This window comes from Marinobacter flavimaris (assembly GCF_045057155.1).
GTDB lineage: Bacteria > Pseudomonadota > Gammaproteobacteria > Pseudomonadales > Oleiphilaceae > Marinobacter > Marinobacter manganoxydans.
Genome location: NZ_CP171359.1, coordinates 3,588,064 through 4,510,809, shown reverse-complemented (window position 1 = coordinate 4,510,809; position 922,746 = coordinate 3,588,064). Strand labels below are relative to the sequence as shown.

Annotated in this window: 838 protein-coding genes, 11 tRNA genes, 3 rRNA genes, 8 pseudogenes and 5 riboswitches (2 of these 865 cut by a window edge); of the genes and pseudogenes, 344 read left to right on the top strand and 516 right to left on the bottom strand. The window is 58.0% G+C overall.

Annotated elements, in window-relative coordinates; all coding sequences use genetic code 11:
- The 3 genes in view from ACGK9W_RS21055 to ACGK9W_RS21045 are tightly spaced (each overlapping or abutting the next) and all read right to left on the bottom strand, a layout consistent with a single transcriptional unit that may run on beyond the window.
- Positions 1-170, bottom strand: the 5' end (the start) of a protein-coding gene (locus tag ACGK9W_RS21055) for a type 4a pilus biogenesis protein PilO (RefSeq protein WP_008170795.1). 442 nt of this gene lie to the left of the window's left edge; only the first 170 of its 612 coding nucleotides appear in the window; the start codon lies at positions 168-170; its stop codon lies off the left edge, out of view.
- The gene (locus tag ACGK9W_RS21050; protein ID WP_053114373.1) at positions 170-733 is read right to left on the bottom strand and encodes a PilN domain-containing protein; all 564 of its coding nucleotides are present in this window, start codon (positions 731-733) and stop codon (positions 170-172) included. Before ACGK9W_RS21050 ends, ACGK9W_RS21055 begins: the two co-directional genes overlap by 1 nt.
- Positions 733-1,794: a pilus assembly protein PilM gene (locus ACGK9W_RS21045; protein WP_405418545.1), complete on the bottom strand. Its 1,062-nt coding sequence runs from the start codon at positions 1,792-1,794 to the stop codon at positions 733-735. The genes ACGK9W_RS21050 and ACGK9W_RS21045 overlap by 1 nt, the downstream gene beginning before the upstream one ends.
- Positions 1,795-1,989: 195 nt before the next feature.
- On the opposite strand from ACGK9W_RS21045, the gene ACGK9W_RS21040 reads away from it, so the two are divergent.
- The gene (locus ACGK9W_RS21040; protein ID WP_405418543.1) at positions 1,990-4,518 is read left to right on the top strand and encodes a penicillin-binding protein 1A; all 2,529 of its coding nucleotides are present in this window, start codon (positions 1,990-1,992) and stop codon (positions 4,516-4,518) included.
- 67 nt (positions 4,519-4,585) lie between these two features.
- Here ACGK9W_RS21040 and ACGK9W_RS21035 read toward each other — a convergent pair whose 3' ends face one another.
- A complete protein-coding gene (locus ACGK9W_RS21035) occupies positions 4,586-5,851 on the bottom strand; it encodes a malic enzyme-like NAD(P)-binding protein (protein WP_064230271.1) in 1,266 nt (421 codons plus the stop codon).
- A gap of 251 nt (positions 5,852-6,102) precedes the next feature.
- A complete protein-coding gene (rpmE, locus tag ACGK9W_RS21030; RefSeq protein WP_064230272.1) occupies positions 6,103-6,324 on the bottom strand; it encodes a 50S ribosomal protein L31 in 222 nt (73 codons plus the stop codon).
- A 265-nt stretch (positions 6,325-6,589) separates the two neighbouring features.
- Here rpmE and ACGK9W_RS21025 point away from each other — a divergent pair, with 265 nt between their 5' ends.
- From ACGK9W_RS21025 to hslU, 5 genes are all read left to right on the top strand, one after another.
- Positions 6,590-8,764 (top strand): primosomal protein N', encoded by a 2,175-nt coding sequence (locus ACGK9W_RS21025; RefSeq protein ID WP_405418540.1) that lies wholly within the window; start codon positions 6,590-6,592, stop codon positions 8,762-8,764.
- Positions 8,765-8,895: 131 nt separating this feature from the next.
- Positions 8,896-10,581, top strand: coding sequence for an arginine--tRNA ligase (gene argS, locus ACGK9W_RS21020; protein ID WP_405418539.1), 1,686 nt, complete (start codon positions 8,896-8,898; stop codon positions 10,579-10,581).
- A 5-nt stretch (positions 10,582-10,586) separates the two neighbouring features.
- Positions 10,587-11,225 (top strand): SPOR domain-containing protein, encoded by a 639-nt coding sequence (locus ACGK9W_RS21015; RefSeq protein ID WP_405418537.1) that lies wholly within the window; start codon positions 10,587-10,589, stop codon positions 11,223-11,225.
- A gap of 90 nt (positions 11,226-11,315) precedes the next feature.
- Complete coding sequence (gene hslV, locus ACGK9W_RS21010; protein ID WP_008170810.1) at positions 11,316-11,846, top strand: ATP-dependent protease subunit HslV; 531 nt, start codon at positions 11,316-11,318, stop codon at positions 11,844-11,846.
- Positions 11,847-11,858: 12 nt separating this feature from the next.
- Positions 11,859-13,187: an ATP-dependent protease ATPase subunit HslU gene (hslU, locus tag ACGK9W_RS21005; protein ID WP_092032952.1), complete on the top strand. Its 1,329-nt coding sequence runs from the start codon at positions 11,859-11,861 to the stop codon at positions 13,185-13,187.
- A 54-nt stretch (positions 13,188-13,241) separates the two neighbouring features.
- Here hslU and ACGK9W_RS21000 read toward each other — a convergent pair whose 3' ends face one another.
- From ACGK9W_RS21000 to ACGK9W_RS20990, 3 genes are all read right to left on the bottom strand, one after another.
- Positions 13,242-14,483, bottom strand: a complete 1,242-nt coding sequence (locus ACGK9W_RS21000; RefSeq protein ID WP_405418534.1) for a patatin-like phospholipase family protein — start codon at positions 14,481-14,483, stop codon at positions 13,242-13,244.
- Positions 14,484-14,605: 122 nt separating this feature from the next.
- Positions 14,606-16,912, bottom strand: coding sequence for a phosphoenolpyruvate--protein phosphotransferase (gene ptsP, locus ACGK9W_RS20995; protein ID WP_014576019.1), 2,307 nt, complete (start codon positions 16,910-16,912; stop codon positions 14,606-14,608).
- Positions 16,913-16,927: 15 nt separating this feature from the next.
- Positions 16,928-17,458 carry an RNA pyrophosphohydrolase gene (locus ACGK9W_RS20990; RefSeq protein WP_008170817.1) on the bottom strand — a complete coding sequence of 177 codons (531 nt, stop codon included), beginning with the start codon at positions 17,456-17,458 and terminating at the stop codon, positions 16,928-16,930.
- A gap of 172 nt (positions 17,459-17,630) precedes the next feature.
- Between ACGK9W_RS20990 and ACGK9W_RS20985 the strand changes: the two genes are divergently transcribed.
- Positions 17,631-18,287: an HAD family phosphatase gene (locus ACGK9W_RS20985; protein ID WP_008170819.1), complete on the top strand. Its 657-nt coding sequence runs from the start codon at positions 17,631-17,633 to the stop codon at positions 18,285-18,287.
- A 54-nt stretch (positions 18,288-18,341) separates the two neighbouring features.
- On the opposite strand, the gene ACGK9W_RS20980 is transcribed toward ACGK9W_RS20985, so the two are convergent.
- The 3 genes from ACGK9W_RS20980 to ACGK9W_RS20970 all read right to left on the bottom strand — a co-directional run bounded on the left by ACGK9W_RS20980 (position 18,342) and on the right by ACGK9W_RS20970 (position 21,061).
- The gene (locus ACGK9W_RS20980; protein ID WP_008170821.1) at positions 18,342-19,538 is read right to left on the bottom strand and encodes a class I SAM-dependent rRNA methyltransferase; all 1,197 of its coding nucleotides are present in this window, start codon (positions 19,536-19,538) and stop codon (positions 18,342-18,344) included.
- A gap of 193 nt (positions 19,539-19,731) precedes the next feature.
- The gene (gcvH, locus tag ACGK9W_RS20975) at positions 19,732-20,124 is read right to left on the bottom strand and encodes a glycine cleavage system protein GcvH (RefSeq protein WP_008170823.1); all 393 of its coding nucleotides are present in this window, start codon (positions 20,122-20,124) and stop codon (positions 19,732-19,734) included.
- Positions 20,125-20,170: 46 nt separating this feature from the next.
- Entirely contained in the window at positions 20,171-21,061 is an 891-nt protein-coding gene (locus ACGK9W_RS20970; RefSeq protein ID WP_405418531.1) for a LysR family transcriptional regulator, read from the bottom strand.
- 120 nt (positions 21,062-21,181) lie between these two features.
- Between ACGK9W_RS20970 and metE the strand changes: the two genes are divergently transcribed.
- On the top strand, positions 21,182-23,461 hold the full coding sequence (gene metE, locus ACGK9W_RS20965) for a 5-methyltetrahydropteroyltriglutamate--homocysteine S-methyltransferase (RefSeq protein WP_405418529.1): 2,280 nt from the start codon (positions 21,182-21,184) through the stop codon (positions 23,459-23,461).
- Here the strand turns inward: metE and cpdA are convergent.
- The 4 genes from cpdA to thiC all read right to left on the bottom strand — a co-directional run bounded on the left by cpdA (position 23,455) and on the right by thiC (position 27,507).
- Positions 23,455-24,261, bottom strand: a complete 807-nt coding sequence (gene cpdA, locus ACGK9W_RS20960; RefSeq protein ID WP_273069715.1) for a 3',5'-cyclic-AMP phosphodiesterase — start codon at positions 24,259-24,261, stop codon at positions 23,455-23,457. The genes metE and cpdA overlap by 7 nt on opposite strands.
- Positions 24,262-24,465: 204 nt before the next feature.
- Complete coding sequence (locus ACGK9W_RS20955) at positions 24,466-24,951, bottom strand: DUF1249 domain-containing protein (RefSeq protein ID WP_286800934.1); 486 nt, start codon at positions 24,949-24,951, stop codon at positions 24,466-24,468.
- 2 nt (positions 24,952-24,953) lie between these two features.
- Positions 24,954-25,568 carry an NUDIX domain-containing protein gene (locus tag ACGK9W_RS20950; RefSeq protein ID WP_339622366.1) on the bottom strand — a complete coding sequence of 205 codons (615 nt, stop codon included), beginning with the start codon at positions 25,566-25,568 and terminating at the stop codon, positions 24,954-24,956.
- A gap of 61 nt (positions 25,569-25,629) precedes the next feature.
- On the bottom strand, positions 25,630-27,507 hold the full coding sequence (gene thiC, locus ACGK9W_RS20945; protein ID WP_339622368.1) for a phosphomethylpyrimidine synthase ThiC: 1,878 nt from the start codon (positions 27,505-27,507) through the stop codon (positions 25,630-25,632).
- Between the two features lie 77 nt (positions 27,508-27,584).
- Positions 27,585-27,698, bottom strand: a riboswitch (TPP riboswitch).
- A 175-nt stretch (positions 27,699-27,873) separates the two neighbouring features.
- Between thiC and ACGK9W_RS20940 the strand changes: the two genes are divergently transcribed.
- Positions 27,874-29,277, top strand: a complete 1,404-nt coding sequence (locus ACGK9W_RS20940; protein ID WP_286803270.1) for a TolC family outer membrane protein — start codon at positions 27,874-27,876, stop codon at positions 29,275-29,277.
- Between the two features lie 49 nt (positions 29,278-29,326).
- On the opposite strand, the gene waaA is transcribed toward ACGK9W_RS20940, so the two are convergent.
- Entirely contained in the window at positions 29,327-30,580 is a 1,254-nt protein-coding gene (waaA, locus tag ACGK9W_RS20935) for a lipid IV(A) 3-deoxy-D-manno-octulosonic acid transferase (RefSeq protein WP_286803268.1), read from the bottom strand.
- A 121-nt stretch (positions 30,581-30,701) separates the two neighbouring features.
- Here waaA and lpxL point away from each other — a divergent pair, with 121 nt between their 5' ends.
- The 4 genes from lpxL to ACGK9W_RS20915 are packed head-to-tail and all read left to right on the top strand — an operon-like array spanning position 30,702 to position 34,856.
- Positions 30,702-31,649, top strand: a complete 948-nt coding sequence (gene lpxL / locus ACGK9W_RS20930) for an LpxL/LpxP family Kdo(2)-lipid IV(A) lauroyl/palmitoleoyl acyltransferase (RefSeq protein ID WP_273017800.1) — start codon at positions 30,702-30,704, stop codon at positions 31,647-31,649.
- Between the two features lie 47 nt (positions 31,650-31,696).
- On the top strand, positions 31,697-32,692 hold the full coding sequence (locus ACGK9W_RS20925; protein ID WP_273069921.1) for a mitochondrial fission ELM1 family protein: 996 nt from the start codon (positions 31,697-31,699) through the stop codon (positions 32,690-32,692).
- Entirely contained in the window at positions 32,689-33,804 is a 1,116-nt protein-coding gene (locus ACGK9W_RS20920; protein ID WP_286803264.1) for a glycosyltransferase family 4 protein, read from the top strand. Before ACGK9W_RS20925 ends, ACGK9W_RS20920 begins: the two co-directional genes overlap by 4 nt.
- Positions 33,801-34,856, top strand: a complete 1,056-nt coding sequence (locus ACGK9W_RS20915; RefSeq protein WP_405418525.1) for a glycosyltransferase — start codon at positions 33,801-33,803, stop codon at positions 34,854-34,856. The genes ACGK9W_RS20920 and ACGK9W_RS20915 overlap by 4 nt, the downstream gene beginning before the upstream one ends.
- A 23-nt stretch (positions 34,857-34,879) precedes the next feature.
- Here the strand turns inward: ACGK9W_RS20915 and ACGK9W_RS20910 are convergent, their stop codons facing one another.
- Positions 34,880-35,674, bottom strand: coding sequence for a glycosyltransferase family 2 protein (locus ACGK9W_RS20910; protein ID WP_008170849.1), 795 nt, complete (start codon positions 35,672-35,674; stop codon positions 34,880-34,882).
- 131 nt (positions 35,675-35,805) lie between these two features.
- Here ACGK9W_RS20910 and ACGK9W_RS20905 point away from each other — a divergent pair, with 131 nt between their 5' ends.
- The 3 genes from ACGK9W_RS20905 to ACGK9W_RS20895 are packed head-to-tail and all read left to right on the top strand — an operon-like array spanning position 35,806 to position 40,132.
- On the top strand, positions 35,806-37,227 hold the full coding sequence (locus ACGK9W_RS20905) for a mannose-1-phosphate guanylyltransferase/mannose-6-phosphate isomerase (RefSeq protein ID WP_405418522.1): 1,422 nt from the start codon (positions 35,806-35,808) through the stop codon (positions 37,225-37,227).
- A complete protein-coding gene (locus ACGK9W_RS20900; RefSeq protein WP_405418521.1) occupies positions 37,224-38,129 on the top strand; it encodes a lysophospholipid acyltransferase family protein in 906 nt (301 codons plus the stop codon). The genes ACGK9W_RS20905 and ACGK9W_RS20900 overlap by 4 nt, the downstream gene beginning before the upstream one ends.
- Entirely contained in the window at positions 38,123-40,132 is a 2,010-nt protein-coding gene (locus ACGK9W_RS20895; protein WP_405418519.1) for an O-antigen ligase family protein, read from the top strand. Before ACGK9W_RS20900 ends, ACGK9W_RS20895 begins: the two co-directional genes overlap by 7 nt.
- Here ACGK9W_RS20895 and ACGK9W_RS20890 read toward each other — a convergent pair.
- From ACGK9W_RS20890 to ACGK9W_RS20875, 4 genes are read right to left on the bottom strand one after another with little or no spacing between them, the layout of a single operon-like run.
- Positions 40,091-41,137: a hypothetical protein gene (locus tag ACGK9W_RS20890; protein ID WP_405418517.1), complete on the bottom strand. Its 1,047-nt coding sequence runs from the start codon at positions 41,135-41,137 to the stop codon at positions 40,091-40,093. The genes ACGK9W_RS20895 and ACGK9W_RS20890 overlap by 42 nt on opposite strands.
- Positions 41,138-41,171: 34 nt before the next feature.
- Positions 41,172-42,251 (bottom strand): CDP-glycerol glycerophosphotransferase family protein, encoded by a 1,080-nt coding sequence (locus ACGK9W_RS20885; RefSeq protein WP_053114330.1) that lies wholly within the window; start codon positions 42,249-42,251, stop codon positions 41,172-41,174.
- Entirely contained in the window at positions 42,252-43,370 is a 1,119-nt protein-coding gene (locus ACGK9W_RS20880; RefSeq protein WP_050898251.1) for a glycosyltransferase family 4 protein, read from the bottom strand.
- Complete coding sequence (locus tag ACGK9W_RS20875) at positions 43,367-44,083, bottom strand: 3-deoxy-D-manno-octulosonic acid kinase (protein WP_008170870.1); 717 nt, start codon at positions 44,081-44,083, stop codon at positions 43,367-43,369. Before ACGK9W_RS20875 ends, ACGK9W_RS20880 begins: the two co-directional genes overlap by 4 nt.
- Positions 44,084-44,240: 157 nt before the next feature.
- Here ACGK9W_RS20875 and ACGK9W_RS20870 point away from each other — a divergent pair, with 157 nt between their 5' ends.
- Positions 44,241-45,299, top strand: a complete 1,059-nt coding sequence (locus tag ACGK9W_RS20870; RefSeq protein ID WP_008170871.1) for a glycosyltransferase family 9 protein — start codon at positions 44,241-44,243, stop codon at positions 45,297-45,299.
- A 23-nt stretch (positions 45,300-45,322) separates the two neighbouring features.
- Here ACGK9W_RS20870 and ACGK9W_RS20865 read toward each other — a convergent pair whose 3' ends face one another.
- From ACGK9W_RS20865 to glnE, 3 genes are all read right to left on the bottom strand, one after another.
- On the bottom strand, positions 45,323-45,730 hold the full coding sequence (locus ACGK9W_RS20865; protein WP_008170872.1) for a DUF6165 family protein: 408 nt from the start codon (positions 45,728-45,730) through the stop codon (positions 45,323-45,325).
- Positions 45,731-45,817: 87 nt separating this feature from the next.
- Positions 45,818-46,744 carry a branched-chain amino acid transaminase gene (locus ACGK9W_RS20860; protein WP_405418513.1) on the bottom strand — a complete coding sequence of 309 codons (927 nt, stop codon included), beginning with the start codon at positions 46,742-46,744 and terminating at the stop codon, positions 45,818-45,820.
- 77 nt (positions 46,745-46,821) lie between these two features.
- Positions 46,822-49,728, bottom strand: coding sequence for a bifunctional [glutamate--ammonia ligase]-adenylyl-L-tyrosine phosphorylase/[glutamate--ammonia-ligase] adenylyltransferase (gene glnE, locus ACGK9W_RS20855; RefSeq protein WP_405418512.1), 2,907 nt, complete (start codon positions 49,726-49,728; stop codon positions 46,822-46,824).
- An 80-nt stretch (positions 49,729-49,808) separates the two neighbouring features.
- Between glnE and ACGK9W_RS20850 the strand changes: the two genes are divergently transcribed.
- Positions 49,809-50,960 (top strand): ion channel, encoded by a 1,152-nt coding sequence (locus ACGK9W_RS20850; protein WP_405418510.1) that lies wholly within the window; start codon positions 49,809-49,811, stop codon positions 50,958-50,960.
- Here the strand turns inward: ACGK9W_RS20850 and ACGK9W_RS20845 are convergent.
- The 6 genes from ACGK9W_RS20845 to typA form a co-directional block, all read right to left on the bottom strand.
- Positions 50,954-51,817, bottom strand: coding sequence for a CYTH domain-containing protein (locus ACGK9W_RS20845; protein WP_053114324.1), 864 nt, complete (start codon positions 51,815-51,817; stop codon positions 50,954-50,956). The genes ACGK9W_RS20850 and ACGK9W_RS20845 overlap by 7 nt on opposite strands.
- 93 nt (positions 51,818-51,910) lie before the next feature.
- Positions 51,911-52,180, bottom strand: a complete 270-nt coding sequence (locus ACGK9W_RS20840) for a hypothetical protein (RefSeq protein WP_008170887.1) — start codon at positions 52,178-52,180, stop codon at positions 51,911-51,913.
- 25 nt (positions 52,181-52,205) lie between these two features.
- Entirely contained in the window at positions 52,206-52,328 is a 123-nt protein-coding gene (locus ACGK9W_RS20835) for a hypothetical protein (RefSeq protein WP_008170889.1), read from the bottom strand.
- A 498-nt stretch (positions 52,329-52,826) separates the two neighbouring features.
- Positions 52,827-53,273 carry a D-aminoacyl-tRNA deacylase gene (gene dtd / locus ACGK9W_RS20830; protein ID WP_039881843.1) on the bottom strand — a complete coding sequence of 149 codons (447 nt, stop codon included), beginning with the start codon at positions 53,271-53,273 and terminating at the stop codon, positions 52,827-52,829.
- Positions 53,274-53,365: 92 nt separating this feature from the next.
- Positions 53,366-54,328 carry a prolyl aminopeptidase gene (gene pip, locus ACGK9W_RS20825; RefSeq protein WP_273096876.1) on the bottom strand — a complete coding sequence of 321 codons (963 nt, stop codon included), beginning with the start codon at positions 54,326-54,328 and terminating at the stop codon, positions 53,366-53,368.
- A gap of 112 nt (positions 54,329-54,440) precedes the next feature.
- Entirely contained in the window at positions 54,441-56,252 is a 1,812-nt protein-coding gene (typA, locus tag ACGK9W_RS20820; protein WP_008170894.1) for a translational GTPase TypA, read from the bottom strand.
- A gap of 560 nt (positions 56,253-56,812) precedes the next feature.
- On the opposite strand from typA, the gene glnA reads away from it, so the two are divergent.
- The 4 genes from glnA (at position 56,813) to ntrC (ending at position 61,687) form a co-directional block, all read left to right on the top strand.
- Positions 56,813-58,216 carry a glutamate--ammonia ligase gene (glnA, locus tag ACGK9W_RS20815; RefSeq protein ID WP_014575989.1) on the top strand — a complete coding sequence of 468 codons (1,404 nt, stop codon included), beginning with the start codon at positions 56,813-56,815 and terminating at the stop codon, positions 58,214-58,216.
- Positions 58,217-58,389: 173 nt separating this feature from the next.
- Positions 58,390-58,914, top strand: coding sequence for a DUF4124 domain-containing protein (locus ACGK9W_RS20810; RefSeq protein ID WP_008170896.1), 525 nt, complete (start codon positions 58,390-58,392; stop codon positions 58,912-58,914).
- 254 nt (positions 58,915-59,168) lie between these two features.
- Positions 59,169-60,263 carry a nitrogen regulation protein NR(II) gene (glnL, locus tag ACGK9W_RS20805; RefSeq protein WP_008170897.1) on the top strand — a complete coding sequence of 365 codons (1,095 nt, stop codon included), beginning with the start codon at positions 59,169-59,171 and terminating at the stop codon, positions 60,261-60,263.
- On the top strand, positions 60,260-61,687 hold the full coding sequence (gene ntrC, locus ACGK9W_RS20800) for a nitrogen regulation protein NR(I) (protein ID WP_014575986.1): 1,428 nt from the start codon (positions 60,260-60,262) through the stop codon (positions 61,685-61,687). Before glnL ends, ntrC begins: the two co-directional genes overlap by 4 nt.
- Positions 61,688-61,763: 76 nt before the next feature.
- Here ntrC and ACGK9W_RS20795 read toward each other — a convergent pair whose 3' ends face one another.
- The 19 genes from ACGK9W_RS20795 to ACGK9W_RS20705 form a co-directional block, all read right to left on the bottom strand.
- Complete coding sequence (locus ACGK9W_RS20795; RefSeq protein ID WP_405418505.1) at positions 61,764-65,372, bottom strand: DUF6701 domain-containing protein; 3,609 nt, start codon at positions 65,370-65,372, stop codon at positions 61,764-61,766.
- An 840-nt stretch (positions 65,373-66,212) separates the two neighbouring features.
- Positions 66,213-67,001 (bottom strand): type II secretion system protein, encoded by a 789-nt coding sequence (locus tag ACGK9W_RS20790; protein ID WP_273045639.1) that lies wholly within the window; start codon positions 66,999-67,001, stop codon positions 66,213-66,215.
- On the bottom strand, positions 67,001-67,516 hold the full coding sequence (locus tag ACGK9W_RS20785) for a type II secretion system protein (RefSeq protein ID WP_273045641.1): 516 nt from the start codon (positions 67,514-67,516) through the stop codon (positions 67,001-67,003). The genes ACGK9W_RS20790 and ACGK9W_RS20785 overlap by 1 nt, the downstream gene beginning before the upstream one ends.
- Positions 67,513-67,965, bottom strand: coding sequence for a Tfp pilus assembly protein FimT/FimU (locus ACGK9W_RS20780; RefSeq protein WP_273045642.1), 453 nt, complete (start codon positions 67,963-67,965; stop codon positions 67,513-67,515). Before ACGK9W_RS20780 ends, ACGK9W_RS20785 begins: the two co-directional genes overlap by 4 nt.
- A 47-nt stretch (positions 67,966-68,012) precedes the next feature.
- A complete protein-coding gene (locus ACGK9W_RS20775; RefSeq protein ID WP_273045644.1) occupies positions 68,013-68,510 on the bottom strand; it encodes a type II secretion system protein in 498 nt (165 codons plus the stop codon).
- 42 nt (positions 68,511-68,552) lie between these two features.
- Positions 68,553-69,086, bottom strand: coding sequence for a type II secretion system protein (locus ACGK9W_RS20770; protein ID WP_273045646.1), 534 nt, complete (start codon positions 69,084-69,086; stop codon positions 68,553-68,555).
- A 36-nt stretch (positions 69,087-69,122) separates the two neighbouring features.
- The gene (locus tag ACGK9W_RS20765) at positions 69,123-69,704 is read right to left on the bottom strand and encodes a hypothetical protein (RefSeq protein WP_405418502.1); all 582 of its coding nucleotides are present in this window, start codon (positions 69,702-69,704) and stop codon (positions 69,123-69,125) included.
- A complete protein-coding gene (locus tag ACGK9W_RS20760; protein ID WP_405418500.1) occupies positions 69,705-70,934 on the bottom strand; it encodes a type II secretion system F family protein in 1,230 nt (409 codons plus the stop codon). It lies immediately after the preceding gene.
- Positions 70,934-72,703, bottom strand: coding sequence for a GspE/PulE family protein (locus tag ACGK9W_RS20755; protein WP_405421126.1), 1,770 nt, complete (start codon positions 72,701-72,703; stop codon positions 70,934-70,936). The genes ACGK9W_RS20760 and ACGK9W_RS20755 overlap by 1 nt, the downstream gene beginning before the upstream one ends.
- The gene (locus ACGK9W_RS20750) at positions 72,703-73,866 is read right to left on the bottom strand and encodes an MSHA biogenesis protein MshN (RefSeq protein WP_405418498.1); all 1,164 of its coding nucleotides are present in this window, start codon (positions 73,864-73,866) and stop codon (positions 72,703-72,705) included. Before ACGK9W_RS20750 ends, ACGK9W_RS20755 begins: the two co-directional genes overlap by 1 nt.
- On the bottom strand, positions 73,863-74,702 hold the full coding sequence (locus ACGK9W_RS20745) for an ExeA family protein (protein WP_405418496.1): 840 nt from the start codon (positions 74,700-74,702) through the stop codon (positions 73,863-73,865). The genes ACGK9W_RS20750 and ACGK9W_RS20745 overlap by 4 nt, the downstream gene beginning before the upstream one ends.
- 1 nt (position 74,703) lies before the next feature.
- A complete protein-coding gene (mshL, locus tag ACGK9W_RS20740; RefSeq protein WP_405418494.1) occupies positions 74,704-76,416 on the bottom strand; it encodes a pilus (MSHA type) biogenesis protein MshL in 1,713 nt (570 codons plus the stop codon).
- 17 nt (positions 76,417-76,433) lie between these two features.
- Positions 76,434-76,781 (bottom strand): hypothetical protein, encoded by a 348-nt coding sequence (locus tag ACGK9W_RS20735; protein WP_405418492.1) that lies wholly within the window; start codon positions 76,779-76,781, stop codon positions 76,434-76,436.
- A 1-nt stretch (position 76,782) separates the two neighbouring features.
- The gene (gspM, locus tag ACGK9W_RS20730; protein ID WP_405418490.1) at positions 76,783-77,472 is read right to left on the bottom strand and encodes a type II secretion system protein GspM; all 690 of its coding nucleotides are present in this window, start codon (positions 77,470-77,472) and stop codon (positions 76,783-76,785) included.
- Complete coding sequence (locus ACGK9W_RS20725) at positions 77,472-78,077, bottom strand: PilN domain-containing protein (protein ID WP_405418488.1); 606 nt, start codon at positions 78,075-78,077, stop codon at positions 77,472-77,474. The genes gspM and ACGK9W_RS20725 overlap by 1 nt, the downstream gene beginning before the upstream one ends.
- Complete coding sequence (locus ACGK9W_RS20720) at positions 78,074-79,006, bottom strand: hypothetical protein (protein ID WP_227499687.1); 933 nt, start codon at positions 79,004-79,006, stop codon at positions 78,074-78,076. Before ACGK9W_RS20720 ends, ACGK9W_RS20725 begins: the two co-directional genes overlap by 4 nt.
- Before the next feature lie 304 nt (positions 79,007-79,310).
- Positions 79,311-80,996 carry a reverse transcriptase domain-containing protein gene (locus ACGK9W_RS20715; RefSeq protein ID WP_405418486.1) on the bottom strand — a complete coding sequence of 562 codons (1,686 nt, stop codon included), beginning with the start codon at positions 80,994-80,996 and terminating at the stop codon, positions 79,311-79,313.
- Positions 80,997-81,811: 815 nt separating this feature from the next.
- The gene (gene ssb, locus ACGK9W_RS20710) at positions 81,812-82,336 is read right to left on the bottom strand and encodes a single-stranded DNA-binding protein (RefSeq protein ID WP_008174919.1); all 525 of its coding nucleotides are present in this window, start codon (positions 82,334-82,336) and stop codon (positions 81,812-81,814) included.
- A 57-nt stretch (positions 82,337-82,393) separates the two neighbouring features.
- On the bottom strand, positions 82,394-83,764 hold the full coding sequence (locus tag ACGK9W_RS20705; protein ID WP_053114306.1) for an MFS transporter: 1,371 nt from the start codon (positions 83,762-83,764) through the stop codon (positions 82,394-82,396).
- Positions 83,765-83,949: 185 nt separating this feature from the next.
- On the opposite strand from ACGK9W_RS20705, the gene uvrA reads away from it, so the two are divergent.
- Positions 83,950-86,772, top strand: coding sequence for an excinuclease ABC subunit UvrA (gene uvrA / locus ACGK9W_RS20700; RefSeq protein WP_273085072.1), 2,823 nt, complete (start codon positions 83,950-83,952; stop codon positions 86,770-86,772).
- 221 nt (positions 86,773-86,993) lie between these two features.
- Here uvrA and rplQ read toward each other — a convergent pair whose 3' ends face one another.
- The 60 genes from rplQ to tyrS form a co-directional block, all read right to left on the bottom strand.
- Positions 86,994-87,392 carry a 50S ribosomal protein L17 gene (gene rplQ, locus ACGK9W_RS20695; protein ID WP_008174913.1) on the bottom strand — a complete coding sequence of 133 codons (399 nt, stop codon included), beginning with the start codon at positions 87,390-87,392 and terminating at the stop codon, positions 86,994-86,996.
- A gap of 33 nt (positions 87,393-87,425) precedes the next feature.
- Positions 87,426-88,430, bottom strand: coding sequence for a DNA-directed RNA polymerase subunit alpha (locus ACGK9W_RS20690; protein ID WP_008174911.1), 1,005 nt, complete (start codon positions 88,428-88,430; stop codon positions 87,426-87,428).
- A 35-nt stretch (positions 88,431-88,465) separates the two neighbouring features.
- Positions 88,466-89,086, bottom strand: a complete 621-nt coding sequence (gene rpsD / locus ACGK9W_RS20685) for a 30S ribosomal protein S4 (protein ID WP_053114301.1) — start codon at positions 89,084-89,086, stop codon at positions 88,466-88,468.
- 18 nt (positions 89,087-89,104) lie between these two features.
- The gene (rpsK, locus tag ACGK9W_RS20680; protein WP_007153992.1) at positions 89,105-89,494 is read right to left on the bottom strand and encodes a 30S ribosomal protein S11; all 390 of its coding nucleotides are present in this window, start codon (positions 89,492-89,494) and stop codon (positions 89,105-89,107) included.
- 13 nt (positions 89,495-89,507) lie between these two features.
- On the bottom strand, positions 89,508-89,864 hold the full coding sequence (gene rpsM, locus ACGK9W_RS20675; protein ID WP_014575963.1) for a 30S ribosomal protein S13: 357 nt from the start codon (positions 89,862-89,864) through the stop codon (positions 89,508-89,510).
- Positions 89,865-90,004: 140 nt separating this feature from the next.
- Positions 90,005-90,118 carry a 50S ribosomal protein L36 gene (gene rpmJ / locus ACGK9W_RS20670; protein ID WP_008174902.1) on the bottom strand — a complete coding sequence of 38 codons (114 nt, stop codon included), beginning with the start codon at positions 90,116-90,118 and terminating at the stop codon, positions 90,005-90,007.
- Positions 90,119-90,148: 30 nt separating this feature from the next.
- Positions 90,149-91,471 carry a preprotein translocase subunit SecY gene (gene secY, locus ACGK9W_RS20665; RefSeq protein ID WP_008174899.1) on the bottom strand — a complete coding sequence of 441 codons (1,323 nt, stop codon included), beginning with the start codon at positions 91,469-91,471 and terminating at the stop codon, positions 90,149-90,151.
- Positions 91,472-91,488: 17 nt separating this feature from the next.
- Entirely contained in the window at positions 91,489-91,923 is a 435-nt protein-coding gene (gene rplO, locus ACGK9W_RS20660) for a 50S ribosomal protein L15 (RefSeq protein WP_014575962.1), read from the bottom strand.
- A 1-nt stretch (position 91,924) separates the two neighbouring features.
- Positions 91,925-92,113: a 50S ribosomal protein L30 gene (gene rpmD / locus ACGK9W_RS20655; RefSeq protein WP_012139786.1), complete on the bottom strand. Its 189-nt coding sequence runs from the start codon at positions 92,111-92,113 to the stop codon at positions 91,925-91,927.
- Positions 92,114-92,117: 4 nt separating this feature from the next.
- Positions 92,118-92,618 carry a 30S ribosomal protein S5 gene (gene rpsE, locus ACGK9W_RS20650; RefSeq protein ID WP_008174892.1) on the bottom strand — a complete coding sequence of 167 codons (501 nt, stop codon included), beginning with the start codon at positions 92,616-92,618 and terminating at the stop codon, positions 92,118-92,120.
- 12 nt (positions 92,619-92,630) lie between these two features.
- Positions 92,631-92,978 (bottom strand): 50S ribosomal protein L18, encoded by a 348-nt coding sequence (gene rplR, locus ACGK9W_RS20645; RefSeq protein WP_041644927.1) that lies wholly within the window; start codon positions 92,976-92,978, stop codon positions 92,631-92,633.
- 9 nt (positions 92,979-92,987) lie between these two features.
- Positions 92,988-93,521, bottom strand: a complete 534-nt coding sequence (rplF, locus tag ACGK9W_RS20640) for a 50S ribosomal protein L6 (protein ID WP_008174888.1) — start codon at positions 93,519-93,521, stop codon at positions 92,988-92,990.
- Positions 93,522-93,530: 9 nt separating this feature from the next.
- On the bottom strand, positions 93,531-93,923 hold the full coding sequence (rpsH, locus tag ACGK9W_RS20635; RefSeq protein ID WP_405418478.1) for a 30S ribosomal protein S8: 393 nt from the start codon (positions 93,921-93,923) through the stop codon (positions 93,531-93,533).
- Positions 93,924-94,011: 88 nt separating this feature from the next.
- Entirely contained in the window at positions 94,012-94,317 is a 306-nt protein-coding gene (gene rpsN / locus ACGK9W_RS20630) for a 30S ribosomal protein S14 (protein WP_008174884.1), read from the bottom strand.
- A gap of 12 nt (positions 94,318-94,329) precedes the next feature.
- The gene (rplE, locus tag ACGK9W_RS20625) at positions 94,330-94,869 is read right to left on the bottom strand and encodes a 50S ribosomal protein L5 (protein ID WP_008174883.1); all 540 of its coding nucleotides are present in this window, start codon (positions 94,867-94,869) and stop codon (positions 94,330-94,332) included.
- Positions 94,870-94,884: 15 nt separating this feature from the next.
- Complete coding sequence (rplX, locus tag ACGK9W_RS20620; RefSeq protein ID WP_008174881.1) at positions 94,885-95,205, bottom strand: 50S ribosomal protein L24; 321 nt, start codon at positions 95,203-95,205, stop codon at positions 94,885-94,887.
- Positions 95,206-95,222: 17 nt separating this feature from the next.
- Positions 95,223-95,591 (bottom strand): 50S ribosomal protein L14, encoded by a 369-nt coding sequence (gene rplN / locus ACGK9W_RS20615; RefSeq protein ID WP_007154005.1) that lies wholly within the window; start codon positions 95,589-95,591, stop codon positions 95,223-95,225.
- 18 nt (positions 95,592-95,609) lie between these two features.
- A complete protein-coding gene (gene rpsQ / locus ACGK9W_RS20610) occupies positions 95,610-95,876 on the bottom strand; it encodes a 30S ribosomal protein S17 (protein ID WP_405418475.1) in 267 nt (88 codons plus the stop codon).
- Position 95,877: 1 nt separating this feature from the next.
- Positions 95,878-96,069: a 50S ribosomal protein L29 gene (gene rpmC / locus ACGK9W_RS20605; RefSeq protein ID WP_405418473.1), complete on the bottom strand. Its 192-nt coding sequence runs from the start codon at positions 96,067-96,069 to the stop codon at positions 95,878-95,880.
- Positions 96,069-96,482, bottom strand: coding sequence for a 50S ribosomal protein L16 (gene rplP / locus ACGK9W_RS20600; RefSeq protein ID WP_008174875.1), 414 nt, complete (start codon positions 96,480-96,482; stop codon positions 96,069-96,071). Before rplP ends, rpmC begins: the two co-directional genes overlap by 1 nt.
- 12 nt (positions 96,483-96,494) lie before the next feature.
- The gene (rpsC, locus tag ACGK9W_RS20595) at positions 96,495-97,178 is read right to left on the bottom strand and encodes a 30S ribosomal protein S3 (RefSeq protein ID WP_008174872.1); all 684 of its coding nucleotides are present in this window, start codon (positions 97,176-97,178) and stop codon (positions 96,495-96,497) included.
- A gap of 11 nt (positions 97,179-97,189) precedes the next feature.
- A complete protein-coding gene (gene rplV / locus ACGK9W_RS20590; RefSeq protein WP_008174870.1) occupies positions 97,190-97,522 on the bottom strand; it encodes a 50S ribosomal protein L22 in 333 nt (110 codons plus the stop codon).
- A 16-nt stretch (positions 97,523-97,538) separates the two neighbouring features.
- Positions 97,539-97,814 carry a 30S ribosomal protein S19 gene (gene rpsS / locus ACGK9W_RS20585; RefSeq protein ID WP_007154011.1) on the bottom strand — a complete coding sequence of 92 codons (276 nt, stop codon included), beginning with the start codon at positions 97,812-97,814 and terminating at the stop codon, positions 97,539-97,541.
- Between the two features lie 23 nt (positions 97,815-97,837).
- Positions 97,838-98,665 carry a 50S ribosomal protein L2 gene (gene rplB, locus ACGK9W_RS20580; protein WP_008174864.1) on the bottom strand — a complete coding sequence of 276 codons (828 nt, stop codon included), beginning with the start codon at positions 98,663-98,665 and terminating at the stop codon, positions 97,838-97,840.
- A gap of 17 nt (positions 98,666-98,682) precedes the next feature.
- The gene (rplW, locus tag ACGK9W_RS20575) at positions 98,683-98,976 is read right to left on the bottom strand and encodes a 50S ribosomal protein L23 (protein WP_008174862.1); all 294 of its coding nucleotides are present in this window, start codon (positions 98,974-98,976) and stop codon (positions 98,683-98,685) included.
- Positions 98,973-99,578, bottom strand: coding sequence for a 50S ribosomal protein L4 (rplD, locus tag ACGK9W_RS20570; RefSeq protein WP_008174860.1), 606 nt, complete (start codon positions 99,576-99,578; stop codon positions 98,973-98,975). The genes rplW and rplD overlap by 4 nt, the downstream gene beginning before the upstream one ends.
- Before the next feature lie 11 nt (positions 99,579-99,589).
- Positions 99,590-100,228, bottom strand: a complete 639-nt coding sequence (gene rplC, locus ACGK9W_RS20565; RefSeq protein ID WP_008174858.1) for a 50S ribosomal protein L3 — start codon at positions 100,226-100,228, stop codon at positions 99,590-99,592.
- A gap of 76 nt (positions 100,229-100,304) precedes the next feature.
- Entirely contained in the window at positions 100,305-100,616 is a 312-nt protein-coding gene (gene rpsJ, locus ACGK9W_RS20560) for a 30S ribosomal protein S10 (protein ID WP_004580743.1), read from the bottom strand.
- A 185-nt stretch (positions 100,617-100,801) separates the two neighbouring features.
- Positions 100,802-101,998: an elongation factor Tu gene (tuf, locus tag ACGK9W_RS20555; RefSeq protein ID WP_008174851.1), complete on the bottom strand. Its 1,197-nt coding sequence runs from the start codon at positions 101,996-101,998 to the stop codon at positions 100,802-100,804.
- Between the two features lie 35 nt (positions 101,999-102,033).
- The gene (gene fusA, locus ACGK9W_RS20550) at positions 102,034-104,139 is read right to left on the bottom strand and encodes an elongation factor G (RefSeq protein ID WP_405418468.1); all 2,106 of its coding nucleotides are present in this window, start codon (positions 104,137-104,139) and stop codon (positions 102,034-102,036) included.
- A gap of 18 nt (positions 104,140-104,157) precedes the next feature.
- Complete coding sequence (rpsG, locus tag ACGK9W_RS20545) at positions 104,158-104,628, bottom strand: 30S ribosomal protein S7 (protein ID WP_008174847.1); 471 nt, start codon at positions 104,626-104,628, stop codon at positions 104,158-104,160.
- A 114-nt stretch (positions 104,629-104,742) separates the two neighbouring features.
- On the bottom strand, positions 104,743-105,117 hold the full coding sequence (gene rpsL / locus ACGK9W_RS20540) for a 30S ribosomal protein S12 (protein WP_008174844.1): 375 nt from the start codon (positions 105,115-105,117) through the stop codon (positions 104,743-104,745).
- Between the two features lie 167 nt (positions 105,118-105,284).
- On the bottom strand, positions 105,285-109,499 hold the full coding sequence (gene rpoC, locus ACGK9W_RS20535; protein ID WP_008174840.1) for a DNA-directed RNA polymerase subunit beta': 4,215 nt from the start codon (positions 109,497-109,499) through the stop codon (positions 105,285-105,287).
- Between the two features lie 76 nt (positions 109,500-109,575).
- Positions 109,576-113,655: a DNA-directed RNA polymerase subunit beta gene (rpoB, locus tag ACGK9W_RS20530; RefSeq protein WP_008174839.1), complete on the bottom strand. Its 4,080-nt coding sequence runs from the start codon at positions 113,653-113,655 to the stop codon at positions 109,576-109,578.
- Positions 113,656-113,896: 241 nt separating this feature from the next.
- Positions 113,897-114,274, bottom strand: a complete 378-nt coding sequence (gene rplL / locus ACGK9W_RS20525) for a 50S ribosomal protein L7/L12 (RefSeq protein ID WP_008174836.1) — start codon at positions 114,272-114,274, stop codon at positions 113,897-113,899.
- A 40-nt stretch (positions 114,275-114,314) separates the two neighbouring features.
- Entirely contained in the window at positions 114,315-114,845 is a 531-nt protein-coding gene (rplJ, locus tag ACGK9W_RS20520; protein WP_008174835.1) for a 50S ribosomal protein L10, read from the bottom strand.
- A gap of 225 nt (positions 114,846-115,070) precedes the next feature.
- Positions 115,071-115,769: a 50S ribosomal protein L1 gene (gene rplA / locus ACGK9W_RS20515; protein ID WP_008174833.1), complete on the bottom strand. Its 699-nt coding sequence runs from the start codon at positions 115,767-115,769 to the stop codon at positions 115,071-115,073.
- Between the two features lies 1 nt (position 115,770).
- Positions 115,771-116,202 carry a 50S ribosomal protein L11 gene (gene rplK, locus ACGK9W_RS20510; RefSeq protein WP_008174831.1) on the bottom strand — a complete coding sequence of 144 codons (432 nt, stop codon included), beginning with the start codon at positions 116,200-116,202 and terminating at the stop codon, positions 115,771-115,773.
- 117 nt (positions 116,203-116,319) lie between these two features.
- Entirely contained in the window at positions 116,320-116,853 is a 534-nt protein-coding gene (nusG, locus tag ACGK9W_RS20505; protein ID WP_008174829.1) for a transcription termination/antitermination protein NusG, read from the bottom strand.
- 12 nt (positions 116,854-116,865) lie between these two features.
- Positions 116,866-117,234 carry a preprotein translocase subunit SecE gene (gene secE / locus ACGK9W_RS20500; protein ID WP_008174826.1) on the bottom strand — a complete coding sequence of 123 codons (369 nt, stop codon included), beginning with the start codon at positions 117,232-117,234 and terminating at the stop codon, positions 116,866-116,868.
- 33 nt (positions 117,235-117,267) lie between these two features.
- Positions 117,268-117,343 (bottom strand) — tRNA-Trp (locus ACGK9W_RS20495).
- Positions 117,344-117,380: 37 nt separating this feature from the next.
- Positions 117,381-118,577, bottom strand: coding sequence for an elongation factor Tu (gene tuf / locus ACGK9W_RS20490; RefSeq protein WP_008174851.1), 1,197 nt, complete (start codon positions 118,575-118,577; stop codon positions 117,381-117,383).
- Positions 118,578-118,628: 51 nt separating this feature from the next.
- Positions 118,629-118,704 (bottom strand) — tRNA-Thr (locus ACGK9W_RS20485).
- 14 nt (positions 118,705-118,718) lie between these two features.
- Positions 118,719-118,793 (bottom strand) — tRNA-Gly (locus tag ACGK9W_RS20480).
- Positions 118,794-118,804: 11 nt separating this feature from the next.
- Positions 118,805-118,889: transfer RNA gene (locus ACGK9W_RS20475), tRNA-Tyr, on the bottom strand.
- 39 nt (positions 118,890-118,928) lie between these two features.
- Positions 118,929-119,004, bottom strand: a tRNA-Thr gene (locus ACGK9W_RS20470).
- A 31-nt stretch (positions 119,005-119,035) separates the two neighbouring features.
- Positions 119,036-119,710: a hypothetical protein gene (locus ACGK9W_RS20465; RefSeq protein WP_227507717.1), complete on the bottom strand. Its 675-nt coding sequence runs from the start codon at positions 119,708-119,710 to the stop codon at positions 119,036-119,038.
- Positions 119,707-120,441 carry a type III pantothenate kinase gene (locus ACGK9W_RS20460; protein WP_008174817.1) on the bottom strand — a complete coding sequence of 245 codons (735 nt, stop codon included), beginning with the start codon at positions 120,439-120,441 and terminating at the stop codon, positions 119,707-119,709. The genes ACGK9W_RS20465 and ACGK9W_RS20460 overlap by 4 nt, the downstream gene beginning before the upstream one ends.
- Positions 120,438-121,403 carry a biotin--[acetyl-CoA-carboxylase] ligase gene (locus tag ACGK9W_RS20455; protein ID WP_405418462.1) on the bottom strand — a complete coding sequence of 322 codons (966 nt, stop codon included), beginning with the start codon at positions 121,401-121,403 and terminating at the stop codon, positions 120,438-120,440. The genes ACGK9W_RS20460 and ACGK9W_RS20455 overlap by 4 nt, the downstream gene beginning before the upstream one ends.
- A gap of 102 nt (positions 121,404-121,505) precedes the next feature.
- Positions 121,506-123,908 carry a DUF6160 family protein gene (locus ACGK9W_RS20450; RefSeq protein WP_405418460.1) on the bottom strand — a complete coding sequence of 801 codons (2,403 nt, stop codon included), beginning with the start codon at positions 123,906-123,908 and terminating at the stop codon, positions 121,506-121,508.
- Between the two features lie 20 nt (positions 123,909-123,928).
- Positions 123,929-124,477, bottom strand: a complete 549-nt coding sequence (locus ACGK9W_RS20445; RefSeq protein WP_108019292.1) for a hypothetical protein — start codon at positions 124,475-124,477, stop codon at positions 123,929-123,931.
- Positions 124,474-125,553 carry a hypothetical protein gene (locus ACGK9W_RS20440; protein WP_405418459.1) on the bottom strand — a complete coding sequence of 360 codons (1,080 nt, stop codon included), beginning with the start codon at positions 125,551-125,553 and terminating at the stop codon, positions 124,474-124,476. Before ACGK9W_RS20440 ends, ACGK9W_RS20445 begins: the two co-directional genes overlap by 4 nt.
- Positions 125,554-125,563: 10 nt before the next feature.
- Complete coding sequence (locus ACGK9W_RS20435; protein ID WP_041644920.1) at positions 125,564-126,763, bottom strand: hypothetical protein; 1,200 nt, start codon at positions 126,761-126,763, stop codon at positions 125,564-125,566.
- 232 nt (positions 126,764-126,995) lie between these two features.
- Positions 126,996-127,110: ribosomal RNA gene (rrf, locus tag ACGK9W_RS20430) — 5S ribosomal RNA — on the bottom strand.
- Positions 127,111-127,209: 99 nt separating this feature from the next.
- Positions 127,210-130,101: ribosomal RNA gene (locus tag ACGK9W_RS20425) — 23S ribosomal RNA — on the bottom strand.
- Between the two features lie 322 nt (positions 130,102-130,423).
- Positions 130,424-130,499 (bottom strand) — tRNA-Ala (locus tag ACGK9W_RS20420).
- Positions 130,500-130,722: 223 nt separating this feature from the next.
- Positions 130,723-130,799 (bottom strand) — tRNA-Ile (locus tag ACGK9W_RS20415).
- A 91-nt stretch (positions 130,800-130,890) separates the two neighbouring features.
- Positions 130,891-132,430 (bottom strand): 16S ribosomal RNA (locus tag ACGK9W_RS20410).
- The 16S, 23S and 5S rRNA genes sit together here with 2 tRNA genes alongside, the layout of an rRNA operon.
- A 201-nt stretch (positions 132,431-132,631) precedes the next feature.
- On the bottom strand, positions 132,632-132,838 hold the full coding sequence (locus ACGK9W_RS20405) for a hypothetical protein (RefSeq protein WP_273070307.1): 207 nt from the start codon (positions 132,836-132,838) through the stop codon (positions 132,632-132,634).
- Positions 132,839-132,903: 65 nt separating this feature from the next.
- Complete coding sequence (tyrS, locus tag ACGK9W_RS20400) at positions 132,904-134,106, bottom strand: tyrosine--tRNA ligase (protein ID WP_008173142.1); 1,203 nt, start codon at positions 134,104-134,106, stop codon at positions 132,904-132,906.
- Between the two features lie 304 nt (positions 134,107-134,410).
- Between tyrS and ACGK9W_RS20395 the strand changes: the two genes are divergently transcribed.
- Together ACGK9W_RS20395 and ACGK9W_RS20390 are read left to right on the top strand one after the other, a co-directional pair.
- Positions 134,411-135,820 carry an OapA family protein gene (locus tag ACGK9W_RS20395; RefSeq protein WP_008173144.1) on the top strand — a complete coding sequence of 470 codons (1,410 nt, stop codon included), beginning with the start codon at positions 134,411-134,413 and terminating at the stop codon, positions 135,818-135,820.
- Between the two features lie 7 nt (positions 135,821-135,827).
- A complete protein-coding gene (locus ACGK9W_RS20390) occupies positions 135,828-136,925 on the top strand; it encodes an anhydro-N-acetylmuramic acid kinase (RefSeq protein WP_273084991.1) in 1,098 nt (365 codons plus the stop codon).
- A gap of 13 nt (positions 136,926-136,938) precedes the next feature.
- On the opposite strand, the gene erpA is transcribed toward ACGK9W_RS20390, so the two are convergent.
- The 4 genes from erpA to argC form a co-directional block, all read right to left on the bottom strand.
- Positions 136,939-137,292, bottom strand: a complete 354-nt coding sequence (erpA, locus tag ACGK9W_RS20385) for an iron-sulfur cluster insertion protein ErpA (protein WP_008173146.1) — start codon at positions 137,290-137,292, stop codon at positions 136,939-136,941.
- Positions 137,293-137,355: 63 nt separating this feature from the next.
- On the bottom strand, positions 137,356-137,832 hold the full coding sequence (locus tag ACGK9W_RS20380; RefSeq protein ID WP_405418456.1) for a polymer-forming cytoskeletal protein: 477 nt from the start codon (positions 137,830-137,832) through the stop codon (positions 137,356-137,358).
- A 1-nt stretch (position 137,833) separates the two neighbouring features.
- A complete protein-coding gene (locus tag ACGK9W_RS20375) occupies positions 137,834-138,574 on the bottom strand; it encodes a DUF6776 family protein (protein WP_286811486.1) in 741 nt (246 codons plus the stop codon).
- Positions 138,575-138,590: 16 nt separating this feature from the next.
- The gene (gene argC / locus ACGK9W_RS20370) at positions 138,591-139,628 is read right to left on the bottom strand and encodes an N-acetyl-gamma-glutamyl-phosphate reductase (protein ID WP_405421123.1); all 1,038 of its coding nucleotides are present in this window, start codon (positions 139,626-139,628) and stop codon (positions 138,591-138,593) included.
- A 154-nt stretch (positions 139,629-139,782) separates the two neighbouring features.
- Here argC and ACGK9W_RS20365 point away from each other — a divergent pair, with 154 nt between their 5' ends.
- The 6 genes from ACGK9W_RS20365 to ACGK9W_RS20340 all read left to right on the top strand — a co-directional run bounded on the left by ACGK9W_RS20365 (position 139,783) and on the right by ACGK9W_RS20340 (position 145,984).
- Entirely contained in the window at positions 139,783-141,558 is a 1,776-nt protein-coding gene (locus ACGK9W_RS20365; protein WP_405418453.1) for a chloride channel protein, read from the top strand.
- Between the two features lie 3 nt (positions 141,559-141,561).
- On the top strand, positions 141,562-141,984 hold the full coding sequence (hemJ, locus tag ACGK9W_RS20360) for a protoporphyrinogen oxidase HemJ (protein ID WP_405418451.1): 423 nt from the start codon (positions 141,562-141,564) through the stop codon (positions 141,982-141,984).
- Positions 141,985-142,025: 41 nt separating this feature from the next.
- Positions 142,026-142,784 (top strand): hydroxymethylpyrimidine/phosphomethylpyrimidine kinase, encoded by a 759-nt coding sequence (locus ACGK9W_RS20355; protein WP_273070309.1) that lies wholly within the window; start codon positions 142,026-142,028, stop codon positions 142,782-142,784.
- A complete protein-coding gene (gene thiE / locus ACGK9W_RS20350; protein WP_008173154.1) occupies positions 142,781-143,440 on the top strand; it encodes a thiamine phosphate synthase in 660 nt (219 codons plus the stop codon). Before ACGK9W_RS20355 ends, thiE begins: the two co-directional genes overlap by 4 nt.
- Before the next feature lie 15 nt (positions 143,441-143,455).
- On the top strand, positions 143,456-144,736 hold the full coding sequence (gene hemL, locus ACGK9W_RS20345; protein ID WP_008173155.1) for a glutamate-1-semialdehyde 2,1-aminomutase: 1,281 nt from the start codon (positions 143,456-143,458) through the stop codon (positions 144,734-144,736).
- A 327-nt stretch (positions 144,737-145,063) separates the two neighbouring features.
- On the top strand, positions 145,064-145,984 hold the full coding sequence (locus ACGK9W_RS20340; RefSeq protein WP_273070297.1) for a triacylglycerol lipase: 921 nt from the start codon (positions 145,064-145,066) through the stop codon (positions 145,982-145,984).
- A gap of 34 nt (positions 145,985-146,018) precedes the next feature.
- Here ACGK9W_RS20340 and ACGK9W_RS20335 read toward each other — a convergent pair whose 3' ends face one another.
- The 4 genes from ACGK9W_RS20335 to ACGK9W_RS20320 are packed head-to-tail and all read right to left on the bottom strand — an operon-like array spanning position 146,019 to position 149,056.
- Entirely contained in the window at positions 146,019-147,341 is a 1,323-nt protein-coding gene (locus ACGK9W_RS20335; protein WP_405418449.1) for a tetratricopeptide repeat protein, read from the bottom strand.
- A gap of 53 nt (positions 147,342-147,394) precedes the next feature.
- Entirely contained in the window at positions 147,395-147,769 is a 375-nt protein-coding gene (locus ACGK9W_RS20330) for a hypothetical protein (RefSeq protein ID WP_405418447.1), read from the bottom strand.
- Positions 147,766-148,458: an anti-sigma factor family protein gene (locus tag ACGK9W_RS20325; protein WP_405418445.1), complete on the bottom strand. Its 693-nt coding sequence runs from the start codon at positions 148,456-148,458 to the stop codon at positions 147,766-147,768. The genes ACGK9W_RS20330 and ACGK9W_RS20325 overlap by 4 nt, the downstream gene beginning before the upstream one ends.
- 10 nt (positions 148,459-148,468) lie before the next feature.
- The gene (locus ACGK9W_RS20320; RefSeq protein WP_008173164.1) at positions 148,469-149,056 is read right to left on the bottom strand and encodes an RNA polymerase sigma factor; all 588 of its coding nucleotides are present in this window, start codon (positions 149,054-149,056) and stop codon (positions 148,469-148,471) included.
- Positions 149,057-149,280: 224 nt separating this feature from the next.
- On the opposite strand from ACGK9W_RS20320, the gene ACGK9W_RS20315 reads away from it, so the two are divergent.
- Positions 149,281-150,216: a DUF4382 domain-containing protein gene (locus ACGK9W_RS20315; RefSeq protein ID WP_405418443.1), complete on the top strand. Its 936-nt coding sequence runs from the start codon at positions 149,281-149,283 to the stop codon at positions 150,214-150,216.
- A gap of 59 nt (positions 150,217-150,275) precedes the next feature.
- On the opposite strand, the gene ACGK9W_RS20310 is transcribed toward ACGK9W_RS20315, so the two are convergent.
- A complete protein-coding gene (locus tag ACGK9W_RS20310) occupies positions 150,276-150,857 on the bottom strand; it encodes a tetratricopeptide repeat protein (RefSeq protein ID WP_405418441.1) in 582 nt (193 codons plus the stop codon).
- A complete protein-coding gene (mrcB, locus tag ACGK9W_RS20305; RefSeq protein WP_108019623.1) occupies positions 150,854-153,184 on the bottom strand; it encodes a penicillin-binding protein 1B in 2,331 nt (776 codons plus the stop codon). Before mrcB ends, ACGK9W_RS20310 begins: the two co-directional genes overlap by 4 nt.
- A gap of 157 nt (positions 153,185-153,341) precedes the next feature.
- Here mrcB and ACGK9W_RS20300 point away from each other — a divergent pair, with 157 nt between their 5' ends.
- From ACGK9W_RS20300 to ACGK9W_RS20290, 3 genes are read left to right on the top strand one after another with little or no spacing between them, the layout of a single operon-like run.
- Positions 153,342-154,892: an AAA family ATPase gene (locus tag ACGK9W_RS20300; RefSeq protein ID WP_405421120.1), complete on the top strand. Its 1,551-nt coding sequence runs from the start codon at positions 153,342-153,344 to the stop codon at positions 154,890-154,892.
- 40 nt (positions 154,893-154,932) lie between these two features.
- On the top strand, positions 154,933-155,301 hold the full coding sequence (locus tag ACGK9W_RS20295) for a pentapeptide repeat-containing protein (protein ID WP_014575923.1): 369 nt from the start codon (positions 154,933-154,935) through the stop codon (positions 155,299-155,301).
- A complete protein-coding gene (locus tag ACGK9W_RS20290) occupies positions 155,298-155,669 on the top strand; it encodes a Rieske (2Fe-2S) protein (RefSeq protein WP_405418439.1) in 372 nt (123 codons plus the stop codon). Before ACGK9W_RS20295 ends, ACGK9W_RS20290 begins: the two co-directional genes overlap by 4 nt.
- On the opposite strand, the gene sfsA is transcribed toward ACGK9W_RS20290, so the two are convergent.
- Positions 155,653-156,384, bottom strand: a complete 732-nt coding sequence (gene sfsA, locus ACGK9W_RS20285; protein ID WP_405418437.1) for a DNA/RNA nuclease SfsA — start codon at positions 156,382-156,384, stop codon at positions 155,653-155,655. The two genes, ACGK9W_RS20290 and sfsA, sit on opposite strands and share 17 nt — an antisense overlap.
- Before the next feature lie 179 nt (positions 156,385-156,563).
- Between sfsA and dksA the strand changes: the two genes are divergently transcribed.
- The 11 genes from dksA (at position 156,564) to pgi (ending at position 168,445) form a co-directional block, all read left to right on the top strand.
- The gene (gene dksA, locus ACGK9W_RS20280) at positions 156,564-157,004 is read left to right on the top strand and encodes an RNA polymerase-binding protein DksA (protein WP_008173182.1); all 441 of its coding nucleotides are present in this window, start codon (positions 156,564-156,566) and stop codon (positions 157,002-157,004) included.
- A 61-nt stretch (positions 157,005-157,065) separates the two neighbouring features.
- Positions 157,066-157,938: a tRNA glutamyl-Q(34) synthetase GluQRS gene (gene gluQRS / locus ACGK9W_RS20275; protein ID WP_405418435.1), complete on the top strand. Its 873-nt coding sequence runs from the start codon at positions 157,066-157,068 to the stop codon at positions 157,936-157,938.
- A 50-nt stretch (positions 157,939-157,988) separates the two neighbouring features.
- Positions 157,989-158,165 (top strand): hypothetical protein, encoded by a 177-nt coding sequence (locus ACGK9W_RS20270; protein ID WP_008173184.1) that lies wholly within the window; start codon positions 157,989-157,991, stop codon positions 158,163-158,165.
- The gene (locus tag ACGK9W_RS20265; RefSeq protein WP_014575918.1) at positions 158,155-161,118 is read left to right on the top strand and encodes an ATP-binding protein; all 2,964 of its coding nucleotides are present in this window, start codon (positions 158,155-158,157) and stop codon (positions 161,116-161,118) included. Before ACGK9W_RS20270 ends, ACGK9W_RS20265 begins: the two co-directional genes overlap by 11 nt.
- 7 nt (positions 161,119-161,125) lie before the next feature.
- A complete protein-coding gene (locus tag ACGK9W_RS20260) occupies positions 161,126-162,529 on the top strand; it encodes a sigma-54 dependent transcriptional regulator (protein WP_008169641.1) in 1,404 nt (467 codons plus the stop codon).
- 469 nt (positions 162,530-162,998) lie between these two features.
- Positions 162,999-163,208, top strand: coding sequence for a hypothetical protein (locus tag ACGK9W_RS20255; RefSeq protein WP_008169646.1), 210 nt, complete (start codon positions 162,999-163,001; stop codon positions 163,206-163,208).
- The gene (gene pcnB, locus ACGK9W_RS20250) at positions 163,201-164,565 is read left to right on the top strand and encodes a polynucleotide adenylyltransferase PcnB (protein WP_288367465.1); all 1,365 of its coding nucleotides are present in this window, start codon (positions 163,201-163,203) and stop codon (positions 164,563-164,565) included. Before ACGK9W_RS20255 ends, pcnB begins: the two co-directional genes overlap by 8 nt.
- A complete protein-coding gene (gene folK / locus ACGK9W_RS20245; protein WP_053114247.1) occupies positions 164,565-165,062 on the top strand; it encodes a 2-amino-4-hydroxy-6-hydroxymethyldihydropteridine diphosphokinase in 498 nt (165 codons plus the stop codon). The genes pcnB and folK (ACGK9W_RS20245) overlap by 1 nt, the downstream gene beginning before the upstream one ends.
- A gap of 59 nt (positions 165,063-165,121) precedes the next feature.
- Positions 165,122-165,916 (top strand): 3-methyl-2-oxobutanoate hydroxymethyltransferase, encoded by a 795-nt coding sequence (panB, locus tag ACGK9W_RS20240; protein WP_008169652.1) that lies wholly within the window; start codon positions 165,122-165,124, stop codon positions 165,914-165,916.
- Entirely contained in the window at positions 165,913-166,761 is an 849-nt protein-coding gene (gene panC, locus ACGK9W_RS20235) for a pantoate--beta-alanine ligase (RefSeq protein ID WP_053114245.1), read from the top strand. The genes panB and panC overlap by 4 nt, the downstream gene beginning before the upstream one ends.
- 22 nt (positions 166,762-166,783) lie before the next feature.
- Positions 166,784-168,445, top strand: coding sequence for a glucose-6-phosphate isomerase (gene pgi, locus ACGK9W_RS20230; protein WP_104271513.1), 1,662 nt, complete (start codon positions 166,784-166,786; stop codon positions 168,443-168,445).
- Here pgi and folK (ACGK9W_RS20225) read toward each other — a convergent pair.
- Positions 168,428-168,952, bottom strand: coding sequence for a 2-amino-4-hydroxy-6-hydroxymethyldihydropteridine diphosphokinase (gene folK, locus ACGK9W_RS20225; protein ID WP_008169659.1), 525 nt, complete (start codon positions 168,950-168,952; stop codon positions 168,428-168,430). The genes pgi and folK (ACGK9W_RS20225) overlap by 18 nt on opposite strands.
- Positions 168,952-169,308 carry a dihydroneopterin aldolase gene (gene folB, locus ACGK9W_RS20220; protein ID WP_041644908.1) on the bottom strand — a complete coding sequence of 119 codons (357 nt, stop codon included), beginning with the start codon at positions 169,306-169,308 and terminating at the stop codon, positions 168,952-168,954. Before folB ends, folK (ACGK9W_RS20225) begins: the two co-directional genes overlap by 1 nt.
- 140 nt (positions 169,309-169,448) lie before the next feature.
- Here folB and plsY point away from each other — a divergent pair, with 140 nt between their 5' ends.
- Positions 169,449-170,039, top strand: a complete 591-nt coding sequence (gene plsY / locus ACGK9W_RS20215) for a glycerol-3-phosphate 1-O-acyltransferase PlsY (RefSeq protein ID WP_273070082.1) — start codon at positions 169,449-169,451, stop codon at positions 170,037-170,039.
- Positions 170,040-170,042: 3 nt separating this feature from the next.
- Here the strand turns inward: plsY and tsaD are convergent, their stop codons facing one another.
- Entirely contained in the window at positions 170,043-171,098 is a 1,056-nt protein-coding gene (gene tsaD, locus ACGK9W_RS20210; protein ID WP_104271583.1) for a tRNA (adenosine(37)-N6)-threonylcarbamoyltransferase complex transferase subunit TsaD, read from the bottom strand.
- Positions 171,099-171,336: 238 nt separating this feature from the next.
- Between tsaD and rpsU the strand changes: the two genes are divergently transcribed.
- From rpsU to ACGK9W_RS20185, 5 genes are all read left to right on the top strand, one after another.
- A complete protein-coding gene (rpsU, locus tag ACGK9W_RS20205) occupies positions 171,337-171,552 on the top strand; it encodes a 30S ribosomal protein S21 (protein ID WP_007153483.1) in 216 nt (71 codons plus the stop codon).
- Positions 171,553-171,701: 149 nt separating this feature from the next.
- Positions 171,702-173,429, top strand: a complete 1,728-nt coding sequence (gene dnaG / locus ACGK9W_RS20200) for a DNA primase (RefSeq protein WP_273045089.1) — start codon at positions 171,702-171,704, stop codon at positions 173,427-173,429.
- Positions 173,430-173,562: 133 nt separating this feature from the next.
- Entirely contained in the window at positions 173,563-175,410 is a 1,848-nt protein-coding gene (gene rpoD / locus ACGK9W_RS20195; protein ID WP_288367466.1) for an RNA polymerase sigma factor RpoD, read from the top strand.
- Positions 175,411-175,665: 255 nt separating this feature from the next.
- Positions 175,666-175,742, top strand: a tRNA-Ile gene (locus tag ACGK9W_RS20190).
- Between the two features lie 348 nt (positions 175,743-176,090).
- Positions 176,091-177,122 (top strand): SDH family Clp fold serine proteinase, encoded by a 1,032-nt coding sequence (locus tag ACGK9W_RS20185; protein ID WP_405418427.1) that lies wholly within the window; start codon positions 176,091-176,093, stop codon positions 177,120-177,122.
- Positions 177,123-177,212: 90 nt separating this feature from the next.
- On the opposite strand, the gene ACGK9W_RS20180 is transcribed toward ACGK9W_RS20185, so the two are convergent.
- The 9 genes from ACGK9W_RS20180 to ACGK9W_RS20140 all read right to left on the bottom strand — a co-directional run bounded on the left by ACGK9W_RS20180 (position 177,213) and on the right by ACGK9W_RS20140 (position 186,080).
- Positions 177,213-177,440 (bottom strand): hypothetical protein, encoded by a 228-nt coding sequence (locus ACGK9W_RS20180; RefSeq protein ID WP_405418425.1) that lies wholly within the window; start codon positions 177,438-177,440, stop codon positions 177,213-177,215.
- The gene (locus ACGK9W_RS20175; protein ID WP_405418423.1) at positions 177,410-177,898 is read right to left on the bottom strand and encodes a hypothetical protein; all 489 of its coding nucleotides are present in this window, start codon (positions 177,896-177,898) and stop codon (positions 177,410-177,412) included. Before ACGK9W_RS20175 ends, ACGK9W_RS20180 begins: the two co-directional genes overlap by 31 nt.
- 13 nt (positions 177,899-177,911) lie before the next feature.
- On the bottom strand, positions 177,912-178,385 hold the full coding sequence (locus ACGK9W_RS20170; RefSeq protein WP_405418421.1) for a DUF5681 domain-containing protein: 474 nt from the start codon (positions 178,383-178,385) through the stop codon (positions 177,912-177,914).
- Between the two features lie 34 nt (positions 178,386-178,419).
- Positions 178,420-179,154 (bottom strand): hypothetical protein, encoded by a 735-nt coding sequence (locus ACGK9W_RS20165; protein WP_405418419.1) that lies wholly within the window; start codon positions 179,152-179,154, stop codon positions 178,420-178,422.
- 389 nt (positions 179,155-179,543) lie between these two features.
- The gene (locus ACGK9W_RS20160) at positions 179,544-180,995 is read right to left on the bottom strand and encodes an AAA family ATPase (protein WP_405418418.1); all 1,452 of its coding nucleotides are present in this window, start codon (positions 180,993-180,995) and stop codon (positions 179,544-179,546) included.
- A 190-nt stretch (positions 180,996-181,185) separates the two neighbouring features.
- Positions 181,186-181,926, bottom strand: a complete 741-nt coding sequence (gene istB, locus ACGK9W_RS20155) for an IS21-like element helper ATPase IstB (protein WP_053112996.1) — start codon at positions 181,924-181,926, stop codon at positions 181,186-181,188.
- Positions 181,913-183,418 carry an IS21 family transposase gene (istA, locus tag ACGK9W_RS20150; RefSeq protein ID WP_082640780.1) on the bottom strand — a complete coding sequence of 502 codons (1,506 nt, stop codon included), beginning with the start codon at positions 183,416-183,418 and terminating at the stop codon, positions 181,913-181,915. The genes istB and istA overlap by 14 nt, the downstream gene beginning before the upstream one ends.
- Before the next feature lie 820 nt (positions 183,419-184,238).
- Positions 184,239-184,439, bottom strand: coding sequence for a helix-turn-helix domain-containing protein (locus tag ACGK9W_RS20145; protein WP_374787664.1), 201 nt, complete (start codon positions 184,437-184,439; stop codon positions 184,239-184,241).
- Positions 184,440-184,766: 327 nt separating this feature from the next.
- Complete coding sequence (locus ACGK9W_RS20140) at positions 184,767-186,080, bottom strand: tyrosine-type recombinase/integrase (RefSeq protein WP_405418416.1); 1,314 nt, start codon at positions 186,078-186,080, stop codon at positions 184,767-184,769.
- Between the two features lie 696 nt (positions 186,081-186,776).
- On the opposite strand from ACGK9W_RS20140, the gene ACGK9W_RS20135 reads away from it, so the two are divergent.
- The 5 genes from ACGK9W_RS20135 to ACGK9W_RS20115 all read left to right on the top strand — a co-directional run bounded on the left by ACGK9W_RS20135 (position 186,777) and on the right by ACGK9W_RS20115 (position 195,363).
- Positions 186,777-187,544 carry a PEP-CTERM sorting domain-containing protein gene (locus ACGK9W_RS20135; RefSeq protein ID WP_405418414.1) on the top strand — a complete coding sequence of 256 codons (768 nt, stop codon included), beginning with the start codon at positions 186,777-186,779 and terminating at the stop codon, positions 187,542-187,544.
- A gap of 307 nt (positions 187,545-187,851) precedes the next feature.
- A complete protein-coding gene (gene aupA / locus ACGK9W_RS20130) occupies positions 187,852-189,189 on the top strand; it encodes an alkane uptake protein AupA (RefSeq protein WP_405418413.1) in 1,338 nt (445 codons plus the stop codon).
- A gap of 12 nt (positions 189,190-189,201) precedes the next feature.
- Positions 189,202-192,429, top strand: a complete 3,228-nt coding sequence (locus ACGK9W_RS20125) for an Ig-like domain-containing protein (RefSeq protein WP_405418411.1) — start codon at positions 189,202-189,204, stop codon at positions 192,427-192,429.
- Between the two features lie 158 nt (positions 192,430-192,587).
- Positions 192,588-194,882: a molybdopterin-dependent oxidoreductase gene (locus tag ACGK9W_RS20120; RefSeq protein WP_405418410.1), complete on the top strand. Its 2,295-nt coding sequence runs from the start codon at positions 192,588-192,590 to the stop codon at positions 194,880-194,882.
- Positions 194,883-194,901: 19 nt separating this feature from the next.
- Positions 194,902-195,363: a DUF2489 domain-containing protein gene (locus ACGK9W_RS20115; RefSeq protein WP_405418408.1), complete on the top strand. Its 462-nt coding sequence runs from the start codon at positions 194,902-194,904 to the stop codon at positions 195,361-195,363.
- A gap of 336 nt (positions 195,364-195,699) precedes the next feature.
- Here ACGK9W_RS20115 and ACGK9W_RS20110 read toward each other — a convergent pair whose 3' ends face one another.
- The 3 genes from ACGK9W_RS20110 to ACGK9W_RS20100 form a co-directional block, all read right to left on the bottom strand.
- Positions 195,700-197,064 carry an HDOD domain-containing protein gene (locus ACGK9W_RS20110; protein WP_008169582.1) on the bottom strand — a complete coding sequence of 455 codons (1,365 nt, stop codon included), beginning with the start codon at positions 197,062-197,064 and terminating at the stop codon, positions 195,700-195,702.
- 151 nt (positions 197,065-197,215) lie between these two features.
- On the bottom strand, positions 197,216-199,291 hold the full coding sequence (recG, locus tag ACGK9W_RS20105; protein WP_405418405.1) for an ATP-dependent DNA helicase RecG: 2,076 nt from the start codon (positions 199,289-199,291) through the stop codon (positions 197,216-197,218).
- An 8-nt stretch (positions 199,292-199,299) separates the two neighbouring features.
- Entirely contained in the window at positions 199,300-200,259 is a 960-nt protein-coding gene (locus ACGK9W_RS20100; protein ID WP_008169585.1) for a hydrogen peroxide-inducible genes activator, read from the bottom strand.
- 76 nt (positions 200,260-200,335) lie between these two features.
- On the opposite strand from ACGK9W_RS20100, the gene ACGK9W_RS20095 reads away from it, so the two are divergent.
- Positions 200,336-201,202 (top strand): NAD-dependent epimerase/dehydratase family protein, encoded by an 867-nt coding sequence (locus tag ACGK9W_RS20095; protein ID WP_405418403.1) that lies wholly within the window; start codon positions 200,336-200,338, stop codon positions 201,200-201,202.
- 61 nt (positions 201,203-201,263) lie between these two features.
- On the opposite strand, the gene ACGK9W_RS20090 is transcribed toward ACGK9W_RS20095, so the two are convergent.
- From ACGK9W_RS20090 to gmk, 4 genes are all read right to left on the bottom strand, one after another.
- Positions 201,264-201,650, bottom strand: a complete 387-nt coding sequence (locus ACGK9W_RS20090) for a RidA family protein (protein ID WP_405418401.1) — start codon at positions 201,648-201,650, stop codon at positions 201,264-201,266.
- Between the two features lie 78 nt (positions 201,651-201,728).
- Positions 201,729-203,870, bottom strand: coding sequence for a bifunctional (p)ppGpp synthetase/guanosine-3',5'-bis(diphosphate) 3'-pyrophosphohydrolase (locus ACGK9W_RS20085; RefSeq protein WP_053114221.1), 2,142 nt, complete (start codon positions 203,868-203,870; stop codon positions 201,729-201,731).
- A gap of 173 nt (positions 203,871-204,043) precedes the next feature.
- The gene (gene rpoZ / locus ACGK9W_RS20080; protein WP_008169593.1) at positions 204,044-204,256 is read right to left on the bottom strand and encodes a DNA-directed RNA polymerase subunit omega; all 213 of its coding nucleotides are present in this window, start codon (positions 204,254-204,256) and stop codon (positions 204,044-204,046) included.
- An 86-nt stretch (positions 204,257-204,342) separates the two neighbouring features.
- Positions 204,343-204,975, bottom strand: coding sequence for a guanylate kinase (gene gmk / locus ACGK9W_RS20075; RefSeq protein ID WP_108019571.1), 633 nt, complete (start codon positions 204,973-204,975; stop codon positions 204,343-204,345).
- Positions 204,976-205,123: 148 nt separating this feature from the next.
- Between gmk and ACGK9W_RS20070 the strand changes: the two genes are divergently transcribed.
- The gene (locus tag ACGK9W_RS20070; protein ID WP_405418399.1) at positions 205,124-205,945 is read left to right on the top strand and encodes an RluA family pseudouridine synthase; all 822 of its coding nucleotides are present in this window, start codon (positions 205,124-205,126) and stop codon (positions 205,943-205,945) included.
- 230 nt (positions 205,946-206,175) lie between these two features.
- On the opposite strand, the gene ACGK9W_RS20065 is transcribed toward ACGK9W_RS20070, so the two are convergent.
- Complete coding sequence (locus ACGK9W_RS20065; protein WP_405418397.1) at positions 206,176-206,874, bottom strand: ribbon-helix-helix protein, CopG family; 699 nt, start codon at positions 206,872-206,874, stop codon at positions 206,176-206,178.
- A gap of 164 nt (positions 206,875-207,038) precedes the next feature.
- On the opposite strand from ACGK9W_RS20065, the gene ACGK9W_RS20060 reads away from it, so the two are divergent.
- The 9 genes from ACGK9W_RS20060 to ACGK9W_RS20020 all read left to right on the top strand — a co-directional run bounded on the left by ACGK9W_RS20060 (position 207,039) and on the right by ACGK9W_RS20020 (position 219,419).
- Positions 207,039-208,469 (top strand): hypothetical protein, encoded by a 1,431-nt coding sequence (locus ACGK9W_RS20060; protein ID WP_405418396.1) that lies wholly within the window; start codon positions 207,039-207,041, stop codon positions 208,467-208,469.
- A 68-nt stretch (positions 208,470-208,537) separates the two neighbouring features.
- The gene (locus ACGK9W_RS20055) at positions 208,538-208,741 is read left to right on the top strand and encodes an AlpA family transcriptional regulator (RefSeq protein ID WP_405421117.1); all 204 of its coding nucleotides are present in this window, start codon (positions 208,538-208,540) and stop codon (positions 208,739-208,741) included.
- Between the two features lie 301 nt (positions 208,742-209,042).
- Positions 209,043-209,702, top strand: a complete 660-nt coding sequence (locus tag ACGK9W_RS20050) for an inovirus Gp2 family protein (protein WP_405418394.1) — start codon at positions 209,043-209,045, stop codon at positions 209,700-209,702.
- Between the two features lie 152 nt (positions 209,703-209,854).
- Positions 209,855-211,021, top strand: coding sequence for a DUF2971 domain-containing protein (locus ACGK9W_RS20045; protein WP_405418392.1), 1,167 nt, complete (start codon positions 209,855-209,857; stop codon positions 211,019-211,021).
- A 256-nt stretch (positions 211,022-211,277) separates the two neighbouring features.
- Positions 211,278-213,095, top strand: coding sequence for a site-specific DNA-methyltransferase (locus ACGK9W_RS20040; protein ID WP_405418391.1), 1,818 nt, complete (start codon positions 211,278-211,280; stop codon positions 213,093-213,095).
- A gap of 2 nt (positions 213,096-213,097) precedes the next feature.
- On the top strand, positions 213,098-215,749 hold the full coding sequence (locus ACGK9W_RS20035) for a DEAD/DEAH box helicase (RefSeq protein WP_405418389.1): 2,652 nt from the start codon (positions 213,098-213,100) through the stop codon (positions 215,747-215,749).
- Between the two features lie 47 nt (positions 215,750-215,796).
- On the top strand, positions 215,797-217,581 hold the full coding sequence (locus tag ACGK9W_RS20030; RefSeq protein WP_405418387.1) for a hypothetical protein: 1,785 nt from the start codon (positions 215,797-215,799) through the stop codon (positions 217,579-217,581).
- A gap of 98 nt (positions 217,582-217,679) precedes the next feature.
- Positions 217,680-218,279, top strand: a complete 600-nt coding sequence (locus ACGK9W_RS20025) for a hypothetical protein (protein ID WP_405418385.1) — start codon at positions 217,680-217,682, stop codon at positions 218,277-218,279.
- 30 nt (positions 218,280-218,309) lie between these two features.
- Positions 218,310-219,419: a helix-turn-helix domain-containing protein gene (locus tag ACGK9W_RS20020; RefSeq protein ID WP_405418383.1), complete on the top strand. Its 1,110-nt coding sequence runs from the start codon at positions 218,310-218,312 to the stop codon at positions 219,417-219,419.
- A gap of 187 nt (positions 219,420-219,606) precedes the next feature.
- On the opposite strand, the gene ACGK9W_RS20015 is transcribed toward ACGK9W_RS20020, so the two are convergent.
- Positions 219,607-219,747, bottom strand: coding sequence for a hypothetical protein (locus ACGK9W_RS20015; RefSeq protein ID WP_405418381.1), 141 nt, complete (start codon positions 219,745-219,747; stop codon positions 219,607-219,609).
- 70 nt (positions 219,748-219,817) lie between these two features.
- Between ACGK9W_RS20015 and ACGK9W_RS20010 the strand changes: the two genes are divergently transcribed.
- Complete coding sequence (locus ACGK9W_RS20010; RefSeq protein WP_405418379.1) at positions 219,818-220,867, top strand: hypothetical protein; 1,050 nt, start codon at positions 219,818-219,820, stop codon at positions 220,865-220,867.
- Positions 220,848-221,390: a hypothetical protein gene (locus ACGK9W_RS20005; RefSeq protein ID WP_405418377.1), complete on the top strand. Its 543-nt coding sequence runs from the start codon at positions 220,848-220,850 to the stop codon at positions 221,388-221,390. The genes ACGK9W_RS20010 and ACGK9W_RS20005 overlap by 20 nt, the downstream gene beginning before the upstream one ends.
- Before the next feature lie 125 nt (positions 221,391-221,515).
- On the opposite strand, the gene ACGK9W_RS20000 is transcribed toward ACGK9W_RS20005, so the two are convergent.
- The 12 genes and pseudogenes from ACGK9W_RS20000 to ACGK9W_RS19945 form a co-directional block, all read right to left on the bottom strand.
- Positions 221,516-222,406, bottom strand: a complete 891-nt coding sequence (locus ACGK9W_RS20000) for a hydrolase or metal-binding protein (RefSeq protein ID WP_405418376.1) — start codon at positions 222,404-222,406, stop codon at positions 221,516-221,518.
- 60 nt (positions 222,407-222,466) lie between these two features.
- Positions 222,467-223,468 carry a YqaJ viral recombinase family protein gene (locus ACGK9W_RS19995; protein WP_405418374.1) on the bottom strand — a complete coding sequence of 334 codons (1,002 nt, stop codon included), beginning with the start codon at positions 223,466-223,468 and terminating at the stop codon, positions 222,467-222,469.
- Between the two features lie 87 nt (positions 223,469-223,555).
- On the bottom strand, positions 223,556-224,518 hold the full coding sequence (locus tag ACGK9W_RS19990) for a DUF932 domain-containing protein (protein WP_405418372.1): 963 nt from the start codon (positions 224,516-224,518) through the stop codon (positions 223,556-223,558).
- A gap of 4 nt (positions 224,519-224,522) precedes the next feature.
- Positions 224,523-224,891 (bottom strand): hypothetical protein, encoded by a 369-nt coding sequence (locus ACGK9W_RS19985; RefSeq protein WP_405418371.1) that lies wholly within the window; start codon positions 224,889-224,891, stop codon positions 224,523-224,525.
- An 833-nt stretch (positions 224,892-225,724) separates the two neighbouring features.
- Positions 225,725-226,219 (bottom strand): ureidoglycolate lyase, encoded by a 495-nt coding sequence (locus tag ACGK9W_RS19980; protein ID WP_405418370.1) that lies wholly within the window; start codon positions 226,217-226,219, stop codon positions 225,725-225,727.
- Positions 226,216-227,247: an allantoicase gene (gene alc, locus ACGK9W_RS19975; protein ID WP_405418368.1), complete on the bottom strand. Its 1,032-nt coding sequence runs from the start codon at positions 227,245-227,247 to the stop codon at positions 226,216-226,218. The genes ACGK9W_RS19980 and alc overlap by 4 nt, the downstream gene beginning before the upstream one ends.
- A gap of 46 nt (positions 227,248-227,293) precedes the next feature.
- Positions 227,294-228,022 (bottom strand): amino acid ABC transporter ATP-binding protein, encoded by a 729-nt coding sequence (locus tag ACGK9W_RS19970; RefSeq protein ID WP_405418366.1) that lies wholly within the window; start codon positions 228,020-228,022, stop codon positions 227,294-227,296.
- Entirely contained in the window at positions 228,009-228,659 is a 651-nt protein-coding gene (locus ACGK9W_RS19965; RefSeq protein ID WP_405418365.1) for an amino acid ABC transporter permease, read from the bottom strand. The genes ACGK9W_RS19970 and ACGK9W_RS19965 overlap by 14 nt, the downstream gene beginning before the upstream one ends.
- On the bottom strand, positions 228,656-229,330 hold the full coding sequence (locus ACGK9W_RS19960) for an amino acid ABC transporter permease (RefSeq protein WP_405418363.1): 675 nt from the start codon (positions 229,328-229,330) through the stop codon (positions 228,656-228,658). The genes ACGK9W_RS19965 and ACGK9W_RS19960 overlap by 4 nt, the downstream gene beginning before the upstream one ends.
- A gap of 16 nt (positions 229,331-229,346) precedes the next feature.
- Complete coding sequence (locus tag ACGK9W_RS19955) at positions 229,347-230,138, bottom strand: transporter substrate-binding domain-containing protein (protein ID WP_405418362.1); 792 nt, start codon at positions 230,136-230,138, stop codon at positions 229,347-229,349.
- A 272-nt stretch (positions 230,139-230,410) separates the two neighbouring features.
- The gene (locus ACGK9W_RS19950) at positions 230,411-231,241 is read right to left on the bottom strand and encodes a MurR/RpiR family transcriptional regulator (RefSeq protein WP_405418360.1); all 831 of its coding nucleotides are present in this window, start codon (positions 231,239-231,241) and stop codon (positions 230,411-230,413) included.
- Positions 231,242-231,964: 723 nt separating this feature from the next.
- Positions 231,965-233,117, bottom strand: a pseudogene (locus ACGK9W_RS19945) (IS3 family transposase).
- A 239-nt stretch (positions 233,118-233,356) separates the two neighbouring features.
- On the opposite strand from ACGK9W_RS19945, the gene ACGK9W_RS19940 reads away from it, so the two are divergent.
- The gene (locus ACGK9W_RS19940; protein WP_405418359.1) at positions 233,357-233,818 is read left to right on the top strand and encodes a hypothetical protein; all 462 of its coding nucleotides are present in this window, start codon (positions 233,357-233,359) and stop codon (positions 233,816-233,818) included.
- A 91-nt stretch (positions 233,819-233,909) separates the two neighbouring features.
- Here ACGK9W_RS19940 and ACGK9W_RS19935 read toward each other — a convergent pair whose 3' ends face one another.
- Positions 233,910-235,130, bottom strand: coding sequence for a tyrosine-type recombinase/integrase (locus tag ACGK9W_RS19935; protein ID WP_405418357.1), 1,221 nt, complete (start codon positions 235,128-235,130; stop codon positions 233,910-233,912).
- A gap of 249 nt (positions 235,131-235,379) precedes the next feature.
- Entirely contained in the window at positions 235,380-236,246 is an 867-nt protein-coding gene (locus ACGK9W_RS19930) for a YicC/YloC family endoribonuclease (protein WP_008174213.1), read from the bottom strand.
- Positions 236,247-236,414: 168 nt separating this feature from the next.
- Between ACGK9W_RS19930 and rph the strand changes: the two genes are divergently transcribed.
- Entirely contained in the window at positions 236,415-237,131 is a 717-nt protein-coding gene (gene rph, locus ACGK9W_RS19925) for a ribonuclease PH (protein ID WP_092033172.1), read from the top strand.
- A 197-nt stretch (positions 237,132-237,328) separates the two neighbouring features.
- Here the strand turns inward: rph and ACGK9W_RS19920 are convergent, their stop codons facing one another.
- Positions 237,329-238,135: an exodeoxyribonuclease III gene (locus ACGK9W_RS19920; RefSeq protein ID WP_064228397.1), complete on the bottom strand. Its 807-nt coding sequence runs from the start codon at positions 238,133-238,135 to the stop codon at positions 237,329-237,331.
- 81 nt (positions 238,136-238,216) lie between these two features.
- Here ACGK9W_RS19920 and pyrE point away from each other — a divergent pair, with 81 nt between their 5' ends.
- Together pyrE and ACGK9W_RS19910 are read left to right on the top strand one after the other, a co-directional pair.
- Entirely contained in the window at positions 238,217-238,855 is a 639-nt protein-coding gene (gene pyrE, locus ACGK9W_RS19915) for an orotate phosphoribosyltransferase (RefSeq protein ID WP_008174208.1), read from the top strand.
- Between the two features lie 3 nt (positions 238,856-238,858).
- Complete coding sequence (locus tag ACGK9W_RS19910; RefSeq protein ID WP_405418354.1) at positions 238,859-239,512, top strand: DUF4124 domain-containing protein; 654 nt, start codon at positions 238,859-238,861, stop codon at positions 239,510-239,512.
- A 97-nt stretch (positions 239,513-239,609) separates the two neighbouring features.
- Here the strand turns inward: ACGK9W_RS19910 and ACGK9W_RS19905 are convergent, their stop codons facing one another.
- Complete coding sequence (locus ACGK9W_RS19905) at positions 239,610-240,032, bottom strand: hypothetical protein (protein ID WP_405418352.1); 423 nt, start codon at positions 240,030-240,032, stop codon at positions 239,610-239,612.
- A gap of 141 nt (positions 240,033-240,173) precedes the next feature.
- Entirely contained in the window at positions 240,174-240,512 is a 339-nt protein-coding gene (locus tag ACGK9W_RS19900) for a DUF2782 domain-containing protein (RefSeq protein ID WP_008174197.1), read from the bottom strand.
- An 87-nt stretch (positions 240,513-240,599) separates the two neighbouring features.
- Between ACGK9W_RS19900 and polA the strand changes: the two genes are divergently transcribed.
- Both polA and ACGK9W_RS19890 read left to right on the top strand, forming a co-directional pair.
- Positions 240,600-243,332 carry a DNA polymerase I gene (gene polA, locus ACGK9W_RS19895; RefSeq protein WP_405418350.1) on the top strand — a complete coding sequence of 911 codons (2,733 nt, stop codon included), beginning with the start codon at positions 240,600-240,602 and terminating at the stop codon, positions 243,330-243,332.
- Between the two features lie 232 nt (positions 243,333-243,564).
- The gene (locus ACGK9W_RS19890) at positions 243,565-243,939 is read left to right on the top strand and encodes a hypothetical protein (protein WP_273046231.1); all 375 of its coding nucleotides are present in this window, start codon (positions 243,565-243,567) and stop codon (positions 243,937-243,939) included.
- 20 nt (positions 243,940-243,959) lie between these two features.
- Here the strand turns inward: ACGK9W_RS19890 and ACGK9W_RS19885 are convergent, their stop codons facing one another.
- The 3 genes from ACGK9W_RS19885 to ACGK9W_RS19875 all read right to left on the bottom strand — a co-directional run bounded on the left by ACGK9W_RS19885 (position 243,960) and on the right by ACGK9W_RS19875 (position 247,760).
- Positions 243,960-245,306, bottom strand: coding sequence for an OmpP1/FadL family transporter (locus tag ACGK9W_RS19885; protein ID WP_405418346.1), 1,347 nt, complete (start codon positions 245,304-245,306; stop codon positions 243,960-243,962).
- A gap of 239 nt (positions 245,307-245,545) precedes the next feature.
- On the bottom strand, positions 245,546-246,667 hold the full coding sequence (locus tag ACGK9W_RS19880) for a PilT/PilU family type 4a pilus ATPase (RefSeq protein WP_405418343.1): 1,122 nt from the start codon (positions 246,665-246,667) through the stop codon (positions 245,546-245,548).
- Positions 246,668-246,725: 58 nt separating this feature from the next.
- On the bottom strand, positions 246,726-247,760 hold the full coding sequence (locus ACGK9W_RS19875; RefSeq protein WP_008174189.1) for a type IV pilus twitching motility protein PilT: 1,035 nt from the start codon (positions 247,758-247,760) through the stop codon (positions 246,726-246,728).
- Between the two features lie 140 nt (positions 247,761-247,900).
- Here ACGK9W_RS19875 and ACGK9W_RS19870 point away from each other — a divergent pair, with 140 nt between their 5' ends.
- The 10 genes from ACGK9W_RS19870 to ACGK9W_RS19825 all read left to right on the top strand — a co-directional run bounded on the left by ACGK9W_RS19870 (position 247,901) and on the right by ACGK9W_RS19825 (position 256,957).
- Positions 247,901-248,605: a YggS family pyridoxal phosphate-dependent enzyme gene (locus ACGK9W_RS19870; protein WP_405418340.1), complete on the top strand. Its 705-nt coding sequence runs from the start codon at positions 247,901-247,903 to the stop codon at positions 248,603-248,605.
- A gap of 61 nt (positions 248,606-248,666) precedes the next feature.
- Complete coding sequence (proC, locus tag ACGK9W_RS19865) at positions 248,667-249,500, top strand: pyrroline-5-carboxylate reductase (RefSeq protein WP_014575886.1); 834 nt, start codon at positions 248,667-248,669, stop codon at positions 249,498-249,500.
- Positions 249,501-249,522: 22 nt separating this feature from the next.
- Positions 249,523-250,107, top strand: coding sequence for a YggT family protein (locus ACGK9W_RS19860; RefSeq protein ID WP_008174183.1), 585 nt, complete (start codon positions 249,523-249,525; stop codon positions 250,105-250,107).
- A gap of 243 nt (positions 250,108-250,350) precedes the next feature.
- Positions 250,351-252,315, top strand: coding sequence for a dynamin family protein (locus ACGK9W_RS19855; protein ID WP_008174181.1), 1,965 nt, complete (start codon positions 250,351-250,353; stop codon positions 252,313-252,315).
- A 128-nt stretch (positions 252,316-252,443) separates the two neighbouring features.
- Positions 252,444-253,592 carry a homoserine O-acetyltransferase gene (locus ACGK9W_RS19850; protein ID WP_008174179.1) on the top strand — a complete coding sequence of 383 codons (1,149 nt, stop codon included), beginning with the start codon at positions 252,444-252,446 and terminating at the stop codon, positions 253,590-253,592.
- Complete coding sequence (metW, locus tag ACGK9W_RS19845) at positions 253,589-254,188, top strand: methionine biosynthesis protein MetW (RefSeq protein ID WP_008174176.1); 600 nt, start codon at positions 253,589-253,591, stop codon at positions 254,186-254,188. The genes ACGK9W_RS19850 and metW overlap by 4 nt, the downstream gene beginning before the upstream one ends.
- 2 nt (positions 254,189-254,190) lie before the next feature.
- The gene (locus tag ACGK9W_RS19840; protein ID WP_008174175.1) at positions 254,191-254,646 is read left to right on the top strand and encodes a DUF4426 domain-containing protein; all 456 of its coding nucleotides are present in this window, start codon (positions 254,191-254,193) and stop codon (positions 254,644-254,646) included.
- Positions 254,647-254,652: 6 nt separating this feature from the next.
- Positions 254,653-255,252, top strand: a complete 600-nt coding sequence (gene rdgB / locus ACGK9W_RS19835; protein WP_053114208.1) for an RdgB/HAM1 family non-canonical purine NTP pyrophosphatase — start codon at positions 254,653-254,655, stop codon at positions 255,250-255,252.
- 5 nt (positions 255,253-255,257) lie between these two features.
- The gene (hemW, locus tag ACGK9W_RS19830) at positions 255,258-256,424 is read left to right on the top strand and encodes a radical SAM family heme chaperone HemW (RefSeq protein WP_039882032.1); all 1,167 of its coding nucleotides are present in this window, start codon (positions 255,258-255,260) and stop codon (positions 256,422-256,424) included.
- A complete protein-coding gene (locus ACGK9W_RS19825; RefSeq protein ID WP_008174168.1) occupies positions 256,424-256,957 on the top strand; it encodes a hypothetical protein in 534 nt (177 codons plus the stop codon). Before hemW ends, ACGK9W_RS19825 begins: the two co-directional genes overlap by 1 nt.
- 17 nt (positions 256,958-256,974) lie before the next feature.
- Here ACGK9W_RS19825 and trmB read toward each other — a convergent pair whose 3' ends face one another.
- The 3 genes from trmB to ACGK9W_RS19810 all read right to left on the bottom strand — a co-directional run bounded on the left by trmB (position 256,975) and on the right by ACGK9W_RS19810 (position 259,629).
- On the bottom strand, positions 256,975-257,706 hold the full coding sequence (gene trmB / locus ACGK9W_RS19820) for a tRNA (guanosine(46)-N7)-methyltransferase TrmB (protein WP_405418329.1): 732 nt from the start codon (positions 257,704-257,706) through the stop codon (positions 256,975-256,977).
- A 72-nt stretch (positions 257,707-257,778) separates the two neighbouring features.
- Positions 257,779-259,311: a YifB family Mg chelatase-like AAA ATPase gene (locus ACGK9W_RS19815; RefSeq protein ID WP_405418326.1), complete on the bottom strand. Its 1,533-nt coding sequence runs from the start codon at positions 259,309-259,311 to the stop codon at positions 257,779-257,781.
- Positions 259,312-259,374: 63 nt separating this feature from the next.
- Positions 259,375-259,629: an accessory factor UbiK family protein gene (locus ACGK9W_RS19810; protein ID WP_008173270.1), complete on the bottom strand. Its 255-nt coding sequence runs from the start codon at positions 259,627-259,629 to the stop codon at positions 259,375-259,377.
- Positions 259,630-260,010: 381 nt separating this feature from the next.
- Between ACGK9W_RS19810 and glnK the strand changes: the two genes are divergently transcribed.
- Together glnK and ACGK9W_RS19800 are read left to right on the top strand one after the other, a co-directional pair.
- Positions 260,011-260,349, top strand: coding sequence for a P-II family nitrogen regulator (gene glnK, locus ACGK9W_RS19805; RefSeq protein ID WP_008173268.1), 339 nt, complete (start codon positions 260,011-260,013; stop codon positions 260,347-260,349).
- Positions 260,350-260,422: 73 nt separating this feature from the next.
- The gene (locus tag ACGK9W_RS19800; RefSeq protein WP_008173267.1) at positions 260,423-261,706 is read left to right on the top strand and encodes an ammonium transporter; all 1,284 of its coding nucleotides are present in this window, start codon (positions 260,423-260,425) and stop codon (positions 261,704-261,706) included.
- 74 nt (positions 261,707-261,780) lie between these two features.
- Here the strand turns inward: ACGK9W_RS19800 and speE are convergent, their stop codons facing one another.
- Positions 261,781-262,662, bottom strand: coding sequence for a polyamine aminopropyltransferase (gene speE, locus ACGK9W_RS19795; RefSeq protein ID WP_008173265.1), 882 nt, complete (start codon positions 262,660-262,662; stop codon positions 261,781-261,783).
- Between the two features lie 211 nt (positions 262,663-262,873).
- On the opposite strand from speE, the gene speA reads away from it, so the two are divergent.
- A complete protein-coding gene (gene speA, locus ACGK9W_RS19790) occupies positions 262,874-264,784 on the top strand; it encodes a biosynthetic arginine decarboxylase (RefSeq protein WP_405418321.1) in 1,911 nt (636 codons plus the stop codon).
- Between the two features lie 12 nt (positions 264,785-264,796).
- Here speA and ACGK9W_RS19785 read toward each other — a convergent pair whose 3' ends face one another.
- The gene (locus ACGK9W_RS19785) at positions 264,797-265,828 is read right to left on the bottom strand and encodes an AraC family transcriptional regulator (protein ID WP_008173262.1); all 1,032 of its coding nucleotides are present in this window, start codon (positions 265,826-265,828) and stop codon (positions 264,797-264,799) included.
- A gap of 240 nt (positions 265,829-266,068) precedes the next feature.
- On the opposite strand from ACGK9W_RS19785, the gene ACGK9W_RS19780 reads away from it, so the two are divergent.
- Together ACGK9W_RS19780 and ACGK9W_RS19775 are read left to right on the top strand one after the other, a co-directional pair.
- Complete coding sequence (locus tag ACGK9W_RS19780; protein ID WP_405418318.1) at positions 266,069-266,668, top strand: sigma-70 family RNA polymerase sigma factor; 600 nt, start codon at positions 266,069-266,071, stop codon at positions 266,666-266,668.
- The gene (locus ACGK9W_RS19775) at positions 266,665-267,303 is read left to right on the top strand and encodes a ChrR family anti-sigma-E factor (protein ID WP_053114198.1); all 639 of its coding nucleotides are present in this window, start codon (positions 266,665-266,667) and stop codon (positions 267,301-267,303) included. The genes ACGK9W_RS19780 and ACGK9W_RS19775 overlap by 4 nt, the downstream gene beginning before the upstream one ends.
- Positions 267,304-267,382: 79 nt before the next feature.
- Here the strand turns inward: ACGK9W_RS19775 and ACGK9W_RS19770 are convergent, their stop codons facing one another.
- Positions 267,383-268,126 (bottom strand): SDR family oxidoreductase, encoded by a 744-nt coding sequence (locus ACGK9W_RS19770; protein WP_405418314.1) that lies wholly within the window; start codon positions 268,124-268,126, stop codon positions 267,383-267,385.
- A 170-nt stretch (positions 268,127-268,296) separates the two neighbouring features.
- Between ACGK9W_RS19770 and ACGK9W_RS19765 the strand changes: the two genes are divergently transcribed.
- The 3 genes from ACGK9W_RS19765 (at position 268,297) to ACGK9W_RS19755 (ending at position 273,035) form a co-directional block, all read left to right on the top strand.
- Positions 268,297-270,072, top strand: coding sequence for an acyl-CoA dehydrogenase C-terminal domain-containing protein (locus tag ACGK9W_RS19765; RefSeq protein ID WP_405418312.1), 1,776 nt, complete (start codon positions 268,297-268,299; stop codon positions 270,070-270,072).
- A gap of 272 nt (positions 270,073-270,344) precedes the next feature.
- Positions 270,345-271,136: a tRNA cyclic N6-threonylcarbamoyladenosine(37) synthase TcdA gene (gene tcdA / locus ACGK9W_RS19760; RefSeq protein WP_169702126.1), complete on the top strand. Its 792-nt coding sequence runs from the start codon at positions 270,345-270,347 to the stop codon at positions 271,134-271,136.
- 21 nt (positions 271,137-271,157) lie between these two features.
- On the top strand, positions 271,158-273,035 hold the full coding sequence (locus tag ACGK9W_RS19755) for a sodium:proton antiporter (RefSeq protein WP_008173249.1): 1,878 nt from the start codon (positions 271,158-271,160) through the stop codon (positions 273,033-273,035).
- Here the strand turns inward: ACGK9W_RS19755 and ACGK9W_RS19750 are convergent.
- From ACGK9W_RS19750 to ACGK9W_RS19735, 4 genes are all read right to left on the bottom strand, one after another.
- Positions 273,021-274,004, bottom strand: a complete 984-nt coding sequence (locus ACGK9W_RS19750) for an NADP-dependent oxidoreductase (protein WP_008173247.1) — start codon at positions 274,002-274,004, stop codon at positions 273,021-273,023. The two genes, ACGK9W_RS19755 and ACGK9W_RS19750, sit on opposite strands and share 15 nt — an antisense overlap.
- An 81-nt stretch (positions 274,005-274,085) precedes the next feature.
- The gene (locus ACGK9W_RS19745; RefSeq protein ID WP_288367059.1) at positions 274,086-274,547 is read right to left on the bottom strand and encodes a thioesterase family protein; all 462 of its coding nucleotides are present in this window, start codon (positions 274,545-274,547) and stop codon (positions 274,086-274,088) included.
- Positions 274,547-275,632, bottom strand: coding sequence for an SMP-30/gluconolactonase/LRE family protein (locus ACGK9W_RS19740; RefSeq protein ID WP_008173243.1), 1,086 nt, complete (start codon positions 275,630-275,632; stop codon positions 274,547-274,549). The genes ACGK9W_RS19745 and ACGK9W_RS19740 overlap by 1 nt, the downstream gene beginning before the upstream one ends.
- A 101-nt stretch (positions 275,633-275,733) precedes the next feature.
- Positions 275,734-276,531, bottom strand: a complete 798-nt coding sequence (locus ACGK9W_RS19735; protein ID WP_008173240.1) for an alpha/beta fold hydrolase — start codon at positions 276,529-276,531, stop codon at positions 275,734-275,736.
- A gap of 389 nt (positions 276,532-276,920) precedes the next feature.
- On the opposite strand from ACGK9W_RS19735, the gene ACGK9W_RS19730 reads away from it, so the two are divergent.
- The 3 genes from ACGK9W_RS19730 (at position 276,921) to ACGK9W_RS19720 (ending at position 280,188) form a co-directional block, all read left to right on the top strand.
- Positions 276,921-277,997, top strand: a complete 1,077-nt coding sequence (locus ACGK9W_RS19730) for an AraC family transcriptional regulator (RefSeq protein WP_008173236.1) — start codon at positions 276,921-276,923, stop codon at positions 277,995-277,997.
- Entirely contained in the window at positions 277,997-279,427 is a 1,431-nt protein-coding gene (gene cls / locus ACGK9W_RS19725; RefSeq protein ID WP_008173235.1) for a cardiolipin synthase, read from the top strand. The genes ACGK9W_RS19730 and cls overlap by 1 nt, the downstream gene beginning before the upstream one ends.
- Positions 279,428-279,510: 83 nt before the next feature.
- Positions 279,511-280,188 (top strand): GntR family transcriptional regulator, encoded by a 678-nt coding sequence (locus ACGK9W_RS19720; RefSeq protein WP_008173234.1) that lies wholly within the window; start codon positions 279,511-279,513, stop codon positions 280,186-280,188.
- A gap of 6 nt (positions 280,189-280,194) precedes the next feature.
- On the opposite strand, the gene ACGK9W_RS19715 is transcribed toward ACGK9W_RS19720, so the two are convergent.
- Entirely contained in the window at positions 280,195-282,411 is a 2,217-nt protein-coding gene (locus ACGK9W_RS19715; protein ID WP_405418303.1) for a patatin-like phospholipase family protein, read from the bottom strand.
- Between the two features lie 7 nt (positions 282,412-282,418).
- On the bottom strand, positions 282,419-283,024 hold the full coding sequence (locus ACGK9W_RS19710) for a hypothetical protein (protein ID WP_405418300.1): 606 nt from the start codon (positions 283,022-283,024) through the stop codon (positions 282,419-282,421).
- Positions 283,025-283,242: 218 nt separating this feature from the next.
- Here ACGK9W_RS19710 and ACGK9W_RS19705 point away from each other — a divergent pair, with 218 nt between their 5' ends.
- The gene (locus ACGK9W_RS19705; protein ID WP_008173227.1) at positions 283,243-283,608 is read left to right on the top strand and encodes a hypothetical protein; all 366 of its coding nucleotides are present in this window, start codon (positions 283,243-283,245) and stop codon (positions 283,606-283,608) included.
- A gap of 12 nt (positions 283,609-283,620) precedes the next feature.
- On the opposite strand, the gene ACGK9W_RS19700 is transcribed toward ACGK9W_RS19705, so the two are convergent.
- A complete protein-coding gene (locus ACGK9W_RS19700; RefSeq protein WP_405418296.1) occupies positions 283,621-286,422 on the bottom strand; it encodes an ATP-binding protein in 2,802 nt (933 codons plus the stop codon).
- 96 nt (positions 286,423-286,518) lie between these two features.
- Between ACGK9W_RS19700 and ACGK9W_RS19695 the strand changes: the two genes are divergently transcribed.
- A complete protein-coding gene (locus tag ACGK9W_RS19695; protein WP_008173223.1) occupies positions 286,519-286,752 on the top strand; it encodes a DUF2789 domain-containing protein in 234 nt (77 codons plus the stop codon).
- Here ACGK9W_RS19695 and ACGK9W_RS19690 read toward each other — a convergent pair.
- From ACGK9W_RS19690 to ACGK9W_RS19660, 7 genes are all read right to left on the bottom strand, one after another.
- Positions 286,746-288,239: a GGDEF domain-containing protein gene (locus ACGK9W_RS19690; protein ID WP_053114168.1), complete on the bottom strand. Its 1,494-nt coding sequence runs from the start codon at positions 288,237-288,239 to the stop codon at positions 286,746-286,748. The two genes, ACGK9W_RS19695 and ACGK9W_RS19690, sit on opposite strands and share 7 nt — an antisense overlap.
- A gap of 68 nt (positions 288,240-288,307) precedes the next feature.
- Positions 288,308-289,240 carry a tyrosine recombinase XerC gene (gene xerC / locus ACGK9W_RS19685; RefSeq protein WP_008173215.1) on the bottom strand — a complete coding sequence of 311 codons (933 nt, stop codon included), beginning with the start codon at positions 289,238-289,240 and terminating at the stop codon, positions 288,308-288,310.
- 28 nt (positions 289,241-289,268) lie between these two features.
- The gene (locus ACGK9W_RS19680; protein ID WP_008173212.1) at positions 289,269-290,015 is read right to left on the bottom strand and encodes a DUF484 family protein; all 747 of its coding nucleotides are present in this window, start codon (positions 290,013-290,015) and stop codon (positions 289,269-289,271) included.
- Positions 290,016-290,031: 16 nt separating this feature from the next.
- Positions 290,032-290,946: a diaminopimelate epimerase gene (gene dapF, locus ACGK9W_RS19675; protein WP_008173211.1), complete on the bottom strand. Its 915-nt coding sequence runs from the start codon at positions 290,944-290,946 to the stop codon at positions 290,032-290,034.
- A 14-nt stretch (positions 290,947-290,960) separates the two neighbouring features.
- Positions 290,961-292,211, bottom strand: a complete 1,251-nt coding sequence (lysA, locus tag ACGK9W_RS19670) for a diaminopimelate decarboxylase (RefSeq protein ID WP_062782859.1) — start codon at positions 292,209-292,211, stop codon at positions 290,961-290,963.
- A 41-nt stretch (positions 292,212-292,252) separates the two neighbouring features.
- Entirely contained in the window at positions 292,253-292,414 is a 162-nt protein-coding gene (lptM, locus tag ACGK9W_RS19665; RefSeq protein WP_227497818.1) for an LPS translocon maturation chaperone LptM, read from the bottom strand.
- A 66-nt stretch (positions 292,415-292,480) separates the two neighbouring features.
- Positions 292,481-295,339 (bottom strand): class I adenylate cyclase, encoded by a 2,859-nt coding sequence (locus ACGK9W_RS19660; protein ID WP_405418291.1) that lies wholly within the window; start codon positions 295,337-295,339, stop codon positions 292,481-292,483.
- A 109-nt stretch (positions 295,340-295,448) separates the two neighbouring features.
- On the opposite strand from ACGK9W_RS19660, the gene ACGK9W_RS19655 reads away from it, so the two are divergent.
- Positions 295,449-297,893 carry an EAL domain-containing protein gene (locus ACGK9W_RS19655; RefSeq protein WP_273084910.1) on the top strand — a complete coding sequence of 815 codons (2,445 nt, stop codon included), beginning with the start codon at positions 295,449-295,451 and terminating at the stop codon, positions 297,891-297,893.
- A gap of 27 nt (positions 297,894-297,920) precedes the next feature.
- Here ACGK9W_RS19655 and argH read toward each other — a convergent pair whose 3' ends face one another.
- On the bottom strand, positions 297,921-299,330 hold the full coding sequence (gene argH / locus ACGK9W_RS19650) for an argininosuccinate lyase (RefSeq protein WP_092033137.1): 1,410 nt from the start codon (positions 299,328-299,330) through the stop codon (positions 297,921-297,923).
- Positions 299,331-299,449: 119 nt separating this feature from the next.
- Between argH and ACGK9W_RS19645 the strand changes: the two genes are divergently transcribed.
- The 6 genes from ACGK9W_RS19645 (at position 299,450) to ACGK9W_RS19620 (ending at position 305,465) form a co-directional block, all read left to right on the top strand.
- Positions 299,450-300,490 carry a sensor histidine kinase gene (locus ACGK9W_RS19645; RefSeq protein ID WP_288367048.1) on the top strand — a complete coding sequence of 347 codons (1,041 nt, stop codon included), beginning with the start codon at positions 299,450-299,452 and terminating at the stop codon, positions 300,488-300,490.
- A gap of 29 nt (positions 300,491-300,519) precedes the next feature.
- Positions 300,520-301,269: a LytTR family DNA-binding domain-containing protein gene (locus tag ACGK9W_RS19640; protein ID WP_014575852.1), complete on the top strand. Its 750-nt coding sequence runs from the start codon at positions 300,520-300,522 to the stop codon at positions 301,267-301,269.
- Positions 301,270-301,362: 93 nt separating this feature from the next.
- On the top strand, positions 301,363-302,304 hold the full coding sequence (gene hemC / locus ACGK9W_RS19635; protein ID WP_014575851.1) for a hydroxymethylbilane synthase: 942 nt from the start codon (positions 301,363-301,365) through the stop codon (positions 302,302-302,304).
- A complete protein-coding gene (locus ACGK9W_RS19630; protein ID WP_288367046.1) occupies positions 302,285-303,094 on the top strand; it encodes a uroporphyrinogen-III synthase in 810 nt (269 codons plus the stop codon). Before hemC ends, ACGK9W_RS19630 begins: the two co-directional genes overlap by 20 nt.
- An 8-nt stretch (positions 303,095-303,102) precedes the next feature.
- A complete protein-coding gene (locus ACGK9W_RS19625) occupies positions 303,103-304,227 on the top strand; it encodes a uroporphyrinogen-III C-methyltransferase (protein WP_092033532.1) in 1,125 nt (374 codons plus the stop codon).
- Positions 304,224-305,465, top strand: a complete 1,242-nt coding sequence (locus tag ACGK9W_RS19620; RefSeq protein WP_288367045.1) for a heme biosynthesis HemY N-terminal domain-containing protein — start codon at positions 304,224-304,226, stop codon at positions 305,463-305,465. The genes ACGK9W_RS19625 and ACGK9W_RS19620 overlap by 4 nt, the downstream gene beginning before the upstream one ends.
- A gap of 74 nt (positions 305,466-305,539) precedes the next feature.
- Here ACGK9W_RS19620 and ACGK9W_RS19615 read toward each other — a convergent pair whose 3' ends face one another.
- The 3 genes from ACGK9W_RS19615 to rho form a co-directional block, all read right to left on the bottom strand.
- Entirely contained in the window at positions 305,540-306,544 is a 1,005-nt protein-coding gene (locus tag ACGK9W_RS19615) for an FAD-binding oxidoreductase (protein ID WP_405418284.1), read from the bottom strand.
- A 1-nt stretch (position 306,545) separates the two neighbouring features.
- The gene (gene ubiD, locus ACGK9W_RS19610; protein WP_062782888.1) at positions 306,546-308,033 is read right to left on the bottom strand and encodes a 4-hydroxy-3-polyprenylbenzoate decarboxylase; all 1,488 of its coding nucleotides are present in this window, start codon (positions 308,031-308,033) and stop codon (positions 306,546-306,548) included.
- Positions 308,034-308,279: 246 nt separating this feature from the next.
- Entirely contained in the window at positions 308,280-309,542 is a 1,263-nt protein-coding gene (gene rho / locus ACGK9W_RS19605; protein WP_008169890.1) for a transcription termination factor Rho, read from the bottom strand.
- Positions 309,543-309,906: 364 nt separating this feature from the next.
- Between rho and moaB the strand changes: the two genes are divergently transcribed.
- The 4 genes from moaB to ACGK9W_RS19585 are packed head-to-tail and all read left to right on the top strand — an operon-like array spanning position 309,907 to position 312,438.
- The gene (gene moaB, locus ACGK9W_RS19600; RefSeq protein ID WP_008169892.1) at positions 309,907-310,479 is read left to right on the top strand and encodes a molybdenum cofactor biosynthesis protein B; all 573 of its coding nucleotides are present in this window, start codon (positions 309,907-309,909) and stop codon (positions 310,477-310,479) included.
- Between the two features lie 33 nt (positions 310,480-310,512).
- Positions 310,513-311,727 carry a gephyrin-like molybdotransferase Glp gene (gene glp / locus ACGK9W_RS19595; protein WP_008169894.1) on the top strand — a complete coding sequence of 405 codons (1,215 nt, stop codon included), beginning with the start codon at positions 310,513-310,515 and terminating at the stop codon, positions 311,725-311,727.
- Positions 311,728-311,729: 2 nt separating this feature from the next.
- A complete protein-coding gene (locus tag ACGK9W_RS19590; RefSeq protein ID WP_008169896.1) occupies positions 311,730-311,990 on the top strand; it encodes a MoaD/ThiS family protein in 261 nt (86 codons plus the stop codon).
- 1 nt (position 311,991) lies between these two features.
- Positions 311,992-312,438 carry a molybdenum cofactor biosynthesis protein MoaE gene (locus tag ACGK9W_RS19585; RefSeq protein WP_008169899.1) on the top strand — a complete coding sequence of 149 codons (447 nt, stop codon included), beginning with the start codon at positions 311,992-311,994 and terminating at the stop codon, positions 312,436-312,438.
- A 63-nt stretch (positions 312,439-312,501) separates the two neighbouring features.
- Here the strand turns inward: ACGK9W_RS19585 and trxA are convergent, their stop codons facing one another.
- On the bottom strand, positions 312,502-312,828 hold the full coding sequence (gene trxA, locus ACGK9W_RS19580) for a thioredoxin TrxA (RefSeq protein ID WP_008169901.1): 327 nt from the start codon (positions 312,826-312,828) through the stop codon (positions 312,502-312,504).
- Between the two features lie 293 nt (positions 312,829-313,121).
- Between trxA and ppx the strand changes: the two genes are divergently transcribed.
- On the top strand, positions 313,122-314,648 hold the full coding sequence (gene ppx, locus ACGK9W_RS19575) for an exopolyphosphatase (RefSeq protein ID WP_008169902.1): 1,527 nt from the start codon (positions 313,122-313,124) through the stop codon (positions 314,646-314,648).
- 6 nt (positions 314,649-314,654) lie between these two features.
- Here ppx and ACGK9W_RS19570 read toward each other — a convergent pair whose 3' ends face one another.
- Entirely contained in the window at positions 314,655-316,598 is a 1,944-nt protein-coding gene (locus ACGK9W_RS19570) for an ATP-binding cassette domain-containing protein (protein ID WP_273070149.1), read from the bottom strand.
- Here ACGK9W_RS19570 and ACGK9W_RS19565 point away from each other — a divergent pair.
- The 3 genes from ACGK9W_RS19565 (at position 316,597) to ACGK9W_RS19555 (ending at position 318,426) form a co-directional block, all read left to right on the top strand.
- The gene (locus tag ACGK9W_RS19565) at positions 316,597-317,202 is read left to right on the top strand and encodes a TIGR02444 family protein (RefSeq protein WP_405418274.1); all 606 of its coding nucleotides are present in this window, start codon (positions 316,597-316,599) and stop codon (positions 317,200-317,202) included. The genes ACGK9W_RS19570 and ACGK9W_RS19565 overlap by 2 nt on opposite strands.
- A complete protein-coding gene (locus ACGK9W_RS19560; protein ID WP_008169912.1) occupies positions 317,199-317,585 on the top strand; it encodes a DUF4124 domain-containing protein in 387 nt (128 codons plus the stop codon). The genes ACGK9W_RS19565 and ACGK9W_RS19560 overlap by 4 nt, the downstream gene beginning before the upstream one ends.
- 124 nt (positions 317,586-317,709) lie before the next feature.
- Complete coding sequence (locus ACGK9W_RS19555) at positions 317,710-318,426, top strand: FKBP-type peptidyl-prolyl cis-trans isomerase (RefSeq protein WP_288367031.1); 717 nt, start codon at positions 317,710-317,712, stop codon at positions 318,424-318,426.
- 91 nt (positions 318,427-318,517) lie between these two features.
- On the opposite strand, the gene rsd is transcribed toward ACGK9W_RS19555, so the two are convergent.
- Entirely contained in the window at positions 318,518-318,997 is a 480-nt protein-coding gene (gene rsd, locus ACGK9W_RS19550; protein WP_088829523.1) for a sigma D regulator, read from the bottom strand.
- A 100-nt stretch (positions 318,998-319,097) separates the two neighbouring features.
- Complete coding sequence (locus ACGK9W_RS19545; protein ID WP_175497417.1) at positions 319,098-319,604, bottom strand: disulfide bond formation protein B; 507 nt, start codon at positions 319,602-319,604, stop codon at positions 319,098-319,100.
- 93 nt (positions 319,605-319,697) lie between these two features.
- Here ACGK9W_RS19545 and ACGK9W_RS19540 point away from each other — a divergent pair, with 93 nt between their 5' ends.
- On the top strand, positions 319,698-320,147 hold the full coding sequence (locus ACGK9W_RS19540) for a flagellar basal body-associated FliL family protein (RefSeq protein ID WP_053114134.1): 450 nt from the start codon (positions 319,698-319,700) through the stop codon (positions 320,145-320,147).
- A 20-nt stretch (positions 320,148-320,167) separates the two neighbouring features.
- Here the strand turns inward: ACGK9W_RS19540 and rmf are convergent, their stop codons facing one another.
- The 4 genes from rmf to ACGK9W_RS19520 form a co-directional block, all read right to left on the bottom strand.
- The gene (gene rmf / locus ACGK9W_RS19535) at positions 320,168-320,383 is read right to left on the bottom strand and encodes a ribosome modulation factor (protein ID WP_008169923.1); all 216 of its coding nucleotides are present in this window, start codon (positions 320,381-320,383) and stop codon (positions 320,168-320,170) included.
- A gap of 122 nt (positions 320,384-320,505) precedes the next feature.
- Entirely contained in the window at positions 320,506-322,059 is a 1,554-nt protein-coding gene (gshA, locus tag ACGK9W_RS19530) for a glutamate--cysteine ligase (RefSeq protein ID WP_008169925.1), read from the bottom strand.
- A 66-nt stretch (positions 322,060-322,125) separates the two neighbouring features.
- A complete protein-coding gene (locus ACGK9W_RS19525) occupies positions 322,126-324,465 on the bottom strand; it encodes a Tex family protein (RefSeq protein WP_053114130.1) in 2,340 nt (779 codons plus the stop codon).
- A 49-nt stretch (positions 324,466-324,514) separates the two neighbouring features.
- The gene (locus tag ACGK9W_RS19520; protein WP_014575830.1) at positions 324,515-326,251 is read right to left on the bottom strand and encodes a bifunctional diguanylate cyclase/phosphodiesterase; all 1,737 of its coding nucleotides are present in this window, start codon (positions 326,249-326,251) and stop codon (positions 324,515-324,517) included.
- 143 nt (positions 326,252-326,394) lie between these two features.
- Here ACGK9W_RS19520 and rep point away from each other — a divergent pair, with 143 nt between their 5' ends.
- The 3 genes from rep (at position 326,395) to ACGK9W_RS19505 (ending at position 331,340) form a co-directional block, all read left to right on the top strand.
- Positions 326,395-328,413, top strand: coding sequence for a DNA helicase Rep (rep, locus tag ACGK9W_RS19515; protein WP_053114127.1), 2,019 nt, complete (start codon positions 326,395-326,397; stop codon positions 328,411-328,413).
- Positions 328,414-328,518: 105 nt separating this feature from the next.
- Positions 328,519-330,774, top strand: a complete 2,256-nt coding sequence (locus ACGK9W_RS19510) for a galactose oxidase-like domain-containing protein (protein ID WP_405418268.1) — start codon at positions 328,519-328,521, stop codon at positions 330,772-330,774.
- Positions 330,775-330,794: 20 nt separating this feature from the next.
- Entirely contained in the window at positions 330,795-331,340 is a 546-nt protein-coding gene (locus ACGK9W_RS19505) for a hypothetical protein (protein WP_104271556.1), read from the top strand.
- A gap of 78 nt (positions 331,341-331,418) precedes the next feature.
- Here ACGK9W_RS19505 and ACGK9W_RS19500 read toward each other — a convergent pair whose 3' ends face one another.
- The gene (locus tag ACGK9W_RS19500) at positions 331,419-331,832 is read right to left on the bottom strand and encodes a cytochrome c5 family protein (protein WP_053114121.1); all 414 of its coding nucleotides are present in this window, start codon (positions 331,830-331,832) and stop codon (positions 331,419-331,421) included.
- Between the two features lie 202 nt (positions 331,833-332,034).
- Here ACGK9W_RS19500 and ACGK9W_RS19495 point away from each other — a divergent pair, with 202 nt between their 5' ends.
- Positions 332,035-332,373, top strand: a complete 339-nt coding sequence (locus ACGK9W_RS19495) for a hypothetical protein (RefSeq protein WP_014575826.1) — start codon at positions 332,035-332,037, stop codon at positions 332,371-332,373.
- 11 nt (positions 332,374-332,384) lie between these two features.
- Positions 332,385-333,512 (top strand): phospholipase A, encoded by a 1,128-nt coding sequence (locus tag ACGK9W_RS19490; protein WP_104271558.1) that lies wholly within the window; start codon positions 332,385-332,387, stop codon positions 333,510-333,512.
- 143 nt (positions 333,513-333,655) lie between these two features.
- Here ACGK9W_RS19490 and ACGK9W_RS19485 read toward each other — a convergent pair whose 3' ends face one another.
- The 13 genes from ACGK9W_RS19485 to ACGK9W_RS19425 form a co-directional block, all read right to left on the bottom strand.
- Positions 333,656-335,014, bottom strand: coding sequence for a phosphomannomutase (locus tag ACGK9W_RS19485; RefSeq protein WP_092033518.1), 1,359 nt, complete (start codon positions 335,012-335,014; stop codon positions 333,656-333,658).
- A 9-nt stretch (positions 335,015-335,023) separates the two neighbouring features.
- Positions 335,024-335,500, bottom strand: coding sequence for a bacterioferritin (gene bfr / locus ACGK9W_RS19480; RefSeq protein ID WP_014575823.1), 477 nt, complete (start codon positions 335,498-335,500; stop codon positions 335,024-335,026).
- A gap of 89 nt (positions 335,501-335,589) precedes the next feature.
- On the bottom strand, positions 335,590-335,796 hold the full coding sequence (locus tag ACGK9W_RS19475) for a bacterioferritin-associated ferredoxin (protein WP_012139146.1): 207 nt from the start codon (positions 335,794-335,796) through the stop codon (positions 335,590-335,592).
- Between the two features lie 107 nt (positions 335,797-335,903).
- Positions 335,904-337,190, bottom strand: coding sequence for a Xaa-Pro dipeptidase (pepQ, locus tag ACGK9W_RS19470; RefSeq protein WP_092033550.1), 1,287 nt, complete (start codon positions 337,188-337,190; stop codon positions 335,904-335,906).
- On the bottom strand, positions 337,183-338,097 hold the full coding sequence (locus ACGK9W_RS19465) for a LysR family transcriptional regulator (protein ID WP_405418260.1): 915 nt from the start codon (positions 338,095-338,097) through the stop codon (positions 337,183-337,185). Before ACGK9W_RS19465 ends, pepQ begins: the two co-directional genes overlap by 8 nt.
- Positions 338,098-338,172: 75 nt before the next feature.
- The gene (locus tag ACGK9W_RS19460) at positions 338,173-339,183 is read right to left on the bottom strand and encodes an ABC transporter ATP-binding protein (protein WP_053114114.1); all 1,011 of its coding nucleotides are present in this window, start codon (positions 339,181-339,183) and stop codon (positions 338,173-338,175) included.
- The gene (locus ACGK9W_RS19455; protein ID WP_104271564.1) at positions 339,180-340,178 is read right to left on the bottom strand and encodes an ABC transporter ATP-binding protein; all 999 of its coding nucleotides are present in this window, start codon (positions 340,176-340,178) and stop codon (positions 339,180-339,182) included. Before ACGK9W_RS19455 ends, ACGK9W_RS19460 begins: the two co-directional genes overlap by 4 nt.
- A 4-nt stretch (positions 340,179-340,182) precedes the next feature.
- Positions 340,183-341,115 carry an ABC transporter permease gene (locus tag ACGK9W_RS19450; RefSeq protein WP_053114109.1) on the bottom strand — a complete coding sequence of 311 codons (933 nt, stop codon included), beginning with the start codon at positions 341,113-341,115 and terminating at the stop codon, positions 340,183-340,185.
- The gene (locus ACGK9W_RS19445; protein WP_405418256.1) at positions 341,112-342,161 is read right to left on the bottom strand and encodes an ABC transporter permease; all 1,050 of its coding nucleotides are present in this window, start codon (positions 342,159-342,161) and stop codon (positions 341,112-341,114) included. Before ACGK9W_RS19445 ends, ACGK9W_RS19450 begins: the two co-directional genes overlap by 4 nt.
- A gap of 77 nt (positions 342,162-342,238) precedes the next feature.
- A complete protein-coding gene (locus ACGK9W_RS19440) occupies positions 342,239-343,531 on the bottom strand; it encodes an ABC transporter substrate-binding protein (protein WP_405418253.1) in 1,293 nt (430 codons plus the stop codon).
- A 3-nt stretch (positions 343,532-343,534) separates the two neighbouring features.
- The gene (locus ACGK9W_RS19435; protein ID WP_227507707.1) at positions 343,535-343,810 is read right to left on the bottom strand and encodes a hypothetical protein; all 276 of its coding nucleotides are present in this window, start codon (positions 343,808-343,810) and stop codon (positions 343,535-343,537) included.
- A gap of 156 nt (positions 343,811-343,966) precedes the next feature.
- Entirely contained in the window at positions 343,967-344,689 is a 723-nt protein-coding gene (locus tag ACGK9W_RS19430) for an LrgB family protein (RefSeq protein ID WP_405418250.1), read from the bottom strand.
- Positions 344,679-345,038, bottom strand: a complete 360-nt coding sequence (locus tag ACGK9W_RS19425) for a CidA/LrgA family protein (protein WP_008169943.1) — start codon at positions 345,036-345,038, stop codon at positions 344,679-344,681. The genes ACGK9W_RS19430 and ACGK9W_RS19425 overlap by 11 nt, the downstream gene beginning before the upstream one ends.
- A gap of 75 nt (positions 345,039-345,113) precedes the next feature.
- Here ACGK9W_RS19425 and ACGK9W_RS19420 point away from each other — a divergent pair, with 75 nt between their 5' ends.
- The 4 genes from ACGK9W_RS19420 (at position 345,114) to ACGK9W_RS19405 (ending at position 346,874) form a co-directional block, all read left to right on the top strand.
- Positions 345,114-345,659, top strand: coding sequence for a YaeQ family protein (locus ACGK9W_RS19420; protein ID WP_008169944.1), 546 nt, complete (start codon positions 345,114-345,116; stop codon positions 345,657-345,659).
- Between the two features lie 90 nt (positions 345,660-345,749).
- A tRNA-Arg gene (locus ACGK9W_RS19415) sits at positions 345,750-345,826 on the top strand.
- A gap of 443 nt (positions 345,827-346,269) precedes the next feature.
- On the top strand, positions 346,270-346,329 hold the full coding sequence (locus ACGK9W_RS19410) for a hypothetical protein (protein ID WP_248185651.1): 60 nt from the start codon (positions 346,270-346,272) through the stop codon (positions 346,327-346,329).
- 293 nt (positions 346,330-346,622) lie between these two features.
- Positions 346,623-346,874, top strand: coding sequence for a hypothetical protein (locus ACGK9W_RS19405; protein WP_228152694.1), 252 nt, complete (start codon positions 346,623-346,625; stop codon positions 346,872-346,874).
- A gap of 434 nt (positions 346,875-347,308) precedes the next feature.
- On the opposite strand, the gene ACGK9W_RS19400 is transcribed toward ACGK9W_RS19405, so the two are convergent.
- The 10 genes from ACGK9W_RS19400 to ACGK9W_RS19355 all read right to left on the bottom strand — a co-directional run bounded on the left by ACGK9W_RS19400 (position 347,309) and on the right by ACGK9W_RS19355 (position 360,728).
- On the bottom strand, positions 347,309-350,434 hold the full coding sequence (locus ACGK9W_RS19400) for an efflux RND transporter permease subunit (protein ID WP_008169945.1): 3,126 nt from the start codon (positions 350,432-350,434) through the stop codon (positions 347,309-347,311).
- The gene (locus ACGK9W_RS19395; RefSeq protein WP_405418244.1) at positions 350,431-351,852 is read right to left on the bottom strand and encodes an efflux RND transporter periplasmic adaptor subunit; all 1,422 of its coding nucleotides are present in this window, start codon (positions 351,850-351,852) and stop codon (positions 350,431-350,433) included. The genes ACGK9W_RS19400 and ACGK9W_RS19395 overlap by 4 nt, the downstream gene beginning before the upstream one ends.
- A gap of 5 nt (positions 351,853-351,857) precedes the next feature.
- Complete coding sequence (locus ACGK9W_RS19390; protein ID WP_008169947.1) at positions 351,858-353,177, bottom strand: TolC family protein; 1,320 nt, start codon at positions 353,175-353,177, stop codon at positions 351,858-351,860.
- 616 nt (positions 353,178-353,793) lie between these two features.
- Entirely contained in the window at positions 353,794-354,924 is a 1,131-nt protein-coding gene (locus ACGK9W_RS19385; RefSeq protein ID WP_008169948.1) for a hypothetical protein, read from the bottom strand.
- Positions 354,917-357,427: an FtsX-like permease family protein gene (locus ACGK9W_RS19380; RefSeq protein ID WP_008169949.1), complete on the bottom strand. Its 2,511-nt coding sequence runs from the start codon at positions 357,425-357,427 to the stop codon at positions 354,917-354,919. The genes ACGK9W_RS19385 and ACGK9W_RS19380 overlap by 8 nt, the downstream gene beginning before the upstream one ends.
- The gene (locus ACGK9W_RS19375; protein WP_405421114.1) at positions 357,427-357,999 is read right to left on the bottom strand and encodes an ABC transporter ATP-binding protein; all 573 of its coding nucleotides are present in this window, start codon (positions 357,997-357,999) and stop codon (positions 357,427-357,429) included. Before ACGK9W_RS19375 ends, ACGK9W_RS19380 begins: the two co-directional genes overlap by 1 nt.
- A gap of 123 nt (positions 358,000-358,122) precedes the next feature.
- Positions 358,123-358,869 (bottom strand): outer membrane lipoprotein-sorting protein, encoded by a 747-nt coding sequence (locus tag ACGK9W_RS19370; RefSeq protein ID WP_405418240.1) that lies wholly within the window; start codon positions 358,867-358,869, stop codon positions 358,123-358,125.
- An 18-nt stretch (positions 358,870-358,887) separates the two neighbouring features.
- A complete protein-coding gene (locus ACGK9W_RS19365; RefSeq protein ID WP_405418237.1) occupies positions 358,888-359,820 on the bottom strand; it encodes a DMT family transporter in 933 nt (310 codons plus the stop codon).
- 43 nt (positions 359,821-359,863) lie between these two features.
- Positions 359,864-360,514, bottom strand: coding sequence for an isoprenylcysteine carboxylmethyltransferase family protein (locus ACGK9W_RS19360; RefSeq protein ID WP_273046293.1), 651 nt, complete (start codon positions 360,512-360,514; stop codon positions 359,864-359,866).
- A complete protein-coding gene (locus tag ACGK9W_RS19355; protein WP_081467492.1) occupies positions 360,507-360,728 on the bottom strand; it encodes a DUF2933 domain-containing protein in 222 nt (73 codons plus the stop codon). The genes ACGK9W_RS19360 and ACGK9W_RS19355 overlap by 8 nt, the downstream gene beginning before the upstream one ends.
- Before the next feature lie 405 nt (positions 360,729-361,133).
- Between ACGK9W_RS19355 and ACGK9W_RS19350 the strand changes: the two genes are divergently transcribed.
- Positions 361,134-362,426: a hypothetical protein gene (locus ACGK9W_RS19350; RefSeq protein WP_405418233.1), complete on the top strand. Its 1,293-nt coding sequence runs from the start codon at positions 361,134-361,136 to the stop codon at positions 362,424-362,426.
- Between the two features lie 156 nt (positions 362,427-362,582).
- On the opposite strand, the gene ACGK9W_RS19345 is transcribed toward ACGK9W_RS19350, so the two are convergent.
- The 3 genes from ACGK9W_RS19345 to ACGK9W_RS19335 are packed head-to-tail and all read right to left on the bottom strand — an operon-like array spanning position 362,583 to position 364,460.
- Positions 362,583-363,278, bottom strand: a complete 696-nt coding sequence (locus ACGK9W_RS19345) for a hypothetical protein (RefSeq protein ID WP_008169988.1) — start codon at positions 363,276-363,278, stop codon at positions 362,583-362,585.
- Positions 363,279-363,293: 15 nt separating this feature from the next.
- Positions 363,294-364,028: a HupE/UreJ family protein gene (locus ACGK9W_RS19340; RefSeq protein WP_405418229.1), complete on the bottom strand. Its 735-nt coding sequence runs from the start codon at positions 364,026-364,028 to the stop codon at positions 363,294-363,296.
- A 48-nt stretch (positions 364,029-364,076) separates the two neighbouring features.
- On the bottom strand, positions 364,077-364,460 hold the full coding sequence (locus ACGK9W_RS19335; RefSeq protein ID WP_273085705.1) for a hypothetical protein: 384 nt from the start codon (positions 364,458-364,460) through the stop codon (positions 364,077-364,079).
- Between the two features lie 80 nt (positions 364,461-364,540).
- Between ACGK9W_RS19335 and ACGK9W_RS19330 the strand changes: the two are divergent.
- Positions 364,541-364,642, top strand: a pseudogene (locus tag ACGK9W_RS19330) (metal-sensing transcriptional repressor); the annotation flags it as partial.
- A gap of 66 nt (positions 364,643-364,708) precedes the next feature.
- Here the strand turns inward: ACGK9W_RS19330 and dmeF are convergent.
- From dmeF to ACGK9W_RS19310, 4 genes and pseudogenes are all read right to left on the bottom strand, one after another.
- Positions 364,709-365,353: pseudogene (dmeF, locus tag ACGK9W_RS19325) on the bottom strand (CDF family Co(II)/Ni(II) efflux transporter DmeF); the annotation flags it as partial.
- Positions 365,354-365,663: 310 nt separating this feature from the next.
- Positions 365,664-367,247, bottom strand: coding sequence for a BCCT family transporter (locus ACGK9W_RS19320; RefSeq protein WP_008169995.1), 1,584 nt, complete (start codon positions 367,245-367,247; stop codon positions 365,664-365,666).
- A gap of 229 nt (positions 367,248-367,476) precedes the next feature.
- Complete coding sequence (locus ACGK9W_RS19315) at positions 367,477-368,484, bottom strand: hydroxyacid dehydrogenase (RefSeq protein WP_008169999.1); 1,008 nt, start codon at positions 368,482-368,484, stop codon at positions 367,477-367,479.
- A 100-nt stretch (positions 368,485-368,584) separates the two neighbouring features.
- A complete protein-coding gene (locus ACGK9W_RS19310) occupies positions 368,585-370,885 on the bottom strand; it encodes a copper-transporting P-type ATPase (RefSeq protein WP_405421111.1) in 2,301 nt (766 codons plus the stop codon).
- Positions 370,886-371,259: 374 nt separating this feature from the next.
- Here ACGK9W_RS19310 and ACGK9W_RS19305 point away from each other — a divergent pair, with 374 nt between their 5' ends.
- Complete coding sequence (locus ACGK9W_RS19305) at positions 371,260-372,300, top strand: type II glyceraldehyde-3-phosphate dehydrogenase (protein WP_092033469.1); 1,041 nt, start codon at positions 371,260-371,262, stop codon at positions 372,298-372,300.
- A 2-nt stretch (positions 372,301-372,302) separates the two neighbouring features.
- The gene (locus ACGK9W_RS19300; RefSeq protein WP_008170004.1) at positions 372,303-373,418 is read left to right on the top strand and encodes a phosphatidylserine/phosphatidylglycerophosphate/cardiolipin synthase family protein; all 1,116 of its coding nucleotides are present in this window, start codon (positions 372,303-372,305) and stop codon (positions 373,416-373,418) included.
- 111 nt (positions 373,419-373,529) lie between these two features.
- Here the strand turns inward: ACGK9W_RS19300 and ACGK9W_RS19295 are convergent, their stop codons facing one another.
- The 5 genes from ACGK9W_RS19295 to ACGK9W_RS19275 form a co-directional block, all read right to left on the bottom strand.
- Positions 373,530-373,916, bottom strand: coding sequence for a DUF302 domain-containing protein (locus ACGK9W_RS19295; protein ID WP_092033463.1), 387 nt, complete (start codon positions 373,914-373,916; stop codon positions 373,530-373,532).
- Between the two features lie 75 nt (positions 373,917-373,991).
- On the bottom strand, positions 373,992-375,401 hold the full coding sequence (locus ACGK9W_RS19290) for a hypothetical protein (protein ID WP_405418223.1): 1,410 nt from the start codon (positions 375,399-375,401) through the stop codon (positions 373,992-373,994).
- A gap of 31 nt (positions 375,402-375,432) precedes the next feature.
- A complete protein-coding gene (locus ACGK9W_RS19285; protein ID WP_405418220.1) occupies positions 375,433-376,281 on the bottom strand; it encodes an outer membrane lipoprotein-sorting protein in 849 nt (282 codons plus the stop codon).
- Positions 376,278-378,740 carry an RND family transporter gene (locus ACGK9W_RS19280; protein WP_405418217.1) on the bottom strand — a complete coding sequence of 821 codons (2,463 nt, stop codon included), beginning with the start codon at positions 378,738-378,740 and terminating at the stop codon, positions 376,278-376,280. Before ACGK9W_RS19280 ends, ACGK9W_RS19285 begins: the two co-directional genes overlap by 4 nt.
- 18 nt (positions 378,741-378,758) lie before the next feature.
- Positions 378,759-378,962, bottom strand: a complete 204-nt coding sequence (locus tag ACGK9W_RS19275; protein ID WP_053113999.1) for a DUF2892 domain-containing protein — start codon at positions 378,960-378,962, stop codon at positions 378,759-378,761.
- 224 nt (positions 378,963-379,186) lie between these two features.
- On the opposite strand from ACGK9W_RS19275, the gene ACGK9W_RS19270 reads away from it, so the two are divergent.
- Entirely contained in the window at positions 379,187-379,492 is a 306-nt protein-coding gene (locus ACGK9W_RS19270) for a helix-turn-helix transcriptional regulator (protein WP_008170014.1), read from the top strand.
- Positions 379,493-379,535: 43 nt separating this feature from the next.
- Here the strand turns inward: ACGK9W_RS19270 and ACGK9W_RS19265 are convergent, their stop codons facing one another.
- From ACGK9W_RS19265 to ACGK9W_RS19185, 17 genes and pseudogenes are all read right to left on the bottom strand, one after another.
- The gene (locus ACGK9W_RS19265) at positions 379,536-379,889 is read right to left on the bottom strand and encodes a cytochrome c5 family protein (protein WP_008170016.1); all 354 of its coding nucleotides are present in this window, start codon (positions 379,887-379,889) and stop codon (positions 379,536-379,538) included.
- Positions 379,886-380,200 (bottom strand): hypothetical protein, encoded by a 315-nt coding sequence (locus ACGK9W_RS19260; RefSeq protein WP_008170017.1) that lies wholly within the window; start codon positions 380,198-380,200, stop codon positions 379,886-379,888. Before ACGK9W_RS19260 ends, ACGK9W_RS19265 begins: the two co-directional genes overlap by 4 nt.
- Positions 380,201-380,212: 12 nt before the next feature.
- The gene (locus ACGK9W_RS19255; protein ID WP_405418211.1) at positions 380,213-381,397 is read right to left on the bottom strand and encodes a porin; all 1,185 of its coding nucleotides are present in this window, start codon (positions 381,395-381,397) and stop codon (positions 380,213-380,215) included.
- 316 nt (positions 381,398-381,713) lie between these two features.
- On the bottom strand, positions 381,714-382,349 hold the full coding sequence (locus tag ACGK9W_RS19250; protein WP_405418208.1) for a methyltransferase family protein: 636 nt from the start codon (positions 382,347-382,349) through the stop codon (positions 381,714-381,716).
- 2 nt (positions 382,350-382,351) lie between these two features.
- Positions 382,352-384,727 carry a xylulose 5-phosphate 3-epimerase gene (locus ACGK9W_RS19245; RefSeq protein WP_405418206.1) on the bottom strand — a complete coding sequence of 792 codons (2,376 nt, stop codon included), beginning with the start codon at positions 384,725-384,727 and terminating at the stop codon, positions 382,352-382,354.
- Between the two features lie 97 nt (positions 384,728-384,824).
- Positions 384,825-386,180, bottom strand: a complete 1,356-nt coding sequence (locus tag ACGK9W_RS19240; RefSeq protein WP_092034311.1) for an MBL fold metallo-hydrolase — start codon at positions 386,178-386,180, stop codon at positions 384,825-384,827.
- Positions 386,177-387,097, bottom strand: coding sequence for a ribose-phosphate diphosphokinase (locus ACGK9W_RS19235; RefSeq protein WP_008171255.1), 921 nt, complete (start codon positions 387,095-387,097; stop codon positions 386,177-386,179). The genes ACGK9W_RS19240 and ACGK9W_RS19235 overlap by 4 nt, the downstream gene beginning before the upstream one ends.
- Positions 387,094-388,608 (bottom strand): thymidine phosphorylase family protein, encoded by a 1,515-nt coding sequence (locus ACGK9W_RS19230; RefSeq protein ID WP_008171257.1) that lies wholly within the window; start codon positions 388,606-388,608, stop codon positions 387,094-387,096. The genes ACGK9W_RS19235 and ACGK9W_RS19230 overlap by 4 nt, the downstream gene beginning before the upstream one ends.
- Before the next feature lie 46 nt (positions 388,609-388,654).
- Positions 388,655-389,113, bottom strand: coding sequence for an ATPase (locus tag ACGK9W_RS19225; RefSeq protein ID WP_405418202.1), 459 nt, complete (start codon positions 389,111-389,113; stop codon positions 388,655-388,657).
- Positions 389,114-389,282: 169 nt separating this feature from the next.
- Entirely contained in the window at positions 389,283-391,637 is a 2,355-nt protein-coding gene (locus tag ACGK9W_RS19220) for a heavy metal translocating P-type ATPase (RefSeq protein WP_405418201.1), read from the bottom strand.
- 178 nt (positions 391,638-391,815) lie between these two features.
- Positions 391,816-392,101, bottom strand: a pseudogene (locus ACGK9W_RS19215) (mercuric reductase); the annotation flags it as partial.
- Positions 392,102-392,257: 156 nt separating this feature from the next.
- Positions 392,258-392,980, bottom strand: coding sequence for a cytochrome c biogenesis CcdA family protein (locus ACGK9W_RS19210; RefSeq protein WP_008171265.1), 723 nt, complete (start codon positions 392,978-392,980; stop codon positions 392,258-392,260).
- 551 nt (positions 392,981-393,531) lie between these two features.
- Entirely contained in the window at positions 393,532-393,732 is a 201-nt protein-coding gene (locus ACGK9W_RS19205; protein ID WP_288944846.1) for a hypothetical protein, read from the bottom strand.
- Positions 393,733-393,759: 27 nt separating this feature from the next.
- Positions 393,760-393,981, bottom strand: a pseudogene (locus tag ACGK9W_RS19200) (transposase domain-containing protein); the annotation flags it as partial.
- 24 nt (positions 393,982-394,005) lie between these two features.
- Positions 394,006-394,203 carry a hypothetical protein gene (locus ACGK9W_RS19195; protein WP_008171269.1) on the bottom strand — a complete coding sequence of 66 codons (198 nt, stop codon included), beginning with the start codon at positions 394,201-394,203 and terminating at the stop codon, positions 394,006-394,008.
- Positions 394,204-394,414: 211 nt separating this feature from the next.
- Complete coding sequence (locus ACGK9W_RS19190) at positions 394,415-395,659, bottom strand: alginate export family protein (protein WP_050898258.1); 1,245 nt, start codon at positions 395,657-395,659, stop codon at positions 394,415-394,417.
- A 456-nt stretch (positions 395,660-396,115) separates the two neighbouring features.
- A complete protein-coding gene (locus ACGK9W_RS19185; protein ID WP_405418196.1) occupies positions 396,116-397,201 on the bottom strand; it encodes an OprO/OprP family phosphate-selective porin in 1,086 nt (361 codons plus the stop codon).
- 280 nt (positions 397,202-397,481) lie between these two features.
- Between ACGK9W_RS19185 and ACGK9W_RS19180 the strand changes: the two are divergent.
- From ACGK9W_RS19180 to ACGK9W_RS19145, 8 genes and pseudogenes are all read left to right on the top strand, one after another.
- Positions 397,482-398,210: pseudogene (locus ACGK9W_RS19180) on the top strand (TorF family putative porin).
- 285 nt (positions 398,211-398,495) lie between these two features.
- Positions 398,496-399,797, top strand: a complete 1,302-nt coding sequence (locus ACGK9W_RS19175; RefSeq protein WP_288944187.1) for a TolC family protein — start codon at positions 398,496-398,498, stop codon at positions 399,795-399,797.
- Between the two features lie 63 nt (positions 399,798-399,860).
- Positions 399,861-401,045: an efflux RND transporter periplasmic adaptor subunit gene (locus ACGK9W_RS19170; RefSeq protein ID WP_288944189.1), complete on the top strand. Its 1,185-nt coding sequence runs from the start codon at positions 399,861-399,863 to the stop codon at positions 401,043-401,045.
- Positions 401,046-401,059: 14 nt separating this feature from the next.
- Positions 401,060-404,167 (top strand): efflux RND transporter permease subunit, encoded by a 3,108-nt coding sequence (locus ACGK9W_RS19165; protein WP_288944191.1) that lies wholly within the window; start codon positions 401,060-401,062, stop codon positions 404,165-404,167.
- Between the two features lie 17 nt (positions 404,168-404,184).
- Positions 404,185-404,541, top strand: a complete 357-nt coding sequence (locus ACGK9W_RS19160; protein WP_035561679.1) for a P-II family nitrogen regulator — start codon at positions 404,185-404,187, stop codon at positions 404,539-404,541.
- Between the two features lie 279 nt (positions 404,542-404,820).
- Positions 404,821-405,960, top strand: a complete 1,140-nt coding sequence (locus ACGK9W_RS19155; protein WP_405418191.1) for a TolC family protein — start codon at positions 404,821-404,823, stop codon at positions 405,958-405,960.
- Between the two features lie 21 nt (positions 405,961-405,981).
- Positions 405,982-407,247, top strand: coding sequence for an efflux RND transporter periplasmic adaptor subunit (locus tag ACGK9W_RS19150; protein ID WP_089674911.1), 1,266 nt, complete (start codon positions 405,982-405,984; stop codon positions 407,245-407,247).
- Between the two features lie 14 nt (positions 407,248-407,261).
- Entirely contained in the window at positions 407,262-410,459 is a 3,198-nt protein-coding gene (locus tag ACGK9W_RS19145) for an efflux RND transporter permease subunit (protein WP_405418187.1), read from the top strand.
- A gap of 52 nt (positions 410,460-410,511) precedes the next feature.
- Here the strand turns inward: ACGK9W_RS19145 and ACGK9W_RS19140 are convergent, their stop codons facing one another.
- Together ACGK9W_RS19140 and ACGK9W_RS19135 are read right to left on the bottom strand one after the other, a co-directional pair.
- On the bottom strand, positions 410,512-411,900 hold the full coding sequence (locus tag ACGK9W_RS19140) for an ATP-binding protein (RefSeq protein ID WP_405418184.1): 1,389 nt from the start codon (positions 411,898-411,900) through the stop codon (positions 410,512-410,514).
- Complete coding sequence (locus tag ACGK9W_RS19135) at positions 411,860-412,531, bottom strand: response regulator transcription factor (protein WP_405418181.1); 672 nt, start codon at positions 412,529-412,531, stop codon at positions 411,860-411,862. The genes ACGK9W_RS19140 and ACGK9W_RS19135 overlap by 41 nt, the downstream gene beginning before the upstream one ends.
- Before the next feature lie 270 nt (positions 412,532-412,801).
- On the opposite strand from ACGK9W_RS19135, the gene ACGK9W_RS19130 reads away from it, so the two are divergent.
- Together ACGK9W_RS19130 and ACGK9W_RS19125 are read left to right on the top strand one after the other, a co-directional pair.
- On the top strand, positions 412,802-414,568 hold the full coding sequence (locus ACGK9W_RS19130; RefSeq protein ID WP_405418178.1) for a copper resistance system multicopper oxidase: 1,767 nt from the start codon (positions 412,802-412,804) through the stop codon (positions 414,566-414,568).
- 20 nt (positions 414,569-414,588) lie between these two features.
- Positions 414,589-415,353: a copper resistance protein B gene (locus tag ACGK9W_RS19125; RefSeq protein ID WP_405418175.1), complete on the top strand. Its 765-nt coding sequence runs from the start codon at positions 414,589-414,591 to the stop codon at positions 415,351-415,353.
- A 167-nt stretch (positions 415,354-415,520) separates the two neighbouring features.
- Here ACGK9W_RS19125 and ACGK9W_RS19120 read toward each other — a convergent pair whose 3' ends face one another.
- A complete protein-coding gene (locus ACGK9W_RS19120) occupies positions 415,521-416,900 on the bottom strand; it encodes a hypothetical protein (protein WP_405418172.1) in 1,380 nt (459 codons plus the stop codon).
- A 481-nt stretch (positions 416,901-417,381) separates the two neighbouring features.
- On the opposite strand from ACGK9W_RS19120, the gene ACGK9W_RS19115 reads away from it, so the two are divergent.
- On the top strand, positions 417,382-417,885 hold the full coding sequence (locus tag ACGK9W_RS19115; protein ID WP_058577644.1) for a hypothetical protein: 504 nt from the start codon (positions 417,382-417,384) through the stop codon (positions 417,883-417,885).
- 143 nt (positions 417,886-418,028) lie between these two features.
- A pseudogene (locus ACGK9W_RS19110) lies at positions 418,029-418,370 on the top strand (cytochrome c biogenesis protein CcdA); the annotation flags it as partial.
- Here the strand turns inward: ACGK9W_RS19110 and ACGK9W_RS19105 are convergent.
- The 3 genes from ACGK9W_RS19105 to ACGK9W_RS19095 all read right to left on the bottom strand — a co-directional run bounded on the left by ACGK9W_RS19105 (position 418,367) and on the right by ACGK9W_RS19095 (position 422,094).
- Positions 418,367-419,953, bottom strand: a complete 1,587-nt coding sequence (locus ACGK9W_RS19105) for a hypothetical protein (protein WP_008174516.1) — start codon at positions 419,951-419,953, stop codon at positions 418,367-418,369. The pseudogene ACGK9W_RS19110 and the gene ACGK9W_RS19105 sit on opposite strands and share 4 nt — an antisense overlap.
- Positions 419,954-420,011: 58 nt before the next feature.
- Positions 420,012-421,373 (bottom strand): hypothetical protein, encoded by a 1,362-nt coding sequence (locus tag ACGK9W_RS19100; RefSeq protein WP_303291894.1) that lies wholly within the window; start codon positions 421,371-421,373, stop codon positions 420,012-420,014.
- Between the two features lie 358 nt (positions 421,374-421,731).
- A complete protein-coding gene (locus ACGK9W_RS19095) occupies positions 421,732-422,094 on the bottom strand; it encodes a hypothetical protein (protein ID WP_008174513.1) in 363 nt (120 codons plus the stop codon).
- A 371-nt stretch (positions 422,095-422,465) separates the two neighbouring features.
- Here ACGK9W_RS19095 and ACGK9W_RS19090 point away from each other — a divergent pair, with 371 nt between their 5' ends.
- Complete coding sequence (locus ACGK9W_RS19090) at positions 422,466-423,791, top strand: IS1182 family transposase (RefSeq protein WP_405418166.1); 1,326 nt, start codon at positions 422,466-422,468, stop codon at positions 423,789-423,791.
- 256 nt (positions 423,792-424,047) lie between these two features.
- The gene (locus tag ACGK9W_RS19085; RefSeq protein WP_104270567.1) at positions 424,048-424,551 is read left to right on the top strand and encodes a hypothetical protein; all 504 of its coding nucleotides are present in this window, start codon (positions 424,048-424,050) and stop codon (positions 424,549-424,551) included.
- Between the two features lie 208 nt (positions 424,552-424,759).
- On the opposite strand, the gene ACGK9W_RS19080 is transcribed toward ACGK9W_RS19085, so the two are convergent.
- The 32 genes and pseudogenes from ACGK9W_RS19080 to ACGK9W_RS18925 all read right to left on the bottom strand — a co-directional run bounded on the left by ACGK9W_RS19080 (position 424,760) and on the right by ACGK9W_RS18925 (position 458,143).
- Entirely contained in the window at positions 424,760-425,896 is a 1,137-nt protein-coding gene (locus ACGK9W_RS19080) for an NAD(P)/FAD-dependent oxidoreductase (RefSeq protein ID WP_405418162.1), read from the bottom strand.
- 100 nt (positions 425,897-425,996) lie between these two features.
- A pseudogene (locus ACGK9W_RS19075) lies at positions 425,997-426,317 on the bottom strand (P-II family nitrogen regulator).
- 136 nt (positions 426,318-426,453) lie between these two features.
- The gene (gene nuoN, locus ACGK9W_RS19070) at positions 426,454-427,899 is read right to left on the bottom strand and encodes an NADH-quinone oxidoreductase subunit NuoN (protein WP_405421108.1); all 1,446 of its coding nucleotides are present in this window, start codon (positions 427,897-427,899) and stop codon (positions 426,454-426,456) included.
- Positions 427,896-429,419 carry an NADH-quinone oxidoreductase subunit M gene (gene nuoM, locus ACGK9W_RS19065; RefSeq protein ID WP_008169470.1) on the bottom strand — a complete coding sequence of 508 codons (1,524 nt, stop codon included), beginning with the start codon at positions 429,417-429,419 and terminating at the stop codon, positions 427,896-427,898. The genes nuoN and nuoM overlap by 4 nt, the downstream gene beginning before the upstream one ends.
- Positions 429,416-431,284: an NADH-quinone oxidoreductase subunit L gene (gene nuoL, locus ACGK9W_RS19060; protein ID WP_008169468.1), complete on the bottom strand. Its 1,869-nt coding sequence runs from the start codon at positions 431,282-431,284 to the stop codon at positions 429,416-429,418. Before nuoL ends, nuoM begins: the two co-directional genes overlap by 4 nt.
- On the bottom strand, positions 431,281-431,589 hold the full coding sequence (nuoK, locus tag ACGK9W_RS19055) for an NADH-quinone oxidoreductase subunit NuoK (RefSeq protein WP_008169467.1): 309 nt from the start codon (positions 431,587-431,589) through the stop codon (positions 431,281-431,283). Before nuoK (ACGK9W_RS19055) ends, nuoL begins: the two co-directional genes overlap by 4 nt.
- On the bottom strand, positions 431,586-432,110 hold the full coding sequence (gene nuoJ / locus ACGK9W_RS19050) for an NADH-quinone oxidoreductase subunit J (protein ID WP_008169466.1): 525 nt from the start codon (positions 432,108-432,110) through the stop codon (positions 431,586-431,588). The genes nuoK (ACGK9W_RS19055) and nuoJ overlap by 4 nt, the downstream gene beginning before the upstream one ends.
- An 18-nt stretch (positions 432,111-432,128) precedes the next feature.
- Positions 432,129-432,689 carry an NADH-quinone oxidoreductase subunit NuoI gene (gene nuoI, locus ACGK9W_RS19045; protein WP_039881756.1) on the bottom strand — a complete coding sequence of 187 codons (561 nt, stop codon included), beginning with the start codon at positions 432,687-432,689 and terminating at the stop codon, positions 432,129-432,131.
- A gap of 9 nt (positions 432,690-432,698) precedes the next feature.
- Positions 432,699-433,676, bottom strand: a complete 978-nt coding sequence (nuoH, locus tag ACGK9W_RS19040) for an NADH-quinone oxidoreductase subunit NuoH (RefSeq protein WP_008169464.1) — start codon at positions 433,674-433,676, stop codon at positions 432,699-432,701.
- Complete coding sequence (gene nuoG / locus ACGK9W_RS19035) at positions 433,673-436,429, bottom strand: NADH-quinone oxidoreductase subunit NuoG (RefSeq protein ID WP_405418156.1); 2,757 nt, start codon at positions 436,427-436,429, stop codon at positions 433,673-433,675. Before nuoG ends, nuoH begins: the two co-directional genes overlap by 4 nt.
- A 60-nt stretch (positions 436,430-436,489) precedes the next feature.
- Positions 436,490-437,890, bottom strand: coding sequence for an NADH-quinone oxidoreductase subunit NuoF (gene nuoF, locus ACGK9W_RS19030; RefSeq protein WP_405418153.1), 1,401 nt, complete (start codon positions 437,888-437,890; stop codon positions 436,490-436,492).
- A complete protein-coding gene (nuoE, locus tag ACGK9W_RS19025; RefSeq protein ID WP_008169459.1) occupies positions 437,887-438,402 on the bottom strand; it encodes an NADH-quinone oxidoreductase subunit NuoE in 516 nt (171 codons plus the stop codon). The genes nuoF and nuoE overlap by 4 nt, the downstream gene beginning before the upstream one ends.
- A complete protein-coding gene (gene nuoC / locus ACGK9W_RS19020) occupies positions 438,402-440,180 on the bottom strand; it encodes an NADH-quinone oxidoreductase subunit C/D (RefSeq protein ID WP_405418149.1) in 1,779 nt (592 codons plus the stop codon). Before nuoC ends, nuoE begins: the two co-directional genes overlap by 1 nt.
- A 48-nt stretch (positions 440,181-440,228) precedes the next feature.
- Complete coding sequence (locus tag ACGK9W_RS19015; RefSeq protein WP_092031088.1) at positions 440,229-440,906, bottom strand: NADH-quinone oxidoreductase subunit B family protein; 678 nt, start codon at positions 440,904-440,906, stop codon at positions 440,229-440,231.
- Between the two features lie 87 nt (positions 440,907-440,993).
- Positions 440,994-441,401, bottom strand: a complete 408-nt coding sequence (gene ndhC, locus ACGK9W_RS19010) for an NADH-quinone oxidoreductase subunit A (RefSeq protein WP_008169454.1) — start codon at positions 441,399-441,401, stop codon at positions 440,994-440,996.
- Positions 441,402-441,751: 350 nt separating this feature from the next.
- Positions 441,752-442,282, bottom strand: coding sequence for a proton-conducting transporter membrane subunit (locus ACGK9W_RS19005; RefSeq protein WP_227497710.1), 531 nt, complete (start codon positions 442,280-442,282; stop codon positions 441,752-441,754).
- A gap of 53 nt (positions 442,283-442,335) precedes the next feature.
- Positions 442,336-443,487, bottom strand: coding sequence for a hypothetical protein (locus ACGK9W_RS19000; RefSeq protein ID WP_039881755.1), 1,152 nt, complete (start codon positions 443,485-443,487; stop codon positions 442,336-442,338).
- On the bottom strand, positions 443,475-444,848 hold the full coding sequence (locus ACGK9W_RS18995; protein ID WP_008169451.1) for an NADH-quinone oxidoreductase subunit N: 1,374 nt from the start codon (positions 444,846-444,848) through the stop codon (positions 443,475-443,477). Before ACGK9W_RS18995 ends, ACGK9W_RS19000 begins: the two co-directional genes overlap by 13 nt.
- A complete protein-coding gene (locus tag ACGK9W_RS18990) occupies positions 444,848-446,317 on the bottom strand; it encodes a NuoM family protein (RefSeq protein ID WP_008169450.1) in 1,470 nt (489 codons plus the stop codon). The genes ACGK9W_RS18995 and ACGK9W_RS18990 overlap by 1 nt, the downstream gene beginning before the upstream one ends.
- A 35-nt stretch (positions 446,318-446,352) precedes the next feature.
- Positions 446,353-448,173, bottom strand: coding sequence for an NADH-quinone oxidoreductase subunit L (locus ACGK9W_RS18985; protein WP_008169449.1), 1,821 nt, complete (start codon positions 448,171-448,173; stop codon positions 446,353-446,355).
- On the bottom strand, positions 448,170-448,481 hold the full coding sequence (gene nuoK / locus ACGK9W_RS18980; RefSeq protein WP_008169448.1) for an NADH-quinone oxidoreductase subunit NuoK: 312 nt from the start codon (positions 448,479-448,481) through the stop codon (positions 448,170-448,172). Before nuoK (ACGK9W_RS18980) ends, ACGK9W_RS18985 begins: the two co-directional genes overlap by 4 nt.
- Positions 448,478-449,023 carry an NADH-quinone oxidoreductase subunit J gene (locus ACGK9W_RS18975; protein WP_008169445.1) on the bottom strand — a complete coding sequence of 182 codons (546 nt, stop codon included), beginning with the start codon at positions 449,021-449,023 and terminating at the stop codon, positions 448,478-448,480. The genes nuoK (ACGK9W_RS18980) and ACGK9W_RS18975 overlap by 4 nt, the downstream gene beginning before the upstream one ends.
- The gene (locus ACGK9W_RS18970; RefSeq protein WP_008169443.1) at positions 449,023-449,919 is read right to left on the bottom strand and encodes a complex I subunit 1 family protein; all 897 of its coding nucleotides are present in this window, start codon (positions 449,917-449,919) and stop codon (positions 449,023-449,025) included. The genes ACGK9W_RS18975 and ACGK9W_RS18970 overlap by 1 nt, the downstream gene beginning before the upstream one ends.
- A complete protein-coding gene (locus tag ACGK9W_RS18965) occupies positions 449,916-450,860 on the bottom strand; it encodes a Ni Fe-hydrogenase III large subunit (protein ID WP_008169441.1) in 945 nt (314 codons plus the stop codon). Before ACGK9W_RS18965 ends, ACGK9W_RS18970 begins: the two co-directional genes overlap by 4 nt.
- A 980-nt stretch (positions 450,861-451,840) precedes the next feature.
- Positions 451,841-452,203 carry an NADH-quinone oxidoreductase subunit A gene (locus tag ACGK9W_RS18960; protein WP_008169436.1) on the bottom strand — a complete coding sequence of 121 codons (363 nt, stop codon included), beginning with the start codon at positions 452,201-452,203 and terminating at the stop codon, positions 451,841-451,843.
- A 151-nt stretch (positions 452,204-452,354) separates the two neighbouring features.
- The gene (locus ACGK9W_RS18955) at positions 452,355-452,771 is read right to left on the bottom strand and encodes a hypothetical protein (protein WP_139043634.1); all 417 of its coding nucleotides are present in this window, start codon (positions 452,769-452,771) and stop codon (positions 452,355-452,357) included.
- Between the two features lie 113 nt (positions 452,772-452,884).
- The gene (locus ACGK9W_RS18950) at positions 452,885-453,118 is read right to left on the bottom strand and encodes a hypothetical protein (RefSeq protein WP_008169431.1); all 234 of its coding nucleotides are present in this window, start codon (positions 453,116-453,118) and stop codon (positions 452,885-452,887) included.
- Between the two features lie 12 nt (positions 453,119-453,130).
- The gene (locus ACGK9W_RS18945; RefSeq protein ID WP_081467483.1) at positions 453,131-454,486 is read right to left on the bottom strand and encodes an APC family permease; all 1,356 of its coding nucleotides are present in this window, start codon (positions 454,484-454,486) and stop codon (positions 453,131-453,133) included.
- 11 nt (positions 454,487-454,497) lie between these two features.
- Positions 454,498-454,854 (bottom strand): hypothetical protein, encoded by a 357-nt coding sequence (locus ACGK9W_RS18940; RefSeq protein ID WP_008169428.1) that lies wholly within the window; start codon positions 454,852-454,854, stop codon positions 454,498-454,500.
- 146 nt (positions 454,855-455,000) lie between these two features.
- Entirely contained in the window at positions 455,001-455,750 is a 750-nt protein-coding gene (locus ACGK9W_RS18935; RefSeq protein WP_008169426.1) for a copper resistance protein B, read from the bottom strand.
- Positions 455,747-457,528, bottom strand: a complete 1,782-nt coding sequence (locus tag ACGK9W_RS18930) for a copper resistance system multicopper oxidase (protein WP_405418135.1) — start codon at positions 457,526-457,528, stop codon at positions 455,747-455,749. The genes ACGK9W_RS18935 and ACGK9W_RS18930 overlap by 4 nt, the downstream gene beginning before the upstream one ends.
- Positions 457,529-457,615: 87 nt before the next feature.
- A complete protein-coding gene (locus ACGK9W_RS18925; protein WP_405418133.1) occupies positions 457,616-458,143 on the bottom strand; it encodes a cupredoxin domain-containing protein in 528 nt (175 codons plus the stop codon).
- Between the two features lie 201 nt (positions 458,144-458,344).
- On the opposite strand from ACGK9W_RS18925, the gene ACGK9W_RS18920 reads away from it, so the two are divergent.
- The 3 genes from ACGK9W_RS18920 (at position 458,345) to ACGK9W_RS18910 (ending at position 461,892) form a co-directional block, all read left to right on the top strand.
- Complete coding sequence (locus tag ACGK9W_RS18920; RefSeq protein ID WP_053113967.1) at positions 458,345-459,010, top strand: response regulator transcription factor; 666 nt, start codon at positions 458,345-458,347, stop codon at positions 459,008-459,010.
- Positions 458,997-460,325: an ATP-binding protein gene (locus ACGK9W_RS18915; protein WP_405418130.1), complete on the top strand. Its 1,329-nt coding sequence runs from the start codon at positions 458,997-458,999 to the stop codon at positions 460,323-460,325. Before ACGK9W_RS18920 ends, ACGK9W_RS18915 begins: the two co-directional genes overlap by 14 nt.
- 877 nt (positions 460,326-461,202) lie before the next feature.
- Complete coding sequence (locus ACGK9W_RS18910) at positions 461,203-461,892, top strand: hypothetical protein (protein ID WP_053113969.1); 690 nt, start codon at positions 461,203-461,205, stop codon at positions 461,890-461,892.
- 1,147 nt (positions 461,893-463,039) lie between these two features.
- Here the strand turns inward: ACGK9W_RS18910 and ACGK9W_RS18905 are convergent.
- Positions 463,040-463,504 carry a hypothetical protein gene (locus tag ACGK9W_RS18905; RefSeq protein WP_008169412.1) on the bottom strand — a complete coding sequence of 155 codons (465 nt, stop codon included), beginning with the start codon at positions 463,502-463,504 and terminating at the stop codon, positions 463,040-463,042.
- A gap of 171 nt (positions 463,505-463,675) precedes the next feature.
- Between ACGK9W_RS18905 and ACGK9W_RS18900 the strand changes: the two genes are divergently transcribed.
- The 7 genes from ACGK9W_RS18900 (at position 463,676) to ACGK9W_RS18870 (ending at position 469,298) form a co-directional block, all read left to right on the top strand.
- Positions 463,676-464,572 (top strand): cation transporter, encoded by an 897-nt coding sequence (locus tag ACGK9W_RS18900; RefSeq protein WP_039881754.1) that lies wholly within the window; start codon positions 463,676-463,678, stop codon positions 464,570-464,572.
- A gap of 4 nt (positions 464,573-464,576) precedes the next feature.
- Positions 464,577-465,092 (top strand): signal peptidase II, encoded by a 516-nt coding sequence (gene lspA, locus ACGK9W_RS18895; RefSeq protein ID WP_405418124.1) that lies wholly within the window; start codon positions 464,577-464,579, stop codon positions 465,090-465,092.
- 97 nt (positions 465,093-465,189) lie between these two features.
- Positions 465,190-466,098 (top strand): cation diffusion facilitator family transporter, encoded by a 909-nt coding sequence (locus tag ACGK9W_RS18890; protein ID WP_008169406.1) that lies wholly within the window; start codon positions 465,190-465,192, stop codon positions 466,096-466,098.
- 33 nt (positions 466,099-466,131) lie between these two features.
- A complete protein-coding gene (locus ACGK9W_RS18885; RefSeq protein WP_405421105.1) occupies positions 466,132-467,133 on the top strand; it encodes an arsenic resistance protein in 1,002 nt (333 codons plus the stop codon).
- A 44-nt stretch (positions 467,134-467,177) separates the two neighbouring features.
- A complete protein-coding gene (locus ACGK9W_RS18880) occupies positions 467,178-467,816 on the top strand; it encodes a thioredoxin domain-containing protein (RefSeq protein ID WP_011786689.1) in 639 nt (212 codons plus the stop codon).
- Positions 467,817-467,835: 19 nt separating this feature from the next.
- Entirely contained in the window at positions 467,836-468,678 is an 843-nt protein-coding gene (locus ACGK9W_RS18875) for a cytochrome c oxidase assembly protein (protein ID WP_144779533.1), read from the top strand.
- The gene (locus ACGK9W_RS18870) at positions 468,675-469,298 is read left to right on the top strand and encodes an SCO family protein (protein WP_023010649.1); all 624 of its coding nucleotides are present in this window, start codon (positions 468,675-468,677) and stop codon (positions 469,296-469,298) included. The genes ACGK9W_RS18875 and ACGK9W_RS18870 overlap by 4 nt, the downstream gene beginning before the upstream one ends.
- A 330-nt stretch (positions 469,299-469,628) precedes the next feature.
- On the opposite strand, the gene ACGK9W_RS18865 is transcribed toward ACGK9W_RS18870, so the two are convergent.
- Both ACGK9W_RS18865 and ACGK9W_RS18860 read right to left on the bottom strand, forming a co-directional pair.
- Complete coding sequence (locus tag ACGK9W_RS18865) at positions 469,629-471,254, bottom strand: GMC family oxidoreductase (RefSeq protein WP_273073015.1); 1,626 nt, start codon at positions 471,252-471,254, stop codon at positions 469,629-469,631.
- On the bottom strand, positions 471,251-473,230 hold the full coding sequence (locus ACGK9W_RS18860) for an alkyl/aryl-sulfatase (RefSeq protein ID WP_273073016.1): 1,980 nt from the start codon (positions 473,228-473,230) through the stop codon (positions 471,251-471,253). The genes ACGK9W_RS18865 and ACGK9W_RS18860 overlap by 4 nt, the downstream gene beginning before the upstream one ends.
- Positions 473,231-473,374: 144 nt before the next feature.
- Here ACGK9W_RS18860 and ACGK9W_RS18855 point away from each other — a divergent pair, with 144 nt between their 5' ends.
- Positions 473,375-474,271, top strand: a complete 897-nt coding sequence (locus tag ACGK9W_RS18855) for a LysR family transcriptional regulator (RefSeq protein WP_008177359.1) — start codon at positions 473,375-473,377, stop codon at positions 474,269-474,271.
- Between the two features lie 66 nt (positions 474,272-474,337).
- Here ACGK9W_RS18855 and ACGK9W_RS18850 read toward each other — a convergent pair whose 3' ends face one another.
- From ACGK9W_RS18850 to ACGK9W_RS18825, 6 genes are all read right to left on the bottom strand, one after another.
- A complete protein-coding gene (locus ACGK9W_RS18850; protein ID WP_008177357.1) occupies positions 474,338-474,640 on the bottom strand; it encodes a monooxygenase in 303 nt (100 codons plus the stop codon).
- A 98-nt stretch (positions 474,641-474,738) separates the two neighbouring features.
- A complete protein-coding gene (locus tag ACGK9W_RS18845; protein WP_405418116.1) occupies positions 474,739-475,614 on the bottom strand; it encodes a DMT family transporter in 876 nt (291 codons plus the stop codon).
- 150 nt (positions 475,615-475,764) lie between these two features.
- Positions 475,765-477,111: an NADP-specific glutamate dehydrogenase gene (gdhA, locus tag ACGK9W_RS18840; protein WP_405418113.1), complete on the bottom strand. Its 1,347-nt coding sequence runs from the start codon at positions 477,109-477,111 to the stop codon at positions 475,765-475,767.
- A gap of 13 nt (positions 477,112-477,124) precedes the next feature.
- On the bottom strand, positions 477,125-477,511 hold the full coding sequence (gene rnk / locus ACGK9W_RS18835; RefSeq protein ID WP_405418111.1) for a nucleoside diphosphate kinase regulator: 387 nt from the start codon (positions 477,509-477,511) through the stop codon (positions 477,125-477,127).
- A 205-nt stretch (positions 477,512-477,716) separates the two neighbouring features.
- Positions 477,717-479,042, bottom strand: a complete 1,326-nt coding sequence (locus tag ACGK9W_RS18830; RefSeq protein WP_053112091.1) for an IS1182 family transposase — start codon at positions 479,040-479,042, stop codon at positions 477,717-477,719.
- Positions 479,043-479,416: 374 nt separating this feature from the next.
- Positions 479,417-480,016: a trimeric intracellular cation channel family protein gene (locus ACGK9W_RS18825; protein WP_227497903.1), complete on the bottom strand. Its 600-nt coding sequence runs from the start codon at positions 480,014-480,016 to the stop codon at positions 479,417-479,419.
- A 40-nt stretch (positions 480,017-480,056) separates the two neighbouring features.
- Positions 480,057-480,155: riboswitch (glycine riboswitch) on the bottom strand.
- A riboswitch (glycine riboswitch) is annotated at positions 480,156-480,241 on the bottom strand. It abuts the riboswitch before it with no gap.
- A gap of 195 nt (positions 480,242-480,436) precedes the next feature.
- On the opposite strand from ACGK9W_RS18825, the gene ACGK9W_RS18820 reads away from it, so the two are divergent.
- Positions 480,437-480,994 carry an NADPH-dependent FMN reductase gene (locus ACGK9W_RS18820; RefSeq protein ID WP_008177349.1) on the top strand — a complete coding sequence of 186 codons (558 nt, stop codon included), beginning with the start codon at positions 480,437-480,439 and terminating at the stop codon, positions 480,992-480,994.
- 70 nt (positions 480,995-481,064) lie between these two features.
- Here ACGK9W_RS18820 and codA read toward each other — a convergent pair whose 3' ends face one another.
- From codA to ACGK9W_RS18795, 5 genes are all read right to left on the bottom strand, one after another.
- A complete protein-coding gene (gene codA / locus ACGK9W_RS18815) occupies positions 481,065-482,294 on the bottom strand; it encodes a cytosine deaminase (RefSeq protein WP_405418109.1) in 1,230 nt (409 codons plus the stop codon).
- Between the two features lie 33 nt (positions 482,295-482,327).
- Positions 482,328-483,032 carry a PucR family transcriptional regulator gene (locus ACGK9W_RS18810; RefSeq protein ID WP_273045156.1) on the bottom strand — a complete coding sequence of 235 codons (705 nt, stop codon included), beginning with the start codon at positions 483,030-483,032 and terminating at the stop codon, positions 482,328-482,330.
- A complete protein-coding gene (codB, locus tag ACGK9W_RS18805) occupies positions 483,033-484,316 on the bottom strand; it encodes a cytosine permease (protein ID WP_273045158.1) in 1,284 nt (427 codons plus the stop codon).
- Between the two features lie 250 nt (positions 484,317-484,566).
- Positions 484,567-485,748 (bottom strand): acyl-CoA dehydrogenase, encoded by a 1,182-nt coding sequence (locus ACGK9W_RS18800; protein ID WP_273045160.1) that lies wholly within the window; start codon positions 485,746-485,748, stop codon positions 484,567-484,569.
- A gap of 90 nt (positions 485,749-485,838) precedes the next feature.
- A complete protein-coding gene (locus ACGK9W_RS18795) occupies positions 485,839-486,615 on the bottom strand; it encodes an enoyl-CoA hydratase (RefSeq protein WP_273045162.1) in 777 nt (258 codons plus the stop codon).
- Between the two features lie 215 nt (positions 486,616-486,830).
- Here ACGK9W_RS18795 and ACGK9W_RS18790 point away from each other — a divergent pair, with 215 nt between their 5' ends.
- From ACGK9W_RS18790 to ACGK9W_RS18765, 6 genes are all read left to right on the top strand, one after another.
- Positions 486,831-488,495: an AMP-binding protein gene (locus ACGK9W_RS18790; protein ID WP_405418104.1), complete on the top strand. Its 1,665-nt coding sequence runs from the start codon at positions 486,831-486,833 to the stop codon at positions 488,493-488,495.
- Positions 488,496-488,530: 35 nt separating this feature from the next.
- The gene (locus ACGK9W_RS18785) at positions 488,531-489,298 is read left to right on the top strand and encodes an SDR family oxidoreductase (RefSeq protein ID WP_273018002.1); all 768 of its coding nucleotides are present in this window, start codon (positions 488,531-488,533) and stop codon (positions 489,296-489,298) included.
- Positions 489,299-489,330: 32 nt separating this feature from the next.
- The gene (locus tag ACGK9W_RS18780) at positions 489,331-490,113 is read left to right on the top strand and encodes an enoyl-CoA hydratase-related protein (protein ID WP_273018001.1); all 783 of its coding nucleotides are present in this window, start codon (positions 489,331-489,333) and stop codon (positions 490,111-490,113) included.
- Between the two features lie 56 nt (positions 490,114-490,169).
- On the top strand, positions 490,170-491,309 hold the full coding sequence (gene aliB, locus ACGK9W_RS18775) for a cyclohexanecarboxyl-CoA dehydrogenase (protein WP_104270523.1): 1,140 nt from the start codon (positions 490,170-490,172) through the stop codon (positions 491,307-491,309).
- A 70-nt stretch (positions 491,310-491,379) separates the two neighbouring features.
- Positions 491,380-492,591: an ABC transporter substrate-binding protein gene (locus ACGK9W_RS18770; RefSeq protein WP_008177323.1), complete on the top strand. Its 1,212-nt coding sequence runs from the start codon at positions 491,380-491,382 to the stop codon at positions 492,589-492,591.
- Between the two features lie 178 nt (positions 492,592-492,769).
- A complete protein-coding gene (locus ACGK9W_RS18765) occupies positions 492,770-493,240 on the top strand; it encodes a MarR family winged helix-turn-helix transcriptional regulator (protein WP_008177322.1) in 471 nt (156 codons plus the stop codon).
- A 42-nt stretch (positions 493,241-493,282) separates the two neighbouring features.
- Here the strand turns inward: ACGK9W_RS18765 and ACGK9W_RS18760 are convergent, their stop codons facing one another.
- Positions 493,283-493,675, bottom strand: coding sequence for a glutaredoxin (locus ACGK9W_RS18760; protein WP_053113887.1), 393 nt, complete (start codon positions 493,673-493,675; stop codon positions 493,283-493,285).
- Between the two features lie 160 nt (positions 493,676-493,835).
- Between ACGK9W_RS18760 and ACGK9W_RS18755 the strand changes: the two genes are divergently transcribed.
- On the top strand, positions 493,836-495,551 hold the full coding sequence (locus tag ACGK9W_RS18755) for an FAD-binding oxidoreductase (RefSeq protein WP_273018000.1): 1,716 nt from the start codon (positions 493,836-493,838) through the stop codon (positions 495,549-495,551).
- On the opposite strand, the gene ACGK9W_RS18750 is transcribed toward ACGK9W_RS18755, so the two are convergent.
- The gene (locus ACGK9W_RS18750; RefSeq protein WP_008177310.1) at positions 495,529-496,698 is read right to left on the bottom strand and encodes a putative sulfate/molybdate transporter; all 1,170 of its coding nucleotides are present in this window, start codon (positions 496,696-496,698) and stop codon (positions 495,529-495,531) included. The genes ACGK9W_RS18755 and ACGK9W_RS18750 overlap by 23 nt on opposite strands.
- Before the next feature lie 38 nt (positions 496,699-496,736).
- Positions 496,737-497,621, bottom strand: a complete 885-nt coding sequence (locus ACGK9W_RS18745; protein WP_008177309.1) for a helix-turn-helix transcriptional regulator — start codon at positions 497,619-497,621, stop codon at positions 496,737-496,739.
- Between the two features lie 118 nt (positions 497,622-497,739).
- On the opposite strand from ACGK9W_RS18745, the gene ACGK9W_RS18740 reads away from it, so the two are divergent.
- The 7 genes from ACGK9W_RS18740 to glp (ACGK9W_RS18710) all read left to right on the top strand — a co-directional run bounded on the left by ACGK9W_RS18740 (position 497,740) and on the right by glp (ACGK9W_RS18710) (position 503,467).
- Positions 497,740-498,438 (top strand): ABC transporter permease, encoded by a 699-nt coding sequence (locus ACGK9W_RS18740; protein WP_008177308.1) that lies wholly within the window; start codon positions 497,740-497,742, stop codon positions 498,436-498,438.
- Positions 498,435-499,178: an ATP-binding cassette domain-containing protein gene (locus ACGK9W_RS18735; protein WP_008177307.1), complete on the top strand. Its 744-nt coding sequence runs from the start codon at positions 498,435-498,437 to the stop codon at positions 499,176-499,178. Before ACGK9W_RS18740 ends, ACGK9W_RS18735 begins: the two co-directional genes overlap by 4 nt.
- Positions 499,179-499,246: 68 nt before the next feature.
- The gene (locus tag ACGK9W_RS18730; protein WP_008177306.1) at positions 499,247-500,053 is read left to right on the top strand and encodes a substrate-binding domain-containing protein; all 807 of its coding nucleotides are present in this window, start codon (positions 499,247-499,249) and stop codon (positions 500,051-500,053) included.
- Positions 500,054-500,235: 182 nt separating this feature from the next.
- The gene (locus ACGK9W_RS18725; protein ID WP_008177305.1) at positions 500,236-501,105 is read left to right on the top strand and encodes a formate dehydrogenase accessory sulfurtransferase FdhD; all 870 of its coding nucleotides are present in this window, start codon (positions 500,236-500,238) and stop codon (positions 501,103-501,105) included.
- 12 nt (positions 501,106-501,117) lie between these two features.
- Positions 501,118-501,705, top strand: coding sequence for a molybdenum cofactor guanylyltransferase MobA (gene mobA / locus ACGK9W_RS18720; RefSeq protein ID WP_008177304.1), 588 nt, complete (start codon positions 501,118-501,120; stop codon positions 501,703-501,705).
- Positions 501,702-502,193 (top strand): molybdopterin-guanine dinucleotide biosynthesis protein B, encoded by a 492-nt coding sequence (gene mobB, locus ACGK9W_RS18715; RefSeq protein ID WP_405418094.1) that lies wholly within the window; start codon positions 501,702-501,704, stop codon positions 502,191-502,193. The genes mobA and mobB overlap by 4 nt, the downstream gene beginning before the upstream one ends.
- A gap of 26 nt (positions 502,194-502,219) precedes the next feature.
- A complete protein-coding gene (glp, locus tag ACGK9W_RS18710; protein ID WP_053113871.1) occupies positions 502,220-503,467 on the top strand; it encodes a gephyrin-like molybdotransferase Glp in 1,248 nt (415 codons plus the stop codon).
- Here glp (ACGK9W_RS18710) and ACGK9W_RS18705 read toward each other — a convergent pair whose 3' ends face one another.
- From ACGK9W_RS18705 to ACGK9W_RS18690, 4 genes are read right to left on the bottom strand one after another with little or no spacing between them, the layout of a single operon-like run.
- Positions 503,468-503,944 carry a DUF6505 family protein gene (locus ACGK9W_RS18705; RefSeq protein ID WP_008177294.1) on the bottom strand — a complete coding sequence of 159 codons (477 nt, stop codon included), beginning with the start codon at positions 503,942-503,944 and terminating at the stop codon, positions 503,468-503,470.
- Positions 503,941-504,645 (bottom strand): biotin/lipoate--protein ligase family protein, encoded by a 705-nt coding sequence (locus tag ACGK9W_RS18700; RefSeq protein ID WP_008177292.1) that lies wholly within the window; start codon positions 504,643-504,645, stop codon positions 503,941-503,943. The genes ACGK9W_RS18705 and ACGK9W_RS18700 overlap by 4 nt, the downstream gene beginning before the upstream one ends.
- Positions 504,642-505,490: an Mrp/NBP35 family ATP-binding protein gene (locus ACGK9W_RS18695; RefSeq protein WP_008177290.1), complete on the bottom strand. Its 849-nt coding sequence runs from the start codon at positions 505,488-505,490 to the stop codon at positions 504,642-504,644. The genes ACGK9W_RS18700 and ACGK9W_RS18695 overlap by 4 nt, the downstream gene beginning before the upstream one ends.
- A gap of 17 nt (positions 505,491-505,507) precedes the next feature.
- Positions 505,508-507,487 (bottom strand): 4Fe-4S binding protein, encoded by a 1,980-nt coding sequence (locus ACGK9W_RS18690; RefSeq protein WP_053113870.1) that lies wholly within the window; start codon positions 507,485-507,487, stop codon positions 505,508-505,510.
- A 143-nt stretch (positions 507,488-507,630) separates the two neighbouring features.
- Here ACGK9W_RS18690 and ACGK9W_RS18685 point away from each other — a divergent pair, with 143 nt between their 5' ends.
- The 11 genes from ACGK9W_RS18685 (at position 507,631) to ACGK9W_RS18635 (ending at position 515,658) form a co-directional block, all read left to right on the top strand.
- Positions 507,631-508,209, top strand: a complete 579-nt coding sequence (locus ACGK9W_RS18685; protein WP_092031113.1) for a DUF3305 domain-containing protein — start codon at positions 507,631-507,633, stop codon at positions 508,207-508,209.
- Entirely contained in the window at positions 508,209-508,835 is a 627-nt protein-coding gene (locus ACGK9W_RS18680; RefSeq protein WP_014579229.1) for a DUF3306 domain-containing protein, read from the top strand. The genes ACGK9W_RS18685 and ACGK9W_RS18680 overlap by 1 nt, the downstream gene beginning before the upstream one ends.
- 109 nt (positions 508,836-508,944) lie before the next feature.
- Positions 508,945-509,556, top strand: a complete 612-nt coding sequence (locus ACGK9W_RS18675; protein ID WP_008177286.1) for a molecular chaperone — start codon at positions 508,945-508,947, stop codon at positions 509,554-509,556.
- A gap of 41 nt (positions 509,557-509,597) precedes the next feature.
- Complete coding sequence (locus ACGK9W_RS18670; protein WP_008177284.1) at positions 509,598-509,789, top strand: twin-arginine translocation signal domain-containing protein; 192 nt, start codon at positions 509,598-509,600, stop codon at positions 509,787-509,789.
- Positions 509,790-509,879: 90 nt separating this feature from the next.
- A complete protein-coding gene (locus ACGK9W_RS18665) occupies positions 509,880-512,765 on the top strand; it encodes a formate dehydrogenase subunit alpha (protein ID WP_405418087.1) in 2,886 nt (961 codons plus the stop codon).
- Between the two features lie 15 nt (positions 512,766-512,780).
- Positions 512,781-513,389 (top strand): formate dehydrogenase FDH3 subunit beta, encoded by a 609-nt coding sequence (gene fdh3B / locus ACGK9W_RS18660; RefSeq protein WP_008177277.1) that lies wholly within the window; start codon positions 512,781-512,783, stop codon positions 513,387-513,389.
- 87 nt (positions 513,390-513,476) lie between these two features.
- Entirely contained in the window at positions 513,477-514,649 is a 1,173-nt protein-coding gene (locus ACGK9W_RS18655) for a formate dehydrogenase subunit gamma (RefSeq protein ID WP_008177275.1), read from the top strand.
- Positions 514,646-514,771 carry a hypothetical protein gene (locus tag ACGK9W_RS18650; protein WP_264752631.1) on the top strand — a complete coding sequence of 42 codons (126 nt, stop codon included), beginning with the start codon at positions 514,646-514,648 and terminating at the stop codon, positions 514,769-514,771. Before ACGK9W_RS18655 ends, ACGK9W_RS18650 begins: the two co-directional genes overlap by 4 nt.
- Positions 514,764-515,003: a sulfurtransferase TusA family protein gene (locus ACGK9W_RS18645; protein ID WP_053113861.1), complete on the top strand. Its 240-nt coding sequence runs from the start codon at positions 514,764-514,766 to the stop codon at positions 515,001-515,003. The genes ACGK9W_RS18650 and ACGK9W_RS18645 overlap by 8 nt, the downstream gene beginning before the upstream one ends.
- A gap of 107 nt (positions 515,004-515,110) precedes the next feature.
- Positions 515,111-515,251 carry a hypothetical protein gene (locus tag ACGK9W_RS18640; protein ID WP_008177269.1) on the top strand — a complete coding sequence of 47 codons (141 nt, stop codon included), beginning with the start codon at positions 515,111-515,113 and terminating at the stop codon, positions 515,249-515,251.
- Positions 515,252-515,406: 155 nt separating this feature from the next.
- Entirely contained in the window at positions 515,407-515,658 is a 252-nt protein-coding gene (locus ACGK9W_RS18635; RefSeq protein WP_008177267.1) for a hypothetical protein, read from the top strand.
- Here the strand turns inward: ACGK9W_RS18635 and ACGK9W_RS18630 are convergent.
- Positions 515,655-516,209, bottom strand: coding sequence for a hypothetical protein (locus tag ACGK9W_RS18630; protein ID WP_241956195.1), 555 nt, complete (start codon positions 516,207-516,209; stop codon positions 515,655-515,657). The two genes, ACGK9W_RS18635 and ACGK9W_RS18630, sit on opposite strands and share 4 nt — an antisense overlap.
- Positions 516,210-516,542: 333 nt before the next feature.
- On the opposite strand from ACGK9W_RS18630, the gene ACGK9W_RS18625 reads away from it, so the two are divergent.
- From ACGK9W_RS18625 to ACGK9W_RS18610, 4 genes are all read left to right on the top strand, one after another.
- Positions 516,543-518,468, top strand: coding sequence for a methyl-accepting chemotaxis protein (locus ACGK9W_RS18625; RefSeq protein WP_405418081.1), 1,926 nt, complete (start codon positions 516,543-516,545; stop codon positions 518,466-518,468).
- Positions 518,469-518,594: 126 nt separating this feature from the next.
- On the top strand, positions 518,595-520,169 hold the full coding sequence (locus ACGK9W_RS18620) for an NADH-quinone oxidoreductase subunit L (RefSeq protein WP_104270516.1): 1,575 nt from the start codon (positions 518,595-518,597) through the stop codon (positions 520,167-520,169).
- A complete protein-coding gene (locus ACGK9W_RS18615) occupies positions 520,169-522,532 on the top strand; it encodes a YbcC family protein (RefSeq protein WP_405418077.1) in 2,364 nt (787 codons plus the stop codon). Before ACGK9W_RS18620 ends, ACGK9W_RS18615 begins: the two co-directional genes overlap by 1 nt.
- Positions 522,533-522,545: 13 nt before the next feature.
- A complete protein-coding gene (locus ACGK9W_RS18610; protein ID WP_273085285.1) occupies positions 522,546-523,535 on the top strand; it encodes an L-threonylcarbamoyladenylate synthase in 990 nt (329 codons plus the stop codon).
- Here the strand turns inward: ACGK9W_RS18610 and nei are convergent.
- On the bottom strand, positions 523,532-524,374 hold the full coding sequence (gene nei, locus ACGK9W_RS18605) for an endonuclease VIII (RefSeq protein WP_405418074.1): 843 nt from the start codon (positions 524,372-524,374) through the stop codon (positions 523,532-523,534). The genes ACGK9W_RS18610 and nei overlap by 4 nt on opposite strands.
- A gap of 170 nt (positions 524,375-524,544) precedes the next feature.
- Between nei and ACGK9W_RS18600 the strand changes: the two genes are divergently transcribed.
- A complete protein-coding gene (locus ACGK9W_RS18600; RefSeq protein ID WP_405418071.1) occupies positions 524,545-524,931 on the top strand; it encodes a hypothetical protein in 387 nt (128 codons plus the stop codon).
- 30 nt (positions 524,932-524,961) lie between these two features.
- On the opposite strand, the gene ACGK9W_RS18595 is transcribed toward ACGK9W_RS18600, so the two are convergent.
- Both ACGK9W_RS18595 and ACGK9W_RS18590 read right to left on the bottom strand, forming a co-directional pair.
- Complete coding sequence (locus ACGK9W_RS18595) at positions 524,962-525,249, bottom strand: hypothetical protein (protein WP_175497368.1); 288 nt, start codon at positions 525,247-525,249, stop codon at positions 524,962-524,964.
- 89 nt (positions 525,250-525,338) lie between these two features.
- Positions 525,339-525,827 carry a hypothetical protein gene (locus ACGK9W_RS18590; RefSeq protein WP_254775439.1) on the bottom strand — a complete coding sequence of 163 codons (489 nt, stop codon included), beginning with the start codon at positions 525,825-525,827 and terminating at the stop codon, positions 525,339-525,341.
- A 298-nt stretch (positions 525,828-526,125) separates the two neighbouring features.
- Between ACGK9W_RS18590 and ACGK9W_RS18585 the strand changes: the two genes are divergently transcribed.
- Positions 526,126-526,446 (top strand): hypothetical protein, encoded by a 321-nt coding sequence (locus ACGK9W_RS18585; RefSeq protein WP_008177254.1) that lies wholly within the window; start codon positions 526,126-526,128, stop codon positions 526,444-526,446.
- Between the two features lie 11 nt (positions 526,447-526,457).
- Here the strand turns inward: ACGK9W_RS18585 and ACGK9W_RS18580 are convergent, their stop codons facing one another.
- The 6 genes from ACGK9W_RS18580 to ACGK9W_RS18555 form a co-directional block, all read right to left on the bottom strand.
- A complete protein-coding gene (locus ACGK9W_RS18580; protein ID WP_405418066.1) occupies positions 526,458-528,260 on the bottom strand; it encodes an AMP-dependent synthetase/ligase in 1,803 nt (600 codons plus the stop codon).
- Entirely contained in the window at positions 528,257-529,066 is an 810-nt protein-coding gene (locus tag ACGK9W_RS18575; protein WP_008177252.1) for an ABC transporter ATP-binding protein, read from the bottom strand. The genes ACGK9W_RS18580 and ACGK9W_RS18575 overlap by 4 nt, the downstream gene beginning before the upstream one ends.
- A gap of 8 nt (positions 529,067-529,074) precedes the next feature.
- Positions 529,075-530,283 carry an ABC transporter substrate-binding protein gene (locus tag ACGK9W_RS18570; protein ID WP_008177251.1) on the bottom strand — a complete coding sequence of 403 codons (1,209 nt, stop codon included), beginning with the start codon at positions 530,281-530,283 and terminating at the stop codon, positions 529,075-529,077.
- Between the two features lie 71 nt (positions 530,284-530,354).
- Entirely contained in the window at positions 530,355-531,398 is a 1,044-nt protein-coding gene (locus tag ACGK9W_RS18565) for a branched-chain amino acid ABC transporter permease (RefSeq protein ID WP_405418062.1), read from the bottom strand.
- A gap of 1 nt (position 531,399) precedes the next feature.
- On the bottom strand, positions 531,400-532,278 hold the full coding sequence (locus ACGK9W_RS18560; RefSeq protein WP_153637081.1) for a branched-chain amino acid ABC transporter permease: 879 nt from the start codon (positions 532,276-532,278) through the stop codon (positions 531,400-531,402).
- Complete coding sequence (locus ACGK9W_RS18555; protein WP_136629984.1) at positions 532,278-533,093, bottom strand: ABC transporter ATP-binding protein; 816 nt, start codon at positions 533,091-533,093, stop codon at positions 532,278-532,280. The genes ACGK9W_RS18560 and ACGK9W_RS18555 overlap by 1 nt, the downstream gene beginning before the upstream one ends.
- 154 nt (positions 533,094-533,247) lie before the next feature.
- On the opposite strand from ACGK9W_RS18555, the gene ACGK9W_RS18550 reads away from it, so the two are divergent.
- Positions 533,248-534,039: an enoyl-CoA hydratase/isomerase family protein gene (locus ACGK9W_RS18550; RefSeq protein ID WP_136629985.1), complete on the top strand. Its 792-nt coding sequence runs from the start codon at positions 533,248-533,250 to the stop codon at positions 534,037-534,039.
- A gap of 41 nt (positions 534,040-534,080) precedes the next feature.
- On the opposite strand, the gene ACGK9W_RS18545 is transcribed toward ACGK9W_RS18550, so the two are convergent.
- From ACGK9W_RS18545 to ACGK9W_RS18485, 13 genes are all read right to left on the bottom strand, one after another.
- Entirely contained in the window at positions 534,081-535,304 is a 1,224-nt protein-coding gene (locus tag ACGK9W_RS18545; RefSeq protein WP_153637082.1) for a CaiB/BaiF CoA-transferase family protein, read from the bottom strand.
- Between the two features lie 24 nt (positions 535,305-535,328).
- Positions 535,329-536,792 (bottom strand): NAD-dependent succinate-semialdehyde dehydrogenase, encoded by a 1,464-nt coding sequence (locus ACGK9W_RS18540; RefSeq protein ID WP_288365848.1) that lies wholly within the window; start codon positions 536,790-536,792, stop codon positions 535,329-535,331.
- 36 nt (positions 536,793-536,828) lie between these two features.
- The gene (locus tag ACGK9W_RS18535; protein WP_136630001.1) at positions 536,829-537,512 is read right to left on the bottom strand and encodes a TetR/AcrR family transcriptional regulator; all 684 of its coding nucleotides are present in this window, start codon (positions 537,510-537,512) and stop codon (positions 536,829-536,831) included.
- A gap of 45 nt (positions 537,513-537,557) precedes the next feature.
- Complete coding sequence (locus tag ACGK9W_RS18530) at positions 537,558-538,262, bottom strand: ABC transporter ATP-binding protein (RefSeq protein ID WP_136629987.1); 705 nt, start codon at positions 538,260-538,262, stop codon at positions 537,558-537,560.
- Positions 538,259-539,041 (bottom strand): ABC transporter ATP-binding protein, encoded by a 783-nt coding sequence (locus ACGK9W_RS18525; RefSeq protein WP_136629988.1) that lies wholly within the window; start codon positions 539,039-539,041, stop codon positions 538,259-538,261. Before ACGK9W_RS18525 ends, ACGK9W_RS18530 begins: the two co-directional genes overlap by 4 nt.
- Positions 539,038-539,985: a branched-chain amino acid ABC transporter permease gene (locus ACGK9W_RS18520; RefSeq protein WP_136629989.1), complete on the bottom strand. Its 948-nt coding sequence runs from the start codon at positions 539,983-539,985 to the stop codon at positions 539,038-539,040. The genes ACGK9W_RS18525 and ACGK9W_RS18520 overlap by 4 nt, the downstream gene beginning before the upstream one ends.
- A complete protein-coding gene (locus ACGK9W_RS18515) occupies positions 539,982-540,851 on the bottom strand; it encodes a branched-chain amino acid ABC transporter permease (RefSeq protein WP_136629990.1) in 870 nt (289 codons plus the stop codon). Before ACGK9W_RS18515 ends, ACGK9W_RS18520 begins: the two co-directional genes overlap by 4 nt.
- 80 nt (positions 540,852-540,931) lie before the next feature.
- Positions 540,932-542,155 carry an ABC transporter substrate-binding protein gene (locus ACGK9W_RS18510; RefSeq protein ID WP_153637083.1) on the bottom strand — a complete coding sequence of 408 codons (1,224 nt, stop codon included), beginning with the start codon at positions 542,153-542,155 and terminating at the stop codon, positions 540,932-540,934.
- 130 nt (positions 542,156-542,285) lie between these two features.
- The gene (locus tag ACGK9W_RS18505) at positions 542,286-543,899 is read right to left on the bottom strand and encodes a long-chain-fatty-acid--CoA ligase (RefSeq protein ID WP_136629991.1); all 1,614 of its coding nucleotides are present in this window, start codon (positions 543,897-543,899) and stop codon (positions 542,286-542,288) included.
- 25 nt (positions 543,900-543,924) lie between these two features.
- On the bottom strand, positions 543,925-544,287 hold the full coding sequence (locus ACGK9W_RS18500) for a DUF6285 domain-containing protein (RefSeq protein ID WP_136629992.1): 363 nt from the start codon (positions 544,285-544,287) through the stop codon (positions 543,925-543,927).
- The gene (locus ACGK9W_RS18495) at positions 544,284-545,309 is read right to left on the bottom strand and encodes a phosphotransferase family protein (protein ID WP_136629993.1); all 1,026 of its coding nucleotides are present in this window, start codon (positions 545,307-545,309) and stop codon (positions 544,284-544,286) included. The genes ACGK9W_RS18500 and ACGK9W_RS18495 overlap by 4 nt, the downstream gene beginning before the upstream one ends.
- The gene (locus ACGK9W_RS18490; protein ID WP_136629994.1) at positions 545,309-546,514 is read right to left on the bottom strand and encodes an acyl-CoA dehydrogenase family protein; all 1,206 of its coding nucleotides are present in this window, start codon (positions 546,512-546,514) and stop codon (positions 545,309-545,311) included. The genes ACGK9W_RS18495 and ACGK9W_RS18490 overlap by 1 nt, the downstream gene beginning before the upstream one ends.
- 10 nt (positions 546,515-546,524) lie before the next feature.
- Positions 546,525-547,325 carry an SDR family NAD(P)-dependent oxidoreductase gene (locus tag ACGK9W_RS18485; protein ID WP_136629995.1) on the bottom strand — a complete coding sequence of 267 codons (801 nt, stop codon included), beginning with the start codon at positions 547,323-547,325 and terminating at the stop codon, positions 546,525-546,527.
- Positions 547,326-547,485: 160 nt separating this feature from the next.
- Here ACGK9W_RS18485 and nfsA point away from each other — a divergent pair, with 160 nt between their 5' ends.
- A complete protein-coding gene (gene nfsA, locus ACGK9W_RS18480; protein WP_288365823.1) occupies positions 547,486-548,223 on the top strand; it encodes an oxygen-insensitive NADPH nitroreductase in 738 nt (245 codons plus the stop codon).
- Positions 548,224-548,226: 3 nt separating this feature from the next.
- On the opposite strand, the gene ACGK9W_RS18475 is transcribed toward nfsA, so the two are convergent.
- The 4 genes from ACGK9W_RS18475 to ACGK9W_RS18460 are packed head-to-tail and all read right to left on the bottom strand — an operon-like array spanning position 548,227 to position 553,998.
- Positions 548,227-551,046: an FAD-binding and (Fe-S)-binding domain-containing protein gene (locus ACGK9W_RS18475; RefSeq protein WP_405418052.1), complete on the bottom strand. Its 2,820-nt coding sequence runs from the start codon at positions 551,044-551,046 to the stop codon at positions 548,227-548,229.
- On the bottom strand, positions 551,043-551,714 hold the full coding sequence (locus ACGK9W_RS18470) for a lactate utilization protein C (RefSeq protein ID WP_405418049.1): 672 nt from the start codon (positions 551,712-551,714) through the stop codon (positions 551,043-551,045). Before ACGK9W_RS18470 ends, ACGK9W_RS18475 begins: the two co-directional genes overlap by 4 nt.
- The gene (locus ACGK9W_RS18465) at positions 551,711-553,162 is read right to left on the bottom strand and encodes a LutB/LldF family L-lactate oxidation iron-sulfur protein (protein WP_405418048.1); all 1,452 of its coding nucleotides are present in this window, start codon (positions 553,160-553,162) and stop codon (positions 551,711-551,713) included. Before ACGK9W_RS18465 ends, ACGK9W_RS18470 begins: the two co-directional genes overlap by 4 nt.
- Positions 553,159-553,998: a (Fe-S)-binding protein gene (locus ACGK9W_RS18460; protein WP_405418045.1), complete on the bottom strand. Its 840-nt coding sequence runs from the start codon at positions 553,996-553,998 to the stop codon at positions 553,159-553,161. Before ACGK9W_RS18460 ends, ACGK9W_RS18465 begins: the two co-directional genes overlap by 4 nt.
- A 220-nt stretch (positions 553,999-554,218) precedes the next feature.
- Between ACGK9W_RS18460 and ACGK9W_RS18455 the strand changes: the two genes are divergently transcribed.
- Positions 554,219-554,995 (top strand): GntR family transcriptional regulator, encoded by a 777-nt coding sequence (locus ACGK9W_RS18455; RefSeq protein ID WP_069182721.1) that lies wholly within the window; start codon positions 554,219-554,221, stop codon positions 554,993-554,995.
- Between the two features lie 18 nt (positions 554,996-555,013).
- On the opposite strand, the gene ACGK9W_RS18450 is transcribed toward ACGK9W_RS18455, so the two are convergent.
- The 4 genes from ACGK9W_RS18450 to ACGK9W_RS18435 all read right to left on the bottom strand — a co-directional run bounded on the left by ACGK9W_RS18450 (position 555,014) and on the right by ACGK9W_RS18435 (position 558,939).
- Positions 555,014-555,754: a ParA family protein gene (locus ACGK9W_RS18450; protein ID WP_209399169.1), complete on the bottom strand. Its 741-nt coding sequence runs from the start codon at positions 555,752-555,754 to the stop codon at positions 555,014-555,016.
- Positions 555,755-555,919: 165 nt separating this feature from the next.
- Complete coding sequence (locus ACGK9W_RS18445; RefSeq protein ID WP_405418041.1) at positions 555,920-556,675, bottom strand: putative 4-mercaptohistidine N1-methyltransferase; 756 nt, start codon at positions 556,673-556,675, stop codon at positions 555,920-555,922.
- A gap of 37 nt (positions 556,676-556,712) precedes the next feature.
- Positions 556,713-557,543, bottom strand: a complete 831-nt coding sequence (gene eutC, locus ACGK9W_RS18440; protein WP_405418039.1) for an ethanolamine ammonia-lyase subunit EutC — start codon at positions 557,541-557,543, stop codon at positions 556,713-556,715.
- A complete protein-coding gene (locus ACGK9W_RS18435; protein WP_405418036.1) occupies positions 557,536-558,939 on the bottom strand; it encodes an ethanolamine ammonia-lyase subunit EutB in 1,404 nt (467 codons plus the stop codon). The genes eutC and ACGK9W_RS18435 overlap by 8 nt, the downstream gene beginning before the upstream one ends.
- Positions 558,940-559,015: 76 nt before the next feature.
- Here ACGK9W_RS18435 and ACGK9W_RS18430 point away from each other — a divergent pair, with 76 nt between their 5' ends.
- Positions 559,016-559,792 (top strand): crotonase/enoyl-CoA hydratase family protein, encoded by a 777-nt coding sequence (locus ACGK9W_RS18430; RefSeq protein WP_405418034.1) that lies wholly within the window; start codon positions 559,016-559,018, stop codon positions 559,790-559,792.
- On the opposite strand, the gene ACGK9W_RS18425 is transcribed toward ACGK9W_RS18430, so the two are convergent.
- Positions 559,758-560,630: a hypothetical protein gene (locus tag ACGK9W_RS18425; protein WP_405418031.1), complete on the bottom strand. Its 873-nt coding sequence runs from the start codon at positions 560,628-560,630 to the stop codon at positions 559,758-559,760. The two genes, ACGK9W_RS18430 and ACGK9W_RS18425, sit on opposite strands and share 35 nt — an antisense overlap.
- A 97-nt stretch (positions 560,631-560,727) precedes the next feature.
- Here ACGK9W_RS18425 and ACGK9W_RS18420 point away from each other — a divergent pair, with 97 nt between their 5' ends.
- Positions 560,728-561,357 (top strand): metallophosphatase domain-containing protein, encoded by a 630-nt coding sequence (locus ACGK9W_RS18420; protein WP_194838955.1) that lies wholly within the window; start codon positions 560,728-560,730, stop codon positions 561,355-561,357.
- Between the two features lie 85 nt (positions 561,358-561,442).
- Positions 561,443-562,450, top strand: coding sequence for an LLM class flavin-dependent oxidoreductase (locus ACGK9W_RS18415; protein ID WP_136630720.1), 1,008 nt, complete (start codon positions 561,443-561,445; stop codon positions 562,448-562,450).
- Here the strand turns inward: ACGK9W_RS18415 and ACGK9W_RS18410 are convergent.
- Complete coding sequence (locus ACGK9W_RS18410; RefSeq protein ID WP_405418027.1) at positions 562,447-562,998, bottom strand: glutathione peroxidase; 552 nt, start codon at positions 562,996-562,998, stop codon at positions 562,447-562,449. The genes ACGK9W_RS18415 and ACGK9W_RS18410 overlap by 4 nt on opposite strands.
- Before the next feature lie 141 nt (positions 562,999-563,139).
- Here ACGK9W_RS18410 and ACGK9W_RS18405 point away from each other — a divergent pair, with 141 nt between their 5' ends.
- From ACGK9W_RS18405 to ACGK9W_RS18385, 5 genes are all read left to right on the top strand, one after another.
- Entirely contained in the window at positions 563,140-563,679 is a 540-nt protein-coding gene (locus ACGK9W_RS18405) for a YqiA/YcfP family alpha/beta fold hydrolase (RefSeq protein WP_136630719.1), read from the top strand.
- 141 nt (positions 563,680-563,820) lie between these two features.
- Positions 563,821-564,849 carry a TRAP transporter substrate-binding protein DctP gene (gene dctP / locus ACGK9W_RS18400; protein ID WP_136630718.1) on the top strand — a complete coding sequence of 343 codons (1,029 nt, stop codon included), beginning with the start codon at positions 563,821-563,823 and terminating at the stop codon, positions 564,847-564,849.
- Between the two features lie 108 nt (positions 564,850-564,957).
- Positions 564,958-565,551, top strand: coding sequence for a TRAP transporter small permease (locus ACGK9W_RS18395; RefSeq protein WP_069182710.1), 594 nt, complete (start codon positions 564,958-564,960; stop codon positions 565,549-565,551).
- Between the two features lie 35 nt (positions 565,552-565,586).
- The gene (locus ACGK9W_RS18390) at positions 565,587-566,870 is read left to right on the top strand and encodes a TRAP transporter large permease (protein ID WP_069182709.1); all 1,284 of its coding nucleotides are present in this window, start codon (positions 565,587-565,589) and stop codon (positions 566,868-566,870) included.
- Positions 566,871-566,908: 38 nt separating this feature from the next.
- Positions 566,909-567,349: a universal stress protein gene (locus ACGK9W_RS18385; RefSeq protein WP_405418021.1), complete on the top strand. Its 441-nt coding sequence runs from the start codon at positions 566,909-566,911 to the stop codon at positions 567,347-567,349.
- A gap of 4 nt (positions 567,350-567,353) precedes the next feature.
- On the opposite strand, the gene ACGK9W_RS18380 is transcribed toward ACGK9W_RS18385, so the two are convergent.
- The 11 genes from ACGK9W_RS18380 to ACGK9W_RS18330 all read right to left on the bottom strand — a co-directional run bounded on the left by ACGK9W_RS18380 (position 567,354) and on the right by ACGK9W_RS18330 (position 579,144).
- On the bottom strand, positions 567,354-569,615 hold the full coding sequence (locus ACGK9W_RS18380; protein WP_405418018.1) for a diguanylate cyclase: 2,262 nt from the start codon (positions 569,613-569,615) through the stop codon (positions 567,354-567,356).
- Positions 569,616-569,711: 96 nt separating this feature from the next.
- Complete coding sequence (locus ACGK9W_RS18375; protein ID WP_069182706.1) at positions 569,712-570,047, bottom strand: antibiotic biosynthesis monooxygenase; 336 nt, start codon at positions 570,045-570,047, stop codon at positions 569,712-569,714.
- Positions 570,048-570,110: 63 nt separating this feature from the next.
- A complete protein-coding gene (locus tag ACGK9W_RS18370) occupies positions 570,111-570,962 on the bottom strand; it encodes an ABC transporter permease (RefSeq protein ID WP_405418015.1) in 852 nt (283 codons plus the stop codon).
- Positions 570,963-570,972: 10 nt separating this feature from the next.
- Positions 570,973-571,833, bottom strand: a complete 861-nt coding sequence (locus tag ACGK9W_RS18365) for an ABC transporter permease (protein ID WP_174805025.1) — start codon at positions 571,831-571,833, stop codon at positions 570,973-570,975.
- Positions 571,830-572,924: an ABC transporter ATP-binding protein gene (locus ACGK9W_RS18360; RefSeq protein ID WP_405418011.1), complete on the bottom strand. Its 1,095-nt coding sequence runs from the start codon at positions 572,922-572,924 to the stop codon at positions 571,830-571,832. The genes ACGK9W_RS18365 and ACGK9W_RS18360 overlap by 4 nt, the downstream gene beginning before the upstream one ends.
- A 5-nt stretch (positions 572,925-572,929) precedes the next feature.
- Entirely contained in the window at positions 572,930-574,009 is a 1,080-nt protein-coding gene (locus ACGK9W_RS18355) for an extracellular solute-binding protein (protein WP_370686230.1), read from the bottom strand.
- Between the two features lie 156 nt (positions 574,010-574,165).
- Positions 574,166-575,206, bottom strand: a complete 1,041-nt coding sequence (locus tag ACGK9W_RS18350; protein WP_273093718.1) for an extracellular solute-binding protein — start codon at positions 575,204-575,206, stop codon at positions 574,166-574,168.
- A complete protein-coding gene (gene potC / locus ACGK9W_RS18345) occupies positions 575,203-575,973 on the bottom strand; it encodes a spermidine/putrescine ABC transporter permease PotC (protein WP_064229149.1) in 771 nt (256 codons plus the stop codon). The genes ACGK9W_RS18350 and potC overlap by 4 nt, the downstream gene beginning before the upstream one ends.
- Entirely contained in the window at positions 575,973-576,830 is an 858-nt protein-coding gene (gene potB, locus ACGK9W_RS18340) for a spermidine/putrescine ABC transporter permease PotB (protein WP_209399189.1), read from the bottom strand. Before potB ends, potC begins: the two co-directional genes overlap by 1 nt.
- On the bottom strand, positions 576,823-577,938 hold the full coding sequence (potA, locus tag ACGK9W_RS18335) for a spermidine/putrescine ABC transporter ATP-binding protein PotA (RefSeq protein ID WP_405418008.1): 1,116 nt from the start codon (positions 577,936-577,938) through the stop codon (positions 576,823-576,825). Before potA ends, potB begins: the two co-directional genes overlap by 8 nt.
- A gap of 141 nt (positions 577,939-578,079) precedes the next feature.
- A complete protein-coding gene (locus ACGK9W_RS18330; protein WP_136630709.1) occupies positions 578,080-579,144 on the bottom strand; it encodes a TRAP transporter substrate-binding protein in 1,065 nt (354 codons plus the stop codon).
- Positions 579,145-579,304: 160 nt separating this feature from the next.
- Between ACGK9W_RS18330 and ACGK9W_RS18325 the strand changes: the two genes are divergently transcribed.
- Entirely contained in the window at positions 579,305-580,483 is a 1,179-nt protein-coding gene (locus ACGK9W_RS18325) for a response regulator (RefSeq protein WP_069182697.1), read from the top strand.
- On the opposite strand, the gene ACGK9W_RS18320 is transcribed toward ACGK9W_RS18325, so the two are convergent.
- Positions 580,484-582,160, bottom strand: coding sequence for a methyl-accepting chemotaxis protein (locus ACGK9W_RS18320; protein WP_405418004.1), 1,677 nt, complete (start codon positions 582,158-582,160; stop codon positions 580,484-580,486).
- Positions 582,161-582,385: 225 nt separating this feature from the next.
- On the opposite strand from ACGK9W_RS18320, the gene ACGK9W_RS18315 reads away from it, so the two are divergent.
- The 3 genes from ACGK9W_RS18315 (at position 582,386) to ACGK9W_RS18305 (ending at position 584,560) form a co-directional block, all read left to right on the top strand.
- Positions 582,386-583,738: a CHAD domain-containing protein gene (locus ACGK9W_RS18315; RefSeq protein ID WP_405418001.1), complete on the top strand. Its 1,353-nt coding sequence runs from the start codon at positions 582,386-582,388 to the stop codon at positions 583,736-583,738.
- On the top strand, positions 583,722-584,096 hold the full coding sequence (locus ACGK9W_RS18310) for a thiol-disulfide oxidoreductase DCC family protein (RefSeq protein ID WP_405417998.1): 375 nt from the start codon (positions 583,722-583,724) through the stop codon (positions 584,094-584,096). Before ACGK9W_RS18315 ends, ACGK9W_RS18310 begins: the two co-directional genes overlap by 17 nt.
- Before the next feature lie 83 nt (positions 584,097-584,179).
- Positions 584,180-584,560, top strand: a complete 381-nt coding sequence (locus ACGK9W_RS18305; RefSeq protein ID WP_349343977.1) for a rhodanese-like domain-containing protein — start codon at positions 584,180-584,182, stop codon at positions 584,558-584,560.
- 7 nt (positions 584,561-584,567) lie between these two features.
- On the opposite strand, the gene ACGK9W_RS18300 is transcribed toward ACGK9W_RS18305, so the two are convergent.
- Positions 584,568-584,915, bottom strand: coding sequence for a YchJ family protein (locus ACGK9W_RS18300; protein ID WP_405417996.1), 348 nt, complete (start codon positions 584,913-584,915; stop codon positions 584,568-584,570).
- 210 nt (positions 584,916-585,125) lie between these two features.
- On the opposite strand from ACGK9W_RS18300, the gene ACGK9W_RS18295 reads away from it, so the two are divergent.
- Entirely contained in the window at positions 585,126-585,857 is a 732-nt protein-coding gene (locus ACGK9W_RS18295; protein WP_136630705.1) for a sulfite exporter TauE/SafE family protein, read from the top strand.
- On the opposite strand, the gene ACGK9W_RS18290 is transcribed toward ACGK9W_RS18295, so the two are convergent.
- Positions 585,854-586,534 (bottom strand): hypothetical protein, encoded by a 681-nt coding sequence (locus ACGK9W_RS18290; RefSeq protein ID WP_136630704.1) that lies wholly within the window; start codon positions 586,532-586,534, stop codon positions 585,854-585,856. The genes ACGK9W_RS18295 and ACGK9W_RS18290 overlap by 4 nt on opposite strands.
- Positions 586,535-586,697: 163 nt before the next feature.
- Here ACGK9W_RS18290 and ACGK9W_RS18285 point away from each other — a divergent pair, with 163 nt between their 5' ends.
- Both ACGK9W_RS18285 and ACGK9W_RS18280 read left to right on the top strand, forming a co-directional pair.
- Positions 586,698-588,035, top strand: a complete 1,338-nt coding sequence (locus ACGK9W_RS18285; protein ID WP_405417993.1) for an HD-GYP domain-containing protein — start codon at positions 586,698-586,700, stop codon at positions 588,033-588,035.
- A gap of 76 nt (positions 588,036-588,111) precedes the next feature.
- Positions 588,112-589,065 carry a GGDEF domain-containing protein gene (locus tag ACGK9W_RS18280; protein WP_405417990.1) on the top strand — a complete coding sequence of 318 codons (954 nt, stop codon included), beginning with the start codon at positions 588,112-588,114 and terminating at the stop codon, positions 589,063-589,065.
- 15 nt (positions 589,066-589,080) lie between these two features.
- Here the strand turns inward: ACGK9W_RS18280 and ACGK9W_RS18275 are convergent, their stop codons facing one another.
- The 5 genes from ACGK9W_RS18275 to ACGK9W_RS18255 form a co-directional block, all read right to left on the bottom strand.
- Positions 589,081-589,509 carry a hotdog fold thioesterase gene (locus ACGK9W_RS18275; RefSeq protein ID WP_405417987.1) on the bottom strand — a complete coding sequence of 143 codons (429 nt, stop codon included), beginning with the start codon at positions 589,507-589,509 and terminating at the stop codon, positions 589,081-589,083.
- A 70-nt stretch (positions 589,510-589,579) separates the two neighbouring features.
- Positions 589,580-591,847 carry a putative bifunctional diguanylate cyclase/phosphodiesterase gene (locus tag ACGK9W_RS18270; protein ID WP_405417984.1) on the bottom strand — a complete coding sequence of 756 codons (2,268 nt, stop codon included), beginning with the start codon at positions 591,845-591,847 and terminating at the stop codon, positions 589,580-589,582.
- 119 nt (positions 591,848-591,966) lie between these two features.
- Entirely contained in the window at positions 591,967-592,668 is a 702-nt protein-coding gene (locus ACGK9W_RS18265) for a substrate-binding periplasmic protein (RefSeq protein ID WP_405417982.1), read from the bottom strand.
- A 103-nt stretch (positions 592,669-592,771) separates the two neighbouring features.
- Entirely contained in the window at positions 592,772-594,154 is a 1,383-nt protein-coding gene (locus tag ACGK9W_RS18260; RefSeq protein WP_405417979.1) for a ribonuclease J, read from the bottom strand.
- Entirely contained in the window at positions 594,151-594,903 is a 753-nt protein-coding gene (locus ACGK9W_RS18255) for a substrate-binding periplasmic protein (RefSeq protein WP_405417978.1), read from the bottom strand. The genes ACGK9W_RS18260 and ACGK9W_RS18255 overlap by 4 nt, the downstream gene beginning before the upstream one ends.
- Before the next feature lie 239 nt (positions 594,904-595,142).
- Between ACGK9W_RS18255 and ACGK9W_RS18250 the strand changes: the two genes are divergently transcribed.
- On the top strand, positions 595,143-595,826 hold the full coding sequence (locus ACGK9W_RS18250) for a type 1 glutamine amidotransferase domain-containing protein (protein WP_405417975.1): 684 nt from the start codon (positions 595,143-595,145) through the stop codon (positions 595,824-595,826).
- A gap of 72 nt (positions 595,827-595,898) precedes the next feature.
- On the opposite strand, the gene ACGK9W_RS18245 is transcribed toward ACGK9W_RS18250, so the two are convergent.
- Positions 595,899-596,345 (bottom strand): acyl-CoA thioesterase, encoded by a 447-nt coding sequence (locus ACGK9W_RS18245; RefSeq protein ID WP_405417973.1) that lies wholly within the window; start codon positions 596,343-596,345, stop codon positions 595,899-595,901.
- 95 nt (positions 596,346-596,440) lie between these two features.
- Here ACGK9W_RS18245 and ACGK9W_RS18240 point away from each other — a divergent pair, with 95 nt between their 5' ends.
- Positions 596,441-597,169, top strand: coding sequence for a MotA/TolQ/ExbB proton channel family protein (locus tag ACGK9W_RS18240; RefSeq protein ID WP_064229170.1), 729 nt, complete (start codon positions 596,441-596,443; stop codon positions 597,167-597,169).
- Positions 597,166-598,191: a peptidoglycan -binding protein gene (locus tag ACGK9W_RS18235; RefSeq protein WP_069182680.1), complete on the top strand. Its 1,026-nt coding sequence runs from the start codon at positions 597,166-597,168 to the stop codon at positions 598,189-598,191. The genes ACGK9W_RS18240 and ACGK9W_RS18235 overlap by 4 nt, the downstream gene beginning before the upstream one ends.
- A gap of 44 nt (positions 598,192-598,235) precedes the next feature.
- Here ACGK9W_RS18235 and ACGK9W_RS18230 read toward each other — a convergent pair whose 3' ends face one another.
- Complete coding sequence (locus ACGK9W_RS18230) at positions 598,236-599,348, bottom strand: S-(hydroxymethyl)glutathione dehydrogenase/class III alcohol dehydrogenase (protein WP_405417970.1); 1,113 nt, start codon at positions 599,346-599,348, stop codon at positions 598,236-598,238.
- A gap of 115 nt (positions 599,349-599,463) precedes the next feature.
- Here ACGK9W_RS18230 and ACGK9W_RS18225 point away from each other — a divergent pair, with 115 nt between their 5' ends.
- The 12 genes from ACGK9W_RS18225 (at position 599,464) to ACGK9W_RS18170 (ending at position 610,347) form a co-directional block, all read left to right on the top strand.
- A complete protein-coding gene (locus ACGK9W_RS18225; protein ID WP_405417968.1) occupies positions 599,464-600,051 on the top strand; it encodes a TetR family transcriptional regulator C-terminal domain-containing protein in 588 nt (195 codons plus the stop codon).
- Between the two features lie 69 nt (positions 600,052-600,120).
- On the top strand, positions 600,121-601,242 hold the full coding sequence (locus ACGK9W_RS18220; RefSeq protein WP_305965552.1) for an alkene reductase: 1,122 nt from the start codon (positions 600,121-600,123) through the stop codon (positions 601,240-601,242).
- Positions 601,243-601,273: 31 nt separating this feature from the next.
- Entirely contained in the window at positions 601,274-602,023 is a 750-nt protein-coding gene (locus ACGK9W_RS18215; protein WP_069182655.1) for an SDR family oxidoreductase, read from the top strand.
- A 215-nt stretch (positions 602,024-602,238) separates the two neighbouring features.
- Entirely contained in the window at positions 602,239-603,561 is a 1,323-nt protein-coding gene (locus ACGK9W_RS18210) for a DASH family cryptochrome (protein WP_405417965.1), read from the top strand.
- A 17-nt stretch (positions 603,562-603,578) separates the two neighbouring features.
- On the top strand, positions 603,579-604,079 hold the full coding sequence (locus ACGK9W_RS18205) for a DUF6231 family protein (RefSeq protein WP_222465925.1): 501 nt from the start codon (positions 603,579-603,581) through the stop codon (positions 604,077-604,079).
- Positions 604,070-605,731, top strand: coding sequence for an NAD(P)/FAD-dependent oxidoreductase (locus ACGK9W_RS18200; protein ID WP_153634292.1), 1,662 nt, complete (start codon positions 604,070-604,072; stop codon positions 605,729-605,731). The genes ACGK9W_RS18205 and ACGK9W_RS18200 overlap by 10 nt, the downstream gene beginning before the upstream one ends.
- Positions 605,732-605,767: 36 nt before the next feature.
- Positions 605,768-606,331 (top strand): tRNA-uridine aminocarboxypropyltransferase, encoded by a 564-nt coding sequence (locus tag ACGK9W_RS18195; protein ID WP_083231745.1) that lies wholly within the window; start codon positions 605,768-605,770, stop codon positions 606,329-606,331.
- 72 nt (positions 606,332-606,403) lie between these two features.
- Positions 606,404-606,661 carry a TIGR03643 family protein gene (locus tag ACGK9W_RS18190; RefSeq protein WP_136630685.1) on the top strand — a complete coding sequence of 86 codons (258 nt, stop codon included), beginning with the start codon at positions 606,404-606,406 and terminating at the stop codon, positions 606,659-606,661.
- A gap of 74 nt (positions 606,662-606,735) precedes the next feature.
- On the top strand, positions 606,736-607,155 hold the full coding sequence (locus ACGK9W_RS18185) for a YkvA family protein (RefSeq protein WP_069182650.1): 420 nt from the start codon (positions 606,736-606,738) through the stop codon (positions 607,153-607,155).
- Positions 607,156-607,224: 69 nt separating this feature from the next.
- Positions 607,225-607,995 carry a flagellar motor protein PomA gene (pomA, locus tag ACGK9W_RS18180; protein ID WP_069182649.1) on the top strand — a complete coding sequence of 257 codons (771 nt, stop codon included), beginning with the start codon at positions 607,225-607,227 and terminating at the stop codon, positions 607,993-607,995.
- 2 nt (positions 607,996-607,997) lie between these two features.
- Positions 607,998-608,915 carry a flagellar motor protein MotB gene (locus ACGK9W_RS18175; protein ID WP_069182648.1) on the top strand — a complete coding sequence of 306 codons (918 nt, stop codon included), beginning with the start codon at positions 607,998-608,000 and terminating at the stop codon, positions 608,913-608,915.
- A gap of 223 nt (positions 608,916-609,138) precedes the next feature.
- Entirely contained in the window at positions 609,139-610,347 is a 1,209-nt protein-coding gene (locus ACGK9W_RS18170; protein WP_405417961.1) for an ammonium transporter, read from the top strand.
- An 11-nt stretch (positions 610,348-610,358) separates the two neighbouring features.
- Here ACGK9W_RS18170 and ACGK9W_RS18165 read toward each other — a convergent pair whose 3' ends face one another.
- From ACGK9W_RS18165 to ACGK9W_RS18145, 5 genes are read right to left on the bottom strand one after another with little or no spacing between them, the layout of a single operon-like run.
- Positions 610,359-611,441 carry a lipocalin-like domain-containing protein gene (locus ACGK9W_RS18165; protein WP_136630684.1) on the bottom strand — a complete coding sequence of 361 codons (1,083 nt, stop codon included), beginning with the start codon at positions 611,439-611,441 and terminating at the stop codon, positions 610,359-610,361.
- Positions 611,438-613,708: an ABC transporter permease gene (locus tag ACGK9W_RS18160; RefSeq protein ID WP_136630683.1), complete on the bottom strand. Its 2,271-nt coding sequence runs from the start codon at positions 613,706-613,708 to the stop codon at positions 611,438-611,440. Before ACGK9W_RS18160 ends, ACGK9W_RS18165 begins: the two co-directional genes overlap by 4 nt.
- A gap of 7 nt (positions 613,709-613,715) precedes the next feature.
- Positions 613,716-614,399: an ABC transporter ATP-binding protein gene (locus ACGK9W_RS18155; RefSeq protein ID WP_136630682.1), complete on the bottom strand. Its 684-nt coding sequence runs from the start codon at positions 614,397-614,399 to the stop codon at positions 613,716-613,718.
- A 60-nt stretch (positions 614,400-614,459) separates the two neighbouring features.
- Positions 614,460-617,627, bottom strand: coding sequence for an efflux RND transporter permease subunit (locus ACGK9W_RS18150; protein WP_136630681.1), 3,168 nt, complete (start codon positions 617,625-617,627; stop codon positions 614,460-614,462).
- Positions 617,624-618,862 carry an efflux RND transporter periplasmic adaptor subunit gene (locus ACGK9W_RS18145; protein WP_405417958.1) on the bottom strand — a complete coding sequence of 413 codons (1,239 nt, stop codon included), beginning with the start codon at positions 618,860-618,862 and terminating at the stop codon, positions 617,624-617,626. Before ACGK9W_RS18145 ends, ACGK9W_RS18150 begins: the two co-directional genes overlap by 4 nt.
- Before the next feature lie 152 nt (positions 618,863-619,014).
- Here ACGK9W_RS18145 and ACGK9W_RS18140 point away from each other — a divergent pair, with 152 nt between their 5' ends.
- Together ACGK9W_RS18140 and ACGK9W_RS18135 are read left to right on the top strand one after the other, a co-directional pair.
- A complete protein-coding gene (locus ACGK9W_RS18140) occupies positions 619,015-619,464 on the top strand; it encodes a potassium channel family protein (protein ID WP_136630730.1) in 450 nt (149 codons plus the stop codon).
- A gap of 137 nt (positions 619,465-619,601) precedes the next feature.
- Entirely contained in the window at positions 619,602-620,657 is a 1,056-nt protein-coding gene (locus ACGK9W_RS18135) for a GGDEF domain-containing protein (protein WP_069182641.1), read from the top strand.
- Positions 620,658-620,667: 10 nt separating this feature from the next.
- Here the strand turns inward: ACGK9W_RS18135 and ACGK9W_RS18130 are convergent, their stop codons facing one another.
- The 7 genes from ACGK9W_RS18130 to ACGK9W_RS18100 form a co-directional block, all read right to left on the bottom strand.
- On the bottom strand, positions 620,668-623,898 hold the full coding sequence (locus ACGK9W_RS18130; protein WP_405417956.1) for an efflux RND transporter permease subunit: 3,231 nt from the start codon (positions 623,896-623,898) through the stop codon (positions 620,668-620,670).
- Complete coding sequence (locus ACGK9W_RS18125) at positions 623,895-624,968, bottom strand: efflux RND transporter periplasmic adaptor subunit (RefSeq protein ID WP_405417954.1); 1,074 nt, start codon at positions 624,966-624,968, stop codon at positions 623,895-623,897. Before ACGK9W_RS18125 ends, ACGK9W_RS18130 begins: the two co-directional genes overlap by 4 nt.
- Before the next feature lie 82 nt (positions 624,969-625,050).
- Positions 625,051-625,959 (bottom strand): carbamate kinase, encoded by a 909-nt coding sequence (arcC, locus tag ACGK9W_RS18120; RefSeq protein ID WP_153637089.1) that lies wholly within the window; start codon positions 625,957-625,959, stop codon positions 625,051-625,053.
- A gap of 1 nt (position 625,960) precedes the next feature.
- Positions 625,961-626,962, bottom strand: a complete 1,002-nt coding sequence (locus tag ACGK9W_RS18115; protein ID WP_136630678.1) for an ornithine carbamoyltransferase — start codon at positions 626,960-626,962, stop codon at positions 625,961-625,963.
- 18 nt (positions 626,963-626,980) lie between these two features.
- Positions 626,981-628,210 carry an arginine deiminase gene (locus tag ACGK9W_RS18110; protein ID WP_136630677.1) on the bottom strand — a complete coding sequence of 410 codons (1,230 nt, stop codon included), beginning with the start codon at positions 628,208-628,210 and terminating at the stop codon, positions 626,981-626,983.
- Positions 628,211-628,246: 36 nt separating this feature from the next.
- Positions 628,247-629,695, bottom strand: a complete 1,449-nt coding sequence (locus ACGK9W_RS18105) for a YfcC family protein (RefSeq protein WP_008177132.1) — start codon at positions 629,693-629,695, stop codon at positions 628,247-628,249.
- Positions 629,696-629,954: 259 nt separating this feature from the next.
- Positions 629,955-631,964, bottom strand: a complete 2,010-nt coding sequence (locus ACGK9W_RS18100) for a TonB-dependent receptor domain-containing protein (RefSeq protein ID WP_405417950.1) — start codon at positions 631,962-631,964, stop codon at positions 629,955-629,957.
- Positions 631,965-632,102: 138 nt separating this feature from the next.
- On the opposite strand from ACGK9W_RS18100, the gene ACGK9W_RS18095 reads away from it, so the two are divergent.
- From ACGK9W_RS18095 to ACGK9W_RS18085, 3 genes are all read left to right on the top strand, one after another.
- Positions 632,103-633,374, top strand: a complete 1,272-nt coding sequence (locus ACGK9W_RS18095; RefSeq protein ID WP_104270466.1) for a sensor histidine kinase KdpD — start codon at positions 632,103-632,105, stop codon at positions 633,372-633,374.
- The gene (locus ACGK9W_RS18090) at positions 633,371-633,901 is read left to right on the top strand and encodes a response regulator transcription factor (RefSeq protein WP_104270465.1); all 531 of its coding nucleotides are present in this window, start codon (positions 633,371-633,373) and stop codon (positions 633,899-633,901) included. Before ACGK9W_RS18095 ends, ACGK9W_RS18090 begins: the two co-directional genes overlap by 4 nt.
- A 168-nt stretch (positions 633,902-634,069) precedes the next feature.
- Positions 634,070-636,202 carry a GGDEF and EAL domain-containing protein gene (locus tag ACGK9W_RS18085; RefSeq protein WP_104270464.1) on the top strand — a complete coding sequence of 711 codons (2,133 nt, stop codon included), beginning with the start codon at positions 634,070-634,072 and terminating at the stop codon, positions 636,200-636,202.
- Between the two features lie 11 nt (positions 636,203-636,213).
- On the opposite strand, the gene ACGK9W_RS18080 is transcribed toward ACGK9W_RS18085, so the two are convergent.
- The 8 genes from ACGK9W_RS18080 to ACGK9W_RS18045 form a co-directional block, all read right to left on the bottom strand.
- Positions 636,214-636,873: an energy-coupling factor ABC transporter permease gene (locus ACGK9W_RS18080; RefSeq protein ID WP_104270463.1), complete on the bottom strand. Its 660-nt coding sequence runs from the start codon at positions 636,871-636,873 to the stop codon at positions 636,214-636,216.
- 81 nt (positions 636,874-636,954) lie between these two features.
- Positions 636,955-638,688 (bottom strand): SulP family inorganic anion transporter, encoded by a 1,734-nt coding sequence (locus tag ACGK9W_RS18075; RefSeq protein WP_014579095.1) that lies wholly within the window; start codon positions 638,686-638,688, stop codon positions 636,955-636,957.
- A gap of 8 nt (positions 638,689-638,696) precedes the next feature.
- Positions 638,697-639,563: an MBL fold metallo-hydrolase gene (locus ACGK9W_RS18070; RefSeq protein WP_008177122.1), complete on the bottom strand. Its 867-nt coding sequence runs from the start codon at positions 639,561-639,563 to the stop codon at positions 638,697-638,699.
- 82 nt (positions 639,564-639,645) lie between these two features.
- The gene (locus tag ACGK9W_RS18065) at positions 639,646-641,166 is read right to left on the bottom strand and encodes a diguanylate cyclase (protein ID WP_104270462.1); all 1,521 of its coding nucleotides are present in this window, start codon (positions 641,164-641,166) and stop codon (positions 639,646-639,648) included.
- Positions 641,167-641,253: 87 nt separating this feature from the next.
- Entirely contained in the window at positions 641,254-641,874 is a 621-nt protein-coding gene (locus ACGK9W_RS18060) for a tetratricopeptide repeat protein (RefSeq protein ID WP_014579092.1), read from the bottom strand.
- Positions 641,871-642,653 carry an SDR family oxidoreductase gene (locus tag ACGK9W_RS18055; protein ID WP_104270461.1) on the bottom strand — a complete coding sequence of 261 codons (783 nt, stop codon included), beginning with the start codon at positions 642,651-642,653 and terminating at the stop codon, positions 641,871-641,873. The genes ACGK9W_RS18060 and ACGK9W_RS18055 overlap by 4 nt, the downstream gene beginning before the upstream one ends.
- Positions 642,640-644,826: an AMP-binding protein gene (locus ACGK9W_RS18050; RefSeq protein ID WP_104270460.1), complete on the bottom strand. Its 2,187-nt coding sequence runs from the start codon at positions 644,824-644,826 to the stop codon at positions 642,640-642,642. Before ACGK9W_RS18050 ends, ACGK9W_RS18055 begins: the two co-directional genes overlap by 14 nt.
- On the bottom strand, positions 644,810-645,520 hold the full coding sequence (locus ACGK9W_RS18045; RefSeq protein WP_405417946.1) for a thermostable hemolysin: 711 nt from the start codon (positions 645,518-645,520) through the stop codon (positions 644,810-644,812). Before ACGK9W_RS18045 ends, ACGK9W_RS18050 begins: the two co-directional genes overlap by 17 nt.
- A 138-nt stretch (positions 645,521-645,658) precedes the next feature.
- Between ACGK9W_RS18045 and ACGK9W_RS18040 the strand changes: the two genes are divergently transcribed.
- The 6 genes from ACGK9W_RS18040 (at position 645,659) to ACGK9W_RS18015 (ending at position 651,307) form a co-directional block, all read left to right on the top strand.
- Positions 645,659-646,345, top strand: a complete 687-nt coding sequence (locus ACGK9W_RS18040) for a response regulator transcription factor (RefSeq protein ID WP_008177104.1) — start codon at positions 645,659-645,661, stop codon at positions 646,343-646,345.
- Positions 646,336-647,757 (top strand): ATP-binding protein, encoded by a 1,422-nt coding sequence (locus ACGK9W_RS18035; protein ID WP_405417944.1) that lies wholly within the window; start codon positions 646,336-646,338, stop codon positions 647,755-647,757. Before ACGK9W_RS18040 ends, ACGK9W_RS18035 begins: the two co-directional genes overlap by 10 nt.
- Before the next feature lie 93 nt (positions 647,758-647,850).
- A complete protein-coding gene (locus tag ACGK9W_RS18030; RefSeq protein ID WP_008177102.1) occupies positions 647,851-648,618 on the top strand; it encodes a glycosyltransferase family 2 protein in 768 nt (255 codons plus the stop codon).
- A gap of 1 nt (position 648,619) precedes the next feature.
- Positions 648,620-649,288, top strand: coding sequence for a TVP38/TMEM64 family protein (locus tag ACGK9W_RS18025; RefSeq protein WP_008177101.1), 669 nt, complete (start codon positions 648,620-648,622; stop codon positions 649,286-649,288).
- A 9-nt stretch (positions 649,289-649,297) separates the two neighbouring features.
- Positions 649,298-651,046: a glycosyltransferase family 39 protein gene (locus ACGK9W_RS18020; RefSeq protein WP_008177100.1), complete on the top strand. Its 1,749-nt coding sequence runs from the start codon at positions 649,298-649,300 to the stop codon at positions 651,044-651,046.
- Between the two features lie 30 nt (positions 651,047-651,076).
- Positions 651,077-651,307, top strand: a complete 231-nt coding sequence (locus ACGK9W_RS18015; protein ID WP_008177099.1) for a hypothetical protein — start codon at positions 651,077-651,079, stop codon at positions 651,305-651,307.
- Between the two features lie 6 nt (positions 651,308-651,313).
- Here the strand turns inward: ACGK9W_RS18015 and ACGK9W_RS18010 are convergent, their stop codons facing one another.
- On the bottom strand, positions 651,314-652,732 hold the full coding sequence (locus tag ACGK9W_RS18010; RefSeq protein ID WP_405417941.1) for an ATP-binding protein: 1,419 nt from the start codon (positions 652,730-652,732) through the stop codon (positions 651,314-651,316).
- The gene (locus tag ACGK9W_RS18005; RefSeq protein ID WP_053113683.1) at positions 652,729-653,454 is read right to left on the bottom strand and encodes a response regulator; all 726 of its coding nucleotides are present in this window, start codon (positions 653,452-653,454) and stop codon (positions 652,729-652,731) included. The genes ACGK9W_RS18010 and ACGK9W_RS18005 overlap by 4 nt, the downstream gene beginning before the upstream one ends.
- A 219-nt stretch (positions 653,455-653,673) precedes the next feature.
- Between ACGK9W_RS18005 and ACGK9W_RS18000 the strand changes: the two genes are divergently transcribed.
- The gene (locus ACGK9W_RS18000) at positions 653,674-654,018 is read left to right on the top strand and encodes a hypothetical protein (protein WP_053113681.1); all 345 of its coding nucleotides are present in this window, start codon (positions 653,674-653,676) and stop codon (positions 654,016-654,018) included.
- Positions 654,019-654,081: 63 nt separating this feature from the next.
- Positions 654,082-654,606 carry a cytochrome b gene (locus tag ACGK9W_RS17995; RefSeq protein ID WP_273155710.1) on the top strand — a complete coding sequence of 175 codons (525 nt, stop codon included), beginning with the start codon at positions 654,082-654,084 and terminating at the stop codon, positions 654,604-654,606.
- A 28-nt stretch (positions 654,607-654,634) separates the two neighbouring features.
- Here the strand turns inward: ACGK9W_RS17995 and ACGK9W_RS17990 are convergent, their stop codons facing one another.
- The 13 genes from ACGK9W_RS17990 to ACGK9W_RS17930 form a co-directional block, all read right to left on the bottom strand.
- The gene (locus ACGK9W_RS17990) at positions 654,635-655,483 is read right to left on the bottom strand and encodes a sulfurtransferase (protein ID WP_008177089.1); all 849 of its coding nucleotides are present in this window, start codon (positions 655,481-655,483) and stop codon (positions 654,635-654,637) included.
- 76 nt (positions 655,484-655,559) lie between these two features.
- Positions 655,560-655,910, bottom strand: coding sequence for a RidA family protein (locus tag ACGK9W_RS17985; RefSeq protein WP_008177087.1), 351 nt, complete (start codon positions 655,908-655,910; stop codon positions 655,560-655,562).
- 38 nt (positions 655,911-655,948) lie between these two features.
- Positions 655,949-656,242: a type II toxin-antitoxin system RelE/ParE family toxin gene (locus ACGK9W_RS17980; RefSeq protein WP_405417937.1), complete on the bottom strand. Its 294-nt coding sequence runs from the start codon at positions 656,240-656,242 to the stop codon at positions 655,949-655,951.
- A complete protein-coding gene (locus ACGK9W_RS17975) occupies positions 656,239-656,463 on the bottom strand; it encodes an addiction module protein (RefSeq protein ID WP_288365782.1) in 225 nt (74 codons plus the stop codon). The genes ACGK9W_RS17980 and ACGK9W_RS17975 overlap by 4 nt, the downstream gene beginning before the upstream one ends.
- On the bottom strand, positions 656,444-656,716 hold the full coding sequence (gene brnA, locus ACGK9W_RS17970; protein WP_288365781.1) for a type II toxin-antitoxin system BrnA family antitoxin: 273 nt from the start codon (positions 656,714-656,716) through the stop codon (positions 656,444-656,446). Before brnA ends, ACGK9W_RS17975 begins: the two co-directional genes overlap by 20 nt.
- Positions 656,706-656,924, bottom strand: a complete 219-nt coding sequence (locus ACGK9W_RS17965) for a type II toxin-antitoxin system Phd/YefM family antitoxin (protein WP_405417934.1) — start codon at positions 656,922-656,924, stop codon at positions 656,706-656,708. The genes brnA and ACGK9W_RS17965 overlap by 11 nt, the downstream gene beginning before the upstream one ends.
- A 158-nt stretch (positions 656,925-657,082) precedes the next feature.
- The gene (locus ACGK9W_RS17960) at positions 657,083-657,526 is read right to left on the bottom strand and encodes a hypothetical protein (protein WP_288367880.1); all 444 of its coding nucleotides are present in this window, start codon (positions 657,524-657,526) and stop codon (positions 657,083-657,085) included.
- Between the two features lie 33 nt (positions 657,527-657,559).
- The gene (locus tag ACGK9W_RS17955) at positions 657,560-658,282 is read right to left on the bottom strand and encodes a hypothetical protein (RefSeq protein ID WP_288367878.1); all 723 of its coding nucleotides are present in this window, start codon (positions 658,280-658,282) and stop codon (positions 657,560-657,562) included.
- 114 nt (positions 658,283-658,396) lie between these two features.
- Complete coding sequence (locus tag ACGK9W_RS17950) at positions 658,397-659,005, bottom strand: hypothetical protein (RefSeq protein ID WP_405417932.1); 609 nt, start codon at positions 659,003-659,005, stop codon at positions 658,397-658,399.
- Between the two features lie 221 nt (positions 659,006-659,226).
- Complete coding sequence (locus ACGK9W_RS17945) at positions 659,227-659,991, bottom strand: ABC transporter ATP-binding protein (RefSeq protein ID WP_405417930.1); 765 nt, start codon at positions 659,989-659,991, stop codon at positions 659,227-659,229.
- A complete protein-coding gene (locus tag ACGK9W_RS17940) occupies positions 659,991-660,965 on the bottom strand; it encodes an iron ABC transporter permease (protein WP_092031308.1) in 975 nt (324 codons plus the stop codon). Before ACGK9W_RS17940 ends, ACGK9W_RS17945 begins: the two co-directional genes overlap by 1 nt.
- Positions 660,952-661,836, bottom strand: a complete 885-nt coding sequence (locus tag ACGK9W_RS17935; protein WP_288367871.1) for a cobalamin-binding protein — start codon at positions 661,834-661,836, stop codon at positions 660,952-660,954. Before ACGK9W_RS17935 ends, ACGK9W_RS17940 begins: the two co-directional genes overlap by 14 nt.
- A 30-nt stretch (positions 661,837-661,866) precedes the next feature.
- Complete coding sequence (locus ACGK9W_RS17930; protein WP_053113671.1) at positions 661,867-663,705, bottom strand: TonB-dependent siderophore receptor; 1,839 nt, start codon at positions 663,703-663,705, stop codon at positions 661,867-661,869.
- Between the two features lie 134 nt (positions 663,706-663,839).
- Positions 663,840-664,063, bottom strand: a riboswitch (cobalamin riboswitch).
- 122 nt (positions 664,064-664,185) lie between these two features.
- Here ACGK9W_RS17930 and ACGK9W_RS17925 point away from each other — a divergent pair.
- Together ACGK9W_RS17925 and ACGK9W_RS17920 are read left to right on the top strand one after the other, a co-directional pair.
- Positions 664,186-666,060: a putative nucleotidyltransferase substrate binding domain-containing protein gene (locus ACGK9W_RS17925; RefSeq protein WP_405421099.1), complete on the top strand. Its 1,875-nt coding sequence runs from the start codon at positions 664,186-664,188 to the stop codon at positions 666,058-666,060.
- Positions 666,053-666,781 carry a 3'-5' exonuclease gene (locus ACGK9W_RS17920; protein ID WP_008177073.1) on the top strand — a complete coding sequence of 243 codons (729 nt, stop codon included), beginning with the start codon at positions 666,053-666,055 and terminating at the stop codon, positions 666,779-666,781. Before ACGK9W_RS17925 ends, ACGK9W_RS17920 begins: the two co-directional genes overlap by 8 nt.
- Position 666,782: 1 nt before the next feature.
- Here ACGK9W_RS17920 and msrB read toward each other — a convergent pair whose 3' ends face one another.
- The 3 genes from msrB to ACGK9W_RS17905 all read right to left on the bottom strand — a co-directional run bounded on the left by msrB (position 666,783) and on the right by ACGK9W_RS17905 (position 670,289).
- Positions 666,783-668,006: a peptide-methionine (R)-S-oxide reductase MsrB gene (gene msrB / locus ACGK9W_RS17915; protein WP_008177071.1), complete on the bottom strand. Its 1,224-nt coding sequence runs from the start codon at positions 668,004-668,006 to the stop codon at positions 666,783-666,785.
- A gap of 79 nt (positions 668,007-668,085) precedes the next feature.
- A complete protein-coding gene (locus ACGK9W_RS17910) occupies positions 668,086-669,585 on the bottom strand; it encodes an ATP-binding protein (protein ID WP_405417926.1) in 1,500 nt (499 codons plus the stop codon).
- Between the two features lie 2 nt (positions 669,586-669,587).
- Positions 669,588-670,289 (bottom strand): response regulator transcription factor, encoded by a 702-nt coding sequence (locus ACGK9W_RS17905; protein ID WP_092031318.1) that lies wholly within the window; start codon positions 670,287-670,289, stop codon positions 669,588-669,590.
- Between the two features lie 160 nt (positions 670,290-670,449).
- Between ACGK9W_RS17905 and ACGK9W_RS17900 the strand changes: the two genes are divergently transcribed.
- Positions 670,450-671,031, top strand: coding sequence for a QsdR family transcriptional regulator (locus tag ACGK9W_RS17900; protein WP_014579065.1), 582 nt, complete (start codon positions 670,450-670,452; stop codon positions 671,029-671,031).
- Positions 671,032-671,193: 162 nt separating this feature from the next.
- Here ACGK9W_RS17900 and ACGK9W_RS17895 read toward each other — a convergent pair whose 3' ends face one another.
- The 5 genes from ACGK9W_RS17895 to ACGK9W_RS17875 form a co-directional block, all read right to left on the bottom strand.
- A complete protein-coding gene (locus tag ACGK9W_RS17895) occupies positions 671,194-672,609 on the bottom strand; it encodes an aldehyde dehydrogenase family protein (RefSeq protein WP_008177061.1) in 1,416 nt (471 codons plus the stop codon).
- Positions 672,610-672,619: 10 nt separating this feature from the next.
- Entirely contained in the window at positions 672,620-673,726 is a 1,107-nt protein-coding gene (locus tag ACGK9W_RS17890) for a zinc-binding dehydrogenase (protein ID WP_405417923.1), read from the bottom strand.
- A gap of 72 nt (positions 673,727-673,798) precedes the next feature.
- A complete protein-coding gene (locus ACGK9W_RS17885) occupies positions 673,799-674,983 on the bottom strand; it encodes an acetyl-CoA C-acyltransferase (RefSeq protein ID WP_273084630.1) in 1,185 nt (394 codons plus the stop codon).
- 164 nt (positions 674,984-675,147) lie between these two features.
- The gene (locus tag ACGK9W_RS17880) at positions 675,148-677,241 is read right to left on the bottom strand and encodes a 3-hydroxyacyl-CoA dehydrogenase NAD-binding domain-containing protein (RefSeq protein WP_405417921.1); all 2,094 of its coding nucleotides are present in this window, start codon (positions 677,239-677,241) and stop codon (positions 675,148-675,150) included.
- A 287-nt stretch (positions 677,242-677,528) separates the two neighbouring features.
- A complete protein-coding gene (locus ACGK9W_RS17875) occupies positions 677,529-678,353 on the bottom strand; it encodes an IclR family transcriptional regulator (RefSeq protein WP_088826290.1) in 825 nt (274 codons plus the stop codon).
- A gap of 276 nt (positions 678,354-678,629) precedes the next feature.
- On the opposite strand from ACGK9W_RS17875, the gene ACGK9W_RS17870 reads away from it, so the two are divergent.
- Positions 678,630-679,559, top strand: a complete 930-nt coding sequence (locus ACGK9W_RS17870; protein WP_053113652.1) for a glyoxylate/hydroxypyruvate reductase A — start codon at positions 678,630-678,632, stop codon at positions 679,557-679,559.
- 42 nt (positions 679,560-679,601) lie between these two features.
- On the opposite strand, the gene ACGK9W_RS17865 is transcribed toward ACGK9W_RS17870, so the two are convergent.
- Positions 679,602-680,954, bottom strand: coding sequence for a hypothetical protein (locus ACGK9W_RS17865; protein ID WP_176443088.1), 1,353 nt, complete (start codon positions 680,952-680,954; stop codon positions 679,602-679,604).
- A 192-nt stretch (positions 680,955-681,146) separates the two neighbouring features.
- On the opposite strand from ACGK9W_RS17865, the gene ACGK9W_RS17860 reads away from it, so the two are divergent.
- On the top strand, positions 681,147-682,316 hold the full coding sequence (locus tag ACGK9W_RS17860) for an acyl-CoA dehydrogenase (RefSeq protein WP_273069118.1): 1,170 nt from the start codon (positions 681,147-681,149) through the stop codon (positions 682,314-682,316).
- Positions 682,317-682,390: 74 nt separating this feature from the next.
- Here the strand turns inward: ACGK9W_RS17860 and oadA are convergent, their stop codons facing one another.
- The 4 genes from oadA to ACGK9W_RS17840 all read right to left on the bottom strand — a co-directional run bounded on the left by oadA (position 682,391) and on the right by ACGK9W_RS17840 (position 686,784).
- Positions 682,391-684,190, bottom strand: a complete 1,800-nt coding sequence (gene oadA / locus ACGK9W_RS17855) for a sodium-extruding oxaloacetate decarboxylase subunit alpha (protein WP_092031332.1) — start codon at positions 684,188-684,190, stop codon at positions 682,391-682,393.
- Between the two features lie 21 nt (positions 684,191-684,211).
- A complete protein-coding gene (locus ACGK9W_RS17850) occupies positions 684,212-685,633 on the bottom strand; it encodes an acetyl-CoA carboxylase biotin carboxylase subunit (RefSeq protein WP_273069119.1) in 1,422 nt (473 codons plus the stop codon).
- Positions 685,634-685,714: 81 nt separating this feature from the next.
- Entirely contained in the window at positions 685,715-685,993 is a 279-nt protein-coding gene (locus ACGK9W_RS17845; RefSeq protein ID WP_273069120.1) for a hypothetical protein, read from the bottom strand.
- Between the two features lie 191 nt (positions 685,994-686,184).
- Positions 686,185-686,784, bottom strand: coding sequence for a hypothetical protein (locus ACGK9W_RS17840; RefSeq protein WP_014579051.1), 600 nt, complete (start codon positions 686,782-686,784; stop codon positions 686,185-686,187).
- 726 nt (positions 686,785-687,510) lie between these two features.
- On the opposite strand from ACGK9W_RS17840, the gene ACGK9W_RS17835 reads away from it, so the two are divergent.
- The 4 genes from ACGK9W_RS17835 to ACGK9W_RS17820 are packed head-to-tail and all read left to right on the top strand — an operon-like array spanning position 687,511 to position 691,135.
- Positions 687,511-688,707 (top strand): acyl-CoA dehydrogenase family protein, encoded by a 1,197-nt coding sequence (locus ACGK9W_RS17835; protein WP_088826298.1) that lies wholly within the window; start codon positions 687,511-687,513, stop codon positions 688,705-688,707.
- Positions 688,708-688,717: 10 nt separating this feature from the next.
- Entirely contained in the window at positions 688,718-689,854 is a 1,137-nt protein-coding gene (locus ACGK9W_RS17830; protein WP_092031340.1) for an acyl-CoA dehydrogenase family protein, read from the top strand.
- A gap of 42 nt (positions 689,855-689,896) precedes the next feature.
- A complete protein-coding gene (locus tag ACGK9W_RS17825; protein ID WP_175497373.1) occupies positions 689,897-690,655 on the top strand; it encodes a class II aldolase/adducin family protein in 759 nt (252 codons plus the stop codon).
- A gap of 21 nt (positions 690,656-690,676) precedes the next feature.
- Complete coding sequence (locus ACGK9W_RS17820; RefSeq protein WP_092031342.1) at positions 690,677-691,135, top strand: MaoC family dehydratase; 459 nt, start codon at positions 690,677-690,679, stop codon at positions 691,133-691,135.
- Between the two features lie 5 nt (positions 691,136-691,140).
- On the opposite strand, the gene ACGK9W_RS17815 is transcribed toward ACGK9W_RS17820, so the two are convergent.
- From ACGK9W_RS17815 to ACGK9W_RS17785, 7 genes are all read right to left on the bottom strand, one after another.
- Positions 691,141-692,808, bottom strand: coding sequence for a long-chain fatty acid--CoA ligase (locus ACGK9W_RS17815; protein ID WP_405417914.1), 1,668 nt, complete (start codon positions 692,806-692,808; stop codon positions 691,141-691,143).
- Positions 692,809-692,830: 22 nt separating this feature from the next.
- Positions 692,831-693,610 carry a 5'/3'-nucleotidase SurE gene (surE, locus tag ACGK9W_RS17810; protein ID WP_008177035.1) on the bottom strand — a complete coding sequence of 260 codons (780 nt, stop codon included), beginning with the start codon at positions 693,608-693,610 and terminating at the stop codon, positions 692,831-692,833.
- Entirely contained in the window at positions 693,607-694,671 is a 1,065-nt protein-coding gene (locus ACGK9W_RS17805) for a phosphotransferase (protein ID WP_104270448.1), read from the bottom strand. The genes surE and ACGK9W_RS17805 overlap by 4 nt, the downstream gene beginning before the upstream one ends.
- Before the next feature lie 34 nt (positions 694,672-694,705).
- Complete coding sequence (locus ACGK9W_RS17800; protein ID WP_008177032.1) at positions 694,706-695,473, bottom strand: SDR family NAD(P)-dependent oxidoreductase; 768 nt, start codon at positions 695,471-695,473, stop codon at positions 694,706-694,708.
- A 163-nt stretch (positions 695,474-695,636) separates the two neighbouring features.
- Complete coding sequence (locus ACGK9W_RS17795) at positions 695,637-696,839, bottom strand: acyl-CoA dehydrogenase family protein (RefSeq protein ID WP_053113634.1); 1,203 nt, start codon at positions 696,837-696,839, stop codon at positions 695,637-695,639.
- 47 nt (positions 696,840-696,886) lie between these two features.
- On the bottom strand, positions 696,887-697,327 hold the full coding sequence (locus ACGK9W_RS17790; protein ID WP_053113633.1) for a PaaI family thioesterase: 441 nt from the start codon (positions 697,325-697,327) through the stop codon (positions 696,887-696,889).
- On the bottom strand, positions 697,327-698,121 hold the full coding sequence (locus ACGK9W_RS17785; RefSeq protein WP_405417910.1) for an SDR family NAD(P)-dependent oxidoreductase: 795 nt from the start codon (positions 698,119-698,121) through the stop codon (positions 697,327-697,329). Before ACGK9W_RS17785 ends, ACGK9W_RS17790 begins: the two co-directional genes overlap by 1 nt.
- Before the next feature lie 152 nt (positions 698,122-698,273).
- On the opposite strand from ACGK9W_RS17785, the gene ACGK9W_RS17780 reads away from it, so the two are divergent.
- The 5 genes from ACGK9W_RS17780 (at position 698,274) to ACGK9W_RS17760 (ending at position 703,791) form a co-directional block, all read left to right on the top strand.
- Entirely contained in the window at positions 698,274-699,869 is a 1,596-nt protein-coding gene (locus ACGK9W_RS17780; RefSeq protein ID WP_053113629.1) for a class I adenylate-forming enzyme family protein, read from the top strand.
- A 241-nt stretch (positions 699,870-700,110) separates the two neighbouring features.
- Entirely contained in the window at positions 700,111-701,157 is a 1,047-nt protein-coding gene (gene dctP / locus ACGK9W_RS17775) for a TRAP transporter substrate-binding protein DctP (RefSeq protein WP_008177022.1), read from the top strand.
- An 85-nt stretch (positions 701,158-701,242) separates the two neighbouring features.
- Entirely contained in the window at positions 701,243-701,791 is a 549-nt protein-coding gene (locus ACGK9W_RS17770) for a TRAP transporter small permease subunit (protein ID WP_053113628.1), read from the top strand.
- Positions 701,788-703,098 (top strand): TRAP transporter large permease subunit, encoded by a 1,311-nt coding sequence (locus ACGK9W_RS17765; RefSeq protein ID WP_202346381.1) that lies wholly within the window; start codon positions 701,788-701,790, stop codon positions 703,096-703,098. The genes ACGK9W_RS17770 and ACGK9W_RS17765 overlap by 4 nt, the downstream gene beginning before the upstream one ends.
- A gap of 99 nt (positions 703,099-703,197) precedes the next feature.
- A complete protein-coding gene (locus ACGK9W_RS17760; RefSeq protein WP_273045706.1) occupies positions 703,198-703,791 on the top strand; it encodes a hypothetical protein in 594 nt (197 codons plus the stop codon).
- Positions 703,792-703,885: 94 nt separating this feature from the next.
- Here the strand turns inward: ACGK9W_RS17760 and ACGK9W_RS17755 are convergent, their stop codons facing one another.
- The 3 genes from ACGK9W_RS17755 to ACGK9W_RS17745 form a co-directional block, all read right to left on the bottom strand.
- Entirely contained in the window at positions 703,886-705,283 is a 1,398-nt protein-coding gene (locus tag ACGK9W_RS17755) for a sodium-dependent transporter (RefSeq protein ID WP_273045704.1), read from the bottom strand.
- Positions 705,284-705,449: 166 nt separating this feature from the next.
- Positions 705,450-707,024 (bottom strand): PAS domain-containing methyl-accepting chemotaxis protein, encoded by a 1,575-nt coding sequence (locus tag ACGK9W_RS17750; protein WP_273069126.1) that lies wholly within the window; start codon positions 707,022-707,024, stop codon positions 705,450-705,452.
- 152 nt (positions 707,025-707,176) lie between these two features.
- Positions 707,177-708,049: a carboxylate/amino acid/amine transporter gene (locus ACGK9W_RS17745; RefSeq protein WP_041646450.1), complete on the bottom strand. Its 873-nt coding sequence runs from the start codon at positions 708,047-708,049 to the stop codon at positions 707,177-707,179.
- A gap of 85 nt (positions 708,050-708,134) precedes the next feature.
- Between ACGK9W_RS17745 and ACGK9W_RS17740 the strand changes: the two genes are divergently transcribed.
- Positions 708,135-709,556: an MATE family efflux transporter gene (locus ACGK9W_RS17740; RefSeq protein WP_405417905.1), complete on the top strand. Its 1,422-nt coding sequence runs from the start codon at positions 708,135-708,137 to the stop codon at positions 709,554-709,556.
- Here the strand turns inward: ACGK9W_RS17740 and ACGK9W_RS17735 are convergent.
- Positions 709,520-710,557 (bottom strand): GGDEF domain-containing protein, encoded by a 1,038-nt coding sequence (locus tag ACGK9W_RS17735; RefSeq protein WP_008177005.1) that lies wholly within the window; start codon positions 710,555-710,557, stop codon positions 709,520-709,522. The genes ACGK9W_RS17740 and ACGK9W_RS17735 overlap by 37 nt on opposite strands.
- A gap of 257 nt (positions 710,558-710,814) precedes the next feature.
- On the opposite strand from ACGK9W_RS17735, the gene ACGK9W_RS17730 reads away from it, so the two are divergent.
- The gene (locus ACGK9W_RS17730; RefSeq protein ID WP_273045697.1) at positions 710,815-711,939 is read left to right on the top strand and encodes an HD domain-containing phosphohydrolase; all 1,125 of its coding nucleotides are present in this window, start codon (positions 710,815-710,817) and stop codon (positions 711,937-711,939) included.
- 14 nt (positions 711,940-711,953) lie between these two features.
- Here the strand turns inward: ACGK9W_RS17730 and fghA are convergent, their stop codons facing one another.
- Positions 711,954-712,796 (bottom strand): S-formylglutathione hydrolase, encoded by an 843-nt coding sequence (fghA, locus tag ACGK9W_RS17725; RefSeq protein WP_062783358.1) that lies wholly within the window; start codon positions 712,794-712,796, stop codon positions 711,954-711,956.
- 29 nt (positions 712,797-712,825) lie between these two features.
- Positions 712,826-713,257: a CBS domain-containing protein gene (locus tag ACGK9W_RS17720; RefSeq protein WP_041645917.1), complete on the bottom strand. Its 432-nt coding sequence runs from the start codon at positions 713,255-713,257 to the stop codon at positions 712,826-712,828.
- A 182-nt stretch (positions 713,258-713,439) separates the two neighbouring features.
- Between ACGK9W_RS17720 and ACGK9W_RS17715 the strand changes: the two genes are divergently transcribed.
- Together ACGK9W_RS17715 and ACGK9W_RS17710 are read left to right on the top strand one after the other, a co-directional pair.
- Positions 713,440-714,801, top strand: coding sequence for a sodium:alanine symporter family protein (locus ACGK9W_RS17715; protein ID WP_219122411.1), 1,362 nt, complete (start codon positions 713,440-713,442; stop codon positions 714,799-714,801).
- A gap of 122 nt (positions 714,802-714,923) precedes the next feature.
- Positions 714,924-715,577, top strand: a complete 654-nt coding sequence (locus tag ACGK9W_RS17710; RefSeq protein ID WP_062783364.1) for a peroxiredoxin — start codon at positions 714,924-714,926, stop codon at positions 715,575-715,577.
- 78 nt (positions 715,578-715,655) lie between these two features.
- Here ACGK9W_RS17710 and ACGK9W_RS17705 read toward each other — a convergent pair whose 3' ends face one another.
- The 3 genes from ACGK9W_RS17705 to ACGK9W_RS17695 form a co-directional block, all read right to left on the bottom strand.
- Positions 715,656-716,438 (bottom strand): MetQ/NlpA family ABC transporter substrate-binding protein, encoded by a 783-nt coding sequence (locus ACGK9W_RS17705; RefSeq protein WP_405417900.1) that lies wholly within the window; start codon positions 716,436-716,438, stop codon positions 715,656-715,658.
- 188 nt (positions 716,439-716,626) lie between these two features.
- A complete protein-coding gene (locus ACGK9W_RS17700) occupies positions 716,627-717,292 on the bottom strand; it encodes a methionine ABC transporter permease (RefSeq protein WP_008176989.1) in 666 nt (221 codons plus the stop codon).
- Positions 717,292-718,299, bottom strand: coding sequence for a methionine ABC transporter ATP-binding protein (locus tag ACGK9W_RS17695; protein ID WP_104270440.1), 1,008 nt, complete (start codon positions 718,297-718,299; stop codon positions 717,292-717,294). The genes ACGK9W_RS17700 and ACGK9W_RS17695 overlap by 1 nt, the downstream gene beginning before the upstream one ends.
- Before the next feature lie 211 nt (positions 718,300-718,510).
- Here ACGK9W_RS17695 and ACGK9W_RS17690 point away from each other — a divergent pair, with 211 nt between their 5' ends.
- The gene (locus ACGK9W_RS17690; protein WP_405417897.1) at positions 718,511-719,932 is read left to right on the top strand and encodes an HDOD domain-containing protein; all 1,422 of its coding nucleotides are present in this window, start codon (positions 718,511-718,513) and stop codon (positions 719,930-719,932) included.
- 36 nt (positions 719,933-719,968) lie between these two features.
- Here the strand turns inward: ACGK9W_RS17690 and ACGK9W_RS17685 are convergent, their stop codons facing one another.
- Both ACGK9W_RS17685 and ACGK9W_RS17680 read right to left on the bottom strand, forming a co-directional pair.
- Complete coding sequence (locus tag ACGK9W_RS17685; protein WP_053113587.1) at positions 719,969-720,586, bottom strand: hypothetical protein; 618 nt, start codon at positions 720,584-720,586, stop codon at positions 719,969-719,971.
- A 130-nt stretch (positions 720,587-720,716) separates the two neighbouring features.
- Positions 720,717-722,204 carry an amidase gene (locus ACGK9W_RS17680; protein ID WP_053113585.1) on the bottom strand — a complete coding sequence of 496 codons (1,488 nt, stop codon included), beginning with the start codon at positions 722,202-722,204 and terminating at the stop codon, positions 720,717-720,719.
- Positions 722,205-722,256: 52 nt separating this feature from the next.
- On the opposite strand from ACGK9W_RS17680, the gene ACGK9W_RS17675 reads away from it, so the two are divergent.
- Both ACGK9W_RS17675 and ACGK9W_RS17670 read left to right on the top strand, forming a co-directional pair.
- Complete coding sequence (locus ACGK9W_RS17675; protein WP_273069142.1) at positions 722,257-723,396, top strand: hypothetical protein; 1,140 nt, start codon at positions 722,257-722,259, stop codon at positions 723,394-723,396.
- Positions 723,375-724,145: a sulfite exporter TauE/SafE family protein gene (locus ACGK9W_RS17670; protein ID WP_230706113.1), complete on the top strand. Its 771-nt coding sequence runs from the start codon at positions 723,375-723,377 to the stop codon at positions 724,143-724,145. The genes ACGK9W_RS17675 and ACGK9W_RS17670 overlap by 22 nt, the downstream gene beginning before the upstream one ends.
- Here ACGK9W_RS17670 and ACGK9W_RS17665 read toward each other — a convergent pair.
- A complete protein-coding gene (locus tag ACGK9W_RS17665; protein WP_273069145.1) occupies positions 724,128-726,476 on the bottom strand; it encodes a diguanylate cyclase domain-containing protein in 2,349 nt (782 codons plus the stop codon). The two genes, ACGK9W_RS17670 and ACGK9W_RS17665, sit on opposite strands and share 18 nt — an antisense overlap.
- A 188-nt stretch (positions 726,477-726,664) precedes the next feature.
- Here ACGK9W_RS17665 and ACGK9W_RS17660 point away from each other — a divergent pair, with 188 nt between their 5' ends.
- The 10 genes from ACGK9W_RS17660 to ACGK9W_RS17615 all read left to right on the top strand — a co-directional run bounded on the left by ACGK9W_RS17660 (position 726,665) and on the right by ACGK9W_RS17615 (position 734,093).
- Positions 726,665-727,453 carry a MotA/TolQ/ExbB proton channel family protein gene (locus tag ACGK9W_RS17660; protein WP_273069147.1) on the top strand — a complete coding sequence of 263 codons (789 nt, stop codon included), beginning with the start codon at positions 726,665-726,667 and terminating at the stop codon, positions 727,451-727,453.
- A complete protein-coding gene (locus ACGK9W_RS17655) occupies positions 727,440-727,835 on the top strand; it encodes a biopolymer transporter ExbD (protein ID WP_273069148.1) in 396 nt (131 codons plus the stop codon). Before ACGK9W_RS17660 ends, ACGK9W_RS17655 begins: the two co-directional genes overlap by 14 nt.
- Positions 727,832-728,242 (top strand): biopolymer transporter ExbD, encoded by a 411-nt coding sequence (locus tag ACGK9W_RS17650; protein ID WP_064229296.1) that lies wholly within the window; start codon positions 727,832-727,834, stop codon positions 728,240-728,242. Before ACGK9W_RS17655 ends, ACGK9W_RS17650 begins: the two co-directional genes overlap by 4 nt.
- Positions 728,239-728,979, top strand: coding sequence for an energy transducer TonB (locus tag ACGK9W_RS17645; RefSeq protein WP_405417895.1), 741 nt, complete (start codon positions 728,239-728,241; stop codon positions 728,977-728,979). The genes ACGK9W_RS17650 and ACGK9W_RS17645 overlap by 4 nt, the downstream gene beginning before the upstream one ends.
- Before the next feature lie 337 nt (positions 728,980-729,316).
- Positions 729,317-730,165: a formate/nitrite transporter family protein gene (locus tag ACGK9W_RS17640; RefSeq protein WP_230706109.1), complete on the top strand. Its 849-nt coding sequence runs from the start codon at positions 729,317-729,319 to the stop codon at positions 730,163-730,165.
- 77 nt (positions 730,166-730,242) lie between these two features.
- Complete coding sequence (locus ACGK9W_RS17635) at positions 730,243-731,967, top strand: bifunctional protein-serine/threonine kinase/phosphatase (protein ID WP_008176960.1); 1,725 nt, start codon at positions 730,243-730,245, stop codon at positions 731,965-731,967.
- Between the two features lie 214 nt (positions 731,968-732,181).
- Complete coding sequence (locus ACGK9W_RS17630; RefSeq protein WP_008176957.1) at positions 732,182-732,700, top strand: Hcp family type VI secretion system effector; 519 nt, start codon at positions 732,182-732,184, stop codon at positions 732,698-732,700.
- 53 nt (positions 732,701-732,753) lie between these two features.
- Positions 732,754-733,101: a hypothetical protein gene (locus ACGK9W_RS17625; protein WP_139043689.1), complete on the top strand. Its 348-nt coding sequence runs from the start codon at positions 732,754-732,756 to the stop codon at positions 733,099-733,101.
- A gap of 10 nt (positions 733,102-733,111) precedes the next feature.
- The gene (locus ACGK9W_RS17620) at positions 733,112-733,561 is read left to right on the top strand and encodes a hypothetical protein (protein ID WP_139043688.1); all 450 of its coding nucleotides are present in this window, start codon (positions 733,112-733,114) and stop codon (positions 733,559-733,561) included.
- A 103-nt stretch (positions 733,562-733,664) separates the two neighbouring features.
- Entirely contained in the window at positions 733,665-734,093 is a 429-nt protein-coding gene (locus ACGK9W_RS17615) for a hypothetical protein (RefSeq protein WP_008176952.1), read from the top strand.
- A 119-nt stretch (positions 734,094-734,212) separates the two neighbouring features.
- Here ACGK9W_RS17615 and ACGK9W_RS17610 read toward each other — a convergent pair whose 3' ends face one another.
- Positions 734,213-735,118: a nucleotidyl transferase AbiEii/AbiGii toxin family protein gene (locus ACGK9W_RS17610; RefSeq protein ID WP_008176949.1), complete on the bottom strand. Its 906-nt coding sequence runs from the start codon at positions 735,116-735,118 to the stop codon at positions 734,213-734,215.
- Positions 735,119-735,165: 47 nt separating this feature from the next.
- A complete protein-coding gene (locus ACGK9W_RS17605) occupies positions 735,166-735,738 on the bottom strand; it encodes a type IV toxin-antitoxin system AbiEi family antitoxin domain-containing protein (RefSeq protein ID WP_008176946.1) in 573 nt (190 codons plus the stop codon).
- Positions 735,739-736,037: 299 nt separating this feature from the next.
- Between ACGK9W_RS17605 and ACGK9W_RS17600 the strand changes: the two genes are divergently transcribed.
- Complete coding sequence (locus ACGK9W_RS17600) at positions 736,038-736,703, top strand: hypothetical protein (protein ID WP_050898367.1); 666 nt, start codon at positions 736,038-736,040, stop codon at positions 736,701-736,703.
- Here the strand turns inward: ACGK9W_RS17600 and ACGK9W_RS17595 are convergent.
- Positions 736,687-739,332 (bottom strand): molybdopterin-dependent oxidoreductase, encoded by a 2,646-nt coding sequence (locus tag ACGK9W_RS17595; protein WP_405417890.1) that lies wholly within the window; start codon positions 739,330-739,332, stop codon positions 736,687-736,689. The two genes, ACGK9W_RS17600 and ACGK9W_RS17595, sit on opposite strands and share 17 nt — an antisense overlap.
- A 95-nt stretch (positions 739,333-739,427) precedes the next feature.
- Between ACGK9W_RS17595 and ACGK9W_RS17590 the strand changes: the two genes are divergently transcribed.
- The 4 genes from ACGK9W_RS17590 (at position 739,428) to ACGK9W_RS17575 (ending at position 743,271) form a co-directional block, all read left to right on the top strand.
- Positions 739,428-739,610 (top strand): hypothetical protein, encoded by a 183-nt coding sequence (locus tag ACGK9W_RS17590; protein ID WP_139043687.1) that lies wholly within the window; start codon positions 739,428-739,430, stop codon positions 739,608-739,610.
- Between the two features lie 223 nt (positions 739,611-739,833).
- Positions 739,834-741,216, top strand: coding sequence for a CmpA/NrtA family ABC transporter substrate-binding protein (locus ACGK9W_RS17585; protein ID WP_008176939.1), 1,383 nt, complete (start codon positions 739,834-739,836; stop codon positions 741,214-741,216).
- 27 nt (positions 741,217-741,243) lie between these two features.
- A complete protein-coding gene (locus tag ACGK9W_RS17580; RefSeq protein WP_286803757.1) occupies positions 741,244-742,251 on the top strand; it encodes an ABC transporter permease in 1,008 nt (335 codons plus the stop codon).
- Positions 742,252-742,404: 153 nt separating this feature from the next.
- Positions 742,405-743,271, top strand: a complete 867-nt coding sequence (locus ACGK9W_RS17575; protein ID WP_339621696.1) for an ABC transporter ATP-binding protein — start codon at positions 742,405-742,407, stop codon at positions 743,269-743,271.
- A 10-nt stretch (positions 743,272-743,281) separates the two neighbouring features.
- Here ACGK9W_RS17575 and ACGK9W_RS17570 read toward each other — a convergent pair whose 3' ends face one another.
- Entirely contained in the window at positions 743,282-744,577 is a 1,296-nt protein-coding gene (locus tag ACGK9W_RS17570; RefSeq protein ID WP_053113573.1) for a nitrate- and nitrite sensing domain-containing protein, read from the bottom strand.
- 384 nt (positions 744,578-744,961) lie between these two features.
- On the opposite strand from ACGK9W_RS17570, the gene ACGK9W_RS17565 reads away from it, so the two are divergent.
- From ACGK9W_RS17565 to nirD, 3 genes are all read left to right on the top strand, one after another.
- Positions 744,962-746,194, top strand: coding sequence for an FAD-dependent oxidoreductase (locus ACGK9W_RS17565; RefSeq protein ID WP_273096890.1), 1,233 nt, complete (start codon positions 744,962-744,964; stop codon positions 746,192-746,194).
- Positions 746,195-746,219: 25 nt separating this feature from the next.
- Complete coding sequence (gene nirB, locus ACGK9W_RS17560; RefSeq protein WP_405417884.1) at positions 746,220-748,727, top strand: nitrite reductase large subunit NirB; 2,508 nt, start codon at positions 746,220-746,222, stop codon at positions 748,725-748,727.
- A 186-nt stretch (positions 748,728-748,913) separates the two neighbouring features.
- On the top strand, positions 748,914-749,282 hold the full coding sequence (gene nirD, locus ACGK9W_RS17555; protein ID WP_008176927.1) for a nitrite reductase small subunit NirD: 369 nt from the start codon (positions 748,914-748,916) through the stop codon (positions 749,280-749,282).
- A gap of 135 nt (positions 749,283-749,417) precedes the next feature.
- Here nirD and ACGK9W_RS17550 read toward each other — a convergent pair whose 3' ends face one another.
- Both ACGK9W_RS17550 and ACGK9W_RS17545 read right to left on the bottom strand, forming a co-directional pair.
- The gene (locus tag ACGK9W_RS17550; RefSeq protein ID WP_273018479.1) at positions 749,418-752,588 is read right to left on the bottom strand and encodes an efflux RND transporter permease subunit; all 3,171 of its coding nucleotides are present in this window, start codon (positions 752,586-752,588) and stop codon (positions 749,418-749,420) included.
- Positions 752,588-753,664 (bottom strand): efflux RND transporter periplasmic adaptor subunit, encoded by a 1,077-nt coding sequence (locus ACGK9W_RS17545; RefSeq protein WP_227507862.1) that lies wholly within the window; start codon positions 753,662-753,664, stop codon positions 752,588-752,590. Before ACGK9W_RS17545 ends, ACGK9W_RS17550 begins: the two co-directional genes overlap by 1 nt.
- Positions 753,665-753,852: 188 nt before the next feature.
- Here ACGK9W_RS17545 and ACGK9W_RS17540 point away from each other — a divergent pair, with 188 nt between their 5' ends.
- Complete coding sequence (locus ACGK9W_RS17540) at positions 753,853-755,220, top strand: wax ester/triacylglycerol synthase family O-acyltransferase (RefSeq protein WP_053113562.1); 1,368 nt, start codon at positions 753,853-753,855, stop codon at positions 755,218-755,220.
- A 10-nt stretch (positions 755,221-755,230) separates the two neighbouring features.
- Here ACGK9W_RS17540 and ACGK9W_RS17535 read toward each other — a convergent pair whose 3' ends face one another.
- Complete coding sequence (locus tag ACGK9W_RS17535; RefSeq protein ID WP_176443079.1) at positions 755,231-755,638, bottom strand: TM2 domain-containing protein; 408 nt, start codon at positions 755,636-755,638, stop codon at positions 755,231-755,233.
- A gap of 366 nt (positions 755,639-756,004) precedes the next feature.
- Entirely contained in the window at positions 756,005-757,111 is a 1,107-nt protein-coding gene (locus ACGK9W_RS17530) for an AraC family transcriptional regulator (protein ID WP_053113558.1), read from the bottom strand.
- A 225-nt stretch (positions 757,112-757,336) separates the two neighbouring features.
- Between ACGK9W_RS17530 and ACGK9W_RS17525 the strand changes: the two genes are divergently transcribed.
- A complete protein-coding gene (locus tag ACGK9W_RS17525; protein WP_273018478.1) occupies positions 757,337-758,242 on the top strand; it encodes a metal-dependent hydrolase in 906 nt (301 codons plus the stop codon).
- Between the two features lie 132 nt (positions 758,243-758,374).
- Here the strand turns inward: ACGK9W_RS17525 and ACGK9W_RS17520 are convergent, their stop codons facing one another.
- From ACGK9W_RS17520 to ACGK9W_RS17510, 3 genes are all read right to left on the bottom strand, one after another.
- Positions 758,375-759,160 carry a class II glutamine amidotransferase gene (locus ACGK9W_RS17520; protein WP_405417878.1) on the bottom strand — a complete coding sequence of 262 codons (786 nt, stop codon included), beginning with the start codon at positions 759,158-759,160 and terminating at the stop codon, positions 758,375-758,377.
- Between the two features lie 48 nt (positions 759,161-759,208).
- On the bottom strand, positions 759,209-760,309 hold the full coding sequence (locus ACGK9W_RS17515; RefSeq protein ID WP_008176916.1) for a sensor domain-containing diguanylate cyclase: 1,101 nt from the start codon (positions 760,307-760,309) through the stop codon (positions 759,209-759,211).
- A 101-nt stretch (positions 760,310-760,410) separates the two neighbouring features.
- A complete protein-coding gene (locus ACGK9W_RS17510) occupies positions 760,411-761,226 on the bottom strand; it encodes an SDR family oxidoreductase (RefSeq protein WP_008176914.1) in 816 nt (271 codons plus the stop codon).
- Positions 761,227-761,431: 205 nt separating this feature from the next.
- On the opposite strand from ACGK9W_RS17510, the gene ACGK9W_RS17505 reads away from it, so the two are divergent.
- Together ACGK9W_RS17505 and ACGK9W_RS17500 are read left to right on the top strand one after the other, a co-directional pair.
- Positions 761,432-761,890, top strand: coding sequence for an NfeD family protein (locus ACGK9W_RS17505; protein ID WP_008176913.1), 459 nt, complete (start codon positions 761,432-761,434; stop codon positions 761,888-761,890).
- Positions 761,891-761,892: 2 nt separating this feature from the next.
- The gene (locus ACGK9W_RS17500; protein ID WP_008176910.1) at positions 761,893-762,927 is read left to right on the top strand and encodes an SPFH domain-containing protein; all 1,035 of its coding nucleotides are present in this window, start codon (positions 761,893-761,895) and stop codon (positions 762,925-762,927) included.
- A gap of 13 nt (positions 762,928-762,940) precedes the next feature.
- Here ACGK9W_RS17500 and yfbR read toward each other — a convergent pair whose 3' ends face one another.
- A complete protein-coding gene (yfbR, locus tag ACGK9W_RS17495; RefSeq protein ID WP_008176907.1) occupies positions 762,941-763,534 on the bottom strand; it encodes a 5'-deoxynucleotidase in 594 nt (197 codons plus the stop codon).
- 136 nt (positions 763,535-763,670) lie between these two features.
- On the opposite strand from yfbR, the gene ACGK9W_RS17490 reads away from it, so the two are divergent.
- Positions 763,671-764,465, top strand: a complete 795-nt coding sequence (locus tag ACGK9W_RS17490; protein ID WP_008176905.1) for an ABC transporter substrate-binding protein — start codon at positions 763,671-763,673, stop codon at positions 764,463-764,465.
- A 2-nt stretch (positions 764,466-764,467) separates the two neighbouring features.
- On the opposite strand, the gene ACGK9W_RS17485 is transcribed toward ACGK9W_RS17490, so the two are convergent.
- Positions 764,468-767,293, bottom strand: coding sequence for a DUF748 domain-containing protein (locus ACGK9W_RS17485; protein WP_039882155.1), 2,826 nt, complete (start codon positions 767,291-767,293; stop codon positions 764,468-764,470).
- A gap of 79 nt (positions 767,294-767,372) precedes the next feature.
- Entirely contained in the window at positions 767,373-768,659 is a 1,287-nt protein-coding gene (locus tag ACGK9W_RS17480) for an MHYT domain-containing protein (protein ID WP_008176902.1), read from the bottom strand.
- A gap of 234 nt (positions 768,660-768,893) precedes the next feature.
- Between ACGK9W_RS17480 and pdxH the strand changes: the two genes are divergently transcribed.
- From pdxH to ACGK9W_RS17455, 5 genes are read left to right on the top strand one after another with little or no spacing between them, the layout of a single operon-like run.
- Entirely contained in the window at positions 768,894-769,529 is a 636-nt protein-coding gene (gene pdxH / locus ACGK9W_RS17475; protein ID WP_008176900.1) for a pyridoxamine 5'-phosphate oxidase, read from the top strand.
- The gene (locus ACGK9W_RS17470) at positions 769,498-770,256 is read left to right on the top strand and encodes a 4'-phosphopantetheinyl transferase superfamily protein (protein ID WP_008176898.1); all 759 of its coding nucleotides are present in this window, start codon (positions 769,498-769,500) and stop codon (positions 770,254-770,256) included. Before pdxH ends, ACGK9W_RS17470 begins: the two co-directional genes overlap by 32 nt.
- A gap of 33 nt (positions 770,257-770,289) precedes the next feature.
- Positions 770,290-770,871, top strand: a complete 582-nt coding sequence (locus tag ACGK9W_RS17465; RefSeq protein WP_008176897.1) for a DNA-3-methyladenine glycosylase I — start codon at positions 770,290-770,292, stop codon at positions 770,869-770,871.
- Between the two features lie 57 nt (positions 770,872-770,928).
- Positions 770,929-771,234, top strand: coding sequence for a DUF6482 family protein (locus tag ACGK9W_RS17460; protein WP_008176895.1), 306 nt, complete (start codon positions 770,929-770,931; stop codon positions 771,232-771,234).
- Positions 771,231-771,689, top strand: a complete 459-nt coding sequence (locus ACGK9W_RS17455; RefSeq protein WP_008176894.1) for a DUF3429 domain-containing protein — start codon at positions 771,231-771,233, stop codon at positions 771,687-771,689. The genes ACGK9W_RS17460 and ACGK9W_RS17455 overlap by 4 nt, the downstream gene beginning before the upstream one ends.
- A 33-nt stretch (positions 771,690-771,722) precedes the next feature.
- Here the strand turns inward: ACGK9W_RS17455 and ACGK9W_RS17450 are convergent, their stop codons facing one another.
- The 8 genes from ACGK9W_RS17450 to ACGK9W_RS17415 all read right to left on the bottom strand — a co-directional run bounded on the left by ACGK9W_RS17450 (position 771,723) and on the right by ACGK9W_RS17415 (position 782,485).
- Entirely contained in the window at positions 771,723-772,721 is a 999-nt protein-coding gene (locus ACGK9W_RS17450) for an RNA polymerase sigma factor RpoD/SigA (protein ID WP_008176892.1), read from the bottom strand.
- A gap of 138 nt (positions 772,722-772,859) precedes the next feature.
- Positions 772,860-774,302, bottom strand: coding sequence for an aspartate kinase (locus ACGK9W_RS17445; RefSeq protein ID WP_039882177.1), 1,443 nt, complete (start codon positions 774,300-774,302; stop codon positions 772,860-772,862).
- A 50-nt stretch (positions 774,303-774,352) separates the two neighbouring features.
- A complete protein-coding gene (ectB, locus tag ACGK9W_RS17440) occupies positions 774,353-775,621 on the bottom strand; it encodes a diaminobutyrate--2-oxoglutarate transaminase (RefSeq protein ID WP_008176887.1) in 1,269 nt (422 codons plus the stop codon).
- Positions 775,622-775,828: 207 nt separating this feature from the next.
- The gene (ectA, locus tag ACGK9W_RS17435) at positions 775,829-776,344 is read right to left on the bottom strand and encodes a diaminobutyrate acetyltransferase (RefSeq protein WP_008176886.1); all 516 of its coding nucleotides are present in this window, start codon (positions 776,342-776,344) and stop codon (positions 775,829-775,831) included.
- A gap of 148 nt (positions 776,345-776,492) precedes the next feature.
- Positions 776,493-777,443, bottom strand: a complete 951-nt coding sequence (locus ACGK9W_RS17430) for a hypothetical protein (protein WP_008176885.1) — start codon at positions 777,441-777,443, stop codon at positions 776,493-776,495.
- 4 nt (positions 777,444-777,447) lie between these two features.
- On the bottom strand, positions 777,448-778,851 hold the full coding sequence (locus ACGK9W_RS17425; protein ID WP_014578974.1) for a sodium:solute symporter family transporter: 1,404 nt from the start codon (positions 778,849-778,851) through the stop codon (positions 777,448-777,450).
- A gap of 387 nt (positions 778,852-779,238) precedes the next feature.
- Positions 779,239-780,210 carry a radical SAM protein gene (locus tag ACGK9W_RS17420; RefSeq protein ID WP_405417866.1) on the bottom strand — a complete coding sequence of 324 codons (972 nt, stop codon included), beginning with the start codon at positions 780,208-780,210 and terminating at the stop codon, positions 779,239-779,241.
- Between the two features lie 79 nt (positions 780,211-780,289).
- Positions 780,290-782,485: an FAD-dependent oxidoreductase gene (locus tag ACGK9W_RS17415; protein ID WP_405417863.1), complete on the bottom strand. Its 2,196-nt coding sequence runs from the start codon at positions 782,483-782,485 to the stop codon at positions 780,290-780,292.
- A 254-nt stretch (positions 782,486-782,739) separates the two neighbouring features.
- Here ACGK9W_RS17415 and ACGK9W_RS17410 point away from each other — a divergent pair, with 254 nt between their 5' ends.
- From ACGK9W_RS17410 to ACGK9W_RS17395, 4 genes are read left to right on the top strand one after another with little or no spacing between them, the layout of a single operon-like run.
- Positions 782,740-783,357 carry an RNA polymerase sigma factor gene (locus ACGK9W_RS17410; protein ID WP_008176878.1) on the top strand — a complete coding sequence of 206 codons (618 nt, stop codon included), beginning with the start codon at positions 782,740-782,742 and terminating at the stop codon, positions 783,355-783,357.
- Complete coding sequence (locus tag ACGK9W_RS17405; RefSeq protein WP_008176876.1) at positions 783,351-783,617, top strand: zf-HC2 domain-containing protein; 267 nt, start codon at positions 783,351-783,353, stop codon at positions 783,615-783,617. Before ACGK9W_RS17410 ends, ACGK9W_RS17405 begins: the two co-directional genes overlap by 7 nt.
- Complete coding sequence (locus tag ACGK9W_RS17400) at positions 783,614-783,925, top strand: EthD family reductase (RefSeq protein WP_008176874.1); 312 nt, start codon at positions 783,614-783,616, stop codon at positions 783,923-783,925. Before ACGK9W_RS17405 ends, ACGK9W_RS17400 begins: the two co-directional genes overlap by 4 nt.
- Positions 783,926-783,967: 42 nt before the next feature.
- Entirely contained in the window at positions 783,968-785,140 is a 1,173-nt protein-coding gene (locus ACGK9W_RS17395) for an ADP-ribosylglycohydrolase family protein (protein ID WP_008176872.1), read from the top strand.
- Between the two features lie 16 nt (positions 785,141-785,156).
- On the opposite strand, the gene ACGK9W_RS17390 is transcribed toward ACGK9W_RS17395, so the two are convergent.
- Together ACGK9W_RS17390 and ACGK9W_RS17385 are read right to left on the bottom strand one after the other, a co-directional pair.
- Entirely contained in the window at positions 785,157-785,849 is a 693-nt protein-coding gene (locus tag ACGK9W_RS17390; protein WP_008176869.1) for a TVP38/TMEM64 family protein, read from the bottom strand.
- A gap of 143 nt (positions 785,850-785,992) precedes the next feature.
- Entirely contained in the window at positions 785,993-787,015 is a 1,023-nt protein-coding gene (locus ACGK9W_RS17385) for a Fe(3+) ABC transporter substrate-binding protein (protein WP_008176867.1), read from the bottom strand.
- A 193-nt stretch (positions 787,016-787,208) separates the two neighbouring features.
- Here ACGK9W_RS17385 and ACGK9W_RS17380 point away from each other — a divergent pair, with 193 nt between their 5' ends.
- Entirely contained in the window at positions 787,209-788,324 is a 1,116-nt protein-coding gene (locus tag ACGK9W_RS17380) for an ABC transporter ATP-binding protein (protein ID WP_008176865.1), read from the top strand.
- A 7-nt stretch (positions 788,325-788,331) separates the two neighbouring features.
- Here ACGK9W_RS17380 and ACGK9W_RS17375 read toward each other — a convergent pair whose 3' ends face one another.
- The 3 genes from ACGK9W_RS17375 to ACGK9W_RS17365 all read right to left on the bottom strand — a co-directional run bounded on the left by ACGK9W_RS17375 (position 788,332) and on the right by ACGK9W_RS17365 (position 791,844).
- On the bottom strand, positions 788,332-790,044 hold the full coding sequence (locus ACGK9W_RS17375; RefSeq protein WP_405417856.1) for an ABC transporter permease: 1,713 nt from the start codon (positions 790,042-790,044) through the stop codon (positions 788,332-788,334).
- Positions 790,045-790,191: 147 nt separating this feature from the next.
- The gene (locus ACGK9W_RS17370) at positions 790,192-791,043 is read right to left on the bottom strand and encodes a UDP-2,3-diacylglucosamine diphosphatase (RefSeq protein ID WP_273084132.1); all 852 of its coding nucleotides are present in this window, start codon (positions 791,041-791,043) and stop codon (positions 790,192-790,194) included.
- Between the two features lie 177 nt (positions 791,044-791,220).
- Positions 791,221-791,844 (bottom strand): YbhB/YbcL family Raf kinase inhibitor-like protein, encoded by a 624-nt coding sequence (locus ACGK9W_RS17365; protein ID WP_008176858.1) that lies wholly within the window; start codon positions 791,842-791,844, stop codon positions 791,221-791,223.
- A gap of 114 nt (positions 791,845-791,958) precedes the next feature.
- Here ACGK9W_RS17365 and ACGK9W_RS17360 point away from each other — a divergent pair, with 114 nt between their 5' ends.
- Together ACGK9W_RS17360 and ACGK9W_RS17355 are read left to right on the top strand one after the other, a co-directional pair.
- Positions 791,959-792,291: an ankyrin repeat domain-containing protein gene (locus ACGK9W_RS17360; RefSeq protein WP_405417852.1), complete on the top strand. Its 333-nt coding sequence runs from the start codon at positions 791,959-791,961 to the stop codon at positions 792,289-792,291.
- 6 nt (positions 792,292-792,297) lie between these two features.
- Positions 792,298-793,041: a spermidine synthase gene (locus tag ACGK9W_RS17355; RefSeq protein WP_008176853.1), complete on the top strand. Its 744-nt coding sequence runs from the start codon at positions 792,298-792,300 to the stop codon at positions 793,039-793,041.
- Positions 793,042-793,047: 6 nt separating this feature from the next.
- Here the strand turns inward: ACGK9W_RS17355 and ACGK9W_RS17350 are convergent, their stop codons facing one another.
- Together ACGK9W_RS17350 and yghU are read right to left on the bottom strand one after the other, a co-directional pair.
- Positions 793,048-793,608: a TIGR00730 family Rossman fold protein gene (locus tag ACGK9W_RS17350; protein ID WP_008176850.1), complete on the bottom strand. Its 561-nt coding sequence runs from the start codon at positions 793,606-793,608 to the stop codon at positions 793,048-793,050.
- Positions 793,605-794,477, bottom strand: a complete 873-nt coding sequence (gene yghU / locus ACGK9W_RS17345; RefSeq protein WP_092033109.1) for a glutathione-dependent disulfide-bond oxidoreductase — start codon at positions 794,475-794,477, stop codon at positions 793,605-793,607. Before yghU ends, ACGK9W_RS17350 begins: the two co-directional genes overlap by 4 nt.
- Before the next feature lie 109 nt (positions 794,478-794,586).
- On the opposite strand from yghU, the gene ACGK9W_RS17340 reads away from it, so the two are divergent.
- Positions 794,587-796,695, top strand: coding sequence for a NosR/NirI family protein (locus ACGK9W_RS17340; RefSeq protein ID WP_092033111.1), 2,109 nt, complete (start codon positions 794,587-794,589; stop codon positions 796,693-796,695).
- 26 nt (positions 796,696-796,721) lie between these two features.
- On the opposite strand, the gene ACGK9W_RS17335 is transcribed toward ACGK9W_RS17340, so the two are convergent.
- The gene (locus tag ACGK9W_RS17335) at positions 796,722-797,276 is read right to left on the bottom strand and encodes a carboxymuconolactone decarboxylase family protein (RefSeq protein ID WP_092033114.1); all 555 of its coding nucleotides are present in this window, start codon (positions 797,274-797,276) and stop codon (positions 796,722-796,724) included.
- Between the two features lie 117 nt (positions 797,277-797,393).
- Between ACGK9W_RS17335 and ACGK9W_RS17330 the strand changes: the two genes are divergently transcribed.
- Positions 797,394-797,999, top strand: a complete 606-nt coding sequence (locus ACGK9W_RS17330; RefSeq protein WP_008176841.1) for a TetR/AcrR family transcriptional regulator — start codon at positions 797,394-797,396, stop codon at positions 797,997-797,999.
- Between the two features lie 246 nt (positions 798,000-798,245).
- Entirely contained in the window at positions 798,246-799,556 is a 1,311-nt protein-coding gene (locus ACGK9W_RS17325) for an NAD(P)/FAD-dependent oxidoreductase (RefSeq protein WP_008176838.1), read from the top strand.
- A 24-nt stretch (positions 799,557-799,580) separates the two neighbouring features.
- Here ACGK9W_RS17325 and ACGK9W_RS17320 read toward each other — a convergent pair.
- A tRNA-Gly gene (locus ACGK9W_RS17320) sits at positions 799,581-799,654 on the bottom strand.
- 70 nt (positions 799,655-799,724) lie between these two features.
- On the opposite strand from ACGK9W_RS17320, the gene ACGK9W_RS17315 reads away from it, so the two are divergent.
- From ACGK9W_RS17315 to ACGK9W_RS17305, 3 genes are all read left to right on the top strand, one after another.
- Positions 799,725-801,449: a potassium/proton antiporter gene (locus ACGK9W_RS17315; protein WP_014578952.1), complete on the top strand. Its 1,725-nt coding sequence runs from the start codon at positions 799,725-799,727 to the stop codon at positions 801,447-801,449.
- Positions 801,450-801,556: 107 nt separating this feature from the next.
- Complete coding sequence (locus ACGK9W_RS17310; RefSeq protein WP_092032269.1) at positions 801,557-802,120, top strand: murein L,D-transpeptidase family protein; 564 nt, start codon at positions 801,557-801,559, stop codon at positions 802,118-802,120.
- 207 nt (positions 802,121-802,327) lie between these two features.
- Positions 802,328-802,609 (top strand): Lpp/OprI family alanine-zipper lipoprotein, encoded by a 282-nt coding sequence (locus ACGK9W_RS17305; protein ID WP_008176834.1) that lies wholly within the window; start codon positions 802,328-802,330, stop codon positions 802,607-802,609.
- A 42-nt stretch (positions 802,610-802,651) separates the two neighbouring features.
- Here the strand turns inward: ACGK9W_RS17305 and ACGK9W_RS17300 are convergent, their stop codons facing one another.
- The 7 genes from ACGK9W_RS17300 to ACGK9W_RS17270 all read right to left on the bottom strand — a co-directional run bounded on the left by ACGK9W_RS17300 (position 802,652) and on the right by ACGK9W_RS17270 (position 810,266).
- Positions 802,652-803,455, bottom strand: coding sequence for a slipin family protein (locus ACGK9W_RS17300; protein ID WP_273017725.1), 804 nt, complete (start codon positions 803,453-803,455; stop codon positions 802,652-802,654).
- A 37-nt stretch (positions 803,456-803,492) separates the two neighbouring features.
- The gene (locus tag ACGK9W_RS17295; RefSeq protein ID WP_273017726.1) at positions 803,493-804,962 is read right to left on the bottom strand and encodes a nodulation protein NfeD; all 1,470 of its coding nucleotides are present in this window, start codon (positions 804,960-804,962) and stop codon (positions 803,493-803,495) included.
- A 130-nt stretch (positions 804,963-805,092) separates the two neighbouring features.
- Positions 805,093-806,139, bottom strand: a complete 1,047-nt coding sequence (locus ACGK9W_RS17290) for a L,D-transpeptidase family protein (RefSeq protein WP_008176827.1) — start codon at positions 806,137-806,139, stop codon at positions 805,093-805,095.
- A 52-nt stretch (positions 806,140-806,191) separates the two neighbouring features.
- Positions 806,192-806,761: a TMEM165/GDT1 family protein gene (locus tag ACGK9W_RS17285; protein WP_008176825.1), complete on the bottom strand. Its 570-nt coding sequence runs from the start codon at positions 806,759-806,761 to the stop codon at positions 806,192-806,194.
- Positions 806,762-806,765: 4 nt separating this feature from the next.
- Positions 806,766-806,953, bottom strand: a riboswitch (yybP-ykoY riboswitch).
- Positions 806,954-806,999: 46 nt separating this feature from the next.
- Complete coding sequence (locus ACGK9W_RS17280; RefSeq protein WP_053113508.1) at positions 807,000-808,391, bottom strand: MDR family MFS transporter; 1,392 nt, start codon at positions 808,389-808,391, stop codon at positions 807,000-807,002.
- Positions 808,392-808,394: 3 nt separating this feature from the next.
- Entirely contained in the window at positions 808,395-808,820 is a 426-nt protein-coding gene (locus tag ACGK9W_RS17275) for a MarR family transcriptional regulator (RefSeq protein ID WP_008176821.1), read from the bottom strand.
- Between the two features lie 162 nt (positions 808,821-808,982).
- Complete coding sequence (locus ACGK9W_RS17270; protein ID WP_405417839.1) at positions 808,983-810,266, bottom strand: MFS transporter; 1,284 nt, start codon at positions 810,264-810,266, stop codon at positions 808,983-808,985.
- Between the two features lie 271 nt (positions 810,267-810,537).
- On the opposite strand from ACGK9W_RS17270, the gene ACGK9W_RS17265 reads away from it, so the two are divergent.
- The 4 genes from ACGK9W_RS17265 to ACGK9W_RS17250 all read left to right on the top strand — a co-directional run bounded on the left by ACGK9W_RS17265 (position 810,538) and on the right by ACGK9W_RS17250 (position 815,450).
- Positions 810,538-811,440, top strand: a complete 903-nt coding sequence (locus ACGK9W_RS17265; RefSeq protein ID WP_175497395.1) for a YafY family protein — start codon at positions 810,538-810,540, stop codon at positions 811,438-811,440.
- Between the two features lie 150 nt (positions 811,441-811,590).
- Positions 811,591-813,210 carry an ExeM/NucH family extracellular endonuclease gene (locus ACGK9W_RS17260; protein ID WP_405417836.1) on the top strand — a complete coding sequence of 540 codons (1,620 nt, stop codon included), beginning with the start codon at positions 811,591-811,593 and terminating at the stop codon, positions 813,208-813,210.
- Positions 813,211-813,338: 128 nt separating this feature from the next.
- On the top strand, positions 813,339-814,226 hold the full coding sequence (locus ACGK9W_RS17255) for an alpha/beta fold hydrolase (protein WP_053113502.1): 888 nt from the start codon (positions 813,339-813,341) through the stop codon (positions 814,224-814,226).
- A 156-nt stretch (positions 814,227-814,382) separates the two neighbouring features.
- The gene (locus tag ACGK9W_RS17250; protein WP_008176811.1) at positions 814,383-815,450 is read left to right on the top strand and encodes an AraC family transcriptional regulator; all 1,068 of its coding nucleotides are present in this window, start codon (positions 814,383-814,385) and stop codon (positions 815,448-815,450) included.
- Here ACGK9W_RS17250 and queE read toward each other — a convergent pair whose 3' ends face one another.
- Positions 815,451-816,107, bottom strand: a complete 657-nt coding sequence (gene queE / locus ACGK9W_RS17245) for a 7-carboxy-7-deazaguanine synthase (RefSeq protein WP_008176809.1) — start codon at positions 816,105-816,107, stop codon at positions 815,451-815,453.
- Positions 816,107-816,772 carry a 7-cyano-7-deazaguanine synthase QueC gene (gene queC, locus ACGK9W_RS17240; protein WP_008176806.1) on the bottom strand — a complete coding sequence of 222 codons (666 nt, stop codon included), beginning with the start codon at positions 816,770-816,772 and terminating at the stop codon, positions 816,107-816,109. Before queC ends, queE begins: the two co-directional genes overlap by 1 nt.
- A gap of 185 nt (positions 816,773-816,957) precedes the next feature.
- Between queC and ACGK9W_RS17235 the strand changes: the two genes are divergently transcribed.
- Entirely contained in the window at positions 816,958-817,491 is a 534-nt protein-coding gene (locus ACGK9W_RS17235) for a hypothetical protein (protein WP_014578938.1), read from the top strand.
- A 15-nt stretch (positions 817,492-817,506) separates the two neighbouring features.
- Here ACGK9W_RS17235 and ACGK9W_RS17230 read toward each other — a convergent pair whose 3' ends face one another.
- Entirely contained in the window at positions 817,507-817,746 is a 240-nt protein-coding gene (locus ACGK9W_RS17230; protein WP_008176800.1) for a hypothetical protein, read from the bottom strand.
- A 546-nt stretch (positions 817,747-818,292) separates the two neighbouring features.
- Between ACGK9W_RS17230 and ACGK9W_RS17225 the strand changes: the two genes are divergently transcribed.
- Positions 818,293-818,565, top strand: a complete 273-nt coding sequence (locus ACGK9W_RS17225) for a hypothetical protein (RefSeq protein WP_041645887.1) — start codon at positions 818,293-818,295, stop codon at positions 818,563-818,565.
- A gap of 25 nt (positions 818,566-818,590) precedes the next feature.
- On the opposite strand, the gene ACGK9W_RS17220 is transcribed toward ACGK9W_RS17225, so the two are convergent.
- From ACGK9W_RS17220 to ACGK9W_RS17210, 3 genes are read right to left on the bottom strand one after another with little or no spacing between them, the layout of a single operon-like run.
- Positions 818,591-819,004: a response regulator gene (locus tag ACGK9W_RS17220; RefSeq protein ID WP_008176796.1), complete on the bottom strand. Its 414-nt coding sequence runs from the start codon at positions 819,002-819,004 to the stop codon at positions 818,591-818,593.
- A 14-nt stretch (positions 819,005-819,018) separates the two neighbouring features.
- Positions 819,019-819,576, bottom strand: coding sequence for a hypothetical protein (locus ACGK9W_RS17215; RefSeq protein WP_041645885.1), 558 nt, complete (start codon positions 819,574-819,576; stop codon positions 819,019-819,021).
- A 32-nt stretch (positions 819,577-819,608) separates the two neighbouring features.
- On the bottom strand, positions 819,609-823,067 hold the full coding sequence (locus tag ACGK9W_RS17210) for a response regulator (RefSeq protein ID WP_405421093.1): 3,459 nt from the start codon (positions 823,065-823,067) through the stop codon (positions 819,609-819,611).
- A 202-nt stretch (positions 823,068-823,269) separates the two neighbouring features.
- Between ACGK9W_RS17210 and ACGK9W_RS17205 the strand changes: the two genes are divergently transcribed.
- A complete protein-coding gene (locus tag ACGK9W_RS17205; RefSeq protein WP_008176790.1) occupies positions 823,270-824,340 on the top strand; it encodes a hypothetical protein in 1,071 nt (356 codons plus the stop codon).
- On the opposite strand, the gene ACGK9W_RS17200 is transcribed toward ACGK9W_RS17205, so the two are convergent.
- The gene (locus ACGK9W_RS17200; RefSeq protein WP_008176788.1) at positions 824,337-824,588 is read right to left on the bottom strand and encodes a hypothetical protein; all 252 of its coding nucleotides are present in this window, start codon (positions 824,586-824,588) and stop codon (positions 824,337-824,339) included. The genes ACGK9W_RS17205 and ACGK9W_RS17200 overlap by 4 nt on opposite strands.
- Positions 824,589-824,784: 196 nt before the next feature.
- Between ACGK9W_RS17200 and ACGK9W_RS17195 the strand changes: the two genes are divergently transcribed.
- Positions 824,785-825,129, top strand: coding sequence for a hypothetical protein (locus ACGK9W_RS17195; protein ID WP_008176786.1), 345 nt, complete (start codon positions 824,785-824,787; stop codon positions 825,127-825,129).
- 10 nt (positions 825,130-825,139) lie between these two features.
- Here ACGK9W_RS17195 and ACGK9W_RS17190 read toward each other — a convergent pair whose 3' ends face one another.
- Positions 825,140-826,426: a serine hydrolase gene (locus tag ACGK9W_RS17190; RefSeq protein WP_053113496.1), complete on the bottom strand. Its 1,287-nt coding sequence runs from the start codon at positions 826,424-826,426 to the stop codon at positions 825,140-825,142.
- Between the two features lie 124 nt (positions 826,427-826,550).
- Complete coding sequence (locus ACGK9W_RS17185; RefSeq protein ID WP_273084107.1) at positions 826,551-827,738, bottom strand: diguanylate cyclase; 1,188 nt, start codon at positions 827,736-827,738, stop codon at positions 826,551-826,553.
- Positions 827,739-827,960: 222 nt separating this feature from the next.
- Between ACGK9W_RS17185 and ybaK the strand changes: the two genes are divergently transcribed.
- On the top strand, positions 827,961-828,443 hold the full coding sequence (ybaK, locus tag ACGK9W_RS17180) for a Cys-tRNA(Pro) deacylase (protein WP_008176781.1): 483 nt from the start codon (positions 827,961-827,963) through the stop codon (positions 828,441-828,443).
- A gap of 3 nt (positions 828,444-828,446) precedes the next feature.
- A complete protein-coding gene (locus ACGK9W_RS17175) occupies positions 828,447-829,640 on the top strand; it encodes a cation:proton antiporter (RefSeq protein ID WP_008176779.1) in 1,194 nt (397 codons plus the stop codon).
- A 99-nt stretch (positions 829,641-829,739) separates the two neighbouring features.
- On the opposite strand, the gene ACGK9W_RS17170 is transcribed toward ACGK9W_RS17175, so the two are convergent.
- From ACGK9W_RS17170 to ACGK9W_RS17135, 8 genes are all read right to left on the bottom strand, one after another.
- On the bottom strand, positions 829,740-831,983 hold the full coding sequence (locus ACGK9W_RS17170) for an NADP-dependent isocitrate dehydrogenase (RefSeq protein ID WP_008176775.1): 2,244 nt from the start codon (positions 831,981-831,983) through the stop codon (positions 829,740-829,742).
- Between the two features lie 484 nt (positions 831,984-832,467).
- Positions 832,468-834,456 (bottom strand): acetoacetate--CoA ligase, encoded by a 1,989-nt coding sequence (locus ACGK9W_RS17165; protein ID WP_008176774.1) that lies wholly within the window; start codon positions 834,454-834,456, stop codon positions 832,468-832,470.
- 16 nt (positions 834,457-834,472) lie between these two features.
- Positions 834,473-835,252, bottom strand: a complete 780-nt coding sequence (locus ACGK9W_RS17160) for a 3-hydroxybutyrate dehydrogenase (protein WP_008176771.1) — start codon at positions 835,250-835,252, stop codon at positions 834,473-834,475.
- A 13-nt stretch (positions 835,253-835,265) separates the two neighbouring features.
- The gene (locus tag ACGK9W_RS17155; protein ID WP_008176768.1) at positions 835,266-836,630 is read right to left on the bottom strand and encodes a TRAP transporter large permease subunit; all 1,365 of its coding nucleotides are present in this window, start codon (positions 836,628-836,630) and stop codon (positions 835,266-835,268) included.
- Positions 836,630-837,268, bottom strand: a complete 639-nt coding sequence (locus ACGK9W_RS17150) for a TRAP transporter small permease subunit (RefSeq protein WP_405417822.1) — start codon at positions 837,266-837,268, stop codon at positions 836,630-836,632. The genes ACGK9W_RS17155 and ACGK9W_RS17150 overlap by 1 nt, the downstream gene beginning before the upstream one ends.
- 116 nt (positions 837,269-837,384) lie before the next feature.
- The gene (locus ACGK9W_RS17145; RefSeq protein ID WP_273084090.1) at positions 837,385-838,437 is read right to left on the bottom strand and encodes a TRAP transporter substrate-binding protein; all 1,053 of its coding nucleotides are present in this window, start codon (positions 838,435-838,437) and stop codon (positions 837,385-837,387) included.
- 323 nt (positions 838,438-838,760) lie between these two features.
- The gene (locus tag ACGK9W_RS17140) at positions 838,761-840,173 is read right to left on the bottom strand and encodes a sigma-54-dependent Fis family transcriptional regulator (protein WP_014578922.1); all 1,413 of its coding nucleotides are present in this window, start codon (positions 840,171-840,173) and stop codon (positions 838,761-838,763) included.
- 142 nt (positions 840,174-840,315) lie between these two features.
- Positions 840,316-842,421, bottom strand: coding sequence for a 3-hydroxybutyrate oligomer hydrolase family protein (locus ACGK9W_RS17135; protein ID WP_405417818.1), 2,106 nt, complete (start codon positions 842,419-842,421; stop codon positions 840,316-840,318).
- A gap of 354 nt (positions 842,422-842,775) precedes the next feature.
- Between ACGK9W_RS17135 and ACGK9W_RS17130 the strand changes: the two genes are divergently transcribed.
- On the top strand, positions 842,776-843,687 hold the full coding sequence (locus tag ACGK9W_RS17130; RefSeq protein WP_286810616.1) for an alpha/beta hydrolase: 912 nt from the start codon (positions 842,776-842,778) through the stop codon (positions 843,685-843,687).
- Positions 843,688-843,698: 11 nt separating this feature from the next.
- Here the strand turns inward: ACGK9W_RS17130 and ACGK9W_RS17125 are convergent, their stop codons facing one another.
- Positions 843,699-844,061 carry a DUF6164 family protein gene (locus ACGK9W_RS17125; protein ID WP_405417814.1) on the bottom strand — a complete coding sequence of 121 codons (363 nt, stop codon included), beginning with the start codon at positions 844,059-844,061 and terminating at the stop codon, positions 843,699-843,701.
- Between the two features lie 97 nt (positions 844,062-844,158).
- On the opposite strand from ACGK9W_RS17125, the gene ACGK9W_RS17120 reads away from it, so the two are divergent.
- From ACGK9W_RS17120 to ACGK9W_RS17105, 4 genes are read left to right on the top strand one after another with little or no spacing between them, the layout of a single operon-like run.
- Positions 844,159-845,568: a DUF2868 domain-containing protein gene (locus tag ACGK9W_RS17120; RefSeq protein ID WP_405417811.1), complete on the top strand. Its 1,410-nt coding sequence runs from the start codon at positions 844,159-844,161 to the stop codon at positions 845,566-845,568.
- Positions 845,565-846,995, top strand: coding sequence for a GTPase/DUF3482 domain-containing protein (locus tag ACGK9W_RS17115; protein ID WP_405417808.1), 1,431 nt, complete (start codon positions 845,565-845,567; stop codon positions 846,993-846,995). Before ACGK9W_RS17120 ends, ACGK9W_RS17115 begins: the two co-directional genes overlap by 4 nt.
- 50 nt (positions 846,996-847,045) lie before the next feature.
- Positions 847,046-847,441 carry an ectoine synthase gene (locus tag ACGK9W_RS17110; RefSeq protein WP_008176749.1) on the top strand — a complete coding sequence of 132 codons (396 nt, stop codon included), beginning with the start codon at positions 847,046-847,048 and terminating at the stop codon, positions 847,439-847,441.
- A gap of 12 nt (positions 847,442-847,453) precedes the next feature.
- The gene (locus ACGK9W_RS17105) at positions 847,454-848,656 is read left to right on the top strand and encodes a CynX/NimT family MFS transporter (RefSeq protein WP_039882152.1); all 1,203 of its coding nucleotides are present in this window, start codon (positions 847,454-847,456) and stop codon (positions 848,654-848,656) included.
- A 170-nt stretch (positions 848,657-848,826) separates the two neighbouring features.
- Here the strand turns inward: ACGK9W_RS17105 and ACGK9W_RS17100 are convergent, their stop codons facing one another.
- A complete protein-coding gene (locus ACGK9W_RS17100) occupies positions 848,827-850,002 on the bottom strand; it encodes a type III PLP-dependent enzyme (protein WP_008176745.1) in 1,176 nt (391 codons plus the stop codon).
- A 178-nt stretch (positions 850,003-850,180) separates the two neighbouring features.
- On the bottom strand, positions 850,181-850,999 hold the full coding sequence (locus ACGK9W_RS17095) for a hypothetical protein (protein ID WP_008176743.1): 819 nt from the start codon (positions 850,997-850,999) through the stop codon (positions 850,181-850,183).
- A 141-nt stretch (positions 851,000-851,140) separates the two neighbouring features.
- Between ACGK9W_RS17095 and ACGK9W_RS17090 the strand changes: the two genes are divergently transcribed.
- Entirely contained in the window at positions 851,141-851,995 is an 855-nt protein-coding gene (locus tag ACGK9W_RS17090) for a translation initiation factor eIF-2B (RefSeq protein WP_008176740.1), read from the top strand.
- Here the strand turns inward: ACGK9W_RS17090 and hrpB are convergent.
- From hrpB to ACGK9W_RS17060, 6 genes are all read right to left on the bottom strand, one after another.
- Complete coding sequence (hrpB, locus tag ACGK9W_RS17085) at positions 851,949-854,429, bottom strand: ATP-dependent helicase HrpB (protein ID WP_405417802.1); 2,481 nt, start codon at positions 854,427-854,429, stop codon at positions 851,949-851,951. The two genes, ACGK9W_RS17090 and hrpB, sit on opposite strands and share 47 nt — an antisense overlap.
- A gap of 22 nt (positions 854,430-854,451) precedes the next feature.
- Positions 854,452-855,123: an SCO family protein gene (locus tag ACGK9W_RS17080; protein ID WP_008176736.1), complete on the bottom strand. Its 672-nt coding sequence runs from the start codon at positions 855,121-855,123 to the stop codon at positions 854,452-854,454.
- Between the two features lie 148 nt (positions 855,124-855,271).
- A complete protein-coding gene (gene cyoE, locus ACGK9W_RS17075) occupies positions 855,272-856,192 on the bottom strand; it encodes a heme o synthase (RefSeq protein ID WP_008176734.1) in 921 nt (306 codons plus the stop codon).
- Complete coding sequence (locus ACGK9W_RS17070) at positions 856,189-857,250, bottom strand: COX15/CtaA family protein (RefSeq protein ID WP_405421091.1); 1,062 nt, start codon at positions 857,248-857,250, stop codon at positions 856,189-856,191. Before ACGK9W_RS17070 ends, cyoE begins: the two co-directional genes overlap by 4 nt.
- Positions 857,251-857,314: 64 nt before the next feature.
- Positions 857,315-857,953 carry a hypothetical protein gene (locus ACGK9W_RS17065; protein ID WP_053113474.1) on the bottom strand — a complete coding sequence of 213 codons (639 nt, stop codon included), beginning with the start codon at positions 857,951-857,953 and terminating at the stop codon, positions 857,315-857,317.
- A complete protein-coding gene (locus tag ACGK9W_RS17060) occupies positions 857,946-858,683 on the bottom strand; it encodes an SURF1 family protein (protein ID WP_405417798.1) in 738 nt (245 codons plus the stop codon). The genes ACGK9W_RS17065 and ACGK9W_RS17060 overlap by 8 nt, the downstream gene beginning before the upstream one ends.
- 80 nt (positions 858,684-858,763) lie before the next feature.
- Here ACGK9W_RS17060 and ACGK9W_RS17055 point away from each other — a divergent pair, with 80 nt between their 5' ends.
- Positions 858,764-858,967: a twin transmembrane helix small protein gene (locus ACGK9W_RS17055; RefSeq protein ID WP_008176725.1), complete on the top strand. Its 204-nt coding sequence runs from the start codon at positions 858,764-858,766 to the stop codon at positions 858,965-858,967.
- Positions 858,968-858,976: 9 nt separating this feature from the next.
- Here the strand turns inward: ACGK9W_RS17055 and ACGK9W_RS17050 are convergent, their stop codons facing one another.
- Genes ACGK9W_RS17050 through coxB form a run of 4 tightly spaced genes read right to left on the bottom strand, consistent with a single transcriptional unit; the run spans position 858,977 to position 863,261 of the window.
- Complete coding sequence (locus ACGK9W_RS17050; protein ID WP_273155846.1) at positions 858,977-859,864, bottom strand: cytochrome c oxidase subunit 3; 888 nt, start codon at positions 859,862-859,864, stop codon at positions 858,977-858,979.
- Positions 859,865-859,880: 16 nt separating this feature from the next.
- The gene (locus ACGK9W_RS17045) at positions 859,881-860,483 is read right to left on the bottom strand and encodes a cytochrome c oxidase assembly protein (RefSeq protein WP_008176722.1); all 603 of its coding nucleotides are present in this window, start codon (positions 860,481-860,483) and stop codon (positions 859,881-859,883) included.
- Between the two features lie 12 nt (positions 860,484-860,495).
- Entirely contained in the window at positions 860,496-862,079 is a 1,584-nt protein-coding gene (gene ctaD / locus ACGK9W_RS17040; RefSeq protein ID WP_008176720.1) for a cytochrome c oxidase subunit I, read from the bottom strand.
- A 57-nt stretch (positions 862,080-862,136) separates the two neighbouring features.
- Positions 862,137-863,261, bottom strand: coding sequence for a cytochrome c oxidase subunit II (coxB, locus tag ACGK9W_RS17035; protein WP_008176717.1), 1,125 nt, complete (start codon positions 863,259-863,261; stop codon positions 862,137-862,139).
- Between the two features lie 200 nt (positions 863,262-863,461).
- Here coxB and ACGK9W_RS17030 point away from each other — a divergent pair, with 200 nt between their 5' ends.
- From ACGK9W_RS17030 to ACGK9W_RS17000, 7 genes are all read left to right on the top strand, one after another.
- Positions 863,462-864,790: an MATE family efflux transporter gene (locus ACGK9W_RS17030; RefSeq protein ID WP_008176715.1), complete on the top strand. Its 1,329-nt coding sequence runs from the start codon at positions 863,462-863,464 to the stop codon at positions 864,788-864,790.
- A gap of 206 nt (positions 864,791-864,996) precedes the next feature.
- Positions 864,997-865,647, top strand: coding sequence for a hypothetical protein (locus ACGK9W_RS17025; RefSeq protein WP_008176713.1), 651 nt, complete (start codon positions 864,997-864,999; stop codon positions 865,645-865,647).
- A gap of 16 nt (positions 865,648-865,663) precedes the next feature.
- Positions 865,664-866,329, top strand: coding sequence for a methylamine utilization protein (locus ACGK9W_RS17020; RefSeq protein WP_008176712.1), 666 nt, complete (start codon positions 865,664-865,666; stop codon positions 866,327-866,329).
- Positions 866,329-868,683, top strand: a complete 2,355-nt coding sequence (locus ACGK9W_RS17015) for a putative bifunctional diguanylate cyclase/phosphodiesterase (RefSeq protein WP_405417790.1) — start codon at positions 866,329-866,331, stop codon at positions 868,681-868,683. Before ACGK9W_RS17020 ends, ACGK9W_RS17015 begins: the two co-directional genes overlap by 1 nt.
- Positions 868,680-869,555: a DUF3034 family protein gene (locus tag ACGK9W_RS17010; RefSeq protein ID WP_053113469.1), complete on the top strand. Its 876-nt coding sequence runs from the start codon at positions 868,680-868,682 to the stop codon at positions 869,553-869,555. The genes ACGK9W_RS17015 and ACGK9W_RS17010 overlap by 4 nt, the downstream gene beginning before the upstream one ends.
- 2 nt (positions 869,556-869,557) lie before the next feature.
- Complete coding sequence (locus tag ACGK9W_RS17005; protein ID WP_405417787.1) at positions 869,558-870,007, top strand: group 1 truncated hemoglobin; 450 nt, start codon at positions 869,558-869,560, stop codon at positions 870,005-870,007.
- Positions 870,008-870,023: 16 nt separating this feature from the next.
- Positions 870,024-870,410, top strand: coding sequence for a DoxX family protein (locus ACGK9W_RS17000; RefSeq protein WP_008176705.1), 387 nt, complete (start codon positions 870,024-870,026; stop codon positions 870,408-870,410).
- A 14-nt stretch (positions 870,411-870,424) separates the two neighbouring features.
- On the opposite strand, the gene ACGK9W_RS16995 is transcribed toward ACGK9W_RS17000, so the two are convergent.
- Entirely contained in the window at positions 870,425-872,221 is a 1,797-nt protein-coding gene (locus ACGK9W_RS16995) for a diguanylate cyclase (RefSeq protein ID WP_199185491.1), read from the bottom strand.
- Between the two features lie 159 nt (positions 872,222-872,380).
- Here ACGK9W_RS16995 and ACGK9W_RS16990 point away from each other — a divergent pair, with 159 nt between their 5' ends.
- Both ACGK9W_RS16990 and ACGK9W_RS16985 read left to right on the top strand, forming a co-directional pair.
- Positions 872,381-872,611: a DUF1653 domain-containing protein gene (locus ACGK9W_RS16990; RefSeq protein WP_008176702.1), complete on the top strand. Its 231-nt coding sequence runs from the start codon at positions 872,381-872,383 to the stop codon at positions 872,609-872,611.
- Between the two features lie 116 nt (positions 872,612-872,727).
- Entirely contained in the window at positions 872,728-874,050 is a 1,323-nt protein-coding gene (locus tag ACGK9W_RS16985; RefSeq protein ID WP_405417783.1) for a Na+/H+ antiporter family protein, read from the top strand.
- Between the two features lie 93 nt (positions 874,051-874,143).
- Here the strand turns inward: ACGK9W_RS16985 and ACGK9W_RS16980 are convergent, their stop codons facing one another.
- From ACGK9W_RS16980 to prlC, 3 genes are read right to left on the bottom strand one after another with little or no spacing between them, the layout of a single operon-like run.
- The gene (locus ACGK9W_RS16980) at positions 874,144-874,335 is read right to left on the bottom strand and encodes a hypothetical protein (RefSeq protein WP_139216041.1); all 192 of its coding nucleotides are present in this window, start codon (positions 874,333-874,335) and stop codon (positions 874,144-874,146) included.
- Positions 874,336-874,375: 40 nt separating this feature from the next.
- On the bottom strand, positions 874,376-874,630 hold the full coding sequence (locus tag ACGK9W_RS16975; protein WP_041645867.1) for a YheV family putative zinc ribbon protein: 255 nt from the start codon (positions 874,628-874,630) through the stop codon (positions 874,376-874,378).
- 57 nt (positions 874,631-874,687) lie between these two features.
- A complete protein-coding gene (gene prlC, locus ACGK9W_RS16970) occupies positions 874,688-876,733 on the bottom strand; it encodes an oligopeptidase A (protein WP_008176698.1) in 2,046 nt (681 codons plus the stop codon).
- A 293-nt stretch (positions 876,734-877,026) separates the two neighbouring features.
- Here prlC and ACGK9W_RS16965 point away from each other — a divergent pair, with 293 nt between their 5' ends.
- The 5 genes from ACGK9W_RS16965 (at position 877,027) to ACGK9W_RS16945 (ending at position 882,165) form a co-directional block, all read left to right on the top strand.
- A complete protein-coding gene (locus ACGK9W_RS16965; protein WP_405417779.1) occupies positions 877,027-877,563 on the top strand; it encodes a gamma carbonic anhydrase family protein in 537 nt (178 codons plus the stop codon).
- 66 nt (positions 877,564-877,629) lie between these two features.
- Positions 877,630-877,875 (top strand): hypothetical protein, encoded by a 246-nt coding sequence (locus tag ACGK9W_RS16960; protein ID WP_062783603.1) that lies wholly within the window; start codon positions 877,630-877,632, stop codon positions 877,873-877,875.
- Positions 877,868-879,973: a glucans biosynthesis glucosyltransferase MdoH gene (gene mdoH / locus ACGK9W_RS16955; protein WP_405417775.1), complete on the top strand. Its 2,106-nt coding sequence runs from the start codon at positions 877,868-877,870 to the stop codon at positions 879,971-879,973. The genes ACGK9W_RS16960 and mdoH overlap by 8 nt, the downstream gene beginning before the upstream one ends.
- Positions 879,970-881,520, top strand: coding sequence for a sulfatase (locus ACGK9W_RS16950; protein ID WP_405417772.1), 1,551 nt, complete (start codon positions 879,970-879,972; stop codon positions 881,518-881,520). Before mdoH ends, ACGK9W_RS16950 begins: the two co-directional genes overlap by 4 nt.
- Before the next feature lie 189 nt (positions 881,521-881,709).
- Positions 881,710-882,165: an Hsp20/alpha crystallin family protein gene (locus tag ACGK9W_RS16945; RefSeq protein WP_273084050.1), complete on the top strand. Its 456-nt coding sequence runs from the start codon at positions 881,710-881,712 to the stop codon at positions 882,163-882,165.
- A gap of 41 nt (positions 882,166-882,206) precedes the next feature.
- Here the strand turns inward: ACGK9W_RS16945 and ACGK9W_RS16940 are convergent, their stop codons facing one another.
- The 8 genes from ACGK9W_RS16940 to ACGK9W_RS16905 all read right to left on the bottom strand — a co-directional run bounded on the left by ACGK9W_RS16940 (position 882,207) and on the right by ACGK9W_RS16905 (position 888,908).
- On the bottom strand, positions 882,207-882,524 hold the full coding sequence (locus ACGK9W_RS16940; protein ID WP_008176684.1) for a PA4642 family protein: 318 nt from the start codon (positions 882,522-882,524) through the stop codon (positions 882,207-882,209).
- Between the two features lie 113 nt (positions 882,525-882,637).
- The gene (locus ACGK9W_RS16935) at positions 882,638-883,471 is read right to left on the bottom strand and encodes a flagellar motor protein MotB (RefSeq protein WP_008176682.1); all 834 of its coding nucleotides are present in this window, start codon (positions 883,469-883,471) and stop codon (positions 882,638-882,640) included.
- 4 nt (positions 883,472-883,475) lie between these two features.
- Positions 883,476-884,249: a motility protein A gene (locus ACGK9W_RS16930; RefSeq protein WP_008176680.1), complete on the bottom strand. Its 774-nt coding sequence runs from the start codon at positions 884,247-884,249 to the stop codon at positions 883,476-883,478.
- A gap of 55 nt (positions 884,250-884,304) precedes the next feature.
- The gene (aroE, locus tag ACGK9W_RS16925) at positions 884,305-885,132 is read right to left on the bottom strand and encodes a shikimate dehydrogenase (RefSeq protein ID WP_405417766.1); all 828 of its coding nucleotides are present in this window, start codon (positions 885,130-885,132) and stop codon (positions 884,305-884,307) included.
- Positions 885,125-886,051 carry an oxygen-dependent coproporphyrinogen oxidase gene (gene hemF / locus ACGK9W_RS16920; RefSeq protein WP_273155867.1) on the bottom strand — a complete coding sequence of 309 codons (927 nt, stop codon included), beginning with the start codon at positions 886,049-886,051 and terminating at the stop codon, positions 885,125-885,127. The genes aroE and hemF overlap by 8 nt, the downstream gene beginning before the upstream one ends.
- A gap of 8 nt (positions 886,052-886,059) precedes the next feature.
- Positions 886,060-886,632, bottom strand: coding sequence for an L-threonylcarbamoyladenylate synthase (locus ACGK9W_RS16915; protein ID WP_273155869.1), 573 nt, complete (start codon positions 886,630-886,632; stop codon positions 886,060-886,062).
- Between the two features lie 45 nt (positions 886,633-886,677).
- The gene (gene dprA, locus ACGK9W_RS16910; RefSeq protein ID WP_273155871.1) at positions 886,678-887,820 is read right to left on the bottom strand and encodes a DNA-processing protein DprA; all 1,143 of its coding nucleotides are present in this window, start codon (positions 887,818-887,820) and stop codon (positions 886,678-886,680) included.
- 71 nt (positions 887,821-887,891) lie between these two features.
- Entirely contained in the window at positions 887,892-888,908 is a 1,017-nt protein-coding gene (locus tag ACGK9W_RS16905; RefSeq protein WP_008176670.1) for a LysM peptidoglycan-binding domain-containing protein, read from the bottom strand.
- Positions 888,909-889,326: 418 nt separating this feature from the next.
- Between ACGK9W_RS16905 and def the strand changes: the two genes are divergently transcribed.
- From def to ACGK9W_RS16865, 8 genes are all read left to right on the top strand, one after another.
- Positions 889,327-889,830: a peptide deformylase gene (gene def / locus ACGK9W_RS16900; protein WP_008176668.1), complete on the top strand. Its 504-nt coding sequence runs from the start codon at positions 889,327-889,329 to the stop codon at positions 889,828-889,830.
- 92 nt (positions 889,831-889,922) lie between these two features.
- A complete protein-coding gene (gene fmt / locus ACGK9W_RS16895; RefSeq protein ID WP_273069643.1) occupies positions 889,923-890,858 on the top strand; it encodes a methionyl-tRNA formyltransferase in 936 nt (311 codons plus the stop codon).
- 1 nt (position 890,859) lies between these two features.
- The gene (rsmB, locus tag ACGK9W_RS16890; RefSeq protein ID WP_405417760.1) at positions 890,860-892,161 is read left to right on the top strand and encodes a 16S rRNA (cytosine(967)-C(5))-methyltransferase RsmB; all 1,302 of its coding nucleotides are present in this window, start codon (positions 890,860-890,862) and stop codon (positions 892,159-892,161) included.
- Positions 892,158-893,561: a Trk system potassium transporter TrkA gene (gene trkA, locus ACGK9W_RS16885; RefSeq protein ID WP_008176663.1), complete on the top strand. Its 1,404-nt coding sequence runs from the start codon at positions 892,158-892,160 to the stop codon at positions 893,559-893,561. Before rsmB ends, trkA begins: the two co-directional genes overlap by 4 nt.
- A 105-nt stretch (positions 893,562-893,666) precedes the next feature.
- Positions 893,667-894,692: a glycine--tRNA ligase subunit alpha gene (glyQ, locus tag ACGK9W_RS16880; RefSeq protein ID WP_041645858.1), complete on the top strand. Its 1,026-nt coding sequence runs from the start codon at positions 893,667-893,669 to the stop codon at positions 894,690-894,692.
- A gap of 2 nt (positions 894,693-894,694) precedes the next feature.
- Positions 894,695-896,776, top strand: a complete 2,082-nt coding sequence (glyS, locus tag ACGK9W_RS16875) for a glycine--tRNA ligase subunit beta (RefSeq protein WP_405417756.1) — start codon at positions 894,695-894,697, stop codon at positions 896,774-896,776.
- Between the two features lie 28 nt (positions 896,777-896,804).
- On the top strand, positions 896,805-897,362 hold the full coding sequence (gene gmhB / locus ACGK9W_RS16870; RefSeq protein ID WP_338355825.1) for a D-glycero-beta-D-manno-heptose 1,7-bisphosphate 7-phosphatase: 558 nt from the start codon (positions 896,805-896,807) through the stop codon (positions 897,360-897,362).
- Positions 897,363-897,397: 35 nt separating this feature from the next.
- Positions 897,398-897,474: transfer RNA gene (locus ACGK9W_RS16865), tRNA-Pro, on the top strand.
- Between the two features lie 98 nt (positions 897,475-897,572).
- Here ACGK9W_RS16865 and ACGK9W_RS16860 read toward each other — a convergent pair.
- Positions 897,573-899,129 carry a phospholipase D family protein gene (locus tag ACGK9W_RS16860; RefSeq protein WP_405417752.1) on the bottom strand — a complete coding sequence of 519 codons (1,557 nt, stop codon included), beginning with the start codon at positions 899,127-899,129 and terminating at the stop codon, positions 897,573-897,575.
- A gap of 242 nt (positions 899,130-899,371) precedes the next feature.
- On the opposite strand from ACGK9W_RS16860, the gene ACGK9W_RS16855 reads away from it, so the two are divergent.
- Both ACGK9W_RS16855 and ACGK9W_RS16850 read left to right on the top strand, forming a co-directional pair.
- The gene (locus ACGK9W_RS16855) at positions 899,372-899,998 is read left to right on the top strand and encodes a peroxiredoxin (protein WP_008176637.1); all 627 of its coding nucleotides are present in this window, start codon (positions 899,372-899,374) and stop codon (positions 899,996-899,998) included.
- A gap of 66 nt (positions 899,999-900,064) precedes the next feature.
- Entirely contained in the window at positions 900,065-900,610 is a 546-nt protein-coding gene (locus ACGK9W_RS16850) for a rhodanese-like domain-containing protein (protein WP_273157777.1), read from the top strand.
- A 45-nt stretch (positions 900,611-900,655) separates the two neighbouring features.
- Here ACGK9W_RS16850 and ACGK9W_RS16845 read toward each other — a convergent pair whose 3' ends face one another.
- Positions 900,656-901,099 (bottom strand): hypothetical protein, encoded by a 444-nt coding sequence (locus ACGK9W_RS16845; RefSeq protein WP_288365714.1) that lies wholly within the window; start codon positions 901,097-901,099, stop codon positions 900,656-900,658.
- Positions 901,100-901,321: 222 nt separating this feature from the next.
- On the opposite strand from ACGK9W_RS16845, the gene ACGK9W_RS16840 reads away from it, so the two are divergent.
- The 5 genes from ACGK9W_RS16840 (at position 901,322) to ACGK9W_RS16820 (ending at position 908,522) form a co-directional block, all read left to right on the top strand.
- Positions 901,322-902,578 (top strand): FAD-dependent oxidoreductase, encoded by a 1,257-nt coding sequence (locus ACGK9W_RS16840; protein WP_405417747.1) that lies wholly within the window; start codon positions 901,322-901,324, stop codon positions 902,576-902,578.
- Between the two features lie 204 nt (positions 902,579-902,782).
- A complete protein-coding gene (locus ACGK9W_RS16835) occupies positions 902,783-904,336 on the top strand; it encodes a PAS domain-containing methyl-accepting chemotaxis protein (RefSeq protein WP_273157780.1) in 1,554 nt (517 codons plus the stop codon).
- A gap of 69 nt (positions 904,337-904,405) precedes the next feature.
- Positions 904,406-906,772, top strand: a complete 2,367-nt coding sequence (locus ACGK9W_RS16830; protein WP_405417744.1) for an EAL domain-containing protein — start codon at positions 904,406-904,408, stop codon at positions 906,770-906,772.
- Between the two features lie 33 nt (positions 906,773-906,805).
- Positions 906,806-908,095 carry a sensor domain-containing diguanylate cyclase gene (locus ACGK9W_RS16825; protein WP_288365716.1) on the top strand — a complete coding sequence of 430 codons (1,290 nt, stop codon included), beginning with the start codon at positions 906,806-906,808 and terminating at the stop codon, positions 908,093-908,095.
- 55 nt (positions 908,096-908,150) lie between these two features.
- Positions 908,151-908,522 (top strand): VOC family protein, encoded by a 372-nt coding sequence (locus tag ACGK9W_RS16820; protein ID WP_104270983.1) that lies wholly within the window; start codon positions 908,151-908,153, stop codon positions 908,520-908,522.
- A 41-nt stretch (positions 908,523-908,563) separates the two neighbouring features.
- Here the strand turns inward: ACGK9W_RS16820 and ACGK9W_RS16815 are convergent, their stop codons facing one another.
- From ACGK9W_RS16815 to ptsP (ACGK9W_RS16805), 3 genes are read right to left on the bottom strand one after another with little or no spacing between them, the layout of a single operon-like run.
- A complete protein-coding gene (locus tag ACGK9W_RS16815; RefSeq protein ID WP_273157783.1) occupies positions 908,564-910,327 on the bottom strand; it encodes a PTS fructose-like transporter subunit IIB in 1,764 nt (587 codons plus the stop codon).
- Positions 910,324-911,289: a 1-phosphofructokinase gene (pfkB, locus tag ACGK9W_RS16810; protein ID WP_273157784.1), complete on the bottom strand. Its 966-nt coding sequence runs from the start codon at positions 911,287-911,289 to the stop codon at positions 910,324-910,326. The genes ACGK9W_RS16815 and pfkB overlap by 4 nt, the downstream gene beginning before the upstream one ends.
- Complete coding sequence (gene ptsP / locus ACGK9W_RS16805; RefSeq protein ID WP_405417737.1) at positions 911,289-914,120, bottom strand: phosphoenolpyruvate--protein phosphotransferase; 2,832 nt, start codon at positions 914,118-914,120, stop codon at positions 911,289-911,291. Before ptsP (ACGK9W_RS16805) ends, pfkB begins: the two co-directional genes overlap by 1 nt.
- A gap of 132 nt (positions 914,121-914,252) precedes the next feature.
- Between ptsP (ACGK9W_RS16805) and cra the strand changes: the two genes are divergently transcribed.
- Complete coding sequence (gene cra, locus ACGK9W_RS16800) at positions 914,253-915,287, top strand: catabolite repressor/activator (RefSeq protein ID WP_405417735.1); 1,035 nt, start codon at positions 914,253-914,255, stop codon at positions 915,285-915,287.
- Here the strand turns inward: cra and ACGK9W_RS16795 are convergent.
- Together ACGK9W_RS16795 and ACGK9W_RS16790 are read right to left on the bottom strand one after the other, a co-directional pair.
- On the bottom strand, positions 915,208-917,505 hold the full coding sequence (locus tag ACGK9W_RS16795) for a helicase C-terminal domain-containing protein (protein WP_405417732.1): 2,298 nt from the start codon (positions 917,503-917,505) through the stop codon (positions 915,208-915,210). The two genes, cra and ACGK9W_RS16795, sit on opposite strands and share 80 nt — an antisense overlap.
- Positions 917,502-919,211: a VRR-NUC domain-containing protein gene (locus ACGK9W_RS16790; RefSeq protein ID WP_405417731.1), complete on the bottom strand. Its 1,710-nt coding sequence runs from the start codon at positions 919,209-919,211 to the stop codon at positions 917,502-917,504. Before ACGK9W_RS16790 ends, ACGK9W_RS16795 begins: the two co-directional genes overlap by 4 nt.
- A gap of 105 nt (positions 919,212-919,316) precedes the next feature.
- On the opposite strand from ACGK9W_RS16790, the gene folM reads away from it, so the two are divergent.
- The gene (gene folM, locus ACGK9W_RS16785) at positions 919,317-920,024 is read left to right on the top strand and encodes a dihydromonapterin reductase (protein WP_053113411.1); all 708 of its coding nucleotides are present in this window, start codon (positions 919,317-919,319) and stop codon (positions 920,022-920,024) included.
- A 5-nt stretch (positions 920,025-920,029) separates the two neighbouring features.
- On the opposite strand, the gene ACGK9W_RS16780 is transcribed toward folM, so the two are convergent.
- Both ACGK9W_RS16780 and ACGK9W_RS16775 read right to left on the bottom strand, forming a co-directional pair.
- Complete coding sequence (locus ACGK9W_RS16780; protein WP_405417729.1) at positions 920,030-920,470, bottom strand: DUF4864 domain-containing protein; 441 nt, start codon at positions 920,468-920,470, stop codon at positions 920,030-920,032.
- A 12-nt stretch (positions 920,471-920,482) separates the two neighbouring features.
- On the bottom strand, positions 920,483-920,824 hold the full coding sequence (locus tag ACGK9W_RS16775; protein WP_288365720.1) for a hypothetical protein: 342 nt from the start codon (positions 920,822-920,824) through the stop codon (positions 920,483-920,485).
- Positions 920,825-920,901: 77 nt separating this feature from the next.
- On the opposite strand from ACGK9W_RS16775, the gene ACGK9W_RS16770 reads away from it, so the two are divergent.
- Positions 920,902-921,192, top strand: a complete 291-nt coding sequence (locus ACGK9W_RS16770) for a DUF6482 family protein (protein ID WP_014578848.1) — start codon at positions 920,902-920,904, stop codon at positions 921,190-921,192.
- Between the two features lie 18 nt (positions 921,193-921,210).
- Here the strand turns inward: ACGK9W_RS16770 and ACGK9W_RS16765 are convergent, their stop codons facing one another.
- Entirely contained in the window at positions 921,211-921,996 is a 786-nt protein-coding gene (locus ACGK9W_RS16765) for an SDR family oxidoreductase (RefSeq protein ID WP_053113407.1), read from the bottom strand.
- Positions 921,997-922,151: 155 nt separating this feature from the next.
- Between ACGK9W_RS16765 and recC the strand changes: the two genes are divergently transcribed.
- Positions 922,152-922,746: the beginning of an exodeoxyribonuclease V subunit gamma gene (gene recC, locus ACGK9W_RS16760; RefSeq protein WP_405417725.1), read on the top strand. It continues 3,032 nt past the right edge of the window; the window shows 595 of its 3,627 coding nt (coding positions 1-595); its start codon is at positions 922,152-922,154; the stop codon falls past the right edge of the window.

Sequence of the window (922,746 nt, the reverse complement as noted above, 5' to 3'; positions counted from 1 at the left end):
TGAGCATACTGATCCTTGATAAAGAACCAGTAACCACCTCCGGCAATCAGCCCGAAGATAATCAGAACTACGATGAACTTGATTGGAGCAGGCCAGATACCCGCGTTATTGACATCAAGGTCGTTGATATCAAATTCATTGAGACTTTTCAGAGAGTCCGCGAGGCTCATTACTTATCCTCCCCTTCGGGCTCGGGCGTTTTCTGTTTAACCGAGAGATTGAACTGGCTGTAACCGGCCCGGCGACTATCAGCTGCAGAGACATTCGAGAGGTTGGGATCCGTGAACCATTCGGAGTCCTCGAACTGGCGCATAAGCGTGGAAACCCGACTGTTAGACTCCGCCATCCCTACAATATCAACGCGCTCGCCGGTTCGCTTGAGATCGGTGTAGAACAAGCCATCGGGCAATGTCCGCACCAGTTCGTCGAAGACGCGCACGATCACGGGTCGCTTGCCCTGGAGATCCTGAATAACCTGCATTCTGGCAAGGAGCTCATCCCGCTTGCGCTTGAGGTTTTCGATCTCCTTGATCTGCTGGTCCAGCTTTTTGGTGGCGGTCTCGATGTAGGCGTTGCGGGATTGCTGGTAGGCAATCCGGCTATCCATATCGGTTTTCCAGAGGAAGACCAGGCCGCCAGCAATAATCGCAGCGCCCAGAATCATGACCACGAACTGTTTCTGTTTCTCGGCGCGAAGCTCCTCGCGCCATGGTCGTAGGTTAATCTTTGCCATCAGTCGAAGCTCCTCATTGCCAGGCCGCAGGCAATCATCAGGGAAGGCGCATCATTACTCAGTGCCGATGCGTTGACCCGTGACCCTACTGCCATATCTGCAAAAGGATTCGCGACCATTGTCGGCGTTCCCGTCTTTTCTTCGACCATCTCCGTCAGCCCCTGAATCGAGGCAGTGCCTCCTGCCAGAACCACGTAATCGACAGCATTGTACTGACTGGCGCCAAAGAAGAACTGAAGTGCTCGGGCCACCTGCTGCACCACGGCTTCGCGGAACGGGGTCAGCACTTCGGATTCGTAGTCATCGGGCAGTCCGCCCTGTTTTTTGGCAAGCCCGGCCTCTTCCAGAGACAGACCGTAACGGCGCTGGATTTCCTCGGTCAGTTGCTTGCCACCAAAAATCTGTTCGCGGGTGTAAACGGTTTTGCCGCCGGCCAGAACGCTCAGCGTGGTCATGGTCGCGCCAATATCAACAATTGCCACCACCAACTCCTCGCCCTGGGAGTCCAGCTGCGGCTCGATTAACGCGTAGGCGCGCTCAAGGGCGTAGGCCTCGACATCAACCACCTTGGTCGTCAGAGAGGCGATCTCGAGCGCATCTTCTCGAATGTCGACATTTTCCTTTCGGCATGCAGCCAGAAGAACATCTACCTGGTCGGGGTTGCTTTCGGAGGGACCCTGAACTTCGAAATCGATGGCCACTTCATCCAGTGGGTATGGAATATAGTGATCGGCCTCCAGGGCAATCTGATCTTCCATCTCGAATTCGTTAAGGCCACCGTCCATCTGGATGACCTTGGTGATTACCGCCGAACCTGATACCGCAACTGCTACCTGCTTTACGCCGGAGCGGGACTTGGAAGCGACTCGCTTCATCACTTCGCCCACTGCTTCAACGTCCGTAATATTCTTTTCCACCACGGCATTGGCCGGTAACGGCTCCACCGCGTAGCTTTCGACCTTATAACGGTCACCCTGCTTTGACAGCTCCAGAAGTTTGACCGAGCTGGAGCTTATATCCACGCCCAGCACTGCACTGGATTTCTTTCCTAATCCAAACACGCGCTCACCCTATACCTGGTTAGATGCACCCGGTTACGTAACTTATGTGTTTTTTATTTAAGAGAATTTCTTCACCATTCCGTCTACAATGCCTGTTCTTCTTTAATTGAGAACTTTTGCAGCGGTGAAGAGACTCTTCCATCCTAAAGCAATTTCTCAAATGATAGACCTATATCCAACAGTTGTCAGAAAAAAATGTCTCATTTGTTGCGCACATCTCGCCTTTTTGCCTGGTTGTTTCTTACCGGACTGAGTGTCGCCGTTATCGTAACCTCAGGCTTCTATCTTTACCTTCGCCCTGGCCTTCCGCCGGTACATCAGCTTCTGGACATCAAGCTTCAGACGCCATTACGGGTCTATAGCAAAGACAACAGATTAATAGCAGAATTCGGTGAAAAGAGAAGGGCACCCATCACAATAGAACAGATCCCAACAATTCAGTTACAAGCCTTTATGGCGGCTGAAGACGCGCGTTTTTACGAGCACTTCGGGGTCGACATCAAAGGCCTGGCGCGGGCTGCCATCGAACTGATCTCCACCGGCGAGATCCAGTCCGGGGGCAGTACCATCACAATGCAGGTTGCAAAAAATTACTTTTTGTCACGGGACAGAACCTTTATACGGAAGTTCAACGAGATACTTCTGGCTCTTCAGATTGAACGTGAACTGGATAAAAACCGCATTCTCGAGCTCTACCTGAACAAGATTTATCTCGGCAACCGGGCATACGGAATTGCGGCCGCCGCTCAGGTTTATTACAACAAACCGGTCTCGGAACTGTCGCTGGCCCAGATGGCGATGCTGGCCGGCTTGCCCAAGGCGCCCTCAGCCTTTAATCCACTGGCCAATCCCGACCGGGCGATGGTCCGCCGAAACTGGATTCTCGGACGCATGCAGGACCTGGGTTACATCACCCCGGATGCACGCGAGCTTGCGGTTTCTGCCCCCATCACTGCCAGCTATAACAGCACGGAGACAGAAGTCGACGCCGACTATGTTGCAGAAATGGCCCGATCCGAAATGGTTCGGCGGTTTGGTGAAGACGCCTATACCGACGGCTACACGGTTACCCTGACGGTTGACGGGCGGAAACAACAGGTTGCTACCGAAGCCCTCAGGGACGGCCTCGAAGCTTATGATCGGCGGCACGGCTTCCGTGGTGCCATCGGACAGATCGACCAGGAAACACTGGCAACCAGCGAACTGTCCGACCTGATTCTGAACTACCCACGCGTGGAGTCACTGTTACCTGCAATCGTAAAGGAAGTTAACGATGAAGCCGGCGAAGTCAGTGTTCACGTACGTCGCATTGGTCCAGCCATCATGCCTTTCGAGACCATGACCTGGGCCAGGCGGTATAAAACCGAAAACCTGACCGGGCCGGAACCGGAGAAACCTTCGGACGTAGTTTCCCGCGGCGATGTCGTCTATGTGCGCGCTCAAAACCCGGAAAAGATCGACCCGGAGAACGAGACCAACAGTACCGAAACCCTGAACGACGAGGCGGCGCGCCCCCAAACAGCGACCGTTGCACTCGCCCAGATCCCCAGGGCCGAGGGCGCCCTGATCTCACTTGAGGCCAAAACCGGTGCCATTGAGGCCCTGAGCGGGGGGTACAGCTTCGGCCAGAGCAAATACAACCGGGCCACCCAGGCACGAAGACAGCCGGGCTCCACGTTCAAGCCCTTCCTTTACCTGAGCGCTCTGGAAAGTGGCATGACACCGGCGACCATCTACAACGATGCGCCCATTGTGTTCGATGACTCCGAACTGGAGACCGCCTGGCGGCCCCAGAACTCCTCTGGACAGTTCTATGGCCCCACCCGTCTCCGGGAAGCGCTTTACCGATCGCGCAACCTGGTTTCCATCCGGCTCCTGCGTGATCTGGGCATAGAGAACACTCTCGATTACCTGGCCCAGCTGGAAATTCCGACCGAAAACATGCCCGACGACCTGTCGCTATCGCTCGGCAGCGGCCAGCTTACTCCCATGGAACTGGCCAGAGGCATGGCGGTGATCGCCAACGGCGGCTATGACGTTGAACCCTACCTGATCGATACCATCAGCGACTTCAGGGGCGAAACCATCTACCAGGCTCCGAAAACCATTCTGTGCGATGAAAACTGCGACGAGCTTGCAGAACAAGCAACATCGGGCATGGAGGAAGGCAACGCAAGCGCGGACGAAGAGTCGTCGGAAACGGGCGACCAATCGACAGACGTCCGCGTGATGCCCAGACTGGCAGACGAACGTGCGGTTTTCATCCTGCACTCAATGATGCAGGACGTGATTCGCCGCGGCACCGGTCGCCGGGCACTGGCACTGGGGCGGGATGACATTGCCGGTAAAACCGGTACCACGAACGAGCAGAAAGACACCTGGTTCGCTGGCTTCAATCATGAAGTGGCCACAACCACCTGGGTAGGATTCGACCAACCGGCACCGCTTGGCAGACGTGAGTTCGGCGCCAGCACCGCGCTACCCATCTGGCTGGACTACATGGAAGTGGCTCTCGAAGGAGCACCCTCTTCCCTTATGCCTCGCCCCAACGGCATCGTCAATATCCGGATCAACCCAGAGACCGGACAGCGGGCAAGGCCCGGTGAAGACGGCGTATTTGAGGTCTTCCGTGAAGAAGACGCGCCACCGCCGCTGACATCAGAAACCGAGAACGATGGTAACGGCGGTTCCGAGGAAGACGACCTCTCACGAAGAATCTTCTGACACCCTGAACAGGCACAAAAAAACCGGCGGGATCACCGCCGGTTTTTTTATCACCCTGAACGACAGATCAGATAATGTCGTCCATGGACTTGAGCGGGTAGTGCGCAGGGTATGCATTACGGGCAACCCCGGAATCCACGGCAGCGCGGGCAACCGCCGCGGGCACCACTTCAAGCAAGCGCACATCCATCGGCTTGGGAATGATGTACTCTTTCCCGAACTCGAAGCTATCCACGCCATATGCCTCACAGATTTCCTGGGGCACGGGCTCTTTCGCCAGCTCGCGGATTGCATTGACAGCCGCCACCTTCATTTCCTCATTGATCGCAGTGGCACGTACGTCCAACGCTCCACGGAAAATGAACGGGAAGCCCAACACGTTGTTAACCTGGTTCGGATAATCAGAGCGGCCGGTGGCCATGATCAGATCATCGCGGGTTGCCAGGGCAACTTCCGGACTGATCTCCGGATCGGGGTTGGAGCAGGCAAATACGATAGGCTTCGGAGCCATTTTCTTAAGCTGGTCGGCGGTCAGCAGATCCGGACCAGACAGACCCAGGAATACATCAGCGCCATCAATAGCATCATCCAGAGTGCGCTTGTCAGTATCGTTGGCGAACATCGCCTTATACTGATTCAGATCATCACGGCCAGAATGGATCACACCCTTGCGGTCGAGCATGAAGATGTTCTCAGAGCGAATACCGCAGCTGATCAACAGCTTCATGCAGGCAATAGCGGCGGCACCGGCACCCAGGCACACCACCTTCGCCTCTTCAATCTTTTTACCCTGCAGCTCAAGGGCATTGATCATGCCGGCTGCAGTTACGATAGCAGTACCATGCTGGTCATCGTGGAAGATCGGCACGTTGCACTTCTCAATAAGAGCACGCTCAATCTCAAAGCACTCGGGCGCCTTGATGTCTTCCAGGTTAATGCCACCAAAGGTGTCTGCAATACGCTCAACTGTTTCAATAAACGCCTGCGGGCTTTCGGAATTGACTTCAATATCGAAGACATCAATTCCGGCAAAGCGCTTGAACAGTACGCCCTTGCCTTCCATAACCGGCTTGCTTGCCAGCGGACCCAGGTTACCCAGACCAAGAATCGCGGAACCATCAGAGATAACAGCCACCAGGTTACCCTTGGCGGTGTATTTGTATGCGTTCTCCGGGTCCTTTGCGATCTCGCGGACCGGTTCGGCAACCCCGGGGCTATACGCCAGGGAAAGGTCGCGGGACGTCTTGGTTGGCTTGGTGATTTCAACACTCAGCTTACCAGGCCGCGGCTTGGCGTGATATTCAAGGGCTGCTTCTTTCAGATCTTGAGACATTGCCACTGTTCCGTTTGTCACGTTTAAAGGTAATGAACCGCCGGAGCTGTGGAGCCTCTAGTTAACACCGAACCGGAGGGCCCCTATCCAGCGGAGCGCGCCATTATGGCCCGCCAGACCCGAAACGACAAGTGGGCCATGAACATTTTGTGAACAGTCAATAGTGCTAATTGCGTATGTATCTTATGAATACACAATAAATTCCGGGCACAAAAAAAGCGCCCGAAGGCGCTTTTCTGAGTCCACTGCGATCAGTCTTTCTTGCCGCCAATACGGCCACCGAAACGCTTCTGGAAACGGTCAATACGACCACCGGTATCCATAACTTTCTGCTTGCCGGTGTAGAACGGGTGGCACTGTGAACACACGTCCAGCTGCAGATCATGGGTGTAGGTAGAACGGGTCTTGAATGTGTTACCGCAAGAACAGGTGGCGGTAATTTCTTCGTACTTGGGGTGGATACCTTCTTTCATGGCGAACCTCGTTAGGTCATGCCGCTACCTGATCGCGGGGTATCTTGATTACCCAGGCGCCAGGCACCGCATGTTTGAATCAATTGAGAAGACGGGGCACAATCATGCCCTGCCGGAAACAGACCGCGAATCTTACTTGCAATTATTGCTGCAGGCAAGCACCACACCTGACTTCCGGACTCGCCCTCCCCGGATTTCGCGGCAGGCCGCCGACTGAAACAGGATAAGGAAAAACCGTGACACCCGTCATCCAGTGGAGCACTCAGTGCCATTGATTGCACGCATCGCCCTGAATCGTCCTCTGCGTCGACTCTTTGATTACATTATTCCAGAAGACCTTGAATTGACGCCGGGTCAGAGAGTGCGAATCCCCTTTGGCCGGCAGCAGGCAACGGGTCTCGTTGTGGAAGTGGGCGTTGAGCCGCCACCGGGAATAAAGCTCAAGCCGCTGTCATCGGTTATGGAGGACTGGCCCGCATTACCGCAAGAAACGTTCAAACTTCTCAGCTGGGCGAGCGACTATTATCAACACCCCTTGGGCGAATGCCTGTTCACTGCCCTGCCCCCAGCCCTCAGACGGGGGCGAATCGCCGAAGAAAAAACGGAACAGTGGTGGCGTGCACTCGACGACGCAGCAACACTTCCTGCAAATGCCCATAAACAGAAGGCACTTATCGATTGGCTAAGCCAGCACTCCAGGGGTGCCCCGACAAAGGATATTCTGCAGGCTGGTTTCGCCCGGGCACAGCTCAACGCACTGCGCGAGAAGCAACTGATTGAGGCCGTTTCGCCGCCCCGGCCGAATTCAGGCGGTGAGGACCCTGAGCTTCTTGCTCGCAGACCGGAATTGTCCATGGCCCAGGCTTCAGCCGCAGAAGGGCTGGCTGCTCCGGGCGAAGGGTTTGGTGCCTTTCTCTTATACGGCATCACCGGCAGCGGAAAAACCGAGATCTACCTGCACTATCTGAAACAACACCTCGGCGCCCAGGATCAGGCCCTGGTACTGGTTCCGGAGATCAATCTTACGCCGCAAACCGTTGCCCGATTCCAACACTACTTCGGCAGCCGGATTGTAGTATGGCACTCAGCCCTTAACGACGGTGAGCGCCTTACAACCTGGCTGAAAGTCCGCAACGGTGAACCGGTTATCCTGGTAGGCACCCGATCGGCTGTTTTACTGCCCTTCACCAACCTGCGCACCATCATCGTCGACGAGGAACACGACAGCTCATACAAACAGGGCGAAGGTTTCCGGTATTCCGGCCGCGACCTGGCCGTCTATCGAGCCCACCTGAACAACTGCCCCGTCATCCTCGGATCAGCGACTCCGTCACTGGAATCCGTGCACAACGCCGAGCAGGCCAAATACCACCTGGTTAAACTCGAAGAACGTGCCGGCAACGCGGCACCACCGGTCATCAGTCTGCTGGATATCCGAAGCCGCCCACTGGAAGGCGGCTTGTCACGGCCCGCCCTGAATGCCATCGAGCAAACCCTGGCCAGAGGTGAGCAGGCACTGGTCTTTGTCAATCGACGTGGATTTGCCCCGGTCATGATGTGCTTCGACTGCGGCCACATGGTTGAGTGCCCCCGTTGCGACACGCGGCTGACCTACCACCGCCGGGACCGGGCAATGCGATGCCACCACTGCGACTACCAGACGGCAGCTACAGAACACTGCCCGAAGTGCCAAAGCGAGGCCTTCAAACCTGTTGGACACGGCACAGAAAGAACAGAAGATATTCTCGCCAACGCTTTCCCGGACACGCCGGTTGTGCGAGTGGATCGCGACAGCACACAGCGCAAAGGCAGCATCCAGGGCATTCTGAAGCAGGTGAACAGCGGAAAGCCGTGCGTGCTCGTCGGCACCCAGATGCTGGCCAAGGGACACGACTTCCCCAACGTTACCCTCGTAGTGGTGGTCAACGCCGACGGCGGACTGTTCAGCGTGGACTTCCGGGCACCCGAACAACTGATTCAGACCCTTCTGCAGGTCAGTGGCCGCGCCGGACGGGGCACAAAGCCCGGCAAAGTGCTTGTGCAAACCTGCCACAGCGACCACCCGCTGTTAAAGACACTGTGCGAAGGCCACTACCTCGACATCGCCGACCAACTCCTGAAAGAGCGGGAAGAAGGCCAATTCCCGCCATTCCGCGCCATGGCTATCTTCAGGGCAGAAGGCGACACCATGGAGAAAAGCTTGCAAGTGCTGGATACAATTAAGCCCCTCGCGAATACCACAGGCATCGAAACCTGGGGACCGTTGCCAGCCATGATTGCCCGGCGCGCCGACAAGCACCGCGCGCAACTGATCCTCAACGCCCGCAACCGGAAAAAGCTGAACAGCCTGCTTACCGGAATCTGTCAGGAACTGGACCAGAGAAAGCTGCCTGCCGGGGTCAAATGGATGATTGATGTTGATCCGCAGGAAACAGGATAATTTGAGCCGAGACTGCGGAATCCCGAGCCTTTTGCTTGCAGCCAAACTTTCCGCGATAATAGCCGCCTTCTGTTTTCAACGGGCCTCCTGCCCCGAATCCAATTCTCCTGTAAACCGAGTCATCTGACAGCATGAAAGAGACCGTTTCCGATCTGCTCCAGTCTGCACTGGCAGCACTCCAAGCCGATGGCACGCTGCCTGCGGACCAGTCCTTCACTCCACAGGTGGGCAATACCAAGGACAAGTCCCACGGCGACTATGCCTGCAACATTGCCCTGGTTGCCTCGAAAGCTGCCGGTTGCCCGCCTCGCAAACTGGCGGAGGCGCTTATCGAGAAGCTGCCGCAGAGCAACGCGGTGGAGAAAGTGGAGATTGCCGGGCCCGGTTTCATCAACTTCTTTATGAGCACGGCCAGTGCTTTTGAAGTGGTCAACACCATACTGAATGAAGGCGATCGTTTTGGCCGCAACAACCAGGGCCAGGGCGAAAAAGTTCAGGTGGAGTTTGTTTCGGCCAATCCCACAGGCCCACTCCACGTTGGCCACGGGCGTGGCGCGGCGATTGGCGACTGCCTTTGCCGGCTGCTCGAAGCAAACGGCTACGATGTGACCCGGGAGTTCTACTACAACGACGCCGGGGCCCAGATTGATAACCTGGCACTCTCAGTTCAGTCGCGGGTGAAAGGTCTGACGCCGGACGACGAGAGCTGGCCGGCGGACGGCTACCGGGGCGATTACATTGTTGATGTCGCCAAGGCCTACCTTGCTGGCGACACCGTCACAGCGGACGATCGGGAAGTGACCGCCAAGGCGGACCCGGAAGACCGCGACGCCATCCGCGAATTCGCCGTCGCCTACCTGCGCCGGGAGCAGGACCTGGATCTGAAAGCCTTCGGCGTTCAGTTCGATGTCTATTTCCTGGAATCCTCCCTGTACGAGGATGGCAAGGTTGAAGCCACGGTCAAACGCCTGCAGGAAAATGGCTACACCTACGAGCAGGATGGCGCCATGTGGCTGAAAACCACAGAGTTCGGTGACGACAAGGATCGGGTCATGCGCAAGAAGGACGGTGGCTACACCTACTTCCTGCCGGATGTCGCCTATCACCTGGACAAGTGGCAACGGGGCTTTACCACCGTTATCAACGAACAGGGTGCCGACCACCACTCTACCGTTACCCGCGTTCGCGCCGGCTTGCAGGCACTAAATGCCGGCATTCCGGATGGCTGGCCGGACTACGTACTGCACCAGATGGTGATGGTGACCCGCTCCGGCCAGGAGGTGAAAATCTCCAAACGCGCTGGAAGCTACGTGACCGTCCGGGACCTGATTGATGAAGTTGGCCGCGACGCGACCCGGTTCTTCCTGGCCGCGCGCCGGGTGGACTCACAGTTGACCTTCGATATCGATCTGGCCCGCTCCCAGACCAATGAAAACCCGGTTTATTACGTGCAGTATGCTCACGCGCGCATCTGCAGCGTGCTTCGAAAACTGGCCGAGGAAGGTGTAGAGCGCGGCCGCAACGAATGCATTGGCGACCTCTCACTGTTAACGCTTGACGAGGAAAAGGATCTGGCCAACCAGCTGGCCAAGTATCCGGAACTCATTACCAATTCCGCCGTGCAACGTGAACCGCACCATCTCACGCACTACCTGCGGGACCTGGCGGGCCAGTTCCATACGTATTACAACGCCCATAAGGTATTGATTGAAGATACCGCCGTTCGTGATGCCAGGGTCAGCCTTTACCTTGCTATAAGGCAGGTTATCTCCAACGGTCTGGACTTGCTGGGCGTCAGCGCACCGGAAGAGATGTAAGACGAATGTCCCGAGACTACGCCCGCAAGGAAAGACCCGCCAAAGCGTCGGCCACTTCACGCAAAAAGCCTGCGAAACAGGCAAAGCCGAAGGCTGCCCGGCCGAAACCGGCGGCCAGTGCCCGCTCCCAGCACGGTGGCCTGTCGCTCAAGTGGATACTGTCCCTGGCGGCCGTGGGCGGCTTTATCGGGTTTATCGTCTACCTGAACTCCTTGCCAACGAGCCCGCATTCGCAGCAGCCATCAGTCACTGAGAAACCGGTCCAGAAACCTGCGAAGACGCCCGCAGAGACCGCGAAGGAAGAGGAAAAACCCGGCTTCCGTTTCTACGAGATGCTGCCGGAATCCGAGGTAGTACCGCCCAAAGTCGAAGAATACACGCCCGGACCGACGCAAACGGATTTCAATTATCTGCTTCAGTCCGGCTCCTTCCGCAGCAAGGAAGACGCGGAACGACAGCGGGCCCAGATCGCTTTCCAGGGTTTGCGGGCAAGCACCCAGAGGATTGATCTGGACAACGGCTCCGTCTGGTACCGTGTCAACGTTGGCCCTTTCACATCCAGAAGCCAGATGAATTCCGCTATCGACAAACTGGTTTCCCTGAATATCCAGCCACTGGTCCGGAAGATCCCCAAGGAAGGCTGATCTTTCGGGCCTGTTGCGAACACCTTGAATTCGCACCAGAAGCCTCCATAACAACGGGATACCAATTTCAATCAGGCAATTGGAGCCCAAATGACTACCATTCTTTCCGTCAGGCGCGATGACGAAGTTGCCATGGGTGGCGACGGCCAGGTTTCCCTCGGCAATACCGTAATGAAAGGCAATGCCCGGAAGGTTCGCCGCCTCTACAACGGCCAGGTGATCGCCGGCTTCGCGGGCGGTACCGCCGATGCCTTCACCCTGTTCGAGCGATTCGAAGCCCAGCTTGAGAAACACCAGGGCAACCTCACCAGGGCTGCGGTGGAACTGGCGAAAGACTGGCGAACTGACCGTGCGCTGCGCCGGCTCGAGGCCTTGCTGGCTGTAGCGGACAAAACCGCCTCGCTGATCATCACCGGCAACGGGGATGTGATCGAGCCGGAACAGGGCCTGATTGCCATCGGGTCTGGCGGGCCCTTTGCCCAGGCTTCAGCCCGGGCCTTGCTGGAAAACACAGACCTGTCCGCCCACGAGATAGTCGAGAAAGGTCTGGATATCGCCGCCGATATTTGTATCTACACCAACCACAATCGCACCCTTGAAGTGCTCTCCAAAAACGACTGATCCGGAGCGACCATGTCTGCAATGACTCCCCGTGAGATTGTCCACGAGCTCAACAAACACATCGTGGGCCAGGAAGAAGCCAAGCGGGCGGTGGCTATCGCCCTGAGAAATCGCTGGCGCCGGATGCAGCTGGACAGCAGCCTGCGCGATGAGATCACTCCCAAGAACATCCTGATGATCGGTCCCACGGGTGTGGGTAAAACCGAGATTGCCCGGCGCCTCGCAAAATTGGCCGATGCCCCGTTTCTGAAAGTGGAGGCCACCAAATTCACCGAAGTCGGCTACGTCGGCCGCGACGTGGAATCCATCATTCGTGATCTGGCGGATATGGCCGTCAAGATGCTGCGCGAAGCAGAAATGAAGCGTCACGAAGAACGGGCATTGGACGCGGCGGAAGAGCGCATCCTTGATGCACTGATCCCGCCGCCCCGGGATTTCGGTGAAGACAGCCAACGCAGTTCCGACTCCTCCACTCGCCAGCTGTTCCGGAAAAAACTCCGGGAGGGCGAACTGGATGACAAGGAAATCGAGATCGACCTGCGTAATTCCAACGCCGGAGTCGAAATTATGGCGCCTCCGGGCATGGAGGAGATGACCAATCAGCTGCAGAGCATGTTCTCCAACCTGTCTTCCGACAAGCGAAAAACACGGAAGATGAAGGTTTCTGACGCCCTCAAGCGGGCCAAGGAAGAAGAGGCTGCGAAGCTGGTCAACGAAGAAGAGATCAAGCAGAAAGCCATTCAGGCCGTCGAGCAGAATGGCATCGTGTTCGTGGACGAGATCGACAAGGTCGCCAAGCGATCCGAGAATACCTCGTCGGATGTTTCCCGCGAGGGCGTCCAGCGCGATCTGCTCCCGTTAATTGAGGGCAGCACCGTAAGCACGAAATACGGATCTGTGCGCACCGATCATATTCTGTTCATCGCTTCCGGCGCGTTCCACCTGTCCAAGCCCTCGGATCTGATTCCGGAGCTGCAAGGCCGCTTGCCGATCCGCGTTGAGCTTCAGGCACTGACACCCGAGGACTTCAAACGCATCCTGACCGAACCGGATGCCTCCCTGGTGCAGCAGTACGAAGCGCTGATGCTGACCGAAGGTGTGAAACTGACCTTCCGGGAGGATGCCATTGCACGTATCGCCGAGGTTGCCTGGAAGGTGAACGAGAGCACTGAAAACATCGGTGCCCGTCGGCTGCATACCGTCCTTGAGCGGTTGCTTGAAACCCTTTCCTTCGATGCCGGTGACAAGGTTACCGATGGCTTCGAGGTAACCGCCGAATACGTGGATGAAAAGCTTGGAGAGTTGTCCGAAGACGAGGATCTGAGCCGGTACATTCTGTAGGCGTGAGCGAGGGGGGCAGATGACACAGTCATCTGCCCCCTCGCCTACTGAACATTATTGCGCCTTTGAAAAGAGGTGCGAAACGTTAGTCAAGCCACCCGCCAACCGGCCCTTCTCGGCTTTTTTCTTCCTGCCCTTGGCCACATACAGTGGCAGCATTTCGCCGTATAGACTGGTACTGATCGTCCGCTGCTCGTCTTCAAGGCGATCCCGGCGAAGCTTGATGCCATATTTCGCCAGCTTGGGCTCCAGCTGATCTGCACGACTCAGAAGATCCCGCCGTGTCATCTGATAGGCGTGCTCACACACCATTCTACGGGACTGGAAGCTGAATACGTTGGAGAAGAACAGCTTGGCGTCGTCTCGGGTGGGTTCAAACAGCAGAATATCCTTGTCGGGATAATCCCGGGCATACTGGGCAATGCCCGACTGCATCCTTGAGTACACCATGGTCCTGAAGGTCTGTGACAGAACGTTTGGCATACCTGAGCGGGTCAGCTCGCCCGGCTTCATGGAGCCGGCCCGGACCGCCGCACTGGCGTCAATCGGCACCTGGGGATTCACGGCGAAAACCAGGTCGACACCGTCTTCAAAAGCCACGGAGGCGTGCAAACCCTTGCGCAGTGTACCGTCCACATAATACCGCCCATCGATTTCCACTGGCACATACAACCCCGGCGAGGCAGTGCTGGCCTGAATCGCCTTGGAAATGGGCACATGGTCAAAACCGGGAGCGCCAAAACAGACCGCTTCGGTACTCTCAACATCGGCAGCCACGATGTAGAGGCTGCGCTTGAGCTGACGGAAATCATTGGTGCGCCCGAGCATGGTGAAGGCCCGTTTGAGATACTCATGCAGGCCTTCGTTATCAAACAGCCCGGCCGGCGCTGCCTGGGCCAGGATGGTCATGGCTTCCAGCAGACTCTGATCGTAGGGGTTGTTGACGAAGCGGCTTACCGCCGTGGAAACCAGGCCGGGAATTGCCAGCAATCGACTGCCAATCTCCCGGAAAGCCGGGCGATAGAATACTTCCGGATGGAACGGGTGTACTTCCGCCTCGTTGCGCACGAAAATCCGGCAAAGTTGCGCCGTGGTCATCTGGTTGGCGAGATTCGCCGCCACAAAAGAGCCGCCATTTACACCAACATAAACATCGATGTTGTTGAAATCGAGACCATCAAGTGCCTCATCCAGCGCCCGGAGCGCTCCGATTTCATAAATGCCGCCCAGAGGACCACCGCCACCAAGGGCAAGCCCGATGCGGGGAGCGGGTTTATGGTCAATTGGCGAGCTCATAGCCTTCCCTTTTCCGGATTAAGAATGCGGGCCCGTCGGGCAGGCCGCCGGATAATTCCATTCTCAAGATAACAACCGTATTTAGAGTGCGCACCCTATATTGCCCAAACCCGCACCTGCGATCAGGAAACGGCGGCCTCTGATACCGCCATGGCCGTTGACTTGCCGGGGCGCAGGTAACGGCCGAAGCCGGCATTACGCAACGCCAGGTCGACACAGCTCTTGATCACGTGAGGCGAGTCCAGCAACAACACATCTTCCAATAGCTGAATGGCCCACTCACGGCTGACACTGCGAATCACCGATTTGACCTTCGGCAAGCTGGCGGCGTTCATGGACAGGGAATCGTAACCCATGGCCATCAACAGCAGCGCACCGCCGGGATCACCCGCCAGTTCACCGCAGATGCCAACGGGCTTGCCCACCGAGTGAGCGTCCTGGGCGATTCGCACCAGCGCCTGGAGTACCGCCGGGTGATACGAGTGATAGAGCTGGGCAACCCGGGGATTGTTACGATCCACCGCCAGCAGATACTGGGTCAGGTCGTTGGAACCAACAGAGAGGAAGTCCACCCTGTCCGCCAGTTCCCGAATCTGGTAAACGGCAGCGGGGATTTCGACCATCACGCCCACCTTGGGCATGTGAATGTCGTAACCCTCTTCCCGAACCTCGTGGTACACCCGGTAAATCAGGTGCAGGGACTCCTCCACCTCCGAGATGTTGGAGATCATTGGCAGCATGATCTGGAGGTTGTTCAATCCCTCGCTGGCCTTGAGCATGGCCCGAACCTGAACCAGGAAGATCTCCGGGTGGTCGAGGGTAACCCGGATACCCCGCCAGCCCAGGAACGGGTTTTCCTCCTGGATCGGGAAATAGGTCAGCGCCTTGTCGCCGCCAATATCCAGCGTACGCATGGTAACGGGGCTCGGCGCGAAGGCTTCAAGCTGCTCCCGGTAATACTCTCGCTGCTCCTGCTCTGAGGGGAAGCGGTCCTTGATCATGAAGGGAACTTCGGTCCGGTAAAGACCGATACCCTCGGCACCGTGCGAGAGCGAGCGCACCACATCGGTCATCAACCCGGTGTTCACCAGAAGTGAGACCCGATGGTGATCGGTGGTTTCACAGGGCTTGTCCTTGAGAACTTCAAGCCCGCGAATAAGTTCGTCTTCTTCGTCGCAGATCGCCTGGTAGTAGGACCGGAGGTCTGCCGATGGCGAAGCAAAAATCTGGCCCTCAAAGCCGTCTACGATCAGCTCCTTGCCGTCGAGCTGGTTTACGGGAATATCGACCAGCCCCATAACAGTCGGCACGCCCATGGCGCGTGCCAGAATGGCGACATGAGAGTTACTGGAGCCTTTGACCGACACCAGACCCACCAGCTGCCCCTTGGGGACCTCGCCAAGCATGGCAGGTGTCAGCTCTTCGCTGACCAGGACCGTGCGCTCGGGGTAGTTCAGGTGTTTCTGCTCGCCTTCCTGCAGATGAGACAGCAGACGGCGGCCCAGGTCCCGGATATCAACAGCGCGTTCCTGCAGGTAGTGATCGTCCATCATCTCGAAATGACGGATGTACTGCTGGACCACCTGCTTGAGAGCGCCCTGGGCCCAGATCCCTTCCCTGATCTTGTTCGACACCTCACCAGGCATGGCATCGTCGCCCAGCATTCTCAGATAGACATCGAACAGGGCCTGCTCTTCAGGACGCAGCTGCGAAGCCAACCGCTTGGCAACCCGCTCGATATCTTCCCTTACCGCCTTAACCGACGCTCCGAACAGGGCCAGTTCCTGATCAATATCGTCAGTCGGCTTTTCCGGAACCACATCAAGATCAGCCGATGGATAAACGACAACGCCATTGCCGATGGCAACACCTGGAGCACCCGGCACGCCGTTGAAACTGACATCGTGTGCCTCCTCGCCGGTCAGGGACAGGCCACTGATGGCGCCGGTGGCTTCACTATGGGCTATGACCCCCGCCAGCTGAGCGGAAACGGTTACCAGGAATGCCTCTTCGCCCTCATCAAAACACCGGGAACTTTCCCGCTGCTGGACAACGAGCACGCCCAGCACCCGGCGATGGTGAATAATCGGAACACCCAGGAACGAGCGGAAGCGCTCCTCCCCGGTCTCGGGGAAATAGCGGTAGCGCGGGTGGGACGGTGCATCTTCAAGGTTGATGGGTTCTTCGCGGGAACCCACGAGACCGACAAGGCCCTCAGAGTAAGCCAGGCTCACCTGGCCTACCGCCTTGCGGTAAAGGCCTTCGGTGGCCATCAAAATGTAGCGGTTGGTCGCAGGGTCAAGCAGATAGACGGAACAGACCTCGGTTCCCATGGCTTTCTGCACCCGCGATACAATGATATCCAGCGCCTCCTGCAGATCGCGGGCGCTGTTTACCTCTTGTACTAGACTTCGCAGAATGCTCAGCATGGCGGTGTCAGTCCGTCATTTCTGGTGTTCCTGTAAACGCCGATTCTGCTCCGCCCGATGCCACTGCTCCATGTTGTAGAACAGTCGCGGCGCAAGCTCTCTCAGCGCGCGTCGATACACTTCTCGCTTGAATGAAACCACCTGCCCCAACGGATACCAGTAGCTTACCCACTGCCAGCCGTCGAACTCCGGTGAATCCGTACCATCCACGCAAACCTGCGCGTCCGGCGATAACATCCTCAGCAGGAACCATTTCTGTTTTTGGCCCACACAAACGGGGTGGGAGTTTTGGCGTACCATCCTCCTCGGGAGTCGATACCTCAGCCAGCCTCGGGTGCAACTGATGATTTCCACATCGCTTGCACACAGGCCGATTTCCTCTCCAAGCTCCCGGTACAGTGCATCCTCGGGCGATTCATCATGTTTGATGCCACCCTGGGGGAACTGCCAGGAGTCCTGCCCTATTCGCCTTGCCCAGAGAACTTCTCCTCTGTGATTGGCCAGAATGATTCCGACGTTGGGTCTGAAACCGTCTGAATCGATCACGGCACAGTCCTCTCAAAAGTCGGTGGACCGGTCAAAAATTCACCGGTCGGATTTGTCCAAGTTGCTCTCATTCTTACAGAATCCCAAGGGTTCGGCAAACGGAGCCGTTGGGGACAGGTCATGATAGACTTGGCGTTTTACTGCAAGCCCTGTGATCACCGGAGGTAGCCGCTTGACGCTCGCAATTTTTGATCTCGACAACACCCTTTTAGCCGGAGACAGCGACCACGCCTGGGGCGAATTTCTGGTGGAGGAAGGCATTGTCGATGCCGAGGAATACCGCCTTGCCAACGACCGCTTCTATCAGGAATACCTGAACGGCGAGCTGGATATCCTGCACTACCTGGGGTTTGCCCTTCAGCCGTTGGCCAGTCACAACATGGAAGAGCTACTGGCGTGGCGGGAAGCCTTTATGGAGAAAAAAGTGCGCCCCATGATGCAGGCCACTGCAGATACGCTGCTGGACAGCCACCGGGAGCAGGGTCACACCCTGATGATCATCACCGCCACCAACCGTTTTGTGACTGAACCCATTGCCGAGGCCCTCGGCATAGAACATCTGATCGCCACCGAGCCCGAGCTTGTCAACGGCCGTTATACAGGCGAAGTGGCCGGCACTCCGAGCTTTCAGGATGGCAAAGTCGCGCGACTGGATGACTGGCTGAGTGCCCATAACAGGACACTCGAGGGGGCCTGGTTCTACAGCGACTCCCACAATGACTTGCCGCTGCTGAAAAAAGTGGACAACCCGGTAGCCGTCGACCCGGACCCGACCCTGGAGCAATTTGCCCGGGACAACGGCTGGAAAGTGATGTCACTGAGAGGCTGAAATGTGAATATGGGGTCAGATGAAAGCTTTCATCTGACCCCGACTTCAAATGCTTCAGAAGAAGCCTGTTAGTGAGCGTACAAAGCAGGACTTGATGTAATCGGTCTCGGGGATGCCCGGAATCACCGGGTGATCCGGAGCCTGATGCCCCTGCTCGAGCAACTGGACAAAGCGGTCGATCTTGCGGCCGCTGCCTCGAATGATGTCCACCAGCTTCTCCTGCGAGAGATGCATCGAACAGGACGCGGAAACCAGTATCCCATCGCGCTCCAGCAACCGCAGACCGAGCTGGTTCAGCCGGGCATAGGCCTCTTCACCCGCCTTCTGGTCCCTGCGCCGGGGAATCAGTGCCGGCGGATCGAGAACCACCACATCAAACTTCTCCTTCTCATCCGCCAGCGCCTTCAGGGCCTCGAAGGCATCTCCCTCAATGGTTTCCACATTGTCGAGGCCATTGAGCCTGGCGTTGTGGTGAACCGAATCAATGGCACCGGCCGAACTGTCGACACAGGTCACTTGGGTGGCCCCGGCACAAGCGGCCTGAATGCCCCAGCCACCGACATAACTGAACACATCCAACACCCGCTTGCCCGGCGCATAGGCCTGCAAACGGGCACGGTTCATCCGATGATCGTAAAACCAGCCCGTCTTCTGGCCGCCTTCCAACGGCACCTCGAACCGGACACCGTTCTCCTCCACCTCCAGCAGACTCACCGCAGCGCCATGGGCCTGCTCCACGTAGGTATCCAGCCCCTCCACCTTGCGCATCTTGCCATCGTTCTTGAGGATGATCGCCTCAGGGTGCACCAGCCGCTGGACTGCCCGAACAACTGCCTCCTTCATCGCTTCCATACCGGCCGTGGAAATCTGCACCACCACCGTGGAATCAAACCGGTCAATCACCAGCCCCGAAAGCCCGTCACTGTCGCCAAACACCCAACGGTAAAACGGCTTGTCGAAAAGCCGTTCTCTGAGCGCAAGCGCAGCCTCCATCCGCTGGGTCAACCGCTGGGGCGTCATACCGTGGCCCGGATCCCGACTGATCAGCCGGCCACAAATCAGCGCATGGGGATTAACGAACACTGTACCCAGAGGCTTGTCGTTCGACGCCCGAAGCTCCGCCTGAACACCGGCCTCGAATTCCGTCAGCGGACTGCGGCGGGTGTCCACCTCATTGCTGTAAACCCATAGATGGCCAGCACGGAGACGGCGCTCTGCGCCTTTTCGAAGATACAGAACCGGAAAATTCATAAAGACCACCTGGAAAGGAAAGACAGGGATTATACAAGATGAGTTGAAACTGATACCGATGTATGACGGGCTGACGGGGCGGGCCTTCCAAAACTGTGCGGAGCCAGGGATGGCGGAGCCAAGCGTACAGGGACGTATTCACAGCGTGTTTTGGAAGGCCCGCCCCGTCAGGCCAGCCTCCCAAGCGGAAGTGTTATTCCTCGGCCGCCACATGCTCCGCATAAGCTGTAGAATCCATCAGGCCATCCAGCTCACCAGCATCCTCAAGCCGCACCTTGTAAAGCCAGCCGTCACCGTAGGGATCTTCGTTGACCTTCTCCGGCTCGTCCTCAAGGCTCTCATTCACCTCGATAACCTCACCGGTCACCGGGCTGAACACATCCGAAGCCGACTTCACAGACTCAGCGACTCCGGCTTCCTCTCCACCGTTAACCGTTGCGCCCACATCCGGAACACCGATGTATACCACATCACCCAGTTGCTCCTGGGCAAAATCCGTAATACCGACAGTCGCCGTGCCATCGTCTGACACGCGAACCCATTGATGGGTCTCAATGTATTTCAGGTCTGCGGGTATCTCACTCATAGTCTGGTTTCCTGAACGAATTTTTTGCGCAGTTTAACTGAAGAGGTTAATTCCAGCGAACCTCACGTGCCAGCTTCATGAACGAATTCAGGTAATCCACCTCCCGATCCCGCTCACGAAGTCCCAAAAAGATCTGTTTAAGAATCCCCGCCTCACCCAGCTGAACCGGCCGAACCGGAATCCGGGCACCATAATCCTCAACCAGCCACCGCGGAAGCGCGGCAACCCCGCGGCCTGCGGCGACCATTTGCAGCATGATATCGGTGGTCTCAATGGTTTTATGTCGCGCAGGACTGGTATGGGCCGGCAACAGGAACCGAGTGTAGATATCGAGGCGCTCGATCTCTACCGGGTAGGTGATCAGGGTTTCTTTTTCCAGATCCTCGGGGTCAGCCCACGCCTTATCTGCCAGCGCGTGATCCGCCCCCACCACCAGTACCTGTTCGTAATCAAATACCGGCTCAAAAACCAGGCCAGGACGGTGCAATGGGTCCGGCGTTACCAGCATGTCGATATCGTGGCCAAACAGGGCACCAATACCGCCGAACTGGAATTTCTGTTTCACATCTACATCCACCCCCGGCCACTGCTCCAGATAGGGCCCCACTACTTTCAACAGCCATTGATAACAGGGGTGGCATTCCATCCCGATGCGGAGGGTTCCCCGCTGACCCTTGGCAAACTGACCAATCAGCATCTCGGCGTGCTCAATCTGCGGCAACAGTCTGTTGGCCAGGGCAAGTAAATACTGACCTGACTGGGTCAGCCGCAGCTGTCGCCCCTCCCGCACCCAAATGTCCGTACCAAGCTGCTGCTCCAGCTTTCGGACCGAATGGCTCAGAGCAGACTGGGTCAGGTGTAGCCACTCGGCGGCCGCTGTCAGGGACCCCTGCTGATCCACCGCCCTGAGAATTTCCAGATGGCCACGCTCAATCATCCCGCCTCCCAACATGAGCCAAATTCATTGATACCTGAAATTTTACCATTATTTTTCATCTCGCAAGGGCGATAACCTGACCTCTCCTGCAAACAACACGATTGAACAAAGGACAACACCATGGTGACCACACACAATCTCGGCTTCCCGCGCATTGGCGCCCGCCGGGAACTGAAATTTGCCCAGGAAGCCTTCTGGAAAGGGCAAATCACCGAAGAAGAACTGCAGATCACAGGTGCTGACCTGCGCCGAAAACACTGGCATAGCCAGCGAAATCTGGACCGGGTTCCGGTAGGCGATTTCTCGTTTTATGATCAGGTTCTGGATATGAGTTTCACCCTCGGCAACCTGCCTGAACGTGTGAGTAAGTCCGGGGGCAGTGCCCTGGAGCGGTATTTCCGGGTTGCCCGGGGCCGATCCGGGCAGGAGTCTTCCTGCTGCGGCGTGCAGGCAGGAGAAATGACCAAGTGGTTCGACACCAACTATCACTACATCGTGCCGGAATTCCAGCAGGACACCCGTTTCCAGCTCAATGCCGACCGGCTGATTGAACAGATCAACGAAGCCAGGGCCCAGGGGCTTACTCCTAAACCGGTGATCATAGGACCGGTGACCTATCTCTGGCTGGGAAAATCCAAAGACGACAGTGACCGGCTGACCCTGCTGGACTCCCTTTTGCCTGTGTACTCGGAACTTCTGGATCTGATGTCGAATCATGGAATCGACTGGGTTCAGGTGGACGAGCCCGCCCTGGTCGCCGATCTTGATGCAGACTGGCGCCACGCCTTCAGTCTGGCCTATCACCATCTCAAGACCAGCCGCCTCAAACTGTTGGTAACCACGTACTTCGGTGAGTTGCGGGAAAACCTGCAACTGGCCTGCGAACTGCCGGTTGCCGGGCTACACCTGGATGCCATCAGCGCGCCACAGGAAGTGGCACGGATAGTGGACTGGCTGCCACCCCACAAACAACTTTCCCTGGGTGTTATCAACGGCCGGAATATCTGGCGAACAGATCTCGGCAAGACCCTGGACTGGCTGGAGCAGATCCATGAAAAACTGGGGGATCGCCTGTGGCTGGCGCCGTCCTGCTCGCTACTGCATGTGCCGGCAGATCTCAACAGCGAAGAACAGCTGGACCCTGAAATCCGCGGCTGGCTGGCATTTGCCCTTCAGAAACTGGACGAGTTGGCTATTCTCGCCACCGCACTGAATCAGGGCAGAAACGCAGTCCGTAAGGAGCTGGCTGAATCCGCTCTAGCGACCGAAAACCGGAAAACGTCCGAAAGGGTTCATAATCCCTCGATAGAAACCCAAATCCAGGCAATCAGGCCGGACCTCGGTCAGCGGCAAAGCCCCTACTCAGAGCGAATCACGGCCCAGCAACAGAAACTTGACCTGCCCCTGTTTCCAACCACGACCATTGGGTCCTTCCCCCAGACACGGGACATCCGTCAAGCTCGCCTGCAATTCCGCAAGGGCGCACTGACAGAAGCCGCCTACAGGCAACGGATTCGCGAAGAAGTAAGCCGCTGCATTGACGAGCAGGAAGTACTGGGCCTGGATGTTCTGGTGCATGGTGAGGCGGAGCGCAATGACATGGTTGAATACTTCGGCGAACAGCTTGAAGGTTATGCCTTCAGCCAGTTCGGTTGGGTTCAGTCTTACGGCTCCCGTTGCGTGAAACCGCCCATTCTGTTCGGCGACATTTCCCGCCCGAGAGCCATGACCCTGGAGTGGACTCGCTACGCTCAGTCACTGACCGAAAAACCTGTAAAAGGCATGCTGACCGGTCCCGTGACGATTCTTAACTGGTCCTTCGTACGGGACGACCAGCCCCGCAGGGATACCTGCCTGCAACTGGCACTGGCGATTCGGGAGGAAGTGCTTGACCTGGAAGCCGCCGGTGTTGGCATTATCCAGATAGACGAAGCCGCCCTGAGGGAAGGCCTTCCCCTCCGGAAATCGGACTGGGCAGGCTATCTGGACTGGGCCATAGAGGCGTTTCGCATCGCGGCCAATGGTGTCAGCGATGGAACCCAGATCCATACCCACATGTGCTATTCAGAATTCAACGACATCATTAAGGCCATCGCCCGCATGGATGCTGACGTAATCACTATTGAGACATCCCGGTCCGATATGGAGCTTCTCGACGCGTTCCGCGGTTTTGAGTACCCGAACGATATTGGCCCCGGCGTCTACGACATCCACTCCCCCAACATTCCCGCCAAGGAGCAGATAAAGGCGTTGATGGCGAAAGCATCGGAGCGGATTCCGGCCGAGCGCCTTTGGGTAAACCCGGACTGCGGCCTGAAGACCCGTCAGTGGGAAGAGGTGCTTCCCGCCCTGAAGAGTATGGTCGCAGCCGCCCGGGACTTGCGGGGAAGCATTCAGTAACCCGTGCTGTTCTGATCCAGTTCGAACCGGAAATCCGTGGCCCGGCGTACTTCCGTAGTGAAGTCGCCGGATTCGTGGAATTCGAACCAACGGTAGCCCGGCGGCACGTCCTCAACCGAGAACTTGCTGGAACCGGAGGTGAACTGGATACAGGTGGACGGCGTGGCCAGCAGTTGCACGCCATTGCGTTCGCGCTCATGCTCCTGGTGAATATGCCCCCACAATACGATTCTGACCTGAGGGAACCGGTCCACCACCTGCCAGAAGGCATCCCGATTGGTGAGACCAATTTTTTCCATCCAGTCAGAACCGATATCTACCGGGTGATGATGCAAGGCAACGACTGCGGGCAGATCCGGGTGCTGTTCCAGGGTTTGGGCCAAGAAGTTCAGCTCCGAATCGGCCAGCGCTCCAAAAACCTTGCCGGGCACCGAGGAGTCCAGCATGATGAACTGCCACCCTCCCCGAGTAACGTGGCGGGCGCTGGCGTCAAATTCGTCAGCAACTTTCGTCAGATTTCCGGAATGATCATGATTGCCCGCAATCCAGAGCGAAGGGCAGGAAAACGCCTTCAGACGCTCGCCAAATACGCGGTAGGCATCCACCGAGCCGTCCTGCGCGAGATCACCGGTGGCCAGAACCAGATCTGGCTGGCCGTGCGCCCTGAGCGCTTCTGCAATAACCGCCTGCAGGCTTTCCCGGGTTTTTACACCTAACAGATCGCCGTCGGCATTCGCCATCAGGTGCGGATCAGTCAGCTGCAGTACCCGCAGTGGCCGGGCTTGTTCCTTCATGGTCATGGCTTTCTGGATCTACTCGCTGGCAATACGTGGTCTGAGCTCAAGTGTACGACGCCGGTTCGCGGATTTATCACTTTTGAATCGAACCGGAGTCACATTCTGGCCAGACTTTGGCGAAATATTGCAATTTTTGACAACTATGGCACACCGGTGAGCCATAGCCACACCACTTTAGTACGGGATGAGCCTCTGGCAGGCCGCGCCTCAGTCGACGCCTTCACCGGCGGACCAGGCGGCGTGTTCCATAGGTAGGTGACCAAACCGAAGACAGTAATCCAGCCAATCGGCAAGGAAACCGTTGACCTGAACTTTCTCGTCCGGATGGTGCATGAAGCGATTGGGGTAATCATTGACCGGGGCAATCTGGCGATCACGGTAACAGCTGATCACTTCCGCCATGTTGGCGTCGTGGTAGACCCGCACGGTCATTTGAGGGTTATTGAGCCAGCGCCCGGAATTATGCACCTGCTCAAGCAACAGGGTCTCGGTGAACCTCGCAGTCTGGAGCACCTGAATCCGGACCCGACCCAGATAATGGTTTTCCCGGTGCAACTCAAATTCGCAGACGGGCTTGCCGTCCACCTCCAGCTGACGCAGTTTCTGCAGCCGCTGATAGTTGCCGTCACACAGGGCACCAAGCTGCCTCAGATCCGGAACGTACCGCCTGGGTTTCATGGTCCACTCACCCATTACTACCACCCTTTTCTCAAGCGGGCCCGATTCAGCTCGAGCCACTGAAGGGCAATAATGGCGGCAGCGTTGTTGATACGGCCATCGTGGATCATCGCTATGGCATCGTCGGATGACACCACGTGGGCGCGGATGTCTTCGTGCTCATGCTCCATACCATACAGCCCGCCGGCGTCTTCAGTGCTCACGCAGCCACAATAGAGATGAATCATTTCGGTACTGCCACCCGGCGACACCAGGTAGTCGCAAATTTTTTCCAGCGGCTCAAACGTTAGGCCGGCCTCTTCCTGACCTTCCCGCTGGGCGACCTCTTCCGGGCTTTCGCCGTCTTCGTTCATGCCGGCAACCAGTTCGAGTAACCACGGCGACTGGTCTCGGCCCAGGGCACCGAGGCGAAACTGTTCCAGCAGGACAACTTCGTCCCGCTCCGGATCATAGGGCAGCACGCAGGTAGCATCGCCCCGGATGAACAGCTCCCGGGTAAACACCGGCATATCCCGGCCATCAAAACGCGGGTGGGTCAGCCAGAGCTTATCCATTCGGAAGAAGCCCTGGAAGACGGTTTCACGTTTTTCGACGTTGACGTCGCTGGCTTTGAACTGGAACGGTTTGGCCATTTTTCATCCGGTCGTTGAATCGACTTGGAACGATAGCCTTTAGTTGGGTATTACTTCAAGTTCAAACCTTGTCGTAAAGCTTGCTCCCGGATTCCACGAACTCGCGGGATTTCTCCTGCATGCCTGCATCCACCGCGGATACCTCATCAAGGCCGTGCTCCCTGGCATACTCCCGAACTTCCTGGGAGATCTGCATAGAGCAGAACTTCGGTCCACACATGGAGCAGAAATGCGCCACCTTGGCGGATTCCTTCGGCAGGGTTTCGTCGTGATAGGCGCGGGCCGTATCCGGGTCCAGACCAAGGTTGAACTGGTCTTCCCAGCGGAACTCGAAACGGGCCTTGGAGAGGGCGTTATCGCGGATCTGGGCGCCAGGATGGCCTTTGGCCAGGTCGGCGGCGTGGGCGGCGATCTTGTAGGTGATGATACCGGTTTTCACATCATCCTTGTTGGGCAGGCCAAGGTGCTCCTTGGGTGTGACGTAGCAGAGCATGGCACAGCCGTACCAACCTATCATGGCGGCACCAATGCCGGACGTGATGTGGTCGTAGCCGGGGGCGATGTCGGTGATCAGGGGGCCAAGTGTGTAAAACGGCGCTTCGTCACAGCATTCGAGCTGCTTGTCCATGTTCTCCTTTACCAGATGCATGGGCACGTGGCCCGGGCCCTCGATCATGCACTGTACGTCGTGTTTCCAGGCGATCTTGGTGAGCTCACCGAGGGTTTCCAGTTCGCCGAACTGGGCTGCGTCGTTGGCGTCGGCGATGGAGCCGGGGCGCAGGCCGTCGCCAAGGCTGAAAGAGACATCGTAGGCTTTCATGATTTCGCAGATGTCTTCGAAGTGCTCGTACAGGAAGCTTTCCTTGTGGTGAGCCAGGCACCATTTGGCCATGATCGAACCACCCCGGGAGACGATGCCTGTGGTGCGCTTGGCAGTCATAGGCACATGGTGCAGGCGGACGCCCGCATGGATGGTGAAGTAATCCACGCCCTGCTCGGCCTGTTCGATCAGGGTATCCCGGAAGATTTCCCAGGTCAGGTCCTCGGCCACGCCGCCGACTTTTTCCAGGGCCTGGTAAATCGGCACGGTGCCGATGGGTACCGGGGAGTTGCGGATGATCCATTCCCGGGTCTCGTGAATGTTCTTGCCGGTAGACAGGTCCATGATGGTATCGGCGCCCCAGCGGATGCCCCAGGTCAGTTTCTCGACTTCTTCCTCAATGGAGGAGCTGACCGCTGAGTTGCCAATGTTGCCGTTAATCTTCACCAGAAAGTTACGGCCAATGATCATCGGCTCGGATTCCGGGTGATTGATGTTCGCGGGGATAATGGCGCGGCCGCGAGCCACTTCGTCCCGGACGAATTCGGGGGTAATCTGGTCCGGCAGGCCCGCACCGAAGGACTGTCCGGGATGCTGGTCTTTCAGCAGACCCTGTTCCCGGGCCTCCTGCAGCTTCATGTTTTCACGGATGGCGATGTACTCCATCTCCGGGGTCACGATACCCTGCCGGGCGTAGTGCATCTGGGAAACGTTTTGGCCAGGTTTGGCCCGTAGCGGTTTTCGCTCGTCCATGAACCTCAGCGGGTCAAGCTGGGGGTCTTTCATGCGGCGGCGGGTGAACCCGGAAGAGTAGTCCGGAAGCTGCTCCACATCACCGCGTTCGGCGATCCAGGCGGCGCGGACTTGTTTGAGACCTTTACGAAGATCAATAGCAGCTTCAGGATCTGTGTACGGGCCGGACGTATCGTACACAACCACCGGAGGGTTCGGCTCGCCGCCCATCTCCGTGGGCGTGTCCTGCACGGTAATTTCCCGCATAGGTACCCGCAGATCGGATCGGCTACCCTGCACGTATACTTTTCGTGAGCCTGATAATGGTTTGATGGCGGCGGAATCCGCCGCTGCGGATTCACTGAGATAGGCTGGCAAGTCCGTCATGGTCTGCTCCCGGTATTGGAGGGTTGTCGGGTCGCGTATGACGGGCCTTCCGGTACGGAAGAGGCTGGAACCAGCACGTTTTGAATGGTCTTAATCCCTACGCCGGCATTATCCGGATCAGGTTGCGGGTTCCGCACTGCAATCTCAGCCAACCACCGGTTTTCGGTGTATCAGCACCCCGTCAAGACGCGAACTGCTCACAAAATGAGTGAACTCTGCAAGTGTAGAAGCGGAGGCGTTTATTGTCCATAATGAGCAACCAATACCTTTGGGTCACCGTCGGCACCGGCCCATACCTTGAATACAGGCCTTCCGAACCCCCTATCCAGATCAGGGATACCCGGAGATAGTTTGTCAGGAGAAGCAATGAATAAGCGTTTACTTCCAGGATTGATCAGCCTGCTCGCAGCCCAGCCTGCGTTCTCTCTGGATCTGATGGAAACCTATGAAAAGGCACTGTCCTATGACTCCGGCATTGCCTCGTCCCTGGCGCAGTTCCAGGCACAGCAGGCAACCAGCGATGTCAGCAAGAGCGCCCTGCTGCCCAAAATCTCGGCGGTTGGGTCAGCAAGCTACACAAGTTTCGAGCCCAAGAATATACCCGGGGGGGCAAACGCCGATGAGCTGACGCGGCAACTCTTCTCGGGAGACAGTTATCGAACCTACCGCTACGGCGTCGAGCTGACCCAGCCACTGTTCCGGGCTCAAGACTGGTTCAGCTACGAAGCCAGCCAGTTCCAGACCGAGGCGGCCGAGGCCCAGTACAACCTGGCCCAGCAACAACTGATTCTGGATGTGGCAACCGCCTACTTCGATGTCCTGCGCGCCAAGGACACCGTCACAACCGCAAAAGCGACTGAAACGGCCATCCAGCGCCAGTACGAACAGGCCCGGGAACGGTTTGACGTGGGGCTCATTGCCGTCACCGAAGTCTATGAAGCGCGTGCCAGCTACGACGATGCCAGGAGCCAGCGCATCGCCGCCGACAACGACCTGAATGTGGCCAGGGAACAACTGGCCCGGTTAACCGGAGAATATCCGGACGCCATGGAAAATCTCAGGCAGAATTTTCCGCTCGGGCGCCCGGAGCCCATGGATCCGACTTCGTGGGAAGCAACCGCGGTGGAGCAAAACTGGTCTATTCAGGCGGCCCTGAGGCAACTCAATGCCAGCGAAGCCAGCCTGAAAGCGGCAAAGTCCGGTCATTTGCCAACCCTTGAGCTGAGCGCCTCCTACCAGGAAACCAGTCTGGAGAACGCCCTTTTTACCCAGCAGGAGGGTAGCCAGTCCGTTGCCTCACTGTCACTGACCATCCCGCTCTACACGGGCGGCGGCACCCAGGCCGGCGCCCGGGAACAGCGTTCGCTGGTCACCGCCGCCGAACAGGACCTGAATACGGTGCGCCGGGACGTACGGGTGAATACCCGGAGCCTGTTCCTGACGGTCAACAACAATATAGAGACCGCTTCCGCCCTGGAACAGACCATCATCTCTCGCCGCAGCGCCCTCGACGCCACCCGCGCCGGCTATGAGGTTGGAACGCGAAATATTGTGGAAGTGCTGGATGCGGAACGGGCCTATTACGTAGCCCTGAGGGATTACGCCAACGCCCGCTATGATTATGTGATCAACTCGCTTCAGCTCAAACAGGCCGCCGGAATCCTGACCCCTCGGGATCTGATCGACCTGAACAACTGGCTGAGCGCCGCTGCCCCCGGGATCGAGGCTCTGGCCAACGAGGAAGAAACGCTGGACGATCCTACCCAGTAACCGCAAAGGCGGGTGAATCGGTTTACCCGCCTTTGCGGCCAGCCAGGCCTCAGACTCGTTCAATGATCCCGTCGACCACCTTATCCAGGGCTCCCCGGTTTTTATTGACCACCTCCAGGGCCCTGCGGCCGATGGCCTGGCGTTCTTCGTCATCACCGAACAGCAATGACACGTGAGCCGCCAGCTCATCTGCATCGGCGACCAGCTTGACACCCTTGTCATCAAGCAGTCGCTGGTAGATGGTTTCAAAATTGAAGATGTAGGGCCCTGAAAACACGGGAATACCCCAGCCAGCAGGCTCCAGGGGGTTATGCCCGCCGCGCTCGATTAACGATCCACCGACAAAGGCCAGATCACTGGCTCCGTACAGCATCATCAACTCGCCCATGGTGTCCCCGAGATAGACCTGCGCCTTGCAGGGGTCGTCCCCCAGTGACCGGCGGGCGAGTGCGAGCCCCTTCCGTACAGCTTTTTCGGCCACCGACTCAAAGCGATCCGGATGCCTCGGAACCAGAATCAGCAGGGCGTCTGGATGTTTTTCCAATACCTTAAGATGTGCCAGCAACAGCTGCTCATCCTCGCTGCCATGGGTGCTACCGGCAATCCAGACCGGCCGGCCGGCCAGGCTCTGCCTGAGGGCAATGGCCGCTGCCCGCACCTCATCCGGAATATCAACATCGAACTTGACGCTCCCCGTGACGGCCACCTTCGATGGCGCAACACCGATTCTCCGGAACCGGTCGGCATCCTTCTCTGCCTGGGCGGCGACCCAGCTGATGCTTTGCATGATAGGTGCCACAAGGCCCCGGATGCGCTCATACCCGCGCGCAGAGCGCTCGGAGAGGCGGGCGTTGATCAGAAACACCGGAACCCGACGAGCCCGGCACTGACGAATCATGTTCGGCCAAATTTCAGTTTCCATAATAACCAGTATCCGGGGCTTGACCCGGTCCAGGAACCGCCGGATGGCACCCGGCGTATCATAGGGCGCGTAGGCATACCGCACCTGATCACCAAACATCTTGCGTGCCTGGGCCAGCCCGGTGTCGGTCATGGCTGTCATCAGGATGGTGATACCCGGGTTCCGGGCCAGCAATCGTCGAACCATGGGCGCTGCCGCTATGGTTTCACCCACCGAGACAGCATGAACCCACACAACCCTGCCGCTAGCCCGGGGCACAATGCCCAAGCGCTGGTACCAGTTGCGCCTGAGTTCCGGAGCTCGACGTCCGTTCCACCACAGGCGCAGCAGAATGAACGGCAGAATCAGCCTAATAAGCTGGGAATAGATAAATTGCAGCACACAGGACTCCGGGCAAAACAGTGCGCTATCATAGCGCAAAACCTATTGATTTGCTTCCGATTGATGGTTTGGGCCATCGTACCACCACCGATAGATTCAGACTTTCCAGGACCGGCTTTACGTGAAAACGAAATACCGCAAAATTCCGCGAAACACCGATTACTCGGCCTACCGCCATCCCCGATGGTGGTCCACCTGGCTGGGAGTCTTTTTGATGTGGTGTGTGTCCCGGCTGCCAATACGCGTTCAGTGGTGGCTGGGCAAGCTGGCGGGACTTCTGGCGTTCCGCCTTGCCCGGGAACGTCGGCACATCGCCGAGGTGAACATTCGGCTGTGCTTCCCGGAGCTCACAGCCGCTCAGCAATCTGCACTGGTTCGGAAAGCGTTTATTGCCAATGGTATTGGCTTGCTGGAAATTGGCATCGCCTGGTTTCGTGATCCAGCCAAACTGACAGGCATCACACAGGTCCATGGCCTTGAGCATTTCGAGCACGCTCTGGCAGAAGGTAAAGGCGTTTTATTACTGGGAGGCCATTACAGTACTCTGGATCTCGGCGGGAGCCTGGTGACCGAGTTCATTGAAGCAGACGTGATGCAGCGGGACCATAACAACCCTTTGATGAACGCCGTGATGACGAGAGCCCGTGAACGCCGGTATGGCACCGTGCTCGGCGCCAGGGACCTTCGGGGCCTGTTTCGCAGCCTGAAGAAAAACCGGGCCGTCTGGTATGCCACCGATCAGGATTACGGCCGCAAGGATATTGTCTTTGCGCCCTTCTTCGGAATACCGGCGGGCACGATTACCGCTACGTCCAGGATCGCGGAGCGCAGCGGCTGCAAGGTCGTCCCGTTCAGTCATTTCCGACGTGACGATGGTCCGGGCTACGACATCTACTTCCATCCTGCCCTTGAGAGCTTTCCCAGCGGGGACGATCTTCAGGATGCAACATTGATCAACCAGACTATCGAGCGGGAAGTGCGGCGCGCCCCGGATCAATATCTGTGGATGCACCGGCGCTTCAAGACCCGCCCTGATGAAAACGATCCGGGACTCTACAAACGCCGGTAATAACGAACTCAGGCAACACGGAGGCCGGCAGCGCATGCCGGAACACCATGGCCAAACCCGAGCCCAGAACGCAGGATGCATCCACTCCGGTGGTGTGGCTTCTGACCGACAACAAGCCGGGTCACCGGAATCAGCTGAAGGGGCTTGGCAACCGGCTTCGCGTTCTGGCTGGGGCAAGCACCTACTGGATCGATGTTTCCCCCACAAAGGTACCTCTGTGGCGGGCATTGCTGGCCTCTTCGCCGCGTATGGAGGCGTCACTGCCTCGACCCGATCTTGTCATCGCGGCAGGGTCCGGTACGCATCGGTTACTGCTTGCGCTGCGAAAACGTCGCGGGACCCGAACGCTGGTCATCATGAAGCCCGCGTTTCCGCTGTCTCTGGTCAGCGGCGCCCTGATTCCAGCCCATGATCGCGTGCAGCCAGGCCCGCGGGTTCTGTTAACCGAGGGCGTTCTGAACACCATCACACCCCTGGCCAGAATCACCGAGAAACAGGAAGCGCTATTACTCATAGGCGGACCTTCACCGCACTTCGACTGGGACGACGATGTCGTCCTGGGCCAGATATCCCACCTGATCGGTCAGTACCCTGACTGGCGCTGGACCATCAGCACCTCACGGCGAACACCGGAGCCCCTGCAGGACCGCCTCGACGACATGGCCGGAGTGCGGATCACCGTTGTTCACCCCCAGCAGACCCACGAGGATTGGCTAAGCCATCAACTTTCCGCCTCACGGGCGGTCTGGGTGACTCCCGACAGCATGTCCATGGTTTGCGAGGCGGCAACCTCCGGAGTGCCAACGGGCCTTTTCGAGTTGGCGGCGAGACCCGGCAGCCGGGTCGTGGACGGAGTGGAACGGCTGGTCCGGGACGGCTATGTTGCCAAGTGGACGGATCACGCCAGCGTCATGGCCGGCAGGGCTGACCACGACCAGTCGCTCTGGGAAGCCAATCGCGCAGCCCTATGGGTCATCGAAAACGGGTTACTGCCAAAGAGCCACAAAACCAATCAACGCCTGCCCAAGGGGGCCCAGCCTTGAGAATTCTTCAGGCACTTCCAGCGCTGTACAGCGGCGGTGTAGAAAGAGGTACCGTAGAGTTCGCTGCCGACCTCGTCAAACGCGGCCACGAATCCTTTGTCGTCTCCAAGGGCGGACCCATGGCGGAACAACTGCGGGGACAGGGTTCAAAGCATATTTTCATGCCGATTCACCGGAAAAATCCGGCGTCCTTCGGGCAAATCCTGCCGATGCGAAAACTGCTTCTTGAACTGAAGCCGGACATCGTTCATGTCCGCTCGCGCATGCCCGCCTGGATTATCTTCCTGGCCCTGAAAAGCATCCCGAAACTGGAACGCCCGGCGGTTGTGTCCACATTCCACGGCATGTATTCGGTAACACCCTACAGCGCCATCATGACCCGCGCCGATCACATCATTGCTGTGTCCCAGTGTGTGCGGGACTACGTGATGAACAACTACCCCGTTCCGGCGGAGAAGCTGACGGTTATTCAGCGTGGTGTCGATGTGGATGCGTTCCACCAACGTGAACTTAGCCAGCAATGGCTGGACCGCTGGTTCCGTCAGTATCCGCAGCTTGCCGGCAAGAAAATCATCATGATGCCCGGACGGATTTCCCGCTGGAAAGGCCAACTGGATTTCCTGGCCATGATGGCGAAGCTGGTGCGCGAGCGGCCCGATTGCCATGGCATCATTGTCGGTGGCGCGGAGCCCGGCAAAGAGCACTTCCTGGATGAACTGGAAAAGGAGCGGGCACGCCTGGACCTGACCGACAAGGTCAGCTTTCTCGGCCAGCGCAATGACATGACCACACTGTACCTGCTCGCCGATGTGGTCTGCCATATGAGCACCAAACCGGAACCCTTTGGCCGGACAGTGACCGAAGCCCTGGCCTCCGGAACGCCGGTGGTGGCTTACAATCGTGGTGGAGCGGCGGAAACCCTGCAGGCGTGCTTCCGGGAAGGCCTGGTGGCGCCGGATAACGTGGATGAGTTCGCACAGGCCGTTTCCCGGATGTTGGATGCCGGGCCTCCGGCCATTGAGATCCCCTACCGATTCCGCCTGGAGGCACAGACAGAAGCGAGCCTGGCCGTTTACGAAACGGTGCTGCAGAATACCGCAGGCCGATCATGACCTCACCGCCCCGGTTAACGATCGCCCTTCTGATTGCCACGCCCGGCACAACCTGGGGCGGCATGGAAAAACACACCGCCGATCTGGCGGCCGATCTGGCCAGACGGGGGCATTGCGTCCATGTAGTGGCTCACAAAGACTACCGGGATAAATTCCATTCCGGCATCCACTTTCATGCGCTGCCCGTTCAACTGGGGCGACGGAACCTCTGGCTCCAACTTGCCCTCCGCCGGCGACTTCGAGAAATAGCACCTGATATTCTGCACGCCCAGGGCAACAAGGCTGCGCAGCTCGCGGCGAAAACCGGAAGCCTTGCCCGGGTGCGAATCGGCACGGTGCACGGCACCAAGTCCAGCCATAAGGCCTTTGATCGCCTCGACGAGATCATTGCCGTAAGCCCCAGGATTCTGGCTACTCTGCGACACCCCCGAAAACACCTTATCTACAACGGCGTGGATTCCGGGAGCGAACGAACAACAACAGACGACGGCCCGGAGCTACCGCCGGGAGTCACCAATGTAATCGCCGTCGGACGACTCGAATCCGTCAAAGGTTTTGATGCGCTGATCAGAGCCTGGGCCATGCTCGGCGATTCGGCACATCGCTACCATCTGACCATTTTTGGCGAAGGCAGCCAGCGATCACGGCTTGAGCACTTGATTCGCCAGTTGAAACTGGAAACCTCGGTAACCCTCGCAGGGTTCCGGGAGAATCTGGCGCCCATCTACGACAGGGCCGAATTGACGGTGATCAGCTCCGAACGGGAAGGCTTTCCCTACGTACTGGCGGAGTCCCTTCTCAATGGTTGCCCCGTGGTCTCCACTCCGGTGTCCGGACCGCGGGATATTCTTCCAGAAACGTCTCTCAGTGCAGGCCACCGGGATCAGGACCTTGCCGAACTGATAACACGAGCGCTCTCTGATCTGGAAACACTGAAACAGAGCGAGCAGCCCGCCATGGATTTTGCCCGTAAAACTCTCACGATCAACGCCATGGGGGAGCAAACGGAAGCGCTGTACCTGAGGGCAATGGGCGAGCAACGAGGCACCTGATGTCCGCTGTATTCGGCAGAGACCTACCGGGTATTTTCCCTCTCAAATTCGGATAGCATCTGCATCTCCCGAGCCTTGGCCAAGCGCATGAAGTTCCTGTTGGCTGCGGTAATGGCAACGCTTAGACCAAACCAACCGTTCAGGATCTGGCGGTGCAGCAGGTAATATTTCAGGAACTTCAGGGGAAACTCGGCAAACAGGCGGGGGCTGGAAATTCGCCGTCCCTTTGCGGCGATAAAGCGGGCCTGCTCCGTCGACAACTGGCAGTACTTGCGCTCCATCTGCTCCAGAGAAATCAGCGTGCGGTGCAACACATCGCCCTTTAAATCCACAACCCGGCCAGCCTTCACCTGCGGCCGGTCATTGTTGCTGTCTTTTTCGGGCTCAATCACTGCCTTGTTACGATTGTAGAGCCTGAGGATCTTCTTCGATTTATCATGGCGGAACGGATGCCGGGGATCCGGCTGGGACAGCACCCAGCGCATCCGGAATCCCGCAATGGCCGGGTCAATCGGCTTTGAAAACAGGTCCTGGATGTTGGCCACAAGCTCGTCCGATAGCACCTCATCCGCATCCAGGTCCAGCACCCAGTCATTACGACAAAGGCTTGCAGCAAAGGCTTTCTGGCAGGCAAACCCCTGCCAGTCGTTATGAACAAAACGGGCACCCGCCGCTTCAACAATGTCACGGGTTCGGTCAATACTTCCGGAATCGACTACGATAATCTCATCAACCCAGCCGGAAACCTTTGCGAGGGATTCCGGCAATCGCAGTTCTTCATCCTGGGTGATGTAATAAACGGATAACGGTAGCTTCATCAAAATTCCTGGTATCGGGCAATCAGTTTACGGACTGGTCAAAACAATATCATGGTTGCCTTATGATAAGATGGCGCGCCTGATTTTGATGTTTTTCTTGGAATTCTTTAACTCAAGCCCGGAGTGTACAGATGATTCACCCCGTCATTATGGCTGGCGGTACCGGCTCACGCCTTTGGCCGATGTCGCGCCAGCTGAATCCGAAGCAGTTCCTGAAACTGACCAACGGCCCCCTGTCGATGTTGCAGGCCACCGTTGCGCGGCTTGAGGGCATGGACGCAGCAAACCCTCTTCTGATCTGCAACGAGGAACACCGGTTCCTGGCTGCGGAACAAATGCGCCAATCCGGTCACGAGGATACGCGGATCATTCTGGAGCCCTGCGGACGGAATACCGCCCCGGCGATTGCGCTGGCAGCGCTACAGTTGACCGAGGCCGCGGAAAACGGCACCGATGATCCTCTGATGCTGGTGTTGGCGGCTGACCATCTGATCAAGGACGTTACCGCCTTTCAGGAAGGGGTGAAAAAAGCGATTCCTCTGGCACGAGAGGGAAAGCTGGTTACGTTCGGCATTGTCCCGAACCATCCAGAAACAGGCTACGGCTACATTCACCGAGGCAAAGAGCTGGGGCCCGATAGCTATCTGGTGGATGCGTTTGTTGAAAAGCCGGACCAGGCCACCGCACATCGTTACCTCGACTCGGGTGAGTACTTCTGGAACAGTGGGATGTTCCTGTTTGGCGCCCGCCAGTACCTGAAGGAACTGGAAGCTCATCGCCCCGATATCCTGGCTGCATGCCGCGCCGCTATCGCTGATACCGCGGATGATCTTCATTTCACCCGGATCAACGCCGAGCGGTTCGCCGAATGCCCGTCAGACTCGGTGGACTACGCCGTCATGGAGAAGACCGACAAGGCCGCCGTGGTTTCCCTGGATGCCGGCTGGAGCGATATTGGCTCCTGGTCGGCGCTCTGGGAAGTCAGTGACAAGGACCCAGACGGCAATAGCCTGACCGGCGACGTGATTACCCATAACACCACTAACACGCTGGTCCGCGCCGACAGCCGGCTGGTGGCAACAGTCGGCGTGGACAACCTGGTGGTGATCGAAACCAAGGATGCCCTGCTGGTTGCCCATAAAGACAGCGTTCAGGACGTCAAAACCGTGGTGGAGCGAATCAAGACCGATGGCCGCCACGAACACATGAACCATCGGGAAGTCTACCGGCCCTGGGGCGTGTACGATTCCATCGACAACGGCGCCCGCTATCAGGTCAAACGGATTACGGTCAAACCAGGCGCCAAGCTCTCTGTGCAAATGCATCACCATCGCGCAGAACACTGGATTGTCGTCAGTGGCACAGCCCGTGTCACTAACGGTGATAAGACCTATCTGGTCACCGAAAACCAGTCGACCTTCATTCCAATCGGCCAGGTGCACTCGCTGGAAAATCCGGGGGTCATCGACCTGGAACTGATCGAAGTCCAGTCGGGCTCTTACCTGGGCGAGGACGACATTGTCCGTTACGAGGATCGGTACGGCCGGAAATGAGCAAGCTCAAGTATTTCGTCATTGCCGGGCTACTCAGAATCGCCGGCTGGTTATCGCTGGCCGGCGCCCAGCGGATAGGCCGCTTCGTCGGTTACCTGGTGTGGAGGCTGCCAACCAAGTCGCGACAGGTTACCGACACTAACCTGTCCATCTGCCTCCCCGAGCTTTCAGACACCGAACGGGCGGTTATGTCAAAGAGGTCCCTGGCCCAAACCGGCATGACCATGCTCGAAGTTCCTCTAATGTGGGAATGGCCGGTGGAGAAATGCCTTGGCCTGATCCGGGAAACTGAGGGGCTGGAACTGATCGACAAGGCCATGGCCGGCGACCAGGGGCTGATTCTACTTGCGCCGCACCTGGGTAACTGGGAACTGGCCGGGCTGTTCTTCTCATCGCGCTACAAGATGGCAGCGCTTTACAGCCCACCGAATATGCCCGAATTCGAAGATTATATGATCAAGGTTCGCGGCCGGCTTGGCTCTGAGCTGGTCCGGGGCGACCGTCGTGGCCTGGCCCGACTTGCCTCGATTCTCCGGGAAGGCGGTGTTGCCGGGATTTTGCCGGATCAGTCACCCCGGGGTAAAGGCAACGCCTTTGCACCTTTCTTCGGCATGGAAGTGAAGACCATGACCCTGGTGTCCAAGCTTATCCAGCGCACCGGCGCCAACGTGCTGATCACCTATGCGGAACGCCTGCCCGATGCTTCCGGATTCCGGATTGTGGTGCGCGAGACCGGTCCGGGCCTCGGCGACAAGGACCCTGTGGCCGCAACCACGGCCATGAATCACGCCATCGAACAGTGCGTGCGAGAAATCCCCGAGCAGTATCAGTGGGAGTACAAGCGCATGCGGCATCGGCCACCCGGCGAAATCAACCCCTACAACCCGGATCGCGTATGCTGAACCCCACACTGGCCTTCCATGCACTGTTGATCATCGGGTTTGGCGGCGCACTCCTGTCTTCGAGCATCCTGGCCGGCGCCACCCTTTTGCTTGCCATTGCCGGAATGGTGCTCAGTGCTCGGAAATCACTGTATAAAACCGGTTGGGACAAGCCCAAAGAGCTCAGGCTGCTGCACTTTTCCTTCTGGTTCTTCGTTCTGGTGAGTTTTATCTCCTGGGCCCTGGAAGGCTTTGATTATGAGGGTGGAAAAACGTTTGGCACGCACGCCCGGTTTATCCTGTTCTGGCCACTCATTGTTGCCATTAGCTATGCCCGCATCGGAGCCCGAACCACCTTCGCAGCCATCGGACTGATGGCAGTATCCATCATCGGGATTTTTCTCGTGACCGTTGCTGCCCGCCAGGGCGCGCTTGGTCAGGTGCTGAATTCCCGTTTCGGTGGCGGGATCAACCCGATCAGCTTTGGCAATCTCGCCCTCCTGGGCGGCATGTTGACGATCGTTGCTGCCATGTTTTTTATCCGGGACAAACGGGTAGGCCTGGCGATACTGTTTTTCACGGGTGGAACGGCTGCGGCCCTGATCTCCATGCTGTCTGAAACCCGCAGCAACCTGGTTGCTCTGCCATTTCTTCTGGTCGCGCTGGTGCCGCTGCTCAGCAAAAAACTTCGAGTTGCCGGATTAATTGTTGTGCCACTTATCGTGGCCGGCGCGATTATCACCAGCGACCGCATGTCCACCTCACTCAATGGTTTGCTCCATGATGGCCAGCTGGACTCCGGCATGGAAATCCGCCTGGAAGTATGGGGGCAGGCCTTGAATATGCTCAGAGAGAATCCTTGGTCCGGCGCAGGCCTCGGCGGGTACACCCATAAAATTGAAGCAGAAGTTGCAGATGGCAATCTGCCGAAGTACTTCCTGGACTGCTGCACCGGGCATGCCCATAACGATCTGCTGAACAACGCCGCAACCAGTGGCATTCCGGGCATTCTCAGCTGGGCCCTGCTCATTTTCATTCCACTGGCCATCTTTGCCAGAAATCTGTCCAGCCGCCACGCAGCAACGGCCCACCTTGCGGCAGCCGGTTGCATGATTTCTATTGGCTACTTCTTCTTTGGCCTCACAGAAGCCACCTTCAATCGGACTTTGTTCCTAACTTTCTACCTTCTGGCAGTTGCATCGATCGCCTCCGCTATGTTCACAGAGTTGAGCGCGTCCTATGTTCGAGCCCGGGCGCGGAAGGTTTCGGCGACCATCATCACCAAAAATGAAGAAGACCACATTACCGACTGTCTGAAGTCAGCGAGGCTGGTCGCCGACGAAATCATCGTTCTGGATAGCGGCAGTACTGACAGAACTGTCGAACTGGCCAGACAGCTGGCCGATGTCGTTGAAGTCACCGACTGGCCGGGTTTTGGCATCCAGAAGCAGCGCGCACTTGAGAAAGCGACCGGTGAGTGGGTACTGTCACTGGATGCCGATGAGCGTGTCACACCAGAGCTGGCAAGGGAAATCAACGATCACCTGGCCGATCCCGACGCGGACGCCTACAAGCTTCCCTGGGCAGTAACGATTTACGGCAGCCGCCTGGATTTCGGACGCAGCGGCCGAGCCCCGCTCCGGCTGTTCCGTCGCGAGGGAGTAAGCTTTTCGGACGCCCTCGTCCACGAGCGGATACTGATTCCGTCCGGACGCAAGATCAAAACCCTGAGGGGCCGCCTGACACACTATACACACAGGGATTTCGGCCACTCGCTGGAAAAAAGCGCCAAGTACGCCTGGCTTGGCTCACTGGAGAAACATCGCAAAGGCAAGAAGACCCGCACCATGATCTACCCCACCCTGCGGGGCCTGATGACGTTCGTGCAGGTGTACTTTATTCGGTTCGGGTTTCTGGACGGTGCTGTGGGCTATCTTACCGCTGTGACGTACGCACAGGTAACGTTCAACAAATATGCCGGGTTATGGACTCTGGACCGGCCGGCCCGCTTTGAAAAGCCGTGACCCCCGAAGGAGCGTCGTTTCCACGCCGACGCTCCCGAACATACGCCTTATTTCGTCATAGTAAGGAAGCCGGGCGCCCAGAGCGGCATCATCGATCTGGAACACCCGGATTTCCGGGAATATCTTTTTCAAGGTAAACAGAGCGGTTGAAGCAAAGCTGTAGAAAGCGAGATAGATTTCCCCGGACAGGGCCACTTCGACCTCGATCGGACGACCGGCCTGCCGTATCTCGAGCGGAAATTCTGCCAGCAAAGCCTCCAACTCTTCCCTGCTTTCCTTTCGGTGCATGAAGTACACCACGCGGCTATCAGGATGACGCTCCACCACGTGCTGGATTTGCAGTTTCAATTGCTGAAGCCGATCCTCACCACCAAAGGGTTGGCCAAGGAACCCGACCATGGGCGTCTGGCTATTGTCACAGGGCGTTTTTTTGAAAGTTTTACGAAACACCGGGAAATCGTGAACGCGCACCTGGACAAGCTCGGAGTTCGGTAACGGAAAGAAGGAGAAGAATGCGATCACCTCCGGAACAACACGATGGATCCTGATCCCCATGGTTCGCAAAAGTCGCTTCTTGGCCGGTGAAATCCGGGAGGCGATGCCCTCGTCGTGAATGGCATGGTAATAGGTTACTGTTGCCAAGCCGTCATCCACGAAAATCAGCTGTTCGCTGTCGAACCCCCGATAAAACACTTCGTGAATCCAGCTGGATTTGTTTCCGATAAACAACCTCTCAATAGTTCGCTTTGAGAGACTCCTGGCAACTGACCCCAGACGAAGGTAAAAGGAACTCTTTTTAAGATAAATGGTTTCGATGCCCTGCCAGCCCAACGCCTCGGCCAGGAAAGCCATTTGCCCCTCGGTCTCGCGGTTATCAGGTCTAGCAATGATGAGAAGTGTTTTTTCGGAGTCGCAGCCATAGTGGTAACGAGCCTCGGAGCAACTGATCAGTTGCAGGGGCGTACTCGCAACAAAGACATTGATTGGGCTTGCGGCGCTGATCAAATCATTCCTTTCCTGGCCGGGATCTTCGCTTGGTCTATCCTGAGCTTTCAGGTGCCATGCGTGCAAGTTCCTTCCGCAACCGACGTCGGACTTTCAGTTTGCGTAAAAGGTTTATCGGCTTTGGCTTGAGTTGGCTACGCTTGTTGATCAGGAAATCCTCGACCGCATCAAGAACCCGCTTGCTGGAACGACCATCCCGGAAACTGTGCAACTGGTCGCAAAGAGCTCGCGTTTCTTTCATCAGCGGATCGGGATACTGCACCGCCTCTTCCAGAGCTTTCTCAACGCCCGCCACTTCCTGGACATCGATCAGATAAGGCCCCGGCATTTTGGTTCTGAATGTGACCACCGGGCGATCCAGGAACATGAACTCGAACATGATGGACGAGGTGTCGCAGAGCATCACATCAGCCTGCGGCAGCAGAGGCAGCAGATCTTCATCGCTCTCGACAAAACGAAGGTTCTCGCCACTCAGCTTGCGATACTGATCCACTACCGCGGGATCCATTTTCGGATGAAGCGTTACAATGAACTTCCAGCGACCACTTCTGGAGAGCTCGCCGATCTTCTCCACCAAATCCGGAGCTGACGTAACGGACCGGCTGAACGTTGAAGCGTAAAAAACAACCGGCAACTCATTTTCCAGACGGTTTCTCTTCCCGATTTCATTCCGCGACAGCAATGGATCGAGCTTTGGCCAACCTGTGTGAGCAACCCCGAAATGCTGGTACCGCTCGGCCAGTTCACGGAACTTTTCCGTGTCTTTAAGGGCATGCGTACAGTAAAGATCAAACCATCCCCGAATTCGGTAATGGTCACTTTCATCTTCGCTGCTATGGCCCCTTTTGTTGCGCGCCATGCCATGGAATACCTCAACCTTGATTCCGGGAAAAAAGTAAGGCACCCAATCACCGGGAACGAAGGTCGCATCCGCGTTGTAATCCATGACCTCTTTTACGGAAACGAGACGGCGCTCATCGGCCTGAAGTGGAGCTGTTGAGCACCCGGCGACGAACCAGGCAGCCTCATCGCCCCGGCGCCGTATCTCTTCCTGCAGCGGTCGCAGTATTGAATAGGAATAGGGTTGGTTTACAAAAAACAGGTACCGGCGCATTCAAGCCCTGCCCGTCAGCGATTTGTATAGCTCACCCGTCTCAGTGACGGTCTGTGAGGTGTGAAAATGCCGGGCTATCCGTTGCCTCGCAGCCTGCCCAAGAGAGGCCGCCAATTCACGATCGCGGTAAAGCCGCTCAATAGCCGCTGAAAGCCCGGGAGCATTTTTCGGTTCAACCACAATACCGCTGACGCCATCTTCCACCAGCTCCGGCATACCGCCAACACTGGTCACTACCGGCGTCACTCCGTAGACCATCGCCTCGATGACCGCACGGGGCAGACCTTCCCTTTCCTTCGAGGGAAGCACAAACACATCACTGGCCGCCGCTATGGCCGGCGCATCGTTGCGGTAACCCGTAAAGTGAATCCGCTCGGGGTGAGAGGTGGCAGCGGCCTGCGCCTGAATCTCTTTGTTATCAATAACGTCTCCCACCAGCAGCAAATGTATATCTACATCCTCAGGCAGCTTATCGATCGCTTCAATCAGGTCATCGAAGCCTTTTCTCGGGGTATTTCTCCCGGTGCAGCACACCACGAAGGCATCTTCCGGAACACCAAACTGTGTCAGGTCGGCCTTGGGCGATTGATACCAGTCCAGGTCGTGCCCTTTGTAGATTCTCTGAAGCTTCCGTTCAGGAATGTGCATCCACAGAAACCGGAGGCTGGCCAGGTAATCCTTGATGGCATCAGCGACACAGACAATCTTGCTGACGCGAGGATGCAGGAAGGTAATCCAGGATTCCGGATTGAGAAAACTGATGTTACCGATCACACCACGATAGGCGACGATCTTGATATCCGTGCCCCGGGAAGCCCGTAATCCGCATGCCAGGGCCCGGGGATTATAGGCATGAATGACCTCGTAGTTTTTCTTGGCCAGTTGTTGGCGGATGGACTCGGTGCCCTCTTTGTCAAAGCGGTTCTTCAAGGCCATGGGGCAGGCAACCATGCCCTCGTCGACAAGACGCTGATAGTTCCGGCCCTTGGGGTTACACATGACGTCGACGTCGAACCCGGCCTTTCTGAGCCCGATAAAGAGTTCAGTCTCCGGACGATCACAGGCATCCGTAAGACAAAGTATCGACGGAAGCGATCCGCCCTGTTGTGGATTGGTCAAGTGGCCATTCCCCTGTTGTATCCGTTCATGAAATAACTCCAGGTTTTTGCCCGTGCGTCTTCTCCGGCCACCTTTACCAGCGATCGCGAGAAGCGATCAAGATTGGCCTCTTTCCAGCGCGCCGGGGCACTACCAGTCATCAACCTGCTCTTGTCGAAATCAATCAGAAAGTATTCGTTGCCCCGGACCAGTACATTGAAGCAGTTCAGGTCCGCATGCATGACGCCGGCGTCGTGAAATCGACGAATGGTTTCTCCAATGGACGTCCACGCCTCATTGTCCAGCTCCGAGATAAGGTCAGCCAGGGGCGTAGTGTTCTCCAACCGTTCAATGATGATGGCGGCCCGGTACTGAATTGGCGACAGTTTGCGATACCAGGCCGCAACAGGACAGGGTACGGGAAGCCCCTGGCTAACCAGTTTGTTGAGCAACCGGAACTCTGCAAAGGACCGCACATACTCCTCGCCGGTGAAGGCATAGGCGTATCGCGCAAATTTCGCCATCAACCCGCCCCGGCGATATTCTCGAAGCACCAGTCTGTCCTCTCCGGCCTGCAAAAACCAGGCGCCGCCGCGGCCCCCGCTGCTTACCGGGCGGGCTTGATTGCCCCAAGAGGCGGAATTGAACCAGTCCTCGGTAACCCTGCCCTCGTAATCCGGGTGAATCAGCATTGCCGAAGCCCTTTCCCGGATACAGATTTCAGACTCCACCATGCTGGGTCCCCGGTCACCGAAATTGAAAGAAGGCACGTACTACCCACTCACGCCGGGACGGAAACGCGCGAGTAAGTTAGAATGACGGCCAGTTTACCAATGATTGCCGACAAAGCTCCACAGCACCAGGCCACAACCTGAACCGGATCAATATCTGATGAACTCCATCTGCATTCTTCGCCTGTCCGCCATCGGCGACGTGACTCACGTAATACCTGTCGTACTGAGCCTCCAGGAGCAGCTTCCCGGCGTGAAGATTACCTGGGTTATCGGCAAGATCGAAGCCAAGCTGGTTGGCGATCTGCCCGGCGTTGAGTTCATTATTTTCGACAAAAAGACTGGTCGCAAAGGCTACGCTGAGCTTCGCAGACAAATGACGGATCGCAAGTTTGACGCGCTGCTTCACATGCAGGTGGCTTTCCGAGCCAACCTCGCCGCTGCCTGCATTCCGGCCAGAGTCAGAATTGGCTATGACAAGGCCCGCAGCAAGGATCTGCACAGCCTGTTTATCAACCACCGGATCAAACCGGCACCGAAGCAGCACGTGCGAGACTGCCTTGCCAGCTTCCTCGAACCTTTGGACCTCAAGGCCGCGCCGCCGCGCTGGCAGATTCCGTTGAAGGATTCAGACCATGAGTTTGCGCGCGAGCAACTGGCTAATGACCGCAAGAACCTTGTAATAAGTCCGTGTGCCAGCCACACACTGCGTAACTGGCCCGCTGAGCGTTACGCACAGCTGGCTGATCACGCGATTCAGAAGCACGGTATGAAGGTGATTCTGGTGGGCAGCCCCGCCCCGTTCGAGGCCGAGTACTGCGCCGCCATCGAAGCCGCAATGAAGGAAAAAGCGCACAACATCTGCGGCAAGGACACCCTGAAGCAACTGACAGCGTTAATGACCCATGCCGACCTCGTGGTAGCGCCCGATACTGGGCCGGCACATATCGCCAGTGCGGTGGGCACCGATGTCCTTGGGTTGTTTGCCGCAAGCAATCCTTACCGCTCCGGGCCCTATAATTCTCTGGACTGGTGTGTGAACCGGTATCCTGAAGCACTGGAGAAGTTTACCGGCAAAACGGTGGAACAGGCCCGGTGGGGGGCGAAAGCAGAGTTCGAGGGGGCGATGGACCTGATCACGGTTGCAGATGCCACGAATATGCTGGATCGGTGGGTTGAAGTTAACCCGGTGGCCAAAGCTGAAAGCTGGGTCAGATGAAAGCGTTCATCTGACCCAAAATTTCACTTCCGTGCGGTGTAGTCCTGGTAGGACTTCTCTTCCACGAAACGAGACCCCAGGGCCAGGTTGACCTCTTTTTTGATCGCAGCGCGCTTGTCATTGGTGACGTATACAGCGCGTGCCAGCTCAATAAATCTCGCGCCAAAGTCCTGGGCGGCTTCCTGATCCCGAATATCGTCTTCAATCACCCACAGCTCTTCGTTGACCGCTTTCAGCTGCTTGCGGAGATCGGCGATTTCAGCAGCCTTGTCCTTTACCGCCTCGTCCCAGGTAGCGCTCAGCTCATCAAGCTCAAGCCGGACATTCTTGACCTTCGTTTCATCCTTGATGCGCTCGGACTTGATTTCGAGAATGGTGATTTTGTCCAGCACCTCGCCAAAAGATACCGGTACCTTGATAACGTCTGCCATTTGCTCGTCCCGCCAGTAAACAGGGTGTGTTAAACAACAAAGCCGCCGGGCTGAAACAGCAAACGGCGGCCTGCGGTTATTCTGGAATCAGCCTTTTACGTGGGTCAGCCAACCGCTGTGCTCGGCCAGCTTGCCCTTGACTGCATCAAAGTACATAGACTGAAGCTTCTCGGTCACCGGGCCACGCTTGCCGGCACCGATCACACGGCCATCCAGTTCGCGGATCGGCAGCACCTCGGCCGCTGTGCCTGTGAAGAAGGCTTCATCGGCGATGTAGACCTCATCGCGGGTAATCCGGCGCTCCTTGATCGGAATGTTGAGCTCACGCGCAAAATCCATGATCGTGGCACGGGTAATACCCTCCAGGCAGGAGGTGAGTTCAGGCGTATGCAGCACACCATCACGCATGATGAAAATGTTTTCTCCGGAGCCTTCGGCAACGTACCCTTCGTTGTCCAGCAGCAGGGCTTCCTCGGCACCACCGGAAATGGCCTCGTTCAGGGCCAGCATCGAGTTAATGTAGTTGCCGTTCGCCTTGGCCTTGCACATGGTGATATTGACGTGGTGGCGCGTGTAGGAGGACGTGCGCACCTTGATCCCCATTTCCTTCGCTTCCGGTGACATGTAGGAAGGCCAGCTCCAGGCCGCAACCATTACGTGCACCTTTAGGTTATCAGCCCTGAGCCCCATACCCTCGGAACCGAGAAACGCCATTGGGCGCAGGTAGGCTTCGTCAAGATTGTTTTCCCGTACCGCTGCACGCTGGGCCTCGTTGATCTCGTCCTTGCTGAACGGCATCTTCATGTTCAGGATGTGGGCGGAACGGAAAAGACGATCTGTGTGCTCTTGCAGGCGGAAAATGGCCGGGCCATTCGCGGTATTATAGGCCCGCACACCTTCAAAACAGCCCAGGCCGTAATGCAGGGTGTGAGTCAGGACGTGGGTCTTGGCATCCCGCCAGGGAACCATTTCACCATCCATCCAGATAACGCCATCGCGATCAGCCATCGACATTCTTCATTGCTCCTAAAAAAGCGTTTTTCGGGGGAACCGGCATTCTAGCAGGAAAATCTGCCGGAATTGAATTTGCCTCAGGCCTCAATCATCACTTTTTTCCACATGGCGCGGATGTAGTCACGCTCTTGTGAGAAGGCATCACCCTCCACCTGACTATTGAGGTTCTGAAGCGCCCGCCGGTGAATCGTGGAACGCAGGGCGATGAAGGTTTCCCTGAGTTTTTCGGCGTCTTCCACAGCCATCACCCCGGCGCGCCCCAGCTCCTCCATCTGGCGAATGTTATCGGACCACTGGGTCAGCTCCGGGTGCTCAGCGGACCACGCCAGCATCAGGTACTGGACGATAAACTCGATATCAACGATGCCGCCGGTATCATGCTTGATATGAAACACCTCGTCCTGCCGGCTTTCCGGCGTGGCCAGACTGGCCCGCATCTTCTCCCGCATTTCGACCACTTCGTTCCGGAGTTTCTCACGGTCACGGGGCTGACAAAGGATCTCGTGGCGTATGGATTCAAAAGCTTCAAGGGTCTCCGTGCATCCGGCAACACCCCGGGCCCGGGCAAGCGCCTGATGCTCCCAGGTCCAGGCGTCCTCGCGCTGATATTTTTCGAAGGCCTGCAGAGTACTGACCAGCAGCCCGGAGTTACCGGACGGCCTCAAGCGCATATCAACCTCATAAAGCTGCCCCGAGGGCGTCTGGGTGTTGAGGATGTGGACGATCCTTTGCCCAAGCCGCGTGTAAAAAACCGCATTGTCGATGGGCTTTTCACCGTCGGTGGCCAGCTCCGGATCAGCTTTGTGCACAAACACCAGGTCAAGATCGGAGGTATAGCCCAGTTCGATCCCGCCCAGCTTGCCATAGCCAATGATGGCAAAATCGGTTTCACAGGCGGAGCCATCTTCCCGGCGCGGATAGCCGTGGCGGCTGACCAGGTTGGCGAAGGCTACGTCCACCACATGATCCAGAACAACCTCGGCGATCCAGGTGAGGTAGTCACTGACCTTCATCAACGGTAATGTGCCTTTCAGTTCGGACGCCGCAACCCGCAGGATATGGGCTTTCTTGAAATGCCGCAGTGACTCCATCTGCTCTTCCAGATCCTCAAACGGAATCCGAAGCATCTGCTGGCGCAAATCATCCTGCAATTCTGCTTTCGCGGGTGGGCTGTACAGGCTCTCGGCGTTCAACAGCTCATCCAGCAGGAGCGGTGTTTCCGCCAGCTGCCTGGCAATCCAGGGGCTCTCACTGCACAACCGCACCAGTTGGGTACAGGCGCCCGGATTTTCCAGCAGCAACACCATGTAGGCCGTGCGACGCAGTATGGCTTCCACCAGCTGCAACACCCTGGACAGGGTCTCGGACGGGTTATCAACCTGGGTGAGCGCCTCAAGCAGCATGGGCATGAACTGATTGAGTCGCCGGCGCCCCTGGGTCTGTAGATTCTGAACAGTCCTGTTTTCACGAAGTTCAGCCAGCTCCGCCAACGTAGCACCGGGGTCTTCATAGCCCCGTGATTTGAGCCAGTCGGCGGCGGCCGCCTCTTCCATTTCGGAAAGCCAGAGCTCGAACCACCCTTCTTCGAGGGCCCCCTGCCCCTCATCTTCGTCATCTTCCGTGGTAATAATGTTGGAAAAATGCGTGGCGACCCGCTCCCGGTGTTCTCTGAGGCACTGTTCGCACGCCTGCCAGTTCTCGAAATCCATAATTGTGGCGACCCGTGCCCGGGACAGCTCATCTTCCGGCAGCAACTGGGTTTGCTTGTCTTCCATACCCTGGAGCGCATGCTCCAGGTTTCTGAGAAACACATAGGCGTCGCGAAGCTCACCAACCACCGGCGACGGCAACAGCTCGAGCTCTTCCAGCTCTTTCAGGATGACCAGCAGCTCCCGCTGCTGAAGCTCCCTGTCCCGGCCACCGCGAATGAGCTGGAATGCCTGAACCACAAACTCGATCTCTCGGATACCGCCGCTACCCAGCTTGATATTGTTTTCGAGCCCCTTTCTGCGCACCTCCCGGCCAATCATGGCCTTCATGCTACGCAGGGACTCGAACGCGCTGAAATCGATGTACTTGCGGTACACGAAGGGGCGCAGCGTCTCCATGAGCACCTGACCCGCCCTTTGATCGCCCGCCACCACCCGGGCCTTGACCATGGCGTACCGCTCCCAATCCCGCCCCTGGTCCTGATAGTAGGTTTCCAGAGCAGCAAAACTCAGCGCCAGCGCGCCACTCTGGCCATAAGGCCGGAGACGCATGTCCACCCGGAACACAAAACCATCTGCCGTAATCTGGTCCAGAGCCTGGATCAGCCGCTGGCCAAGGCGAACGAAGAACTGCTGATTATCCAGTGAGCGCCGCCCGCCAACGGTTTCCCCCTTGCTCGGAAAGGCAAAGATAAGATCAATGTCCGAGGAGACGTTCAGCTCCCGACCACCCAGCTTACCCATACCCAGAACCACCATTTTCTGGTCGGTTTCCTGGCCGGTTACCGGGTCAGCCCCTCGAGGCGTACCGTATTGCTCGCAGGCGTCCTGGTACAGCCAGTCAAGGGCGCCTTCAATGCAGATATCGGCAAACGCGCTGGTCGCCGCCATGGTTTCGGCCAGATCGGCCCAGCGCATCAGATCCCGCCAGATAATCCGGAACTGGGACTCCATGCGAAATTGCCTGAGGGCCGAGTGCAGTGCCGGCTCGCCATCGACGCCTGCCAGATAATCCTGCCATCGGCTCTGGAGATATTCAGGGGTCGTGGGCTCCGTGAGTAAACGGGACGCCAGCAGGGGCTGAACCTGCTCTGGATGACGCTCCAGAGTCTGGCGCAGGAAGAGGCTGCGGGAGATCGCAGTAGCGACCACAGCGTCATCCATGCCCTCTGGAGAGGTCAGCCAGGCCGGAACCCCCTCCGGAAACACCGAACTCCAACACCCGGCGACATCCTCAGCCAGCAGTTTCGGAAGGCCGTGCCATGGCTCGGACATAATGCAAACCCCTGTCTCTCTGTTATATTTCGGGTACTGTATAACGAACTTACCCGCAACTGAACAGGCCGCAGACACGGATGCAACGAAACCGCCGCCCACTGAATCCGGAGCATCACCAAACTCACCTGCCCATGGGCGGGATGATTCGGAGCCGGATGAAGCGCCTCTTTGCGATCCTGGGAACACTGCTATTGGTGCAGGTCCTGATCATCTGGGCGGTCGAGGACCTGGAACTATTCGAAGCCGCCTGGCTGACCATGACCACGCTGGTAACGGTCGGCTATGGCGATTACGCACCCCAGACGATGATCGGGCGGTTCAGCACCATTGTGCTGATGTTTATCTCCTCAATTACGCTGCTGACACTGATCGTCAGCGACTATATCGAATACCGGTTCTACCGCCGGGAACGTATTTTGTCGGGAAGGTGGATCTATAAAATGAATAACCACATCATCATCATTAACACGCCCCAGCACGGCGGCGACCAGTATTTTATGAGATTTGCTTCCCAGATTCGGGAGATTCCAGGGTACGAAACCATTCCAATCATGATTCTGACCCGGAAGTTTCCAATGGGGCTACCCACCGAGCTCTCGGACATCGGGGTGGTGCATCACCACGGAGCAGGCTTTGATCCAGAGGCGCTGAAGGCCGTCCATGCAGGCAGCGCGAGGCATATCATTGTGCTGGCCGCAGACGAAGCGGACCCATTTTCAGACAGCCTGACGTTCGATATTGCCCACCGCCTCACAGAAATCAATCTGGGCCATCGCACCATTGTCGAGTGTGTAAACGACCAGAACCGTGGGCGCTTCAAATCCCTCGGAGTGCGCATTGTGCTCCGCCCAGTGAGAACATACCCGGAGATTATGGTTCGTTCTGTGGTTGCACCCGGTTCCGAGAAAGTGCTGGAAGATATGTTCAACTACGAGCATGACCACCCTCATCGTTATGACTTGCAGCTGGACGACCTGAATTGGGCCGACATCGTAAGCGCTCTGGTACGCCATGGCATTGGCACCGCTCTCGCCTACATTGATGAAGATGACGAGGTTATCTGTCATCCGCCAACCAACGAAGAAATCGAAGGCAAGGGGCTGATAGTACTGGTTAAATCTTCTGAAACACCGGAGGTCTCTGTGGTGCAGGAAGCACTGGAGCGGTACCGGGCATTCCTGAAGCAGTGGCGCGCCCATTCCGCGGATCAGGAAACCGGCGATTACTGACCGGCAGTGGCAAGCTGTAACTGGAGGACACCCAACGTCGTGGAGCCTTCAGCGAGATCACGAATTGCAGCGCCCGTGGCCAGATCAGACATCACACACTCCCAGAGTTCACCGCACCCTGCGGCGCCAGCCGCATTTGCGACGCGCGACAGGTCGTATTCCTGTGCAGGAAACGGCTGATCCAGCAACCAACAGACACTCAAGGCCTGAAGGAATTCGGTAATGGAAAGCGCCTCGCTTTTACGCGCCGGCTCCGGGTGATACAGGCCCGCCAGAAAATAGCCCTGCTCGGCCTTACTGACCAGATTCAGGAAAACCGGCACTTCCCTGGCCAGCTCGAGCGCCCAAGCCACCAGCTTGCTGTCGTCCCCACTCTTGAGCTCAAACTCCACCTCGTGGAGCGGCCACCTGGCATCATTGCCGGCCACAGTGCCGGAATCGACTGCTATCTCAATGGAAGTCTGCCCTTCTTCCAGCCAGAGCACCTGGCGCTGAAAGTTGGTTGCAAACACAATCTGGAGCCGGCTGAGGTCCAACCCGGCATTCAGCGGTGTGTCTTCCAGTAACGACAAAGCCAGTTCAGGACTGGATACAGGCCACTCCCACTCCTCGCGTCGGTGGGCGCCATCAACGAATTCGCCCCGGGTTTTCAGGGTCTGGATATAGTCATCACCTGCTTTGCGAACCCTCAGCGCAGCTTTGGCTCGATTCAGATCGGCATTGGGCGTGTCGAAATAGTGATTGATCAGGGATTTGGTTTTTCCAGCTCGGACTTCAGGAAGTGAGGAAAGCCACTTTAAAGCCTGTGCCTGTGCGGCCTCAGAAACACTGAGCTTGATTTCCAGTTCGGTTGCCATGCCAATGCCTTATTTTTCGGGATTCATAAACGCAAAAAACCGGCGACCCTGAGGTCGCCGGTTTTCATACTACAGGATTAGCCGATTGGCTGATCAGAAGTAGTAAACACCACCAACGGAAGCGATAGAACGCTCGCTTTCGTCAGCAACGCCGTATACACCGTCGTCACCGCCACCGAGGTAGCCTTCGAAGTACACATACATGTGGTCAGACAGGTTGTGCAGAGCCTGGAAGGTTACGGTAGAAGTTTCAGTGTCGTTGGCGTCGTCAGCCAGGGGCGAATTCGTGGTCGTGCTAAACACCGATGGTGGAACCGTTGTCAGCGTGCTCAACTTCAGAGCTTCCGCCTTTGACGCTGTCATGGTACAGAACGTACTGGATGTTACCTTACACGGTCGGCATGGAATCCATTTTGGCTGCCAGCTCGGAAGCAGACATGGTTTCCTGGGCCAGCGCGGAGCCAGAGAACGTTGCGACTGCGATAGCAGATGCGAGGAGCGTTTTTTTCATGTTGCGCCTTCCTTTTTGAGTTAACTCAGGTTTTAGCGACGGGTTCTTATCCCGATTTTGTAAGGCTTCACCAGTCAGGCTGGATGAGGCCGATTCTGCATCACCCTATGTCAGTTTTATGACAAAGGAGTAACTTTTCTTCTTTTTCGAATAAATCTTGCAGATTCCAGATCTATACAGCTCAATCACTTATCGAACTTTCTTAAAGTTCTGGATGATGAAAATGCTTTAATACAATCATTCTCATTTTGCAAATTAACTGCAGTGCGTTTTTAGCTCTTTTGGCACCAGAAACGCAATCATTTATGCAATTTTGTGCTCGTGAGCTGCGTTACAGTTGCATATCAAATCCGAGGCCAGATTTTAACAAACCCCTTATCAACAAAACTTAGACTGAAAAAACCCTTGGATCGCAACGACTCCGAGGACATTTCCGCACCATTAAAGGCCGGCATGACCACCCGCGCACTACAATAGCGCAAATACTTATACACTCTGTTATCGAGTCTCGAGCATGAACGTGACGGGCCCGTCATTCACCAACCCGACCTTCATATCTGCGCCAAATCTGCCCTCACCCACCTTTTCCGGCCCCAAACCGGAACGTGCTTCTACCACAAACCGTTCATACAGCGTGTTGGCGGCATCCGGCCCCGCTGCAAGAGAGAAGCCCGGCCTGGTTCCGGAGGACGTATCCGCCGCCAAAGTAAACTGGGAAACAACAAGAAGGGAACCACCGATATCCAGCAGGCTACGATTCATCCGGCCAGTCTCATCGGGAAACACACGATAAGTGAGGATTTTTCGGCAAAGCTCCCTTGCCTCGTGCTCGCTATCTCCCTTTTCCACACCCAGCAACAGCAAAAGGCCTGTGTCGATCGAGGCTATCTGCTCACCGTCCACGGTAACACTGGCTTGCGACACTCGCTGGATCAATCCTTTCATTCACTGCCTTGAGGACGTTTGAACAGGCGAACATTAAGATCGGGCAAGAGTGTATCCGTGGCCATTACGGGCCGCAACCCTGAAAACGGGATTCAACCGGCACTTTTATCAGTTTTCGCCACAACCGACTCAACACCCCGAATCAGAGCATCGACAATGGCGGGCTCGGAAGCGGAGTGACCCGCATCCCGAATAATCTGGAGCTCTGCCTCGGGCCAGGCTTTACTGAGCGCCAGGGCATTATCTAACGGGCAGACCATATCGTACCGTCCGTGAATAATAATCCCGGGGATGTCCGCCAGGCGGCCTGCATCGCGAATGATCTGGTCCGGCTCGAGAAAGGCCGAATTCATGAAATAGTGGCATTCAATGCGGGCCAGGGCGATGGCCACATGAGGATGGCCAAAGTGCTCAACGACCCTCGGGTTCGGGTGCAGCGTCGCACACCTGCCCTCCCAGACCGACCAGGCCTTGGCCGCCTGGATCTGCTCCAGCTCGTTGGAACTGGTCAGCTTGCGATAGTAGGCCGAAACCATGTCAGCCCGGTCGGCTTCCGGAATCTGCGCCTCGAAGTCAGACCAGTAATCCGGGAACACCCGGCTCGCCCCCTCCTGATAAAACCAGTGAATATCCCGCGGCCGACAGAGAAAAATCCCACGAAGAACCAGTCCCGACACCCTTTCCGGATGGGCCTGGGCGTATACCAGGCTGAGAGTCGCCCCCCAACTGCCACCAAATAGAAGCCACTTGTCGATACCGAGAAACGAACGTACCACTTCCATGTCTTCAACCAGCTTGTCCGTGCTGTTGCCTTCGAGCTCTGCCAGGGGGCTGGACCGCCCGGCGCCGCGCTGATCCATCAGAATGATCCGGAATCTCTCAGCGTCGAAAAAGCGCCGATGGTAGTCTTCACAGCCGCCACCGGGGCCGCCGTGGACCACCAGGACAGGTATCCCGTCCGGGTTCCCGCTTTCCTCAACGTAGAGTTCATGGGGAGGATCAACGGCTATGCGATGCTGGGCATTGGGCTTGATTTCCGGGTAGAGGGTGAGCATGAAACGCTCCGCGTGAAGGATTTAACCGGAGTTTAGCTTAACACCATAAAAAAAGGGCCAGATGAAAGATTCATCCAGCCCTTGTTACCCATGCTCGATAAGAGCCGGGCGGTTACTTCTTGTTGGCGCGCTTGCGCTCGTTTTCGGTCAGAAGCTTCTTGCGCAGCCGGATGGACTTCGGGGTTACCTCAACCAGCTCGTCGTCATCAATAAACTCAAGCGCCTGCTCGAGGGTGAACTTGATCGGCGGCACGAGACCAATGACTTCATCCTTGCCAGAGGCGCGCATGTTGTCCAGCTTTTTGGCCTTGGTGGGGTTGACCACAAGGTCGTTGTCCCGGCTGTGAATACCACACAACTGCCCTTCATAGATTTCCTGCCCCGGATCCAGGAACAGCTTGCCACGGCTCTGAAGAGTTTCCAGAGAGTAGGTAAAAGCGGTACCCGTAGCCATGGACACGATGACACCGTTCTGGCGACTGGTTACATCGCCAACTTTGATCGGGCCGTAGTGGCTGAAAGTCGAAGTCAGAATGCCAGTACCTGAAGTCATGGTAAGGAAGGTGTTCCGGAAACCAATCAGGCCCCGGGCTGGAATGGTGTAGTCCAAACGCATCCGGCCCTTGCCATCCGGAACCATGTTGGTCAGGTCGCCCTTACGCAGCCCCATTTGCTCCATGACGGCGCCCTGATGCTGCTCCTCGATATCAACAATGACGTTCTCGTAAGGCTCCTGCTTCACGCCGTCAACTTCGCGGATAACAACTTCCGGACGGCCAACAGCCAGCTCAAAGTTCTCGCGACGCATGTTTTCAATCAGTACAGACAGATGCAACTCGCCACGACCGGATACCTTGAACTTGTCCGCGGAGTCGCCCTCTTCAACACGCAGCGCCACATTGTGCAGCAGCTCCTTTTCAAGGCGCTCCTTGATGTTCCGGCTGGTGACGTACTTGCCTTCCTTGCCGGCAAAAGGCGAATCGTTGACCTGGAAGGTCATGGACACGGTCGGCTCATCCACCGTCAGTGCCGGCAGAGCTTCAACGTTGGCCTGATCACAAAGAGTGTCAGAGATAAACAGCTCGTCCATGCCACTGACACAGACGATGTCGCCAGCCTGAGCTTCTTCGACTTCAACACGCTGAAGACCGGAATGTCCCATGATCTTGAGGATACGGCCGTTACGCTTCTTGCCGTTGGCGCCAATGGCGGTTACCGGCGAATTGGTCTTGACCTTACCGCGCATGATACGACCAATACCGATCACACCGAGGAAGCTGTTGTAGTCCAGCTGGGAGATCTGCATCTGGAACGGGCCGTCCGGATCAACATTCGGAGCTGGCACATGATCAACAATCGCCTGGAACACGGCATCCATGTTGTCATCCAGGTTTTCGTGATCCATCCCGGCAATGCCGTTCAGAGCGCTGGCAAACACAATCGGGAAGTCCAGCTGCTCATCAGTGGCTCCCAGGTTGTCAAACAGGTCGAATACCTGGTCCACGACCCAGTCTGGACGAGCGCCGGGACGGTCAATCTTGTTAACCACGACGATCGGGCGCAGGCCCGCGGCAAATGCCTTCTGGGTAACAAACCGGGTCTGAGGCATGGGGCCGTCAATGGAATCAACCACCAGCAGCACGCAATCGACCATGCTCATGACTCGCTCAACCTCACCGCCGAAATCAGCGTGGCCCGGGGTGTCCACAATATTGATATCGTAGTCGTTCCATTTCAGGGCCGTGTTCTTGGCCAGAATGGTAATGCCCCGTTCTTTTTCCTGATCGTTGGAATCCATGACCCGCTCGCTATCGAGCTCCTTCCGATCCAGGGTGCCGGATTGGCGCAAGAGCTGGTCTACGAGGGTAGTCTTACCATGGTCAACGTGGGCGATGATGGCGATATTACGAAGTTTTTCAATCACAAAAATATTCCTGCGGCATGCACTCAATGACCTGAGAAGGTCTATCGCAGGGAGAATCCCAGCACATGCCGTCTCAAATCCGTAAAATGAACTCATTCACCGGAGCTGGCTGCCCGGCACCCTGCATGGTGCTTTCCGATCCACGATCAAGAAATGACAGGGTAAAAGATGAAGCGGCGCGCAGTATAGCGAAAAGTCGGTGTCGTTAATATGAAGAAAAACGCCTATTCTATATTCGGAACGGATGCACCTGATCAGGGCAAAAATCCAATAAACGCACCAACAAGGTGCACCATTTGAGTGCAGGTTTTCGCCACAGGGCGAGCATTCTCGTTCCAATATGCCCCAAACCCTTGCAGTTGCGCTGTTCTGGAGCATGCCCTAAAAATTGGCAAGCGCCTTGCTTTATCGAAATCAGCCGAAATTTACAGGTAAGACGCAACAGCATTTGCTAAGCTGCGCGAACCTGAGAAACAGATCGGAACCCGTTAGCCCGGGCGATCCGGCGCCACGAACATGAATACAGCCGCCTGTGCGGTATAACTTACGGAGCATGCACAATGTCCAAGACAGTTGATTTGATCAAAGAACACGAAGTCAAATGGGTTGACCTGCGCTTCACTGACAGCCGCGGTAAAGAGCAGCACGTAACACTGCCTGCCACCGAAGTAGATGAAGACTTTTTCGCAGACGGCAAAATGTTTGACGGCTCCTCTATTGCGGGCTGGAAAGGCATCAACGAATCCGACATGATCCTGATGCCGGACGACGAGACCTCTGTACTCGATCCGTTCACCGAAGAAACCACCGTGAACATCACCTGCAACATCGTAGAGCCTTCTACCATGCAGGGTTACGAGCGTGATCCGCGCTCTGTTGCCCGTCGTGCAGAAGAATACCTCAAGTCCACCGGCATCGCCGACGGCGCGCTGTTCGGCCCGGAGCCGGAATTCTTCGTGTTTGACTCCGTAAAGTGGAACGTAGACATGCAGGGCGCGATGTACCACATCCACTCTGAAGAAGCTGCCTGGGTTTCCGGCGAAGATTTCGACCGCAACAACATCGGTCACCGCCCGGGCGTAAAAGGCGGCTACTTCCCGGTTCCCCCGGTTGATAGCCTGCACGACCTGCGTGGCGCCATGTGTGCCGCCATGGAATCCATGGGCCTGGACATCGAAGTACACCACCACGAAGTCGGCACCGCCGGCCAGTGTGAAATCGGTGTTGGCGCCAACACGCTGACCAAAAAGGCTGACGAAGTTCAGATCCTCAAGTACTGCGTGCACAACGTTGCTCATGCCTATGGCAAGACTGCCACCTTCATGCCCAAGCCGGTTGTCGGCGACAACGGTTCCGGCATGCATGTTCACATGTCCCTGAGCAAAGACGGCAAGAACCTGTTCGCCGGTGACAGCTACGCTGGCCTGAGCGAAGCCGCTCTGTACTACATTGGTGGTGTTATCAAGCACGCCAAGGCCATCAACGCCTTCACCAACAGCTCCACCAACTCATACAAGCGTCTGGTTCCGGGCTTCGAAGCGCCGGTTATGCTGGCCTACTCTGCCCGTAACCGCTCAGCGTCTATCCGGATCCCGTACGTGAACAGCCCGAAGGCGCGTCGTATCGAAGTTCGCTTCCCTGACCCGTCTGCCAACCCGTACCTGGCCTTCGCAGCACTGATGATGGCCGGCCTGGACGGCATCCAGAACAAGATCCACCCTGGCGACGCCATGGACAAGGATCTGTACGACCTGCCGAAGGAAGAGGCCCTGAGCATCCCGACGGTTGCCGAGACTCTGTCCGAAGCTCTGGACTGCCTGGAAGCAGACCACGAGTTCCTGACTCGCGGCGGCGTATTCACCGAAGACATGATCGCAGGCTACGTTGGCCTGAAGCGTGGTGAAGTCGAGAAGCTGAACATGACGACCCACCCGATCGAGTTCGATCTGTACTACTCCTGCTAATAACCTCTTCCCAGAGGTTCAGCAGACAAGCCCCGCCCCGTGCGGGGCTTTTTTGTGAGCGAAAGCACAGTGCCTGCAGCCCTTAACGATATGTAACCAACATCCGGGCGACAGGCGTTGAAAACGCCCCGGGCCCCGCCGATAATCGGGGAAACCCAATAACAGGTGAGCTTATGAATCCAAAGTCTGGATTGTGTGCCGGCCTTCTGTTTTTTCTGGTAACTCCGGTTTTTGCCGAGGTTTACCGCAATGTCGATTCCTACGGCAACGTGACCTACTCTGACGAGCCCAGCGAAGGCTCTGAAACGGTAGAGGTCAAGCCGGTCACCACAATCACCCTGCCCAAGCCAGAGGTGGTCCAGGAAACCGACAAGCTCCGGGAAGAAGTTCAGCGGGAAGGCGCTGCCTACGAAAGCGTTTCTTTCGCCTATCCGGATAACAACCAGGCGTTCCACAGTGGCAGCGGCGATGTTCAGTTCGAAGTTCGCAGCACCCCTGGCCTGCAGCCAGGCCACAAATACGAGGTGACCCTCGACGGCCAGCCTGTCGGTCAGAGCTCCTCCGGCTCGATTACCGTCAACAACGTGTTCCGTGGAACCCATGAAGCTCGCGCACACATCGTGGATGAAAACGGGGTTCAGGTGAAAACCGGCTCTCCGATCACATTTACTGTTCACCGCCCTTCCGCTTTGAACTGACCCTGCCACCCTGGCTGCGCGCACTATTGTGGTGCGCGCGCACCAGAAAAAAGCCATACTCTGATCAGCAACGGGGCGAATATACCGGGCTGTTCAGAGGCATGCTCCCGATTTGCACCAGCTTACGGCACTTTTCAGCGCCAATAGGCCCCTCTGCCCGCACTTTGCCCACTCATTTGTGAACCTGGCTCAAAGTGGTTCGCTTTTTGCAAAACTCCGGAAGTCACTTTATGTCGAACCAACGGGATTCACGCATGGCACTGCCCTCGGCCCATCAAACGGGATACAAGAGCATTCTCGACAGCCTTACCACGGCTGTTCTGGTGCTCGAGGATAGCCTGGCTATCCAGTACCTCAACCCGGCCGCAGAAAGCCTGTTCGAAACCAGCATGACCCGCAGCCAGGGCCAACCTTTCCAGGATATTCTGGTCGAATCCGAAGACGCCCTGAAAACCCTTTTCGCCGCCGTTCGGAACGGGCAATCCTACACTCGCAGAGAAGCTGAGTTTCTGCTCACGAGCGGTTCACGGCTTACGGTGGATTATTCCGTAACGCCTATCAGCCTGGAGCCGACGGAATTGCTGATCGAAATCCAGCCCAGGGACAGGCTGATGCGGATCAGCCGTGAGGAAGACATCATCTCCCAGCAGGAGACCACCCGTATCCTGGTGCGGGGCATGGCCCACGAGATCAAGAATCCGCTGGGCGGCATCCGTGGCGCGGCCCAGCTGCTTGATCGTGAACTCAGCAGTGAAGACCAGCGGGAATACACCCGGGTCATCATTGACGAGGCAGACCGCCTCAGAAGCCTTGTTGACCGGATGCTGGGCCCCAACAAGGCACTGAAGCTGGCGCCGACCAACATCCATGAAATACTGGAAAGAGTTGGCACACTGCTCGAGGCTGAGAGCAAAGGGCGACTGAATTTCAAACGGGATTACGACCCCAGCATTCCGGAGTTCAAGGGTGACAAGGAACAACTGATCCAGGCGTTTCTAAACATCGCCCGGAACGCAATGGAAGCGGCCTTCGAAAACCAGGCGGGGCATAGTTCCGAGGAACCGCCGACTATTACCTTCCGCACCCGCACCCTGCGTCAGTTCACCATTGGCAACCGCCGCCACAAACTGGTGTGTCGGGTCGACGTGATCGACAACGGACCCGGAATTCCGCCGGAGCTGGTGCAGAACATTTTCTATCCGATGATCAGTGGCCGTGCCAGTGGCACCGGTCTGGGGCTTTCCATCACCCAGAGCATCATCGGTCAACACCGCGGACTGGTTGAATGCGAAAGCGAACCAGGCCGAACCGACTTCATCATCTTCCTGCCTCTGGAGGACACCCCATGAGCCAACCGGCGAACGTCTGGATCATAGACGACGACCGCAGTATTCGCTGGGTGCTGGAGCGCGCCCTTAACCAGGCCGGTATGCAGCCCCGAGTTTTTGACAGTGGTGAAAGCATCATGATGCGGCTGGAGCACGAACAGCCGGATGCCATCGTCAGCGATATCCGCATGCCCGGCGTTGACGGCATCACCCTGCTTTCCCAGATTGTGGACGTTCACCCGGACGTGCCCGTGATCATAATGACCGCCCACTCGGACCTCGAGAGCGCGGTGACCAGCTACCAGACCGGCGCGTTTGAATACCTTCCCAAGCCCTTCGATGTGGATGACGCCGTGGCGCTGGTCAAACGCGCTGTGGCCCATAGCCACGAGAAGCGGGCCAGTGGTGAGCCTCAGGCCGAGATGGCCCAGCGAAACGCCGAAATTATTGGTGAAGCACCGGCCATGCAGGAAGTTTTCCGCGCCATTGGCAGGCTGTCCCACTCCAATATTACCGTGCTGATCAACGGCGAGAGCGGCACAGGCAAGGAGCTGGTGGCTCAGGCACTGCATAACCACAGCCCCAGGGCCAACCACCCGTTCATTGCCCTGAACATGGCCGCTATTCCAAAGGACCTGATTGAATCCGAACTGTTTGGCCACGAAAAAGGCGCCTTTACCGGTGCCGGCGCCGCCCGACAGGGTCGTTTTGAACAGGCCAACGGCGGCACCCTTTTCCTCGATGAAATCGGCGACATGCCCGCGGACACCCAGACCCGACTATTGCGGGTTCTGGCCGATGGCGAGTTCTACCGCGTAGGTGGCACCACCCCGATAAAGGTGGATGTGCGCATCATCGCGGCAACGCACCAGGATCTGGAAAAGCTGGTCCAGGCGGGCACCTTCCGTGAAGACCTCTTCCACCGCCTGAACGTTATTCGCGTGCATCTGCCAAAGCTGGCCGAGCGGCGGGAAGACATCCCCCGCCTGATGCAGCACTTCCTGAAACGGGCCGCAAAAGAGCTGGCCGTAGAGCCGAAGATCCTGCGTGAAGAAGCGGAAGAATACCTGACCACCCTGCCCTGGCCGGGCAACGTCCGCCAGCTGGAGAACACCTGCCGCTGGCTGACCGTCATGGCCAGCGGTCGCGAGATCCACATTGATGACTTGCCCCCGGAATTGCTGCACCAGGCAGAAACACCGACCACCGGGACAACCTGGCAGGAAGGCCTGAAAAACTGGGCCGAACAGGAACTCAAGCGGGGCAAGAAAGGCATTCTCGATACGGCCGTGCCCGAGTTCGAGAAAATCATGATCGAGACCGCCCTGAAGCACACCGGCGGCAGACGCCGTGATGCGTCAATACTTCTGGGCTGGGGACGGAATACGCTGACCCGGAAGATCAACGAACTGGGGATGGACCATCCGGAACACGAAGACGACTGACGATTGGCGAACCGCCGGGGTTCGTTGTTGTTTTGGGGTCAGATGAAACTTTCATCTGACCCCTTTTTTTACATCGTTAGTTCAGCACTTCCTGCCAGTAGATGATGCGGTCGTTGCCACGGTAAACGCCGAAAGTCGCCAAGGCCGACGGGTTTACCAGGTCGTTCGGGAGACCATCATCCCAAAAGTCTCTCAACCAGACAGGAGTTTCCATTTCCACGACAATGCCTCGATTACCGGGTGCCTCTGATTTACCCTCACCGGGCGCTGACAGCACCAATCTGTCGCCGAGAGGAACCAAGCCTGCCAGCATTTGGCCATCCACCACAGTCGAAACACTGGTATCCCCGTCGTTAAGTGCCGAGTCGGAAAAATCCAGATCTCCGTCCCCTGGCAAATTGAACACCCAGCAACTCTCATCCGCATTGATAACAAACCGGTTGCCGTCGAAAAACTGAGCAAACAGTGGAACTGTCAGCGGCAGGGTTTCCGGGCCGTACGCATTTTCAAGAGCAATGCGTCCATAGCGAAGATCAAAGCCAAAGTTCGGCTGCAGAGACAGCGCGGGCTGAGTAGAACTGATGCCGTCCAGATCCGTCACCCCATTGAGCGTAATTCGATAGTCGGGAACAAAAGGAGCGACCAGGGATGCGGGTTCTTTCAGATAGCGGACTACATCTGCGCCACTGAAGGTAAATCGCATAACTCCTGGTGCAAACACCGAGCGAGCCATCGGATCAAGCGTTGCGACTACCGGAAGCAGCGCTCCCTCAGTTCCTGAGGCTAGCTCGTCTGCAACGGAGGGCAGCCGGTCAATCCCGCTGCCATCCAACCTCAGGAAACTGCCTGATGTATAGTTTCGGGTTACTGTTCCACCAACCGCAAGAGCCTCGACCTCAAGTAGAGGTTCCGAACCGGGTGACCAGCCAAGATCCTGGCCGATGTAGGCAAAGCTGTTTGCGGCTGAGCAGTAGGGTTCCACGTCGCCCGCATCGACGATCTGCATGTCAAAGTCTGCCGGGGCAAACCGACCGACGTTGGCAACTGCGTTCCCGAGAACATTTTCAGTGCCAAGGTAAGCCCCGCTTACAAGGGACGGCTCCAGGCTGATAATGCCAACCTCTGGCCATTCGAAATCGCCGCATGCAGTTCCGTTGTTCCCGGGCCCAGGGTCGCCATTGCAGTCCTCTCCAAAATTCCTGAAAGATCCGCCGAGCGGTGGCAAGAATCCACCAACAGGAGCAACCAGTGAAGGTGTTAGCTCGACTCCTTCGGGCGCGGACTCTCTGCCAAAATTCGGCGTAATATCATCGTCCACATTCCTCGCCGAGACCGTCACTGGAAATGGCTCTCCCGCGCTACGGAACACGTTCCCCTCTGCCACGCCAGTAGCCGCCGGATTCCCCGGAATATCCAGACTGAAATAGGCCGGCCTGGCAACAAAGCTTCCATTACCGGTCATTACGAGCCCTGCGCTCTCTCCACTGCCTTCATGGCGCGCATTCAGGGTAATTCGCCCAACGTCCGGATATCTGAGCTCCAAGTCAGCCACACCGACACTGTCGAACTGTAGACTTCGTGCACTTCCGGGGGCGGATGTTGAAAGTGCGCTGCCATCGACGGAAACAGCCAAGGTTCCGCTGGATGGGTTGCTGTATTGAGACCACAGCGAAACCTCTTTTGTCTCATCAGAGAAGCCGGGCACGCAGCGTTCGCTTTCGTCGTCCTTGCGAACGGCCGTGATCTTTGCACTGACCAAAGATCCAGAGACATGATCCGGCACGTCAACCACGAAGCCGGAATCAAGGAACGTAAGCTCACAGGTCTCCACACTACCGCTGAAACAACGCGTGGGGTTCTGGGCCGATGGGGCGGCACTTGCCTCCAGGGTGACCGTGTTTGGTTGAGTGACACTCAACTGAACATCGGTCTGACCGTTAACCGTCACCGGGTTAGGCACCCAGTTGTTCGCGGGGGAACTGAATGTCACCTCTACAGGATCACTGAATAGTGTTGAACAATCGTCGTTGGCGCAAGCCTCGACAGTTACTTCCGCCGGCGAGCAAGTAAGCCCCTGTCCCGGGTGAGTCAGTCGAATATGATTGGGACCGAAACCGGAACAGGGAAACGCCCGATTCATTTCAGCCATAATCTCCGCTTCCGTGAGGGCAACCCCGAAAATTCGGAACTCATCAATGCCCCCTTGCCAGCGCTGACCCTTCGCGCCGAAACCGACCTCAAGCCGTTCCACACCAGCGAGGGCCCCCGTTCCCCCGGTACCCTGAGTACCGGATGTGCCGACTTGGGAACCATTGACAAACACTTTGATTTCACCATCGGTAGTCCAGGTCATGGCTATGTGCTGCCACTGGTTCTGGACCATCTGACCAGAGACTGTCTCGACCTGACGACACTCCTGGTTCAGATTACACTCGTCAGTGAAGACACTGGCTTTGATGACATTGCTGCCGTTGCCAAAAAAACCCTGGGTGTCATAGCGGAGTCCAAGCCGGTTATCCCGGCCTCCACTGGGATCATCGGTAAAGAAAATCCCCCGGTCATTCCCTGACAGAGAGGCTGTGTTGTATACCCAGGCCATGACAGTGATGGCTTCAAGCCCATTGAGGTAATCGCCGGCGTCGGAATCAATGATTCGATCGTTCGTGCCGTCAAAGTCGCCGTAGCGGCAGGTTCCGGGATTTCCGGGAATTGCGGGGCTTTCTATCGACGTTGCTAACCCGCCAAACGACGTGCCGTGGCGATTATTGCCGCTGGTATCAAGAATTTCACCGGCCGTTCCGTTCAGGCCCGTCTGCTCCATCCGATATTCTAGCAAGGGACCGGGAGAGCAGCGCACAACATCCCTCCAACGGGCGCCTACAGCCACCTGGCCAATTTCAAAAGCATCGCTTCCAGACAGGTTCTCCGAGCGGAAGCCAACAGAAGAAACTTCACTGACCCGATTATTGGGTGAAAGGTTGCGCTCGGCAGACGGATTGGGCGGCGGATTAACGTTGCATTCGGGATTGACCCACAGTTTCGCACTGTTGAAAAAATTGTCTGTGCTCTTGGAATACTGAGCAACAAGAAGGTAGGTCTCGCCGGGCACAATGTCGGTCGAGTAGTCAGCATTCTGATCAAGGCGGACAAAGAAATCGTCGGTACCGGAGCCGCCCTCGTTCACTTTCAGTCCAAATTGTGGCGATGCCCCGAACGAAGGTCGTTCTATCCAGAATCCGACAAAATCATTGTTGGTGGGATCCCCGGTGAAACGCACCAGCATACTCAGGAAAAGGGTGTCACCGCTGAACGTTTCATTCAGAGGCCGAGAGGCAATTTCGTCGTTATTACCGACTATTTCGAGTGTCGTGGCTGAACGGATTCTCCGCCCTTCTGAATCCACGAACTCCAGAGGGTTGGCACTGGTATCGATGACGGACTGCCCTGCGGCACCCTGCCAGGGGCCGCCCCAGTTTGAGCCACCGTTATTGCCGGCAACCGAAGCGCCTGGGGGGTATGACTCGAAGTTGTCGAAGACGGCGAGGTTTCCGGCGAGAGGAATCTCACACAATCCCAAAAGACGTTCCTCATCCAACCATTGGGTCGGTGCATCTATCGGGTTATTGCCAATACTGATCGCTCCGGCAGCAGCCAGGGAACCGGAAAAGAGATTATTATTGGCCACGCTGATTGATCCAGCCGCATAGATGAATCCATTTACCTCTATTCTCTTAGCGGCAGCATTTGAATTCGTTGGTGCCGAAAAGGACCCGTTAACGATTATGAGCAGTTGACTGGGCTCGCCTGCTTGATTGACCTTGACGCCTTCGCCAAACGTTAGGCTACCGTCGACAAAGATCGTTACCTCTGCACCGGGCGCCAGTTCGAGGGAATAGTTTGTTAGTGTACTTCCCTCAAATACGTACTCACCCGAATCCAACTGTCCGCCGTTTGCAGGCCATGCCTCTGCACCCAAAGTCCTTCCAGTGAGATCCAGTCCGTCAGCACCAAGATTCGGGTTTATATTATCAGTGATCCCCTGCGGAAATATCTCACCGCACTGAGCCGCAAGAGCGAGTGAAGGTAAGCAAAAGAGACTCAGCGTAAGGAGCACAATAATTCGTAAAGGCATCATCACTGAACTCGCACCTCCACAGCTCTGGTTGCAGCGTCTGCTCCATTCCCGCAGGACCCAGTGCTGGCCAATGTGAATACTCCACTCGCACTATCGAATGCACAATCAAATGTTGCCGAGCAACCAGCAAGGCCGGAAGAGCTGAATGCGGTCACTGGCAAGGGACAGGAGGGTGTAATTCCATTATCGATTTCGTCAAAAATAGACTGGATCCTTACTTGGGCCCCACTCTCGGCCGCAAAGAATGCCCTCTGCGACTGAATCTGCAAACTCACAGCCTCACCTGTGCTCTGCTGCAGTTGAGCCATCCCGAAGACCAGCAACGCCAGCACAGTTATAACAAAGAGCGCGATCGGCAGACCCGCGCCACTTTGGTTTCGGAAACAGCCTTTAGGGGACATTTCTTACCTGCACCTCCTGAGTGACAAGCGTGGTTTCGCCGCTTTGCGGATCCACCAGCTGAAAGGCAAAACTGACCACTGCTGCCCGCTGCAAAGACGGTGGCGTAACCCTGAACTCTACCGAGCCCGGTTCGACGTTGGCACCAAGCACGGCACCGGTTCCTGATGCCATCAGGGTTGACTGGTCTGGCTGACCGCTGCCATGGGAATAGCCACTGAATCGGTACAGGCGATCGGTGTTCTGGCAGATACTGACGCGATTACCCACCACGAAGATGCGCTTCTCTGGCGAACGCTCTCTGAATCGGTGGCTCGCTGTGCCAGAAAAATTGAGGGCAGTATCACCTGCTGAAACCGGATCGATAGGTGGTGAGACCGGCCCGGGATTCAAATTATCGTAAAGCGCAGACTGGCCCGATCCATAGCCGTACACAATCGCTCTCAAGCCACCATCAATGGCTCTTCCAAAGGGTGAAATCGTTACCTCGTCAAAATCCGGGCCAGTCGTCAGCTGCTCGTAGCGGGTTGCTGCGACGATCGGCAGCCACTCGAGACATGGACCATTGGAGCGAACGGACAAGGGAAAAGCTTCCCGCACCTCTCGAGAAATCTGCTCGCTGATCACCACACTTTGCAATGCTCTCTGCTGACGGCTACTAACATCCAGCGCACCTCGGGTTGAAAGCGCCACAAACTGCACGGAGATGGTTGCGACGATGGCCAGAAGCACAATCACAATAACCAGTTCAATGAGAGTAAAACCAGAGGAGCGACTCATCAGAAGTTACCCCGATAAGCGCTGAACACATAGTCCTGGCCGGAGGGATCGGTGATGGTAATGTCTATTCTTTTGGCCTCAAAACCGCTCAGGCTAACATCACCACCAGCGCAGCTCACCGTGATGACGACCTCGAATCCGCTATAGCCAGCCAGTTGCTGCGCCTCGCCATTCTCGGGCGGACTATCCTGCAGATTGTTGTAATCATCCACATCGTCGAAGGTTTCCCGGGATTCGGCGCCTTCCGGGCCAACTGAACCACAGTCTGCTTCCGCCGAGGTGACGGCCCCGCCGCCATTGGGTGAGGCCTCGGCAAAACGACGGGCCAGGATCTCGTCGATATAAAGCTGAGCCAGGGCCACAGCCCGAGTCTGGTTCAGCGGATCGGCACTTCGGCCGGCAATCAGGGAAAATGCACCGACAACACCGGCAATGGCAACACTGATAATGACAATCGTCATCACCAGCTCCACGAGGGTTGCTCCATGCTGGCCATTGCCACCGCGACGCTTCAACAGCCACCTCCATAAACCGCGCCGAGAGAACTCAGGCATACGGTAAAGGTGCTGTTGCCAGAAAAAGTAAAAAGGACATCGCCTGATGTATCGGGACGTCCCAGATCACTAAAACTAATAGGGAAGGATGCGCCAGAAACCGAAAGCCCGGTGCCATTTCGGCTCATACGGAACTCACGCTCGGAAGGCGTGCCCGGGCCCACGGTGAACACGAAATCATCGGCGCCCTGTGTTACTGAGAGTGAGCCTGCCTCATTACCCGCCAGCGCTGCCTGTTGGGCAAGCAGCGTGGCGGAGGCAAGTTGCTGGCTTGCCAGAAGGGGCGAGAAAGCAGAACGGCTGGCAAACAGGCCGACACCTACCGCCGCTAGAATGCCAATAAGAATGACAACAGCGATCAGTTCAACGAGCGTGAATCCTTGAACTTGTTCGACCGTCGCTACACGCATTGAACATCTCGTTATGATGAGCTTTTTCGTCCCTACTTGTTCTTCGATTAGCAGTCTTCAATTACGCGGTTGTCAATTGTGCCATCAGCTTGATCGTAGTCGAAAGAGCATTCTCCCGCTGTTCCGTCGCCGTCACGATCAATTCCAACGCTATCCGTCGGAGTTATGGTCGCAACGCCAGAGTTCGCAGCGCCGATTGTATAATCATTGGCATCAAGTTGCGCTGCCGCGCCGATCCCGCCCGTGGCAGCAGTAGGGAAACCATTTCCAGACGTAGAGTTGTCGATCGCTACGGTTACACCATCGAGAACCACAGTCGCAGCGCCGTCACCATTCGCCAGCCAGCGTGAGTGAGCGATAGATGAGGCCGACTTCACAGCTCCAATTGCCCCATCAAGGCTCGCAACTCTAGCCTCATTACCAAAATCCGCAAACCGCGGCAAAGCAAACGCCGCCAGGATGCCCAGAATTACAATCACCATAACCAGTTCGATCAGGGTGAAGCCTTTTTCTTTTCTTGCCGCAATGGCTGTCATCGCTTTCATGGTAATACTCCGTTTTCGATTGTCTGTAGGTATTAAGGTTTATCAGTTGATGGTTGTTGTCACTTCACCTGTATCCGCGTCGTACTCAATTGAGCTACCCAAACCATCCAGTTCATAGGTAAATACACAATCATCGCCGCCACCAACACCATCGGCGTCGCCCTGCACCGAAGTGGTATAATCCGTAGTACCGCTCTCACTGACACTCGGCGCATTCGCCTGCATCACGCCCTCCCAGACCTGGATACAGCGGGCTGGAACCATATTCGGATCGTTACTACCACCTGTAGCGGTAGGCCAGCCCTCGGAGCTCACGTCAACCAATCCATTACCAAAATCTTCAACATCATCCTGATCAGACGCGTTTCCGTTGGACACCCACTGCGTTTTCGCAAGTGCCACTCCAGCCGCAAGCGCACCGGCTGTTCCTTTTATGCTTGAACGATGCGCCTGCTCCGAAAGCTGCGCAAACCGCGGCAACGCAAACGCTGCCAATATCCCCAGGATGGCAATCACCACCACCAGCTCAATAAGAGTAAAACCTTTCTGTTTTTGCCTGCTGTCGTACTGCATCATTCGTCGGCCTCTTTCAGATTGTGTCTGTCCGTCTGCTCAGCGTTGCGCATCCTGTGTTTGCGCTGCTTCTTCTGTCAACGACACCGGGGCCAGTTTTAACCCCGTCAGCCGTTCTTCTTGCTCCCGCTCACCATTCCCGTTGCGGTCTGCAAATTCCGTTGTCACTGCCCAGGCCAGAGGCTGTTCTTCATTGGCTTGCCGACCATCTATGGTTATTGGCTGCCCTGGTTTATAAATTAACCAGCCTTTGGGCCCGTATTCTGTTTCTTTTTGTTCGCTTACCCGGAAACACCAGGTTGCCGGCGCCAGTTTTTCGCCCTGGCATCGCCCAGCGTAATTACCCCACTGGTGCTCCACCAGCTCAAAGGGGTTGATGCCCCGGTGCTCAGCAAGGCGGCCGTTACGGCTCAGCATCACTTCTGCGCCTTTGATCACCAGGGCCGATCTAAGCTGGCTGATCACCATGTTGGCGGCCCGCTCTTCGGCATTTCGGGTTTCCCGTTCCAGCACGCCAAGCAAGAACCACCAAAGCACACCGAGAATCATCAGCACCACCGCAAAACGAAACTTGCGGGAAAGCGCAAGCCCGCTGGCGCCCGACGTCCTTGCCGTTAGCACTCAGCCCCGCCCCATGGCGGCGGCCCCCAGGTCCCAGATCGGGAGGAACACGCCCAGTGCCAGAATCAAAACCAGGATGCCCATGGCCACAATCAGTATGGGTTCAATCGACTCCGCCAGCCGTTTCAGGCCGTAGTCCACATCCTCATCGTAAAAATCCGCCACGTTGTTGAGCATGTCGTCCACGGAACCGGTTTCCTCACCCACGGCAATCATCTGCAGAATCAGCGGGGTGAACATTTCGCTGTGCCTGGCTGTTCTGAGCAGGCTCTCGCCCCGCTCGATGCCGGCGCGCATATCTTTAATATGAGTCGAGATCCAGGCGTTATCCGTCGTGTCAGCCACCACGGTTAACGCAGTTGTTACGGGCATGCCGGCGGACAGCATGGTAGCAAAGTTCCTGGCGAACCGACTGAGCGTGATCAATTCCAGCAACGGTCCGATAATCGGCAACCTGAGTTTGTAACGATCCCAGGTCAGCCGGCCCTGTTCGGTCTGTTTCCACTGCCGCAGCAAGAGCCCGCCAGCGGCAACCGCGAACAGCATCACGTACCAGTAGGCCAGCAGGAAATTGGAGGTGCCAACCAGTACCTGGGTCAGGAACGGCAAGTCTGCCCCCAGCTTGTTGAACACCGATGCGAATTTGGGGATAACCAGAAAGTTCACGATCATCAGAGCCGATAACAGGGCGATGATGACAAACATCGGATAACGCATGGCCTGCTTCAGGCGCCGCTTGGTATCCCGCTCCAGCTCGAGAATCTCTGACAGGCGCCGGAAAGCGTCGTCCAGCATCCCGGTGTTCTCGCCTACGTGGATCATGGCAATGAACAGCTCCGAGAAGACTTTGGGATGTGCCTGCATGGCCGTTGCCATGGTGGTGCCGCCTTCAAGCCGGGTGGTCACATCCTCCAGAACTTCCGCCAGCACCGGTGAGCGGGTGGTTTCCGCCAGGCCGCGCATGGTTCGGATCAGGGGGATGCCAGCCTTGGTCAGGGCATGCATCTGTCGGCAGAACACTATCAATTCATCAAGGGTGACCTTCTTGCGGAAGATCGGCAACCGGTTCAGTCGATCAATAACCGACTCCGTTTCCTGCACCTCGCGAATGGCAAGCGGGGTAATACCCCGGCGCATCAGCTCAGTGGCAGCGGCATCGGCATTCGGCGCGCCCAGCAAACCCTGTTGGACACTGCCACGATCATCCTTGCCCCGGTAGCTGAACTGCATCAGGCACCCCCCCCGATCGGCTCATCCGGCAGGGGAACTTCATCCTCGGGTGAGAACTCGCCCTCAGAGGTAGCCGCTACCCGGGCCACTTCTTCCAACGTGGTTGTCCCCTGCAGCGCAAAGTCCATGGCGCACTGCCCCAGCGGCCGGTACAGGGGGCTCAGGCGGGCCGCTTTGGTGAACTCCGAGACATCCTGGCGTCGAAGAGCATCCAGCATCGCCTCGTTCATTTCCAGCATCTCATAAACGCCGATACGGCCCTTATAGCCGGTGTTGCTGCACTGGTAGCAACCACGGCCATGAACGAATCCGGCTTCCATATCCAGGGGATCCAGATCAAAACTGCGCAGCCAGACCAGCTCCTGTTCCGTGGGCGTGTAGGCCTCGGCACAGTTGTCACAGACCCGACGCACCAAGCGCTGGGCAACAACACCGAGCAGCGAACTGGCCACCAGAAAGGGTTCCGCGCCCATATCAATCAGCCGCATGGCACTGCTGATGGAGTCGTTGGTGTGCAGGGTGGAGAGTACCAGGTGGCCGGTCATGGCCGCTCGCAGGCCGATCTCCACGGTCTCACGATCCCGCATCTCGCCGACCAGGATCACGTCCGGGTCCTGTCGCAGGGCGGCCCGAAGTACATTGGCGAACTCCAGACCGATCTTCGGGTTCACCTGTACCTGGGTAATACGGGGCAGGCGATATTCCACCGGGTCCTCGGCGGTGATAATTTTCACTTCCGGGCGGTTGAGCTCGGTCAAAGCGCCATAGAGCGTCGTCGTTTTACCGCTACCGGTGGGGCCGGTCACCAGAATCATGCCGTGGGGCTTTTTGATCATCCTGCGGAACCGTTCCAGCAATTGAGACGGCATCCCGGTGCCGTCGAGGTTCAGCATGCCCTGGCTCTGGTCCAGCAGACGCATCACCACCGATTCGCCATACTGAACGGGCATAGTGGATACCCGCACGTCGATACTGCGGCCCTTCACCCGAACGTTGAAGCGCCCGTCCTGGGGCATCCGCTTCTCGGAGATATTCAGGCCGGCCATGAGCTTCAGGCGCAGGACCAGCGCGGCATTGACCCGCTTTTCCTTCATCACCTGTTCCTGAAGCACGCCATCCACCCGCTGCCGGATGCGGACAACTGCTTCGTCCGGCTCGATGTGAATGTCCGAACTGCGGGCCTGAACGGCGTCCTCGAACAGCGTTTGCAGAAGCTTGACCACCGGCGCTTCAGCGCTTTCGGATTCGGCGGACAGATCCGCCAGGTCGAAGGCATCGTCGCCCAGTTCGTCTTCCAGCTCTTCCGCCAGCGACGCAATCTCATCGGTCCGCCGGTATACCAGATCCAGGGTGCTCAGCAGCTCGCTTTCCCGCACCACCGCCTGTTTGATGGGCTGCTTGAGAATGCGGACCAGCTCATCGTAGGCAAAGATGTCCAGGGGATCGGCCATGCCCACCAGCAATTCGCCGCCATGCTCTGCCAGCACAATGCTACGGAACCGACGGGCCATGGCTTCCGGGAGTTTTTTCACCAACTCGTTGTTGAACTGGTAGTGGCGCAACTGCACGAAAGGCACATCAAGCTGACGGGACAGAATATTGAGCAGGCTGTCCTCATCCACGTAGCCAAGATCCGTCAGCGTCTTGCCAAGCTTGCGCCCGGTGCTTTTCTGCTCTCGCAGGGCGGTCATCAACTGCTGTTCAGTAATGACATCATTCTGAACCAGCAGGTCGCCTAACCGGACTTTCTTTTTCGGCTCTGTCGTCATCATCCCGCCTGCAACGCTTTCAGTCGTTCACGAACATAATCCGCCAGGGACGGCGAAAGCCCGGGTAACTGCGCGGCCTGGCTGTAGGCCCGGACCGCACCGTTTATCTCGCCGCCCGTTTCAAGGGCAATTGCCAGGCCCACCCACCAGGCTGCACGGCTGTCGTCCTCGGCAATGAGAGCCGACCAATGCCTGGCGGCGTCGGTATTGCGGCCTGCCTGCTGCAGCAGGGTCGCCAGAGTTACCCGATACTCCGCGTTCTGGTCTACAGCGGGCACATTGCTCTCAAGGGTGGCGAGCGCGTCGGGCAGGCTGCCCTTGGCGTGGAGTGCCCGCGCCCTGAGAAGTCGCAGATCGGCATCGCTGTCCGCCACCGATTCCGGGAGCCACGCCAATGCCCGGTCCGGCATTCCCTGAACCAGCATCTGACGGGCAAAAACTTCCCGGCTGGCCGTCACGGCCTGGGTGGCTGCCAGTTCCCGCAACCGCTGCTCAGCTTCCCGGTTTTCGCCGCTTCGAAGTAACGACGACAACTCCCGGCTGACTCGACGGTCGAGGGCTTCCGGCGTCTCACGTACCTGTTTCACAGGCGGAGTTGGCGCCTCTGCTTCTTGCGCTGGCTTGTTCTCTGCCACCACCGGCTTACTGGCGGGGGTTTCCGGTTCGGTAGCCTCGACTCTGACCGGTTCGGGCTTTGACTCCGGCTCACGCACCTTGGCCACTTTCTGGGTCACTTTCTGGGCCATTTCCTGAGCTTTTGGTTCAGGCGGGGCCGCAGCGTCGGGCTCGGGAGCCGGTGGCGGTTCGCGGACCGGCTCATTCCCGATTGGGGAAGCCACTGGCTGCTCGGCGACTTGCCTGACGTCCGCCGGTTGCGAATCAACCGGGACGTTCCCGCTCCCGGCATGCTCACCGGTGTTCGGCTCTGAAACGGTTTCAGACGCTGGGCCGGTGCTTACCTGGGCCGGCATTGCTTCACCACTGTCCCGAGTCATGAACCAGAACACTGAGGCGCCGATCAAGACCGCCGCGAGCAGTACCAGTATCCATAATCCATAGCGACGGTTACCCGGTGGCCGCGAATGGCCGGCATAGGCCGCAGCCACCTCCGGTCGGCTCTGACGCTGTTCTGCTGCGCGCAGGGCATCGTTCAGGAGGCTCATAACCACCTCCCGATAAGGCCAGGCGAGCGGACGCTCTCGGTATCGCGGATAGCCTGCAGGGCATGGCCTCGCTCAATCAGACGGTCGCCCCGGCCCCAGGCCGCCAGCATGGATTTGTGAGCAAGAATATTAACCAGCCTTGGAATACCACCGGAGGCCCGGGTAATCAGCCGCAGGGCAGCCGGGGCAAACAGATCGGCGCCGTTGTAACCGGCCTGAGCCAGGCGATGGCGCAGATACTGGGCAACCGAGTTGCGGTCCAGCGGTGCAAGACGATAGTGGAACGTGATGCGCTGGTTCAATTGGCGCAGGCTCTGCTTCCTTAGCAACACATCCAGCTCCGGCTGGCCAAACAGGACCACCTGCAGCAGCCGGACACTCTCGGTCTCGAGGTTCGTGAGCAGGCGCAACGCCTCAATGGTCTCCTCCGGCATTGCCTGGGCCTCATCGATCACCAGGACGACCGGCTTCTGCTCCATGGCGTGGGCAATCAATCGTTCATTGATGGCCTTGAGAACCTGGTGGGCATTGGCGCATCCGGACATATCCACACCCAGCTCTTCGGCCACCGCTTCATAAAGGGTATCCGGAGCAAGTTGGGGATTGGGAATATAGGCGGTGTGGGCAGTCTGCTCTAGTTCGTTGAGCAAAAGCCGGCACAACAGGGTTTTGCCTGTACCGACCTCTCCGGAGATCTTGATGAAGCCCTCCCGCTCTTTCAAGGCCACCAGCAACAGTTCCAGCGCATCGCCATGGCTGGGCGCCCGCAGAAAATAGCGGGTGTTGGGCGTCAATGCGAACGGTGCTTCCTGCAGTCCGAAATGGGCTTCGTACATGCTATCGAACGGCTTTCTCCGGTTCCGGTGTGACGGATTCAGACGATTGCAGCAACTCGCGCAGCACATTCATGCGCTCCCGGCTGGCAGAAACATCCGCGTTCATCTCCGGCGTTCCGGCCACGACCGGGCGCAGAAGGATCACCAGCTCGCTCTTGCGCGACTGGAACCGCCGCTGCTTGAACAGTTCGCCCACCAGCGGGATCTCGCTGAAGAAGGGAACGGCGGAATTGTTGTCCTCACTGGAGTTCTGGATCAGACCCCCGATGACCACGATCTGCCCGCTTTCGGCACGGATAACGCTGTCGGTTTCACGAACCGTGCTGCTCGCCAGAGGCAGCGTAACGTCCCGCTCGCCAATGGTGATCACCTTTTCCTGATCGGTCACCTCACTCACGGAGGGGTGTACATGCAGGGTGATCACGCCGCTTTCAGAAATCTGGGGAGTGACATCCAGCGAAATGCCCGAGAAGAAGGGGGTCAACTCCACGGAGGTTGATGTTGAATCTGTGGCTGTAACGGCGGAGTTGTTGTCATCAAAATCAATGTCCGTCACGAAGAACTCGTCGGTACCCACCTTGATCACGGCTTTCTGATTGTTCACCGTTGAGATTCGGGGGCTGGAGAGAATCTGCACATTGCCCTGTTCTCCCAGCAGTTCAATCAACCCGGTGAAATCACCGGCGCGCACGCTGGCAGAAAACAGGCCTCCGATATCGGATGTCTGAATGACCTGGCCAGCCAAAGCCTGCGCGGTGAAATCCTCCGGCAAACCATCCGAGGCGGTAATGCTGGACGCGCTCTGGATATCCGACCAGTTGATGCCCTGCTGGTACCCCTGGTTAAGCGCGATCTCCAGAATCTTGGCTTCCAGGATCACCTGACGCTGCATAATCAACTCAGTGCGGCGCAGGTACTCCTCAACCATGCGCAAATCCTCGGAACCGGCCCGGACCATAACCAGGCCGGCACCCGGATTCACGATCACCTGTTGGCCGTCGCCGCCACCGACAATCATGCTCAGGGCGCTTTGAATGTCTTTCCAGAAATCCGACGCCGTTTCCGTGGAAATGGTGGTTCCCACCAGGTTGCGGGTCTCGCCGGAACCAGTGCTGTCGCCATTGCTATTGGAGTTACCGGAACTGCCACTGCGCGCGCCCGTCACCTGCCCGGAACTTACGCGGGTCTCGGAGCCGCCCTTGCGTTTGAAATGCAGGTAATCAATGGGGAACATCCGCGTCTGGACCTGATCCGCCTGAACACGGAACAGCCGGCCATTGCGGCGGATATCCAGGCCATACAGGTCACCGGCTATATCCATAACTTCCGGTACGGTGACATCACCCAACCGGAGATCGATGCTGGTAGTGACATCGGGATGGACCACCACGTTGTAACGGGTCCCCTCGACCAGCGATTCAAAAAAGCTTGCAGCAGGCACTCCCCGGGCATTGACGTCAAAACGTTCGTCCAGATCCGCGCCGCCGGACAGTGACGGCAGCAATGCTGCGCTTACGTCCGCAGGTAAAGGTGCTGAGGCCTCGGTGGATGCTGGCGCCGCCGGTTCTGGTTGCGTGGCCTCTTCAAGGCTTTGGTCAATAGCGTCCGCAGCATCGGTTGAGGTAGCCGTTGCCGACCGCATCAACGGATTGTTGCTGCACGCCGTCAACACCAGACTCAACGCCAGTGCACCTGTGATTTTAATGGTTGTCATGAGTATCCGATTGTCTGTCATTGAGTTCCCCGAACCTGCGGAAGTCTCTCCAGGTACAACACCCGTTCGCGGCCGTTATCCGTGACCAGAACCCGATTGGCGTAGATCCGGATAACCCGCACGTTGTCAAAACCCTGGCCTTCCCTGAGGGCCTCACCTTCGATTACGGCGACTCGCCTGTCCTTGCTGAAAAGAATGGAATCCAGAGCCAGTGACCGCTCTGGCGCCGGCTGGGCAACTGTGGCCTGCGGACCGGGCGGGCGGGTCGGATCCTGCAGTGCATAGGCCGGGCCCGCACAAAAAAACATAGAGCCGAGCGCCATGCCAAACCACCAACTTGCTGTCTTATTCAGGCGTCTGCTCATCTCATACCCCCAGCCAGGCCTGATCCAGGCTCAGTGTTTGCACCCTGATGACCGCCTCTCCCGAAGGCCAGTCTCCCGCGCTGTATTCCAGCCTGATCCAGCCGAGGCGCTCATCCATTGCCTCCAGCCGCTGCAGGTAATTCAGTACATCGAGGTAGCTCCCTTTGATCCGGAGCTCGACATCGTGGGCATACAGCAGTGGCTCAGGCGCAGCCTGCGACTCCTGAGACGACTGCTCCGGTGCATCCGGTGCGAAAACCGGGGTTGGAGTCTGTAACTCGAGTGCCTGTAATTCCAGCGATTCCTGGGCCGCCAGAATATTCCTGAGCAGTGCCACCATCGCTGTGGGCGCGATCAGTTGCCCCGTGGTATCCGCGATCTGCTGATCGAGCCGTTCCAATCTCTGTTGCCGGGCGTTTAGCTGATTGCGCAACTCCCGGGAGGGATCGGTCGCGAGCTGTGCATTAAGCGTCTGTTGCTGCGCAAGCAGGTCATCCCGACTGTTGGACAGCATCTGGAGGCGATTCTCCAGGTTCTGATGCCGTTGCTGCAACGGCGTAACCGCAAGCTCCCAGACGACAACCAGGACAAGCACCAGCGCCGTCAGCAGAATCAGTGCCCGCTCGCGAATCGGGCGCAGGTTATACCACTGCGCCGCTCGTGCCAGGGAGGTGTTGGACGCATCCGCCATCAGTTGGCCTCCCCGTCGCGTTTACTGGACACATGAAAATCGATCCACCGGCCCTCGTCCGACCGTGACAACCGGAATGCACCAAAAGTTTTTCCGGCAAAAGCTGCTTCGTCGCCCAGATTTTCAAGGTATCGGGGCACTAGAGCGCCATCACGGCTACGTCCCTCAATGGTGACTTTGTCCGGGCCCGACTCGAGAATTACGTCGGTTAGCCAGACGTCTTTCGGGATCTGCCGGGCCAGAGCTGACAGTTGCGGCGAAAAATTGCGGCCTTCCGAGAGCACCAGACTTTCCACCCGTTCCAGCAAACGCTGGCGACGAGCAAGAGTCTGGGTTACGCGGTTCAGAGCTTCCTCCACTTCCGCATCCGGCTGGCGAGCTTGAACCGCCGCTGAGAGCTCCGCCACGGCCTGCTCAAGTTGTTGATTCTGCTGGTCCAGACGCGAGGCCTTGTTGGCCATCACGGAGTTCTCGTAAGTCAGGAAACCGGCCACGAACGCCACCAGCAGCAACCCCACGAGCAGAACACCAACCGCCGTCCCCGCCTGAAGCCTCTCCTTGTACGGGCGAAGCTCATCTGTATACAGATTGACCTGCTGGATCATGGGCGACCGTCCTCCGGCATTGGCAAGCATGCGCTCCAGGCAGGCAGGCAACGACTGTCCAGATCGGCCTGAAGGCCCAGGGCGTTCCAGTCGAGGGTTTCGATACCAGCGGCTACATAGGAGGACAACATGGAGGCAAGTGGCAGAACACTGTCGCGGGCGACAAGACGGATCATCGCCGGCGGAACCTGGCCCAGCTGGCTTTCGTAGTAGTCGAGGGAACGCTGCATTTCCAGAGCCAACGACTGAACGGCCGATTCCTGACGGGCCGCATCACGCAGGTCTTCGGAGGTCACATCCAGTTTGCGCGACAGATACAGGGTATTGTCTCTGCAGATCACCATCTGGCCGTAATTGTCTTTCAGATGAACCAGTGCTGCCCCGCGTCGATTCTCATCCAGCCGGCACACCAGGTTTCGCAATGCCAGCTCGGCGATATCAATGCGCTCAAGCTCCAGGCCCGCCTCCTGAACCAGCCGAACCAGTTCCGAGACCAGAACTTTCCTGGCCGCGACTACGTTAACCAGCTCACCTCGCCCACGGGATGCGTCCCGGGGAAAGGGAAACACATCGGAAACGGCTTCGGACGGACTGAAGTCCAGAAAATCTTTCAACTTCCACTTGAGAGCATCGCCCAGTTCCGATTCCTCGATGCCTTCCGGGCGATCCATCTGGAACACCTGATACTGGTCCAGAGGCAGCACAAGCGTCGTCGCTGCGCCGGACCAACCTTCACTTTCCACCAATGCGGCGAGGGTTTCCAGACGTCTGGCAGGCAGACAATCGCTAAAGCCCGATCGCCCTGCTTCAGACCCGGCTGATTCCGCCCAGGCAATGCCGTCCGGACGAATCTCAAGACATACCCGCAGGCGTGCCCCGGAGTGCCTGAATAGGCCGGTCAATTTTCGTAATATCGGTGTCTTTGTCATGGGGTCCGCAAAAAGGATCCGAAGGCCACTCGCCAGCCTCGCGTGACTATTGTATTGCCCAAAAAACCGGCATTTTTCGCAATGGATTACATAATAGATGAGAAAGCGAACGTAACTCCACGTTTTTTAGCTGATTTCACACCGTTTTTGCAAGTCAGTAACAATAAAGCCCCCGCGATGCGGAGGCTTTATAGAGTTCGGATGCTCAAATACCGTTTGTCTCGTGGGGAGAGGTTGGGTAGGGCACGTGCGCCTCACAAAGAGGTTAGCCGTTGCCCCCCCACCGAACCGTACGTGCACATTTCTATGCATACGGCTCTCCAACAAGCTTTTTCCGGAAAGCGCGTAGGTCGGGTAGTGTCCCCTTGTGCAGATCACGGTGGCAGTCAAAGCATAGGACCAGGGTCTTTCTGCGTCTTGCCATCATGAGCCTTTTCCATGGCTCCGTACCCTTCGAGATGTCCTTCAGTTTGCGCACATGGTGCACTTCCAGACGACCCGAGGGTTGGGTGCAGTATTCACAGACACTAGCATTCAACCGGTCAAGCAGCTCCGTTCGCCCCGAGTATTTATAGGGGTTGGGGAGGATATCCACCTGACCTGGCCTAGGTGCAGCCCGGTTTTTCAGCTTAAACACCGTTGTTTCGAAGACTTTATCCCCTCGCCACTCCTTGAGAACAAAGGAGCCGTCCCCTCTTTTGAGTTGACTGGCGATTTTGGCCCTGCTCGTCTTGTGCTTTGCAGCAAGCGTTTTGAAGAGACTGTTCTGCCATATCCACTCTACCTTATTCAGGTAGAATTGCGGCGCGAGGTTGTAGTAGTTCGCAAAGCCTCTCAGCTCTGCGTTGTACTGACCAACAATCTCGGTGTCGCTATGGAATAGGAGCGCCTTCTTGGCCAACGCCTTTCCTGAGTCATAGAGACCGTAGCCCTTAAGCTCCACGAACTTCTGCGCTTTTTCCCGAGAAACCCCAAGATGTACGTGCTCGGTAATGGTACGTTTAGTTCCATGCACCTTGCTTCCATCAGCCTTATGACTGACCACGCACTTTACCCTCTTGCTTTCGCGCCGACAGACGACGGAATAGCCTAGAAAGGTAAATCCTTGTTTTGGGTCCACGATGCCAGATTTCTCTTGCGAGATTTCCAGCCTCAACTCCGTTTCCACGAAGCGGGTGACGTCTGCCATGATTGCTTTCGCTTCCTGCTTAGTGCCAATGACACCAATCAAAAAGTCGTCCGCATATCTGACATACCTCAGACGCTTGAAGCCGGGGTCGTCCATCAGCACACTGCTCATGTTGCCGAGTCTTTCCCCCCATTCCTGAATCTCACGCCGCCATATAGCAGCCTTTTCTTCAGTTATGTCGCTTCGCTCTTTGAGCCATTTTATCCGATTACTCCGATTGCACAGAAGTTTTCGGTATTCAGGGTTGGGTCTTCTCCGGCTGCCCATGCTGAACTCCTTGACCTTACTCACCATGAACTCATCGAGTTCGTGCAGGTAAATGTTGGCCAGAATTGGAGAGATAATCCCTCCTTGAGGTGTCCCGCTGTGCGTGCCGTAGTATCGCCAGTCTTCCATGTATCCGGCCTTCAGAAATCTCCGAACCAGGTTCAGAAACTTTCGGTCATCAACACGTTTGCTCATAAAATGCAGCAAGCGATCATGGTCGATATTGTCGAAGTACCCTTTGATGTCTACGTCACAGACCCATTTGGTTCCCTTCCAGCTATCCCTTATCTCATTGAGGGCGGTATGACATGATCGGTTTGGCCGAAAGCCAAAGCTCCAATCTGAGAAGACCGGTTCATAGATCTCCTCCAACAACATCCGCATTACTTCTTGGATGAGTTTGTCATCACCATTTGGCACCCCCAGAGGTCTGGTTTTGCCTTTTGGGTTCCTCGGGTCTTTCGGTATCTCCACTCTGCGGCAAGGACTTGGTTTGTAAACTCCGGTCTGGATCAAGTAGATCAGATGAGTCACCCGGTCTTCCCCGAATCCATCCAGCGTGTTTCCATTTACCCCTCGGGTCAAAGCCCCTTTATTGGCGTAAATGTTCGCATACGCTTGAGTCCACAAGTCCCTGTTGCTACACATGATCTTGTGCAGCTTCCTTACCTTGGCTCCACTTTTACTCGCTTTGCCTATACCACCTAGCGCATTGAGTGTTCTTTGAGATAGCACTGACTATCGAACCTCGCTCTATTGGCATGTTCTTGTCTGACTCCCTTCCCCCTTACGGTTGGACTTTCATTACTATTGCTAGAAACTTATATCCAGCTTTCAGGTCAGGTTGGTTACTGACTGCTAGACCCATTACAGGTCAACATTGGGTACTACGAAGTCTCCGTTGCCGTGCAGGCCCATAGTTGAGACCTGTTTAGGCAATCCCGCATTTCTAGGTAGTCAAGGTGCGTCCCACTTAGGTTCCACTTACGTCCCCTTAACACTCTCACCGAGCGCGTGTCACGTGGTTGGTTAGCCGGGTGTTCTAATCATCTCCCCGACTACACGTGAAGTGACCTCTCAAGAGTCATAGGTCACTGATATCCCGAAACCCACAAAGGACTATGGTTCAACCAATCAGGCTTAACCGTATGGGACTTGCAATGACGGGCGCAAGTTAGACTCTTTCACCGCCACCCGCCTTTTCCTGACATGCTGCACTCCCCTCCCTCTTTCGAGGTTCAAGCCCATTACTGGGCGAGGATAAGTCAGGTTTGCAATAGGCCTACCAACAGCCTATACTTGTAGCACGAATGCCGTAAGTGCTTGATTTACCTAGCAAAACGGCGCACTCAGAAGGGAATGTCATCATCAAAGTCGTCAACCGGTTCGGGCATGCTGCCCTGCGAAGGCTGGTTGCTGTAGCCACCGGATTGCGGTGGCGGATTGTTCTGCTGTCCAGCCGGCGCGTTGTAGCCGGACTGCTGAGGCCGTCCTGCCGGCGCACCCTGGCTCATTCCGCCTTCGCCGCCACGGCTGTCCAGCATCTGCATCTGGCCATTGATATCCACCACAACCTCGGTGGTATAGACATCCTGCCCTTCCTTGTTCTGCCATTTGCGGGTCTGAAGCTTGCCCTCAATATAAACCTTTGAGCCCTTTCGCAGGTACTGTCCCGCAACTTCGGCGATCTTGCCGAACATGACAACCCGGTGCCATTCAGTTTTCGGCACCAGCTGACCGGTCTGACGATCCTTGTAGCTTTCGTCTGTTGCAAGGTTCAGGTTTACTACGGCATTGCCGTTGGGGGTGTAGCGGGTATCCGGGTCCTGCCCCAGATTACCGATTAGGATTACCTTGTTTACGCCTCGTGCCATGTTCTGCTCCTGACTCTGTTTTCAGGGACGCCCGCGTTCCGTGCGAGCCTCCGGATTTCAAGAATGGTTAGCCTGCCGGACAAAGGAAAAGTCCGCAAGTAACGCTTCATCAAATTGCTGACGATCCACCTTAAGATAGGCGGTGGCAGCGTCTTCCACAATCACCACATCCTGAACGCCCGGAAGGCGGCGGAGATTGTCATCGATGTCGTCGTACTGGTCGTTCATTACCTGCTGCAACTGTACCACGAAACTTGTGGTGTGACCGGGCGCGGGCATGGTGAGCGCTATCAGCAGCCAGAGGCCCAGCACTACCACCATGAACCAGAGCACGCCCTGCAGCCCGGCTACCTCCAGGAGGTAGCCGCCGAATGCGCCCCCCAGAAACGCACCCATGAACTGGGAGGTGGAGTAAACCCCCATCGCCGTGCCTTTGCTTGCAGCCGGCGCCTCCTTGCTGATCAATGACGGCAGGCTGGCCTCGAGCAGGTTGAAGGCCATGAAGAAGAAAAACAGCACAGCCCAGGCCGCAACCAGGCTGCTGGAAACACCGGTAAACCCGGCAGTGGCCAATGTCAGCAAGGCAATCGCCCCGCAAAGCACCGGTTTCATCCTGCGCTTTTTCTCGCCAATGATGATGAACGGCACCATGGCGAAGAAAGACGTGACCATCACGCTCAGGTAAAACCACCAGTGTGAACTGCTGGCAAGGCCAAACCGCTCCTGAAGCATGGAGGGAAACACCAGAAACAGGGCGGTCAGCACCAGATGCAGTGCGAAGATACCGAAATCCAACCGGAGAAGACGACCGTCTGAAAGCACGCGCCCCAGCATCTCCCGGGCAGGATGCGTGTCGGGGCTGGTCTTGTGCTGATGGGGCGTCGGAACCACGCGGTTGACGATCACCAGCGCCACCACGGCCAGTGCTGCCGTGGCGTAGAAGATCCCGGACAGTCCCCACCAGGCTCCGAGAAGGGGCCCAAGAACCAGCGATACCGAAAACGACAGGCCGATGGTGATCCCCACCGTTGCCATGGCCTTGGTCCGCTCTTCCTCGCGAGTCAGGTCACTGAGCAGCGCCATCAGCACACTGGCGATCGCACCGGCGCCTTGAAGAATCCGACCGGCAATTACAACGTATATGGAGTCCGTGGCTCCGGCCAGCAAACTGCCTGCGGCAAAAAGTACCAGCCCGATATAGATCATGCGCTTTCGGCCAACCCGATCAGACAGCATGCCGAAGGGAATCTGCAACAGGGCCTGACTGAGTCCATAGGCGCCTATAGCGAGACCCAGCAGTGCGGGCGTTGCATCCTTGAGATCCTCGCCCAGCAACATGAATACCGGCAGCACCATGAACAGTCCGAGCATGCGCATGGCGTAAACAGACGCCAGGGCGAATACGGAGCGTTTTTCCAGCGCATTCATGGCAATTACGTACCTCAGCCGGGGTTGAAAGCGGTCAGATTGAGGGCAGATACCCATCGCAGGCGGCGCATTGTAACAGAAGGGGCGCTGACGGGGGACAACCCGCGTGATGCTGGCCCCGGTATCATTTTCGCCGCAGCGGGCCCAACGCGGTATAATTTTCGTTTTTATCCGAGCGAGGTGTTATGGACCATATCCAGATCAAAGGGGCACGAACCCACAACCTGAAGAACATCGACCTGGATATGCCAAGGGACAAACTGATTGTGATTACCGGCCTCTCCGGTTCCGGTAAATCGTCCCTTGCGTTCGATACGCTCTATGCTGAAGGGCAGCGACGTTATGTGGAGTCGCTGTCTACCTACGCCCGCCAGTTTCTCTCGATGATGGAGAAGCCGGATGTGGACCATATCGAAGGCCTGTCGCCAGCGATATCCATAGAGCAGAAGTCCACTTCCCACAACCCTCGCTCCACCGTTGGCACCATCACGGAAATCTACGATTACCTGCGCCTGCTCTTCGCCCGCGCCGGGGAGCCCCGGTGCCCTGACCATGGCCAACCTCTGGAAGCGCAGACCATCAGCCAGATGGTAGACCAGGTGGTGGCCATGCCAGAGGACAGCAAACTCATGATCCTGGCACCGGTAATCCGGGATCGGAAAGGCGAACATCTGCAGGTTATCGAAACCATGCGCAGCCAGGGCTTTATCCGCCTGCGCGTGGACGGCACGGTTTATGACATCGACGATGTGCCGGCCCTGGACAAAAAACGCAAACATCAGATTGATGTGGTCGTCGATCGGTTCAAGGTCAAGCCAGGCCTGGAGCAGCGGCTTGCCGAGAGTTTCGAAACCGCCCTGGACCTGGCGGACGGGATTGCCCTTGTGGCGCCCATGAGTGGTGAGGGAGAAGAACAGACCTTCTCCGCCCGTTATGCCTGCACCCAGTGCGGCTATGCCCTGAGCGAGCTCGAGCCGAAACTGTTTTCCTTTAACAACCCGGCGGGTGCCTGCCCTACCTGCGACGGACTGGGTGTTAAACAGTTCTTTGATCCCGAAAAAATTGTCCAGCACCCGGAAGCCACTTTGGCATCCGGCGCCATCAAGGGCTGGGATCGCCGGGCCGTCTATTACTTCCAGATGCTGGGCAGCGTGGCAGATCACTACGGCATCGATCTGGAAACGCCCTGGGCGGATCTCCCCGAGGATTTTCGCAACGTGCTGCTGTTCGGCTCGGGCGATGAGGATATCCCATTCCGTTATGTGAATTCACGTGGCCATATCATGGAGAAGGCACATCCATTCGAGGGCATTCTGCCAAACCTTGAACGGCGCTACCGCGAGACCGATTCACAGAGCATGCGTGAGGAGCTCGCCCGCAATCTGAGCACCCAGCCGTGCAAAGAATGCGGCGGCTCACGACTGCGCCGCAGCGCCCGCCACGTCTTTATCGAAGAGCACAATATTTCCGATGTCACCCATCTCCCGGTGGGTGACGCACATGATTACTTCGAAACCCTCGCGCTACCGGGTCGAAAAGGTGAGATAGCCGAAAAAATTCTGAAGGAAGTGCGGCAGCGCCTTCAGTTCTTGGTGAACGTCGGGCTGGAATACCTCACGCTTGAACGAAGTGCCGATACACTCTCCGGGGGTGAGGCGCAGCGTATTCGCCTGGCAAGCCAGATCGGCGCCGGGCTGGTAGGCGTCATGTACATTCTTGACGAACCCTCCATCGGGTTGCATCAACGGGACAATGACCGGCTTTTGGCCACCCTCACCCATCTCCGGGATCTGGGCAATACCGTGATTGTTGTCGAACACGATGAGGATGCGATCCGCGCTGCAGATCATGTCATTGATATCGGACCGGGTGCTGGCGTTCATGGCGGCAAGATTATCGGCCAGGGCACCCCGCAACAGATCATCGACAACCCCGATTCACTTACCGGGCAATACCTCAACGGCACCCGGGAAATCGCCATCCCGAAACAGCGCAACAAAGGCAGCGGAAAAGCACTGACCCTGTCAGGTGCTACTGGCAACAACCTGAAAGACGTTACGCTCGATTTGCCCCTGGGCATCATGACCTGCGTCACTGGTGTATCCGGGTCTGGCAAGTCCACGCTGATCAACAGCACCCTGTATCCGGTAGCTGCCGCCAAACTCAACAAGGCCACCAGCCTCAACCATGCTCCCTACCAGTCGCTCAAAGGGCTGGACCACCTGGACAAGGTCATCGACATTGACCAGAGCCCCATCGGCCGCACCCCCCGCTCGAACCCGGCCACCTACACCGGCCTGTTCACTCCCATCCGTGAACTCTTTGCCGGAACACAGGAGGCACGTTCCCGGGGCTACAAACCTGGCCGATTCTCTTTCAACGTCAAAGGTGGACGATGCGAGGCATGCCAGGGCGACGGCGTGATCAAGGTAGAGATGCATTTCCTGCCGGATGTCTACGTGCCCTGCGACGTCTGCAAGGGCAAGCGCTACAACCGGGAAACTCTGGAAGTCCGCTACAAGGGCAAGAATATCAACGAAGTACTTGAAATGACCGTTGAGGAAGGGCGCGAGTTCTTCGATGCCGTGCCTTTCCTGGCCCGCAAACTACAGACATTGATGGATGTCGGCCTCTCATACATCCGACTGGGGCAGAGCGCGGTCACCCTCTCTGGTGGCGAAGCCCAGCGGGTTAAACTGGCCAAAGAGCTCTCCAAGCGGGATACAGGCAAGACACTCTACATTCTTGACGAGCCAACCACCGGCCTGCACTTCTACGACATCCAGCAACTGCTCAACGTTCTGGAGAGGCTGCGGGACCATGGCAACACCATCGTGGTCATCGAACACAATCTGGACGTGATCAAGACCGCCGACTGGATTGTCGACCTGGGCCCCGAAGGCGGCTCTGGCGGCGGCCAGATCATTGCCGAGGGAACGCCGGAGGAAGTCGCCGAGAACCCCGCTTCTCACACGGGCCGCTATCTGAAGCCAATGTTGACGAAGTAACTGGCGGGCAAGGAATAGCTCTGTCGGCGAGGGGGTGGAGGTTTATTTTCTGCCGGAAAAAGATGTCTGAGCGCAGCGAGTTATTTTTCCAAAGAAAATAAACCTCCACCCCCTTGCCAGCCCCCATACTTCCAGGCTAGGAGTTATCTACAACCGAGGCACAAAAAAACCGGGAACCTCACGGAACCCGGTTTTTTTGTGGTTGGCCAAAGCCGAAGAAATTAATCCTCGTCTTCGTCCACCTCTTCCGCTTCGATATCCAGCGGACGACCGACCAGCTCAACGAATGCCATAGGGGCATTGTCGCCAGCACGGAAGCCGCACTTCAGGATACGAAGGTATCCACCCGGACGCTCGTTGTAGCGAGGACCAAGCTCGTCAAACAGCTTGGCAACCGCTGCATCGTCACGCAGGCGTGAGAACGCCAGACGACGATTCGCGACCGAATCATTCTTGGAAAGCGTGATCAAAGGCTCAGCTACCCGACGAAGCTCTTTGGCTTTCGGCAGCGTTGTTTTGATCAGCTCGTGTTCAACCAGTGACGCAGTCATGTTACGGAACATGGCCTTGCGATGCGCACTGGTCCTGCTGAACTTACGACCACTCTTACGATGACGCATTGCTCTGATTCCTTACCTTAAACTAATCGGCGATTAACCGCCCAGAACCCGGTCGTCGCCACGAAGGCTAGCCGGCGGCCAGTTATCAAGACGCATGCCCAGTGACAGACCACGGGACGCCAGAACGTCCTTGATCTCGGTCAGCGACTTTTTACCAAGGTTAGGCGTCTTCAACAGCTCAACTTCTGTACGCTGGATAAGATCGCCGATGTAGTAAATGTTCTCAGCCTTCAAGCAGTTAGCTGAACGCACTGTCAATTCCAGATCATCAACCGGACGCAGCAGGATAGGATCAATTTCTTCCTCTTCCTCAACGCGCTCGGGCTCTTTCTCATGATCGAAATCGACAAACACCGCCAGTTGCTGCTGGAGGATGGTGGCCGCCCGGCGAATTGCTTCTTCCGGGTCGATGGTGCCATTGGTCTCCAGGTCGATAACCAGCTTGTCCAGATCGGTCCGCTGCTCTACCCGTGCACTTTCCACGGCGTAAGCCACACGACGAACCGGGCTGAATGTTGCATCCAGCTGCAGGCGTCCGATGGCGCGAGTTTCGTCCTCGTCAAGACCGCGCTGGTCTGCCGGCTCATAGCCGCGACCGCGTGCAACACGGAGACGCATGTTCACTTCACCATTCTCGCTAAGGTGACAGATCACGTGCTCCGGGTTGGCAATCTCGACGTCATGATCCAGCTTGATATCACCGGCTGTCACAACGCCCGGGCCTTTCTTGCTGAGCGTGAGCTCGGCATCGTCCCGACCGTTCATTTTTACGGCAACGCCTTTGAGATTCAGAAGAATCTCAATGACGTCTTCCTGGACACCCTCAATGGCGCTGTACTCGTGCAGGACACCGTCAATCTGCGCTTCAGTCACGGCGCAGCCCGGCATCGAAGACAAGAGAATCCGGCGCAGTGCACTGCCCAGAGTATGGCCAAAGCCCCTTTCCAGAGGCTCAAGCGTAACCTTGGCACGTGTGGCGCTTGATTCCTTCACGTCAATGGTACGAGGTGTCAATAACTCATGTACTGAACGCTGCATAGACGCCCCTATCTGCTATCGTTGCTAACTGGGCTTTACTTGGAGTAAAGCTCGACGATGAGGTTCTCGTTGATGTCGGCCGGCAGTTCAGTACGCTCGGGTACTGACTTGTAAACGCCGGACATCTTGTTGGCGTCGACCTCTACCCAGCTCACCGGTGCACGGCTTGCAGACAGATCCAGTGCGCCTTTAACACGCAGCTGGTTCTTCGCCTTTTCACGCACGCTCACAACATCACCCGGCCGGACCTGGTAGGACGGAATATTAACCGTCTTGTCGTTGACCAGGATCGCCTTATGAGAGACGAGCTGACGGGCTTCTGCACGGGTAGAACCAAAGCCCATGCGGTATACAACGTTATCGAGACGACCTTCCAGCAGTTGCAGCAGGTTTTCACCAGTTGCACCTTTGCCTCGGGCGGCCTCTTTGTAATAGTTGCGGAACTGCTTCTCCAGAACGCCGTAGATACGACGAACTTTCTGTTTCTCACGAAGCTGTACGCCGTACTCGGACAGACGACCGCGACGCGCGCCGTGCATACCCGGCGGAGTCTCGATGTTGCACTTGGAATCGAGCGCGCGAACACCGCTCTTCAGAAAAAGATCTGTCCCTTCACGACGAGACAGCTTGCACTTCGGGCCTATATAACGAGCCATAATTCACTGTCTCCTGTGTTAGACGCGGCGCTTCTTGGGCGGACGACAGCCGTTGTGGGGAATCGGCGTCACATCTGTGATGTTGGTGATCTTGTAGCCACACGCATTCAGCGCGCGAACTGCAGACTCACGTCCGGGCCCAGGACCCTTAACCTCTACGTCCAGGTTTTTAAGGCCGTATTCAGCAGCCGCATTACCGGCTCTTTCAGCTGCTACCTGCGCAGCAAAAGGTGTACTCTTGCGTGACCCACGGAAACCGGAACCACCAGAAGTGGCCCAGGACAGGACGTTGCCCTGACGGTCAGAAATGGTCACGATAGTGTTGTTGAAGGACGCGTGAATGTGCGCGACGCCATCAACAACCGTCTTTTTCACCTTTTTACGGGTACGTGTACCTGGCTTTGCCATGTTTGCCTACCTGTTACTTACGAATAGGTTTGCGTGGACCTTTACGGGTGCGTGCGTTGGTCTTGGTGCGCTGGCCACGGACCGGAAGGCCATGACGATGACGCAGACCACGGTGGCATCCGAGATCCTTCAAACGCTTGATGTTCATCTGTACTTCACGACGCAGATCGCCTTCGACAGACACCTTGCCCACTTCAGTACGAAGTGCTTCAAGCTGCTCGTCGCTAAGGTCTTTGACCTTGACGTCCGGCTTGACGCCGGTTGCATCGCAAAGCTTCTGGGCTGTGGTCTTGCCAACACCAAAGATGTAGGTCAGCGAGACAACAGCATGTTTGTGATCGGGTATATTGACACCGGCTATACGTGCCATCCAAATTACTCCGCGTTCAAAGCTTTGCTGTGTGAATTTTCCGCCACAAAAAGGGCGCGAAATAATAGCGCCTGACCCCGCATGGAGTCAAGCGCCATCATTCCGAAACCCTACAATGTCAGGAACGATTCCTCTCGGAATCAACCCTGGCGTTGCTTGTGACGAGGCTCCGAGCAAATGACTCGTACCGAGCCATTGCGACGAATTACTTTGCAGTTACGGCAAATTTTCTTTACCGAAGCGCGTACTTTCATTGTCGACTCCAGTTTTCAAGGGGAACGGGATTAACCGTTCCGACCATAGCCCTTGAGATTGGACTTCTTCATCAGCGATTCATACTGATGGGACATCAGGTGCGACTGAACCTGCGCCATGAAATCCATCACCACGACTACAACAATCAGCAGAGAGGTACCACCCAGATAGAACGGTACATTCCCGGCCACCATCAGGAACTGAGGGAACAGGGAAACTGCTGCAATGTACATTGCACCGAACAGCGTCAGACGGGTCAGAACACCATCGATATACTTGGCAGTCTGATCACCAGGACGAATGCCCGGAATAAACGCTCCAGAGCGCTTGAGGTTATCCGCAACTTCCTTCGGGTTGTACATCAGGGCTGTATAGAAGAAGCAGAAGAAAACCACTGCTGCTGCAAACAGGATAATGTACAACGGCTGGCTCGGCGCCAGAGCCTGGGATACATCGCTCAGCCATTCCATACCCTCACCCTGACCAAACCACTGCCCCAGCGATGCCGGGAAGAGCAGAATGGAAGACGCAAAGATGGGCGGAATAACACCGGCCATATTTACCTTCAGGGGAAGGTGACTGGACTGCTGGGCGAACACCCGGCGACCCTGTTGCCGCTTGGCGTAATTGATTGTCAGCCTGCGCTGCCCGCGCTCCATGAAGACCACGAAGCCGATAACAGCAACCGCAAGAACACCAATACCGAGAACGACCAGCAGGCTCATCTCACCATTTCGGGCCTGCTCGAGCGTCTGACCGATCGCACCGGGAAGCCCGGCGACGATACCGGCGAAGATCAGCAGGGAGATGCCGTTACCAACACCCCGCTCGGTGATCTGCTCGCCAAGCCACATCATGAACACGGCACCACTCACGAATGACACAACCGCCACAAAGTGGAAGCTGAAGCTGTCATTGAAAGTGACACCCTGAGATGCCAGACCGACAGAAATACCAAAACCCTGAACCAGGGCCAGGATAACCGTACCATACCGTGTGTACTGGCTGATCTTTCGACGGCCAGCCTCGCCTTCTTTCTTCAGCTGCTCAAGCTGCGGACTAACCGCAGTCATGAGCTGCATGATGATAGAGGCCGAAATGTACGGCATGATACCGAGAGCGAAGATACTCATGCGCTCAAGCGCACCACCGGAAAACATGTTGAACATGCTCAGGATTGTGCCCTGGTTCTGTTCAAACAGTGCCGCCAGACGGTCGGGGTTGATACCCGGCACCGGAATGTGGGCACCAATCCGGTACACCAGCAATGCCAGGAAGACAAACCAGAGCCGCGATCGCAGCTCTGCCAGCCCTTTACCCGCGCCCGCAGGCAATGATGCGTTCTTGGCCATTTAGTCCTCGACTCGCCTTAGTCTTCGACTTTACCACCCGCGGCAGAAATTGCCTCGCGCGCGCCTTTGGTTACCCGAAGTCCCTTCACAGTTACCGCGCGGCTCAGTTCGCCGGACATGATAACCTTGGCTTCGCGAATCTCTCCGCGAATAATGTCTGCCTTTTTCAGGGCTTCCAGATCCACCACATCGCCTTCAACCTTCGCCAACTCGTTCAGGCGAATTTCAGCAACGTAGCGCTGCTGACGGGAGGTGAAGCCAAACTTCGGCAGACGACGGGCCAACGGCTGCTGACCACCCTCGAAACCGGGCGCTACACTGCCACCAGAGCGGGCTTTCAGACCCTTGTGACCACGACCGCCGGTTTTACCGAGACCGCTACCGATACCACGACCGACCCGCTTGGGGGCCTGGCGTGAACCGGGTTCCGGACTAAGTTCGTTCAGACGCATCTTAGTTCTCCTCAACCCGAACCAGGTAATCAACCCGGTTGATCATGCCGCGGATGGAAGGGGTATCTTCCACTTCCACGGTGTGACCGATTTTACGAAGACCCAGGCCCTTCACACACAACTTGTGCTTGGGCTGGCAGCCGATGGGGCTGCGGGTCAGAGTTACTTTGATCGTTTTTGCGTTCGCCATGACTTCAACCCAGAATCTCTTCCACGGTCTTACCGCGCTTGGCTGCAATATCTTCAGGCGCTTGAGTTGCCTGGAGACCCTTGATGGTGGAACGTACCACGTTCACCGGGTTGGTAGACCCGTAACACTTGGACAGTACGTTCTGAACACCCGCCACTTCCAGTACTGCGCGCATCGCACCGCCGGCGATGATACCAGTACCTTCGGATGCAGGCTGCATGTAGACCTTGGAGCCGCCATGCTGAGCCTTGACCGGGTATTGCAGGGTAGTACCGTCAAGCGGAACTTCTACCATGTTCTTGCGTGCAGCTTCCATGGCCTTCTGGATGGCAACCGGCACTTCACGCGCCTTGCCACGACCGAAACCAACGCGACCTTTACCATCACCCACTACAGTCAGTGCGGTGAAGGCGAAAATACGGCCACCTTTAACAACCTTGGCGACACGATTGACCTGAACCAGCTTTTCCTGGAGCTCAGGCGCCTTCTGTTCGTTAACGCTCATCTTCTCCACCTCTTAGAATTGCAAGCCAGCTTCACGGGCTGCGTCGGCCAGAGCCTGAATACGGCCGTGATAACGGTAACCGGAGCGGTCAAAAGCAACCTGCTCTACACCTGCTGCCTTGGCACGCTCAGCGATCAGCTGACCGACCTTTTTGGCAGCGTCCACGTTACCGGTTGCACCCTGGCGCAGTTCCTTATCCAACGTGGAGGCAGAAGCCAGCACCTTGCTGCCGTCTGCAGTTGTGACCTGGGCGTACATGTGACGCGGTGTGCGGTGAACGCACAGACGATTGGTACCCAGTTCACGGATCTTCATGCGCACTTTGCGTGCGCGACGCAATCTTTCAGTATTCGCGCTCATAGTCCCGCCTTATTTCTTCTTGGCTTCTTTGCGTCTGACCTGCTCATCCGCATAACGAACACCCTTGCCCTTATAAGGCTCGGGCGGACGGAACGCGCGGACTTCCGCAGCGACCTGGCCAACCTGTTGCTTGTCGATACCGCGAATCACAACTTCCGTATTGGACGGAGTTTCTGCGGTAATCCCCTCGGGCAGCTCATACTCGACCGGGTGTGAGAAACCCAGAGTCAGATTGAGCTTCTTACCTTGCGCCTGGGCACGGTAACCTACGCCCGTCAGCTGGAGTTTACGTTCCCAGCCTGTGGAAACACCGGTCACCATGTTGTTGACCAGTGCACGAGTAGTACCAGCAAGGGCGCGGGACTTGGTAGCACCATCGCGGGCCGCAAAGCGCAGAACATTCTCTTCCTGCTTTACTTCAACCGCTTGGTGAATGGTGATTTGAAGCGCTCCCTTGGAACCCTTCACACTAATTTCCTGTCCGTTCAGCTTAACCTCAACACCGGAAGGCAGCACGACAGGATTATTGGCAACCCTGGACATGTGTATCTCCTAGAATACGGTGCAGATGACTTCGCCACCCACGCCAGCAGCTCGTGCGGCGCGGTCTGTCATAACGCCCTTGGACGTTGAGACAATCGCGACTCCCAGACCACCGGATACTTTCGGCAGTTCCCCAGCGCCGTTGTACTGGCGCAGACTCGGACGGCTGACCCGCTTGATCTCTTCAATAACCGGCTTGCCACCGAAGTATTTCAGAGTAATCGTCAGCTCGGGCTTCGCGTCGGCTGAAACGGAGTAATCGTCGACGTAACCTTCGTCCTTAAGGACTTGGGCTACGGAGATCTTCATTTTTGAAGACGGCATCGTAACGTCTGCTTTCGATGCCATCTGTGCATTACGGATACGGGTAAACATATCCGCAAGCGTGTCTTGCATACTCATTGGTATGAGGCTCCTGATCTTTTTAGTTGTGCAGCGGCTTGCCGCACCGCTTACCAACAGGCACCCGACCGAGGTCAGGGTGCCTATCTTACCAGCTTGCCTTGGTCAGGCCCGGAACGTCACCGCGCATGCCGTATTCACGGAGTTTGATCCGTGACAGCTCAAACTTGCGCAGAACGCCGTGGGGACGACCAGTCACCTGGCAACGATTACGAAGACGCGAAGGAGAAGCATCGCGAGGAAGCTGCTGAAGCTTCATCTGTGCGTCCCAACGGTCATCATCGCTGGTATTCGGGTTCTTGATAATCGCCTTGAGCTCGGCACGCTTCGCTGCAAACTTCGCAACGGTCTTTTCGCGCTTGAGCTCACGGTTTTTCATGGAAACCTTAGCCATTACACTCGTTCCTTATTTCTTGAACGGAAAGCCAAAGGCTTTCAACAGTTCGCGACCTTCGTCGTCGGTACCGGCAGTGGTGGTAATGGTGATATCCAGACCACGGATCTTGTCGACTTTGTCGTACTCGATCTCGGGGAAAATGATCTGCTCACGCACACCCATGCTGTAGTTACCGCGACCGTCGAACGATTTGGGATTCAGACCGCGGAAGTCACGAATGCGGGGAACCGCAATGTGAACCAGACGATCAAAGAAGTCCCACATACGCTCGCCGCGCAGGGTAACTTTACAACCGATAGGCCAACCTTCACGGATTTTGAAACCCGCGACGGATTTACGAGCCTTGGTAACAACCGCTTTCTGACCTGCCAGGCGCTCGAGATCCGCCACAGCATTCTCAATCAGCTTCTTGTCACCAACCGCTTCGCCGACACCCATGTTAAGGGTGATCTTTTCGATACGCGGCACCTGCATGATGTTCTTGTAGCTGAACTCTTTCTGCAGGGCGGGTACCACTTCCTTACTGTACTGCTCTTTCATGTTAAGCATCGTAACCACCACCGCTTACTGGTTATCGACAGCTTCATTCGTGGACTTGAAGATCCGCACTTTCGCGCCGTCTTCCTTGATCTGGAAGCCTACACGATCGGCTTTGCCGGTCTGCGGATTAAAAATAGCCACGTTCGAAGCCTGGATAGGTGCTTCTTTTTCGACGATGCCACCTGGGGAGCCCAGCATCGGGTTCGGCTTGGTGTGCTTCTTGATCATATTGATCCCAGAAACCACCATGCGGCCATCGTCCTGAACCTTCAGGACTTTACCACGTTTGCCTTTATCTTTCCCCGTGGTGACGATTACTTCGTCATCTCGTTTGATCTTTTTCATAACCGGCCTCTGGTCCTTTAAAGTACTTCGGGTGCCAGTGAGATAATCTTCATGAACTTTTCATTACGCAGTTCACGGGTAACCGGTCCGAAGATACGGGTACCAATCGGTGCGTCCTGATTGTTCAGAAGTACCGCCGCGTTTCCGTCGAAACGGATCAGCGAACCGTCGGGACGGCGAACACCCTTGCGGGTGCGTACCACGACAGCTTTCAGGACCTGGCCTTTCTTCACTTTACCGCGGGGGATGGCTTCCTTGACGGTCACCTTGATGATATCCCCTACGCTGGCATAACGCCGATGTGAACCGCCCAGGACCTTGATGCACATCACCTGACGCGCACCGCTGTTATCCGCGACTTCAAGCATTGTTTGAGTCTGAATCATGGTTGTTCTCCGGGCGAATTACACCTTGGATGCACGTTCAGTGACTTCCACCAGGGCCCAGCTCTTGGTCTTGGAGACCGGACGGGTTTCCTGAATGGTCACAGTGTCACCGATGTTGCACAGATTGCTCTCATCGTGAGCGTGGATCTTGGTTGAACGCTTCATGTACTTACCGTACAGCGGGTGTTTCACCTGACGCTCGACCAGCACCACGATGGACTTCTCCATCTTGTTGCTCACGACCTTGCCGCTCAGAGTTCTGGCAGTTTGGGTAGCTTCGGTCATGTCACTGTCCTGCCTTTTCGTTCAATACTGTTTTCACGCGAGCGATGTCGCGCTTCACCTTGCCGAGAAGGTGAGACTGATTCAGCTGACCTGTCGCCTTACGCATGCGCAGGTTGAACTGCTCCTTCAGGAGGTCGATCAGCTCTTTGTTCAGCTCCTCGACTGACTTTTCACTCAGCTCTGTTGCTTTCATCACATCACCGTCCTCGTTACAAAGGTGGTCTGTACCGGCAGTTTGGCCGCCGCGAGAGTGAATGCGTCACGAGCGATTTCCTCGGAAACACCTTCCATCTCGTAGAGCATACGGCCAGGCTGGATTTCAGCCACCCAATACTCGACAGAACCCTTACCTTTACCCATTCGAACTTCAAGCGGCTTTCCGGTGATCGGCTTGTCCGGGAATACCCGGATCCAGATCTTACCGCCTCGCTTGATGCGACGAGTCATGGTACGACGCGCTGCCTCAATCTGGCGCGCAGTTATACGCCCACGGCTCGTAGCCTTCAATCCGTATTCACCGAAGCTCACCTTGTTGGCGCGGTGAGCAAGACCGGTGTTACGGCCTTTCATTACCTTGCGGAATTTGGTGCGTTTTGGTTGCAGCATAAGAGTGCCCCTTTACTTAGAACCTTTCTTCCCAGAGGCTTTCTTGTCAGCACGGACCTGCTCCATACCACCAAGAATCTCACCTTTGAAGATCCATACCTTGACGCCGATTACGCCGTAAGTGGTATGCGCTTCGTAGGTTGCGTAATCAATATCTGCACGCAGTGTGTGCAGCGGAACACGACCTTCGCGATACCACTCGGAACGCGCGATTTCAGCACCCCCGAGACGACCGCCAACCTGGATCTTGATACCCTTGGCACCCTGGCGCATGGCGTTCTGGACCGCGCGCTTCATAGCGCGACGGAACATCACACGACGCTCCAGCTGGCCGGCAACGTTTTGCGCTACCAGGCGGGCATCGAGGTCCGGCTTGCGGACTTCTTCGATGTTGATGTGCACAGGCACACCCATCATATCGCTGACTTCGCGACGCAGACGATCAACATCTTCACCCTTCTTACCGATAACAATACCGGGACGGGCAGTATGGATCGTGATACGGGCGTTCTGAGCAGGGCGCTCGATCACAATCTTGCTGACAGACGCCTTAACCAGACGCTTGTCGAGGAACTCGCGAACCTGAATATCATTCAGCAGGTTCTTGGAGTATTCCTTTTTGTCGGCATACCAGACTGAGTTGTGCTCTTTGATCACACCCAGGCGAATGCCGGTTGGATTTACTTTATGACCCATCTGAGCATCTCCTACTTGTCGGCGACCTTGACGGTGATATGGCAGGTGCGCTTGAAAATACGGTCAGCGCGCCCCTTGGCTCGAGCTTTGATTCGCTTGAGCGTCGGACCCTCATCCACCATCACGGTGGAAACCCGCAGTTCGTCAACGTCCAGACCTTCGTTATGCTCAGCGTTGGCGATGGCGGACTCAAGAGCTTTCTTGATCACGACCGCCGCCTTCTTCGGGCTGAAAGTCAGAATGTTCAGGGCATCCTCAACAGCCTTGCCACGTACTTGGTCAGCGACAAGACGTGCTTTCTGAGCTGAGAGGTTAGCGCCCTTATACTTGGCTGCTACTTCCATTTTGATTACCTCAGAATCAGCGTTTAGCTTTCTTGTCGGCCGCATGACCACGATAAGTACGCGTTGCCGCGAACTCACCCAGCTTATGTCCAACCATATCTTCGGTGACATAAACCGGCACGTGCTGCTTGCCGTTGTGGACTGCAATGGTCAGGCCTACCATCTCCGGAAAGACTGTCGACCGGCGGGACCAGGTTTTGATCGGCCGCTTGTCGTTAGCTTCCAGAGCTGCCTCGACCTTCTTCAACAGATGCAGGTCTATAAAAGGACCTTTCTTCAAAGAACGTGGCACAGCAATTACCTCTATGTAGTCGTTTACTTGGCCGAACGACGACGTACTATCATTTTGTCAGTACGCTTGTTCTTACGAGTCTTATGCCCTTTGGTCGGAACACCCCACGGAGTAACCGGGTGACGCCCGCCAGAGGTACGCCCTTCACCACCACCATGTGGGTGGTCAACTGGGTTCATAGCAACACCACGTACTGTTGGCCGTTTGCCGCGCCAACGTGATGCACCCGCTTTACCAAGCTGCTTGAGGCTGTGTTCGCTGTTGGACACTTCACCCAACGTTGCGCGACAGTCAACAAGCACCTTACGCATTTCACCTGAGCGCAGGCGGATGGTGGCATAAGCACCTTCCCGGGCAACCAGCTGTACGGATGCGCCCGCAGAGCGAGCCAGCTGTGCACCTTTGCCAGGCTTGAGTTCGACGCAGTGGATCACAGAACCGACCGGAATATTCCGGAGCGGCAGCGTGCTACCCACCTTGATTGGCGCGTCGATACCGGAGCGCACAGGATCACCGATCTGCATACCCTTGGGAGCGATGATGTAACGACGCTCGCCATCGGCATACTTCAACAGTGCAATGTGCGCAGAGCGGTTCGGATCGTATTCCAGGCGCTCAATAGTCGCCGGGATACCATCTTTGGTCCGCTTGAAATCGATGACACGGTAGTGCTTCTTGTGGCCACCACCCGTGTGACGGGTTGTGATGCGGCCTACATTGTTACGACCACCCGTCTTGTTCTTTCTTTCTACCAACGGCTCGTAGGGGCGCCCAGTGTGCAGATCCGGGTTGTAAAGCTTTACAACGTGACGGCGTCCGGCAGATGTTGGTTTGGTTTTGACGATCGGCATATTACGACCCCTTTACCTTATTCCACATCCAGAAAATCGATGTCCTGACCTTCTGCCAGCTTTACGTAAGCCTTACGAATGTCATTACGCTTGCCGAACCCGCGGATAGTGCGCTTGAGCTTACCCTTACGGTTCAGAACCTGAACACCTTCTACGGTGACGTTGAACAGCTGCTCAACGGCTTTTTTGATCTCGGGCTTGGTGGCATCAGGTGCTACACGAAACACTACCTGACCACGCTCTGCTGCCAGAGACGCTTTTTCCGATACGTGCGGCCCAAGCAGGACCTTGTAAATACGTTCCTGATTCATCCCAGCATCTCCTCGATCTTCTTCAGAGCGGGAACGGTCACAACGACCTTCTCGAAGGCAACCAGGCTAACCGGATCCAGACCGGCAATATCACGCACGTCAACGTGCGGAATGTTGCGTGAGGCCAGATGCAGGTTCTGTTCGACGTTGTCGGACAGAATCAGCGCATTGGTCACACCGATATCCTTCAGCTTGGCGTTGAATGCCTTGGTCTTCGGGCTGTCAACGTTCATGTCGTCAACAACAACCAGACGCTCCTGGCGAACCAGCTCGGAAAAAATGGAGCGCATCGCTGCGCGGTACATTTTGCGGTTTACCTTCTGCTCAAAGCCGCGAGGCTTGGCTGCAAAGGTAACGCCACCGGAGCGCCAGATCGGACTACGGATAGTACCGGCACGGGCACGACCGGTGCCCTTCTGACGCCATGGCTTCTTACCGCCACCGCTTACTTCGGAACGCGTTTTCTGAGCCTTGGTACCCTGGCGGGCGCCTGCCATGTAGGCAGTCACTACCTGGTGAACCAGCGACTCGTTAAAATCTTTGGCGAATGCAGCGTCGGAAACAGAAATTCCCTTGCCGCTACCTGTAATAGTCAATTCCATCGCACCGCTCCTCAGGCTTTAACTGCAGGCTTGATGACAACATCGCCGCCAGTTGCGCCGGGAACGGCACCACTTACCAGCAGCAGGTTGCGCTCGGCGTCGACACGGACAATTTTCAGGTTCTGCACAGTTACCTGAGCATTACCCATCTGGCCCGCCATCTTTTTGCCCTTGAATACCTTGCCCGGAGTCTGGTTCTGACCAATGGAACCCGGAGCACGGTGAGACAGAGAGTTACCGTGAGTGGCATCCTGCATGGAGAAGTTCCAGCGCTTAACACCGCCCTGGAAGCCCTTACCCTTGGACTGGCCGATGGCATCTACCACCTGACCGTCTTCGAATACAGAAGCCGTAATCTCGCCACCGGCGGCCAGATCCTCACCTTCGCCATCGGCAAGACGGAATTCCCACATACCACGACCGGCTTCAACACCCGCCTTGGCAAAGTGGCCCGCTTCGCTCTTGGTAACACGAGAGGAACGACGAGTACCGACAGTCACCTGAACGGCGCGGTAGCCATCGCTTTCAAGAGTTTTCAGTTGGGTAATGCGGTTGGGCTCAACCTCAATTACCGTTACGGGCAGTGCCTGCCCATCTTCCGTAAAAATACGGGTCATACCGGCCTTACGACCGACAACACCAATTGCCATGTTTCACCTCTTAAGTGTACGGGGCTCTCACCCTCTATGGCCTTATGACAGTTACACAGACTAATACCGGGCGGTATTAGCCGAGGCTGATCTGAACGTCTACACCTGCTGCCAGGTCCAGTTTCATCAGAGCATCTACTGTCTTTTCCGTCGGCTCAACGATGTCGAGCAAACGCTTATGCGTACGAATTTCATACTGATCGCGCGCGTCCTTGTTGACGTGCGGAGAGATCAATACGGTGTACTTTTCCTTCCGCGTCGGCAGAGGGATAGGGCCACGCACCTGAGCGCCGGTCCGCTTGGCGGTATCGACGATCTCCTGCGTGGACTGGTCGATCAGGCGATAATCAAACGCCTTCAACCGGATTCGAATTTTTTGGCTTTGCATGATGCACCAAACTCCACTCGTAGCAGCTACTAGTTAGCCGACCTTCAAAAAAAGGAGCCGCATTGTATGCATAATACCCAACCCTGTCAACAGCAATACTGGTTGACCGGGTCAGGCTGGCTTTGCGGCTGAAACAGAAAAAGGGGCTGAAGAATCAGCCCCTTTTTCCTGATCAAACGAGAAGATTACTCGATGATCTTGGAGACCACGCCGGCACCAACGGTACGGCCGCCTTCACGAATCGCGAAGCGCAGGCCATCTTCCATGGCGATCGGAGCAATCAGGGTAACACTCATCTTGACGTTGTCACCCGGCATAACCATTTCCACACCTTCCGGCAGTTCGCAAGAACCGGTTACGTCGGTGGTACGGAAGTAGAACTGCGGACGGTAGCCCTTGAAGAACGGAGTATGACGGCCGCCTTCTTCTTTGGACAGTACGTACACTTCGCACTCGAACTTGGTGTGCGGAGTGATGGAACCCGGAACCGCCAGAACCTGACCACGCTCAACGTCGTCACGCTTGGTGCCACGCAGAAGCGCACCAATGTTCTCACCGGCACGACCTTCGTCCAGCAGCTTGCGGAACATCTCAACACCAGTACAAGTGGTCTTCACGGTATCCTTGATACCAACGATTTCCACTTCGTCACCAGTCTTGATAACGCCACGCTCAACACGGCCGGTCACAACAGTACCACGACCAGAGATAGAGAAGACGTCCTCGATCGGCATCAGGAACGGCTGATCGATCGCACGCTCCGGCTCGGGGATGTAGTCATCCAGAGCTTCTACCAGCTTCTTAACAGCGGTAGTACCCATCTCGTTGTCGTCTTTGCCTTCCAGCGCCATCAGCGCAGAACCGGTGATGATCGGAGTGTCGTCACCCGGGAAGTCGTACTGGCTCAGCAGGTCACGAACTTCCATCTCAACCAGCTCGAGCAGCTCTTCATCGTCTACCATGTCCGCTTTGTTCAGGAACACAACGATGAAAGGTACGCCAACCTGACGGGACAGCAGGATGTGCTCACGGGTCTGCGGCATGGGGCCGTCAGCTGCGGAGCAAACCAGGATCGCGCCGTCCATCTGCGCCGCACCAGTGATCATGTTCTTCACATAGTCAGCGTGGCCCGGGCAGTCTACGTGAGCGTAGTGGCGATTCGGGGAATCGTACTCAACGTGGGAAGTCGCAATGGTAATACCACGCGCCTTCTCTTCCGGTGCGTTATCGATCTGGTCGAAGGCACTCGCAGAGCCTGTACCCCAAACTTCGTGACATACACGGGTCAAGGCAGCAGTCAAAGTGGTTTTACCATGGTCAACGTGACCAATGGTGCCTACGTTCAAGTGCGGCTTATTACGCTCAAATTTAGATTTAGACACGGTTACACCTCTTCCTGTTTCTTAAGTCCTGGGGATCAACCCTTTTTAATGATCGCTTCGGCAATGTTCGAAGGTGCCTCTGAATAACCAGAGAACTCCATCGCATAGGACGCCCGGCCTTGCGTTGCAGAACGCAGGTCGGTGGCGTAACCGAACATTTCCGACAACGGAACCTCTGCACGGATGACCTTACCGGCAGGACCTTCGTCCATGCCCTGGATAACGCCGCGACGACGGTTCAGGTCGCCTACAACATCACCCATGTAATCTTCCGGCGTCACAACTTCAACACGCATGATCGGCTCGAGCAGTGCCGGGTTCGCCTCGAGGGCACCCTTCTTCATTGCCATGGAACCAGCGACCTTGAAGGCCATCTCGTTCGAGTCGACGTCGTGGTAGGAACCGTCGTACAGGGTTGCCTTGATACGCAGCAGCGGATAACCGGCCAGACAGCCGTTCTGCATCTGCTCTTCAATACCCTGCTGAACTGCCGGGATGTATTCCTTGGGAACAACACCACCAACAATCTCATTCACGAAGATAAAGTTTTCACCATCTTCATCATCCAGCGGCAACGGCTCAAGCTTGATCTTGACGTGACCGTACTGACCACGACCACCAGACTGACGCACAAATTTGCCTTCGACGTCTACCGACTTGCGAATGCGCTCACGGTAGGCCACCTGCGGCTTGCCGATGTTCGCCTCTACCTTGAACTCGCGACGCATGCGGTCAACGATGATGTCCAGGTGAAGCTCACCCATGCCAGAGATGATGGTCTGACCGGATTCCTCGTCGGTACGAACGCGGAACGACGGATCTTCCTGAGCCAGCTTACCCAGTGCAACGCCCATCTTTTCCTGGTCCGCCTTGGACTTCGGCTCAACGGCAACAGAGATAACCGGCTCCGGAAATTCCATGCGCTCGAGAATGATCTTGTGGTTCTCGTCGCACAGGGTGTCACCGGTGGTCACACTCTTCAGGCCAATCGCAGCGGCGATGTCGCCCGCAAGCACTTCTTTGATTTCCTGGCGATCTTTGGAGTGCATCTGAACCATACGGCCGACGCGCTCTTTCTTGCCTTTCACCGAGTTGTAGACGGCATTACCGGACTCAAGCTTACCGGAGTAAACCCGGAAGAACGTCAGCGTGCCCACGAACGGGTCTGTGGCGATCTTGAACGCCAGAGCCGCGAACGGCGCATCGTCATCAACCGGACGGGTTTCCTCGGTGCCTTCGTCGTCAACTTCACCACGGATGGCCTTGACTTCGTCTGGCGCCGGCAGGAACTCGATAACGGAGTCCAGAACCGCCTGAACACCCTTGTTCTTGAACGCAGAACCACAGGTAGCAACAACGATCTCGTTCGCCAGGGTACGCATACGCAGACCCTTCTTGATATCGTCGATGGAGAGCTCACCCTCTTCGAGGTACTTTTCCATCAACTCTTCGTTGGCTTCTGCAGCAGCTTCAACCATCTGCTCGCGGTACATGGCGACTTCGTCTTCCATTTCCGCGGGAACGTCTTTCTGCTCGTAGCTCGCGCCAGAGTCAGCTTCGTTCCAGTAGATGGCCTTGTTACGAATCAGGTCGACAATACCAGCGAAATTGTCTTCAGAACCGATCGGCAGCTGGATGGGAACGCAGTTTGCGCCCAAACGCTTCTTGATCTGCTCAACAACGCGCAGGAAGTTTGCGCCGGCACGGTCCATCTTGTTGACGAACACCATGCGGGGAACTTCGTACTTGTTGGCCTGACGCCATACGGTCTCGGACTGGGGCTCAACACCGGAGGAGCCACAGAACACCACAACCGCACCGTCGAGTACGCGCAGGGAGCGCTCTACTTCGATAGTAAAGTCAACGTGCCCCGGGGTGTCGATGATATTGATCCGGTGCTCCGGGTACTGCTTGTCCATACCCTGCCAGAATGTCGTAGTCGCAGCAGAGGTGATGGTAATACCACGCTCCTGCTCCTGCTCCATCCAGTCCATGGTAGCTGCACCATCATGAACTTCACCGATCTTGTGGGAGATACCTGTGTAGAACAGCACCCGCTCGGTGGTTGTGGTTTTGCCCGCATCAACGTGCGCACAAATACCAATGTTTCTGTAACGCTTGATAGGAGTCTTGCGTGCCACTGTATAAACCTCGGCTGATTAGAAACGGAAGTGAGAGAACGCCTTGTTGGCTTCTGCCATGCGGTGAACATCTTCACGCTTCTTAACAGCGGAGCCTTTGCTGTCAGCGGCGTCCAGGATTTCACCAGCCAGACGCTGAGCCATGGACTTCTCACCGCGCTTCCGTGAGTATTCTACGAGCCAGCGCATTGCCAGCGCGTTCTGACGGGAAGGCCGTACTTCAACAGGCACCTGGTAAGTAGCACCACCCACACGACGGGACTTAACCTCAACCATCGGCTGGATGTTCTCCAGGGCCTTCTCGAACATGTCGATCGGCTCTTCCTTGGATTTCTCGGCAACAATGTCCAGAGCGCCGTAAACAATGCGCTCTGCGGTAGACTTCTTGCCACTTTCCATCACGTGGTTGATGAACTTGGCAAGACGTGCACTGCCGAATTTCGGATCCGGGATAATTTCCCGTTTTGCTGCAACTCTTCTTCTAGGCATCGATAAGCCCTTATATATCTAAAAGGTCTTCAGGAACCCCTGAGATAGCAAATGCTACTCAGCCTTACTCTTACCGTTCTGACAAGCAACGATAAAAGACACCCACTCGGGACATCAGGACTTGGGTCGTTTTGCACCGTACTTGGAGCGGCCCTGCTTACGGTTCTGTACACCCTGGGTGTCCAGCGTTCCGCGAACAGTGTGATAGCGCACACCCGGAAGGTCTTTTACTCGACCGCCACGGATCAGCACAACACTGTGCTCCTGAAGGTTGTGACCTTCACCACCAATGTATGAGGAAACCTCGTAGCCGTTGGTCAGACGAACACGGCACACTTTACGCAGTGCTGAGTTCGGCTTCTTCGGCGTTGTGGTATACACACGAGTGCACACACCACGGCGCTGAGGGCAGGCCTGGAGAGCAGGAACATCGCTCTTGGCTACCTTGCGCTTACGAGGCTTACGCACCAACTGATTAATCGTTGCCATGTAAGCAAACTCCAAAAAACCATATCAATGAAACTTACCCCCTGTGCAGGGGGTAAAATTTAAGGGACGCAAGTGTAAGCCTGCGCCCCCGGACAGTCAAGATGACTGGTCTCTTTTTGACCACCTCTCGGGTAGGTAACTACCCGGAGGCGGCGCGCCGTCCCAACTCAGCTTTCGCGGTTGAGCTCGGCACTCAGAGCTTCTTCCACGTCGGCCGCGGTTACGCCCTGCTCTTCCAGGTCACGCTTGCGACGACGCTCGTTGTGGTATGCCAGACCGGTACCGGCCGGAATCAGTCGACCAACCACAACGTTTTCCTTCAGGCCGCGCAGGTAATCACGCTTACCGGTAACCGCACCTTCGGTGAGTACCCGGGTAGTTTCCTGGAACGAAGCCGCAGAAATGAACGACTCGGTGGCCAGGGAAGCCTTGGTGATACCCAGCAGCAGACGCTCGAACCGTGCAGGCTCTTTGTCGGCGGCATCGGCCTTCTCGTTTTCTTCCAGCACCTGGGTGATTTCCACCTGGTCGCCGGAGAGCAGAGTGGTATCGCCGGGATCGGTGATTTCCACCTTCCGCAGCATCTGACGAACGATAACCTCAATGTGTTTATCGTTGATGACAACACCCTGCAGCCGGTAAACGTCCTGGATTTCGTTGGTGATGTACTTGGCCAGTTCAACCACACCCAGCAGACGCAGAATATCGTGCGGGTTGGACGGACCGTCCGAGATTACCTCACCCTTCTCAACGGTCTCGCCTTCGAAGACGTTGAGCTGACGGTGCTTCGGAATCAGAACTTCGTAAGCATCCCCATCCTTCGGTGTGATAACCAGACGCTTTTTGCCCTTGGTTTCCTTGCCGAACGAGACCATACCGCTGATTTCAGCCAGGATGGAGGATTCCTTCGGACGACGGGCCTCGAACAGGTCGGCAACCCGCGGCAGACCACCGGTGATATCCCGGGTCTTGGAGCTTTCCTGCGGGATCCGTGCTACCACGTCACCCAGTTCGATCCGCGCACCGTTGGCCATGGTGACCAGAGCGTTTGCCGGCAGGAAGAAGATCGCAGTACCGCCACCTGGCAGCTCCACTTCTTCACCCTTCTCATCAATGAGCTGGATCGCAGGACGAATGTCCTTACCAGCTGCAGGACGCTCCTTGGAGTCGATGACCTCCATGGTGGACAGGCCCGTCAATTCGTCGGTCTGGGTGCGGACAGTGATGCCCTGGTCCATGTTGACGAATTTCGCGGTACCACCAGCCTCGGCGATGATCGGGTGGGTGTGCGGATCCCACTTGGCAACCACAACGCCCGCTTCAACCGCATCACCGTGCTTGACGGATAGAACAGCACCGTATGGCAGCTTGTACCATTCACGCTCACGACCCTGGTCATCGGCAATGGCCAACGCGGAGGAACGGGAAATCACCACCAGAGTACCGTCGGCCTTCTCGATCGACTTCATATTGTGCAGACGGACGGTACCGCCATGCTTGACCTGGATATTGTCCACCGCGGACGCCCGGCTGGCCGCACCACCAATGTGGAAGGTACGCATAGTCAGCTGGGTACCCGGCTCACCGATGGACTGCGCAGCGATAACGCCCACAGCTTCACCGACGTTAACCTCGTGACCACGGGCCAGATCACGGCCGTAGCACTTGGAGCAGATACCGTGGCGGGTTTCACAGGTGATCGCAGAGCGAACCCAGACTTCATCCACACCGGCCCGCTCGAGGGTTTCAACGGCCTTCTCGTCCAGCAGAGTGCCGGCTTCGATAACGGCGTTATCCTTGTCGGTCGGAGTAAACGCATCACGGGCGGTCACACGACCCAGAACCCGGTCACCCAGCGGTACTACAACGTCGCCACCTTCGATGTGCGGCGTCATCAGCAGACCTTCGTCGGTACCACAGTCAGGCTCGGTAACGACCAGATCCTGGGAGACATCTACCAGACGACGGGTCAGGTAACCGGAGTTCGCGGTCTTCAGAGCGGTATCCGCCAGACCCTTACGGGCACCGTGAGTGGAGATGAAGTACTGGAGTACGTTCAGACCTTCACGGAAGTTCGCAGTGATCGGCGTTTCGATAATAGAGCCGTCCGGCTTGGCCATAAGGCCACGCATACCGGCCAGCTGACGGATCTGGGCCGCGGAACCCCGGGCGCCGGAATCGGCCATCATGTAAACCGAGTTGAACGACTCCTGCATCAGGTATTCGCCGTCCTCGCCCTTCACCGGTTGTCCGTCAGGCCCGATAACCTGCTCCTTCGCCAGACGCTCCATCATGGCTTTGGAAACTTTATCGTTGGCACGTGACCAGATGTCGATAACCTTGTTGTACTTCTCGCCCTGGGTCAGCAGACCGGACGCGTACTGGGTTTCGATATCCTTCACCTCAGCGGATGCGGCATCAACCAGCTCGTACTTCTCCGGCGGAATCTCGAAATCGTTGAAACCAATAGAGATACCGGAAACGGTCGCATAGTGATAACCCATGTACATCAACTGATCCGCGAAGATGACGGTGTCTTTCAGACCGGCATCACGGTAGCAGGTGTTGATCAGGTTAGAGATTGCCTTCTTGACCATCGGCTTGTTGACCAGCTCGTAGGACAGGCCATCAGGCACGATGTCAAACAGCAGAGCACGACCAACCGTGGTATCAACAATCTTGTATTGCTCGGTACGGGAGCCATCTTCGGCAATCGCCACTTCCTTCACGCGAACCTTGACGATCGCCTGAAGGTCGACCTTGCCAGCGCCGTAGGCACGATGCGCCTCTTTGACGTCGGCAAACACCATACCCTCACCCAGGGCGCTCTTGCGCTCACGGGTCATGTAGTACAGGCCGAGTACCACGTCCTGGGACGGCACGATAATCGGCTCGCCGTTGGCCGGCGACAGCACGTTGTTGGTGGACATCATCAGCGCACGGGCTTCGAGCTGGGCTTCCAGGGTCAGCGGTACGTGAACCGCCATCTGGTCGCCGTCAAAGTCGGCGTTGTAGGCCGCACACACCAGCGGATGCAGCTGGATCGCCTTGCCTTCGATCAGAACCGGCTCGAATGCCTGGATACCCAGACGGTGCAGGGTCGGCGCACGGTTCAGCATGATCGGATGCTCACGGATGACTTCGTCCAGGATATCCCAGACCACGCCTTCCTCGCGCTCGACCATCTTCTTGGCGGCCTTGATGGTGGTCGCCAGGCCGCGGTGCTCCAACTTGGAGAAAATAAACGGCTTGAACAATTCCAGTGCCATCTTCTTTGGCAGACCACACTGGTGCAGGCGCAGGTACGGACCGACCACGATCACTGAACGACCGGAGTAGTCCACACGCTTACCAAGCAGGTTCTGACGGAAACGACCCTGCTTACCCTTGATCATGTCAGCCAGGGACTTCAGCGGGCGCTTGTTGGTGCCGGTAATGGCCCGGCCACGGCGCCCGTTGTCCAGCAGCGCGTCAACGGCTTCCTGCAGCATCCGTTTCTCGTTACGCACGATGATATCCGGAGCGTTCAGCTCCAGCAGGCGCTTGAGACGGTTGTTCCGGTTGATCACCCGACGGTAAAGATCGTTCAGATCAGAGGTCGCGAAGCGGCCACCGTCCAGCGGTACCAGCGGGCGCAGATCCGGCGGAAGCACCGGCAGCACGGTCATGACCATGTCGCCTGGCTTGTTGCCGGAATACAGGAACGCCTCAAGAATTTTCAGACGCTTGCTGAACTTCTTGATCTTGGTTTCGGAGTTGGTCTGCGGAATCTCCTCACGCAGGGCATCGACCTCTTCCTGCAGGTCAATACCTTCAAGGAGCTCCTTGACCGCTTCGGCACCCATGCGGGCGTCGAACTCGTCGCCGAATTCTTCCAGGGCTTCATAGTACTGCTCATCGTTCAGCAGCTGGCCCTTCTCCAGGGTGGTCATCCCCGGATCGATAACAATAAAGGATTCGAAGTACAGGACCCGCTCGATATCGCGCAGGGTCATGTCCAGCATCAGACCGATACGGGACGGCAGTGACTTCAGGAACCAGATGTGCGCGACCGGGCTGGCCAGCTCAATATGGCCCATGCGCTCACGGCGGACACTGGCCAGCGCAACCTCAACGCCACACTTCTCGCAGATAACACCGCGATGCTTGAGGCGTTTGTATTTACCGCACAGACACTCGTAGTCCTTGATCGGGCCGAAGATCTTGGCACAGAAAAGACCGTCGCGCTCCGGCTTGAAGGTACGGTAGTTAATGGTCTCAGGCTTCTTCACTTCGCCAAAGGACCAGGAACGGATCATGTCAGGCGACGCCAGGCCAATACGGATGGCGTCGAATTCCTTGCTTTGGTTCTGGCTCTTGAGAAGATTCAGCAAATCTTTCATCAGTAAAAGCTCCGGATGGCGTTAATCTCGGGCGGGCACTGGTCGTGCCCGCTCACGCTGCCAAAAACAATTCGGCTCACTCGGATTCCAGCTCGATGTCGATACCCAGCGAGCGGATTTCCTTGACAAGAACGTTGAAGGATTCGGGCATGCCCGGCTCCATCCGATGATCGCCATCGACAATGTTCTTGTACATCTTGGTCCGACCGTTCACGTCATCAGACTTGACGGTGAGCATCTCCTGCAGCGTGTAAGCTGCACCGTAGGCCTCGAGAGCCCACACTTCCATCTCACCGAAGCGCTGGCCACCGAACTGCGCCTTACCACCCAGCGGTTGCTGGGTAACCAGGCTGTAAGAGCCGGTGGAACGAGCGTGCATCTTGTCGTCGATCAGGTGGTTCAGCTTCAGGATGTACATGTAGCCAACCGTTACCGGGCGGTCGAACATATCACCAGTACGACCGTCATACAGCATGGTCTGACCGGTAGTGCTCAGTCCCGCAAGCTCAAGCATGCGCTTGACCTCGGCTTCCTTGGCACCGTCGAATACCGGCGTTGCCATGGGCACACCGCCGCGAAGGTTGTGGCACATCTCCAGGATTTCCTTGTCGGACAGGGAATCCAGGTCCACCTTGAACACTTCGTCTGAGTGATTGTAGATCTCATCCAGCAGCTTGCGTAATTCAGCCACCTTGCGCTGCTCGTCCAGCATCTGGCTGATACGCTCACCCAGACCCTTGGCTGCAGCACCCAGATGAGTCTCAAGCACCTGACCTACGTTCATCCGCGAGGGAACACCCAGCGGGTTCAGAACCACGTCAACCGTGTTGCCGTGCTCGTCGTAAGGCATGTCTTCGATCGGCATCACCGAGGAAATAACACCCTTGTTACCGTGACGACCGGCCATCTTGTCACCCGGCTGGATACGACGCTTGATAGCCAGGTATACCTTGACGATCTTCAGTACGCCCGGTGCGAGGTCGTCGCCCTGCTGAAGCTTGCCTTTCTTGTCGTCAAAGCGCGCTTCGTGTTCCTTCTTGCGGTCTTCCAGACCCTGCTCGGATTTCTCCAGCAGCTCGTTCAGGCTCTCGTCTTTCATCCGGAGCTTGAACCAGTCAGAACGCGGCAGCTCGGCCAGGTAGCTCTCTTCGAGGGTGGCGCCTTTCTTCAGGCCCGGCCCACTGATCACTTCCTGCCCTTTCAACGCACTGTTCAGACGCTCGAATGTCGCACCTTCAACAATCCGGTACTCGTCTTTCAGATCCTTGCGATACTGGTCCAGCTGCTCTTTCTCGATGGACTGGGCACGCTGATCCTTCTCGATACCGTCGCGGGTAAAGACCTGCACGTCGATAACGGTGCCGCGGGTGCCAGTCGGCACGCGGGAGGAGGTGTCCTTAACATCGGACGCCTTCTCACCAAAGATGGCACGCAGCAGCTTCTCCTCAGGCGTCAGCTGGGTCTCACCCTTCGGTGTGACCTTGCCTACCAGAATGTCACCGGGGCCCACTTCAGCACCAATGTAAACAATACCGGACTCATCCAGCTTGGACAGCGCACTTTCACCAACGTTCGGAATATCCGCGGTGATTTCTTCGCTACCCAGCTTGGTGTCCCGAGCCACACAGGTCAGTTCCTGAATGTGGATGGTGGTCAGGCGATCTTCCTGCACCACTTTCTCGGAAATGAGGATGGAGTCCTCAAAGTTGTAACCGTTCCAGGGCATGAACGCGATGCGCATGTTCTGCCCCAGTGCCAGCTCACCCAGATCCACAGAGGGACCGTCTGCCAGCACGTCGCCACGGGCAATAATATCGCCCTGACGCACGATGGAGCGCTGGTTGATACAGGTGTTCTGGTTCGAACGGGTGTACTTGGTCAGGTTGTAGATATCCACACCTGCATCACCCGCTTCGGTTTCCTCGTTATTGACACGAACCACGATGCGCGAAGCGTCAACGCTTTCGATCACACCGCCGCGGCGAGCCGATACACAGACGCCAGAGTCTTGGGCAACCGTACGCTCAACACCGGTTCCTACCAGGGGAACCTGGGCTTTGAGTGTCGGAACCGCCTGACGCTGCATGTTCGCACCCATCAGTGCCCGGTTGGCGTCGTCATGCTCCAGGAACGGGATCAGGGATGCCGCGACCGATACTACCTGGCGCGGAGATACATCCATGAAGTTAACGCTCTCCGGCGGAGTAACGGTAAATTCGTTCTGGTGGCGAACGGTAACCAGTTCGTCGGTCAGACGCTTGGTCTTCTCGTCCATGGCAGCACTGGCCTGGGCGATGACGTAGTTGCTCTCCTCGATAGCGGACAGGTAAACCACTTCATCGGTTACCACGCCGTTCTCAACTTTCCGGTACGGACTCTCGAGGAAACCGTAGGAGTTGGAGCGCGCGTAAGTCGCCAGCGAGTTGATAAGACCGATGTTCGGACCTTCCGGCGTCTCGATTGGGCATACGCGACCGTAGTGGGTCGGGTGTACGTCACGAACCTCAAAGCCTGCACGCTCACGGGTCAGACCACCTGGGCCCAACGCAGAGATACGACGCTTGTGCGTGACCTCGGACAACGGGTTGTTCTGGTCCATGAACTGCGACAGCTGGCTTGAGCCGAAGAATTCTTTAACCGCGGCTGCTACCGGCTTGGCGTTAATCAGGTCCTGCGGCATCAGCCCTTCGCTTTCAGCAAGGCTCAGACGCTCACGAACCGCTCGCTCAACCCGAACCAGGCCAACGCGGAACTGGTTTTCGGCCATTTCGCCAACGCAGCGAACACGACGGTTACCCAGGTTATCGATATCGTCCACATTGCCCTGGCCGTTACGTATGTCGATCAGGGTCTTGAGAACGTCGATGATGTCTTCGTGGGTCAGGGTGCCCTCACCTGTGCTTTCTTCACGGCGCAGACGGCGGTTCAGCTTCATCCGGCCAACCGCAGACAGGTCATAGCGCTCTTCAGAGAAGAACAGGTTATTAAACAGGTTCTCAGCCGACTCCTTGGTGGGCGGCTCACCCGGGCGCATCATCCGGTAGATCTCAACCAGCGCTTCGAGCGGCGTGCGAGTCGGATCGATACGCAGGGTGTCAGACATGAACGGACCACAGTCCAGATCGTTGGTGTAAAGGGTTTCGATATCCTTCACGCCAGCGTCGAGAATCTTGGTGACCAGCTCTTCTGTCAGCTCGGAGTTACACTCCACCAGGACTTCACCGGAACCCTGATCGATCATGTCTTTCGCCAGTACACGGCCGTACAGGTACTCGGTCGGCACCTCAAGCTCGTTGATGCCGGCTTTTTCCAACTGCTTGATGTGGCGGGCCGTAATCCGGCGACCTTCTTCGACAATCACGTTACCGTCATTGTCCTTGATATCGAAGGTCGCGATGTCGCCACGCAGACGGCTCGGCACCAGCTCCAGCTTGCACACTTCCGCGCCCAGGCTGAATTTACTGGTTTCGAAGAACATCTCCAGCATCTGCTCGGAGGTGTAGCCCAGGGCACGCAACAGAATGGATGCCGGAAGCTTACGACGACGGTCGATACGAACGAACACGGAGTCCTTCGGATCAAACTCGAAGTCCAGCCAGGAACCACGGTAAGGAATCACCCGGGCAGAATACAGCAGCTTGCCGGAGGAATGGGTCTTGCCCTTGTCGTGATCGAAGAACACACCCGGAGACCGGTGGAGCTGGGAAACAATAACGCGCTCGGTACCGTTGATAACGAAGGTACCGTTCTCGGTCATCAGGGGCATCTCGCCCATGTAGACTTCCTGCTCTTTAATGTCCTTGATCGCCTTGTTGGACGATTCCTTATCGTAAATGATAAGGCGGACCTTCACCCGCAGCGGCGCTGCATAGGTTACGCCCCTAAGCTGGCATTCCTTGACATCAAAAACCGGCTCGCCAATACGATAGCTCACGTATTCGAGCGCGGCATTGCCAGAGTAACTGACAATCGGGAATACGGATTTGAATGCTGCGTGAAGACCGGTTTCCCGGCGGTCTTCAGGAGCGGCTTCCATTTGGAGGAAGTCCCGGAACGAATCCAGCTGAATAGACAGCAAATAGGGGACGTCCATCACGGAAGGCAATTTACTAAAATCTTTGCGAATCCGCTTTTTCTCAGTGTAGGAGTAAGTCATCTGCATTCCCCAGCTTTAGACCTGATACCTGGTATCAAGAAGCAACCAATGTTCTGCTTCGGGGCCGAATTGCTCGGCTTATCGCGCCGTCTTGAACAAGACTCTGGCTGTAGGTTATAGATCTGACATCAACCTGCAATTGCTCACCAGACTCTATAGCATATACAACAGAAAAAGGCCGGTGGCCCAAAGCCACCAGCCTGTCCATGCTTATCGCACGGTTTCGATCAACAGCCGACTCTTACTTGAGCTCAACAGAAGCGCCTGCTTCCTCAAGCTTCTTCTTGGCTTCTTCAGCGTCGTCTTTGCTAGCTGCTTCCTTGATAACGGAAGGAGCGCTGTCGACCATTTCCTTGGCTTCTTTCAGACCCAGGCCAGTCAGTTCACGAACGGCCTTGATTACGTTTACTTTCTTCTCACCAGGACCGGTAAGTACAACGTCAAACTCGGTCTGCTCTTCAGCAGCGGCTTCGCCACCACCAGCAGCTGCCGGCGCAGCAGCAACGGCTGCAGCGGCAGAAACACCGAATTTTTCTTCCATTGCTTCAACCAGCGCAACTACGTCCATTACGCTCATTTCAGCGATTGCGTTCAAAATGTCTTCGTTAGACAGAGCCATGACTTTCTCCCAAAAATATAAAAAATGGTGTTCAACAGAATCAAGCAGCTTCTTGCTTCTGGTCGCGAACTGCCGCTACAGCACGAGTCACTTTCGAAGGAACTTCGTTCAGTGTCCGTGCCAGCTTGGTGATCGGTGCCTGTGTTACTGCGGCCAGCATTGTCAGCGCTTCGTGACGTGTTGGCAGCTTGGCAAGACGGTCGATCTGGTCTGCACCCATCAGCTCTCCGCCGACGGCCAGTGCCTTAATCTCGAACGCCTCTTTCTCTTTCGCAAAATCCTTCAACAGACGCGCTGCCGCGCCCGGATCTTCCATAGAGAATGCCAGAATGGTCGGGCCGACCAGGGCTTCGTCGATGCACTCGAACTCGGTACCGCGAATCGCGATCTTCGCCAGGTTGTTACGAACAACCTTCAGACGCACGTTTTCGGCACGAGCCTTGGCACGAAGCGCCGTCATGTCACCAGAGGTAACACCACGGTAGTCAGCCATAACCACAGACAGAGCACCACCGGCAGTCTCGTTGACTTCAGCGACGATCGCTTTCTTGTCTTCGAGTCTAATTGCCACTGGATTTCTCCTCGATTTCGCCGGGTCTTCCCGGCAAACCCACATATACCCCTCGCGGGGCTCCTAACGGTGTTTGGGTTCAGAGAGAACGTCTTCACACCGTCTGCGCAGGCGTTGCTTTAACCCTTGCAGCACTTCCAGTCAGACCGAAAGTGCTTCGGGGGCCTGCGGTCTTTGACAGCCTTGGCTTCCGCCCAGACTACAAAGTAACCACCGATCAAAGGATCAAATAGCGAGACCGCTCTGATCGATAGTCAGGCCAGGACCCATAGTCGAGGAAATGGTGATCTTTTTGAGATACACGCCTTTCGCCGACGACGGCTTGGCCTTTTTCAGATCTGCTACCAGAGCTTCAAGGTTTTCCTTGATGTTCTGCGCAGAGAATTCAACGTTACCCAGCGGAGCGTGGATAATGCCGTTCTTGTCGGTGCGGTAACGAACCTGACCGGCCTTGGCGTTCTTGACCGCAGTCTCGACGTCAGGAGTCACAGTACCCACCTTCGGGTTCGGCATCAGGCCACGGGGACCAAGAATCTGGCCCAGCTGACCAACAACACGCATGGCGTCCGGAGTGGCGATAACCACGTCGAAATCCATGTTGCCTTTCTTAACTTCGTCCGCCAGATCGTCCATGCCTACAACGTCTGCACCAGCAGCCGTTGCTTTCTCGGCATTGGCGCCCTGGGTAAATACAGCGACGCGAACGGTCTTGCCGGTGCCGTGAGGCAGAACAGTGCTGCTACGGACAACCTGGTCGGATTTACGTGCGTCAACGCCCAGATTGACGGCTACGTCGACAGACTCTTTGAACTTCACGTTCTGGCCCAGCTCAACCAGCAGTGCAACTGCTTCGTCGACAGAGTAGGAACGGGTAGAGTCTACCTTTTCACGAATAAGCTTCTGACGCTTGCTCAGCTTCGCCATGTTACAGGCCCTCCACGTTCAGGCCCATGCTGCGGGCTGTTCCTGCAATGGTACGTACCGCTGCGTCCATATCGGCTGCAGTCAGGTCCGGCTCTTTGGTCTTGGCAATTTCTTCAAGCTGCTCGCGGGTCACGGTACCGACTTTCTCGGTATTCGGACGACCGGAGCCACTCTTGATGCCAGCGGCCTTCAGGAGAAGAACCGGTGCAGGCGGAGTCTTGGTAATAAAGGTAAAGCTGCGATCACTGTAAACGGTGATCACGGTCGGAATCGGCAGACCAGGCTCCATGTCCTGAGTCTGGGCGTTGAACGCCTTGCAGAATTCCATGATGTTTACGCCGCGCTGACCCAGTGCAGGACCAACGGGGGGACTCGGGTTGGCCTTGCCGGCAGCAACCTGAAGCTTGATGTACGCTTCAATTTTCTTTGCCATGATAGATCTCCTGTGGGTTCAAACGCCTCTCGGCTCCCCGTTTTTACAACTGCTAAGAGCAGACACAAAAAGCCCGCGTCGCTTGAGCGCGCGAGCTTTCAGCTTTCCCGTTACCGGTCAGTCTTTTTCGACCTGCCCAAACTCCAGCTCTACCGGAGTTGAACGACCAAAGATCAGAACGGCAACCTTGACCCGACTCTTGTCGTAGTCAACTTCCTCAACCACACCATTGAAGTCCGCAAAAGGACCTTCAACAACGCGAACAATCTCACCCGGCTCGAACAGCGTCTTCGGCTTGGGCTTGTCTGCACCGCTTTCGACTCGACGAAGGATCGCTTCCGCTTCCTTTTCGGTGATCGGTGCAGGCTTATCCTTGGTACCACCAATAAAACCAAGAACACGCGGGGTGTTCTTCACAAGGTGCCACGTCGCATCGTCCATTTCCATCTGGACCAGTACGTACCCGGGATAGAATTTGCGCTCACTCTTGCGCTTCTTCCCTTCTCGCATTTCGACGACTTCCTCGGTCGGAACCAGGATCTCGCCGAAACGGTCTTCCATCTCGTGCAGCGCAACGCGCTCCCTGAGAGTGCGCATTACCTGCTTTTCGAAGCCAGAATACGCATGAACGACGTACCAGCGCTTAGCCATTGCCCACTCCTGTTAACCGATAAACCCGGCGACCAGCCAGCTGATCAGCGAATCCATACCCCACAACAACAGAGCCACAACGAGCACAAACACCACAACAATCGCTGTCGTCTGCACAAGCTCGGGCCTGGTGGGCCATACCACTTTCCGGATCTCTACTCTCGCTTCCTTCAGCAGCGTCGCGAAGCGACGACCACGGTCGGTCTGGAGGGCAACAAGCGCCGCCACAATTGCGAGACCTACAAGAGCCAGAACCCGATACAGCAGAGACTCGGCACTATAATACTGATTCCCCACCACACCGATGGCGATCAGAACGAAAACAACCAGCCACTTCACGAAATCGAAACGGCTGGCTGACTGAACGGCTTTTGACTCCATAGGAATCAACTTATGTATCCGGATGTTAAAAAATGGCAGGCCAGGAGGGAATCGAACCCCCAACCTGCGGTTTTGGAGACCGCTGCTCTGCCAATTGAGCTACTGGCCTGCACCGAAACAACTCAGTGCACTTACTCTCGAGTCCATTACTCGATAATCTTGGAGACTACGCCGGCACCAACGGTACGGCCGCCTTCACGAATCGCGAAGCGCAGGCCATCTTCCATGGCGATCGGAGCAATCAGGGTAACACTCATCTTGACGTTGTCACCCGGCATAACCATTTCCACACCTTCCGGCAGTTCGCAAGAACCGGTTACGTCGGTGGTACGGAAGTAGAACTGCGGACGGTAGCCCTTGAAGAACGGAGTATGACGGCCGCCTTCTTCTTTGGACAGTACGTACACTTCGCACTCGAACTTGGTGTGCGGAGTGATGGAACCCGGAACCGCCAGAACCTGACCACGCTCAACGTCGTCACGCTTGGTGCCACGCAGAAGCGCACCAATGTTCTCACCGGCACGACCTTCGTCCAGCAGCTTGCGGAACATCTCAACACCAGTACAAGTGGTCTTCACGGTATCCTTGATACCAACGATTTCCACTTCGTCACCAGTCTTGATAACGCCACGCTCAACACGGCCGGTCACAACAGTACCACGACCAGAGATAGAGAAGACGTCCTCGATCGGCATCAGGAACGGCTGATCGATCGCACGCTCCGGCTCGGGGATGTAGTCATCCAGAGCTTCTACCAGCTTCTTAACAGCGGTAGTACCCATCTCGTTGTCGTCTTTGCCTTCCAGCGCCATCAGCGCAGAACCGGTGATGATCGGAGTGTCGTCACCCGGGAAGTCGTACTGGCTCAGCAGGTCACGAACTTCCATCTCAACCAGCTCGAGCAGCTCTTCATCGTCTACCATGTCCGCTTTGTTCAGGAACACAACGATGAAAGGTACGCCAACCTGACGGGACAGCAGGATGTGCTCACGGGTCTGCGGCATGGGGCCGTCAGCTGCGGAGCAAACCAGGATCGCGCCGTCCATCTGCGCCGCACCAGTGATCATGTTCTTCACATAGTCAGCGTGGCCCGGGCAGTCTACGTGAGCGTAGTGGCGATTCGGGGAATCGTACTCAACGTGGGAAGTCGCAATGGTAATACCACGCGCCTTCTCTTCCGGTGCGTTATCGATCTGGTCGAAGGCACTCGCAGAGCCTGTACCCCAAACTTCGTGACATACACGGGTCAGGGCAGCAGTCAAAGTGGTTTTACCATGGTCAACGTGACCAATGGTGCCTACGTTCAAGTGCGGCTTATTACGTTCAAACTTAGACTTAGACATTCGACCAATCTCCCTAATCAACCAGGATCGTAACGTTGACCGGATAAATAATGGAGCTCATGGGCGGATTTGAACCGCCGACCTCACCCTTACCAAGGGTGTGCTCTACCAACTGAGCTACATGAGCATTACAAAACAAATTGGAGCGGGCAGCGGGAATCGAACCCGCGTCATCAGCTTGGAAGGCTGAGGTAATAGCCACTATACGATGCCCGCGAGCAATTTAGTGGTGGAGGGGGCAGGATTCGAACCTGCGAAGGCGATGCCGTCAGATTTACAGTCTGATCCCTTTGGCCACTCGGGAACCCCTCCGAGTCGGATTCGCGTGAGCGAATCCGTCAAAACTTAAAGTGGAGCTGGCGGACGGAATCGAACCCCCGACCTGCTGATTACAAGTCAGCTGCTCTACCAACTGAGCTACGCCAGCTCACATTCGCCTCGTCAGCGAGGGCGGTATACTACGGATTTTTTTCTGGCGTTGCAACACCTTCACAAGGCCTGATTTCAACGAAATCAAAATTGCTGCCGTAATCCGCTTTCACCGCCTGAACCAGTTCTTCAGCGAGTTCTGGTTCCGCCTCAAAAGAGAGCGCGTAGCTTATCTGATTTCGGGGGAAGTTGACCAGTACCGCATTAAGATTCTGACGTTTTTTTTCTTCCAGCACGGAAATTGCAGATTCGCGGGACTCGAACAGCCCCAGCGAAATGGCATTGCGGTTTTCGCCCTCGGTAACCAGATAGGAGTCGATCCCCTGCCTCTGAATGTCACGGAACTGGCTCAGGGCGACAGCCTCGGGCTGGGGTGGAATAAGAACCCAGTGCAGGGGTGCCAGCTCTCTTTCGACTTCTTCAATCCTGAAACCCGCCTCCTCCGCGAGAGGTTGACTGTCCACCAGGCTTCGGGCGCGCTCCGCGGTTTCAATCCATCCAAGGCGGGCACAGGACATTTCGGATTCGTCGGCGGGTGCACCAGGCCCGACACCGGAGTCTGCCGGCCCCGGCGATTTGAGGCTGGCCACCCTTGGCAGGCTGCCACTGGCAACATTGGCCATGCCGCCCGATGGCCCCACGAAGTCCGGCAGGTAATAAATAGCAATACTCACCAGCACCAGCACCAACGCCAACCACCTCATCCGGAGGTTTCCTCCGCATGAATTGCACGAAGTCCCGACAACACAAGATCCGGGCGAGAAATACCGGGCAGACCAAGACCGATAAGCCGGTCAGCATCGCCGCCAGTAACCAGAATTTCAGACAGTGACAGTTTTCGGGCGTCAGCGATCACCCGCTCAATCATCGCAGCAGACAGCCAGGCAAGACCATGGTTCACGCACTCTCCGGTACTCTTGCCAGGGTCCGTTGCCAGCCCCTGGTCCGGGTCGAACCAGATCCGGGCGGCATCGGTCCGGAGACTGCGCAGCATCATCTGCAGGCCAGGAAGAATATAACCACCCAGATGCTGACCATGCCGATCAACATAATCGACAGTAACGGCACTGCCTGCGTCCAAGACCGCAAAGCCCTGCCTGTGATCGAGCCAGGCACCGTACATTCCATGCCACCGATCAGCCCCCATTCTCGAGACATCCTGGTAGGCGTTCATGAGGCCATTCCGGGACTGTTCCGACCAGTAAAAGCGAACCGGCGCCTGACACAGCTTCTCGACGGAGCCCGCCAAATGAGTTCGCCTTTCTTCAGAGGCGACGGTGGATATGGCGACAGACACAACCTTTCCGATCAGTTCTCCCGACATGCCCAGGGGGTTCTCGTCTTCGAGAGAGCCGGTCCCCGAGGCCAGAACCTCATCCTGGTTTGCAAGACACCACTTCAGCCGGGTGTTACCCGCGTCAATAAACAGATTCATTTTGCCACTCGCAGACTGATTTCCCCTGCGCGCACCGGAACAAGCCCGTTTTCGGTCCGGATTTGATAGTTGCCGGCGTCATCAATGCCACAACCGACACCTTCGACATCACCGCCCCGGGCCTTGAGCGATTTTCCCATGAACACATCGCGACGCTGCCAGGACTCCCGAAAATCTGCAAACCCGATATCCGAGAACAGCGCGACAGCATCGAATACAGCATCGATGATTGCACCACCGATCTGGCTGCGCGACCACTCGACTTGAGGGCAGACCCTGGCGAGGCTGCTCCAGGGTTGATCGACGCCATCAGCCCGGGACATATGTACATTCAGCCCGATACCCGCAATTACCTGCACCACGCCTTCCTCCAGCTCACCCTGGAGCTCCACCAGGATGCCGCCAAGCTTGCCGTCCGGCAGAAAAATATCATTTGGCCACTTGAGTCCGACCTCCGGCACTCCCAGTCGTTCCAGGGCATTGGCCACCGCAACGCCGAGCACCAGACTCAACCCATCCAGTACTCCGAAGCCGCCGTGGAAGGTGAGCCCCATGCTCAGGTACAGGTTTTCGCCCCGGGGGCTTTGCCATACACGCCCCCGTCGGCCTCGGCCGGACGTCTGACAGTCGGCGATAGCCACCGGGACACCCTTGCTTCCGGCGGTAATCTGCCTGATCACCTCGGCATTGGTCGAGTCAACCTCGTCGAGGACTGTCAGTGAAAGCTCCTGCTCCCGGCCGGCGGCAATTTCACGAAGCACCCGTGCCCTATCGAGCAGGTCCACCCGGGACACCAGCTGATATCCACGTCCGCGAATCGTGGCAATGTCAGCACCTTCCTCCATCGCGCGACGAATCTGCTTCCAGATTGCGGTACGACTAACCCCGAGCTTTTCGGCCAGCGCGGCTCCGGAGTGAACCTGACCGTCACTGAGCAGCTCTATAAGTGCTTTGGATTTCATAAGATGCATCCAGCCATGAAATTGGGTAAGGCCGGATTAAACACCAGGGAAGGGAAAAAGACAAAGTTGGCGGTGTCGCTTTGCGAACCGCCTGTCGGAAGATCAGGGAATCGGGGTTGCGGTCAGATTGGCCTTGATATCAAAGTTCTGCATTTTGACGCCATAGACGGCCGTCTGAGCACCACCAACGGGATGAACCAGATCGATATTGTTGATCGAGAGTTCCTTGAACCGGCTTCTCGCCTTCACCGCAAACCCGAGCGGTCTGTTGTCGGCCTCGGCGAGGGTTGGATTGGAGACATAGCGGTAGCCGGCAGCGGACGAACCATCCATGATTTTTTCATCGCCCCGGTTGCCTGTCACTCCCATTGCATCCGGACCGTCCTCCTTTTTCACAACCCGGGTTTGATAGACATCCACGGAAAGATCGGTCCGTAGCCCAAACGAGTTGTCGTCTACGCCATCACCATCAAAGTCCCCACCATCGCTGGTATGGATATCGTTCAGAACGAGGCTCGTCCCGGTTCCGTTCATGGCCTCACCAACACCGCTGCTTTGCCGGTTGGTTTCCCAGGTCAGCGAGTTCTTCCGGGCTTCATTGATGGCCTTGGCAAGCACCTGCTTCAGGCGGACCGTCAGCCCCTCCTCACCCCGGGTTTCCCAGACGCCTCCGGAAGCCGCACAAGCGGATGGACTATCACCCATGCCACCGGCGCAGACATCGCCGGCCCCGCCGGGGACGACGGTCATGCTGCTGCCGGTTTCGTATTTCTGAATCACGAACCTCCCGAAACTCTGACCGGATTCCTTGTCGCCGATTCTCAGATTGCCGATATCCATGGTGCTCCAGGATTCGCCCTTGATCACCGCAAGCCCCTCCTGGCTGACATCAACGGTCATGTCGCGCACATGCGCGTCATAATCCAGTTCGGTAATCCAGAGGCCCTTCTGGGGAATTTCACCATTTCCTTCATCGTAGGGCACCGCGATAATCGCCGCCTTGCCGTTCCTGATGCTGACATCGGAATTGATGGTAATCCCCTCACCCGATGCGCCTCCTGCGCCGAGCGTCACATGGCCATCAAGCTCGAATTCGTAAGCCGGATAGAACCCCAGTGCCAGCAGCAGCTCTGTGCCACCCTGCAAGGGGGCGTCATCACTTCCTACTCGCAGACCGTTGATCCGGTAGCCGGCCCTGATGTCCTCGAAACCAATCCGCAGACCATCGAAGAACTCGGTACCGTTGGTGACGCCATCGCGAGTTACATTGACCGTTACATCGCCCTGCCCCCAGGACTGCAGGCCACTGAATATCACCCGGTTGCCGTCTTCGGTGTAGCTGAAATCGGCAAGCCGAAGACTCCATTCAGTGGCAAGTCGCAAGCCCTGAGGCCCGGCGTCAGGGTGTCCACCCCCCTGCAGATAGATCGCATTGGAATAGCTGCGGCCGTTGAACACCTGATCTTCAAGCAAAAAGCTGACATTCACCTGACCGATACTCTTGCCATTGCCACCCACCTCAATAGCGCCAATGCTGAATTCACCATCCATGGAGCCAAGGGTCAGGGCCAGGGCCGGTCTATTCTGCCAGTCGGTCGCCACATCGAGCCGGAGGTCGTTAATCCGATAGACGCCAGTGATGTCTCGAAGCGCGAGGGCCTTTCCGTCATCCCTGTATAGAAAAGAGGCCGAGTGTATAACGGTCTCGTTATCGATTCGCAGACCCTCTCCGGATCGGCCGCCGGCAGTCAGGCTGGTGCTGGAGGAAAGCTCGTAACTTCCACTCAGGCTGCCATAGCTGGGCAGAGGTTGTCCGTTGCCGGAATCGACGGATACGCCATGATTCAGGGGGTTGCTGCTGTAACGAATCGCGCCGACCTCCCAATCCCCGGTTATTCTGGGCGCATTCAGAGCCAGAGTGTCGTCGACCACATCCAGGGTTACTCCCAGTGCCTCCACACTCATGGTGATATCGTCCAGAAAAACTTTATTGCCATTGGTGCGATATCCCAGACGGCCGCCGGTCATCGTGTAGGCGGAGTCAAAGGTATATCCGGCCCCGCCAACGGAGCTGCCCTGCCTTATATTTAAATACCCTTCCAGAGAATGATCGAAAAAGATCCCCCCCATACTGACACCGGGGGCCCCGGCGAGCCGGATATCACCGAACTCGATCCGTCGGTCTTTCACCAGGTAATCGAGGTTAAGGGATGCATCCTCCTCAACATCGATGCGAATCAGGTGGAATGCCTGACCAGAAGGATCAACGGCGGACCCAATGCGAAAACCGTCCAGATGGATGCTGCTGCCATCATCAACATAGGACAGTCGATCTGCCGTCAGGCCAAGATCGAGCTCTACCGACAAACCACTCTGGCCACTGATGTTTGCCAGCGTGGAATCGTCCAGGCTTTTCATGTCGGCGACCACCGGCAAGGCGAGGACCACACAAAACAGCCCAGTGGCCATCGGGGCAAGTTGTTTGATTCTGTCTGGCGCGCCCATAACCGTTAACCTCTTCAATCTCACGGATTCCCCGCCGGAAACACGAGCAGGTTTCCTTCCATCACAACGTCCCCTCGCATATCAACAGAGAATATGTCGGTCTGCTGAAAGCCGGGGTCGGTGGGCCGGGCCGTGCTGCTGGAAGAAATCTTGAATTGAACGTCGTTGAACCGAACAGTATTGGGCAGCCCAAGCTCCAGCACATCCCGATTGAACAGTTCGCCATCACCACCGAATCCCGAATCGACTTTGCGGACCCGCAGTGTCAGGCCCTCAAACGCGAAATTGCCCCGAATATCATCAAGCACCATCCATCCGCCGTTTTCTTTCAGCCGGTAAGCAAAACGGGCGCCACACTTTTTGTCCACGTCATCACAACGTCCGAAATAACTGTTCTCAACCGGACCGCCCATTTCATTGATGCTGATATCGCCGGACAGGTAGATCCCACCCTGTCCGGAGATATCCGAGAGAGCTTCATCTTCCAGGCGGGCGAGTTCGGCAAGGCTGGGGAGTGAAAACAGAAAAACAGGGAGAGCCAGTATTGTTCTGCGCAGAAAGGATTTCATTGGCTCAGATCCCTGGTCTTAATGTTCAAGTGTTGTATCAGCATTCCCTGTACACGGGCCGAACCAAAATCGCGGTCGCCAACACTGAAATTTCCGATCTTGAGATTGCTGCGAAACTCCGGGTTCGTGTAGTAGGACTCGTAGAAATCCCAGGCGTCCGCATCACTGCTGCCGCGGAGACCGTCGGCACCGATCTCGCCCGGCTGAGGGCGCCGAATTGCAGCAACCTCCACAACAAAGTTTCCACTGCCATCAACGTCGAAGAATACCGGTTGAAGCTGGTTGCCAATCGCCAGCTCGAGCGCAAAATTGCTCATCAGTATTCGTGATCCGCAGGTGGAACCGTCCTGTGCGCAGGCATTGATAGAAAGTTCCGGGGAATAGAAATTCAGCTTGAACTGGCCGACCATCTGGCGCCGATCGTTATCGCCCCAAAGGCGCAGATAGCTACCATCGATGACAGCACTCTTTGCGTGGATATTGATATTGGCAGACCGGTCGTCACCAACTGCCACGTTCATCTGCATGCCGATGTCCGCTCGCTCCCCGATGTATCCAGCGGACGCCGGGCGACTCGAGCAGGTGCCGCTGCCGGGACCGGCCCCGGAGTCCATGCAGTCATAACCCTGGTCGCTATTGACCATGGCACTGGCTGCGAACTCCAGCACCGCCTTGTCAGCGATACCAATATCATTGCCATCCACCACATCAATTTTCCACGGGTTCAGGAGTCTCCCAAGATTGACCGGGCCCAGGGTCTCTCCGTAGTTGCTATTGGCCCCGGCGATGTAGAGATGGTTTACCGTAATATCGACATCACGGCCGTCGGTGCTTTTGATCCCGCCAATCCGGAAAATGCGTGCCTGCTCTCCCGAGGCATCCGGCTCATCCGTTCCATGGGAGAATTTGAAATTCTCCAGTACAAGGCCGATCCCGGCTCCATCAATCGAGGACATTTCAGTTTCCGAAAGCCCCTGAAGTTCCGCCTCAACAGGCACTGGGGCGGTCAGAACAGCCGCCATCACCAGAAGGAACCGCGCGAAAACAGGAAGCTGACTGAAACTCAACCATTTCATACGAAGCTCCTCAGAACAGACCTTTGCCGCGGTCGATGTATTCGGTGCGGTAACGCTGGGTGCCATAGAGCGCCTCGTTGAGATTGACCTCAGTAGCGCCGTTGGGAATATTGAAGAAGGCACCTGATGTGGCCTTGATAAAATCTTCGGGCGTGAAGTCTGTTTTCTTTACATCCTTCAGCCAATCAAGATCTTTGGTCTGGAATGAGATAAAAGCACCGTCGGCCGGCCCGGTGATACGCCGCTCGCCATTGACCTCACCAACCTCTCCTACCGGGAAGCTGTTATAGATATCCAGGTCGAAACAGGAATCTATTCCAAGGACCAGGCAGTCCTCCGCGTAAACATAAATGTCACCGCCTGAACAGCTGAAAAAGGAACAATCCGGAACCTCGATTCGGGAACTCGACCCCCAGCCGATCAGATTCTTTACCGACCAGCGGGTAAAGCCGCTTGCGCCTTCGAGAATGAACCGTTCGCCATCCGGAATACCGATGTATTCCGCTCTTACCGGGTCCAGGGAGCCAATGTTTGGATCGCCCTCCGCACCGTAAACCAGCTCTGCCTTGGTGGATAATGGACTACCGCCTTCGAGTAGAGGGGTGAGGAGCACGATGATTTGGTCAAAAAGGTTACCGCTTGAGCTGGCCTGGCTCAGCCCTTCACCGCGGTCAATGATGTCCACGTTCACATTGCCAGTCAGCGTTTCAATCTTGCCGGACAGGACACCCATGGATTCACCGAAACCCAGTCGGAAGCCGACCACTTCTTCAGTTTGTTCATCGAAGGCAAACTCCAGAAACGGATTCTGGATCAAGAAAGGAACGATCTCCCCCTCTGCATAGGCGCTGCCATCGGGCTTTCGCTGTCTCGGAGCTTTGGGATTGGCGTCAAAGTAAGCCTGATTGTTAATGTATCCAAGGGCAAAATCTTCAATATAGACATCCGAAGTGCCCGGTTTCTCACCTTCCCGGTCGTAACGGCCCATTTCCAGCACATCCACATTGGTCTGGATTTCAATGTCCATTCCGAGATTGACCCGGGTATAGGCGGTGTTGTCGTTGGCATCAGGATGGTACTGGCGGTCAACCGATACAAAGGCCTGCCCTGTGACTTCAGACATCTGTCGATCTGAAATCGGGCGCAGTTCGGCGTTGACCCCCGAAGCCAGTAAAGGCAGGAGGAGAAGCGAATAAAATGGTTTACTCATAGTCACATCTCACCGCGGCCGCTTCTTGTTATTGGCGGCTGATTTAAAGATGACTGATGAGCGTCTCTGAGGCTGGCTTGGATTTTTGGTGTTGTTTTAGCCAGTTCTTTTACAGAAGTGTAACCTCGGTTACATGTTGTCACTGTGCGCAATGTCATGGTTTTGGCATTTGCCAAATTTCAGGCAATAAAAAACCCCAGCATCGAGGATGCTGGGGTTTTCGGTATTAGGAGCCTGACGATGACCTACTCTCACATGGGCAACGCCACACTACCATCGGCGCTGGTCTGTTTCACTTCTGAGTTCGGGATGGGATCAGGTGGTTCCAGACCGCTATGGTCGTCAGGCAAAACGGTTGATCACTGGGGGACGAGAAGGAACTGAGTGATGTTGATTTCGTTTGAGCGGTTAGGCTCTGCGTTATCCGCAATTGTCTTGGGTGTTATATAGTCAAGCCGCACGAGCAATTAGTATCGGTTAGCTCAACGCCTCGCAGCGCTTACACACCCGACCTATCAACGTCCTGGTCTTGAACGGCTCTTCAGGGACCTCGAGGGTCCAGGGAGATCTCATCTTGGAAGGGGCTTCCCGCTTAGATGCTTTCAGCGGTTATCCTGTCCGAACATAGCTACCGGGCAATGCGACTGGCGTCACAACCCGAACACCAGAGGTTCGTCCACTCCGGTCCTCTCGTACTAGGAGCAGCTTTCCTCAAATCTCCAACGTCCACGGCAGATAGGGACCGAACTGTCTCACGACGTTCTAAACCCAGCTCGCGTACCACTTTAAATGGCGAACAGCCATACCCTTGGGACCGGCTTCAGCCCCAGGATGTGATGAGCCGACATCGAGGTGCCAAACACCGCCGTCGATGTGAACTCTTGGGCGGTATCAGCCTGTTATCCCCGGAGTACCTTTTATCCGTTGAGCGATGGCCCTTCCATACAGAACCACCGGATCACTATGACCTACTTTCGTACCTGCTCGACGTGTCTGTCTCGCAGTTAAGCGGGCTTGTGCCATTACACTAACCGCATGATGTCCGACCATGCTTAGCCCACCTTTGTGCTCCTCCGTTACGCTTTGGGAGGAGACCGCCCCAGTCAAACTACCCACCACACAGTGTCCTCATCCCCGATAAGGGGACCAAGTTAGAACCTCAAACATGTCAGGCTGGTATTTCAAGGTTGGCTCCATGAGAACTGGCGTTCCCACTTCAAAGCCTCCCAGCTATCCTACACAAACATGCTCAAAGTTCACTGTGAAGCTATAGTAAAGGTTCACGGGGTCTTTCCGTCTAGCCGCGGATACACCGCATCTTCACGGCGATTTCAATTTCACTGAGTCTCGGGTAGAGACAGCGCCCCCATCGTTACGCCATTCGTGCAGGTCGGAACTTACCCGACAAGGAATTTCGCTACCTTAGGACCGTTATAGTTACGGCCGCCGTTTACCGGGGCTTCGATCAAGAGCTTCGCGCAAGCGCTAACCCCATCAATTAACCTTCCGGCACCGGGCAGGCGTCACACCGTATACGTCCACTTTCGTGTTTGCACAGTGCTGTGTTTTTAATAAACAGTCGCAGGGGCCTGGTATCTTCGACTGGCTTCAGCTCCACCCGCAGGGATTTCACTTACCACCAGCGTGCCTTCTCCCGAAGTTACGGCACCATTTTGCCTAGTTCCTTTACCCGAGTTCTCTCAAGCGCCTTGGTATTCTCTACCTGACCACCTGTGTCGGTTTGGGGTACGGTCTCGAATAGCCTGAAGCTTAGAAGATTTTCCTGGAAGCAGGGCATCAATGACTTCCCGCTCTAAGAGCAGTCGTCGTCGCGTCTCGAGATTGTGGACCCGGATTTGCCTAAGTCCACTCCCTACTCGCTTAAACCGGGACAACCGTCGCCCGGCTCACCTAGCCTTCTCCGTCTCTCCATCGCAGCTATCCAAGGTACGGGAATATTAACCCGTTTCCCATCGACTACACCTTTCGGTCTCGCCTTAGGGGCCGACTCACCCTGCGCCGATTAGCGTTGCGCAGGAACCCTTGGTCTTCCGGCGTGCGGGTTTTTCACCCGCATTGTCGTTACTCATGTCAGCATTCGCACTTCTGATACCTCCAGCATGCTTCTCAACACACCTTCGCAGGCTTACAGAACGCTCCCCTACCCCGCATACAAAGTATGCAGCCGCAGCTTCGGTGACCAGTTTGAGCCCCGTTACATCTTCCGCGCAGGCCGACTCGACTAGTGAGCTATTACGCTTTCTTTAAAGGATGGCTGCTTCTAAGCCAACCTCCTAGCTGTCTGAGCCTTCCCACATCGTTTCCCACTTAACTGGTACTTGGGGACCTTAGCTGGCGGTCTGGGTTGTTTCCCTCTTCACGACGGACGTTAGCACCCGCCGTGTGTCTCCCGGATAGTACTCACAGGTATTCGGAGTTTGCATCGGGTTGGTAAGTCGGGATGACCCCCTAGCCGAAACAGTGCTCTACCCCCTGTGGTATTCGTCCGAGGCGCTACCTAAATAGCTTTCGGGGAGAACCAGCTATCTCCGGGCTTGATTAGCCTTTCACTCCGATCCACAAGTCATCCCCTGGCTTTTCAACGACAGTGGGTTCGGTCCTCCAGTGCCTGTTACGGCACCTTCAACCTGCTCATGGATAGATCGCCCGGTTTCGGGTCTATGCCCAGCGACTAAATCGCCCTATTCAGACTCGGTTTCCCTACGGCTCCCCTAAACGGTTAACCTCGCCACTGAACATAAGTCGCTGACCCATTATACAAAAGGTACGCCGTCACGGAACAAGTCCGCTCCGACTGCTTGTACGCATACGGTTTCAGGATCTATTTCACTCCCCTCACAGGGGTTCTTTTCGCCTTTCCCTCACGGTACTGGTTCACTATCGGTCAGTCAGGAGTATTTAGCCTTGGAGGATGGTCCCCCCATGTTCAGACAGGATATCACGTGTCCCGTCCTACTCGATTTCACCAGACTCAGGTTTCGGATACGGGGCTATCACCCACTATGGCGGCACTTTCCAGAGCCTTCTCCTACCAGTTGTCTAGCTTAAGGGCTAATCCCCGTTCGCTCGCCGCTACTTAGGGAATCTCGGTTGATTTCTTTTCCTCGGGGTACTTAGATGTTTCAGTTCCCCCGGTTCGCCTCTTACACCTATGTATTCAGTGCAAGATACCGACCCGAAAGTCGGTGGGTTTCCCCATTCAGAAATGCCCGGATCACAGCTTGTTTGCCAGCTCCCCGAACCTTATCGCAGGCTTCCACGTCTTTCATCGCCTCTGACTGCCAAGGCATCCACCGTATGCGCTTAGTTGCTTGACTATATAACCCCAAGACAACTGATCACGAATCCACACCCATCACCAGGCAAGCCTGATTCAGAGGTTTCTTCGAGACAGCCACTTGAAGCAATAGAACAACCACTTCAACGACAACACCGGATAACGCTTGAAATCGTTATCACTCTGATCAATGAATTCCGGAGATAATGGAATCCATCAATCGTGTTCTATCTCGTCCAATTTGTTAAAGAGCAAATCTGACCCAGTGATCAGAAAGAAGATCTTCAGCCACAACTCTTAATCGAGTCACACAACTGAAAAGCTTGTTTCTGTACACTGCTAACCGAAGTTAGTCAGTAATTTGGTGGAGCTAGGCAGGATCGAACTGCCGACCTCCTGCGTGCAAGGCAGGCGCTCTCCCAGCTGAGCTATAGCCCCAGAACTTGTCCAGCTTCCGTTACTCGTCGTTGCAGCATTCATTCGCATCAGTCATGACCCATCGAGGGTCACTCCTTCACTCATTCAAGCTGCGCCTAGATTAACGCAATCTGTCCTGCGCCCTGCTATCGTCTCCAAGACCAGGATTTTGCTGATCTAGGCGTCAAAGTGCGCCGCATAGCCTGCTATGCAAGTGCTTTGACAACGACGAGCAGTGAAATTCTGGTGGGTCTGGGTGGACTTGAACCACCGACCTCACCCTTATCAGGGGTGCGCTCTAACCACCTGAGCTACAGACCCAAAAACACGGGCCTGCAACGACCCATCTGCTCTCTTTATTCAGCTAACCAAGTAATTCGTGTGGACTCTGACCGAAGCGTTCGGCTTCGTTTAAGGAGGTGATCCAGCCGCAGGTTCCCCTACGGCTACCTTGTTACGACTTCACCCCAGTCATGAACCACACCGTGGTGATCGTCCTCCCGAAGGTTAGACTAACCACTTCTGGTGCAATCCACTCCCATGGTGTGACGGGCGGTGTGTACAAGGCCCGGGAACGTATTCACCGTGACATTCTGATTCACGATTACTAGCGATTCCGACTTCACGCAGTCGAGTTGCAGACTGCGATCCGGACTACGATGCGTTTTGTGAGATTGGCTCCCCCTCGCGGGTTTGCAGCCCTCTGTGCGCACCATTGTAGCACGTGTGTAGCCCTGGCCGTAAGGGCCATGATGACCTGACGTCATCCCCACCTTCCTCCGGTTTGTCACCGGCAGTCTCCCTAGAGTTCTCAGCCGAACTGCTAGCAACTAGGGATAGGGGTTGCGCTCGTTACGGGACTTAACCCAACATCTCACGACACGAGCTGACGACGGCCATGCAGCACCTGTGTCAGAGTTCCCGAAGGCACCAATCCATCTCTGGAAAGTTCTCTGCATGTCAAGGCCAGGTAAGGTTCTTCGCGTTGCGTCGAATTAAACCACATGCTCCACCGCTTGTGCGGGCCCCCGTCAATTCATTTGAGTTTTAACCTTGCGGCCGTACTCCCCAGGCGGTCTACTTAGTGCGTTAGCTGCGCCACTAAGACTTCAAGAGTCCCAACGGCTAGTAGACATCGTTTACGGCGTGGACTACCAGGGTATCTAATCCTGTTTGCTCCCCACGCTTTCGCACCTCAGTGTCAGTATTGGTCCAGGTAGCCGCCTTCGCCACTGGTGTTCCTTCCTATATCTACGCATTTCACCGCTACACAGGAAATTCCACTACCCTCTACCATACTCTAGCCTGACAGTTCGAAATGCCGTTCCCAGGTTAAGCCCGGGGCTTTCACATCTCGCTTACCAAACCACCTACGCGCGCTTTACGCCCAGTAATTCCGATTAACGCTTGCACCCTCCGTATTACCGCGGCTGCTGGCACGGAGTTAGCCGGTGCTTCTTCTGTGAGTAACGTCAAGCCCTACGAGTATTAGTCGCAGAGTTTTCCTCCTCACTGAAAGTGCTTTACAACCCGAAAGCCTTCTTCACACACGCGGCATGGCTGGATCAGGGTTGCCCCCATTGTCCAATATTCCCCACTGCTGCCTCCCGTAGGAGTTCGGGCCGTGTCTCAGTCCCGATGTGGCTGATCATCCTCTCAGACCAGCTACGGATCGTCGCCTTGGTAGGCCTTTACCCCACCAACTAGCTAATCCGACATAGGCACATCCAATAGCGCAAGGTCCGAAGATCCCCTGCTTTCCCCCGAAGGGCGTACGCGGTATTAATCCGGGTTTCCCCGGGCTATCCCCCACTACTGGGCAGTTTCCTATGCATTACTCACCCGTCCGCCGCTCGTCAGCATCTAGCAAGCTAGATCTGTTACCGCTCGACTTGCATGTGTTAAGCCTGCCGCCAGCGTTCAATCTGAGCCATGATCAAACTCTTCAGTTTAAATCATACAAGAATCCGAAGATTCTCTATTCTTGCTCAAGACAAAACTCAATTTCGACGAGTCACTGTCCTGATATTTCATATCCGAAATACCTCGGCCAGCGCCCACACGAATTACTTGGTCAACTTTTTAAAGAGCGTTTGAGCTGTTGCTCAATCAAGGCCGCGTATTCTACATCGTAGCGCCGCCTTGTCAACCGTTTATTTTTCGATGTTTTCCGTCTCCGGAAAGCGCCGAAAAATGACCCGGCTTACTGCTTGTTTCGAGGCGCGCATTCTACAGTGAATCGCTTGCCTGTCAACTGCTTTCTGAAGAATTTTGAAACTCATTTTCTTCAGCGCTTTCAAACAGTTATCTTTCGATTCCTCAGCCGCCTCAGCGGTGCTCCCCTCGAAAGAGATGCGCATTCTACAGACCTGCCCGAGGGTGTCAACGGCGATTCTGAAAAAAACTCAAAATCGCCCCAAATCGATCAGACAGTAATCAGAACCCGGGCGATCTTCTTCTTGCCAGCCTGGATTACGCAATCATCGCCTTCCACAAACATCCGATCGCCTTCGAATTTCTGACCATCGACAAATACCGCACCACGCCCCAGGACATCCCGGGCTGCCGCGCCGTTCTTGACCAAACCCGCCAGGCGAAGCACCGCCGCCATCGGAATCTCGGACTGACCCTCTAAAGGCACTTCGACAGTCGGCACATTGTCCGGGATCTCGCCGAGCGCCACTCGGTTACCGGCGGACTTGTGGGCAGTGCGAGCTGCCTCCTCATCGTGGAACCGGGCAATAATCTCTTCCGCCAGCAACTTCTTATAGTCCTGCGGGTTAGCACCATCGGCGACAGCCTTACGGAACTCCTCCACCTCTGCAAGCGGCCGGAAGCTCAACAGCTCGAAGTAACGCCATAGAAGATCATCCGGCATGGAAAGCAACTTGGTGTACATCTCACCTGGCGAGTCATTCACGCCCACATAATTGCCCAGAGACTTGGACATCTTCTGAACACCGTCGAGCCCCTCCAAAATCGGCATGGTAAGGATCACCTGGGGCGATTGACCGTAGTGCTTTTGGAGAATTCGCCCCATCAGAAGATTGAACTTCTGGTCGGTCCCGCCCAGCTCAACATCGGCCTCCATGGCGACAGAGTCATACCCCTGAACCAACGGGTAAAGGAACTCGTGAATCGCAATCGCCTGCTCGGCGCGGTAGCGCTTGGTGAAGTCATCCCGCTCCAGCATTCGCGCAACGGTGTATTGCCCGGCAAGCTTGATCATATCGGCGGCGCTCATCTTACCCATCCAGTCGGAATTGAACATGACGCGCGTTTTCGCGGGATCAAGAATCTTGAACACCTGCTCTTTATAGCTGACCGCGTTCTCGGCGACCTGCTGCTCTGTTAGAGGAGGACGCGTGGCGCTTTTCCCGGTGGGGTCACCGATCATTCCGGTGAAATCTCCAATCAGAAACATCACCTCGTGACCAAGATCCTGAAACTGCCGCAGCTTGTTAATAAGAACGGTGTGCCCAAGATGAAGGTCCGGCGCAGTGGGGTCGAAACCCGCCTTAATCCGCAGCGGACGACCTTCCTTCAATTTTTCGATGAGCTCATCTTCCGGAATGAGTTCGTCTACGCCTCGCTTGATTATCGCCAACGCTTCATCAATGGATGCCATGAACAACACGTCCCCGCTTTGATCTTGGAAAGATTCTGTCAGTTACAGAGTTCAACAAAAGAAATCTGTGAGTTACCTGTTCCCCTGCTACAGTATGCTGACCAGATTTTGGCCAACACCGACTTTGCAGGGCGGCGTATTATAACAACGCTGTCAAAAGAAATCCGGAGGATGGAGCAGCAACCGTAATGTTCCACGCTGTCCCGCATGCATTTTATACGGTAATCTGTTGGACTATACTTGAACAACAGCTTTAATTAGGTAGTACAAGCTGCCGTAATACCGATTAAAACGGGTGCGATACGTGCTGAAAATGTTTCCTAAAACTCACATTACCATTGCTGCCGCGGCTACCGTTGTTGTTACCGCTGCCATTCTCATGAGCCCCAGCAGCAACGTTGAAGCCAAACGGATGTCCTATGCCCTGGATCTGGAGCAAGGCACCGTTTCCGAAACCGGCGCAGCGCCTGAGCAAGCAATGCCGACAGAGGCTCCCGTTGCGGACACCCAGCCGAAAGCGCCTGAATCCGATGTCCTGACAGAGGCTACGCAGCAGGCAAGCGTTTCCGCTCCCGAGCAACCTGTCGCTCCGAAGTTGCCGGAAATTGAATGGCAAACCTTCGCGATCAAGTCTGGTGACACGCTGTCCTCCCTGTTCAAGAAAGCTGGCTTTAACGACGGCATCATGCTTTCGGTTATTCATGGCGACGGAGAGGCCGAAAAACTCCAGCGCCTGTACGCCGGCGAAACCATTCGTTTTGCGACAACCGAAGACGGTGGGCTTGCTGCCATCGACTTGCAGAGAAACCGCCTGGAAACCCTGAAGATTACCAAAGAAGGCGAAAGCTTTACCGGCGAAACCGAAGTTCGCAAACCGGAAGCGCGGCCAGCCTTTGCATCAGGCACCATTGACGGCTCCCTCTATCTGGCTGCGCGCGAAGCGGGCCTCAACGACAGCCTGACCATGGAGCTGGCAGGCATCTTCGGCTGGGATATCGACTTTGTCTACGACGTCCGGAAGGGCGACCAGTTCGAAGTGGTTTACGAAGAACTCTACCTAGACGGCGAAAAGTTCGACACCGGCCGGATCCTGTCTGCACGATTCGTTAACCGCGGCGAAGAAAACCTCGCACTGCTTTATACCGACAGCAATGGCGACAGCGATTACTACGCTCCCGATGGCAAAAGCATGCGCAAGGCATTCCTGCGAACCCCCATCAATGCCCGGATTTCTTCTCCGTTCAACCTTCAGCGCCGCCATCCCGTTCTGGACGTAGTACGTCCGCATGAAGGCACCGATTACGCAGCGCCTCCCGGAACTCCCATCAAGGCGGCAGGTTCCGGTCGGGTGAAATTCGCAGGCTGGAAAGGTGGTTACGGACGAACTGTCATCCTCCAGCACGGCGACAACATCACCACGCTGTATGCACACATGAGCCGCCTGGGTAAAGGCATCAAGAATGGCACCCGAGTCAAGCAGGGCCAAACCATCGGGCATGTTGGTTCATCGGGCATGGTAACCGGACCTCACCTGCACTATGAGTTCAGGCTGAACGGGTCGCCGCGCAACTCCCGCACGGTCAAGTTGCCGGACGCCAAGCCCATTCCGTCTTCCGAGATGGCCCGATTCAAGCAATTCACCGAACAGCGAATCGCGCAGTTTGACGTGTTCCGCGAGAGCTATCAGCAACTCGCACTGGCTTCAGACGACTGAGAAACAAATGGAAGCCTGGATTGGATTGATGTCAGGCACCAGCATGGATGGCATTGATGCCGTGCTGGTGTCTTTCAATCACAGCGCCGTAAAGATCCACGCATCGCACACGATCCCCTACCCCGATCAGATTCGCCACCGACTCATTGCCGCCAGCCAGAACCAGGCCGAACCCGACGAAATCGGCGAACTGGATACTCTGGTCGGTCATCTGTTTGCCCAGGCCGCGGACGCGGTCATCCAAAGATCGGGATTCGATCGGGCGAAGATTCGGGGCATTGGCAGCCATGGACAAACCATTCGACACCAGCCTTCTGGCACCGCACCTTTCTCCATACAGATCGGCAACCCTTGCGTGCTGTCCGAAGCCACCAACATCACAACAGTTGCGGACTTCCGACGACGGGACATGGCCGCCGGAGGCCAGGGCGCACCGCTGGTCCCGGCCTTCCACAAGGCCTTTTTCAGCTCAGATGAGGAGAACCGCTGCATTCTCAACCTCGGGGGAATCGCCAACATTACCTGGCTCCCCGCCAGTGACGAGATACCGGCAACCGGTTTTGACACGGGCCCTGCCAATGCGCTGATGGATGCCTGGTGCCTCGACCAGACCGGGCTGCCTTTCGACAGCGACGGTCATTGGGCCATGGAGGGTTCGATTAACCAGGAACTTCTTGATGACATGCTCTCCGATGCCTATTTCTCGAAGGCACCCCCGAAAAGCACGGGCAAAGAGCGGTTCAATCTTGATTGGGTGAAAACACTGGTAAGCCGCCACCGGGACATTCCAGCCGAAGATATTCAGAGGACCCTGCTCGAATTAACCGTCAAAAGCGTCGTGCAGCAACTGCCCGAGATTTCGGATCTCAGGATTTACGTGTGTGGTGGCGGGGCACGCAATCCGCTGCTGATGGAGGCGTTCGCCAAAGCACTTCCCGGCGTTTCGCTTTCACTCACAACGGAGCTGGGATTAGACCCTCAACTGGTGGAGCCTGTCGCCTTTGCCTGGCTGGCAAAGCAGGCGCTGGAAGGAAAGCCCGGCAACCTGCCGGACGTGACCGGAGCATCTGGCCCTCGTATTCTGGGTGCCATTTACCCGGCCTGAAAACCACTGCCAATCAGATGGAGAAGGAGCTACCACACCCGCAAGTGGAGCTGGCATTGGGGTTCTGAACCACGAACTGTGAGCCCTGCAGGCCTTCCTGATAATCAATCGTAGCGCCCACCAGATACTGGTAACTCATCGGATCCACCAGAAGAGAAACGCCATCACGCTCGATCACGGTGTCCTCCTCATCCTGGCTTTCATCAAACGAGAAGCCGTACTGAAATCCGGAGCAGCCCCCGCCCGTCACAAAGACGCGGAGTTTGAGTTCGGGATTTTCTTCTTCCTCGATCAACTCACGTACTTTGGCAACGGCACTGTCACTGAAGAACAGCGGTGTAGCTATTTGTTGCTGAACTGCGCTCAAGTTCGCCTCCGGATTATCGTGAACAACTCAGGCGATTATGGTATTCCTGACTAAAACAATCAACTATTCGGACTTTCCACCATCCTCGGACTCCGGAGTCTGATCACCGGCAGAAGCCTGTTTTTGAACGGATCCGGCAGCTTTTGCATCCTGGGAAAGCAGCCCGACAGGCTCCCGCTGGTGCACCAGATTGCCGTTTACCGAGGCACCCATCGCCATTTCGATCAGGTTGTAGTAAACGCTGCCATTAATAGAGGCTTTTTCCGCCAGTTCAAGATGTGCCGATGCGTAAACATCACCGTTCACAGTACCGTTAATAATGACGTGAGGCGCGTTGATATCGCCGGTTACTTCGCCAACTTCCGAGACCCTCAGTACCGCATCGGTGCCCTCATCGGCAACCACTTTACCGCGAATACGGCCATCCACGTGAAGCCCACCGCTGAAATGCACATCGCCTTCCACGGTCGTTCGTGAGGAAATCAGGGTATCAAAATGGCCGGTGGGCCGGCGCGGTTTCTGCTTTTTCTTGCCAAGCATGTCAGTTCTCCGTTAAATCGTCCCAGTTAAAGGTGCGCTCGGCTTGCGAGGATTTTCTTCCCTCCGCCTGGGCTACCACCTGGACCTCAAGCGGTTCGAATTCTTCCGGCAGTTTCAGGGAACCTTCGACATCCTGAAAATACCGGAAACGGAATTTCACACCGAGATCGGCTATATCCTCCGAAAGATCACGCAAAGCGATGACCTCTTTTTCTTCATCACGTAAACCAATGACATTCACCGCCACCACACCTGAAATGTAGCTCTTGTTGTTGCCAACCTGAGTCAGCACCAGCTTGAAGTCATAGTTGTCCTGATTACGGGCCCGAACCAGCGTAAAACTGTCTACCTGGAGACCTTTACTGGTTTCCGACGGCGCCATGATGTTTTTATAGAAAGTCAGGTCCGATTGCAGTGATCCAATCCGGGTTTCCAGATCCACGATGGTTTTTCGCGCCTGATTCAGGGCCTGCTCATCGATCGCCCGCCCACGCTCCAGGTTAATCAGCTGTTGCCGGGCCTTGCGATAGTCGTCCCGCAGCTTCTGGACTTCGTTCTCCAGCACCTGGTTCGACTCCTCGGCGCTGGAGAAACGAAAACCGCTCTGGGCCAGCCCCGTGGCATACCCGACAATCGCCGCCACAACGGTAAACACCAGCAGGATGGCCGTTCTCCGCAGGCGGTATCCCGGACGATGACGGATGACCACATACTCTTCGGCCGGCTTTCGTTGTTCGCTCACAATCTTCCCTTGGGCATCAAGGCAGCAACGCCGGGGCCTCAAGCCCCATGGTTTCTTTCAGGCCGAACATGATGTTCATATTCTGAACCGCTTGCCCCGCCGCGCCTTTAACCAGGTTATCGATGACGGAAGAGACGATCACGATATTGCTCTGTTCCTGCCTGTGTAACGCCATACGACACTGGTTCGCCCCGCGCACACTGCGGGTTTCCGGATGGCTGCCGAAAGGCATGACATCGACAAAGGGCTCATCGGCAAAACGCTCCTCAAACAACGCCTGCAGCCGATCAAAATCGGCCGGATTTTTCAGCTCGGCGTAAAGTGTCGCCTCAATGCCGCGGATCATCGGAATCAAGTGGGGAACGAAGGTCACACCCACATCGCCGCCAGCCGCGCCAGACAGGCCCTGGCGAATCTCCGGCAGATGGCGATGACCGGAGGCGCCATAGGCCTTGAAGCTTTCACCAACCTCACCGTGCAGCATGCCAATCTTGCCCTGCCGGCCTGCGCCGCTGGCGCCGGATTTGGCGTCCGCGATCAAGCGGGCGGGATCGACCAATCCTTGCTCCAGCAACGGGATGAAGCCCAACTGGACCGCTGTCGGGTAGCAACCCGGGTTGGCTACCAGCTGAGCTGTACGAATCTCATCGCGCACCACTTCCGGCAGTCCGTAAACCGCCTTCTCCGCCCATTCCGGGCTTTCATGGGCCATGCCATACCAGTTGGCCCAGACATCCAGATCCTTCAGACGAAAATCGGCGGACAGATCCACTACACGCACGCCGGCCGACATCAGTTCCGGAACCATTCTCATGGCCACACCATGAGGCGTGGCGAAGAAAACCAGATCGCAGTCTCCAAGCACGGCTACATCCGGCTCCGAAAACGCCAGGTCATAATGGCCGCGCAAATTGGGATACATGTCCGCTACCGGCATGCCCGCCTCAGACCGGGAGGTAATGCAACTGACCGAAACTTCAGGGTGAACCGCGAGGATTCTCAGCAGTTCCACACCGGTGTAGCCGGTGCCTCCAACGATGCCTACTCTAATCACCATTTTCTCCAGCGACGTCGTATCAGAATTAAGAGCTTTGACGCCGTAGTCTACCATGATAAACCAATGACTTATTGCAGCCCTCAGGGCGACCGTTACAATGTTGTCAGAATCTTTCTGACAGTCCACCCAAATCCACCGGAACGCTGGCCTCATGCAGAAAATCTGGCACCAGATTACCGAGCATCTGATTCCTGTTTTCCGGCGCCGACTGTCCGGTGTTGATGCATTGCCACAACTGGCCGTACTCGGCCTGTTATCCGGGTTGATTACCGGCGGCGTGATCCTGGTTTTTCGGCTGGCTATCGAATGGCCGCTTGAGCATTTCCTGCCCGGGAATGGCTCCGAATCCTTCGAACAACTGGACCTGATTACCCGCGGGCTCCTGCCTCTGGCTGGCGCCCTCGGTCTGGGGCTGCTGATGCATCGTCTGGCCACCCATGACCGCAAGGTCGGGATTGTGCATGTGATGGAGCGCCTGAACTACCACCAGGGCTACATTTCCATGCGCAGCGCGATCGTGCAGTTCATCTCGGGCGTTGCCACCGTGGTCAGTGGTCAGTCGGCGGGTCGTGAGGGGCCTGCCGTGCACCTGGGAGCGGCTTTTTCCAGCCTGATGGGCCAGTGGATGCGGCTTCCGAACAACAGCATCCGGACACTGGTGGCCTGCGGTTGTGCGGCCGCCATTTCAGCCTCTTTCAACACGCCGATCTCCGGCGTCATCTTCGCCATGGAAGTGGTGATGATGGAATACACCATTGCGGGTTTTACACCGATTATCCTGGCCTCTGTCAGCGCTGCCATCGTTACTCAGGCGGTCTATGGCACAGAGCCGGCCTTTAACGTGCCGGCGCTGACCATGAACTCGCTAACGGAAATCCCCTGGATACTCGCCATAGCGGTGATTATCGGCATTTCGGCCGCGCTGTTTATCCAGCTGGTTGACACTATGGGCAAGCATCACCACCGCCCAGTGCTGTTGCGCATCACGTTTGCGGGTCTTCTGATGGTGCCATTTGCCATTTTTATTCCGGAAACCATGGGTATCGGTTACGACACCGTCAACGAAACCATTAACGGCGAACTCGGGTTCTGGCTCCTGCTCGGAGCCGGGGCCGCCAAACTGGTGATTACATCGCTCTCCATCGGGCTGGGCATGCCAAGTGGCGTGATCGGCCCCACCCTGTTTATGGGGGCAACCCTGGGCGGCGCCATGGGGCTGATTGGCGCCCAGATCATGCCGGAGCAGGCTTCCTCTGTTGGCTTCTACGCCATGCTCGGCATGGGAGCCATGATGGGCGCCGTACTGCAGGCGCCACTCGCCGCCCTGATGGCATTGATGGAGCTCACGCGTAACCCCAACATCATCCTCCCGGGCATGCTGATCATCACCACCTCGAGCCTGGTGACCAGCGAGGCGTTCGGAAAGAGGTCACTGTTCCTGACCATTCTCAAGAACCAGGGGCTTAGCTATCAGAATTCCCCGGTGATTCAGGCGCTGCGGCGGGTATCGGTTGGCGCAATCATGGATCGCAGTATATTGCGCACCGAACGGCACCTGACAGTAGAAGAAGCGCGGAAAGTACTGAAATCCGAGCCGAAGTGGCTGGTGGTTGAGGGCAGCAGCGGGCCGACCGCCCTGTTGCCGGCGGTGGATCTCGCCCGATATCTGGAGGACACCGAAAAGCTGGTGTCCGAGGAAGAGATCGAACCGCCCGAGTCCATTGACCTGATGGACATACCTGCGAACCGTCGCGACGTGGCCCCCGTGCAATATCAGGCCACCCTCGAGGAGGCATTAAACGAGTTCGATGCAACCAATGCCGAGGCCCTTTACGTACAACGTCACGTCGCGCCAATGATCCAGCGGGTATACGGCGTGGTGCTGAAAGCCGATATCGAGAGTTACTACCAATACCGACGGAGCTGACGAATGCTGTGGGTGAAAGCCTTCCATATTATTTCACTGGTGTGCTGGTTCGCCGGCATTTTCTATCTGCCCAGACTGTTCGTCTACCACGCGGCCTGCGAGGACGAGCCCGGTCGTGAGCGCTTCAAGATCATGGAACGCAAGCTTTACCGGGGCATTACCACCCCTTCAATGGTCGCCACCGTCGTCTTCGGTGTCTGGCTGATCAGTTACAATGCCTCCGGCTATTTCAGCCAGGGCTGGATGCATGCCAAGCTGTTTCTGGTGGCCATTCTGATCGTTTACCATTTCTATTGCGGGCACCTTGTAAAGGTCTTCCGGGACGACCAGAACACCAGAAGCCACGTGTTCTACCGATGGTTCAACGAACTGCCGGTGCTGGTTCTTCTGGCCGTTGTTATCCTGGCTGTTGTCAAACCGTTTTGAGGAGCTGAGTCATCAAACGCTACACCCGACCACAGGTTCTGATTCTTTCCGGCCTTGATCCGTCCGGCGGCGCCGGCATTCAGGCCGACATCCAGGCCGTCACCTCCCTTGGCTGTCATCCCTTGCCGGTTCTTACCTGTCTTACTGTGCAGGACACCCGTAACGTGTATGGCGCCGAGCCCGTATCGGCTGACCTGATCCGAAAACAACTCCAGTGTCTCGCCGATGATTCCCCGATTCATGCCATCAAAACCGGTGCCCTGGGCAATGCTGCGTTGGTGGATGTGCTCGTGGATTTCATCCGTGAACATCCGGGCATTCCCGTGATTACCGACCCGGTGATCAAAGCCGCAGGGGGCGGTGATCTAGCCGACGACGAACTGGTCAGCGCGATGAAGGAGAAGCTCTTTCCCGTGGCCGAAATGATCACGCCCAATGGCGTCGAACTGGCCATGCTCGGCAACAGTGAAGACGCCGATCAGGCCGCCGACAATCTGCTGAAGGGCGGCTGCGAATCCGTGCTGGCCACTGGTGGACACGGCACCGGCATTCACATTATCAACACGCTCTATAACCACGCCCCGGAGCCCATGCGCTGGGAAATTGAACGAATCGGTGGTGAGTACCATGGCACCGGCTGCACCCTGGCAGCGGCCATTTCTGCCGGCAGAGCCTCCGGGCTATCGCCCCGCGCCGCCATTTCCCAGGCCCAGAACTACGTTCATCGCGCCATACTCCACGCCCTGGAAGTCGGTAAAGGCCAGCCGGTGCCGGATCGAGGTATTCTGTGGGAGCGATGAGTAAAGGGCTGCGCCCGGGGCTCTACGCCATTACCGACAGCGTACTGACACCACCCGAAACACTGATCGAATCGGTTGAGGCTGCGCTTCGGGGCGGCGCGGTCATGGTACAATACCGCGAAAAGAGCGCGCCGATGGCTGAACGGATTTCCCAGGCGGTCAGTTTGCAGGCTGTATGCCGAAATGCGGGCGTTCCGTTGCTGATCAACGACGATCCTGATCTCGCGAAACGGGTCGGGGCTGCCGGGGTACACATGGGTCAGACGGACGGCTCAGTGGCAGCGGCCCGCCGCCTTCTCGGTGATGAGGCCATAATCGGCATAACCTGTCACGCCGATCTCGCACTTGCACAGGCTGCTCTGGGGGCGGGCGCGGACTATCTGGCGTTCGGGCGATTTTATACGTCGTCGACCAAACCCGGCGCCCCGGCAGCGCCTCCCGGTGTGCTGACCGACGCGAAGCGTTTCGGCCTCCCGATCACCGCCATCGGCGGGGTAACCACAGACAACGGCGAACCTCTTATCCGTGCCGGGGCCGACATGCTCGCCGTGGTAGGCGGCCTTTTTGGCGGCGACACACATGACATTGAGATGCGAGCCAAAGCGTTCGAGCGCCTGTTCGCAAGCCATCATCCACTTTTTTCACTTCCGGAATAACAGGAGCCCAGATCCATGACGCACTCCGAAACCCTGTTCGAGCAGGCCCAGAAATACATCCCCGGTGGCGTGAATTCTCCGGTCCGGGCCTTTCGAGGCGTTGGCGGCACGCCGATTTTCTTCAAGCACGCCCAGGGCGCCTATCTTTACGACGAAGACGATCAGCGCTACATCGATTACATCGGCTCCTGGGGCCCCATGATTCTTGGCCACGGTGACCAACGCATCAAAGACGCCCTGCATGCGCAGGTTGATCTGGGCGTTGGCTATGGTGCGCCGACCGCCCTCGAAACCGAGATGGCCAAGAAAGTGTGCGAACTGGTGCCATCCATCGAACTGGTCCGCATGGTGAATTCGGGTACCGAGGCCACCATGAGCACTGTCCGCCTGGCGAGGGGCTACACCGGTCGCGACAAGATCGTGAAGTTCGAGGGCTGCTACCACGGCCACGTGGATTCACTGCTGGTCAAAGCAGGCTCCGGCGCCCTCACCCTGGGCGTGCCGAATTCCCCGGGCATCCCCGCCAGCCTGGCTGAGCACACCATCACGCTGACCTACAACGACATGGACAGCGTTCGCGAATGCTTCCGGGAGATGGGCGACCAGATCGCCGCGATTATCGTAGAGCCGGTCGCTGGCAATATGAACTGCATTCCACCGGTCCCAGGCTTCCTGGAGGGGTTGCGGGAAGTGTGCGACGAGCACGGCACCGTGCTGATCTTCGACGAAGTAATGACCGGGTTCCGGGTTTCCCTTGGCGGCGCGCAGGGGCTGTATGGCGTAACCCCGGACCTCACCGCACTGGGCAAGGTGATTGGTGGCGGACTTCCGGTCGGCGCCTTTGGCGGCAAACGGGAAATCATGGAACACATCTCACCATTGGGACCGGTTTACCAGGCAGGCACCCTGAGCGGTAACCCCCTGGCCATGTGCGCCGGCCTGACGACACTGAACGCAATCTCCGAGCCCGGTTTCCACGACCGGCTGACCGAGAAAACCAATGCCGTTCGCGACGGCCTGAAAGAAGCCGCTGACGCCACTGGCATCCCTTTGACGGTCCAGAGTGCCGGGGCCATGTTCGGATTCTTCTTTACCGAGGAAAGCTCTGTTACCCGCTTTGACCAGGTGATGGGCTGTGATGTCGAACGGTTCAAGAAGTTCTTCCAGGGCATGCTTAAAGAAGGCGTATATCTGGCACCATCCGCCTTTGAGGCTGGCTTTACGACAGCGGCACTGTCCGAACAGGACATCGCCGATACGGTAGCGGCGGCCAAAAAGGTCATGGCCACGCTCTGATATTTCCGCTGTCCCCATCGCTGCCCCGCAGGTCGGAACATGTCCTGCGGGGCCACCGATGTGATGAGCATCACAGTTCCACGGCGAACACCCCTGCCTGGCCTCTTGTGCCGTTGACTTACCATCCCGCCTGATCAAATGTTGATCTAATCTCTACCGAGATGCTCTGACGGCACCAATCTAACAAAGACAAAAATCAAGTCAGCGCACGGAAGCACTCGGTCTGCCTACAGGCAGATGCAGTACGAGCAGGAAGTCTCTGGAGCAACCCGTTAGGTTGAGCCGCAGTTTGAATAACAAACACAACATCAAACTGTAGGAACGACAATGAAACTCTGGATCCAAGCAATGGCCCTGGCCCTGACTGTGGCCTGGTCGGCCCCCTCCGCCGCCTGGTGGTGGGACTCTACCCCTTCAAACTATACGGATACTCGCTACCCGGTTGTGCTGGTGCATGGCATGTTCGGCTTTGATTCGATTGCCGGCGTGGACTACTGGTACGGCGTCGCCGAGGATCTCCGCAAATACGGCGCTGATGTCTACACCACTCAGGTGCCCGCCCTGGACAGCACCATTGCTCGCGGTGAAGCGCTTCTGCCGCAGGTACAGGCCATCGCCGCCGTGCACGGCAAGGTCAATCTGATTGGCCACAGCCACGGGGGCCCCACGGCCCGTTACATCGCCAGGGTGCGGCCGGATCTGGTCGCCTCAGTGACGTCCGTCGGCTCGCCCCATAAAGGCTCGCCGGTCGCCGACCTTATCTACGGATCCCCTGCCGAAAGCCTGGCGGCCAGTCTGGGAAATGCATTGGGTGGGCTTATCGATCTGCTGTCCGGTGGCGGTTATAACCAGGACCTGCGGTCAAGCCTGGAATCCCTCACCACCCAGGGCAGCGCCGAATTCAACAGCTTTGCCCCTGCCGGGATTCCAACCACCTCTTGCGGCGAAGGCGCCTACTCGGCAAATGGTGTCCGCTTCTACTCCTGGGGTGGCACCGGTGTTCTGACCAACGTACTGGATCCATCCGACGCGTTGTTGGGCACCACCAGCCTCGCCTTCGGCTTCAGCCAGAACGACGGTCTGGTAGGCCGCTGCAGCAGCCGGTTTGGCAAGGTTATCCGGGATAATTACTTCATGAACCATCTGGATGAAGTGAATCAGGCGTTGGGCCTGCATAGCCTCTTCGAAACTGATCCAAAAGCGGTTTTCAAGCAACACGCCAACCGCCTGAGAAACGCAGGACTGTAACGGGTAGCCGGCCTTCTGGCTTTGCCTTGCAGAGCTAGAAGGCCCCTTCCAGGGTGAACATCAGCGTCTGGCGCTGATAGTCATACTGCGACAGACTGCTTCTGTTATCCCGAACCAGCCACTCCCCCCGGACCAGCCAAAGGCTGTCCAGAGACTTCTCCGCAAGCAATCCGATCTCCAGACGGTTATCTGTTCTGCGACCGCTCTCGCCTTCCCCGGACACCAACTGATGGGCGTCCCGGTATCGACTGTGGCGTACAGAGCTGGTTGTTCCGAATACGATATCTGGCCGCCAGCGGTAGCGACCGGCAAATTCCAGTGTGTGGTGGGTAGGTGAGACACTGATAAACTCACTGGTTGTTTGCAGATCCCGCCGGTCATTGATTTCCAATGAGTAGTCGCCGTCCAATCGCCAGGGTCCCAGGTACTTCCGCGCATGAACGCGTGCCCGATACCACTGTCCGTCATAGGCCTCGAAGCCTGAACCACCATTCACGGTAGCCGCCGCCAGGGCGATTCCACATTGATCCGGGGCTACGGGTAGCGAACACGCACGCCAACGATAAAACCCCTCGATGCCGTATCGGGTTTCAAGGGATTCGCTGCCAAACCAGGACTTCACCAACGACACCAGAGCGCCGCGTTCACCTGCAGCGAGGGTCTCAGACCAGGCCAGTCGTCCCTGCACCACCTGAGTGTCGTACTCGTCATCGGACGGATGTTCCCGGGAATAGGCGGCAGCATCGAGGGCAAGCCGTGAGCGGGTACCGACTGGCCGCTCGTAGGTTCCGGCAGCCAGCGCTTCGAGGAACATCCCACCTTCACTCGACGCCGTATCCTCGGGCAGGCCGGCAATATTGGAATCGTAACCGCCAGAGATACCCAGATAGCCGCGAATGGAGGGCTGGCGGGCCAACCGGGGCGATCCACCATCCAGTTTATTCAGTTGCGCTCGGGCCAGTGCCCGGATTTTATCCGGAGCGCTCTCGGCCGACGCCTGCTCGAACCAGCGACGGGCTTCGGCAGACTCCTCCGTGGCAAGCGCGACCAGACCGAGGTTATAACGCGCCAGGGCGCCATTGGCGCCGTCGAGCAAGGAACGGAAGGCAGATTCAGCGGCGCCATAATCGCCCAGCTGGTAGCAGACAACACCGAGGTTATAGAAAAGCGAGGGAGATCTCAGGCCAGCATCAACGGCCCTCTGGAAGCGCTGTTTCGCGGCGTTCAGGTCTCCTGCTTCAAAGGCTTCAACGCCGGCACGGAAATCCTCCATGCCGGCTTCCGTTTCAGCCGCCTGAAGAATCATCGTGGGCATTAACAACAGGATCAGGGACAGGGCGCGCCAAAATACCAGCAAACAGGTTTCTCCGGATTAATCCACGCGGGGCAGGACCGGTTATATATCCGGTTTCAGCGATCCAGCCCTGGTGCATCCGGCAGCTCTGGGCGTTCCGGCCGCTCCGGTAACTCAGGCTTACCCTTGATCAGCTCCCGGGATTGCCTGGCTTTTTCGGACATGGACTCACCAAACTCGCGCCCCCTTTCTCGGGCTTCACTCGCCGCATCCAGCCCGCGAGAGCCAGACTCACCCGGATTCTCGGGTTTTCCGATAGTGCGGGGCAACTCGATTTCCCGCACGACCGAATCGGTGAGTTCTGCGTCGTCAGTCACCATGCGCATGGTAACATCCAGATCATCATTAGCCAGTGTTGTTGCAGGGACCCAAAACCCCAACATCAGCAATCCGACCAGCCTGGCACTCAATAAGAACCTGCAACCTGTCATGATTCGGGATCCTCGACCGAGCGTTGTGGATATTCGGGAATCGGGGCCCGAAAGGTTTTCTGTCGATCTCCGGTGTCCAGTCGGGCCACCAACTCACCGGCACCGGGAAAGAGGAGCTTCAGGGGCAGCGACAAAACGTTCTCCCCGGCATTCAGGCTCACCTGCCAGCTAAGCTCTCGCTGACCCGGCCAGGAGGCCACCTCCACATTGGGCGGCAGCTCCAGAGTCAGCGTGACATCTTCCAGGGCTTCACCGGAGTGGAAGGCAAGACGCACGAGTTTTTCAACCGGTTCGGCAATTCCGATTGCCGGTTCTTCACTCGCACTTTCCGATAGCGCAACGGCAGGGTCTGCAATGTCAGCAACACCACCCGGCTGCAAAAAGACACCCAGACCAATGCCCAGCGCGAGTGCTGCCGCAATGGCGCCACCCAGCGCCCCGTGGCTCCATCCGGCCGTCGGATTGACTGCACCTCGGGCCGAAGACAAGACACGATTGTGGAAATCAGGGGAAGGTGCCGGAACGCTGAACTGTTCCTGCAACGCCCGGTTCAGAGACCGCTCCGAGGCAAGCCACCCTCTGCACGACGTGCAGGCAGCAACGTGCTCCTGCACCCGGTCACGGGCGGGGGCGGAAAGCTCATTGTTGATGTAGTCGGGTAGATCCACCCGGATTTCATTGCAGGACATTGTCTTCACCTCACTCCCCCACACGTCCGGCCGGCTCGGTTGGTTCCAGCTCCCGCTGCAATTTCTTTCGCAGGGCGGCCCGACACCTGTGCAATCGCGATTTCACGGTTCCCAACGGGATGTCCAGCACCTCCGCGATGTCTTCCTGGCGCCAGCCGTCCACATCATGAAGCAACAAAAGAGTTCGCTGATCGGGCGTCAGAGTCATCATGACCCGATCCAACGCCGGTCCAAGGCGCGACTGCTCCAGTTGCAGATCCGGGCCAACACTGTCGGATTCAAGGCTGTCCAGCCAATCGGCCTGGCTTTCACTGCCTACCAGCTCCGTCAACGGGCGGTCACTCTGTCGGTTCTTACGCCGCACCTGATCAATAAACTGCCTGTAGAGCACCCGATTCAGCCAGGGCCTTAGCTGGTCAACGCTTTCCAGCTCATCAAGCTTTGGGAACAGCTTGACCACGACATCCTGAACCAGATCCTCAGCATCCTGTTGCTGACCCGCCAGACGGTAAGCAAACCGGTACATCGCATCCAGATGGGGCCGCACCAGGGCGTCGAAACGCCGGGACTTCGAGGGCTTGAAAGGAAAAATTGCCAAAGCCGTTGTTTACCTGCGTGGGTTCATGCCAGCGGCGCAGTCTATCTCAAGTCGCCGGGCCGATGCATTGGCCGCGTTCCCGATCTGACGATTCAACGGTTGCCCGGACATTAGGGAACGTTAACAAAATTTCCGGAACTCTGCCCTCTACCGCAGCGTGAGGGTGGAGTCAGGTAGCGATGTTGCTTCGCTATGAGTCCAGCAAATAAACCTTGGAGGTTTATATGAAACGTTCGGTTCAACTTATTGCCATTTCAACTCTTGCTGCGGGCATGGCGGCCTGTGGTGGCAGTGGTAGCGACAGTTCAGCGTCCTCGGGCACCGGAACAGTGTCCTTTGGTATTACCGACGCCCCGGCCATGGACCTGCGCAATGTCACCATTGCTTTCACGGAAATTCGTTTAAAACCCGAGGAAGGACAATGGGTGGAATTTCCCCTTGAAGGCTTCGAACAGGTGAATCTGCTGGATCTTCAGGGTGGCCTGAGCGAACCTCTGATTACAGATGAAGAAGTACCTGCCGGCACATACACCGAGCTTCGACTGATTGTCGACACGGATAACTCGTTTGTGAAGCGCGAATCTACAGGCGACAGCGAGTACTCACTGGCAGTTCCGTCTGGCGAGCAAAGTGGCCTCAAGCTTAAGGGTGAATTCCTGGTGGCCGCAGACACAACCACCAACTTCACCATCGACTTTGACGTGCGCAAGTCCATCGTCGACCCTCAGGGTAAGGCCCTGGCCGACTATATGCTGAAACCGTCCCTGAGACTGGTCAACAACCTTGAGGTTGGCTCTATCAGTGGACAAGTTGATGTGGCGCTGATCCGCTCGACGCGCCTCGAAGACGACGGTGTGGCTGATTGTGAGTATGACGGCGCTGTTTACGTCTTCTCTGGTGAGAATGCCGAAACCTCAGATCTGAATGTAAACAATGAGGAAGGCAACCCTTTAATGATTGTGCCGGTTGAGCTCGATGATGAATCTAGCCTCTACAGCTATACGGCAGCATTCCTGCCAGAGGGTAACTACACCATCAGTTACAGCTGCCAGGAGGACAACAACGAGGAGGATGACAACCTTGACTTCGAGGGAACACAGAGCCTTGAGGTTGTTGCCAACCAGACAACCGAAGCCGAGCTGATTCCTCTGGTCGAATAAGCACCTGTCCTGGCAGTCGGTCGCTGAACAACAGGGACCGCCTGCCAGGCAAGAAACAGTTAGAGTGCGGCGGCCCTTTCCTCGGCCTGATCCGCACCCGCCACATTACCTCGAGCCCGGCGAATATCCGCCAGCAACAGCCAGCCGGCTCTCTGCAGCCGAATATCACTTCCCGCCAGGGACAACCCCTTCAGGGTGAACTGCTCCGCTGAGCCCAACTGATTACCCGCCACATAGGCCTCGGACAACTTGAAATACACCTCCGCAGATCGGGGGGCGATCCGCTGTGCCCGTTCGAGGCGTGCGATAGCGCCAGAGACGTTACCTTGGGCCAACAGCTGATCGGCCTCACGTACCAGGCTGAGCGCCGCCGGTGAGAGCCCATCCCCGGTTTCCCGATAGCTAGGGGAGCTGGACCGGGCCGGTTCCCGGGTTTCCGAAGCCGCCTCTGGCTGTTCGCTCTTGCGCCACACGGGGGCTTCGCTTTCTTCGCTATCAGTACTGGTTCTGGGTGGTTCGGGCGCCTTGGCCGGCTCACTGCCGATCGGCACGTAGATTCCGCCTCCTGGCCCGGAAGCACAACCAGCCACGGATAGCAGCGTGGCGATCAGGGCAGTCCTTAACGAAAGTCGGTCAATCATTGAAACAGTCCTTCAAACCAACCCCGGATTCGACGTTCCAGAGTTCCGGAGCATGAAATTGTCTGCGTGGGTTCACTGCCAGCAATGTAGGGCAGCAGGCGGGCATTGTCGCAGTATTCGTCTGTGAGTGCCTGCCGCTCCGAATTCACCCAGTGATAACTGACCCCGTCGGGTACCACCGGCGAGAAGCCGTGCTGGGGAACCTGCGCCATAAACCTCGACCACACCGGCAGAGCGCCACTGGCCCCGGTCAGTGAAGTTGGCCCGTTATCATCCCGCCCAACCCAGGCCACCGCAAGCAGGTCGCCACTGAACCCGGCAAACCAGGAGTCCCTACCATCATCGGTGGTGCCGGTCTTGCCGGCAAGACTGAGCTCTTCAGGCACGGTGTAATAGGCAGAGCGTCCTGTCCCCTCCTGCATGGTTTCCTGCATTGCGTATTGCACCAGGTGCACGGCGGCGGGATCGGCCACTTGCTCAACTTCAAGACTGTAACGGGATAGCGCCTCACCGCCGGCGTCCGTGACTTCACGGATCGTGCGCAGCGGCGTATTGAAGCCGGATGTCGCCAGCCCCTGATAGATCTGCGCCACGGTCACCGGGCTCATGGAAACCGAGCCCAGAAGCATCGACGGGTAACGTGAAATCGGGGTATCGACGCCGAACGCTGTCAGCGTCTCCTGCACCCGATCCACTCCGATATCCAGCCCGACACGCACGGCAGGCAGGTTGTAAGAGTGGGACAGGGCCTTGTGCAGGGGTACTTCGCCCCGCTCCTCGCCATCATAGTTCTTGGGCTGCCAGCGTTTGCCATCGTCGAATTCCAGGGTAAAGCTCTTATCCAGCACCGGTGTGGTCAGGGTATACCTCTCCGGCTCCTGCAACGCCGACAGATAGATAAACGGCTTGATCAACGATCCGATGGGACGGTTGGCATCCAGTGCCCGGTTGAACCCGGCAAATTGCGGGTCGCGGCCACCCACAAGTGCCAGCACTTCCCCGGAATCCTTCGCAGTGACTACCAGAGTCGCTTCCAGCGCCTCGGCATTCTGCCCACCGCCCAGCCTCGGGAGGGTATCGGTTACCGCATACTCTGCCGCGTACTGGATCGCCGGGTTCAGGGTCGTGAAAATCCGCAAACCTTCACTGCGCAGATCCTCTTCCTTGTAATCGCGGGCAAGGTGTCGCCGAACCAGATCGATATAGGCCGGGTACCGATTTTCCGAATACGACGGGCGCTCACTGACGCCCAGCGGCAATCCACGAGCCCTGGACGCGCGCCCCGGCTCAATGAGGCCGGCCTGTTCCATTTCAGAAATCACCAGATTCCGCCGCTCGGTTGCGCGCTCCGGGTGGCGGCGCGGATTGTAGTAACTGGGGCCTTTGACCATGCCCACCAGCAAAGCGATCTGGTGCACATCCAGATCCTTGAGGGATTCGCCAAAATAGAACTGGCTGGCAAGACCGAAACCATGAATGCTGCGCGTACCGGCTTGTCCGAGGTAGACCTCGTTCAGATAGGTTTCGAGGATATCGTCTTTTTCATAGTGCAACTCCAGGAGCACCGACATCAGGGCTTCGTTGGCCTTTCTCACCAGCGTCTGCTCTCGAGTCAGAAAGAAGTTTTTCACCAATTGTTGAGTCAGCGTGCTGCCACCCTGAACGATGCGCCCGGCCTGGATGTTGGCAAGCATGGCCCGGCCAATAGAAAGTGGCGCGATGCCGAAATGGTCGTAGAAGTTACGATCCTCCACCGCCATCAGAGTGGTGGGCAACAGGGCCGGCACTTCATCCAGCTGAACCAGCACCCGGTCCTCCTTGTGCGCCGGGTAGATGCCGCCAATCTGCGCCGGCTCAAGCCGCACAATCGGGGCATTATCGCCTTCAATCACCGAAAAGCCCTGAACCCGATCGCCAGATATCATCAGTGAGATCCTGCGCCTGGGTTCATCGCCGTCCGGGAAGGAAAAGCCCCGGGTACTGATCACAAAGCGATTGCCCGTGCGCTGGTAACTGCCGGATTTCCTGCCGTCACCCTTACGGAAACCGGAGAGGCTCAGTTCCCTCTCCAGGGCACCGGCACTGACGCTGGCGCCATCGAAAAGCTCCAGAGGGCGCGCGTAAACCCGGGACGGAACCTCGAAACGCCGGCCCTCGAAACGGGAGGTCACCACGGCATCGAGGTAAACCATCCAGCCAGCCAGCAAAACGAGACCGATGGCACATAACCGGAACATAAAACGCCAGAACCACGGCCGGCGACCGTTGTTGGAGGAACGTCTGGAGGGCTTTCGCCTCGGGCTGGAAGATGCTTTGGATTTTTTCATGCCGCGATTATAACGAAGGGAGCGGTGAGGAAGGCAGGCCATCCGTGTGTTATTTCTGTAATCTGCCCGTTATGATAGAGCAAGAAAAATCAATGGGTTCAGGGAACGCGAGGAGAGCACGGTGAGTGAGACATCCCCAGGCAATCTGATTCTGGCCATGCAGAATCCAGACCTGTACGACCATCCTGTCGATGGTTTGCAGGTTATCGAAACTCACATCTCACAGGTGATCCTGACCGGTGACTACGCCTACAAGATCAAGAAGCCCATGGATTTCGGCTTCCTGAACTTCTCCACCCTCGATCGCCGAAAGCATTTCTGCGAGGAGGAGCTCAGGCTCAATCGGCGACTGGCCAACAAACTGTATCTGGAGGTGGTACCCATCACCGGCACGCCCGACAACCCCATCCTCGGTGGGGAGGGAGAAGCCTTCGAATACGCCATCAAGATGCGTCAGTTCGGCCAGGAGCATCTCTTCGATCGCCTGCAGGAACAGGGGGAGCTGGCACCCGAGCTGTTGACCGATCTTGCCCGGCAGGTCGCCGCCTTCCACGATCAGTTACCGGCCGTGCCGGACGAAAAACCGCTTGGCACCCCGGAAGCCGTGTTTGCCGCCATGCAGGAGAACTTCGACCAGATCCGTCCGATGATTGACGATTCGGATCTGCTTATGCAGCTGGACAACCTCCAGGCCTGGACCGAATCCACCTTCGAGCGCCACCGGGAGCTGATTGCCCTTCGCCGCGCCAGCGGTATGGTCCGGGAGTGCCACGGCGACCTGCATCTGGCGAACATCACCCGCTTCGAGGGCGAGGTCACCGTTTTCGACTGCATCGAATTCAACGAGCCCTTCCGATGGATCGACGTGATCAACGATCTCGCGTTCCTGTTGATGGATCTGGAGTCCCGTGGGGAAAGCGCCCTTGCCAATCAGGTGCTCAATACGTACCTGGAATACCGCGACGACTTCGAAGCCCTGCCCTTGTTGCCGCTGTATAAGGCATACCGGGCTATGGTGCGCGCCAAGATCGCCCTGTTTACCATGGGGAACCCGGGGCTCACCGATGCTGAAAAAGCCGACCTGATGCAGCGCTATCGAGCCTACGCCCAACTGGCCGAGGATTACGGCACTATTCCGAATCACTATCTGCTGGCAACCACCGGGCTGTCCGCCAGCGGCAAGACCTGCGTCAGCGCCGCCATGGCCAATGAACTGGGGCTGATACGCCTGCGCTCCGATGTCGAGCGCAAGCGCCTGCACGGACTGGCCCCACTCGACAGCTCCCGCTCACCGACCGGCGGCAATCTTTACACAGAAGAAGCGACAGAGAAAACCTATCAGCGGCTGGCGGAGCTTGCCAGTCACGTTCTGGCAGCCGGTTTTCCGGTGATTGTGGACGCCGCCAGCCTGAAACAGAAAGAGCGGGCCCTGCTGGCATCGATAGCCGAAGATCAGGGTGTGCCCTTTGCCCTGATCCATTGCGAGGCGCCGGAAGATCTGCGCCGGGAGTGGATCCGCAATCGCAAGGGCGATGCCTCCGAGGCAACCGAGGAATTGCTGGACGCCCAGCAAACCTGGTTTGAACCGTTAACCGCGGAGGAGAAGAGCCACACCATCCACCTGCACACTGACCAGGAGCATGTGGCAGAGGCGGTGGCCGACCGGATCCGCCAACATCTGGGCATCCCCGGCGGCAAGGCCGACTAAGAACAACAACTGGCTCCCACTGGCGAGCGCGAGGTTCGATATGGACGATAAAAGCGAACACGAAGTACATCAGATCAGTCACCCGCTCTACGATATTCTTCGTAGCGAAGACATGCAGGCGTTCAATGCTGAAAAGGCAAAGCTTGCAGAGTTACCCAGTTTCGCCCATGGCGATTTCCGGGGTCTGGATCTCAGGGGAATGGATGCCAAGGGGCTGGATTTCCGCCACGCCTACTTCCGGGGCGCCGACCTGCGAGGTGTCGACTTCTCGAAATCCCGAATGGAAGGCTCCAGTATTGCCAGCGCCAAGATTTCCGGCTGCTATTTTCCGCATCGTCTGGACGCCGATGAGATCGTCATGTCCCTGAATCACGGGACCCGCATGCGATACACGATCTTGCCGAAATGAGCAGCGTCCCGCATACCTGGCAGCCCGTCTGTCCGGCCTCCGAGCTGACACCGGGCCAATTCTTGGAATTCCGGCTCCGAGAGAAGGCCCGGGAGCCGGCAGGCATGCCGCTGACCGGGTTCCTGTTTCTGGACGGTGGCACGCCCCGCGCCTACCTGAACATCTGCCCGCATCTGGGCGTTGAACTGAACTGGATGCCCGGCCGGTTCATGGATTCCGACAACCTGTTTATCCAGTGTTCCACCCACGGCGCCCTGTTCAAGCCCTCAGACGGCGAATGCATTGCCGGGCCCTGCCAGGGCGATGCGCTCACCCAGCTGGACCTGCGGGAGCGGGACGGCCAGATTGAGGTCAGACTTCCAGAATAACGGGCACCGATTCGGTCAGGGTCAACACACCTGTTGGCGTGCCGTCGCTCTCGCTCAGATCGGCACGATAGGCGATCACTTCCACGCCAGCATCGCAGGCCTCCCGCAGTAACTCACCGTATTTTCGATCAATATGGTCCGCCGGGCGAACGGTTTGAATGCCGGTGTGATTCACCACGAAAAACAGCACCGCGCGATCGCCCTGCTCAACCTGGGCAATCAGCTCCCGCAGATGCTTCTGGCCGCGCTCGGTCACCGCATCGGGGAAAAAACCCTGAGCATCTTCCGCCAGCGTGACATTCTTGACCTCCACCCAGGCATCGGCCGCGGTGTCATGACCGGAAAGCAGCAGGTCGATCCGGCTATTCTCCGAACCATACTTAACCTCGGCGCGGCACTCGGAATAGCCGGCCAGCTCCACCACGGTGCCAGCTTGTACGGCCGCCCGAGCCTGGCTGTTCGGCCGGGCGGTGTTCACGCAGGCCAGTTGCCCGGGCGAGGTTTCCACCAACTCCCAGGTGTACTGGAGTTTGCGCTTGGGGTTATCGCTACGGCTAAGCCAGACTCGGGCATCCTCCGGCTGACAGCCCAGCATGGAGCCGGTGTTCGGACAATGGGCCGTAATTTCTGAACCATCCGGCAGACGCACGTCTGCCAGAAAGCGTTTGTAGCGGCGGATAAGCCGGCCTTCAACCAGCGGTTCTGGAAACTTCATGTGATCTCCGTACAAAAGTCGATGTCACAAGGCTGGCACCCCCGTGACTAATCTGCTATTTTCCGCAAATTCCCGTTTCAGGACGAATGCTTCATCCAGGGTACAACCGCGCAGCCACGGGGGCTCACGCGGAGGGAAGCAAACCGTTCTTGTGAAGTACAAACAAGAGGCCGGGTTCAATGGCAACTACTGCAGAACAACCACGCGAACGTTTTACCAACTTCACCCCCTATGAAATGAAGAAGGGTGAAGAGTACATGAGTGCGGAAATGCTCCAGCACTTCAAAGATCTGCTGCTGCAATGGAAGCAGGAGCTGATGGAAGAAGTCGACCGCACCATGCACCACATGCAGGAAGACGCCGCAAATTACGCGGATCCCAGCGATCGCGCAACCCAGGAGGAAGAATTCAGCCTGGAGCTGCGTACCCGCGACCGCGAGCGGAAGCTGATCAAGAAGATTGACCAGACCATCGACCGCATCGACAAAGACGACTATGGCTTCTGCGATCAGTGTGGCGTAGAAATCGGTATCCGCCGTTTGGAAGCTCGACCAACAGCCACCCTGTGCATCGACTGCAAGACACTGGCCGAGATTCGCGAACGCCAGACCGGCATCTGAGCCTACTACGCAACAGCTGCCGGTTGGGGCTTTTCCCAGCCCCGCCGGCTGACTGACCGCCATGAACAACCCTCAATACCGGGGCCGGTTTGCGCCCTCTCCGACAGGCCCGCTGCACTTTGGCTCCCTCGTTACCGCACTTGCCAGCTTTCTGGAAGCCCGCAGCCAGGGCGGCCAGTGGTTTATCCGCATTGAAGACCTGGATCCTCTGAGAGAGCCGCCGGAGGCGACCGGCCAGATCATTGCCAGCCTTGACGCCCACGGGCTGTTTCCCGACGAGCCGGTACGCTTTCAATCCAGACGTCACGACGCCTATCAGCACGCCGTTAACCGGCTGCTTGAAAGCGGCTACGCGTATCGCTGCCAGTGCTCGCGCAAGGAATTGCAGGCCAATGAGGGGCGCCACCCGAACCAGTGCCGCACTCGCACAGAAATCGACGGTGACCGGCCATTCGCAATCCGCTTTGCCCTCGAAGACGAAGACTGCCACTGGCAGGACCAGCTGCTGGGACCCCAGCACCAGACGGTGCAAGCAGAGCTTGACGATCCGGTCATCCTCCGCAAGGAGGGGTTCTACGCCTATCAAATGGCGGTGGTGGTCGATGACATTGATCAGGGCATCACGGACGTGGTGCGTGGTTCGGATCTGCTGGACATGACGGCGCAGCAGCAACAGATTTATCGTGCCCTGGGTGCTCTTCCTCCACGCTGGCTTCACATCCCGGTCATACTCAACGCGCAGGGTCAGAAGCTGAGCAAGCAGACCCATGCGCCAGCTCTTGATGATGACAAGCCTGTCGACAACCTGTTCATGGCGCTCGTTGCTCTTGGTCAGAACCCGCCTGCCAACCTTGCCAGCGGTTCGCTGGATTCGCTGCTGGAGTGGGGCCGGAGTAACTGGCGACGGGGCGCCATCCACCTGACATCCCGGTGAGGGACATGGTATAAAGCCCTTCTCACACCTCAGCGCGGATAGCATGCCTGATGTATATCTACCGTCTGGTCTTCCTGTTGGTACTGGCCATCTATATCTTTTCTCCCAACATCCTTGACTGGTGGACTTCGCCGGGAAACGTCTGGTATAGCCCCTACCTTATCTGGGCCGGGCTGATCGCCATCGGTTTCTGGCTTGAATGGCGGCGGGACCCCAATGAGTTTTAGTCCCTCCGGCCTGCTGCTCGCCAGCCTCCTGTATCTGATTCTGCTGTTCGGCATCGCCTGGTTTACCGAAAAAGGCATGGTCCCCCGGCGCTGGGTTCGCCACCCCCTGGTTTATGTGCTCAGTCTGGGTGTCTATGCCGGCATATGGGCGGTCTACGGCGCGGTTGGTATGGCCGCCGAATCCGGCTACGGCTTTCTGGCTTACTATCTCGGCATCAGCGGCGCTTTCCTGCTGGCGCCTGTGCTTCTGAACCCGGTCATGAGGATCGGACGCGCCTATCAGCTCACGTCCCTCGCCGATCTGTTTGCCTACCGCTACCGAAGCCAGTGGGCTGGCACCCTGGTCACCCTCTGCTCCGGCGGGGCCATTCTGGCCTTGCTGAGCATGCAGATACAGGCCGTCGCCACCTCTGCCAGCATTCTTGCGCCGGACACATCGCCTGCGGTAATCAGCGTGATGTTCAGCTTGATCGTGGTGCTTTTCGCCATGCTATTCGGGGCAAGGCGCGACCAGAACTCGGAAAACCATCAGGGGCTGGTGCTGGCCATTGCTTTTGATTCGCTGGTGAAACTTGTGGCATTGCTGGTGCTCGGGGGCGTCATTCTCTTCGGGGTCTTTGACGGCATGAGCGGACTGGAAAGCTGGCTGGACAACCGGACGTCGCCAGCCACAACCATGACCCTGAGCATTGACGACGGCAGTTGGCGGGCACTGATGCTGATGTCCTTTGCTGCTGCTCTGGTACTGCCACACATGTACCACATGACCTTCAGCGAAAACCCCTCGCCCAAGGCCCTGGCAAAAGCCAGCTGGGGCCTGCCACTCTATCTGTTGCTGCTCGGCCTGCCGGTGCCCCTGATTCTCTGGGGAGGCCAGGAGCTGGCGGTGACCACAGGGCCCGGATTCTTTGCCATCGGGGCAGCCCAGGCCATGGAAAGCCCGGCACTGACACTGCTGATGTACATTGCCGGCCTGTCAGCGGCCAGCGGCCTGATGATCGTCAGCACCCTGGCACTGGCGGGCATGGCGTTGAACCACGTGGTGTTGCCCCTGAAAACCCCGAAAGACCAGGGCGATATCTACCGGTGGCTGCAGTGGATCAAGCGCCTGCTCATCGCCGTGATCATTTTCCTGGCGCTGCTGTTTCATGAAGTTGTCGGCAAAAACCTCGACCTGTCCATTCTCGGCGCCATTTCCCTCTCCGGCACTTTGCAACTGCTGCCCGGCGCCCTGGGCGTGATTTACTGGCCCGAGGGCAATCGCCGCGGCCTGATCGCCGGCCTTGTTGTCGGGCTGGCCATCTGGGTGGTGACGCTCGTGCTGCCATTCTCGCACACGGCCAATCTGCTGGCCTGGCTGGATGCGCCACTGATACCGGACTACAGCAACTGGCATATCTTCACGTTCGTAAGCCTGACTGCCAACATTACCGTGTTTGCGCTGATTTCCATCCTCAGCACCAGCACCAGTGAGGAGAACAGCGCAGCCCAAGCCTGCTCACTGGGCGCACTGTCCCGTCCGCAACGCCGTGAATTGCTGGCCACGTCCTCCAGTGACTTTGTGAGACAGTTAGCGGAGCCGCTGGGCTACGGTGTGGCGCGGCGAGAAGTGGAGCGGGCACTGGGCCAGTTGAAACTGCCCAATGTGGAGTATCGGCCGTACCAGCTCAGGCGACTGCGCGACCAGGTGGAAATAAACCTGTCTGGCCTGCTCGGCCCCTCCGTGGCCCGGGACATGGTCAAGCGCCATCTCGGCTTCAAGCCCATGGCCCAGGGCGGCACTGCCCAGGACATCCGCTATGTAGAACGCGCCCTCGGCGACTACCAGAACCGATTGACCGGCCTGGCCGGCGAGCTGGACAACCTGCGCCGGCATTACCGCCAGACCCTTCAGAACCTGCCGATTCCTGCCTGCTCCGTGGGCGAGGACGGTGAAATCCTGATGTGGAACCACGCCATGGAGGCGCTCACCGGCATCACCGCCGATGACGTGGTCGGTGCCAGGCTGATGGCACTGCCCGAGCACTGGCACCTGCTGCTTGATGACTTCAACCGTGGCCCGGACCTGCATCGCTACAAGCATCGCCTGGACCTGCGTGGCAAACCCCACTGGCTGAACCTCCACAAAGCGGCCCTGAGCGGACCGGACCACACCGAAGGTGGCAGCATTATCCTGGTCGAGGACCAGACCGAAACGCGGCTGCTTGAGGACGAACTGATGCACAGCGAACGGCTGGCATCGGTGGGAAGACTCGCCGCCGGTGTCGCCCACGAGATCGGGAACCCGGTCACCGGTATCTCATCCCTGGCCCAGAACCTGAAACTGGAAACCGACAACCCGGACATCCTGGACACCGCTGACCAGATCCAGCAGCAGACCCGGCGCATCTCTACCATTTTGCAGTCGCTGATGAACTTTGCCCGCACCGGCAATCATGCCCAGGCCAACCGGTACGAGCCGGTAGCGATTCATCGCTGTGTGGAAGAATCAATCAACCTGCTGTCGCTCAGCGACAAGGGCCTGGGCATTCACTATGTCAACGACTGCCCGCCCTCTTTGCAGGTGCTGGGAGATGAGCAGCGTCTGGTCCAGGTATTCGTCAACCTGCTGGCGAACGCCCGCGATGCCTCACCGGAAGGCGGTACCATCCGGGTCAGTGGAAAGGGCGATGGCTACTCCGCTATCATCGAGGTGGTTGATGAGGGCTCCGGTATTCCCGGGGATCAACTCGATCATATCTTCGAGCCGTTTTACACCACCAAGGCCCCCAACAAGGGAACCGGTCTTGGCCTGTCGCTGGTGTACAGCATTATTGAAGAGCACTATGGCAACGTTCAGGTGGAAAGCCCGGCTAATGCCGACACCGGCCGCGGAACCTGCGTGAGGCTGAGATTGCCAGCCTACGAACCGGAAACCGGCACTATTGCCATCAGCCAGAACCAAAGGTCTTGAGACTGTTATGCCTCGCATTCTGATCGTGGAAGACGAAGACATTATTCGCTCGGCAGTGCGCAAACTGTTGTTGCATGCCGGCTATGAGGTCGCCGATGCGGCCTCCGTTGAGGAAGCCGAACAGAACCACGAACCCGATCAGTTCGATCTGATCATTTCCGACCTGCGTCTGCCAGGCGCTGCGGGCACCGAACTGATCAATCGCGCACCCAACACGCCGGTGCTGATCATGACCAGCTATGCCAGCCTGAGATCAGCGGTGGACTCCATGAAAATGGGCGCCGTTGAGTACATCGCCAAACCGTTTGATCACGATGAAATGCTGGCCGCGGTCGAAAACATTCTGGCCCGGAAACCCGCCGGCCGGAACTCGGGTGACGACTCGGCACCAGCCCTGGAAACGCCGGAAAGCAGCGATCCTGCCAACATTATGTTCGGCCAGTGTGAGCCAATGCAGCGGGTGTTCACGCTGATCCGTAAAGTCGCACCGACAGAAACCACTGTTCTGATCCAGGGCGAATCAGGAACCGGCAAGGAGTTGGCGGCCCGCGCCCTGCACCTGCTCAGCCCCCGCGCTGCCAAGCCGCTGATTTCGGTCAACTGCGCGGCTATCCCCGAAAGCCTGATTGAATCGGAACTGTTCGGCCATGAAAAGGGCGCTTTCACCGGCGCGGTATCGGCCAGGACCGGCCTGATCGAGGCCGCCGATGGCGGCAGCCTGTTTCTGGACGAAATCGGAGAACTGCCGGCCGAAGCCCAGGCACGCCTGCTACGGGTTCTGCAAGAGAGCGAGATCCGGAAAGTCGGCTCCACCCAGAGCCGTACCGTCAACGTGCGGATGATTGCCGCCACCCACCGAAACCTCAAGGCCATGACTCGTACCGGAGAGTTCCGGGAAGACCTCTACTACCGGTTGAACGTCATGCAGATCCGTATCCCGCCGCTGCGTGAGCGCCAGAGCGATATTCTGGGACTGGCCCGCCGCTTCCTGAAACGCCAGGGCGAGAGAATGGGCAAGCCCGATCTCAATCTAAGCCCCGAGGCGATGCGCGCCCTCGAACGCCATCGCTGGCCGGGAAACGTACGGGAACTGGAGAACGCCATTGAGCGCGCAACCATCCTGTGTGACGGCGACGTGATCACGCCCTCATTGCTGGACCTGGACAGCGAAGGCAGCGACGAATACATCCCCGAGACTCTCGTGGACGGCAACAACGAGCAGACACATACCCGGGAGGTGGACGCGTCCAACGATCTCTCCCTCGAAGATTACTTCCAGCATTTTGTTCTCGAGAACCAGGACCGCATGAGCGAGACAGAATTGGCCCAGAAACTGGGCATCAGCCGAAAATCGCTCTGGGAACGTCGCCAGCGTCTCGGCATACCCCGGAAAAAATCCTCTGGCAACTGAGTCCGGCATAGTATGAACCCGGGCTCAGTTGTTACCCCATGTTCCTGTCGGTAACACTCCTCACGAAAGTAACGTGACCTCAGTAACACTTAGGTTGAATACGGGGTAACACTTATGGCCTACAAATTCGTAAGACTCTGTTAATAAACGAAATTCAAAAATTGGCACATGGACTGCAACCTATTTGGCGCACAACAACAAAAACAAGAGTGACAAAGCAGCGCCAACAACAAGAACAAAAAGCTGCAGGATGCGTTCGGTAACAAAAACAACAACAGAACGTAAGCGAACTGAGTGTTTTGGGTATTTTGCTTTTTAGTGGTCCCACGGCACGTGCGAGTTGTAGATGTAGAGAAGAATCACCTTCCAGGTGACGCTGCAGCTACCCAAGGCCCGCTCGATGTCTCTGACCGCTCTGTGTATTCAAAGCTTTCCGTTTGCACTGCTGAGATGCCCCTGAAGTGGGGATATGCAGTGGGGTACAAAAACCAAGAAAAATCCCGGCAAAAACAAAAACAATGCAGATCGTCAACGCTTTGAGGGCGGATTCGTGAAAACGGATCCGCCTTTTGATTATCTGGGCTCCGAAACGGTAATCCACGGCAAACGTGTGCAAATCCTGCTCAAACCGTTAAACTCTCGGTTTTTGCTCATCGCAACCACGGATTTCAATGCCTAAACGACTTGTCGACAAACTCCGTTCCTTCATGCCCGGCAACGGAAAAAAGAAAGCCCGCACCTACCAGCGACGGGAAATCCCCAGGGACCAGCACAACGTCTCCCGCTCGGTTATCAGCGAACCCGCCAAGAAAGTTCTGCATCGCCTGAACAAATCAGGCTATGAAGCATACCTCGTGGGCGGCGGCGTAAGAGACATCCTGCTGGGCGGCAAGCCCAAGGATTTCGACATCGCGACCAATGCCACCCCCGAGGAAGTGCACGACCTGTTCCGGAACTCCCGGTTGATCGGACGGCGATTCCGGATTGTCCACGTGGTGTTTGGCCGCGAGGTCATTGAGGTGACCACGTTCAGGGGCAACGCTGCGGAAGCAGACACCGACACCGATGATGACGATCGCAGGACCAGTGAACACGGCCTGCTTCTGCGTGACAACGTATACGGCAACCAGGAAGAAGACGCCCTGCGTCGCGACTTCACCGTCAATGCGCTTTACTACTGCATCCGCGACTTTACCGTAATCGACTTTGCCAACGGGATCGAGGATCTGCGCAACCGCCAGCTGCGACTGATTGGCGATCCCGAGACGCGGTACCGGGAAGACCCCGTGCGCATGCTTCGCGCTATCCGTTTTGCAGCCAAACTCGGCTTTGACATTGAACCGGAGACCGAGGCCCCGATCGGGGAACTGGCCCCTCTATTAACCCATATTCCGCCGGCCCGCCTGTTTGATGAAGTGCACAAACTGTTTTCCGCAGGCCATGGCGAAGCCACTTACGACCTGCTGACCCGTTACAATCTGCTGGAGCCTCTGTTCCCGGAGACGGTCAGGGCCATTGAGTCGGGTGAGCCGGACGAGCTGATCCGCCAGGCCCTGAGAAACACGGATGCCCGGATTGCCCAGGGCAAATCGGTCACGCCCTATTTCCTGTTTGCCGCCATGCTTTGGCCGGCACTTCAGGCAGAGTGGCATCGCAGGCAGGACAACGGTGACCCGGTCCAGCCCGCATTGCACGGCGCCATTGGAAAGGTGATTGGCCGTCAGGTGCAGGCAACCTCGATTCCGAAACGATTCTCTGGCCCGATGAAGGAGATCTGGGAACTTCAGATGCGACTGCCCCGACGCCAGGGCAAGCGGGCCTTTGCCACCATGACTCATCCACGGTTCCGGGCCGCTTACGATTTCCTGCTGGTTCGCGAGGCGTCTGGTGAGATTGAGCCCGGGCTTGGCCAATGGTGGACCGAGTTCCAGCAGGAAGATGAACGGGGCCAGGAGCGAATGCTCTCACAACTGAGCACCGACGCCCCCAAGAAGCGGCGGCGCCGCCGCAAACCGGTCAAACGCCCAGCCCAGTAATGATGACAGACGTCTTTATCGGTCTTGGCAGCAACCTGAAAGACCCTGCAGCCCAGTTGGCCCGGGCGGTCTCCGCCCTGGCCAACCTGCCGGAGACGGTACTGGTGGCCCAATCGCCCTTTTATGCCAGCCGCCCGGTCGGCCCCCAGGACCAGCCCGACTTCGTCAACGGCGCGGTATGGCTCAGAACCTCCCTGCTACCACACCAACTGCTTGATGAACTGCAGAACGTCGAACAACAGCACGGCCGGGAGAGACTTCGCCACTGGGGACCCCGAACGCTTGATCTGGACATACTGATCTTCGGCGATCAGATGTTGGACGACGAGCGCCTCACCGTACCTCATCGGGAACTGCGGAACCGGGACTTTGCGCTCCAGCCTCTGCTGGACCTGAAGGCCGGCCTGACTCTGCCCGACGGCACACCGATTGCCAAACTGCGTAGCCAATGCCCCGACAACGGCTTGCGCAAGCTTCCACCGGCGGATTACCCTTAACACTTCAATGCCGATACCCCGGCACGCCCAGGCCCATCCACCCAAAAGGCAAGGATTCTATGGCTGTTACCATCAATACCCTGCGTGAGTTCAAGCAGAAGGGCGAAGCCTTCGCTGCCCTTACCTCCTATGACGCCACCTTTTCCCAGGTGGTCAGTGAAGCGGGCGTTCACGTAATCCTTATCGGCGACTCCCTCGGGATGGTGCTTCAGGGGCATGACAGCACCCTGCCGGTGACCATGGACCAGATGGTGTATCACGTCAGCTGCGTGGCCAAAGGAAACCGTGGGTCCCTGATCATGGCCGACATGCCCTTCATGAGCTACGGCACGGTCGAGTCTGCCCTGGAGAACGCAGCGGAACTGATGCGCGCGGGCGCGCACATGGTAAAACTCGAGGGTACGGACTGGATGAAAGAAACCATTACCGCTCTGACCGAGCGCGCCGTGCCCGTGTGCGCACATCTGGGCCTCACGCCGCAGTTCGTCAATAAATTTGGCGGCTACAAGGTCCAGGGCCGTGACGAGAAAGCGGCGGAGATGATGATTGAGCACGCCTGCGAGCTGGAAGCCGCCGGCGCCGATGCCATACTGCTGGAGTGCGTTCCCGCGCCGCTGGCGGCACGCATCTCCCAGGCCGTCAAAGCACCGGTCATCGGGATAGGTGCCGGGCCAGACACCGACGGACAGATTCTGGTATTGCACGATATGCTGGGCATTACCACTGGCCGTAAGCCACGATTCGTCAAGAACTTCCTGGCAGAAACAGATTCGGTACAGGAAGCCCTCCAGGCCTACGTGAAAGCCGTAGGCGAGCGCTCATTCCCCGCTGAGGAGCATACGTTCAAGGCATGAGAACCGTACATTCTTTGAAAGAATTGAGAACCATCCTCCGCGGCTACCGGCAGCAGGGCAAAACCATCGGCCTGGTACCCACCATGGGCAACCTGCACGAGGGCCATATCTCCCTCGTGCGCAAAGCAGCGGAGATGGCGGATGTGGTGGTTACCAGCATCTTCGTGAACCCGATGCAGTTCGGAGCCGGCGAAGATCTCGAGACCTACCCGAGAACCCTGGCTGAAGACCAGGACAAGCTCGCCTCGGCCGGTAACACACTGGTATTCGCGCCTTCCGCCGAGGAAATCTATCCGGAAGGGCTGGCAAGTCAGACCCAGGTGGTCGTGCCGGATGTCAGCGACGGCCACTGTGGCGCCAGTCGCCCGGGTCACTTTGAGGGCGTAGCCACGGTGGTCACCATGCTGTTCAATATGGTGCAGCCGGACTTCGCTGTATTCGGCGAGAAGGATTTTCAGCAACTGGCCGTGATCCGGAAAATGGTCCGGGATCTGATGATCCCTGTTGATGTGGTGGGCGGCCCCACGGTGAGAGAGGACGACGGCCTGGCGAAAAGCTCGCGCAATGGTTACCTGACGCCCGAGGAACGGCAGATTGCGCCAGCGGTCTACCAGACTCTGCAGGCCACGGCGGCCAAGATCACCGATGGTCGTACAGACTTCCAGGCCCTGGAAAGCGAAGCTGAGCAGAGTCTCGGGGACGCAGGGCTCAGGCCGGACTACTTCAATATCGTCAACAGTCAGACACTCAAACCGGCCACGGCTGAAGATCGGGAGATTACCATCCTGACGGCAGCTTTCCTGGGCACCACCCGCTTGATCGATAACCTGTCCCTGACCCGATAAGCCAACAGAAAAGGAACCTCTGATGCCCGCACATCCTGAAGTACTGACCTCGAAACCCGAATGGCAGACACTGAAGGAACATCGGCAACGCCTGGACGGCGTTCTCATGAAGGACCTGTTCAACCAGGATCCCGGGCGGGCAAAGCGTTATTTCATTGAAGGCGCAGGGCTGTCACTGGATTTTTCCAAGAATCGGATCACTGACGACGTGCTCGACGCGCTTCTGGCACTGGCCAGCAGCTGTAACCTGGAAGCACGGCGGGAGGCCTTGCTCAGCGGAAAGAGAGTCAACGTTACCGAAGATCGCCCTGCCCTGCACACGGCATTGCGCAACCCGGGAACCGACGCCATCACCGTTGACGGCGAAAACGTGGTCGCCGAGGTGCAGCGCACCCTGCAACGCATGGAAACCCTGGTGGAGGAGGTGTTGGGCCAACACCGCACCGGGTACACCGGCAAACCTTTCACCGATGTGGTAAGCATCGGTATCGGCGGCTCCTACCTGGGCCCGAAGCTGGTTGGCGAAGCCCTTCAACCTTACGCCCAGGCCGGCATTCGCTGCCATTACGTGGCCAACATTGATGGCACCGAGATTTGCGAGGCTCTGCGCCAGGTCAATCCGGAAACCACTCTGTTCCTGATCCAGTCCAAGTCATTCCGCACGCAGGAAACCCTCGAGAACAGTAAAGTCGCAAAACAGTGGTTTCTGGATCATTGCGGGGATGAACAGGCCGTCTCGCAGCATTTCATGGCCGTGACGGCCAATGTGCCGGCGGCGCAGGACTTCGGTATCGATCCGGAGAACGTCTTCCCGATGTGGGACTGGGTCGGCGGCCGTTATTCACTGTGGTCAGCCATCGGCCTGCCCATTGCCTTTAGCGTTGGCATGACCAACTTCCGGGCCCTGCTGGCCGGCGCCCATGCCATGGACCAGCACTTTCGTGAAGCGCCGCTGGCAAAGAATCTGCCGGTGGTTATGGCCATGCTGGGCATCTGGTACACCAATTTCTGGGCAGCCGAGACCCACGCGATACTGCCCTACGATCATTACCTGCGCAGCCTGCCAGACCACCTCCAGCAGCTGGATATGGAAAGCAACGGCAAGAGCGTTACGCAAGCGGGCACCCCACTCGCCTGGCAGTCCGGCCCGGTGATCTGGGGCGGCGTCGGTGCCAATGGCCAGCACGCCTATCACCAACTGATCCACCAGGGCACCCGCCTGATTCCGGCGGACTTCATCATACCTCTGAAAACCCACAATCCGGTGGCCACCCATCACGCCGACCTGTTTGCCAACTGCCTCAGCCAGTCCAGGGCCATGATGGCCGGAAAATCACTGGAAGAAGCCAGGGCCGAGCTGAAAGCCGAAGGACGGGATGAAAGCGAGATTGAACAGCTTGCGCCACACAAGGTGATCCCAGGCAACAAGCCAAGTAACACGCTGACCATGGAGAAGGTGACACCCGAGACTGTGGGCGCGTTGATCGCGCTCTACGAGCACCGCACCTTTGTGCAGGGGGTTATCTGGGACGTGGATTCGTTTGACCAATGGGGTGTGGAACTCGGCAAGCAACTGGGTAAAGGCATCCTGCCGCGGCTATTGGGCGAGGAAGATGGCACCCAGGCCAGCGACAGCTCGACCGATCACCTCATCGAGCTGTTCCGCTCAACCGGCAGCGTGTGAAATCTGCCGACCCTGCCAGCTGAAGCCCACCGGCCAGAGCTTCTGGCCAGTGTCGTACTCCCGCCATAGCTGGCCATAGGTTTTGCCGCACACCGGGTGCTCTGCTTCAGGCGCTATGTCGGCCAGTGGCCGAAGCACGAAAGCGTTTTTCAGGATTTCACCCCTTGGCAGTTCAACGCCATCGATGCGCCCGACGGCACTGCCATAGGTGAGAATATCGAGGTCCAGCGTTCGCGCACTGAATTTAGGCACATCCCGACGCCGGCCGTTGTCCGCCTCCAACTGTTTGAAACGCTTCGAAAGCTCGGCAACCGACAGGGACGTATCCACGCCCACTACGAGGTTCAGGAAGGGCGAGCCATCAAACCCGACCGCTTCGCTGTCGTAGACCGGGGAGATAATCAGCTCGCCAAACCATGCCGAGAGCGCATCGAGCGCTGCCCTGACGTAGCGTTCCCTGTCGACATTGCTGCCAATACTGATGTAAACCCGAACGGCCGCTGCCATCACCGGACTCCCCTCTCGATTTGCACACCCACCGCCTGTGCCGTAGGTACGGCCCCCGGCTTGCGTATCGCCAACCGAAGCCACGTGATGCCAAATTCATCCTGCAAGGCTTTGGCGAGCACCTCAGCGCCGTGCTCAAGCAGTTGCGGCCTGAGTGCCTGCAGACAGGTCTCCACCCGAGCACTGACGGCCGCATAATCCAGGGCATCGGCGACATCGTCTGTTCGACCCGGCACCCGGTTATCCCAGGCCATTTCCAGATCGATCACCAGGTCCTGGGTGACTTCCCGCTCCCAGTCATAAACGCCGACCACAGTTTCCACAACGAGGCCTTCGATCAATACAGTGTCTGCCAAGGGTACTCCGGAGTTCTTCCACTCTTTGGTGATTGAATAACGCACAACCAGGGGATACTGTGAAGAGCATGGCCCGCGTTTTCAGGGCGGGCATTTTCGCACATATTGGTTGTATACGTCTTTGCTTCCGAGCCCACAGCATGTTTCCCAGTGACCCGGTTTTAACGGTTTTACTCTGCGCCGCCGCTTACCTGGCAGGTTCCGTGCTGTTTGCCCTGCCGGTCTGCCAACTCTGGAAACTCCCGGACCCACGGGCGCAGGGTTCAGGCAATCCCGGCGCCACGAATGTCTACCGAACCGGCGGGTGGCCGCCAGCGTTACTCACGCTTGCGCTGGATGCGGCAAAAGGCTGGTTACCCGTTTGGCTGGCCCATGCCGCCGGTCTTTCCGTAATGGTTCAGGCTGTCGTTGCCCTGTTCGCCGTCACCGGCCACATGATCCCGATCTTCTATCGATTCAAGGGTGGAAAAGGGGTCGCGACGGCGCTCGGGGCCGGTCTTGCGCTGGCGTCGGTCACAACGCTGCTGATGGCCGCTACCTGGATGCTGGTGATCTGGCGCTGGCGAATATCCGCCCTCGCCTCACTGATAGCCATTGTCTGCGGCCCGCTGATCAGCGCCTTCCTTGAACCGGAAACCCTGCCACTGTTCGGCCTGCTCGCACTTCTGATCGTGGTTCGCCACCGCAACAACCTCATCCGGCTCGCCCAGGGACGGGAAGCCGGACTTTAACGATCAGTCCACCAGACCGGTTGAACGAGGTTCGTTAATGGGCGGCAGCGTGTTCATTGGCCACCGGGGCACTGCCACAATCCGCTCGCCGTCCTGCTGGCCGGCCTTCATGCGCTGGGCACCGGCGTAGGCGATCATTGCACCGTTATCCGTACAGAATTCCGGCCGGGCGTAGAAAACGTGGGCTTTGAGTTTGTCGGCCATTTTTTCCAGGCCCGCCCGTAACCGTTTATTGGCACTCACCCCTCCGGCTATGACCAGCCGCTTGCAGCCTGTCTGTTCCAGGGCCCGGCGGCATTTGATAGTGAGCGTATCGACCACGGCGGCCTCGAACGCCAGGGCAATATCCGCGCGGGTCTGGTCCGTCAGCCCCTCCGCCTCACGAGCAGCATTCACGGTATTGAGCGTGAAGGTTTTCAGGCCGCTGAAGCTGAAATCCAGGCCGGGACGGTCAGTCATCGGCCTCGGGAACCGATAACGGCCCTCTGTGCCTTTTTCCGCCAGCGCTGCCACCCGCGGGCCACCCGGGTAGTCCAGACCGAGCATCTTGGCGGTCTTGTCAAAGGCCTCACCCGCGGCGTCGTCTACTGATTCTCCCAGCATTTCGTATTCGCCAATACCATCAACCCTTACCAACTGGGTATGGCCACCCGAAACAAGCAGTGCAACGAAGGGAAACGCGGGTGGATTATCCTCCAGCATGGGCGCCAGAAGGTGGCCCTCCATGTGATGCACACCGAGCACCGGCACTCCAAGGGCAAACCCCAGCGAATGGGCAACCGCGCCCCCAACCATGAGCGCGCCGACCAGGCCCGGACCCGCGGTGTAGGCAATTCCCTCTATATCGGCACGGCCTTTACCGGCATCCGAAAGCACCTGATCGCAGAGGGGCAGGAGCTTGCGAACGTGGTCACGGGACGCCAGTTCAGGGACGACACCCCCGTAATCAGCATGCATGTCGATCTGGCTGAACAGGGCGTGCCCCAGAAGGGCCGCTTCCGTGTCGTAAAGCGCTACACCAGTCTCGTCGCAAGAGGTTTCGATACCTAGAATCAGCATAATTTCGGGCCACATTGGTTGGCAGAAATGAAAACGACGCGCATTTTAGCAGAAACCCGAAACCCACTGGCAGATTCATCGAACAAACATTGACCTTGCCATAACGCAGGCGCTATCATTGCCGCCCTAAAATATGCACTGGTCGAGTTTTAGCCAATCTGACCAGGAATCGAGAACCGGTCTGGCCTCGCCAGACGGACAAAATTGAAACCGAATCTATCAGGTAGGTGATTTTCGAATGCCAGCTGTTAAAGTGAAAGAGAATGAACCGTTTGACGTAGCACTGCGTCGCTTCAAGCGTTCCTGCGAGAAAGCGGGTGTACTTTCCGAAGTACGTCGTCGTGAGCACTACGAGAAGCCGACCGCTGTTCGTAAGCGCAAAGCAGCCGCTGCCGTTAAGCGTCATCTCAAGAAGCTTCAGCGGGAACAGCGCAAGTTCGAGCGTCTGTACTAAGTTTTATCTGACGCCGCTTGACTGCAAAGCACTGATTGCCTGTACAGCCGCAGGCTGCACAGAGCGACTCAAAAATGCCGCCGAGGCCTGGCTTCGGCGGCATTTTTGGCTATTGGCCAACTCCGATGAAGGCCTGATGTGGAGCCCCCATGAGCGGACTGATCCCTCAACAGTTTGTTGAAAACCTGCTGGATCGTATCGACCTGGCGGAACTGATCGGTTCACGCATCACGCTCAAGAAGGCCGGCGCTAACTACAAGGCCTGCTGCCCGTTCCACGACGAGAAAACACCCTCGTTCAACGTTCGGCCAGACAAGGGCTTTTACCATTGCTTCGGGTGCGGCGCCCATGGCGATGCCATCAGCTTTGTCAGGGAGTTTGAAGGCCTGGGTTTTACCGAGGCGGTAGAGGAACTGGCCAAGCGGGTTGGTCTCGAAGTGCCCTACGACCGGGCGGCAAAACAGGAAATCCAGCAGGCGCGAACGCTGACCGATGCACTGGACTTTGCCAGTCGCTTCTATCAATCAGCGCTCAAAGGTCAGCAAGGTGCCTACGCACGGGACTACCTGCAACAAAGGGGTCTGGATAACGCCATCATCGAGCAGTACCAGGTGGGCTATGCGCCCTCCACCGGCACGGCGCTGTTTGATGTTGCCAGCAAGGACCTGCAGGGTCCGCTGATTGAAACCGGCACGGTTTCCGACAAGTACGGCAAACCCAGGGACCTGTTCCGCAACCGGGTGATGTTCCCGATTCGCAATAGCCGGGGCAGAACCGTGGCATTCGGCGGCCGCACCCTGGGCGACGACAAGGCGAAATACATCAACTCCCCGGAGTCGGATGTGTTTCACAAGAGCCGCGAGATTTACGGGCTTTTCGAGGCCAAACAGGCCATCCGGCAGCTGGACAAGCTGCTGGTGGTTGAAGGCTACATGGATGTGATCGCCCTCGCCCAGCACGGCATTCACTATGCGGTTGCGACGCTGGGCACAGCAACGAACCAGGACAGTCTCACAGCGTTATTGAAGCAGGTCAGACACATCGTGTTCTGCTTTGACGGCGACCAGGCGGGCTTCCGGGCCGCGGACAAGGCCATGGAAAACGCACTGGAACTTATGGCCGATGGCCTTCACCTCCAGTTCCTGATGCTGCCCCAGGGCGAGGACCCGGACACCCTCGTGCGCAAGGAGGGGCCGGAAGCGTTCCAGAAGCGCATTGAAGGGGCAACGCCTCTGTCCCGCTATCTGTTTGATCGGCAGAGTGAAGGGCTGGACCTGCAACTGCCAGAGCATCGGGGCGAATTGCGAGCCAGGGTCGAACCGCTGCTCAACAAGATGCCCAGAAGCACCCTCCGGGATGCCATGTGGCACGAAATGCTCCGCCTTTGTGGTGGCCGGAACCAGTGGCAGAGCCGCCAGCAGGGGCAGAAAGGGCGCTGGAACGGCGAGCGACGGGATCGGGTGTCCGAGGATCGAATTGATGTGAAACTCAGCAAGGACAGCATTCTGTGCCTTGCCCTACTGGAAGCACCGGACCTGGCTACCGAGGTCACCGAGCTGGCCCGCAGCTCCCGACAATTCAATCAGGCCCGGAATTTTGCCGAGTGGATTCTGGCAAACGACATCCGGGACAGGAAAACCCTGGTGCGTACGCTGGCACTGGACAGGGACGCTCGTGAGCGCTTCTACCACCTGTTTGACGGGATCGAGCATATTCCTGCGCGGGAAAGCACACTGGCCGCCGCCCGTGAGCTTCTGAGCCCGAACGAAGAGGCATCCCGCCAGCAGCGGCTTGCCACACTATTGAGAAATCTGTCGAACCTCACAAGCGAGGAACGACAGGAGCTGAGGGCCCTGAGCAGCGGCACCGGGGACTAGCAGCACTTGAAACTTGAGGCACTGATCACCATCTAACCTTTGAGCCTAGGCTCCTTGGTGGCAGAGCAACTAAGCGACAGCTATAATGGCTGTTTAACTTTTTTCCTTCTAAAAGCGAGTTTACAGGGTGTCTATGTCAGGCAATTCGCAAAAATCACGTTTGAAAGACCTCATTGCACGAGGCAAGGAACAAGGTTACCTGACTTACGCCGAGGTAAACGACCACCTCCCGGAAGACATCGCCGATCCGGATCAGGTCGAAGACATCATTCGCATGATTAACGACATGGGTATCCAGGTGTGCGAAGAAACACCGGACGCCGATACCCTGCTGATGACCGAGGGTGACTCCACCGCTGACGAAGCCGCCGCCGCTGAAGCCGCTGCCGCTCTGGCCGCTGTTGAGACCGACGCCGGCCGCACCACGGACCCTGTGCGCATGTACATGCGTGAAATGGGCACCGTTGAGCTGCTGACCCGCGAAGGCGAAATTGTCATCGCCAAGCGCATCGAAGAAGGCATCCGCGATGTGATGGCCGCTGTTGCCCACTTCCCGGGTACCGCCGGCACGGTGATCCAGGCCTACGACCGTATTCTCGAAAACGAAGGTCGCATCAGCGACATCGTAACGGGCTTCCTCGATCCGGACGACGCCGAGCCGTTCATGGGTGAGGAAACCACCACCGAGAGCTCCGACGATTCCGATTCCTCTTCCGACGATGACGACGATTCCTCCGAAGAAGAAACCGATAACGGCCCGGATCCGGAAGAGACCCGTCTCCGGTTCGAACTGCTCAACGAAAAGCTGGATGCCGCGAACAAGGCCCTGGCCAAGCACGGCCGTTCCGACAAGAAAACCCAGGAAGCCCTGAACGAGCTGGGCCAGGTGTTCGCACCGTTCAAGCTTGCCAACAAGGCGTTTGACGAGCTGGTCAACGTGGTTCGCTCCACCAATGACCTGGTTCGAGAAAACGAACGCGCGATCATGCAGATCTGTGTTCGCGAGTGCAAAATGCCCCGCAAGGACTTCATCAAGTCGTTCCCGGGCAACGAGACCAACCTGGATTGGGCGGAGAAGATCGCCAAGAGCAAGAAGCCATACGCGGCGCCCATGGCCGAGCGTATCGACGAGATTGTTCGCCTGCAGAAGCGGATCCAGAACGTGCAGACCGAAGTGGATCTGGACGTGGCTGACATCAAGGAAATCAACCGTCGCGTCTCCATCGGTGAAGCCAAAGCCCGCCGTGCCAAGAAAGAGATGGTCGAGGCCAACCTGCGTCTGGTTATTTCCATCGCCAAGAAGTACACCAACCGTGGCCTTCAGTTCCTGGATCTGATTCAGGAGGGCAACATTGGCCTGATGAAGGCCGTGGACAAGTTCGAGTATCGCCGGGGCTACAAGTTCTCTACATACGCCACCTGGTGGATTCGTCAGGCCATCACCCGCTCTATCGCGGACCAGGCCCGCACCATCCGTATTCCGGTGCACATGATCGAGACTATCAACAAGCTCAACCGTATCTCCCGCCAGATGCTGCAGGAGATGGGCCGCGAGCCCACGCCGGAAGAACTGGGCGAGCGCATGGAAATGCCGGAGGACAAGATCCGCAAGGTACTGAAGATCGCCAAAGAGCCGATCTCCATGGAAACCCCGATCGGCGACGACGAAGACAGCCATCTGGGCGACTTCATCGAAGATATCCAGGCCCTCTCCCCGGTGGATTCCGCCACCGCCGAAGGCCTGCGCGAAGCCACCCGCTCGGTACTGGCCGGCCTTACCGCCCGCGAGTCCAAGGTGCTGCGGATGCGCTTCGGTATCGAGATGAACACCGACCACACCCTGGAAGAAGTCGGCAAGCAGTTCGACGTAACCCGGGAGCGGATCCGTCAGATCGAAGCCAAGGCCCTGCGCAAACTGCGTCACCCTTCGCGCTCCGATCACCTGCGCGGCTTTATCGACGACCAGGGCAATCAGGGATAATTTCCCAAACAGTAGCGGGCGCCACACCTCACCGGTATAATGGCGCCCGCTTTGTTTCCCCCTCCGGAAACACCTCTCAAAACAGCGTTCGCTGAACGGGCCTATAGCTCAGTTGGTTAGAGCAGGGGACTCATAATAGAATGCGCTAACGGCTGGACCGGGGAAGGAAGTAGAGAAAATACAGTCGCTTACCCAAAGGCAGGGAATTGAGCGGCAGCACCATGTAAAAGGTGTGTAAACGTTTTACAAAGTTTCGGGCCTTTAGCTCAGTTGGTCAGAGCAGGCGACTCATAATCGCTTGGTCGCTGGTTCAAGTCCAGCAAGGCCCACCACTACAACCAGTAGATTTCGAGCTGCTTAGCGTATATTGTTCAATAGCGGACGTTGACCAATATGTGCTACCTTAACGTACAAACAACAATTAAAAGCGGCTCACAACAGGAGGTGAATAGCATGAGCGGACTGTTGAGCACTCTGCAGCACGAAAAAAATACACTCATGGAAGTGTATGAAAGCTCAAGGAAGGATGTGCTAGATGAAGCAAGCCTCGTCGATATTTACCAGAGGCACTTCCGTACCCAAGCTCCCCCAGTAACAGAGCAACCTCCGGTTTTTGAGAAGGTATCTCTTGCTGACCCCACGATAAAAACATTCTTAAGATCAACAACTGACTGCTAATTATGCCGGGATGGAATACCGTATTAGGTGAAATTGGAAAGCGCCAACAGGATGGCAGACAAGCCATCGACTTGGTACGCCGAAAGTACCTCAAAGCACTCCATAAACATACCGGACGAAACGTCATCGCTTATTACTCGGGCTGGCTAAACCGCCCGAGCAACACCCCCAACCTTCAAGTTGGCGACGACGACATGAACGCCTTTATGGCGTCAGTGCATAAGCTCAAACGTGAAGATGGGCTAGACCTGATATTACACACCCCGGGGGGTGATATAGCCGCAACGGAATCACTCGTTAAATATCTTTGGACGATGTTTGACAAAGATATTCGCGTGATCGTCCCACAGCTTGCCATGTCAGCCGGAACGATGATTGCCTGCTCTTCTAGAGAAATCGTAATGGGCAAGCAGTCCAGTTTAGGGCCTATCGATCCACAGATATTTGGCATGCCGGCACAGGCTATCCTCGACGAGTTTCAGCTAGCTGTTGACAGCATTAAGGCCGACCCGTCAAGCGCCCCTCTTTGGCAGCAGATTATTTCCCGTTACCACCCTTCATTTCTGGTAGAGTGCGTACAAGCTATCCGGTGGTCCAAGGAAATGGTCGAGGCGTGGTTGCTCGAAAACATGTTTCAGAATGACCCCGCCCATGCTCAACAGGCTAAGGACATTGTTGCGTTCCTAAGCGACCATAAAAGTACCGCGACGCACTCTAGGCACCTCCCTGTTTCAAAATGCCAAGAAATTAACCTGAATGTATCTATGCTTGAGGATGACAAAGAACTGCAGGATCTTGTTCTTACTGTCCACCATGCATACATGCATACTTTCTCGATGTCTGCAGCCATCAAGATAACGGAAAATCATTTAGGTGTCGCGACGGTCCTGATGGGCACTCACCAAAATAACCAGCAGCCTAATCCTCCCGGGCATGCCGCCTCAGAACAGCGAATCCCGATCCCACCAGGCGTTGCACTTCCTGAACAACAACGCCAAAAACAACAAGGTCCAGCGGAACACGAAGAGAAATGACAGTCGATCGCTAAGCTTCGCAATAAAGTCTTCGTAAAATCCAGCATCGCGCTTGACCTTAAAATTATAGCCGAGCCAGAATTCACCTGATTAACAGCTAGCTAAAAACACGATCTGATACAAGTCTCCCTTGTCGTACTCAGGCGGGCAGTCCTTCTTGATGTTCGCTTTCAGCTCGGCTTGCATGTTGCTGGCAATCGCTCCCCACTCGTCAACGGGCATCAATTCCGGGAACAGTGCCACGACTTTTCTTTGACCACGTGCCTGCTCTAAGGCCTCCAGCCGCTTCAGTGTACTTGCCGGAATTCGTGCCCGCATTGACCCTCCTCCTTGGCTGCTTCGTACAGCATTGCAGTCACTTTGACACGCACCGCCTGGAACGGGTGATGCTGAGCCAGAAACTCTAGTGGCCCGTACTCGGGCGCGAGATAACCGCTTCCAAAGCGCCGCACCTTCTGCGCTGGCACTGCGCAAAGAATCACCTCGGCTTTTAGTTCAGGGTCGAGATGCTCCTTAATAATCTCAAAGTGAACTATCCCAGTAGGTGCAGCGCCGACAAATACATGCCCGTCCTCACGCTGGATGAAATAAGCGTATTCAGTCGGCCCATTATGGTCGTGATGAAGCATTCCATTTTCCCGATATGCTTGTGTGGACTTTAATTCGTCATACAAGCCCGTAGGCAGCATCCGGTCTTGATACCTGATTATGTTGAACGGCTCCATGCCTGTTGTTGGAACACGCAGTTCCTTCGTTAATTCTCTCTCAAGTGGCATCACAGTCACTCCTTTATCGGTGTTGCTCAAGAGCGGCTAGGCGCTGCTCAAGCTCGTCGATCTGCTTAATACCCGCCAGCGTGGCAATGGACTCAATAATTTGCTTGCCTACGTCCGGCGATACTTCACCATTGGCGATACTCTGGAGGACTGCCTGCACTTGCTCTGTCATCGGTGCAGACGCGTCGAACTCAAAGTTGACCTTCTCCGCCTGTGCTTTGAGTGCTGGCGCTATGCGGGACAAGACCAACGAGGCGGCTTGCACGTCACCCTTCAACGCAGAGTCAATCACCACACGCACAACCTTGTCCGCATCGTCTTCAAGCATCTTGGTCACTTTGAAGCGCCGGTCCACTTTGCCCTTTGGACGCCCGGCAGGGTTCGGTGAACGCCCTCCACGCTTCCAGTTCGGGTTACCGGCTTTAGGTGCGCCTGGATCAGGCTTCCAGTTCTCCAACCACTCCGGCTTGCTTTGTGCGTTATTCATGTTGAATCCTTTGATCTAATCAAGGCTGGAACAATTAGGCCTCTGCGGCAGGGTTGAAGTCCTTCATCACGAGTGCCGCCTCAGCCTCGTTGGTGGCGGCTTGCAGATGCTCCACGTCACGGCGACTTGCTCCGACTGCCTTTTCCAGCTCTTGCAGCAATGCCGGATGTGCGCGTTGCAGCTTCTCCCGCGTGGCCTGCATCACCTTCAGTCGCTGGGCCATCTCGGGGTTGGTCGCTTCGTGATACTGGCGTGTGAAGTGGGTGTGTTCGATATCTGAAAGGCCGCTCAGGTATGGGGGCGCACCTAGAATGGCTCCGGCTGTCGTAATGTCGCCGCTCTCAATGGCCACAGTTAGTAGCTTCACACGCTCATCCCGGCTGAGGGCTTTTGAGTGAGCGCGAATCTCGCCGTTCACACTTCCAGCGCCCGCCTGCTGCTGTAGTGGCTGGGAAAGTTCCTGTTCGGTGTGCTGAATTGCTTTGTCCAATCGTGACCAGGACGACTCGAACTGCTTTTGCAGTTTCTCGGAATACTTGTCGGCAAGCTGGGCAGTCATCAGAACCTTGGCGCGGGGCGTGCGGCTCTCATCAAGGTTCAGCTTTTGCCTTGCTTCAATCACTGCCGCGACAGATTGTCTGCTGGCGTCCAGCACCGTAGCAGCGTCTGCTACGTATCCCTTTGCCGCTTCATATCCGTCAATACTGGTAATGTTCGCCGGATGCAGTGTCGGAGAAACTGTCAGTTTTACTTCGCCGTCGATAGCCATTTTGGCGCTCCTGTAGGTGTGAAAAGTTATTTAGCAAGTACAAGCATGGGATAGATCAAAAGACACCTACAAATTTATTTATTAAAAACAAATATCTACAATCGAAAAACAATTTCTACCCATCCAACTACTCGTTTCTGGTTCAGCGACGAAAGCCAGTTTTCCCGCCTTTTGGCCACAGTGGTACAGCGCCCTGCCCGAGCAACGCCCTGAGCCGTGATTCCCTGCCGATTTTCCGGCTCTGACCATGCGGCCTAGGGGGTGCGTTAAGGAGGGCGCGTTGTATAGGGTTAACGCACTAACGCACCCCCTCGGGGGTGCTGTGCGTCTGGTGCTGTGCGGTGGGGGCGTTAACAATCCCCAACGCCCCGACAACGCACCCCAACGCACTAACGCGCCCCCATTGACTCAACTGCTCGAAGAAACGTGTTCCCTCCTTTCTTTTCCTGTTGCAAGCGTCTCTCAGAGACAAGTCGAGTAATCGCATCCCTCAGCCCTTTCTGCGAGAGCTGCCTTTGAGCCCCCATTAGTTCTCGCTGAGCCTCAAGAGAGCGACCGCTCACCAAGGTTCCTTTTTCAACCTCTTTCCTCACCCACTCCCAGACAAAGTCGTCATCAGCGGCAGCATGTGCAGCGTGGTCAACATCGTCCCGCTCCTCGGCGGGTCCAATGACGCAAGAGGTAATCGGCTCGCCGTATTCGTCGTGCATGAGAAACACCGGCTTGAGATCGAACGGTGCGCCCAGTCCGTCTTGTCCGTCTTTCGCTTTGGTGAGTTTCCATGATCTGGAACCACTGCCCGCCTTCGTTACCTCAATCGCCGCATCAAGTGCCCCGTTAAGACCAGACCAACCCCGCAAACCTCGCTCCCTGTCTTTGCCAGTGTGGTGGACGACGAGGATGCAGCCGCCCACCTCATACTGGATGGCCTGCAATTCCGAAATGAGCTTGCCCATCCCTTCGCTGCTGTTCTCATCAATACCTGGGGCACTGGCTGCGAGGGTGTCGATACACAGAACACCGCTCGTCAGCAGGTGCTGCCGGAGAACATCAATCAGCGCCTCTCGGTCGGCGGGTTCCACAAGACTGATCGTGGGAGCTTCGATAAAGCTGATCTGATCAAGCGCCCAATACTCGCGCTGGAAAGCCATCACCCGTTGAGGTACGCCGTGTGCCCCCTCGAACGCCACATAGGCGACTGGCGATGGCCTGACCCTGTGGCCAAACCAGTGCTGACCGGAAGCAATGTGGGCCAGCATATCCAGCGTGAGAAAGGACTTGCCGCAGGCAGGTGGGCCATAGAGGGCCGCAAACCCTTCTTCTGGCAGAATGCCGCTGATCCGCCAACGGACAGGGGGACGCTTAACCAACTCAGCAGCCGAGAACACCTTGATACGGCTTTCTGCCCTCGCCTTGTTGCGTGCCCGCTGTTCTTCCTGCTGTCTTTCGAAGTTCTCAAGGAGTGCCGCAGCCATTAACTGACCGTGTTCGACCCTCTGAGCATTCCGGGAAGAATCGGATGCCTGCATCGCTCTGACATAGGCGATTGTTCTGGGCAGGTAGTCCTTGCGTTTCGCCTTGTCGCGCTGCCCAAGCTCCGAAGCCAAGAAGAGACGCGTTAGCTGCTCGTTGTTCGGCGTGTAATGGGCAAGCATCTGCAACAGGGATTCGTCTGCCTTGCTGTGGTCGGTATGGCCGATCTCCGCCCAGTCGCCGTTATAGTGAGCGCAGATCTTCCCGCCGTTCTCAGCCCGAAAGGCCCGCTGCAAAATGGACTCGTCAGGCTCGACGGCGGGAGCATCAGGGAGCGCCTCAAACTCGGCTTCTTTCCCTCCGATCATGTTGGCGTATTGCTTGACGAGGTGGTCTCGGTTTTCAATTGGCTTGGGATTCACCATATGACCAGTGCAGATGATGAATCGCTCTTTCGAATAAACCTCAACCCCTCCGCCTCTGCGGCCTGCACCAACTGTCAATGGCCATTTATTTTGACCCACCTTTGGCCAATAAAATTGACCCACCTTTCATAGTCTATCTTGTGGCTTTTTGCTTCAGTCGATAGCTTTCTCCTCCCAACATAAAGATGTGCGAATGGTGGATGACCCGGTCAATGATCGGCACCGCCACGTTGTCGTCGTGGAAGAACTCGCCCCAACTGGTGAAGTCCTTGTTGGTGGTCAAGATGATCGACCGGTATTCGTACAGGCTGTTGATCAACTGGAACAGATTGTAGCGGGCCTGCCGGGTCATGGGCAGGTAACCCAGCTCATCAATGATCAGCAGGTCGTATTTGGCCAGGGCGCTGACCCGTTTTTTCAGCTCACCCTTCATCTCGGCCAGTTCCAGCTCTTCCACCAGATCCAGGGCATTGCGGAACAATACCCGGTAACCAGCTTCCACTGCCTTGTGGCCAATACCGATGGCCAGGTGGGTCTTGCCCACACCCGGCGGGCCAATGAACACCAGGTTGTTCCGTTCGTCGAGGAACTGGAAGTCCAGCAAGGCGTTCACCTGGCGTTTATTAATGGTGGTCTGGTGCCGGTAGTCGAAGCCCTCAAGGCGCTTCTCGGCGGGGAACGCGGCCATCTTCCGATTCCGGTGGATGCGCTTGTCCTGCCGTTGAACCAGTTCGTGTTCGGCAAGCCGATCCGCGAAGCTGAGATAGGACATCTCGTTGGCTTCTGCCTCGGCCAGCAGGTTGATTAGTTCATCGGCGGCTGCGCTCAGGCGCAGGCTGCGGTAACGGGCTACAGTCTGTTCAAGCTGGCTCATGGGTCACCCCCTGGCCACTGGAGCGGCCAAGACGCTGGTAGGCGCTCAGATCCAATGCCTGCTTGGGTTCCGGTAACGATTCCGGCTGTCGCTCCCGCAGAACGGCCGCCTGGGCTGCTTCCAGGTAGTTTTGCAGTCGTGTGGCCGTCATGCCGGGGCGTTCTGCCAGCGCTGTGATCAACTCTGGATCCACCGGCGCATGGCGCTTGAGCAGGTCACGGGCAGCCACCAACTGATCCTTGTAGATCTTGGGCTCGGAGCGCTTGAGCTGCTGACACAACCGGTGCCCGGTCTCGTCGCTGATCAGGGCGTTGATACCAGCTTCCAGCTTGTTCACGCGCTGGGCATGATCCCGGTAGTGATGGGTGTTCTTGATCACCTTGCCCTTGTCGGCGCACAGCGCATGACTGGCAATGACTTCGCCCGTGTTCAGGTCGCTGATATGGAGTTGACTGCCGGACTCCAGAACGCCCACCCGGGCCTGCTGCCAGGCCATGGGCACGGAGTACTTGTTGGCCTTCCAGGCGATCAGGCCGGTCTTGTCCACCTGCCGTGTCTCGCGGGCCACAGGCTGTACGCAAGCCGGTGACAGGTAGGCCTCCAGATGTTCTCGCTCATCCCGTTCGAAGCGTTCCCGCGGTGGTTCGCCGGTGGTGCCGTGGATGCGGACATTGGCCACGCTCTCAACCCAGTCCTGCACGTGCTGACGCACGTGTTCCTGATCCCGGAAGACTTCACCGTAGAGGCAATCCTGCTTGACGTACTTAACACCGGCTTCCACCTTGCCCTTGCTCTCCGGGTCATAGCCTTCGCAGGCATGGATCCGGAATCCAGCCGTGGTGGCATACTCATGAAACCGTTGGTTGAGCGTCAGTTCGCGGTACTGTTCGTTGATCACCACCAGCTTGGTCTGATCGTAAACGCACTCATCCGGCAGGCCACCGAAGTACCGCAGGGCTTCGTCATGGAGCTGGATAAACGTCTGGGTATCCAGCGGGCGGAAGGCCAGGCCCACGTACATCAACCGCGAGTACGACAGCACGAACACCACAAAATGCAGCGTGCGTTCTTCGCCACCGATCAGCACGCCGCGCAACTCACCGGGGTCCACCTGACACTGAACACCGGGCACATCCTCCAGAATGGGCTCGTAATAGCGCATCTGGGCCGAGGCCACTTCCTCCTTGAGCACTCGCACATAACGGCGAATGGAACGGTCTGAGGCCGGTAAGTCGCCGACCTTTGCCTGAAGCTTACGGGCAATCTTGACGGCGCTGAGCTTGGGGAATTGCTTGAGCAAATGCACCAGATAATCCCGGTGATCATCGAGGCGCTTGGTGCGTGAGGGATCTTCAATCTGTTCTGAAATCGCGTTCTCATTCATCCGCAGATACTTGCGGACGGTATTGCGGGACAGCCCCAGTTCCTGACTGATGGCGCGGATCGACAACCCTTTGCCGTTATCGTGCAGTGCCTTGATTTTGTGTATCACAACCCACTCCTTCACTGACATGCCCCCGGCTATCGATAAAAGCGGGGGACAGTAGCTGGTTCTGTGGCCTGACGGCCACCCGGGGGTGGGTCAAAATAAATGGCCAGTAGTGGGTCATTTTAATTGGCCACTAACACCAACGTCGCCCTCAACCCAAATGTGATAACCAGCGCCCGACCGGCTGTGCTCCGTATAGGAATCGAAAGTGGTGATTGTGTCGGTGCAGTGCTGGAGGAAATCAGGCGGGGAGTCCGGCTTTATATCAAGGTCGATGCACGTAAACGGGTCAGCCTCATGGAGCATGTACCCGACGTGCCACCCTCGCTGACTTGCCGCTGCACATGCCGTATCAAAGTCAGTCCAAGTGGCGGGGTTCGTCGAACTGGCTAGACTGCCATCGGGCCTCCTCGGCGTTTTATCGGGTGCAGCCAAGCACCACTGCGGCCTTTCCCGCAATCCCTGCGGTATGCTCGCCCACTGCTCGGGCTGTGCTGGCACTGTGGCCACGCTTGCAGGCTCACCGCCCCCAATGTACTGGTGACCGTCGCTCTCGGCCTGTGTGTCGTTGTGCGCGGCTGCGCAATTATCAAACATCGGCGCCGGTGGCTGCCCTATAGTATTTTCGCTTGGCATTACTAATCACTCCTGTCGAGCAAAGGGCTGCCGGAACACGCCACCGCATTGTGAAAACAGTGCGTTCCGGTGGCCCTTTTTCTTGAATTGTTTACAGCGCAGTTACTCGACCCGTCAGGAGTGACGGCAAAGGGTTGGCGCACTTCTATAATTTGCGAAAGGCACATAGTTACACCCATACCTTGCGCTAATAGGATTGGTGGCCTTGATGGCTCGTTCCGGTGCGGGCTTGCTGATCCAAGTATTCGAGCAGGTCAGCTTCGGCATAGCGCACCAGCTTTCCGATTTTACGGAAACGAGGTCCACGCTTTAGGTAGCGCCATTGGTTGACGGTGTTGGGCGAAAGCCCGAGGAAGGTTGCAGCTTGTTCCGTGGTGAGCAGCTTCATGGCAAGACTCCGAATCTTGCCTACCGCTTTTTGAGATATTGGGAGCGGCAGGCGAATGCTTGCCGTCTGGGATTTATTATGGTCACTCGGCCACTGACGGGGACGGCCTGTGTCCGGTGTCCTGGGAGGCTGGCTACTCTTGCTCCACCGGCTGGGGTTACGTCACAGGTTCTTCGTTATAAGGCGCTCTGTGCAGCCCCTTGCGATATGCGTACTAACGTAACTTTATACGTGCAGATACGCAAGCAGTTTCCGCTTTATTTTACTTTAATATCAATTAGTTAGTGAACAGGCGTTACTGTAATGCAACACCTGTTCACCCATCCTCTATGCCTTCATAGGCACCACGTTGTCACCCTTCGCCGCTGCCCGCGCCGCGCTGCCTTGCCCCGTAATCCAAGAGCCTATCTTTTGAGCGGCAGGCATCAGTATTGACGGGTCGGGGTTGTTCTCGTAGTTCGTCCCATGAACGTCACTGGCGAGGTGGTTTGATAACTGCCTGCGCTGATCGGAATCAACGCCCACAATCTGCGCCACATCCAAGAACGTGCGCCTCAGTGCGTGAGGGTGAATGTGATCCCCTGCAATATCTGAGACTTTCTTGAGTAACGCCCTCGGGTCTTTCAAGTATCCGGTCTTACCCCGCATGGCGGGAAACACGTAATCATTCCCCTTACGGCGTGCCTCGTTACGGCGAGTCAGAACCGCGTGCAGCGCATCGCTGATCGGCAGTGTAATCGGATTGTGGTTCTTCGTTATATCAAGGTAGAAAGTCGGCACGTCAGCATCGAGCTTGACCCTGTTCCAGGTCAGCATACTGGCCTCGGAAACCCTTGCTCCGGTCAGCAGCATAAAGGCGATCATGTCGGCGCTGGTGCAGGTTGTGGCTATATTCCTATCTGGGTCGCCGTAGTCCTCAAGCATCGCCCACACCGCGCCGATCTTCGCCTTCGGGATACGGCTGTCCCTCGCCTTCTCAGGATTCCACTGCACCAGTCCGCCTTTTCGGATGGCCATTGAAACGGGGTTGACGGGCAGAATGGTATAGGTGCCATCCGGTGCTGCATATTTCTCCCGCGCCCAATTCAGCAAGGCCTTTAAGTAGCGGAACGATTGGTTCGTCTGTACGGGGGCGGACTTGGAGAGGTCGCGGAACTTCAGCACGACCGCATCACGCGTAATTGTGGCCACAGGTTTGTCAGCCCAGTCCGAGAACGTGTTCTCCACACAGTAGCGGTAATCCGCCTTGGTACTGGGGCGGAGCGGGCCGTTTTTCGTCCGCTTGTGCGCCACGTAATCCTCCATGATCTGGCGGAGGGTTTCGCCTTGCGCCAAATTCTCTTGCTGGCGCTTCTTCTTTTCATGGAGCGGGTTTATCCCTTTCCGCATCATTGCCCGAACCTTGCCCGCTTCCTCCCGTGCATCGGTGTGGGTCATTTCTTCTATGGGGGCTAGCGTAAAGCGACAGGACTTATTGTTGACCCGCCCCTGCACTATCCAGCTCCGTGATCCTGCGGCAGTAATGCGAAGTCCAAGACCCGGCGTTTTGTCCCAATAGATGCTCTGCCCGCTATCTGGTGTCGGGAACTTTGCCTCTGAGGCTGCGGCGGTATTGGTGATGCTGTATTTTTTGACGGTCATGCTCGCGCCCTCCAGTGAGTACCCACATGGGCGTCGAATCCAGTTAGAATGGTCATATCGGCGTTGCTCCTGCTAGTCGGAACGTCGGTCACGCGGTCGGGACTGTTGGCGCAGTCGCCGGCCGCTCTCGTTTGCGTACACGAAACTCCTTGTAAGCGTCATGTACGCGTTTTTAGTATAACGACGAACTAGCACAGATTACTATGTATAAATGCAAAGCACTGATTTATATAGGATAGTATGTTTACATGGAAGGAGGTATAACGAGGCATAACGCCAGCCCAACTAACTCATAATCCCTTGGTCGCAGGTTCGAGTCCTGCTGGGCCCACCATTAGCAACAGCAATAAAGCCCGCCGGGTTTTCCCAGTATTTCGAGCAGGACACCGCCAAAACCATGGCGGAATCGGGGCTTTCCATATTAAGAGCCTTGCTGAGTTTTATTGACTTAACCGTCGACAAATTTTACAGACCCTTTCCCCAGACTGTTCTTGTTCTTAATGAAATCATTTAAAGACAACCAGATATAATTTCTGGCGCGATCTCTGCTTGCTCTAACTGGCAATGCCGGCTTTTAAGGAATAAGGCCGTCCAAGGCGCCATCCTCAAGCATCGAACTCAGGGTTTCAGCAAGCGGTTATGCTTTCACGGACGAGATGCCCAACTGAACCGAGTAATTGAACGCAGGTGATCGATATGAACAGGGAATTAAAGGGAGTTGGTTTCAGTGCGGTGACCAGTTTGGTTTTGACGTCACACACGAGTTTAAATTCACACTTCTACCGTAAAGTGCAAACAATGTTTAAGAAAATCCTACTCATGTTGCCATTCCTTGCTTTTGCAGGAACGGCTCATGCAGGTCCCATCACCTTCGACTTCTCGTGCGACCCAAGCTTAGGCAGTGATTGCGCCGGGGATGAAGGGGGCTCGATTACTATAGATTACACCGATAACGGCACTTTTTTTAGGTATGACATTACTATCGACAATGTCTCGACGAATGCGCTCGTCACCGGTTTCGGTTTTGATTTCACACCGGATTTCGTAATCGCAAACATGAGTAACTTCTTGATCAAACGTTTAGAATCTGATGGCACCAGTTTCACAGATGTTACCAACAAATGGGAAGTCAAGGAGGGTACGCAAAGCGTCAGCAGTGGCAACTCTTTCGACGGTATTTCTCTTGAGTTCATTGACTTCGATGCTGGACGGGGAGCGGGCGGCAGCATTGATGAATTCGGTATCGGCAATTTTGAGGAGTTGGACGCCGAAATCAGCTTCAACTATACGTCGCTACTGACAGCTAATGGTGCTCTGATGAGATTGCAGCGGACCGGGGAAGACGGCGGAGGCAGCCTCAAACTCGTTGGTTCGACAGTAACGGTACCCGAGCCAGGCACTATTGCACTGTTAGGGTTGGGGCTTGTTGGGCTAAGCGTCAGACGTCTTTTTACCCGATCCTAAGTTAGGATAAAGAAGTGAATTTTGGCCCCGCGAACCGGGGCCTTTTACTTGATTTTTGAATATCCATTTCAGGTCTCAAAGCAATCAGCCTGTAAAACCACAGTGAGAGAGCAGCAAGCCTTGTTGTGTCAGCATTATTTACAGCCTGACACGCCCCCCCCATGGTTTTTCCGCCAACGAATCCCGTCAAAAAAGCCAACGTCCCCAAAAGACAAGCCGAATACACTACCTCCTGAACAAAAGTACCAGCCGTGCTCACCACCAGTGCGGCCCGAGTATAAAAACAACGAAGTAATGGAGTGTATCAATGGCTTTTTCCTCCCTTTCCCGGTCAAGGGCACTTTCTCTTGCGATCGCCGCCGCCTCTGTCGGTTTCTCAGTTTCGGTTAACGCTAGCATGGGCAACCTTGGCACCACCTATGGCGTCATGCCGGTGGATGTAGCTACGGCCCAATCCTTATCAATGTTCAATGACCAGGTGTCAGCCACCTATTACAACCCAGCCTATCTGACCAAAGATGAGCGTGGGGAGCTGACGGCTGGCATTCTGCATGCCGAACAGGAACTGCGTTCTGCCAACCCGAATGCCGATGGCGATATCCTGGCCAACTCCCCGAGCCAGCACGTGCTGATTGGCATGAAAACCAATCTGGGTTCCTTGACTCGCTTCAAGCACCCGATCTATCTGGGCTTTATTGCCGGCGTCGAGAAATACGGTAAGGAAATGCTGGCGTTCGATTCGCAGACCACGGAGAACGGTCAGTTCCTGCAGTATGGTAAGGAGCCTTTGTTCCTGAACATCGGGGGCGCTACGCCACTCTGGCGCGGCATTTCCGCCGGTGCGTCGGTGCGCGTCACCCTGGATGCCCAGGCAAACCTCGATGCGGTCTCTACCCTTGGTGGCGAGACCAGCCGGGAACGTCTTGCAGTCAATGCCGAGCCGTCACTGAAAACCATTCTGGGCACCACCATTGATCTGGGCAGCACGTTTTGCCCGGACAGCGAGTGCTTCCTGAACGGCTGGGAAACCGCATTCACCTATCGAACCAAGTCAGCGGCCTCCACGTCGGTTGATTCCAACATCATTGTCACCCAGACCATTCCGGATCCCGGCCTGAGTCTGGCGGTCTCCACCATTGATTCCTTCCAGCCGGAAACCTTCGGCTTTGGCGCTCAATACAAGGGTGAAAACTGGCGGATTGGTGGCAGTGTGGAGCAGCAGAATTGGTCAGAGTTGGAAAACGAATTTTCTTCCGACACGATCAAGAATCAGCAGTCTGTGCCAGCGGGCAGCCGGATTCAGTTCGACGACGTGCTGATTCCACGGATCGGCGCCGAATATGCTCTTAACAAAAACTTCTCCGTGCGCGGCGGCGTTGCCTATGAGGAATCACCACTCAAGTCCACTCGCAATCCGGAGATCAATTATCTCGATACCGACAAGATTGTCGTCGGCCTGGGCCTGAGTGCCACCTACGACCGCACCCGTCTGCTGGCCTACCCCGTCCGTCTGGATATTGGTTACCAGTACCAGCAGCTGCAGGAACGGGATTTCACGCTGGTGGATTTCGACGGCAACGAGACACCGGTTACGGCAGACGGCGACGTTCACGTTGTCAGCGGCTCCATCACCCTGAAGTTTTAAGGAGGGCACGCCATGAAGTACAACAAAACACTGGCACTGGTTCCCGCCCTGTTACTGGCCGCCTGTGGTGGCGACGAACAGACCATGAATGAGAAAGCCTCCCCCGGCTCGGTGGTGTATTCCTACCCTGCTGATGGCCAGGCAGATGTCAGCCCGAAAGCCGACATTGTTCTGCGCTTCAGCCATGCGTTGACCGATGAGGATGCAGATCTCCAAAACAAGATTCTGCTGCAAGCTCAGGGACAGTCACTGCCCTTTTCTATCAGCCGGATTGACGGCGGTAAAAGCCTCATGCTGTCGCCCTCGTCGGAACTCGACACGCTCGGCGACTACACGGTGACGTTCAGCGAACCGCTGGCTGCGGAGGGCGGTCGCCAGATCGACACCCCCAACGCGGTCGGCGATGCCGGCATCCAGTTCGAGACTCGGGGAAGTTTCTCCGGACCAGCAAGCATAACCAACTCAGCCGCGGATTTTGGTATCGCCTGGCAGGTTCCGGCAAACAACAGTCCGTTCGAGGCCATGAACTTCTCCACATTCCGCCTGGCCATGACCCACCCGATCCATCCGGACTGGAAGGCCCTGGGCGGTTCCATCCAGCTGCTGGATGGCAGCGGAGAGGTTGTTCCAGCGATGGTTCTGGTGAAAGGCAATCGGATAACGGTGGACCCTTGTGTGGTCGAGGATCCCAGGGACTGTGGCAGCAAGGACGATGTCCTGGACACCGGCCAGACCTATACCCTGCGCCTGGAAAACCTGGCCAGCCTGACTTCGCCCGAAGCAGACCGGTTCAGTGAGGAAATCGCATTCACGCCCCGCGAGACAGGCCCAACGGTCGTACTTCAGCAGTCTGCTGTTGATTCCGGGCTGGCCGCAGGTATTGCGGAGCAAGACGTCACCCGATCAGTCCTGAACGGCCAGGCCATTAACGGCGTCACGCTCAACTCGGTGCTCCAGGGAGAAGCAGGCCCCTCCCAACAGACCGGCGATCTGTTTGCAGAGCTGGCTTATGCGCCGGCCTTCGAGGCTGATGAAGCGCTTCCGTTGCGTATCGCCCGGGGCAGCGTGCTGAACAGTACCAGTCTGGATGTTCTGGTGGGCGGCGAGGTTCCTGTGCTGGATGCCGCCAACGGTCAGCTCCAGACTACTGGCAACATCAAGGTCACCATGTTGTCAGACGCATCCGGCTACCTGAGCCCCAACCCCTACACCGATGACATTAACGCGCCCAGACATATCACGCTGTTTATGGATGTCTCCATGAACACCGAAAACGCCCAGCCCAACGCAGCACTCTCCCAGGATCTGATGGGGGTCGAGTTGCGCGGCATCGCACTGGTGCAGGATGGCGTATTGACCATCGATGCCATCGGAATGGTGGAGCCAAACCTTCTCGGCCAGGAGTTCACCGACTCGACCATCGCGTTCCATCTTCAGGCGGCCACCGATGCCGATTCGGTTCTGGATGCCGAGCTACTCCGCGAGCTGGACAGCACTTCGCCCAGCCTGATCAGCTGGATGCCCGGACCGGACAACGCCATTCCGGATACGCGCCAGTCCATGCAGCGCCCCGGGGATCCGGTCATTCTGTTCTTTGATGAGCCGCTTGCCGCGGACTCCATTGATACCGGAATTTCACTGTTCGCGGATGGTGTTCCTGTTGAGACACTTGAGACACAACTGGACGGAACTGCCGTTATCGTGAATCCGGGCGATGGCCTGCGCCATGGCGTTGACTACGAAATCGTCATCGATGGTTTGACCGATCTGGCCGGCAACCCAGCCACCGTGGCACCGTTACGGTTTTCACTGGACGATATTGGCGGCTCCACTTTAACCCGGCGCCCTGCCCTGGCCCTGACCACCTATCCAGGCTACCCGTGCGAAACCGATCATAGTCTGCTGGATCTCTCCGCCGGCGTACTGGGACAGTGCTATTCCGATGGCGGTGTGGGTGACACTCTACCGGTCAGCACCATGCCGTCAGATCGTCCCATTACCGTTGTCTTCTCCAAGTCCATGGACCTAAATTCCATTATTCAGGGAGACACCTTCATCGTTGAGAGAGTGAAGCAGGAACCCAATGGTTCGGTCACGGTTGTGGAAAGCAACCTACCTGGCCGACTTGAAAAGAATCTCCAGCGGATCCGGTTCTACCCGGACCAGCCCTGGGAAGCCGACGCACACTATCGGTACACCCTGAAGTCATCGGAGGATGCAGGAAGCTGCTCGACTGGAAGCTACACCTCAATTTGCGATTCCGATGGCCTTGCGCTGAAAACCGACCTGCTTGAAGGGCTTGATGACGGAGGTGGCAACAACGGACCGGACGACATGGTGATCTATTTCACCGGAACCGAGCCTCTGGACAGCGTTTTCACGCCTCTGCGAAACCTGCCAGTTCGCGACACCAATGCCAACTTCATTGTGGACTGTGACTCCAACACCAACCCGGACTGTCTTGAGCCGTTTGACCACCAGGGCAGCGACGCTGATGGCTGGGCCGCTTCAGCCAATTCAACGAAACTGAGGGTCCGCAATAACGAAGCATCAGCCTCTCCGCCCGTGATTGTAGCCAGTACCGCCGATGCGCGGGTTGGCTGCGAGACCGGCGAGCGTTGCCTCAAAGATAAGTTCATCTACCAGACCTACGCCCTCAACACGGAAGTTATTGGCCCTGGCATTTATGAGCCAACCGGCGATGAGGGGATTCTGGTGAACCTGTATCCCACACAGTTGGCGACCACATCGATCAGTGTGTTCACAGAGCTTCGGGTTTTTGGATTTATCCCACTCCAGGAGGAGTCCATTACCAATACCCAGGTCCTCCGCATGCGCTATGCCAAGGACGACCCGGCGTGTTCCGGCCCGGGCTGCAGCCGCTCTGGCCTGATACCCGGGGTAATAACCGAGGGTGAAAATGGCCAGCCGGTCTTCAAAACCCGGGCCGAATTGATGCTCGATGCGCCCGATATGGAAATCCCGCTGGGAGGCCGCCACGACCTGTACGGTCGGGAGTTTGTGCTTGAACTGGAGGGCAACATCACCTTCTTCGATGACGGCCGGATGCAGATTGAGCAACGCAACTCAAACCTGGTCGACATTAATGTCCGGGCGCGGGCGCTTGGAGTGCCTGGCGGCGAAATCGTGACGATTGATCTGCCCCTGCAAATCCCCGAACAGGGCGTCTACCTCAACTTCATATCCAACCCGGTCAAAGAGATCCCGGCAGAGCAGTAAAAAGCTGTGAAACCACTGCAAAGGGCCAGCCTTCGGGTTGGCCCTTTTTGCACAGGGTACAAACGGTGGTTATTTCCCCCTCCAAGCCATTTGCTGCTAATCTGGTTGCAGATTGAAACTTCTATAGCAAGACAACAACCTTTCAGGAGAGCCCCTTCATGGAAAACGGCACCCACTATCGTACCTGTCACTTTTGCGAGGCCATGTGCGGTGTCGCGATCGAAATGAAGGACGGCCGGATTGCTTCCATAAAGGGCGATGAGAATGATCCGCTCAGCCGGGGGCATATCTGTCCGAAGGCGGTTGCGCTTCAGGATCTGCACGAAGATCCGGACCGCCTGAAAAAGCCGATACGCAAAACCGGGACCGGCTGGCAGGAAATGGAGTGGGCGGAGGCGTTTGACCTGGTCGCCGAAAAGCTCCACCAGACCCGCCAGGACCACGGCCACAACAGCATCGGCGTTTACCTGGGCAACCCAAACGTACACAACCATGGTTCCCTGGTTGCCACCATGCCATTGCTGCGAGCCATCGGAACCCAGAACCGGTTTTCAGCAACGTCCAATGATCAGCTGCCTCACATGCTCGCCAGTCTCGAGATGTTCGGGCACCAGGTTCTTTTCCCCATTCCCGATATCGATCACACGGATCTGTTTATCTGCATTGGCGCCAATCCCATGGCGTCCAATGGCAGCCTGATGACGGTTCCGGACTTCCGCGGGCGACTCAAGGCCCTGAAGCAGCGCGGCGGCAGAATGGTTGTGGTGGACCCCCGCCGCACCGAGACCGCAAAGCTGGCCGACGAATTCCACTTCGTCCGGCCCGGAAGCGATGCCCTGCTGATGATGGCCATGGTGCATACATTGTTTGAAGAAAAGCTGGTGGATCCCGGTCCGGCGGAAAGGCTGGTGAAAGACGCAGACCTTCTGCGCCTGGCGGCTCTCAGCTTCACCCCGGAAGTGGTCAGCGCACACACCGGTATTTCCGCGGAGGACATTCGCGCCCTCACCCGACAGCTCGCCACCACGCGAAAGGCGGCTCTTTACACGCGCATGGGGACAAGCACCCAGACCTTTGGCGGTGTGGCAACCTGGCTGGCCTATTGCCTCAACATCCTGACCGGGAAACTGGACCTGCCCGGCGGCGTTCTGTTCTCGCAGCCGGCGATTGATCTGGTAGAGCTTGGTGCCATGGCCGGTCAGAAGGGTCACTTCGGCAAGCGCCACAGCCGCGTGAAGGGGCTGCCTGAATTCGGCGGAGAATACCCGGCCAGCACCATGGCCGATGAGATGTTAACCCCTGGCGATGGGCAGATCAGGGCTTTTGTCACCGTTGCCGGCAATCCCGTTCTCTCCAGCCCCAACGGCCGACGTCTGGAGGAAGCCCTGGGCGGCCTCGACTTCATGGTCTCGGTGGATTATTACCTCAACGAAACAACCCGGCATGCGGATATCATCCTGCCCCCGACCGCGGCGCTGGAACGTAGCCACTACGATCTGATTTTCAGCATGTTTGCGGTGCGCAATTTCGCCAAATACAGCGAAGCACTGTTCGATGCCGGCCCGGGAGCCCGCCATGACTGGCAGATTCTACTGGAGCTGGCCCACCGGTTGGAAAAGCTCCGGAAAGGTGGGCAACTGGCCCTGCGGGCGGAACTCGGCTGGCGCGCCTTCAAGCAGATTGGGCCAGACCCGATTCTTGATCTGCTCTTGCGATCCGGCCCCTATGGCGCTGATGCCGGGCGTGCGCGGGGCTTGCTGCAGCCTGCGGTCGATCTGGTGATGGATATCCTGCCGAAACGACATCCGCTTCGTGGACTGGCCAAGCTCAGCCCCCTGAACCGCCACTGGCAGGAGCTACCGAAAGGGCTTTCCCTGAGTGCCCTGAAGGACAACCCGAACGGCGTCGATCTGGGCCCTCTCCAGCCGTCCCTGCCTGAACGCCTGTTTACCCGCGATGGCAAGATCAACCTTGCGCCAAGGCGCTACCTGGACGACCTTGGCAGGCTGCATGAGGCCCTGGCTGCACCGGCCGGCGAGTCTCTGCAACTGATTGGCCGGCGCCACGTTCGGAGCAACAACTCGTGGATGCACAACAGTCAGCGGCTGGTTAAGGGCAAGGACCGGTGCACCCTGATGATTCATCCCAAAGACGCCAGCCGCCTGGGTTTGCAGGCCGCTGACTCTGCAGAAATATCTTCGGAATCCAGGCAGATAGTCTTGCCGGTTGAAATTACCGAGGATGTCATGCCCGGCGTGGTATCCATTCCCCATGGCTGGGGCCATGACCGCGACGGCACTGGCCAGTCAGTGGCGGCTGCCCATGCCGGTGCCAGCATCAACGACTTGCTCAGCGACGGTCGAATTGATCCGCTCTCTGGCACTTCCGTATTGAATGGACAGCCTGTTGCTGTCAAAGTCTGGCGCCCGGAGCGCCAACGCAAACGGGCCTGATTCAGAAAAGGAGCCGAAAATGCCCCAGTGGCTGCAGTGGAGTCTGATTATTGCCGGTGTTATCGCCATCATTCTGCTGGCGGTGTTCATCCGGCGGCAGATGGGATTGCTTTCGGAAAATCGCAAGCGGCAGGCCAAAGCCGAGGCGTTCCAGACCAACCGCAGACAAGACATGATCCGCAGTGTTCATGTTATTGCGATGGCGGTTGAAGAGGATCAGATCGAATACTCGGAAGCCTGCCTCAGACTCAAGGGCCTGCTCGATCACATTGCTCCGGAGTTGCTGGAGCAATCACCTTTCAGTGTATTCCAGAAAGTGCATGACCAGTTGCAGCACATGCCCACGCACCGGGCACGGCAAGCAACTGAGACAAAGTTCGTGGACAAGATGGACAAGGAACGTTTCGAAGTGGAACAGAAGCATGCCGATGCGATTCGCCGGGCCGCAACCGCTATCCGACACCACTCCTTTTCAGGTTAGAGTCAGCTATTCAAGCATCCAGGAACTGGTCAGACCTTATTTTTGTAACATTTTGTAACCACTCGGTCGACAAAAAGAATAATTTAGCTCATGAAATCAAAAGGTTCTGACGCGGTGAAAAACTGACACGACGATCATTCCTTCCAGGTTACAACTGTTGACTTTTCTTTTTTCCATAAGGGTCTAAATTAGAAGCAAGGGGGCACCGATCATCTGCGGCAGGTGCCACCTAACGTTGTTTTCTCCTGATAAGTTTGGACGACTCTGCAATAAAGCGGGTGAGCTTGCCGGCCTCTGAGCCGGCTTTTTTTGAATCAAAATATGGGGATGTAGACCTTACTGACTCATCATACCGGCCATTGCCATAACGCTATCTTTATTGTGAACCAGTTCATCGAACTGTTCCTCAACCTGCCCTCGATCAAGACCCAACTCATCGAAGACTGCCTGATCAACCTCTTCACCAGCGCCGAGAGCTACACCTCGTGCCGTTAGCAACTGCCGGCCGAGCCAGAGCAAACGGGCGTACACGCTGTTCGATCCACTGTAGAAGCGATTCTTTTGATAACGGATTGCCAGTGTGACCTCGTCGGGCATGCCCCAGTTCTCCATGAGCTGGGCTGCAATCTGCTCTCGGGTAATGCCAAGTAAATAGTGTTCAGTAACGGAGGAATCAATATCAGGATTCACTTCCAGCGAACGGCATACCAGCTTGAAATGTGGCGGAAACACTTGCGCCAGAACCAGGTGGCCAAAGTTGTGGAGAAGGCCTCCCAGATAGGCAAGACCAAAGACAGGACGCTCTCCGCGGGGCATCATGCTGGCCAAAATACCGGCGGACTGGGCTTGCCAGATAGCCTGCTGCCAGTAATCCACATAACCTTCGGGATGATCCTGAGGCTGCTTTAATGCCCGCCCCAACGAAAGGCCCATGGCCAGGTTCATGACAAGGTCGAATCCGAGAACTCGGGACACCGCATCATGGACTGATTTTACCCGGCCGGCGGCGGCATAGAACGAAGACGACGCCCAACTGACCACCTGCGCTGCCAAGCTTGGATCGCTCTCGACGATATCAACGAGGTCCCCCATCACAGCATTGGGATTTACTCGTAAATGGATGATTCTCTGCGCGGTTTCAGGCAGTGGTGGTAACTCAAGCGTATCTTCAAGTCTCTGCTGTATTCTTAAACCGGTGAATTTTTTGATGGCCGAATGGAATTGATCCCGATCTCTGTCGTGGTCATCATAATTAACCGAAATGGATTCCAGGGCGACTGCAAGAGAGTGTCGATCGGCGTTGGCTGTCAGAGCCTGAAAGTCCTCTGCAGGCATGACCATCGCGAGATTCTGTTCGCCAAGCTCCAACGCAACCGCAGAAAGTTGATCCACACGCTCATCAACAAGCGTCGGCCAGCCGGTCAATGAAGGCAGTGCTGGAAGCGCTTTAAGGCCAGCCCGCTCTCTCACCCGCACTTGCTCGCGGCGCTTCATCAGACGCAGATCACGCCCGAGTTCCTTGTTCATCTGTTCTAAATCAATCAGATCGTCCTTGCGACAAATCACCTGAAGGTTACCTTGCTCATCAGTCAGCAAGACCATGCGTAACAGTTCTTTTCGGCTGGCGGTGCTGACATCCCTCAAGGATACACCCGCTGCGGTCTCACCCAGAGCCTGCTGAACTGCGACAGGTAATTCCATAAATTTCTCCCGAATATTGCTGTTTCCCGCCGGATAACCCGAACCCGAAAATCATACTAAACCCAGTATAGGGCAAAGAAATGACTCTGACGTTGACTGAACTCTATTTCCAGAGCGTTTTCATACGCTTTCAGTGAATAAACGGACGCCTTTACACATCGCCGTAACGGGTTCTCTCACCGAGCCATCGTCGCACCAGAGCGCGGACAGTCTCCGGATGAACCATCAATCCCGGCGCCATTTTCCGAACTGGCTCAATCCAGCCCTTGTCGCGTTCGAAGTCCGCCAGACGAAACTGCATCATACCGGTCTGCCGGGTACCCAATACTTCGCCCGGCCCCCGAATCTCCAGGTCTTTCTCGGCAATAAAGAAGCCATCCTGGCTGTCCCTGAGCGCCTGCAGCCGGGCCTTGCCATTGGCGGACAAAGGCGGGTGGTACATCAGGACACAGAAACTTGCCTGCTCGCCCCGGCCAACACGACCACGGAGTTGATGCAACTGGGCCAGCCCCAGGCGTTCCGGGTTTTCAATGATGATCAGCGACGCGTTGGGGACGTCCACCCCAACCTCAATCACCGTGGTCGCGACCAGCAGGTCCAGCTCGCCAACTTTGAACTGCTCCATCACCGCCGCCTTTTCCTGAGCCTTTAGCCGGCCATGCACCAGCCCCACTTTCAGGTCCGGCAATCGCTCGGCAAGCTCCTGGGCAGTCACCTCCGCGGCTTGACACTGCAGAGCCTCGGACTCCTCGATCAGAGTGCACACCCAATAGGCCTGTCGACCTTCCCTGCAGGCGCCCCGAACCCGTTCAATCACATCTTCCCTGCGGCTGTCGGGAATCACGATGGTTTCGATCGGCTTCCGTCCTGGAGGCAGTTCATCAATCACCGAGGTATCGAGATCGGCATAGGCGCTCATGGCAAGCGTACGGGGAATGGGTGTTGCGGTCATGATCAACTGGTGAGGTGCCAGTGAGCCACCGACACCCTTTTCCCGCAAGGCCAGCCTCTGGTGTACGCCGAAACGATGCTGTTCATCGACGATGACCAGGGCAAGACGATGGAACCTGACGTCGTCCTGAAACAGGGCATGGGTGCCGATCACCACGGCGGCATCCCCTGACTGGACCGCTTCCAGCGTTTCCGTCCGGGTCTTTCCTTTTACCTTCCCGGATAGCCACGCGAGACGGATGCCCAGAGGCTCTAGCCATGCCCGGAAATTCTGAAAATGCTGTTCGGCAAGGATTTCGGTGGGCGCCATCAGGGCTACTTGTGCACCGGCGCCAATAGCCTGCAACGCCGCCAATGCCGCGACAACGGTCTTGCCCGAGCCAACATCGCCCTGAACAAGCCGGAGCATCGGCAGTGGCTGGCTCAGGTCCTGACGGATATCGGCCAGCACATGGCGCTGCGCACCGGTGAGTGCAAAGGGCAGGGAATCCAGGAAACGCTCGGGCAAATCCCCCGTGGGCAGGAGCGGGAGCGCTTCACGGGCCTGAATCTGTTCACGCACCTGGAGCAAGCTCAGCTGATGGGCCAGCAGCTCTTCCATCACCAGGCGCTGTTGCGCCGGATGGCGCCCTTCCATAAGCAGGTTGACCGGCGCGCTGGCTGGCGGGGAATGCACCAGCTGGACGGCTTCGGTGATTGCGGGCAGCTGATACTCGGCCAGCAGGTTCCCGGGCAGCCAGTCACGGATCGGGAACCGGTCAAGATAGCCCAGAGCCTGCTGGCAGAGCGAGCGGACGCGTGGCTGCTGGATGCCCTCTGTCAGCGGGTAAACCGGGGTCAGGGTCGCCTCACCTTCCGCTGGCATGGGCGGCGGATTGATCTGGTACTCCGGGTGGTAGAACTCATAACCTGCGCGCCCGGGCCGGACTTCGCCGAAGCAGCGAACCCTGGCGCCCTCGCTCAACTGGTTTTTCTGGGCCGCGTTGAAATGAAAAAAGCGCATCACCAGAAACCCGCTGTTATCCCGGAGGGTTACTTGCAAACTGCGTCTGCGACCCATGATCAGGTCCGCTTTCATAACCTCCCCTTCCACCACGGCCACATCACCGATGCGAAGACTTCCCATGGGTATTACCCGGGTTCTGTCTTCGTATCGGTGAGGCAGGTGAAACAGCAGGTCCTGCAGGGAGGTAATACCCAGCTTGGCGAGCTTTTCTGCCAGGGCGTTTCCTACGCCCTTGAGCTGGGTGACCGGTATGTCATCCAGTGACGTCATAGTCAGGCTCAGGCGCTTTCGGCCACAACCGGTGTGTCTGTTTTCGCCTTTTCGATTACCCGGCACTGGCTGGCAGCCAGGGAGAGCACATCAATAGCCTTGGGCCGCGGGAACGTAACCCGCCAGGCCAGAGCCACCGTGCGGAACGGCACCGGGGACGCAAACGGTCGAACGGCCAGAATGTCCTCGTGGTACTGCATGGCGGTGGCCGCCGAGAGTGGTAAAACTGTGATGCCCAGGCCGGAAGCGACCATATGGCGAATGGTTTCCAGAGAACTGCCTTCGGTCACCAACGCTGGTGAGCCGTTGTTTGCCCGGTGGGTTACGGCTTCTACCAGGGGTGGGCAGGATTCCAGAACCTGATCCCGGAAACAGTGTCCGGGCCCGAGCAATAGCAATTGCTCCTTGGCCAGCTCGTCGGCAGTCAACTGCTCCTTGCTGGCCAGCGGATGTCCCGCGGGCAGCAACACTACGAACGGTTCGTCGTAGAGCGGCAGGGTAACTACTTCCGGCTCCTCGAACGGCAGGGCAATAATAATGGCATCCAGCTCAGACTGCCGGAGTTTCTGCCTCAGGTTGGCGGTATAGTTCTCTTCGATATAAAGCGGCATTTCCGGGGCCGCACGCCTCAATTCGGGGAGCAGGTGTGGGAACAGATAGGGACCGATGGTGTAGATCGCACCGACCTTCAGAGGCGAATTGAGCTGGTTCTTGCCATCCTGAGCCATGTCTTTGATCAGGCCGACCTGATCGAGCACCCGCTGGGCCTGCTCGATAATGCGCAGACCGGTTTCGGTCACGCGGATGCTGCTTTTGCTTCGCTCGAATAGAGGGATACCGAGCTCGTCTTCCAGCTTTTTCACAGCAACACTGAGCGTTGGCTGGCTGACATGGCAACGCTCTGCAGCCCGGCCAAAATGCCTTTCGCGGGCCAGCGTAACGACGTATCGTAACTCGGTGAGAGTCATGGTGAGCTCCGGTCAGATAGATGCGGGTCGAAGTTTCACGAATTTATGAGGTAAAGCATAAGGATTGAAATTGTCTATGGCAATCACTGAAAGTCGTAAGACGCCCCGAATTCTCGTTGCCGGTTGCGGCAAACTCGGTGGCGCCATTGCCAGTCGGCTGACAACCTCGGCCACCGTGTTTGGCCTGCGGCGAAATCCCGGGCGTGTTTCCGAGGGTGTTCACGGCATCGGCGCTGATCTGACCAGGCCTGAGACCCTGACCCGCAAACTTCCTGCTGATCTCGATATCATCCTCTATTGCCTGACGCCCTCCAGCTACGACCAGCAGGGCTATCGCGATGCCTATGTGACTGGCCTGGAAAATTTGTTGGCGGCCGTCGGCAGTCAGTCTCTGAAGCACCTTTTCTTTGTGAGCAGCAGCAGTGTCTATTCACAGGATGACGACAGCTGGGTAGATGAATCCAGCTCCACAGAACCGGCCCGGTTCAGCGGCGAGCAGGTCCTGGCCGGTGAACAGACCGCATTGGAAAGCGGCCATCCGGCGACAATCATTCGATACAGCGGCATTTACGGGCCTTCACGGCGGCGTTTTCTCGAGGAGGTCCAAGAGGGGCGCATGAATCCGGCGAAGCCAGCACCGTTCAGTAACCGGATTCACGAGGAGGATGCAGCGGAGGCCGCTGCCCACCTTGTGAAGCTGGCACTTTCGGGAGCGTCACTGGAGACCTGCTACCTTGCCAGCGATTGCGAGCCGGTAAGACTTGATGAGGTAGTAGATTGGGTGCGGCAGCAAACGCCCTGCGCCGATCCGCAGCCTGATGCCCGGAAAGGTGGCCGGGCCGGGAGCAAACGCTGCAGCAACAAGCGACTGCTGGACACCGGCTTCCAGTTCCGCTACCCGGATTTCCGTGCCGGCTACCGCGACATGATTGATCAGGGGTGAGCCTTCGGCATTAAAAAAGGCGGCCAAGGCCGCCTTTTCTCAATTCAGGTGTTTTCAGGTCTTAGCTGAGCACCATCACCGCTTCCATTTCAATGGGCACTCCCTTGGGCAGCGCCGCGACACCTACCGCCGCTCGGGCCGGATACGGTTCCTGGAAATAGGTGGCCATGATCTCGTTGACCGTGGCGAAATTGGCCAGGTCTGTCATGTAGATGTTCAGTTTCACAATGTCCTTCAGCTCGCCACCGGCGGCCTCGCAAACGGCCTTGAGGTTATCGAATACCTGCCGGGTCTTGACAGAGAAATCGCCGGCGACCACTTCCATGGTTTCCGGCACCAGCGGAATCTGGCCAGACAGGTACACGGTATCCCCTGCCTTTACCGCCTGGGAGTATGTGCCGATCGCCTGGGGCGCATTCTCGGTCTGAATTACGGATTTGTTGGTCATGACCCTTGGTTTCCTCTCTTCCAAAACGCCAATCCTCGCCCTTGCGTGGCGCGCCTGTCAACCGGGCTTTGGTCGGGGTCAGTGCCGCACACGGCTGATGTGGGTAATCGCACGAATGTTGCGGATCCGGCGCATCACCCGGGCCAGGTGCCGGCGACCATTAACGTGTACCACTAGACTGACAACGCCAAAGCGGGCGTTCTGCTCTTCCACGTTAATGCGCTCGATGTTGCCGTCCGCCATGGCAACCGCATTGGCCATCTCGGCAATCACACCGCGCTGGCGCTCCAGCTCTACCCGGAGCTCCACGGAAAATTCGTCGGTAATGTCCTTGGCCCATTTAAGATGCGTGAGGCGAGCCCGCCCCTCATCGTCCTCGGGCAACCGGGAGCAGGTATCGGAATGAATCACCATACCTTTGCCGGAATCCATCACCCCAACCACCGGGTCTCCCGGAATCGGCTTGCAACAGCTGGCGAACCGAACCAGAAGGCCTTCCGTGCCCCGAATGGTCACCGGGCTATGATTGCCACCCTCGATATCCCTGGGAGCCTCAATGGCTTCGGCAACCTCTGAGCCGCTCGCGAGCTGACGAGCCACCAGATAGGCCATCCGGTTGCCGAGCCCGATGTCACTGATCAGATCATCAAAACTGTTCACCTGATTGTGGTTCACCACGGCTTGCTTCTGGGCGTCGCTGATCTCGGAAAGTTTCGCACCAAACCCTTTCAGGGATTTCTTCAGCAGGGTGCGACCGAGCTCCAGCGATTCCGCGCGCTTCTGGCTCTTGAGCACGTGCCGGATACTGCTCCGGGCCTTGCCGGTCACCACGAAACTGAGCCAGGCCGGGTTGGGGCGGGCGCCGGGCGCAGTGATGATTTCCACGGTCTGGCCACTCTGCAGAGGCTGGCTGAGGGAACCCAGGTTGCGGTTGATTCGACAGGCTACGGTGGCGTTGCCGATGTCCGTGTGGATGGCATAGGCAAAGTCTACTGGCGTTGCCCCGCTTGGCAACTCCATGATGCGGCCTTTCGGGGTGAAAACGTATATCTCGTCCGGGAACAGGTCTACCTTTACATGCTCGATAAACTCCATAGAGTCATCGGCCCGTTCCCGCATTTCCATCAGCCCCTTCACCCAGCGGTCGACCCGGGCCTGGTTGGCGCTGGTCACGCTGCTGGGTTCATTCTTATACATCCAGTGCGCCGCAATCCCGTTATTGGCGATATGCTCCATCTCCTCGGTACGGATCTGGATCTCGATGTTCACGTGCATCCCGAACAGAGTGGTGTGGATGGACTGGTAGCCATTGGCCTTGGGCATGGCTATGTAGTCCTTGAAGCGGCCCGGGAGGGGTTTGTAGAGGCTGTGTACGGCACCAAGGATCCGGTAGCAGTCGTCTTCGGTATCGGTGATGATCCGGAACGCGTAAACGTCCATGATTTCATGGAAGGATTTCTGCTTGAACTTCATCTTGTTGTAGATGCTGTTCAAGTGCTTTTCCCGGCCCAGAATCCGCCCCGGCAGGCCGCGCTCTTCAAGCTTCTCCTGCAATTTGCCACGAATATCCTCGATGATTTCGCGGTGGCTGCCCCTGAGCTTGTCCACCGCTTTTGAAATGTATCTCGAACGCATCGGATACAGCGAGGTAAACCCCAGATCCTCGAGCTCGGTGCAGATCGAGTGCATACCCAGGCGGTTCGCGATGGGGGCGTAGATATCGAGGGTCTCGGTGGCAATGCGCTGGCGCTTCTCATAGGGCATGGGGCCCAGGGTGCGCATATTGTGAAGGCGGTCCGCCAGCTTCACCAGAATGACCCGAATATCTCTGGCCATGGCCAGAGTCATCTTCTGGAAGTTTTCAGCCTGGGCTTCCGCCCGGGACCGGAATTCGATCTGGGTAAGCTTGCTGACGCCATCCACCAGTTCCGCAACATCGTCGCCGAACTGCTCCGCCAGGGCATCCTTGGGAATGCCGGTGTCTTCGATCACATCGTGAAGCATCGCCGCCATCAGGCTCTGATGATCCAGACGGAGATCGGCGAGAATATGGGCGACAGCCAGGGGGTGAGTAATGTACCGGTCGCCGCTCTTACGCATCTGGCCCTCATGGGCCTGCTCGGCATAATAATAGGCGCGTCGCACCTGATTGATGCGAGTGGTATCCAGATAGGAACTTAGCTCTCGAGCCAGTCCTTCAACCGTAGCCTCTGCCGACACCGCGCCTCCACGACTTCATGAAATTCAGGGACAAAAAAACCCGAATGCACGCATCCGGGTCCTTCCAGAGTCCTTCCAGCAACGCTCTATAGCTACACTATAAAACCGCGGGGACAGATTTCAATGCTTCTCGCTTGCGGACAGATACTTATATACCCGGGTCCGCAGCTGGGTCACTCGTCGTCTTCTTCCTTGAGGAGATCACGAGTAATCTTGCCTTCGGCAATTTCGCGCAGAGCGATAACCGTGGGCTTATCATTTTCTTCAGCCACCATCGGCTCGGCACCCTTGGTAGCGAGCTGACGGGCACGCTTGGTTGCCAGCATTACCAGCTGGAAGCGGTTATCAACGTTTTCCAGACAATCTTCAACGGTAACTCGTGCCATAACTTCCCCGACTCATAAAATGACTGTTTCAGCAGACCGCACAGTTTACTGTGGCCGGTTCAATTTGTATACAGGAAAACCCCGTATCACGCCGGGCCGGACAATCCCGCCAGCAACGCTCGATGCCTTGGCTGCTGCACTTCCATGCGAAGGCGCTGGGCCCGGACAATCGCGAGCAGATCTCCGAGGGCGGCTTCGAAGTCGTCATTGACCACCAGAAAGTCGAACTCCACTGCGTGACGGCACTCTTCCTCAGCCTCGGCCAGGCGCCGCTCCACGACCTCCGGCGCATCGGTACCACGCCCGACCAGTCGCTCGCGCAGCACTTCCGGCGACGGCGGCACGATGAAAATACTGACACACTCGGGAATAAGCCGTCGCACCTGTGCGGCACCCTGCCAGTCGATCTCCAGGATCACATCCTGGCCTGTTGCCAGAGTTTCCCGAACCCATGCCTGGGAAGTGCCGTAGTAATTGCCGAAGACATCGGCGTGCTCCAAAAAGTCGCCCTCGCCAATCATCGCCTCGAACACGGTCCGGCTGACAAAGTGGTAGTTCACCCCGTTCTGTTCGCCCTCCCGCATGGAGCGGGTCGTGTGCGAGACGGAAACACCGAGCTTCTCGTCATTGCGGAGCATTTCCGCCACAAGGCTGGTCTTGCCGGCACCGGATGGCGCGGAGATAACGTACAGAGTACCCTGCTCAACTGCCTGACTCATAACCCGAGAACTCCAAACCTGGACACGGCGGCCGCGTATTTCGGCCAGTAAAACACGGAATTATACGGACTTTGGCAAAACACCGCACCCCACAAGGGCGTCAGCTGATACCATTTGCCGATCCACTGTTCAGCGACTTCAAGAACCCATGCGAACCACCATCGACATCACCGTGAGGCAGCCCGGCAAAGCCATCGACGCCCTGAGCGAGGCGGCCCCCGGGCTCTCGCGTCAAAAAATCAAGGACGCCATGACCAAAGGCGCCTGCTGGTGGACTCATAAGGGCAAACGCCTTCGGCTACGCCGTGCCACAAAGGAGCTGAAACCGGGTATCCGACTACAGCTTTACTACGACGAGAAGGTGCTTGAGAGGAAACCGGAAAAGCCGATTCTCCTTGAGAATGCGGGGCGCTACACCGTCTGGTTCAAACCTCATGGGCTACTGGCCCAGGGCTCCCAGTGGGGCGACCACTGCAGTTTGCTTCGCCTGGCCGAAATCCAGCTTGAGCAACCATGCCATCTGATCCACAGGCTCGACGCCGACGCTGCCGGGCTGATGCTGATCGCCCATGACTCGAAAGCGGCCGGCGCCCTTTCCCAGTGTTTTTCGGGGCGGACCATGACCAAACACTACAAGGCGCGAGTGGCCGGCCTCATCGACGCTCGGGAGCAGCTCGTTGATGCGCCCGTCGAGGGCAAGGCGGCCGTCAGCCGTGTCTCAACGCTCGAGCTGGACGAAACCGGGGAAACTTCACTGTTGGAAATCAGTATCGAAACCGGACGAAAACACCAGATTCGCCGGCATCTGGCGGGCCTCGGCCATCCGATCATCGGTGATCGCCTTTACGGGCGACCGGCCGGCGTACCCTTGCAGCTCCTCGCCTTTTACCTGGAATTCGACTGCCCCCTGAACAAGCGCAAGATGACGTTCGAACTGTCGGCGGAACTGAGCGACCTCACACTGAATTGACCACCGGCGTAGAGATCCGGCTTATTCCAGATTCTGCACCTGAATATTGATTAATTAACGATAACCAGATAAATATCAACTGCTTATAAATACTTAAATAGTCGGAAAGCACGAATTACTACCCACTATACTCCCCAATCAGCACAAGCCTCTTCGGGAAAAAGGACACTCAGGTGATGACCGCCAAATCGAACACATCATCTACGCCAAACAATTCAAGCCTAACCTTCTCACAGGTAATCGTCGAAAAAATCTCGAATTGTTTTGCCCTGGGGTCGAATCTGCTGGACCTCCGGCACGAGCTTTTCAAGCTCAGCAACCCTTTCTCTAAGAAGACCGTCGAATCGCTCGCCTGCAACCCCTACGCCACTCCCTCCCCCTCGTTCAACCTTTTCCACCTCCTCGAGGCAGCCAATCACTATTTCATTAGTAAGCTTATCCAACAGAGCATTTATAGTCCTATCTCGAACTAATTCCGCCTCCAGCTTCTTCGACCGTAGCTTTTTGAGATTACTTTCAAGCCGACGAATTTTTTCTTGTGATCGTCTGTTAACCCGCTGGCGGTTTTTTGCGGCATCACTTATCACTTGGCGCAGAGCTTTTGATTTTGAACAGCCCCGTTCTTGGGCAATTCGGTTTAGCCCTTTGACGACATCATCCGGCAGCTGAAAACTGACTTGCTGCCCCTTACTCTCTCGATATTTTTTTTGCGACCAAGCACCACGCATACGCTTGATCATCTCACGCGTAGCCTCGTCGTTGAGAGCACTCTTTAGCCTATCGAGCAACTCCGCCTCGCCCCGAGTCCCTACATACAAATCAGTCCGGCCTTTCTTGGCGAGGTAATCAGCTACCCACCTGACCTGACTTTGCGATCCGATGTCTATCCATGAAAGCAAGGTCTCGCGCCCTCCACTCAACTGATCCATAAGGCACCCCAACTTTATCCAATCCAAAAGATATTCTAACCCAAAGCCAGCTATCTCACTAGTGAGACAACTAGTGACATTACTAGTATTGCTTTACAAGAGTCCCCTTTTTTTATAGTAGGGGTTTGGACACATAAAGTTCTCAGCATGATACAGTCTAGCCCATGGACTATCGATTACTGGGTTATACAACACCTGAGCTAAGCCCTGAGGCGCGCTGGCTTTTACTTCAATGGTCTAAAAATTACGGCCTAGATCGCGCCGTTTTCGGGCCACGTTTAGATCTGTACAAACGACTTGGTATTTCGCCAAAGCCTGCGAAGCGAGGGTTGGATTTACTCGAGAAAGGTGGGTATGTCATTAGAGAAGCGCACCCTCAGAAGAGAGGCCGCCCTACTGTCCGCTTTCGTTTGTCTCCAAGGTTTTTGCACCAGCTCAGAGCATGCACCGCCCCAACTACTGCTCATCAGCCTGAGATTGAAGAGCTCTGCCGGCACGCTATTCGAGTAAGAAACGAAGCTGCTCAAAACCCGCTCAGCGGTGACCATCGGGCGAACAGGCTTACCCCCGCCACCTATTATCTACTGGCGGTGCTTTTGGCCCATGCGGAAACACCAGGAATCGTCAGAAATGTGAGTTATTGGTGGCTCCAGGTAGTTACAGGCATGACAAAAGAGCGGGTGATAAGCCAACTTTCCAAGCTGGAGAAAATTGGGGCCATCACTCACCATGAGCCCGGCATCTTAAAAAATGGCGGTGAGGCTCGGATGCGCTCTGTCTACTACCTCGGTTTGAATCACCCGCTTCTCCTAGGCAAAGACGCTACAGGCCTAACCGCAGTCATTCACCCCAGGGCCAAGCCAGGAAGCTTTACGTTTCTTTCCGGGGCCTACGACGCGGCCCTAGTGGCAATCAAGCTTACGGAGAACACCACTAGAATATCGAAAGAGATCGAGACCATTGCTTCGTCTGAACAACAAGAAAAACAAGAACGAAACCGCTCACGAGCGGGACGCTATGGCTTAAGCACCTGGATCAGCAAAGCCCATCGCGAGCTCTACACGGCTGCACATTCTCTTCTCCCCGAAATAAACCCATCCAAGGAAGGTGCAGAGGACTTTCTGCAGGCTCATAGCTTAGGCTTTGGCCCCATTGTTAAAGCACACATTTGGGCCTATGCCACGATGCTCCTTTCCAACCACTGGGATGACATCGAGCCATGGAGAAAACGTGGCACCATAGCACCTGTAATGCAGGCTATTCGGTGGGATTGTTCCACCCTTGTGGCAAAAGGTAGTTCCTCAAGTCCTCCTCATTCAGAAGGCAGCTTTCTAGCCTTGATTTACTCCCTGGCCCACCACATAGCGGTAGAGCTGCAGGACACACTAAAGAGTCTTGATCCGCACGCGGAATGCGACTTTTCTACGGCAATATTTCAAATTGAGCCGCCCAACCCCCACAGCAGTGAGCGCTGGATTGTTCGAGCACTCTTTCGTCAAGCGGATGGCGTGACAAACCGCGGTAATTTCTTGGTTCCCCTTCACAGGGTGTCACTGTGGTTGCCGAAAGAACTAGAGGTTTTGCAGATCCAATAACACTCGCGAATTAAATTAATACTGGCCTGCGTCATGTCATGAACGAACATCAGGAGACCGTCATGAACATGAAGCTGATCCGCATCAAAGAGGTCATGAGCCGCACCGGCCTGGCCAGATCCACCGTTTACAAATACATCAGCGAAAATAACTTTCCGAAACCTATCAAACTGGGCAGCCGTGCCGTCGCCTGGGTCGAGAGTGAGATCGAGGGCTGGATTAACGACGTTATCCATGAAAGAGACCGGGAACAGCCTGAACCGAATACCTAGATCAGCAATGATTTAATTTGAGACCAATAGCTCCAGCGCTTCCTGCGTTGAAAGACCCATCCCAAGCGGACCTGCAAGCGTCAAAACACCCAGATTCACCCCGGTTTAATTATTATTATCAATAACCAACCCTCCAGTAGTGAGGGGCTCCAGTAAGCCCCGAACCAATCCTAGAAGAACCATAGCAAGCCCCTTCCCCCGCATCGTCAATCCAGCTACCCGCTGGAGATTGAACTGTGCCTGAAAGAAACGCCCATGGCCTGAATCCATGGGAGTAAACGACCAGCTTTGGAGAACCCAAGTGATAAAGCGCCACCCAGAAAACCCCAACTTGCAATACCACCACCAAGATTCGTTCAAGGGCTTGCCGGTAATGTCAGCGCATTTACCGATGATTTCGAACTACCTAGAAACACTGCACTCAGTAATCGAGAGCGCTCTGCAAGAGTACAAACGCATCTTTATCTTCCGGGTTGAGCCCGTCATCCCCAGGGAAATCAATGACCGAATGACAGCTGAGAAGCACAAACGGGTGATTTCGAAATTCCTCGCGTCGTTCAGAGAAATCATCGATCAGGATTATCAACGAAGGCGTCGGCGTAAGTGGGTAGCGGCGACCAAGGTACGCTACGCGTGGTGCCGGGAGATCTTTAGAAGTGGCAGACCGCACTATCACTTCATCTTCATTCTCAACCAGGAGGCCTTTAACACCGTTGGGAACATCGCTTCAGGGCGTGAAAACCTTGCTACGAGAATCTCCCGCGCTTGGCACAGTGCGCTGGGCCTTACTTGGGACAGGAACAAGCCATTGATACATTTGCCCAAAAAATCTCAGTACTGGATCAGTAGAAATGACAGAGCGAGTCTTCATGAGGCATTCCACCGCGTGTCTTATCTCTGCAAATCCGCCAGCAAGCGGTACGGAGATGGGATGAGGTCATTCGGTGCCAGCCGAAGCTGACTTCCTCTGCCTAATCACCATCCACCGGGGCCGCTATGGCAGCCCCTACGCCCCCCAACCTGCTACAGTTATCCGATATTTTAGCTTTATCACTGCAAAAACAACGGTAAGAACGGCTCCAGTGGTCGCAGTTCCAAACGGAGAATTAGCCCATGCTCTACTATCGTTACCGCCCCTCGGGTGAATTGGCCCTCAAAGAGCTGCTTTACGATGAAATATTTTTAGCCTCTGCTACGGAGTGCAACGATCCGTATGACGGGATGGCGTTTTTATCACTCGGGCCGGACTACGAAAAATGGTATCGCTTGATCCAGTTAGCCTGGGACGGGCTAGACCTTCCTGGGAAAGATGAACTCGCCGCTACGCTCACTGATCACATAACCACCAAATGCCCCATTTCGTACACCGACGCCCTAGCGTTCGATTTCGAACAGAGGATCGTAGAATCTGCCAGGCAATTCCTGCCGTTCGCGCCGATCCTCGCTCAGCGAATAAGAAGCCTTCTTGATCTGTACAAACCACGCCCGCCCTACTTTGCCTCGTTTTCCCTCAACAGGGACCACCCCTTGATGTGGTCCCACTACGCATCCATGCACCAGGGGCATTGCCTTATATTCAGAGATCTGGACGGCAAATTGAGGCAATGCCCAAGACGTATGAGATCCACTATTCGTCGGAGCGCGAAGCAAGGACTCGCCCCCAACATGTCGTATGGCGTACCACAGGAATTCCCTTTCCAAGAAATTTCGTACGCTGACAACACAGAGAGTTTGGATGGCTTCACCTTCCTCCCCCAGACCGTCTCTCTCCTGAAACTGTCTGAACCTGAGAGGCTGGAGCTGAACAAGACCCAATCCCGACACCTTCTGACAAAACACGAAGCATGGAACTACGAAGATGAAGTCCGAGTCTCCTTCTCTCCCGGTACGTCGTGGCTATTCGGCGAACACTTGGAGCTGACACCGCTCGAACGCCTGATCCATTTCCAGCCTACTCAGCTTGTAGGGATCGTCATGGGAGCCAGGATGACGCAGAGCAATCGGGCTAGAATCCGCGAGATCTGCAAAGCCAGAATGGACCGAATTATGAAAGACATCGGCAAGCAGGGCGTGGAAGAGCCACTATTCAATTTCGCAATATTCCAGGCCAGCCTCCTTTCCGACCGGCGGGACCTGGAGATAAAACCTGTGGAGATTCTTACTGGAAGTGGCTCACTCAGCCCCGACGACGAAAGGTTCAGCGAATTGGTGGAACAGTGGCAGCGGGGCTCCGCGCTGGTTTTTGATGGAAAAGGTGCCAGCAAACGTTATTTCGATTGAAGCCATCCCGGTTGGTCCTCATCAGAGCGATCAGATTGGATCGGATCAGCAATTGCCCTGAGTAGCCATGAAACATTAAAGTACAGCGGCGTGTGGGCCTGGCTGGAGGGCTGTATCGAACAAGTGACGAAGGCTCACCAGAGGGCGAAGACGCTATCGCAGAACAAGAAGATACTCTTCGAGTGCTCAGCGCAGCCGAGATTGAACAACAGATGCCCGCCTTCAAGGCGTGTTTTGACCGAATCAGGAGCTTTTAATGCCAACGCTTGAATTCAAGGGCAAGCAATTTGTCTACTCACACCACCTCGGCGTGCCATTCCGCGAGTTAAACATTACCGCAGACAAATCCCTGCCCCCTGAGGGCCAAAAGCCTTCGTTGGACGACAACCTGATCATCCACGGCGACAACTTGGAAGCTCTCAAGGCCCTGCTACCGACCCACGCCGGGAAAGTCGACTGCATTTTCATCGACCCGCCTTACAACACCGGCAACGAGGGCTGGTGCTATAACGACAACGTGCGTTCGCCTCTAATGAGGGAGTGGCTGAAAAAGTCCGCCAACCCGGTGGACAAGGAAGACCTGGAACGGCATGACAAATGGTTATGCATGATGTGGCCCAGGCTAAACCTGCTCAGAGAGCTGCTATCGGATGATGGTGTGATTTTCATCTCTATCAGTGACATCGAACAACATCGACTTCGCAATCTGTTGGACGAAATATTTGGTGAAGAGAACTTCGTTGCCTCAATTGCATGGCAGAAACGCACATCCCCAGATGCAAGAAAGCGACTGGGCGCTGCCCACGACCTAATTCACGTTTACTCGAAACGCGTGAATGGAGCTGTACTAGCCAAACTCCAACATTCAGAGGAACAGACCGACACCTTCTCGAATCCAGATGGGGACCCAAATGGCGCATGGGTTTCAACTGACATGACGGCTCAGAACATTAACCCCGAAAGTCGGAAAGGCCAGCAATACACAATCGAGCTCCCCTGCGGCAAAGAAATATCTCCACCTGCAGGAAGATGTTGGTCAATGCTTGAGCCTGAGTTTTTACGCTTAAGAAAGGAAGGCCGGATCTGGTTTGGCGTCAATGGCGATGCGCGACCAAGGATCAAAACTTACCTCAGTGAGTCAGAGGGTGTTAGCAGTTGGTCTTGGTGGGAGAACTCAGAGGTAGGACATAACCAAGAGGCCAAAAAAGAAATAAACGATCTGTTGGGACCGGACAATCCTTTTGACTACCCAAAACCAGTTCGCCTGATTGGGAGAATACTCGAGCTTGCGACTTCGACTGAGAGTCTGATTTTGGACTCCTTTGCTGGCTCAGGAACCACCGCACACGCGGTTCTTCGAGCGAACGACTTGGATCAGGGTAATCGGCGCTTTATTCTCGTTGAATGTGAAGACTACGCAGACACAATTACGGCTGAACGTGTGCGCCGGGTTATTGAGGGCTACCCCTACAACGGCACTCAACGCGAAGAACTTCATCGCGAGAAAGTTACATGGAGCACGTTTGAGAAGAAGCAGGCCAAACTTCTTGAGCACATCGCATCGATTGAGAACTTGCAAGGGCATCGGTTCGATAAGATCAACAAAAAAATCAAAGATGGCATGCTTACTGTCATTGGAGAGCGCAAGGTGAAAGATACCGCGCCAGGCCTTGGGGGTAGTTTTACCTATTGCACCCTCGGCGAACCTATAGACATTGAAAGCCTGCTTACCGGCAAGGGGTTACCCAGCTTCGAGGCCCTGGCCCGCTACGTTTTCTACACTGCCACAGGCCACTCACTGGCCAAAGTCGGCGAACCGGCACCCGATGGCTTTATTGGTGAGACAGATTTATTCCGGGTACACCTGTTCTACCAACCAGACCGTGAATGGTTGCGCTCCAATGAAGCTGCATTAAATGCAGAAAGGGTGACGGCGATAGAACAGAACAGCAAAAGTGGCAAACGCGCCATTGTGTTCGCCGTTGCCAAGTTCATGAGCCAGAAGGAACTGACTGCCCGCCGCATCGAGTTCTGCCAACTCCCCTATGCCGTCCATAGAATCCTGGGAGATTGAGCATGGAATTGAAGGAGTACCAACAAGGTGTACTGAGCAAGCTGGACCGCTACCTGACAGTGCTTCAAGAACAGCGCGAGCAGGCTGAAGACTTTGTTGAGTTCCAGCAGAGCAAAGGCAAAACGGCCACCCTTGGCGATTACTGCCGCGAAACCTGGGATCAGCTAAATGCCGAGCGGCTACTGCCTTATCTTTACCATGGCGACCAACCGGTAGTAGCGCCGCACCTGACTCGCCATGATGGCTTAGGCCTTTCGATACCCAACATATGCTTCAAGGTGCCAACTGGCGGCGGCAAGACGCTGCTGGCCACCGCCGCCTTGGAACGTGTGCAAACAGACTACTTCAAGCGCCAGCTTGGGTTGGTTCTGTGGGTAGTACCCTCCGAAGCCATCTACCGACAAACCTGGAAGCAACTGGCGAACCGCGAACACCCCTATCGGCAAATGTTGGAGCGAGCTTCCGGTGGCCGGGTAAAGCTGCTGGAAAAAGGCGACGCCTTCACTCGACGTGATGTGGAAGGCCAGCTGTGTGTAATGCTACTAATGCTCCCCTCTGCCGCACGAAAATCCAAAGAAACACTGCGTCTGTTCCGCGACAGCGGGCGCTTTACTTCCTTTTTTCCAATCGAGGATGACAGCGAGGCAAACCGCACCCTTCTCAATAAAGTGCCAAACCTGGACCAGAATGATCTGGCCGACCTTGGGTTTTCTGAAGGGGTCGTGCCGGACTCCGTTTCAATCAAGCAAAGCTTGGGTAATGTGTTGCGGCTGGTGCGCCCAGTTGTCGTAATCGATGAGGGCCACAAGGCCTATTCCGACACGGCTCGCGATACTATCGCCGGTTTTAATCCCCGTTTCATTCTGGAGCTATCTGCCACACCGAACACCAACAGCAAGCACCTGTCTAATGTCCTGGTGAACGTGCCTGGGGCGGATCTCAAAGATGAAGAGATGATCAAGCTGCCCATCAACGTAATCAACGAGGGCAAAGGTGGTTGGAAGCACACTCTGACTCTGGCCCATTCGAAACAGCAGGAATTGGAGCGAGCAGCGCTCGCCTTCCAGAATGAGACGGGACGCTATATTCGGCCAATCGTTCTGGTGCGGGTGGAACGTACCGGAAAGGAGCAACGTGATGCCGGGTTGGTTCATGCAGAAGACGCCAGGGAATACCTGCGGGATCAATTGGGGGTAAAGGAAGAACACATCCGCCTCAAAACCTCCAGCGATGATGAGCTGGCTGACGAGGACCTCCTTTCGCCAACCTCTGCAGTGCGTTTCATCATTACGAAGGACGCGCTGCGCGAGGGATGGGATTGTCCATTCGCATACGCATTGGCGGTCCTGTCACGCACAACGGCAACCACCGCACTGACCCAAATGATCGGCCGGGTGCTGCGCCAGCCCCACGCCGAAGCCACTGGCGTTTCCGCCCTGGACGAGTGTTACGTATTCACGTTCGATCAGGATGTAACGGCAGCAATTAATGGTGTGCGCAAAGGCCTGGAAGACGAGGGCATGTCAGATCTGGCCTCCAGCGTAACATCAGTAGATCCTGGTACTGGGAAAACACGGAATATGCGCCGTGAGACCATTCAGAGGCGAAATGAGTTTGCCGGTTTGCCACCGATTTTCCTGCCCCGCGTGCTACATCGAGACATCAATTCGCGTGAGGGCTACCGGCCTTTGGATTATGAAAGGGATGTTCTCGGTGCCCTGGATTGGGAGGCCTTGCAATTTCTTGGCGCCGACAAAGCCTCCATGGATACCGACAAGCTCGAACGCACCGTGGCCAGGGTGACTATTGATCGTAACGCAAAGGAAGACGGACAAACGTCGTTCGCGCTTGAACAAGAAGCCGTTTACTCCGTGCCAGAGGAGGGATTGGATATGCCCTACTTGGTGCGTCAGCTCTTGGATGTGGTACCCAACCCATGGCAAGGCATGCGTCTGCTGGAGGAAACGCTCACTGCCCTGAGAAATAGGGACGTGACCGAGGCACAGATATACGCAAACCGGCTCGACTTGATTCAGACGATGAAGACCGACTTACGAGAACAAGTCAACGCAATGGCTGAAAACCTATTCCGAGACAAACTCGATAGCGGGGAGATCAGCCTGCGCCTGGTATCGTCGAATGACCCAGCTCTCAACTGGAAAATTGCGGAGACCCTGGAAATCAACGTCTCTGACGTAGACCCTTTGCTGTATCGCAAGAACGGTGACCCGCTTGAAAAGAGCCTGTTCGAAAAGGTTTATCAAAGTGAGCTCAACGATCTGGAGAAAAGCACCGCTTGGTATCTGGATGAAAGCAAGTGTGTGTATTGGTGGCACCGCATTGCCGTCAACCAGCGCTCTTACGGCCTGCAAGGCTGGCAACGCCATCGGGTATACCCCGATCTTCTGGCCTGCGTTCACGGAGTTGAGAACGGGAAGTTCCGATTCTCCGTTCTTGAAACTAAGGGGGACCATCTGAAGGGCAATGACGACACCGAATACAAGCAGAAGCTGTTTGAGCTATTCACTCGTTACGCCGATGTGACAGCCTCGATTGGGCAGCTCGCCCTCGATGGGCAAGACGAGCCGGTCAGTTTCAGAATGGTTATGGAGAAGGACTGGAAACAAGCCTTAGCGAACGAAGGCATTCAATAATAAGGGTACGGCAATGAGCCTTCCGTTGTGGCTCGCAGGGACCGAGAATGAGCGCCAACAAGCCCAGCTTCAAACTACCTGTAGGAGTAGACAAAGAGAGCGGCTTACTTCGGAAAATTGACGAAGTAAGCCGGGGGCTTAGGTGCAACTGCCTGTGCCCCGGCTGCAATACACCGCTGGTCGCCCGGAAAGGCGAGCTAAAGGCCCATCATTTCGCCCACCACACACCTCCTCCCGAAAGTATCCTCAGTTGTGCCGAGTCCGCGCTACACAAGTGGGCAAAGAATATCGTTGCCAAGCAAAAAACGTGGAGCCTTCGAGCGGAGCACTTTGTTCCCAAAATCTGGACGACCCGCCTGGGAGAAAAGTTGGCCAGTCATGACGAATGGTGGAGCCCCCTTGCTGAGAAATCTTTCGTCATTCAGGCTGCTACCGAGGAGTATGATCTAGGGGACTGGAAACCAGACGTGCTTCTTGTCGGTCATTTTCGTGGCATCGAATCGCGGATTGCGGTGGAGATAAAAGTATCCCATCCCGTCGATGAGGCGAAGCTGGCAAAAGTGCAGAAAAGCGACATCAACCTTCTGGAAATCGAGCTCAACACAGAACTGATGCTGGAAGGCACCCTCACCGAAGCGACCCTCGAGCAAGAAATTCTTAACCACCAAAACCAGCTTTGGCTGCATACCCCGCTAGCCTCCCAGATAAAAGCTGACCACGATCTGGAGTTTGAGGAGCAAGTAGTAAAGCCCTTGCTCGCGGATCAGGATCGAAAGATCAACAAGTTCGCCCAGAACCTAATAGGCCAACGTTTCGAGGTGCCTGAGTGCCAACTGTACGAGTTCCCCGATGACCTCCACCGAGGCGCTTTTTCCCTTTTCGTCAATGGTAAATCGGTAGACCTGGCAAAGGGTAAAGAGATAATCAGCCCGCGTAGAACGTACCCGGTTGCGAGCACGGAGCTCATGATCGACCGAGTTCGGCTGTACCTGGTGGTGAAAGGGGGGAAAGAGCACCCGATCGATGTGATCCTACGTTCAATTCGAGCAGAGACGGATGTTCCTGTAAGGCCGGTAGAAAACACCTCTACCTTAGCTTTGCTGATCGAACCTAAGGATAGCCCTGAGTCGTGGCTTCAACCAAACCGGCTGCGATGGGTTTTTTCCAGGCGGCGTACGAAGGTAATCAGAAGCCTGCGCAACCAGCTGAACAACAGGTTGCGAGTAATAGAACAGAAAGAACGCCAAGCGCAAGAGAAGCGGCATGAAGCGGCGACAAAGTTGTCGGACCAGATCATCCAACTTTTCGACCGCTACAATGACTCTGAGCCGGAGTGGTCCAGGTCCCACCGGGAACGATTCATTGAAGCCAGAGAGGTTGCAAGGGCTTTTGGCAGTGGCCCCTATGGGGGCAATGGCCTTGCCGATCGTACAACTCACGACTGGATTTTTGGCGTGCCAGGTCAGCAATGGAAAACCATAGTAGCTGCCGAAATGCTCCTCCGCCCCGACGTCGAAGACATGATAAAGTTCAACAGCTTACGATTTTTCCTCCGAAAGAACCGTTTAACAATGCATGGCGCCTTGAGCTCCCTCTGGAAACTGGAGAACGGACTGGAAGTGTTCGAAAATCAGACCCGTCACTTAGAGAGAACGATAGACTTACCAACAGTCGGAAGCGCATTGCACCATTGGCTCACCCACTTGGCTGAAGTTCAGCCCAACCTCATTACCACCGTAGGCCGTTTCAATAAAGGGTTTCGCTGGATCTCCGGCCAAAGAGAACGCCTGCTAGCCGACGCGAGAGAATCACTTCAAGATTTCGATCGTTAGCAGCGCCACAGACCGACAAAACCACTGGTTGACAGAATCCTTCTTTTGCTCCAACATGAAGCTGGTTGACAAAACATCAAATTTGCCAGGTGATGCTTATGCCGCTTCCGCTCCCATCGACCTTCTACCCTGAACTCAAGAATGAATATTTAGCTGATATTGCCAACCAACTTCTCGATGTCAGGCACGACACGATGAGTGTTTTGAGCACGGAGTGGGATGACGCATACACTCAGGAATCGACAGTGTTCGGTAGATGCCGTAATCGGCTCATCGCCCTTAGCAAAGAGCGCGACTGGCTAAGTCTCCGCCACGCGGGAATGGACGTAACGCTTTGCATTGGTAACAAGGTGCCATTCAGATTCTTCAGAGACGACCCTGAAAGGCCCAAAAAACGAGGATTCTTCAGACAGAATCATACTGATGACCTTTTCCCGGTTGACCTTTATACGCCAGTGATGTGGCGCTTCATTGTTGAGCGATCCTTCACCGAGGATGACGAAGATAGAGTTTATTTCGTCGGATACAATGAGCTTCAGGAAAGGGTTTCACTCTGGGAGCATAAGCCAGGCATTACAAGCCTCTACGAGACGGGCCACGCTGCGGTACCGAAAGCAAAAGAGCTGCCCCCGGCGAAAGTGCAATCACGGGAAAGCAAGAGATCAGGGAAGGCCGAAGGCGACAATGCATCGGGCTAAGGCTGAGCCGATTACTTTGAGTATGCAAGTATGACTATGGAGTTCGAAGGAGCCGCTTTGAGGTTAGCCCGCATATTTTGCGGGCTTTCTCTTGAGGAAGTGGCGGTAAAGGTCGACAAGTCCCGCCAATATCTACACAAATTGGAGACGGGGCAGAGCAAACCAACGAAGGAGCTGTTGACCGAGCTCGCAGACACCCTGCAGGTCGAGAGCGACTTCTTCTTCAACCGGGAATTGAAGTTGTATGAGGACCAGTTTCATTTTCGTAGCTTGATGACCACCAAAAGCAGCATCAAACAGGTGGCAGTTGCGAGAGGCGAAATGGTCAACAGGCTGATTCGGACACTTGAGGAATACTTGGAACTGCCTGAAGTATGTATACCAAGCTACGACCAAGTGACGAGTGTGAGCGATATCGAGCACATCGCGGAATCTTGTAGACGAGATTGGGGCTTGGGCCTGGGGCCTATCGACAATATGACCCGATTGGCCGAAAACCTCGGCGCTCCCGTAATAACCTTTGCAAGTGTATCCAAGCAAATTGACGCCCTTTCCGTCGCTGTCGAAAGACCGTTGATTGTGAGGAACACTGCCAAGACTGATACCTGTAGACAACGATTCGATATTGGCCACGAACTCGGGCATTTAGTAATGCATGAAGGCGTCATAACAGGTGACCGTACCACGGAGAGTCAGGCTAACCGCTTTGCAAGCGCCCTACTTTTGCCAAGAAGTATGATGGCCAAACTTTTCCCGCGTCCTCGTGGGAGTCGCTTGAACTGGGTTGGTATTCGGCAATTTAAACAAACGTGGAAAGTGAGCAAGGCTGCGATTCTCTACAGGGCAAGACAGCTAGACCTCATAACTGAGCAACAGTACAAAACCGGCGTCATTACACTTCGAAAATACGGGGAAAGTAATGGTGAGAAAGATGACAACCTAATCGCTGCTGAGCCGCCAGAACTCTTGGCGACCGCACTGAAGGCCTTGGCCGATAATCACTCTATCGGAATCGAACAACTTGCTCGCATGCTCAAGGTTAAACGTTCTTTTCTCGAGGAGGTCACAGGCTTGAGTTCGCATCAACTTAACCAGATTGACACTCCGTTACGGAGCAAACCGAAATTAAGATTGGTGTAAGCTACTTACTGGGCCCGGCTCACCTCAAAGTAGCGTTAGAGCTTGGGTGAAAAAATAGAACGCCGAGCCTGGCGAGCGGCGCTTGGATGTGCCGCCCGCCAGACCCTACCCAGCCCATTAGAAGGCTTTGAAGACACCCAACCTAACCAGGCCAGGCCCCGTTCGGGCTTTTGGATTTCCGGTCACCTCAGGTGACTTTGACCCGGAAAATATTCAGGATCTTCATCACACTGATGTTCTCCAGCAGTTCGATTTTCACAGCACCCGGGGATACGACGTCAGAGTGACAGCCCGGTGAATCTCCTTCTGTGAGGGAATGTTTCTGCATTCCTTTAGCCCTCCACGTCTGGTTCAATGTCTGCAATCCAGGTTAAATAACTAGCGAGGCGGAGTACGCAGTGCAGAAAAAGATCACAATCACCTTCCACGACATTGAAGAGTGCGGCATCTACAAACGGGGCGAAGATGAGAAAGTCGCATCTGGCGTGGAGGAAATGCTCAATGATGCGTGGGACTGGACGTTGAACGACAATAAACCGCTTTCCGAAACGTGCCCCTACGAAATACCCAAGAGCGGCAATTACCTCAGAACGTTCATGATCGGATTGGAAAGCTCCGGTTCGACGAGCTTCCTGGTCTCCACCTGGAACGAAACGCCAACTCAGGATGGAGCCGTGGCGTCACTCGACGGTTCATCTCCAGCGGATGGCGTTGAACTGAAGCTGACAGAAATGGCTCCAAATGCCATACCTGGGTATCCGACATACTTCTGGTTTCTACCTTCCCTTGGTGTCTATGCAACGATTCAGATCGACCATGGCCTTAATGGCAATGCAGGATTAAACGCCTTTTTTAAAGCTGCAGTTAAACAGTGTGTCACACAGGTTCGGTGGGAAAAATTAGATGACGGGAGCTTGCACATAGCCGGATACGCGATTGATAGTGACGAAGCCCAAAAGGGTTTTGTCGGCAGATTTAAGTCCTCTTTGCGCAGACGCCCGGCTCAGCTTGATTATCTAAGAGAAAACACACACCGCATCCGAAAGCTTCATCGTAAACATCAGCTCTCATATGAAATACCCGACGACAGGGGCCTTTTCGAAAAACTTATGACCAATCTCGGCCGAGGTGAACCGCAGGCTTTCGAAGGCAAAAAGAAAATTGTTTTCGAACTAGAAACACAAGTATCGAAAACGGAATTCGATCTACTGACCCGTAACTTTGAGCAGGACACAGATGCTGCGTTTGAGGATGTTGGGTTCACGCTGAAAGGGGAATCATCTCCGAGATGGTTGAGCCACTCTCTGGCCAGAGACTCCTTTGAAATCGAGGTTTCGACTGATGGCGGGCAGTTAATAGACGGCACTGAGCTATTAGATCGACTAGAAGGTCGTAAAGCTGAAATCTTAGCGTTACTTGGGGGAACAAATGAAGCAGGGAATGATTAAAGGATTACTAGCTTTAGTCATTATCGCTACGACGGTTGGCGCGTTTTTCGTTGGGAAAAATCTACCTGCCGACACCCAGCTCGAGCTTTACAGCGCTCTCAGAGACACTTCGGCTATTGTTTTCGGCGTGATGGGCGCATGGATTGCAATCATTTACCCCGAATCGCTATCCAAAATTTATCGCTCGCCTCAGCGCAAGGACGCGGAGAGCGAGGTGAAGAGCGTTGGCCGCTTGATCAAGCCAATGATTGTGGCCGCGGTTATTGTCGCCAGTACGTTAGTTGCCCAATTCGTTGCACCCATACTGAGATCTTTTGACGTATTAACGCCTCTATACTCGTCGATTAGGGGCCTATCTTTTTCTTTCCTGATCATTTTGCTCGCAGTTCAGCTCGTTACGATACTCGAGGTAATGCTTGTAAGTTTTACCTTCAGGCGAGAGTTGAGACTCCGACAAGCAGAGGATAGCTTTGAGAAAGGTTTCATGGCGGGAAAGGAAAAGAACAAACCGAACAAAAAGTGACTCGAATTTCATATCTAAATGCTGTTCTCTCCCATTTAAAATCGGCAAAAATGCTGTTTTATATAAAAAAAGAAGCCCCGCGAATTGTCCGACGAGTGGCCCTCACAGGAGCCACTCGTCCAATCCTACCCAACGACAGACTTTGAAGACGCCAGATCTTCGCGGAGCTTGGATACTACAGTTGAGTTTTGACCTATCTCCCCTGCTGCAGTAGTTGCTGGATAAAACTCCTCTATTACTTGCGCCATTTCATCCTCATCATACTCAAATAACGCATTCCCAAACCCCCTGGCTGCCGCCGCATCCAGCGCGGCCTGGTCGATGCCCTCCTCTGCCACCTTGTTGGCTGTTTCTTTTGCCTCTGACACAGCTTCCTGCAGCGATACCCCTTCCTTGATCACCAGATCTACGTAGAAAATGGGCGTTCGTCGGCTCTGCGTCGTGCTTTTGCCTCGTAGCTTCAGTTCCAGCGGCATGTAGGCCAGCAAACCGCCGGACACTGCCTGGTAATAGCTCAACCGGGCCGCAAGTGTCCGGATGCTGTTGTAACCCGTCGTGCGGAAGATGAAGGTGCCGAGATCATTGTCGTCACCGATCTTCACGTTCAGGCGCCCGTAGGGCTTGCACAGACCACCTTTTCCGAACTCGCACAGCGTTGGGCCTGGGCATGGCAATGACTGAACTCCCGATTGCGTCAGGCGCTTGCAGGTATCGCCGTTCCCAACACACATAGGCCGTCCGCTTTTGCGGTCGAACATGGTGTACTCAGCCCGCAGGTTGAGATCCGCGTCGTTGAAGAGCATGCGTACCGGAATGGTTCGCAGCTTGCTGTTGGGCGCGTCTTTTCTCAGCTCTTCATCCAGGGGGTGCAGCACCCAGCCATCCTTTTCCTGGATTTGTGAGGTGATGGTGAATTGATTGTCTTTTTGTGGCAGCCGGATGCCGTTTTTCTCAATAACCCGACCGATACTGATACGCCCCAACACGGGAGGCGTGATGGCTAATCCTTTAATCATGGTTCTTCTCCTGAAAAAGGGCCACGGGGTGCTCGTTACACCCGCGTGGCCAAGGGGACATTAGGCATGGATCAGAAACCGGCGACTGCCTGGTTTGGTGAGGGGATACTGCTCCTGCAATTCTGGCTGGTCTTTCAATAGCTTCTTAACGTTGACCCCCACCGAATCCTTGCTCCGTTTCCAGCTCACACTGCCACCCGGGAACGTGGCCTTGGAGGCCTCGCCCATGTGGCTTTGAATACGCTGCTTCAGTTGGGATTCAGTGGATTTGAGGGCTTCCATTTCCGAGCGAATCGCCAGCAGCTCGCTGAAGGCATCGGACAGCTCCTTGCTCTCGCTGAAGTCCAGGGTCTCGCCCTTGTCCTCGGGGTAGAGATGGCGCAGCGCGCGCTCTGCCGACGCTGTACCATCTACCGGGGGTGGCGTATCCGTTTCCACGTAATCCCAGAATTGGCGCTCCAGTGTGATCAGCGCTTCAATCAGCTCCTCATTTCGCTCGATACGGAAGATCTTCAGTGACTGGCCACACAGCAACACGCAGACATCCGCTGCCTGCTTGCCAGTAACTGCCAGCTGGTGCTGAACCTGGCACTGGATGTAGTCCGGCACACCATCCTTCCAAAGACGTGCCCCGAACTCACCGGCGGTTTTGCACTCCAGGACTTGCACCTCGTCATCGGCCACCACGGAATAATCCAGGTTGGCCAACATCCAGTGCTTGTCCGGATCAGGATGCTGCAGCACCGCATTCACTCGCCGGACCTTGCGGCCGGTTTGTCGGCTGTACTGCTCAGCCACAATGGGTTCCAGGATATGACCCCAGTAGACCGGTGATTCCGGATCATCCGAGTCCGGTTTTGGCATGCCGGCATCTCTGCCGGTTTTCACCATCCAGAGCTCCAATTGAGACTGGTATGGATTCATCCCCACCGCTGCCGCAGCATCACTACTGCCAATGCCTTGTTTACGGACCTTCAGCCATTCGTCACGGCTGAGGCCTTTGGTTGAAACCAGCCGCAGTGCTGGCCGTTGCTTGGGAAGTACGTTTGCGCTCATGCCCATGGTGTTTTCCTCCAGACATAAAAAAAGCCCACCAGAGCACGAGGCTCCGGTGGGCTTTATGGCGGTTTTAGGTGTGTGAGGCTGGCTTCAGGCCACAAGTGACATGGCCTGTTCGAGTGCGCGGTTTTTGATGGATGCGCCATTACCGAACCAGGCGGAGTCCAGCCGGTGGTCAACGGATTTGGCGCGGCGCTGATGGTCAATGAACTCGGTGACGGCGTTCAGCAAGCCATAGGCAGTGCCGTCCGACGAAGCCAGCGTTGCACCTATACCCTCCCCTTCATACAGGGACAGAGCTTTCGCCATAGACCGTTCGTTGGTTTTGCCAACGCCGGTACCGGAATCGTCGGTAAACACCTTCAGAAAGTAATTCCTAGCCTCGGTGGTTTTCACTTTCCGCTCGCTCAGGGTTTTCAGGCGATACATGAAATCGTCCCAAGCGGAGACGGAAATACCGAGTTGCTTCTTCACCAGGTCTGCATCGAACGCCGTGTTGTGCTTTACCTTCACGGCATTGGCTGTGGAATCCTTCAAGGCCACAGCCAGGGTGTTGTTACACACCACCCGAATACTGGTGAATTGAGCCGTGGTGGCCATAGTGCCGTCACAGGCCGTGGCCAACAGGACGTAGGCATTAGTTTGATCGTTGCCCTTCAGCACGCCCGATTGGCCGGTACGGGCCAGCGCCCACATTTTCCGGCCGCCTTTCAGCACCCCTGCTGTCTCCAGTTCAAAGCCGGAGACCTCGGTCAGATCCCGATAGAACTCCAGTATTTCTTCCGGCTGGACCACCTTAAAGCGGTTACCGACGACCGAAAGCGGCGCTTTGGTATCGGAGCGATACAGCACCTTGGATTCCGGATAGGACAATATTTCACCCAGAGGGCTTCCAGCATTAGTCACGTAGCGAACGGGGCTTTCCTCGATCTGCCAGTCCAATCCAGCCTGCCTAGCCCAGACTTCCAAAGGTTGATTGGAGGTCAGTTCATTCCCCAGGCCATGCCACGGGGTTTGGCCAACGTAGGCCATTTGTTCGATCAGATGGGCCATGGGGTTACTCCTTTGGGAATTTGGAAGTGGGGTTATCGGCGCTCTCATCTTCGGCCCCCGATTCTTTGCTGAAGGAATGACCGCATTCCAGACAGCGGTAGTTATCGAGCACCTGCTCATCCAGCACGTCACCCAGGATGATGCCAGCGGAGACACCGGTGACTCCGCCCAACAAGCCGCCGATCACTGCACCGCCGATACCACTGACCGGGCCTGCCACGGCACCTACCATTGCGCCGGTTCGAGCGCCTGCAATGGCAGACGCATAGCCGCCATAAACGCCGGCTGCGGCGCCGACGACTCCAGCGGCTTTCTTGCCATAGTTGTTCTTGCCGATCCGTTCGGACAGGCACTTGGGGCATTGTTCATTCATGGGGAAAGACCTCTGTGAATGGGAGGGAAGGCACCTTTGGTGCCTTGGTTCACAGAGGTGATATAGGTTTGATACTAATTCGAATCCTGAACTTTTCGAGCTTTCATAGCGACTCGTAAGGGAAACCGAATAAAGCATGAGGGAAGCCGCACTCCCCCATGCCAGATTTTCAAGAGTTAATAAGCCCTATTAAATTGAATCCGAATCTCGCTAAGCGCGTGAACTTTTGCTGATGGACACCAACCGCTTTCATTAGATCTTCGTAGTTCGACAATTCATCTTCAAAAACCCTTTCAACGGCATAGATATTGTTTCTGTAATCAAGCTCTCTTTCACCAGAAATAATAGGGTTTTCTGTGTAAAAGTGCCCGTCTAGTCTCAGGCTCAAACTGTATCTATGTCTTGCCACCCACGACCGGCCCAACATCACGGCTTGGCGTACTCCGGCTAGATTACTAGTAATCAGGTGGGTGCAAAATCTCACCGCATTTGACGAACCATCTGCCTGTTTCCCCTGAATCAATCCCATTTTCTGTAAGCTGGCGACAGTCAAAGAACTGGACGGCTTAAGTCAGATGCTGAACACTCATCGTCAGAAGAATTGATCGGCTAGGTCAAGCAACAGATCGGTCTGTTTAGCGAACTTTGCAGACTATTAGGGATTTCTAATAGATTACTGCTCAGAGACGGCTACAACACCTTGCTGCCGCTGAGGCGTAAGGATTCGCAACCTCTCCGAATCCATTAGATTTCTCAGAAGCGGTCACTGGCCTTTAGAGCACGAGGCTTCCCTTGAGGGCACTTTGCATCATGCAATTTATTTAAAGTTAAGGCTACGATATGAAAAAACGGACAGGTTCTGGCAAATGATACTCATCACAGTTTTCCCCCACCCCGCCACGATCGATCACAAGGAACTCTTGGTCAGGTACCTGCGCCAAGATCGGATGATGCCAGATGCCACGGCGATAATTGACCCCCTGGTTGCCATTGGTCTCAAACAGCGTTAACTCACTCACGCGCAAGTCATCTCCCGCGGGAGCGACAAGGACCCAAAAAGGCGAGCGGCACAGGGGGATGAAGGCCTGGCTGGCCAGAGGATGGCGCTCCATCAGGCGGGCGGTCAATGGTCGCTCCAGGGGCTGCGCCCTGAAGATATTGATCAGCGGTCGTCCTCCGGATTCGGATACGTCAACCTCCGCCAGGTCATGGAATCGCTCAGTGGAGCCCCCATTGATCGTGAAGTGGGGGCTGCCACGGGTCTCGATCACCTCACCGAAGGGGGCAAATGCCTCCTTGGTCAGCGGCTTAGGATGCAGAATTCTCACCGGGAGCCTGTGGTTGACGCGGCGGTATCGATCAGGCCCAGCAGCCGTAATCGGCTAACACCGCCATCCGGAAAGATATTGAGACGAACGTGGGTGATGGGGCCGATTTCGTTCAGCTCTGCTTCAAAGCGGTGTTCTGAGTCCATGGTCAGTTTTTGCGCCGGTAGCAACTCCTGCCAGTAGAGGCTTTGGGCTTCGATCTGATCGTCGGTTCCGCCGCTGATATAGCCCCCCAACAGGCTGCAATGGTCGGGGAAGTTGCCCTTAAAATGATGGGTATCGACAATCACCTGCTTGATCAGACCAGGGTGACCCAGAGCGACAATGACCCAATCGAACCCCGGTGTGCGCCGCCTGGCCGTTTCCCAGCCGTCCCCCATATTGACCCCTCGGCCAGGGTTAAGGATATTTCCCATGTGGCCGTAGTGCTGGTCGCTGCATGCCAGAGCTCGCCCACCGTTCATGGCCGAAGCCAGGTCGATTGCCTGGTGCTGGGGATGACTGGACCAGTCTCGATACGGTATGCCGTAGACCCGTAGGCGGGCCACGCCGCCATCAGGATAAATATTGAGCCGCAGGTGCGACCAGACCCCATTGCTGTCCAGTTCGTACAAATGCTGGTGGTCGCCCTGCAGGGAGATCGAGGGCAGAATCTCGGTCCAACTGGTATCCCCGTCCGGATCACCCTCAGGACAGTAGCAGGCCTCGACAGAGGCGGAAGGGGGGTAGTTGCCGGTAAAATAGCGCGTGTCGATATCAATCGCGCGGATCGTTCCGGCAACACCTAAGCGGATCACCGCGTGGTCATGGCCGCTTCCCCGTTTGCGGCGCGATTCCCAGCCGTCCATCCATTTGCCGTTGTCATCATAAAGCCCCTCCTTCCAGACCGGCTCAGAAGGTTCCAGCATTCGGTTCACGTCGGCGAACCAGTCATCAGTAACGGAGAGCGCGCGCGCCCCAAGGCGCGCATCCGCGAGGTTTACCCATTTCAGGGGATCAAAAGAAGAAGTTGCAGCAAGGTATGTCATGTATCAATTAAACCTGGATCTATTGTCTGAAAAAGAGCGGTTGGTGCTAGAGCACGGCATTGATGAACGTCTGCAGTTCGGGGGTTTGCGGATTGGCAAATACCGCCTTGGCTTCGCCCGATTCCCACACCTTGCCGTGGTGCATGAAGATCACTCGATCGCCGATATCACGGGCGAAATTCATCTCGTGGGTAACCAGAACTAGGGTCATCCCGTCTGCCGCCAGTGTTTCCAATACCTTCAACACCTCTCCTACCAACTCAGGGTCGAGCGCCGAGGTGATCTCGTCGCACAGCAGCACTTTGGGTTTCATCGCCAGGGAGCGCGCGATGGCGACCCGCTGCTGCTGGCCGCCCGACAGCTCACCCGGGTAGCTGTCGAACTTGTCCTGCAAGCCGACCTTCTGCAGCATTTCCCGTGCCGTAGCCTCCGCTTCAGCGGCCGGCAATTTACGGACCAGCTTGGGCGCCAGGGTGATGTTCTGTCCCACGGTTAAGTGCGGGAACAGGTTGAAGTGCTGGAACACCATGCCGATACTCTTGCTCAGCTTGCGAATCTGGCTTTCGTCGTCGGTGACCTCCAGTTGATCGACGATGATGCCGCCTTCGCTGTAGGTTTCCAGACCGTTGATGCAGCGCAGCAGGGTGCTTTTCCCGGAGCCGCTGCGACCGATGATGGAGACCACTTCGCCCACATTGATCCGCAGGTCGATCCCCTTCAGCACATGGTTATCGCCATAGTGCTTGTGAACATTGTCAATACTAACCAGTGCCATGTAGTTTTCTCTCCAGCAGACGGCTCGCTACCGACAACGGGTAGCAAAGCAGGAAGTATATGAGGGCGACAAAGCCGAATACTTTGAAAGGCTCAAAGGTTGCGTTGTTGAGCATGGTGCCGGCCTTGGTCAGCTCCACAAAACCGATGATCGACGCCAGCGCTGTGCCCTTGACGATTTGCACGGAGAACCCCATCGTCGGTGGAATGGAGACCCGAAGAGCCTGGGGCAGAATGATGTAGCGCATGATCTCGACGTAGCTCAACCCCAGGCTGCGCGAAGCTTCCCACTGCCCGCGGGGAATCGCCTCGATGCAGCCGCGCCAGATCTCGGTTAGGAAAGCGCTGCTGAACAGCGTCAGCGCCAAAGCCGCAGCGGTCCAGGGCGATACATCAATCCCGAACAATGAAATGCCGAAGAACACGAGAAACAGCTGCATCAGCAGTGGCGTGCCCTGGAACAGCTCGACATAGAGCCGGGTAAACCACACTAAGGGCCCGCGGCCGCTGATCTGCATAAAGGTCAGCAGCAACCCCACCGAAGCGCCCCCGGCAAAGGCGATCAATGAAAGTGCTACGGTCCAGCGGGCGGCCAATAGCAAGTTTCGGAGAATATCCCAATCGCTAAATTCGGTCATTTGCGTGCCCTCAAGTTGGGAAAGGCGTAGTGGTGCACGACCTTGAACAGCTGGCGCATCAGCACCGCCAGCAGCAGATAGAGCAGGGCCACAACCAGATAAACTTCAAAGCTCAGGAAATTACGCGACTGGATGAAGTTGGCCGCAAAGGTCAACTCCTGAACAGAGATCTGCGATAGCACGGCCGACCCCAGCATCACGATGATGCATTGACTGGTTAGGGCCGGGTAGATCTTCTGTAACGCGGGAGGCAGCACCACGCGGACGAACGTCTGGGCGCGACTTAAGCCGAGCGTGCGGGCCGCCTCCAACTGCCCCTTCGGGGTGGCCTCGATGCCGGCTCGAATGATTTCGGTGCTGTAGGCTCCGAGGTTGATCACCATGGCGAGCAGCCCCGCCTCCCAGGCATCCAACTTGATACCGAGAGTGGGCAGTCCAAAGAAGATAAAGAACAGCTGGACGATAAAGGGGGTATTGCGGATCAATTCCACATAGATCCCGACCAGCTGTTTCAGCAGCCGGTGTTGTCCGGCTCTGGCCACGGCGCCTAGGGTGCCCAGCAGGCACCCCAGGATCGTGGTGAACAGGGTCAGAGCCATGGTCCATAACAGCCCCTCAACGATGAGAGCCGAATAGGGCAAGAGCTCTGAGAATTGAAAGGTATATTCCATGGCGGTCACCTACCTGCTACTTGAGGTCAGCCGGAAGCTTGGCCTTGAACCACTTCAGCGATAGGCCATCGAGCTTGCCAGAGGCTAATCCGGCAGTGATCAGCTCGTTCACTTTATCCAGCAGTTGTGCTTCCCCCTTACGCACGCCGACAAAGCACGGGGAGTTCTTGATCACAAACTTCGAGGTCAAGTCTCGACGGCTGCTTCTCTCGGCGATCTTGGCGGCGACCAGGTTACCCGTGGCGATCAAATCAACCTGCCCCGAGAGATACGCAGAGATGGTGGTGTTGTTATCTTCAAAGCGACGAATAACGGCGCTTCCAGGCGCCAGCTTGGACAGTTCAAGATCTTCGACCGACCCCCGAGTCACCCCGACTGTTTTATCTGCCAAATCAGCAGAGGAATCCACTTTAGCAGCGGCTTCACCGAATACGCCTAGAAAGAAGGGCGCGTAGGCCCGGGAAAAATCGACCACCTTTTCCCGCTCTGGGTTCTTGCCCATGCTGGAGATCACCAAATCAACCTTGCGGGTTTGCAGGTAGGGAATCCGGTTTGCACTGGTGACCGGTACCAGCTCCAGCTTCAGCTTCAGACTGTCAGCCAGATAGCGAGCGACATCGATGTCGTACCCCATCGGCTGCAGATCAGGTCCGACAGATCCGAAGGGAGGAAAATCCTGCGGGACAGCGACGACCAACACACCCCGCTGGGTAATGTCATCGAGCTGATTTGCACTTACATGCAATGCTGAAAAACACAGGCACAACAGGCCGAGCCAACGGGCGGTTGTCTTAAATAGATGGGTCATTATTGAGGTCCTCTAAGTTTCATCGAAGTTCATTTCTGTATCTTTTGTTTCATAGGATCTACCTTTTGCAACATAAGTGCCAACCAGTCCTAATCGATCGGTATCAGATAGTTAGTTGGATTTTGGGGAGGGGAGGTGCAGAGAAAACCGCAGCGGAATGCACTGGATTAGTGCTTCGAGATGGGGGAGCGGTCTGAAACAGGGCGGGTTTGCACCTTTGTTGCGATTCCAGATGAACGCCTGAAGTCCGCAAGGCTTCGTGCGCAGGTTTGTTAGATGAAATCCAGCTCGTTCATTTCTCGATAGGCATCGCTGATCGAGAGGATTCGCGACTGCCCGGAGTCCGCCATGCGATGCAAGAGGGTATTGCAGATCAAGGTAGAGAAGCTCATGGCCGCACTGTAGTCATCGAAGCCGGAAATACTATCCAGCGGGCATTCGACCCACCATTGCACCTGGCTGGCTGTTTTTCTGAGGGACGCATCGCTGATTAGCAATACCGGCAGGTTACGTTGAAGCATATGCTTCAACGCCTTATCAAACACTTTCGGACGGCGCCGAAAAGCGACAAAAATTACCATGTCGCCAGGCCCCAATCCTTCCAGTTCTTCTGCAAGGGTCTGCCCCGGCTGGGGGGCTAGGTCAACGCCGGTTCTTACCTGTATCAACTGCTGCCTGATATGCAGCGCTATCGGATAGCTGTTACGAAAGCCAACGACTTTAATCAAGCGTGCCTCCGCCAACTCCTCGGCTATTGCGCTCATTTTATCTTCGGACAGGGACGCCTGGAGTATCTTGAGATTGTTTATTTCGCGTTCAAAGTGAGGGGCGAAGCTACGTTTTGAGGGGAGGCCCTCTACCACCGGAACGCCTTGCTGCCGCTGGCGCCGCGATTCCAGTCGCCCTTCACGAAAAGAAGAAAAGCCAAGGCGCTTAAACATCCGACTTACGGTGGCCTTGGAGACGCCGCAGTGGTGCGCCAATTCGGCACTGTTGAAAGTGGCCAAGTCATTAGGACGGTCCAGAATAAACTCCGCCAGTTTCCGCTCCTGCGGAGTAAGCTGCGAATACTTATCCCTGATGATGTCCTCTATGGCTGTCATAAAAATCCTCATACCGGAGGGGCTGGCATAATACGAGCAGGTTAATTCAAAAGAGCATTCCTTCAGCCATCCTGAACCATACTTGGCTGCGATAGGTGTTTCAATCAGTCCGCGAGTGAAGTTCAGGCTTATTAGTCCTCATGGGAGTTGGGATGCTGGCTGCCCGTAGAGATTGGGATCCTAAAATCCAAATCCTTTAGTGGCGGCTAAGTCGCAGCTTTTGCCGTAACCAGGCGCTCAGAGCAGCAAAAGCAGTGTCCGCTTTCGTCATTCTGGAGAGCGTCTCGGATTGAAATCCGTTGCAGGGTCTCAACGGCTCCTATGGGGCGGAAGCTGTCTCTCACCAAAGTTACATCAGGAACTACTAACAGGCTGCTTTGGGGCCACGAGCAGACATTGCTGGGTCGTGACCAGCAATACATCACAAAACCTGAGTACCGGTGTCCAGCTTCGTGACGGTCACCAGTAAGCAGACATTGGCCTGGTTGAGGCCGCTGGACTGGAGCATGGCCGTACCTGTGTATGTGTCCAAAAAGTTTATCTCCCTCTTGGCATATCGACACACACTCTAAAGAAAAACCTGCCCGGCTATTCGGTCAAACCGCGTAGGGTATCGTTTTGCTCTTCTCGGCACTTTTGGTCAATTTGAGCACATCGAGTAGGTGACAAACTTTCAACTCGGCTGGATAGCCGTCTTGGGGGCACGAACGGAAAAACCGGGTTCTACCCCGTTTCCACGGACGTTTTTAAAACGGCGAACAGCTTCCTGTCCTGAGCAGCAACTCTACGACGCATCCTCGGATTATGGAACCGCTCAATATAATCGAAGACATCAGCTCGTGCTTCATTCTGAGTTCGGTAGCGCCGGTGGTGAATGCGCTCCCGCTTGAGCATCCCGAAGAATCCCTCGCAGGCAGCGTTATCGCCACAGTGACCGACTGCACTCATGCTGCTCACCAGGCGGTTGCTACCGAGATATCTTTGATAGTCTCCGCTGGTGAATTGACTGCCTCGATCAGAGTGCAATATTACCGGAACTTCCCCCTGGCGCTGCCAGACAGCCATCTCAACCGCTCTGATCACCATATGTCGATCCTGCCGGGATGCATGGACCAACCAACGATCAGCTTGCTGAACAGGTCGAGAACCACGCAAAGAAAGAGCTTTCCTTCCTGCGTGGGTATTTCGGTGATATCCGTCACCCACTTGGTGTCCGGCTCCAGAGCGGAGAAATCCCGTTCCAGATGATTCCGGATACCCGGTGGCCGATGAGATCGACGTCCAAAGCGTCCGCGCTTCTTCCGTGGCCAGCCCTGGATACCGTGTTTGGCCATCAACCGCGCAACACGGTTCAGACTGGTTGAAGCACCTTCGGCAACCTGGTCCTCGTGCACTCGGGGTGAGCCAATCATGCCACCGCTATCGTCATGAATCTCTCTGATGCGTGTCAGCAAGCGCTGATTTGCCTTGGCCCTGGCAGACTCAGGGCGAGATACCCAAGCGTAATAACCGCTGGCCGATACGTTCAGGCATCGGCACATAAGACGTATGGGGAAATGATTGCGACAACGTTGAATCGCCTGATACCTCAGGACGACTCCTTTGCGAAGAACACTGCCGCTTCTCGCAAAAAATCACGTTCCTTCTTCACACGGGCCAGTTCTCGCTTGAGACGGGCAACCTCCTCGTCTCTGGGAGAGCCTGAGCCCTTGAAGGCCTTGTCCGTCTCCTCGTCCGCTTCTCTGCGCCAACGTGACAGCAGATTGGGATTGATGCCGACCTCCAAGGCTATCTGCCGACAACTCACACCGGGTTGACGGGTTAAAGCGATGGCTTCGCGTTTGAACTCTGGGCTATATTTTCTGCGTCTGGACATGAACACTCCTTTTGCTCAGTGTGCCTCTTTTTAGGAATGTCCGCAGTAACGGGGTAGCCCCCCCCGCCAGGGTGACCTATAATGCCAGTTAAACTCAGCGCATCTCTCTTGATCGTCGCTGCAACCTTGACGATCTGCAGCCACGCTTATTCAAAGCAAACAACCCGGGTTGTTAGTGATGGCAATACGGCTATTTTTCCCCGATACTAGCCAAAAACCATGACAACAACAGCGAAAACATGACCGTTGAGGATCATTCCAGCCGGAGCCCCAGCCAGGCCCAGTTTTCCGCTAGCTCCTCAGGAGGCCCAATCAATGAAATGGAAGAGGCCATAAACAGCTACAGTGAACACCTGGCCTCGAAATATAGTGGTTCCGAGTATCTGCAAGGTCGCAAGACAGTAGAAATTAGTTCCGCCGAGCAAGGAGCTACCGGTGTGTTTGCCCTCATTATTATTGAAGGCTTTTATGGAGGAAACTCAGCTATTCCTCACCTTGTTTTCTTCCGCTACCAGCATGGCAGCTATATCCCGGTGGATACCTTTGTCATAGAGGGCGCTCACGACATAACTGTAACCGATAGCAATGTGCTCACCGTAGAGTCTTTAACCCATGCTATTGATGACTCACGTTGCTGCCCCTCGATAGAGGTAAAACACCGATATTCGGTAAAAAACGACCGATTAATAAGGTTGGATTAACCTCTTCCAGAAGAGTTGGCTTAAAGACCTCGCGCGAAAACGCCCCCCCACAAAGCCTTACCAAGAACTCACACAGACTGCCATCAAGCTGCTATTTATCCTCCACCGATGAGATAACCAGCCCCTCCACTTTAATCAGAGCATCGCGACGTTCGTCAAAATAGTCATAGCGGTCGTAAATGCCCTCAACTCCCTTTAGCTTGTGGTTCAAACATCGCTCAGCCACATGTCCAGGTACTCCTGCAGATGCCATCAGACTGCGGCAGGTGCGCCGTAGATCATGAACAGTAAACTCGGCGATATCACCCATCTTGTTTTCCGGTTGCTGTTTCCTGCCCGGTTCCTTCCCGAACAACTTGGAAATGGCGCGGTTTAGCGTGTCCTTCCCCATGTGGGGGCGTTTGCTGCTGCGCCGGTTAGGAAAGACGTAATCTGAGCCGCAGGCACGAGTTTTCAACTCGTCGAGCCACTGAACGACACTTGGGGGAAGAGGGATAACAATTTCCACACCAGACTTACTGCGCTCGCCGGGCAAAGCCCAACACCCTTTTTTTAAATCGAACTCAGACCACTTCGCTTCTGTCAGCTCAGTCTTTCGCACTCCCAGAATAAGCAGCATCGCACAAGCCAAGTAATTTTCCCGGGTGAAGCTGTCACGGTTTTCCCGGAAAACCTTAAAGACATGCTGAATTTCCTCAAGGGTCAAAGCCCTATCCCGGCTTTTCTCGACGCCACCGGCATCGGTAACAGTAAAAGCCGACGCCGGATTGTACGTAATCAGGCCTAGCTTGATGGCATGATTAAACAGCTGCTTCAGGTACATCAGCGTATCGTTTGCGATAGTCGGACGGTCACTGGCCGCAACTTTATTAATAATGGCTCGAACGTCCATGGGGGTAACGTCGCCGATAGGTATCCCCCCAATTGAAGGTGACACTTCTCTCAGGAAGATTCTTTTTGGAATTCTTGGGTGCTTGAGGCGCTTTTCCAGATCTAGGTACCAGTCTTCGAAAAGATCACTGACGGTTCTGAGCGTAATCCGACCCTCCCGCTTGCGTTCTTCGATCGGATCGATACCACTTCGGATCTCTTTTTGGGCCTCAACAGCACGCTCTCGAGCCTCAGCAAGTGAAAGCTCAACAGACTTTGCCAAGGTCAATTCACGTCGCTTACCCGCCAACGTATACCGCAGCATCCAATAGGGCTCACCACGCTTTGGCAGCATTAGGTACAAGCCGTTTCCATCACTGTGGCGACCTGGCAAACCATTTTTAACCAGCGCCCGGACTTTGGTCGCAGTCAACTTCGCCATTACTCACCCCCTGCAGATTCGAAACAGAGGGTTTCCTGCTGAGCAGGCAAATTCGGGCAACGCGGGGCCATGCGGGGAGTAGGCACGTCTATTTCTCACTTTTTCATGGGTAGTAGACCAGATTACTACCCATTATACCCCCCAAATGTCGCTGGATTAAACTAGATTTTCTTAGACCCCAATAGACGACAATCTATTTTTATCTTTTTATTACAGCACCTTAAAGACAAACTGAAACAAGAGTAGACGCTACTCAATATTCTGCACCTGCTCTCGCATCTGTTCGATCAGAACCTTGAGATCCACTGCAGTACGGGTAACGCCGGCATCAATGCTCTTGCTGCTCAGGGTGTTGGCCTCTCGATTGAGCTCCTGCATGAGAAAATCCAGCCGCCGGCCAATGGCATCTTCGCTTTTCAGAGTATCGGACACCTCACCGATATGGGCATCCAGCCGGTCCAGCTCCTCGGCCACATCGCTTTTCTGAGCCAGCATCACCATCTCCTGGGCAACCCGCTCGGCATCCAGTTCCACTTTGGCTTTTTCGAACCGATCTCGCAGCGCTTTCTCCTGCGCCTCGAGCAATTCCGGCATACGCCTACGGACGTCGGCAACGAGATCACCCATGGTTTTCAGGCGATCTTCGAACAGTGGCCGCAGGCGCTCCCCCTCCCGCTCGCGCACCGATGCAAGTTCGGCCACGGTTTGCTCGAACAGTCCGACGGCAGCCTCTTTTGCAGGGCTATAATCCTGTTCCGGCACTGACAGCACGCCCGGCCACCTGAGTATGTCCAGGGCATTGATGTGGGCCGGATTATCCAGAATCCGGTTGATGTGGTTGGCCGCCTCATTCACCGCCTGGGCCATGTCTTCGCTGATCTCGAAACTTTGCGAGCCTTTCTCTGCCGACTGCAAGCGCATGGAGACATCCACCTTGCCCCGCTTCAACTGCTTTCTCAGTTCCTCCCGGAACCGGTTCTCCAGCTCACGGAACGCTTCCGGCAGGCGGAAGGAGGGTTCGAGATACCGGTGATTCACGGTCCGGATTTCACAGGTCAACGTTCCCCAGTCTCCCTGGACGTCCTTGCGGGCAAATGCAGTCATACTTCGGATCATGTCAGCTCCGCTTCGATAGTGTTGTATTGATGAAGTTTAACAGGCTCTTAACAGCAACGGCGAACCGGACAAAAGGCCAACCCCAACGTGATATACTGACCGGCCTTTTCGACAAACGTTCGCCCGGGACTCGCTCCCGGACATTCAAAACTGACTTCAGGAAAAACTATGCGTCCAAGCGGCAGAACGCCCGAACAACCCAGAGATGTTCGAATCACCCGCAACTACACCCGTCACGCCGAAGGCTCTGTGCTGGTGGAATTCGGGGACACAAAAGTCATCTGCACTGCCTCCGTCGAAAACAAGGTCCCTCCGTTTCTGAGGGGTGAAGGCAAGGGCTGGATCACCGCCGAATACGGCATGCTGCCCCGCTCTACCGGCAGCCGAATGGGCCGTGAAGCTGCCCGCGGCAAGCAGGGTGGCCGGACCGTCGAAATCCAGCGCCTGATTGGCCGCTCCCTGCGTGCAGCGGTGGATCTGACCGCTCTCGGTGAACACTCCATCACCATTGACTGCGATGTCATCCAGGCCGATGGCGGCACCCGCACCGCAGCCATCACCGGCGGCTGCGTGGCACTGGTTGATGCCCTGAACCACCTGGTTGCTGACAAGCGCCTCAAGAAATCTCCGCTCAAGCAGATGGTCGCCGCGCTTTCAGTCGGTGTTTACAAAGGCACCCCGGTGGTGGATCTGGACTACCCGGAAGACTCCGAGGCCGAAACCGACATGAACGTCATCATGACGGACCGGGGCGGTTTCATTGAGATTCAGGGGACTGCGGAAGGTGCACCGTTCGACCAGTCAGAACTGGACAGCATGCTGACTCTGGCCAAACAGGGTATTGAGCAGTTGTTTGAGATTCAGAAGGCGGCGCTGGCAGATTAAGTTTGTTGCCCGCGTGTCCGGAGGGGGAAACCTTTCCGGGACACGCTACTGTTCGAAAAACCTCACAAGCCTGGGGTGCCTGCGTGGCAACGCTTTCCCAGACTGTTGAGGGCCATGGATGGCCCGATTCAAGCGCACAGGGAAGTGCTTGTAGCGTGTCTGGGGAAGCGTTGCCGCGCAGGCGCCTTCCTCAGAGCTTAGAAGCCGATTTCGATGTCGTAATCCATGATCACCGGGGCGTGATCAGAGAAGCGGGTTGAGTCGTCAATCCAGCCATCTTCGATGGTCTTGCGGATTCCTGGTGTCAGCAGCTGGTAATCCACCCGGATGCCGGCGTTCTTACGGGAGCCTTCCGCTTGCTCAGGCCACCAGGTGAACTGGTTGCTCTGCTTGTTAATTTCGCGGAAACCGTCGATACAGCCCATTTCATCAAACAGGCGATCCAGCCAGGCACGCTCGTGAGGCAGGAAACCTGAGAAATCCAGCTTGTGGTAAAGAGGGCTGGCGTCGGTTACGTGGTGTGCGGTCTGGAGGTTGGCGCAGAAGATGAACTGACGGCGTTTGCGCAGTGTCTTCTGCATATGCAGGCCGAAGGACTCCATGAACTCGTCCTTGTGGTCCAGCACGGTCAGATCGTCGTCGCCAACCAGCTCTTCTTCGCGACCGAGGGCGCAAGGGGCAAGCACACAGGCCACGGAAACCTTGTCAAAATCGGCCTGGATGAAACGGCCTTCGCGATCCGCCTGCTCATTGGCAAATCCGTACATGATGGCCTTGGGAAAATGGCGGGTGTATATGCCAACACCGCCATCCTCGTTTTTCTCGCCATCAATGAAATAGGCTTCGTAGCCTTCCGGAATCAGGTTGTAGTCCTCAATCTCGTAGGCCCGCATGCGATGATCCTGGACACAGACCACGTCAGCATCCTGCTCCGCCAGCCAGTCGAAAAAGCCTTTTTCAACGGCCTGGGCGAGGCCATTGACGCTGATTGATACTACCCGCATACGTGTTCCCTGATTCGGTTTGTGTGTATGATACCGGTTTTACGCGCTAATTAAAGATCAACACCCGCCAGAAGCCTTGTCATGCACGACTATCAGCAGAAATTTATCGAATTTGCCATCCGCCGAAATGTACTACGCTTTGGTGAGTTCACGCTCAAGTCGGGCCGAACCAGCCCCTACTTCTTTAACGCTGGCCTGTTCAATACCGGGGACGACCTGCTTCAATTAAGCAAGGCCTATGCCGCCGCGATCGCACGCAGCGGGCTGGATTATGACATTATTTTCGGCCCTGCCTATAAGGGCATTCCGTTGGCCACTGTCACAGCAATGGCACTGGCTACAGACGGTAACAGCAAACCCTTTGCGTTTAACCGCAAGGAAAAGAAAGATCATGGTGAGGGCGGCAATATTGTTGGCGCACCGTTACAGGGCAAAGTGCTGATTGTCGATGATGTGATTACCGCCGGTACCGCGATCCGGGAATCCATCGATATCATCCGTGCCGCCGGGGCCGAACCGGCAGGCGTGCTTATTGCGCTGGATCGTCAGGAAAAAGGCAATGGCGAGCTATCCGCCATCCAGGAAGTGGAGAAGGAATTCGGCATCCCTGTGGTGAGCATCATTCGTCTTGAGCAGGTGCTGGACTACCTTAAAGCCAACCCGGAATTTGCCGGGCATGCTGAAAAGGTAGCCAGTTATCGGGATCGCTACGGAGTCTGATTGATGACCAATCGTCTGACCGCACTCTCTGTCAAAGCAACGGCATTGGCGCTGGCTCTGGGTTTTTCTGCCCAAGCAGCAGCCAATATGTACCGTTACACGGATGAAAACGGCCAGATCGTGATCAGCAGCACCATTCCCCAGGAGGCCACCAAACGTGGCTACGACATCCTGAACGACAACGGCCGCGTAATTGACACCATTCCGCCAGCACCAACCGACGAAGAGATTGCTGCCCGGGAAGCGGAAAAACAGCGCCAGAAGGAACTCGCTGAACAGCGCGAGCAAGATCGGGCGCTGCTGAAGCGCTTCAGCCACCCGGATCAGGCTGTGAAAGCCATGCACCGGAAAATCCGCGAGCTTGAGGGTCTTATTCAGCTCAAGCGGGGCAACATATCGGTTATATCCAGCCAACTGGATAACGAACAGAGCCGTGCCGCCAACATGGAGCGGGCCGGTCGCGAGATTCCCGAGGCCACGCTGGAAAAAATTCGGCGACTGGAAGCCCAGATACGCGACATTGAACGCGAAATCACCTCACAAACCCAGGAAATCGAAGAATTGCGCCGGGCCTTCGAGGCCGACATTGAGCGCCTGGAAGAAGTCACGGGCGAGGTGCGGACCCTGCCGCTGGATCATACCAAGACCGAAAACTGATTCTTCACTGACATTCCCGGGCCCAGCAAAAAGGCCGCCGGTTTTACCCGGCGGCCTTTTCGTTTCACTCACCTGTCGGTGAGACGCTATCCGCGATTCAGGCGGAAGCAGTGCTCTTCTTGGCAGTAGAAGTGGTCTTGCGCGCGGTGGTCTTGCGCGCAGCCGGCTTCTTCGGCTCAACAGACTTCTTGGCATCCTCAGCTGCGTCAGACACGTCTTCCGCAGCTTCGGCTACCGCATCAGCGCCTTCTGCCGCTTCTTTTTCCAGCTTGGCTACCAGATCGCCAGCAAAGCTGCCGAAACGGGTATTCAGGCTGCGCAGCTGCTCGAACAGGCTGTCACTGTAACCGTTGTAGCGCTTGCGAAGGGTCTTGACGCTGTATTCGCGCGCTTCAGACTCCAGCTTCTCAGCGTAGTCGAACGGCTTGGAAGCCAGCTTCTTCTGCTGCTCTTCAGCGGCGTTGATGCCCTTGTCTACGATTTCCTGAAGCTGTTCCTGATAGGACTTGAGTTTACCCATGTTGAATCTCCTTGGTTTCCTGAAAGTTCCAAGACCCTGTCGAAACCAGTGCAACGAGGGCCTTTCTTCGATCTCAGGATTCAAGTTACGCCTTAAAATTAGAATGTTCATACTAAAAGCAGGCGTTAAAACACATGGGCGTTACCAGCGGAAAATCACCCAGCTAGGCACCAACATGTCGGACTCGGTTTCCCGGATCCAACCGCCGCCATCCGCCGGCACCAGGTAATACTCCGGTCCGACTTCCGGTACAACCTTGATTTCCATCAGCTGTCCGTTGACCCGGTATTCATAGAACACTTCCTGCTCACCCGGGCGAATAACAATCTCGGGGCCCTGGCTTGCAGGCTGGTAATCCGAGATCACCACTGGCTCGTCGGGAGTTGTCACCGGCGTCTCATCCAGAGCGCCTTCTTCCTGGGCCAGAGCAGCCAAAGGCAGACAGGCGAGCAACAAAGCCGGGCAGGCGATTCGTTTCATTTTCGTGATACCCTTTCGTCCATCGATTTCAGTACAGAGTTGCATAAGCCAACCCACGCTTCAATCAGATTCCGGACCTGTTTTGACATGACCAGCAAAAACACACCACCTGTGGTTCTTGTGGACGGATCGTCCTATCTTTTCCGTGCTTATCATGCACTTCCACCGCTCACCACAAGCAAGGATCATCCGACAGGAGCCATTAAAGGCGTGATCAGCATGCTCCGCCGCCTGGAGCAGGATTTTCCCGGGTCCAAGATGGTGGTGGTGTTCGACGCCAAGGGCAAAACCTTCCGGCACGATCTCTATGAAGAGTACAAGGCCAACCGACCTCCCATGCCGGAGGATCTCGCCTGCCAGATCGAGCCCATTCATGAGATCGTCAAGGCCATGGGCCTGCCGCTGCTAACGGTGACAGGCGTCGAAGCCGACGATGTGATTGGTACCCTGGCCAACGAAGCCACCAGCAAGGGCATCGATGTGGTGGTTTCCACCGGGGACAAGGACATGGCGCAGCTGGTCAGCGATCACGTTACGCTGATCAACACCATGACCGAGACCCGGATGGATCGGGACGGCGTGGTGGAAAAGTTCGGCGTTACCCCGGAGCAGATCGTGGATTATCTGGCGCTGGTGGGCGACAAGGTCGACAACATCCCCGGCGTGAACAAGTGCGGCCCGAAAACCGCGGTAAAGTGGCTGCAGAGCTACGAAAACCTGGACAATGTCATTGAGCATGCCGATGAAATCAAAGGCAAGATCGGTGAATACCTGCGCGAGGCCACCGAAACCCTGCCCCTGAGTCGCGAACTGGCCACCATCCGCACCGACGTCGAACTGGATTTTGGCCTGGAAGACCTGAAGCTTCGGGAACAGGACGACGGGCAGCTGCTTGAGCTGTTCAGGGAATACGAGTTCCGCACCTGGATTGCCGAACTGGAAGAGGGCGAAACCCCACCCTCCAGCACCGCCCGGTCCAGCGATGAAAAACCCGGCCCGGAGACCGGCAGGAAAAACTACAGCGTCATCACCGACCAGCAAGAACTGGATCAATGGCTGGAACGCCTGAAATCGGCCGAGCTGTTTGCCTTCGATACTGAAACCACCAGCCTCCGGTACATGAATGCCGAGATCGTCGGTGTGTCTTTCGCCATCGAACCCGGCGAGGCCGCCTATGTCCCCCTGGGGCACGACTATATGGGCGCGCCCGAGCAGCTGGACCGTGATCAGGTGCTGGACCAGCTTAAACCACTGCTGGAGAACCCCGACGTGGCCAAGGTCGGCCAGAACCTGAAGTACGACAAGAACGTACTGGCCAACCACGGCATTACCCTGGAGGGCATTGCCGAAGACACCATGCTGGAATCCTACGTGCTGAATTCTGTCGCTACCCGGCACGACATGGACAGCCTTGCCATGTATTACCTGGGCGAGAAGACCATCAGCTTCGAATCCATTGCCGGCAAAGGCGCGAAACAGCTCACCTTCAACCAGATCGAACTGGAAAAGGCCGCACCCTATGCCGCCGAGGATGCGGACATTACCCTGCGCCTACACCAGACCTTGAGACCAAAACTGAAGGAAACCGGGAAGCTGGCCTCTGTCTACGAAGACATCGATTTGCCTCTGGTGCCGGTACTGTCGCGCATGGAGCAGCGCGGCACCCTGATCAGCGCCAGCACCCTGCGACAGCACAGCCAGGAACTGGCAGAGCGCATGGCGGAGCTGGAAAAAGAGGCCCATGAAGTGGCCGGGGAAACCTTCAACCTGGGCTCTACCAAGCAGCTGCAGGCGATCTTCTACGACAAGATGGGGCTGCCGGTCATCAAGAAAACCCCAAAGGGCGCGCCGTCAACAGCGGAGCCGGTGCTTCAGGAACTCGCCCACGAACACGAACTGCCGCGTCTGATTCTTGAGCACCGAAGCCTGAGCAAGCTGAAGTCGACCTACACCGACACGCTGCCGGAGCTGATTCACCATCGTACCGGCCGGGTACACACGTCCTACCATCAGGCTGTCACTGCTACCGGTCGACTGTCCTCGTCGGAACCCAACCTGCAGAATATCCCCATCAGGAGCGAACAGGGACGCCGTATACGGCAGGCCTTTATTGCGCCCGAGGGATACAAGCTCGTCGCTGCCGACTACTCTCAGATCGAGCTTCGGATCATGGCCCATCTCTCGGGAGACAAAGGACTGCTCAAAGCGTTTGAGAAGGGCGAAGACATTCACAAGGCAACGGCATCGGAAGTATTCGGGGTCAGCCTTGACGATGTGTCCTCAGACCAGCGTCGGAGCGCCAAGGCCATCAACTTCGGCCTGATCTACGGCATGTCCGCCTTTGGCCTTTCCCGGCAACTGGACGTTGAGCGCAAACTCGCCCAGGAATACATCGATCGTTATTTCGAACGCTATCCCGGCGTTCTGAAGTACATGGACAACATCCGCAAACAGGCCCACGACGATGGTTTCGTTGAAACCCTGTTCGGCCGTCGGCTGTATCTGCCGGAAATCAACGCCCGCAACAAACAGCTGCAGCAGGCGGCCGAGCGCACCGCGATCAATGCTCCCATGCAGGGCACAGCCGCCGACATCATCAAACGAGCGATGGTGGATGTGGAGAATTGGCTGCTCAAGGAGCACGCCAATGAAGCCCGCATGACCATGCAGGTTCACGATGAACTGATCCTGGAAGTGAAGGAATCGGCCCTCGACAAGATCCGGTCAGGCCTGGAGCAGCGCATGTCCGCAGCAGCTGAACTGGATGTTCCACTGCTGGTGGAAGCCGGTGCTGGTGACAACTGGGACGAGGCGCACTGATTCGACCCAGAAAAGGGCATGGATGCCCGAAAATGCACCGAAATTGACCGCAATATCCACCGCCCGGTCTGCTCTCAAGTCCCGCGGCTCCAAGGCAGGCCGCGGGCACTACCTCCCGGCGAAATACCACCGTCACGGCACGATATTCGCTACATAATCAGAGTCGGCGCCCTGCCCCAACACGCACTTCGGGCAGCGCCATGCTGTGACATCCATCTCCGAGGCTCATACCATGACTTCTCTGGCATCTGAACGTAGCTGGCTGCTGGATCCCAGCGTGCTGAAACTGGTTCACCAGTGCCGCCGCCTGATTCACACGGAATTCGGCGTCAAACTGCACCTCACGGAAGAGCATCTGGACCAACAACTGGCCGAATACGCCCGAAAAACCCGCTCCACCCAACTGATCCGCACCTGGGAAACGCTGAAAGAACAGGTTCCACAGCTGAATATCGAACCGGAGGAAGAAGACGACGGTTTGAAGCGCAACTATCGGGGACAGGTGATTGCGGATGCCCCGACGGCATCAGTGCAGGACCACGAGGAGGGAGAAATCGACCAGCCACGGAAGAAAAAGGTCATCTACCGTGGCCAGGTGGTTGGCTGACCAGCCAGGTTTGCAGGGGCTTAGAAGGACTTGCTTACCTCGATTGCAGCACTCCAGGCGCTTAGGTCATATTCTGCGCTGTAGTAACTCGGGTCTTCCGCACCATTTGATAAACGTGCGACCTGATCCGGGTTCTCGTGCTGGTAATTGCGTTCGATGAAACTCGGATCGTCAGTGAACAAGAGAGTACCTACTGCGGCATCGACTGCCCAGCCACTCTGTGCGTCTTTCCACTGCGCACCTAAAGTCAGCCAATGGCGATCACTGGAAGGAATCCGAGCAGTAAGATATTGATCTACAGGCGATTCATCCCACGCATAGCCGGCTTTCAGAGCCCACTGAGGGGTTGCTTGCCAAACGCTGCCCAAATTGAACTGCCAAGTGTTCTTCCACTTTTCTGTAACGTGCGTTATAGGATCTCCCGAAATTGAAGAAATCTGGCCGTTACCACCTTCACGACTGTAGATATCCAGCTCCTCAAAACGACTCCAACGAGCATAAGTCGCGCCTGCCAATATCGTGACATCGTCCAATAACTGATGACGTATGCCAAAAGTCGCACTTTCGGGAATTGCCAGAGGCACCTCTACCTTCTCACTTAACGTGGTGCTCATACCTGGCTGACCGGGCACAGGAAAGTTGCGGATCTCCGCATCACCCTTCAAATTTAACTCCGTGCCAGTCTGCGCCGTGAGGCCCAACTGGGTTCGATCCGTGAGTTCATAAAGAAACCCAACACGGAAAGTCACAGCGATATCGTCGCCTTCTATGTCGGCATATGGATCCTGAGCAGCGCTGACCGCCTGGCGAGCAATCTGGTCTGCCTGCTGCGGTGAAGCGCCGCCTAGTTGAGCCTGCTCTGATGCAGTCTGGTATATCCGGCCAGCCAGGTCCTGATAGCGGGTCAGACGGCCCTCCGCATAGATCACATTCAGACCGACACCCATGGACAATCCCTGACCATTGCTGACCGATACTGAGGGCGTAAAGGCGATGGCAGTGAGTTCAGTTTCGTCAGCGAAATAACGACCAACAAAATCATCTTCGTAGTCTGCTGCCAGACCATAAGGCGCGTGCACACCAAAACCGACGTCGATGGACTCACTTACCTCATGCGTCAGATAAAGATTGGGTAGGATTGCTGGATCTGCGATATCGCCGCCCCGGGTACCGTCGGCCATAATAGGTGCAGGTCCAGGGAGGTTTCTCCGGGCTTCAGCACCCTCTTTTGCCTCAGCATCAATATCCAGAACCGCCGCACCAAAGGAAATATTGGTGCCAGACAGCTGGCTCATACCGGCGGGGTTAAAAAGAACGGTGGTCGCATTTTCGGGGTTGGCGGCGGCACCGGCGTTAGCGGTGCCCATCGCACTGGCGCTCTGCTCATTGAGGGAGAAGCCGCCTGCCAGGGTAGAGGCAGGTGCGGCGAGCGCCGCGAGGGTGGTAAGACGTACAGCTCGTGCAAGCGTTGAGGAACGGTGGTGGATGGTATCTCCTTATTGAATCGCGCGGAGTATACGCACCACCCCTTACTGGCCTCAAATGCCATCCCTAACGGTTCGGGGCCCTAACTTTCTACGACCAACGTCTTATGCTCAGCCGGTATTCAGTCATCCTGAATGGAAAGCTTGTCGACGGAAGACGAGAGCTTGTCGGCTCCCTGGGCGTCGGCACCCAGTTTGATCATCAGGCGCAGGTCGTTAGCAGAATCAGCATGAGCCAGGGCGTCCTCATAAGTAATCGACCCTTCTGCATAGAGCTGATAAAGCGCCTGGTCAAAGGTCTGCATGCCGGATTCGTTGGATTTGGACATCAGCTCTTTCAGCCGATGCACCTCGCCCTTCCGGATGAGGTCCGATACCAGCGGGGTATTGATCAGCACCTCGATAACCGCCTTCCGGCCCTTGCCGTCCGGCGTTGGCACCAGCTGCTGGGCCACGATGGCCTTGAGGTTCAGGGAGAGGTCCATCCAGATCTGGTTATGCTGTTCCGGAGGGAAGAACTGGATAATCCGGTCCAGCGCCTGGTTCGCGTTGTTGGCGTGCAGGGTGGCCAGACACAGGTGACCGGTCTCGGCGAATTGCACGGAGTATTCCATGGTCTGCCGGGTACGCACCTCACCGATCAGGATCACGTCGGGCGCCTGACGCAGCGTGTTCTTCAGCGCTACTTCGAAGCTGTCGGTGTCGATACCCACTTCACGCTGGGTAACGATACAGCCCTGGTGCTGGTGTACGAATTCGATCGGGTCTTCAATGGAAATGATGTGGCCACGGCTGTTGCGGTTCCGGTGCCCCAGCATCGCCGCCAGCGACGTAGACTTACCGGTGCCGGTGGCGCCCACGAACATGATCAGGCCACGCTTGGTCATGGCCAGTTCCTTGATCACTTCCGGCAGCGACAGATCGTCGATTTGCGGGATCTTTACCTCGATCCGGCGCAGCACCATCCCGCACAGGTTGCGCTGGAAAAAGGCAGAAACACGGAAACGGCCAATGCCACGGGCACTGATAGCGAAGTTACACTCATGGGTTTCCTCGAATTCGGCGCGCTGCTTGTCGTTCATGGCGCCGTAAACGAACTCCCTGGTCTGCTCCGGCGTCAACGCGTTCTTGGTGACCGGTAGAACCTTCCCGTTCACCTTCATACTCGGCGGCACACCCGCTGTAATAAACAGGTCCGAACCGCCCTTCTCCACCATCAGCCGTAACAGTTTTTCGAATTCCATTTTTGTACCCAGTCTTCTTTGTTTGGTGCCTGACTTCCAGGCACCAGGAACCTACCAGTTAAAAATTATCGGGCATCTTGGCCTTGGCCCGCGCCGCTTCACGGGAAATAAGCCCTTTCTGCAGCAGCCGCTCCAGGCACTGGTCCAACGTCTGCATGCCCAGTGAACCGCCGGTCTGGATCGACGAATACATCTGCGCGATCTTGTCTTCCCGGATCAGGTTCCGGATCGCAGACGTACCGATCATGATCTCGTGCGCCGCAATCCGGCCGCCGCCCATTTTCTTCATCAGGGTCTGGGATATAACTGCCTGCAGGGATTCTGACAGCATCGACCGCACCATGGACTTTTCCTCCGCCGGGAACACGTCGACCACACGGTCAATGGTCTTGGCGGCAGAGGTGGTGTGCAGGGTGCCGAATACAAGGTGGCCGGTCTCAGCCGCTGTCAGCGCCAGGCGGATGGTTTCCAGATCCCGGAGCTCACCAACCAGGATGATGTCGGGGTCTTCCCGCAGGGCCGAGCGCAGTGCTTCGTTGAAGCCCAGAGTATCCCGGTGCACTTCCCGCTGGTTCACCAGGCATTTCTTTGAGTCGTGTACGAATTCGATGGGGTCTTCAATGGTAAGAACGTGTTCGTAGCGGGTGTCGTTGATGTAATCGATCATCGCCGCCAGCGTGGTGGACTTACCCGAGCCCGTCGGGCCGGTCACCAGTACCAGACCACGAGGCACTGAAGACACGTCCTTGAACACCTGCCCCATACCCAGATCTTCCATGGTCAGTACTTTGGAAGGGATGGTCCGGAACACGGCGCCTGCGCCACGGTTCTGGTTAAAAGCGTTAACACGGAAACGGGCGACGCCCGGAACTTCGAAGGAGAAGTCGGTTTCCAGGAATTCCTCGTAGTCCTTACGCTGCTTGTCATTCATGATGTCGTAGATGAGCCCGTGGACTTCTTTGTGCTCCATGGGCGGCAGGTTGATGCGGCGTACATCACCATCAACACGAATCATCGGGGGCAAACCGGCAGAGAGGTGCAAGTCAGACGCACCCTGTTTCGCCGAAAAGGCAAGCAGTTCAGTAATATCCATAGGAATCCTCGGAAGGCTTTTTCTTTTATCCCGGTAGCTTCCGCCCGGCGGGGCCCCGGCGCGGTTCACTTGGCATTTCAGTGACCTGCGGGTAACGTGTCACCGTACAAGTGACAGACCGAGCGTGGCATTCTCACACTATGAGCAGCATAGCAGACAACATCGGGAGCGTAACCCGACGCATACAAAAAGCAACATTGCAGGCAGGCCGTGCGCCCGGGTCTGTGCATTTGCTCGCCGTCAGCAAAACCCGACCACCGGAAGACCTGCGGGAAGCCTTCGCTGCCGGGCAGCGGGCCTTTGGTGAGAACTACCTCCAGGAGGCCCTCGAGAAGATCGAGGCGCTTTCAGATCTCGAGGGCGTCGACTGGCATTTCATCGGGCCGATCCAGTCCAACAAGACGCGACAGATGGCCTCCGCCTTTGCCTGGGTGCACAGCGTCGACCGACTCAAGATTGCCCGTCGCCTGAGCGAACAGCGCGATCCTGCGCTGCCGCCATTGAATATCTGTCTTCAGGTCAATATTAATGAGGAAGAGAGCAAATCCGGCTGCACTCTGGATGAACTGCCGGATCTGGTGGCCGAAATCGGCGATTTGCCGAGCCTCAGCTTGCGTGGCCTGATGGCCATTCCGGACCCGGATCAGCCCGAAGCAGGATTGAGAGCAAGTTTCCGGAAACTTGCCAATACCCTGAAACAGCTGCGGTCAGACCATCCCGACGCCGGCCCACTCGACACACTGTCGATAGGCATGTCCCGCGACCTGGAAGTCGCGATTGCGGAAGGCGCCACCTGGGTACGGGTCGGCACCGCCCTATTCGGCAAACGCCCAGTAAAGAGCTGAGCCGGCCGGTTCCTGCTATGATCAGGGCCGGACGTTTAACCGATCAACCGGGGAGTTAACCTTGAGCACATCACCAACCATTTCTTTTATTGGCGCCGGCAACATGGCCAGCGCCATCATTGGCGGTATGCTGGATAACGGCTATAAGGCCGGCAATATCTGGGTCAGCGCGCCGGATGACGCGCACCTGCAGACAATCCGCAAGCGCTTCGGCGTTAGCGTCACCACAGACAACCGGTACTGCGCCCAGCAGGCTGACATGGTAGTTCTGGCGGTGAAACCCCAGGTCATGGCCGATGTCTGTCGCGACATTGCACCAGTGGTCCAGAACACTCGCCCACTGATGGTATCCATCGCCGCCGGCCTGACAGCGGATACCCTCGACGGTTGGCTTGGTGGCGGCCTGCCGATGGTCCGGGTAATGCCCAATACACCGTCCCTGGTCGGCAAAGGGGCTGCAGGCCTGTTTGCCAACAAAGAAGTGAAAGACAAGCAGAAGAAGATGGTGGAATCGGTGTTCGAAAGCATCGGGTCAGCGCTCTGGGTTGAGGACGAAAACCTGCTGCACGCGGTTACCGCTCTCTCCGGCAGCGGCCCCGCCTATTTCTTCCTGATGCTTGAGGCGCTTGAGGAAGCGGCCACCGAGGCTGGCATTGCCGCCGGAACCGCGAGGGAACTGGCTATCCAGACCATGGCGGGAGCCGCGGAAATGGCCGGTCGAAGCGAGCACGATCCCGGCCAGCTCAAGCGTAATGTGATGTCTCCTGGCGGAACTACCGAACAGGCCATCAACACGTTCGAGGAAGGTGGTATGCGCGATCTGGTAGCCAAAGCGTACAAGGCCGCCTTCAAGCGTTCGGAAGAAATGGCCAAAGAACTGGCAGGCAAACAGTAACCGATAACGGAGACACGGCTTCATGCTGGCAGATATTCTGATTACCATCCTGCTCATCGCATCCACCTTTTACCTGACCATTGTGCTGCTTCGGTTCCTGCTTCAACTGGCCAGGGCCGACTTCTACAATCCCATCACTCAATTCGTGGTCAAGGCCACCAATCCACCGCTACGCCCGCTACAGCGGGTTATTCCTGGCCTGGGCGGTTTCGATGGAGCTTCGCTGGTTCTTGCAGTCATCATTCAGGGCATCACCTTCTTCCTGATCCTGGTGGCGCTGAACGGCGGCATTCCGGCCATAAATCCGATTACGCTGCTGGTGTGGGCGGTACTGAACGTACTGGACCTGATCGTGAAGATCTATTTCTGGTCGGTAATTGCAGTGGTCGTCGTCAGTTGGATCGCGCCGGGCAGCGGCCATCCGGCCATCCAGCTGGTCGCCCAGATCACCGAGCCGGTCATGCGCCCGGTGCGCAATATCATGCCCTCCATGGGCGGCCTGGACCTGTCACCCATCATCGTTTTCCTGATTCTGAACGTGATCTCAGTGGTGATTGAACACATGAAAATGGCCGCAGGCCTCGGCTCCATCGGGCTCGGTATGTAAACGCCGTCTCAAATATACATTTTGTAACACTTAGCCACGAAATCCATCATTCCCGAGCTGCAAAGTCATGTAACTGATTTTGCAGCTTTTTTAGTGAATTTCCGGCAAGTTTGGCCATTTCTTCCACTCCGGCCCAGCCACAAACTTGGAAATAACAGGATAGTATTAACGGTAATTAATCCGTCACCCGTGAGCACCCCGTTCTGAGCGGGATACCAGGAAGTCGCGCAGAAGGAAAATCCGATGAACCAACAGGGAACTCTGTCGCAGCAGGTAGAGGCTTATCACAACTGGAAAAAAGAGCTGATCCGCCAGATCGGCAGGTACCGGCTGTGGCTGCAGGATAACAATCTGTTCTCCGACGATGTCAGCACCCGCATACGCCACGGGCTGGAGCTGCTGATTGAGGATGAACTGACCATTGCGTTTGTCGGCGAATACTCCCGCGGTAAAACCGAACTGATCAACGCCCTGTTCTTCTCCGAGTATGGCCAGCGCATGCTGCCGTCCCAGGCGGGGCGCACGACCATGTGCCCCACGGAGCTGTTCTTCGATCGCAGCGCCAATGAAAACTACCTGCTCCTGCTTCCCATCGAGACCCGAAACGGCGAACTGTCCCTGCAGCAGTTGCGCAAGCAGCCGGAACGCTGGGTCAAACATGAGCTGGATGAGCGCGACCCTGAGATCATGCGGGAGGTGCTTGCCGAGGTTGCCCGCGTCAAGAGTGTGCCACCTGAGGAGGCTCGCGCACTCGGCTTCGACGAAGGCATGCTCGAGAATGATCGCAACAACCCGGGCAATGTACTCGTACCTGCCTGGCGGAACGCACAGATCAGCATCCGCCACCCCCTGTTCGAGCGCGGCCTGCGGATCCTCGATACGCCGGGCCTGAATGCTCTTGGCTCCGAGCCGGAGCTGACGATCAGCATGCTGCCCCGCGCCCATGCGGTGATCTTTGTGCTGAGTGCCGACACCGGTGTGACTGCCAGCGACATGACCATCTGGAAAGAGCACATCGACACCCAGCACGCCGATCATCGCGCCGGCCGCTTTGCCGTGCTGAACAAGATCGACGTGCTCTGGGATGACCTCCAGGGCGAGCGCCACACTAACGAGGCGATTGAGCGGGTGCGCGGTTATACGGCCGACCACCTGGGCATGCGCCAGCACGATGTCATCCCGGTTTCTGCCAAGCAGGGGCTGGTCGCAAGGGTAAAGAAAGACAACGACCTGTTTGACCGTTCCAATATCAATCAGCTTGAGCAGCTGATTATCCAGCGCATTCTCATGCACAAGGAACAGCTGATCACCCAGAGTCTGATCAACGACCTGCTAGGCATGCTCCAGAACAGCCAGGCAGCCATGCAGTACCGCCTCGAATCCCTGGAGGAAGAACTCCAGGCGTGCGCGGGCGTTACCATGGACAAGGCAGCGCTGGGCCGCCTCGCAGAACGCGCCCAGAAAGACTACGACTTTTACTACAAGAAGCTGATCACCCTGCGCTCCAGCCGTCGCCTCATGGACTCCCAGGGCGACCTGCTGAAGAAGCTGGTGAGCGAAGACCGCTTCGAAGCCCATGCGGAACATGTACGTACCAGTATGTCGAAGAGCTGGACCACTGCGGGGATGAACCGCGCCATGGATCAGTTTTTCGAACTGCTCGAAAGCGACTTGACCAACCTTCTGAGCGAAGGGCACCTGGCCGAAAAAATGGTGGGCGCGATTTACCGTCGCTATAACGAAGACAACCGGGCACGTCACCTTGAGCCCATCCCGCTGCGGGCCGGGCGCCATGTTATTGCCATCCGCGAGTTGCGCAAAAAAGCGAGACGCTTCCGCATCAGTCCGAAGAACCTGCTCACCGAGCAGTCGGTCCTGGTTCGCCGTTTTTTCAATGTCATGGTGGGCGAAGCCCGCACACTGCATGCCCGTGTACGCCAGGACGTTGAGCGCTGGCCATCGGAAGCCCTGCTACCGATCATGCAGTATTCCATGGAGCAGAAGCAGCTTCTGGAGCACCAGATCCGGCGCCTTCGCGATATGGTCCGCAACGACAAGGACAGCCGCACCGAGCGCCTGCGCCTGACCAACACCATTGCCGACCTGCGCAGGCAACTGGAACTGGCCGACGCGATGCAGCGCCAGATCCGCAAACCGGCCCCCACCCTGATCCAGCAAAAAGTGGTGAACATCTCCGGCGCTGTGTAGTGTCCCGCAAGCGCGACCATTCAGGCGGTTGCAGCCATCACGCCCCGGCTTTAAACTGCTGGGCTGGCGATGGCTTTGTCATTGCTTTTCCAGACACTTACGGATCGAACCAGGAACCATTCGCGCCGATGCCTGATACCCTGCCTGCGGATTCTGTCGGGATTGTCTCCCCGCAGACCTATCATTTCGACGCTCCCATCGATCTGGCCTGCGGCCAGTCCCTGGAAAACTATGACCTGGTGGTGGAAACCTACGGCACCCTGAATGCCGACGCCAGCAATGCCGTTCTTATCTGCCATGCCTTGAGTGGCCATCACCACGCGGCCGGCTACCACTCTGCCGAGGACCGCAAACCCGGCTGGTGGGACAGCTGTATCGGCCCCGGAAAACCCATCGATACCGATCGTTTTTTTGTTGTCAGCCTGAACAATCTGGGGGGCTGCCACGGCAGCACCGGCCCCAACAGCATCAATCCCGAAACCGGAAAGCCGTTTGGCCCGGAGTTTCCGGTTATCACCGTGGGCGACTGGGTCAAGAGTCAGGCGCTGCTGGCAGATCGGCTCGGCATTCAATGCTGGGCGGCCGTTGTTGGCGGTTCCCTCGGCGGCATGCAGGCCCTGCAGTGGAGCCTGGACTACCCCGATCGCCTGCGGCATGCGGTGGTGATTGCGTCCACTCCGCGATTGACCGCCCAGAATATTGCCTTCAATGAAGTGGCACGCCAGGCAATAACCTCTGATCGGGAGTTTCACGACGGGCGCTATTACGACTTTGATACGGTTCCCAGGCGTGGTCTTATGCTGGCGCGGATGGTTGGCCATATCACGTATCTGTCTGATGCCTCCATGGGCGAGAAATTTGGCCGCGAACTCCGTGACCAGGCTTACAAGTTTGGTTATGACGCGGAGTTCCAGGTCGAGAGCTACCTCCGCTATCAGGGCGAACGCTTTTCCGAATCGTTTGACGCCAACACCTACCTGTTGATGACCCGTGCCCTGGACTACTTTGATCCGGCCTACGAGTTTGGCGGCGACCTCTCGAAAGCACTGGCAGCGGCCAGTTGCGAATACCTGGTGTTGTCATTCAGCACCGACTGGCGCTTCACGCCGGCCCGCTCGGAAGAAATGGTCAATGCCATGATTGGCGCGCGCAGGAAGGTCAGCTACGCCGAGGTGGACGCACCCTGGGGGCACGACGCGTTTCTGATTCCGACCCCGCGGTACACTGACATCTTTAACGCCTATATGGACCGGGTAGCACGGGAGGTCGGCGCATGAGACCGGATCTCGAAATCATCCAGCAGTGGGTTCAGCCCGGCCACCATGTTCTGGACCTGGGCTGTGGCGACGGCACTCTGCTTGATTTCCTTCAGCGGGAACGGGGTGCCAGTGGCTTCGGCCTGGAGATTAACCCGGACCACATCACCGCCTGCATGGGCCGCGGAGTGGCGGTTATCGAACAGAACCTGGACACCCAGGGGCTGGGGAACTTTGAAGATGGCAGTTTCGATATTGTTCTGATGACCCAGGCGCTTCAGGCGGTCCGGCGTCCTGACAGGGTACTGGATGAAATGCTGCGGGTTGGCAGCGAAGGCATCGTGACCTTCCCCAACTTTGCTCATTGGCGATTGCGCTGGGGACTGACTTTGAGCGGTCGTATGCCCGAATCCGAGGCACTGCCGTATAAATGGTATAACACGCCCAACATAAGGTTGTGCACCTTCAAGGATTTTGAGGCACTGTGCCGTCAGAAAGGCATCAGGATCAAAAGCCGCCGGGTGGTTGACGGCCAGCACCAGAACAGCTGGCTGGCTCGTCTCTGGCCGAACTTGTTGGGCGAAATTGCCATTTACCGAATCACACGGGAGACCTAGCAATGATCGCAAAAACCTTTTCCACATTCCGTACGCTGCTGGCAATTACGCTGATTGGCCTGTTCAGCCTGCAGGCACAGGCCGGCTCGAAGGATTTCGGAGACTACAAGGTACTCTGGAGTGTCCTGCCCAGCACCTTCCTGGCTCCGGAAGTCGCCCAGGCCAATAATCTTCAGCGGAGCAAGGGCATAGGCATCGTCAATATCTCCATCATGGAGGAAAACGACGATGGCTCAATGTCCCCGGTGAGCGGCCAGGTGGAAGGCAAGGTAACCAACGATGTCCAGCAGGTGCGCTTCCTGGCGTTCCGCCGCATCCAGGAGGGCGACTCCGTGTACTTTATTGCCGAGTATCAGTATTCCTCCGGCGAACTGATGACTTTCAATATTACCGCACGCCCTACCGGACACCAGCAGGACCTGGCGGTACGGTTTGCTCACACACTGTTCAGCGATTAAGCCTCTATGACCAACCGACTTGTCATCGCCAGCAATAACAAGGGCAAAATCGCCGAGTTGACCGAGCTCCTGGCACCTCTTGGCATGACGCCGATTGCCCAGGGCGATCTGGGCGTCGGTGAAGCCGAGGAGCCGGCGGTCACCTTTGTAGAAAACGCGATTCTCAAAGCGCGCCACGCGGCCCGGGAAACCGGGCTGCCAGCACTCGCTGACGACAGTGGTCTGGCGGTGGACGCGCTTGAGGGCCGCCCGGGCGTGCGCTCTGCCCGCTTTGCCGGCGATGATGCAACCGATCAGGACAATGTGGACGCCCTGCTGGACGCCATGGCGGGCGTGCCGGACGGGCAACGGGGCGCCCAGTTTCACTGTGTGCTGGTATACCTGCGCCATGCCGAAGACCCGACCCCGATCATCTGCCATGGCCGCTGGCCGGGCTCGATCCTCAGATCCCCTCAGGGCGATGGCGGCTTCGGTTATGACCCGGTGTTCCTGGCACCAGAGCATGGCTGCAGTGCGGCGGAACTGTCCCGCGCCGAAAAGGGCAGCATCAGCCACCGCGGACGCGCCCTGAAGATTCTGCTGGATCAGCTGAAGGCCGAGGCCTGAAACAGTTGAGTAATACCAGCCCCGGGGACGATCAGCAGCCAGCGGCGGTTAGGCCGCCGTTGAGCCTCTATATTCACGTACCCTGGTGCGTGCGGAAGTGCCCCTACTGTGACTTCAACTCCCACGCTTTCACCGGGACAATCCCGGAATCCGCCTATCTGCAGGCTCTGCTCGAAGATCTCGACCAGGACCTGGCCTTTGCCACCGATCGACCAATAGAGACCGTGTTCATCGGAGGCGGCACTCCGTCCCTGATGAGCGGCGACTTCTACGATCGCCTGTTCAGGGAACTGCGGGCACGCCTTGCCTTCGCCACAAATGCCGAAATTACCCTGGAAGCCAACCCCGGCACGCTCGAAGCCGGCCGGTTCGACGCGTTCCGGGCAGCGGGCATCAACCGTCTGTCCATCGGGGTCCAGAGTTTCAATCCCGACCATCTCAAAACGCTGGGGCGCATTCACGATGCCGATGCCGCCCACCGGGCCATACGCGCCGCTCGCCGTGCCGGGTTCGATAACTTCAATATCGATCTGATGCACGGTCTGCCGGGCCAGACGCCCGGGCAGGCACTTGAGGACATCCAGACTGCCCTGGACTACAAACCACCGCATCTCTCCTGGTACCAGCTGACCCTCGAGCCCAATACCGAGTTTTACAGCCGTCCGCCAGAACTGCCCGACGACGATCATCTCTGGGACATCTATCGCCGGGGTTCCGATTACCTGCACCAACACGGCTACGAGGATTACGAAGTCTCGGCCTGGAGCCTCCAGGGAAGGGCCTCCCGTCACAATCTGAACTACTGGACGTTCGGGGACTACCTAGCCCTCGGGGCTGGGGCCCACGGCAAGATCAGCCTGGTGGACGGGGGTATCAGGCGATACTGGAAGACCCGGCAGCCGGACGCTTACCTGAACCGGATCGGCAGCCGAACGGCCGGTTCTGATGCGATTGCCGTGGACGATCTGCCGCTGGAATTCCTGATGAACGCCCTCAGACTGAAAGAAGGAGTGGATGAAAGCCTTTTTTCTGAACGAACGGGTTTACCCCTGACAACAGTTGGAGTAAAACTTGAACAACTGCGGAATGAAAAGCTGCTGGTAAGCGATCGACTCCAGGCAACCGACCTGGGCCAGAGATACCTTAACAGCCTGTTGGAGCGTTTTCTGTAATGGACCCTGCACACGGAGTGGCAGCATTTCCCAAAAGCCTGAAAGCCAGCCTGGTCGTGGCTGCCGTGCTGCTGTTCGCTCTGCTTATGGTCAACCAGCCTCTGCAGACGGCATCAGCACCCCAGGGTATCGTGAGCTATCAGCTGGCCGGGACTGCCGATCAGGCCCACGCCATTTTTCGCAGCTGGGGAAGCGAAGGGGTTGCCTGGGCGAAGGTTTCGCTGTGGCTGGACTTCCTGTTCATTCCTGCCTACATGCTGGCCCTGATTCATCTTACCCGGCACTTTACCCGTGATCGCCCCGGCATTCGCGAGCGGGTGGGTGCCCGTTGGGTACGGGCCCTGTTCGCAACTGCCGGCCTGAGCGACGGTGCAGAGAACATTCTGTTGCTGAACAATTTCAACCCGCCCACCGATGAGATGAGCCTGTCCGCAACCCTATGCGCACTCATCAAATTCACGGCGCTCACGCTCGGCATCGCCGGGCTGGTCATCATCCGGGCGTCACGGCGCCACCCGCTCGCGCATCACTGACCCCCGATCAACGCCTCTTAATTGGTGCGATAGAACAACAGGTCCCAGACACCGTGACCGAGGGTTTCGCCCCGCTTCTCAAACTTGGTAATTAGACGGTCGTCAGGGCGCGGTGAATAGCCACCGGTCTCCTGGGTGTTGGCAAAGCCCTCGGACTCGCTCATCACCTCGAGCATATGCTCGGCATAATTCTCCCAGTCGGTCGCCAGGTGCAGAATGCCGCCTACCCTCAACTTGTGACGAACCCGCTGGACAAACTCGTGCTGGATCAGCCGGCGCTTGTGATGCTTTTTCTTGTGCCAGGGATCGGGGAAGAACACCATCACGCGATCCAGGCACGCATCCGGAAGGCAGAGGTCAATCACATCGTTGGCATCAATACTGTAAATCCGGACGTTTTCCAGGCCACGGTCCTCGATCTCCTTGAGCAACGCGCCAACACCGGGCTGATGAACTTCAACCCCGATAAAATCCTGTTCGGGAGCGGCCTCAGCCATGTCGGCCAGGGACCGCCCCATACCAAAACCGATTTCCAGGTTCAGCATGTTGTCGCGGCCGAACACTTCCCTGGGATCAATCATTCCGTCCTCACGGGTCAGCCCGTACTTCGGCCAGCTCCGCTCGAACGCCTTTTTCTGGCCTTCCGTCATCCGGCCCTGGCGCAAAACAAAGCTGCGCACACCGCGACGGGTGGTGACCGGCGAATCGGCGGCCTCTTTGGGATCTTGCGGTTCTTTATGGTCTGTCATCTGCAATCCTTAACCGCAGGCAGCGGGTCATGGTTAACGGGATTTGCCAACAGTTTACCAGAGTGTTGTCGCTCAGGCGGAGACCACCGAGTTGCGGCCCTGCTGTCGGTCGAGCTGCCGGTAACCCAGAGCCTCAACCAGATGGCTCTGTCGTAGCTCCTCGCTGCCTTCAAGATCGGCAAGCGTTCGGGCAACTCGCAATATGCGGTGCAGTGCACGGGCCGAAAGCCCCAGCTTTTCCATGGCACCGGTGAGCAACTGCTCGCTCTGGCGATCCAGCCGGCACGCAGCCTGCAACGCACGCCCGGACAAGGCCGCATTCAGGCAACCCCGCTCTGATTGCCGGGCTCTGGCAATCAGGACACGCTCCCGGACGGTGGCGCTGGTTTCGCCATCCCCGCCCGACTGCATCAATACGTCGCCACCCTGCACAGGCACCTCCACATGCAGATCAAACCTGTCCAGAAGGGGGCCGGAAATTTTCGACCGGTAACGGGTAACCTGTTGCGGCGTACACTGACACTCGATGGTGGGATGACCACTGTAGCCACAGGGGCAGGGATTCATTGCAGCCACGACCTGAAATCGCGCCGGAAAATTCACCTGCCGTGCTGCCCGGCTGATCGAGATTTCGCCGGTTTCCATCGGCTCACGCAGGACCTCCAGCACCCGGCGTTCAAACTCTGGCAACTCGTCGAGAAACAGTACGCCCCGGTGAGCCAGTGAGATTTCTCCGGGCCTGGGGCTGCTGCCGCCGCCCACCAGGGCCACCGCTGAAGCGGTATGATGGGGCGCCCGGAAAGGCGGCTGGCGCCAGCCCCCGGCCCGAATCGGCAGCCCGGCCACCGAATGCACGCTGGCGACTTCCATGGCGGAGCCATCATCCAGCCCCGGAAGAATGCCGGGCAAACGACTGGCCAGCATACTCTTGCCGGTTCCCGGTGGGCCGAAGAACAGCAGATTGTGGCTGCCTGCCGCAGCCACTTCCAGTGCACGGCGGGGAACTCGCTGACCACGGACATCCGACAGGTCCGGCACTTCCCTGTTGCTGCCCGGCGCCTGTTCCAGCGAGGACCTGGGCACCGGCACCAGGCGGGCGCGGCCACTCAGGTGCTCGCACACGGCCAGCAGGTGGCCGGAAGCCAGAACGTCACCCTGGCTGGCCAGGGCCGCCTCCTCGGCATTGCCCTGGGGAACCAGCAGGTTTCGTTGCTCCTGCCGGGCGGCTAATACCGCCGGCAGCACGCCTTTAAGCGGCCTCAATGCACCATCAAGGGACAATTCGCCGAGAAATTCGCAGTCCGAAAGGCTCTCGGCCGGAATCTGGCCCGAGGCCGCCAGAATGCCCAGGGCAATAGGCAGATCAAAGCGACCACCCTCTTTGGGCAAGTCGGCAGGGGCAAGATTAATGGTGATTCTCCGGGCGGGGAACTCGAACCCGGCGTTCAGAAGGGCACTGCGAACACGCTCTTTGCTCTCCCTTACACCGGTTTCCGGCAGCCCCACAATCGAGAGCGCAGGCAAGCCGCCTGAGAGATGGACTTCAACGGTAACGGCGGGCGCCGACACGCCAATGGTGGCGCGGGAATGAACGATAGCAAGCATGACAACCTTCCATGGTAATGACCGGAACTGCTTGCCCGGCGTCCTGCCGGGCGTGTCCGTGGTTTACTGTTTTGGCAGGGAATTTTCCAGTTCGGCTACCCGCTTCTCGAGTGCGTCCACCTTTTCACGGGTCTTCAGCAGGACCGCCTGCTGGGCGTCGAACTCTTCCCTCGTTACCAACTCCAGGCGGGACAGGACGGACATCACGGTGGCCCGGGCCTGGGTTTCAAAATCTTCCCGTGCAGCGCGGGCCATGTCCGGTACAAACTGGCCAAACTGGCCCTGCAGCTGAGCAAAAATATCCTGTGGACCTTTCACACATCACCTCACACATTTCTGAAATATCCGGCTTCGACTAAAAGAGAGGGCCTGTTACCGGTTTGCAGGAGTGTATCACACCGCAGCCCCTGCCATACTGTAGGCGGTCGGCCCTATAATAGCGGTCGAACGGTCAGGCAGCCCGCTCCAATTTGGCTCACTGGCCGGCTACCCGCTTCATTTTGGTGCACAACTTTGCGCCATTCTGGTACGCGGATATCGTAGCCTGTTGTTTTAAATATATTTTTTTGCGTTGGCATACCCGATGCTAAAGCTCTCGTACGCAATCCGCACGATTGGTGTGCGAGGTGGCAGCATCCCGAGCTCAACAACCGGCCGACGGGCCCTCACTGTTGAGACGGCTTTACCAAGGAGAAAGCAATGAAACTTGTGACAGCGATCATCAAGCCTTTCAAATTGGACGATGTCCGTGAGGCATTATCCGAGATTGGCGTTCAAGGCGTAACCGTCACTGAAGTCAAAGGCTTCGGTCGGCAAAAAGGCCACACAGAACTCTATCGTGGCGCGGAATACGTGGTGGATTTCCTGCCCAAGGTGAAGGTGGAAGTTGCTATCGGCGACAACCTTCTGGACCAGGTTATCGAGTCCATCACCAAGGCGGCCAACACCGGCAAGATCGGTGACGGCAAGATCTTCGTGACTGAACTGGCTCAAGCCATCCGGATCCGGACTGGCGAAACCGGCGAAGAAGCGGTCTGAACCAGCTCTGATTTTTCGATCAGCCAACGCAAAAAAATTTATAACCTGAAAAGCCTCGTGCGGAGGGCTTCATATGGAAAGCAATCTTAATCACATTTTTGAACTCCAGTATGCGCTGGATACCTTTTACTTCCTGATTTGCGGTGCCCTGGTCATGTGGATGGCCGCTGGCTTTGCCATGCTGGAAGCCGGCCTGGTGCGTGCCAAGAACACCACTGAAATCCTGACCAAGAACGTGGCCCTGTTTGCGGTCGCCTGTACCATGTACCTGATTGTCGGCTACGACATCATGTACGACGGCGGTATCTTCCTGAGCGGTGTAACAACCGTTGCCGAGATGGACGACGCAGCGATCGCGGGCGTTATTGCAGCCTCCACTGAAGCCGGCTTCGGCGACATGGGCGAATACAGTGGCGCTTCTGACTTCTTCTTCCAGGTTGTTTTCGTTGCAACCGCCATGTCCATCGTTTCCGGCGCCGTGGCTGAGCGCATGAAGCTCTGGGCCTTCCTGGCTTTCGCCATCGTTATGTGTGGCTTCATCTACCCGATGCAGGGTTCCTGGACCTGGAACGGCGACGCGGTATTCGGCATGTACGAGCTGAGCTACAGCGACTACGCCGGTTCCGGTATCGTTCACATGGCAGGCGCAGCAGCGGCCCTGGCAGGCGTTCTTCTCCTCGGTGCCCGTAAAGGCAAGTACGGCGCCAAAGGCGAAATCCGTGCCTTCCCGGGCGCCAACCTGCCCCTGGCAACGCTTGGTACCTTCATCCTCTGGATGGGCTGGTTCGGCTTTAACGGCGGCTCCACCCTGAAGCTGGGTGGCATCGGTGTCGCCAACGAAGTTGCCAACGTGTTCCTGAACACCAACGCAGCTGCAGCCGGTGGCCTGATTGCCGCCCTGATCGTGGCACGCCTGATGTTCGGCAAAGCGGACCTGACCATGGCCCTGAACGGTGCCCTGGCTGGCCTGGTTGCCATCACTGCAGAGCCGGCGGATCCTTCTCCCCTGCTGGCCACCATCATCGGCGCCATTGGCGGCACCCTGGTTGTCTTCTCCATCGTAACCATGGACAAGCTGCGCATTGACGACCCGGTCGGTGCCATCTCTGTCCACGGCGTGGTGGGTATCTGGGGTATCTTCGCGGTTCTCCTGTCCGACGCAGACGCTACCTTCATGGGTCAGCTGGTCGGCATGCTCACCATCTTCATCTGGGTGTTCGTCACCAGCCTGATCGTCTGGGGCATCCTGAAAGCCGTCATGGGCATCAGGGTTTCCGAGGAAGACGAGTACGAAGGTGTGGATCTGTCCGAGTGCGGCATGGAAGCCTATCCGGAGTTTGTCAGCGGCAAGCAGTAATCGTTGACACGAGCAACGAAAAAGGGCGCCATCTGGCGCCCTTTTTTTGTCTGCTTTGTCTGCCCGCTTTCCCCTTAACCTTCTTCCGGACGGACCTCATCTTCCAGTGCATCCACCATGAACTGGGGCATCGCCAGGGCACCGTGATGAACCCCGGAATTATAGTATCGGGTCACGAACGGCCGGTTGTTGGCATCTTCCTCGCGGAAGTATTTGATCGGGTTTTCCTTGCTGGCCATGGTGCAGCTCCACCAGCCGGTGGGGTAGACCGGTTGCGGGAATGGCATGGTCTGCACATGCTCGAATCCGGCCTTACGCATGTCCTCGTGAATGCCCTTGATGATGCTGTCGGTGTGCAGCAGCGGTGATTCGCTCTGCTGGACAATAATGCCGCCTTCTCGAAGCGCCAACATGGCATCCCGGTAAAAATCCAGGGCAAACAGGCCTTCGGCCGGGCCGACAGGATCGGTGCTGTCGATAATAATGAGGTCGACACTGTTCGGCTCAATGTCCCGCATCCACTGGATACCATCTCCGAAGAAGAAATTGGCGCGCGGGTCACTGTTCGCTTCGCAAAGCTCCGGAAAATATTTTTCCGACATGCGGGTTACCCGCTCGTCGATTTCCACCTGCCAGGCTTCCTCAACGCCCGGATGCTTGAGCACCTCTTTCAGGGTGCCACAGTCACCGCCGCCGACAATCACCACCTTTTTGGGGTCCCGGTGGGTGAACAGGGCCGGATGGGTCATCATTTCGTGGTACAGGAAGTTATCGCGGGTGGTCAGCATCACGCAGCCGTCCAGAACCATCAGGTTGCCGAAGGTCTCGGTCTCGTAGATCTCCAGTTTCTGGAACGGTGTCTGCTCCTCGTGGAGCTTCTTTTTCACCTGAAGGGAGAACGCTGTCCCCTGATCCTGGAATACCTCGGTAAACCAGCCGTCATTGAGTGCTGTCATGTCTTGCCTCCCGATGTGGGCCATGGGCTGTGTTAAAAGGGCGTATTGTAGGGACGCCTTACCGTGAGCTAAAGCGATAATCGCGGCAACCGGCCAGATATTTTCCCTGCCCGGTTCTTTTAGCCCGTGGCGGGAATCCATACAATGTCGGCCAGAAGCCGGCTGCCGAACAATTCCCTGCCGGCCAGTGTTTCCTGACAGGATAGCAAGCATGAGCGAAGCCAGCGCCACCCCGGCCCACAAGGTTTACAACATTGCCCACTGGAGCGATGGCTACATAGGTGTCAACGACCAGGGACAGGTACTGATTCGTCCGGATCGGGGCCAGAGCCCGGCACGGATCAACCTGCCGGAGCTGACCCGAACACTGACCGACTCCGGGATTCAGTTGCCGGTGCTGGTGCGCTTCGTTGATATCCTGCACGACCGCGTCAACAAATTGTGCAATGCCTTCAACAAGGTCGCAGAAGAACATGCCTACCAGGGCCGTTACACAGCGGTCTACCCGATCAAGGTCAACCAGCAACGCCGCGTGGTCGAGGAACTGCTGGCCGCCGAGCCCGCTGCCTCTAAAGGGCAGATAGGCCTCGAAGCAGGCAGCAAGCCGGAATTGATGGCGGTGCTGGCAATGTCCCAGCAACCCGGATCGGTGATTGTCTGCAATGGTTACAAGGACCGGGAGTACATCCGTCTGGCCCTGATTGGGCAGACTCTCGGCCACCGGGTGTTCATCGTGGTCGAGAAAAAATCGGAACTGCCACTCATCCTGGAAGAGGCAAAAAGCCTGGGCGTTTCACCGCTGATCGGAGTTCGGGCCCGGCTGGCCACCATCGGCAAAGGCAACTGGCAGAACACAGGTGGTGAAAAGTCGAAATTCGGACTGTCTGCCAGCCAGGTCCTGGATGTCGTCGACACCCTGCGCGAGGCGGGTGCCCTGGACACCCTGCAACTTTTGCACTTCCATCTTGGCTCCCAGATTGCCAACATCCGTGACATCCAGACCGGTCTCCGGGAATGTGCCCGCTTCTACAGTGAACTGCGCCAGATGGGCGCTCCGGTGGGCACGGTGGATATCGGCGGCGGCCTGGGTGTGGACTACGAGGGCACCCGCTCCCGCAGCAGCTGCTCCATGAACTACAGCGTTTACGAATACGCCTATAACGTGGTGCATGTTCTGCAGGCGGAGTGTGATCGCCACGGCATTCCCCACCCGGACCTGATCAGCGAATCCGGCCGGGCCCTGACCGCCCACCATTCGGTGCTGGTAACCAACGTGATCGACCGCGAAGCACCGGAAAACCGGACGCCGGAACAACCAGACGATAACGCCTCCGCGCCACTGCACGACCTCTGGCGCGATCTCGACAGCCTGCAGGATACCAACACGCCGCGTTCATTGGCCGAGATCTACCACGACGTCCTGCATGCCATGGCCGACGTCCATGCGCAGTTTGCCCACGGCGTGCTCTCTCTGCAGGAACGGGCAGATGCGGAGACGCTGTACACCCGCTGTTGCCGCCTGCTTCGCAATCAGTTGGACAGCAGCAACCGGGCCCACCGGGAAATCATCGACGAACTCAATGAGAAACTGGCGGAAAAACTCTTCGTTAATTTTTCCCTGTTCCAGTCACTGCCGGATGTCTGGGGCATTGATCAGATCTTCCCGGTGATGCCGATCAACGGCCTGGATCGCCCCCTGAACCGGCGGGCAGTTATCCAGGACATTACCTGCGATTCAGACGGGCGTATCGACCGCTACGTCGATGGCCAGGGCACCGAAACAACCCTGCCCTTACCCGAAGAACGGTCGGGCGAGCCTTTGCTGATGGGCTTTTTCATGACCGGCGCGTATCAGGAAATTCTTGGCGATATGCACAACCTGTTCGGCGACACCCATTCCGTGGATGTCCGCCTGACGCCAGAAGGCGGTTACGAGATCAGCGCCCCCATCACCGGGGACACCGTCGCCAAGGTGTTGCGCTATGTGAACTTTGAACCCGAGGCCCTGATGGAGGCCTACAGGGGCAAGTTTGCCGCCTCCGCCCTGGCAGCGGAAACCCAGGCCGCGCTTATGGCAGAGCTGGCCGCCGGCCTGGATGGTTATACCTACCTCGAGGAATAGTTCTCGTCAGAGTTACTGATGCTCCCGACGCCAGGCACTGGGAGAAACGCCTTCCCACTTGCGGAAGGCACGGCCAAAGTTGGAGGGGTCACTGTAGCCCAGAGCGTCGGCCATCTCATCAATGCTCAGCTCATTGCGGCGCAGCAGTTCAAGGGCTCGGCGGTGGCGAATGGAATCCTGCAATTGCTGGAATCGCACCCCTTCGGAGGCCAACTGTCTGCGCAGCGTCCTGGTGGACATTTTCAGGTGTTCCGCCACATCCTCCAGGGCCGGTAACCGCTGGCTTCGCCCCGTCTCGAGCAGGCGCACCACCCGGTCCGAAACCGACGTGGAACCCTCTATGAATCGCATTTCCTCCTGACACTGGGCTTCGGCAATCCGACGGGTCACCGGATTCGACAGTGACATGGGGGAGTCGAGAAAAACCCGTTTGAACCGCAGCTGGTTCACGCCACTGCCAAACGCAATCTGGCTTCCAAACAGCTGTCTATAGGCCGAGAGATCGTCAGGCTCAGGAAAATCCAGCAGGCATCGCCCGCCATCCAGTAGCCGATGGCCGAAAAGCAGGAGATTCACATCCATCAGTGACGCCATCACCACATCAACATTGAACCGGTACAGGTCCTCAATGCTGTGCGCCAGGTCCAGCTGGATCACGGCCTCATGTTCCTCCACGAAGAACGAAAGGCTCATGTAGACAAAGCGGATCTGGAAATATTTGATCAGTACCGTAAGCGCCTGCTCAAGGGTATCGCAACTAATGGCTGCCTGGGCCAGCGAGCCGTGGGTCGTAAACTTCAGCCGCTTTCCAAACTCAAGCCCGAGGGCTGGATCACCACTCTGGACAAGCGTTTCGCGACACAGGGCACTGAACTGCTCGACAGTAATGAAATTGTCCGGATGACCAAGCATGGATGGGCGAATACCGGAAGCCGACAATAGCCGGGACCGCTGCAGGCCACGGTCCTCCGCCAACTGGCAGAGGATATCCGCATAGTGCGCCCGGATAACGGGCAGGTTTCCGGTAAAGCCGGGAGCATTCATGGAGGTGTTTGTCGTCCGGAGTCGATTTATTGCTCAGACTAGACCGCTCTGCCGATTCCGGCAATCACCTGCGAGACGATCAAAAACCGTCGCTGGAGCCAGCTTTCTGTGTTTTTTTTCCACACAGGCTGATCCACCTGATTCACCGATCCGTAAACCTAGACACTGACAAACCCGGGACGAGTGCATAGAATGATGACCAGAACAAGCTCAAATCATGCGACTGTCAAGGAGCGTCCGGTGACCACACTGGATCAAAAGCCAGCAAGTTCCGAGGGCCGCAAGGACCAATGGAGCCAAATGCTGCAGAAAGTGGGCAAGAACCAGGACCGCGAAGCGTACCACGCGCTGTTCGAGCATTTTGGCCCGCAAATCAAGTACTACGCCATGGCGAACGGTCTGGCGAGTCATGCGGAAGAGCTCGTGCAGGAAGTATTCGTGTCGATCTGGAGACGCTCATGCCTCTACGACTGGCGCAAGGCGGCGGCATCAACCTGGATTTTCACCATCGCCCGGAACCAGCGAATCGATATGCTGAGAAAGATGCAGCGTACCAGTGCTGAAATGCCGGTCGAGACAGAAGACCTTTGGCAGATTCCGGGTGAGAACGAAAACGAGCCGGTCACTTCTTTGCACCGTCTCATGTCCGAACGGCGAATCAGGGAATCCCTGAGTCATCTGCCGGAAGAACAGATTACGGTCATTGCCAAAGTGTACATGGAAAACAAGTCGCACCAGATGGTTTCGGACGAGTTGGACATTCCTCTTGGCACCGTGAAAAGCCGGGTTCGCCTGGCATTGAATAAACTGAAAGTGATTTTGCAGGACCAGAACGTATGACACGGCACCATCCCGACAGCCTGAGCCTGATGGAGTACAGCGCAGGTAACCTGAGCGAGCCCCATGCCCTGTGCATCAAGCTCCACCTGGACAAGTGTTCCCACTGCCGCAGCCGTGTGGACACGCTTGATAGCCTTGGGGCTGTGATGATGGAGCAGCAGCCAAAGGTGACTGTCTCTGAAAGCATGTTCGACAGCATTCTTTCAAAGATCGACAGCGAGCCGGCAGCTGAGCCGGCAGCAGCGGCTGCCCCGAGGGTCAGCGCCCTGCAGAAGCTACTGGGCGAAGATCTCAACAGCTTGCCGTGGAAGCGCCAACTGGGTGATGTGAGCGTCCTGGACATCACCGACCGGTTCCCCGGTCAGAAAGAACAGGTTGTACTCCAGAAACTCGCTGCCGGCGGCAAAGCGCCTGCCCACACGCATCGCGGCGAGGAAACGACCATCGTCCTTCAGGGTGCGTTTGCAGACCAGAAAGGGGTGTTTAACCAGTGGGATTTCGTGGTCCTGAACGATGAGGACGAACACAAGCCCGTAGCGGTTGGTTGCGAGGACTGTATAACACTCTCCGTGTTGAGTGCTCCGGTGAAGCTCACGGGCACCTTTACCCGGATGCTCAATCCCTTTATTCGGTAACCTTCCGCCGAATGACGGACACGAAAAAGGGGCGATGGAAATCGCCCCTTTTTTGTAGCCGACACCAGGGTTGCTCGAACTACCAGGGCAGTTCTGTACCATCCCAGCTCAGAAACTTTCCGTTATCGTTCTCCCCCAGTCCATCGAGCACCTCCAGAAGGTTGGAAGCCGTCTCCTCTGGAGTATGCACGTTAAGCTTGGCGAGAGATTGGCTGAACGGTTCGCTCAACGCCGATTCGGTCGTGCCAGGATGCAGGGATACGCAGGCTACCGGTTTGCACCGGCGCGGCAACTCAATGGACAGGTTGCGAACGAGCATATTCAGTGCCGCTTTTGAACTGCGATAGGCATACCAGCCGCCAAACCCGTTGTCGGTTATCGAGCCAACCTTGGCGGAAATAGCCACCACCCGTTTGAATGCCCGATGTCGCAGCCATGGCAATAGCGCCTGGGTCAGCAATCCGAAACCGGTTGCGTTGACAGCAAACGCACGCGCCATACTCTGCGGATCGAGGTCTTCAAGGCGCTTCTCCGGGAACATATCCGGCCCGTGAAGCAGCCCCGCGGCATAAGTAAAGCTATCAATCCCATCCTCCCTGTTTAGCAGCGATTCCAGTGCCTCGGCAATCGCACCGGGCGCGGCACTGCTTTCGGCATCCCAGGGCAGCAAAGTGATGCGCTGATGGCTGCGCAAAGCGTCCGGCGCATTCTCCGGATCACGGCACAACCCGATCACCCTGGTTTGGGAATCACGCTCAAGCAACCGGCTTGCCAAAGCGCCACCGATTGCGCCGGAAACCCCGGCTATCAACACTTGTTTCATTTGATACCTCCTTGGTTCAGGAGGACATACGAAAATTCTATCGTCCAGACTGCCAAAACGGTGAACCAGCGCATTAAAACGGGCGTATGAAACCAGTGTTCAAATTATCTTCGGGTCGCTGCCGAATGCTGCAGCGCTCCCGTTAAAACGGCGCACCTAGGAGAGTATCCATGCAATACCAGGCTCCGGCGAATGACCTTCGCTTTCTGTTGTTTGATGTATTGGGCGCAGACCGGCTGCATGAGCTGGAAAAATACGCCGATGCCACCCCGGATCTGATTTCCGCGGTCATCGATGAGGCCGGCAAACTGGCTGCCGAGGTTATCCAGCCCACCAACCAGGCCGGCGACCGCGAGGGCTGCACCTACGATCCTGAAACCCACTCTGTGAAAACACCCGAGTGTTTCAAGGACGCCTACAAGAAGTTTGTCGAGGGCGGCTGGACCGCGCTGGACGCGCCACTCGAATACGGCGGGCAGGGTTTGCCACACACCCTGAAGTTTGTGGTGGATGAAATGGTCTGCTCCACCAACCTGTCTCTGGGCATGTACCCGGGTCTGACCCACGGCGCGATCAGTGCCCTGCATGCCCACGGCTCCGAGGAACTGAAAAAGACTTACCTGGAGAAGCTGATCTCCGGCGAATGGACGGGCACCATGTGTCTCACAGAACCCCAGTGCGGCACCGACCTGGGCCTGATTCGCACCCGCGCAACACCGAACGACGACGGCAGCTACGCCCTCGAAGGCACCAAGATCTGGATTACCGGTGGCGAACACGATCTGGTGGACAACATTGTGCATCTGGTTCTGGCCAAGCTGCCCGGCGCGCCGGATACCACTAAGGGCATTTCCCTGTTTGTGGTACCCAAGTTCCTGCCGGAATCCGGGGAGCGAAACCCGGCCTTCTGTGGCGGTCTTGAGCACAAGATGGGTATCAAGGGCTCCGCCACCTGCGTCATGAACTTCGAGGGCGCCAAAGGCTGGCTTGTCGGCGAGCCGAACGATGGCATGCGGGCCATGTTCACCATGATGAACGAAGCCCGCCTGATGGTTGGCATGCAGGGTCTCGGCCTGGCCGAAATGGCCTACCAGGAAAGCCTCGGCTTTGCCCGTGAGCGCCTGCAGAGCCGTTCACTGAGCGGCCCGAAGAACCCCGATGGTCCCGCTGACCCGATCATCGTGCATCCGGATGTACGCCGAATGCTGATGCGCCAGAAAGTTCTGAACGAGGGCATGCGTGCTTTGGCCCTGTTTGCTGGCCACCAACTGGATCTCTCTGTCGCCCACCCAGACGAGACCGTCCGGGAATCCGCGGACGATCTGGTTCAACTGCTTACCCCGGTGGTGAAGTCGTTCCTGACAGACGAAGGCTTCAACAACGCCAACACCGGGCTGCAGGTACTGGGTGGCTCGGGCTTCACCACCGACTGGCCGCTGGAGCAGCTGGTGCGTGACGGCCGGATCGCCAGGATCTACGAGGGCACCAACGGTATTCAGGCCATGGACCTTGTGGGCCGCAAGCTGGGTCTGAAAGGCGGTCAGCTGGTGCGTACCCTCTTTGGCACCCTGAGCGGATATCTGAAGGACAACCCGGAAGCGCCGCACCGTGAAGAGCTGAAAAACGCCATGAAGGCGCTTGAGACAGCCACCATGTGGCTGGCCAGCAACGCACCGAAAGATCCGGAGCAGGCGGGCGCCGCCGCGACACCGTATCTGCGCCTGATGGCGCTGACGGTCATCGGTTACCTCTGGTCCCGGATGGCCAACGTTGCCAACGAGCAGCTTGCCGCCGGCGAAGGCAACAAGCCCCTGCTCGAGAGCAAGGTTGTCTCTGCCCACTTCTACTTTGAAAAGCTGCTTCCGGAAGTCGACTGGCTGCTGGGCGACATCCAGAGTGGAAAGGACAGCCTGATGGCGTTCTCGGACGACCACTGGGCCGCGTGATCCGCTATCCGGCCAGGGCTCCCACGGCCTGGCCGGAAATGACCGATCAATGACAGCTTGTGACCTTCAGGTGAATGCACTGGCCATTGATAATGATCACGTTGATTAGTGTCTCTGAACTAGTCCCGCCCAGCTCCCCGTCGAACTGGGCACTTTGAAAGCCACGCCTTGCGTGGCTTTTTTTATGGTCCTTTTTTGTCTGTGCGGTCACTGGGTTACAATTGCGATCTTTGATTCTGTCCGGTCTGCGACCGGACCTGCACGGGGACACCATGAACGCCGACGATTACGCTTTCCGCTTTGGTGGCATCGAACGACTCTACGGGCGCCGGGCCCTGGAAGCCTTTCGTCACGCCAATATTGCTGTGGTCGGTCTTGGCGGGGTCGGGTCCTGGGCCGCTGAAGCCCTGGCCCGAAGTGGCGTTGGTACCATCACCCTGATCGACATGGACGATGTCTGTGTGTCCAACACCAACCGCCAGCTCCACGCCCTGGAAGGCCAGTACGGCCGTACCAAAACCGACGCCATGGCAGACCGGTTGCGGGCGATCAACCCGGAAGCCGACATTCGGGTGCATTTCGGCTTCCTGACCACGAAGAACGTCAGCGAGCTGATCACCGAAGACATGACCGGGGTGATCGACGCCATCGACAGCGTCAAAGCCAAGGCCGCCCTGATTGCCCACTGCCAGCGCCGGAAAATTCCTCTGGTCTGTGCCGGCGGCGCAGGCGGACAGATCGACCCCACTCAGATCCAGGTGGCAGACCTCAGCAAAACAACCCAGGACCCACTGCTGGCCAAGGTTCGAAACCTTCTGCGGCGGGAATATGGCTTTTCCCGGAATCCAAAGCGGCGCTTTGGCATTGAGGCCGTATACTCCCTCGAGCAGCTGACGTATCCTGCCGGAGACGGGGAAGTGTGCCTGCAGAAACCGGCCACCGACGGTCCGGTGCGCCTGGATTGCGCCTCCGGCTTTGGCGCCGCCAGCCCGGTGACCGCCAGCTTCGGTTTATTTGCGGCTTCCCGACTCCTGAACCGGATTGCCCGGCGCGCCAACCAATAGATCAACGGAACTGAAACCATTATGCCAGTCAGCACTGTCCTGCTTCTTGCCAGCATTGGCGTTTTATCATTGTTCTGCCAGTGGCTTGCCTGGCGCGTGCGTATGCCCGCCATCCTGTTCCTGCTGGCTGGCGGCATTGCCGCCGGGCCTGTTCTCGGCTTCCTGTCCCCGGAAGTGGTTTTCGGGGACCTGCTGTTCCCGGTCATTTCCCTGGCCGTTGCCATCATCCTGTTTGAGGGCAGCCTGACCCTGCGCTACGAGGAGATACGGGGCCATGGCAAAATGGTCCGCAACCTCATTCCGGTCGGCTCCATTGTCACCTGCATCATCGGCACCCTGGCTGCCCGCTGGCTTCTGGATGTCTCCTGGGCAGTCGCCCTGCTGTTTGGCGCCATCTCGATTGTCACCGGCCCGACGGTTATCGCGCCGCTGCTGCGCTCCGTGCGACCCGATTCGAAACTGGCCAACATACTGCGCTGGGAAGGCATCATCATTGACCCCGTTGGCGCTCTGCTGGCGGTTCTGGTATTCGAGGGGATTGTCTCCTGGGGCCAGGGCAACGTGTTTGGCCACTCGTTGTATATCTTTGGAAAAACCCTGGCTGTGGGTTTTGTGATCGGTGCCGTGGCCGGGTATCTCAACGGCATCGTATTGCGCAAGCACTGGATTCCGCAGTACCTGCATAACGCTGGCACACTCACTTTCATGCTCGGCGTCTATGCCATTTCGAACGAACTGGCCCATGAGTCTGGCCTGCTGACCGTGACCATCATGGGCATCTGGATGGCCAACATGAAGCAGGTGCCTATAGAGAGCATTCTGGAGTTCAAGGAATCCCTGAGTGTTCTCCTGATTTCGGCCCTGTTCATTATTCTGGCGGCGCGGGTTGAGTTTGCGGCGATTGCCGAATTGGGTTGGGGCCTGGTGGCTGTGCTGGCCCTGCTGATGCTGGTAGCCCGCCCCCTGAGTATTTTCCTGTCGGCCATCGGCACCAACCTGAACTTGCGGGAAAAGCTATTTCTGAGCTGGATCGCCCCCCGGGGCATCGTCGCGGCCGCGGTGTCAGCGCTGTTCGCTTTCCAGCTGCAGAAGTTGGGTTATGAGAGTGCCGGCGCCCTGGTACCCCTGGTGTTTATGCTGATTATCGCCACCGTTACTCTGCAGAGCCTCACCGCACGGCCGGTTGCCCGCCTATTGAAGGTCGCGGAACCAGCGGAATACGGCTTCCTGATCCTGGGCGCCAATCCGGTGGCCCGTATGATTGGCATGGCCCTGAAAAAGTATGAGGTGCCCGTGACCCTGGCGGACACCAACTGGGAAAACGTCCGTCAGGCCCGCATGGAGAACCTGCAGGTGTACTTCGGCAACCCGGTTTCCGAGCATGCATCGACCCATCTGGACCTGACAGGCATCGGTAAGCTGCTGGTGATCTCCCCGTACAAGCACATGAACTCACTGGCCACGTACCACTTCCTGGACTGGTTCGGAAACAAGTGCGTGTTCAGCCTGGCCGAAGGTGATCAGGACCAGAAGGCCCGGCATCAGACGGCTGAAAAAATACAGATGACCCGGGGCCTGTTCGATGGCGTCAGCTACGCCAAGCTGGCCAGTCTGGTGAGCCAGGGCTACACCGTAAAGACCACCCAGTTGAGTGAGGAATTCGGTTACGAGGAGTTCCTGAACAAATACCAGAACCAGGCCCTGGTGCTGTTCACGTTCGACAGCAAGGAACACGTCGCCCCGGTTTGCAGCATGAAAGACCTGAAACCGGAAAACGACTGGATCCTGATCAGCCTGGTACCGCCCCAGGCCCGCAAGGAGCGCAAGGAGAAAGAGGGAGGAGAACCATCGGCCAGCCAGGATCAACCGGCCGATCAGGAACCCTCATCGACAATCTAGCACCAGCTTGCCGCGCACGTGCCCGCCTTCCAGCAGTTCGTGGGCCTGCGCGACATCGTCCAGCGCGAACGCCTTTTCGATGTGCACCTTGACGTCGCCGTCCTCAATCAGCTCGGCAATCTCATCCAGGTGAAACACGTCGGGACGCACAGTCATGCCATGGGCGCGTAAACCCATTTCCTCGGCAGCACTGATGATTTCGTCGGCGGTAACCGTCGGGATGGTCACGAGGACTCCATGTTCGCCGAGCGTGTGCAGGGAGCGTTTGCCGGTATCACCGCCAACAAGGTCCAGTACCACGTCCAGACCATAGCACTCTTCGGCGATATCCGTGTTGCGGTAGTCAATCACCTCGTGGACCCCGAGTTCCGCCAGGAAATCCCGGTTACCGGCCGAGGCCGTTGCAATGACATGGGCACCGCGCTCCAATGCAAACTGCACCGCAAAATGCCCCACGCCACCGGCGCCGGCGTGGATCAGGATTTTCTGCCCCGACTCAAGTTTCGCCATCTCGAACAGAGCCTGCCATGCGGTCAGTGCCGCCAGGGGCAAGGCACCTGCAGACACCAGGTCCAGTTCTTCCGGCACGATGGCCAGTTCATCGGCCGCGGCCAGGGCATACTGCGCATAACCGCCACCGCCGGCCGGGAATCCGACCATGCCCATGACCCGGTCACCGGGCGCCAGGGTGGTCACGTTGGCACCTACTCCGACAACCTCTCCGGCGACATCGTAACCGGGCGTCCACGGCAACGAATTCTCGATCTGCCGCGCCGCGAAACCAAGCCCCTTCCGGGTTTTCCAGTCGATCGGATTGAGCCCGGCACCGTGCACCCTGACGAGCACCTGATCGTCTCCGGGGACTGGCACATCGGCCGAGACCACTTGCAGGACGTCACGCTCACCAAAGCGATCGTAGATCACATGGCGCATCGTGGCTTCAGCGTTCTGATCGGCAGTATTTTCCATGAAGATCTCCGGACAACAGGTTAAACGGGATTGGCTTTGAACAAGATTAGCTGAAGTAAAGCACAAAAGACCTCGGGTGACCTACAGCCCTTTGCCTCCGGCTACCACAGCGGAACCGAGAATCTCGGCGAACTCTTTGGGCGCACGGGCAGGCCGCTGGCTTTTCAGATCAACACAGGCGTGAGTGGAAACGGCCCTGACCAGGGTTCTGCCATCCGAGGGACGAACGAGCTGGAACTGCCGTGCAGACCGGAACCGACCATCGTAATCGGTGAGCCAGGTCCCCAGAACCAGTTGATCGCCGGCGTTCGCCGAGGCCAGGTAATCGATTTCCGTTCGGGTAATGGCCATCGCCTTGCCGGTTTTCTCGTGCAATTCCCAGGTCATACCCAGGCTTTCTATGTGGGCCCAACTGACGTCTTCCAGCCACCGTACGTAAACAACGTTGTTGGCGTGCCCAAGCCGATCGGTATCCTCGGGCCGCACCGCTATTTCGATCGTGAAAGGCGCCGGCAGATCCCAGTCAATATCGTGTTGCAGCATCAGTTGCTGTCCCCCAGACCCGGAATGGCCTGCAACGGTAGCCGACCAATACGATCATTGTGAAGTGAACCAAAGTACAGGTTGCCATCGTGAGGATTCACTGAGGTGATTTCCTGCAAATGGGTCCCCCGAGTGTCGTGGAGACTGGTAATAACCTCACCGTCCCGGTCGAACGCGATCACAAGACCATATTCTTGTGGCGCAGGTTTCAGGCTGCTCGGGAGTTTAGCCACCAGATCCTTGAGCCAGGGCCGGGGGTGCATGGCGTCCATCCTCGAATCTCTGAGGGTAGGAAACGCCACCCAGTAGCGCCCCTGATCATCCACCGCGAGGTTATCGGGAAAACCGGGCAGATTGTCGGCAAAGACTTCCGCCTGGCCGGCTTTGGGCCCGTGAATCCAGTATCGGAGGATGCGGTATTTCCAGGTTTCGTTAACCAGCACATAGTCGCCCTCCGGAGATACCGCAACACCATTGGCAAAATGCAGGTTGGCCAGGAGAACCTCGGCCTTGCCGGTTTTTGGAGAGTAGCGGAGCAGGCGGCCATGGGGACGCATTTCCAGAAGATCCAGCATGTATTCCGGCTGATGGAACTTGGAGCTGGCGTCGGTGAAATAAATGCGCCCGTCATCGGCAATGTCGACGTCATCGGTGAAGCGGAACAGCGTTCCCTCCGCCTCGCGGGCCAGTACGGTGATCTCGCCCTCAGGACTGATAGACAGCAGCCCCCGCCAGGAATCTGCAACGATGAGATTGCCCTGGCTGTCAAACACCACGCCCAGGGGCCGACCATCGGTGGACAACCAGTTTTCAACCCGGCCATCCGGGAACACCCGCACGATGAAGCCATCCTGGGTGCCGGTATAAAGCACACCATCCTCGCTCACGGCTGTATCCTCGGGGCCGTATACCTGGCCCCTGGCGATCAGGTCCGCAAGCCTCAGGCGCTCATTTGGCGCAACCTCACCGGTCAGCGGAGGCGGCGATGGGGGGTTCCAGGCTTTGCTGTCGACGGGCGAGGGAGTCAGCAGGAAACTGCCAAGCAGCAGGAAGACAACCAGCAAACCCACCATCAGCCATTTCATACACTCTGCCCGCCTGTTGTTGTGTCCATTCCGTGTGTCAGCGATTGGCCCACCTTAGCAGACGGGCCGGTGAGCAGGAAAATGCCCTACGCAGGACACCATCATTCATCGGCGCTGAGGAAACGGCGGCACAGGGCAGCAAAGGAGTCGGCTTTCTCAGCGTGCAGCCAGTGGCCGGTCCCCTGGATAATACGCAGCTGTGCCTGCGGGAACAGTCGCTGGATATCATCCCGGTGTTTTTCCTGGATGTAGGCCGAATCCGCGCCCTTCAGAAACAGCACAGGACCATCAAACGGGCCATCACCCTCCGGCGCCCTGGCCAGATGTTCATAGCAGGCATCGATAACCGGCAGATTGAGCCGCCACCGGAACATTGGCCCGCCCTCCTGCTGGTCTTCGCGGGGAATCCGTTCCAGGTTTTTCAGCAGGAACTGGCGAACACCCGGCTCTTCGACAAAATCTGCCATCAGCCTGTCTGCGTCCTGACGGGAACGCACACCGGTCAGATCCATGCTGGTCAACCCGTCCAGAATAGCATCGTGCCGGGGTTTGTAGTTTACCGGGGCAATGTCGGCCACGATCAGTTTTTCCACGCGCTCCGGAGCCTGGAGGGCAACCTGCATCGCCACCTTGCCACCCATGGAATGACCCAGCAGGCTCACCTTGTCCAGCGCCTGGGCGTCCATGTAGGCGATGACGTCGGCGGCCATGGCCGGATAGTCCATGGTATCCGTGTGGGGCGAACTCCCGTGGTTGCGCTCGTCCAGTGCGTGAATCTGCCACTGGTCTTCCAGACGGCGGGCGATACCCCCCAGGTTGTCCAGGGAGCCGAACAGCCCGTGCAGCAGTATCAGGGGCGGGCCTTCGCCGGTAATGCGGTGGTTCAGCGCAACAGTCATGGGCAGTCAGTCTCCGGATTGGTCTGCGTTCTCAGACCGGATACATTACCACTGCCAGTCTTGCGAGCAAGTGCCGGTATTAGCGGTCATTTTCCGTGGACGAAAAAAAGCCGGGCAAAGCCCGGCTTGAAGGTCATAGACGTGACGTCTGAAGGATCAGCAATAGAAGATGCTGTTCAGATACTCGGCAAGCTCAATCACGTTTTTACGCTCAAGCTCGGTATGAGGTACGAAAATTTCCTGTTCCATAAAACACCTCCTGATTGCTTTTCCATTGCTTCAACCTGATACGTTGATGCTATCGTTAAAGCCACGGGTAACCCTTGACAGGCCGTTGCACCCACTTGACATTTTGTATCAGTCATCATGACAGGTCGTTAACTATCAACGTGACATCTGCCCAATCAGACTCCACCAGCGCACCCCTGGTCGCTGCCTCCAGCACGCTGGCGCTGGTTCACTATCTGGAACGCCAGGGTGTTCTCAATGCGCCAAGGGTGGAACAGCTGACCGGGCTGGCCATGTCGGAGCTCACCGACCCGGACCGGCGCGTGCCCGCCGATGCCCATTACCGGCTGTGGGAACACGCCGAGCTGGTAACGGGCGATCCGGCTGTCGGGCTGCACGCCGGAAAAGTGGTGGATCCCGAGCGGATGGGACTGGTCGGGCATGTGTTTTTCAACTGTGACACCCTGGGTGAAGCCGTTACCCAGTACGTGCGCCTGCATCGGCTGATCAACGAGTCGGTATTCCTGAGCTTCGAACAGACCGCCGACCAGGCCATTCTCTGCTGGCAACCGGACATGGCCGAACATTACTGCCGGCAGGATATGGACCGGACCCTGGCTGCGGCCATCACCCGCACCCGCCACTTCATTCATCCGGGCATCCGGGCGGAATGGGTAGAGATCGCCCATCCGGCGCCGGTGTACGCCGACGAGTACGAAAAGCTTCTCGGTGGCCCGGTGCGGTTTGATTGCGGTATTACCCGGCTGGCGTTCAACAGCCGGCATCTGGGGCACCCGATACCACGCCGCAATCCCTACGTGTATTCGGCAGTACTGAAGCAGGTCAATACGCTGCTGGCGAGGCTTCAGAGCCGCCGCTCGTTCGGCCGCAGGATTCGCCGACTGATCTCGAAGCAGATGGCGACCGAAAGAATCGATGCCGACAGCCTTGCCCGGCAATGCCATATGAGCCGCCAGACGCTCTACCGCAAGCTCAAGAAGGAAGGCCTGAGCTTCCATGGCCTGGTTGAGCAGGTTCGCCAGGACAAGGCGCTCAGGTATGTTGCGGCCGACCAGTACGCTCTGGGTGAAATTGCTTTTCTGCTGGGTTTTTCAGAGCTCAGCGCCTTCAGCCGGGCGTTCAAGCGCTGGACCGGCACCTCACCGGCAGAGTACCGGGCAAGGCATCTGGCCACATCGGGGCCCTACGGCCACCAGGCAGATGAGGGAGCGCAATGATGGACGAGCTGTCTCTCGTTGCACTGGTGGTCGGGGCCGTTTACCTGGGCGCATTTGCCTGTATTTACCGTATTCTTCTGACCTATCGGACATCACAGGGTGCCATTGCCTGGGTCATTGCCCTGATCGGCCTGCCCTACCTGGCTGTGCCCATGTTCGTGCTGTTCGGGCGGCATCGGTTTGGCGGCTACGTGAAAGCCCGACGGCTTGGCGACGAATCCCTGACCAATCTGCTGAACCGGTTCGAGCAGCAAACAACCTCCATACCCATCCCCGCCAGCGAACGGTTCACCGACGAACTTCAGGTGCTCTGCCGACTGGGCCGGCAGCCGTTCACCGATGGCAACCGATGTACCCTGCTCAGGGACGGTGAGGCCACGTTCGAGGCCCTGTTCGAAGCCATGGAAGACGCCGAGCACTATATCCTGCTGGAATTCTACATCGTGCGGTCAGACCGGGTTGGCCGCCGGATCAAGTCAATTCTCGAGCGCAAACTGGCCCAGGGTGTGGAAGTCTGGTTTCTGTATGACGACATTGGCAGCGTCTGGCTGCCGCGCAAATACCTGAACCAGCTCGCCGCCGCCGGCGCCCGCGTGGCCTCGTTCGGTAACGGCAACATCCGCCGGAGGCGGTTCCAGATCAATTTCCGGAACCACCGGAAACTGCTGGTCTGCGACGGCAAGATCGGCTTTGTGGGTGGCATCAACCTGGGGGACGAATACCTGGGCACTGCCATGGACCAGGAACCCTGGCGCGATACCCACTGCCGGATTGAGGGTCCGGCCGTCACCGGCCTGCAGCTGGCATGGCTGGAAGACTGGAACTGGGCCAGCAACGATTTTCCCAGCCTCGACTGGGCGCCGGTCGACAACCAGCCCGGCGACGACGAGGTGCTGATGCTGCCAACAGGACCTGCGGACAGCGGGGAAACCTGCACACTGTTTTTCCTCAATTGCATCAATAATGCCCGCACCCGGCTCTGGATCGCCTCGCCCTATTTTGTTCCGGATTTCCAGATCATGAACGCCCTTCAACTGGCGGCGCTCCGGGGCGTGGACGTACGAATCCTGATTCCGGAGAAATCGGACAGCCGCCTGATTGGCCTGGCGGCTTACTCTTACCTCGTCCAGGCCTGCAAGACCGGCATCGGCATCTATCGCTACCAGCCTGGCTTCATGCATCAGAAAGTGATCCTGGTGGATGATCGATACGCGGCGGTGGGAACCGCCAACATGGACAACCGCTCGATGCGACTGAATTTCGAGATCACCGCCATAACCACCGCAAGGCATTTCATCCGGAGTGTGGAATCCATGCTGGAACACGATCTGGACAATTCCCGCCTGATGATCGAGAGCGACTACAAGGATCGGTCGATCCTGTTCCGCCTGTGTTGCCGGGCCGTCCGCCTGCTGGCGCCACTGCTATAGGCCATCCGTCCACTGGCTCCGGAATAGCCGATGTGCGACTATGCCAGGACGATTCAGCCAGTATGCAGTAGCGACAGATCACCATGAATGCCTTCAAGCCCAGAGAAACACTGACCGAACAGGTCGCACGCCACATCGAAAACCTGATTGCCTTTGGCCAGCTGCGCTCCGGTGAACGGATCTACGAGGGCGCCATGGCGAAACAGATGGACGTCAGTCATGGATCCATACGGGAAGGCTTGCTGCTGCTGGAGAAGCGGCATCTGGTCCGCAACGTACCCCGCAAAGGCGCGTTCGTGACTCCGCTGGATGAATACTTCGTTCGCAGCCTGTACGAGACTCTGGAGCTCTACCTCACCCACACCGGTCGCAAGCTGGTGCGTCACTGGCAGCCCGAGGACATGGCCCGGCTGGAGAGCCTGTATGAGCAGATGCAGGCCTGCTACAGGAAAAACGATCTTATGGCGTTTCTGGAGCTGGGCATTGAGTACACCAAGGCATCGCTGGCCTATGCCGACAACTACTTCATTGTCTCTGCCATTGATGACCTCTGGCCTTCGGCAAAGCGCTGTGCCTTCGTCGCCTTCCAGGAAGGAGGCAATCGTGTCATTGAGGACAACCTGTCCCACATGGAACAGTCAATCAGTGCCATCAAGGATCGGGATGAGGATCGCCTGGCAGACATCCTGCACCGCTATGCCCTGCAACAATGCCAGCAGGTTCTCACTGCCATTGAAAAGACCGGCAGCAGAACGGCCTGAAGGCACTCAGTAAAAGAGCTGGGTGAACGAGAAACCAATGTTCAGGTAGGCCGTCCAGTTGTCTTCGTTGTTGTAGGCTGCGGCCACCTGAACCGGGCCGAGGAAGGTATCCACGCCGGCGAATACGCTGGACGATTTCACCGAACTGTCCCAGCTCGCCTCATCCAGAGAGGGCCAGGCATTACCCGCCTCGAACCCGGCGCCAACGAACCAGGGCAGCAGCGGGCCGCCAAAGGTCTGGCTGGCATAGGCTGAAACCATTAACGCGTTGTCTCCGGTAATCTCACCCGGCGCGTATGCCGATAGCCGGCGGAATCCACCCAGGCGGACGGCATTTTCAATTCCGGGAGTGCCCCGGGTTACCGCATGGCCGAAGACCAGTCCGGTCAGGGTCAGGCCTTTCCAGCTTCCGGTTCCCAGCGCCAGGCCGGTTACCGAATCGAACTCCCGGTCGGATCCCAGGCCCTCCCGTTCAAAACGTCCACGAAGGCCGGCAAAGCCACCGTCGCGAGGATAGAAAGTATCGTCCAGAGAGTCGTGTACCAGTTGCACGGCCAGCCCACCCTGGTGCACCGACCCCTCCGGCGCTACCGGTTGTCCGATCTGCTCGTCAACCGTGGCATAGCCCCGCGCATAGATCAGGCGAACTTCGGCATTGCCGCCGATTTCCATGCCCAGTGCCAGATCCGCTTTCCGGAAGGTCACATCCACCTCCGTAACGCGGGTTCCGGCGGCATCAAACAGGCTGAAGGTATCCCGGGAGTACTCGCCACCGAGCACCAGAAACCGCTCATAGCCGTAATCCAGCGGCTGATACCACTGGCTGCGAACCCAGGGCTCGGTGCCCAGCTGAACACCGGTCTGCCACTCCCCGCCCAGGGCATTGAGCTCGGTCATTCGAAGGGAAGAGGCAAGATTGAACCGGGTTTCCCCGTCAAAGTTATCCTCATAACTCAAACCGAAAGACAGGTAGTTCGGCCCCCAGCTCTTCTCCTGGACGCGGATGGTCAGAACGGTTCCCTCGGGCAAAGACGAGGTCGAATAAGACACAATCTCGTAATAGCCAAGCCCGTAGATCCGTTTGAGGTCGGCTTCCAGGCGGGCGGTGTCCAGTGGCTCTCCGATTCTCTGCCGGATTCGTTCCTTGAGGAAGTCCCGGGCCAACCGACGACTGTCTTCGATCTCGATGCGTGACACGATACGCGCACCCGCGTCCTGCGCTGACACGCTGTCCCGCCAATCGGCCCAGGCCTTGCGGGATAATGCCAACGGACGCAGTTCGACGCCGTGTTCCCGGGCCGAGCTGGCGCCCAGCTCAAACAGAACCGGCGCATCGTAAAAGTCAGCGGAGGTGTAGCCTTCGAGATCGGGGCGGATCAGAACTTCGTCATCGGCGAGCAGATCCAGCTGCTGGTCGGTGTTCCGACGGGTCATGATGGTTGTGAGTTGACCGACAACGGAAAACGCGCCCCGCAGCTCGTCGGTTTCCATCAGACTGTCGGTAATATCCACTGCGATGATGATGTCAGCGCCCAAATCCCTGGCAACGCTGATGGGCAGGTTATTGGCGACGCCCCCATCCACCAGCAACTGGCCATCACGTTCCACCGGCGCGTATACCCCGGGAATACTCATGCTGGCACGGATGGCCTCGGACAGGTTACCGTCACCGATGACCACCTGCTCACCGGTCTCGAGATCGGTGGCAACGGCCCGGAAGGGGATGGGGAGCCTGTCGAAGTCTTCAACCAGGGCGGCGTTGCGGGTCAGCTCGTTGAGGATAAAACCAAGATTCTGCCCGGCAATCAGCCCGCCGCCGACACGCAGGCCATCGGCGCGAACACCGATGCCCGGGACCACCGGAAACCGCCAGTCATCCTGCTTGCGCCGAACCGGCTTGTAGACCCGGCCGGGATCGTCGCGAAAGCTGGAAAGCCAGTCCATCTCGATAAAGCGCTGCTCGATGTCACTGACCGGCATACCACTGGCATACAGGGCACCGACTGCGGAACCCGCGCTGGTGCCAACCACCAGATCAACAGGAACCCGCATTTCCTCCAGAACCCGCAGCACGCCAACATGGGCCATACCCTTGGCGCCGCCGCCACTCAGAACCAGCCCTACCTTGGGACGCTCCTCAGCCGAAGCCAGTGGTGCCAGGAGAATCATGATGACGGCGATCAGTCGAGGGGCATTCCGGCCCCAGGGGTTGCACTGGCTCACAATTGGGTTATTTCCGCTCGGAGGAGTCGTCGTCCGCCAGTGACAGGTGGGATACGTCAGGTATCATCGGCGGCGGCAGGTCACGCTCGACACCCAGATCACTACCAGCCGGAGCCAGGCTCCACTCGTCCAGATGCTGAAACATCGGTGGCTCCACTTCGGTCTTCTCTGTCAGGTTGACCCCGACCGGATCCAGACTCAGACCGGAGCCGGAAAGTATCGTATCCACCTTCTCTCCCGCCACCGGCAGACGATCGCCAGGCTCGGTTTCAGGAACCCCACGGCGCTGCTCTTCAGCCGGCGGGGCAGAGGGCGTCGGTTCCGGACGGGGCTGACTTGCGGGGGCCGACGGGGCCTGCTGTCGTGCCGCACTGGCAGCAGGCCGGGCGTCAGCCATCGGCTGGACATAAGCTACCATGCCGTGCTTTTTCAATACCGCCCGGTATTTTTCAGCCTGAACCTCTTCCAGCTTGTTGCGAATAACCACCGGCTGACCACTGAACATGCGATCAACCTGATCAAGAGAAGCCTTGAACAGGGTTCTGGCATTGTTGCGCGCCGTTTCCAGATCCGTTCCGGGAACGCATTCCCCTTTAAAGACAAGCTGAAACATGCGTTTTCCTCTCTAAGTCCGTCTTACCCACATCATAGTTGATCGTGCACCGGACCGGGAGCCCGAAAGCCCGGTCGTCACTGTATCGAGACTGCAAACAATTGAAAAATTAATGTCACATATCACGCAAAATGCGACAGACTCTGCAATAATCAACGGTAACCAAACTTTACACTTGGTTACAGATTAACCGGAATGTCACCAGGGAGTGGCCTCCAATGACGATCACACGCTCACTTCGCCTCGCTGCCACAGCCCTTTTGCTGTCGGCACCGCTTGTTCATGCCGAAAATCTTGATGTACTCATGAGCCAGGTGTTTCCGGAAGCCCAGGCGACCTATATCGGGTACGAGAGCGTTGAACGACAGGATATCCCCGCCAGCGCGGCGGTCGAGCGCAAATACCTGATTGTGGATTTCCGCCTGGCTTCTAACGACATGGCATCTGAACAGCTTCAGGCCAGCGTGCACAAGGTCTGCATGACTCTGCTGAAAGACCGCGACCTGATCCGCCAACTCTCGGATTCCGGTTACGACATGGTCTCGGTCGCTTTCGACCGTCGCTCGCAGTTCGATTGTCTGTAACCCACCCGGCTCTTACTCTTCGCGGCCGAGCAGCTTCGGGAAGGCCTCAAGAGCACTGTTGACCGCGTCCAGATTGAATGCCTCGACATCCGCAAGCAGCTTCTCCCCGTAACGGGTAACGGAGCGTGACCGGAATCGCTGGCCCCAGGCCAGCACCCGGCGTGCAAAGTCTTTCATCTGCTCCGGATCGCCACTCTCTCTCACAGCTTCCCACTCGTCACCAAAATCCGCCGCGAGCTGTTCCCTGAGCCAGCCCCGCTCCTGCATGCTGAGAGTCTGGGCCAGCAGCCGGTCGGATTCCTTGGGAACGCCCTCGTCTTCCGCCTGTTCCACCGTCGCCTCAACCCGGGGCAAGGTCACCGTAAAGACCGAACCGGAACCTTGCTCACTCTCAACTTCCAGCTCGCCGCCCATCATACGGGCCAGCTTCCGGCTGATGGCCAACCCGAGACCGGTTCCACCATAGCGCCGCGTATTCTGCCCCTCCTGCTGCTCAAAGGCATCGAAAATACGCTCCACCTGATCTGGCGGGATACCGATACCGCTATCGCTGACCGTGACGATCAACTTGTAATACTGGCGTTCCGGCGCTTCCGGGTTCTGTTCCGCTTCTGCCGACCGCTTCTTGAGCGGCTTCGCGGTTGCCCGAACTGTGACACCACCATCGTGGGTGAACTTGATGGCGTTGCCGACCAGATTGAACAGAACCTGCCGAAGACGGGTTTCATCCAGCATCATGGCGCCGGGCATTCGCGAGTCGACACTCACTTCCAGGGTTATGCCCTGCTCCCGGGCCCGCAGATCGAAAATGTGGCGAACATCATCCAGGAGACGACGGACCGATACGGCGGAATAGTCCAACCGCATTTTTCCCGCCTCGATTCGGGACAGGTCCAGAATGTCGTTGATCAGCATCAGCAGACTTCGACTTCCCGCCCGGATGGCGTCCAGGTAATTGCGCTGCTGCGGGTCGGTAACACTGTTGCTGAGCAGATCGCTATAGCCGATCACCGCGTTCATCGGCGTTCGTATTTCGTGGGACATATTGGCCAGGAACTCACTCTTGGCCAGGCTGGCGGCCTCCGCCTCCCGGGCCAACCTCTCGGCTTCGAGCTTGGCGGCCCGCAACTCGTCTTCGCTCCGGCGCAGGGCATTCTCCGAACGGATACGCTCATCCACCTCCCGCGACAACTTGCGGTTCCAGTACAGGAAGATCAGCACGACCAGGATGGCGATCAGCACCACCCGCCGCACCACGGTGTAATCGGTCTCCTGCTCGATATCCAGATGAATCCACCTGTTGTAGATGGATTCTGTCTCGCTGGCTTCGAGACTGCCCAGCGCCTTGTTCAGCACCCGGTGCAGCTCAGGGTTGTCCTTGCGTACGGCCAGTCGCAGGTCGTACTGGTAGGGAGTGATGCTGGTAATCCTTAGGTTTGACAGTCCCAGCCGGGCGACTGTGTAGCTGACCGCCGGAATATGGGTAACCATGACATCCAGGTCGCCGTTGGATAGCGCCAGAAGCCCCTCCTCCACCGTATCCATCGGGTAAAGATCCAGGTTCGGATGATTGATCAACAGGTAATCGTGGGCCGCATGCCGGTTCACCACACCCACCCGTTCCGTGCGGAGTTCCCGGAGATCGCCGATAAAGCGACCGTCGTCCCGGATGGCAAGGGCGATGGGCACGGTCAGATAGGCCCGGGTAAACAGGAATGCCTCTTCGGTGCGCGGCGTCCGGGACAACCCGGGAAGAATATCCACCTCGCCCGAACGCAGCTTCTCTTCAGCATCCATGCGGCTTCCAGCGACAGTGCGCGTAAACCGCACGTTCAGCTCGGTTTCCAGCCGGGTCAGCAAATCCGGGACCAGGCCGGTGGGCCGGCCGTCCTGGGTGTATTCAAACGGCGGCCAGTCCGCGCGAAACGCGACTTTCAGATCCGGGTGCTGCTTGAGCCACTCCATATCCGATCCGGACAATTCCAGGCCACTTCGTTCGAGGGACGGCTGATCGGCCTGCAGCCATGACTGGCGGATGGTGCGGTGCTCGTTATGGCCGATTGCGGCAATGGCCTTGTCCAGCACCTGGTAAAGAAGGTCCCGATCGGTATCCACCCGCAACACCACATCTACCGGGCTGTTATCGAGCAGTACCGACAGACCGATCCCATTCACCATCGCCGACTGGAGGTAATCGGACACCACGGGCACCGGCGCCAGAAACGCATCGGCCTGCCCCGAAAGAATCTGGCCGACGGCTTCGCTGACGTTGCTGACCGGCACCGGCGTAAACTCCTCGACGGGGTCCAGCATGGGATACTGGTTGGGGTCACCGGCAATAACCGCAATCCGGCTGCCCTCAAGATCGGCAAGGGTCCGGATGGCCGCATCGCCGGCGCTGACGAACACGCCATAGGTAAGAGACATCAGGGGATCGGTGAAACGCTTGCCGGGCACCACCGGCATCCCCGGCATTCTGGTGGTCAGAACCGCATCGGTTGCCAGCTCACTCCTGACCGGGCCGCTATCCTGCCCGATCTCCAGGACGATGGGCTCCATGGCGACGCCCAGTTTGTCGGAGAGCCGGGCAAGGTAGTCAATGTAGGTCCCAGCAAGCACTCCATTGCCGGTATCGAAAACCAGCGGCACCTGATCGCTGCGAAGACCGATACGAAACCGGTCCTGCCCTTCCAGCCAGGTCAGCTCCTCTTTGCCTAGCACGGGGCCCGGCGATGCTTGCGGCGGTTCCGCCCGCAGGGGGGATTGAAACAGCGCCAACAGGCAGCATAGTAGAAAGGCAAGGGTAACCTTCACTGGATATCCTTAAGGGTTCCGCTACATTTCAGGGAACAATACCTGCAAACGCCATTGATTTCATTCAGGCAAACGGCCAACGGGAGACGAATGTCCATGGACACCAGCAAACACACCCTCAGTACTCTGTTCGAGCAGCTAGGCCTGGCGTCCGACGCCAAAAGCATTGAGGATTTTGTCGCCAGGTACTCGCCCCTGCCGAGCGAAGTTGCCATCCAGGATGCTCCCATCTGGTCCGAAAGCCAGTCTCACTTCCTGGAAGAAGGCCTGGAGGAAGACAGCGACTGGGCGGAGGTGATCGACGAGCTGGACGCAATGATGCGTCACTGAACGTCGGCACTGTCGCTGATCATCACCTGGTCCCGGCCGGCGTCCTTGGCCTGATAGAGGGCCCGGTCGGCCCGGTCGAACACCGACTCCTCGGTGTCGCCGGCAATGAATCCCGCCAGGCCGGCTGAGAAGGTCACAGTCACCGGCTCGCCGCGGAAGTGGAACGGCAGCTTGCCGACATGTTCCCGCAACTTGTCCACCACTGCTCGCGCGTCTGAAGGTTCGGTTTCCGGGAACAACACCACGAATTCCTCGCCGCCAAAACGAGCCACAAAGTCCGTGGTGCGCAAGCGATCCCTGAACTCCCTCGCAACCAGCTGCAACACCCTGTCGCCGGCCTTGTGACCATAGGAGTCGTTGATCCGTTTGAAAAGATCGATATCCAGCACACCGATGGTCAACGGATGGCTGTAGCGTTGCCAGCGGTTGTACTCGAATGACAGTCGCTCCTGCCAGGCTTCACGGTTGGGCAACTCGGTAAGCAGGTCGGTCATGGCCCGGAGCCGCTCCTTACGGACCTGTTCCTGCATCTGCTCGGAGTGGGCCTCCATGGCCGCCACTTTCTCCTGCATGGCCTCAAGCTGCTCGGAGAGCGCACGCTCGCGCTCGGATTCCTGGGTACGGAAACGGCCTACCGCCTGACCAATGGACTCAAGATGACGACTGACCGACTGTTTTAGGTCCTGAAGGTCATCGCTCTCCTGCAAACGTTGCCCAACCCGCTCAATTTCCTCGCGGATCTCCCGATCAAGGTGCTCTGAGGCATCCAATCGGCCGGACTGGGCCGAAGACTGGGCCGAGAAGTGTTCCCTCAACAGCTCCAGACGTTCATCGAGACGCTTGAGAAAGGCTTCGAACTCGCGCTTGCTCCGGGTAACCGCAGCGATGACCAGCTCAGCCACATGGTTCAGGCCTTCGCGCAATTCATCCCAGTCGTTACTGGCCAGGAGAGATTGCTGCAACGCCCGGGCCCGGGCCTCGGCGGCAGGCTCAAGGGAGACCTGGGTAAGCATCTGACCCAACAGCTGGCCCACACGGCGGGCAATGCGCAACCGCTGAACGTTGTCCTCGACATCCTGGTCATTGCCCGGGAGGGACTCCGGCTGCTCGCTGCTTTCCGGTAAAGGTTCCGCGCTGACCTGTTGCTGCTGTTGCTGGGGCTCTTGCTCTGGTTCTCGCGCCAGACGGGAGAAAAAGGAAGGCTTCCTGTCGTTGGCCGACTGGCGCTCATCGAGCAGGGCGACCTGGCGATCAATCTGATCCTGCAAGTCCTTCCAGGCGTCCACATCTACCCGGTTTTTCCGCAGGTCCTTCCGGATGCGAGCCAGTAACCGATCCAGCTCCGGGGTCTGGCCTTCGGAGGCGAGACTGGTGCGCACCAGCATGCGTTCAAGGGTATTCCGCTCCGCCTTCCACTGCTTTTCCCGATTGTCTGCAGACTCGAGTTCCTGAAGGTATTTTTCCTTCCAGGACTGATCCGATGCCATGGAGCGCTCCCGCCTATCCTTGCTGTACTGTTGATGTGTGAAAAACCCCTGGATGACCCTTGCTGGCCTCAGGAACTCTCGTCACTGGTCTTACCATGATACCGATCGCGTCGTGCTCTGGGGTGACTCTGGTCATAAACCCGCGCCAAATGTTGAAAATCAAGATGAGTATAGACCTGGGTCGTGGCAATGTCGGCATGGCCCAGAAGTTCCTGTACGGCACGAAGGTCACCACTGGATTCAAGCATGTGGCTGGCAAACGAGTGTCGCAGCAGGTGCGGATGGAGCTTCTGGTCGGCACCACGGCTGATTCCCCAACGGCTAAGGCGGGCCTGGATACTTCGGTGGCTGAGTCTTTCGCCCCGCTGGCTGACGAACAGAGCAGCCTCACCGTCATTGGCCAGCGCCGCTCTGTACGGTAGCCAGGCCTGTATGGCTGAAATGGCTTTTCGTCCGACGGGCAGCAGCCGTTCCTTGTCACCCTTACCCATCACGCGAACCTCACCACTGCGCAGATCGACGGTATCCAGATCCAGGCTTGCCAGCTCCGCCAGCCGCAACCCGGAAGAATACATCAGCTCGAACATACATAGATCCCGCACTTCCAGGGGATCGTCCGGCTGTCCGTCCAGTAGATGATTCAGTTGATCCACATCTGCAACGCGAGGCAGACGGCGGCCACTCTTGGGGGCCCGGATATCCAGCGCCGGATTATCCGATGCCAGCTTCTCCCTGAGCAGGAACTGGTAAAAACGGCGGGTCGCCGAGAGATGTCTGGCAATGCTCCGGCCTGACAACCCCTCCCGGCTGAGCGTCGCGACGTAGCGGCGCAGGTCGTGGTTGGTCACCCGTTGCCAGGCAACGAATCCACTGCGGCCCAGCCAGTCCGCCAGACGCAAAAGGTCGCGCTGGTAGCTGTCGCAGGTTCTCGGAGAATGGCGTTTTTCAGAAGCCAGGTGCCGGATAAATTCCGCCAGCGGCCCGGTCAGCTCATTGGGCACTGCCGGACTCTCCGGGGCTTCTGACACGTTAGCGGGACTCCGTCGCCATGTCGGTGACCGGAGCAGCCGCTGTGTGGCGCTGCACCATGGGCGGCAGCAGGCGGCTGAGTGTGTCGCTGATGTAGCTCAGGAACAGGGAACCCATGCTCTGGTCGAAATAGCCGGGCTGGCAGCTACCGACCGCAAACACGCCCACCAGCTCATCATGCCTCAGCGGCACCAGGGCGACCGAGGCAATGGGTTCTTCACGGTCCGGGAACAGGAACTCCCGTTCGCTTTCACGGAACTGACCGCACACAGCCCTCTCGCCTTCCAGCAGGCTGCCCAGGCGCTCACGGGCCGCAGAAGGACTGACCACATGCAGGGCGCCTTGAGAGGCCTCAGGCAGCTCGACATCGGTAAACAACAACACGGAAGCGGCGTCGAGACCGAAATCACCACGGATACTGTCATCAATGGCAGCAGCCATATCGTTGAGCGTCCGCGCTTCAATCACCTGCATCAGCAAACGCTTGCTCTTCTCGAACAACCGGTCGTTGTGGCGGGCGATGGATACAAGCTCTACCAACTCCCTGCGCAGGGTATCCCGCTGCTCCCGGAACAGATGCACCTGGCGTTCGACCAGCGAAATGGCCCGGCCACTGTCGTGGGGCAGGGTCAGGCTGCGCAGCAGCTCATCCTGGTCGATGAAGAAATCGGGGTTGGCGCGCAGGTAATCCGCCACCTCTTCCCGGGTGAGCTCACCGGCCTTCTGGCGGGCCGTTTGTTCTGTCATGGAGTACTCCTGGCTGTCAGGATCGTTGTTTATGGGGGCGAGCGCTCCTGCGTCGACGACCACCAGAATCACCCGGCAGCCTCAACTGCCCCTCAAATACGCTGGTTGCAGGCCCTTCCATCATAACAGGGGTCCCTTCACCCTGCCATTCAATGACCAGAGGGCCGCCCCGCAATTCCACTTCCACGCGGGCATCCAGCAGGCCTCGCAGGCAGCCGGCCACCACGGCGGCACAGGCACCACTACCGCAGGCGAGGGTCTCGCCCGAGCCACGCTCAAACACCCGCAGGCGGACATGGGTACGATCCAGAATCTGGAGAAACCCGATGTTGGCCCGTGCCGGGAAGCGGGGATGCCGCTCGAGCTTGGGCCCCAGCGTTTCCACCGGCGCCTGGTCTACATCCTCAACCAGCAGCACACCATGGGGGTTACCCATGGACAAGGCGCTCAGTTCCACTGTCTGGCCGTCCACATCCACGGTGTAGACATCCTTTCGACGGTCGGCGGCGAACGGAATGGCCGGCGGATTGAACTCGGGCACGCCCATATTGACCATCACCATGCCTTCCCGGCCGACACGGAGCTCGATCACGCCCTTGGCGGTCTGGACGCGGATGACCTTTTTGTTGGTCAGTCGCTGGTCCCGGACAAACCGGGCGAAGCAGCGGGCACCGTTGCCGCACTGCTCCACCTCGGACCCGTCCGCATTGAAAATGCGGTAGCGGAAATCGACATCCGGCAGCCCGGGCGGCTCCACCACCAGCAACTGATCGAAGCCAATTCCGAAATTCCTGTTGGCCAGTTCGCGGATCATCTCGGGGCGCAGACGAAAAGGCTGGCTGATGGCATCCACCACCATAAAATCATTACCCAGCCCATGCATCTTGGTGAATCGAAGCATGGGGCCCTGGGTCCTGCGTTGCTGTGTCATCTCCTCGCTCCCGCTCATTCCGGAAGGCAGCTCTCGGGTGCGAGCTGGTCTTCGAGAGTTTCACGGCGGCGGACCACATGCACCTGGTCGCCATCGACCATGAGTTCCGGCGGCCGGTTCCGCGTGTTGTAGTTTGAGCTCATGACAAAGCCATAGGCTCCGGCAGAGCGAACCGCCAGCAGATCCCCGGCCTGCAGGCGCAGGTGACGGTCCTTGCCCAGGAAATCGCCGGTTTCACAGACCGGACCAACCAGATCCCAGGCCTTTTCCTCACCATTCTGATGTGGCTTGACCGGGATAATCGCCTGCCAGGCGCTGTACAGGGCGGGCCGGATCAGATCATTCATGGCGGCATCAATGATGGCAAAGTTCCGGTGCTCGGTGCACTTCAGGAATTCGACTCTGGTAACCAGGATGCCAGCGTTGGCGGCAATGGATCGGCCGGGCTCCAGAATCAGCTCCAGTTTGCGGTCACCCAGGCGCTCGGCCAGCGCCTTCACGTAATCCGACGGCTGTGGTGGCTGCTCCTGGTTGTAGGTAACGCCCAGGCCACCGCCCATATCCAGGTGATGAATGTGGATGCCCTGGTCCGCCAGGGAATCAATCAGGGCCAGCACCCGGTCCAGTGCGTCGAGGAACGGTGACACGCTCGTCAGCTGTGAGCCGATGTGACAATCCACACCCTTCACGTCGAGATTCGGCATACCTGCCGCACGGGCATAGACCTGCGGCGCTTCGGCAATATCAATCCCGAACTTGTTCTCTTTCAGACCCGTGGAAATATAGGGATGGGTTCCGGCATCAACATCCGGGTTCACCCGCAGAGAGATCGGCGCCTTTACGCCGAGCTCTCCCGCCACCGCATTGAGCCTGTCCAGTTCGGTATCGGATTCGACGTTGAAGCAGCGCACGCCCACTTCAAGGGCCCGCTTCATTTCCCATTCCTGCTTGCCAACGCCGGAGAAGACCACCCGCGACGGATCACCACCGGCCCGCAGTACCCGCTCCAGCTCGCCGGCCGACACGATATCAAAGCCGGCACCGAGCCGCGCAAGAACGTTCAGCACCGCCAGATTGCTATTGGCTTTAACGGCGTAGCACACCAGATGCGGGTGATCCCGAAGCGCGTCATCATAGGCCCGGTAATGTCGCTCAAGCGTGGCGCGCGAATACACGTAGGCCGGCGTGCCAAAACGATCGGCAATGGCAGAGACAGGGATATCCTCGGCGTACAGCTCGCCGTCGCGGTAGTTGAAATGGTCCATGAGTTTCCTGATTCGTTTAACGGGGCCGGGGGGCCATGGCGCTAGTCGCGGGTTTCTTCGCGATCGGGCTGCTCCTGGGCCGAATCCGGCCCGGACGTTATAGAAGCGGCCTGACTGTCACGGTACAACGGTCCTTTCTGACCGCAACCGCTCACAACCAGAGCCAGCATCAACGTCATGATCGACAGAGTCCACGCTCGCATATCGGCTACCTACCCCTGAGTTCACTATGGGCGCAGTATACCTGACACCCGCCCCGGGCCGCGAGGTCAGCGAGTCCTCGCGAGATGGCGGTTCAGGGAATCTTCCAGCACAGACCGGTAATACAGGTATTGGCTGGTCTGGATATCATGCTGGTACACCCGGGGGTCGAGGTCGTGGGGCAGGTGGATATCGGTCAGGTACACCGGGTAGACCTCATCGCTATGCCGGAGGGAGCGGATGTAGTGGGCCACTGCCGGAATCAACTGGTCGCCGTACTCCTGGACGCTGAATTCCTGGTCACCACAGAAAATGTCGAAGCGCAGGCGACTGTCGCCCTCGTGGATGCCCACGGCCTGCACCTCAAATCCGGGCAGAGGCACTCCCGAATCCGACTCCGGCCGGTACTCGGCCCGCCAGGCCCCGTCCCGCCGGACAATCTCGTAGCACTGGACGCCGGCCACAACGCCGGCGGAATCGGTATGGCGCAGCAATCGCCGCTCGATCAGGTTATCCAGGAAACGCAGTACCGGCACCAGCAAATGCCGTCGACTGGTCACCGCCTGTTCCCAGCTGAACACAGAACCCAGTTCGTCAACGACCCAGAGCCGGGCCTGATCGCCGAGAATACGATAAAACACCTGGATGTTGTCCGGTTCGCTGGCCAGGCAAACCGCCCGCAAGGCCGGCTCGTCCTGCAACGCGTAACGATCGAACACCACCGGCAGGTACCGCTCCTGGGGCAGCGCCAGATGCTCCATCAGCGCCTCAAAGCTGTCGAGTGCCACAAACCCCGGTTCCAGGCCGTTGAACTGGAGCAGGAAGTAGCGACGATCCATTTCAATCACATAGCGCAGCGGATGCGGGCCGGTACCTCCGGCAAAAAAGGGCCGGAGGACATCGGCAAACAGCTCCTGAACCCGGCGGGCAATGGCAGAGCCATGACCACGGTTGTGGCAGTGCACCCGAACGGCCGGCAATTCGTCGGGATTGGCTGCCACCGATGCTAGAACATTCTTCAGGCACTGGATCAGTGTATCGCCCGCTGCGTAATGCTGGAGACTGACTTCATGCCAGCTGTTGAAAGTAATCTGGTCGATGCTGATGACCAGATTCTCCCGCCCGCCGCTAAAGCCCAGAGAATCGTGCCGGGAACTGAGCTTGTGAAGGCCCTTTTCCGTGAGGTGGGCCTGAGGGTCAATGCCGACGTTCACCAACAGCAGATTCCTCAACGGCCGCACACCCCGGGACAACGCTTCCCGTTCCGCCGGGGCAATCGGAAATGGCAGGAACGCAGACAGGGCATCAAGCATTTCACGCAACTCGCTGACGGAGGCAATACTGGTGCCCGACCGCACATTCAGTCGAGTCGAGCGGGTCAGCAGACCGTTGCAATAGCACCAGACCATCAGTTCCGCCAGATTTCCAGAGCGACGGATAACCGGCTGCCAGAAAGCGTCTGCCGGGTCTTCGAGGTCCCGGTACAGCAGCCAGCCGTCGGCGTCGCCGCCCTGCTCCGACTGATGATGAAATGCCAGGTTTTCCTCCGCCAGCGACGGGGCCAGCCCGGGATTGATCTGCTCGATCTTGCCCGCCTTGCGCTGAAACGCGGCATAAAGCTTGCGGCCGAGGAGATTGATATCGTTGGCGCTGATGGCGGCGCGTTGGCCATGCTCCCTGGCCATTTTCGACAGCAGGCGGTAACCGTGGGTCAATTCGTTGACGATGGTGCGACGCAGGGTGGTGACATCCTCTGCCCGCCAGCGTTGACGATCATCCAGCTCCGCCAGCGTGTTTTCACTCCAGCCCCAACCTGTCACCATCTGGCGCAGCAGGCGGGCACGCCATTGCTCACCGGAGACCTCGGACCGCGTCAGTGGCAAACTGGCTTTCAGATACAGGCTCCGGCGAATCAGGTCCAGCCTCGACGCCACTTCCGGTCCGGTCAGCCAGCCCTCCAGCCGATTGTAGAGCATGACGTAAGGGTCCAGACGGTCGGCATCGGTTTCGCCGCGGAAAACGGCCCGCTTGAATTGGCTGGACAACAGAGCCTCACCGGTGGTCCGCGCATAACATTCGATCAGAAGCAGTTTCAGAATCGACTTCCAGGGCGCATCAATCCCCTTGTACAACTGCCAGACGCCCGCACCAAGGAATTCTTCCTCCGGAATCGCCGGCACCGGGCCAAAATCGATATAGTCCTCGGCGCGCACAAACCGGTAATCCACCAGCTTGCGCATGCAGTCATCGTAGGTTTCCTCCCGCTCCGCAGGAATCAGCCACCACATGGGCCAGGCACCGGCCAGATGGATGCTGGTCCGATAGAACTCGTCCAGCAGCAGGAAATGCTGGGCGCTGCCACAGTTCTCGCCGGTCACCTCTACCCGTTGCCGACCGGCACGCCAATCCGAAGCACAGAAGACGAATACGTGCAGTTCGACACCGAAAGATTCCGCCCAGCGGGCCAGCTTCTCGGCTTTGCGCTCAAGACAGCGGATGCCCCGCTCGGGCAGGTCACTGCGGTGACAGAGCCAGACGTCGAGGTCACTGGCCACGGAATGGCCAAGGGTTCCCGGGCTGCCCATCAGGAACATGGCGTCCAGATCCGGTTTGCGCTTGCCTTCATCCTTCAGCGAAAAAGTCCGGGCCAGTCGACGAGCCGCATTGATGGTGGCCGGTGACGGCTGATAGTTGCTCAGGCCATAGGGGCAATCGCTGTCCAGGTAACCGGGCAGGGCCGGATGGTTGAGATGAAACACCAGCGGCAGAATTTCCAGCACCATCTGCTGGCGATAGGACAACGCAGAATGGGCACGGTCCCAGCGCTGCTGATTGACCAGCAGAAACCGGTCCCTCAGGCGACGGAGGGTCTTGCGATCTATTCCCTCCTCAAAGTCGAGGGAAATCGGGGCAACGTGGGCGGTCAAGGCGGCTCCGCAGAGAGGTTCTTTTCAGCATCAGTATGAGTATGATGTCGGCATCGTGGCAAAACCTTTAAAAAAATAAAAGCTGCAGGACACGCGAGGCTTACCCGCTGTGAAAGAATTCATCATTCGCCGCTACCGTTCGGACCAGTCCGCGACCTCCGGGCGCCAGACCGTTTTACGCATCGACGATGAAGGAAAAGTACTGTTCGCTGACCACCAGGCCGAGGCAGTGCTCGGTTATGAGAGTAGTGAACTGGAAGGCCAACCGGTGCACCGGATCCTGGCATCTCGCCAGGATGATCCTTTTGCACCGGCAAACCGCCACCGGATCGAGCGTGGCCAGAACGTCCTGGTGACCTTCCGGCACAAGGAAGGTTTCTTCTACACCGCCTGCCTGAGCCTGCGACTCGACGTTCGGGATTCCGACAAGGCGGCGAGTGCCACGATTGCCCTGTGCGACAGCTCAAGCAGGGATTCCCGCCTGTTGCGAGCAGCGGAGAGCATTGCCGGTTTCGGGATCTGGGAACTGGACACCCGCACGAATGAAATGACCTGGACCGAGGGAATGTTCCAGCTTCTTGAGCTGAGACCGGGCGCCGAAATCACGCCCGAACAGGCGCTTTTCTACTGCCAGACCGGCCAGGCCAGGGTCCGGGCCATGTTCCGCCGTTGCCTCCGAACCGGAGACGCATTCTCCCTCAACCTCGATATCGTTACCTCGCAACAGAACCATCGGCGGGTGACGCTCAGTTGTCGGGCTCTGAAACAGGGCGGCCGGATTACCGGGCTCGGCGGCACCCTGGTAGACCGGACCGCCGATATGAAACTCGACAGGGCTCGCCAGCACGCAAACACCATGCTCGCAGCGGTCACCAGCGCCACCTCCGATCTGGTTGTGGCGGTCGATCTCTCGTTCAACCTGCTCCACTTCAATGACGCCTGGGCCAGACAGTTTGCCGAAACCTTTGGCGGGCGCCCGGAGGCAGGCGACAACCTGAGCGACTTGCTTCAGGAGTTCCCGAACGAACGCAGGCTGATGGAACGGCTCTGGCACCGGGCCTTCGAACGTGACAACTTCGTGGTCGAGATGCCCATGGCCCAGCAGTCGCGCCAGCTACCAGTGCATGAATTCCATTACCAGCGCCTGACCAACGACCAGGGCGAAATCACCGGCGCGGTGCACGTGGCCCGTCGCATTGAGCCCTGGCTGAATCACGCCTCCAGTGAGGAATACCGGATACGTCACGATCCGGTTACCGGCCTGATGAACAGAAAGGCATTCATCGCTCGGGTATTAAGAACCCTGGAGCAGAAAACCCATCGGGAATCCTGCGACAGCCTGCTCTACCTGGATCTGGATGAATTCGAACGCTTTAACGATCTTGCTGGCAGCGGCACCTGTGATCGCTACCTCAGGGAGCTGGCCGGCAACCTCGGCGTGCGCGTCCGGCAGCGTGACGCCCTCGCCCGCCTCGCTGGCGACACCTTCGCCCTTCTGATCGAGAACTGCCCGGAAGCGCGGGCCCGCAAGATTGCCCAGGAAACCCTTGATTTGATCGGCGACTTTGTCTTCGACTGGCAGGGTCACAGCCTCCAGACCACCGCATCGGGCGGCCTGTTGATTCTGGACAACGACGTCCCTGCGGATCCGGAGCAGCTTCTGGTCCAGGCTGCGGACCTGTGCCACACCGCCAAAACCTCCGGACGCAACCGGGTTCACGCGGCCAGCGCTATTGCCAACCAGACGGACGATTCAGTGGCCAGCAAACGGGTCGAGCAGATCCGCGACGCGCTGGACAAACAGTCGCTGATTCTGGAATACCAGGCCATGAGGCCGGTGGCCAGCCCCACCTGGGGCGATCACATCGAAATCCTCTGTCGGATTCCAACAACGTCGGATGATGAGACGACACTCCTGCCCGACGATTTCCTGCCCATTGCGGAACGGTTTGACCTGGCAAAGCGCCTGGATCGCCAGGTGATCCGGCAAACCCTGGAATGGCTCGGTAACCAGCCCTTGCTGGAACCCCGATTGAAGTACTGTGGATTTAACCTGTCACTGGCAACTGTGTTGGATGACACCTTCGCCGACTTCATGGCCGATGCCCTGAACCAATCCCCGTTTGCCCCGGACTGTTTCTGCCTGGAAATCCGTGAGGCCCACGCCACCCAGTATCCCGACGACGTGGCCGTGCTTTGCGACGCCCTGCATCGGGCAGGCTTCCGCGTCGCCCTGGACGGTGCCGGCGCATCGGTGGAAAGCTACAGCCTGGCGGCGAGATTACCCGTGGATATCATCAAACTGGACCGGAGAATGGTTCAGCAGCTGGAGGAGGACCCGGTGCAGCAGGTGATGCTGGAAGCACTGCACCGGATTGCCGAGGCCGCCGGCAAAGTGACGGTGGCCACGTTTATCGAAAGCGACGATGCCCTTCGCAAGGTACGGACTCTGGGCATTCACTACGGACAGGGCTACCGGCTATGCCGACCTGAGCCACTGGACGAACTCACGCCGGCGGCGGTAGACCTCGCTACAGGGCGAATCGGCGGTTAACCGTTTCGCCCCGCTGAGTGCGCCGGCTCAACCCAGCTGGTTGCGGGCCCGACCGACCGCCGCACGCACCTGATCCGGCGCTGTGCCACCGAGATGATCACGGGCCTGGACCGAACCTTCCAGGGTCAGCACATCGAAAACATCGGCGCCGATATGATCGGAGAACTGCTGCAGCTCTTCGAGGGTCATATCAGACAGGTCACGACCTTCAGCCACACCGAACGCCACGGACTTGCCCACGATCTCGTGGGCGTCCCGGAAAGGCACGCCTTTCTTGACCAGGTAATCCGCCAGATCGGTAGCGGTCGAGAAACCGCGCTTGGCTGCCACTCTCATGTTATCGGCCTTGGAGCGAATGGCCGGAATCATGTCGGCGTAGGCTTTCAGGCAGCCCTTGATGGTATCGACCGTGTCGAACAGTGGTTCCTTGTCTTCCTGGTTGTCCTTGTTGTAGGCCAGCGGCTGGCTTTTCATCAGGGTCAGCAGGCTGATCAGATGGCCATTGACACGACCGGTCTTGCCCCGGACCAGTTCCGGCACGTCGGGGTTCTTTTTCTGGGGCATGATGGACGAGCCGGTGCAGAACCGGTCCGGCAGATCAATGAAGTCGAACTGGGCGGAGGTCCATAGCACAAGCTCCTCGCTGAATCTGGAAAGATGCGTCATCAGCAGTGCCGCAAAGCTGCAGAACTCGATGGCAAAATCCCGGTCGCTGACAGAGTCCAGGCTGTTCTCGGTGGGCCGGTCGAAGCCCAGCAGTCGGGCGGTCATTGCCCGATCAATGGGATAGGTAGTGCCTGCCAGGGCCGCTGCGCCCAGGGGCATTACGTTCACCCGCTTGCGGCAATCCTGCAGACGCTCGGCATCCCGAACCAGCATCTCGTACCAGGCCAGCAAGTGGTGCCCGAAGGTCACCGGCTGGGCAGTCTGCAGATGGGTGAAGCCGGGCATGATGGTGTCCGCCTCGCGCTCGGCGAGATCCAGCAGGCCAGATTTCAGGCGATTCAGTTCCTCGGCAATCACGTCGATCTCGTCCCGCAGGTACAGACGGATATCGGTGGCTACCTGATCGTTGCGGCTTCGGCCGGTGTGCAGCTTCTTGCCCGTAATACCGATACGGTCGGTGAGGCGTGCTTCAATGTTCATGTGCACGTCTTCAAGGCTGACCGACCACTGGAAGTTGCCGGCCTCGATGTCTGCCTTGACGCCTTTCAGGCCCTCAATGATCTGGTCCCGCTCGTCGGCGGTAAGCACGCCAACCTCGGCCAGCATGGTGGCATGGGCAATGGAACCGGTGATGTCGTGATGGTACAGGCGCTGGTCAAATCCCACGGATGCAGTAAATTTTTCAACAAAGGCATCGGTGGGTTCACTGAAGCGCCCGCCCCAGGGTTTTTCAGAGCTTGTGGTCTGGTCAGACTTTTTCTGATCCGTCATGGTCTATCTTTCCTGCTGACAGCCCGGCATCATCTGGCGGGAGCTGGGTACATTGAACGTGGCGGGAGTATACCATTCTGACCCGGGTAAAGGAGACACCCCGTAACGGGGACAAAGATGTGACAGCGAGCGAGTTCTTCGTTCCGGACCTGTGCCGGGTGAGGGCCGTGTTCCTGTTGCTGGTGACCAGTGAACTGCTGGTTCTGGTGCTCGCCATCGTGCAGGCGGATCGGGGCTGGATCGACTGGAATTACTTCGGACTGCTGTCACTGTTCGTGCAGTGGACCACCCTCACCAGTGCCGCCCTGATCTGCCTATTGCGCACGCGGCTTGCTCGAATGTCCGTCTCCGGGGCAACGACCACCATCGTCGCCATTGTGCTGCTGGATGTGCTCGCCTTCAGCCTGTTCGCCGACAGCGTACTGCACCCCCAGGACGGCGTGGCCGTCTGGCAGGGCGTAGCCAAGAAAATGCTGCTGGCGTTGCTGATCGTGCTCATGGTGCTGCGCTATTTTTACCTGCAGCACCAGTGGCAACAGCAGCGTGAAGCGGAAATGCAGGCGCATCTGGCATCACTGCAGGCCCGCATTCAGCCACACTTCCTGTTCAACAGCATGAACACCATTGCCAGCCTGATTGCCATCAATCCGGAACGGGCCGAAGAAGCCGTTCTGGATCTTTCGGAACTGTTTCGCGCCAGCCTTCGCACCGGCGACCAGCTGATTCCGCTATCGAGGGAACTGGCTTTGTGCCAGCGTTACCTGGCCATCGAAGCACTGCGCCTGGGCGACCGCCTGAAACTGGAATGGCAGATTGAAGAAGGCCTGGAGCACCAGGCCATTCCCCCGCTCACACTGCAGCCATTGGTGGAAAACGCCATCTACCATGGTATCCAGCCGCGCCCGGACGGTGGCACCGTCAGGATTGAAGCCCAGGCCAAAGGCGAATTTGTCTACCTGCTGGTACAGAATCCAAAGCCGGACCAGAATAAGCAGCAACATGACGGCAACCGAATGGCGCTGGCCAACATTCAGTCACGGCTACGGGCGCTTTTCGGTGAGCCGGCGGTGCTCAAACACAGCCACCAGCACGATGTGTACACGGTTACCCTGCGACTGCCGCGACGGAAGGCCGGCGAGCAGAGAGCCCGAAAACAATAAACCCCTGACCAACGGAACCGAGACAAGACATGACTGATACCCGCAGCGTCCTGATCGCCGATGACGAACCCCTGGCCCGGGAACGCATCCGCCGGTTGGTGGAGGCGGTTCCGGGGTATCGGGTCTGTGGCGAAGCTGCAGACGGCGACAGTTGCTTGAAACAGGTGGCGGAACTGGAGCCAGACATACTGTTGCTGGATATCCGGATGCCGGGCATGGACGGCATGGAGGCCGCCAGCAGACTTAGCCAGCTGGCCAATCCACCGGCGCTGATCTTCTGCACGGCCTACGACCACTACGCTATCCAGGCATTCGACGTGCAGGCCATCGCCTACCTGCTCAAACCGGTTCGCAAAGAGGCCTTGGCGGAGGCCCTGGCCCGGGCCGGCAGGGTCAACCGGGTACAGTTGCAGGCACTCAACGGCCAGGCTGCCCACAGCCAGGAACAGTTGGCGGTGCGCACGCACCGCGGCACCGAGCTGATCGATCTGTCGGAAATCCTCTACTGCGAGGCAGATCAAAAATACGTCACCATCCATCACGCCCGGGGCGAAACCGTGTGTGACTACACGCTGAAGGAACTGGAAAACAGCTACCCGAGCACCCTGCTCAGGATCCACCGGAACACCCTGGTGGGGGTTCGCTTTATCCAGGCACTGAGACGGACGCCGGATGGCCACAACCTGGTCGCCCTGAGGGAAGGCCGGGGCGAACTGCCGGTCAGCCGCCGCCATGCCAGCAACGTGCGCCAGTGGCTTCAGGAGCACCAGCCAGGCTGAACCAGCATGACTCCCAAAGGTGGTAGCCGCGGGACTTTTCTGCCGCCACAAGGTAACCTTGGCGGACATTTTTTCGAACCGACAGTGAGTGTCATGTCCAAACGTACCCTTCGCATTGCAACCCGCAGCAGCGCACTGGCGCTGTGGCAGGCGGAATTCATCAAGGCCGAACTGGAAAGGCTGCACGACAACATCACCGTGGAACTGGTCAAGATCAAGACCCAGGGCGACAAGATCCTGGACGTGCCCCTGGCGAAAATCGGCGGCAAGGGCCTGTTCGTCAAGGAACTGGAAGAGGCCATGCTGGACGGCCGGGCCGACCTGGCCGTGCATTCCATGAAAGACGTGCCCATGGAGTTTCCGGAAGGGCTGGGGCTGGTGGCTATCTGCGAGCGTGAAGACCCGACCGACGCCTTTGTCAGCAACCACTACGACAACGTTGACGCCCTGCCCCACGGTGCCGTGGTCGGCACCGCAAGCCTGCGCCGGGAGGCCCAGCTTCGAGCCTATCGCCCGGATCTGGAAATCCGCGTGCTGCGCGGCAACGTCAACACCCGCCTGGCCAAGCTTGATGCCGGCGAATACGAAGCGATTGTACTGGCCAGCTCCGGGCTTAAGCGTCTGGGCTTTCACGAGCGCATCCGCTACTGCCTGCCCGACACGTTGTCGCTGCCGGCGGTCGGCCAGGGCGCCCTGGGCATTGAATGCCGGGTCGATGACCAGGATCTGCTGGCCATGCTCGAACCCCTGAAGCACAAAGACACCTGGGATCGCGTCACCGCCGAACGGGCTCTGAACCGTCGGCTGGAAGGTGGTTGTCAGGTGCCAATCGCGGCGTACGCGCTTCTTGAAGACGACGATACAATCTGGCTGCGGGGCTTGGTGGGCGCTGTTGATGGCACCCAGATTTTCCGGGTCGAAGGCCGCGCGCCACGGGCCGAAGGCGAACGTCTGGGCCGGGAACTGGCCGAGGATCTGCTGGCTCTCGGAGCCGACAAGGTGCTGGCTGAAATCTATGGCCACACACCAACCTGAGCCCGACCTGAACGGCCGGCGGATTCTGATCTGCCGGCCCGAGCCCGAGGCTTCGCGCCTGGCCAGCCGGTTTCGTGCAGCCGGTGCCGATGTACATATCCTGCCACTGATTGACCGGGAACCTCTGCCGGAAACGCCCGAGCGCCGCACACTCATTCTGAGCCTGGATGAATTTTCCCATGTGATCGCAGTCAGCCCGTTTGCCGCCCGGCTGCTGCTGGAAGAGGTGGACACCTGGTGGCCCCAGGTGCCCATGGGCATCCGCTGGTATGGCGTTGGTGCCGGCACCGCAGCCGTGCTTGCGGAACACGGTCTCAGCCCGCGGCGGCCGCCCGAGGGCTGGACCAGCGAGGCACTACTGGCATTGCCGTCACTGCAAAACCTCCAGCATGAGCGGGTTCTGCTCGCTCGCGGGGAAACCGGACGCGAACTGATCCGCGAAACCCTTGAAGCCAGGGGCGCCCGCGTGACCCTGCTGCCCCTGTACCGCCGCTTTCGCCCTGACCACGCGCCGGAGCGGATCCGGGCCACCCTCGATACCTTTGCTCCGGAGGCCATCGTCGCCCTGTCGGGCGAAACCTTGAACAATCTCATCGCACTATGTGCGAATAGCGGCCATAATCTATACGATAGGTTATTGATTGTTCCCGCAGATCGGGTTGCCGAACAGGCCCGGACAGCGGGATTCCTAAATCCGTGTATACCAGGAAGCCTTGCCGATAACGACATCGTGGCCACGGTTGCAGCGCAACTTGCCGGCCGGGACGGTGGCTCCGGAAAAGCCAAGTAAGGACGCCCGTGACAGAGACAACGAATCAACTGCCCGCAACCGTTTCCAAGGAACCGCCTGCTCGCCAGAAACTCTGGCCGGTATGGCTGGTTGCCATTCTCGCCCTGATCATCGCAATCGCCCTGGCGCTCTGGAGCTGGCAACAGTGGAACAACCACCAGGCTGTCATGCAGACAATCGAGAGCCTGAAGCAGGACACCGCCCAGCTTGAAGATCTCTATGGCGACCGCGGCAGCCAGCAAAGCCAGCGCCTGCAGTCCCTCGAAGAGAAACTGGCGAGCCAGCGAGAACTGATTGCCACCCAGCAGCGCCAGATCGACCACAATGCCCGTGAACTGCTGGAAGCCGGAAACCGCACACGCACGGACTGGCTGCTGGCCGAGGCGGAATACCTTCTGCGCATTGCCAATCAGCGGTTGATGATCGAAAAAGACATCCGCGGAGCCATGTCGGCCCTGGAAGCGGCAGACGAAGTGCTGAATGAATCCGACGACATCGGTGTCTACCCGGTTCGCCAGCAACTGGCTCGCGAAATCCTCGCACTCAAGGGCCTGACCGGCGTTGACCGCACCGGACTCTACCTGACACTGGAAGCGGCCATCGACAGCATTCACCAGCTTACCGACCAGGCCCTGATCAGTGAGAACGCGCCCGGCTTTGTGGTCAACGCTGCACAGGGAGAAAGCGCTGGAACCGACGAAGAACCCGGCGCTGTGGTACAGGCCTGGAACAAGGTGAAAGCAACACTGATGCAGGTGGTGGTTGTGCGCCGCATGGACGAGCCGGTCAAGCCGCTGCTCTCTCCCGACCAGAGCGCCTATGCCCGACTAAACCTACAGCTGATGCTGGAAGAGGCCGAGATGGCGGTATTGCGGGGCAACCAGCCGCTGTATGAGCGCGCCCTTACCAAGGCCCGAACCACCATTGACGACTGGTACAACGCAAGCAATCCCCGGGTCACCGCCCTGAGTGACACCCTGGCTGAGCTGGCCGGCAAGAACGTGGACCCGGAGCTGCCGGATATCAGTCAGTCCCTGGACCTGCTCAAGGAGCGGCTGGCCGGACGCCTAAATGCCAACAATGATAATGGCGAGGACAACGCCGACGGCGGTAATGGAGGCGATGATTCATGATTCGCCTGTTACTGATCGTTCTGCTGGCGCTGCTGATTGGCACCGGCCTTTCCCTCGGATTGCAATATGATCTGGGCTACATCCGGATCAGCCTTGGCCATTACCTGATCGAAACCAACTTCTGGGTGGGGCTGGGCCTGATCGTGGCCCTGATCGTGCTGACTGTCCTGACCATCAACCTCATCCGCCGACTCAGAACCAGCACCGGCCTGGTGGCGGGCTGGATTGCCCGCGGCAATGAACGCCGGGCCCGACGCCGGACCACCCAGGGTTTGCTGGCGCTGGCCGAAGGCAACTGGCCCAGGGCCCGCAAACTGCTGACATCCTCCGCAAGCCATGCCGACACGCCCCTGATCAATTATCTTGCCGCCGCCCAGGCATCGTTCGAGACCGGTGATCACGAGGCCGTGGATGATCTGCTTCGCAAGGCCTTCGACAGCACCCCCGGCTCTGACATGGCCGTCGGTATTACCCAGGCCCAGCTGCAACTGGCAGGCAACCGCCTTGAACAGGCCCTGGCCACGCTGGTTCGCCTTCGCAAACAGTCGCCCCATCACCCCTTTGTGCTGAAACTGCTCAAAAACACCTATCTGCGCCTGGAAGACTGGCGCGAACTGTCCAGGTTATTGCCTGAACTTCGCAAACGCAGCGTGCTCTCGGAAGCGGAACTCAATGATCTGGAACGCCAGGTCTGGCATAACCTGCTGGAGTGTGCCGCGGAAGATTGCCGGCGCCAGCAGAAACAGGATCCCGATGCATCCCTGGAACCGCTGACCAGGCTCTGGGACGAATTGCCGGGCTTCCTGCGTCGCGACGAATACACCATAAGGGACTACGCCCGCCTGCTTGCCAGCCTTGGCGACGAGGTACAGACCGAAACCCTGTTGCGCAAGGTGCTGCGCAACCACTGGAGCGATGAGCTGATCAATCTGTACGGGCGGGTGAAGGGCCAGAAACCGGATGAACAGTTGTTGCTGGCCGAACAATGGCTGAAAGACCGGCCCAACAACCCCGAGCTTCTGCTGGCCCTGGGACGGCTGAGCCTTCGCAACGAACTCTGGGGCAAGGCCCGTGAATATTTCGAGACCAGCCTGCGGCTGAAGCGGAGCCGGGAGGCACTGGCAGAGCTAAGCCGCCTGAATGCCCACATGGGCGAGGAAGAAGCCAGCGTCAAATTGCTGATGCAGGGGCTGGCCAAGGATAACGGGCTGCCGGAACTGCCAATGCCGAGGGCTTAGCGCCAAGGTGTAATGAAAAAGGGCCAGATGAACGTCTCATCTGGCCCTTTTTTTATTCTACTACACAGGCTGCTTCACGAACGGGGGGCGTACTCCAGCACGTCAGAAAAGAACGCCTCTTCGGGCAGGCCCGCATCTACCAGAGCATCCATCAGTGTGTACACCATGGTGGGCGAACCGCTGGCATGGACCTCCACATTCTTCCAGTCCATACCGGATGCAAGCACCGCGCGAACCAGCTGGTCGTGATGGCCAGCCCAGTCATTATCCTCGTCATCTCCCACCACCGGCAGGAACGTGAAGCGGGGCCACTCGTCCTGCCACTGCTGTGCCAGGGCGCGAAGATACATGTCCTCGTGTCGACGAACTCCCCAGTACAGCTTGACCGGTTGGTCGTAGGACGTTTCCCGGAGGTAATCCACCAGGCTCTTCATCTGGGCAAAGCCGGTGCCGGCAGCCACCAGCAACAGCGGCCTGGTCGGCACTGACGCCAGGCAGGCTTTGCCATGGGGCAGCTCCACGGTTACCTCGCCACCGGACGTCAGGGCATCAATCACCTTCTGCGCGGACACCCACTCGGGGGTCGCCTGGATATGCAGCTCGATATTCTGGTCCGATGGACTGCTGGCGATGGAAAAGTAACAGGGGTCAGCATCAGGCAGATTGACCGACAGATATTGCCCGGCATGAAACGACAGCTCCCGACGCCGCGGAAGCTGTAGCTCAACGCGATAGACATCGTGACTGATCGACCTTACGTCCACGACTTTTGCCTGAAACTTGCCAGGCTGATTGTTTCCAGCTGCCATAACGGCGGATATCTCCAGTTCCAGATCCGTGAGCGCGATGCTACGGCACATCATCAAGCGCTCACCGATCTTTATAGTCTGTTGGTTTCGGGTATTAAGCGCGGCGCCCTTCAGTAACCGGGCCTCGCAGATTTCACATACCCCGTTGCGACAGGCTGCCGGCACAGCTACGCCAGCCCGCGCGGCAGGGCCGAGCAAGTCTGCCTCCGACGCCGCAATGAAGGCGATACCAGAGGGCCAAAGCCGCACCGCCCGATGTTCACTGCCCATATCAGTCGGGGCGCGATGCCGGACTTTCAATACCCAGGGTATCCCACAGCTCGTCGACGCGTTTTTTCACATCTTCGGTCATGGCGATCGGCTCACCCCACTCCCGGGTGGTCTCACCCGGCCACTTGTTGGTGGCATCCATCCCCATTTTGGAACCCAGGCCGGATACCGGCGAGGCAAAGTCCAGGTAATCGATGGGCGTATTCTCCACCAGCGTGGTATCCCGGGTTGGATCCATCCGGGTAGTGATCGCCCAGATCACGTCTTCCCAGTTACGGGCATTCACGTCGTCATCCGTGACAATCACAAATTTGGTGTACATGAACTGCCGAAGAAACGACCATACCCCCATCATCACCCGTTTGGCATGGCCGGGGTACTGTTTCTTCATGGTCACCACTGCAAGGCGATAGGAACAGCCTTCCGGTGGCAGGTAAAAATCCACGATCTCCGGGAACTGCTTCTGCAGAATCGGAATAAAGACCTCGTTCAGGGCCACCCCGAGAATCGCCGGCTCATCAGGCGGGCGACCGGTATAGGTACTGTGATAGATCGGATCCCGGCGATGAGTGACCCGTTCTACGGTGAATACCGGGAAGTGGTCCACTTCGTTGTAGTAACCGGTGTGATCACCGAACGGTCCTTCCGGCGCCATGTCATCCGGGTAGATGAAACCTTCCAGCACGATTTCGGCGCTTGCCGGCACCTGCAGATCGCTCAGCCCCGCCTTGACCAGCTCGGTCCGGCTGCCGCGAAGCAGCCCGGCAAAGGCGTATTCCGACAGCGTATCCGGCACCGGCGTCACCGCCCCCAGAATGGTCGCCGGATCGGCACCGAGGGCCACAGCCACCGGATAGGGTTGGCCGGGATTGCTCTTCTGGAACTCCTGGAAATCCAGGGCACCACCGCGATGACTCAGCCAGCGCATGATCAGACGGTTGCGACCGATGACCTGCTGCCGGTAGATGCCCAGGTTCTGGCGTTCTTTATGGGGCCCACGGGTAATCACCAGTGGCCAGGTCACCAGCGGCCCGGCATCGCCAGGCCAGCAATGCTGCACCGGAATCTGATACAGGTCCACCTGATCCTTTTCGATCACGACATCCTGGCAGGGCGCGGAACGCAGTACCTTGGGGCTCATGCGCATCACCTGCCGGAACAGCGGCAGTTTTTCGATGGCATCGCGGAAACCCTTGGGGGGATCCGGTTCCTTGAGAAACGCGAGGAGCTTACCGATGTCCCGAAGCGCCGTGACGTTATCCTGCCCCATGCCCAACGCTACCCGCTTCGGTGTCCCGAACAGGTTGGCCAGCACCGGCATGTCATAGCCCTTGGGGTTTTCAAACAACAACGCAGGACCACCTGCCCGCAATGTACGGTCGCAGATTTCGGTCATTTCCAGATGGGGGTCGACTTCAACGCTGATGCGTTTCAGCTCACCCAGCTTCTCCAGCTGGTCAATGAAGTCTCGCAGGTCGTTGTATTTCATCGGTTACTCCGTTCAGATATGCCAGTACTACGGAGATCGGTGGTCGCTGGACTGCTTTAAAGCAGTTGGAACAAACTGCGCGCACGTGGCATGAACGGCGGAGCCGGGGAGAACCTCCCCGGACCGTGCATTGCCAGGGATGGCAATGCCGAGCCCCCAGGGATGGGTTCACGGCGTGTCCGGGGAGGTTCTCCCCGGCTCTGCCCGCCCCCAAAACCAGAGGCGCTAGTCCTAGCTAGGAAGAGATCAACGACGCTTCATGGACTGGAAGAACTCGTCGTTGGTCTTGGTGTCCTTGAGCTTGTCCAGCAGGAACTCGATGGCGGCGGTGTCATCGTCCATGGAGTGCAGGAGCTTGCGCAGGATCCAGACCCGCTGGATATCCGCCTCGCTCATCAGCAGATCTTCGCGGCGCGTACCGGAGCTGCGGATGTTGATGGCCGGGTATGTACGCTTCTCGGCAATCTTGCGATCCAGGTGGATTTCCATGTTGCCGGTGCCCTTGAACTCCTCGTAGATAACCTCGTCCATCTTGGAACCAGTGTTGACCAGCGCCGTGGCAAGGATGGTCAGGCTTCCACCTTCTTCCACGTTACGGGCGGCACCGAAGAAGCGCTTGGGTTTTTCCAGGGCATGGGCGTCAACACCACCGGTCAGGACCTTGCCGGAGGACGGGATCACCGTGTTGTAGGCACGAGCCAGACGGGTGATGGAATCCAGCAGGATGACCACGTCCTTCTTGTGCTCTACCAGACGCTTGGCCTTTTCAATCACCATTTCAGCAACCTGCACGTGGCGGGCCGGCGGCTCGTCAAACGTGGAGGCGATGACCTCGCCGCGCACGGTGCGCTGCATCTCGGTCACTTCCTCTGGCCGCTCGTCAATCAGCAGTACCATGACATGGCACTCTGGATTGTTGCGGGTGATGGACTGGGCGATGCTCTGCATCAGCAGTGTCTTACCGGCCTTGGGCGGGGAAACGATAAGCCCGCGCTGGCCTTTACCGATGGGCGCAACCAGGTCCAGGACCCGGGAGGAGAGATCCTCGGTACTGCCGTTACCGGCCTCGAGCATCAGGCGCTCGTCCGGGAACAGCGGCGTGAGGTTCTCGAAGAGAATCTTGTTTCGGGCGTTATCCGGCTTGTCGAAATTGATCTCGCTGACCTTCAACAAGGCAAAGTAGCGCTCACCATCTTTGGGCGGGCGAATCTTGCCTGCGACCGTGTCGCCCGTGCGCAGGTTAAACCGGCGGATCTGACTCGGAGAGACATAGATGTCGTCAGGCCCTGCCAGGTAGGAGGCGTCAGCGGAACGGAGGAAGCCGAAGCCGTCCTGCAGAATTTCCAGTACGCCGTCGCCGTAGATGTCTTCGCCGCTTTTTGCGTGCTTCTTCAGGATTGTGAAGATCACATCCTGTTTGCGCGAACGAGCCAGGTTATCGAGGCCCATCTCTTGCGCAATATCGAGCAATTCGGGCACGGATTTCTGCTTGAGTTCAGTAAGATTCATAGTTTGTTGGATTTTCAGGAATGGAAGTAAACGAGTATTGGAATGACAGGGGTGCCCCTGAACGTATTGATCGTAAAAAAACGCTGAACTTGGTGCTGGCCAGTTGGAGCAACCGGTGTAGATGGAGTCCGGAATTAAGGTACTGAAGCCAGAGAGTGGGAACAACCGTTCGCCGGGCAAGAGCGATCATCGGCCACCTGACTGGCAAATGTCAAGTGCACTGCACAAATTAACAGCAATTTCACGCCAAACCGGCCACAACCGGCCGCTGGCGCCTCCCCCTGATGGGTTACTCCCTTCCATTAAAAGCCCGTGATGGCGATACTGGCGTATAACAACTTTTCAACGATTATGGAGCCCATCCATGAGCAGTGTACCCAGTACCGAAATGAAACCCCTGAACGTTGCCCTGCTGACCGTCTCCGATACCCGTGGGCCTGAACAGGACACGTCCGGGCAATTTCTGGAGGACAGCGTGGTCGAAGCCGGCCACAACCTGGTCGCCCGCCGGATCCTGCCGGACGACGTCTATCTGGTGCGGGCCTTGTTGTCCGGCTGGATTGCCGATTCACAGGTGCACGCAGTGATCATTACCGGTGGCACCGGCCTGCTTGAACGAGATAGCACACCGGAGGCGGTAAGGCCTTTGCTCGACAAAACCATCGAAGGCTTTGGTGAGGAATTCCGCCGCCTGTCAGCCGCCGAAATCGGATCATCAACCGTGCAGTCACGGGCGATGGCGGGAATGGCAAACCACACGGTGATCTTCTGCCTGCCCGGATCGACCGGCGCCTGCCGCACCGGCTGGGAAGGCATTCTCCTCAGTCAGCTGGACAGCCGTCACACACCATGCAATTTCTCGGGGCTGGTCTTGCGCAAACCCGAGAAGCCCATGCAGCGACTCAACGAAGTCATTGGACAGCGCGCCAAGCGCTGAGGCAGAAGACATCCCGATCGGAGTTAAGACTTGATGGCCAAGCCAAACCTCACGCCCCTGGAAGATGCCCTGGACCACTTGTTGTCGGAAGCACCGGTGGTTGCGCAGATTGAAACCGTCGCACTGGCCGACTCCCTGGGCCGGGTACTTGCCGAAAACCACTATGTGCCGGCCGACGTGCCGCCGGCTGACAACAGTGCGGTGGACGGATACGCCCTGCGCAAACAGGATCTGCATGGAGACCGGCCAATACCGGTCTCGGCCCGGATTCCGGCCGGTGAAGCGCCGAAGCCCCTGGAACCCGGCACCGCTGCGCGCATCTTTACCGGCTCAGAGATTCCCGAGGGCGCCGACTCGGTGGTCATGCAGGAGCGGATTGAGGTGACGGATGGGGGAATTCTGGTCCAGGCTACGGTCGACGAAGGTCAGAATATCCGGCGCCGTGGCCAGGACCTGACCCGGGGCGACCTTGCACTGGCAAAGGGGACAACGGTGCGCCCCAACGAGATGGGACTGCTGGCGTCCATGGGCGCTGCCCGGGTTGCCGTTCTGACGAGGTTAAAAGTGGCCATTCTGTCCACGGGAGATGAACTGGTAGAACCTGGCATGCCCCTCGGACCGGGACAGATCTACAACAGCAACCGCTTCACCCTGATGGGACTGCTTGCCGAAGCCGGCTGCGAGGTGGTGCTGTGCGAGACTCTGAGAGACAAGCGCGAGGCGACTCGGGAAACGCTGTTGCGTGCCGCGGAGTCTGCCGATCTGATTATCACCAGCGGTGGCGTTTCCGTGGGTGAGGAGGATCATGTGCGCGCGGTGCTGGAGGAATCCGGCGGTCTTTCGCTCTGGAAAATGGCGATCAAACCCGGCAAGCCCGTAGCTTTTGGCGCCATCGGCGGCACGCCGGTACTGGGACTGCCCGGCAATCCCGGGTCTGTGCTGGTCACCTTCCTTGTGGTGGGCATGCCCTATATCCGGAAACGCCAGGGTCGCAATCCCAAAGCTCTCTCGGGCGAGCGGATACCGGCCGACTTTACCATTTCCTCGGCATCGGTGCGCCGGGAGTTTGTCAGGGCCCGGAAGGAAACCCGGGGCTCGGACCCTGTGGTTGCCGCCTTCCCCAACCAGAGCTCCGGCATGTTGAGTTCTGCCTGTTGGGCGGACGGCCTGGCCGTGGTGCCCGAAAACACCACCGTAAGCCCCGGCGACCTGCTAACCTACTATTCGTTTGCGGAACTGTTGAGCTGACCATGAGTGATAACACGATTACGGTGCGTTTCTTTGCCCGCCTGCGCGAGGAACTGAAAACCGATCAGTTGACTATCGATGCCAGACCCGGGCTGACCGCCGGCGATGTACTCGCGGAGCTGGCAGATCAGGGCGGCCCCTGGAGCCAGCTGCAGGGCGACCAACCCGTGATGATCGCGATCAACCAGGCCATGGCCAAACCGGGCTTCGAGGTAAAAGCCGGCGATGAGCTGGCCTTCTTCCCGCCGGTAACCGGAGGTTGAAATGATTTCGGTCCAGTCTGAGGATTTTGATGTTGCCGAGGAATATGCCGCACTCCGTGACAGCGGGGCCGGCACCGGTGCCATTGCGACGTTTACTGGCCTGGTGAGGGACAGTGGCGACCTGCAGGGCGTCACGGGACTTTACCTGGAGCACTACCCCGGGATGACGGAACAGGTGATCCAGGGGCTTATTGATGATGCCTCAAAACGCTGGGATGTGCGCGAGGCCCGGGTAATTCACCGGGTCGGTCGGCTGGCGCTATGCGACCAGATTGTCTTTGTCGGGGTTTGCAGCGCGCACCGTGGAGACGCGTTCGCCGCCTGCGAGTTCATCATGGATGCCCTGAAGACGTCGGCGCCGTTCTGGAAGAAGGAAATTGCTTCGGACGGAGAGCACTGGGTAGAGCAAAAAGAGTCGGATCTGGCACGTTCCGAAGGCTGGGAGTAACAGCAATAAAAAAACCGCCCGCGAGCGTTTGCTCAGGGGCGGTTTTTGGCGACCTGACCGCAATCAGAGGTTGCTGTCCAGGAAGGCCGCCAGCTGGGATTTTGAGAGTGCGCCAACTTTCGTGGCGTCCACATTGCCGTTCTTGAACAACATCAGGGTCGGAATACCACGGATGTTGAACTTCGGCGGGGTCTGCTCGTTCTCGTCAATGTTGAGCTTGCAGACTTTCAGTTTGCCGTCGTATTCGTCGGCAATCTCTTCAAGCACCGGGGCAATCATCTTGCAGGGGCCGCACCACTCTGCCCAGTAGTCCACCAGAACGGGGACGTCGGACTGCAGTACATCCTGCTCAAAAGAAGCGTCGGTTACATTTACGATATTTCCGCTCATTACCTTTTCCTGATTCATGCACTACTGCTGCACATCGGCATGTCCCTTTCAGGGAATAACCTGCCGGGCACAGGTGCTGTTGACTGTCGCTGAAGGCTGTCCGGGTTATACGAACAACCTTTCACCCAAATCACGGTAAGACATACTTTACGCGATTGATCAGCCGGATGTGAAGCGGTAAGAACCGATCCAGGCCTGACCCTCGTCAAATGCGCGGTTTTCCGGTTACTGACAGGCCTGAGGGATTTCGCTTATAGTACCCCGCACGTTCATCTCAAAAGGATTCCGACCACGTGACGGCCGCATCCACCGCCGAAAACGCTGCCGCCTCATCCGAGGTACTCGCAGCCATCGACATGGGCTCGAACAGCTTCCACATGGTGGTTGCCAGACTAGTGCATGGGGAAATCCGGACCCTCGAGAAGATGGGAGAAAAGGTTCAGCTCGGAGCTGGGCTGGACCAATACAACCGGCTCACTGAAGACGCCCAGGAGCGGGCCCTCGCCTGCCTGGGACGCTTCGCTCAACGGCTCAAGGGCATGCCGCCAGAGGCGGTGCAGATTGTCGGCACCAACGCGCTTCGCGTGGCGCGCAATGCCCATCAGTTCATGGCCCGGGCCGAAGAAGCGCTGGGCTATCCGGTAGAGATCATTGCCGGCCGCGAGGAAGCACGCCTGATCTATCTGGGGGTTTCACATACCCTCTCCGACGACATCGGGCGTCGACTGGTTATCGATATTGGCGGTGGCAGCACCGAATTCATCATCGGCCAGCGGTTTGAACCCCAGGAGCTTGAAAGCCTGCACATGGGTTGCGTGTCGTTCCGTAACCGGTATTTCCCGGACGGCAAGATAACCAGGCGGCAGATGGACAAGGCAGTGACCCACGCAGAACAGGAACTGCTCAACATCCGCCAGCATTACCGCTCCGTGGGGTGGCAAAGTGCGGTGGGCTCATCCGGCTCGATCAAAGCCATTGCCAGCGTATTGGCGACCCTGAAGATCACCGACGGCACCATTACCCTCGCCGCCATGCAGGAACTTCGCAAGCGGCTGGTGGACATGGGTAAAACAGAAAAACTGGGAGATCTGGGCGTACGCTCGGACCGCCAGAGCATATTCCCGGCCGGATTTGCCATCCTGATGGGGGCATTCCAATCCCTTGGTATCAAGGACATGGCGTTCGCCGATGGTGCTCTGCGGGAAGGTCTGCTTTACGACATTGTCGGGCGAATCCAGCACGAGGATGTCCGTGAGCGAACCATTTCCGCGCTTCAGGAGCGTTACCACGTTGACCAGGAACATGGCGCTGCCGTTGAGGAAACTGCCGTGGCAGCATGGCGGCAGGTTGCCGACGCCTGGGCCCTGAACACCCCGGCAGATGAAGAAGTACTGCGCTGGGCCTGCCGACTGCATGAGATCGGCCTGACCATTTCCCATAGCCAGTACCATAAACACGGCGCCTACCTGTTGCGCTACTCGGATCTGCCCGGCTTCACCCAGCAGTTCCAGCGCGACCTGGCAACTCTCGTGCGCGGCCACCGGAGAAAATTCGCCTCGGCAATCTTCGAGGGCCTGGACCCGGAAGACATTGCCAGGCTGCGTTACCTCTGCGTGCTGGTGCGCCTGGCGGTTCTGATTCAACACCCACGCAACATGGAGCCGCCTCCGGCCTTCACCCTGACGGCACACAAGGACAAGTTGGTGCTGGAGTTTCCGTCAGGTTGGCTGGATGACAGGCCACTGACCCTGGCCGACCTGGAAAACGAACGGGACTATCTCGCCAAACAGGACTTTGTTCTGGAACTGAACGGCGGCTGAGCGCGCTCAGCCAGCCAACTCGGCCTCCAGGGACTCCACCTCTTCGCTGACTTCAAGCCACTGCGCCTCCACCTCTTCCAGGCGGGCGGTTGCGGTGGCCTGCTCCCCCAACAACTCTTTCAGACGGGTCTTGCCGCTGTCGTCGTAAAGGTCGGGTTCGGATAGCTGCTCTTCCAGAGCTGACAGCTTCTGCTGAAGCTGGTCCATTTCCTTTTCCAGCGCACTCTGTTTTTTACGGTAGGGGCTGAGTTTCTGGCGAAGAGCCGCCTCTGCCCGCTTGCGCGCCTTCCGATCTTCGGCACTCTCGCCCACCGCCTCAGCGGCCTCGGGCACCCCCTCCTGGCCGACCGGCACTCTCCTAGGTGCCTCGGTTTCGTCTTTCCGGCGGTCCGCCAGCCAACGCTCATAGTCTTCCAGATCGCCCTGGTACTCCGTTACCCGACCATCATTGACCAGCCAGAACTCGTCCACGGTGTTCCTTAGCAAGTGCCGATCGTGAGAAACCACCACAATAGCGCCTTCAAAGTTCTGCAGCGCCATGGTCAGAGCCTGGCGCATTTCCAGATCCAGGTGGTTCGTGGGCTCGTCCAGCAGGAGCAGGTTGGGTCTCTGCCATGCGATCACGGCCAGCGCCACGCGGGCCTTTTCGCCACCGGAAAACGACCGGATGGCACTCAGGGCTTCATCGCCATGAAAATCAAAGCCACCAAGGAAATTCCGTATACTCTGCTCTGACGCCTTCGGGGAAAGCCGCTGAAGATGCAGGAAAGGGCTGGCATCCAGATCCAGGGACTCCAGCTGATGCTGGGCAAAGTAGCCGATGGCCAGATGCTCGCCACAGGTACGATCACCAGACATCAACGTGCCCTCACCCCGGAGTGCATCCATCAGGGTAGACTTGCCCGCACCATTGGGACCCAGCAGCCCGACCCTGCTGCCCGGCAACAGGGTCAGGTTAATGCTGTTGAGGATTGCAGTACTGCCGTGCCCGGCCTTGCCATTGCGTATCGACAACAGCGGATTGGAAACCTTCTCGGCCACCGGAAACTCGAAGCTGAACGGCGAATCGATATGGGCCGGGGCAATGCGCTCCATCCGCTCCAGAGCCTTGACGCGGCTCTGGGCCTGACGGGCCTTCGTGGCCTTGGCCTTGAACCGATCGATGAACCGCTGGATTTCGGCGATCCTGGCCTGCTGGCGTTCAAAACCGGCCTGCTGCTGGGCCAGACGCTCACTGCGCTGGCCCTCAAAGGCTGAGTAATTACCCGTATACAGTTCCAGGTTACGGCGATCGAAATGCACGACATGGGTAGCGACCCTATCCATGAAATCGCGGTCGTGGGAGATAAACAGCAGGGTACCGGGATAGCGCCGCAGCCAATTCTCGAGCCACAGACAGGCATCCAGATCCAGGTGGTTAGTGGGCTCGTCCAGAAGCAGCAGATCGGACGGTCGCATCAGGGCCTGGGCCAGGTTCAGGCGGATTCGCCAACCACCGGAAAACGCCGATACCGGCCGGTTCGCGTCCTCGTCCGAGAATCCCAGCCCGCGCAGCAAGGCCTCGGCCCGGCGGCCGGCGGACCAGGCCTCGTGCACATCCAGCTCACCGTGTATGCGGGCAATGGCATGATCGTCACCTGCGGCCTCGGCCCTGGCAAGTTCACCTTCCAGGCGGCGCAAATCCAGGTCGCCATCTAGAACAAAATCCCTCGCGCTGCGCTCGGTGGCTTCTACCTCCTGCGCCATGTGGGCAATCCGGCAACCACCCGGCAGAGAGACCGCGCCCTGCTCTGGCGCCAACTGGCCCAGCAAGAGCTGGAAAAGACTGGACTTGCCGGCACCATTGGCACCGACGATCGCGACACGCTGGCCGGGTTGCACCGTCAGGCTGACGGATTCTAGCAACCAGACGCCGCCCCGTTGTAAACTGAGATCGGTTATCGTTAACATGCTTTCATTTTATCAACGTAAAGTGTTCAGGGAAGGCACAGCGCCTATGTCGGTCCGCTCGGCGACCACCCCGGATTTTTCGACACCGCCGCTGGAACTTCCGGCAGTTCTGGAACCGGACAACCCGCTCTGGCGTTTTGCCCTGGCGTTCTGGAAACGTCCGGATGTCCAGAACAGCTGCCTGGCGCTTCAGAATCAGGGCTGGAGCGTAACGCGGATTCTCGGTGCGGCCTGGCTTGCACTCTCTGGCAGGGTCTTCGCCGGGGTCGAGGACGCTACGGTAACAGAGTGGCGCGACCGTGTAACCGTTGCCCTCCGGAGCGCGCGGAAATCGCTGCCCGGCAGCGCCGACAACTGTCAGAAGCTTCGCACCGGCATCGCCGGCCTGGAGCTTGAAGCCGAACAGATTGAACTGGCCCTGAGCTGGCGAACGCTAATGACCATTAACCCGGAACACGCAGACATGCAGGGACGCGACGCACTGATCATCAACAATCTGTTTGCGGCAGCACCGACCTTACCCGTTGAGGACGATGCAAGGCCCTTGCTGAATACACTGGCCGATACTCTGGCCCACTTTCCCAAGGGAGACCATCAGCCATGATGATGAAATGGCTCATACGGCTCTCGTTCCCGGCTCTCGGGTTATTGCTATTGCTGATTTTCTTCGGTCTGAACGACCCGGAGCAGGTCTCCGAACCTGTGGCAGAGCACGAGCAGCCCGAGATTCCCGCGTTTGAAGGACTGGTCCCGTCCCCGATTCCCACCGAGGGCCCCGAAATCGTGTTCAAATGGCAGGATACCGACGGCAACTGGCACTACGCTGACCAGCCGCCCGAACAGGGCCGCTGGAACACCCTCGCTATCGAGCGACGTGACAAGGTCTTCCCCCGGATTCAGCCGCAGGAGCCGGAAACAGACTGGCAATCTCCCTACAGCGCACCTTTCTCCCTGGGTCCCTCAGCTGCCGGTACCAACGGCAGCTGAGCTGACACGTCCGGTTTCTTAACACATGTTCAGTGGCATCTGATGCCGGAACCCGTTACCTTCTGCGTTCTGACAAACACAACGCGGGGCCCTGCCCCAAGCACCGACGTTAAAGGATAATGCAATGAAGAAAACGCTCCTTGCACTGGCAGTGACCGGCCTCGTGGCCGGCTGTTCCACACCCCCCGAAGCCCCGGAACAACCGAAACTGGATTCCACCGATCAGAAGGTGAGCTATGGCATGGGCCTGGTTCTCGGTGAGCGCATGGGTAACGACCTGCCGAATCTGCAGATGGACCAGTTCCTCCAGGGCATCCAGCACGGCCACGCCGGCGATGAAGAAGCCAAGCGCATGAGCCGCGAGGAAATCCAGCAGGCTCTGATGACCTACCAGCAGCAGCTGCAGGAAGAGCAGGGCAAGCAGATGGAAGAATTGGCCCAGAAGAACCTGGATGCCGGCGAAGCCTTCCTTGCCGAGAACGCAGAGCGTGAAGGTGTGGAAACCACTGAATCCGGCCTGCAATACGAAGTACTTGAGCAGGGTGACGGCGAAAAGCCGGCAGCAACAGACACCGTTCAGGTGCATTACACCGGTGAACTGCTGTCCGGTGAAGTATTTGACAGCTCCCGCGAGCGCGGTGAGCCGGTTACCTTCGCCCTGAACCAGGTGATTCCCGGCTGGACCGAGGGCCTGCAGCTGATGAGCGAGGGTGCCCGTTACAAGCTCTACATTCCGTCCGATCTGGCCTACGGCCCGGGTGGCAACCGCGCCATCGGTCCGAACGAGACCCTGGTGTTTGATGTCGAGCTGATCGAGATCAATCCCGGCTCCGGAGACTAAGCTCCAGGCAAGCCGCGGCCAGTTCTGGCGCGGCCATAAAAAAGCCCCAGTCCGGCGTTACCGGCTGGGGCTTTTTTGAATCAGGCGTTTCTCAGGCCGAGGCCACTTTGCCAGCGTGGGCATTGTGGAGATGTTCGATCAGGAAATCCTCCATCTCGAAACGGGTCTCAAGGGTCTCACCCAGCTTCGACAATTCGCCGAACAGCTCTTTGACATCCTCTTCCGACAACTCCCGGCCATCCAGACGGTCGTTGAAGTTAAGGGCAACCTCGGTGGTCTGCTCAATCCGGGGGTAAACCTTGGCGGCCAGCTCCAGGCCACCATCGTTGAACTCCCTGGCTTCACGGACCAACTGCTCGTAAATCTCGAAATGGCCGGTAGACACATAATCCACCAGCACCTCACACAGGCGCACGAACTTTTCTTTCAACGCTTCCGTCTGCGAGAAGTCATTCTCCCCGGACAGGTCGCAGTAATGCACCAGTAGCTCCTGACGCTCCTTGAGCCAACGATCTATCAGTTCGCTGACGCCGCCCCAGCGCTCCCTGGCATTCCGGCAATTTTCCAACATGACGCCTGTTCTCCGCTTGTCTTGACTACTTCTGTTTCGGTTTTGATTTTTATTAGGTTTGGATCAAGTTACCCCATGGCTGCGGTTCCCCGCAACCGTTTCAGCCTCGAATCCATTCCCGGGGTTTTTGCCGGCGAAACATCAAAACCAGACCGGTGATGACAAGCAGCGAGAAAAAGACAGCAGTCCAGCCGGGAATGCTCAAACCCAGGAACCGCCAGACCACTTCAGCGCAGTCCCCGGTGCCCTGGAGCGCGGTAGACAGAACTTCGAACCACGGCAGAACGTCCAGCATGTAGTCCACCGAAGGCCCGCATGCCGGCACCTGGTCCGCCGGCAGGCTCTGCAGCCACAACTGCCGCCCGGCGACACCCAGCCCTGCTCCGGCGGTCAGCACCAGCAGGAACCCATAGATCCGCACGCCGAATCCGGTGGGGCCATGGAGAAAGGCCAGGAAACTGACCAGACCGGCACCCATGAAACCGAAGCGCTGTAACCAGCAAAGCGGGCAGGGCTCGAGCCCCATCACATGCTCCATATAAAAAGCCACACCAAGGAGTGCGGCACATACAAGGAAAATAAGCCCGAAAACCCATCTGCTGGTCAAAAGAACACCTCGAATCGTGAATTGAAACTGCAAGCGGCCACAGGGCCTGCTATTCTCGTCACTTAACCCTAAACCACGATCAACTTCAAGCCTATGACACGCCAGCCAAAATCTGTTCTGACGCTTCTTTTTCTGTTGTTTGCAACGATCTCTTTGCCGGCCGTTTCCCAGGAAGAGGAAAATGCCGACGAGGACGTGGCTGAAGAAGAAAACAGCTTTACCGACTACATCAGCATGGATCCACCGTTCGTGACCCACGTGGGTACGCCCGGCAACAAGCCAACCTATCTGAAAGCCGCGGTCAGTCTGCGGGCAAACAGCGCGAGCGCACGGCCTGCCGTGGATGCTCACATGCCCCGATTGCGACACGAACTGGTCATGCTGTTTGGTGAGCAAACGGATACCGATCGCCTCACCTCAATGGAGGGCCAGGAGGCGCTGCGCGAAGAAGCCAAACAGCGAATCAATGCGGTACTGGAAGAGCAGCAGACCGGCGAAAGCATAGCCGGCGTGCTGTTTACGGAGTTTGTCGTGCAGAAGTGAAGCTGGAACCGGCCAGTGGTTCAGGCGATCCGCGAGAACAGATCATCTGACTGGTCGCGGTCATCACGGGCCACCTGATCGGCATCATCCCAACCGGCTTCCCAGGCCGCAATAACGACGTCACCACGATAGGGGCAGCGGGATTTGTCCATGCCCATGTTGGCCGCCATATAGCCCTGTCGGTAAGCCTTGTTCAGGGCTTCCACGTCCCAGCCGAGTTTGATATCCCTTGCCATCGCAATCCCCTCCCGATCCTGATGTTACAAAAATTAACAGCCGGACCGGAGGGAGACAAATCTTTGTTCAGTTTCTGTGCGTCAGGTCCGCAGACTCCTGCGACGCCTCCCGAACCCAACGTTCAAGAGCGCAGGTACTGTTCCAGAAACTCGCTGAACGACAGGGTATCGGCGCTTTCCATGTCGGCCTGCTCGGTCAGGGATTCTGACGTCATAGCCTCAAACGCGCGGCGCACATCATCACCAAGACCTTCCTGCCTAAGGCTCTGCTGATGCTGCCGCGCCATTTCCATACCCCACTCCCGGTGACCCAGGCCAGAGGAACGCATGGCATCGAGAACCCGGGCAGACGGCACGGTCCATTCACCGGTCAACACTTCGCGCTGGGCGGCAAGGGCGTTGCGGTAGGTGTCATCACCCCGCCAACTATCGAGCAGTTCCGCAAGGGGCTCCAGCTGCGACAGAATGTCGTTCGCAGCGTCGGATACCGGGGTACGATGCCCACCACGGCAAAGCGCCAACTCTCGATAACGCCCATTGGCGACCACATCCTTGTAGTTGTCATCCAGGCGTTCACATTCGGCATCGCCAATTCGGGGAGAGTCTGCTAGCAGGCAGTCCAGCAGGAACAGATCCAGAAAATCGATCTGGGCCTCGTTCACACCAACCGGCGAGAAGGGATCAAGGTCCAAACATCGCACCTCAATGTACTCCACACCCCGGGCTTCGAGGGCCTGGATGGGCTTTTCCTCACGCTGCGTCGTGCGTTTGGGGCGCACCGCGCTGTAATACTCGTTCTCGATCTGCAGTACGCTGGTGTTGATCTGGATGAACTTGTCGCCCCGGCGGGTGCCGATCGACTCATACGCCGGCCAGGTGGTGTGAATGGCCCGATCCAGAGTCTGGGTGTAGGTGCTCAGCTCGTTGAAACAGATATTCAGGGATGCCTGTGCGTTGTTGTGGTACCCAAGATCGCCCATCCGTAACGAGGTTGCGTACTCACCGAACCAGGTGCGTTCATCAAATCGCGAGAGATCATGGTTCACGCCGGCTACAAAGCTGGCATCCAGGGCGGGCGAAGCACCGAACAACAACATCAGCAGCCAGCTGCGGCGGCGGAAATTGCGAATCAGCCAGAAATACTGGTCCGACTTGAAGTCTTTCAGGCTTTGCTCGTTGCCCAGCAATTCCTGCCACTTGTGCCAGAAACTGTCGGGCAGGGACAGATTGTAGTGGGCGCCCGCGATGCTCTGCATCATACGGCCGTAGCGCACGGCCAGTCCCTGCCGGTAAACATGCTTGAGTTGGCCAATATTGGAGCTGCCATACTCGGCGATGGGGATACTCGGGTCACCATCCAGCTCACAGGGCATGCTTGTCGCCCAGAACACTTCGTCACCCAGGTTCTGCTGCACAAACGTGTGGATATCCCGCAGCGATTTCAGCATGCCTGCCGTGCTGTCGAACACCGGCGTGATCAGCTCCAGCAAGGCCTCTGAATAGTCGGTGGTAATCCTCGGATGGGTAAGCGCCGACCCCAGGGCTTCGGGGTGCGGAGTCTGGGCGATGAAGCCGTTGCGATCCACCCGCAGCCCTTCTTTTTCGACACCCTTGAGGAAACCATCCCAGTCGCTGGCAGCGAACTGACGAAATACGGAATGGCGGGATTCAGCCATGGTCGACTCCTGCTGCGGCCGGCTTGCTCTTGTGCATAACCGGCCGGTGAAAAGATTGTAAACCCGTCAGCTGTCCTTGCGCGCCGAGGCAAGTGCCTGGGCCAGCGCACCAGCCATGGCGCCCTGTGGGGATTTCTGACCGGAACCGCCATTACCGGCATTCCGGTTTCCGCCCTTGCGGCTGGCTCCGGAGCGGTTGGCAGCCATTGGCTTGCCTTCGTTTTTCTCGCCAGGCTGATCGTCCATACGCATGGTCAGGGCAATTCGCTTGCGCGGGATATCCACGTCCATCACCTTAACCTTGACGATATCCCCGGCCTTGACCACTTCTCGGGGATCCTTGACGAAGGTGTGGGACAGCGCGGAAATGTGCACCAGGCCATCCTGATGCACACCAATATCCACAAACGCGCCAAAGTTGGTCACGTTGGTCACCGACCCTTCCAGCACCATGCCGGGTTTGAGATCGCTCAGGGTTTCGACCCCTTCCTCAAAACTTGCGAACCTGAATTCCGGTCGCGGATCCCGCCCCGGTTTCTCCAGTTCCGAGATGATGTCCTTGATAGTCGGCAAACCGAACTGTTCTGTTACGTAATCCTGGGGATTCAGACCACGCAGGAACGAGGAATCGCCGATGATATCGCCCACTTCGCGATTATTTTTCCGGGCGATGGCCTCGACCACGCCATAGGCTTCCGGGTGCACGGAGGACCGGTCCAGGGGGTTCTCGCCGCCGGCAATACGCAGAAAACCCGCCGCCTGCTCGAACGTGCGGTCCCCGAGACGGGTGACCTTGAGCAGCTGTTTCCGGTTGCGGAACATGCCGTTCTGGTTGCGGAACTCAATGATGTTCTGGGCGATGGTCTGGTTCAGGCCCGAGACCCTTGCCAGCAGTGGCGCTGACGCGGTATTCAGATCCACACCCACGCCGTTTACGCAGTCTTCCACTACGGCATCGAGGCTTCGTGACAGCTGCACCTGGGAAACGTCGTGCTGGTACTGCCCCACCCCGATGGATTTCGGCTCGATTTTCACCAGTTCGGCCAGCGGATCCTGCAACCGGCGGGCAATGGACACCGCGCCGCGAATGGTGACATCCAGATCGGGCAGTTCTTTTGAGGCGAACTCGGAGGCTGAATAGACCGAAGCACCGGACTCACTGACCACGATCCGGGCCAGCTTCAATTCGGGGTAACGCTTGCTGAGGTCGCCGACCAGCTTCTCCGTTTCCCGGGAAGCGGTGCCATTGCCAATGGCCACCAGTTCAATCTTGTACTCCCGACACCAGGCCGCCAGCTGCTCGATGGAACGGTCCCATTGGTTCTGCGGCGCATGGGGGAAGATGGCACCGTGGCCGGCCACCTGGCCAGTGCCATCGATAACAGCCACTTTCACCCCGGTGCGTAGCCCTGGATCCAGGCCCAGGGTCGGACGTGGACCGGCCGGCGCAAGCAGCAGAAGATCCTTGAGGTTGGCGGCGAACACGTTGATGGCTTCGGTTTCTGCCGCTTCGCGGACCTGTGCCATGAGATCGGTTTCAATCTGGGTGGAGAGTTTCACCCGCCAGGTCCAGCGAACCACCTCCGAGAGCCATTTGTCGGCAGCACGACCATTGTCCCGGATATTCCAGCGAGCGGCGATGCGCTGCTCGGCCGGGTGGGGCGCACGGCGGTCATCCTCGGCATCACCAACAACAATCGTGTAACCAAGAACGCCCTCGTTCCTGCCCCGAAGGATGGCCAGGGCACGGTGGGACGGAACTTTCTTAAGCGGCTCAACGTGGTCGAAATAATCACGGAACTTGGCCCCCTCGTTTTCCTTGCCTTCCACCACGGTGACGTTCAGCTGGCCTTCCTGCCAGATAAAGTCCCGCAGGCTGCCCAGCAGCTCGGCATCCTCGGCAAACCGCTCCATCAGAATGTAGCGGGCGCCATCCAGGGCAGCCTTGGTATCTTCCACGCCGGCTTCTTTGTTCAGGTAGCCCTGGGCAGTGGTTTCAGGATCGAGAGTCGGATCATCATAGAGGGCGTCAGCCAGCGGCTCCAGACCCGCCTCGCGGGCAATCTGGGCCTTGGTCCGGCGCTTGGGCTTGTAGGGCAGGTAAAGATCTTCCAGACGGTTCTTGGTGTCGGCGTCCTGGATGGTGGCCTTGAGCTCGTCGGTCAGCTTGCCCTGCTCCTCAATGCTCTTGAGGATAGTGGCACGACGGTCTTCCAGTTCCCGCAAATAGCGCAGACGTTCTTCCAGGTTCCTCAGCTGGCTGTCATCCAGTGAGCCTGTGATCTCTTTCCGGTAGCGGGCGATAAACGGAACGGTCGCGCCTTCGTCGAGCAGTTCGACGGTGGCATTAACCTGTTGCTCGCGGACACCGAGTTCCTCGGCGATACGCCTGGAGATACTGTTCATGCAACCTCTGTCTGATGCTTTGCCAATAAACCAGTAAAGGTACAGCGGCTTACTGCTGCAGGCAAGCGGCCTGTCCCCGCTTGTTCAGGAATTGCACAAGATCCGCCCAGGGCATGGGCCGGGCGTAGTAATAGCCCTGGATTTCATCGCAATGCTGCTGGCGCAGAAACTCCAGTTGCCCTTCGGTTTCCACGCCTTCGGCGACGACGCTGATCTGCAGGCTGTGGGCCAGGCTGATAATGGCCCGGATAATGTGTTCGGCGTCTGCGGAATTACCCAACTCCTGCACAAACGACTTGTCGATCTTCACCAGCGAGATGGGCAGATGCTGGAGATTGCTCAACGATGAAAAGCCGGTGCCGAAATCGTCCAGGGCAAAACTGATACCCAGCTGGTTCAATTCCCGCAGGCAGCGCTGGGCGTACTCCGGGTCGTGCATCATGGCACTCTCGGTCAGCTCCAGCTCCAGCAGACTGGTATCCACGTTGGCGTTAAAGATGATGCGGAAAATGGTTTCGGTCATCTTGCGATCGTGAAACTGCCTGAACGACAGGTTGACCGCGAACACCAGCCCGGGGAAACCGAGCTCGGCGGACTCCTGCAGGCGTTTGCAGGCCTGCTCGATGACCCAGTAACCAATGGGCACGATCAACCCGCTGCGCTCGGCAACCGGAATGAATTCGTCCGGCCCCACCAGCCCGCGCTCCGGGTGATTCCAGCGCAACAGGCATTCGACACCCCGTACTTCTTCCGTGGCCAGATCAATCCGGGGCTGATAGTAAAGCTCCAGTTCCTTGCCTCGAAGGGCGTTGCGGAGGTCTGCCTCCAGACGAAGCTGGTAACCGGCGGAAATGTGCAGCTGGCGGTCGTAAAAACGGTAGCTGGTGCCCGGATCCCGTTTTGCTTCGAACATGGCGCGGTTGGCCCGGCGCAACAGATTCTCGGCGCTGTCTCCGGCTTCCGGGTAGGTTGCGACACCAAGGCTGGCACTGACCACGACCGTCTGGCCATCAATCGTAACCGGCTCATCAAGGGCGTTGACCACCTTGCGGATAATCTGGGTGATATCGAGGGAGTCCTCGACCTTTTCAACAATAATGGCCAGTTCGTCACCCCCGATACGCATCAGCGAATCGACGCGACGAAGAGAATGACGAAGACGCTCTGCCAGCTTCATCATCAACTGGTCGCTTTTCTGGTAACCGAAAGATTCATTAATGCTGCGGAAGTCATCGATATTGAGGTGCAACAAGGCCAGCCGATGGCCTGCACGCTCAGCCCGCAGCAAGGCCTGCTGGAGACGATCGAAGAAAAGGTCCCGGTTGATAAAACCGGTGGCGACTTCGCGGCCCAGCTGACCATGGGCGGACTCGGACAACTGGTCCCGATACCAGAGGCATTTCACGGCCCGACGGAACGTCCAGTGGTCCAGGGTTTGACGACAAAGGTAATCGGCAGCTCCGGCAGCCAGCAACTCTGGCGCGCGCTCCATCGGCGGCTCGGCACTGAGGGCCAGAACCGGTTTTTCATTGCTGGCGACCGCCAGATATTGCAGGAAAGACGCCTCTGAGCCACCATGGAACACGCAGTCCCAGACGATGACATCAAAACTGGCGTTACGGATCAGATCATCACAATCCACCAGATCCGGGCACCAGGTCGCGTCCGCACTGATGTCGACGTCACCCGCCAGAAGAGCATTCAGCCAGAGAAAATCAGCGTAGTCTGGTGTAAGAACCAAAAGGCGCAACTGTCCGGGCCTCATGGTTTCCAGTGGCAGTGTCATCAAGCAGGATCCATTTATGCGTGAACAACCGAGTCCGTTCTGTTAATCATAGTCTATAGATCCCCAAGGTACAGTAACTCTGTCTGGTGTAGAATAAGCCCACGTCCGTTATCCCCATTTCGTTCCATTCTGGCCATTTATTTGTGAACAAGCTCAACCCGAGACAAAGCGAAGCAGTCCGCTATGCCGATGGCCCGATGCTGGTGCTTGCCGGGGCAGGCAGTGGCAAGACCAGCGTGATTACCCGCAAGATTGCCTACCTGATCGAGCAACTTGGAATACCGGGGCGTCATATTGCCGCAGTCACCTTCACCAACAAGGCTGCCCGTGAAATGAAAGAGCGGGTTGGCAGGATCGTTGACCGGAAGCTGACCCGGGGCCTGATTGTATCTACTTTTCACAATCTTGGCCTCAACATGATCCGTGAGGAGCACACGCATCTTGGCTACCACCCCGGCTTCTCGATCTTTGATGCCGAGGATGCCAAGGCCCTGTTACAGGATCTGATGCTCCGGGAAGCCAGCGCCGAGGCCGGGGACGAACTCAACGACATCCAGATGACCATCTCCTCCTGGAAAAACGCCATGCGGGGGCCCGCCGAGGCCCTGAGCAAGGCTGCCGATGAGCGTGAACAGCGTATTGCCATTATCTACAAGAAATACAACGAGTACCTGAAAGCCTACAACGCGGTCGATTTTGATGATCTGATCCTGCTGCCCGTGATGCTGTTCCGCTCGAATCCGGACGTGCTCGCGAAATGGCGGCGGAAGATTCGCTACATGCTGGTGGATGAATACCAGGACACCAACGTGTGCCAGTATGAACTAGTCAAGCAGCTGGTGGCCGAGCGGGCCGCGTTTACCGTGGTTGGAGACGACGACCAGTCCATCTATGCCTGGCGCGGTGCCCGGCCCGAAAACCTGGCCCAGCTAAAGGAAGACTTCCCTAGCCTGAAAATCGTCAAGCTTGAACAGAATTACCGGTCCACTGCCCGGATCCTGCGCAGTGCCAACACAGTAATTGCCAATAATCCCCACGTGTTCGAGAAGGCGTTGTGGAGTGATCACACCATCGGCGAGGAAATCCGGATTGTCCGATGCCGCAACGAAGACGCGGAAACCGACCGCGTTGCCACCGAGATCCTCGACCAGAAACTAAAAAAAGGGCTCGATTTCCGGGACTTTGCCGTGCTGTATCGGGGTAACCACCAGGCACGACTGCTGGAAATGAAACTGCAGGCCTACCAGATCCCCTACCGCATCTCCGGCGGCCAGTCGTTTTTCTCGAAGAACGAGATCAAGGACGCCATGTCCTACCTGCGGCTGTTGATCAATCCGGACGACGACGCCGCGTTTCTGCGGGTGGTCAATGTGCCACGCCGGGAGATCGGTCCGCGCACGCTGGAGCAGCTCAGTCACTACGCCCGGTCCCGCAACGTCAGCCTGTTCAAGGCCCTGGGTGACATGGGCGCAGAGACCCACGTGACCGAGAAGGGGCTGGATCGCCTGCGGCGTTTTGCCCACTGGGTGGATGCCACCTGCGAGCGGTTGCACAGCGAGAACCCGATACCCGTGATCAAACAGCTGTTCACGGACATCGAATACGAGGAGTGGCTGCACCAGCACTCCGGCACCCCCAAACAGGCCGAGCGGCGGATGGAGAACATCTGGTACCTGGTGGAGTCCATCCAGCGCATGCTCGACGATGGCAAGGGCACGGCCGATGAGCTCGGCATCGAGGATGCCATCACCAAACTGATCCTTCGGGACATGATGGAACAGCGGGAAGAGGACGATGACAGCGACAAGGTTCAGCTGCTCACCCTGCACGCTTCCAAGGGCCTGGAGTTTCCCCATGTGTTCATCATGGGGCTTGAAGAGGAAATCCTGCCCCACCGAAGCAGCATCGAGGAAGGCAACATCGAGGAGGAGCGGCGGCTGATGTATGTGGGCATTACCCGCGCCCGGGAAACACTGACGCTGACCTATGCGGCTAGCCGCAAACAGTACGGGGAAAAGCTGGAAACCATCCCGAGCCGTTTTCTTGATGAACTGCCCGAAGAAGATCTCAAGTGGGAGGGCACTGGCGACCTGGATGTGGAAGCCAATCAGAAAAAGGGAAAAGCGACTCTGAGCGCCCTTCTGGGCGACCTCGGCCTTTAAAATTCACTTTTTTTCACAATTACTGCAACTTTTGACGCCCCTGATCCGTTTCTGCAAGCGGGAGACCAGATCCCACTTCGACAACAACAAGATCAGGAGGGCTTCATGTCCACACATCGCAATCGATTGTGTCAGCTTACCGGTTCGTTTCTGCTCATTGCGGCGGAGTCCACGACCGCCAGCGCGGGTCTGCTGGGCGGACTCCTCGGAACCTCTAACGAGGATTCATCGAGCCAGACGGCTCTAGCAGAGGATTACTCCGAGAAGGGACGTTTTAGCGAACCTTTTGCGGAACCAACCATCATCGTCGACGGTGAAGCTGTTGAAACCGATGAGAAATGCATCACCCGGGCCGATGGCATGGATGAGTGCAAACCGGCCGCAGGTACCATGGCCCTGCTGAAAGACGGTCGCCTACTCTACCTGAATGCGCTCGAGGGTACCGAAAACGTCGAGCTGTCAATCGTCGCCGAATTCGGCGAAGTCTCGGTCAACGATCAGACCCGTGTATTGTCGCTTGATGAAAGCGACAACCCGTCCTGGCTCAAACCGTCCCCATTGGATGCCGGTGCCAATCCGGACGGCAATGACAGCGAGACCCTCCTCAACGGCACCGAACTCGACGGCTTGATTGATACTGCAGATAACACCAGTAAAAACGACGGTGCGCTGTTCTGCTCGGATGTTATTGGCCTCGCAAACGGCGATGTGATGGCTGTCGGTGGCACCGACTACTACTCGGAGCCCGGCATAGACGGCCTGCCACTCGGCGTTGCAGAGCTGGAAGGCATCAAGAATTCGCGGATATTCGATGAGGCGACCAACACCTGGCGCCAGAGCGGTGATATGACCTACGGCCGCTGGTACCCGTCGCTGGTCACTCTGGGCAATGGCGACGTCTTTGTGGCGAGCGGCGTCACCAAGCTTTTGAAGCCCGTCTATCCGGACGAGCCTCTGAATAGCGGACGCAACGTCGTCCAAACGGAAACCTACAACCCTTGCGCAGGCGTGTGGACGGAGAATCCTTCGACCGCAGACAGGTCACTGCCGCTTTACCCGCGAATGCATCTCCTGCCCAACGGTCACGTGCTCTATAACGCGGGCGGCCAGGCGTTCAATCCATTTGGCCAGGGGTATGACCAGGCCTTGTGGAACATTGTCGCCAGCTACAATCCCGCAACCCAGCGCTGGAACGACATCGGCTATGCCGGACTGCCCCTGAGACTGGATGAAGTCGGGCTGGACCAGCTCAGCAGCACACTGAATATCACCAATCTTTCCCTGGACCAGATCGGCTCATTGCTGGGCGATGTGCTGGAAGCTCCGTCTGATCTGCTGGAGAGCGGCGCAGAGCTGGGCGTTTCAGAGGACGACCTTCGAATGGCCATTGCCGGTGGCATGCGCGGCTCCACGTCCTCAACCATGTTACCTCTCAAGCCAAACGCCAACGGTGAGTACACGGACGTCGAGCTTCTGACTGCCGGTGGTGTTCCCAGTTACGCTCTACTGACCAATCCCGGCGGCTACCTGCCCACGGATCAGAGCCGGATCGACCGCATAACCACGAATGGCGATGACATCGGCTACGAATCAAGACTCACTGGCTCGCTCAACCAGCCACGCTGGTATGGCACCAATGTTCTCATGCCTGACGGCAGCGTCATGGTATTCAGTGGCGGCAACCGCGATGGTGTCGTAGCACCCGGCCTTGAGGGCCCAATTCGCACGGCCGAGCGCTTTGATCCGGAAACGGGCACGTGGACTGAAATGGCAACGGGCCACAGGGCACGGACTTACCACAATACAGCGGTACTTATGGAAGACGGTCGTGTGATGATTGCCGGGCATTCGCCGATCAATACCGCCTACCTGACCTTCGTCGATCTTCAGGACTTCGGTTTGGCGCCGTATGACGGACGGGATCCCAGCTTTGAAATCTACACACCACCCTATGCCATGCGTGACGACCGCCCGGAAATCCAGAGCGCGCCGCGCAACCTGAGCATTGGTGATCGCTTCAATATAAAGGTTGACCAGGCCGACCAGATCGACAAGGCGCTGCTGATTCGCCGGACGGTCATGACCCATGTGATTGATGGCGACCAGCGCGCCATTGAACTGGTCATGGAAAGAGGCAACGGCAACAAGCTGACCCTGAAAATGCCAGACAACCACAACGTGGTCCCCGCCGGCGAGTACATGCTGTTCGTGAGCAAACAGACGACTGAAGGAAGGGTGCCATCAATATCGGCTCCCATCACCGTGGTCAACGAGAACCTCGAATGCATGGCGCCAACCCAGATGGCGGGCGACACCACGACCGCCGACGGAATTATCGAATCAACACTTGAGATTCTGTAACCAGGCAACGGGAGTACATTATGAAAAACGGACGGATCAGTACTGGCGGCTTGCCACTGGTTTTGTTCGGCCTGATGCCCCTGCTGGCTTCCTCGCCAGCGGGGGCGCATGGGGCACCCGACGCAGAGGGCGCTCCCTCTGAGATCGTGCAGGCCCGCATTACCGAGCAGCCGAACATTCAGGGATTGAACGCGATGATTCTGGATGCCCCACGCCCGGGCATCCTGTTGAGCTACCGGGGCGACACCCCTCTGACAGTATTGGGAACCCAAGACGAGGCATTTCTCAGGTTTACTGGCAAGACCGTCATGGTCAATACCGAAAGCCCGAGCTGGCGGTCTCTGCCAAACGCCCCCACTCTCTCGGGAACGCCCGTTGAGGAGAGTGACAGATGGGCAGTGCTGTCGCAAAGTGCCAGTTTTGGCTGGCTAGACCCACGCCTGGCAGCGATGGAGAGCATGCATCACCAGGAACCAGAACATCAGAGCTGGTCGATCAGCCTGCAAACCGCCTCCGGCGAAACAGCGATTATAGTCGGCGAGCTGAGGCGTAAACCGCTCCCCTGACCGCCTAAACCGGAAGGCCGAAAGGCCATAAGAAAAAGCCCCCGAATATCGGGGGCTTTTCTTTTACTCAAAATAGCCTTACTGACTTTCTGCCACCAGGTGCTCGACAGCCGCCTGAATTTCTTCATCCGGACAGCTTGCACAACCGCCCTTTGCAGGCATGGCATTGAAGCCATTGATCGCGTGACTGACCAGAGTGTCCAGCCCTTTATCGATGCGAGGAGCCCAGGCATCGGCATCACCAATCACAGGTGCACCAGCAGCACCGGTGGTGTGACACGCCATGCAAACCGCGTCATACACTTCGCTACCTGAACGAGGACCAGAGCTGGCGGTCTCGGTCGGAGCAGCAGCACTGCCACATTCGTCACCCTGCAGACACACTTCGCCAACCGGCTGGATACGTGCACGGATTTCATCTTCGACGCTTGCCATTACGGCGCTAGCTGTCAGGCCTGCAACGACCAACACAGCAGCCAGGACTCTCTTCATCTTCACAATGCACCTCGCATTTGAGCGTTATAATCTTCGGTCGCCGCATTATAGCGACTGAAACCCGGCAAAAAAACCAAACAGCAAAATCATAAATTGATTTCAACCATTTTAATTGCGATTTCGTAAGTCAGAGGGTGTTTCGCGAACAATCCGGTTACCATGGTGTTCGCCGACGTTTCATCATTCAGGACCTGTTTCCATGACCAATTCGGAACCGACTTCACCCCACCCGTTGCGCAAACCGCTGCTGATTGCCGAATTTACGGCGCTTGCCGTTTTGCTGGCTTCCATGGGGTGGTTTTCCAGCCAGACCAGCGACGGTCAGACCATCAGCGCCGGCTGGCTGCTGATTCCAGCCTTCGCCAGCCTCGGGGTCTTCATCAGCTTTATCGGCCTCATGTACCTGCGCTGGGTAGCCTCGGCGGAAAGTGGCAACCGGTTCAAGCACAAGGTTATTTTCTCACTTCTGGCCGTCACCCTGATCGGCGTCTGGATCTATGGCATTGCCAACACCTGGTTCAGTCTGACCGCCAGCTAGGAGAGCACCTGATGACATCCCCACACCTGTTGGCGCCGCCCACGGCCATCATTACCTTCTCGTTGATGCTGTCGGTGCCTGTAAACGTGTCGGCACAGACTGAGGAAGCGCCCTCCATTGATTCACCCGAACAGTGCGCCCTGATTGACGATGGCATCAAGCGACTGGCCTGTTTTGACAGCCTCTACAAACCCACTGAGAGCCAGGCCCAGGCATCGGAAAGCGCCAAGGAACAGGCCGAGAAGAGCGCGGAGCAACTGGCGCCCAATGGTAAAGATCTCGATGCCGTTGCCGGCAGTGCCTTGGAAGGCGATTCCGACGCAGGCGTTATGTCTGCCTTGGTGGACCGCTATGTGGCCGCCGAGAAAGCCGTGTTTTCCTTTTCCGGCAGCTTTGTGGGGCACCGGCCCACCTACATCCTGCCGGTGAGCTGGGTGAAAGACCCGAACGAATCGCCATCCAGTCCCCGGCTAGGGTCCATCGGTTATGACTACGACCTGGAACGGGAAGAAGCCAAGTACCAGATCAGTTTCAAGGTCCCACTGCTGACGGGAATTCTGGATGACCGCACAACACTCTGGTTTGGCTATACCCAGACCTCGTTCTGGCAGGTGTACAACCAGGACGACTCCGCGCCTTTCCGGGAAACCAACTACGAGCCGGAGATATTCGCCCGATACCAGACCGACTGGGATATCGGACCGGGCCGACTGAATGGCGTGACCCTCGGATTCAATCACCAGTCCAACGGGCAGTCTGAACCGAAGTCCCGGAGCTGGAATCGCATCATGGGCTCAGCCGCGTACAGTTATGATCGCTGGCTCTTTATGGTCCAGCCCTGGTATCGGATTCCGGAGAACAATGACGATGATAATGCGGACATCCAGCGCTACCTGGGGTATGCCAATTACCATGCGGTATACAAGCTGACCGAGGATCGGACGTTTTCGTTGCGGCTGATGAATAACCTGCGGTCGGATGATAACAAGACGTCGGTGGAGTTCGGGTACAGTTTCCCAATGGGGGATACGGTTAAGGGGTTCTTCCAGTACTACAACGGGTATGGGGAGAGTCTGATCGACTATAACCACCGGATTCAGCGGTTCGGTATCGGGATTATGCTGAACGACTGGCTCTGACTTCAGGTGCAAGACCGACTGGGACGCTTGTCCTCCTGAAACACGCTCCTAACGGCACATCCCTGTGACGCTTGGGCTCCGCCATCCCTGGCTCCGCACAGTTTCATGAGGACAAGCGTCCCACTCGGCCCCAAAAAAAGGAGTTACCTCTCCTCGTTCAATCTCTGCATTTCTGCCAGCAATTCTTCCGTCTTCTCTTCCATCAACGGAATATCCGCCCGCGATTCTACGTTCAACCGTACAACCGGCTCGGTGTTGGACATTCGTAGGTTGAAGCGCCAGTCGTCGAATTCGATGCTTACGCCGTCCACGTGGCTGACGCTTTTGGCGCCAACGCTGTATTTGGCTTCAATCGCAGCGATGACCTTGGGGGGATCATCGATGGTGCGGTTGATTTCGCCGCTGGCGGGGTAGGCTTCGATTCGGGCATCGATGAGCGACGACAGGGTCTGGCCGGACTGGCAGAGGCGTTCGGCAACCAGCAGCCAGGGGATCATGCCGCTGTCGCAATAGGCGAAGTCGCGGAAGTAGTGGTGGGCGCTCATTTCGCCACCATACACGGCATCTTCGTCACGCATTCTCTGTTTGATGAAGGCGTGGCCGGTCTTGCTCTCGATGGCTTCGCCACCGGCGGCTTTCACCAGATCAAGGGTGTTCCAGGTCAGACGGGGGTCATGGATGACCTTGCCGCCGCCGGTTTTGCGCAGGAACTGGTCGGCGAGCAAACCAACAATGTAGTACCCCTCTATGAAACGGCCGTTTTCGTCGAAGAAGAAGCAGCGGTCGTAGTCGCCATCCCAGGCGATGCCCATGGCAGCGCCTTCCGCGATAACGGCGTCGGCCGTCGCCGCCCGGTTTTCCGGGAGGATCGGGTTCGGTACGCCGTTGGGAAAATGGCCGTCTGGCTGGTGGTGCACTTTCACGAATTCAAAGGGCAGGTGCTGTTCGAGTTCATCGATCACCAGGCCGGCGCCGCCGTTACCGGCGTTGCAGACAATGGTCAGCGGGCTGAGCGAACCGGCATCGATATACCCCAGGAGATGGTCCACGTAGGCGCTCATCACCTCAAGTGGTTCGTAGCGACCCTGCTGAGGTGCATCACCGAATGGCTCCAGCACCCGGTCGCGGATCTCGTTCAGACCGTTATCGGAGCTGATAGGCCGGGATTCAGGGCCGACCATTTTCATGCCGTTGTGATCTTTGGGATTGTGGCTGGCAGTCACCATAATGCCGCCGTCCATCTTGTAATGGCTGGTGGCAAAATACACCTGCTCGGTGCCGCACAGGCCGATATCAAACACATCCGCGCCGGCGGCCATGAGGCCGGAGCTGAGTGCCTCGGCAATGTCGGGACTGGACAGCCGGATGTCGTAGCCCACGATGACTTTTTTCGCGCCAGTGATTTCCACGTAAGCGCGTCCGATTTTTTCAGCAAGGACCGGATTCAGTTGATCCGGCACCCGGCCTCGCAGGTCGTAGGCTTTAAAACAGGACAAGTCCATTGTCTGAAATTACTCCGCGGCGGATGACTGAAGCTGGATGTAGTTCTGGATGCCCATCTGGGAAATCATTTCCAGCTGGGTTTCCAGCCAGTCGATGTGCTCTTCTTCACTATCGAGAATGCTGCGGAACAGTTCACGGCTGGTGAAATCCTGCACTTCCTCGCAGTAGAGGATCGCTTCTTTCAGGTCGGTGTGGGCAATTTCTTCCAGTTTGAGATCGCAGGAGATCATTTCCTCGACGTTTTCGCCGATCAGCAATTTGTTCAGATCCTGGAGATTGGGCAGCCCTTCGAGGAACAGGATCCGCTCGATAAGCTGGTCTGCATGCTTCATCTCGTCGATGGATTCTTCGTATTCCTTGGCGGCCAGCTTGGTAATACCCCAATCCTTGTACATGCGGGAATGGAGAAAGTACTGGTTAATAGCGGTCAGCTCGTTGCCGAGGACCTTGTTCAAGTGCTGGATGACCTTTTTATCGCCTTTCATACTCGGGCTCCCTGATGGCCGAATGAATCAGTGTCTTAGGATAGCCCCTTATGGCGCAGGATAAAAACAGAACCGGACAATCGTGCCGGTCAGGCAGGCTGGGCGAGCATATTGGCCATGGCCAGGTAGTCGGGCGTGCGGCTCTCGCGCAGGATTTCGCGGGCGGTGCAGGCGCAGCGTCCACACTGGGTGCCGACACCCAGCTCTTTGCCAAGCTGGCGCATGGATGACACGCCGTTATCGGCAGCTTCGCGAATTTCCCGGTCGGTTACGCCGTGGCAAAGACATACGTACATAGCAGTGACTCACCAATGACAATAAAAGTTAGTGATAATTATTGTCATTGGCATCTCGAAATGCAAGCCTTCTGGCTTAAATTTGTGCAACTTTTGTGTTGCGAGACTCACAACCCCCGGGTCAGATTCCGCGAACCTGCGTCGGTAACCACCACGTTGTCCTCGATACGGATTCCGCCGCAGCCTCTCAGCCGCCCAATCAGCTCCCGGTTTAAATATCGCCCCAGCTCGCCTTCCAGCAGTGGATCCAGCAGCGACGGAATGAAATAGAGACCCGGCTCGATGGTTACCACCATACCGGGTTCAAGCCGGCGGGTGAGACGGAGAAATGGCGCATCTTCCGGAGGCGGCGTGGGCTTTCCAGCTACGTCGTGAACCTGGACGCCCAGGAAGTGACCGATGCCATGGGGGAAGAACACACGGGTGATGCCCTTTTCGACGATGTCCTCGTCATCCAGGCCGATAACCAGACCAGTCGCCGACAGCAGGGCGGCAAGCCCCTGATGCGCCTTGCGATGAATGTCGATGTAGTCCACCCCGGGCGCGACCATGTCGCAGAGCCTGACCTGAAGCCGGTCGAGACCGTGGATCAGCGCCGCGAAGTGGGACTCTCCCGGGCCTGCCGTGGTGCGGGTTATATCGGAGCAGTAGCTCCGAAAACGGACCCCGGCATCGATCAGCAGGCTGCGGGTCTGCCCTGGCGGCTGCGTATCGTAATACTGGTAGTGCAACGTCCCGGCGTGCTCGTTCAGCCCGATAATGCTGTGATAAGGCGCTTCGGCTTCCCGCTGACCGGTTGCCTGCTGGTAGGCCAGATTGATGCCAAACTCGCTCTCACCGACCAGGAACGCCTCCCGGGCCGCCGCGTGGCCTGCCAGAGCCAGTCTGTTCGCCTGCGCGAGACACTCGATTTCGTAGGGCGTTTTGCACACGCGGGTCTCGTCCAGATCCCTCAACAGAGCCTCCGGGTTTTTCTCACCCGGAATATTCCATATCAGGGCAGGATCCCCGATCACCGCAAGGCTTTCCGGATCATCCAGCAACGGGGCCTCGGGTGAGGCACTGCTGCGAACCTCGATGAATTGCTGCCAGGGCTCTTCCGCCAGTGGCGAATTGGCGTGCCAGAAGTCGACCGGTTCGAACAGCCAGAGCACGGGCTTGTGCCCGGCCCGGATCCAGAGCCAGCAGTGTTCGCGACCGGCCAGCCCGGTCCAGTGCAGAAACGGACCATAACCCTGGAAATGCCAGGCCTGGTCATCTCCATAACGGTAAGGCGCGGCGCCGGAAGCAATCAGCAGGCTGTCGTAGCCATGCTCTGCCAGGGCCGATTCGTATCGGGCCTGCAGTTCTTTCAGGTGATCGGTCTGCAGCGACAACAGCGCATTATCAGGCATGGCCATCTTCCAGTGTTTTCCAGAGCGTTAAAAGATCGTCCGACCGGGTGTCACGGAGACGGATCAGGCGAATTTCCAGGGGGACATCCCAGCCTTCGTCACCGGCTCGCACCAGACTGCCGAACTGTTCGCTTTTTTCCATCATGCGCCGGGGCAACCAGCCCATGTCGAAACCCTGCTTCACCAGCGCCTTGATGCTGGCGGACTGGGTGTTCTCGTTCAGGGGTAACAGATTGGCCGTCAACCTGTTGCGGGCAAGATGGCCCTCAATCGCCGATTGCAGGAAACCACGACTGTGATAAGCGATCAGCGGTACCGGCTGCTCCGGGCTGCCCGGCAAGGCAAACCGCGGATGCCCCTGATCATCAGCAACACTGACCGGAACCAGGGATTCGCGAGCCAGCACCAGCCAGTCGTAGCTATCGGCAGTCAGCCTCCCGCCCCAGGGCAGATCTGGATGCCAATAGCACAGCACCAGATCACACTCACCACTATCCAGCGCCTCCAGAAACTGTTCCCCCACCCAGCTGGTGGCATTCAGATTGAGCTGCAAACGCTCGGCAATGCCCGCGTCTTTCGCCCAGCCCTGGTAAAAGTGCGAAAACAGACCCTGCGTGGAACCCACACTGATCCTGGCAGACACCTCGGCTTCAAGGGCGCTGATTCGATCGCGGGTATCCCGCACATCCCGGGTGATCCGCTCGCACAGCTCCCTGAATATCTCGCCAGCGGGCGTCAGCGAGAGCGGCAGCGTCTGGCGGTTGACCAGCGTGCTGCCCATGGCTTCTTCCAATAATTTGATCCGGCGGCTGAACGTAGGCTGGCTCACGTGCTGCAACTCGGCAGCACGTGAGAAATGGCGCGTTCGGGCCAGCGCCAGAAAATCTTCCAACCAGCGTACTTCCATGGAGTCCCCTGAGGGTATGTCGTTGTATCGATGCGAGTTCTGCTGCTGGCATCATAGCCTATCGCAGCGGCGCCGTTACAACCGGCCCTCTTCCACCGCGTGGCACGCAACCTGGGTTCCGCCATCCGTGGTGATCAGCTGGGGCACTTCCTGCCGGCATCGCTCGTTGGCATAAGGGCACCGCCCATGAAACACGCAGCCCGACGGCAGGTTCACCGGCGTGGGCACCTCTCCTTTCAGGCGGATGTGGTTGGGGCGATCGTCCTCCAGTTTCGGAATAGCCGACAACAGCGCCTGGGTGTAGGGATGTCGGGGCGCGGAAAACAGCGTTTTTGTATCCGCCAGCTCACAAATCCGCCCAAGGTACATGACGGCAACACGGGTGCCGAAATGCTCAACCACCGCCAGATCGTGGGTAATAAACAGGTAGGTCAAGCCCCTGCTTTCCTGGGCGTCCATCAGAAGGTTCAGCACCTGGGCCTGGATCGAGACGTCCAGGGCCGAGATCGGCTCGTCGGCCACGATGAACTCCGGATCAACTGCCAGGGCCCGGGCAATGGCGATCCGCTGGCGCTGGCCACCGGAGAATTCGTGGCCGAAGCGGTTGCCCCAGTCCTGATCAATGCCCACCGAATGCATCACCTCATGGATCTTGTCCCGCACCTGCACCGGGGACCAGTCCGGATGATGGAACCGGATCGGCTCCTCCAGGGTCTGCTGGATGGTCATGCGCGGGTTCAGGGACGCATAGGGATTCTGGAAGATCATCTGCATCTTGCGCCGGTACGGCAGTGAATCCTTGCGCTCCAGATTGTCGATGCGCTGGCCGTCGTAGTGAATCTCGCCGGCGCTGGGCGAGAGCAACCCCATCACGGTTCGGGCCACGGTCGACTTGCCACAGCCGGATTCGCCCACCACGCACAGGGCCTCGCCCTTCTGCACTTCCAGGTCCACGCCGTTGATGGCGTGGACAGCCTCCTGTTTGCGGCGGAAGCGTCCACCCTCAAAGGTGATCTGCTCCAGCAGGCTGCCGGACAGGTCAAAGCGTTTCTCGAGACCGCTGATACTTACCAGAGGGGAGGTCATGATTCGGCCTCCTGCATGCGTTTCTCCTGTTCAATCAGGTTGGCAACTTCGTAACAGGCCACATTCACATTGCCCGAGCGCACATACTCCGGCATGGCCTGCTTGCACTGCTCGGTGGCGAAGTTGCAGCGGGGATGGAACGGACAGCCGGAGGGCACGTTCTTCAACGATGGCATGGAGCCGGGAATCTGGAACAGCCGCTCGCCGGGCTCGCCCATCTGGGGCAGCGCGTTGATCAGCCCCTGGGTGTAGGGGTGCTGGGCATCGTTGATAATTTCCCGGGTCGGCCCCTGCTCGATAATCCGGCCGGAGTACATGACCAGCATTCGCTGGGTCACCTGGGAAACCACGCCCAGATCGTGGGTAATCAGCATCAACGCCACGTTCTCCTGTTCGCACAGGTTCAGTAGCAGATCCATGATTTCCGCCTGAATGGTGACATCCAGAGCCGTCGTGGGCTCATCCGCGATGATGATTTCCGGATCCAGCAGCAGGGCGATGGCAATGATCACCCGCTGGCGCATGCCCCCGGACAGCTCATGGGGGTATTGATCGAGACGCTTCTCCGGAGAAGGAATCTGCACCTTCTGCAGCCGGTCCAGAGCAATGGCACGGGCTTCTTTTTTACTGATTTTCCGATGGGCAAGGAGAGCCTCCACCATCTGGGTTCCGATGGTGAGGACCGGGTTCAGGGTCATCATCGGATCCTGGAAGATCATGGCGATACGGTTACCACGGATTCGGCGCAGCTCCCGCTCGCTCATGGCGGCGAGGTCCCTGCCCTCGAACAGGATCTGTCCGCCGGCGATGTAGCCCGGCTTGGCAATCAGGTTCAGGATGGAAAAGGCAGCCACCGACTTGCCGGCACCGGACTCCCCCACCAGGCCCAGGCGCTCGCCCTTGTCCAGGCTGAAGCTGATGCCGCGCAGCGCTGTCAGGTCGCCACCACGCACGGCAAAACGTACATCAAGATCTTTTACTTCCAACAGTGCCATGGTGTTACCCCTTGTACAGCCGTGGGTTCATCACATCCCGCAACCAGTCACCCAACAGGTTGATGACCAGCACGAGCACCACCAGCACCAGGCCCGGGATCAGGGTGATCCACCAGGAACCGCTCTGGATGTAGTCAAAGCCGGATTTGATCAGCGAGCCCAGCGACGGCTGGGTCTCCGGCATGCCAAGCCCCAGGAACGACAGCGCCGCCTCGGAGATAATGGCGTTGGCGATCTGGACCGTGGCGATAACGAAGATGGGCGACAGCGTATTGGGCAGGATGTGCCGGAACATGATCCGACGGGTCCCGAAACCCATCACCTTGGCCGCATCCACGTACTCCTTCTTCTTTTCCGCCAGCACCGAAGCACGAACGGTCCGGGCAATCTGGGGCCACTCGGCAACACCGATGATGAAGATCAGCATGTAAATGGCGATCTCACCGAACATCAGGTTACCGAAGCTGGCCTTGAACACTGCGCCCACGATGATGGCAACCATCAGAGTGGAGAAGGACAGCTGCACATCGGCAATGCGCATCAGCACCGCATCGACCTTGCCACCCAGGTAGCCGGCGAGGAGACCGAACAGAATGCCCAGAAACGCCTGCAGGACCACCGCCCCGAAACCGATCATCAGGGACACCCGGGTACCGTAAAGAATCGTGGACAGCAGATCCCGGCCCTGGGCGTCGGTGCCCAGAGGAAATGCCGGATCGGCTCCGCTCATGCCCACCGGGGGCAGCTCAGAATTCATAATGTTGATCTGCGCCAGATCGTAGGGATCGGCGGGCGCCAGCAGGGGCGCGAACACCGCCGCCAGCACCATCAGCAGCAGCACGGCAAAGCTGACAATCGCCACCTTGTCGCGCTTGAAGCTGTACCAGAAGAAGGACTCGCGGAAGCGGTACCAGCGGGAAACCGTTGCCGTTGTCATGCTTTCTTTCCTGTCAGTTTGACGGTGGGATTCACCAGACCGTAGATCAGATCCACCAGGGTATTGGTAACCACGAAAATCAGGCCCACCACCATCAGGTAAGCCACGATCAGCGGAATGTCACTGCGGGTAATGGCCTCCAGGAACATCAGGCCCACGCCCGGCCACTGGAACACGGTTTCCGTAAGGATGGTGTACGCCACCATAATGCCGATCTGCACGCCACCCACGGTGATCACCGGAAGCATGGTGTTCTTGAGTGCGTGCAGGAAGTTGATGCGGCCGGCGCTCAGGCCCTTGGCCCGGGCGTAACGCACATAGTCGCTCTGCAGCACTTCCATCATCTCGGCCCGGATCAGCCGGATAAACAGCGGCAGCATGATCGAGGCCAGCGACACCGACGGTAGGATCAGGTGCATCAGACCGGTACCGGTGAAGAAGCCCGATTCCCAGGTGCCGAACAGGTGAGTCAGCTCATCACCACGCCCGTAAGAGGGCAGGCCGCCCTCAGTGGAAAAGAAGTCGTTCAGCCACTGCCCCCTCCCGGTATCGGACGGAAACCAGTTCACCGTCACACCAATGGAGAACAGCTGAATCAGCACAATGGCCGTCAGGAACACCGGGATGGAAATACCCACGGTACTGACGCCCATAAAGAATTTGGATAACCATGCCTGGGGCCGGATAGCGGCATAGACACCAATCGGCACGGAAAGAAACACAATAATCAGACTGGCACCGATGACCAGCTCCAGCGTCGCCGGCAGGTGCTCGGCGATCACTTCCAGGGTCGGCTTGCTGTAGAAATAGGAGTTGCCCAGGTCGCCCTGGAGCGCATTGCCTGCAAACCGCAGGTACTGCACCACCATCGGGTCGTTCAGGCCAAGCTCCTCTCGAATGGCTTCCCTCTCCTCTTCGGAGACGGACATCCCCACCATTTCCTGAAGCGGGTCCCCGAGGCCATCCTGAATGGCAAAGGCAATCACGCTGATCACAAACATGACCAGAAACGCCTGGGAAATCCGCTGAACCAAAAACGCTAACATGGAAAGCTTCCGGATAAGGCTTGCAAACAAAAGGCCGGCGCCGGATCACTCCAGCGCCGGCCGGCCATCAAAGGCAGTTACTCAACAACCAGATCACCCAGGTACGGGAAGTTCATGACATTGAGCACCGGCTCAATATTCACGTTCTTCTTGGAGGCCCAGGCCAGGTCCTGCCAGTGCAGCGGAACAAAGGCGGCATCATCGTACAGACGCTGTTCCACTTCCTGCAGCATGGCGGCACGCTTGTCCAGGTCGGTCTCGACGTTGGCCTTCTGTACCAGGGCGTCGATTTCCGGGTTGCAGTAGTTACCGGCGTTGTACTGGCCAGCGCCAGTGTCGGCATCCGGGCAGAAGGTCAGGAACTCGTAGAAGTTGGCGGAGTCCTCGGTATCCGCGTGCCAGCCGATCATCATCATGTCAGCGGCGCGGTTGTCATACTCCGGCCAGTACTGGGCCTTTGGCAGGGTTTTCAGATCCACCTTGATGTTGATGCGCGCCAGCATGGCAGCCACTGCCTGAGCGATCTTGTCGTCGTTCACGTAGCGGTTGTTCGGCGCCATCATGGTGATTGTGAAACCGTCCTCGTAACCGGCTTCCTTCATCAGCTCCTGGGCCTTGGCCACATCGAAGCGCGGTGTCAGGGACTCGTTATAGCCCTGGTAGCCTTCAGGCGACATCTGGGCAGCAGGGGTGGCGAAGCCTTTCATGATCTTGGCGGCAATGCCTTCCTGGTTGATGGCATAGGCAATCGCCTGGCGAACCTTCGGGTTCTTGAAGGCTTCCACTCGCTCCTGGTTCATGTGGAACAGGATGATGCGGGTGCCACTCATGGTGACCAGGTTGGCGTTCTTGTCGTTGCGGATCCGCTCCAGATCATTGGGCGGAACCGGGGCGATAAAGTCGACACCACCGGACAGCAGCGCAGAAACCCGGGTGTTGTTCTCTTTGATCGGAGTCAGCACGATCTTGCCGACGTTACCCGGGGACTCGGTATCCCAGTAGTCGTCGAAGCGCTCGAACTCGACGCGGACACCCTGCTTGCGTTCGGTCACGGTGTAAGGGCCGGTGCCCGACAGATTCTCGGATGCGAACGAGTTGCCATGTTTGAGGATGGCGCTCTTGTCTTTGCCGTCTTTGCCGTCTTCGGTCTGGCCGCTGTAGAACTCGCTGTCGAACGGGAAGATATAGGTGGCGGTGTTCAGCAGCAGCGGATAGGGCTCACTGGTGACCAGCTCGAAGGTGTAATCATCGATGATGTTGATGCCGCTGAAGGGCTTGAAGATGGCCTTGAAATCCTGGCTCTGCTTCAGGCGGTCGAAAGTGAACTTCACATCCGCGGTCGTCAGCTCGTTGCCGGAATGGAACTTCACGCCCTAACGGAGTTTGAAGCGCATGGTGTTTTCATCAACCCGGGTCCAGCTCTCTGCCAGGCGCGGCTCGAAACCAAGATCCTTGGTCCAGCGCAACAGCGGATCAAAGGTCATATGAGACAGCTGGAGAATGCCACCAGACAGCTGCTCATGAATGTCGAGGGTCACGGGGTCGGCGTCGTACGCCATCTTCAGTTCCTTGGTCGCCTCGGCAGACAGGGCTACCGGCGCCGCCGCCAGGGCCATGGAACCGACAAATGCTGCAATCAGTTTTTTCATCGCGTTTTCCGTCGCTGTTTTAGGAATTTTCACGGAACATCGGCGCAGAACGGCGCCGAATGCCTGGCCAACAAGCTAGTCTCGGAAAACACTTAGGGCAATCGAAATTGCGACATGGGGCTATACGCCAGGTGAATGACCTGATTTGGCGCAGACTTACAGCCGGAAAACCAGAGGCAGGATCAGGGCAGTAAACACACCGGTAAGTCCCATTCCCAGAGACGCAAACGCGCCGGCGCTATGGCTGATTTCAAACGCCCTGGCGGTTCCGATGGCATGGCCATTCAGCCCCAGGGCAAAGCCCAGAATCCGTTCGTCCTCAACAGGCAAAAGCCGCGCGAGCAGGTCTACGAAGAGGGTTGCCACCACGCCGGTGATCAGAAGCCCGCCCATCATCAGGGGCACAGAACCGCCCAACTGCTCGGTAATACCGATGGCGATAGGCGCAGTAACCGACTTGGGGGCCAGTGACGCCAGCACCTCCGGCGTCGCGCCCAACGCCCAGCCAATCACCACGGCGTAAACCGCCGCCATGGTGGCGGCAATCGGCAGCGTGACCACAATCGGGCGCCACATGGCACGGATATGGTGCACCTGCTGGTACAAGGGAATCCCGAGGGCGACGGTGGCAGGCCCCAGCAACACCGTCAGCCAGCGCGCGCCCTGCTGGTAATCCTGGTAATCCACCGCCAACGCGATGAAGCCAGATAAAAGACACGCAGACAAAACAACCGGCGGCAGCCAGATAGGCCGGCCAATGCGGGAGAACAGCCAGTTGCCGGCAAAGAAGGCACCGAGGGTCAAACCGATCGCAAGAATCGGGGTGGCGGCAAGCGACTCCGGCAGGGCCTGGAAGCGCGCGAGTAGCTCACTCACCATCGCTAACGCCTCTTTTCGTCACCGCTTTCATCAACAACAACGTCGTCAGCACACTGAGAAAGGTGCCCACCAGCAATGCCGCCGCAACCGCCAGCCACTGCCCGGAGAACTGGTTCGCCGTGAAAAACACACCCACCACCCCCGGCATGATCAAGAGCACCAGCACCGATATCAGCCCCTGGCTGGCCCGAGCAAGATCATCACTCACGTTGCCTTTAAGCATCAGCGTGAAGGTAATGACCACCATCCCCAGCACGCCGCCACTCACCGGCAACGCCAGAAGCAGGCGCACAGACTCGCCAAGAATAAAAAACAGCACCAGAACCAGAAAACCACGCAACATCGGCATGCGCTTACACTCACCCGGGAAAGAATTGCATTACACTAGCCCAAACCCCTATCCCGATACCAATGCAGGAAGCCCATGGCGCTCAAAGCAACCATCCTCAAGGCGACGCTCAACATCGCCGACATGGACCGTCACTACTACGCGGATCATCAATTGACCATCGCCCAGCATCCGTCGGAAACGGACCTGCGCGTGATGATCCGGCTGCTTGCCTTTGCCCTGAACGCCGGCGACACCCTCGAATTTACCAAAGGCCTGAGCACCGATGATGAGCCAGAGCTGTGGCAGAAAGACCTGACCGGCGAAATTGAATTATGGATCGAGCTTGGCCTGCCAGAAGAAGACCGAATAAGGAAGGCCTGCAACCGCGCCGGGAAAGTGATCCTCTACACCTATGGCGATCGCGCATTCCCAGTCTGGTGGGACAAACATCACGGCAAGCTGGAACGTTTCGACAACCTCACCATTGTTCACCTACCCGGCGACAGCACTGAGGCCCTGGCAGCGCTCGCGGACCGGTCCATGAGCTTCCAGGTGACCATCCAGGATGGCGAGGTCACCTTCAGCAATGACAACAATCTGGTATCGATTACCCCCGAGCAGCGACTACCCCAGAACTGAGGTCAGGACTTGCCGCCGGGGGCTGGACAGACACCCGCTACGCACGTAAGATTGCGCACTCGAAATCGGCGAGTCATCGTCGAGCTCGAAGCGCCCGTAGCTCAGCTGGATAGAGCGTTGCCCTCCGGAGGCAAAGGTCATAGGTTCGAATCCTATCGGGCGCGCCATTATTTTCAAAGGCTTGCGTGAAAACGCAGGCCTTTTTTATTTGCCTGTGCCCAAATTGTGCCTTGCTGGAGCCCAGTCACTTTAGGCCGCTGCTATATCACTCAGTAAAAAGACCATTGCACGGTTTCCACCTCACCATCTCCAAGGCACAGCCACTCCGCGTTATCTATGAATCCAAAACGCCTTGTTGTCGAAACCTTTGGTCGCAATGCGAACATTGGAAGCAACCAATTAACGCTTCTTCCCGCATTACTTCGAAACCTATATGAGGGAAAGCACACTTTTTCAGTATACAGCTATTTCACATTCCCCCTGAAACCAAGCATAAACGGGTTGCAGTAGCCATCTGGGCAAACGGCATCCTGACTCTCGTCCAGATCGCGGAAAGGACTTTGCCGGCAGCTTGGCGCTGATTGCCGATGCTATACATAACTTCTGGGACATGGCATCGCTGATTATCGCGTTCGCGGCCCGTAAAATTGCGCGTCGCCCGGCTGAATAAAAGCTGACCTTCGGCTACGGGCGAATAAAGGTAGGTGTTGCGCTGTTAAATACACCACCTTGATCATGATAGGGCCCTACCTGATATACGAGGGTGTCATGCGGTTCCCAGATCCGCTGGAACTCAAGGGGTGTTGGGTAGTCTGACTTACATTGTTGCACTGATAATGGACGCGTTGAGCGCGCTGCTGACCTACTCAATGCAGAAGGGCAGCGTTAATATTCATGCGTTGTTTTACACAACTTGTCTGATGCGTTTGCGTCAATAGCAGTGTTATAGGCGGAGCTCTTATCTTGCTCTACGACATGCGCTGGGTTGATTCCGCAATCACCATTGGCATGGCCAGCTATATTCTCTACCTGGACCTGACAGAAATTGGCGGGACCATCAGAACACTCATGCTGGGGAGTCCCGAGGATATCGGCACAGATTCCGTCATTGGGGCAGTATCAGACTTAGAAGGAGTTATCGACTTCACCCCGTACATTTTTGGCAGGTGGGTGAGCATGATGCCTCGCTCGACGCCCGTGTGGTTGTCGAGATGAGTGCGTGGAATGAACTTGAGAAAATCAAGGACGGGATAAAACAGGCTTTGGAGAAAGAGTTCAGCGTAACTCATTCAACACTGGAATTTGAACACCCTGACTACAAGCACGAGGGGGCAAATACCTATAAACATAGTTAACCGGCGCGCTATGTGACATACCTCATCATGCAGATTCCAAACGAATGGCGAACCACAAAGGCACGAGGACTCCATGCGAGACATGATTGAACCCCATCAAATTTGGGCCTACCCCATCGCTGCTGTTCTCGGCCTTTTAGAGGGCAGGAAACCTCCCCCGGGAAATATGTTGCCAGAGTATCTGCCCGGGACTCCATACCCAGGCTCTTGCTTTATAACAACATTACCCAGACACCGCTGCATCATCAGACCTCGCCAGAATCTCGAAAGCAATATGGCGAGGTCTAACTTTCTTTACGCTTCGGAAAAACTCCTGCGTTTCCAGAGATAGTAACCTACCGGTATCACCAGCAGTGCCAGAATCACGGCACTGATCATGCCTCCGACCATGGGCGCGGCAATCCGCCCCATGACTTCCGATCCGGTTCCGCCACCCATCATGACCGGTATCAGCCCGCCGATGATGGCGGCCGCGGTCATCATTATCGGCCGCACCCTCATTCCGGCGCCATGAAGCACTGCATGGCGAAGGTTTTCCCGCCTTGGTTTCAGCCCGTTCTTTTCACAGGTTTCCAGCATCGATTCGTAGGACTGATTGAGATAGACCAGCATGATCACACCAATCTCCACAGCAACACCGGCCAGGGCAATGAAACCGACGCCGACGGCAACCGAGAAGTTGTAACCCAGCAGATACATCAGCCAGAAGGCGCCAACCAACGCGAAAGGCAGGGTAGCCATGATGATACCCACTTCCGCAAAGCGCCCGAAGTTCAGGAACAGCAGCAGGACAATAACACCCAGCGTCACCGGAACCACCAGGCTCAGTTTCTGCTTGGCACGGAGCATGTACTCATACTGGCCAGACCAGTTGACGGAGTAACCGGCGGGCAGGTCCAGCTCCGCCTTCACGGCGGCCTGCGCCTGCTGGACATAGGTGCCGATGTCCACACCTTCGATATCCACATAGCTCCAGCCGTTCAGGCGGGCGTTTTCACTCTTGATGGAGGGCGGCCCGTCCTCCACCCGGATATCGGCCACGTCGGCCAGCGCGATCCGCTGACCGGATTCAGTCACCACGGGAAGCTGCTTCAGTTTTTCGGGTGAGTCCCGGTAATCCTCCGGATAGCGGAGGTTGATCGGGAAGCGCTCAAGCCCCTCGATGGTCTGCGCCACGTTGATTCCGCCAATGGCCGAGGCCACAACCTGCTGAACATCATCGATATTCAGGCCATAGCGGGCGGCACGCTCCCGATCAATATCCACCTTGATGTAACGTCCGCCGGCGACCCGCTCGGAATAGACAGAACTGGTGCCGGGAACCTTCTCCAGGATCTCCTCAAGGCGTTTGCCAATGCCCTGGATAACCGAGAGATCCGGGCCGGCTACCTTGATGCCCACGGGGGTCTTTATGCCCGTTGCCAGCATGTCGATGCGGGTTTTGATCGGCATGACCCAGGCATTGGTCACCCCCGGGAAGCGAATCAGCGAATTGAGCTCCTGCTTGAGCTTATCGGTGGTCATCCCGTCCCGCCACTGATCCTTGGGCTTAAGCTGGATAAAGGTCTCAACCATGGTCAGCGGCGCCGGGTCGGTAGCGGTATCCGCCCGCCCCACCTTGCCAAACACGGTTTTCACTTCGGGCACCGTGGCGATAAGCTTGTCCGTCTGCTGCACCAGCCTCCTGGCCTCGGCAATCGAGATGGCGGGGTAGGTGGTGGGCATGTACATCAGGTCGCCCTCATCCAGGTTGGGAATGAATTCACTCCCGATCTTGGTTGCCGGCCACAGGCCGACAACCAGAACCAGTACCGATACCAGAACCGTTGACAGCGGAAACCGGAGCACCAGCTTCAGGGCCGGCATATAGGCGGCGACCAGCAGCCGGTTCAGCGGATTCTTGTGCTCCGGCAGCACCTTGCCACGAATGAAGTAACCCATGAGCACCGGGACCAGCGTCACTGCGAGAGCGGCACTGGCCGCCATGGCGTAGGTCTTAGTGAACGCCAGGGGCGCAAACATCCGCCCTTCCTGGGCTTCCAGGGCAAACACCGGCACAAAACTGACAGTGATGATCAACAGCGAGAAAAACAGCGCCGGCCCGACCTCCGAGGCCGATCTGGCTACTATTTCCCATCGGTTCTCGGGCGTCAGCGGCGTCCTCTCCATATGCTTGTGCATGTTCTCGATTAACACGATGGCGCCGTCGATCATGGCACCGATGGCAATAGCGATCCCCCCGAGCGACATGATATTGGCATTGATACCCTGAAAGTACATGACGATAAAGGCGGTCAGGATGCCCACCGGCAGGCTGATAATTGCCACCAGCGACGAGCGGACGTGGAACAGGAAAACCATACACACCAGGGCCACCACCACAAATTCCTCGAGCAGCTTGAACCCGAGGTTATTGACCGCGCGCTCGATCAGGCCAGAGCGATCGTAAACCGTCACCACCTCAACACCTTCGGGCAGGCTCGACTGCAACTCTTCCAGCTTGGCCTTCACACCATTAATGGTTTTCTGGGCATTTTCACCAAACCGCATTACCACAATGCCGCCAATGGTCTCCCCGTTGCCGTTGAGTTCCACAACGCCACGTCTCGCCTGCGGCCCGATCTCAACGCTTGCCACATCCTTCATCAGGACCGGCGTGCCATTTACGTCAAGACCCAGTGGAATCGACAAGAGGTCTTCACGGGACTGGATATAGCCAGTCGAGCGGACAATGTATTCCGCCTCGGCCATCTCGATCACCGATGCACCGATTTCCTTGTTGCCCCGCTTGATGCTGTTCTGGATGTGGGACAGGGGGATACCGAATGCCCGGAGTTTTTCGGGATTCACCTTGACCTGGTACTGCTTGACCATGCCGCCGACCGTGGACACTTCCGAGACACCGGGCACTGTCTGCAGCTCGTACTTCAGAAACCAGTTCTGCAGAGTGGTCAGTTGGCTCAGGTCGTTGTTCCCTGTCCGGTCAACCAGGGCATACAGGTAAACCCAGCCGACCCCGGTCGCATCCGGCCCCAGTTGAGGCCGGGCCGATTCAGGCAGGCTGGGTATTACCTGCGACAGGTATTCCAGCACCCGGGAGCGGGCCCAGTACATGTCCGTATCTTCATCAAAGATGATATAGACGTAGGAGTCGCCGAAGAACGAGTAGCCCCGGACCGTCACCGCACCCGGCACCGAGAGCATGGCCGTGGTCAGCGGATAGGTCACCTGATCTTCCACCACCTGCGGGGCCTGGCCGGGGTAGCTGGTTTTAACGATAACCTGGACATCCGAGAGATCCGGCAGGGCATCCACCGGCGTCTTTGACACCGAGTAGAGCCCGAACCCGGTCAGCAATACGGCGGCAAGCATGACCAGAAAACGGTTCTGGACAGACCAGTTAATGACCGACGCAATCATGAGGCGCCTCCGTCATGGTCCATTTCGCCCTGGTTCATCTTGCCATGGTCCATTTCGCCCTGATCCATCTTGCCGTGGTCCATTTCGCCCTGGTTCATTGGGTTCTGATCCATCCCCTCATGATTCATGGTTTCAGGGCTGCCCTTGGCATCAGCCTTGCCCGCGCCCATGGCGTGCCCGGAATGGTTCATATCCGGGTCCATCGCCCCTGTGGGCGGCGGGGACATCCGCCGGAAATCCGATGTCTTGCTGGATTCAGAGTCAATCAGGAACTGCGCCGAGACCACCACCTGGTCGCCGGGAACGACGCCTTCCAGAATCTCGGCATACCTGTTCCCGACCCGTCCGGTGGTAACGTTAACCGATTTGAAGGCGCCTTCTTCCAGGGCCAGAACAACGCGGTCGGTCTGCCCGGTGCGGATAACGGATTCCCGGGGCACCAGGGTGCGCCTTTCACTGGGATCGCCCTGTATGTCGACGCTGGCGAACATGCCCGGCTGCAACATGCCATCGGCATTGTCAAAGCGCATCCTGACCTGTGCGGTCCGGGTCTCGAGATTGATTTCCGGGTACACGTAGTCCACGCTCCCCATCCAGCTGCGCCCGGGCATGTAGTCCAGGGTCATCTCTACCGGATCGCCGGCACTGATGGCCCAGAGCTGGCTCTCGAACACCTCCCCGATCACCCAGACCTCGTCAAGCGAACCGATGGACACAACCTTATCTCCGGGCTTGACGAATGCACCCTCACGGACATTCAGGACATCAATAACCCCGGAAGCCGGGGCATAGAAAGTTATGGTCCGCTGCACATCCCGGGTCTGCCTGAGTGTCCGGATCAAACGGTCCGAGACATTCAGCGACGACAAACGCTCCTCGGCCGCCCTGATCAGGCGCGGGTTTTTCCGGTCCAGTGCCAGGAGCAATTCCTCCTGGGCATTCACCAGGGTGGGTGAGTAGAGGGTGTAAACAGGCTTGCCCTTCTCAACCGGGTCGCCCTCGGACTTTACATAAAGTTTCTCGATCCACCCTTCAACACGGGGGTGCATGTGGTACAACTCGTCTTCGTTATACTGCACGTAGCCCACGGTAATAATATTGCTGGGCAACTGCCCCCTGATGGCCTCGTCCGTGCGAACGCCCAGGTTATTGACAATGTTCGGCGCAACCCGGACGGTGCCTGGCGAGTCGTCAGCGCTCCCGCTGTCCTCGTAAACCGGAACCAGATCCATGCCCATGGGCGACTTGCCCGGTTTGTCACTTCTGAAGCTGGCGTCCATGGGTGACACCCAGTACAAGGGTTTCTTTTCCGCGGACGCTGGTGCCGTTGCGGTTTCGGAGGCCAGCCAATAGGCCGCCCCGGCCCCGGCAATGCCACCAAGCAGTATAAAGCCCAGCGGGCGAACAAAATTAGCCATGATGGTCAGTCCTGATAGCGAGTCTGTGAAAGTGAAGGTACTTCGGAAGAGCCTGAGGTCAGGTAACGGAAACTGGCGAAGTTCCGGGCCCGCTCCGCGGTCATCCCGATCAGCTCAATCTTGGCGTTGAGATCGTCGATCCGCGCACGCACGGCCTCGGCGAAATCGCCGTCGTCATTGTTGTAGGCGGTCAGCGCGGCCTCGGCCTGCTCTTCCATTTGCGGCAGCAAGAACTGCTGGTATATCCCGATGCGGTCATCAAGCCGTTTAATCCGGGCAAGGGCTGAACGGGCCCTTGCCTGAATCACGCGAAGCTGCAAAACTCGCTCTGTCTTTTCTGCTTCGAGCCGGGCCGCTGAGGCGTTCAGCTTCCGGTCCTGGAGATTGCCGGTAAACAGCGGGAGATCAAAACCAATCCCCACGGAGAAGAGATCCGCCCGGTCCTGCCCGCCGGGCACGCGATCCCGGTAGCCATATTGCGCAGAAACCGTCCATTCGGGCTTGTAAGCCTCGCGGGCAAGATCCACATCAATGGCCCGGGCCTTGATCTGCTGGTCCGTGGAACGGATCAGGGGGTGACGGATAAGGGTGCCCGCACTGGTTTCCGACCAGCCGTCCCGAAGCGCTGTCAGCAGTTCGGGGGGCACCGTTTCGGTTACCTCCAGCGAGGCATTTTTCGACCCGATCCACTCACCCAGAGCTTCCTGACTTGATTGCAGCTTCAGCCTCAGGTCGGTCAGCCGGTCATCCAGGCGCGTAAGCTCCAGGGTGCCCCGGACAACGTCCTGCTGCCGTGAGATCATGGTGGCGGTTATGTAACCCGCCTCGGCTACGTCGGACAGCTGCTCGAAAAGATCCCTGTTATCCTCAATCAGACCGATGCTCTGTTGTGCCTCCCACACATCAAGCCAGAGGCGGGTCACCGTTTCCACCACCCTGGCGCGCCGGTTCTCCCTCTGAAAAGGTTGCTCCTGCGCCAGCTCTTCTTTCCTGTCCTGCGACAACTGCAGGCTGTCGCCGCGCGGAATCCGCTGCGAGATTCCGACCGTGGCCTGGGTCATCGCTTCCTGCCCGGTGTCGAACGTGTCCACGGGCAGATTCGCGGCGCCAAGTGACAGCCGAGGGTCGGGCAGGGCCCCCTCGGCAATGGACTCCTCCAGTAATGCTTGCTGTATCTGGGCACTCTGGCGAAGCCATGGATCGTATTCAATGGCGGCATCAATCACATTCGCCAGTTGAAGTCTGGGCTCCGCCCAACCGGGCAGGCTGGTCAAAACCAACGCCCCGAAGATGGCGGATCTGAAATAGCGAGCAGGAATAGCCAAGGGTAGGTCTCCACAGAAGTCTGTTAATCTGTTCAGGTACGCCATGCTAAATCTCAAACCTGAACTCTAACTGAACTTACCTGGGTTTTCAGGATATTTTGATCTGGCTCAATTTGTGTTTCATGTGATAAAAACCGAGAGAATCTTTGGTTTTTCATTAACTATCCAGAATCACTCCGAAAACTGATGCTTTAAAAAACTCATCAGACAGGATCGGCAATTATTTTCTGAATATAAAGCCTTTACCACCAGCCCAACAATGTGAAATACCTGAGGGTCTCAGTGGTATAGCACATAAAGACGAGCAAGCACATTTCAGCGCATAAAAAAGCCGCAGAGGCTTCTGCGGCAAGGACAAACCTGAGACAACACAAAGGACAATCGTGTCAGGTACGATGACTGCCCCATGTACTGCAAAGTAAAACACAATACCCTGAAACAAACCTGAATTTCTGACACCTCTTAAAAAAAGATGACCGTCGAGTGGCCTATACACTAAATAACTGCCCATTAAACCGCCACACGATTCATTTGCTGAAATGTACATATAAAGGAACGCCTGGGTAGAGTGATACTTCTTTGATTGTGGGCGCCAAAATACGACCAGACAGAATATTCAGAAGTACCATTGCATCTCCACCAATCCCAGAGGCTCAAGCATTCCGTACTCGCTGGTGTCGTTACCACCAAACCATTGGGCTCCGGCTGTGAGATAGATTTCCTGGCTGAAGGGAGGCGTCCAGGTGGACCGGGGATAGAGTACCCAGCTTGCATCATCAACATTGCGAATGGCCACTACCCGATACTGCCAAAACGGGTTGATATCCTGCCATGCGAGCAACCCGGTATAATGGCGCCCGGCATAGAGCGGATCTGTGGACAGCAGGTTTCCAAGGCCAGAGTTTCCCGGCGGTACGGGCCGGCCGTTGTAGAAATATTCCAGTGCCAGGTTGAACCCATTGCGAAACGACCAATTCAGATCCGCCACTCCCTGCCAGTAGCTGTCGCTGGCGTCCGGGTCGCTCCAGACGAATTCCGTGCGCCAACCGGTGCCGATCACCGAGCCACTGCCGTCAAAGCCTATCCTGGTGACATCGGCAAACTCACCTGCCATCAGCCCGGCATCTACACCACCAATATAGCGCTTGACCCGGGCTGCCGTACTGGCCTCGCCGTCATTGTGTTGCGGGGCATGGACAGCGCTGATGCGTCCTAAGGCTCCCCAGGGTTTGTCCCAGAGAATGGCGTCCACACCCACCCGTTCATCCGGCTCCAGTTGCAAAGGGCTGACAGGATTGAGGATGTCCATCGGGTTCCAGATCAGGGCCGTGGACCAGTTCACCTGCTGGCGGCCGAAGCGGAAATCACCGGCCGGCGACCGCCACTGCACCGTGCCACGATAGAACTGGTGGCGCGCCAGCAATGTCCCCGACTCGTGAATATCCCCCTGCAGATCCCAGTAGCGAGGTTCCGGGGCATCCCGGAGCAAGGCGAACTCCGGGCTGTCCAGAAAACTGCCCGAAACCAGTTCCAGGTCGTAGGCCGCGTCCACAATCCAGTCCTGATATCGATATCGGGGGTTCAGACGCAGGCGGGTAAGGTTCGAAACGTAGCGATCACCGTCGATCAACGAGCGCGAGCCGACGCTGAGATTCTTCAGCGATCCGGACTGGCTGAACCCGGCCTCAACACCTGAAGCCAGCATCAGGCAGACCAGCCCTGACGCCACTTGCCAGTGCCTAGCCATGATGAATGGCCTCGACCGGGTCCAGCCGCGCCGCCCGCCATGCCGGATACAGCGCCACCGTCACCGAACAGAGAAACAGCAGCAGGCTGGGCAGCCAGACATGATCAAACATCAGCACCGGATAGACCCGGTCGGTAATGCCCGGAATGGTTTCCAGCGCCCCGCTGATCGAGGACAGGTCAATGCCGGCCTGGTTCAGCCAGTAGACCAGCGCACCGCCCGCCAGGGTTCCGGCCACCATGCCCAGTACCGCCAGAAAGAACGCCTCGAACACAATCGTCAGCAGCAACTGGACACCTCGGGTTCCCAGTGCCAGCATGACGCCCAGTTCCCGGGTCCGCTCCATCACCGACATCACCATGGTATTCATGACCCCGATGGCCACCACGACAAAGACCACCGACAGAATGAGATAGAAATCCACCTGGCTCATTTCCACCATCTGCACAACCACCGGGAGCAGGGTTTCCCAGCCCTGGGCCTCCAGTCCGTCGTTAGTCAGAGGCAGCGACTGGTTCAGGGTTCTTGCCAGGGCCGCACTCTCTGCGCGGTCTGACAGCCTCAACACGATCCGCGAGACTTCGTCTTCCAGCAGGCCACCCAGGCGGCGGGCTGCGTTGATATTGGTGAAGACATACTCTGTGTCGAAAAGGTCACTGCCAGTGCGATAGATACCGAGAATGGCCTGGGCACTGGAAGCAAGATCTCCGCCAGCCTGCTGGACCGTAATGACCAGCTTGTCCCCCAGCCGGGCACCCAACTCCTCGGCCAGTTTCTGGCCAATCACAATTCCCGCCTCCCCGGATTGAACATAAGTGCCCTGCTCCATGTATCTGAAAAGTTCCGTAACCGCCCTCTCCTGCTCCGGTGCAATACCCACCAGCTCCACCGGCAGACTCTTCCCGGGGTTTGCCACCATGGCACGCAGCAATACCCTGGGTGCGGCAGCCTCAACCTCAAGACGCGCCTGCAACTGCTGCTGCAGTGCCTGACTGTCGGCAATGCGAAAAGCTGGCGACAGATCGACGTCGTGGCCCTGCGCCATTACCTGCACATGCCCGCTAAGCTGCTGTGTCGAATTGTGAATCATCTGCTCAAAGAAACCATCGGCGAAAGCGTATAAGAACAGATAGGCCGCCAGCCCGAACGCAGTGGCCGAGGCGGTGATCACTGACCGTCGTGGATTGCGGAATACGGAGCGCAGTGCCATTTGCGCGAATATCAGCAGTCGATGATCAGACGTCACCTGCCAGTGGATCCGGCGGATACGGTTGATCATAGTGCGACGTGCGCCCATCGCCTCCAATGGACTGTTGCGGCTGGCCTTCCAGGCCGGGATGGCCGCTGCCAACAGAGCCACCGATATAACCACGATGCCAATCACCACCAGACGCTGGAATTCAATGGTGGGATAGACGATACCGCTCAGGCCCGGCATGGTATCCATGGCCTTGATATAGGCGCTGAAGTCCAGCCCATGGGTACCGAAATAGCCCGTCAGTGACAGCCCCAATGCCAGACCCAACAGGTATCCCAGGCCCGCCAGGATGGCTGTTTCCAGAAGCACCAGCCAGACAATACGACTGCTGGGCGTACCCAACGCCATCATTACACCGAATTCCCGGCCACGCTCCAGTACCGACATCAGAATGGTGTTGACGATGCCGGCCGCCACCACCACAAACACCACGAAGATCACGATGTAGGCGACAGCATCGTGAAACGCAACCATTTGCACCAGCGACGGCATCAGCGCTGGCCACCCCAGGACTTCTACGTTCCAGGCCTGCATCTGATTCCGCAGGCCTGCAACCACCGCTTCAAGCCGGTCGGAATCCTCTACGCGGGACGCAATCTCGGTAAACCGCCCCTGAAAGGCATACAGCGCCTGGGCAGAGGCCAAGGGCATCTGGCCCACGAAGCCATCAATACGCTTGATACCGGTCTCGAATACGCCCACCACTTCGAACCGGTCGGCGCCAATAGAGCCGTCCGACGCCTGCACCACCAGTACCAGCTCGTCGCCCGGGGAGACATCCAGGGCACCGGCGGCATCGACGCCAACAAGAATTTCATTGCCGCGCTCCAGGTAGCGACCACGGACAATCGACCGGTCAAGCCGGGTGACCCGTGGCTCCGTCGCGCTGTCGACGCCCATCACCTGTAATGCCCGTGACTGGTCCTCACGGCTGGCCAGGGCATGGCCCGTCACCCGGGGGGTGGTTGCCGCCACACCGGCTACGGCCGATACCTCCTCTGTGAGATTCCAGCGCTCGGCCAGGGCAATGTTCATCTCCCGGTCATCGTGAAAGCCCCGCTGATGTACCTTCAGGTCGCCGGTCACATAGCCAGTCATGTTGTTGATCATCTGGGCGTTGATGCCATCAATGAATGCCCAGAGAAACACTAGCCCACCGACACCGACGGCCACCGACAACAGTGTGATGGCCGTACGCCGACGATTGACCTGAAGATTGCCAAAAGCCAGACGTAGCCACGCCATCACGACCGTATTTCCTCACGCTCGACGCGGCCATCGCGGAGATGGATTACCCGCCGCGCGCGTTCCATCACCATCGGGTCATGGGTGGAGAAGACAAAGGTAATGCCATGCTCGGCATTGAGCTTACGCATCAAGTCCAGTAGCGCCGCGCCGGTCGTGGAATCGAGATTGGCCGTGGGCTCGTCGGCCAGGACAATCGCGGGCTTGCTGACAATCGCCCGGGCCACCGCAACACGCTGTTGCTGGCCGCCAGACAGTTCATGGGGCAGGCGCCGCTCCAGCCCTTGCAGGCCGACCTCCACCAGAATACGCCGGGCCTCGGCACGGCGCTCCCGAAACGGCACTCCGCGCAGCATCAGCACATACTCGACGTTCTCCTGAGCCGACAGCACGCCAATCAGGTTGTATTCCTGAAATACAAAGCCAACCTTCCACAGCCGCAAAAGGGTCCGCTTCTTTCGGCTAAGCCCGGTGATTTCCTCACCCGCCACCAGAATGCGCCCGCTATCCGGCTCGTCCAGGGCTCCAATCTGATTCAATAGCGTGGTTTTACCCGATCCAGACGGGCCCACCAAGGTTGTGAACTCCCCGGCCTCAATGGCGACCTACACCTCTTCGAGCGCCTTGACGGACATTGAGTCCTGACGGTAGATCCGCGATTCGTTTAAGACATGGAAGATGCTCATGCCGGCCCCTCACTGTGGGTTGCGCAGCCGGCGCAATGAAAACAGATCCTCATCAATCGGCAGGTCGAATTCAATAGACTCAATCGTGATCACCGTGCGGGACTCGGGGTTATCGGCGTCCACCATCGTCCAGCGGGTGGGTATCCGGCGCCCATCCATGGTTTCGATCTGGTCATAGGTCATGCGCTTGACGATCTGATCGCGCTCGTCGTAGTAGGCAAGCGAAACCGGGATCGAGTCCTCCCGAACAGTGAATTCCAGGCGACTCCACACTACCGGGGCAACAGGTCGGGGCGTCGAGACAACCCGATACACAGCCACCTCACCGGAATCGTCGGTTTCGACCAATTCGTGGGTGTAGTCCTCGACGAACGAGCTTTCCCTGACCAGGTCGTCGTTGCTGAAGTTGGAGCCCATCCATGGCTGGAGCATCATCGACGGTGGGATCTTGATGGTGCGCTCAACTTTGGGCAAGTAATTCCACATGGCATCGCCGATGCGCAGCGAGCCGATGCCGGCCTCTTTTTTGGGCGCGTGAATGCGAATCAACGTATGCTCCGGACGATTCATCCAGGCTTCCAGTTCCAGTGTGCGAGTCCAGTACTCAGACTCGATCCACATAGTGAAACGGCCGTGATTGCTGTCGGACCACAGAGTCTGTTCCATGCCTTCAATCAAGGAAACTGCCGAGGGAGGGCCCGCGACAAGACGGCCTGATGCGGCAAACAAAAGGAGAACGCTGATCCAGACTCTCATTGACTACTCCCTTTTCTACTATGAGCTACGGATCACCTTTGCCTCTTCCCCGACAGCGGAACCGCCATCTGTTTTCCCAGGCGCTTTAACAACGATCACCAAGCCAACAATTGTGATCCCTATACCGATCATTTCCAGTGATGTGAAAGTTTCGCCGAACAAAAGCATTCCGATAGCGAGACCGAAAACAGGCGTTAAAAAGGTAAACGAATTGAGGCTGTTCAAGGGCGCGCTGGCGAGCAAGGCATACCAGAGCACAACCATCATTGCCGTTGCCGGAATGGCCAGAACGAACATGGCAGTGGTAAATGACCAGGTCCAGTCAATCTCAAAGCCCTCGCCCAGGCTCACAGATGCTATTCCCAGAAACACTGAACCTATGACAAGCTGAATGCCCATCGACCAATAGATATCATCACTGCCGGCCTGGTATTTAAGCAGCACGTTTCCAATGGCGGTTCCAATGGCACCACCAAGAACATAGACGGCCCCTGAAAATCTGGCGTTACCAAATTCCATCTCTGGCATCGCTAGCACCACAACACCAATAAAACCGATCAAAAGGCCTACAAACACACGCCCGGTCACAACCTCTCGGACGATAAAAAATGAAAGAACCGCCGCAAACAGCGGTTGCGCATTAGCCAGAACGGTTGCAAGTCCTGGCCCCAGTTTGCCAGCTCCTAAAAACATCCCTCCAAGCCCCATGCCCGTGTAACTGAAGCCAATTGCGGCCAGTATCAGGAGCTGGCGAAGTGAATAACTGGGCCGACCACCTTTTGTAAAAGCGAGCAGAATCAGACAGAGCCCTGCCAGCAATGCGCGTAAAGCGGCAAAAAGCAAAGGTGGCGCGTCCGGCAACCCCACCACAATAAAAGGAAAGCAGATCGCCCAAAGAAAGGCGACAAGAACCATTCCAGCGACTGCACGTATCGAAAGTGACTGGTTCACCAACGGCCCCTTTATCTACCCGGCAGATGAGTAGAGCTTTTGTTCAAGCTTGCCGCCCCAATACGCTCAACCGCGGCAAAAACCTGGGAGTCTTGTCGGCATAGTGCCTCCAAGCTTCCCCGAACGTTTTCTCTGCCTCCCGCTCCTCACTGATCGATAAGCGGGCATACATCCAGAGCAAAACCGGAAACATCGCCAGAGTTATAAGTGTTGGCCACTGCAGAAGGAAGCCAAACATAATCAAGACAAAGCCGACATACTGAGGATGCCGAACATACGAATAGAGCCCACTCGTAGCCAGCTTTCGCTCTTTTTGCGCCGCGTACAGGGTTCGCCACCCGGCGGCAATCAAGTAAAAACCTCCACCAATAAACACCGTACTCAACAAGTGGAAGGGGCCGAAATGGGGAGAACCCTGCCAACCAAAGAGCATTTCAAGCAAGTGCCCGCTATCGTGGGCAAGCCAATTCACATCCGGGTATTGGGTCTGAAGCCAACCGGACAGGAAATAGAGTGTCAGCGGGAACCCATACATCTCTGTGAATAATGCCACGAGAAACGCGCTGAACGCACCGAAGGATCGCCAGTCTCGTTGGGTCTGTGGCTTAAAAAAACTGAAAGCGAAGAAAATAAAGATCACCGAGTTTAGAACCACCAGTCCCCAAAGACCGTAATCGGACGAAGCATCAGTCATCGCGTTGGCCTCCACTCTTGCCTTCCGGTTGATCGTGGTGATTATGGCCACCGTGATTCCCATGCCCTCCATGCATAAACATATGAATAAACGGGCATGCCAGAAGGATTAACCACGGCAAAGCACCCAGAAGGTGAACCTTATGTTCGCCCCAGAGCAAAACCAAAGCGATGACCGCAAAAATTGCCAACGTAATCTTGAAACGCTTATCCATATAGATTCCCTTTGGGAAAAGCTTGTCAGTGGGGCTTACTGGCTAGTATGCCTCTAGCGATATTTGGTGACCTATCCCGTCCAAAGAAACGTCATCGATAATCTCCAGAGAGCCCGGATCAAGCACCCAGAGCTTGGCTTCGGCCCGACTGGTGATCAAAAGGCTGCCATCGACGGGAGAGATCGCCGCCCATTGTGAGAGTCGAAGATAGATGGCAAGCACCAATTTACCTAGCAGTAGTTCAACACGCGGAACTGAAACAGACCTGAAAACAGACCTGAAAACAGACCTGAAAACAGACACAAGATGTGGATCTATTTGACGCAAATCACAAATGCAAGATAGATTCTTCGAGCATTAAGTAAGCCGTTTCAACCATTGCAAACCTCGAATGACGGACTCCAGATGCCGGAACCTATTTATGAGAACAGACGAATAGCAAACAGCCGGGCCAACGAACTCAACCGCCAATGCTACTGCATCACTCTTGACCGAATAGCCCTCAACAAGAGCCTCCACAACCAGCTTTCAGATGCTGGAAGCGAACTGTCAACGCTCCCGGAGTTCGATCACCTTTTTTCAAACACACCGGTTTTCGTACCCCGAGCCGACATAGCGGAGATGGAGAGGATCGTTCAGTCGATTGAAGCGGCCTCAGAGCTTCCCTCGTACCGAGAACGAGTACTTTCCTGGGCACCGGAAATCGCACAGTTCAATCCAGGGCCCATCGGGGCGTTCATGGGCTATGATTTTCACATGGGTCCCGACGGCCCCCGGCTGATCGAAATCAACACCAACGCCGGTGGCGCCTTCCTGAACCTTGTCTTGTCGAGAGCCCAGCGCAATTGCTGCGACCCATCTCAACAACCCACAACACCCCAGCAGCCGCTCGATGGATTCGAGGACGCGGTGTTCACAATGTTCAGCCGGGAGTGGCAAAGACAGCACGACAATTTCGGGCCCAGTTGCCTGGCCATAGTAGACGATGCCCCAAAGACACAATTTATGTTCCCCGAATTCCAGTTGGCCCAACAGATTCTCCGAGCCAAAGGAATTGATACATTGATACTCGATCCACAGGAGCTTCAGTATGCCGGCGGTACGCTGACAGCCCGCGGTAAGCCCATTGATATGGTCTACAACCGTCTGGTGGACTTCGCATTGGACGCCGCGCCCCATGCGGCATTAAGGCATGCCTATCTGGATGGCGCCGTGGTGGTAACGCCTAATCCCCATGTGCACGCTGTGCTGGCTGACAAGCGAAACCTGGCCCTGCTATCCGCACCCCACTCCCTTCGAGACTGGGGGCTCAATGAGGCCGATGCAGGCTACCTGGAGAGAGCCGTGCCGAAAACCAGGCAGGTTTCGAGGAACGACGCGGCTGAGTTGTGGAGTGCGCGACGTCATCTGTTCTTCAAGCCGGTTGCCGGCCATGGCAGCAAAGGCGTCTACCGGGGCGACAAACTAACCCGGCGCGTTTTCGAGAACATCCTGAATGGTGGCTACATCGCCCAGGACCTTGTCCCCGCTGGAGAACGAACCCTGAGAATTGACGATGCAGTGGTCACCCGAAAAGTCGACATTCGGCTGTATACCTACGCCGGCAAAAGTATGCTGGTTGCGGCGAGGATATACCAAGGCCAGACAACCAATTTTCGTACCCCCGGAGGTGGATTCGCTCCGGTTTTTCAGGTGTGATTATTACCTTTTCAATGAGCCAATATTTGATCGCATTAATGAAGAATTCCAGATTTTTGGTTTAGCGAACTGTAGAACATTAAGTTACTTAAGCACGGTCCGGACCTATGAAAGCATAGGCCCGGAGACCCCTCGGCGCTTATTCGTTGGTGAACGTCACAACATCTTTTTAAACTGCCCGTAGTCTCCTCCGGTACGCAGTACCAGAGTGATGTCGTTGTCGTTCCGATTTCTGAAAAACCAGCCATGATTGCCGGTAAAGGCTGCCTCCAGCTCGCCTTCGTCTTCAGGCACGCCCCGGCCTTTTTCGTAGGAAATTGACTGACCACCTCCATCACCATGGGTATCGAAGTTGATCGGGCCACCTTCTGACACCCAGGAGAACCGGGCTGTAGCACCTTCCTCCATAGTAAGTTTGAATTCGGTGCCTTCTCCCGGTGTGAGAATCACGCGCACTTCATCCTGCCACTGCGGTTCCGCAATTTCTGGTGCAGGCGCAGATTCTGGCTCAGAAGGCGCAACCTCTGCTTCCGGTGAGGGGGCTGGCTTCTCAACGGCTTCATCCACGACAGGTGCATTGACTTCCGGCGCCTGTCGCTCAGTTGAGGATTGAACAGCAACCATCTGAACAGCCTCGTCAGCAGCAGCCTCTTCGGCGAGCTGCTCCTTGATCTCACCCATTTCAGTCAGGCCTAAAAGGCGACCTGCGCCGGTTGGGTCCAGGGCGTACTCGGCGGGCATGACCACGGTTACCAGCAGAACCAGCGCCACAATAGCGGCAATGATGGTGGATCGAACCAGTTTGGCAGTGCTGGGCAGTTCTTCACGGTTGGGTATATCGGTGTTGTACATAAAAAATCTCCAGAATCAGGCGACAAAGTAACCGGTGAGCTGATAGCCAAAGAGCAGAAAACCTGCACTCATCATGGCCACGTTGGCGGTGTAGGCATGGCGGAAAAAGCCGTCGGTTTTACGCCAGAAGCTGATAGCAATGAGGATCATGGCCAGGGCGATGAGCTGTCCGATTTCCACACCCACATTGAAGGCGAGGAGGCTCGGAATCAGGCCGTCCGGCGAGATGTCGTATTCGATGATCTTGGTGGACAGGCCGAAACCATGGAAGAACCCGAAAATCAGCGTGGCGGCCTTGGTGTTGGGCTGAAAGCCAAACCAACGCTGATAGGCACCGATGTTGTCCAGTGCCTTGTAGACGATGGACAGACCGATAATCGCATCAATGAGGTAGCTGTTGATGCCCACGTTGAAATAGACGCCCAACAACATGGTGGTGGAATGCCCGAGGGCAAACAGGCTCACGTAGATCGCGATGTGCTTCATCTGGTAGAGGAAGAAGATGACACCCAGCAGGAACAGCAGGTGGTCATAGCCGGTGACCATGTGTTTGGCCCCCAGGTAGATGAACGAAATAAGGTTTATCCCGGTAATTTCCTGGATGTACCCCTTGTCGCCCTGAGCCACGGCATGGGCGAGTACGTCGGTACTCAGCCCCAGCAAGCCCAAAGTCAGAAATATCCAGAGTAGGCGATTGCCTGTGCCCGTTGAGGACACACCACGGCATCGGCCTGTCAAGTTTGACAACATAAAGACTCCAATCGAATGTGTTTTCTCGGGCCGCCTAAGCGGCAAGAATCAAGCAGGAAGGAGTGCTTTTGGAGGGCGTTCGAGCCGATAGCGCAAGCTGCGGGGGAAATCATCGGCAAAGGGCACGGGCTGCCGGAGAACGGTCAGGCTTTGGGAAATAAGGGGAACCCTTAGCTGGTCCACTGTCTCGTGGGTATGATTGCCAGCATCATGATGCACTGATGATGTCTCTGGCTCTTCGTCAAAATCATGGGTGTGTCCATGCGCACCATGACTGCTCGCTTGGCCGTCAAACTGCGATTCCCAGTCGCCTGCCAAGTTGGCCACACCATGAGAGAATGACTCGCCAATCACCGACAGTGACAGGCCCGCCAATGCAAGGAGTATGACGAGCGTTGGAAGCAGTTTTCTCGGGTGAATGGCCGAAATCATCAATCTACTGCGTCGAGTCTGTGGTTGGATTTCAACGAGAACGGAGGATACCATCCCCCCGTGGGGGATAGGAATTAAAAATGGTAAATGATCACACGCATCAATCTCACCCGAACATTATCAAACGTCTGAAGCGGGCAAACGGCCATCTTGAAAGCGTGATTGGCATGATTGACCAGGGACTGGCAGTGTGCCTGAATGCGCTTTTTATAGACTGTAGGCGACTCGGGCTGATGCGAGACGACTGAGACAATAGCCGCATGAATGTTTGGGCCTATCGCCCACACATGCAGATCACTGACTTTGGCATCGTCGTCTTCGACGGCCTGTCTGACGGTTTCCTCCATGTCCTGATGCTGCTCGTCGAGGAGGACCTTTGAGGTCTCTTTCAGCAGATGCCAGGACCAACGGGTTACCAGAATCGCACCGATAATCCCCATCATCGGGTCCATCCAGTTCCACCCGGCATATTTACCCGCCAGAAGGGCAACAATAGCAAGGACTGACGTCAGCGCATCCGCAAGTACATGAAGGTAGGCCGCACGGCGGTTGTGGTCATGGTGATGATGGTGGTGACCGTGATCATGGCCGTGACTGTGACCATGATCATGGCCTGCATCCCCCAGTATCCAGGCTGACACCCCGTTGACCACCAGGCCAATGATGGCCACAAAAATAGCCCCATCGAAAGAAATGGGGACGGGCTGAATAAAACGCCCGACGCTCTCGATGACCATGTAGAGCGCAAAGACAGCCAGCAGAATCGCGCCGGTAAAGCCGCCCAGCGCATTGACCTTCCCCGTCCCGAAAGAGAACCTGGCGCTGCCCGCGTTTTTCCTGGCATACGCATAGGCGAAGGCGGCAATACCCAGAGCCACCGCGTGCGAACCCATGTGCAGGCCATCAGCCAGCAAAGCCATTGAGCCATAAACGATCCCGGCCAGGGTCAAAACCAGCTTTTGGCCTATCCCCCCTGGGGGGATGGCATGAGAATGCTACTGTAGCCAGATGGCTTCAACAACCTTGACAGAGGGGGCAGTGTCCAATTCGGCATACTCTCACCCTCCCCCCGATGAAGACGAGTAAACCAAGGTGCTATCGCTTTCCAACATGGCTTACGATCTGGAAGACCTCATCAGCCCTGCGCTCACGGGGCCAGGGGTCATGTCGCTGAACCTGGTTGTGAGCTTTTCAGGGGTGCAGTCATGCCTTATCCGATCCGGTCCATGGCTCAGCGGCCCGGTGTTGCTTACAACCCTCCCGGGGTGCCGTCAGCGGCTCATGATGCAGCGCCTTCAACAGGCCAGCTGTCATAGCAACGATAACCAGCGAGAATGGCAGGGCCGCGAGGATGACCGCATCCTGGAGGACGGCAATACCTCCCGCCACTAGCAATACCGCGGTCAATACTCCGTTGCCAATGGCCCAGCCTGCTCTCGACGCCTTGGGAGGCTCAAGCTGCCCTCCTGATAAAATGATATTGACCACCAATGCGCCGGAGTCAGCAGACGTTATAAAGTAGATGCTGATAAGGAGCGTTGCCACCAGACCCATCAAAAATTTAATTGAGTCAGTCGTCTGCAGGTGCTCAATGGTCGCGAAAAGTGCATAGGCGATGTCTTTATTGACCGCCTCAACAATTCCGCCACCCCCGAATAGCTCGCTGTGGAGTGCAGCGCCCCCCATCACCGAGATCCATACAAAAGTCACCAGCGTTGGTAGGAGAAGAACCCCGAAAACAAACTCTCTCAGGGTGCGGCCGCGGGATATCCGGGCGATAAACAACCCGACAAAAGGTGACCAGGCCAGCCACCAGCCCCAGAAAAACACCGTCCAGGTCGATTGCCAATTTCCCGGTTCATTGGCGCCAACATAGAATGTCATGATCAATAGACTATCCAGGTAACCGCCAATTTCCTGCACCAACAACCCTGCCATGTAATCAAAGGGGCCAATAATCATAAAGGCGGCGAGTAAAATCAGCGTTAGCCAAAGATTTACCTCACTCAATATTTTCACGCCCCGCCTGACCCCAGAAACCACCGAAATCGTCGCGATTACAGTAACCACGGCGACCACCGACAGCTCCACCCAAAGAGACGCCTCCACGGAGAAAAGCCACTTGAGCCCCGTGCCAGTCTGACGGGCTCCCAGCCCCAGCGTCGTCGCCAGACCAAATACAGTCGCAAAAACAGCGAGCGCGTCAACGACGTGCCCCCAAAAGCCAAAGATTCTTTCACCAATAAACGGGTACAGCGCTGATCGAGGCGCGAGCGGGAGATCATGGCGATAGCTGAAGTATCCGAATGCAATCGCGACCAACGCAAAAATAGCCCATCCGTTCAGCCCCCAGTGGAAAAACGACAATTGAATTGCAGTAGACGCAGCGGAGGGAGTAAAGCCCTCCGAAGTAAAAGGGTTACCCTGAAAGTGCATGATTGGCTCGGCGATGCTCCAGAACAGCAGCCCCACACCCGTGCCGGCCGCAAACAGCATCGCCAACCAGGGAAAAAGCCGGTATTCCGGTTGTTCGTAGTCTTTACCAAGGCGCACGTTCTTGTAACGCCCCAGCCCTAGCCAAATAACAAATGCCGTCAGAAACGCAACCAGTGCCACATACCACCAGCGCAGCAGACCATCCACGTACGAGGAAACATAATCAAGCGCATACGCAAACTCAGACTGCCAGATCAGCGCGCCAGCGAGGGTCAAACCAATGGCGCCAATGCTGAATAGTGACGGCAAGATGGGTTGTTGGAGATGGCTATTGCCTTTTTCGTTCCACATGATGATTAGCCTTTTATTATGTCCTGGTCTGCCAATAGCGATGCTCGTATAAATTACGAAAAATGCTGCAGTTATTATCTGAATTCACGACCCCAGGGGAGCGGTACCAAGGCTCATCCTCAGCATCTTCTTATTGCAGGTAACAACAAGAACCAATCCCGACAGCAGCACCAACAACACACCCCAGATCAAATAGGTATAGAGCATCGGCATAAAAAATCATCCTGGCTCAGTGTTTGTTCACAAGATTGCGGGGTGCACCCTCAATGAAGCCAACAATGTTTTCGCCGGTGGTCGTGAGGATTCTTTCGACAGCCTCTTTCGTATTGAACGCACTGTGCGGGGTGACGATGACGTTTCTCATGTGCTGAAGAACATGGTTGGCGAACAGCGTTTCCAGATCATGTTTCTTGTCAAAAAAGGAGCGGATCAATTCCGCCTCCTCCCTGATGGAGGGCTCATCCGGCAGTACATCAAGACCGGCAGCCGACACTTTCCCATCCGCCAGCGCGTACAGCAAAGCCTGGGTATCAACAACGGAGCCGCGAGCGGTATTAATCAGGACAACCCCGCGCTTCATCCGCGCGAACTCCCTGTCCGACAGAAGATGCTTGGCCGATTTGCTGCCAGGTACGTGCAGCGTCACCACATCGGACTGCTCAAGAAGACGATCCAAATCGACGTAAGACACGCCATACCGGTCGGCGAATACGTCATCCGGCCTGGGATCGCAGGCAAGAACGTTCAGGCGAAACCCCTGCGCTATTTCTACAACACGCTTTCCGATAGATCCGGTGCCAATCACCCCCAGGGTTTTGCCTTGCAGGTCAAACCCCTGCAGGCCTTTCTGTGAGAAATCCCCCTTGCGAGTGCGATTGATCGCCTCCGGAATCTTGTGGCTAATGGCAAGGAGCAGCGCAAAAACATGCTCTGCTACCGTCTGGTCACCGTAGACGGGCACATTGCTGACCGGAATCGAATTTCTGGTACAATAATCCAGATCAATATGGTCGTATCCCGTCGACCGGGTAGCGACAAACTGCAGATGTTCAAAGCACTCCAGGACCGAATGGTTCAGGGCTGAATGAACGAAGGGGGAGATGATATCGGCGTCCCTGTATAGCCCAACGTTGCCTGTTCCGAGTTCCTCGTCCGTGAAAACAACCTCATGATTGCAGCAGGCCTGCTGCAAAATATCGCACTCCCACTTCTCTGCCTCAAAGAACACAATTTTCATTAGCTTTCCCTGGCCAAACTCATTTTTACTCCGACCTCAGCACAGGTAGCCACAGGATGGGGCTACCTGTGCTGAGGTCATCGATATGGTCGTTTCGCGCCTAGACTTTCTCTCGACGCAGACGCAGGGAGTTCATCACCACTGACAACGAGGACGCACTCATTGCAAAAGCGGCAAAGATCGGTCCTATCAGAATGCCAAAAAATGGGTAGAGTACGCCCGCAGCTATTGGCACACCCGCGCCGTTATAGACCAGGGCAAAAAACAGATTCTGCTTGATATTCCGCATCGTCGCCTGGGACAGCCGCCTGGCGCGGACAATACCGTCGAGGTTGCCCTTAACCAGGGTAAAGCCTGCGCTCTCAATGGCGACATCCGCGCCGGTTCCCATCGCAATACCGACATCGGCCTGGGCCAGGGCAGGCGCGTCATTGACCCCATCCCCTGCCATCGCCACCTTGCGTCCCTGGCTCTGAAGCTCGCGAATGATACTGGCCTTATCTTCTGGCAGCACGTCGGCGCGAATCTCATCAATACCGAGTTTGCCCGCCACTGCCTTAGCTGTGCGCTCATTGTCACCCGTTGCCATGATGACGCGGAATCCCGCGGCATGTAGCGCCCTCAGCGCGGCAGGCGTTGTTTCCTTGACGGGGTCGGCAACGCTTACAAGGCCCGCAACGGCGCCCTCAAGCACCACAAACATAACCGTTTCACCCTCGTCGCGCCTGGCATTGGCAACCTCCATCAGATGGCCGCCGTCCAGCCCCAGTTCTTCCAGCAGCCTGGCATTGCCCAGTGCCACCGGCTTGCCATCAACAACCCCTTTAACCCCTTTGCCCGTGACCGCTTCAAAGTCGTCGGCCTTGCCGAGTGTCACGTTGCGTGCCTCGGCACCGGCAACAATGGCTTCGGCAAGCGGGTGCTCCGACCCCTTCTCCAGCGTGGCCGCCAGCCTCAGGACTTCGGTCTCGTCATGATTCGATTCCGGCAGCACGGCCACCAGCTTTGGCTTGCCTTCTGTCAGGGTGCCGGTTTTATCGACAATCAGGGTGTCCACCTTGGCAAAACGCTCCAGGGCTTCGGCGTTCTTGATCAGCACACCCACCTGGGCGCCTCGCCCCGTCGCTGTCATGATCGACATGGGTGTGGCCAGCCCCAGTGCGCAGGGACAGGCAATGATGAGAACCGCCACGGCGGACACGAGCGCGTAAGACAGAGCCGGCGCCGGCCCCCAGATGGCCCACGCCACGAAGGACAGGGCCGCCACGGCAATCACGGCCGGTACGAACTTGCCGGCCACCATATCGGCAAACTTCTGGATAGGCGCCCGACTGCGCTGGGCATTGGCGACCATTTCGACGATCTGGCTGAGCATGGTATCCGCCCCCACCCGGGTCGCCTCCATAACCAGACTCCCGGTACCGTTGATGGTGGCCCCGGTTACCTTGTCACCGTCGACCTTCTCCACCGGAACCGGCTCCCCGGAAATCATTGATTCATCGATGGATGAGCGGCCTTCAACAACCACGCCATCCACCGGCACCTTGTCACCGGGGCGCACCCGCAAATGATCACCGACCTTCACATCCTCCAGAGCGACCTCTTCCTCGGTGCCATCGGGCCGGATCACGCGCGCCGTTTTCGCGGCCATATCCAGCAGCGCCCGAATGGCTTTACCTGTGCCCTCACGGGCCCTCAGCTCCATCACCTGGCCCAGCAGGACCAGCGTGACAATAACGGCTGCCGCCTCAAAATAAACGCCAACGTTACCCTCGGAGTCCCGGAAGCCTTCCGGGAAGATCCCTGGCAGGAGCACCGCCACGATGCTGAAGATGTAGGCCGCCCCGACCCCCATGCCAATCAGGCTGAACATGTTCAGATTCATTGTGCGAAACGAATTGTAGCCCCGGACAAAGAAGGGCCAGCCGGACCAGAGAATCACGGGCGTGGCGATCACGAGCTCAATCCAGAGCGAGACCCGCTCACCAAAGAATTCGCGAACGGCCATGATGCCAACATAGGGGGTCATGGTCAGAATCAGCAGGGGGACCGTAAAGACCAAGGCAACCCAGAAACGGCGGGAGAAGTCCACCAGCTCCGGGTTGGGGCCCTCATCTTCCGCGGTGGCCGATTCCTGCTCCAGTCCCATACCGCACAGAGGACATGCCCCGGGCTTTGTCTGTCGGACTTGAGGGTGCATGGGACAAGTGTAAACCACCCCCGAATACCCGGGTGGTACACGGTCATATGTTCGATCGTCGCCTGACGGTTTTTCATGATCTCCAGAACAATGGTGAGAGTGATCTGAATGAGAACTCACTTTATTGTTTTCCAGAGGCACAAGGTGCATCCCGCATTTCGGGCAATTCCCAGGCTCATCAGATATGACCTCCGGATGCATCGGGCAGGTATACTGGCCCTCCGACTCCTTCCCAGCACTATCTTTGATAGCAGAACTATTTTCTTTGGCAGACATCTTCCGATCATCCTTTCGATGGTTTCATACCATTCGAGCCTCTCAAGGTTCGACCTGGTCATAAGCAATGTAGTTGCCCTCTACTGCACTCCATTCCACTACGCCCGGATGAACTGAACCTGAAAAGCATTTCTGTGCTTTGCATTTTTTTGATCACCATCAACTTTTCGGTAAAGCCATTGCCCTGAGCTACGCGTCAAACCGGACTTTCAGCTGAAATTCAGTCTTTGCCTATAATCTGGTCAACTAAGCAACATAAAAGTTCGCTCGCCCCTTTTCAGAAGCTGGAGATACAAAAGATGGTCGGTCAGAGAATTATTCGCGTCGCGGTCAACGGTTATGGCGTTATCGGCAAACGGGTAGCGCAAGCCGTTGCGGTACAAAAAGACATGGCTGTGGCTGGCGTAGCTGATGTCGCGCAGGACTGGCGAGTGAGAGCAGCGCTGAGTAGAGGGTATGCCCTGTACGGCGCGACTGAAGAGCACGCCGTTGCCATGGGCGCAGCCGGGCTTGATGTTTCCGGCACACTGGATGACTTACTTGAAGCTGCGGATATCGTCGTGGACTGCACACCGAAACGTCTGGCCAGCAAGAATATCGAAATCTACCGGCGGCTTGGCATCAAGTACATCGTTCATGGCGGCGAGACACATGAAAGCACGGGCCATTCATTCGTTGCCGAGGCCAATTACGCGAGTGCTGTCGGCCGTGACGGCACGCGCGTTGTATCGTGCAACACAACGTCGATCATTCGTACCCTGTCAGCGCTCAAACGCCACGGCTTGCTGGACCGGGCACGGGGAACCCTTCTGCGCCGGGCCACCGATCCCTGGGAGAGCCATCAGGGCGGGATCATGAATACCCTCGTGCCAGAGCCGGAGATTCCCAGTCACCAGGGCCCGGATGCCCAAAGTGTCGACCCGGACCTGGATGTGGTAACCATGGCGGTCAAGGTTCCGGAGACACTGGCCCACCTGCACTACTGGTCCGTTCAACTGACACGTGAGGCGAGCAAGGACGAAGTGCTCGACGCGTTTCGCACTTCCTCCCGCATCGCCCTTATCCGGATCAGTGACGGGCTCAGCGCGATCAACAGCGTCAAGGAGTTGATGGCCGACCTTGGCCGGCCTCACGACAGCCTGTATGAAGTCGCGCTTTGGGAAGACATGCTCAAAGTGCAGGGCAATGAGCTGTTCTATGCCTATATGGTCGACAACCAGGCGATTGTTGTTCCGGAAACCATCGATGCCATACGCGCACTTACCGGGGCCGAACCCGATGCGGAAACGTCGATCAGAGACACCAACGACAGCCTGGGTATCGGCTCTTTGGGGTTATAGATATGGACGGCAACCCCGGCGACGCCGCCTGTGAACCCGAGGGCGGGGCCGTGAAGGGTGTGTTCAGGCTGTTCGGTGAGGGAGACGAACTCTATGCGGAGATGATTCGCTCGGTCCGTACCGCCAGCCAGCGTATCTTTCTTGCTTCGTATATCCTGGCGGCGGACGAGGTGGGGACTGAACTGCTTGATGAACTGATGAAGCAGTCTCGCCAAGGCCTCGACGTGCGCATTCACGTTGATGCGCTGGGCTCAAGTGGCGTCCTTACGCGGCTGCACCGGCGCCAGCTCAGGGCCGCCGGCGTCCGTCTACAGCGCTTTCACCGCTGGAGCTGGCGGCAACCGATGCGTTACAACCGTCGCGACCATCGCAAGCTGCTGGTCATTGACGGCAAAACAGCGTATCTCGGCGGCTTCAACATTCATCGCGAAGGCTCGAGGCGCTATTACGGCCCAAAGCGTTGGCGCGACGTGCATGTGTGCTTCGAGGGGCCTCTGGCGGCGGAGGCTGACGCTCTGTTTGACGCCTTCTGGTGCGGTCACCCTGACTGGAGCCCACAGAGTCATACCATCGGTGACAGCCGGATCACTCCCAATACCACACGCGCCTGCCGCATCCAGCTGCGGTGCTCCATCAAAGACCAACTGGCCGGAGCATCCGACAAAATCTGGCTGGCGACGCCCTATTTCGTACCGGACCGGGGATTACGCAAACAACTTGCTCTCGCGGCCCGCCGGGGAGTCGATGTGCGGATCCTGACCACCGAAAAGACCGACTCGACCCCCGCACAATGGGCTGCCCGCGCCATTTACGGGGAACTGCTGGAACACGGCGTTCGCATATTCGAGTACACACCCCGGCTATTGCATTCCAAAGTACTGCTCGTTGACGATGCCTGGGGCAGCATAGGGACCGCGAACTTCGACTACAGAAGTTTGTTTATTAACTATGAACTGACGCTGATTTCCACAAACGAAGCCTTGAATGGCCAGTTAAGAAACGAGTTCGTAACTGACTTGCAGGATGCCAGTGAAATCACTGGCATCGCCTGGAAACACCGCGGCTTCATAAAAGCCGTGTATGACACGCTTGGCCTGTTGCTACGCAAGTGGCTTTGACGTGGGCCCACGCAGATCGGGGCTCAGCTTGCCTGGTATGCCGAACCAGGGGCCCAGCCACCCGGTGCGGCAATGATTAAGGACGCAGCGAGTGCTTTGGTGCGAGTCGAGTCATACCGCCTTGATAATCTCCGACAGCCTATCTCTCACCTCACCCGCAATATGCTTGAGTTGCTCATTATCGATCGCTGTCATGGATAACACGGGATCAACCGCACTGACTTCAACGCCCTCCGGGGTCTCGCGCAGGATGACATTGCACGGCAACATAGCGCCTACCCGGGGTTCCACGCCAATCGCTTCCCAGGCCATGGCCGGATTGCAGGCACCGAGAATTCGGTAGGCGGGCATGTCCTTGTCCAGTTTCTTTTTCATGGTGGCCTTGACGTCTATCTCCGTCAAAACCCCGAATCCCTGATCGGCCAGGGCCTTACGGGTTCGCTCATCCACGGTCTCGAAATCCACATTCTGAATTACGCGATTCATTGTGTAAGACATATACATCTCCTTTTCTTTGGGTAAACCGAGTAAGGCCTACAGTAGCCAGCCCTTCGATATCAACATCTAACCTTTTCAGAACCCATAGCGCACCCCCAGATACAGGTTATTGTTGTCCTGAAACTGACCGAAGAAGGTTTCCTCCCGGGCGCCGAAAAACAGGTTTCCGCCGGCTTCAACAGAGAGATGATCATCAACCTGATAGCCCACCCGGGGGCGCAGGTACGCGTCCCGGTCCGAGGGCGAGTAGAACAGGAACAACGACCACTCCAGATTCTGGCTGTGTGTCAGCCAGGTAAGCCGCTGGGTGAGGACGTGGCGATTCTCGTCCCGCACCGGGGCACCAGGGGGCAAGGCCCGCCGGTAGGCCTCAAACTCGCCCATGCGCTCAAGGTAGTATTGCAGGCCCAGGGTCAGGTTACGGGCAATTTCCTGCTCATAGCCGAGCAGCAGGCGCAGCTCGCTGTTGCGTACTGTGGGATCGTCGCCATCGCGGTCTGCGCGGGAATCGTAATAGCCCAGCTCGACGTTGCCGATGCCGGCCCCCACCGGCCCGCGCAGGCTGGCGCCGAGCACCGACAGCGGAGGAAACCTGGCCCGACCGCTGGCCGGATCAGCCCCGGCCGGGCTCTTCCAGAAGCCGTCGTAGCCGTAGAGCGCGACCTCGTAGGCGCCAAGGTTACGGTACAGCCGGGCGGCCCACTCGTCGTCTTCGAACGCGTCCGCCGGGCGGTCCGCCAGTACAACCGCATTGCGCCCGGTCAGCCGCCCTTGCCCTGTGTTGAAGAAAGAGAGACGGCGGCCGTCGATGAAGCGATCAGCGTCAAACCGGGGGGTGTAGACAAGGTCAAGATTGGCCCAGCTGGAAAAAGCCGAGACCTTCAGCGCGTCCGAGGGCGCCTTGAGGTACTCCACATCGCGGCCGATAAAAAACGAGACCCAGTCCTTGGGAAACAGATCGTTGATGAACACCAGGTCGCCGGTTCCCCAGGTGAGTATCTGGCGCCCCAGCTTGACATCGGTGTCCGCGCTCGGCGAAAACACCAGGCTGGCCTCGCGCAGGTCGAAGGCGCCCTCACCCGATTCCAGGTCCACCGACCGATCATCGTCCAGGTCGTCATAGAGAAAATCGCCGGTAAGGCGCAACGTTGCTCCCCGGAAATACTTCTCCGCCTCGAGCTGCAACCGGGTTTCGGCGATGGAGAGATCGCGCTGGCGGGGATCATCGCCCAGCCGGGTTCCGCCGCGGGCCTCCCAGAAGCCGCGCAGACGAAATGGCAGCGCCGCCGCAGCCGGTCGGTCGGTGGTCTGTTCTGCCCCGGCCTCACCCCCGAGGCCCGCTGGCAGGGCCGGTTCCGCGGTATCGCTGGCGGGCGCACCCAGCCCCTCCGGCAGCTCGGGCGCGGCCGCCCATAGCGCCCCGGGCGCTGCACCGAGAACGATACCCGCCAGCAACATGCCCCAGAGCAGGCTTCTGGTGTTCATCCACGCCCTCCTGCCCTCAGTGCACCGGTGGTCACTGCAAGTACTCCTTTGGTGCCCGGCGCAGGTAGCGCTCCGAGAAGACGTCTTCCGGCAGGCCCAGGTCATAGTCAATGCCAGTGTAGGTCAGCTCCGTGGTGCCGCCGCTGCGCAGGTTCTCCATCCTCGCCTTGACGACCGTGGGGTAACCCTGCACCTTCTCCACCGCCAGCGCGGTGTAACGCCGGTAGAGGTTGCCACTGTCGTCGACATACTCGGTGCGAACCGGCAAGAACGACTGCTTGTGGATATAGACATCGTAGTAGGCGAACTCAACCTCCCCGGGCCGCCTGGGTGTGTTGCGCACTACGTAGTAGTTGTCTGTGGTCTCGATCAGCTCATGGCTGTCGGCATCAATACTGCGCCCGGAGATATCCTCGTAAAAGAAATCCGAGCCGACGAAGCTGGTGCGTTTGTCGGAGGCGGCAATTCGCTTAACCAGATCCAGCGCCGGCAGGTACAGCCAGCGGTCGTCGTCCCGGTCCTGGTGTTTCCACACCAGCAACGTCATCTGGCTCACATCCGCCGGCCGCCGGAAATAGACATAGTACTTCTGCTCGCCACGATAGGCGCTCCCCTCAATGGCATCTGTCTCCGGGCCGTCCCGCCGCAAAATGGTAAGCTCGCGACTGCGGGTACGCCCCTGGCGGTCAGTGATGGTCATGGCAACCCTGGCGCGGCCATCACGCCCCTGGAAGTAGGAGACCATATTGGCCCGGTTGACAATACGCTCCACCGAAGGCGCACCACCGGCATCCTGGGCCAGGGCAATGGGCGTGATGCCCAGCGCGATCACCACCAGGGTCAGCTTTTGGAACAGGGTAACAGGCCAGTATCTACTCATTGCACGCCTTCCTCTTGGTTTTGCGGATTCGGGGCGGCCCTGCGGGCACCGGGAAACAGCCATCGTTGCAGCAGGGTTACCAGTGCCGGCAGGATCAGCAGTGTGCTCAGGCCGGCGGTCAACAGAATGGCCGCGATAAATACCCCCACCGTCTGGTAGGGCACGAGCGGTGCGGCCAGCAGCGGCAGGAAACCAACGCCAAGTACGATGGCGTTGCGGGTTATCGCCCGTGCCGGCTCGCCGAACATCGGCGCCACCGAGCGACGCCAGGAGCCTGTCTCAGCCTGGGTGGCGCGGGCGCGGGCCAGGAAGTGGATGGCGTAGTCCACGGCGAGCCCCAGACTCAGGGCGCTCAGCACGGCGACCGGCATATCGTAGTTCTTGCCGATGATACCGATCAGACCATAGATGGCCCCGATGGTCACGGTCAGGGGAATCATGCACAGCAGTCCCCAGAGCAGCGAGCGGAACAATAAGGCCATCAGCAGGAGCACGACCACGAAACTGCCGAACAGGGCCATGGCCATGCCGCTGACCATTTTGTCCTGCCAGACCACATTGATGTAGTTAAGACCAAACCAGCGTGCCTGGATCGACGCAGGCGGAGGGTTGGCCGCGATGAAGTCGTCGAGCGCCTGAACCACCCGGCTCATATCCCGGTTGTCGCCACTGGTAAGCTGAACCCAGATGCTGGCACGGCGGTAGTCGGGGGTAACGAAGTGCCAGAGATCCTGGGGGCGGTGGCCATTCTGGTAGGTGAGCAGGGTCTGCGCAACCGCCGCCGGACTGTCCGGAATGCGAAAGGCTCCGGCATCGCCGCCCAGCAGTTCGCGGTGAACGGTTTTGACCAGATCGGCGACGGAGTTGGACTTGCCGACCACGCCGGTCTCGCCCAGCCGCTGCTGCAACCTGGCGATGTAGCGCAGGACTTCGGGGCGTTTGAAGATCTGGTTGTCCTGGGCCGCGTTATCCCCCTCCGGAACCAGCGCCAGATAGGCCATGTAGGTGCCGCCGAAATGTTCGTTGAGCACCCGGTCTGCCACCCGGATGGGGTGCTCGGGCTCGAACCACTTGACCGGGTTATCGTTGATGCGGATCAGGCTGATGCCATAACCGGCGGCCACCACCACGACCATGGTAACCACCAGCACCGCCCTGGCGTGGCTGACCACGCCCTCGCCGAGGCGACGCAGCCAGCGCCCCATGACCGTATCCTGGTCCGGGTCCCCGGCGGCGTGACCGAAGCCGGTGAGCCGCCGCTCCGGCATCAGCATGATGTAAGCCGGAATGAAGGTCACCGTGCACAACCAGGCCAGGAACACACCAATCGCGATAAAGATGCCGAACACCTGAACGGGCGGGATCGGGGTGAGTGCCAGTGAGGCAAACCCCGCCATCGTCGTCAGGGTGGTGAACAGCATCGGTTTGAACAGTATCCCCATAACCTCCCGGATGGCCCGGTGGCGGTCACGATGCAGGGGATAGCGGTCGAAGAATTCCGAGAGGATATGCACCGCGTCCAGCACCGCAATGGGCATGATGAATACGGGGATCATCGAGCTCATGATGTGGACGGTGCTGCCGCTGATCACCAGCAGCGCCATGGTGCTCGCGGCCGCCACCATGGCCACGATCATCGCCGAGGTAATGAGCCGGACGTGGCGGAAGAACCACCACATCACCAGGAAGATGACCAGCATTGCCAGTGGCGCCGAGATCGCCATCTGATAGAACATCTGCACACCAAAGGTGTCCTCCGCCACGGGCAGCCCGGTGATGTAGACCTGATCGCCGGTATCCTTCCAGCCAGCGACTTTGTCAAGCAGGGCTTCGCGGACCCGGTAACTCATGTCCTTGCTGGTCAGCGGCAGGTAAAGGGCGACTGCCTTACCATCGGCGCTGACCAGGGTATTGTCGAACAGCGGAATGCGTTGCGCCCGCTCAAGAATAGCGAGCGCCTGGTTGCGGGTATCCGGCGGCTCTGGCATGAGCCAGCTGAAACGAACCGAGCCGACCCCCTCTTGCTCAATGTTGTCGACCCGCGAGAGCGCGAGCATATCCTCCTCGACCACGCCCTCCTGCCGGCCCGGGTTGTCCGGATCGGGCCACCTGAGCGTACTGGCATACTCCGTCAGCTCATAGATGCGCCGCAGCGAACCGACATTGAATACCCCGTCAGGGTTGCTTTCGTTGACCACACCCACCACGACCATGTCATAAAGCGAGAATTGCTCCTTCATGTCGTCGTGGAAAACGCGCACGGGTTCGTCGGAAGAGAGCATGTTCTCGGGGTCGGTATCGATGGTCAGCGGATTAAGCAGACCAAACCGCTCGGGCCAGACGCTTGGCAGCGCCGCCAGCGCCACCAGCACCAGCGTGACAACCACCATGGCCCAAACGGTCAGTCGAGGACGGTCAGTGGCGAACTGTAGCCACGAACTCTCGGTGTTTTCAGCCATTGACAGCGCCTCCGCAAGTCAGTCGAAGGCGGCGCCGGGCTTCTTGCCCAGGGCCTTGAGGATCTTCGCCAGAGGGCAGAATCCGCTGAAGGCAGCCTGCAGCATGTTGGCGCCCACAAACGCGGTGAACCACAGCCAGTAAGGCGAGTGGAGCTGGGAGAGAGCCAGACTTACAAGAATGAAAGATCCTGCGAAGGCGAGTACAAGGCGGTCGATAGACATATGCCCCTCCTGTTATAGTAGCGCGTTCCGGCACTTTCAGCAGATTGCGCACTGCGCTGGCTGCACTGAAAGCACCCGTACACAATACCTGGCATGGCCACGTGCCGGGCCATGGAGAGCCGGGGCCTGCCAGACGACGACGGGCAACACTTGACTACCTGGCCAAGAGCAGCCGATCATCTGAACCAAGCCTAACATATTCACGATTGCAGAGCTATGAATGTATGAATAAAAATCAGATGTCGGAAGCGGCGGATCAGGCCACCAATCTGCTAAAGGCCCTCTCCGGGCGGAGCCGGCTGATGATCCTCTGCCAACTGGTCGACGGCGAGCAGGCGGTGAGCGAACTTGCGGATGCACTGGAGATGCGCCAGGCGGCCGTCTCCCAGCAACTCGCCCTGCTGCGCAAGGACGGCCTGGTATCTGCGCGCCGCGAAGCGCGGACCATACACTACTCCCTGGCGGGAGAGGAGGCGCGCCGGATCATAGAAGTTCTGTATGAGCTGTTCTGCGATAACGACGCATGCTAAGAAGTAGGGCAACAAGGAGTTTCGAGTTGCCCTACTTCAACTACTAATTGCTGGCAAAGGCCTGGCGCATGTATAGAACCATGGCCTCCGCCTGCTCCTTGGTCAATGAGCTGATGCCACCCTTGGCGGGCATCGCCATGGATGAGCCGGGGCTCTTGAAACCCTCCATGATATTGGTAACCAATACATCGTCACTCTTGGTCAGCCGGCCATCGCTCTTTGTGAAGTCAGGAACGCCGGGCAGCTTGCCCTTTCCGTCTGCGCCATGGCAGGCAACGCAGGTGGAGTTATAGAGCTTTTCGCCGGCTTCCACGCTGTCCGCCTGAGCCGCGGCTCCGCCTGAGTAGGCAAAGCTCCCGGCGACCAGGCTGGCGATCAGAAAAGACGATCGTTTCATTTATTCTCCCCCTTATTATCTGCCGGATCATTGGCTTTCTGGAGGAAGGTCAGGATATCCCTTGTTTCCTGCCCGGTTAAGCCCGCTCTGAGACGCATGTGAAGCACGGATGGCTCCCAGAAATCGTCACGGAACTCGGCCGGGTCGCGCATGTTATGACACCGTGCGCAGTTGTCGGCCCATGACTGGGCGCCCCGGACGAACGCCATGGGATCGTCGGCGTCCTGGGCAGCGGCTGAACCTGCGCCACCGAAGAAAAGCGCAGCCATGAGTGCAGCATTACTGATGAGGTTGCGGTTCATTAGTTTCATGTTAATACCCTCTTAAAAGCCGTAAGCCAACTGAATGTTGAAGCGCTCGTCATCGTCGATAGCGTTGTCATCGTAATCATCCACGGTGTAGGCCGCCTTGATGATAACGTGGTTTGCGAACAGGTAATTCACCCCTGCAGACCACTGGGAGCGGTTTGCATCGGCACCCGGGGTGTCCAGGTCACCTATGCGGACAACGCCTTCCCACTTGGTATCCGGCACCCGGTAGGCCGCCTGCGCATACCAGGCAGTGTATTCGAGTTCTTCGGTCACCGCGCCACCGGCAACCGCGCTGTTGGCTTCGCTTCCCACGGTCTGCTGGATGAATTCACCGCGCAGCTGCAGGGTGTCAAGGTTGTAAACGGCGTCCGCACCCAGGACTGTGTAGTCACGGTCCGGCTCTCCCGCCGCCAGGTCAGACACATCGTGCCCCTCGGCCACTCCGATCTTGCCCAGGGCGCCGGACAGGCCCAGCTCCAGCGCAGGCACCGGCAGGAACCCTACTCGGCCACCGTAGACGAAATTACCATCGCCATTGGATGCGGCAGCCTCGGTTTCCAGTTCAATTTCCACTTCTTCGCCGGGATCAGCATCAACAACAAGGGTCGGACCGTTCGAGGTGAACAGCGCATAGTTGGCGCGCATCGACCCGCTCAGCGGAATGCCGCCACGCAACTGAACGCCCAGGTCGGAGAGCGGGGCTGCGCCCCCGTGACCAAAGCCCACGGGCGCGGTCGGCAGCTTGTTGATCCAGCTTGGGTGGACATTCTGGCGGAACTGGCCGATCGGGCTCAGGAACTTGCCCGCCACCAGCGCCATGTAATCGTTCAGCATGAGATCGATGGTCGCATATTCTGCTGCGATTTCGGTTTCACCGTTTTCATCGGTCTCGACTTCAAGCTCGCCTTCAAACAGCACTCGGTCGGAAAACTGAAAATGAAAGATCGGCGCAAATCGTGCTGCCGTAAAACCATCCTCTTGCAGGTCGGAGCCCGCTATGGCATCAACGTTGGCGTATCCGGCCATGTGCAGCTTGGACAGCGTATCGAGGTTGTTGCTCTTTACATCCTCCCGCAGTGCCGCGATCTGCGACTCAAGGTTGGCAATTTTTGATTCGGTGTCTTCGTTTGCGATCGCGGCCCCGCTTGCGAATACGGAGGCTGCCAGCGACAGCTTAATAAAATGGAGTTTTTTCATAGGTGCACCCTTCTGGGTTAGATGAAGAGACGTATATAGCTGTTCCGGAAAAAGGCTTTCGAATAAAGCCATCGATCCAAAACATGAACAATTAGACACCCTTGACCTGAAACGAAACTGAAATTGTCAGTCGTGCCGCCCTTATCTTGATGCAAGTCAGTTTTTACAATGGCCGGATATCATGAGATTGAGCCAGCACCGTATGTGGGGGCGCCACGCAGTATAGTCAGACACCCGGGAATGATCGCTCCTGTACGCCGTCTCAACGGAATCGAGCCTGATGCGAACCAGTCGACCGGCAAAACCAATACCTGCGTCACACCGTATCATTTTCACTACTATTTCGTGACGCAGCGGCGAGCTGACGCCACCGCCCCCAGCGGGGGATGAACATCGGCACCTGCCGCTGGTAGGCACGGTACTCCTCACCGAACTCCTTGAGCACCTGCCGTTCCTCACGTCGAGCCAGCCATGTGTAGACAAGCACGATCACCGGAAAAAGGCCGACCGAGAATAACGTCGGCCAGTGCACCACCCCTTCTCCAAACAGAGCGATGAATAGCCCCGTATACTGCGGATGCCGCACATACGCATACAAGCCGTCTTTCACCAAACGGTTTTCACCTCGCGCCTTGTGGACCTGACGCCACCCCTGAATAAAGAGGCCGATCCCGGTGAACGCGAGCGCATAGCCGAGCAACATTGAGACCAACATCCCGGTTTCGCCCAGCCCTATCAGGGTCGACCACAGGCTGGCGCTGACATACTCACTGTCGAGGCCAAAAAAACGCACCAACAGATAAATAGTGAGCGGAAAACCGTACATTTCCGCATAAAGCGCAATGATGAAGGCCTGCACCACTCCGGCGCCGGCCCATTCCCGCCAGTTTTTCGGCGCGAAATAACGGTAAAAGAACCAGAAGACTGTTGTAAATCGATCCTCGCGCTCCATCGCTACAATGTCGCCTTATCAGCGCCTGAGGAGCCACTTTTTGACAGGATCGCCTGCACTATCGAATGGGCATCACATTTGTTGGCCTGCAGCAGCCCCGATGTATCCAGGGTGCCACCATGGTTTTCATAGCCAAACGCCAGCGTCCGGTCGGGCCCGAGATCGAGAGGACGGCAGAGTCCCAGCAAGGCCTCTGGGCGCATATGGCACACGAACACTCTGAGTTTTGTATCGTGAGGAAACAGCTCGGCCCTGTAAGAACTACCAGACTGATGCCCTGACTCGATTGGATCCCGGGGACTCCGGAATCGACCGGGCTCGAGAAGGCAGACCACACCACTCGAAAGCCCTCTCTGAGCCAGCGCTTCGGCAACCTCAAGGCAAACCCGGAGTTGATAGGCGCCGACAGCGATCAACTGCACATCACCGGCTTCACCAAGAGCGATGGCACCATCCCGGAGCAATTGCACAGCCTGACGGCCGTCAAAAACGGCAGGCAGTTTTGCCTTGGGAACCGTCATGGCCCAGAACTGCCCCTGGGTTCGAAAACACTCGTTAAGGCACGCCACAGCACTATTGCAGTCGGGAGGATAGACAACGCGGGCAGTGTCACTCATTTCTCCCATCAGGACTTCGCCGAAGGCCGGGTCCTGATGAGACTGCTCGTTCTTGCCGTTTTCCCAGAGGTGCGACGTCGCAATGACCGGCACGGATAACCATCGGGCGGGCCGACCGAGACTTTTCTGGTGTCGCGCAAAAATAATTTCCTGCCGAAGAGCGCCAATCATTTTCATGGCAAACGCTTCGTAGGACACCACCAGATTCATACCTCCCTTATTACCCAGAGCGGCGCTTACAACGGCCTCCTCATTCAGGGCTGTGATTACCGAGCCGTGAAGGGATTCCGCAAGGCCGGGCTCGGGCGTCAGGGTGCGATGCTTCAGAAGGTCAAGCGACTGGTTCATCTGATTACTACGCAATTCATCCGGGTTCCCCAGGCGAATACGAAGCGCCGGGTTGGCCTTTACAAGGGCAACAAACTGCCGATCAATCGCCACCATGGGCGACTCTGATACCGCCGTTTGCAACCAGACCGGTTCGGGCACAGTTTGCAGCTTGACGTCACGACAGCTCAGCGGATGATCCTTTTCCGCAGGCCGATCGTCTGCCCGGTGAGTTGCCAGCACGTCGCGGGCGCCGTGAATCTCGATCTCGGGCACAAACAAACGGGCAATGGATTCGTTAAAGTGCCTGCGCGAGACCTCATCAAATCTCGGTATTGCCGGAAGCGGGGTACCATGCGCCGCGTTTGAGCCAGCACCATAGAAACCATAGCCTTTGACCGTCTCGGCAATCAGATAGGGGAGCTTTACAGGGTACCTCATGTGGCCGGCGCTGACCTGTTCGCTGCACGCCTGAAGCCTCGATTCGGCCTCGAAGATGCCCCAGATAAAGGCCGCAGGGTCGCGGCCATCAATGAGTATGGGGTAAAAACCATTGAGCTCCAGGTGCTGCCGGAACCAGTCCGTGCCTCCTTGCAGAAAGATGGTTGACCGTTGATCAATGCGGCGCCCGTTAGCAATCATCACCGGGGTCACCAGGCCACAGTCCTCGGCTCGCCACCAGCGGCTTGCCCAGTCGCTGCCCCGCTGCTCCTCAAATGCCCCATCACTGAGAAACGCGACCAGACGCTCCCCCGGCAGCGGCATATGGGTGTATTGCAGTTCCGCAAAGCCCAGGTATCCGCCCTCGATCAGCCCGCCGGCAGTGTGGGGGTTGACGTGACTGCCCAGGGGAACCCCCGGTGTCCCATCGAGAGTGACGGCGTAGCTGTAAAAGTCACTCACCAGCCGGGACAGCCCCGCCTCGTCGAGCGTGTACCGATCCTGCTGTTCTGGATGCAGATTGCCGAGCAGTATGTTGACGCTTTCGATAGCCGCCACACAGTGCCCCTGCCCCATCAGCCAGCTACGGGTCAGCCCCGCCAACGCGTTGGCGGCCGTGTAGCCAAGATAGGCAGGCACCATGTTCAGCGAACCACCGGTATGCCCCTGGGGATTTTCCTTGAAGTCATCCGCCGCCAGCGGCTGTCCGGACAGGTCCACTCTGCTGGCATAAGTCATGTGGGCTACCAGCCACATGGCCGCGTTGGTGAGGGTGTCTGCAGCCTCGAAAATAATCAGGGCATCGTCGAGCGAGTCATAACGCCCGGCACACACGAGTTCCTGGCACAGGTCGAACACGCGCACCTGGGTCAAATCGGTATGTTCGATCACCCCACGCCCTTTTGCCCAGTTGGCAAACTGGGGGTAACGCTGCCGATATTGGGCAGCACGCTGCTGGATTCGATGTGAATCCTCAATGGAATAGCCGTTCATGATCTCTCCCTGATAACTCTACTGACGTTAATGGTGGCCTATTAGAAATCCTCGCCGTAAATATCCGGATTACCCCGGGTATTTGCCCGGTCTCACATCAAAGACGCAAAATGGATTGGTAGCTTGCCACCTCCACCTCAAACCGGGTGTTCTGACGCAAGTGATCCTTCATGGCCTCCAGCGCATCAGGGTCTCCATGAATCAAGTTGATCGGCGTTTCGGGGGCTAAGTCACTTTGAGCCAGCCACTGTTCAATCTCTGTGAAATCTCCATGCCCGGAAAGCCCACTCAACACCTCCAGCCGGGCCTTGACCGGAATCCAGTCGCCGTGGATCTTGATCCTTTCCGCTCCATCAACCATTTTGGCGCCTCGTGTCCCCCCTGCCTGATAACCGGCAAAGATAACGGTTGTGCGGTGCTGGCCGAGGAGACGCTTGAAGTGATGAAGAATGCGACCGCCCGTTGCCATACCGCTGCCTGCAATAATTACGTGCGGGTAGGCCTGATCAGCCAGCGCCTTGGAGTCCTGGACGCTGCGGCTATAATGAACGGTGCTGCACATTTCGTGGCATTCTGAACTGCTCAACCGATGCTGATCTTCGTAGCGGCAGTAAATCTCAGAAACATCAATCGCCATGGGGCTATCCAGATAAACTGGCAACCTTGGAATTCGTCCCGCCTTCATCAGGTCGGTGAGCATATGTTGCAAGACCTGCGCTCTGCCCACGGCAAAGGCTGGAATCAGTATATTGCCCCCTTTGTCGACCGTTTCGTTGACGATGTCCGCCAGTTGTGACGGCAAATCCACGTCTTCGTGGCGACGATCGCCATATGTTGATTCCAGCATCAGCATGTCGAGTGCTGGCAGGGGTGCCGGTGGCCTCATGAAAATATCATTGAGGCGGCCCACATCGCCGGAAAAACCGACGCGTTTACCTTCCGCCTCGATGATGACACAGGCCGCCCCGAGAATGTGCCCGACCGGTCGCAGATGAAAGCGTATATCACCGAGCTGGATCACTTGGTGAAAGTCCACCGACTGAAACAGCTCCATGCAGGCTTCTGCATCCTCCTGATCATACAGGGGCTCCGGATTCTCATGCCTGCTCAGCTTATGGCGGCCGAGGTAATGTGCCTCCTCTTCCTGAAGATGGCCGCTATCGGCCAGCAATATGCTGCATAGCTCTCGGGTGGCATGATGGGTATAAACCGCCCCCCGGAAGCCCTGCTTGTACAACACGGGGATGTAGCCTGAATGATCCAGATGGGCATGGGTCAGAAGCACGGCATCCAGCGAGGCAATATCGAGCGGCAACGGTTGCCGGTTGCGCTTTCTCAGCCACTTGTACCCCTGAAACAGGCCGCAATCGACCAATACACGTGTCTGGCCGGTTTCAACCAGGAACTTGGAGCCGGTCACGGTTTCCGTGCCACCCAGAAATGTAATGTTCATCGGCGCTCATCCTCCACCTGATTGAGAAAATGCCTGACCGGCGGCACCAGCAACTCGCTGACATCGATCTCATTGCTGCTGTGTGGAACCGTGTTGGTGGTCACCAGCGTCTGCAGGCCGGTACCCAGAAGGTAGGTGTCCGAGGCCTCCGCAAAAATGCCATGCACCGCCGCACACAGGATGGCCTCCGTGCCTTGTGCCTTAAGTGCCCTGACACACTCGCCAATGGTGCGGCCGCTGGAAATAACGTCATCAATGATGACGGCTTTCCGGCCGTTATACGCCGAGATATCCGGCAAGGTGACTTCAACGCGCCGGTCACCCAGACGCTGCTTGGTGCCAATGACATAAGGATGGTTACTGGCCTGCGCGATACTTGATACCCATTGCTCACTTTCCGCGTCCGGACCTACCAGCAACAGACCGTTTTGCCCCCGTAGCCAATCCGCCAGCGCCGGTGCTCCCTGAACAACTTGCGTGGGTATGCTGTAGATTTCGTCAAGAGACTGGTACCTGTGCAAATGTGGATCAACGGTGATCAGCCAGTCGATATGTAAAGACAAAGACTGGGCAAACACCCTGGAAGTGACCGCCTCCCCTTCTTCGAAGCGTCGATCCTGGCGCATATAGCAAAGATAGGGCGCCACCAACCCAATCGACCTGGCACCGAGTTCCCGGAGAGTTTCAAAGAGAAACAGGAGAGCAAGGTATTTGGTGTCTGGATGCGTTAGGTCGGCCAATATTACGCAGTTCGCACCTTTGACTGATGTGAGCACACGTAAGTAGGACTCACCATCAGGGAACCTCCGCACCTCCAAACTTCCCGGCTCCAGATTGAGCCGATCACAAAGTTTTTCCCGTAATGGATGGGGAGCAAGGCTGAACAACACACTTTTTTCAGTAATGCCCACAATCATTCCTCTCGCTTTACAGTGAAGATTGCCGGCCCCATATCGTTAAACGCCAGCGCATAATCCTGCTGCCCCGGACTGTCACTGAGCAATTCATAGAGAGGCTCTCCCTTAGTGACTCTATCACCGACGGTCGCCAGTAGCCGCAGCCCTGCGGTAGAGCTGGCAGGTGCGCCTGCCAGCTTGGCGACACGGGCAAGCCGACGATTGTCGATAGACACGATTGTTCCGGATTCCGAGCACAGAACTGGGCGCCTAAAACGGGCTTCACCTAAGCTCCTCTGCCCTCCCTGAGCCTCTGTTATACGCTTGAACTGCCCCCAGGCAGAGCCGTTTTGAAGTAGTCGTTCTGCTTTGACCATCCCCTCTTTCACGCCACGACCATCAGCCAGATCGAACAAATGGCCAGCCAGCATGATGGCGCGGCTCCGTAGATCCTCCGGCGCACCCCGCTTTCCCTGCAACACGGCCAAAACATCACGGGCCTCCTCTGTCGGCCCGATCCCTGCACCAACCGGCTTGCTGCCGTCTGTCGCGATGCAGCGTACCTTCAGCCCACAGGCCGCCCCAACGCTTGTGAAAAGAGAGGCCAGCCGGTCGGCATCGCCGGGCGTTCGAACCTTGGCCGTCTCCCCCACCGGAATATCAATCACCGCATGGGTGGAACCGGCAGCAATCTTCTTGGACAGCACCGAGGCCACGAGCTGGCCCTCACCATCAAGGTCCAGCGCTCTCTCGATGCGAATCAACAGGTCATCAGCCGGGCTGAGGTTCATCGCCCCACCCCAGGCGAGACAGGCACCGGTTTCTCTGACCACACGGCGAATCTCGTTCAGCCCAAGCCTCACATTGGTCAGCGCTTCCATGGTGTCCGCTGTTCCCGCCGGTGAGGTGATGGCACGGGAGGAGGTTTTAGGCATTACTAAGCCTGCTGCGCTGACGATCGACACAACCAGCGGCGTGGTCCGGTTGCCCGGCAGGCCTCCAACACAGTGTTTGTCGAACACACGATCCACGCCTGGCCAATCGAGCTGTTGTCCGCAATTCACCATCGCCTGGGTCAAAGCAACAATCTCATCGAAACCTAATCTGCCACCCGCACAAGCGCTCAGGAAACAGGCTATTTCGACATCGCTGTATTTGTGTGCGGAGATATCGGAGACAATGCGGGCCATCTCAGCCGGAAGCAAGCTGTGTCCGAATACTTTCCGACGAACCAGACTCAAGGATTCGATATAGGGCGCATGATGTACTGAAACCAGGTCAGACTGAGCCACCCCGAGCCGCTCTATGGCGATATCTGAAAGCCCCGCATACCCCTTGGGAACCGTTTCATCAGACGAAATATTGAGAGTTGCGATGATGGAACGTCCCTGCGAGGAAATTCCCACCCTGGAACTGGCGGCGAATCCTTCTGAAAGGCACACATCACAATCACCACGCATGTAGACGACAGGCTCCTGATGAGTATTGATACCCATCTTGAAAACCCGTAACTGACTGGAAGACGCCACCATGTATCAACATCCTTTTCTGCGTCGAAGAATAATTTCAGTGTTCTGATCAGAGGTCGTTCATACGCCCTATCTGCCTGGCCAATCGCATAGCTTCGTTCTCTTCCATGGTTAGCAACGATTGCAGTAATTCTTTCGCCTCGGGAATCTCGGCTTTGTCGGCCATGGTGCGATAAAGGTCCTCTATCTGATCATGGAAATCGAATACTTCTCTGCATATGCCCTCAAAATTCAGCTGTGCGTAGGGCTCATCGCAGGTTCTGTGGGTCTTAATGGGATGGTGAGACAGGTAGTCGTAGACCCTTGTCTCCAATGCTTTGAAATCGCCCTGCGACTTGAATTCATTCACGATACGTTCCATTTCCGATTCATGGGTCGCCAGATAGTCCAGCAGCGCCCGTGCTCGCTCCTCTTCATTCTTCGTAGCGCAATGTGACATACACCTTGCAAGGTGAGCATGCAAATCCCGTGTCCAGCTAATAAGTTCTCCAAAGGTTTTGATGTCCATTTACCCGTTCCCCCTTGTTGTCATTAATCATGTCAGCAAACAGCAATTACCTACCACTTAAACTCATAAGCCTGAATTCACACTGAAAAACCCCAACAAAAGATGCAAAAAGAGTCGCTCAATAGCGTGGGCTTGATGAACATCAATTTTTCCAATTGGAAGTGTTCGTCTACCCTAAGCCGTCCAGTTGGGTGCGCTTTAACAGGAGTGCATTTACCGCAACAAGAGCGGAGCTTCCAGACATTGCGAGCGCCGCTACTTCTGGGCTTATCACCAACGGATAGAACACGCCTGCCGCCGCGGGAAAGGCGATGACGTTATAGCCCACCGCCCAGAACAGGTTCTGGTGCATCTTGCGCAGGGTAGCGCGCGACAGCTCGATGGCTCCCAGCACATCGTAGGGGTCGCTCTTCATCAGCACCACGTCAGCGCTCTCAATGGCCACATCGGTGCCGGCACCGATGGCGAAACCCACCTCCGCCTGGGTCAGTGCCGGGGCGTCATTGACACCGTCGCCCACCATGCCAACCTTCTTGCCCTGAGCCTGGAGCTCCTTGATCTTGTCTGCTTTCTGCCCCGGAAGGACATCGGCGATCACCATCTCAATGCCGAGTTCCCGGGCGATGCGCTCGGCGGTGGCCTGGTTGTCGCCGGTGAGCATCGCCACCTCCACCCCGCGTTCACGCATCTTTTTGACCATTGCAGTAGCGGTGGGGCGCGGCGCATCGGCAATGGCGATAAGGCCGACCAGCTTCCCGTCCTGGGCGACGTGCACCACGGTCTGCCCCGCGCTCTGCAGACGCGCGGCCTCGTCCTTCAGGCTCGCCATGTCGACCTTCTCTTCGTCCATCAGCCGGCGGTTGCCGAGCAGCACGGTCTTGCTGCCAATCTCCGCCCGCGCGCCCTTGCCCTCGATGTTGGTGAAGCCGGTCAGCGGATCAAGCTGCAAGCCTTCGGCCTTACTTTGTATCGCCTGGGCCAGAGGATGGTCCGAGCCCTGCTCCACCGTCCCCGCCAGTGCGAGGACCGCCTCCTCGGTGCTGCCCGCCACCACGACCACCTCGACCACCTGCGGCTCGCCCATGGTCAGGGTGCCGGTCTTGTCGAAGACCACAATATCCAGCCGGGTGGCATCCTCAAGTGCAGAGGCATTCTTGAACAAGATGCCGTTCCTGGCACCGAGGCCGGTGCCCACCATCACCGCCATGGGCGTTGCAAGGCCCAGGGCGTCCGGGCAGGCGATCACGAACACGGTGATAGTCAGGGTCACGGCAAGCAGCAGGCTTTGGCCGATCCACCAGAACCAGACGGCGAAGGTGAGCAGGCCGATCACGATGGCAATCACCACCAGCCACTGTGACGCTTTGTCCGCCAGCAGCTGCGCCGGGGCCTTGGAGTTCTGCGCCTCCTGCACCAGCTTGACGATCTGCGCTAACGCGGTGTCGGAACCTACCTTGGTGGCGCGATACCTGAAGCTGCCGCTCTTGTTAATGGTGGCCCCGATCACCTTATCGCCGGGCTTTTTTTCCACCGGCATGGACTCGCCAGTGAGCATGGACTCATCCACCAGGGACTCGCCCTCCAAGACCTCACCGTCCACCGGAATCTTATTGCCGGGGCGGATCACGACGATGTCGTCCTTCAGAACCTCAGCGGTGGGAACCTCCCGTTCCTGGCCATCACGCAACACAGTGGCCTTGGGCGGCGCGAGATCCATCAGCGAGCGGATGGCGTCCGAGGCACCGGCACGGGCGCGCATCTCCAGCCAATGGCCGAGCAGGATGAACACCAGCAGCACCGCCACCGCCTCGAAAAACTGCACACCCGGGAAAAAGAGCGTGGAACCGACGCTGAACAGGTAGCCAGTACCCACCGAGAGAACGACCAGCACAGCCATGTTGAGCACGCCGTTTTTCAGCGCGCGCCAGGCGGCAACAAAGAACGGCCAGCTTGGCCAGAGCACCGCGATGCTTGCCAGTAATAGCAACCACAGGTCTAGCCGCAGCCCGAAGGGCGGTGCTGGCGGTTCGAACAGCCCACCCATGGGCGAATAAATGAAAATCGGGAGGCTGAAGATCAGGCAGACCCAGAAACGGTTGCGCATGTCGCGCACCATTGCCTGCATGTCCATGCTGCCGCCGTGGCCCATCTCGTGAGCCATCTCGTCCTTTGCGCCAGTATGTTCGCCGTGTTCAGCAGGATGCGCGGTATCGTCTTGGCCGGTGTGGGAGGCATGGCCATCGTGGACGGGCATGGACACAGCCCCGGCTTCGGTCGGCGGGTCCCCCGGGTCGCAAACGTGCCTGGGCAACTGTTCTCCGGAACAGTGATAGCCGCACTCGTGTATCCGGGCCTTGATAGCCTCAAGGTCCACCGTCGCCTCATCATAGGTGACGGTCGCGCTGCCGGCCACATAGTTGACCTCGGCTTTCTTAACGCCGGGCAATCTCAACAACTGTTTCTCCACGCCCCGAGCACTCAGTGCCGATAGCAAGCCGCGGATCTCCACGACGGTATTTTTCATTCCTTGGTCCCCTTTCCTTAATTGGCCAACCGGAGCTTTTATCAGGCAGACGAACACCCAGCATAAGCGCCATCCAGATCATCAGAGCATATCTACCTGAATCCAAAATGAATCACCGGCTTAAACCGAATCAGATTGTGATCTCGGTCAAGAAACCCCAGAGCCGCGTTCAAATGATTTATCCGGCACAGCATGACAACTGTTTTACATCCTTGGTGAACGTTTGCGCACAGAGCTTGAGTCCTTCAACCATGGTCAGATAGGGGAACAAGTCATCGCCGATTTCCTGAACGGTCAAACCTGCTCGTAACGCCATCACCGCCGTTTGGATAATTTCACCGCCTTCCGCTGCGACAACCTGCACCCCGAGCAACTGCTTCGGCTTCAGAGAGGCCAACGGTGGCGACTTGAGGATCGGTAAACATGACCGCGGGCATGGCACTGAGGTCGAGCCTGGCCTCGCCTTCCTTACAGGAATATCCCATCTGACACGTAATCCTGAACACCGGCAGACTCGCTCAGCGCCCAGGGCCGGATAGGCTTTTTACACTCAGCTACACTGGCTGCGTCAGGATAGCACCCACTGAAACGATCCCCACGAATTAAAGAATTAGAGAGGATCAGCCAAGCCTTCCAAGAACTGGAAACGTCGACAACATCCATGACGCGAATAGAGTCATCTGACCGGTGAGCACCAACACGCCCATGACAACGAGTACCAGGCCTGCAAACACTCTCAGCAGTCGACTCCAGCGACTGAGCCAGCGCACTCGTTGTCGAAAGTGCTCAATGAAGAGGGCGGTGCCAAGGAACGGGATAGCCAGCCCTAAAGAATAGGCAGCAAGATAAAGCATACCCGCCTCGGCATTGGCATGGGTGGAGCTGAGCGCCAATATAGCCCCGAGTATGGGACCTATACAGGGTGTCCAGCCGATGGCAAATGCTATCCCCAGAAGAAAGGCGGCAGTGGGACGTCCGCCTTCGAGTGACTGTCCAATGCGCCATTCGCGCTGCAACGCCGGCATGCTCCACCAGCCCAGCATAAACAGACCCATTAGAACGATGAGCACGCCGGCCACCAGGTTGGCCTCTTCACGATAGGCCATCAACCATTGCCCTAAAGCACTTGCGCTTGCTCCCAGGGCAATAAAGATCAGACTGAACCCCATCACAAAACACAGGCTCAGCCAAAGGGCCTTCAACCGATTCGAAGCCTCGGTCAGGGCACCTCCAGTCACGACCGACAGGTAGCCGGGAACCAGAGGTAGCGTGCAGGGTGAAAAAAACGATATGAGACCACCGGCAAACGCGGCGGCAATTCCCCAAGTTGCAAGATCAGGCATTTAGCCCTCCAAGTTCGGTGAGTCTGTCAAATTGCCCAGAAATCGAATTTGATGCCTTCCCTGGACCTGCCGTTATTGATAATGGCCCGTGCCCGCCATAGCATCTTGCCAGTACCGCACCGTGGCGGAGTTCAGGCGAAAAGGCATCACTTTCACAGAGCTGACCTCAGTAATCCTTGTGTTCGCGGAACACACGCTGCTGGCCGTTGGCGTTGAAGGCGATGACCTGATAATCGTCCTTCCGGCCCGTTTCCATGCCCCTGCATCATTTTCATGCACGCCTCAGTCATGGCTTTACGGTCTTCGGGGGACATATCAGACATCATATTCATCATCCCCCTCATGCCTTTTCCTTCGTCCTCGTGGGCCAATGCAGACAAGGATCCAATGGTTCCGGCCAGAAGAATCGCTGTGATGGTGAGCCTGGTTTTTGAATTGCGCATTTGATTCACTCCATATAAAGCCCCGTTACGAATGAACCGAAGTACGAGACTTTGTTGCAAGAACTAACGTTAATGAGTTTGCCGCGATGGGCAAAAACCGGTTAAGACTCAGGAGTAATGTTCTGCAGGGGGTGTAATAGAAGCCAGGAAGGGATCCTGGTAGTGGGCCGCCTGTGCGGCAAAAATCAGCTGGGAACCGGTATCGGTAAAACTTGTGAAGTTCCCCGGCGGCAAAGCAAACGCAGGCCCGCTGAACACCAAAAGCAGTGACAGCAACACAACGATAGTGGGGCGATTCTTTGCGGCCATCCTGCTTTCAAGCACCAGTCTGTGACATTAACAAATTAAGGCATACGATCTACCGATAAGTTCCCAACAGACCAACACTATTTTATTCCGTTGTAAGCGTCCGCCGATGGCGCTGCTCTTCTGTGTCGGCAGTCGGGTCAGAACATCCCTTGGATACCCATAGGGATCATGCCCTTTCCGCATAGCCGACTGGATCAGCGTCATGACCGCAGCCGCGCGTTGACCACTGCGGAGTGATCCCAGGAACAGCCCAACGCACAGGGCCACGAGCCTTCACTTATACGTGACGCCGTGTCGATCGAAGATCTCATAAACTTCCCCGGCCTCCTCCTGCGGCAACATCACCCGGATCGTCTGCTCTTCCTTATCAATAAAGATCACATCCTGTGGGATTTCGCTGCCAATAAGATCGTCTCGCGTATTGCGTGCCTGATCCATGTTCTCGAACTTACCATTAATAGCTTTACCCATCGTGCTTCTCCTTGTTGTTTAGATTCCATCCAAAGCATAGCTAACACATCAATTTCTGTAAATTTACGACGTTTCCAAGAGCCAAACGCTGCCTGAGACCTCCTCAACCGCAGCGTTCGTCAGCGACCCTTATCCTTCGGATTGTCTACCCCCGGTCGGGGCGACCCGCCCTCTATCAGGCGAATGTCTGTTCACCGCAACAGTGATAAGGTCAGAACTTGACCTCTCCCCACAACCAGGCCTTGTCCGTATCCACGCCACGACCATCGGCGGCATAGCTGGCGAACTTGGCACCCACCGTGTAGTGCTTGTTGATCGGGTAGACAGCCAGCAGCCCCAGCTCGGAGCCATAGCTCAGGCTATTGATGTCACTGCTGTAGTCATGATAAACGGCCAGCCACTTGACCCCCTTTGCTGAGGCACCCGCCGATACGTATAGATCCTGCAGGCCATCGTCCGGGGTGACCAGGAACTGGTCGGCCCAACCGTTCATCGCGTGAAGCGTCGCCAGAGGCGTCTGGAATGACCGGCCGTCGTCCGACTCCAGAGTCTCCATACCCACCTTAAAGGTCAGGCCGTAGACTGCGAGCCCCACTTCCGCCAGCCAATAAGCGGCCTCAAAGCTTTGCGGGTTGTCTGCATAGTCTTTCTGGATTGCGTACTCCAGGGTGTACAGGACCCTGGCGTCTTCCGATACATCGGTGCCACCTGCGAACCGCAAACCAAAATTCTGGGTTGAGTTGACGTCTGCGTTGGTAAAGTCGAAAAGATAACCGTAAGTGGTCAGGGTTCCGGCAGCCAAGCCATGATACTGTGCGTTGAAAATCGGCGACTGCATTGGGAAATTGCCATTAGGGCTGGCATCCGAGAACACCCGGTTAGCATTGTAAAGATAGCCCGCTGTGATCTTCGTGTCCGGAAGCGACTCGTTGGTGCCGACAAAGGCATCGAAGGTTTGCTCATTCTGGCGCCAGCCAACCGTACCGATAAACCGGTGATTGTCCAGAGCAAAGCGCTGACGGCCGTAGGTCAGGCTGGTATCCGAAAAACCTTTGTAACGCACGTAAATTTGGTTGACTTCGGTTTCCGTCGGATCAGCGACTACTGAGTGATCGGTTATGCCATTGATGGTGCTATTGTAGTTCTCATTCCCCACAGCGGACACATCTTCCGCCTCGGCAAACACCTCAAACCCCTTAAAATCACCAGTCCGGTACCCCAGTCGGGTTCGAACGGTAGAAGCATGGGCTTGATCAAGAGGGTTGTCCTGATCCACAAATTCGTAACGGTAACGAACATCAAGCGAAACCTTTCCCCCGGTTAAGGCTTCGGTAAAGGTCATGGACAGGACAGGCGTTGCGGCAGAGGCCAGAACCGAACCAATGGCAAAGACAAGCAACGACTTCTGGTTTTTTTGGCCATTCCTGGCAGTGAGCGGAGTTAGCATCATTTTCATCCTAGTGGTACCTTCAGCGGCCGTATAAATGGTTGAATGGAGTCAACATTTCATCGATAAGTCGCTCGTTCAGTTTAGGGCGCCAATGTCAGCGACAACCTTGATATCGGTCAGATTGAACCTGACTCTCAAGGGGTACCTCCATAGGCTCACAGGCAAAAAGTGCTGAACAACGCGCCACCACCTTGTACGTCTTGCAAAGCCGTCCATACGGGCCTCATTTTTTCAGGAATACAGCCGGATCAGAGCTTAACTGCACCTTCAGGCTGTCCAACTGATGGGGTCCACCTCAATGTACACCAGAAACCTCAGATGAACTTTATTAGCGGGGGGTGGGGGTGGGGGTGGGGCAGACAAAAGCATGGGCAGATTAATATCTGCCCAAAACCTGAGTATTTTATTAACTCTCAAGAACTATATCAAACCGCAAAACTCATTCAAGCGACCTCCATGCGGTCAAAATGCATATTGTAACCTCGCACGCACTTCATCTCCGCTAGCGCCATTGGCTTCTTCGCCATCCATGTAGCTCATTCCAAGTCGAACATTCTTGTTGGCGTAATAGTTAACGCCCAGTGTTGTTTGCTCACCGTCGGTCGTGGCCAGCCCCACGTCACTGTATTTTCCGTCACCATCCTCAAAGCGGGCAACAACTTCCCAGGCCCCTTTGGGTGATGCCGGTTTTACCCGCTTGAATGCTCCGGCTTTGTAAGGACGGCTTTCGCCGGTGATGATCCAGCCAAGCTGTACGTAATAGCCATCAACATCCACCTGGCCTTCCTCGGAATCGAAATATTCGGCCTGGGCATGGAAGGGCCCGGAAGCGCCGGCGAGCTCCAGATTAAACGTATCGACCTCATCGGCCTGAGTGTCGGCATCACGCGTGGTATAACCCGCACCAAGATGAACAACCATATTGTTCGTTTGAATCGGTGCAACCGTGCCCCGTGCGGTTACTGCCGTGTTATTGAAATCGTCGCTGCCATTGCCGTCTGCCTCGAAGTAGCCGATACCGTAGGTCCAGTTGCTGCCTTTGCCGCTGAGCTGGATGCCGCCGCTGCGACCGGGGGCATAACGCTCGGTCATGGCAGATCGCTCAAGCGCTGAGATGTCTTTTGAGCTCGTTAATTCTTCCAGGCCGAATGGCTCTTTCTGTTTACCGATAGTCACGGTTGCAGCTGAGCCAAATCCCATGTAACGAATGTACAGGTCTTCAGCAGTACCGCCGTCGGCGCCATCACTTTCAGCGACGTTGAACTGGGTCTTGTACGCCCAGTCGCCAAAGTGGCCCTTGGCGTAGAGGCGTGCCCGGCGCACATCGAAATCGGTAGTGTCAACACCGTTGTCGTCAGACTGCGTGGCGTCGTAATCCCACTGAATGCGCCCGCCGAGCTGAAAAGACGCAGAGTTATCCGACACTTTCACTTTGATACCGCTGTCGGTATCGATCACAAGGTCTTCGCCGCTGGTCGTAACGTTTCCGGCCTGTGCAGCAGAAGCGGCAGAAATCGCCAAAGCCAAGCCCAAATATTTCTTGCTCATGATCTGTCTCACCTTTTTCGGTTTGCTTGTGTGTGTTGAAGCGCTATTAAAGTCTATTTGGCAAAGATTACAGAATGGTTACAGAGAATGCATCAAAACAGGGCGCTGGTCCGGGCCGGTGACAGGTTCTCGGGCGCTAGGTGTTGGGTCGTTTTTCGGGGGCAAGCTCAGAATGTGCCGATTTGTCTCTATAATAATGATAAACAAGAATAAATAAGATGTGGCAAGACTTTTGCTAAATCATATTTGGAGCAATGAAACCCAACCGAAGGTATCCATTATGAAGAAGCAGTTTTTCACCAAATCCGGATTTATCAGTATCACTTTGCTTGCAGCACTTCAGGCTGCGCCCGCCATTGTTAGCGCTGACGTCAGCTCAAATGTGAGCGCCAGCAGCAACTATCTGTTCCGGGGCGTCACCCAGACAGACGGGGCTGCGGCTGTCCAGGGAGGGTTGGATTAAGAGCATGCGTCGGGCTTCTATGCCGGTGGTTGGGGTTCCAATGTCGATTTTGGTGACGGCACCAGCTATGAGCTTGATCTTTATGCCGGATTCTCCGGCTCTGTGGAAGAACTGGGTTATGACGTTGGGTACATTTATTATGCGTATCCTGACGCGCCGGACTCCATCGACTTCGGCGAACTGTACGGCGAGATCAGTTATGGCATTGCGGCCATCGGCCTGGCCTACACGATCAACAGCGACACCAGTGGTGATGGGGTGTTCGTGCAGGGGGATGCCTATTACTACGCCTCTGTTGGGGTGCCTCTGGAGGACAGCTACAGTGCCGGTGTGACGCTTGGCTATTACGACTTCGCTGATGACGGCAAGGCTTCTGTCGGCGAGGCAAGTTATTCACACGTCGCCGCCAACGTTACAAAGGATGCGGGAAACTTCGGTTCTTTCAGTGTTAACGTGGAGTACGCGGACATTGAGTCAACCGACGCGCTTGGCTCTGTCAACTCGGATGATCCGAAGTTCTGGCTGGGTTGGAGCAGGAGTTTCTGATCGGCCAAGTGATCACAAGCAATTCAGATCCAGAATAAAAAGCCGGCCCAAATGACGGGCCGGTTTTTATTTATCATGCAAGAACCCACCATCGTGCGCCTGCCTTGACGCCCGGTGACTCGACATCCTCGCCCTTACCTCTACCCCCCCCTGCCGCCAAAGCTCATTTCTTATCCGGTGCCTGAATTTCAAACTGTATTAAAGGTTTGTCTGTAAGGTCGTTCCAGATTCCCACGCAAAAATGCTGACTCACTGACCTCAGTCAAACAGCCAGGATGATACTGAATGAACAAACGATTGTTGTTGTGCGCGATGATAGTTCCGGGAGCCTTGGCCGTCTCTCCTATGGTGTCGGCCCAGGCAAAAGAGAGTGTGTCGCTGAAAGAATATCAGCAGGCCAAAGCCAGCCAGGCTGTTTCCCTGAACCAGGCCATGGTGATGGCTTTCGAGAATAGCCCGGTATTGGCTTTGAGGCGGGCCGCGGTCTCGATACAGCAGGGACAGCTTGATCATGCCAGCCGCTGGGCGCCGAGCAATCCAGAGTTTGAGTTGGGGGCCCGTCAGGCCCCGGATCAGGCCGACGAGTCCCTGGAATATGGGGTGAGGGTTACTCAGGAGATCTGGATGGGTAATCGCGGCGACCTTGGGCAGTCGCGTGCCCGGAGTAATCTCACGTCCCGGCAACAGGAGCTTGAATACCTGAAGGTAGCCACCAAGGCGCGGGTGCGGGCCGCCTATTTCCGGATACTGCTGGCTCAGAAAGAGTTGGAAACCGCAACCCGTGCCGTTGAACTTATGCAACGCACCAAAGACCTGGTTGAAATGTCCGTAAAACAGGGTAAACAAACCCGGATTGATCTCAATACCGCAGTCATTGGGCTTGCCAGGGCCCGGAATCAAAAAGCCTCGGCGGAACAAAAGCTCGAGCAATCAAAAATTGACCTTACCGAAGTGCTCGGGGTGTCCCCCTCCGATGCCGTTGGGGTGACCGGCGAGCTTGATGTGACGCTCGAAGACCTGCCTCCGACCAGCCAGCTTGTCGAGATTGCACAGAGTCAGAGAGCGGACCTGAAAGCGGCGGCCGCCAGAATTGCAGCGGATGAATCTGGCCTTGAAGTTGCGAAAAGCCTGACGATTCCAAATCTGAAAGTCTTCGGATTTTATGATCGTGAGGAAGGCTCCAACCTTTTCGGTGCAGGGGTGTCGATGCCTTTGACCGTTTTTCATGATTATTCCGGTGAGCAGAGACAAGCTGCTGCGCGGCTGAAAACCTCCGAGCTTGAGGCAGAGGCCTTGCGCCTGGCTACAGAGCGTCAGGTTGTGTCAGCTGTGGCCCGGTACGAATCCACCGCCGTTCGACTGCGCCAGATGAACGAGTCGATCCTGGAGCGTTCAGAGGAAACATTACAACTGATGCAGAAAGCACTTCGGGCGGGCAAGGTCGGTGCCTCGGATGTTCTGGCGGCACAGGACAATCTCCTGTCGGTAAGGCAGGAATACGTTCAGGCGCAGAATGATTATATCGATGCCGTCCGGGCGCTGGAGATAAGCACAGGAGGTGCTCTGTCGATGTCAGCCGGTTCCTGAGGGTATGAAACTCAAAATTGACCGTTCTCTTAGTACCGTTCTCTAAATATTGAGGGTGAATGAATGATTCGCAATCTGAAGATACTGTTAATAGTTGTCGGCGCTCTGAGCTTGCAGCAGGCATACGCTGCCGGAGAAGCCGAGGGTGACCAGCACGAAAATGAAGAAGCCGAGCATGCCGGAGAGGAAAACCAGTCCCGCCAGATCCATCTGACGCCGGAGCAGACAGAGTTACTGTCGATTCAGACTGTGGCGGCTGCCAAGGGGCGCGCTGGCGCAATTGTTACGGCACCTGCCGAGATTCAGTATGTGCCGGACCGCGTGGCCGAGGTTGGTCCGCTGCTGGAGGGAAAACTGACAGGGTTGGCGGTTGATCTGGGGGATCGTGTCAATAAGGGGCAGTTACTGGCAACCCTGAACAGTGTGGAGCTGGCCCGGATTCGCTCCCGGTTAATCTCGCTGGAGGCCCGCAAAGAAGCGGCCGAGTCTGACTACAATCGTGAAAGGGAGTTGCAGGGACAGGGTATTTCCAGTGAAGAAGAGTTCCTGGATGCCAAGGCTGCCTTTTTTGAAACAAAAGCGGAGTACGATTCCGTGCGGGAACAACTGGCGGTTTACGGCAGCGAGTCGTCAGGTGACAGTGGGGGGCTGGCGCAATACGCGCTCCGCTCACCCATTGAGGGGCGTGTCGAGCAGATGCATGTTCGTCTGGGGCAAACGCTGAGTCCGTCGGATACGCCTTTCATCGTGGCGGATGCCTCGGTGTTGTGGGCCATTCTTCAGGTGTCCGAATCCGATATTGACCAGATTTCAACGGGAGACGAGGTTCAGATTTCCTCCAGGGATTCAAGTTCTGACCGGTTTCACAGTGGGCAGGTATCCTGGGTGTCGAGCATGCTCGATGAAAAGACCCGCACCATCCCGGTTCGCGTTGTGCTGGAGTCTCCCAGAGGCGACCTTCGCCCGAATACCTATGCCACGGCCAGAATCATGACGGAATCGGAGGCCTCACTGCCGCTGGTTCCGGATGATGCGGTTCAAACCATTGGCGATGACTCCGTTGTGTTTGTTCCGGGCGATGAGAAAGGGGCTTACAAGGCGGTTCCCGTCACGCTTGGCAAGGAGGCAAACGACTGGATCGAGATCAAGTCCGGCATTAGCGCAAACACGGAAGTGGTTTCAGTAGGCGCTTTTGATCTGATGTCGGCCATTACCGCCAGTGGCCGCAGCGCCGCTCACGGACACTAAACCCCGGGGGGAGCATGATCAACGCAATTGTGAATTATGCGCTGAACAATCGTCTGATGACGCTTGTTTTTGCGATCGCCGTGATCGTTGCCGGCGTATTTTCATTTCAAAAACTGCCGGTGGATGCGTTTCCGGACGCGACGCCGACCATGGTTCAGGTGTTTACCACCAGTCCTGGTCTGTCGCCGGTTGATATCGAAACGCTGATTTCCTATCCCGTTGAGATCAGCATGTATGGAATTCCCAAGCTGGAAAAAGTGCAGAGCACGTCGATTTTCGGGTTGTCGCGGGTGACCATCTATTTCGAAGATGGCACCGATATCTACTTCGCCAGGCGGCTGGTAAACGAACGGCTTTCCGAGGCCAAGCGCCAGATTCCCGAAGGGATGGGGCAGCCGGAACTCGGGCCCATAGCGAGCGGTCTTGGGCGCATCCTGATGTATTCCCTGGAAGCTGAGGATAAGGATCAATACAGCCTGCAGGAAATCCGCACGATCCAGGACTGGATTGTCAAGCCCCAGCTCAGAACCGTTCCGGGTGTAACCGGTGTGCTGTCCATCGGCGGCGAGGTAAAACAGTATCAGGTCAATATCGATGCGCAGAAGCTTCAGGCAAGGAACCTGACAGTGTCTGACGTTCGCGGCGCCCTCACCCAGAATAATCGGAACGTCGGCGCCTCTTTCATTACGCGAGGAGGTGAAGAGTATATAGTTCGCGGCTACGGTTGGGTTAATTCAGGTACCGAGGGCATCGAGGACATCCAGAACATCATTGTGTCCAAGAGTGAGGGAGAGTCTCCTATTTATGTCAGGGATGTGGCAGAGGTTAGCCTTGGACCGGCAATTCGCCGCGGCGCGGAGGTGTCCTCGGGCGAGGAGTCCGTGGGCGGCTACGTGATGAAGCTGATCGGAACCAACACCAGTCAGGTACTCGAGGACGTCAACGCAAAAATCGATGATCTGAACAAGTCACTTCCCGAAGGGCTGAAAATAGAGGCTTATTACTCCCAGGCGGAGTTGGTGGGCAAGGCCATAGGCACTGTCGAGAAAGCATTACTTGAGGGCTCGGTTCTGGTGCTGGTGTTCCTCTATCTGTTCCTCGGAAATATACGTTCCACACTGATCGTGGTGGCGACCTTGCCGTTGTCTGTGCTTTTCGCATTCATTGCGATGCGGATTTCGGGCCTGTCCGCCAATCTGATGAGTCTGGGGGGGCTGGCTATCGGCATCGGTATGATGGTGGACGGCGCCGTTGTGATGATAGAGAACATCTTCCGACATCTGGAAGAACGATCAGAGGAAAAGGTCAGTGTTCTGAGGCTTGTAGGTGAATCTGCCCGGGAAGTGGCTCGTCCGATTGTGTTTGCCATTGGCATCATTATTATCGTTTTTCTGCCGCTGTTTACGCTGCAGGGCGTTGAGGGCAAGCTGTTTTCGCCCATGGCCTACACCATCAGTTTTGCGTTGATCGGTGCGCTGTTACTCGCGTTGACGTTGGTGCCGGTTCTGGCCTCGCTGTCATTCAAGATGGGTGGACAACACAAAGAGCCGAAGCTGGTTCTGTTCCTGAACCGGCTATACAAGCCGGTGGTGAATACTGTCGTCAAAGCCCCTAAAATTGTAATGGGCGTGGCCGTCATTGCCTTTGCCGGCAGTCTCCTGCTGTTTCCCTATCTCGGGAGCGAGTTCGTGCCCACGCTCAGGGAAGGCACGTTCCAGATTCGCTCGACACTGCCTCCTGGAGCCAGTCTTGAATCCGCCATCAAGTATGGCAAACGGATTCAGTCCGTTGTCGATGAATTTCCAGAGGTCACCGGCACCTATGCCAGGATCGGTCGTGCCGAGGTGGGCGGTGATCCTGAACCCGTGAACGTTGTCGCGACGCTCGTCAATCTGAAGCCTCTGGATCAGTGGCGAGAAGATGTGAGCTATGAGGACCTTCAGAGCCGGATTGCGGAGTCTTTGGATGAGCGGGTTCCCGGGCTTGCCAACAATCTGTCACAACCGATTCAGCTCAGAACCGACGAACTCCTCTCAGGCGTTCAGGCGCAACTGGTTGCCAGCATTTTCGGCGACGACCTCGACGAGTTGGGCCGGATCGGCAAGGAAGTGGCGGCCCTGGCGAATGATGTGCCGGGGGCAACGGATGTGCGCGCTCAGCAGAGCGCAGGTAAAAAACAGATCGTTATTCGCCCCGACCGTGAAGTGCTGGCGCAGTTTGGCATCAGCATTGATAACCTGATGAGTACGGTCGAAACCGGGATTGGCGGTAAAGGCGCGGGGCTGGTCTTCGACGGTGTCCGGCGATTTGAGATCTTCGCCCGGCTGCAAGAGTCCTATCGCGGGTCCATCGATGAAATCAGAAAGCTTCCCCTCCGGGGTAATAGTGGCGAGCTCATCCCGCTTTCACGGGTGGCCGATGTTGAAATGTACGCTGGCCCCAAGAAAATTTCGCGCTCCAATGCCAGTCGGCGACAGTACGTGCAGATGAACGTACGTGGTCGCGATATGGGCGGTGTTGTTCAGGATTTGCGCAAGCGGATCGAGGAGCAAGTGGACATGCCGCCGGGGTATTTCGTGGAGTTCGGCGGTCAGTTTGAGAACCAGGAAAGGGCCATGGCTCGGCTTGCGATCGTTGTGCCCATTACCCTGGCGCTTATTTTCCTGCTTCTTTTCTCGGCATTCAGTAGTCTGCGCTATGCGGTGCTGATCTTCATGAATGTGCCCTTTGCGATTACCGGTGGCATTGTCGCGCTGTTTGTGACGGGGCTTTACCTCTCTGTGCCCGCTGCCGTGGGATTCATCGCGGTGTTTGGTGTGGCCGTACTTAACGGCGTGGTGATGGTGAGTTACATCAACCAGTTGCGGGACGAAGGCTACGAAGTCATTGAAGCAGTCAAGCTGGGTGCTCAACGCCGTTTGCGGCCGGTTCTGATGACCGCCTCTGTGGCTATTCTGGGGCTGATTCCCCTGCTGCTGGCCGATGGCATTGGCTCTAATGTCCAACGGCCACTGGCAACGGTTGTGGTTGGCGGTCTGATCACTTCAACGCTGCTGACGCTGGTGGTGTTGCCCAGTGTGTACCAGTGGTTTGCATCTGAACGTCGTGACGTTTCAGTCTGATAGTCAGGAGACGGTTTATGTATGAAATAAAAGCGTATGTCAGAGAAGTGATGGCAGAGCATGTGGTTGATGCTCTGGCCAAAGTTAAGGGGGTGGCAAGTATTGCTGTCGTGTCTCTCGGCGAATTTGGTCATCTGGTCGGCGATGAGTCGCCTCTGGAGAAAGTGAAGATGGTCAAGCTGGAAATAGACGTAGCGACCGATGATGTCGCTGGTGAAGTTGTGGAACTCATTGTCAGAACGGGCAGAACCCAGGAAGGGCACCCGGGTGACGGCAAGGTGCTTGTATCCCGCCTGGTTCGGGCTGTTCGTATCGACGATGGTGCGACCGACGAGAGCGCACTTCAACCGGCATCAAACCAGCGCTTTTCCTAGATTGGATGGCGGCATCGTGGCCATGAGTCGCGATGCCGCTTCTCCCCGCCCTTATTGAGGAGCACTTTCAAGTTCCCTGAGCTAATGCCTTCCAAATTCAAGTTCATTTCAACCTTTTCACTTACTATCTCCACCTACCTTGTCATGGGCGTCTCGCCCCCATGAATTGTGGCTAACAACCCCTTCGGGAGAAAGTCGATGAAGGCAAGCAAGCACTCGCCCAGGGCGTTGCTGTGTTCAGTACTATTGTCTATTCCTCTGTTCGGTCAAGCGGAGACTGTGAATTGGACAAATTGGCTCACTGGCCAGATAAGCAAGCATCCGGATGTCATGGCGGCGACAGAGCAGGCGGCAGCCCGGGATGCGGATGCTGAGGCAAGCGAACAACCGCTGTATAACCCGGAGCTGTCTGTTGGAGCAGACAGAAATGGCAGTGACAACAACTTTGTGGCAGGGCTATCACAAACGATCGATTGGTCTGATCAACAGGGTGCGCTAAAGGACAAGGCAAAGCTGATCAGGCTTTCCGCTGAAGCTGATTTGAACGAGGCGGTTTTGGCACAAACGTCCGAGTCGCTGTTTGCGCTTGTCGAGTGGCGCGCGGCGACGCGTGCCGAAGAAATTGCGGAATCCCAGCAACACCGTCTGGATGCCTTGCTGGAGCAGGTTGAGCAACGCCAGCAGGCGGGCGACCTGGGGAGTACCGATGCAGAGTTGCTTTTTTTAAGCCTTTCTCAGCAGCTCAGTGAACTCGCCCAGGCAAAGGCTGCGGTTGATCAGGCGCAAGCCCGGGTCAGAGAGCTTCTGCCGGATTGGCGGCCTCAGGATGGGGGGATCCCCGGGCACATTTGGCCGGCTCTTGCTTCCAGGGTCGATAACGACAATTTGCTGGATCATCCGTCAATTGCTGCTGCCCGCGCGAGGTGGCAGGTGCTGCGGAGCGAAGCCGAGGTGGTCAGTCGCAGAGCGGCGGCATCTCCCACGGTCGGGCTGAGCGGAGGGCGTGATGAGGGTGAGAACCTGGTTGGCCTGACGTTCTCGATCCCTCTGAATGTCCGTAATAACTACCGTGCCGAAATCCAGGCTGCCAACCGACGATCATTAGAGGCCGAGGCTCGGTTTCAGGCACTTTATCGGAAGCAGCAGTATGATCTGGCGGGCGCCCGAGCTGCCTGGAAGCGATACGACACCCAACTCAGCCGATGGACAGAACTCTCCCAGGGGCGTGTACAGCGAAGTGCCGATTTGCTTGAGAAGCAGTGGCAGGTCGGCGACCTCTCCACCTCCGAGTATCTCCAGGCGCTGGGCCAGCGCGCGGAGAGCCTGAAAACCGGTATTGAACTGGAAAAGCTGGCGCAACTGGGTCTGATTGAGCTCTTGAGTCAGTCTGGCGAACTGATCACCCTCTTCCAATACTAGTCTGGAAACTGGATATTCATTATGAAAAAAACTCTGATTTCTGTATTCGCATTGACGTTGCTTACAGCCCCACTTTCTTTTGTACAGGCAGAGGAAGATGCTCATCAGGAAGCCGGTCATGATCATGCTGCCAGTGGCGACGATCATCAGGAAGTCACCGGTGAGGAGGGCGAGTATAAGGAAGATCATGGTGAAGAAGGTGAGCATGAGGAGGAAGGTGATCATGAAGAGGAAGGGGGGCACGGCCACGAAGACGAGAACGGTGGCCATGAAGAAGCGGCCACCGCAAGCATCAATGCCAAACAGAAAGAGCTCGCCGGCATTGAAGTAGCAACCCTCGAGAGCAAGCGCGTTGACTATGAAATCTACGCTCCCGGTGAGCTGCTGACCAACGGCTATACCAGCTATCACGTGTCCCCCCGGGTTGCCTCGGTGGTGTTGAGACGTCACGTGGAATTGGGTGAGCACGTAACCAAGGGCCAGCCGCTGGTAACCCTGTTCAGTGAGACGGTGGCACAGGCGCAGGCGGATTACAGGAAAGCTTTTCCTGAATGGAAGCGAATCAGCGGGCTGGGTCGTTCCGTGGTTGGCGATCAGCGGTTCAATACAGCGAAAGCCAACATTGAAGCAGCAAGGGCGACTCTGCTTGCTTACGGGCTGAACGATGATGACATTGGTGCGTTGAAGGCCAGCGGGGTGGATAGTCTCGGTGAATACATGCTCAGGGCTCGCGTGGATGGTGCAGTACTGACCGATGAGTTTGAGCAAGGACAAAGAGTTGAGGCTGGCCAGCCGCTGGTGACTCTTGCTGATGAGAGTGAGCTTTGGGTAGAAGCCCATCTGCCAGCAAGCTCCGACATTGTTCTAGAGAAGGGCGCGGAAGCCGAAGTCAGGGCAGCGGGTCGTGTGGGCGTGGCAACGGTGTCCCAGGAAGCCCACACCATTGATCCTGTGACCCGCACGCGGATTGTCAGGCTGGAGCTGGACAATCCTGAAGATCGTTTTCATCCAGGAATGTTCGCAGATGTGTATTTTCGTTTTAAGACCAGCGAGCCGGTGCTTGCCGTGCCGGAGACTGCATTGATGCGTGGCGCGGACGGCGACTGGACGGTCTATGTGGAAGAGGCCGAAGGCGAGTATGAACCCGTGGAAGTGGAACTGGGCCGCTCAATTGGCGGGCTCCGTGAGGTTTCCGGCCTGGCTGCGGGCCAACGAGTCGTTTTGCGGGGCGCATTTTTTGTGGCCTCTGAGATTGCCAAAGGCGGCTTTGATCCGCACAACCACTGATTCCGGGAGCCATTATGTTCAACCGAGTAGTCGATTGGGCGGTTCAGAACCGCCTGTTGGTTCTTATTGCGCTTGCAGTGCTTATCGCCACGGCCGCGTTTCAGATACCAAAACTGAATCTTGATGCTTTCCCCGACGTTACAAACGTCCAGGTCGCTGTTAATACAGAGGCGCCCGGACTTGCGGCTGAGGAAGTCGAGCAGCTGATCACCTATCCCATTGAAGCGGTGATGTATGCGTTGCCGGATGTTGAGGAGGTTCGGTCCATCTCCAAAACCGGGTTGTCCGGTGTCACCGTGGTCTTTAAAGAGGGCACGGATATCTATTTCGCGCGCCAACTGGTTTTCGAGCGGTTGCAGGCCGCGCGGGAGCTGATTCCGGACGGGGTCGGGGTGCCTGAAATGGGGCCGAATACGTCCGGTCTTGGCCAGGTCTACCAGTACTTGCTGATAGCGGACCCGGATTCGGGGTACGACGCAATGGAATTGCGCAGCTTGCACGACTGGCTGGTCAAACTGTTGCTGATACCGGCTGAAGGGGTTACGGAAATCCTGTCGTTTGGCGGAGAGGTCCGCCAGTACCAGGTTAACCTGAACCCGGCGCGAATGCTGTCCTATGACTTATCACAGAACGATGTCATGGAAGCCCTGGAGAACAACAACTCCAATGTTGGGGGCTGGTATATGGGCCGCGGGCAGGAGCAGTTGGTTATTCGCGGTATGGGCTGGCTGGGTAATGGCGAGCAGGGGCTCGAGCAGATCCGTCAGGTGCCCGTTAAAACCAGTGATGGCATTACAGTGACAGTGAACGATGTCGCCGAGGTAGCGCTGGGCACTGAAATTCGCCAGGGTGCGGTAACCATGACCCGGAAGGATGAAGCCGGTCAGGTTGAACAACTGGGTGAAGTGGTTTCTGGCATTGTACTCAAACGAATGGGGGCCAACACAAAAGCCACCATCGACGGCATCGAGGCCCGCATTGATCGCATAAATCAGGCGCTTCCGAGTGGGGTTCGTTTTGAGCCCTATTACAACCAGGCGGATCTGGTGACCAAGGCCGTAGAGACGGTGACCAATGCGCTTCTGTTGGCTTTTGTGTTTATTGCGATCGTGCTTGCCCTGTTCCTGATGAATCTGCGGGCAACAACGCTGGTGCTGCTTTCAATACCGATTTCCATCGGGATTGCCCTGATGATCATGGCCTGGTTCGGTCTCTCGGCCAACCTGATGTCTCTGGGCGGTATTGCTGTGGCAATCGGCATGCTGGTGGATGGCTCTGTTGTTATGGTCGAGAACATGTTCAAACATCTGACGCATCCGGATGCTGAGCATGACGCCCGTCGGGATGAATTGGTGAAAAACGACCCTGACCCATTGGACGCGTCACACGATGACCATGGCATTGCGCTTCGACTGCAGGAGGCAGGCCGGGAAGTGGCGCGACCAATTTTTTTCGCGACGGCGATTATCCTGGTCGTTTTCATGCCTTTATTCAGCTTTGAAGGTGTGGAAGCCAAGCTGTTCCAGCCAATGGCAATCAGCATCATGCTGGCTATCGTGTCGGCGGTGGTTGTTGCTCTGGTGGTTGTACCCGCGCTGGCGTCATACATGTTCCGTAAGGGTATCCGGGAGCGGGAAAGCTTCATTCTAAAACCCCTGGAAAAGCTCTATCGCATGGGGCTTGCCTGGTCACTGAAGCATAGCCGCGTGGTTGTTGGCGCGGCGGCTGTTCTTGTTGTGCTGGCGGCTCTGGTCGTGCCTCGACTCGGCACTGAGTTTGTCCCTGAGCTGGAAGAGGGAACGATCAACCTCCGGGTTACGCTGGCCCCTTCATCAAGCCTTGATACGGCGCTTGAAGTTGCGCCAAAATTGGAAGCCATGTTGATGGAGTTTCCAGAAGTGACTTACGCTCTCTCCCGGGCTGGCCGAGCAGAAATAGGTGGCGACCCGGAGCCCGTTAACAATATAGAGATCTATATTGGCTTAAAACCAACTTCGGAGTGGACCAGCGCCAGTAATCGCTATGAATTGCAGGCCCTGTTTGAGGAGAAGCTCGAACAGCACCCGGGGCTACTGTTTAACTTTTCTCAGCCTATCGCGACTCGGGTTGATGAATTGTTGTCAGGTGTTCGTGCGCAGTTGGCCATCAAGCTCTTTGGCCCGGATCTCGACGTACTGGCGGAGAAAGGCCAGCAGATTGAAGCGGCGGTCCGAACAGTTCAGGGAACACGAGACGTGGCCATGGAGCAGATTGCTGGTGAAGCGCAGTTGGTGGTTCAGCCTGACCGTCAGGCACTCTCCCGGTACGGACTTGCCGTGTCTGATGTGATGAGTGTCGTCCGGGATGGACTGGGTGGTGCCGCCGCGGGCCAGATCATCAACGGAAATGAGCGGTACGATATCTATGTGCGTCTGGCCAAACGTTTCCGGGAAGACCGGGATGCCATTGCCGATTTCAGGTTACAGGCGCCGTCCGGAGCCTGGGTGAGACTCGGTGATGTGGCCGATGTATCTATTGAGTCCGGCCCGCCTCAGGTGCGCCGCGATGACGTTCAGCGCCGTGTGGTCATTCAGTCTAATGTGCAGGGTCGTGACATGGGCAGTGTGGTTGCCGATATTCAGGATACCATCGCGTCAGAAGTGAACCTTCCCCCCGGCTATTCGGTGGATATTGGTGGTCAGTTCGAAAACCAGCAGCGAGCTCAGAAACGATTGACCATTGTGGTACCTGTATCTCTGGGGCTGATTGCGCTGTTGCTCTACTTCGCTTTCAGTTCGGTTGGTCAAGCGCTGTTGATTCTGGTCAACGTGCCGCTTGCCGTAATTGGTGGTGTCTTTTCGCTCTGGGTCTCCGGCCAGTATCTTTCAGTGCCCAGTTCCGTTGGATTTATCACACTGTTTGGTGTGGCGGTGCTTAACGGGGTCGTTATGGTCGAAAGCATCAATCAGCGAATACAGGATGGGTTGAACGTGGATGCCGCGGTGTTTGAAGGTGCCGTCTCCCGTTTACGTCCTGTCTTGATGACAGCAATAACCTCGGCGCTCGGCTTGATACCGATGCTGTTGTCGACGGGCGTGGGAGCGGAAATCCAGAAGCCACTGGCCAGCGTGATTGTTGGTGGTCTCGTGACTGCAACTTTCCTGACACTCTTTGTTTTGCCGGTTCTGTTCGGTCGCTTTTCAAGAGCCAAGGTGAGTGATATCCAACGGTAAAAAATGGGAGAAGCCGCGCTGCGTCATCGACGGTTGCCTTTCTGGAGGTTTTCTAATCCGGAAGTGGCAGTAGAATGACAATGCTGGCTCCTCCGTTTTTTGAGGTACCCATGTTCATCTGTCCGAGGTTGTCTTCGACAATCTCGGACACGATGGACAATCCGAGCCCAAAACCGGCGACCGTTTCATCCAGCCTGGTACCCCTGTTCATGACAGTGGCTGCCGCCTCGGGAGAAATTCCGGGGCCATCGTCCGCTACTTCTATGGAGAGTCCTGATGACGTGCGGGCGATTGTAACGTCGACGGTTGTCTGGCACCACTTCCCGCCATTTTCGAGTAAATTGCCAAGTAGCTCTGAAAGATCCTGTCGCTCCATTGGCCAGCTGAAGTTTTCAGGTAAGTTGGTGTGGAGGCGAAAAACCGTGTCAGGGAAGATTTTTTCCATAACGGTGATGACACTTGCCGTGATTTCAACCGGCATGCACGTCCGTCCCATCTGTCTGCCTGATATGTCTGCTTTGCTCATCCGGTATTTCAGGGATTTGTCAAGCTCCCGCAAGTTAGAGGCCATAAACACAACATCCTCCCGGGACGGAGGCAAGGTATCGATATCCGACAAAATGGCAAGATTGGCAGAAATAGAGGTTTTGACCAGGTGAGAGAGATCGGAATTCAGGCGGCGGTGGCGGTCCAGCCGCCGGTTTGACAGCTCGAGCAAATCATTGAGCTGCCGGATCAGCGGACGAAACTCTTCCGGCACGTGAGGGTTCAGACGACTTTGTTTCCCGGATTGGAGCCGTCTCAGGTCCTCTTTTATCCTACTGATGGGCTTTAACGTCAGATGTGTGGTGGTTCCAATCAGTGCCAGCAGTATCGCCAGAAGAACGGCCGAGGCACCGAGCAATGTCAGGTGGGCCTTCAGCGGTCGTTCAGAGAGCGCCCCCTCGGTTTCAAGAACGGTGATTGAGGCCAGCTTTCCAGTAGCAGTGAACGTACGTCTAAGCCCAAAAAGCGTGTTCGCGCCCTGCGCTATGTGAATAAAACCCTCGGGCTTATCCACAACGCCCTGCATTTGGCTCAGGTCAAAGTTGTTGCCCGTCAGGACGCTCCCGCCTGCCGTTTCGATGATGATGGCATGCCCCAGAAGCATTTCAAACTGATGGATCATGTTCCTGAGGTCGTCAGTTGTCGGGGACTCGGCTTCAATGATTGCCTGAAAGTTTTCCAGCTCTTTACTCAGGTGTTGTTTCCTGGACTCGTCCGATAGTTGTTTTATCACGTAGGCATGTGAAAAGAATATCAGGGTGAAATAGACGAGGCTGAAAACAGCCCCATACTGAATGGCTGTTCTTCGGATACTCTTTGGAGCTGGCATATGTTGACCTGGTTCGTTCGGGCGTTCAGCCAGTAGGATCTTTTTCGAAGAGGTAGCCCTGGCCACGCAAAGTCTTGATTTTATTGCCCCCTATTATTTTTCTGAGCCTGGCTATATAGACCTGAACAACATTCCTGGTGGGACATCTTTCAATGTTGTAGAGGGTTTCAACCAGTTCATCCTGTGAAAATACCCTGTCTGGTGAACGCAGGAAACACTGCAAAAGGCGGAATTCAGTGGCTGTCAGTCTGAACTCTTTCTGGTCGGGCGTGGTCAGCGTTCGGTAGCTGGCGTTGAGACGAAATCCGTCGACGCTGATCTGGTCTGTCGTTCTGCCGTCCTTTCTGCGGATAATCGCACTGAGCCGGGCTTTCAGTTCATCAAACTCAAACGGTTTGGGAAGGTAATCGTCGGCACCCGCGTTCAACCCTTCTACTCTCTCAGTCCAGTTGGAGCGTGCGGTCAGAATAAGGATGGCCTCTTTTTTCCCGTTTTTTCTCCATCTTTGCATTAAAGACAGTCCATTTTCATCGGGCAGTCCGATATCGAGAATAACGGCCTGGTAGGAGCTTGTTTCAATCAACGAGTCTGCTTCTTTGCCGGTTTTGGCGACATCGACTGTGTAGTGCGCCTGCGCAAGCCAGTCCGATATTTTTTTGGCAAGTACCGCATTGTCCTCAACAATCAGAATTTTCATTTGTAAGCGCCGTTTTTCGTGGTGGGAAAGTTTCGCCAGTCTGCCATGGATTGTACCAGTAACGGCAACTCCCCAGAAAAACAGCAACCCGTTAAAAATGGGGGGTTACCGGTCGACTTTTCAGTTTGATTTCAGTTGCACCGGGTAGCATCAATAATCGAGTCACGAACTCAAGAAGCTGTATATACATGGTTTTAGGAGCAACCTATGAGCGATAGACATTTCTATGCAGGTATGTCCAGGCGCCGCCTTATCCAAGGAGCTGCCACGATGGGACTTCTTGCCGGTTTCGACAGCTTGTTGCCGGCCTATGCTAGAGGACAACTGGACAACACGAACGCATTTCACACCGTGCGTAATGGCGCTGACATCTACGACCTGACCGTCGCGAGAACACCTCTCAAGATAGGGGGCACAGTCTCGGAACAGCCCATCACCATCAACGGCACTCTGCCAGCGCCTCTGGTGCGCCTCAAACAGGGGCGCGAGGCAATCTTGCGTGTCACCAATACACTACCGGAGGCAACATCCATTCACTGGCACGGTCTGATTCTGCCGTACCAGATGGATGGCGTTCCTGGCGTCAGCTTTCCCGGCATCATGCCCGGCGAAACGTTTGAGTACCGTTTCCCGGTCGAACAGCATGGCACCTACTGGTACCACAGCCACTCTGGCCTTCAGGAACAGCTAGGCCACTATGGGCCGATTATCATTGATCCTGCCGAGCCCGAATCGGTGGCCTATGATCGCGAATACGTTGTGGTTCTATCTGACTGGACCTTTGACTCTCCCGAGGACGTATTCCGCAACCTCAAAGTGTTTGAAGGCTATTACAACTACAACCAGCGCACCGTTGGCGACTTCTTTAAGGATGTCGAAACTATGGGTTGGGATGCCGCGTGGAGCAAAGCCGACATGTGGGGCAGAATGCGAATGAGCCCCCGGGATATCCTGGATGTAACCGGTTCTGAATACACCTACCTGATGAATGGATCGCCTTCCGCCAGCAACTGGACCGGGCTGTTCCGTCCCGGCGAGAAAATTCGCCTGAGATTCATCAACGCCTCGGCGATGACCTACTTTGATGTCCGTATCCCGGGACTTCCGATGACGGTTATTTCCGCTGACGGCCAACCAGTGCAGCCGGTCGAGACCGATGAATTCCGCATTGGCGTGGCCGAAACCTACGACGTTATCGTGGAGCCAACGGACATGGCTCATACCGTGTTTGCACAGGCCCAGGACCGGTCCGGGTTCGTGCGCGGCACACTGGCTACCCGAAAGGGTCTGGAGGCCCAGGTGCCCCCCATGTACCCGCGCACTGAACGGGGCATGGCGGCCATGGGAATGGGCGCCATGGGCAAGAGTGGCGGCCAGGCAATGCACGACGGCATGGACATGGCCCACGGCGACATGGCCGGAGATTCAGGTGGCATGAATATGGACCATGGCCGGATGAACATGGACACCTCGCCTGACAAATCCAGCCTGAGCCCCGTTCCGACCGCGGGGCGCCCGGTATCCCATGGCCCGGACAATCACGGCCCCGGAGCAGCAATGGTGGCTTCCAGCCCCCAGTCACGGCTGGATGAGCCCGGCGTTGGCTTCGAAACCGTGGATCACAGGGTGCTGACCTACTCCCAGTTACGGAGTATTGATGGCTGGCCCGACAAGCGCCCGGCGGAACGGGAAGTGGAGCTCCACCTTACCGGCAATATGGAGCGTTACATGTGGTCGTTTGATGGCAGGAAATTTTCCGAGGTGGATGGCCCGGTCAAATTCTACCATGGTGAACGCCTTCGCCTGATCCTGGTCAACGATTCAATGATGGACCACCCCATTCATTTGCACGGCATGTGGATGGAGCTGGAAACCGGGGCGGGTGAGCATCGACCGCGCAAGCACACGATCTCTGTCAAACCCGGTGAGCGGGTGTCTGCACTGATAACGGCGGACGCACCCGGCGACTGGGCGTTCCACTGCCACCTGCTCTACCACATGGACGCAGGTATGTTTCGTGTCGTGTCGGTCGTTTAACGGGATAGGGGATGATCACTATGATAAATCGCATAAAGCTGGTTGTGGGCGCGTCGGTCTTCACCATTGCCTCCGGGGCCGGTGCCGCGGGTACCGGAGTGCAGGCCGAGCCGGACTGGACACTGCCTGTTCATGACAATGAGATATCTGGCCAGTTACTGTTTGACCGGATGGAATATCAGCGTGATGGCAACAACGAGATCGCGCTCTGGGATGCCCAGGCCTGGGTCGGCACAGACCGCAAGCGGCTCTGGATTGAAACAGAGGGTGAGACTAATCTGGCCACCGAGGGTGGCGACGTCGAAAACTTTGATACTCAGTACAGCTATCGCCTGACCCCCTTCTGGGATATACAGACAGGGCTGGGCGCTCAGGCAACCTTCGGCCCGGGCCAGAACAAAGAGCGTTATTCGGCACTTATCGGCCTGCAGGGCCTTGCTCCCTACTGGTTTGAGGTAGACACAAATCTCCGAGTCACCGACGACGGTGACGTGTCATACGATCTTGAAGCCGAGTACGACTGGCTGCTGACCCAAAGGCTCATTTTGCAGGGCCGCGGCGAAACGCTCGTTGCCTTCAGCGATGTTGAGGAGTGGGGCGTCGGTAGTGGCATCAATAATGTGGGCCTGGGGCTCCGTCTGAGATACCACTTTTCGAGGGAGTTTGCGCCCTACCTGGGTGTTTCTTACACCCGCTTTCTGGGCAACACAGAGGACCTTCGTGAGCGCGAGGGGGAAGACGTCGAGTCCTCCAGCTTCGTGGCGGGCGTCCGGTGGTGGTTTTAGTACGATAATGCCCAGTAGAAAAGGCTGGCCCCTTTGCGTGGGTCAGCTAGTGTCCTCATTTGGAGGATTTCGTCAAAATCATTGCCGACCTTCCGCATGTTCGGCTCAATGACAAACGGCCGGACTAAGGCCCGGCCGTTGTATCAGATCATGAAATTACACGTTGATCAGTAACTGATATTGACCATAGCTACGACCTTATAGGTATCCTCCGGGTCATCTCCGTAGAAGTCTCCCATGAAACCGTAAGAACCGCGGAGGCTGATGTCATACACGCCGGCAAACTTTTTACCAAGCTGAGCAGCGACTTCAGTACCAAGGGTTGAGCCGTTGGCCTGAGCAGCGCTGTCGGGCGCGTCGTCGGCAGCGCGGAAGTATCCTGTGCCGTACTTCAGGTAGTAGTCGTTGGAAAGTTCCTGATCACCCGAGACTATCAGCCCCATCAGACCGTATCCCTGGTAAGCTGCGTCATAAACTGACTTGGCCCCCTGGGAACCATTGTTGTAGTAGTAGTCTGTTCCGAAGATTTGCAGATTGCTGCTATTCAGCTCCCAGCCTGACTGGTTTGCTGCAAAGCGATCGGCACCATTGCTGCTGTCGTCAGCCGGAATATAGATGCCGTGAATCGTGAGAGAACCGCCATTCCAGTGCTTTTTCGCATAAAGGTTCAGCATGTACGTGTCACCATCGGTCGCACTTGAGTCGACCCCGGACGCCTTTTTGTAAAGTACCGAGCCGCTATAGGCGAGATGCTGAGTAGCATAGTCGGCGTAGACGCCGAAATAATTATCCTCCGTTCGAGCCGCCGTGCCATTTAGAGCAGCTTGACTCCTGTTTCTGATCTGAGCTCCGGTAAGGCCGTAGTGGAAAACCTCGCTGGGATGAAGTTCGGCATTCAACATGTAGAAGTCTACGTCGTTCGCAGAATCTCTATTATCATCTCTATTTTTACCGCCATCGCCTTCTTCCCACTTGAACCAGCCACCTGTCAGCGTGGCCATACCGACCTGGCCCGCGAAGGAGATGCCGTTCATATCGTCGTTAGTGACAAAGCTCTCGTACTTACCGAAGCCATACCCCTGGATACCTGCTCGCACCTTCCAGTCGCTGTTCGGCACTTTCAGTTCAGCGTAAGCATTCTTGGTCTCAACGCCAACGCCGTCGGCGCTGAGTTTGCCGCAATTGTCACCCTGGCAGCTTCCCTTCTCACCCCAGGGAGAATCGACCTCACCGTACCAAACCAGGCTCACGTTATCGTTGAGGTCGCCGGTGATCTTTGCACGCAGGCGCTGGTCAACAAAAGCAGTACTGTTATCGTCGGTCGTATCTAGGCTTTCTGAGGTCGCCTGCAGGCGGTAATAACCGTTCACCGTGAAGGGGGAATCGCCTTTCTTGAGCTCTTCCACTTCAGCCGTCAGTTGATTTATTTCAACCTTCAGGTCTTCTACGGTCGGTGACGCACGCCCGACCGGCTCCGCGGCCAACGCCGGTGTTGCTACTAAAGCTATCGCCAGCGGAGCGCTTATTGATTTGAAGATTTTGCTCACCTGAAACTCCTTATTTTAATTTTCATATCGACAACGATTTATTGCCTCAATATGGATGTGCCAGTTAAACGGCACTTAATCTTGACGCACAAAGCTTGTAGTGGTCAACTGAAACGAACCTGAATTTTCAGCTAAATTTCATTTTCCCGATTTTCGTACTGACATCCCCACCCGTCAGACTGTCAGACCTGACGACGCATCAAAGAGGCTATTTCGCCCCCAGCGCCCATTCTTGGAGAGGTGCTATGATTGCTCACTATTGAAAGGCATACTGGGCGCCAAGCATGCAATCCGACCATTTGGCGCATGAAATCGAGATGGCCGCAATGAACCGACGAGTTATCTCCTTGCTGCTGCCGTTGTTTTTGGGTGGACCGGTTCTGGCCATTTCCGAAATATCGGGTGGTCAGGAGGGCGCTGCGATGAAGGGTTGCGATTTCAACTTCGGCTGCCTGAAGTTATTAGATTGGCTGGATAGATTATGCATTGTTCACGTCGACCATCACGTAGAGGCTGGTTCCTGTTTTTTTTAATCTGGTCTGTCAGCTTTTTGCTGCATTTTTTTTGGGAAATGATCCAGGTGCCTTTCTTTACAGGGATGATGGAGGCGTCCCATGGTGCGGTCGTCTGGCTGTGCACGCGGGCGGCAATCGGCGATGCCAATATTGCACTATTTGCCTATGGCGTCGCCGCAGCGGCAACTAAAGATGGCTTTTGGATACAGGGGCGGTGGCGCCGCCATGCTTTAGGAGCGTATTTTGCTACCGGTCTGCTTATAACCATAGTCTTTGAAGCCTGGGCCACAGGCGCAGGCCAGCGCTGGAGCTACAATGATTCTATGCCCCTGTTTCCCTTCCTTGGCACAGGTATCGCCCCTCTCGCGCAGTGGATTATCGTTCCAACAGTCTCGCTCTTTGGTTTGCGTTGGCTCTATAGAGGCTGGCTTGATCTCAGACGTCAGGGCGGTGATTACTCTCGGCAATAAATAATGGGCTTCGGCCATCATGCAAACGGCCCTACAAACACTTGCGCAAATACACCCAAAAGGAGTGTGACAGTCAGCGCTATTATCAGTACGGCTTTCAACCAGATATCAGTTCTAGCCACCACGACATTCCCTTGCCTGTGGCCTTTTTGCTGGGCATCGCCTTTGCCGTCGGCTGGACGCCCTGCATCGGCCCGATACTCGGAGCCATACTGGCGCTCAGTTCCACCCACGCCAACGCAGAAACGGGCATGTTGTACCTAGCGGTGTATTCGCTCGGCCTGGCACTCCCGTTTCTCGGAACCGCGCTGTTCATCGAGCATTTTCGCAAGCGAGTGCGCGGATTCAGCCGCTGGAGCAGGCCGCTAAGGGCACTGGCGGGCCTGGTGCTGATCATCATGGGCATAATGGTGCTAACCGGCCAGATGACCTGGTTCGCCACCTGGATGCTGTCGACCTTTCCCGTGTTGGGAAGGCTTGGCTAGTGTCCCAGGTCGGCTGGAAGCCGGTAGAGCCTTGTTGCGCCTTCCCCGGCCTTACTATCTCCACCTCGGCTTCCTACCGAGAAAAAGAACAGCCCGCCGCTCCCATAGGCCGGCTTCGCCGAGCGGGGTATGGATACCCTGGATCTTCCCAGAACCGATGGCGAGCCCGGGTTTGCGTCCAGCCAGTCGATAGCGACGACATCCCTGGGACCTGCGGCCTCCGCAGGGCTCGGGCGCTGCGCAATACCCACCATGGGGCGCGAAACCCTATCCGCCCCTCCAGTGCCGCCGACAAACGGGTTACCCAGGGACAGGGTTCTTGTCGGACTGAAAATCAGTTCCGGGTTTACCTCAAACCGGATTTCCGAGCTGACAAGAGGGTCCATATCGTAGCTGAGCTGCAATTCCGGGCCATTGCCGGAATACACAGAGGCTTTACCGTCAAACGCACTTACAAAAGCCAGATCGCCGCTGTCTGTCTTGCCCAGAACCCGGGAGCCCAACACCCTGAAACCCGGCGTCAGGGCGCTGAATGTGTCATTGGCGCTTTCCGCCATCTTCTCTTGCCCCGGCATAACCGTGTAAATCTTTGACCCGAAGCCGTGCTCTGCCGTATAGGACTGCCCCAGAATGGTGTCACTCCGCCCATCCAGGTCGGTATCATGCACGCCCATCATCAATGGCGAAAACCCGACCAACATGGCTCGGTCCCCGTCAAGCCTGACAACAGAACCTGACACCCGGTAATCATCCCATTGGTTGACCAGCAGATAAAGCTCACCGGCACTGCTATACCAGTCCATGTAAATGATTCTCTCGCCACGTGGAATATCAACCACGGCGATTTCGCTTACAGAGCCATCGGAGCGCCCCGAAAAAAACCTGATTGTCTGCTTGCCTTCCAGTGCCACGACATAACGCCCCGGGATTTCATGGACCGCAATCGAACCTGCCCGGCCCGGCAACTCAAGAGCAAGCTCGGCCTCCGCCTCTGCCGCAACACGAAAACTCTCTTCCTTTGAGTATGAAGCTGCGCCGATATCAATCATCCCGACCAGCCAGGTTTGGTCATAGGTGACAACTACCCTGCCCTTGCTTATTAACTCGAACGTCAGAGAGGGCTCTGCCTTGCTTTCCTCATTTTCCCAGACCAGGCGTGGAAACATGGATTTCAGTTCTTCTGCCACGGGCCCGCTTTTTTCGGTTGTACTTTTAATTACGGCCGGCAAAGGGCCAAACCTCTCCACAACGGCATTTACACCAGGCATGGGCCCGGACAGCAGCTTGCCAACGAATTCTTCCGGATTAATCCGTAAAATACCGATTACGGACCGGCGGTCACCGACCAAACTGGCATCGCCGTTCTGAACGGGTTTTGCCGTAACGAAAACATCCCCCACCCCCGCGACACTATTGTGCCGGTCTATGTAAACCAGACCTTCGTCCTTGTCGATCCGGCTGATCGCGGAAACAAAAGGATCGAAGCGCTCAGCTGCGAAACAGAGCTGTCCGGTTATTGTAAAAACAATTAAAACGACAAAACGAAAGATCCGGACGCTGGCACAGCTGATTACATTCGTCATACAGAGGCTCTTCGAAAGGAATAAGGTGCGAAGCGTCGGCTTCGCACCTTCTGGTCAGTTAAAACTTATACCGGACGCGGCCGGCAACATGCACAATGTCCTTATCACTCTGGCCGTTTTGAAGCGCGCCTTCCTCAAGTGCATCCACTGCATCTCCCGCAAGCAGATAAGCCGCTTCCGCCGCAATTTCCAGGGACGGATACGGAAGATAGCTCACCCGTCCACCGAACTCCAAGCCCAGATCTTTTGATGAACTCCCGTCAGCCAGCGTAATGGCTTCCGCCAGCCGGTTGTACACCAGCATTCCACTGAGCTTCAGGTTAGGCCGGACCTTGTGATCGAGCTGGATCTTATTCAGGAAATAGCCCTTATCCAGGATATAAGGCGTCTCGGCGAAATAATCATCGTCCGTGAAATTTTCCTGGAAAATCATGCTGTCCGTCAGATCGACGTCCGTGGAGATGAACGCATCGAAATTGGAATCCTGCTCATTGCTGTCCCCTGATGCATACACCATTGTGTAGGTGACGGTATTGGGACCGAACTGCAGGCCAAGCTCGCCACGGCCCAGAAAGGTGGACAGGTCATAGCTGGTGTTCGGATTCACAGCCCCGTTTATAGGGTTGAAGTTAACACCTTCTATCGTTCCCGTCTGGGCGATGGCGGTACCCTTGAGGAAAAGCCGGCCTGCCGACGTCTCCCTGTTGTAGTCGAAGGTCGCACCCAGGTTTGACACCGAGTATTCCGAGTTATCAGCAATCAGCTTCAGCTCGTAGTTCCTGCTATTGATTTCGCCGACCCCCTCTGCAACCTGATTGTTCATCTGATACAGATAAAAAATTCCGGCGTTCAGGTTGGGCGAAAAGTGCTTATCCAGGTTCAGCGCAAAGTTATCAGCGCCATCCCAGCCCTCGTCTTCCGGGGAGTCGTTGGCGCCCTCGTTGGTGGAGTCACCACGCCCCCACAGAAGCTGATAGTCAATACCAGACTGAAGCTTCCCGGTCAGCACCACAGCGGTTGCGGTCTCATTCCAGACATTGGCGTTGACCGAAACCGGCTGCAACCCGATTTTCAGACGCTGATCAACGGTATCGGGCAAAGCGAAGTCGACGTAAGCCCAGCGAGTCTCGACATTTACACCGTCACCGGAAAAGTCGCCACCTGAACCCTCGCCGAAGCGAATGCCGCCGATTTCGGTTGCGTACACGCCCTTGACCATTCCATCGTCAGAGGCGGCGGTGAACCAGAACCGGTATTTCATTTCACCATAAGTCTCGGTGGGATCGCTGTCTTTCAGCGTACCGCCACCCGAGTTTCCTGTTCTGAACCAATCCCTCTGATTGGTGTAGGCCTGAAACCGGTTGTTCATGTCGCCATGAAAATCAAATTCGGCCGCCATGACAGGGTTTGGAGCATACACTGCGGCTGCTCCGAGAATCGCCAGTTAAAGCGGGCTGCGCTTAAGTTTCAGTTGCTTCATTGTGATCCCTATTATTAGTCGTCTTATTAGTCGTCAGAAGAGCTCAGCAAACGGACCTGATGGTCGGTCATTCCGCCGTGTCGCATACAGCAGGGCAACCAAACTCCTGATTGCAGGCAGGCCGCAACCAATGAAACCTGAAACGAAGCTGAAAATCCAGAGGGCTTACGACTTATGTCTTAGACAGGACTGGCAACATGTCGGAGACAAAGGAGTTAAGGCGGTTTCTGGTGACCGCCTGGACGGTCACCTTTACAACAGATCGAATATCAGCGCGAAGGATAAGGGCTTGATGACCTCAATGGCCGGAATGGCCGGATTTCTCCGCCCCTTTCGATTTCATCGGCTGATCCTTCATCGACCCCTTCATTTCCTTCATCATTCCCATGCAGCCCTTCATGTCTCCATGCATCATCTGCATGTTTTCCTGCATGGCTTTCATATGGTCCTGCATCAGCTCCTGGCGCTTGGCAGGGTCCTGCTCCTGTTTGATCCGGCTCATCAGCGCCTGCATTTCTTCCATATTCTGCTGCATCGCCGCTGCTCTCTTCTGGTCCTGCTCCTGATGCTTTGCATCGCGATGCTGATCGTGATCCGCCGCCAGGGCCGGCATGGAAAGCAGACCGGCAATGACAGTAGCAACAAGTGTCAGTCGTTTCATGGTGTTCTCCGTCCGTCGAGTAATTGGGAACTGCGATTGCGTCAGCAGGTGTCCCCCGCTGACCGGGCCAGATTCTGACCGTCTGCCTATAGGATAGTACAAGCTTCGGTCAAGGTGAAGTCAGCCAATACCAGGAGGGATCGGCCGGCTCGCCGGAACACTGCCAGGGGCCAATAAGATCTGACGACATATCACATAGGCGATTTAGGCCCTTAGTGCTGGGTGCGATGGCTTTAACCGGCCAGATAATTCAATTAGCTTTGTGGAGGCTAGCAACATTCCCAGGGTTGGGAAGACTTGGCTAGGAGTCTGCGCGGCAGGAGCCACCTTCTGGCATAATACGTAAAAATTCTTCAGCACCGGAGAATCCGATGGGAACCACCTTCCGCCCCTATTCACCTGATCAGGAACTGCCTCTTCCCCCGAGCCTGAACGAGTGGCTGCCCGAAGGGCATCTGGCCTATTTCATCAGTGACGTGGTCGAGGAACTGGATCTGAGTGCCTTCTACGCCCGGTATGAAGGGAGCGGTCGGCGCAACTCGCCTTTCGATCCGCGGATGATGTTGAAGGTGTTGATCTATGCGTACGCGACCGGCGTGTTTTCATCACGAAAGATCGCCCGGAAGTTGGAAGAAGATGTCGCCCTTCGGGTCCTGGCGGCTGGCAATTTCCCCAGACACCGCACTATCTGCGATTTTCGCAAGCAACACCTGGCTGCGTTCAAGGCCGTATTTATTCAGGTGGTCCGGATCGCCCAGGAAGCGGAATTGGTTACTCTCGGTACGCTGGCGATTGATGGCACCAAGGTCCGGGCCAACGCCAGTAAGCACAAGGCCATGAGCTATGACCGCATGCGGGAGGAAGAAGCCCGTCTGTCAAAAGAGGTTGATGAGCTTTGTGGCCAGGCTCGCCGTGTGGATGAATCGGAAGACCAACAGTTTGGCCCGGATCAGCGGGGCGACGAGTTACCCGAAGAGCTTCAGCACCGTCAGGGGCGGCTGGACAAGATCCGGGCAGCGAAGGAGAAACTGGAAGCGGATCAAAAAACGCAAGATGAGGCCAAAGGCCGGCATCCAGACGATGATCGCCGCTCACCCAAGGGTGGCCGGAACTTCAAGAGAGACTATGGAGTTCCGGAGGACAAGGCTCAGAGTAACTTTACCGACCCCCAAAGCCGGATCATGAAAACGAATGATGGGTTCCAGCAATGCTATAACGGCCAACTGGCCGTGGATGGCGAGTTCCAGATCATCGTGGGCAACCGCCAGGGTAACAACCCCAGTGATAACGGCTGTCTGGTGCCGCTGCTGGGCGAGGTAAAAGAAACTCTGGGAAGTTACCCGGGCCAATGTCTGGCTGATGCGGGTTATCGCAAAGAGGAAGACTTGCAGGCATTGGAGACAAAAGGCATAGATGGCTACGTCTCGCTGCGCCGGGAAGGCAAAAAAACCGGAGATATAAACGCGAGCCGGTACCCGGCGACGGCCCGCATGGAGGAGAAGCTTACCACGGCGGAGGGGCGAGCAGTCTACGCTCAGCGCAAGCACATGGTTGAGGCGGTGAATGGCTGGATCAAGAATGTCCTGGGCTTCCGGCAGTTCGGCTTGCGGGGCCTTCAGGCGGTGCAGGGTGAATGGGATCTTGTCTGTCTGTCGCTCAATCTCAGGCGCATGAGTTCACTGATGAGGCTGGCATAAGTCGCTGAGGCAGCCTTTGGCTCACGGTAGGTACAGCTGGGGCCCTGCGATGCCCCTTTTAACCGGTTAACTGGCTGGATCGAAAGCGATGATGGAGCCGATCCGATATCGCGAACACTCCTTCCGGCCAGACAATGATCCGGTCTGGCGGAAACGAGGGCTCAAAACGTTTCTGCCGCGCAGACTCCTAGTATTCAATTGGAAATGGCGATTTCAACTTCGGCTGCCTGAAATTAATAGATTAGTTGGATAGATTATGCATTGTTCACGTCGACCATCACGTAGAGGCTGGTTCCTGTTTTTTTTAATCTGGTCTGTCAGCTTTTTGCTGCATTTTTTTTGGGAAATGATCCAGGTGCCTTTCTTTACAGGGATGATGGAGGCGTCCCATGGTGCGGTCGTCTGGCTGTGCACGCGGGCGGCAATCGGCGATGCCAATATTGCACTATTTGCCTATGGCGTCGCCGCAGCGGCAACTAAAGATGGCTTTTGGATACAGGGGCGGTGGCGCCGCCATGCTTTAGGAGCGTATTTTGCTACCGGTCTGCTTATAACCATAGTCTTTGAAGCCTGGGCCACAGGCGCAGGCCAGCGCTGGAGCTACAATGATTCTATGCCCCTGTTTCCCTTCCTTGGCACAGGTATCGCCCCTCTAGCGCAGTGGATTATCGTTCCAACAGTCTCGCTCTTTGGTTTGCGTTGGCTCTACAGAGGCTGGCTTGATCTCAGACGTCAGGGCCGCGATCACCCCCAGCAATGAATGCCGGAGCCCCGGGCATCATATAAACCGCCCTACAGACAACTGCACATCCACACCAATCACGAGTGTGGCGGTCAGCGACACTACACTATTGATGATTGCCACCATTGCCAGACGTAGACAAGTACGATCACAATAATACGATGTTCCACTGTGACTGATCGACTCATCCATCACTCAACTCCGAAGTCCTTGCGAACGGTTGGCATTACGTATGCCACTCCCGGCCATGCCGGCACCAGATACAGCCGCAGTCGACATGATTGCAGCTTATATCCCGTCGCTGGCTCCGCAAATGCAAACCCGCCAACGGCGCCAGCAGACGCCTGGCAAGTGTGGGCCGGTAGAGACGGCGCAAAAACTCGCGCGCATCCAGATGGTTTTCCTGGCGGCGCATGCACCAGTGATAACCGCGGTTACCCAGCAGCCCATAAAACGCGCGGTTCACCAACGCCGCCGCCATCGGACGCTCCAGGGATTCTCGCCAAAGCCGGTTGTAGTCGTCACCATGCAGCAGACTGCGTGCGGCCAGCACGCCGGAGGTGATGGCCGCGCGCATCCCGAAGCCCCACAGCGTATCCTGGAAACCGGCCTGCTCACCCGCTACCGGGTGCACCCCGGACAATGCGGTTACAGGGATACGGAAGTTTCCAACACCGCCGTGCGGCTGAGGATTCATCATCTCCATGCCGGCCAGCCTCTGAAACGCACTGACAGTTCGCTCCACATACTTTGCTTCATCCCTGAAACCAGTAAACATGCAACTCTTTACCGTTCCCTTGCCTCCCATTACCAAAAGGTAGGCATACCCTTTAGGGGCAAGGTTGTTATCACAAATTGCCCAGAAACCGTCCGGCATGGATGTATCGAAATGATAGCCGACCGCAATGGCATCGGCGGCCTTTGGGCCAGTCGCCAGGATGGCCGGGCCCCGGGCATGCCGCAGCCGGCTTTTGAAATGCACCTGCACGCCCAGTTCCCTGGCCTGTCTCAGCAACGCCGTGTCCAATGTGTCTGGCCCGGAGCCACGCTCCACCAGGTAGAACAGCGGCTCAATGCTCTCAATGGCGTACGGGGAATCCCAGGCATCAAAGGCGGTACCCCGGCGGCATGGAACTCGCTTGAAGTCGGTGGTGATTCCGAGTTCCTGCAACACCGCCAGGGCATCCTGCTGCGTGCTCCAGTTCTCCAACCCCTGAAGGTCCCGTTTGAAGCGGTGCCCCACCTCGGCCCGGGCCTCATGCACGATGACTGACCGCCCCGCGCGCGCCAGTGTGATGGCGGCTGCCAGCCCGGCCGGCCCGGCGCCGGCAATCTCGACCGCGCCATTTCTGTTGTCTGACATCATGGCTCCGATACCAGTCCCAGCCTCGTTGACGCCTATCATGTCCGCACCCGCCTTCCCCTCACCTTGTCACAAAGACATAAAACACAGCGATACCCGATCACTGGGCCTCCTTGAAGTCACGGATGTGCAGCAGGTCTTCCACCGGCAGCACGGCTATGATTCCGTCGCTGGCAAGCCCCTTGTGCACCGTCCGGGCAATGAGGTCAACGATCTCGTCTGCCTGCTCGGCTTCCGTGAATATCTCCACGCGAACGGAATCGGCCATGGTGTCCTTGGCTTAGTAGTTTTTATATCGACCACGGCCATGGGTTTTAGACACCGTCATACCGGAAAAACCAGCCGCGATCAGCGCATCCTCTACTTTCTTCAAGTCCAGACTGGAGAAGATCGCAGTCACTTTGCAAAACTTCGTATTCATTTCGCCTCCTCGTCAGTGAGCTGAAGAAGGATCGCTCCGGTTCTTCGGCTTGAAAATGACAGTTAATCACCCACAACTGAACTGACACTGAAAATAGGGAACAATCTGAAACCAGCCGGGGCTATACTGATTTAAGTCAAAGAAGCCTGGCCGCCCAGGCGAGACCCGCCACCCAGTCAATAAACGGCACCGGGTAAATACCCAGCAGCAGTATTGAGACGGCAACAATCAGAAGGGCGAGTTTCTCTACCCGACCCCGGCCGGCATCCGCCACCGCCTGCTGCATACCCGGTTCGCGCAGATACAGGGTGACGATCACCCTCAGGTAGTAGAACAGCCCGATAACGCTGCCGATAACGATCCCTCCAACAAGCCACCACCGGCTGCCTTCCACACCCAGGGCGATGATATAGAATTTACCGAAGAATCCGGCGGTCAGCGGAATGCCGGCCAGGGACAACATGCTCAGAGTCAATAATGCTGCCAGCCAGGGGCTGTGCCAGAACAGTCCCCTGTAATGGTGCAACCCGGAGGCATCCTCGCCACTGCCGGTGCCGGAGACATGCATAATCACGCCAAACGCCCCCATGGTGGCCACAATATAGGTGAACAGGTAAACCCCGGTGGTTTCCAACGCCAGGGGGCCACCTACTATAACGACCACCAGCAGGTAGCCCATATGGGCGATGGAAGAGTAGCCCAGCAGGCGCTTCAGGTCAGGCTGGAACAGGGCCAGCAGGTTGCCACCGAACATGCTGAGAAGAGCCAGCAGGCTGATCAGGCCAAGGAGCCATCCACTGCCGAAGACCGGGGCCACCAGTACCAGCCGCAGCAATACCAGAAACACCGCCAGTTTGCTCACCGTGGCCAGCACAGTGGTCGCCGGCGCCAGACCTCCCTGGTATACGTCCGGTGTCCACTGGTGAAACGGTATGATGGACAACTTGAACCCCAGCCCCACCAGTAACAGTGCGGCGCCGCCCAGAATCCAGGGGTCCGGACTGCCAGCAACCCCCGCGGCGAGTGCCGTCAGCTCAAGGTGGCCGGTGCGGGCATAGATCAACGCCATGCCAAACAGCAGAAAGGCGGTGGCGGCGGCGGACAATATGAGGTATTTGATCCCCGCCTCCAGGGACCGTTCTGTCCGGAAACTGTACGCCACCATGCCGTACAAAGGCATCGACAGCAATTCAAGGCTGATGAACAGGGTGGCCAGGTGGTTGCTGGCCACAAGGCCCAGGGCACCCGTTACCGCGCAAAGCAACAGCAGGTAAAACTCTTCCCGCGGCCCCCTGTAGCCGGCCAGGTAATCATGGCTCATGGCGGCGATAAACAGGCCGCTCACCAACACCAGCGCGCTGCCCATGAGGGCAAGGCCGTCAAAGATCATCAGCGGCGGCGAAGAGGGCGCGGCCGAGGCCAGCGGCAGGCTCGCCAGGGCCAGGGCCAGACCGCTGACAGTGACCGCCGCGGTACCACCGTGGTGGCGTCGCCAGGCGACGCCCAGCATTACCAGTACGGCTGTCGAGGCGACAATAAGCAGGGGCAGCAGCCCCACAAGATCGATCAGGGTCAGCATCAGTTCATCCCTCCTGCCCGGACCGGGCCCGCCATGAACAGGTCCGCCACCGGCCGGACCATTGACGCCGTGGTATCAAGCAGGGGTTGCGGATTCAGGCCCACTGCCAGGGTGAGTCCGATCAAGGCCAACATCATGCCGTACTCCCGCACATCCGGACCCGCGAGCAGGCCCGGTTGTTGTTCGCGACCGAAATGCACCCGCTGCATCATCAGCAGTGAATAGATCGCGCCAAGCACCAGCCCGGCGCTGGCGATGACCACCACCACCGGAGCGCTGCGGAAGGTACCGAACAGTACCATGAACTCGCCAAGGAAATTGGCCGTGGCGGGCATCCCCAGAGAGGCCGCCAGGAAAAACAAGGTCACGCCGGGCAACACCGGTATTCGGCCCCAGAGCCCGCCCATGCGACGCATATCCCGGGTATGAATGCGTTCAAAGAGCTGGCCACTGAGAATGAACAGAGCGGCACTGGAGAACGCATGGGCCACCATGAGTACGATTGCGCCCTGGATCGCCAGTTCGGATCCGGAATAAACGGCAATCAGCACGAACCCCATATGGGATATGCTGGCATAGGCAATCAGCCGCTTGATATCCTGCTGGCCGCAGGCCAGGACCGCGCCGTAAATAATACCCACGACCCCCAGCGCCATGGCCACCGGCGCAAAGGCCTGGGACTGTTCCGGAAACAACGGAATCGCAAAGCGCAGCATGCCGTAGGCGGCGGTTTTCAGCAGAATGCCCGCAAGGTCCACGCTGCCGGCAGTGGGCGCCTGGGCGTGCGCATCCGGCAGCCAGCCATGAAAAGGCACGACAGGCAGCTTCACCGCAAAGGCAATAAAAAACCCGAGCATAATCCAGAAGGACAGATTGTCGGGCACGTCGGCGTTCAACAGTGCGTCATAGCTGAAGGTTATCTCGCCGGAGCTGGTGTAATGCACGAACACCAGCGCAAGGATCGCCACCAGCATCAGCAGGCCGCTGGCCTGGGTGTAGATGAAGAAGCGGGTGGCGGCACGAATCCGGGTTTGCCCCGGGGAGCCGCTGTGCCCCCAGAGGGCAATCAGAAAATACATGGGTACCAGCATCACTTCCCAGAACAGGAAGAACAGGAGCAGGTCCAGCGCCAGAAACACACCCACCACGCCGCCCAGAACAAACAGCAGATTCAGATGAAAAAAGCCCACCCGCTCGACAATCTCTTTCCATGAGCAAAGTACCGCCAAGGCACCCAGAAAGCCGGTCAGCGCAATCAGGATCAGCGACAAGCCGTCCAGAGCCAGATGAATCTCGATGCCAAAACGAGGAATCCAGGGGACTCGCCACTCCAGCAGCCACGGTCTCTCGCCGGCGCCATAGGCGCTGAAATCACCGCCTGCCCAAAGCACGACGCTGACCGCCAGCACGAACAGCATGGTGGCCAGGGCAATCCAGCGCGGCGCCTGTTCGCCCCAACGCTCCGAGTGCCAGCACAGCATGCCACCGAGGAAGGGAATCAGAATCAGCCAGAACAGAATCATGCGCCACCTCCCTGAGTCATTACCAGGCCAACCAGTATCACCGTGGCACCGAATACCATCACTTTGGCGTAAGTCCGCAGCTGGCCGTCCTGGGACCGCACCAGGCCCGCATTGCACAGGCGGGCAATCACGGCCGGCAGGTTCATCCCCAGGTTAATAAAGTCGAAACGCAGCACGCGTACCAGGGCCTGCCAGGGCCGGACCAGTGTCCGGTCGAACAGGGCATCGAAGCCCCAGGCCCGGTTGAACAGGATCCAGAGCCGCGCCCCCAGACCCCGACCGACCTTTGCGTCAAGCCACCGGCGCCGCGCCAGGAACAGCCAGCCAGCCAGAGCCAGGCCAGCAAGCACCGCTCCGGTCGCCAGGAACTGAAACAGGGTGTGGCCGGCGTTCGTGGCATCATCGGGGGGCGGCGGGAACACCACCTCAAGCCCCGGGTACAGCCAGGCACCAACGAAGGTGGAAAGCACGGCCAGGATTGCCAAAGGCAGGTGATGCCTGAGGGGACTGGTGCCCGGCCGGGGATGGCGTGCATGATCACTGCGGGGCTGGCCATGAAAAATGCCCAGGATCAGCCGCACCGTGTACAGGCCGGTTAGCACGGCTCCGGTCAGACCCGCCGCGAACAGTCCGTAGTGGCCCGAGGCCATGGCCTGCCAGAGAATCTCGTCCTTGCTGAAGAAGCCCGCGGTTACCAGCGGCAATGCCACCAGCGACGCGCCCCCCGCCAGGAAACCGGCATAGGCGACCGGCAGTTTGCGCCAGAGCCCACCCAGCCGGCTCAGATCCTGTTCATGGTGGCAACTGATGATAACGGCCCCGGCTGAAAGGAACAGCAATGCCTTGAAGAAGGCGTGGGTCATCAGGTGAAAAATGGCCGCGTCAAACGCCCCGACCCCCAGCGCCAGGAACATGTAGCCGATCTGGCTCATGGTGGAATAGGCCAGCACCCGCTTGATGTCGGTCTGGGCCAGGGCCGCGAAGGCCGCCAGCAACAGCGACAGGGCTCCGATGATGCCCACCAGCCACATCACATCCGGTGCCAGCAGGAACAGCCCGTTCAGGCGTGCAATCAGATAAACGCCGGCGGTCACCATGGTGGCCGCGTGGATCAGGGCCGACACCGGAGTGGGGCCTGCCATGGCATCCGGCAGCCAGGTGTGCAGCGGCACCTGTGCAGACTTGCCCAGGGCACCGCCAAGGACCAGCAATGCCGCAAGATTGGCAGTGACACTCCCCTCGGCCCAGACCCGTGGTGCCTGCTCCAGCACCAATCCGATATCGAGGGTGCCGAGTTCCACGAAGATCAGGAACAGCCCCAGGGCAAGGAATACGTCACCTGTGCGGGTCACGATAAACGCCTTGAACGCCGCCCGCCCATTAGCTTCGTTCTGATAGTAGTAGCCGATAAGGCCGTAGCTGCAAAGGCCAACGCCTTCCCAACCGAGAAACAGCAACAGCAGGTTATCGGCCAGCACCAGCACCAGCATGCTGAACACAAACAGGTTCATCCAGGCATAGAAGCGGGTTATACCGGCCTCGCCCACCATGTACCAGACAGCGAACAGGTGAATCAGGAAACCCACGCCGGTGATGATCGACATCATGACCAGCGAGAGACGATCAACCACCACGCCCATGGTCGGCTGGAACTCGCCCACGGAAACCCAGGTCCAGAGCGTGAAGCCCTGGCTGTCGCCGGAGAAGGTCAGCAGGGCCCAGGCGGTGGCCAGCGCGGCCAGCCCCACGCTGCCCACGCCAATGGCCGCGCTGGCCCGCGGTCCCAGCCGCCCGCCGGAAAAGCCGAGAACAATGGCACCGGCCAGAGGTAACAGAAATGACAGTAAAGTCGCAGCCATCATCATCCACGCATCCTGCTGACTTCGTGCAGCTCAAGTGAACGGAAACGCTGGTAAAGCTGTATCATCAGCGCCAGGCCGACGCTGGCCTCGGCTGCCGCCAGGGTGATGACCAGCAGGAACATGGCCTGCCCGTCCGGCTGGTTCCAGGCGGTGCTGCCCACCACAAAGGCCAGCGCGGCGGCATTGAGCATGACTTCCAGGCTCATGAGAACGAACAGCATACTGCGCCTCAGCATCAACCCGGCCAACCCCAGGCTGAACAGAATAACGGCCAGGATCAGGCCATGCTCCATCGGGATACCAGTCATCGGGTGCCTCCACGGTTGCGATTGCCCCGGGGTTTGTTGCGCCGGCCCACGTGGGACGCCGTCACCAGCGCCGCCAGCAGCAGAATGGCGGCCAGCTCCACCACTATCAGCCATGGGCCGAACAGGGTGAGGCCGATGTCCCGGGCGGTTATCAGCTCACCGTCAATGGTCATGCCTGCCTGCCCGTCGCTGATCAGCGCCACCAGCGCCACCAGCAACACCAGAGCCAGCAGCGACGGCCCGAGCCAGTAGCCCGGACGTAGCCACAGGGGATCCCGCTTGGCCTCCGGACGCAGGTTGAGCATCATCACCACGAACACGAACAGCACCATTATGGCGCCGGCATAGACGATAATCTCGAGAGCACCGGCAAAGGGCGCACCCAGGGCGAAGAACACCAGGGCGACGGCAATCAGCGAAACAATCAGGTACACCACCGCATGCACCGGACTGGAGCCGCTGATAAGACCGACCGTGGCCAGCACCGCCACCAGGCCGCTAAGGTAGAATCCCAGTTCCATCAGTAGTTCCTTTTTTGGTCAGGGTAAAAGCGTACGGACATCCTCCGGGACCTCCTCGTTCTGTGCCTCACCTTTATCCTTGCCGGCGATAGCCATGCCGGCAACCTTGTAAAAGTGGTAGTCGTGGTCCTTGCCGGGGCCGTTGATCAGCAGATCTTCCTTCTCGTACACCAACTGCTGACGCTGGTACTCGCCCATCTCGAAATCCGGTGTCAACTGGATGGCGGAGGTGGGGCAGGCCTCTTCACACATGCCGCAGAAAATGCAACGGGAAAAGTTGATGCGGAAGAACTCCGGATACCAGCGGCCGTCGTCTTTTTCACCTTTCTGCAGGGAAATACAATCCACCGGGCAGGCCACCGCGCAAAGGTTGCACGCCACGCATCGTTCTTCGCCGTCCGGATCCCGGGTGAGTATGATGCGGCCCCGGTACCGGGGAGGCAGATAAACCTCCTCTTCCGGATAGTTCACGGTTTCCCGCTTGCGGAAGCCGTGCATGAATACCATCCACATGGTACGCAACAGCGACCAACTGGCCGGTATCAGCCATAACACCGACAACACCTTGTTTTTTCGCATCTTTCCTCCCTATGAACCGGTCAGTAGCAGCACCGCCCCGGTAGCCAGCAGATTGACCAGGGTCAGCGGCAGACACACCCGCCAGCCAAAGCTCATCACCCGGTCATACCTGGGCCGTGGCAGCGATGCCCGGAGCAGGATAAACAGCATCAGGAAGAAGCTGGTCTTGAGGGCAAACCACACAATGGGTGGCAGCCAGGGGCCCTGCCAGCCGCCGAAAAACAATGTCACGATCAGCGCGGAAACCAGCACCATGCCCACGTATTCGCCAATGAAAAACATGCCGAACTTCATACCGGAGTACTCGACATGGTAACCATCCGCCAGTTCCTGTTCCGCCTCCGGCTGGTCGAAAGGGTGGCGGTGTGTCACCGCGATGCCGGCGATCAGAAATGTGACGAAACCCAGGAACTGGGGAATCACGAACCACAGGCCTTCCTGGGCCGCGACGATGTCGCGCAGGTTGAAGGAGCCGGCCATGGCCACCACACCCATGAGCGACAGCCCCATGAACACTTCGTAGGACAGGGTCTGGGCCGAGGCTCGCAACGCGCCGAGCAAGGCATACTTGTTGCCACTGGCCCAGCCACCGATTAACACCGCGTAGACGTTGATGCCGGCCAGCGCGAGGAAGAACAGCAGCCCGATGTGCATGTCCGCCACCCCCCACCCCGGTGTTATGGGGATAATAACGAAAGACAGCAGCAGGGAAGCGAAGGCAAGGTTGGGTGCCAGCATAAACAGGGCGCGGCTGGCAAAGGGCGGAGTCCAGTCTTCCTTGAAAAAGATCTTCAGCATATCGGCAATCAGTTGAAGAGTGCCGAATGGCCCTACCCGGTTGGGACCATAACGATCCTGCCAGAGGCCCAGCAGCCGACGTTCGACCACGGTCAGTGCCGCTCCCACCACGACCACGGCAAGCAGGATCACCAGCGCCTGGAACATGGCCCAGAGAGTGGCTGCCAGTTGTGGAGTCCACCAGCTCATGACTCACCTCCCGTGGGTTTTCCTAAAGTGAGTGTCGCGCCCTGCCCCAGGCCGGGCAACAATCCCGCGGGCAGGCCAGCCCAGCCGGGGGGCCAGTCTTCCTGCTCCGATACCGTAATGTCCGGACCGCCAAACAGCATCAGGCTGTCACCCTCACGCACACCAAGCAGCGTCAGGCTGTCGCCGTCGCGCACGCCCAGCGCCTCGGCATCCGGGCGGGCCAGGATGACCACCGGCGCGGTCATCCGCTGCCGGACAGGTTCAGCCCGGGCAGACGTTTCCTCGCCCCCGAACACCCGTGGCAACACCAGCGCCCGCAGCCCGCTGCTGTCAGTGGCGCCGTCATCAAAGACCGGGTCGGGGTATTCGCGATGGCCGGGCTGAGGCCGAATCAATCTTATGCCCGGGTCCCCTCCGCGCAGGTGACCGCCCACTTCATCGGTGAACTTGTTCCACGCCTGCGGGGAATTCCAGCCCGGCGCCCAGGCGAAAGGTATCTGCTGCCGGGGCCGGTCAAATCCGCTGTAGCCTTCCATGGAGTAAGCGAAGGGTGTATCGGTATCCTGTGGCGGGCGGGGTTCATTTACATCGAGGTTGGCGCGCATGGCGGCGCGGCCGCTGTAACGCTGGGGCTCACGGGCCAGCCGCAGGCCCTCTATGCGATAATCGGGCCCGGGCGCGGCATCCACAATCCCGGCCAGGCCTGGATGGGCCCCGGCGCAGGCCCGGGTGGCCAGATCCAGGCTGATATCCCCGGGGGCTTCGCCCCGCAGCCCGGCGGCCAGGGTGTGTAACCAGCGCCAGCTCTCGTGAATTCGGGTCTCGGGGCGCAGGTAGGCCGGTTCGAACACCCGGAAGAAGCGCTGGGCCCGCCCTTCCAGATTTACCAGGGTTCCGCTCCCTTCCGCGAAACTGGCAGCAGGCAGGATGAAGTCCGCCCCCTCGGCGGTTCTCGTCCGCTGGTGGTCCAGCACCACGCGGGTGTTGGCACGGGCCAGGGCCTGCTCCACCCGGTCGGCGGGCAGGCGTTGATACAGGTCGTTCTCCAGCACCACCACCGCATCGGCCCGGCCCTCACTCAACTCATCCAGCGCCCAGTCCAGTGTCTGCCCCCCCATGAGCGACAACCCGGTGCTGTTGGCCTCCCGCCGGATCAACACCAGCCCACCCTGCGCTGCCCGCCTGGACAGGGCCCGGGCAACCGCACCGGCGGCTTCCAGGATGGCCTCGCTGGCGAGGGAGCCGCCGCTGACAACCAGCGGCCGCGCCGCTTTTAACAGGCTGACGGCGATTTCTCCGGCCCGCTCCTGGCTGGCCGGGTCGAGGCCGTCCACCGGGGGCGCCGCCGGGTCGATGGCATGAGCCACCGCGAAACCGAGCCGGGCGATATCATCCGGCGCCAGGGCATGGCGGGCGACAGCGACACTGTCCAGCTCGGTGGGCGCTGGCCAGACAATGTGCAGCGGGTGGTACCGGTCCTGCCCCAGGGTCTTGACGGCCTCGGCATTCCAGGCCGGCACGCCGATCTGTTCAGCCAGTTCTTCCCGCCGTGACAGCACAGCCTGACGCAGATTCAGCCCCAGGCGCGCGGCGCTCTGGACCGGGTCCTCGCCCAGCACCAGAATGGCATCGTGGCGTTCTATTTCCCGGGGTGTCGGGGTGGGCAGTCCCGACGTTTCCTGCAGCCGGTTCATTATGGCCAGGCACGCCTGCTCCCGGGACTCTATCCCGGTGGAAAAGTTTTCCGGCCCCACCATGGCCAATAGCTGGTGATTGCTTTCCAGACTGGCCCGGGGCGATCCGATGCCGATGATGCGCCGGGCCTGACGCAGGGCGCCGGTGATACGCTCCAGGGCCGGATCTACCCCCAGCGTCACGGCCTCCTGCCCCGGCCGTTCGGTCCATTCCGGAACCCGTGGCCGGTCGGCGCGGTTGACGTATCCGTAACCAAACCGGCCGCGGTCACAGAGGAAGTGGCTGTTAACCTCACCGTGGTAGCGGTTTTCGATGCGGCGAATCTCGCCGTAGCGTTCCCCGGGGCTGATGTTGCAACCGACCGCGCACTGGTGGCAGATGCCGGGGGCATACTGCAGGTCCCACTTTCGGGTGTAGTGATCGGAATGACTCTGGTCGGTGAACACCCCAGTGGGGCAGACTTCGGTGAGGTTGCCGGAGAACGGGCTTTCCAGTGTGCCTTCGGCGTATCGTCCGAAGTAGATGTTGTCCCGGGCACCAAAGGCGCCCAGATCGGTGCCACCGGCGTAGTCATTGTAAAAGCGCACGCACCGGTAGCAGGTAATGCAGCGGTTCATTTCGTGGGCGATGAACGGCCCCAGGTACTGGTTGCGGCGAGTGCGCTTGTTGAACCGGTAGCGGCGGCGGTCATGGCCGGTCATTACCGTCATGTCCTGCAGGTGGCAATGGCCGCCCTCCTCGCACACCGGGCAGTCGTGGGGGTGATTGATCATCAGCCACTCCACCACACTGGCCCGGAAAGCCCGGGCTTCCTCGTCATCGATATCGATTCGGGTCTGGTCCGCCGCCGGGGTCATACAGGACATGACCAGAACGCCCTTGTTGTCGTCCTTGTCCTTGTACTGGCGCACCGCGCACTGGCGACAGGCGCCGACACTTCCCATGGCCGGATGCCAGCAGAAATAGGGAATATCCAGGCCCAGTGACAGACAGGCCTGGAGCAGGTTGTGCGCCCCGTTGACCTCGTAGGTTTTTCCGTCCACGTGAATCGTCGCCATGCTTGTTTCTGCCTTCACCTAGAAAGTACGATCACTGTTTGTTGAAAGTGACTGTTGAAACTAACGGTTGTTTGCCGGCGCGTCCGCTGCGACCCGGTCCGGAACGCCCCGGGTGTCGCCGCTTACCTTGCCAATGCCCTGCTCAAACTCCTGCCGGAAGTGCCGCAGCGCTGTTTCCAGCGGCATGGCGGCACCAGGGGCAAGGGCGCAGAAGGTCAGCCCCGGGCCACAGTCCGCCGCCAGCTTGTCGAGCAATTCGATGTCGCCGGCCTGCCCCTGTCCCTTTTCCAGGTCCCGGAGCAGTTTTACCACCCAGGGCAGACCATCACGGCACGGAGTGCACCAGCCGCAGGATTCCCGGGCGAAGAACTCCTCCAGGTTGCGCATCAGCGATACCATGCCCCGGTCCTCGGGGACCGCCATCATCAGGCCGGTGCCCAGCCGGCTGCCGACATTGGCGATAGAGTCAAAGTCCAGGGGCAGCTCCAGATGCTCCGGCAACAGGAAGCCGGTACTGGTGCCGCCGGGCAACCACGTCTTGAGCCGGAGGCCTTGCTGCAGCCCCCCGGCCCGGTCGAGCAGCTCGGCCCCGGTGACGCCCATGGGCAGCTCCCAGAGGCCCGGCTCCGCAACCGGCCCCGACACGCCATAAAGCTTGGTGCCGCCGTCACCGGTACGGTTGCCGGACAGGTTCTGATACCAGTCAGCGCCATGGAGAATCACGGCGGGTATGTTGCACAGGGTCTCGACGTTGTTAACCACCGTGGGCCTGCCCCAGGCTCCGGACTGGCCGGGGAACGGCGGCTTGGCCCGGGGATTGGCGCGCTTCCCCTCCAGTGCATTGATCAGAGCCGTTTCCTCGCCGCAGATGTAGCGCCCCGCCCCGGTATGCACCGCGATGTCGAAATCGAACCCGCTGCCATCAATATCCGGCCCCAGCCAGCCGGCTTCGCGGGCCTCATCAATGGCCCGGTTCAGCACCCGGGCCGCCTCCACGTATTCACCCCGCAGAAAAATGTAGCCTTGCCGGGCGTTGTTGGCCCGGGCTCCGAGGATCATCCCCTCAATCAGCAGGTGGGGTTGCTGCTCCATCAGCAACCGGTCCTTGAAGGTGCCCGGTTCCATTTCATCCGCGTTGCAGATCAGGTAGCCCCGGGGCATGTCACCCCCCTGCAGCGTCAGGCTCCACTTGACGCCAGCGGAAAAACCGGCGCCGCCCCGGCCACGCACATTGGCGTCTTTCACCACGGTGATGATGCCCTGGGGGTCGCTCTCGGCCAATGCCCGGCGGACCGACTGATAACCATCCTTATCCAGATATTCGCCGAGCCAGACCACCTCGCCGTCGTCCCTCAGCCTCCAGGTCAGCGGATGGGTTTCGGGTTGACGCTCGGTACCGGATTGCCGTATCCGGCTGTGATAACGCAGCGGGTTGCCTTGACCTGAGGTGGATCCGCTCATTCGTAGCCCTCCAGCAGGTCGGACAGATCCTCCGGTGTGACCGGCCCGAAGGTTTCGCCGTCAATCATCAGCGCCGGGGCACCGTCACAGGCGCCGAGACAACACACGGGTAACAGGGTGAAGCGGCCATCGGCGGTGGTGGCGCCGTAGTCCACTCCCAGCTTCTCCACCAGGGCCTGTTTCAGCGTTTCATACCCGGTCAGGAAGCAGGAGCTGCTGTCGCAGACCAGGATCACATGGCGCCCTACCGGCTGACGGAAAATCAGGCTGTAAAAGGTAGCCACGCCGTCCACCGCGGCGAATCCCAGGCCCAGCAACCGCCCAACGGCCATGATGGCACCGTCGGGAACCCAGCCATGGCGGCGCTGGACGATTTTCAACGCCTCGATACAAGCGGCCTGGGGCTGCTCGTAGTGTTCCTTTTCCCGGAGAATCGCGGCTTCGTCGTCCGGGTGCAGTTCAAAACGGTCACTGCCGATCAGTTCGGTTGTGTGCGGGGTTGTTGCCATCATCAGCGATCCACGTCTGCCATTACGAAATCGATACTGCCCAGGTGGGCGATCATGTCCGGCACGAAGCCTCCGCGCATCAAGGACGGTATCTGCTGCAGGTGCGGAAAGCTCGGAGTCCGGATGCGGGTTCGGTAGCTCATGTTATTGCCGTCGCTGGTCAGGTAATAACTGTTTATGCCTTTGGTGGCCTCCACCATTTGCAGGGATTCGCCGGGTTTCAGAACCGGACCCCAGGACACCTGCAGAAAGTGCGTGATCAGCGTTTCGATGTGCTGCAACATCCGCTCCCTGGGTGGCGGGGTGGTCAACGGGTGGTCCGCCTTGTAGTCGCCCGCGGGCATGTGATCGACGCATTGCTGGATAATGCGCAGGCTCTGCCGCATTTCCTCAATACGCAGCTGGCCCCGGTCAAAAACGTCTCCGTGCTGCCCCAGAGGCACCTCGAAGTCGAAGTTCTCATAGCCGGAATAGGGCCGCTGTTTGCGCAGATCGAAGTTGCAGCCAGTGGCCCGCAGGTTGGGACCGGTCACGCCCCATTCCAGGGCCTCGGTGGTGGTGAAGGCAGCCACATGCCGGGTCCGCTCCCGCACCAGGGCGTTTTTCATCATGGCCAGCTCGTATTCCCGCAGCCGCGGCGGCATCCAGTCAAGGAACTCCTGCACCAGTTGCTGCCAGCCCACGGGCAGGTCCTGGGCAAGGCCGCCGATCCGGTACCAGGCCGGATGCATGCGAAAACCGGTGATGCCCTCAATCACCTTGTAGGCCCGCTGGCGGTCAGTGAAGCTGTAGAACACCGGCGACATGGCGCCCAGATCCTGCAGGTAGGTCCCCAGGAACAGCAAATGGCTGCTAATACGGAACATCTCCGCCATCATCACCCGGACCGTCTTGACCCGGTCGGGCACCTCGATACCCGCCAGTTTCTCAACCGCAAGGACATAGGGAAAGTTGTTCATTACGCCGCCGGTGTAGTCGATGCGGTCGGTATAGGGAATGAAGCTGTGCCAGGTCTGGCGCTCGGCCATTTTTTCCGCGCCCCGGTGGTGATAGCCAATATCCGGCACGCAGTCGATGATCTCCTCGCCGTCCAGTTGAAGCACGATCCGGAAGGCACCGTGGGCAGAGGGATGATTGGGGCCCAGATTGAGGAACATGAACTCGCTGCCATCCCGCTCACGCTGCATGCCCCAGGCTTCCGGTTCGAATTTCAGCGCCTCCTGCTCCGTCTGCTGCCCCTCAACTGTCAGGGTGTAGGGGTCGAATTCCGTGGCCCGCGCGGGATAGTCCTTGCGTAACGGGTGGCCATGCCAGGTGGGCGGCATGAGCAGCCGTTGCAGATGGGGATGGCCGGTTGCGGTAATGCCGAACAGATCCCAGATTTCCCGCTCATACCAGTTGGCATTGGCAAACACCCGGGTCACGCTTGGCAGGTTCGGGTCGCCACCGGTCAGCGCCACCTTGATGATCAGGTCTTCATTACGATCCACCGACAGCAGATGATAGAAGACCGTGAAATCCGCGGCTGGTAGCCCGTCACGGTGGGCACGGAGCCGCTCGTCCACGGCAGAGAGATCGTAAAGCATGGAAAAAGACGCCGGCGGCGCCTTCAGGTGGCGCAGTATCTCCACTATCCGCTCACGTCGCACCCACAGCACCGGAAGCCCGGTCAGGGTAGGCTGAACGTGCTCGATGTGTTCCCGGAATCCGTCCAGAAGCCCGAGGGCCCGGTCAATGCCGGACTGGGCCGGTGCATGCCTGTCGAGAGCGTCTGTGCTCATGATACTGACTCATCTCCTGTCAAGGTTGGGCAAATCGGGAATCGGCGCTCAGAGTTTGTCCGGAGTCCTCAGTTCGGTGACTTCGATTCGCTGGCTCCGTTTCTGCTCCCGCTGGGACCCCATCTCGGCCTTGTAAACCCCCTGATCCCCCACGACCCAGGACAGCGGCCGGCGCTCCTCCTGAATCGAGTCCTGCAACAACTGAAGTGCCTGCAGGAAGGCCTCGGGCCGCGGCGGACAACCCGCTACATAGACATCCACGGGCAAGAACTTGTCAACCCCCTGAACCACCGAATAGATGTCGTACATACCGCCGGAGTTGGCGCAGGAACCCATGGAAATGACCCACTTGGGTTCCAGCATCTGATCGTAGAGCTGCTGAATAACCGGAGCCATTTTGATGAAACAGGTACCCGCTATCACCATAAAGTCGGCCTGCCTCGGCGAGGCGCGGATCACCTCCGACCCGAAGCGCGCAATGTCATGGGGCGAGGTAAATGCGGTAGTCATTTCCACGTAGCAGCAGGACAGACCGAAGTTATAGGGCCACAAGGAGTTCTTGCGCCCCCAGTTCACCGCCGAGTTGAGGACGTCACTCAGCTTGCCGGTGAATACGTTGCGTTCAAGCTGGCTTTTGACGTATTCCTCCGATGACTGCCGGCGCCCCATCGGGTAACGGTCACTGGATTCCTGCTCTTCCTCGGCCCGTGTCAGTCTGTAAGGCATGGCTGGTCTCCATATAAAGGTTTGCTGACAGTGATCAAGGTCCGGACGACAATCATCGGGAACTGAATACACCCTGGAACCGAACGATTAGCCCTCCCCGTGTCCCTGAGAACCCTCGGGGGCCCACTCCAACGCCCCGGAGCGACTGTCGTAGAGCAGGCCGGCAAGCAGTATCAGGATAAAAACCGCCGCGCCCCAGAACCCGCTCCAGCCCGTTTCCGGAATCACAACCGCCCAGGCAAACAGAAACACCGCCTCAATATCGAAGATCACAAAGAGCATCGCGACCAGATAAAACTTGACGGAAAACCGCTGGCGGGCGTCACCGACACCGACAATACCGGACTCAAACGGGATGGTTTTGCTGACGCCATGGCTGCGCCCGCCAAGCAGGCTGGAAACGCCTGCCATGAAGGCACATAAGCCGAGGGCAGCGATCACAAAAAAACCGGTTGCCCAGTAGTTGACCAGCAACTCATTGACCGTGTCCGACATACCCCCTCCTGTTCTGAATCATCATCCTATCCGCCCAGCCTGAAACGGAACTGAATCAGCAGAGCAATCGTTCTCAATTTTTGATCCCGATCAAATTCACAAGACTGTTTCCAGCCGGCCTCAGTCAGCAGAGCGCACTACTCACTGCCATAAATCAAGACCTGCAGGAAACAGCAACTCCGCGGGCATAATCGAGTAGAGCAAGGTATCTGAAGGCTTCATACTGGCGCTGCTTTGAAAGCAGGTACCGCACAGACTGTGTTGTCTACTAATATGGCTTCATCGCACCGATTGAGGCCTTCGTGCAGTAACCATTGCCAGCACGATTGCCAACATCGCCAGGGGAGGAATTAGGACGACGACCACGCTACCAGTCCCAAGAGAAAGAACTGGGCCGCCAGACCGAGGATCAGCGTGGCAGCAAAGGTTGTCACTACCACCGTGCCAAGAGCTTTGCCCACCGGCGCGAATTCCGTCGCCGCCTGCTGGTACATGGGCACGACAATGCGCAGATATACCGCCAGTGAAAGTACACTGTTGGCAATTGCAACCACCGCCAGCCAGGTGAATTGAACATCAATGGCGGCGGCGAACAGCAGGAACTTCCCAACGAAGCCGGCAAGTGGCGGAATCCCGACCAGCGATAGCAGAAAGACCACCATTGCGATGCCAATAAGCGGTTGGGCGCGCCCCAATCCGTCAAAATCGTTCAGAGTCCGTCCGATATTGGCGGCAACGGCGAAAGCGCCCAGATTCATGGCCGCATAGGCGGCAGCAAACAGTATAATGGATGGCAGAGCAAGTTCACTGGCGCCGACTGCCAGGATACCCAGAAGGAAATAGCCGGATTGGGCAATCGACGAGTAGGTCACGGAGTTCATTATGAATTCTTGGTGCAGATCAGACATTCAGGCTTTCGCCGGAAACCGCCCGGTCAGCCGGCCGGCACCGCAAAAAGGAGGACAAAAATGAGTGCCAGCGCAACCAGGAAGAAACGTACCCGCTCACGCCGGTTGCGGCACACCGTCAGGGCCACCAGACATTGCAACAGGTAGTATAGGGCGAAGGCGCGTGACGCCAGCGCGATCACCGTAAAGGTGGAACCGGACCAGGCCAGCGCCATAGCCGCACCGCCTACCAGCAGGTAACCCCAACGCTGGGTGAGGCGCCGCCGCGTCACTTCCTCCAGGTTCGCCGCAGCCGCCAGGGTGTCCGCAACGGCAGCGGAGAACTGCGACAGGCCGGCGGCGAGGATAAGCGGCGCCGAAAGAAGTACCGAGACCGAGGCAACCACCTGGATCAGGCTGTTATCTGCGTATTGCCCGTCCAGAATTGGCACCAGGGGCAAGACCACGGCGACGAATGCCACGTAGACCGTGAGAGATACATATTGCGACCAGCGCGAGGCGTGGATCCGCGTCCAGGTATCAAAACTCTGGCCGAGATAGCGCGGCGTTTCGAAGCCCTGCACCACGATCAGGGTACCGGCCACCATGGTCACCATTTCCCAGCCGGAACGTTGCGGCATGGATGGCAGCACAAAGCGTCCGGTGTCCAGAAAGTCGCTGATGTCACGCAGGGCGAAGGCGGCCAACAGCACAGCGAGCACCAGGATGGTCACATACAGAGCCCACCGCTCCATCCGCTCCAACGGTCTCAAGCCACCCATGATGCCAATTGCAGTAATCACGCCGATCACCAGCGTGGTAAACAGGCTCTTGTTGAAGCCCGAATCCAGTCCGAAAGCCCCGAGCACGAAGGCGCTCAGGATATGAATGTAGAGGCACACGGACACAATATAAGCCAGGACCAGCGCCCCATCCGACAGTCGTTCGAGCGTGAGCGTCAGACGTTGACTGCCCGCTGCCAGCACCGGTTCAGCACACAGAATGTTATGGCGCACGACGGCACCGGTGTGAAAAGCGACAAAAGCCACCGCCAGCATCGCCCATAACGAATACGGCCCCACACTACTGGCCAGTACCGGTACGATGACCAGGAAGCCACTGCCGAAAATGGACGCCAGCGGTGTGCTCATGGCCGGCACGATGGCCAGCGTCGCCGGGCGGGGCACTAGGCCGGCCACTCCACCAGTCCCGCAAGAAAGAACTGGGCCGCCAGGCCGATGATCAGTGTGGCGGCAAAGGTGGTCACTACCACCGTGCCAAGACTTCTGCCCAATGGCGCGAATTCCGTCGCCGCCTGCTGGTACATGGGTACGACGATGCGCAGGTATACCGCTAGTGAAAGCACACTGTTGGCAATCGCCACCACCGCCAGCCAGGTGAACTGGGCATCGATGCCGGCGGCAAATAGCAGGAACTTGCCAACGAAGCCGGCGAGAGGCGGAATACCGACCAGCGACAGCAGGAAAACCACCATTGCGATTGCGGTCACCGGCTTTGCACGGCCCAGCCCACGGAACGCATCCAGCACACGGCCAGTTGCCGCGGTAACGGCAAAAGCGCCCAGGTTCATGGCCGCGTAGGCGGCAGCAAACAGGATAACCGATGTCAGCGCGAGTTTGCTTGAACCCACCGCGACGATGCCCAGCAGAAAGTAGCCGGACTGGGCAATCGAAGAATACGCCAACAGCCGGATGACGTTATCCTGCACCAGCGCGGCGAGATAGCCGTAGGTCATGGTCAGAACGGCCAGACCCGCGATGACGGCAGTCCAACCACTTTCCGGGGGCAGACCGCGAACCACCTGAGCAAGTGCGAACAGAGCCCCGATCTTGGGCACCACGGACAGGTAAGCCGCTATCGACAGCGGCCCGCCCTCGTAGGCATCTGGCGCCCAGAAATGAAACGGAACCAGCGATGCCTTGTAGCCAAGGCCGATAACGACAGCCACAAAGCCGATGATGACGGCCATAGGCATGGTATCCATGCCCGGCAGATCAGCAAGCAAGGTGGAGCCGGCGGCACCGAACCAGTAACTCAGACCGAAAATCATGATTGCACCGGTGACCGAGGCAAACACGAAGAATTTCATGGCGGCTTCGGTGGCCGGGTCGGTATCCGGGTAGGCAACCAAGGCGAAGGTGGCCAGGCCGGTCAACAGTGTGCCCAACACCAGGAACATCGTATCGCCCGCGCCGGCCAGAACCAGGGCGCCGAGGGTGGCAAAGCACAGCAGGCTGTAGACCGTACCCTCACGCGCGGTGCCTCGCACATCCACTCGCGCTAGTAGCATGGAGAGCACGGTGGCCGGCAACAGAATAAGCTTGGCCCAGACACTGAGTTCGTCAATCCGGAAGCTGCCGCCGAACACCGTTGTGTCCGCGCCAATCAGACGCAACGTCAGCCCCGTGGCAGCGAGCAGCCCGATGACCGAGACCACCAGCGCTATTCGCGGCCGGCGCAGCATTTCCGCAATCAGCGCGCCGACAGCCGTTAACAGTACGGCAATTTCCGGAATCAATAATGCAAGATCACGGGCCATTACAGCACCAGCGCCGATGTGGTCCGGTGAATGATGTCCAGCACCCAGGACGGTGCCACGCCGGTGGCAACCGTGAGTACCAGCAGCGGCGCCACGGCAAGCCATTCCCGTACACTGAGATCGGGCATGGCCTGCCAGCGCTGTCTGGGCTCGCCCAGAAAGGTTTCGCGCAACGCCTTGAGAAAGGTGCCAGCGATGATGGCAATGCCCAGAATCACAACAACCGCTACGGGCGCGCTACCCAAGGTGGCGAGAAATATCTGGAACTCAGCCGGAAAGTGCGCCAGCCCCGGCAGGCCCAGGGACGCAAAGGCCGCCAATATAAATGACCAGCCAAGCATCGGGACCGTCTTGAGCAGACCGCCGAACTCACCCATTTCACGGGTATGGGCGCGGTCCTGAATCATGCCCACCAGCAAGAACAGGGCGCCGGTAACCAGACCGTGACTGAACATCTGCAACACGGCACCATCCAGCGCGACGGCACGCACCGAGGAGTCCAGAGTCAGTGCGGCCACGGCGACGCCGACGATCACATAGCCCATGTGATTAACTGAGGTGTAGGCAACCAGGCGCTTGAGGTCGCTCTGAGCCAGGGCGGCAAAAGCCCCGTAGAGCGCGCTGACGACACCAAAGATCAGAACAACGACCCCCGCTTCACGGAAAGCATCGGGGGTCATTTGCAGGGCAAAGCGGACCAATCCGTAAGTGCCGAACTTCAGCATGATGCCGGCCAGGATGACACTGCCGACGGTCGGCGCCTGAACATGAGCGGCAGGCAACCAGGTATGCAGCGGCACCGCGGGGATCTTTACCGCAAAGGTGATCAGCATAGCGACCAATGCCCACATAGCCGCCGCCCCTTCCAGTGGCGGATTCTCGATCCAGGCTCGCATGTCGAAGGTCGGTTCAGAGCTGCCGAGGTAAAGCCCCAGGATGGCGAGCAACAGCGGCAGGCTGCCCAGCAGCGTGTAAATAAAGAACATCAGGGCTGCACGCTGCCGCTCCTCGTGTCCCCACCCGGCGATCATGAAGTACATCGACACCAGGGAAACTTCGAAGAAGACGTAGAACAAAATCCCATCGAGAGCGGTGAAGGTACCGACTGCCGCAGTCTCCAGAAGCAGGGCCAGGGCCACGTAGGCGCGCGGACGTTCACGAAGCGACGAAGCGTAGATGAACGCAACCAGGAAAAGCACGGCACTCAGTAGCACCAACGGCAGGCTGATGCCGTCGACCCCCACCCGGTAGGCGGCGCCAATGGCCGGGATCCATTCCAGCTCCTCGACCTGGGAAAAGCCTACGCCGCTGACACCCCGCAGCCACATGGCAACGGCAAAGGCCAGTGTCAGGGAGGCGGTGGCGATGCCGATGCCGTGCACGGTCTGTGCCGTCGGTCGTGGCAGGGCCAGGATCAGGACGGCGCCCGCCAGGGGCAGGAACAAGGTGATGGAAACGAGTGGTAACATGAATATCGGATTCCCTTTAGAAACTAGAAACGCAGCTAGAAACGCAGCAACGTCACAAGCAGCACGACCAGTCCCACGGCCGTAACCGAGACACTGACGGCCAGCTCACGATGGATCAGACCACTTTGCAGCGCGCGGGCGCGATCCCCCAAAGCCCGCACACCTGCCACCAGGGCGAAGATCAGGCCATCGATGCGGCGCTCGTCGCTGGCGCGCGCCAGCCGCGCCACCGCGAGCCCGGCCTGGCCGACATTGAGGACGGCTGCATACAGGCGACCTTCCAGCCACTCACACCCCCGGGCAACGGCCATTGCTGGCCTCCCGACCCAGACCGTAAGCCCGCCGCCAACGGCAAGTCCGCGTCGTGCCCACGGGTAGACCGGCCCTAGCAGGCGGGGAGCCGGCACGAGCCAGCCCAGGCCCAGCCCACTCGCGGCAGCAAGGAGCCCAAGCAGCACGGCCACTGTGCCTGCGGTGACGGCGGGCAGATCAAGAACTGCCTCGATGGGGCCGAAGGCCAGGCCGAGGGTAGTGGCAGGGACCACCAAACCCCAAATGCCCACGCGCATCCAGGCACTACCAGCAACCGGTCGGGTTTCGCCGGAGCCTCGCCACAGCAGGCGCAAGGCCCGGGCCATATAGCCGCCGGTCAGCAGGGTACCGGCCAGCGCCAGGGGGCCGAGCCAGGCGGCGCCCTGCGCAGACAGGGCGGCGGCGATTACCGCGTCCTTGGAGAAGAACCCGCTCAGTGGCGGAATACCGGCCAGTGCCAGCGCCGCCAACGCAAAGCCGGCAAAAGCCCAGGGTCTGGCGCGGCCAACGCCCTCCAACTGATCGAAACTGGTACCCCCGCGGGCATGCTGGAAGTCGCCGGCGGCAAGAAACAGGGTGCTCTTGATGGCGGCATGGGCGAGCAAATGCAACAGGGCAGCCAGCGGAACCCCGGCGCCGACCGCGACCAGCATCAGGCCATATTGACTGGCAGTGGAAGCCGCGAGCAGGCGTTTGAGATCACGTTCGGCAAGTGCAATGACCCCGGCTGCCACCGTGGTAACGCCACCGACAAGTCCAACGGCGAGCAGGACCTCGGGGCTCAGCAGCGGGGCCGAACGGATCAGCAGGATGGCGCCCGCCGCCACCAGCGTGGCCGAGTGCAGCAGCGCCGAGACCGGTGTCGGCCCCGCCATGGCACGCATGAGCCAGTCCTGCAAGGGGACCTGGGCAGACTTGCCCATGGCGGCCAGCAGCAACAAAAGCCCGGCGGCGGTCGATGCACTGCCGCCGGTCTCCAGGGAGGCGGCAATCTCGCCGGTACCGGCCGACCCAATCAGCATAAATACCGCCACGTACAAACCCAGATCGGCGCTACGAGTGTAGAGGAAAGCGCGACCGGCGGCATCCGCGGCCTCGGGTCGCTGGAACCAGAAGCCAATCAGCAGGTAACTGCACAAACCGATCAATTCCCAGGCCGCCAGCAACAGAACCCAGTCGCCGGACAGCACCAGCGCCTGCATGGCGGCCAGGAACAGGGACATCAAGGCGTAGAAGCGGCACAGGCCGGACTCCCGCTTCATATAACCGACTGCATGAATCAGCACGAACGTGCCCACGGTGGCCACCGCCACCGCCAGCAGCGCCGTCAGCGGTCCGGCGACCAGTCGAAGTGGCATTTCCGGCAGACCGGGCAGAAGCAGGGTTTCGGCCTGACCGCCGGCGACCCGGGCCAGGAGCCAGAGACTTCCTGCCAGGCTGAGCGTTGCGCCGGCCAGGGCCAGCGCAGGTCCGCCCCGACGCAGTATCAGCACGGCCAAGGCGGCGAGCAGGGGTGGCAGTACCGGCAGCACTACGGTACTCATCCTTTAAGGTCCCCCGCTTCTTCCATCTCTACCGAGCCCCTGGCCCGGAAGCGTGCGATCGCGACGCCGAAGCCGACCGCCATTTCAACCGCCATGACCGTCATTACCACCAGCGCGAACATCTGGCCGGAGTAGCTCTCGGGATGCAGAAAACGCCAGAAGGCAACCAGGTTCACCAGCGCGCCCGCGAGAATCAGTTCCACTCCCATCATGATCATGACCAGATTGGTCTGGGACAGCGCACCATAGACGCCGACGCCGAACAGGATCGCGCCGGTCACAAGCGCCAGGATCAGGATCAACGTCATTCCGAGGTCTCCTTGGTTTCCGTGCCGCCGTTACCGGACAAGGTATACACCGGTATCGCCACCGCCGTGGCCGCGATCATCGCGGTCAGGATAGTGATACCGGCGGTTTCGAAGATCAGCATAGAACGTCCCAGCAACTCAATGCCCAGCGCCCGTGTCTGCATCTCGGCATCCGGCGCCTCGACAGTCACCGGCCCCCAGTCGGCCAGAAGCGCGACCGCAATCGCTGCGCCGCCAGCAACCACCCCGGCGCTTATTGAAAAGCGCTTCTGGTGAGTCATCTCCATGCCGCCGAGCCCGCCTGGGTCCATCATGAACATCACCATGAAAATCGCCATGATGCTCATCTCCGTGGCCATCATCATGATCTGCAGCACGCCCAGGAATTCGGTCTGCATCGCCAGGAACATGCAGCCGACGGCAGTCTGAGAAAACAACAGCGCCAGCGCGGAACGCACCATGGACGATGTGCGAAACACCACCACGCCGAAGCCGATGGCGGCCAGCCCGAAAACGGCAACAAAAAAAGCCTGAGCGTACATTATGGAACCACCAGAACCAGTAAACCGACAACAATGATATTGAGCAGTGCCAGGGGAATCCCCAGGGTCCAGCACCACCGCATCAGATCCGCCTCGCGAATGCGCGGCAGATAGCGACCGGCCAGGAGCATCGACACGGCCACGGCCAGGGTCTTGATCAGGCTCCAGGCCCAGGGCGGCAGCAGCGGCCCGTGCCAACCGCCGAGGTAGAACACCGTGGTCGCGGAAGCCAGCGTGATCACCAGCGTCAGCCTGGCCAGGCGCAACACCCCCAGGCGCACGCCGGTGTATTCCGCGTCCACACCCCCGCCCAGTTCCCCGGGTGCGGTTGGCAGATCAAAAGGCGCACGAAACGCCAGCGCCATGGCGGCAATGAAAAACAGCACGAAACCAAGCGGCTGATAGACAATGTTCCACAAGCCGTCTTGGGAGCCAACGATCACCGTGGTCACCAGGGATTCGGCGCGCATCGCCACCGCAGTGATGGGCATGACAATAAGCATGGCGTAGGCGATGAGCTGGCCAAGGAATCGCCAGCCGCCGATCATGGCGTAGGCGCCATTCGGGCCCCAGCCGGCCATGATCAGCGCCACCAGCACATAGGCAAGCGCCGCGTTGATGAACAGCGCACCGGTAGCCAGATCCGCGATCACCAGGGTCGGCGCCAGAGGCAGAACCGCCGCGCCAAGCACCGCGACGATCAGCAGTAGCACCGGCGCCGTCTCGAAAAAGACCCGGTCCGGCGTGCGCGGTACAATGGATTCACGACCGAGGTGCGCCAGGCCGCTGAGTAGGGGCGCGGCCGGACGCAGGCGGCCCGTTGTCGTCCAGCCCTCGACCACGGCGAGCAGCCAGACGCTACCAAGCAACGCAAGCAACACGATGACGAAGTTCACGAGATCACCTCCCAGGGCGAAAGGTCAAGTGATCCGACCGCCACCAGTGCGTCGCCCAGTTCCCGGCCCTCGACAAGCTTTGCGACCAGGCCGATATGGTGACTGCAGGCGGTGTCCAACCTGTAGGATTTCACCTGGCCGTGTTCCAGAATCAGGCTCAGTTGAGCCTCGCCGCGCGGGGTTTCCACGGTGGCCTCACCGGTGCCTGATCCACGCCCGATGTTTCGCAAAACAGGTAGCCCCGGCTCCCCGGTTGCCTTGATGTAGTCGAGGCTCGTGATGATTTCGTCCAGGCGCTGCCACAGGCGCGCCCAGGCATCTCCGGCGTCGTCAGCAGCGCGCGCCACGGGGCCACTCAGGCCCGCAGTGCCCGATGGCAGTATGCCGATCCCCTTCAATCGCGATTTGAGCAAAGGCGTTCGCCCAAGACGAGCCGCCAATGCATGCAGAGCGGGCGTCAGTTCCAAAAGCCGTTTTCCACTGGCGCGGCGGATCTCCAGTTGCAGGGTTGCGGCACGATCCGTCAACCAGGCGAAGCCGAGCTGGCGCCCCGTTTGCGCCAGCCAACCCAGGTGACTGGCGATGCGCTCACATTCAAGCGCCACAGCCCGGGCCTGATCGGTTGCCGAATCGTTCTCCAGACCAGCCGCCCGCTCGATTGCCAGGCAGGCCAGCAGTCGGTAGCTCACGCTGGCCAGTGGCATGGCCGACGCCAGGCGCTCGATAAAGGTCTCGGCGTCGATCTCCTTGCCTTCTTCACTCTCATTGATCATGCCCACCAAGGATGTGGCCTGTCCTTCTGTTACGCCGTCACCGTCAAGAGTCAGCGTCAACTTGAGCCCACCAGGCAGACCGGGGAAAACCGGACCGAACGGCACCTCCATCCAGTCCATCGCCAACCCGTCGGCGCTACGAGGCAGGTCCTTGGTCACTTCAATCATGGACATGAATCCCGAGGCGCCGTGGTCATGCCCACCATGATCATGACCACCATGATCATGACCACCATGATCATGACCACTATGACCGTGACCTACATGATCATGGCCGCCATGTTCGTGGCTATCATGACCGTGCCCACTGTGATGGTGGCCACTGTGATCATGCCCAGAACCTTTCTCCTCCGCGTCGCCGTCGGACTCACCGTGCTGGTGCTTGTGTCCGTGATCATGATGGTTTTCGTGCGAGTGCTGATGACCCTCGTGCTGCTCATGATCGTGCTCATGCGAATCATGATGGTCATGGCAGTGACCATGATCGTGTTCGTGTTCATGGTGTTCGTGCTGCTGCGCATGATCATGATGCTGGTGTTCGTGCTCATGGTGCCGGTGCTCGCGATGATCGTGCCCATGGTCATGCTCGGGGGCCGGCTCCCCTGCCTCCCGGGCGACCAGGTCCATGCCACACTTGGGGCAACTACCCGGCTCGTTCTGGACAACTTCCGGGTGCATGGGGCAGACATACTCTATCCTGGCGTGCAGAACAGGGGCGTCGAAATCCTCGGGGGAGTCTGAGAATGCGCCCTTGGCCAGCGCGCGCTTCAACCAGTCAACCGCGTCGATCAGACCGGCTTGCGAAACACCCGCGGAAAAATCAGGGTCCGGTAGCGTTGACGGCGTCTGTCCGCCCAAAATGACAATGGCTCGCGGCCTCGGCATCTGCGCATAGAGCACCGCCACGGCCTCGTTCATTTTCTCTGAAAGCTCGCCGATAATCAGGAGCACGCTCGCATCGCGAGGTGTCGCGGTGTTGCGCATACCTGCCGCTGTCACATCCAGGCCATGGGACAGTGCCACTTCAGGCCCCGGGACGATCAGGCATCTCAGGTTGCCCGCGAGGGCCCGCGAAACCCACTTCTGAAGTACCGTGAACCGCTCCTGCCGCTGGCGCGCGCCCGTAATGGTCATTGTCGGGTCAGAAGTCATTGCCGCCTCAATGCCCCCTGACTCCAGCCGTAGAGCAAACCAAGAAAGAGAATGGCAAGGAACACCCCCATGTCATACAAAGCAACCAGCCCTACTTCCCTGTATACAACTGCCCAGGGGTACATAAATGCCATTTCCATGTCGAAGGCCAGAAAGAGCAGCGCGTAGCCGTAGTACCGTGCGTGATAGCGGCCCCAGACCGGGTCCCGTGACAACACTCCGGAACTCGCTGGCACGTCCTTGCCCGGCTCCCGACGCGTCGGGCCCATGGCACGGGCAATCCCAAACAGGGCCAAAACCGTAGCTGCGATGCCAAGCACCAAGGCAAGCAGCAGACCGTACTGCTCCAAAATACTCATCATCCAATCCTCAAGTCGCGCAACGGAGTCTGCACTCCGATAGCGTTCTCCAGAGACAAGATCAATATGCCCTTAACTCGCTTCTTGGTTCCGCATGGGCGAACCGTACTTCCCGAGCAAACAGAGGCTAAAAACTCACCCGCAGATATCCTTACTCCAGTCCATGATGCTTCCCTTCATATACCTTGACGTTCCTTATCTTGCCTCCCTCATTGAGCAATTCGAAATCATTTCCAGACAAAGGCTTTATCTTGTTACAGGAATAGTCGCGACCATAGACAGATGTGCAAAATTTACCGTCTTTGACCTCCCATCTTCCGATATAGTGGGTAAGGTTTCCCTGTTGTTCGCGATATTTGGTCATTCCATAGATCGAACCATCAGGATCATAGTACTCATGAAAAGTTCGAGTGCGAAAATTGTCCTGAGCATCTCGGAATTCCATTTGCACCGTGTTTCCGACGACAACATCTGCGACATCTTCGCCAGAAAGAACTTCTTCAGCGTGCAAAAATGGCGCTTGCAAAAAAGTCAAAAATACGAACAGTTTAAAATTTATTGCTTTCATCTGGTTATCTCCCAGTTTCTTTCAATTATTGTGATCACACGAACAACAGCCTTAAGTCGTATCGTAGGATTGTGAAGAAAGCTCAATGTATCAATTGCATTACAACAGTCCACTTATTTTCCACTCCGCTCAACTGGCCAGTCACTAAAAGCGATGAAGTAGAGCAAAACCAGATTGACGATGGGGATAAGTATCAAGACCCCCATCCAACCCGGATAGCCCGTGCGCTGGCAAATACGCCAGGCCGGGATGACGACTACGATGGCAATCACCAGCATCCACAGCCAGTGCCCGGCCCACATGGTGTTGCCAAACATGTTTTCCCCCATCGTGATACTGCCCTCCATGTTGAATTCCGATTACTGGTGACCGTGAGCATGGGATTCCTCGTGGCCGTTTTTTTCGGCTGCTGCAGCCCTTTTCAGGAAAAGCTGCCCGGATACCGCGATCACGATCATCGTGACAACCGCCACGCCAATGACAAACGGGTCGGTATTCAGTTTGACCCAGACAAAGCCGCCCAGCACGAGCAAATCCAGACCGATGGCCGTTGCCGGCACCCACGCCCTGGCCTTCACATCGTCGCGCAGGTAGCGAAGCACGCCCCAATGGATGGCAATGTCCATAACCAGGTAGAACACGATACCCAGGGCGGCAATCCGGGAGAGGTCAAAGAAGGCTGTCAGAGCCAGCCCCAGGACCACAGTGTAGACCAGCGTGTGCTTCTGGATGCTGCCCGGCATACCAAAATGACGGTGAGGGACCAGTTTCATTTCAGTCAGCATGGCAAGCATGCGCGAGACAGCAAAAATGCTGGCCAGAATGCCACCGGAGGTGGCCGTCATGGCAATGGCGACCGTGAACCAGAGGCCATAATCCCCCAGCGCCGGACGCGCGGCAGCCGCAAGGGAGTAATCCTGGGTCTTGATGATTTCCGCCAGGGACAGGTTGCTGGCCACGGCAAAACCGACCAGGGTGTAGATCACCACGCAGGCGGCAATGGAAATAATGATGGCGCGACTCACGTTCCGGTTAGGGTTTTGCACCTCGGAGCCGCTGTTGGTGATGGTGGTGAAGCCCTTGAAGGCCAGTATTCCGAGCGCCGTCGCACCCAGGAAATTGCCTGCGGTTCCGGCCTCGCCCGGGCTTGAGAAATCCACCGCCAGGCTGTCGGCAATCCAGACACCCACCAGCCCGAAAACCAGTATACCGCCGATTTTCAGAAACCCGATAAAGGAAGCCACGCCCTGAATCATTCGGTTACCGAGCAGATTGATCAGAAACGCCGCCAGGATCAGCGACACACCCAGAATGGACACCATGCGACCACTTTCATCACCACCGAACAGTTGCATGGTGTAGGAACCGAAAGTACGCGCGAGGAAGCTCTGGGCGATCACCATCGAGAAATACATCAGCAAGGCGTTGAACGCGGTCGGCAGCCGATTGCCATAGGCTTTGTAAAGGTACATGCCAATGCCCCCGGCTGAGGGGTAGGCATCAGAAATCTTGATATAGGAATAAGAGCTGAAGCTGACGATCACCGCAGCCGCCAGAAACGCCAATGGGAAAAGAACACCGGTCATCTGCGCCATCTGCCCGGTAAGTGCAAAGATACCGGCGCCGATCATGACGCCGGTACCGAGCATAACGGTTCCCGCGAGTGTGAGACTGCCTTCCTTATAACGAGTGGTTCTATCTTGCTCCCTGCTCATTTAACCTCCGGTTATTTTCGTTTCATGGGCGGGATCTTTGAACAGCAAAACGGATCATGCTTGGCATTGGCACGAACGTTGTCATCTGTAAATCGATACCACGCCAGCTTCCTTTGAGCCCACCACCCCGCCTTCAACCGGCCACCATGTGCTCCAATCACCTCCAATAACTCGTCGGTAGACCAATGAGTCCCATCGAAGGTAACGTCTAACAGATTATTTGGCTTGCGTTCGGCAAAATCAACACAGGGGTGATGATTGAGTTCGTGAATAAAGTCAGACCATTCACTCTCTTCAAAACCTTCCACGACAAGTTTCCGTCGCAGCAGGAACTGTTCCTGGTTCGATGTTTTATGTGCTTTAGTCATGGCGGGCCCCTCTTCGCCTTATCATTTCCCCTCAATGACAACATGCGGACCTGAACTGCGACTGAAAATCAGTGAAGGTTTTCGATGAAATTGACGTACATCATAAAATAGAGCCAGGGCAACCCCTGGCTCCTTATTCATTCCGATCAGAACGAGATGCGGGCACCGACGACTGCGAACCAGTCTTCTGTGCCACCGCCTTCGGCTTTAGCGAGATCTGCGGTATCACCGTACTTGCGCTCATGCACCACGCCCACGTAAGGCGAGAATGCGCGATCGATCAGGTCATAGCGTAACCGGAGCCCAGTTTCGGTGGAAACCAAGCCTTTGCCCACGCCAATTTCCTCATCCTCGCTGAATGCTACCGTCGCATCCAGGGTTGCAGACAGGATCCAGTAATTGGTGAAAAGCAGCTCGTATTCCGCGTCGATTTCGGCAGACGTATCACCATCCTTGCTGGCATACAGGTTGGCATCGACTTCAAACCATTGTGGGGCAAGCCCAGCGACACCCAGCACGGCATAAGTGCGATCCGGCCCTTCAGGGGTGTCGAAGCGAACACCCGCTTTGGCGTCGAAGAACTTGGAGATGGGGATCTGGCCGACCAACTGGTTTTCCAGTGTTTCGTAGGCCTGTTCCTCTATCTCGTATTCCCCGGTTGTGAGCAGCCGGACTTTGAACTCGTCGGTGCCATAGAAGGCATCCGCATCCCAGACGCCCAGTTCCTCATCATCATCGCTGTATCGGTACTCAAACTCCTCAAATTGAACACCCCAGGCTGTGAGCGGTTGTTTACGAGCGGTGGTATCGGAAATCATTTCCTGAGCTATCACCGTCGTTGAGAAACCAATAGAGGCAAGGAAACTGACTGCGGCAAGTGATCGAATACAGCTCATGCCTCACCTCCATCTTCAGCAACGACGCCTGTCTTGGCCTGCGTGGACTCAGGGCCACCCTCAACAATCACCTTGCGGAACATCCCGGCAGCCGCATGGTAAGAAAGATGGCAATGGAACGCCCATTGGCCTGGCTCGTCAACCTCGGTTTCCATGTACACCGTAGTGCCCGGGTTCACGTTAACGGTGTGTTTGATCGGGTTCCACTGACCTGCGCCAACATCAAGGATGGACCACATACCGTGCAGGTGCATGGGGTGAGTCATCATGGTTTCGTTCACAAACTTGAAACGGACCCGTTCACCATATTTGAGACGAATGGGATCCGCGTCTTCGTATTTAACACCGTTGATACTCCACGTGTAGCGCTCCATATTGCCGGTCAAACGAAGCTCGATCTCCCGAGTCGGTTCGCGGTCTTCGTACAACGGGTCCTGAGCCTTCAGATCAGCATAGGACAGGAACTTGCCACCATTGGCCGCCGTCGGCACAAGGCCACTGCCCTTGGCATAGAAGGGATCGCTGGGACCGCCTTTTCCCATCGCCATGGAACCATGGTCCATGCCGGACATGTCAGAGTGATCCATTCCTTTCATGTTGGAGTGATCCATTCCTTTCATATTCGAATGGTCCATGCTGCCCATGTTTGAGTGGTCCATTCCGGACACACCTTCTGAGCTGCCCATATCCATGTTTCCATGATCCATGCCTGCCATGCTGCCATGGTCCATACCGGGCATACCGCCCATATCCGCCATGGTCAGTCGGGCAGCTTCACGCAGTTGCGGCACGGCCGCTTCCATACCCTCTTCGGGGGCCAGTGTTGCCCTCGCATAACCGGAACGCCCCATGGATTCAGCAAAAATGGTGTAGGCCTGCTCATCTTTCGGACGGACGATCACATCGTAGGTTTCCGCCACACCGATCCGGAACTCGTCCACACTAACCGGCTGAACGTTGTTGCCATCTGCCTGCACAACCGTCATGTCCAGACCGGGGATCCGGATATCAAAGTAAGTCATCGCCGAAGAGTTGATAAAACGCAGCCGAATGCGTTCGCCCGGCTCGAAGATCCCTGTCCAGTTTTGGCTTGGTCCTTTGCCGTTGATCAAGCTCGTAAAGCCATGGATATCCTCAACGTCCGCTTTCATCATCCGCATGCCACCCCAGGCCATACGGTCACTGACGGTGTTCATCAGGCCATTTTTTGACACGTCCGAGAAAAACTCGCCCACAGTTTGCTGCTCACGGTTGTAATAATCCGACATCATTTTCAGGTTGCGCATGATGCGGTCACCGGAATGGGGGTGTTTATCGGTCAGCTGCACCACGTATTCACGATCGTAGCGGAACGGTTCACGGCCCTCGGGCTCAATGACAATGGCGCCATAGGCTCCGTCTGGCTCCTGAAAACCAGAGTGGCTGTGGAACCAATAGGTGCCTGCTTGCTGGATAGGAAATTCATAGGTGAATGTTTCACCCGGCTTGATACCTGGAAAACTGATACCTGGCACACCATCCTGGTCGAAGGGAAGGATCAGTCCGTGCCAGTGGATCGAGGTCATCTCGTCCAGGTTGTTGGTTACGTTGATCCTGACATTTTCACCTTCCTTGAAGCGCATCACCGGTCCCGGAGATGCACCATTGTAGCCGATACCTTCTTTCACGAAATCGCCGGTATCAATTTTAACCCGGTCAACCGTCAGGCCGTATTCACCGGCCATGACCATGGCCGGCATCAGCAGGGTCAAAAGCCCTGTCAAAAGGCGTATCTTCATCTGTTTTATTCCCAACTGCACTTCATTGGAGCTAGGCTGGAAAGCCTTCACCAGCCCTTGCAATCGTGCGGCGCTCAGCACACTGTATTATTCGAAATTTACGTCACCGTACATTCCTGACTGGTAATGGCCCGGCACGTTACAGGCAAATTCGATATTGCCTTTATCAGAGAACTTCCAGACAACTTCCTTGCTCTGCCCGGGTTCCAGTAAGACGCTGTTGGGATCGTCGTGTTTCATGGAATGGCCATTGCCCATATCCATGTTCATCATGTCGTGATTCAGCTTGCCGCCCTGGATCACGCCATGCTCCACCATCGTCATCATTTCCTTCTGATGGGCTTCGTGCATATCCGGGGTGCCGATGTTGAATTCATGGACGAGGTTTCCCTTGTTCTCCACCACGAAGCGAACGGTTTCACCCGGCTTTACACTGATTTCTTCGGGCTCGTAATAGTTGTCGTACATTTCCACGGTGATGGTGCGAGCGACCTCGGAAGCCTTTCCGGGCTCTCCGCTGCTAGCCCCGTGCCCGCCACCGTGGACTCCTGCGGCAAAAGCACCCGCTGACATTGAAAAGGCCACACCCGCTACCAACAACTTTGATACATTCATACCATCTTCTCCTGTGAAATCGTTCAGCAACAATTAATTGTATTTTCAGGACACTTGATCAATGTCCAGAATCGTTACATAAGATCGCTTACCAACCTGAATTCTTACTGAAAATTCAAAAAAATTTATTTAGGCTGAATTCAGGACTACTAAAGACATTACGTTGAATTCACAGTCGCCGCTCAGCAAAAAGGAAAAAAAATGCGTTTACTACTGGTTGAAGACGATCAGATGCTCTCAAACAGCCTTTTGCATCAACTTGAAAAATCGGGGTTCAGCGTGGACCCTGCGTATACGGCAAAAGAAGCAATAACTCTGGGTGAACAGGAAGATTATCGGGTCAGCATCTTGGATCTGGGGCTGCCCGACGGCAACGGTTTAGATGTTTTAAAAAAGTGGCGCGCAAAGAACATTGCCTTTCCCGTACTAATCCTGACAGCGCGAGATGACTGGCATGATAAAGTGGCTGGACTAAAGGCAGGGGCAGACGACTACCTCGCAAAACCTTTCCAGACCGAAGAGTTAATTGCACGGCTGAATGCTATTGTTCGCAGGAGCGAAGGGAGAACACATTCATTGGTTAAGGCAGGCCGCTTTGTGCTGGATGAAAATCGTCAATGCTTGTCGGTGGACGATGGAACTGAACATCCACTTACCGGCACAGAGTTTCGTCTTCTGCGCTGCCTGATGAGTAAGCCGGGCCATGTCTTTTCAAAAGACCAACTGCTAGAGCAGCTTTACAGTCTCGAAGATAGCCCAAGCGCGAACGTTATCGAGGCATATATTCGGAGGCTGCGAAGACTGGTGGGAAATTCCACAATCTCAACCCGACGTGGCCAAGGCTATATGTTCAATGACAACGTTTAAGAAACCTTCCTCTGTAAAAGGCACCCTGCTTGTAATACTGCTGCCCGCAGGTGTTGCCTTGATGGCAATAGCCTGGTTTGCACATGGTGCTCTGCTCGAAAGAATGTCCCGTGAATTTGTCACGGACAGGCTGAAAGAGGAGGTTTCGTTTTTAGAGCATCAGATTCGGGACAGTGACGGAGCCTTCGACGGACTCAAGACGGGCGATTACTTTCAGCGCGTATTCCACCATGCTTTTGTTCAACACTCCGATTCCAGGACCATCATTTCGCCAGAATCATGGAAACCGCTACTATCGCCGCTCATCAAATCGGAAAAAGAGGGCACGATTCGGGTCGAAAATTCTGAAATAGCAGGGGCCCCAACGGACATATTGGCATATCGGAGTTCCTTCATCGCAAACGAAAAACCGTTTGTTGTTATCGTTGCAGAAGACCTCGGCGCATTGAAGAATAGCCAGGCAGAGCTACATGCATGGACGGCAATCGCATCTCTTTTACTTATCTCGCTAATGGTTTGTGCAATCTGGCTCGGCGTCAATTTGTCCATGCATTCTGTCACACGACTCAAGGCGTCACTGAAAAGACTCCAGGATGGGAGCGTCTCGCGTATAGATATGACTGTCCCCGAGGAGTTCCACCCTCTCGTCGAACAGTTGAACCAGCTGCTTGACTCACTTGATCAACGATTGGAGCGCTCGAGGAATGCGCTGGCAAACCTATCCCACAGCGTTAAAACTCCGATTGCGTCTGTCCAACAAATTCTCAGCGACACTTCTACGCCGCTAGATAGCGAGTTAAGGCAGCAAATAGCTGCGCGTCTCGGGGATATTGACAAACAACTTGAAGCTGAAATGCGCCGCAGCCGGTTTGCTGGGCCGCAGGTAGGAAAAAGCTGCTATCCAGTAGAAAAAGCACGGGACCTTCTGTGGATGATGGGAAGACTATACCCGGCAAAATCATTTGAGTTATCAAGTTCTCTCCCAGAGAATAGCCGTTGGCCAATTGTAGAATACGACCTATCTGAAATACTGGGGATCGTGCTGGACAATGCGGGGAAGTGGTCACATAGAGAGGTGGAGCTAATATTGGAACAATGCGGCCCCTCAAAACGAATTGTCGTGACAGACGATGGTCCCGGCGTTGAGGAAGCTGAATTGAGCAAGCTTGGTCAACGAGGATTAAGGCTGGACGAACAGACTCCGGGCCACGGGCTCGGCCTTGCAATCGTTCAAGACATTGTTAGCCGGTATGGCGCAAAGATTGTCTTTTCCAATCGCCCACGAGGTGGATTAAAGGTCACGATTGAATTTTGAATTCACGAAAGTTAACGAGTGGGTTATCGCGCCTGAAAAACTCTGACAACTCTACCCTTAGCAAGAACCAACGCAGTCAAACAAGTACGATTTGCCACACAACCGCACTGGCCTGACGGTGGCAACCATTCAGCGGGACCACATGCTCGATGTCGATCTCACTGCTGTTCTGGATGACTTTGCCTGTGAACGGACTGATTCAGCGGCCCGAAACCACTCTGCAACGACGTTCATCTGCAAGCCGGACCTTGGTCGTGGATTGTGCAATCAATGCCTCAGTACGGCTGTCTTGACAATCTCCATCGGCGTCTTCCCAACCTTGCCCGAACGCAGACCGTTCGTAGCTTTGTAACTTGCCTTTCTGCTCTTGGACCTGTTGAACCGAGGCCAAAGAGACACCATCCGGAAGTTTACCGCCTGAATCCAGGCAGGCATCAACAGAGTCGTAGGGTTGATATTTCTTGATTCGCTCATACCAACTTCCTTGCGGTGGATGGCAAAGGCCGCTGCTCGACTTTTTATATTGGAAGCATGAGCCGGAGCACTGATAAGACCTGCTACCACAAAAACGAAGAGGGGGAGGATTCTTAAAGCGCAAACCATGATGTGTAAAGGCTCTCTCAAGTGTAAACTTACGGAAGGCTGCACACGTATGGTCCCTCGCAGCCTTACACTCCATGGACGATGCTTCACTCCTAGGAAGCGACAACGATTGACCGAAGGTCGGTGTTTCCAGTTTGCAGCCCAAAGAGACTGAGAAGTTTATTGACCATTTTCGATTGCAGCAAGCTGACGTAGGCCTCAGAGTAGAGCAGGCGACGCCTGCTTGGCTGCGTACTATCTTTAACGTGATTTGGACGGGAAAGATCGACTATCCATGGCTATTAGCTTTTATGAAAAAGGGGAGCTGACCTCTGGCTTCCACGGTTGGCGAGTTGTTGCCACCATCCGAGGCAAACGCTATCAGAAGTATTTCTCTCTTAAGAGGCCGAACAACAGAATTACTCAAGAACTCTGGTACCAGTATCAAGAGACCAGGGCCAAGTACTATGAGGCCCGTTACATGGCCCGCTCCGCAGCACTTCAATATCTGGATTTCATTGGAAAAGACCATCCCTCAACCCTCCCCTGTCGCGGTGTTGGCTTCCAGGGCATCACGCTTGGCATCGGAAGCGGGAAAAGTGCTGCACAGGAAACCTGCTATTTCTCCGTAAACAAACGAGGAGCTGCTAACAAATTCTACATAGATGAGCGGGCATCTCTATCTCAGGCCTGGGAGCATGCCGTAAAACATTGGGGAGAAGTGTTCAATATCCGACCCAAAGACATAGCTAAAAAGCTCGAACAGGTTCCCAGTCCTGATCAGTTCAAATCGCTTCGAAAACAACTGAACAATCACGAGGGCTGCGACTATCAAGCCAGCGTCCTCCATCATGTTTACGCCGAACAACGTAGCCAGCTGGAAAAACATAAGGCTAAGGCAACCACCAGAGGAACGCTCAACGAGGATGATCTTCTGGCAATGTACGCGAACCTAGAGCGCCAGGTGTCAGAGTTTCGGAATTAGATCTATTCAGTGTCTTGGCCGAAGGACCGGCCCAGCGCGTCCGGTTTAGACGAAAAAACCCTGACCATTGGCTGTCGTCCTTCCACGACGCCAACAATTCTGTCATGTCCGATGAAAGCCCCTACCATGTAGACACCGGGGCCAAGCCGTTTGTAGGGCTTAAGAATCATCGTTCGCCAAGCTTCGATATCCAATAGAACCGACTTTAACTCTAGAACTAATCGTAGAATCCTGCGGTCCGCCACGCCGAGCCAATGAGAAAGCTCAATATTATCTTCTGTAACGATGCCGACGGTTTCCATTGACGCAAACGCTTGAAGGGTGGCGTAGTCATATTGTGTCGGCGACGAAACTCCGTCCTCAGCTCGCTAATCCCGTTCACGTGGATTTCCAACTAGTAAGGTCAGAAGGCAAATACCGTAACCTTTCCAAAGGCAATGCGGACAGTAACCGATGCTCATTGAGAGTGATGGAACACCTCTGACCCAAAACTGAATATTCGAACATTATTCTGATAATCCTGATTGACTAGGTCAAGATTGGGTCGATCAAAGGGTGCGAATTGTCACAAGCGGGGGTGGTGCCAAGTCTCTCCTTGGCGCGTCACACCACTGGGCAGGTGTCGCGTTTGCCTAGCATCCGTGCCGGCGTTGAGTCCCAGTCGTCCTGACCAGCTGACTCGGCCCCAACCCTATCATTGTCAATGCAGGATTCGTGTGAGATATATCTTAAAGCTGCGTAGGATCCTGAATTGGGCGTGGCGGCGACTGTCCGACCAGGGATGAGGAGGATTAACAATCAACCTGTTTCGCAAGGTAGGCTCTACCGACCTTCTTTGCATATCGAGTCTAATCTACCGACATATGCCTGAAGTCGTTAATTGAGAAAGACTCAGAAACAAGTTTAAACAATGAATCAGCCAACTGGTCATGCCGCTATAGCGTGGTCGGAAATTGACACAACAAATTATCCTGTGGTCGCAAAGCGAACATTCGAAGTAGCGCCCAGAGCACCAACTTTCAGCCGTAAAAGGTCACGGATCGTAGAGACTAAAAGCCAGCTACTGGGCCGTTTTCACAAACGTCAGCCTATCAAACTCGCCAGACACTAAGCGTCTGTTAAACAGAAGTATTTGAAGGCTTCTCGATCACTCTACCTTCAGATTTTGCTGGTATTGCAGCATTTGCTCCATCATCAGCTGCATTTGATCCATGCGCTCCTGCATCATCTGAATTTGTTGTTCGGTAGTCGGACCATCACCATTTTTTGGTTGGCTGCCATTCATCATATGCTGGCCCCCCATCATGCCCCGTTGGCCCCGCATCATGCCGGGGCCCATCATACCGTGATGCATAAAACCCATTTGCTCTTGCATCGCCTCTCTGTGTTCTCGCATCAATTGTTGCCGTTCTTGCGGTGAAGCTTCATCAGGAATGCGTTGCATCAGCTGGTTCATGTGGGACCAGTTCTGGTGCATCTGCTGCATTTGCTCCTGATCCATCATCATGCCAGGACCATGCCCTTGCCATGAGCCTTGATCACCATGCGCTAGCACGAATGCAGGAAAAACCAACAACGCAGCGGTTGCTGTAAGTCTTTTAAATGAAATCATAAAGTTTACCCCCGAAAAAAATTAGATGCCCACACCATCGCACTTATCATTGTAGATCTTTATCCAGACAAACGCCGATTTTGACGACTACTAGAGTAGATTAGTCATTGACCCTGTAGTAGCTACAGGGTTTTAAATGACATCATTTGCACGAGAACCGGAGCCGAGAAAATGAGCAAACCCTGCAATGGGCAGTGTGGCAGTGAAGACTCTGTCGTAGATGACAAGTTTCAGGGACGCGCCACCGCCGAAACAGGTAGCCAGCTAAGCACCTACAGAATACCAAAAATGGATTGTCCCTCGGAAGAGCGAATGATTCGAATGGCACTGACTGGCGTTGAAAACATTCAGTCGCTGTCATTCGATTTATCGGGTCGTACGTTGGAAATTATCCACCATGGAGAAACCGGTCCTATTACCAGCAAACTGGAAAACCTGGGCCTGGGCGCTTCCTTGCAGAGGACAGAAGACGCCAGCGCTGAATCCGTCAGAGCGGCTGAATCTTCTAAGGCCAACGAAAGCGAAGAGTCCGGCACTTTATGGATACTGCTGGCAATCAACGCACTGATGTTTCTGGTCGAGATGACGATGGGCCTGATCGCCCAGTCCGCTGGCCTGATTGCAGACTCGCTAGACATGCTTGCCGATGCCGCCGTCTACGGTCTCGCGCTTTACGCCGTTGGGCACGGCATCAAAATGCAGGTCAGAGCGGCGCATGTGGCTGGCATACTCCAGCTTATCCTTGCCGCTGGGGTACTGGTTGAAGTTGGCAGGCGCTTTCTGTTTGGCAGTGATCCCCAGTCGTCAATGATGATGGCCGTCGCATCTGTGGCCCTTATTGCCAACATCAGTTGCCTGCTCCTGATCGCCAAACACCGTGACGGCGGTGCTCACATGAAAGCCAGCTGGATATTTTCGGCCAATGATGTGGTTATCAATCTGGGAGTTATCCTTGCAGCCCTTCTTGTTGCCTGGACCGGCTCCAACTACCCGGATCTGGTTATTGGCGGTATTGTGGGAGGCATTGTACTCATTGGTGCCAAGCGCATCCTTGCGCTAAAAGGATAATTCGATGTCTGAAGACCGTTCTCGCTTTTTTACGCTCACTTTTCTCGGCTTTTCGGCACTTATAGCTCTGGCCGACCAACTTATTAAATGGCTCGTCCAGCAATCCATGGCTTACGGACAATCGGTTGAGATCACCCCTTTCTTTAATTGGGTGCACGTATGGAATAAAGGCGCTGCCTTCAGTCTCTTTGCCGATGGCGGTGGCTGGCAGCGATATTTTTTTATTGCGATAGCCATTGTCGTCTCGGCTGTTCTGGTCAAATTGATTCGGGACAGCCATAAGCGAACCGAAGCACTAGCCTATTCGATGGTACTTGGCGGTGCATTTGGAAATGTCATCGACCGAGTTTTTCGAGGCTATGTTGTCGATTACCTGGATTTTCATTGGCAATCCCGGCACTGGCCGGCGTTCAACCTTGCCGACGTGTTCATCGTCCTGAGCGTGGCCATGATTTTGGTCACGGGCTTCACAGCCGAGAAAGGTGCCGGGAATAACATGGAAAATCGCCAGAATGGCTAGTTTTCGCGCGGTCGCAACACTCGCTAAGCCCTCTGAGCCAGGCTTAGCGAGTGTTGCGACTACGTTTAATTGAACAGCAACGACCAAGGAGAAAACAATGGGCCACGAGCATGCTCACATGTCACCGGATACTAAGGATAAGAGAGTTGCAGTAGCTATCTGGGCGAACGGTATCCTAACCTTGGCTCAGATCGCTGGAGGGATCTTCGCTGGCAGCTTGGCGCTGATAGCCGACGCTATACACAACTTTTCGGATATGGCGTCACTATTTATCGCATTTGCGGCGCGGAAGATTGCACGCCGCCCGGCCGACTCGAAGATGACCTTTGGCTACGGGAGAATTGAGGTTGTTGCGGCACTCATAAATTACACCACTTTGATAATGATCGGGGCATATTTGATCTACGAAGGTGGCATGCGATTCATAGATCCCCCGGAAATCAAGGGGTGGTGGGTAGTTTGGCTTGGCATTATCGCATTGGTAGTGGATGGTTTGACCGCGCTGCTTACTTACTCCATGCAAAAGGACAGCGTCAACATCCGTGCGCTGTTTCTACACAACTTGTCTGATGCGTTTGCGTCAATTGCAGTCGTTGTAGGCGGCGCCCTGATTCTCCTGTACGACATGCGTTGGGTTGATCCCGCGATCACAATTGGTATCGCAAGCTATATTCTCTACCTGGGTCTAACGGAAATCGGCGGAACCATCCGGACACTCATGCTGGGTAGTCCATTGGATATCGACACAGATTCTGTCATCGAGGCTTTATCAAACGTAGAAGGCGTTTTAGACCTTCACCACGTACATTTCTGGCAGATGGGTGAGCATGATGCCTCCCTCGACGCCCATGTGGTGGTCGAAATAAGTGCCTGGAATGAACTTGAAAAAGTCAAGGGTGGGATAAAACGAACTTTGGAAAACGAGTTCGGCATCACTCATTCAACATTGGAGTTTGAACATCCTGATCACAGTCACAAAGATGCCCATACTTATGGCCATGGCTAGCAGGGCTGCTGAAAAGGGTACCGTGTGGCAGATATGCTGCGAATGGCCGACATTCCACTCGGTTACGAGCACGCCATGCGAGACGTAATTGAACGCCACCAGGTCTGGGCCTACCTCATCGCTGTTGTTTTCGGACTGTCTGTGGATTGGACATCGTCCCTCGGTGACAGTGTGCCGGATTACTTAATCTGGGGGTTGCTCGGAGTTCTGCTCTACGCCACATTTACTCAAACACCGTTGACCCACCTGTCTGATATGTTCCGGGACCGTCGGTTCATGGGTGCCTTGCTCACCGGAAATTTTCTGGTCATGCCGGCGATCACTGCCTTGCTGATATTGGCGCTGCCGGACAATGACGCGCTGAAGTTGGGAGTGCTTCTGGTATTGCTGATGCCCTGTACCGACTGGTTTGTCACCTTCACTCACCTAGGCAAGGGGGACAGCACCCGAGCCATTGCGGCAACACCGGTTCTGCTGATTGCTCAACTGGGTCTTCTTCCACTTTACCTCTGGCTTTTCATGGGTAATCAGTTCGACGTGAATCTTGAGCTTGGGCGGCACCTCCTGCCGGCCTTTGGCGGGCTGATTATTGTCCCGCTTATCCTGGCATTTCTGACTGAAAAATGGGCCGAAAACTCCAGAAAAGCCATCGGGTTCATTCGCTTCATGGGTCTGATGCCGGTCCCTCTGCTGACAGTCGTACTGTTCATCATCTCAATGACACAGGTCAGCCAGATCGACAGTACCGGCTCACTTATCTGGCCCTTGATGATTCTGTTTCCGGCCTATCTTCTAGCTGCGGCTCTGGTTGGAAAGGCTCTGCGCCGGGTCTTTCGATTACCGGTAGAAACCGGTCGCACCGTCATCTTCAGCCTAGGAACACGCAACTCCTTCGTGGTTTTACCTTTGGCACTGTCAATGCCAGAGGCCTGGGCTATGGCCGTCGTGGTGATTGTCGTCCAGTCTTTGTTGGAACTGTTTGGAATGATGCTTTATCTGCGGTGGGTGCCTAGTCGGCTGCTACCGGACACCTGAATAATCTGAAACCCGTAAACTCATTTAAAATAGGAAGATCTCCCGTGCAAACCCGAACCCTGGTCATCAGTCTCCTTCTTTTTTGTCTGGTTGTCTTTGCTGGTGCTTTTGTTATTTACGATCGCTCCCAGGGCACTAATGAACCCGCCGTTGTTGAAAAAACGCCACTGGTGAGGGATTACTCTCCCGTTATTGGCCCTGAGGACGCGCCGGTAACCATTGTCGAGTTCTTCGACCCATCCTGCGAAGGTTGTCGCGCCATGCATCCCTATGTGAAACAGATTCAGGCTGCCTACCCGGACAACGTGCGTCTGGTACTGCGCTACGTATTGTTTCACAAAGGCTCGGAAGAGGCCGTCAGAATTCTGGAAACCGCCCGTGAACAGGGAATCTATGAACCGGTGCTTGACGCTGTTATGGAAGCACAGCCGAAATGGCACGATGATCCAAAGGTCACCGCAGCATGGGATGCGGCGGCGTCAGCCGGGCTTGACGTAGAAGCCGCCCGGGCCGGTATGAACTCACCCGAGATTGACGGCATTATTCAACAGGATGCTGCGGACGTTAAGGCGGTTGGAATTTCCGGAACCCCAACATTCTACGTTAACGGAGACATCTTGAGCCGCCTGGGGCCTCAGGAACTGTACGACCTGGTGACATCCAAGGTAGAGTCACTGGAATAACAACAAAACCGGCAACGCTATGTCACTGCTTGACTACCTTCTACCCTACGATTTCTCGCCGCTGACCGTGCTGAGCTACATGCTCGTGATGGGGTTCTATGGCGTCGGGCTAATTCGGATGCCGGATCAGGATCGGCCTGGCTCGCTACGGATTTTTGCGTTCACCCTGGGGGTGCTGATCTGTTATGCGGTGATGCAGACGCGCTTCGATTACTACGCGCAATACATGTTCTTCGTCCATCGGGGCCAGCATCTGATTCTTCATCACATCGGGCCTATCCTTATCGCCCTGTCCAACCCTTTACCGGTCATGCGGTTCTGGTTTGAAAAAATCCGCCCGGGCTGGAGGCGCGCGCTACGGCCTCTGGGTTGGGTTTATCAGGTTCTGCAACAGCCCTTTATCGCCCTTTTCCTATTTGTTGGGCTCATTTATTTCTGGCTGTGGCCATCGATCCATTTCGACGCCATGCTCAGCCGGGAGCTGTACTGGGTCATGAACTGGAGCATGTTGCTGGATGGTCTTCTCTTCTGGTGGTTGATCTTTGACCCAAGACCGCCGGCGATCACCTCATCGTTGGGGTATGGCAGACGCATGTTGGTTCTGGCTGCCGCGGGTGTGCTTCAGATGTTTCTTGGGGCGTGGATCGTGTTCTCACGTGACATGGTCTATGACGTTTACGAAGTCTGTGGCAGGGCCTGGCCGCTGGATCCAGAAGTCGACCAGCTTCTGGGCGGCATGCTGACCTATATTCCTCCGGCCATGATGAGCATTCTTGGCATTCTTCTGATGCTCCGGCGAGCCATGCATCAGGACGGAAAATATACCAACCAATCCAAACAACTTGAGGAAACAGCGTCATGAGAACTCGCTTCTGGCGACAGCGCACCAACATCATATCGGCGACCTTAACGCTGATAGCATCCCTATTGCTGACTGGTTGCTTTGGCAATGACGAGGAAGACTGGAACGGTAAAAACATCAGTGGCTTGATGCCTGAGCTGGAATTCGACCTGATCAATAGCCAGGGCAAGTCTGTATCTGGCGATGATTACAGTGGCCGCGTGAGAATGCTGTTTTTCGGGTTCACCTCGTGCCCCGATGTTTGCCCGACCGCCCTGCAAAAACTCAATCAGGTAACCAGTGGCCTGGACCCCGAGCTTCAGGATGAAGTACTCACTTTGTTCGTGAGTGTCGATCCGAAACGTGACACGCCCGAGCGCCTCGCAAAATACGTGGATTTCTTCGGTGACAATATTGTAGGGCTCACTGGAAAAGAACCCCAGCTTCGTGAACTGGCAAAACGATATAGGACAACCTTCGGTTATGACGAACCTGACGCTGATGGAAATTATGCGGTGTCACACAGCAGCGCGATTTATGTATTTGATCGCGAAGGTAACCCTCGCCTTTTAATGCGGCCCGATTTGAGCGGGGAAGAAATTCGGCATGACCTCGCTGCTCTTATTCAGGAGGATGCCTGAGTTAACGAAGCTTGCCATTGGAAAGTAATGCTTAGCTGCTGCGGAATACGGCAGCAGCCCGTGACTCAAGATTTGATTGTCGGATGCTTATGTTCATCTTTTGCCGGGCTTCACATATCCAGTTTTTTTGGCCTTTGGAAAGCTGGGGGCAGGTCAATCGGGGTAAACATCGGCTTAGCCCATTATCGCTAACTCTATACCGGAATTAGTTGGCACCTGAAAGTTGCTCCATCAACCATGATGAATCAAAGGCCAATGACGAGCTTGGAACCTTCGGGGGGGAGAAGGAAGGCCTGACTCGAATGTTCGCTTTTGTTTATAAGCTGACAATCAGATATCGCAGCCCTCCGCCTTTTCGAGAATCATGTCAGCAGCCTTTTCGGCAATGGCAATCGTAGGCGCGTTGGTATTGCCGCTAATCAGCCGTGGCATGATGGACGCGTCCACCACACGGAGGCCTTCGAGTCCGTGCACCCTGAGTTGTGGGTCCACGACCGCCATCCTGTCAGTTCCCATTTTGCAGGTGCCCACCGGGTGGTATACCAGGCCCACCTTTTCCTTCACCTTTTCGATGATCTGCTCATCGGACTGGCGATCTGCACCCGGGTGGAGTTCCTCACCCCGATAATCGTCAAAGGCCTTCGCCGCGAGAATCCGGCGGGCCTGGCGGATACCATCGACCATGGCTTTGCAGTCATCGGGATCGGCAAAGAAGTTGTAGTCGATTTCCGGCGCCGCAAACGGATCGGCCGACGTTATGGTTACGTTGCCTGAGCTCTTCGGCCGCAGCACACAGACATGCACTGAATAACCGGGGTTGGACATGAGTTTCAGGTCCCGACCGCTATCATCAAACAGCAGCGGCAGCATGTGGAGCTGAACATCCGGGCGATTAACGCTGTCACTGGATTTGATAAAACCGCCAGCCTCGGTGATGGATTTAGCGAGCTTGCCCCGTTTACTGAGGAAGTATCGGATGGTATCCGGGAGCATTTTCAGCAGGCCACCGAACGAGGCAGTGAAGCCACTGTTCTTCCTGCTTGAGACCAGGACGCAGGCGTCCACATGCTCCTGAAGATTCTTACCCACTCCCGGTAATTCGTGCAGGCACCGAATACCCAGGTTTTCCAGGATGTCGCGGTCTCCGATGCCGGAAAGCTGAAGCAACTGGGGCGAGTTGATCGCTCCACCGCTTAGAATGATTTCCCGGTTTGCCCGCAACACCCGATCTCTGCCCTTGTGGCGGAGCTCTACCGCAACAGACCGTTTGCCCTCGAACACCACTTTTTTCGCCTGTGCGTCGGTGAATACAGTCAGGTTCTGGCGAGTCATGGCCGGCTTCAAATAGGCGTCGGCGGCACCGAATCGACGGCCATTCTTGATGTTCAGGTGGAAATAGCCCACGCCTTCCTGGTTGGCGCCGTTAAAATCGCTGTTGCAGGGAAAACCGGCCTGCCGTGCCGCATCTACGAAAGCTTCGGACATCGGGTACTCCGCTGTTTCCGGTGCACTGATGTGAAGGTTGCCACCTTTGCCGTGATAAGGGGTTCCGGAAAGCGTCTCGTGGTGTTCCGATTTTATGAAGTAAGGCAACATCTCCCGATAGCCCCAGCCTTCATTACCGAGTGCCTCCCACTCGTCGTAGTCCTCTTTCTGACCGCGCACGTAGAGCATGCCGTTTATTGACGAACTACCACCAAGCCCTTTTCCCCTGGGGGTAAACAAGGGCTCACCATCTCGCAGTTTCTGGTCGGGCCTGGCGTTGAATGCCCAGTTGTACTTCTTGAGAAACATGTGGGCGGCAAAGGCGCCCGGCGTCCGGATCGTGAACGAATCCCCACCCGGCCCCGCCTCCAGTATGCAGACCGAGTATCTGCCATCGGCTGAAAGCCGATCCGCCAGTACGCTACCGGCAGAGCCGGCACCGACCACGATGTAATCAAAATTCTCGTTCACGGTTTTTCCCCCACCGGTTCAATGATGGAGAAGTTTGCTGGTGGTTTTTCCAGCATTTGCAGCAGGCCAAAGAAGGCATCCACTGCCCCCTCGACCTGGATCTCGCCAGACTCCACCGCCTCCGGGAAGCTGGTTTTTTGAAGAAGGATATTATCCAGTACCGCTCGGTGCATACTCACACTGGCGTGGGCACGCTCGTCCAGCTCCCCCGACCGATGGGTCAGCGTGGCGTTCTGAAGGTTCAGCCGATAATCCTCACCCTGGTCGGTAATAGACCAGTTGATCACCAGATGCTCTCCGGCGGCTTTTTCCGGGTCAATCCTTACTGCCATCGAATCAAAAAACATACTGATTTGCAGTGCCTGCATCAGGTCTGGCTGCAGCCCCACATGTTTCGGCGTGATTAGGCCGTGGCGCAATTCGTGCGCACCAACGAGGTAGGCGCTACGCCAGGTGCCCGCCTCGGCCTGGTAACCAAGCTGCTCCAGAGCGTCCGCGCCCAGTTCGCGCGCTTCACGGTTTTCAGGGTTGGCATACACGAGATCTCGCATCACTGATGCAACCCAGCGATAGTCGCCGTCCGCAAAATCTTCGCGGGCCTTTCGGAGCACTTCTGCCTCACCGCCCATGTAGTCGATGGTGCGTCTCGATTCTTCACGAGGTGGCAAAGGGTTAAGGTTGGCGGGATTGGCGTCATACCAACCCATGTAGCGCTGATATACACCGCGGGCATTGTGGCTGACGGTTCCGTAATAACCGCGCGCTGACCATTCCTGGTTCAGGCTTTCAGGTAACTGCAGGTTTTCAGCAATATCGCCTGGCAACATGCCACGGTTCATCATACGAACCGTCTGATCATGGATATACTTGTACAGGTCCCTTTGAACTTCCAGAAAATGCGTGATGTCTTCCGGGTTCCAGATCGGCCAGTGATGCTGGGCCACCAGAATGTCCGTGCGATCAGCGAAGCGAACCAGTACCTTGTCGATAAACCTGGACCAGGAACTGGCGTCGCGAATGGCGGCTCCGCGGATGGTGTAGATGTTATGCAGGTGCTGACTTGTGATCTCGGCGGTGTTGAGCACACGGAACTGAGGGAAATACATCATCATCTCAGATTCGGCTTCGGTGCCGTGCGCCATCTGGAAGTCAATCTCGATACCATCGATGGTCAGGTTGGCGTTGTCAGGCACGGTATCGGTGGGAGCAATAAGGCTGAGCCCACCGCTACCCAGTGCCTTGCCAAGCCCGGTGTCGACATGACCTCTCACGCCCGGAGTCAAACCAGCGCCGAACTGGTAGGTGGCGCGACGGGTCATGGCGTTGCCGGCAATCACATTCTCTGCAATTGCATGCTCCATAAACCCCTCTGGAGCATAGATCCGGACCTTCCCGGCTCGAACATCCTCCTCATTAACGACACCCTTCACACCCCCGAAATGATCCGCATGGTTGTGTGTGTAAAGCACTGCCACCACGGGCTTTCTGCTTCGATGCTGGTAATAGAGTTCCAGACCGGCGCGCGCCGTCGCGGGAGTCAGAAGGGGGTCGATGATGATCAGGCCGCTGTCACCCTCAATGATGGTCATATTGGACAGATCCATGTTGCGGACCTGGTACATGCCTTCGACCACTTCGAACAGCCCATGGATCGCATTCAGTTGCGCCATGCGCCACAGGCTTGGATTGACTGAATCCGGAGCGGCATCGGCCTGCAGGAAGGCGTAGGGCGCCATGTCCCAGGCCACGTGACCTTCATTATCCAGCACCCTGCCATCAGGCAACGCACCCAAGAAGCCACGGCGAGCGTCCTCAAACGAACGGGTATCGGAAAACGGCAGCTCATTCAGTACCGCCTGGTTTAACTGTGCCGTCACGTCCGTTGCCGGCTTGGAGGTTTCGGCCTGAGCGATCATCGGGAACAGTAAACCGGCACCGAACGCTGTCAGCATGGCCTTCTTGAATAGGGGTAGCATGCGGAATCTCCTCTTTTTGGCGGCACCTGGGTTTTGTTGGTTTCGAATCGTGCGCCACGTAACTGCAGTTTGAAGCGAGGTGTTCCGTTCATCCAATGCAATGTTTCTTGACTTAATATGCGCAAAACGCATAGATATAGTGCCATGGACACACGACACATCCGGCATTTCATGGCGTTAGTTGAGTGCGGCAGTTTTGCCCGCGCCTCGGAAGTCGTGCACCTGTCTCAACCGGCTTTAAGTCGCAGCATCCAGGAACTGGAGCGCCAACTCGGGGCCAGACTGTTCGATCGGGGGCGCTTCGGGGTGGTTTTGACCGCGCACGGGCGAGCCGCTCTACCCCACGTCCGGGGCCTGCTGGCAGCGGCAGAATCTTTAAGACAGGAAGTCGAGGCCATCGACGAGCTTGAGACAGGCGAATTGAATATCGGAACCGGCCCCTACCCGGCGCTGGCACTGATGGATAAGGTCTGTGCCCGGTTTGTGGATCAGTATCCGGGAATCCGCCTCAACATTCGGACAGATAACTGGCAGGATTTACGCCTTGCGCTGTTGGACCATGAGATAGAGCTCTTTGTGGCCGATACCGGCGAGTTGTCTGGCGATCCCGATCTGGAAATAACCCACTTGCCGCAGCCCGAAGTTGTTGTGTTTTGTCGTCATGATCACCCGTTGGCTCAGGCGACGGGGGTGGTATGGGGAGATTTACTCGATTATCCAATAGCCATGACACGTGTTCCTGAAGATATGGAACGGAATATTCAGGCCATGAGCGCGCAACAAGGGGGGCTGAAACGAAGAATCGAGTGCGACAATATTGCCATGCTTGCGGCCATTGTTACTGGCAGCAAGGCCATCAGTATCGCACCCAGACCTATAGTGGCCGATTTGCTTGATAGCGGAAAGGTGACAACCGTTTCTGTATCCGGGATTGAGACTCTTCGGACCCGCTATGGTGTCTTGCAGCGTTGCGGGAGGCCGCTTTCACCGGCGGCAGCCAAGTTCCATTCCATGGTTCTGGAATTCGCAAAACTGAAATGAACCAGGAACATGGCATTTAAGGCGCATTCCAGAAAGCCAGGTTTGTGAAGCAGGGGCCAACATGATTCAGACCGGACCGTGATCAATGGCGGAAAGGGCCTCGTTCACCTGGAACACTTTGCCGTTGACCTTCGGCACACCGAATTCTTTCAGCCGGGCCGTATGCTTGTTCAGATAGGCCCTTGCACTGCTCTCATCTTCGAAGAGATAGATACCGCCCGCCTCGCAGGAGTCGGGATTTTCTGTCCAAATCTTCCAGAGAAACCCCGGCTCCCTGGCAATAGACTCGGCAAGCTCGGCCATCGCACTCGCCATCTCATCGCCAAACGGGCCGTCGTAAGGAAAATCCAACTGTAGCAGGGTTCTCATCGTTCACGTCCTCCTGAGTTCATCAATGCATCATAGCCCTAACCCACACTAGTGCAGGCAGGCGTCATTTTCTGGCCCACAAGCCATTTCCCGGAACTTCAACTCTCTCCCGACACCGTGGAATCCAGATCCGCAAGCACTCCCGGTATCTCCTCAGCTTCTGAACGTCGGTTCAGCAGCAACGCCTGCGCAATACCCGCCAGAATGATCAGGGCGCAGCCGGCCAGCTGGAGGCTATTCAGGCCCTGATCAAACAGTATCCACGCAAGCGCCACAACGGTAATGGGCTCCAGATAAGCCAGGGTGCCGAACGTGGCCGCGGGCAGAGACCTCAGAGCGATAACGGCCAACAGGATGGCCAGGAAACCCGGCAGAATACCGGCAGCAATCAACCACCCCCACTGCGCGCCGGAAATGACTTCGCTCTCCAGCAGCACCAGCGGCAACATGCACAAAGCACCAGCGAGCATCTGGTAACCACTGCGGCTGAACACATGAACACGGTCATCCATGGAACGATTGGTTAACATAAACGCCGAGTAACAGAGCATGGCGCAGAAAGCATAGGCCAGACCGATGGCTTCTTCTGCCCGTCCACTCAGGTTGAAGTTGAATTCCATCATCATGGCGAAGCCCAGCAGCGCGAATCCGACCAATCCAACACTGGCCGAGGTGAGGCGCTCTCCGAGAAAGAAATGAGCCGCCACAGAGGCCGTCACTGGTGCCAGATAAAGCACCATAACAGCGTTCGCCATACTGGTGTAATCCATTGCCAGGATGTAAAACATCACGAAACCCGCCAGGAAAGCACCGGTTACCAACACCTTCATACCGGGCCACATAAAGATCTTGCTGTGTTGCCTGGTTGCCAGCAGATAAACCGCCACCAAAACGGCCCCAATGAAGAGCCTATAGAAGGTAACCGTCTCGGCCCCCACCCCCGCATAGACCGAAATGGCACCGATCGTTCCCATAAAAACTGCGGAGAACGCTGCGGATAGTAAAAAGACTCCGGATCTCGATACTGAAGTCATGCTACCTCTGAATTAATGAATACCCCGTTTAGTCCCGCCGCGGCAAAGGGCAGGCCTGCGCTACACGAACGGAAGGCGCCTCCAGACTATTTAAATAACCCCAAACGCCAACATCGCATCAGCCACCCGACAAAACCCTGTCGTATTGGCACCAAACACGTAGTCTCCCGGCCGGCCGTATTCTTCAGCGGTTTCAAAACAGGAGCGGTGAATTTCGATCATGATGTCCTTAAGGCGCTGTTCGCTGTAATCGAAACTCCAGGAGTCCCGGGAGGCATTCTGCTGCATTTCCAGCGCGCTGGTAGCCACGCCACCGGCATTAGCCGCTTTTGCAGGACCAAATAAAATGCCGGCGTCGCGGAACAACTTCACCGCGTCTGGAGTGCACGGCATATTGGCACCTTCAGCAACCGCCAGGACGCCATTGCGAATCAACGCCTTCGCGTCGATCCCGGTCACCTCGTTCTGGGTGGCGCATGGCAGGGCTACCTGACAGGGCAATTCCCAAATGGACGCCCCGCGCACGTAATCGCTTCCATTCTGCCGCCGGGCGGCATAATCGCTGATTCGGCCGCGTTCCGTCTCCTTGATCTGGCGAACCAGTGCAACATCGATTCCGGCCGGGTCATAAACGTAGCCACTGGAATCGGAGCAGGCGATCACCCTGCCCCCAAACTGCTGAACCTTCTCCATCGCATAAATTGCGACGTTCCCGGAGCCGGAAACTACCACGTCCTTGCCCTCCAGATCGGAACCTTGAGCTGCCAGCATCTCCCGGACAAAATAAACCGTTCCGTAACCTGTCGCTTCCTTGCGCACTCGAGCACCGCCCCATCCGAGGCCTTTACCGGTCAGCACGCCAGATTCGTAACGGTTGGTGAGGCGCTTGTATTGCCCGAACAGAAAACCAATCTCCCTGGCTCCTACGCCGATGTCGCCTGCTGGCACGTCGGTGTACTCGCCAATATGCCGGTACAGTTCGGTCATGAAGGATTGGCAAAACCGCATGATCTCATTGTCAGATCGGCCCTTAGGGTCAAAGTCGGAACCACCCTTGGCTCCGCCGATCGGCATACCGCTCAGAGAGTTCTTGAAGATCTGCTCGAAACCCAGAAATTTCACCACGCCCAGATTGACGGAAGGATGGAAACGCAAGCCCCCCTTGTAGGGTCCAAGGGCCGAGTTGAATTCAACGCGAAACCCCCGGTTGATCTGCACGGTGCCAGAGTCATCCACCCAGGGGACCCGGAAAATGATTTGCCGCTCTGGTTCGCAAATACGCTCAAGGAGCTTCGCTTCCTTATACTCGGGATGCTTGGCAATCACCGGCGCCAGCGAGTCGAGAACTTCCAGAACGGCCTGATGAAATTCAGGTTCCGCGGGATTTCTCAGGACGACCTGCTCATACAGCTGGTCAAGGGGGGCTTTCTGGTGCATGCATCTTCCTCGTTCAGTTTGCGTGAGTCACATGGATAATTTTCAGACGCAGCTGGTTCTTTCCAGCCAAAGGCCAATCAATACGATCGCCTACCCGAAGACCCAGCAAGGCTGTGCCCGCCGGAGCCAGGACGGATACACACTCCTCGCTTCCGTCTCGCGGGGTCGAGTACACGAGTCTCTTCGTGTACTCAGCGTCGTTACTCTCATTTTTAAAATGGACCAGAGAATTCATGGTGACGGTGCCGGAAGGCAGCTTTTCGGCATCAACCAGAGTTGCTCTATCAAGCTCGAGCGCAAGCGCTTCGGCTGTTTCAGTGCCATGTAGCTGTTTCTCCAACATCGCAGATAAACGATCAAAATCCTGTTCTAAGACATAAATAGCTGGACGTTCGGACATACCGACTCCTCTAGGAGTCTGCGCGGCAGAAGTGTTTTGAGCAAGTGACCCCGCCGCGTCGAATCACAGTTCGGCCCGAGAACGTATCCACAATATCCAGCCGAATAGAGTCTCGATTCTCTCTATTCAGTCAGTCAAGACGGTTATCAGCGAATGCGTTATCGTAGTCCGATCACTCAGTACGCCCAAGGATCCCTCGGACCCTCTATTTCAGCCTCATCAGTGAACTCATCCGCCTGAGATTAAGCGACAGACAGACCAGATCCCATTCACCCTGCACGGCGTGAAGGCCCCGCAGACTGAACTGTCGGAAGCCCAGAACATGCTTGATCCAGCCGTTGACCGCCTCAACCAGATGCTTGCGCTGAGCGTAAACCGATCGCCCGGTTGCCGTGGCCAGCTTCCCGGCCATCCGGGCGCTGGCCGGATAACGGCTCGCGTCTATCTCTGAACTCTTCTTGCCCTCCCGGCGCAGCGAGACATAGCCGTCGATGCTTTTGTCTTCCAGGGTCTGTAGATCTTCTTCTTTACGGTAACCCGCGTCAGCCAGACACTGATCCGGATAGGTTTCCAGAGTGTCTTTTGCCTGATCCAGCAGTGGTATCAGACAGCCATTGTCACTGGGATTATTGCCCAGGTGGTTGGCGACAATCAGCTGGAATTCACCATCCACGGCCAACTGGCCGTTGTAGCATTGCTGGAACCCGTCCGCCGTTTTCATAATCCGGCTTTGCGGATCGGTAAAATTGCTCTGATCCTTGTCATCCGGAACCCCATAATCCCGCTTGAAGTTCGGGCCCCCGCGAGGTGAGCGCCGATCATCGTCCGGGGACCGACCCCGGGCCTTGTCCCGCTCTTTCTGGTCTGCTTCCAATTTCTCTTTGGCGGCACGAATCTTGTCCAGCCGCGCCTGCCGGTACTGAAGCTCTTCAGGCAGTTCATCACCCCGGTTATCCGGGCCGAACTGTCGGTCTTCCGACTGGTCTGTCTGACGCGCCTGACGACAAAGTGCATCGATCTCTTTCGATAAACGATCGTCTTCCTCGCCCATGCGGCCATAGCTCATGGCCTTGTGCTTGCTGGCATTAGCCCGAACCTTGGTGCCATCAATCGCCAGTGTTCCCAGCGTGATCAGCTCCGCTTCCCGGGCAATCCGGACCACCTGAATAAACACGGCCTTGAAGGCAACCAAATGGTGTTTGCGGAAATCACAGATCGTGCGATGCCTGGGGAAGTTGCCTGCCGCCAGAACCCGGAAGGCCACGTCTTCTTCCAGCTTCCGGGCGATCTTGCGTGAAGAGAAAACGCCGGTGGCGTAGGCGTAGATCAGAACCTTCAGCATCATTCGTGGATCGAAGGGCGAGTTGCGTCGGCCGTTGCCTTCGTAGCGGGCATAAAACGCGCTTAAATCCAGCTCCTCGACGACATCACTGACAAAATAGGCCAGATGCCCCTCAGGCAGCCACTCGTTCAGGCTCGGGGGAAGAAGCAGTTCCTGGCCAGGCGAATACGGGCGGAAAGTGGTTCCCATCAGATTCTCCGGTGCTGAAGAATTTTTACGCATTATGCCAGAAGGTGTCTCCTGCCGCGCAGACTCCTAGGCCCGCAAGGCAAGGTTCAGTTAGGGGATGTGTTCAGAGGGTTTCGCCGAATTCGACGAGGGATTCGACGAATTCAGCGAAAGGAATGGCAAATACGGCGAGGCCCGGCAGCCAGAAATGCCGCCGCTGATAAAACGGAATGGATGAAGTAAAAACCGGTTTTCATTTTGAAACTCAGCGACTCTGAAAAAGGAAAAATCTTGGCAAGCTACGTTAGCTCAGTTCACGAGGAAATGAAACGATGAAAAGGTCTGAGGCTAGACCATGCCCACAACTCCAAGGCTTCCTCTGAACTTCATCGCGCTCATTCCCAGCGTGTCTGCGAATAGCTGAATACTGGCAACGACAACCCCCAGCGAATGGCCGCCATACGCAGAAGCAGCCCGAGACTGAAAGCGGCCAAAAGAGTGACATTCTCGCCCACCCCTTGGCGAAGCAAGGTCAGGTACAGGAAAGCCACCATCAGTGAAACGCTGGCGTAGAGTTCGTGGCGCAGCACCTGCGGGGTGCGGTTACATAAGATATCCCGGATGATACCGCCAAAGATCCCTGTTGTGATGCCGGCCATGACCACCACCACGGTGTCATAGCCCAGCTTGAGCGCGACATTGCAGCCAATAACCGTAAAAGCCACCAGACCTATGGCATCCAGAACCAGAAACAACTGATGCAGATGCCGCATGAAGCGCGCAATCACGATGGTGACCAGGCCACCGGTAATAGTCATGTAGATATAGCGAGGGTGCTGGGTCCAGGTGACTGGGAAATTACCCAGAAGAATGTCCCGGACAGTTCCGCCACCAAGGGCGGTAAAAAACGCAATTACAGCGACACCAAACAGATCCATGTTCCTCCGCCCGGCGGTGAGGGCTCCCGACATGGCTTCGGCGGTAATGGCAATCATATAGATAGAGGTCAGCACACAGGACTCCTGAGTTTCTGTGGCCTCTCCCCCTGTCCCTGATACCTGAGAGTTTACAGAGCCTGGCTCTGCTTGCCCCTTCGGTGGACTGCGGTGGCAGTCGCTCTCCAGACGGCGTTAGATGATGCTCGCAGTACCTGTGCCTGAGCGTTTATGGGAGTTTGCGCCTTCGGCGGGGCCAACGGCCCACTCTCCTGCGAGACCGGGCATTATAGAGAGATAGGAAGCTAACGTCGAGCGAGGCGGCGGGCTGATAGGCTCAGAATTTTTGACTAATTCTTACTGGTTACTCCGTTATCTTTTTGAAGAGGCGCCCTTTATGCTGCTTTTCCAAGCAGACATTCCTACACGGATTCACTAAGCAGCCTTCGACGGCTTGTGGCCGCTATCTAAGGACACCCCATGAAACTACAAACCATCATCTGCAGCACGCGCCCCGGCCGAATCGGCCCTTCCATTGCCCACTGGTTCAATTCTCTGGTCAATGACCAGGGAACGTTTTCCAGCGAACTGGTCGATCTAGCTGAGTTCAAGCTTCCGGTTTACGACGAGGCCAACCATCCTCGCATGCAGAAATATGAGCATGAGCACACCAAAGCCTGGTCAGCGAGCGTAAATAAGGCAGATGCCTACGTCTTCGTCATTCCCGAGTACAATTTTTGCCCGCCGCCATCGTTCACGAACGCGTTGAACTACGTATACAACGAGTGGAACTATAAGCCTTGCGGGTTTGTCAGCTACGGCGGTGTTTCCGGTGGACTCCGTTCAGCCCAGGTTGCCAAGCAGCTGGTTACTACGCTGAAAATGATGCCGATGGTGGAAGGAGTAATGGTGCAGATGCCGTGGGAGAAACTGGATGACCAGCGCAACTTCCTCCCTGCCGAGCATCACACCGGCTCTGCCAATGCCATGCTGGACGAAATGGCGAAATGGGCAACGGCCCTGAAGTCGCTACGCTGAACACCAGAGTAGTTGAGCAGATTCCCCGGTTAGCAAACCGGGGAATCTGTAGCTTCTACTTCAACGGGCATCAACCCTGCCGGTTTATCAGAACACGGCCATCACGAATAGACGCGGCAACCGGCAACTGGCCCAACAGCACCTCGTAGGGCGACTGCCCCTGCAGAACAACACAGCGAGCCGGAAGTCCCTCCTCGATGCCGTATTCGTCCAGATCCAATGCTGCAGCACCGTTGTCGGTGATCAGCTCCAGCGACCGATCAATCCAACCCATGCCCAGCATGTGGCAGGCGTGCAGGCCTACGTCCAGGGTACGGAGCATGTTGCCGTTGCCCAGTGGATACCAGGGATCGCGGATGGAATCCTGGCCGAAGGCCACCTTCAGTCCCGCATCCAGCAGTTCCGGAACCCGGGTCAGGCCACGACGTTTCGGATAACCATCGAAGCGGCCCTGCAGGTGCAGGCTTTCGGTGGGCATCGACAGGAAGCGCAGGCCGGATTTCTTCAACAGGCGGAACAGCCGGCTGCAGTAATGGTCGTTGTACGAGCCCATGGCACAGGTATGGCTGGCGGTGACCCGTGAGCCATAATCCAGCTTGAGCGCCTCGGCAGCGAGCACTTCCAGGAATCGGGATTCGGGATCGTCGATCTCGTCGCAATGCACGTCTACGAGAAGGTCGTTTTTGTGGGCCAACGCCACCAGCCATTGAACCGATTCAACGCCGTAATCTCGAGTGAATTCGAAATGGGGAATGCCACCGACCACATCGGCCCCCAGACGAACCGCCTCTTCCATCAGCTCCTTGCCCTGGGGAAATGACCAGAGACCTTCCTGGGGAAAAGCGACAATCTGCAGGTCTACTGTGTCAGCCATACGCTCACGCACTTCCAGCATGGCCTTCAGCCCTGTCAGCTTGGGGTCCGTCACGTCCACGTGGGTGCGGACGTGCTGAATGCCGTTATCGGCAAACAGCTTCAACGTCTGTTCGGCCCGACCGATCACGTCGTCGTGAGTCAGGCTGGCTTTGCGCTCAGACCAACACTCGATACCTTCAAACAAGGTACCACTCTGGTTCCAGCGTGGCTCGCCGGCGGTCATGGCCGCATCCAGGTGGATGTGCGGCTCCACGAAAGGAGGAGCGACCAGATTTCCGCCGGCGTCCAGCTGGTTCTCGGCAACGCTTTCAGTCGCATCCTGCGCCGTGACACTGCTGAATTTTCCATCGGTGATGGTCAGCCGGAATAACCCCTCACGGCCCTGAAGCCGGGCATTGATAATAGCGTTCAGATTTTCACTCATAACATCTCCACACAGATTTTCCGCTGGTTTGAATCATGGCCTCGACAACAGATGGGCCAGCACCAGGGTTTTGAAATATTCATTCGGTTCAGCCGCCGGAGGCATCTCCGCGACCAACCGATTCATCCGGTTCCGGATGGTATTTCTATGGCAGCCAAGGGCTTCGGCCATGGCGCACTGGTTTCCACGTTCCTGGAGCCATGACTCCAGAAGATCACGACTACTGTCCAGCAACCCGGCTTCCACCCCAGGCAGGTACTGCCGGATAAGTCCTTCGAGCTGATGACTGCCGATACCGGCTATCAACGCCTCCGCCAGCCCGCCTTCCCGGGGCTCTTGCGACCGCTCCGATGCGACAATCGCCCGGGCAATGGTTTCGGTCACATCCACCATTGGCAGCGAGTAAGGCTGCTCAAACAACGGCATGGCCAGCTCATCCGCCAGACGACTTAACATGGCCGGTAGCTGCCCGATGTAGGCATCGCCGGTCAGCACAACCAGCCCCGATATGCCGCAGTCCCGGCCTTCATAGAGGCACTCGGCCAGGTTGGCCGGGCTACGATGGCGGCTGATACCGGTGACAAATACCAGCTCGCCACCCCTGACCCAGTTGCTGAAAGACCGGTTCTCCGCCAGATAAGGCCAGCGTACCGTGTTGTCTGCGCCGGAACTCCCACCCCGCAGATGGATGGCCCCGAGGCCAGGGAGTTCCGGAATGTCCCGGCACGTCAGGGCCATTTACACCGCTCCCAGAACCTGGGCCCGGCGATCACGCACAGCCTCACTGACCACAAGCACTACACCATAACTGGCCGCGGCAACCAGTACGCCAACAATCGGCGCGATCCATGGCGAGGTATAGGCCGCTGCCGAGCCTATGGCATAGGCCGCCAGCCCGGGAACGTTGAACGCGGGCAGAGTCGCCGTTTCGAGTGACGGATACTCGCGTTTGTAGCCGATGAAATAACTGGCCATGATGACGCCGCCAATGGGCGGGATGAAGGTTCCAAGCAACACAAGGAACGGGATAAGCCATTCATACATACCCAGAACAGCCAGCACTGTACCGATAGCGGCACCGCCCACTGTGACCAGCTTGCGCCGGCGGGTCCGAATCATATTGCAGCCGGCCACGGCAAAGTTGTATACGGTATTATCCTGCGTTGTCCAAAGATTCAGGAAGAGCATCAGAATACCCAGGGTCGCCAGCCCCTGCGCCACCATGATGTCGACGATATCCGCCTGCTGGTAAACCAGAGCACCAAAGGCGCCAATCAGCGTCATCAATCCATTACCGAGGAAGAACGCCAGTAGGGTCGCAATGACCGCCGTTTTTCCGGATTTGGCAAAACGGGTCCAGTTGGTAGCCTGGGTGCCTCCACTTACGAAAGTGCCGAACACCATGGTAATGGCCGCAGCTACGGTCATTTCGTCTGAGGGGGTAATGGCGAGTAATCCCGAAAATCCACCGGCGTCCGAGGTGGCGATTGTCATACTCACCGCTACCAAAATAATCATCGCCGGCACCGCAAAGCGGGACAGCATTTCCAGCCCCTTGTAGCCAATGAACGCGGTGATACAGAAGCCGAAACCGAACACCACCATCAGCGGCGTGGTCCAGCTCTCGGGCAAGCCCGTCAGCTTGACCAGGAGAACGGCCATGGTCGCCGTGCCCCAGGCGTACCAGCCGATCTGGGTAAAGCCCAGGATGAAGTCGGAGAGTTTGCTACCCAGCTCACCGAAGGTAAAACGGGACATCAGGGCCGTATTCAGCCCCGATTTTGCAGCGATGTAGCCAAGAATGGCGGCGTAGGTACCCAGAAGAAGGTTACCGGCTGCCAGCACCAGCAGCATCGTTGAAAAATCGAATGCAACACCGATACTGCCGCCCGCCCACATGGTGGCGGTGAAAAAGGTGAAGCCAAGCAGAACCAGGCCCATGGACCAGATACTGCGACGCTGATCCATGGGCACCGGGCTGAGCGGGTAGTCCTGTTCCTGAGGAGTCACTTGTGAGGTCATTGCCTTGTCTCTCTTTGATGAAAACACGAGAGAAAGATGGCAACGTCTGTGCCATGTGGTCCTCACGGCCATGATTTGAGAGAGTGGATGACACCTGACCTGTGCACTTTGCACAATCACGCCAGGTCAGGATGTAGTCGCATCCCGGGTTCGCCCTGACCTGGTGCAAAAAAGCAGGCCAACGCTCATTTCAGTGCAGGACTGCCCAAAGACCAGACCCTGCAATACCGGCAATCCTGGATGGGAATGATCAAAAGAACGCCTGAATCCCGGTCTGGGCTCGCCCCAGAATCAGGGCGTGAACATCGTGGGTGCCTTCATAGGTGTTCACCACTTCCAGATTCACCAGGTGTCGCGCCACCCCGAATTCATCACTTATACCGTTACCCCCGAGCATATCCCTGGCTAGGCGGGCAACATCCAGAGCCTTGCCGCAGGAATTGCGCTTCATGATGGAAGTGATCTCGACGGCAGCCGTGCCCTCATCCTTCATCCGACCAAGACGCAGGCAGCCTTGCAGGGCCATGGTGATATCGGTCTGCATATCTGCCAGCTTTTTCTGGATCAGCTGGTTGGCCGCCAGCGGCCGACCGAACTGCTTACGGTCCAGCACATACTGGCGGGCGGTGTGCCAGCAATCCTCGGCGGCACCCAGAGCACCCCAGGAAATACCGTAGCGGGCGGAGTTCAGGCAGGTGAACGGCCCCTTCAGCCCTCGCACGTCCGGGAAGGCGTTTTCTTCCGGCACAAAGACGCCGTCCATCACGATCTCGCCAGTGATCGAGGCCCGCAGCCCTACCTTGCCGTGAATGGCCGGGGCACTCAGGCCCTCCCAGCCCTTCTCCAGAACAAAGCCGCGAATTGCGCCGTCATCGTCCTTGGCCCAGACCACGAACACGTCAGCGATCGGGCTGTTAGTGATCCACATCTTGCTGCCGGTCAGGCGGTAACCGCCGTCCACCTTGCGGGCGCGGGTCGCCATGTTGCCGGGATCAGAGCCATGGTCTGGTTCGGTCAACCCGAAACACCCAATCCATTCTCCGGAAGCGAGTTTGGGCAGATACTTCTGGCGGGTTTCCTCATTGCCGAATTCGTAGATGGGCACCATCACCAGGGATGACTGCACACTCATCATGGACCGGTAACCGGAGTCCACCCGCTCCACCTCGCGAGCGATCAGGCCATAACACACGTAGTTCAGGCCGCTACCACCGTATTGTTCGGGAACTGTACATCCCAGAAGGCCTGTCTCGCCCATTTCCCGGAATATCTCCGGGTCGGTCTGTTCGTTGCGGAAGGCTTCCAGCACTCGGGGCCTGAGCTTGCTTTCGGCAAACTGGCGAGCACTCTCGCGCACCATGCGTTCGTCTTCGGTCAGTTGCTGGTCCAGCAACAGCGGGTCTTCCCAGTTAAAACTTGCCTGGTTGGCCATGATGTTTTGTCTCCGTGTTGTGTTTCGTATTTGGAAAGCGCTCGGGCCCCATTCGATCCAACTTGTCTAAGATCCTGGCATCTGCGCAGATTAACGGTGCTTCCACTCGGGCTGACGTTTCTCGAGAAAGGCGGTCATACCCTCGCTTCGATCCTCGCTGGAAAAACTGGACCACAGCAGCCGGCGTTCGTATTCAACGCCCGCTCTCAAAGGTGTCTCGAACGCCTGATTCACCGCATCCTTGTTGATCATGGTGGCCATCTGCGAATAGCCGGCGATTTCCCCTGCTACCGCCATGGCCGTATCAAGCAGATCGTCAGTTGGCACGACCCGGCTGACCAGACCACTGCGCTCAGCTTCCTGCGCATCCATCATTCGACCGGTCAGGCACAGGTCCATAGTCTTGGCCTTGCCAATGGCCCGGGCCAGCCGCTGGGTACCACCGGCTCCGGGCAGGGTGCCAATCTTCACTTCCGGCTGGCCGAAGCGGGCGTTATCGGCGGCAATCAGCAGGTCACACATCATCGCCAGTTCACAGCCACCGCCGAGTGCCAGGCCGGCCACCGCGGCAATCACCGGCTTTCGGCATCGGGTCACGGTTTCCCAATTGGCGGAGATGAAGCGCTGACGGTAGGCCCGGGAAAAGTCCAGGGCATGGACTTCGGCAATATCCGCGCCGGCGGCAAAGGCTTTTTCGTTGCCGGTAATGACAACGGCGCGGATGGCCTCATCCGCTTCCAGGACTTCCAGAGCGGAAGTCAGTTCGTTCATCAGCGCGTTGTTCAACGCGTTGTAGACCTTTGGTCGGTTGAGTCTGACCAGGGCCACAGCCTCATGCTTTTCAAGCAATATGTTGCTGTACTCCATAACCATCTCCACTAACAGATTTTTTCTTATTACTTCTCTATAAAAGCTATGGAAGCTTATTTGTCCGATTTTCAGAGGCTACACCCGAATATTTTTTAAGGCAACATGTTGACATAATATTTTGAGAAGGCGTATGTTGAAACTGACAAGGCAAAGACCTGCTTCTGCGGTCAGCCCATCCAACAAAAACAAACCGGACACAACAGGTGAATCAGATGGACACAGGCATCACTCTCAATCCGGAACGCCGCGCCGCCATGGTCGAGAGCGGCGCATGGAACGACAAGCGCATTACCGACTACCTGGACCAGGCCGTGGCCAGCACCCCGGACCGGGAAGCCATCGTCGGCTACCAGGTCACCAGCGATACCCGCACCGCCCTCACTTATCGGCAACTCAATAACAAAGTCACCCGCATGGCGGCCGGCCTGGCCGGCATGGGCATCGGTAAAGGCGACGTGGTGGCCTGCCAGCTACCGAACTGGTGGCAGACCACCGCCCTGCATCTGGCCTGCATGCGTATCGGCGCGATTCTGAATCCGCTCATGCCTATTTTCCGGGAGCGGGAACTGCGCTTCATGCTCAAGCATGGCGAGGCCAAACTGCTGGTAATACCAAAGGTCTTTCGTGGCTTTGACTACGAGGCCATGATTGACGGTATTCGGGGGGAGCTGCCGGATCTCGAAACCCTGCTGGTCATCGGGGGAGAGGGCGAGCGTAGCTTTGAACAACGTCTCACGGAAACCCCCTGGGAAGAAAAGCAAGACACCAACGCCCTGTTTGCCGAGCGCCAACTCACCGCCGACGACGCCATCCAGATCCTCTACACTTCCGGTACCACCGGCGAACCCAAGGGGGTCATGCACACCTCCAACACCCTGTTTTCCAATGTGCGTCCTTACGCCGACCGCCTGCACCTGAGCTCGGACGACAAGGTGTTGATGGCCTCTCCGGTGGCCCACCAGACCGGCTTCATGTACGGCATCATGATGCCCATTTACCTGGGCACCACCGCCATCCTCCAGGACATCTGGGACGCGGACTATGTCTGCAAGGTGATTGCTGCCGAGAGACCGGCCTTCACCATGGCCGCCACTCCGTTCCTGGCGGATCTGGTGAAAACCGCACCCAAGCACGAGGGTGAACTGGATTCCCTGCGGATCTTCGTCTCAGCCGGCGCCCCCATCCCAAGTGCCGTGGTGGAACAGGCCGGCAAGGTTCTGAAGGCAAAGATTGTCTCGGCGTGGGGCATGACCGAGAACGGCGCGGTCACCATGACCTGCCCGGAAGATCCCGCCGAACGTGCCAGCCAGTCCGACGGCAAGGCCCTGCCCTTCATGGAAGTGAAAGTCACCGACTTCCAGGGCAACGAACTGCCTGCCGGTGAGGAAGGCAACCTGCTGGTTCGGGGCTCCAGCCTGTTTGTTGGCTACCTCAAGCGGCCCGAACTCTATGGCGTGGATGAAGCCGGTTGGTTCAACACCGGCGACCTTGCACGCATAGACAAGGACGGTTACATCCGCATCACCGGCCGCACCAAGGATGTGGTCATCCGGGGCGGTGAGAACATTCCGGTCGTGGAGGTGGAGAACCTGCTCTACAAGTTCCCTGGCATTGTCGATGTCGCCCTGGTGGGTTGCCCGGACGAACGGCTGGGTGAGCGCCTGTGCGCCTATGTCACCCTCGACGAGAACGCCACCGATCTGACCCTGGACCAGGTCAAGGCCTATCTGACCGAGCAGCAACTGTCCAAAAACTACCTGCCCGAATACCTGGAAGTGATCGAGGCCATGCCTCGCACCGCATCCGGCAAGATCCAGAAATTCAAACTGCGCGAGCAGGCTAAAGATGTACGCCTGGAGACGGCCAAGCGCGGTTAATCCCATTGATCTAACAGCTACAGGAGCAAGTCATCATGAGAGGCCTTAACGGAAAAACAGTCATCGTGACCGGCGGCGGGGGCGGCATTGGCCGCGCCGTGTGTCGGCGCTTTGCAGAAGAAGGCAGCGCGGTGGCCGTGCTGGACCGTGATGAAAGTGCGGCCCAGGCCACGGCAGACCTAATCACCGAAGCCGGGGGCAAGGCCCGCGCCTACGCCGCCGACATTACCGATTACGCCGCGATTACTGACACCGTGGCGACCATCGAGAGCGATCTGGGCGTGCCCACGGTGCTGGTAAATAACGCCGGTTTCGACCGCTTCATGCCGTTCCTGAAAACCGAGCCGAAACTGTGGGACCAGCTGATTGCAGTGAACCTGACCGGCGCCCTGAACATGCACCACGTGGTACTGCCGAAGATGATTGCTGCCGGTGGCGGCAAGGTCATCAACGTCGCTTCCGATGCGGCCCGCGTCGGTTCGTCCGGCGAATCCGTCTATGCCGCCTGCAAGGCCGGCCTGGTGGGCTTCAGCAAGACCGTGGCCCGGGAACTGGCCACCAAGAACGTGTGCCTGAATGTGGTCTGCCCCGGTCCCACAGACACTGCCTTACTCAAGGGCGTCGCGGAATCCGCACCCAACCCGGAGAAATTGCTGGAAGCCTTCCGCAACGCGGTGCCCATGAAGCGCCTGGCCCAGCCCGAAGACTACCCCGGCGTCATCGCCCTGCTCGCCAGTGACGATGCCAATTTCATTACCGGCCAGGTGATCAGTGTGTCCGGCGGCCTGACCATGGCCGGGTAAGCGACCAGCTAAACGATTTAGGAGAACGCACCATGAATTACGAAGACATCCTGTACGACGAGAACAACGGCGTCGCCACCATCACCATCAACCGTCCGGACCGCTACAACGCGTTCCGCGGCCAGACCTGCATGGAACTGCTGGATGCCTTTAACCGCGCCGGCTGGAACAAGGACATCGGCGTCATCGTGTTCACCGGGGCTGGTGAAAAAGCCTTCTGCACCGGCGGCGACCAGGGCGCCCACGAAGGCCAGTACGACGGTCGCGGCCTGATCGGCCTGCCAGTTGAAGAACTGCAGCGCACCATCCGGGAAGTGCCCAAGCCGGTGATTGCCCGGGTCAACGGCTTCGCCATCGGCGGTGGCCACGTGCTGCACGTGATCTGTGACCTGAGCATCGCCTCGGAAACGGCCATTTTCGGCCAGGTCGGCCCCAAGGTCGGCTCCGTCGATCCCGGCTTCGGTACCGCCTACCTGGCGCGGGTCGTGGGTGAGAAGCGCGCCCGGGAAATCTGGTACCTGTGCCGCAAGTACAGTGCACAGCAGGCACTGGATTGGGGCCTGGTCAACGCCGTGGTGCCACCGGAGCAGCTGGATGAGGAAGTGCAGAAGTGGTGTGAGGAAATCCTTGAGAAGAGCCCCACCGCTCTCACCATCGCCAAGCGCTCGTTCAATGCCGACAGCGACAACATTGCCGGCATCGGTGCCCTTGGGATGCAGGCATTGAGCCTGTATTACGACACCGAAGAGTCCAAAGAAGGCGTGAAAGCCTTCAAGGAAAAGCGCAAGCCGGACTTCCGGAAATTCTACAAGTAAGCAGACCGACCCGGTGGCCACCCGTCACCGGGGCATAGACACTCCCGGAGAACACCATGAATTTCGGATTCAATGAAGAACAGAACGCGATTCGCGAGGTTGTGGCCCGCTTCAGCGCCGAGGTGCTGGCTCCGGGCTATCGCAAGCGGGATCAGGAAGGCGTCATCGAAAAGGATGTCATCCGCCAGCTCGGCGAGATGGGGCTGCTTGGTGGCGAACTGCCGGAAGAGTTCGGCGGCAGCGGCATGGACTGTGTTACCAGTGGCCTGATCATCGAGGAAATCTCCAAAGGAGATTTCAACGTTGGCTACATCCCCCTGCTGACTTCCCTGAACGGACAGATCATTGCCAGCCACGCCGCGCCGGACCTGGCGAAGGAGTGGCTGCACGGCATGACCTCCGGCCAGAAGGTGGCGTGCATTGCCCTGACTGAACCCCACGGCGGTTCCGACGCTGCCAACTTGCGCCTGAAGGCGGAGAAGAAGGGCGACGTGTACGTGCTCAACGGCGAGAAAACCTCCATCTCCATGGCCGACCAGGCCGACGTGGCGGTGGTGTTCGCCCGCACCGGCACGGTAGAGCAGCGCGCCTCCGGCATCAGTGCGTTCCTGGTGCCCATGGACAGCCCGGGCATCACCACCACCCGGTTCGAGGACAACGGCCAGCGCGCCATCGGTCGCGGCTCGATTTTCTTCGATAACGTGGAAGTGCCCGCCGTCAACATGATGGGCGACGAGGGTAAAGGCTTCAAACAGGTCATGCAGGGTTTTGATTACAGCCGTGCCCTGATCGGCCTGCAGTGCCTGGCCGTCGCGCAACAATCCCTGGATGAAACCTGGCAGTGGCTGACCGAGCGAACCGCCTTCGGCCAGAACCTGTCCGCGTTCCAGGGCCTGACCCATCCGCTGGCGGAATACCAGACCTATGTTCATGCGGCCCGCATGCAGTGCTACCACGCACTATGGCTCAAGGACAACAACCTGCCCCATAACGCCGAAGCCGCCATGAATAAATGGTGGGGGCCGAAATTGGCCTTTGATGTGGTTAAACAGTGCCTGCTGGCCCACGGTCACACCGGTTGGGGTGAGGACCTGCCGTTTGCCCAGCGCCTGAGAGATGTTCTTGGTCTTCAGATTGGCGATGGCACAGCCCAGATCATGAAAAACATCATCGCGAAGGAATACCTACCGAAGTAATCAAACTGATCAACCTGACAAAAGCAACAAGAACCCAAACCAAAACAAGTTTCGTAGCGGAGATGGAACAATGAAAAATACAAAAAAGATTCTGCCCTCAGTCGTTGCCTCAATTCTTATGGCAGGCAGTGCCCAGGCTGCCATATCTGGAGATACGGTTAAGCTTGGGTATCTCGCTGACATGTCCGGCACGTACCGTGACCTTGCCGGCCCGAATGGTTTGACGGCGATGGAAATGGCGGTTGCTGATTTTGGTGGCAAGGTCAACAATGCCGCGATTGAGGTAGTCAGTGCTGACGACCGCAACAGCCCGGACGTTGCCTCCAGCACCGTGCGACGCTGGGTAGAGAATGACGGAGTCGACATGGTTGGCGGGTTGGTGGCCTCTTCTGTGACAATCGCCACCACGAAGATCCTTGAGGAGAACAACAAACTGGGACTGATCTCCGGCTCCGCAGCCTCAAGCATCACCAACGAACACTGCACCCCAAATCATATTCAGTACGTCTATGACACCTACGCACTGTCCATTGGCACTCCAACCGCAATCGTTCAGGAAGGCGGCAAATCCTGGTACATATTGACCGCAGACTATGCCTTCGGTCATGCCATGGAGGCGGACGTCACACGGGTTGTAGAAGCCAATGGTGGTAAGATTCTGGGAAGCATCCGCCATCCATTCCCGACTCCTGACTTCTCTTCATTTATTTTGCAGGCCCAGGCTTCTGGCGCCGATGTCATCGCTCTGGCAAACGCCGGTGCAGATACCACCAATGCGATCACCACTGCGGCAGAATTCGGTATTACCCAGTCAGGCCAGACCATTGCCGGGCTTGTCGTATTTATCAGTGACATACACGCTCTCGGTCCCCAGGCGGCTCAGGGGCTGCAGCTTACTACCGGTTGGTACTGGGACATGAACGACGAGACTCGTGAATGGTCTGATCGTTTCATGGAAGAGACCGGCACCCGTCCAACCATGGTGCATGCGGGCATCTACTCCAGCACGATGCAATACCTGAAGGCGGTGGAAGCTACTGGCTCGGATGACTCCCAAACTGTCCGCCAGCATCTGATAGAGACTCCGATCAACGACATGTTTGCCAAAAACGGTCGTATCCGTGAGGACGGCCGCATGGTTCATGACATGTTTCTGGCTCAGGTGAAAACTCCGGAAGAATCTACCGGCGAGTGGGATCTGTACAAGATCGTTCGAACTATTCCCGGCGACGAAGCGTTCCGACCGCTTTCCGAGAGCAAGTGCAAGCTGATCACCAACTGAGTGAAGACTGCGACTACGGAGTTTCCTGCGAGATCTCAGGAAACTCCGGATTCACAGTGCCCTGCTCCTCCGGCGTGACCCAAGAAAATGCGGAAGATCACCCCGGATCTATGTGAAGATATCGTTGATGAATAGACTCAAACGTCTTGCGAACCATTCTTTACCAACGGGATACGAAATGATCGTCAACGAATCCGGAGGCATCCCCAACCGCCTGTTTTTCCGTCTGTTCCAGACAGGAAACATCCTGCAACGCCAGGTTCAGAATGAAATGGGCATCAGCGCCGTGCAGTGGGCAGTACTGGGTGCATTATCTCGAGAAGGATTCGAAGATGGCACCTCATTCAACCAACTGAAAGAGTACCTCTACGTCAGTCGCCAAAACCTCGATGGCGTGCTCAAACGAATGGAACGAGACGGGCATGTTGTTCGGATACCGGATCCCCAGGATCGCCGAGCTCGACTCGTGGTTCTTACCGAATCTGGCCGCACTTTCTGGAATCGACTTCAGGACACTATTGCCGAATTTTACAGACAGGCCATGCAGGGGATGAGTTTTGATGACGGCGTCAGCCTGCTTCACCTTCTGAAAAAGCTTCAGCATGAACTCATCGACATATCCCTGGAATCGAACATCCCAGGGGAATGATCGTGACTAGCTAACGCCCTCTCCAAAAATCAGCAACGGCAATCAGGCCGGCTCAAACCGCTCCTGTAGCCACGCCTTGATCTCGTCAGACTCATACAGCCAACGATCACTGCCATCCTCCTGATGAATCTTCAGGCAGGGCACCTTGATTTGGCCGCCGCCGGCTTCCAGCGCCGCACGATGTTCCGGGTCATGCTGGGCGTCGCGGGTTTCAATGTTCAGACCGAGCCGTGCGATTTCCTTTCTTACCTTGATGCAGAACGGGCAGGCCTTGAACTGGTACAGGGCGAGATTTTTGCTGGCCTCGTCGGCGCGGGCTTGCTCTTCAGCACTGCGGGTCACGCTTTCAGGCGTGCTGAGCTTTTCACTGAGCAGCATGAAGGGCGTCAGTACCAGACGCAGGGTGCGAAAAAAATAGCGAATAATAACTCTCATGAGTAAGACTCAAACTCCGGGTTTCTTGGTAAAAGTCGGCCTGAACGATGTCGGCATTCAGGATTGATTTGCGTACTTGATAGCGGTGTACGAGGATATCATTTCAACAGATGAAGTGTTCAGAGTAACGGGGGCAGACCCCTCATTGATGGAGAATCCGATGTCTGAGTCCGGCACCAAATCTCTGCGCAAACCCCTGCGATTCTGGGGTTGGGGCTATGCGGATGAGGATCTGCATCCCGAAGAACACGCCATGATCGAGACCGTTACGAAAATGTTGGTGCCGGAAGGCCTGGTGGAGATTGAGCCACCAAAGGTTGAAGACTTTGACCTCCCAGCATCCCGGTTGCTTTCTGTTCCCGAGCATCTCTCAGACATCATTTCCACTACGAACTACGACCGCCTGGTGCACAGCTACGGGAAGTCCTACGCCGACATGGCCAGGATGCTGATGCGGAAAGTGCCCAACCCGCCCGATGCCGTCGCCTTTCCCAAGACGGAAGACGATATCCAGCAACTGTTTCGCTATGCGGCCGAAGACAATATTGCACTGATCCCGTTCGGTGGCGGCACCAGTGTCTGCGGCGGCGTTGAGCCCGATGTTGGCGACACCTACCAGGCGACGATCAGTGTCGATATGGAAAACCTGAACCAGATTCTGGAGATTGATCCTATCAGTCGTCGCGCCCGGATCCAGGCAGGAATCAAAGGCCCGGATCTCGAGCGGCAACTGAAGCAACATGGTTTGACACTGCGCCATTACCCACAGAGCTTTCCGTTCGTGAGTCTGGGCGGCATGCTGGCAACCCGCGCTGGCGGCCATTTTGCGACCGTATACACGCACATCGAAGACATGGTGGAAGCAACCCGGCTGGTCACGCCAAAAGGCATCATCGAGACCCGCGCTCTGCCCGGCTCAGGCGCGGGCCCTTCGGCAGACCGCATGATCTGTGGCTCAGAAGGTACGCTGGGGATCATTACCGAAGCCACCATGCGATTACAGCATCGACCAAAGTGGCGGGCCACGGCGTCCGTCCGCTTTGATCGCTTCATGAACGGTGTCGATGCTGTCAGACAGATCGCGCAATCGGGTTTATTCCCGTCGAATTGCCGTCTACTGGATGAGGCCGAAGTGGTGATCAACCGGATCGCTGACAAACCCTGCGCCATTCTGGTTCTTGGTTTCGAATCCGCAGATCATCCGCAAGACCAGAAAATCGAGCGGGCCGTCGCCATTGCCGAAGAACATGGCGGTGTTCTGCAAAAAGATGGCATTAGCTATAACCCGGATCATGCAGAAAAAGGGTCCAGCGAAGCCGAGTCCTGGAGAAATGCCTTTATCCGAATGCCCTACTGGCGCAATCGATTAACCGCCATGGGCATGATTGCCGACACCTTCGAAACCGCGATCACCTGGGACAGGTTCCCGAGCCTTTACAAGGCAGTAAGATCAACCATGGAGTCCGCGCTTCGCGAGATCACGCAACGACCATTTTCATTCTCCTGCCGCTTTACCCATGTTTACCCGGACGGGCCTGCGCCCTATTTCACGTTTTATTGCGTGGGCGACACTACCGGCGATCTGGGCAAAGCCCTGGAAAAGTGGAAACAGCTCAAGCGCATCTCCATGGAAGTGCTGGCCGAGCAAGGCGCTACCGTCACCCATCACCACGCCGTTGGCCGGGATCATCGCTTTGGCTATGAGCAGCAGACATCACCGCTGTTTCGTCAGACCCTGGCGGCGGGCAAGCACTTCCTGGATCCTCAGGGCATCCTGAATCCGGGCGCTTTGTTTGATCCGCAGGATAAAAACGTTGGCATTCGGGGTGTGTTATCCGATTCGGACGATGCTCTCAGTCCTGATGAGCACCGCTAATCCTTCCCCGCACCCAGGCGGCCCTGAAAGTCTCCGAAGCAACCCCGGCCAGGAATCCGAAAAACGGATCGGCCCAGAAGGTGACCAGTGCCGTTATCCCGATCACTGGCCAACAGGAAGGTTTGGCGACCCAGAGACGCTTAGTCAGGCCAAGCTCGACAGCCGCCACCATTAGCAGGGCACCGAGACCGGCCGCGGGAACGGCGGCGATGAACGACAGACCGCCGGGCACGAATGCGATCAGGAGCAAACCGGTGCCCAACAGAACCGGCGCCAGGCCAGTCCTGGCGCCGAAGCGGTAATGAGCCGCCACACCACCCGCGCCGTGGCACATGGGCAGCGCACCGAACGGTACCAGGAAGAGATTGGCCAGGCCTGTTGTCACCGACAGACGTGCTGGCGAGACCCGGTGTGACTGATCCCCGAAATAATCCCCAACCACCAGGGCCGTCAGAACGATGGCGTTGGTGATGGTCAGCGCCAGTTGTGGCAGCACCAGGATGGAAAAGCCTTGCTGCCATTCATCCATTGACGGCAACTGGGGCATAGAAAAGATCGCCGGATCAGCCGGCAACGGCAGCCCGGGCGAACCTAGCAGGGCCCCGAGAACCATGGCCAGAGCAAGGCCCAGCAGTGCCGCAGGCCAACTGGGGAAAAGTTTCAGGGTGATGGCCAGCAACGCAAGGATAACGAGGCCCAACGGCAGAGAAGTGGCCATCAGTTCCAGGCTCATGCTGGCCAACAACAAACCCAGCCCCAGCTGAAGGCCGCTCAGCACCGACCCCGGCACCAGGCGGGCCGCCCGGTTGATCCACCCGGTTGAACCCAGAAGCAAGAGAATGGCACCGATCAGAACGCCACTGGCGATAAGGCTCTGGGCACTGACCTGGGTGGTAAGCAGGAGCGCGGCCACCGCTTTCATGGGCTGCACGGGCACCGGCAGACGATAATACAGCCCGGTCGCGATATAGAAGACGGCAAACCCCAGCAGCACCGGTACCGGCGCCAGTCCTGCCACGCCAATGGCCCCGAGACTCAGCGGCAGCAAGGTGCCGATATCCCCCAGCGCACCACTGAGTTCGTGAATAAGATTCTTTCCGGCCGAACGCTTGTGTCCGTTCGAACCTTGCATTCCGGTCGAACCCATGCGGGCTCCTGCCTGATTGGTCTGTTTATTGTTGTGGTTCAAGCGTTATACATCACTTTACCAAGCTCACTTATATCATACCCCCCCAACGCCTCGGCGCGCTGAACAAAACGCTCGCAACGGGCGAACTCCAGCAAACGCTGCATGGCCGGCTCGAAGTAATGGCGCCTGCGCATGGCCAGGTCAAAGTGCTCCTGCTGCAGGGGAATAAATGCCAGCCCCTGGCGCCTGGCAGCCGCTTCAATACCCACGCCCACATCCGCCTCCCCCTGGCGAATGGCCAGTGCCAGATCGTCCTCACTGAGCGAGGGATGGGCGGCCCAGGTAAGCTGACTGCCATCTATACGATGGCGGGCAAGCAGCCCCTGCAGCAGATGGCTGACACCGGCATCGGGCTGGCGGTGGGCAAGGCGAAGGCCTGGTCGGGCGATATCCTCAAGCCGCGTGAGTCCGTGAGGGTTGCCGGGCGCCAGGAGGAGCCCCTGCTGGCGCTTGGCCCAGCGAATCAGCACCAGGTCCCTCATGCCAGTCAAACCCAGGGTGGCCGGATCGTTGTATCGCTCACTCTCCGCGTGCCAGATGTGCATGCCAGCGACCATCGCGCGCCCGTCCACCAGGCGCTGAACCCCATCGCCGCTACCCTGGCACAACATGGCAAGCTCGGCGTTGCTCTCCTTTACCGCCCACTCCAGCAGCGGGTCCTGGCTACCCACTAGCACCGGCAGCGTTGGAGCACTGATCGCATCGTCACCTTCAAGGTGGTTCATCAACCACAAATCAATACGCTGGCGCGGGAACAATAGCTTTCCTGTGACCCGAACGCAGGGAATAACACCCTGGCTGACGAGATCATAGACCTTGCGTTCTTTCAGGCGCAGATACTCAGCAGCCTCGGCCGTAGTGAGGTAGGCGGGAAGGGGCATCAGAATCTCCGGAGGATCAGGTAAAGCATCAGGCTGTTTTTGACTGCATATTTTTCAGCAGGCTGTGCAAAGCGTAGTTAAAAACGCCACGATGCTCAACATTAAAGGAGACGCAGCTGTGGAAGAAAATGCGTTTTACGTGGCGCTGTCGCTACTGGTGAACCTCGACGCTTCGCTGTACCAGATCGTGGTGCTTTCGCTACAGGTTTCGCTTCTGGCGGTCCTGATAGCGGCGTTTTTGGGGTTTCCCCTGGGTGCGGCAGTTGCATTGTGGCAATTCCCCGGGCGCGGCGGTGTGGTTGTTGCGCTGAATGCCTTGATGGGGTTGCCTCCGGTTGTGGCCGGGCTCGGCGTTTACCTGCTGTTATCGCGGGCCGGACCTCTGGGTGAACTGGGCCTTCTGTTCACGCCCAGCGCCATGGTGATTGCGCAGGTGATACTGGTATTGCCCATTCTCGCCGCGCTCTCGCGCCAGAAAGTGGAGGAGTTACTGGGTGAGTACCGGGAACAGTTCGTATCGCTGGGCATGTCCCGGGCGCGGATGATGCCCACCCTGTTGTGGGACGCCCGCTTTGCCTTGCTGACTGTTCTGCTCGCAGGGTTCGGCCGGGCCAGCGCAGAAGTGGGCGCTGTCATGATGGTAGGCGGCAATATTGATGGCGTGACCCGGGTCATGACCACGGCCATTGTGCTGGAGACAAGCAAGGGTGCCCTGCCCCTGGCGTTGGGCCTGGGCATTGTCCTTCTGACACTGGTCATGGTGATCAACGCCACGGCCTACATTTTGAGTGAAACGGCTAAAAGGCGCATGGGATGACTTCACTGAACGTGCCCGTTAACAACCCGATCGAACTCAGTGCACCGCCGTCGCTGCAATTCGAGAGCGTCGAGTTCAACCCTTTCGGCCACCGGCTTTTTGGCCCCTGTTCGTTCAAGCTTGACGGACCCGGCCCCACGCTGGTGATGGGCCCCAATGGCGCCGGCAAAAGCCTCATGCTGCGACTGGCGCACGGACTGCTCACACCGACGGAGGGCGCCGTGAGCTGGTCAGGCGCCAGCGCGCCCCGCCAGGCCATGGTTTTCCAGACGCCGATCCTTTTGCGCCGTTCGGCGCTGGCCAACCTCCGGCACGCACTGGCGGTCAACAATGTGCCACGCAAGTTGCGCACAGAGCTGGCTCTCGAAGCCCTGGCCCGGTTTGGCCTCTCCTCCTGCGCCGACACGCCTGCGCGGGTGCTGTCCGGCGGCGAGAAACAACGCCTGGCACTGGCACGTGCCTGGTCGCTTTCACCGGCAGTGTTGTTTCTGGATGAACCCACCTCCGCACTGGATCCTGCCGCGATTAAGGCCGTGGAACTCGCCGTACAGGAATTTCACAAGCAGGGTACACGCGTCGTAATGACCACCCACGATCTCCACCAGGCCCGGCGACTGGCCGGCGATGTCCTGTTTCTTTCGGAAGGCAAGGTACAGGAACACACACCAGCGGACATGTTTTTCCGTGCCCCGGTCTCGCGGCAGGCACAGGCCTATCTCAACGGCGAGCTCGTAGCCTGACCCACCAATAAGAAACCGCATCGGACCACCGATTTCTTGGTGAATGAATACCAAAAGGAGAAAACAAAATGAAAAAGACCCTTAACCTGGTTCTTGCAGCCGTCACTACCGTGGGCCTGGCCTTCAGCGCCCACGCCGAAGATTACATAACGCTGGCCTCGACAACCTCAACCGAGAACTCGGGCCTGTTTGATTCGATCCTGCCAAAGTTCGAGGACGCCACTGGCATCGAAGTGCGCGTTGTCGCCGTTGGTACCGGCCAGGCCTTCGAAATCGCCCGCCGTGGTGATGCCGACAGCCTTCTGGTGCACGACACCGCCGGCGAAAAACGTTTTGTGGAGAACGGCTACGCCACAGAGCGGGCCGACGTGATGTACAACGACTTTGTATTAATTGGCCCTGCCGATGATCCGGCCAACATCAGCGCAGCGAAAACCGCCGCTGAAGCGCTGTCTGCCATTGCCGAAGCAGAGGCACCGTTTGCCTCTCGTGGTGACGACAGTGGCACCAACCGTGCAGAACTTCGCCTGTGGGAAAGTGCCGGTGTTGAACCGGGCGGCAGCTGGTATCGCGAACTGGGCAGCGGCATGGGCCCGACCCTGAACACTGCCGCCGCCATGGATGCCTATGTGATGTCAGACCGCGCAACCTGGGTCGCGTTTGAAAACCGCCAGAACCTGAAGCTGCTCTTCGAAGGTGACAAAGTGCTGTTCAACCAGTACGGCAGCCTGCTGCTTTCTGAAGAGAAGCACCCGCACCTCAAGCATGAGATGGCCGCGAAATGGCACAACTGGCTAATCTCCGAAGAAGGTCAGCAAGCGATTGCCGACTTCAAGGTGGATGGACAGCAACTGTTTTTCCCGAACGCCAAGTAATTCAGCAGGGCCAAGGGTCACTGGCCTCACCCTGTCTAACCCTGTATTACCTGAACCCCGGCGCTGCCGGGGTTTTTTATTGGTGTAAGGCAGCTGTTTTTCCCCAATGCCAAATAGGCTAATCTCTGGCAATCTCCGTAGATATTCCATTCCGCGGCATTCACGAAACGGCTACAACAAAAATGACGATTGATCCCATACTTCCCGATCCCAAAGATCCCCGACTGTCCCGGCCGGTGGAGGGTGTTGACGAAAACGGCGAGGCCAAATCGATCAGCGTGATCGAGGAACGCCCCCTGACGATCTACCTGAACAGTCAGGAAATCGTCACCGCCATGACCATTGGCGATCACCCGGAGTATCTGGCCCTTGGCTTCCTGTTGAACCAGGGCATGCTGAAAGAGAGCGATCAGGTCACCGGGATCGATTTCGACGAGGAACTTGAGGTCGCGGTGGTGCGCACGGCGGGCGTTACCGATGTTGAGGACAAGCTGGAGAAGAAAACCCGTACCTCCGGCTGCGCCGTGGGCACGGTCTTCGGCGACATGATGGCGGGCCTCGAAGGGCTGTCGCTACCGGACACCCCGGTACACACCAGCAGCTTTTACGATCTCTCCTATCAGATCAACCACACGCCCAGCCTGTACATGGAAACCGGCGCCATTCATGGCACCGCGCTTTGCCAGGGCCAGACAATCCTGGCCTACATGGAGGACGTTGGACGGCACAACGCGGTCGATAAAATTGCCGGCTGGATGCACCTGAACAACATTTCTGCGGCCGACAAGGTCCTCTACACCACCGGACGACTGACCTCGGAAATGGTGATCAAGACATCGCTGATGGGCATTCCCACGCTGATCAGCCGCTCGGGTTTCACCGCCTGGGGCGTTGATATCGCCCGGCAGGTCGGACTGACTCTGATCGGACGGATGCGAGGCAAGAAATTCACCTGCCTGAGCGGCCAGCATCGTCTGGTGTTCGATCAGGACTTGTCGCAGGTACCCGATGAAGACAAGAAGCTGCGTCGCAAAGGCGCTCAGAATGATTAATGGAGGCACTGCATGACTGATTGTGCAGTCATCCTGGCGGGCGGCCAGGCAAACCGGATGGGCGGCGGCGACAAAGGCCGGCTCATGCTCGGCGACCAGTCACTGATCCAGCGGGTAATTGAGCGGATCACGCCTCAGGTCGACGCCGTGGTGTTGAATGCCAACGGCGATTCAAGCCGGTTTGACGACCTGGGGTTGCCGGTAGTGGCCGATTCCATCGAGGGTTTTCCGGGGCCGCTGGCAGGCGTGCTCGCGGGCATGGACTGGGCCGCCGAACAGGGCCATGACTGGCTGATCAGCGTTGCGGCCGATACTCCGTCCTTTCCCAGGGATCTGGCTGTCAGGCTGGCTGAACATGACACCCCGGTGGTGCTGGCGGCCACGCCGGACCCCGAACGGGGCCGGCTGCCCCAGCCGACCTTCGGCCGCTGGCAGGTCGCTTTGCGGCATGATCTGCGAGCCGCCCTGAACGATGGCGTGCGCAAGATCCGCCAGTGGACACAGGCCCAGGGCGAAACCCTGGTAGTGTTCGACGAGGGCGACTTTTTCAACATCAATACGCCGGACGATCTGGCCTGGGCGGAGCAGCACCTGAAGTGAACGTAATAGGCATCGTAGGTTGGAAAAACTCCGGAAAGACCACACTGGCCGCGGCTCTGATTCGGGAGCTCTCCAGCAGAGGGCTAACGGTCAACTCGATCAAGCATGCCCACCACATGGTGGATGTGGATCAGCCCGGAACAGACAGCTACAAGCACCGGTACGCCGGTGCCCGTGAGGTCATACTGGCCGGTGGTCAGCGCTTCGCGATCATGCACGAACTCCGGGGGGCAACAGAGCCAACGCTGGACGAATTACTGTCCCGGCTGGGCCCCTGCGACTGGGTGGTGGTGGAGGGTTTCAAGACCCACTCCCACGCCAAGATCGAGGTGCACCGGCGGGAGGGTTCGCGGTCACCGCTGTTCACCGAGGATCCGAGCATTGTTGCCGTGGCGTCGGACTACGCTGCCGAGTTCTCGGGACCCGTGTTCGACATCAACGATATCCCCGCCATCGCTGATTTTATTCTCAACCGTCAGCCAGCCTGAACAGCCCAACCAGGAGCCGAAGATCCATGAAACCGCTTCGCAACGACTGCTTTGCCCTACCCCCCGGCGTCAACTGGACCCCGGTTGAAGAGGCCCTTGAGCGTTTGCGTTCACGGTTACATCCTGTGGTGGAGATTGAGCGCGCCGTTCCCCTCTCCCAGGTAAACGGCCGCATCCTGGCAAACGATGTCCATGCGCCCCGGGCTCATCCCCCAAGCAACAATTCCGCCGTCGACGGCTATGCCCTGGCCGGACCGGTGACGGACGTGCCCTGCACCCTACCCCTGGTCGAAGGTCGCAGTGCCGCCGGTGAGCCATACACAGGCCAGGTGCCCGAAGGCCACGCAATCCGGATTCTGACCGGAGCGGTCATTCCAGCCGGCACAGATACCGTGGTTCTGGAAGAAGACTGCGATGTCGCGGATGGCCATCTGCACCTGAACGGCACGCTAAAAGCAGGCGCCAATGCCCGCAAAGCCGGAGAAGACATAAAGGCAAAGGACAAGATCCTCACAACCGGAACCCGCCTGAGCCCGACCCAGATTTCGGTACTAGCCAGCGTGGGCGTGGAATCCGTCGACATCTATCAACGACTGCGAGTTGGTGTGCTGTCCACTGGTGATGAAGTGAAACCGGTCGGGGCAACTGTTACCGACTGGCAGATTTACGACGCCAACCGCCCTATGCTCAGCGCCCTGGTTTCGCAACTGGGCTACGAGCTCGTGGATCTAGGCCATGCGCTGGACCGGGCCGAAGAGGTGAAAGCAGCGCTTGAGCGCGGCGCGGAACACTGCGACCTGATCCTGACCAGCGGTGGCGTGTCTGCCGGCGACGAAGACCACGTGTCAAAAACACTGAAAGCCCATGGCGACATCAGCAACTGGCGCATCGCCATTAAACCCGGCCGGCCTCTGGCGCTCGCCATGTTCCAGGGCACGCCGGTCGTTGGGCTGCCGGGTAATCCGGTGGCCGCCTGGGTCTGTGCCCTGCGGTTTGGTGCTCCGGCCATGGCGTTGTTGGCAGGCGCGGAATGGTTTGAGCCACAGGCCTATGTGATGCCGGCCAATTTTTCCAAGAACAAAAAACCCGGGCGCAGCGAGATGCTGCGGGCACGGGTTCGGGATGGGCAGGTTGAGGTGTTCGGTTCGGAAGGCTCCGGCCGGGTGACCGGCCTGGCCTGGTCCGACGGACTGGTGGAACTGGATGAAAGCGCCCAGCAGATAGAGCCGGGCACCCCCGTGCGGTTTATTCCCTACGGCAGCTTCGGGCTGTAATCAGTCAACGCTGCCGTGCACCGCAAAGGCCTCCAGTGAAGCATCCTGCGGCCCCCGGGAACGGTAGGTTTCCTCGACACCCAGCTCGGTCAGCGTGCGGCTGACCATCAGCAAGGTGTTGTCCTCGAAGTCTTCACACATGTTGCGCATCTGATCGATTTCTGCACAGGCCACCGGATAGGCAGCATCAATACTCGGCGCGCCATAATGGTCAACAAATGTCTGGGCGAGGGTTCGTCGCACCTGCTCCAGTTCCGGCTCGGTGATATTGCATACACCCACGAAACTGGCGCGGCCGCCAGACTCAATGCTGTACCAGCCATTAGTGAACGCCTGGCGGGCTTTCCCTTTCAGGTCTGCTTCGGTCCAGTTGGAAAACTCGAAGCCACCGGAGATCGCCCATTCGCCGCTGGGCGCAGGCTTTTCAAATACGTTCTCGTCCGATATATCCAATTGCAGGGTTCGGGCCAGCTTCATACGTGCTCCGCGAATTCAATCAAGCTCAATGTCTCGGTCATCACATCCTGACGCAACAGCATCCGGCCTTTCTCATCCAGGCCAACAAAAAGTCCGGGCCGGGGCCGTTCGATTGTCTTGCCCAACGTGTCACAGCGGGGCCGCCATTCGTTGTGCACCCGCTCGAAGCCACTGTCCATAAAGTAGGTCAGCCACAACAGCGTGTGTTTGGACCAGCTTTCCAACAGGGCCATGGGCGTGATTTCAACGCAGCCTTCTTCGTACAGACAGGTTTCGTTCGGATTTTCTCCCGGCTCGTCGGTCATCGGGATAAAGGGCACCTCAACGCCAATGACCAACCAGTTAGGATGCGCTTTCGGATCAGACACGTCCGCAGCAAACCGGACGCTTCCGCAGACAGCTCCGTTGACCTTGATGCGGTCGGGCCATACAAAGTGTACGGGGACTTCGGGCGGGGCCAGAGCACCCAGACTCTCGGCCAGACCTATCTGGGCGACATAGACCGCCTGAATGGCCTCTTCCAGGGGTGTTTCCGGCGCCAGCACCAGGGCCGCACGCAGGCTGTCGCCTTGCTCGGAGTAGAACACCGTGCCGGAGTCAACGCCCGCAATGGCCCGGCTCACGGCCTTGTCAAAAGGGTCGGTGTGCCTGGGTACCACCTCCCCGGTCAGTAACGGTGGGAACTGGGGTGTATCGATCATTGGATGGCCCGGGCGTAGACGTCAGAGGCAACAATTTCATCGGCGATGCGCTGGAACGCTTGCGCCTGGGGACTATCCGGCTTGGATACCACAATCGGCACTCCGCCATCCGATCCCACCCGGATATCGAGATCCAGCGGAATCTCTCCCAGGAACGGCGAACCGAGTTTCTCGGCTTCCGCCCGCGCGCCACCGTGTCCGAACGGATGGTGCTCTTTGCCGCAGCCATCGCAGATAAACGAGGCCATGTTTTCAATCAACCCGAACAGCGGCACATCCATCCGCTTGAACATATCAATACCCTTGCGGGCATCCATCAGGGCGATGTCCTGGGGCGTCGAGACGATAACCGCTCCTGCAACAAAGAACTTCTGGCTCAGGGTCATCTGGACATCGCCCGTGCCCGGCGGCAGATCCACCAGCAGCACATCCAGCCGTCCCCATTCCACCTGGTTCATCATCTGTTGCAAGGCGCCCATCAGCATCGGCCCGCGCCAGACGATGGCTTCGTCTTCCGGGGCCATCAGGCCCAGGGACATCAGCGTTACGCCGTGGTTTCTCAGCGGCAGGATGGTGCTTCCATCCGGGCTGGACGGCCGACCGGAAACCCCCAGCATGCGGGGCTGGCTCGGGCCGTAGACGTCGGCGTCCAGCAGGCCGACCTTGAGACCTTTCGAGGCCAGGGCAACCGCCAGGTTGGACGACACGGTGGATTTGCCAACGCCACCCTTGCCCGAGGCGATGGCGATGATCCGATCAACGCCCCTGGGGTTTTTGTCCTGAGGCCGGGGAGCGTCGGTTCCGATCAGGTTCGGTTTTTTTCCTACTTCGGTGTACTCAACCATGATGTGTCCTGTTGTTTTTAGCTGTCCAGATAATCATCACTGGTGCGGACCCTGGGGCGTTCACCGGCCGCCATGGGTGCGTTGTCACCATGGAACTGGGATTTGACCCGACAGTCGTCGCACATCTTGATCAGCTGCACGTTATCAGAGTTCTTGTACATCCAGTGCTGGTTTTCCAGTTTCTCGACGATCCGGTTAATGGTGCTGGCAACGCCGAACGGGGTTCCGCACTTGATGCATTCGAATGGCTCCTCACCGTGCAATGCCCGGGCACTCAGCGCCGCCTTGGACACATCCAGCTGGGGCTTCAGGGTGATGGCGGTCTCAGGGCAGGTACTCTCGCAGATACCACACTGGACACAGGCGTTTTCCGTGAACTGGACCTCGGGGCGATCCGGGTGGTCACCAAGGGCGCCCGTCGGGCAGAGTGATACACAGGCAAGGCAGAGCGTGCATTTATCGGAATCAATTTCGATCGCACCGTATGGCGCGCCTACAGGGAGCGGAATCGGCTCTTCGATCTTGTCCGACATCGCAGCCACTGTCACCCGTGTGATATCCCGGCGACCGCCAACCAGCAGAACCGGATCGCTCACTCGCCCGGCATTGTCACCTGCATCGCAGAGTTCGATGGCGGAAATGACCCGCACCCGGCTCGGCGAGTTGTGGGTGCCTTTGAGCATGGCCTGGGCCAGTTCCACTTCCGCAGTCACCGCCCGGCGATCCAGCTCATTGTCCGCAAGGATCAGAACCTCGGCGTAGCCGGCGCCGAACGCCGCCATGATTTCAGCGTGCCCAATCCGGTCGACATGCTCGAGCCCCATCGGGATCAGATCATCCGCGAGGCCATTATCGTAGCGGGCCAGGTTGGCAATGGCCTCTGTGCCAGCCTCCAGGGTATGGAACACCAGGCGTGGCGATTCGTGAGTATGCTCGCGATAGACCTTGGCCATCACTTCAACAGCCTTGGTGATCGCCTCGAATGGCGTCTCATTCATGGTCACCGCAGAGGTGGGACAAACGGCGGCGCAGGAGCCACAGCCGGCGCAAATGTCCGAATCGATCTGAATATGGTCGCCAAAGGAGAAAATGGCTTCCGTCGGGCATACATCCAGGCAACGGGTACAACCGGGCTTGTTGGCCCGGGAGTGCGCGCAGAGCGACTCTTCGAGCCTGAAGTACACGGTTTTTTCGAACTCACCCACCATTTCCCTGGCCGTCAGGGCAATGCGCTCCAGCTCGCCGGTCTTCTTCGGGTCGGCCCAGAAGTAACCGTTGCGCTTCTCGTGGCTGGGAAATGCCGGGGCACCGCCACGCAGATCGATGAACACGTCGCATTCGCTGCGGGCGGTGGGCTTGGCTGCCTCATAATCCAGCTCACCGCGACCGGCCGGATGCAGGGGTTGCAGGTGCGCAAATTCCAGCTTGAAATTGCCCAGTGCGCCGTAGGCGCCCGTCAACTGCCCTTTGGCCACGTCGTAGGCAGCAGATGGCAGCTGGATCGGGCCGGCATCATTAACAATGCAGGTCACGCCCAGTTCGTCCTGCACCAGTCCGGCCATCCTTATGGCCTGTTCGGTGGGACCCACAATGCAGCACACGCCGCTGGACTGGATGGTTTTTGCCGGCGCCATTGGTGCCGGCAGCTGGGCAGCGGCAACCAGGGCGGCCTGCTTGGCGTGCAACCGTTCGGGCTTCGCGTCGGGGGCACTCCAGCCGGCGCGATCCCGGATATCAATGGATTGGAGCGGCGCTGAGTGCTGGGTCTCGGCGTAAACGTCCTCCGCAAGGCGCTCGAAAAAAGCCGCCTGCTGGCCACAGGCAATAAGCACGTCACTGCTGGCGCCCAGGTGCTCGGCGGCAATACTCATTTCGTTGCCGCACAGTTGATCCACTGCGATGACCTGATCCGCGGCCGCGGCTTTGCGCAGGGCCTCTGAATCGAAGGTCTGTGATTTGTCGCAGCTACATAGTAATAGGGTCTTGGATGCCGTCATCAGGAGTTTGACTCTTTCGTTGTTTTTATACGTGTACGCTTCCGTATCGCTTTTCGAGCATGCCACAGGCATTATCTTTTGGACAATTGGATAATCGTTTGTGCCCTGCTATTTTTACGCTATTACAAAAAATGAGAAGCACCATGAGTAGTCGTACAGATCAATGGCAACGCGAATTGAAGGTCGGCGCCGTCGTTCGCCGGTCTCCGGGGGTCACTCGTTGGGCAAAGGTTATCTGGAAGCCTGTTGCCGTCATACCGGGGGCGCCTGAGGCGTTCTGGAAAGAAATGGTTCGCGAGGGCGACGTGGTCGATTACCACGCGGGCACGGTTACGATGGAGCTGTTCCGGGCCGATGTTGAAGGCTATCTGGTCTCCCTGAACATGGCTGCCCCTTCGGTCTGGATCATCCTGGACAAAGATGTAACGAGCCAGTCGCCGTCCGGGTGGGTTGTCAGCACCGTCACAGCCAGCGCCCATGAGGCTCTGGATGCCCTCGACAGTGGCGAAAGCATTGTCGAGGCGGTTCCTATTCCTGAATCCCTTGCAGCCTGGATAAAAGAGTTTATCGATATGCACTATATCGAGGAGCCGTTCAAAAAACGTCGTCGCGACGAAGTCCGCGTGGATGGCGTTGAGGACGCCAAGGGCGACCCGCGCATACGTCAGGAAAGTGACGTTTTTCGTGCTCCCTCGAACATCAAAAAGCCGAGAATTCAGTGATGGCCGAATCACGTCTTCAGCGCTGGGCTCGCAAGAAGGCCGAAGCCGCCAAGCGCCCGGAACCATCCCCTCCTCCGGTTATCGAGGCTGAGCCAGCCCCGGAGGAGCAGGAACTGGCAATCAATGAAGCATTGCCGGAACACGAGCTGCTAGAGAAGTATGGCCTGCCTGACCCGGAAAACATTGAGCTGGGTACGGACATCACCGGTTTCATGCGCAAGGAAATTCCGGAGTTCCTCCGCCGCAAGGCCCTGAGGGGACTCTGGAAATCCAACCCGGTACTGGCCGTTCTGGACGGCCTCAATGATTACGATGAGGACTACACACTGGCCTCGACGGCCGGACAGACAGTGAAAACTTTATACAAGGTTGGAGAGGGGCTCGTCGACAAAGCCAAAAAAGCCGCGGACGTCGTGGACGATCAGTCGGAAAAGCAGGCAGTCTCGTCGTTGGCAGGGCCTGATTCCACAACCGCCGAGGAACCGGATTCTGAGGACAGTCCCGAACTGGAAGATATGGCAACGCCGACGGAACTTCCCGAGCAGCAGCTTGCCCAAGAAGAGGCGACCTACTCGGAAGAGGAGCCGGAACCACGATTCCGTCCTCGTATGCGTTTTGACTATTAGCAGAATACGTTTCAGCTATTAGCAAGTTAAAGGTCGGTCAGGCCAATATTCTGGATTGTGTACTAGAATAGCGTGACAGGCCGCACATAATAATTAGAAGGAACAGGAATTGAGTAACACTGCGGAAATCCAGTGCCCGCGTTCGATCTCTGAAGAAGATCGTGCCAGGGCCCAGATCTATCAGCTGCTTGGCGTCCTGCTTGTAGACCCGCCCTCCAGTGAATTGCTGAAAGGGCTGGCTTCATTACAAGGCGACGAGACGCCACTCGGTTCGGCCTGCAAAAACCTGGCAGCCCTCGCCGAACGCACCAACCCGTATGACGCCGAGCGAGAGTTCAACAATCTGTTTGTCGGACTCGGTCGCGGAGAACTGCTCCCCTATGCCAGCTACTACCTCACCGGCTTCCTGAATGAGAAGCCCCTGGCGGAGCTGCGTACGGATCTCATGACCCGCGGTATCAAATCCCGCAGCGACGTAAAGGAGCCGGAAGATCACATCGGCACCCTCTGCGAAATCATGGCGGGCATCATCACCGGGGAATTTCCATGCGACAGCGGACTGCCGTCGCAAAAAGCATTTTTTGATGCCCACCTGGCAAAGTGGGCAGCCTTGTTTTTTACCGACTTGGAAGAAGCGCAAAGCGCCATTTTTTACGCACCAGTGGGTTCGCTCGGTCGAGCCTTCATGGCGGTAGAAGCCGACGCCTTTGCAATTCAGTAACCGGGATCTCAAGGTCCCATAAACCCAGGGGGAGGTGTCCAATGGACAACCCGAAGCGTGAAAACAGCCGTCGCCGTTTCCTGCAAATGGCCGCTGCTGCAGCACCGGCTGCGGTGGCAATGACGGTTGCACCGAACGCCGCAGCGGAGGTCGTCAGACAAGACGCGCCGAAAAGCCGCGGTTTACGTGATACCGAACACACACGTAAGTATTTCGAATCGGCTCGCTTTTAACGGGGATTTGAGTTGATCGAGGTTGCGAAAGGCCCTTGAGAGATTCAGCTTTCCGAAAAAACGAGAATAATAAAGAGAGAGGTAAACGACATGTTAAGGAAGAAGACCAACGGGGTAGCGAAAGGCTCCCGTGCAGGCTCTTTGCTTTCTTCTCTCGCTGCCAAGACTCTGGACCGTCGTCAGTTCCTGACAACGTCTGGCGTGGCAGTGGGTGGTCTGGCCGCACTGTCGCTGTCATCGGGACGGGTTGAAGCTGCGGCCCCAACGACCGGGGGTGGCGAAGTCGTCGTCAAAAAATCCGTTTGTACGCACTGTTCGGTAGGCTGCACGGTCGAGGCTGAAGTGCAGAATGGAACATGGATCGGGCAGGAGCCTGGTTGGGACAGCCCCTTCAATCTTGGCGCGCACTGTGCCAAAGGGGCTTCTGTACGGGAGAGTGCCCATGGCGAACGTCGTCTCAAGTCGCCCATGAAGATGGTCAACGGCCAGTGGCAGAAAATCTCCTGGGATACCGCCATCAACGAAATCGGCGACAAGATGCTCGAAATTCGTGAGCAAAGCGGTCCCGATTCGGTCTACTGGCTGGGCAGCGCAAAGTTCAACAACGAGCAGGCCTACCTGTTCCGTAAGTTTGCGGCCTACTGGGGCACCAACAACGTGGACCACCAGGCTCGTATCTGCCACTCCACCACCGTCGCCGGCGTAGCCAATACCTGGGGCTACGGCGCAATGACCAATTCCTACAACGACATCCACAACTCCAAAGCCATCTTCATCATCGGGGGTAACCCTGCCGAAGCGCACCCGGTCTCGCTGTTACATGTGCTTAAGGCGAAGGAAGAGAATAACGCACCTCTCATCGTCTGCGATCCGCGTTTCACACGCACTGCCGCGCACGCCGATGAGTTCGTCCGTTTTCGTCCGGGCTCCGACGTTGCGCTGGTCTGGGGCATACTTTGGCACATTTTCGAAAACGGTTGGGAAGACAAAGAGTTCATCCGCACCCGGGTGTGGGGCATGGATGAGATTCGTGAGGAAGTAAAACGCTGGAATCCGGAAGAAGTCGAGCGTGTAACCGGCGCTCCGGGCGCTCAACTCGAGCGTGTGGCCCGCACTCTGGTCAACAACCGCCCGGGTACCGTTATTTGGTGCATGGGTGGTACCCAGCACACCAATGGTAACAACAACACCCGGGCCTACTGCATTCTCCAACTGGCACTGGGCAACATGGGCGTTGCTGGCGGTGGCACCAACATCTTCCGGGGGCACGACAACGTTCAGGGTGCTACCGACTTGGGCGTGCTCGCCGACACTCTGCCCGGCTATTATGGTCTGTCCGCTGGCGCCTGGGCCCACTGGTCAAGAGTCTGGGAAGAGGATCTGGACTACCTGAAAGGCCGCTTTGCCGTGTGGGACAAGAACGGCAAATCCAAAGCCATGATGAACGAGAAAGGCATTCCGGTATCCCGATGGATTGACGGTGTCCTGGAAGCCAAAGAAAACCTGGAGCAGCCAGACAACACCCGGGCCATGGTGCTGTGGGGCCACGCGCCCAACTCCCAGACCCGTATGACGGAAATGAAGGAAGCGATGGAAAAGCTCGACCTGTTGGTTGTAGTGGATCCCTTCCCGACCGTTTCTGCCGTACTCCACGATCGCAAAGAGGGTGCCTACCTGCTGCCCACGACCACCCAGTTCGAAACCTACGGCTCGGTAACCGCGTCGAACCGTTCTCTGCAGTGGCGAGAAAAAGTAGTAGAGCCGCTGTTCGACTCCAAGGTCGATCATGAAATCATGAAGCTGTTTGCGGACAAGTTCGGCTTCACCGATCGCATGTTCCGCAACATTGCCATTGATGGAGACGAACCGTCGATTGAGGACATCACCCGCGAGTTCAACCGTGGCATGTGGACCATTGGCTACACCGGCCAGTCCCCTGAGCGCCTCAAGAAGCACATGAAATATCAGCACCACTTCGACAAGACTACGCTGCGTGCAGTCGGTGGACCTTGTGATGGTGATTTCTACGGCTTACCGTGGCCTTCATGGGGCACACCGGAGATGAACCATCCGGGCACTGCCAACCTGTACGACATGTCGTTGCCGGTTTCCGAAGGCGGCCTGACGTTCCGGGCCCGCTTCGGAGTCGAGCGTGATGGCGAAAGCCTGTTGGCAGATGGCGTCTACTCGAAGAACTCCGAGATCAAGGACGGCTACCCGGAATTCACCATGCAGATGCTAATGGATCTGGGCTGGGATGGCGATCTGACGGCTGAGGAGCGGGCCAGTATTGAAGCCGTGGCCGGCCCGGAAACCAACTGGAAGACAGACCTGTCTGGCGGCATTCAACGTGTGGCAATCAAGCACGAGTGCGCACCTTTCGGTAATGCCAAGGCCCGCACCGTGGTCTGGAACTTCCCGGATCCGATACCGCTGCATCGCGAACCGCTATATACCAACCGTCGTGATTTGGTTAAGGATTACCCGACATACGAAGACAAGACTTTCTGGCGGGTGCCTACCCTGTACGAGTCCATTCAGAAGAACGACTTCAGCAAGGAGTTCCCGATCATCCTTACCTCCGGCCGTCTGGTCGAATATGAGGGTGGTGGTGATGAGACTCGCTCAAACCCCTGGCTGGCTGAATTGCAACAGGAAATGTTCATCGAGGTTAACCCACGCGATGCCAACAACCTGAACATCCGTGACGGCAATGATGTCTGGGTTTCCGGCCCCGAAGGCGCGCGGATCAAGGTCAAGGCCATGGTGACCGAACGTGTCGGAGAGGGGGTGGCCTTCATGCCATTCCACTTTGGCGGGCACTATCAAGGCAAGGACCTGAGGGACAAGTATCCCAAGGGCGCAGACCCCATCGTTCTGGGCGAATCCACCAACACGGTTCAAACATACGGGTATGACTCGGTCACGCAGATGCAAGAGACCAAAGCCACCCTGTGTTCGATTATGCCGGCATAACAAGAGGTGTAAATCATGGCACTTGAGGGAAAAGCACGCGCAAAATTCCTGGTCGATGCCGAACGCTGCATCGAATGTAATGCTTGCGTAACGGCCTGTAAGAATGAGAATGAAGTCCCCTGGGGTATCAACCGCCGGCGCGTGGTGACCATCGGAGATGGTAAGCCTGGCGAACGCTCGATCTCGGTAGCTTGCATGCACTGTTCAGACGCGCCTTGTATGGCCGTTTGCCCTGTGGATGTCTTCTACCAGACCGAAGACGGTATCGTGTTGCACTCCAAGGATCTGTGTATTGGTTGTGGGTATTGTTTTTATGCCTGCCCCTTCGGTGCGCCTCAGTTCCCCCAGGCGGGCAACTTTGGCAGCCGGGGCAAGATGGACAAATGCACGTTCTGTGCAGGCGGCCCTGAAGAAGACAATTCAACAGCTGAGTTCACCAAGTACGGCCGCAACCGCATTGCCGAGGGCAAGCTGCCAATCTGTGCCGAAATGTGCTCGACCAAAGCGCTGCTGGCCGGTGATGGCAGCGAGGTGGCAGACATCTATCGCCAGCGTGTGGTGAGCCGTGGTTTCGGTTCCGGCGCCTGGGGATGGGGCACGGCCTATGGGAAGAAGGTCCCTTAAGCCCGCCATGAGTTTCGGGGCCCCCCGGGCCCCGCAAAACTCATGGCGGCAACGAACTCTTCTTCTTGATTCTTTTGGGGTGCTCGCATGAAGCGTAAGTTGTTAGGTGCTGTCGTCCTTGCACTGGCGACACTGGTGTTTAATCCTGTCTGGGCGCAAGAGGCCCCCGCGGTTGATCGCACGTCTACCGGGGGTGCTCAAACCCTGGAAGACATCCTGGCTCGTCAAAAACAGTTGGAAATTGACGAGTCTTTTCGCTCGGAAAACCTGGGTAATCCTGCCAATGCGGCACCGATCAGTGGTCGACTCGGCACCCTGGGAGGGCGCTCGGATTCCGACATCTATCGTGCCATTCGATACAACAAGATTGACCCCAGTACCCAGGCCCGGGGGCCTGCCGCTGACGTCCTGATCCAGGACGGAGGCATACCCTGGTACAAGTTACGAGAGGGGCCGGTCATCACTTACGGTGGCAGTGCAATCCTGGCTATCATTGCGCTACTGGCAGTGTTCTATTTTGTGCGCGGAAGAATCAAAATCACAGGCGGCCCTGCGGGCACCACGGTTGAACGATTCAAAGCCATCGAACGATTTGGTCACTGGCTGTTGGCGGGCTCGTTTGTCGCATTAGCTATAACGGGGTTAATCACCTTGATGGGTCGCAGTTTCCTCATTCCGGTTATGGGGCCCGAGGCCTTTGCCACTCTGGCTGCCGGCTCCAAATGGCTTCACAACAACATTGCGTGGGCCTTTATGTTGGGGCTGGTGATGACCTTCTTCATGTGGGTGGCGCACAACATCCCCAACAAGCTCGATTGGCAGTGGCTCAAAGTGGGCGGCGGCATCTTCACCAACGCCCATCCGTCAGCGAGGAAGTTCAACGCCGGTCAGAAAATTGTTTTCTGGACCGTGATGTTGCTGGGTTTTTCAGTCTCGTTGTCGGGCCTGTCATTGTTGTTTCCGTTTGAAATTCCAATGTTTGCCAAGACGTTTGGCGTCGTGAACACTGTTTTGGGAACGGATTTGCCGACAGTGCTGACGCCGCACGAAGAGATGCAGTATGCCAACATCTGGCACTCTATCGTGGCGTTTGTGATGATGCTGGCCATCATTGCCCACATCTACATCGGCTCGGTCGGCATGGAAGGTGCCTTCGACGCTATGGGTAACGGCCAGGTTGATCTCGAATGGGCTCGTCAACACCACGATCTGTGGGTCGCTGAGGTTGAAGCCAAACAAGGCAAAGGAGGTTCGTCGTGAAGGTAATGATTTCGGCTTTTATCGCGGCCCTGCTCATTGCCACGGCTGCACCAATGGTGCTGAACCAATTTGGCTGGTCGTCGGCGGAACAAACCAGCGCAGAGAGCGTTCGCCTTGACTGATCAGTCCGAGGTATACCAGATCGACGCCGTCGGTCTGGTATGTCCTCTCCCCATCCTGCGCTTCAAAAAACGGACCAAAGACCTGCCCGGCGGAACACTGGTCGATTTCCTGGCGGATGACCCCACCGGCCGAAAGGACCTTCAGGCCCTCTGTGATATCACCGGCCACCGGATTGAATGGACCAGAGAAGAAGAAGCTGGCGTCACTCGTTACCGCATTTCCCTGGCATAAAACGGCATCGAAATCGTCAATCTTTTCCTACACTTCACCACGCCCTCTTGGAAAATCAGGCGCCAACCCCCTATCTTAAATTAGGACTCCTAATAATTGGAATTCCGATGAGTTCAGACCCACTGTGGGAAATGATGATGCCTGAAAATGTCGAGGGACTGGCCCGGTCGATTCCTGGTGCTGCGGAAACCATGACCTTCTGGAGGCACGAGTGGCGGATCAAGTCAGCATCCGGTGTTGTGAAATGACTGAGTGGTACCGGCACTCCCAAACAGCGTGAAAACGGAGACATATGCTGGAATAGCGTGATCATTGATGTAACACGGGAACGTCAGATCCATAGCAAGCAAACCACCGTAAGCCTACCCTCATTTCTATTTAATACAGACTAAAAGGCCAAACAATGAGCGACAACAGTCGACCGGTAATTCTGACTGCCCGGCAAATAAGATTCCTGCAGGACCTGATCCTCGAAAAGCAGTACCAGCTTGCCGCTCAGCAGTCAGAGAATCAGCAGAGCACTGATTACAGTCAACTCAGCGAGCAGATGAGCCACACAACAGATCTGCTGATGCAGCTGACCGACGCATTGCCGGAAGATTGCGCAATTCCCCTCCAGGAAACTCCGGAAATCCCGGCGAGCACCTGCCCCTAGTGACCACCTCGTGGATGCTTGCGGGCTTCCAGGTTACCCAGCGACATTTTCACGTCTCGATCCGAAAGTTCTGGAAGATCGTCAAAATTCGAAACTCGCGGAAATTTCGAATCGATCACAGTCGCCAGCGTATCGTCGATGCACAGGGTGTCTGCCACGGCCTGATGACAACCGGGCATCAGGATTGCCCTGATCTCGCCGATTTCTCTTGTTCCCGTCTCAACGTCTCCGGAGCGACTGGCGCTGATCACGGTGAGCTTTTCGGCCCAATCCACAGCGCGGCCATCAACAGGTTTCGCCTCAATCCGCTCACAGGCTGTCAGGGTTGCTTCAAGCAACGTTCGGAAGTTAGCTGATTCAGCCAGCCGCTCGGCCTTTTCGCGAGCACTGCGATCTTCGTCAGGCACCAATAGTATGTAGGGCGTATTATCAACAAAGACACCCCAGTAGTCGGCCGCAATGGCTTCGGGTTTCGGGTAATAAACCCCAGCGGTCAGGGTCGAATGCTTTTTCCTTCTAGCCAGGAAGGCGCCTTTTTTTTCACAATCCAATTCTTTGCCTCGGTCTTTTCCGGTTTTCACTTCTTGCACGGGTCGTCCAGCAATGGCCATTGAACGATAGGCTCGAGCCCCATCGGTGGATCATTTCGTGGACGCAGAAATATGGTGATTGCAAGAAGGTTTTACAAATCCGCAGCCAGGCCTGTGCCTGCCGAGCGACATTTCCGCTCTTTTGGCAGCACATATGCGTCGTAATCTCTGGAATGATTCACGAATGACGCAATAATGATTAAGGAAGCATCGATCCCGGCCGATATAAAAAAAGATCGCAGTAATTTGCGTGCTCCAATAGTCCGTAAAGCTTATAGATTCTGGGGAATCAGCATGTCTATCAGAAAACTGTTCATCGTCTCGATTGCCGCTGTTCTGCTGGTCATCGCAATACTCGCAAGCGTTGTGATCGCTTTAAACACGCAGAAAACGATCACGGCAGATGTCGCTGAAAGGCAGAGTGATCTTGTCGAGGAGATCACCGGAATGCTCTCCATCACCGACGAGCTCATGTCAAAACGGGTGAAGAATTCGCTGAATCTGCTCATTGAACGCGGCCAGCAACTCGGAGCCGCCAGGATCCAGGGAACCGAACCGGTCGCAGGCAAACCCGTTCCGGCACTGTTTCTCGGCGACACCATGATCAACAACAACTTTGACCTGGTGGATGGCATAACCGGGATCATGGACGGCACAGCCACTCTATTCGTCAGGGATGGACAGGACTTTGTCAGGGTTTCCACAAACGTAAAGAAAGACGATGGATCCCGTGCCATCGGCACCAAACTGAATATGGCGGGCGCGGCCGGGCAGGCCATTAGCCGGGGCGAAGCCTACTTCGGACAGGTCGATATTCTCGGCAATCCCTACCTCACCGCTTACAGCCCTATCCGTAACGCCTCAAACCAGATTATCGGCATCTGGTATGTGGGCTATTCAGCGGACCTTGAAGAACTTGAAGCGGACATCACCTCATCCAGCCTGCTGGAAAGAGGATTTCTCGCCCTGGTGGACGACAAGAATCGACTGCGCATGCACTCCAGCTCCATTGAGTCCGATCCACTGCAAAACCTGCTGGAATCTGAGCCGGAAGACTGGAACCTTGCACGTACTGCGTTCGATGCCTGGGGGTACCAGATTATCACCGGCTACTCGGAAGACGAAGTGGCAGCCATGGTTCGCAATCAGACCATCAAGACGGTCATGGCAATTCTGATCGGCGGACTGGTGCTGATCGGCTGCCTGAGTGCCCTGGCACAACTGGTTGTGGCTCGACCTCTCCAAAAAATGATCGATGCCATCAACGACATTGCCAGCGGCGAAGGCGACCTGACGGTGAGGTTCAATGCAACCGGCAAGAGCGAATTGGACGTCATGGCCCAAGGCTTCGATCGCTTGCTAGACCGGTTACAAACTACAATTTCAGAAACCAAAAGATCCTCGGAAAGCCTGCTTGAGGCCTCGTCGAGTCTAAGGGGCATAGCATCAGACTCCGCCACCGTCGTCTCGCAACAAACCGAGGAGACCGAGCAGGTTGCAACCGCCATGAATGAGATGACAGCAACCGCTCAAACTGTTGCCGAAAGCGCCTCCAGGGCTGAAAACATTGCCAAAGAGGCGGATGGTCTGGCCGAAAGTGGCCAATCGCTCATTGCCAAAACCACGGCGAAAATACAGAGCCAGCTCGACAACAACCAGAGCTCAGTGCAAACCAGTGCTTCGCTGAGAGCTGCATCGGATAACATCGGCAATATTCTTTCCGTCATAGAAAACATTTCGGAACAGACTAATCTCCTGGCGCTTAATGCAGCGATTGAGGCAGCGCGAGCCGGAGAACACGGCAGAGGTTTTGCGGTGGTGTCAGACGAAGTCAGAAACCTGGCCCGTCGGACCCAGGAGTCCATCAAAGAGATCCAGGACCAGATCAATCACCTGCAGGAAGGCGTTGCCGGTGTCACCGACGTTATTGAGGTGGGCAGTCAGCTAGCAACTGAAACCAACGACATGATCCGCGAAACCGGCAACGCGATCGAGGCACTGCGCGAGGGCGTTCGAACCATTCGGGACACCAACATTGAAATGGCAAGCGCCGCCGAGCAGCAGAGCCAGGTTTCTGAGGACATCAACCAGCGCCTTGAGCACATTCGGCAAATGGCTGGTAGCAGCCAGGAGAACGCCGCATCAACCAATGAGGCGGCAGAAACGTTGAAGCAACTAGCGGAAAAACTGAAGTCTCAATTGGACTCTTACAGGACCTGACCCAGTTTCCATACCCGGCAATCATTCTTAAATAACGAACGAATCGATCGGATATATATATTTTTGTTCACAGCAAAAGCCTCGGATACTACGCGTATTAAATACTCCTGATTCCGAGGCCCTCGCATGTTCGATGTTCAGGCGATCGAATCCTTGTTCTCACTGCTGGTACCGCTGCTTTTCGGTGCCGGAGCAGTCGCGACCGGATTGGCAACCAACCAGAGCAACCTTCTCGCACGGTCATTGACCTTCAAGCTTGCCTTTGTATCGGCTTTGGCCGCCGCAATCGGAAGTTGGTGGTGGCCGGTCGATGGCGTCTGGTTCAGTCACGCGCCTCTGGCCTCAATCATGTTGCTGCTTATCACTTTGCTGGGAATGGTGCTGGGACGCTTCTCGGAGAGGTATCTTGCGGGGGATCCCGGCCAGCGCCGATTTATGATCTGGCTTCAGGTGATCCTCGCCAGCGTTGCCATGATCGCCATCACCAATCATTTGCTGGTGTTCCTCGTCAGTTGGATTGCCATCAGCGTAAGCCTGCACCAGTTGCTGATGTTCTTTCCTGATCGCCCGCGCGCCGCCCTGGCCGCGCACAAAAAATTCATCTTTGCGCGAATTGCGGAGTTCTGCCTGGCACTGGCGTTCCTTCTGCTTTATGTCCAGTACGACACGCCCTTTATTGATCGGATTCTGGTCCAGGTATCCGGTGCAACAGAGGTGCCCGCCGGCGCCCAGATCGCTGCGGTTTTGATGGCCGTGGCTGCTTTGCTCAAATGCGCACAGATGCCGTTCCACGGTTGGCTGATTCAGGTGGTGGAATCACCCACGCCGGTTTCTGCCCTGCTTCACGCTGGCGTTGTGAACCTTGGCGGTTTCCTGATGATTCTGATGGCACCGCTTATTTCAGAAGTAAGCGCCGCCCAGTGGCTGCTGCTTGCAGTGGCAGGGCCCACGGCGGTGTTTGCCAGCCTTGTTATGATGACCCGTATTTCCATCAAGGTAAGACTGGCCTGGTCAACCTGCTCCCAGATGGGCTGGATGCTGGTTGAGTGCGCTCTGGGGCTGTACGAGCTGGCACTCCTGCATCTGGTTGCCCATTCTGCTTACAAGGCCCACACCTTCCTGAACGCCGGCAACACCGTTGAGTTGTCGATGAAAAAACGCCTGGTTACCGTCAATGAGCCCGGGGCAAAACAGTGGCTGGCCGCTGCCGCCCTGGCCGGCCTGTTCATGCTGCCGACTGTTTTTCTGTCCAATGAGACCAGCACAGCACACATGTTTTCATGGCTTGTCCCGGGCATCGCCCTGACGATTCTGCTCTCAGAATTCCTGTCGGCCGGGGGCGGCGTTGTAACGGTCGGGCGTGGCCTGATTATCGGCGCCGCCTTCTGGGCATTGTACTGGCTTCAGAAAACCTTCTTCGGCATGGTGCTCGCCCCACCGGAGAGCCAGGCAAGCCTGCTGGAAGTGGTTTTTGTCGCGGCCCTTATCGCAATCCTGGTACGCGGCTACTACCAGATTCGCTACCACCGTTTCTCACCCGCAGGCGCCAGGCTTTACCGGTTCCTGTTCGCCGCGGGCTACCTCGATGAGTGGTCCACCCGTCTGACCCTGAAAATATGGCCTGCCAAACTGCCTGATGTCGTGCGGCCGCGAGCCGTGGTCAGCGTGTCTTCAACCTCTGGTTCCAGGGAGTCCGCATAATGTTAGCGTCGAACCTTAATGCCACCACCGAAGCAACCACTCATACACCAGATTGGCAGGCGGCCGTCACCGATGCCTGCGCGCGAATCGCGCCCTCCTGGCCATTGGATCAGATGATCGCCGTGAACCCGTTCTGGGAAATGCGGGACCTGCCATTCACCAGGGTCGCTTCGCGCATGGCGGCACTCAATGGCACCTGCTGCCAGAATCAGGCCGCGCTTGCCGGGCAGGGCAACGGCCCGGCAGCCGCGGAGACCGCCAGCATGCCCGAACACTGGCAGAACCTGAGCGCCCAGCTGGATCGCAATCGCGACACCGCCCATCAGGTAGGCTGGCAGGATGAAGTTGTGCATCAGATAAGCCAGTTCTGCGGCGACTATTTCCAGCGTCTGGATGCCGGTGATTTCAAGGCGGATGCCCAGGACCTTTACCATAGCTGGCTGCAAATGACCCGGGCTGACCGCGGCATTGCCATTGTTATGGGAGAACCATCCCTGCCCTCCCAGTTTCAGGTGTTGCCGGATCAGCATGAAAAACTGATTACCGATGCCCTCGAAGCCCTGGCATCCCAACCGGACTATGCGCCAGATTATGCCCATGCGCTCCTCCTGGATATCAACGGCTGGTCATCCTGGGCCGCCTACTTGCGGTGGCAAGCGCGACTCAGTGGCCACGAGGAAGACCTGCTGCCGGGTCTACTGGCCATCCGACTGGCCTGGGAGCTCGCCATATGGCGGCACGTCCAACACGTTGGCGGGGCCATCTTTGCCGAACTGAAACAACGCTGGCTCAAACAGTGGGATGGCTGGCCAGAGATGCTCCAGACCCACGAGCAATCTCAAACCACAGGTTGGCGCCAGCAAACAGAGGCTGAGTCGGCCTACCAGTCACAGATGGCTGAAAAGCTTCTTACCAGGCCTGAAAATCCCTCGTCGGACGATCAGCCGCTGAAGTTACAGGCGGCCTTCTGCATCGATGTTCGGTCGGAGGTCTATCGTCGTGCGCTGGAAGCCCAGAATCCAGCTATCCAGACCCTCGGGTTTGCCGGCTTCTTCGGCCTCCCGATCTCGTATCGACCCAAGGGCACCGGGTTTTGCCGGCCGCAATTGCCGGGCTTGCTGGCGCCGGCGCTCGAGGTTACTGAGGCCGAACCTGCCGGCAGTTTCAGCCGGCAGTCATTAGCCAACCACTCCCACTGGTCACAGTTTTCCAACGCCGGCCCGGCGAGCTTCAGCTTTATCGAGAGCATGGGCCTGGCAGGTCTGGGACGCATGGTTCGCAAAACCTTTTTTGGCAAGTCCTCGGATAACCCGGTCGATCAACTCCATAAGGGACAGACCGAGTTCGAGATCCGCCAGAACGGGACCCTGCTGGGCGCTGCGGAGAAAGCGGAGTTGGCCGGGGGTATTCTCCGGGCCATGACCCTGACTCATGATTTTGCGCCCACCGTTCTCCTTGTTGGGCACGGCAGTAGTACGCGTAACAATCCCCATGCAGCGGGCCTCGACTGCGGCGCCTGCGGCGGACAGACCGGTTCGGTAAATGTTCGCGTACTTGCCGGCATCCTGAACGACAAGGACGTGCGTGCGGCCCTGGCTGAGCAGGGGATTTTGATCCCCTCCGAAACCCGGTTCGTGGGGGCACTGCATAACACAACCACCGACGAGGTCGAGTGCTCAGGTGATGTTCCCGACGAGATCCGGGGTTTCCTGGCCAATGCCGGCGCCCAGGCACGTCGTGAACGCGCCCTGCGGCTTGGTATCGCAAACGAGAGCGATGTTGACAGCGCCATCAAAAAGCGCAGCCAGGACTGGTCCGAAGTTCGGCCGGAATGGGGTCTTGCCGGCAACGCAAGCTTTATCGTGGCGCCTCGTTCGGCCACGCGACACCTGGACCTGGGTGGCCGCAGTTTCCTCCACGACTATCGCTGGCGCGAGGATGAAGGCTTCAACATCCTCGAACTGATCATGACCGCGCCCATGGTGGTCACCCACTGGATCAACCTTCAGTACTTCATGTCTGTTACCGACAATCTGCATTACGGTAGCGGCAACAAGGTCCTGCACAACGTGGTTGGCGGCCACCTGGGGGTTTTCGAGGGCAACGGCGGCGATTTGCGAATCGGTTTGCCGCTGCAGTCAGTCCACGATGGTAAGCGCTGGGTTCACGAGCCCTTGCGCCTGAGCGTTTATCTGGCGGCACCCAAGGAAGCCATTGCCGAGATCGCGCAAAAACACAAAGTTGTGCAGGAGCTGATCGATAACGACTGGCTGTACCTGTTCCGGATCGACGATGAGCAGACCTCGATTGAGCGTTTCTACCGGAATGAGTGGCAAGCCATCGCCAGCCAGCCCAACCTGTAACCCCTGAGACCTTATGCCCGCAACCATCAAGTTAGACGCAACACAATCAGGCGACCTAGAGAAAGCCGCCAGCCTGCTTCTTGCCGGCCACCTTGTCGCTATACCCACCGAAACTGTGTACGGGCTTGCGGCCGATGCCAGCAACGATCAGGCGGTCCGGAAGGTATTCGAGGCGAAACAGCGCCCGGTCGGACACCCGCTGATCGTGCATGTGGCATCACCGGACCGGATCAGTATCTGGGTCGACCAGATCCCGGAGACTGCCAGGCAGCTGATCCAGGCATTCTGGCCCGGCCCGCTTACGCTGCTACTGCCGAAGAAAAGCGGCGTCAGCGATTTTATTACCGGCGGCAATCCGGGCGTGGCGGTCAGGATGCCGGCGCACCCGGCCACGCTGGCGACCATGCAACGGCTTGGCAGGGAGCTTGTCGCCCCGTCCGCCAATCCCTATGGCAGGATCAGCCCGACCACCGCAGAGCACGTACTCGCGGGACTGTCCGGGAAAATCAAGGCAGTTCTGGACGGCGGAGACTGTTCGGTAGGCATTGAATCCACCATTGTCGATCTGACCGGCGAAACCCCAGTCATCGCGCGACCGGGGCAGATCGGCCAGAGCGATATCGAAGCCTGCCTCGGAATCGCGCTCGCCTCAGGCAAAGCGGCCAGCCAGGCAGTGCCGGGGAGCGTAAAGCGCCACTACCAGCCGGTCACACCTACCGTTGGAGTGGCCACGGATCGGTTTGCCGGGCTTTTGCCCGAAGTTACACCAGCAGGCGAGAAGACTGGCGTTATCTGGTGGCAGTCTGCCCCGGGCGAGCTGGCATCCGAGTCCATTATGCTCAGCGCCGATCCGAACGAGTACGCTCGCATGCTTTATACCGCCATGCACGCTATGGACAAGGCGAACGTGGATCGGATCGTGATTGAGCTTCCCCCCCGGGAAAGCCAGTGGCTGGCCGTTCACGATCGGCTGGGACGGGCCTGTACCGAACAATTCACTTAATCCGGCACACCCTGGCACTCAGGGCAATAATACAGCCGCCGGCTGGCCATCATGGTTTTAACAAGAGGCGACGCGCAATCGTGGCAGCGTTCGCCATCGCGGTTAAACACCATGTGCCGGCGCTGCCCGAACGTCCATCCTTCCTGTTTGAGCCGCTCTGCACGGTCGGGCGGATTGGTGATGCCCTTTAATCGATAGGTTCGCTGAACCAGAGTCAGAATCGCCTCGGCCAATCTCGACTGCTGATCGGCGTCCAGATCACGAGGCCGTGCCCGCGGTGAAATCCCCGCCTCAAAGAGGATTTCCGAGCGAAGGTAATTACCGATTCCGGCAACGAAGGCCTGGTCTAGCAGCAAACCACCCAGGTTCCGGCCCCGGAACCGCTTGTCATCAAACACTGCCAACAGTTGATCGACGCTGACATCCTGATTGAGAGGGTCCGGCCCCAGGCGTGACAGATAAGGCACCTCGCTCAATTCATCGGGCCGAACCAGTTGGATGTCGGAGGCGCTGTATAACCGGGCCGCTTTCTTCGGACCGATAATGGCAAATCGCAGTTGCCGGTTTGTACTCGGTTCCCGATCGGGTTTACCCATGCGCCACTTGCCATACAGCTGGTTATGGCTGTAAACGCACCAAGGCCCGTCTTCATCTGTGGCCTCAAAAAACACCAACACGGCTTTGCTACGGGCCTCCACTCTCTCGACTCTGCGTCCCTGAAGGGCACGCTCGAAAGGCTTCAGGTGTTCAAAGGCAAAAAACACAGATTGCGCTGCCTTGCCGCCAACGGCCTTATGAATGTCATCGACCATGCGGCGTATTTCGGGACCTTCGGGCATACTCGTTTCCGCTCCTGACCGGTCTATCTGCAATACAGGTGAGCTTTACCCTACGTTGCATCCAGCAATTCGGAGTTGTCGGGTCAAAAAGTTTTCTCCGGATCCGGGTAAGCCCTTTACCCAACCTGCTCGTAGGTTTTGGTGTAGCTAAACCACGAGCAAGGTGAGTCATGAAAGACACCAAGCTGGCCCTGTTCATTGCAGCGATTCTGATTGTGTTGGCGGCGGCGACAAGGGAGGAACCGGCTGCCTCGGACAACCTGGCGAAGACCCAGGTTGTCCCTCTGGTATTTGCCGAAGCGCTGGGCGCTGATCAGTGGCCACCCTCGATGAAGGAGCGGTTTCTGGAAGACCCGGAGAACCAGATCAGAATGAGTCAGACTGACAAGACATTGAGGGATGGACGTGGCCCAGATGAGTGGTTGCCGGCTTCGGGTCAATGCGATTACATGGGCAGGTTCATGGCGGTGATGGAGCGTTACCGGCTCCATCACCGCGAGCCCCAATGGCGGGGCTGGCAAACCAAACGACAGCGCTGCTACACCCAGTTTCAGTAGACGCAGCCTGCCGCTCCTCAGCCAAGCGGCCTAGCGCTTGTTGTCAGGGCCAATCAGATCGGAAAGCCGCTCGCGCAGGCTGTCGATGTTGTCTTCACCGCTCTGTTTGAGTTCGTCCAGTTTTTTGCGGCCTTCCGAGATTTTATCTTCCACCGAGCGCACTGCATCGGAGGCGCTCTGCTGAATGTCAGCACTCGCCTTCTCGTTCTCGGCTTCAGCTTCTTTGGCTTTGGCCTTGGCTTTCAGGGAATCGGCTTGCTTTTCCCATTCTTCCAGCTGGGTTTCGGCCTTTTTGATCAATTCGTCTTTCAGTGACATAAATGCCTCCATTGCGCAAATAGCGAGCGATCGCCCATCCTCAAGAAATAAAAGTGGAAACGCAACCCGGACCCAACTGAATAGCTGCCTCAGTCCGATTTTGACGATTGATCCGAGCTATCGGACTCAGAACTGCCCTTGCGCTCGGGCTGCAATTCCTCTTCAACCCAGCGTCTCACCTGGTGTCGATCCTTCCGGCGCACCAGCTGCTCGCTGTGAATGTTCCGCGGGAAGATCTGGGGCCAACCCTCGTGGTTAAGAGAAAAGCTGCGCCGTACACCCACCGGATACTTCGTGGGCCCGTGGATCACGGCGGCCCGGATTTCAACGCCGGTGATGTCCTCGAACAGGTAATCGCTTTCGCTTTCTTCACTGCGACGTCCCAGGATGATGTTCCTGAACGAGCCCAGCACCAGATACCCACCGGGCTGTAACGGGCCCTGGCGCAGCACCTGATGCACGTTGGCATCATCCGCGCCGACACGGCGATAGTCGGTCACCGTCATGATTTTCTCTTCGCCCGCGCGGGTGTAGAGAACCACCTGCACACACTGCACGTGCACCGTTTCCTTGCCCATGTTCACCAGCAGACACAGGGCATCCGGGTTTTCGTTCTGGGCGTGATGAATAATAAGGTATGGGCGATTATTTCGTTTTTACTGCAGGAAAAACAGCTGGAAGTAGACAATCCAGACGATCGCCATGATTGCGCTGCTGACAGGCGCGATGTAATCCATTTATTAATTCCCTCCCGATTCCAACACTCCGAAAAGCCAGCTTGCTTTGAACCTTCCATACTCAACTGGATAACAGGATCCCAATCGGAGATAATAAACGCGATTATTTAACACCAGTGCCATTCGTTAGTCTCTGGTCATGACCATTTACAGCGTTATTCAATTAGTCATTTTTTCGGTTCTGTTGCTCAATACCGTGCACCTGATGCCAGCTTTTGGCCGCTGTCTGAAGGGTGCAGAATCGGCATTCCAGTCCGGGTATCTCTGCGCCATGCTCACCATGCGCCTGGCCCGCAACATTCTGGGCCTGATCCTGGTAACCGCCAGCACCGCGCCCAACCCGGAAATTCACGCCCTGGTGCCCAAGGGTATCCTGCTGTTCCTGGTTCTGGCACTCATTAACGCCGCCCTGACCCAGTACATGGAACGAATCCGGGTGGAAGAGGGCGCCCGTTTCTAGGCGCCTCGCTGTCAGGCGTAAAGCGACTCGATCACCTCGGTATATTTCTCGTAGATATTGCTCCGGCGGACTTTCATGGTCGCCGTTACCTCGTCATCGTCGTGGTCCAGTTCCTTCGTCAGCAAGTGGAAGCGTTTGATCTGCGCCACCTGTGGTAGCTGCTCGTTGCCCTTGTTTACTTCTGCCTGGATGAGGTCATTCACCTGCGGCTGCTCGGTCAGGCTCCGGAAGGTGGTGTAGGCAATGCGCTCCTGCTCTGCCCACTTTGCCACCGTATCGAAATCAATCTGGATCAGCGCAGACACATATTTTCTGGCCTCACCGATCACAATGCATTCCTTGATATAGGGACTGGCCTTGATGGTGTTTTCGATTTCCGTTGGTGAAAGATTCTTGCCGCCGGCGGTGATCATGATGTCTTTCAGACGGTCGACGATCTTTAGCTGGCCATCCCGCCATTCACCCACGTCACCGGTGTGCAGCCAGCCATCCTTCAAAGTTGAAGCCGTGGCCTCGTCGTTCTTGTAATATCCCTTGAACATGCTGCCACCGCGCATGATGATCTCGTTGTGCTCCCCAAGCGTTACCTCAACCCCGGACACAGCCACACCCACCGTTCCAAGGCGCACGTCATCAACGGGTTGTGCCGTGGCAACGCCGGTACTTTCCGTCTGGCCATATACCTCTACCAGGGGAATGCCGATGGTCCGGAAGAACTCCAGTATGCCGGTTGATATAGGGGCTGCCCCGGTGAGCGCAATGCTGCATCGGCGCAGGCCGATAAAATTCTGCAAGGCGCGCAACACAAGCCAGTAACTGATGCCATACAGGCATTTCTCCTTCAGGTTCCAGTCTGCGCGGGGTTTCGTGGCCATAGGCGAACACACCCGGATTGCCCATTTGAACAATGCCTGCCGCAAACGCCCGGTCTCCTGAATCTTGATGTAGATGGACGAGTGCAGTTTCTCCCATATCCTCGGCACCCCCAGGAAAAAGGTCGGCGCAATCTCCCGCAAATCCTCCTGAATGGTCCGCAGGCTCTCGCCGAAGCTGACCGTACTGCCCACATAGACCGGTGCAATGTTGGTAAAGGCCTGCTCTGCAACGTGGCAAAGCGGCAGATAGGAAAGGCTCGAGCCGTGTTCGTCCGCCTGCAACAGCTCAATAAGCCCCGGCGCCGCGGCATGAAGGTTGTGCCAGCTGATCATTGCCCCCTTGGGTCGGCCGGTGGACCCGGAGGTATAGATCATCAGGGCGGTGTCATCCATTTGCTGGCTGTCCAGCAATTCATCCACCAGGTTGGGATGCTGCGTTTCGAATTCCCGGCCCCTGGCCTCGATATCCTCGAATGCCGACGGCGGCTCCGGGTAATAGCGCAGGCCCTTCATATCAATGGCAATGCAGTGCTTCAGTTTGGGCAAATCTGGCCAGGCTTCCAGCACCTTGTCGGTCTGTTCCTGATCTTCGCAGATCGCAAATTCCGCGTCGCTGTGCTGCAGGACATAGGCCACCTCGTTCCAGGGACTGGTGGGATAGACCCCGACACAGATGCCCTGCACCAGGCCGATGCCCATCTGGCCGATGACCCACTCCACCCGGTTTTCCGAGATAATGGCCACGTGGCCACCCGGTTCGAGCCCCATGGCACGCAGCCCCAGCCCGAAGTGCCGGGCCCGCCGGTAATAATCCTGCCAGGAATAGGCCTGCCAGATACCGAAGTCCTTCTGGCGCAAAGCAAGGGCGTCCGGCCGCTCCCGGGCATGGGCCCGGAGCATCTGTGTCAGCGTGAGGTCAGGGATGGAAGGCGTTGTCATGACAGCCACCGTTTACGGCGTTTGTAGTGCTTGATGTCTCGATAACTGCGGGCCTCACCTTCCTTGCCACCCACACCCAGATAGAATTCCTGAACATCTTCATTGGCCGTGAGTTTGTCTGCCGGGCCGTCGATTACGATCTTGCCGTTTTCCATGATGTAACCGTAGGATGCAACCGCCAGTGACACCGCGGCATTCTGTTCCACCAGAAGAATGGCAGTCCCCTGTTCCCGGTTGATTCTGGCCACGATGGTAAAGATCTCTTCCACCAGCAGCGGCGCCAGACCGAGGGAGGGCTCATCCAGCATGATCAGGTCCGGCTGTGCAATCAGCGCCCGACCCAGGGCCAACATCTGCTGCTCGCCGCCGGAGAGGTAACCGGCCAACTGCTTGCGGCGCTCCTTCAGTCTCGGGAAATAGTTATAAACCAGCTCATAGCTGTCACTCAGGGACGGCTTACTGCCACTGAGCGCGTAGGTGGCGGCAATCAGGTTCTCCTCAACCGTGAGGTCCTCGAACACTCGTCGGCCTTCCATGACATGAAAGAGTCCGTCGCGCACAAGCCGCTCCGGCGGAACACCTTTTACATCCTTACTCCTGAAGCGTACTTCGCCGGCAGTGACCTCTCCGTCTTCCAGGGTCAGCAGCCCTGAGACGCTTTTGAGGGTGGTGGATTTACCAGCACCATTGGAGCCGAGGAGCGCTACAATGGCCCCCTTCGGAACCCGCAGTGACAGGCCCCGAAGGACCTGCACTGACTTGTTGTAGACTACCTCGATATTATCGATTTCCAGTAAGGCTTCCATACAGCCCCTCAGTCGAGGTGGATCCAGTCCGACACGGGCTCATAGCGGCCCTCGTCAGCGTTCACCCGCCAGATACGGCCTACCGGGAAAGACATGTCCCGCACGGTCACGGGAATCCCGATGATACCGCCGGTGTCCCAGTCCTCGATGGAGGCCAGGGCCTCTGCCATGTTGTCCGCGTTCAGCTCTTTGCCGGCATCCAGGGTGCGCTTGATCACTTCGGTCCAGACCATGGCGTTGAACCAGCCCTGGATATACCCGGTGGGACGGTAGCCGGCCTCCGGATCACTCTTCTCGGCCTGGGCCCTCAGGGCATCCAGCATCGGGCCACTTTCCTCACTGTCGTAGTAGTTATAGGGCATCACGCCCATGTAACCATCAGCATCTGCACCCATCTTGTCGATAATCAGCTTGTCCGAAGACCAGAAGGTACCCATGAATTGGGTATCCAGGCCCATCTGGCGCATCTGCACCATGAATTCGTTGATCGGTGACAGCACATAACCGTGGAAGACCACGTAATCGGGGCGCACCCGACGCAGTTTCAGCACCTCGGCAGAGACGTCGACACTGCCGGGCTTGGTGACAATTTCTTCCACCACTTCAATGCCCAACTCGGCAGCGCGGGCCTTGCCATTCTCGATCGGGTCCTTACCAAATTCGGTATCGCTATAGACAAACGCCACGTTCGGCATATCGCCGCCTTCACCCTGGGATGCGATGTACTCGAGGATGATGCCGAACATCTGGCTGTAGTTCGGCCCCGGAATGAACTGATACGGATAGGTTTCGTTGTCGGTCAGCACGGTAGCGAAGGACGCGCCGCTCATGAGCGTGTTGCCCTGGCTGTTGAGCTCCGAGGCGATGGCCTTCATGAAACCGGTGCTGTCGCCGTAATAGGTAGCCGGCGAGCTGCTGCCGGAGATCTTCTTGAAAGCCGCGACCGAACGGTCCACCTCATAGGCAGTGTCTTCCATGACGTATTCCACGGGATGACCATTGATGCCGCCCTGGCTGTTGATCCAATCGGTGTAGTCGGTGAGACCGGCATGAAGGTGAATACCGGCAAAGGCAAAGACACCGGAAAGCGGTATGGAGCCACCGAACACGATGGGCTCTTTATCCTGAGCCATCGCCGGGGCAGCAACTGTCAGTGCAGCGACCAGGCTACCAAGCCCGGCAAGCCGGCGACCTTTTTCGAGGATGTTTCTGAACATGTTTCTTCTCCTTGCTGCTTCTTGTTGTTGGTGGTGCATGGGCCCGAGGTAGCGAGCCCGTTGAAACACGATTAATTCCTGAACGGCCACAGGCGGAAGAAGCGACGGATCCGGTGCCAGATCTCCGCCAGGCCGTGGGGCTCGAAGATCAGAAAGCCCACGATCAGGGCGCCAAAGATGATTTCCAGCATCGGCGACATGAACACCGGCGCATTCGGATAGAAAGGCGTCAGCGCGGCGGTCAGCAGCTTCAGGGCTTCCGGCACCAGGGTCATGAAGGCGGCGCCAAGAATGCCACCCAGCAAGTTCCCCATACCGCCGACGATCACGGCCGCCAGATAGAAAATGGACATGGAAAGCGGAAAGCTCTCTGGCGTGACCACCCGATAGAAATAGGCGAACAGGCCGCCGGCGATCCCGGCATAGAACGAGCTGAGCGCAAAGGACATGAGCTTGTAGCGCAACAGGTTAATGCCCAGGATCTCCGCGGAGATATCCCGGTCGCGAATGGCGATAAAGGCCCGGCCAATTCTTGTCCGGAATACATTCCTGGCACCCGCTACCATCAGCACCGCCAGCGGCACAATGATGAAATACATCATGAAATCGCTCTGGAAGGTCAGACCGAACAGGTGCGCCGGCTCCAGGCTCAAGCCACCCATCCCGCCGGTTACCGATTCCCACTCGGCGAAGATGAAATGCAGGAACACGCTGGCCGCGAGAGTCGCGATGGCCAGATACAAACCTTTGACGCGAAGCGAGGGCAGGCCGACGAGGATCCCGACGGCGGCTGCCATGAGGCCGGCCAGTACCAGGGTCACCGGGAAAGGCAATGCGGTGTTAATCGACAGCCAGGCAACGGTGTAGGCACCCACCCCCATGAACCCCGCCTGCCCCAGGGAAATCAAGCCGGTAAAACCGGTCAGGATATTCAGGCCGGTAGTACTGATCACGGCAATGCCGACCAGGCATCCGAGGTAGAGCAGGTAGGAATTCACTGCGAAAGGGAAAACCAGCAACACCAGCAGAAAGAATCCCAGCCAGAACTTCTGAGTCTGGCTGGTCCAGATTGCCTCATCGGCCTCGTAACTCTGTTTTGCGTCACCGATGCGCATCTTACACTCGCTCTATTTCGTGGGTGCCAAACAGGCCGTAGGGGCGAATCACCAGGATGATCGCCAGTACCAGGAAGGTGGCCGGCATCCGGTATTCACCGCCCAGATAGGCGCCCGCCACGGTCTCCAGCCAGCCAATGAACACGCCGGCCACCAGGGCGCCGAGAATGCTGTCCAGGCCGCCAACGATCACCACCACAAGAACACTCAGGCCAATGATCCCGAATTGCGGGCTGAGACCCCCGGTGGCCGCCACCAACACGCCTGCCAGGGATGCCGCCAGAGAACCAAAGACCCAGGCCATGTTGAACACCCGGCGCACATTAATGCCCATTGAATAGGCTGCCGCCTGATCCGAGGCGGTGGCTCGCAGGGCCACGCCACCCCGGGAGAATCGGAAATAGAGCAGATAAACAATGAGCAGGCCCGATCCGATAAGAAAGCCGTAGGCAATTTTGGGGGCCAGATACAGCTCGCCGATAAACACCGGCTCACGAGGCAGGAAATTGGGCAGCAGCTGGGGATCCGCTGTCCAGATAAACTCCACCAGGCCCACCAGGATGCTGGCGATGCCGATGGTCACCATCACTACCGAAATCGGTGACTCGCCCAGCATTGGCCGGATCATGGTCTTCTCAATCACACCGCCGAGAATGCTGCCGCCGATAACCGCCAGTGGCAGGGCAATCCAGGGCGACATTTCCATGCCACCGGCAAACGCCAGGAACAGGTAGGCCGCAAACATCATGATCTCGCCGATGGCGAAGTTAATGACTTTCGTGGCCTTATAAATGATCACAAAGCCCAGGGCGATGAGGGCATAAAGGCCGCCCATGGCCAGGCCCGCGAGGCTGATTTCGCCGAAGAACAACCAATCCATCAGGCGGCCTCCCCCTCGGCATTGAGCTTTTTGCGCAGGCTCTCGATATCGCTGTTACCCAGGTACGCCTTGATCACCTCGGGGTTGTTCTGAACGTCCGCAGGCAGACCTTCGGTGATGACCTGGCCAAAGTTAAGCACGGCGATGTGATCAGAAATATCCATCACCATGCCCATGTCGTGTTCCACCATCAGGATAGTGACACCCCACTCTTCCCGGATGTCGAGTATAAACCGGGCCATGTCTTCCTTTTCCTCGCGGTTCATGCCCGCCACCGGCTCATCCAGCATCAAGACTTTCGGCCGCATGGCCAGTGCCCGGGCCAGCTCCACCCGCTTCTGAAGGCCGTAGGAAAGGCTGGCCACCGGCTGGCGACGAATATGGTCTATCTCAAGGAAATCGATGATCCGCTCCTCCACCTCTTTCCGGACGGCCATCTCCTCACGCCGGGCCGGGCCGAAATAGGCCAGGGCACTGAGCAGCCCGCTCTTCATATGCACATGAGCGCCCAGCTTGATGTTGTCGAGAACGGTCATACCCCGGAACAGGGCAATGTTCTGGAAGGTTCGGGCCAGCCCCATTGCGGCTCGCTTCGGTGGCTTGATGCTGCCCGGCAGTGGCTGCCCCTGATAGTGAATAGTGCCCTGCTGGGGTTTGTAGAACCCGGAGATGCAGTTAAACAGCGACGTTTTGCCAGCGCCGTTGGGGCCGATAATGGTGGTTACGGTGTTCTCAGGCACCCGGAAACTCACGTCCTGCAGCGCCTTCACACCACCAAACGACAGAGACAGGTTACTGACCTCGAGGATACTCACGTATAACACGCCCCAAGATGTTTATGATTGTTGTTATTTGCTGGTCCGGACGAGTCTGGAACGTCCAGACCTAAAAATAGTCGACGCAGCTTCCCCGCGCCAGAAAACCGTGTTCTATATTCAGGGTTCAGGTCCGATAAAAAGAGGAACAACAATGACCTCCCCCGTGATCCTGCAGTTCGACGAAAACACCGGCGTGGCTAGCCTGACCTTCAACCGTCCGGAAGCACTCAATGCCATCGACATTCCCATGGCCGAGGCCTTCCTGGAGGCCGCCAAAGCCCTGAGGGACCAGCCTGGACTTCGGTGCGTAGTGCTGACCGGAGCCGGCCGCGCCTTCATGGCCGGCGGGGATGTCGCCAGCATGGCTGGCGGTCCTGAACAGGCCCGGGAAGTAGTCAATGCCCTGCTGGACGACCTCAACCCGTCCATTCTGATCCTGCGCGAACTGAACGCCCCGGTCATTGCAGGAGTCCGGGGCTTTGCCGCCGGTGCCGGGCTGAGCCTGGCCCTAGGCGCGGACCTGATTATTGCTGACGCCAACGCCCGGTTCATGGTCGCCTACGATGGCATCGGCACGGTTCCGGACTGCGGGGGCACCTGGTTCCTGAACCGCCGCATCGGTGCCGGTCGGGCCAGTCAGCTGATGCTGCTGGGCCAAACCTTGACCGCCGAGGAGGCGCTGGACTGGGGGCTGATCAACCGGGTTGCCCCCGAAGGTGAGTTTGACGGTGCCCTGACCGACCTTGCACGCAAGGTTGCGAACGGCCCGAGCCGAGCCTACGCCGCCTTCCGACAACTCTCGGACGATGCCTTCGGGGGCAGCCTTTCCGGACACCTGGAAGCGGAGAGACAAGCCTTCCTGGAGGCGGTTGGAACCTCGGACTTCCAGGAAGGGGTCGCCGCGTTTCTCGCCAAGCGACCGGCACAATTCCGGGGGCAATGAGCGGTGCGGGCACCCGTACCTGAATAGCCGCACTGCCGCGGTCACGAGATCACACCGCGCTCCCTGAGCGCTTCGATCTCTCCGGGAGGCAGGCCGGCAACCCGTTGCAACACCTGCTCGGACTGCTCGCCGAGTAACGGTGGTGCCGTGCGATAGTCCACCGGGGTCAGTTTCAGCTTGATCGGATTACCAACGGTAGGCACCTCGCCCAGGCTGGGGTGAGTGACAGTCTGCCTCATGCCCCGCGCCAGTACCTGGGGGTCCTCAAAGACCTGGTCCAGGGTGTTCACCGGTCCGCAGGGCACGCCAGCCTGTTCCAGAATCCCGACCCACTCCCGGGTCGACCGCATCACGGTGGCCTGCCTCAGTTTCGGGACCAGTTCCTTGCGGTTGGCCACCCGGGCCCGGTTGGTGGCAAAGCGTTCATCGCTGGCCCATTCCGGGTGCCCGAGCACGTCGCACAGCCGGGCAAACTGCTGGTCATTACCCACCGTCAGCACCATGTTGCCGTCCGCGGTGGGGAAGTCCTGGTAAGGCACGATGTTGGGGTGGGCATTGCCCATACGCGCCGGTGCCTTGCCGGTGGTCAGGTAATTCATGGCCTGGTTGGCCAGGCAGGCCACCTGTACGTCCAGCAGCGCGGCCTCCACGTACTGCCCTTCCCCGGTCCGGTCCCGGTGGCTGAGGGCAGCGAGCACTCCGATGGTGGCGTAGAGCCCGGTCATGATGTCCGTCAATGCCACGCCGACCTTCATAGGCCCCGCCCCGGGCTCGCCATCTGGCTGGCCGGTGATGCTCATCAGCCCGCCCATGGCCTGGATCAGGAAGTCATAACCCGGGCGGCTGGCGTAAGGGCCATCCTGGCCAAAGCCGGTAATGGAGCAATAGATGAGTTTCGGATTGATGCGCCTGAGGCTGTCGTAATCCAGGCCGTAGCGCTTGAGGCCGCCGACCTTGAAGTTCTCCAGCACCACATCCGATTCGGCCACTAGCTTGCGGACCAGCGCTTGCCCCTCGGGGTGGGCGATATCCACGGCCAGGGACTGCTTGTTGCGATTGGCGGTCAGGAAGTAGGCGGATAACTCGGCATTGCCATCCGCGCCCTGAAGATAGGGCGGCCCCCAGGACCGGGTGTCATCCCCAGTGCCCGGGCGCTCGATCTTGATTACCTCGGCGCCGAGATCCCCGAGGATCTGACCGGCCCAGGGGCCAGCCAGAACCCGGGAAAGATCCAGCACACGCAGGTGCGACAGGGGGCCTGCCATCCGACTCTCCTCGCAACCGACGTGTTAGCGCATGCCACCGAGGCACAGGTATTTGAGCTCCATGAACTCGTCCAGGCCATAACGGGAACCTTCCCGGCCCAGGCCGCTTTCCTTGACCCCGCCGAACGGCGCCGCCTCGGTGGAAATAATGCCCTCATTGATACCGATCATGCCGGTTTCCAGGGCTTCGGCCACGTGCCAGATGCGACGGATGTCGTTGCTGTAGAAATACGCTGCCAGACCGAATTCCGAATCATTGGCCATGGCAATCGCCTGTTCCTCGGTGTCGAACCGGAACAGCGGCGCCACCGGACCAAAGGTTTCCTCACTGGCCACCAGCATGTCCTGGGTGACGTCGGTAAGGATGGTCGGCTCGAAGAAGGTACCGCCGAGCGCATGCACCTTGCCACCAAGGGCCACCTTTGCACCCTTGGTGGTGGCATCGGCGATGTGCCGCTGGACCTTGTCCAGGGCTGCGGCATTGATCAGCGGGCCCTGCTGGGTGTCACCTTCAAGGCCGGCACCGACGATCATCTTGCTGACGGCTGCCTTGAGCTTTTCAACAAATTCGTCATAGACACCGGACTGGACATAGATACGGTTGGCGCACACGCAGGTCTGCCCGGTGTTGCGGTACTTGGAGGCCATCAGCCCCGCCACCGCGGCATCGAGATCGGCGTCGTCAAAGATGATGAACGGGGCATTGCCACCGAGCTCCAGACTCACTTTCTTGACCGTGCCGCTGGCCTGGCGCATCAGCAACTTGCCCACCGGCGTGGAGCCGGTGAACGACACCTTACGGATGACCGGATTGGTGGTCAGCTCCTCACCCACCTCCGGCGCCCGACCTTTCGAGCAGGTCACGATGTTGAGAATCCCAGGCGGGACACCGGCTTCTTCCGCTAGCGCAGCCAAGGCCAGGGCGCACAGCGGGGTATCCTCGGCCGGCTTGACCACCACCGGACAGCCTGCGGCCAGGGCCGGGGCCACCTTGCGGGTGATCATGGCCACCGGGAAGTTCCAGGGCGTGATTGCCGCCACCGCCCCGATGGGCTGCTTGATCACCACGATGCGCTTGTCGCGACCGTGACCCGGAATCACGTCGCCATAGGCGCGCTTGGCCTCCTCGGCGAACCACTCGATGAAACTGGCGCCGTAACCCACCTCACCCCGGGCTTCCGCCAGCGGCTTGCCCTGCTCCGCGGTCATCAGCCGGGCCAGGTCTTCCTGGTTCTGCATCACCAGATCAAACCACCGGCGCAGGATACCCGCGCGTTCCTTGGCCGGACGGGCACGCCATTCCGGCCAGGCCGCCTCGGCCGACTGGATCGCCTGCCGGGTATCGTCGGCGCTCATGTCCGGCACGTTGGCCAGATGTTCGCCATTGGCCGGGTTGGTCACCGGCAACAGACCACCGGAACGGGCCTGGACCCATTCGCCATTGATATAGGCGCTTTCGCGCAGCAGTTCCGGATTCGTCAAACTGATAGTCATCACAGTCCTCACAGGAGAGAATCAACGCCCTCAGAGCAGATAGCTTTCAATCACATCCCTGACAAAGGCAGCATAGTCGTCAACGGCCACATTCTGGTCGCGGTACTTCCGGCGCTTCAGGTACCAGTCCTGTAGCAGGGCCTTGATCATCGAGGCCACCAGCCGGGCATTCCTCGGCCGGTACACGCCTGCCTCGATACCGTCCTCGATAACACCCAGGAAGATGTCTTCGATCTCCAGTTCGATGGCCACAGCATCCCGCTTTTCCGGTGCCGGCAGGCTCTTCGCTTCCATGTAGGAGAAATAGAACCAGGCCCGCATCAGTTCGCTCAGGTACAGGTGCGCCTTGATCGCCGAGAACAGCTTGTCACGTACGTCATTCACCTCGCGAGTGTAGTGCAACAAAGTGCGGCGGGTGATGGTGAAGCCGTGGCTCTGGATCAGGTGGATCAGGTCGTCCTTGTTGCGAATGTAGGCATAAAGGCCGCCCATGCTCATGCCCGAGTCCGAACACAGATCCCTCAGGGTCATGGCATGGAAGCCCTTGGAATTGGCCAGTCTCAGCGTCGATTCGATGATGCGGATCAGGTTCTTGACCGCCGTCGCCTCCTTCTTGATGCTGATCCTGTCCTTATTCTGCTGATATACCTCTCGGACCACACCTTCCTTGGACAAACTCAACTCGTCGCGAAACGCCTCATAATTTTCAATCATTGCTGCCACGCCTGTCTGCTCCTGCGGCGGGGATTATAAGTCAGATCACGCAACCGACAGGAACCGGTCCTGGGTTGCCTGATCTTTGCGCAACTCGTCGCTGGGTGCCTCATGCACGACCTGCCCTTTTTCCAAGATGTACGCCCTGCGGGCATGTTTCAGCGCGAACTGCACGCTCTGGTCAGTGAACAGGATGGTCGTGGTCTTGCTCAGATCATCGATCAGCTCGCCGATCTGCTGCACAATCACCGGCGCCAGCCCCTCGTTCGGCTCGTCCAGCAACAACAATCTGGGCTGGATCATCAGTGACCGGGCCACCGCCAGCATCTGCTGCTGGCCACCGGAGAGGGTAGCACCGTCCTGGTCCGCCCGTTCCCCCAGCATCTCGTACTTCTTCAGGATACCGTCCACGGTCCAGCGCGCGGCACTGCCCTTACGCTGGTAGGAGGCCACCTCCAGATTGTCACGCACGCTCAGGCCGGGAAAAATCCGCCGATCCTCGGGCACATAGCCGATGCCCGCCCGGGCGATCTGGTGCGCCGGCAGGCCGTGTACCGGCTTGCCATCAAAGATCACCTCGCCGGACCGGGGCGGGGTCAGTCCCATGATGCTTTTCAGGGTCGTGCTCTTGCCGGCACCGTTGCGCCCCAGGATGCACACGGTTTCTCCCTCGTCCAGTTGCAGGGTCACGCCCTGAAGAGCCTGGCTCTCACCGTAGAAGGTCTGGATATTGCGAACATCAAGAATCATGTGTTGGCCTCCTCGACCACCTCGTCTTCTTCCTCACCCAGGTAGGCGGCACGAACCTCCGGATGGCTCTTCACTTCCTCCGGCGCACCGGCGAACAGCTTCTCGCCCCGGTGCATGACCAAGATCCGGTCGGCCAGATTGAAGACCACGTCCATATCGTGCTCGGTGATCAGGAAGGTGTAATCGCCACTGTCCGCCAGGTTTTTAACCAGCTTGGTGGTACGCCGGGTCTCGTCGGGGGTCATACCGGCGGTGGGTTCGTCCAGCAGCACCAGTTTGGGCCGGGTAGCCAGCACCATGGCGATCTCCAGCAGGCGTTTGTCACCGTAACTGATGATCTCGGCGCGCTGGTCCTTGAGACCATCAATACCCAGACGCGCCAGCAGCTCAACGGCTTCTTTCTGGATGCCGGTATTACGCGAGGCAATGTTGAACAGCTTGCGGCTGTGGCCATGATAGGCCGACAGCACCACCTCCACGTTTTCCTGCACCGTCATCTCGGGGAAAATATTGTTGATCTGGAACGAACGGGACACTCCTAGCCGGCTGATTTTGTGCGGCGGCAGCCCGGTGATGTCCTGCCCGTCGAGGGTGATTTTGCCCTCGGTTGGCAGCATCCGCCCGGACACCATGTTATAGAAGGTGGTCTTGCCGGCACCGTTGGGGCCGATGATGGCAATGGTTTCCTTCGGCATGACTTCCAGGTTAATACCATTGACGGCAGTGACCCCACCGAACCGTTTGGTCAGGTTGTCTATGTTCAGGATCGGTTTGCTCATTTCTTCACCTCCATCCACCAGTCAAGGGCGGTACCCAGCAGGCCCTTGCGGAAGAAAATCACCATCATGGCCAGGATGATGCCGAGGACCAGCATCCAGGACTCGGTGAAACTGGTGATCCAGGTCTCCAGCAACACGAACACCGCCGAGCCAACGAACGGACCCAGGAAGTAACCGGTGCCACCGAGAATCGCCATCAGGACCGGCTCGGCGGACATGGACCAGTGCAACAGCTCCGGACTGGCCACCCGCAGGAACGGGGCGATCAGGCCACCGGCCAGACCGGCGAAGGTACCCGCGATGACGAAGGCCACCAGGCGGTAAGTCCGGACATTCAGGCCGGCGAAGGACACCCGCTCGGGGTTCTGGCGGATGGCCTTCAAGATCATGCCGAAGGAACTGCGGCAGATCAGGTACAGCACCACCGCGGCAATGGCGACGATGGCCAGCACCACATGGTAGTAGACCGCCGGGTTACCCAGGGTCAGGTCCAGGCCAAGGCCGAAGGAGCCCAGGGTGAAGCCCGCCAGGCCGTCACTGCCGTTGGTCACGGATCGCCACTGGTAAGCGATGGCAAACACCATCATGCCGAACGCCAGGGTCAGCATGGCGAAATACACCTCGTTGAGGCGAACGCTCAGGAAGCCAATCACCAGGGCCAGCAACGCCGAGGCACCCATGGACACCAGCAGACAGGCCAGGAACGGCCACTCCAGGTGGATCAGTACCAGCGCCGTGGCGTAGGAACCGATACCGAAGAAAGCCGCATGTCCGAAACTGAGCATGCCGGTGTAACCGAAGATCAGATTGAAGCTGGCCGCAAACAGGCCAAGGATCAGGATTTCGGTGAGGATAAAGATATAGAAGTAGGAGGCGATCCAGGGCACTGCAATCAGGCCCGCAATCACCACGGCCAGAAGGCCCATCAGAATTTTGGTCTTCATGCGGCTGCCCCCTTGCCCATGATGCCATTGGGTTTGAACAACAGAACCAGCGCCATGCCAAGAAACGGCAGCAGCAGGTTCACTTCCGGCAGGTAGCGGCCGCCAAAGCCGTGAATCAGGCCGAGGACAATGGCACCGAGCAATGCGCCCGGGAAGCTACCCAGACCGCCGATGACCACCACAATGAACGACTCGATGATGATCTTGTCACCCATGCCAGGGTCCAGTGCCCGCATCGGCGCCGCCACCACGCCGCCAACAGCGGCCAACCAGGCACCAAACGCAAATACACCGGTGACCACCATACGGGTGTTGATACACAGGGCTTCGGCCATGTCCCGGTCCAGTGCCGCGGCACGCATGATGCGACCCACGCGGGTGCGGTTGAACAGGTACCAGAGCCCGGCTAGCAACAGCAGACCGATAACAATGACAAACAGACTGTAGGTGGACACGGAACTGCCCAGCAGTTCGACCGAGCCTGACAGCAACTGAGGTGGCTGGACCACCTGGATACCGCTGCCCCAAATGGTGCGGACACTCTCGTTGATAATCAGCAGGATCGCGAAGGTCAGCAGCAGGCTGTCCGCGACGTCCCGGCTGTAGATGAATCGCAACAGCACACGATCGATGATGACAGCCAGGATGGCCACACCGATCGGTGCCAGTAACAGGGCTGCCCAGAAGGGCATTCCCACAAGGTTGATCAGGGTGAATGCCAGATAGGCTCCCAGCATATAGAGAGCCCCGTGGGCAAAGTTGATGATGTTCAGAACACCGAACACGATATTCAGACCCACTGCAATGATGAATAGCAGCAGCCCGATATCGAGACTGTTCAGCAACGCCGCTCCGATGCCAGACATGGATTACCTCATTAGGTTAGGGCCGGTTACATGGCGCCCCGCAGGGCGGGCGCCACGGCAAGCTTTTGAAAAGGTTCAGATCAGAGCTTGCAACCGGTCTCTTCAATGGTGCGGGCTACTTCTTCACCGTCAAAGATCTGCAGGTTGGTCAGGGTCCGGATACCGTGCTCGGGATGCATCGGGCCGGAAACACCCCAGTTCGGGCTGACCATGGCCTGGTTATCGCCTTTGCGGAAAGTCACCGTACCGTTGGGGGCTTCCATGCTCATACCGCTGAGAGCCTTGGCCACAGCCGGGCCTTCGGTGGTTCCGGCCGCTTCCATCGCCTGCTTGTAAGCATAGATGGCAGCATAGGCACCCTCGGCGTTATAGCTCGGCGGATTGCCGTAGGCATCGATGTAGGCCTTCACGAAACGGTCGTTGATGTCGTTGTCGTAGGCCTCGTACCAGTAACGGGTGGACAGGTGCACACCCTCGGGCATTTCCTCACCCAGGGCAGAAAGCACTTCGGTGGCAGCACCGACGGTGAACATCAGCTCCATGTCCTTCTCGAAAAAGCCACGGGTATTGGCCTGACGGATGAAGTTGACCAGGTCACCACCCCAGACCGAGATCAGCACACCGTCAGCGTCCGAGTTCATCACCCGGTCAATGAACGGAGTGAAGTCCTCGGCCCCGAAGCGCGGGAAGTTGGTCTCCGACATCAAGTTCACATCCGGTTTGATGTCCTTCAGGTAGTTGCCAAAGAACTCCCAGGACTGGTGACCGAAAGCGTAGTCCGGGCCAATGGTGGTCCAGTTGGTGGCATCGGTTTCCGCTGCAACCAGAGCGGCAGCCTTCATGTTCTGGGCCACGTTGACGCTGATGCGGTAGGTGAACGGGTTACACAGCTTGCCGGTGACATCCGGCGTGGCCGCGTGGGTGATGATCAGCGGCTTCTGCAGCTCCGGCATGGTCGGCACCATGCCCTGGGCGACACCCGAGCTGTCCAGCCCCACCAGGGCATCCGCCCCTTCGGAGTAGACCAGCTTACGGGCAGCCTGGATGGCGACCGATGCCTTGCCCTGGCTGTCCTCGTAGATCATTTCCACCTGCCGGCCGAGAATACCACCGGAGGCGTTGATTTCATTGACCGCTAGGTCGATGCCCTTCTGGGCAAACTCACCGTAGGTGGCGGCACTGCCGGAGAGGATATAGAGGCCGCCGATCCGGATCGGGTCCTCGGCATAGCTAGTCCCCGCGGTAGTCAGGGTCGCGGCTGCGGTCATCGCAACCAGCAGTTTCTTCATGCTTGTTTTCTTCATGGTATTGCTCCTGTGTTCTTGTCTTTGTTGTCACTGGAACTGTCAGGCCCGTTACATCGGTGCCCGTTTTCGTTGGTCTGAATGCGTTGTTCGCGCTATCGCAACCTCCTGCTGACCATGGTCAGCCCAATCATCGGGACAGGGAGTCCCGGAGAATGTTCTTGCGGATCTTGCCGGTGGCGGTCTTGGGCAGCTCGCCCAGCACCACCTTCCTCGGCGCCTTGAAGTGCGCCATGTTGTCCCGGCAAAAGGCAATGATGTCCTCAGCGGTCAACTCGTCACCGTCATCAACGGGATTGACGAAGGCACAGGGCACCTCACCCCACTTCTCGTCAGGCATGGCCACCACTGCCGCTTCGGAGACTTTCGGGTGCCGGTAGAGCACTTCCTCAACTTCCAGGCTGGAGATGTTCTCGCCGCCGGAGATGATCACATCCTTGGCCCGGTCCCGGATTTCAACGTAGCGGTCGGGGTGCATGACCGCCAGGTCGCCGGTGTGGAACCAGCCATCCCGGAAGGCCTTGTCGGTAGCGTCCGGGTTCTTGAGATAGCCCTTCATCACGGTGTTGCCCCGGATGCAGATCTCGCCCATGGTCCTGCCGTCGGCCGGTACCGGCTCGCCGCTGGTCATGTCCAGAATGTCCACGTCGTCCAGGCCATGGGTGGGGACACCCTGCCGCGACATCTTCACGGCCCTCTCTTCCAGGGGCAGCGCCTGCCATTCCGGCTGGGGCACGCACAGGTTGGACGGACCAAAGGTTTCGGTCAGGCCGTACAGGTGCGTGATCTCGAAACCGATTTCCTCCGCCTTGCGGATCACACTGCTGGGGGGCGCGGCGCCACCCAGGGCGAAACGGGCACGCCGTGAAAGGGTCAGGTTCTCACGACCAAGATCCTGCACCAGCATGTTCATCACTACCGGGGCGCCGCACATGTGGGTCACGCCGTATTCCTCGATCCGGCGATAGATCTCCCGGGTATCCACTTCCCGCAGGCAGACATGGGTGCCGCCAACGGCGGTGATCGCCCAGGTGTAGGCCCAGCCGTTGCAGTGGAACATCGGCAACGTCCACAGGTAGACAGTCTCGGCGGTCATATCGAAGGCCATGGCGTTCGACATGGCGGCCAGGTAGGCACCCCGGTGATGGTAGACCACGCCCTTGGGATTACCGGTGGTGCCGGAAGTGTAGTTCAGGGTGATGGCATCCCACTCGTCGTCCGGCTGCGACCAAGAGGCTTCCGGGTCGCCCTCGGCCAGCAGGGATTCGTAGTCCAGTTCAGCCAGGCCTTCGCTGGGGCCGGACTTGCGCTCGATAGCCACCAGCAGCGGCGGCACCTCCAGCTCGGCAATCGCCGCCCGGACCTGGTTTTCCCACTGGGTGTCGTAGAACAGCACCCGCGCCTCACCGTGGGCCAGGATGAACGAGAGGGTACCCGCGTCCAGACGGATATTCATGGAGTTGAGCACCGCCCCCGCCATGGGCACCGAGTAATGGGACTCGAGCATTTCATGGCTGTTGGGGCACAGGATCGCTACCGTGTCGCCAGGGGATATACCCCGGGCGCGCAAGGCATCCGCCATCTGCCGGCAACGGCGATACAGATCGCGGTAGGACAGGCTCATGTCATCGTCGATGACCGCCTGCTTGTCCGGGTAGACTCGCGCCGATCGCTGCAGCAGGGTCAGCGGGGTCAGGGCTGAATGGTTGGCGGCGGTCTTGTTCAGGTTCTTGTACTTGTTCATATCGCACCGTGTTGGACTGTCCGGATTACTTCAGAAAGCCCGGATTGTTGATTCTCAACCGGGCCTCCGTCATGCCCTTCAGAACCGATCTCAGTTCCGGATCATCGCCATCGAGCCGGCGGTCACGGAGGGCCCGGGCGAGGGTCTGCTCGCCCTTTGAAGGGTCATCCGGTAACTGGTGTCCAGCCATAAATTTCGATAGTGACCGGTCGGTGGCTTCAGGCTCACCCTGAGCCCGCTGCTCGATCTCCCGGATGGCCATGCCCATGGCGTTGGCGATCATCAGGGCCTGGTATTTATGCTCTCCCGCCAGATCCGGTACCAGGGAATCCAGTAATACCTGGCGGGCCTCGGTCAGCAGGTCGCGGCTATCCGGCTCGTTGATCATTGCCCTTCCTCCAATTCCGGAATCTGGTTCAGCAGGTCGTATTCCATCTGGGCCACCATACGCCCGGTCAGGGCCAGCTCCAGCGAGCGCTGTTCGCCGGACATGTGCCGGCGTGCCTGTTGCAACGCGATCATCGCCCAGCGCACCAGCGCCATGACTTCCCAATAGCTGACAGTCGCCGGATCGATGTCGGCGCCACTCACTTCCCGGTAACTGGCCAGAAGATCGTCTTTGTCGCCAACGCCTCCAACTTCCCGGTCATCACCACCGAAGCGCCAGCTGCGGCAGCAGAGCCAGCCCAGGTCTTCGCAGGGATCACTCCAGGCGGCAAATTCCCAGTCCAGCACTGCAGTCAGCTCGTCACCATCCACCATGTAGTTTCCGGTGCGGAAATCGCAGTGACACAGCACCGTGGGACCGGGTTCCGGCGCGTGGTCTTCGAGCCAGTTCAGGGCCCATTCGAGGACCGGATGCGGTTCCCCGATTTCCTCCAAGTAGCGGCGGTACAGCGCCACCCGGCTCAGGGCCGGATTGTTCCCTGTCGGCAGTCCCAGAAAAGCCAGCGAATCCATCGGCGGCCGCACTGTGTGCAGCCGGGCCAGCTCGGCACCGAGCCGGCGCACGAGGTGCCGACGCTGATCGTCGGTAAGATCACCCTTGACCAGTTTCCGTGGCGAGGCGGACCCGGAAGCCCGGCTCATGACATAAAAGATTCGGCCGCTGACTTCGGCGTCCTCACACAGCCAGAGCGGCTCCGGAGCGGTAACTCCGGCGCCGAATGCGGCCTGCAACACTCGGAACTCCTCCGGCCGGGACAAACTCTCCGACACCCCCGAGGGGGCGTCTTGCCGGACCACGAATTCCTGCCGGCCCGGCCGGTCGCCGCCTTCCAGCTCCAGGGTTAACCCGAAGTTATCCTGGATGGCGCCCCCGGACAGCTTGCTGAACTCGATGACCCGCGCGTTGCGGGCGCCGGTCTGCCGGACAATAAAATTGCAGAAGGTGTCGGCCAAAGCAGACATCAGGGCTTCACTCCCCAGTGCCAGAAATCGGTGCGCTCCGACAGCAGCAGCTTCGAGAACACCATCTTGTGCACTTCCGAGGCGCCATCCACCAGACGTGCCTGGCGGGCATAGCGGTAGATCCACTCCAGCGGAGTATCCTTTGAATAGCCCCGGGCGCCACAAAGCTGGATGGCGGTATCGACGGCCTTGTGCAGGGTATCGGCCACGGCAACCTTGGCCATGGACACTTCCTTGCGGGCAAAGTCGCCCTGATCGAGTTTCCACGCCGCGTGCATGGTCAGCAGCCGGCCGATCTGGATCTCCATGGCGGCCTCGCCGAGCAACCACTGGACACCTTCACGCTGGGCCAGGGTCTGGCCGAACGACTGACGTTTCTCCACGTAATCGGTGGCGATCTCGAGCGACCTACGGGCCAGCCCGAGCCAGCGCATGCAGTGGGTCAGGCGGGCGGTGCCCAAACGGATCTGGGTGACCTTGAGGCCATCGCCCACTTCCATCAGCCGGTTCTTATCGGGAATTTCCAGGCCGTCAAAACGGATCTCGCAATGACCACCGTGCTCCTCCGGCCCCATGATCGGAATGCGGCGGACCACTTCCCAGCCCGGATCGTCCTTGTGGAACATGAAGGCGCTGAGCCCCTTGCGGGTATCGTCGGAGGTACGGGCAATCAAAATGAAATGGGACGCCTCCCCGGCCCCGGTGATGTAATGCTTGTGACCATGGATCACCCAGCGGTCGCCCTTGCGGGTGGCGGTGGTCTGCATCATGCCGGGGTCCGAGCCGCAGCCGGGAGGTGGCTCAGTCATGGCGAAGGAGGAGCGGACCTGGCCCTCGACAATGGGCTTGAGCCAGCGCTCCTGCTGGGCCTCGGTGGCCACCTTGGCCAACACGATCATGTTGCCGTCATCGGGCGCCGCGGAGTTGAACACCACCGGCCCGAAGATGGACCGGTTCATCTCCTCGTAGCAAGCCGCCATGCCCTGGATATCCAGGCCCTGGCCACCCAGGTGCTCGGGAATCTGGAGGCACCAAAGGCCCTGTTGTCTGGCCTTGGCACGCATCTGTTCCAGATACTCCGGTGCAATGTTCTCGTGCTCGTCATATGCCTCCGGGTTCTGCTCCAGCGGCAACAGCTCCTGTTCCACAAAGTCCCGGATACGCTTCCGATACGACTCGTTCCTGGGGTTCAGATTGAAGTCCACAGCCTGCTCCTTACAGCGAGGATTGAAGATGGCCGCCATCCACCACAAGGGTGCTGCCGGTCATGTAGTCGGAAAGATCTGAGGCCAGCAGCAGTAACGGACCACTGAGGTCACCGGCCTGCCCCAGACGACGCTGGGGAATACGGCGGATCATCTTCTGGCCGGGCTCGCTGGCGAAAAAATCACGGTTCAGGTCGGTCTCGATGTAGCCCGGCGCAAGGGCATTGACGCGAATACCATACCGGGCCCATTCCAGCGCCAGTGCCCGGGTCAGCTGCTCGACTCCGGCCTTGGCCGCCGCATAGGGCGCCACATTGCCGGCCACACGATGGCCGAGGATAGAAGAAATCATGATGATGCTGCCGCCCCGGTTGGTGGCGGACAGACGACGGGCAGCCTCGTTGGCTACCAGCCAGCATCCCTTGAGGTTGGTATCGACCACCGTGTCCCAGTCGGAGCCGGTCAGATCCATCGCCTTCTTGCTGGTGGCGACACCGGCATTAGAAACCACCACATCCGGAAGGCCGACATCGTCGGCCATGGTGTCGAAGGCTTCGGTGACACTCGCCTCGTCGGTGACATCCATGGTGACCACATGGATCCGACCGGCATACTCGGGAAAATCGCCCTTGAGAGAGTCCAGCGCCTCGCGGCGGCGGCCACTGACAATGACGGTGGCACCTGTCTCGAGAAGGCAGTGGGTAAAGCTGTGGCCCAGGCCACCGGCAGCTCCGGTCACCAGAGCCGTCTTACCATCAAGTCGCAGGGACCAGTTTGTAGTGCCAAGGTTAGTCTTATTGGAATTGTTCATGTTTCAACCTCCGAGAACCAAAAATAGAACGAGCGCTCGAATTATTCAAGCATGAAATGTAATCTCTCACAAAGAAAGCCTCCTAACCAGACGCCCCCATGTATTTGGCATCACTGGCCACTTAACGCATGCTGGCTAAAAGTAACTGACGAGAGCACCCATGAATCCAACCATAGAACTCCTGAAATCCCACCGTTCCATCCGCAAATTCACCAGCGAGAAAATTCCCGAGAATCTGCTCAGGGAACTGGTTCGCGCCGGCCAGTGCGCCGCCACCTCGAACCATGTGCAGGCGTATTCCATTATTCACGTGATTGATCCGGACAACCGCCGGAGAATTGCCGAACTTGCCGGGGGACAGGGCTATATCGCTGATTGCTCGGACTTCCTGGTGTTCTGCGCCGATATGCGGCGCTCGACCGACGCCGCCGGGCGCGCCGGGGCAGACGTGGTACGGGGGATGACCGAACAGCTGCTGGTTGCCACCATCGACACCAGCCTGATGGCGCAGAATGTCGCGATTGCCGCGGAGTCCGAGGGGCTTGGTCTCTGCTACATCGGGGGCATACGCAACAATCCGGCGGAGATCAGCGAGATACTTCGACTGCCGGAGCATGTGTACCCGGTATTCGGCATGTGCCTGGGCTATCCGGACCAGAACCCCGAGGTAAAGCCCCGCCTGCCGGTGGAGGCGATTCTCAAGGAAGACTACTACTCCGATGCCCGTGACGAGGAACTGGTCGCCGGGTTCGACCGCACCATGAACCAGTACTACCGGGAGCGCACCGGTGGTAACAAGGACACCACCTGGTCCGAGCAGCTCAAGCCGCTGTTCACCTCGAAACTGCGGCCGCACATGCGCGATTTCCTGCGCAAATGCGGCTTCGAGATGAAATAGCCGCTAGGCAGTAGCTTTCGGCCTGGTGACCCGGTCCACCAGATACACGAGGCCATGGTAGTCGATGCCGCTGTGCCGGCTGAGCCCGATCTCGCAGGTACGGCTGGTGGATATCCCTTCCTCGCAGCCGGCCGTCTGCTCGGCCAGCGTTTTCAGCGAGTGGGCGTTCAGCTCCGGCACATTGAAGCCTTTATCCCCGGCAAAGCCACAGCAGTGGATGCCCTCGGGGATCACCACATTACTACTGCAGCGGCGAGCGATATCGATAAGACCCTGTGATTCCCCAAGATGCTGGGTACTACAGGTGACGTGCACGGCCAGCGGGGTCTGCTCCGGCTCGAAATCCAGGCGCTCGTAAAGATGATCACGAATAAACCGGACCGGGTCGAACAGTGTGAGCCCGGCCTCTTCGGCAGCTTCACGGATCTGCAGGGTGCAGGGGCTGGTGTCGCAATAGATCGGATCCACACCATTGCGGCTGGCCCGCAACAGCGCCGAAATCAGTTCATCTTTTTTGGATGCCGCCTGGTCCGGATAGCCCTTGGAGGCAAATGGCTGGCCGCAGCACAGACTGTCCAGCGCCTCCGGATACACCACCTGGTAACCACCTTTCTCCAGCAGCCTCCGGGTCACGCTGATCAACGGCTCCTGCGCCTTATCGCTACGGGCCGGGCCCATGGTCCGGGACACACAGGCGGCCAGATACACCACCCGGGGCCGACCATCGGCCGGATCCTCCTGTGCTGCTGGTGACACAAACCGCACCGGCTGCGGCAGACTCGGATCCCACTGGGCTACCTTGCCCCCGGACACCTTGCGAACGCCCGCACTGAGACGAGTCAGCAGTGGCGCGCCCATCAGCCGTTCGGCCATGGAGGCGCCAGCCAGGACAAAACGGGTCGCTTTCAGTGCGCCGGCAAAATGTTTCGCCAACTGATTGGCTACAGACTGCCCGCTGGCGCTTTCAGTGCGCAGCTTACGCACCAGATCGCCGGTATTGATACCCACCGGACAGCGCTGGGCACAGAGGCCGGTCGCGGCGCAGGTATCCAGGCCGTGGTACTGGTAGGCTTTCTCCAGTTCGGCAGTGTCTTCTCCGGCACGGCGGCGGGCCTGGATATCCCGCCAGATCACGATGCGCTGACGGGGTGAGAGGGTGAGTCCCTCCGAGGGACACACCGGCTCGCAGAAACCGCATTCAATGCATTTATCCACCAGGGGATCGGCCTCGGGAAGGGGCTTCAGATTCTTGAGGTGGATCTGCGGGTCTTCCGAGAGCACAACATCCGGATTGAGCAGATTCTCCGGGTCCAGCAGCCGCTTGATCTGCCACATCAGCTGCCAGGCATCATGCCCCCACTCCAGCTCCACAAACGGCGCCATGTTGCGGCCAGTCCCGTGCTCCGCCTTCAAAGAACCACCAAACTCCACCGCCACCAGCTGCGCCACATCCTGCATGAAGGCCTCATAGCGGGCGACTTCCGCAGGGTCGTCAAAGCCCTGGGGGAACACGAAGTGCAGGTTGCCCTCCAGGGCGTGGCCAAAGATGATCGCGTCGTCATAACCATGCTTCACAAACAGTTCCTGGAGACGGGTAACCCCCTCGGATAGCTGATCGATCGGGAAGGTCACATCCTCGATGATCACGGTGGTACCGTTCGGTCGCACTGCGCCCACAGCGGGGAAGGTACCCTTTCGAATGGCCCACAGCTGGTCAGAGACTTTGGCATCGCGGGTGAAATCCACCTGTTGCTCAAGCGGAAAATCCGCCAGGGACGCACTGATCCGGGCCAGCTGTCCATCCAGACTCTCCGAGGAGGGCGCCCGGGTCTCCACCAGCAGCGCGCAGGCATCCTCCGACAGGTCATGAATCCAGTCAGGCAGGCCGGGCTTGTCCTGCACCGAGCGAAGGCTACGGCGATCCAGCAGCTCCACCGCCGCCACAGGCTGCGACCGCAACGCCGACGCCGCCCGGCAGCAGGTCTCGGCATTACGGAACACCAGCAGCGCCGTGGCCTTGTCGGGGTATTCCGGCACTGTGTTGTAGGTGACAGCACTCACGAAACCCAGGGTGCCTTCGGAGCCCACCATCAGATGGGTGAGAATGTCGATGGGATCCTCAAAGTCCACCAGGGAGTTCAGGGACAACCCGGTGGTGTTTTTCAGGCGGTATTTGTGCCGAATACGTTCCGCCAGCTCCGGATTCTCCCGGGTATTGATAGCCAGCTTTTTCAGGGCCGCCAGCAACTCGCCATGACTGTCGCGGAACACCGCCACACTCGCCGGGTCCTCGGTATCCAGCACGGCGCCGTCTGCCAGCACCAGGCGCATGCCAGCCAGGGTGTGGTAGCTGTTCTGGGCCGTGCCACAGCACATGCCACTGGCGTTATTGGCAACAATGCCGCCGATCTTGCAGGCGTTGATGGAAGCAGGATCGGGACCGATCTTGTAACCCCTGGGCGCAAGCCAGGCGTTGGCCTGGGCGCCGATCACACCGGGCTGCAGGCGAATCTGGCGGCCTTCAGCGCGGATGTCGTGCCCGTTCCACTGGTCGCCAAGGACAATCAGGATGGAGTCGCTGATGGCCTGCCCGGAAAGGCTGGTACCGGCGGCCCGGAAAGTCACCGGCACCTTGTGGTTGCGGGCAATCGCCAGAAGATCGACCACCTCGGCCTCTTCCTGAACCCGCACCACCACCTTGGGGATCAGCCGGTAGAAACTGGCGTCGGTTCCGAACGCGAGGGTGGACACCGGATCGTTGAACACCCGGTTTCCCGGAATCCGTTGCCGGATATCGGCCAATGTGGCTGCGGAAAAGCTCATAGGTCCTCCAGAACCAGCACGATGAGCTCACGAGGCCCGTGAGCGCCATAAGCCAGCACCTGTTCGATGTCCGCAGTCTTGGACGGGCCGGACACCAACAGGACATTGGTGGGCAGCCCGGCTGCCCAGTCCTGAGACACCATCATGTCATACAGATTGTCGTGAATCTCGCTGGCCTTGAGCAGGGCAATATGGACTGGAGGTACCAAACTCATCAACCGCGGTTCGTGGCGATCCGGCCAGAGCACGACTGTACCGGTGGCAGCAATACCACCCAGGGTGCCGGTCAGGCTGGCATCCACATTCCAGAACAGCTCTTCCTTCCAGGCCTCCACCGGCTGATCGTAGGCCAATAACTCGATCGTCTGCTCCGTGGCCTCAAAGTGAGCTTGCAAGGCGCGGCCGTGGTCTGTGCCCGGCGCGCACAACAGATTTCGGAGGTTGCGTTTGTTCAGCAGCTGCGTCACCAGATCCGGCCAGCTGTCAGAACGGCACTGATGCACCTCCGTGTGAACCGCCTCCATCAGGCTGCGCAACCGGGCGACGCGGTCTGCCGGCGCGTAGCGCCACGGCCGAGTTACCAGCCCCTCGTCGAACTCGTCCGGGCGGGGAGTCGTGCCGGCAAGGCTGTTTCTCAGTTTACCAAGGATATTCGCGCGGGCGGTCATGATGGCCGGCCTCCGTTCTGATCAAGATGCCGCGCCGCCAGATCATGCAGGGAACGACGGGCGGGCACCGGTGCACTGTGATTCTCGGTCCAGGGGCCGGCCTTTTTCGGAGCCAGCGCCCGGAAGCGGGTCGCGGCCCAGAGGAAACTGCGATACAGCGCCGGCCGGGTATTCAGCATCTGCCAGCCGCGCCAGATCCAGCGCTCCGCCCGGGAATATTTGGCGCCACCACCTTTCACCTGCTGCGGCTGCTCCGGATCCTTCACATTTTCCTGACGCAGGCGCTGAAGCAGCTCGGGAATGGGAATCTTGACCGGGCACACCTCGCCGCAGGCTCCGCACAGGGAGGAGGCACTGGGGTGATCCGACACCTTGTCCAGACCGGCCATGTGCGGTGTGATGATCTTGCCAATCGGGCCCGGGTACACCTCGCCATAGGTGTGGCCGCCCACTCGGGTATAAACCGGGCAGTGGTTCATACAGGCGCCGCAGCGGATGCAGTTCAGGGTCTGACGCATCTGGGCATCGGCAAAGGCGCCGGTACGGCCGTTATCCAGCAGCACAAGGTGCACTTCTTCCGGACCATCCAGCTCGTGGGGCTTGCGCGGCCCGGATATCAGGTTCACATAGGTGGTAATGGGCTGCCCCAGGGCCGAACGGGTGAGCAGGGAAACCAGCGGCACCACATCCCTCAGGTTCGGCACCACTTTTTCAATGCCCGTAACCGCAATGTGCACCGGCGGCGCCGTGGTGCTCATGCGACCGTTGCCCTCGTTTTCCACCAGCAACAGGGTGCCGGTTTCGGCGATGGCGAAGTTCACTCCGGATACACCCACATCCGCATCCATGAATTTCCGACGCAGGGTCCGCCGGCCGATCTGGATCAGCTGGTTGACGTCTTCGGTCTCCGGCTCCCCCAGCTTGTCGTGAAACAGTTTGGACACCTGCCGGGCATTCTTGTGAATCGCCGGCATGATAATGTGGGACGGCTTTTCGTTATCGAGCTGGACAATGTACTCCCCCATGTCGGATTCCAGGCATTCAATGCCCCGCTCCGCCAGGTAGTCGTTCATCTCCATCTCTTCGCTGACCATCGACTTGCCTTTCACCACCTGGCTGCCCTTGCGGGCTTCAATAATGCCATGCACCAGGTCGTTGGCTTCCTCGACGGTCTCCGCCCAGTGAACCTTGACGCCATTCTCAGTCAGCTTCTGTTCCAATTGTTCCAGCAGGTCTGGCAAGTTAGAAAGGGCACCGGCCTTGATCCGGTTACCCAGTTCCCTCAGCCCTTCGCGCTCATCGGCATCGGGAAACGCGTTGGCCCGCTTGGTCATCAGCGAGTCCATGGCCACCCGGAAATTGTTGCGCAGCTGCCCGTCCGCCAGGGCTTCTTCGGCACGCCCCCGGAAGTCCGGAGTCAGCTCGGTCACCGGAATACGCTGGCTCATGCCACCTCCCCTTTGCTGGCACCATTGACTCGTTCCCACAGGAAGCTGGCCAGATGCCGTCCCCGGAAGCGCTCTTTCTGTTTCTCGAGGGAACCATTGATGTTCATCAGGCAGCCGCCATCGGCGGTGACCATTTCCACCGCGCCGGAATCCATCAACGAGCGCGTCTTATCCTTGACCATGGCTCCTGACACTTCCGGCATCCGCACCGAGAAAGTGCCGCCGAACCCGCAGCATTCGCTTTCATGGTCGTGATCGACGCGCTCAACACTCTCGAGCTGCCTCAACAGTTCACGGGCGTGGAGATGAGTGTTCATTTCCCGCCGCGCAGAGCAGGAGGTGTGCAGGGCAATCTTGCTGGGTGCACCTCGGTCCGACAGCTGCACCTTGCAAACCTTCAGGAGAAACTCGGTCAGCTCATAGGTGCGCTCGGCCAGCGCTTCCACCCGCTTGAGCGTGTCCGGCTCGTCGGCAAACAGCGCCCGGTAATGATGTCGGAACATGCCGGCACAGGAGCCGGATGGCACCACCACTGGCAGACCTGATCGATCGAGTAAATCCAGCTGGGCACGGGCCACGGCTTTGGCCTCATCCCGGTATCCCGAAGTCCAGGCAGGCTGTCCGCAGCAGCTCTGCTCCTGAGGGAAATGCACGCGGACGCCTTCACGTTCCAGCAGGCGAATGGCGTCCAGCCCGGCTTCCGGGAAAAACAGATCCACCACGCAGGTGCCAAACAGGGTGACGGCCTCGGGCTTTTCCGGGTAATGCCTTTCGGGTTCCCGCTCCGGGGCTACACGGGTGGCATTGGGGGCGGCATCGTAAAACAGGTCGCTCATTGACTGGTGCCTCAATACACTCTCAAACTGACCAATTTATAAATTGGTAATACCAATTGACATCGATAGTTAACCAAGGTATGGGAAAAAGACCGCCAATGTCAAAGGTTTTTGATGCAGAAGGCACACTTTACAGGTCTTATTCAGGCTAACCCTTGGCCGAGAGAGACCTATGTGATATTGGTATTACCAATAAATTTTTGATACGGGTACATCAGGAATGGCCATCGGACAGATCGCGCCGAAAAGACTCGCAGACACCATTGTTGAACAGCTGGAAACCATGATTCTGGAGGGCACCTTGCAGCCTGGCGAGCGACTGCCGCCAGAACGGGTGTTGTCGGAGCAATTCGGAGTGTCACGCCCTTCGCTGCGCGAGGCTATCCAGCGACTGACGGCCAGGGGCCTGCTGGTGAGCCGCCAGGGCGGCGGTAACTACGTCACCGAGTCCCTGGGTGGCAGCTTTAGTGACCCGCTGATTCCATTGCTGGAAAACCGGCCGGATGCCCAACGGGATTTGCTGGAGTTCCGACGCACCCTGGAAGCGGACTGCGCCTACTACGCGGCATTGCGGGCCACCGAGGTGGACCGCGCCCACCTGAAAACCGCCTATGAGGCGCTGCAAGCCTGCTACAGCACCGAAAAGGAGCGGGATCTGGAAGCCGAAGGCGCGGCGGACGCACGCTTTCACCTGGCCATTGCCGAGGCCAGCCACAACGTGATCCTTCTGCATACCATTCGCAACCTCTTCAACATGCTGAAGAGCAATGTGGTGACCAACATTGGCGGCATGTACCAGAGGGAGGCGGAGACCCGTCAGGGCCTGGTGGAGCAGCATCGAATGCTATACGAGGCCATCACGGAAGGTAGGGCCGACGAAGCCCGGGAACTGGCCGGCAAGCACATTCTGTACGTTCAGCAGGTGCTCTCGGAACGAAGCGAGAATAACCGTCGACTGGAGCGGTCCCTGCGGCGGGACAAACTGGCGCGAACCTGAACAAGCCCTGGCCGGTGCTCAGAGCATTCGATTGATCTCTTTCCAGAGCCTGCGATAGGCATCGGCAGCCACGGAGCTGGGCGCGAGCAGTTCCACAGGTGTGCCCTCCTCGCCCATTTTCTCCACCACACTGGCGTTCGGGATGATGGTTTTCAGGCCTTTGGGCAGGATCTCATCCTGGGCATTGATCAGTTCCCGATGCAGACCTTTGCGCCGATCGGCCATGGAATAAAACGGGTGCAGCTTACCCGGCTTCAGCTTTTTATCCTTCGCAAACTCCGCCAGCTGCTTCCAGCTGTTCAGGGACAGCCAGGTGGGAATGACCGGCACAAACACCTCGTCCGCCGCTTTCAGCACCTGTTCGGAAAGCCGGGACAGCGAGGGCGGGCAATCCAGTATTACCAGGCTGGTTTCCTCCGATAGCGGCGCCAGCCACTGTTTGATCAGGTTACTGCCATCCTCCTGGTCCAGTTTGACGTCGAGATTACGGAAACTCGTGTGGGACGGGATGAAATCCAGGTTTTCATAGTCGCTCTCGTGAATGAACTCGGCGATGGGCGTCTTCCCCTTGAGCAACTGCGACAACTTGTGCCCTTTGATCTTGTCGGCACCGGCCAGGTACCAGCTGGAGGCGCCCTGGGGGTCCAGATCCCACAAAAGCGTCGAATACCCGGCCTGGCTGGCCAGATAAGCGATGTTCACGGCAGCGGCGGTTTTGCCAACACCGCCCTTAAGACTGTAAAACGCAATGGTCCTCATCCTGTCAGATCCTTTTATCCAGGCATAAAAAAACCGGGGAAGTCCCCGGTTAAAGCATTCACACGATGCACAACACAATGCATGTCGTCCTGATGAGCTCTCAGGTTAGGCTTTTCCGGTGACAGTTTGATGACAGCGTGCGGGCCATCGTCAAACTTTCCCTGTTCACTGACTTACCTTCTCCCAGACGGTCAGCTCGGAGAAGCTGTGCTGAAACTTGTTTCTCGTCTCCCGTATAACAAAGGGCAGACTCCAGGGCTCGAACAGCAGGCGGAAATGTGGCGCCAGCATTTCCCTCAGACCGTCGAACGTCGAGAAGTCCTCACCATCCTTTTTGAAACCACCGACCCAGTGTTCCCTGGGCGTGTATTCCTCCAGCCAGGTGTAGGGTGAGGCAATCACCAGAAGCCCGAGCTCGTTAATCCGTTCGTGGATGGTCTCCAGAAACAGCGATGGCTGGTACAGCCGATCGATCAGGTTGCCCGCGAGCACCAGATCATACCCCTTGAACTGCGATGGAAGATCGCAGGCATCGCCCTGGTGAAAAGCCACACGGTCGGCGGCCTCCTCCAGCCCGAGGGATGCCAGGCTCTGATCCTGAAAACTCACCAGCTCACCTTCTTCCGGACGGGCATAGCGCACTCGTTTATCCCGGGCCACTTCCTGACCTTTGTTAAGGAAGGAGTTGGAGAAATCAATGCCGTCCACGTGCCGGAAATGCCGGGCCAACTCGAAGCTGGTGCGACCAACGGCGCAGCCAATATCCAGTGCGCGCTCAAGCGGCCGGCCATCCATCGCATGCATAGCAGCATCGGCCAGGGCCTTGGGAAAGTTGGCCTCACCATGCCACCGTTCGCCAAAGTGAAACTCCAGGTATTGGGCGAGAGTGGTGTCGTTTTCATAGTACGCGGCTTGCTGCAAGGGAATTCTCCTACCCTGAATGGTTGAACGGTTATCGCTAGCCTAACAGGAAGTTGCCAATACCCTGATCAATAACCGCTTCTTCCGAGCGGTCCTTTAGGGGCACCCCGGAAATCTTATGACGGCGAGCCTCCCTGAGGAGATACATCAGCCGCCTGCTCGCCTCTGCGCACGACAGCCCCGCCGGCCTAATGTTCGATATACAGTTCCGGCTGGCATCGGTCAGCCCGGGCTCAGGCGCCCAGGTCAGGTAAAGCCCGAGGCTGTCCGGAGAACTCAGGCCGGGGCGTTCGCCAATCAACACCACCACACAGCGGGCGTTGAGCCGGTGACCCACATCGTCCCCGATCGCAACCCGTCCTTGAGAGACAACCGTCAGGGGCGCCAGTTCCCAGGTCTGATCGTCGGCTTCAAGGTCAGTCAGTAGCGCATCGAGAAGGCCGAGGACGCTTTGCTGCACACCGAAGGAAGACAGGCCGTCTGCTATCACCAGTGCCAGGTCGACGGGCGAGTCGCCGGTGTGGCCCAACCGATCCAACTGCTCACAGGACTGAGCGCTGAGCCTGCGACCAAGGTCCGGGCGCTGAAGGTAGGTTACCCGGTCGTCGGCCTGACTGTGCAGATGAACCGGCTTATGTGGCAGCAGTGTTTTTCCTGGCTCGCTCAGTTCCCCCAGCCCCGCCATTAACGCAGCGGTGTCCAATGGCAAATGCACCGCGTCCCTGGCCTGGGCATGGGCCAACTGAAACTCCAGCATCTCTCGGGTGGGCAGGCTCACACCTGCGCGCCCCAGACCAATCCGGGCATCGGTCCAGGCTGACAGCCGGCGCCACGGGTTCTCAATAACAACCGGTTTGCGCTCAGTCATGGCCCTGCCCCTCCGGCAACCGGCCCAGGCTCTCCCGAAAGGCTTCCGGCAGAGCGTCTGCGGGCACCTTACCTTCGGCATCGCGGAAGATCTGCATCCTGGTCAGCCACTGTTCGAACTCCGGCGCCGGTCGCTTGTCCAGAACCCGTCGCAGATACAGGGCATCGTGAAACGACGTGGTCTGATAGTTCAGCATGATATCGTCCGAGCCGGGTATGCCCATGATGAAATTGCAGCCGGCTACGCCCAGAAGTGTGAGCAGGTTGTCCATGTCGTTCTGGTCGGCCTCGGCATGATTGGTGTAACAGATATCACACCCCATGGGCAGGCCCAGCAACTTGCCACAGAAGTGATCTTCCAGACCGGCCCGGGTAATCTCCTTGCCGTCAAACAGGTATTCGGGGCCGATGAATCCAACCACCGTGTTCACCAGAAGCGGCTGGAATTTGCGGGCCACGGCGTACGCCCGGGCTTCACAGGTCTGCTGGTCCACACCGTGATGGGCATCAGCGGACAGCGCACTGCCCTGGCCGGTCTCGAAATACATCACATTGTTGCCCACGGTGCCTCGGTTCAGCGAGAGCGCCGCATCCCGGGCCTCGGCCAGAGTTGCCAGATCAAATCCGAAGCTGCGGTTAGTCGCCTCGGTACCGCCGATGGACTGGAATACCAGATCCACAGGCGCCTTCTGTTCGATGGCTTCCAGGGTGTTGGTAACATGGGTCAGGACGCAGGACTGAGTCGGAATCTCGTATTGTCGGATCACCTCATCCATCATCTGCAACAGCCGGACACTCTGGGACACGCTGTCAGTCGCGGGATTGATCCCGATAACGGCATCGCCACTGCCGTAAAGCAATCCATCCAGGATGCTGGCGGCGATGCCGGTCATGTCGTCGGTTGGATGGTTGGGTTGGAGCCGTGTCGACATTCGCCCCGGCAAGCCGATGGTGCTGCGAAAGGCAGTCTGCACCTGGCACTTTGCCGCCACCAGGATCAGGTCCTGGTTGCGCATGATCTTGGAGACCGCCGCTGCCATCTCCGGTGTGATACCCGCCCGGATGCTTGCGAGCATCTCCGGAGTGGCGTGGTCGCTGAGAAGCCAGTTGCGGAAATCGCCGACGGTCAGATGCGACACCGGCTCGAACGCCACAGGATCATGATCGTCGAAAATCAGTCGGGTGACTTCATCCTGCTCATAGGGAATAAGCGCTTCGCTCAGGAAGGTTTTCAGAGGCAGGTCCGCCAGGGCCATCTGGGCCACCACCCTTTCCTCCGCCGTATGCGCGATGACACCTGCCAGGCGATCACCAGAGCGCGCTGGCGTGGCCCTGGCCATCAACTCCGCCAGCGTTGCGAACTGCCAGCGCCGGTCACCCAGACTGTACCGATACATATCCCTCTCCCTGAGACGCGTTGTTCTACTATCTTAGGTGAATATCACCTAGACAGATCAACTGCAGGGTAAAGCAATGACCGAGCACGCGGTTCTGACCAGTATCAATGACGGCATCTGCACCATCACGCTCAACCGGCCCGACAAACGCAACGCCGTGGACGGCCCGACAGCCGATGCCCTGCGCAGGGCATTCATCGAGTTTGAGGAAAACGATGCCCTGAAGGTTGCGGTGCTGTGCGGCACCGGGGGAAATTTCTGCTCCGGCGCCGACCTGGAAGCGATCGGCGATGAGCGGCGGCGCAACCGGATTGCCCCCCACGGCACCGGCCATGGCCCCATGGGCCCGACCCGTATGCACTTTTCCAAACCGGTGATCGCTGCCGTCTCCGGCTATGCCGTGGCCGGAGGTCTGGAGCTGGCCCTGATGTGCGACCTGCGGGTTGTGGAAGCCTCTTCGGTATTTGGCGTTTTCTGCCGGCGCTGGGGCGTTCCCCTGATTGATGGTGGCACCGTCCGGCTGCCCCGCATTGTCGGCCATGGGCGAGCCATGGACATGATACTGACCGGGCGCCCCGTCAAGGCGGAGGAGGCCCTGGAAATGGGACTCGCAAACCGCGTCGTTCCGGACGGGACGGCACTGCAAGCGGCCCAGGAACTGGCAGCAACCATTGCCGGATTCCCGCAACGCTGCATGCGGGCAGACAGGGCGTCTGCCATTCATCAATGGGATCTGGATACCCGGGAAGCCCTGGAAGCCGAGGGGGCCGCGGGCTACCCGGTGGTTTTCGAAGAGGCCATTGCCGGGGCCCGGAAATTCAAAGAGGGGGCTGGCCGCCACGGCCAGTTCTGAGCAGGCTCGCAAGCCAGTCAATCAGATCCGGATAGGCATCCAGATCCAGCACAAATTCCTGTCCGCGGGCCGCGCAAGTCAGGTAGCACCAGGGTGAATCGAGCTGCCAGCGGTCCGCTCTGGTGTGGTAGCTCAGGGGCGGGCGGTCCTCGCCCGGAAAAAATGCAGCCGGCAGACGCCATCGGGTCGGCAGCCGGCTTTGCGGATCAGTAAGGACAAGATCATCCCGCAACTCCGGGAACACGCCACTGCCGGGAAAGACCTCCGTCCCGGTTGCCAACTGGCAGGCATCAGAAGACTCATAGAGTGTGTTGCCAGCGTCCGGCTGGCCGTGGAAATGCGGATGATATCGGGCCCAGGGCGACGCATCCGGTGCCAGTTCATCAATGGCATGTATCTGGCCAATCTGCAGCCACCCCCAGATGGCATGAAACGGACGTGAACCGGGCACAAAGCGCCAGCGACGGTTATGCAGTTCAGCGTGCCGGAAGACCCCGAAGAATAGGAACAGGTCTCCGGGCTCAACCCCCTGATTACGCAAATGCCCCTGGGCAGAACCGGTTTGCCCCAATAAAGGTCGCCAGCCATTCTCACGTGGGTAGGCATCGGCCACCAGGTCCGGGTCCAGGTGGGCGCCATGCCCTCCTCGAATTCTGCCGCCGGTGAGATCCCGGGCAATTTTGCCCAGACGGCGCTCTTCGAAAACGACTTCGCTATAACGGATTCGGGACTGGGCATCCGGAATGGGCAGCACACACAGGGAACCGTCCGGTAAAACCGGGCTGGGACAACCTCCGGCAGAAGAATCGAACCCCTTCCGGCTCAGAATCAATCGCATGGCATCACAGGAAAAGCATGAGGGCTGAACGGGTCGTAAATGCTATCTTAGTTTCAACAATAATGCGCGAATGCCACCGATCGGAACCTTCAATACCATGAGAATAGTCTGCATCTCCGACACCCACAGCATGCATCGCCAGATCCAGGTGCCTGACGGCGACCTGCTGATTCACGCCGGCGACTGCCTCGGCGTCGGGACCCTGGATGAACTGGAGGATCTCGACCGGTGGTTTTCCGAGTTACCCCACAGAAACAAAATCCTGATTGCCGGCAATCACGACTGGTGTTTCCAGGATGAGCCGGCCGAAGCTCGCGAACTGATACGCCATGCTCATTATTTGCAGGACAGCCCGGTGGAACTGGAAGGCCTGAAGTTCTGGGGAAGCCCATGGACGCCAGTGTTCTTCAACTGGGCGTTCAACCTTGAACGGGGCGATGCTCTTGCCGAGCGCTGGGCCCGTATTCCCGAAGACACCGACGTGTTGATCACCCACGGTCCTCCGGCGGGTATCCGGGACAAAATCGATTCGCCCACGGGTATTATTCGTCCCGGCTGCGAGGCACTGGCCGAACGCGTAGCCAGCTTGACTCTGAAACTGCACATTTTCGGCCATATTCACGAAGACCACGGTCGGGAACAGATCGGTGACTGCCTCTACGTGAACGCCAGCACCTGTAACGGGAGCTTCAAGCCTCTGAACCCGCCGATTGTGATCGATCTGTAGCACCTATTGGGGCTAATCTTGAAACAAGCGCCCACAGGCACCATGGTTGCAAGCTCGCGAATGACTTTTCTGCAACGGGAGCTCCATGCCTGACTGTCCTGAATACTCACTGCTCGAACTGGCCTCCGTCCGCGAAGGCGATTCGGTCGGCACCACGCTTGCCAACAGTGTGGCCTATGCCCAACGGGCTGAGAAACTCGGCTTCAAGCGCTTCTGGCTGGCCGAACATCACAACATGGAGGGCATCAGCAGCTCCGCTACTTCAGTGTTGATCGGGCACATCGCGGGCAAGACGGAAGCTATCCGGGTCGGTTCTGGCGGCGTCATGCTCCCAAACCATCCCCCATTGGTGATCGCCGAGCAGTTCGGAACGCTGGAAAGTCTGTATCCGGGCCGGATTGATCTCGGACTCGGCCGCGCACCTGGCACTGACCCGGTAACCGCACGGGCTCTCAGGCGTGATGGCCTGGGGGCAGAACAGTTTCCGGAGGATGTCGCACGGCTTCAGTCGCTGCTTGGCCCTCTGCAGCCTGGCCAGCCCGTGAAGGCGATACCGGGGGCCGGCACCAACGTGCCTCTGTGGCTGCTGGGTTCAAGTCTTTACAGTGCCCAGCTTGCCGCCATGCGAGGCTTGCCCTATGCCTTCGCCGGGCATTTTGCCCCCAGACTGTATCGGGAAGCCCTGCGAGTCTACCGCGACAACTTCCAACCTTCGGAGCGGCTCGAAAAGCCCTACGCCATGCTCGCACTGCCGGCCATTCCGGCGGACTCGGTGCAGGAAGCCGAGCATCTGGCCACAACCAGCTACCAGCGTATTCTCGCGCTGTTCCGGGGCCAGCCACTCTGGATGAAGCCTCCCGTGGACACCATGGAGGGATTGTGGAACGCCGGCGAAAAAGCCAGCGTAAAGGATTTTCTCGGGCTCCAGCTGCTCGGCGATGCCAACATCATCCAGCGCCAGCTTGAACAGATCCTTTCAGGCATTGAGGTCGATGAATTGATGTTTACCGTGGACATTTACGATCCCGCGAAGCGCAGGCATGCGCTCGATATCCTTGCTCAAACCAGAAAGGCCCCGCAGGCACTCTCCTAGAGCACAGACTCCACCGAATCGATCAGCTCCGGATCCTGGGGACGCACCCGGCTTGGAAAGCTCTCCACCACCGTGCCTGATCGATCAATCACATACTTGGTGAAATTCCAGCGCGGGGGCTGACTCTGCTCGTTAATGGCCTGGAACACAGGGTTTGCCTCGGGTCCGGTAACAGCACCCGGGGCAATCATGGTGAAGGTCACACCGAAGTTCTTGAAACAGACAGTCGCTGCTTCGGCTTCCGAATCTGCCTCCTGCCGGAAATCGTCGCTGGCAAAACCGACCACCACCAACCCATCCTTCGCGTATTGCTTGTGCAGGGCCTCGAGCCCCTCAAACTGGCCGGTGTAACCGCAACGGCTGGCGGTATTGACCACCAGCATCGGCTTGCCGGCCGCCAGGTCGCAGAGATTAACGGTGTCGGAGGAGTGCAGTTTGCGCATTTCATGATCGAGAAACGCCGGGCAGCTATCGGCTTGCGCCACAGGCGCGCCCACAAGGCTGGCAATCAATACCGGCATCATCAGAAGGCTTTTAAGGTGTTTCATGGATCCCGTTTCCCTGTTCGCTTCGCTGATTTTTTTATACGCGCCGATCGGACGGCTGGCTCAGCCTGCAAAGTGGACAGAAAGGGTTTGGCTGCTCATCATCCTGGGTAAACAGTGTTCAAAGCAGGAGCCATTTTCATCATGACCGATACCCCGATCCATGTGTTCCTCTCCCACGGCCTGGAAAGCGGCCCGGGCAGCACGAAAATCCAGGCCATGAAAGCCGAAGCCGAAACCTTCCCGAACATCAAGGCCCATGCGATTGATCACAGGAGTACCAAGGATCCTTCTACCCGCCTGAAACAAATGCAGGCGGCCATGGCTCAGAGCGGCGCCAATCCGGCAAACACCATACTGGCCGGATCCAGCATGGGCGGCTGGGTGTGCGCTCAAACCAGCTCCGACACCCCGGTTCGGGGCTGCTTTATCCTGGCGCCAGCCCTTGCCATGGCCAGGTACCCCCAGTCCAGCCCGATCATCCGGGCCCGCCACTGCCAGATCATCCACGGCTGGGAGGACGACGTGGTACCGGTCGCGCCGGTGCTAGACCTGGCACGGGACCAGGGCCTTCCCATACTGGTTGTGCCCGATGGCCACAGGCTGGAAAACAGTCTCGATCGGGTTGTCAGCGAGTTCCGCGGATTCCTCCAAACCTGCCTTTCAGATGTGAATCAGCCGTGATTTCATGAACTTGCGAAATCGCGAAAACGACCGCCTCGGAATTTATTGTTTTGGCCATTTTCTTGCGAAAACCTCTTTGTTTTGCCAGTCTTTATTAATGTAACAATAAATTTCAGCAAAAAAACGAACGGAGAAAACCCGATGAGCAGCATGAGCAAGTTCAAAAAACTGGCCGGAATTTCAGCGTTCGCGTTCGCTGCGATGACCATGGCGAATTCTGTAAACGCCGCAAACTGGCGGTACGCGCACGAGGAATACGAGGGCGACGTACAGGATGTGTTCGCCTACAAGTTCAAAGAATACATTGAGGAAAATTCCGACCACACCCTGCAGGTTTACCGTTTTGGCGAGCTGGGTGAGTCCGACGACATCATGGAGCAGACCCAGGCGGGCATCCTCAACTTCGTTAACCAGTCGCCCGGCTTTACCGGTTCCCTGATTCCTGAAGCCCAGATCTTCTTCATTCCTTACCTGATGCCGACCGACATGGATACGGTTATCGAGTTCTTCCGCACGAGTGAAGCCATCAACGAAGACTTCCCGGAGCTCTACGCAGAGAAGGGCCTTGAGCTTCTGAAGATGTACCCGGAAGGTGAAATGGTTGTGACCGTGGACGAGCCGGTCACTGAACCTGCGGACTTTAACAACAAGAAGATCCGGGTCATGACTAACCCGCTTCTGTCAGAAACCTATTCTGCCTTCGGCGCGACACCGACCCCGCTGCCCTGGGGTGAAGTCTATGGTGCGCTGCAGACCAACATGATCCAGGGGCAGGAAAACCCGATCTTCTGGATCGAGTCCGGCGGTCTTTATGAAGTGTCCCCGAACCTGGTCTTCACCAAGCACGGCTGGTTCACCACTGCCATGATGGCCAACCAGGATTTCTACAACGGCCTGTCTGATGCAGACAAGAAACTGGTGCAAGACGCCGCTGACTATGCCTTTGAAGAGATCATCGTGCACATCGACGGTCTCGCCGATGAAGCCCTGGCCAAGATCCAGAAAGCCAGCGATGAGGTCACCGTTACCCGTCTGACCGATGAGCAGATCGAAGCCTTCAAGGCCCGTGCGCCCCAGGTTGAAGAGAAGTTCATCGAAATGACTGGCGAGAGCGGCAAAGAACTGCTGAACCAGTTCAAGGAAGACCTGGAAGAAGTTCAGAACAACTGAACCTGATGGAACCACTCCCGCCGGCTCCGGCCGGCGGGTAGCTGTACTAACCCCGCCCCGCCGGGGACTTCCTACCGGCCGGGAGCGACATTCTCTGGAGCAGACCCCATGTCCGAGAATTCCCCGGATCTTGAAGACGATACCGGCATCTACGAGTCCGGCCTGCCCGGATTTCTTGGAACCATCGATGAAATAATTGCCAAGGTCGAGGCGTTCATGCTGGCCGTTGGCGTCATCCTGATGGCCATCAATACCTGTGTGAATGTTATTGCGCGGTATGTGTTCGGCGAAGGCCTTTTCTTCTCCGGTGAAATCAACCGGATTCTCATTATCCTGATCACCTTTGCCGGCATCGGCTATGCGGCCCGCCATGGCAGGCATATTCGGATGTCTGCAATTTACGACGCCATTCCGGTCAAGGGGCGAAAAGTGCTGATGATCATCATCGCTTTGTTCACCTCTGTGGTTATGTTCTTCCTTTGCTACCACTCGTTCGAATATATCCAGACCCTGTACAGCCGAGGCCGCATTCTGCCTGCGCTGGGTTTTGAAATCTGGTGGATCTATATCTGGGTGCCCATCGGTTTTGCCATTACGGGAATTCAGTACCTCCTCACGGCCATCAAGAACTTCACCAGCAAGGACGTGTACCTCTCTACCGGGGTGGTAGACGGTTACGCGGATACCGAATCAGAAGTATGAACCCTGCAGCTGACATAAAGGAAGGATAAGAAATCATGGCAACTATAATGATGTTGATCATGATCGGGCTATTGCTGCTGGGCTTCCCGATGATGATTCCCCTGATCACCGGCGCTGTGGTCGGCTTTGTAATGATGTTTGATGGCTTCGGCCAGATGGGCACCTTCGTCCAGCAGATGATGGGGGGTATCCGGCCAGCCTCACTGATTGCTGTTCCGATGTTTATCCTGGCGGCGGACATCATGACGCGCGGGCAGTCTGCCGACCGCCTGATCAATATGGTTATGGCCTTCATTGGCCACGTTAAGGGTGGGCTGGCAATCAGTACCGCCACCTCCTGCACCCTTTTCGGTGCCGTATCAGGTTCTACCCAGGCAACGGTTGTGGCGGTTGGCTCGCCATTGCGGCCCAAGCTGCTCAAGGCCGGCTATTCGGATCCGTTCTCGCTCGCGCTGATTATCAACTCCAGTGACATTGCGTTTCTGATACCCCCGAGCATCGGCTTCATTATCTACGGGGTTATTTCCGAGACCTCCATTGCCGAGCTGTTCATTGCCGGTATCGGGCCAGGCTTGATGATTCTGATAATGTTTTCGATCTACTGCCTGATCTATGCTCGCGTCAACAACCTTCCGACCGAGGAGAAGTCCACCTGGAGCCAGAGAGCCGTAGCCATGCGCGAGGCTTTGTGGCCGCTGTTCTTCCCGGTCATTATCGTAGGCGGCATTTACGGAGGTATCTTCAGTCCGACAGAGGCTGCAGCAGTTTGCGTACTCTACGCCTTCCTGCTTGAGTTCGTGGTGTTCCGATCACTCAAGCTTGCTGACATCTATCGAATCGCGAAGTCCACAGGCTTGATCACCGCTGTCGTATTTATTCTGGTAGCCGTGGGCACCGGCTTCTCCTGGATTATTTCCTTTGCCCAAATCCCCCAGGCTATTCTGGACGCGGTCGGAATCAGTGACATGGGCCCGATTGGCGTGATGATTACCATCTGTATCGCCTTCTTTATTGCCTGCATGTTCGTTGACCCGATTGTGGTGATCCTGGTTTTGACGCCAATCTTTGCACCGGCCATCGAGGCCTCTGGCATCGACCCGGTACTGGTCGGCGTGCTCATTACCCTGCAGGTAGCCATCGGCTCGGCAACGCCGCCGTTCGGCTGTGACATCTTTACCGCCATCGCGATATTCAAGCGCCCCTATCTGGAGGTTATTCGCGGCACGCCGCCGTTCGTAATCATGCTGATAGCCGCTGCCGGGTTATTGATTGCGTTCCCGCAAATTGCTTTGTTCCTGCGCGACCTGGCCTTCAGGTGATCTGATCGCCCTGAAGGGTGAATACAAAGGAGAGCAAGATGTTCAAACGGATTCTGGTGGCAGTCGATGGCTCGATGACCTCCTTCGATGCTCTGAACAAGGCCATCGAGCTGCAAAAGCTGACCGACGCAGAGATTTTTCTTCTTTGCGTCTACAAACACCACAGCCTATTTGAGGCGTCGTTGTCGATAGGACGCCCGGACGACATGGATATTCCGGACAAGGTGCTGTCGGAATACGCCAAGGAAGTCGTCAATCACGCAAAGGAACTTGCCAAGGAGCGTGGCGCCACCCACGTTCGGGGCTTTGTGAAGGCGGGCAGGCCGTCAAAAGTTATCATCGATTTTGCCAAAGACAAGGGCGCAGACCTGATCGTCGTGGGCACCAAAGGAACGCACAGCGACAAGGATGGCATGTTCCTTGGCAGCGTTTCCCACCGGGTTGCATCCCACGCCAAATGCCCGGTTCTGGTGGTGTAACCGTCTAAACCGAGATTTCGACCCGGTTGCGGCCGGCTTCCTTGGCGCGATACAGCGCCTTGTCGGCCAGGGTCAGAATTTGAAATGGCTTTTCAGCATCGTCGGGCCAGTTGGCAACACCCACCGAAACCGTCAGTGCCCCAAGATCCTGCTCCCGATGGATAATAGCTACTTTGCGAACAGCTTCACACAGCTGGTTCGCTTTGTCCCTGGCGGCGTCGGAGGTTGCTCCCGGCATGACCACCACAAACTCTTCACCACCGTACCGGCAAACAATGTCACTCTCCCGGAACTGCTTTTGAAGAATGCCAGCGACGATCTTCAGGGCATCGTCTCCCGCTTCGTGGCCGTGGGTATCGTTGAACCGTTTGAAGTGATCGATGTCGACAATCAACAGGGATAGCGACAAATCGTTACGCTGCGCGACGGCGCTTTCATGTTCGAAAAGCTGATCAAAGTAGCGGCGGTTTTTCAGACCGGTGAGTGCATCCTCGTAGGAAAACTTCTGCAACTCTTCCCGCAGGGCAATGCTTGAGAGGGTGATACCGATTCTCTGGATGGCCTGATCCAGCGCCGTAAGCAGACGTGCCGAACCATACTCGCTCTCTGCCTTTCCGAAAACGCCATCGCCCTCGAGCAGAAGCACACCTTCAGTCACATTGCCGGCACTGGCCGACTCCACATTTACCCAGAAACACAAGGTATCGCTCTCGGCCTCTCTCCCCTCCCCATCGGCGCCCTGCCACTGTTTCAGTTGCGGCAGCCTGGAGGGCTCCGGGAGGCCTTTGCGGGCATCCAGAATCACCGGAAGCGGAACCGGGCGACTGAATCCCCAGACGGCAACCCGATCATACCGCTCTCCCGAGCCCCGCTGATAAAAGGCGCCTTTAAGCGGGCTGCAAATATCCGGGAGCGCCCGGACAAGCAACCCGAACGCCTGCTTCAGGCCCAGACAGTCCTGCAGCTCGGTAATCACGTCGCCCAGAATCCGGTTTTTCTCATTTTCAAAGGTCAGCATCCGGACCCGCGCCTGCTCGCGCCGGGCCAGAGCCTCCGCCTTGGCGGTACGTTCGGCAACCTTTTCTTCCAGTGACACGTTCAGCCGCTTCAACGCCTCCTGGGTGCCTGCGTAATGCCACAGTGAAATAATCACCACCGCCAGAGAGAAGAGGAGCATTCCCCAACTGACCGGGACTCGGCCCCAGGGAAGCACACCATGGGCCACTGCCATATCCACAATCAGCAACGCGCAGAAAAAGCCGAAGGCTAAAAGCAGTACCTGTTGCTCGCGCAACATTTTACCGATACGACGAAGCACGACGGCAAAAATAATAACCAGAGAAACGAGAAACATGGCATCAAATGGCGGGAACGTAGACGAGAGATCAAACACGCCCGCTAGCGCGCCCAGCAATGCACCCACCAGGTAAACAAGATGAACTTTCCAGATCAGATTTATCACCCAGGGGCGATGATTGGTCAGCCATTGCTCCAGCAGCAGTGCCAGTGCCACCGGCAGCATGTAATAGGAGCCGGCAGCCAGGTAATCCCACATCAACGGCTGGTAAGCAATCAGTAGACTGGCCTGGCTCTCAGAAACCAGCATCAGGGCAGATGAGAGAGTGAATAGAGAGATAGTCGCAAAGGTTTTCTTTTCCGCCTGCAACAGCGCAAAGATGATCGCCAACAACGCAATCAAGGTGGCGAAACCCGCAATGACCAGTGCTTCGAGGGAATTCTTGAGAATGTAGAGAACCAGATCCGGATGATCCATGATGGAGACTTCGCCCCACAGCCCGATATCCGTGTAATTGGAGAAAATCCGGAAATACACCGGCTTGCCTTCATAGCCCTCGGGCAGCACGATTTCATGCCACGGCCAGCCCTCAAACCGGCCCCGGCCCTGGTCATCAAACTCGCCATACTGGTAGATTTTTTCACCCTCAATCCAGACCTGGACGATCAGATCGACACTGAAGATGTAAAGGACGGGCTCCTGCCACTCGCCGGTTGGCAGGGTGACCCGGAACCAGACATTCTCACGCCCTTCACGGCCGGGTGGATTGGAGGGAAAACCAATGCTTTGCCATTTTTCGGGTGCATCCTGCACCACCCACTCCGGAACACCGTCCTCGGTAAAGGGAGAGTCACCCCAGCGATACTCCCAACCTTCGGCTACCGGCTGAGACGCTCCATAGGTAAGTGCAGGCAGTATCAAGGCCAGAACCAACGCGGTAACCAGACGTAGCAGGCTAATCTGTGGCATCAGGAACGCAAACCTGAGTTGTGGGGCGATCAGATCTGATTATAGTCCAGTCCCCGCAAATTCGGAGCACTCTTTCGGGGCATACGACCGGTGCGCTCAAGGCGATTCGTGACCATGCGATGATCGAGGCGGCTCCACTACCCATTCCGGGTCTTCAAACTCACCGATGGGCTTGATATCCACGAAAGGCGCAGCGCTGCGGATGATCGCGGCCACCTCGGGGTTATGCTGCCCTTCCATGGCATCCCGCTGTTCCTTGCTCTCCCAGGAAGCAATCGCAATCAGCGTATTGGGGTCGCCAATCTTGCGGTGCAGCTCGGTGCCGCGGGCCCCCGGAGCCTGCTGGATAATTTCGCTCGCTCTTACCCAGGCATCCGCATATTCCTCGGCAGTATGGCCTTCCCGGATATGCACTTCGAAAATAAACTTCATGAGACCTCCCGGTGACTGCCGGCTCAATCGGGTCGCGTTATCCCATGATGGCGGCGAACACCGTTAACGTGAGGAGCGGCCCATCACCAGCAAGGCCAGGAGCGCAGAGCCCACCATCAGCAACAGTGCCACCGCATTGAGCACGGGCGTCGACCCTTCCCGAAGGCGATTGAAGAGGGCCACCGTCAACGGTGTATCGCTACCTGTCAGCATAACGGTGGTATTGAAGTTTTCAAATGACATCAGGAAGGCCATTGCGGCCGCTCCGAAAATGGATGGCAACAGCCATGGCAGGGTAACGGTAAACCAGGCCACCAGGGGCGTGGCGCCCAGGTTAAGGGCGGCCTCTTCCAGCTGGGGATCAAACTTGCGAAGACGGGCAGCGATCACCAACGTACTCAGAGTCGCGATGAAGGTCACCTGCCCCATTACCACCAGCGTCATACCGGGCCGGAACAGGTCCAGTTCGATGCCCCAGGCGGCCGACATATCATTGGCCATGCCGCTGTAAAACACCAGTATGGACACCCCCAGAATGACACCGGGAATCACTAAAGGCAGCAGCATGAGCAGGTACAGGAACTCCTTGCCCCGGAACTGTACCCGTTCGAACAACACGGCGTTAACACACCCCAGGGCAACGCTCACCAGCGTTACCCAGAAAGCAATTTTGGCACTGACCCAGAGCGCTGTAAGAAGCCCATCGTCGTGGAAGAGTCCGGTGCGGCCGTCGCTGCCATCGGCGAAATACCAGTCCAGAGTGAAGCCTTTCCATGGGAGCGACGGAAACGGCGCGTCATTGAAGGCAAACACGGCTGTAACCAGCAGCGGCAGTGCGAGGTAAACGAAAAACGCCACCAGGTACGCCAGGTAGAGGCAATCGAACAGACGGGACCGGGGGACGGAACGGATCATGGCTTCACCCTCATCCCATCACCTTGCGCAACGACTGGCCGGAGATTTTCAGCCCGAGCCAGACGATGACCGAGGAGAGTACCAGCAGCAGCACACCCAGTGCGGCGCCCTGCTCCCAGTTAAAGCGGGTAATGAACTGGGTAAAGATCTGCTCGGTAAACCAGGCGCTGTCCTTCCCGCCCATGAGCACCGGGGTCAGATAGCTACCCAGGGTAAGCATGAACACGACGATGCAGCCGGAAACAATGCCGGGCATGGCCCAGGGCACAACGATTTCGCGCAATACGGTACCGTGGCCGCCACCCAGGTCGTAGCCGGCTTCCACCAGGTTCTCATCCATGCCATCGAGGGTGGTTACCAGTGGCACCACCATGAACAGAAGCCCGTTGTAGACCAGACCGATAATGACCGCCACGTCGTTATAGAGCATTTCCACCGGACCATCCACCCAGCCCAGGGCCTGTAGCCAGGAACTGAACAGGCCACTTTCACGCAGCAGGATCATCCAGCCGTAAGTACGTACCAACTCACTCGCCCAGAACGGAATCAGGCAGGCCAGAAACAGAATGCCCTTGGAGCGCCCCCTCGCAAGACGGGCTATGTACCAGGCAATGGGGAAGGCGATGATCAGCGTCAAAAAGGTAGTGAACAACGACATCACCCCGGTACGCACGAACGTTCGCCAGTAATAGGACTCGGTAAAGAAGTTCTGATACTGCTCAATGCCCCAGGCAATGGTGTCCCAGCTTTCCCGCACCTGGAACGACACCCGCAACATCTGGAGGTGGGGCAACAACACCAGCAACACAATCCAGAGCAGGAACGGGGTAAGCAGCAACCAGAGGGATAAGCGACTGACCGATGACTTCACGGACTGTCGGCTCCAAAGACCCTGGCCAGGGCCGGATTCCATGCCAGTCGAATGGAACTGTCGGCAGACAGCCTCGGTGCTGATCCATCCTGGGGCAAGCGGGCGTACACTGGCTGGCCACAGCTCTCCGCCTCGACCCGGCTGTTGGCGCCATCGAAAAGGGTGGCGCGAACCTTCGCCTGCATCGAGGAGTAACCGGAATCGAGTGCATCTCCGGACAGCACCAGAGATTCGGGCCGGATATACAGTTCGGCCCGATGGCCGGTTCTGAGGTTGTCCGATGCCACCCGTCCCTGAACCAGAACACCGTCATCCAGACGGATGTCTGCCAGATTATCCCGCACCGCTACCAGCTCACCGGACAGGCGATTGTTATCGCCGACGAACCCGGCTACGAAGGGTGTGGCCGGTTCCCGGTAAAGTTCCTCCGGTGGCGCCACCTGATCAAACCGCCCGTCCCGCATGACGGCCACCTGATCCGACATCACCATGGCTTCCGACTGGTCGTGGGTGATGTACACGAAGGTGGTGCCGAACTGCTTCTGCAGGTGCTTGAGCTCCACCTTCATCTGCTCACGGAGTTTCAGATCGAGGGCGCCGAGGGGTTCGTCCAGCAGCAGAAGCGTGGGCTCCAGTACCAGGCAGCGCGCCAGCGCCACCCGCTGTCGTTGTCCGCCGGATAGCTCCTGTGGATTTCGGTGCTCAAGATCCGGCAGGCCAACCTGCTCCAGCACCCGGGCAATGCGCTTTCGACGTTCTGCCAGTGGCATCTTCCGGCGCTTGAGCCCGTAACCGATGTTGTCGCCCACGGTCATGGTGGGGAACAGGGCCAGATGCTGGAACACCATGTTCACGGGCCGCCGGTTTGGTGGCACATCGTTCATGCGCTGGCCACGGATGTGGATGTCACCTGCATCGGGCTTGTCAAAACCGGCCAGCAGTCGCAGGAGAGTGGTTTTGCCGCAACCGGAGGGGCCAAGAATGGAGAAAAACGTGCCCGCAGGCACGTCCAGGGACACATGGTCCACCGCGGCATTGCTGCCAAAGCGGCGGACCAGTCCCTCACAGAACAGATCCGAATCCATTCCCATAGGGATCAGTTCGCGGCCTGGACTCGATCCAGCACCTGGCCTTCCATGGTTTCCAGTCCCGGGGGAACCGGCGGATACCACTTGATATTGTTGATGGCGGCTTCATCAAAGCTTTCGCGATAAGCGTCCCTCAGATCAGCTTTGACAAACTCATCCGCACCTTTTGAGGCGGTGAAGTTGCCTGACGCATTGGTAATACGGGCCGCAATCTCCGGCTGCATCACGAAATTGATCCACTTGTAGGCGGCTTCTTCGTTCTCGCTTCGGCGAGGAATCGCGAAGGTATCGATCCAGCCCAGGGCACCGGATTCGGGGGCCACAAACCGGATGTCCGGGTTCTCGGCATTGAGCTTCCAGCCGCCGGCATCCCAGGCCATGGCCGCTTTCACTTCACCGGTACGCAGCAGGGCCAGCAACTGGTCGCCACCGGTCCAGTAGGTTTTCACATTGCTTTTGCAGTCGATCAGTTTGTCCTCAACCTTTGCCATGATCGACTCGTACTGGTCCCGGTCATCGTAGGCTGCGAACGGATCCAAACCCATCGCAAAGGCAAAACCGATCAGTGTGGGTCGCTTGAGGCGGTAGCTGACCTGTCCTTCGACAGCAGGATCACACAGGTCGGTATAGTCAGACACGGTATCCGCTACCGAGCTGTGCACGATCAGACCACTGGTTCCCCACACCGAGGGCACTCCATAAAACTGGCCATCCAGTTCGGTGGAATCCTGGGTCGCCTTGACCATGGACGGCTGCAACTGATCGGTGTTTACGCGACTGAAATCGATCGGCTTGTAGATATTGAACTGGCGCTGCACACCAACAATCCGGTCCTGGCTCGGCTGGGCCAGGTCAAACCCGGCACCGCCCGTGGCACGGAGCTTGGAAATCATGTCTTCGTTGTTGGAGAGAGTCACCTTCACATCAATGCCGGTCTCCTCCTCAAACTGGGCGACCACATCATCCGGGGCGTAGCCACCCCAGGTAATCAGGCGCAGCTCTTCAGCCAGGGTACTGCCAGAAAAACCTGTGGTGGCAAGGGCTGCAGACAGCAAAAAAGCACGGTTCCGTGTCGAGCGAGAGGGCATGATCATAACGTGTCCTTACTGATGGCAAGTTCAGAAGTTTGCTAACCATTTGTTATCAGGAAGTTATAGACCATGTATTGCAGTTTTGTGAAACCCGATACAAAAAACGGAGGCCGTAGCCTCCGTTTTTTGTGGTTCCATGGCGTATCCGCGCCCTTAGCGACCGGACTTCAACATTTCCCAGTACTTGGCATACACCTGCAGGGCATCGTCGCCGATATCGGTCTGGAACTCGGCATTGATCATATCGGTGGCGTTCGGATAGCTCGCACGGTTATTCGCAACCTCGTCCGGCAACAGATCCCGCGCCGCCAGGTTTGGTGTGGCGTAACCGATTTCCTCACTGATAAGCGCAGAGATTTCAGGTTGCAGCACGAAACTGATGAACTGATGGGCCGCTTCCGGATTCTTGGCGTTTTTCGGAATAACGAAGCTGTCCAGCCAGGCAATGATACCCTCTTCCGGATAGACATATTCGAGCGACTCCATGGTGTCCTTGCCCATCACGGCCTCGCCGTTCCAGATCATGCCAACATCGGTCTCGCCTTCCAGGTAGGGCATGCGGGGCGCATCGGAGTTGAAGGTGCGAACCGAAGGCATCAGCTCGGCAAGCTTTTCATAGGCTGCCTCGATCTCGTCCGGATTGGTGCTGTTGCCGGAATAGCCCAGCACCCGCAGGCCAACGTGGAAAACTTCCCGCATGTCGTTGGTGAGCATCACCCGGCCATCGAAGCGATCTTCCCACAGGTCTCCCCAGGCAGTAACAGGCCCGCCTTCGATGTCTGCGGTGTCCACGGCCAGCCCTGTGGTACCCCAGAGGTAGGGCACGGAGAATTTGTTCTCCGGATCGATATCCAGGTTCACCAGCTCGGGATCAAGATTATCAAACCCTTCGATCTTGCTGCGATCGATCGGCATCAGCAGGTCTTCCTGGCGCATCTTGCTGACGTAGTAGGTAGACGGCACCGCCAGGTCATAGGCTGCGCTGTCATCCAGCAGCTTCAGACGGGCATACATGGCCTCGTTACTGTCGTAGGTCGTGTAGACCACCTGAATCCCCGTTTCCTCGGTAAAACGGTCGAGGACTTCCTGAGGCATGTATTCAGACCAGTTATAGAGGTTGAGAACCTGGGGCTCCTCGGAACTGCACCCCGTCAATCCCACTGCCAGCAAGCCGGCCAGTGCCAGTTTCTTCATCGTTTGCTCCTTATCAGAATCCATTGAGACAACATCAGCATAACCAGTGAAAACACCAGCAACAGTGTGCCCAGGGCATTCACCTCGGGTTTCAGGCCCACACGCACCATGGAGTAGATGCGAAGGGGCAGAATTTCATAGCTCGGGCCACTCACAAACGTACTGACCACCACATCATCGAGAGACAGTGTAAACCCTAGCAGCCAGCCTGCCAGTAACGCCGGCATGATCACCGGGATCAGCACGGTGCGGGTCATCGTGAAATCAGAAGCGCCCAGATCTCGGGCTGCCTCGGGCAGGCTCTCGTCGAAACCGCTCAACCGGGCCATGACCGTGATCACCACAAACGGCAGACAGAAGGTGACGTGGGCCAGCAGCAGGGAAACGTAACCCAGCTGCAGCCCTACCAGCAGGAATAGGGCCAGCAATGAAATCGCCAGGACAATCTCCGGTGACATCATCACCACAAACAGCATGCCGTTGAGCAGCTTTTTGCCCCGGAACCGATAACGATGCAGGGCCAGGGCTGTCAGGGCGCCGATTACTGTGGACACGGTGGCGGCAGACAGCGCCAGCCAGAGGGAATTCCACATGGCATTGACCATGGCCCGGTTATTGAAAAGCGCCTCGTACCAGCGAAGGCTGAGCCCGCCCCAGGCATAACCGGTACGGGATTCATTGAACGAGAACACCACCAGCACCACGATGGGCACGTAGAGCAAAATGTAGACGAGGGTCAGATAGGTGCGGGGCAACCATCGTGTCATCAGGCACCCTCCTCGCCAATTCGCCGTTTACTCAGGCGATGGGCGAACATGAGGAACGCCATGGTCAGGGTCAGTACAATGCTGGCCGCCGCCCCGAAGGGCCAGTTGCGGGCATCGAGGAACTGGTTCTTGATCACGTTACCCACCAGCAGATTGCGCGAACCGCCAAGAATATCCGGCACGAAGAAAAGCCCCATGGCGGGCAGCAGGACCAGCATCACGCCGGCCAGAACCCCCGGCAGGGTGAGCGGCACAATCACATGGATAAAGGTGGACAGCCGACCCGCGCCCAGATCGTGGGAGGCCAGCAGCAACTCCTGCTTCAGGTCTTCGAACACCGAATACAGCGGCAGGATCATAAACGGCAGCAGCAGATACACCAGCCCGATGATCACCGCGCCCTCGGTATAGAGGAGCTGCAGGGGCTCATCAATCAGCCCGATCGACATCAGGGCGCTGTTCAGCAGACCGTTGGTAGCCAGGATCAGCTTCAGGGCGTAGGTGCGCACCAGGGAATTGGTCCAGAAGGGCACGATCAGCAGGAAGATCAGGATCAGTTGTCGCTGCTTGCCCACTTTGGACAAGGCCCACGCAAACGGGTAACCAATCAGCAGGCACACCAGGGTGGTCATCGCCGCCATGTACAGGGAGTGGAGAAAAACCTCCAGATACAGCGGGTCAAACAGCTGGCGATAGGCATCCAGATTCAGGGGCAGGGACAGAAAAGAGACCGGGTCCCGGGTCATGACACTGGCGCCAACCACCAGGAGATTCGGCGCCAACACCAGAAACAGGAGCCAACCCCAGACCAGGATCAGGACGGCGGTTTTGAACGGCTGCTGCATAACGCTATGCATCGGCCGCAAGTTCCTCTTCGGTTGCGGTTTCGCCGGGCAGCAGCCATTCCCAGCCATCCACCCAACTGACCTTGACCGGCTCGCCCAGGCGGTAGTCGAATGCGGGATCGTCCTCATCGAAGAATTCGCTGGCCAACACCTCGGTGCCATCGTCCAGATGAATGACAGAATCCAGGGTGCTGCCTTTGTAGTTGCGCTCAACAATTTTGCCCGCGACACCCTGCTCATCGGCAGGATCCAGCACCCGGATGTCTTCAGGCCGCAGCAGCACGCTCAAGGGTTGGCCTTCGAGTACCGAAAAGTCCGGTCGACGCAGGGTTCGTTTGAGACCAAAGACATCCACAGTAATGGAGCCGTCCTGGACCGACTCGACCGTGCCAGGGAAAAAATTGGTTTCCCCTACAAACCGCGCGGTAAAGAGGTTGGCCGGTCGCTCGTAGACCTCCCGTGGAGTGCCGAGCTGCTGCACCAGTCCATCCTTGAGAACCACCACCCGATCCGACATGGATAGGGCCTCTTCCTGATCGTGGGTCACGAACACGAAGGTTATACCCAGCTCCCGCTGCAGGCGCTTAAGCTCCACCTGCATGGTACGGCGAAGCTTGTAATCCAGGGCCGAGAGCGGTTCATCCAGCAGTAGCAGTCTCGGCCGCTTGACCACCGCCCGGGCGATGGCAACCCGTTGCTGCTGGCCGCCGGACAGCTGATGCGGCTTGCGACGGGCAAAATCCTGCAACTGGACCATGGCCAGCGCTTCATCGACTCGCTGGCGAATCTCGTCCTTCGGGCGCTTTTCCATCTTCAGGCCATAGGCCACGTTGTCGAACACCGACATGTGGGGAAACAGCGCATAATGCTGGAATACGGTATTGAGCGGACGGTTTTCCGGGGCGGTATGGGTTAGATCTTCGCCGGCCAGGGTGATGCTGCCCTCGTCAGGGTGCTCGAAACCTGCCATCAGGCGCAGCAGCGTGGTTTTGCCGCACCCGGAAGGTCCCAGCAGGGTAATAAACTCGCCGTCGTAGATCTCGAGATCCAGACCGTCGAGCACCGTTTTGCCACCGAATTGCTTGGAAAGATTGCTCAGGGATAGCAGTGTCTGTTTCATCGGCGCTGCCCAAAGAATGAGCGGCCTATTTTTCCAGAAACCGACGCAAACAAAAAGGGGCGCCGGGGTATTACAGCCCCGGCGCCCCTTTGACTGACAAAGCCCTCAAGCCTTTGACGGGCTCTCAGGTATTATCAGGCTTCAGTCCTCAGCCACACTGTTCAGGTAGGCCTTGTCCGAAATGTTGGTCCACTGACGAACCTGCTTAAGGTAGTCGCGCTGGGACTCGATGATTTCCTTCGCCAGCGGATCGTTCTCTGCCGCCTCGGCCAGCAGCCGGTTGGTGGTGCTGCGCAGGGCATCAATGACTTCCGGCGGGAACACCTTGTGGGTGACATCCGGGTAGTCTTCCTTCATGCGATCCCAGGCTACGCCACTCTGGTGGGTGCTCTGGATGTACATGTCATAGGCTGCGGTGCGCATGGCGACCCGCAGGATCTCCTGAAGATCCTTTGGCAGCTCTTCCCAGGTCTTCTTGTTGATCAGGAACTGGACTTCCGCGCCCGGCTCCTGCCAACCCGAATAGTAGTACTTGGCGATCTGATGGAAGCCCATCTGGAAATCCAGGGCAGGACCGACCCATTCAACGGCATCCACGGTGCCACGCTCAAGTGCGGTATAGAGTTCACCCGGCGGCAGGTTGGTCACGGCAACCCCCAGCTCGGACATCACTTCGCCAGCAAAGCCCGGAGTACGCATCTTCAGCCCCTTCAGGTCTTCCAGCGAGTTGATTTCCTCGCGGAACCAGCCACCCATCTGGTTACCGGTATTACCGCCCGGGAAAGACAGCATGCCGTACGGCTCGTAGACCTTCTGCATCAGTTCCATGCCCTCGCCGTGGTAGAACCAGGCGTACATTTCAGGCGCAATCAGCCCGAATGGGATGGTGGTGAAGTACATGGCGTTCGGGATGGTGCCCTTGTAGTAGTAGGACGCGGTGTGACCCATGTCGTACTGGCCATTGCGCACCAGATCAAAGATGCCGAACGGCGCCTTGTGCTTGTTGGACGGATCTATGCGGATCTGCAAACGGCCGTCCGACATGGTTTCTGCCATGTCCGCCATATGCTGAACTGTCTCTCCCAGTACCGGAGAGTTGGGCCCCCAGGTTTGCGCAAGGCGCAGAGTATAGTTTTCCTCGGCGAGGCCGATGCTGCTTGCGAGAAGCAGCGCCGACGCTACCGTTGCTTTCAGCAGGTGGGTCATTGTCGTTGAACCTCTATTTCATTGTTATGTTGTGATTTTTGATGCCTCGGAGATAGTAACCTGAGAGTTTAAAAAAGGCCAAAATCTGTTCATCCGGGCGTTTATTGGCTATGTTGAATACCACTGATTGCAGTAATTCCAGGGATCCGGGATACAGTCCATGCCAGACAACGAGCTTTCCAGACATCGGGCACAGTTAGAGGCCCTCCGGGCCGCCTACGTGGAAAAGTTGCCCGAGACGTTTGAACGTCTCGAAGCGCTCATCGACGCGATACCGACCGACCCGAGTGATGCATTCGGGCTCGACAACCTGAACGCCTCACTCGGACTGCTATACCAGGAGGCCCACAAGCTCGCTGGCACTTCCGGTTCTCTCGGTCTTGAGTATGTTTCTACAGCAGCAAGGCAGTTGCTGTCTCTTGCCGAGAACTGGCACACGCATCCTCTCGACGCTCTTTCGAAAAGAGAAACGATGGATACGCTGGTCGAGACCATGCGAAATTGCGACCTGAAGCCGGTTGAGGAAAGCCCTGGACCCAGTAAACGCGGCTCTCGGAAAATCCACATTGTGGACGATGACGAGTTGGTGGCTCAGGAAATGCTTACCTGGCTTATTGAGGCCGGATTTGATGCGGAAGTTTTCCTGTCTTCGTCGGTTTATCTGGATATATTTGAAACGCTTGCCCGGCCAGACATGATTATTATGGACGTCGCCTTTGGCGAGGACATGAGCGCGGGGCCGGACATCATTCGACAGCTTCGCAACCGGCTGGGGAGAATGCCGGCGGTTATCTTTCTTTCCATCCATGACGAAATGCCCGCCAGGCTTGCAGCGCTCCGGGCGGGTGCCTCGCGCTATCTGGTCAAACCGGTCACCAAAGACCGCCTTATGGACCTCGCCCATGAATTCGCCGAGCGCAAGCACACGACAACCTACCGCGTTCTGCTGGTAGATGACGATCAAACCGCCCTGCAGGCCGCAAAAATACAGCTGGAATATGTTGGGCTTGAGGTACATGCCTGCGAGGAACCTCTGCAGGCATTGACAGTTGCGCGGGCGATCAGGCCAGATGTCATCATTCTGGATATTGTGATGCCCAACGTCTCCGGGACGGAACTCGCTGCCATCCTCAGGGAGGACCGTGAATTCGATGCCACTCCCATCGTCTTCCTGACGTCACAGTCTCATCAGGATGAGAAAACCTTGAGTGTTGCCCTCGGAGGCGACGACTACGTCCTGAAGCCGTTCGACACCGACTACCTGACCGCCACGGTCCGCGCCCGTGCCAAACGCTCCCGAAGGTTGCGCGAGCTCATCAATGCGACCGACAGCCGCTGATCAGACCTTGAACTGACCAACTAGCTCCCGAAGGCTCTCCCCCAGGCGCGCCAGTTCGTGGCTGGCTTCGTTGGTCTGGTTTACGCCGGTATCACTGCGTTGGGCAGCATCGACAATACGGACCACGTTCTGGTTAATCTCTTCGGCGACCTGGCTCTGCTGCTCTGAGGCTGTGGCGATCTGAGTCACCTGATCATGAATCTTGCCGACCGATGTCTCGATGGTTCGCAACGCGCTGGTTGCATGATTGATTCTTTCGACGGTTTCCGTCGAGCGGTTGCGTGATTTGTTCATCCGCTCAACCGATGCCTTGGATTCGGTAACAAAGCCGTCAATCATGGTGCGAATCTGATCAGCAGACTCGGCGCTGCGTTTCGCCAGCTGGCGAACCTCATCCGCAACCACTGAGAAACCACGCCCATGCTCACCAGCCCGTGCAGCCTCGATGGCGGCATTAAGGGCCAGCAGATTGGTCTGCTCAGTCACAGCATGAATGACATCCAGCACCTGCTGGATCTCATCGGACTTTTCCGCCAGGGCATTGATGCTTCGGGCGGTATCTTCAATCTCTTCGGACAGTTTGTTCACGGCGCCCTGAGCACTGCTGATGGTTTCGCCACCTTCCCGGGCCATGCGATCGGCGTCTGAGGCCGAACTTTCAACTTCATTGGCATTACCGGAAATCTGCTGGATGGTGGCGGCCATTTCGTTGATGGCTGAGGCAATCTGATCCGTCTCGGACCCCTGCTCCTGAACCGAAGCCCGGGTCTCGTTTGCAACCCGGCTCAGTTCTTCCGCTGCAGAAGCCACCTGGTCTGTTGTCGCGCCCACCTCACGCATGGTGTCCTGGATCTTGACCACGAAGGCGTTAAAACGCCGGCCCAGCTCGGCCAGTTCGTCATTGCCTTCGTCTGGCAGGCGCTGGCGCAGGTCACCCTCACCGTCGGCGATTTCCTGCATCATGTTGCTGACGCTCTTCAGTGGCCGGGTCACACTACGACCCACGAAGATGCCGATTACCAGGGCAATCACGACCACCAGCACTGTCACCAGCAGGATAAAGCCCAGGGTTTCGGCCATACCGGCTTCAATTTTTTCGCGAGCTGCTGCTACCTGGCGATCAATGTCGGTAATGTAGACGCCAGCACCGATCATCCAGTCCCAGTCCGGGATGATCGTGGAGTAGGACATCTTGGGTTCTTCATTGCCAGAGGCCGGGTTCATCCAGTCATAGCCATAGAAGCCCTCACCGCGGGCCGCGTCGAAAAGATTGCCAACCAGTTTCCTGACAACCGGGTTTGACGTGGGGCCTTCTTTCGAAGGATCTGGAGCATACGCCAGGTTGAAAACATCCCGGGTGTAGGCGAATACATAATTGGTTTCGTCAAAACGGATAGAACGCAGACGCGCGGCAGCCGCCTCCTTCGCCTCCGCTTCTGTCATTGAAGGGTCGTTCTTGGCCTCCAACACCACTGCCTCAGCAGCATCAATCAGGTTCTGCAGCCCGGTCTTACGTGCATCGAGAAGACTGGTCTCCAGGCGTTTGAGTTCGGCTTCGCCATTTGCCTGAATCTGATTGGCGGTGATCCAAGCGAGGGTTGCCGCCGTTATAAGTACAGGCACAAGTACAGCGATAAGTAAGCGGCTTCGGATTTTTAACCGACTCAGAACATTCATGCTTTCAAACTCCCGGGAACTTGCTATTGATGCGGATTATCCACAGACCAACTCAGACGATCTGTTCCAGTTTGTTAAAAGAGATTTCACTGACTCTCTCTGCGCGTGTTCAGCGCTACGGATAAACGGACCTTCCGCCAATGTTTTCAGACAAGTAGAGTAACGGCAGTAACGTAAATGTCTTGAGCAAGCGTCAGACTAAAGGACCACTACGAAGGTAGACCAATGAAGCACCTGTTTCTGGTACGCCATGCCAAATCCAGCTGGGCCGATGAAACGCTCTGTGACCGGGAGCGGCCACTGAACGCCCGGGGCGAGAGTCAACTGGTACCTCTGGGCAGGGCTCTGGAAGCATCGGGCGCGCTCCAGGGCGAGATCTTCAGCAGTGATGCCACCCGCGCCATCGCCACACTTGAGGGGGCAGCGCCTGAGATGGCTGCTCGCGAGCGCTGCCAGCATCTTGCCGAGCTGTACACCTTTGACTACCGGCGTCTGCTCGCCTGGCTAGAACATCGCGACGCTGATTCCGGAATCACGCTTGTAGGTCACAATCCTGCCTTGCTGGAACTGGCCCAGTGGCTGCTGAAACATCCTCCCGAACAGCTACCTACCGCCAGCTTCATTCACATCCGCCTCCCGATCAAACATTGGCACCAGCTAGACCGGGGCAAGGGCAAGCTGGTGGCTCTGATGACGCCACAGGATTACAGCTATGCCCACTTCGAACGGAAACTTAAAAAGAAAGCCAGAACCGAGGGAGACGACCCGGCAAGGGACATCCCCAAGGCCCTTCACCACCAACATGATCGGCTAAGGCAACTGGAGCGTGGTGTTATCCTGGGCCTGGACGACGAATTCCTGCACCAATACCGGATTGCGATTCGGCGCAGCCGGGCCATTGCCGAATCGGTGCAGGAAGTGACCGGTGACAAGACGCTGGCAAAAGCGGTTAAAACCCTGAAACGTCATGCCCGTGCGACGGGACCGTTACGCGATCTGCATGTTTTTCTCCAGGACTTGCCTGAATTGTGTGGCGACAATTCGGAAATCCGGGCAGCCCTGCAGATCTGGTTCGAACAGGAAACCGCCAACCGCCACAAAAAACTGGTCAAGCGCCTGCAGAGCAAGCGCTATCACGACAGCATGGAGCACTGGCTGAACCTCATTGAGTCCCGAAAGTTCCAGAAGTTGGCGGAGACGCTGAGGGCAAAAGACATCCGAAAGGCGGTGGAGAGCCGTATAAAAGGGTTCAACAGATTGACCGCTGAGCTGATGCATACCTCCCCGGATGAGGATATTCATCGGCTTCGCAAGCAACTCAAGCGAATCCGTTACCTGATGGAGCTGGACTCGAAAATCTGGAAGCCCGAGCTGAAAACGATGAAAGCACGCCAAAAGCTGTACGGCCGCTTCCAGGATCTCCATGTTCAGATCGAGCTGCTTGACCAGTTCCGCAAGGCGGCCCCGGAGGTCTTACCCGCTGCCCTCGACGGGATCCTGGAAACCCTGGAAGAGTGTAAAGCGGACGCCCGGAAACAGATTCTGACCCTTGGAGGACTTGATGGAGCCCCGTTATGACACCCTGTTTTACGACGGACAATGCCCACTGTGTGCCAAGGAGATTCGCACTTTGCGCAAACTCCAACGGGGCAACCTGATTTTTGCAGACATTCACGAACAGCGTGATGGCAGCGGCAATTTGCCGAGCCATGAAACCCTGCTGCGACGCCTGCACCTGATGACCTGGACCGGGGAATGGGTCATCGGCTTGCCTGCAAACGTTCGGGCCTGGTCCCACACGCCCTATGGCTTTCTGTTCAAGCCCCTGCTGTGGCCCGGCATTTTCCAGATTGCCTCGCGTATCTACGGGAGATGGGCAGATAAGCGCTTTGAACGTAAGTACGCCTGCGCCTTCGGTAACAACGAGGCGGCTTAATCGTACATATGCGGAGTGACGCTCGGCGGTCGAACCCTTATCCTGAGGCATAACCTTATTCCATCAGTTTGAGGAGCTCAGCCATGAAAACTGCCCATGACCTTGTAGAAGCCGCCAGGAAAGAAATCCAGGAAGTGCCCCTGGATCAGGCGGACGATGCCATCAGGAATGCCGATCTTCTGCTGGATGTGCGGGATGCGGATGAATACCGGGCTGGCCATATACCGGGCGCGGTGAACATTTCCCGCGGCTTGCTGGAGTTCAAGTTTACCAACGATCCGGCGTTTGAGAGCCGCGACATGAACATTGTCTGCTACTGCAAAACATCCGGGCGAGCCGCCCTGAGCGCCAAGGCCCTGAAGGAAATGGGCTACATGCATGTGCAGTCCATCGCCGGTGGATTCGATGCCTGGCAGGAAGCAGGCAAACCGGTCGCCAAGCCGGAACTGCCCTCGTTCGAGTAATGGATACCTACAGGCAGCAGGTCTTGTACTTCCGGCCACTGCCACAGGGGCAGGCGTCGTTCCGACCGGGCTTCAACTGGCCCTCGCTGGTGTCTCCCCGAAGGTAATACCAGCGGCCCTGCTCCTGAACGAAATCGGATTTTTCTTCGAGAAAGCCCCAGCCCTTGCCCAGGCGGTAGAGCGCTCGGAAATGAACCCTGCCGCGATTGCCCGACTCACTGGTGTCCAGGATCTGCAAACCGGTCCATTCCGGCGAGTCTGCCAGAGTGAGCGTCTGTGGTCGTGTGCTCTGGTGCCAGGTGGCTCGCAGGTAATCCGGAAGATCGAGAACGAACGCTGCGTAACGGGACCGCATCAATGCCTCCGGCGACGGAGCCGGTTTATCCTGATGGAACGGCTGGCAGCATTCGGGGTAGGATTTGCCGCTGCCACAGGGGCAACTTTGGTGTTCAGGCTGCTGGGTCATCGGGGATCATTCTTTTCGACTTTGCTCCTGGCCCCGCAGTGTATCAATATCTGACCGGTACTGCTCCGGCCTTTTCCAACGACTTCCTGGTGATTTCCTTTGACGGATGTATCGCTGTTACAGATTCTTCTGGCCAACCTTGCCATTCTCGCCGGGGCCTGCCTGCAGGGCGTGGCCGGCTATGGCATTGGTACACTGGCTGCGCCATTGCTTTTTCTTATCAGCCCGGTGTTGGTCCCCGGCCCCCTGATACTGAATGCCACTCTGCTTACTGTCTTCATGCTGATACGCAATCGAGGCGCATTGCAGGTCCGGGAAGTGCGCTTTGCCATTGTGGGCGGAGTTGTCGGCGCAATTCTGGCGGCTCTGACATTGCTGGTGATCTCGACGGCGGGCTTCGAGCTGATTTTTGGTGTGCTGATTCTCGCCGGGGTAGCGCTCAGCATTGGTGGGCTCAAGCCAGCGCTGAATGCCCGAAACAGTGTGATGGCCGGAGCCGCCTCGACCTATATGGGCACGATTACCGCAGTGGGTGGGCCACCGATCGCCTTGATCTACCAGAATGAAAAGGGGCCTCTGGTCAGGGCCAATATGTCCGCGTTCTTTCTGGCGGCCAGCGTCCTGAGCCTGTCAGGCCTGCTCGCTTCCGGCTACCTGGGAACGCGGGAGCTGTTCCTGTTCGCAGTGACCTTCCCGGGCGTATTCCTGGGCTTCTGGCTTTCCGGCAAACTCGTCAACCGCATGCCCTTTGAAGGCCTTCGCCCGGTCATTCTCGGCATCGCGGCCATCGCCGGAACCGCAGCCCTCATTCGCGGCCTGCTCCCGCTCTAGGAATCGGCCCAGAGCCGGACACGGAACCGATTCTTGCGCCAGAGCAGCGCCAGCCAGATGGCATTGGCGTTGATCAGGAAAGCCAGGATCCACTCGAAAGCATCGTCCTTGCGGCTATAGAACTCCGGGGCCACGCCATTCAGGATCACTGAAAGAATCCCCACAGCGAGGGTCAGTTGGCAGAGATTCAACAGCCTCATGCCCGTGTGTTTCCAAAGTGGATGGCTGCGCAAGCCGGCGCTAACCAGCAACTCACAGATGAAGGTGAGCGAAAAATACAGAACCACACCAACACGGCGGACCAGATTGAAGCCGTCGCCGGCATGGCCCAGCGCCAGGGTATAGGCGGCAAGCGACACACTGGCCACCATACCCAGCCACGGGATCCAGGCAACCCCGGACGAATGTACGCCGAGCTGGCGCAACCACCGGCCGTTGAGCCACCAGAACAGAATCCCGAGCAAGGCCGCCGGCAGCATGGTACCTTTGAAAATGAAGTAAGATGTTCCGTGACGGCCGGTACGACTGATGCTGGTACAGCTATCCCAGTAGGGGTTGCACAGCTCCACATACCCTTCCAGCACCGATACGGTAAACGTGGTGTGTATGGTCAACAGCGGAATAAGAGCCGCTGCCAGAGCCAGCCACCACAGATGAAAGGAACGATGGTCATTCATTGGAAAAATCCCTCTGACCGACTCCTTGCCCGGCAACGCAACACCGGCGAACTTGTTCGCCAATGCATTGAATGAACATTATTTGACCAGATTTTGCAATCCGGTCCATCCTGTTAGAGCGATTTTGCCTCAAAATAGTGCTCCAGGGATTCAGGATTAGAGTATGAGTGCACCCCATCAGGAAATTGTTGAAAGCCAGATCGACGTGTCAGAACTCGCCATCGGCATGCACGTCACACGCCTGGACCGCCCCTGGGAAGATACGGACTTCCTGATTCAGGGGTTTGTTATTCGTGACCAGACGGAGATTGATGCGCTGCGGGCACAGTGCAACTTTGTCTTCATTGAAGGACGTATCGATGGGGCACCGCTGCCACAACACGGCAACGGCAACGGGCGACAGCCTTCAGGCCTGATGGGACTCTTCCGCAGGAAACAGACGTCCGAACCGGTGCAAAATCACCCTAAATCTGTACCACCCCGAAAGCGTGTCAGATACATCAACAAGATCGACCCTGGCCGGGAGATGGAAACGGCGATCATACGCTTCGAGGAGGCTCAGAAGACGGCCAAGTCGATCATGTCGGGCCTGAGGGTGGGCCGCACACTCGACCTTAACAATGCCCGGACAGTGGTAAACCACTGCGTGGAAAGCGTCCTCCGCAATGAAAACGCGCTGTTGTTACTCACAAAAATCAAGCACCAGGATGAATACACCGCCGAGCATTGCATCAACGTGTCCATTCTGGCGGCGGCCTTTGGCAAGCATCTGGGATTGCTTGAAGGAGAAATCCGCAATCTGGCCCTGTGTGGCCTGCTCCATGATGTCGGTAAGACCCGGATTCCCGATGAGATCCTGAACAAGCCGGGAGCACTGACGCCGAAAGAGTTCGACGTGATGCGTCACCACACCACCCACGGCCGCACTATCCTGATGGGTACCAGCAACTCCCTGAATACCGCCGTGGATGTGGCATTCAGCCACCATGAGCGGATGGATGGTTCTGGCTACCCTCGCGGACTTCATGCCCAGCAGATCCCCTACTTTGCCAAGATCATCGGGTTGGTGGACACCTACGATGCCATTACCAGCAACCGGGTCTACGACAAGGGTCGAGCCTCCATGCAGGCACTAGAAATCATCCACAAGCACCGCGGCACACAGTTCGATGAAGAACTGGCAGATGCCTTTATCCAGATGATTGGTGTGTATCCGCCGGGCTCCATCGTGGAAATGGTGAACGGCGAGGTTGGCATCGTTGTGGAGAGCAGGCCAGAGCACAAGCTGAAGCCCTGCGTTCTTCTGGTCAGAGAGGCCGATAAAAGCCTGATGACCCCCTACCGGACAGTCGACCTGAAAGTCAGTCCTGAAGACGCCGCGGGTGAAACCTATCGCATCGCCCGGGAAGTCCCTGACGGCACCTACGACATCGTGCTACAGGAGTTTGTTGACCAGGGTCTGATTGTAACCAAGCCAAATCCGGGCACTGACGCCACATAAAAGGGACAGCCTGTTACTTTCTAACCCGAAATGCCCTGCTATACTGCGTTGCAAATAAATTCCGGCACAACAAGACATGAAATCCGGCATCCCCTCCCTCAATCTTCCTGCCGCACCAGAAGCTGGTGGCATTTCGGAGGTTACTCCCGCCGAGGGCCTCAGGGCCGTGCTCGACAACCTGGACGCCCTGGTTTACGTATCAGACCTTGAAACCCATGATCTTCTGTACATGAATGCTTATGGCCGGAAAATCTGGGGTTCCATAGATGGCAGAAAGTGCTGGGAAGTCCTGCAGGATAGCGCCAGCCCCTGCGACTTCTGCACCAACCACCTGCTGATTGACTCAGCAGGCAGTCCTTCCCCCCCGCACATCTGGGAATTCCAGAACCGACTGGACCAACGCTGGTACCAGTGCCGGGACCAGGCGATTCCCTGGATAGATGGCCGGCTGGTCCGCCTGGAGATCGCTACCGACATCACCGAACGAAAAGAAATGGAGCTGGCACTCAAGGAAGCCCATGAGAAAGCCCGGGCTGCTGCCTTGGAGGACGACCTTACCGGACTTCGAAACAGAAGAGCCTTTTTCGAACTGGGAAACCAGCTTTTGAAACAGTCCCGCCGCAACAACTCGCCTCTGGGCATCATCATGTTTGACCTGGACCACTTCAAGCAGATCAACGACAACCATGGCCACGAGGCCGGGGATGAAGTGTTGCGGGCCATCGGGAATCTGGTCCGTCGCAACGTCCGGGAGGCCGACATTGCCGCGCGCATTGGCGGAGAGGAGTTCGCAATCCTTCTCGCCGATGCTCATGCAGCTGAGGCCTCAGAAATGGCAGAACGACTGCTGGGGCTCATGCAGGGAATGCCAGTCCAGTATCGTGATGTCCGTCTCCTGCCAGCGGCCAGTTTCGGCATTTCAGAACTACACCCCGAGGAGCCAGACCTGAAGAATCTTCTGGCCAGGGCCGATAACGCAATGTACGAATCCAAAGCGTTTGGCAGGGGAAGGGTGCGAATCAAGCCCTGAACGCACCCGGGCAATTCAACCGGGACGCCTGGTAACCGCCATGGTCAGCCGGGAAATACAGGTGGTTTTACCTTCTTCGTTCTCAAGCAGAATTTCCCATACCTGAGTGGCGCTACCAATATGGATGGCCCTGGCCGTGCCATACACCCAGCCTTTGGTAACCGGACGGATGTGGTTGGCGTTGATATCCAACCCAACCGCAACGGTTTCCGAATCCTTCAGACAGCAATTGGCCGCCATGCTTCCCAGGGTTTCCGCCAGCAACACCGACGCTCCTCCATGGAGAATGCCAAACGGCTGGACTGTGCGTTCATCCACGGGCATACGGCCCTTCACATAATCATCGCCAATTTCCAGGTATTCGATACCCATGTGACTAACGGCCGTGTTCTGACTGGACTGGACAAGTTGTTCGAGGTTCGGGGTACGGGACCAGATTGCCATGGGGGAATTACTCTCGATGTTGTTTGAAAAGAAATCTCGGAAAGGCTAGTGTATACAGATAGGATGCGAACTACCAAGCCCTTCTTCTGTGTCCCACGCCTGCCTTTTCGATCAATCCCTCAAACTCCCGCACAGGCACCGGCCTGCTGAAATAATAGCCCTGAAACCGGTTGCACCCCATCATAACAAGGCGTTCCAGCTGCCCTTTCGTTTCCACGCCTTCCGCCACCGCCGATAGTTTCAGTGACGAAGCGAGGGCCAGAATGGTCTCTGCGATGGCAGCATCATTGGGATCATCGAGGATGTCTCGCACAAATCCCTGGTCAATTTTAAGCTCATCCAGCGAGAGCCGTTTCAGGTAACCAAGGGATGAATAGCCCGTGCCGAAATCGTCCAGGGAAATTCGTATGCCCATGCTTCTCAGGGTTCGCAGTGTTTCTTCCACCAACTCAAGATCGTAAGCCAGTGCACTCTCGGTGATTTCCACTTTCAGGTTTCTGGGGGATGCCCCCGTTTTTCTGAGCAATGCCATCACAGTTGAGCAAAAAGACGGCAGATGGAACTGCCTCGCACTCACGTTTACCGACACCTGGAGCCGTGCCAGAACACCGCCCCGTTTTTTCCAACTGGCTATCGTGGACATGACCTCTTCGAGTACCCAGTAGCCAACCGATTCAATGAGGCCCGTTTCCTCTGCCAGCGGAATGAACTCGGCGGGAGACACCATGCCACGGCCCGGACAACGCCATCGAAGCAACGCCTCGGCACCTATCGGCTTACCTTTCTCGTCAACAAGAACCTGGTAGTGCACTGCCAACTGGTTCTTCCGAATGGCCAGTCGAAGGTCGGATTCCATGGCCAGGCGTTCGGACACCTTTTTCTGCATCATGGCATCGTAGAAACGGATGCAGTTGCGACCGTCTTCCTTGGCACGAAACATGGCCATGTCGGCCTGACCAAGGAGCTCTTCGAGGGAATCATCGTGATCAAAAAACAGGGTGACACCAATACTTGGCGTACCGGTGTACTCAAAGCCATTCAGTTCATAGGGTTCGTTCAGTGCTTCCCGGACTTTCTCACAGACCTTTTCCACGCGGGCGGCAGCGCTGGAAGCATCGGCCGGAAACCCCTTCAGAATGAGAACAAACTCATCGCCACCAAGCCTTGCGACGGTATCCCACTCCCTGACTGTCTGCTTGAGCCTTTTGCCGACCTGAATCAACAGCTCATCTCCTGTCATATGGCCCGCCGAGTCATTGATGTTCTTGAAGTGATCCAGATCGATAAAGACCAGGGCGCCGTGGCTATGATCCCGGGTGCTTCCAGTTAACGCCTGGGCCAGGCGATCCCGCAACAGGCGCCGGTTTGGAAGGCCCGTCAACGCGTCGTAGAACGCCAGTTTCTCTATCTCTGATTCCGATTGCTTGCGGTCACTCACATCGTAGAAGTACCCGTGCCAGATCATGCTGTCATCGGCCAACCGGGCAGGAACCGACCGCGCTTCCATCCAAGCCGTTGTTCCGTCCTGTTTCCTGGCCCGGAAGTTTGTTTCAAACGGCGTCATTTGCCGCCTTGATTCATCTACATCTTCGTCGAAGGATTTCTTGTCTTCTGGATCAATGAGGTCTAAAAGGGGCTTCGCATCCAGGCTGAGTGCATCGGCCGGGAGTCCGAACAGCTCCTTCACTTTTTCACTGATGAAGGGAAACGTGGTTTGCCCGTCGGGGTACATCCTGAACTGGAAAATAACCCCCGGAAACTGGTCGGAATACCGATAGAGGCTGTTTTCGAATCGCACATTGCGACTGGCCAATATCTGTCGGTGCACCGAAGCCCCCAGAACTTCGCCTACCTGGAGCAGAAATTCCTCTGTACCCGGATCCAGTGCACAGGAATGGTCAAGAAAATCGAACCCCAGAATACCGCTGACTTGTCCCTCCAGCTTCAAACCAACGAGAACCAGACTCCGGATACTTTCAAGAAGGAATTCCAGTTTCTCTTCTTTTGCATCCGGGGGAAGTTGTTCGACTTCGGGGATCACCAGAACCGGAAGGATCTGAAGCTGCTCCATAAGCCAGGGATATCGGTCCTTCGGAACATTTTGAATGGCATCCCGTTGGGGTGTGACGCCGTCTCTGCAGGTTTCATGGGAGATTGAAATTGTCTGGGTGGCTTCTTCGAAATTGATCAGGTAGGCGCGATCAGATCCAAGCCAATCGCCAAGCTCAGCAATAACCCCGTGGATGCAACCATCCAGTTCGTCAATCTTCGAGCGGGCAAGGTTGAGCGACAACCTGTACACGAAATCCCTGTGGCCCGAGGTAACTGCCTTTGCCATTGCTACGGACTCCTTCCCAGCAATACTGCCCATGAATTTTATTTTATACCGGGAGTACCTGTACTGAGTTACGACGGGTGCGCCTCAAAAGTTCATGTGCTAGCACTAACGGTAGCCTCTCAACTCGCTTTTGTATAACGAGCTTTATACTGCAGGATCAGCTCATCGACCCTGCCAGAGTTCACAAGCTCATAAAGCCGGTCCGCAATGCGCTCTCTTAGTTCAAAGGAATTACACGGCGAAGCCTTGGAAAAAGTCAGAAACAGGCCCTCACGGCTAACCGGCGTTTCCAGCGGAACGAAATCGTCAGCAATGCCCATGTATTCAAGTTTCACCTCTCCCTGAAGGACTTCATAGAGCACATAATCAACACGATCAACCAACGCCATCTGGAAGGATTGCTCAATGGACCGGACACCTTCAATGCGCAGATTCTGCTCTGCATACCGGTCGAAGTTCTGGCCAAAGCTGTTGTTGATCAGGGTACTGCCGCGCTTGCCCTTCAGGTCTGGCCAGTGGCGATAGACGAACTCCCGCCCGATGGGCACCCAGACCGCTGTTGGCAAGTGCGTGACCGGAGGAAGCAGATAATCCATGTAGCGAATGCGTTCCGACGTGATGAACGCCCCGGCTACCATATCAATCTCCCCCTCGCGCGCCATCCGTTGGACCCGGGCCCAGGAACCGATATCTTTCACTTCCACGGTTACGCCGAGGGGTTGGGTAATTTCCCGGAGCAAAGCAGGTACGGCGCCATTCAGGAAACCAGGATTTTGCTCGTCTCGCCAGAGCAGGGGCGGATACTCCGGATTACCACTCACGGTGAGTGTGTCGCACGGGGTTACTGCCGTGGCATTAGTCGGCGAAAGAATCATCGCGGCTGCAAAAAAGATAAGTGACTTACCAACAACAGAAGACAATAGCTTATTCAACTCTGACAAGACCTTCTTTGTGCCAGCCCAGACGGCCGGTTTCGACAACCTGGCGACGTATCCCCGGCACTGGCCGGATCATGAAAAGATCGCCGTTTCTGCCCACCATGGCTCGGGGTACACCAGTTGCTTTGGCTATGTCAGCGTGCGTTTCCATGTGTTCAGCCTCACCATGCACCGGAATGGCAATGGCAGGCCTGACCCACTTGTACATTAACTCCAGCTCTTCCTGCGCAGGATGACCTGAGGCATGAATTGGCAAATCCGCATCTTCGGCGGTGATTACCCGGACACCCAACTCTTTGAGTCTCGCCACCAGTGCTTCTATGGCTTCTTCATTGCCGGGAATAGCACGGGCGCTGAAGATGACTGTATCGCCGGTTTCCAACTCGAAATCCGGATGCGTACCAGCAGCCAGTCTGCGCAGGGCCGTTCTGGGTTCACCCTGACTGCCGGTGGCCACGGCCATGACTTCATCCCGGGGCAGATAGCCAAGATGAGCGGGATTGATCAACTGGTCAGCCGAATCCCACAGCCCGGCGGCCTTGGCGGCACCACTCATATTGATCAGCGAACGGCCCAACAGCCCCATATAGCGCCCTGTTTCTCGCGCAATCGAAGAGAGCGTATGCAGGCGGGCAATATTGCTGCCGAAACAGGTCACTACAACGCGCCCCTCAGCGGATCGTATAGCCTGCAACAATCCGGCATGCAAGGCTCCCTCGGAGACCGAGTGACCTGAGACCGTTGCGTTGGTGGAGTCGCATACCATGGCGTTCACGCCCTCTTTCGCCAGATCGGTAAAGGTCTGTGGCGAATAGCCATGGCCGACCAGCGGCTGCTCATCCAGCTTCCAGTCTCCGCTGTGAAAGATGTTACCTGCGGCGGTTCTAATCATCAGGGCGTTGGGGTCCGGGATGGAATGCGTCAGCGCCAGCCATTGCACGCTGAAAGGCCCGATCTGTTTGCTCTGGCCCGTCTCCACCTCAATGATCGGAACCCGGTGCAGCAGATCGAACTCCGCAAGTTTTCGTCGCAGAATTTCCGCAGTGAACCGACTGGTGTAGATCGGACACTGCAAAAGCGGCCAGAGATAGGGTACGGCTCCAACGTGATCCTCATGGGCATGGGTTATCACCAGACCCGCCAGGTGGTCACGGCGGTCAGCGATGAAAGCGGGGTCCGCCATTTGCACCGGGGGTTCCCCCCGGTGGTGCACGGTTCCGTCAGCGGCAATTCGGCCGGGCTTTGGAAAGGTGACGCCGCAATCCACCATCAACCAGGCTCCGTCGTGGCCATAGAGGTTGAGGTTCATGCCGATTTCGCCGGTACCCCCCAGGGGCAGAAACCAGAGATCAGACTGCGCAGGAATCATTCGGCGACTCGGTCCATATACTTCAATACCAGATCCTCGTGTATGCCTTCCATTTCAATCAGTTTCAGAGCCGCCCGGATATCGTCGGCGTACTGAATCACCGGCGAGTTTTTCGCAACGGCGATGTAAGAGCGCTCTCCGGGCACAAAGAACGGTGAGACCTCAACATCCAGCCCCAGTTTCTCAACCGTGTACAAACCCACCAGTTCTGGCGCAATCACCACATCCACCCGGCCCTTCTGAAGCATCAGCATCAGGTTTTCATATCGAGGCGCTGGTTCTTTGAGCAGGTCCTCATCATTATCAAATCTCGGGAAATACGACGCGCCTTCCAGCACGCCAATGGCCCTGCCGTACAGATCGGCATAGCGGTCAATGCGGTGCTCTTTGTTCAGATAAAAGAACAATCGTCGTTCTGGCGGAAACGCCGGTGCCACGAACTCCATCAATTCGGATCGCTCCTCGGTTTCCAGAGGACCAAGCATGACATCAACCTCACCCTGCTGGACCATTCTCAACACGCGCCTGAACGGGGCTTCCCGGTAATGCACTTCCCAGCCCAGCCGCTGGGCAATTTCCTCGAAGATCTCCACGTAGAGGCCGGTTCGCTCACCACCCTGGAGAATCCGGTATGGGGGGGCATGATTGGCACCTACGGTGATGGTAAGAGGTTCCACAGTTTCTGTGCCCTGCTGGGCCCAAGCGGGAAACACCAACACCATCAGAAGGGCGGCTGTTAGCACTCGCATTCCTGTCGTCCTTGCCTGTGAGCCTTTCAGGTTCTTATGCAGTCTGGTCATCTGTGTCCAGTATAGACGGTTCAAGATCCGGGAACGTCGGATTTACGTAATCACGGTTGAAATCAACCACCCGTGGCACAAGGTCGGTTACCAGATCAGTAAAGAAATGATTCACTAAACCGGCTGCACGTTATTTACCGATAGCTGTCGAAAGTGCCATACATTCGTCAACAGAAAGGACGGACACCATGAAAATTCTGATGGTTCTTACCTCACATGACCAGATGGGCGACACCGGCCATAAGACCGGCTTCTGGCTCGAAGAGTTCACCGCGCCCTACTATGTGTTCCGGGATGCCGGTGCCGACATCACCATCGCCTCGCCGAAAGGCGGCCAGCCTCCCGTAGATCCCAACAGCGAGACGGAAGAGGCGCTCACGGAAACCACCCGTCGTTTCCAGCAGGATGCCCACGCCAAGGAATCCCTTGCCAGCACCAAGAAGCTGAGCGATGTGGACATGAACGAGTACGACGCAATTTTCTATCCGGGCGGCCACGGCCCGCTGTGGGACCTGGTCAATGACGAAAAGTCCATTGCCCTGATCAAAACGGCTTACGAGCAGGACAAGGTTATTGGAGCCGTCTGTCATGCGCCAGCCGTATTCAAGAACGTGGAAGTCAAACCGGGCCAGAACATCGTTGGCGGCCGGGAAGTCACCGGCTTCAGCAACAGCGAGGAAGAAGCAGTAGGCCTCAGCGGTGTGGTGCCTTTCCTGCTCGAGGACATGCTAAAGGAAAATACCGCCACCTACACCCGCGGTGACGACTGGGCTCCGCACATCGTGGTGGACGGCAAGCTGATCACCGGGCAGAACCCGGCATCCTCCGAGGGCGCGGCGAAAGCCGTCGTGCAGGCTTTGCAGGAGGCCTGATCCGGTAAAGACCGGAAGATGAACCCAAGGCCAGGTGAGATTCTCATCTGGCCTTTTTCTTACGCTTCGAGTTCATTCCCCCGCGTGACTGATCAACTCGCCAGGAGCGCCCTGCTCCAGCAGTTCACGAATATGATCCGGTATCGTCACTTTTCCCATCACTGAAGGCTGAATCACCACGTAGGTCACATCGGCATCGGCGATAAACGCCCCATCCCCATACCTGAAGAATTCAAGATGCAACGTGAATGAAGTGTTGCCGATTCGCCCCGCCCGAATACGCGCCTCCAGCACATCATCGAACTTTGCCGGGGCTTTCCAGTTCACGGTGAGGCTCACAACCTGAATATCCAGATCCTGATCCAGCAGATGCTGGTAATCGCCAAACAGCGTGCGAATATACTCATTCACTGCAATATCAACGAAATCCGCATAGCGGGCGTTGAACACCACACCCTGGGCATCGCATTCGCCATAGCGAACCCGGAAGCGAAAGCGGAAAGGCAGATCACCAGCCATGAAGCGCTCCGATTAAAGTTCAGTTACTGTCGCCAACAGCTTCTCATATCTGTGCTAACGTTTTGAGGAATATCTCAAAAAAGCTGGCCACCGCTATGAGCAACCCGAAGCACACCCTTTTCTGGATGACGCTGTTCCTCGGCGTGGTCGTCATCGTCGGCGCCCTGATCCACAAACCTCTGATCTCGGCCTTCATGGCCAACTGGGTTTTCAACCTGCTGATTCTCGGCGTATTGATCGTCGGTATCGCCCTCACTTACCGGCAGGTATTTGTCCTCTTTCCGGAATTGAAGTGGATTGCACAGTTCCGGACCGGGCATGCCGGACTGTCGGTGGTCCAGGAGCCTAAACTGCTGAAGCCACTGGCAAGACAGCTCGGAGAGGATGCAACCAAGGATCGATTCACGCTGTCGACTCTCTCCCTGCGAACCGTGCTCGATGGCATTCACTCCCGCATGGATGAGCAGCGGGAGATCACCCGTTACTTCATCAGTCTTCTGGTTTTCCTCGGCCTGCTGGGTACCTTCTGGGGCCTGCTCGGCACCATCAACTCGGTCGGCCAGGTCATCACCGGACTGGATATGAGCCAGGAAGACTTCGGCAAGGTGTTTGCGGAGCTTCAGGAAGGCCTGCTTACGCCGCTTGAGGGCATGGGCACCGCGTTCAGCTCCTCTCTGCTGGGATTGGGCGGCTCACTGATACTGGGCTTCCTGGATATCCAGGCCGGCCATGCCCAAAACCGCTTCTATGACGGCCTTGAGGAGTGGCTGACCGGCGTGACCAATCTTGTAGACCGCGTAGACAGCGAGAAAGACCTGTCATGATCGGATCCAGGCGCCGAAGCCGAAGCACCACCAACGTCTGGCCGGGGTATGTGGATGCCCTGTCGGCACTGCTGATGCTGGTGATCTTCATGCTACTGGTATATGTGGTCAGCCAGCTCTATCTGTCCCAGACGCTGTCTGACCGGGATACCCAGCTGGCCCGCCTGAATGCCCAGTTGAACGAACTCTCGGAGCTGCTTGGCCTGGAAGAAAGCCGGAGCGAGGCGCTGGAAGCTCAATTGACCAGCGTTCAGGACCGCAACAACAGTCTGGTTGACCAGCTGGAATCCACCCGTGAACGGCTGATGCAGCAGACCGCCGTCGCCGATGCGCAATCGGAGCGACTGGCCGGTATGGAAGAATCCATTGACGAAAAAGACGAGATGTCCGCCAGCCAGCAGGCCATGATCCTGCGGCTATCCAATCAGATCGCCTCACTGAGGGAACAGCTCAGACAGATTGCCTCGGCCCTGGAGCTGCAGGAACAGATGACTGCGGAAAAAGAGCAGGAGCTGGAACAGGTGAGCCGACGGCTGAACACCCTGCTCGCCGAGCGGGTCAGCCAGCTGGAACAGTACCAGTCGGAATTCTTTGCCCGGCTTCGGGATATTCTGGCCGGTAACGAGAACGTGCGGATTGTCGGCGACCGTTTTCTGCTACCTTCGGAACTGCTGTTTGCCTCCGCCTCGGCGGAACTTGGAGAGGAAGGCCGGCAGGAGTTGGACAAGCTTGCGGATTTGCTGCTTGATGTTTCAGCCAGGATTCCTGATGACGTTGACTGGATTCTGAGAATTGACGGTCATACCGATGTCATACCTATCAATACCCCGAGATTCCCTTCCAACTGGGAGCTGTCCACCGCGCGGGCGGTTGCAGTCGTGCGCTACCTTGCAGCGCAGGGTGTACCGGAACGGCGCATGGCGGCTGCCGGCTTTGGCGAGTTCTTCCCGGTGGCGGAGGGCACCTCACCGGAAGCGCTTCAGAGAAACCGGAGGATCGAGCTCAAGCTGACGGATCGCTGATAGGAGGGAGGCAGTCGCCCTGCCACCCTCAAGAAGTATTGCGGTCAGAAATGAATAACCGTCCGAATGCTCTTACCCTCATGCATCAAATCAAACGCCTTGTTGATGTCTTCAAGCGGCATTTCATGGGTAATAAACACGTCCAGAGGAATCTCACCTTTTTCGGCTTTCTCCACGTAGCCAGGCAGTTCGGTACGGCCTTTCACGCCGCCAAACGCTGAGCCTTTCCAGACCCGGCCGGTGACCAGCTGGAACGGACGGGTGCTGATTTCCTCGCCGGCGCCGGCGACGCCGATGATGACGGATTCGCCCCACCCCTTGTGGCAACACTCCAGGGCGGCGCGCATCACCTTGACGTTACCGATACACTCGAAGGAATAGTCCACGCCGCCGTCGGTCATTTCAACGATCACTTCCTGGATCGGCTTGTCGTAGTCGTTGGGATTGACCACATCGGTCGCACCCAGCTGTTTGGCGATGTCGAACTTTCCCGGGTTGATGTCGATGGCAATGATGCGACTGGCCTTGGCCATGGTGGCACCGATGATAGCCGCCAGGCCGATACCACCCAGGCCGAAGATGGCTACCGTTGCCCCTTCTTCCACCTTGGCCGTGTTCATCACCGCACCGATGCCGGTGGTCACGCCGCAACCGAGCAGACACACCTTCTCAAGGGGCGCTTCCTTGGGAATCTTGGCCAGAGAGATCTCGGGCAACACGGTGTACTCGGAGAAGGTGGAGCAACCCATGTAGTGGTACAGCGGCTTGCCCTGGTAGGAGAAGCGGGAGGTGCCGTCCGGCATCACGCCCTTGCCCTGGGTGGCCCGAACGGCGCCGCACAGGTTGGTCTTGCCGGAGGTGCAGAACTTGCACTCGCCACACTCGGCGGTGTAAAGCGGAATCACGTGGTCACCCACTTCCAGGTTTTTCACGCCCGGGCCCACGGCCTCCACAATACCACCGCCTTCGTGGCCGAGGATGGTCGGAAACAGGCCTTCCGGGTCGGCGCCCGACAGGGTGTAGGCATCAGTATGGCAGACGCCGGTGGCAACGATGCGCACCAGCACTTCACCTTTTTGCGGCGGGGCGACATCCACTTCAACGATTTCCAGCGGCTTGTTGGCTTCAAAGGCCACCGCGGCACGGGATTTGATCACTGGCATGCTCCTCTGGTTCTGTCAGGAATCTCGGGCATTGCTGATTCCCTTTGTATGATGAATTGACAGATTGACGGTTTGACGATTCCTAGACGACTGGTCTACTATAGCAGATATGACGTCAACCGACACCCGCACTCACATTATTCACACCGGCGCCGACCTGATCGGCCATAAAGGCTTTGGTGCGACAGGCATCAACGCCGTGCTGACCGCAGCTGGCGTACCCAAGGGGTCGTTCTACCACTACTTTAGCAGCAAGAATGATTTCGGCCTGGCGGTCATTGATACCTTCGCGGAGGAATACGACGCCAAACTGGATCGGATTCTCAATGACACCAGCCGCTCCTGCGTCGACCGGCTGCGCGCCTACTTCGACACCGGCTTTGAAACCATGACCAGCTGCGAGTACACCCGGGGCTGTCTGATCGGCAACCTGGGCCAGGAACTGGCGGGACAGAACGAAGCCTTCCGGCAGAGGCTGGACTCGGTCTTCGCCAGCTGGGAAAGACGCTTTGAGCATTGCATCCGTGCTGCCCAGCAGGCCGGAGACATCAGCGCCGACATCGACGCGGCAGACGCCGCCAGTTTTTTTCTGTCCGGCTGGGAAGGCGCCATCCTGCGTTCGAAGGTCCTCAAGTCCACCGAACCCATGGAGAGGTTCGTGCGAGTCTTTTTCAAACACTGCCTGAACATCGGCTGAAATTTTTTTCGATTGCCGACTAGTAGACTGGTCTAATTAATATCATTTGATCCTGAAGGAGGATGCCCGATGAGCAACCAGAACGATCCACTTTTTCAGCCGCACCATCTGGGCGAACTGGCCCTGCCCAACCGGATTCTGATGTCACCACTGACACGTTCCCGCTCAAGCCAGCCCGGGGATATCCCCAACGACATGAACGCCCGCTACTATCAGCAGCGGGCCAGCGCTGGCCTGATTCTCAGTGAAGCCACCCAGGTTTCGCCGCAAGGCAAGGGCTATGCCTTTACCCCCGGCATTCATTCGCAGGAACAGATTGAAGGCTGGAAGAAGGTAACCGGGGCGGTGCACATGGCCGGCGGCCGAATTCACATGCAACTGTGGCACGTGGGCCGGATTTCCCATCCGGACCTGCAACCGAACGGTGAAAAGCCCGTTGCGCCTTCTGCCATCAAGCCCGAAGGTGCCAAGACCTTCATCAGTGCCAACTCCGGCATGGTGGATATCCCGGAGCCCCGGGCCCTGGAAACCGCGGAAATGACCGACATTGTCGAGCAGTACCGCCAGGGTGCGCTGAACGCAAAAGAAGCCGGCTTTGACGGCGTTGAAGTCCATGCGGCCAACGGCTATCTGCTGGACCAGTTCATCAAGAGCGGCAGTAACCATCGCACTGACGAATACGGTGGCTCGGTGGAAAACCGTCTGCGCCTGCCATTGATGGTCGTCGAAGCGGTTATCGACGTCTGGGGCAAGGACAAGGTCGGCGTCCGCGTCAGCCCCACGGGTAGTTTCAATGCCATGGACGACGACAACCCGGCCGAAACCTTCGGTACCTTCGCCCGGCACCTGAACGACCTGGGCATTGCCTACATCGAAGTGGTGGAAGACTCCTTCCAGGGCAATCACGCGAACGGCCGCCCGGAAGAAGTCATCGACGCGATCCGCGCCGGCTTCAAGGGCACCTACATTGCCAATGGCGCCTACACCGCCGACGAGGCCCGAAAGCGTATCGACGAAGGCCGGTGCGATCTGGTCACCTTCGGCCGCCCGTTTATCGCCAACCCGGATCTGCCGGAGCGCTTCCGCCAGAACGCGCCCCTGAACGACTGGGACGACAGCACCTTCTATGGCGGTGATGAACACGGTTACACCGACTACCCGACACTGATAGAACTCGAAAAAAGCGCCTGAACAGCGCTTTTATTCCCAAAGGAGACAAACCATGAGCAACACCAATGACCCGATCAACAGCAAAGTAGTGATTATTACCGGCGCCAGCAGTGGTCTCGGTGAAGCCACGGCCCGCCGCCTGGCAGACCGGGGCGCCAAGCTGGTACTCGCAGCACGCCGGGAGGACCGCCTGAAAGACCTGACGGAAGATCTCAAGTCCCGGGGCGCCGAAGCCATCTGGCAGGTCACCGACGTGACCGACCGCAATCAGGTTGAGTCTCTGGCCGCCGCGGCAAAAGAGGCGTTTGGCAGGATCGATGTGCTGGTCAACAACGCCGGGCTGATGCCCCTGGCACCGCTGGACGCCCTCAAGGTTGATGAGTGGGAACAGATGGTAGACGTCAACATCAAGGGCGTGATGTATGGTATCGCCGCTGTACTGCCGACCATGCGGGAACAGCACAGCGGGCACATCCTCAACCTGTCGTCGGTCGCCGGGCACAAGGTCTTCCCCGGTGCCGCCGTCTACTGCGCCACCAAATATGCGGTGAAGGCGCTGTCCGAAGGCGTTCGTATGGAAGGCGGCGACGAGATCCGCAGCACCAACATCTCGCCGGGTGCCGTCGCCACCGAGCTCACCAGCACCATCACTGATCCCGACGCGAAAAAGGCGGCGGATGAGCTCTACGAAGTCGCCATTGATTCCGATGCCGTGGCCCGGGCAGTTGTCTATGCCATCGAGCAGCCGGCGGATGTCGATATCAATGAAATCATCCTGCGGCCGACGGCTCAGGAGCTGTAGAACTTCTCTCGATCCTCGAACCCTGCACCATGCTGCCCCGCAAGGGCAGCGTTGGTGCAAGAGATCCACGGCCAGTCTCATCAAAATCCTCGAAAGATCACCACCTACCTGCGAAGTTCCCACGCACATCACATATCTTTGTTGCGCCCCCAAAAACTTTTCCGAATCTGGTACGTATCTGAAGGGTTGAATCAAAAGGCCAAGGAGCATCAACCTTGCATACGCTTTACTGGTTTACCCGGGATCTTCGCCTGCACGACAACGCCGCGTTGCTGGCGGCCTCGAAGTCCGACGTGCTTTTATGTGTCTACGTTGTTGATCCCCGCTGGTTCGCACCGGGGCCACTGCAAAGCAAAGCCATGGGCGATCATCGCTGGCGCTTCCTCTGGCAGAGCCTGATGGCGCTGGAGCGAACCCTGCGGACGCTTGGCCAGCGCCTGCATATTGCCTATGGCGAGCCGGAAGCCGTGGTCCCCGAGCTGGTGCATGCCCACTGTATTGCCCGGGTTGTCCGGTCGCGGTTGCCGGGCACCCGGGAAGCTGGCCAGTGGCGCGCGATCAAGGACAAACTGCCACAGACCCTGTTCCAGCAATTCGAAACCCTGAGCCTGTTTACCGAGGGCTCCCTGCCCATGACCCTGCAGGATCTGCCGGACACCTTTTCCCAGTTCCGCAAGCAGGTTGAGAAAACCGGAGAACGCTGTACCGAGCGTTTGCGTATCCGCACTCTGACAGCCCTGCCTCCGCCACCAGGGTTCCCGGAGGACAATCGCGGCGACTGCCCGCCGATACCAGAGCCGATGCATCCATTGCAGTTTATGGGGGGTGAAACAGCTGGCGTGGAGCGGCTTCGGGAATTCCTGTACGGCAACCACAGCATTGACCGCTACAAGGAGACCCGCAACGCCCTGGACTCCTGGGACGCCTCCTCAAAATTCTCGCCCTGGCTGGCCAACGGCAGTCTCTCGGTTCGCGAAGTGGCGGAAACCATCACAGAGTACGAAGCCAGTGAGACCAAAAACGAATCCACCTATTGGCTCTGGTTCGAACTGCTCTGGCGGGAATACTTTTACTGGTACGCCCTGAAACACGGCGCCAACCTGTTCCGCCGTGATGGCGTCCAGCGCAAGCGTCGACACGGCACCTTCTACGGCCACCGTTTCAAGGCCTGGTGCCAGGGCAACACCGAATACCCAATCGTAAACGCGGCCATGAATCAGCTGCGTGAAACCGGTTACATGAGCAACCGGGCCCGGCAACTGGTGGCAAGCTGTTTCATCAACGAACTGGGCCTCGACTGGCGATACGGAGCGGCATGGTTTGAAGAGCAGTTGATCGACTATGATGTAGGGAGCAACTACGGCAACTGGCAGTACCTGGCTGGCGTGGGGGCGGACCCGAGAGGCCTGCGGCAATTCAATCTGGAAAAACAGACGCAGCAGTACGATCCCACCGGCACCTTCATTGACCGCTGGGGCGGACACGCGGAACAGCCCGTAGGTCTACACACAGTGGATGCGGCAGACTGGCCCTTGTAGCAATAAGGCGAACCGCCATGACGGATAGGAAGGATAACGGCAATACGGCACGTGAGACCCTGGCTCGCATCATCGATACCAGCTCTCCCTCTACCTTGCTGAGTTGCGGCAACCTCGCGACCGAAGTCTCACGGATCTGGCAGAAACATCAGAAGGGCGTTGACGTTCACACACTGGACACCATCGACCCCAATGCCCACCTGTTCCTGGACCGGGTGGCAGACCTGGCCCTCGTTACCGAAACCCTCGAACACCTGCCCCATGACGAAGGCGCCCTTCTGCTGGGACAACTCAGGAACTATGGCACCCATCAGATTGCGGTTCTTGTGGGAGAGGCTCCCGACTGGGCGTTTACGGACTTCATCGGCCTTGGCTTCCGTCGCCATGCCGAACTGGAAAATGATAACGGTGCACTGACGCTGTACACCTACAATCTGGATACTTACAACCACAAGCGGGCCTGGAACAATCCAGAGAACTGGGCCAATCCGGAAATGTGGGGCAAAGCATGGTGGTAGAAAGCGCAGAAGTGAGCAGTCCGTCTTCCCGAAAACTCAAACCCAGTACGATCCGGATCGGCACCCGGTACCGGGCCAACCGACTGAAAGGCCCTTACGACGCCATTGTAATCGGCTCCGGCATTGGCGGCCTGACAACGGCCGCTTGCCTGGCCAAGGCCGGCAAGAAGGTACTGGTACTCGAACAACATTACACCGCCGGCGGCTACACCCACAGCTACGCCCGCAACGGTTACGAATGGGACGTGGGTGTTCACTATATCGGCGATATGGGCTCACCCCATACCCTGGGCCGGCGACTGTTCGATTACATTACCGACGGCAAACTGGAATGGGCACCCATGGATGAGAATTACGACCGTTTCTTTCTGGGAGACAAGGTCGTCAATCTGCGTGCCGGCAAGGAGGGCCTTCGGCTCTCCTTGCTGGATGCCTTCCCGGATGAACAGGGAGCCATCGACCAGTATGTAAAACTGCTGGGGAAGGTAGCCGACGGCATGCAGTGGTATACGCTTTCCAAGCTCACGCCCGGACTTCTGAGCCCGCTCGTTCATAAAGGCCTGGATATGGCCTTACCGGATTACTTCAACAAGACCACCTGGGACGTTTTGAGCGAACTGACCGACAACCAGGAACTGATCGGTGCGATCACCGGCCAGTGGGGCGATTGCGGCGTCACACCGAAGCAATCCAGCTTTATGGTTCATGCGCTGATTGCCAAGCACTACCTTTACGGTGGCTTCTATCCGGTTGGCGGTGCGTCGGAGATCGCAAAAACCATCATACCCGTCATTCAGCAGCCCGGTGGTGAGGTATTCACCTACGCCGATGTGACTGACATCCTGGTCGAGAAGGGCAAGGCAACCGGCGTGCGCATGGCCGACGGTGAGGAAATCCGGGCACCAATGGTCATCAGCAACGCCGGGGTGATCAACACCTTTGAAAAATTGCTGCCGGCTGAGGCCGCAGAAAAAATCGGCTACAAGCGCAAACGCCGGCACATTATTCCCTCCATGCCCCATATCGGGCTCTACATCGGCCTGAAAGGAACTCCGGAAGCGCTCGGGCTGCCGCGCACCAATTTCTGGATCTACCCGAGCGCCGATCACGACAGCAACGTGCAACAGTTCCTGGATGATCCGGAAAACACCGAGTTTCCGGTGGTGTATATTTCCTTCCCGGCAGCCAAGGACCCGGACTACCAGAACCGCTGGCCTGGCACCTCCACCATAGAGATTGTCGCACCAACCACCTGGGAGATGTTCGAGCCCTGGCAGGACACTACCTGGGGCAAGCGCGGGGAAGACTATGAGGTCCTTAAGCAGAAAATTACCGACCAATTGCTGGAAGTGATGTACGAGAAACTCCCGCAGCTTCGGGGCAAAGTGGATTACGTGGAGACCTCCACGCCGCTGTCTACCGCCTGGTTCTGCCGCTATGGTCGGGGCGAGCTCTACGGTCTGGACCACAACCCTGAGCGCTTCGAACAGGACTGGCTGAAACCGAAAACCGACATTCCCGGGCTCTATCTCACCGGCCAGGACATCCTTACCTGCGGCGTGGTGGGCGCGATGATTGGTGGGCTGGTCAGCACCCTGGCCATCCAGGGCTGGCGCGGCGCCGGGTTGGCAAAACGTATTTTTGTGGGGTAACAGGCGTTGCCCAGGCCGATCTGTGCCGATTGCGGCATGCACCTGAATATCTGTGTCTGTGAAGCCTGTGCCCCGGTGCCGAACAGTACCCGGGTTTCGGTCCTTCAACACCCAACCGAGGTGGGTCACCCCAAGGGTACCGTGCGCATACTGGCCCAATGCCTCGCCAGAGTCGACGTTTTCCAGGGCGAGACGCCAGACGATTTTGACCAGGCCGGCTTCAATCCACACACAGAAGCCGGACATTCCGCGCTGCTGTTCCCCGGTCCCGGCAGCGACACGCTCGAATGCGCAAACCTCCATGACATCCATCACTGGATCATTCTGGACGGAACCTGGCGTAAGGCCGCAAAGATCCTGCATCAGAATCCTGCCCTGGCGGCGCTGCCCCGCTTCCATTTGGCGGAACCTCCGGCGTCTGCCTACGCCATCCGAAAGGCCCCGGGCAAGCAACACCTGGCCACAGCAGAGGCGGTTGCCTATCTGCTGAACGTGGTCGAGCCGGGCCTGGATACCCGGCCCATTTCCAGAGCCGTGCGCTCACTGGTGGACAAACAGCTCGCCCAGATCCCGGCCCGGCTGCACAAGCATTATCAATAAACCGATGCGGGTGAGACGAGCGGCCGATGCGGACGTAATCTCCGGAAACCTGAACAAAACCGAGAGCACCCCATGTCCGCGCAATTCGACTCTGCAGACCTCTCCCGCATTATCGAGATGGCCTGGGAAGATCGCACACCCTTCGAGGCCATCGAAGCCCTCTATGGCCTTCAGGAGAAAGACGTCATCCGCCTGATGCGACGTGAGCTGAAGACTTCAAGCTTCCGGCTCTGGCGCAAGCGGGTAACCGGACGCAGCACCAAACACCGCCAGTTGCGGCCCGAAGGGGTGAGTCGGGGCTATTGCCCGACCCAGTACAAGCATCGGTAAGCGTCGCACCATTGGCATTGCCGGCATGGCTGCGCGATCATGAACACTCAGGTAACAAGCAAGGAACCAACGCAATGGCAGTGTTCAACCAGAAAGATGCCCGGGAGCAACTCGATGCCGAGGCCAGCAAGGTACACCGGTCCGACCTTGAGACTCTGCTTGAAAGACAGCGCGCGATTGAAGAAAAGGTGAAGGGTAGCGGCAAGCTGGCACGCTTCAGCGGCGACATCAAGCTGATGTTTTCCATGATCCGCGACTACTGGTACGGCAATTACCGGAGCGTACCCTGGAAGACAATCGCGGCAGTGGCAGGGGCACTCCTGTACGTGCTGAACCCGCTGGATGTCATTCCCGACCTTTTGTTCGGCTTCGGATTTATCGACGATGCCGGCGTCGTGGCCCTGTGTCTGAAACTGGTAGAATCCGATCTGCTCCGCTACGCTGCGTGGAAGGAACATCAGGAAGAATCTGAAAACCGGGTCAGTGCGAATTGATTAATTTCTGAACTGACGGTATTCTCCCGCCCCTGCTGTAGGAACACCTGAATCAAATCTGGAGTTGTCGTGGATTTAGCCACTCTCATCGGTCTTGCCGGCGCTATTCTGCTGATTGCATCCGCCGTTATTCTTGGTGTTTCACCTTCTGTATTTATCAACCCTGCCTCGTTGCTGATTGTCGTGGGTGGCACCATGTTCGTGGTGTTGGCCAAGTTCAGCGTCGCCCAGTTTCTTGGCGCCTTCAAAGCGGCCGCCCGGGCCTTCAAGTTCAAGCTGCCGGAAACCCAGGCCAGCATTGAAGAGTTGGTGGATATCGCCAACGTGGCCCGCAAAGAGGGCGTTCTTGGGCTGGAGGATAGAGAGATCAGCAGCCCGTTCCTGGCCCAGGGTATACAGATGCTGGTGGACGGTCAGGACGGCAAGACCATCAAGGAGCTCTTGAACAAGGAGCGCCTGATGACCCTCGACCACAACCGTTCTGGCGCCAAGGTATTCACGGCCATGGCCGATGTGGCGCCGGCCATGGGCATGATCGGCACGCTGATTGGTCTGGTTCAGATGCTGTCGAACATGGAAGACCCGAAGTCCATCGGCCCGGCCATGGCGGTCGCACTGTTGACCACACTGTATGGCGCCATGATTGCCACCATGATCGCGACTCCGATTGCCGACAAGCTCTCCCTGCGGATGACCGAGGAAGCGCGCATGCAGTCGCTGTACATTGATGCCCTGGTGGCCATTCAGGAAGGCACCAATCCCCGGATCATCGAGCAGATGCTGTCGAGCTACCTGCCCCCCAAGGAACGCGAGAAAGCGGCTGCAGCTGAAGGCGCCTGACCATGGATGAATTGCCTGAAGAGGAAAAACCGGGGATTCCGGCGTGGGTAGTTACCTTCGCCGATCTCATGTCCCTGCTGATGTGCTTCTTCGTGTTGCTGCTGTCCTTCTCGGAGATTGATGCCCAGAAGTTCAAGCAGATCGCCGGTGAACTCTCCAAAGCCTTCGGCGTTCAGCGGGACGTGCCGGCCCTGGAAATACCCAAGGGTACCAGCCCCATTTTCGACAAGTTTTCTCCCGCACCGCCCGAGCCTACCGTGGTCAACGAGGTCAAACAGACCACCACAGAGGAAGCCCCCGAGCTGCAGACCCTGAAAAGCCCCACCGACATGGCCGTGGAGGCTGCCATGGAAGAGCAGCTGCAGGAAACCATGGACGAAATCCTCAAGGTGCTGGAGCCGGCGATCGCCGATGGGCGCATCAATGTAAGCGAGGATCAGCGGCGGATCGTGATCCGGGTGGAAGAAAAAGGTTCGTTTCCCTCAGGTTCGGCTCAGCTGACCTGGGAATTTGAGGGCCTGTTGCTGGACATGGCCGAGGTTATTGAGGGCATCCCCGGCGACCTGACCATTGAGGGCCACACCGACAACGTGCCTATCCGTACCGACCGCTTCTACAGCAACTGGGATCTGTCGGCTGCCCGGGCCGCCGCGGTGGCCAACGTGCTGGTCGCCCGGGACCAGGTTGAACCCACGCGACTTTCCGTCACCGGACTGGCGGATACCGAACCCAGAGTTCCGAATAGCTCAGCAGAAAACCGGGCCAAGAACCGGCGCGTGGAAATCATCATTGATCTCTCCGGCCCGATGCAGGAACAGGAGGTTCGCCTCCGGGAACTGATCCAGTCCGAATCGGACGATGACCAGTCGGCACTCGGGATCGAATCCGACAGCTCGACATCAAACGAAATCAGCTGGTAAGCGCACTCTATTTTGGTGCGCCCGACACCAAAACGCACAATGCTAGTGCACTTTGGCTCTAAAACACGTCTCCCACATCTGTCCAGAACCACCCAACTGCCCTTCCGCGCTTGAAATGCATTATTTTGGAACAGCTCTTGCTTTAGCTGCACCTCATCAATGCACATTTCAACGTAAAGCGGCCCGCTAGAGGCCGGACACACAACATCAGGAGCGAAAACCCGTGGACATCACGAGTGCAGTACACACCCTGACTGAAAGCGCCAACACGCTGTTCATCCTCATCGGCGCCATTATGGTGCTGGCCATGCATGCCGGCTTTGCTTTTCTGGAAGTAGGCACCGTTCGCCACAAGAACCAGGTCAACGCCCTGGTGAAGATCATGACCGACTTTGGCATCTCTGCCGTGGCCTATTTCTTCATCGGCTACTACATTGCCTACGGCAGCCATTTCATGAGCGGTGCCGCCGAGCTCACCGCCGCCAACGGCTATGATCTGGTGAAGTTTTTCTTCCTGATGACCTTCGCCGCAGCCATTCCCGCGATTGTCTCCGGTGGTATCGCTGAACGGGCAAAGTTCTATCCGATGCTGATTGCCTCTGGCCTGATTGTTGCCTTTATCTATCCCTTCTTTGAGGGGCTGATCTGGAACGGCAACTATGGCTTCCAGGGCTGGCTGGAGAACCAGTTTGGTGCGCCCTTTCACGACTTCGCCGGCTCCGTTGTAGTGCATGCAGTGGGCGGCTGGATAGCCCTGGCGGCCGTTCTGGTCCTCGGTGCACGAAATGGGCGCTACCGTAACGGCAAGGTGGTGGCTTTTGCCCCCTCCAACATTCCCTTCCTGGCCCTGGGCGCCTGGATCCTGACCGTCGGCTGGTTCGGCTTCAACGTCATGTCCGCCCAGACCCTGGACGGCATCAGCGGCCTGGTGGCCGTAAACAGCCTGATGGCCATGGTCGGCGGCATCCTGGTGTCCATGCTGCTGGGCCGCAAGGACCCGGGCTTTATCCACAACGGTCCGCTAGCAGGGCTGGTGGCGGTATGTGCCGGCTCTGATCTGATGCACCCGGTGGGTGCCCTGGTAACGGGCGGCGTCGCCGGCGCCATCTTCGTGTATTTGTTCGAGTGGGCCCAGGCCAAGATCGAGCGCCTGGACGATGTCCTGGGTGTCTGGCCCCTGCACGGTGTCTGTGGTGTCTGGGGCGCGATTGCCTGCGGCATCTTTGGCCAGGAGGCACTCGGTGGTCTCGGCGGCGTCAGCCTGATGTCCCAGATCATCGGCTCGGTGGCCGGCGTGGTGGTGGCCTTTGTGGGCGGTCTGATTGTCTATGGGGTTATCAACGCCATTTCCGGACTGCGTCTGACCGAAGAAGAAGAGTTCAACGGGGCGGACCTGAGCATCCACCGGATCGGGGCAACCGCGGTCGAATAAGCACTGAGTGTTCAGTCGCCGTAGCCGGTCAATTCCATGTAGCCCTCGCCAGAGTGGCTGCCGGCGACGGTGACAGGGCTTTCCCAATAAGGGTAAAGCCCGTCATTCAGGTAGTTTCCAGGGGGAGCCGAAATTTCAAGGCTCACCCCATAATCCGGAACCTCCAGACGCCAAAGGCGGGGAAAGCCCCGGGCGTCTGGTTCCTCCGGGCGAATGCGAAGCTGACTGGGCTGAAGCGCTACGGGCTCGCCATCCTCCGGAATCCAGGTTCCGGAACGAAAACCGCCGTCCTCCTCGCGGAGCTGGAAAGCCATCAATTTGTCACCCGACTCCAGGTGCAGCGCAAACCAGTCCCAGCCCTGCTGGCCCGATTTGAGAAACTGACTACTCCACTCCCGGTCGAACCAGCCCTTGCCCGCAACCTCAAGTGTCTCATTACCCAGCGTGACAGTACCCTCGATGTGCAGGTCCACCAGACTGAAATACATCGAACCCTCACCATCGGCGGATTTGGCACTGAAGCCGTTATCACCGTGCGCAACAGGCTTGCCATTGATCGAGAGGGACAAGTCGTAGGACCAGCCATCCGCCGCCAGCTGCAACCGCCATGACTCGCTTTCGGATGTTGCCTCAAGCTGCCAGTCGTCCAGCCAGACGGCCAGTGGCTGCGCCTGTGCGCCGGCATGGCCGACATCGCCCCGGGCCAGTTTCTCTGCAAAGTAGTGCCGGGCATCAAAGCTCACCGCGGCATGGGCCATCCAGGCCGCTTCCAGGGGCCAGTCGGCTGCCTCAGGAGGTTCAGCATCTGCCGGTCTGGGCGTAATGGCTTGGCGGAACTGGGTCCATTGCAGGCCCAACGGCTCACCTTCTTCAGTCCTCAAATTGGCGGTCAGATACCACCATTCGATCCGGTGTTGCGGGTGCGGGCCGAAATCATCGGGAAATATCAGGCGGTCGCCCGGCCCGGGCTGAAGGAAGGGCACTTCGGCGTCGTTTTCTGCGACACCCGCCAGTCCGGCGAACCCTGCTTCTTGTTGTGACTCCGAACAACCGGCCAGAACCACGATGGACAACATCAGTATCCAGCGTCTCATCGCTCACCTCCCGCCAGCGCGTTGGCGTTCACAGGGGCAACCGTTGGTGATTTCAACTGGCGCATCATCAGCAGGCCGATGCTGAGGCCAATCAGCAGACTCAGCACCCCAAGCTCCAGCCAGAACCGGGGATAGACCGCCATGGGCAGGGACCAGCCGAACGCGATGGGGTTGATGCGATGCACCAGAACCAAGGTCAGCCAGATGCCAAGCGGCAGGGCCAGCAGGGTAATTGCAGCGGTCAACGACACTGACAGCCGGATCAGTTGGGCCGATGCTTGTCGCACGGATAGTCCCCAGACGACCAAAAGCCGGAAATACCAGGCCCGGGTGGAGAAGAAGACCCAGCCCATCATCAACAGTGCAATGGCCGCCAGTATCAGGGTCAGGGTAGTCATGGCCCGGGTCAGCAGGAAGGTCTGGTCAAAGATGGCCGTGGCGAGTTCTTCAATAGCCCGGTTGTCCCGGACCGTCAGCTCATCCACCTGCCATACCCGCTTTAATCCACCGGTCACTTCCTCGATGTCGAGATTTCCGGGCGATACCGACAGGCTCTGGAAACCGGTTGCGAAGTCTTCAGGAAGCACCGAAGGATGAATCAGGATTTCGCCAGCGGGGCGACCGTAGTCCGGGTAGGTGGCCAGCACGGGAAACTCGAACGAACCGCTTCCGAGGGTTACCTCCAGGGACTGGCCGACCTGTACATTCTGCCTGCGCGCCAGCTGTTCATTCACCATCACTCCCTGGCCCTGCTGCAGTCGCTGCCAGGGCCGTGACGCTGACTCAAGCAACTGCCAATCGGTCACCAGTGGGCCTACAGGGCCGATGGCAAAGACGTCCACCTCTGTGCCTGCCTCATCCCCGTTGCCCGGCAAAGTTGCACGGCCGCGAATCACCCGGTGCCACAGGCCAGACGCTGCGAGTTCCGGTTGCTCAGCGAGCCAGTCCACCGCGAGGGTCGCATCCGCTGACTCAGGAACTTCAATGTAATAATCCGCCTCCAGTCTCTGCGCGAGCCATCGATCAAATGTACTTTCAAAGGTCGTCACCAGAGCCTGAACCGCCAGAACCATGGCCATGGCGAACTGCAGAGCGACCAATGGCAGTGCCAGACGCCGCGCCAGCACTGATAGCTCCCGATGGCGCCAGCGGGCCTGCAGATTCCGGTCGTGCCCGGACCGCCAATCCGCAAGCCAGGCAATCAATCTCGGTGCAAGGATCCCGGCAGCCACAAACACGAGGGCCACGGCGACAAAAAGCCAGAGCAGATCCGTAACCCAGGCTGACAAGGCCAGGCCAGCGATAAGCACCAACACCACCAAACCGCCGGACCGGCGGCTACTTCCCGCAAACGCTCGGGCCCATGGACGGAGAAAATCGGCCAGGCAAGCCACCAGAACCACCGTCAGCATGGTTGCAAGCGGAACCAGCCAGTTGCCACCCTGGCCCGCGTACAACGGCTGATCGAACAGCCCCTCGAGGGCGCGCCCGAATCCGCTACCCAGCCCGGTCGCCAGCCAGCGACCCAGCCATATACCAGGTACGATACACAGCAGGGCCAACAAGAGAATCTCCACGACCAGCAGCCGGTTGAGTCGGGCTTGGGGGACACCAAACCGGTGCAGCAAAGCGAAGCTGTCTCGACGTTGCGCCATCCCCAGCAGATACACGCTGCGAACCAGCAAGGCGGTAATCAGCAAAACCAGCACGCCCAGCGCGTCAAGATTCAGCAGAAAACTGTCGCCCAGCTCTCCGGTATCCGGGCCAACCCGAAACGGCGCCAATCGATACCCGTCAGGAAGTGACCCGTCAGTGTGGGCATCGGAGATCAGCAACGACAACCCACCTTCGTTCTTTCCGGCAAGTTCAGCCGCTTCACTGATATCAACAAAGGGACGACCATCCAGTTCACCCTGCCAGGGCGCCTCTTCGCTGTCAGGACTCTCAAAGCATCCGGCCGCCAAAGGGGCGATACCCACCACACGACCGCCTTGCGGCGAAGGCACTTCCCACCAGGGCATCACGCAGAGCCCTGCTCGGCGCAGCTCGACAAAATCATCCACAGTCAGGGGCTTACCGTCCTGGCGGACTATCTGCTGGCGTTCGGCCACCGCCGATTCGCTCTGATCAAGACTGGCCCGGGCCTGGCTGGTGAGATGGTGCACGCCCGTCCAGAGCATGGTGGCGAGCACAATCATGGCAGCCAATGCCAGCAGCTGAAGCGGATGGCGGCGGTAATGACTGAACAGGGCGGCCAACAGGGTCATGTCGGGCTCAGGTTTCCGGCACGTGGCCAAGATCCAGATGCTGGCTGCAGCGGGCGGCCAGTTCCGGATCGTGGGTGGCGAGGATCAGTCCGCAGCCATGGCGGGCCTGCAATTCGAAAAGCTGCCCGATCACGGCCTCTGCCGTGTGCCGGTCCAGGCTGCCTGTGGGTTCGTCAGCAAGAACCAGGGCCGGCTTCATGGCAAACACCATGGCCAGTGCCGCGCGCTGGCGTTGTCCCCCGGACACCTGATCCGGGTATCGGTCGGCAAGCTCGCCGATCCCCAGGCGCTCGAGCCAGTCCTGACATCCATCCTCGGATTGGCCGGCAAGCCGGGCACGAAAACGGACGTTGTCCAGCAAAGACAGGGCCGGCATCAGGTTGGCTTCCTGAAAGACTACCCCGATCTGTTGTCGGCGAAGCGTCCCCCAGCGACGTTCAGACTTGCTCTCGGCCTCCGTTGACCGGGCATCAAATGTCTCGCCGAGCACCTGAACCACCCCTGAATCCGGTTTCTCCAGACCACAGAAAATGTTCAGCAAGGTACTCTTGCCGGATCCGGATCGACCGGTCAGCGCCAGTGACTGGCCCCGCTCCAGACCCAGGGAGAGCCCCCTGAGCACGGGCACCGGTTCATTACCGCTGCGGAATTGCTTGTTCAGGCCACGGGCCGAAAGCAGAGAGTCCACCATAGTTTCCCTGTCTGACGAGTTGAGGCGACGGCTTTGCCCGGGTCAATCAGAACCAGGTGGTCAATCCGCCGCCCCGATAGGATCAGCATAGGTTCCGTGCCGGCGCGCACGCCACTCGCGGAACTGCTCCAGCCAGGACAGCAACGCCGGTATGACCAACAGGACCAGCAAAGTCGATAGCCCGAGGCCAAAGGCAATTGAGGTGGCCATGGGGATCAGGAACTGGGCCTGCAGGGACGTTTCGAACATCAGCGGCAATAGCCCGCCGATGGTGGTCAGGGAAGTCAACATAACCGCACGAACCCGCTGTACCGCGGCCTCGTTAAGCGCATCGGTGATTCCCAGGCCCTTTTTCCGCTGCTGGTTGTAGAAAGCTACGAGGATGATGGCGTTATTGACCACAATCCCGGAAAGACCAAACAACCCGAAGAGGGAAAGAATGGTCAGTTGCAGCCCCATCAGCCAGTGCCCCAGCAACGCGCCCACCAGGGCGAACGGGATGATGGCCATAACGATCAGCGGCAGGCTCCAGGAGGCAAACACCCACGCAAGCACCACGTACATCAGCGCCAACCCGATAACCAGTCCGGTTTGCATGTCTCCCAGGGTCTCCCTCTGGTCGGCCGCACGGCCCTCGAAGCTGTAACGCACATTGTAGCGACTGGCGATATCCGGCAGTGCGTCTGCTTCAAGGCTGGTCAGAATCTGGTCGGTGGTGCTGACCCGGGTGTTCAGCCCAGAGGTGACTTCAACCGCCAACCGGCCCTCGGCGTGTCGCAGGGCCTGGAAGCCCTGACGGTGGTCCAGGTTCATGACCTGGGTCAGGGGAACAAAGCGACCGTCCGGCACCCGCACGGTGATTCGGGAGAGCGTCGACAAGCGCTCCCGCTGATCCTTGGGCAGTTGCACGCGAACTTCGACTTCATCCCGGCCATCCTGGTAGATCTGGGCGATCCGGCCGTCGAAGGCAGCCCTGAGCTGGCGCCCGAGATCGGAGGTGGTCAATCCGAGTGCCTCGCCATAGGCGCTGACCTGGTAAAGCAGCTGCTCCCTGCCCCACGGCATGTCATCCTCAACGTCCAGCACACCGGGCAGCGTCGAGAGCGCCTGCCCCAGTTCATCCGCGGCACGCTTCAGATTCTCCGCGTTGTCGCCGGTCAAACGCACATTCACATCCCGGCCCGGCGGCCCGGCCTGACGTTCGGAAATCGTCAGATTGTCCAGCCCGGCCGGTGTCTCCAGACGGCTGCGCCACTCCGTGATAAATTCCGGATTACGAACCGAACGGCGATCGGAGGGCACCAGTTCGATCATCATCGAACCCAGTTCATCGCCGCTACGGGAACTGCCCTCGGCACCCTGGGTTGCGCCCCGGGTAGTGACTGCATGCAAAATGAAATCACCACCAAGCGCCTCTTCGGTCTCATTGAGCGTTCGCTGCATCTGGGTCAGGAACTCCTCAACGGTGCCGCGATCCGTTCCGGCCACAAAGCTGGCATTGGCGTAGAAGACCGAAGGCTCCGGTGTTGGGAAAAAGTTGAATCCGAGCCGGCCACCGGCCAGCAGACCGACCGTTACGATTGCCAGGGCCACCGCGCTCGCCACGGTAGCCCCCCGGTGTTCCAGGCTATACCGAGAGAACCGGCGAAACCGGCCTTCCCGGAAACGGTCGAAACGCTGCTCGAACCCCCGCCGGAAGCGCTCCACGGGACCCGGTGCTTTTGGCTCGGGTTCTGCCTCTCCCGCTTTTTTCTTACGTCTGGGCACGAAGGCATGACGCAAGTGCGCCGGCAATACGATGAAACACTCAAGCAGGGACGCGACCAGAACGCAGATCATCACCAGCGGAATATCGCCCAGAATGTTGCCAATGACACCGCCCACCACGAGCAGGGGCATAAAGGCCGCAACCGTCGTGAGAGACGAGGCCAGCACGGGCCACACCATACGTTTGGCAGCCCCTTCCGAGGCGTAGATGGATTCCTCGCCCATGCGGGAGTGGGCGTCGGCATCCTCGCCCACCACAATGGCATCGTCGACGATCACCCCCAACGCCATGATCAGGGCGAACAGGGAGATCATGTTGATGGAACCCCCAATCAGCCAGAGAACCGCCATGGCCGCCAGGAACGCCGTCGGAATACCCACAGCCACCCACATGGCAACCCGACCGGGGAGAAACAGGTAAAGCAGGCATACCACCAGAACCAGGCCACCCAGCCCGTTGTTCACCAGTAGGGAGATACGATCATCCAGAAGCTGCCAGGTCTCATCGTACACCTCCAGCTTTACCGTCGGCGGCAGCACCGGCCGGGTATCGGCCAGCCAGGTTTCCAGTACCTGGGCCGCTGCCAGCGAATTGCCGTTTTCCGATCGCTGCAGCTGGAGTTCAACGGCCGGCTTGCCGTCCTTCTCGAGGGTCACCTGGCTCTCGCGGGCCTCCTGCCGGATAATCGCCACATCGCCCAGATTGAGCTGGATCCGCTCACCACTGAGCACCGGAATGTTCTCGAATTCCTGGGGGCTTCGGCGCTGTTCCACGGCCCGAAGTTCCCGGGTCGCATCCTGCTGCGCCATCATGCCGGCAGGCAGATCCCGGGAGATGGCGGCCACGCGCTCGGCAATCTGCTCCAGTGACAGCCCCAGTGCTTCCAGCCGCTCAACCGGCACATCAATGCTGATCTGCTGCTCCGGCAGGCCGCGGATCGAAACCCGGTCAATGCCACGCTGGAGCAGTTCATCTTCAAAACGGTAGGTCATCTGCCGCAGCTCACTGCGGTCTACATCGCCGTACACCAGCAACCGGGCCACCGGCTCGTAGCGTTCAATGCGGGTTACCTGGGGTTCCTCCGCCTCCGCCGGGAAATTGGTGAATTCATCCACCTGCTGGCGTACGTCGTCCAGGGCCTGGATCGGATTGGTGCCTTCCTCGAATTCGAGGGTTATGGAGGAAACCCCCTGGGCCGAGGTGGAGGTCATTTTTTTCAGGCCATCGACGCTGCGCAGGCGCTGCTCCAGAGGGTTGGTAATGCCCTGCTCCACGTCTTCGGCGGACGCACCACTCCAGACCACCCGGACACTGACCACGTCCAGGGCAAAGGTGGGGAAGAACTGGATGTTCATGCGGGTCAGAGCCAGCACACCACCGAGCAGCATCACCAGCATGACCAGGTTGGCAGCAACCCGGTGATGAACGAAAAAGCCGATGACGCCCTTTTTCCGCCTCATTGAGATGCCACTCCGGAATCTGCCACATCCACCTTGAGGCCGGTGACAGCGTTGGGCAGATGCGTCGTAATCAGTTGCGCGCCAGATACCAGGGCTTCACCGGATACCAGCAGACGGCGCTCACCATTGCTGCCCCGGGCCTCGCCAATACGTTCTATTCGGGCGCGCTGCATCCGGCCGTCTGAAGACATCAGGTAAACGCTGTCGGCGCCATAAAGAGCACTGAACGGAATCGACACGGTATTGCTCCGTGCCGCCCGTTCAAGCGTGACGGGCATTAAACCGCCCGGACGGATCCCACGGGGATCCCCCTGCAGTTCGAGAATGGCTTCGGTTCCGGACGGATCACTGGTTCCGGCAAACCGGGCAAGCTGAAACCGGTGCTGATCTCCGGCACTGGTGGCAATCAGTGTTTCCCGCCGCTGCAGGGCATCCAGAAGTTCGCCCCGGAACATCTCCGGCACCCTGGCCCTGAGTTCCAGACCATCAACGGGGTAGAGCGACAACAGAGGTTCATTACGGCTGACCTGGTCACCTTCGGCCACGCGGATGTCGGTCGCCATGCCGTCAAAAGGCGCCGTCATAAGGGCCCGTTCGGCATCCCGTCGGGTGCTGAGCAGGTTTGCCTCTGCCTGGGCGAGTTTCGCCTGAAGGCTCTGCAGCCGCGCCGGATGCTCTTCGATTGCCCGTTGCCTGGCATTTACCGTCAGCTCTGCTCTGGCCGCGGCGTCCGTGGCCGCTTCCAGTGCCTCGCGGGAAGCCAGGTTGCGATTCACCAACGACCGGGTACGCTCCAGCTTCCGCCGGGCGTTTTCCAGAATGGCCTGTTCGCTGGCCAGCGCCGTCTGATCATTCCGGTACCGGACCTGCTCCGATCGGATCTGGGCTTCAAGGTCTTTGACCTGTGCTTCGGCCTGGGCCAGCGCAGGCTGGATATCGGCATCGTCCAGTGCCACCAGAAGCTCGCCCTCCTTGACCCGCCGCCCCTCGGTCACGGGCCGCGTACCGATTCGACCGGCCAGGGTTGCTGTCACCGTCAGTTGCTCCGGGGCCAGTACTTCGCCATACAGGGGCAGCACCGGGGTATGCGTGCCCGGCTCAATTTCCTGAACCTGGACACGCCAACTGCGCTCGGTGGCACTGACCTCTGCAGGCTCCGGGCGGGTCATTTTGAGAATCATGAAACCGGCGATACCGACGGCGAGAATCAACAGGGGAATCAGTCTTTTGGACATTACTTGCAGGCCAGCTAAGGTAAATAAAGCCCATTGGGCTGTCGGGTTCAGACTACTATACAATCAGGGCTCGTTTTCGGATCGGACAAGCCGAATTCCTGCGTCAATTTTACGCAGTGTTTTTTCAGTCATGGCAACGGAGAGCATCATTGTTGGCAGCAGAACACCATGTCAATCTTCTCAACGCAACGCTCATTAACGGGCTGATCGTTGCCGTTGTGGTGCTGATCCATCACGAAGTGCTCCTGAATTTAAGCAGCCTTCTGTCGAGAATGCGCCAGAGCCACCGTTTCCGACTGATCGCTGCCGTCTTCGGCATTCTTGCCGCTCACACCCTCCAGGTCTGGATCTTTGCCAGTGCCTTCTATTTCATGCACCACGCCGAGGGCTGGGGCCATTTAACCGGCAATTTCAGCGGCAGCATCCTGGACTGCGCCTACTTTTCCTTCACCACCTTCACGACTCTTGGCTACGGCGATATCGAACCTTTCGGTATTCTGCGCTTTCTCACCGGCATAGAGGCGCTGGCCGGACTGGTTCTGATCACCTGGAGCGCCTCTTTCCTGTTCGTGGAAATGCAGCGCTACTGGCCGACTCGTTGAGGACCCCCTGCACCCTAGACTTTAGTCTAAGGTAGACGGCTACATTGCCGGATTTCTGATCTAATGGCCGGAGCTTGCAGCATGTGCAACCACTTTGTACACATCACTCCAGTGCACCGGATGCCCAGACCAGACCCATGGAAAGCTATACGGAATCACAGAAGCACCTTGCCCGTCCGTACCGCAAAGCGGTGTTAAAAACGCTGCTGATACTGACCGCCGTCAGTGGCCTGCTTTTCTTTATGCTCAACATGCAGAGAGGGAACTACCCCCTGGCCTTTGCCGAGATTGGCATGGCGTGCTACTCGGTTTTCATTTTCTGGGCAATCGGAAACACCAAACACCTGGAACGATGGATCCTGGCGTTTATCCTGCCCTTTTGCATCACCATGATGTTCGCGCTCACGTCTCCCCGGGCGACAACAACCGTATTCGCCTGGGTTCTGTTAATTCCCATCCTTTCTCACCTTCTGATGGGGCGGCGGCTGGGTCTTCTGGTATCAGCCGTGTTCATGGTTACGGCGGCAGTGATTTTCTTCTTCAAATTCCACGATGCGCCGGAGCTGATGCAGCCGCTTCCGATTGCCAACATGGGGCTGATGTCCCTGACCATTCTGGCCTTCTCCCATATTTACGAGATCACCCGGGAGCAATCCGAATCGCGCCTGCTGAAAATGGCCCAGACCGATGCGCTGACAGGTCTCGCCAACCGCGCACGCCTGAGCGACGTTTTCGAGCAGGAGCGCAAGCGCAGCCTCCGCAACGGAACCCCGCTGTCCATGCTGGTGCTGGACCTGGACCACTTCAAACAGGTCAATGATCAGCATGGTCACGAGGCGGGCGACCGGGCGCTCAGGCATGTTGCCGGCACACTGCGGGCATCGCTGAGAGCAACCGATCTTGCCACACGACTGGGCGGTGAAGAGTTCGCCATTCTGCTCACCAACACCACCGCAGACCAGGCTCATCGGGTGGCCGAAAAGATCCGGAATGAGATCGAGTCAAACCCCGTGTCCTATCAGGACCAGGCCATCAGGCTCACCATCAGCGGCGGCATTGCCCAGTTTGGTCCGGACGGCGCCGACCTTCGCAGCCTGATCGGCCGTGCCGACGAGTACCTCTATAACGCCAAGGACGCGGGGCGGAACCGGATCATCAGTTCCGACAGCGTCCTGGTGCCATGCCAGGCGTAAACACCCCGCGTCACACCCACTTGCAGCGCGCCAGGGTGTAATACAGCAGGGGCACCACCAGCACGGTCAGTAACGTGGACATGGCCAGACCGAACACCAGGGATATCGCCAGGCCGTTGAAAATCGGATCGTTCAGGATGAAGTAAGCCCCCACCATCGCCGAAATCGCCGTCAGGGCGATGGGCTTGATGCGCACCGCGCCGGCCAGGACCACCGCTTCGTCCAGTTCGACACCCTCCTCAATGAGCTGCCGAATAAACACCACCAACAGGATGGAATTGCGCACGATGATGCCGGCCAGGGCAATCATGCCGATCATGCTGGTGGCGGTAAATTCCCGCCCCAGAAGGGCATGGCCGGGCATGATGCCGATCATCGTCAGGGGAATGGGCGCCATGATCACCAGCGGCAGAATATAGGAGCGGAACTGGGCCACCAGCAACACGAAGATCATGAACACGCCCACGCTGTAGGCGGCGCCCATATCCCGGAAGGTCTCGTAAGTAATCTGCCATTCACCGTCCCATTTCAGGGTGCCTTTTTCCGGCAACGGGGGCTGATCGATGAAATACTGCTCTGGCGCTCCCTCCTGCTGGTTCAGGCGCTCCACCATGGCAAACATGCCGTACAGCGGCGAATCGACCTCTCCTGCCATATCCGCCGTCACGTAGGTCACCGGCAGCAAATCCTTGTGGTAAATCGCGCCCATCCAGTCGGCCTCGCGAACGTCGGCAATACTCGCCAGCGGGACGAGGTTGCCATCACGACTTCGCACGTTCAGGGATAACAATACCGAGGGCTGGGCCTTGTCACCTTCGCTCAGAATCACACGAATTGGAACAGGGTACTTGGCATGGTCATCGTGCAGGAAGCTGACACTGGTACCGCCCAGGGCCGTCTGGAGGGCACCGACCACCTGGGCCTGGGACACGCCAAGCCTTGCCGCGCGGTCCCGATCCACAACCACTTCCCATTGTCGTGTGGGCGCTTCCAGCGTGGTATCGATATCCACCAGGCCATCCACCTCGGTCATGCCCTCGGCCACCTGGCGGGCCAGTTCCGCCCGGCGGGTTTCATCCACCGCGTAGATTTCCGCCACCACGGGTGACAGTACTGGCGGGCCAGGCGGAACCTCAACAATCTTGACGCTGGCACCGTACTGCTTACCGATCTCGGTCAGCGGCCCCCGCAGGGATTGGGCAATGGCGTGGGACTGCCGTTCCCGGTCCTCCTCATGAATCAGATTGACCTGGATATCGCCATGGTAAGGGTCGCCACGCAAGTAGTATTGCCTGACCAGACCGTTGAAATTGATCGGCGACGCGGTGCCGGCGTAGGTCTGCCAGTTGGCCACCTCATCCACCGTTTCCAGGTAGCTGCCCATTTCCATCAACACCCGCTGGGTCTGCTCCATGGGCGTGCGCTCGGGCATATCCACTACCACCTGCAACTCGGACTTGTTGTCGAACGGCAGCATCTTCAGGATCACCGCCTGGAACACCGGCAGCGAGGTTGCAGCGAGAGTCAGACCCACCACACCCAGCGCCAGCACACGACGCCGCCAGGGATGATCCCCCAGGAACGGCCCGAGCACGGTCCGGAAAATCCGCAGGGACACCGGGCTGACGCCATCGGCAGAGCTGGAAGCCTCCTCGGCTTCGGCGGCCTGCTCACCCTTCTTGTGCTTGAGCAACCGGAACGCCAGCCAGGGCGCCACCACAAAGGCAACAATCTGGGACAGCACCATACCGGCCGAGGCGTTGATCGGAATCGGGCTCATGTAGGGGCCCATCAGGCCACTGACAAAGGCCATCGGAATCAGGGCCGCCATGATGGTGAGGCTGGCCATAATGGTGGGGGTGCCCACCTCGTCCACTGCAACGGGAATAATGTCCTTCACCGCCCGCCGGGTGTTCTGGATCCGCCGGTTGATGTTCTCGGTGATCACGATGCCGTCGTCCACCAGAATGCCGATGGAGAAGATCAGCGCAAACAGGGAGACGCGGTTCAGGGTGAAGCCCCAGGCCCAGGAAAACACCAGGGTCAGCAGCAGAGTGATCAGCACCGCAATGCCGACAATCAGCGCCTGGCGCCAGCCCATGGCCGCCAGCACCAGCAACACAACGCAGAGGGTGGCGGAGATCAGATCGGTTATCAGTTTGCGGGCTTTCTGGGAGGCGGTCACACCATAGTCACGGGTCACCAGAACCTCCACAGATTCCGGCAGTGCCCGGTTGCGTAATTGCTCCAGACGCTCTTCAATGGCCGTGGTGATGTTGATGGCGTTCTCGCCCGGCTTCTTGGCAATGGCCAGGGTCACCGCGGGGTAAACCTCACCGGGCCGGCCGGCCTGGCCGTCCTTGTGGGCCGGCCCGAATCCGGTCATCACACTCTGGTCCACCACGGTGCCACCGCGGCTGACATCCGCCACATCTTCCAGGTACACCGCTGCGCCGTTGTGCATACCCACCACCAGGCGCCGGACATCCTCCACGGTTTCCAGAAGCGTTCCGGCCTGGACCGGTATCGACAGGTTATCCCGGGTAATCCGGGCCTCCTGGCTGCTGGTGTTGGCCGCCGCCAGGGCGTTACGGACATCGTCGATGGTGAGATTGAACCCCGCCAGCAACGCCGGATCGAACCGGATATCCACGCGATCCGGAATGCCACCGGTGGTATAGACATCCCGGGTACCGGGAACCCGTTTCAGGGCGACTTCCAGCATGTGCGCCAGACGGGTCAGCTCCTCACCCGTGTGGCCGTTGACCGGATCGTAGAGGGTCAGGGTCATCACCGGCACATCATCGATGCCCTTGGGCTTGATCACCGGCTGGGTCGCGCCCAGATCGGGCGGCAACCAGTCCTGGTTGGAGTACACCTGGTTGTACAGCCGCACCAGGGCTTCCTGCCGTGGAATACCCACCTCGAACTGCACCGTGATCACGGCCTGGCCCTGGCGGGATACCGAATAGACGTGTTCGACGCCTTTGATCTCACTCATCACCTGTTCGGCGGGCGTGGCAATCGCGCTTTCCACCTCCCGGGTGCTGGCGCCGGGAAAGGCCACCATGATATCGGCCATGGTGACGTCAATCTGGGGCTCTTCTTCTTTGGGCGTGACCACCACGGCCAGGATGCCCAGAATAATTGCCAGAATGGCCAGCAGCGGTGTCAGATGGTTGTTCTGGAAAACCCGGGCGATGGCACCGGATGGACCAACGGGCGGCAAATTACGGCTCACGGGTTCGACTCCTCGCCCGTTCTTTCAAGCGGATTCAGGCGCTCGCTGCCCACCAGTACAGACGGGTTTGTGACTACCCGCTCGCCCTCGCTCAGGCCCGCAAGAATCTCCAGCCGGCCATTGTCCCGCACCCCAGTGCGAACCTGCCTCAGCCTGGGCTGATCCTGATCATCGAGCACAAATACCGCCCTGAGTTCACTGCGTTGAATCAGGCTGCTGGCCGGCACCCACAGGGCCTCCCGGGTGGCAACCGGCACGCTGACTTTCACCAGCATGCCGGGAAACAGGGAACCGTTGGGCTCACTCAGGCGCATGCGCAGGCGGAAAGTATGGGTTTGCGGATTCGCATAGGGATAGAAAGTCATTTCACCGGTTTCCAGCACCCGGCCGTCGGCCAGGGTAACCTGGGCCTGACGCTCCGTACGCGCCAGTTCGGCGTATTTCTGGGGCAGATCGACGACAACCCGAAGCTGTTCCAGAGACAAGCCACTGAGCAGCGGCTGGCCGGGATTGACCGCTTCGCCAACCTCAACGTGGCGTTCGGTCAGGATGCCGCCATAGGGCGCCACCACACGGGTATAGGAAAGCTGCTCCTGCGCCTCGGAAACGGCGGCACTGGCGCGCTCTACCCGGGCCCGGGCAGCGGCCAGGTTGTTGCGGGCCTGATCGAACTCCTGCCGGGATACCAGCCCCCGTTCGTGGACTGCCTCAATCCGGTTAAACCGCTGGCGTGCGTCCACCAGTGCTGCCTCGGCCTCTTCCAGCCCGGCTTGTGCCTGGCGCAAACGGGATCGCTGCTCACTGTCCTCCAGCTGGACAATCAGGTCGCCGGCAGCCACGGAATCATCCACATCAAAGGGCAGGCTCTGAACGGTGCCGCTGGTCTGGGCTGAGACGGTGCTCTGCTGAACGGCTTCGATGATGCCATCGAGGTGCACGGTTTCGTGCAGCTCGTTGCGCTCGACGACCGTTGTCGTCGCCGGTCGGGAAGGCGACGCCTGCTGGCCGAGCGCCGTCTGGGCCAGCAGGCCCAGGGTCACGATCAATCCTGCGGCAGCCATTCGCGACATGGGGCACCTCCGGGAAATTCTGGCTATTAGGTAATAACCAGATATTATCAGGGATCGCACCCGGAAAACACGGCAGGAACAGCTAGCCGGCCGATACGCGGGTGCCCGCGGAGCCGTCAAGGATGGCCACGGCGTCCTGCAGCCGGCCAATGCCACTGACTCCGCCGGCCTCGGCAAAATCGCAGGCGGCCTGCAGTTTCGGGCCCATGGAGCCGGCGGGCATTTCCAGCGCCTGCGCCTCGGCCACGGTCAGCTCGGCAAGCGGCGTCGACTGGTCGGTACCAAAATCGCGATGAACAGCATCCACATCCGTTAACAGGAGCAATGCATCCGCTCCCAGTTGCCGGGCAAGCAACGCACTGGCAGCATCCTTGTCGATAACCGCTTCAATGCCGACCATGCTGCCGTCGTCACGACGCAGCACCGGTATTCCACCGCCGCCGGCGCAAACCACAACCACGCCCTGATCGAGCAACAGTTTCAGTACCCGCATGTCCGGTATTTCCAGCGGTTTCGGCGAGGGCACCACCCGGCGCCATTTGTCACCGTCCGGCGCAATGCTCCAGCCCGCACCGGCTGCCCGGCGCTCAGCCTCCTCGCGGTCATAGACGGGTCCGACAAACTTGGTCGGTTTTTCGAAGGCAGGGTCCTTCGGATCCACCAGGACCTGAGTCAACAAGGTCGCGACCGGCCGGTCATGGCCGAGAGCATTTTCCAGTTCCTGCTCGATCATATAGCCGATCATGCCCTCGGTTTCCGCGCCCAGGACATCCAGCGGGTAAGCCTCATCCGGTTTGTAGGAAGCGCCCTGCAGAGCCAGCAGCCCGACCTGTGGCCCATTGCCATGGGTCACCACAAGATCGTGACCGGCCCGAACGACCGCAGCCAGCGATCGGGCTGCAATCTGCACATTTTTACGCTGGACCTCTGCCGTCAGCGGTTCTCCGCGTTTCAGCAGGGCATTACCCCCCAAAGCTGCCACAACCAGCATGTCAGCCTCCCAGGGTCGCCACGAGAACGGCCTTGATGGTGTGCATGCGGTTCTCGGCCTGATCGAAAACAATCGAAGCGGGGCTTTCGAAGACTTCTTCCGTCACCTCCATGGCGTCGATGCCATAGGTCTCCTGAATCTCCTTCCCCACCACGGTTTCGGTGTTGTGAAAGGCCGGCAGACAATGCATGAATCGAACCCGGGGATTGCCGGTTTTTGCCATAAGGGCGGCATTGACCTGGTAAGGCATCAACAGTTTTATGCGTTCCGCCCATTTTTCCTTTGGCTCACCCATCGACACCCAGACATCGGTGTACACGAAATCGACCCCCGCAACGGCGGCGTCAACATCCTCCGTGATGGTGATGCGGGCTCCGGTTTCAGCCGCCAGCGCCTGGGCCTCCTCCTGAACGGCCTGGCCAGGCCAGCAGGCTTTTGGTGCGCAGAGGCGCACGTCCATGCCCATTTTGGCGCCGCCGATCAGCAGGCTGTCGCCCATGTTGTTGGCAGCATCGCCGATGAACACATACGCCACGTCACGCAGCGGCTTTTCCACATGCTCTTGCATGGTCAGGAAGTCCGCCAGTATCTGGGTGGGGTGAAATTCGTTGGTAAGCCCGTTATAGACCGGCACGCCGGCGTACTGCGCCAGTTCCTCGACAACGGATTGTCCAAAGCCCCGATACTCGATGGCATCGTAGACCCGGCCAAGTACCCGCGCCGTGTCCCTCACCGATTCCTTGTGGCCGATGTGAGTGCCGGTTGGCCCGAGGTAAGTGACCCGCGCGCCCTGATCGAAGGCGGCAACTTCAAACCCGACCCGGGTACGCGTGGAGTTTTTCTCGAAGATCAACGCGATGTCCTTACCCTCGAGCTTGGGGACCTCCGTGCCTGCATACTTGGCGGTCTTCAGATCCGCAGACAACTTCAGCAGAAAACCGATTTCCTTCGGTGTGAAATCCCGCAGCGTCAGAAAATGCCGGTTCTTAAGATTGAATGCCATAACGTTTCTCCTTGGCTATCAGACAGCATCCCGGATGGTCGGGCAACTCATACACCGACCGCCGCCCCGACCCCGGCCCAGCTCGGCACCGGGTATTGCCAGAACCTCGATGCCCGCAGCCGCCAGGGCCGCATTGGTATCGTCGTTACGATCGTAGCCGACAACCACACCGGGGCTCAGGGCCAGCACGTTGTTGCCGTCGTTCCACTGCTCCCGCTCACGCTCTTCGGGCGTGTCGCCACCCGTTGCCACGACCTCCAGAGCCGGGTAGCCCAGAATCTCCGCGACCACCTCGAACAGATGCCGGGAATCCTGATTGAAGGCCAGTGTTTTCGCTCCCTCGCCGGGGCGCAGGTCGTAGCAGATCACGGCATCTGCCACTTCCTTGAAGGCGGTGACCACGTTGCCGCCACAGAAGGTAAACACGGTATCCAGATGCATGGCCGAACGGGTTTTGGGCAACTGGCAGGCAATCACCCGATCCACCATGCCGCCATCAAACAGGGCTTTTGACAGCTGGCCGATGGCCTGAGGCGAGGTTCGCTCGCCCATGCCCACCAGCACCGTTCTGTTGCCCAGCGGCATGACATCCCCACCCTCAAGCGTGGCCAGACCGTGATCCGCCAGAGGATCGCCCCAATGCACCTTAACCTTGCCCGCGAATTTCGGGTGGAATCGGTAGATGGCAGCCATCAGCAGGGTTTCCGGCTTGCGGGCAGCCCAGTACATCGGGTTGAGAGTCACCCCACCATACACCCAGGCGCTGTTGTCCCGGGTGAACAGGAAGTTGGGCAGCGGTGGCAATACGAACCCGAAGCGCCCCAGATGGTTGCCGAACAGACCGACCGGATCAAACGGCAGATCCCCCACCTCCAGACCACCGATCAGGAATTCAGCAAGTGCCTTCTCTGGCAGTTCATCCATCCAGGCCCGCAAATCCGACACCATGCCCACGCCTATGTGGTTCCAGTTGATCCGGTGGTCGAGAATCCAGGCACGGCCTTCGGGAATGGCAAGCGTTTCCGCCAGCAACTCGTTGACGTCCAGAACCTCAACGCCCCGACCACGCATCACGCTGGCAAACACGTCATGATCTTTCTGGGCCTGTTTGACCCAAAAGACATCATCAAACAACAGGGCATCGCAGTTGGATGGGGTCAAACGTCGGTGCGCCAGCCCGGGCCGGCAGATGATGACCTGGCGCAATTTCCCGGTTTCAGAGTGCACTCCAAGTGTGTGTTCAGACATGACAAAGCTCCTTTTGTCGCAGGGTTACAGCGGGGGTCACAAAAGTGTGCCGACGCTGATAACCACAGTGATAAACACGGTCAGAATAAGCAGCAAGGGCCAGATAAAGGCCAGCCAGCGATCGTAGGACACGCGCCCGATGGCAAGGCCGCCAACCACCACCGCGAAGGTGGGGTTGATCAGGTTCACCAGACCGTTGGCAGACTGATAGGCAGTTACCACCAGATCCCGCCCGACGTTGGCAAAATCCGCCAGCGGCGCGAGGATCGGCATGGACAGGACGGCCAGGCCAGAGGACGACGGCACGAAGAAACTCATGCCCACCTCGATCCAGAACATCAGGTTGATAAAGGCCAGTTCCGGCAGGCCACCCAGCGAGGTTTCGGCGCTGTGGAGGATGGTATCGGCAATCATGCCCTGCTCCATGATCACCACGATGCCGCGGGCAAGGCCGACCACCAGGGCAACCCCGAGCAGATCCCGGGCGCCATCGACAAAACTGCCGGTCAGTTTCTTTTCGCCCAGTCGTGCAATGATGCCGATCACAATGGCTGCACCAAAGAACAGAGAGCCCATCCGGGCCATCCACCAGCCCTGGGATGACACACCCCAGATCATCACGGCAAAGGTCAGGGCAAAGATAACCAGGGCAATAATCTGGGTGGTTGTCAGGGTGGCGCTGTGAATCTCCTGGTCACCTCCCTGCAGAAACAGTTTCTTGTGCGCTGCCCATTGCTTTGCCACCACCGAGCGCGAGGGGTCGGTTTTTACGCGATGGGCATATCGCATAACGTAGCCGATACAGATCAACAGGCCGCCGATCAGCAGAATAAAACGCAGCACGATGCCGTCGGTGAACGGTATTCCAGCAGCATTGGCTGCAATCACCGTGGCGAACGGGTTGATGGTTGAACCCAACACGCCGATCCCCGCTCCGATCAGGATGATGGCAACGCCTGTAACGGCGTCGTAGCCGGCCGCAAGTATCACGGGAATCAGAATGGCGTAAAAAGCCAGGGTCTCCTCTGCCATGCCGTAGGTGGTGCCACCGATGGCGAAGAGCACCATCAGTATCGGAATCATCCAGATCTCATGGCCTTTCAGATGCCGCATCGCGCTGCGAATGCCGGTATCAATAGCTCCGGTCGCATTCATCACACCGAGGAAACCACCCAGGAACAGTATAAACATGGCGACATCGATGGCATTGGCAACGTAACTGTCGGGGTCGTAGAACCCGGCTGTGGGTGCCATCAGGACATCAACGAACCCCTGGGGATTCGGATCAACGGTCTGGTAGGTGCCCGGAACTGCCACTTCCCGACCAACCTCTTCATTCATGGCGCGCTCGTACTGCCCGGCCGGAATAAGCCAGGTCAGCGCGGCCACCAGAATAATCAGGCCGAAAAGAATGGTGTAGGCGGTGGGGAATCGGGAAGCAAGGTCGGTTTCAGGGTTTTCTGGCAATTTTTCGTCTTCAGTCACGATGCGTCTCCTTTCGTGAATCGCATTGTGCAGACAGGTTCCTTCCGGGAACCTCAAGAAGCCAAACACAGCCTCAGCGGCTGATGGCCACTGGTTCAGATCTGCATCAGGCCAGCATAGTGCAGCCCGCCGCTTCCTGAATTGAGATAGCGCAATTTTTAATCAACCATAAAAAAGCCCCGGGTGGAGGAGTTGTTTCCACTCGGGGCAAGAATGTCACCCGCCGGCTATGAGAAGCGGGTAACCGCCATGCAAGGTCTTACCACCTGGCTGTCAGTGCGGCACGCAGGGTCCTGCCAGGCTCATTAACTCTTACGGCTTCGGGGTTGAATGGATCAGTATTGGCCCTGCTAACATGGGGCGCCCATGTATTGTCGAACAGGTTATCCACTGCCCAGCTGATGCTCAGATAGTCGGCGAGCGGGTGGCTCCCGGACAGGTTCAGCACGCCGTAGCCTGGCGAGGTGCCGGGATCCTGGCCGGATTCCAGGTCCACCCGGTCCTGTCGGCGGGCCAGCACCCACTCCAGTTCAACGCCATGGCCCATGTGCTGCCAGCCAAGGGTCTGAATAAACTGCACCGGCGGAATCTGCGGCAGGGGTTTGTTTTCGTCACGGTTTTCACCTCGTACCGAGGCCAGACTGCTGTTAGTGCTCCAGGTGCCGTTGCTCCACCCAAGCTGAGCCTCAACACCCATCAGCCGCGCATCGATATTGCGGTAGACGCTGACCTGATCCACATTGCGCGTGCGCAGGACGAAGTCATCCACCTGATCCACCCACACGGCCGGGCGCCAGTGCCAGCCGTTGCTCTGGCCAGGCATCGCCACTTCCACCTTGCGATGCGTCTCAGGGTCGAGAGAAGGGTTGCCTACCCAGCGTCTTGCCGGATCCATGTTGTTCCAGCTGGCAATGTAGCGTTCAGTCACGCCCGGGCTGCGGACGCTATGGCTTGCCGTAACCACCAGCGACTGGATGGGGGAAAACCGCCAATCGCTGCTTACAAAGCCACTGAAGTTGTCATCGCTCGCATCGGTGTTGGTAGTGCCGTAGATCGCCTCGTAGGCATCGGCGGCAGACATGGCCATCATGCCACTACCAAACACCTGATCGGCGGCCCCAGCGGACATTTCCACGCGATCGTAGCGCACGCCACCACCCAGTTTTAACGCCGGGGTTACCCGGTAGAAGCGCTCAGCGAAGAGGCCGAAACGGTCTCGATCCACGTCGGGCCAGAGTACCGACGTCAGCGTATCCAGATTCGCGCCGCCAAACCGTTCGGCGTGCCAGTTATTGGTCTCGACATCCGCACCAATGGCCCAGTCTGTTCTGGCATCCGGACTCTGATCCAGGGTCAGACGGAGGCCCCGGGTTTCGGTCTCGGAATCGGTCAGCATTTTCATCATGGACTCACGGAGACTGAAATTATCCATGATGTGATCAACATCGGCCTGCCAGGCCAGCAGGTTCCAGTTGCCGTTGGCCACGGGCGAGCCCAGCTCCAGTCGCATGATGTCGGTATCGGTTTTCGGCGCATCCATGCCGGAGCCGGCGTATTTCACGTCCCGCTCCTCCTGACGGCTTACCAGGCCTTTGATATAGAACCCGTTATCCGCCTTCCACGCGGCATCGAGGCGGGCCTCAGAGTTCTTGTAGGCGCTGCGCACTTCGTTGCCATCGCCGTCCTCGTAATCGTCCGCCTCGTCGTAACCGCCTGCGAGCCGAAGCCAGGCACTGTCACTCCCCACTGCGGCACTGCCATTGACCAGTTTGCCATTGCCGTTGTCCGCGCCGCCCACCGTCAAATGACCTGTGGTGGCGGAATCATCGAAGACAGGCGCTGCTGTGGTGGCAATAATCTGGCCACCGGTGATCGGGCCCCAGCGAAGGGTCTGGTTACTGGTGCGCAGCTCGAGCAAGGGCGCCAGTGCCGAACTCAGGCGACTGGTTGGGGGATCCATGCGATTCGGGCAGGCCCCTTCAACGCGAATACCGTCCAGAAGCACATCCACCCGCTCCTGGCTTTGACCACGAATCACCGGTTCCAGGCCGCGACCTCCCATTCGGGAGAGCGACACTGACGGATCAGAGGACAAACGTTCAACGGGCTCTGAAGCCAACGTACTCGAGGCCTCTTCTATGCTCTGCCCCTCAGTAACATGAATGACCGGCAAGTCGGGAGAACTCTCCTGGGCCAACACTCCGGCGGGCAAGGAAACCAATCCCGCAGCACACAATCCGATGAAACGCGTTCCAATTACCGTCGCCATACAACCTCATCCTGACCAGCTCTGATAGTTGGCGCCAATCATAAACATCAGCCGGCGCCGGCGCCTGAGACCAAATGCCGCATCCCCTCGGAGGTATTACCGCGTATCCCGATGGAAAAAAACGCTAGAATGCCCGCTATGGAATGGCTGACCCACTCACAGACCGGATTTCAACAGACTGCCCGCTATCTGCTGGGCATGCGTCTGGCTATTGTTGCGCTACAGCTGATCTCGATCGCCGTGGCGGAAACCATGGTAACCCTGGCCCATCGGGCTGAAGCGGTTATCCTGCCCCTCGCCTATGGGGTTATGGCAACCCTGGCCTGGCTCTGGTTTACCCGTCGCCCACCGCGTTCGACACAGGCCGTCAGCCTGGTGCTGATTGTCGATTTGCTTTTGATCGGAGTCTGGCTTTACCTGACGGGCGGCTATACCAACCCCCTGGTTTCCCTGTTGCTGCTGCCTATCGCCGTTGCCATTGTGCTGGTGCCACTGGGCCAGAGCATTGCCGTTACCGTCGCCGGCGTTGCGGTTTACACCTCCCTGGTGATCTGGCATACGCCGGTCACCCATGGACATCACAACGCCAACCTGGCCCAGTTACATCTGGTCGGCATGTGGGTGACCTTCGCCACAACCGCTGCCATCCTGCTGCTGGTTGTCGGTGCCCTGGCACGTCGCCTGCGCCAGCAACAGGCCCAGCTCGCACAGATACGGGAAACCCGGCTGCGAGATGAGCAGATCATCGCCCTCGGACTGTCGGCTGCTGCAGTGGCACATCGCCTGGGGACGCCGCTGAACACCATGACGCTGCTGGTGGAGGAAATGAAATCCGCTGCCCCGGTCGGCGACCCCATTGCCGACGACCTCGCACTGATGGAAAGTCAACTGGGCCTGTGCACGACCCACCTGCAACAGCTGTCTTCGGCGGCCGTGCAGGCCAAGACCGCGCAACTGGAAACCCTGCCAGCCCGGGACTGGGTGGCACGTCTTCGGGAATCCGCTACCCTGCTTTGGCCGGGTGCCGCCATTGAATGGCGTCAGCCTATGTCGGACTGCTCGGTTGCCGTGGACGCCACCCTTGATCAGGCCGTTCTGAATGTGTTGGCCAACGCAGTAACAGCCAGCCCGTCTTGGGTCGCCGTTGCAGCCAGTGAGGGTGCCGATGGCCGGCTGGAACTGGTTGTCGAGGACCATGGTGATGGCCTGGAATCCACCCCGGAAGGTACGCTCGGGGACAAGGTAGTCAGTTCGGAGAATGGGCTCGGAGTTGGCCTTTTCCTTTCCAACGCCACCATCCAGCGTCTTGGAGGCACACTGAAAGCCCGGGGTAGTGCGGACGGTACCACCATCATCATAGAGCTGCCGATAACGGCAGCGACCAACGGCCTAGCGGGAGAACAGGCGTGAGCAAACAACAGGCGTGGCTGCTTATTGATGACGACGACGCCTTTCTGCAGGTGCTTCAGCGCTCACTCGGACGCCAGGGCATCGAAGCACAGCTTGCCCACGGGCATCAGGAAGCAAAAACCGCCCTGCTGGAGGGAACCTTTCACCGGTGCGTACTGGATCTGAACCTGGCCGGCGAAAGCGGCCTGCAGCTTCTGCCAGAGATTCTGGACATGCATCCGGATCTGGAAATCCTGGTGCTGACCGGTTACGGCAGTATCGCCACGGCGGTCGAAGCCATGCGCCGCGGCGCGGTGAACTATCTGTGCAAACCGGTAACGGTCAACCAGCTGCTGGCCGGATTCGAGCCGATTGATGCACCGCCGGATCTCCGGGCGGAGCCGCCCTCGGTCGAGGAAATGGAGTGGGAGCACATCCAGCGGGTTCTCAACGAAAACGAGGGCAACGTCTCTGCCACCGCCCGCGCCCTGAACATGCATCGACGTACCCTGCAACGAAAGCTCCAGAAGCACTCGCGCTGGCGTTGACCGGTACCCATAGGTATTTGGCGCAAAACTGACATTTATCAATTCACCTAGACCATTTACCCATGGTTTTTCAGGGGTATTGCGGTAGCATATGCGGCCGCTCGAACAGGTCTCACAGGGAGGAGAGTTCATTAATTTAAAGACCGGAAACTCAAATTACTGACTCTCATGCCCAGATCCCCCACGACGATTACACCACCCTCAGACATCGACCCCAAGCGCCTGGCCATGGTTGCGGCGGCTACGCCCAATTTTCTGGTGATGCTGGATGATGCCGGCCGCATTGAATGGGTTAACCCCAGCTTTGAGGAACACACGGGGTATCAGCTTGAGGAGGTGCGCGGATGCCTCCCAAAGGAAGTGCTTTACGGGCCGGACACCGACCCCGAAACCATCAAGCGCATTAACCAGAAGCTGCATCGGGCCGAAATCATTGAAGAAGACATTCTTCACTACACCAAAGCCGGACAGCCCTACTGGGTGCATACCTATTGCGTTCCGATAGGTACAGAGCAGGGCGTTGCCCCCGGTTATATCGCCATTCAGAACAACATCTCCGACAGGAAGAACAGCGAGCGGGGCCTGCGGATCGCGGCCAGCGTGTTCGACCGCAGCCACGAAGCCATCCTGATCACCGACCAGTCGAACCGGATCCTGGATGTGAATCCCGCGTTTTCGCGGATTACCGGCTATAGCCGGCAGGAGGTTCTGGGCCTCAACCCGGCGATTCTCAGCTCCGGCCGACATTCCGGGGCATACTACCGGTCCATGTGGCGCACCATCGAGAAAACCGACCACTGGCGGGGCGAAATCTGGAACCGTCGGAAAAACGGTGAAGAGTTTGTGGAGCTGCTATCCATCAGCCGCGTGCATCTGGAAGAACCCGGGCAGTATTACCATGTGGCGGCCTTCTCGGACATCACCGCACTCAAGAACCATGCGCGCGAACTCGACCGGGCGGCCAACTACGACGATCTGACCGGCCTGCCAAACCGCCAGTTGCTGGAAGAGCGACTGCGCACAGCCCGCAGCCACGCCGACCGGCAACATCGCAGCGTGTCGGTGTGCTATCTGGACCTCGACGGCTTCAAGGGTATCAATGACAAATGGGGGCAGTCGGCCGGTGACCAGACCCTGCGCACCCTGGCCGAGCGACTGACCCGTGCGCTGCGCAGCGGCGACACCGTTGCCCGGATCGGTGGCGACGAATTTGTCCTCCTGCTGCAGGGCGATGACAACCACGAAGCGGTTTATCAGCGCATTCTGGCCACCGTCGGCGATCCGGTAACGGTGGGCGATCAGAATGTTTCACTCACGGCCAGCCTCGGCATTACCCGCTACCCGGAAGATGGATCAGACGCCGAAGGTCTGATTCGGCATGCCGATCAGGCCATGTACTCCGCCAAGGAAAAAGGCCGCAATCAGTATCACTTGTTCGATCCCGGCCTGGACGAGCATCGCCGGAACCGGCGCAATCAGTTGATGGAAATCTCCAGGGCCCTGGAAAACGAGGAGTTCGAGCTGTTTTTCCAGCCCCAGATCCGTGTCACGGATTGCGAACTTTTCGGTTTTGAGGCGCTGATCCGCTGGAACCACCCCCAGAAAGGGCTGGTTTCACCGGGCGAATTTCTGCCGATTGTCGAGAACAGTCACCTTGAAGTACCACTGGGACAGTGGGTATTGAAAGAAGCCATTCACCAGATGAACGCCTGGAAGGAAGCGGGAGAGAATCTGGCGATCAGCATTAACATCAGCGCTCCGCACCTGATGGACCGCTCATTTGCCGACTACCTGGAGAGTTACCTGCACAGCCACCCGGAGGTGGCACCCGGCCAGATCACGCTGGAGGTTCTCGAATCGACTGCACTGGAGGACACCCAGCGGGCCAGCAACGTTCTGGCGCGCTGCCAGAGTCTCGGTCTTCAGGTGGCGCTGGACGATTTTGGCACCGGTTTCTCATCCCTGACCTACCTGCGTACGCTTCCGGTGGACATCATCAAGATCGACCAGAGTTTTGTTCGCAACATGCTTGAGGATGCCGGCGACCGCGCCATCGTTGAGAGCGTGATCTTCCTGGCCCAGCGGTTCGCCCACCCGGTTCTGGCCGAAGGCGTTGAAACCATGGAACACGCCCGGACACTCAGGCAGATGGGATGCAATTTCGTGCAGGGCTACGGGATCGCCCGCCCCATGCCGGCAACCGAGGTGCTGGGCTGGGCAAGGAAATGGCAGCATAGGGCCCGTTCCGGCAAGGCCGGCGACCTGCTCAGCACCGCCGTCGCCAGTGGCAAGGGCCTCTGAGCCGGAAAGCTCTACCGGTAGCGTCTCTGGTCCAGCGTGGTCAACCGGTCCGGATGGAAGACCATGAGGCCAGTCACAAAAGTGCCGTTCACGAACCCTTCGGGAATCATGAACAACGGCAGGTAACGGATGTACTCATGCACCAGTTGGTCAAACGTGTAGACGCCACTGCTCCATAGCATGAGGCACATGACACCACCAGCGGCTGCCACGGAAATGCCGGCCCCGAAGAACCCGCAGAAGAAGATATAGGCGAAGAAATTCCGGAAATCCCGCCGGCGTTCCCAGAGCATGATTCCGTGGCTGACAATGGCAGGCACCATCACGGTAATCAGCCCGTTGGCCGCAAACATGATCAGGGGTTCTCGTCCGGTAATTACCGTGATCACCAGCGCCAGCAATCCCGCCAGCACCGCAAGCGCCCACCCCAGCATCAGCGTTATCACCGTGATCCCGAAAATGTGGATGGCCAGGCCGGGAGAAATGCCTGCCCTCAGCTGCCAGACGAATCCGAGTACCACGGCCGCACCGAAGAACGAATGCTGGAGCGCGTTGTCCTTGCGGAAGGCTGGCCAGTCAATGGAGCGCACCGCCCGGACAAGAATTACCAGAAAAAGCAGCAGCGTGATGATCCACTGGCTGGTGGATAGCAGATTTTCAGTCATGCCCATAGTGAACGTACCGCAGTAACGGGGTCGGGTATGACACCTTAGCGGCTCGCCCCACCCCCGGTGCAAGCGAGCCCAGATAGATCAGGCGACCTGTCTCTCTTGCTTGCCAAGGTCAGTGAGGCGCTGCCAGGCTTCAAAGGTGCTGAGGAAAACCTCGCCACCCAGGTGGGAAAGCAGTTCCGTGCCTTTCAGTTTGTCCATGACGGGGCCTTTCACTTCCGCCAGGTGCAACCTCACTCCTGCATCCTTCATACGCTCGTTAATCGCCTCCAGACTTTCGAGGGCCGAGGCGTCCACCAGATTCACGGCCGGACACATCAGCACCAGGTCCTTAAGCTCAGGCTCCCGTATCATCAGGTCCATAACCGTTTCCTCAAGGAAGCGTGCGTTGGCGAAGTACAGGCTCTCGTCCACCCGCAGGAAAGTCACCTTCGGACACAGCTCCACGTCATGGCGGAGCACGTTGCGGAAGTGCTCGGTTCCCGGTACCCGACCAACCACCGCGCTGTGGGGGCGGCTGGTTCGATACAGAAACAGGCCTATCGAAAGCGCCACCCCGGCGATAATGCCGGCCTCGACACTGTGCACCAGAGTCAGCACGATGGTGGCGAGCATGGCGCCAAAGTCCGTGCGGGAGTAGCGCCAGGTGCGACCCAGGGCCGGAAGGTCGATCAGCGTGGCCACGGCGACGATAATGGTCGCTGCCAGGGTCGCCTGGGGCAGATAGGCAATGGCTGGCGTCAGGAATAACGTAGCCATGGCGATACCCACAGCCGCATAGGCGCCGGCGGCGGGAGTCTCGGCCCCAGCGTCAAAGTTGACCACGGAACGGGAGAAGCCACCGGTGACCGGCATGCCGCCGGAAAAACCGGCGCCCAGGTTGGCAGTACCCAGGCCAATCAGCTCCTGGTCCGGATCAATACGCTGGCGACGTTTCGCGGCCAGGGTCTGGCCAACAGACACCGACTCCACGAAACCCACAACACTGATCAGCAACGCGCTGACCGCCAGCTGCTGCCACAAGCCCATGTCCAGGCTCGGCATGGTGAAATCGGGCAGTCCCCGGGGCACATCTCCAACCAGACGCACACCCTGGCCATCAAGCTGGAACTGCCAGGCCACCAGGGTGGTGACCAGAACCGCCAGAATCGGCGCGGTTTTGGTAAGAATATCCGCCATTCTCGGGGCCAACCCCATTGCCATCAGAAGCGGCTTCAGACGTTTGCGGGCCAGCATCAGGAAAATCAGCGCTCCGGCACCGACCCCCAACGTTGCCAGGTTGGTGTCACCGATGGATCCCAACAGCGAGTGAGCAATTTCCAGAAGGTTGTGACCCGAGGCCTGGATTCCGAAGATATGCTTCAGCTGACTGGCAGCAATCACAATGCCGGAGGCCGTGATAAAGCCCGAAATCACCGGATGGCTGAGAAAATTGGCCAGGAAACCCAGCCTAAGGACACCCATCAGGGTCAGCATCAACCCAGACATGACCGCCAGCAAAACGGCACCCGCCACGTATTCCGGTGTACCGGACTCCGCAAGGGGTGCCAGGGCCGCTGCGGTCATCAGGGAAGCCACAGCAACCGGGCCCACCGACAGTGTTCGGCTGGTGCCGAAGACAGCGTAAATAACCAGGGGCAGGATACTGGCGTACAGACCCACCTGGGCAGGCAACCCGGCCAGCAGGGCATAGGCCAGCGACTGGGGGATGAGCATGACGGTAACGATGATCGCGGCCACCAGATCACTGGTGGCCTGTTCCCGGCCATATTTTGGGGCCCAATCCAGAATGGGCAGATAGCGTTTAAGATTCATCGGGAATCTCAGAACAGGTTAACCGGTACTTTCAGGTAAACCTGACCATTGTCTTCAGCCGGAGGCATATGGCCTGCCCGCATGTTGACCTGGACCGAAGGCAGAATCAGCCGTGGCATATCCAGGGTCGCGTCCCGTTCGGTCCGCATCTTCACGAACTCTTCCTCGGAAACACCTTCGTGGACATGGATGTTTGCTTCCCGCTGCTCGGCCACCGTGGTCATATGCTGATACTCGTCACGGCCGGGCGCCTTGTAGTCGTGACACAGGAAGATACGGGTTTCTGCCGGCAGAGACAGTACCTTCTGGATAGACTGGTACAGGGTGCGGGCATCGCCACCCGGGAAATCACAGCGGGCGGTGCCGAAATCCGGCATAAACAGGGTGTCACCCACGAAGGCGGCATCGCCAACCACATAGGTCAGGCAGGCAGGGGTGTGCCCCGGGGTATGCAATACGCGCCCCTCAAGACCACCGATGGCGAATGTGTCGCCCTCTCTGAACAGCTGATCGAACTGGCTGCCGTCGCGCTGGAATTCGGTGCCGGCGTTAAACGCCTTGCCAAATATTTCCTGTACGTCTCGGATGTGCGCACCAATGCCGGTCTTGCCGCCCAACTTCTCATGCAGGTAAGGCGCGGCCGACAAGTGATCCGCGTGTACGTGGGTCTCCAGAATCCACTCGACCTTCAGATCGTTGCTGCGGATGTACTCGATAATCTCGTCTGCAGAACGCACGTCGGTGGTGCCAGCGGCGTAATCAAAATCCAGGACCGAATCGAGAATGGCACAGGCCTGGCTGTCCGGGTCGCGCACCACATAACTGAAGGTATTGGTGGGTTCATCAAAAAAATGCTGAACGATCGGGTTGCTCATGGCAGTCACCTCTGGAGTATCCGAATATCAAATTTAATATAAGCATATACTATTTCGTAATATGAGGTGAAATGATCTTTTTTTATATGCGCAATGTTCCTGATGCATCAACAAGGCAGTCCCGCCCTGCCTGCTTGGCCATATAGAGCCGATCATCTGCCCGGGCAATCAAGGCATCGGGAGTCGCTGGCTGGTCAACGAACTCTTCGATCGCCGCCACACCCGCACTGACGGTCACCGGAATGTCCGTGTCATTGAACACAAACCTTTCCTCATGCACAGCTTCGAGAATTCGCTGCACAAACTGCCTCACGTCCCCGTGTTCCACGGCGCTGAAAACAACAATGAACTCCTCGCCACCGAAACGGGCAACCACATCCATGGAGCGGGTCTGGCTCACCAGGATGTCAGCAAAGCGCTGGAGGATATAATCGCCCCCGAGGTGTCCGATGGAGTCGTTGATCGTCTTGAAGTGATCGATGTCGAAGATCGCCAGGGCGAAACGTTCTCCCCGACGGTTACTCCGGCCCAGCATTTCATCCAGCCTTGGCATCAGGTAGCGGCGATTATGCAGACCGGTCAGCGGATCACGAATGGACTGGTTAAGCAGCTCTTCTTCCAGGCGATTGCGCTCAAGAGCACCCGACAACAGGCCGGAGACGATGATCAACAGATCGGCCTGATCCAGACGCCAGCTTCGTCGACGCAGGGAGTCAACGCCGAAAAACCCGGTGACCCGTCCACGCACCCGGATGGGCACACAGAACATGGAAGATACGCCCTGCTCCTGAAGCAGAGCCCGCTCGGGTGCGGCCTCCCGCGGCAGTCGATCGACATCTTCGATGAACACCACGCGGCTGCCACTGACCATGCCCTCGATCTGTTCCTGCCACCAGTGAAAATCCTCGATCGGTACCTCTTGCTGGGTCTCAATCAGGGCAGGGACACCGTCCCTGCACCATTCATGGGTATTGGTCATTACGGCGTAATCGTCGGTAAAGCAGTACAGGTAGGCCCGGTCTACCTTGAAAAACAGGCCGATGGATCGCAGGAGCTCATCAATGCACTGATCAATGGTGCCAAAGCCCAGATTGATGAATTCGGTGGAAAGGCGGGCAATGAGCTTCTGGAAACCAGCCTGGAAGGAAAACTCCGCCTCGCTATCTCGGAGGCTCTGCTCCAGGTTTTTGTAATGCTGGATGTTATGGAACTGACCGTACCAGAGGGTACTGCCATCGGGTTGCCGCTCCGGCTCGGAGCTGACCTCGAACCACTCGTAGTCGCCATTCTGCAGTCTGAGCCGCGCGCGGTACGACCAGGTTTTCAGGGTATCCGCAGAGACACGGATACTCTCCATGACGGCCTCAACGTCGTCGGGGTGGATCATCGCAAAAATCGGATCCGCGTTGTCATTCAGATCCCACGGGGCTATGCCAAAAAGTGCCTGAACACGTTCACTGATGAAGGGGCATCGATGGGACTCCCGATCTGCACCCAGCCAATAGATGAAAAGGACGCCAGGCACCCCTGAGGCCAGTTTCTGGAAAAAACGGGCAGACAAACCGGTTTGCTGCCCGTTGCCGGACCTTGACGCCTTGGACACCCTGTCCTCCCAACGGACGAATCACCCTGCTCATAAAAGAGTGTAGCCCACGCTGACAGGAAGCAAACCGATTCCGGAGACGACGAATCAGAGCGAGTCCAGACGGTTCCTGGCTTCTTCCCGCCGACCGGCATCAGCGACGTCGCGGCCCGCCCTGTCGGGTGCTTCGAGGACTTTCTGCAGATAGCTCCGGGCTCTTTCAGGCTCGCCCTGGTCCAGCAGAAAATCGCCAAAGAAGAAATTGGCATCCATACCATCAGGATTGATCGCCAATGCTTTCTGCAAATACTGACGGGCCTTGTCGTCATCACCGAAGCCCAGTGGCCAGCCAGGAACCTGGTAATAAAGGCTGCCAAGGGATGTGTAAGCCGAGCCATCCAGCGCATCAGGATCGATAGCCAGGGCCGCTTCCAGGGATTTCCGGGCGTCCTTGACCAGGCCCAGGGCACCCAGACCACCTTTGGCACCGGCGTAGGTGCTCAGCACAATACCCTGCCAGATCAGCGGCTCTGCCCGATCCGGATAATGGGCAACAAACTGTTCCGCCTCGCCAGCCAGGCCCTCGAAGGCTTTCTCTTTTTCGTCCTCCGGTACCTGGTACTGGATCTCGGCCCAGCGATGCTGGATGTCGGCCAGCTCGGTCTCAAGAGCAGCTGCCCAAAGCGGCTGGGCAGCCAGACACAAGACCATCAATAAAACACGTTTCATGACAACACTCCCGGATTCAGAAACCGCCGGATCACCGGCAGTTGCTTCAGCATCGCCTTATCGACAATTTTGGGCAGGATGCCGTTGATGACCACGAACAACTTCTCGGGCCAGCCCAGAAAACGCCGGCGATCGTCATTTTCCATAGCAGCCAGAATCTGCGCCGCCACCGCTCCAGGTGCGTCCATGGCGTTGCCGAGTGCCCGGTTCAGCTCGTTCACGGCCTTCGGATTCATGTCCGTGGCAGTGGCGCGGGGGGCCACATAGATCACCTGAACCGGGGTATCGGCCAGTTCCCTGCGCAGGGCTTCGCTGAAACCGCGCAGACCAAACTTGCTGGCGCAGTATGCGGTGTAGCCGGGGAAACCGATGCTGCCAAAGGTGGACCCCACGAACACCAGCGCTCCCTGTTCGGCTTTTTCAAACCTTGGTGCAAAATGCCTGGCGACAATCATCGCTGACCGGAGATTGACGGCAATCTGGGCGTCCAGTTCATTGACTGTCATATTGCCCAGGCTGGCAAAGCAGTTCTGGCCGGCACAGTGGATAACGCCATCAATATCCGGATAGGCATCGCCGAGCCGAACCAGCTGCTGGTCGAGGTCCGGCGCCGCAAGATCCAGATGTACGAGCGAGACACCTTCCCGATGTTCAAGCTTTTCCGGGTGCCGGGAAGCGATAATCACCCGAGCACCTGCCCTGACCAACGGCTCCACGAGCGCCTTTCCTATACCGCCGGTGCCACCCAGAAGCAGGAACACCCGATCATGCAGCCTCATGGCGCCGCTCCTTGCGATTCTCGGGCACGGGGATGCTGTGCAGCATGTCGCCGTATAGCCGGTAGACCATACGGGCCGCCTCGATAATGGCCTGCTGGTCATCCGGATCGGTGATTTCGTTCATCAGGTTCCGGAAGAACTCGAAATGCTCCTGGTCCAGAGCACCATGGGAGTAGAGGTAGCTGAACGCTTCCTTGGGCAGGCCAAGCTGTTTCTGGATGGCTTCACCGAGCGGCGTCGCCAGCTCGATCGACGTTCCCTCAAGCACCTGAACCATGCCGAAAAAGGCGGCCGGGTTCCCGCGGTTGATGCGGTCATAGAGGTAGGCGACCATCAGCTCGATAGAGGTATCCGGGCTGCCATGACGAATGGCTTCCTTGTCCTCTCCGCAGGCCGCAAGATCGTTGAGGATCCACTCATGGTGGCCATACTCCTCCTCGATGTATTCCACCAACGCCTTTCGCACAAATTCCAGACGCTCGGGTAAGCGGCCACCGCACGCCATCATCAGGGGCACGGTGTGTTTCACGTGGTGATACGCCTGGGTGAGAAACCAGGTATAGCCATTCAGGTCAAACCGGCCCTCGCGGATGGCCTCAATAACAGGCGCACCGGTTACGTGGGCGCGGGCTTGTGCAGTTTCGGACTGCAGTCGATCGAAAAATGCCATGAAAGATCCTCCTGGCGGGTTTGAAAGTTCAGAATTGGATATCGAAAGATTCATGAAAATCGGAAATGCGCCGGCCAGCAGCGTTGGCAGATCCGCCTGAATCTGTTGGCGAACAGGCCGGCCGTTTGCAGTCAGGTAGCCCTCAGCCTGGCTCAATGGCTGACGGCGGATATAGACACCGGACAAACGGGCGTAGTCCGGCAAATTGTTGTTCAGAGCGTCCAGCTGCGAGCGCAACGCTTCAGGTGAACGACCATCCTGCACCACAACGAGGGCGGAAGGGCAGGGATCGCCATCACCAAACACCACCGCCTGGCGGGCACCTATCGCCTGTATGAGTTCACTCTCCAGCCATTCCGGGCTGATGTTGCGACCAAAGCTGGTAATCAGAAGATTCTTCGCGCGACCGCTCACCGACAGGAAACCCCCGGCATCCCGGGCACCCAGGTCACCGGTATCCAGCCACTCATCCCCTGCCGGTTCATCCCCCAGGTAACCCAGGTGGGTGTTCCCGGCCACCAGAATGTGTCCGCGGTCATCCACCCGTACCCGAACATGGGAGAGCGGTTTACCCACCGCACCTTCGCGTTCGGTTCCAGGCACGTTCAATGCAACCACGGAACTGCACTCGGAAAGCCCATAACCCTCATAAAGCGGCAGGCCGACCGCGCGGCCCCTGGCAAGCAGGTCGGACGAAACCCGTCCGCCACCAACCGCCAGAAACCGGAAAGAATTACTGTCCAGCTGTTTCTGTTCGGCCGCAGACACCAGCGTCATAGCCAGTTCCGGCACCAGAATCAGGGACTGCGGCTGGTGTTCGTTGACGCCCTGTACCAGCCGGTCGATGTCCAGCCCACTGCTTCCGGTCATGCCCAGATCCTGCAAGGGTGCGACCATTACCGTACTGCCCATAAGCAATGGCAGATAAACCCCGGCAATGTTCTCCAGCAATGTGGCCAGTGGCAGGATGCACAGGTGCCGCTCAAGGTCGACGCCCTCAAGACGCTCCTGCAAGGCCAGCGTGGTGGCCGTCATCTGGGCCACCGACAGGCAGACGCCCTTTGGGTTGCCTGTACTGCCAGACGTAAAGGTTATCTTCGCGGTCTGCTCCGGCATCCAGGCGGCTGCCGCTGTTACCGGCAAATGCCTTAGCCAGACACCATGGCCAATGTGCTCACCGCCATTGCTTGCGCCCCCTGACAACAGGCAATCAAGGCCAGCTCGTTCAGTCAGGTGTTCCGTCTGGGTCCGTGAAAAAAACACCGGCACGGGGACACACACCACGCCGGCAAGCAAACAGGCCAGATCGGCAAGAATCCACGCCACGGAGTTGTCGCCACACAGGCCGGCCCGGCGCACACCAAGGCGCGTCAACTGGTCGGCGAGAGCCTCGGCCGCCTGCATCATCTGAGCGTATGTGAAGGCCGACTCCGGCCCCTGGAGCGCCGTTTGTGAGGGTTGGACGGCCGCCTGGCGTTGCAGAAGTTCAGGCAATGTGGCCATAGGAACCTCCTGCCATCGCTTCTTCCCCGGGGGCTTCGGACTCAACCGGCTGAATCAACCGGAGCAAACCGGCGGTCCGCAGTGCCGACATACCATCGGCGACACGAATGGCCATCACCACCGGATGATGGTCGTAATAACGCCCCCAGCCGGCACCGCCATCGGGCAACATGGCGGGATCGGCAGTCGCCAGGACCTGAGTGGCAATGCCCAGGCGATGAAAACTGTTGCGTAGCTGATCCGTGCCGGTGCACACCACCCAGTCATAACCGGCCCCATCCAGCCACACCGACAACGAGGCAAACAGAAAACGGCTAACGCCGGCTTCAACGCCCGCCAGATGGGCAATCTCCGCGATCCGATGTCGCTCGATGCCCGCAACCGGCATCACCGACTCCACAGGCACCGACAGATAATCTTCCAGGAACAGTTTTTCCAGCGCAGCATTACGAACACCGACCGCGGCAAGAAGACTGCCCTGAGCCGTTGTCAGGGCAAGCAATGCCGGTATGCGCAGAGAAGGCTCGGCGCCATAGGCATGCAGGAAGCGCCGACGGATAAAATCCGCGACCGTCCCGGCCATTGCCGTCTCGGGACGGATCTCGTTAAACCAGCGACCGGCACAACGGATGACCGGAACCACCTCCTCGGAATCCGGGGGACAACATGTGGACATCATCAGCGGGTCTGTCATAAAAGGCCTCTCTTAAGGTACGCCTCCCAGACTAGAGCGCCAGCCTTAACCAAGGCTTAAGAACAGCCGGAAGTTTTCTTAAGCTGGCCTTAAGATTTCTGTGCCAGAATGATCACCAGACCGGTAACAGGACCTGCCATGCGGATATTGCTTGTAGAAGACGACCATCACCTGGCCAACACCATGCTGGGAATGTTGCGTGACGGACAGAACACGGTGGACTGGCTCGACGACGGCCAGCAGGCCCTGGGTGCACTCACCAGCGAGCACTTTGATCTGGCAATACTGGACCTGACTCTGCCCCGCGTTGATGGCCTGGACATCCTGAAGGCAGCCAGGAAACAGGGCGTGCAAACGCCGGTGATCATCCTGACTGCCCGTTCCGGTCTGGATGAAAAACTGACCGGCCTGGATGCCGGCGCCGATGACTACCTCACCAAACCCTTCGCCATGGCGGAGCTCAAGGCCAGAATCCGGGCAGTCACACGTCGGGGCTCCTCGGTGCCGCAGAACGGTCTGACGGTGGGCCAACTGGTGCTCAACCCGGACAACGGACAACTGACCAGCGGCGGCGAAACCACCACATTGCCCCGCAGTGAATTCCAGATTCTTCACTACCTGATGCGACACCCGGATCAGGTAGCCACACGACGACGGCTGGAAGAACAGCTTTACGGCTGGGACCACGGCGCGGAAAGCAACGCCCTGGAGGTGCACATCCACCACCTGCGTCGCAGGGTTGGCAAGGAAACCATTCGGACCCTACGCGGTGTCGGTTATCTGCTCGACAGCCAGGCTGCCGCCAGGGTGACCGAATGTCCCTGACCCGCACACTGACCCTGCTGGTTACCTCCACCGTTCTGCTGATTGCACTTGTTGCTGCGGCCTGGAGCTACATCGAAAGCAACCACGAGCTTGAGGAGCTGTTTGACGCCGAGCTGGCACAAAGCACGCGGATCGTTCAGGGTCTCGTGCAGCACCTGGCAGACACCCAGTCTGTAGAGCAGCTACCTAGAACTTTGAGCGAAACCCTGGAGCTGCCCCGACCCGACACGCCAGGAGTGGATTTTGAAGCTGACAATAACGAAATCCTGCCCGGTGGAACCGGGCACAAGTACGAGAAGAAACTGGCATTCGAGGTCTGGACCCCGGAGCGCGAACCATTGCTGGATACCCTCAAAGCCGACGATACCGAAGGACTGACACCCGGCTATTCCTGGGCAGAGTCCAGTGGCTTTCGCTGGCGAGTGTTTACACTCCAGGATCCAATCACCGGTTTCTGGATCCGGACGGCACAGCGCGAAGATATTCGTGAGGAGCTTAGCGAGGAACTGGCCCTGGGGAACATTCTGCCGTTGTTGATTGCCCTGCCCCTGCTGTTACTTGCCGCCAGTGCCGCCATCCAGCTCGGTTTCAGGCCGCTTTTAAAGCTTGAGCGCCCAATCCGCAACATGGCCCCGGAAAATATACACCCACTGGACGACCGGCAGGCGCCCAAGGAAGTCGCCGGTCTGGTGCAGGCGGTGAATGGTCTGCTCCTTCGCCTCAACCAGGCCCTGGAACGGGAGAGGCGGTTTTCTGCCGATGCCGCCCACGAACTGAGGACACCGCTTACGGCCCTGCGCCTGAATTTGGAAAAAGTCTACGAGAACGACCCGGAGCAATACGGCGGTCTGATCCAGTCCGTGGACCGCATGGTGCACCTGGTTGAGCAGATGCTGCTGCTCAACCGCGTCGACTCTGGTGCCGATTTCACCCCGGAATACCACAACCTGTCTGCCATCGTGGAACAGAGCATTGCCGATGTGGCACCGCTGGCCCTGAAAAAGGACATCGACCCCGTGCTGCAGGACGATGCCGGTCAGGCCCTGGTCTCCTGCCACAGCGCCTTGATCAACACGCTCATGCGCTCCCTGCTGGCGAACGCCATCCAGTACAGCCCCGAACACACAAGCATCGAAACACACCTCACGCCTGCCGGTGAGGGATACCATATAACCGTGTGCGACCAGGGCCCCGGCATCCCAGCCGAGGCACGTGAGCGGGCTTTGAGCCGTTTTGTCCGGCTGGACCAGCGACTCGGTGGTGGCGCGGGTCTCGGGCTGGCCATCGCCAGGCGCATCGCTGAACTTCATGGTGGCCAGCTCACCCTGGGCGACCGGCCGGATGGCAACTCGGGCCTGTGCGTCAGCATCTGGCTCCCGGCCCGTGCCACCTCTCGTCTCAAGAAGGTTTAAGATTGTTTTAAGGTTTGAGGAGGATACTCCGGCCCAATTGAACAGGGCCGACAGACGGCCCGGTTGATATTCCGTTTTCGAGGATGTCTTTACATGGGTCAGGAAAGAACTCTTTCGCTGGTTATACCGGCCAAGGATGAAGAAGCCAACATCGCTACCCTGCTGACCGAGGCCTATGGGGTAATGCGTGACTATCACGGCTTTGAGGTGGTGCTGGTGGATGATGGCAGCACAGACAGCACGCTGGACACAGCCGTTCGGACAGCCCGGGCCCTCGGCGGCCGGTTGTTGACCATTCGCCACGAGCGCAGCATCGGCCAGAGCGGTGCCCTGGCATCGGGTATCCGACAGGCCCGGAGCAGGTTGATTGTTACCATGGATGGCGATGGCCAGAACGATCCGGCCGACATTCCCGCCATGCTGCAGAAAGCCAACACCATGCGGAACCCGGACTTCTGTATTGCCGGCTATCGCAAGAATCGCAAGGACACTGCGTGGAAGCGCTTCCAGTCCCGCCTGGCCAATCGCGTGCGGGATGCACTGCTTCATGATGGCGTGCCCGATACCGGTTGCGGCCTGAAGCTGTTTCCCCGGGAAACCTTCCTCAAACTCCCCTGGTTCGATCACGGACACCGATTCATCCCGGCGCTGGTACGCGGGATCGGCGGTGACATTGCCATCGTGGAGGTAAACCACCGCCCACGCATCGCCGGGATTTCCAAATACAACGCCTGGAACCGGACCTGGGCCGGCATCCTGGACCTGCTCGGTGTACTCTGGTTGCTGCACCGCACCCGGGTTCCTGTTATCAGCAGTGCCGGTCAGGCCGATCCACAGGGATCGGTGGCGGAGCGCTCCTGACATGATCAACGGTTCCCGCTGGCTGGCCTTCGCCGCCCTGGTGCTGGTTGGCTATCTGACCATCCACAACGGCTGGCTCGACTTCATTGCCGACCAGAATGAAGTGGCGAACTATCTCCACAGCCATGGTGTCGGCGGATTGGTGGTGATTACCCTCGCCGGCGCATTGTTTACCGGCCTCGGCGCTCCACGCCAGTTGCTCGCCTTCGTGCTGGGTTTTGCGCTGGGCGGGTTCAACGGGACACTGCTGTCGACCCTGGCCGCCGCCATCGGGGCCACCGGCTGTTTCCTGACCGCCCGCTGGCTGCTGCGAACGCCATTGAGCCGGCGGTTCAGCCATCGCATGCAGCAGTTTGATCGCCTGTTCCGGGAGCAGACGCTGTTGAAGGTTCTCATGGTGCGTTTGCTGCCGGTGGGCAGTAACCTGGTGACCAACCTTGTCGCAGGCTGCTCCGGGATCCGTTTCTCACCGTTCCTGTTCGGCAGCACCCTTGGCTACCTGCCCCAGATGCTGGTGTTTGCCCTGGCCGGTGCCGGTATCGGCAATGCTAATGCCTATCAGCTTGCCGTGAGCATCGGCTTTTTCATTCTCGCCTCGCTGATTGGTGCTTTTCTCTATCACAACCAGAGGGCCAGGACGCTGGCCGATTCCGTTTCCGACTCTCTCTGAGACCGAACCATGCCTGCATCACCCTTCGTCCGCCACCTGCCGGACACCGTGTTTAACCTTTCCCGCAATCAACTCCTGCTGTTACTGCTGGCCTTTGCCGCAGTCGTGATTTTTACCGGGATCGGACTACGTTCCCCCTGGCCTGCCGACGAACCGAGGTTCGCGGAAGTGGCCCGCGAAATGGTCGCCTCCGGGCAATGGCTGATCCCCATGCGGGGTGGTGAGTTCTACCCGGACAAGCCACCGGTGTTCATGTGGAGTATTGCCTTCTTTTACTGGCTGACCGGCAACCTGAAGATTGCATTCCTGCTGCCCAATGCGCTGTGTAGCCTGCTGACACTGGGACTGGTCTTTGATCTGGGCACCCGCCTGTGGAACCAGCGAACCGGTGCCATCGCGGTCATGTTGCTGATGCTTGCGCCCCAGTTCGTGATCCAGGCCCAGAAAGCCCAGATCGACGCCATGGTCGCCTGCTGGATTGCGGTTGCCTGCTACGGCCTGATCCGACACTTTTTTAGCGGGCCCGCCTGGGGATGGTACTTCGTTGGCTGGGCATTTATGGGGCTCGGGATCATCACCAAAGGGGTTGGCTTCCTGCCGGCGCTGATGCTCATTCCGATCGTGGTCATGAAGCTTCGCGATCGCGCATTGTTCCGTGGCACGCTCACCTGGCGCTGCGCACTGGGCCCGCTGGCCATGCTGGCAGTGGTTGCCGCCTGGCTGATTCCCATGGTGCTTTACGTTAACAATCTCGGCACCGAAGAGGCCCTGGCTTATCGGAATAATATCCTGTTCAAGCAGACCGGCGAGCGCTATGCCGACTCATGGGGCCATATCCAGCCCTGGTACTATTACCTCACCAGCGTAATTCCCTCGCTCTGGTTTCCTCTTCCGCTGTTGCTGCTGGCCTTGATCCGGCCCCTGTCTGAAACCGCCCGGTACCGGCCGATTATTCCTGTACTTCTGGGCTGGATTGCCCTGGTCATCGTGTTTTTCAGCCTCAGCCCCGGCAAGCGCGGTGTTTACCTGTTGCCAGCATTGCCCATGCTGGCGCTGATTCTCGCCCCGCTGCTCAGCAGCCAGAAACCGGCGGGGTGGTTTCCGCCGCTCCTGACAGGTGTGCAGTTACTGCTCGGTATCGCGTTGATGGCGGTTGGCGTCCTGGCCTGGAACGACCACCCCAGGTTGGTTGAAAAAGTGGCTGACTACAGCACCGACCCGGCCAAACTGCACGAGGCGGGGACGTTCGTCTTCGTCATAGGACTGGCCTGGCTGATCACCCTGTTCGGGTTCTGGCGCTCCCGTGCGCTGGGGCGTCTGTTTCTGGCCATGATGATCACCTGGCTGCTGCTGGGCACCTGGGGCTATCGAATTCTTGAGCCGCTTCGAACTCCTCGCAACGTGCTGGCCGCCGCAGAACAGCATATCCCGCCCGGCGGGCAGCTCGGCATGATCGACTTCCGGGAGCAGTTCCTGCTGTTTTCCAAACGCGACTTCACCCATTTCAGCTTCTTTACCGGTCGGGAACAGGAAAATCGCAATGCCTGGTTGTGGATGAGCGAAACCGAGGACAGCTATCTCCTCGTCGCCGATCAGATTGAGCTACCCTGCTTCACCAAAGAGGGTGCCATTCCCGTGGGCACGGCCCACCGGGACAGCTACCTATTATTGACTGATGAACAAATGAACCCCAGCTGCGCACCACCAGACAAGGTCAAACGGTTTACCACGCCTGAGCCCGGCAGTTGGCAGGATTGAGCTGGCGAGGGATTAAGAGAAGAAGAAACGATGAAAAAGCATGAAATTAAAGCCCGTCGGAAAGAAAACCGTGTTGATTCCGTGAAAATCGTACGATCCCCCTCGAATGCGCACGAATGGGTCATACTTTTTAAGGATATTGAAGGAAAGACCTTTTTCCTGATCTCAGACGACGATCATGTCTGCAGCTACGCAAACCTGGATGCGACCGTCGAGGCACTCGACGCCCTGGGGTTTGCCCGTGCCGAAGTGCTGTTCTGACAGGCCCTACCTGGTTTTGGGCAAGGTCACCGAAACCTGCAGGCCCTGACCTCCCGGGCCAGCACCCAGCCGGATATCGCCACCCATCCCCCGAATCAGGGTGCGGGCGATAGCCAGGCCCAGGCCTGCGCCACCGGTTTCGCGGCTGCGTGAGTGTTCCAGCCGATAGAAGGGTTCAAAAACCCGTTCCCGGTCCGCCTCCAGAATACCCGGCCCCTGATCAACAATCGTGACAACCGCTTCTGTGTCTGTGGTTGCCAGTGTTACTTCCGCCTGCTCGCCATAATTAACCGCGTTCTCAATCAAATTACGCAGGGCACGTTTGACGGCTTCGGGCTGCCCCTGGAGTACAGATCTCGGGCTGTCATCACAGTGCACCGCCAGCCCCATTTCCTGGAGATCGCCACACAGGCTGTCCAGCAGGGTCGCCAGATCATAGCGACGATGCTGTTCGGTGGTGGTGCCCCGGATGAAATCGAGGGTAGCTTCGGCAAGATGCTGCATTTCCCTGAGGGAATCGAGAAGACGGTCCCTGTCCTCACCTTCCGGCAGCATTTCAACCCGCAGCCGCATGGAGGTAATGGGTGTCCTCAGGTCGTGAGCGAGAGCCGCCAGCAGCCTTGCCCGGTCTTCCTGGGCGCGGCCAACCTGATCCTGCATCTGGTTGAAGGCGCGGGTAACCTCACGAACATCCTCCGGCCCCTTTTCAGGAATCCGGACTTTCTCCCCCCGCCCGAACGCGTGGGCCGCCTGGCTCAACTCGTTCATTGGCCGCAGGATTCGACGGACCGCCAGCAACAAGGTCAGCGTGAGCAGCACTGCGGTAATGCCAACGCTGGTGAGCGTCGCCTTTAACCACAGCCAGGAGGGCGCCGGTGGCCGGGCCCGGGCATTGAACCACTGGCCGGAAGACAACGCCAGGGAAACACCCAGCACCGGCGGGCATTCGTGCCGTTCATCGTGATGGTCGTCATCATCACGGTGTTCTTCATACTCGTGGTGTTCATCATCCTCATCGTCATGCCGTTCACGGCCCCGATGATCATCGCGATCCGGCAGGCAGTCGTCTTCATCAGCCTCCATGGCCGTTCGAACCTGCGCCACGGGCAGACCCAGCTCCTCGGCCAGCCGGCGCCTCATGCCGGAGGCCTGATCCTCGGTCAGATAGGGCGCTGGATCGATGGAAAGCCGCAGGGTCGGGCTGGAGAGTGCCCGGAGGATGCGCTCCTGCCGTTCCGGATCGGTAGTATCGGTCAGGGTATAGCCATCGGCCACCCGCTGGAGGACGTGTTCCAGACTGGCACTGCGCAACGCTCCCTGGCGCTCACCCGCCAGAATAACGATGGTGATAACCTGGGCCACCAGCAGCACCAGAATCAATAACAGCGCCAGCTGCCCACCGGCGCGCCGTGGCCACAGTCTCATGGTTCAGCCCCTTCGACCGCAGCAATCCACTGGTAGCCACCGCCCCAGATTGTCTTGATCAGCCTGGGGCTGCGGGCATCCGGGTCGATCTTTCGGCGCAGGCGGCTGACATGATTATCAATGCTGCGATCGAAAGCATCCGCCTCTCTGCCGAGGGTCAGGTCCATCAGCTGATCACGGGACAACACGCGGCCGGCGTGCTCAAGGAAGGCGAGCAGAAGCTTGTACTCGGCGGTACTCAACGACACCTCGACACCTTCCGGATCGATGAGTTGATGGCGGTCGACGTCCAGTGTCCAGCCCTCGAACGTCAGGGACTGCCCGGCCATGGGGCTGCGTTGCGGTGGCAGCGCCGTGGTACGGCGCAGAACTGCTTTTATGCGGGCCAACAACTCCCGGGGGTTAAAGGGTTTAGTGAGATAGTCGTCGGCGCCCATCTCGAGGCCGACAATGCGATCGGTTTCCTCGCTCATGGCTGTAAGCAGAATAACAGGCAACTCGGTGTGCTCACGAAGGTAACGGCAGAGCGTGAGGCCATCGTCCCCGGGCATCATGATGTCCAGCACAACCAGGTCGACGGAGTGCTGTCGCAACTGTCGTTTCATGGCATCGCCGCCATCTGCCAGCAGCACGCGCAGGCCATGCTCCTGAAGATAGCGGCCGACCAGATCTCGAATGTCCCGGTGGTCATCGACGACCAGGATGGTGGGAGAGTCGCTCACTCGTTACTCCGTTGAATTACCGTCTGCCCCGATTATAGGGGAGTCGACTTCCCGCTTGGGCGCGATCTTGTCAAAAACCGTCGCAAATCCCTGCCTTGCGACAAGTTGCGACAAAGTCGGTGGGTCACCGAGACAATTCTGCGACGTTTCCTTGGTGCAATAGATCCTGACAAACGAGGGCATTCCCGATAAGCACTAAACCAACCAAGGAGTTCAACCATGAAGAAAACCACCACAATTGCCGCCATCTCTGCCGCTGCTCTGCTCAGCACGGCGCCCCTGCTGGCATCGGCCGATGACGACTACTGGGAAGAAGACCGCTATGAACATCGCGGTGACGGCAAGCACATGCGCGCCAGCCTCAAGCAGTACAGCACCGACGAGATGCGCATTATGGCCTATGGCCAGGCACTCCGGCGCTTTGGTCCGGGCGTGAAGGTGTCCGTTGACGAAACTCCGGATGGCACCTACCGGGTACAACTGCGGGATGCCGAGCAGAACCTGATCCGGGAGCAGGAATTCAACCAGTACGGCGCTCCGGTTCGCGGCGGCCGCCGGGACTGATTGCCAGCTGACAGCGCGGGGCCCGGAATGTGCCCCGCCACCCCCTGATCAAGGAGAATCGCGATGACATTGATGGACGCTGACAACCGCTATGGTGCCGTTTCCCGGGCTGTGCACTGGATAATGGCGGTTCTGCTGCTGGTAATGCTTGCCAGCGAAGTCTGGTTTGAAGCCCTGGAACACACACTCTCTGATGCGTCGCTTATGGCCTGGCACCAGACCCTGGGCCTGACCATTTTCGGGCTGGTTATCTTTCGCGGTCTCTGGCGCTGGCTTAACCGCGCACGTGTAACACCACCGGCTCAATGGGCGACCATGGCCAAGCTCGGGCACATTGCGCTCTATGCCCTGATGATCCTGATGCCGCTGTCAGGGCTCGCATCCTCCCTCGGTGAAGGCGATCCTGTTACCTTTTTCGGCTGGACAGTCTTTGGCTACGGCCCGGAAATCGAGTGGCTGGAAGACAGCGGGGAAGAGGTTCATGAAGTGCTGGCCAACGTGTTGTGGCTCATGATTGGCGTACACGTAGCAGCTGCCCTGGCGCATCAGTACCTGCTGGGAGACCGGATCATGAAGCGCATGGCCTGACGGCCAAGATACAGGAAAACCCTCGGGCTCAAGCCACCGGCAGCGAATCGTCGCTGCCCCAGTCCGCCCAGGAACCATCGTAAAGAGAGAGCTGGTCATACCCGGCCAGCTCGGCCGCCAGCAGAATGATGCAGGCGGTGATGCCGGAACCGCAGGAAAACACCAGTTGATGCCCGTCTCCGGGCTGAAGGTTCGTACCGAGATGCCTGAACTTTGCCTCCAGCTCACTGACCGGCTTAAACCGGTAACCATCCAGCACCTCGGTAAACGGAAGACTGAGTGAGTTCGGAATATGGCCGCCGCGCACTCCCGGGCGGGGTTCCGGGGCCTGAGCCAGGAACCGCGCCCGGGATCTCGCATCAATCACCGAAACTCGCTCGTCGTCCAGATGCTGTAGCACGAAGGCGGAATCCCGAACCCGTCCGCGGTCCAGACGGCCCGCCACGTTCCCGGCGGAAGCCGCACTATTAATCGGGGCCGACACCGTCTCACGCCCCTCTGCCAACCACTGTGGCAGGCCACCATCGAGCACGAAAACCTGTTCGAGGCCCATCGACCGCAGAATCCACCAGGCCCGGGGAGCGGAATAGATTCCCTGGTTGTCGTAAAGCACCACCAGTCTTTCAGGCGTTATGCCCAGCCTGCGAACTTCCTGAGTGAACTGTTCCTCGGTAGGAAACGCATGGAGCTGGGACGATTCCGTATTGCAGAGCGTTCCCTCCAGATCAATCTGGAAGCTCCCCGGTATCCACACCGGGTGATCATAAACGATCGGCTCCTTGCCAATAACCGTGGCCATACTCGCGTCGATAAGAACCAACCGTTCGTTATCGAGGTTTTCCTGCAACCAGTCGGTGGTTACGAGTGGGGACGCCATGGTGTGCTCCTGTTCCTACCAGAAATAAACGGCCGACTTCTCAGGCCGACAAATCGCCAGACCTTCCCGGCTGCCGTCAGGACGTTGCGGCAATCACCGAGATTTCCACCAGCAACTCCGGCGACGCCATCTGAGCCTGAACGCAGGCCCGGGCCGGCGCCGTACCTTCAGGCACCCAGTTGTCCCACACCTCGTTCAGGGCTTTGAAATCGGCCATGTCTGCCAGGTAAATGGTTGCCGAAAGGATTCGATCGCGGCTGGAGCCGGCGGTCTCGAGCAGCTCGTCCACTTTCTCCAGCATCCCGGTTACCTGGGTATGAATATCGGCGTTACGGTCCTTGGCAACCTGACCGCAAAGGTAAGCAGTGCCGTTGTGTTTTACGATCTTGCTCATTCGGCTGTTGGTGGAAATACGTTCAATGGTCATGGTGATGGCCTTGTTGGTGGTCGCCGTGTGGCGGATTGTTAAAGCCTGCCCAGCCAGTACTGCGGACGCCGCCGGTCATGGGCAACAGCCAGAACCTGAAAACCATCAGGCATCTCTCGGTAAACAATAGACAGGGGAAATCTGTGAAGGGGCGCTCTACGAATATCTGGTGGCAACTCGACTTGCCAGGCTTTGGGTGACTCGCCAACTAAATTGGCCAGGGCCTCAAATTCCTCTATAAAGGTACCACCCAATCCCGGAACTTTTGATTCGTAATAACCAACTGACTCCAGGAACTCGGCTTCCGCTGCCGGGTGAAAAGAATAGGTCATTTAATCAGTGCTCTAGCCTTCTTCATGACCTCATCGCCAGACACAGCCTGAACTGTGCCATTGTCGAGCTCTTCACCCCTGCGCCGGGCCTCAAATAACCAATCGGACCTGAGCTCTTCTTCTGACGGAGACTCCAGACTCAACACCAGTCGCTGGATCAATTGGGCTCGCTCCTCTTTAGGGAGGTGGAGCGCCTCGTCTTCAATTTTTTGGAGATTCATGGAAAAATCCCTCGTTCACGTATCGTCCAATTTTGACACGAATGGGAATACGGTGCCACGACTCGGGTTTTCGCTTTAACGCTCCGCTAATGCGCGCAGCCTCACGATCCAACGAGTCGACAACCCAAGCCGGGAAATCGACGTTGATTCGCTTTTCTTCCTGATTAACGCGGCGAGCAGAAGACAGGTCCAAGTCATCAACAATGTCTTCCTGACCTTCCTCAAATTTTTTGTCGAAGTCTTTAGCTTTCATAGAGCTCAACCTCTACAGCACTCTCTCCACGTGAGAGCCCCTCAAGCAGCTCAATTCTACGCTGCATGAATTCGTAATCCTGCACATCAACAAGATAAGCCGATGGCTGGCCATGTTCAGTTATCAGTACCGGCTCTTTAGACCGGTGCAGATCAGCCAGGATTTTTGTAGCTTGGCGCTTGAGGTTTGTAACAAGCTCAATTTTCATGGGTTCACCCTGATCCAAACTGGCAGTGACACTGCAGCATCACTTTGTGGGTGAGGCATTCACAGCTAACGCTGATTGTAACCAGCGCCGGAGCGCAGCGGGGGAACCAAAAGTGGTACGCTTTTGGCGTCCGGTTGACCGCTTCGTTAACGAAGCTCTCAAACTCCGTTCACATTATCAGAAGTTGGAATTTCGCGAATCAAGAACTCTTCCAGGGCCGCGGCCTCAAACGACGTTGTTCGAGGGACACCAATTATGAACTCATATCGAGGTTGATCAATCCAACCATCGTGCTTCAACTTGCAACTTTTATCCGGACCATAGCTGGCGTACGCGTTCAATCTCGCACTAACTGAGCTCTTCATCGATGACTTGCCGATGTAGACTAATGCGCCAGCACCATCGAGAAATGCATAGACACCGGCTTGGCCGTTACTTGGCCAAGTCTCATTCCATTTGAGTTCAGCGTGCAGCATTCCGCCTGCTTGACCTGGAAACAAATCGTATAGTGGACCTAATGTGAAGTCTTCGAGGTCAGGATGCCGATAATTTGCACAGTATTCAGCAACTATATCTTTTAGGTCTTCCAAGGTTCCGATCATATGAAAACTCGTTGACGCACTTTTTAACTACTCTTACAGCTTAGCCAGATCATCAATAATTGCTGGACTCATCCTCATGAAATCGACAAACGATTTTCCAAACTCTGTAAGCCGATAGCTACCTTGTGCGTAAACCATCAAGCCGGCAGTAACTGGATAGGAAAGATACTTCAGATAATCCCAACTTTGGAGAGCATCCGGATGCTCTGATGACACCAGTTTGAAGTGATTTTCTATCTCCCCTTGAGTAACTACACCTGGCCCATCACGAAGTGAATTGAATAGCTCAAATTGGGATCTGAACAAAACTCGAGCGACATTCAAACATTGAACAGAGTTTTGAAGGAGAGATACTTCTTTACTGAGGAGGTCAATCTTTGATTGATCGTCTACTCCCAATGCATTCAAATGCGCAACAACATTTTCGTAAAGTCGTTGGGAATACGGAGTTTCTTGCCCTTGCTGTCTGGCGACTAACTCTTCGTAGTCTTGCCCTTGAGGTAATACAGCTGGGCCCTTGTCCGCATTAGTAAGGTCAGATGTTTCCGCGCTTATCTGCCGTTCTGCCTCAAAAGTGGCAGATATTCCAGCCGCTCCAGCTTTGAATTCCTTCAAGCTAGACCTACTAAAAAGTTTCTCAAATCCGGACTTGATGCCACCTCGGAAAACTAGCCCGAGTGTCAGGACTGTTGCAGGCCACGCAACGTGAGAGATTCCGCTTACTACCAGCTCTCCAATGGAAGCAGCCTCAGCCATTTTGTGACCCCTCTAGGTTAAGTGATTTTATTGAAATTTTCGAGTTAACGCGATTGGTAACGGGCGGAAACAAAGGGCAGCGTATTTGGCGCCCTGTTAACCAACTAGTTAGAATCAGCCTTGAACCTCACCATCACTATGTTTTTTAAGCTCCGCGAGGACTCCTCTTAAATAAACCTCATAATCAACGTCGACCTGAACTTTCTGATAGAGATTCACTAACGACTCAAATGCTCGTTTAAAATTTGTGCTGAAGAGCTCAAAATTTTCATCATCTTGGAGAAAACCATCTCGATACTTCGCAGAGTTTTCGTTCCACTCATGGGCAAGCTGGTTCCGGTTAGCGGCTAAATCTTTTAGTTTTTTCTCCAGCGACGAATTGATCAAACCAAACTGTTTTAGTGCTCTGATTCTTTGCTGAAAAGGGAGCTTGTTAACTATGAAAGATAGATCATCTATTTTCGACGAGTCTGCGTTTACTATGTGAAGATTGATAGTTTCATTTACTAACAGTTCAAGCTTAGCAAATGCAGCCAAAATCAAGCCTCTATCGAACACCCTAATATCCGCATAACCGAACTCGTTGAAGTGCTCAGACCACGAATACCTACCATCAATTGCGCGGAAAAAATGATTTTCCCCAATGGCAAACACTCGAAAATGGGAAGGCATAGACCTTACTTTTCGAATGGTTTCACACAAAGTTCGGATAGTCTCTTCCATATCTCTGATACGGCTCCTTTTTTCTGACAGCTAATTCAACGACAAATGACATCTATCCCAACTTCACTTTTCCGCCACTCGACAGTTCTAGATTTCCACTGTGTATCGAAAAATTACCAATCTTAAACCGTAGACGGGCCGGGGATAGGCGTCAATTTTCGACTTTTCGCCCGCCCCCTAATCATTTATTCCCAAGCTCTTTGTGGTCCGTGATTAGACCTTTAACCCGGCACAAACACCGGAAACCCATCCAGTTCGGCAGAGAGCAAGCTCTGGCCAAACAGGCTTTCGAGCGCAGAAGTCACCAGTATGTCGCGGGCCGGGCCCCAGCAGGCCTGGCCGTCGGGGTACAGGAGAAGAATCTGGTCGCACCATCGGGCGGCCAGGTTCAGGTCGTGGAGGCACATGAAGATTGCGCGGTCCGCAGCGGCCCGTTGGCGCAGCAGTTTCATAACGGCGGTCTGGTGCTGTAAATCCAGGTGATTGGTCGGCTCGTCCAACAGCCAGATTTCCGGGCTTTGGGTCATCAGGGTGGCAATGGCTACCCGCTGGCGTTCGCCGCCGGAGAGGGTATTCACCAGGCGATCCTTCAGGTGGATAACGTCCAACGCTTCCAGCGCTTTTTCTGCAATTGCGAGATCCTCGCCGCTCTCCATCTGCCAGGGAGATAACCAGGGATGGCGGCCGATCAGGGCGGTCTCAAGGACCGTGGCCGGGAATCCATCCTGCCGGTCCTGAAATACCAGGCCCATGCGTTGCGATACGGTCTTGCGGCGGATGCCGTCCAACGGCGTTCCATCAAGCAGCAGCTTTCCGCTTCTGGGCTCCCGCAATCCTGCGAGAGTATGGAGCAAGGTGGTTTTACCCACACCGTTAGGGCCCAGCACGCCCCAGACCTGTCCCGGTTCGATGGCCAGATTCAGGGGAACGCCTGAGCTGCGGCCCGGAATGTCGATAATCAGCGCTTCGGTTGCCAGGCGTGTCATCATCGGCTCCTATACAGCAGGTACAGGAAGGTCGGGACGCCGATCAGCGCGGTGATCACCCCAACCGGCAACTGCTCCGGCGCAATCACCACCCGCGCCAGGGTATCCGCCAGCACCAGCAGCGTACCGCCCGCCAGTGCGCAGGCCGGCAGAATCAGGCGCTGGTCGTTGCCCAGCACCAGCCGCAACATGTGCGGTACCACCAGGCCAACGAAACCAACCGAACCGGCCATGGTGACGGCGGCTGCGGTCAGCAGGCTGGCCATCAGGTAGATCGACCATTCCAGTGGCCGCACCGAAACGCCCAGCGCCGCCGCCTGCAGGGAGCCCCGTGCCAGCACGTTCAGGGCCCGGCCGAGCGGAAACACCATCAGGCATACGAGCACAAGAATGATCAGTCCCGGCCACGGAGTGGCGGCGTGGGAAAGATCGCCCATCAACCAATACAGCATGCCCGGCAATCGGCTGGCCGGGGTCATCGAGAGGATCAGGGTAATCATGGCGCCCCAGCCGGCGGCGACCACCACACCGGTAAGCAACAGCCGCGATGGGGTCCAGCTGCCACTGCCGTGAGCCAGACCAAACACCAGCAGGGTGGCCAGCATGGCACCTGCAAACGCGGAGCCGGATATCAGAAAACCGGCAGCGCCGGCCAGCATGGCCAATAACGCACCCACTGCCGCGCCACCAGAAAGCCCCAACACATAAGGATCGGCCAGGGGATTTCGCAACAATACCTGCATCAGTGCCCCGGCCACGGCCAGCAATCCGCCAGTTGCGAACGCGCTCAGGGTGCGAGGCAGGCGCAGCTCCAGAATCAGCGTTTGCTGCAACTCGGTGCCACTGCCGGTGATCACCCTCAGAGTGTCACCAAAACCGATGGACGTACTGCCAATGCTGACGGAGAGCAGTGCCGCCAGAAAGCCCGCCAGCAGCAGAATGAGGAGAGGTTTGTAAGGGCTAGAGATAGGCACGGGCCTGCTCCAGGGTCTGGCACAGGTGCCTGGCGCCGTCTGCCATACGTAGCGTGGGGCGCGCCAGAAGGTCCGGCGGTTCGAGGAAGAGGTTGCCGGCGGCTACCGCTGCCAGGCCCGGAAACTCGCGCCAGGCTTCCAGCCACTGCCTGTCGTCCGACGACCCGGCGGTAATAATGACTTCAGGGTTGGCTTCGAGAACCGCCTCCCGGCTGATCCGGGGCACCAGCCGTGGCAGCCCGCCAAACACATTCACTCCGCCGCACAGGGTTATGGCCTTGCTGATCAGCTCGTCCCGGTTCACGGTCATCAGTGGCTGGTCCCATATCTGGTAGAACACCTTAACCGGTCTGGCATCGGCATACTGAGCTTTAAGTTTGACTATTTCTGCACGAAACGCTTCGGCCCGCTCATTGCCGAGATCCGGTGAACCCGTCAGCAACGCCAGATCCGATACCGCCGCGGCAATGTCGTCAAACGTTCGCGGGGCTAGCCAGAATACGGAAATACCAAGGTCAGACAGCCGTTCCAATTGGCTGCGGGAATTGCCATCCACCCAGGCCACCACCAGGTCCGGTGCCAGCGAAACAATGGCTTCCAGGTCCAGGCGATTGCTGTCGCCCACCTGCGGTAAGTTCTCCGCCTCTGGCGGGTAGTCGCTCCAGGCACTCACCGCAACGACCTTTTCGCCGGCACCGGCGGAGAACAACAGCTCAGTGGCACCCGGTGACAAAGAAACAATACGCTGCGCTGGCTCGGCCAGGCATACCTTCTGGTTCAGTGCATCGCGTACGCAGGGTCCCTGGGCCTGCGCCAACGAGGGCGCAAGCAGAGACAGTACACACAGTGCAGCGAGCCATAGGTGCCTCATAGAGGGCGGGAGCCTCTCAGATCAATGAATTTACTGTTGGAAATCATAGCGCACCGAGGCCATGAAGGTTCGTCCGGCGGCCAGATAATCAAAGGGCGCGAAGGTCGCACTGTCATATCCGATGCTGGTGGCATACCGACGATCCAGCATGTTATCGACCTTGAATGAGGCCGACCAGCCAGGCTGGAAATTCCAGGCCGCTCTCAGGTCTACCGTGCCATAGCCCGGCAGCAGACTGGTATTTGCCGCATCGTTATAGCGGTCACTCTCGGCAATAAAGCTGGCGCCCACCGACCACTGGGAGAACAGGCGATCAATATCCAGACGCACGTTTTTTTCCGCGCGGCGTGGTAAACGGGCGCCGGTATCGCGATTCTCGGTATCCGCGTAGGTTACTGCTGCCGCCAGATTCCAGTCAGCCGTCTCGATACCGGAAGAAACCTCAACGCCACGGATTCTGGCCGTCTCGACGTTTTCCATGGTGCCCTCAAAGGTCACCGGGTCCGACACGTAGGTAATCAGGTCTTTCACGTCGTTCTGATAAAGCGCAATGTCCCAGTACCACCGGTCATATCGCCCGGAGAAACCGGCTTCGACCATCTGCCCCTCTTCCGCATCGAGGTCAGGATTACCGGTGTAGAACGGCACCGTCAGGTAAAGGTCATTAAAGGTGGGTGCCCGGAACGATGTCGCATAGCTGAGGCGAAAGCGATGGGCGCGGTCCAGCTGGTGACCGAAGGCCACACCGCCAGTCTCCTCTTTGCCATAGGCCTCGTTGTCATCCAGACGCAGACTGAGCATCAGATCGGTGGCATCAAAGTTCAAACGGCCCTGACCGAAAACCGCGCTGTTGGTCCGGCTGTCTTCTGTGAAATTGCTGGTGCCATCCACTTCGTCAAGCATGACCTCCGTACCCAGAACCAGCTCATGAACACCGGCCGTCAGGGTGTTTTCCCAGCGCGCGGAGCGAGACAGGGTGTCGAACGTGCTGGGATTGGCTCCGAAGGTATCCTGTTCGTCGCGAGCTTCCGAGAACTGGATACGTGTACGCCAGTAGTCACTGGCAACCGCTTCCAGATGCAGCCCCATGGCACGAATCAGGAAATCGGTATCACCGCCTTCAAACTCGGTATTACCTTCAGACTGGAAAACCGTCAGTCCTGCGCCGCCGCCCTGGTCAAAACTGTGGCTCAGTTTGGCCAGGCCACCAGCGTTCCGGAATCCTTTGTCCTCGCCGCCAGCACGCAGGTTCGTGCCATCGGTATCCGAATAAACGCCACCGGCCAGGAACGACGAACGGCCTTCCCGGCCAGCCAGCCCGGCCGTTGCCTCACGGGTTTCATGGGAACCGCCTTTCAGCTCGCCCCAACCCTGGCGCCCGGCCTCCGGTTCCAGGGTGAACGCCTGGATGACACCACCCACCGCATCGGCACCGTAGAGGGAACTCTTCGCACCTCGCACCAGCTCAACCCGTTCCATCAATTCGGGAGGCAAAAACTGCCAGGGTGGGATACCCGCAGAGGCCGAGCGCAGGCGGATACCATCGAGAAGCAGCACGGTACCTGAGCTGCCAGCGCCACGCAGGAATACGCTGGTAGTCTTGCCGTAACTGCCGTCCGACACCACGTTGATCCCCGGCTGGGCGCGCAGCAGGTCGCGGAATTCCGCGGGCTGTTGCCGATCAATATCCTCCTTCTCGATGACCGTAACCGAAGACAGGCTCTCCCCAACGGTCTTCGGCCCCAGTGTCGCGGTAACCACGATGGGATCCAGGGCATCGGATTCAGGGGCAGACTGGGCCGAAACGGCCAGAGGCAGGGCGGCCATGGCAACGCCGGCCAGTAAAACAGGGCTTTGAATTCTGAACATGAAACTTGCTCCGCACTCCGCGCGCACCCGCACGGGAATCTGGGTTTTGTTGCGGAACAGGGAATGGGGGCAGGCGGTAGACTGGTGTCAGGAATGCGGAACCGGCATATCACCCACCCAGGTTGCCCACCGCAACATCGGGTGTTTTTCCAGGCCGGTCTCCGGGCTGGCAGGCGGAACTCTGGGTTCCCGGGCAATCACCTTCCCATGTCTTGGCGACACAGTGGCGCACAGATTGCCGTTGTCCTGCTTACCGTTGCGGGGGCAGCATCGGACTTGCACTGGCGTGACCAGGCTCACCGATTTCCCGTTTCACCCGTCGCGCTTTGCGACGGGCACCTGAAAAAAGTGTGGCAAGGCTAGCAACACCGGGGTAAGCGGTCAATGAAATCCATCAAAGGTCGACATGGTCGCAGGCCTCTGCCACTGCTATATTCCATGACTGACAATCATTTTTTCTTCGCCAAAACAGGGAGTTTTATGCAGGCCGAGCTGGTCGACATCCGCAATCACATGGCTCAATACTCGCCGTTTGACGAGATGACCGAGGAGCTGCTCGACAGGGTGGTGGGCGGTATTGAGGTAGTCTACTTCAAGGCCGGCAGCCAGATCCTGGAATTCGGCGAGCCCAGTAACTGGCTTTATTACGTGCGCAGTGGCGCGGTAGAAATCTATCGGCGTTCGGGCGAGCTGTATAACCGCATCAGCGAAGGCGAAATATTCGGCCAGTTTGGCCTCCTGATGAACCGGAAAGTGCGATTTCCGGCAAAAGCCCTGGAAGACACACTGGTCTACAAGATTCCGGGAGAAATCTTCCAGTACCTGTGGGAAAATGAGGACAACTTCGCCGATTTCGTCGAGATTGAAGACCGCAGTCGCCTGCGCTCTGCCGTTTCCCGTCGGGAAAAGTCCAACCAACTGATGACATCCAAGGTTACCCGGTTGATTGCCCGGGAGCCGGTATCAGCGCCCCACACCGTTCGCCTGCAGGAAGCGGCGCGGATCATGACCGAAAACGGCGTCTCCGCACTGCTGCTGATGGACGAGGAAGGTGAAAAGCCCCTGCTCAAGGGCATCATTACCGACCGGGACCTGCGCACCCGGGCCCTTAGCGAAGCCCTGGCCTCGGAAACTCCGATCAGCGAGATCATGTCGGAGGATCTGATCACCATCCGCTCGAACATGTTCATATTCGAGGCCATGCTCACCATGCTGCACAACAATGTGCACCATCTTCCGGTGATGGATCGGGATGAGGTTCGCGGGGTGATTGCGCTGTCTGACATCGTAAAGTACGAGAGTCAGAGCAGCCTATACCTGGTCAGCAACATCTACCATCAGCAGGATGTAAAAGGGCTGAAGAAGATCAGCCTGGATGTGCGGGACAGCTTTGTTCGCATGGTGAACGAAGATGCCAACTCCCACATGATTGGCAGTGCCATGGCCGGCATCGGGCGCAGCTTTACACAACGTCTGCTGGCGCTGGGCGAGGAGAAACTCGGCCCCCCACCCGTGCCCTACTGCTTTATGGCCCTCGGCTCCATGGCGCGGGACGAGCAGCTGGTGGTCACGGACCAGGATAGCGCCATGATCCTGGACGACAGCTTTGTGCCGGAAGAACACGACGAATACTTCCTGGCGCTGGCGAAATTTGTCAGCGATGGCCTTGCGGAGTGCGGCTATACCTACTGCACCGGCGACATCATGGCCACCAACCAGAAATGGCGGCAGCCACTGCGCGTCTGGAAGGACTACTTCACCGACTGGATTGATAATCCGAAAGCCGAGGCTCTGTTAAACAGCAATATTTTCTTTGATCTGGATGGCATCTACGGCGAGACCGACTTTGCCGAACAGCTCAAGACACTGGTGGCGGACAAAGCCAGCAACAGCCAGCGGTTCCTGGCAATGCTGGCGCGCAACGCCCTGAACCGCACGCCGCCGATCGGCTTTTTCCGGACTTTCGTGCTGGAAGAGGATGGCAAGCACCAGAAGACCTTCAACCTGAAACGTCGCGGAACAGCGCCCCTGTCGGATCTGATCCGGGTTCATGCCCTGGCCTGCGGCTCCCGTGCACAGAACTCGTTCGAACGACTGAAAGCCATTGGCAACACCAAGCTCCTGCTGGACGACGATCTGGGCAACCTGAGGGATGCGCTTGAGTTTATCTCCATCGTTCGTATCCGACACCAGGCCCTGGCAATCGAGGCTGACCGGCAGCCGGACAACAACGTACGGCCCGAAGACCTTTCACCGTTTGAGCGCAGCCATCTCAAGGATGCGTTCCAGGTAGTCAGCGGTGCCCAGAAGTTCCTGAAATTCCGGTATCACGCCGGGGTGGCCCGTAATGTCTAGTGAGGAGCAGGCCGAGAATTCTGTTACACGCCTGCCATGGCCCGAGCAATTCAAGGCCCTGGCGGAGCAGAGCAAGTCCCCGATTCTTAAAGCCTATTACGAGAGTGGGTGTGTGTCGCCGGAGACGCCCTTATCCGAGGTGCCCTTTGTCGCGCTCGATTTCGAGACCACCGGGTTGGACGCCAATCAACATTCGATTGTCAGTATCGGTCTGGTGCCGTTTACGCTCGACGGCATCCAGCTGGGCAAAGCCCGCCACTGGATCGTGCGGCCCAAGCTCCCGCTACACCAGACCTCGATTACTATCCACGGCATTACCCACAGTGATATCGACCAGGCCCCGGATTTGAACGATATCCTGAAGGATCTGTTTGCCAGCCTGAATGGGCGTATCCCCGTGGTTCACTACCGCAACATCGAGAGATCGTTCTTCGACGTTGCCCTGCAATGGCGCTTGGGGGAAGGAATCCGGTTTCCGTTGATCGATACCATGGCCATTGAGGCTCACCTGCACCCGGACCGAAACCCGTCACGCTGGCAACAACTGCTGGGGAAGAAGCCCGTGTCGATTCGCTTGGCTGATAGCCGGCTGCGTTATGGGCTGCCTCACTATGCCGCCCACAACGCCCTGATTGATGCGGTTGCCACGGCTGAACTCCTGCAGGCCCAGGTGTTGCACCATTTCAGCCGGGACACCCGGGTGGCGGATTTGTGGTTGTGAGTCAGGCGTCGCTCTCTGGTCTGACGTCATCAACCCATTTGCCATAACCGGCCTCTTCCATCTTCTCCAGCGGGATAAAGTCCATAGACGCGGAGTTCATGCAGTAGCGTAGTCCGGTTGGCGCAGGGCCATCGTTGAAGACATGGCCAAGGTGGGAATCCGCGTGGCTGCTGCGGATTTCCGTACGGGTCATGAAGAACGAGTTGTCCTCACGTTCCACCACCGCGTCTGGTGTGATCGGCCGGGTAAAGCTGGGCCAGCCGGTACCGGATTTGTACTTGTCCCGTGAAGAAAACAGCGGCTCGCCGGAGACAATATCCACGTAGAGTCCTGGCTTCTTGTTGTCCCAGTATTTGTTGTTAAACGCCGGCTCGGTGCCGTCTTCCTGGGTCACCTCGTACTGCATATCCGTCAGGCGCTGCTTCAGGACATCCTGAGCCGGCTTTTCAAAGCTTGCCGGATCGAAGCCAACGCCCATCTGGCCGGGCTCTGTGCTGGCGCTTTCATCGCCCACCAGATCGTCACTGGCGTCCACTGTGGCATTCTCCTGGAACCGGGTGTAATCGAGCTCGTAATCTTCGCCATACACCTTCTCGATAAACTGATAGCGTCCAGAGTTGAAGGTGTAGAAGTTGTAGCGCACCGGGTTTTTGTCGTAATAATCCTGGTGGTATTCCTCCGCCGGGTAAAATTTCTCAAACGGCACGATTTCGATCACCACGGGTTTCTCGTAAACTCCGGATGCCTCCAATTCTGCAACGGCCGCCTCGGCCAGGCGCTTCTGCTCAGCGTTATGGTAGAAAATAGCAGGACGATACTGCTGGCCGCGGTCCACAAACTGACCCTGATTATCGGTCGGGTCCATCATCCGCCAGAGCGCCTGCAACAAGCCCTCGTATGTCATTTCGTTGGGGTCGTAATAGACCTGTACCGCTTCGGTATGGCCAGTCTGCCCCGAGGCAACCTGCTTGTAGGAGGGGCTTGCCTCTTTCCCACCAGAATAGCCCGAGACTACTTCCACCACGCCCGGCACCCGCTTTTCGTACCCGGCCTCAACACACCAGAAACAACCGCCAGCAAAGGTCGCCACGGCCAGACCCGGTTGATCCGGTGCGTATTTGCTCATCTGCGACTCCGACTTTTCGGCAACCGCGTAGGTGGTGAACAGACCAACTGCAGAGACAAATGCCACTGCGGAAAACAGACCCATGATCTTGCGTTTCATCAGATATCTCCTTCACGTGATTCCATACCTACAGCGTAGGGCGGTGGATTCACGAAAACGTTCACCAGGTATTACGAATTCATAACGCTGTGGATTTTTCGCCGCCCGCGACCGAGCTGTCGCGGGCCAGGGGCAGCCAGACACTGAAAACGGCGCCATCGGCATTGCGTACCGAGAGTTTTCCCTGCTGCAGCGTCACCATTCGCTGGGCAATCGCGAGCCCCAGACCGGCATGGCCCGTCCTGGACGCACCTGCGGCCTGATAAAAGGGTTCGAAGACGTGCTCCAGGTGCTCATCATCGATACCGGGGCCAGCGTCGGCGACGGTAATTTGCGCACCCCCGGCCTGTTCGACAACGCCCAGTGTGATCTCCGTATCTTTCGGCGAATGGCTGAGGGCGTTGCTGATCAGGTTATCCAATACCCGCTCGGTCATGGCGATATCCGCCAGCACCTGGACCGGAGCGACGGAAACAATCGACAGGGCAACGCCTGCGCGCTCCGCCTCGGGTTGGTGCTTCTGCACCACGTCATGCAGCAGTTCGGCAACCACAAACGGTTCCGTCTTCGGCTGTTTCTCCCGGGCATCCAGTGCGGCAAGTTCAAACAGTTCCTCCACAAGACGACCAAGCCGGTGGCTTTCGGTCAGGGCCACATCCAGGAAACGTGCCCGCTCCTCGGCGGCGAGCGTGTCCTGTTTCATGCGCAATGCTTCGATATAACCCTGGATGGATGCCAGTGGCGTTCTAAGGTCATGGGAGACCTGGGCAACCAGCTGCCGGCGCTGGGCATCCTTGTGTTTCAGAAGGTCCAGCTGGGCAACAATTCGCTGGGCCATCTGATCGAACCGGGCGGCCAGGTAATCAATGTCATCGCCTTTGCCCGCCACCGCGGCGGCGCGCTCCGGAGACATGCCGCGCTCGAAGGATTCCACCCGCTCGGTCAGCCGCGACAGCCGACGCGTCAGCAACCGGAAGAACACCAGCCCGGCCAGCAAGCCGACGAACAGGCTCACCGCCAGCGCGCCCGCGCCTAACTGGAGGAGCCGGTTACTGTGCACCATGCTCTCGGCCAGGTCGTACTCCTCGCCGCGCAGAACCACGTACAGATAACCCGTTGGATCCGCAGCCGAAGGCACCGGCGTTACCGAGAAGACCTTCCGCCGGTCATGACTGCGCGGATCATCGCCGGGCAGTGGGTAAGCGCCCGGGTTTTCAAGCAGCGTGCGTACCGGTTCCAGGGATACCCGGTTGCGCTTGATCTTGTTCGGGTCGGCGGAGTAGGAAAGGATATTACCTTCGGTATCCAGCAGGTAGATTTCGATACTGGGGTTGATGGTCATGTACAGCTCGAAGAGCTGCTTCAGGGCATCGCGGTTGAGCTTGCCATCGGTTACCAGGTTGCGGTCAGACACCAGGTTACGGGCGAGGTCGCGGTTCAGCTGCTGGTTGACCGCAGCCGAGTATTCCCTCACCGAAGCCAGACTCAGAAAGGTAAAGAGCCCACCCACCACGAGCAGCAGCAGGAACAGACCGATCGCCAGCCGGGCATAAAGGGTGCGGAAGACAGACAGGGCCATCGCTAATCCATGAACCGATAGCCAACACCCCAGACCGTCTGGACGTATCGTGGGTCGGCGGGATCGGCTTCAATCTTGTTGCGCAGGCGGTTGATGTGGGTGTTCACGGTATGCTCGTAGCCCTCATGGTTGTAACCCCACACAGAATCGAGCAATTGCGCCCGGCTGAACACCCGGCCCCGATGGGAGGCAAAGTGCCAGAGCAGGTCGAACTCGCGGGCGGTCAGGTCCACTTCCCGATCATCCACAAACACTCGCCGGCGAACCGGATCAATCCGAAGCCCGTCCACCTCAATCTCATCAGCCTGACCGCCGGCAGGCGCTGCCTGAGAGAGTGCGTCTACCCGTCGGAAAAGCGCTTTGACGCGCGCTGCCAGCTCCGCCACGCTGAACGGCTTCGTCAGGTAATCGTCCGCGCCCATCTCCAGGCCCAGGACCCGATCCAGCTCTGTGCTCTTTGCCGTCAACATCAGAACCGGCACATAGCCCGGGCAGGCACGAATCTCGCGGCACACCGCCAAACCATCCAGGCCAGGCAACATCAGATCCAGAATAACCAGATCGACGCCGCCCTCACGGAACCTTTCCAGGCCGGTGTCCCCCCGGTCCACGAGCACGGGCTTCATTCCCAGATCTGAAACCTGCATACGGACCAGCTCACCGATGCCGGGGTTGTCTTCAATAATCAGTACCGTTCGCGTCATGGTGATGGGCTTCGCTGAATTTGCCGGAGGCTTTCGATGCTTTCATGGCAGAGTGTAGGCGGAAAAGTTCACAAAACCATCACAAGCCGTCAGAACCGCGCGCATAGCCGGCTCCGGGTTTAGCCGTTAAAATGAATCCAAATTCGGGCATGAGGTTTCAGTGGCAGACAAAACCGTAACCAGGGCAACACCGGCCGAGGCGTTCAAGCGAGCACGTCGCATGTGGCTCAAGGGTGAGCGCATTCACTTGGCGCCGCTGGCTGATGAGCTCGGAATTGGCCGCGCCACCCTGTTTCGCTGGGTCGGCAACAAGGATCTGCTGATCGGCGAGATTCTCTGGTCCCTGTACGAACCCCTTTGGCGACAGGCCATGGCCGAAACGCCCGGCACTGGCGTGGACTACATTGTCGGCGTGTACCGCCGCACCAACTCCGCGATCCTGCACTTCGAGCCGCTGCGGCGATTCATCAACCAGGACCCGGAATATGCCCTGAAGATCCTCACCTCGTCCCAGTCGATCCTGCACACTCGCACGGTCGAAACCAACACGCGGATGCTGAAAGACCAGGTAGCGGCCGGGCATATCAAGCCACCAATGAACATCTTCAGCCTGTCTTACTTCATGATTAGACTGGCAGAGTCCTGCCTTTACAGCGACATCATCGCCGGACGCGAACCCAGGGAAGCAGAATTGGAGGATGCCTGTACGGCCGTGCGGATTTTGCTTGGGGGGAAGGCCTAGGGCTTACAGGCTTTGGGGGCTGGCCCCGAGGCGAGGGTGTCTTTTCTGCCGGGAAAAACAACTCGCTTCGCTCAGACATTTTTTCCCGGCAGAAAAGACACCCCCACCCCGTGGCCGATCTAACTCTCAGGGCCACCGATCGGCAGCCCAGCCTATCGGCATTTACAGCTGCAAAGACCGGATTTCCAAAAACTCCTCCAGTCCCCACTTGCCAAATTCGCGGCCGATACCGGAATGGCCGAAGCCGCCAAACGGTGCCATCGGGTTGAACGCACCACCGTTCACGAATACCTGACCAGTGCGCAGCTTGCTGGCAATTTTCTTGGCCTTGGCGTCGTCGCCGGACCAGACTGCACCGGATAGCCCGTACTGGGTGCCGTTGGCGATTTTCACCGCTTCGGCTTCGTCGTTGTATGGGATCACGCACAGCACCGGCCCGAAAATTTCCTCCTGGGCGATGCGGCTGTCCGGTTTTACGTTGCCGAAGACGGTCGCCTTGACGAAGTAACCTTTCTCGCATCCCTCGGGCGCTTCCGGCCCACCGGCGATGAGCTTGGCGCCTTCCTGGATACCCAGTTTGATGTAGTCGATCACCTTGTCACGCTGCTGGGCAGACGACAGCGGGCCCAACCGTGTGGTTTCTTCCAGCGGGTTACCCGGGGTCATTTTAGCCACGGCAGCGGCGGCCAGTTCACAGGCCTCGTCGTGCTTGTCGGCCGGAACCAACATGCGGGTGAGCGCGGTGCAGGTCTGGCCGGAGTTCAGCAGGCAGTTGTTGATGGTACCTTTAACAGCAGCCGCCAGGTCGGCGTCCGGGAGGATCACGGAGGCGGATTTGCCGCCCATCTCCAGGGCGAAGCGTTTGAAGTCATCGGCTGCGGCGTGGGCAATCAGGTTGCCGGTGCGGGTGGAGCCGGTGAAGGACACCATGCGCACATCCGGATGCTTGATCAGGGTATCACCCACGGTATGACCATAGCCGCACACCATGTTGAACACGCCCTTGGGCAGGTCGGTGCCATCGAGGATCTCGGCAAGGATAAACGCCGTCTGGGGAGCGATCTCCGAAGGCTTGAGCACCACGGTGCAACCGGCCGCAATCGCAGGAACGATTTTCAGGATCACCTGGTGCAGCGGGTAGTTCCAGGGGGTAATGCAACCAACCACACCGACCGGCGCATATTGCACCTCGGAGTTGCCCGACTGTTCGGTGAACGGGAAGTCGGGCAGCAGCTTCAGGTAACTCTTGGTCACCGCAGCCGGCATACCAGCCTGGATCGGCGTGGCCAGTTTGATGGGCATGCCCACTTCCCGGCAGACGGTCTCGGCGATTTCCGGCGCGCGCTCTTTCAGGCCCGCGTGCAGCTGTTCCAGCACCTTGATCCGTTCTTCCAGGGTGCTTTCCGACCAGCTTTCAAACGCCGCATCGGCGGCGGCAATGGCCTGTTCCATCTCATCCGCGCCGGCGGCGGGAACGCGGGCAATCACGTCACCGGTGCCAGCTTCGTGAACGTCGATCATGTCACCGGCCCAGCTAACCCATTGGCCGTTGATGTAGTTCCTGTTCAGCTCGTTCATGCTTCCCCCTTCATTCAAATACGATAACGCCTCGAGCGTTCTTGCCTGCCACCATATCATCGAACGCCTGTGCGGCTTCTTCTATGGGGTAGGTCCGGGTAACCAGTTCATCCAGCTTGAGTTTACGAGCCTTGTAAAGACCCAGGATCCTGGGAAAATCGTGCTGCGGCCTTGCCGAACCCAGCCAGCTGCCTTTCAAGGTTCGCTCGTCCGCCGGCAGGGTGAGGGTGGTCAGCGAAGTCTTGTCCTTCGGATCTGCCACACCCACGACCACGGCGGTACCGCCACGGCCCAGACTCTTGTAGGCCTGTTCCACCACCGGCCCGGCACCGACGCATTCGAAGGCGTAGTCAACGCCGCCGGTCATTTTCTTCACAGCCTTGGCGGCGTCCTCCACCTCGTTAATATTCACGGTGTGGGTGGCACCAAACTCTTTCGCCATCGCCAGCTTGGCGGGGTTGCTGTCCACCGCCACGATCATCTCGGCGCCGGCGGTCACACAGCCCTGGATGGCGTTGAGGCCAACGCCACCGATGCCAAACACGGCGGCTCGGGAGCCGGGCTCCAGCTTTGCCGTATTGAAGACAGCGCCGACACCGGTCATCACAGCGCAACCCACCAGGGCGGCGTTCTGCATCGGCACGGTTTCATCCACTTTTACGCAGTTGTCGACGTGCATGGTGGCGAACTCGGCCATCACGCCGCAGGCGCCGAAGACGTTCAGGGGCTCGCCGTCCGCGCCTTTGGTTCTGACCGTGCCATCCGGCAGGTTGAACATGGCCTTGCGGGCGTTCTCACAGAGCACCGGGCGGCCACGAACACACTGGCTGCATTTGCCGCACATGGATATGAAGGTACTCACCACATGGTCGCCTTCCTTGAAGGCCGTGACGCCCTCACCGACTTCGACAACCACGCCGGCGGCTTCGTGCCCCAATACAAGGGGAGGCGGGTAGGGAATCTTACCCGTGGTGGCGGACAGATCGCTGTGGCAAACGCCGCAGGCCGCGATCTTGATGGTGATTTCATCCCGCTTGGGGCCTTCTACCGTGATGGTTTCCACCTGAACAGGCTGCCCCCATTCCCGGCAGACGACGGCTTTTGCTTGTCTGTCCATGCATTTCCCCTTTTGGTCAACAAGGGGTCAAAAGAAAGCATTCTTCTGACCCCGATCTCATACCGGCCGGCTTCAAATCACCTCGAATAGGCCAGCAGCACCCTGGCCACCGCCGATGCACATGGTGATCACCACGTATTTCGCCCCACGGCGCTTGCCCTCGATCAGGGCGTGGCCTGTCTGGCGGGCACCGGTAACACCAAATGGGTGGCCGATGGAAATTGAGCCGCCGTTCACGTTCAGCTTCTCCATGGGAATGCCCAGGCGGTCACGACAGTAAATCACCTGGGACGCGAAGGCTTCGTTCAGCTCCCACAGATCAATGTCGTCCATGGTCAGACCATTGCGCTCAAGCAGGCGCGGAATCGCATACACCGGGCCGATGCCCATCTCATCCGGCTCACATCCCGCCACAGCGAAGCCACGGAAAATACCCATGGGTTCAATGTTGTGCTTCTCGGCATAAGTGCTGTTCATCACCGTGCACACGGAGGCGCCGTCCGACAGCTGGCTGGCGTTGCCCGCCGTGATGAACTGCTCCGGACCACGCACCGGCTCCAGACCCGCCAGGCCCTCAAGGGTCGTATTCGGGCGATTACACTCGTCACCTTTCAGGGTCACCTGCTTTTCACTGACCTCACCGGTTTCCTTGTCCTTGACCAGCATGGTGGCATCGAAAGGCACGATCTCATCATCAAACTTGCCCGCCTGCTGGGCCGCCGCCGTGCGCTGCTGGGAAATCAGCGAATACTCATCCTGGGCTTCACGGCTGACGTTGTAGCGCTTGGCGACAATATCCGCCGTCTCAATCATCGAAAGGTACAGCTCGGGCTTGTTCTTCATCAGCCACTCATTGGTGGCGTGGAAGCTGTTGATCTTCTCGTTCTGCACCAGGGAAATGGACTCAACGCCCCCGGCCACCATGGCGGGTACTTTTTCGGACACCACCCGCTGTGCCGCCAGGGCAATGGACTGCAACCCCGAGCTGCAGAACCGGTTGATGGAGAACCCGGCAGTGGTCACCGGAAGACCGGCGCGGATGGCCGCCAGACGGGCAATATTCCGGCCCTGGGCGCCCTCCTGGTAGGCCGCGCCCATGATCACATCCTCAACAATAGACGGATCAATACCTGCGCGCTCAACAGCATGCTTGATAACGTGACCTGCCATATCCACGCTGTGTGTGTTGTTCAAAGAGCCCCGGTAGGATTTCGCAAGGCCGGTGCGCGCGGTGGAGACGATTACTGCATCAGACATAACAATGCCCTCAATTTTTGAAACATGTAGGTCGGGTTAGCCTAAACACTCAGCTAAGCCGGTCGTGGGGCGGGGTGTCTTTTCCGCCGGGAAAAGATGTCTGAGCAAAGCGAGTTGCTTTTCCCAAAGGAAAAGACACCCCGCCCTGCGACCCGCCCGCCAAGTTACAGGTCAGCGAACTTACGGCCTTCAGCAACCAGCTTCTCGAGCAGAGCCGCCGGCTCCCACTGCTCGCCACCAACGGTATCCTGGTACTTCTTAACCGCTGAAAGAATCGTATCCAGACCTTCCTGATCGGCCCAGAACATGGGGCCACCGCGATAGGCCGGGAAGCCATAGCCGTAGATCCAGACAATGTCGATATCCAGAGGACGATCGGCGATGCCTTCCTCCAGGATCTTCGCGCCCTCATTGATCATCACATACACGCAGCGCTCGAGGATTTCCTGATCGGTGATCTCCCGGGGCGTAATCCCCTGTTCCTTGCGGAACTGCTCGATCAGCTGCTCCACTTCCGGGTCGGGAATCGGCTTGCGGCTGCCTTCCTCATACTTGTATACACCTGCCTGGGTCTTCTGACCAAGGCGGCCCTGTTCGGCAAGCTTATCCATCCAGCTGGCGGGAATGTCTTCGCCAGCCTTGCGGCGCTCTTCGCGAATCCGGTAACCCACATCAATCCCGGCAAGATCGGACATCGCGAACTGGCCCATGGGGAAACCGAGATCGGTCAGCACCTTGTCGACCTGCTGCGGGGTGGCGCCCTCGTCCACCAGGGACATGGCCTCGGTGCCGCGCTTGTGGAGCATCCGGTTGCCGACAAAGCCGTAGCAGTTACCCACCATGACGCCCACTTTCTTGATCTTCTTGGCAACCGCCATCACCGTGGCTTTGACCTCGTCGGAGGTCTTGCTGCCACGCACGTTCTCCAGAAGCTTCATCACATTGGCCGGGCTGAAGAAGTGCATGCCCACCACGTCTTCCGGTCGCTTGGTGGCAGACGCAATCTCGTCGATATCCAGGGTTGAGGTATTGGACGCCAGAATCGCACCCGGCTTGCAGACCTCATCGAGCTTGGCAAAGATTTCTTTCTTGATGGCCATGTTCTCGAACACCGCCTCGATGACCAGATCAACGTCCCGGAAATCGTCGTAGGTCAGGCTCGGGGTGATCAGCGCCATCCGATGTTCCACCTGCTCCTGGGTCAATTTGCCCTTCTTCGCGGAGTTCTCATAGTTGCGACGAATGATAGCCAGGCCCTTGTCGAGGGCCTCCTGTTTGACCTCGACGATGGTGACCGGAATACCCACGTTGACGAAGTTCATGGCAATACCGCCACCCATGGTGCCGGCACCAATTATGCCAACGCTCTTCACGTCACGAACCGGCGTATCCTTCGGCAGTCCCTTGACCTTGGAGACTTCACGCTCCCCAAAGAACGAATGGATCAGACCGGCGCGCTGGGGCGACTCCATGCATTCCATGAACAGTTCCCGCTCGCGCTTCATGCCTTCGTCGAAAGGCAGATTGAACGCCGCTTCCACAGCGTCGACACACTTGAACGGGGAGAAAAGACCCCGGGCCCGCTTCTTCAGCTCGTCACGGAACTGGTCGAAGACATCGCTGCCCTTGTCAGCCTCGATCTTGTCGGTGATATCGCGAACACGACGCACCGGCTTGCCTTCATCGACTACTTTCTGCGCGTAGGCCATGCCGATAGCGCGGATATTGTCGCCTTCTTCCACGGCATCGAGAATGCCCAGGGCCAGAGCATCCTTGGCACCGACAAATTCACCGGTGGTGATCATTTCCAGTGCTTTCTGAGCACCGGTCAGGCGCGGAAGCCGCTGGGTACCGCCGGCGCCGGGCAGCAGGCCCAGCTTCACTTCCGGCAGACCCACCTTGGCACTGCTCACCGCAACCCGGTAGTGACAGCTCAGAGCGGTTTCCAGACCACCACCCAGAGCCGTTCCGTGGATCGCGGCAACCAGCGGTTTGTCGCTGTTTTCAAAGGTGTTGACCAGTGTCGGCAAGGTGGGCTCCTGCATGGGCTTGCCGAATTCACGAATGTCGGCGCCGGCAATGAACGTGCGCCCTTCGCAAACCAGCAGAAGCGCCTTGGCCTCGGCATCTTTCTGGCCCTGCTCCAGGGCTGCGAGCAGACCAGAACGAACAGCCTGGCCGAGGGCGTTTACCGGCGGGTAATTCACGGTAATAACGCCGATGTTGCCTTCCCGGTTATAGCTAACGACCTCAGACATGATTTCTCCTCGCATTCTTTCTGAAATATGGTTTTAACTAGCGAAACATGCGTACGATTTAATACAAGTTCTTTGGTGGTTTCAACCACCCATTAAACTACAGGCACAAAAAAACCGCAGGGGTTCTTCTGCGGTTTCTTGGTTTGGAGTTTGTCGGGAGGTGGCGAGTAGGCCCTACAGAAACACGCTGTGAATACATCCTTGTACGCTCGGCTCCGCCATCCATGGCTCCGCACGGTTTCTGTAGGGCCTACTCGCTACCTCCCTTCGTTACTTCACGGCTGTTATCAAACACCCAAAGATTCTATATCGCCTGCCAGCATGGCCAGCTGGTGGGCAATGGAACCCCGAAGCTTTTCCGCCGGCACCAGATAGGACGGCGCAGCGCAGGTCAGGGCCATGATGGTGCCATCCTGCAAGTGAATGGGCACGCCAGCAGAGTTGATGTTCCGGTCCCATTCGCCAATGGACAGGCAAAAGCCGTGCTCCTTGTAGTCCTTCATGGCCTGGTCGAGGCCCTGCTTCTTCTCTGGCCAGGCATCACCATATTTCGCGGCCATGGCGTCGTCGATCACCAGGCGGGCCTTGTCGCTGACGGCGCAGTAGTAGGCGCGGCCGGCGGAGGTACTGGCCATCGGCAGTTTCAGGCCGATATCCATGCGCAACAGGGAGGCTTCCGGTGGCAGACGGTTTTCCACGTAGATCATGTGCAACCGGTCCCGGCAGGTGAGGCCAACGGACATGTTGGTCTGGCGGGCGAACTCGTCCATGTAGGGCTTGGCCAGCTGACGCACCTTGAGATTGGACACGTAGGCATAGCCAAGCGCCAGCACCCCGGAGCTCAGCTGGTATTTCTCCAGTTGGGTGTTGTAGCTGAGGTATCCCAGCTTGGTGAGGGTATAGGTCATCCGCGACACGGTCGGCTTGGGCAATCCGGTGATACGGGCAATGTCCTGGTTTCCCAGGATGACAGGACCCTGGCTGAAGGCCCGGAGCACGTCCAGGCCGCGGGACAGGGCCTCGACAAACTTGCGGTCTTTTTCCGGCTTCACGGGCTCACCGTCAGTGGATGCCACTTTCAGTTCGGGTGAGATCTGCTTCTTTCCTGCCATAATGGGACGTCCTCCAACCGCGTCGCCCGCTCCGGTAACCGGTGTATTAATATGGTGAATAACAAAGGATTCATGATTTTAATCGCTGCAGAAATCAAGTACCAGAAAGTCTTTTCAAAATCCGCACCAAATATGAAACACTTATCAATTATGTTTCAAAATCAGAATCGCATGGCGGTATCGAATACCGACTTTCAACGTTTTCGCGGATACCTTATTCTGCATTGCAAAACAAATTAGCAGCCAATGAACCCCGTGGCGACCCCCGGAGGCAAAATGAAAATTCTATTTGTGGCAGGCGACCCCAAACCAGAACGCTGGACGGTACCGATCCTGGAGCAATTACCGGACGCCGAGGTTTATGTCTGGAACCCAAACGGCCCAGCCATCGATGCGGATTACGCCATTGTCTGGCAACCGCCCGAGGCGCTGTTCGAACGGGAAAAGCATCTCAAGGCGGTATTCAATCTCGGGGCGGGCATTGATGGCCTGCTCAAAGTGCCCAACCTGCCGGCCGACCTTCCGGTGGTGCGCCTGGAGGATGCCGGCATGTCGGCGCAGATGGCAGAGTACGTGCTGCACCAGTTGCTGGAGGCAAGCCGCGAGATGGAAACCTATCGGGAGCAGCAACGCCAGGGTATCTGGAAGATCCATCGCCCGATCAAACGCAGCGAATGGCCGGTGGGTGTCATGGGACTTGGCCACATTGGTAAGCGTGTGGCCCGCACTCTGTCCAATCTGGATTATCGGGTGAGCGGCTGGGCCCGCGGGGACCATAGCCTGGAAGGAGTCAATACCTACGCCGGTCCGGATCAGCTCGGCGACTTTCTGAAAACCACCCGGGTTCTGGTCAACACCCTGCCGCTGACTGATGAGACCCGGAACATCATCGACTATGAATTACTTAGCCAGCTCCAGCCGGGCGCCGTACTGATCAACGTTGGCCGGGGTGAACACCTGGTTGAGGAAGATCTGCTTCGGACGCTGGACGAGGGCAAACTGTTGCGCGCCTCGCTCGACGTGTTCCGGAAGGAACCGTTACCGGAGGAGCACCCATTCTGGCAACGAAAAGAAATCACCATCACCCCACATATCTCGGCCCGGACCCTGAGGGACGCCACCATTGAGCAGATCACCCGCAAGATTCGGGATCACGCCGAGGGCCGCGCCATTTCCGGCATTGTAGATACTGACCGGGGTTACTGAGCTCTGGCACCAGAACACAACGGCACCGGCCACGCCCGCTCGTCAGGCAAGGCCGGGTGCCAGCCATGCCACCAGCGCTGTCAGCACCAGCAGCACCGGGAGCGCAATCAGCACGAACAGTCCGTTCCAGCGGAACGCCACCACCCATCGTGAGATCTGCCCGAAGCGGGCCAGCAACATCACCGAGGGGCCAAAAGGCGACAGCATCATGGCGAGGGAGAAGCCGATAACCAGTGCCACGGCGACCGGCAAAAGCTCCATCCCTTCGGCCACCAACTGGGGCAGCAAACCAGCCTGAACACTCAGGACCGTGATGGGAATGATCCCGATCATGGAGAACATGGGCATCATCAGCATACCAACAACGGCGACCAGGAACACGCCGCCACCAGTGGCGACAAGGCCGGCAAGCGCATCCGCTGGAATGACAGCAGACAGGGCCACTCCCAGGATGGCAGAGGCGGCAAAAATGGCCATTTCGTTCTGCATGGCCCATACCTGGCCCACACCCTCCTTCAAAACCGGCATGAGCGCCCGCTCCTGCCAGAGCATGTAAAGCAGCGTAACGGTGGGCACCGACAACATAGCCGCCACCGACACCTTGAAACCGGTCGTCGCCACCAGGCCCGCCATCACCGTGAATACCACCAGGATCAGCGCAAGCAGGCGCCCGGTGCCCGGCAACCAGCCTTCAACGGCGATGCGCTCACTGCTGACCTTGCGGAAGCGCCGCTGTTCCAGCACCCAGCCAATCAGCACCATCAGAAGCGCCGCAACCAGACCGAATGGCAGCAGCTGTGACCAGCTGAGTTGCGGCAGTTCGCGGGTAAGAATCGCCACCGCCACACTGGTGGGCGCCACCAGCGGCACCAGGGCAAAGCCCCTGAGGGCACTGATCAGAACGCTCCGTAACCACTGCAGGCGCGACTCGCCGCTGATACCGCGCTCACGCAGTGTTTCAGAGAGGCTTCCGCACAACAGGTTCATCATGCCAAAGCTCAGAACCGTGGCTACGCCACAACTGACCAGGGCGTACTTGGGATAAAGCAGTATGGGCTTTCCACCCAGCAGCACATCGTGAATCCGGCGCAGTACCTCGAACCGGCGCACAAGGCACTGCATCAAGCCCAGGCTACCCAGAAACGCGGAATAGAAGGCCGCGTCAGACGCCGCTTTCAGCAGTTGCCCGGCGTCGAGAGATCCGCGCCAGGCGAAGCCGCCAAGCACCAGCAGGGCGATTACCAGCAGTATCCGGGCGTACCCCTGCAGGCGACCGGCCCCAGCCAAAAAGGCAGATACAAACATACCCCCCGCTACAGCACTGAGCTCGCGGCTCTCCAGGCAAATGGCCACCAGCTCGACAACCACCGCCATGGACACCAACCACTGGAGCATGCCACTCAACACGGGGGCACCTGGTCAGGCTTGAACACCGCTTGCATTTCCATAACACCCGGATTAGTCTTTCGTAAGCAAATTACAAAACTGTGTTTCGCTTAATGAAACACCGTTGACACAAAGATAGCACAGATTGGCCCCTCGCCCCTAGCGCTGGGCTTTAACTATTCGCTTTCAGGAGAGTAAACAATGGCTTCCGCACCCTGGAATGACCTGCTGGGTTTCGACGCCCAACTGGACGAAACCGAGCGCCAGGTCCAAGACAGCATCCGCAGCTTCTGTGACGAGCAACTGATGCCCGGAATCACCGAGGCCAATCGACATGAAAAGTTCGATCGCTCTATCTTCAACCAGATGGGCGAACTCGGCATGCTGGGCGCGACCCTGCCGGAAGAATACGGTGGGCCGGGGCTAAACCATGTCTGCTACGGCCTGATTGCCCGGGAAGTGGAAAGGGTTGACTCGGCCTACCGCTCCGCCCTGAGCGTTCAGTCTTCTCTGGTGATGTACCCGATCTATTCCTACGGCAAGGAAGCGATGAAAAAACGCATCCTGCCCAAACTGGCCTCCGGCGAATACGTCGGCTGCTTTGGCCTGACTGAACCTGATCACGGTTCCGATCCAGGCGGCATGGAAACCCGGGCCAAGAAAGTGGACGGAGGCTACCTGCTGAGTGGCTCCAAAACCTGGATCACCAACTCCCCGATTGCCGATGTTTGCGTAGTCTGGGCCAAACTGGACGGCAAGGTGAACGGTTTTGTGATCGAGCGCGAAGGCGCCAAAGGCCTTGACACCCCAAAGATTGAGGGCAAATTTTCCCTGCGCGCATCGGAAACCGGCTCCATCTTTATGGACGAGGTGTTCGTTCCGGAAGAGAACCACCTTGAGGTGGAGGGACTGAAAGGACCGTTCAGCTGCCTTAACAAGGCCCGTTTTGGCATCAGCTGGGGCTCGCTGGGCGCCGCTGAGTTCTGCTGGCACGCGGCCCGCAACTACACGCTGGAGCGCAAGCAGTTTGGCAAGCCCCTGGCCGCCAACCAACTGATCCAGAAAAAACTGGTGGATATGCAGACCGAGATCACCATCGGCCTTCAGTCGGTTCTGCAACTGGGCCGCATGATGGATGCCGGCACGGCAACGCCGGATGCAATTTCGCTGCTCAAGCGCAACAACTGCGGCAAAGCCCTGGACATCGCCCGGGTTGCCAGGGACATGCACGGCGGCAACGGCATTTCCGACGAGTACCACGTGATCCGCCACGTGATGAACCTCGAAGCCGTAAATACCTATGAAGGTACGCACGATGTCCACGCCCTGATTCTGGGGCGGGGCCAGACCGGTATTCCGGCTTTCAGTTGATCTCGCCCGGTTAACCCCCAAACGAAAACGGCCCCTCAAAATGAGGGGCCGTTCTGCATCACGCTCTGGCGAACCTAATCGATCTCGACCAGAACTTCTCCGGGCACCACACGATCACCCTTGGCAATAAACACGCCGGAAACCTTTCCGGCCGTGGTCGCCTTTACTTCGGTTTCCATCTTCATGGCCTCGATGATCAGCACCGGATCGCCGGCCTGAACCTCGTCACCTTCCTTCACCAGCACATCCACGATGTTGCCGGGCATGCTTGTGGTTACATGACCTTCCTTGGTGGCGGTGGCCCGGCCACCACTGGACCGCGCACCCTCGCCGTCTTCGCCCAGCGAAGCCAGGTGGATTTCCTCCGGCACCCCATCGACGGTCATGTAGAAACGACGCTCATTCTCACCGGAGGGGTTGGCGCCGGTGACGTGGATATCGTAGCTCTCACCATGAACCGTGATCTTGAATTTGCTGGAGACCGAGCCGCCAGAAGAACCGGTGGGAATCGGCTCCAGGGGCTCCGGCTGCAGCGTGCCGTCACGCCGCTGCTCAAGATACGCCTTGGCCTGATCCGGGAACATGGCGTACGTGAGCACGTCCTCTTCGCTGGTGGCCAGATCGCCCACCTGTTTGCGCAGCTCGTCCAGCTCCCGGGGGATCAGGTTAGCCGGGCGCTCTTCAATAAGATCTTCCTTGCCGACGGCGCGCTGCTGGAGTGCCGTGTCGACCGCGGCAGGCGCCTTGCCGTACCAGCCCTGGAGGTACTTCTTCACCTCGTTCGTGATGGACTCGTAGCGCTTGCCGGCAAGCACGTTGATCACCGCCTGGGTACCCACAATCTGGGAGGTGGGTGTTACCAGCGGCGGGTAACCAAGATCCTTTCGAACCCGCGGAATTTCCTCGAATACGTCCTGGATGCGATCCAGCGCGCCCTGCTCCTTCAACTGGTTGGCGAGATTGGACATCATGCCACCGGGCACCTGGGACAGGAGCACCGAGGTATCAACACCGTTATAGGCACTCTCGAACTGGTGATACTTCTTGCGCACTTCCCGGAAATGGCGCGTGGCCTTGTCCAGCAGCTCCAGGTTCAGCCCGGTCTCCAGACCGGCATCGTGCAGCGCCGCCACCAGTGATTCCGTGGGCGGATGACTGGTGCCGCCGGCAAAGGCCGACAGCGCGGTATCAATATGGTCAACGCCTGCTTCCATGGCCGCCCACTGACACATGGGCGCCATGCCCGAGGTGGCGTGGGAGTGCAGGAAAACGGGCAGATTGAGGGTCTGCTTCAGCTTACCGACCAGCTCAGCGGTTACCGCCGGCGTCAGCAGCCCTGCCATGTCCTTGATCGCGATGCTGTCCGCGCCCATGTCAGCCATGGCCCTGGCCTGCTCCAGATAGGCATCAGTGCCATGTACCGGACTCACGGTGTAGCAGATGGTGCCCTGTGCATGCTTGCCAGCCTTCTTGACCGCCTTGATGCTGGTTTCGAGATTGCGCACATCGTTCAGGGCATCAAAAATGCGGAACACATCCATGCCATTTTCGGCAGCCTTGGCCACGAATGCCTCAACCACGTCATCGCCATAATGGCGATAGCCCAGCAGGTTCTGGCCGCGCAGCAACATCTGCAGGCGGGTATTGGGCAGGGCCTTTCTCAGGGTCCGCAGGCGCTCCCAGGGATCTTCCTTCAGGAAACGCACACAGGCGTCAAACGTGGCACCCCCCCAGCACTCCAGGGACCAGTAGCCGGCCTGGTCCAGCCACTCGCAGGCCGGAAGCATGTCTTCCGTGCGCATCCGGGTGGCGATCAGAGATTGGTGGGCGTCCCTGAGAATAACGTCGGTAATATGAATCTTGCGCTTGGTCATTGGGATCTCTCCGATGTTCTTTTACAGGCCCGCCTGCGCCGCAATGGCTGCGCCAATGGCTGTGGCGATGGATTCCGGGCGGGTTTTGCTGCTGTACTCAAGCAATTGGGGGTTACGTTCCACAAAGCCGGTATTGAAGTCAGCGGCCTGGAAATCCGGGTGCTCGAGAATCTGCTTGTAATAGGGGATGGTGGTCTGGACGCCGTAAATGCCCATATCGCCGAGAGCACGGCGGGAGCGGGCAATCAGCTCGTCCCAGTCCATGGCCCAGACAATCAGCTTGGCGCACATGGAGTCGTAATACGGGGGAATCTCGTAACCGGTATACATATTGGCATCGGTGCGCACGCCCGGACCGCCGGCGGAATAGTAGCGGCTGATGCGGCCGAAACTTGGCAGAAAGCCGTTCTTCGGATCTTCGGCGTTGATGCGGAACTGGGCAGCAAAGCCCCGGTAGGAAATGTCTTCCTGCTTGAGGCCCAGTGGTTCGCCGGCAGCGATCCGTATCTGCGCCTTGATGATATCCACCCCGGTGATTTCCTCGGTGATTGTGTGCTCAACCTGAACCCGGGTATTCATTTCCATGAAGTAAAAGCTGCCATCGTGGTCCAGCAGGAACTCGACGGTGCCGGCATTTACGTAACCACACTGCTTCGCCACCCGTTTGGCCAGATCGCCGATGTATTCGCGCTGACTTTCCTCAAGCTGCGGCGACGGCGCCAGCTCAATCAGCTTCTGGTTGCGGCGCTGGATCGAGCAATCCCGCTCGTAGAGGTGGACAACATTGCCATGGGTATCGGCAAGAATCTGGACCTCGATGTGACGGGGCTCGATGATGCACTTCTCAAGGAATACCTCGGCGCTGCCAAAGGCTTTGGTGGCCTCGGAGATTACCCGCTCGAAGTTCTGGCGAAGCTCTTTTTCATTATCGCACCGGCGAATGCCTCGCCCACCCCCACCGGAGGTGGCCTTCAGCATCACCGGATAGCCGATATCGGCGGCCTGGGCGACGGCATCCTCGACATCGGCCAGGTTGCCTTCAGAACCCGGCGTTACCGGGACACCCGCGGCAAGGGCCGTCTGGCGGGCCTGGGTTTTGTCGCCCATGGATGAAATAGCATTCGCCGACGGTCCCACGAACGTAATACCTCGCTGCTCACAAATCGCAGCCAGTTCCGCATTCTCCGACAGGAAACCATAGCCGGGATGCAGTGCATCACAGCCGGTTTCCACCGCCATATTCACAATATGGTGGGGGTTCAGGTATCCCGACAGGGGGTCCTTGCTGATCTGATAAGCTTCGTCGGCTTTTTTGACGTGCAGGGAGTACTCGTCAGCCTCCGAATGAATAGCGACCGAGCGGATGCCCAGTTCGCTGCAGGCCCGGGCAATCCTGACCGCAATCTCTCCGCGATTGGCGATCAGCAGCTTCCGAATAGCCATGGAAAATCCTCCAGGTGATGGAAGTCGTTTAAATCGAAAGGTTGGTTCGAAGGGCAGACACGCCCTTCAGTCGGCAAAAGCTCAGATGCCAGGTGGCGCCTGCGGCAGGACCGGAAAGCTGGCGCAATGCACCACACCCGAATAGCCCCTGATGCCCGGAAGGATACCGGCCGGGTGAAGACTGAAATCCCGCATGCGGTTGCCATGGGAAAGCCCTCCCTCCTGACCACCGTCGCTTGTCACATCCGACAATAACGGGCAGAAAGCCGCATCACAGGACAGGGGTACTGGCGCAGAGTCCGAAGAATGGGTAGGCAATGAAACCAGGCCCAATGCCAGAATGATTAAGAGGCTTAACACCTGCGTCCGGCATTTTTGATGGGCGTCCTGCATGGGCGTCCTTTGATGTGACTAAAGTCGTAGAGAGTGTCACGTGATTACGGCATCGGTTCAATACGGTTTTCTGGGCAATAAACATCGTTTTTTTCGATGCTTTCCCGGTTCCACGGGAATCATCGGCGCCCCGGGGAGCGCCGATGACAACTGCCAGACTAGAAACCGCCTTTCACCACGTGAACGATCTCATAGAACTTGGTTGCCCGATGCTCCAGATCGATCGCCAGGTCCAGCCGCTGCAGAAGCTCTTCGGCACAGACCAGTCCCCGGAGATAGGAACGGGAAGGCTGATGTCGGTCGTCATCCAGCACAAGCAGATACCCTTCATGAACCTCACGGAATGTGCTGACCAGGTCGCCCACCGTTGCCGCCCGCAAATCCTGATAATGGATAGCCGGCAGCTCACTTATCGGGCGCATGATATCGCGGACCCGAACGTCCTTGAGGGGCACACCCTGTCGATGGGCGACACTCATGGCCTTCTCGCCGTTCACATCTTCGATGGCCAGAATGCCCAGACAATCCCCAGCCTGGTTTTCCACCACCTTGAAAGACGTATCGGCCAGTCTCATCCACAACCTCGCCTCCGAAACGGACATATCGGAACTCAAAACGGACAGTCGCTGCTCGGAGAAGTCTGTTAGCAGGTGGACTGCCGAATCCTCGCTTCCTATATGAGACAGGGGTTTGGCGGTGGGTAACGCGCCGGTGCGTCCCAGATCCTGTACTGGCAATGCGTTGAATACACTGTTCATGGTAAACCTCGTGAATCTGAATTCAGGTTGGAGTTCCCTGTGTACACAGGGACAAATCCGTAATGGTCAGAGTTAAACGAGGCTGGGCGGGCCCTGAGGCAGCACCGGGTAGCTAAGCAGCCGGAGCGGTGGCTGAATGAAATCGAGGCTGGCCGAGAAGACAGCCCGGAATCCTCCTCCGGGGAACAGAAGAGGTGAGGTGATCGAGACGGATGCATCCGGCGACGAGGGATCGCCTGTCCCGTCAACTGATATCAGCGTGGGCGTTAAGTGATCGTCTAGCTGTGGATCCAGTGCCGGGTGAGACGAACCGTTGAGAAAAACCACAAACAGACCCGCAACCAACACAGCCAGGAGGCTGAGCTTCAGAGTGCTTCTGTTGATGGAGCAACTCGACATAGTGAGGCTCTGCTATCGTTATTTGAACGGCTCGTCCCTTTCAAACATATAGCCTTTTGAGGGCAATGCAAGCTCCCGACAAGGTTAAAACTGCGCAATGTGCACCGGCGATGGGGGCAGGCTGCCCTGCCGAATGGCCCGATGCCGAGCCAAACCGGATGGATTGACTTTTTCCGGGGCCAGGTGTTTAAGCACTAAAATTTAATCAATTTCGCCTAGCGGTACAGGCTTTTACATTATTGTTGACAGAAGCCATCACAATCTTCGATCATTGGTACATTCTGCTATGCGGTACGTATTTTCGCTTTTCAGCAAACGAGGTTGCCCATGAACTTGAACTACACTGCTGAGGAACTCGCCTTCCGTGATGAAGTCCGGGCCTTTCTGGATGAGAAACTACCCGCGGATATTGCCGCCAAGGTAAAGGGGTTCCGCCGCCTATCCAAACAGGATCATCAACGCTGGCAAAAGATTCTCAGCGAAAAGGGCTGGTACGCCACCCACTGGCCAGAAGTTTATGGCGGCGTTAACTGGGGTCCTGTCCAGAAACACATTTGGGATGAAGAGTCTGCCCGTTACGGAGCACCGCGCTCGGTGCCCTTCGGTGTCAACATGGTGGCGCCGGTGATTATCAAATTCGGCACCGAAGAGCAGAAACAGCGCTACCTGCCGCGAATCCTTAGCGGTGAGGACTGGTGGTGCCAGGGCTATTCAGAGCCAGGGGCCGGCTCCGACCTGGCGTCCCTGAAAACCCGCGCCGTTCGCGAGGGTGATCATTACATAGTCAATGGTCAGAAAACCTGGACCACCCTGGGCCAACACGCCAACATGATTTTCTGCCTGGTGCGCACCAACACAGAAGTGAAGGCCCAGGAAGGCATTTCATTCCTGCTGATCGACATGAACACTCCGGGCATTACCGTACGTCCGATCATCACCCTGGACGGTGAGCACGAAGTAAACGAGGTGTTTTTCGAAGACGTTAAAGTCCCCGTGGAAAATCTGGTAGGCGAGGAAGACAAGGGTTGGACCTATGCCAAGTACCTGCTGACCTATGAACGCACCGGCCTCGCCGGCATCGGCATTTCCAAGGCGGCACTCCAGCACCTCAAGGAGCTGGCCAGCCGCCGCCTCAAGAATGGTCGACCGCTGATCGAAGATGCCTCGTTCAGCCAGCGTATCGCCCAGGTCGAGATTGACCTGATGGCCGCCACCATCAGCAACCTGCGCATTATTGCCTCAGTGGAAGGCGGCGGCGTACCGGGCGCAGAAAGCTCGATGCTGAAAGTCCGCGGCACCGAAATCCGCCAGGCGATCAATGACCTGGCGCGTCGGGCCATTGGACCGTACGCCATTCCATTTGTGGAAGAGGAACTGGACCTGGATTACGACGGCGATTTCCTCTCCGACGAAAACGCCGCACCACTGTCTGCCCAATACTTCAACAACCGCAAGCTGTCGATTTTCGGCGGGTCCAACGAGATCCAGAAGAACATCGTGTCGAAAATGATTCTCGGGCTTTAAGGAGGCGACCATGGATTTCCGACTCAACGAAGAACAGCAGATGCTGCAGGACACCGTGGCCCGCCTGGTGCGCGGTGAATACAGTTTTGAAAAGCGGCTCGAATACAGCGAATCGGAGCTCGGCTTCAGCGCCGACTTCTGGAAACAGCTGGGTGAACTGGGCCTCACTGCAGTGCCCTTCCCCGAGGAACTCGGTGGTTTTGGCGGCAGTGGCGTGGAAGTGCAGAGCGTGATGACCGAACTGGGTCGCGGCCTGTGCATTGAGCCCTACTTGCAGTCTGTCGTCTTGAGCGGCGGGCTGATCAGCCAAGCCGGCAACGCCGTACAGCATGAGCAGTGGCTCGGCGGTATCGCCAGCGGCGAGATGCGCGCGGCTGCAGGACTTCAGGAGCCCCAGAGTTTTTACAACCTGAACGATGTCGAAACCCGGGCTGAGAAATCCGGTGACGGCTACGTGCTGAACGGTCGCAAGGCCGTAGTCATTGGTGGGCACTGCGCCGACGTGCTGGTGGTCTCGGCCCGCACTTCGGGTGAAAGCAACGATTCTGACGGCATCAGTCTGTTCCTGGTCGCACCGGAGACCGAGGGCGTCGAACGCCGCACTTACCCGACTATTGATGGCTCCAAGGGCTGCGACCTGTTCCTGAACAACGTCAGGCTGGGCCCGGACGCCTTGCTCGGACAGGAAGGCAAGGCTGCTGATGTCATCGAGTATCAGGCAGGACGTGCCATTGCCGCTCTGTGTGGTGAAGCCGTCGGTGCCATGGAGATCGCTTGCGAGCTGACACTGGAGTACCTGAAACAGCGTAAGCAGTTTGGCGTGCCCATCGGCAAGTTCCAGGTGCTGCAGCACCGAATGGTGGACATGATGTCGGAGCTGGAACAGGCCCGTTCCATGGCAATACTGGCCGCCAGCGTGGCGGACGAGCCCCAGAGTGACGAGCGCCGCCGGATCCTGGCCGCCGCCAAGAATGTGATTGGCCGCAGTGGCCAGTTCATTTCCGAGCAGGGCATCCAGTCCCACGGCGGTATCGGTATGACCTGGGAGTACAACTTTGCCCACTACGCCAAGCGGCTGGTGATGATCAACCATCAACTGGGCGACGACGACTTCCATCTGGAGCGCTTTGCGGCCCTGCTGAAGTAAGGGTCCGCAAAAAATGAAGTTTTGGGCCCGAAGAGATCAATAATGACAACAAATGAACCGTCAACGGAACAGGATCTCAGGAAAGCCGAGGGGCAGGTCCGCACCGAGTTGGCCGCCGCCTATCGGCTGGTGGCCCTGTTCGGCTGGGATGATCTGGTGTTCACCCATCTATCGGCCCGGGTACCCGGGCCGGATCACCACTTCCTGATAAACCCTTACGGGCTGCTGTTTCACGAGATTACCGCCTCGTCGCTGGTCAAGGTCGACCAGGAAGGCAAAGTGGTGGAAGCTGCCGGCCTGGGACGCGTCAATCCCGCCGGTTTCACCATTCACAGCGCGGTGCATATGGGCCGGGACGATGCCGGCGCAGTGATGCATCTGCACGCGCCCGATGGCGTGGCGGTCTCGGCCCACCGGGACGGCCTGCTGCCCCTGAGCCAGACCGCGATGCTGTGTCTCGACCACCTCTGCTATCACGAGTACGAAGGCGTGGCACTCAATCTGGAGGAACGCGATCGGCTGATCCGGGACCTGGGGAACCGGTCCATGATGATACTGCGCAACCACGGCGTGCTGACCGCAGGCAAGGATGTACCGGAAACCTTCACCTACCTGTATTTCCTCATGAAAGCCTGCGAGATCCAGGTCAAGGCCCAGAGCTGTGGCCCCACCCACCTACCCTCGGAACAGGCCATTCGCACCACCGCCGAGCAGTCGCAACAATTGGGCATGGCAGCGAAACTGACCTGGCCGGCACTGATTCGACTTCTGGACAGCAAGAATCCGGGTTATGCGGTCTGACGCCCAGCGGGGACTGCGACTATGCTGACAGTGCAACTGGACGATCTGGCCCATCACAAGAACTCGGTGATTGGCCACAGTCCCTGGAAAACCATCAGCCAGGAAATGATACAGGCCTTCGCCGATGCCACTGGCGATCATCAATGGATACATCTTGATGTGGAGAGAGCCAGGCGAGAGTCTCCCTGGAAGAGCACCGTGGCGCACGGATTTCTTACAGCATCACTGATTCCCCTGTTGAATCAACAGGTCATCAATGTGCAAGGCAAGAGCGCCAGTATCAATTACGGGCTTAACAAGCTGCGCTTCCCGGCAGCGGTAAAGGCCGGCGCGCAGATCCGAAGCAAAATGGAGCTGCTGGACGTGACCAGGGTAGATGAGCAGCGGACGCTGGCCACCTATCGCACCACCCTGGAAATCCGAGGCGGGGAAAAGCCCGCCTGTGTCGCCGAACATCTCGCCATGTATGTGCGGAGCTGAGTCGCTCAGGACTTCGCTTCCCACTCCTCTTCCTGCAGCGCCCGCCACATCAGCTTGCCGGTTGGCGACTTTGGCAACTGGTCGACAAAATCGATCAGGGTAGGAATCTTGTAGGCAGCCATCTGCTCCTTGCACCAGGCGATGATGTCCTCTTCGCTCGTTTTTCCCTCCGCCTCCGGAGTCAGCACGATGCAGGCCTTCACGGTCTCACCGCGCTTCGGATCCGGCGAGGAAATAATGCAGACCTCATGAATCCCGGGATGGCGGTACATCAGGCCCTCCACCTCGGACGGCCAGACCTTGTAACCGGATGCGTTGATCATCCGCTTGACCCGGTCGACCATGAAGAAATAGCCCTCCTCATCGTAGTAACCCAGATCGCCGGTGCGGAAAAACTGCTTGCCATCGATCTCCACAAACGCAGCTTCGGTTTCCGCGGGCCGGTTCCAGTACCCGATGGTAACCTGCGGCCCGCTGGAGACAATCTCACCGGTCTCGCCAGGGCCTTTTTCCTGAAGGGTGTCGACATCAACGATCCGGCTGTCGACATCAAACACCGGGATCCCGAGGCACTGGGGCTTCGGACGGCTCGAGGGGTTGATGTGAGTGGCTGCCATGGTTTCTGAAAGGCCATACCCCTCAATATAATCAAGACCGGTCATGGCCTTGAGCTTGGCGGCCACGGCCTCTGGCATCGCAGCCCCGCCCCCGCCGATGGTGGTGAGACTCGACAGGTCGTACCGGCCAATGTCGGGGTTGGAGAGGAAGTCCACCGCCATGGTGACAATGTTGGTCCAGCCGGTGACTTTATACCTTTCGATCAGCCGCGCCGCGGTGGTCCGCTCCCAGCGAGTCATGATCACTGTAGTGGAGCCGCTGTAGATGGGGCTGTTCATGGAACCGGTCATGCCGGTGACGTGGAAGAATGGCAAGGTGGCCAGCTGCACCGTACTGGCGGTGCTCAGGTTCCAGAAGGCCCGGTGCACGGCGGTAGCCATCACGCTGCGATGAGTGTGCATGCAGCCCTTCGGCGCGCCGGTGGTGCCGGAACTGTAGGGAATCACGGAGAGATCGGCCGGGCCTGCGGTGTGCGCCGAGGGCGCATGGCCTTCCGCCAGCGCCTGCTCCCAGCTGACCATGCCGGCCAGGTCCTCTGACCAGGCTGGAGCGGCGACTTCCGCTGGCAAGGCCAGATCGGTGTCCGGGGCGATATAGCTGCTGTAGGAAGCTACCACGATGTGGTTGAGATCGGTGGTCTCCAGCAACGGGGCAATAAAGCCGGCCAGTTCCTGACCTGCGAGGCAGACATTGGCACCGGTATCAGCAACAAAGTGCTCCAGTTCCGCCGCTCGGTTCATCGGGTTGATAGGGATTACCACGGCATCCGCCCGCAGAATGGCGTAATAGGCAATGACGTATTGCGGGGAGTTCTGCATGTACAGCAACACCCGATCACCTTTAGCGACGCCCTGAGCCTGCAGGTAGCCGGCCATGGCCTCCACTTCCCGGAACAGCTGGCTGTAGGTCATGGGTGCATCGTAGAAAACGATGGCGTTACGGTCCGGATAGCGCCGCGCCGAAATCTCAAGGTTGGTAAACACGCTGGTTCGTGGCAAGGCCAGGCTTTTGGGCAGTTCCCTGGGCCACACGGCGTGATGGCGGGTAAATGGCATTGTTGTGATCCCCTTTTTCGGTTCAGTGGGCCGCTGATGCGGCCAAATCAAAAACGTCAGCGCCGCCGGGCAGGCGGTCCTGGTGGCGTAATGGCGTAATGGCGATGGCTTTGTCCCGCAGCACGCTGGCGTCTTCATCGGGCGCCACAATGTGACGCGAACTGCGATCAAATCCCAGCCACCAGTACGGCAGACTGCGGGCATCCTGACCCGCCTGCAGGCGGGCGCGCTGTATGGAGCCGTTGGACTCCCGGCACCACCGGGCCCGGCTGATGGCGGCCGCCTCGCAGGCGGGAAAGTTGACGTTCCAGGCCCGATTCAGACCTGGCTGCCACAGCTGCCTGATGATGGCCTCGCCATGAATGGAAACCGGCGACCAGTCCACGCCTTCGCGACTCAGAAACGCCTGGCTCAGTGCCATGGCAGGTATGCCCATATGTTCGGCACTCAGCACCGCGCCGACGGTTCCGGAATACTGCACGGAATCGCTGATATTGGCCCCGCAGTTCACCCCGGAAAGCACCAGATCCGGCGGGGTTTCCCCGAACCACCGGGCCAGCGAATAGAGCACACAGTCCGCCGGCGTACCGGAGACTGCATAGCGCCTGTCACCCTGCTCATACACCCGCAAAGGATCATGAATGGAGATGCTCTGGCCGGCGCCGCTACGATCATGCTCCGGCGCCACCACCCAGACCTCCTCGGCCAGGTTGCGGGCGATCTGCTCGAGCACTTTCAGGCCTGGCGCGTTGATGCCGTCATCATTGGTGATTAGGATGCGTTTGACCATGGGATCGTTCATGACGATGGTCCCTCACTGGCAATCCGCCAGCCGACATCGGCCAGAAGGCTGGCCCGCCGGCCAACCTCCAGGGCATCGGCATTGGCGGCATTGCCATCCAGAGCCCGCTTGTAGACACCCTGAAGAATAGACGCCAGCCGGAACAGGGAAAACGCCAGGAACACGTGCCAGTCGGCGATGCCGTCCCGGCCGGTCTGCCGACAGTATCGGGCAATGGTTTCCTGTTCGTCCGGAATACCCAGCGCCTCCAGGTCTTCTCCCTGCAGTCCTCGCATGCCCTGCAGGTCCGACGGCAGGTAGTACGGCAGACAGTAATACGCCAGGTCCGCCAGCGGGTGACCGAGGGTGGACAGCTCCCAGTCGAGGATGGCAATAACCTCGGGCCGCTGCGGCGCCAGCATCAGATTGCCAAAGCGGTAATCGCCATGGGCGATGGCGCATTCGTCGGTCGAGGGCAGGTTCTCCGGAAGCCAGGCCATAAGCTTGTCCATTGCCGGAAGCTCGTCGGTTTTGGAAGCCAGGTACTGTTTGCTCCATCGAGCCACCTGCCGGGCCACATAACCTTCCGGCCTGCCAAAGTCACCAAGACCGACCGCCTTCACATCCACCGAGTGAAGGCGCGCCAGGGTGTCGATGGCCGAGTGATGGGCCGGCAGCCGTTCCTGGCGATCCAGCGCCCGCAGCGCCGAGTGGCTGACAATACGGCCCTCAAGATAGTCCATGACGTAGAACGGGGTGCCGATGACATTGCTGTCTTCGCACAGAGCCCGGGTGTTTGGCACCGGGACACTGGTGTGCTCGGACAGGGCACGCATGACTTTGTACTCTCGTTCTACCATGTGGGCGGAGGGCAGGGTTTTGCCAGGCGGCTTTTTGCGCAGCACGTATTGGCTGCTGTCGGTGTCCAGCAGAAACGTGGGGTTGGACTGGCCACCCTGGAATTGCCGGACATCCAGCCTTGTGCCGAAGCCCGGTATGGTCTGCTGCAGCCAGGTCAGGAGGCTGGCTTCATCGAATTTGTGGGCCGGGAGGACGTCTACCAGCTCTGGGGTGATGCTCATTTTTGTTTTGCCTTCAGTTTTGGGGCGTCGGCCCCTAGCAAATCGTTTCGCCGCCGTCGGCTACGATGACCTGGCCGGTGATGTAGGCGCTGGCCCTGGTGGAAAGAAACACCGCCAGGCCGGCGATGTCGACCGGGTCGCCAATTCTGCGCAGCGGCGTTTTGTCTTCGGCGCGTTTGACCCGTACCGGGTCTTCCCACAGCGCCCGGGCGAAGTCGGTTTTGATCAGGCCGGGGGCGATGCTGTTAATCCGGATACCTTTCGGGCCCCACTCCACTGCCAGGTTCCGCGCCAGGGCAGCTTCTGCGGCCTTGGAAACGCCGTAGGTTCCGATGGTGGTGTTGCCCCGCATACCGGCGATGCTGGACAGCAGCACCACAGCACCTTCGCCTTTTTCCGCCATCTGCGGCAGCACCATGTTCGTCAGCCAGAAGGTGCCCTTGACGTTGGTGTCCATGATCTTGTCCCAGGCGTCGTCGGTCATTTCAGCGGTGGTGCCGTACACCGGGTTGGTGGCGGCGTTGCATACCAGCACATCGATAGTGCCCCAGGCCTCGTTGGTTTTATCCACCAGGTTCTGCAGCTGGTCTTTTTTACCAACATGGCAGGGAATGGCGATGGCCTCGTAGCCCTGGGCTTTCAGTTCACTGGCCACCTGCTCACAGGCCTCGGCCTTTCGGCTGGAGATCACGACTTTGGCACCCAGGCGGGCCATTTCTTCGGCGATGGCGCGGCCGATGCCTTTGGTGGAGCCGGTAATCAGCGCGACCTTGCCGGTCATGTCAAACAGTGGATTATTCATTCTTCGATCCTCATGCACTGAAGCACGGGAGTGGGCGGGGTGATGTCCTTCAGGGACTGTGCAAAACAGGGATGTTTTGCTCAAGCCTACATGAACGTATTCACGGCGTGTCCCGGAAGGACATCAGCCCAACCGCTCTCCCCCTGATTCAGAGGTTATCGTTTTAGCGGTATTGGCGAAGCTCAATCTTGGCCACAGAATCCAGATGAACCTCATCGGGCCCGTCTGCCAACCGCAGAGTCCGTACCTTGGCCCAGGCTTCGGCCAGGAAGGTGTCCTGGGAAACACCGGCTCCGCCGTGCACCTGAATTGCCCGGTCCAGCACCTTCAGCGCCATGCTCGGTGCAATCACCTTGATCATCGCGATTTCCTGACGGGCCACCTTGTTGCCGACGGTGTCCATCATATGCGCCGCCTTCAGGGTCATCAGCCTTGCCTGCTCGATCTCGATGCGACTGCGTGCAATGTCCTTGCGGATGGAATCAAAACTGGACAGCGGCTTGCCGAAGGCCTCCCGGGCATTGGCACGCTTGCACATCAGCTCCAGAGCCCGCTCGGCGACGCCGATGGTGCGCATGCAGTGATGGATACGGCCAGGCCCGAGGCGGCCCTGGGCAATCTCGAACCCCCGGCCCTCGCCCAGCAGGATATTGCTCACCGGCACCCGCACGTTTTCGTAGTGAATCTCCGCATGGCCATGGGGCGCATGGTCATAGCCGAACACCGTCAGGGGGCGAATCATTTTCACGCCTGGCGCATCCAGCGGCACCAGAATCATCGACTGTTGCTTGTGCTTCTCGGCCTGAGGGTCGGTCTTGCCCATCACGATGGCGATCTTCGAAGTGGTGGTCATGGCACCGGAGGACCACCACTTTTTGCCGTTGATTACGTACTCGTCACCCTCGCGGCGGATTTCACAGGCGATGTTGGTGGCATCTGACGACGCCACATCCGGCTCGGTCATTGAGAAACAGGAACGGATCTCGCCATCCAGCAGAGGCTTCAGCCATTGCTCCTGCTGCTCTTTATTGCCATAGCGGGCGATGGTTTCCATGTTGCCTGTATCAGGAGCGGAACAGTTGAACACCTCAGGAGCCATGGCCGAGCGACCCATCACTTCACACAGGTGGGCGTATTCGTAGTTGGTCAGCCCGGCGCCGAATTCGCTTTCCGGCAGGAACAGGTTCCACAGGCCGGCGGATTTGGCCTTCTGTTTCAGTTCCTCAATAATCGGAACCGGCGCCCAGCGGTCTTCTGCCTGCTCGATCTGCTCATGATGCTTGTGCTCGTTCGGGTAGATATAGGCATCCATGAACTCATTCAGCTGATTCTGCAGCTGTTTCGCTTTGTCAGACAGTTCAAACATGTCCGCTTCCTCTTGGTGTTGTTGGCATTAAGTCGGTAACCGTTCCGTCAGATCGGAACGCCCTCTGGTTTGTCGCTGCCGGACCGGATCCGGAATGTACCTTCGGCGATGGCCAGCAGGTTGCCCTTGTCGTCATGAACCTCACCCGTACTGTTGAAAATCCGGGTGCCCCCGGCGCGCTTACGTCCGGTGATCCTGATCGTTCCGCCGGAGCACTGCCCGGTGAAGGTGGTGGTCAGGGACAGGGTGATGGCCTTACGCATCCGCCCCGGGTAGGGGCAATAGGTGCCTGCCTGGGCCAGCACAATATCCAGCAACGAGGTAAGCACACCCCCGTGGATCACCCCTCCCAGGTTCAGGTGCCGTGGCTGCAGTTCCAGCTCAAGCACCGCCTCGTCTTCCTCCCAGGAGACCTGACGATAACCCAGCAGGCTGTGAAAACCGGGCAGGTCCTTACCGTCGGTAAACAGGGGCTCTTGATCATTCATTACACTTTCATTCCTGGCAGGTTAAGGGATGCGGTATTGCCGCCGTCCACGGGCAAGGACTGGCCGGTGATGTAGCTGGCATCGTCGCTGGCCAGAAACAGGATTGCCGCGGCGATTTCTTCCGGATTGCCATACCGGCGCAGCTCACAGCGGGCGCCGAGCTTATGGGCCTTTTCATTGGCCCGGGCGTAGTCGAACACCGCCCGGGTCATGCCGGTTTCCACCAGACCGGGGCACACTGCATTTACCCGTACGTTGTCGCCGCCCAGGTCACAGGCGGCGGTCATAGTCAGATTGATGACGCCGGCTTTGGAGGCACTGTAGGCGTTGCCGCCCGCGCCGGACCGGATACCTGCCACCGACGCAGTGTTGACGATAGCGCCGAGCTTGCGGGCCTGCATATGGGGCGCCACGTGCTTGATCAGAAGCATGGTGCCTGTCAGGTTCACCGATAGCACCTGGTCCCACTCGGCACGGTCGTTGTCGGTCACCGGCGGGTGGCCCTGACCGGTACTGGCAATGCCGGCGATATTGCACAGCACGTCGATCTGACCGAAGCTGGCGATAGCCTCGTTGACCAACGCATCCACCTGGGCTTCGTTGGCCACATCCACCAGCCGTCGAAGGCGCCGGGCTCGCTCTGGCAACTGGTTTTCAGTTTCCACCAGACCGGCCTCAGAGGTATCCGCCAGGATCACTGACGCACCCTCCCGAGCGAGTCGCAGAGCCGTCGCCCGACCAATGCCGCTGCCGGCACCGGTGACAATGGCTACCCGTTGATCAAACCGTCCCATATGCCGATGCTCCCCGGTCTGTCTCATTGTTGTTGGTTGATGGTGCTGGGGTCTTTCCATCCAGTTAATTTGTCACGCCTGTTGGTTTTGAGTCAATATAATCGGAAGTTAATTTCACTAGATAAAACACAATAACGTTTGAGGGGCAAAAAATGGAAAGCGGCAAGCGAGACATGCCGGTCTATGCGCCAATCGATCCCAGTGAGTCCATGGACGCAATCGGAAATCGTATCCAGCAACACGCCCAGACCCGTCGCAGCCACCCGGCCCTGATTGACGAACAGGGCACCCTGGACTGGCGAAGCCTTGTCGACCAGGTAAACCGTATTGCCAACCGGTTACGCGAGGCCGGTCTGCGGCCGGGCGAGTCTGTGGCTGCCTTGTCAGGAAACAGCCGGGACGATGTCGCCCTGTACCTTGGCACCCTGGTGGCCGGGGGCTGTATGGTGCCGCTGTCTGGCATGGCCAGTAGCGAAGCACTTGCACTGATGGTGGCGGATTGCCAGGCACGCTTTCTGTTCGTTTCCGGCCAACAGCGGGAGCTGTTTGGCCGCCTGCGAGCACAGCTGACCAAGGTACCCGGCGAGCGCATCATCAGCCTGGCCGGCCCCCTGGACGGAGCCGGTTACTCCCTGGTTGACTGGCTGGCGCAGACTACGGCCACCGCCCGGCCCGAGCCGGTCACCCTCGACGATCCGTTCAATATCATTTACAGCTCCGGCACCACAGGCACGCCCAAGGGGATCCTGCACGATTATCGCTTCCGCCAGCGTCAGATGGTCAGGATGAGCCGCTATGGGTTGGACGGCGAGGCTATCAACCTTGTATCAACGCCACTTTATTCCAACACCACCCTGGTTTCAGTGTTACCCACGCTCTACCACGGCGGCACCCTGGTGCTGATGGCGAAATTCGATGCCCACAGGTTCCTGCAACTGGCCGAAACCCACCGTGTTACGCACGCCATGCTGGTACCGGTGCAATACCAGCGGATCCTGGCGCAGCCGGATTTTGACCGGTTTGACCTCTCCAGCTTCAAGCTGAAGCTCTGCACCAGTGCCCCGTTGCGGTCGGCGGTGATTGCCGATGCCATGGCACGCTGGCCCGGCAACCTCCGGGAGGTCTATGGCCTTACCGAAGGCGGTATATCCACCAGTCTCGACTGCGCTGCCCACCCGGACAAATGGGACTCGGTTGGTGTACCCACCCAGGGCGCTGAGGTGCGGGTGATCGGCGAGGATGACCGTGAGCTGCCCCGGGGCTCCAATGGCGAGATCGTGGGCCGCGCCATTTCCATGATGCGCGGCTATGTGAATCGCCCGGAGCTGACCCGGGAGATGCTCTGGACGAGCCCGGAGGGTAAGGTGTATTACCGCAGTGGTGACATGGGACGAATCGACGAGGACGGCTTCATCTACATCCTTGATCGACGGAAGGATATGATCATTTCCGGCGGCTTTAACATCTATCCAGTGGATCTGGAAAAAGTACTGCTGTCGCACCCGGCGGTAGCCGACGCCACGATCATCGGTATTCCCAGCGAACACTGGGGGGAAACGCCCCTGGGCCTGGTGGTTCTCCAGCCCGATCGTAATGAAACCGAAAACGGGATACTGGAGTGGGCCAACACACAGCTGGGAAAATCCCAGCGTCTGGCGGCCATTGAATTCCGTGCCACGTTGCCCCGCTCTGCCATTGGCAAGGTGCTCAAACGGGAACTTCGCGCGCCTTACTGGCCCGGAACCTGAGGCGGCGCGAGACAGATCGGCCGTCGGTACTGCTGACGTTCAATCGATGAACTATCCTTTTATGAATTCTGTAATCAATGACCGATCAACCGCCTATTGCAAAAAACAAGACATGTGTTAGATTCAGAAAACTACGATTCACCATGCAGTCGCCAATTCTGCACAGTGAAACAAAGAAAGATCCATTGGTATAACTAAACAGTCATTCAATGCACAAGTACAACAACGAAAGAGGCCTACCATGACTCTAGTTAATAACGCTCGAAAAAAACTGACCGTCTTTGCCTCGGCACTGACCCTTGGTCTGTCAGCCGCCCTGGCTGCCACACCGGCCGCCGCGCAGGACACCGTAACCTGGAAAGTCCAGTCCCACTGGCCCGGTTCCAGCAGCTCATACACAGACAGCCTTGGCCGGATCAAACGGGTTCTGGAAGAGCGCACTGATGGCCGTCTGAAGCTGCAGCTTTACGAGGCTGGCTCGCTGTTCAAGGCCACGGACACTTTCAACGCGGTAAGCCGTGGCATCCTGGAAATGGGCACTATTTCCCCGTCATATGCCCAGGACAAGATCTCCCTCGCCGGCATTGCCTCTGGCCTGCCGTTTGCCTTCCGCAACGTCTGGGAGGCCGCCTACTTCCACCAGAACCTGGGGTTCGAACAGATGCTCCGGGACGAAGCGGCAGAGCATGACGTTTACTGGGCCACAGACAAAGTCTACCCGACTGAAATGGTGGTCAAGGAGCCGGTTGAAAGCGTGGAGGACTTCAACAGCCTGAAGATTCGCTCCTCCGGCGCCCTGCAAACCTTCCTGACCGAAGCCGGGGCCGCCGCCTCTTATATTCCGGGCAGTGAACTCTACTCAGCCCTGGATTCCGGCATCGTGGACGGTGCCCACTGGGGAGCGGCCCAGGGTGCCTACAGCATGGGCCTGTATGAAGTGGCCAAGTACCATGTGCAGCCTGCCCTGAACATTGCCGGCACTGATGTCATCATCGTCAGCCAGAAGGCTCTGAACAAGCTGCCGGAAGACATGCAGAAGATCGTCAAGGATGCCCTCAACGAGCAGTTCTGGATCCGCACCAACGAGTACCAGTACAAGGAGCGTATCACCCTGGCCAAGGCCATCGAGGAACAGGGCGTGCAAGTGAATGTCCTCCCGGATGAAGTCCAGAACAAGCTGGTCGCCACCGCCCAGGCCATGTGGGATGAGGAAGGCAAGCGCAGTGAGAATGCCAAGAAGGCGCTCGACATGCTGAAAGGTTACCTGGCCGACCTCGGCTATCTCTGATCAGCCATTGCTCTGACCGGGGCCGGGGTCTTCGACTCCGGCCTTTCTTTCCCCGAACCAAACCAGCATCCCATGGGAGAATGCCATGAGTGTGATGATTGCCGCATTCATGAGAGGGGTTACCCGTCTCAACGATTTCATCGGCCGGTGGGTTGCCCTCCTGATTTTCGCAATGTTCGTGTTCCTGCTTCTTGAAGTGGGGTTCCGCTATCTGCTCAATTCTCCCACGGTCTGGACCAACGAACTGACCCAGATGCTTTTCGGCATCTACGCAATAATGTCCGGTGGCTACATCATGGCCCATCGCGGCCACGTCAACGTGGACCTGTTGCATTCGCATCTGAAGCCACGGAAACGCGCGGCTCTGGACATTGTTACCTCCGTGGTCTTTTTCATTTTCACGCTCGCCCTGCTGTGGTTCGGGATCGACATGGCCCAGGAATCCATGTCCAGTTGGGAAACTTCCTACTCGGCCTGGAATCCGCCTATCTGGCCAGTGAAGCTGGCCATTCCCATCGGCACCGCGCTGCTGGTTCTGCAAGGGTTGGTCAAACTGCTCGAAGACATCGCCGTGGCCTTCAACCTGGATTACTACACACCTCAAGAGTCCGAATCTGAAGGAGATCAGCTGTGAGCATTGAAGCCCTGACTCTCCTGTTCTTCGGTTCGCTGCTGTTTTTCCTGCTGCTGGGCCTGCCGCTGGCGTTTGTTCTCGGTGGCGTCTCGGTGGTGTTCCTGTATTTCACCTGGGGATTTGATTCCTTCTACATGGTGGCCTCCCAGATCTGGGGCACCATGGAAAGCTTTACCCTGGTCGCCATCCCTCTGTTCGTATTCATGGCCATGATTCTGGAGCGCACCGGTGTGGCCCGGGATCTGTACCGGATGATGCACCTGTGGTGCGGCGGCCTGAGAGGCGGCCTTGCCCTCGGCACCCTTGGCATCTGTGCGGTATTTGCCGCCATGGTCGGCATCAGTGGCGCTGCAGTGGTTGCCATGGGAACCATAGCCCTGCCATCCATGCTCGAGCGTGGCTACGACAAGAGCATGGCCCTGGGCGTAATCAATACCGGCGGTGGCTGGGGCATCCTGATTCCGCCCAGCATCCTGATGATCCTCTACGCCCTGATCACCGGCGTGTCTGTCGGCCAGATGTTCGCCGCGGGCATCATGCCCGGCATCCTGCTGATGGTACTGACGGCCATCTACATCCTGGTGCGCTGCCACCTGCAACCGGAGCTGGCACCGGCGCTGCCAAGAGAAGAACGAGGCACCTGGCCGGAGAAATTCCGGGCTCTGCGAGCCGTGCTCCTGCCGATTGGAGTGGTGGTCATGGTACTGGGCTCCATCATCGGCGGTATTACCACCCCGACTGAAGCCGCTGCCATGGGTGTTCTCGGCGCCCTGATTTCCGCCGCCGTGTATCGGCAGTTCAAGTGGAGCATTCTGAAGGAAGCTGCGATCCGCACCTTCAAGCTCACCGGCATGATCATGTGGATCCTGTTTGCGGCCCATGCCTTCAGCGCTGCGTACCAAAGCATGGGCGCACAGGAGCTGATCGAGGGCCTGATGAACATGGTGCCCGGTGGGCCCTGGGGCATCATCATCGCCATGATGGTAATCGTGTTCCTGCTGGCGATGGTGCTGGATCCGGTGGGTATCATGCTGATCACCCTGCCGGTGTTCATGCCGATCGTGGAATCCCTGGGCTTCGATCCGATCTGGTTCGGCATCCTGTTCGTGATCAACATGGAAATCGGCTACATGACGCCACCCTTCGGCTTCAACCTGTTCTACCTGAAGGGCATCGTGCCGCCGTCGATCACCATGAAGGATATCTACAAGTCGATCATTCCCTTCGTGATTGTGGAGATCATCGGCATCATCCTGATCATGATCTTCCCGGAAATTGCCACATGGCTGCCGGATCTGTTTTTCTGAACCTGGCCTGAACGCAAAGTTGCCAGCCAAAGCGGGTAAGCGCTAATCTCGTGGGACTTCCGGACAAAGGAACCGGAAGCCCACACAAGGAGAACAGACATGGATAACCCGCAACGAGAGCCGATGCTGGCATTGAACAGCGTCATCCTCACAGTATTTTTCTTCCTGCTTACTCTACTCCCTGCCCAAAGCCAGGCCGACACCCTGTCCGACCAGAGAGTCGCCTCGTTTATCGAAAGCGTTCAGGCGGCACAAACACTGGCACCGGAATTCGAGGAGCTGGAGCGTCAGATGGATAGCCAGAACGAGAGCGCCATGCCGGATTTCTCCCGGATCGTGTCGGGATCCCTGGAGCAGATGAAAGGCCATGAAGCCTATGGCCGCCTCGAAGACGTGGTGCAGGATCACGGCTTCGACAACCTTGAATCCTGGGGTGCCACCGGAGACCGGGTTTTCCAGGCCTGGATGGCCATCGAAATGGCAGAGCAGAAGCCGGCCGCCAGGCAGGAGATGGAAGCCGCGCTCGCCGAGATGGAAAACAGCCCTCACATGACGGCCGAACAGAAAGCCCAGATGCGGGCCATGATGGAGGGTGCGATGGGCGCCATGCAAAGCGCGAGCAACGCTCCGGCGGCAGATATCGAGGCGGTGCGTCCCCACGTAGAGGCGCTGAGACAGCTAGGCGAGGAGTAGGAAGCAGCCACCGGAAAACAGAAAGCCCGGCAAGATCACTTGCCGGGCTTTTTCATTGCCACGTTTCATTCAACCGTGATGTGGATACCTTTGCTCAGGACATCAGGTTGTAGAAAAAGACGATGGCAACTGCGATGGGAGTCACGAACCGGATCAGGTTGTACCAGAGGGTAAAGGCTCCTCCCTGAAGGGCCAGATCGGATTTCAGCGACTCTTTGGCCACGAACCAGCCGACAAATACCGCCGTCAGCAAACCGGAGAGCGGCAGCAGCACGTTGGCTGTGAAGAAGTCCAGCAGGTCGAAGATGGTCTTGCCTTCGAAGCGCTCAAACATGGCGAGCGGCGCGACGTCGGCCCAGACATTCAGCGACAGAATCGAAGCAATGCCCAGCGCCCAGCAGAGCACACCGACAAGGATGGAACTGCCTGTACGGGCCAGGCTGGTTTTTTCCTCAACCCACTCAACTACCGGCTCCAGCAGGGAAATACCGGAGGTCCAGGCGGCGAACAACAGCAGGATAAAGAACAGGGTGCCAAACAGGCCGCCCATGGGCATATTGCCAAAGGCCAGCGGCAGGGTCTGGAAAATCAGTCCGGGACCGGCACCGGCTTCCAGACCGTTGGCAAACACCACCGGGAAAATGGCCAGACCGGCCAGGAGTGCGACGACGGTATCCATGATGGCCACGCTGACAGCGGTGCGACCAATGGACACATCCCGACCCAGATAGGAACCGTAGGCCATCATGATGGCCATACCGAGGCTCAGGGTAAAGAAGGCGTGGCCAAGGGCGATCAGAACCCCGTTGATGGTCAGGGCACCAAAATCCGGCATAAACAGGAAGCTGACGGCCTCACCAAAATGGCCTGTCGTGGTGGCATAACCTACCGCCACCAGCAGCAACAGAAACAGGGCCGGCATCAGGATGGTAACGGCCCGTTCCAGGCCTCCTTTCAGTCCCTGAGACACCACCAGAATAACCAGCGCCATGAAGATCGTGTGCCAGAGCAGCAGCTGCCCGGGGCTGGCCAGCAGGCCGCCGAACAACTCACCGATGGAGTCTGCGGTGCCACCGGTAAAGTCGCCCATGGCGGCATGTCCCACATAGGACGCTGCCCAGCCGCCGATCACCGAGTAGAAAGAGAGGATCACAAAGGCCGCGATCATCCCGATGATGGCCGAGATCCGCCAGCCCGGCGCGCTGAGGTTGCGCTCTGCCACCAGCCGCATGCTGGTGATGGGGTTATGTCGGCCATTCCGGCCGATAAACACTTCCGCCATCATGATGGGGATACCGATCACTGCGATACACAGCAGATAAACCAGCACGAAGGCGCCACCACCGTTTTCGCCGGTAACGTAGGGGAACTTCCAGATATTACCGAGACCGACGGCCGAACCGGTTGCCGCCAGAATAAACGCCAACCGGGAAGACCAGAGACCACGGGCGGCCCCTGAACCGTTGCCCGAAACCGAGTTGGACTGAGTCATGTTGTGTTCCTGTGCTTTTGGCTGAGGAATGTCTTCAAAAAGGGATAGCCACGGCGTTGCCGGGGCAATTGGGGCGGGATTCTGCCAGCACTGGCGCGTCGATGCCAGTGCTGGCGCACTCCCGGTCCGGATTGGTCCGGCGGGAGGAAAAGGAAGCTAAAGCTAACTAGCCGTTTTTGCTGATAAACCTGGCTATCAGGTCTTTCAGGCCACGGGACATGGCGCTGAGCCGGTCACTGCTCTGCTTGGCGGAGTCGGCCTGGGCATCACTATGATCGGCCAGCTCGGCAATATTGGTAATCTGGCGATTGATCTCGTCGGACACCTGGCTCTGCTCCTCAAAGGCCGCAGACATACTGATAAAGCTGTCGGAAATGGTCTGGATCGAGGTCACGATATCGCGCAGCGAGTTCTCGGCCTCCCGCACCTTTTCAAGGCCCTGACCGGCAACAGCCTCACCGTCCCGGGTTGCCTGGACCGCCGAGTCCACCTGCTGACGGAAATCATCGATCACGTTCTGGATCCGCACGGTGGATTCCCGAGTCCGGCGGGCCAGTGAGCGCACCTCATCCGCTACCACTGCAAAACCCCGGCCCTGCTCACCGGCACGCGCCGCTTCGATAGCCGCGTTCAATGCCAGAAGGTTGGTTTGCTCGGCAATATCGGAAATCAGGTTGGCGGCTTCACCGATGCTGTTGGTGGACTCACCCAGCTTGCTGATCGTCGAACCAATACCATTTACGCGGGTTACCAGCTCTTCAATCGCAACCAGCGCTTCGGCGCTCCGGTCGCTGCCCACACCCGCAAGACGATTGGCCTCCTCGGCTTCACGGGCGTTACTGGTCACCGACTCGGCCACTTCCTGGATTGAGGCGGTCATTTCATTGATGGCCGAGGCAGTCTGATCGGTTTCCGCCCGCTGCCGGGCGATTGCCGCCGCGCCATCGCTGATATAGCCGTGGGAGGCCCGCGCCTGCTCATAGAGCAGTTCTGCCTGGTCATCAATCCGCGCCAGGGCCGTCCGAACACGGGCCTCTTCACTGACCAGCAACAGCGACAGCTGCGAGAACAGTCCGCGTTCGTCGCTGTAGGTACGGGCAACAATGGGATCCCGGAAGGCATCTGGGCGAAGGTCCAGCAGCTTGCGCAAGCGAGCGGCCAGGGAGTTGAACACGAGGCCAAACCCCAGGGCGTGACCCACAACAATCAGGCCTGCTGCCAACCAAGGTTGGTTGATCTTGAGGGCACCAAGGCTGAGTACCAGCGACACCAGGAATGGCCAGCCGGAACGGAGCATCGACAAGGCACGATTGCTGAAGGATGAGGTCATCTTCCCGGCAGAGATCTTGGAATACAGCCGCTCGGCCCTGGCGATCTGCTCGCGGGTCGGCTCGACCCGAACCGACTCGAAGCCAACCATCTGGCCGTTCTCACGGATCGGCGTAACGTACGCACTGACCCAGTAATGGTCGCCGCTCTTCGCCCGGTTCTTCACCACACCCATCCAGGCCTTGCCGGCCTTCAGGTAATCCCACATATCCTTGAATACGGCCTGGGGCATGTCCGGATGGCGGATGATGTTGTGAGCCTGGCCAACCAGTTCTTCCCGGGAGAAACCGCTGATTTCCACAAACTCTTCGTTGCAGTAGGTGATCACCCCTTTCAGGTCCGTGGTGGTAATCAACCGACCGCCTTTCCGCATTTTTACTTCACGCTGGGTTACCGGGAGATTCTTGCGCATAAACGGACCTTCTGACTCGGGGCTGACCACGGGGATAAATATGGGCAAACAAGGGTAAGCCCCGATGAATATCATTGATATTCATCAAAGGTTACCTTGCGTATGTGGAGTGTAACGGCAGAGGTGAGCGGAACCTTAGTGCGTGCAGGTACTTATGTCGTAACCGCCAGCCGGGCCCGGGGATGGAAGCGGGCGTTTACCCAGAGGGAGAAGGCAATCACGCCACCGCCAATCGCCAGCCTCAGCAAATCGGCGTCGCGATTCCAGATCAGCAGGTTGACGATCAGGCCTGCAGGCACCAACGCATTGTTCATGATAGCCAGGGTGCCGGCGTCAACCACACAGGCACCGCGATTCCACAGGAACAGACCCAGGCCGGAGGCAGCAAGCCCCAGCCATGCCAGGATGCCCCACTGTACCGGTGTGGTCGGCAGCTTCTCGGCATTGCCGAATATCAGGAAGGACGGCAACGCAATAATCAGGGCGCCAAAGAAGAAATAGCCGAAGGTTCGGTAGCCCGGCAGATCACTCTGGTAGTGTTGCATCACGTGCTTGTAACCTACCTGGCCGGCTGCAAAGGTAAAATTCGCCACCTGCAGCAAAAGGAAGCCGGTAATGAAGTCCTCACTGAGCCCGTCGTAGCGTATGATACCCGCCCCGACAGTTGCGATGGCTGCAGCCAGGAGCGCCACCGGTGAAAACCGGCGAAACAGGGCGTCATCCAGCAGGGTCACATACAGCGGAGTGAAAATCGTGAACAGCAGGACTTCCGGGACTGTCAGGTAGCTAAAGGACCGGTACAGACAGAGGTAGGTAATCCCGAACTGCAGCATGCCGGTAACCAGAATACCCAGCTTCTGTCCGGAAGCCACGCCCCGCCAACGGGTGAACGGCAGAAAGACCAGAGCACCGAGCAGCACACGGCTGAGCACGGCAAAATCGCTGTCCACCTGGCCGGCCAGAAATTCGCCGATCAGACTGAATGAAAACGCCCACAGAACGGTAACAAAAACCAGAAGTCCCATCGCCACTGCCATCTGTTGTGATCAAGGCGCGTACTTTAACGGTTTTCGGAGAAACTTGCAGTGCAGAAACACGGGATAAAACCCCATGGATGAGATCCACCAGCCATTACCGGAACCCCGCCAGCCGCTGGTCACCAGAACACTGACAGAGTGGCGAACCCTCGCCATTCTGGGCGGGCCAATCCTGATCGCCCAACTGGCCCAGATGGCCAACGGCGTGATCGATACCATCATGGCCGGCCACGCGAGTGCCGAGGATCTTGCGGCAGTGGGTATTGGTAGCAGCCTGTGGATGCCCCTGTTCCTGTTTTTCATAGGCATGCTGGGGGCACTGCAGCCAATTATTTCCGGCTACAACGGTGCCCGGGAGGTGGGGAAAATCATGCCTGCAACCTGGCAGGGGCTTTACCTGGCCGCCGCCGGATCCGTGATCATGATCCTGCTGCTGACTCACGTGCACCCGGTGCTGGCACTTCTGAACCTGGAAGCCAATACCGCACGCATCACCCAGGGCTACCTCAATGCCTTCGCCTGGGGCATCCCGGCGCTGCTGTTAATGACGGCACTACGGGGCCTGACCGATGGCCTCGGGCACACCCGCGTGATCATGGCATTCTCTGTACTCAGCACACTGATCAATCTGCCGATGAACTACATCTTCATCTACGGCAAGTTGGGGCTACCTGCGATGGGCGGTGTCGGTTGTGGCTGGGCCACATCCATTTCCAACGGTGTCGCGGCAGCGGCACTGCTCGTGTATCTGAACCGAAGCCGGGTTTACCGTCAGTTTCACCTGATTGCCGATTGGGTGAAGCCGGACCTGGCAGGCATGCGCTACATCCTCGGCATCGGCGTGCCCATCGGCTTCACCATCTTTGTCGAGGCCAGCCTGTTCTCGGTCATTGCTCTGTTTCTGGCACCCCTTGGCCCGGTGGTGGTGGCCGGGCACCAGATTGCCCTGAACGTGGTATCTCTACTGTTCATGCTGCCGTTGAGCATCGGTATGGCGCTGACTCTCCGGGTCAGCTTCCTTATCGGTGCCCGGGCACCCGCCACCGCAAGACTCATCTCCCGAAGTTCACTGATTCTGGCGGCTGCTACAGCGCTGGTTTTTGCAATACTGCTGTTCGTATTCTCCCGGGAGATCGCAGCACTCTATACCAGTGATACCGAGGTACAGGCGGTCACCGTGAAGCTTCTGATGTTCGCGGCCCTGTTCCAGATTGCCGATGTTATCCAGGTAACCTGCATCAGTGCCTTGCGGGGTTACAAGGACACCCGCATTCCCATGTTCATCATGCTGTTTTCATTCTGGGGCGTCGGCATGCCACTGGGGTATGTGCTGACGTTCATGGACTTGTTGGTGCCGGCCATGGGGGCTGCCGGCTTCTGGGTAGGCCTCACGGGGGGCCTGGCATCTGCCAGCATTCTGCTGGGGTGCAGACTCTTTCTGTTTGCTCCCAATAGCGATCAGGCCGTTTCGGCTGCAAGCTCCGGCGTGCGCTGAGCATCGGCAAATACAACACGATCCCGGCCAGCTTCCTTGGCCTCATAGAGTGCCGCATCCGCCCGGGCAAGCCAGCTATCAACGCTTTCGCCATGCTCGAGCAGTGCCACGCCGAACGACGCCGTCACCGAACCGCCGGGGTGCTTCATGTATTTGCGCAGCACCTGTTGCAGGTTGTTCATCACTGCCTTGAGGCCAATGCCATCGACACCCGGCAGGAGCAGTACGAATTCTTCGCCACCGTACCGGAACAGCTGGTCTGACTTGCGGGTGTTCTGTTTCAGCAGCGCCACCAGATCGGTCAAGACACCATCGCCCACGCCATGGCCATGCTCATCGTTGATCTTCTTGAAATGATCGATATCCAGCATGACCAAGGCATAGGGCAAACCGGTACGCTCGGCATTCGCTGCCGCCAGATCCAGCTCCTGATCCATTGAGCGCCGGTTCTTGATGCCGGTCAGCGGATCGATCGTTGCCAGATGCTCCAGACGCTCCCGCTGATCATGGTTCCTGTGGGCAAAGACATAGGCGCAGGCACTGACCACAAAGGCCGTTGAAGCAAACGACCACATCTGGACATCAGAGCGGAAAGCCCCACCATGAACCATCAGGGCAATGACCGAGGCAATGTTCAGGGCTACCGCAATCCTGGGATTAACGAGAAAGAAGGTAGTGACAAGACACGGGTATAACCAGAACAGTCCCGGCTCGCCTACCACAATGCCCACGACGACCGCGCCGCCACAAGCAACACTGGCGACAACCACGCCACTTCGTCGCGTGTCCCCGGTTACCCATGCATAGACCAGCGCAGAGCAGATACCGAGAAGAATCGTTGTATCCACCAGTCCGGCCAGCAGATTGCCCTGCAGGTAGCGCATCACGGCAAATGGAGTAATCCCCAGAAACGCGCTCACCCCCAGCAGGGTGATGATCGATAATCGGAAATCGGAAATCGGTCTTGAGGCGATGGAGCATTTAGCGTTTTCGTCCGACAAAAGTACTATCCAGAATCCCAGAATAGCTCAACCAATTTGAATGATCGTTAAAGGACAACGATTCTTTACATATTCTCTATCAAAAAAGACAAAGTGTGAACGCTTGCTCATTTTTTCTTCCTCCCGAAACAGGGGCAGCGGTAAAATCAGGTAAAACCGCACTGCTTCCTGGCCAGAGCCAGCCCGCGCCAGTGGAGCCCCAGCCGCATTCGGGGTTACACTGGCGACACAATTAACCTGCACCAGAGACACCTGATTTGACCGAACTTGTCCGAATTGCGCCCGGGGCGCTGACCATCGGCCGGCCCCTGCCCTGGGACGTCTACGATGCAGACGGTAATATCCTTCTGCGCCAGGGCTATGTGATTCAGACAGATTCCCAGCTGGAGCAATTGTTCGAGCGCGGCCGATTCAAACCTCGCAAGATCGAACGCCCTCAGGAAGAAGTGTTCGAGGATAACCGGGACAGGAACCCGTTTGCCGATTACCCGGACCTGCTCCACTCCCTTGAAGCAACCCTGAAAGCCATTACCGATTCTGATCCTTCGGCCCAAAAACGGCTCCTCGGCCTGGCCCGGATGATCGAGCGCACCTGCACGGAATCACCCGATGCAACCCTGGCACTGGTTCACCTCTACTCAATTGGCCCGGTCATTCACGAACAGATCCTGTTTTACGCCATTCTTTGCCAGTTTATTGGCCGGCAATTTGGCCTGGAGGAGAAAAGAGTTGCAGTACTGACTGCTGCCGCCCTCACTGCCAACCTCGGGCTCGTGCCCATCGCCGACAAGCTGAATGCCTCCAATACAGTGCTGAACGATGAACAGCGCGGCGTCATTCGCAAACACCCCGAACGCAGCATCCAGGCCCTGCAGGCCGCGGGCATTGATAACAAGCTCCTGTTGACCATCATTGCGCAACACCATGAGCAAGCCGACGGAAGCGGCTACCCGAAAGGTCTGAGTGGCACCGAAATACGGCCGGAAGCGGAAATCCTGGCGCTGGCAGAGCGGTATGTGGCCATGATCACCAAACGTGCCTACCGGCAGCGCATGAACGTGGCCGACGCCCGGAAGCTGATTGCCAACCTGGCCGACGGCAAGTTCCGACCGGCCATCCCCAAGGCCCTGCTGCAGATTCTCGGGGAGTATCCGCCCGGCATTCTGGTTCGTCTGGAAAACAACGAAGTGGGCGTGGTCACGCGCCGGCCAGTCAGAGCCCGGGGACCTTTCGTCAAGGCCATCTTCGGCTCCCGGGGCAACCGTTACACTGGCACCTTCGAGCGGGACACCAGCGAGCCGGACTTCGGCATCCAGTCCCTGGAAGAGCCGGAAGTCATGCCTTCCATGGACTTCAGCTTGGTCTGGGGCTTCCGCTCCTGACCATCGTCACCACGCTATAAACCCAGTGCTTTTGCATGATGATCAAGGTGATCATCAATGAATGAGGCAATGAAGAAATAGCTGTGATCATAACCTCGGTGCATGCGCAGGTTGATGTGATGGTGGAACTTCTCACAGGCGTCCGCCAACGCATCCGGGTTCAGCTGGCTGTCCAGAAACTCGTCCGCAGTACCCTGGTCCACAAGTAGCGGCAACCGCTCCCGAGCGGTGGGAATGAGCAACGTGGCATCCCATTCTTCCCAACTTCGCGGATCGTCTCCAAGATAGCCCTTGAAGGCTTTCTGACCCCAGGGACACTCGGTTGGGTTGGCGATGGGCGCAAACGCCGACACCGAGGCGTAGCGGCCCGGATTTTTCAGTGCGCAGATCAGAGCGCCGTGGCCGCCCATGGAGTGGCCGCTGACTGAGCGCTTGTCTGTTACCGGCAATTCATTCTCGATCAACTGCGGCAATTCCTTCACCACATAGTCGTACATCCGGTAATGGGGTGCCCAGGGTTGCTCGGTGGCGTTGATGTAGAAGCCGGCGCCGGAGCCAAAGTCATAACTGTCATCCTCGCCCGGCAGGTTCACTCCACGGGGGCTGGTGTCAGGACAGACGATGGCCATACCCAACTGAGCGGCCCGTTTCTGGGCGCCGGCTTTCTGCATGAAATTCTGGTCGGTGCAGGTCAGCCCCGACAGCCAGTAGAGGACTGGCACCTTCTTCGGGTTGGAGCCCACAGCCACGGGCGGCAGATACACCGCAAATTCCATGTCGCATTCGAGGGTAGCGGAGGTATGCCGGTAGCGGCGGTGCTCGCCTTCGAAACTGACGTTCGTGGATAGGAGTTCCATAGTGTCCTCAATTTTGGGAAAAGTGTGTTTCAGTATTCGGCACTGGCGTGCTTCGGCGGTTCCAGACCAAAGCCCGTTCGTGCCAGCTCGGCCAGGATAGCAGTACGCGTGACAATACCGATCAGTTTGCCGTGATCCACAACAGGGTACACCTTTGGCTTGCCCGCACCGAGGTTCTGGGCGAGATCGACCACCGACATCTCTGCCGAAATCGTGACCGGTTTCCGGAACATGACATCGTCAACGAGCGGGTCGCCCTCCCGATGATAGCCGCTGACCAGCAGAGCATGGATGCAATCCTGCTCGGAGATAAAACCGATCACATGGCGCTGGTCATCAACGACCGGCAGACCAGTCACGTGGTTGTGGAGCAGCGTCTTCACCACTTTGGTGAGCTGCGTGCCGCAACGGACCGGCTCGATGTGGTTCCACATGACATCTGAAACTTTGAGTGAACGCATGGGCAGAATCTCTCTCCTCGGTGGATGGTCGCCATTGTAATGAGCATAGGCAATCACCCCTGAATCCACCACTTTTACCGGGCCATCGGTTTACATGGGAAAATTTCTGACTAAACTCAGCCGGTTATACCCAATCCGGGTCAAAAATCCAAACCAATCCATGGCAGACAGAGGGAGATCCCATGGAAGCTATTTCTGAATTCGTAGGGCAGATAAACGGGCTGGTCTGGGGCCCACCCATGCTGGTTCTGATACTGGGTGTCGGGGTTTTCCTCAGCCTCGGTCTCAAGATGATGCCGGTTCTGAAGCTGGGCGCCGGCTTCCGGCTGATGTGGAAAGGCCGCTCCGCCGCGGGATCTGAATCCGAGGGTGAAATCCCGCCGTTCCAGGCGTTGATGACAGCGCTCTCAGCCACCGTTGGCACAGGCAACATTGCCGGGGTTGCCACAGCCGTGTTCCTTGGGGGCCCCGGCGCGCTTTTCTGGATGTGGCTTACGGCCCTTGTGGGCATGGCCACCAAGTACTCCGAGGCGGTCCTGGCGGTGCGTTTCCGCGAAGTCGACGAACGCGGTGCCCACGTGGGCGGCCCGATGTATTACATCCGCAACGGCCTGGGTCGCAAGTGGGCCTGGCTTGGCGTCCTGTTTGCCGTCTTTGCCGCCATCGCCGGTTTCGGCATCGGCAATACTGTGCAGGCAAATTCGGTTGCCGATGTCATGGAGACCAACTTTGGGCTGCCGCACTGGGTGACCGGCCTCGTTCTTATGGCTCTGGTGGGTATGGTCCTGATCGGCGGTATCCGCAGGATCGGCCATGTCGCCAGCGCCCTGGTGCCGTTGATGGCAGTTTCCTATCTGCTCGCCGGGCTTGTGGTTTTGGCTATCAACGCCGCCGATATTCCTGCCGCTTTTGCCCTGGTGATCAAACATGCCTTCAGCCCCATCGCCGCCGAGGGTGGGTTTGCCGGTGCGGCAGTCTGGGCAGCCATCCGCTTCGGGGTGGCCCGTGGCATCTTCTCCAATGAAGCCGGCCTGGGCTCCGCGCCCATTGCCCATGCCGCCGCACAAACCCGAAACCCGATCAATCAGGGCATGGTAGCCATGCTCGGCACCTTCATCGATACCATTATCATCTGCACGATTACCGGACTGGTGATTATCACCTCCGGCACCTGGACCTCCGGGGAATCCGGGGCGGCACTGACCTCCATGGCATTCCAGGAGGCGCTGCCCGGCGTTGGCAACTATCTTGTAGCCATTGCCCTCGCGGTTTTTGCGTTCACAACCATTCTGGGCTGGTCATTCTATGGTGAGCGCTGCATCGAGTTCCTGTTCGGCGTAAAGGCCATCGTGCCGTACCGTATTGCATGGATTCTGGCTATCCCGGTGGGTGCCACCCTGAATCTGGGCTTTGTCTGGCTGGTGGCAGACACCCTGAATGCCATGATGGCATTGCCGAACCTGATTGCCCTGCTGATGCTGAGCCCGATTGTGTTCAAGCTCACCCGTGAGCATTTTGAGAAGGAGAAAGCGCTGGGGGTCTGAGCCCCTTGTAATTGCCTCATCTGGCACCAAGGTTTGTCGTATACACTCAGAACATAACCCGGCCGTTTCAGGGCCGGAATAACAAACGAAATTGTCACTAACATGATCAAAGGAGAGTACACATGACTTTACGTCTCGGAGATACCGCCCCTGATTTTGAACAGGACTCCAGTGAAGGGAAGATTTCGTTTTACGACTGGCTGGGCGACAGCTGGGGCGTGCTGTTCTCGCACCCGGCGGATTTCACCCCGGTCTGCACCACCGAGCTGGGCCTGACCGCCAAACTGAAGGACGAGTTCGCCAAGCGCGGCGTCAAGGCCATCGCACTGAGCGTTGATCCGGTCGATTCCCACCACGAGTGGATCAAGGACATCAATGAAACCCAGGGCTGCGCGGTAAACTTCCCGATCATTGCAGACCATGATCGCAAGGTGTCCCAGCTGTACGACATGATTCACCCGAATGCCGACAGCAGCCTCACCGTGCGCTCGCTGTTCGTGATCGACCCGAACAAGAAGGTTCGCTTGATGATTACCTACCCGGCCAGCACCGGTCGTAACTTCAACGAAGTTCTGCGGGTGATCGATTCGCTGCAGCTGACCGACGAACACAAGGTCGCGACCCCGGGCAACTGGGAGCGTGGTGGCGATGTGGTTATCGTTCCGTCCCTTCAGGACGAGGAAGAAATCAAGCAACGCTTCCCGAAAGGCTACAAGGCTGTCAAATCCTACCTGCGGATGACACCAGACCCGAAAGCCAACTGGAGCGGTGACTGATCACTAGCCTCTTAAGCCTATAAAAAAGGCCGGGCAGCATTCGCTGTCCGGCCTTTTTCATGGTCGTGGATCAGGCAATCAGAATGCCGGAACCACCGCACCCTCATACTTTTCCATGATGAAGTCGCGAACCGCATCAGACTTCAGAGCCGCAGCCAGTTTCTGCATAGCCTCGCTGTCCTTGTTGTCCGGACGGGCCACCAGGATGTTCACATAAGGTGACTCGGAGCCCTCAATTACCAATGCATCTTCAGACGGGTTCAGGCCGGCTTCCAGCGCATAGTTGGTATTGATTAGCGCAAGGTCGACCTGGTTCAGGATACGGGGCAGGGTGGCAGCTTCCAGTTCCTTGAAGTCGAGATCTTTCGGGTTATCGGCGATATCACGGGGTGTTGCAGTGATCTTGCTCTCGTCTTTCAGGGTGATCACGCCGGCCTTCTGCAGGAGCAGCAGCGCACGGCCACCGTTGGTCGGGTCGTTCGGAATGGCAACCACCGCACCTTCTTTGAGCTCGTCCAGCGAATCAATCTTGCTGGAGTAGGCGCCAAACGGCTCAACGTGAACGCCGGTCACGGTTACCAGATTGGTACCACGGCCTTCGTTGAATTCATCCAGGTACGGCTGGTGCTGGAAGAAGTTGGCGTCCATCCGCTTCTGGTCCACCTGGATATTCGGCTGGATGTAATCGGTGAATACCTTCACGTCCAGTTCCACGCCCTGCTCGGCCATCTGAGGCTTCACGAATTCCAGGATTTCGGCATGGGGAACCGGGGTGGCAGCTACGGAGAGTTCTTCGGCAGCAACGGCGCCGGAGAACGTGGCTGCGGCAGCTAGTGCTGCGAGTGTTTTCTTCAGATTCATAGATCGATTCTCCTGTTGAGCATCTTGAACAAATGAGTTCGGGTTCGGAGTACGGCCGGCGGTCGGTCGGAGTACCCTTCCGAAAAACGCCCGTGAATACGTCCGTGTAGGGCTCGGTCGCGCCATCCCTGGCGCTCCACGTTTTCGGAAGGGTACTCCGACCGCCCAACGGCCTATATCCAGCTTTTCTACTTTCTGCTGAAGTACAGAACCAGACGGTCGCCGACCATCTGCAGCACCTGTACGAAAATAACCAGTAGCGCGACTGTAATGACCATTACGTCGGTCTGGAATCGTTGATAGCCGAAGCGGATGGCGAGGTCGCCCAAGCCACCGCCACCAATAACGCCGGACATGGCCGCGTAGGAAACCAGAGTGATCGCAGTAACGGTGATACCGGCAATGATGCCTGGCAGCGCTTCCGGTAACAGAGCACCGAAGATGATCTGTTTAACGCTGGCGCCCATGGCCTGGGTGGCCTCGATGATGCCGCGATCCACTTCTCGCAGGGAGGTTTCCACCAACCGTGCGAAGAACGGCGCACCGCCCGCCACCAGCGGCGGAATCGCTCCGGCGACGCCCAGCGACGTGCCGATCAGCATTACGGTGAAGGGGATCATTACGATCAGCAGGATGATGAATGGCACCGAACGGAGCACGTTCACCACGAACGACAGCACCGCATAGGCCACCGGCTGTTCCAGCAGCTGGCGTTTGCCGAACAGGAACAGAAGAACGCCGATGGGTAGGCCGATCAGGACGCTGAACAGCAGGGACATACCCACCATCACCAGGGTATCCCAGCTGGCCCAGCCAATTTCGGTCCAGTCTACATTGCTTAACAGGTCTTCCATCAGCGCAGCACCTCCACGTGAACGTCGGCAGCCTTGAGCGCCTGCATGGCCACCTCGAGATCACCGCCCACCAGTGACAGGGTCAGCTGGCCGTATGGTGTGTCCTTGATGTGGTCGATTCGGCCGGAAAGAATGCTGAAATCCACGCCGGACTCCCGGGCAACGCTGCCCAGCAGCGGTTTATAGGTGGATTCGCCCTTGAAGGTCAGGCGGAGGATCCGGCCGCTGGCCTTGCTCAGGTCCTCCTGGAGTTCGTCCCGGTCAATGCTTTCGCTCTCGAAGACAAAGTCTCGTGTGGTCGGGTGCTTCGGGTGCAGGAACACCTCGCTGACCGGGCCCATTTCGACCACTTCACCAGCGTCCATCACTGCCACGCGATCGCAGACCCGGCGCACCACGTCCATTTCATGGGTGATCAGTACGATGGTCAGGCCCAGTTCCCGGTTGATGTCGGCCAGCAGCTTCAGCACCGACTGGGTCGTTTGCGGGTCAAGAGCGCTGGTGGCTTCGTCGCAAAGCAGGATCGTGGGCCGGCAGGCCAGGGCGCGGGCAATGCCCACTCGCTGTTTCTGCCCGCCGGAGAGCTGCGATGGGTATTTGTTGGCGTGGTCGGTGAGGCTGACCCGGGCCAACAGTTCCTCAACCCGATCCCGAATCTCGGCCTTCGAGTAGATCCCCGCCAGCTTCATCGGGAAGGCAATATTGTCCGCCACGGTTTTCGACGACAGCAGGTTGAAGTGCTGGAAGATCATTCCCACCTTGCGGCGAAAGGCACGGAGTTCGGCAGCGTCGTAGTCGGTAATGTTCTCGTCGTCGATCAGAATACGACCGCCGGTGGGTGGTTCCAGCAGGTTGATCAGACGCACCAGCGTCGATTTACCGGCGCCGGAATGGCCAACGATGCCGAATACCTCGCCGGTTTCAATGGTCATATCGGTGGGATGAAGCGCGGGGATCGCCCGGCCGCCTACCTGATACGACTTCTGTACCTGGTCAAATACAATCACGGTCAGCGCCTTGTGGGTGCAGCGTTAAAAACCGGCGATTATAGCCCATTCGGTTGGCAAACCCGAATTCCGGAATGATTCTCAGTGTGGGTAGATGTCCCTACACAAACGGTTACCTGACATCCGCCACAGCCCTGAACTAAACTTGGAAGTCATAAGAACCTTAATTTCCCTCCGTTTCGAGAGCCGCGCCACCCAGAGATGCCAAAACGTGACCATTGAAAAACAGCCAACGCCCTCACGGATGAACTCCACCCAGGCATGGGTCACTTATCTCAGCAAGGTCGAGCTGCCGGTTCTGGCCAACACTCTCAAGCGTATCAATGAGTTGACGGACAGCCAAAACAGCACGGTTAACGAACTGGCCAACGTCATCCTCAACGATGCCCAGCTCACCTCCCAGGTGCTGAGACTGTCCAACACCGTGTTCTACAACCAGACGCGGACGCAGGTCAGCACGGTCAGTCGGGCCATTACCCTGATCGGCTTCGATGCCGTGAAATCCATGGCCATTTCCTCGCTGATCGTCGACGCGCTCCTGAAACGCAACGACCGCCCGCACCTCTTGCGCTGCCTGGCACGAGCCAGTCACGCCGCGGTTCAGGCACGGTGTCTGATGCCCAAACGGAATGAAACGGCCCTGGAGGAGGTTTTTATCGGGGCCTTGCTGATGAACATCGGCGAGCTGGCGTTCTGGTCCTGCGAGACAGAACAGGCGACGGAACTCGAGGAACGACTGCGGCTTGAGGAACCGCCGGTTGAGGCCCAGAAAGCCGTTCTGCACTCAACGTTTACCGAAATCACCCGCGGTCTTGTGGAGGCCTGGTCCCTCGGGCCATTTATCAGGGATGTTGTGTCTCCGGGTCAGGCCAATTCCATGGCTTCGAGCCTGGTGCGGAATTCCGTGGAAATGGCCCGACTGTCAGAACAGGGCTGGAGCGGTCCGGACATGGACAAGGTATTGGAACGCCTGGGCAGGGATATTGGTGAGCCCCCGGCGGTGGTTCGCGACCAGCTCAAGGTGAACGCATCGGAGGCCACCCGCGTGGCCGTTTCCCTGGGCATTCCGCAAGTCACTGCCATGATGCCCGGCGCCGAGGGCAAATCAGGCGACACCGGCGCAAGGGCGCCGGACATGGATGCAGAGCTGCAGCTTGAAATCCTGCGCGAATTAAGCCATTGCCTCGCCGAGAAACCGGATATCAACGAAGTCTGTCAGCTGGTAATTGAAGGCATACACCGTGCTATTGGTATGCAGCGAGTCGCCCTGTTGATGAGTGACCGCACCGGCAACGAACTGGTGCCCCGAAAACTCGGCGGCCGTGGCACCGAGGAATGGCGCGAACATTTCGTGATTCCCAAGGACGGCACCGGGCCACTGGGCCCGCTTCTGCCTCACGCCCATTGCAGCATCTACGAACCAAAACCAAACGCCGAAGGCGTGGCGTATGATCGCTGGCTGGGCAAAGTGCCGGCGTTGATTGGCCCGATCAAGGCAAATGGAAGGCTGGTCGGTCTGTTCTATGCCGACAATGCATCCGGTGCTTACCTGCCCTCAAGAGAGCAGCTATCAGCCTTCGGCCACTTTATCCAAAACGCACAACTCTGTCTGACGTTGCTATCCACACACTGACAGCCGGAGCGAAAGGTTCCGGCTGTCAGTTACCTTTCAGTGGAGAGCTCGCATCTGACGCGGATAGAGCGCTGCACTGACTTCCGGCTCTTCCAGCAGGTCGGCCAGCTCGCGGTCTACGTTAGTCTCTTCACCTTCTTCCGGCAACGGCTCGAACAGGGTGCTCAGCCAGGAGGCTACGGAGGGTGCTTCGTCCCGTTTGTAATCGGTGGACAGCGCCTTGATCCGGCGGAAGCCGATGATGCGCTGGTGTTTGGGATCCCGAATCTGTTCAAAACCCCGCCAGTAGACGTGATCCCTGGTGTGCAGTTGCACGAACAGGGTGTCGATGGGGCCGTCTGAATCGTCGGCACCCTCGGCTTCTTCCTCAATGGCTTCCGGGGCCGCTTCGGCTTCCACTTCGGGTTTCTTGTGACGGATGGTGGTCCAGGCCGGGTACAGCACGGCCACGGCATCCGCTTCAACATGCTCGCGGGCGGCGCGGAGGATCAACCCCCAGCGGGCCTTGTCGGCATCGGTTTCAAGGGAATTGATGGGCAAGTCATAGCTTTGTTCGCTGGACAGGACGATGGCCATCATGGGGGCGTCTAACTCCCCCATGGCCTCGGCCTGTGCTACTGATACCAGTTCGTCGATTGCCATCGGTTGGTTCATAATACGCTCGCCTCCTCGATGCCATCAGGGTCGTTCAGGAAGAAGGGGTCTTCCTGACTAACAGCATAGCCTGTTCCGGCTACAAAGATAAACGTGGAGTTTCCCCAGCCGGATCACAACCCCGGATACCTCAGAACGCGTCCTCAAGCCTTTCGTAGTTGCTGAACCAGGGATTGGCCTCTTCCAGTTGGCCCGCCAGCTGAAGCAGGGTCGCTTCGGCGCCGTGGGGACCGCCAAACTGGACCCCGACCGGTAACCCTTCGGCAGTCCAGTGCATCGGCACAGACATGGCCGGTGTCCCGGTCAGGTTTGCCAACTGGGTAAACGGCGTCCGGGCCAGGCTTTCCAGGGCCATCTGATCCACCTGTCCAGAGCGATGAACCAGTTTACCGGCCTTCAATTTCAGCATCAGACGGGCAGCGAATTTGAGGTGGGCCGGCGTTTCCAGTTCGCCGATGGCGGCCGGCAACTGCCCGGTGGTCGGGCTGAGGTAGAGATCGTAACTCCCGAAAAACGCACCCAGCGCCCTGGCAAACTCGTTCCACTGCTGGCGCCGCCGGACATAGTCGGACAGCGGCATCGTCTCACCAAGCATGCCAATCAGCCGGGTATCCAGCTCGAAATCGCTGTCGGTGGCGCCGAACTGCTCTTTCGCCTTCGCCATCAGCGCCGACACTTCACCGAAATACAGGCCGAGGTAGCAGCGGGCCAGGGCCATGCCGTCGAATTCCGGCGCAGCATACTCAACCCTGTGACCCAGATTCTCGAGAACCCGGGCCGTTTCCTCCACGGCTGCAACGCACTCCGGTGCTACCTCCGTATTGTAGGGTGAAGACGTGAACACGCCGATTCTTAGCTTGCCCGGAGACCGCTGCATGAGCTCGGAGTAGGCCGCAGACGGCCCGGGAATCTCGAACGGGTCGCCCGGAGCCGGCCCACTGAGCACATCCAGCATCGCCGCACTGTCTCTCACCGTCCGGCTGACCACATGGTCGGTAGACGCACCGGTCCAGGCTTCACCCATAAAGGGACCCGAGGAAATGCGTCCCCGGGACGGCTTGAGGCCAAACAGGCCATTGTAGGCAGCTGGAATGCGGATGGAGCCGCCGCCATCGTTGGCGCCGGCCATGGGTACAATGCCGGCCGCCACCGCCGCGCCGGAGCCGCCACTTGAGCCACCCGGGGTCAGCTCCGTGTTCCAGGGGTTGCGGGTTGGCCCCCAGAGCTCAGACTCGGTCACCGCTTTCAGACCAAACTCCGGCGTGGCGGTTCGCCCCAGGAAAACCAGCCCACCGTCCCGTGCCCGGCGGACAAATTCCGAATCCTGGGGCGCAATATTCTTTATCAGCCCCCGGCTGCCGTAGGTACACGGGTGACCCGCCTGCTCCTGGGCGAGGTCCTTGAGCAGCAGGGGCACGCCGGCAAAAACCGCCTGCTCGGGGAAGTGCTGTGCTGGCGCCTCGGAGAACTGCGGATAGCAGATCGCATTAAGTGTGCTGTTCACGCGGGTTGCCCGCTCAACCGCTGCCTCGCATACTTCCCTTGAAGTGACCTCACCCCGACGGACAAGATCAGCGAGTGCGGTAGCATCGTAACGAAGATATTCAGATTGCTTCATGGCAGGTTCCCTTTGTTATTCTGTTTTGAGGAAGGTCACGGGTATATCGTCTATGGTCAGAATTCTCAAGAGCTTACGCCAGCTTGCCGTGATTTTCATCCTGGCAGCGCCGGTTGCCGTTGCCGCCCAGGACCCGCCGCCAGCGGCCAGTGAAGACAGCGACTGGACTCGCGTGGTCCGGTCCTCGCCCTACTGGGTCAGCCAGGGGGTATTTGAAAACATCCTCACCATCCGGCGCTGGGTATTAAAAGAATCCGGCTATTGCGCCAGTGCCGAGCGCCACGTCCTCTACGATATGCGGGGGCGCTTTCTGGCCTGGATCAGTGATGGCGAAGACCGCGAGGCCACCCAGCGCCTGCTGAACACCACCCGAAAATCACTGTATGAGAATGACAAGGTGGAAGACTGGGTTGCCGGCGAGACCGGCCAGACCGGCTATCCGTTCGCCCTTTCCTGCGACCAACCCCATGTGAACGTCGACGAGGCCGTTGCGCGGTATCTTGGCACCCTGCCGGCGGACCGGATCTGGGGCGCCTGGGACGACCTCAATTTTGCCGACAGCAGTGCTCCGGAAAGCCTTCATGATGCACTGATCTACGTGTACGAGCACCGCAGCAGTCAGAACCGCCTGACTCTGCCACAAGCCTTGCCCCGCTACCTGGCGGGCCAGATCCTGATTGAGAGTGGCGCACAGGCAAGAGCCCATTCCCGGGCAAACGCCAGGGGCATCCTGCAGCTGTCACCTGCGGCTCTGTCCGACTGCCAGATTGCCCCCAACAATTTCTGGCATCGGCTGGCACAGATCGACTGCGCCCTGCGGCTGATGAACCAGAATGCCCGCAATCTGGCACCGGTGTTCCAGCAACGGTTCGGCCATTTGCCGGAGGCCAAAAGGGACCGATTGTTCACCCTTTTACTGGTTCAGGCCTATCATGGCGGCGCCGGACGGGTCCAGGCGCTGCTGGACGACCCGGTGCTGGCACAGCCAGCCGAGTATTTTGCCGCCAACCATGAACGCTTTACCGCCGGCGATATTGCCTTCGGCCTGATTTTTCACAACCTGGGGCGGGACCGCCTCGGTCTTGCATCGCTCTACTATGTGGCCGACGTTCAGCTGGCAACCGAGGCCCTGTGTCGCACGGCCAAACTCAAATCAACGGAATTCTGTGAATGGAAGTACTCAACCAACTGATACCCGAAAGCCTGAGCCTCCCGGTCGCCGTTTTCCTGCTTGCCAGCTCCACCATAACTTCGATGATCACCGCCAGCCTAGGCGCCGGTGGCGGCGTTCTGCTGCTGGTACTGATGGCCAGCTGGATGCCGCCTGCGGCCATCATCCCGGTTCATGGCATGATCCAGTTGGGCTCCAATGTTGGCCGGGCGGCACTGACCTGGCGGCACGTAGACTGGCGGGTGATTGCCGCGTTCCTGCCCGGTGTGATCGCAGGGGCGGCGCTGGGCGCCTGGCTACTGGTGAATCTTCCGGCCCACATCTGGCAGCTGACCATCGCCCTGTTCGTTCTCTATCTTTGCTGGGGGCCGGCACTACCAAAGGGTGCCTTCGGTGCCCCCGGGGTGTTTCTGGCCTCGGCCCTGACCAGTTTTGTCAGCCTGTTCGTGGGCGCCACCGGGCCGCTGGTTGCGGCGTTCATCAAGCAGATTCACACCGACAGGTTCAAAACCGTGGCCACCTTCGCCACCGCCATGACGCTGCAACATGCGCCCAAGGCGCTGGTGTTCGGGGCGGCGGGTTTCATGTTCTTTGAGTGGCTCCCGTTTATCCTTGCAATGATCGCCTGCGGCTTCGCCGGCACCTGGCTCGGGCTCCATGTACTCAGTTCCCTTAGCAACCGGAAGTTCACACTGATCTTCAATATCGTGCTGACCGCGCTTGCGATCCGCCTGCTATGGCAGGCCAGTCTCTCAGCCGGCTGGTGGTGACGGAACCACAACAACCCTGTTACGTCCCCGGGATTTGGCGACGTAGCTACCCTCATCCGCCCGGGCCATAACCTCCCGGGGGCCGCTGTCTTCCGGTGTCAGTTCCGTCAGGCCGATACTCGTGGTTACACCGAATGACCGGCCGTCATGCTCAATGCGAAGAGCCTCAACATCCGCGCGGATCCGTTCCGCCAGAGCCTGCGCCCTTGCCATGCCACAGGCGGGCAAAATAATGCCAAACTCATCCCCGCCAAGCCTGGCCACGGTATCGGACTGGCGAACCGAGTCCTTGAACAGGTCCGCCAGCCGTTTGAGCAGATCGTCGCCCAGCAGGTGCCCACCTTCATCGTTTACCGGTTTGAAGTAGTCGAGATCAATGAGCATCAGTACCGAACGGACGTCCTGGCGATCGGCTTCTCCCAGACATCGGACCAGCGAGGCGTTGAACGCCCGCCGGTTGAGTAACTGAGTCAGACTGTCGTGGGTTGCCTCCCAGGACAGCCGTTCCTCCTGCCGGCGGCGGTCGCTGTCATCCCGTAACACGAACACCAGGCGCTCATCCTCGCGACCCTGACGAATGTGCAACATAGTGAGATCAATCGGGAATGGCACACCCAGCGAGTTCCGCAGAGTCACGTAAAGACTGTCCAGATCTTCTCCGGACAGGAACTCCTGCGCTGTCAATTCCCGCTCTTCAGTTTCAATGGTGACCAGCTGGAAAAAGTTCCTGAGTAAGCACTCACCCTCTGTTCCCAGAAGCCGACAGGCGGCAGCGTTGGCAAACCGGATTACACCCTCGACGTCTACCATGAGAACGCCTTCCTGGAGGACGCGAAGAATCGTCTCGGCGCGCTGCTGCTCTGTCCTGAGCGCCTCTTCCACCTCCAGTTCATGGGAAATGTCGCGGACTACGGTGATGGTACCGAGGGCCTTTTCCGGCGTCTGAATTGCTGCCGTCATCACATCCCCCCAGATCACCTGATCCGGAGCAGGGGATTCCAACCTTAACCGGCCACGGAAAACGCTCTGGTTCCTGATCGCATTTTTCCAACCGGCAATCGCCTCCTGCCGGTCGGCATTGTCCACACGATCGGCCAGGTAACTGTATGTGAGATCTTCCGCCGGTTTGCCGACGATCGCCTCGAAAGCCGGGTTGGCAAACTCGATACGGCCCAGGACGTCGGTCTGGACAATACCGATGGGCGCACTCTGGGTAAGGGAACGGAAAAATGCCTCTCTTTCTGCCAGAGACACCAGAACTTCATCACGCTCATCGGTCACCGTGTTAAAGATCTCGGCAACCTGGCGGATTTCCTTACCCCCGGCGACGTCCACCGGATCGGAGCGCATACCAAGGTGGCGCTCGCGGATCTGGCTGCCCAGTGTTTTGAGCGGCGCCATCAGTCGCCGGAAGCGCCACAGTGCAATAGGTGCGATCAACAGGATCACCACCAGCAGAATCCATAAGAAGGCATCCACAGTGCGGGTAATCGGCGCCAGCGCTTCTCGAGCCGGCCAGGAAGCTGATACGAACCAGGGAACCTGGGTAAGCTGCTGCACCGACATGATGGTCCGTTCACCCTCGCCGCTGTTAGTCTCCAGCGTGCCTTCAAACCCCTCCATGGCATCCCGGAGCACAGGATTCGCTACCCGCACCGGCGCCATGGCCTCGTCGTCCCTTTGACTGACCACCACAAAACCACTGCGGGTTGCCACTCCGAGATAACCGGTAGTTCCTATGCGGATGTTGATAAACTGATCAAGAAAATTGTTTCCATCCAGGGCAATGGCACCGCCAAGCACACCAATGAAACGTTGGCGGTGGTCGAAGATCGGCGCAGCCACCATGATGGCCGGCTTTTCCTGATAGTTGGAAATATAGGGTTCGCTGATCACCGGCGTGAGCGTGGAGGAAATCCGCCTAAAATATTCCCGATCACTGACATTCAGCCCCGCCTGACGGTAATCCTCCGGGTGCTCAGCAATAACCAGGCCTTTTTCATCCATCAGGTAGACCGCATCAAACAGATGCTCCAGGGCCGTTTGCCGACGAATCAGAACCCTGGCCCTTGCGTCCAGAACATCGCTGGACATGGTCAGGTTCTGGGCCACGTGGTTGAGTGCTTCAAGACGCAGGGCCAGCTTGTCATCCAGCTCCCCGGCAATCAGGGTGGCAATGGTTTCCACCTGGTTCCGGGCCTGCTGTTCCAGTTCAGAACGGCTCAGCAAGAAACCGGCGACGGTTACCAGCAAGGCCGTCAGTATGATCGCGACAACCACCAGAGCAACGGCCCGATTCGCCAGGCTGCCCAACCATCGCTTGATCAGCATGACTTCCAGACTCCGCAGCGGATTCGACAACCGGTAATGATCTGACCTCCGTTTTCAAACTCTTATTTGTGGTTCTTATGCATGACTTAAGTCTAACAGAGGGGGTGCCATAGTCAGATTACAGGCTTGCAAATTCAATGATAATTGTTATTATTTAGTTCCACTTTTGCACATTGAGAACTCCTCTCATGACGGACATCCTCTCGCCTCTGAATACCGGCCCGCTCGCGCAAGTTATTGATATGGGAGGCCCTGTGATGCTGGTGCTGGTGGTGCTCGCGATCATTGGCTTCGTTACCTTCGTGTATCTGATGCTTATCGGAACCCTTTATGCGCCCCGTTTGTCCGGTCAGCTTAAAAAAACCGTAATGAACTGGCAGAATAATCCGGCGTCGGTACGGCCGTCAGAAGTGCGACATCAGGCAGGCCGCTGGGGGCGGATGAATCCGCTGCAGCATCTTGTCACCGATACGATAGAGGCCATTCAGAACGATCAGGACGACCGGCAGATCCGGGAAACCGCCGCACGGGATGCCCAACATGCCCTGGAGCCGTTCGAGGCACCGTTGAAGATCATCGAAGTCATCGCAGCCCTGGCCCCTCTTCTCGGCCTGCTGGGAACCGTACTGGGCATGATGGAGGCCTTCAGCGCCATGGCTGCTACCGAAGGCCGTGCCAATGCCACCCAACTCAGTGGCGGTATTTACGAAGCCCTGACCACTACAGCCGCGGGCCTGGTAGTGGCCATACCGTTTGCTGCACTGGCTGCATGGATCGAGTTCCGGCTGCGACGCATCCACAAGACCATCAACAGCACACTGGTTTCGATTCTGCATATCGTGCCGGAGCAGACTCTGGACGCCGTTGAAGCAGATTACCGGTCGCCGGAAAGCCAGCGTGCCGCCGAAACCGCCGTCGACGAGCCCGACCGTTACTCAACCGCCCGGGGTCAGCGATTCGCCCATGCAACTGGTTGAGCCAAGGCCAAACCGTCCGATTCCAATCCGGATCACGCCCCTGATCGATGTGGTCTTCATTCTCCTGGTGTTCTTTATGCTGACCACCCGGCTATTGCCTGTGGACTACCTGGAATTGGCCAATAACACGTCGAGCCGCAGTCCGGTCACCGGAGAACCGCTACCAGAGCTGACGGTCACGGCCAACGGCGACGTAAGATGGCAGGGCCAGACGTTACCCCTGGAGCGCCTGGTCACCGATCTGTCTGAAGCCGGTACCACCGAAGTGAACCTCTCAACAACGGGCGATACACCCCTGGGAGCTTTTACCGCGGCCCTGAGCGCTTTGACTGACAGCGGCATCGACACTCACTGGAAGCGGACAAACGCAACGACACCATGAGCGATCTGGTTCCACCTCCGTTTACCTCCGGCAAAACCCTGATGGAACGCGTGGAGGATGCGCTTCTGCCGTTGATCAACCTGGTCTTCCTGCTGTTGATGTTTTTCATCGTTGCCGGCCAGCTTGCCGATGACCCACTGCCCGAATTGCCCGCCACCGAGCAGGGCGAAGACCGTCAGTCTCCTCATGCGGACATGATTGTAAGCGCCAACGGAGACTGGAAGGTCGACGGTGAGCTGCTCAACAAGGAATCCCTGGTTGCCAGGCTGCCGGAACCTGATGGCCAGCAGCCCCTGAAAATTGCCGCTGCCGAGAGCATCACCATGGCAGACCTGGAAACACTCTTCCGCTTGCTGGAGCAGGGCGGATACCAGGATATCCTGCTGTTGACGGAGCCCGCCCGATGATGCCGCAAAAGCCGCCCTTCCGGTGGGCACTTCTGCTGCTCGCAATCGTAGTGACCTTCGTCGCCCTGGCGATCGCCGCTCCCGAAGAGACGGTGGAACTCAACACCCTGGGCGAATCCGCGGTCAACACAGCGCCAGCCATCCGAATCAAGCTGGCTGGCGAACCCGAGCCGAAACCCGACGCCGCGCCAAAGCCAAAACCAGAGCCGAAGCCACAGCCTGAACCTGAACCCAAGCCCGAACCCGAGCCCGAGCCCGAGCCTGAGCCTGAGCCTGAGCCAGAACCTGAGCCGGAACCTGAGCCTGAACCGATAACGGAACCAACGCCCGAGCCAGAGGTTGCCGAAGAGGTCGCGGAAGCGGAAACACCGAGCGGTGATCCGGCAGAGACTGCAACAGAGAAACAGTCACAGGCGACCGTTGCACTGCAAAACGCTGGCGTTAGATCGGAAGTGGATAATTACCTGTCCAAACTCAGCCGCCATCTTGCCCGATACTATGAATATCCACGCAGGGCGAGGCGCCTTGGCCAGGAAGGCACACCCGTGATTGTGTTCGAGTTTCAACGGGACGGATCCCTGGTGGCCCACAGCCTCAGAACCAGCTCCGGACATCAGCTTCTGGACGAGTCGGCGCTGGCCATGCTCGAACAGGCAGCGCCTCTGCCATCAGTGCCGGAAGCAATTGCAGGCCAGAAATTCCGCTACGCCTTGCCCGTACGCTTCAGTCTTCGCTGAGACGTTGCCCTGCTGCGCCAGGTTGCAGCAGCGGTCAATGGGAACGCACCGATCAGGTGCGTGAGAGCGGAGGTCGCCTCTTCTGCCGAGCCCGGCAACCACAGCATGAAAATTCTTACCCTTCTGATTTAATTCCGGTTTCCTGGCAACCTGCGATTCTGGCACAGTCTCTGCAACTTCTCAGACAGCGGAACCAATGTCGGTTCTGTTCACAGCGACAGATTTATTCAGACGACGGCGTCTACTTGCACCTGCAGATTGCAGGCAGCGGGTATCGCCGTTTTTTTATGGCCGTTTCAAAAGTCTGGTCATCCGATAGAAGTCAGAGGAAAACACTATGTCTTACATCGTGCCTTCGGAATTCGTCACCAAAATGGTCGACGCCGGCGAATCCAAAATTTATATGTCCACCCGGGATACCCTCATCCGGGCTTTCATGGCCGGCGCCATTCTGGCGCTGGCTGCAGCGTTCGCCATCACTGTAGCGGTCGAGACCGGAGTCTTTTTGATCGGCGCTATCCTGTTCCCGATCGGGTTTTGCATGCTCTACCTGATGGGCTTTGACCTGCTGACCGGCGTGTTCATGCTTACACCCCTGGCATTGCTTGATAAGCGCCCCGGCGTAACCCCGGCAGCCATACTGCGCAACTGGGGCTGGGTATTCCTTGGCAACCTGGGCGGCGCGCTGACCGTCGCCTTCATGATGGCCTTTATCTTCACCTATGGTTTCAATACCGACCCGGGTGCCGTTGGCGCGAAGATCGCCAGTGTTGGCGAAGCGCGCACGCTTGGCTACGCGGAGTTCGGGGCTGCCGGCTGGGCCACCATTTTCATTCGCGGCATGCTGTGCAACTGGATGGTATCCATGGGCGTGGTTGGCGCCATGATTTCCACAAGCGTCAGTGGCAAGGTACTGGCCATGTGGATGCCCATCATGCTGTTCTTCTTCATGGGCTTTGAGCACTCTATCGTGAACATGTTCCTGTTCCCGTCCGCCATCATCATGGGCGGCGAGTTCTCAGTGATGGACTACCTGTGGTGGAACGAGATTCCCACCGTGCTGGGTAACCTGGTGGGCGGCCTGGCCTTTACCGGCCTTACCCTCTACACCACCCACGTGCGCACCGCACCCAAGCGCAAGATTGCAGCAGCCTACAGCGACGCTGCCCTGGCCCGTACCAACTGAGTCGGGGCGTCCTGCAACTCCGGCTGCCGCACCCGCCGGAGTTGCGTTTTCCTTGATCGAGGAAATGCCGTTTCCCAATGACCAGCTCCCTTTCCGTTTCCGCCGGCCAGTACTCCGACGCTGGCGTCAAACCAGTCAACCAGGACTTCCACGGTTTACTGGTGCCAAAGGGCCACCAGCTGATCACCAAAGGCATCGCCGTTGCCATCGCCGACGGCATCAGCTCCAGCAATGTCAGCCAGATTGCCAGCGAGTCCGCCGTCGCGGGTTTCCTCAGCGACTACTTTTCCACTCCGGAAAGCTGGTCGGTGAAACAGTCCGCCCAACGGGTGCTGCTCGCAACCAATGCCTGGCTTCATGCCCAGACCCGGCAAAGCCAATACCGCTATGACCGCGACCGAGGCTATGTCTGTACCCTGAGCGTGATGGTGCTCAGGTCCGCCACCGCACATCTGTTTCATATCGGCGACACCCGCATCTACCGGGTTCACCACGACCAACTTGAACAGCTCAGCACCGATCACCGGCTCTGGCTCTCCCCGGAAGAGAGCTGCCTGACCCGGGCCATGGGCATTGGCCATCAACTGGATATCGATTATCGAAGCCTGCCGATCCAGCCCGGCGATACCTTTTTGCTGGCGACCGACGGCATCCATGAGCACCTGGATGAGCGAACCATGGCCGGTATCATCCGGGAATCTGGCGATGATCTGGACGCTGCCGCCCGCCGGTTGGCAGCCCAGGCCCTCGAACAGGGCAGTGATGACAACCTGACCGCCCAGATCATCCGGGTGAACTCGGTCCCCGCGGTTCCGGAAAGCAGCGAGCTGTTTCACCAGCTGGCCCAGCTGCCCTTTGCGCCGGAACTTCAGCCGGGCCAACATCTGGACGGTTACCGGATTCTGAGACAGATTCACGCCAGCAGCCGCAGCCATGTCTACCTGGCGGTGGATGAGGAAACCGATACCCGGGTGGTGCTGAAGATGCCCTCACTGGAACAGAGACACGATCCGGTCTACCTGGAACAGTTTTCCACCGAGCAGTGGATTGCCAGGCGAATCAGCAGCGCTCATGTCGCAAGACCGTTCCAGTCCAGCCAACGACCCAGCTTTCTCTACCAGGCCACAGAGTTCGTGGAAGGCTGTACCTTGCGGCAATGGATGCTGGACAACCCGGCTCCGACACTTGATACCGTGCGTGATCTCGTTGAGCAGATTGGTAAAGGCTTGAGGGCATTCCACCGGCTTGAAATGGTGCACCAGGACCTGAAGCCGGAAAACGTGCTGGTGGATCCCCATGGCACTGTCACGCTGATTGATTTCGGTGCCACCCGGGTCGCCGGCCTTGAGGACTCTGAGATCGGCGAACAGGCGGTTCCTCGGGGGGCCGCCCTTTACAGTGCCCCTGAGACCTTTCTCGGCGAGCCCGGCAGCTGGCTATCAGACCAGTTCTCCCTGGGCGTGATTACCTACCAGTTGCTCACCGGCCAGCTTCCCTATGGCGCGGAAGTACCGAAAATCCATAGCCGGAACCAGCTTCGCGGGCTGAACTACCGGCCCGCGAGACACTTACGTGAGAATCTTCCCGCCTGGGTCGACGATACAATTGAAAAAGCGGTTCACCCTCAGGCCCACAGACGTTACCCGGCGCTCTCGGAATACCTGTACAAGCTGCGACACCCATCCGTCGACTGGCACAAGCGTCATCGGCCGCCGTTAATGGAGCGCAATCCCGTGGCCTTCTGGCAGGGTGTATCCGCGTTATTGCTCCTGGCGTTGCTGGCAGCCCTCGGCCTGGGCTGAAGCGGGTATTGCCCGAGCAAGTTTTTGCCCCACCAGCAATCCTTCGCCCGGCGTTCGGGCGCGCGGTTGCCTGGCCCGCCGGGGACATCTCCGAGAAAAAAGATAACCCACTGTTTTAAAAACTATTTCCTCTTCTGGCACAGGCTTTGCAATGAAAGTCCGCGTCCAGGGAACACCCGGGGACACTATTCATTCACAAGTCATGGAGCAGACTATGCCAACTCCTTGTTATATCAGCATCGAAGGCCAGACCCAGGGCAACATCACCGCCGGCGCATTCACGTCCGATTCTGTCGGTAACATCTACGTGGAAGGCCACGAAGACGAAGTGCTGGTGCAGGAATTCAGCCACGTTGTTACCGTACCGACCGATCCCCAGTCCGGTCAGCCATCCGGTCAGCGCGTGCACAAGCCGTTCAAGTTCACCTCCGCCCTGAACAAGGCCACCCCGCTGATGTACAACGCCCTCGCCTCCGGCGAGATGCTGCCCAAGGTCGAGCTGAAGTGGTACCGCACCTCTGTTGAGGGCAAGCAGGAGCACTTTTTCTCCACCATCCTCGAAGATGCGACCATTATCGACATCAACTGCAACATGCCCCACTGCCAGGACGCCGGCAACGCCGACTTCACCCAGCTGGTCACCGTTTCCCTGTCCTACCGCAAGGTAACCTGGGAGCACGCCGTTGCCGGTACTTCCGGTGCTGACGACTGGCGTTCGCCGATCGAGGCGTAATCACGCCAGAAGGGCCCCGCAGGGGTCCTTCTGCCTTTGCAGGGATGAAAAAAATGGATAGTCAATTGTCGGCCGAAGACATTGATAAAATCAGAGCCATCATGAAGGCGTTCTACGGCCATTCTGTTGCTTCAGGATTCACTGAAAGCAGCGTAACCGAAGAAACCGTGCGCGCTATCGCCCATATGCTCGTGGAAACCGTCGATTGTAGTAGATGGGTTGATGCTGTTCCTTCTCCACAGGACCTACTACGACCAACACGCAGGATCACAAAATGGGCTTTACGCCTGATTCGCGAGGCAGGGAAACCTTTTTTGCAGAACGAAGTGAAGGTAAGCTGGATTTGCCGAACTGTTCGTTCTGGCCAGTTCAGATCCTCTATCGAAACGACATTGAGATGAGACTCCCACCATGGCAAGGATAGCCCTAGCTTTATCATTTTTACTTCTTCTCTCCGGCTGCGCATCCCAATCTTCATTGGTCATTCAACCATACAGCGAACTAGCTATAGAAGTACCAGAAAAGATGTTCTCCTCTGTGAAGATGAGGGATGGCGAGCTTGTATTTTTGAGAAACAACCGGGTCGTAGGTTTTGTCAGATCGGAGGAGATTCCAAGTACAGTAAGCTCAAGTTCAGCGATTGACACCTCAACGACGCTTTTTGAGAGTGCCAATCAGGGTTCAAGTAAACCAATTTGGATGGAGCAAATTCCCGAAGCTCAGGTATTTGGAGTAGTTCAGGGGGACTTTAGAACCGTATTTATTGTACCGAACGGCCAAGCTCAATCGCTTATTACCTTCCAGGGCCCAGTTGAAAGCTCAACGTCATTGCGGATAAATGGCGCGAAGATTTCAGAATAATGCATAGCTACCACTCACCCGAGTCCCGAATTCAGCAGCCTTCCAGCAGCTTTACGTCGAAATACAACCGGTAATGAGAAGATTCATAATTTTAAGGATTGTTTTGGCCAGCCTGGTCTCAGGTTGTGCTGTAACTGACCAGGCATCCATTGAGTTTCGCACCTCCAACGATCTGACGTTCGAACTCAGTAAGAGTCGGTTTGATGCTATCGAAGTGCAGCCTTTCGAAACACAACTTTGGCTTGATTCAGCAATCGTTGGTTCGTTGAGGACTATGGAAACCAGCCCAGATTTTGAAACGGCCGTTGACGAAGTTCGGCAAGGATCTAACGAAACGCAACAATACTCTGGTAAGGTCAAAAAGTTGGATTTGGGTGGCAGCGCCTACGGCTTCTCGGTCACCGTCAAAGGCTACACCACTGCATTTATCGCGACCTCGGAACACCCTTCTTCATGGATTACCATTAGTACTCAGGATGACGTGTTCGGCGAAGTTCTATCTTCTTTGTCTGTCAGTAAAACACGCGAATGATCTATGCTGTCTATGTCAGGTTTTCCAGCTTTTCGGTATGACGGTCCAGCCCATTGGAGCCGTAAATATGCTGCAAGCGCTGCAAAAGTTCTTGCTTGATACTGTCTTCCGAAATAAGACTAGCCATAAGCCTGCCGACTCCATGGACCGGGTGGGCACCAAATTTCCTTGGGCGCGTCCACGTCTCTGCTCAGCATCAAAGGGCCGAGGAACTCAACCACCGCCTCTACTACCTCCGAAAAAGCCTCTGGCACATGTTCTTGGCCAAGGCGCTTACGGAAAGCCCGCCACTGTGGTTGCTTGCTGTCCATAAAAGCGGCAGAAAAGGGACTGGTTTCAGGGATTGCTGTCCCACGCTTTCGGAAGGTGCCCTCAACCGCCCCCTCGAGATTTTCCAACCGGAACTCGTGCTGACGCGAAAGCAGCCAGATATCGTAAAAGTCCTTCATCCGGCTGTTCAGTTCGCCAAGGTTGACCATCGCCTGGAACTTCTCAGCAATCGACGATTCCGGGGTGTAGCACTTAATCCGTGCAGTTGGAAAATCCAGCAAGCCCGGGAACTCCAGCCAGGATGGGAACGGAAATATGGGATCGCCAAAGCCAATGTCCAGTTGCATTGGAATCCTGGCGTTGTCGAGAAAACCGCTGAAGGTCACCCTTAGCCCCTGATAGTCTGCATCTTCGGTAATGGTCTCCGCCTTCAGGGTATCCGGATCAAATCGCAAGCCATCATCCGGCACCTCAGTCGCAATAATCTCGCCCACCTGGGCCAGAATAGCCTCTGGATCATTGCTGGTCTGGCCCGACATATCGATATCCCGTGTCGGTCTGCTGTTCGGCCCCTGCATTGCCCAGAACATCAGCGCACCTTTGAGGGTAAAGCAGCGGTTATGGGGCGACTGACTCAACCGGTAAAGAAACCGCTCCATGGCGTAATACTGCAGCAGTTCATCAAAGCGACGCTTTTCTTCCCGGGACTTATTCAGCAATCTCTGCCGAACGGACGCAGCAGTGTTTTGTGCCACCGTGATCTCCTTTCACTCTTTTTATTCCATCGCCAGGATGATTCTGTTCACAGCTTGGCTTCCAAGTAGGGTGCCATGACATTGGCGACCCTGCAGATTCTGGCATATTCCATCAGTTTTCCTGGACGGAAGTTTTTGCGGGTGCGGTATAGATCCAACGCCTCCAGAACCACATCCATGCCGATTCGATTCCGGAACTTGAAACAGTCGGCCAGGGTTTTCTCCGGGTTGTAGACGTTCAGGGTGATGGCATCCACGTCAACCTGTTCAATGCCTTCACTAAAGGCCCGCCCGGAGAACCGGTACCCGGCTACCGGCGGATAATCCAGCACCGGCAAACGGGCATCCCGCTCCACCGCCAGATGCACCTGATGGGGAATCTGTGTAGTAATGTCGTGCCAGGCCAGCGCGGAAATCAGGCAAAGCACCGCATTGGGAAAACGGGTAGCGGCAGCCACCAGATCCGGGTTCTCTATTGAGGGCAGGTCCGCCAGCCGGTAAATGCCACGGCTGACCGGCTCAATCAGCCCCTCGTCCCGAAGCTGATAGAACTGGTACCGGCTAAAGCCCCGAGCCAGCGCTTCTGTCAGGCGGAGCTGACCGCCGCGTTGACGGAACATGGTTTGGAGTTTTGCCCTGGAAGATCGGGCGGAGTCGGAGCCAGACAAATCGTCACCACTTATTTATATATGGTGACAGTTTGTCTGAATGGCATAGGTCATTCAAGTGTCGGCTTTGCTGGACCTTTCCCAAGGTCGATAATCAGTACCACCGCATAATATTGCCGAGCCAGACCATAGCAAACCGTAAATTCGAACGTTAAGCTTGTTTGGTATTACGCATCCGTGAAGTAGCCAGGTACCCAAGTTTGCAGAAAACGCCCCTACCAACCCAGACCGCCATCAGCCTTGGCGAACTCATGTGCGCCGTCACCCGGGACTGGCTCTGGCAACCGGCGGAGCAATGGGTCCGGGAACGCAATCCGGGCAGCGTCCTGCATTGCCGGGTTGGGTCCGGCCAGGCCACCTATCACCGTTACGATTCTCGAGACGGGCAACACCTGATCACCTACGGTGCCCGCATGATTGCCGCCAAGCACCAGCCGGAGACGGCGAGCGGCTGGCTGTCAGGCCGAGAGATCCGGAAACGGGGGTACTTTGGCGGGGAACTGAGCACTCTGAATCTGTTGGCACACACCTGCTGCCACGAGTTTGCCCATCTCCTGCAGCAAAGTGCCGGCCAGCGATATCGGGGCTCTGTGCACAACCGCCATTTCTATACCATTCTGGATGAGTTGCACGAGAACGGGGCGGCGCAAGCGACCCGTAAGGCCCTGGCAGATGAGGCGAGGGAACAGGGTCTGGCGCTACCGGATACGCCCTTCGAGCCTGTGGACACAAGGCAACAGATGGCCCACTGGCAGGTGGGCGATACCGTGCGTTTTGGTGCCGGCCGGCGGGAACTGCACGGGCAGATCATTCGGGTCAATCGAAAGACCTGCACCGTGGACGGCATCGGGCACTCGAAAGGGGTGCGATACAGAGTGCCTGTGCAGATGCTAAGCCCGCTTACACCACCTCGGTAGAGGCAACCAGGAGGCTCCGTATCTCCGGCACACAGGACCCACAGTTGGTGCCACACTTGAGCTCACGGCCGAGGGCATCGACGCTGTTGGCACCCCGCCCAATTGCCTGCTGAATCTGTCGGTCCCCAACCTGGAAGCAGCTGCAAACCAGGTTGCCAGCATCATCCCCATCGACGGCCTTTGCCGCCAGCAGGCCGCGCCGGCTCGCCTCGTCGAGCTCTGGCTGACTAAAGCAGCTGACCAGCCAGTCCACGGATGGCAAGGCAGCCGCGTCACGATCCACCATGAGTACCGCCTCCAACTGACCATTGCGCAACCGCGCCGCCCGGAAGCGGCCTTCGCGGACATCTTCCATCACCAGCTGCGGCTGGCCGCCGAGCCAGTCTGGCACAGCACTTTTCCAATCCATTTTGCACTGCCCCGCCACGATCCAGCTATCGCAATCGGGCAGAACCTGTTGGGCCCAGTAGTCTGCCTTCCAGCGTTTTGGACGATCCCGTCGCACCAGCAAACGTCCATACCAACGGGCAGGCCAGTGGGTGAGGGTAGCACGACCGTGCTTGGCTTCCGGTTGCCCGGATATCGGGTCTACCAGGCTGTCAGTAAGCGCTGTAGCCAGACCCTGCCCGGTGAACTGATCGTTCCAGTGGATCGGCACAAACACCTCACCACGCCGCTGCTCCGGCGCACTGCGCACCCGGCCGACAAAGTGCCCATGGGCACTCTTCAGTGTTGCCAATGCCCCCGGGGTGAGGGAAAGCGCCCGAATATCCTCGGGATGCACCTCAATGAACGGCTCGGGGCGATGGGCCAGCAACCGGCTGGACCGGGCTGTCCGGGTCATGGTGTGCCACTGGTCCCGGATACGGCCGGTATTCACGATCAACGGAAACGCTTCATTCGGATTCCTGGCCGGTAATCGAGAGGCAACTGGCATCAGTCGAGCGCGCCCGTTGGCGGTCGCGAACCGACCGTCAGTGAACAGTCGCCTGGAATCAGACGCCGCCCCGGTAACCGGCCATTGGACAGGCTCAAGCAACTCGTATTGTTCATTGCTCAACTCCGCCAGCCCGGAAATATCAAAGAAACGCTGACCGGCGTTCTCGAACCCCGACAACCGGGCATGTTCCCGGAAAATGTCCGCGGGCTTCCCATAGTCAAAGCCCGCCTGGTGTCCCAGGGCGCGGGCCACCGCACTGACGATCCACCAGTCGGGCCGGGCCTCTCCGGGCAACGGCAAAAAGCGCCGCTGACGGGAAATGCAGCGTTCGGAATTGGTAACCGTGCCGTCTTTCTCACCCCAACCTGCCGCCGGCAACAGGATGTCCGCATGGCGAGCGGTGTCTGTGTCCCTGACGCAATCAGACACAATGACAGTCGGGCACAGGTCCAGAGCCCGCCGAATACGATGGGTCTCCGGCAAACTGACCGCAGGGTTGGTGGCCATGATCCACAACACCTTGATATCACCCCGCTCAACCGCATCGAACAGGTCGACGGCTTTCATGCCCGGTCCATCTGCGACCGCCTCGGTCTCCCAGAACCGGGCCACGCGGTCCCGGGCATCCGGTCTGTCGTAATCCATATGAGCGGCAAGGGTGTTGGCCAGCCCACCCACTTCCCGGCCACCCATGGCATTGGGTTGGCCGGTCAGGGAAAAGGGGCTGGCGCCGGGCTTTCCCACCCGGCCTGTGGCCAGATGGCAGTTGATAATGGCGTTGCCTTTATCGGTGCCGGCTGAGGACTGGTTGATGCCCTGGGAGAACGCCGTCACCGTGCGCTGTTCTTCTGCGAACCATCGGTAAAAGGCAATGACATCTTCTACCGGCAGTTCACAGATCCTGGACACCGCTTCGGAAGAGGGTGCCGCGATTCTGGCAGCGCTGAGGCTGGCGTCGAAACCCTCACAATGGTCCTCCAGATAGCCATTATCAACAGCCTGCTGGTCGGCCAGCCAGACCAGTAAGCCATTGAACAGCACCGTATCGGTCCCGGGGCGGATGGCCAGATGCAAATCCGCCAGATCGCTGGTCGCGGTTTTACGGGGATCAATCACTACGACCCGGCGACCGGGTCGCGCCGAAGCCTGCATTCTCTGATAGAGCACCGGATGCGCCCAGGCCGCATTGCTGCCGGCCAGCACCAACAGGTTGGCCAACTCCAGGTCTTCATAACAGCCGGGAACCAGATCCCCGCCAAAGGCCCTTTTATGGGCTGCAACGGCAGACGACATGCACAGGCGGGAATTGGTATCCACGTTGGGTGTGCGGATAAACCCCTTGGCGAGTTTGTTGGCCACGTAATAATCTTCCGTCAATAACTGACCGGAGAGATAGAAGGCCACAGACCGGGGCCCATGAAGCGCCACTGATTCACGAATCCGTCGGGCCACTTCCGCCACTGCCTGCGGCCAGGCACTTTCACGACCGTGAACAACAGGCCGCAACAGTCGTCCATCAGGAGTCAGCGTTTCGTGTAAGGCAGAGCCCTTCACGCAAAGGCGCCCCAGATTCGCCGGATGTGCCTCATCCCCGCGGGTCGCAGATGGCGTTGCGCTCACTCCACAACCCACACCGCAATACGGGCAGGTGGTTTGAACCGTCGCCGGTTTTTTGTTGGTACCGGTCACAGCACCTCCTCGGGTTTCATAAAAAAAGCCCGCCAATCCGGATGCCTTGGAGGCGCATCAGGGGCGGGCTTCTTTGCCAATGGAATCAGGTTGTCTTGAACAGTCGCATTACCGGCTGCAATAACAGGGCCATTCCGATCAAGGGCGGCTCCGGGCTCTGCCAGACACCGACTATGGCGGCTCTCGAGGATTTCAGCCCCGCATCAATGCGCCAAGGCTCCGGGCCAACCATCAAATCCGGTATCAAAGTGGTGCAAACCTGGCCTACCACGCACTAAAACCAGACGAATGCCCGCTCACCATACCTGCCGCCTCCTCGAAGAACTCTCCTAACTCGTTGTTTTATTGAGACCAGCCGAGATGGCACGGCCCGTGCAAGACTATAAACAGAGACGCGCGTTACGACTCAACAGAAAACTGATCCCCAGGCACAGGCGCCTGCTTTCCGGCAACGGAGAGCGGGCGTTTTTGCGTTTGGGCCACACAGAATGAGGTATATCCATGTACACGCTCACACGAAGAACCGCCCGCTGGCTCACTCGAATTCTGCTTACAGCCACCGTCTGGACAGTCAGCACGGGGGCTCACGCGGAGATCGGTCCGGCCGAGAAGCCGGACCTCAAGCTCGGCTTTATCAAGCTGACCGATATGGCGCCCCTGGCGATTGCCTGGGAACAGGGCTTCTTTATGGACGAAGGCCTGTTTGTTGAACTGGAAGCGCAAGCGAACTGGAAGGTCCTGCTGGACCGGGTGATTACCGGAGAACTGGATGGCGCCCATATGCTCGCCGGCCAGCCTCTCGGCGCCTCCATTGGCTACGGCACCCGGGCCGATATCATCACGGCCTTCAGCATGGACCTGAACGGCAATGGCATTACGGTTTCAAACGATGTCTGGGACACCATGAGCCAGCACATCCCCGACAATGCCGACGGCAGGCCCGAACATCCCATTAGCGCCAGCGCGCTGCGGCCGGTCGTGGAAGCAGCCCGGGATCGGGGCGAACGGTTCCGGATGGGCATGGTGTTTCCCGTGTCCACCCATAATTACGAGCTTCGCTACTGGCTGGCGGCCGGTGGCCTGAATCCCGGCTACTACGCGCCCCAGCGCGGCGACACCAGCGGCACCCTGGAAGCCGACGTGCATCTGTCCGTAACTCCGCCGCCGCAGATGCCCGCCACCATGGAGGCGGGCACCATCCAGGGCTACTGCGTAGGTGAGCCCTGGAACCAGCAGGCCGTGTTCATGGGCATCGGCGTTCCGGTGATTACTGACTATGAGATCTGGCCGAATAACCCGGAAAAGGTCTTCGGCGTAACCCGTCAGTGGGCCGAGGACTACCCGAACACCCATCTGCGCCTGCTGCGCGCCATGATTCGCGCCGCCCACTGGCTCGATGAGAACAACAATGCCAACCGGGACGAGGCCGTGAAAATCCTGGCCCGGCCCAGCTATGTAGGTGCCGATGAGGCGGTGATTGCCAACTCCATGACCGGCACCTTCGAGTATGAAAAAGGCGACGTTCGCGAAGTCCCGGATTTCAATGTCTTCTTCCGGTATCACGCCACCTACCCGTATCCGTCCGATGCCATCTGGTATCTCACCCAGATGCGCCGCTGGGGCCAGATACCCGAGGCCAAGCCGGACGACTGGTATATGGAAACCGCAGCCCGGGTTTACCGGGCCGACATCTACCAGCAGGCAGCTCGTTCACTGATTGCCGACGGCACGCTGAAGGCCAAGGATTTTCCGGACTTCGATGCCGAGAACTTTCAGCGCCCGCAACAGGGCGAGCTGATTGACGGTATCGCCTTCACCCCCCGAACACCCAACGCCTATATCGACAGTTTCGAGATCGGCCTGAAAGGTACGCAAACCCCGTAACCGGGTTTGCAAGGAGGTTTGATAACCATGACTACGATTACTTCGGCCAAAAAACCCTCCCAGCCGCCGCGCTGGCTGGGCCAGAGATTCAGGTCCCTCGGTGAGTCGCTGACACCCGGCCAGCTCGCCGCCACCGGGCGCCAGATGTTGCTGCCACTGATAGGTATTCTGGTATTCGTCGGTTTCTGGCATCTGGCGGCACCGCAGGTGGATACCTCACTGGGCAGCTTCCCGGGCCCGGCACAGGTCTGGGAACAATCGGGGCAACTCTGGCAGGAGCACGTCAACCAGCGCGAGCGGGCCGACAAGTTCATTGCCATGCAGGAAGAGCGGAACGCCCGGATTCTGGCGGACAACCCCGAGGCTGAGGTCAGGATTCGGAATTACCCCGGTGCCCCCACCTTTCCCGACCAGATCCTGACCAGTCTGGTTACGGTCCTGGCCGGATTCATCGTGGCGACCGCTATCGCCGTGCCCCTGGGCATCGTGGTTGGCCTGAACCGGCACTTTCAGGCGGCGGTCAACCCGCTGATTCAGGTTTTCAAACCGGTGTCACCGCTGGCCTGGTTGCCGCTGGTGACTATGGTGGTCTCAGCAACCTACGTGAGCGACGACCCGATGTTCGAGAAGTCGTTCCTGACCTCCATGATCACGGTCACCCTGTGCAGTCTCTGGCCCACGTTGATCAATACCAGCGTCGGTGTGGCCGCGGTCAATCCGGATCTGCTGAATGTCTCCCGGGTGCTGCGGCTGTCGTTCTGGACCCATGTCCGCAAGGTGGTTTTGCCTTCTTCGGTGCCGATGATCTTCACCGGCCTTCGGGTGTCGCTGGGCATTGCCTGGATGGTGCTGATCGCGGCCGAGATGCTGGCCCAGAGCCCGGGGCTGGGCAAGTTTGTCTGGGACGAGTTCCAGAACGGCAGCAGCCAGTCCCTGAGCAGGATCATGGTGGCGGTTCTGGCTATCGGGTTTATCGGGTTTGTGCTGGATCGGGTGATGCTGTTGATTCAGCGCAGGGCGGCCTGGAACGAATGAGCCCTGGTTTGGAGTATGCCGCACCGGGCAGGGGATGCCTCCCGGGACACGCGGTGAATACATCCCTGTACGCTCCGCAAAAACATCCATGTTTTTGAGGGTCCCGGGAGGCATCCCCTGCCCGGTGCTCCGCATGATTGAGAGGTGACTTCTATGAGTAAAACACATTTGGAACTGACTGGTGTTGAGATGGCGTTTGATACGCCGAAGGGGCCATTTGTGGCCCTGGACAACATTAATCTGAAGATACAGAAGGGCGAGTTTGTTTCCCTGATTGGCCACTCCGGTTGTGGCAAGTCCACCGTCCTGAACATTGTGGCTGGCCTGCTTCAGGCGACCAGGGGCGGCTGTGTGCTGGATGGCCATGAGGTGAATTCGCCGGGGCCGGAGCGTGCGGTGGTGTTTCAGAACCATGCGCTGATGCCCTGGCTGACGGTGTACGAGAATGTCGAGCTGGCAGTGCAGCAGGTTTTTCGAAAATCCATGGGCAAGCAGGAGCGACGCGACTGGATTCATCACAACCTGGAGCTGGTGAATATGGCCCATGCGGCGGACAAGCGGCCGGGTGAGGTCTCCGGTGGTATGGCCCAGCGAGTGGGGATTGCCCGTGCCCTGGCCATGAAACCCAGTGTGCTGCTGATGGACGAGCCGTTTGGCGCACTGGATGCACTGACGCGGGCCCACCTGCAGGACTCACTGATGGAGATTCAGCAGGAGTTGAATAACACCGTTATCATGATCACCCACGATGTGGACGAGGCGGTGTTGCTGTCAGACCGGATCATCATGATGACCAACGGGCCCGAGGCCACCGTGGGCGAGGATCTCTACATTGACCTGCCCCGGCCGCGCAACCGGGTGACTCTGGCCGATAACCCGGAATACGTGCATTACCGGCAGGAGGTCTTGCGCTTCCTGTACGAGAAACAGCGCAAGCTGGAGCACATCTCGCCACGTCGTTCGGGAAAGCCGGAAGCCTCCGAGGGTGAGCAACCGAAGGCCCGGGCCGCCAGGGCGTGATACGTTTCGGTTACTTCAGCACATCCGCCATGGACACCAGGGCCCGGGCTACCTCGGGCAACTTCCGGCCCTGGTCCATGGCCAGTTTCCTTAATACCCGGTGAGCTTCGTCGTTGCTGATCCTGCGATGCTCCATCAGCAGTAGCACGGCTTTTTCCTGGGTTTTGCGGTCTTCCAGAGCCTCCCTGGCACTCTGCAGTTCATCGGTCATCTGTTGCAGGCGCCGGGTCTGCTCCTGGACCAGATCGAAGATGGAGCGGCCAAACTGCTGACCAATACCATCGCTGGCCCAGGACTCACCGGCCTGTTGTTCGTTTCCGGAATCGCACAGCACCAACATGGGTTGAGAAGCCGGTTCCTGGGCATCCAGGGAAGTAATCAGGGTTTCCTGGTGGGCCAGCGAGTTTCTGGCATCGGCAAAACGCTCGGTGCAACGGGCATGAAAACAGCCCTCCACGGAATCCTCTATCTTTTTGAGTTCGTCCATCCGCTCAGACATGAGCCTGAACCATTCATCGGCCAGGGCCGGATCCAGGTCTTTATAACGACCGATGGCAGTGCCCCGCTGGCGAAGTTTTTCAATTTCGGACTCACGGGGGTTTTCGCGCAGTTTTTCCCACAGGTCCAGGGAACCCTCATCGGCAAAGCTGTTAAACACCTCGAAACAGCGCTCCTGCGCCTCAATCAGGTGCGCCATGCGCTCTGACAGTGCACGATCAAACCGGCCACTGGAAAACCCCGCCGAACCGACAGCCCGCTCCTGTCCACAGAATTCTTTGCCGTTCATCAGGTGCACCATGGCCACCAGAAGCCCCGCTATGGTGGGGTCAACCGCGGTATCGGCAGCTTCAAACACAACCGCAATCAGGTTGTGGATCAGGGTACTGTAATCCTCGGTGGCAGAGGCCGCAGTTACTTTCCGGGCCACCACACACCGTCGCAGTTCGGGCAAGCCCTCAAGGCCGTGAAGGGCGCTCGCAAGCTGGTTAAGCAGGCGGCTACTGACAGGATGCGCCGTCAGTTCCTGGTGTATCTCGGCAAGGGCCTGCTCAAACTCCGAACGGAGCCGATCCGACGTCGCAACCAGGTGTTTTCGCTCCTGGGCAAACTTTTCGCCGGAAGAACCAAGAAACACGTTAGACGCACCTCGCTCGCACTGCAGTGCATGTACCAGATTGCTGATGCACTGGACCAGTTTGCCCATCTGCAAGAAGTACTGGAGGTTCATCAACTCGCAGCTTTTCGAGGCAATCAGGTAATCGCCCGCGGATGGCGATTTATAGGCGGCGGCACGTTTGGTGTTCATAACAGACTCCGGAGGCAGACAGCCTCTAATGCGACAATCACGGTCAGATCAGTCACTCGCGTAACCAACCTCTTGCCAGTGCGCAGCAATTACCGCGCCACCGTATCTGGCCCAAAACCGTGCAATCCGCCCCGTCGCAGGGCAGTTTTCAAGTGTTCGTATTGGTGATAGCAGCCTTATAGAATTCTAACTATATGATTTTTAGAGGTTCTCAGAACTGGCACGAAGATCGCTTTGCAATTGGTAAGGACGAACGTCCCGGCCAAGGATCAGGCCGGACCATCAGATCATTGTTGTTGGCATTGGCGCCGGACCATCGATTTCCCCTTGGGAATAGATGCTCCGGCTTTTTTTGTTTGGTCGGAAAGTACGGGTTCGAGCGAAATGACAGGAAACACTGAATCGACACTGGTGATCTGCGGGCACGGCATGGTTTCGCAACGCCTGCTGGAAGCTCTCTGCCGTGGGCGAGTCCGACCGTTTACCCGCATCATCGTGTTCAACGGCGAAGCACCCGCTGCCTACAACCGGATACAACTCTCGCTGCTGCTCGCCGGTGAAACAAACGAAGCTTCTCTGGCCTTGCAGCAGGACGAGTGGTTTCGGAACAACGGCATTGAAGTCTGCAACGGAGAACCGGTAGTCACCATCAATCGGGAAGATCAGACGGTGACCACCGGATCCGGTCGGATACAGCCCTATACGCATCTGGTGCTGGCCACCGGATCCCGGCCTGCAAAACCGGCGCTACCGGGCGCAGACCTTCCGGGTGTCATGACCTTCCGGGACCTGGAAGACACCAGGATCCTGATTGAGTCTGCTGGCCGCCATCGGCGGGCGGTGGTCGTCGGCGGAGGCTTTCTTGGCCTGGAAGCCGCTGAAGGTCTCCGCCAGCGTGGTATGGCCGTCACCCTGCTGCACCGCAGCGGCCATCTTCTGAACCGTCAGTTGGACAGAATCGGGGGTCAGCTCCTGCAACAGCACATGGAAGAGCGGGGCGTAAATATTCGCACCGGAACGGCTCCCAAAGCCCTGCTCGGGCGTTCCATGGTCCGGGCCGTCCAGCTGGATGACGAAACTCTCGTCAGCACGGATCTGGTGCTATTCGCCACCGGTATCACGCCTGCTACCGAGCTTGCCCGGACTGCCGGCCTGGAATGCGATCGCGGCATTCTCGTGGACGGGCAGCTAAGCACCAGCGATCCGGCAATCTCTGCGCTGGGTGAGTGTTGTCAGCGTGGAAACACCACCTTCGGACTGGTGGAACCCGGGTACCAGCAGGCCGAGGTGCTTGCAGGCGTGCTCAACGGAAACACTCCAGACGCCGAGTATCGGCCGGTGGACACACCGACCCGCCTGAAGATCAGCGGCGTTCCGATTTTCTCCTGCGGACAGATCAGCCCCGACGGGGACACCGAATCCGTGGTCTGGCAGGACCACGAACAGAACCACTATTGCCGGCTGCTGATCCGCAATCAGCGCCTGACCGGCGCCGTACTGCTGGGCGACACCCGGGACGGCCCCTGGTACAGCCAGCGCATTCAGCAGCAGGACGATATTTCCCGCTACCGGGACTTCATTGCATTCGGCAAGAACTACTGCGAGGCGGCGGCATGAGCCGCTCCGGAAAGAGGACAGACCCATGAGCAAGAAAACCCTGATAGTCGTCGGCAACGGCATGGTCGGCCATCACTTCCTGGAACAATTCTGCGCCAGCCCGGCCGCTGCCGATTTCGAGATCATCGTGTTCGGCGAGGAAAAACAGCTGGCCTATGACCGGGTCCACCTGTCCGAGTATTTCGGCGGCTCCAGCCATGCCGATCTCGCCATGGGTACCCTGGAGTGGTACACCGAGCAGGGGATTCAACTGCACCTGAACGAACAGGTAACCGGCATAAACCGGGAAAATCGCACTCTGGAAACGCCCCGTGGCAGCTACCGGTACGACGAACTGGTGCTGGCCACCGGCTCCTATCCGTTTGTACCCCCTATCAAGGGCAATGACCGCCCGCACTGCCTGGTTTACCGGACCCTGGATGATCTGGATGCCATTCGCGCCAGTTCAGAAGGTGCCCGCACGGGCGTGGTGGTAGGCGGTGGCCTGCTGGGTCTTGAAGCTGCCAATGCGCTCAAGAGCCTCGGACTGGAAGCCCACGTGGTGGAATTTGCGCCCCGGCTGATGCCGGTTCAGCTTGATGCCGATGGCGGCGCGCTGCTGCGCCACAAGATCGAGGAGTTGGGCGTTCAGGTACACACCGAGAAGGCCACCACAGCGATCACCGAGGGCGAGGATGCCCGTCTGCGCATGAATTTCAGCGACGAATCCTTCCTCGAGACAGACCTGATCGTCTTCTCCGCAGGCATTCGGCCCCAGGACGCCCTGGCCCGGGCCAGCGGCCTGGAGATCGGCGAGCGCGGCGGCATCGTGATCGACAACCACTGCACCACCTCGGACCCCCATGTGCACGCTATTGGCGAGTGCGCACTCTGGGAGCAGAAAATTTTCGGCCTGGTGGCCCCCGGCTACACCATGGCCCGCACATTGTCTTCCGCCCTGAACGGCGATCGAGACACTGCTTTCACCGGTGCCGACATGAGCACCAAGCTCAAATTGCTGGGTGTAGACGTGGGTTCCATCGGCGACGCCCATGCCCAGACCCCGGGCGCTCGCAACATCCGCTTTAACGATGAACAGGCCGGCCACTATCGGCGCATGGTGATCAGCGAGGATGGCAAGACCCTGCTGGGCGCCATTCTGGTGGGCGACAACAGCCACTACGACACTCTGCTGCAATACGCCCTCAATGGCATCACCCTGCCGGAGAATCCGGAAACGCTGATCCTGCCGGAGAGCCAGGGCGGCGCGCCGGCCCTGGGCCCGGATGCCCTTCCGGAAACCGCCTCGATCTGCTCCTGCCACAACGTGACCAAGGGCGATATTTGCGGCGCCATTGATGCCGGTTGCTCGGACCTTGGCAGCGTCAAGGCCGAAACCAAGGCCAGCACGGGCTGCGGCGGCTGCACCGCCCTGCTCAAGAACGTGGTGGACAGTGAGCTGAAAAAACGCGGCGTGGAGGTCAGCAAGGATCTGTGCGAGCACTTCCCGTACAGTCGCCAGGAGTTGTTCCACCTGGTGAAGGTGAACGGCATCCGCACCTTCCGCACCCTGATCAGTCAGCACGGCAAGGGCCACGGCTGCGACATCTGCAAACCGGCCGTGGCCTCGATTCTGGCCACCTGCTGGAACGAGCACATCCTGGCCACCGACCACGTGCCGCTTCAGGACACCAACGACACCTTCATGGCCAACATGCAGAAGAACGGCACCTATTCCATCGTGCCGCGCATCCCCGGTGGCGAGATTACACCGGACAAGCTGATTGTGCTGGGTGAGGTGGCGAAGGAATACGATCTTTACACCAAGATCACCGGTGGCCAGCGGGTGGACCTGTTCGGCGCCACCCTGAGCCAGTTGCCGGAGATCTGGGAAAAACTGATTGCTGCCGGGTTCGAGACCGGCCATGCCTATGGCAAGTCACTGCGCACCGTGAAGTCCTGCGTTGGCAATACCTGGTGTCGCTACGGCGTTCAGGACAGCGTGGGCATGGCGATTCGCCTGGAGGACCGCTACAAAGGGCTGCGGGCGCCCCACAAGGTGAAGATGGCGGTCTCGGGCTGTACCCGGGAATGCGCGGAAGCCCAGAGCAAGGACTTTGGTGTGATTGCCACGGAGAACGGCTGGAACCTGTATGTCTGCGGCAACGGTGGCATGCGGCCCCGCCACGCCGATCTGTTTGCCACGGATCTGTCTGACGAGGAGCTGATCCGGACCATTGACCGGGTGGTGATGTTCTATGTGCGCACGGCCGACCGGCTGCAGCGCACCAGTGTCTGGATGGAAAATCTGGAGGGCGGCCTGGAGTACCTGAAGCAGGTGGTTCTTGAGGACAGTCTGGGGATCGGCGCTGAGCTGGAGGAGCACATGGAGGGGATTGTTGGGACCTACCAGTGCGAGTGGAAGACGGCCGTCGAGGATCCGGAGAAGCGGAAGCGGTTCCGGGAGTTTGTTAATGCGCCTTCGCAGTGCGATCCGGTTCAGGAGTGGACGGTTGAGCGGGGGCAGCGTCGGCCTGTTTTGGAGTCTGCGTAGCCTTTAGGTTCTGGTGAAGAGCAAGGCGCCATGGGGGTGCTTTTCTTCTGGGAAAAACAACTCGCTTCGCTCAGACATCTTTTTCCCGACAGAAAAGCACCCCCATACCACCTCGCTCACCAAGCTTCCGTGGTATCGCTTGTAACGCACAGTTGAAATAAACGCACAAGGAATAGGAGAAACACAATGAAACCACGCACTCGTTGGGAAGCCGTTTGCACCGTAGACGACCTGGTGCCGGAATCTGGCATCGCGGTATGGACCGAAGAAGGTCCGGTGGCGGTGTTTTATCTGCCGCATCGGCTGCCGGCGTTGTTTGCCATCAGCCATACGGACCCGTTCAGCGGCGCCAATGTGCTGGCCCGGGGGATTACCGGGGATCTGAAAGGGGAGCCGGTGGTGGCGTCGCCGTTGTACAAGCAACATTTCAGTCTGCTTACGGGTGTCTGTCTGGAAGACGATACCGTGCGGGTCAAAACCTACCCTGTCCTGCTGGACGGCAACCAGATCCGCTTGGAAGTACGGGCCAACCAGCGAGAATCCATCGCGGCCTAGGCCCTTAACAATGCCGGCGAAAGCCGGCGCGTGGTATGGGAAGTCTTTGTGCAGGGGAAAAGATGTCTGAGCGAAGCGAGTTGCTTTTCCCCGGAAGAAAGACTTCCCATGGCGCGTGACGGCGATACTCCGAGGCTAAACCTCTCTGGAGCGACGCCAACGCTCCCGCCAGCCAAGAACAAAGATGGTCAGTGACGGCAGAAAAGTCACGGTTACGATCGCTGCCCCCAGCAGGCCAAACAGAACGATAGCGCCCACGCCGCGATAGAGCTCGGTGCCTTCGCCGGGCAGGAACACCAGGGGCGAGAGGCCGCAGATGGTGGTCAGGGTGGTCATGGCAATCGGGCGCAGGCGGGTCTGGACGGCGGCGGTGACGGCCTGTACTACGGTAACGCCTTTCTGGCGCAGGTTCTGCCGGGCCTGGTCCACCACCAGGATGGGGTTGTTCACCACGGTTCCCATCAGGATCAGGAAGCCCAGCATGGTAATCATGTCGAAGGGTTGTCGCAGAGGCTGGAGGCCGATCATGGGCAGCAGGCCACCGACCAGGTTCATCAGGGCCAGGCCCACAATGCCACCGGCCACGCCAAGCGGTATTGCGGTCATGATCAGCAGCGGGAATCCCCAGTGCGCGAAGATGGCCACCAGCAGCAGGTAGACAATGGCAATGGCAATGGCAATGATGAAATTGCCGGTCAGAGCCTCCCGTGTGGCATTAAGCTGATCGCTGGCGCCGGAAATATCCACGTTCACATTCGCGGGCAATGCGCCGCTGTCCCGCATGAACTGCAACAGTTCCGTGCGTACCCTCTCAACGCCGGCTTCGAGCGGCACATCGTCCGGGGGAATCACGTTCAGAGTCACCGTGCGGCGACCGTCCACCCGGCGGACCGTGCTGGTATCGACGGTTTCCTCGATGGTAGCCAGGCTGGAGAGCGGCAGGGTAGCACCCTGGGGGGTGTGCACCATGACATCCGGCAGGCTGTCCAGTGACGGGTTGCGACCCTCGCTGCCGTAGACGTAGATATCGATCTTTTCGTCGTCCAGGAAGAAATCGTCGACGTAGCTGCCCTCGGTTAGAGAGGCTACGGTGAAGCCAATGCTTTCTGCTCCCAGACCCAGTTCAGCCGCGCGATCCCAGTCGGGCATAATCTGGATCAGCGGTTGCGCCAGGGACAGCGTGGAGGGCTGGCTCTGGATGCGGGGGTTGTCGAAGATCTCCTCGGCCCGCTGGTAAGCGGCATTGGCGGCGCTGTAGACCGACACCAGGTCCGGGCCGGAGATGTCCAGGTTGATGCTGCGGGTGCCGCCGTCGTTGCTGGAAATGATGGAGCCCTTGGCCGCGAAGGCGCGCATGCCCGGGAACTGTTCATAGAACCGGGTGATCTCGTCCATCAGGGCTTCGATGTGCCTTGGATTCAGGGTCTCGGCGATGATCCGGATCCTGGTGGGCGTTACCTGCATGTTGAGATAGGCCATGGGCGGCACGCTGGTTTCGCCCGCGGCGTAGGCCTGGCCGTCCGCGTTCACGTGGGGCAGGAAGTAGTCTTCCACCTGGCGGGCAATGGCTTCCATCTCCTGCAGGTTGTAACCCGGCGGCGCCGACATGGCGGCAAAGGTCTTGGGCTCCTCGCCTTCCGGCAGGTATTCGGCGGGTGGGGTCAGCACAAAAATCACCCACAGGCTGAAGCCGACGGTGGCTGCCATCACCAGAAGCCGGCGCACCGTGCCATTCACCAGCCATCGCACCGCCCCCATGGCGGCCCCGCTCCAGCGACCCGAGGTTTCGTTGCCGTATTCATCGGTGGTCACGCCCCGGCGGCCGAAATCCAGCCGGGCACAGAGGGTGGGTATGATGGTGATTGCCACCAACATGGAGGCGAGAATGGCAGCAGAGATGGCAATGGCCACGTCGGAATACAGCTGGCCCGCCTCTTCCTCGATAAACAGGATCGGCAGGAACACCAGGATGGTTGTGGTGGTGGACGCCAGCACCGCCGGCCAGACTTCGCGCACGCCCTTGAGGGCCGATTCGAAACGGTCCAGCCCCAAACGCCGGTGTCGCTCGATGTTCTCAAGCACCACGATGCTGTTGTCCACCGTCATGCCGATGGCAAAGGCGATACCGGCCAGAGAGATCACGTTGATGGTGCGGCCGGTGATCAGCAGCCCGATAAACGCGGCTATGGCACACAGCGGTATGCCCACCACCCCGGCAAACGTGGCCCGGCCGGACCTCAGAAACAGGAACATCACCAGGGTTGCGAAGGCGGCACCGATACCCAGATTGGTCCAGACATTGGCAACCGAGGCTTCCACGTACCGGGCATCGTCTGCGGTCAGGCCCAGGGTCATGCCCGCAGGTTCCAGCACTTCGCGGTTGATGGCGGCGACTTCGTCCATCATGGCGTGCTTGATATCGATAACGTTGGATCCGCTCTCCCGACGCACCTGCAGGCCGATCACCCGCTGGCCATTGACGACGGACAGTTCCCTAATCCGTGAGTGACCCTGCTGCACCTGGGCAACCTCGCCCAGGCGCACCACGCTGTCACCCTGTCGGCGCACCACCAGTTGCTCCAGGGATTCAACATCATCAAAGCGACCCACCGTGCGCAGCAGGTACCGGCGCTTGCCGGAATCAATCTCGCCACCGGAAATGTCCTGGTTGCGGCTGACAATGGCATCACGCAGATCGAGCAAGCTCAGGCCACGCTGGGCCAGGGCGGCTTCGTCCACGATAACCTGCATTTGCCGGTCGGCACCGCCGCCGACGGTCACCTCGGAAACCCCCGGCACGCTCTCCATCCTGGGCCGCACGCGGTCCTCGATAAAATCGCGCATCAGCTCGATGTCCAGCTCACGGGGATTGCCTTCGAGGGTGGCGATGCGAAAATACATGAATGCGTTGGAGGAGAACGACGCCGCAACTATGCGCGGCTCATCGACGTTCCTCGGATAATCCGGCACCTGGCTCAGGGCATTATTGATCTGGATCAGGGTCTCGGTGATATCCACCCCGAACGGAAATTCCAGCTCAATCTCCGCTGCGCCACTGGAGGCGGTGGAGGTCATCCGGCTCAGGTTCGGAACATTGCGCAGGAACCGTTCCTGCTCGATCAGGATGTCTTTCTCGATGTCCTGGGGCGTGGCGCCTGGCCAGCTGGTTTCCACCGTGACCGTCCGCACCTCCAGATCCGGAATCATCTGGACCGGAATCCGCAGTGCTGCAGCAGCCCCAAGGATCGCGACAATCAGGGCAATAACGGTGACCAGAGTGCCGTGGCGGATAATGCCGGCAAACATCAGCGGCTCTCCCGTTCGGCAATGCGAACGCTGATGCCCTCGCTCAGGGACTCGTTGCCACGGACCACCACCTGCTGGTCCGCTTCAAGACCACTAGTGACCTCTACCCGGCCCTCGAAGCCGGTGCCAAGGCGCACCCGCTTTTCGCTCACGGTCCAGGTGTCTTCATCCCCCGGTTCGGCGATCCACACGGTGGTTCGTCCTTCGGGATACCGGTTGATGGCATCGCGGGAAACCGTCAGGCCACGTTCACCGGTAGTGACCCGCAGTACCGCCTGTACCGACATCCCCGGGAGCAGCTTCACGGATTCGGGCTTGATGGCGCGGAGGAGAAAGGTTCTGGACTGGGGATCGTTGACCGGTACCAGAACATCGATGGTGGCGCTGCTCAGTGCCTGGTCATCCTGCACCAGCAGCCGGCTGTTGTCGTCGATGCGTTTGTAGAAGGACTGGGGTACCTGGAAATCCAGACGAAGGTTGTCGGTATCCACCAGAGTCAGCAGCTGGTCACCGGGGGTAACCCATTCCCCGAGATCCCGGGAGCGCTGGCTGACCACACCGTCGAAGGGCGCGGTCACGCGGTGGCGCCCGGCCCGGACTTCCACCTGGCGGCGGGCGGCTTCCAGGCGAGCCAGGGTCGCTTCGCTGGCGGCCACTTCACTTTCCCGTGCACTGACTTCGGTGGCCGCGATATTGCGGCCTGCGCCGACGGATCTGGCCTCACGCAGGCGACGCCGGGCTTCCTCCAGGCGACTGCGGGCCTCTTCTGCCTCGGCTCTTGCCGCGGCCAACTCCCAGGTAACCAATTCGTCATCCAGCTCGACCAACACATCGCCCCGGTCAACACGATCACCGGTTTCCACCCGAACCTCGTCCAGCAGGCCCGCAACCGCCGCCGACATGCCAGATACCCGAAGGGCATTCACCGTACCATTCAGGGTCACTTCCTGAACGATATCTTCTGAAGAGACGGTTTCCAGCTGAACACCAGGCAGGTCCTGGGCAGCGGTGAGCACCGGAAACAGGCTGCACAAAAACAGAACAACACCCTGCAGGCTCTTCATGGGGGTAGCCACGTCCTTTTCTCCAAGATTCATTTCGATGGATGCAATTACTAACCTTAGTTCATGGCTTACGAAGAAAAACCCCGTCCAGACCTTGGCCCGCGTTTGACCTGGCCGGTGCGGAGAATGCGAACCGTGGTCAATCACGTTGCCAGCTATCTGCGCTACTATTGTCACAACACCGACAACAAGGACGCCCTGTGAAACCTCTTAGCCCTACGGATCAGCTTTTTCTCTGGCTGGAAAAGCGGCAGCAGCCCATGCACGTGGGCGGTCTTCAGCTGTTCTCTTTTCCCGACGACGCACCGGATGATTACGTCGCACAGCTGGCCGACCGGCTCAGGCAGTACACGAAGGTGACTCCGCCGTTTAATCAGCGTCTGGATTACCGTTTCGGCCAGCCGGTCTGGGTGGAAGACGAGCACCTGGACCTGGAACACCACTTCCGCTTCGAGGCACTGCCGACACCCGGGCGGGTCAGGGAACTCTTGTCGTTTGTCTCGGCGGAACATTCCCACCTGATGGACCGGGAACGTCCGCTGTGGGAGTTTCATCTGATTGAAGGCCTGGGGGAACGGCAGTTTGCGGTGTATATCAAGGTGCACCATGCCCTGGTGGATGGTGTATCCGCAATGCGGATGGTCACCCAGATGCTCTGCCAGGACACCGGCGAGCGGGACATGCCGCCGATCTGGGCCATGCCACCACGCCCGGAGCGTGAGAAGGATGATGGCGGCCCCTCGCTATGGCGAAGCATTGGCCACCTGCTGGGTGAATCCGGGAAGCAACTGGGTACCGTGCCCACCGTCGCCCGGGAACTGCTGCGAACCATCAATAACGCCCGCAAAGACCCCGCGTACTCCTCCATATTCCACGCGCCCCGCAGCATTCTTAACCAGAAGATCACCGGCTCCCGACGCTTCGCCGCACAGTCCTATGACCTCAGCCGGATAAAGGCAGTGTGTAAAATCTACGGAACCACGGTGAATGATGTGGTGATGGCCATGTGCGCCACCGCGCTGCGCAGCTACCTGATGAACCAGGACGCCCTGCCGGAAAAGCCGCTGATCGCCATGGTGCCGGTGTCCCTGCGCAAGGATGACAGCTCCGGCGGCAACCAGGTCGGCGTTATCCTCGCCTCACTGCACACCGATGTCACCAGCCCGGTGACACGACTGATGCAGATCCATGAGGACGTGAAAGCCGCCAAGGACCGCTACGCCGACATGTCTGCGGAAGAAATCATCAACTACACCGCCCTGACCCTGGCGCCGGCGGCGTTCAATCTGCTCACCGGCATGGCACCGAAATGGCAGACCTTGAACGTGGTGATTTCCAACGTTCCCGGCCCGCGAGAGACTTGCTACTGGAACGGCGCCACGATGGACGGCATGTACCCGGTCTCCATCGCCATGGATCGCCTGGCCCTGAACATGACCCTGACCAGCTACGGCGACCAGGTGGAATTCGGCCTTATCGGCTGCCGCCGCACGCTACCCAGCCTGCAGCGGATGCTCGACTATCTGGAAGAGGCCCTGGTCGAACTGGAAACCGCCGCCGGCCTTTAGGCAAAACCGATCAACCGAACCGGCGTTCTTCGTTCCGGATGGAAATCTGGTTGTTCAGGGTCCAGAAGTCATACAGCACGCCGATCAGGAACAGGCCGCCGGTAAACAGGTAGATGATGCCGGTAATCCACTTGCCCATGTACATCCGATGAATCCCGAACACCCCCAGGAAGGTCAGCAGGATCCAGCTTATGTTGTAGCTGACCTCACCTTCCCGGAACCGAAGATCCGCCTCCCGGTCCATGGCCGGGATCAGGAACAGGTCGATGATCCAGCCGATGAACAGCAGCCCCAGGGTAAAGAACCAGATGGTGCCGGTAACGGGTTTGCCGTAGTAAAACCGGTGTGAGCCCAGGAATCCGAAGATCCAGAGCAGGTAGCCGATCAGTTTGCTGTGGGTGTCTGGGCGTTCTGTCATATCCGTTCTCATCCTTCTGGATTCGTAGCCGATTTACACTATAGACCCAGCCTGCATGTGCTGGGGGCTGGCCGGGGGGAAGGAATATTTTCCCTCGGGAAAAACAACTCGCTTCGCTCAGACATCTTTTTCCTGTCGGGAAAATATTCCTTCCCCCCGTCCGTCGAACCATTGTGGCATAGGATTAGAAAAACAAATTAAGAACGAGCAATAACTCTTCTGACGGCATTCTCAGCTGTCAGCAGGGCGTGGGGTGGGGCATAAATTTTTCGGGGAAAAAGATGTCTGAGCGAAGCGAGTTGCTTTTTACCCGAAAAATTTATGCCCCACCCTGCGACCACGCTCCAAACCAAGAGGCCCAAAAAATCAGGGCCCAACCTCTGGGGCAGGATCCGGACCACCCTCGCGAAACTCGCTGGCCGACTTGCCGGTCCACTTCCGGAAGGCGCGGCTGAAGTTGGAAAGGTCGGCATAGCCCAGCTCGTAGGCAATCTCGCTGACCGATTGGTTGGTATACCGGAGCAGCTGGATCGCCCGGTCTTTCAGCACCGATTCGACAATTTCCCGATAGCTGGTATCCCGGTCCGCCAGCCGGCGTTTCAGGGTGCGCGACGAGACGCAGAAGCGTTCGGCCATGGCTTCCAGTGACGGCAACGGCCCGGGCATCATTCGGAGCATGTTGCGGATCGCCAGGACGATATCGCCCTGTTCCTTCAGCGCCTTCTGCAGCTCGAATTCGCATTGGTCCCGGGCCATTCGGGAGGCTTCCGCATCGGCCAGGCGCATACGCACATCGAGAAGCTCCCGGGGGAACACCATCATTTCGTCGGCCTGGCCGTACTCGAACCGAACCGGAAGCTGGTCGGCAAACCGCTGGTACCAGGGCGGCTCCGGAGCGCTCAGGCGAACGGTGACACCCGGCAGTTTGCCGTCTTCCAGGGCAAAGCCGTGTTTGGCGGCGTCCTCGCGGTCCAGGAGCTGTTCGGTCAGCAGAATCAGGGTGGCGCTGACGGTCTCGGCCAGAAACGGGTAGAGGCCGGGCACTTCGAATTCGGTGCAGAGTTTTACCAGTACCTGATCCCCCGCTTCGGACTGGCTCATACTGAGAAACGGCACCCGCAGATGCAGGTATCGGCGCACAGAATCCAGGGCATCGGCGAAGGTGGGGCTGGTGAGGGCCGCGAAGCCCAGGGTGCCGTGGATTGTCAGCCGCAACTCCCTGGCCAGCGTGAAGCTGAGACCGTCCTGGCCGGCCAGGTTCACGGCCCGTTTGGCCATGATGATGGCATCGGTGACAAACACCCGACTGTCGTTGGACTTGAGATCGTCCGGGCTGAACTCCAGGCCTTCATAGAGTAACCGGTCGTTATAGCCCAGCTGGCGCACTGTCTCGGCCAGAACCCGCAGGTAAGCGCCCGGCACCAGGAACAATCCCAGCATCTGCCGTTCTTTGTCCGGACCGCTTGCGCTCATTGGCATTCCTTATGATTGAGGTGGCTGAAGCACTTCAACTGACTCTATCAGATGCCTCCCGCCGGAACAGTGGGGCCCGGCACACCCGGATCGCCGTCAGCATGGCCAATCAATTTCCAGCCCGTGTCCCATCCTGATCGACCACCGTCCCCTTTGCGCATTCCTGCCAGACATTGACTGCCCCACACTGGAGCCATGACATCAGCCAGAGTGAGGAGTACGCAGATGCTGAGCACTAAAACCACAGAAAAGAAGACGGCTCCGGTTACCAGAGCCTCCAACACACCCGATAACGTCACCATCACAGCCCAGCGCATGGGCTTTGAGTTCGGTGAGCAGGTTCCCCGTTACTGGGTCGATAACAGCTACACCATCAGCCACATCATGAATGCGCTCTCGGTCCTGTTTCCGCAGGGCGAGCAGTTCTTCGTGGATTCGGTAAGAGCGTTCCGGGACCAGATCTCCGATCCCAAACTGAAAGAGGAGATACGCGGGTTCATCGGCCAGGAGGCCATGCACTCACTGGAGCACATCGCCATGAACCAGCACGTTCGTGACCAGGGCATGCCGGTGGAAGAGCTGGAAAAACACCTGGAAGTGGTTCTGGGGATTGCCAAGAAGCTGCCCAAGCGTCACCAGCTGGCCATCACCTGTGCCCTCGAGCACCTCACCGCCATGATGGCCGACATGCTGCTGGAGCGTGACGATGTGCGCCAGGACATGGATGAATCCATGCGCCCGCTGTGGGTCTGGCACGCCATTGAAGAAACCGAGCACAAGGCGGTTGCCTACGACGTTTTCCAGGCAGCTGGCGGCACTTATGCAGAGCGTGCGTTTTATCTTATGTTCAGCACCGCCGCACTGGGCGTGATGAGCACCTATTTCACCAGCCGGATGATGCTCAACGACCGCAAGAACTTCTCTCTTGTAGACACGGCTACGGGTCTCTGGCGCCTCTGGGGCGTAAACGGCACCTTCTCAAGTCTGATTCCCACATGGCTTGAGTACTTCAAACCGGGTTTTCACCCCTGGGACCACGACAATAGCGATCTGATTGCCCGTTTCAAAGAGGAGATTCAGGCGCACATCGCACCACAGTACAAGAAAGGTAATCGCAGGACGCTTCAGTAAACCACGGAAGCAACTCCCAACCCTGAAGGGAAGCGGGTGGGGAGGTCTTTGTGCAGGGAAAATGATGTCTGAGCGTAGCGAGTTGCCTTTTCCCGGAAGAAAGACCTCCCCGCCCGATTCCCCACTTCCGGGTCAGGCATTCGGCTCAGCGACTCCGGATCGAATGACTTCTCCCTTCCGCCAAAGCCGCCATTCACCTGGCTGGTAAACATCCCACTTTTCATCTGTGGTCAGAGGTTCAGTAACGATCACGCTGACGATGTCGTTGGGCGTCGTTTCCGATTCGAAATCCACCGTTACATCGGCGTCTTTCAGACGGGCAGGACCAAACGGGGCTCTCCGGGTGATGCTGGCCATTTTGGTGGTGCAGTAAGTGAACAGCCAATCACCGTTACTCAGTAGGAGGTTGAAAACGCCCTGGCTGGCGTAGGCGACGGACAACCGGACCAGGCGGTCGATGATTTCATCGGTTCCGTTATTGCGATCGCAGTGCGTTCGAAGGTGGTTAAGAATATCGCAGAACAGCGCCTCGCTGTCGGTGGTTCCGACCGGCTCATAGAACCCTGGAGTCGAACCGAAGCCGGAGAGCTGGCCATTGTGGGCGAACACCCAGTAGCGACCCCAGAGTTCGCGCATGAAGGGATGGGTGTTGGCCAGGCAGGTGTCGCCGACGTTGGCCTGGCGAATGTGGCAGATGGCCACTTCGCTTTTTATTGGATGAGTCTGGACCACTGCGGCGATTCGGGAATTGGCGCTGGCATCGGCGTCGTGGAAGGCCCGTACGCCTTTGCCTTCGTAAAAGGCGACGCCCCAGCCGTCCTTGTGCGGGCCGGTCTGTCCACCCCGACGGGTCAGGCCGGTAAAGCTGAAACACAGGTCAGTGGGGGTGTTGGCGCTCATGGCCAGTAATTCGCACATGGGTTACGTCATTCTTGCCGGAGGATGTCTGCCACAAGAATAACGTAATCAACTCGCTTCGACAGTGAGAATCTCAAGCTGGCGGGGATTGTGGCCGGCGCCGACCACACAGTTACGCCCCGCTCGCTTGCCACTGTAGAGCCACCGATCGGCAACCCGGAACAGGCTTTCGGCCTCGCGACCATGGTCTGGCCACTGGGCTATCCCGAAGGAGGCAGTCACCCGGATGCGGGCTTCCCCGTAGGGCAGTTCAAGGTCAGATATCCGCTGGCGCAGCTCGTCCATCAGGACAAAGGCATCCGCCGGCTTCACATCTCTCAGAATCAGGCCGAACTCCTCGCCACCCAGGCGGCCGACAAAATCGGTGCTCCTCAGCCGTTCGGTCATGCATCGGCTGATGTTTTTCAGAACAAAGTCTCCGGCCTCATGGCCCAGAGTGTCGTTAACGACCTTGAAGTGGTCAATATCCATCACCACCAGCGCAAAACCGGCTCCACTGCGATCGCACTCGGCAATGGTGCGATTCAACGTACCCTGGAAGTTGCTGCGATTGGCGAGGCCGGTCAGTGCGTCAGTCTGGGCCATGTCCACCAGGCGCTGCTCGGACTCTTCGCGGCGCACCTCATACAGGTGAATGAAGGCCAGCATCAGTGCACCGCACAACACCATGTTGAGCAGATCGATCATCGCGTGGGGGCTGCCGACCTGGCCAAGGTGAATGTAATAGATAACGCCCCCGACGAGCATAAAGGGTGCGCTGAGAATCATGCCTTCTTTCTTGCCAAGCAACAGGTAGGCGAGAACCGGCATCATCAGCACCCAGACGAAAGCGGACACCGAGGCTTCCGGTAACAGCATGATCACCAGGAAGAACGCGAACAAAGGCACCAGATAGGCATAGACCCACTGCTGCAGATGAGGAGTGGATTTCAGGCGCCAGACGCCGAAAAAAAGCAAAGTGCTGGCAAACAGCTCAGCAACCGCCACCCATGGGTAGCCATTGAGAAACTGCAGGCAAGCAAAAATCACCAGAGCCGAGCCGGTGATCAGAAAAAGCAGCCGCATCAGTGAGCGGCGATGGCTGTCGCGCAGACCCGAGCGGCTCTGTTCCAGAGTGGCCCCCAGGTCAGAATGGTGAGGCGTATTCATGCTGACTCTTCCTTGGATCAGCTTCCGAGTATAGCCCCGAAAAACTGTTTGTAAAACGTACAGCGAGCCCAAGCTTCAGGCCCGCCGCACGCATCGAGTCTTCAGATATAGAGGTTCTTGCGGGAGAAACGCTCCACCAGCGGCTGGTAAGCAGAACCCAGCAGGCGGTTGATCGCATCAATACCCCAGGCGTCCGGGCCCACCAATATGCGGGACTCATTCTTGAGGATGCCTTTTACAATGATTTCTGCGGCTTTCTCGGGCGTGGTCATGGCGAGTTTATCGAAGCCTTTACGCTGGGCGACGTTGTTCTCGGACTTGCCCATGCGCGCTGCATTGACAATGTTGGTGCGGATACCACCAGGATGCACACAACTCACCGCCACCGGCTGGTTCTCCAGCTTCATTTCCTGGCGCAGGGCTTCGGTGAATCCTCGCACCGCAAACTTGGCGGCGTTGTAGGCGCTCTGCTTGGGCACTCCAATCAGGCCAAATACACTGGAAACGTTCACCACATGGCCATCGCCCGAGGCAATCAGATGGGGCAGGAAGGCCCGGGTACCGTGAGCAACCCCCCAGAAATCAATGTCCATGACCCATTTGAAGTCTTCGTCGGTCATCTCACGGACCGTGGCAGACAGGGCAACGCCCGCGTTGTTGATGACCAGATTGACCTGACCGAAATCTTTCACAACCTCCTCCGCATGGGCAAAGATGGCATCGCGATCAGACACGTCCAGCCGGTAGGTTTTTACATCAGCGCCGCTTAGCGCTGCAGCGGTTTCGGCCAGGCCTGACTCATTGACGTCGGACAGCGCCAGTCGGCAGCCCCGGTCCGCCAGCGATTTGGCGAGCGCGCGGCCGATACCCGAACCGGCACCGGTAACAACGGCAACTTTGTTCTTCAGATTCTTCATGGTCACAGACCTCTTAATTGTAGGCACATCAATTAAAGCAGATACTCTAACAATTGCCTGCTTGCGGGATATGGCTTTAGTGAACCAGGCCACATGGCATTCCGGCCACCCTCTGACGCGGCACCCGGTTTCCGGTACAATCCCTTGCCGTTGGCCGGTGCACGACACCGGCCCTCTACCTCCCCCGAATCTGTGGATTTTCTGTATGGAATGGAGTCTTACGCATTTCTGGCTGATCCTGGCGCTGGTGCTGGGCCTGGCTGAACTGGCCTCAGGTGTCCTGTTACTTCTGGCCCTGGGCATTGCGGCCGCGCTGACCGCCTTGCTGGCCTTTCTGGGAGCACCATTCGAATGGCAGCTGGCCGGTATGGGGCTGTTCTCGGGAATTCTGGTACCTGTCGCCATTCGCTGGATCCGTCCGCGCTTCTCACCCAAAGGTGTGGCATATGGCACAACCGGTACCGGCGTGGAGCAAGGCCGGCGTTATCAGACCCTGAAGCGGGATTTCGATGGAGCCACAGGCATCAAGGTCAATGGCGATTTCTATCGCCTGCGAGTGACTGACACCGGAGAAACCGACCTTCCGGAAGGAACCGACGTCATTTTCAAACAGTTTGACGGCACGACCGCCGTTGTTGAGACGATCACACACAAGGAACAGTAAGCATGGAACAGTATCTTTCACCCGGGCTGATCATCAGCCTGATTCTGGTCGCTATTGGCATCTTCATCATCGCCAAGGGTCTGGTCATCGTGCGCCAATCCGAGGTTATGGTCATTGAGCGCCTCGGTTCGTTCAACCGGATCCTCGAAAGCGGTGTGAACATCATCATTCCCTTCATCGAGCGGCCACGGCCGATCACCATGATCCGCTACGTGCGCATGGGCGAGGATTATCATCCGGTGATGAGCGATGAGGTCCGGATTGACCGCCGGGAAACGGTTATGGACTTCCCGGGCCAGCCGGTCGTGACCACCGACAACGTGACGGTGAAGATCAACGGCGCCCTCTACTACCAGATCATCGACCCGCGCCGGGCCGTGTACGAAGTGGCCAACATGAGCCAGGCGGTGGAAGTGCTGGCCAAGACCACCCTGCGCTCGGTGGTCGGCAAGATGGAACTGGACAAGCTGTTTGAATCCCGCAGCGAGGTGAATAACGCGATCCAGGCCGAGATGGAAGAGGCCGCTTCCAAGTGGGGTGTAAAACTCACCCGGGTGGAGGTTCAGGACATCAGCATGCCGGAAGAAGTGGAAGAAGCCATGCGATTGCAGATGGCTGCGGAGCGGAAACGCCGGGCCACGGTTACCGAGGCCGAGGGTGAAAAGTCGGCGGCCATCGCCATGGCCCAGGGCCAGCGGGAGTCTGCCATTCTCAACGCCCAGGGCGACAAGGAATCAGCCATTCTCCGCGCCCAGGGCGAGCAGGAGTCCATCCGTCTGGTACTCAGTGCCATGGGTGACTCCGAGGAAAACAAACAGACCGTCATTGGCTACCTGCTGGGCCAGAGCTATATCAAGGTTCTGCCAAATATGGCGAAAGAGGGAGAGCGGGTGTTCGTGCCCTATGAATCCTCAGCGCTGCTGGGTTCCATGGGCATGTTCCGGGAACTGGCCGGCAGCCCCGAAGACACCGTTCGCCAGCACTTGCAGCGCGATGGCTTGCGTGGCGGACTGGTTGGCTCGGCCGGTAACAGTTAAGCCCTGAAAGCTTTCACCCCAGCAGGTTGTCCAGGGGTTGCTCGTAACTGGGGGCAAACACCTTCAGGAAATAGGCAACCTCTGACAGCCCGTCTGCGTCCAACCGCTGGCGGATCTGCCGGGCGGCCGGCTCGAATTCCTTGTTGCCGGCCCGGATCTCCGCCTGGCACTTGAGCCACGCCGAGAGCCTGTCGGCGGCCTTGATCAATTCCCGGTCTTCGGCCGGTAGCTGAGACTCCCGAACGTAGGGCGAAAAAGCCTCCCGCAAATCCTCCGGTAACAGCGCCAGCAGCTCGGCCTCGGCCTTGTGCTCGATGTCCCCGAACGCCTCACGCATCACCTTCGAATGGTATTTCACCGGTGTTGGCATATCCCCGGTAATTACTTCCGTCGCATCATGGTAAAGCGCTGCCGCTGCAATGCGGTCGGCGTTCACCTGGCCGCCAAAATGCCGGTTGCGGATGATGGCAAGGGCGTGGGCGAGGGTCGCCACCTCCCAGGAATGGGTGGCCACATTTTCCTCAATGGCATTTCGCATCAGCCCCCAGCGCTTGATCCAGCGCAGGCGGGAAACATAGGCGAAAAAATGGCTGGCAACGTTACCCATCACTTACAGACCTGTTTTGCATAAGTTCATAATCTTTTGCTTCAGGTGCACAAAATCCCCGTGCTATTCTGAATGCGTATTCAATTGTTACATAACCGGGGATATCGTGTCCGCTGAAGCCCATATTCGAAGATTAATGGCCATTCTTGTTGCGGCTATTATGCTGGCAACGGCGCCGGTTCGGGCAAACGAAACCGAAATCACTGTGGGCGTTTACCATTTTCCCCCGATCGCCAGTGTCAATTCCGATGGCAAAGTCGAGGGCTTCCTCGGGGGACTGCTGGAGGTGCTTGAGCAGATACACCCGGATGTCTCATTCCATATCATCCACACCTCCCCCAAACGCCGCCACCTGGATTTCGATGCCGGTCTCTACGACGTCATCTTCTTTCAAAGCCCTGACTGGGGTTGGACAGAGAAGGATGTGGACATTACCCGCCCGATCCTGGCCGACGAGGAACTTTATGTCGCTCTCAAGAAACCCGGCAGAGACTCCTCATTCTTTAACGACCTGCGCAACCGATCTATTGTGGCCATTTCCGGCTATTACTATGGTTTTACCGGGTACGAAACTGACAACTCCGTGCTGGAAGAAAAATTCAATATCGAGTTTTCCGACAGCCACACGCGCAACATGAATCTGATCAAGGCCGACCGGCCTTCTGTTGCCGAGGTTGCCATCATCAGCCGTTCTTACCTGCAGAAACATTTTGCCCAGCACCCGCAAGACCGGGACAAATTGCTGATCTCGAACGAGCCGGATCAACGCTACCAGCTCAGCATCATTGCCCGAAAGGGCGGCGCCCCGAGTGCGGACGAAATGCTTCGACTACTGGCGCCACTGGTGGACGACGGCCGCTACCGGCAACTCGTTGAAAACTGGGGCCTGCGGTTGCCAGCGGGCTTTCTGACCAGCTTCGAGGCACCCTGACTTCATCGCACGTCCAGGTTGAACGCCACGATAACGTTGCCCTCATCACCCACTTCCGCATTGCGGGCCGGACTCAGAAGGAACAATTGATCGGCAGGGACTCCGTGGGTTTGCTGCATGATGTTACGCAAGCTTTGGCCTCGCGAGGATGCCAGATTTCTCAATGCCTCCGGCGCAAGTGACCGCTCACCGGCCAGGTAGGCTTCCCGGGCCTCCTGCCATGCCTCCTCCGACAGGTCCTGCTCACCACTTGCAGTCAGTTCATCACGCAACAGGGCAAGGCCATCTGCCTGGGACTCAACGTTGCCACGTATGTTCAGCAACAGGTCCGGCCGGTCCAGCAGCGCGTCTGCCAGAGCGGCCAGCTTTTCCGCCTCGCCTTCGGCCAGTTGGATACTGCCGGGGATAAACCTCACCTTCCCGAGCTCCTCCCCGCTCAGGCCGGCGAGCTCGGCAATCGAGCCGAGCATACTGAACGGTGAGGCCGCTGCCTTGGCCAGAAGGTTCACGAACGCCCGCATCACAACTTTTCCGACGCTGAAGTCCGGGTCAGACAGGTCGCCGCTGATGGGCAAGTCGACTTCAATCACTCCCTTACTGTCCCGAAGCAGCGCGAGGCCGAGTTTTACCGGCGCATTAACGGCCTGATCACTGGCGATGGCCGAACCCAGCTCGAGACGATCCATCACCACCAGATTGGACGCATCGATCCTGGATCCGGCAATTTCATAATCAAGATTCAGGTTCAGCTTGCCACTGTCCACGCCATAACCCAGGTAACGACCAAAGTAAGGCGAAAGCGCAGGCAGGGACAATTCCTGCATATTCAGTTTCAGATCGCTGACATCCTCGGTACCAAGGGTGCCAATGGTGCCTTCAAAGTCCAGGTCCGCCACGCCGCCGACCCGGCCCCGGATAGAGACCTTGCCCTGTTGTGGGGAAATGTTGCTGAGGCCTGTCACGCTGCCGTTCAGCTCATCAAACCAGGTGGTAAACGCCGGCGCCAACGTGCGGTCGGTATACGCCAGCTCGCCATTTTCCAGCATCAGCTGGCCAATACGGAAAATGAACCCCGGCTCGGAATCCTCCCCCTGCTGAGCATCTGCGGTCGCCTCCTGCTGACCACCGGCCGCTGGCGCTTTGGCGATCCGCTCGACGTTGTGGATATTGTCGGTATTGCGGACAACGTTGATGACCGGCTGGGCCAGGGTCACCGTTCCTATTTCCAGGCGTGCCGGATACACGTTGTATTCAATAGGTGCCAGGCGCAGAGTTTGCCAGGAAACCAGCGAACCAGAACTGTCGGGCAGCTTCAGATCCAGACCGGCCACTTCCGCGGTGCCGCTGAAGGTGCCCGTGAGAGGCTCCTGCTGCCCATCCAGATCAAGGTTGCCGTCAACGCCCAGAGTGCCGCTGGTAATGGCGAGGTTGGCGCCTTCCTGAACGTAGGGCTCAAAGGCGGCCAGAGCGATGCCGTTTCCGGAGATGGCGGCTTCCAGGGTAAACGGTGCAGGTGTCAGCTGGCCGTTCAGTGACAGTTGGCCGCCACTGGCCAGGCTTCCGGTTATTTCGTAAGAGACCGGTTCTTCAAGTAGATGGCTCAGTGGCCCGATGGATGCGGAAAGCTGCTCTACGGCAATTTCAGTCGCTGTCGCCGGTTGACTGTCCTGCCAGAGAATACGCCCACCGGAGAGCGCGACGCCCGCCACTGACCAGCGGAATGGCTGGCCGCCGGTAGACGCTTCGCCGCCGCCCTCCGTCTCACCGTTGTTGGTGGCCAGCGGCGCCAACCAGTCAATCTCTCCGTTTGCGCTCCTGGCCACGGCCACATCGAGCTTGTCCAGAGAGACCTGGCCGATACGGATTTCGCGGCCATTCAAGTCGAACCCGACAGCATCCACAGAAAGCTCAGCGTTGGTCAATCTCGCCTGCTCACTCTGTTCATCCAGAGCGACGGCCAGATTCTCGAGTTGCAGCTGACCGTTGGCCGTCTCCAGGAAAAAGCCGTCGCCGGCCTGGATTTCATAGTCGGAGCTCAGGGTGACGCTGCCACCACGCAGATCATAGGGAAAGAAAGGAGCCAGGAAATGAGCCAGGGTTTCATAGCCCACCGATGACACCTTGAGCGTGCCGTTCGAGTAGAACGGGGCGACGCTCAGATCACCCTGCCACTCGATGGTCTGACTGCCCAGCGCCGCCAGCAGGGAGTAATCGCTGTCCTGCCCCTCGCGACGCCAGGTGGCCAGATCACTCAGGGTAAGATCCATCGGGGTAATCCGGAACTCGGCCATGTCCGCCTGGGTAAAATCCCGGAACAACATTTCGCCGCCGTTGAGTTCAATTTTCCCGAAGTACAGCCGGGGTGGCGCCGCCGCGTCATCCGATTGCGACGCTTCAGGCGCTGGTTCTGCAGGTCCCGGGTTGGCCGCCTGCCAGTCTCTCGCAAAATTGACGCTGTAGTCCTCCAGCAGATCCACCCGAACATAGGGCTCATCCAGCTGGATGGCTTCAAACCCGGCAATACCCCGAACCAGCTGGAAAAAGTTCATGTCCAACATGAGCCGGTCAAAGGCAACCACCTGCTCACCCTGGGGATCGTTGGCCGACAGACCCAGCGCCTCAACTCGAAGGGTGAACGGGTTGGTTCGGATATCAGTGATTTCTGCCTGCCAGCCCATACGCTGGTCCAGCTGCTCGGGTACCAGACGCTCCAGCCACCAGGGAAGTAGCAGGAAACCGGCCAGGGCATAGAGGATGAAAAGCACCAGGAATCCGATCAACAGATTCCTGGGCATATGACTGCGTTTACGGCTCTGGGCCACGGACATCTCCTTCTAAACGGCGGATTCCCGGGGCAATCTTGCCCACCTGCCTGTTCACAAGGATAGTCGTCCCAGAGGCTGTTTGTCAGCTGTGACGGTTATGACCCGGCATCACTAACTCCGGGTCGGCGGCCATGTTCGCAAATTCGCCGATCTCATTGAGGTCTCTGGGTACCATGGCAGCCCGCACCAACTTGCGGGTCGAATTGCCGGTTTTCGGATAGGCCGCCTGGCCGGCGCGCCAGGTAACCGGCATTGAAGGCGTGCCGATACGCTGATCAATCTGCCGCAACCGCTTGTACATGAAGGCATGCTGGCTATCTTCATGATCTGGCACCAGGGCAAAGAAGGCGCTGGCCGAGTATCGGGCGAGAAACACCTGATCCGACATCTGATCACGCAATGCCTCGCTGATTTCCCTGACGACCGCGTTCAACGACTCATCACCCATTCCGGTGGACAGTTCACGGAAGTTGGCGATGTCGAGGTAAATCAAGGCAAACGGGTTGCCGCGGTCGTTGTCCCGGGCAAGGATATCCAGCAGGCGTTGTTCCAGCGCTGACCGGTTGGGCAGGCCGGTAACGGCATCGGTAAAGGCAAGCTCTGCCACCCGTTTATCCTCTTCCGCCTTGAATGCCTCAAGTGCCCGCTGATGTTTTACATCCAGAACGGTCACAACCAGGGCCACGGCCAGCATCGCAATGCAGAAGACTGCCAGGGGTATTCCCATCCAGTTCCCCCGCAGGCCGTTGTCAGCTGCAGGCACGGCGCCCTCCGGAAAGGTCATCGCCATCATGCCCGTGTAATGCATCCCACAGATTGCAGCGGCCATCACCAGGGCGGCCACGAACTGTACCGCCAGGGTGCCGGATCCGTCCATGCCCTGCAGTTTCCGGCAGAGGGCAAGCGCAGCTCCCGAAGCCACAACGGCAATCGCGATCGAAATCAGCAAAAATACGGTGTTAAACGTTGGCGGCGCTGACATGCGCATGGCATACATGCCCAGGTAGTGCATCACTACGATACCGCTGGCCATGGACAGGGTCGCACTGACGAACAGAGGGACTCCCAATTGTTTGCGCCCGATGATGTGCAGAGCCACACCGGAAGCGAGCACGGCTGCGAGCCAGGAAACCAACGTCATCATCACATCAAACGACATGGGAACACCCATCGGCATAGCCCGCATTCCGACGAAATGCATCGTCCAGACTCCGGTGCCCATCAGCAGGGCGCCGGCCAGTAGCCATTTCCGACGTTCGCCAGACTCCGCATTAACGAGTCTGGCACCAAAAAACAGAGCCGCATAAGCTGCCAATACAGCAACCAGAAAGGAGGCGACAACCAGGGGCAGATCATATTCGGACATCATTTGTGCAAACCTTTGTTTTGTGTGTGCGCGCGGGCCAGCCAGGCAGTTTGCCCAAACCAGACCCGCATCGGCGTCGAAGGAGATACGGGCCAGCTGTGATACAGGTCTCACTTTATTGTTGGGTTTATGTAACCGTTTCAGACATAAGCAGCGCTGACAGTGAACCCTGAACCCGATATGCTTCTGGCTCGTATTTCTCCCGGGGCGTTTTACGCGCAGGCAAGAGGACAGGTTATGGACATCGGCGATATGCGTCGTGATTTCGAGAGCGAGGGGCTGGATCGCGATGCACTGGACAATAATCCGGTGCAGCAGTTCCAGAACTGGTTTGAGGATGCCCGGGAAGCAGGCATTCTGGAACCCAACGCCATGTCGCTGGCGACCACGGGGCAGGACGGCATGCCAGATCTCCGCACGGTATTGCTGAAGTACTTCGACGACCATGGCTTTGTGTTCTACACCAACTACGGCAGTCGCAAAGCGAAGGAGATGGAGGAAAATCCGCAGGCGGCGCTTTTGTTCCCCTGGATCGGATTGAACCGACAAGTAAGGATCCAGGGTGCCGTTGAGAAAGTCAGCAAGGCCGAATCCCTGCGGTACTTCGCATCGCGCCCCAGGGGCAGCCAGATCGGCGCCTGGGTTTCCGAACAGAGCAAGGCCATTACGTCCAGGGGCCTACTCGAACAGAAGGTTGCCGAAATCAAGCGGAAGTTCAGCGAGGGCGAAGTGCCTCTTCCCAGCTTCTGGGGCGGCTATCGCATCGTGCCGGAGCGTATCGAATTCTGGCAGGGCAGGCCCAGCCGGCTTCACGACCGTTTTGAATATGTGAGGAAAGGCGATGGCTGGCTCATCCAGCGACTTCAACCCTGAATCCCGACCGTCGGTCTGGCTGTGTCACCAGACCGACGGGCCCGAAATTGCGCACCCGCACTGGCTGACTGACTACGAACGCCAGACAGCGAGCAAGTTCAGCGGTCCCCGGGAACGAGAATACCTTTCCAGCCGCTGGCTGATTCGTCAGGCCATCGGCAAGTCAGCGCAGATGGCACCGGACCTCTGCTGCCCGGTATCCGGGCGCCCTAATGCGTCCGGCACGCCCGAGGGCTGGCGACTGTCCCTCAGCCACAGCCAGGGCCTGTCTGCCTGCGCCACTCTATCAGGCTCCCCCATTGGACTGGATCTTGAACCCTGCCAGCGCCATGCTCAATGGCAGAAAGTAGTAAAACGCTGGTTCTCCCCCGTCGAGCAGGAGTGGCTGTTCCGCGAAGACGACTCCAACACCTTCCTCAAGGTCTGGACCCTGAAGGAAGCATGGCTGAAAGCCACGGGCAGGGGCATTGCCGGCAACCTGCAAACGCTTGAGGTGCGGAAGAATTTCGAGATCTACGGCGACCAGCCCGAGCAGGACTGGCAGGCGGCCTGTTGCTATATTGAAGGCTATCTGTTGACCGTGGTGTACCGTGGAAGCCGGCCCCTATGGCCGGAAATCACCCTACTTGAGCCGCCGCCACGGGACTTCGCCCTGGTGGATGCCGAGCCGATGGAGGCCTACTGGGAGCCACTGTTCCAACGCACGATTCGTCGAAAAAGCCCGTAACCCGAACCAGACACAAATAACACAGGCTATTGTATGGAGACCGCTGAACGCTGCCCCTGGTGTGGAAATGATCCGCTTTACGTGCACTATCACGACACCGTCTGGGGCCGCCCGGAGTACGACGATCTCGCCCTTTTCGAAAAACTCTGCCTGGACGGCCAACAGGCCGGCCTGAGCTGGATCACCATCTTGCGAAAACAGCACAATTACCGAGCCGCTTACGATGACTTCAATCCGGAAAAGATCGTCCGTTACGATGAAGCGAAGGTCGAGGAACTGCTGTCAGACCCGGGCATCATCCGCAACCGGTTAAAGGTCAGATCGATCATCAAGAATGCCCGGGGCTATCTGGATCTGCGAGAACAAGGTATCGGTTTCAGTGATTTTCTCTGGTCGTTTGTTGGCGATAAACCAATCCAGAACCATTGGCGCGCCTTCTCCGAAGTGCCGACCACAACCGCAGAATCCGAGGCCATGTCGAAAGCTCTGAAGCGGTCCGGTTTCACCTTTGTCGGCCCAACCATTGTGTACGCCTTCATGCAGGCGACCGGCATGGTGAATGATCATCTGGTTCAGTGCCCACAACACCGGGAATGCTATTTACTAAGCCAATGATCTCAATAGGCTGGGGGGTCGTAAGTTCTGGAGTGTTTGAAACCGCGGAGCTTTACTGTGCGAATCACTCTTGACCAACTCAGAAGCCTGCAGAGTCCGGTTATCGACCTGCTTGAGATCCTCTCGCTTGAGGGCCAGCACTACATGGCCCGCCTGAGTATGGACAACCAGACCCTGCTCCTCTCGGAAAAGAACGGAACCACCAGCCTTTTCCGGGGTGCCTGGCAGATCCAGGACACCCTGGCGTCGTTCGACATTCGGGAGACCCAGGTGGTCCACCCCTCCGCTTACCACGAAATGGTGGGAATGGAACCGACCGACGTTGAACCGATGCGAATCCGGGTGCAGAGGCAGAAACCGTGATTGCTGTAGCGAGACTAGCCATCCTTGTTGGCATCGCGGGGTTGATCCCGTTTATCGGCCTCTTGGCGGGGCTGTTTTTCATGCCGCAATACAGTGTGGCGCTTCTCGGCTACTTCTATCTGTACAGCGCAGGCATTCTGGCGTTTATGGCTGGCGTCTATTGGCCCATTGCCATGCAGCTGGACAACTGCTGCTACCCGTTGTCTCCACTGATGACTATGCTACTCAGCCAGGTCTTCTTTGTGGCCGCAGGGATAGGGCTACTTCTGCCTGTCAGTGGCCAGATTGTGTTGTATACCAGTGCCTATCTCGCCCTCTATCTGGTGGACGCCCGCTGGATGAAGGTCTATTGGCCAGCCTGGTATCTTCGCCTGAGACTCGTCCTCACCTCAGTCGTCCTGGTCTGTCAGCTTACAGCGGCAGCCTGGTTTCTCCTGCTGCACACTGCTCACTGAATTCTGAAGGGGAATGCGGGAGCCTGACGTAAATCAGGCTCCAAACGCATCTTCGGGGGATTCGTAACGACTCTGCAGCTTCTTCAGGGCAGTTTTCTCGATCTGGCGCACCCGCTCTCTGCTGATGCCAAGATCGTCGGAAATCACCTGCAGCGTTTCCGGTTCCGGCAGTCCCAGACCATAACGACGCGACAGAATGTCTTTCTCACGATCATTCAGCTCGCTGAGCATCGACTTCAGGGTGCGCTGCCGGTCCCTGTCCGACATCGGGTGATCCGGCGCCATCTGGTCGCCGGCGTCCAGGCTGTCTCCGAGGGTGACGGACCCGTCCTCAACAAGGGGAACATCGGTTGATATCTCCCGGGTCGCCAGCGCCCTTAACTCGCCGATCCTCGACGGGCTTGCCTCCATTTCGCGGGCAAGCTCCGATTGGGAAGGCGTCCGCCCAAGGCTCTGATGCATTCGCAGCGACACCTTGTGCAGCTGTCGAATTTCATCCACCACATTTTCCGGTGTGTGCACCAGCCGCGTCCCCCGCTGCAGGCAGCGTTTGACTTCCTCGCTTATCCACCAGTAGGCATAAGTCGAGAATCGGAAGCCCTTGGTGGGATCAAAACGCTCTACCGCCTTGATCAGACCGACGTTGGCGTCCTGGATGAGGTCAGACATAGGGATGCCGTGCTGCCCGTAACGGCGGGCAATATGCACCGCCAGACGCAGATTGCTCTGTATCAGCTTGCGACGACAAGCCGTCGCCAGATGAAAGGCCCGGCGACATCGAGATGAAAACGCACAGGCGTCTCCGAGGCTACCAATCACTTCCCGGAACGTCTGCGGAGTCTCCTCCGGCAGGGCCAGTTCGGTACTGATAATTCGGTAGCACAGTGTCAGTTTGCGGGAGAGGCGGCGTTCGGCCTCATCTGTCAGCAGTTCATACCGGGACGCATCCCTGAAGTACAGCCCGACCAGGGAATCCCTTTCACCATCGTTGGGCGTTGTCGGAGACGGTCCCAGCCTTTCGGTCGTTCGCATGGCTTAGGTACCGGTCAGAATTTACACCAAAGAATACGACGTGCTGTAGCTGATGGATTTACCGGGGCAGGGTCAGTAAAAACCCACAGGCGACACGGACGGTCGGCTGTGGGTATCGTGCGGGGAAGTTACAGAAACTCAGGCTGCGACGATCGCATACTCATGGTTGTGAGGCTCGATCAGAACGCCATGCAGAGCAACGATGGCTTTCTCATAGTCGTCCTCATCCACCACAAACTGGATGTCCACCTGACGCATGCACTGGTGCAGCGCAAGAATACTGATTTCCTCATCGGCCAGCGCCTTCACGGAACGGGCCAGAATACCCGGAACCTTCATATCGCTGCCGATGGCCGAAACAACCGCCACCTTCCGGGTGTTGATTTCGGCATTGGGGAACTCTTCCTTCAGCGCTTTGACCACCCGCTTGACGTGTTTCAGCGTGCTGCCCACATAGTGGGTAATGGTGTTGGCGTTGGTGTCCTTGGACATGAACCGAACCTTGAAACGGCTCAATACATCCAGAATACGGCGATCGGAGCCCGGCTCGCCCTGCATGTCCTGATCGAACACTTCCACGGCAAAAACGCCTTTGGCGCCCGCGATGATCTCCACCTGAGGCTTCTCACTGACGTAATCGCCGGTGATCAGCGTACCGGTGTGCTCCGGCTCAAAGGTGTTCATCACACGCAGCGGAATCTCGTTCTGGCGCATGCCTTTACCGGCACGGGGATGGATCGCTTCCATGCCCAGATTGGCCAGCTGGTCGGCCACGTCATAGTTGGTCCGGCCCAGTGGCACCACCTTGTCTGCGCCAACAATGTTGGGGTCGGCAGAGCTCAGGTGGTATTCCTTGTGGATAATCGCCTCCCGGGCCTCGGTGATTACTGCTACCCGGCTGAAGGTCATCTCGCTGTAACCCCGGTCGAAGGTACGCATCAGACCTTCCTTGCACTGGGCATAACCGGTCACGATCGGCAGCTCACGGGTGAGGTCCACCGCATCGAAGGCCTGCTTGAGCTTTTCGTCCAGCGGCAGCAACTCGTTATCGCGCCAGCCGGTCAAATCCACAAAGCGGGCATTGATGCCTTCCTGCTGGAGCTTCAGGGCGGTATTGAAGGCACTGTGGGCCTCACCAATACCGGCCAGCATTTCACGCACCGTCAGCAGATGTTCTTCCAGCTGGAACTGGCCATAGGAGCACAGGCGCTGCAGGTCGATGAGGCAGCCCCGAACACCTTCAATCCGGTCGGTGATAAACTGATCCGCCTGCTGCTTCAGCATCGGGTCTTCGAACAGCTCGCCGTTGATGTCGGTCAGGAACTTGACCAGCTTGGTGAGATCGTCACCCCAGGCCCAGTCAGACTCTGCATCCGCAAACAGGGCATAGACGCCTGGCTCACCGGTCTTCTTGTGTTCCAGCAGTTCATTGGTCACGCCGCCATAGGCAGAGACCACGAAAATGCGCTGGTACAGATTGTCCTTCTTGCGATTACCGATAATGATGTTGTCACGAACGGCCTCGTAGTTACTCATCGAGGTGCCGCCGATTTTCTCAACGGTATGTAGTTGGCTGGTCATAATCTTGCCTTTGCTATCCTGCAGCATGAATGTCCGGAGGTGCAGGCGTCTTACGACGCCTCGCTGAGCCCTTCCTGCATGATTTCGTCCACACTTTTTGCCAGCAGAGCAGCCCCTTTCTTGAGGTCTTCCTCGCTGGTTGTAAGCGGCATCAGGCACTTGATGACTTCATCATTCGGACCACTGGTCTCGATGATCAGGCCGTGCTCGAAGGCACGTTTGGTGATCGGGCCTGTGATGTCTGCGTGTTTTGCTTCAATACCACGCATCAAACCGCGCCCCTTCATTTTGAACTGACCGGGGTACTTGTCGCAAATCGACTGAAGGGCATCGCCCAGCACCTTGGTCTTGGCCTTCACCTCATTGGCAAAGGCATCGTCTTTCCAGTAGTTCTCGACAGCAGCGCGGGCAGTGATAAACGCCATGTTGTTGCCGCGGAAGGTACCGTTGTGCTCGCCCGGATCCCACACGTCCAGCTCCGGCTTGAACAGTACCAGGGCCATCGGCAGGCCATAGCCGCTGAGGGACTTGGAAACCGTTACGATGTCCGGCTTGATACCGGCAAATTCAAAGCTGAAGAACTCGCCGGTGCGGCCATTGCCCGCCTGGATATCATCCAGGATCAGCAGAATATCGTGCTTCTTGCACAGCTCCGACAGACCTTTCAGCCATTCCGCGCGACAGGCGTTCAGACCGCCTTCGCCCTGAACCGCTTCGACGATTACCGCCGCTGGCAGTTCAAAACCGGAGGAACCATCGCTCAGCAGTTTATCCATGATCGCCAGGGTATCGACATCGTCGCCCAGGTAGCCGTCATAGAACATGAAGTCGACATTGCCCAGGGGCGTGCCAACACCGCCGCGGTGATGCTTGTTACCCGTAGTGGCAACCGCGCCCATGGTCACGCCGTGGAAACCGTTGGTAAAGGAAATAATGCCGCTGCGGCCTTTCACCTTACGGGCCAGCTTCAGGGCCGCTTCCACACAGTTGGTGCCGGTGGGACCGGTGAACTGCATTTTGTAGTCCAGACCACGGGGATCCAGGATGTGCTTCTTGTAGGATTCCATGAAGTCGTGCTTGGCCGTGGTAAACATATCAAGGCCCTGGCTCACGCCGTCTGCCTCGATGTACTCAAGCAAAGCCTTCTTCAGGGTGTCGTTGTTGTGGCCGTAGTTCAGGGACCCGGCGCCGGCGAGAAAATCCAGGTATTCCTTGCCATCTTCAGTGTACAGGTGCGCGTTCTTGGCACGGTTGAAGATAACCGGAAACGCACGGCTGTATACACGTACTTCGGATTCAGTCGACTTGAAAATTTCCATCGTCTTGCCTCTTAGCATGTCAGGTTCGAGGTAGATGCGCGGTGGCTTATCAAAAACTGCTGATGGGGTAGCGATAGGCCTACCGTGCGTTGATTAAAGCCCTGTGACAGACCTACCTCAGTGGTCCGCCGGCTAATTCAAATCACAGCTTTACAGTCGTTCACAGCGCCGCAATCTTGTTGCAGGGCTGATCCAGGACCGCGGCCCTCAGGCTGGCTTCGTGAAAGGCCCTATGCGCAGCAAGAATTCGGAATCGTGCTTGCCGCCAAAGTGGGTCTCTTTCTCGAAATGCTCGTGGTAGGTGAGCTCGGCTCCCATATCACGGGCGAATGAACGGAACAGCGCCCATGAGGCCTCGTTGTCCTCGGTGATGGTTGTCTCCATATGGGTGACGTTCTTGCACGCATCACGGCCAACGATTTCTTTCAGCATCCGCTTGGCCAGGCCCTGTCCACGACCTTTCTCATGCACGGCCACCTGCCAGACAAACATGGTTTCGGGCTGTTGGGGAGGGATGTATCCGGAGATAAAGCCGACCAGATCGCCGTCCTTCTCCGCGGCCACGCCGGTTTCGGCAAAGTGGCTGCACTGCAACAGGTTGCAGTAAATCGAGTTGGGGTCCAGCGGCGGGCACTCTGCCACCAGCTGGTGGAGCCTGAAGCCATCATCTTTCACCGGTGTGCGAAGCGTGATGGCGGTGGTATTCGATCCTTCTGATGTCATAACGAGATCAATTCGTGGCAAAAAGTTAGTGTTGAATTATATAGACCACAAAATATATTTCAAGTACAGCTCAAACCCGCCTACGGCAAGGCTCCAGCTCACTCTTTCAGAATAGACCGGATTGAAGCATTCGCCAGTGACAAAATGGTTAAATTAGTGAAGGAAAAATCACATCATCGGCACTCAGTGAGGTGCCTTTCAGAATTCGGTTCCGATAGGACACAGCGGCAGGCGAGCCGACCGGCCACAACCGGTCAAACTCCGGCAACCAGGCCTCAAGTGCATAGGATACAGGCAGCAGAGACACATGCAGCCCATGCCGCTCAATTCCGGCAACCGGCTCAATGACGGGGCTGGACAGACCAATCCGGGTGATCAGCCCACGCGGGTCTGATTGCAGATTCCCCATGCCTGCGGAGCCATTGTTCACTACCACCCGATTCTGCTCACCCACCAACCCCGACCAGAGCACCGGCAGGCACGTGTGGGTTGAGGCAATGACATCGGCCCCCGACGCCAGGAACCATTGCGAGAGCTTGCCATCGTTACCCTCGACAAAAGCTTCGTGAGCCAACCCCCATCCGGCCAGGGACTCCAGATCCCCGTGCACCACCAAAACCTTTAGGCCTCCAAAGATCAGGCATCGATACCGCGGCAGCAAGGACAAGCGACGCTGGATATCCGGATGTTCCCCGGCAATCCCCTGAAGCCGCTCCATGATAAGGTTCGACCGCTCCACTACGCCCTGATCGACAAAATCCGGGTAGGCGCAACCGCATCCGGCACCGGCACTGGGATTCGCCAGCTCGAAATCCACATTCCCGAGACTGACCGTGTGATCCAACACCCGGTTATTGATGGTTCGGAACAGGCGATCGCTGGCGTTGAACCAGTTGAAGTCACCATTGAACACCAGCTTCACCCGGTGCCCCTGACGCTCCTCCGCCAGCGCCATCTGCTCGATTTCATCGAGGGCCCAGGGATTCCCGTAAAGCCCTCCAATGATATACAGCACGTCCTCGGAAACCGTGCGGGGATCCTCGCAAAGCGATTCGGCAGAGTACCGGTACGCCAACGGACAGCTGCGGCCTTCGCTCATCGGCTCAGGCCTCCCCCGCCGCCAGTGACCGTCCGGCAAGACGACGAAGCACTAAAGGCGTAAAGAAGCCAGCCGTGCAGATCAGGAAGCCATAGGCGTTCACGCCCAGCAACATGGCGTATTTGCCATCGCCAATGGCCCAGCTTGCTGGAATCAGCCCAACCGCAAGCAAGACCCCGAGCCCCAGGCCGGTCCAGAAACTCAGATGGAAACTCCACGGCGACCACTTGGTGAAACCGTAGAACAGGAACACCGGCGCCAGCCCCATGACCATCGTCCCGGAGATGGTCGTGGCCTTGAGGATATCGGTGCCGGCGAACATCGGCAGGTTGCCCAGGAAGGCAAAGATCACCATCACGACCGCACCCACCCGCATGCTCGGCAGCTTGTCAGAGGCACGTTGCGCCAGCCTGGGCAGATCTACCGCCAGCGACTTGGCCAGCGACGTGAAAGTGGAATCCAGGGTGGACCCCGCCGACGTCATCATGACCACGCTCATGAAGAACAACGCTGCCAGGCCCAGAGACTGGCCCACGGCAGCAGGCGCGTTGCCCATGGCCTCAATGCCGTTAAGACGGGCGTGAACACCCACCAGACTGAAGATAAACACCGCCACGAAGCCCAGTAGCCCGGCCACCACAAAGCTCTTCAGCATGGTCTTTTCCTTGTTCACAAAGCCCCGGTCGGTCAGCACCGGATCGTGGAACGGATAACTGAACAGCTGCAGCAAAGCCACCAACAGCAGGTCAAAACCGGCGTTGAGCCGGAACTCACCATTGGTCAGCAAGGCGCTGGTATCGTTGGCCGGAATGATCAGGAACAGCACCGCTCCCACAAAGAACACAAACACGAAAGCCTGAATCACATCGGTGAAAATCGAAGACCGCAGCCCACCCTTCAGGCTGTAGGCCAGAGTAAACACCGTAAACAGCATCGCCGCCGCGTAATACTCCCACTCACCGGGCAACCCGAAATAACCGCCCACCACCGCCGTATTACTCCAGACTTCGTTATAAAGCCGGATCAGAATCGCCGCCGCAAACGCCAGACTGGCCAGCCGGCCAAAGCGGGAGGTCAGAAAATCCTGCAGACTCCGCGCCCCGGTCTGGGTTCGGATCAGGTAAATCACATACCCCGCCACAGGAATCGACAGCCAGTAACTGGCATAGGCCAGACCGCCCACCACGCCATAAGCCGCACCCAGGTTCGCCGCATTGGTCACCGACTTGGCAAAGATCCAGCTGATAAAAATACTGGCCGTAAGCGACCACTGCCCCACCGGGTTACCCTGGTCATCGGCGCCTTTATAAAAAGAATTCGCGTTCTTGCTCCTGGGCGACAGCCAATACATCACCACGCCGTAGACCAGCAGGAATCCCCAGAACAGGGAGGCCTCTGTGAAGTTCATGTTTTCTTACCTTGTTCTTTGTCGTTTAATCCGGGGTTTTTCCCGGGTTTCTGGTTTGGGTGCCTTTCGGGACAGGCCGGTAGGGATTTCAAAAAAACGCCCGTGAACCCATCCATGGGGGGCTTGGTCGCGCCGTCCATGGCGCTCCACATTTTTTGAAATCCCTACCGGCCTGCCCCTTGTTCAACTTCCGTTCTGGTTTCCCCGGCGAAGGAGATAGCCAACAACCGAATAGCAAAGCCGTACCCGCGGTCTGGGTGGTGAGGTTATTTTCCCGCCAGGAAAAAGATGTCTGAGCGAAGCGAGTTGTTTTTCCCAAGGGAAAATAACGTCACCTCCCAGGCCGCCAATGACCAGCAATCAGTCCTGAGCGGCCCTACACCAGAATCAAGCCGGCGCCGAACAACTAGCCCCAAAGCGGTAACAGGAAAAACACCGGTGATGCCGCAACATAATGCGCTCATCCATACTCTCGGTCAGCGTCCCCCCCAGGTCATACTGCGGGTCATCGTCCACCAAAGTGCAGGCATACACCCGAACCTCATCGCCCTTCTTCACCAGCATCCGGGTATAGGTGCACATGAAATGAGAGCGAGCCTCCTTGGTCGGATACTTCTCCATGCAGGTCTCGGTAATCTCCGGGCTGCCGTCTTCCGAGCCTGGCGTACCCAGATCCGGAAATGCGGTGAATGCCAGGTTCTCCGGAATGCCCCACTCCCGGAAGATGTCACGGAACGCGGCTTCGACATCTGCCGGAATTTCCTCCGGATCGGTCTGGCGGGCAATGGACACCTTGAAGCCCTGATCGACCAGCCAGCGGATGCCCTGCAAGGCCTCATCAAAGCTGCCGTCACCGCGGTCCTTGTCGTGACGGGCCCTGTCCGGGAAGTCCAGGCTGACCCGGAAATGAATCGGGTAGGGGTTATCCAGCAAAGGCAGCACCTGATGCTGTCGCTTGTGCAGCGGCTCGGTGGCGTTGGTCAGCACGAAGCAGGGCCGGTGCTGGCTGGCGTAATTCAGAATATTGACGAAGTCCCGGATCACGAAGGGCTCACCACCGGTGAAGGAAAACTGCTCCACCCCCATGTCGATGGCTTCGTGGATAAACGGCTTCACGTCACTGAGCTTCATGCCCGGAATGCGGCCATCGCCGGGGTGCGAACCTTCCAGGCAAAACGGACACGCCAGATTGCAGGCGGTGCCGGTGTGGATCCAGAGCTCTTTGAGCTTGTCTGCATCGATGTAACCCCGGGGGTCGCCGTTGCGAGTGTGGGTCCAGCTATCACGGGCCCGGGGTTCCAGGACTTCAACGGCCGGAATGCGATTTTTCCGGGCCGGTCGAACTTCAGTCAGGGGCATGAATGCTCCTCGCTTGTACAGAATTCCAGGGGCAGAGACAGGGGCGATGCCTGTTTGGTTCAGTCATCGCCGTATGGCCTCAGCTTGTCGTCACTTCTTTTTGCTTTGTCGGCTCGTTTCCACCCCTGCCCCGGCGCCAGCCATGGAGCTTTTCCAGCAGCTTCAAGATGCCTTCGGGGGCATGAGCGCGCTTCCATTCGCCGGCGGCGTATTTCGCCGACTCGTTCCAGGTCGGGTACGGATGAATGGTGCCCAGAATCTTGTTCAGGCCCAGGCCGTGTTTCATCGCCAGGGTAAATTCGGCCAGGATTTCGCCTGCGTGTGTGCCTACCACCACAGCACCCAGGATCTTGTCCTTGCCCGGCGGGGTCAGAACCTTGATGAAGCCGTGGTCCTCGCTCTCCGCAATGGCCCGGTCCAGATCGTCGATACCATAACGGGTCACTTCGTAGGCGACACCCTGCGCTTTTGCTTCGGCTTCGCTAAGTCCCACCCGCGCCACTTCCGGCGAAGTAAAAGTAACCCACGGCATCACGCGGTAGTCCACCTTGAAGCGCTTGAACTGTCCGAACAGACCATTCACAGCTGCATACCAGGCCTGATGCGCCGCGGCGTGGGTAAACTGGTAGGGTCCCGCCACGTCGCCGCAGGCGAATACGTTCGGGTAACGCAGGCTCATGTCCTCCTCCACCGGCACGGTGCCGTTCGGCAGGGTATCCACCCCAATCCGCTCCAGATTCAGGCCGGCGGTGTTGGCCGCACGGCCAACAGCAACCAGCACCTGATCGAAAGGAATGCGTATCCGCTCACCCTCGTGCTCGCAGTAGGCAACCTTCTCTCCTTCCTCTATACGAAACTCGGCGGCGGAATGTTTCAGCCGGACATCCACGCCGTCCGCCTGGAACTGCTTCAGAACCAGTTCGGAGACATCCTCATCTTCCCTGGCCAGAATGCGCTCGCCCATTTCCACCTGAGTCACCTTGCTGCCCAGGCGGGCAAACGCATGGGCGAGTTCGGAGCCAATCGGACCACCGCCCAGCACCAACAGACGTTCCGGCTGCTCTTCCAGCTCCCACAGGTTGTCGGAGGTCAGCGGCTGCATGTCCTTGAGACCGGGGATCGGAGGTACGGCCGGCTTGCCGCCGGTGGCAACAACGATACTGCGGGCAGTCAGGCGCTCCGTGCGGCCATCGTTGTGCCGGACCTCAAGCTCCCAGGGCGACACGAAGCTGGCTTCACCGGCGATGCAATCAACACCCAGCTTTCGGTATCGCTCCGGGGAGTCGTGGGGCTCCACTTTGGCGATAACATCTTTGACTCGGTTCATAATGGTCTTGAACGAGCCTTTAACCGGCACGGACTCCAACCCGTACCGATTGGCATGGCGCAGGGTATCCGCGGCCTTGGCGCTGCGGATCAGGGCCTTGGAGGGTACGCAGCCGGTATTCAGGCAATCGCCACCCATCTTGTGCTTCTCTATGAGAGCCACCCTGGCTTTCACGGCTGCGGCAATGTAGGCGGAGACCAGACCGGCAGAGCCACCGCCTATGACCAGCAGGTTGTAATCGAAATGTTCGGGCTTCTGCCAGCCGGCGTACACTTTGCGGCGGCGGATAAAGCCCACCACAAATTTGGCAATCAGCGGGAACAGACCCAGTAGCGCGAAGGAGAGCAGTAGATCGGCCGAGACGATGTCGCCGGTGGACTGGATCTGGCCCAACTGGGTACCCGCATTCACATAAACAAAGGTGCCGGGCAACATGGCGATCCAGCTTACCAGCGCATAGGTGCGCAGCTTCATGGCCGTCAGGCCCATGGCCAGGTTGATCAGGAAGAAGGGAAATACCGGCACAAGCCGCAGGGTTGCAAGGTAGAAGGCGCCGTCTTTTTCAATGCCGCGATCCATCTTCGCCACGGTTTCGCCATACCGTTTTCGAAGCGTGTCTCGCATCAGGAACCGCGCCACCAGGAAAGCAAGCGACGCACCGATAGTTGAAGCAACGGAGACGGCTGCCAGACCGTAGAGATTGCCGAAAAACGCACCACCAGCCAGAGTCATGATGGTAGCGCCTGGCAGAGAAAGCGCTGTTACCACGACATAAACAACAACGAAGCCCAGCACCGCAACCAACAGATTATGATCGATCCAGTTACCGAGGGACTGTTGGTTTTGCTTCAGGTTCTCGAGAGTCAGAAGCTCGCTACCACCACTGGCAATAAACCCGACAACCACAGCCGCAATCAACGCGACCAGAATCCATTTCTTGAGTGTCATGAAATAATCCTTTCTACCTTGAACGTGATAACGAAGAGACACCCCAATCCCGGAAGTGTTACATCAAACCTTGGGCTCAGTGTTCGTTACCGGCTTACCGTTGTTGTACGTCGTTCGGCAACGCATTGTGTCAACGATTGCTCATGAATATCTAACAATTTGATTACACCGCCTACCGAATACGCCGGGAACTTATCGACCGATTTCCAAACTTACTGCTATTCTTGAACAATTGCTCATAAAAGGGAACGGTCATGACTGACTCAAGTCGGGAAAAGGAGATAGAACTGATTCAGGGCTTGAAAACGGGTGATAATGACTCTTTTCAGGAAGCAGTACGTGCCTACACCCCCGGCATGTTAGCAGTCGCCCGGTTCTATCTGGATCATTCCAGTGCAGAAGAAGCCGTTCAGGATTGCTGGGTTAAAGTTATTGATGCGATCCATGGCTTTGAAGGTCGTTCAGGTTTAAAAACCTGGTTGCACCGGGTTGTTGCCAACCGTTGCAAGAATCAGCTTCGATCGGCCAACAGGGAAGTCCCAACAGACTTTTCGGACATCCTGGAGCCAGAACTGGCCCATCGTTTTAACGCCAAAGGACGCTGGGAGTTGCCACCCAAACTTCAATTCCATGAATCCGCCGACACCCTGATGGAGAACGGCGCCCTCAGCGATTGCCTCGACAAACACCTCTCCTCCCTTCCGGAAACCCAGCGCTCGGCGCTGATGCTCTACGAAGCCCACCAGCATAAATCCGATGACGTCTGTAACATTCTTGACGTCAGTGCCTCTAATCTTCGTGTTCTTTTGCATCGAGCGAGGCAAAAGATCTTTCTGATGGTGGAGAATTTCCAGGAGACCGGCGAATGCTGATGTGCAGGGATCTCGCGGTAATTGCCAGCGACTATATTGATGGCGAGCTGCCTGTTCTCCAGAACATGTCAGTCAAAATGCACCTGATGATGTGCAAGGACTGCCGGACCTTTATCGGCAATCTGCGGGCAAGCACCGACATGTTAAAAGCACATTCCTCTGGCGAGGCAGACGAGGAGCTTATCCGCAAGATTGACGAACGGGTGGCCGAGGCGCTAAAAGAGGGTCCCCGCGATTCCACAAACCGAGGCCCGAAATGATCAAAGTCAGTGTGATGTATCCGAAAACCGCAGAAAGCACCTTTGACCTTGCCTACTACCGAGACACGCACATGGCGTTGGTCCGCGACAGGCTGGGCGATGCCTGCAAGCGCACAGCCATCGAATCCGGGTTGGCCGGCGGCGCCCCGGGAGAGGGCCCCACTTACATTGCCATGGGCCACATGTATTTTGACTCTGTTGCCGATTTCCAGACCGCCTTCGGCCCCCATGCCAAGGAAATTCTTGGCGACATCCCGAACTTCACCAACGTTCAGCCAACGGTCCAGATCAGCGACGTTATCGAATAATCCTTCAGGTCGGACTCACAAACCGGACATCAAGGATCTCCCATGGTCAGCAATCTCCCTCCCGAAAGAAAAGGCGCCATCACCGCTGCTCTGGCAGGCGGCTGGGTCGCAGACGCAGCCAGCCTGGGTTTGCACTGGCTCTACAACAGCGAGCGCATTCTGGAGGTGGGTGGACAGTCGCCCGAATTCCTGCCTCCACGAGCCGAGTACTACACAAAGGGATTCGGTTACTTCGCTCACGAGGGGAAACAGGTTGGCGATGTGAGTCACTACGGCGCAGCCACCGGCGTGCTGACCGACAGCTTACTGGCCACCAACGGCAATCTGGACATCCGCGATTACCAGCGCCGGTTTCGTTCGTTCTTTGGGCCCGGTGGCCAGTGGCGGGGATTCATCGATAACCCGACACGGATCACGCTGGAGAATTTCAATGCGATCGAGCGCAAGGCGGTCGAGGAGGCGCAGTCCGGCATGCCGGATGATCTTTCCGACAAACAGAAGCGGATTCTGGTGCAGAAGGTCATGCCCTACACCCGCCGTCTGAGCGGCAGCGCGCTTGCGCAGCCGGTGCGGGAGGCCATCAGCCTGACGTACAAGGAAAAGGCCATTCAGGACGCCGGCGTTCATCTGGCGGAAACCATCGACCGCAATCTGGTACCGGCGAGTGGCGCCGACGACATGCAGTTGCCTGCGGTGTCCAAGCTGCCGCCACTCGTTGCCGCCCATAGCGGAAGCACAAACCTCCTGGACGTTGTTGAAGCAGCCGTGCGGGTTACCAATCACAACGACGAGGCCGTTGCCTGGGCAAAGTGTGCAGCGGTGCTTCTGGACGGGCTATTCAGGGGCGAGCCTCTTGCCAAGGCAATGAATTCGGCCATCGACGAAGCACCCGATCAGGCGTCCCTCAAACGGGCACTTGAGAGCTCGGAACTGAACGGCGTTGCTGCCGGTGACACGTTTGGCCGCACCTGTTACCTGCAGGAAGCCATGCCGGTCAGCTTTCACATTCTGAACACGGCCCGGAGCTACACCGAAGCCATCCGCGCCAACATTCATTGTGGTGGTGACTCCTGCGGTCGAGCCTGGCTGATTGGCCCGGCCATGGCCGCCATGCACGGTGTTGGCGGTGAGAACGGCATTCCTCTGAGCTGGCTCGCCAGGGTAACGGATGCTGCGACCGTCTATCAGGATATCGAGTCGCTTGTGGGAAATTGAGAATCTGCAGCGGGCATCAGACCCTTCCATCCAGCTGCAGCCAGCGAGCCAGACGGGAATGTGGGCGATGCCGCAGGTAAAGGGGCAACGTGCTCATGACCAGCAATACCGTAGCTGCCGCTATAACGGTCAGGGTGGGGTTAAGCTCGAGGGTATGCCCCAACCCGGCAAACACAAAGGTCATGGGTAACATTCCAATAACCGTTGCCAAGGCGTAACGCCAAAGGTGTATCGCCGTCACTCCGGCGGCATAGCTGATCAGGGCGAAGGAGAACACCGGGATTAACCGGGTGAGGAGGACTGCAATAAACAGGAACCGCTGTGACCCTCTGGCCGAGAATACCGGGTTGTTTTCGAGCTTCTGCTGAACAGCATCGCGACCAAGCACTCGCGCCAGATAAAAGGCAATCAGCGAACCCGCCAGTGCACCGGCTACCGCGATTGCCGTTCCGTTGAACATTCCGTAAACCAGGCCGGACGCCGCACTGATCGGCAACGTGGGTATTGGCCCGACCACGACAGCAAGAACCATCAGGAGCATCAGTAATACCGGCCCAAGAGTCCCCTGACTGGCAAACCAGTCGGACAGCACCGTTGGTGCAAAGCTGGCAGGCATGCCCAGTTGCCGCAGCAGAAGCCAGATCATGGCCATCAAAAACGCGACAATGGCAAGAAAGGAGAGACGGAAAACCAGCGGCGATCGGGTCATCCGGCTATTCTACCCGCTCATCAGGTAACAGGAAGCACAGCCGGTGCCTCGATAAAATAAAAAGGGCCGGATGTCTTACCAACATCCGGCCCTTGGGCACGCTCTCTCAAGCGTAATCTGCGATCAATTTCGTGATACTTCGATTAACGCCAGCCCACACGGTCGAAGATCTTCACCGCTTCCGGATTGTTGGTGCCCAGTACGCTCACATTGATGTCATCAATGTTCAGGTTGCCCCAGGAATCCAGCACCGGATTCTTCAGTACACCGTCTACCGCCGGGAACTCGTGATTGCTCTCAGCGAAGATCTGCTGGGCGGTATCGGAGGACAGGAACTCCAGGAACCGGACAGCGTTGTCGCGGTTAGGCGCGGTAGCCACCACACCCGCACCACCGATGTTGGCGTGAACACCACGGCCATCCTGGTTCGGGAAGATAATGCCAACCTCCCGGGCCACTTCACGGTCTGCAACATCATCAGAGTTCAGCAGGCGCGCGTAGTAGTAATGGTTGCCAACCGCCAGGTTGCATTCACCGGCAGCCACAGCACGGATCTGATCGGTGTCGCCACCCTGGGGATCACGGGCCATGTTATTGACTACGCCCTGCGCCCACTCCTCAGCGCCTTCTTCGCCGTGGTACTCAACGAGGCTGGCCAGCAATGACTGGTTGTAGATGTTGCTGGAGGACCGGATGCAGATCTCGCCCTTGAATTCCGGCTTGGCCAGGTCCTCGTACTGACTGATCCGGGAAGGATCAAAGTCTGAACGATCGTAGTAGATCACGCGCAGACGCTGACTGAAGCCGAACCAATGCCCTTCCGGATGACGCAGGGAATCCGGCAGACGGCTGTTCAGAACTTCCGAATCCACCGGCTGGAAGATGCCTTCCTGGTCGGCTCGCCAGAGGTTACCCGCGTCAACGGTAATCAGGATATCGGCCGGGCTGGCGACACCTTCTCGCTGGATTCGCTGGATCAACGCATCGGACTTCCCCTCAATCAGGTTGACCTTGATGCCGGTCTCCTCGGTGAAGGCGTTATAAATTGCCTGGTCCGAATCGTAGTGCCGCGCAGAGTACAGGTTGACTTCACTCGCGGAGACACTCGTTGCTGCCAGTGTTGTTGCCAGGGCAGCGGCTGCCAACTTCGCTTTATGAGATACCACGGGATCTCTCCTTGGTTGCTAATTACTATTGCAGGTGAAAACGATTAGTATTTAGATGCGATTTAAACGAACCCGGGCATAGAAGTCAATAAATAGGAATCAGTCGCTTTTACGTATTCAATACACAATCAGACGCAACAAGATTACAATTGCACCTCCACTGGAGTTTGAACCGGGAGGCTGGATCGGCACCATGAGCATTTATCAGGAAAGCCCAACCTACAGCGACCAACTCGAGAACGGCCTGTCGGGCCCGTCATTGATGCTTGACCGCGTGCATTGCCAATTCCATGGCGATAGCGTTGTCAAAGACATCAACCTGCATCTGGAAGCAGGCGAGGTTGTCTGCCTCCTCGGCCCTTCTGGCTGCGGCAAAACAACGCTGCTGCGTATCGCTGCAGGCCTCCAGACGCCGTCCCGCGGCAAAGTCTTTCTCGGCAGCTCCCTGGTTTCGGCACCCGGTGGCGTGCAGGTACCCCCGGAAAAGCGGAATGTGGGCCTGGCATTCCAGGAATCTGCACTCTTCCCCCATCTGACGGTGCTGGAGAACGTCTGCTTCGGCATCAGCTCCATGCCGAAAAAGCAGCAACGTACGCGCGCACTCGAACTGTTGGGGCGCCTGGGCATGGCCGATGCCGCCAATGTTTACCCACATACCCTCTCAGGTGGTCAGCAGCAGCGGGTAGCCCTGGCCAGGGCCCTTGCTCCGTCGCCACGGGTCATGCTGCTGGACGAACCATTCTCCAGCCTCGACGCCCGGCTGCGCGACCAGATTCGGGACGATACACTGCATGTGCTGAAAGAGCTGAACACGGCCACTCTTCTGGTTACTCATGACCCGGAGGAAGCCATGTTCATGGCAGATCGGATCGCACTGATGCGAGACGGAGAGATCGTGCAAACGGGAACTCCTACAGACCTTTACTGCAATCCTGCCGAGCCGTTCGTGGTCAACTTTTTCGGGCAGGTGAACGAACATCGCGGCGTTGTCCACAACGGCGTGGTGACAACGCCATTGGGCCACCTGGAAGCTAAAGGTTTTGAGGACGGCAGCAGCGCTAGAATTCTGATCCGTCCGGAGGCGGTCAAAGTCAGGCAACTTGAAGGACAGGCCGGTGATGACCGCACCAGCCATGTTCTGATGTCCCGACTGCTCGGCCCGACCAGTCTGTTGCATATTTGTGCTCACGGGCCGGACGGGCAGGAAATGCACCTGCATGCAAAAGTGCCCGGGGTGTTTCTGCCGGAAGAGGGACAGGCTGTCTCGCTTGAGCTGGATATGTCGCAGGTTTTTCTGTTCGCCGAGTAAACCGTGGCTACCCCGTTTTACTTCCCGGGCGGGACCGACGCATCGCCAGGCTCAGAATGACCACGGGAATGATCCCGACCACAACAATGGCGAGGGAGGACATGGCCGACTCGGCCAATCGCTCGTCAGAGGCCAGGCTGTAGGCACGGACCGCCAGGGTATCGAAGTTGAACGGCCGGAGTATGATGGTCGCCGGCAACTCCTTCATCACGTCCACAAACACCAGTATACCGGCCGCCAGCAGGCTACTGCGCATGATCGGCGTATGAACCTTGCGCAAGGTACCACCGGCGGTTTGACCGAGGGTTCGCGCAGCTGCGTCCATTGAGGGCGTAACCTTCCCCAGACTGGCCTCAACCGTATTGAAGGAGACGGCCAGGAATCTCACCGTGTAGGCGTAGATCAGGACAAAAGCGCTGCCACTGAGTACCAGACCCACCATGAAACCAAAGTTGTCACGAAGAAAGAGATTGAGCTTCTGATCCAGCCAGGCCAGCGGAATCATGATGCCCACGGCAATGACAGACCCTGGGATGGCATAGCCCATGGCCGCAATCCGGTTCACACTCCGGACCCAGGAGCTGGGATTCAGCCGCGCGCCGTAACTCAGCATTACCGCAAGCGTGACGGCAACCAGCGCCGCGCTTGAGGCGAGTATCAGACTGTTGAACGCGAACTCCAGAAAACGCGTCCCGAAAAGGCTGTCGCCGGTCGTAATCGCCATTTCCAGCAGAATCAGGGCAGGGACAATAAAACCAATGAGAACAGGCAGGAAACACACTGCAAAGGCGAGCGCAGCCTGACCTGAATTCAGCGAATACTCGGGCAATGCCTGATACCGTGCCGAGGTATGGTATTGCTTGCCACCGCGGGAAACGCGTTCCAGAACAACAACAAGAACCACGAACACCAGCAGGCAGGCTGCGAGCTGAGCCGCTGCAACCGGCTCACCCAGGCCAAACCAGGTCCGGTAGATTCCGGTGGTGAAGGTATCGACGCCAAAGAACTGGACTGCCCCGAACTCGTTCAGTGTTTCCATCAGGACCAGCGAAACGCCGCCGATGATCGCAGGACGGGACAGCGGCAGAGCAATGCGTTTGAACATACGCCACGGTCCCAGGCCGAGAGTGCGGCCAACATCAAGTGCACTTACCGACTGCTCCATGAACGATGCCCGGGCAAGCAGGTACACGTAGGGGTAGAGCACCATGGTAATCAGCAGGGCAGCACCGCCCAGGGACCGGATATCCGGAAAGTAATAGTCGCCAAACTCCCAGCCGAACCAGTCGCGCAAGGCGCTTTGTAGTGGCCCCGCAAACTGCAGGAAATCCGTGTAAGCATAGGCAATAACGTAGGTTGGCACCGCCAGCGGCAGCAGGAGAGCCCACTCGAACAGCCGCCTGCCGGGAAACCGGCACATAACCACCAGCCAGGCACAGGCAGTGCCAATCAGGGTGGTTCCTACAGCCACAGAGACACTGAGTACCACGGTGTTACTGAGGTATCTTCCAAGAACCGTGCTGACAAGGTGTTGCCAGACTTCACCGGACGGGAAAAACACATGGGCAAGGATGACCAGCACTGGCATCGCAACCAGCAGGGCGATCACGAGGGTGCTGACCGTCCAGGCATTGAAACGACGCGCGCGATGACTGGCGGCGCGGGTCCCGGGGCCAGCGCCAGCAAAACCGCTTGTCTGTGATGTCGTATGTTCAGCCATAAAGCCTATGAAGGGCTGGTAGGGACACGGAGTATAAGGGATACGATGGCGTTATGAAAAATAGCCACCCTGAAGGAGGGGTATTGAAGCCTCGATGGGCATGAGCGAGTGCCAGGGCGGGCGACCGAGGTCGCCGCACACCTCTGGTCAGCTGACGAGCCGGTTGACCTGCTCCACGAACGCTGTGGGCAGGGCATCAATCACCGGCCGGGCGTCTCCACACACATCCGGATGCGGGGCGTCAGGCTCTCTGGCCAGAACATTGGGGTTTTCCGACCAATGCAGCAGCTCCAGTGTGCCGTTCTCCTGCTCCACCAGCGCCGTGCAGTGTTCTACCCAATCGCCGTCATTGCAGTAAAGACCATCTTCGCTGCGCAGGAAGCCGGCGGAGTGGATGTGGCCGCAGATAAAACCGTCGTAGTTGCCCTTTTCCGCGACCGTCAGCGCCGCCAGTTCAAACCGCCGGATGAACGTGCGTGCCTTGCCGATTCTGCTCTTTACCCAGGCTGCCAGCGACCAGTAGGGCTTGCCCTTGAGCCGGCGCCAGGCGTTGAACCAGCGGTTCAGGCGGAGCAGGATACCGTGGGCACGGTCACCGACCAGAAGCATCAGTGGGCTGCAACGCACGACCTGATCAAACTGGTCGCCGTGGCAGATCATGAAGCGTCGACCATCTGCGGTGGTGTGTATGGCCTTGTAGCGCAGCTCAATACCGGCAATGGTCTGGCCGCAGAACCGGCGCAGGAAATCGTCGTGGTTACCGGGCACATAGACCACCCGCGTTCCACTGGCAGCCAGCTCAATGAGTTTGTGAATGACGGCCCGATGGGAATCCGGGAAGTGAACCCGTCGCTGCATCGCAATCAGGTCGATGATATCGCCCACCAGATACAGAGTTTCGCAGCGGACCTGGTTCAGGAAATCCAGCAGATACTCGGCCTGGCAGTCAGCCGTGCCCAGGTGCACATCGGAAATGAAAACGCTCCGGTAGCTCCGCATCTTGCCTCCCGTCTTTCAACCATTCCGGATGCTGACACCTTGGCAAGACCGGGTGACGGGGACATGACAACAACAAGACACTTCTGTGACGTTCAGAAAGGAATCAGGGGGAGGGAACGATGGCTATCCGGTAACCGATTGGGTTACCGGAATATCACTGCTCGGTGTCTGAATCCGTTAGCGCAGGTCCGGATTCAGGGTGTAGGTACCCGTCACCCGGGCGCTGGCCAGTACGTGGCCTGCCATGGCTTCGCGCACATCGTTACCATCGAACTCGCCATCCAGGGCAAGGGTATCCACATCCAGTGCATGCACCTCGAAGTGGTAGTGATGGATGATCTCATCGTTCCAGGGCGGACAGGGACCATCGTACCCGGCGTAGGTGCCGTTCATGTCGGGATTGCCCGCCAGGAACTGGGTGTAATTGTTCACGCCGCGGATACCGATGGGACCGGGCCCCGGCTCCTTGCCCTTGGGAATCACGCCATCGCTGTCTTCGCCTTCCGGAATCCGGGTGGTGCCGGCAGGCACATCCACCAGCAGCCAGTGGAAAAAATCGACCCTCGGGATGTCCCTGGAAACCGTCTTGCCTTCCTGGTTTACATCATCCGCAACGCTGGGCACGTCCGGATCAAACATCATCACCACGAAGCTTTTCGTGCCCTCGGGCGCACCGTCCCAGACAACTTCGGGGTTCCGGTTGGGACCGAAGCTCATGTGGTCATCTTCGCTGTATACCCCGAATGCGAATTTCTCGGGAATCGGCTGGCCTTCTTCGATGCCTTCAACCTGCAGTTTCACGGCGTTGCCTCCTGTCGTTTTTAGCCTTGGGCTCATTGACTGTGTCTGGGACAGTCTCATTCTGTGATAATACGTTTTTAACACAAAATCGATTGAACTGACCACGGAGCCCCGATGAGCCAACAGAAGCCCGGCAAGCCGCAACAACCCGCGAACCAGAAAGACGAGGATGCGGTTGCCTTCGCCCAGGGTATTTTCGAACTGGCCTGCAACGGCGGTGCCGGACCTCTGAGCGTGATGCTTGATGCCGGCGTCCCGGTGAACATGCGCACCAGCGAGGGCGAGACCCTGCTGATCCTGGCCAGCAAGCACGGCCACCCGGAAACGGTACGCCTGCTGCTGGAAAAAGGCGCCGATCGCGAAGCGAAGGACAGCAACGGCAATACCGCTCTGTCGCTGGCAAAAACCGACAGCGTAAAGCGCCTGTTCGAAGAATCCGGCCGGTAAGCCGGCATGTTCAACAAAGGCGAGATTATCCACCACACCCGGGATGCCCTGGGCAGCATTCTGGTGGTCGATTACCGCAAACACCGGGTGCTTACCTTCAATTCGGTGTTCGAGCAAAGCAAGATTGATCGCCGATTTCCCTATCTGCCAGTTCATGAGTACAACCGGGCCATGATGCTGCCGGCGGTCTTTGCCAACCCTCGCCACGTCACCATTCTGGGCCTGGGCGGCGGCGTGATGGCCGGCGCCTTTCACCATCTTTATCCCGAGTGTCGGATACACGCCGTCGAACTGCGCCAGGCGGTACTGGACACTGCCCGGGAATTTTTTGATCTGCCCGGCAGTGAGCGCCTTGAGGTAACCATTGCCGATGCCCGGGATGCCCTGGAAAAGCTGCCGGAGGCGAGCACGGATATGATTCTGGCCGATCTGTACAACGCAGACCGGATGAGCCCTGCACAGGCCCAGAAACAGTTTGTGGATGAGTGCGCCCGGGTGCTCACGGAGGACGGCTGGCTGGTGCTGAATTACCACCGGACTCCGGATGTCCAGGGGGCTTACTTCCGGCGGCTCAAGAGGCACTTTGCGGTGCTTCTTGGCTTTCGAAGCAAAAGTAACAACACCGTGGTTTATGCCAGCAAACAGCACTTCCAGTCGGTGCATCCCAAAGATCCGGTGTTGGCGGAACTTGAAAGCCGGCTGCCGATTGACTGGCGCCGGCTGATGGCGAAGGTCAGCCGGATGGAGTGAGGTCGCTCACAACCATTTTTCTTCGGGGCTCTGATAACCCTCAAAGGCTCGGTGAAGGGTCGCGGGCTGATCGGTCTGGATCAGCATGTCGATATATTGCTGCTTGAGAAAACCCGCCCGCTCCATGGTTTGCGCCATCGCCAGCAACGGGTCAAAAAACCCGTTGACGTTGTAGATGGCACAAGGCTTCTGGTGCAGCCCCAACTGGCCCCAGGTCCAGGCTTCGAACAGCTCTTCCAGCGTGCCAATACCACCCGGCAATGCGACAAAGCCGTCGGCCAGATCCGCCATCAGGGCCTTGCGCTCGTGCATGTTTTTGACCACATGCAGCTCGGTCAGGCCGGAGTGGGCCAGCTCACGATCCCGCAGATGCTCCGGGATGACCCCGTGGACCCGGCCGCCCGCGGCCAGGACAGCATCCGCCACAACACCCATCAGGCCGACGTGCCCGCCACCGAACACCAGCTCAATGCCATTTCGACCGAAGTAATCACCTAACTCCCGGGCCTTGTCCGCGTAAAGCGGATCATTTCCGGACCGGGAGCCGCAATAAACCGCGACCTTCATTCACCGTCACCAATCTTGTCCTGGGTTTGGGTCTCGAAATCACTGGCGTCGTGACGCTCGTGCAGCTGGCTGCTCGGCTCACCCCAGGCCCGGTTGACCATGCGGCCACGCCTGACCGCCGGACGCTGGGCAATCTCATCGGCCCAGCGAATGACGTTGGTGTAGGTGTGGGCTTCCAGGAACTCGGCCGCGTCGTACACCTTGTTTTTCACCAGGGCACCATACCAGGGCCAGATCGCCATATCGGCGATGGTGTATTCGTCGCCGGCGATGTATCGATTGTTTGCCAGCTGACGGTCGAGCACATCCAGCTGGCGCTTGACCTCCATGGTGTAACGGTTGATCGGATACTCATAGTATTCCGGCGCGTAGGCGTAGAAATGACCAAAGCCGCCACCGAGCATGGGCGCACTGCCCATCTGCCAGAACAGCCAGTTCATGGTCTCCGCGCGTCCGGCGATGTCACTGGGCAGGAACGCCCCGAATTTTTCCGCCAGGTAAAGCAGGATGGACCCGGATTCGAACAGGCGGATGGACGGGGTGACACTGTGGTCCATCATGGCCGGGATCTTGGAGTTGGGGTTCACTTCCACAAACCCGCTGCCAAACTGATCGCCCTCGGTAATCCTGACGAGCCACGCATCGTACTCGGCGTCCTTGATACCCAGCTCCAGCAGCTCCTCCAGCATCACCGTTACTTTCACGCCGTTGGGCGTCGCCAGCGAATAAAGCTGCAACGGATGCTTGCCAACCGGTAGCGCCTTGTCGTGGGTCGGACCGGCGATCGGGCGATTGATACTGGCAAACCGACCTCCGCTCTCAGAGTCCCATTTCCAGACTTTGGGTGGCGTGTAGGTAGCGTCGGTCATGGCATTTCTCCTCACAAAGTAGCATTCAGCTGGCTCCGAGGTCGCATTGAGCCCGGGGCCGAAAACTCTAGCATGGAAGTTCAAACAAAAAGAACCACAGGAGTACCCCATGGCAGGGCGCATCGTGCTCCTTCTTGCCTGTCTGTTTTTAGTGCCCCCGGTTCACGCCGAGCTGTCAGACAGCAAGCGGGCGCTGATTCAGGAGCTGTTTCCCTCGGCAACGGTCATTGAAGACAAGCTGCCCGATTTTCCCGTGTACCCGGTGTATCAACTCCAGGAACTGCTTGGCTATGCCTACGAAACCGCAGACCATAGCCGCCTACAGGGCTTTGCCGGCAAACCGATCAGCATGCTGATCGGCCTCGACAGCAAAGGGCGTTTCACCGGCATCAAGGTGCTGAATCACCACGAGCCGGTTTTTCTCCATGGCCTGGGCGAAGGCCCCCTGTTCGACTTTGTAGACCAATACGAAGGGCATTCGTTACAAGAGCAGATTATTGTCAGCACCTCCAACTCCAGCCGTTCCGGACGAACCAGCGACGGCAACGTGGTGCACTTTGACGGTGTCAGCAAGGCCACGGTTTCGGTCCTGATCATCAACGACACCGTGCTCTCTTCAGCCCTCAAGGTGGCCCGCAAGAAACTCGAGGGCTTTGCCCAGAGCGCACCCACACGGGCGAAACCGGATTTCTACCAGCCCATGTCCTGGCAGCAACTGGTGGATCGCGGTTACATCGGACACTGGCAGATTGCTGCCGAATCCATCGAGGCCGAGCTGGGCCGGCCTCTTTCAGACTACCCCATGGACATCGAACCCGCAGACGGCGAACCTTTTACCGAGCTTTTCTTCGCCTACATCAATTCGCCCATGGTGGGACGGAACCTGCTTGGAGACGATGGCTACCAGCGACTTATGGAACGGCTGGATGATGGCGCACAGGTTCTGGCCGTCATGTCCCGCGGCGCCTTTCCCCATGTTTCCCGCGAGTTCGTCCCCGGCAGTTCTCCCGACCGTGTCGGCCTTACCCAGAACAACCTTGCCGTGGAGATGCGCGACCTGAACCTGCTGGACCAGAATCTAGATTTCCGGGCGGCCGGCATCCCGTCATTCGATGCCGGAAACCTGTTCCGCGTGGGCGGTAACGCCGGTTTTAACCCAGGAGCGGAAGCCAATCTGAAGCTCAATGTCGAACTGGCCCGCAATCACCTGATGGTGGACCGCACATCCCTGAATATCCCGGTTCGGTTCAACGAAGAACTGTTCGAAACCGTCGAGGTTGCTCCCAACCCGGAGGACACCCGTCAACCGGTCTGGATCGGCCTTTGGAAAGAACGTTGGTGGCAGATTTCACTGCTGGTAATCGGCCTGACCGTTCTGACCGTGTTCTTCGCCCGCCAGAAAACCCTGAGCCGCAACCCGAAGCTGGTACACCGGTTCCGCTGGGGATTCCTGTTTTTCACTTTGTTTTTCATTGGCTTCTACGCCCAGGGCCAGCTTTCGGTGGTTAACATCTACACCCTGTTCCTGGCGATCTGGGACGGTTTCTCTCTCAATGTTTTCCTGCTGGATCCGATCATCTTCATACTCTGGATCTACACCTTCGTGACCCTGTTCATCTGGGGCCGGGGCCTGTTTTGTGGCTGGCTCTGCCCGTTTGGCGCCCTGCAGGAAATGGCCGCCTGGCTTGGCGAAAAACTGAAATTCCGCCAGATCAAGGTGCCCGAGCACTGGCACCGGCGACTGATTCTGCTCAAATATCCGATCCTGCTGGCTCTGGTGGGCACCGCTTTCTACTCCCTGACCGTCGCCGAAAAAATGGCGGAGGTGGAACCATTCAAAACCAGCATAACCCTGTTTTTCGTTCGCTCCTGGCCCTTCGTTCTCTACGCCGTCGGCCTGCTTGTGATCGGCATGTTCATCCACAAATTCTACTGCCGCTACCTGTGCCCGCTGGGCGCCGGCCTCGCGGCGCTCGGCCGGTTACGCTTGTTCAGCTGGCTGGACCGGGTTGAGCTCTGTGGCAACCCCTGCCAGCACTGCAAGAATGAGTGCGGTATCAATGCCATTCGCAAGGATGGCCGGATCGATTACGACGAATGCATTCAGTGCCTGGAATGCGTCGTTATTCTCGAGGACGACACCCGGTGCGTCGACAAGCGGCTCGAGACCAAAAAACGATCAAGACAGGCGAACATACTGGCAACGGACGCGGGCTGACCCGTCCCGTTGCCGCGAAGCCCGGATTATTGCTTATTCTGCCATTCAAACTTCTTGAACGGCTCATCAACGGGCGTCTCCGCAATGTGGTTGACGTAGTTACTCATGACTTTCTGGGACAACACCAGAATCACTTCCAGTACCTGGCGGTGCTGGTAGCCCGCTTTATAAAACGCGTCCAGATCCTCTTTGCTGACATTGCCGTGTTTGCGCATGACTGCGAGAGTGAAGGTTCTCAGCGCCTCGAGCTTGTCGCTCGGCAGCGGCGTTTCGTCCCGCAGTGCATTGGTAATGTCGTCAGACACGTCCATCATTTTGGCAATCCCGGTATGGGCCGGGACGCAGTAATGACAGGCGTTTTCCACGTTGATGGTCTGCCAGACGACGGTCTTTTCATCATTATCAAAGCTGCTGTCCAGCACCAGTTGATGCAGTTGCTGGTAACCCTCGAGGATGCCCGGCGCCTCCGCCATGACCGCGTGCAGGCCAGGAATCATGCCGAACGCCTTGAGCGAGTTGTCCAGCAATGGTCTGGATTTCTCCGGTGCAGTGTCTTTGTCGTGAAGGGGGAAATCTGTCATTGCCAACTCCTTTATTGAATGTTTGCTCAATTAATACTTCAGGCTGACTGTTATTGAGCGATCATTCAATATATAATTGAGCGGTCATTCAAATCACTACGATGGTGAATTGTTGTTATGGCCAGACACGCACGCTATGACCGAAAAACCGCTCTGGAAAAGGCCGTTGGCCTGTTCTGGGAGAAGGGCTATCACGGCAGCTCCATGAAGCAGATCGAGCAGGCCCTCGATATGCGGCCGGGCAGCATCTACGCCACGTTTGGCAGCAAGGACGGTCTGTTTTCAGAAGCACTGGCCGCCTATGCGGAACAGGGCGGCCGGGAGTTGGCCGTTCACCTCAAGGGTTTTGATTCCATTGTTGACGGCCTTCAGGACTATCTACGCGGCATCGCCTGCAGTTGCGGAGACGGAAGCGCGGCACCCTCACGAGCCTGCATGATCGTGAAAACGCTGCTGGAATCCAGCAATACGCATTCGGCCCTGGCGGACCAGGCTAACAGCATTCTAGCCGCGATCGAGGGATCTCTTGCAGACCTGGTAGAGCAGGCTCGGGTGAAAGGGGAGCTGGCGCAATCCGTAGACAGCCGTCGACTTGCCCGGCTCCTGCAGGCGCAGATCATGGGCCTGAGATCCATGGGTGAACGCAATCTGGATCCGCAAGCCATGAAAGACCTTGGTGACGATATGGCCGCCATCCTGGACGGGTATCGCACCCAGCATTAAACCCGCTTTTCCTTCTGCGGCTCCGGCGAGCGCGCCACCCACAGGTTCGCGAGCGCCAGGCCGGAAGGAAACAGCACTTCCGTAGAATTGTACCCACAGGTCCGGGCGCGTTAACATTATTGCCCGGCTCAGGCCCCGCCCTGTTTCCCGATCGAATTCCGGCTTCTCGTCTGGTTCCGAGTGAGGACAGCCAAGCATTCTCGCCTGAAGAGTCCTTGGCTCTCTTCACTTACAGGTCTGATTGGTATGGACAACCTTCATCACATTGTTGTGGTCGGCGGTGGCGCCGGCGGTCTCGAACTTGTTACCAGCCTCGGGAACAAACTGGGTAGAAAGGGAAAAGCCAGAATCACGCTGGTGGATTCCGGTCTGACCCACGTCTGGAAACCCCTGCTGCACGAAGTTGCCTCCGGTTCCCTGGATGCCAGCGCGAACGAGATCAACTACCGCGCCCATGCCCGCAAACACCATTACGAATTCCAGCTCGGCCGCATGAGCGGACTGGACCGCGATAGCAAGAAAGTGGTCATAGCCCCGTTCCACGATGTCGACGGTACAGAGGTCGTTCCCGAACGCCATATCCCCTACGACACACTGGTGATTGCCGTGGGCAGCACCGCCAACGACTTTGGCACGCCCGGCGCCCAGGACAACTGCCTGTTCCTGGACAGCCTCAAACAGGCCCGGCGCTTCCACAACCTGATGCTCAACGCCTTTCTGCGCAAGAATCACGAGGCGTTGCAGGGGGCTGAGCATACCCTGAATATCAGCATCATCGGCGCGGGTGCCACCGGTGTGGAACTGGCAGCAGAATTGCGACTGGCGTCCCGCGAGCTGCCGGTGTACGGCATGAACCACCTTCAGCCCTCGGACGTTTCCATTTCCGTGATCGAGGCCGCTGACCGCATTCTTCCCGCCCTGCCTGGCCGGCTGTCTGCGGCGGCCACCAGGGAGCTGGAACACCAGCGGGTGAAAGTACTGACCGGCCAGCCGGTGAGTGAGGTACGGCCCAGTACGGTCGTGATGAAAGACGGCACCGAATTACCCTCGGAAATGACCATCTGGGCAGCGGGCATCAAGGCCCCGGCCTTCCTGGCCGAGCTGGAAGGTCTGGAGGTGAACCGGAGCAATCAACTGGTGGTGGAACAGACCCTGCAAACCACCCAGGATGCCAATATCTTCGCCTTCGGCGACTGCGCTGCCTGTCCGCAACCGGATTCCGACCTGCCGGTTCCCCCCCGGGCCCAGGCTGCGCACCAGCAGGCAGACACCCTGTTCAAGACCCTCTGCAACCGCCTGGACAATGGCGAGGCGGTGCCCTTCGTCTACAACGACCACGGCTCGCTGATCAATTTCAGCCGCTACACCACCGTCGGCAATCTGATGGGCAACCTGTCCGGCCGCAGCATGTACATCGAGGGCAAGGTGGCCCGCATGTTCTACCTGTCCCTCTATCGGATGCATCAGGTAGCCCTGCACGGCATGTTCCGCACCGGGATTATCTGGCTGATGGATAAAATCAGCCGTGCCATGCAACCCCGACTCAAACTACACTAGAGATACAGTCGAGCGGCAATGAAGTGGAGCGGGTGAAGGGAATCGAACCCTCGTATGCAGCTTGGGAAGCTGCCGTTCTACCATTGAACTACACCCGCAAAAAAAGGGCCGCGAAAGCAATATAAGCGGTCCGCCCGGCAATGGGCAAGCATTCTGTCTGGAGCAACAATGGATCCCACCCTGACTCTGATTGGCGCCCTGATGCTGGTCATCAGTATTGTGCTCAGCCCGCTTTCCAGCCGGGTGGGCATGCCGGTGCTGCTGATCTTTCTGGTGGTCGGCATGATGATGGGCGAGGACGGCCCGGGTGGCATCCAGTTCGACGATTTCGAGCTCGCGTTCCTGATTGCCAATCTGGCGCTGGGCGTGATCCTGCTGGACGGCGGCATGCGCACCCGTGCGGAAACCTTCCGCGTGGGGCTGAAACCCGCCCTGGTGCTCGCTACACTCGGGGTCGCGATGACCGCCGCTGGTGCCGCAGTTGTGGCCTGGTGGGTGTTCGACCTGCACTGGCTGACGGCCCTGCTGATTGGCGCCATCATCTCATCCACCGATGCCGCAGCCGTGTTTTCACTGCTTCAGGGGCGGGGCCTCCACCTGAACGAACGGGTCAGTGCCACCCTGGAGATCGAATCCGGCAGTAACGACCCCATGGCGATTTTCCTGACCCTGATGCTGGTCACGCTCATCGGTAACGATGGCGACCACGCGGGCTGGGCGGTCTTGACCATGCTGGTGCAGCAATTCGGTGTCGGCGCCGTTGCCGGGATCATTGGCGGCTTCGCCGTGGTTGAGCTGGCCAACCGGATCCGCCTGACGCCTTCGCTGTATCCCCTTCTGGTCGCCGCTGCTGGCATCTCGGTGTTTTCTGCCACAAACGCCCTCGGCGGCAGCGGGTTTCTGGCCATTTATCTGACCGGCGTGGTGATCGGTAACCGCCATGTCCGGATGATGCCGATGATCCTGCAGGTGCACGATGGTCTGGCTTGGCTGGCCCAACTGTGCCTGTTCCTGATGCTCGGACTGCTGGTAACGCCCTCCGATCTGATTCCTCTGGCCGGCGGCGGGTTGATCCTGGCCCTCTCGCTGATCTTCATTATCCGCCCGCTGACGGTCATGCTCACCCTCTGGCCGTTTGCCTTCAATCGCCGCGAGCTGGGTTTCATCAGCTGGGTCGGCCTCCGGGGTGCGGTGCCGATTGTACTGGCCCTGTTCCCGATCATCGCCGACTTGCCGGAAGCTCAACTGGTCTTCCACGCGGCTTTCTTTATCGTGCTGGTCTCGCTCCTGGTTCAGGGCACCACCATGACACCCCTGGCCCGGAAACTTCGCCTGGAAGTTCCGGCCGGAGAGGATCCCTATCGAAGGCTGCCCCTGGATGCGCCGGCCGCCGGCGACCATGAATTGATGCTGTTCCCGCTGCGGGGCGAAATCTGGGAGACGCCGCGGCGGCTGAGCCAGCTGCGGCTTCCTGAGAACACGGCCGTCGCCGGCGTCTTCCGGAACCGGGTTTGCCTGCAGCCGAAAGCCGATCTGGAAGTTTCCAGTGGCGACATGGTGGCGATGTTCGCAACCCCCAGTGTGCTGCCCGAGCTCGGCAAGGCCCTGAGCGGCCGCCACGCGCCCAAGTACCTGGCTGAACGGGCATTTTTTGGAGATTTTGTGCTTAACGGTGATGCCCTGCTGGGTGACGTCGAGCAGGTTTATGGCATTGAATTCGACGATCTGCCCCCGGAACTGTCCCTGGCTGAATGCTTTGCCAGACGCACCAAGGGGCACCCGGTTGTCGGTGACGTGGTTACCCTTGGCCCGGTAACGCTGGTGGCCCGGGCCACCAGCGCTGACCAGGTAACCAAGGTGGGACTGAAGATGGACAATTCACAAAATGGTTGATCAGCGAACCAGATAGCCAAAAAAGTTAACAAAACCCCTTAACAGATCCCTTGCGGGCTATGGTATAAAACGCCTGTACAAAGATTAATCATTGGTAAGTTAAGGACATGAGCATTTTCCGCGCCCTATTATCCAGCCTCGCCCTGCTCTGCATGGCTGCCGCTCCAACCGCCGTTGCAACCGAGCTGCTGGCCAAGGCCGACACCCGGATGCCGGTTGCCACCATGTATGAGCCCGCGGACATTCAGAACGTCAGTAGGGTGGTGGTTCGCAAGGGAGAGCGCCGTCTGTACCTTATGGATGGCGAGGACGTGGTTCGCAGCTACCGCATTTCCCTGGGCGACAATCCGGAAGGCCACAAGCTGTACGAGGGTGACGAGCGCACACCGGAGGGCGATTACACCCTGGACTGGCGCAATGCCGAGAGCGATTTCTACAAATCCATCCACATCTCCTATCCCAGTGAGCGGGATCGGGAACTGGCATCCGCCTGGGGCCTGGATCCCGGTGGCAGCATCATGATCCATGGCCTGCCCAATAACGTGGGCGACATGGCCTTCGCCTACACCGGTCTGGACTGGACCGATGGCTGTATTGCCGTGACCAACGAAGAGATGGACGAAATCTGGCAACTGGTGTCGAACGGGACCCCGATCAGCATTCACCCCTGAGAAAAGCCTGACAGCAGAATTAAGTTGTTGTCATACGCTAAGAATATTTACCTATCCTGAGTTAACATTTTGGCTTACAGTGTTTTACACTGTTTAACGACTCCGGTAGTCAATGCCTATTATGCCTATCGGGCACAGGTTGACAGGAAGTCGTCTATACTGACTTTCGGATCACAGGAAATAACTCGACCAATAAGGGGATTTACAATGCGTAAACTGACGATCGCCGGGATTGCACTGGCCACTGCTCTGACTGCAGGTTGTGCCACGACTGACCAAGGCGCCCTCGACGAAGCGAATGCAACCGCCAGCTCCGCTGAGCGCACTGCTGAAAATGCAATGAACACCGCTAACAGCGCTGCAAGCTCTGCACGTACTGCCCAGCAGACTGCAGAAGAAGCTCTGGCCGCTGCCAAGGCAGCCCAGAAAGCCGCTGACGAAGCAAACGAGCGTGCCAAGCGTATGCTCGAGCGTGCCAGCCAGAAGTAAGGCTGATACGTAACAGAAAAGGCCGGCAATGCCGGCCTTTTTTTATGCCTCGGGTTCGGGTTTGTCCGGATCGGGCTTATCAGGCGTAAAGGGTTTGTTTTCCTTCAGGAATGTGGTCATCAACTCCATTGGCAGCGGAAACACAATGGTGGATGAATTGGTATTGCTCATATCCGCCAGGGTCTGCAGGTAACGCAGCTGCATGGAACCGGAGTTGGTAGACATGACATCCGCCGCTTCCACCAGCTTCTTGGACGCCTGTAATTCGCCTTCGGCGTGGATGACCTTGGCACGCCGCTCACGCTCGGCCTCCGCCTGGCGGGCAATGGCACGAATCATGGACTCGTTGAGATCCACGTGCTTGATTTCCACGTTGGCCACCTTGATGCCCCATTCCTCGGTCTGGGCATCGATGATTTCCTGGATATCCGAATTGAGCTTGTCCCGCTCTGACAGCATTTCGTCGAGATCGTGCTTGCCCAGCACCGACCGCAGCGTGGTCTGGGCCAGTTGGCTGGTTGCGGAATTGAAATCCTCCACCCGGATAATCGCCCGCTCCGGATCCACGACACGGAAATAAAGCACGGCATTCACTCGCACCGTCACGTTATCCCGGGAAATGACATCCTGGCTGGGCACATCCAGAGTGATGACCCGCAGGTCAACCCGCACCATCTGCTGAATGCCGGGAATCACAATGATCAGCCCCGGGCCTTTAACGCCCTGGAACCGCCCGAGAAAGAACACAACGCCACGCTCGTACTCCGGCAGGATCTTGATGGCCGAAGCAAGAATGAGCAGTAACACCACCGTTGGTGCCAGATAGGGAATCAGATCGCCAATCATACGGCCTCCTTGTATTGCCGTTACTTTGTTTACCGGGTCAACCGCTTTCCGGGATGACCCTGACGGTTACCGTCAAACCTTCAATTGCTGTCACTTCAACCCGGTCACCCTCCTTGACAGGCGCTTCGCTGATGGCATTCCAACGCTCACCGCTAAGCCGGATATGGCCCCGGTAATGCCCGTGTTCCCCGGAAAATTCATCCAGTGCCACGCCTTCCTCATGGGTGATCTGCTCGGCCCCACTGACCGGATGCCGTCGACGCAGGCCGATGAACCGGGTCACCGTCCAGAGGATAAAGCCACCGGCCACCACGGCGGTGCCGCCAATTGTCGGTAGCGATATATCCCGGTGACTGCCATCCATCAGGATGATCGAACCGGTCACAAAGGCAACAATCCCGCCGACCCCCAATATCCCGAAACTGGGTACAAACGCCTCCCCCACGATGAACGCCAAGCCCAGGATGATCAATGCCAGGCCGGCATAGTTCACCGACAGAACCTGGAAGGCAAAGAGTGCGAGAATCAGTGATATAGCGCCAATCACCCCCGGCACCACGGCACCGGGGTTGGCCAGTTCGAAGATGATGCCGTAGAAGCCGATAATCATCAGGAAGTAGGCAACGTTCGGATCGGTGATCACCGACAGCAGGCGGGTGCGCCAGTCCGGCTGGGACCGGACGATTTCCAGACTGGCCGTATTCAGGGTCATGTCGCCCGACGCCATGCGAACGGTCCGGCCATCCACTTGCTGCAGCAAGTCCCGAATGTTGGGTGAGACCACGTCGATGACGTTCTTTTCCAGGGCCTCGTCGGCACCGAGATTCACCGCCTCACGGACGGCTTCCTCGGCCCACTCGGCATTCCGGCCGTGACGTTCGGCCAGCCCGCGAATATAACTGACCGCATCTTCCAGAACTTTGCGTTCCATGGCGGTACCGCCGCGCCGTTTGCCGTCGTCGTCGCTGGCTTGCTGTTCGCCGTCAGACGAAGACCCGGATTCGGAATCAGAGCCTTCCTCCGTTTGCGGCTCGCCGGAGGCCGGATCGCTTTCCGGTTCCGGGCTACCCGGCAGGCCGCCCATCTGGACCGGCGTCGCAGAGCCCAGGTTGGTCGCAGGGGCCATGGCGGCAATGTGACTGCCATAGAGAATAAACGTGCCAGCGCTGGCTGCCCGGGCGCCCTGCGGGGAAACATAGGTAGCCACGGGAACTTCGGAGGCAAGAATCACCTTGATGATATCCCGCATGGAATCCATCAGGCCGCCCGGGGTGTCCATTTCAATGATCACCAGGCCGGCACCCTCAGATTCGGCCCTGCGAATACCCCGGGTGACATAGTCCATGGTCGCGGGGCCAATGGCGCCCTCAACTGTAAGCACCAGAGCGGTCTCGGAAGCCTTCTGCTGGGCAAAAACCTGATGGGCGAGGGAAGCCAGTGCCAGCAGGGCGCCGGTCATCATCACCAGGGCCCAGCGCCGAAGCCGGGCAGGGTTCTGTGATCGCATGGGATGGTTTACCTGTATGACGCCTCCCCGGATCCGGAAAAATTCTGATTGCTGGACATACGATGGCACAGTGGCCGCGGTTCTGTCTCAGGCACTCACGCAGCGCGGCACTCTTGCCCGGAACTCTATGTCAGAAGTATAGCCGCTGCTCCGGCTCGTTGGCCGATTCCGGTGACTTCTCTTCCACGGTCTTGTCTGCGGCCATTTGGGTAACCCGTTCACCAATCATGGTTGGCAGACCATCGGCCTGGTCCACTGCCAGCTCAATGGCGCCACGCTTGACCTCAACGCCTGGGTGCTGGCTGCGGAAAGCTTCAACTTCAGCGAAGACCTGCTGCCATAAACGGTCGCGATCTTCTCGGGGGTAGTCTTCATGGGGGCGGTGCACCTCAAGCCAGACCTCACCATCCGAGAAACCGATCTTGACGGCATCGTGGACAACCTGAACCGGTGTACCTTTCTCAACCTGGTAAACAAACCGGGAGATATCCTCGTTGTACATCCGGAAACAGCCATGGCTGACCGGCATGCCCACACCAAACTTCTTGTTGGTGCCGTGGATCAGATAGCCTTTCTCGCTCAGCAACAGGGCGTGGGTACCAAGCGGATTCCCGGGGCCCGGAGGAATCATACGGGGCAGGTACTCACCTGATGCCTCGTACTCCGCGCGAATACTGGCCGGCGGATACCAGGCCGGAGATTCCAGCGGCATGGTGACTTCGGCATCGGTCAGCGGAGAGGGATTTTCAGCCGTTCCCACTCCAACCGGGTACACCTGAACTCCCCCATTGGTGAAGTAATACAGGCGGTACTCCGCAAGATTGATGACAATGCCCTCGCGCCGGGAGTCGGGCAGCACATAATGGCGCGGCAGGGTAATCGTAGTGCCTTCTCCGGGTAGCCAGGGGTCGACACCGGGATTGGCCTTCACCAACTCCAGATAGCCCATGGCCAGACGGTTGCCAATGCCGGCAAAAGTGTCCTCGTAACGGGTCTCGAATACGCCAAGCTCTCCGGCCAGGTCCCCCTGGATCGGGAAGGTGGGCACACGAGGGCTTCTGTCGGGTTTCTCCGGGGTATCCGAATTACTGACAGCCTCCACAGGCTGTTCCGAACCGATGGTCGGAAATGCCAGGAGCTGTGCCAAAGCAAAAACCATTAAGAATCTGAACCACATAGAAAACATTCCGAAAGCATCAGGCAACCGGGTACAGTGACAGCAAGTACCCTCAGGAGTTCATAAAGGTTGCCCACACTGTTACAACGGCAAGCACCACGAACAGAACGCTTGCGCCAATCCGGGCTGTGGCAAGGGGCAACCGTTCCATCAGCCAGCGTCCTGCCATGATAACCGGTATGTTGGCCAGCAGCATCCCCACCGTGGTGCCCAGAATAACCCAGAAGGTTTCGGTAAAGCGGGCGGCGAGAACGACCGTTGCCACCTGGGTCTTGTCGCCGATTTCCGCCAGGAAAAACATGATGGTGGTGGCCATGAACGCCCCCATGCCCAGAAACTTCGAGTCTGCGCTGTCATCCTTGTCGGGCACCAGTAGCCACAGAGCGATGGCGACAAAGCTGCCGGCCAGAATCCAGGGCAGCCAGGCTTCTGGAATAAAGGAAGCGACCCAGGCACCGAGCCAGGCAGATAAGGCGTGATTGAGAACCGTTGCGACAAAAATGCCGAGAATAATAGGCAGGCGGGTGGCGTATCGGGCAACCAGGAAAAGCGAGAGCAACTGGGTCTTGTCACCAATTTCCGCTATGGCAACAGCAACCGTCGAGGCGAGAAAAGCGTCCATGAAAAACTCCAGGGCGGATAACCAGACATGAGGCAGCCCACCTTCCGCCCAATGGAGGTGAAACCGCCTCAGGTCTTGCCAATATCACCGGTGTTGCGGTGAGACATGATAGCCATGGGGATTTGGCCCCAAGTATGTTGACTATCATCCGCTCGGACATTCCGATGCGGAGGCTACTCCCCTGAAGAGATGCCGGCATCATAATGAATCCGGCGCGGGGCCGCAACCACAGGTCTTCCTAGACCCGCATTCGCCACACCGGGATCGCCGCAACCGCTACGAATGCCGCTACCAGCCACCAGGCCGAGTGAAACGCGTTGATCGTGGGCATCCCGGAGGTGTGCTCACCAAATTCAATGGTCAGTGCCACCAGGTTAACGCCAAAGGCGCCACCGAGCTGGCGCATGAAGTTAAGCGTGCTCGAGCCGGCCCCCAGCTCCTGTGGCTCCAGCGGATTCAGGGCGCCGGTCGAGAGGGCCGGGAGCATGAAACCGATACCGATGCGGCCCAGCACTGTCCAGAGCACCAGCCAGCCAAAGGCGAGCTCGAGATCGGACAGCGCGAACAGCACGGCGGAAAGGGCAAATGCCCCAATACCGAACACCACCAAACCCCTGGCACTGTGCCTGTCGGCCATGCGGCCGGCCAACGGAAACGTCATACCCAGGACAATACCCGCAGGCAGCATCAGCAAACCTGCCTCCGTTGCGCTGAAGCCCAGAGCTGTCTGTACGAACAAAGGAATGAGGTAGGTGGATCCGAACAGCGCCAGCCCCAGTGCCATGGCACCCAGGCAGGCGAAAACAAAAACCGGCTTGCGCAGCAGGGCAATGTTCACCAGAGGATGGGCAGTTTGTCGCTCACGCAGTATGAAGAGCAGCAGCCCGCCGAGGGCCAGTAGCCCTTCGATCAGGATCCAGCTCTTCTGGCCTGCCGCCTGTTGCAACCGGTTCAGAGCATCGAGCGACAGGGCGATGGTAAACCCGAGCAATACAAGGCCGGGGAGGTCAAAGCGATAGGGGGCTGGCCGGGACACCGGCAAGGGCAGGAAGCGCCAGGCCATGAAAACACCCAGCAACGTGACCGGAGCCGGTGCAAACATCACGTAGCGCCAGTCCAGCTGATCAACCAGAAAGCCTCCCAGCACCGGACCGAGGGCCGGGGCCAGAATCACCCCCATACCGTAGATACCCATGGCCTGGCCGCGGCGATCGCGGGGGAAAATCCGGAACACCAGATACATGCCCATGGGCTGCATCAGGCCGGCCATGGCACCCTGGCCGATCCGGGCGGCGATAAGCTGCCCCGGCGTCTCGGCAAAACCGCCGGCAAGGGAAATCAGGGTAAAGAGAAACATGGCTACGGCAAGGGTCTTGCGAACCCCGAAGTGATCCAGCAGCCAGGAGGAGGCCAGCATGGTGGTGGTCATGGCGGCGATAAAGCCCGTTGCCAGCCAGTGAACCTGGCCCTGGCGAATGCCGAACTCCACCATGATATCGTGCAACGCCACGTTGACTACGGTGGCGCTGAGTACGGTAGCCATGGTGCCTATCATCACCGTGGCCACCGCCAGCCAACGCCAGCGATCCCCGTAGCGGGCTTTCAGGCCCTCAACTGAGTTATCAGCCAAGGGTTATTTCTGCTTTTCGGCGTTTTCCAGGATCTTGTGGAACACCTTTACGGTGCACTCGATCTCTTTGTCGCTGATGCCTTCCAGCATTTCCTCGCGCAGCACCTCGGCTCGCTCGGAAAGGTCATCCATAAACGCCCGGCCGGCGTTGGTCAGATGCAGCCGCCGCGCACGGCGATCGTTCGGGCAGGGCCGGCGCTCAATCAAATTCTGTTGCTCGAGACTGTCCAGCAGTCGAACCAGGGTCGGATTCTCGATCGCCATCAGGCTTGCCAGCTCACGCTGTGTGAGGCCCTCACCGCCTTTTTCCAGGTACACCATCGTGCTCCAGCGCGCCTGGGTGACGCCCAGGTCCTTCAGGCGCTCATCGAGCATTTTTCTCCAGCGCCGGGTGACCCGCGCTACCGCAAAAGGAAACTGGTCTCTCATTTGTCGTCACTCCATAAACAAAGGGGCTTGGCCCGGGCCTGGCGCAGCCGCGCACTCGGCCAATAATTCACATTATCGGAAATGTCACCAATAGTATGCTAACCATTGAAATAAAAACAGATATGAAAGTAAAAACAAAATCGGGGAATACCGAGAGCAGAGTCAACTGGCCTGACGCTGCTCTTCCTGCATCTCCTCGACTTCAGGAGACTCGTGGAACTCGGTATTTCGTGGATCCATCTCGGCAAGCACCGGCGAGGCCTCCGGCATGGCTGGCACGAAGTGCTCCTGATCCGCCACGGCAACGTCTTCGGTATGGCTGATCCGGTAACTGGTAATCACCGCCAGCACCAACAGGAAACCGGCATTGCCGAAAAACAGGCCTTTCGGTCCCAGAAGGTTGATCAGTTCAGCCATGACAACCGGCCCGATGACGCTGCCAACACCGTAACTGAGCAGCAGCGTGGCGCTGGCTGCAACGATGCGGGTACTTTCCATACGGTCATTGGTGATTGCCACCGCGACCGGATAAAGGGCGGCCGAAAGGCCGGTGAACAGACCGACCAGCAGGGTCAGCAACCAAGGGTTGGCAGCCCCCAGGACGCCAACACCACCCGCTGCGGACGCGGCCAACACGGCAATCCAGAACATCACCCGGCGGCGGTCGAAACGGTCACAGAGCCGGCCCAGCGGCCAGGCAAGGATCATGGCCGCGACAATGGCACTGGCCATGAACGTGGATGTCCTGGCAACGTCCAGCCCGACCAGGGTTGCGTACACCGGCCCGAGCGCATAGAAACCGCCAATCATGACGCCGCAGATCACGGCACCGGCAACACCGGTGAAGGACTCCCTGGCCAGGGTAAAAAACGAGATGCGCTGGACCTGTTCAATGACCGGCGCCTCCATTTTTGTCAGTGCAAGCGGCATCAGGGCCAGCGCCAACAGAATCGCAGCAATCGAAAACGGCATGAAGTTGGCCGGGTCGCCAATGTTCACAATGAGCTGGCCACCAGCGGCGGAGAGGTAAAACACAATCTGGTACACCGCAAACAACGCACCGCGGTTGGCATTGGTGGCACGGCTGGAGAACCAGCTCTCGATGACCACCAGCACACCGGCAATACTGAACCCGGAGAGTACCCGCAGAACAGCCCAGAAAATCTCGGAAACGGCCATCGGATAGAGTAACGACGTGACAGCGGCAGCGGCGGCAAACACCGCGAACGCCCGGATATGACCAACCCGGCCGATAATTCGGTGAACGTAGAGCGTACCCAACACAAAACCGATGGAATAGCAGACCAGAATCCAGCCGATAATATCCGGCGATATCGCCTCGATACTCAGACGGATGCCCAGCAGTGTCATCAGGAATGCATTGCCGCTGACCAGCAAAATAATGCTTAGAATCAGGGCAGACAGGGAGGTGACCATTCGGGTCATTACAGCGGCTCCGGGCGTTACAGGGTATTCTGGATTGAATGACAGACAAAATAGCAGCAAGTCCCGGACTTTGCCGGCGACGTATTAGATCAGTAGCGGGAAGTGAAGCCACTAGGCACTTCCCGAAACCCGTTAACTGCATCACAAAAACCCGCAAAGGCCGCCGTGTAGCGGTTTAACAGGGTTTTACATTAATGCGCCGTAACAGACCATGAGTGCCGGAGCAGGTAACATGAAAACGAGCTATTCATTGGACCGTGAGCGCCTGGTTATGAAAAAAACGGACTGGCCCATCCGCTGGGATCTGCTGCTTCGCTATCGACTTATCGAAACGATTGCCCTGTGGGAAGGTCGTCTGACTACCAACCACATCTGCCACAGTTTCGGGATCGGTCGTCAGCAGGCGTCCAAGGATATCAACACCTATCTTCGCGAACTGGCGCCGGGCAATCTGGTTTACGACCGTCACCTGAAAGGTTATGTCCCGGCCGATAGATTTCGCCCGGTGGTCACCCGAGGCGTGGTCAATGAATATCTGGACCTGCTTGCCCGCCAGCAAAACCTGAGCACCACGTTTGAATCCCTGAACATTGGCCTGCCGGACAGCACCGTGGTCCAGGGTCCGAATCGGGTCATCGCGCCCGAAACCATGCGTGCGGTGGTGACGGCAACACGACAGGGAAGACAGCTGCGGGCCAGCTATGCCTCCCTGAGCCGACCGGAAGCGGTGGAAAGCATACTTGAGCCGCATACTCTGGTTTGTGCCGGCGACAGCTGGCATTTGCGGGCATGGTGCGACTCAAACCGGGAATTCCGGGATTTCGCCCTGAGCCGATTCCGGACCTCGCCGGAGGCCCTCCGGCAGCGTGCCAGACACACCCGGGACCAGGACGAGCACTGGAACCGGCAGGTTACCCTGGTGGTCACCCCGGATCAGCGCCTGACCCAAGCCCAGCAAGAGATCATTGCCCGTGACTACGGCATGGAACATGGTCGTCTGGAAGTTGCTACCCGTGCCGCGCTTGCCCCCTACGTGCTGTCACGGCTCGGTATTACCTTCGACAATCAGCACCCGGATCCTCTGGTGCAACAGCTTGAGTTGGCCAATCCCGACCAGTTGGGATTTGGCAGCAAACGCGAACAGGCCCTCAAAGCCGTTGCCGGCCTCAGCTAAACCGCCAGTGTGAGCTCTGGGACCTGGCGGTATGTCTTTCTCGGCGTTCTGATTCTGTCGTTTCTGCCCGCAGCAGGGAGGGCAGAATCGGTCTGCGGTGATCCCGCAACGCCGATTTCCCGGGTCCAGGGAACTGGCCCGACCTCACCCATGGCAGGAGCTACCGTCACCGTCGAGGGCATCCTGACCCAGGATTCCCGGGCAAAGGGCGGCTTTGGTGGTTTTTACCTGCAGCAGGCCGACCATCAGACCGACGGGAATCCCGCCACTTCCGAAGCGCTGTTTATTTACACCGATCGTGAAATCGCCGATGTCGGCATGCGAGTGCGGGTAACCGGAAAGGTGAAGGAATACCACGGGCTGACCGAACTGGTGTCGGTTCGGAGCATCCGGGCGTGCGGGCGTGGGCCGCTTCCAGCGCCCATTGCCATCACCCTGCCCTGGACCGTCGATCCGGAACATCTGGAGAACATGAGAGTTACCTTTCGCCAGCCCCTGACGGTGGTGGACAACTACAACCTGGCTCGCTACGGCGAGCTTGGGCTGGCGGCCTCAGACCAGGTCCAGCCTACGGAATACCTGCCCCCCGGCAAAGAAGCACACCGGGCATTCACCCGGAACGGGGCAAACCGCGTTCTGCTTGATGACAACCGGTCCAGGAGAGACCCCCGCCCGGTACCCTGGCCCCCGGGCGGCCTGTCCTCGGCAACCGTAAGGGCCGGTGATCAGATTAGAGGGCTCATCGGTGTGCTGGATTTCCGCTTCGATGCCTGGCGGCTCCAGCCTTCTCAGGAGCCGGCTTTCCTCGCCACCAATCCCAGAGAAACCGCACCCGGGCCGCGGCATGAGGCTTCGGTGCGGATCATGGCTCTGAACCTTGGTAATTTCTTTAACGGAGATGGCCGGGGCGGCGAGTTTCCAACGAGTCGTGGGGCCGGGACACCGGCGGAATTCCGGCGCCAGCAACAACAACTGGTGAACACACTTCTGGCCCCCGATCCGGACATTCTTGCGCTGACCGAACTTGAGAACGACGGCTATGGACCGGCAAGTTCCATAGCGAAACTTGCAGAGGCCCTGGGCGGCACCTGGCGGTTCGTCAGCACGCCCGGCCAGGACGGCGATGACGAGATCCGGACCGGCCTGCTCTACCGCAGCGACCGGATTAGCGCCGTTGGCCCGCCAGAACGGCTTACCAAAGGGCCATTTGAATCGGGAGGCCGGCCTCCCCTGGCTCAGGATTTCGGCCGAACGGACGGTGATGCTACCGTTCGGGTAATTGTTCCTCACCTGAAATCGAAATCCTGTCGGGGCGCCCGTGGCGATGATAAAGACCAGGCCGATGGCCAGGGCTGCTACGCAAGCCGGCGGACCAACGAAGCGAAAACACTGGCGGCCTGGTCCGGCAGCGATACCCGCAGGCACCATTCAGTCGGCACCCTGATAATCGGTGACCTCAACAGCTATGCCCGCGAACATCCCATAGCGGTGCTGGAGCAGGCAGGATTTACCAGCATGGTGCACCATTTCCATCCCTGCACCGAAAAGAACTGTGGTCACTACACCTACCGTTACCGTGGTCAGAAGGGCTCGCTGGATTTCGCACTCGCCTCCGAGACCTTAAAACCAAGGGTCATGGGCGCCTGGAGCTGGCTGGTGAACGCCGATGAGCCCCGGGTACTCGACTACCGGAGCGATCACCCGGCATCCGGCCGGGGACCCTGGCGATCCAGCGACCATAATCCGGTGATTGTCGACCTGAAGCTCTGACTTTCGATGCCCCGTCACGGGCAATCTGTTGCCCATTCGCCGACGTCCACGGGCACTGTGGCCAAGGCTCCGGATTCTGGTCCCGGTAGACTGGTGGTCAGACCCAAAACCGGTGATCGCTGACAACCATGAGAATTCCTGCCCCCAACTTCTGGCCCGCTGCCCGCACGGGACAACGATTTCTTCTCCAGGCCCGCCGCCGTGAAACCATGGTCGATGGCCACAAGATGGTTTTCCTGGAACGGGGATCGCCAGATGTCGGCCGCCCGACGATCGTCCTGATTCATGGCTTTGCCGCCATGAAGGAAAACTGGGGGCTGTGGCTGCAAAGACTGCCAAGACACTGGCATCTTCTGGCGCCGGATCTGCCGGGATTCGGGGAGAGTGATTACCGGCCGGAGGCCTGCTACCGCTACGAAACCCAGGCCCGTCGACTGGCTCAGTGGCTTGCCGGCGTTAACACCGACAACATCCATCTGGCCGGCAGCTCCATGGGTGGCGCGATTGCCGCAATACTGGCCCACACACTGGATCCGGCGCCCCGCTCGGTGACGTTGCTCAACAGCGCCGGCATCCCCGAACATGAAGAGGTAGACATTCACGCCCCCCTGAAGCCTGACCGGGATGGCATCCTGATTCCACGGGACTGGAAAGGCGTCTACCGTATGTTCAACAGTGTTGGCACCGGCAAGCCCACGGTCTCCGGACTTGCCATGGCCGGCCTCCTCGGACCGGACCTCCTGGGCCGCACCAAGGCCCTCCGTCATATCTTCAGTGACATGGTGGCAGACGCGCTGGCACCGGCCCGCTACCTGGGCCCCGAGACACCGCCACTGCAGGTTCAGTGGGGCGACCGTGACGTGATTACCCCGACCCGCTGCGTCGACTGGTTCAGCTCGGCCACGCCTCAGGCAGAAATCCACATGTTCCGGGGTGTCGGGCATCTTCCGATGCTGGAAACGCCCGGGCGATCTGCCGCAGCCCTGGAACACTTTGTCCGCCGTCATGGCCAGTGATCGATCCGGATGCTTCCTGCCAACCAGCCGATGATTGGCCTTTCAGGCCATTTATTCCGTCACCGAAGTCATGGGGCAACGAGCCGCGAGGCGCCATAATCGTCGAAACCAAGCGTTCTGCGACATAACAAGAACAGAATCAGACGAGGAAATCCCATGCGCGCCTCCGTTTCAACGGCACAGGACCTGGGCATGCCGGCCATCTACCTGCATCTTCTGGCCGAACTGCTGAACACCATCGGTGTTGACGAACAAGACCTCCTCCTCCGGGTCGGTCTTGACCCCGTCCGCCTGCAATCCACCGATCGGCGGGTGAGCCAGACCCAGGCCAGCGAATTCGTCACCCGGGCCATTATCGAAAGCGGCGAACCTGGACTCGGTATCATGCTCGCCAGGGAGCTGAAGCTGCCCCTGCACGGCGCCCTGGGTACGGCCGTCATGAGTAGCCGTACCCTGGGCGATGCCATGGAGCTGATGACCCGATACCTGACGCTAAGGGTGCCTCACCTTCGGGTCTGCAAACGGGAGACCGGCAACCTGGCCTGGTACGTTGTGCATTGTGATATCGACCTGGGGCCTCTGCACGGCTTTATCATGGATGCCATGCTGTTTGGTTGCGTTTCCATGGGGGCACAGTTGACAGGCTCGGTCATTGACGGTTTGCGGATTGTTCGCCGGGGAACGGAGCCGGCCTATTTCCAGCGTTTCCGCTCACAGATCCCGGTGCCGGTGGAATTCGGCGCTACGGAGAATGCCCTGGTGATTCCGGTTGGCCGTCTGAGCCTGCCCGTGCGCTTCACCGATGATCAACTGGCGGCCTCGTCCAAAGCCCAGTGCGAGGAGGCGCTGCGGCAGCTGACCGAAGACGCCGGATTTGCCTGTCGCGTCCGACGGGTAATCGAGACCAGCCACCCCTTCCCGCCAAAACTGGCCAGGGTAGCGGCCACCCTGTTTGTGTCCGAGAGAACGCTCAAGCGGCGGCTGCAGGAAGAAGACGCCAGTTTCCAGCAGCTGGTAGATCAGGTCCGCCTGGAACGGGCACAGGATCTGCTCCGCAGTACCACCATGAATCTGAGCCAGATTGCCGATGCCCTCGGTTACGCCGACGCGGCGAATTTCACCCGGGCTTTCAAGCGCTGGACCGGCAGCAGCCCCAGCCATTACCGAATTTCGCAACCCGGCCCCGGGCTGATTACCGCCAGGCGGGCACTGGCCACGGGGTAATCAGTCGATGCCGATGATCTTGTGCATTTGCAGGGTCAGGCGCCACTGCGGATGCGCGAGACAATAATCGGTGGCGCGTCGGGTATTGCTTTGTTTGATCTCATCCACAGCCGTTTCCGGTATCGAGGGAGAGGCCATCGGCGACAGGAAATAATGGCTTGCGCGAATGCCCAGGAATCGCTCCGGCATCGCCAGGGGCTGGGGATAGACCAGCTTCAGCTCGTCACAGGCCTCAAGCACCACCGGGGCATCGGCTTTCGGACTGACGCAGAGCCAGTCGATGCCTTCGGGCGCGGGCAGGGTACCGTTGGTCTCTACCCCTACCTCGAACCCTTCCCGGTGCAGAGCCTCGATCAGGGGAGCATCCAGCTGCAGCAGGGGCTCGCCACCGGTGCAGACCACGTAGGGCTTGCCGGGTGCCTCCGGCCAAAGATTGCGTATGTGACGGGCCAGTTCCTCCGGGGTTTCAAAGCGACCACCATTCTGGCCATCAGTACCGACAAAATCGGTATCACAGAAATTGCACACGGCAGTGGCGCGGTCCTTCTCGCGACCGGTCCAAAGGTTGCACTTGCTGAAACGACAGAACACGGCAGCACGCCCGGCCTGGGCACCTTCACCCTGCAACGTGTAGAAGGCTTCCTTGACCCGATACATCAGCTTGCCGCCTCGTAGTCCAGGGGATCTTTGACACCATTGGCAGCGAAGGCTTCCAGTCGTTCAACACAGGAGCCGCAGCGTCCACAAGCCCGCTCCCGGCCGTTGTAGCAGGTCCAGGTCTGTGCATAGTCCAGTCCCAGGCGCAGGCCTTCAGCCAGGATCTGACCCTTGTCCATGGTCATGAAAGGCGCCTCAATGCCGACCGGCTCGTAGTTGGCCACGCGGCAGACCGCGTCCATTTTATCCACAAACTCCGGGCGACAGTCCGGGTAGATAGCGTGGTCGCCACCATGAGCTCCGTACCAGACGGCGCCAGCACCTGCGGTCACGGCGTAACCGGTCGCCAGGGACAGGAGAATCATGTTTCGGTTAGGCACCACGGTCGCTTTCATGCTGTCTTCTTCATAGTGGCCTTCCGGCACATCGATATCCGAGGTCAGCGATGAGCCGGCCATCACCTCACTCATGGCGCGGATATCGATCACCTTGTGGGGTACACCCAGCGCTTCACAGACCGAACGCGCGCACTCAAGCTCCCGGACATGGCGCTGCCCGTAGTTGAAGGACAGGGCATGAACCTGGTAGCCGCGCTCCCGGGCCAGATGCAGCAGGGTGTAGGAGTCCATGCCTCCGGAATAGATAACGACTACGGTGTCTGTCATTCGGGCTCCCCGTATGGTGCGGTTCGGATTTGGCTGGTTTACTGTCGCGCCCGAGGCCTGTTGCTGTCATCGGGCTTTTACAATGAATGGACATATTGTAACAGTGCAGGAACAGGTTGGGTTCGCGTCTCGCTTGCGGGGCGGGTAAACTCAGCGAAAAACAACTCATCAGCTACACTGACTCCATGACCACTATCCAGCCGGCATTCATCGATTTCGAGGCATCAAGCCTTGATCTGATCGCGAGCTACCCCATTGAGGTGGGAATCTGCATGCCGGATGGCACTCTCCACAGCTGGCTGATCAGCCCCCACGTGCTGTGGCAGGACTGGTCACAAAGCGCTGAGCAGATTCACGGCATTTCCCGCGAGACCCTGGAAGCGGATGGTATTGCGGTGAGCGAAGTCGCCAGTGCCCTCAACGAACTGCTGCCGGAACAGGTGTTTTGCGATGCCTGGACCTTCGACAGTTTCTGGCTGCATCGTTTGTTCAAGGCCGCCCGCATAACGCCAACGTTTCAGCTTGAATCCATTTCAGCGCTGTTGGACACGAGGCAGGTGCGCGAATGGTCAGCACTTCGCCAACAGGTGATTACAGAGCTTGGCCTGCCTGTGCATCGGGCCGCAAACGATGCCCTGATTCTCCACAAAACCTGGGAACGGATTGCGCCGAATCAGGACGAACTGGCGCCGTTAACGGGTCAAACCCGGCAGGCCTGACGCATTCCCGGTTGATCAGTGCCTGGCGTGACGGACACGCAGTGCGATGACCTCGAGACCATCCCGAAGGGTATTCAGCGTCCAGTAGGTCACCAGGGCCATGAGCGCGGCTCCGGTCACGGTAAACACCAGATTCTCACCCACGACCTGCTCCTGCGCGACCAGCAGGTAAAGACCAAGTGCAATAATCAGGGCGAGTTCAATCAATGCGTGGGAACGGAACTTTTTACTGGCAGATCCGGCTTCGTCGGACATTTTGCTAGGTTTCAACCTCTGTCTGTTGATGGCGATTAATCGAATATTAGTGTGCGAATTATCGCCGGGACAGGCCGCAAAATCTGTAAGAAGTAATGGCTACGAAGATTCCACTACCCAAAAAAAACGCAGCCATAGAGGCTGCGTAGAAAGGAGAGATCCATCAACTGCCTGGCGCGGCAGGCAGTCGGGATTGCACAACGTAAAACACGTGACGGAAAGAATTATGCCAAGCGCCCCTGGAGGCCGTCTGTAGGGGTTTGCCGAAGAAGCCGGGCTATTGCAAACGGCCCATTAGCCTATACACTGGTAGTCGAACCGAAACATAAGAGCCGGTATGACCAGAATGATTCCACAGTTCAGCGCTTACACAGCAGCAGGTTGCCATGCAGGGCAGTCTGTTCGCGCGATGGTGAAAGACATCTAACGGCTTTCGGTCAGTCCCGGGAGCCTATGTAGCGACCGGGTCAGCTTCTCCGCGAAACCCCGGTCGCTTCAGGCACCGGGGTTTTGTTTTTGCAGCCGCAAAACGACAAGGAGAACATCATGAAAAGACATCCGACAACTCGCGCAGCAAACCAGCCCATGAACAATCGCCAGGGCCCGATCAAGCGTCCGGAGAAGCTGCCGCTGCTGGATGCCATCTGCAAAAAACTTAATCAGCGCGTCAATCTGGATGACGAACAGCGGGTGCTGGGAGTGTATGAGCGGGGCTGGATCTTCAAGGGCGTCCTGGGCAATATGAACGACGCCGAGGCAAGGTACGTCAGAGCATTGGCGACCCGTTACAATTCATGGATTGCCCGGCAGGTCGCCTGATTCAGAAGCCGCGTGTCTGAACCGGTCAGTGGCGCCGGTTCAGACCCTGCATCATCGCCATATCGCCGCCGTGAACCATGGCGTAATTGTTGACCACATCGTGTATTTTTTCCTGGGAGTAAGGCTTGACCACGTAGCCGTTAGCACCGGCACTGATCGCCCGCTGAATACTCTCGATCGAATCGTCCGCCGTCACCAGCACAATGTGCTGCTCCTCACGGGCGTCCTTGAATTCCAGCATCAGTTCGTGCCCATCGCCGTCCGGCAACCCCAGATCCAGCAGGATGATGTGAAATTCCCCGGCTTTGAAAGCCGTCCTGGCGGAAGCTGCGTCAATACACTCGATCACCTTGGTTGCGCCAGCGTTGTAGAGCATATCCACGAGCCGCTCTCGCATCACAGGCTCATCTTCCACTACCAGCACTTTCAGATCCGTCATGTGGGTTGCTCCTCTCAAACTGTCGGGTCGTTGCCTGTGCGCCGCGGCAGGTCCAGCGGCGCTGGTCGGGGCTCGCTCATGTCACTGTAGTCAGGGCGTGGCGAGGTCTCCGGATTGGCCGTCGTCCCGTCCTCCATGCCAAACCGTGTCAGTATATTGCTGATGCTCACAGCGGTTGTGTAGAGGGATATCGCAATAATCAGAAGGATCGGCTGAACAAAGGTTACAAAACCGGGTACATCCGCGCTTCCCAGTATACTCAGGATCAGAATGATTGCCGGCCCCAGCACCACGAAAAGCGTCAGGGCAATGAAGAAAACAATCCGCTCCTTGTAGCGCCCGAGCTCCCGGTTGGTCACGAGACCGAGCACGAACTTGCCGATAGCCAGACCGGCAAGGATAGCGGCGGCGATGCTCAGGTCCGGTCGCAGCAGGGTTTCGTAAAGCCGGCCTTCCCACAACCGTTGCATACCGATAATCAGAAAGGGAAACAACACAAACAGGATGTCGGCATAGGTACCATACATCATGCTCAAGGAATGGTGTTCTCGGCGTTCCGGCAGCTCACTCATCGGGTTCTTCCTGTTGGTCATACTCACACACGTCAGCCTGGCGTTTTCGCAGCGGCGAGGGCACGGTCTATCATTTCACCGAGTTCCTTCAGTTCGCTGCGAACACGTTCCCAGTCCGGCTCAGTGACTTTCAGCAGCTCTTCCAGTATACCCGCCTGTCGGGTCATCAGCGGATAGCCCATGGCACCCGCCGTGCCCTTGATCTGGTGGGCTTCGGTTTTCATTGCTTCACGATCTGCGTCCGCCAGCGCGGCATCCATTCGGGTCCGCCGCGCGGCAAGCCCATCAAGAAACTGTGCCACCAGGTGGGCAATTTCAGCGTCTTCGCCAGTATCCGCGGCGAAAACGGGGCCCGTGCCCAGCAGCCGGTCCAGCAGGGCCGTCAGGTGGGACTGATCAATGGGCTTGTTCAAAACGCCGTCACAACCGGCCTCAAGCAATGCATCGGTTTCCGGCTGATCGCCAGCTGTAAAGGCAATCACCGGCCGGCGGAACCCGGCCTGGCGCAGCAACCGGGTGGCGTCAACACCATCCATTCCCGGCATGTGACGGTCCATCAGCACCAGATGAACCGTATCGGACAATGCAGTCCGAACCGCGTCCTCGCCGCCGGTCACTGCCACGACGTCCAGACCTTCCCGGCGCAGCATACGCTCTACCAGCTGCCGGTTTTCGGTGTTGTCTTCGGCAACCAGCACCTTGCCCTGATAGCGTGAGGTTCGTTCATTAGCGGAGGCCGGCGTCACCGACAGGTATCGTCCCAGTGTTTCATAGAAGCGCTGCTTGTCGATGGGCTTCGCCAGGTGTTCATTGCAGCCGGCCAGGCGATAGTCGGCAATGTCCTCGGACATCACATTGGCGGTGAGCGCGATGACTGGCGTATTCACCCCGGCTTCGCGAAGTGCCGCCGTCGCGTCACGGCCGTTCATCACCGGCATCTGTATGTCCATCAGGATCAGATCAAAGGGTTCGCGAATCGCCATTTCCAGGGCTTCCGCTCCGTTGCCCACATGGACAAGCTCGGCTCCGGTTCGAGACACCAGCAGGGAAACAAGCCGCCGGTTCACCTCATTGTCCTCGGCACACAGGATACGCCCTGACAATCGCGGCGCGACAACCATGGGTATGGCCCTGCGGCGCTGGCTGAGCTCCGACGCATCGCGCAGGAAATGGACCTGTTCCAGTGGCCCGGTCCGGATCGAAAGCTCAAACTCGCTGCCCTCGCCATAGGTACTGTTCACCCGGATACTGCCGCCAAGCATTTCCGCCAGACGCCGGGAAATGCTGAGCCCGAGGCCGGTGCCACCATATTGCCTGGAAATGGCGGCGCTGCCCTGGGCAAAGGGATCGAACAGCCGCCCCAATTGCTCCGGCTTCATGCCAATGCCGGTATCCACGACCCGGGCCACGAGCAATTCCTGATCGCGATCACAACGGACCACCAGGGAAATGGACCCCTTATCGGTAAATTTAAGGGCATTACCACACAGGTTGATAATGATCTGGCGCAGTCGGGTGGGGTCAGTGCGCACCTGCTCCGGCAACGGGTATTCGCAGATGATGCTGAAATCCAGTCCTTTTTCCCGGGCTCTTGGCGCGAAGAAGGCGCGAATCTCGTCAAGAAGTTCCGGCAGATTGACCGATACGATGTCCACATCCAGTTTGTTGGCGTCGATTTTCGAGTGGTCGAGGATGTCGTTGACCAGGTCCAGCAGATGTCGGCCGCTGCGCACCACCGTCTCGGCACTGCTTCTTTTCTCCGGTTCACTGAGATCCGGATCAAGCAGCGTTTCTCCGTAACCGATGATGGCTGCCAGCGGTGTGCGGATCTCATGGCTCATATTGGCCAGGAACTGGCTTTTCGCCTCCGCGGAATTGCGGGCAAGCTCCTTCTCGAGACGCTCCTGCTCGCGCTCCCTCTCGATCCTCAAGCGATTGTGACTTTCGGTGGCGTCGATGCAGGTGCCTTCCAGATGGGTCGGCTCACCCTCGGTGTCATACACCGTATGCAGTGAGATGGTCGCCCAGCGCTCGTCACCGTCCCGGGTAAGGTATCGGGCCTCAATGCCCTTGACCGTGCCCCGGGCCTCCAGCTGCTCGATCACCAGCCGCCGCAACCGCTCGTCGGCGATGCAGGTTTCCAGTACGTCCGGGTTCCGCTTGAGCAACTCGCGGCTGCTGTTATAGCCCAGCAGGCGCGCCATGGCGGGATTGGCCGTGACAAATCGCCGGTCCGGCGACATCTGGAACACGCCCTCGATGGCGTTATCGAACAGCGACTGGTAACGCTGAAGGTTCGACAACGCCCGCTGGCTCCAGCCCAGGGCCTCGCCCTGGACCTGCTTGATCCTGTCTGCGAGGGCAAAAGAAAACAGGATAATCTGCGCGGTCAGACCAAACTGGGGTGAGTAAGCGGTGAAGGTGTTCAATGGCAGTATGCCCATCACCGTCAGGGCATAGATACCGAAGCCCACCAGCGCCAGTGTCCAGGCGAAAAAATAGGAACGGGCCGCCGGATTGTAATAGCGCCAGGACAGGTAACTGACCACGATCAAAATCAGGCTCAGCAGAATGGAGCCAACCACAATCCATTCCATGGCCACGTGGTAGGGCAGGAACAGCGACAGCACGAAAGTGGCAACCACCGAATACAGGCACAGGCGGATGACCTGATCAAGATCGGCCGACCGTTCCCGGGTTTCAAGCAGCGACCTTGCCATCAGCAGGCCCCAGAACCAGGTCAGAATGATCTGGAAGTGCAGGAACTGCTTGTCGAACAGAGCGGGCCGGCTGTCGAGAAGCTGGATACCGTGAACCTGTTCGGTGAAGATAAAGATGGCCGCAAAGACCAGGTAGAGCACGTAATAGATGTTGCTCCGCTCGCGAACCGAGACCGCGACGAACAGGTTGTAGGCAAGAATGGCCAGCACCGAACCAAGCAGGATGCCCCGCACCAGCTCATCCACCGAGACTTTTTCGATGTAGCTGTCCGGATGCCAGAGGCTGATCGGCAGACGGAAAGTATTGGTGTTGACCACCCGCAAGTAGACGTGGCTCAGGGAATCCGGTGCCAGTGAAAGGCGGAATGTCGGGTTGGGGACAGCCAGGTCCCGTTCCACCCAGTTGTCCTCATAACCCGCCTGTCGCTGATCGACCAGATCCCCGTCGCGGACCATGAACAGGGTGACTTCATCCACCAGAGGCAGGGCAAGCTCAAGGATCCATCCGTTCTGGTCCGGATTGCCCGCGGAGCGGAGATCCAGGCGCACCCAGTATGCGGATTCCGTGTAGCCGAAGTTCAACACGCCGCCTTCGTGGCGGGTAAAGGCACCCGATTCGAGAGCGCGAACCTCATCGAGGGTCAGTTCCTGCCCCGGGTCCTCGAGATACCAGATGCAGCCACCCAGATCACGGATACTCTCGATACCGCCGTCCAGTACAATCTCGCCATCATGGCAGGGCCCGGCCGCACTGGCCGACGCCGGCATCATGGCCGTGACCAGGAACAGCAGGACCGCTACCAAAGACGTCACCGCTGGAAGCGCCAATTCAAGCCGTTGCCGCAAAATGTGATCTCCGCGAGGGTAGATACCGGTTTTTTGTTTTACTGTCAGTAGCCACGCCGGGGCTATACCGTCCCGGTGACTCACTTTAGCCGTTTACACCGTTTTTCGCATCCCGGGGCCATCTGAAATGAGACATTCCTGCATTTTCGCCGCTGTTTCCATGACCACACTTGTCCTGAGTGGCTGCGGACTTGAGGATACCGGACCTTCCGCGTTCAATCCGGCGACCAATGTGGATCTGACGTTCTCGAGCTTCAACCTGGAAAACACGGAGGTGGCACCGGACAACCTCGGCAATACCCGTTTCTGGGACTTTTACCGGGGCATCCAGCCGGCAGCAGACGATTCCGACGACCTGCAAACCACCGGGGAAATACGCAGCCACATCGAGGTTTTCATCCGCGCCACGCCAACGGACGCCGGCACCAGCTATGACAGCGTGCGCAACCCGCTGGACCTGATGAACCAGGTGCTGGCCTCCGGCGAAGTCACCAATTTCCAGGAAGGCAAACGATACATCAGCCAGAGGATCGCAGATGGTGTCGCAGGCACCTACAACAGCCGGGGCAACGGCGCGCAGATCCGGTTCACAGACCAGTCGGCGGTGATTGCCAATCTGCCGCTGAACGACCAGCTCTGGATCTACCCGACGCTCGACTGGCGTTACCTGCCGGATGGCCCGGAAGGCTCGGACCTCGACAACAAGGTATATCGCACGATCCAGTATGTCAGCCGCAGTGTTGAAGAAGAGGAGCAGGCGGCCCAGCCGGAACTGGTCAGCGTGCTGGCAGGCAGCCGGTTTGATGCCAACAGTTTCATGACACTGGGCTACAGCCCCACCGAGTTTGCAACCGCGGACTACCTGAGTCGGAACCATGGCAGCATTGAACTGCGCCAGGATTTCATTGACGAAAACACCGACACGCTGTTTATAAAGAATGACGAATCCGAGGTGATCACACTCGATCGCTATCCAGGTTATGGCCTGGGAGACAACAGCCCGGACTGCCTGAGAGTCGAGCTGGATTACAACATGGATCTGGTGAGGATTTTTGCCTCGAACGGCGAGCCAGCGCGCATTGACGACCCTGACTCAACCGACGGGCAGGACACCATTCCGAATCCGGCCAATTGCACCTACCAGGAAGATGCCGACGCGATTACCAGCTGGACAACAGTGCCTGTCGCCGGCCGCTAGCCGGCGCCGCCATCCCTGAGGTCCCAGTTCTGCAGGAAGCCTTTCTTGCGGTCGATCATGCGTTCATAGGTGGAGATCATGATGGCCGCGTGGGGTGCTTTGACAAGACGCAGGGTTTCTATTCGGCGCTCCAGCCGTTCAACTTCAGAGCGCACCTGCTGGTGCACATGATTGCGAACGCTGTCGTGATGGTCCAGCTTGACCTCGCGGGAGGCGGGCTGGTTACTGGGGGGTGTGGGCTTGTCCATTCGGCTTCTCGTCCAATGAGTCGTGATAGATCCTTTTCCCATCACGCAAGTCTGCACAACTGTCCGACATAGTGCAATTAAAATGAATAGAGTTTCATTTTTATTTTCAGCTCTGCCGGACCACCTGTCATCCAGACGACAGAACCCCTGCTATAGTTCCCTGTAGAGACGACATTGCCCACCGACAGGAGCTCCCATGACCCAGACATCCGTGGCGGATACCCTCCGTGAATATCTGTCGCTACTGGAACTGCTGGACGATGCCTACTGGGAAGCCAGCAGCATTCACCACAAGGACATGCTGTACGACATCATCAGCATCTTCAGCCAGGAAGTGGCCGAGATAAACAAGCTCAGTATCCAGGACCACCACTACCCCTATGAGGTAATTACAGAAGGCATACGCCGGGTTGTGCCCAAGCTTGAGCGACTTGATGAAAACCGGGAAGACGTCATCCAGCGCACCCAGACCCTGACGGATTTCAGGGACATTCTGTCCTCCGTGCTGGGCATACTCGAAGCCCAGCTCAGGACGCTCTGAACCCTTTGCCTCAGGCGGCGATCAGCGGTCGCCGGTGCTCGGGTATGAGCGGAAAACGATTGCCCACGGTATAGACGAACTTTGCCAGTGCCGGCAGGTGATGACCGACGATCGGGATGCCGGTGTTCAGCAGACTGACCGAAATATCACGGGCCGCATCCGCCCAACACAGCTTGTTGATCAGACCGACGTGACCGAAAGCAAACCGGCTGTTCTGACCCCAGAGGCCCACCGGATTGCCACCCAGCATCATGCCGGCACTGAAGCGCATGGGTATCATCATGGTGCGGTCTATCTGTAGCGAACCGAACTGTTGAATGGCCCGGCGGATTGTGATTTCGCTGCAGATACGACGGCCGTTCCAGAGCCCGCCATTCAGCATCATCTGGAAGAAGCGGCCCATTTCCTCGGCGGTGCCGCACAGATTGCCCGCAGGAATCACCGCTTCCTGGAACCTCGGGTCATTGGTAACCCGCTCGACGGTCCGGATATCGCCACCCAGCGCGCGGTTAACAACCCAGGAAACGGGGAAACGGGGCGTTGGTCCGGTGGCGTAATTGCAGGCCAGCTCATCGAGATGCTCCGGGGCAATGCCATAGGTAAACCATTTCATGCCCATGGGCCGACGCAAATGCTTGTCGAGGTATTTTTCAATGGTGTCGCCCGTGACGCGTTCCAATACCCGCTGCAGGACAAAACCGCCGGTGATGGCGTGATAGGCCACCTTGGCGCCGTCCACTTCCACCGGTCGTGCAGCACAGAGCAGACGCCAGATTTCATCGTTATCCCACAGCACATCAATCGGCGTTTCCCGTGGAATGGCAGGAATGCCCCCGCGGTGAGAAAGAATCTGGTGAACGGTGATGGTCCTTTTCCCGTTAACCCCGAACTCCGGGCAGTAGTAGGAGACGGGATCCATCAGGTTGACCAGGCCCTGTTCCGCCAGCATGTGCATAAGCAATGCCGTCACCGCCTTGGAGGCGGAGAAGTAGCAGATTGGGGTATCAGTCGTCATCGGAACCTTGGCGGCGTCGCGCGGGTCATGGGGGCCATTGCCACTGGCATGGCCAATCGCCCGGTGCAGAACCTGCTCACCCTTGTGGCGGATGGAAATCTGGATACCCGGGTGCACGCCGGTCCGGTAAAGGCTCTGGACGCTGCGCCACAGGGCATCAACCGTTTCCTGACTGACACCGGCAGCTGCCGGATTTTCACCGGCATCATCCCGAAAGGTGACGGATTCGAGATCCTCGGGAATCTGACTGCTATGGAGGGCACGGCGGGCAAGTCGGTTCATCGGCTCAAACCTTTTTCAGTACGATTGTTGTTTTTCTATGTTCAACAGAACCGGCCCGGGCCACATTGGCCGGGCCGCAGCAAAGCGGACGTCACCTCCTCCACCTGCCAGGACACGAGTCTCACTACTGATTATGGACCTGGTCGTGCAGGTGCGCCATGGCGACACAGTTGCGGCCCCTATCCTTTGCCAGATACATGGCTTTGTCGGCGGCGGCGCAGAGTGTCGAAGCAGTCTGCCCGTGATCCGGGTAGACCGCAACGCCCACGCTGATGGTCAGGGGCACCGCCTCGCCATTCCCCAACGGCTGCGGCTCTTCCGCCACTTTGCGCCGCAAACGCTCGGCCGTTTCCTGGGCCTCCTCCAGATCCATTTCAGGCAAAACAATCACGAACTCCTCTCCGCCAAACCGACCGATGGAATCGACGCTGCGGACGCTGCCCAGCAACAGGCGGCTGATAGACCTGAGAACCGAGTCACCTGCAGCATGGCCGTAGGTGTCATTCACATCCTTGAAATGGTCGAAATCCACCCAGAGTACCGCCATGGGTCGCTGGTAACGTCGGGCTCTCTGAAGCTCCTCATCCAGCACCCGGGACATTTCCCGCCTGTTCAGAAGACCGGTCAGGGGATCCCGAGTGGCCATTTGCTCAAGCTCTGTCTCCAGCACTTTGCGGTCAGAAATGTCCAGAATGATGCCTTCCAGGTGGAGCGAGCCATCGTCCTCCTGAACGCCTCGTCCCCGCTCCCAGACCCAGATACGACTGCCGTCTTTTCGGGTGACCTCGTATTCCAGGGAAAACGATTCTTCTTTTTCCAGGGCCACTCTGACTTGCTCGAACAGTTGCTGATTAGAAGCGTCGCTAACCAGCGCCGCATAGCTGGTGACCCGGTTGTTGACCAACTCATCGGGCTCATAACCAGTCAGCTTGGTGCATCCCTGGGAGACAAATTTCATTGTCCAGTCGGGATCATACAGGCAGCGATAAGCCATGCCCGGGAGATTGTCCATCAGGATCTGGAGCTGACGCTCGCGCTCACGGAGTGCTTGCCGTTGTCGGTGCTGGAGGTTGAGCAGGGCCCGATCCTTGGTGAGTTGGCGGAGCAACACAGAAAAGAGAATCACCCCGGTTATCAGCACAAAGAAAGAGCCTTTCCAGGTCTGGATGACGGAGAGGGTTTTCGGATCGGGAAACCATGTTTCCGCGAGAGTGTCGGAAAACGCAATCCAGGCAAAGCCGGCGATCAGATAGACCACGGCAGCCCAGCCAGCGCGCCGCAGGGGTGTGCGGTTTTCGTTCAAGCTTTTCATTCCCTGAGATTTCGACGACGAAGGCTCCATGAACACCGCCATCGATGTTTGAATATTTATAATGTACGAAAAATAGTCATAACGGCGCTTTAAGTCGAGCGTCAAATGTCATGCCCGGTAAAATCCACCCGGGAATCGGGTTTTGCCTCCACGCCAGACAGTTGTTGTGATGCCGCTTAGCTGCTTTAATTCCCGGTTTCTGCCGTCTTTCAGGAGCCCAGCATGACGCCTGGCATCAACGCTGCGCGCAAAGCCTCTGTACCCCATACCATCCATGAGTACGACCACGACCCGGCCAGCGAGAGCTATGGTACCGAGGCCGCCGAGAAAACCGGCGTGGATCCCGCCCGGGTCTTCAAAACACTGGTTGTGGCCATCGACGGCAAGGAGCTGGTGGTTGCCATTGTCCCGGTGACCACCATGCTCAATATGAAACTGATCGCCCGGGCCTCAGGTGGGAAAAAAGCCGGGATGGCAGACAAACAGTTGGTCGAGCGCACCACCGGCTATGTCCTGGGTGGTGTCAGCCCCCTGGGCCAGAGAAAACAGCTGACAACCTTTATTGACGACTCGGCATTGGACTTCGACACCATATTTGTCAGCGGGGGGCGCAGAGGGCTAGAGATTGAACTTGCGCCCCGCGATCTGGCCCTCCTGACCAAAGGCGCGTTCGCTCCGCTACATTCCACCCCCCACCAGGAGTAGCCCGTGAATCACGCAACGGATCTGCTACTAATCGGCGGCACCCTGCTGCTGGCTCTTGCCGCACACGGCATCGGCCAGCGCATACACGTGCCCAGGGTTACCCTGTTGCTATTGCTTGGGGCGCTTGCCGGGCCGGAACTTCTGGATCTTCTGCCAGCAGGTGCAGACGATCACTTCGGATTCATTACCCAATTAACGCTTGCCATGGTCGGCTTCCTGCTGGGCGAGCGCATGGCAGTGAAAAACCTGTCAGAAGGCCGGGAAGCCGTGATTGTGAGCCTCGCGGTCACTCTGGTGACGGCGGCATTTGTTGCCGTTGCAGTCTGGCTTGTTACTCGTAATCTACCCGCTGCGCTGCTCCTGGGTTCCATCGCAACAGCAACAGCACCGGCAGCAACACTTGATACGTTGAAGGAAGCTGGTGCGAACGGTCCGCTGACCCGGCTGGTGTTCCAGGTCGTCGCCATTGATGATGCCTGGGGCGCCATCCTGTTCAGTATCTGCCTGGTCGGTGCACAACTGCTGCTGGGCGAAGGCGGTACCGGGCTTTCGACCCTCGGAGTCGGTCTTTTGGATGTCGGAGGGGCGGTTCTGCTGGGCACGGTCCTGGGTCTGCCTATGGCCTGGCTTACGGGCCGGCTGCGGCCCGGCGAGCCGATGTTGCTCGAGTCCGCCGGGTTTGTTTTTGTAGCCGCCGGTATCGCGTTATTTCTTGGTCTCTCCTATCTGCTGACCTGCATGACCCTCGGCATCGTGGTCGCCAACCGGGCAAGGCATCATGTGCGCCCGTTCCGCTCAATTGAAGGGGTTTCCGAGCCGTTCCTGGCCCTGTTCTTCTTTATGGCCGGCTACCAGCTCGAGTGGGCCATGCTGCCAACCCTCGGCGCACTGGGCCTCGCCTATGTTGCCGCCCGGATTGCCGGCAGGTTGGCCGGCGGACGGTTCGGCGGCTATCTGGCCGGTTCTGCATCTCATACCCGGAAACGGATCGGCGCCTGCCTCATGCCCCAGGCCGGCGTTGCCCTAGGCCTGGCACTGCTGGCCACAGAACGGCTGCCGGAACTGACGTATATTCTGCCTCTGGTCATTGGTGCAACGGTGATCTTTGAACTGGTGGGACCCCCACTCACCCTGATTCAGCTCAGGCGAGCCGGCGAAACCGGCAAAGGCTATCAGGACGAACCGGACAAGGAATGAACGCCCGGTATACAGCCATAAAAAAACCGGAGAACCCGCCAGGGTTGTCCGGTTTTTTTGAGGGCATCCGGCTGTTGAACCGGATGCTCACAGGCTGACTTACTTCACGGATGCGCGAGCTTCTTCGAGAATCCGGTTCAGCGTGGCGCTCGGCTGCATCACTTCGCAGACCTTCTCCATCGGCGGGTGGTAGTAGCCACCGATATCCGCCGGGTTGCCCTGAACCACCGTCATCTCTTCCAGGATCTTGTCCTTGTTCTCTTCCAGCCGGGCAGACAGCTTGGTGAAGAACTCCTTCAGCTCTTTGTCGCTGTCCTGGTTGGCCAGTTCCTCTGCCCAGTAGCGGGCGAGGTGGAAGTGGGAACCACGGTTGTCGAGCTCGCCGGTTACCCGGGACGGAGACTGGTTGTTTTCCAGCAGACGCTCGGTGGCCTTGTCCAGGGTCTGACCCAGCAGACGCGCGCGCTCGTTGTTCTGCTTCTCGCCCAGCTCGTCCAGGGAGACCGCAGTAGCCAGGAACTCACCCAGGGAGTCCCAGCGCAGGTGGTTTTCCTGGATCAGCTGCTGAACGTGCTTGGGTGCGGAACCGCCGGCACCGGTCTCGTACAGGCCACCGCCGTTGAGCAGCGGAACGATGGACAGCATCTTGGCACTGGTACCCAGCTCGAGGATCGGGAACAGGTCGGTGAGGTAGTCACGCAGTACGTTACCGGTCACGGAGATGGTGTCGAGACCGCGAATCAGGCGCTCCATGGTCCAGCGGATGGCGCGAACCGGGGACATGATGCGGATATCCAGACCTTCAGTGTCGTGATCCTTCAGATAGGTGTTCACTTTCTGGATCAGCTGGGCGTCGTGAGCACGCTCGTCGTCCAGCCAGAACACGGCAGGCATACCGGTGGCACGGGCACGGTTGACCGCCAGCTTGACCCAGTCACGGATCGGCAGGTCTTTGGTCTGGCATGCGCGCCAGATGTCGCCTTTCTCGACGTTGTGCTCGGTCAGCACGGTGCCGTCTTCGGCAACAACGCGAACAACACCGTCTTCCTTGATTTCAAAGGTCTTGTCGTGAGAGCCGTACTCTTCGGCTTTCTGCGCCATCAGACCGACGTTCGGTACGGTCCCCATGGTGGTGGGATCGAAGGCACCGTGGGTCTTACAGAAGTTGATCACTTCCTGGTAGATGGTGGCGTAAGTGGACTCGGGCATAACCGCCTTGGTGTCCTTGAGCTTGTTGTCACGCGCCCACATCTTGCCGGAGTTACGGATCATCGCCGGCATGGAAGCATCAACAATGACGTCGCTTGGAACGTGCAGGTTGGTGATGCCCTTGACGGAATCGACCATGGCGATTTCCGGACGGTGCTCGTAACAGGCGTGCAGGTCTTCCTGGATCTGCTCCTGCTTGGATTCCGGCAGTTGCTTGATCTTCTCGACCACGCTCGACAGACCGTTGTTCGGGTTCACGCCGATCTCGTCGAACAGCTCACCGTACTTGTCGAACAGATCCTTGTAGAAAACCTTCACCGCGTGACCGAACACGATCGGGTGGGAGATTTTCATCATGGTGGCTTTCACGTGCAGGGAGAACATGACACCGGTGTTCTCGCAATCGGCAATGGCGTCCTCGAAGAACTTCACCAGCGCCTTCTTGCTCATGAACATGCCGTCCAGAACTTCGCCTTCCTGCAGCGGCAGGTCGGCCTTCAGAACCGTCTGCTTACCCTGCTTGTTCTCGAACACGATGTTGGCTTTGGTCGCCTTGTCGAGAGTGACAGACTGCTCGCTGGAGTAGAAGTCGCCACCGCGCATGTGGGCCACGTGGGTGCGTGAGGCCGGGCTCCACTCACCCATGGAATGCGGGTATTTGCGGGCAAAAGCCTTTACGGCAGTCGGCGCACGACGGTCGGAGTTGCCTTCACGCAGAACCGGGTTAACGGCACTACCGAGAACCTTGGCATAACGGGACTGGATTTCTTTCTCTTCGTCATTTTCCGGATTTTCTTTGTATTCCGGAACGTTGTAACCCTGCTCGTTCAGCTCCTTGATTGCGGCCCGCAGCTGGGGAATGGACGCTGAGATATTCGGCAGTTTGATGATGTTGGCGTCCGGGTCCTTGGTGTATTCACCCAGTTCGGCCAGGGCATCCGGAACCCGCTGATCTTCCTCCAGATAATCCGGGAAGTTCGCCAGAATACGCGCCGCGAGAGAGATGTCGCTGGTTTCGAATTCAATACCAGCCGGCTTGGCGTAGGTTTCCAGGATGGGAAGAAGCGACCGTGTTGCGAGGGCTGGCGCCTCGTCGGTCAGTGTGTAGACAATCTTGGCTTTGGATGATGTCATTTTCGTCCTCAGGCTAATGGGTGGGTTCAGGACGGTCATGGCGGGGTCAGGCGTCTTTTGAACGTCCGACCTGAGCAATGACTGATTAGGAACTTTTGATAGGGCTACTAAGATACCATTTTTTCGTTAATTTTGGTTACGATCTTAGTATAAGAACGGACTAAAAATGCCTGATCTTCGGTTACAAGACGATGAAATGGCGGGAATTTACGAAACTTTCTAACATCGGACATTCGGGTAGAGCGGCAGAAGAACCCCTTTCCAAAACACGCTCCTAACGGCACATCCCTGTGACGCTTGGGCTCCGCCATCCCTGGCTCCGCACAGTTTTGGAAAGGGGTTCTTCTGCCGCTCACCGGGCCTCTCGGTGTGCCTCCGCGCGGTCAATCAAGGCCATTCTCGGAAGCATTTTTGTCGACAAAATCAAGAGAGTAAGTCGGATTAGCACAGCATAAACCGACAGCCTCCATCAGATTTCAGACCTTCAACTGGGCAACAGCCCAACCTCGGCCAACCGCTCCCGAATGTGATCCAACGCTTCGGGGTTCCCCAAAGCATCCCGATTGTCCGCCTTCTTCGAACCATTGATCAGACGGGCCACTGCCAATTCCACCTTTTTGCCACTGCGGGTGTACGGAATGTCGTTCACCTCCACAATGTGCTTGGGCACGTGCCGTGGGCTGGCGCCTTCGCGGATTCGACTCTTGAGCTGTTTCAGCAGATCGTCGGTGATTTCCTGGCCGTCGGCCGGAACCACCAGCAAAACCACTTCCACGTCGCCGTCGATCTGACGGCCGACAACGAGGCTGTCTTTGACCTCGGCCACGGTTTCGACCTGGCGGTAGATTTCCGCGGTACCGATTCGAACGCCGCCCGGGTTCAGGGTGGCGTCAGAGCGGCCATAGATGATAGCCCCGCCGTGCTCGGTGAACTCGATGAAATCACCGTGGGCCCATACGTCCGGGAAGGTGTTGAAGTAGGCGTCGCGGTAGCGCTCGCCATCCGGATCCTGCCAGAAGCTAACGGGCATGGATGGCAGCGGCTGACGGCAGACCAGCTCGCCGCGACCTTCACTGACCGGCTGGCCATCGTCGCCGTAGGCAACCGCGTCGACGCCCAGGAAACGGCACTGGATTTCACCGCGGCGAACAGGCAGAAGTGGCGTTGAACCCACGAAGCAGCCGCAGATGTCCGTGCCACCGGCAATGGAGCCAAGCAGGGCCTCGGGGGCGCCATCGCTGTAGACCCAGTCATAGTCTTCCGGCAACAGCGGTGAGCCGGTGGAAAACACCACTCGCAAATTGCTCTGATCCAGGGTTTTTGCGGGCTTGAGTTCGCCTTTGCGGCAGCCGGCAATGAACCGGGCGCTGGTTCCGAAGTGGGTGACCTTCTCTTCCGCAACGGTGTCCCACAGGAAGTTCAGGCTCGGGTAACCCGGAGAGCCATCAACGGTGATCACGGCGGCGCCGGTCATCAGGGCGGAGGCCTGCCAGTTCCACATCATCCAGCCACAGGTGGTGAAGTACAGGAACCGGTCTTCGGGACCAACGTCGCCGTGCAGCATCAGCTCCTTGGCATGATTGACCAGCAGGCCAGCATTGCCGTGCACGATGCACTTGGGTTTGCCCGTGGTGCCAGAGGAATACAGGATATACACCGGATGATCCGGAGGCAGAGGCGTAAAGGAAGGAGCCGTTCCTTCGCCAGCAGCGAGGGCGTTTTCCCAGGTAGTCACCAGATCGCCCGAAATCGGAGCCTCGTCTGGCAGTTGCTGGACACTGACAACCGCCTTGAGCGTTGGCAGGCCGGCAATGAGCTCGGCAAAATCCTGCTGGCGCGCAAACACTTTGCCGCCGTAGCCGTAGCCGTTCACGACGATCAGAGCTGAAGGTTCGATCTGGCCAAAGCGGTCAAGAATCGCGCCGATGCCGAAATCCGGTGAAGCGGAACTCCAGATGGCCCCAAGACTTGTAGCGGCCAGCATCCCCACCAGGGCTTCATAGCCGTTGGTAACAACACCGGCTACCCGGTCACCCTGTTTGATGCCTTTACTTCGCAGGAAGGCTTCCAGGGCACCGGCGTCGGCTTTCAGTTCGGCATAGGTGCGACGCAGCACCGGACGGGTTTCACAGTACGCCACCACGGCTTCGCGATCGCGGTGCTCACCATCTGCGAGCCTCAGCAGGTTGGCGGCAAAGTTCAGCTTCATCCCGGGGAACCATTCGGCGCCCGGCATTTCATGCTTGCCCAGTACTCTTTCAGCCGGTGTATCGCAGACAAGACCACAGTAATCCCAGACTTTTTGCCAGAAGGTTTCCAGCTCATCAATGGACCACTGGTGCAGTGCGTGGTAGTCAGCAAACGGGCCGAAGCCCTGCTGCTCCAGCCAGGCCTTGAACTGGCCCATACGGGAATTGGCCAGGGTGTCTTCCGACGGAGACCAGACTACCGGTGATTGTTCTTCATTGCTCATCCATATCTCCTGAATGTTACTGCATATGCCAGCCGTGACTGACTACGATGGACTGGCCAGTCAAAGCCGCAGAGGGGAATGCAGCCAGATGAACCGCCAACTCTGCCACGTCTTCCAGGGTCGTGAATTCGCCGTCCACAGTGTTCTTGAGCATAACTTTACTGATCACTTCCTCTTCGGAAATGCCCAGCTCCTTGGCCTGTTCCGGAATCTGCTTGTCCACCAGAGGCGTGCGCACGAACCCGGGGCAGATGATGTTGCTCCGCACCCCGTGTTCCGCACCCTCTTTCGCCACCGCCCGGCACAGCCCCAGCATGCCATGCTTGGCCGCCACGTATGGGGCTTTCAGGGGCGAGGCTTCCTGGGAATGCACCGACCCCATGTAGAGCATGGTGCCCCCGCCACTCTCGTACATGTGCTTGAGTGCCGCGCGGGTCACCAGGAATGCGCCATCGAGATGCACATTCATGACTTTGCGCCAATCGGAGTAGGCCAGCTTGTGCACCGGGTCGATGTGCTGGATGCCGGCGTTCGCGATGGCGATATCCAGACCACCCCACTGTTTAACCACAGAATTGACGTTTACGTTAACTGCATCTTCGTCAGTGACATCCATTTCAAGGGCGATGGCAGTGCCGCCGGCCTGCTCGATGGCATCTACGGTGTCCTGGGCCGCCTCGAGTGTCAGGTCAGCCACAGCGACCTTGGCGCCTTCGCGGCCGTAGGCCTCGGCAATGGCCCGGCCGATGCCGCGACCGGCACCGGTAATCAAAGCAATCCGGTTTTCCAGACGCATGGTTATTTTCTCCTTAGTCGTAAGCCACGCTGGGCAGCCAGGTCGCGATTTCCGGTACCACGAACACAATAGCCAGCGCTGCCAGCTGAATAATGATGAACGGTATAACGCCACGGTAGATGTCGGTAACGGCGATCTCTGGCGGCGCCACACCCTTGATGTAGAACAGCGCAAATCCGACCGGCGGCGTCAGGAAAGAAGTCTGCAGGCACATGGCAAACAGGATGGTGAACCAGACCAGATCAAAGCCGAGGCTTTGCACAACCGGGGCAACCAGCGGCAGGATGATCAGTGTGATTTCCACCCAGTCCAGGAAGAAGCCGAGCAGGAATACGCCGAACAGAATGGTCAGAACCACACCATAAGGGCCGAACGGCAGACCCAACAGGGCGTCCTCGATCACCTGGTCGCCGCCCAGACCCCGCAGGACCACGGAGAACGCGGTGGCACCCAGGAAGATGGCAAAGATGAACGCCGCCGTGCGCGTCGTCTGCTGCATGGAAGAGTTCAGCACGTTCAGGTTCAGTCGGCCAGACATCAGTGCCAGCAGGAGAGCACCCAGGGCGCCCACACCGGAAGCCTCCGTTGGAGTCGCTATGCCGGCAAAGATGGAACCCAGTACGCCCAGGATCAACGCGGCGGTTGGCACTACTGCCTTTGCCACTTCCCAGACGATGGCCCAGCTCACTTTTTCGGTACCTTCCGGCACCGGCGCAATGTTCGGCTGCAGCATCGGACGGATAATCGCGTAGGCCACGTACATGGCACCCAGCATAAGGCCGGGGAAGAAGGCGCCCATGAACAGGTCACCGACTGACGCCTCGGGAACCGCCAGGCGGTCGGCCATCAGAACCAGCATAATGGAGGGCGGAATCAGAATACCCAGGGTTCCGGTGGCACACGCCGTACCCACCGCAAAGCCCTTGTCGTACTTGTTCTCCATCATTACCGGCAGGGACAACATGCCGAGGAGCACTACGGACGCCCCGATGATACCGGTGGTCGCGGCCAACAGAACGCCGATAACGATGACGGTCACCGCATAGCCGCCGCGAACGGCGCCAAACAGTTTGACCATGCTGTTCATCAGTCGCTCGGCTACGCCGGACTGGTCAAGCATGATGCCCATGAATATAAACATGGGCAGTGCCACAAGGGTTTCGCTACTGACCACCTTCCAGATTCGCTCGGGCACAAGCCCCATGGAAGATTGATAATCGAACCACAGATTGGCTCCAAAATTCTCAACGGCGACGACACCAACAACGGTCCAGATAACCGCGGTGCCGCCCAGTACCCAAGCAACCGGATAGCCGGTCATCAGCAGCGCCCCGAAGGTGAGGAACATGCCGATTACAAATAGGGTTTCAAGCTCCATCAGGACGCATCCTCTTTCTTGGTCTCACCGGACTCGACCCGGATTGGCTTCGGAAAGCCGAAAAGCAGGGCAGTGACTTTCAGCAGACGGGACAGGGCAGCAATAATCAGCAGCACAAAGGACAGTGCCAGAACGCCCTTGAGGATCCAGCGGTAGGGAAGCCCGGCAGGTGCCTGACTGGTCTCACCCTGCTCCCAGGAACTGACTGCGTACGGGATCATTTCGTAAACCGCCAGCACGAGAAACGGCAACAACAGGAATACCAGGCCAAACAGTTCAATCCAGGCCTGACCTTTCAGTGACAGGCGCTCATGGATCACGTCGACCCTGACATGATCGTCGGTAACCAGGGTATAGCCCAACCCCAGCAACCAGCCCGCACCGGCCAGATGCCACTGGACTTCTTCCAGAGTGACCGACCCCATGCCAAAGGCATAGCGACCCACTACCGCATAGATGATCACGCCGGTGACCACAATCCAAAGCCAGGACGCACTCTTGCCTATCGCAGAAATCACAGCGTCCAAAACCTGGCTTAGCCAGGTGGTCGGAAACACTGTGTGATGATGAATAAATTGACCGGCGTCCGACGCCGATGCGTGCACATCGGGCGGTGAGCCTTTATCAGACACTGCCATACAACAGTTCCTCGTTCAGAAAGCCTGTCGTTAAACAAGGATGGCCCCGCAGGGCCATCCAGACTATATCAGTGGGCACCGGAATTGCGTCCGGTGCCCAGGGTCAGCCCCGAACCTTAGAGGTCCGCCGGAACATAGGCGCGGGTATCCCAGATCTTGTAGGATTCCATGAACTCCTGCTGGCTTTCATAGACACGCTTGAAGTCGGCATCCTTGGACGCTTCTTCTTCCAGCACTTCCTGGGTTACTTCCCTCAGCTTGAGCAGAACTTCGCGGGGGATCTGGTCGGCCTGAACGCCCTTGTCCTGGAACTCGGCCAGAACCTTGCCGTTCTTGTACTCGCCCTCGGCCAGACCACGAGTGGTTGCCGCGGTGCAGGAAGCCTCAACCAGCGCCTTCTGGGCTTCGGTGGCTCGTGCCCACTCGTCCTTGTTGATCAGCATGTACTGGGCTGTAAACTGCTGGTGCCAGCCCGGGAACAGGTTGTACTTGACCACCTGGTTGAAGCCAAGGATCTGATCGATGGCGGGCATGGAGAATTCGGTGGCATCAATGGTGCCCTTCTCCAGTGCCTGGTAGAGCTCGCCGCCCGGCATCATGGTGACAGAGGCGCCCAGTTTCTCGAGAACCTTACCACCGAGACCGGCGAAGCGGATCTTCAGGCCTTTGTAGTCTTCCAGTGTTTCGATGGGCTCGGAATACCAGCCGGCTGTCTCGGGCCCAATGATACCGCACAGCTGAGCGTGAACGTTGAAGCCCTTGTTGGCATAGGTTTCCTGCAGCATTTCATGACCGCCACCGTAGTAGTACCAGCCGATATAGGCAGGCGGCTTCATGCCGAAGGGAACAGCGGCGAACAGGGGAATTGCAGGCACTTTGCCCTGGTCATAGCCGATCCAGGTGTAACCAGCGGATACCTTGCCGTCTGAGACGGACTGCAGGATGTCGAACGGCGGAACCAGCTTGCCGGGCTCATAGACACGGACCTGGATGCTGCCATCGGAGGCGGTGGTGAGGTTATCTGCAACCCAGGCGGCGGGAGAACCGAGGCCCGGAAGGTTGGTGGCGAAGGCAACGGGCATTTTCCAGCGCAGATCTTCTGCAAACGCAGAGCCCGTGGTAAGAGCGATCGCACCGGCCACACCGGTGAGAGCCTTGAGAAGTTTCATTGGCAAGTCTCCTAACATTGTTATTGTACCTGGCCTGGCGCGGATAGCCGGGGCCTGATCTGAGTATAGTCAGAGAATGCAGGAACAGACGGACAAGGTAAGTCGTGGGGTCCAACAGTTAGCGTCAGTCTTGTTCGCTGCATTGTTCTGACGTCCTGCGCCTCGGATATAGCAGACACTATGCCATCTTAATTTTATTGATATAATTCAGTTAGTTATAAATTAAGGCCGGGGCCGGCACGGAGAAAAGTGTCCGGAATTTAGGACATCATTAGACGTCAGTCGTAAGGGATTGTACGGATGGGCAGACAGTCGTCCGGATTTCAGGACAACTTGGCCAGTTTCTCGTACAGAACAGATCGGGATATACCCAACAGCTTGGCAGCCCGGGTACGGTTGCCACGGCTTGCCACCAGAGCTTCTTCGATGGCCTGGGCCTCTGCCTCGGCGAGTGTCTGGGACAACGGCCTCACCGGTTGCGGCGCCAGAGAAGACACCGGACGTGTCCCGGCTCGGGGCAACACCTTGAAAATCGCGTCGGCATCGAGCAAGCCGCCTTCCTCGCCCATGGTCATTGCCCGCTCAAGAACGTTGCGCAACTCGCGGATATTGCCCGGCCAGTCATAACTGCCCAGCGCCGAGACGCCAGCATCCGTAATCTCACCACGCAACTCCAGACCCTCGCAGATCTCTTCAAGAAGCGCTTCGCAGAGCACACCGAGATCCGCCAGCCGATCCCTCAAGGGTGGAATGGGGATTTCCAGGACATTAAGGCGGTAATAAAGATCGGAGCGGAAAGTTCCTTCGGAGATCATGACCTCAAGATTTCTGCTGGTGGCAGCAATAACCCGAACATCCACCGAAACCACCTTGTTGGAGCCCAGCGGTTCAATCTCTCCCTCTTGCAGGGCCCGCAACAGCTTGGCCTGCAGCGGCAACGGCATGTCACCCACCTCGTCGAGAAACAGGGTGCCACCGTTGGCCAGTTGAAACTTGCCTTCCCGGGTGCGGCGATCGGCACCGGTGTAGGCGCCGGGTGCGACGCCAAAGAACTCGGCCTCAAGGAGGTTGTCCGGAATGGCGGCCACGTTCACTCCCACGAACGGTTTCTCCGCACGTCCCGAGACCGTATGAATCGCCTGGGCGAGTACTTCCTTGCCGGTGCCCGTTTCTCCCAGCAGTAGAACCGGCATATCGCGACCGGCCGCCAAGCGCGCGCGACGCTTGACCTCCAGCGCTGCCGGGCTGGCACCAACGAAATCACCGAGGCTGTAGCGAGTACCTCGTGCCTTTTTCGCCAACGCCTTGCGTGCGGCCGCCAGATCCTGGTGGAGCCGACGGTATTTCGACACCAGTGGCGTCAGGGGCTGAAGGTCGTCGTAAAGTACAAAGGCCACGGCACCGACGATTTTTCCGTTGTCGTCGTAGTACGGCAGGCGCGTTACCACCAACTGTTGCTGGTTGTGCTCCATGATGTCCAGCAGCAGGGGTTTACCGGTTTCGACCACTTCGGGCATTCGGGTGTGAGGGATCAGCTGGCGCACCGGTTTGCCGATGATGGTAGACGGATCGCCCAGGCCAAGAAGATGGGAGTAGCTGCTGTTAATCCAGGTAATCCGTGCATCGCAGTCCACGGCGATGGCACCGGCGCTGGCTTCCTCGAACATGGGAAACAGGGCTTCGATCAGGTCTCTGGTCAGGCCACTTTTATTGTTGTCAGAAAACAGCTGTGTCATGTACCGCGCACCAACGGGTCGAATGTCATTCATCTGGATAACCCTCGCACCCGACAGGCCGGGTGCAGTGACGGAAGTATATGGGGCCCCCGGACCGGGGGCAAACGAAGCCGGCCCCGCAACGGGCCGGCGCGTGTCACACTTATTCCGGGATCCGGACCTGGTTGTCAGTAAAGACAATCCGGTCGCCGGCATCCGGCGCGGGATTGATCGCCGGCAGGTTGACCTCCGCCAGCGGTGTTGTGATAGCGCCCCGTGGCACCGTCCGGACTACCTGGCTTGGCGGCAACGCCTGCTTTTCAGTCAGATTCGCCCAGACCAGGTCCAGCGCCTGGAAATAATAGTGGTGCAACGGCACATACCGGTCAGCAACGCCCGGGAACCCATTAAGTACGTCCAGGTGATGCGCGTTCAGGATTTCGTAGTACCGCAGGTTGCTTTTCTTTCCTTCCACTCGCTGGTTCAGGCCAAAATAAGGCCGGGAGGTGTGGTTGATGGGTAGAATCGCATCGGCACGGCCGGTCACGAAAATCGTCGGCTTGCCCTGCAGATCACCCGAGGCACGGACTTCGGCGATACCCTCGGCAATAGCCGTTGCCAGCTCGGCGTCAGAGCCCTGCAGATCAGCTCCGCTGACGGCGTCGTTGCCCTGGGCAAGGCTACGAAGGCACAACAGTGCATCCAGGCCATAGTCCAATTGGTTGGTACTTGGTGAAGCACTGGCCGGCAGATTGGTGGGCTGACCATCGGCACCATCGTAGACGATGTTTACCCCGGCCGACGGCGGAATGCCATTGCTGATAGAGAACAGAGCGGCCTCTACCCCCGGCGCTATCGGAGCCACTGCCCCGGCGCCATCCACTGCCGCCAGGCTGAGATCACAGACACGATCCTCGACACCGGCGCGACCATAAGCATTGGCATAAGTCATGGAAATACTCTGGGCTACGGCGAGCCCGAAGTGCACCGGCGCCAGCAGATTCTGCTCCGGCTGAATACCAAAGTCCTCGTTCAGGATGCGCAGCGCGTCTGTGGCTCGGTCATCCAGCGTGGCACCACTTACCAGCCCCTTGTTGGCAAGGGAGTTACAGATATTCTCGCCGATTGCAGGGGGATTGAAGGTGGCGTTCAATGGCGCATCGTCCCGGATCGCCGGCGCCTGGTTGGCACAACCCTGATAGACCGCAAGTGCCGTGGTGTAATCCAGCAGGCTGCGGCTGTGCTCGGTAATCTCCGGGCCCTCGCCCTGGCGTATGGTGAAGCTTCGGTCCACCTGCGGGTTCACGTTGGGCTCGGACACCGCCACGCCATCGATAAGGCCCTTCGTATCCTGCTCGGCTGCACGGACGGAAGAACCACCACCGTTGGAGACACTGGAGGCAATGACCACGGTGTTTTTGGGTTTGATGGTCAGAAGCGTTTGGCCGTTGCCCAGCTCACGGCCAAACTTCTCGTTCAGCACGTAAAACCCGAATTCGATGGACTGCAGCACATGCTGGCCCCAGTCGGCTTCCGGATTGGCTCTGGAGTGAGCGTGCTTCCAGGCAAACCGATCCGGCCAGGCGCTGTCGAAATCCGCTCGCTGCCCATCGGTCAGGTCGGCCCGGAACTGCACTGGTTCGACATCGGAGGTGAGCGTGCCATCAATCCGCTGGGCGGTGTTTGTAGCCAGGTTATGGGAACCGGTCCCTGTGCCCTTGTCGGTGTATACGACAGCACACCCTTTTTTCAGGCCCCACTCGCCAGCCGTACCGATAGCACCGTAGATGCCCCGGGAGCCGGAGGACGGCGCCGTGACCATGCAGGGTCGATCCCGGTCAAAGCTATCGGGCACCTGGGCCATCACCGTAACCGGCACGTCGGTTCCGGGCACAGACATGTAGGCAATGAATTCTTCACCCGCAATCAGGCCTTCACCGCTGGCGTTAACCTGCGGACCAAAGAAGGTCCCATAACCGCCTCCGGGGGCGGTATCCACCAGTGCGCGATAGTTGTTATAGATCGCCAACCGTCGAAGTTCTGCAGCGGTAGGGTTCAAAGGGTCTGCGAATGCAGGCCCGGGCGCACTGGCCAGACCGCTGGCACCCAGGCCCGCAGTAAGCAGGTCATCGGTAATACCGTCGTAGCTGGTCTGACTGATATCGCCCTGAATGAAATCGGGGATTTCGTTGAACGGTGGATTATCCTTGCAGGCTGAGAGGGTCAACCCCGTGGCGCCGATCAGGGCGCAGAGCATTATTCGTTTCATGATCGTTCCTTGTTTGTTGTTGTAAACGAACAGACCAGGCCGCAAGCCGGGCCCCGGGAACGCCATGCGCATCCTGTGCCAATTGGCTATGTCTATGATTTATAAAAATTAAATTTACCTCTTACTTGAGCCTTAGAGAATAATTCCGGATTTCCGGACAGCCCCGGGGCCGGCAATCATCGAAAAACACGCCTATTGCGAGCCTTGCAGAGATTGTCCTTGAAACCGGACACTGTACTGAATGTCGGACAATGGAGTCTGGATAAGGCAACCCGCCCCGTACCGGCATCCATCAATATCAGTCTGTCGTAAATTTGGTGTGAAACCTCAATTCGCCTGAAAAAGGAGAGCCCAGTGCCCGGTTATCGAATAGGGGGCAGACGGGGTGGGTTGGTCGGCGTGATTGGCAGCCTGCTGTTGCTGGCCGGATGCGCGACCCACCACAATGGACCAGAGAACGCGGCCTTGCCGGGAGAACAATCCTTTCAGGTAGAGCGCAATGTACAGTTCTCCCCCGATAACTGGCCACAACGACTGTTCGCCGACCTTTACCTGCCCGAAAACGGGGCCTCAGGGCATCGCCATCCGGTGGTCCTGATGGTTCACGGGGGTGGCTGGCAACGACGGTCCCGTGAAGACATGGCCTGGATCGCGGAAGAAGTGGCCAGCCGCGGTTTCGCGGTGCTGAACATCGACTACCGGTTTGCACCGGAATACACCTTCCCGGCGCAGCTGCATGATCTCCAGCTCGCCCGCCAGTGGTTGAACGAGCATGCCGACAAATACCGCCTCGACCGCAAGCAAGTCAGTGGTTTCGGGTTTTCATCCGGCGCCCATCTGATTGCCCTGCTGGCCCTGGTGGCAAGCTCCGACAGCGAGCTGAACCAGCCCTACGGCGGGCCGGAGTCCCAGCTGCACGCTGTTGTCGCCGGCGGCTTGCCGTCTGACCTCATGGCGTTCGGTTCGGGCAAGTTGATCCGGCAGTTCCTCGGTGGCGAGCAGCAGGCGATGCCGGACACCTATCGCAGTGCCTCACCGATCAGTCACGTGACGGCCAACGCACCGCCCTTCTTCCTGTTTCACGGCGCCGTGGACATGCTTGTGCCCTTCAGCCAGGCCGAACGTTTCCGGGACGCACTCGCAAGTCATCAGGTATACAGCGAACTCTATGAAATGCATCTGCGAGGACATGTCACCAGCTTTCTCACAGCCGGCGATGCGGTTGACGAGGCAATCGCATTCCTCGACCGAAAGAAAAGCAACTGATTGCCGGGTCGCTATCCGATCCGGATGAACGGCAGCAGGCTCAGGCCCATGATCACCAGAATGGCAATGCAGGCCGCCAGTGTCCGTATTGGCCTCTGCCTGAGCATGAACCAGAAACCGCCGGATTCACCGCGGGCCAGGTGCTCTTCGTAGGCCCGCCGCTGGGTTTCATAACGTTGCCGCTGATACCCATCCAACAGCGCCCGGGCCCGGGCTGCCTCATCGTCATCGTGAACCCAGAAACCACCCATACTGATGCCCCAGCGGCTGGGCGGCGTTTCGTAATAGGCCACCTCATGGGCATCAAACAGGGCCCGGATTTCCTCGGCCTCGTCATCGGGTACATGGCGCAGGTTCATCAGATGGTGGGGCATGGACTCTCGTTGTCTGGTATCAGGTGCGGGTATCCCTATATCCTAGCACTAAAGCCCGACGGGGCCCGACAGCCCGAATTCGACACCGGAACCCTGAATGACCGACAACCCCCTCCGATTGCTGCTGGAGTTTGACAGCCAGGCGCAACGGGACAGATCACAGCCGCCTACCTTCCTGCATCGACGCGACCGCAAGTTCGCTCTCGTCTGTGAAGAGCAGGGCGAGGCCCCGGACGCGGCCCGCTGGCTCGCCCACCTGAACCGCCTCAGCGGTCCCCGGGCAACCCCGACATCCGCGGACCGGACACTGGCATCGTGGCGCCGGATCAACGGTGGTTTTGCAGTGTCAGGCGCGGTCGCGGGCACGCTGGCGATGGCCGGGCTGCTGTTCTATGACGGCGGCCAGCGCATCAACATCACGGTTTTCCTGGCGTTCGTGTTGCTGCACCTGATATTCGCCCTGTTCACCACCGTGCAAGCCATGGCCGGATGGCAGCCCTGGCGCTGGTTGGCGCATCGATTGGGGGTCAACCCGGGAGATGGCGCCTTCACCAGGCTTCAGCCTGCCCTGATGGCCAGAGCGGCTCACCTGGGCGGCATTGCGTTCGCCATCGCAGGGCTGTTTACCCTGCTGGCCATGGTCGTCTTGCAGGACCTCGCCTTCGGCTGGAGCACCACGCTGGACACTGCCGCCACCAGCTATCACGGATTGGTTAAGGCCATTGCGACGCCCTGGGCCTGGCTCTGGCCTGCCGCGGCCCCGGATCTTGCGCTGGTCGAGGCGACGCGTTTTTTCCGGGCCGGTAACCCAACGGCAAGTACTGACCCGGCCCTCTGGGGTCTGTGGTGGCCGTTTGTGGCCATGATGTGGGCAACCTGGGTTCTTCTGCCAAGGATAATTCTCTGGGCGTGTGCGTCCGTGCAGGCCCGGCAAAAAGCTCGGCGCCTGCTCACCAGCCATCCAGCCATGCACGCCCTGCTGTATCGCATGGAAACACCCGCCCTGGACACTGGCAACAGCCATCATGACGCCGACGATCTGCCGGACACCGATACTCGAGGCAACCTGCTATCACTGCCAGACAGCGACATTCTGTTGTGTTGGGCCGGCGCCGGTGAACCGGAATTGCCAGAGTCGCTTCGGTCAGGCAAGCAACTCGTGCTCAGGGCCGGCGGCAGCGCCCGCCTTTCGGACGATGATCAGGCTCTGCACCGGATCGCCGAGCATCTGAAACACAACGCCAAGGCAGTCATCCTGCTGGTTCGCTGCTGGCAACCCCCGACCGGCGAGCTTCAGGACTTCCTCGCGGCCGCCCGGGACCTCTGGCCCGACAACGCCAGGGTCGCGCTGGTGCCACTGGCCACGGACAGCAATCAGCAACCCGATGCTCACCAGATCCAGCCCTGGCTGCGATTTGCCGAAAGAGTGGGCAGCGAGTTCGTCCGGGTGTCTCTGCCCCCGCTCCAGATGCGGGACCCCTACACAGCCATAGGGGACGGGTCATGACTCGGATACCCACGTTTGCGGTCGTCGGACACCCGAACAAGGGTAAATCCAGCGTGGTGGCGACCCTGTCCCAGAACGATGCCATTGCCATTGCCCTGGAACCCGGCACCACACGCAGGCATCAGGCTTACCCGCTGAAGGTGGACGGCCAGACCCTCTACACTCTGGTCGACACGCCCGGATTCCAGCGGCCGAGACGGGTAATGGAGTGGCTGGAAGCTCACAGTGTCTCCGTCTCTGATCACGCAGACACCGTCAAAGCCTTTGTGGCACAGCATGAGGGGGACGGCCGATTCACCGATGAATGTGAGCTTCTCAGACCGCTGATTGAAGGCGCCGGGATCATCTACGTGGTGGACGGCTCGGTGCCCTACAGCGCAGAGCACGAGGCAGAAATGACCATCCTGCGCTGGACCGGCCGCCCGAGCCTGGCCCTGATCAACAGCATCGGTGCCGACGACTACAGTGATACCTGGCAGGCCGCGCTGGGCCAGTTCTTTCAGGTTGTCCGCCGTTTCGACGCTGTTCGCGCCCCATTCGAGCAACATCTGGGCCTTTTACGGGCTTTCGGACAACTGGAGCCGGACTGGGAAACACCACTGGAACAGGCCACTCACTACCTGTCCGCCCAGCGGCAGCAGCGCCGCCATCAGGCCGCAGTACTGATCGCCAGGACACTTGAGAGCATGATGTCCTACCAGGAAAAACGGACGCTTACCGCCGGCCAGGCTGCAGAAACCAGTGACGGCTCCCTGGCCGAACAGCTGCGGGAACGTTGGTATCGTCACCAGCGCAAGCGGGAACAGACCCTGCGCGTGGATATCGAACATCTTTATCAGCACCAGCGCATCCGTCGCCAGGAAGCCGAACTGGAGTGGCACAGCGAACACGACCTGTTCTCGGAAGACAGCCGCAAAGCCTGGGCGGTCAGCAAGCGCTACCTGGCCACCGCCGGCTTCGGCGCGGGCGCCGTCAGTGGCGCCGGAATCGACGCGCTGACCTTCGGCTCCTCCCTTGGAACCGGTGCTCTGGTGGGCGGTTTGATCGGTGCTGCCGGCAGCTATTTCTACGGCGATCGGCTGGCCTTGCCGGCGCTGAGTATCGGCGTGCTCAGGGACGGATTGAAAACAGCCACCTTCGGTCCTGTACAGGACAGCCAGTTCGGCTATGTTGTATTGGGAAGGGCCGTGGATCACTGGTGGCATATCTCCCATCGGAATCACGCTGGTCGCGACCTGCTGGACCTTGAGCCAGCAGACCATCACTGGCTCGAGCGACTTGAAAAATCGAGCCGACAGGAAATTCAGAAAGCCTTCGACAAGTGCCGGAAACGGCGCCCCCTGGATGAACGGCAGCGGGAAAGATTCGCCACCTCGCTCGAACAGGCCATGGCCGTTTACGACGATTGGCGGTTGAACCGCACCTGAAAGGGATGTTTATACTAAAAGGCTATTCCATCACACAATGAGGAATGCTCATGAAAATCGTACGAGTGCAAGACATTATCGGTACCGAGCGGGAAGTCACCGGACCAGGGTGGACAAGCCGCCGCATGCTGCTCAAGAAAGACGGCATGGGCTTTTCCTTCCACGAGACCATCATCCCTGCCGGGGCCGAGTTGAACCTCTGGTACAAGCATCACCTGGAAGCCGTCTATTGCGTTGCCGGCAACGGCAAGATCCTGGACAAGGCCACCGGTGAAACCCACGAGATCACTGACGGAACCCTGTACGCACTCGACAAGCATGACCAGCACACCCTGTACGGTGGCACCGAGGACATGCGACTGATCTGTGCCTTCAATCCACCGGTTACCGGCCGTGAAGTCCACGACGAAGACGGAGCCTACCTGCCGGACACCAGCGAAGACTGAATCGTCTTGCCCGTGGCTGAACACCAGGCCGCGACCACACCGCCACCGCCAGCGAAGCTGCTGCCGGTGGCGGTGTTGCTTTGGCTGGCCGGCGTTTACCTGCGGATACCGGTACTGGTCGCGCCGCCCCTGGCGCCTTTCATCAGCAACGAACTGGCACTCACCCAGGCACTCACCGGCGCCCTGACCACCCTGCCCATCCTGATGCTGGCCATCGGCTCCATGCCCGGCTCACTGGCCATTGCCCGGATTGGCCCCCGCAATACCCTGGCTCTGGCCATGGTGATTATGGTGATCGGCTCCGCCGGGCGCGGCCTGATGCCCGACACCCTGACCCTGATGATTGCCAGTGCCGTCATGGGCATCGGCGTCTCCATGATGCAACCATCACTGCCGGCACTACTGCCCCGGTGGCTGGAACCCCACCACCTCGCGTTAGGCTCGGCGATCTACATGAACGGCATGCTGATGGGTGAGTTCATCGGTGCCGGCATCACGCTGCCTGTGCTCATGCCCCTGCTAGACAACAGCTGGCGCGCCACCCTGGTGGCCTGGTCACTCCCGGCGCTGCTGGTTGCCGCAGCCCTGTTCCTGCCCAAACGGGACCGGGCTAAACCGGTGCGAAAAGTAGCCTGGCTACCGGACTGGCATAACCCCTTGACCCTGAGAATCGGTCTACTGCTCGGCCTCTCCGGCTCGCTGTTTTTTGGCCTCAACGCGTACATGGGCAACCTGCTGCAGCATCAGGGCCAGTTCGACAAACTGCCGGATGCCCTGTTCTGGTACAACCTTGCCCAGGTCTTCGCCTCCCTGATCATGCTGAAAATGGCGCGCTACTGGGTCGGGCGTCGTGGCGTCATCGCCACCCTGGCCAGCATCAGCCTGCTCGGCGCCATTGGCGCGGTCATGCTTACCGGCTGGTGGTCCATCGTCAGCGCCACTCTCATGAGCCTGGTCGCCGGCATGCTCCTGATCCTGCTCGTAGCGATACCCCCGCTGGTGGTCTCCGCCGCCGAAACTGGCCGCCTCTCCGCCGGCACCTTTCTGGTCGGTTACACCGTCGCTTTTTGCGTGCCCATGCTTGGCGGTGTCGTCGCCGACTGGACCGGCGATGCCCGCCACGCCCTGATGCTGATGATCACCTACGGCCTGCTGGTCTTGCCCCTGGCCTTTACCCTGAACCTGGAACGAAAAAAGGACCAGCCCGGAAGCTGATCCTTCTCTGAATACCAATTTTCCCTTCGCGGACTCCCCGTATCCAGCCGGAACGGCCGTGGGGCGGGGGTGTCCTTTCCGCCGGGAAAAAATGTCTGAGCAAAGCGAGTTGTTTTTCCCAGAGGAAAGGACACCCCCGCCCCGCGGCCAGACTCCGAACTAATACAGGGTCAGATGTAATAGTCCTTCAACGGAGGAAACCCATTAAACTCAATGGCACTGTAGGTCGTCGTATAGGCTCCGGTAGACAGCCAATACATCCGATCCCCAATCGCCAGATTCAACGGCAACGGATACTTGTGATGCTCATACATGATATCGGCACTGTCACAGGTCGGCCCGGCAATCACACAGTCCTCGCCTTCGCCCGCCTTCTCAGTCCAGATCGGAAACTTGATCGCCTCATCCAGGGTCTCGATCAGGCCTGAAAACTTGCCCACATCGGTAAACACCCAGCGATGCAGGGCAGTACGGGATTTCCGGGAAATCAGAACCACCTCGCTCACCAGAACACCGGCGTTGGAAATCAGCGATCGGCCCGGCTCGATGATGATCTCCGGCAGCTCCGCACCAAAGTCCTCGTGCAGGAAGCGGGCAATCTCCTCGGCGTACACCTTCAGCTCATTGGTGCGAGTGATGTAGTTGGCCGGGAAACCACCGCCCATGTTGATCATCTTAAGCTCGATACCGTCTTCTTCCTTCAGACGCTCGAAAATCACCTTCACCTTGTTCAGGGCCGCATCCCAGGCGCCAATCTCGCGCTGCTGGGAACCGACGTGAAACGACACGCCGTAGGGCACCAGACCCAGGTCACGGGCAAGGATCAGCAGGTCCATGGCCATGTCGGTCTGGCAGCCGAACTTGCGGGACAGCGGCCAGTCTGCCGTCAGGGTACCTTCGGTCAGGATACGCACATACACTTTCGAGCCCGGGGCCGCCTTGGCGATGTTGCGAAGGTCTGCCTCCGAGTCGGTGGCAAACATACGAACGCCTTTCTCGTAGAAGGTGCGAATGTCCTTCGCCTTCTTGATGGTATTGCCGTAGCTGATCCGCTCACCGGTCACACCCAGGGCCATCACCTTGTCCAGCTCGTAAACCGACGCGATATCGAAAGAGGCACCCTTGTCGCGCAGCATGGTCAGGATCTGCGGGGCCGGGTTGGCTTTCACCGCATAGTAAACCTTGGCGTAGGGGAAACCCTCGACCAGCTCGTCGTACTGACGGTCAATCGTTGCGGTGTCGATCACCACAAACGGAGTTTCCTTGCCGTCGGCAAAGTCCTTGATGCGCTTGAACGTGTCGGCTTCGTAGTAATCGGCGATATTGGCGTTAGCGGCTTCGGTCATGGGTGGTGTGTCCCTCCACAGGGCAAACAGGCATAAAAAAAGGCACTACAGCAACGCTGCAGCACCCGTTAGATAGCGCGATCATCGGGCTTTTTTGAGGGCCCGGATATGAGCATATCTACCCATAAGTAATGGGCAATACTGGCAACGCCACTGGCATGAATTCTGGCGGGAATTCCTAGACCGCCACCGGCCATATCGGCGGTGGTTCGGTGGGGCCGTCCGGGTCTTCCGGTTCGGTCTGTTCCCGGAGATAGCCGAGAATCGCCTCCTGGAGCTCCGTGCCCTGGCCCAATCCCTTGTTTCCGAACAGCCGGTTGAATTCCAGTACGTAAGGGTGGCCATCCACCAGCGCAATATCAAAGCCTGCGTGATCAACACCCAGATCCCTGGCCAGCCGCAACGCCAGGTCCGTCATCACCGGGGGAACCGGACTGTTGTCAATGCGGCCACCCCGGGCCACATTGTTGTAGAAGCCCTGATCGGCCTGGGTTCGCCAGTAAGCCGTCAGCACCTGATCGCCAACCACCACAACTCGCGCATCCCGGTCCAGAGGGAGGTATTCCTGGCCGTAGAGCACGTCGGTGCGTTCGCAGTAGCGGCGCCAGTCCTCGCGGGATTCAATCAGCCAGACGCCTTCGCCCATGCTGGCCTTGGGAAGCTTTGCCACGAACGGATGCACCATGGCATCCCAGATCATGTCACGTTCCACCGGGCCGTTGGCCTCAATCATGGTCCAGGGCGTGTGCTCCGGGGCCACCGTCTGGAATGCACGGGTCATCTCCACTTTGTCGTGGCCGATGCGGTAGCTGGCTTCGCTGGGAAACACCCGGCACTTGAGACCGTGAACCAGGGCATTTAACTGCCAGTACTCTGGAAACAGGACCCAATCTGCTTCCCGCAACAGTTCTTTATGACGCAAAAACTGGTCCGGCTTGAGGACGGTGGTGTCGGGAAAACCCAGGGTTCGGAAAATATCGAAGGAAACAAGGTGCATGGATACTGCGCACTCGGGGTTGAGTTGCGCGTATTTTATACAGGGCTGACATTCAGGCAAGTGCTATTTTCACCTCCAGACATCAGGAAAAGACCGTACAGGTGCTACCCTTGAAGCAGCACATAAGCACGGAAGAGCGGAATGCAGGAACTTGATGCGAGGGCAAAGTCCCTTCTGGCCGCACTGAAAGCGGACTCCCGGTCAGGCGCTACACAGCTGGCAATGAACACCCTCGATCAACTGCTATCTTACCTGGACGAGGTCGAGCCAGAGGGCGAGACATTTCTGAGGCTACTGGCAGAACTCCGGGCGGCACGCCCGAGCATGATCGTGATTGGCAATGCACTGGCCATGATCGAGCAGCGTCTTTCCAGTGATGTTCAGGTCGCCCTTCAGGCCGTCATGGACATCAGAGACCAGCTGGAAAATGCCACCGGAACCATTGCCCGGCAAGCCCTCGATCTTCTGCCAGAGTCGCCGGTGATACTGACCCATAGCGCCAGCTCCGCGGTACTGGCGCTGTTTCGTAACATGGCGGAACAGCGCCAGGCCTTCTCTGTCATCTGCACCCAGAGCAGCCCGGGCTTCGAGGGCCACTCCCTGGCACGGGCGCTGAACGAGCTAGCCATACCCGTCACCTTGATCACCGATGCGCAGATGGGGCTGTTTGTGCCCCAGGCTGACCTGGTGATCACCGGGTGCGATACCTGGCTTTCCAATGGGCATTTTATCAACAAAAGCGGTACACACTTGTTGGCTCTGGCGGCCCATGCGGCCGGGAAGCCCCTCTGGGTTCTTGCCGACAGCTTCCGGAACAGCGACGCCGACCCCGGGTCGGTTGAACTCGAGGAAATGCCCGCGGAAGAACTCAACGCACCGCCGGGAGACTGGATAACGCCACGGAATATCTACTTTGAGCGGGTGCCTCACGCGCTGGTCAGCAAACGCATCAGCGAGTTGGGCGTTTTTTCGTGCCCTGCTGAGCCTCGGCGGTAAACGGATCTTCCGGCCAGGGATGCTTGGGATACCGCCCACGCATATCCTTGCGCACCTCGGGGTAGGCGTTACGCCAGAAACTGGCCAGATCGGCGGTGACCGCCAGAGGCCGTTGCGCGGGGGACAACAGATGAAGCACCACCGGTACCCGCCCACCGGCAACGGCAGGGGTTTCTTTCCAGCCAAACAGCGCCTGGAGCTTGGCCGCCAACACCGGGCCATTGTCGGCGGTGTAATCCAGACTCACCCGCTGGCCGGTCGGTATGGTCAGATGTGTTGGCGCCAGACTCTGAAGCTGCTGCTGGGACGGGTAATCAATCAGGCTGTTAAGGGCCGCCAGCAAGTCGATCCGGGCCAGATCGGACCATCGGGTCATGCCGACCAGAAACGGGCCCAGCCAAACCTCGAGACTATCCAGTAACGCCGCGTCATCGGTGTCCGGCCAGCCGGAATCCGGGAAGGTTCTGGCGAGCAACCTCATTCGGGCACGCCACTGGCGACTGCCATCACTCCAGGGCAGGCTTTCCAGGCCCTTCTTCCGAATCGCGCTGAGCAGCCCCTGCCGGACCAGTTCCGGATCCACCCGGCCGAGCGGCTTTTCCTGAAGCACGAGTTCACCCAGTTTTCGCGCACGCCGCGCCAGAATTTTACCCTGGCTGTCGTCCCACAGTGCCTCTTCGATCTCCTGTATGTGGTCAGCCAGGTCGAGCTCCAGGTCCGGAATGTCCACCGGCGCGGCCAGGTAAATCGTGGCTTCGCGGGCCTGGCCATCCAGCTCGGCCGCCACCAGCCACTCGTGCCGTGCCAGGGGATCATCCTCTCTCAGTACCGCACCTTTGCCATTACTGAGCTGATACCTCGCCGCCTTATCCGATCGCCGCCTGGCAATACGGTCCGGATAGGCCAGGGCAAGCAATCGGCCGATTTCGGTCTCCGAGGGCGGTGTTGCCTCAGTCGTCCCGGGCCCGGAAAGACGCCGGGCCGACTGGCGTACAGCCTTCAGGCGAGCGACATCCAGCGTGCGATCCCGCCGTTCCCCGAAGAACACCCGAACCCGCTCGTGCATGTCCGCACCAGTTCCGGGGCCCAGGAGATCACGCTCTTCCAGCAAGGCGGCCACGGCCGCAGCCGCGCCTCCGAGCCCTATAGAACGGCCTTTCAGCACCATATGCGCCAGTCGCGGGTGTATACCCAGCTCCCGGGCCGCTTTGCCGTGGTCCGTAATAGCTCCGTCTGAATCGAGCAGATCGAGCCACCGCAGGAGGGCCACAGCCTGCCTCCAATGGGCGGCAGGGGGCTTATCAATCCAGGCGACGGCATCGGCTTCCCGCGCGCCCCACTGGGCTAATTCCAGCACCAAGGGTGCCAGATCGGCCTCCAGAATTTCGGGCGGCGTGTAATCGGCCAATCCGAACTGTTCCGATTCGCTCCACAATCGATAACAGACCCCGGGCTCCATCCGGCCGGCCCGGCCTTTACGCTGTTCCGCAGAAGCCCTGGATACCCGGCCAGTGACCAGGCGGGTCATGCCACTGTTGGGATCAAAAACGGCCCGACGCTGCTGACCGCAATCGATAACAACCCGAACCCCTTCAATGGTCAGACTGGTTTCGGCAATAGCCGTAGCCAACACCACCTTGCGCTGGCCTTCGGGAGCCGGCGAGATTGCCTGGTCCTGCTGCTCCGATTTCAGATTGCCGTATAGTGGAGCAAGTATCACCCGGTCCGGCAGGTTTGCACGGAGCTGTTGCTCAACCCGACGTATCTCACCCACACCGGGCAGAAACACCAGCAGTGAGCCGCTTTGATCAGCCAATGCCTCCCGAACCACAGCGGTAACCTGATCCACCATGCGGCCACTGCGCGGCAACGGCCGGTAATGAACATCGACCGGAAACGCCCGTCCTTCACTGGTTATTACGGGAACGTCTCCAAGCACTTGCGCAATCGGCCCGGTATCCAGGGTTGCGGACATCACCAGCAACCGCAGATCCTCCCGCAACGCCTGCTGCGATTCCCGCACCAGGGCCAGGCCCAGATCCGCCTGCAAAGAGCGCTCATGGAACTCATCAAAGATGACCGCCGCGTACTCCTCCAGCATCGGATCCGCCTGGATCAGCCGGGTCAGGATGCCTTCGGTCACGACTTCGATCCGGGTGGCCGCAGACACACGGGTATCCAGCCTTGTGCGATAGCCTACCGTCTGTCCGGGCTGTTCATTGAGTTGCCGGGCCATGAACCGGGCGGCAGAGCGAGCTGCAAGCCGACGGGGCTCCAGCATCAGGATCTTGCCGTCACCGCGCCAGGGCGCATCCAGAAGGGCGGCAGGCACACGGGTGGTTTTACCGGCACCGGGCGGAGCCTGCAGAAGTACGGTAGTCGTGCGTTCCAGGGCCGCTTTCAGGTCTGGAAGAATGGCATCAATAGGGAGCATCGGATTCCGGGTTTCTGAAGCGTCAGGAGCTCACCCGTTCACGATTGGCCTTTGCCCACTGGTAAATCCGCTCAAAGGCCTCGGCCAGGTTGTGCGGATTATGGGGCGGCTGGATCACAGCAGCAAGTTCGCCGTCGGGGTTCAGCAGCGCAAAATGGCCGCTGTGATCCACCAGCAGCTCGCCATCCACCTCACGATGGACAAACACCGCGTTCAGGCTTTTGGCCAGTTCCCGCAAGGTGTCCAGATCTCCGGTCAGACCATGGAAATGTTCACCGAAGAAGTCCGTGTAGGCTTTGAGTTTCTCCGGCGTATCGTGCTCCGGGTCAGCGCTGACCAGCAGATAGTCAGGCTGGGGCAATTCCTTGGACAGCAGCTTGTCGGTCTGGCGCAAATTGGCCATGGCTGCCGGGCAGATATCCGGGCAATTGGTGTAGCCCACGAATGCAATGGTCCAGCGACCCCTCAGACTCTCCCGCGTGACCGTTTCACCGTTCTCATCCGTCAGCGTGAACTCTGCCAATTGACGAGGCTGATCATAGACATACGTATTGAACTCCGTCAGCTCCGGCGCCGGAATCGGTTCCTGGTTACCCACCAGAAATACCTGCCGTCCAACAACCAGTCCAAAGATCAGAACAACGATTAGCAGAAGGCAGAACAGGGTAAGGCGAATAGAGCTGGAGCTTTTCATGGGTGGTCCACTTCGTTGATCAGATAAGCAGACGGGGATGGCTTTCCGAAACCGTGCGGAGCCATGGATGGCGTAGCCGGGCGTACACGGACGTATTTACAGCGTGTTTCGGAAAGCCATCCCCGCCTGCGTCAGCACAATGTCTGACTCAGAAGAATACAAAATGATCCACAAGCAATACCACAAACAGGGCCATGAGGTAAGTGATGGAATACTTGAAGGTATTCAGGGCCACCCGCCGATCGTCACCCTTCAACAGCCTTACCGCATACTGCAGAAAGCGCAGGCCAAGGGCCAGGGCGCCCACCAGGTAGATACCGCCGGACATGCCTGTGACAAAAGGTAGCAGACTGACCGCCAGCAACATCAGGGTGTAGAGCAGGATGTGCAGCTCGGTGAACTTGTTGCCATGAGTGACCGGCAGCATGGGAATGCCCGCCTTGGCGTACTCTTCCTTGCGATGGATAGCCAGAGCCCAGAAATGCGGCGGGGTCCAGGCAAAAATGATCAGCACCAGCAGCAGAGCGTGGCCCTCAACCTGGCCGGTCACAGCGGTCCACCCCAACAGCGGTGGCATGGCTCCGGCAAGACCTCCGATGGTGATATTCTGGGGCGTAGCACGCTTGAGGAACAGGGTATAGACACCGGCGTAACCCACCAGGGAGGCGAGGGTCAGCCAGGCAGTGAGGTGATTCACCTGCCACATAAGCACGGCCATACCAACACACGCGAGTATCGTTGCGAACAGGATCGCATCCAGAGGCGAGATCTTGCCTGTGGCCACCGGGCGCTTGCGGGTGCGAGCCATGACGGTGTCAATTTTCTGGTCTACCACATGGTTGACCACCGCAGCCGAGCCGGCAAGCAGGGCAATACCCAGATTGCCCCAGACCAACACGCCCCAACCGGGCACGCCTGGCGCCGCCAGCAGCATGCCGATCACCGAGGTAAGGATCATCAGCGCGACAACCCTGGGCTTGGTCAGCTCCAGAAAGTCACGCCAGGAAATGGTTGTTCTGGAGTCGCTCGCAATTGCCTGGGCCGGCAGTGCTTCCACTTGCTCGCTCATGCCGTAACCTCCTGGTTCATTGTTGTTGTGTGTGTTGCCGGGACGCTATGTGGTTCGAGTAATAGCTGATGCCGCCAGATCAGGTGAATAACTGAAAGAAGGAGTCCTGCGCCCATGGCGTTATGGGCCACGGCGATGGACAGGGGAATATGGAAAATCACGTTGGCCAGACCCAACAGGATCTGGACACCCAGCAGGACCGCCACCAGTTTAATGGGGTTGTCGAGTCCGGATTCGCCCCGTCGCCGCCACATCAACGCCAGCAATGCCGTGAAATAGAATAGTACCACCACAGCACCAAGTCTGTGTGTAACATGGATCGCCACCCGCCCGTCAGCGGTAAGCTGACCTCCCAGATAGTTGGGGCCCACGTGCTGGGTAACGTCAAAGCCGTGCCGGAAATCCATGCCCTCAGGCCACCACTGGCCCTGACAGGTGGGCAGATCGGTACAGGCAACGGCCGCGTAGTTGGCCGCTGTCCAGGCCCCCAGGGCAATCTGCATCACCACTAACAGCAGCCCGCCATAGAGCCAGGGCCGGAAACCGGACAGGGCATTGGATGGCGGGGGCTCCCGATCACCTGTCCGCCTCGCCTGACGTCGCAACCGGAGGGCCAGCAGCGTCAGGAGACTCAGTGTGGTAAAGCCGCCAAGCAGGTGCAGCGCCACCACCTGGGGCCACAGTTTCAGGGTCACCGTCCACATGCCGAAAGCGCCCTGAAGAATGATGAAACCGGCGATAAACAAAGGCAGCTTTACCGGAACACCCTGGCGCCGGTTACGAACCGCGTAGGCCGCCAGGCCGAACACCACCAGCCCCAGGGTGCCTGCGGCGTAGCGGTGGATCATCTCGGGCCAACCTTTTTGCACATCCACCGGCGTATCGGGAAAACGGGCATTCGCTATGGCAATGTTCGATTCGCTCTGGGGCACCGTGAGAAAACCGTAGCACCCGGGCCAGTCAGGACACCCCAGCCCTGCGTGCACCAGGCGGGTCCAGGCACCCAGCATGATCACGACAATCGCCAGCAAAACGGCAAAGGTTGCCCACTTTGCCATCTTGTGGGCTGCCGTAGTTGGGGAAACAGATGACTGATTCAAGGCTGACTCTCCGCTCTGGCCATTAACCGATCTGCGACAGTTTGAGCAGGTGTTTCAGGTCCTCCAGCATATCCTTACCAGTATGCTCGGAACCGTAATGCATCATCACATTACCGAACGGATCAACCAGCAGGATGCGCGGCTCCGCTTCCGGATTGATACCGGCTGGCCAGTCCGGCCGGGCACCCGCCGCAGGCACAAGGCGCTCCATGGAGCTGTATTCGGAGGACCAACGCGCCTGCAGATCGGAGGGCACACTACCCAGTGCGGCAGCCCGGGAGACCCGGTTGGCGTTCTTGCCAAGGGCGATATTCACCTGCCTGGCCAGATAGAGCAGCTCTTCGCACTGACTGCCACATTGGCCGGCAGCCACAATCATGAGCCAGTCCGGATCGATTTTTTCCGGGCCAAAGCGTTCTGCCAGCGGAGTACCGGAAGCCGTTTCGAGATTGAGCGTTGAAACCGGGGCCACTGGCTGGAGCAAAACGCCGTTATTGGTGTGGCCGGCCGGGTTCAGCCAGCCGGTATAAAACATGATGGTTGCAACAATCATCGGGCCAAAACCCAGCGCAAACAGGAGGAATGCCGTGCGACGGCCGCGACGCACCTGTTCCGGGGTTGGCCCTTCGTTGTGTTCCTGGTCGGATATCCGGTTAGCCATTGTCATTGTCATTATTGGCTCCTGTCTTTCGGTAACTCGCCACTATAGTCAATATAGTCAGCGCCACGGCCAGCGCAAACCATTGCGTGGCATATCCGTAATGGGTTTGTGGCCCCATCAGGTCCGGTTCCCAATCCGCCCGGTAAGCGCCCGGCTGGCGATTGCCGGAAAGCCTTACTATTTTGTCGGGAAGATCCGGAATCTCCTTTCGTGCGGCCTCTCCGGACAGACTCTGTACCCGCCAGGGCCACGGACCGCCTGCCTCTGGCTGATCCACCAGCACCGGCGGCACCGGATAGTCACTGAGTCGACCTTCCAGGGTAAAAATCCCTTCCGGCGTTTCCAGCTGCGGGAGCTGATCCCGGGTTCGCGGCGCCTGGACCCAACCGCGATTAACCACAACCGGCGGCCCTTCCAGAGGACGAAACTCTGTCAGGACTTCATAACCCGGGATGCCATCACGGGTCCGGTTATCCAGCAGCCAGTTTCGGCTTCCGTACATCCCGGTCAGTGTCAGAGGCCGACCACGGGTCAGATCACCGGACACTATGTCCTGCCAGGCCCGGTTTTCCGCTTCCTGCTGCCACTGGTTCAGCAGAAGCTGCTTTTCTTCCGCCCGATTCAGCTGCCAGACACCGAGGCCAATAAGTATCGGCAGTAAGACCCCACTGAACACCAGCAGCCGCCAGTCAAACTGCCATCGGCGGTGTTTGCCCTGCGAATCAGACATGCTCTGCTATAGTGACCTCAGCGAGTCCGGAACCGTTTGCGAACCGTACATCCATCAAACCAATAAAAACAGGAAGTCCCATGCTCAAAGCAGTTATTGTTTTCCTGATGCTTTCTGTGGTTGTAAGCCTTTTCAGTGGCCTGTTTTTTCTCATTAAAGACGGCGGCAAGACCAATCGGGTTGTTAACTCTCTGGCCGTCCGGGTGACGCTTAGCATACTGCTCCTGGCTGTGGTACTGATTGCTCTGTGGAACGGGAGCCTGACTCTTAATCCGACTCCCTGACTACGCAGATCAAATGATGTAAACGAACACGAACAATCCCAGCCAGACCACGTCGACAAAATGCCAATACCATGCGGTTGCCTCGAAACCAAAATGGTTTTCCGCAGTGAAGTGGCCCTTGTTGATTCGCACCAGCATAATGGCCAGCATCAATGTGCCAAGCATCACATGGGCACCGTGGAAGCCAGTCAGCATAAAGAACGTACTGCCGTAGATGCCGGATTGCAGGGTCAGGTCGAGGTCACGGTAGGCATGGAGGTATTCATAGCCCTGAACAAACATGAAGACCACGGCCAGAGCGATGGTTGCAGCCAGCCAAAGTTTGGTCTTCGCCCGATTACCTGCCTTCAATGCATGGTGCGCCACGGTTACCGTAAATGAAGACGTCACCAGCAAGATCGTGTTCATCAAAGGCAGGCCCCAGGCGCTGATAACCTCCTTGGGGCCGGGATAAGCTTCCGGGCTGGGATTGTTGATAAGAGGCCAGGTCGACTGAAAGCCCTCCCACAACATGTTCGAGGAACCTCGGTCACCCTCGCCACCAAGCCAGGGCACCGCAAACACCCTGATGTAGAACAACGCACCGAAAAACGCGGCGAAAAACATCACCTCTGAGAAAATGAACCAACTCATCCCCCAGCGGAACGAGCGGTCCATCTGATCACTGTAGAGTCCCGCCCGACTCTCTTTGATGACGGCTCCAAACCACCCGAACAGCATGTAGGCCATAATCAGGGCGCCGATCCAGAACATTATCCAGGCACCGGTTGTGCTGTCCCCCTGTTTGCCATTCACCATGATTGAGGCCACCCCGTAAAGAGTTACCCCAAGGCCAATCGTGGCGACGATCGGCCACTTGCTCTGTTCCGGAACGTAATAGGTCTGGTTATCCGCCATGACAGTCTCCGATGGCTTATCCGTTGTCGTTTGTTGTTGTTTCTTTCCGGGAGTTTTGTGCTGCCGACACCTGTTTACCCTGATCGTAGAGCGTGTAAGACAGAGTTAGTTTGGTGATATGCGCCGGCAAGTCCTTGTCGACGATAAAGATCAGAGGCATTTCGGTACTTTCACCCGCTTCAAGAGGCTGTTGGTTAAAGCAGAAGCACTCGGTCTTATGAAAATACAGCGTCCCCTCTGAAGGCGCGAGGCTAGGGACCGCCTGGCCTACCATTGGCTCACTTGTCGGGTTTTCGGCATAGAAATTCACAGTAGTCGGCTCACCGGGGTGAACATCCACCGACCGCACAACCGGGCGGAATTTCCAGGTCATCCCCGGTCCGTTGGAGGCGAGAAACTGAACCTTGACCGTTCGGGTCACGTCTGCTTCTGCCACCTCGGTGGATTCGTACCGCCCCCCGGTCTTTCCGTTAATCCCGGTAATTTCGCAGAACACGTCGTACAGAGGCACCATGGCAAATCCAAAGGCAAACATGCCGACCACGCTGACCATGCACCAGCCCACCACTCGAGCATTGCCCTTGGGGGCTCCGGCGCTATTTGCCTGTTGTTCTGCCATAGCCAGTGCCCCCTACTTCACTACCGGCGGCGTTGCGAAGGTGTGGTATGGCGCCGGTGAGGGCACAGTCCATTCGAGACCTTCAGCACCATCCCAGGGCTTGGCCGGAGCCTCTTTGCCACCCCTGATGCACTTGACCACGATAAACAGGAACAACAGCTGTGTGGCACCGAACATGAATGCACCGACACTGGAAACCATGTTGAAATCGGCGAACTGCAGCGCGTAATCCGGAATCCGTCGTGGCATGCCTGCCAGTCCCAGGAAGTGCATCGGGAAGAACGCCAGGTTCATGCCAACAAAAGACAGCCAGAAATGGGTCTTGGCCAGGGTTTCGTCATACATGTGCCCGGTCCACTTGGGCAGCCAGAAGTAGGCGGAGGCAAAGATACCGAAGATCGCACCCGGTACCAGCACGTAGTGGAAGTGGGCGACTACGAAGTAGGTGTCGTGGTACTGAAAATCTGCCGGCGCAATAGCCAGCATAAGGCCGGAGAAACCGCCGATGGTAAACAGGATGACGAAGGCAACTGAGAACAGCATCGGCGCCTCAAAGGTCAATGAGCCCCTGAACATCGTGGCCACCCAGTTGAAAACCTTCACCCCGGTGGGCACTGCGATGAGCATGGTGGCGTACATGAAGAACAGCTGGCCGACGATGGGAATACCCACCGTAAACATGTGGTGCGCCCAGACCACAAACGAGAGCAGAGCAATGGCACCGACTGCGTAGACCATGGAGGCATAGCCAAACAGGGGTTTGCGGGAAAATGCCGGAATGATATGGGAGACCGCCCCGAAGGCCGGGAGGATCATGATGTATACCTCGGGGTGCCCGAAGAACCAGAACACGTGCTGGAACAGTACCGGATCACCGCCGCCGGAAGCATCGAAGAAGCTGGTGCCAAAGTTGATGTCCATCAACATCATGGTGACGACGCCGGCCAGTACCGGCATGACTGCAATCAGCAGGAACGCGGTAATCAACCAGGTCCAGACAAACAGGGGCATTTTCATCAGGGTCATGCCCGGTGCCCGCATATTCAGGATCGTGGCGATCACGTTAATCGCACCCATGATCGACGAGACACCCATTATGTGAACCGCAAAGATAAAGAAGGTGGTGCTCGGCGGCCCGTAGGTCGTCGACAGGGGGGCGTAGAAGGTCCAGCCGAAGTTGGGCGCACCCCCTTCCATGAACAGGGTGGAAACCAGGATCAGGAAGGCGCACGGAAGCAGCCAGAAACTCCAGTTATTCATCCGTGGCAATGCCATATCCGGCGCCCCGATCATCAGCGGCAGCATCCAGTTGGCGAGCCCGACAAACGCCGGCATGACCGCACCAAACACCATAATCAGGCCGTGCATGGTGGTCATCTGGTTAAAGAATTCCGGCTGCACAATCTGCAGCCCCGGCTGGAAAAGCTCCGCCCGGATGACCATTGCCATGGCCCCGCCGAGCAGGAACATGGTGAAACTGAATATCAGGTACATGGACCCGATATCCTTGTGGTTTGTGGTCAACAGCCAACGGCTTATGCCTTTGGCCGGGCCGTGATGATGATCCTGGGCGTGGGTATCTGCAACCGCACTCATGAAAACCCCCGTTACCGCCATTTTTTGTGGCTGGTGATATCTGTTATCTGGCGATGATTACTGTTGGTTCTTGTAATCAAATATTTCTTTCGGAGTGACCATTTCGCCGGTGTTGTTACCCCAGGCATTACGCTCGTAGGTAATCACGGCTGCAAGGTCCACTTCACTCAGCTGATTGCCGAAGGCCTGCATGGCGCTTCCCGAGACACCATTCACAACGATGTCGATATGGGCTGCCATGTCTTCAGTAACGACCTGGGTTCCGACCAGAGACGGGAAGGCTGGTGGCGCGCCCTGACCGTTCGGCTGGTGACAGGCGGCGCAGGCGGTCTGATAGGCTTTCTCGCCGCGCTCCATCAACTCTGCCATGGTCCAGTCTTTCTGGGTCAGCTGGCGTTCTCGCTCGGCGGCCTCTTTCTTTTCAGCGACCCAGGCGTTGTATTCCTCCTCGGGCACCGCCTCGACAACCACCGGCATGAAGCCGTGATCCTTCCCGCAAAGCTCGGTACACTGGCCGCGATAGATGCCGGGCTTGTCGACCCGGGTCCAGGTCTCGTTGATAAAGCCCGGGATGGCGTCTTTCTTGACGCCAAAATCCGGAACCCACCAGGAATGGATGACATCGTTGGCCGTTAACAAAAAGCGAACCTTTTTCCCGACAGGAATTACCAGCGGGTTATCCACTTCGAGGAGGTAGTTCTCTCCCTTGGCCTGGCGATTCTCGATCTGATCCCGGGGCGTGGACAAATTCGAGAAGTAACCGAAATCTTCATTAATGTATTCGTATTGCCACTTCCACTGATAGCCGGTGACCTTGATGTCCACTTCCGATTCCGAAGTGTCATACATGTCCACCAGAGTTGCAGTGGCAGGAATCGCCATAACAACCAGTATCGCAAAAGGTATGATGGTCCAGAGAATCTCGACCAGAGTGTTTTCGTGGAAGTTCGCCGGTTTGGCGCCCTGGGATTTACGGTGGGCAAAAATAGACCAGAACATGACACCGAAAACCACGACGCCAATGACGACGCAGATCCAGAGTATGGTCATGTGAAGGCTGAAAATGTCATTACTGGTGCCGGTCACCCCGGGGGTCATGTTCAGTGTCCAGTCCGCCATGGACCAGGCGGGGAACATCAGACCGCCTAAAAGGGCACCTGCCCGCTGAGCGTGCACGCGCATACTGTGTCTCCACAGAGTGTTATTCTTGTCGGATTTTGCGTTATCCCGCTGGCATTTTCGGCGTCGCATACACCGCAAAACCAGAGTGGAAGCCTGCTTTCGGATACTCAGCTTGGAGTATAGACACAGATCAAAAAAAGACTAAAAAATCGGCTAAACCCAAAAAAGCTAAACAGAATTTTTTAAGAATTAAAACGCATATGCCTTTTAACTTGCCGGCAACCGACCGACGTCTCTGGGCCCTGGCCTGGCCATTGATGCTCACCAACCTCACCGTCCCTCTCCTGGGACTGGTGGATACGGCCGTGCTCGGCCACCTGGAAAGCCCGGAGTATCTTGGCGCCGTCGCCGTTGGTGCCAATCTGTTCAGCATCCTGTACTGGACCTTTGGCTTCATGCGCATGGGCACGACCGGCCTGGCCGCTCAGGCATGGGGCAAGCGGGACAACTTCAGTCAGGTGGCATTGCTGCTGCGCTCGATCCTGTTGGCAACCGGGATCGGCCTTCTTCTCATTCTGTTTCACCAGCCTCTGATACAGACCGGCCTGAGCCTGATGAATCCCAGTGACAACGTGACCGAACTGGCGGCCGAGTACGCCGGAATCCGGATCTGGAGCGCGCCGGCCGTTCTCTGCCAGTACACGCTGGTTGGCTGGCTCATCGGCACCCAGTTTCCACGGGGCCCGATGATCATGCTGATTGCAGCAAACGGCCTGAACATCGTGTTGGATATTCTTTTTGTTACCGTGCTTGGCTGGAACAGCCGTGGCGTGGCCATTGCCACTGTGATCGCCGAATACGGTGCCGCCGCCATCGGTTTCCTGATCGTATTACGGCGAATGCCTGAGGGGCAGGGGCTGACGAAGGCTCTGTTCGGCAAACTCGAGGATTACCTGAGGATTCTCCAGGTTAACCGCTACATCATGGTCCGAACCATCGCGCTGTTATTGGTGCTGGCATTTTTTACCGCCCAGGGCGCCCGTCAGGGAGACACCATCCTCGCTGCCAATGCCGTTCTGATCACCTTTCTTCTGTTGATCTCCAACGCCCTGGACGGTTTTGCCAATGCTGCCGAGGCGCTGATTGGCGAGGCTATCGGCAAAGGCAGCCGGCGGCGCTTCCGGGTGGTCTTTCGAAGTGCCCTGCGATGGTCACTCTGGGGCGCCCTCTTGCTCACCATTGTTTTTGTGGCCGGCGGGCATTGGCTCATTGCACTGCTAACCGGTATCGAGGAAGTGAGAGCCACCGCCTGGCGCTACCTGCCCTGGCTCTGGCTGCTACCTTTTGCCGCAGTCTGGGGCTTTCTTCTTGATGGGATTTTTATCGGCGCAACCCGAACCCGGGACATGCAGAACACCATGCTGTTTTCGGCCCTGGCCGTGTTTGCACCGGTCTGGTGGCTGACCACGGGCTGGGGCAATCACGGGCTCTGGTTCGCGCTGATCTCTCTGATGGTAGCGCGGGCCCTGAGCATGGGATGGCTGTGCTGGTCCCATACCAGGAACGACCGTTGGTTCCAGAGCCAGTGACGCAGATTCAATCCGTAACATTACAGCCGGGTATTTTCATCACAGCGGAAAAGCAGTCGCAAAAATCTCGGCTACACTTGTCTGAAAAGGCAGGCACGATGTGGTAGCCAGCCCTCCTCTCCTGCCCGGGAACTCGTTGCTATCAGTTGCTAACAACGGGAGGCGCCTTGCGACCTCAATTCGTTCAGACATCGGCTTCTCCTGAAATGACACCACAGGTAGTCCTTGAGATTATTGACCAGGCGCGGCGCAAGGAAGCCCGCTCCGGGACCTTCCTCCGACAGCTTCACGAAAAGGTTGCCGCGCTCCCGTCTGCGGTCACTATTGAGGGGTATCAGCCCGCCACCTGCCTGTTCCAGTTCGTGGTTGAGTACATCGAAATGGCACCAAGGCTCATCGAATGCGTTGAAGCCTGTGCCCGGGAAGCCGGAAAAGCCGATCTGTTTGAGCCCTTTGTGAATGCCGCCATCCGGTATTTTACTCAGCCATCAGCGCTCCTGGTTCGCTACGACGGTCTCGATGGCCTACTGATCCGCGCCTACCTTTGTCATCGGTTGATGGAAGAAATGTACGAAAACAACCGGTGTACCCGGGCCAGCGAAATCGTGGATATGGAAGCAACTCGTGCTAATCTTCTGGCTCATCAGCTTATCGGCGAGCCCTTTGCCAACGAGCTGGACGACTCCATCACCGTAACCGTGTTGCAGATAGCAGGCACGCCGGACTACTACGAACTCAACCTCGACCCGTTTGTCGAGCAGGTGAACAACGCCGCCTGGGACTGGATGCGGCATTACTGGGAAAATCTGCTGGTAAGGAACCACATTCGATTTTCTCTCGGGTCCGGCCTGGCCTGACAGGTTCAGAGGTTTAATGAAAGTATCAGCGATTGCAGTGCTGGCGGGACTGTTGATTTCTGCCATGGTATCGACAGCCAACGCGTACGAGCTGTCCGTAACCGTCACCCTGGAAGGCAACACCGAACCCGTGGCCAATGCCGTGGTTTCCGTAGACAGTGCCCGTCCGGCAACACCGGTTTCTGCCGAAATCTATCAGAAGGATCGCGCCTTCCATCCCCATGTACTGGTGGTGCCAGTCGGCTCCAGCGTGGATTTCCCGAATCGCGACAATACCCAGCATCACGTGTATTCCTTCTCGCCGGCAAAAACCTTCAACATCGAGCTTTACGCCGACCGCCCGGCGGCTCCCATTGTTTTCGACAAGCCAGGCATCGTTGAACTGGGCTGCAACATTCACGACCACATGCAGGGCTTTGTGGTGGTCACCGACACCGCTGACACCGGCCGGACAGATACCTCCGGCAAGGTCACCCTGTCGCTCGATACACTGCCCAGCGAGGGCAGCCAGGGCACGGTGACACTTGAGATCTGGCACCCACGGCTGCCGGATAATACCCGCCCGGTCACCCGTGAAATCGAACGTGATAGCGAGTCCGCAATCGTCACCCTCAATCTTGAGCCCGAGCCTGCCGCAGAAGGCTCGCTGGACCGTCTCCAGCAGCGCTTTCGGGAGCTTTGATGGGTCTGGTATCTCGTCTCGGATTCCGGGGCCGGCTTATTGCCGCCATGATCTCTCTGGTGGCGCTGGTCAGCCTGGTGATCGTCGCCCTGCTGATGGTGTACCTGTTCGAGGATGAGAAAAGCCGTGCACTGGAACAGCTGGCCATCGGAGAGCGGCTGACCAACGAGGTCATTGATCGCCGGACCGATCTGGAACTGTCCCGGCTCAGTGTTGTGGTGCAGGATTTCGGCTTTCGCTCGGCCATTGCCAGCCGCGACCCGGCAACCATCGACAGTGCCCTGGAAAACCACAGCGGCAGGGTGGGTGCCGACTTCGCGCTCTTGCTGGACAGTCAGGGAGAGCCCCTGGCCTCGACCCTGCAAAACCCTTTTCCTGCCGTCAGCCAGGAACAGCTGACAAGCACCCGTCGTAATGGGTTTACCCGGTCACTGCGGGCCATTGATGGCAGGGGCTACGAGATTCTCATCATCCCGATAGAGGCCCCGGGGCTTCGGGCCTGGCTTGTCAGCGGCTTTGCCTTGGACCAGTCCCTGGCGGAGGTCATTGCCCGGCTCAGTGGCACCTCGGTGATTTTCAGGGCGCGATCGAACCAGAACGACAGCCTGAACAGTTTTGCCGCCACCACCAGCATCGATGCCAAGCTGGAGCAGGAGCTTGCAGGCGCATCCGCCAACGCCAATTTTATTGAAAGTGCCGGTTATTTCACCCGGATAATCAACCTGGGCGAATCAGACCCCGCCGCGGTCCAGGCCGTGCTGCTTATTAGCCGTGATGCCACGCTCCAGAATTACTACCAGCGAGCGGTTGAAATCGCGCTGCTGGTAACCGCTATCCTGATTTTCGCCATTCTGCTGGCGCTGGTCATTGCCCGGAACCTCGGGCGCCCGGTGTTGCAGCTGGCAAGCTACGCGCGGGCTATCGGTGAGGGCACCACACCGGAGGCACCGGCCATCCGGGCCGGCGGCGAACTGACCCAGCTCCGCAACGCCCTCCGGGACATGCTGTCGGGCCTGCGGGAACGGGAAGCCCAGATCCGCTATGCAGCGACCCACGATGACGTCACCGGCTTGAAAAACCGGAACGCTCTGATGCAGAAGGCCGCCGAGCTGTTTGATAACCGAGGCCGGGCCACACTGGTGGGAATCCGACTGAACGACCTCTCCGACATCAACGATACTCTGGGTCTGGAATTCGGCGACAAGGTCCTGATTGGCATTGCCAAGCGGCTGCAGCAGGAACTGCAGGATGCCCGAATCCTTGCCCGCACCGGCGGAGGGGAGTTCCTGGCCCTGATTCCTTCATTGCCGCCAGAAGCCTGCGACCAGAGGGTCCGGGCACTGCACGATGTCATCGAATCCCCGTTGCAGGTAGACCAAACGCCCTTCTCCTTGCGAGTTACCATCGTCACCATGGAACTGCCAGAGGACGCCGCCGATACCGATGCCCTGCGTCGCAGGCTGAATCTCACCTTCGAACAGGCCGAGGCCCACCCCGAACCCTTCACCCGTTACCAGCCGGGGCAGGATGAGAGTCACCTCAGAGAACTGAAACTGATCACCGACCTGCACGCCGCCATCATGGGCGACGGGCTGCACATGAACTACCAGCCGAAACTTAATAGCCAGAGCGGCGAACTGGTGCAGGTAGAGGCCCTGGTGCGATGGATTCACCCGGAACTGGGCTTTATTTCCCCCGAGGAGTTCATCTTTCTCGCCGAACAGTCAGGGCAGATCCACGACCTGACGGCCCATATACTTCAACGGGTGGCCAGCGATGCCCGGCGGTGGCACGAGCAGGGTGTTGACGCGGGCGTTGCCATCAATCTGTCCGCCATGGACCTCACCTGGCCCGCCCTGACCCGGCACATCGCGGAAACCTTTCACGATTGGCACCACGATCTGGAACGGGTGACCCTGGAAGTCACGGAAAGTGCCCTGATGGAAGATCCGGAAGAGGCCATGGCCACCCTGAACCAGCTCAGGGCGCTGGGAGTGACCCTGTCGGTGGACGACTTTGGCACCGGCTACTCCTCGTTGTCCCAGCTGCGCAAGCTGCCGGTACAGGAGCTGAAAATCGACAAGTCATTCGTGCTGAAGCTGGATTCCGAGCCCCAGGACCAGCTGATTGTCCGGTCCACCATTGATATGGCCCACGGCCTCGGGCTGAAGGTCGTGGCAGAAGGGATCGAGAACCTGGAAGCCTGGCAGCTGCTGCAACACTGGGGCTGCAACCTCGGCCAGGGTTTTTACCTGAGCCGCCCGATTGCCCCCGAGGATCTGCCGGAGACTGCGCTGTCCCTGGCTGCCCGCAAAGGAGAGCTGAGCCGACCCAACCCGGAGTATTCAGAATGATAAAGAGACGTCTGATGACACTGACCGTGGCGCTTCTGATGGCACCGGCCGCCATGGCCGACATCGGCAGCCGGATCTGGGCGACCGGAGGCGTCACCACCATTGAGGGCAGTGCCGGCGGCGGCCTGGTTCCCTGGGCTCTACTGGGCAGCTACGCCAGCGACGAGGAGTGGGGCGGCACCGTGGCACTCAGCCGGGCCGAAGTGGACGATTACTCTCTCTCGGTGACCGGTGCCGGGCTGAACTGGAATAACCGCCTGGAGATCACCGTGGCCCGCCAGACCCTGGATCTGGACAGCCTGGTGTTTACCCTCAAGGACGGCTTTGGCCTGGAGCAGGATGAACTGAATCAGGATATTTTCGGCGCCAAGGTCCGGCTCGCCGGCGATGTGTTGTACAGTCCCTGGGGCCAGTGGTCTGCGGGCGTTCAGTACAAGCGCCAGAGGGATTTCACCGTACCCTCGGCGATCGGCGCCCGGGATGACAGTGGCACCGATGTCTATGTCAGTGGCAGCAAGCTGTTCTTCGCCGCGGTGAAGGAGCGAAACCTGCTGGTAAACCTGACCGCCAGGGCTACCCGGGCCAACCAGGGTGGACTCCTGGGCTTTGGCGGCGACCGTAACAACAGCCACGAACTGATGATGGAGGGCAGCGTCGGGCTTTTCCTCAACCGCCAGTGGCTGGTGGGCGCGGAATACCGTCAAAAGCCGGACAACCTGGGCTTTGCCAGCGAGAATGACTGGTGGGACCTGTTCGTGGCCTGGGTGCCGGACCGTCGCCTGGCTGTCACAGGGGCCCTGGTCAACCTGGGTGACGTTGCCACCCTGGAAGACCAGCAAGGTCTGTATCTGTCGCTGCAGGGGAGTTTCTGATCATGACCAACCTGAACCTGAAACCCCTGTTCGTCGCCCTGTTGTCAGCGATCGCACTGGTTCTAGGTGGCTGCCAGAGTCTGAACAACAAACCCGATGATTCCCTATATCAACAGCTCGGTGAACGTGAAGGCATTGAAAACGTGGTGGAGGACCTGCTCTACCTGATCGTCGAGGACGAACGCATCAACCAACAGTTCAAAGGCATGGATGTCGCCCGGTTTCACCAGAACCTCACGGATCAGTTGTGCGAGCTCAGCGGTGGGCCCTGCAGCTATACCGGGCGAGAGATGCGTGAACTGCACTCTGACATGGACATCACGGACACCCAGTTCAATGCCCTGGCCGAGAACCTGATTCTGGCCATGGAACAGAACGATATCCCAACCGGCGCCCAGAACCGACTGATCAAACAACTGCTGCCGCTTTACCCTGACATTCGCAATCTGTAGAACGGAGACCTGTACCTTGCTCGAAAACGCTGATCTGGGAAAACTGATTATCCGCCTGACCCTGGGCGGCCTGATGCTGTTCCATGGCATTGCCAAGCTGCTCAACGGCATCGGCTTCATTGAAGGGGAGCTGGCCAGCCACGGCCTGCCAACCTTCCTCGCCTACGGGGTGTACGTGGGTGAGATCATCGCGCCGCTGATGGTCATCCTTGGGTATCAGACCCGGATCGGTGCGCTGCTGATTATTTTCAACATGCTGTTTGCCATCATCCTGGTTCACGGCAACGAACTCCTGAGCCTTGGGCGCAGCGGCGGCTGGGCGCTGGAGCTGCAGGGCTTCTTCCTCTTTACAGCAGTTGCAGTGATATTCCTCGGACCAGGGCGGTACAAACTGAAGAACTGAAGATCCGGGAGACCTCAGGCACCAGGTGCGCTCGCCGCCCTGAAATCCCGCGCCACCATAACCCGGTTACGGCCAGACTCCTTGGCCGCGTATAGCGCCTCATCGGCCTGACGGATGAGCTCCTGGGGCTCCATATCTGGCCCTGGCACCAGGCACGCCACGCCCACACTGATGGTAAGACTGACCGGAGCCACCCGTTCCCCGGAATGCACCGGGGAACGGGCCACCGCCTGACGCACTCGCTCGGCCACCCGAACCGCTCCCTCCTCAGGCGTGGCTGGTAGCAGGATGCTGAATTCCTCGCCGCCATAGCGGGCCAACAGATCCCCGGAACGCTGCACTTCTGCGACGCACAAGGCGGCCACCGCGGTCAGGCAATCGTCGCCAACCAGGTGTCCCAGCTCGTCGTTTACCCGCTTGAAGTGATCAATATCCAGCATCAACAGGCTCAACGGGTGACCGTGTCTCTGGGCCCGTCGCCACTCATCGTTGAGTTTTTCATCGAACCGACGCCGGTTGGCCACATGGGTCAGACCGTCGGTGAGGCTGATCGCCTTGAGCTGCTCATTGGCCCGTTCCAGTTCGTCGGTGCGCGCCTGAACCCGCATCTCCAGGGTCAGGTTGGCCTGCTGCTGGATCGCCAGCGCCTGCTCCTGGGCCTCATGGCGCTTGCGACGTTCCAGGTTGATCCGGTAGGCAAGCGCAAAGGAAAGCAGAACCACCTCCAGGGCCACGCCGATCTGAGGCATGAACTCGGTCAGGAAACTGCGGGGCATGATGCCAAGCTTGCTGACCGCGAGAATCAGATGGCCGATCAGCAATGGCGTCCAGGCCAGAACGTAGAAACCGCCCAATACCTGACCTTTCCGCCAGACCAGGAAACCGATGAACCAGACCGCGGGAGTGACCACTGCCGCAATCGCGCTGACCAGGACAATCCCCGTCTGGTAACTGCCAAAAAGAGTAAAGACGAAGCTGGCAGAAATGGCGGCCAGAATCCACTGCAGGAAGCGGTAACTTCTGAGGCTGTAGGACCGGATATTGAGAAAACGGATGGCGAAGATAATGGCGGAGAACAGAGCGAAACAGATAACCGGAATGGTGAAATACCGGTTGATACCCGGGGCATTCGGCCACAGCCACTGGAAGAGCACACCATTGAAGTTGAGCTGAACCAGCCCGGTAAACACAACAGTCAGCACGTACCAGAAGTAGGTGGAATGGCGCACGATGACAAACAGAAACAGATTGTAGAGCGCCATCGCAGCGATGATACCCAGAAACATCGTCTGCCAGCCGTAAGACAGCTGCTCATTGGCCAGGAATTCGGCCGAAGGCGTGACTGCCACGGGAATCTGTACCGACCCGAGCGTTTGCACGCGCACAAAGGCGGTCGCCGTATCGGTATTCGACGGTACCAGGAAGACGAAATTGCGGTGATAAATCGGGCGACTGCTGAACGGGAGGGTATCGCCCGTATGGTGGGTCTGGATCAGCTCGCCATCAACCACCCAGTGCACGGACACCTCGTCCAGCAACGGATAGCCGATTTCCAGAACCCGGTTCACCGGCTCTGGCGGAATCTCGACTCTCAGCCAGAAACTGCCATCGCTGAACCCGCGATTAAAAACCTCATTTGAGCCAAACCTCTGCCAGGCGCCCGGGGGCAGGGCGCGAACGTCTTCGAGTGCCAGCTCATCGGCGGGCGCTTCCAGCCAGTCAAAGGCGACGGGAGCGGCCTGAACAGGCGCGCTGGCCAGGCATGCCAGCGACAGAAAAATCAGAAGGATGCAGGATAACTGCCGCATCATAGCGGTTTCCGGTTTCCGGGCCCTTCCTGGTGTTCTACACTTTCAGGCCCTGACTGAGTCTTTTTGCATCCTTGCAGTTGCTTCCATTTTAGACGGTTGCGCGTGCTGCGTCCTCTATAACTGCAAGGCCAGCATAGCCTGAAACCATCGAGGCCGAGAATGACCGAACGCAAGAACGACATACGCCCTGGCCGTTACCGGCACTATAAGGGCAAGGATTACGAAGTACTCGGGATCGCCCGGCACAGTGAAACTGAAGAACAGATGGTGGTTTATCGCTGCCTGTACGGTGATTACAGCCTCTGGGTACGCCCGCTGACCATGTTCCGGGAAACCGTGGAAATGGCCGGCGAACAGGTCCCCCGCTTTGCCCGCCTTGACGAAGTCTGACCGTTACACAACCGCTTTGACTACCGCGATCATTTCCTGCACATTACCGCGCTTTTCATGATGCCGGCCCCCAAAAGGGGCCGGAACAACTATTAATTCCTACCCGGAGTTTTGCCATGAATGCCGTCGTTGCCGCGGTCGCGATTATGCTCGTGCTGAGTTTGTGCCGCATCCACGTTGTTGTTGCCCTGATTATCGGTGCCGTATCCGGCGGCCTGATTGCAGGAATGTCCCTGGAAGCCACCATCGAAGCCTTCAATAACGGCCTGGGCGGCGGTGCCACCGTGGCACTGTCCTATGCCACCCTCGGTGCGTTCGCCGTTGCCATCGGCAAATCCGGCCTGGCCCACGCACTGGCCGACAAGGCCCTGGCCCTGGTCGGTCGCCAGGAGGAAGGCGCCGCCGTCAACGGCATCCGCTTCCTGATCATCGGCCTGCTGCTGGCCATTGCCATCTCATCCCAGAACATCCTGCCGATCCACATTGCCTTCATACCTTTGGTAGTACCGCCGCTGCTGTACGTAATGGCAAAACTGAACATGGACCGGCGCCTGGTTGCCTGTGTGCTGACCTTCGGCCTGATTACACCCTACATGTTTTTGCCCGTCGGCTTTGGCGGCATTTACCTGAACGAGATCCTGATCGCCAAGATCAACGCCAACGGCGTCGATGCCTCCGGCCTGAGCGTCATGAAAGCCATGGCCCTGCCGGCACTGGGCATGCTGTGCGGCTTGCTGATCGCGGTCTTTTTCAGCTACCGCAGTGGCCGCACCTACAACCTGGAAACCATCACCAAAGCCGAACGGGTAGACACCAGCTATAGCCCCCGCACCCTGGTTATGGCTCTGTTGGCCATCGTCACCGCCTTTGTAGTGCAGCTCTGGCTTGGCTCGATGATCCTGGGCGCCCTGGCCGGGTTCGTGCTCTTCAACCTGTCTGGTGTGGTGCGCTGGAAGGAGGCCGACGACCTGTTCACCGAGGGCATGAAGATGCTGGCGATGATCGGTTTCATCATGATCGCCGCGTCTGGTTTTGCCGAAGTGATGCGGGAAACCGGTGAAATTGCCGCCCTGGTGGACAGCTCCGTGGCGACCATCGGCGAGAACAAGGCCATGGCGGCGCTGCTGATGCTGGTGGTGGGTCTGCTGATCACCATGGGTATCGGTTCGTCCTTCTCGACCATCCCCATTATCGCGGCCCTGTACGTGCCCCTGGCCCTGCAGTTGGGTTTCAGCCCCCTGGCCATCGTGGCCCTGGTCGGCACCGCCGGCGCCCTGGGGGATGCCGGTTCCCCGGCCTCCGACTCCACCCTCGGCCCCACCGCCGGCCTGAACGCCGACGGCCAGCACAACCACATCTGGGATACCGTGGTGCCGACGTTCCTGCACTACAATTTGCCGCTGCTTGGCTTTGGGTGGTTGGCGGCTATGGTTCTCTGAGCTTGGAGTTTGCCGTCCCTTGTAGCCTTCGTGTTGAGGGGAATTGCGAGGGGGCCGTACTACTTTTCCCTTGGAAATGGCAACTCGCTGCGCTCAGACATCAATTTCCGGCGGGAAAAGTAGTACGGCCCCCTCACATAAGAACTCACGGATATCGCTAAAAAGATCTTGTTCTGAAGAAATATCTTTTGAGTCAGGTAGAGAGGGTGTGGGTGTGCTTTTCTGGCGGGGAAAAGATGTCTGAGCGAAGCGAGTTGCTTTTCCCCAGAAGAAAAGCATTCCCATGGCCTCTCCGCCCGCAAACCTGCAGGCTAGGAAGAACAGCTTACTCGTCGTCGGCAGAAGACTTGAAGAACACGACCTGCTTGACCGTGTGATCGTCCTCGTTCTTGCGCTTGTTCACCCGCGTCTCAAGCTCGGGGTTGGACGGCTGTTCGGCGTCAGACACTGCATCGGTGAAGCCACAGGCCACGCACTCGCGAACCTGGTCATCGTCGTCGGTGGTGAACATCATGATCTTGTCCATCTCCGCGCAGCGAGGACAGACGGCGCCGGCGATAAAACGTTTTGGACTCGCCATATAAATACTCCCGTTTGGAACAACCGGCAGCCTTTACGACTGCCGGCTCAAATTGGGTCAGGCCGCTTCGTCCGTGATGCCGGTTTGTTTCAGTAGCGCATCCACCTGCGGTTCGCGACCCCGGAAGGCCTTGAACAATTCCATCGGCTCCTGTGAGCCGCCTTTCTCCAGAATATTATGGAGGAAGGCCTTGCCGGTTTCCGGGTCGAAGATACCTTTTTCCTCGAACAGGGAGAAGGCATCGGCCGCCAGCACTTCCGCCCACTTGTAGCTGTAGTAGCCAGCCGCATAGCCACCGGCAAAGATGTGCGAGAAGGAGTTGGGGAAGCGGTTGAATTCCGGGGCTTCCACCACGGCAATCTCGCTTCGCACCTTGCGATGCATATCCAGCGGGTTGGTGGGCGCTTCGTCGGTGAATTCCGCGTGCAGGCGGAAGTCGAACAGTGAAAATTCGAGCTGGCGCACCATGCCCATGCCGGACTGGAAGTTCTTGGCCGCCAGCAGTTTCTGCAGCAGATCTTCCGGCAGCGGCTCACCGGTTTCGTGGTGCGAGGCGATCAGGCCCAGGGATTCCGGATTCCAGCACCAGTTTTCCAGGAACTGGCTGGGCAGCTCGACGGCGTCCCAGGCGACACCGTTGATGCCGGACACATCCAGCACGTCCACCTGGGTCAGCATGTGATGCAGGCCGTGGCCGAATTCGTGGAACAGGGTGGTGACCTCATCGTGGGTCAGCAGTGACGGCTTGCCGCTGACCGGCGGTGTGAAGTTGCAGGTCAGGAAGGCTACCGGCAACTGGAGCTGGCCACGCAGGTTGCGCCAGCGCACCCGGCAATCGGCCATCCAGGCACCGCCACGTTTGCCTTGGCGGGCATAGAGGTCGAGATAGAACCAGGCCAGGGGCTCACCGTTGCGACTGATACAGTAGGCAGTCGCATCCTCGTGCCAGGTTTCCACTTCCGGCTTCGCTTCAATCTGGACATCGAACAGCTTTTCAGCGACACGGAACAGTCCGGGCACCACCTTGTTCACCGGGAACCAGGGACGCAGGGTTTCCGGAGAGATGTCGTAGCGCTTCTGGCGAAGCTTTTCGCTGTAATAGCCGATATCCCAGGCCTGCAGTTCCTCGGCGCCGTACTCGTCTTTCGCGAACGCCCTGAGTTCGGCAAATTCTTTTTCGGCCTGGGGCTTGGACTTGGCCGCCAGCTGGTTCAGGAAGTCCAGCACTTCGTCGCTGCTGCGGGCCATCTTGGTGGCCAGAGAGCGCTCGGCGTAATTGTCAAAGCCCAGCAGCTTGGCCTGGGCGTGGCGGCGCTTGAGGATCTCCGCCATCACCGGGGTGTTGTCCCACTGGCCGGCATCCGGGCCCTGGTCGGAGGCGCGGGTCACAAAGGCTTCATAGACTTCCCGGCGCAGATCCCGGTTGTCGCAGTAGGTCATAACCGGGAAGAAGCTGGGGAAATCCAGGGTGATCACATAGCCTTCCAGCTCTTTCTGGCGGGCGGCCTGCTTGGCGCTCTCAATAGCCGTCTCCGGGACGCCGGCGAGCTCATCCACGTCTGTGATGTGCTTGAACCAATGCTGGGTTGCGTCCAGCACGTTATCGCTGAACTTGTTGGACAGCTCGGACAGCTCCCGGGACAACTCGGCATACTGCTTTTTCTTGTCTTCCGGCAGGTCGACACCACCCAGATGAAAATCCCGGAGGGTGTTTTCCACAGACTTGCGCTGGGCTTCGCTCAGGTTCTTGAAATCGTCTCGCTCGGCCAGCTTCTTGTAGGCGTCGCAGAGGGCCGCGTTCTGGCTCACTTCGGTGCTGTACTCGGTGAGCTTCTCCAGGCAGTTCTTGTAAACCTTGCGCAGCTCGTCGTTGTTCATCACGCCGTTCAGGTGCGAAATCACCGACCAGGCATTGCTCAGCTTGTCGTCCAGCGCCTGCATCGGCTGCGCCAGGGTCTCCCAGGTGGGATCCTCCTGCTCCGCGAGCTGGCTGATCTTCATCCGGTTTTCACTGAGAATCTGGTCAATTGCCGTTTCCATGTGCTCGGTGCGAACATGGTCAAACTTCGGCAACAGGTCGTCAGTCAGTAACGGGTTATTCATAGGTCCCCTTCTCAGCTAGTCGAATCTTGGGTAGTTTGGTTTCTTCAAGTTATGAGGCTGGCACCTGTGGGAGAGGCCCTTCCAAAACACGCTCCTTGCGGCACCCCTCCGGGGTCCGGCCTGCAATCATAGATTGCAGTCGTTCGGCTGAAGCATGAAGCTTTGCTTCATAAACGCTCAGCCTCACCCATGTGACGCTTGACTGTCGCCATCCATGGCGACAGACAGTTTTGGAAGGGCCTCTCCCACAGGCACCCCGGGCCTTCGGGTAATTCATCAATGAGTACTATGTAATGACGAATATACGTTCACACAAGGGTATCACGCCAGATTTTGGGGAACGGGCGTGGGTAGATCCAAGTGCAGTGGTGATTGGCGATGTTGAAACCGGCGATGACGTTTCCATCTGGCCGATGACCGTCGTGCGTGGTGATATGCACAAAATCCGTATCGGGCATCGGTGCAGCATCCAGGATGGGTCGGTTCTGCATATCACTCACGCCAGTGACTATAACCCCGGTGGTTATCCGCTCACACTGGGGGACGACGTGACTGTGGGTCACAAGGCGCTGCTGCACGGCTGCACCATTGGCAGCCGCGTTCTGGTGGGCATGGGCTGCATCATCATGGATGGCGCCGTGGTGGAGGACGAGGTGATTGTTGCCGCGGGCTGCCTGGTTCCGCCCGGCAAGACGCTCGAATCCGGGCATCTCTACGTGGGGTCGCCCTGCAAGAAAGCCCGGGCGCTGACGGAGAAGGAGCGCGGTTTTTTCACATACACCGCCGCCAACTATGTCCGCCTGAAGGATGAGTATCTTAACGATCAGTAAGCCAGTGGTCTGAAGTCACCGCCGTGGCCGTATCTGTCGGGGTAACCTTTGATCCCGGAGACCACTGTGGACACACCAGACCAACCGTTTGATCGAGCACTGCTCTACCTGCGCGCGGCAGGCCACGATACCGGTCCCGAAACCCGGGCGCGGTTGCACAGCCTGCTGCAGGTACACGCCGCTGAAAACCCGGCCTTGAGCAACGGGCAGTTGCTGGCGCGGATGCCTGAGTGGTTTACCCTGCCCGGGCCATGCCAGGGGCGCCCTCTGCCACCCATTACGCGGGCCAGTATCGGTTACCCTCGTGAATAGCGCCGCGTGCTGGCGCCCGGTCGCGTTCCGGCGACGCCTTCTGCTTGTTTTCCTGGTGGCCGCTCAAACCCTGGTCGGCGTCTATTTGTTTGCCCAGACAGTGCCGGAGCAGGCGAATGGAGGAACGACTGCCACGTTGCTGGCCGTCTTCGGGCTCCTATTTGCCTGGATCGGCGTGGGCTTCTGGACCGCCATTTTTGGCTTTGTTGCGCTCCGCTTTGGCGGCGACCCCTGGAGCCTGTCCAGGCGCGTTGGGCGGCCTAACCCCGAAGACGCAACGGTCGCACCTACCGCCGTCGTGATGCCCGTTTGCAATGAACCGGTGCAGCGCACCCTCGGCGGTCTGAAAGCAATCATCCGCGATCTCGAACGAACGGGACAGCAGGAATCCGTTGATTTCTATGTGCTCTCGGACAGCCGGGACCCGGAAATCTGGCTCGAGGAACAGGCGACCTGCGAACAAATACGCCGGGAGCTCGGCCCTGGCCAGCAATTGTTCTACCGGCGGCGCAACATCAACCTGAACTACAAGAGCGGCAATATCGCGGATTTCCTGCGTCGATGGGGTCGCCGCTACCGCTATATGGTGGTTCTGGATGCCGACAGCCTGCTCAGTGCCAACTGCATTACCCGGCTGATACAGCTCATGGAAGCCCGGCCCGAGGCGGGGATTATCCAGACCACACCCCGCCTGGCCCGGGCAGAAACCCGCTTTGGCCGGCTGCAGCAGTTCGCCAACCGCTGTTATGGCAGGCTCTACAGTGCCGGACTGGCGGCCATCCAGCTGGGTGAGGCCACCTACTGGGGCCACAACGCGATTATCCGGGTGGCGCCGTTCATGGCCCACTGTGGTCTGCGCAAGCTTCGGGGACCCGGTCTATTCCGGGGGCCGGTACTCAGCCATGATTTTATCGAAGCGGCACTGATGGGACGGGCCGGCTACGAGGTCTGGCTGGAACCTGCCATCGCCGGCAGTTTTGAGGAATCACCGCCGACCCTCGAGGATGACCTGATCCGGGACCGGCGCTGGTGCCGTGGCAACCTCCAGCATCTTTGGTTACTGGCAACCCTGGGGAAGATCCGGCTCGCCCATCGGATGGCCCTGGTAACCGGAATTTTCTCGTACCTGGCCTCTCCGCTCTGGCTGGTTTTCCTGGGCTTGTCAGGCTATGTGGCGCTGGCCGATTCGACGCCGGCTTTGCCGGGCGTGATGGCTACCACGGACACAGGCTCTGGTCCGGGCTTTCTGCTGGTCCTGGTGACTTCGGTGCTGCTGTTCGGCCCCCGGCTGCTTGCAATAGCGGACCACTCGTTGGCAAAGCGCACTACCCGGTTTGGCGGGCTGCTCAGGCTCTCGGGGAATACGCTGATGGAGACGCTCGCAGCACTGGCGCTGGCCCCCATCCGGATGTTGATTCACACCTTCCATGTTGGGGGCGCGCTGTCGAATCTCAGAGTTGGCTGGCAGGGACAGAACCGGTCCGGCGCTGCCAAGCCGGGGCTCAGCCTTCGGCACTTTGCCCTCCTGCTGGCTTCCGCCGTTGCGGCGCTCAGCCTGATCCAATGGCACGCGCCGTCGCTGACACCCTGGGCCCTGCCCGTATTGGCACCGGTATTGTTTTCACCGGCTCTGGCCTGGTGGCTGAGCCGAAAACCGGGCGAAGGGCAATGGTTGGCGGTGCCCGAAGATTACCGGACAACGAGGGTGATTGATCTTGCCGGTCCCGCACCTATGGGTCATCGGACACCGGGCGGCCTGGACTGGTTCGAACAGATGGTTCTGTCTCCCGTTTCCGCCCGGGACCACAGGCGAAGTGCCTCGCCATTAAGGGGCAAGAAAGCGCGGGCCCTGGCGTCTCTGGTGGATCGCTGCGCCACGGAAGGAAAGCAGGGCCTGACTCACCGGGAGCTCAGCCTGATCTGCAACCACCCAGAGGCGTTAGCCGCCCTGCATTGGCGCGTCTGGCATGCCTCCCATGAATCACCCTGGCGGGAAACACTGACTCGTATGGCACAATCGGTTGAGGGAGACTCGCCGATACCGGTGCCCCTGCCCCGTCGGCAGGAACAGATCGCCTGGGTTGAGGTCGCTTCGTGATACTGGTCTGGCTTTTTCTGCTGAACGGGCTGTTCCTGTTTCCATCTCTGGCATTGCCGGGTAACACCCCCTGGCTTTCTCTGGAGGCCCTGATCCTATGGGCCATCATTTGCGGGCTCAGGGATCCCGAGCGGAGATACCGCGTCGCTCGTTCGCTGGCCGTCGCCTACGCGTTTCTGTTCCTGCTTGTTCTGGCAGATGCCCTGGTTCGGGAGAGTCTCGGCCGCGGCCTGAACCTGTATCTTGAAGTTGGCCTGTTGGATGCGGCCTGGAATCTGCTCAACACAAACCTGGGGGCGGCTCTGGCGATTGCAGCCCTCACCGCTCTGCTGGGTTTGCTCGCAGGCGTGGGCTGGCTGTTTCGCCATGGCCTGGAACGGCTGGCGCACCACTCGCCGGCACACTTGGGCAAACCGCTCTGGTTTGTGGCCGGCCTGTTTCTGGCCGGGGCCATCACGCCCTGGATTGGCAGCCCGGCGCTGGCCTTCGTTGCCAATCAGGCCTCCCTGATCACCCACACTCACCAGACAACCCGCAACTTTGCCAACGAATTGAGTGCGCTGCCAGGGCGGGAAGGCCGGGCAACGCCCCTGCCAAGGCTGGCACATACCGATGTCATTCTGGGTTTTATCGAATCCTACGGGGTGTCGACGGTCACGGACGAGCGCTACCGGTCACTCGTCAATTCGGGCCTTGAGGCGCTGGGCCGGTCCCTTGATGCGGCCGGGCTGTCGGTGGTGACTGGCCGGCTGCAATCACCCATCCAGGGTGGCCAGTCCTGGCTTGGTCATCTATCCGTGTTGAGTGGCCAGTGGATCCACAACCAGCTTGCCTACGAAACCCTCCTCAGCTCCGGCTACGCCACTCTAATCGATGACTTCCGCAGTACAGGGCACAGCACTGTCGCCGTGATGCCGGCAATCACCCAGGCTTGGCCCGAGGGCCGGCTGTTCCGCTACGACCGGATTTACGATCACGATGATCTGGGTTACCAGGGGCCGCCATTCAACTGGGTCACCATGCCCGACCAGTACACCTGGCACCGGTTTCAGGACATTCGCGATGCGAATGAGGGGCCGCTCTTTGCCGAGCTGGCGCTGATCAGCAGCCACGCCCCCTGGGTGCCGATCCTGCCGGTGCTCGATGACTGGCAAAGCATCGGCAACGGTGAAGTGTTCCGGCGCTGGGAGGGTGCTGGCGAGGCGCCGGTTTCGCTGTGGCGCGATCCGGACCGGGTCCGGGAACATTACGGTCAGGCGATTGCCTATGCTCTGGAAGTTGCCGGAGGCTTCGCCGCCCACTACCTGCGCCAGGACGCCCTGATGATCATTCTGGGTGACCATCAGCCGGCGCCATTGATCACCGGCGAGGATGCCAGCCGGGATGTTCTCGTTCATGTCATCAGTGCCAACCCATCGCTGGTGGAACCTTTGCTGTCCGGCGAGCTCCCGGGATTCCAACCCGGTATCCGGCCCGATCCGGAGACGGCAGGCGCCACCATGAGCCGATTCCGTCCGTTTTTACACCGGCATTTCGGGGAACTCTGAAGCCAATTTGACCCTGATCTAAATTCGACCAACCCCACCCTTGAAAACATTTTTGCTGCACCTACATTCGGAATTAGCAGAGGTTCACGGATAGCCATCCGGCAGGCGCTACCGGCATGGAGCAGTTCCGCGATCGAAGCTGATGCTCAACTATTCAGATTCGTTTCGTTTGAAAAGGAGGGATGCTTTATGAGCAATCTTACCCGCTGGAATCCGGTCAATGAGTTCGAAGACCTGATGAACCGCTACAACCGCATGTTTGGCCTGGCCCGCTCAGGCGGCGAGCGCGAAGGTAAAGACGTATTCAGCCGCAGCGACTGGGCGCCGGCCGTAGACATCAAAGAAACTCCTGAGGCCTTCACCATCGAGGCAGAGTTGCCGGGTATGTCCAAGGAAGATGTAAAGGTAACGGTACACGAGGGCGTTCTGAGTATTCAGGGTGAACGCAAGAGTGAAAACGAGACCGACGACAAGAAGCACCACCGGATAGAGCGTTTTTATGGCAGCTTCCTGCGCCGCTTCACGCTGCCGGACAATGTCGATGAGAACAGCGTGAAGGCCAACTTCAAGGACGGCATGCTGACCCTGACGCTCCAGAAAGCCGAGCCGAAGGAGCCCAAGGCCATTGAAGTCGACGTGCAGTAAACGCCGACAACCTCAGGCAATAACGCACGGCCGCAGCGGGATCAGTTCCCGGCTGCGGCCGTTTTTTTGGCACCGGCCTTTTCCAGCGCGCGGGCATAATCCACACTGCGGCGATGCCGGGAAATCAGGTCCAGAATGGTTTCCCCGTCCGGGCCGGTGGCATTCAGATCCCGTCCTTCGGCAACGAGAAATCCGATAAAGCGTTCGAAATCTTCCGCTCGCATGGCCTGGTAGGCTTTCAACAGAGCGTTATAGTCGGCATTCTCCGCAGCATCCCAGGGGCGGATATCCAGAAAACTCCTGACCCGCTCATCGCTCCATTCCTCGCCAATCACTTTCGGCTTATCCGGTCCACTCATGGTTGCTCTCTCGCTTCGCTGTGCCAGTGAATTATCGGGCGCACAGTATAAAGCCCTGAAAGCTGGACAGTTATATGGATTGCGAATGAGAAGCTACGCCTCAGATATAAGGCTCAGGGCCTGATTTCGACGGGCAGATCGCCGGTGGGCACCTCGTCGTTGCATTCGGGATTGCGAATGGCGATTTCCACCCGGCGATTCAGGGCCCGGTTCTCCGGTGTGTCGTTCGGCGCAAGCGGGTTGGTCTCGGCACGCCCGGCCGCCACCACCCGTTCGGCCGGCACCTGCCGATTCATCACCAACTCGTGCACCACGGACACGGCACGGGCCGCGGAAAGATCCCAGTTAGAGCGGTAGCGGTCACTGGAAATGGGCCGGTTATCGGTGTAGCCGGACACCAACACATCACCGGTACACGCCGACAGCACGTTCACCACCCGTTCGATAATCGGGATCATCTCGGGCTTGATGGCGGCCTCGCCGGATCGAAAGGTAGCCTCCTCGGAGAAGCGGATCACCACCTGGTTCTGGTCGTAATTGACACTCAGGGCTTCCGAAGCCACCTCCGATTCCAGTTCCCGGATCATCCGGCTGGCCAGATCGATCACACCACCCGGAATCTGGGTGGGCGCGGCACCCTCCGCGCGCTCATCAATGAACTCGGGCTCCCGTGCCTGGGATTCTGTGGGCTCGGGAAGGGAGACCGTGTCCGATTCAATCATGGTCAACGGGGAGCCACCAATATCCTCCGCCAGGACGTTGCTGGAGCCAAAGGCCACGGCCATGGAGTTGGCCATGGCCCGGTACTTCTCAACGTCCATTTCGGCAAACGACAGCAGCAGTATGAAAAAGGTCAGCAGCAGGGTGGCCAGATCGGCAAAAGTGACGATCCAGGCCGGCGTCTGGTTCTGCAGACGCTTCCTGTTTTTCTTCTGGACCAGTTCCAAACCCTCAGGCCTCCCGCTCCGGCGCCAGGCCGGTGCGCTGCTCAGGGGTAACAAAGGAGGACAGCAGTTCCGTCATTACGCGGGGATTCTCGCCGCGCATGATGTTCTTGATGGACGTGATGATCAGCATCTGGTTCCGGGCCTCGTCCTCGGCTTTCAGCTGCAGCTTGTCGGCCAGGGGCAGGGCAATCAGCTGGGCAATAAACGCACCGTACAAGGTGGTGAGCAGGGCGATCGCCATGGCCGGGCCAATGGAGGACGGGTCATCCAGGGTATTGAGCATCTGTACCAGACCCACCAGGGTGCCCAGCATGCCAATGGCCGGGGCCGATTCGCCAATACCCCGGAACACCCGCTCGGCCACTTCGTATCGCTCGGCGGTCTGCTGGGTTTCCTGGGCCAGCGCCTCTTCCACCAGTTCCGGCGGGTGGCCGTCGACACACAGATTGATCGCCTTCTGCAGGAACTCATTATCCGTCTGGTGGTTTTCCAGGCCGAGAATGCCCTCTTTGCGCACCACCATGGCCAGCGCGCCCACTTCCCGGATCAGCTCCGCCGGCCGCGCCATACGGTCGGTAAACGCGGCAGACATGGCCAGGCGGAACGCGCTCATCACCGACGCCATGCGGAATTTGATCAGGGTTACACCAAAGGTTCCGCCCAGCACAATGGCGAGGCCCGGAAGGTTCAGGAACGTCAGGAAGGAGGCGTTGGCCAGCATCGCCAGCAAGACGATCAGGACACCAGCCACAAGCCCCACAAGGGTAAGAATATCCATCGAAAATCCCTACGGAATGTTGACCCTGAGCATAGCCCAATCCGGGGGCCGCGACTCAGTCGTTACGCAATTCCTCAATGACAGGACGTGTGGCGGGGCTGATGCCGCGCCAGATCCGGAACGATTCAGCCGCCTGCTCCACCAGCATACCAAGCCCGTCATGGACGATCTGTGCGCCCTGTTCAAGTGCCCACTGATTGAAGGTGGTGGTCTGCAGAGAATACATCATGTCGTAGACCACCGTTTGCTCTCCGAGTACCTCCGGTGACAGCGGTGGCAGATCGCCCTGGAGGCTGGCACTGGTACCGTTGATGATCACGTCAAAAGGCTCCCGGGGCTGTTCGAATCCGCAGGCAGAAAGCGCGGTCTCGCCCGCCACGGGTTTAAACAGGTTAACCAGCGCGTCAGCCTTGGCAACCGTCCGGTTGGCAATGGTAATGGCGGCAGGATGCTCCGCCAGGATCGGCCCCAGAACACCACGAACCGCGCCACCGGCCCCCAGCACCAGGATGCGTGCCTGCCCAAGGACAACACCGTGGTTCACAACCAGGTCTCGCACAATACCGCACCCGTCAGTGTTGTCAGCGGTGAGCCGGCCCTCGTCATCGAGATACAGGGTATTGGCGGCCCCGGCATTCTCGGCCCGCTCGGTACGACGGTCCGCCAGCTTCCAGGCGTCCTCCTTGAAGGGCACGGTTACGTTCAGGCCCTTGCCACCCCGTTCAAAGAATTGCCTCACCGTGCCGGCAAAATCATCCAGTGGCGCCTGGATGGCCGTGTACTCAACCGGCTCACCGGTCTCGCTGGCAAACAGGCTGTGGATCCTCGGCGATTTGCTGTGGCTGATGGGGTTGCCAACTACCGCGTAGAGATCGTTAGTCATGTTGGGTCTCCAGCCAGTTCCGCCCGGTCAGGAAATAGTCTGTCAGCCGGGCTTCTTCCGAATCGGGCTCCGCGGTCCGGTTGTAGTCCCAGCGCACCAGCGGCGGCAGCGACATCAGTATGGATTCGGTGCGACCGCCGGATTGCAGGCCAAACAGGGTGCCGCGGTCATAGACCAGGTTGAATTCCACGTAGCGCCCCCGGCGGTAGAGCTGGAAATCCCGCTCACGGTCACCAAACGGATGATCCATTCGGCGCCGGACGATCGGCTCGTAGGCGTCTATGTAGCTATCGCCCACCGCTTTCATCAGGCCGAAATCCTGCTCGAAGTCGCCGGTGTTGTGGTCATCAAAAAACAGACCACCAACACCCCGGGGTTCATCCCGGTGTTTCAGATAAAAGTAATCATCGCACCAGTCCTTGAAGCGCTTGTAGGTGCCCTCTCCAAATGGCTCACAGGCGTCGCGGGCTGTCCGGTGCCAGTGCACACAGTCTTCCTCAAAACCGTAGTAAGGCGTCAGATCGTAGCCGCCGCCAAACCAGTAAACCGGCTCGCTGTTCTTCGGCGTGGCAATAAAAAACCGCACGTTGGCGTGGGAGGTCGGCACATAGGGGTTGTTGGGATGGATCACCAGGGACACACCCATGGCCTGCCAGGGTGCACCAGCCAGATGGGGACGATGGGCGGTGGCCGAAGCTGGCATGGTATCGCCCATAACGTGAGAGAAATTAACACCACCTTTCTCGAACACCCGGCCTTCGGTGATCACCCGGCTGACGCCACCACCACCTTCGGGCCGGTCCCAGGCATCCTTGATGAACGATGCGCCATCATCGAGGGCCTCCAGACGGTTGCAGATGGACTCCTGCAGGCCCAGCAGATACTGCTTGACCGCCTGGCTATCGGGTTGCTGTGCCATAAACGCTCCTAACGAAGTTGCTGACCGCTGACAATATCAATAATACGGCTGGGTTTGCGATTACCGCCCAGTGCTCCCGGAACGATCCAGTCCAACTGATCGCCAAAATACCCGCGCACCTGCCAGATATGGCGGGCAGGCGGTCGCCCGGCCGGATTACAGGACGTGGAGACCAGGGGCATGCCCGTCGCTTCACAGAGCGCCCGCACCACCGGGTGCTCGCTGACCCGAACCGCGATGGAACTGTGCTTTCCGCGCACCCATTCCGGCACCTGTCGCTCCGGGTCTGGCAGCAGACAGGTCACGGGGCCGGGCCAGTGCCGCTCGGCCTCGGCCCGGAGCAGAGGGGGAAGGGGATCCAGCAGGAAGCGGACCTGGTCAAGGGAAGAAGCCACCAGAATCACGCCTTTCTCGACCGGGCGCCGCTTCAGCTCCAGAACCTTCTCCACCGCTTCCTGGTCCCAGGGATCACAACCCAGCCCCCAGACAGCCTCGGTGGGATAGGCAATAACGCCGCCTCCGAGAACCATGCGGCGAGCGCAGTGCAATTGCCAGTCAGATAGAGGGTGGGAATGGGCCATACTGCTTGTGTCAGACGTTGATCCGGTTAGATGATCACACGGGGTTCAGGCGATTTTCTGAAAGCCTCCCGGTGCCGAGCTGACAAGCCCCTGCAACTCCAGAAGCAACAGGGACTGCATAAGCTGATCGGCAGGAAGGCCGGTTGCTGAACTCAGTGCGTCGGTTGACTGTGGATCATACCCTAAAGCCTCAAACACCGCGATTTCACGGCCGTCGAGGCCAGCCAGGGGGCCCTTGCCTCCGGGCTTCGGTTCCGGGGTGCCAGCCGCCTCGGTTACCAGCGGCGGGGACCACCAGGCACCAAGCTCCTCCAGGATATCCTCCACCGTTTCCACCAGGCGGGCCCCCTGTTTGATCAGGTGATGACACCCCCGGGCAACAGGGCTGTGCACCGAGCCGGGAATGGCGAATACTTCCCGCCCCTGCTCCAGCGCCATCCTCGCGGTAATCAGGGAGCCGCTGCGCAGTCCCGCCTCGACCACCAGCACCCCACGGCTCAGGCCACTGATAATCCGGTTACGTTGGGGAAAGTGCGCGGCTCTTGCCGGCGTGCCAGGAGGATACTCGGAAATCATCAGTCCGTCGGCAACGACTCGCTCACCCAGGCGGCGATGCTGGTGAGGGTAGACGCGGTCGAGGCCACAGCCAATCACCGCGACGGTGGGATACCCCGCATCCAGTGCCCCCGCATGGGCAGCGCCATCGACCCCGAGCGCCAGACCGCTGGTCACCATCAGATCGCGGGCGCTCAGTTCGGCGGCAAAACGCCGGGCATGATCCAGGCCGGCGGGCGTAGCCTTGCGACTACCGATGATACCGATCTGGTCCCGTGCCAGGAGCTCCGTATCACCTCGGGTGAAGAGCACCAGGGGCGCGTCGTGAATGTGCCGGAGCTGCTCGGGGTAGTGGGTATCTCCCCAGGTCAGAATACCGACGGCATGCTTCTGGCAATCGTGCATTATGGTCCGCACCTCACGAACCGCCGGATGCGCATCATCCTGCTTTTGCCAGGCCTGGATTGCGGCCATGGCGTCTGCAGTCATGCCCACGGCCCGCAGGGTTGCAGCATTCATGGAAAGCATTTGGGGCAAATCAGGAAATTCAGTCAGCAGTTCACGCCGACGGGTACGGCCGAGGCCGGGCAGGCAAGTCAGGAACAGCCATTGGGCTGTGGCAGAGGAAAACACGGCATCATCCTTGAAAACAGCGAGGCCGGACCTTCCTGGTCCGGCCGTTGCGTCTATCGGTAGTCAGTCAATCAGGGGTTGGTCACCTTGTCGCCCACCGTCAACACGCGGTTGGCCTGCAGCACCAGACCGTAGCTCATTTTTTCATAAGCCTGGAACACCATCAGCAACCCGGCACGCTCGGAGGGCAGCTCGATGGTTTCTCCGGTCACCGGATCGCGAACCAGGTTGCCGCTTTTCAGCACGGCCATCACGTTGCCAGCTTCCAGACCTTCCCGAGTGCCGCGGTTTATGGCAACCACATCAAACTGACCGATCTGGCTTACACCGCCATCAACCGAGATCATCTGCCCTTCAATATCCTGGTCGGGAGCACTGGGCACAAAGCTGGTGGTCAGACGGCGGTCTTCACTCACCATCAGTCGGTCACCAATGCGAACTTCTTCGCTGGAGCTGGTCAGGTTTACGGTCAACACATCGCCGTTTTCCCGGGCGACATCACCACGGGCAATACTGCGCGCCTCAAGACCGAGGAACTCGCCAGTATCCGGATCCCGGAATTCCTTGCTGCGACGGAATACACCCACCTTGTCTGCAGGCTTTTCTCCGCGAGCATAGAGCTTGTCGCCGGCACCGGTGATAATCCGGCCGTCTTCACCTTCGAGAACATACGGAGCACCGTTGATCTCTTCCGGGCTGACAATACGGGTGTCCGTCAGGAAACTGCCAATGGCATCAAGCGGGATCGCCGGGATGGGCGTATCGATGGGCTCGGAACGTACCTTGGGCGACAGCTTTACGACATCGTTGCTGGCAACCTTCGTAATACGGGGCTTGCCATCAATATAAACCAGGGCAAGGCGATCACCGGGATAAATCAGGTGAGGGTTGGCGACCTGCGGGTTTACATGCCATATTTCCGGCCAGTACCAGGGGTTGTTCAGAAAACGGGCCGAAATGTCCCAGAGGGTGTCACCCTTAACTACGGTGTAACGCTCGGGATGATCGGACCGCAGCTCCGGTGCAGCATGAGCCCAGGAGGTTATAAGCAGCGTAGTTGCTGCCAGAGCGTACAGCAGTTTCCTCATTGTGTAAGTCCTTGATCGCGTGCCTTGATTCTTTGCATTCTGTTGGGATGCAGTCAGTTACCTGCAGCTTATTACGTTGTTATTCCAGTTACTATAGAAGAAGTCTCGCAAATTGTGATGTTATCTTTTGTTCTTCCAGTAAATTCTATCCCGTCGTTGAAAGATTTTAACTATTAACTGATCAGTTTGTACTCAATCGACGAATTGTTGGATAATAGTCTTATAAAGCTTGAGAACCCCTCCAGCCGTTGAAAGCTGGGGCCTTGCCCCGATAATAGTAGAGGCAAGGTGAAAATTTGCGCAGTACGCTGTCGCATTTCGGAGATCAGTTTCACACTGTTACAAAGAGCAGCAAAGTCAAAAGGCATGCCGGCACAATACCGCGGGCATCCCGACATACAGGCTAAAAGACCGACCTATGATACTAGAGATTCTCGAATACCCGGATCCCCGTCTACGCACCATTGCCAAACCGGTAGAAGAGGTGACAGACGCCGACCGCAAGCTGATCGACGACATGTTCGAGACCATGTACGATGCGCCCGGCATTGGCCTTGCGGCCACCCAGGTGAATGTGCACAAACAGATCATCGTTATGGATCTGTCCGAGGACAAGAGCGAGCCGCGGGTGTTCATCAATCCCGAGGTGGAAGTGCTGGACGGCGAACGAGAAGCCATGCAGGAAGGTTGCCTGTCTGTGCCCGGTTTCTACGAAGACGTTGAGCGGATCGAACACTGCATGATCCGTGCAATGGACCGGGACGGCAAACCGTTTGAACTGGAAGCGAAAGGCCTGTTGGCTGTCTGTATCCAGCATGAGATGGATCACCTGAACGGCAGATTGTTCGTTGACTACCTGAGCTCTCTCAAGCGCAACCGCATTCGCAAAAAGCTGGAGAAGCAGCACAAGAAAAGTGCCTGATCAGGCTTTGGCCTAGCCCAAAACCAGACACTATTCCGGACCGGGTCATGACCCGGTCTTTTCGTATACAACGGAACAGAGATCACTACACCGTGCGACTTGTTTTTGCTGGTACACCGGATTTTGCGGCAACCGCGCTCCGCGCCCTGATTGCAGCCGGCCACACCATTGTTGGCGTTTACTCCCAGCCGGATCGTCCCGCCGGCCGTGGCCGGAAGCTGCAGCCCAGCCCGGTCAAGCAGGTGGCGCTGGACCACGGGATCCCGGTCTTCCAGCCCGAAACACTGAAAACGCCCGACGCCCAGAAACAATTGGCCGATCTGAATCCGGACGTGATGATTGTCGCGGCCTACGGTCTGATCCTGCCGAAGGCGGTCCTGGACATTCCAACCCACGGCTGCCTGAACATCCACGCCTCGCTGCTGCCGCGCTGGCGCGGCGCCGCACCTATTCAGCGGGCCATAGCGGCAGGCGATGCGGAAACCGGCATCACCATCATGCAGATGGACGAGGGCCTGGATACCGGCGCCATGCTGTTGAAATCCCTGACCACCATCGAGGACAACGACACCGGCGGCAGTCTCCATGACCGCCTGGCTGAACTCGGAGGCCAGGCCATCATCAAGGCCCTGGAGCTTCTTCAGAAGGGCGAACTCACCGGGGAATTCCAGAACGACCAGCTGGCCTGCTACGCCAGCAAACTGAGCAAGACTGAAGGCCATATTGACTGGGCCGCAGATGCCATAGCGATTGAACGGCTGGTTCGCGCCTTTAACCCCTGGCCCGGAACCTACACCGATCTGGGTGACCAACGCATCCGGATTCACGAAGCCCAGGCCCTGGTTACCGCCAGCGACGCTTTCCCCGGCACCGTAGTACAACGGGACCGGGACGGGATCGACATTGCCTGCGGCAACGGCACCCTGCGCATCACCCGTCTCCAGCTGCCGGGCTCCCGCGCCCAAAGCGTGAACGACCTGATCAATGGCGGCAAGGAGCTGCTCATGCCCGGCCAGGAGCTGCGCTGAGATGGGCGACCGACAACACCCCATGCGCGCCATCGCCGCGGGTGTGATGCTTTCCGTGGAGAATGGCCAGTCCCTGTCCCAGTGCCTGCCGCCCGCACTGAACCGCCTGCCCGCCAATGAACGTCCGGTTCTCCAGGCGCTCTGTTACGGCACCTGCCGCTGGTTTTACCGCCTGGACGGCGAGCTCAACAGCCGGCTGAAAAAACCTCTGCGCAAGCCCGACCGCATCATCCATCACCTGATGCTGGTTGCCCTGTTCCAGTTGCGCTTCAGCCAACAGGCCAATTACGCCGTTCTCAATGAAACCGTTGAAGCCTGTCGCGCCCTGGACAAACCCCATCTGACCGGGCTGGTGAATGGTGTCCTCAGGGCCGCGGAGCGGGAAGGCGCACAAGAACCGGCAGACGATGCCGGCAGGTTCAGCCACCCGGTGTGGATGGTGGAAAAGCTCCGCCACAACTGGCCGGAAGACTGGCAGCACATTCTCGACGCCAACAATGCCCAGGCCCCCATGACCCTGCGGGTAAATGCCCTCCGTTTTGCCCGGGATGAGTATCTTGGCCTGCTGGCTGAGGCCGGCATCGAAGCAAAGGCAACGCGCTTCGCACCCCACGGCATTCAACTGGCCACTCCGGTTCCTGTCGATCGGCTGCCCTGGTTCGCCGATGGCGCTGTCAGCGTGCAGGATGAGGCCGCACAATTGTGTACCACCCTGATGGACCTGGCGCCTGGCCAGAGGGTTCTGGATGCCTGTGCCGCTCCCGGCGGCAAAACCTGTGCGATTCTGGAGAGCTGTGGCGAGCTGGCGGAAGTGGTCGCCATCGACGAATCCGCTGATCGCCTGCCCAGGGTTCAGGAGAATCTGGATCGACTTGACCTCAACGCCACCCTGAAACAGGCGGATGCGGCTGCGACCGAACAATGGTGGGACGGCGAGGCATTCGATCGCATTCTTCTGGACGTGCCCTGCAGCGCCAGCGGCGTGATTCGCCGCCACCCTGATATCAAGTTATTGCGCCGTGAATCGGACATTACCCCCCTGGCGGCCATACAGCTCGGGTTGCTGGACGCAATGTGGGCTATCCTGAAACCCGGAGGCCGGCTGGTGTATGCCACCTGCTCGGTGTTCCCGCAGGAAAACCACCGTATAATTCAGCGGTTTTGCAAGCAGCAGACCGATGCCATTCTCGTTGAGCCGGAAGCTCAATGGGGACGCGATATGGGTGCGGGGCGGCAACTGCTCCCGGATCCGGACAGCCATGACGGCTTCTTCTACGCCGTGCTGGAGAAACCCGAACCATGAAAATCCTGATTCTCGGTGCCGGCCAGGTCGGCGGTACCCTTGCCGAAAACCTAGCCAACGAAGCCAACGACATCACCATTATCGACAGCGATGGTGCCCGATTGCGCGAATTGCAGGACCGGCTCGACATCCGCACCGTTCAGGGCGCGGCGTCCTATCCCACGGCACTGCGACAGGCCGGGGCCGAAGACGCCGACATGCTGATTGCCGTCACCAACAGTGACGAGACAAATATGGTCGCCTGCCAGGTGGCCAAACTGCTGTACAAGACCCCGACCACCATATGCCGGGTACGAGCCAACGCCTATCTGGCGAAATCCGAACTTTTCTACCAGCGCGACCAGACCAAGGACCTCGACAGCCTGCGGGGTTTTCCCATTGATGTTCTGATCAGCCCCGAACACCTGGTGACCAAACACATCACCCGGTTGATCGAGAACCCCGGCGCCCTCCAGGTACTGGAGTTTTCCAAGGGCCTGACCCGCCTTGTGGCCATCCGTGCCACCAAGGGTGGCCCGCTGGTGGGCCATGAGCTGTCTTACCTGCGCACCCACATGCCCAAGATCGATACCCGGGTGGCGGCCATCTTCCGCAAAGACCGGGCGATCATGCCCGAGGGCAACACGGTGATTGAAGACGGGGACGAGGTGTTCTTCATTGCCGCCGGTGACCACATCAAGTCGGTGATGAGCGAACTCCAACCCCTGGTCAAACCCTACAAGCGCATCTTCATCTGCGGGGGCGGCAATATCGGTCAGCGGCTTGCCCATACCCTCGAGAACCGGTACCAGGTCAAACTGCTGGAGCGGGACCACGAGCGCTGTGTCATGCTCTCGGAGAACCTGCGCAAGACCGTGGTGCTGGAGGGCAACGCCGCCAACAAGGATATCCTGCTGGAAGAGAACATCGAGAGTACCGATGTGTTCTGCGCAGTGACCAACGACGATGAAGCCAACATCATGGCTTCGCTTCTGGCCAAGCGCCTGGGCGCTCGCAAGGTCCTGACCCTGATCAACAATCCGGACTACGTGGACCTGATTCAGGGCGGCGACATCGATGTGGCCATCTCGCCCCAACAGACCACCATTGGCAGCCTTCTGACCCACGTTCGCCGGGGCGATGTTGTGAACGTTCACTCACTGCGCAGGGGCGCGGCAGAGGCAATCGAAGCCATTGCCCATGGGGATCACCGGTCTTCAAAAGTGGTCGGTAAACGGCTTGATGAAATCAACCTGCCAGAAGGCACCACCATCGGCGCCATCGTGCGCCGCAATGAAGTTCTGATCGCCCACGATCATCTCCGGATCCAACCGGACGACCACGTAATCCTGTTCCTGGTGGACAAAACCCGCATCCGGGATGTGGAAAAACTGTTCCAGGTGGGTCTTACCTTCTTCTGACTTAGAAATACACAGCCAGCACGCGTATAATGCGCCTTTCTTTTTTCGGAGCGCCCCGAAGGACAACCGGGGCGCCACACACAGACTGATCAGCAGGCAACCGTCGTGACAGACAAGGCAACGAAACAGACAACTCCGGATATCGGGACCTTCCAGGGCCTTATCCTGGCTCTGCAGAATTTCTGGGCGCAGCATGGCTGCGTGGTCCTCCAGCCACTGGACATGGAAGTGGGTGCCGGCACGTTCCACCCGGCCACCTTCCTGCGTGCCATCGGGCCGGAAACCTGGAACGCCGCCTACGTTCAGCCCAGCCGCCGTCCTACCGACGGCCGTTACGGTGAGAACCCGAACCGCCTGCAGCATTACTACCAGTTCCAGGTGGTTCTGAAGCCATCACCGGACAACATCCAGGAACTGTACCTGGATTCCCTGCGGGCGCTGGGTCTGGACCCGCTCGTTCACGACATCCGGTTTGTAGAAGACAACTGGGAGTCCCCGACGCTGGGCGCCTGGGGTCTGGGCTGGGAAATCTGGCTGAACGGCATGGAAGTGACTCAGTTCACCTACTTCCAGCAGGTTGGCGGCCTGGAATGCTTCCCGGTGACCGGCGAACTGACCTACGGGCTTGAGCGGATCGCCATGTACCTGCAGGGCGTCGACAGCGTGTACGACCTGGTCTGGACCGAGGGCCCGGACGGTGTGGTCACCTACGGTGACGTGTTCCACCAGCAGGAAGTGGAGATGTCCACCTACAACTTCGAGCACGCTGACACCGAGTTCCTGTTTCATAGCTTTGATGTTCACGAGCGGGAGAGCGCACGGCTGATCGAAGCCGGCCTGGCCCTGCCAGCCTATGAACAGGTTCTCAAGGCCTCCCATACTTTTAACCTGCTGGACGCCCGCCACGCCATCTCGGTTACCGAGCGTCAGCGCTTCATCCTGAGGGTTCGCACCCTGGCTCGTGCCGTCGCCCAGGCGTACTTCGACAGCCGTCGCTCGCTTGGCTTCCCGCTCGCCCCCGAGGCGTTGCGCAAGGAAGTCCTTGCCGCCGCTGAGGCCGCCGACGACAAGGCGAAAAGCAAGAAAGGCAAGAAAGCGAAGAAGGCACAGCAGGAACAGGGGAACGCATAACCATGGCAACACAGGATTTTCTGGTCGAACTGGGCACCGAAGAACTGCCCCCCAAGGCCCTCAAGCCGCTGTCTGACGCCTTCACCCAGGGCATTGCCCGGGGCCTGGAAGAAGCGGGCATCGAATTTGGCAAGGTTGAAGCCTTTGCCGCTCCGCGCCGCCTGGCCGTGCGGATCCGGGATCTGGCTGACTCCCAGCCGGACAAGTCGGTTGAAAAACGTGGCCCTGCCGTCAAGGCGGCATTCGACGACGCTGGCAATCCGACCCGCGCGCTGACCGGCTTTGCCACCTCTCTGGGCGTAACCCCGGACCAGCTCGACACCCTGGAAACCGACAAGGGTGCCTGGGTGGTCTACCGCACGGTCGAGCAGGGCAAGCCCACCGTAGAGCTGATGCCGGAACTGGTGGAGCAATCCCTGGCCGGCCTGCCGATTCCCAAGCGCATGCGCTGGGGTGGCCACCGTACCGAGTTCGTGCGTCCGGTCCACTGGGTAGTAATGTTGTTCGGCAACAAGGTGATCGAGGCGCCCATCATGGGCCTGACTCCGGGCAACAAGACCCGCGGTCACCGCTTCCATTGCCCGAAATCCCTGATCGTACCTACGCCGGGTGATTACGAAGTCGTCCTCAAGCAGGAAGGCTATGTGATTGCCGATTTCGCCGAGCGCCGGGAACAGATTCGCGCCGGCGTCACCGAGCTGGCCGAGAAGGAAGCCGGTGGCAAGGCCGTCATCGATGAGGACCTGCTGGACGAAGTCACCGCGCTCAACGAGTGGCCAGTGCCGTTGATGGGCCGATTCGAGGAACGGTTCCTCGAGGTTCCAGCGGAGGCCCTGATTTCCTCTATGAAGGAACACCAGAAGTACTTCCACGTGGTGGCCGCCGACGGGGAAATGCTGCCGCTGTTCATCACCGTGGCAAACATCGAAAGCAAGGACCCGTCACAGGTTGTTTCCGGTAACGAGAAAGTGATCCGGCCCCGGCTCTCCGATGCCGCGTTCTTCTACGAGACCGACCGGAAGACCAAACTCGAGGATCGCATCGACGCCCTCAAGCCCATCGTGTTCCAGGAAAAACTGGGCAGTATCTACGACAAGTCTGTGCGCGTTGCCGCACTGGCCAAGAAAATCGCCGACGCCATCGGCAGTGATCCGGCCCTCGCCGAGCGCGCCGCCATGCTGGCGAAGACCGACCTGGTCACCGAAATGGTCCTGGAGTTCACCGACCTGCAGGGCATCATGGGCCAATACTACGCCGCCAATGACGGCGAACCGGAAGACGTGGCCAAGGCACTGAACGAACAGTACATGCCCCGTTTCGCTGGCGACGATTTGCCAACAACCCTGACCGGCTGTGCCATCGCCATCGCGGACCGTCTGGACTCCCTGGTGGGCCTGTTCGGCATCAACCAGCCGCCATCCGGCACACGGGACCCGTTCGCCCTGCGCCGGGCCTCCCTCGGGGTGCTGCGCATTATCATCGAGCGCGAACTGCCGCTGGACCTGCAAACCTGCTGCGAGTGGGCCGAAGAGAACTTCACCTTGCTGACCGAGCAGAACACCGCCAGCACCGTGGTGGACTATATGCTGGAGCGCTTCCGTGCCCACTACGACGAGCAGGGCATTGGCGCCGAGGTCTACCTGGCCGTTCACGCCCGCCGTCCGACCCGCCCGCTGGATTTCGACCGCCGGGTAAAAGCGGTGGAAGCCTTCCGGCAGCTGCCCGAAGCGCAGGCCCTGGCCGGCGCCAATAAGCGGGTTTCTAACATCCTGACCAAACAGGGTGGCGACAGCATCGGCGAAACGGTCGACGCCAGCCTGCTGCAGGACAGCGCCGAAAAGGCCCTCGCCGAGCAGGTCGACCAACAGGCCGCGAAAGTTCTGCCGCTGTTCGAGAACGGCGACTACGCCAGTGCCCTGAGCTCACTGGCCAGCCTGCGTGCACCGGTGGACAACTTCTTTGATGAAGTGATGGTCATGGCCGACGACGAGGCGGTAAGGAACAACCGGCTGGCGTTGCTGAACCGCCTGCGCAACCTGTTCCTGCGCGTTGCGGATATCTCCCTGCTGCCCACAGCAGGCTGAGACCGGACCAAGGGGCACGCGCACAGCGATGTTGATCATTCTCGACCGGGACGGGGTCATCAACGAGTACGATGGCAACTACATCTGCTCGGCGGATGAATGGCACCCCATTCCCGGCAGCGTTGAGGCGGTGGCCCGGCTCTGTATTGCCGGCCATCGCATTGCCATCGCCACTAACCAGTCAGGCATCGGCCGCGGCTACTACGACACCGATGAGCTGGATGCCATGCACGAGAAGCTCGAGCAGCTGGTGGAAGCCCAGGGTGGCTGCATCGACTTCATTGCCTACTGCCCCCACCACCCCGACGACCAGTGCTGCTGCCGCAAGCCACTCACCGGCCTGCTGGAGCAGATCCGCGAGCATTTTCATCTCGCCAGTCTTGAAGGGGTCATCATGGTGGGAGACAGCCGCAAGGACCTGGAAGCCGGCCACGCCGAAGGGTGCCGTCCGGTACTCGTGCGAACTGGCAACGGCCTGGACACCGAACGCCATCTGGAGGCCCGGCCTATACCCGGCGCCGATGTCAGTATCTACGATAATCTGAGCAAATTTACGGATGCCCTTTTATCCGCCGAGGGCTGGTAAAACCAAAGCGAATCCGTATAATACCGGCCGTTGATCGGCGTGTGGCGCAGCTTGGTAGCGCACTTCGTTCGGGACGAAGGGGTCGCAGGTTCGAATCCTGCCACGCCGACCATTTTCCCGTTTATTCCCTTCCCGTTTTTCCCCCCTAGCGGTACGCATCAAAAAATCGACTTATCGTCGAGGCCGTCAATCACAGCGCTGATTACGTAACTAAAGCAACGGCTCCACAGGCAACAAAGAGAACAGATACACCAATGCCCGTTTGAAAGGGCCGGTATTCGGGTCATGGTGGTGCTCGATCGTTTCTGCACCCGTGAACTCCAGCCATCGGAGATTGCCGTCTTCATCCAGCATAACCTCATAAGCCGCAAGTCTGACTTTCTCGGGAAAGGCGGATTCAAGTGCGGTCGCCAGCTCCGGGCTCTTGATCAGAAAACCCAGCTCGGTGTTCAGATTCGCTGAACGGGGGTCGAAATTGAAGGAACCAACGAAAAGCGACTGACCATCTACGGCGAAGGTTTTGGCGTGAAGGCTGGCGGCCGAGCTGCCGGCAATGCCGCGAGGGCTCGACTTGCTGTCTTCATCCTCAGACCTGAATTTGCGCAGCTCGAACAACTCAACGCCCGCCTCTAATAGGGCCTCCCGGTATTTCGCATAGCCTGAATGCACCAGGGCGACGTCGTTGGCTTCCAGGGAGTTGGTGAGAATCCGCACCTGCACACCGGCGCTTTCAAGCTCGCGAAACAGCTCGACGCCACGATTACCGGGAACGAAGTAGGGCGAAACCAGGGTCACTGTCTTTTCAGGTTCACCCAACGCCAGGGCCAACTGTTGGCTCAATCGACTCTGCTCTCCTTCGAGCCCCTGGGCCTTGGCAGGATCATCGCTCACCATCTCTACCGGCGCCCAGACAAAAGAGACCTCCCGGTCCAGCAATTCCCTGAGAAAATCCGAATTCTGCAAAGCAGCCACGAAGCGCCGGGCTTCAGCATCCTGTTCGACGGAAGCAAGACTTGCTGCCATAGCATCCAGATCCTCCTCATCGGCCCCTGATAGCAACCGATCCGCCGGATACGCGGACTGACTCGCCCAGTAGCGATCAAAATCCCTGGAAACACGATCCACGACAGGCCCGATCGCCAGAACGTCCAGATCCGCGAAAAGGGCACCGTCACCTACACCGAAATACTCATCGGCAATGTTGCGGCCGCCAATGATGGTGGCCTGGTTGTCAGCCGTGAATGACTTGTTGTGCATCCGGCGGTTCAGGCGACCAAAGTCCGTCAGAAAACCCAAAGTCCGGGAACTACGGATCACAAACGGATTGAACAGCCGAACCTCGACGTTGTCGTGATGATTTAACGCCGCCAGGAGATCGTCCAGGCCGGCGATGCCGTTGTCATCCAGGAGCAACCGAACCCGAACGCCACGTTCGGCCGCGCGATATAGCGAGTACAGAAGCAGCTTGCCGGTAATATCGTCCCGCCAGATGTAGTACTGGACATCCAGGGATCTCTCGCTGGCCTCTGCGAGCAAAGCGCGGGCAACGAAAGCGTCCAGTGGATGCTCCAGCGTTGTAATACCACTGAGATCGGGGTGGGTTTCAATCTCTCTGCCAACTGCGCTGCCAAGGCGCGTATCTGCCGTCTGCGCCTGAACGAATGCAACAGACTGTGAGCGGTCTTTCAGGGATGGCAACGCACAACCTGCCAGCAGACCTGTGAGCAGTAGGAGTGCGAGAGGGGCGAAAGTTCGGCTTTCGATCATTTTCAAAGGGGCCTGCGACTATGGGCACAATCTGAAGCATGCCACAGAGTAATCGCTTTATCAGGACAGAGAAGAAACGTCACGGTAGAGCGATCTACTGAGAAAGGCCCGTCCTCAATTCGTTAAGCCTATTTGTTCTATAGATATAACTTTATTGGCTAAGAGCCTCCTGACGGGTTATTGTTATTCCGACATCAAGAGGCGACCCGCCTCCACCAGCAAAACCCGACAGGAGATTCATCATGAGTTTATTGCTTGGCTCTACCGCCCCGAACTTCACCATCGACAGCACCGCCGGCCAGATCAACTTCCACGACTGGGCAGGTGATTCCTGGGTATTCTTCTTCAGCCACCCGGCCGACTTCACGCCGGTGTGCACCACTGAAATGGGCCGCACCGCGCAGCTGGCGAAAGAATTCGAGGCCCGCAACGTGAAGCCCCTGGGTCTTTCCACCGATACCGTGGAAGAGCACGTAAAGTGGATTGAAGACGTCAACGACACCCAGAACTGCGACCTCCAGTTCCCGATCGTTGCCGACGCTGACCACAAAGTGGCCGAGCTGTACGAAATGATCCACGCCGGTGAGAGCGAAACCGCAGCCGTACGCAGCGTGTTCATCATCGACCCAGACAAGAAGATCCGCCTGACCATGACCTACCCAATGGCGGTCGGCCGTAACTTCGACGAGATCCTCCGGGTCATCGATGCCCTGCAAACCGGTGATGCCAACAAGGTTGCCCTGCCGGCCGACTGGCGCAAAGGAGACGACGTGATCATTCCGCCCTCCATTTCCAACGAGGAAGCCAAGGGTCTGTTCCCGCAGGGCTGGAATGAAATCCGTCCGTATCTCCGCACCACCAAGCTTTAATCCGACTCGCGGATAGATAAGGGGCCCGTCGTTCGGCGGGCCTCCTCAATGCAGGAGGAAACCATCATGAAGCATATACTGACAGCCCTGCTCGCCACTATCGCCATTGCCTTCAGCGCCCAGGCGGAAGAGGCACTTTCCCTCACCCCACAGCAAACCTATGACATGGTTCAGGAGCAGGGAGACCAACTCCTGTTTGTGGATGTCCGGGATCCGGTTGAAATCATGTTTATCGGCTTCACCGATGTGGTCGACAAGAATATCCCGTTCAAACTCGCCGATCGCTCGACTTTCCTTGATGACAAGGGTCGGTTTGCCATGAACACCAATCCGGAGTTCGCTTCACAGGTAGAAAAGGCCCTGAAGGAAAAAGGCCTTACCAGGGATGACCTGGTCATCACCATGTGCCGTTCCGGGTCCAGTCGCGGCAAGCCGAGCGCCGAATACCTGCTGGAGCGCGGTTTCACCAATGTGAAGTACATTGACCACGGCTTCCAGGGAAGTGGCGCCAAAGAAGGCAAGAAGAAAGGCATGAGAATTGTAAATGGCTGGCAGAATGACGGCCTGCCATGGTCCATGACGCTGAACGCCGATAAGATCTATCGTCCTTGAGTCAGATATAAACGCCCGGGGTCACTGGACACCGGGCTTGCAAACTCAGAAAGTGAACGTACGCATCTTCGGGTTGAGCATCTGGCCGGCCATTTCCGGCGGCATGGCAACGCCCACGCCGTCAATCAGATCGTCCTCGCCGTAGTCGCTGTTCGGAAGATACAGCGCACAGACCTTCGCCTCACCACCGTTTTTCAACAGACCGCGCAGCATCTGCCCCGGAGTCACATCTTTGGGTTTGAGCGCGGGCGCTTCGTAGGACTTAAGTGCCAGGTCACCGGCTTTGTCGCACAGCAGCACGTTTACCTTGGCGCCCTGCTGGGCCATGGTGTTCGAAAGCACCATCGCCATGCCCTGTGTCTGCAGCGAATCGCTGGACAGGATCACCAGCACTTCTTCAACACCCCCTTTATGACTGTCGGCATAAGCGCTGAAAGGTACGGCTGCAATAACCGCAGCCGCGGCGATGGCTTTGATTGACTTGATCATGGGAAAAGCTCCTTTTTGGGTTGATCGAAAAACTTTGAAACCAATGTACCTGGGCAAAATCGAGCCTTCAGTGACAAAGTCACTTTCGACGCTATGCCTGTGCCGAAGCTGGCCAACCTTGTATATTTCCATTTATGCTAACGATAGAACATTAAGTTTGGTAGGCTTTAATATATCTCAAGCTCACTCGCGCACAGCAAACAAAGACAAGAGGTTCGAGGCATGACCAGCAACACAACCACCACCGGCAGCGTCAAAACCCATACCGTCGTAATCGTGGGCGGCGGAGCGGCCGGTATATCGGTGGCATCAAGCATCCACAAACGGGATGGCAATATCGACATCGCCCTTATCGAGCCGGCTACCCGGCACCACTACCAGCCCGGCTGGACCATGGTGGGTGGTGGGGTTTTCCGGCCGGAAGTCACCTCCAAGCCTATGGCAGAAGTCATGCCCGCTTTTGTTTCCTGGTACCAGCAACCGGTAAGCGCCATCGACCAGGACAACAACCGGGTTACTCTGGGTGACGGTTCTTCCATGGAATACAAAGCCCTGGTGCTCGCTCCAGGGCTGGAGCTGAACTGGGGCGGCATCGAAGGCCTGGAGGAGGCGTTGGGCTCCAATGGGGTCACGTCCAATTACCGCGAGGGCATGGCCAGCTACACCTGGGACCTCGTCCAGAATCTCAAGAACGGCCGAGCGCTTTTCAGTCAGCCTCCCATGCCGATCAAATGTGCAGGCGCGCCCCAGAAAGCCATGTACCTGTTTGCCGATTACTGGCTCAAACACGGCGTGCTGAACAATCTGGATATCCAGTTCCATAACGCCGGCGCCGTTCTGTTCGGTGTGGCCGATTACGTCCCGGCCCTGGAAGCCTATATCGAAAAATACGGCATCAACCTGAATTTCCAGAGCACACTGGTTGCCGTAAACGGGCCCGCACAGACAGCGGTATTCCGCTCAACCGACAGCGAGGGCAACAGCCAGGAGCGCGAGATCAGCTTTGACATGCTGCACGCCGTCCCACCCCAGCGGGCACCAAAGCTGATTCGTGAATCTGCCCTGGCCAACGAAGGCGGCTGGCTGGATCTTGAGGACGATACCCTACGCCATAAAACCTACACCAATGTCTTTGGGCTTGGGGACGTTAGCGGAACCGGCAACGCCAAAACCGCCGCTGCAGTGCGTAAACAGGCGCCAGTGGTGGCTGAGAACCTGGTGGCCACGCTCCGAAACCAGCCGCTTGAGGCCGCGTATCTGGGCTACGGCTCCTGCCCGCTGACGGTGGAAAACGGCAAAATTGTACTGGCGGAGTTCGGATATGGCGGAGTACTGCAGCCCAGCTTCCCGAAATGGATCAACGATGGCACCAAAGCGACCCGAGCCGCCTGGTGGTTGAAGGCCAGGCAGCTGCCAACGCTGTATTGGCACGGGATGTTGAAGGGGCATGAGTGGCTGGCCCGGCCCGCAAAGCGTTAACCCCTGGGAGAGGCTTACCAATGGAGGCTGCCCCACGAACAAACGGCCCGCCAGCGCCATGTGTCGCGTTGGCGGGTAGCGCCTCGGGCGTTGTCATTAGGGAAATTCCTGAGGCCCTTCACCGTTCCCACCGATAGAGTTATTGCAATATTTGTCCTACCCTGACTTAGTAATAAGTCTTTTACGCTAATGTCAGGGTTGATAATGCGCAGAAACCTACCGGTTACGGACAACGAAAAAACCTTCTCACCCAATCAGAAACTTATTTCCTCCACAGATCTCAAAGGTAAGATTAGGCACTGTAATTCGGCCTTTGTGGAGATAAGTGGTTTCAGCCGGGACGAGCTGATTGGCCAGCCTCACAACATTGTCCGGCATCCCGATATGCCACCCGCCGCCTATGAGAACATGTGGGCACACCTTAAGGCCGGACAGCCCTGGATGGGCCTGGTAAAGAACCGTTGCAAGAACGGCGATTTCTACTGGGTCAGTGCCTACGTTACCCCGGTCACCGAAAACGGCAAGGTAGTCGGCTACGAGTCCGTGAGATCCTGTCCCGACAGGAAGGACGTCGAGCGCGCAGAAAAGCTATACGCAGCCCTGAGGGCGGGCAGAACAGGAACCCCTTTCTGGCGCCGCGTCCAACCCCCCACCATCTTTTTGGCGCTTGTTTTCATTGTCACAGGGGCACTGTTTCTTGCCGATCAGAAAATGTTGTCCGAGCTTGTGCTGGCTGGGGGCGTGATTGCCTATGCCGGCTGGATGCATCTGGCCCGAAAACAGCTGATGGGCTCGGTCACCAGGCTACTGGCACACAGCTTCACAGATGATCTGGCCGCAAGAAGCTACACTGATGACGATTTGCCACTTGGGCGTATCAAGGTTGCAGTAAAGGCCCAACAAGCTCACCTTGATGCGGTACTCACCCGGCTTGAAGACTCCGCCGATGAGATGCGACTGTATTCTGTGAAAGGTCGCGAAGTCAGCTTCGAAGCTCAGGAGGCCCTCAAACAGCAGCAGGCCGAAACCGAACAGGTTGCGGCAGCCGTACACGAGATGTCCCATACCATTGCGGAGGTCTCCTCGAACGTCCAGTCCACGGCAGAGCGGGCGGATGGCGCAAAAGAGTTTGCCAATGAGGGGCGTTCCGTTGTGCGCGGGACCCGGGAAGCCATTGAATCTCTCAAAGGTTCCGTTCATGGCATTAGCGCTTCCGTTGGCGAGTTGGCTCAGCAGACTCAGCAGATAGCCTCAGCCGCAAAAATTATCGAAGAGATTGCAGAGCAGACCAACCTGCTGGCCCTGAATGCCGCCATTGAAGCGGCGAGGGCCGGCGAGCATGGACGCGGATTCGCCGTTGTGGCCGAAGAGGTAAGGGGCCTGGCATCCCGGACCCGCAATTCAACGAGTGAAATCCATGGCATTGTCAGCGAACTGATTGCCCGCTCCGAGGAGGCCAACCAGAAAGCCGACGAGGGCAAGCTTTCGGCAGACGAGGGCATGGAAAAAATGCTTTCGGCCGAGAGCACCCTTAATGACATTGCTGAATCCGTCTCCAACATTGCCGAAATGGCAATGCAGATGGCAGCTGCCGTGGAGGAGCAGGCCCAGGTGTCGGATCAGATCAACGAGCAAGTGGAGAAAATCTCGGATCTGGCATCCAACAACCTGTCCAAAGGTGAAGAGTCCACCGAGTGCGTTAAAAACATTGAGCAGATTGCGAACGATTTGCACGAGCTGGTCGTACGTTTCAAGTGACAGGAGGATGGACGCCGCCGAACTTTGTTCAAAAAATAACCACCTGGCCTAGCAAAGTGAGTCACGACCATGGATAGCAGTACCCTGGAAAAACGACGGCTCACCGCCCTTGAGCGTTTGGGCATTCTCGATACGCCCCCGGAAGACCGTTTTGAAAGGCTTACCCGGATTGCCCGCCAGTACTATGGTGTAAAAACGGCGCTTTTTTCGGTGCTTGATGCCAACCGTCAATGGTTCAAGTCGCGTCAGGGCCTTGATGTCAGCGAGACCCCCCGCCCTGTTGCTTTCTGTGATTATGCCATTCAGCAGGACAAGGCGTTTATCGTCTGCGACGCTACAAAGGACCCTCGCTTTTCACAGAACCCACTGGTTACCGGACATCCCAACATCCGCTTCTATGCCGGCATGCCAGTACGTGAGCCGACCGGTTTCAAAATTGGCACCATTTGCATCATCGACGATCAGCCCCGTGATTTCGGGGAACTGGATCTGGACATCCTCCGAAACCTTGCCACGATGATCGAGGACGAGCTCGAGCGAACGTACCTGTCGATCGAGAACCATGAATTCGTGGAAGTGTCTCACCTGAACCGATCGATCCAGCGAGCTTTGAATGTCTTTCTGACCAGTGACAACCAGAATGCGGCCTTCGAGCAGATGCTCAACGATCTCCTGTCGCTCACCGGCAGCCAGTTCGGGTTTATTGGCGAAACCCTATCAAAAGAGAATGGCGCCCCTTATCTGAAAATCGGAGCGATCACCAATATTGCCTGGAACCCCAAAACCCAGGCGTTGTATCAACAGGTCGAACGACGGGGGCTTGTGTTCGATCGCCTGGACACCCTGATTGCACTTCCCATGACCTCGGGGGAGGTGGTCATTTCCAGCGATGTCGCGACCGACCCTCGCCGCGGCGGGCTCCCTCAGGGGCACCCAGATATTGATGCCTATATCGGTATTCCGGTGTTTTCCGGAGATCAACAAGTTGGACTGGTGGGGCTGGCGAACCGTCTCGGCGGATACAAAGTAAAACTGGCCGAAGAGCTCGAGCCTTTGCTGCAAACCCTCGGCAACCTGATCGAGCGCAAAAGGTTGCACCATGAGAAGCAGCAACACCAGAAACGCCTTGAAAAAGCGGCGAACTACGATGCCCTCACCGATTTGCCCAACCGCCGGAAACTCACTGAGATTTTCACCCAGGAGCTGCACGAGGCGAACCTGCGAGAAGGCACAGTTGCCCTCTGTTTTATCGATCTGGATGGCTTCAAAGGCATCAACGACCAACATGGCCACGCAGTTGGTGATGCAGTCCTGAAAATCATCTCCGAACGCCTGAAAGCAACTGTGAGGCAACATGACGCCATCGGTCGTCTCGGGGGAGACGAATTTGTCGCCATACTCCGGGATGTGGAGGATTCGACGGTCTACAACCGCATTCTGGAAGTTGTACGCCGCCCGATCAGTTACCAGAATTCTGTCATGAAACTGTCGGCCAGCATGGGTGTGACCGTTTATCCTGACGACGCCGAGGATCCGGATACACTGCTCCGGCATGCCGACCAAGCGATGTATGCGGCAAAAGATGCGGGCAAAGACAGCTACAGCCTGTTTGACCTCGCCTCCCACTATACCCGGAAAGAGCGTGTCCGCGTTCTCGAGCAGGTTGACGAGGCACTGGCGAAAAAGCAGTTCGAGCTCTACTACCAACCCAAGATCAACTACCGCATCGGATCGGTAGAGGGTTTTGAGGCACTGATCCGTTGGAACCACCCGGAGGAGGGGCTTCTGTCGCCGGCCCGATTCCTGGAGCACCTTGAATTCACCGAATACGCCAGACAGGTTGGCCTGTTCGTGATGGAAAGCGCAGTCGGCGTGATCTGCGAATTCATGAACCTGGGGTTGCCGTATACCGTCAGCATCAACCTGAGCCCCTCCCACTTCCTGAGCGAACACTTCCCGGATGACATCACCGGCACCATGAACGAATGCCCTCACGAGGTGCGGGACCGGCTGATCATAGAAATCCTTGAAACCACTGCCCTGGACGACACCACCACGGTCATGAAAAACCTCAGTGTTTGCCGCAATGCCGGACTGGGCATTTCCCTGGACGATTTCGGCACCGGTTACTCATCATTGAACTATTTCCGGACCTTGCCGGCCCAGGAAGTGAAAATAGATCGAACCTTCGTGGGAGATCTGATCGGGAACCAGGATAACTCGATGATCGTAGAAGCGATTTTGCGCCTGTCCCAGAGTTTTCAGAGGCGTACTGTGGCAGAAGGGGTAGAAACGGCCGAACAGGAGGAGCGTCTACTGTCTCTTGGCTGCGATGTTGGCCAGGGTTATCGTTACAGCCCACCGCTTCCACTTGCAGAAGCGCTCGAATGGGCCAACACTTTCACTTGGGCCCGTTATCGTTCGGGCCAGAACTAGCCGCGAAATCGCGGCCTTCGTGTGAGGGATCACATGCATCTGTCTGCAGAAACAAGGCTCAATGCCATTCTCGATGGTACTGGCGCGGGTACCTGGGAATACAATCTGGACACCGGCGAAATTATCTTCAACGAACGCTGGGCCAGTATGCTCGGCTATACCCTGGAAGAGCTTGAACCTCTATCCTTCGAGACGTGGGAGCGCCTCAGTCATCCCAGCGATGTCGAATCAGCGCACGAGGCTCTCAATGCTTACCTTAACCGGGAGGCCACCAAGTTCGAGTGCGTGGTTCGCATGCTTCACAAGGACGGTGACTGGCGTTACATCCACACCCGCGGAACCCTGTTCAACAATGACCAGACGGCAGAAAGCCGTTGGCTGATGGGTACGCATCTTGATGTCACGGAAGAGAAAGTTTCCCAGCACCAGCTGCAGCAGCTTGCCGAATCTCTCCCCGGGGTCATATATACCTTTACTCTCAATAAAGATGGCAGTTTTCACTTCCCCTATATGAGCCGCAAGGCCAAGGATTTCTATGGCGTAACGGCCGCGGAAACCCAGACCAACCCGGAACGGATGTTCGAAACCATTCACCCAGAGGATGTCGCAAAAGTTCACGAGACTATCGAACTCTCCCGCAAGACGCTAAGCGAATGGGTTTGTGAATACCGCATCATCAAAGATGGCCAGACCCAATGGTTGCGAGGGGTTTCCCAGCCAGAGCGAAATCCCGACGGTAGTACTACCTGGCATGGCGTTATTACGGATATCGACGACCAGAAGCGCCTGGAATTCCAGCTGGAGGCCCTCACGATTACCGATGAACTGACAGGGCTCTATAACCGGAGATACCTGCTCAGAAAACTCGAGGAACTGGCTGACCAATCCGCCCGCTATAACCATCCGTTCTCATTGCTTTCCCTGGACATCGATTTCTTCAAAAGCGTCAACGATTCCTGGGGCCATCTCACCGGCGATAAGGTATTGCGCACGGTGGCCAATCTGATCGAAACGCGGACTCGCAAAACCGACATTGTTGCGCGCACGGGAGGCGAAGAGTTTATCGTTCTGATGCCTCACACCACCTTAGGTGATGCTCGCCAAGTTGCCGAGTCCCTGCGTATCGGTATGGAGACAGAGAGTTTTCTCAGTGAAGATGACACTCCCTTCAACGTTACCTTGAGTGCCGGGGTCGTATGCTGGGACCAAAGCATAAACGGTGTGCGGGATCTGCTGTCCGCATGCGACCAGTTGCTTTACCAGGCAAAACGGGCAGGCAGAAATCAGGTCGTCGTCAGCGAAATCGGCGCTGAAAAGAGCTGACAGCCAAAAAACAGCGTATTCTGGCGTTCGACAACAACCCGAATGGAGAAAAAGCATGATCGGATACGTCACCCTTGGCGTCAGTGATATGGAAAGAGCAAAGGCATTCTATGCCGAATTGTTGAGCGACCAGGGGGCCAAGCTGCTTCTGGACATGGGCCGTATCGCCTTTATCGGCAAGCGCATGAGCGAGCCCATGATCGCCGTTTGCGTTCCCTTCAACGAAGAGCCCAACCATCCCGGCAACGGCAATATGGTCGCCCTTCCTGCGGGTTCCAAAGAGGGTGTGGATGCCATGTACAAGAAAGCGATCGAACTTGGTGCCACCTGCGACGGCGAGCCCGGGCAGCGAATTCCGGACCAGTTCTACGGCGCCTATGTGAAAGACCCGGACGGTAACAAGCTGGCGTTCTTTGTATTCGGTTGATTAATTGCGGCCCTCAGACGAGGGCCGCAATTTTTACATTTTCAGCTTACCGCTGTCGCCACTTCCGCCTTGCCGGTTTTCAGCAACGCGTAACCGAAACCGATCACCAGTGATCCCACGGTAATCGCAATCAGATAGGGCAATACGGTACTAACCGCATTCGGAATGGCAAGCACAAACAGCCCGCCGTGGGGTGCCATCAGCTTGACGGTGAACAGCATCGACAGGGCACCGGTAATTGCGCCACCGATCATACACACCGGGATAACCCGCAACGGATCCTTTGCCATAAACGGTATTGCACCTTCCGAGATGAAGCACAATCCCAAGACAAATGATGCCCGTCCGGCCTGGCGTTCCGCCTCTGCAAACTTACGCCGGGCGATGAACGACGCCACACCCATGCCGATGGCCGGTACCATTCCTGCCGCCATGATGGCCGCCATGGGTGCCGAGCCGCCGCTGCCCTCAGACAGCAGACCCACGCCGAAGGTATAGGCCGCCTTGTTGACAGGCCCTCCCAGGTCAAAGCACATCATGGCGCCCAGAATGCCACCAAGCAGGATCGCATTGGTCGTTCCCATACTCTCGAGGAAACCGGTCAGGGCGCCCATGATGGCGGCCATGGGCTCTCCGATCACATAGATCATCCCCAGGCCCGTCACCAGACTGGCCAGCAAGGGAATTATGAGGATTGGCTTCAGCGATTCGATGCTCTCCGGCATCGGCAGTTTCTGGCTGATAAAGCGCGCGACATAGCCGGCCAGGAAACCCGCCACAATACCGCCGAGGAACCCAGCTCCTAACTCACCCGCCAGAAACCCACCGATCATGCCCGGGGCCAGACCGGGACGGTCGGCAATCGACCAGGCGATGTAACCAGCCAGTAATGGAATCATCAGCTTGAACGCCGTGCCGCCACCAATCTGCATCAGGGCAGCGGCCAGCGTGCCTTCCTCCTGAAACGCTTCAATCCCGAACACGAAGGACAGTGCGATCAGCAAACCGCCAGCAACCACCATGGGCAACATGAAGGACACGCCGGTGAGCAGGTGCTTGTAGGGCCCTCGCTTTTCGCCGCCTCCGGCACCACTGGTAGCTTTCTGCTGGCCGCCTTCAAAAACCACGGCCTCGGCCAGTGCATCACGGACGGTATCGGCTGATTTTTTCAGGGCCGCACCGGTCGAGGTCCGCCATACCCGCTTGCCGGCAAAGCGTCCTGGGTCCACCTCGATGTCACAGGCCAGGATCACCACGTCGGCAGCAGCAATTTCTTCGGCAGTTAGAGGATCCTGCGCGCCAACTGAGCCCTGGGTTTCCACCCGGATCTTGTGGCCCGCGGATTCCGCGGCAGCGGTCAGTGCCTCCGCCGCCATAAAGGTATGGGCGACGCCAGTGGGACAGGCAGTAACGGCAACGATCCGCTTACCGGCAGAGCCACTGCCGACACCGGGACTGGTTGCGATAGATTCCTGACTGGCCATTGCCGGGTCCCAGGGTGTGGCCTCCGCCTGCGCCCGGGTGAGGATGGCGTCCGGGTCTGGCAGGGCCGCGGTGACCGGAATCTGCAGCAGCCGCTTGCCTGCATAGGCGTCCAGATCTACCGGGACACCGACCGCGGCAATAACAAGATCGGCCTGTCGGATAGCCTCTTCGCTGGGCTTGTTGTCGGCTTTACCATCCGGGCCTCGAGTATCAGTGGTAACAGACCAGCCGCGCCGGTTCGCCGCACGCTCAAGGGCCCGGGCAGCCAGAAAACGAGTCGCCACGCCCTGGGGGCAGGCAGTCACAATGATCAGATTCATAACCGTATCTCTCCGGTGTTGTTTTCCGCGGGCCACGGCTGCACCCGGGTTTGTTGGAGAAGGGAGGGAAAGTCCGGGGCCTCGGGGTCTCCGACGCCAATGTGTTGCACGCATTCGGCAGACAAAGCGGTGGCAAACTTCAATATTGCCTCGTCGGGCTGGCCCAGAAGCACACCGTGAAGCATGCCCGCCAGCAGCGTATCGCCGGCGCACACGGTGCTGACCACCGAGACCGGAGGTACCTGCGATCTCAAGGTGCCGGCCGTTGACGACCAGAACACGCCATCCGCGCCCATGGATACCACCACGTGGGACACGCCGCCGGCACGGATGCCGTCAACCGTAGCTGCCACTGAGGCCAAATCCTTCAGGGGTGTGCCGGCCCAGTCAGACAGCTCATCCGTGTTGGGTTTGATGGCAAAGGGGCCAGCTTTGATGCCGGCCTTGAGACCCTCGCCACTGGTATCCAGCCATACCGGTTTGTCTGCTTGGGAAGCTTGCTCGACAAGGTTTGCCAATCCAGAAGGCGGAAAGCCATCTGGCAAACTGCCTCCGATGACCACCGCGTCGCATTCCGGCAGCAGGGATTTAAGGCGGAGTTGAAGGCGCTGAACTGCGTCTTCCGGGACCCGGAAACCGGGGCCATTCAGATCGGTTACCCGGCCGCCAGCCTCAGCAATCTTGATGTTGATTCGGTTCTGGCCGGGAACGCGTACAAAACTGTCCTGCAAGCCCTCTGCCTCAAACAGACGTTCAAAGGGCGCGGCATTGGCGTCGCCCAACAGGCCTGCAACGGTGACCGAATGGCCCAGACGCGCAAGCACCCGAGCCACATTGATGCCTTTTCCGGCCGGCTCCATCAGGGTATGACCTGTTCGATTTACCTCTCCGAGAGTGAGGGGCGCCGTCTCAACACTCAGATCTAGAGCAGGATTCAGGGTGATTGTCAGGATACGGGCCATCACCAGGCCTCCAGGGCATCACGTACCTCGGACGCCGTTGCCAGAGACAGCGCCTTTTCAGCCTGTTGTCGGGCGTTTTCAAGGTTCAGACCGCGAATACAGGCCTTAACCAGGGGCACCCGACGACTGGTCACAGACAGTTCGTCGACATCCAGCCCGACCAGAACCGGAATCGCCTGGGGATCTGAGGCCAGCTCCCCACACACCCCGACCCAACGGTTGTGGGCATGGGCAGCTTCCACGGTCATCCGGATCAGCCGCAATACCGAGGGGTGCAGTCCATCCGATTCCGCAGAGAGCTGCCCGTGGCCGCGGTCGATGGCCAGTGTGTACTGGGTCAGGTCATTGGTACCTATCGAGAAGAAATCCACTTCCGGCGCCAGGGTCGAAGCCAGCAAGGCACAGGAGGGCACTTCAATCATCACGCCGACCTGAACATTACTGGCCGAAACCTCGCTCTGGACTTTTGTAACAATCGCCCTGGCTGCTCGGAACTCCTCGAGATCCTTCACCATGGGGAACATGATGCGAAGGGGGCGATCACCTGCCGCGGTCAGCAGGGCCCTGACCTGGGTTTCCAGAATGTCCGGGCGGGTCAGTGACAAGCGGATGCCACGCATGCCCAGAAACGGGTTGTCTTCCTGGGGTAACGGCCAGTAATCCAGCGGCTTGTCGCCACCCACATCCAGGGTACGGGCTACCAGGGGCAAACCGTCCAGGGCATCGAATGCGTTCTGGTATTCAGTGACTTGAGTGGCCAGATCCGGCGCTTCCGGATGGGCCATGAAAATGAACTCGGTTCGAAGCAGGCCTACACCGTCGGCGCCCCGTTCAACAGCATCCGGGGTGTGGGCGGTGTTGCCGAGATTGGCGCAGACTTCGATGGTATGGCCATCTACGGTGGTAGCAGGTTGATTGCGGTTCTCATGAGCTTCGGCCTGCAACGCTTCCAGTTGTTGCAGACGGCGACGGATCTTCTCGCAGCGTTCGGCCCCGGGGTTCGGCACCAGGCAACCCCGTTCGCCATCCACCACCAGATCGGAGCCATTCAGGATTGTCAGTATTCGCTCACCGGCACCCACGACCGCAGGCAGCCCCAGGGCTCGGGCCAAAATCGCACTGTGGGACGTCGCTCCCCCGCGGGCTGTGACGAGGCCACGCACCCTGGTGGTATCCAGCCGAGCCACATCCGATGGCCCGAGATCGTCAGCCACCAGGATATAAGGAGTGTCCGGCGGCGTCGGCATGGCCACGCCACAGAGGTTGGACAGGACCCGGCGCCCGACATCCCGCAGATCCGCGGCACGTTCGGCCAGCAAACGGTCCGCCAGCGCTTCCTGGGCCCTGGCCGCGGTATCTATGGCTTTCCACCAACCTGCCTCGGCGGACGCCCCTTCGTTGATCGCTTCCAACGTAGCCTGGTAGAGATCTTCGTCCTGAAGCATTTCCACGTGAACCGAGAGAATAGGCGCGGCTTCGCCGCCTTCCGCCTGACGGATCAGGGTTCGAAGCTGACCGTCAGCACTATCGACGGCCTGTTTGAGGCGCTGGATCTGTTGTTCGCTATCTTCTGCGAATTGCGGATATTCAAGGGTCGGCTGTCGCATGACGAAAGCCGGTGCCAGCGACAGTCCGGGAGATGCGGCAACCGCTTTAACCGGCTGATCATCCGTCAGTGCGGGAGCCTGTTCGGCTTCAGGCACCTTGGTTTGCGGATCCGCAGACCGCAATGGAGAAACTTTTTCACCCAGGCCGCCTTCAATGGCGCTGGTCAGAGACTGAATGGCCTGGCTTGCGTCATCCCCAGTCGCCGAAAGCAGCAACGTCTGACCCCTGCGGGCGCCCAGGCCGATCACCCGAGTCAGGCTGGTAGCGGATACTGCGGCACCTTCGCCTTCCAACAGGCGCAACCGAATACTGGCATTGTGGCGACGCGCCTCCTGGACGAGTTGCTTGGCGGGTCGCGCGTGTAGGCCATGGGTATTCAACAGGGTGACTTTAGCCGTCACTGCGTCGGCCGCCTCGCCGGAAAGCCTTGCCAACAAAGCCTCAGCACTCAGGCCCAGAATAGGTTCATCACCAGCCAGGAAAGTATCGATGCGCTCCAGCAGGTCATGGCACTCATCACCGGGTCCGGCCAGACAGAACACCCCACGCAGCTCCGCAGTTGCACGCTTTGGTGTTGCCAATGAAAGGGTCGGGCGCCTGGCGCCAACAGTGTGGTGGGTCAGCCAGAAGCCCTGACCAAGGTCCACCGGCGGTTGGCCGACAATGCTGGCCAGAAAATCCGTGTCGACGCACCGCAAACTCTGCAGACGTGCAGCTGCAATCAAGGCCAGTTCGTTCGGTGTGGAGGCATCTATTCCCAGACAGAGCGTCTCGCTGTCGCATTTGGCAACGGCCGGAGCTTTGGAAAGCAAGGCAACCAGTTCCGCGGCATCCGTAGCATGGCCAAGCTTCTCAGCCAGTCCTGGCTTATCCAGTACCCGGGTCAAATGTCGGAGAATATCCAGGTGCTCGTCGGACTGTGCAGCGATGGCCACCAGTACATTTACCCGCGCACCATCGTGCCAGGTGACCCCCTCGGGGAATTGAAGAATGCGAACACCGGTTTCAAGGACGGCATCCCGGCTTTCCGGTGTACCGTGGGGAATGGCGATGCCGTTGCCCAATACCGTGGAAGACTGTTGTTCACGGGCGTTCATTCCAGCCAGGTATTCCGGGCAAGTCCGGCCAGCGCGCTCAAGGTCTCGAGCAGCCTGTTGCAGTGCGTCCTGCCAGTCAGAGGCAGTGGCACCCAATCGAACGTCATTGGCAGTTAGCGTCAGCATGAGGTTGCCTCGCTTTTTGTTTTGATACTGCGTATCAGTTTTTGTTTGCTGAATCGTGTCAGCATGCTTAAAATCGATGGTGAAACAGATATGATCAGAAATCAAGCAATCTTTTAATCGGAGCTGTCGTCCATGACCCTTGCAGAACTTGCCCGGCTTGCCGGCGTTTCAAGAACCACGGCCAGCTATGTCATTAATGGTCAGGGGGCTGCACGGCGCATCAAACAGGACACCATCGAAAAAGTGCTTACGGTGGCTCATAAGCACAACTTTCAGGTAGATACACAGGCGGCAGCGCTACGGGGTGGGGCCAGCCGGACCCTCGGATTTATTCTGCCGGATCTCGAGAACACCAGTTATGCCCGCCTGGCCAAATTGCTTGAGCAGGGCGCGAGGGCGAGAGGCTATCAGCTCCTGATTGCGGGCTCTGATGACGACCCCGAGACCGAAAAGTCCCTGGCCCGAGCACTGAAAGCAAGGCGCTGCGACGCCCTGATAGTCGCCAGCGCCCTGTCCCTGGACGACCCTTTTTATCCCCAACTGCAGAAAGAAGGTCTACCGGTGATTGCTGTCGATCGCGCCCAGTCTCCGGATCAGATTCGATGTGTGGTCAGCGACAACCGCTCAGCAGCCGAGATCCTGACCCGTTCTGTGCTGGGAGGAGAAACCGGCAGTATCGCCTGGCTGGATGCCGTGCCGGAGATCGCCATGACCCGGGAGCGCCGGGAAGGTTTTATGGCGGCCGCAAATGAGGCCGGCATTGCCCCGCTGGTAGAAAGTGGCCTCCACTACGATCGCGCCTCCGGTGCCGCAATGATGCGTCGGATCCTGACTGACCATGGCTTGCCGGATGCCTTGGTTACAGCCTCTTTCACACTGCTTCAAGGGGTTCTGGATGTTCTGCTCGATCAGCCGGACCCGCTTCCGAAGGCTCTGAAAATAGCGACCTTCGGCGATGACCGGCTGCTGGACTTTCTTCCACTGGCGGTCAACTCTCTGCCCCAGGATCATGAGGCCATCGCCAATGCGACACTTGAGCAGGCACTGTCGGCTATTGCACAGGAAGGCCCTGTAGACACCATAGTGATTAACCGGTCTCTGAAGACTCGGGCCGCGGATCGGCAGAGTCGCCCTGTGCAAACCACCAGCGCGGAAAAAACCTGCTGATGGCCGGCTGCAGAAACCGGTCATCAATGAGCCAGATCACCCCCCGGTCTTCCGGGGTGCGAATCACCCGCCCCGCCGCCTGGGCCACTTTCTGCAGCCCCGGAATCAGATAGGTGTAGTCATAGCCGGCGCCGAAGCGTTTTTCGAGGCGACCCTTCAGGATTTCATGCCAGGCATCGAACGGCGGCAAGCCCAGGGTGGCCACAAAGGAACCGATCAACTGATCGCCGGGCAGATCAATGCCTTCACTGAACACCCCGCCCAACACCGCAAACGCCACACTGCCCTCCGGGTTCCGGAAACCGGCCAGAAAGTCTGCTCGATGCTGAGGCGACATGCCCGGTTGCTGAGCTCGCTGGGGTATATCCGGCGCATGCTCCGCCAACGCGTCGCTGGCCTGCTTCGCGTATTTGAAGCTGCTGAAAAACGCCAGGTAATGCCCGGGCCGCTCACGGAACTGGCGGGCGATCAGGTCGGCAATCGGTTTGAGTGATGCCTCCCTGTGAGCCTGGCGGGTGCTGATACCAGGCGTGAACTGCACCTGCAGCTGGTCGGCGCTGAACGGGCTGGGCAAGGAGGTAAAACGGGAATCCTCGGGCAACCCCAGCAAATCCCGGAAGTAAACACCGGGGCTCAGGGTGGCGGAAAACAGCAGAACCGAATGCGCCGCCTCGAACCTTTCCCTCAGGAAATCCGCCGGAATGAGGTTCTGGATGGTCAGGCTGGCCCGCCCCCGACCGGCGCGCTGGAACTCACACAGGGAATGATCACCAAAGGAGTCCGCCAGCTTCATGAAGGCGACGCTTTCAAACAACAGCTCCTGCAGGGCCAGATCCGGGGGATTATCGGCCAGGTAATCGGTCAGATTCGAGACCATGGCCTGCAGGGCACCCAGCAATTGCGTCGGCAGTGTCTCCAGAAACTCCGGGCTTTCTGTATCAGCCTGGTAATCCCGGATCAGGCTCTGCCAGGCGCGGGCGGTGCGATCGATGGCGGATTTCAGCGGCTTCGGTGCGGTTTTTTTGATCCTCAGTAAGCGCTGCTGATCCAGCCGAACCGAATACATACCCCGGCCACGGTCCACCAGGTTATGGGCCTCATCCACCAGCACGCTGGCCTTCCAGCTGTTCTGGCGAATCAAACCGTGGAGCAGGGCGGATTGATCGAACAGCCGGTTCACATCCCCGATCACCACATCGCTCCACCGGGCCATTTCCTGGGCCAGAAAGTAGGGGCAAATATCGTGACCGGCGGCGATCTTCGCCAGAGTGTGCTGATCCAGCGTGCCTTCGCTCTGGGCGGCTTCCGCCCGGGCGTCAGGAAGCCGGTCGAAAAACCCTTTAGCCAGGGGGCAGGAATCGCCATGACAGGCCTTGTCCGGGTGCTCGCAGGCATCGTCTTTCGAGACCAGTTCCAATGTTCGCAGTGGCCAATGCTGGGCAGCTTGAGCCGAACGCAGGCGGGCTACCGCATCCATGGCCAGCTGACGGGCGGTATTGCGACAGGTGAGGTAGAACAGGCGGTCCTGGCCGGCTGCTGGCATCGCCATCAACGCCGGGAACAGGGTGCCGAGGGTCTTGCCCAGGCCTGTGGGGGCTTCCAGCAAAAGGGTGCCGGACTTTACCGAGTTTTTGTACACCGTCTCCGCCAGCTGGCGCTGCCGGGGGCGAAATGCGGGGAAGGGGAATCTAAGGCCTGAAAGCAGGACATTGCGCTGCTCGCGGTGATGTTCTTCCTGCTCAGCCCAGGCCTTGTAATGACTACACAGGGTTTCCAGTTCCTGCCAGAGCTCTTTGGCACTGGCGGTCTCCACCACTGGCGTTTCCTTGTCTCTTCCAGTGTCGTAATAGATCAGTGCCAGCTCCAGGGTTTTCCGGTTTTCCTGCCGGCACAACAGCGCGCCGTAGGCTCTCAGCTGAGCGCGATGGAGTGCCCGCTGATGCTCACGGATTCGGGACAGGTCGCCCCGATGGGTTTTGATCTCTTCCAGCCGGCCTCGGTGGGGGTTATAGATATCGGCGCGGCCGGAAAGCAATAACCCCATACATTCACCGGTCAGTAAATGCTCGCTTTTATAGCCGTAGCCGCGCCGGGACTGGATTGCCTGATGGCCAGCAATGCCCTCCTCGGCACTGGGTGCCGGGGTATAGCGGAAGTCCAGGTCGCCCTTACGCGCGGCAAACTCGCACAGAGTCCGGACGGCAACTGTCACCGTCATTCCATCGCCTCGCTCGCCTGCCATCGCACGTAACAAACACTGGCGGGGATGCCTTCAACCGCAAAGAACTCGAGCCAACGAATCTGGTGGTCCTGCAAACGGTCACCCGGCCCCTTCACTTCGATCATTTCATAACGCTTGTCAGGCTCAGCCGAATTGGGGAGAAACCGGATCAGATCAGGAAAGCCGCTACGATGCTCCCGGATATTCAACAGCAGGCGACGGAACAGGCGTTCCAGATCCGCCGGTGGCAGACAGTCCAGCGCCAGGCTCAGCAGTTCCTCGGTGATGACCGGCCAGATGACGAACGGATTGGTGGTGCCCTGTTTGGCCCGGTAATTCGCCAGTATCCGCTCCCGATAACTGCCATCCGCCAGCCGCGCAAAGCATTGCTCGAACGATCCCTTCCGACGGCTGACGAAATCTTCCCGGGTCAGGTCCGCCGGGCCCACATGGAAGGGATGGAAAAAGGCCCCCGGCACCGGCGCAAAAATGGTTTGCCAGCACAGAAGGCCGAACAGGCCGTTGATCAGGGTGTTCTCCACATAAAGCACGGGCGCCTCGTCCCGATACAGGTGGTCCCGAACGGCGTATTCGACCGACCCGACCTCGGGCTTCGGCAGGGTGAAGGTGATCTCCCGGATGAGCGGCTGCTCTGGGGGCGGTGGCGGTATCTCGCCAAGCCGGCTCGCAAGCCGCTTGAGAATCCGCGCCAGGCCCTGGGCTTCAGCATCGCTCAGTTCCTGGTTCTGCCACTCGGAGGCAATGGCCCAGGCTTCCTGGTGACGCTTCATCCGCTCCAGCAACCGGAGCTGTTTCAGCCGCGCTTCCCGATGGCCGCTGCTGGCGAAAGCCTCCAACGCCAGCTTCCGTTCCCCCTGGCGCTCTGCCTGCCGGCCCAATTCCAGCAACAGCCGGTCCCGGCGGCTGGTCAGCCAGGCGTTATCCGAGGGTGCCGGAACCGCCTGCCAAACCTCGTGGGCGAGTACGCCCTGGTCCAGCCATTCCCGGCACTGGTGCATGGCAAGATACAGGTCGACCTCTGAACGATACTGGAACGCCCGGGAATCAGGCGTGAAGGTCACCGGCTCATACTGCTGATGGCCCAGTTCCACCAGCACAAAATCGGACCAACTCTGGCGGAGGTTGCCGAAAAACATCAGGCGCACCCGGTCAAACAACGCCATGGTTTTGAGCCTGATAACCGGTCTGGCGTGCTGGCCGAGCCAGTCGGCAACGATCAGAGGGTCGGGAAATCGCAGAAGCAGAGCGTCCCGCATCCGGCCTTTGGGCAGGTTGGCGGGCTCTCCGGCCGCCTTTAAAAGCGGCTCCATGGCCGGACGCAGTTCTCCAAGCGTGAACAACCGAAACAGCTCATCCAGGCTGAGCAGAGGATCGGTGTCCAACCAGCCTGCCTCCATGATTTCGTCGAGGGCACGGGCCTCTGGTACGCCGAGCTCCGGATACTTGAGCTTGTCCGACCGGAAGAGATCGCCCGTGCGCATCACCATTCGGGTCAGCAAGGCCCGGGCCGGCATTGAAAGGGTATGAAAACTGGCCAGTCGATCCAGCTCTTCTGCTGTCAGCAAGTCACCGTGATGGCTCTGAACCCAGCCAAGGACGGTTTCCATGTTCTCGAGGTAATAGAGCGGATTATCGAGATCCGCAGTGGCCAGTTGTGTGCTCTGTCGCTTCGCCGGTGACATGGCCAGGTTGATCTTCCTTCAAGATGGTTCGGGAAAGTGACGCTACCACGTTGAGCCGTCGGCATGACATTAACGTAGGTAAGACACTGATTACAGGAGAACACCATGACCGCACCCATCCTGATTACCGGCGCCGGCCAACGCATCGGCCTGGCCTTTGCCAGAGCCTGCCTTGACCGCGGCCAGCCCATCATCGTCACCTACCGCTCCTATCGACCGGCCATCGACGCGCTGCAGAAGGCGGGAGCAGTGTGTCTCCATGCGGATTTTGCCACGAATGCGGGCATTGATGACTTCATCCAGGCCCTGAAATCCCGGACGGACACGCTACGTGCCATTATCCACAATGCCTCGGACTGGATACCAGAGAGCGAAGACTCCGACCCGGCAGACGTGATGAACGCCATGATGCAGATTCACGTGATGACACCTTACCGGATAAACCTCGCGTGCCGGTCGATGCTGGAGCAGGAGGGTTCGACAACCGACATTATCCACATGACCGACTACGTGGTGGAGAAGGGCAGCGCGAAGCATATCGCCTATGCCGCCAGCAAGGCAGCCCTGACTAACCTGACCCTGTCGTTCGCCCGTCTACTGGCGCCCAGGGTCAAGGTGAACGCCGTGGCGCCGTCCCTGATCATGTTCAACCAGGGCGATAGCCAGGCGTATCGGGAGAAAACCCTGAAGAAGTCGCTTATGGGAATAGAACCGGGGGCTGAGGTCGCTGTCGCCACGCTTCAGTTTCTGCTGGACAACCCCTATATCACGGGCCGCACCCTGCCCCTGGATGGTGGGCGCCATCTGGTTTGATACCGTTAAATGCCCAGCTCGGCCGACTGGAGTCTCACGCCGGCCACCTTCCAGACCCCTTCAGTGAGCACCATCCGGTAATAGGCGTCCCATCGCTTGCCCTCCGGCCCCTGCAAACGCACCACCTGGATTTCAAAGGCGCCGTGGGGCACGCGCTGGGTAAACTCGATGGCCGTGGCGTTGTGCACCGCCGGGTAGGCTTCACGAACCATATCGACAAACACCTGTGACGACCCGAATCGACGCTTGATACCCTCGGAGGCGTGGGCCCAGGCCTGCTCCTCGTCGTTGTTCGCAAACGCTTCGATCTGGCGCAGGATGGTGTCGCGGATTTCTGCGTCTTTGTCTCTGGCCACAGACTGTGGGGACCCGAGAACCGCGAAGCCAATGAAAGCCAGAAGCACGGGAATCAGCCACTTTCCGGAAACGATGTGTTGGTGACCCATGATGGCACCTCTCTATTGTTCATCTTTTAAACAATACGGTCGGATCAGGGCTCCGGATTCGCGTTCCGCCAGCCAGCTTGCTCTCACCGACGCCCCTTCTCCGGCCAGATGATCTTCATCAGGCCGCCAGTGATCGCCAAAGGCGTTCCGGAACAGGGCCCGGGTGGCAATGGCACGCCATTCGTCGCGATACCCGGTATCGAGCCTTTCCGGATACACGTACAGGTCTTTGATTTCCTGATCAATTTTTACTTCCACGTGGTCCGGGGGAAACAGCATCCGCATGGCCAGCAGGTCGTAGCTGTCATTCAACTGCTCGTCCACGGCGGCTTTGACCAAATCAATCCTGCTCATAATTGCTCGTTTTATGACCTGTAACGGAAAGCGTTTCGTACTGTTCCTTACGACAACAAACCTGCGGGAGACTTCCCATGCACATGGACACTGGCGAACTGAAAAAACACAAGCACGACACGATTTCTCTGTTGGAGATTGTCTCGATGGAAGGGCGCTATTATATGGCGCGGTTCTATCTGGATGGTCAGGGCTACGTTCTGACGGACCCCTACGACAAGCCAGTCATGTTCACCGGCGCCTGCGCGGTGCGAGAACATTTCCACGAATACGAGGTCGAGCGCACCGAGGTGATTCCGCCGACTGGAACCGATGAAATGATTGGTATGCCTGACAGCGGCTCCGAAACCATGCGGGTCCCTCTCTAGGGCCCGCTTGACGTTCCCCTAGCTTCCAGCGAATGAGAGCGAATCCACCAGATCGGCGCCGTTGAAAACGGCCCCGTGAAAATCGCTCTCCGGTATCTGATTGAGCGTAAACACGATGGCACTGGCGGCCTGTTCGGCACTCAGGCAATCCCCCGACGTCAGACGATTGGCCAGCCACTCCGCGTGGGGCAGATCTAACTTGCCCGCCTTGTCGATATGGCTTCGAATACCCGGCGTATCCACCAGCCCCGGCTGAAAGAGGCTGACAACCGGCCCGTCCGACATGGTGTCGAACTCAACGGACATCTGACGCACCAGCCGACGCAGCGCCATCTTGCTGATCCCGTAGCTGCCCGTTCCGGGTTGCGCATGCTTGTCCATACCCGCACCAATCATCACGATTCGCGACGAGGGTTCACCCCCTTTGAGTATCGGTAACAACGATTGGGTGAGCAGCATGGGCGCGGACACGTTCACGGCCAGGGCTTCCTGGAAATCGATGAGCCCAAGGCTGGCAAAATCCGCAGCCGGCTCACCCACGCCAGCGCAATACACGAACGCTGAGAGATGATCGACGGCATCACTTAGCTGTTGAGCCAGATTGCGGGTGCTTTCGGGATCCGCAAGGTCCACTTCCAGCGTCATCACTTCACGGTCGGGCGCCTCCACGCGGAGCTTTGTCGCGACCTCCTCCAGCTTCGACACGGTGCGACCTGCAAGGATCAGGTCGTGGCCTTGAGCAGCAAGTTCCAGGGCCAGGGCCCGCCCAATGCCCGACCCCGCGCCAGTGATCAGTGTCCACATAGTGCTTCTCCCTTTTGCCGATAATTCACGACACCGTTTGTCGCGACGGGCCGTTATGATTTTTGGAGATCAGACGTTTCAGACAGTCCGCATCTGTGGTCACATACGGTAACCTGTAGCAACAGGATTGAACTGCACACCAGACAAGGAAATTCATGGCCGCACTCTCCACCGAGCCCACCGAGCTACGCGCCAGGATCGAACCCGGGTTTCACGCAATCCACGCCAACCATCTGGAAGACTTGCGCCGGGCCGTTGTCTACATCTGTCGGCACAACCCCATGCCGCCACTGGAGAGCGAGACCTTCCTGGTGCAGAGCAACGGTATTGCCCAGTGGCTGAAGCTGGCGCTGGCGGAGAAGCGCACCGAAGATGGCCTTGAGGGCGGCCTCGGGATCGCTGCCGGTATGGATTTCCTGTTCCCGGCCCGGTTTATCTGGCAAGCCTACCGGGCCGTGCTTCCGGACGGTGAGGTACCGGAACAGTCGCCCTTCGACAAACGGCGGCTGGTGTGGCGGCTGTACCGGTTATTGCCACGTCTGGTGGGGCAGGACGAGGCCTTTACACCGCTGGCCCGGTTTCTGGAAGGTAACGATCCGGACCTGCGCAATTTCCAGCTGGCGGAAAAGGTGGCCGATCTGTTTGATCAGTACCAGGTGTTCCGGGCCGACTGGCTGGCTGCGTGGGAGCAGGGCAAGGACGTGATTATCACGGCCCGGGCCGAGGAAAAGCCTCTGGATGCGGAAACCC

What these genes read in the sequence shown, in the direction of transcription:
- ACGK9W_RS17215 (WP_041645885.1), bottom strand. Translation starts at nt 819,576, where the DNA reads ATGAGTGAGCTGCCGGAACGCCGAGAACACCATTCCTTGAGCATGATG.
- ACGK9W_RS19295 (WP_092033463.1), bottom strand. Translation starts at nt 373,916, where the DNA reads ATGTCTTACACAATGAATCGCGTAATTCAGAATGTGGATTTCGAGACC.
- ACGK9W_RS18950 (WP_008169431.1), bottom strand. Translation starts at nt 453,118, where the DNA reads ATGGAGGGCAGTATCACGATGGGGGAAAACATGTTTGGCAACACCATG.
- ACGK9W_RS17480 (WP_008176902.1), bottom strand. Translation starts at nt 768,659, where the DNA reads ATGATGTCCGAATATGATCTGCCCCTGGTTGTCGCCTCCTTTCTGGTT.
- ACGK9W_RS20095 (WP_405418403.1), top strand. Translation starts at nt 200,336, where the DNA reads ATGGCAATCACTGAAAGTCGTAAGACGCCCCGAATTCTCGTTGCCGGT.
- ACGK9W_RS19590 (WP_008169896.1), top strand. Translation starts at nt 311,730, where the DNA reads ATGAGTGATAACACGATTACGGTGCGTTTCTTTGCCCGCCTGCGCGAG.
- ACGK9W_RS19705 (WP_008173227.1), top strand. Translation starts at nt 283,243, where the DNA reads ATGACGATCACACGCTCACTTCGCCTCGCTGCCACAGCCCTTTTGCTG.
- nusG (WP_008174829.1), bottom strand. Translation starts at nt 116,853, where the DNA reads ATGGCTAAGCGCTGGTACGTCGTTCATGCGTATTCTGGCTTCGAAAAG.
- ACGK9W_RS17370 (WP_273084132.1), bottom strand. Translation starts at nt 791,043, where the DNA reads ATGCGGAGCTACCGGAGCGTTTTCATTTCCGATGTGCACCTGGGCACG.
- ACGK9W_RS17800 (WP_008177032.1), bottom strand. Translation starts at nt 695,473, where the DNA reads ATGAATAATCCACTGTTTGACATGACCGGCAAGGTCGCGCTGATTACC.
- pyrE (WP_008174208.1), top strand. Translation starts at nt 238,217, where the DNA reads ATGCACGACTATCAGCAGAAATTTATCGAATTTGCCATCCGCCGAAAT.
- ACGK9W_RS20180 (WP_405418425.1), bottom strand. Translation starts at nt 177,440, where the DNA reads ATGCGGGCACGAATTCCGGCAAGTACACTGAAGCGGCTGGAGGCCTTA.
- ACGK9W_RS17145 (WP_273084090.1), bottom strand. Translation starts at nt 838,437, where the DNA reads ATGAAACTTCTCAAGGCTCTCACCGGTGTGGCCGGTGCGATCGCTCTT.
- ACGK9W_RS19770 (WP_405418314.1), bottom strand. Translation starts at nt 268,126, where the DNA reads ATGAAACAAGTGTTGATAGCCGGGGTTTCCGGCGCAATCGGTGGCGCT.
- ACGK9W_RS19930 (WP_008174213.1), bottom strand. Translation starts at nt 236,246, where the DNA reads ATGATCCGAAGTATGACTGCATTTGCCCGCAAGGACGTCCAGGGAGAC.
- ACGK9W_RS18845 (WP_405418116.1), bottom strand. Translation starts at nt 475,614, where the DNA reads ATGGGAACGATCGGTGCCATTTCGGTCTATGCGGGGGTGGGGGCCGAG.
- ACGK9W_RS18810 (WP_273045156.1), bottom strand. Translation starts at nt 483,032, where the DNA reads ATGGCCCTGACGTGCCGGGACATTCCGGAACTCCCTGGCCTCGGGGCC.
- trxA (WP_008169901.1), bottom strand. Translation starts at nt 312,828, where the DNA reads ATGAGCGGAAATATCGTAAATGTAACCGACGCTTCTTTTGAGCAGGAT.
- ACGK9W_RS17490 (WP_008176905.1), top strand. Translation starts at nt 763,671, where the DNA reads ATGGCCATTCTTGTTGCGGCTATTATGCTGGCAACGGCGCCGGTTCGG.
- coxB (WP_008176717.1), bottom strand. Translation starts at nt 863,261, where the DNA reads ATGCGCGTGCACGCTCAGCGGGCAGGTGCCCTTTTAGGCGGTCTGATG.
- ACGK9W_RS17285 (WP_008176825.1), bottom strand. Translation starts at nt 806,761, where the DNA reads ATGGACGCTTTTCTCGCCTCGACGGTTGCTGTTGCCATAGCGGAAATT.
- ACGK9W_RS18045 (WP_405417946.1), bottom strand. Translation starts at nt 645,520, where the DNA reads ATGACAGACCCGCTGATGATGTCCACATGTTGTCCCCCGGATTCCGAG.
- aliB (WP_104270523.1), top strand. Translation starts at nt 490,170, where the DNA reads ATGAATTTCGGATTCAATGAAGAACAGAACGCGATTCGCGAGGTTGTG.
- ACGK9W_RS18150 (WP_136630681.1), bottom strand. Translation starts at nt 617,627, where the DNA reads ATGAGGCGGAAAAAGGGCGTCATCGGCTTTTTCGTTCATCACCGGGTT.
- ACGK9W_RS18990 (WP_008169450.1), bottom strand. Translation starts at nt 446,317, where the DNA reads ATGTTACCACTCGTTTCCATCACCTTGTTCCTGCCCCTGGCGGGCGCC.
- cra (WP_405417735.1), top strand. Translation starts at nt 914,253, where the DNA reads ATGACCCTTGCAGAACTTGCCCGGCTTGCCGGCGTTTCAAGAACCACG.
- ACGK9W_RS19775 (WP_053114198.1), top strand. Translation starts at nt 266,665, where the DNA reads ATGACACGGCACCATCCCGACAGCCTGAGCCTGATGGAGTACAGCGCA.
- ACGK9W_RS19855 (WP_008174181.1), top strand. Translation starts at nt 250,351, where the DNA reads ATGAACCAACAGGGAACTCTGTCGCAGCAGGTAGAGGCTTATCACAAC.
- ACGK9W_RS20725 (WP_405418488.1), bottom strand. Translation starts at nt 78,077, where the DNA reads ATGATCCAGCAGGTCAATCTGTATACAGATGAGCTTCGCCCGTACAAG.
- ACGK9W_RS17605 (WP_008176946.1), bottom strand. Translation starts at nt 735,738, where the DNA reads ATGTTCCGTCAACGCGGCGGTCAGCTCCGCCTGACAGAAGCGCTGGCT.
- glp (WP_053113871.1), top strand. Translation starts at nt 502,220, where the DNA reads ATGAAACCGCTTCGCAACGACTGCTTTGCCCTACCCCCCGGCGTCAAC.
- ACGK9W_RS18955 (WP_139043634.1), bottom strand. Translation starts at nt 452,771, where the DNA reads ATGAAAGCAATAAATTTTAAACTGTTCGTATTTTTGACTTTTTTGCAA.
- ACGK9W_RS18975 (WP_008169445.1), bottom strand. Translation starts at nt 449,023, where the DNA reads ATGTACGCTCAGGCTTTTTTTGTTGCCGTTTTCGGGCTGGCCGCCATC.
- ACGK9W_RS20720 (WP_227499687.1), bottom strand. Translation starts at nt 79,006, where the DNA reads ATGACAAAGACACCGATATTACGAAAATTGACCGGCCTATTCAGGCAC.
- ACGK9W_RS17585 (WP_008176939.1), top strand. Translation starts at nt 739,834, where the DNA reads ATGTACACGCTCACACGAAGAACCGCCCGCTGGCTCACTCGAATTCTG.
- ACGK9W_RS18185 (WP_069182650.1), top strand. Translation starts at nt 606,736, where the DNA reads ATGGCAGTGTTCAACCAGAAAGATGCCCGGGAGCAACTCGATGCCGAG.
- hemL (WP_008173155.1), top strand. Translation starts at nt 143,456, where the DNA reads ATGACGCACTCCGAAACCCTGTTCGAGCAGGCCCAGAAATACATCCCC.
- ACGK9W_RS19360 (WP_273046293.1), bottom strand. Translation starts at nt 360,514, where the DNA reads ATGACTGATGCTTCGTCCGATTACGGTCTTTGGGGACTGGTGGTTCTA.
- ACGK9W_RS17570 (WP_053113573.1), bottom strand. Translation starts at nt 744,577, where the DNA reads ATGAACACCAAACGTGCCGCCGCCTATAAATCGCCATCCGCGGGCGAT.
- ACGK9W_RS19455 (WP_104271564.1), bottom strand. Translation starts at nt 340,178, where the DNA reads ATGGCACTGTTGGAAGTAAAAGATCTTGATGTACGTTTTGCCGTGCGT.
- ACGK9W_RS19785 (WP_008173262.1), bottom strand. Translation starts at nt 265,828, where the DNA reads ATGAATGCTCCCGGCTTTACCGGAAACCTGCCCGTTATCCGGGCGCAC.
- ACGK9W_RS17430 (WP_008176885.1), bottom strand. Translation starts at nt 777,443, where the DNA reads ATGAGCGAAGGCCGCAGCTGTCCGTTGGCGTACCGGTACTCTGCCGAA.
- pip (WP_273096876.1), bottom strand. Translation starts at nt 54,328, where the DNA reads ATGCTCACCCTCTACCCGGAAATCAAGCCCAATGCCCAGCATCGCATA.
- rsmB (WP_405417760.1), top strand. Translation starts at nt 890,860, where the DNA reads ATGGGCGACCGACAACACCCCATGCGCGCCATCGCCGCGGGTGTGATG.
- ACGK9W_RS17530 (WP_053113558.1), bottom strand. Translation starts at nt 757,111, where the DNA reads ATGAGCGCAAGCGGTCCGGACAAAGAACGGCAGATGCTGGGATTGTTC.
- ACGK9W_RS18190 (WP_136630685.1), top strand. Translation starts at nt 606,404, where the DNA reads ATGTCCGCGCAATTCGACTCTGCAGACCTCTCCCGCATTATCGAGATG.
- ACGK9W_RS18240 (WP_064229170.1), top strand. Translation starts at nt 596,441, where the DNA reads ATGAGCAACCCGAAGCACACCCTTTTCTGGATGACGCTGTTCCTCGGC.
- ACGK9W_RS20915 (WP_405418525.1), top strand. Translation starts at nt 33,801, where the DNA reads ATGACCTCACCGCCCCGGTTAACGATCGCCCTTCTGATTGCCACGCCC.
- ACGK9W_RS18250 (WP_405417975.1), top strand. Translation starts at nt 595,143, where the DNA reads ATGAAAATTCTGATGGTTCTTACCTCACATGACCAGATGGGCGACACC.
- rpsL (WP_008174844.1), bottom strand. Translation starts at nt 105,117, where the DNA reads ATGGCAACGATTAATCAGTTGGTGCGTAAGCCTCGTAAGCGCAAGGTA.
- ACGK9W_RS19960 (WP_405418363.1), bottom strand. Translation starts at nt 229,330, where the DNA reads ATGGAATATACCTTTCAATTCTCAGAGCTCTTGCCCTATTCGGCTCTC.
- ACGK9W_RS18930 (WP_405418135.1), bottom strand. Translation starts at nt 457,528, where the DNA reads ATGAAGATACGCCTTTTGACAGGGCTTTTGACCCTGCTGATGCCGGCC.
- ACGK9W_RS17140 (WP_014578922.1), bottom strand. Translation starts at nt 840,173, where the DNA reads ATGACACAGCTGTTTTCTGACAACAATAAAAGTGGCCTGACCAGAGAC.
- rmf (WP_008169923.1), bottom strand. Translation starts at nt 320,383, where the DNA reads ATGGCAAGGGATATCAAACTCGGCTGGGACGTGGAAGCCCTGAACAAG.
- ACGK9W_RS20000 (WP_405418376.1), bottom strand. Translation starts at nt 222,406, where the DNA reads ATGATTAAAGGATTAGCCATCACGCCTCCCGTGTTGGGGCGTATCAGT.
- ACGK9W_RS18215 (WP_069182655.1), top strand. Translation starts at nt 601,274, where the DNA reads ATGAGCAACACCAATGACCCGATCAACAGCAAAGTAGTGATTATTACC.
- ACGK9W_RS19520 (WP_014575830.1), bottom strand. Translation starts at nt 326,251, where the DNA reads ATGACACTGCCACTGGAAACCATGAGGCCCGGACAGTTGCGCCTTTTG.
- rph (WP_092033172.1), top strand. Translation starts at nt 236,415, where the DNA reads ATGCGTCCAAGCGGCAGAACGCCCGAACAACCCAGAGATGTTCGAATC.
- ACGK9W_RS17090 (WP_008176740.1), top strand. Translation starts at nt 851,141, where the DNA reads ATGCAGGAACTTGATGCGAGGGCAAAGTCCCTTCTGGCCGCACTGAAA.
- ACGK9W_RS17720 (WP_041645917.1), bottom strand. Translation starts at nt 713,257, where the DNA reads ATGCGTTCACTCAAAGTTTCAGATGTCATGTGGAACCACATCGAGCCG.
- ACGK9W_RS20790 (WP_273045639.1), bottom strand. Translation starts at nt 67,001, where the DNA reads ATGAGTCGCTCCTCTGGTTTTACTCTCATTGAACTGGTTATTGTGATT.
- ACGK9W_RS17785 (WP_405417910.1), bottom strand. Translation starts at nt 698,121, where the DNA reads ATGGGACGGTTTGATCAACGGGTAGCCATTGTCACCGGTGCCGGCAGC.
- aupA (WP_405418413.1), top strand. Translation starts at nt 187,852, where the DNA reads ATGGCTTTTTCCTCCCTTTCCCGGTCAAGGGCACTTTCTCTTGCGATC.
- ACGK9W_RS19300 (WP_008170004.1), top strand. Translation starts at nt 372,303, where the DNA reads ATGGACGGCAACCCCGGCGACGCCGCCTGTGAACCCGAGGGCGGGGCC.
- nfsA (WP_288365823.1), top strand. Translation starts at nt 547,486, where the DNA reads ATGAATCCAACCATAGAACTCCTGAAATCCCACCGTTCCATCCGCAAA.
- ACGK9W_RS20020 (WP_405418383.1), top strand. Translation starts at nt 218,310, where the DNA reads ATGACTATGGAGTTCGAAGGAGCCGCTTTGAGGTTAGCCCGCATATTT.
- ACGK9W_RS18385 (WP_405418021.1), top strand. Translation starts at nt 566,909, where the DNA reads ATGTTCAAACGGATTCTGGTGGCAGTCGATGGCTCGATGACCTCCTTC.
- ACGK9W_RS18350 (WP_273093718.1), bottom strand. Translation starts at nt 575,206, where the DNA reads ATGAAGAAACTGGCACTGGCCGGCTTGCTGGCAGTGGGATTGACGGGG.
- ACGK9W_RS18025 (WP_008177101.1), top strand. Translation starts at nt 648,620, where the DNA reads ATGATCAACGGTTCCCGCTGGCTGGCCTTCGCCGCCCTGGTGCTGGTT.
- ACGK9W_RS18165 (WP_136630684.1), bottom strand. Translation starts at nt 611,441, where the DNA reads ATGAGACGCTGGATACTGATGTTGTCCATCGTGGTTCTGGCCGGTTGT.
- rnk (WP_405418111.1), bottom strand. Translation starts at nt 477,511, where the DNA reads ATGTCCGAACGTCCAGCTATTTATGTCTTAGAACAGGATTTTGATCGT.
- ACGK9W_RS17865 (WP_176443088.1), bottom strand. Translation starts at nt 680,954, where the DNA reads ATGCTCCAGTGGTTGGTGTCCATGGCGGTGGTTGTCGAGCTGGTGGCC.
- ACGK9W_RS16840 (WP_405417747.1), top strand. Translation starts at nt 901,322, where the DNA reads ATGACCAGCAACACAACCACCACCGGCAGCGTCAAAACCCATACCGTC.
- ACGK9W_RS17265 (WP_175497395.1), top strand. Translation starts at nt 810,538, where the DNA reads ATGAAAAAAACGGACTGGCCCATCCGCTGGGATCTGCTGCTTCGCTAT.
- ACGK9W_RS20380 (WP_405418456.1), bottom strand. Translation starts at nt 137,832, where the DNA reads ATGCTTGGCAAGAAAAAGCAGAAACCGCGCCGGCCCACCGGCCATTTT.
- ACGK9W_RS17070 (WP_405421091.1), bottom strand. Translation starts at nt 857,250, where the DNA reads ATGGCAAAGTGGGCAACCTTTGCCGTTTTGCTGGCGATTGTCGTGATC.
- ACGK9W_RS18500 (WP_136629992.1), bottom strand. Translation starts at nt 544,287, where the DNA reads ATGATCAACGAGCCGGATAGCCGCGACCTGCTGACCGAGGCCCGCCAG.
- ACGK9W_RS18520 (WP_136629989.1), bottom strand. Translation starts at nt 539,985, where the DNA reads ATGAAGACCAAAATTCTGATGGGCCTTCTGGCCGTGGTGATTGCGGGC.
- nuoL (WP_008169468.1), bottom strand. Translation starts at nt 431,284, where the DNA reads ATGATGATGGCTGCGACTTTACTGTCATTTCTGTTACCTCTGGCCGGT.
- ACGK9W_RS18290 (WP_136630704.1), bottom strand. Translation starts at nt 586,534, where the DNA reads ATGAATGACCATCGTTCCTTTCATCTGTGGTGGCTGGCTCTGGCAGCG.
- ACGK9W_RS18790 (WP_405418104.1), top strand. Translation starts at nt 486,831, where the DNA reads ATGGACACAGGCATCACTCTCAATCCGGAACGCCGCGCCGCCATGGTC.
- ACGK9W_RS18310 (WP_405417998.1), top strand. Translation starts at nt 583,722, where the DNA reads ATGGAGCCCCGTTATGACACCCTGTTTTACGACGGACAATGCCCACTG.
- ACGK9W_RS20325 (WP_405418445.1), bottom strand. Translation starts at nt 148,458, where the DNA reads ATGTCCTGCAATGAAATCCGGGTGGATCTACCCGACTACATCAACAAT.
- ACGK9W_RS18525 (WP_136629988.1), bottom strand. Translation starts at nt 539,041, where the DNA reads ATGAGCAAACCGATCCTGAACATAGACAACCTGACCAAACGGTTCGGT.
- ACGK9W_RS17165 (WP_008176774.1), bottom strand. Translation starts at nt 834,456, where the DNA reads ATGAGCAATGAAGAACAATCACCGGTAGTCTGGTCTCCGTCGGAAGAC.
- ACGK9W_RS17360 (WP_405417852.1), top strand. Translation starts at nt 791,959, where the DNA reads ATGAGCCAACAGAAGCCCGGCAAGCCGCAACAACCCGCGAACCAGAAA.
- glnL (WP_008170897.1), top strand. Translation starts at nt 59,169, where the DNA reads ATGGCACTGCCCTCGGCCCATCAAACGGGATACAAGAGCATTCTCGAC.
- ACGK9W_RS18260 (WP_405417979.1), bottom strand. Translation starts at nt 594,154, where the DNA reads ATGATTCCTGCGCAGTCTGATCTCTGGTTTCTGCCCCTGGGGGGTACC.
- ACGK9W_RS20955 (WP_286800934.1), bottom strand. Translation starts at nt 24,951, where the DNA reads ATGGGTGAGTGGACCATGAAACCCAGGCGGTACGTTCCGGATCTGAGG.
- ACGK9W_RS18010 (WP_405417941.1), bottom strand. Translation starts at nt 652,732, where the DNA reads ATGAGACTGTGGCCACGGCGCGCCGGTGGGCAGCTGGCGCTGTTATTG.
- ACGK9W_RS17015 (WP_405417790.1), top strand. Translation starts at nt 866,329, where the DNA reads ATGGGTCTGGTATCTCGTCTCGGATTCCGGGGCCGGCTTATTGCCGCC.
- ACGK9W_RS17290 (WP_008176827.1), bottom strand. Translation starts at nt 806,139, where the DNA reads ATGTGGTTCAGATTCTTAATGGTTTTTGCTTTGGCACAGCTCCTGGCA.
- lspA (WP_405418124.1), top strand. Translation starts at nt 464,577, where the DNA reads ATGTCTGAAGACCGTTCTCGCTTTTTTACGCTCACTTTTCTCGGCTTT.
- ACGK9W_RS17160 (WP_008176771.1), bottom strand. Translation starts at nt 835,252, where the DNA reads ATGCGTCTGGAAAACCGGATTGCTTTGATTACCGGTGCCGGTCGCGGC.
- ACGK9W_RS19500 (WP_053114121.1), bottom strand. Translation starts at nt 331,832, where the DNA reads ATGAAGAGAGTCCTGGCTGCTGTGTTGGTCGTTGCAGGCCTGACAGCT.
- ACGK9W_RS20300 (WP_405421120.1), top strand. Translation starts at nt 153,342, where the DNA reads ATGCAGAATCCAGACCTGTACGACCATCCTGTCGATGGTTTGCAGGTT.
- ACGK9W_RS18220 (WP_305965552.1), top strand. Translation starts at nt 600,121, where the DNA reads ATGAGCAACCAGAACGATCCACTTTTTCAGCCGCACCATCTGGGCGAA.
- ACGK9W_RS20455 (WP_405418462.1), bottom strand. Translation starts at nt 121,403, where the DNA reads ATGAAATCCAAAGCACTTATAGAGCTGCTCAGTGACGGTCAGGTTCAC.
- ACGK9W_RS17640 (WP_230706109.1), top strand. Translation starts at nt 729,317, where the DNA reads ATGTCTTACATCGTGCCTTCGGAATTCGTCACCAAAATGGTCGACGCC.
- rplA (WP_008174833.1), bottom strand. Translation starts at nt 115,769, where the DNA reads ATGGCGAAGCTGAGCAAGCGTCAGAAGCTTATTCGTGAAAAGGTAGAC.
- ACGK9W_RS18070 (WP_008177122.1), bottom strand. Translation starts at nt 639,563, where the DNA reads ATGAGCAACCCGATCGTTCAGCATTTTTTTGATGAACCCACCAATACC.
- ACGK9W_RS19850 (WP_008174179.1), top strand. Translation starts at nt 252,444, where the DNA reads ATGCCTGATACCCTGCCTGCGGATTCTGTCGGGATTGTCTCCCCGCAG.
- ACGK9W_RS20070 (WP_405418399.1), top strand. Translation starts at nt 205,124, where the DNA reads ATGCGAACCACCATCGACATCACCGTGAGGCAGCCCGGCAAAGCCATC.
- secY (WP_008174899.1), bottom strand. Translation starts at nt 91,471, where the DNA reads ATGGCCAAGAACGCATCATTGCCTGCGGGCGCGGGTAAAGGGCTGGCA.
- ACGK9W_RS17025 (WP_008176713.1), top strand. Translation starts at nt 864,997, where the DNA reads ATGACACCACAGGTAGTCCTTGAGATTATTGACCAGGCGCGGCGCAAG.
- ACGK9W_RS19170 (WP_288944189.1), top strand. Translation starts at nt 399,861, where the DNA reads ATGATTCGCAATCTGAAGATACTGTTAATAGTTGTCGGCGCTCTGAGC.
- ACGK9W_RS20145 (WP_374787664.1), bottom strand. Translation starts at nt 184,439, where the DNA reads ATGAAGCTGCTCACCACGGAACAAGCTGCAACCTTCCTCGGGCTTTCG.
- ACGK9W_RS18685 (WP_092031113.1), top strand. Translation starts at nt 507,631, where the DNA reads ATGAGTAGTCGTACAGATCAATGGCAACGCGAATTGAAGGTCGGCGCC.
- ACGK9W_RS16965 (WP_405417779.1), top strand. Translation starts at nt 877,027, where the DNA reads ATGACGAATATACGTTCACACAAGGGTATCACGCCAGATTTTGGGGAA.
- ACGK9W_RS19570 (WP_273070149.1), bottom strand. Translation starts at nt 316,598, where the DNA reads ATGTTAACGATAACCGATCTCAGTTTACAACGGGGCGGCGTCTGGTTG.
- ACGK9W_RS19990 (WP_405418372.1), bottom strand. Translation starts at nt 224,518, where the DNA reads ATGGCCCATCTGATCGAACAAATGGCCTACGTTGGCCAAACCCCGTGG.
- ACGK9W_RS17260 (WP_405417836.1), top strand. Translation starts at nt 811,591, where the DNA reads ATGGCAGGAGCTACCGTCACCGTCGAGGGCATCCTGACCCAGGATTCC.
- ntrC (WP_014575986.1), top strand. Translation starts at nt 60,260, where the DNA reads ATGAGCCAACCGGCGAACGTCTGGATCATAGACGACGACCGCAGTATT.
- ACGK9W_RS17400 (WP_008176874.1), top strand. Translation starts at nt 783,614, where the DNA reads ATGATCAAAGTCAGTGTGATGTATCCGAAAACCGCAGAAAGCACCTTT.
- ACGK9W_RS19680 (WP_008173212.1), bottom strand. Translation starts at nt 290,015, where the DNA reads ATGACAGAACAAACGGCCCGCCAGAAGGCCGGTGAGCTCACCCGGGAA.
- hemC (WP_014575851.1), top strand. Translation starts at nt 301,363, where the DNA reads ATGTCCAAACGTACCCTTCGCATTGCAACCCGCAGCAGCGCACTGGCG.
- ACGK9W_RS17870 (WP_053113652.1), top strand. Translation starts at nt 678,630, where the DNA reads ATGAAAATTCTATTTGTGGCAGGCGACCCCAAACCAGAACGCTGGACG.
- pepQ (WP_092033550.1), bottom strand. Translation starts at nt 337,190, where the DNA reads ATGCCTGATAATGCGCTGTTGTCGCTGCAGACCGATCACCTGAAAGAA.
- ACGK9W_RS18470 (WP_405418049.1), bottom strand. Translation starts at nt 551,714, where the DNA reads ATGACCGCCCGCGCGAATATCCTTGGTAAACTGAGAAACAGCCTTGCC.
- ACGK9W_RS20025 (WP_405418385.1), top strand. Translation starts at nt 217,680, where the DNA reads ATGCCGCTTCCGCTCCCATCGACCTTCTACCCTGAACTCAAGAATGAA.
- ACGK9W_RS18270 (WP_405417984.1), bottom strand. Translation starts at nt 591,847, where the DNA reads ATGGCAAAGGCAGTTACCTCGGGCCACAGGGATTTCGTGTACAGGTTG.
- lptM (WP_227497818.1), bottom strand. Translation starts at nt 292,414, where the DNA reads ATGCGAGCGTGGACTCTGTCGATCATGACGTTGATGCTGGCTCTGGTT.
- ACGK9W_RS18635 (WP_008177267.1), top strand. Translation starts at nt 515,407, where the DNA reads ATGAGCGACAACAGTCGACCGGTAATTCTGACTGCCCGGCAAATAAGA.
- ACGK9W_RS18610 (WP_273085285.1), top strand. Translation starts at nt 522,546, where the DNA reads ATGCCCGCAACCATCAAGTTAGACGCAACACAATCAGGCGACCTAGAG.
- ACGK9W_RS19205 (WP_288944846.1), bottom strand. Translation starts at nt 393,732, where the DNA reads ATGGCCGCAAAGAATCGCCCCACTATCGTTGTGTTGCTGTCACTGCTT.
- ACGK9W_RS17210 (WP_405421093.1), bottom strand. Translation starts at nt 823,067, where the DNA reads ATGATGCCGGCGTCGGCCAGTGCGGCCGGGCCCTGCCATGATGGCGAG.
- ACGK9W_RS17470 (WP_008176898.1), top strand. Translation starts at nt 769,498, where the DNA reads ATGGCTGGCTCATCCAGCGACTTCAACCCTGAATCCCGACCGTCGGTC.
- ACGK9W_RS18940 (WP_008169428.1), bottom strand. Translation starts at nt 454,854, where the DNA reads ATGACTAAAGCACATAAAACATCGAACCAGGAACAGTTCCTGCTGCGA.
- ptsP (WP_014576019.1), bottom strand. Translation starts at nt 16,912, where the DNA reads ATGCTGAGCATTCTGCGAAGTCTAGTACAAGAGGTAAACAGCGCCCGC.
- ACGK9W_RS17325 (WP_008176838.1), top strand. Translation starts at nt 798,246, where the DNA reads ATGGACAACCTTCATCACATTGTTGTGGTCGGCGGTGGCGCCGGCGGT.
- ACGK9W_RS19125 (WP_405418175.1), top strand. Translation starts at nt 414,589, where the DNA reads ATGATAAATCGCATAAAGCTGGTTGTGGGCGCGTCGGTCTTCACCATT.
- ACGK9W_RS18665 (WP_405418087.1), top strand. Translation starts at nt 509,880, where the DNA reads ATGTTAAGGAAGAAGACCAACGGGGTAGCGAAAGGCTCCCGTGCAGGC.
- ACGK9W_RS17055 (WP_008176725.1), top strand. Translation starts at nt 858,764, where the DNA reads ATGCTCAAAGCAGTTATTGTTTTCCTGATGCTTTCTGTGGTTGTAAGC.
- ACGK9W_RS17135 (WP_405417818.1), bottom strand. Translation starts at nt 842,421, where the DNA reads ATGAAACGAATAATGCTCTGCGCCCTGATCGGCGCCACGGGGTTGACC.
- ACGK9W_RS17665 (WP_273069145.1), bottom strand. Translation starts at nt 726,476, where the DNA reads ATGCTGATCAAGCGATGGTTGGGCAGCCTGGCGAATCGGGCCGTTGCT.
- ACGK9W_RS20405 (WP_273070307.1), bottom strand. Translation starts at nt 132,838, where the DNA reads ATGCGCATCTCTTTCGAGGGGAGCACCGCTGAGGCGGCTGAGGAATCG.
- ACGK9W_RS20090 (WP_405418401.1), bottom strand. Translation starts at nt 201,650, where the DNA reads ATGACCAACAAATCCGTAATTCAGACCGAGAATGCGCCCCAGGCGATC.
- ACGK9W_RS19745 (WP_288367059.1), bottom strand. Translation starts at nt 274,547, where the DNA reads ATGCTGCAACACGATATTGACTGGGATCTGCCGGCGCCTTTCACGATC.
- ACGK9W_RS20950 (WP_339622366.1), bottom strand. Translation starts at nt 25,568, where the DNA reads ATGGCCAAACCGTTCCAGTTCAAAGCCAGCGACGTCAACGTCGAAAAA.
- ACGK9W_RS17550 (WP_273018479.1), bottom strand. Translation starts at nt 752,588, where the DNA reads ATGTTTGCCGGCATTATCCGCCACGGCACTCTGGTCACCGTTATTGCC.
- ACGK9W_RS17705 (WP_405417900.1), bottom strand. Translation starts at nt 716,438, where the DNA reads ATGAATCTGAAGAAAACACTCGCAGCACTAGCTGCCGCAGCCACGTTC.
- ACGK9W_RS19250 (WP_405418208.1), bottom strand. Translation starts at nt 382,349, where the DNA reads ATGGAGCGCGAGGATCGATTTACAACAGTCTTCTGGTTCTTTTACCGT.
- trkA (WP_008176663.1), top strand. Translation starts at nt 892,158, where the DNA reads ATGAAAATCCTGATTCTCGGTGCCGGCCAGGTCGGCGGTACCCTTGCC.
- ACGK9W_RS20905 (WP_405418522.1), top strand. Translation starts at nt 35,806, where the DNA reads ATGATTCACCCCGTCATTATGGCTGGCGGTACCGGCTCACGCCTTTGG.
- pfkB (WP_273157784.1), bottom strand. Translation starts at nt 911,289, where the DNA reads ATGGCCCGTATCCTGACAATCACCCTGAATCCTGCTCTAGATCTGAGT.
- ACGK9W_RS17930 (WP_053113671.1), bottom strand. Translation starts at nt 663,705, where the DNA reads ATGTTCAGAATTCAAAGCCCTGTTTTACTGGCCGGCGTTGCCATGGCC.
- rplC (WP_008174858.1), bottom strand. Translation starts at nt 100,228, where the DNA reads ATGGCAATTGGTGTTGTCGGTCGTAAGGCCGGTATGACCCGTATTTTT.
- ACGK9W_RS17805 (WP_104270448.1), bottom strand. Translation starts at nt 694,671, where the DNA reads ATGAGCATCACCCCAGAGCTGGTAGACGTCCTCCCGGCCCACAAATTC.
- ACGK9W_RS17335 (WP_092033114.1), bottom strand. Translation starts at nt 797,276, where the DNA reads ATGACAGATTTCCCCCTTCACGACAAAGACACTGCACCGGAGAAATCC.
- rplW (WP_008174862.1), bottom strand. Translation starts at nt 98,976, where the DNA reads ATGAATCAGGAACGTATTTACAAGGTCCTGCTTGGGCCGCACGTATCG.
- ACGK9W_RS17510 (WP_008176914.1), bottom strand. Translation starts at nt 761,226, where the DNA reads ATGAAGAATCTGAAGAACAAAGTTGCCGTTGTTACCGGTGCCGGTTCG.
- ACGK9W_RS17185 (WP_273084107.1), bottom strand. Translation starts at nt 827,738, where the DNA reads ATGAAAAGCTTGAACGAAAACCGCACACCCCTGCGGCGCGCTGGCTGG.
- brnA (WP_288365781.1), bottom strand. Translation starts at nt 656,716, where the DNA reads ATGAAAGCTAAAGACTTCGACAAAAAATTTGAGGAAGGTCAGGAAGAC.
- ACGK9W_RS20290 (WP_405418439.1), top strand. Translation starts at nt 155,298, where the DNA reads ATGAGCAGCGTCCCGCATACCTGGCAGCCCGTCTGTCCGGCCTCCGAG.
- ACGK9W_RS20100 (WP_008169585.1), bottom strand. Translation starts at nt 200,259, where the DNA reads ATGACTCTCACCGAGTTACGATACGTCGTTACGCTGGCCCGCGAAAGG.
- tsaD (WP_104271583.1), bottom strand. Translation starts at nt 171,098, where the DNA reads ATGCTGATTCTAGGTATCGAAACCTCTTGCGACGAGACTGGTGTAGCG.
- ACGK9W_RS20870 (WP_008170871.1), top strand. Translation starts at nt 44,241, where the DNA reads ATGAACTCCATCTGCATTCTTCGCCTGTCCGCCATCGGCGACGTGACT.
- ACGK9W_RS17655 (WP_273069148.1), top strand. Translation starts at nt 727,440, where the DNA reads ATGCAACTGGTTGAGCCAAGGCCAAACCGTCCGATTCCAATCCGGATC.
- ACGK9W_RS17600 (WP_050898367.1), top strand. Translation starts at nt 736,038, where the DNA reads ATGTGCGCCGTCACCCGGGACTGGCTCTGGCAACCGGCGGAGCAATGG.
- ACGK9W_RS17920 (WP_008177073.1), top strand. Translation starts at nt 666,053, where the DNA reads ATGTCTAGTGAGGAGCAGGCCGAGAATTCTGTTACACGCCTGCCATGG.
- ACGK9W_RS19935 (WP_405418357.1), bottom strand. Translation starts at nt 235,130, where the DNA reads ATGGCGAAGTTGACTGCGACCAAAGTCCGGGCGCTGGTTAAAAATGGT.
- ACGK9W_RS20435 (WP_041644920.1), bottom strand. Translation starts at nt 126,763, where the DNA reads ATGAGTAAACCATTTTATTCGCTTCTCCTCCTGCCTTTACTGGCTTCG.
- ACGK9W_RS19720 (WP_008173234.1), top strand. Translation starts at nt 279,511, where the DNA reads ATGAATGCCTTCAAGCCCAGAGAAACACTGACCGAACAGGTCGCACGC.
- ACGK9W_RS20445 (WP_108019292.1), bottom strand. Translation starts at nt 124,477, where the DNA reads ATGAAATCCTTTCTGCGCAGAACAATACTGGCTCTCCCTGTTTTTCTG.
- ACGK9W_RS16995 (WP_199185491.1), bottom strand. Translation starts at nt 872,221, where the DNA reads ATGATGCGGCAGTTATCCTGCATCCTTCTGATTTTTCTGTCGCTGGCA.
- rpmD (WP_012139786.1), bottom strand. Translation starts at nt 92,113, where the DNA reads ATGGCGAACGCAAAAACGATCAAAGTAACTCTGACCCGCAGCCCCATC.
- ACGK9W_RS18320 (WP_405418004.1), bottom strand. Translation starts at nt 582,160, where the DNA reads ATGAATGTTCTGAGTCGGTTAAAAATCCGAAGCCGCTTACTTATCGCT.
- queE (WP_008176809.1), bottom strand. Translation starts at nt 816,107, where the DNA reads ATGTATCGGGTCAAGGAAGCCTTCTACACGTTGCAGGGTGAAGGTGCC.
- ACGK9W_RS19430 (WP_405418250.1), bottom strand. Translation starts at nt 344,689, where the DNA reads ATGGTGAGTGAGCTACTCGCGCGCTTCCAGGCCCTGCCGGAGTCGCTT.
- argH (WP_092033137.1), bottom strand. Translation starts at nt 299,330, where the DNA reads ATGACGGATCAGAAAAAGTCTGACCAGACCACAAGCTCTGAAAAACCC.
- ACGK9W_RS16980 (WP_139216041.1), bottom strand. Translation starts at nt 874,335, where the DNA reads ATGGGAATGCTTTTCTTCTGGGGAAAAGCAACTCGCTTCGCTCAGACA.
- ACGK9W_RS19950 (WP_405418360.1), bottom strand. Translation starts at nt 231,241, where the DNA reads ATGACAGCCATAGAGGACATCATCAGGGATAAGTATTCGCAGCTTACT.
- ACGK9W_RS20925 (WP_273069921.1), top strand. Translation starts at nt 31,697, where the DNA reads ATGGCCAAACCCGAGCCCAGAACGCAGGATGCATCCACTCCGGTGGTG.
- ACGK9W_RS20885 (WP_053114330.1), bottom strand. Translation starts at nt 42,251, where the DNA reads ATGCGCCGGTACCTGTTTTTTGTAAACCAACCCTATTCCTATTCAATA.
- ACGK9W_RS19115 (WP_058577644.1), top strand. Translation starts at nt 417,382, where the DNA reads ATGCATTGTTCACGTCGACCATCACGTAGAGGCTGGTTCCTGTTTTTT.
- ACGK9W_RS17525 (WP_273018478.1), top strand. Translation starts at nt 757,337, where the DNA reads ATGCTGAGCACTAAAACCACAGAAAAGAAGACGGCTCCGGTTACCAGA.
- istB (WP_053112996.1), bottom strand. Translation starts at nt 181,926, where the DNA reads ATGAGCCAGCTTGAACAGACTGTAGCCCGTTACCGCAGCCTGCGCCTG.
- ACGK9W_RS17270 (WP_405417839.1), bottom strand. Translation starts at nt 810,266, where the DNA reads ATGACCCGAATGGTCACCTCCCTGTCTGCCCTGATTCTAAGCATTATT.
- ACGK9W_RS18110 (WP_136630677.1), bottom strand. Translation starts at nt 628,210, where the DNA reads ATGTCTGAACACACACTTGGAGTGCACTCTGAAACCGGGAAATTGCGC.
- speE (WP_008173265.1), bottom strand. Translation starts at nt 262,662, where the DNA reads ATGACAGCACTCAATGACGGCTGGTTTACCGAGGTATTCCAGGATCAG.
- nuoC (WP_405418149.1), bottom strand. Translation starts at nt 440,180, where the DNA reads ATGAGCACAGACGCTCTCGACAGGCATGCACCGGCCCAGTCCGGCATT.
- ACGK9W_RS21050 (WP_053114373.1), bottom strand. Translation starts at nt 733, where the DNA reads ATGGCAAAGATTAACCTACGACCATGGCGCGAGGAGCTTCGCGCCGAG.
- alc (WP_405418368.1), bottom strand. Translation starts at nt 227,247, where the DNA reads ATGACATACCTTGCTGCAACTTCTTCTTTTGATCCCCTGAAATGGGTA.
- ACGK9W_RS17100 (WP_008176745.1), bottom strand. Translation starts at nt 850,002, where the DNA reads ATGACCGAAGCCGCTAACGCCAATATCGCCGATTACTACGAAGCCGAC.
- ACGK9W_RS20440 (WP_405418459.1), bottom strand. Translation starts at nt 125,553, where the DNA reads ATGAAATGGTTGAGTTTCAGTCAGCTTCCTGTTTTCGCGCGGTTCCTT.
- rplK (WP_008174831.1), bottom strand. Translation starts at nt 116,202, where the DNA reads ATGGCAAAGAAAATTGAAGCGTACATCAAGCTTCAGGTTGCTGCCGGC.
- rpmE (WP_064230272.1), bottom strand. Translation starts at nt 6,324, where the DNA reads ATGAAAGAAGGTATCCACCCCAAGTACGAAGAAATTACCGCCACCTGT.
- ACGK9W_RS20750 (WP_405418498.1), bottom strand. Translation starts at nt 73,866, where the DNA reads ATGAGCCTCCTGAACGATGCCCTGCGCGCAGCAGAACAGCGTCAGAGC.
- ACGK9W_RS17190 (WP_053113496.1), bottom strand. Translation starts at nt 826,426, where the DNA reads ATGAACCGACTTGCCCGCCGTGCCCTCCATAGCAGTCAGATTCCCGAG.
- ACGK9W_RS20160 (WP_405418418.1), bottom strand. Translation starts at nt 180,995, where the DNA reads ATGATCGGAGGGAAAGAAGCCGAGTTTGAGGCGCTCCCTGATGCTCCC.
- nuoH (WP_008169464.1), bottom strand. Translation starts at nt 433,676, where the DNA reads ATGAGCTGGTGGACTCCACAACTGGCAGCCACTCTCTGGGCCATGTTC.
- ACGK9W_RS19905 (WP_405418352.1), bottom strand. Translation starts at nt 240,032, where the DNA reads ATGGGTAAACTCAAGTCCTATCAGGAACAGCTTCAGGAAATCGTAGAC.
- mobA (WP_008177304.1), top strand. Translation starts at nt 501,118, where the DNA reads ATGACTGATTGTGCAGTCATCCTGGCGGGCGGCCAGGCAAACCGGATG.
- gdhA (WP_405418113.1), bottom strand. Translation starts at nt 477,111, where the DNA reads ATGCACCAGAAAGCCCCCCTTGACCAGCTGTATGAGCAGGTCGTCCTG.
- ACGK9W_RS20065 (WP_405418397.1), bottom strand. Translation starts at nt 206,874, where the DNA reads ATGGATCAGTTGAGTGGAGGGCGCGAGACCTTGCTTTCATGGATAGAC.
- fdh3B (WP_008177277.1), top strand. Translation starts at nt 512,781, where the DNA reads ATGGCACTTGAGGGAAAAGCACGCGCAAAATTCCTGGTCGATGCCGAA.
- potC (WP_064229149.1), bottom strand. Translation starts at nt 575,973, where the DNA reads ATGACACGATGGTTGCCCCGCACCTATCTGACCCTCGTCTACATTTTG.
- ACGK9W_RS18055 (WP_104270461.1), bottom strand. Translation starts at nt 642,653, where the DNA reads ATGAGGCTGCATGATCGGGTGTTCCTGCTTCTGGGTGGCACCGGCGGT.
- dnaG (WP_273045089.1), top strand. Translation starts at nt 171,702, where the DNA reads ATGAGCGGACTGATCCCTCAACAGTTTGTTGAAAACCTGCTGGATCGT.
- ACGK9W_RS18360 (WP_405418011.1), bottom strand. Translation starts at nt 572,924, where the DNA reads ATGGGAATGGATTCGGATCTGTTCTGTGAGGGACTGGTCCGCCGCTTT.
- ACGK9W_RS19840 (WP_008174175.1), top strand. Translation starts at nt 254,191, where the DNA reads ATGATCGCAAAAACCTTTTCCACATTCCGTACGCTGCTGGCAATTACG.
- ACGK9W_RS19285 (WP_405418220.1), bottom strand. Translation starts at nt 376,281, where the DNA reads ATGAGTAGATACTGGCCTGTTACCCTGTTCCAAAAGCTGACCCTGGTG.
- ACGK9W_RS18315 (WP_405418001.1), top strand. Translation starts at nt 582,386, where the DNA reads ATGAAGCACCTGTTTCTGGTACGCCATGCCAAATCCAGCTGGGCCGAT.
- ACGK9W_RS18535 (WP_136630001.1), bottom strand. Translation starts at nt 537,512, where the DNA reads ATGATTGAAAATTATGAGGCGTTTCGCGACGAGTTGAGTTTGTCCAAG.
- ACGK9W_RS17515 (WP_008176916.1), bottom strand. Translation starts at nt 760,309, where the DNA reads ATGAATACGCCTCACCATTCTGACCTGGGGGCCACTCTGGAACAGAGC.
- ACGK9W_RS20140 (WP_405418416.1), bottom strand. Translation starts at nt 186,080, where the DNA reads ATGACCGTCAAAAAATACAGCATCACCAATACCGCCGCAGCCTCAGAG.
- moaB (WP_008169892.1), top strand. Translation starts at nt 309,907, where the DNA reads ATGAGCAGTGTACCCAGTACCGAAATGAAACCCCTGAACGTTGCCCTG.
- gluQRS (WP_405418435.1), top strand. Translation starts at nt 157,066, where the DNA reads ATGAACAACCCTCAATACCGGGGCCGGTTTGCGCCCTCTCCGACAGGC.
- ACGK9W_RS18370 (WP_405418015.1), bottom strand. Translation starts at nt 570,962, where the DNA reads ATGATCCGTTCCGTCCCCCGGTCCCGTCTGTTCGATTGCCTCTACCTG.
- ACGK9W_RS18755 (WP_273018000.1), top strand. Translation starts at nt 493,836, where the DNA reads ATGTCTGAGTCCGGCACCAAATCTCTGCGCAAACCCCTGCGATTCTGG.
- ACGK9W_RS17830 (WP_092031340.1), top strand. Translation starts at nt 688,718, where the DNA reads ATGGATTTCCGACTCAACGAAGAACAGCAGATGCTGCAGGACACCGTG.
- ACGK9W_RS18375 (WP_069182706.1), bottom strand. Translation starts at nt 570,047, where the DNA reads ATGAAGTTTATTTTCGAAGTGCATATCCGGGAAGGCCATACTGCCGAG.
- ACGK9W_RS17315 (WP_014578952.1), top strand. Translation starts at nt 799,725, where the DNA reads ATGGATCCCACCCTGACTCTGATTGGCGCCCTGATGCTGGTCATCAGT.
- mshL (WP_405418494.1), bottom strand. Translation starts at nt 76,416, where the DNA reads ATGACAACCATTAAAATCACAGGTGCACTGGCGTTGAGTCTGGTGTTG.
- ACGK9W_RS19095 (WP_008174513.1), bottom strand. Translation starts at nt 422,094, where the DNA reads ATGAAACGACTGACACTTGTTGCTACTGTCATTGCCGGTCTGCTTTCC.
- ACGK9W_RS17060 (WP_405417798.1), bottom strand. Translation starts at nt 858,683, where the DNA reads ATGTCTGATTCGCAGGGCAAACACCGCCGATGGCAGTTTGACTGGCGG.
- ACGK9W_RS17960 (WP_288367880.1), bottom strand. Translation starts at nt 657,526, where the DNA reads ATGATCGGAACCTTGGAAGACCTAAAAGATATAGTTGCTGAATACTGT.
- glnE (WP_405418512.1), bottom strand. Translation starts at nt 49,728, where the DNA reads ATGTCCGAGCCATGGCACGGCCTTCCGAAACTGCTGGCTGAGGATGTC.
- ACGK9W_RS18620 (WP_104270516.1), top strand. Translation starts at nt 518,595, where the DNA reads ATGTTCGATGTTCAGGCGATCGAATCCTTGTTCTCACTGCTGGTACCG.
- gcvH (WP_008170823.1), bottom strand. Translation starts at nt 20,124, where the DNA reads ATGAGTGAGATACCCGCAGACCTGAAATACATTGAGACCCATCAATGG.
- ACGK9W_RS19370 (WP_405418240.1), bottom strand. Translation starts at nt 358,869, where the DNA reads ATGAGAGTCTGGATCAGCGTTCTCCTTTTGTTTGCCGCATCAGGCCGT.
- ACGK9W_RS17195 (WP_008176786.1), top strand. Translation starts at nt 824,785, where the DNA reads ATGACCCAGACATCCGTGGCGGATACCCTCCGTGAATATCTGTCGCTA.
- ectB (WP_008176887.1), bottom strand. Translation starts at nt 775,621, where the DNA reads ATGGAAATTTTCAAGTCGACTGAATCCGAAGTACGTGTATACAGCCGT.
- nuoI (WP_039881756.1), bottom strand. Translation starts at nt 432,689, where the DNA reads ATGCGAAAAAACAAGGTGTTGTCGGTGTTATGGCTGATACCGGCCAGT.
- ACGK9W_RS19955 (WP_405418362.1), bottom strand. Translation starts at nt 230,138, where the DNA reads ATGACCCATCTATTTAAGACAACCGCCCGTTGGCTCGGCCTGTTGTGC.
- ACGK9W_RS18275 (WP_405417987.1), bottom strand. Translation starts at nt 589,509, where the DNA reads ATGGCAATCTGGTCCCGTACCCCGAACCTCGAACAACTTGTCCAGTCC.
- ACGK9W_RS18195 (WP_083231745.1), top strand. Translation starts at nt 605,768, where the DNA reads ATGCACCTGAATATCTGTGTCTGTGAAGCCTGTGCCCCGGTGCCGAAC.
- ACGK9W_RS17010 (WP_053113469.1), top strand. Translation starts at nt 868,680, where the DNA reads ATGATAAAGAGACGTCTGATGACACTGACCGTGGCGCTTCTGATGGCA.
- rplQ (WP_008174913.1), bottom strand. Translation starts at nt 87,392, where the DNA reads ATGCGTCATCGTAAGAGTGGTCGTAAGTTCAGCAGGACCAGTGCGCAT.
- ACGK9W_RS18780 (WP_273018001.1), top strand. Translation starts at nt 489,331, where the DNA reads ATGAATTACGAAGACATCCTGTACGACGAGAACAACGGCGTCGCCACC.
- ACGK9W_RS18680 (WP_014579229.1), top strand. Translation starts at nt 508,209, where the DNA reads ATGGCCGAATCACGTCTTCAGCGCTGGGCTCGCAAGAAGGCCGAAGCC.
- rplD (WP_008174860.1), bottom strand. Translation starts at nt 99,578, where the DNA reads ATGGAATTGACTATTACAGGTAGCGGCAAGGGAATTTCTGTTTCCGAC.
- ACGK9W_RS18640 (WP_008177269.1), top strand. Translation starts at nt 515,111, where the DNA reads ATGAGTTCAGACCCACTGTGGGAAATGATGATGCCTGAAAATGTCGAG.
- hemF (WP_273155867.1), bottom strand. Translation starts at nt 886,051, where the DNA reads ATGGCACAGCAACCCGATAGCCAGGCGGTCAAGCAGTATCTGCTGGGC.
- ACGK9W_RS17295 (WP_273017726.1), bottom strand. Translation starts at nt 804,962, where the DNA reads ATGCGATCACAGAACCCTGCCCGGCTTCGGCGCTGGGCCCTGGTGATG.
- ACGK9W_RS20365 (WP_405418453.1), top strand. Translation starts at nt 139,783, where the DNA reads ATGCAGAAAATCTGGCACCAGATTACCGAGCATCTGATTCCTGTTTTC.
- glyS (WP_405417756.1), top strand. Translation starts at nt 894,695, where the DNA reads ATGGCAACACAGGATTTTCTGGTCGAACTGGGCACCGAAGAACTGCCC.
- ACGK9W_RS17410 (WP_008176878.1), top strand. Translation starts at nt 782,740, where the DNA reads ATGACTGACTCAAGTCGGGAAAAGGAGATAGAACTGATTCAGGGCTTG.
- ACGK9W_RS20340 (WP_273070297.1), top strand. Translation starts at nt 145,064, where the DNA reads ATGAAACTCTGGATCCAAGCAATGGCCCTGGCCCTGACTGTGGCCTGG.
- ACGK9W_RS19310 (WP_405421111.1), bottom strand. Translation starts at nt 370,885, where the DNA reads ATGCATCCGGAGGTCATATCTGATGAGCCTGGGAATTGCCCGAAATGC.
- ACGK9W_RS20465 (WP_227507717.1), bottom strand. Translation starts at nt 119,710, where the DNA reads ATGAGGTGGTTGGCGTTGGTGCTGGTGCTGGTGAGTATTGCTATTTAT.
- rplL (WP_008174836.1), bottom strand. Translation starts at nt 114,274, where the DNA reads ATGGCTCTGTCTAACGAAGACATTTTGAACGCAATCGCTGAAATGAGC.
- ACGK9W_RS16790 (WP_405417731.1), bottom strand. Translation starts at nt 919,211, where the DNA reads ATGTCACCGGCGAAGCGACAGAGCACACAACTGGCCACTGCGGATCTC.
- ACGK9W_RS17710 (WP_062783364.1), top strand. Translation starts at nt 714,924, where the DNA reads ATGACTTTACGTCTCGGAGATACCGCCCCTGATTTTGAACAGGACTCC.
- ACGK9W_RS19735 (WP_008173240.1), bottom strand. Translation starts at nt 276,531, where the DNA reads ATGACTGTTGCGCTGAACCACCGCATTACCGGCGAAGGCCCGCCCCTG.
- ACGK9W_RS17300 (WP_273017725.1), bottom strand. Translation starts at nt 803,455, where the DNA reads ATGATTGGCGATCTGATTCCCTATCTGGCACCAACGGTGGTGTTACTG.
- ACGK9W_RS19490 (WP_104271558.1), top strand. Translation starts at nt 332,385, where the DNA reads ATGACATCCCCACACCTGTTGGCGCCGCCCACGGCCATCATTACCTTC.
- thiE (WP_008173154.1), top strand. Translation starts at nt 142,781, where the DNA reads ATGAGTAAAGGGCTGCGCCCGGGGCTCTACGCCATTACCGACAGCGTA.
- hrpB (WP_405417802.1), bottom strand. Translation starts at nt 854,429, where the DNA reads ATGCTCCCTATTGATGCCATTCTTCCAGACCTGAAAGCGGCCCTGGAA.
- ACGK9W_RS17700 (WP_008176989.1), bottom strand. Translation starts at nt 717,292, where the DNA reads ATGGAAGACCTGTTAAGCAATGTAGACTGGACCGAAATTGGCTGGGCC.
- ACGK9W_RS18460 (WP_405418045.1), bottom strand. Translation starts at nt 553,998, where the DNA reads ATGAGCGACCTGTTTTACGATGCCGCCCCCAATGCCACCCGTGTAGCC.
- ACGK9W_RS18750 (WP_008177310.1), bottom strand. Translation starts at nt 496,698, where the DNA reads ATGGGTTCGACCGGAATGCAAGGTTCGAACGGACACAAGCGTTCGGCC.
- ACGK9W_RS20055 (WP_405421117.1), top strand. Translation starts at nt 208,538, where the DNA reads ATGAAGCTGATCCGCATCAAAGAGGTCATGAGCCGCACCGGCCTGGCC.
- ACGK9W_RS17650 (WP_064229296.1), top strand. Translation starts at nt 727,832, where the DNA reads ATGAGCGATCTGGTTCCACCTCCGTTTACCTCCGGCAAAACCCTGATG.
- rpsE (WP_008174892.1), bottom strand. Translation starts at nt 92,618, where the DNA reads ATGAGCGTTAACGAACAGAAGGCGCCTGAGCTCCAGGAAAAGCTGGTT.
- ACGK9W_RS18905 (WP_008169412.1), bottom strand. Translation starts at nt 463,504, where the DNA reads ATGATTTCATTTAAAAGACTTACAGCAACCGCTGCGTTGTTGGTTTTT.
- ACGK9W_RS17405 (WP_008176876.1), top strand. Translation starts at nt 783,351, where the DNA reads ATGCTGATGTGCAGGGATCTCGCGGTAATTGCCAGCGACTATATTGAT.
- ACGK9W_RS17990 (WP_008177089.1), bottom strand. Translation starts at nt 655,483, where the DNA reads ATGGCGTCCCCACTCGTAACCACCGACTGGTTGCAGGAAAACCTCGAT.
- ACGK9W_RS17235 (WP_014578938.1), top strand. Translation starts at nt 816,958, where the DNA reads ATGACCACTATCCAGCCGGCATTCATCGATTTCGAGGCATCAAGCCTT.
- ACGK9W_RS18735 (WP_008177307.1), top strand. Translation starts at nt 498,435, where the DNA reads ATGACTTCACTGAACGTGCCCGTTAACAACCCGATCGAACTCAGTGCA.
- ACGK9W_RS18920 (WP_053113967.1), top strand. Translation starts at nt 458,345, where the DNA reads ATGCGTTTACTACTGGTTGAAGACGATCAGATGCTCTCAAACAGCCTT.
- ACGK9W_RS20175 (WP_405418423.1), bottom strand. Translation starts at nt 177,898, where the DNA reads ATGCCACTTGAGAGAGAATTAACGAAGGAACTGCGTGTTCCAACAACA.
- rplN (WP_007154005.1), bottom strand. Translation starts at nt 95,591, where the DNA reads ATGATTCAGACTCAAACAATGCTTGAAGTCGCGGATAACAGCGGTGCG.
- ACGK9W_RS18855 (WP_008177359.1), top strand. Translation starts at nt 473,375, where the DNA reads ATGGACACACGACACATCCGGCATTTCATGGCGTTAGTTGAGTGCGGC.
- ACGK9W_RS17685 (WP_053113587.1), bottom strand. Translation starts at nt 720,586, where the DNA reads ATGAACCAACCGATGGCAATCGACGAACTGGTATCAGTAGCACAGGCC.
- pcnB (WP_288367465.1), top strand. Translation starts at nt 163,201, where the DNA reads ATGCCTAAACGACTTGTCGACAAACTCCGTTCCTTCATGCCCGGCAAC.
- queC (WP_008176806.1), bottom strand. Translation starts at nt 816,772, where the DNA reads ATGACAGACACCGTAGTCGTTATCTATTCCGGAGGCATGGACTCCTAC.
- ACGK9W_RS16795 (WP_405417732.1), bottom strand. Translation starts at nt 917,505, where the DNA reads ATGACGGTGACAGTTGCCGTCCGGACTCTGTGCGAGTTTGCCGCGCGT.
- ACGK9W_RS18305 (WP_349343977.1), top strand. Translation starts at nt 584,180, where the DNA reads ATGAAAACTGCCCATGACCTTGTAGAAGCCGCCAGGAAAGAAATCCAG.
- ACGK9W_RS18515 (WP_136629990.1), bottom strand. Translation starts at nt 540,851, where the DNA reads ATGTCTGGCATCGGAGCGGCGTTGCTGAACAGTCTCGATATCGGGCTG.
- ACGK9W_RS18050 (WP_104270460.1), bottom strand. Translation starts at nt 644,826, where the DNA reads ATGGCCACATTGCCTGAACTTCTGCAACGCCAGGCGGCCGTCCAACCC.
- ACGK9W_RS19495 (WP_014575826.1), top strand. Translation starts at nt 332,035, where the DNA reads ATGACCAATTCGGAACCGACTTCACCCCACCCGTTGCGCAAACCGCTG.
- dctP (WP_136630718.1), top strand. Translation starts at nt 563,821, where the DNA reads ATGAGCAGCATGAGCAAGTTCAAAAAACTGGCCGGAATTTCAGCGTTC.
- ACGK9W_RS20980 (WP_008170821.1), bottom strand. Translation starts at nt 19,538, where the DNA reads ATGAATTTTCCGGTTCTGTATCTTCGAAAAGGCGCAGAGCGCCGTCTC.
- ACGK9W_RS17910 (WP_405417926.1), bottom strand. Translation starts at nt 669,585, where the DNA reads ATGGCCCTGTCTGTCTTCCGCACCCTTTATGCCCGGCTGGCGATCGGT.
- ACGK9W_RS17310 (WP_092032269.1), top strand. Translation starts at nt 801,557, where the DNA reads ATGAGCATTTTCCGCGCCCTATTATCCAGCCTCGCCCTGCTCTGCATG.
- msrB (WP_008177071.1), bottom strand. Translation starts at nt 668,006, where the DNA reads ATGAAACGCAAGATCATGGGTCTGTTTTCCGCAGTGGCATTTGTCTCT.
- ACGK9W_RS18820 (WP_008177349.1), top strand. Translation starts at nt 480,437, where the DNA reads ATGAAACTACAAACCATCATCTGCAGCACGCGCCCCGGCCGAATCGGC.
- ACGK9W_RS19870 (WP_405418340.1), top strand. Translation starts at nt 247,901, where the DNA reads ATGAGCAGCATAGCAGACAACATCGGGAGCGTAACCCGACGCATACAA.
- glnA (WP_014575989.1), top strand. Translation starts at nt 56,813, where the DNA reads ATGTCCAAGACAGTTGATTTGATCAAAGAACACGAAGTCAAATGGGTT.
- ACGK9W_RS19130 (WP_405418178.1), top strand. Translation starts at nt 412,802, where the DNA reads ATGGGACTTCTTGCCGGTTTCGACAGCTTGTTGCCGGCCTATGCTAGA.
- ACGK9W_RS17975 (WP_288365782.1), bottom strand. Translation starts at nt 656,463, where the DNA reads ATGAATCTCCAAAAAATTGAAGACGAGGCGCTCCACCTCCCTAAAGAG.
- ACGK9W_RS18035 (WP_405417944.1), top strand. Translation starts at nt 646,336, where the DNA reads ATGTCCCTGACCCGCACACTGACCCTGCTGGTTACCTCCACCGTTCTG.
- ACGK9W_RS19510 (WP_405418268.1), top strand. Translation starts at nt 328,519, where the DNA reads ATGTCCACACATCGCAATCGATTGTGTCAGCTTACCGGTTCGTTTCTG.
- ACGK9W_RS19230 (WP_008171257.1), bottom strand. Translation starts at nt 388,608, where the DNA reads ATGGTGGCGTCTTCCAGTCAGTTACGGGTTTTCAAGATGGGTATCAAT.
- metW (WP_008174176.1), top strand. Translation starts at nt 253,589, where the DNA reads ATGAGACCGGATCTCGAAATCATCCAGCAGTGGGTTCAGCCCGGCCAC.
- ACGK9W_RS18225 (WP_405417968.1), top strand. Translation starts at nt 599,464, where the DNA reads ATGACGTCAACCGACACCCGCACTCACATTATTCACACCGGCGCCGAC.
- ACGK9W_RS17575 (WP_339621696.1), top strand. Translation starts at nt 742,405, where the DNA reads ATGAGTAAAACACATTTGGAACTGACTGGTGTTGAGATGGCGTTTGAT.
- ACGK9W_RS20120 (WP_405418410.1), top strand. Translation starts at nt 192,588, where the DNA reads ATGGAAAACGGCACCCACTATCGTACCTGTCACTTTTGCGAGGCCATG.
- ACGK9W_RS19920 (WP_064228397.1), bottom strand. Translation starts at nt 238,135, where the DNA reads ATGCGGGTAGTATCAATCAGCGTCAATGGCCTCGCCCAGGCCGTTGAA.
- ACGK9W_RS19320 (WP_008169995.1), bottom strand. Translation starts at nt 367,247, where the DNA reads ATGTGGAACGAAAAAGGCAATAGCCATCTCCAACAACCCATCTTGCCG.
- rplB (WP_008174864.1), bottom strand. Translation starts at nt 98,665, where the DNA reads ATGCCGATCGTCAAAACCAAACCAACATCTGCCGGACGCCGTCACGTT.
- ACGK9W_RS20255 (WP_008169646.1), top strand. Translation starts at nt 162,999, where the DNA reads ATGCAGTGGGGTACAAAAACCAAGAAAAATCCCGGCAAAAACAAAAAC.
- ACGK9W_RS18100 (WP_405417950.1), bottom strand. Translation starts at nt 631,964, where the DNA reads ATGGCGACGGTAATTGGAACGCGTTTCATCGGATTGTGTGCTGCGGGA.
- ACGK9W_RS19380 (WP_008169949.1), bottom strand. Translation starts at nt 357,427, where the DNA reads ATGGCGTGGCTACGTCTGGCTTTTGGCAATCTTCAGGTCAATCGTCGG.
- ACGK9W_RS20735 (WP_405418492.1), bottom strand. Translation starts at nt 76,781, where the DNA reads ATGAGCAGACGCCTGAATAAGACAGCAAGTTGGTGGTTTGGCATGGCG.
- ACGK9W_RS16770 (WP_014578848.1), top strand. Translation starts at nt 920,902, where the DNA reads ATGCACATGGACACTGGCGAACTGAAAAAACACAAGCACGACACGATT.
- ACGK9W_RS17905 (WP_092031318.1), bottom strand. Translation starts at nt 670,289, where the DNA reads ATGACGCGAACGGTACTGATTATTGAAGACAACCCCGGCATCGGTGAG.
- dksA (WP_008173182.1), top strand. Translation starts at nt 156,564, where the DNA reads ATGGCAACTACTGCAGAACAACCACGCGAACGTTTTACCAACTTCACC.
- ACGK9W_RS20835 (WP_008170889.1), bottom strand. Translation starts at nt 52,328, where the DNA reads ATGAAAAAAACGCTCCTCGCATCTGCTATCGCAGTCGCAACGTTCTCT.
- ACGK9W_RS17330 (WP_008176841.1), top strand. Translation starts at nt 797,394, where the DNA reads ATGGCCAGACACGCACGCTATGACCGAAAAACCGCTCTGGAAAAGGCC.
- ubiD (WP_062782888.1), bottom strand. Translation starts at nt 308,033, where the DNA reads ATGAAATACAACGACCTGCGAGACTTCATTGACCAGCTGGAGAAGCTG.
- ACGK9W_RS19620 (WP_288367045.1), top strand. Translation starts at nt 304,224, where the DNA reads ATGATTCGCCTGTTACTGATCGTTCTGCTGGCGCTGCTGATTGGCACC.
- ACGK9W_RS17580 (WP_286803757.1), top strand. Translation starts at nt 741,244, where the DNA reads ATGACTACGATTACTTCGGCCAAAAAACCCTCCCAGCCGCCGCGCTGG.
- trmB (WP_405418329.1), bottom strand. Translation starts at nt 257,706, where the DNA reads ATGACAGACCATAAAGAACCGCAAGATCCCAAAGAGGCCGCCGATTCG.
- ACGK9W_RS19420 (WP_008169944.1), top strand. Translation starts at nt 345,114, where the DNA reads ATGGCGCTCAAAGCAACCATCCTCAAGGCGACGCTCAACATCGCCGAC.
- ACGK9W_RS19525 (WP_053114130.1), bottom strand. Translation starts at nt 324,465, where the DNA reads ATGAACAGTATCTCCAGGCGTATCGCCGAGGAACTCGGTGTCCGCGAG.
- ectA (WP_008176886.1), bottom strand. Translation starts at nt 776,344, where the DNA reads ATGACATCAGAAGGATCGAATACCACCGCCATCACGCTTCGCACACCG.
- ACGK9W_RS19340 (WP_405418229.1), bottom strand. Translation starts at nt 364,028, where the DNA reads ATGTTGTCAAACTTGACAGGCCGATGCCGTGGTGTGTCCTCAACGGGC.
- ACGK9W_RS17425 (WP_014578974.1), bottom strand. Translation starts at nt 778,851, where the DNA reads ATGAACTTCACAGAGGCCTCCCTGTTCTGGGGATTCCTGCTGGTCTAC.
- rpsQ (WP_405418475.1), bottom strand. Translation starts at nt 95,876, where the DNA reads ATGACCGAAGCTACCCAAACTGCCAGAACTCTGAGCGGCAAGGTCGTG.
- ACGK9W_RS19485 (WP_092033518.1), bottom strand. Translation starts at nt 335,014, where the DNA reads ATGGACTTGTCCTGTTTTAAAGCCTACGACCTGCGAGGCCGGGTGCCG.
- ACGK9W_RS20315 (WP_405418443.1), top strand. Translation starts at nt 149,281, where the DNA reads ATGAAACGTTCGGTTCAACTTATTGCCATTTCAACTCTTGCTGCGGGC.
- ACGK9W_RS16985 (WP_405417783.1), top strand. Translation starts at nt 872,728, where the DNA reads ATGAATGCCGTCGTTGCCGCGGTCGCGATTATGCTCGTGCTGAGTTTG.
- ACGK9W_RS18615 (WP_405418077.1), top strand. Translation starts at nt 520,169, where the DNA reads ATGTTAGCGTCGAACCTTAATGCCACCACCGAAGCAACCACTCATACA.
- cls (WP_008173235.1), top strand. Translation starts at nt 277,997, where the DNA reads ATGGACGAGCTGTCTCTCGTTGCACTGGTGGTCGGGGCCGTTTACCTG.
- ACGK9W_RS19160 (WP_035561679.1), top strand. Translation starts at nt 404,185, where the DNA reads ATGTATGAAATAAAAGCGTATGTCAGAGAAGTGATGGCAGAGCATGTG.
- ACGK9W_RS18285 (WP_405417993.1), top strand. Translation starts at nt 586,698, where the DNA reads ATGAGTGCACCCCATCAGGAAATTGTTGAAAGCCAGATCGACGTGTCA.
- ACGK9W_RS16835 (WP_273157780.1), top strand. Translation starts at nt 902,783, where the DNA reads ATGCGCAGAAACCTACCGGTTACGGACAACGAAAAAACCTTCTCACCC.
- ACGK9W_RS19890 (WP_273046231.1), top strand. Translation starts at nt 243,565, where the DNA reads ATGACTTCTCTGGCATCTGAACGTAGCTGGCTGCTGGATCCCAGCGTG.
- rpsH (WP_405418478.1), bottom strand. Translation starts at nt 93,923, where the DNA reads ATGAGTATGCAAGACACGCTTGCGGATATGTTTACCCGTATCCGTAAT.
- ACGK9W_RS19425 (WP_008169943.1), bottom strand. Translation starts at nt 345,038, where the DNA reads ATGCCGATGTTGCGTGGTTTTCTGGTTCTGGTGCTGTTTTTTATTCTT.
- ACGK9W_RS17095 (WP_008176743.1), bottom strand. Translation starts at nt 850,999, where the DNA reads ATGCACCTTGTTTCCTTCGATATTTTCCGAACCCTGGGTTTTCCCGAC.
- rplP (WP_008174875.1), bottom strand. Translation starts at nt 96,482, where the DNA reads ATGCTGCAACCAAAACGCACCAAATTCCGCAAGGTAATGAAAGGCCGT.
- ACGK9W_RS17065 (WP_053113474.1), bottom strand. Translation starts at nt 857,953, where the DNA reads ATGGCTAACCGGATATCCGACCAGGAACACAACGAAGGGCCAACCCCG.
- ACGK9W_RS16780 (WP_405417729.1), bottom strand. Translation starts at nt 920,470, where the DNA reads ATGGGTCACCAACACATCGTTTCCGGAAAGTGGCTGATTCCCGTGCTT.
- nuoM (WP_008169470.1), bottom strand. Translation starts at nt 429,419, where the DNA reads ATGATTCTGTTCTGGCTGATTCTGATTCCCTTCCTCGGTGGCATGCTG.
- ACGK9W_RS18580 (WP_405418066.1), bottom strand. Translation starts at nt 528,260, where the DNA reads ATGACAACGCCTTCCATCCCTGACCTCACGCTGACACAGATGCTCCGG.
- dtd (WP_039881843.1), bottom strand. Translation starts at nt 53,273, where the DNA reads ATGAAAGGATTGATCCAGCGAGTGTCGCAAGCCAGTGTTACCGTGGAC.
- ACGK9W_RS17465 (WP_008176897.1), top strand. Translation starts at nt 770,290, where the DNA reads ATGGAGACCGCTGAACGCTGCCCCTGGTGTGGAAATGATCCGCTTTAC.
- ACGK9W_RS19900 (WP_008174197.1), bottom strand. Translation starts at nt 240,512, where the DNA reads ATGAAACGAATCGCCTGCCCGGCTTTGTTGCTCGCCTGTCTGCCTTTG.
- rsd (WP_088829523.1), bottom strand. Translation starts at nt 318,997, where the DNA reads ATGTTGGAAAATTGCCGGAATGCCAGGGAGCGCTGGGGCGGCGTCAGC.
- ACGK9W_RS18015 (WP_008177099.1), top strand. Translation starts at nt 651,077, where the DNA reads ATGAAAAAGCATGAAATTAAAGCCCGTCGGAAAGAAAACCGTGTTGAT.
- ACGK9W_RS19400 (WP_008169945.1), bottom strand. Translation starts at nt 350,434, where the DNA reads ATGATTGCGTCGGTCATTAACTGGTCTGTCCAGAACCGTTTTCTGGTC.
- ACGK9W_RS19150 (WP_089674911.1), top strand. Translation starts at nt 405,982, where the DNA reads ATGAAAAAAACTCTGATTTCTGTATTCGCATTGACGTTGCTTACAGCC.
- ACGK9W_RS17945 (WP_405417930.1), bottom strand. Translation starts at nt 659,991, where the DNA reads ATGACACGCCTGGCAACCGAAGCGCTGATTATCGACATTCCGGGCCGC.
- ACGK9W_RS18915 (WP_405418130.1), top strand. Translation starts at nt 458,997, where the DNA reads ATGACAACGTTTAAGAAACCTTCCTCTGTAAAAGGCACCCTGCTTGTA.
- ACGK9W_RS17760 (WP_273045706.1), top strand. Translation starts at nt 703,198, where the DNA reads ATGGATAACCCGCAACGAGAGCCGATGCTGGCATTGAACAGCGTCATC.
- ACGK9W_RS17030 (WP_008176715.1), top strand. Translation starts at nt 863,462, where the DNA reads ATGCCTTTTAACTTGCCGGCAACCGACCGACGTCTCTGGGCCCTGGCC.
- hslU (WP_092032952.1), top strand. Translation starts at nt 11,859, where the DNA reads ATGTCTGCAATGACTCCCCGTGAGATTGTCCACGAGCTCAACAAACAC.
- ACGK9W_RS16905 (WP_008176670.1), bottom strand. Translation starts at nt 888,908, where the DNA reads ATGAGGAAACTGCTGTACGCTCTGGCAGCAACTACGCTGCTTATAACC.
- ACGK9W_RS16940 (WP_008176684.1), bottom strand. Translation starts at nt 882,524, where the DNA reads ATGAGTGGACCGGATAAGCCGAAAGTGATTGGCGAGGAATGGAGCGAT.
- ACGK9W_RS18785 (WP_273018002.1), top strand. Translation starts at nt 488,531, where the DNA reads ATGAGAGGCCTTAACGGAAAAACAGTCATCGTGACCGGCGGCGGGGGC.
- ACGK9W_RS20755 (WP_405421126.1), bottom strand. Translation starts at nt 72,703, where the DNA reads ATGACGACAGAGCCGAAAAAGAAAGTCCGGTTAGGCGACCTGCTGGTT.
- ACGK9W_RS17620 (WP_139043688.1), top strand. Translation starts at nt 733,112, where the DNA reads ATGGCAAGGATAGCCCTAGCTTTATCATTTTTACTTCTTCTCTCCGGC.
- folK (WP_008169659.1), bottom strand. Translation starts at nt 168,952, where the DNA reads ATGGCAGCGGCCGTTCGGGTTTACATCAGTATTGGCAGCAATGTCGAC.
- ACGK9W_RS18040 (WP_008177104.1), top strand. Translation starts at nt 645,659, where the DNA reads ATGCGGATATTGCTTGTAGAAGACGACCATCACCTGGCCAACACCATG.
- ACGK9W_RS21040 (WP_405418543.1), top strand. Translation starts at nt 1,990, where the DNA reads ATGTCTCATTTGTTGCGCACATCTCGCCTTTTTGCCTGGTTGTTTCTT.
- ACGK9W_RS19615 (WP_405418284.1), bottom strand. Translation starts at nt 306,544, where the DNA reads ATGGGCAGTGAACATCGGGCGGTGCGGCTTTGGCCCTCTGGTATCGCC.
- ACGK9W_RS18550 (WP_136629985.1), top strand. Translation starts at nt 533,248, where the DNA reads ATGACCTCCCCCGTGATCCTGCAGTTCGACGAAAACACCGGCGTGGCT.
- ACGK9W_RS18875 (WP_144779533.1), top strand. Translation starts at nt 467,836, where the DNA reads ATGTCACTGCTTGACTACCTTCTACCCTACGATTTCTCGCCGCTGACC.
- ACGK9W_RS17675 (WP_273069142.1), top strand. Translation starts at nt 722,257, where the DNA reads ATGGTCAGAATTCTCAAGAGCTTACGCCAGCTTGCCGTGATTTTCATC.
- ACGK9W_RS18235 (WP_069182680.1), top strand. Translation starts at nt 597,166, where the DNA reads ATGATCGGATCCAGGCGCCGAAGCCGAAGCACCACCAACGTCTGGCCG.
- lysA (WP_062782859.1), bottom strand. Translation starts at nt 292,211, where the DNA reads ATGGACCATTTCAACTACCGCGACGGCGAGCTGTACGCCGAGGATATC.
- rdgB (WP_053114208.1), top strand. Translation starts at nt 254,653, where the DNA reads ATGACCAACCGACTTGTCATCGCCAGCAATAACAAGGGCAAAATCGCC.
- ACGK9W_RS20110 (WP_008169582.1), bottom strand. Translation starts at nt 197,064, where the DNA reads ATGGAATTACCTGTCGCAGTTCAGCAGGCTCTGGGTGAGACCGCAGCG.
- ACGK9W_RS19105 (WP_008174516.1), bottom strand. Translation starts at nt 419,953, where the DNA reads ATGACGAATGTAATCAGCTGTGCCAGCGTCCGGATCTTTCGTTTTGTC.
- ACGK9W_RS18700 (WP_008177292.1), bottom strand. Translation starts at nt 504,645, where the DNA reads ATGATCGATACACCCCAGTTCCCACCGTTACTGACCGGGGAGGTGGTA.
- ACGK9W_RS20270 (WP_008173184.1), top strand. Translation starts at nt 157,989, where the DNA reads ATGTATATCTACCGTCTGGTCTTCCTGTTGGTACTGGCCATCTATATC.
- ctaD (WP_008176720.1), bottom strand. Translation starts at nt 862,079, where the DNA reads ATGAGTGCGGTTGCAGATACCCACGCCCAGGATCATCATCACGGCCCG.
- rplR (WP_041644927.1), bottom strand. Translation starts at nt 92,978, where the DNA reads ATGAGCGCGAATACTGAAAGATTGCGTCGCGCACGCAAAGTGCGCATG.
- ACGK9W_RS18600 (WP_405418071.1), top strand. Translation starts at nt 524,545, where the DNA reads ATGAAAGACACCAAGCTGGCCCTGTTCATTGCAGCGATTCTGATTGTG.
- ACGK9W_RS19245 (WP_405418206.1), bottom strand. Translation starts at nt 384,727, where the DNA reads ATGAACGGCTATTCCATTGAGGATTCACATCGAATCCAGCAGCGTGCT.
- ACGK9W_RS17420 (WP_405417866.1), bottom strand. Translation starts at nt 780,210, where the DNA reads ATGCCCCTGACTGAAGTTCGACCGGCCCGGAAAAATCGCATTCCGGCC.
- ACGK9W_RS18945 (WP_081467483.1), bottom strand. Translation starts at nt 454,486, where the DNA reads ATGAGCAGGGAGCAAGATAGAACCACTCGTTATAAGGAAGGCAGTCTC.
- ACGK9W_RS17200 (WP_008176788.1), bottom strand. Translation starts at nt 824,588, where the DNA reads ATGGACAAGCCCACACCCCCCAGTAACCAGCCCGCCTCCCGCGAGGTC.
- ACGK9W_RS16830 (WP_405417744.1), top strand. Translation starts at nt 904,406, where the DNA reads ATGGATAGCAGTACCCTGGAAAAACGACGGCTCACCGCCCTTGAGCGT.
- ACGK9W_RS18765 (WP_008177322.1), top strand. Translation starts at nt 492,770, where the DNA reads ATGATCGTCAACGAATCCGGAGGCATCCCCAACCGCCTGTTTTTCCGT.
- ACGK9W_RS19345 (WP_008169988.1), bottom strand. Translation starts at nt 363,278, where the DNA reads ATGTACAACACCGATATACCCAACCGTGAAGAACTGCCCAGCACTGCC.
- ptsP (WP_405417737.1), bottom strand. Translation starts at nt 914,120, where the DNA reads ATGCTGACGCTAACTGCCAATGACGTTCGATTGGGTGCCACTGCCTCT.
- tuf (WP_008174851.1), bottom strand. Translation starts at nt 118,577, where the DNA reads ATGTCTAAGTCTAAGTTTGAACGTAATAAGCCGCACTTGAACGTAGGC.
- ACGK9W_RS20810 (WP_008170896.1), top strand. Translation starts at nt 58,390, where the DNA reads ATGAATCCAAAGTCTGGATTGTGTGCCGGCCTTCTGTTTTTTCTGGTA.
- ACGK9W_RS17155 (WP_008176768.1), bottom strand. Translation starts at nt 836,630, where the DNA reads ATGGAGCTTGAAACCCTATTTGTAATCGGCATGTTCCTCACCTTCGGG.
- ACGK9W_RS18205 (WP_222465925.1), top strand. Translation starts at nt 603,579, where the DNA reads ATGACGGATAGGAAGGATAACGGCAATACGGCACGTGAGACCCTGGCT.
- folK (WP_053114247.1), top strand. Translation starts at nt 164,565, where the DNA reads ATGATGACAGACGTCTTTATCGGTCTTGGCAGCAACCTGAAAGACCCT.
- ACGK9W_RS18570 (WP_008177251.1), bottom strand. Translation starts at nt 530,283, where the DNA reads ATGTTCAGAAACATCCTCGAAAAAGGTCGCCGGCTTGCCGGGCTTGGT.
- ACGK9W_RS18075 (WP_014579095.1), bottom strand. Translation starts at nt 638,688, where the DNA reads ATGAATCTTAAACGCTATCTGCCCATTCTGGATTGGGCCCCAAAATAT.
- ACGK9W_RS19165 (WP_288944191.1), top strand. Translation starts at nt 401,060, where the DNA reads ATGATCAACGCAATTGTGAATTATGCGCTGAACAATCGTCTGATGACG.
- nuoJ (WP_008169466.1), bottom strand. Translation starts at nt 432,110, where the DNA reads ATGGAACTGGGATTCTACCTTAGCGGCCTGGTGGCGGTGCTGGCCACG.
- rpsG (WP_008174847.1), bottom strand. Translation starts at nt 104,628, where the DNA reads ATGCCTAGAAGAAGAGTTGCAGCAAAACGGGAAATTATCCCGGATCCG.
- oadA (WP_092031332.1), bottom strand. Translation starts at nt 684,190, where the DNA reads ATGACCAAGCGCAAGATTCATATTACCGACGTTATTCTCAGGGACGCC.
- ACGK9W_RS19240 (WP_092034311.1), bottom strand. Translation starts at nt 386,180, where the DNA reads ATGAACATTACATTTCTGGGTGGCACGGAAACCGTGACCGGCTCCAAG.
- ACGK9W_RS18770 (WP_008177323.1), top strand. Translation starts at nt 491,380, where the DNA reads ATGAAAAATACAAAAAAGATTCTGCCCTCAGTCGTTGCCTCAATTCTT.
- ACGK9W_RS17630 (WP_008176957.1), top strand. Translation starts at nt 732,182, where the DNA reads ATGCCAACTCCTTGTTATATCAGCATCGAAGGCCAGACCCAGGGCAAC.
- ACGK9W_RS17275 (WP_008176821.1), bottom strand. Translation starts at nt 808,820, where the DNA reads ATGAGAGACCAGTTTCCTTTTGCGGTAGCGCGGGTCACCCGGCGCTGG.
- ACGK9W_RS18135 (WP_069182641.1), top strand. Translation starts at nt 619,602, where the DNA reads ATGGAAAGCTATACGGAATCACAGAAGCACCTTGCCCGTCCGTACCGC.
- ACGK9W_RS16945 (WP_273084050.1), top strand. Translation starts at nt 881,710, where the DNA reads ATGAGCAATCTTACCCGCTGGAATCCGGTCAATGAGTTCGAAGACCTG.
- ACGK9W_RS18475 (WP_405418052.1), bottom strand. Translation starts at nt 551,046, where the DNA reads ATGAGCTTTTCCGCAGCCACATTGGCCGATATCCGGCAACGGATTCCG.
- ACGK9W_RS17450 (WP_008176892.1), bottom strand. Translation starts at nt 772,721, where the DNA reads ATGCGAACGACCGAAAGGCTGGGACCGTCTCCGACAACGCCCAACGAT.
- metE (WP_405418529.1), top strand. Translation starts at nt 21,182, where the DNA reads ATGGTGACCACACACAATCTCGGCTTCCCGCGCATTGGCGCCCGCCGG.
- ACGK9W_RS19005 (WP_227497710.1), bottom strand. Translation starts at nt 442,282, where the DNA reads ATGAACTCCGTGACCTACTCGTCGATTGCCCAATCCGGCTATTTCCTT.
- ACGK9W_RS20265 (WP_014575918.1), top strand. Translation starts at nt 158,155, where the DNA reads ATGAGTTTTAGTCCCTCCGGCCTGCTGCTCGCCAGCCTCCTGTATCTG.
- ACGK9W_RS19695 (WP_008173223.1), top strand. Translation starts at nt 286,519, where the DNA reads ATGGACACCAGCAAACACACCCTCAGTACTCTGTTCGAGCAGCTAGGC.
- ACGK9W_RS17680 (WP_053113585.1), bottom strand. Translation starts at nt 722,204, where the DNA reads ATGAAGCAATCTGAATATCTTCGTTACGATGCTACCGCACTCGCTGAT.
- ACGK9W_RS18425 (WP_405418031.1), bottom strand. Translation starts at nt 560,630, where the DNA reads ATGCGATTGATTCTGAGCCGGAAGGGGTTCGATTCTTCTGCCGGAGGT.
- ACGK9W_RS17935 (WP_288367871.1), bottom strand. Translation starts at nt 661,836, where the DNA reads ATGAGGCACCTATGGCTCGCTGCACTGTGTGTACTGTCTCTGCTTGCG.
- ACGK9W_RS18455 (WP_069182721.1), top strand. Translation starts at nt 554,219, where the DNA reads ATGGCCATCGGACAGATCGCGCCGAAAAGACTCGCAGACACCATTGTT.
- ACGK9W_RS17745 (WP_041646450.1), bottom strand. Translation starts at nt 708,049, where the DNA reads ATGGGACTTCTGGTTTTTGTTACCGTTCTGTGGGCGTTTTCATTCAGT.
- ACGK9W_RS18725 (WP_008177305.1), top strand. Translation starts at nt 500,236, where the DNA reads ATGACGATTGATCCCATACTTCCCGATCCCAAAGATCCCCGACTGTCC.
- ACGK9W_RS17395 (WP_008176872.1), top strand. Translation starts at nt 783,968, where the DNA reads ATGGTCAGCAATCTCCCTCCCGAAAGAAAAGGCGCCATCACCGCTGCT.
- def (WP_008176668.1), top strand. Translation starts at nt 889,327, where the DNA reads ATGATACTAGAGATTCTCGAATACCCGGATCCCCGTCTACGCACCATT.
- ACGK9W_RS17875 (WP_088826290.1), bottom strand. Translation starts at nt 678,353, where the DNA reads ATGGCAGGAAAGAAGCAGATCTCACCCGAACTGAAAGTGGCATCCACT.
- ACGK9W_RS20125 (WP_405418411.1), top strand. Translation starts at nt 189,202, where the DNA reads ATGAAGTACAACAAAACACTGGCACTGGTTCCCGCCCTGTTACTGGCC.
- ACGK9W_RS19280 (WP_405418217.1), bottom strand. Translation starts at nt 378,740, where the DNA reads ATGGCTGAAAACACCGAGAGTTCGTGGCTACAGTTCGCCACTGACCGT.
- ACGK9W_RS16915 (WP_273155869.1), bottom strand. Translation starts at nt 886,632, where the DNA reads ATGGCCCATTCCCACCCTCTATCTGACTGGCAATTGCACTGCGCTCGC.
- ACGK9W_RS17860 (WP_273069118.1), top strand. Translation starts at nt 681,147, where the DNA reads ATGGCTTCCGCACCCTGGAATGACCTGCTGGGTTTCGACGCCCAACTG.
- ACGK9W_RS17150 (WP_405417822.1), bottom strand. Translation starts at nt 837,268, where the DNA reads ATGGCAGTGTCTGATAAAGGCTCACCGCCCGATGTGCACGCATCGGCG.
- ACGK9W_RS19640 (WP_014575852.1), top strand. Translation starts at nt 300,520, where the DNA reads ATGACTGATACCCGCAGCGTCCTGATCGCCGATGACGAACCCCTGGCC.
- glnK (WP_008173268.1), top strand. Translation starts at nt 260,011, where the DNA reads ATGAAACTTGTGACAGCGATCATCAAGCCTTTCAAATTGGACGATGTC.
- ACGK9W_RS20895 (WP_405418519.1), top strand. Translation starts at nt 38,123, where the DNA reads ATGCTGAACCCCACACTGGCCTTCCATGCACTGTTGATCATCGGGTTT.
- ACGK9W_RS16820 (WP_104270983.1), top strand. Translation starts at nt 908,151, where the DNA reads ATGATCGGATACGTCACCCTTGGCGTCAGTGATATGGAAAGAGCAAAG.
- ACGK9W_RS18900 (WP_039881754.1), top strand. Translation starts at nt 463,676, where the DNA reads ATGAGCAAACCCTGCAATGGGCAGTGTGGCAGTGAAGACTCTGTCGTA.
- codA (WP_405418109.1), bottom strand. Translation starts at nt 482,294, where the DNA reads ATGAGTGAAAATCTGAACGCTATTATCAATGCCCGGCTTCAGGGCCGT.
- ACGK9W_RS18390 (WP_069182709.1), top strand. Translation starts at nt 565,587, where the DNA reads ATGGCAACTATAATGATGTTGATCATGATCGGGCTATTGCTGCTGGGC.
- ACGK9W_RS19080 (WP_405418162.1), bottom strand. Translation starts at nt 425,896, where the DNA reads ATGTCAGACAACAGAAATGGCGCGGTCGAGATTGCCGGCGCCGGGCCG.
- ACGK9W_RS18860 (WP_273073016.1), bottom strand. Translation starts at nt 473,230, where the DNA reads ATGCTACCCCTATTCAAGAAGGCCATGCTGACAGCGTTCGGTGCCGGT.
- ACGK9W_RS18575 (WP_008177252.1), bottom strand. Translation starts at nt 529,066, where the DNA reads ATGGAAGCCTTACTGGAAATCGATAATATCGAGGTAGTCTACAACAAG.
- ACGK9W_RS17755 (WP_273045704.1), bottom strand. Translation starts at nt 705,283, where the DNA reads ATGACTCAGTCCAACTCGGTTTCGGGCAACGGTTCAGGGGCCGCCCGT.
- ACGK9W_RS18175 (WP_069182648.1), top strand. Translation starts at nt 607,998, where the DNA reads ATGGATGAATTGCCTGAAGAGGAAAAACCGGGGATTCCGGCGTGGGTA.
- recG (WP_405418405.1), bottom strand. Translation starts at nt 199,291, where the DNA reads ATGACGTCACTGGATGACATACCGGTCACCCAGCTCAAGGGCGTAGGA.
- ACGK9W_RS17770 (WP_053113628.1), top strand. Translation starts at nt 701,243, where the DNA reads ATGAGTGTGATGATTGCCGCATTCATGAGAGGGGTTACCCGTCTCAAC.
- ACGK9W_RS18125 (WP_405417954.1), bottom strand. Translation starts at nt 624,968, where the DNA reads ATGTCGCGAATGGCTGCCGCAGGATTGATCGTGACCCTGGGCCTGCTG.
- ACGK9W_RS19275 (WP_053113999.1), bottom strand. Translation starts at nt 378,962, where the DNA reads ATGTCTATCGACCGCCTTGTACTCGCCTTCGCAGGATCTTTCATTCTT.
- ACGK9W_RS18935 (WP_008169426.1), bottom strand. Translation starts at nt 455,750, where the DNA reads ATGAGCTGTATTCGATCACTTGCCGCAGTCAGTTTCCTTGCCTCTATT.
- ACGK9W_RS19445 (WP_405418256.1), bottom strand. Translation starts at nt 342,161, where the DNA reads ATGTTAGCGTTTTTGGTTCAGCGGATTTCCCAGGCGTTTCTGGTCATG.
- ACGK9W_RS18485 (WP_136629995.1), bottom strand. Translation starts at nt 547,325, where the DNA reads ATGAACAATTCCAATAAGACTAACCTTGGCACTACAAACTGGTCCCTG.
- rpoZ (WP_008169593.1), bottom strand. Translation starts at nt 204,256, where the DNA reads ATGGCACGAGTTACCGTTGAAGATTGTCTGGAAAACGTTGATAACCGC.
- ACGK9W_RS17825 (WP_175497373.1), top strand. Translation starts at nt 689,897, where the DNA reads ATGACAACAAATGAACCGTCAACGGAACAGGATCTCAGGAAAGCCGAG.
- gmhB (WP_338355825.1), top strand. Translation starts at nt 896,805, where the DNA reads ATGTTGATCATTCTCGACCGGGACGGGGTCATCAACGAGTACGATGGC.
- ACGK9W_RS17205 (WP_008176790.1), top strand. Translation starts at nt 823,270, where the DNA reads ATGAGACATTCCTGCATTTTCGCCGCTGTTTCCATGACCACACTTGTC.
- ACGK9W_RS18160 (WP_136630683.1), bottom strand. Translation starts at nt 613,708, where the DNA reads ATGACCCTGTTGGCCGCCCTGTTCAGTCATTACCGCCGCCATCCGCTT.
- ACGK9W_RS19765 (WP_405418312.1), top strand. Translation starts at nt 268,297, where the DNA reads ATGCAATACCAGGCTCCGGCGAATGACCTTCGCTTTCTGTTGTTTGAT.
- ACGK9W_RS20035 (WP_405418389.1), top strand. Translation starts at nt 213,098, where the DNA reads ATGGAATTGAAGGAGTACCAACAAGGTGTACTGAGCAAGCTGGACCGC.
- ACGK9W_RS18415 (WP_136630720.1), top strand. Translation starts at nt 561,443, where the DNA reads ATGCCTGACTGTCCTGAATACTCACTGCTCGAACTGGCCTCCGTCCGC.
- ACGK9W_RS20165 (WP_405418419.1), bottom strand. Translation starts at nt 179,154, where the DNA reads ATGGCTATCGACGGCGAAGTAAAACTGACAGTTTCTCCGACACTGCAT.
- ssb (WP_008174919.1), bottom strand. Translation starts at nt 82,336, where the DNA reads ATGGCACGAGGCGTAAACAAGGTAATCCTAATCGGTAATCTGGGGCAG.
- fghA (WP_062783358.1), bottom strand. Translation starts at nt 712,796, where the DNA reads ATGGAACTCCTATCCACGAACGTCAGTTTCGAAGGCGAGCACCGCCGC.
- ACGK9W_RS19475 (WP_012139146.1), bottom strand. Translation starts at nt 335,796, where the DNA reads ATGTACGTATGTCTTTGCCACGGCGTAACCGACCGGGAAATTCGCGAA.
- ACGK9W_RS17535 (WP_176443079.1), bottom strand. Translation starts at nt 755,638, where the DNA reads ATGACAGAACGCCCAGACACCCACAGCAAACTGATCGGCTACCTGCTC.
- secE (WP_008174826.1), bottom strand. Translation starts at nt 117,234, where the DNA reads ATGGAGTCAAAAGCCGTTCAGTCAGCCAGCCGTTTCGATTTCGTGAAG.
- ACGK9W_RS18510 (WP_153637083.1), bottom strand. Translation starts at nt 542,155, where the DNA reads ATGAAGAAAACAAGCATGAAGAAACTGCTGGTTGCGATGACCGCAGCC.
- ACGK9W_RS20690 (WP_008174911.1), bottom strand. Translation starts at nt 88,430, where the DNA reads ATGCAGCGTTCAGTACATGAGTTATTGACACCTCGTACCATTGACGTG.
- ACGK9W_RS17895 (WP_008177061.1), bottom strand. Translation starts at nt 672,609, where the DNA reads ATGAACGAGCTGAACAGGAACTACATCAACGGCCAATGGGTTAGCTGG.
- ACGK9W_RS19085 (WP_104270567.1), top strand. Translation starts at nt 424,048, where the DNA reads ATGCATTGTTCACGTCGACCATCACGTAGAGGCTGGTTCCTGTTTTTT.
- ACGK9W_RS17880 (WP_405417921.1), bottom strand. Translation starts at nt 677,241, where the DNA reads ATGTCTGAGGTCGTTAGCTATAACCGGGAAGGCAACATCGGCGTTATT.
- ACGK9W_RS17995 (WP_273155710.1), top strand. Translation starts at nt 654,082, where the DNA reads ATGACATTGATGGACGCTGACAACCGCTATGGTGCCGTTTCCCGGGCT.
- nuoF (WP_405418153.1), bottom strand. Translation starts at nt 437,890, where the DNA reads ATGAGCGGATCCACCTCAGGTCAAGGCAACCCGCTGCGTTATCACAGC.
- ACGK9W_RS16845 (WP_288365714.1), bottom strand. Translation starts at nt 901,099, where the DNA reads ATGATCAAGTCAATCAAAGCCATCGCCGCGGCTGCGGTTATTGCAGCC.
- ACGK9W_RS20390 (WP_273084991.1), top strand. Translation starts at nt 135,828, where the DNA reads ATGGAAGCCTGGATTGGATTGATGTCAGGCACCAGCATGGATGGCATT.
- ACGK9W_RS19290 (WP_405418223.1), bottom strand. Translation starts at nt 375,401, where the DNA reads ATGAACACCAGAAGCCTGCTCTGGGGCATGTTGCTGGCGGGTATCGTT.
- ACGK9W_RS17645 (WP_405417895.1), top strand. Translation starts at nt 728,239, where the DNA reads ATGATGCCGCAAAAGCCGCCCTTCCGGTGGGCACTTCTGCTGCTCGCA.
- ACGK9W_RS19885 (WP_405418346.1), bottom strand. Translation starts at nt 245,306, where the DNA reads ATGGGCACCGCTAACGCCGGTGCCGCCGCCAACCCCGAAAATGCGACC.
- ACGK9W_RS17340 (WP_092033111.1), top strand. Translation starts at nt 794,587, where the DNA reads ATGGCAGGGCGCATCGTGCTCCTTCTTGCCTGTCTGTTTTTAGTGCCC.
- ACGK9W_RS19235 (WP_008171255.1), bottom strand. Translation starts at nt 387,097, where the DNA reads ATGATTGTGGGCATTACTGAAAAAAGTGTGTTGTTCAGCCTTGCTCCC.
- ACGK9W_RS20185 (WP_405418427.1), top strand. Translation starts at nt 176,091, where the DNA reads ATGCCGGGATGGAATACCGTATTAGGTGAAATTGGAAAGCGCCAACAG.
- ACGK9W_RS19540 (WP_053114134.1), top strand. Translation starts at nt 319,698, where the DNA reads ATGACACGCCAGCCAAAATCTGTTCTGACGCTTCTTTTTCTGTTGTTT.
- rpoC (WP_008174840.1), bottom strand. Translation starts at nt 109,499, where the DNA reads ATGAAAGATTTGCTGAATCTTCTCAAGAGCCAGAACCAAAGCAAGGAA.
- ACGK9W_RS18085 (WP_104270464.1), top strand. Translation starts at nt 634,070, where the DNA reads ATGCCCAGATCCCCCACGACGATTACACCACCCTCAGACATCGACCCC.
- panB (WP_008169652.1), top strand. Translation starts at nt 165,122, where the DNA reads ATGGCTGTTACCATCAATACCCTGCGTGAGTTCAAGCAGAAGGGCGAA.
- ACGK9W_RS19260 (WP_008170017.1), bottom strand. Translation starts at nt 380,200, where the DNA reads ATGAAACTAATGAACCGCAACCTCATCAGTAATGCTGCACTCATGGCT.
- ACGK9W_RS20260 (WP_008169641.1), top strand. Translation starts at nt 161,126, where the DNA reads ATGCCTCGCATTCTGATCGTGGAAGACGAAGACATTATTCGCTCGGCA.
- ACGK9W_RS20005 (WP_405418377.1), top strand. Translation starts at nt 220,848, where the DNA reads ATGAAGCAGGGAATGATTAAAGGATTACTAGCTTTAGTCATTATCGCT.
- ACGK9W_RS19880 (WP_405418343.1), bottom strand. Translation starts at nt 246,667, where the DNA reads ATGGAATTCGAAAAACTGTTACGGCTGATGGTGGAGAAGGGCGGTTCG.
- glp (WP_008169894.1), top strand. Translation starts at nt 310,513, where the DNA reads ATGGCCAAGCCAAACCTCACGCCCCTGGAAGATGCCCTGGACCACTTG.
- ACGK9W_RS18300 (WP_405417996.1), bottom strand. Translation starts at nt 584,915, where the DNA reads ATGCGGTCCCGTTACGCAGCGTTCGTTCTCGATCTTCCGGATTACCTG.
- ACGK9W_RS20770 (WP_273045646.1), bottom strand. Translation starts at nt 69,086, where the DNA reads ATGATGCAGTACGACAGCAGGCAAAAACAGAAAGGTTTTACTCTTATT.
- rplV (WP_008174870.1), bottom strand. Translation starts at nt 97,522, where the DNA reads ATGGAAGTAGCAGCCAAGTATAAGGGCGCTAACCTCTCAGCTCAGAAA.
- ACGK9W_RS19970 (WP_405418366.1), bottom strand. Translation starts at nt 228,022, where the DNA reads ATGGCACTGGTTAGTATTGACAATGTTCACAAGCACTATGGCGATAAC.
- ACGK9W_RS18730 (WP_008177306.1), top strand. Translation starts at nt 499,247, where the DNA reads ATGAAAAAGACCCTTAACCTGGTTCTTGCAGCCGTCACTACCGTGGGC.
- potB (WP_209399189.1), bottom strand. Translation starts at nt 576,830, where the DNA reads ATGCATAGCGTTATGCAGCAGCCGTTCAAAACCGCCGTCCTGATCCTG.
- ACGK9W_RS19255 (WP_405418211.1), bottom strand. Translation starts at nt 381,397, where the DNA reads ATGAAAAAACTCCATTTTATTAAGCTGTCGCTGGCAGCCTCCGTATTC.
- ACGK9W_RS19965 (WP_405418365.1), bottom strand. Translation starts at nt 228,659, where the DNA reads ATGACCGAATTTAGCGATTGGGATATTCTCCGAAACTTGCTATTGGCC.
- thiC (WP_339622368.1), bottom strand. Translation starts at nt 27,507, where the DNA reads ATGACGGACTTGCCAGCCTATCTCAGTGAATCCGCAGCGGCGGATTCC.
- ACGK9W_RS17820 (WP_092031342.1), top strand. Translation starts at nt 690,677, where the DNA reads ATGCTGACAGTGCAACTGGACGATCTGGCCCATCACAAGAACTCGGTG.
- polA (WP_405418350.1), top strand. Translation starts at nt 240,600, where the DNA reads ATGACCAGCAAAAACACACCACCTGTGGTTCTTGTGGACGGATCGTCC.
- ACGK9W_RS20860 (WP_405418513.1), bottom strand. Translation starts at nt 46,744, where the DNA reads ATGTCGATGGCTGATCGCGATGGCGTTATCTGGATGGATGGTGAAATG.
- yghU (WP_092033109.1), bottom strand. Translation starts at nt 794,477, where the DNA reads ATGACCGACGCTACCTACACGCCACCCAAAGTCTGGAAATGGGACTCT.
- ACGK9W_RS18565 (WP_405418062.1), bottom strand. Translation starts at nt 531,398, where the DNA reads ATGCGCATCGGTGACGCAAAACAGAGTTACGAGGCCGATGAGGCAATC.
- ACGK9W_RS18410 (WP_405418027.1), bottom strand. Translation starts at nt 562,998, where the DNA reads ATGAAACACCTTAAAAGCCTTCTGATGATGCCGGTATTGATTGCCAGC.
- ACGK9W_RS19815 (WP_405418326.1), bottom strand. Translation starts at nt 259,311, where the DNA reads ATGCTTGCTATCGTTCATTCCCGCGCCACCATTGGCGTGTCGGCGCCC.
- rplF (WP_008174888.1), bottom strand. Translation starts at nt 93,521, where the DNA reads ATGTCCAGGGTTGCCAATAATCCTGTCGTGCTGCCTTCCGGTGTTGAG.
- ACGK9W_RS17045 (WP_008176722.1), bottom strand. Translation starts at nt 860,483, where the DNA reads ATGGCAGAACAACAGGCAAATAGCGCCGGAGCCCCCAAGGGCAATGCT.
- ACGK9W_RS18355 (WP_370686230.1), bottom strand. Translation starts at nt 574,009, where the DNA reads ATGCCCTCTCGCTCGACACGGAACCGTGCTTTTTTGCTGTCTGCAGCC.
- ACGK9W_RS18925 (WP_405418133.1), bottom strand. Translation starts at nt 458,143, where the DNA reads ATGAATGTATCAAAGTTGTTGGTAGCGGGTGTGGCCTTTTCAATGTCA.
- ACGK9W_RS18560 (WP_153637081.1), bottom strand. Translation starts at nt 532,278, where the DNA reads ATGGATTGGTTGTTCTTCGGCGAAATCAGCCTCGCGGGCCTGGCCATG.
- ACGK9W_RS20705 (WP_053114306.1), bottom strand. Translation starts at nt 83,764, where the DNA reads ATGAATGCGCTGGAAAAACGCTCCGTATTCGCCCTGGCGTCTGTTTAC.
- ACGK9W_RS17020 (WP_008176712.1), top strand. Translation starts at nt 865,664, where the DNA reads ATGAAAGTATCAGCGATTGCAGTGCTGGCGGGACTGTTGATTTCTGCC.
- ACGK9W_RS19505 (WP_104271556.1), top strand. Translation starts at nt 330,795, where the DNA reads ATGAAAAACGGACGGATCAGTACTGGCGGCTTGCCACTGGTTTTGTTC.
- ACGK9W_RS17965 (WP_405417934.1), bottom strand. Translation starts at nt 656,924, where the DNA reads ATGAAAATTGAGCTTGTTACAAACCTCAAGCGCCAAGCTACAAAAATC.
- ACGK9W_RS19710 (WP_405418300.1), bottom strand. Translation starts at nt 283,024, where the DNA reads ATGTTTCAGCTTGTCTTTAAAGGGGAATGCGTTCCCGGAACGGATCTG.
- mrcB (WP_108019623.1), bottom strand. Translation starts at nt 153,184, where the DNA reads ATGAAAAAATCCAAAGCATCTTCCAGCCCGAGGCGAAAGCCCTCCAGA.
- plsY (WP_273070082.1), top strand. Translation starts at nt 169,449, where the DNA reads ATGTTTCCCAGTGACCCGGTTTTAACGGTTTTACTCTGCGCCGCCGCT.
- ACGK9W_RS17225 (WP_041645887.1), top strand. Translation starts at nt 818,293, where the DNA reads ATGAAAAGACATCCGACAACTCGCGCAGCAAACCAGCCCATGAACAAT.
- rpsU (WP_007153483.1), top strand. Translation starts at nt 171,337, where the DNA reads ATGCCAGCTGTTAAAGTGAAAGAGAATGAACCGTTTGACGTAGCACTG.
- ACGK9W_RS17050 (WP_273155846.1), bottom strand. Translation starts at nt 859,864, where the DNA reads ATGGCGGATAACCAGACCTATTACGTTCCGGAACAGAGCAAGTGGCCG.
- ACGK9W_RS17520 (WP_405417878.1), bottom strand. Translation starts at nt 759,160, where the DNA reads ATGTGCGAATTACTGGCCATGAGCGCCAACACCCCCACTGACCTGTGT.
- ACGK9W_RS18155 (WP_136630682.1), bottom strand. Translation starts at nt 614,399, where the DNA reads ATGGTGGACTCTCTGCTTTCGGCCCGTGGCCTGAACAAGCAATTCCGC.
- ACGK9W_RS20060 (WP_405418396.1), top strand. Translation starts at nt 207,039, where the DNA reads ATGGACTATCGATTACTGGGTTATACAACACCTGAGCTAAGCCCTGAG.
- ACGK9W_RS19755 (WP_008173249.1), top strand. Translation starts at nt 271,158, where the DNA reads ATGCCAGTCAGCACTGTCCTGCTTCTTGCCAGCATTGGCGTTTTATCA.
- ACGK9W_RS18020 (WP_008177100.1), top strand. Translation starts at nt 649,298, where the DNA reads ATGCCTGCATCACCCTTCGTCCGCCACCTGCCGGACACCGTGTTTAAC.
- ACGK9W_RS19220 (WP_405418201.1), bottom strand. Translation starts at nt 391,637, where the DNA reads ATGAAAAATACCGTCGTGGAGATCCGCGGCTTGCTATCGGCACTGAGT.
- gshA (WP_008169925.1), bottom strand. Translation starts at nt 322,059, where the DNA reads ATGGCTGAATCCCGCCATTCCGTATTTCGTCAGTTCGCTGCCAGCGAC.
- cpdA (WP_273069715.1), bottom strand. Translation starts at nt 24,261, where the DNA reads ATGACCATGAAGGAACAAGCCCGGCCACTGCGGGTACTGCAGCTGACT.
- ACGK9W_RS18995 (WP_008169451.1), bottom strand. Translation starts at nt 444,848, where the DNA reads ATGGCCCGTGATCTTGCATTATTGATTCCGGAAATTGCCGTACTGTTA.
- ACGK9W_RS18690 (WP_053113870.1), bottom strand. Translation starts at nt 507,487, where the DNA reads ATGACGGCATCCAAGACCCTATTACTATGTAGCTGCGACAAATCACAG.
- ACGK9W_RS17985 (WP_008177087.1), bottom strand. Translation starts at nt 655,910, where the DNA reads ATGACCATTGAACGTATTTCCACCAACAGCCGAATGAGCAAGATCGTA.
- ACGK9W_RS18870 (WP_023010649.1), top strand. Translation starts at nt 468,675, where the DNA reads ATGAGAACTCGCTTCTGGCGACAGCGCACCAACATCATATCGGCGACC.
- gmk (WP_108019571.1), bottom strand. Translation starts at nt 204,975, where the DNA reads ATGAGTCAGGCAGTTGAGCAGGGTACTCTGTACGTTATCTCCGCGCCA.
- ACGK9W_RS18695 (WP_008177290.1), bottom strand. Translation starts at nt 505,490, where the DNA reads ATGGTTGAGTACACCGAAGTAGGAAAAAAACCGAACCTGATCGGAACC.
- aroE (WP_405417766.1), bottom strand. Translation starts at nt 885,132, where the DNA reads ATGACTAACGATCTCTACGCGGTAGTTGGCAACCCCATCAGCCACAGC.
- ACGK9W_RS18245 (WP_405417973.1), bottom strand. Translation starts at nt 596,345, where the DNA reads ATGGCTGGTGATCTGCCTTTCCGCTTTCGCTTCCGGGTTCGCTATGGC.
- ACGK9W_RS17255 (WP_053113502.1), top strand. Translation starts at nt 813,339, where the DNA reads ATGAGAATTCCTGCCCCCAACTTCTGGCCCGCTGCCCGCACGGGACAA.
- ACGK9W_RS19265 (WP_008170016.1), bottom strand. Translation starts at nt 379,889, where the DNA reads ATGAAACGATCGTCTTTTCTGATCGCCAGCCTGGTCGCCGGGAGCTTT.
- surE (WP_008177035.1), bottom strand. Translation starts at nt 693,610, where the DNA reads ATGAACGATCCCATGGTCAAACGCATCCTAATCACCAATGATGACGGC.
- ACGK9W_RS19225 (WP_405418202.1), bottom strand. Translation starts at nt 389,113, where the DNA reads ATGGACATCAAAACCTTTGGAGAACTTATTAGCTGGACACGGGATTTG.
- ACGK9W_RS19585 (WP_008169899.1), top strand. Translation starts at nt 311,992, where the DNA reads ATGATTTCGGTCCAGTCTGAGGATTTTGATGTTGCCGAGGAATATGCC.
- ACGK9W_RS19910 (WP_405418354.1), top strand. Translation starts at nt 238,859, where the DNA reads ATGACCAATCGTCTGACCGCACTCTCTGTCAAAGCAACGGCATTGGCG.
- ACGK9W_RS20745 (WP_405418496.1), bottom strand. Translation starts at nt 74,702, where the DNA reads ATGTACGAAGCCCATTTCGGACTGCAGGAAGCACCGTTCGCATTGACG.
- ACGK9W_RS18760 (WP_053113887.1), bottom strand. Translation starts at nt 493,675, where the DNA reads ATGAGAGTTATTATTCGCTATTTTTTTCGCACCCTGCGTCTGGTACTG.
- ACGK9W_RS19015 (WP_092031088.1), bottom strand. Translation starts at nt 440,906, where the DNA reads ATGCCTTACAGACTGACACGGGCCGAGGAAGAGCAGGAATCCAGTGAC.
- ACGK9W_RS19185 (WP_405418196.1), bottom strand. Translation starts at nt 397,201, where the DNA reads ATGAGCAAGAAATATTTGGGCTTGGCTTTGGCGATTTCTGCCGCTTCT.
- prlC (WP_008176698.1), bottom strand. Translation starts at nt 876,733, where the DNA reads ATGAATAACCCGTTACTGACTGACGACCTGTTGCCGAAGTTTGACCAT.
- ACGK9W_RS16975 (WP_041645867.1), bottom strand. Translation starts at nt 874,630, where the DNA reads ATGGCGAGTCCAAAACGTTTTATCGCCGGCGCCGTCTGTCCTCGCTGC.
- ACGK9W_RS19630 (WP_288367046.1), top strand. Translation starts at nt 302,285, where the DNA reads ATGGCCACACACCAACCTGAGCCCGACCTGAACGGCCGGCGGATTCTG.
- rpoD (WP_288367466.1), top strand. Translation starts at nt 173,563, where the DNA reads ATGTCAGGCAATTCGCAAAAATCACGTTTGAAAGACCTCATTGCACGA.
- ACGK9W_RS17715 (WP_219122411.1), top strand. Translation starts at nt 713,440, where the DNA reads ATGGAAGCTATTTCTGAATTCGTAGGGCAGATAAACGGGCTGGTCTGG.
- folM (WP_053113411.1), top strand. Translation starts at nt 919,317, where the DNA reads ATGACCGCACCCATCCTGATTACCGGCGCCGGCCAACGCATCGGCCTG.
- rpsJ (WP_004580743.1), bottom strand. Translation starts at nt 100,616, where the DNA reads ATGCAAAGCCAAAAAATTCGAATCCGGTTGAAGGCGTTTGATTATCGC.
- ACGK9W_RS20450 (WP_405418460.1), bottom strand. Translation starts at nt 123,908, where the DNA reads ATGGGCGCGCCAGACAGAATCAAACAACTTGCCCCGATGGCCACTGGG.
- ACGK9W_RS20135 (WP_405418414.1), top strand. Translation starts at nt 186,777, where the DNA reads ATGAACAGGGAATTAAAGGGAGTTGGTTTCAGTGCGGTGACCAGTTTG.
- dctP (WP_008177022.1), top strand. Translation starts at nt 700,111, where the DNA reads ATGACTCTAGTTAATAACGCTCGAAAAAAACTGACCGTCTTTGCCTCG.
- ACGK9W_RS19315 (WP_008169999.1), bottom strand. Translation starts at nt 368,484, where the DNA reads ATGAAAATTGTGTTCTTTGAGGCAGAGAAGTGGGAGTGCGATATTTTG.
- codB (WP_273045158.1), bottom strand. Translation starts at nt 484,316, where the DNA reads ATGACCTCACAAGTGACTCCTCAGGAACAGGACTACCCGCTCAGCCCG.
- rpsM (WP_014575963.1), bottom strand. Translation starts at nt 89,864, where the DNA reads ATGGCACGTATAGCCGGTGTCAATATACCCGATCACAAACATGCTGTT.
- ACGK9W_RS18545 (WP_153637082.1), bottom strand. Translation starts at nt 535,304, where the DNA reads ATGGCAGGCCCCCTGTCGCACCTGCGTGTGCTGGATCTTTCCCGGGTT.
- ACGK9W_RS17500 (WP_008176910.1), top strand. Translation starts at nt 761,893, where the DNA reads ATGGAACAGTATCTTTCACCCGGGCTGATCATCAGCCTGATTCTGGTC.
- ACGK9W_RS17120 (WP_405417811.1), top strand. Translation starts at nt 844,159, where the DNA reads ATGACCGACAACCCCCTCCGATTGCTGCTGGAGTTTGACAGCCAGGCG.
- ACGK9W_RS17950 (WP_405417932.1), bottom strand. Translation starts at nt 659,005, where the DNA reads ATGGAAGAGACTATCCGAACTTTGTGTGAAACCATTCGAAAAGTAAGG.
- ACGK9W_RS20940 (WP_286803270.1), top strand. Translation starts at nt 27,874, where the DNA reads ATGAATAAGCGTTTACTTCCAGGATTGATCAGCCTGCTCGCAGCCCAG.
- ACGK9W_RS17505 (WP_008176913.1), top strand. Translation starts at nt 761,432, where the DNA reads ATGGAATGGAGTCTTACGCATTTCTGGCTGATCCTGGCGCTGGTGCTG.
- ACGK9W_RS17740 (WP_405417905.1), top strand. Translation starts at nt 708,135, where the DNA reads ATGGATGAGATCCACCAGCCATTACCGGAACCCCGCCAGCCGCTGGTC.
- ACGK9W_RS17005 (WP_405417787.1), top strand. Translation starts at nt 869,558, where the DNA reads ATGACCAACCTGAACCTGAAACCCCTGTTCGTCGCCCTGTTGTCAGCG.
- ACGK9W_RS19350 (WP_405418233.1), top strand. Translation starts at nt 361,134, where the DNA reads ATGCCGGAACCTATTTATGAGAACAGACGAATAGCAAACAGCCGGGCC.
- ACGK9W_RS19395 (WP_405418244.1), bottom strand. Translation starts at nt 351,852, where the DNA reads ATGGCTAATTTTGTTCGCCCGCTGGGCTTTATACTGCTTGGTGGCATT.
- ACGK9W_RS18530 (WP_136629987.1), bottom strand. Translation starts at nt 538,262, where the DNA reads ATGATTCTTGATGTTCGCAATATCCAGACCTTCTACGGTGAGAGCCAG.
- rpsK (WP_007153992.1), bottom strand. Translation starts at nt 89,494, where the DNA reads ATGGCAAAGCCAGGTACACGTACCCGTAAAAAGGTGAAAAAGACGGTT.
- ACGK9W_RS19175 (WP_288944187.1), top strand. Translation starts at nt 398,496, where the DNA reads ATGAACAAACGATTGTTGTTGTGCGCGATGATAGTTCCGGGAGCCTTG.
- rplX (WP_008174881.1), bottom strand. Translation starts at nt 95,205, where the DNA reads ATGAAAAAGATCAAACGAGATGACGAAGTAATCGTCACCACGGGGAAA.
- ACGK9W_RS20970 (WP_405418531.1), bottom strand. Translation starts at nt 21,061, where the DNA reads ATGATTGAGCGTGGCCATCTGGAAATTCTCAGGGCGGTGGATCAGCAG.
- ACGK9W_RS17305 (WP_008176834.1), top strand. Translation starts at nt 802,328, where the DNA reads ATGCGTAAACTGACGATCGCCGGGATTGCACTGGCCACTGCTCTGACT.
- ACGK9W_RS19875 (WP_008174189.1), bottom strand. Translation starts at nt 247,760, where the DNA reads ATGGATATTACTGAACTGCTTGCCTTTTCGGCGAAACAGGGTGCGTCT.
- ACGK9W_RS20780 (WP_273045642.1), bottom strand. Translation starts at nt 67,965, where the DNA reads ATGCGTGTAGCGACGGTCGAACAAGTTCAAGGATTCACGCTCGTTGAA.
- ACGK9W_RS17485 (WP_039882155.1), bottom strand. Translation starts at nt 767,293, where the DNA reads ATGTCCGTGGCCCAGAGCCGTAAACGCAGTCATATGCCCAGGAATCTG.
- ACGK9W_RS17390 (WP_008176869.1), bottom strand. Translation starts at nt 785,849, where the DNA reads ATGACCCGATCGCCGCTGGTTTTCCGTCTCTCCTTTCTTGCCATTGTC.
- ACGK9W_RS18590 (WP_254775439.1), bottom strand. Translation starts at nt 525,827, where the DNA reads ATGGGCAAGGAAACGGTGCACGTGCAGTGTGTGCAGGTGGTTCTCTAC.
- ACGK9W_RS21000 (WP_405418534.1), bottom strand. Translation starts at nt 14,483, where the DNA reads ATGAGCTCGCCAATTGACCATAAACCCGCTCCCCGCATCGGGCTTGCC.
- ACGK9W_RS19555 (WP_288367031.1), top strand. Translation starts at nt 317,710, where the DNA reads ATGAAGAAAACGCTCCTTGCACTGGCAGTGACCGGCCTCGTGGCCGGC.
- ACGK9W_RS18830 (WP_053112091.1), bottom strand. Translation starts at nt 479,042, where the DNA reads ATGGGAACCACTTTCCGCCCGTATTCGCCTGGCCAGGAACTGCTTCTT.
- ACGK9W_RS20760 (WP_405418500.1), bottom strand. Translation starts at nt 70,934, where the DNA reads ATGCAGTTCAGCTACCGGGGCAAGGATGATCGTGGCAGTGTCCAACAG.
- ACGK9W_RS18985 (WP_008169449.1), bottom strand. Translation starts at nt 448,173, where the DNA reads ATGAGTACCGTAGTGCTGCCGGTACTGCCACCCCTGCTCGCCGCCTTG.
- ACGK9W_RS18625 (WP_405418081.1), top strand. Translation starts at nt 516,543, where the DNA reads ATGTCTATCAGAAAACTGTTCATCGTCTCGATTGCCGCTGTTCTGCTG.
- ACGK9W_RS18495 (WP_136629993.1), bottom strand. Translation starts at nt 545,309, where the DNA reads ATGTCTGCTTTGGCCGACACCTTCTGCAATTTTATTGTCCGGCAGACC.
- uvrA (WP_273085072.1), top strand. Translation starts at nt 83,950, where the DNA reads ATGGACCATATCCAGATCAAAGGGGCACGAACCCACAACCTGAAGAAC.
- ACGK9W_RS19560 (WP_008169912.1), top strand. Translation starts at nt 317,199, where the DNA reads ATGATGATGAAATGGCTCATACGGCTCTCGTTCCCGGCTCTCGGGTTA.
- ACGK9W_RS19995 (WP_405418374.1), bottom strand. Translation starts at nt 223,468, where the DNA reads ATGGGCATGAGCGCAAACGTACTTCCCAAGCAACGGCCAGCACTGCGG.
- ACGK9W_RS18450 (WP_209399169.1), bottom strand. Translation starts at nt 555,754, where the DNA reads ATGAGGACCATTGCGTTTTACAGTCTTAAGGGCGGTGTTGGCAAAACC.
- ACGK9W_RS17080 (WP_008176736.1), bottom strand. Translation starts at nt 855,123, where the DNA reads ATGAAAAGCTCCAGCTCTATTCGCCTTACCCTGTTCTGCCTTCTGCTA.
- ACGK9W_RS18890 (WP_008169406.1), top strand. Translation starts at nt 465,190, where the DNA reads ATGGGCCACGAGCATGCTCACATGTCACCGGATACTAAGGATAAGAGA.
- ACGK9W_RS17170 (WP_008176775.1), bottom strand. Translation starts at nt 831,983, where the DNA reads ATGACATCATCCAAAGCCAAGATTGTCTACACACTGACCGACGAGGCG.
- arcC (WP_153637089.1), bottom strand. Translation starts at nt 625,959, where the DNA reads ATGCTGGTTGTGGCAGCTTTGGGGGGTAATGCCCTGCTGAAACGCGGA.
- ACGK9W_RS17790 (WP_053113633.1), bottom strand. Translation starts at nt 697,327, where the DNA reads ATGAATGATCAAGAGCCCCTGTTTACCGACGGTAAGGACCTGCCCGGT.
- ACGK9W_RS19335 (WP_273085705.1), bottom strand. Translation starts at nt 364,460, where the DNA reads ATGATTTCGGCCATTCACCCGAGAAAACTGCTTCCAACGCTCGTCATA.
- ACGK9W_RS16775 (WP_288365720.1), bottom strand. Translation starts at nt 920,824, where the DNA reads ATGAGCAGGATTGATTTGGTCAAAGCCGCCGTGGACGAGCAGTTGAAT.
- ACGK9W_RS18095 (WP_104270466.1), top strand. Translation starts at nt 632,103, where the DNA reads ATGGAATGGCTGACCCACTCACAGACCGGATTTCAACAGACTGCCCGC.
- ACGK9W_RS20170 (WP_405418421.1), bottom strand. Translation starts at nt 178,385, where the DNA reads ATGAATAACGCACAAAGCAAGCCGGAGTGGTTGGAGAACTGGAAGCCT.
- ACGK9W_RS17125 (WP_405417814.1), bottom strand. Translation starts at nt 844,061, where the DNA reads ATGCCCCACCATCTGATGAACCTGCGCCATGTACCCGATGACGAGGCC.
- ACGK9W_RS17955 (WP_288367878.1), bottom strand. Translation starts at nt 658,282, where the DNA reads ATGGCTGAGGCTGCTTCCATTGGAGAGCTGGTAGTAAGCGGAATCTCT.
- ACGK9W_RS17380 (WP_008176865.1), top strand. Translation starts at nt 787,209, where the DNA reads ATGAGCATTTATCAGGAAAGCCCAACCTACAGCGACCAACTCGAGAAC.
- ACGK9W_RS17220 (WP_008176796.1), bottom strand. Translation starts at nt 819,004, where the DNA reads ATGACGGATCTGAAAGTGCTGGTAGTGGAAGATGAGCCTGTGATGCGA.
- ACGK9W_RS17850 (WP_273069119.1), bottom strand. Translation starts at nt 685,633, where the DNA reads ATGGCTATTCGGAAGCTGCTGATCGCCAATCGCGGAGAGATTGCGGTC.
- sfsA (WP_405418437.1), bottom strand. Translation starts at nt 156,384, where the DNA reads ATGAAGTTTCCAGAACCGCTGGTTGAAGGCCGGCTTATCCGCCGCTAC.
- ACGK9W_RS17445 (WP_039882177.1), bottom strand. Translation starts at nt 774,302, where the DNA reads ATGACCAGCCAACTACATACCGTTGAGAAAATCGGCGGCACCTCGATG.
- ACGK9W_RS18795 (WP_273045162.1), bottom strand. Translation starts at nt 486,615, where the DNA reads ATGGAGTACAGCAACATATTGCTTGAAAAGCATGAGGCTGTGGCCCTG.
- rpsD (WP_053114301.1), bottom strand. Translation starts at nt 89,086, where the DNA reads ATGGCTCGTTATATAGGCCCGAAGTGCAAGCTGTCTCGTCGTGAAGGG.
- ACGK9W_RS19270 (WP_008170014.1), top strand. Translation starts at nt 379,187, where the DNA reads ATGAATAAAAATCAGATGTCGGAAGCGGCGGATCAGGCCACCAATCTG.
- ACGK9W_RS16860 (WP_405417752.1), bottom strand. Translation starts at nt 899,129, where the DNA reads ATGATCGAAAGCCGAACTTTCGCCCCTCTCGCACTCCTACTGCTCACA.
- ACGK9W_RS20910 (WP_008170849.1), bottom strand. Translation starts at nt 35,674, where the DNA reads ATGAAGCTACCGTTATCCGTTTATTACATCACCCAGGATGAAGAACTG.
- ACGK9W_RS19385 (WP_008169948.1), bottom strand. Translation starts at nt 354,924, where the DNA reads ATGGCTAGGCACTGGCAAGTGGCGTCAGGGCTGGTCTGCCTGATGCTG.
- ACGK9W_RS18325 (WP_069182697.1), top strand. Translation starts at nt 579,305, where the DNA reads ATGCCAGACAACGAGCTTTCCAGACATCGGGCACAGTTAGAGGCCCTC.
- ACGK9W_RS21015 (WP_405418537.1), top strand. Translation starts at nt 10,587, where the DNA reads ATGTCCCGAGACTACGCCCGCAAGGAAAGACCCGCCAAAGCGTCGGCC.
- nirB (WP_405417884.1), top strand. Translation starts at nt 746,220, where the DNA reads ATGAGCAAGAAAACCCTGATAGTCGTCGGCAACGGCATGGTCGGCCAT.
- ACGK9W_RS20045 (WP_405418392.1), top strand. Translation starts at nt 209,855, where the DNA reads ATGCTCTACTATCGTTACCGCCCCTCGGGTGAATTGGCCCTCAAAGAG.
- ACGK9W_RS19135 (WP_405418181.1), bottom strand. Translation starts at nt 412,531, where the DNA reads ATGAAAATTCTGATTGTTGAGGACAATGCGGTACTTGCCAAAAAAATA.
- ACGK9W_RS19565 (WP_405418274.1), top strand. Translation starts at nt 316,597, where the DNA reads ATGCTTTCATTTTATCAACGTAAAGTGTTCAGGGAAGGCACAGCGCCT.
- nuoK (WP_008169448.1), bottom strand. Translation starts at nt 448,481, where the DNA reads ATGACGTTGATCCTGATCCTGGCGCTTGTGACCGGCGCGATCCTGTTC.
- ACGK9W_RS18330 (WP_136630709.1), bottom strand. Translation starts at nt 579,144, where the DNA reads ATGACCCACCTGCTGAAAGCAACGGTAGCGTCGGCGCTGCTTCTCGCA.
- ACGK9W_RS17840 (WP_014579051.1), bottom strand. Translation starts at nt 686,784, where the DNA reads ATGAACAGTGTATTCAACGCATTGCCAGTACAGGATCTGGGACGCACC.
- ACGK9W_RS16765 (WP_053113407.1), bottom strand. Translation starts at nt 921,996, where the DNA reads ATGTGGACACTGATCACTGGCGCGGGGTCGGGCATTGGGCGGGCCCTG.
- ACGK9W_RS20850 (WP_405418510.1), top strand. Translation starts at nt 49,809, where the DNA reads ATGCAACGAAACCGCCGCCCACTGAATCCGGAGCATCACCAAACTCAC.
- ACGK9W_RS19690 (WP_053114168.1), bottom strand. Translation starts at nt 288,239, where the DNA reads ATGGCATCGGATCAGTCCTGGAAGGAAAAATACCTTCAGGAACTCGAG.
- ACGK9W_RS20310 (WP_405418441.1), bottom strand. Translation starts at nt 150,857, where the DNA reads ATGATTGACCGACTTTCGTTAAGGACTGCCCTGATCGCCACGCTGCTA.
- nuoE (WP_008169459.1), bottom strand. Translation starts at nt 438,402, where the DNA reads ATGATGGCAACAACCCCGCACACAACCGAACTGATCGGCAGTGACCGT.
- ACGK9W_RS16815 (WP_273157783.1), bottom strand. Translation starts at nt 910,327, where the DNA reads ATGAATCTGATCATTGTGACTGCCTGCCCCCAGGGCGTGGCGACTCGT.
- ACGK9W_RS17355 (WP_008176853.1), top strand. Translation starts at nt 792,298, where the DNA reads ATGTTCAACAAAGGCGAGATTATCCACCACACCCGGGATGCCCTGGGC.
- nuoG (WP_405418156.1), bottom strand. Translation starts at nt 436,429, where the DNA reads ATGGCGACGATTCACGTGGACGGAAAAACCTACGAGGTCAACGGGGCG.
- ACGK9W_RS18655 (WP_008177275.1), top strand. Translation starts at nt 513,477, where the DNA reads ATGAAGCGTAAGTTGTTAGGTGCTGTCGTCCTTGCACTGGCGACACTG.
- ACGK9W_RS18960 (WP_008169436.1), bottom strand. Translation starts at nt 452,203, where the DNA reads ATGAGTATTTTGGAGCAGTACGGTCTGCTGCTTGCCTTGGTGCTTGGC.
- ACGK9W_RS16825 (WP_288365716.1), top strand. Translation starts at nt 906,806, where the DNA reads ATGCATCTGTCTGCAGAAACAAGGCTCAATGCCATTCTCGATGGTACT.
- ACGK9W_RS18115 (WP_136630678.1), bottom strand. Translation starts at nt 626,962, where the DNA reads ATGGCATTCAATCTTAAGAACCGGCATTTTCTGACGCTGCGGGATTTC.
- ACGK9W_RS18505 (WP_136629991.1), bottom strand. Translation starts at nt 543,899, where the DNA reads ATGAACAAGTACAAGAACCTGAACAAGACCGCCGCCAACCATTCAGCC.
- ACGK9W_RS17890 (WP_405417923.1), bottom strand. Translation starts at nt 673,726, where the DNA reads ATGGACAGACAAGCAAAAGCCGTCGTCTGCCGGGAATGGGGGCAGCCT.
- ACGK9W_RS20460 (WP_008174817.1), bottom strand. Translation starts at nt 120,441, where the DNA reads ATGAATCTGTTTATTGACGCGGGTAACACCCGGCTGAAGTGGTGTCTT.
- rpsC (WP_008174872.1), bottom strand. Translation starts at nt 97,178, where the DNA reads ATGGGTCATAAAGTAAATCCAACCGGCATTCGCCTGGGTGTGATCAAA.
- ACGK9W_RS20865 (WP_008170872.1), bottom strand. Translation starts at nt 45,730, where the DNA reads ATGGCAGACGTTATCAAGGTACCGGTATCTTTTGGCGAGGTGCTGGAC.
- ACGK9W_RS18080 (WP_104270463.1), bottom strand. Translation starts at nt 636,873, where the DNA reads ATGGGCATGACTGAAAATCTGCTATCCACCAGCCAGTGGATCATCACG.
- ACGK9W_RS19750 (WP_008173247.1), bottom strand. Translation starts at nt 274,004, where the DNA reads ATGGAAAATACTGCCGATCAGAACGCTGAAGCCACGATGCGCCATGTG.
- pgi (WP_104271513.1), top strand. Translation starts at nt 166,784, where the DNA reads ATGCCCGCACATCCTGAAGTACTGACCTCGAAACCCGAATGGCAGACA.
- ndhC (WP_008169454.1), bottom strand. Translation starts at nt 441,401, where the DNA reads ATGTCGGACACGGTCAATGAGTTGCTGGTCAACTACTGGGCAACCGGT.
- ACGK9W_RS19435 (WP_227507707.1), bottom strand. Translation starts at nt 343,810, where the DNA reads ATGAAAAAACTGATTGCAGCATTTGTCGGTTCCATGGCCCTGGCGGCG.
- ACGK9W_RS18705 (WP_008177294.1), bottom strand. Translation starts at nt 503,944, where the DNA reads ATGAAGCTGGCCCGAACCCTGCAATTGGATATATCGGACGAGAACGTA.
- rpoB (WP_008174839.1), bottom strand. Translation starts at nt 113,655, where the DNA reads ATGACTTACTCCTACACTGAGAAAAAGCGGATTCGCAAAGATTTTAGT.
- ACGK9W_RS20015 (WP_405418381.1), bottom strand. Translation starts at nt 219,747, where the DNA reads ATGCAGAAACATTCCCTCACAGAAGGAGATTCACCGGGCTGTCACTCT.
- ACGK9W_RS20840 (WP_008170887.1), bottom strand. Translation starts at nt 52,180, where the DNA reads ATGACAGCGTCAAAGGCGGAAGCTCTGAAGTTGAGCACGCTGACAACG.
- tcdA (WP_169702126.1), top strand. Translation starts at nt 270,345, where the DNA reads ATGAACGCCGACGATTACGCTTTCCGCTTTGGTGGCATCGAACGACTC.
- rpmC (WP_405418473.1), bottom strand. Translation starts at nt 96,069, where the DNA reads ATGAAAGCAACAGAGCTGAGTGAAAAGTCAGTCGAGGAGCTGAACAAA.
- ACGK9W_RS20775 (WP_273045644.1), bottom strand. Translation starts at nt 68,510, where the DNA reads ATGAAAGCGATGACAGCCATTGCGGCAAGAAAAGAAAAAGGCTTCACC.
- ACGK9W_RS17415 (WP_405417863.1), bottom strand. Translation starts at nt 782,485, where the DNA reads ATGACACTCAAGAAATGGATTCTGGTCGCGTTGATTGCGGCTGTGGTT.
- ACGK9W_RS19740 (WP_008173243.1), bottom strand. Translation starts at nt 275,632, where the DNA reads ATGAAATGGCTGATGGTGGGTTTGCTGGTTGTCTTCCTGCTGCTTGGC.
- ACGK9W_RS20040 (WP_405418391.1), top strand. Translation starts at nt 211,278, where the DNA reads ATGCCAACGCTTGAATTCAAGGGCAAGCAATTTGTCTACTCACACCAC.
- ACGK9W_RS17230 (WP_008176800.1), bottom strand. Translation starts at nt 817,746, where the DNA reads ATGTCCGACGAAGCCGGATCTGCCAGTAAAAAGTTCCGTTCCCACGCA.
- ACGK9W_RS17925 (WP_405421099.1), top strand. Translation starts at nt 664,186, where the DNA reads ATGCAGGCCGAGCTGGTCGACATCCGCAATCACATGGCTCAATACTCG.
- ACGK9W_RS17980 (WP_405417937.1), bottom strand. Translation starts at nt 656,242, where the DNA reads ATGACCTATTCTTTTCACCCGGCAGCGGAAGCCGAGTTCCTGGAGTCA.
- ACGK9W_RS18585 (WP_008177254.1), top strand. Translation starts at nt 526,126, where the DNA reads ATGACCATTTACAGCGTTATTCAATTAGTCATTTTTTCGGTTCTGTTG.
- ACGK9W_RS18430 (WP_405418034.1), top strand. Translation starts at nt 559,016, where the DNA reads ATGACCGAGCACGCGGTTCTGACCAGTATCAATGACGGCATCTGCACC.
- ACGK9W_RS18255 (WP_405417978.1), bottom strand. Translation starts at nt 594,903, where the DNA reads ATGCGAGTGCTAACAGCCGCCCTTCTGATGGTGTTGGTGTTTCCCGCT.
- ACGK9W_RS18145 (WP_405417958.1), bottom strand. Translation starts at nt 618,862, where the DNA reads ATGTCCAAAAGACTGATTCCCCTGTTGATTCTCGCCGTCGGTATCGCC.
- rpmJ (WP_008174902.1), bottom strand. Translation starts at nt 90,118, where the DNA reads ATGAAAGTACGCGCTTCGGTAAAGAAAATTTGCCGTAACTGCAAAGTA.
- ACGK9W_RS18745 (WP_008177309.1), bottom strand. Translation starts at nt 497,621, where the DNA reads ATGCCCCTTCCCGCCTACCTCACTACGGCCGAGGCTGCTGAGTATCTG.
- ACGK9W_RS19190 (WP_050898258.1), bottom strand. Translation starts at nt 395,659, where the DNA reads ATGAAAATGATGCTAACTCCGCTCACTGCCAGGAATGGCCAAAAAAAC.
- ACGK9W_RS19460 (WP_053114114.1), bottom strand. Translation starts at nt 339,183, where the DNA reads ATGACCTCCCCTCTGGTAAGTATCAGCGGTCTCGAGAAACGCTTTGAC.
- ACGK9W_RS20115 (WP_405418408.1), top strand. Translation starts at nt 194,902, where the DNA reads ATGCCCCAGTGGCTGCAGTGGAGTCTGATTATTGCCGGTGTTATCGCC.
- ACGK9W_RS17670 (WP_230706113.1), top strand. Translation starts at nt 723,375, where the DNA reads ATGGAAGTACTCAACCAACTGATACCCGAAAGCCTGAGCCTCCCGGTC.
- ACGK9W_RS19800 (WP_008173267.1), top strand. Translation starts at nt 260,423, where the DNA reads ATGGAAAGCAATCTTAATCACATTTTTGAACTCCAGTATGCGCTGGAT.
- ACGK9W_RS16930 (WP_008176680.1), bottom strand. Translation starts at nt 884,249, where the DNA reads ATGGATATTCTTACCCTTGTGGGGCTTGTGGCTGGTGTCCTGATCGTC.
- pdxH (WP_008176900.1), top strand. Translation starts at nt 768,894, where the DNA reads ATGGACATCGGCGATATGCGTCGTGATTTCGAGAGCGAGGGGCTGGAT.
- ACGK9W_RS18595 (WP_175497368.1), bottom strand. Translation starts at nt 525,249, where the DNA reads ATGTCACTGAAAGACGAATTGATCAAAAAGGCCGAAACCCAGCTGGAA.
- ACGK9W_RS19825 (WP_008174168.1), top strand. Translation starts at nt 256,424, where the DNA reads ATGGACCCTGCACACGGAGTGGCAGCATTTCCCAAAAGCCTGAAAGCC.
- ACGK9W_RS19355 (WP_081467492.1), bottom strand. Translation starts at nt 360,728, where the DNA reads ATGGATAAGCGTTTCAAGATTACGTTGGCAATTTTTGCGGTCATCGCT.
- rho (WP_008169890.1), bottom strand. Translation starts at nt 309,542, where the DNA reads ATGAATCTTACTGAACTCAAGCAGAAATCCGTGCCCGAATTGCTCGAT.
- ACGK9W_RS17110 (WP_008176749.1), top strand. Translation starts at nt 847,046, where the DNA reads ATGAAAATCGTACGAGTGCAAGACATTATCGGTACCGAGCGGGAAGTC.
- dapF (WP_008173211.1), bottom strand. Translation starts at nt 290,946, where the DNA reads ATGACACAGCAACGCAGGACCCAGGGCCCCATGCTTCGATTCACCAAG.
- ACGK9W_RS20295 (WP_014575923.1), top strand. Translation starts at nt 154,933, where the DNA reads ATGGACGATAAAAGCGAACACGAAGTACATCAGATCAGTCACCCGCTC.
- ACGK9W_RS19145 (WP_405418187.1), top strand. Translation starts at nt 407,262, where the DNA reads ATGTTCAACCGAGTAGTCGATTGGGCGGTTCAGAACCGCCTGTTGGTT.
- ACGK9W_RS20875 (WP_008170870.1), bottom strand. Translation starts at nt 44,083, where the DNA reads ATGGTGGAGTCTGAAATCTGTATCCGGGAAAGGGCTTCGGCAATGCTG.
- ACGK9W_RS19940 (WP_405418359.1), top strand. Translation starts at nt 233,357, where the DNA reads ATGACCGTTGAGGATCATTCCAGCCGGAGCCCCAGCCAGGCCCAGTTT.
- ACGK9W_RS20900 (WP_405418521.1), top strand. Translation starts at nt 37,224, where the DNA reads ATGAGCAAGCTCAAGTATTTCGTCATTGCCGGGCTACTCAGAATCGCC.
- ACGK9W_RS17115 (WP_405417808.1), top strand. Translation starts at nt 845,565, where the DNA reads ATGACTCGGATACCCACGTTTGCGGTCGTCGGACACCCGAACAAGGGT.
- nirD (WP_008176927.1), top strand. Translation starts at nt 748,914, where the DNA reads ATGAAACCACGCACTCGTTGGGAAGCCGTTTGCACCGTAGACGACCTG.
- ACGK9W_RS19465 (WP_405418260.1), bottom strand. Translation starts at nt 338,097, where the DNA reads ATGGAAGTACGCTGGTTGGAAGATTTTCTGGCGCTGGCCCGAACGCGC.
- ACGK9W_RS18670 (WP_008177284.1), top strand. Translation starts at nt 509,598, where the DNA reads ATGGACAACCCGAAGCGTGAAAACAGCCGTCGCCGTTTCCTGCAAATG.
- ACGK9W_RS21035 (WP_064230271.1), bottom strand. Translation starts at nt 5,851, where the DNA reads ATGTCTCAAGATCTGAAAGAAGCAGCCCTTGAATATCACGCCAAGCCG.
- ACGK9W_RS18850 (WP_008177357.1), bottom strand. Translation starts at nt 474,640, where the DNA reads ATGAGAACCCTGCTACAGTTGGATTTTCCTTACGACGGCCCGTTTGGC.
- ACGK9W_RS17565 (WP_273096890.1), top strand. Translation starts at nt 744,962, where the DNA reads ATGACAGGAAACACTGAATCGACACTGGTGATCTGCGGGCACGGCATG.
- ACGK9W_RS20030 (WP_405418387.1), top strand. Translation starts at nt 215,797, where the DNA reads ATGAGCGCCAACAAGCCCAGCTTCAAACTACCTGTAGGAGTAGACAAA.
- tyrS (WP_008173142.1), bottom strand. Translation starts at nt 134,106, where the DNA reads ATGGCATCCATTGATGAAGCGTTGGCGATAATCAAGCGAGGCGTAGAC.
- ACGK9W_RS19985 (WP_405418371.1), bottom strand. Translation starts at nt 224,891, where the DNA reads ATGAATGAACAATGCCCCAAGTGCCTGTCCGAACGGATCGGCAAGAAC.
- ACGK9W_RS18380 (WP_405418018.1), bottom strand. Translation starts at nt 569,615, where the DNA reads ATGCCACAGATTAGCCTGCTACGTCTGGTTACCGCGTTGGTTCTGGCC.
- ACGK9W_RS20330 (WP_405418447.1), bottom strand. Translation starts at nt 147,769, where the DNA reads ATGACAGGTTGCAGGTTCTTATTGAGTGCCAGGCTGGTCGGATTGCTG.
- ACGK9W_RS18200 (WP_153634292.1), top strand. Translation starts at nt 604,070, where the DNA reads ATGGTGGTAGAAAGCGCAGAAGTGAGCAGTCCGTCTTCCCGAAAACTC.
- ACGK9W_RS17885 (WP_273084630.1), bottom strand. Translation starts at nt 674,983, where the DNA reads ATGTCTGATGCAGTAATCGTCTCCACCGCGCGCACCGGCCTTGCGAAA.
- ACGK9W_RS19090 (WP_405418166.1), top strand. Translation starts at nt 422,466, where the DNA reads ATGGGAACCACCTTCCGCCCCTATTCACCTGATCAGGAACTGCCTCTT.
- ACGK9W_RS19450 (WP_053114109.1), bottom strand. Translation starts at nt 341,115, where the DNA reads ATGACAACGGCAACGGTTTCCCGCTGGTACCGCTTCCGCGAGTCCTTC.
- ACGK9W_RS18000 (WP_053113681.1), top strand. Translation starts at nt 653,674, where the DNA reads ATGAAGAAAACCACCACAATTGCCGCCATCTCTGCCGCTGCTCTGCTC.
- gspM (WP_405418490.1), bottom strand. Translation starts at nt 77,472, where the DNA reads ATGGCGGATGCGTCCAACACCTCCCTGGCACGAGCGGCGCAGTGGTAT.
- ACGK9W_RS17750 (WP_273069126.1), bottom strand. Translation starts at nt 707,024, where the DNA reads ATGCGCAAGAATCTCCCGGTAACCCAGCGTGAAGTAAAAATGCGGAAA.
- ACGK9W_RS18405 (WP_136630719.1), top strand. Translation starts at nt 563,140, where the DNA reads ATGACCGATACCCCGATCCATGTGTTCCTCTCCCACGGCCTGGAAAGC.
- speA (WP_405418321.1), top strand. Translation starts at nt 262,874, where the DNA reads ATGAGCGAAGCCAGCGCCACCCCGGCCCACAAGGTTTACAACATTGCC.
- ACGK9W_RS18965 (WP_008169441.1), bottom strand. Translation starts at nt 450,860, where the DNA reads ATGATTGAAGTGACCAAGGACCTGCCTCGTAGCGCCGACGGGTTGGCG.
- ACGK9W_RS18280 (WP_405417990.1), top strand. Translation starts at nt 588,112, where the DNA reads ATGAAATCCGGCATCCCCTCCCTCAATCTTCCTGCCGCACCAGAAGCT.
- ACGK9W_RS18825 (WP_227497903.1), bottom strand. Translation starts at nt 480,016, where the DNA reads ATGATTGCCATTACCGCCGAAGCCATGTCGGGAGCCCTCACCGCCGGG.
- ACGK9W_RS19860 (WP_008174183.1), top strand. Translation starts at nt 249,523, where the DNA reads ATGCTGGCAGATATTCTGATTACCATCCTGCTCATCGCATCCACCTTT.
- bfr (WP_014575823.1), bottom strand. Translation starts at nt 335,500, where the DNA reads ATGAAAGGCGATAAAAAGGTCATCCAGCACTTGAACAAGGTCCTCGGC.
- potA (WP_405418008.1), bottom strand. Translation starts at nt 577,938, where the DNA reads ATGAAACAGACACTGCTATCCCTGAGCAATCTTTCCAAGCAATTCGGT.
- ACGK9W_RS18030 (WP_008177102.1), top strand. Translation starts at nt 647,851, where the DNA reads ATGGGTCAGGAAAGAACTCTTTCGCTGGTTATACCGGCCAAGGATGAA.
- ACGK9W_RS17350 (WP_008176850.1), bottom strand. Translation starts at nt 793,608, where the DNA reads ATGAAGGTCGCGGTTTATTGCGGCTCCCGGTCCGGAAATGATCCGCTT.
- ACGK9W_RS18910 (WP_053113969.1), top strand. Translation starts at nt 461,203, where the DNA reads ATGGCTATTAGCTTTTATGAAAAAGGGGAGCTGACCTCTGGCTTCCAC.
- ACGK9W_RS18885 (WP_405421105.1), top strand. Translation starts at nt 466,132, where the DNA reads ATGCTGCGAATGGCCGACATTCCACTCGGTTACGAGCACGCCATGCGA.
- ACGK9W_RS17250 (WP_008176811.1), top strand. Translation starts at nt 814,383, where the DNA reads ATGCGCGCCTCCGTTTCAACGGCACAGGACCTGGGCATGCCGGCCATC.
- ACGK9W_RS18060 (WP_014579092.1), bottom strand. Translation starts at nt 641,874, where the DNA reads ATGAAACGTGTTTTATTGATGGTCTTGTGTCTGGCTGCCCAGCCGCTT.
- panC (WP_053114245.1), top strand. Translation starts at nt 165,913, where the DNA reads ATGAGAACCGTACATTCTTTGAAAGAATTGAGAACCATCCTCCGCGGC.
- ACGK9W_RS18395 (WP_069182710.1), top strand. Translation starts at nt 564,958, where the DNA reads ATGTCCGAGAATTCCCCGGATCTTGAAGACGATACCGGCATCTACGAG.
- ACGK9W_RS18465 (WP_405418048.1), bottom strand. Translation starts at nt 553,162, where the DNA reads ATGAGCCAGCGTATTCCGGTGACCGAGCTGACTCCGGACTTCCGGGGG.
- nuoK (WP_008169467.1), bottom strand. Translation starts at nt 431,589, where the DNA reads ATGACTGGTATCCCGATGGAGCATGGCCTGATCCTGGCCGTTATTCTG.
- ACGK9W_RS20845 (WP_053114324.1), bottom strand. Translation starts at nt 51,817, where the DNA reads ATGGCAACCGAACTGGAAATCAAGCTCAGTGTTTCTGAGGCCGCACAG.
- ACGK9W_RS17815 (WP_405417914.1), bottom strand. Translation starts at nt 692,808, where the DNA reads ATGCCATTTACCCGCCATCACGCCGTGTGGCCCAGGGAACTGCCCAAA.
- ACGK9W_RS17835 (WP_088826298.1), top strand. Translation starts at nt 687,511, where the DNA reads ATGAACTTGAACTACACTGCTGAGGAACTCGCCTTCCGTGATGAAGTC.
- ACGK9W_RS17625 (WP_139043689.1), top strand. Translation starts at nt 732,754, where the DNA reads ATGGATAGTCAATTGTCGGCCGAAGACATTGATAAAATCAGAGCCATC.
- argS (WP_405418539.1), top strand. Translation starts at nt 8,896, where the DNA reads ATGAAAGAGACCGTTTCCGATCTGCTCCAGTCTGCACTGGCAGCACTC.
- nei (WP_405418074.1), bottom strand. Translation starts at nt 524,374, where the DNA reads ATGCCCGAAGGTCCCGAAATACGCCGCATGGTCGATGACATTCATAAG.
- ACGK9W_RS16850 (WP_273157777.1), top strand. Translation starts at nt 900,065, where the DNA reads ATGAAGCATATACTGACAGCCCTGCTCGCCACTATCGCCATTGCCTTC.
- ACGK9W_RS17660 (WP_273069147.1), top strand. Translation starts at nt 726,665, where the DNA reads ATGACGGACATCCTCTCGCCTCTGAATACCGGCCCGCTCGCGCAAGTT.
- ACGK9W_RS17635 (WP_008176960.1), top strand. Translation starts at nt 730,243, where the DNA reads ATGACCAGCTCCCTTTCCGTTTCCGCCGGCCAGTACTCCGACGCTGGC.
- hslV (WP_008170810.1), top strand. Translation starts at nt 11,316, where the DNA reads ATGACTACCATTCTTTCCGTCAGGCGCGATGACGAAGTTGCCATGGGT.
- ACGK9W_RS18435 (WP_405418036.1), bottom strand. Translation starts at nt 558,939, where the DNA reads ATGTATCGGTACAGTCTGGGTGACCGGCGCTGGCAGTTCGCAACGCTG.
- rplO (WP_014575962.1), bottom strand. Translation starts at nt 91,923, where the DNA reads ATGCGTCTGAACGAACTTAGTCCGGAACCCGGTTCACGCCAGGCCCCC.
- ACGK9W_RS16855 (WP_008176637.1), top strand. Translation starts at nt 899,372, where the DNA reads ATGAGTTTATTGCTTGGCTCTACCGCCCCGAACTTCACCATCGACAGC.
- ACGK9W_RS18420 (WP_194838955.1), top strand. Translation starts at nt 560,728, where the DNA reads ATGAGAATAGTCTGCATCTCCGACACCCACAGCATGCATCGCCAGATC.
- ACGK9W_RS16990 (WP_008176702.1), top strand. Translation starts at nt 872,381, where the DNA reads ATGACCGAACGCAAGAACGACATACGCCCTGGCCGTTACCGGCACTAT.
- ACGK9W_RS17375 (WP_405417856.1), bottom strand. Translation starts at nt 790,044, where the DNA reads ATGGCTGAACATACGACATCACAGACAAGCGGTTTTGCTGGCGCTGGC.
- ACGK9W_RS19195 (WP_008171269.1), bottom strand. Translation starts at nt 394,203, where the DNA reads ATGGGTAAAGCTATTAATGGTAAGTTCGAGAACATGGATCAGGCACGC.
- cyoE (WP_008176734.1), bottom strand. Translation starts at nt 856,192, where the DNA reads ATGAGCGAGCAAGTGGAAGCACTGCCGGCCCAGGCAATTGCGAGCGAC.
- yfbR (WP_008176907.1), bottom strand. Translation starts at nt 763,534, where the DNA reads ATGGGTAACGTTGCCAGCCATTTTTTCGCCTATGTTTCCCGCCTGCGC.
- ACGK9W_RS18800 (WP_273045160.1), bottom strand. Translation starts at nt 485,748, where the DNA reads ATGGCCAACCAGGCAAGTTTTAACTGGGAAGACCCGCTGTTGCTGGAC.
- rpsN (WP_008174884.1), bottom strand. Translation starts at nt 94,317, where the DNA reads ATGGCTAAGGTTTCCATGAAAAACCGTGAGCTCAAGCGCGAAAAGACC.
- ACGK9W_RS19305 (WP_092033469.1), top strand. Translation starts at nt 371,260, where the DNA reads ATGGTCGGTCAGAGAATTATTCGCGTCGCGGTCAACGGTTATGGCGTT.
- ACGK9W_RS19210 (WP_008171265.1), bottom strand. Translation starts at nt 392,980, where the DNA reads ATGCCTGATCTTGCAACTTGGGGAATTGCCGCCGCGTTTGCCGGTGGT.
- ybaK (WP_008176781.1), top strand. Translation starts at nt 827,961, where the DNA reads ATGACGCCTGGCATCAACGCTGCGCGCAAAGCCTCTGTACCCCATACC.
- hemJ (WP_405418451.1), top strand. Translation starts at nt 141,562, where the DNA reads ATGCTGTGGGTGAAAGCCTTCCATATTATTTCACTGGTGTGCTGGTTC.
- eutC (WP_405418039.1), bottom strand. Translation starts at nt 557,543, where the DNA reads ATGACTGAGCGCAAACCGGTTGTTATTGAGAACCCGTGGCGCCGGCTG.
- ACGK9W_RS17795 (WP_053113634.1), bottom strand. Translation starts at nt 696,839, where the DNA reads ATGTTTGAACTGTCTGACAAAGCGAAACAGCTGCAGAATCAGCTGAAT.
- ACGK9W_RS17780 (WP_053113629.1), top strand. Translation starts at nt 698,274, where the DNA reads ATGGAAAGCGGCAAGCGAGACATGCCGGTCTATGCGCCAATCGATCCC.
- rplE (WP_008174883.1), bottom strand. Translation starts at nt 94,869, where the DNA reads ATGCTTAACATGAAAGAGCAGTACAGTAAGGAAGTGGTACCCGCCCTG.